At 61.1% G+C, this 913,281-nt stretch carries 859 protein-coding genes, 14 tRNA genes, 36 pseudogenes and 5 riboswitches (2 of these 914 only partly in view); of the genes and pseudogenes, 392 read left to right on the forward strand and 517 right to left on the reverse strand.

The window, feature by feature from the left end; translation table 11 throughout:
* The 4 genes from AC0L37_RS10040 to AC0L37_RS10055 form a co-directional block, all read left to right on the forward strand.
* Positions 1-645: the 3' portion of an ABC transporter permease gene (locus tag AC0L37_RS10040; protein WP_282221244.1), read on the forward strand. It extends 330 nt beyond the left edge of the window; the window shows 645 of its 975 coding nt (coding positions 331-975); the start codon falls outside the window, past its left edge; the stop codon is at positions 643-645.
* Complete coding sequence (locus AC0L37_RS10045; protein WP_282221243.1) at positions 642-1,550, forward strand: ABC transporter permease; 909 nt, start codon at positions 642-644, stop codon at positions 1,548-1,550. Before AC0L37_RS10040 ends, AC0L37_RS10045 begins: the two co-directional genes overlap by 4 nt.
* Positions 1,550-3,280, forward strand: coding sequence for a dipeptide ABC transporter ATP-binding protein (locus AC0L37_RS10050; protein WP_282221242.1), 1,731 nt, complete (start codon positions 1,550-1,552; stop codon positions 3,278-3,280). The genes AC0L37_RS10045 and AC0L37_RS10050 overlap by 1 nt, the downstream gene beginning before the upstream one ends.
* Before the next feature lie 177 nt (positions 3,281-3,457).
* Positions 3,458-4,675 carry a bifunctional alpha/beta hydrolase/OsmC family protein gene (locus tag AC0L37_RS10055; protein ID WP_282221241.1) on the forward strand — a complete coding sequence of 406 codons (1,218 nt, stop codon included), beginning with the start codon at positions 3,458-3,460 and terminating at the stop codon, positions 4,673-4,675.
* On the opposite strand, the gene AC0L37_RS10060 is transcribed toward AC0L37_RS10055, so the two are convergent.
* Both AC0L37_RS10060 and AC0L37_RS10065 read right to left on the reverse strand, forming a co-directional pair.
* Positions 4,672-4,794, reverse strand: coding sequence for a hypothetical protein (locus AC0L37_RS10060; RefSeq protein ID WP_282221240.1), 123 nt, complete (start codon positions 4,792-4,794; stop codon positions 4,672-4,674). The genes AC0L37_RS10055 and AC0L37_RS10060 overlap by 4 nt on opposite strands.
* Positions 4,795-4,890: 96 nt before the next feature.
* Positions 4,891-5,784 (reverse strand): LysR family transcriptional regulator, encoded by an 894-nt coding sequence (locus tag AC0L37_RS10065; protein ID WP_282221239.1) that lies wholly within the window; start codon positions 5,782-5,784, stop codon positions 4,891-4,893.
* 94 nt (positions 5,785-5,878) lie between these two features.
* Between AC0L37_RS10065 and AC0L37_RS10070 the strand changes: the two genes are divergently transcribed.
* Genes AC0L37_RS10070 through AC0L37_RS10080 form a run of 3 tightly spaced genes read left to right on the forward strand, consistent with a single transcriptional unit; the run spans position 5,879 to position 7,680 of the window.
* Positions 5,879-6,163: a DUF2218 domain-containing protein gene (locus tag AC0L37_RS10070; RefSeq protein WP_282221238.1), complete on the forward strand. Its 285-nt coding sequence runs from the start codon at positions 5,879-5,881 to the stop codon at positions 6,161-6,163.
* 41 nt (positions 6,164-6,204) lie between these two features.
* Complete coding sequence (locus tag AC0L37_RS10075) at positions 6,205-7,059, forward strand: SDR family oxidoreductase (protein WP_282221237.1); 855 nt, start codon at positions 6,205-6,207, stop codon at positions 7,057-7,059.
* A gap of 15 nt (positions 7,060-7,074) precedes the next feature.
* Complete coding sequence (locus AC0L37_RS10080; protein ID WP_282221236.1) at positions 7,075-7,680, forward strand: protein-methionine-sulfoxide reductase heme-binding subunit MsrQ; 606 nt, start codon at positions 7,075-7,077, stop codon at positions 7,678-7,680.
* 69 nt (positions 7,681-7,749) lie between these two features.
* On the opposite strand, the gene AC0L37_RS10085 is transcribed toward AC0L37_RS10080, so the two are convergent.
* Both AC0L37_RS10085 and AC0L37_RS10090 read right to left on the reverse strand, forming a co-directional pair.
* Positions 7,750-9,177, reverse strand: a complete 1,428-nt coding sequence (locus AC0L37_RS10085) for an aminobutyraldehyde dehydrogenase (protein WP_282221235.1) — start codon at positions 9,175-9,177, stop codon at positions 7,750-7,752.
* Positions 9,174-9,944: a gamma-glutamyl-gamma-aminobutyrate hydrolase family protein gene (locus tag AC0L37_RS10090; RefSeq protein ID WP_282221234.1), complete on the reverse strand. Its 771-nt coding sequence runs from the start codon at positions 9,942-9,944 to the stop codon at positions 9,174-9,176. Before AC0L37_RS10090 ends, AC0L37_RS10085 begins: the two co-directional genes overlap by 4 nt.
* Positions 9,945-10,042: 98 nt before the next feature.
* Between AC0L37_RS10090 and AC0L37_RS10095 the strand changes: the two genes are divergently transcribed.
* The 3 genes and pseudogenes from AC0L37_RS10095 to AC0L37_RS10105 all read left to right on the forward strand — a co-directional run.
* The gene (locus tag AC0L37_RS10095; RefSeq protein ID WP_212658248.1) at positions 10,043-11,407 is read left to right on the forward strand and encodes a glutamine synthetase family protein; all 1,365 of its coding nucleotides are present in this window, start codon (positions 10,043-10,045) and stop codon (positions 11,405-11,407) included.
* Positions 11,407-12,711, forward strand: coding sequence for an NAD(P)/FAD-dependent oxidoreductase (locus AC0L37_RS10100; RefSeq protein WP_249327618.1), 1,305 nt, complete (start codon positions 11,407-11,409; stop codon positions 12,709-12,711). The genes AC0L37_RS10095 and AC0L37_RS10100 overlap by 1 nt, the downstream gene beginning before the upstream one ends.
* A gap of 21 nt (positions 12,712-12,732) precedes the next feature.
* Positions 12,733-13,139, forward strand: a pseudogene (locus AC0L37_RS10105) (iron chelate uptake ABC transporter family permease subunit); the annotation flags it as partial.
* Positions 13,140-13,198: 59 nt separating this feature from the next.
* Here AC0L37_RS10105 and AC0L37_RS10110 read toward each other — a convergent pair.
* The gene (locus AC0L37_RS10110) at positions 13,199-13,357 is read right to left on the reverse strand and encodes a hypothetical protein (RefSeq protein ID WP_348984744.1); all 159 of its coding nucleotides are present in this window, start codon (positions 13,355-13,357) and stop codon (positions 13,199-13,201) included.
* Here AC0L37_RS10110 and AC0L37_RS10115 point away from each other — a divergent pair.
* The 7 genes and pseudogenes from AC0L37_RS10115 (at position 13,334) to AC0L37_RS10145 (ending at position 18,912) form a co-directional block, all read left to right on the forward strand.
* Positions 13,334-13,594, forward strand: coding sequence for an ATP-binding cassette domain-containing protein (locus tag AC0L37_RS10115; protein ID WP_348984699.1), 261 nt, complete (start codon positions 13,334-13,336; stop codon positions 13,592-13,594). The two genes, AC0L37_RS10110 and AC0L37_RS10115, sit on opposite strands and share 24 nt — an antisense overlap.
* 28 nt (positions 13,595-13,622) lie before the next feature.
* Positions 13,623-14,837 carry a benzoate/H(+) symporter BenE family transporter gene (locus AC0L37_RS10120; RefSeq protein ID WP_282222990.1) on the forward strand — a complete coding sequence of 405 codons (1,215 nt, stop codon included), beginning with the start codon at positions 13,623-13,625 and terminating at the stop codon, positions 14,835-14,837.
* Positions 14,834-15,445: a molybdenum cofactor guanylyltransferase gene (gene mobA, locus AC0L37_RS10125; protein WP_282221233.1), complete on the forward strand. Its 612-nt coding sequence runs from the start codon at positions 14,834-14,836 to the stop codon at positions 15,443-15,445. Before AC0L37_RS10120 ends, mobA begins: the two co-directional genes overlap by 4 nt.
* A 105-nt stretch (positions 15,446-15,550) precedes the next feature.
* Positions 15,551-15,625: transfer RNA gene (locus tag AC0L37_RS10130), tRNA-Asn, on the forward strand.
* Between the two features lie 167 nt (positions 15,626-15,792).
* Entirely contained in the window at positions 15,793-16,248 is a 456-nt protein-coding gene (locus AC0L37_RS10135; RefSeq protein ID WP_212658251.1) for an SRPBCC family protein, read from the forward strand.
* Positions 16,249-16,305: 57 nt separating this feature from the next.
* Positions 16,306-17,667 carry a cryptochrome/photolyase family protein gene (locus AC0L37_RS10140; protein ID WP_473312819.1) on the forward strand — a complete coding sequence of 454 codons (1,362 nt, stop codon included), beginning with the start codon at positions 16,306-16,308 and terminating at the stop codon, positions 17,665-17,667.
* A gap of 196 nt (positions 17,668-17,863) precedes the next feature.
* Positions 17,864-18,912: pseudogene (locus tag AC0L37_RS10145) on the forward strand (cysteine synthase A).
* Between the two features lie 16 nt (positions 18,913-18,928).
* On the opposite strand, the gene AC0L37_RS10150 reads toward AC0L37_RS10145, so the two are convergent.
* Positions 18,929-19,597, reverse strand: a complete 669-nt coding sequence (locus tag AC0L37_RS10150) for a glyoxalase superfamily protein (protein ID WP_473312820.1) — start codon at positions 19,595-19,597, stop codon at positions 18,929-18,931.
* Between the two features lie 267 nt (positions 19,598-19,864).
* On the opposite strand from AC0L37_RS10150, the gene AC0L37_RS10155 reads away from it, so the two are divergent.
* From AC0L37_RS10155 to AC0L37_RS10165, 3 genes are read left to right on the forward strand one after another with little or no spacing between them, the layout of a single operon-like run.
* Positions 19,865-20,968, forward strand: coding sequence for a phospholipase D-like domain-containing protein (locus AC0L37_RS10155; RefSeq protein WP_473312821.1), 1,104 nt, complete (start codon positions 19,865-19,867; stop codon positions 20,966-20,968).
* Entirely contained in the window at positions 20,955-21,317 is a 363-nt protein-coding gene (locus AC0L37_RS10160) for a phospholipase D-like domain-containing protein (RefSeq protein WP_473312822.1), read from the forward strand. Before AC0L37_RS10155 ends, AC0L37_RS10160 begins: the two co-directional genes overlap by 14 nt.
* Positions 21,318-21,327: 10 nt before the next feature.
* On the forward strand, positions 21,328-22,044 hold the full coding sequence (locus tag AC0L37_RS10165; RefSeq protein ID WP_282221230.1) for an alanyl-tRNA editing protein: 717 nt from the start codon (positions 21,328-21,330) through the stop codon (positions 22,042-22,044).
* A gap of 15 nt (positions 22,045-22,059) precedes the next feature.
* On the opposite strand, the gene AC0L37_RS10170 is transcribed toward AC0L37_RS10165, so the two are convergent.
* From AC0L37_RS10170 to AC0L37_RS10190, 5 genes are all read right to left on the reverse strand, one after another.
* Entirely contained in the window at positions 22,060-23,091 is a 1,032-nt protein-coding gene (locus AC0L37_RS10170) for an amino acid ABC transporter substrate-binding protein (protein ID WP_269369814.1), read from the reverse strand.
* 110 nt (positions 23,092-23,201) lie between these two features.
* A complete protein-coding gene (locus AC0L37_RS10175) occupies positions 23,202-23,951 on the reverse strand; it encodes an amino acid ABC transporter ATP-binding protein (protein ID WP_212659162.1) in 750 nt (249 codons plus the stop codon).
* Positions 23,952-24,001: 50 nt separating this feature from the next.
* Positions 24,002-25,129, reverse strand: coding sequence for an amino acid ABC transporter permease (locus tag AC0L37_RS10180; RefSeq protein ID WP_212658258.1), 1,128 nt, complete (start codon positions 25,127-25,129; stop codon positions 24,002-24,004).
* 4 nt (positions 25,130-25,133) lie between these two features.
* Positions 25,134-26,666: an amino acid ABC transporter permease gene (locus AC0L37_RS10185; protein ID WP_212658259.1), complete on the reverse strand. Its 1,533-nt coding sequence runs from the start codon at positions 26,664-26,666 to the stop codon at positions 25,134-25,136.
* 183 nt (positions 26,667-26,849) lie between these two features.
* Entirely contained in the window at positions 26,850-27,866 is a 1,017-nt protein-coding gene (locus tag AC0L37_RS10190; protein ID WP_212658260.1) for an amino acid ABC transporter substrate-binding protein, read from the reverse strand.
* A 219-nt stretch (positions 27,867-28,085) separates the two neighbouring features.
* Here AC0L37_RS10190 and metC point away from each other — a divergent pair, with 219 nt between their 5' ends.
* Entirely contained in the window at positions 28,086-29,273 is a 1,188-nt protein-coding gene (gene metC, locus AC0L37_RS10195) for a cystathionine beta-lyase (protein WP_282221229.1), read from the forward strand.
* On the opposite strand, the gene AC0L37_RS10200 is transcribed toward metC, so the two are convergent.
* Positions 29,255-29,941, reverse strand: a complete 687-nt coding sequence (locus tag AC0L37_RS10200; RefSeq protein ID WP_282221228.1) for a phosphatase PAP2 family protein — start codon at positions 29,939-29,941, stop codon at positions 29,255-29,257. The genes metC and AC0L37_RS10200 overlap by 19 nt on opposite strands.
* Before the next feature lie 165 nt (positions 29,942-30,106).
* Here AC0L37_RS10200 and AC0L37_RS10205 point away from each other — a divergent pair.
* The 3 genes from AC0L37_RS10205 to AC0L37_RS10215 all read left to right on the forward strand — a co-directional run bounded on the left by AC0L37_RS10205 (position 30,107) and on the right by AC0L37_RS10215 (position 31,540).
* A tRNA-Pro gene (locus tag AC0L37_RS10205) sits at positions 30,107-30,183 on the forward strand.
* A gap of 43 nt (positions 30,184-30,226) precedes the next feature.
* A complete protein-coding gene (locus AC0L37_RS10210; RefSeq protein WP_212658264.1) occupies positions 30,227-30,532 on the forward strand; it encodes an ETC complex I subunit in 306 nt (101 codons plus the stop codon).
* A 144-nt stretch (positions 30,533-30,676) separates the two neighbouring features.
* Entirely contained in the window at positions 30,677-31,540 is an 864-nt protein-coding gene (locus tag AC0L37_RS10215; protein ID WP_282221227.1) for a TraB/GumN family protein, read from the forward strand.
* A gap of 63 nt (positions 31,541-31,603) precedes the next feature.
* Here AC0L37_RS10215 and AC0L37_RS10220 read toward each other — a convergent pair whose 3' ends face one another.
* The 8 genes and pseudogenes from AC0L37_RS10220 to AC0L37_RS10255 all read right to left on the reverse strand — a co-directional run bounded on the left by AC0L37_RS10220 (position 31,604) and on the right by AC0L37_RS10255 (position 40,320).
* Positions 31,604-32,755: a Gfo/Idh/MocA family protein gene (locus tag AC0L37_RS10220; protein WP_282221226.1), complete on the reverse strand. Its 1,152-nt coding sequence runs from the start codon at positions 32,753-32,755 to the stop codon at positions 31,604-31,606.
* Positions 32,756-32,767: 12 nt separating this feature from the next.
* Positions 32,768-33,823: a sugar phosphate isomerase/epimerase family protein gene (locus AC0L37_RS10225; protein ID WP_282221225.1), complete on the reverse strand. Its 1,056-nt coding sequence runs from the start codon at positions 33,821-33,823 to the stop codon at positions 32,768-32,770.
* A gap of 138 nt (positions 33,824-33,961) precedes the next feature.
* Positions 33,962-35,104 carry a Gfo/Idh/MocA family protein gene (locus AC0L37_RS10230; protein ID WP_282221224.1) on the reverse strand — a complete coding sequence of 381 codons (1,143 nt, stop codon included), beginning with the start codon at positions 35,102-35,104 and terminating at the stop codon, positions 33,962-33,964.
* 6 nt (positions 35,105-35,110) lie between these two features.
* Entirely contained in the window at positions 35,111-35,860 is a 750-nt protein-coding gene (locus AC0L37_RS10235) for a sugar phosphate isomerase/epimerase family protein (RefSeq protein ID WP_282221223.1), read from the reverse strand.
* A 190-nt stretch (positions 35,861-36,050) separates the two neighbouring features.
* The gene (locus AC0L37_RS10240) at positions 36,051-37,136 is read right to left on the reverse strand and encodes an ABC transporter ATP-binding protein (RefSeq protein WP_212658270.1); all 1,086 of its coding nucleotides are present in this window, start codon (positions 37,134-37,136) and stop codon (positions 36,051-36,053) included.
* A gap of 4 nt (positions 37,137-37,140) precedes the next feature.
* Positions 37,141-38,060: pseudogene (locus AC0L37_RS10245) on the reverse strand (carbohydrate ABC transporter permease).
* Positions 38,057-38,917: a carbohydrate ABC transporter permease gene (locus AC0L37_RS10250; protein WP_249327619.1), complete on the reverse strand. Its 861-nt coding sequence runs from the start codon at positions 38,915-38,917 to the stop codon at positions 38,057-38,059. Before AC0L37_RS10250 ends, AC0L37_RS10245 begins: the two are co-directional and overlap by 4 nt.
* A 167-nt stretch (positions 38,918-39,084) precedes the next feature.
* Entirely contained in the window at positions 39,085-40,320 is a 1,236-nt protein-coding gene (locus AC0L37_RS10255) for an ABC transporter substrate-binding protein (protein ID WP_212658273.1), read from the reverse strand.
* 282 nt (positions 40,321-40,602) lie between these two features.
* On the opposite strand from AC0L37_RS10255, the gene AC0L37_RS10260 reads away from it, so the two are divergent.
* The 3 genes from AC0L37_RS10260 (at position 40,603) to AC0L37_RS10270 (ending at position 44,502) form a co-directional block, all read left to right on the forward strand.
* Positions 40,603-41,613, forward strand: coding sequence for a LacI family DNA-binding transcriptional regulator (locus AC0L37_RS10260; protein WP_473312823.1), 1,011 nt, complete (start codon positions 40,603-40,605; stop codon positions 41,611-41,613).
* Between the two features lie 59 nt (positions 41,614-41,672).
* Positions 41,673-41,749 (forward strand) — tRNA-Arg (locus AC0L37_RS10265).
* Between the two features lie 536 nt (positions 41,750-42,285).
* Positions 42,286-44,502 (forward strand): bifunctional diguanylate cyclase/phosphodiesterase, encoded by a 2,217-nt coding sequence (locus tag AC0L37_RS10270; RefSeq protein ID WP_282221221.1) that lies wholly within the window; start codon positions 42,286-42,288, stop codon positions 44,500-44,502.
* Positions 44,503-44,689: 187 nt separating this feature from the next.
* Here AC0L37_RS10270 and AC0L37_RS10275 read toward each other — a convergent pair whose 3' ends face one another.
* The 7 genes from AC0L37_RS10275 to AC0L37_RS10305 form a co-directional block, all read right to left on the reverse strand.
* Complete coding sequence (locus tag AC0L37_RS10275; RefSeq protein ID WP_282221220.1) at positions 44,690-45,031, reverse strand: hypothetical protein; 342 nt, start codon at positions 45,029-45,031, stop codon at positions 44,690-44,692.
* 184 nt (positions 45,032-45,215) lie between these two features.
* Positions 45,216-45,662 carry a hypothetical protein gene (locus AC0L37_RS10280; protein ID WP_282221219.1) on the reverse strand — a complete coding sequence of 149 codons (447 nt, stop codon included), beginning with the start codon at positions 45,660-45,662 and terminating at the stop codon, positions 45,216-45,218.
* Complete coding sequence (locus AC0L37_RS10285) at positions 45,662-46,408, reverse strand: peptidoglycan recognition protein family protein (RefSeq protein ID WP_282221218.1); 747 nt, start codon at positions 46,406-46,408, stop codon at positions 45,662-45,664. The genes AC0L37_RS10280 and AC0L37_RS10285 overlap by 1 nt, the downstream gene beginning before the upstream one ends.
* 70 nt (positions 46,409-46,478) lie before the next feature.
* Positions 46,479-47,552: a phage late control D family protein gene (locus tag AC0L37_RS10290; RefSeq protein ID WP_282221217.1), complete on the reverse strand. Its 1,074-nt coding sequence runs from the start codon at positions 47,550-47,552 to the stop codon at positions 46,479-46,481.
* On the reverse strand, positions 47,553-47,780 hold the full coding sequence (locus tag AC0L37_RS10295; protein WP_282221216.1) for a tail protein X: 228 nt from the start codon (positions 47,778-47,780) through the stop codon (positions 47,553-47,555). It lies immediately after the preceding gene.
* Entirely contained in the window at positions 47,780-48,226 is a 447-nt protein-coding gene (locus AC0L37_RS10300; RefSeq protein WP_282221215.1) for a phage tail protein, read from the reverse strand. Before AC0L37_RS10300 ends, AC0L37_RS10295 begins: the two co-directional genes overlap by 1 nt.
* Positions 48,227-48,229: 3 nt before the next feature.
* On the reverse strand, positions 48,230-50,494 hold the full coding sequence (locus AC0L37_RS10305) for a phage tail tape measure protein (protein WP_282221214.1): 2,265 nt from the start codon (positions 50,492-50,494) through the stop codon (positions 48,230-48,232).
* A 56-nt stretch (positions 50,495-50,550) separates the two neighbouring features.
* On the opposite strand from AC0L37_RS10305, the gene AC0L37_RS10310 reads away from it, so the two are divergent.
* A complete protein-coding gene (locus tag AC0L37_RS10310) occupies positions 50,551-50,892 on the forward strand; it encodes a hypothetical protein (RefSeq protein ID WP_282221213.1) in 342 nt (113 codons plus the stop codon).
* A gap of 229 nt (positions 50,893-51,121) precedes the next feature.
* Here AC0L37_RS10310 and AC0L37_RS10315 read toward each other — a convergent pair whose 3' ends face one another.
* The 25 genes from AC0L37_RS10315 to AC0L37_RS10435 form a co-directional block, all read right to left on the reverse strand.
* Positions 51,122-51,394 carry a phage tail assembly protein gene (locus AC0L37_RS10315; RefSeq protein WP_282221212.1) on the reverse strand — a complete coding sequence of 91 codons (273 nt, stop codon included), beginning with the start codon at positions 51,392-51,394 and terminating at the stop codon, positions 51,122-51,124.
* Positions 51,395-51,450: 56 nt separating this feature from the next.
* Positions 51,451-51,969, reverse strand: a complete 519-nt coding sequence (locus AC0L37_RS10320) for a phage major tail tube protein (protein ID WP_282221211.1) — start codon at positions 51,967-51,969, stop codon at positions 51,451-51,453.
* 69 nt (positions 51,970-52,038) lie between these two features.
* Positions 52,039-53,268 carry a phage tail sheath protein gene (locus AC0L37_RS10325; protein ID WP_282221210.1) on the reverse strand — a complete coding sequence of 410 codons (1,230 nt, stop codon included), beginning with the start codon at positions 53,266-53,268 and terminating at the stop codon, positions 52,039-52,041.
* Between the two features lie 29 nt (positions 53,269-53,297).
* Positions 53,298-53,660, reverse strand: a complete 363-nt coding sequence (locus tag AC0L37_RS10330) for a DUF1353 domain-containing protein (RefSeq protein ID WP_282221209.1) — start codon at positions 53,658-53,660, stop codon at positions 53,298-53,300.
* Positions 53,661-53,664: 4 nt separating this feature from the next.
* Entirely contained in the window at positions 53,665-54,147 is a 483-nt protein-coding gene (locus AC0L37_RS10335; RefSeq protein WP_282221208.1) for a hypothetical protein, read from the reverse strand.
* A gap of 9 nt (positions 54,148-54,156) precedes the next feature.
* Positions 54,157-55,224 (reverse strand): hypothetical protein, encoded by a 1,068-nt coding sequence (locus AC0L37_RS10340; protein ID WP_282221207.1) that lies wholly within the window; start codon positions 55,222-55,224, stop codon positions 54,157-54,159.
* Positions 55,221-55,730: a hypothetical protein gene (locus AC0L37_RS10345; protein WP_282221206.1), complete on the reverse strand. Its 510-nt coding sequence runs from the start codon at positions 55,728-55,730 to the stop codon at positions 55,221-55,223. The genes AC0L37_RS10340 and AC0L37_RS10345 overlap by 4 nt, the downstream gene beginning before the upstream one ends.
* A 13-nt stretch (positions 55,731-55,743) precedes the next feature.
* Positions 55,744-58,980 (reverse strand): DUF4815 domain-containing protein, encoded by a 3,237-nt coding sequence (locus AC0L37_RS10350; protein ID WP_282221205.1) that lies wholly within the window; start codon positions 58,978-58,980, stop codon positions 55,744-55,746.
* A complete protein-coding gene (locus AC0L37_RS10355; RefSeq protein WP_282221204.1) occupies positions 58,977-60,977 on the reverse strand; it encodes a phage head spike fiber domain-containing protein in 2,001 nt (666 codons plus the stop codon). Before AC0L37_RS10355 ends, AC0L37_RS10350 begins: the two co-directional genes overlap by 4 nt.
* Positions 60,977-61,840 carry a baseplate J/gp47 family protein gene (locus AC0L37_RS10360; protein ID WP_282221203.1) on the reverse strand — a complete coding sequence of 288 codons (864 nt, stop codon included), beginning with the start codon at positions 61,838-61,840 and terminating at the stop codon, positions 60,977-60,979. Before AC0L37_RS10360 ends, AC0L37_RS10355 begins: the two co-directional genes overlap by 1 nt.
* An 8-nt stretch (positions 61,841-61,848) precedes the next feature.
* Positions 61,849-62,238, reverse strand: coding sequence for a GPW/gp25 family protein (locus AC0L37_RS10365; RefSeq protein ID WP_282221202.1), 390 nt, complete (start codon positions 62,236-62,238; stop codon positions 61,849-61,851).
* Positions 62,235-62,489, reverse strand: coding sequence for a hypothetical protein (locus AC0L37_RS10370; RefSeq protein ID WP_282221201.1), 255 nt, complete (start codon positions 62,487-62,489; stop codon positions 62,235-62,237). Before AC0L37_RS10370 ends, AC0L37_RS10365 begins: the two co-directional genes overlap by 4 nt.
* A gap of 10 nt (positions 62,490-62,499) precedes the next feature.
* The gene (locus AC0L37_RS10375; RefSeq protein WP_282221200.1) at positions 62,500-63,045 is read right to left on the reverse strand and encodes a baseplate assembly protein; all 546 of its coding nucleotides are present in this window, start codon (positions 63,043-63,045) and stop codon (positions 62,500-62,502) included.
* Positions 63,042-63,845, reverse strand: coding sequence for a hypothetical protein (locus tag AC0L37_RS10380; RefSeq protein WP_282221199.1), 804 nt, complete (start codon positions 63,843-63,845; stop codon positions 63,042-63,044). The genes AC0L37_RS10375 and AC0L37_RS10380 overlap by 4 nt, the downstream gene beginning before the upstream one ends.
* Positions 63,846-63,860: 15 nt before the next feature.
* On the reverse strand, positions 63,861-64,220 hold the full coding sequence (locus AC0L37_RS10385) for a hypothetical protein (protein ID WP_282221198.1): 360 nt from the start codon (positions 64,218-64,220) through the stop codon (positions 63,861-63,863).
* A 31-nt stretch (positions 64,221-64,251) separates the two neighbouring features.
* On the reverse strand, positions 64,252-64,581 hold the full coding sequence (locus tag AC0L37_RS10390; protein ID WP_282221197.1) for a DUF2190 family protein: 330 nt from the start codon (positions 64,579-64,581) through the stop codon (positions 64,252-64,254).
* 81 nt (positions 64,582-64,662) lie between these two features.
* Complete coding sequence (locus AC0L37_RS10395; protein WP_282221196.1) at positions 64,663-66,165, reverse strand: phage major capsid protein; 1,503 nt, start codon at positions 66,163-66,165, stop codon at positions 64,663-64,665.
* Between the two features lie 104 nt (positions 66,166-66,269).
* The gene (locus AC0L37_RS10400; RefSeq protein WP_282221195.1) at positions 66,270-66,902 is read right to left on the reverse strand and encodes an HK97 family phage prohead protease; all 633 of its coding nucleotides are present in this window, start codon (positions 66,900-66,902) and stop codon (positions 66,270-66,272) included.
* On the reverse strand, positions 66,899-68,416 hold the full coding sequence (locus AC0L37_RS10405) for a phage portal protein (RefSeq protein WP_282221194.1): 1,518 nt from the start codon (positions 68,414-68,416) through the stop codon (positions 66,899-66,901). Before AC0L37_RS10405 ends, AC0L37_RS10400 begins: the two co-directional genes overlap by 4 nt.
* On the reverse strand, positions 68,416-68,604 hold the full coding sequence (locus tag AC0L37_RS10410) for a hypothetical protein (protein ID WP_282221193.1): 189 nt from the start codon (positions 68,602-68,604) through the stop codon (positions 68,416-68,418). The genes AC0L37_RS10405 and AC0L37_RS10410 overlap by 1 nt, the downstream gene beginning before the upstream one ends.
* Positions 68,605-68,616: 12 nt before the next feature.
* Entirely contained in the window at positions 68,617-70,716 is a 2,100-nt protein-coding gene (locus AC0L37_RS10415; protein WP_282221192.1) for a terminase gpA endonuclease subunit, read from the reverse strand.
* Positions 70,713-71,351, reverse strand: coding sequence for a hypothetical protein (locus AC0L37_RS10420; RefSeq protein ID WP_282221191.1), 639 nt, complete (start codon positions 71,349-71,351; stop codon positions 70,713-70,715). The genes AC0L37_RS10415 and AC0L37_RS10420 overlap by 4 nt, the downstream gene beginning before the upstream one ends.
* Positions 71,352-71,455: 104 nt before the next feature.
* A complete protein-coding gene (locus AC0L37_RS10425; protein ID WP_348984697.1) occupies positions 71,456-71,995 on the reverse strand; it encodes a hypothetical protein in 540 nt (179 codons plus the stop codon).
* Positions 71,996-72,202: 207 nt separating this feature from the next.
* Complete coding sequence (locus tag AC0L37_RS10430; RefSeq protein ID WP_282221189.1) at positions 72,203-72,733, reverse strand: hypothetical protein; 531 nt, start codon at positions 72,731-72,733, stop codon at positions 72,203-72,205.
* Positions 72,734-72,759: 26 nt separating this feature from the next.
* Positions 72,760-73,764: a helix-turn-helix domain-containing protein gene (locus tag AC0L37_RS10435; protein WP_282221188.1), complete on the reverse strand. Its 1,005-nt coding sequence runs from the start codon at positions 73,762-73,764 to the stop codon at positions 72,760-72,762.
* An 85-nt stretch (positions 73,765-73,849) separates the two neighbouring features.
* On the opposite strand from AC0L37_RS10435, the gene AC0L37_RS10440 reads away from it, so the two are divergent.
* Together AC0L37_RS10440 and AC0L37_RS10445 are read left to right on the forward strand one after the other, a co-directional pair.
* Positions 73,850-74,647, forward strand: a complete 798-nt coding sequence (locus AC0L37_RS10440) for a hypothetical protein (RefSeq protein ID WP_282221187.1) — start codon at positions 73,850-73,852, stop codon at positions 74,645-74,647.
* Positions 74,648-74,868: 221 nt separating this feature from the next.
* The gene (locus tag AC0L37_RS10445) at positions 74,869-75,930 is read left to right on the forward strand and encodes a pentapeptide repeat-containing protein (protein ID WP_282221186.1); all 1,062 of its coding nucleotides are present in this window, start codon (positions 74,869-74,871) and stop codon (positions 75,928-75,930) included.
* A gap of 211 nt (positions 75,931-76,141) precedes the next feature.
* Here AC0L37_RS10445 and AC0L37_RS10450 read toward each other — a convergent pair whose 3' ends face one another.
* Together AC0L37_RS10450 and AC0L37_RS10455 are read right to left on the reverse strand one after the other, a co-directional pair.
* Positions 76,142-76,633: a phage regulatory CII family protein gene (locus AC0L37_RS10450; RefSeq protein WP_282221185.1), complete on the reverse strand. Its 492-nt coding sequence runs from the start codon at positions 76,631-76,633 to the stop codon at positions 76,142-76,144.
* A 214-nt stretch (positions 76,634-76,847) separates the two neighbouring features.
* On the reverse strand, positions 76,848-77,015 hold the full coding sequence (locus AC0L37_RS10455; RefSeq protein WP_282221184.1) for a hypothetical protein: 168 nt from the start codon (positions 77,013-77,015) through the stop codon (positions 76,848-76,850).
* Between the two features lie 213 nt (positions 77,016-77,228).
* Here AC0L37_RS10455 and AC0L37_RS10460 point away from each other — a divergent pair, with 213 nt between their 5' ends.
* The 9 genes from AC0L37_RS10460 to AC0L37_RS10500 all read left to right on the forward strand — a co-directional run bounded on the left by AC0L37_RS10460 (position 77,229) and on the right by AC0L37_RS10500 (position 84,613).
* Positions 77,229-77,942, forward strand: a complete 714-nt coding sequence (locus tag AC0L37_RS10460; protein WP_282221183.1) for a S24 family peptidase — start codon at positions 77,229-77,231, stop codon at positions 77,940-77,942.
* Between the two features lie 83 nt (positions 77,943-78,025).
* Positions 78,026-78,448: a hypothetical protein gene (locus tag AC0L37_RS10465; RefSeq protein WP_282221182.1), complete on the forward strand. Its 423-nt coding sequence runs from the start codon at positions 78,026-78,028 to the stop codon at positions 78,446-78,448.
* On the forward strand, positions 78,448-78,651 hold the full coding sequence (locus AC0L37_RS10470) for a hypothetical protein (protein ID WP_282221181.1): 204 nt from the start codon (positions 78,448-78,450) through the stop codon (positions 78,649-78,651). Before AC0L37_RS10465 ends, AC0L37_RS10470 begins: the two co-directional genes overlap by 1 nt.
* Positions 78,648-78,911 (forward strand): helix-turn-helix transcriptional regulator, encoded by a 264-nt coding sequence (locus AC0L37_RS10475; RefSeq protein ID WP_282221180.1) that lies wholly within the window; start codon positions 78,648-78,650, stop codon positions 78,909-78,911. The genes AC0L37_RS10470 and AC0L37_RS10475 overlap by 4 nt, the downstream gene beginning before the upstream one ends.
* A 14-nt stretch (positions 78,912-78,925) precedes the next feature.
* Positions 78,926-80,023, forward strand: a complete 1,098-nt coding sequence (locus AC0L37_RS10480) for a tyrosine-type recombinase/integrase (protein WP_282221179.1) — start codon at positions 78,926-78,928, stop codon at positions 80,021-80,023.
* A 398-nt stretch (positions 80,024-80,421) separates the two neighbouring features.
* Positions 80,422-81,501: a DNA cytosine methyltransferase gene (locus AC0L37_RS10485; protein ID WP_282221178.1), complete on the forward strand. Its 1,080-nt coding sequence runs from the start codon at positions 80,422-80,424 to the stop codon at positions 81,499-81,501.
* A 110-nt stretch (positions 81,502-81,611) separates the two neighbouring features.
* A complete protein-coding gene (locus tag AC0L37_RS10490; protein ID WP_282221177.1) occupies positions 81,612-83,000 on the forward strand; it encodes an ATP-binding protein in 1,389 nt (462 codons plus the stop codon).
* Positions 82,964-83,968, forward strand: a complete 1,005-nt coding sequence (locus tag AC0L37_RS10495) for an O-methyltransferase (protein ID WP_348984696.1) — start codon at positions 82,964-82,966, stop codon at positions 83,966-83,968. The genes AC0L37_RS10490 and AC0L37_RS10495 overlap by 37 nt, the downstream gene beginning before the upstream one ends.
* 279 nt (positions 83,969-84,247) lie before the next feature.
* Positions 84,248-84,613: a DUF1622 domain-containing protein gene (locus AC0L37_RS10500; protein ID WP_282221175.1), complete on the forward strand. Its 366-nt coding sequence runs from the start codon at positions 84,248-84,250 to the stop codon at positions 84,611-84,613.
* A 12-nt stretch (positions 84,614-84,625) separates the two neighbouring features.
* Here the strand turns inward: AC0L37_RS10500 and AC0L37_RS10505 are convergent, their stop codons facing one another.
* The gene (locus AC0L37_RS10505) at positions 84,626-85,507 is read right to left on the reverse strand and encodes a helix-turn-helix domain-containing protein (protein WP_282221174.1); all 882 of its coding nucleotides are present in this window, start codon (positions 85,505-85,507) and stop codon (positions 84,626-84,628) included.
* Positions 85,508-85,597: 90 nt separating this feature from the next.
* Here AC0L37_RS10505 and pobA point away from each other — a divergent pair, with 90 nt between their 5' ends.
* A complete protein-coding gene (gene pobA / locus AC0L37_RS10510) occupies positions 85,598-86,764 on the forward strand; it encodes a 4-hydroxybenzoate 3-monooxygenase (RefSeq protein WP_282221173.1) in 1,167 nt (388 codons plus the stop codon).
* Here the strand turns inward: pobA and AC0L37_RS10515 are convergent.
* Genes AC0L37_RS10515 through AC0L37_RS10530 form a run of 4 tightly spaced genes read right to left on the reverse strand, consistent with a single transcriptional unit; the run spans position 86,746 to position 90,509 of the window.
* Positions 86,746-87,510: an IclR family transcriptional regulator gene (locus tag AC0L37_RS10515; RefSeq protein ID WP_212658277.1), complete on the reverse strand. Its 765-nt coding sequence runs from the start codon at positions 87,508-87,510 to the stop codon at positions 86,746-86,748. The two genes, pobA and AC0L37_RS10515, sit on opposite strands and share 19 nt — an antisense overlap.
* Positions 87,511-87,551: 41 nt before the next feature.
* Positions 87,552-88,874 (reverse strand): TRAP transporter large permease, encoded by a 1,323-nt coding sequence (locus tag AC0L37_RS10520; RefSeq protein ID WP_212658278.1) that lies wholly within the window; start codon positions 88,872-88,874, stop codon positions 87,552-87,554.
* Between the two features lie 57 nt (positions 88,875-88,931).
* Entirely contained in the window at positions 88,932-89,453 is a 522-nt protein-coding gene (locus AC0L37_RS10525) for a TRAP transporter small permease (RefSeq protein WP_212658279.1), read from the reverse strand.
* Positions 89,454-89,462: 9 nt separating this feature from the next.
* Positions 89,463-90,509, reverse strand: coding sequence for a TRAP transporter substrate-binding protein (locus AC0L37_RS10530; RefSeq protein ID WP_269369781.1), 1,047 nt, complete (start codon positions 90,507-90,509; stop codon positions 89,463-89,465).
* Positions 90,510-90,941: 432 nt separating this feature from the next.
* Between AC0L37_RS10530 and AC0L37_RS10535 the strand changes: the two genes are divergently transcribed.
* Both AC0L37_RS10535 and AC0L37_RS10540 read left to right on the forward strand, forming a co-directional pair.
* Complete coding sequence (locus tag AC0L37_RS10535) at positions 90,942-92,645, forward strand: thiamine pyrophosphate-requiring protein (protein ID WP_282221172.1); 1,704 nt, start codon at positions 90,942-90,944, stop codon at positions 92,643-92,645.
* A 22-nt stretch (positions 92,646-92,667) separates the two neighbouring features.
* On the forward strand, positions 92,668-93,201 hold the full coding sequence (locus AC0L37_RS10540) for a 2,4'-dihydroxyacetophenone dioxygenase family protein (protein ID WP_212658282.1): 534 nt from the start codon (positions 92,668-92,670) through the stop codon (positions 93,199-93,201).
* Positions 93,202-93,240: 39 nt separating this feature from the next.
* Here AC0L37_RS10540 and AC0L37_RS10545 read toward each other — a convergent pair whose 3' ends face one another.
* The 7 genes from AC0L37_RS10545 to AC0L37_RS10575 form a co-directional block, all read right to left on the reverse strand.
* The gene (locus AC0L37_RS10545) at positions 93,241-93,999 is read right to left on the reverse strand and encodes an SDR family NAD(P)-dependent oxidoreductase (RefSeq protein ID WP_282221171.1); all 759 of its coding nucleotides are present in this window, start codon (positions 93,997-93,999) and stop codon (positions 93,241-93,243) included.
* A gap of 63 nt (positions 94,000-94,062) precedes the next feature.
* Positions 94,063-95,517 carry an aldehyde dehydrogenase gene (locus AC0L37_RS10550; protein ID WP_282221170.1) on the reverse strand — a complete coding sequence of 485 codons (1,455 nt, stop codon included), beginning with the start codon at positions 95,515-95,517 and terminating at the stop codon, positions 94,063-94,065.
* 12 nt (positions 95,518-95,529) lie between these two features.
* Positions 95,530-96,255: an ABC transporter ATP-binding protein gene (locus AC0L37_RS10555; RefSeq protein ID WP_212658285.1), complete on the reverse strand. Its 726-nt coding sequence runs from the start codon at positions 96,253-96,255 to the stop codon at positions 95,530-95,532.
* Entirely contained in the window at positions 96,248-96,976 is a 729-nt protein-coding gene (locus tag AC0L37_RS10560; protein WP_269369774.1) for an ABC transporter ATP-binding protein, read from the reverse strand. The genes AC0L37_RS10555 and AC0L37_RS10560 overlap by 8 nt, the downstream gene beginning before the upstream one ends.
* On the reverse strand, positions 96,973-97,914 hold the full coding sequence (locus tag AC0L37_RS10565; RefSeq protein WP_282221169.1) for a branched-chain amino acid ABC transporter permease: 942 nt from the start codon (positions 97,912-97,914) through the stop codon (positions 96,973-96,975). Before AC0L37_RS10565 ends, AC0L37_RS10560 begins: the two co-directional genes overlap by 4 nt.
* Positions 97,914-98,786, reverse strand: a complete 873-nt coding sequence (locus AC0L37_RS10570) for a branched-chain amino acid ABC transporter permease (RefSeq protein WP_269369771.1) — start codon at positions 98,784-98,786, stop codon at positions 97,914-97,916. The genes AC0L37_RS10565 and AC0L37_RS10570 overlap by 1 nt, the downstream gene beginning before the upstream one ends.
* 36 nt (positions 98,787-98,822) lie before the next feature.
* Positions 98,823-100,055: an amino acid ABC transporter substrate-binding protein gene (locus tag AC0L37_RS10575; RefSeq protein ID WP_212658289.1), complete on the reverse strand. Its 1,233-nt coding sequence runs from the start codon at positions 100,053-100,055 to the stop codon at positions 98,823-98,825.
* A 145-nt stretch (positions 100,056-100,200) separates the two neighbouring features.
* Between AC0L37_RS10575 and AC0L37_RS10580 the strand changes: the two genes are divergently transcribed.
* Positions 100,201-101,070 carry a helix-turn-helix domain-containing protein gene (locus AC0L37_RS10580; RefSeq protein ID WP_282221168.1) on the forward strand — a complete coding sequence of 290 codons (870 nt, stop codon included), beginning with the start codon at positions 100,201-100,203 and terminating at the stop codon, positions 101,068-101,070.
* Here the strand turns inward: AC0L37_RS10580 and pcaQ are convergent.
* A complete protein-coding gene (gene pcaQ, locus AC0L37_RS10585; protein ID WP_249327622.1) occupies positions 101,019-102,005 on the reverse strand; it encodes a pca operon transcription factor PcaQ in 987 nt (328 codons plus the stop codon). The two genes, AC0L37_RS10580 and pcaQ, sit on opposite strands and share 52 nt — an antisense overlap.
* A 182-nt stretch (positions 102,006-102,187) precedes the next feature.
* On the opposite strand from pcaQ, the gene pcaD reads away from it, so the two are divergent.
* The 8 genes from pcaD to AC0L37_RS10625 are packed head-to-tail and all read left to right on the forward strand — an operon-like array spanning position 102,188 to position 108,580.
* Positions 102,188-102,913, forward strand: a complete 726-nt coding sequence (pcaD, locus tag AC0L37_RS10590) for a 3-oxoadipate enol-lactonase (protein ID WP_473312824.1) — start codon at positions 102,188-102,190, stop codon at positions 102,911-102,913.
* Entirely contained in the window at positions 102,906-103,307 is a 402-nt protein-coding gene (gene pcaC / locus AC0L37_RS10595) for a 4-carboxymuconolactone decarboxylase (RefSeq protein WP_212658292.1), read from the forward strand. The genes pcaD and pcaC overlap by 8 nt, the downstream gene beginning before the upstream one ends.
* On the forward strand, positions 103,304-104,047 hold the full coding sequence (pcaH, locus tag AC0L37_RS10600; RefSeq protein ID WP_473312825.1) for a protocatechuate 3,4-dioxygenase subunit beta: 744 nt from the start codon (positions 103,304-103,306) through the stop codon (positions 104,045-104,047). The genes pcaC and pcaH overlap by 4 nt, the downstream gene beginning before the upstream one ends.
* On the forward strand, positions 104,047-104,661 hold the full coding sequence (gene pcaG / locus AC0L37_RS10605) for a protocatechuate 3,4-dioxygenase subunit alpha (RefSeq protein WP_282221166.1): 615 nt from the start codon (positions 104,047-104,049) through the stop codon (positions 104,659-104,661). The genes pcaH and pcaG overlap by 1 nt, the downstream gene beginning before the upstream one ends.
* A gap of 8 nt (positions 104,662-104,669) precedes the next feature.
* A complete protein-coding gene (locus AC0L37_RS10610) occupies positions 104,670-105,515 on the forward strand; it encodes a CoA transferase subunit A (protein WP_212658295.1) in 846 nt (281 codons plus the stop codon).
* A gap of 1 nt (position 105,516) precedes the next feature.
* Positions 105,517-106,296 carry a CoA-transferase subunit beta gene (locus tag AC0L37_RS10615; RefSeq protein WP_212658296.1) on the forward strand — a complete coding sequence of 260 codons (780 nt, stop codon included), beginning with the start codon at positions 105,517-105,519 and terminating at the stop codon, positions 106,294-106,296.
* A gap of 1 nt (position 106,297) precedes the next feature.
* Complete coding sequence (gene pcaF / locus AC0L37_RS10620) at positions 106,298-107,500, forward strand: 3-oxoadipyl-CoA thiolase (RefSeq protein ID WP_282221165.1); 1,203 nt, start codon at positions 106,298-106,300, stop codon at positions 107,498-107,500.
* Positions 107,501-107,533: 33 nt separating this feature from the next.
* On the forward strand, positions 107,534-108,580 hold the full coding sequence (locus AC0L37_RS10625) for a 3-carboxy-cis,cis-muconate cycloisomerase (protein WP_212658298.1): 1,047 nt from the start codon (positions 107,534-107,536) through the stop codon (positions 108,578-108,580).
* 24 nt (positions 108,581-108,604) lie between these two features.
* On the opposite strand, the gene AC0L37_RS10630 is transcribed toward AC0L37_RS10625, so the two are convergent.
* On the reverse strand, positions 108,605-109,087 hold the full coding sequence (locus tag AC0L37_RS10630) for an ArsR/SmtB family transcription factor (protein WP_282221164.1): 483 nt from the start codon (positions 109,085-109,087) through the stop codon (positions 108,605-108,607).
* Positions 109,088-109,287: 200 nt separating this feature from the next.
* Here AC0L37_RS10630 and trhA point away from each other — a divergent pair, with 200 nt between their 5' ends.
* Entirely contained in the window at positions 109,288-109,968 is a 681-nt protein-coding gene (gene trhA / locus AC0L37_RS10635; RefSeq protein WP_212658300.1) for a PAQR family membrane homeostasis protein TrhA, read from the forward strand.
* Here the strand turns inward: trhA and AC0L37_RS10640 are convergent.
* Both AC0L37_RS10640 and AC0L37_RS10645 read right to left on the reverse strand, forming a co-directional pair.
* The gene (locus AC0L37_RS10640; protein ID WP_282221163.1) at positions 109,965-110,336 is read right to left on the reverse strand and encodes a DUF192 domain-containing protein; all 372 of its coding nucleotides are present in this window, start codon (positions 110,334-110,336) and stop codon (positions 109,965-109,967) included. The two genes, trhA and AC0L37_RS10640, sit on opposite strands and share 4 nt — an antisense overlap.
* A 120-nt stretch (positions 110,337-110,456) precedes the next feature.
* Positions 110,457-111,017 (reverse strand): annotated as a pseudogene (locus AC0L37_RS10645) (cold-shock protein).
* Between the two features lie 246 nt (positions 111,018-111,263).
* Between AC0L37_RS10645 and AC0L37_RS10650 the strand changes: the two are divergent.
* The 7 genes from AC0L37_RS10650 to AC0L37_RS10680 all read left to right on the forward strand — a co-directional run bounded on the left by AC0L37_RS10650 (position 111,264) and on the right by AC0L37_RS10680 (position 114,757).
* The gene (locus tag AC0L37_RS10650) at positions 111,264-111,680 is read left to right on the forward strand and encodes a VOC family protein (RefSeq protein ID WP_212658303.1); all 417 of its coding nucleotides are present in this window, start codon (positions 111,264-111,266) and stop codon (positions 111,678-111,680) included.
* Positions 111,681-111,851: 171 nt separating this feature from the next.
* On the forward strand, positions 111,852-112,328 hold the full coding sequence (locus tag AC0L37_RS10655; protein WP_269369752.1) for a YcbK family protein: 477 nt from the start codon (positions 111,852-111,854) through the stop codon (positions 112,326-112,328).
* Between the two features lie 71 nt (positions 112,329-112,399).
* Positions 112,400-112,474 (forward strand) — tRNA-Glu (locus AC0L37_RS10660).
* Positions 112,475-112,523: 49 nt separating this feature from the next.
* Positions 112,524-112,598 (forward strand) — tRNA-Glu (locus tag AC0L37_RS10665).
* Positions 112,599-112,806: 208 nt separating this feature from the next.
* On the forward strand, positions 112,807-113,349 hold the full coding sequence (locus AC0L37_RS10670; protein WP_249327624.1) for a sigma-70 family RNA polymerase sigma factor: 543 nt from the start codon (positions 112,807-112,809) through the stop codon (positions 113,347-113,349).
* Complete coding sequence (locus AC0L37_RS10675; RefSeq protein ID WP_282221162.1) at positions 113,346-114,002, forward strand: ChrR family anti-sigma-E factor; 657 nt, start codon at positions 113,346-113,348, stop codon at positions 114,000-114,002. The genes AC0L37_RS10670 and AC0L37_RS10675 overlap by 4 nt, the downstream gene beginning before the upstream one ends.
* Positions 113,999-114,757: an SDR family NAD(P)-dependent oxidoreductase gene (locus AC0L37_RS10680; protein ID WP_282221161.1), complete on the forward strand. Its 759-nt coding sequence runs from the start codon at positions 113,999-114,001 to the stop codon at positions 114,755-114,757. The genes AC0L37_RS10675 and AC0L37_RS10680 overlap by 4 nt, the downstream gene beginning before the upstream one ends.
* A 70-nt stretch (positions 114,758-114,827) precedes the next feature.
* Here the strand turns inward: AC0L37_RS10680 and AC0L37_RS10685 are convergent, their stop codons facing one another.
* The 7 genes from AC0L37_RS10685 to AC0L37_RS10715 form a co-directional block, all read right to left on the reverse strand.
* Positions 114,828-116,063, reverse strand: a complete 1,236-nt coding sequence (locus AC0L37_RS10685) for an SAM-dependent methyltransferase (protein WP_282221160.1) — start codon at positions 116,061-116,063, stop codon at positions 114,828-114,830.
* A gap of 25 nt (positions 116,064-116,088) precedes the next feature.
* Positions 116,089-116,880 (reverse strand): DUF1365 domain-containing protein, encoded by a 792-nt coding sequence (locus AC0L37_RS10690; RefSeq protein WP_282221159.1) that lies wholly within the window; start codon positions 116,878-116,880, stop codon positions 116,089-116,091.
* Positions 116,865-118,199 (reverse strand): NAD(P)/FAD-dependent oxidoreductase, encoded by a 1,335-nt coding sequence (locus AC0L37_RS10695; protein WP_282221158.1) that lies wholly within the window; start codon positions 118,197-118,199, stop codon positions 116,865-116,867. The genes AC0L37_RS10690 and AC0L37_RS10695 overlap by 16 nt, the downstream gene beginning before the upstream one ends.
* A 76-nt stretch (positions 118,200-118,275) precedes the next feature.
* Positions 118,276-120,066 (reverse strand): single-stranded-DNA-specific exonuclease RecJ, encoded by a 1,791-nt coding sequence (gene recJ / locus AC0L37_RS10700; protein WP_282221157.1) that lies wholly within the window; start codon positions 120,064-120,066, stop codon positions 118,276-118,278.
* A 78-nt stretch (positions 120,067-120,144) separates the two neighbouring features.
* Positions 120,145-121,131 (reverse strand): class II fructose-bisphosphatase, encoded by a 987-nt coding sequence (gene glpX, locus AC0L37_RS10705; RefSeq protein ID WP_282221156.1) that lies wholly within the window; start codon positions 121,129-121,131, stop codon positions 120,145-120,147.
* Positions 121,132-121,165: 34 nt separating this feature from the next.
* Positions 121,166-122,506, reverse strand: a complete 1,341-nt coding sequence (locus tag AC0L37_RS10710) for a homoserine dehydrogenase (RefSeq protein ID WP_269369998.1) — start codon at positions 122,504-122,506, stop codon at positions 121,166-121,168.
* 295 nt (positions 122,507-122,801) lie between these two features.
* Entirely contained in the window at positions 122,802-124,013 is a 1,212-nt protein-coding gene (locus AC0L37_RS10715) for an LL-diaminopimelate aminotransferase (RefSeq protein WP_212658312.1), read from the reverse strand.
* 415 nt (positions 124,014-124,428) lie between these two features.
* Here AC0L37_RS10715 and AC0L37_RS10720 point away from each other — a divergent pair, with 415 nt between their 5' ends.
* Positions 124,429-125,748: a glycosyltransferase gene (locus AC0L37_RS10720; RefSeq protein ID WP_269369734.1), complete on the forward strand. Its 1,320-nt coding sequence runs from the start codon at positions 124,429-124,431 to the stop codon at positions 125,746-125,748.
* Between the two features lie 3 nt (positions 125,749-125,751).
* On the opposite strand, the gene AC0L37_RS10725 is transcribed toward AC0L37_RS10720, so the two are convergent.
* The 4 genes from AC0L37_RS10725 to AC0L37_RS10740 form a co-directional block, all read right to left on the reverse strand.
* Positions 125,752-126,387, reverse strand: coding sequence for an SdpI family protein (locus AC0L37_RS10725; RefSeq protein ID WP_282221155.1), 636 nt, complete (start codon positions 126,385-126,387; stop codon positions 125,752-125,754).
* A 150-nt stretch (positions 126,388-126,537) separates the two neighbouring features.
* Complete coding sequence (rpsI, locus tag AC0L37_RS10730; RefSeq protein ID WP_212658315.1) at positions 126,538-127,020, reverse strand: 30S ribosomal protein S9; 483 nt, start codon at positions 127,018-127,020, stop codon at positions 126,538-126,540.
* Position 127,021: 1 nt separating this feature from the next.
* The gene (gene rplM / locus AC0L37_RS10735; protein ID WP_212658316.1) at positions 127,022-127,486 is read right to left on the reverse strand and encodes a 50S ribosomal protein L13; all 465 of its coding nucleotides are present in this window, start codon (positions 127,484-127,486) and stop codon (positions 127,022-127,024) included.
* A gap of 169 nt (positions 127,487-127,655) precedes the next feature.
* Complete coding sequence (locus AC0L37_RS10740; protein WP_473312827.1) at positions 127,656-128,729, reverse strand: COX15/CtaA family protein; 1,074 nt, start codon at positions 128,727-128,729, stop codon at positions 127,656-127,658.
* Between the two features lie 78 nt (positions 128,730-128,807).
* On the opposite strand from AC0L37_RS10740, the gene AC0L37_RS10745 reads away from it, so the two are divergent.
* Positions 128,808-129,014 (forward strand): DUF2842 domain-containing protein, encoded by a 207-nt coding sequence (locus tag AC0L37_RS10745; protein ID WP_212658317.1) that lies wholly within the window; start codon positions 128,808-128,810, stop codon positions 129,012-129,014.
* Here AC0L37_RS10745 and AC0L37_RS10750 read toward each other — a convergent pair whose 3' ends face one another.
* Together AC0L37_RS10750 and AC0L37_RS10755 are read right to left on the reverse strand one after the other, a co-directional pair.
* Positions 129,015-130,055 (reverse strand): polysaccharide deacetylase family protein, encoded by a 1,041-nt coding sequence (locus tag AC0L37_RS10750; RefSeq protein ID WP_282221153.1) that lies wholly within the window; start codon positions 130,053-130,055, stop codon positions 129,015-129,017.
* 46 nt (positions 130,056-130,101) lie between these two features.
* Positions 130,102-132,450, reverse strand: a complete 2,349-nt coding sequence (locus AC0L37_RS10755) for a GumC family protein (RefSeq protein WP_282221152.1) — start codon at positions 132,448-132,450, stop codon at positions 130,102-130,104.
* Between the two features lie 151 nt (positions 132,451-132,601).
* Here AC0L37_RS10755 and AC0L37_RS10760 point away from each other — a divergent pair, with 151 nt between their 5' ends.
* From AC0L37_RS10760 to AC0L37_RS10785, 6 genes are all read left to right on the forward strand, one after another.
* Complete coding sequence (locus tag AC0L37_RS10760) at positions 132,602-133,153, forward strand: polysaccharide biosynthesis/export family protein (protein WP_212658320.1); 552 nt, start codon at positions 132,602-132,604, stop codon at positions 133,151-133,153.
* 11 nt (positions 133,154-133,164) lie between these two features.
* A complete protein-coding gene (locus tag AC0L37_RS10765; RefSeq protein ID WP_282221151.1) occupies positions 133,165-134,295 on the forward strand; it encodes a glycosyltransferase family 4 protein in 1,131 nt (376 codons plus the stop codon).
* A 72-nt stretch (positions 134,296-134,367) separates the two neighbouring features.
* Positions 134,368-135,891 carry an undecaprenyl-phosphate glucose phosphotransferase gene (locus AC0L37_RS10770; RefSeq protein ID WP_282221150.1) on the forward strand — a complete coding sequence of 508 codons (1,524 nt, stop codon included), beginning with the start codon at positions 134,368-134,370 and terminating at the stop codon, positions 135,889-135,891.
* A complete protein-coding gene (locus tag AC0L37_RS10775; RefSeq protein ID WP_282221149.1) occupies positions 135,888-137,003 on the forward strand; it encodes an O-antigen ligase family protein in 1,116 nt (371 codons plus the stop codon). Before AC0L37_RS10770 ends, AC0L37_RS10775 begins: the two co-directional genes overlap by 4 nt.
* 26 nt (positions 137,004-137,029) lie before the next feature.
* Positions 137,030-137,170, forward strand: coding sequence for a hypothetical protein (locus tag AC0L37_RS10780; protein ID WP_282221148.1), 141 nt, complete (start codon positions 137,030-137,032; stop codon positions 137,168-137,170).
* Positions 137,171-137,242: 72 nt separating this feature from the next.
* Positions 137,243-138,124 (forward strand): DMT family transporter, encoded by an 882-nt coding sequence (locus AC0L37_RS10785; protein ID WP_282221147.1) that lies wholly within the window; start codon positions 137,243-137,245, stop codon positions 138,122-138,124.
* Positions 138,125-138,145: 21 nt separating this feature from the next.
* Here AC0L37_RS10785 and AC0L37_RS10790 read toward each other — a convergent pair whose 3' ends face one another.
* From AC0L37_RS10790 to hemP, 11 genes are all read right to left on the reverse strand, one after another.
* The gene (locus AC0L37_RS10790; RefSeq protein ID WP_212658325.1) at positions 138,146-139,123 is read right to left on the reverse strand and encodes a phosphotransferase enzyme family protein; all 978 of its coding nucleotides are present in this window, start codon (positions 139,121-139,123) and stop codon (positions 138,146-138,148) included.
* 72 nt (positions 139,124-139,195) lie between these two features.
* Positions 139,196-139,272 (reverse strand) — tRNA-Pro (locus AC0L37_RS10795).
* Between the two features lie 114 nt (positions 139,273-139,386).
* The gene (locus tag AC0L37_RS10800) at positions 139,387-140,325 is read right to left on the reverse strand and encodes an energy transducer TonB family protein (protein WP_282221146.1); all 939 of its coding nucleotides are present in this window, start codon (positions 140,323-140,325) and stop codon (positions 139,387-139,389) included.
* Positions 140,326-140,328: 3 nt separating this feature from the next.
* On the reverse strand, positions 140,329-140,760 hold the full coding sequence (locus AC0L37_RS10805; protein ID WP_282221145.1) for an ExbD/TolR family protein: 432 nt from the start codon (positions 140,758-140,760) through the stop codon (positions 140,329-140,331).
* A complete protein-coding gene (gene tolQ / locus AC0L37_RS10810; RefSeq protein WP_212658328.1) occupies positions 140,760-141,452 on the reverse strand; it encodes a protein TolQ in 693 nt (230 codons plus the stop codon). The genes AC0L37_RS10805 and tolQ overlap by 1 nt, the downstream gene beginning before the upstream one ends.
* A gap of 11 nt (positions 141,453-141,463) precedes the next feature.
* On the reverse strand, positions 141,464-141,889 hold the full coding sequence (locus AC0L37_RS10815; protein ID WP_282221144.1) for a hypothetical protein: 426 nt from the start codon (positions 141,887-141,889) through the stop codon (positions 141,464-141,466).
* On the reverse strand, positions 141,889-142,713 hold the full coding sequence (locus tag AC0L37_RS10820; protein ID WP_473315402.1) for a heme ABC transporter ATP-binding protein: 825 nt from the start codon (positions 142,711-142,713) through the stop codon (positions 141,889-141,891). Before AC0L37_RS10820 ends, AC0L37_RS10815 begins: the two co-directional genes overlap by 1 nt.
* Positions 142,714-142,717: 4 nt before the next feature.
* Positions 142,718-143,809 carry a FecCD family ABC transporter permease gene (locus AC0L37_RS10825; protein WP_473312837.1) on the reverse strand — a complete coding sequence of 364 codons (1,092 nt, stop codon included), beginning with the start codon at positions 143,807-143,809 and terminating at the stop codon, positions 142,718-142,720.
* 5 nt (positions 143,810-143,814) lie between these two features.
* Positions 143,815-144,684: a heme/hemin ABC transporter substrate-binding protein gene (locus AC0L37_RS10830; protein ID WP_212658330.1), complete on the reverse strand. Its 870-nt coding sequence runs from the start codon at positions 144,682-144,684 to the stop codon at positions 143,815-143,817.
* 7 nt (positions 144,685-144,691) lie between these two features.
* Complete coding sequence (locus AC0L37_RS10835; protein ID WP_282221143.1) at positions 144,692-145,756, reverse strand: hemin-degrading factor; 1,065 nt, start codon at positions 145,754-145,756, stop codon at positions 144,692-144,694.
* A gap of 3 nt (positions 145,757-145,759) precedes the next feature.
* Positions 145,760-145,939 (reverse strand): hemin uptake protein HemP, encoded by a 180-nt coding sequence (gene hemP / locus AC0L37_RS10840; protein WP_269369709.1) that lies wholly within the window; start codon positions 145,937-145,939, stop codon positions 145,760-145,762.
* Positions 145,940-146,134: 195 nt separating this feature from the next.
* Here hemP and AC0L37_RS10845 point away from each other — a divergent pair, with 195 nt between their 5' ends.
* A complete protein-coding gene (locus AC0L37_RS10845; RefSeq protein WP_282221142.1) occupies positions 146,135-148,225 on the forward strand; it encodes a TonB-dependent receptor domain-containing protein in 2,091 nt (696 codons plus the stop codon).
* 60 nt (positions 148,226-148,285) lie between these two features.
* Here the strand turns inward: AC0L37_RS10845 and AC0L37_RS10850 are convergent, their stop codons facing one another.
* Positions 148,286-149,020 carry a GntR family transcriptional regulator gene (locus AC0L37_RS10850; protein ID WP_269369706.1) on the reverse strand — a complete coding sequence of 245 codons (735 nt, stop codon included), beginning with the start codon at positions 149,018-149,020 and terminating at the stop codon, positions 148,286-148,288.
* A 171-nt stretch (positions 149,021-149,191) separates the two neighbouring features.
* On the opposite strand from AC0L37_RS10850, the gene AC0L37_RS10855 reads away from it, so the two are divergent.
* The 15 genes from AC0L37_RS10855 (at position 149,192) to AC0L37_RS10925 (ending at position 164,578) form a co-directional block, all read left to right on the forward strand.
* Positions 149,192-150,040, forward strand: a complete 849-nt coding sequence (locus AC0L37_RS10855) for a fumarylacetoacetate hydrolase family protein (RefSeq protein ID WP_282221141.1) — start codon at positions 149,192-149,194, stop codon at positions 150,038-150,040.
* 151 nt (positions 150,041-150,191) lie between these two features.
* Positions 150,192-151,097, forward strand: a complete 906-nt coding sequence (locus AC0L37_RS10860) for a VOC family protein (protein ID WP_282221140.1) — start codon at positions 150,192-150,194, stop codon at positions 151,095-151,097.
* A 35-nt stretch (positions 151,098-151,132) separates the two neighbouring features.
* Positions 151,133-151,705, forward strand: a complete 573-nt coding sequence (locus AC0L37_RS10865; RefSeq protein WP_282221139.1) for an NADPH-dependent FMN reductase — start codon at positions 151,133-151,135, stop codon at positions 151,703-151,705.
* Positions 151,706-151,747: 42 nt separating this feature from the next.
* Positions 151,748-152,635, forward strand: coding sequence for an alpha/beta hydrolase (locus AC0L37_RS10870; RefSeq protein ID WP_282221138.1), 888 nt, complete (start codon positions 151,748-151,750; stop codon positions 152,633-152,635).
* 111 nt (positions 152,636-152,746) lie between these two features.
* Complete coding sequence (locus tag AC0L37_RS10875) at positions 152,747-153,673, forward strand: Ldh family oxidoreductase (protein ID WP_282221137.1); 927 nt, start codon at positions 152,747-152,749, stop codon at positions 153,671-153,673.
* Positions 153,674-153,705: 32 nt separating this feature from the next.
* Positions 153,706-154,170 carry a tripartite tricarboxylate transporter TctB family protein gene (locus AC0L37_RS10880; RefSeq protein ID WP_282221136.1) on the forward strand — a complete coding sequence of 155 codons (465 nt, stop codon included), beginning with the start codon at positions 153,706-153,708 and terminating at the stop codon, positions 154,168-154,170.
* A gap of 4 nt (positions 154,171-154,174) precedes the next feature.
* Entirely contained in the window at positions 154,175-155,665 is a 1,491-nt protein-coding gene (locus AC0L37_RS10885) for a tripartite tricarboxylate transporter permease (protein WP_282221135.1), read from the forward strand.
* A gap of 76 nt (positions 155,666-155,741) precedes the next feature.
* The gene (locus tag AC0L37_RS10890; RefSeq protein WP_269369694.1) at positions 155,742-156,704 is read left to right on the forward strand and encodes a Bug family tripartite tricarboxylate transporter substrate binding protein; all 963 of its coding nucleotides are present in this window, start codon (positions 155,742-155,744) and stop codon (positions 156,702-156,704) included.
* A 75-nt stretch (positions 156,705-156,779) separates the two neighbouring features.
* The gene (locus AC0L37_RS10895) at positions 156,780-157,181 is read left to right on the forward strand and encodes a YciI family protein (protein WP_212658342.1); all 402 of its coding nucleotides are present in this window, start codon (positions 156,780-156,782) and stop codon (positions 157,179-157,181) included.
* Positions 157,182-157,208: 27 nt separating this feature from the next.
* Entirely contained in the window at positions 157,209-157,538 is a 330-nt protein-coding gene (locus AC0L37_RS10900) for an NIPSNAP family protein (RefSeq protein WP_212658343.1), read from the forward strand.
* 42 nt (positions 157,539-157,580) lie between these two features.
* A complete protein-coding gene (locus AC0L37_RS10905) occupies positions 157,581-158,792 on the forward strand; it encodes an acyl-CoA dehydrogenase (RefSeq protein WP_282221134.1) in 1,212 nt (403 codons plus the stop codon).
* A 28-nt stretch (positions 158,793-158,820) separates the two neighbouring features.
* Positions 158,821-160,002, forward strand: a complete 1,182-nt coding sequence (locus AC0L37_RS10910; RefSeq protein ID WP_282221133.1) for a CaiB/BaiF CoA transferase family protein — start codon at positions 158,821-158,823, stop codon at positions 160,000-160,002.
* A gap of 151 nt (positions 160,003-160,153) precedes the next feature.
* The gene (locus AC0L37_RS10915; protein ID WP_269369689.1) at positions 160,154-161,359 is read left to right on the forward strand and encodes an MFS transporter; all 1,206 of its coding nucleotides are present in this window, start codon (positions 160,154-160,156) and stop codon (positions 161,357-161,359) included.
* Between the two features lie 130 nt (positions 161,360-161,489).
* Entirely contained in the window at positions 161,490-163,238 is a 1,749-nt protein-coding gene (locus tag AC0L37_RS10920; RefSeq protein WP_269369688.1) for a sensor histidine kinase, read from the forward strand.
* Entirely contained in the window at positions 163,235-164,578 is a 1,344-nt protein-coding gene (locus AC0L37_RS10925) for a sigma-54-dependent transcriptional regulator (RefSeq protein WP_269369687.1), read from the forward strand. Before AC0L37_RS10920 ends, AC0L37_RS10925 begins: the two co-directional genes overlap by 4 nt.
* 7 nt (positions 164,579-164,585) lie before the next feature.
* Here the strand turns inward: AC0L37_RS10925 and AC0L37_RS10930 are convergent, their stop codons facing one another.
* From AC0L37_RS10930 to AC0L37_RS10960, 7 genes are all read right to left on the reverse strand, one after another.
* Positions 164,586-165,005: a nitroreductase/quinone reductase family protein gene (locus AC0L37_RS10930; RefSeq protein WP_282221132.1), complete on the reverse strand. Its 420-nt coding sequence runs from the start codon at positions 165,003-165,005 to the stop codon at positions 164,586-164,588.
* Positions 165,006-165,099: 94 nt separating this feature from the next.
* On the reverse strand, positions 165,100-166,527 hold the full coding sequence (locus AC0L37_RS10935; protein WP_282221131.1) for a glycosyltransferase family 2 protein: 1,428 nt from the start codon (positions 166,525-166,527) through the stop codon (positions 165,100-165,102).
* Entirely contained in the window at positions 166,524-167,561 is a 1,038-nt protein-coding gene (locus AC0L37_RS10940) for a HEAT repeat domain-containing protein (protein ID WP_282221130.1), read from the reverse strand. Before AC0L37_RS10940 ends, AC0L37_RS10935 begins: the two co-directional genes overlap by 4 nt.
* A 2-nt stretch (positions 167,562-167,563) precedes the next feature.
* The gene (locus tag AC0L37_RS10945; protein WP_282221129.1) at positions 167,564-168,682 is read right to left on the reverse strand and encodes a YaiO family outer membrane beta-barrel protein; all 1,119 of its coding nucleotides are present in this window, start codon (positions 168,680-168,682) and stop codon (positions 167,564-167,566) included.
* A 13-nt stretch (positions 168,683-168,695) separates the two neighbouring features.
* Complete coding sequence (locus tag AC0L37_RS10950) at positions 168,696-169,061, reverse strand: response regulator transcription factor (protein ID WP_473312859.1); 366 nt, start codon at positions 169,059-169,061, stop codon at positions 168,696-168,698.
* A 222-nt stretch (positions 169,062-169,283) separates the two neighbouring features.
* Positions 169,284-169,913 carry a hypothetical protein gene (locus tag AC0L37_RS10955; RefSeq protein ID WP_282221127.1) on the reverse strand — a complete coding sequence of 210 codons (630 nt, stop codon included), beginning with the start codon at positions 169,911-169,913 and terminating at the stop codon, positions 169,284-169,286.
* A 160-nt stretch (positions 169,914-170,073) separates the two neighbouring features.
* The gene (locus AC0L37_RS10960) at positions 170,074-172,086 is read right to left on the reverse strand and encodes a PAS domain S-box protein (protein ID WP_282221126.1); all 2,013 of its coding nucleotides are present in this window, start codon (positions 172,084-172,086) and stop codon (positions 170,074-170,076) included.
* 355 nt (positions 172,087-172,441) lie between these two features.
* On the opposite strand from AC0L37_RS10960, the gene AC0L37_RS10965 reads away from it, so the two are divergent.
* From AC0L37_RS10965 to AC0L37_RS10975, 3 genes and pseudogenes are all read left to right on the forward strand, one after another.
* The gene (locus AC0L37_RS10965) at positions 172,442-173,443 is read left to right on the forward strand and encodes a DctP family TRAP transporter solute-binding subunit (protein WP_282221125.1); all 1,002 of its coding nucleotides are present in this window, start codon (positions 172,442-172,444) and stop codon (positions 173,441-173,443) included.
* Positions 173,444-173,514: 71 nt separating this feature from the next.
* Positions 173,515-174,189, forward strand: coding sequence for a TRAP transporter small permease (locus AC0L37_RS10970; RefSeq protein WP_427857067.1), 675 nt, complete (start codon positions 173,515-173,517; stop codon positions 174,187-174,189).
* Between the two features lie 4 nt (positions 174,190-174,193).
* Positions 174,194-175,698, forward strand: a pseudogene (locus AC0L37_RS10975) (TRAP transporter large permease).
* 79 nt (positions 175,699-175,777) lie between these two features.
* Here AC0L37_RS10975 and AC0L37_RS10980 read toward each other — a convergent pair.
* Together AC0L37_RS10980 and AC0L37_RS10985 are read right to left on the reverse strand one after the other, a co-directional pair.
* Positions 175,778-176,095, reverse strand: a complete 318-nt coding sequence (locus AC0L37_RS10980; RefSeq protein ID WP_212658358.1) for a hypothetical protein — start codon at positions 176,093-176,095, stop codon at positions 175,778-175,780.
* Positions 176,096-176,112: 17 nt separating this feature from the next.
* Entirely contained in the window at positions 176,113-176,787 is a 675-nt protein-coding gene (locus AC0L37_RS10985) for a helix-turn-helix domain-containing protein (protein ID WP_212658359.1), read from the reverse strand.
* Positions 176,788-176,927: 140 nt separating this feature from the next.
* On the opposite strand from AC0L37_RS10985, the gene AC0L37_RS10990 reads away from it, so the two are divergent.
* Entirely contained in the window at positions 176,928-177,650 is a 723-nt protein-coding gene (locus AC0L37_RS10990; protein WP_282221124.1) for a response regulator, read from the forward strand.
* Position 177,651: 1 nt separating this feature from the next.
* Here AC0L37_RS10990 and AC0L37_RS10995 read toward each other — a convergent pair whose 3' ends face one another.
* Positions 177,652-178,239 carry a response regulator gene (locus AC0L37_RS10995; RefSeq protein ID WP_473312864.1) on the reverse strand — a complete coding sequence of 196 codons (588 nt, stop codon included), beginning with the start codon at positions 178,237-178,239 and terminating at the stop codon, positions 177,652-177,654.
* A complete protein-coding gene (locus AC0L37_RS11000) occupies positions 178,232-179,197 on the reverse strand; it encodes a two-component system sensor histidine kinase NtrB (RefSeq protein WP_473312866.1) in 966 nt (321 codons plus the stop codon). The genes AC0L37_RS10995 and AC0L37_RS11000 overlap by 8 nt, the downstream gene beginning before the upstream one ends.
* Before the next feature lie 221 nt (positions 179,198-179,418).
* Between AC0L37_RS11000 and AC0L37_RS11005 the strand changes: the two genes are divergently transcribed.
* Entirely contained in the window at positions 179,419-180,711 is a 1,293-nt protein-coding gene (locus AC0L37_RS11005; protein WP_282221122.1) for an NAD(P)/FAD-dependent oxidoreductase, read from the forward strand.
* A gap of 58 nt (positions 180,712-180,769) precedes the next feature.
* Here AC0L37_RS11005 and AC0L37_RS11010 read toward each other — a convergent pair whose 3' ends face one another.
* Positions 180,770-181,687, reverse strand: a complete 918-nt coding sequence (locus AC0L37_RS11010) for a helix-turn-helix domain-containing protein (RefSeq protein WP_269369663.1) — start codon at positions 181,685-181,687, stop codon at positions 180,770-180,772.
* A gap of 105 nt (positions 181,688-181,792) precedes the next feature.
* Between AC0L37_RS11010 and AC0L37_RS11015 the strand changes: the two are divergent.
* The 12 genes and pseudogenes from AC0L37_RS11015 (at position 181,793) to iolB (ending at position 196,823) form a co-directional block, all read left to right on the forward strand.
* Positions 181,793-183,068: pseudogene (locus tag AC0L37_RS11015) on the forward strand (ABC transporter substrate-binding protein).
* Positions 183,069-183,235: 167 nt separating this feature from the next.
* Positions 183,236-184,066, forward strand: coding sequence for a carbohydrate ABC transporter permease (locus tag AC0L37_RS11020; protein ID WP_212659172.1), 831 nt, complete (start codon positions 183,236-183,238; stop codon positions 184,064-184,066).
* Complete coding sequence (locus AC0L37_RS11025) at positions 184,063-184,881, forward strand: carbohydrate ABC transporter permease (RefSeq protein WP_282221121.1); 819 nt, start codon at positions 184,063-184,065, stop codon at positions 184,879-184,881. Before AC0L37_RS11020 ends, AC0L37_RS11025 begins: the two co-directional genes overlap by 4 nt.
* Before the next feature lie 11 nt (positions 184,882-184,892).
* Entirely contained in the window at positions 184,893-185,981 is a 1,089-nt protein-coding gene (locus tag AC0L37_RS11030; protein WP_212658366.1) for an ABC transporter ATP-binding protein, read from the forward strand.
* A gap of 69 nt (positions 185,982-186,050) precedes the next feature.
* Complete coding sequence (locus tag AC0L37_RS11035; RefSeq protein WP_473312870.1) at positions 186,051-188,057, forward strand: aldo/keto reductase; 2,007 nt, start codon at positions 186,051-186,053, stop codon at positions 188,055-188,057.
* Positions 188,058-188,563: 506 nt separating this feature from the next.
* A riboswitch (FMN riboswitch) is annotated at positions 188,564-188,706 on the forward strand.
* Positions 188,707-188,812: 106 nt separating this feature from the next.
* Entirely contained in the window at positions 188,813-189,790 is a 978-nt protein-coding gene (locus tag AC0L37_RS11040) for a DMT family transporter (RefSeq protein WP_282221120.1), read from the forward strand.
* Between the two features lie 203 nt (positions 189,791-189,993).
* Positions 189,994-190,836 (forward strand): MurR/RpiR family transcriptional regulator, encoded by an 843-nt coding sequence (locus tag AC0L37_RS11045; RefSeq protein ID WP_269369656.1) that lies wholly within the window; start codon positions 189,994-189,996, stop codon positions 190,834-190,836.
* A 119-nt stretch (positions 190,837-190,955) separates the two neighbouring features.
* Complete coding sequence (locus AC0L37_RS11050; protein ID WP_282221119.1) at positions 190,956-192,881, forward strand: bifunctional 5-dehydro-2-deoxygluconokinase/5-dehydro-2-deoxyphosphogluconate aldolase; 1,926 nt, start codon at positions 190,956-190,958, stop codon at positions 192,879-192,881.
* A gap of 86 nt (positions 192,882-192,967) precedes the next feature.
* Positions 192,968-194,812, forward strand: a complete 1,845-nt coding sequence (iolD, locus tag AC0L37_RS11055; RefSeq protein ID WP_282221118.1) for a 3D-(3,5/4)-trihydroxycyclohexane-1,2-dione acylhydrolase (decyclizing) — start codon at positions 192,968-192,970, stop codon at positions 194,810-194,812.
* A gap of 19 nt (positions 194,813-194,831) precedes the next feature.
* Positions 194,832-195,749 (forward strand): myo-inosose-2 dehydratase, encoded by a 918-nt coding sequence (gene iolE, locus AC0L37_RS11060; RefSeq protein ID WP_282222986.1) that lies wholly within the window; start codon positions 194,832-194,834, stop codon positions 195,747-195,749.
* 80 nt (positions 195,750-195,829) lie between these two features.
* Entirely contained in the window at positions 195,830-196,078 is a 249-nt protein-coding gene (locus AC0L37_RS11065) for a hypothetical protein (protein ID WP_282221117.1), read from the forward strand.
* Positions 196,020-196,823: a 5-deoxy-glucuronate isomerase gene (gene iolB, locus AC0L37_RS11070; protein ID WP_282221116.1), complete on the forward strand. Its 804-nt coding sequence runs from the start codon at positions 196,020-196,022 to the stop codon at positions 196,821-196,823. The genes AC0L37_RS11065 and iolB overlap by 59 nt, the downstream gene beginning before the upstream one ends.
* An 87-nt stretch (positions 196,824-196,910) precedes the next feature.
* Here the strand turns inward: iolB and iolG are convergent, their stop codons facing one another.
* The 7 genes from iolG to AC0L37_RS11105 form a co-directional block, all read right to left on the reverse strand.
* Positions 196,911-197,948, reverse strand: coding sequence for an inositol 2-dehydrogenase (gene iolG, locus AC0L37_RS11075; protein ID WP_282221115.1), 1,038 nt, complete (start codon positions 197,946-197,948; stop codon positions 196,911-196,913).
* 101 nt (positions 197,949-198,049) lie between these two features.
* Positions 198,050-198,505 carry a MerR family transcriptional regulator gene (locus AC0L37_RS11080; protein ID WP_212658374.1) on the reverse strand — a complete coding sequence of 152 codons (456 nt, stop codon included), beginning with the start codon at positions 198,503-198,505 and terminating at the stop codon, positions 198,050-198,052.
* Positions 198,506-198,529: 24 nt separating this feature from the next.
* Positions 198,530-198,841 carry an integration host factor subunit alpha gene (locus AC0L37_RS11085; RefSeq protein WP_212658375.1) on the reverse strand — a complete coding sequence of 104 codons (312 nt, stop codon included), beginning with the start codon at positions 198,839-198,841 and terminating at the stop codon, positions 198,530-198,532.
* A gap of 243 nt (positions 198,842-199,084) precedes the next feature.
* The gene (locus tag AC0L37_RS11090) at positions 199,085-200,062 is read right to left on the reverse strand and encodes a beta-ketoacyl-ACP synthase III (RefSeq protein ID WP_269369646.1); all 978 of its coding nucleotides are present in this window, start codon (positions 200,060-200,062) and stop codon (positions 199,085-199,087) included.
* Entirely contained in the window at positions 200,059-201,129 is a 1,071-nt protein-coding gene (gene plsX, locus AC0L37_RS11095) for a phosphate acyltransferase PlsX (protein ID WP_212658377.1), read from the reverse strand. The genes AC0L37_RS11090 and plsX overlap by 4 nt, the downstream gene beginning before the upstream one ends.
* 79 nt (positions 201,130-201,208) lie before the next feature.
* The gene (locus AC0L37_RS11100) at positions 201,209-201,757 is read right to left on the reverse strand and encodes a YceD family protein (protein WP_282221114.1); all 549 of its coding nucleotides are present in this window, start codon (positions 201,755-201,757) and stop codon (positions 201,209-201,211) included.
* Positions 201,754-202,281 (reverse strand): ubiquinol-cytochrome C chaperone family protein, encoded by a 528-nt coding sequence (locus AC0L37_RS11105; protein WP_282221113.1) that lies wholly within the window; start codon positions 202,279-202,281, stop codon positions 201,754-201,756. The genes AC0L37_RS11100 and AC0L37_RS11105 overlap by 4 nt, the downstream gene beginning before the upstream one ends.
* Positions 202,282-202,449: 168 nt before the next feature.
* On the opposite strand from AC0L37_RS11105, the gene AC0L37_RS11110 reads away from it, so the two are divergent.
* Entirely contained in the window at positions 202,450-202,899 is a 450-nt protein-coding gene (locus AC0L37_RS11110) for an outer membrane protein assembly factor BamE (protein ID WP_212658380.1), read from the forward strand.
* A gap of 63 nt (positions 202,900-202,962) precedes the next feature.
* Positions 202,963-203,349, forward strand: a complete 387-nt coding sequence (locus tag AC0L37_RS11115; protein WP_212658381.1) for a putative immunity protein — start codon at positions 202,963-202,965, stop codon at positions 203,347-203,349.
* Positions 203,350-203,357: 8 nt separating this feature from the next.
* Here the strand turns inward: AC0L37_RS11115 and nusB are convergent, their stop codons facing one another.
* The 9 genes from nusB to AC0L37_RS11160 all read right to left on the reverse strand — a co-directional run bounded on the left by nusB (position 203,358) and on the right by AC0L37_RS11160 (position 209,983).
* Positions 203,358-203,852 (reverse strand): transcription antitermination factor NusB, encoded by a 495-nt coding sequence (gene nusB, locus AC0L37_RS11120; protein ID WP_212658382.1) that lies wholly within the window; start codon positions 203,850-203,852, stop codon positions 203,358-203,360.
* Positions 203,853-203,954: 102 nt separating this feature from the next.
* Positions 203,955-205,028 (reverse strand): bifunctional diaminohydroxyphosphoribosylaminopyrimidine deaminase/5-amino-6-(5-phosphoribosylamino)uracil reductase RibD, encoded by a 1,074-nt coding sequence (gene ribD, locus AC0L37_RS11125; RefSeq protein ID WP_282221112.1) that lies wholly within the window; start codon positions 205,026-205,028, stop codon positions 203,955-203,957.
* Entirely contained in the window at positions 205,025-205,501 is a 477-nt protein-coding gene (nrdR, locus tag AC0L37_RS11130; protein ID WP_212658384.1) for a transcriptional regulator NrdR, read from the reverse strand. The genes ribD and nrdR overlap by 4 nt, the downstream gene beginning before the upstream one ends.
* 9 nt (positions 205,502-205,510) lie before the next feature.
* Positions 205,511-206,812: a serine hydroxymethyltransferase gene (gene glyA, locus AC0L37_RS11135; RefSeq protein WP_269369639.1), complete on the reverse strand. Its 1,302-nt coding sequence runs from the start codon at positions 206,810-206,812 to the stop codon at positions 205,511-205,513.
* A 121-nt stretch (positions 206,813-206,933) separates the two neighbouring features.
* Positions 206,934-207,016: riboswitch (ZMP/ZTP riboswitch) on the reverse strand.
* A 48-nt stretch (positions 207,017-207,064) separates the two neighbouring features.
* Positions 207,065-207,274, reverse strand: coding sequence for a DUF6898 family protein (locus tag AC0L37_RS11140; RefSeq protein ID WP_212658386.1), 210 nt, complete (start codon positions 207,272-207,274; stop codon positions 207,065-207,067).
* A 92-nt stretch (positions 207,275-207,366) separates the two neighbouring features.
* Complete coding sequence (locus AC0L37_RS11145) at positions 207,367-207,525, reverse strand: hypothetical protein (RefSeq protein WP_282221111.1); 159 nt, start codon at positions 207,523-207,525, stop codon at positions 207,367-207,369.
* Positions 207,512-208,579 (reverse strand): L,D-transpeptidase family protein, encoded by a 1,068-nt coding sequence (locus AC0L37_RS11150; RefSeq protein WP_282221110.1) that lies wholly within the window; start codon positions 208,577-208,579, stop codon positions 207,512-207,514. The genes AC0L37_RS11145 and AC0L37_RS11150 overlap by 14 nt, the downstream gene beginning before the upstream one ends.
* A gap of 293 nt (positions 208,580-208,872) precedes the next feature.
* Positions 208,873-209,382, reverse strand: a complete 510-nt coding sequence (gene ldtR / locus AC0L37_RS11155; RefSeq protein WP_212658388.1) for a transcriptional regulator LdtR — start codon at positions 209,380-209,382, stop codon at positions 208,873-208,875.
* Positions 209,383-209,593: 211 nt separating this feature from the next.
* Positions 209,594-209,983, reverse strand: coding sequence for a DUF6163 family protein (locus AC0L37_RS11160; protein ID WP_212658389.1), 390 nt, complete (start codon positions 209,981-209,983; stop codon positions 209,594-209,596).
* 95 nt (positions 209,984-210,078) lie between these two features.
* On the opposite strand from AC0L37_RS11160, the gene hemB reads away from it, so the two are divergent.
* From hemB to AC0L37_RS11180, 4 genes and pseudogenes are all read left to right on the forward strand, one after another.
* The gene (gene hemB, locus AC0L37_RS11165) at positions 210,079-211,092 is read left to right on the forward strand and encodes a porphobilinogen synthase (RefSeq protein ID WP_282221109.1); all 1,014 of its coding nucleotides are present in this window, start codon (positions 210,079-210,081) and stop codon (positions 211,090-211,092) included.
* 7 nt (positions 211,093-211,099) lie between these two features.
* On the forward strand, positions 211,100-211,666 hold the full coding sequence (locus AC0L37_RS11170; RefSeq protein ID WP_282221108.1) for an RDD family protein: 567 nt from the start codon (positions 211,100-211,102) through the stop codon (positions 211,664-211,666).
* 59 nt (positions 211,667-211,725) lie between these two features.
* Positions 211,726-212,453, forward strand: a pseudogene (locus tag AC0L37_RS11175) (arginyltransferase).
* 63 nt (positions 212,454-212,516) lie between these two features.
* A complete protein-coding gene (locus tag AC0L37_RS11180) occupies positions 212,517-213,527 on the forward strand; it encodes an endonuclease/exonuclease/phosphatase family protein (RefSeq protein ID WP_282221107.1) in 1,011 nt (336 codons plus the stop codon).
* Here the strand turns inward: AC0L37_RS11180 and AC0L37_RS11185 are convergent.
* The 11 genes and pseudogenes from AC0L37_RS11185 to rpoZ form a co-directional block, all read right to left on the reverse strand.
* Entirely contained in the window at positions 213,524-213,835 is a 312-nt protein-coding gene (locus AC0L37_RS11185) for a Dabb family protein (protein ID WP_282221106.1), read from the reverse strand. The genes AC0L37_RS11180 and AC0L37_RS11185 overlap by 4 nt on opposite strands.
* Entirely contained in the window at positions 213,832-216,102 is a 2,271-nt protein-coding gene (parC, locus tag AC0L37_RS11190; protein ID WP_212658395.1) for a DNA topoisomerase IV subunit A, read from the reverse strand. Before parC ends, AC0L37_RS11185 begins: the two co-directional genes overlap by 4 nt.
* A gap of 549 nt (positions 216,103-216,651) precedes the next feature.
* A pseudogene (gene recO / locus AC0L37_RS11195) lies at positions 216,652-217,358 on the reverse strand (DNA repair protein RecO).
* 3 nt (positions 217,359-217,361) lie between these two features.
* Positions 217,362-217,745: a YkvA family protein gene (locus tag AC0L37_RS11200; protein WP_212658397.1), complete on the reverse strand. Its 384-nt coding sequence runs from the start codon at positions 217,743-217,745 to the stop codon at positions 217,362-217,364.
* Between the two features lie 4 nt (positions 217,746-217,749).
* Positions 217,750-218,673: a GTPase Era gene (gene era / locus AC0L37_RS11205; RefSeq protein WP_212658398.1), complete on the reverse strand. Its 924-nt coding sequence runs from the start codon at positions 218,671-218,673 to the stop codon at positions 217,750-217,752.
* Positions 218,670-219,377 (reverse strand): ribonuclease III, encoded by a 708-nt coding sequence (gene rnc, locus AC0L37_RS11210; protein ID WP_269369624.1) that lies wholly within the window; start codon positions 219,375-219,377, stop codon positions 218,670-218,672. The genes era and rnc overlap by 4 nt, the downstream gene beginning before the upstream one ends.
* The gene (gene lepB, locus AC0L37_RS11215; protein WP_212658400.1) at positions 219,374-220,168 is read right to left on the reverse strand and encodes a signal peptidase I; all 795 of its coding nucleotides are present in this window, start codon (positions 220,166-220,168) and stop codon (positions 219,374-219,376) included. The genes rnc and lepB overlap by 4 nt, the downstream gene beginning before the upstream one ends.
* A 30-nt stretch (positions 220,169-220,198) precedes the next feature.
* Positions 220,199-220,618, reverse strand: coding sequence for a holo-ACP synthase (gene acpS, locus AC0L37_RS11220; RefSeq protein ID WP_212658401.1), 420 nt, complete (start codon positions 220,616-220,618; stop codon positions 220,199-220,201).
* Positions 220,615-221,208 carry an orotate phosphoribosyltransferase gene (pyrE, locus tag AC0L37_RS11225; protein WP_269369621.1) on the reverse strand — a complete coding sequence of 198 codons (594 nt, stop codon included), beginning with the start codon at positions 221,206-221,208 and terminating at the stop codon, positions 220,615-220,617. The genes acpS and pyrE overlap by 4 nt, the downstream gene beginning before the upstream one ends.
* A complete protein-coding gene (locus AC0L37_RS11230) occupies positions 221,195-223,480 on the reverse strand; it encodes a RelA/SpoT family protein (protein WP_269369618.1) in 2,286 nt (761 codons plus the stop codon). The genes pyrE and AC0L37_RS11230 overlap by 14 nt, the downstream gene beginning before the upstream one ends.
* Before the next feature lie 114 nt (positions 223,481-223,594).
* Positions 223,595-223,963: a DNA-directed RNA polymerase subunit omega gene (gene rpoZ / locus AC0L37_RS11235; protein WP_212658404.1), complete on the reverse strand. Its 369-nt coding sequence runs from the start codon at positions 223,961-223,963 to the stop codon at positions 223,595-223,597.
* Positions 223,964-224,191: 228 nt separating this feature from the next.
* On the opposite strand from rpoZ, the gene AC0L37_RS11240 reads away from it, so the two are divergent.
* Positions 224,192-224,761: a LabA-like NYN domain-containing protein gene (locus AC0L37_RS11240; RefSeq protein WP_212658405.1), complete on the forward strand. Its 570-nt coding sequence runs from the start codon at positions 224,192-224,194 to the stop codon at positions 224,759-224,761.
* Between the two features lie 24 nt (positions 224,762-224,785).
* Here AC0L37_RS11240 and smpB read toward each other — a convergent pair whose 3' ends face one another.
* Together smpB and dapA are read right to left on the reverse strand one after the other, a co-directional pair.
* Positions 224,786-225,283 carry an SsrA-binding protein SmpB gene (gene smpB, locus AC0L37_RS11245; protein WP_212658406.1) on the reverse strand — a complete coding sequence of 166 codons (498 nt, stop codon included), beginning with the start codon at positions 225,281-225,283 and terminating at the stop codon, positions 224,786-224,788.
* A 5-nt stretch (positions 225,284-225,288) separates the two neighbouring features.
* Positions 225,289-226,164: a 4-hydroxy-tetrahydrodipicolinate synthase gene (gene dapA, locus AC0L37_RS11250; RefSeq protein WP_212658407.1), complete on the reverse strand. Its 876-nt coding sequence runs from the start codon at positions 226,162-226,164 to the stop codon at positions 225,289-225,291.
* 273 nt (positions 226,165-226,437) lie between these two features.
* Here dapA and AC0L37_RS11255 point away from each other — a divergent pair, with 273 nt between their 5' ends.
* Positions 226,438-227,373 carry an alpha/beta fold hydrolase gene (locus AC0L37_RS11255; RefSeq protein ID WP_282221105.1) on the forward strand — a complete coding sequence of 312 codons (936 nt, stop codon included), beginning with the start codon at positions 226,438-226,440 and terminating at the stop codon, positions 227,371-227,373.
* Here AC0L37_RS11255 and AC0L37_RS11260 read toward each other — a convergent pair.
* From AC0L37_RS11260 to AC0L37_RS11270, 3 genes are all read right to left on the reverse strand, one after another.
* Positions 227,370-227,795, reverse strand: coding sequence for a hypothetical protein (locus tag AC0L37_RS11260; protein ID WP_282221104.1), 426 nt, complete (start codon positions 227,793-227,795; stop codon positions 227,370-227,372). The genes AC0L37_RS11255 and AC0L37_RS11260 overlap by 4 nt on opposite strands.
* A 271-nt stretch (positions 227,796-228,066) precedes the next feature.
* Entirely contained in the window at positions 228,067-231,327 is a 3,261-nt protein-coding gene (locus AC0L37_RS11265; RefSeq protein ID WP_282221103.1) for an OmpA family protein, read from the reverse strand.
* Between the two features lie 248 nt (positions 231,328-231,575).
* Positions 231,576-232,946: a porin family protein gene (locus tag AC0L37_RS11270; RefSeq protein WP_282221102.1), complete on the reverse strand. Its 1,371-nt coding sequence runs from the start codon at positions 232,944-232,946 to the stop codon at positions 231,576-231,578.
* A 438-nt stretch (positions 232,947-233,384) separates the two neighbouring features.
* On the opposite strand from AC0L37_RS11270, the gene AC0L37_RS11275 reads away from it, so the two are divergent.
* Positions 233,385-234,128 (forward strand): SDR family oxidoreductase, encoded by a 744-nt coding sequence (locus tag AC0L37_RS11275; RefSeq protein ID WP_269369608.1) that lies wholly within the window; start codon positions 233,385-233,387, stop codon positions 234,126-234,128.
* Positions 234,129-234,137: 9 nt separating this feature from the next.
* Here AC0L37_RS11275 and AC0L37_RS11280 read toward each other — a convergent pair whose 3' ends face one another.
* From AC0L37_RS11280 to AC0L37_RS11295, 4 genes are all read right to left on the reverse strand, one after another.
* Entirely contained in the window at positions 234,138-234,944 is an 807-nt protein-coding gene (locus AC0L37_RS11280; protein ID WP_282221101.1) for a hypothetical protein, read from the reverse strand.
* 109 nt (positions 234,945-235,053) lie between these two features.
* A complete protein-coding gene (nagA, locus tag AC0L37_RS11285; protein ID WP_282221100.1) occupies positions 235,054-236,214 on the reverse strand; it encodes an N-acetylglucosamine-6-phosphate deacetylase in 1,161 nt (386 codons plus the stop codon).
* Positions 236,211-237,239: an SIS domain-containing protein gene (locus AC0L37_RS11290; protein WP_282222985.1), complete on the reverse strand. Its 1,029-nt coding sequence runs from the start codon at positions 237,237-237,239 to the stop codon at positions 236,211-236,213. Before AC0L37_RS11290 ends, nagA begins: the two co-directional genes overlap by 4 nt.
* Positions 237,240-237,241: 2 nt before the next feature.
* Positions 237,242-238,030, reverse strand: coding sequence for a GntR family transcriptional regulator (locus AC0L37_RS11295; RefSeq protein WP_282221099.1), 789 nt, complete (start codon positions 238,028-238,030; stop codon positions 237,242-237,244).
* Between the two features lie 263 nt (positions 238,031-238,293).
* On the opposite strand from AC0L37_RS11295, the gene AC0L37_RS11300 reads away from it, so the two are divergent.
* The 3 genes from AC0L37_RS11300 (at position 238,294) to AC0L37_RS11310 (ending at position 240,290) form a co-directional block, all read left to right on the forward strand.
* Positions 238,294-238,851: an N-acetylmuramic acid 6-phosphate etherase gene (locus AC0L37_RS11300; RefSeq protein ID WP_282221098.1), complete on the forward strand. Its 558-nt coding sequence runs from the start codon at positions 238,294-238,296 to the stop codon at positions 238,849-238,851.
* A gap of 17 nt (positions 238,852-238,868) precedes the next feature.
* Entirely contained in the window at positions 238,869-239,198 is a 330-nt protein-coding gene (locus tag AC0L37_RS11305) for an N-acetylmuramic acid 6-phosphate etherase family protein (protein WP_282221097.1), read from the forward strand.
* 261 nt (positions 239,199-239,459) lie between these two features.
* Positions 239,460-240,290, forward strand: a complete 831-nt coding sequence (locus tag AC0L37_RS11310; protein ID WP_282221096.1) for a MipA/OmpV family protein — start codon at positions 239,460-239,462, stop codon at positions 240,288-240,290.
* A 70-nt stretch (positions 240,291-240,360) separates the two neighbouring features.
* Here AC0L37_RS11310 and AC0L37_RS11315 read toward each other — a convergent pair.
* The 3 genes and pseudogenes from AC0L37_RS11315 to AC0L37_RS11325 all read right to left on the reverse strand — a co-directional run bounded on the left by AC0L37_RS11315 (position 240,361) and on the right by AC0L37_RS11325 (position 241,914).
* Positions 240,361-240,450 (reverse strand) — tRNA-Ser (locus AC0L37_RS11315).
* Positions 240,451-240,677: 227 nt separating this feature from the next.
* A pseudogene (locus AC0L37_RS11320) lies at positions 240,678-241,374 on the reverse strand (glutathione S-transferase family protein).
* A gap of 99 nt (positions 241,375-241,473) precedes the next feature.
* Positions 241,474-241,914, reverse strand: a complete 441-nt coding sequence (locus AC0L37_RS11325; RefSeq protein ID WP_282221095.1) for a glyoxalase superfamily protein — start codon at positions 241,912-241,914, stop codon at positions 241,474-241,476.
* Positions 241,915-242,256: 342 nt separating this feature from the next.
* Between AC0L37_RS11325 and AC0L37_RS11330 the strand changes: the two genes are divergently transcribed.
* Positions 242,257-243,027, forward strand: a complete 771-nt coding sequence (locus AC0L37_RS11330; RefSeq protein WP_269369597.1) for a sulfite exporter TauE/SafE family protein — start codon at positions 242,257-242,259, stop codon at positions 243,025-243,027.
* Positions 243,028-243,060: 33 nt separating this feature from the next.
* Here AC0L37_RS11330 and AC0L37_RS11335 read toward each other — a convergent pair whose 3' ends face one another.
* On the reverse strand, positions 243,061-245,154 hold the full coding sequence (locus tag AC0L37_RS11335) for a molybdopterin-containing oxidoreductase family protein (RefSeq protein WP_282221094.1): 2,094 nt from the start codon (positions 245,152-245,154) through the stop codon (positions 243,061-243,063).
* Between the two features lie 121 nt (positions 245,155-245,275).
* Positions 245,276-245,902, reverse strand: coding sequence for a hypothetical protein (locus tag AC0L37_RS11340; RefSeq protein ID WP_269369594.1), 627 nt, complete (start codon positions 245,900-245,902; stop codon positions 245,276-245,278).
* 368 nt (positions 245,903-246,270) lie between these two features.
* Here AC0L37_RS11340 and AC0L37_RS11345 point away from each other — a divergent pair, with 368 nt between their 5' ends.
* Positions 246,271-246,729 carry a DUF1801 domain-containing protein gene (locus AC0L37_RS11345; RefSeq protein WP_282221093.1) on the forward strand — a complete coding sequence of 153 codons (459 nt, stop codon included), beginning with the start codon at positions 246,271-246,273 and terminating at the stop codon, positions 246,727-246,729.
* Here AC0L37_RS11345 and AC0L37_RS11350 read toward each other — a convergent pair.
* Positions 246,699-248,651 (reverse strand): DEAD/DEAH box helicase, encoded by a 1,953-nt coding sequence (locus tag AC0L37_RS11350; protein WP_282221092.1) that lies wholly within the window; start codon positions 248,649-248,651, stop codon positions 246,699-246,701. The genes AC0L37_RS11345 and AC0L37_RS11350 overlap by 31 nt on opposite strands.
* Before the next feature lie 156 nt (positions 248,652-248,807).
* Entirely contained in the window at positions 248,808-249,230 is a 423-nt protein-coding gene (gene ndk / locus AC0L37_RS11355) for a nucleoside-diphosphate kinase (protein ID WP_212658424.1), read from the reverse strand.
* Between the two features lie 210 nt (positions 249,231-249,440).
* On the opposite strand from ndk, the gene AC0L37_RS11360 reads away from it, so the two are divergent.
* The 4 genes from AC0L37_RS11360 to AC0L37_RS11375 all read left to right on the forward strand — a co-directional run bounded on the left by AC0L37_RS11360 (position 249,441) and on the right by AC0L37_RS11375 (position 253,507).
* Positions 249,441-251,303: an ABC-F family ATP-binding cassette domain-containing protein gene (locus AC0L37_RS11360; RefSeq protein WP_269369589.1), complete on the forward strand. Its 1,863-nt coding sequence runs from the start codon at positions 249,441-249,443 to the stop codon at positions 251,301-251,303.
* Positions 251,300-251,731, forward strand: coding sequence for a cupin domain-containing protein (locus tag AC0L37_RS11365; RefSeq protein ID WP_212658426.1), 432 nt, complete (start codon positions 251,300-251,302; stop codon positions 251,729-251,731). Before AC0L37_RS11360 ends, AC0L37_RS11365 begins: the two co-directional genes overlap by 4 nt.
* Before the next feature lie 78 nt (positions 251,732-251,809).
* Positions 251,810-252,664, forward strand: coding sequence for a DUF4344 domain-containing metallopeptidase (locus AC0L37_RS11370; RefSeq protein ID WP_282221091.1), 855 nt, complete (start codon positions 251,810-251,812; stop codon positions 252,662-252,664).
* Positions 252,665-252,700: 36 nt separating this feature from the next.
* Entirely contained in the window at positions 252,701-253,507 is an 807-nt protein-coding gene (locus AC0L37_RS11375; protein ID WP_282221090.1) for a DUF4344 domain-containing metallopeptidase, read from the forward strand.
* A gap of 24 nt (positions 253,508-253,531) precedes the next feature.
* On the opposite strand, the gene AC0L37_RS11380 is transcribed toward AC0L37_RS11375, so the two are convergent.
* The 3 genes from AC0L37_RS11380 to AC0L37_RS11390 are packed head-to-tail and all read right to left on the reverse strand — an operon-like array spanning position 253,532 to position 256,083.
* A complete protein-coding gene (locus AC0L37_RS11380) occupies positions 253,532-254,149 on the reverse strand; it encodes a DUF6198 family protein (protein ID WP_212658429.1) in 618 nt (205 codons plus the stop codon).
* Positions 254,146-254,592, reverse strand: a complete 447-nt coding sequence (locus AC0L37_RS11385; protein ID WP_282221089.1) for a DNA polymerase III subunit chi — start codon at positions 254,590-254,592, stop codon at positions 254,146-254,148. Before AC0L37_RS11385 ends, AC0L37_RS11380 begins: the two co-directional genes overlap by 4 nt.
* A gap of 9 nt (positions 254,593-254,601) precedes the next feature.
* Positions 254,602-256,083, reverse strand: coding sequence for a leucyl aminopeptidase (locus tag AC0L37_RS11390; RefSeq protein ID WP_282221088.1), 1,482 nt, complete (start codon positions 256,081-256,083; stop codon positions 254,602-254,604).
* A gap of 210 nt (positions 256,084-256,293) precedes the next feature.
* Between AC0L37_RS11390 and AC0L37_RS11395 the strand changes: the two genes are divergently transcribed.
* The 6 genes from AC0L37_RS11395 (at position 256,294) to rsmA (ending at position 263,623) form a co-directional block, all read left to right on the forward strand.
* Positions 256,294-257,364, forward strand: a complete 1,071-nt coding sequence (locus AC0L37_RS11395) for an LptF/LptG family permease (RefSeq protein WP_282221087.1) — start codon at positions 256,294-256,296, stop codon at positions 257,362-257,364.
* Positions 257,361-258,431, forward strand: a complete 1,071-nt coding sequence (locus AC0L37_RS11400) for an LptF/LptG family permease (RefSeq protein ID WP_212658433.1) — start codon at positions 257,361-257,363, stop codon at positions 258,429-258,431. The genes AC0L37_RS11395 and AC0L37_RS11400 overlap by 4 nt, the downstream gene beginning before the upstream one ends.
* A 23-nt stretch (positions 258,432-258,454) precedes the next feature.
* The gene (locus AC0L37_RS11405) at positions 258,455-260,719 is read left to right on the forward strand and encodes an LPS-assembly protein LptD (RefSeq protein WP_282221086.1); all 2,265 of its coding nucleotides are present in this window, start codon (positions 258,455-258,457) and stop codon (positions 260,717-260,719) included.
* A gap of 97 nt (positions 260,720-260,816) precedes the next feature.
* Positions 260,817-261,716 carry a peptidylprolyl isomerase gene (locus tag AC0L37_RS11410; RefSeq protein ID WP_212658435.1) on the forward strand — a complete coding sequence of 300 codons (900 nt, stop codon included), beginning with the start codon at positions 260,817-260,819 and terminating at the stop codon, positions 261,714-261,716.
* Positions 261,717-261,767: 51 nt separating this feature from the next.
* Positions 261,768-262,766: a 4-hydroxythreonine-4-phosphate dehydrogenase PdxA gene (pdxA, locus tag AC0L37_RS11415; protein ID WP_282221085.1), complete on the forward strand. Its 999-nt coding sequence runs from the start codon at positions 261,768-261,770 to the stop codon at positions 262,764-262,766.
* Positions 262,763-263,623 carry a 16S rRNA (adenine(1518)-N(6)/adenine(1519)-N(6))-dimethyltransferase RsmA gene (rsmA, locus tag AC0L37_RS11420; RefSeq protein ID WP_282221084.1) on the forward strand — a complete coding sequence of 287 codons (861 nt, stop codon included), beginning with the start codon at positions 262,763-262,765 and terminating at the stop codon, positions 263,621-263,623. The genes pdxA and rsmA overlap by 4 nt, the downstream gene beginning before the upstream one ends.
* A 20-nt stretch (positions 263,624-263,643) precedes the next feature.
* On the opposite strand, the gene gmk is transcribed toward rsmA, so the two are convergent.
* The 8 genes from gmk to fabD form a co-directional block, all read right to left on the reverse strand.
* Positions 263,644-264,282, reverse strand: a complete 639-nt coding sequence (gmk, locus tag AC0L37_RS11425) for a guanylate kinase (protein WP_249327630.1) — start codon at positions 264,280-264,282, stop codon at positions 263,644-263,646.
* A 10-nt stretch (positions 264,283-264,292) separates the two neighbouring features.
* Positions 264,293-265,162 carry a YicC/YloC family endoribonuclease gene (locus AC0L37_RS11430; RefSeq protein ID WP_282221083.1) on the reverse strand — a complete coding sequence of 290 codons (870 nt, stop codon included), beginning with the start codon at positions 265,160-265,162 and terminating at the stop codon, positions 264,293-264,295.
* A gap of 17 nt (positions 265,163-265,179) precedes the next feature.
* Positions 265,180-266,280, reverse strand: coding sequence for an endolytic transglycosylase MltG (gene mltG / locus AC0L37_RS11435; RefSeq protein WP_282221082.1), 1,101 nt, complete (start codon positions 266,278-266,280; stop codon positions 265,180-265,182).
* On the reverse strand, positions 266,273-266,422 hold the full coding sequence (locus AC0L37_RS11440) for a hypothetical protein (protein ID WP_269369564.1): 150 nt from the start codon (positions 266,420-266,422) through the stop codon (positions 266,273-266,275). The genes mltG and AC0L37_RS11440 overlap by 8 nt, the downstream gene beginning before the upstream one ends.
* 24 nt (positions 266,423-266,446) lie before the next feature.
* Complete coding sequence (fabF, locus tag AC0L37_RS11445) at positions 266,447-267,715, reverse strand: beta-ketoacyl-ACP synthase II (RefSeq protein ID WP_282221081.1); 1,269 nt, start codon at positions 267,713-267,715, stop codon at positions 266,447-266,449.
* A 22-nt stretch (positions 267,716-267,737) separates the two neighbouring features.
* Positions 267,738-267,974, reverse strand: a complete 237-nt coding sequence (locus tag AC0L37_RS11450) for an acyl carrier protein (RefSeq protein ID WP_046138081.1) — start codon at positions 267,972-267,974, stop codon at positions 267,738-267,740.
* A gap of 216 nt (positions 267,975-268,190) precedes the next feature.
* Positions 268,191-268,928 (reverse strand): 3-oxoacyl-[acyl-carrier-protein] reductase, encoded by a 738-nt coding sequence (gene fabG / locus AC0L37_RS11455; protein ID WP_282221080.1) that lies wholly within the window; start codon positions 268,926-268,928, stop codon positions 268,191-268,193.
* A gap of 52 nt (positions 268,929-268,980) precedes the next feature.
* Complete coding sequence (gene fabD, locus AC0L37_RS11460; RefSeq protein WP_212658443.1) at positions 268,981-269,931, reverse strand: ACP S-malonyltransferase; 951 nt, start codon at positions 269,929-269,931, stop codon at positions 268,981-268,983.
* 270 nt (positions 269,932-270,201) lie between these two features.
* On the opposite strand from fabD, the gene AC0L37_RS11465 reads away from it, so the two are divergent.
* The 11 genes and pseudogenes from AC0L37_RS11465 (at position 270,202) to AC0L37_RS11515 (ending at position 280,729) form a co-directional block, all read left to right on the forward strand.
* Positions 270,202-270,954, forward strand: a complete 753-nt coding sequence (locus AC0L37_RS11465; protein WP_212658444.1) for a TetR/AcrR family transcriptional regulator — start codon at positions 270,202-270,204, stop codon at positions 270,952-270,954.
* A gap of 276 nt (positions 270,955-271,230) precedes the next feature.
* Positions 271,231-271,629, forward strand: a complete 399-nt coding sequence (gene rpsF / locus AC0L37_RS11470; RefSeq protein WP_212658445.1) for a 30S ribosomal protein S6 — start codon at positions 271,231-271,233, stop codon at positions 271,627-271,629.
* Positions 271,630-271,647: 18 nt separating this feature from the next.
* On the forward strand, positions 271,648-271,902 hold the full coding sequence (gene rpsR / locus AC0L37_RS11475; protein WP_035100429.1) for a 30S ribosomal protein S18: 255 nt from the start codon (positions 271,648-271,650) through the stop codon (positions 271,900-271,902).
* 140 nt (positions 271,903-272,042) lie between these two features.
* Complete coding sequence (gene rplI, locus AC0L37_RS11480; RefSeq protein ID WP_212658446.1) at positions 272,043-272,615, forward strand: 50S ribosomal protein L9; 573 nt, start codon at positions 272,043-272,045, stop codon at positions 272,613-272,615.
* A gap of 241 nt (positions 272,616-272,856) precedes the next feature.
* On the forward strand, positions 272,857-274,341 hold the full coding sequence (locus tag AC0L37_RS11485; RefSeq protein WP_212658447.1) for a replicative DNA helicase: 1,485 nt from the start codon (positions 272,857-272,859) through the stop codon (positions 274,339-274,341).
* 2 nt (positions 274,342-274,343) lie between these two features.
* Entirely contained in the window at positions 274,344-275,474 is a 1,131-nt protein-coding gene (gene alr, locus AC0L37_RS11490) for an alanine racemase (protein ID WP_282221079.1), read from the forward strand.
* A gap of 103 nt (positions 275,475-275,577) precedes the next feature.
* Positions 275,578-276,977, forward strand: a pseudogene (radA, locus tag AC0L37_RS11495) (DNA repair protein RadA).
* 130 nt (positions 276,978-277,107) lie between these two features.
* Positions 277,108-277,716 (forward strand): CvpA family protein, encoded by a 609-nt coding sequence (locus AC0L37_RS11500; protein ID WP_212658450.1) that lies wholly within the window; start codon positions 277,108-277,110, stop codon positions 277,714-277,716.
* A gap of 165 nt (positions 277,717-277,881) precedes the next feature.
* Positions 277,882-279,384 (forward strand): amidophosphoribosyltransferase, encoded by a 1,503-nt coding sequence (gene purF, locus AC0L37_RS11505; RefSeq protein ID WP_212658451.1) that lies wholly within the window; start codon positions 277,882-277,884, stop codon positions 279,382-279,384.
* Complete coding sequence (locus AC0L37_RS11510; RefSeq protein ID WP_212658452.1) at positions 279,384-280,118, forward strand: SDR family NAD(P)-dependent oxidoreductase; 735 nt, start codon at positions 279,384-279,386, stop codon at positions 280,116-280,118. The genes purF and AC0L37_RS11510 overlap by 1 nt, the downstream gene beginning before the upstream one ends.
* Positions 280,119-280,126: 8 nt before the next feature.
* Positions 280,127-280,729: a GNAT family N-acetyltransferase gene (locus AC0L37_RS11515; RefSeq protein ID WP_282221078.1), complete on the forward strand. Its 603-nt coding sequence runs from the start codon at positions 280,127-280,129 to the stop codon at positions 280,727-280,729.
* Here the strand turns inward: AC0L37_RS11515 and AC0L37_RS11520 are convergent.
* From AC0L37_RS11520 to guaB, 9 genes and pseudogenes are all read right to left on the reverse strand, one after another.
* Positions 280,726-281,991, reverse strand: coding sequence for a hemolysin family protein (locus AC0L37_RS11520; protein WP_212658454.1), 1,266 nt, complete (start codon positions 281,989-281,991; stop codon positions 280,726-280,728). The two genes, AC0L37_RS11515 and AC0L37_RS11520, sit on opposite strands and share 4 nt — an antisense overlap.
* A 147-nt stretch (positions 281,992-282,138) precedes the next feature.
* Positions 282,139-283,589, reverse strand: a pseudogene (gene der, locus AC0L37_RS11525) (ribosome biogenesis GTPase Der).
* Positions 283,590-283,623: 34 nt separating this feature from the next.
* Complete coding sequence (locus AC0L37_RS11530; RefSeq protein ID WP_282221077.1) at positions 283,624-284,427, reverse strand: tetratricopeptide repeat protein; 804 nt, start codon at positions 284,425-284,427, stop codon at positions 283,624-283,626.
* Positions 284,428-284,556: 129 nt separating this feature from the next.
* Positions 284,557-286,128, reverse strand: coding sequence for a glutamine-hydrolyzing GMP synthase (guaA, locus tag AC0L37_RS11535; protein ID WP_282221076.1), 1,572 nt, complete (start codon positions 286,126-286,128; stop codon positions 284,557-284,559).
* Positions 286,129-286,217: 89 nt separating this feature from the next.
* Positions 286,218-286,697 carry a TspO/MBR family protein gene (locus AC0L37_RS11540; protein WP_282221075.1) on the reverse strand — a complete coding sequence of 160 codons (480 nt, stop codon included), beginning with the start codon at positions 286,695-286,697 and terminating at the stop codon, positions 286,218-286,220.
* 62 nt (positions 286,698-286,759) lie between these two features.
* Positions 286,760-287,176: a hypothetical protein gene (locus tag AC0L37_RS11545; protein WP_282221074.1), complete on the reverse strand. Its 417-nt coding sequence runs from the start codon at positions 287,174-287,176 to the stop codon at positions 286,760-286,762.
* Positions 287,173-288,465 carry an RsmB/NOP family class I SAM-dependent RNA methyltransferase gene (locus AC0L37_RS11550; protein WP_282221073.1) on the reverse strand — a complete coding sequence of 431 codons (1,293 nt, stop codon included), beginning with the start codon at positions 288,463-288,465 and terminating at the stop codon, positions 287,173-287,175. Before AC0L37_RS11550 ends, AC0L37_RS11545 begins: the two co-directional genes overlap by 4 nt.
* 9 nt (positions 288,466-288,474) lie before the next feature.
* Positions 288,475-288,900 carry an MAPEG family protein gene (locus AC0L37_RS11555; protein ID WP_282221072.1) on the reverse strand — a complete coding sequence of 142 codons (426 nt, stop codon included), beginning with the start codon at positions 288,898-288,900 and terminating at the stop codon, positions 288,475-288,477.
* 513 nt (positions 288,901-289,413) lie between these two features.
* Entirely contained in the window at positions 289,414-290,916 is a 1,503-nt protein-coding gene (gene guaB / locus AC0L37_RS11560; protein WP_282221071.1) for an IMP dehydrogenase, read from the reverse strand.
* 333 nt (positions 290,917-291,249) lie between these two features.
* On the opposite strand from guaB, the gene AC0L37_RS11565 reads away from it, so the two are divergent.
* Both AC0L37_RS11565 and AC0L37_RS11570 read left to right on the forward strand, forming a co-directional pair.
* Positions 291,250-292,602, forward strand: a complete 1,353-nt coding sequence (locus tag AC0L37_RS11565; RefSeq protein ID WP_473312918.1) for an MFS transporter — start codon at positions 291,250-291,252, stop codon at positions 292,600-292,602.
* Positions 292,603-292,671: 69 nt separating this feature from the next.
* Positions 292,672-294,016 (forward strand): annotated as a pseudogene (locus tag AC0L37_RS11570) (MFS transporter).
* A gap of 92 nt (positions 294,017-294,108) precedes the next feature.
* On the opposite strand, the gene AC0L37_RS11575 reads toward AC0L37_RS11570, so the two are convergent.
* Together AC0L37_RS11575 and AC0L37_RS11580 are read right to left on the reverse strand one after the other, a co-directional pair.
* A complete protein-coding gene (locus AC0L37_RS11575; protein ID WP_282221067.1) occupies positions 294,109-294,849 on the reverse strand; it encodes an RlmE family RNA methyltransferase in 741 nt (246 codons plus the stop codon).
* The gene (locus AC0L37_RS11580) at positions 294,839-295,933 is read right to left on the reverse strand and encodes a Ppx/GppA phosphatase family protein (protein ID WP_473312920.1); all 1,095 of its coding nucleotides are present in this window, start codon (positions 295,931-295,933) and stop codon (positions 294,839-294,841) included. Before AC0L37_RS11580 ends, AC0L37_RS11575 begins: the two co-directional genes overlap by 11 nt.
* A 573-nt stretch (positions 295,934-296,506) precedes the next feature.
* Here AC0L37_RS11580 and nirB point away from each other — a divergent pair.
* Both nirB and nirD read left to right on the forward strand, forming a co-directional pair.
* Positions 296,507-298,948 (forward strand): annotated as a pseudogene (gene nirB / locus AC0L37_RS11585) (nitrite reductase large subunit NirB).
* 11 nt (positions 298,949-298,959) lie between these two features.
* Positions 298,960-299,292, forward strand: a complete 333-nt coding sequence (nirD, locus tag AC0L37_RS11590; protein WP_282221066.1) for a nitrite reductase small subunit NirD — start codon at positions 298,960-298,962, stop codon at positions 299,290-299,292.
* A gap of 15 nt (positions 299,293-299,307) precedes the next feature.
* On the opposite strand, the gene AC0L37_RS11595 is transcribed toward nirD, so the two are convergent.
* A complete protein-coding gene (locus AC0L37_RS11595) occupies positions 299,308-299,481 on the reverse strand; it encodes a hypothetical protein (protein WP_212659220.1) in 174 nt (57 codons plus the stop codon).
* Between the two features lie 129 nt (positions 299,482-299,610).
* On the opposite strand from AC0L37_RS11595, the gene AC0L37_RS11600 reads away from it, so the two are divergent.
* From AC0L37_RS11600 to cydB (AC0L37_RS11620), 5 genes and pseudogenes are all read left to right on the forward strand, one after another.
* Positions 299,611-300,003, forward strand: a complete 393-nt coding sequence (locus AC0L37_RS11600; RefSeq protein WP_269369527.1) for an MAPEG family protein — start codon at positions 299,611-299,613, stop codon at positions 300,001-300,003.
* Between the two features lie 36 nt (positions 300,004-300,039).
* Positions 300,040-300,399, forward strand: a complete 360-nt coding sequence (locus tag AC0L37_RS11605; RefSeq protein ID WP_282221065.1) for a YciI family protein — start codon at positions 300,040-300,042, stop codon at positions 300,397-300,399.
* 4 nt (positions 300,400-300,403) lie between these two features.
* Entirely contained in the window at positions 300,404-301,636 is a 1,233-nt protein-coding gene (locus AC0L37_RS11610; protein ID WP_282221064.1) for an RNA polymerase sigma factor, read from the forward strand.
* 170 nt (positions 301,637-301,806) lie between these two features.
* Positions 301,807-303,212, forward strand: a pseudogene (locus AC0L37_RS11615) (cytochrome ubiquinol oxidase subunit I).
* Positions 303,202-304,206, forward strand: coding sequence for a cytochrome d ubiquinol oxidase subunit II (cydB, locus tag AC0L37_RS11620; RefSeq protein ID WP_282221063.1), 1,005 nt, complete (start codon positions 303,202-303,204; stop codon positions 304,204-304,206). The pseudogene AC0L37_RS11615 and the gene cydB (AC0L37_RS11620) overlap by 11 nt, the downstream one beginning before the upstream one ends.
* A gap of 119 nt (positions 304,207-304,325) precedes the next feature.
* Here cydB (AC0L37_RS11620) and AC0L37_RS11625 read toward each other — a convergent pair whose 3' ends face one another.
* From AC0L37_RS11625 to AC0L37_RS11635, 3 genes are all read right to left on the reverse strand, one after another.
* Positions 304,326-305,021 carry a DnaJ domain-containing protein gene (locus tag AC0L37_RS11625; protein ID WP_282221062.1) on the reverse strand — a complete coding sequence of 232 codons (696 nt, stop codon included), beginning with the start codon at positions 305,019-305,021 and terminating at the stop codon, positions 304,326-304,328.
* Entirely contained in the window at positions 305,018-305,737 is a 720-nt protein-coding gene (locus tag AC0L37_RS11630; protein ID WP_282221061.1) for a VWA domain-containing protein, read from the reverse strand. Before AC0L37_RS11630 ends, AC0L37_RS11625 begins: the two co-directional genes overlap by 4 nt.
* A gap of 120 nt (positions 305,738-305,857) precedes the next feature.
* Entirely contained in the window at positions 305,858-306,607 is a 750-nt protein-coding gene (locus AC0L37_RS11635) for a FadR/GntR family transcriptional regulator (protein WP_473312935.1), read from the reverse strand.
* Between the two features lie 250 nt (positions 306,608-306,857).
* On the opposite strand from AC0L37_RS11635, the gene AC0L37_RS11640 reads away from it, so the two are divergent.
* The 3 genes from AC0L37_RS11640 to AC0L37_RS11650 all read left to right on the forward strand — a co-directional run bounded on the left by AC0L37_RS11640 (position 306,858) and on the right by AC0L37_RS11650 (position 309,860).
* Complete coding sequence (locus AC0L37_RS11640) at positions 306,858-307,883, forward strand: TRAP transporter substrate-binding protein (RefSeq protein WP_269369514.1); 1,026 nt, start codon at positions 306,858-306,860, stop codon at positions 307,881-307,883.
* A gap of 82 nt (positions 307,884-307,965) precedes the next feature.
* Positions 307,966-308,544: a TRAP transporter small permease subunit gene (locus AC0L37_RS11645; RefSeq protein WP_282221059.1), complete on the forward strand. Its 579-nt coding sequence runs from the start codon at positions 307,966-307,968 to the stop codon at positions 308,542-308,544.
* 2 nt (positions 308,545-308,546) lie between these two features.
* The gene (locus AC0L37_RS11650) at positions 308,547-309,860 is read left to right on the forward strand and encodes a TRAP transporter large permease (protein ID WP_212658479.1); all 1,314 of its coding nucleotides are present in this window, start codon (positions 308,547-308,549) and stop codon (positions 309,858-309,860) included.
* Positions 309,861-309,929: 69 nt separating this feature from the next.
* Here AC0L37_RS11650 and AC0L37_RS11655 read toward each other — a convergent pair whose 3' ends face one another.
* Positions 309,930-310,451 (reverse strand): heme-binding beta-barrel domain-containing protein, encoded by a 522-nt coding sequence (locus AC0L37_RS11655; protein WP_212658480.1) that lies wholly within the window; start codon positions 310,449-310,451, stop codon positions 309,930-309,932.
* Positions 310,452-310,615: 164 nt separating this feature from the next.
* Here AC0L37_RS11655 and AC0L37_RS11660 point away from each other — a divergent pair, with 164 nt between their 5' ends.
* The 9 genes from AC0L37_RS11660 (at position 310,616) to AC0L37_RS11700 (ending at position 323,481) form a co-directional block, all read left to right on the forward strand.
* Positions 310,616-311,323, forward strand: a complete 708-nt coding sequence (locus AC0L37_RS11660) for an ABC transporter ATP-binding protein (RefSeq protein ID WP_282221058.1) — start codon at positions 310,616-310,618, stop codon at positions 311,321-311,323.
* A complete protein-coding gene (locus AC0L37_RS11665; RefSeq protein WP_282221057.1) occupies positions 311,323-313,872 on the forward strand; it encodes an ABC transporter permease in 2,550 nt (849 codons plus the stop codon). Before AC0L37_RS11660 ends, AC0L37_RS11665 begins: the two co-directional genes overlap by 1 nt.
* Positions 313,873-314,650: 778 nt before the next feature.
* Positions 314,651-316,558: an ABC transporter substrate-binding protein gene (locus AC0L37_RS11670; RefSeq protein WP_212658482.1), complete on the forward strand. Its 1,908-nt coding sequence runs from the start codon at positions 314,651-314,653 to the stop codon at positions 316,556-316,558.
* A 71-nt stretch (positions 316,559-316,629) separates the two neighbouring features.
* Positions 316,630-317,631, forward strand: a complete 1,002-nt coding sequence (locus tag AC0L37_RS11675) for an ABC transporter permease (RefSeq protein WP_212658483.1) — start codon at positions 316,630-316,632, stop codon at positions 317,629-317,631.
* Entirely contained in the window at positions 317,628-318,524 is an 897-nt protein-coding gene (locus AC0L37_RS11680; RefSeq protein WP_212658484.1) for an ABC transporter permease, read from the forward strand. The genes AC0L37_RS11675 and AC0L37_RS11680 overlap by 4 nt, the downstream gene beginning before the upstream one ends.
* Positions 318,521-319,501 (forward strand): ABC transporter ATP-binding protein, encoded by a 981-nt coding sequence (locus AC0L37_RS11685; RefSeq protein ID WP_282221056.1) that lies wholly within the window; start codon positions 318,521-318,523, stop codon positions 319,499-319,501. Before AC0L37_RS11680 ends, AC0L37_RS11685 begins: the two co-directional genes overlap by 4 nt.
* Positions 319,492-320,334, forward strand: a complete 843-nt coding sequence (locus AC0L37_RS11690; protein WP_282221055.1) for an ABC transporter ATP-binding protein — start codon at positions 319,492-319,494, stop codon at positions 320,332-320,334. The genes AC0L37_RS11685 and AC0L37_RS11690 overlap by 10 nt, the downstream gene beginning before the upstream one ends.
* A gap of 26 nt (positions 320,335-320,360) precedes the next feature.
* On the forward strand, positions 320,361-321,950 hold the full coding sequence (locus tag AC0L37_RS11695) for a DUF5060 domain-containing protein (RefSeq protein WP_282221054.1): 1,590 nt from the start codon (positions 320,361-320,363) through the stop codon (positions 321,948-321,950).
* A 19-nt stretch (positions 321,951-321,969) separates the two neighbouring features.
* Entirely contained in the window at positions 321,970-323,481 is a 1,512-nt protein-coding gene (locus tag AC0L37_RS11700) for a DUF5060 domain-containing protein (protein ID WP_282221053.1), read from the forward strand.
* Between the two features lie 183 nt (positions 323,482-323,664).
* Here AC0L37_RS11700 and AC0L37_RS11705 read toward each other — a convergent pair whose 3' ends face one another.
* Genes AC0L37_RS11705 through AC0L37_RS11725 form a run of 5 tightly spaced genes read right to left on the reverse strand, consistent with a single transcriptional unit; the run spans position 323,665 to position 328,779 of the window.
* The gene (locus tag AC0L37_RS11705; RefSeq protein ID WP_282221052.1) at positions 323,665-324,564 is read right to left on the reverse strand and encodes a nucleoside hydrolase; all 900 of its coding nucleotides are present in this window, start codon (positions 324,562-324,564) and stop codon (positions 323,665-323,667) included.
* Positions 324,565-324,594: 30 nt separating this feature from the next.
* Positions 324,595-325,575, reverse strand: coding sequence for a sugar phosphate isomerase/epimerase family protein (locus AC0L37_RS11710; protein WP_212658490.1), 981 nt, complete (start codon positions 325,573-325,575; stop codon positions 324,595-324,597).
* A complete protein-coding gene (locus AC0L37_RS11715; RefSeq protein ID WP_282221051.1) occupies positions 325,572-327,074 on the reverse strand; it encodes an FGGY family carbohydrate kinase in 1,503 nt (500 codons plus the stop codon). The genes AC0L37_RS11710 and AC0L37_RS11715 overlap by 4 nt, the downstream gene beginning before the upstream one ends.
* Positions 327,071-328,027 carry a transketolase family protein gene (locus AC0L37_RS11720; protein WP_282221050.1) on the reverse strand — a complete coding sequence of 319 codons (957 nt, stop codon included), beginning with the start codon at positions 328,025-328,027 and terminating at the stop codon, positions 327,071-327,073. Before AC0L37_RS11720 ends, AC0L37_RS11715 begins: the two co-directional genes overlap by 4 nt.
* Positions 328,027-328,779: a transketolase gene (locus AC0L37_RS11725; protein ID WP_282222984.1), complete on the reverse strand. Its 753-nt coding sequence runs from the start codon at positions 328,777-328,779 to the stop codon at positions 328,027-328,029. The genes AC0L37_RS11720 and AC0L37_RS11725 overlap by 1 nt, the downstream gene beginning before the upstream one ends.
* A 357-nt stretch (positions 328,780-329,136) precedes the next feature.
* Between AC0L37_RS11725 and AC0L37_RS11730 the strand changes: the two genes are divergently transcribed.
* The 5 genes from AC0L37_RS11730 to AC0L37_RS11750 all read left to right on the forward strand — a co-directional run bounded on the left by AC0L37_RS11730 (position 329,137) and on the right by AC0L37_RS11750 (position 334,405).
* The gene (locus AC0L37_RS11730; RefSeq protein ID WP_282221049.1) at positions 329,137-329,775 is read left to right on the forward strand and encodes a DUF2291 family protein; all 639 of its coding nucleotides are present in this window, start codon (positions 329,137-329,139) and stop codon (positions 329,773-329,775) included.
* Complete coding sequence (locus AC0L37_RS11735) at positions 329,772-331,295, forward strand: sugar ABC transporter ATP-binding protein (protein ID WP_282221048.1); 1,524 nt, start codon at positions 329,772-329,774, stop codon at positions 331,293-331,295. Before AC0L37_RS11730 ends, AC0L37_RS11735 begins: the two co-directional genes overlap by 4 nt.
* 9 nt (positions 331,296-331,304) lie before the next feature.
* On the forward strand, positions 331,305-332,354 hold the full coding sequence (locus AC0L37_RS11740; RefSeq protein WP_282221047.1) for an ABC transporter permease: 1,050 nt from the start codon (positions 331,305-331,307) through the stop codon (positions 332,352-332,354).
* A gap of 31 nt (positions 332,355-332,385) precedes the next feature.
* Positions 332,386-333,228: a DeoR/GlpR family DNA-binding transcription regulator gene (locus AC0L37_RS11745; protein ID WP_249327634.1), complete on the forward strand. Its 843-nt coding sequence runs from the start codon at positions 332,386-332,388 to the stop codon at positions 333,226-333,228.
* Between the two features lie 292 nt (positions 333,229-333,520).
* Positions 333,521-334,405 carry a D-ribose ABC transporter substrate-binding protein gene (locus tag AC0L37_RS11750; protein ID WP_282222983.1) on the forward strand — a complete coding sequence of 295 codons (885 nt, stop codon included), beginning with the start codon at positions 333,521-333,523 and terminating at the stop codon, positions 334,403-334,405.
* A gap of 122 nt (positions 334,406-334,527) precedes the next feature.
* Here AC0L37_RS11750 and AC0L37_RS11755 read toward each other — a convergent pair whose 3' ends face one another.
* Positions 334,528-335,562, reverse strand: a complete 1,035-nt coding sequence (locus AC0L37_RS11755) for a LacI family DNA-binding transcriptional regulator (RefSeq protein WP_282221046.1) — start codon at positions 335,560-335,562, stop codon at positions 334,528-334,530.
* Between the two features lie 246 nt (positions 335,563-335,808).
* Between AC0L37_RS11755 and AC0L37_RS11760 the strand changes: the two genes are divergently transcribed.
* From AC0L37_RS11760 to AC0L37_RS11785, 6 genes are all read left to right on the forward strand, one after another.
* A complete protein-coding gene (locus AC0L37_RS11760) occupies positions 335,809-336,858 on the forward strand; it encodes a Gfo/Idh/MocA family protein (RefSeq protein WP_212658498.1) in 1,050 nt (349 codons plus the stop codon).
* Positions 336,855-337,796: a sugar phosphate isomerase/epimerase family protein gene (locus AC0L37_RS11765; RefSeq protein ID WP_282221045.1), complete on the forward strand. Its 942-nt coding sequence runs from the start codon at positions 336,855-336,857 to the stop codon at positions 337,794-337,796. The genes AC0L37_RS11760 and AC0L37_RS11765 overlap by 4 nt, the downstream gene beginning before the upstream one ends.
* Positions 337,797-337,873: 77 nt before the next feature.
* Complete coding sequence (locus tag AC0L37_RS11770) at positions 337,874-339,097, forward strand: ABC transporter substrate-binding protein (protein ID WP_282221044.1); 1,224 nt, start codon at positions 337,874-337,876, stop codon at positions 339,095-339,097.
* Between the two features lie 71 nt (positions 339,098-339,168).
* Positions 339,169-340,071: a carbohydrate ABC transporter permease gene (locus AC0L37_RS11775; RefSeq protein ID WP_269369479.1), complete on the forward strand. Its 903-nt coding sequence runs from the start codon at positions 339,169-339,171 to the stop codon at positions 340,069-340,071.
* Positions 340,068-340,895 carry a carbohydrate ABC transporter permease gene (locus AC0L37_RS11780; RefSeq protein ID WP_212658502.1) on the forward strand — a complete coding sequence of 276 codons (828 nt, stop codon included), beginning with the start codon at positions 340,068-340,070 and terminating at the stop codon, positions 340,893-340,895. Before AC0L37_RS11775 ends, AC0L37_RS11780 begins: the two co-directional genes overlap by 4 nt.
* Positions 340,892-341,959, forward strand: a complete 1,068-nt coding sequence (locus AC0L37_RS11785; RefSeq protein ID WP_282221043.1) for an ABC transporter ATP-binding protein — start codon at positions 340,892-340,894, stop codon at positions 341,957-341,959. The genes AC0L37_RS11780 and AC0L37_RS11785 overlap by 4 nt, the downstream gene beginning before the upstream one ends.
* A gap of 53 nt (positions 341,960-342,012) precedes the next feature.
* Here the strand turns inward: AC0L37_RS11785 and AC0L37_RS11790 are convergent, their stop codons facing one another.
* The 3 genes from AC0L37_RS11790 to AC0L37_RS11800 form a co-directional block, all read right to left on the reverse strand.
* Entirely contained in the window at positions 342,013-342,192 is a 180-nt protein-coding gene (locus tag AC0L37_RS11790) for an LrgB family protein (protein ID WP_282221042.1), read from the reverse strand.
* Positions 342,193-342,358: 166 nt separating this feature from the next.
* Positions 342,359-342,607, reverse strand: a complete 249-nt coding sequence (locus AC0L37_RS11795) for a hypothetical protein (protein WP_473312960.1) — start codon at positions 342,605-342,607, stop codon at positions 342,359-342,361.
* A 114-nt stretch (positions 342,608-342,721) separates the two neighbouring features.
* Positions 342,722-342,795 (reverse strand) — tRNA-Gln (locus tag AC0L37_RS11800).
* Positions 342,796-343,053: 258 nt separating this feature from the next.
* Here AC0L37_RS11800 and AC0L37_RS11805 point away from each other — a divergent pair.
* From AC0L37_RS11805 to AC0L37_RS11840, 8 genes are all read left to right on the forward strand, one after another.
* Complete coding sequence (locus AC0L37_RS11805) at positions 343,054-343,983, forward strand: ArsR/SmtB family transcription factor (RefSeq protein WP_212658505.1); 930 nt, start codon at positions 343,054-343,056, stop codon at positions 343,981-343,983.
* 102 nt (positions 343,984-344,085) lie between these two features.
* Positions 344,086-345,597 carry an arabinosylfuranosidase ArfA gene (arfA, locus tag AC0L37_RS11810; RefSeq protein ID WP_212658506.1) on the forward strand — a complete coding sequence of 504 codons (1,512 nt, stop codon included), beginning with the start codon at positions 344,086-344,088 and terminating at the stop codon, positions 345,595-345,597.
* A gap of 312 nt (positions 345,598-345,909) precedes the next feature.
* On the forward strand, positions 345,910-347,832 hold the full coding sequence (locus tag AC0L37_RS11815; protein WP_212658507.1) for an ABC transporter substrate-binding protein: 1,923 nt from the start codon (positions 345,910-345,912) through the stop codon (positions 347,830-347,832).
* 208 nt (positions 347,833-348,040) lie between these two features.
* Positions 348,041-349,045, forward strand: a complete 1,005-nt coding sequence (locus tag AC0L37_RS11820) for an ABC transporter permease (protein ID WP_212658508.1) — start codon at positions 348,041-348,043, stop codon at positions 349,043-349,045.
* Between the two features lie 7 nt (positions 349,046-349,052).
* Positions 349,053-349,910: an ABC transporter permease gene (locus AC0L37_RS11825; RefSeq protein WP_212658509.1), complete on the forward strand. Its 858-nt coding sequence runs from the start codon at positions 349,053-349,055 to the stop codon at positions 349,908-349,910.
* A 148-nt stretch (positions 349,911-350,058) separates the two neighbouring features.
* On the forward strand, positions 350,059-351,039 hold the full coding sequence (locus AC0L37_RS11830) for an ABC transporter ATP-binding protein (RefSeq protein ID WP_269368426.1): 981 nt from the start codon (positions 350,059-350,061) through the stop codon (positions 351,037-351,039).
* Positions 351,036-351,947 (forward strand): ABC transporter ATP-binding protein, encoded by a 912-nt coding sequence (locus AC0L37_RS11835; RefSeq protein ID WP_212658510.1) that lies wholly within the window; start codon positions 351,036-351,038, stop codon positions 351,945-351,947. Before AC0L37_RS11830 ends, AC0L37_RS11835 begins: the two co-directional genes overlap by 4 nt.
* 9 nt (positions 351,948-351,956) lie before the next feature.
* A complete protein-coding gene (locus AC0L37_RS11840; RefSeq protein WP_282221040.1) occupies positions 351,957-352,904 on the forward strand; it encodes a family 43 glycosylhydrolase in 948 nt (315 codons plus the stop codon).
* 16 nt (positions 352,905-352,920) lie between these two features.
* On the opposite strand, the gene AC0L37_RS11845 is transcribed toward AC0L37_RS11840, so the two are convergent.
* The 4 genes from AC0L37_RS11845 to AC0L37_RS11860 form a co-directional block, all read right to left on the reverse strand.
* Positions 352,921-353,436: a GNAT family N-acetyltransferase gene (locus tag AC0L37_RS11845; RefSeq protein WP_282221039.1), complete on the reverse strand. Its 516-nt coding sequence runs from the start codon at positions 353,434-353,436 to the stop codon at positions 352,921-352,923.
* Complete coding sequence (locus AC0L37_RS11850; RefSeq protein ID WP_282221038.1) at positions 353,436-354,539, reverse strand: M24 family metallopeptidase; 1,104 nt, start codon at positions 354,537-354,539, stop codon at positions 353,436-353,438. The genes AC0L37_RS11845 and AC0L37_RS11850 overlap by 1 nt, the downstream gene beginning before the upstream one ends.
* 254 nt (positions 354,540-354,793) lie before the next feature.
* Positions 354,794-356,377, reverse strand: a complete 1,584-nt coding sequence (locus tag AC0L37_RS11855) for an ABC transporter substrate-binding protein (RefSeq protein WP_282221037.1) — start codon at positions 356,375-356,377, stop codon at positions 354,794-354,796.
* 68 nt (positions 356,378-356,445) lie between these two features.
* The gene (locus tag AC0L37_RS11860) at positions 356,446-357,108 is read right to left on the reverse strand and encodes a helix-turn-helix domain-containing protein (RefSeq protein ID WP_212658515.1); all 663 of its coding nucleotides are present in this window, start codon (positions 357,106-357,108) and stop codon (positions 356,446-356,448) included.
* A gap of 202 nt (positions 357,109-357,310) precedes the next feature.
* Here AC0L37_RS11860 and AC0L37_RS11865 point away from each other — a divergent pair, with 202 nt between their 5' ends.
* The 5 genes and pseudogenes from AC0L37_RS11865 (at position 357,311) to AC0L37_RS11885 (ending at position 361,351) form a co-directional block, all read left to right on the forward strand.
* On the forward strand, positions 357,311-358,312 hold the full coding sequence (locus tag AC0L37_RS11865) for an ABC transporter permease (protein ID WP_282222982.1): 1,002 nt from the start codon (positions 357,311-357,313) through the stop codon (positions 358,310-358,312).
* Positions 358,312-359,210 (forward strand): annotated as a pseudogene (locus AC0L37_RS11870) (ABC transporter permease). Before AC0L37_RS11865 ends, AC0L37_RS11870 begins: the two are co-directional and overlap by 1 nt.
* On the forward strand, positions 359,210-360,043 hold the full coding sequence (locus tag AC0L37_RS11875) for an ABC transporter ATP-binding protein (protein WP_269368406.1): 834 nt from the start codon (positions 359,210-359,212) through the stop codon (positions 360,041-360,043). The pseudogene AC0L37_RS11870 and the gene AC0L37_RS11875 overlap by 1 nt, the downstream one beginning before the upstream one ends.
* Positions 360,040-360,783 carry an ABC transporter ATP-binding protein gene (locus AC0L37_RS11880; RefSeq protein ID WP_282221036.1) on the forward strand — a complete coding sequence of 248 codons (744 nt, stop codon included), beginning with the start codon at positions 360,040-360,042 and terminating at the stop codon, positions 360,781-360,783. Before AC0L37_RS11875 ends, AC0L37_RS11880 begins: the two co-directional genes overlap by 4 nt.
* Before the next feature lie 76 nt (positions 360,784-360,859).
* The gene (locus AC0L37_RS11885) at positions 360,860-361,351 is read left to right on the forward strand and encodes a GAF domain-containing protein (protein ID WP_282221035.1); all 492 of its coding nucleotides are present in this window, start codon (positions 360,860-360,862) and stop codon (positions 361,349-361,351) included.
* A gap of 67 nt (positions 361,352-361,418) precedes the next feature.
* On the opposite strand, the gene AC0L37_RS11890 is transcribed toward AC0L37_RS11885, so the two are convergent.
* The gene (locus AC0L37_RS11890) at positions 361,419-362,375 is read right to left on the reverse strand and encodes an alpha/beta fold hydrolase (protein WP_282221034.1); all 957 of its coding nucleotides are present in this window, start codon (positions 362,373-362,375) and stop codon (positions 361,419-361,421) included.
* 210 nt (positions 362,376-362,585) lie between these two features.
* On the opposite strand from AC0L37_RS11890, the gene AC0L37_RS11895 reads away from it, so the two are divergent.
* Positions 362,586-363,281: a helix-turn-helix transcriptional regulator gene (locus AC0L37_RS11895; RefSeq protein WP_473312969.1), complete on the forward strand. Its 696-nt coding sequence runs from the start codon at positions 362,586-362,588 to the stop codon at positions 363,279-363,281.
* Here the strand turns inward: AC0L37_RS11895 and AC0L37_RS11900 are convergent.
* The 4 genes and pseudogenes from AC0L37_RS11900 to putA form a co-directional block, all read right to left on the reverse strand.
* Positions 363,181-363,825: a CC0125/CC1285 family lipoprotein gene (locus AC0L37_RS11900; RefSeq protein ID WP_473312971.1), complete on the reverse strand. Its 645-nt coding sequence runs from the start codon at positions 363,823-363,825 to the stop codon at positions 363,181-363,183. The two genes, AC0L37_RS11895 and AC0L37_RS11900, sit on opposite strands and share 101 nt — an antisense overlap.
* A 144-nt stretch (positions 363,826-363,969) precedes the next feature.
* Positions 363,970-364,626 carry a sensor histidine kinase gene (locus tag AC0L37_RS11905; RefSeq protein WP_348984694.1) on the reverse strand — a complete coding sequence of 219 codons (657 nt, stop codon included), beginning with the start codon at positions 364,624-364,626 and terminating at the stop codon, positions 363,970-363,972.
* A gap of 31 nt (positions 364,627-364,657) precedes the next feature.
* Positions 364,658-365,455 carry a PAS domain-containing protein gene (locus AC0L37_RS11910; RefSeq protein WP_473312974.1) on the reverse strand — a complete coding sequence of 266 codons (798 nt, stop codon included), beginning with the start codon at positions 365,453-365,455 and terminating at the stop codon, positions 364,658-364,660.
* A gap of 260 nt (positions 365,456-365,715) precedes the next feature.
* Positions 365,716-369,121: pseudogene (putA, locus tag AC0L37_RS11915) on the reverse strand (bifunctional proline dehydrogenase/L-glutamate gamma-semialdehyde dehydrogenase PutA).
* Positions 369,122-369,320: 199 nt separating this feature from the next.
* Between putA and AC0L37_RS11920 the strand changes: the two are divergent.
* Positions 369,321-369,788 (forward strand): Lrp/AsnC family transcriptional regulator, encoded by a 468-nt coding sequence (locus AC0L37_RS11920; RefSeq protein ID WP_212658525.1) that lies wholly within the window; start codon positions 369,321-369,323, stop codon positions 369,786-369,788.
* Positions 369,789-370,016: 228 nt separating this feature from the next.
* On the opposite strand, the gene AC0L37_RS11925 is transcribed toward AC0L37_RS11920, so the two are convergent.
* From AC0L37_RS11925 to AC0L37_RS11980, 12 genes are all read right to left on the reverse strand, one after another.
* A complete protein-coding gene (locus AC0L37_RS11925; RefSeq protein ID WP_282221031.1) occupies positions 370,017-371,597 on the reverse strand; it encodes a peptide ABC transporter substrate-binding protein in 1,581 nt (526 codons plus the stop codon).
* A 60-nt stretch (positions 371,598-371,657) separates the two neighbouring features.
* A complete protein-coding gene (locus AC0L37_RS11930; RefSeq protein WP_282221030.1) occupies positions 371,658-372,650 on the reverse strand; it encodes an ABC transporter ATP-binding protein in 993 nt (330 codons plus the stop codon).
* Positions 372,651-372,786: 136 nt separating this feature from the next.
* Positions 372,787-373,806 (reverse strand): ABC transporter ATP-binding protein, encoded by a 1,020-nt coding sequence (locus AC0L37_RS11935; protein ID WP_282221029.1) that lies wholly within the window; start codon positions 373,804-373,806, stop codon positions 372,787-372,789.
* Positions 373,803-374,987, reverse strand: a complete 1,185-nt coding sequence (locus tag AC0L37_RS11940; protein WP_473312978.1) for an ABC transporter permease — start codon at positions 374,985-374,987, stop codon at positions 373,803-373,805. Before AC0L37_RS11940 ends, AC0L37_RS11935 begins: the two co-directional genes overlap by 4 nt.
* A complete protein-coding gene (locus tag AC0L37_RS11945) occupies positions 374,984-375,913 on the reverse strand; it encodes an ABC transporter permease (protein WP_212658530.1) in 930 nt (309 codons plus the stop codon). The genes AC0L37_RS11940 and AC0L37_RS11945 overlap by 4 nt, the downstream gene beginning before the upstream one ends.
* A gap of 146 nt (positions 375,914-376,059) precedes the next feature.
* Complete coding sequence (locus AC0L37_RS11950; protein ID WP_212658531.1) at positions 376,060-376,551, reverse strand: GAF domain-containing protein; 492 nt, start codon at positions 376,549-376,551, stop codon at positions 376,060-376,062.
* Positions 376,548-378,143 (reverse strand): diguanylate cyclase, encoded by a 1,596-nt coding sequence (locus tag AC0L37_RS11955; RefSeq protein WP_282221026.1) that lies wholly within the window; start codon positions 378,141-378,143, stop codon positions 376,548-376,550. The genes AC0L37_RS11950 and AC0L37_RS11955 overlap by 4 nt, the downstream gene beginning before the upstream one ends.
* A 99-nt stretch (positions 378,144-378,242) precedes the next feature.
* Positions 378,243-379,277, reverse strand: a complete 1,035-nt coding sequence (locus AC0L37_RS11960; protein WP_282221025.1) for a sulfate/molybdate ABC transporter ATP-binding protein — start codon at positions 379,275-379,277, stop codon at positions 378,243-378,245.
* A gap of 11 nt (positions 379,278-379,288) precedes the next feature.
* Positions 379,289-380,164 carry a sulfate ABC transporter permease subunit CysW gene (cysW, locus tag AC0L37_RS11965; RefSeq protein WP_282221024.1) on the reverse strand — a complete coding sequence of 292 codons (876 nt, stop codon included), beginning with the start codon at positions 380,162-380,164 and terminating at the stop codon, positions 379,289-379,291.
* Positions 380,148-381,017: a sulfate ABC transporter permease subunit CysT gene (cysT, locus tag AC0L37_RS11970; RefSeq protein ID WP_282221023.1), complete on the reverse strand. Its 870-nt coding sequence runs from the start codon at positions 381,015-381,017 to the stop codon at positions 380,148-380,150. The genes cysW and cysT overlap by 17 nt, the downstream gene beginning before the upstream one ends.
* 217 nt (positions 381,018-381,234) lie before the next feature.
* The gene (locus AC0L37_RS11975; RefSeq protein WP_345790777.1) at positions 381,235-381,726 is read right to left on the reverse strand and encodes a group III truncated hemoglobin; all 492 of its coding nucleotides are present in this window, start codon (positions 381,724-381,726) and stop codon (positions 381,235-381,237) included.
* Complete coding sequence (locus AC0L37_RS11980; protein ID WP_282221022.1) at positions 381,727-382,401, reverse strand: helix-turn-helix transcriptional regulator; 675 nt, start codon at positions 382,399-382,401, stop codon at positions 381,727-381,729. It lies immediately after the preceding gene.
* 92 nt (positions 382,402-382,493) lie between these two features.
* Between AC0L37_RS11980 and AC0L37_RS11985 the strand changes: the two genes are divergently transcribed.
* The 4 genes from AC0L37_RS11985 (at position 382,494) to AC0L37_RS12000 (ending at position 384,492) form a co-directional block, all read left to right on the forward strand.
* Positions 382,494-383,096 (forward strand): superoxide dismutase, encoded by a 603-nt coding sequence (locus tag AC0L37_RS11985; protein ID WP_282221021.1) that lies wholly within the window; start codon positions 382,494-382,496, stop codon positions 383,094-383,096.
* A 116-nt stretch (positions 383,097-383,212) separates the two neighbouring features.
* Entirely contained in the window at positions 383,213-383,551 is a 339-nt protein-coding gene (gene fdxA / locus AC0L37_RS11990) for a ferredoxin FdxA (protein WP_212658537.1), read from the forward strand.
* Complete coding sequence (locus AC0L37_RS11995; protein ID WP_282221020.1) at positions 383,548-384,099, forward strand: flavin reductase family protein; 552 nt, start codon at positions 383,548-383,550, stop codon at positions 384,097-384,099. Before fdxA ends, AC0L37_RS11995 begins: the two co-directional genes overlap by 4 nt.
* Positions 384,100-384,198: 99 nt before the next feature.
* Positions 384,199-384,492 carry a DUF6894 family protein gene (locus tag AC0L37_RS12000; RefSeq protein WP_282221019.1) on the forward strand — a complete coding sequence of 98 codons (294 nt, stop codon included), beginning with the start codon at positions 384,199-384,201 and terminating at the stop codon, positions 384,490-384,492.
* Between the two features lie 51 nt (positions 384,493-384,543).
* On the opposite strand, the gene AC0L37_RS12005 is transcribed toward AC0L37_RS12000, so the two are convergent.
* Positions 384,544-385,557, reverse strand: coding sequence for a sulfate ABC transporter substrate-binding protein (locus AC0L37_RS12005; protein WP_282221018.1), 1,014 nt, complete (start codon positions 385,555-385,557; stop codon positions 384,544-384,546).
* A 304-nt stretch (positions 385,558-385,861) separates the two neighbouring features.
* Between AC0L37_RS12005 and AC0L37_RS12010 the strand changes: the two are divergent.
* The 10 genes and pseudogenes from AC0L37_RS12010 to AC0L37_RS12055 form a co-directional block, all read left to right on the forward strand.
* Positions 385,862-387,166 (forward strand): annotated as a pseudogene (locus tag AC0L37_RS12010) (NAD-glutamate dehydrogenase); the annotation flags it as partial.
* Between the two features lie 266 nt (positions 387,167-387,432).
* Positions 387,433-390,537 (forward strand): annotated as a pseudogene (locus tag AC0L37_RS12015) (NAD-glutamate dehydrogenase domain-containing protein); the annotation flags it as partial.
* A 115-nt stretch (positions 390,538-390,652) separates the two neighbouring features.
* Positions 390,653-392,720, forward strand: a pseudogene (locus AC0L37_RS12020) (ATP-dependent helicase).
* Positions 392,721-392,893: 173 nt separating this feature from the next.
* Positions 392,894-393,841 (forward strand): class 1 fructose-bisphosphatase, encoded by a 948-nt coding sequence (locus AC0L37_RS12025; protein ID WP_282221014.1) that lies wholly within the window; start codon positions 392,894-392,896, stop codon positions 393,839-393,841.
* 165 nt (positions 393,842-394,006) lie between these two features.
* Positions 394,007-395,278, forward strand: a complete 1,272-nt coding sequence (locus AC0L37_RS12030) for an AGE family epimerase/isomerase (protein ID WP_282221013.1) — start codon at positions 394,007-394,009, stop codon at positions 395,276-395,278.
* A 68-nt stretch (positions 395,279-395,346) separates the two neighbouring features.
* Entirely contained in the window at positions 395,347-396,219 is an 873-nt protein-coding gene (gene nadC / locus AC0L37_RS12035; protein ID WP_282221012.1) for a carboxylating nicotinate-nucleotide diphosphorylase, read from the forward strand.
* Between the two features lies 1 nt (position 396,220).
* Positions 396,221-397,072 carry a 3'(2'),5'-bisphosphate nucleotidase CysQ gene (gene cysQ / locus AC0L37_RS12040; RefSeq protein WP_282221011.1) on the forward strand — a complete coding sequence of 284 codons (852 nt, stop codon included), beginning with the start codon at positions 396,221-396,223 and terminating at the stop codon, positions 397,070-397,072.
* 109 nt (positions 397,073-397,181) lie between these two features.
* Positions 397,182-397,730, forward strand: coding sequence for a PadR family transcriptional regulator (locus AC0L37_RS12045; RefSeq protein WP_282221010.1), 549 nt, complete (start codon positions 397,182-397,184; stop codon positions 397,728-397,730).
* A 15-nt stretch (positions 397,731-397,745) separates the two neighbouring features.
* Entirely contained in the window at positions 397,746-398,996 is a 1,251-nt protein-coding gene (locus AC0L37_RS12050; protein ID WP_282221009.1) for an efflux RND transporter periplasmic adaptor subunit, read from the forward strand.
* An 85-nt stretch (positions 398,997-399,081) separates the two neighbouring features.
* Positions 399,082-402,343: pseudogene (locus tag AC0L37_RS12055) on the forward strand (efflux RND transporter permease subunit).
* 269 nt (positions 402,344-402,612) lie between these two features.
* Here AC0L37_RS12055 and AC0L37_RS12060 read toward each other — a convergent pair.
* From AC0L37_RS12060 to AC0L37_RS12105, 10 genes and pseudogenes are all read right to left on the reverse strand, one after another.
* Complete coding sequence (locus AC0L37_RS12060) at positions 402,613-402,909, reverse strand: hypothetical protein (protein WP_282221007.1); 297 nt, start codon at positions 402,907-402,909, stop codon at positions 402,613-402,615.
* Positions 402,910-402,983: 74 nt separating this feature from the next.
* Positions 402,984-404,879, reverse strand: a complete 1,896-nt coding sequence (locus AC0L37_RS12065) for an ABCB family ABC transporter ATP-binding protein/permease (RefSeq protein ID WP_282221006.1) — start codon at positions 404,877-404,879, stop codon at positions 402,984-402,986.
* On the reverse strand, positions 404,879-405,199 hold the full coding sequence (locus AC0L37_RS12070) for an ArsR/SmtB family transcription factor (protein ID WP_212658551.1): 321 nt from the start codon (positions 405,197-405,199) through the stop codon (positions 404,879-404,881). The genes AC0L37_RS12065 and AC0L37_RS12070 overlap by 1 nt, the downstream gene beginning before the upstream one ends.
* Before the next feature lie 91 nt (positions 405,200-405,290).
* A complete protein-coding gene (locus tag AC0L37_RS12075; RefSeq protein WP_282221005.1) occupies positions 405,291-407,012 on the reverse strand; it encodes a LysM peptidoglycan-binding domain-containing protein in 1,722 nt (573 codons plus the stop codon).
* Positions 407,013-407,186: 174 nt separating this feature from the next.
* Positions 407,187-408,779, reverse strand: coding sequence for a citramalate synthase (cimA, locus tag AC0L37_RS12080; protein ID WP_212658553.1), 1,593 nt, complete (start codon positions 408,777-408,779; stop codon positions 407,187-407,189).
* A gap of 5 nt (positions 408,780-408,784) precedes the next feature.
* On the reverse strand, positions 408,785-409,261 hold the full coding sequence (locus tag AC0L37_RS12085; RefSeq protein WP_282221004.1) for a GFA family protein: 477 nt from the start codon (positions 409,259-409,261) through the stop codon (positions 408,785-408,787).
* Positions 409,258-409,737, reverse strand: coding sequence for a GFA family protein (locus AC0L37_RS12090; RefSeq protein WP_282221003.1), 480 nt, complete (start codon positions 409,735-409,737; stop codon positions 409,258-409,260). Before AC0L37_RS12090 ends, AC0L37_RS12085 begins: the two co-directional genes overlap by 4 nt.
* The gene (cysS, locus tag AC0L37_RS12095; RefSeq protein ID WP_282221002.1) at positions 409,734-411,149 is read right to left on the reverse strand and encodes a cysteine--tRNA ligase; all 1,416 of its coding nucleotides are present in this window, start codon (positions 411,147-411,149) and stop codon (positions 409,734-409,736) included. Before cysS ends, AC0L37_RS12090 begins: the two co-directional genes overlap by 4 nt.
* 237 nt (positions 411,150-411,386) lie before the next feature.
* A complete protein-coding gene (locus AC0L37_RS12100; RefSeq protein ID WP_282221001.1) occupies positions 411,387-411,833 on the reverse strand; it encodes a c-type cytochrome in 447 nt (148 codons plus the stop codon).
* Between the two features lie 103 nt (positions 411,834-411,936).
* Positions 411,937-412,936: pseudogene (locus AC0L37_RS12105) on the reverse strand (fumarylacetoacetate hydrolase family protein).
* A 130-nt stretch (positions 412,937-413,066) separates the two neighbouring features.
* Here AC0L37_RS12105 and AC0L37_RS12110 point away from each other — a divergent pair.
* Entirely contained in the window at positions 413,067-414,230 is a 1,164-nt protein-coding gene (locus AC0L37_RS12110; RefSeq protein ID WP_282220999.1) for a DUF2865 domain-containing protein, read from the forward strand.
* Here the strand turns inward: AC0L37_RS12110 and gltX are convergent.
* The 3 genes from gltX to AC0L37_RS12125 all read right to left on the reverse strand — a co-directional run bounded on the left by gltX (position 414,175) and on the right by AC0L37_RS12125 (position 418,263).
* The gene (gene gltX / locus AC0L37_RS12115) at positions 414,175-415,500 is read right to left on the reverse strand and encodes a glutamate--tRNA ligase (protein WP_282220998.1); all 1,326 of its coding nucleotides are present in this window, start codon (positions 415,498-415,500) and stop codon (positions 414,175-414,177) included. The genes AC0L37_RS12110 and gltX overlap by 56 nt on opposite strands.
* Positions 415,500-417,164 carry an NAD+ synthase gene (locus tag AC0L37_RS12120; RefSeq protein WP_282220997.1) on the reverse strand — a complete coding sequence of 555 codons (1,665 nt, stop codon included), beginning with the start codon at positions 417,162-417,164 and terminating at the stop codon, positions 415,500-415,502. Before AC0L37_RS12120 ends, gltX begins: the two co-directional genes overlap by 1 nt.
* 121 nt (positions 417,165-417,285) lie before the next feature.
* On the reverse strand, positions 417,286-418,263 hold the full coding sequence (locus tag AC0L37_RS12125; protein WP_212658562.1) for a hypothetical protein: 978 nt from the start codon (positions 418,261-418,263) through the stop codon (positions 417,286-417,288).
* A 237-nt stretch (positions 418,264-418,500) separates the two neighbouring features.
* Between AC0L37_RS12125 and AC0L37_RS12130 the strand changes: the two genes are divergently transcribed.
* A complete protein-coding gene (locus AC0L37_RS12130; RefSeq protein ID WP_473312992.1) occupies positions 418,501-418,905 on the forward strand; it encodes a response regulator in 405 nt (134 codons plus the stop codon).
* On the opposite strand, the gene AC0L37_RS12135 is transcribed toward AC0L37_RS12130, so the two are convergent.
* The 5 genes and pseudogenes from AC0L37_RS12135 to rpiA all read right to left on the reverse strand — a co-directional run bounded on the left by AC0L37_RS12135 (position 418,902) and on the right by rpiA (position 425,764).
* Entirely contained in the window at positions 418,902-420,809 is a 1,908-nt protein-coding gene (locus AC0L37_RS12135; RefSeq protein ID WP_212658564.1) for a PAS domain-containing sensor histidine kinase, read from the reverse strand. The two genes, AC0L37_RS12130 and AC0L37_RS12135, sit on opposite strands and share 4 nt — an antisense overlap.
* 111 nt (positions 420,810-420,920) lie before the next feature.
* On the reverse strand, positions 420,921-422,297 hold the full coding sequence (locus AC0L37_RS12140; RefSeq protein WP_212658565.1) for a class II 3-deoxy-7-phosphoheptulonate synthase: 1,377 nt from the start codon (positions 422,295-422,297) through the stop codon (positions 420,921-420,923).
* A 732-nt stretch (positions 422,298-423,029) separates the two neighbouring features.
* On the reverse strand, positions 423,030-424,406 hold the full coding sequence (gor, locus tag AC0L37_RS12145) for a glutathione-disulfide reductase (RefSeq protein ID WP_282220996.1): 1,377 nt from the start codon (positions 424,404-424,406) through the stop codon (positions 423,030-423,032).
* Positions 424,407-424,519: 113 nt separating this feature from the next.
* Positions 424,520-425,032: a DUF2059 domain-containing protein gene (locus tag AC0L37_RS12150; protein ID WP_212658567.1), complete on the reverse strand. Its 513-nt coding sequence runs from the start codon at positions 425,030-425,032 to the stop codon at positions 424,520-424,522.
* A 34-nt stretch (positions 425,033-425,066) separates the two neighbouring features.
* Positions 425,067-425,764, reverse strand: a pseudogene (gene rpiA / locus AC0L37_RS12155) (ribose-5-phosphate isomerase RpiA).
* 87 nt (positions 425,765-425,851) lie between these two features.
* On the opposite strand from rpiA, the gene AC0L37_RS12160 reads away from it, so the two are divergent.
* From AC0L37_RS12160 to moaA, 3 genes are all read left to right on the forward strand, one after another.
* Positions 425,852-426,022 (forward strand): hypothetical protein, encoded by a 171-nt coding sequence (locus AC0L37_RS12160; RefSeq protein WP_282220995.1) that lies wholly within the window; start codon positions 425,852-425,854, stop codon positions 426,020-426,022.
* Positions 426,019-426,612: a L,D-transpeptidase gene (locus AC0L37_RS12165; RefSeq protein ID WP_212658569.1), complete on the forward strand. Its 594-nt coding sequence runs from the start codon at positions 426,019-426,021 to the stop codon at positions 426,610-426,612. Before AC0L37_RS12160 ends, AC0L37_RS12165 begins: the two co-directional genes overlap by 4 nt.
* Positions 426,613-426,718: 106 nt before the next feature.
* Positions 426,719-427,732, forward strand: coding sequence for a GTP 3',8-cyclase MoaA (gene moaA / locus AC0L37_RS12170; protein ID WP_282220994.1), 1,014 nt, complete (start codon positions 426,719-426,721; stop codon positions 427,730-427,732).
* Between the two features lie 3 nt (positions 427,733-427,735).
* Here moaA and AC0L37_RS12175 read toward each other — a convergent pair whose 3' ends face one another.
* The 3 genes from AC0L37_RS12175 to AC0L37_RS12185 form a co-directional block, all read right to left on the reverse strand.
* Positions 427,736-428,146 (reverse strand): VOC family protein, encoded by a 411-nt coding sequence (locus AC0L37_RS12175; RefSeq protein ID WP_282220993.1) that lies wholly within the window; start codon positions 428,144-428,146, stop codon positions 427,736-427,738.
* Complete coding sequence (locus AC0L37_RS12180; protein WP_212659186.1) at positions 428,143-428,622, reverse strand: Lrp/AsnC family transcriptional regulator; 480 nt, start codon at positions 428,620-428,622, stop codon at positions 428,143-428,145. The genes AC0L37_RS12175 and AC0L37_RS12180 overlap by 4 nt, the downstream gene beginning before the upstream one ends.
* Before the next feature lie 143 nt (positions 428,623-428,765).
* Positions 428,766-429,302: a thermonuclease family protein gene (locus AC0L37_RS12185; protein ID WP_282220992.1), complete on the reverse strand. Its 537-nt coding sequence runs from the start codon at positions 429,300-429,302 to the stop codon at positions 428,766-428,768.
* 109 nt (positions 429,303-429,411) lie between these two features.
* On the opposite strand from AC0L37_RS12185, the gene AC0L37_RS12190 reads away from it, so the two are divergent.
* A complete protein-coding gene (locus tag AC0L37_RS12190) occupies positions 429,412-430,938 on the forward strand; it encodes an MFS domain-containing histidine kinase (protein ID WP_249327637.1) in 1,527 nt (508 codons plus the stop codon).
* 85 nt (positions 430,939-431,023) lie between these two features.
* The gene (locus AC0L37_RS12195; RefSeq protein WP_473312997.1) at positions 431,024-432,097 is read left to right on the forward strand and encodes an HD-GYP domain-containing protein; all 1,074 of its coding nucleotides are present in this window, start codon (positions 431,024-431,026) and stop codon (positions 432,095-432,097) included.
* Here AC0L37_RS12195 and cobT read toward each other — a convergent pair.
* Positions 432,094-433,116: a nicotinate-nucleotide--dimethylbenzimidazole phosphoribosyltransferase gene (gene cobT, locus AC0L37_RS12200; RefSeq protein ID WP_212658574.1), complete on the reverse strand. Its 1,023-nt coding sequence runs from the start codon at positions 433,114-433,116 to the stop codon at positions 432,094-432,096. The genes AC0L37_RS12195 and cobT overlap by 4 nt on opposite strands.
* A 65-nt stretch (positions 433,117-433,181) precedes the next feature.
* On the opposite strand from cobT, the gene AC0L37_RS12205 reads away from it, so the two are divergent.
* Both AC0L37_RS12205 and AC0L37_RS12210 read left to right on the forward strand, forming a co-directional pair.
* Entirely contained in the window at positions 433,182-434,024 is an 843-nt protein-coding gene (locus tag AC0L37_RS12205; protein ID WP_282220990.1) for an adenosylcobinamide-GDP ribazoletransferase, read from the forward strand.
* Between the two features lie 77 nt (positions 434,025-434,101).
* Complete coding sequence (locus AC0L37_RS12210; RefSeq protein ID WP_269368356.1) at positions 434,102-434,788, forward strand: retropepsin-like aspartic protease family protein; 687 nt, start codon at positions 434,102-434,104, stop codon at positions 434,786-434,788.
* Between the two features lie 56 nt (positions 434,789-434,844).
* On the opposite strand, the gene AC0L37_RS12215 is transcribed toward AC0L37_RS12210, so the two are convergent.
* Positions 434,845-436,548: an alpha/beta hydrolase family protein gene (locus AC0L37_RS12215; protein ID WP_282220989.1), complete on the reverse strand. Its 1,704-nt coding sequence runs from the start codon at positions 436,546-436,548 to the stop codon at positions 434,845-434,847.
* A gap of 183 nt (positions 436,549-436,731) precedes the next feature.
* Between AC0L37_RS12215 and AC0L37_RS12220 the strand changes: the two genes are divergently transcribed.
* The gene (locus AC0L37_RS12220; protein ID WP_212658577.1) at positions 436,732-437,223 is read left to right on the forward strand and encodes a nucleoside deaminase; all 492 of its coding nucleotides are present in this window, start codon (positions 436,732-436,734) and stop codon (positions 437,221-437,223) included.
* On the opposite strand, the gene dusA is transcribed toward AC0L37_RS12220, so the two are convergent.
* Positions 437,220-438,269 (reverse strand): tRNA dihydrouridine(20/20a) synthase DusA, encoded by a 1,050-nt coding sequence (gene dusA, locus AC0L37_RS12225; RefSeq protein ID WP_473315412.1) that lies wholly within the window; start codon positions 438,267-438,269, stop codon positions 437,220-437,222. The two genes, AC0L37_RS12220 and dusA, sit on opposite strands and share 4 nt — an antisense overlap.
* Before the next feature lie 94 nt (positions 438,270-438,363).
* Here dusA and AC0L37_RS12230 point away from each other — a divergent pair, with 94 nt between their 5' ends.
* Together AC0L37_RS12230 and AC0L37_RS12235 are read left to right on the forward strand one after the other, a co-directional pair.
* Positions 438,364-439,725, forward strand: a complete 1,362-nt coding sequence (locus tag AC0L37_RS12230) for an FGGY-family carbohydrate kinase (RefSeq protein ID WP_282220987.1) — start codon at positions 438,364-438,366, stop codon at positions 439,723-439,725.
* A 71-nt stretch (positions 439,726-439,796) separates the two neighbouring features.
* A complete protein-coding gene (locus AC0L37_RS12235; RefSeq protein ID WP_473313001.1) occupies positions 439,797-441,092 on the forward strand; it encodes an NAD(P)/FAD-dependent oxidoreductase in 1,296 nt (431 codons plus the stop codon).
* A 19-nt stretch (positions 441,093-441,111) separates the two neighbouring features.
* Here AC0L37_RS12235 and AC0L37_RS12240 read toward each other — a convergent pair whose 3' ends face one another.
* The 4 genes from AC0L37_RS12240 to AC0L37_RS12255 form a co-directional block, all read right to left on the reverse strand.
* Complete coding sequence (locus tag AC0L37_RS12240; protein ID WP_282220985.1) at positions 441,112-441,342, reverse strand: hypothetical protein; 231 nt, start codon at positions 441,340-441,342, stop codon at positions 441,112-441,114.
* 8 nt (positions 441,343-441,350) lie between these two features.
* Entirely contained in the window at positions 441,351-442,031 is a 681-nt protein-coding gene (locus AC0L37_RS12245; protein ID WP_282220984.1) for a DMT family transporter, read from the reverse strand.
* Positions 442,032-442,053: 22 nt separating this feature from the next.
* Entirely contained in the window at positions 442,054-442,947 is an 894-nt protein-coding gene (locus AC0L37_RS12250) for a DMT family transporter (RefSeq protein ID WP_473313004.1), read from the reverse strand.
* A gap of 195 nt (positions 442,948-443,142) precedes the next feature.
* Positions 443,143-445,662 (reverse strand): beta-mannosidase, encoded by a 2,520-nt coding sequence (locus tag AC0L37_RS12255; protein WP_282220982.1) that lies wholly within the window; start codon positions 445,660-445,662, stop codon positions 443,143-443,145.
* 264 nt (positions 445,663-445,926) lie between these two features.
* On the opposite strand from AC0L37_RS12255, the gene AC0L37_RS12260 reads away from it, so the two are divergent.
* On the forward strand, positions 445,927-447,906 hold the full coding sequence (locus tag AC0L37_RS12260; RefSeq protein ID WP_282220981.1) for a putative bifunctional diguanylate cyclase/phosphodiesterase: 1,980 nt from the start codon (positions 445,927-445,929) through the stop codon (positions 447,904-447,906).
* On the opposite strand, the gene AC0L37_RS12265 is transcribed toward AC0L37_RS12260, so the two are convergent.
* Positions 447,903-449,789, reverse strand: a complete 1,887-nt coding sequence (locus tag AC0L37_RS12265; RefSeq protein WP_282220980.1) for an ABC transporter ATP-binding protein — start codon at positions 449,787-449,789, stop codon at positions 447,903-447,905. The genes AC0L37_RS12260 and AC0L37_RS12265 overlap by 4 nt on opposite strands.
* 317 nt (positions 449,790-450,106) lie before the next feature.
* On the opposite strand from AC0L37_RS12265, the gene pepN reads away from it, so the two are divergent.
* A complete protein-coding gene (gene pepN / locus AC0L37_RS12270) occupies positions 450,107-452,749 on the forward strand; it encodes an aminopeptidase N (protein ID WP_282220979.1) in 2,643 nt (880 codons plus the stop codon).
* A 179-nt stretch (positions 452,750-452,928) separates the two neighbouring features.
* Entirely contained in the window at positions 452,929-454,587 is a 1,659-nt protein-coding gene (locus AC0L37_RS12275) for a sensor histidine kinase (RefSeq protein WP_282220978.1), read from the forward strand.
* Between the two features lie 13 nt (positions 454,588-454,600).
* Here AC0L37_RS12275 and AC0L37_RS12280 read toward each other — a convergent pair whose 3' ends face one another.
* From AC0L37_RS12280 to ccmI, 10 genes and pseudogenes are all read right to left on the reverse strand, one after another.
* Positions 454,601-454,840 (reverse strand): hypothetical protein, encoded by a 240-nt coding sequence (locus AC0L37_RS12280; RefSeq protein ID WP_282220977.1) that lies wholly within the window; start codon positions 454,838-454,840, stop codon positions 454,601-454,603.
* A 51-nt stretch (positions 454,841-454,891) separates the two neighbouring features.
* A pseudogene (locus AC0L37_RS12285) lies at positions 454,892-454,969 on the reverse strand (hypothetical protein); the annotation flags it as partial.
* 77 nt (positions 454,970-455,046) lie between these two features.
* A pseudogene (locus AC0L37_RS12290) lies at positions 455,047-457,482 on the reverse strand (bifunctional [glutamine synthetase] adenylyltransferase/[glutamine synthetase]-adenylyl-L-tyrosine phosphorylase); the annotation flags it as partial.
* Positions 457,483-457,530: 48 nt separating this feature from the next.
* The gene (locus tag AC0L37_RS12295; RefSeq protein WP_269368345.1) at positions 457,531-458,955 is read right to left on the reverse strand and encodes a HAMP domain-containing sensor histidine kinase; all 1,425 of its coding nucleotides are present in this window, start codon (positions 458,953-458,955) and stop codon (positions 457,531-457,533) included.
* A gap of 4 nt (positions 458,956-458,959) precedes the next feature.
* Entirely contained in the window at positions 458,960-459,631 is a 672-nt protein-coding gene (locus tag AC0L37_RS12300; RefSeq protein ID WP_269368344.1) for a response regulator transcription factor, read from the reverse strand.
* Positions 459,632-459,694: 63 nt separating this feature from the next.
* Positions 459,695-461,230 carry a Do family serine endopeptidase gene (locus AC0L37_RS12305; protein WP_212658591.1) on the reverse strand — a complete coding sequence of 512 codons (1,536 nt, stop codon included), beginning with the start codon at positions 461,228-461,230 and terminating at the stop codon, positions 459,695-459,697.
* Between the two features lie 125 nt (positions 461,231-461,355).
* A complete protein-coding gene (locus tag AC0L37_RS12310) occupies positions 461,356-461,820 on the reverse strand; it encodes a cytochrome c-type biogenesis protein (protein ID WP_473313010.1) in 465 nt (154 codons plus the stop codon).
* A pseudogene (locus tag AC0L37_RS12315) lies at positions 461,817-463,789 on the reverse strand (heme lyase CcmF/NrfE family subunit). Before AC0L37_RS12315 ends, AC0L37_RS12310 begins: the two are co-directional and overlap by 4 nt.
* Positions 463,786-464,262, reverse strand: coding sequence for a cytochrome c maturation protein CcmE (gene ccmE, locus AC0L37_RS12320; RefSeq protein ID WP_249327640.1), 477 nt, complete (start codon positions 464,260-464,262; stop codon positions 463,786-463,788). Before ccmE ends, AC0L37_RS12315 begins: the two are co-directional and overlap by 4 nt.
* Positions 464,259-465,353, reverse strand: coding sequence for a c-type cytochrome biogenesis protein CcmI (gene ccmI / locus AC0L37_RS12325; protein ID WP_282220975.1), 1,095 nt, complete (start codon positions 465,351-465,353; stop codon positions 464,259-464,261). Before ccmI ends, ccmE begins: the two co-directional genes overlap by 4 nt.
* 116 nt (positions 465,354-465,469) lie before the next feature.
* On the opposite strand from ccmI, the gene AC0L37_RS12330 reads away from it, so the two are divergent.
* Positions 465,470-466,534: a hypothetical protein gene (locus tag AC0L37_RS12330; RefSeq protein WP_282220974.1), complete on the forward strand. Its 1,065-nt coding sequence runs from the start codon at positions 465,470-465,472 to the stop codon at positions 466,532-466,534.
* Positions 466,531-468,540 (forward strand): FAD-dependent oxidoreductase, encoded by a 2,010-nt coding sequence (locus tag AC0L37_RS12335; protein ID WP_282220973.1) that lies wholly within the window; start codon positions 466,531-466,533, stop codon positions 468,538-468,540. Before AC0L37_RS12330 ends, AC0L37_RS12335 begins: the two co-directional genes overlap by 4 nt.
* Here AC0L37_RS12335 and AC0L37_RS12340 read toward each other — a convergent pair.
* The 25 genes from AC0L37_RS12340 to AC0L37_RS12460 form a co-directional block, all read right to left on the reverse strand.
* Positions 468,537-469,754, reverse strand: coding sequence for a hypothetical protein (locus AC0L37_RS12340; RefSeq protein ID WP_212658596.1), 1,218 nt, complete (start codon positions 469,752-469,754; stop codon positions 468,537-468,539). The genes AC0L37_RS12335 and AC0L37_RS12340 overlap by 4 nt on opposite strands.
* Before the next feature lie 87 nt (positions 469,755-469,841).
* Positions 469,842-470,321 carry an RT0821/Lpp0805 family surface protein gene (locus AC0L37_RS12345; RefSeq protein ID WP_212658597.1) on the reverse strand — a complete coding sequence of 160 codons (480 nt, stop codon included), beginning with the start codon at positions 470,319-470,321 and terminating at the stop codon, positions 469,842-469,844.
* 58 nt (positions 470,322-470,379) lie between these two features.
* A complete protein-coding gene (locus AC0L37_RS12350) occupies positions 470,380-471,753 on the reverse strand; it encodes an ATP-binding protein (RefSeq protein WP_282220972.1) in 1,374 nt (457 codons plus the stop codon).
* Positions 471,754-471,763: 10 nt separating this feature from the next.
* Positions 471,764-472,423 carry a response regulator transcription factor gene (locus AC0L37_RS12355; protein ID WP_212658599.1) on the reverse strand — a complete coding sequence of 220 codons (660 nt, stop codon included), beginning with the start codon at positions 472,421-472,423 and terminating at the stop codon, positions 471,764-471,766.
* 29 nt (positions 472,424-472,452) lie between these two features.
* Entirely contained in the window at positions 472,453-472,746 is a 294-nt protein-coding gene (locus AC0L37_RS12360; protein ID WP_282220971.1) for a hypothetical protein, read from the reverse strand.
* 133 nt (positions 472,747-472,879) lie between these two features.
* Entirely contained in the window at positions 472,880-473,635 is a 756-nt protein-coding gene (locus AC0L37_RS12365) for a glycoside hydrolase family 108 protein (RefSeq protein ID WP_282220970.1), read from the reverse strand.
* Positions 473,628-477,359, reverse strand: coding sequence for a baseplate multidomain protein megatron (locus tag AC0L37_RS12370; protein ID WP_473313015.1), 3,732 nt, complete (start codon positions 477,357-477,359; stop codon positions 473,628-473,630). The genes AC0L37_RS12365 and AC0L37_RS12370 overlap by 8 nt, the downstream gene beginning before the upstream one ends.
* 32 nt (positions 477,360-477,391) lie before the next feature.
* The gene (locus AC0L37_RS12375; RefSeq protein WP_282220967.1) at positions 477,392-477,823 is read right to left on the reverse strand and encodes an NlpC/P60 family protein; all 432 of its coding nucleotides are present in this window, start codon (positions 477,821-477,823) and stop codon (positions 477,392-477,394) included.
* Positions 477,820-478,710: a DUF2163 domain-containing protein gene (locus AC0L37_RS12380; RefSeq protein ID WP_282220966.1), complete on the reverse strand. Its 891-nt coding sequence runs from the start codon at positions 478,708-478,710 to the stop codon at positions 477,820-477,822. The genes AC0L37_RS12375 and AC0L37_RS12380 overlap by 4 nt, the downstream gene beginning before the upstream one ends.
* Positions 478,707-479,327 carry a DUF2460 domain-containing protein gene (locus AC0L37_RS12385; protein WP_282220965.1) on the reverse strand — a complete coding sequence of 207 codons (621 nt, stop codon included), beginning with the start codon at positions 479,325-479,327 and terminating at the stop codon, positions 478,707-478,709. Before AC0L37_RS12385 ends, AC0L37_RS12380 begins: the two co-directional genes overlap by 4 nt.
* A 137-nt stretch (positions 479,328-479,464) precedes the next feature.
* The gene (locus AC0L37_RS12390; protein WP_282220964.1) at positions 479,465-480,016 is read right to left on the reverse strand and encodes a phage tail tape measure protein; all 552 of its coding nucleotides are present in this window, start codon (positions 480,014-480,016) and stop codon (positions 479,465-479,467) included.
* Positions 480,006-480,197, reverse strand: a complete 192-nt coding sequence (locus AC0L37_RS12395) for a rcc01693 family protein (RefSeq protein ID WP_282220963.1) — start codon at positions 480,195-480,197, stop codon at positions 480,006-480,008. The genes AC0L37_RS12390 and AC0L37_RS12395 overlap by 11 nt, the downstream gene beginning before the upstream one ends.
* On the reverse strand, positions 480,194-480,508 hold the full coding sequence (locus AC0L37_RS12400; RefSeq protein ID WP_282220962.1) for a gene transfer agent family protein: 315 nt from the start codon (positions 480,506-480,508) through the stop codon (positions 480,194-480,196). Before AC0L37_RS12400 ends, AC0L37_RS12395 begins: the two co-directional genes overlap by 4 nt.
* Before the next feature lie 24 nt (positions 480,509-480,532).
* Positions 480,533-480,946, reverse strand: a complete 414-nt coding sequence (locus tag AC0L37_RS12405) for a phage major tail protein, TP901-1 family (protein WP_212658609.1) — start codon at positions 480,944-480,946, stop codon at positions 480,533-480,535.
* Between the two features lie 163 nt (positions 480,947-481,109).
* Positions 481,110-481,508, reverse strand: coding sequence for a DUF3168 domain-containing protein (locus tag AC0L37_RS12410; protein ID WP_282220961.1), 399 nt, complete (start codon positions 481,506-481,508; stop codon positions 481,110-481,112).
* A 3-nt stretch (positions 481,509-481,511) separates the two neighbouring features.
* A complete protein-coding gene (locus tag AC0L37_RS12415; protein WP_269368324.1) occupies positions 481,512-481,853 on the reverse strand; it encodes a phage head closure protein in 342 nt (113 codons plus the stop codon).
* Entirely contained in the window at positions 481,850-482,416 is a 567-nt protein-coding gene (locus AC0L37_RS12420) for a head-tail connector protein (RefSeq protein ID WP_212658612.1), read from the reverse strand. The genes AC0L37_RS12415 and AC0L37_RS12420 overlap by 4 nt, the downstream gene beginning before the upstream one ends.
* A gap of 303 nt (positions 482,417-482,719) precedes the next feature.
* Positions 482,720-483,940, reverse strand: coding sequence for a phage major capsid protein (locus AC0L37_RS12425; RefSeq protein ID WP_282220960.1), 1,221 nt, complete (start codon positions 483,938-483,940; stop codon positions 482,720-482,722).
* Positions 483,941-483,950: 10 nt separating this feature from the next.
* Positions 483,951-484,439, reverse strand: coding sequence for an HK97 family phage prohead protease (locus AC0L37_RS12430; RefSeq protein ID WP_282220959.1), 489 nt, complete (start codon positions 484,437-484,439; stop codon positions 483,951-483,953).
* Positions 484,439-484,567, reverse strand: a complete 129-nt coding sequence (locus tag AC0L37_RS12435) for a hypothetical protein (protein ID WP_282220958.1) — start codon at positions 484,565-484,567, stop codon at positions 484,439-484,441. The genes AC0L37_RS12430 and AC0L37_RS12435 overlap by 1 nt, the downstream gene beginning before the upstream one ends.
* Before the next feature lie 4 nt (positions 484,568-484,571).
* Positions 484,572-484,760, reverse strand: a complete 189-nt coding sequence (locus tag AC0L37_RS12440; RefSeq protein ID WP_212658615.1) for a hypothetical protein — start codon at positions 484,758-484,760, stop codon at positions 484,572-484,574.
* A 793-nt stretch (positions 484,761-485,553) separates the two neighbouring features.
* The gene (locus AC0L37_RS12445) at positions 485,554-486,204 is read right to left on the reverse strand and encodes a hypothetical protein (RefSeq protein ID WP_282220957.1); all 651 of its coding nucleotides are present in this window, start codon (positions 486,202-486,204) and stop codon (positions 485,554-485,556) included.
* A 93-nt stretch (positions 486,205-486,297) separates the two neighbouring features.
* Positions 486,298-487,452, reverse strand: coding sequence for a phage portal protein (locus AC0L37_RS12450; protein WP_282220956.1), 1,155 nt, complete (start codon positions 487,450-487,452; stop codon positions 486,298-486,300).
* A gap of 18 nt (positions 487,453-487,470) precedes the next feature.
* Positions 487,471-488,727, reverse strand: a complete 1,257-nt coding sequence (locus AC0L37_RS12455) for a DNA-packaging protein (RefSeq protein WP_282220955.1) — start codon at positions 488,725-488,727, stop codon at positions 487,471-487,473.
* Entirely contained in the window at positions 488,705-489,127 is a 423-nt protein-coding gene (locus AC0L37_RS12460; protein ID WP_473313023.1) for a hypothetical protein, read from the reverse strand. Before AC0L37_RS12460 ends, AC0L37_RS12455 begins: the two co-directional genes overlap by 23 nt.
* Before the next feature lie 320 nt (positions 489,128-489,447).
* Between AC0L37_RS12460 and AC0L37_RS12465 the strand changes: the two genes are divergently transcribed.
* On the forward strand, positions 489,448-489,702 hold the full coding sequence (locus AC0L37_RS12465) for a sunset domain-containing protein (protein ID WP_427857069.1): 255 nt from the start codon (positions 489,448-489,450) through the stop codon (positions 489,700-489,702).
* Positions 489,703-489,759: 57 nt separating this feature from the next.
* Here AC0L37_RS12465 and AC0L37_RS12470 read toward each other — a convergent pair whose 3' ends face one another.
* The 6 genes from AC0L37_RS12470 to AC0L37_RS12495 all read right to left on the reverse strand — a co-directional run bounded on the left by AC0L37_RS12470 (position 489,760) and on the right by AC0L37_RS12495 (position 496,243).
* Positions 489,760-490,527, reverse strand: a complete 768-nt coding sequence (locus AC0L37_RS12470) for an MOSC domain-containing protein (protein ID WP_282220953.1) — start codon at positions 490,525-490,527, stop codon at positions 489,760-489,762.
* A 40-nt stretch (positions 490,528-490,567) separates the two neighbouring features.
* Positions 490,568-492,151: an FAD/NAD(P)-binding protein gene (locus tag AC0L37_RS12475; protein ID WP_282220952.1), complete on the reverse strand. Its 1,584-nt coding sequence runs from the start codon at positions 492,149-492,151 to the stop codon at positions 490,568-490,570.
* Between the two features lie 195 nt (positions 492,152-492,346).
* On the reverse strand, positions 492,347-493,591 hold the full coding sequence (locus tag AC0L37_RS12480; RefSeq protein WP_269368311.1) for a DUF2254 domain-containing protein: 1,245 nt from the start codon (positions 493,589-493,591) through the stop codon (positions 492,347-492,349).
* Positions 493,592-493,674: 83 nt separating this feature from the next.
* The gene (locus AC0L37_RS12485; RefSeq protein WP_282220951.1) at positions 493,675-494,940 is read right to left on the reverse strand and encodes an Hsp70 family protein; all 1,266 of its coding nucleotides are present in this window, start codon (positions 494,938-494,940) and stop codon (positions 493,675-493,677) included.
* An 86-nt stretch (positions 494,941-495,026) separates the two neighbouring features.
* Positions 495,027-495,683, reverse strand: a complete 657-nt coding sequence (locus tag AC0L37_RS12490; protein ID WP_282220950.1) for a diguanylate cyclase domain-containing protein — start codon at positions 495,681-495,683, stop codon at positions 495,027-495,029.
* A gap of 104 nt (positions 495,684-495,787) precedes the next feature.
* A complete protein-coding gene (locus tag AC0L37_RS12495; RefSeq protein WP_212658626.1) occupies positions 495,788-496,243 on the reverse strand; it encodes a YcgN family cysteine cluster protein in 456 nt (151 codons plus the stop codon).
* Positions 496,244-496,375: 132 nt separating this feature from the next.
* On the opposite strand from AC0L37_RS12495, the gene AC0L37_RS12500 reads away from it, so the two are divergent.
* The 3 genes from AC0L37_RS12500 to AC0L37_RS12510 all read left to right on the forward strand — a co-directional run bounded on the left by AC0L37_RS12500 (position 496,376) and on the right by AC0L37_RS12510 (position 499,943).
* Positions 496,376-498,535: a transglycosylase domain-containing protein gene (locus tag AC0L37_RS12500; RefSeq protein WP_473313028.1), complete on the forward strand. Its 2,160-nt coding sequence runs from the start codon at positions 496,376-496,378 to the stop codon at positions 498,533-498,535.
* 278 nt (positions 498,536-498,813) lie between these two features.
* Positions 498,814-499,386 (forward strand): DUF1214 domain-containing protein, encoded by a 573-nt coding sequence (locus AC0L37_RS12505; RefSeq protein WP_282220948.1) that lies wholly within the window; start codon positions 498,814-498,816, stop codon positions 499,384-499,386.
* The gene (locus AC0L37_RS12510) at positions 499,383-499,943 is read left to right on the forward strand and encodes a DUF1254 domain-containing protein (RefSeq protein ID WP_212658629.1); all 561 of its coding nucleotides are present in this window, start codon (positions 499,383-499,385) and stop codon (positions 499,941-499,943) included. The genes AC0L37_RS12505 and AC0L37_RS12510 overlap by 4 nt, the downstream gene beginning before the upstream one ends.
* On the opposite strand, the gene AC0L37_RS12515 is transcribed toward AC0L37_RS12510, so the two are convergent.
* From AC0L37_RS12515 to AC0L37_RS12555, 9 genes and pseudogenes are all read right to left on the reverse strand, one after another.
* Entirely contained in the window at positions 499,932-501,803 is a 1,872-nt protein-coding gene (locus tag AC0L37_RS12515; protein WP_282220947.1) for a putative bifunctional diguanylate cyclase/phosphodiesterase, read from the reverse strand. The genes AC0L37_RS12510 and AC0L37_RS12515 overlap by 12 nt on opposite strands.
* Before the next feature lie 276 nt (positions 501,804-502,079).
* On the reverse strand, positions 502,080-504,167 hold the full coding sequence (locus tag AC0L37_RS12520; protein WP_282220946.1) for an ATP-binding protein: 2,088 nt from the start codon (positions 504,165-504,167) through the stop codon (positions 502,080-502,082).
* A gap of 65 nt (positions 504,168-504,232) precedes the next feature.
* Positions 504,233-504,739 (reverse strand): putative pterin-binding protein, encoded by a 507-nt coding sequence (locus tag AC0L37_RS12525; protein WP_282220945.1) that lies wholly within the window; start codon positions 504,737-504,739, stop codon positions 504,233-504,235.
* Between the two features lie 9 nt (positions 504,740-504,748).
* Positions 504,749-505,792, reverse strand: a complete 1,044-nt coding sequence (locus AC0L37_RS12530) for an HD domain-containing phosphohydrolase (protein WP_282220944.1) — start codon at positions 505,790-505,792, stop codon at positions 504,749-504,751.
* A gap of 186 nt (positions 505,793-505,978) precedes the next feature.
* Positions 505,979-506,380 carry a DUF302 domain-containing protein gene (locus AC0L37_RS12535; RefSeq protein WP_435905277.1) on the reverse strand — a complete coding sequence of 134 codons (402 nt, stop codon included), beginning with the start codon at positions 506,378-506,380 and terminating at the stop codon, positions 505,979-505,981.
* A 188-nt stretch (positions 506,381-506,568) separates the two neighbouring features.
* Positions 506,569-506,949, reverse strand: a pseudogene (locus tag AC0L37_RS12540) (GFA family protein).
* 56 nt (positions 506,950-507,005) lie between these two features.
* Positions 507,006-507,626 (reverse strand): LysE family translocator, encoded by a 621-nt coding sequence (locus tag AC0L37_RS12545; protein WP_282220943.1) that lies wholly within the window; start codon positions 507,624-507,626, stop codon positions 507,006-507,008.
* A gap of 7 nt (positions 507,627-507,633) precedes the next feature.
* A pseudogene (gene chrA / locus AC0L37_RS12550) lies at positions 507,634-508,868 on the reverse strand (chromate efflux transporter).
* Positions 508,869-508,876: 8 nt separating this feature from the next.
* Positions 508,877-509,677, reverse strand: a complete 801-nt coding sequence (locus AC0L37_RS12555; protein ID WP_473313033.1) for a hypothetical protein — start codon at positions 509,675-509,677, stop codon at positions 508,877-508,879.
* A gap of 378 nt (positions 509,678-510,055) precedes the next feature.
* Between AC0L37_RS12555 and AC0L37_RS12560 the strand changes: the two genes are divergently transcribed.
* The gene (locus tag AC0L37_RS12560) at positions 510,056-511,201 is read left to right on the forward strand and encodes a DUF2336 domain-containing protein (RefSeq protein WP_212658639.1); all 1,146 of its coding nucleotides are present in this window, start codon (positions 510,056-510,058) and stop codon (positions 511,199-511,201) included.
* 27 nt (positions 511,202-511,228) lie between these two features.
* Here AC0L37_RS12560 and AC0L37_RS12565 read toward each other — a convergent pair whose 3' ends face one another.
* Genes AC0L37_RS12565 through AC0L37_RS12575 form a run of 3 tightly spaced genes read right to left on the reverse strand, consistent with a single transcriptional unit; the run spans position 511,229 to position 514,511 of the window.
* Positions 511,229-511,567, reverse strand: a complete 339-nt coding sequence (locus AC0L37_RS12565; protein ID WP_282220942.1) for a DUF1491 family protein — start codon at positions 511,565-511,567, stop codon at positions 511,229-511,231.
* Entirely contained in the window at positions 511,568-512,605 is a 1,038-nt protein-coding gene (locus tag AC0L37_RS12570) for a peptidoglycan-binding domain-containing protein (RefSeq protein WP_282222980.1), read from the reverse strand. It abuts the gene before it with no gap.
* Positions 512,490-514,511 (reverse strand): PAS domain-containing sensor histidine kinase, encoded by a 2,022-nt coding sequence (locus AC0L37_RS12575; RefSeq protein ID WP_282220941.1) that lies wholly within the window; start codon positions 514,509-514,511, stop codon positions 512,490-512,492. Before AC0L37_RS12575 ends, AC0L37_RS12570 begins: the two co-directional genes overlap by 116 nt.
* Before the next feature lie 377 nt (positions 514,512-514,888).
* On the opposite strand from AC0L37_RS12575, the gene AC0L37_RS12580 reads away from it, so the two are divergent.
* Together AC0L37_RS12580 and AC0L37_RS12585 are read left to right on the forward strand one after the other, a co-directional pair.
* Positions 514,889-515,182 carry a hypothetical protein gene (locus AC0L37_RS12580; RefSeq protein ID WP_212658643.1) on the forward strand — a complete coding sequence of 98 codons (294 nt, stop codon included), beginning with the start codon at positions 514,889-514,891 and terminating at the stop codon, positions 515,180-515,182.
* 184 nt (positions 515,183-515,366) lie between these two features.
* Complete coding sequence (locus AC0L37_RS12585; RefSeq protein ID WP_282220940.1) at positions 515,367-515,792, forward strand: SufE family protein; 426 nt, start codon at positions 515,367-515,369, stop codon at positions 515,790-515,792.
* On the opposite strand, the gene AC0L37_RS12590 is transcribed toward AC0L37_RS12585, so the two are convergent.
* The 11 genes from AC0L37_RS12590 to mbhE all read right to left on the reverse strand — a co-directional run bounded on the left by AC0L37_RS12590 (position 515,789) and on the right by mbhE (position 524,648).
* Positions 515,789-516,865, reverse strand: a complete 1,077-nt coding sequence (locus AC0L37_RS12590) for an acyltransferase family protein (RefSeq protein ID WP_282220939.1) — start codon at positions 516,863-516,865, stop codon at positions 515,789-515,791. The genes AC0L37_RS12585 and AC0L37_RS12590 overlap by 4 nt on opposite strands.
* 54 nt (positions 516,866-516,919) lie before the next feature.
* A complete protein-coding gene (locus AC0L37_RS12595) occupies positions 516,920-517,408 on the reverse strand; it encodes a DUF6456 domain-containing protein (RefSeq protein WP_282220938.1) in 489 nt (162 codons plus the stop codon).
* Entirely contained in the window at positions 517,398-517,772 is a 375-nt protein-coding gene (locus AC0L37_RS12600) for a helix-turn-helix domain-containing protein (protein ID WP_282220937.1), read from the reverse strand. Before AC0L37_RS12600 ends, AC0L37_RS12595 begins: the two co-directional genes overlap by 11 nt.
* Before the next feature lie 221 nt (positions 517,773-517,993).
* Positions 517,994-518,416 carry a Ros/MucR family transcriptional regulator gene (locus AC0L37_RS12605; RefSeq protein WP_212658647.1) on the reverse strand — a complete coding sequence of 141 codons (423 nt, stop codon included), beginning with the start codon at positions 518,414-518,416 and terminating at the stop codon, positions 517,994-517,996.
* Between the two features lie 125 nt (positions 518,417-518,541).
* Entirely contained in the window at positions 518,542-518,895 is a 354-nt protein-coding gene (gene mnhG / locus AC0L37_RS12610) for a monovalent cation/H(+) antiporter subunit G (RefSeq protein ID WP_212658648.1), read from the reverse strand.
* Positions 518,892-519,188, reverse strand: a complete 297-nt coding sequence (locus AC0L37_RS12615) for a cation:proton antiporter (protein ID WP_282220936.1) — start codon at positions 519,186-519,188, stop codon at positions 518,892-518,894. Before AC0L37_RS12615 ends, mnhG begins: the two co-directional genes overlap by 4 nt.
* The gene (locus AC0L37_RS12620) at positions 519,185-519,664 is read right to left on the reverse strand and encodes a Na+/H+ antiporter subunit E (protein ID WP_212658650.1); all 480 of its coding nucleotides are present in this window, start codon (positions 519,662-519,664) and stop codon (positions 519,185-519,187) included. Before AC0L37_RS12620 ends, AC0L37_RS12615 begins: the two co-directional genes overlap by 4 nt.
* On the reverse strand, positions 519,661-521,214 hold the full coding sequence (locus AC0L37_RS12625) for a proton-conducting transporter transmembrane domain-containing protein (RefSeq protein ID WP_269368294.1): 1,554 nt from the start codon (positions 521,212-521,214) through the stop codon (positions 519,661-519,663). Before AC0L37_RS12625 ends, AC0L37_RS12620 begins: the two co-directional genes overlap by 4 nt.
* A gap of 1 nt (position 521,215) precedes the next feature.
* On the reverse strand, positions 521,216-521,593 hold the full coding sequence (locus AC0L37_RS12630) for a Na+/H+ antiporter subunit C (protein WP_282220935.1): 378 nt from the start codon (positions 521,591-521,593) through the stop codon (positions 521,216-521,218).
* Entirely contained in the window at positions 521,593-522,018 is a 426-nt protein-coding gene (locus tag AC0L37_RS12635; RefSeq protein ID WP_212658653.1) for an MnhB domain-containing protein, read from the reverse strand. Before AC0L37_RS12635 ends, AC0L37_RS12630 begins: the two co-directional genes overlap by 1 nt.
* Positions 522,015-524,648, reverse strand: coding sequence for a hydrogen gas-evolving membrane-bound hydrogenase subunit E (gene mbhE / locus AC0L37_RS12640; RefSeq protein ID WP_282220934.1), 2,634 nt, complete (start codon positions 524,646-524,648; stop codon positions 522,015-522,017). The genes AC0L37_RS12635 and mbhE overlap by 4 nt, the downstream gene beginning before the upstream one ends.
* Before the next feature lie 231 nt (positions 524,649-524,879).
* On the opposite strand from mbhE, the gene AC0L37_RS12645 reads away from it, so the two are divergent.
* The 3 genes from AC0L37_RS12645 (at position 524,880) to AC0L37_RS12655 (ending at position 528,368) form a co-directional block, all read left to right on the forward strand.
* Complete coding sequence (locus tag AC0L37_RS12645) at positions 524,880-526,976, forward strand: S9 family peptidase (protein ID WP_282220933.1); 2,097 nt, start codon at positions 524,880-524,882, stop codon at positions 526,974-526,976.
* A gap of 69 nt (positions 526,977-527,045) precedes the next feature.
* Complete coding sequence (locus tag AC0L37_RS12650) at positions 527,046-527,651, forward strand: superoxide dismutase (RefSeq protein ID WP_212658655.1); 606 nt, start codon at positions 527,046-527,048, stop codon at positions 527,649-527,651.
* 165 nt (positions 527,652-527,816) lie between these two features.
* Complete coding sequence (locus AC0L37_RS12655) at positions 527,817-528,368, forward strand: response regulator (protein ID WP_212658656.1); 552 nt, start codon at positions 527,817-527,819, stop codon at positions 528,366-528,368.
* Here AC0L37_RS12655 and AC0L37_RS12660 read toward each other — a convergent pair.
* Together AC0L37_RS12660 and AC0L37_RS12665 are read right to left on the reverse strand one after the other, a co-directional pair.
* Positions 528,365-528,925: an LOG family protein gene (locus AC0L37_RS12660; protein WP_269368291.1), complete on the reverse strand. Its 561-nt coding sequence runs from the start codon at positions 528,923-528,925 to the stop codon at positions 528,365-528,367. The genes AC0L37_RS12655 and AC0L37_RS12660 overlap by 4 nt on opposite strands.
* Before the next feature lie 4 nt (positions 528,926-528,929).
* Positions 528,930-530,423 (reverse strand): helicase HerA-like domain-containing protein, encoded by a 1,494-nt coding sequence (locus tag AC0L37_RS12665; RefSeq protein WP_282220932.1) that lies wholly within the window; start codon positions 530,421-530,423, stop codon positions 528,930-528,932.
* 117 nt (positions 530,424-530,540) lie between these two features.
* Between AC0L37_RS12665 and AC0L37_RS12670 the strand changes: the two genes are divergently transcribed.
* The gene (locus AC0L37_RS12670) at positions 530,541-531,860 is read left to right on the forward strand and encodes a TIGR03808 family TAT-translocated repetitive protein (protein ID WP_282220931.1); all 1,320 of its coding nucleotides are present in this window, start codon (positions 530,541-530,543) and stop codon (positions 531,858-531,860) included.
* Between the two features lie 3 nt (positions 531,861-531,863).
* On the opposite strand, the gene AC0L37_RS12675 is transcribed toward AC0L37_RS12670, so the two are convergent.
* The 3 genes from AC0L37_RS12675 to AC0L37_RS12685 all read right to left on the reverse strand — a co-directional run bounded on the left by AC0L37_RS12675 (position 531,864) and on the right by AC0L37_RS12685 (position 533,299).
* A complete protein-coding gene (locus AC0L37_RS12675) occupies positions 531,864-532,160 on the reverse strand; it encodes an asparaginase (RefSeq protein ID WP_282220930.1) in 297 nt (98 codons plus the stop codon).
* A complete protein-coding gene (locus AC0L37_RS12680) occupies positions 532,103-532,864 on the reverse strand; it encodes an asparaginase (RefSeq protein ID WP_282220929.1) in 762 nt (253 codons plus the stop codon). Before AC0L37_RS12680 ends, AC0L37_RS12675 begins: the two co-directional genes overlap by 58 nt.
* Positions 532,865-532,960: 96 nt before the next feature.
* Positions 532,961-533,299 carry an SH3 domain-containing protein gene (locus AC0L37_RS12685; RefSeq protein ID WP_282220928.1) on the reverse strand — a complete coding sequence of 113 codons (339 nt, stop codon included), beginning with the start codon at positions 533,297-533,299 and terminating at the stop codon, positions 532,961-532,963.
* Positions 533,300-533,511: 212 nt separating this feature from the next.
* Between AC0L37_RS12685 and AC0L37_RS12690 the strand changes: the two genes are divergently transcribed.
* The 9 genes from AC0L37_RS12690 to cysG all read left to right on the forward strand — a co-directional run bounded on the left by AC0L37_RS12690 (position 533,512) and on the right by cysG (position 544,981).
* Positions 533,512-534,042 carry an NAD-dependent epimerase/dehydratase family protein gene (locus AC0L37_RS12690; RefSeq protein ID WP_282220927.1) on the forward strand — a complete coding sequence of 177 codons (531 nt, stop codon included), beginning with the start codon at positions 533,512-533,514 and terminating at the stop codon, positions 534,040-534,042.
* Positions 533,976-534,380: an NAD-dependent epimerase/dehydratase family protein gene (locus AC0L37_RS12695; RefSeq protein WP_282220926.1), complete on the forward strand. Its 405-nt coding sequence runs from the start codon at positions 533,976-533,978 to the stop codon at positions 534,378-534,380. Before AC0L37_RS12690 ends, AC0L37_RS12695 begins: the two co-directional genes overlap by 67 nt.
* A 90-nt stretch (positions 534,381-534,470) precedes the next feature.
* The gene (locus AC0L37_RS12700) at positions 534,471-535,061 is read left to right on the forward strand and encodes an ANTAR domain-containing response regulator (protein WP_269368287.1); all 591 of its coding nucleotides are present in this window, start codon (positions 534,471-534,473) and stop codon (positions 535,059-535,061) included.
* Between the two features lie 8 nt (positions 535,062-535,069).
* The gene (locus AC0L37_RS12705) at positions 535,070-536,314 is read left to right on the forward strand and encodes a CmpA/NrtA family ABC transporter substrate-binding protein (RefSeq protein WP_282220925.1); all 1,245 of its coding nucleotides are present in this window, start codon (positions 535,070-535,072) and stop codon (positions 536,312-536,314) included.
* Positions 536,315-536,702: 388 nt separating this feature from the next.
* Positions 536,703-538,016 (forward strand): CmpA/NrtA family ABC transporter substrate-binding protein, encoded by a 1,314-nt coding sequence (locus tag AC0L37_RS12710; protein ID WP_435905346.1) that lies wholly within the window; start codon positions 536,703-536,705, stop codon positions 538,014-538,016.
* A gap of 70 nt (positions 538,017-538,086) precedes the next feature.
* The gene (locus AC0L37_RS12715) at positions 538,087-539,166 is read left to right on the forward strand and encodes an ABC transporter permease (protein ID WP_282220923.1); all 1,080 of its coding nucleotides are present in this window, start codon (positions 538,087-538,089) and stop codon (positions 539,164-539,166) included.
* A gap of 9 nt (positions 539,167-539,175) precedes the next feature.
* Positions 539,176-540,930, forward strand: a complete 1,755-nt coding sequence (locus AC0L37_RS12720) for an ABC transporter ATP-binding protein (protein ID WP_473313045.1) — start codon at positions 539,176-539,178, stop codon at positions 540,928-540,930.
* Positions 540,931-540,933: 3 nt separating this feature from the next.
* Entirely contained in the window at positions 540,934-543,573 is a 2,640-nt protein-coding gene (locus AC0L37_RS12725) for a nitrate reductase (RefSeq protein WP_282220922.1), read from the forward strand.
* Entirely contained in the window at positions 543,545-544,981 is a 1,437-nt protein-coding gene (gene cysG / locus AC0L37_RS12730; RefSeq protein ID WP_212658669.1) for a siroheme synthase CysG, read from the forward strand. Before AC0L37_RS12725 ends, cysG begins: the two co-directional genes overlap by 29 nt.
* Before the next feature lie 156 nt (positions 544,982-545,137).
* Here the strand turns inward: cysG and AC0L37_RS12735 are convergent, their stop codons facing one another.
* The 9 genes and pseudogenes from AC0L37_RS12735 to AC0L37_RS12775 all read right to left on the reverse strand — a co-directional run bounded on the left by AC0L37_RS12735 (position 545,138) and on the right by AC0L37_RS12775 (position 556,351).
* Positions 545,138-546,802, reverse strand: a complete 1,665-nt coding sequence (locus AC0L37_RS12735; RefSeq protein ID WP_282220921.1) for a urocanate hydratase — start codon at positions 546,800-546,802, stop codon at positions 545,138-545,140.
* 134 nt (positions 546,803-546,936) lie between these two features.
* Positions 546,937-548,022 carry a DUF917 domain-containing protein gene (locus AC0L37_RS12740; RefSeq protein WP_282220920.1) on the reverse strand — a complete coding sequence of 362 codons (1,086 nt, stop codon included), beginning with the start codon at positions 548,020-548,022 and terminating at the stop codon, positions 546,937-546,939.
* Entirely contained in the window at positions 548,022-549,275 is a 1,254-nt protein-coding gene (locus tag AC0L37_RS12745; RefSeq protein WP_282220919.1) for a Zn-dependent hydrolase, read from the reverse strand. Before AC0L37_RS12745 ends, AC0L37_RS12740 begins: the two co-directional genes overlap by 1 nt.
* A 163-nt stretch (positions 549,276-549,438) precedes the next feature.
* The gene (locus AC0L37_RS12750) at positions 549,439-550,797 is read right to left on the reverse strand and encodes a dihydroorotase (protein ID WP_282220918.1); all 1,359 of its coding nucleotides are present in this window, start codon (positions 550,795-550,797) and stop codon (positions 549,439-549,441) included.
* Positions 550,798-550,816: 19 nt separating this feature from the next.
* Positions 550,817-551,575: an ABC transporter permease gene (locus AC0L37_RS12755; RefSeq protein ID WP_282220917.1), complete on the reverse strand. Its 759-nt coding sequence runs from the start codon at positions 551,573-551,575 to the stop codon at positions 550,817-550,819.
* On the reverse strand, positions 551,572-552,507 hold the full coding sequence (locus AC0L37_RS12760) for an ABC transporter ATP-binding protein (protein WP_282220916.1): 936 nt from the start codon (positions 552,505-552,507) through the stop codon (positions 551,572-551,574). Before AC0L37_RS12760 ends, AC0L37_RS12755 begins: the two co-directional genes overlap by 4 nt.
* Positions 552,504-553,698: pseudogene (locus AC0L37_RS12765) on the reverse strand (ABC transporter permease). The gene AC0L37_RS12760 and the pseudogene AC0L37_RS12765 overlap by 4 nt, the downstream one beginning before the upstream one ends.
* A gap of 100 nt (positions 553,699-553,798) precedes the next feature.
* A complete protein-coding gene (osmF, locus tag AC0L37_RS12770; RefSeq protein WP_282220914.1) occupies positions 553,799-554,710 on the reverse strand; it encodes a glycine betaine ABC transporter substrate-binding protein OsmF in 912 nt (303 codons plus the stop codon).
* An 81-nt stretch (positions 554,711-554,791) separates the two neighbouring features.
* A complete protein-coding gene (locus AC0L37_RS12775) occupies positions 554,792-556,351 on the reverse strand; it encodes an aromatic amino acid lyase (RefSeq protein ID WP_282220913.1) in 1,560 nt (519 codons plus the stop codon).
* Between the two features lie 104 nt (positions 556,352-556,455).
* Here AC0L37_RS12775 and AC0L37_RS12780 point away from each other — a divergent pair, with 104 nt between their 5' ends.
* Complete coding sequence (locus AC0L37_RS12780; RefSeq protein WP_473313049.1) at positions 556,456-557,586, forward strand: LysR family transcriptional regulator; 1,131 nt, start codon at positions 556,456-556,458, stop codon at positions 557,584-557,586.
* Between the two features lie 4 nt (positions 557,587-557,590).
* Here AC0L37_RS12780 and rhaM read toward each other — a convergent pair whose 3' ends face one another.
* From rhaM to AC0L37_RS12810, 6 genes are all read right to left on the reverse strand, one after another.
* Positions 557,591-557,926: an L-rhamnose mutarotase gene (rhaM, locus tag AC0L37_RS12785; RefSeq protein ID WP_212658679.1), complete on the reverse strand. Its 336-nt coding sequence runs from the start codon at positions 557,924-557,926 to the stop codon at positions 557,591-557,593.
* On the reverse strand, positions 557,923-558,921 hold the full coding sequence (locus AC0L37_RS12790) for an ABC transporter permease (protein WP_282220912.1): 999 nt from the start codon (positions 558,919-558,921) through the stop codon (positions 557,923-557,925). Before AC0L37_RS12790 ends, rhaM begins: the two co-directional genes overlap by 4 nt.
* Positions 558,918-559,895: an ABC transporter permease gene (locus AC0L37_RS12795; protein ID WP_212658681.1), complete on the reverse strand. Its 978-nt coding sequence runs from the start codon at positions 559,893-559,895 to the stop codon at positions 558,918-558,920. The genes AC0L37_RS12790 and AC0L37_RS12795 overlap by 4 nt, the downstream gene beginning before the upstream one ends.
* The gene (locus AC0L37_RS12800) at positions 559,892-561,397 is read right to left on the reverse strand and encodes a sugar ABC transporter ATP-binding protein (protein ID WP_282220911.1); all 1,506 of its coding nucleotides are present in this window, start codon (positions 561,395-561,397) and stop codon (positions 559,892-559,894) included. The genes AC0L37_RS12795 and AC0L37_RS12800 overlap by 4 nt, the downstream gene beginning before the upstream one ends.
* A 97-nt stretch (positions 561,398-561,494) precedes the next feature.
* Entirely contained in the window at positions 561,495-562,481 is a 987-nt protein-coding gene (rhaS, locus tag AC0L37_RS12805; RefSeq protein WP_212658683.1) for a rhamnose ABC transporter substrate-binding protein, read from the reverse strand.
* A gap of 38 nt (positions 562,482-562,519) precedes the next feature.
* The gene (locus AC0L37_RS12810) at positions 562,520-563,326 is read right to left on the reverse strand and encodes a DeoR/GlpR family DNA-binding transcription regulator (RefSeq protein WP_212658684.1); all 807 of its coding nucleotides are present in this window, start codon (positions 563,324-563,326) and stop codon (positions 562,520-562,522) included.
* A 182-nt stretch (positions 563,327-563,508) separates the two neighbouring features.
* Between AC0L37_RS12810 and AC0L37_RS12815 the strand changes: the two genes are divergently transcribed.
* Both AC0L37_RS12815 and rhaI read left to right on the forward strand, forming a co-directional pair.
* A complete protein-coding gene (locus AC0L37_RS12815) occupies positions 563,509-565,608 on the forward strand; it encodes a bifunctional rhamnulose-1-phosphate aldolase/short-chain dehydrogenase (RefSeq protein WP_282220910.1) in 2,100 nt (699 codons plus the stop codon).
* A 156-nt stretch (positions 565,609-565,764) separates the two neighbouring features.
* Positions 565,765-567,054: an L-rhamnose catabolism isomerase gene (rhaI, locus tag AC0L37_RS12820; RefSeq protein ID WP_282220909.1), complete on the forward strand. Its 1,290-nt coding sequence runs from the start codon at positions 565,765-565,767 to the stop codon at positions 567,052-567,054.
* Between the two features lie 256 nt (positions 567,055-567,310).
* On the opposite strand, the gene AC0L37_RS12825 is transcribed toward rhaI, so the two are convergent.
* Positions 567,311-568,807, reverse strand: a complete 1,497-nt coding sequence (locus tag AC0L37_RS12825) for a CoA-acylating methylmalonate-semialdehyde dehydrogenase (RefSeq protein WP_282220908.1) — start codon at positions 568,805-568,807, stop codon at positions 567,311-567,313.
* Between the two features lie 94 nt (positions 568,808-568,901).
* Between AC0L37_RS12825 and AC0L37_RS12830 the strand changes: the two genes are divergently transcribed.
* Complete coding sequence (locus AC0L37_RS12830) at positions 568,902-569,783, forward strand: LysR family transcriptional regulator (RefSeq protein ID WP_282220907.1); 882 nt, start codon at positions 568,902-568,904, stop codon at positions 569,781-569,783.
* Positions 569,784-569,824: 41 nt separating this feature from the next.
* A complete protein-coding gene (gene ybaK / locus AC0L37_RS12835; protein WP_212658689.1) occupies positions 569,825-570,298 on the forward strand; it encodes a Cys-tRNA(Pro) deacylase in 474 nt (157 codons plus the stop codon).
* Between the two features lie 74 nt (positions 570,299-570,372).
* On the opposite strand, the gene AC0L37_RS12840 is transcribed toward ybaK, so the two are convergent.
* The 4 genes from AC0L37_RS12840 to AC0L37_RS12855 all read right to left on the reverse strand — a co-directional run bounded on the left by AC0L37_RS12840 (position 570,373) and on the right by AC0L37_RS12855 (position 573,660).
* The gene (locus AC0L37_RS12840; protein ID WP_212658690.1) at positions 570,373-570,519 is read right to left on the reverse strand and encodes a DUF1127 domain-containing protein; all 147 of its coding nucleotides are present in this window, start codon (positions 570,517-570,519) and stop codon (positions 570,373-570,375) included.
* 253 nt (positions 570,520-570,772) lie between these two features.
* Positions 570,773-570,901, reverse strand: a complete 129-nt coding sequence (gene cydX / locus AC0L37_RS12845) for a cytochrome bd-I oxidase subunit CydX (protein WP_282220906.1) — start codon at positions 570,899-570,901, stop codon at positions 570,773-570,775.
* A gap of 9 nt (positions 570,902-570,910) precedes the next feature.
* Positions 570,911-572,056, reverse strand: a complete 1,146-nt coding sequence (gene cydB, locus AC0L37_RS12850) for a cytochrome d ubiquinol oxidase subunit II (protein ID WP_282220905.1) — start codon at positions 572,054-572,056, stop codon at positions 570,911-570,913.
* Positions 572,053-573,660 carry a cytochrome ubiquinol oxidase subunit I gene (locus tag AC0L37_RS12855; RefSeq protein WP_282220904.1) on the reverse strand — a complete coding sequence of 536 codons (1,608 nt, stop codon included), beginning with the start codon at positions 573,658-573,660 and terminating at the stop codon, positions 572,053-572,055. The genes cydB (AC0L37_RS12850) and AC0L37_RS12855 overlap by 4 nt, the downstream gene beginning before the upstream one ends.
* Before the next feature lie 128 nt (positions 573,661-573,788).
* Between AC0L37_RS12855 and cydD the strand changes: the two genes are divergently transcribed.
* From cydD to AC0L37_RS12885, 6 genes are all read left to right on the forward strand, one after another.
* Complete coding sequence (cydD, locus tag AC0L37_RS12860; RefSeq protein ID WP_473313056.1) at positions 573,789-575,378, forward strand: thiol reductant ABC exporter subunit CydD; 1,590 nt, start codon at positions 573,789-573,791, stop codon at positions 575,376-575,378.
* Positions 575,308-575,574: an AAA family ATPase gene (locus tag AC0L37_RS12865; protein WP_473313058.1), complete on the forward strand. Its 267-nt coding sequence runs from the start codon at positions 575,308-575,310 to the stop codon at positions 575,572-575,574. Before cydD ends, AC0L37_RS12865 begins: the two co-directional genes overlap by 71 nt.
* Complete coding sequence (cydC, locus tag AC0L37_RS12870; protein WP_282220902.1) at positions 575,571-577,223, forward strand: thiol reductant ABC exporter subunit CydC; 1,653 nt, start codon at positions 575,571-575,573, stop codon at positions 577,221-577,223. The genes AC0L37_RS12865 and cydC overlap by 4 nt, the downstream gene beginning before the upstream one ends.
* Positions 577,224-577,293: 70 nt before the next feature.
* Positions 577,294-579,546 (forward strand): heavy metal translocating P-type ATPase, encoded by a 2,253-nt coding sequence (locus AC0L37_RS12875; RefSeq protein WP_282222978.1) that lies wholly within the window; start codon positions 577,294-577,296, stop codon positions 579,544-579,546.
* A complete protein-coding gene (cueR, locus tag AC0L37_RS12880; RefSeq protein ID WP_269368262.1) occupies positions 579,543-579,953 on the forward strand; it encodes a Cu(I)-responsive transcriptional regulator in 411 nt (136 codons plus the stop codon). Before AC0L37_RS12875 ends, cueR begins: the two co-directional genes overlap by 4 nt.
* A gap of 1 nt (position 579,954) precedes the next feature.
* Complete coding sequence (locus AC0L37_RS12885) at positions 579,955-580,155, forward strand: heavy-metal-associated domain-containing protein (protein WP_212658697.1); 201 nt, start codon at positions 579,955-579,957, stop codon at positions 580,153-580,155.
* Positions 580,156-580,357: 202 nt separating this feature from the next.
* Here the strand turns inward: AC0L37_RS12885 and AC0L37_RS12890 are convergent, their stop codons facing one another.
* The 3 genes from AC0L37_RS12890 to AC0L37_RS12900 all read right to left on the reverse strand — a co-directional run bounded on the left by AC0L37_RS12890 (position 580,358) and on the right by AC0L37_RS12900 (position 583,914).
* Positions 580,358-581,305, reverse strand: a complete 948-nt coding sequence (locus AC0L37_RS12890; protein ID WP_212658698.1) for a substrate-binding domain-containing protein — start codon at positions 581,303-581,305, stop codon at positions 580,358-580,360.
* A 67-nt stretch (positions 581,306-581,372) separates the two neighbouring features.
* The gene (locus AC0L37_RS12895; protein WP_212658699.1) at positions 581,373-582,392 is read right to left on the reverse strand and encodes an ABC transporter permease; all 1,020 of its coding nucleotides are present in this window, start codon (positions 582,390-582,392) and stop codon (positions 581,373-581,375) included.
* Positions 582,373-583,914, reverse strand: coding sequence for a sugar ABC transporter ATP-binding protein (locus AC0L37_RS12900; RefSeq protein ID WP_282220901.1), 1,542 nt, complete (start codon positions 583,912-583,914; stop codon positions 582,373-582,375). The genes AC0L37_RS12895 and AC0L37_RS12900 overlap by 20 nt, the downstream gene beginning before the upstream one ends.
* Before the next feature lie 198 nt (positions 583,915-584,112).
* Between AC0L37_RS12900 and AC0L37_RS12905 the strand changes: the two genes are divergently transcribed.
* A complete protein-coding gene (locus AC0L37_RS12905) occupies positions 584,113-585,138 on the forward strand; it encodes a LacI family DNA-binding transcriptional regulator (protein WP_282220900.1) in 1,026 nt (341 codons plus the stop codon).
* 1 nt (position 585,139) lies between these two features.
* Here AC0L37_RS12905 and copM read toward each other — a convergent pair whose 3' ends face one another.
* A complete protein-coding gene (gene copM / locus AC0L37_RS12910; protein ID WP_282220899.1) occupies positions 585,140-585,493 on the reverse strand; it encodes a CopM family metallochaperone in 354 nt (117 codons plus the stop codon).
* Between the two features lie 153 nt (positions 585,494-585,646).
* Here copM and cobF point away from each other — a divergent pair, with 153 nt between their 5' ends.
* The 7 genes and pseudogenes from cobF to cobM all read left to right on the forward strand — a co-directional run bounded on the left by cobF (position 585,647) and on the right by cobM (position 591,755).
* The gene (gene cobF / locus AC0L37_RS12915) at positions 585,647-586,381 is read left to right on the forward strand and encodes a precorrin-6A synthase (deacetylating) (protein WP_282220898.1); all 735 of its coding nucleotides are present in this window, start codon (positions 585,647-585,649) and stop codon (positions 586,379-586,381) included.
* A 121-nt stretch (positions 586,382-586,502) separates the two neighbouring features.
* A complete protein-coding gene (cobG, locus tag AC0L37_RS12920) occupies positions 586,503-587,669 on the forward strand; it encodes a precorrin-3B synthase (protein ID WP_282220897.1) in 1,167 nt (388 codons plus the stop codon).
* A 2-nt stretch (positions 587,670-587,671) separates the two neighbouring features.
* Positions 587,672-588,304, forward strand: a complete 633-nt coding sequence (locus tag AC0L37_RS12925) for a precorrin-8X methylmutase (RefSeq protein WP_212658705.1) — start codon at positions 587,672-587,674, stop codon at positions 588,302-588,304.
* Entirely contained in the window at positions 588,301-589,041 is a 741-nt protein-coding gene (locus tag AC0L37_RS12930; RefSeq protein ID WP_282220896.1) for a precorrin-2 C(20)-methyltransferase, read from the forward strand. Before AC0L37_RS12925 ends, AC0L37_RS12930 begins: the two co-directional genes overlap by 4 nt.
* Positions 589,038-589,799, forward strand: coding sequence for a precorrin-3B C(17)-methyltransferase (locus AC0L37_RS12935; protein ID WP_282220895.1), 762 nt, complete (start codon positions 589,038-589,040; stop codon positions 589,797-589,799). Before AC0L37_RS12930 ends, AC0L37_RS12935 begins: the two co-directional genes overlap by 4 nt.
* Positions 589,796-591,000, forward strand: a pseudogene (gene cbiE, locus AC0L37_RS12940) (precorrin-6y C5,15-methyltransferase (decarboxylating) subunit CbiE). Before AC0L37_RS12935 ends, cbiE begins: the two are co-directional and overlap by 4 nt.
* The gene (gene cobM, locus AC0L37_RS12945; RefSeq protein WP_269368255.1) at positions 590,997-591,755 is read left to right on the forward strand and encodes a precorrin-4 C(11)-methyltransferase; all 759 of its coding nucleotides are present in this window, start codon (positions 590,997-590,999) and stop codon (positions 591,753-591,755) included. Before cbiE ends, cobM begins: the two are co-directional and overlap by 4 nt.
* On the opposite strand, the gene AC0L37_RS12950 is transcribed toward cobM, so the two are convergent.
* From AC0L37_RS12950 to phnG, 12 genes are all read right to left on the reverse strand, one after another.
* A complete protein-coding gene (locus AC0L37_RS12950) occupies positions 591,752-594,199 on the reverse strand; it encodes a bifunctional diguanylate cyclase/phosphodiesterase (RefSeq protein ID WP_282220894.1) in 2,448 nt (815 codons plus the stop codon). The two genes, cobM and AC0L37_RS12950, sit on opposite strands and share 4 nt — an antisense overlap.
* A gap of 173 nt (positions 594,200-594,372) precedes the next feature.
* A complete protein-coding gene (locus tag AC0L37_RS12955) occupies positions 594,373-596,808 on the reverse strand; it encodes a bifunctional diguanylate cyclase/phosphodiesterase (RefSeq protein WP_282220893.1) in 2,436 nt (811 codons plus the stop codon).
* A 137-nt stretch (positions 596,809-596,945) separates the two neighbouring features.
* Positions 596,946-598,289, reverse strand: coding sequence for a phosphonate ABC transporter, permease protein PhnE (gene phnE / locus AC0L37_RS12960; protein WP_282220892.1), 1,344 nt, complete (start codon positions 598,287-598,289; stop codon positions 596,946-596,948).
* Positions 598,290-598,299: 10 nt separating this feature from the next.
* On the reverse strand, positions 598,300-599,271 hold the full coding sequence (gene phnE / locus AC0L37_RS12965; RefSeq protein ID WP_269368251.1) for a phosphonate ABC transporter, permease protein PhnE: 972 nt from the start codon (positions 599,269-599,271) through the stop codon (positions 598,300-598,302).
* Positions 599,272-599,334: 63 nt separating this feature from the next.
* Positions 599,335-600,246: a phosphonate ABC transporter substrate-binding protein gene (gene phnD / locus AC0L37_RS12970; protein WP_212658714.1), complete on the reverse strand. Its 912-nt coding sequence runs from the start codon at positions 600,244-600,246 to the stop codon at positions 599,335-599,337.
* A 79-nt stretch (positions 600,247-600,325) separates the two neighbouring features.
* Entirely contained in the window at positions 600,326-601,156 is an 831-nt protein-coding gene (gene phnC / locus AC0L37_RS12975; RefSeq protein ID WP_282220891.1) for a phosphonate ABC transporter ATP-binding protein, read from the reverse strand.
* Between the two features lie 191 nt (positions 601,157-601,347).
* Positions 601,348-602,049: a phosphonate C-P lyase system protein PhnL gene (phnL, locus tag AC0L37_RS12980; RefSeq protein WP_269368248.1), complete on the reverse strand. Its 702-nt coding sequence runs from the start codon at positions 602,047-602,049 to the stop codon at positions 601,348-601,350.
* 160 nt (positions 602,050-602,209) lie between these two features.
* Positions 602,210-602,986, reverse strand: a complete 777-nt coding sequence (phnK, locus tag AC0L37_RS12985) for a phosphonate C-P lyase system protein PhnK (RefSeq protein ID WP_269368247.1) — start codon at positions 602,984-602,986, stop codon at positions 602,210-602,212.
* Positions 602,983-603,861 (reverse strand): alpha-D-ribose 1-methylphosphonate 5-phosphate C-P-lyase PhnJ, encoded by an 879-nt coding sequence (locus tag AC0L37_RS12990; RefSeq protein WP_282220890.1) that lies wholly within the window; start codon positions 603,859-603,861, stop codon positions 602,983-602,985. The genes phnK and AC0L37_RS12990 overlap by 4 nt, the downstream gene beginning before the upstream one ends.
* 55 nt (positions 603,862-603,916) lie before the next feature.
* Complete coding sequence (locus tag AC0L37_RS12995; RefSeq protein WP_269368245.1) at positions 603,917-605,005, reverse strand: carbon-phosphorus lyase complex subunit; 1,089 nt, start codon at positions 605,003-605,005, stop codon at positions 603,917-603,919.
* A gap of 1 nt (position 605,006) precedes the next feature.
* Entirely contained in the window at positions 605,007-605,606 is a 600-nt protein-coding gene (gene phnH, locus AC0L37_RS13000) for a phosphonate C-P lyase system protein PhnH (RefSeq protein ID WP_282220889.1), read from the reverse strand.
* A 1-nt stretch (position 605,607) separates the two neighbouring features.
* Positions 605,608-606,063 (reverse strand): phosphonate C-P lyase system protein PhnG, encoded by a 456-nt coding sequence (gene phnG, locus AC0L37_RS13005; protein ID WP_282220888.1) that lies wholly within the window; start codon positions 606,061-606,063, stop codon positions 605,608-605,610.
* Positions 606,064-606,139: 76 nt separating this feature from the next.
* On the opposite strand from phnG, the gene phnF reads away from it, so the two are divergent.
* Positions 606,140-606,865: a phosphonate metabolism transcriptional regulator PhnF gene (gene phnF / locus AC0L37_RS13010; RefSeq protein ID WP_282220887.1), complete on the forward strand. Its 726-nt coding sequence runs from the start codon at positions 606,140-606,142 to the stop codon at positions 606,863-606,865.
* Here the strand turns inward: phnF and phnN are convergent.
* The 11 genes and pseudogenes from phnN to AC0L37_RS13065 all read right to left on the reverse strand — a co-directional run bounded on the left by phnN (position 606,862) and on the right by AC0L37_RS13065 (position 619,778).
* On the reverse strand, positions 606,862-607,425 hold the full coding sequence (gene phnN, locus AC0L37_RS13015; protein ID WP_282220886.1) for a phosphonate metabolism protein/1,5-bisphosphokinase (PRPP-forming) PhnN: 564 nt from the start codon (positions 607,423-607,425) through the stop codon (positions 606,862-606,864). The two genes, phnF and phnN, sit on opposite strands and share 4 nt — an antisense overlap.
* On the reverse strand, positions 607,422-608,570 hold the full coding sequence (locus tag AC0L37_RS13020; RefSeq protein ID WP_282220885.1) for an alpha-D-ribose 1-methylphosphonate 5-triphosphate diphosphatase: 1,149 nt from the start codon (positions 608,568-608,570) through the stop codon (positions 607,422-607,424). Before AC0L37_RS13020 ends, phnN begins: the two co-directional genes overlap by 4 nt.
* An 85-nt stretch (positions 608,571-608,655) precedes the next feature.
* Positions 608,656-609,705: pseudogene (locus AC0L37_RS13025) on the reverse strand (sn-glycerol-3-phosphate import ATP-binding protein UgpC); the annotation flags it as partial.
* A 2-nt stretch (positions 609,706-609,707) separates the two neighbouring features.
* On the reverse strand, positions 609,708-610,550 hold the full coding sequence (gene ugpE / locus AC0L37_RS13030; RefSeq protein WP_212658725.1) for a sn-glycerol-3-phosphate ABC transporter permease UgpE: 843 nt from the start codon (positions 610,548-610,550) through the stop codon (positions 609,708-609,710).
* Positions 610,551-610,560: 10 nt separating this feature from the next.
* Positions 610,561-611,445 carry a sn-glycerol-3-phosphate ABC transporter permease UgpA gene (gene ugpA / locus AC0L37_RS13035; RefSeq protein WP_282220884.1) on the reverse strand — a complete coding sequence of 295 codons (885 nt, stop codon included), beginning with the start codon at positions 611,443-611,445 and terminating at the stop codon, positions 610,561-610,563.
* A 96-nt stretch (positions 611,446-611,541) separates the two neighbouring features.
* Complete coding sequence (gene ugpB, locus AC0L37_RS13040) at positions 611,542-612,858, reverse strand: sn-glycerol-3-phosphate ABC transporter substrate-binding protein UgpB (RefSeq protein WP_212658727.1); 1,317 nt, start codon at positions 612,856-612,858, stop codon at positions 611,542-611,544.
* Between the two features lie 143 nt (positions 612,859-613,001).
* Positions 613,002-613,412 (reverse strand): methylmalonyl-CoA epimerase, encoded by a 411-nt coding sequence (gene mce, locus AC0L37_RS13045; RefSeq protein WP_282220883.1) that lies wholly within the window; start codon positions 613,410-613,412, stop codon positions 613,002-613,004.
* A complete protein-coding gene (gene scpA / locus AC0L37_RS13050; RefSeq protein WP_282220882.1) occupies positions 613,409-615,532 on the reverse strand; it encodes a methylmalonyl-CoA mutase in 2,124 nt (707 codons plus the stop codon). The genes mce and scpA overlap by 4 nt, the downstream gene beginning before the upstream one ends.
* 137 nt (positions 615,533-615,669) lie before the next feature.
* Complete coding sequence (locus AC0L37_RS13055; protein ID WP_282220881.1) at positions 615,670-617,649, reverse strand: acetyl-CoA carboxylase biotin carboxylase subunit; 1,980 nt, start codon at positions 617,647-617,649, stop codon at positions 615,670-615,672.
* A gap of 22 nt (positions 617,650-617,671) precedes the next feature.
* Positions 617,672-618,064 carry an endonuclease domain-containing protein gene (locus AC0L37_RS13060; protein ID WP_473313073.1) on the reverse strand — a complete coding sequence of 131 codons (393 nt, stop codon included), beginning with the start codon at positions 618,062-618,064 and terminating at the stop codon, positions 617,672-617,674.
* A 181-nt stretch (positions 618,065-618,245) separates the two neighbouring features.
* Positions 618,246-619,778, reverse strand: coding sequence for an acyl-CoA carboxylase subunit beta (locus AC0L37_RS13065; RefSeq protein ID WP_282220879.1), 1,533 nt, complete (start codon positions 619,776-619,778; stop codon positions 618,246-618,248).
* Positions 619,779-619,897: 119 nt separating this feature from the next.
* Between AC0L37_RS13065 and AC0L37_RS13070 the strand changes: the two are divergent.
* A pseudogene (locus AC0L37_RS13070) lies at positions 619,898-621,309 on the forward strand (helix-turn-helix domain-containing protein).
* 12 nt (positions 621,310-621,321) lie between these two features.
* Here AC0L37_RS13070 and AC0L37_RS13075 read toward each other — a convergent pair.
* Complete coding sequence (locus tag AC0L37_RS13075; RefSeq protein WP_473313075.1) at positions 621,322-623,751, reverse strand: hybrid sensor histidine kinase/response regulator; 2,430 nt, start codon at positions 623,749-623,751, stop codon at positions 621,322-621,324.
* 83 nt (positions 623,752-623,834) lie between these two features.
* A complete protein-coding gene (locus tag AC0L37_RS13080) occupies positions 623,835-624,242 on the reverse strand; it encodes a hypothetical protein (RefSeq protein ID WP_282220877.1) in 408 nt (135 codons plus the stop codon).
* Positions 624,243-624,304: 62 nt separating this feature from the next.
* Here AC0L37_RS13080 and AC0L37_RS13085 point away from each other — a divergent pair, with 62 nt between their 5' ends.
* From AC0L37_RS13085 to AC0L37_RS13100, 4 genes are all read left to right on the forward strand, one after another.
* Entirely contained in the window at positions 624,305-624,925 is a 621-nt protein-coding gene (locus tag AC0L37_RS13085; protein ID WP_282220876.1) for a response regulator transcription factor, read from the forward strand.
* A gap of 116 nt (positions 624,926-625,041) precedes the next feature.
* Positions 625,042-625,359, forward strand: coding sequence for an Hpt domain-containing protein (locus AC0L37_RS13090; RefSeq protein ID WP_282220875.1), 318 nt, complete (start codon positions 625,042-625,044; stop codon positions 625,357-625,359).
* Between the two features lie 159 nt (positions 625,360-625,518).
* Positions 625,519-627,405, forward strand: a complete 1,887-nt coding sequence (locus tag AC0L37_RS13095; RefSeq protein WP_282220874.1) for a diguanylate cyclase — start codon at positions 625,519-625,521, stop codon at positions 627,403-627,405.
* Positions 627,406-627,695: 290 nt separating this feature from the next.
* Positions 627,696-629,333: a BCCT family transporter gene (locus AC0L37_RS13100; RefSeq protein WP_269368228.1), complete on the forward strand. Its 1,638-nt coding sequence runs from the start codon at positions 627,696-627,698 to the stop codon at positions 629,331-629,333.
* Between the two features lie 56 nt (positions 629,334-629,389).
* Here AC0L37_RS13100 and AC0L37_RS13105 read toward each other — a convergent pair whose 3' ends face one another.
* The 11 genes from AC0L37_RS13105 to ectA form a co-directional block, all read right to left on the reverse strand.
* Positions 629,390-629,626, reverse strand: a complete 237-nt coding sequence (locus AC0L37_RS13105) for a hypothetical protein (RefSeq protein WP_212658740.1) — start codon at positions 629,624-629,626, stop codon at positions 629,390-629,392.
* A gap of 123 nt (positions 629,627-629,749) precedes the next feature.
* On the reverse strand, positions 629,750-629,938 hold the full coding sequence (locus tag AC0L37_RS13110; protein ID WP_212658741.1) for a hypothetical protein: 189 nt from the start codon (positions 629,936-629,938) through the stop codon (positions 629,750-629,752).
* 100 nt (positions 629,939-630,038) lie between these two features.
* Positions 630,039-630,809 (reverse strand): ectoine/hydroxyectoine ABC transporter ATP-binding protein EhuA, encoded by a 771-nt coding sequence (gene ehuA, locus AC0L37_RS13115; RefSeq protein ID WP_269368226.1) that lies wholly within the window; start codon positions 630,807-630,809, stop codon positions 630,039-630,041.
* Positions 630,806-631,498, reverse strand: coding sequence for an ectoine/hydroxyectoine ABC transporter permease subunit EhuD (gene ehuD / locus AC0L37_RS13120; RefSeq protein WP_212658742.1), 693 nt, complete (start codon positions 631,496-631,498; stop codon positions 630,806-630,808). Before ehuD ends, ehuA begins: the two co-directional genes overlap by 4 nt.
* A 2-nt stretch (positions 631,499-631,500) precedes the next feature.
* On the reverse strand, positions 631,501-632,172 hold the full coding sequence (gene ehuC / locus AC0L37_RS13125; protein WP_282220873.1) for an ectoine/hydroxyectoine ABC transporter permease subunit EhuC: 672 nt from the start codon (positions 632,170-632,172) through the stop codon (positions 631,501-631,503).
* Positions 632,173-632,256: 84 nt separating this feature from the next.
* Positions 632,257-633,123, reverse strand: coding sequence for an ectoine/hydroxyectoine ABC transporter substrate-binding protein EhuB (ehuB, locus tag AC0L37_RS13130; RefSeq protein WP_282220872.1), 867 nt, complete (start codon positions 633,121-633,123; stop codon positions 632,257-632,259).
* 69 nt (positions 633,124-633,192) lie between these two features.
* A complete protein-coding gene (locus AC0L37_RS13135; RefSeq protein ID WP_282220871.1) occupies positions 633,193-634,650 on the reverse strand; it encodes an aspartate kinase in 1,458 nt (485 codons plus the stop codon).
* 74 nt (positions 634,651-634,724) lie between these two features.
* The gene (gene thpD / locus AC0L37_RS13140) at positions 634,725-635,648 is read right to left on the reverse strand and encodes an ectoine hydroxylase (RefSeq protein WP_331284395.1); all 924 of its coding nucleotides are present in this window, start codon (positions 635,646-635,648) and stop codon (positions 634,725-634,727) included.
* A gap of 44 nt (positions 635,649-635,692) precedes the next feature.
* Positions 635,693-636,085, reverse strand: coding sequence for an ectoine synthase (locus AC0L37_RS13145; protein WP_212658747.1), 393 nt, complete (start codon positions 636,083-636,085; stop codon positions 635,693-635,695).
* Positions 636,086-636,098: 13 nt separating this feature from the next.
* Positions 636,099-637,388, reverse strand: a complete 1,290-nt coding sequence (ectB, locus tag AC0L37_RS13150) for a diaminobutyrate--2-oxoglutarate transaminase (protein ID WP_282220870.1) — start codon at positions 637,386-637,388, stop codon at positions 636,099-636,101.
* A 48-nt stretch (positions 637,389-637,436) separates the two neighbouring features.
* Entirely contained in the window at positions 637,437-637,937 is a 501-nt protein-coding gene (gene ectA, locus AC0L37_RS13155; protein WP_282220869.1) for a diaminobutyrate acetyltransferase, read from the reverse strand.
* Positions 637,938-638,281: 344 nt separating this feature from the next.
* Between ectA and AC0L37_RS13160 the strand changes: the two genes are divergently transcribed.
* The 4 genes from AC0L37_RS13160 (at position 638,282) to AC0L37_RS13175 (ending at position 643,421) form a co-directional block, all read left to right on the forward strand.
* Positions 638,282-638,773, forward strand: a complete 492-nt coding sequence (locus AC0L37_RS13160) for a MarR family winged helix-turn-helix transcriptional regulator (RefSeq protein ID WP_212658750.1) — start codon at positions 638,282-638,284, stop codon at positions 638,771-638,773.
* 103 nt (positions 638,774-638,876) lie between these two features.
* Positions 638,877-639,320 carry a hemerythrin domain-containing protein gene (locus AC0L37_RS13165; RefSeq protein WP_212658751.1) on the forward strand — a complete coding sequence of 148 codons (444 nt, stop codon included), beginning with the start codon at positions 638,877-638,879 and terminating at the stop codon, positions 639,318-639,320.
* A 103-nt stretch (positions 639,321-639,423) separates the two neighbouring features.
* Positions 639,424-640,827 (forward strand): mechanosensitive ion channel family protein, encoded by a 1,404-nt coding sequence (locus AC0L37_RS13170; RefSeq protein ID WP_282220868.1) that lies wholly within the window; start codon positions 639,424-639,426, stop codon positions 640,825-640,827.
* A gap of 179 nt (positions 640,828-641,006) precedes the next feature.
* On the forward strand, positions 641,007-643,421 hold the full coding sequence (locus AC0L37_RS13175) for a S8 family peptidase (protein ID WP_282220867.1): 2,415 nt from the start codon (positions 641,007-641,009) through the stop codon (positions 643,419-643,421).
* A gap of 15 nt (positions 643,422-643,436) precedes the next feature.
* Here AC0L37_RS13175 and AC0L37_RS13180 read toward each other — a convergent pair whose 3' ends face one another.
* The 10 genes and pseudogenes from AC0L37_RS13180 to AC0L37_RS13225 all read right to left on the reverse strand — a co-directional run bounded on the left by AC0L37_RS13180 (position 643,437) and on the right by AC0L37_RS13225 (position 653,347).
* Complete coding sequence (locus AC0L37_RS13180; protein ID WP_212658755.1) at positions 643,437-645,095, reverse strand: Na/Pi cotransporter family protein; 1,659 nt, start codon at positions 645,093-645,095, stop codon at positions 643,437-643,439.
* Between the two features lie 82 nt (positions 645,096-645,177).
* On the reverse strand, positions 645,178-645,993 hold the full coding sequence (locus AC0L37_RS13185; protein WP_282220866.1) for an inositol monophosphatase family protein: 816 nt from the start codon (positions 645,991-645,993) through the stop codon (positions 645,178-645,180).
* Positions 645,990-646,826 carry a glycerophosphodiester phosphodiesterase gene (locus tag AC0L37_RS13190; protein ID WP_282220865.1) on the reverse strand — a complete coding sequence of 279 codons (837 nt, stop codon included), beginning with the start codon at positions 646,824-646,826 and terminating at the stop codon, positions 645,990-645,992. The genes AC0L37_RS13185 and AC0L37_RS13190 overlap by 4 nt, the downstream gene beginning before the upstream one ends.
* A gap of 2 nt (positions 646,827-646,828) precedes the next feature.
* On the reverse strand, positions 646,829-647,863 hold the full coding sequence (locus tag AC0L37_RS13195) for an ABC transporter ATP-binding protein (protein WP_282220864.1): 1,035 nt from the start codon (positions 647,861-647,863) through the stop codon (positions 646,829-646,831).
* 9 nt (positions 647,864-647,872) lie between these two features.
* Entirely contained in the window at positions 647,873-648,697 is an 825-nt protein-coding gene (locus AC0L37_RS13200; protein ID WP_212658759.1) for an ABC transporter permease, read from the reverse strand.
* Positions 648,698-648,706: 9 nt separating this feature from the next.
* A pseudogene (locus AC0L37_RS13205) lies at positions 648,707-649,486 on the reverse strand (ABC transporter permease); the annotation flags it as partial.
* Between the two features lie 98 nt (positions 649,487-649,584).
* Positions 649,585-650,736 carry an extracellular solute-binding protein gene (locus AC0L37_RS13210; RefSeq protein ID WP_212658760.1) on the reverse strand — a complete coding sequence of 384 codons (1,152 nt, stop codon included), beginning with the start codon at positions 650,734-650,736 and terminating at the stop codon, positions 649,585-649,587.
* Positions 650,737-651,088: 352 nt separating this feature from the next.
* Positions 651,089-652,102 (reverse strand): LacI family DNA-binding transcriptional regulator, encoded by a 1,014-nt coding sequence (locus AC0L37_RS13215; protein WP_282220863.1) that lies wholly within the window; start codon positions 652,100-652,102, stop codon positions 651,089-651,091.
* A gap of 79 nt (positions 652,103-652,181) precedes the next feature.
* The gene (locus tag AC0L37_RS13220; RefSeq protein ID WP_282220862.1) at positions 652,182-653,123 is read right to left on the reverse strand and encodes an MYG1 family protein; all 942 of its coding nucleotides are present in this window, start codon (positions 653,121-653,123) and stop codon (positions 652,182-652,184) included.
* A 149-nt stretch (positions 653,124-653,272) separates the two neighbouring features.
* A tRNA-Gln gene (locus AC0L37_RS13225) sits at positions 653,273-653,347 on the reverse strand.
* A gap of 183 nt (positions 653,348-653,530) precedes the next feature.
* Here AC0L37_RS13225 and AC0L37_RS13230 point away from each other — a divergent pair.
* Positions 653,531-653,607 (forward strand) — tRNA-Pro (locus AC0L37_RS13230).
* A 53-nt stretch (positions 653,608-653,660) separates the two neighbouring features.
* Here the strand turns inward: AC0L37_RS13230 and AC0L37_RS13235 are convergent.
* Positions 653,661-654,341, reverse strand: coding sequence for a spermidine synthase family protein (locus tag AC0L37_RS13235; protein ID WP_212658764.1), 681 nt, complete (start codon positions 654,339-654,341; stop codon positions 653,661-653,663).
* A gap of 64 nt (positions 654,342-654,405) precedes the next feature.
* Positions 654,406-655,017 (reverse strand): biotin transporter BioY, encoded by a 612-nt coding sequence (locus AC0L37_RS13240; protein ID WP_212658765.1) that lies wholly within the window; start codon positions 655,015-655,017, stop codon positions 654,406-654,408.
* Between the two features lie 96 nt (positions 655,018-655,113).
* On the opposite strand from AC0L37_RS13240, the gene AC0L37_RS13245 reads away from it, so the two are divergent.
* The gene (locus AC0L37_RS13245) at positions 655,114-656,016 is read left to right on the forward strand and encodes an MBL fold metallo-hydrolase (protein WP_282220861.1); all 903 of its coding nucleotides are present in this window, start codon (positions 655,114-655,116) and stop codon (positions 656,014-656,016) included.
* Here the strand turns inward: AC0L37_RS13245 and AC0L37_RS13250 are convergent.
* The 4 genes from AC0L37_RS13250 to pdxH all read right to left on the reverse strand — a co-directional run bounded on the left by AC0L37_RS13250 (position 656,009) and on the right by pdxH (position 659,954).
* Entirely contained in the window at positions 656,009-656,563 is a 555-nt protein-coding gene (locus AC0L37_RS13250) for a DUF1499 domain-containing protein (protein WP_473313087.1), read from the reverse strand. The two genes, AC0L37_RS13245 and AC0L37_RS13250, sit on opposite strands and share 8 nt — an antisense overlap.
* Before the next feature lie 336 nt (positions 656,564-656,899).
* On the reverse strand, positions 656,900-658,042 hold the full coding sequence (locus tag AC0L37_RS13255) for a M48 family metallopeptidase (protein WP_282220859.1): 1,143 nt from the start codon (positions 658,040-658,042) through the stop codon (positions 656,900-656,902).
* Positions 658,042-659,253 (reverse strand): DUF898 family protein, encoded by a 1,212-nt coding sequence (locus AC0L37_RS13260; RefSeq protein WP_269368212.1) that lies wholly within the window; start codon positions 659,251-659,253, stop codon positions 658,042-658,044. Before AC0L37_RS13260 ends, AC0L37_RS13255 begins: the two co-directional genes overlap by 1 nt.
* A gap of 71 nt (positions 659,254-659,324) precedes the next feature.
* Positions 659,325-659,954: a pyridoxamine 5'-phosphate oxidase gene (gene pdxH, locus AC0L37_RS13265; RefSeq protein WP_282220858.1), complete on the reverse strand. Its 630-nt coding sequence runs from the start codon at positions 659,952-659,954 to the stop codon at positions 659,325-659,327.
* A 106-nt stretch (positions 659,955-660,060) separates the two neighbouring features.
* Between pdxH and AC0L37_RS13270 the strand changes: the two genes are divergently transcribed.
* The gene (locus AC0L37_RS13270) at positions 660,061-661,011 is read left to right on the forward strand and encodes a DnaJ C-terminal domain-containing protein (RefSeq protein ID WP_282220857.1); all 951 of its coding nucleotides are present in this window, start codon (positions 660,061-660,063) and stop codon (positions 661,009-661,011) included.
* 42 nt (positions 661,012-661,053) lie between these two features.
* Here AC0L37_RS13270 and AC0L37_RS13275 read toward each other — a convergent pair whose 3' ends face one another.
* Entirely contained in the window at positions 661,054-661,989 is a 936-nt protein-coding gene (locus AC0L37_RS13275; RefSeq protein WP_282220856.1) for an L-threonylcarbamoyladenylate synthase, read from the reverse strand.
* An 88-nt stretch (positions 661,990-662,077) separates the two neighbouring features.
* On the opposite strand from AC0L37_RS13275, the gene AC0L37_RS13280 reads away from it, so the two are divergent.
* From AC0L37_RS13280 to AC0L37_RS13295, 4 genes are read left to right on the forward strand one after another with little or no spacing between them, the layout of a single operon-like run.
* The gene (locus tag AC0L37_RS13280; RefSeq protein ID WP_212658773.1) at positions 662,078-663,025 is read left to right on the forward strand and encodes a histone deacetylase family protein; all 948 of its coding nucleotides are present in this window, start codon (positions 662,078-662,080) and stop codon (positions 663,023-663,025) included.
* A gap of 11 nt (positions 663,026-663,036) precedes the next feature.
* A complete protein-coding gene (locus tag AC0L37_RS13285; RefSeq protein WP_212658774.1) occupies positions 663,037-663,279 on the forward strand; it encodes an exodeoxyribonuclease VII small subunit in 243 nt (80 codons plus the stop codon).
* Between the two features lie 20 nt (positions 663,280-663,299).
* Positions 663,300-663,899, forward strand: a complete 600-nt coding sequence (locus AC0L37_RS13290; RefSeq protein WP_282220855.1) for an SCO family protein — start codon at positions 663,300-663,302, stop codon at positions 663,897-663,899.
* The gene (locus AC0L37_RS13295; protein ID WP_212658776.1) at positions 663,896-664,639 is read left to right on the forward strand and encodes a TlyA family RNA methyltransferase; all 744 of its coding nucleotides are present in this window, start codon (positions 663,896-663,898) and stop codon (positions 664,637-664,639) included. Before AC0L37_RS13290 ends, AC0L37_RS13295 begins: the two co-directional genes overlap by 4 nt.
* Here the strand turns inward: AC0L37_RS13295 and aroC are convergent.
* The gene (gene aroC, locus AC0L37_RS13300) at positions 664,636-665,751 is read right to left on the reverse strand and encodes a chorismate synthase (protein ID WP_269368208.1); all 1,116 of its coding nucleotides are present in this window, start codon (positions 665,749-665,751) and stop codon (positions 664,636-664,638) included. The genes AC0L37_RS13295 and aroC overlap by 4 nt on opposite strands.
* A gap of 53 nt (positions 665,752-665,804) precedes the next feature.
* Positions 665,805-666,452: a histidine phosphatase family protein gene (locus AC0L37_RS13305; RefSeq protein WP_212658778.1), complete on the reverse strand. Its 648-nt coding sequence runs from the start codon at positions 666,450-666,452 to the stop codon at positions 665,805-665,807.
* A 298-nt stretch (positions 666,453-666,750) separates the two neighbouring features.
* On the opposite strand from AC0L37_RS13305, the gene AC0L37_RS13310 reads away from it, so the two are divergent.
* Both AC0L37_RS13310 and AC0L37_RS13315 read left to right on the forward strand, forming a co-directional pair.
* Positions 666,751-668,166: an FAD-binding oxidoreductase gene (locus AC0L37_RS13310; protein WP_282220854.1), complete on the forward strand. Its 1,416-nt coding sequence runs from the start codon at positions 666,751-666,753 to the stop codon at positions 668,164-668,166.
* A gap of 21 nt (positions 668,167-668,187) precedes the next feature.
* Entirely contained in the window at positions 668,188-668,784 is a 597-nt protein-coding gene (locus tag AC0L37_RS13315) for a hemerythrin domain-containing protein (protein WP_282220853.1), read from the forward strand.
* Between the two features lie 161 nt (positions 668,785-668,945).
* Here AC0L37_RS13315 and AC0L37_RS13320 read toward each other — a convergent pair whose 3' ends face one another.
* On the reverse strand, positions 668,946-669,674 hold the full coding sequence (locus tag AC0L37_RS13320) for an SOS response-associated peptidase (RefSeq protein ID WP_282220852.1): 729 nt from the start codon (positions 669,672-669,674) through the stop codon (positions 668,946-668,948).
* Between the two features lie 72 nt (positions 669,675-669,746).
* On the opposite strand from AC0L37_RS13320, the gene AC0L37_RS13325 reads away from it, so the two are divergent.
* From AC0L37_RS13325 to AC0L37_RS13335, 3 genes are all read left to right on the forward strand, one after another.
* Entirely contained in the window at positions 669,747-670,148 is a 402-nt protein-coding gene (locus tag AC0L37_RS13325) for an NUDIX hydrolase (RefSeq protein ID WP_282220851.1), read from the forward strand.
* Positions 670,149-670,163: 15 nt separating this feature from the next.
* On the forward strand, positions 670,164-670,550 hold the full coding sequence (locus AC0L37_RS13330) for a TIGR02301 family protein (protein WP_282220850.1): 387 nt from the start codon (positions 670,164-670,166) through the stop codon (positions 670,548-670,550).
* 100 nt (positions 670,551-670,650) lie between these two features.
* Entirely contained in the window at positions 670,651-670,929 is a 279-nt protein-coding gene (locus tag AC0L37_RS13335) for a hypothetical protein (protein ID WP_348984692.1), read from the forward strand.
* 275 nt (positions 670,930-671,204) lie between these two features.
* Here AC0L37_RS13335 and AC0L37_RS13340 read toward each other — a convergent pair whose 3' ends face one another.
* Positions 671,205-673,028, reverse strand: a complete 1,824-nt coding sequence (locus tag AC0L37_RS13340; RefSeq protein WP_282220849.1) for a methyl-accepting chemotaxis protein — start codon at positions 673,026-673,028, stop codon at positions 671,205-671,207.
* A 339-nt stretch (positions 673,029-673,367) separates the two neighbouring features.
* Positions 673,368-674,702: a dihydroorotase gene (locus AC0L37_RS13345; protein ID WP_282220848.1), complete on the reverse strand. Its 1,335-nt coding sequence runs from the start codon at positions 674,700-674,702 to the stop codon at positions 673,368-673,370.
* Between the two features lie 68 nt (positions 674,703-674,770).
* Between AC0L37_RS13345 and ygfZ the strand changes: the two genes are divergently transcribed.
* From ygfZ to AC0L37_RS13360, 3 genes are all read left to right on the forward strand, one after another.
* Complete coding sequence (gene ygfZ / locus AC0L37_RS13350) at positions 674,771-675,610, forward strand: CAF17-like 4Fe-4S cluster assembly/insertion protein YgfZ (RefSeq protein WP_282220847.1); 840 nt, start codon at positions 674,771-674,773, stop codon at positions 675,608-675,610.
* Between the two features lie 38 nt (positions 675,611-675,648).
* Positions 675,649-676,251, forward strand: a complete 603-nt coding sequence (locus AC0L37_RS13355; RefSeq protein ID WP_212658787.1) for an HD domain-containing protein — start codon at positions 675,649-675,651, stop codon at positions 676,249-676,251.
* A gap of 125 nt (positions 676,252-676,376) precedes the next feature.
* The gene (locus AC0L37_RS13360; RefSeq protein ID WP_212658788.1) at positions 676,377-676,898 is read left to right on the forward strand and encodes a hypothetical protein; all 522 of its coding nucleotides are present in this window, start codon (positions 676,377-676,379) and stop codon (positions 676,896-676,898) included.
* Here AC0L37_RS13360 and AC0L37_RS13365 read toward each other — a convergent pair whose 3' ends face one another.
* From AC0L37_RS13365 to AC0L37_RS13375, 3 genes are all read right to left on the reverse strand, one after another.
* Positions 676,899-677,858, reverse strand: coding sequence for a cell wall hydrolase (locus tag AC0L37_RS13365; protein WP_282220846.1), 960 nt, complete (start codon positions 677,856-677,858; stop codon positions 676,899-676,901). It abuts the gene before it with no gap.
* Between the two features lie 256 nt (positions 677,859-678,114).
* On the reverse strand, positions 678,115-678,624 hold the full coding sequence (locus AC0L37_RS13370; RefSeq protein ID WP_282220845.1) for a hypothetical protein: 510 nt from the start codon (positions 678,622-678,624) through the stop codon (positions 678,115-678,117).
* Positions 678,625-678,750: 126 nt separating this feature from the next.
* Positions 678,751-681,033 carry a putative PEP-binding protein gene (locus AC0L37_RS13375; RefSeq protein ID WP_282220844.1) on the reverse strand — a complete coding sequence of 761 codons (2,283 nt, stop codon included), beginning with the start codon at positions 681,031-681,033 and terminating at the stop codon, positions 678,751-678,753.
* Positions 681,034-681,133: 100 nt separating this feature from the next.
* On the opposite strand from AC0L37_RS13375, the gene ispH reads away from it, so the two are divergent.
* From ispH to rnhA, 3 genes are read left to right on the forward strand one after another with little or no spacing between them, the layout of a single operon-like run.
* On the forward strand, positions 681,134-682,105 hold the full coding sequence (gene ispH, locus AC0L37_RS13380; RefSeq protein ID WP_282220843.1) for a 4-hydroxy-3-methylbut-2-enyl diphosphate reductase: 972 nt from the start codon (positions 681,134-681,136) through the stop codon (positions 682,103-682,105).
* 50 nt (positions 682,106-682,155) lie between these two features.
* Positions 682,156-682,632, forward strand: a complete 477-nt coding sequence (locus AC0L37_RS13385) for a GNAT family N-acetyltransferase (protein WP_473313098.1) — start codon at positions 682,156-682,158, stop codon at positions 682,630-682,632.
* Entirely contained in the window at positions 682,625-683,071 is a 447-nt protein-coding gene (gene rnhA, locus AC0L37_RS13390) for a ribonuclease HI (protein WP_282220841.1), read from the forward strand. The genes AC0L37_RS13385 and rnhA overlap by 8 nt, the downstream gene beginning before the upstream one ends.
* On the opposite strand, the gene AC0L37_RS13395 is transcribed toward rnhA, so the two are convergent.
* Positions 683,055-684,059, reverse strand: a complete 1,005-nt coding sequence (locus AC0L37_RS13395; protein ID WP_269368197.1) for a DUF808 domain-containing protein — start codon at positions 684,057-684,059, stop codon at positions 683,055-683,057. The genes rnhA and AC0L37_RS13395 overlap by 17 nt on opposite strands.
* Before the next feature lie 39 nt (positions 684,060-684,098).
* Positions 684,099-685,436, reverse strand: a complete 1,338-nt coding sequence (locus AC0L37_RS13400; protein WP_282220840.1) for a sulfotransferase family protein — start codon at positions 685,434-685,436, stop codon at positions 684,099-684,101.
* Between the two features lie 240 nt (positions 685,437-685,676).
* Here AC0L37_RS13400 and AC0L37_RS13405 point away from each other — a divergent pair, with 240 nt between their 5' ends.
* Entirely contained in the window at positions 685,677-686,015 is a 339-nt protein-coding gene (locus tag AC0L37_RS13405) for a hypothetical protein (protein WP_282220839.1), read from the forward strand.
* Between the two features lie 9 nt (positions 686,016-686,024).
* Here AC0L37_RS13405 and glyS read toward each other — a convergent pair whose 3' ends face one another.
* From glyS to AC0L37_RS13440, 7 genes are all read right to left on the reverse strand, one after another.
* Entirely contained in the window at positions 686,025-688,049 is a 2,025-nt protein-coding gene (glyS, locus tag AC0L37_RS13410; protein WP_282220838.1) for a glycine--tRNA ligase subunit beta, read from the reverse strand.
* A 69-nt stretch (positions 688,050-688,118) separates the two neighbouring features.
* Positions 688,119-690,026 (reverse strand): DUF2207 domain-containing protein, encoded by a 1,908-nt coding sequence (locus tag AC0L37_RS13415; RefSeq protein WP_282220837.1) that lies wholly within the window; start codon positions 690,024-690,026, stop codon positions 688,119-688,121.
* 5 nt (positions 690,027-690,031) lie between these two features.
* The gene (locus AC0L37_RS13420; RefSeq protein WP_212658800.1) at positions 690,032-690,592 is read right to left on the reverse strand and encodes a LemA family protein; all 561 of its coding nucleotides are present in this window, start codon (positions 690,590-690,592) and stop codon (positions 690,032-690,034) included.
* Positions 690,593-690,670: 78 nt separating this feature from the next.
* On the reverse strand, positions 690,671-691,594 hold the full coding sequence (locus AC0L37_RS13425) for a glycine--tRNA ligase subunit alpha (RefSeq protein WP_282220836.1): 924 nt from the start codon (positions 691,592-691,594) through the stop codon (positions 690,671-690,673).
* Between the two features lie 52 nt (positions 691,595-691,646).
* A complete protein-coding gene (locus AC0L37_RS13430; RefSeq protein ID WP_212658802.1) occupies positions 691,647-691,871 on the reverse strand; it encodes a hypothetical protein in 225 nt (74 codons plus the stop codon).
* Positions 691,872-691,884: 13 nt separating this feature from the next.
* On the reverse strand, positions 691,885-692,730 hold the full coding sequence (locus AC0L37_RS13435; protein ID WP_269368190.1) for a S49 family peptidase: 846 nt from the start codon (positions 692,728-692,730) through the stop codon (positions 691,885-691,887).
* A 51-nt stretch (positions 692,731-692,781) separates the two neighbouring features.
* Positions 692,782-693,489, reverse strand: coding sequence for a tRNA1(Val) (adenine(37)-N6)-methyltransferase (locus tag AC0L37_RS13440; protein ID WP_282220835.1), 708 nt, complete (start codon positions 693,487-693,489; stop codon positions 692,782-692,784).
* Positions 693,490-693,663: 174 nt separating this feature from the next.
* Here AC0L37_RS13440 and AC0L37_RS13445 point away from each other — a divergent pair, with 174 nt between their 5' ends.
* Positions 693,664-694,677 carry a polyprenyl synthetase family protein gene (locus AC0L37_RS13445; protein WP_473313104.1) on the forward strand — a complete coding sequence of 338 codons (1,014 nt, stop codon included), beginning with the start codon at positions 693,664-693,666 and terminating at the stop codon, positions 694,675-694,677.
* Here AC0L37_RS13445 and AC0L37_RS13450 read toward each other — a convergent pair.
* The 3 genes from AC0L37_RS13450 to AC0L37_RS13460 all read right to left on the reverse strand — a co-directional run bounded on the left by AC0L37_RS13450 (position 694,674) and on the right by AC0L37_RS13460 (position 699,059).
* Complete coding sequence (locus AC0L37_RS13450) at positions 694,674-695,555, reverse strand: 4-(cytidine 5'-diphospho)-2-C-methyl-D-erythritol kinase (protein WP_282222977.1); 882 nt, start codon at positions 695,553-695,555, stop codon at positions 694,674-694,676. The genes AC0L37_RS13445 and AC0L37_RS13450 overlap by 4 nt on opposite strands.
* A gap of 7 nt (positions 695,556-695,562) precedes the next feature.
* A complete protein-coding gene (locus AC0L37_RS13455) occupies positions 695,563-697,305 on the reverse strand; it encodes a tetratricopeptide repeat protein (protein WP_212658807.1) in 1,743 nt (580 codons plus the stop codon).
* A 107-nt stretch (positions 697,306-697,412) separates the two neighbouring features.
* Positions 697,413-699,059, reverse strand: coding sequence for an electron transfer flavoprotein-ubiquinone oxidoreductase (locus tag AC0L37_RS13460; protein ID WP_282220834.1), 1,647 nt, complete (start codon positions 699,057-699,059; stop codon positions 697,413-697,415).
* Between the two features lie 116 nt (positions 699,060-699,175).
* Here AC0L37_RS13460 and AC0L37_RS13465 point away from each other — a divergent pair, with 116 nt between their 5' ends.
* The 7 genes from AC0L37_RS13465 (at position 699,176) to AC0L37_RS13495 (ending at position 705,847) form a co-directional block, all read left to right on the forward strand.
* Entirely contained in the window at positions 699,176-699,943 is a 768-nt protein-coding gene (locus tag AC0L37_RS13465; protein WP_473313107.1) for a uracil-DNA glycosylase, read from the forward strand.
* 136 nt (positions 699,944-700,079) lie between these two features.
* Complete coding sequence (locus AC0L37_RS13470; protein WP_282220832.1) at positions 700,080-701,408, forward strand: MFS transporter; 1,329 nt, start codon at positions 700,080-700,082, stop codon at positions 701,406-701,408.
* Entirely contained in the window at positions 701,386-701,922 is a 537-nt protein-coding gene (gene moaB / locus AC0L37_RS13475; protein WP_282220831.1) for a molybdenum cofactor biosynthesis protein B, read from the forward strand. The genes AC0L37_RS13470 and moaB overlap by 23 nt, the downstream gene beginning before the upstream one ends.
* A gap of 226 nt (positions 701,923-702,148) precedes the next feature.
* A complete protein-coding gene (locus AC0L37_RS13480; protein WP_282220830.1) occupies positions 702,149-703,978 on the forward strand; it encodes an ABC transporter ATP-binding protein in 1,830 nt (609 codons plus the stop codon).
* 126 nt (positions 703,979-704,104) lie between these two features.
* Entirely contained in the window at positions 704,105-704,569 is a 465-nt protein-coding gene (locus AC0L37_RS13485) for a hypothetical protein (protein WP_282220829.1), read from the forward strand.
* Positions 704,569-704,793 carry a helix-turn-helix transcriptional regulator gene (locus AC0L37_RS13490; protein ID WP_282220828.1) on the forward strand — a complete coding sequence of 75 codons (225 nt, stop codon included), beginning with the start codon at positions 704,569-704,571 and terminating at the stop codon, positions 704,791-704,793. Before AC0L37_RS13485 ends, AC0L37_RS13490 begins: the two co-directional genes overlap by 1 nt.
* An 82-nt stretch (positions 704,794-704,875) precedes the next feature.
* Positions 704,876-705,847 carry an NAD(P)-dependent alcohol dehydrogenase gene (locus tag AC0L37_RS13495; protein WP_282220827.1) on the forward strand — a complete coding sequence of 324 codons (972 nt, stop codon included), beginning with the start codon at positions 704,876-704,878 and terminating at the stop codon, positions 705,845-705,847.
* Between the two features lie 35 nt (positions 705,848-705,882).
* On the opposite strand, the gene AC0L37_RS13500 is transcribed toward AC0L37_RS13495, so the two are convergent.
* Positions 705,883-707,352: an MDR family MFS transporter gene (locus AC0L37_RS13500; RefSeq protein ID WP_212658816.1), complete on the reverse strand. Its 1,470-nt coding sequence runs from the start codon at positions 707,350-707,352 to the stop codon at positions 705,883-705,885.
* A gap of 407 nt (positions 707,353-707,759) precedes the next feature.
* Between AC0L37_RS13500 and AC0L37_RS13505 the strand changes: the two genes are divergently transcribed.
* Positions 707,760-708,908, forward strand: a complete 1,149-nt coding sequence (locus tag AC0L37_RS13505) for a PA0069 family radical SAM protein (RefSeq protein ID WP_282220826.1) — start codon at positions 707,760-707,762, stop codon at positions 708,906-708,908.
* Here AC0L37_RS13505 and AC0L37_RS13510 read toward each other — a convergent pair.
* Both AC0L37_RS13510 and AC0L37_RS13515 read right to left on the reverse strand, forming a co-directional pair.
* Complete coding sequence (locus tag AC0L37_RS13510) at positions 708,905-709,591, reverse strand: HAD-IA family hydrolase (RefSeq protein ID WP_282220825.1); 687 nt, start codon at positions 709,589-709,591, stop codon at positions 708,905-708,907. The genes AC0L37_RS13505 and AC0L37_RS13510 overlap by 4 nt on opposite strands.
* A 34-nt stretch (positions 709,592-709,625) precedes the next feature.
* On the reverse strand, positions 709,626-710,216 hold the full coding sequence (locus tag AC0L37_RS13515) for a hypothetical protein (RefSeq protein WP_282220824.1): 591 nt from the start codon (positions 710,214-710,216) through the stop codon (positions 709,626-709,628).
* 149 nt (positions 710,217-710,365) lie between these two features.
* Between AC0L37_RS13515 and AC0L37_RS13520 the strand changes: the two genes are divergently transcribed.
* The 3 genes from AC0L37_RS13520 (at position 710,366) to AC0L37_RS13530 (ending at position 713,696) form a co-directional block, all read left to right on the forward strand.
* Entirely contained in the window at positions 710,366-711,022 is a 657-nt protein-coding gene (locus AC0L37_RS13520) for a ribonuclease HII (RefSeq protein WP_282220823.1), read from the forward strand.
* Positions 711,023-711,127: 105 nt separating this feature from the next.
* Positions 711,128-712,258 carry a site-specific DNA-methyltransferase gene (locus AC0L37_RS13525; protein ID WP_282220822.1) on the forward strand — a complete coding sequence of 377 codons (1,131 nt, stop codon included), beginning with the start codon at positions 711,128-711,130 and terminating at the stop codon, positions 712,256-712,258.
* 274 nt (positions 712,259-712,532) lie between these two features.
* A complete protein-coding gene (locus AC0L37_RS13530; protein WP_282220821.1) occupies positions 712,533-713,696 on the forward strand; it encodes a GGDEF domain-containing protein in 1,164 nt (387 codons plus the stop codon).
* A 29-nt stretch (positions 713,697-713,725) separates the two neighbouring features.
* On the opposite strand, the gene greA is transcribed toward AC0L37_RS13530, so the two are convergent.
* The gene (gene greA, locus AC0L37_RS13535; protein ID WP_282220820.1) at positions 713,726-714,208 is read right to left on the reverse strand and encodes a transcription elongation factor GreA; all 483 of its coding nucleotides are present in this window, start codon (positions 714,206-714,208) and stop codon (positions 713,726-713,728) included.
* Positions 714,209-714,441: 233 nt separating this feature from the next.
* Here greA and AC0L37_RS13540 point away from each other — a divergent pair, with 233 nt between their 5' ends.
* From AC0L37_RS13540 to AC0L37_RS13550, 3 genes are read left to right on the forward strand one after another with little or no spacing between them, the layout of a single operon-like run.
* On the forward strand, positions 714,442-715,032 hold the full coding sequence (locus AC0L37_RS13540) for a TetR/AcrR family transcriptional regulator (protein ID WP_282220819.1): 591 nt from the start codon (positions 714,442-714,444) through the stop codon (positions 715,030-715,032).
* Between the two features lie 59 nt (positions 715,033-715,091).
* A complete protein-coding gene (locus AC0L37_RS13545) occupies positions 715,092-715,769 on the forward strand; it encodes an alcohol dehydrogenase catalytic domain-containing protein (protein ID WP_473313113.1) in 678 nt (225 codons plus the stop codon).
* Positions 715,729-716,070, forward strand: coding sequence for a zinc-binding dehydrogenase (locus AC0L37_RS13550; RefSeq protein WP_473313115.1), 342 nt, complete (start codon positions 715,729-715,731; stop codon positions 716,068-716,070). Before AC0L37_RS13545 ends, AC0L37_RS13550 begins: the two co-directional genes overlap by 41 nt.
* An 82-nt stretch (positions 716,071-716,152) precedes the next feature.
* On the opposite strand, the gene AC0L37_RS13555 is transcribed toward AC0L37_RS13550, so the two are convergent.
* Positions 716,153-716,650: a GNAT family N-acetyltransferase gene (locus tag AC0L37_RS13555; protein WP_282220817.1), complete on the reverse strand. Its 498-nt coding sequence runs from the start codon at positions 716,648-716,650 to the stop codon at positions 716,153-716,155.
* A 79-nt stretch (positions 716,651-716,729) separates the two neighbouring features.
* On the reverse strand, positions 716,730-717,782 hold the full coding sequence (mutY, locus tag AC0L37_RS13560) for an A/G-specific adenine glycosylase (RefSeq protein ID WP_348984737.1): 1,053 nt from the start codon (positions 717,780-717,782) through the stop codon (positions 716,730-716,732).
* A 70-nt stretch (positions 717,783-717,852) separates the two neighbouring features.
* On the opposite strand from mutY, the gene AC0L37_RS13565 reads away from it, so the two are divergent.
* The 3 genes from AC0L37_RS13565 (at position 717,853) to smc (ending at position 722,753) form a co-directional block, all read left to right on the forward strand.
* Complete coding sequence (locus tag AC0L37_RS13565) at positions 717,853-718,257, forward strand: DUF721 domain-containing protein (protein ID WP_282220815.1); 405 nt, start codon at positions 717,853-717,855, stop codon at positions 718,255-718,257.
* A 200-nt stretch (positions 718,258-718,457) separates the two neighbouring features.
* A complete protein-coding gene (locus AC0L37_RS13570) occupies positions 718,458-719,261 on the forward strand; it encodes a thioredoxin domain-containing protein (RefSeq protein WP_212658827.1) in 804 nt (267 codons plus the stop codon).
* Positions 719,262-719,297: 36 nt separating this feature from the next.
* The gene (gene smc, locus AC0L37_RS13575; protein WP_282220814.1) at positions 719,298-722,753 is read left to right on the forward strand and encodes a chromosome segregation protein SMC; all 3,456 of its coding nucleotides are present in this window, start codon (positions 719,298-719,300) and stop codon (positions 722,751-722,753) included.
* Positions 722,754-722,768: 15 nt separating this feature from the next.
* On the opposite strand, the gene AC0L37_RS13580 is transcribed toward smc, so the two are convergent.
* Complete coding sequence (locus tag AC0L37_RS13580) at positions 722,769-723,101, reverse strand: c-type cytochrome (RefSeq protein WP_282220813.1); 333 nt, start codon at positions 723,099-723,101, stop codon at positions 722,769-722,771.
* Positions 723,102-723,563: 462 nt separating this feature from the next.
* On the opposite strand from AC0L37_RS13580, the gene AC0L37_RS13585 reads away from it, so the two are divergent.
* The 9 genes from AC0L37_RS13585 to gcvPB all read left to right on the forward strand — a co-directional run bounded on the left by AC0L37_RS13585 (position 723,564) and on the right by gcvPB (position 731,117).
* Entirely contained in the window at positions 723,564-723,962 is a 399-nt protein-coding gene (locus tag AC0L37_RS13585; protein WP_269368166.1) for an AtpZ/AtpI family protein, read from the forward strand.
* Positions 723,963-724,015: 53 nt separating this feature from the next.
* Positions 724,016-724,750: a F0F1 ATP synthase subunit A gene (locus AC0L37_RS13590; protein ID WP_212659202.1), complete on the forward strand. Its 735-nt coding sequence runs from the start codon at positions 724,016-724,018 to the stop codon at positions 724,748-724,750.
* A gap of 66 nt (positions 724,751-724,816) precedes the next feature.
* Complete coding sequence (locus AC0L37_RS13595) at positions 724,817-725,044, forward strand: F0F1 ATP synthase subunit C (RefSeq protein ID WP_108462026.1); 228 nt, start codon at positions 724,817-724,819, stop codon at positions 725,042-725,044.
* A gap of 100 nt (positions 725,045-725,144) precedes the next feature.
* Positions 725,145-725,777, forward strand: coding sequence for a F0F1 ATP synthase subunit B (locus AC0L37_RS13600; RefSeq protein ID WP_212659203.1), 633 nt, complete (start codon positions 725,145-725,147; stop codon positions 725,775-725,777).
* Positions 725,778-725,782: 5 nt separating this feature from the next.
* The gene (locus AC0L37_RS13605) at positions 725,783-726,265 is read left to right on the forward strand and encodes a F0F1 ATP synthase subunit B family protein (protein ID WP_212658831.1); all 483 of its coding nucleotides are present in this window, start codon (positions 725,783-725,785) and stop codon (positions 726,263-726,265) included.
* 166 nt (positions 726,266-726,431) lie between these two features.
* Positions 726,432-726,520, forward strand: a riboswitch (glycine riboswitch).
* Positions 726,521-726,620, forward strand: a riboswitch (glycine riboswitch).
* A 57-nt stretch (positions 726,621-726,677) separates the two neighbouring features.
* Positions 726,678-727,844, forward strand: a complete 1,167-nt coding sequence (gene gcvT, locus AC0L37_RS13610) for a glycine cleavage system aminomethyltransferase GcvT (protein WP_282220812.1) — start codon at positions 726,678-726,680, stop codon at positions 727,842-727,844.
* A gap of 10 nt (positions 727,845-727,854) precedes the next feature.
* On the forward strand, positions 727,855-728,220 hold the full coding sequence (gcvH, locus tag AC0L37_RS13615) for a glycine cleavage system protein GcvH (protein WP_212658833.1): 366 nt from the start codon (positions 727,855-727,857) through the stop codon (positions 728,218-728,220).
* A gap of 9 nt (positions 728,221-728,229) precedes the next feature.
* A complete protein-coding gene (gcvPA, locus tag AC0L37_RS13620) occupies positions 728,230-729,573 on the forward strand; it encodes an aminomethyl-transferring glycine dehydrogenase subunit GcvPA (protein WP_282220811.1) in 1,344 nt (447 codons plus the stop codon).
* Entirely contained in the window at positions 729,570-731,117 is a 1,548-nt protein-coding gene (gene gcvPB, locus AC0L37_RS13625; protein WP_212658835.1) for an aminomethyl-transferring glycine dehydrogenase subunit GcvPB, read from the forward strand. Before gcvPA ends, gcvPB begins: the two co-directional genes overlap by 4 nt.
* Before the next feature lie 58 nt (positions 731,118-731,175).
* On the opposite strand, the gene AC0L37_RS13630 is transcribed toward gcvPB, so the two are convergent.
* The 3 genes from AC0L37_RS13630 to AC0L37_RS13640 all read right to left on the reverse strand — a co-directional run bounded on the left by AC0L37_RS13630 (position 731,176) and on the right by AC0L37_RS13640 (position 733,213).
* On the reverse strand, positions 731,176-731,763 hold the full coding sequence (locus AC0L37_RS13630) for a hypothetical protein (RefSeq protein WP_282220810.1): 588 nt from the start codon (positions 731,761-731,763) through the stop codon (positions 731,176-731,178).
* 22 nt (positions 731,764-731,785) lie between these two features.
* Positions 731,786-732,250 (reverse strand): redoxin family protein, encoded by a 465-nt coding sequence (locus tag AC0L37_RS13635; protein ID WP_473313120.1) that lies wholly within the window; start codon positions 732,248-732,250, stop codon positions 731,786-731,788.
* Positions 732,251-732,400: 150 nt separating this feature from the next.
* Positions 732,401-733,213: a protein-disulfide reductase DsbD domain-containing protein gene (locus AC0L37_RS13640; RefSeq protein WP_212658838.1), complete on the reverse strand. Its 813-nt coding sequence runs from the start codon at positions 733,211-733,213 to the stop codon at positions 732,401-732,403.
* 127 nt (positions 733,214-733,340) lie between these two features.
* Between AC0L37_RS13640 and AC0L37_RS13645 the strand changes: the two genes are divergently transcribed.
* Complete coding sequence (locus AC0L37_RS13645; protein ID WP_282220809.1) at positions 733,341-733,922, forward strand: YqgE/AlgH family protein; 582 nt, start codon at positions 733,341-733,343, stop codon at positions 733,920-733,922.
* Here the strand turns inward: AC0L37_RS13645 and AC0L37_RS13650 are convergent.
* From AC0L37_RS13650 to coxB, 12 genes are all read right to left on the reverse strand, one after another.
* Positions 733,919-736,798, reverse strand: coding sequence for a putative bifunctional diguanylate cyclase/phosphodiesterase (locus tag AC0L37_RS13650; protein ID WP_212658840.1), 2,880 nt, complete (start codon positions 736,796-736,798; stop codon positions 733,919-733,921). The genes AC0L37_RS13645 and AC0L37_RS13650 overlap by 4 nt on opposite strands.
* 166 nt (positions 736,799-736,964) lie before the next feature.
* A complete protein-coding gene (locus AC0L37_RS13655) occupies positions 736,965-737,576 on the reverse strand; it encodes a GNAT family N-acetyltransferase (protein ID WP_212658841.1) in 612 nt (203 codons plus the stop codon).
* Between the two features lie 11 nt (positions 737,577-737,587).
* Complete coding sequence (locus tag AC0L37_RS13660) at positions 737,588-738,850, reverse strand: M16 family metallopeptidase (RefSeq protein ID WP_212658842.1); 1,263 nt, start codon at positions 738,848-738,850, stop codon at positions 737,588-737,590.
* A gap of 52 nt (positions 738,851-738,902) precedes the next feature.
* A complete protein-coding gene (gene thrC / locus AC0L37_RS13665) occupies positions 738,903-740,294 on the reverse strand; it encodes a threonine synthase (protein ID WP_282220808.1) in 1,392 nt (463 codons plus the stop codon).
* 69 nt (positions 740,295-740,363) lie between these two features.
* Positions 740,364-741,122 carry an SURF1 family protein gene (locus AC0L37_RS13670; RefSeq protein WP_212658844.1) on the reverse strand — a complete coding sequence of 253 codons (759 nt, stop codon included), beginning with the start codon at positions 741,120-741,122 and terminating at the stop codon, positions 740,364-740,366.
* The gene (locus AC0L37_RS13675; RefSeq protein WP_269368153.1) at positions 741,119-741,472 is read right to left on the reverse strand and encodes a DUF983 domain-containing protein; all 354 of its coding nucleotides are present in this window, start codon (positions 741,470-741,472) and stop codon (positions 741,119-741,121) included. The genes AC0L37_RS13670 and AC0L37_RS13675 overlap by 4 nt, the downstream gene beginning before the upstream one ends.
* Before the next feature lie 66 nt (positions 741,473-741,538).
* Entirely contained in the window at positions 741,539-742,375 is an 837-nt protein-coding gene (locus AC0L37_RS13680; protein ID WP_212658846.1) for a cytochrome c oxidase subunit 3, read from the reverse strand.
* Between the two features lie 2 nt (positions 742,376-742,377).
* Positions 742,378-742,944, reverse strand: a complete 567-nt coding sequence (locus AC0L37_RS13685; protein WP_212658847.1) for a cytochrome c oxidase assembly protein — start codon at positions 742,942-742,944, stop codon at positions 742,378-742,380.
* On the reverse strand, positions 742,944-743,126 hold the full coding sequence (locus AC0L37_RS13690) for a hypothetical protein (RefSeq protein WP_212658848.1): 183 nt from the start codon (positions 743,124-743,126) through the stop codon (positions 742,944-742,946). The genes AC0L37_RS13685 and AC0L37_RS13690 overlap by 1 nt, the downstream gene beginning before the upstream one ends.
* On the reverse strand, positions 743,123-744,046 hold the full coding sequence (locus AC0L37_RS13695; protein ID WP_269368152.1) for a heme o synthase: 924 nt from the start codon (positions 744,044-744,046) through the stop codon (positions 743,123-743,125). The genes AC0L37_RS13690 and AC0L37_RS13695 overlap by 4 nt, the downstream gene beginning before the upstream one ends.
* Before the next feature lie 66 nt (positions 744,047-744,112).
* Positions 744,113-745,813 (reverse strand): cytochrome c oxidase subunit I, encoded by a 1,701-nt coding sequence (ctaD, locus tag AC0L37_RS13700; RefSeq protein ID WP_212658850.1) that lies wholly within the window; start codon positions 745,811-745,813, stop codon positions 744,113-744,115.
* Between the two features lie 25 nt (positions 745,814-745,838).
* Complete coding sequence (gene coxB / locus AC0L37_RS13705) at positions 745,839-746,738, reverse strand: cytochrome c oxidase subunit II (RefSeq protein WP_212658851.1); 900 nt, start codon at positions 746,736-746,738, stop codon at positions 745,839-745,841.
* A gap of 352 nt (positions 746,739-747,090) precedes the next feature.
* Here coxB and AC0L37_RS13710 point away from each other — a divergent pair, with 352 nt between their 5' ends.
* Together AC0L37_RS13710 and AC0L37_RS13715 are read left to right on the forward strand one after the other, a co-directional pair.
* Positions 747,091-747,603, forward strand: coding sequence for an invasion associated locus B family protein (locus tag AC0L37_RS13710; RefSeq protein WP_427857071.1), 513 nt, complete (start codon positions 747,091-747,093; stop codon positions 747,601-747,603).
* 15 nt (positions 747,604-747,618) lie between these two features.
* Positions 747,619-747,870, forward strand: coding sequence for a PilZ domain-containing protein (locus tag AC0L37_RS13715; protein ID WP_212658852.1), 252 nt, complete (start codon positions 747,619-747,621; stop codon positions 747,868-747,870).
* A gap of 161 nt (positions 747,871-748,031) precedes the next feature.
* Here AC0L37_RS13715 and AC0L37_RS13720 read toward each other — a convergent pair whose 3' ends face one another.
* Positions 748,032-748,289 (reverse strand): hypothetical protein, encoded by a 258-nt coding sequence (locus AC0L37_RS13720; RefSeq protein WP_282220807.1) that lies wholly within the window; start codon positions 748,287-748,289, stop codon positions 748,032-748,034.
* A 155-nt stretch (positions 748,290-748,444) separates the two neighbouring features.
* Here AC0L37_RS13720 and AC0L37_RS13725 point away from each other — a divergent pair, with 155 nt between their 5' ends.
* From AC0L37_RS13725 to AC0L37_RS13740, 4 genes are read left to right on the forward strand one after another with little or no spacing between them, the layout of a single operon-like run.
* A complete protein-coding gene (locus AC0L37_RS13725; protein WP_212658854.1) occupies positions 748,445-749,335 on the forward strand; it encodes a LysR family transcriptional regulator in 891 nt (296 codons plus the stop codon).
* A gap of 48 nt (positions 749,336-749,383) precedes the next feature.
* Positions 749,384-750,997, forward strand: coding sequence for an exodeoxyribonuclease VII large subunit (gene xseA / locus AC0L37_RS13730; RefSeq protein ID WP_282220806.1), 1,614 nt, complete (start codon positions 749,384-749,386; stop codon positions 750,995-750,997).
* 47 nt (positions 750,998-751,044) lie between these two features.
* Complete coding sequence (locus tag AC0L37_RS13735) at positions 751,045-751,266, forward strand: DUF2093 domain-containing protein (RefSeq protein WP_282220805.1); 222 nt, start codon at positions 751,045-751,047, stop codon at positions 751,264-751,266.
* Positions 751,266-752,417 carry a glycosyltransferase family protein gene (locus AC0L37_RS13740; RefSeq protein ID WP_282220804.1) on the forward strand — a complete coding sequence of 384 codons (1,152 nt, stop codon included), beginning with the start codon at positions 751,266-751,268 and terminating at the stop codon, positions 752,415-752,417. The genes AC0L37_RS13735 and AC0L37_RS13740 overlap by 1 nt, the downstream gene beginning before the upstream one ends.
* A 5-nt stretch (positions 752,418-752,422) precedes the next feature.
* On the opposite strand, the gene AC0L37_RS13745 is transcribed toward AC0L37_RS13740, so the two are convergent.
* Both AC0L37_RS13745 and AC0L37_RS13750 read right to left on the reverse strand, forming a co-directional pair.
* Positions 752,423-752,668, reverse strand: a complete 246-nt coding sequence (locus AC0L37_RS13745; protein ID WP_212658858.1) for a DUF4170 domain-containing protein — start codon at positions 752,666-752,668, stop codon at positions 752,423-752,425.
* A gap of 3 nt (positions 752,669-752,671) precedes the next feature.
* A complete protein-coding gene (locus tag AC0L37_RS13750; RefSeq protein ID WP_282220803.1) occupies positions 752,672-753,523 on the reverse strand; it encodes a 3'(2'),5'-bisphosphate nucleotidase CysQ in 852 nt (283 codons plus the stop codon).
* 269 nt (positions 753,524-753,792) lie between these two features.
* Between AC0L37_RS13750 and AC0L37_RS13755 the strand changes: the two genes are divergently transcribed.
* Entirely contained in the window at positions 753,793-754,305 is a 513-nt protein-coding gene (locus AC0L37_RS13755) for a DUF6101 family protein (protein WP_212658860.1), read from the forward strand.
* Positions 754,306-754,392: 87 nt separating this feature from the next.
* On the opposite strand, the gene ubiA is transcribed toward AC0L37_RS13755, so the two are convergent.
* A complete protein-coding gene (gene ubiA / locus AC0L37_RS13760) occupies positions 754,393-755,325 on the reverse strand; it encodes a 4-hydroxybenzoate octaprenyltransferase (RefSeq protein WP_282220802.1) in 933 nt (310 codons plus the stop codon).
* 121 nt (positions 755,326-755,446) lie between these two features.
* Here ubiA and AC0L37_RS13765 point away from each other — a divergent pair, with 121 nt between their 5' ends.
* The 4 genes from AC0L37_RS13765 to AC0L37_RS13780 all read left to right on the forward strand — a co-directional run bounded on the left by AC0L37_RS13765 (position 755,447) and on the right by AC0L37_RS13780 (position 760,028).
* Entirely contained in the window at positions 755,447-756,202 is a 756-nt protein-coding gene (locus AC0L37_RS13765; RefSeq protein WP_282220801.1) for a 16S rRNA (uracil(1498)-N(3))-methyltransferase, read from the forward strand.
* 73 nt (positions 756,203-756,275) lie between these two features.
* The gene (locus AC0L37_RS13770) at positions 756,276-757,646 is read left to right on the forward strand and encodes a glutamate--cysteine ligase (RefSeq protein WP_282220800.1); all 1,371 of its coding nucleotides are present in this window, start codon (positions 756,276-756,278) and stop codon (positions 757,644-757,646) included.
* Between the two features lie 92 nt (positions 757,647-757,738).
* Complete coding sequence (purD, locus tag AC0L37_RS13775; RefSeq protein ID WP_282220799.1) at positions 757,739-759,013, forward strand: phosphoribosylamine--glycine ligase; 1,275 nt, start codon at positions 757,739-757,741, stop codon at positions 759,011-759,013.
* Positions 758,946-760,028 (forward strand): patatin-like phospholipase family protein, encoded by a 1,083-nt coding sequence (locus AC0L37_RS13780; RefSeq protein ID WP_212658865.1) that lies wholly within the window; start codon positions 758,946-758,948, stop codon positions 760,026-760,028. The genes purD and AC0L37_RS13780 overlap by 68 nt, the downstream gene beginning before the upstream one ends.
* A 9-nt stretch (positions 760,029-760,037) precedes the next feature.
* On the opposite strand, the gene AC0L37_RS13785 is transcribed toward AC0L37_RS13780, so the two are convergent.
* From AC0L37_RS13785 to AC0L37_RS13795, 3 genes are all read right to left on the reverse strand, one after another.
* Positions 760,038-762,026 carry a putative bifunctional diguanylate cyclase/phosphodiesterase gene (locus AC0L37_RS13785; RefSeq protein ID WP_282220798.1) on the reverse strand — a complete coding sequence of 663 codons (1,989 nt, stop codon included), beginning with the start codon at positions 762,024-762,026 and terminating at the stop codon, positions 760,038-760,040.
* Positions 762,027-762,148: 122 nt separating this feature from the next.
* Entirely contained in the window at positions 762,149-763,216 is a 1,068-nt protein-coding gene (locus AC0L37_RS13790) for an HWE histidine kinase domain-containing protein (protein ID WP_282220797.1), read from the reverse strand.
* A 111-nt stretch (positions 763,217-763,327) separates the two neighbouring features.
* The gene (locus AC0L37_RS13795) at positions 763,328-764,683 is read right to left on the reverse strand and encodes a deaminase (RefSeq protein ID WP_473313129.1); all 1,356 of its coding nucleotides are present in this window, start codon (positions 764,681-764,683) and stop codon (positions 763,328-763,330) included.
* 187 nt (positions 764,684-764,870) lie between these two features.
* Between AC0L37_RS13795 and mutL the strand changes: the two are divergent.
* A pseudogene (gene mutL / locus AC0L37_RS13800) lies at positions 764,871-766,711 on the forward strand (DNA mismatch repair endonuclease MutL).
* A gap of 46 nt (positions 766,712-766,757) precedes the next feature.
* Complete coding sequence (locus AC0L37_RS13805; RefSeq protein ID WP_282220795.1) at positions 766,758-767,276, forward strand: metallophosphoesterase family protein; 519 nt, start codon at positions 766,758-766,760, stop codon at positions 767,274-767,276.
* A 5-nt stretch (positions 767,277-767,281) separates the two neighbouring features.
* Here the strand turns inward: AC0L37_RS13805 and edd are convergent, their stop codons facing one another.
* The 4 genes from edd to AC0L37_RS13825 form a co-directional block, all read right to left on the reverse strand.
* The gene (gene edd / locus AC0L37_RS13810) at positions 767,282-769,096 is read right to left on the reverse strand and encodes a phosphogluconate dehydratase (protein WP_269368136.1); all 1,815 of its coding nucleotides are present in this window, start codon (positions 769,094-769,096) and stop codon (positions 767,282-767,284) included.
* A 62-nt stretch (positions 769,097-769,158) separates the two neighbouring features.
* On the reverse strand, positions 769,159-769,863 hold the full coding sequence (pgl, locus tag AC0L37_RS13815) for a 6-phosphogluconolactonase (protein WP_282220794.1): 705 nt from the start codon (positions 769,861-769,863) through the stop codon (positions 769,159-769,161).
* A gap of 1 nt (position 769,864) precedes the next feature.
* Entirely contained in the window at positions 769,865-771,346 is a 1,482-nt protein-coding gene (gene zwf, locus AC0L37_RS13820; protein ID WP_212658872.1) for a glucose-6-phosphate dehydrogenase, read from the reverse strand.
* A 28-nt stretch (positions 771,347-771,374) separates the two neighbouring features.
* Complete coding sequence (locus tag AC0L37_RS13825; RefSeq protein WP_212658873.1) at positions 771,375-772,310, reverse strand: glucosamine kinase nucleotide-binding domain-containing protein; 936 nt, start codon at positions 772,308-772,310, stop codon at positions 771,375-771,377.
* Between the two features lie 210 nt (positions 772,311-772,520).
* Between AC0L37_RS13825 and cobU the strand changes: the two genes are divergently transcribed.
* Positions 772,521-773,069, forward strand: a complete 549-nt coding sequence (gene cobU, locus AC0L37_RS13830; RefSeq protein WP_282220793.1) for a bifunctional adenosylcobinamide kinase/adenosylcobinamide-phosphate guanylyltransferase — start codon at positions 772,521-772,523, stop codon at positions 773,067-773,069.
* Positions 773,070-773,078: 9 nt separating this feature from the next.
* Here the strand turns inward: cobU and cbiB are convergent, their stop codons facing one another.
* The 4 genes from cbiB to cobA are packed head-to-tail and all read right to left on the reverse strand — an operon-like array spanning position 773,079 to position 777,631.
* A complete protein-coding gene (cbiB, locus tag AC0L37_RS13835) occupies positions 773,079-774,041 on the reverse strand; it encodes an adenosylcobinamide-phosphate synthase CbiB (protein WP_282220792.1) in 963 nt (320 codons plus the stop codon).
* The gene (locus tag AC0L37_RS13840) at positions 774,041-775,504 is read right to left on the reverse strand and encodes a cobyric acid synthase (protein WP_282220791.1); all 1,464 of its coding nucleotides are present in this window, start codon (positions 775,502-775,504) and stop codon (positions 774,041-774,043) included. Before AC0L37_RS13840 ends, cbiB begins: the two co-directional genes overlap by 1 nt.
* A gap of 8 nt (positions 775,505-775,512) precedes the next feature.
* Positions 775,513-776,829, reverse strand: a complete 1,317-nt coding sequence (locus tag AC0L37_RS13845) for a cobyrinate a,c-diamide synthase (RefSeq protein WP_473313133.1) — start codon at positions 776,827-776,829, stop codon at positions 775,513-775,515.
* Positions 776,795-777,631 carry a uroporphyrinogen-III C-methyltransferase gene (gene cobA, locus AC0L37_RS13850; protein ID WP_282220789.1) on the reverse strand — a complete coding sequence of 279 codons (837 nt, stop codon included), beginning with the start codon at positions 777,629-777,631 and terminating at the stop codon, positions 776,795-776,797. Before cobA ends, AC0L37_RS13845 begins: the two co-directional genes overlap by 35 nt.
* A 41-nt stretch (positions 777,632-777,672) precedes the next feature.
* On the opposite strand from cobA, the gene AC0L37_RS13855 reads away from it, so the two are divergent.
* Positions 777,673-778,428: a cobalt-precorrin-6A reductase gene (locus AC0L37_RS13855; protein ID WP_473313135.1), complete on the forward strand. Its 756-nt coding sequence runs from the start codon at positions 777,673-777,675 to the stop codon at positions 778,426-778,428.
* On the opposite strand, the gene AC0L37_RS13860 is transcribed toward AC0L37_RS13855, so the two are convergent.
* Positions 778,362-778,808, reverse strand: a complete 447-nt coding sequence (locus AC0L37_RS13860; protein WP_282220787.1) for a cobalamin biosynthesis protein — start codon at positions 778,806-778,808, stop codon at positions 778,362-778,364. The two genes, AC0L37_RS13855 and AC0L37_RS13860, sit on opposite strands and share 67 nt — an antisense overlap.
* Before the next feature lie 280 nt (positions 778,809-779,088).
* On the opposite strand from AC0L37_RS13860, the gene AC0L37_RS13865 reads away from it, so the two are divergent.
* Together AC0L37_RS13865 and AC0L37_RS13870 are read left to right on the forward strand one after the other, a co-directional pair.
* Positions 779,089-779,988 (forward strand): cation diffusion facilitator family transporter, encoded by a 900-nt coding sequence (locus tag AC0L37_RS13865; RefSeq protein ID WP_282220786.1) that lies wholly within the window; start codon positions 779,089-779,091, stop codon positions 779,986-779,988.
* Positions 779,989-780,038: 50 nt separating this feature from the next.
* The gene (locus AC0L37_RS13870; protein ID WP_282220785.1) at positions 780,039-780,506 is read left to right on the forward strand and encodes a hypothetical protein; all 468 of its coding nucleotides are present in this window, start codon (positions 780,039-780,041) and stop codon (positions 780,504-780,506) included.
* On the opposite strand, the gene cobO is transcribed toward AC0L37_RS13870, so the two are convergent.
* The 7 genes from cobO to AC0L37_RS13905 are packed head-to-tail and all read right to left on the reverse strand — an operon-like array spanning position 780,503 to position 787,668.
* Entirely contained in the window at positions 780,503-781,153 is a 651-nt protein-coding gene (cobO, locus tag AC0L37_RS13875) for a cob(I)yrinic acid a,c-diamide adenosyltransferase (protein ID WP_427857072.1), read from the reverse strand. The genes AC0L37_RS13870 and cobO overlap by 4 nt on opposite strands.
* Positions 781,150-781,716 carry a hypothetical protein gene (locus tag AC0L37_RS13880; RefSeq protein ID WP_282220784.1) on the reverse strand — a complete coding sequence of 189 codons (567 nt, stop codon included), beginning with the start codon at positions 781,714-781,716 and terminating at the stop codon, positions 781,150-781,152. The genes cobO and AC0L37_RS13880 overlap by 4 nt, the downstream gene beginning before the upstream one ends.
* Positions 781,713-785,471 carry a cobaltochelatase subunit CobN gene (gene cobN / locus AC0L37_RS13885; protein ID WP_282222945.1) on the reverse strand — a complete coding sequence of 1,253 codons (3,759 nt, stop codon included), beginning with the start codon at positions 785,469-785,471 and terminating at the stop codon, positions 781,713-781,715. The genes AC0L37_RS13880 and cobN overlap by 4 nt, the downstream gene beginning before the upstream one ends.
* A 6-nt stretch (positions 785,472-785,477) precedes the next feature.
* Positions 785,478-785,696, reverse strand: coding sequence for an alkylphosphonate utilization protein (locus AC0L37_RS13890; protein WP_269368124.1), 219 nt, complete (start codon positions 785,694-785,696; stop codon positions 785,478-785,480).
* Entirely contained in the window at positions 785,693-786,739 is a 1,047-nt protein-coding gene (gene cobW / locus AC0L37_RS13895) for a cobalamin biosynthesis protein CobW (RefSeq protein WP_282222944.1), read from the reverse strand. The genes AC0L37_RS13890 and cobW overlap by 4 nt, the downstream gene beginning before the upstream one ends.
* On the reverse strand, positions 786,736-787,452 hold the full coding sequence (locus AC0L37_RS13900) for a CbtA family protein (protein WP_282222943.1): 717 nt from the start codon (positions 787,450-787,452) through the stop codon (positions 786,736-786,738). Before AC0L37_RS13900 ends, cobW begins: the two co-directional genes overlap by 4 nt.
* Positions 787,453-787,476: 24 nt before the next feature.
* On the reverse strand, positions 787,477-787,668 hold the full coding sequence (locus AC0L37_RS13905; RefSeq protein WP_212658888.1) for a CbtB domain-containing protein: 192 nt from the start codon (positions 787,666-787,668) through the stop codon (positions 787,477-787,479).
* 38 nt (positions 787,669-787,706) lie between these two features.
* A riboswitch (cobalamin riboswitch) is annotated at positions 787,707-787,917 on the reverse strand.
* Between the two features lie 148 nt (positions 787,918-788,065).
* Between AC0L37_RS13905 and AC0L37_RS13910 the strand changes: the two genes are divergently transcribed.
* Positions 788,066-788,320, forward strand: a complete 255-nt coding sequence (locus AC0L37_RS13910; RefSeq protein ID WP_212658889.1) for a DUF2164 domain-containing protein — start codon at positions 788,066-788,068, stop codon at positions 788,318-788,320.
* A gap of 21 nt (positions 788,321-788,341) precedes the next feature.
* Here AC0L37_RS13910 and AC0L37_RS13915 read toward each other — a convergent pair whose 3' ends face one another.
* A complete protein-coding gene (locus AC0L37_RS13915) occupies positions 788,342-789,319 on the reverse strand; it encodes a zinc ABC transporter substrate-binding protein (RefSeq protein WP_282222942.1) in 978 nt (325 codons plus the stop codon).
* Between the two features lie 104 nt (positions 789,320-789,423).
* On the opposite strand from AC0L37_RS13915, the gene AC0L37_RS13920 reads away from it, so the two are divergent.
* The 4 genes from AC0L37_RS13920 to AC0L37_RS13935 are packed head-to-tail and all read left to right on the forward strand — an operon-like array spanning position 789,424 to position 791,933.
* Positions 789,424-790,230 carry an ATP-binding cassette domain-containing protein gene (locus AC0L37_RS13920; protein WP_212658891.1) on the forward strand — a complete coding sequence of 269 codons (807 nt, stop codon included), beginning with the start codon at positions 789,424-789,426 and terminating at the stop codon, positions 790,228-790,230.
* On the forward strand, positions 790,136-791,038 hold the full coding sequence (locus AC0L37_RS13925; protein WP_473313141.1) for a metal ABC transporter permease: 903 nt from the start codon (positions 790,136-790,138) through the stop codon (positions 791,036-791,038). Before AC0L37_RS13920 ends, AC0L37_RS13925 begins: the two co-directional genes overlap by 95 nt.
* Complete coding sequence (locus AC0L37_RS13930) at positions 791,028-791,441, forward strand: Fur family transcriptional regulator (RefSeq protein ID WP_282222940.1); 414 nt, start codon at positions 791,028-791,030, stop codon at positions 791,439-791,441. The genes AC0L37_RS13925 and AC0L37_RS13930 overlap by 11 nt, the downstream gene beginning before the upstream one ends.
* A 36-nt stretch (positions 791,442-791,477) precedes the next feature.
* Positions 791,478-791,933, forward strand: coding sequence for a DUF1801 domain-containing protein (locus AC0L37_RS13935; RefSeq protein ID WP_473313143.1), 456 nt, complete (start codon positions 791,478-791,480; stop codon positions 791,931-791,933).
* A gap of 10 nt (positions 791,934-791,943) precedes the next feature.
* Here AC0L37_RS13935 and rsmD read toward each other — a convergent pair.
* From rsmD to AC0L37_RS13985, 10 genes and pseudogenes are all read right to left on the reverse strand, one after another.
* Positions 791,944-792,497 (reverse strand): annotated as a pseudogene (gene rsmD / locus AC0L37_RS13940) (16S rRNA (guanine(966)-N(2))-methyltransferase RsmD).
* A 3-nt stretch (positions 792,498-792,500) separates the two neighbouring features.
* Positions 792,501-794,525 (reverse strand): pseudouridine synthase, encoded by a 2,025-nt coding sequence (locus AC0L37_RS13945; RefSeq protein ID WP_282222939.1) that lies wholly within the window; start codon positions 794,523-794,525, stop codon positions 792,501-792,503.
* Between the two features lie 104 nt (positions 794,526-794,629).
* The gene (locus tag AC0L37_RS13950) at positions 794,630-795,337 is read right to left on the reverse strand and encodes a hypothetical protein (RefSeq protein ID WP_282222938.1); all 708 of its coding nucleotides are present in this window, start codon (positions 795,335-795,337) and stop codon (positions 794,630-794,632) included.
* An 84-nt stretch (positions 795,338-795,421) separates the two neighbouring features.
* Positions 795,422-795,985 carry a signal peptidase II gene (gene lspA, locus AC0L37_RS13955; protein WP_282222937.1) on the reverse strand — a complete coding sequence of 188 codons (564 nt, stop codon included), beginning with the start codon at positions 795,983-795,985 and terminating at the stop codon, positions 795,422-795,424.
* Between the two features lie 100 nt (positions 795,986-796,085).
* A complete protein-coding gene (gene ileS, locus AC0L37_RS13960; protein ID WP_282222936.1) occupies positions 796,086-799,031 on the reverse strand; it encodes an isoleucine--tRNA ligase in 2,946 nt (981 codons plus the stop codon).
* A gap of 95 nt (positions 799,032-799,126) precedes the next feature.
* Positions 799,127-800,101: a bifunctional riboflavin kinase/FAD synthetase gene (locus AC0L37_RS13965; protein ID WP_282222935.1), complete on the reverse strand. Its 975-nt coding sequence runs from the start codon at positions 800,099-800,101 to the stop codon at positions 799,127-799,129.
* Positions 800,102-800,106: 5 nt separating this feature from the next.
* On the reverse strand, positions 800,107-800,973 hold the full coding sequence (locus tag AC0L37_RS13970) for a TIGR01459 family HAD-type hydrolase (RefSeq protein ID WP_282222934.1): 867 nt from the start codon (positions 800,971-800,973) through the stop codon (positions 800,107-800,109).
* Positions 800,974-801,059: 86 nt separating this feature from the next.
* Positions 801,060-801,548 carry a shikimate kinase gene (locus AC0L37_RS13975; protein ID WP_282222933.1) on the reverse strand — a complete coding sequence of 163 codons (489 nt, stop codon included), beginning with the start codon at positions 801,546-801,548 and terminating at the stop codon, positions 801,060-801,062.
* Between the two features lie 5 nt (positions 801,549-801,553).
* Positions 801,554-802,798 (reverse strand): EAL domain-containing protein, encoded by a 1,245-nt coding sequence (locus AC0L37_RS13980; protein ID WP_282222932.1) that lies wholly within the window; start codon positions 802,796-802,798, stop codon positions 801,554-801,556.
* Between the two features lie 111 nt (positions 802,799-802,909).
* Positions 802,910-804,115 carry an ROK family transcriptional regulator gene (locus AC0L37_RS13985; protein WP_473313147.1) on the reverse strand — a complete coding sequence of 402 codons (1,206 nt, stop codon included), beginning with the start codon at positions 804,113-804,115 and terminating at the stop codon, positions 802,910-802,912.
* 175 nt (positions 804,116-804,290) lie between these two features.
* Between AC0L37_RS13985 and AC0L37_RS13990 the strand changes: the two genes are divergently transcribed.
* Positions 804,291-805,721: a sigma-54-dependent transcriptional regulator gene (locus tag AC0L37_RS13990; RefSeq protein ID WP_249327661.1), complete on the forward strand. Its 1,431-nt coding sequence runs from the start codon at positions 804,291-804,293 to the stop codon at positions 805,719-805,721.
* On the opposite strand, the gene AC0L37_RS13995 is transcribed toward AC0L37_RS13990, so the two are convergent.
* The 4 genes from AC0L37_RS13995 to AC0L37_RS14010 form a co-directional block, all read right to left on the reverse strand.
* The gene (locus AC0L37_RS13995) at positions 805,718-806,101 is read right to left on the reverse strand and encodes a hypothetical protein (RefSeq protein ID WP_282222930.1); all 384 of its coding nucleotides are present in this window, start codon (positions 806,099-806,101) and stop codon (positions 805,718-805,720) included. The genes AC0L37_RS13990 and AC0L37_RS13995 overlap by 4 nt on opposite strands.
* Before the next feature lie 63 nt (positions 806,102-806,164).
* Positions 806,165-807,025 (reverse strand): DMT family transporter, encoded by an 861-nt coding sequence (locus tag AC0L37_RS14000; protein ID WP_473315420.1) that lies wholly within the window; start codon positions 807,023-807,025, stop codon positions 806,165-806,167.
* A 179-nt stretch (positions 807,026-807,204) separates the two neighbouring features.
* Positions 807,205-807,396, reverse strand: coding sequence for a hypothetical protein (locus AC0L37_RS14005; protein WP_212658904.1), 192 nt, complete (start codon positions 807,394-807,396; stop codon positions 807,205-807,207).
* A gap of 93 nt (positions 807,397-807,489) precedes the next feature.
* Positions 807,490-807,741, reverse strand: coding sequence for a DUF427 domain-containing protein (locus AC0L37_RS14010; RefSeq protein WP_282222928.1), 252 nt, complete (start codon positions 807,739-807,741; stop codon positions 807,490-807,492).
* A 294-nt stretch (positions 807,742-808,035) separates the two neighbouring features.
* Between AC0L37_RS14010 and AC0L37_RS14015 the strand changes: the two genes are divergently transcribed.
* From AC0L37_RS14015 to AC0L37_RS14030, 4 genes are all read left to right on the forward strand, one after another.
* Positions 808,036-808,326, forward strand: a complete 291-nt coding sequence (locus AC0L37_RS14015; RefSeq protein WP_212658906.1) for a co-chaperone GroES — start codon at positions 808,036-808,038, stop codon at positions 808,324-808,326.
* Between the two features lie 48 nt (positions 808,327-808,374).
* The gene (groL, locus tag AC0L37_RS14020) at positions 808,375-810,024 is read left to right on the forward strand and encodes a chaperonin GroEL (protein WP_212658907.1); all 1,650 of its coding nucleotides are present in this window, start codon (positions 808,375-808,377) and stop codon (positions 810,022-810,024) included.
* A 310-nt stretch (positions 810,025-810,334) separates the two neighbouring features.
* On the forward strand, positions 810,335-810,991 hold the full coding sequence (locus AC0L37_RS14025; protein ID WP_282222927.1) for an EF-hand domain-containing protein: 657 nt from the start codon (positions 810,335-810,337) through the stop codon (positions 810,989-810,991).
* A 114-nt stretch (positions 810,992-811,105) separates the two neighbouring features.
* Positions 811,106-811,342 (forward strand): BrnA antitoxin family protein, encoded by a 237-nt coding sequence (locus tag AC0L37_RS14030; protein ID WP_212658909.1) that lies wholly within the window; start codon positions 811,106-811,108, stop codon positions 811,340-811,342.
* A gap of 8 nt (positions 811,343-811,350) precedes the next feature.
* Here the strand turns inward: AC0L37_RS14030 and AC0L37_RS14035 are convergent, their stop codons facing one another.
* The 7 genes and pseudogenes from AC0L37_RS14035 to AC0L37_RS14065 form a co-directional block, all read right to left on the reverse strand.
* Positions 811,351-812,100: a TSUP family transporter gene (locus AC0L37_RS14035; RefSeq protein ID WP_212658910.1), complete on the reverse strand. Its 750-nt coding sequence runs from the start codon at positions 812,098-812,100 to the stop codon at positions 811,351-811,353.
* Between the two features lie 6 nt (positions 812,101-812,106).
* Positions 812,107-813,299, reverse strand: a pseudogene (locus tag AC0L37_RS14040) (glycosyltransferase family 2 protein).
* 117 nt (positions 813,300-813,416) lie between these two features.
* Positions 813,417-814,124, reverse strand: coding sequence for an ATP phosphoribosyltransferase (gene hisG, locus AC0L37_RS14045; protein ID WP_212658912.1), 708 nt, complete (start codon positions 814,122-814,124; stop codon positions 813,417-813,419).
* Complete coding sequence (locus tag AC0L37_RS14050; RefSeq protein WP_212658913.1) at positions 814,121-815,185, reverse strand: ATP phosphoribosyltransferase regulatory subunit; 1,065 nt, start codon at positions 815,183-815,185, stop codon at positions 814,121-814,123. Before AC0L37_RS14050 ends, hisG begins: the two co-directional genes overlap by 4 nt.
* Entirely contained in the window at positions 815,182-816,678 is a 1,497-nt protein-coding gene (gene hisS, locus AC0L37_RS14055) for a histidine--tRNA ligase (RefSeq protein WP_282222924.1), read from the reverse strand. The genes AC0L37_RS14050 and hisS overlap by 4 nt, the downstream gene beginning before the upstream one ends.
* A 485-nt stretch (positions 816,679-817,163) precedes the next feature.
* Positions 817,164-817,424, reverse strand: coding sequence for a hypothetical protein (locus AC0L37_RS14060; protein ID WP_269368083.1), 261 nt, complete (start codon positions 817,422-817,424; stop codon positions 817,164-817,166).
* Positions 817,425-817,774: 350 nt separating this feature from the next.
* Positions 817,775-818,419 carry a DNA-3-methyladenine glycosylase I gene (locus AC0L37_RS14065; RefSeq protein WP_282222923.1) on the reverse strand — a complete coding sequence of 215 codons (645 nt, stop codon included), beginning with the start codon at positions 818,417-818,419 and terminating at the stop codon, positions 817,775-817,777.
* Between the two features lie 111 nt (positions 818,420-818,530).
* On the opposite strand from AC0L37_RS14065, the gene AC0L37_RS14070 reads away from it, so the two are divergent.
* The 3 genes from AC0L37_RS14070 to AC0L37_RS14080 all read left to right on the forward strand — a co-directional run bounded on the left by AC0L37_RS14070 (position 818,531) and on the right by AC0L37_RS14080 (position 821,594).
* Complete coding sequence (locus AC0L37_RS14070) at positions 818,531-818,980, forward strand: response regulator (RefSeq protein WP_282222922.1); 450 nt, start codon at positions 818,531-818,533, stop codon at positions 818,978-818,980.
* 185 nt (positions 818,981-819,165) lie between these two features.
* A complete protein-coding gene (locus AC0L37_RS14075) occupies positions 819,166-819,732 on the forward strand; it encodes a L,D-transpeptidase (protein WP_427857086.1) in 567 nt (188 codons plus the stop codon).
* Between the two features lie 62 nt (positions 819,733-819,794).
* On the forward strand, positions 819,795-821,594 hold the full coding sequence (locus tag AC0L37_RS14080) for a pilus assembly protein (protein WP_282222920.1): 1,800 nt from the start codon (positions 819,795-819,797) through the stop codon (positions 821,592-821,594).
* Between the two features lie 15 nt (positions 821,595-821,609).
* Here AC0L37_RS14080 and AC0L37_RS14085 read toward each other — a convergent pair.
* A tRNA-His gene (locus AC0L37_RS14085) sits at positions 821,610-821,686 on the reverse strand.
* A 335-nt stretch (positions 821,687-822,021) separates the two neighbouring features.
* Here AC0L37_RS14085 and AC0L37_RS14090 point away from each other — a divergent pair.
* From AC0L37_RS14090 to AC0L37_RS14120, 7 genes are all read left to right on the forward strand, one after another.
* Positions 822,022-824,862, forward strand: a complete 2,841-nt coding sequence (locus tag AC0L37_RS14090; protein ID WP_282222919.1) for a sensor histidine kinase — start codon at positions 822,022-822,024, stop codon at positions 824,860-824,862.
* Between the two features lie 215 nt (positions 824,863-825,077).
* Positions 825,078-826,124 (forward strand): extracellular solute-binding protein, encoded by a 1,047-nt coding sequence (locus tag AC0L37_RS14095; protein WP_282222918.1) that lies wholly within the window; start codon positions 825,078-825,080, stop codon positions 826,122-826,124.
* Positions 826,125-826,227: 103 nt separating this feature from the next.
* Positions 826,228-827,802 carry an ABC transporter permease gene (locus AC0L37_RS14100; RefSeq protein ID WP_269368070.1) on the forward strand — a complete coding sequence of 525 codons (1,575 nt, stop codon included), beginning with the start codon at positions 826,228-826,230 and terminating at the stop codon, positions 827,800-827,802.
* A 173-nt stretch (positions 827,803-827,975) separates the two neighbouring features.
* A complete protein-coding gene (locus AC0L37_RS14105; RefSeq protein ID WP_282222917.1) occupies positions 827,976-829,457 on the forward strand; it encodes an ABC transporter substrate-binding protein in 1,482 nt (493 codons plus the stop codon).
* A gap of 96 nt (positions 829,458-829,553) precedes the next feature.
* Entirely contained in the window at positions 829,554-830,507 is a 954-nt protein-coding gene (locus tag AC0L37_RS14110) for an ABC transporter permease (protein ID WP_282222916.1), read from the forward strand.
* Positions 830,504-831,343, forward strand: a complete 840-nt coding sequence (locus tag AC0L37_RS14115) for an ABC transporter permease (protein ID WP_282222915.1) — start codon at positions 830,504-830,506, stop codon at positions 831,341-831,343. The genes AC0L37_RS14110 and AC0L37_RS14115 overlap by 4 nt, the downstream gene beginning before the upstream one ends.
* Complete coding sequence (locus AC0L37_RS14120; protein ID WP_282222914.1) at positions 831,330-832,886, forward strand: dipeptide ABC transporter ATP-binding protein; 1,557 nt, start codon at positions 831,330-831,332, stop codon at positions 832,884-832,886. Before AC0L37_RS14115 ends, AC0L37_RS14120 begins: the two co-directional genes overlap by 14 nt.
* Positions 832,887-832,920: 34 nt before the next feature.
* Here AC0L37_RS14120 and bglA read toward each other — a convergent pair whose 3' ends face one another.
* The 8 genes from bglA to AC0L37_RS14160 all read right to left on the reverse strand — a co-directional run bounded on the left by bglA (position 832,921) and on the right by AC0L37_RS14160 (position 841,360).
* Entirely contained in the window at positions 832,921-834,591 is a 1,671-nt protein-coding gene (gene bglA / locus AC0L37_RS14125) for a beta-galactosidase BglA (protein ID WP_249327662.1), read from the reverse strand.
* A gap of 66 nt (positions 834,592-834,657) precedes the next feature.
* A complete protein-coding gene (locus AC0L37_RS14130) occupies positions 834,658-835,971 on the reverse strand; it encodes a GH1 family beta-glucosidase (protein ID WP_282222913.1) in 1,314 nt (437 codons plus the stop codon).
* A 99-nt stretch (positions 835,972-836,070) separates the two neighbouring features.
* Complete coding sequence (locus AC0L37_RS14135) at positions 836,071-836,343, reverse strand: hypothetical protein (protein WP_212658928.1); 273 nt, start codon at positions 836,341-836,343, stop codon at positions 836,071-836,073.
* 108 nt (positions 836,344-836,451) lie between these two features.
* A complete protein-coding gene (locus AC0L37_RS14140) occupies positions 836,452-837,453 on the reverse strand; it encodes an Mrp/NBP35 family ATP-binding protein (protein WP_473313156.1) in 1,002 nt (333 codons plus the stop codon).
* Between the two features lie 152 nt (positions 837,454-837,605).
* Complete coding sequence (gene fsa / locus AC0L37_RS14145) at positions 837,606-838,259, reverse strand: fructose-6-phosphate aldolase (RefSeq protein ID WP_269368057.1); 654 nt, start codon at positions 838,257-838,259, stop codon at positions 837,606-837,608.
* 85 nt (positions 838,260-838,344) lie between these two features.
* Positions 838,345-839,529 (reverse strand): amino acid aminotransferase, encoded by a 1,185-nt coding sequence (locus tag AC0L37_RS14150; RefSeq protein ID WP_282222911.1) that lies wholly within the window; start codon positions 839,527-839,529, stop codon positions 838,345-838,347.
* Positions 839,530-839,671: 142 nt separating this feature from the next.
* Positions 839,672-840,601, reverse strand: a complete 930-nt coding sequence (locus tag AC0L37_RS14155; RefSeq protein WP_282222910.1) for an electron transfer flavoprotein subunit alpha/FixB family protein — start codon at positions 840,599-840,601, stop codon at positions 839,672-839,674.
* The gene (locus tag AC0L37_RS14160; protein ID WP_282222909.1) at positions 840,602-841,360 is read right to left on the reverse strand and encodes an electron transfer flavoprotein subunit beta/FixA family protein; all 759 of its coding nucleotides are present in this window, start codon (positions 841,358-841,360) and stop codon (positions 840,602-840,604) included.
* A 423-nt stretch (positions 841,361-841,783) separates the two neighbouring features.
* Here AC0L37_RS14160 and AC0L37_RS14165 point away from each other — a divergent pair, with 423 nt between their 5' ends.
* The 7 genes from AC0L37_RS14165 (at position 841,784) to AC0L37_RS14195 (ending at position 847,458) form a co-directional block, all read left to right on the forward strand.
* Positions 841,784-842,428, forward strand: a complete 645-nt coding sequence (locus AC0L37_RS14165; RefSeq protein ID WP_473313159.1) for an HNH endonuclease signature motif containing protein — start codon at positions 841,784-841,786, stop codon at positions 842,426-842,428.
* On the forward strand, positions 842,421-843,071 hold the full coding sequence (locus AC0L37_RS14170; protein ID WP_282222907.1) for a hypothetical protein: 651 nt from the start codon (positions 842,421-842,423) through the stop codon (positions 843,069-843,071). Before AC0L37_RS14165 ends, AC0L37_RS14170 begins: the two co-directional genes overlap by 8 nt.
* Positions 843,061-843,372, forward strand: coding sequence for a nucleotidyltransferase family protein (locus AC0L37_RS14175; RefSeq protein WP_473313161.1), 312 nt, complete (start codon positions 843,061-843,063; stop codon positions 843,370-843,372). The genes AC0L37_RS14170 and AC0L37_RS14175 overlap by 11 nt, the downstream gene beginning before the upstream one ends.
* 908 nt (positions 843,373-844,280) lie before the next feature.
* Positions 844,281-845,450 (forward strand): M20 aminoacylase family protein, encoded by a 1,170-nt coding sequence (locus AC0L37_RS14180; protein WP_282222906.1) that lies wholly within the window; start codon positions 844,281-844,283, stop codon positions 845,448-845,450.
* A gap of 200 nt (positions 845,451-845,650) precedes the next feature.
* Complete coding sequence (locus tag AC0L37_RS14185) at positions 845,651-846,721, forward strand: AbrB family transcriptional regulator (RefSeq protein ID WP_282222905.1); 1,071 nt, start codon at positions 845,651-845,653, stop codon at positions 846,719-846,721.
* 17 nt (positions 846,722-846,738) lie between these two features.
* Entirely contained in the window at positions 846,739-847,032 is a 294-nt protein-coding gene (locus tag AC0L37_RS14190; RefSeq protein WP_282222904.1) for a hypothetical protein, read from the forward strand.
* 147 nt (positions 847,033-847,179) lie between these two features.
* Complete coding sequence (locus AC0L37_RS14195) at positions 847,180-847,458, forward strand: hypothetical protein (RefSeq protein WP_212658939.1); 279 nt, start codon at positions 847,180-847,182, stop codon at positions 847,456-847,458.
* A gap of 66 nt (positions 847,459-847,524) precedes the next feature.
* Here the strand turns inward: AC0L37_RS14195 and AC0L37_RS14200 are convergent, their stop codons facing one another.
* The 5 genes from AC0L37_RS14200 to AC0L37_RS14220 all read right to left on the reverse strand — a co-directional run bounded on the left by AC0L37_RS14200 (position 847,525) and on the right by AC0L37_RS14220 (position 851,023).
* A complete protein-coding gene (locus AC0L37_RS14200; RefSeq protein WP_282222903.1) occupies positions 847,525-849,168 on the reverse strand; it encodes an alpha-glucosidase in 1,644 nt (547 codons plus the stop codon).
* A 181-nt stretch (positions 849,169-849,349) separates the two neighbouring features.
* Positions 849,350-849,604, reverse strand: coding sequence for a glutathione S-transferase family protein (locus AC0L37_RS14205; protein WP_282222902.1), 255 nt, complete (start codon positions 849,602-849,604; stop codon positions 849,350-849,352).
* A complete protein-coding gene (locus tag AC0L37_RS14210) occupies positions 849,595-849,777 on the reverse strand; it encodes a glutathione S-transferase family protein (protein ID WP_282222901.1) in 183 nt (60 codons plus the stop codon). The genes AC0L37_RS14205 and AC0L37_RS14210 overlap by 10 nt, the downstream gene beginning before the upstream one ends.
* On the reverse strand, positions 849,774-850,091 hold the full coding sequence (locus AC0L37_RS14215) for a putative quinol monooxygenase (RefSeq protein WP_282222900.1): 318 nt from the start codon (positions 850,089-850,091) through the stop codon (positions 849,774-849,776). The genes AC0L37_RS14210 and AC0L37_RS14215 overlap by 4 nt, the downstream gene beginning before the upstream one ends.
* 2 nt (positions 850,092-850,093) lie before the next feature.
* Entirely contained in the window at positions 850,094-851,023 is a 930-nt protein-coding gene (locus AC0L37_RS14220; RefSeq protein WP_282222899.1) for a 2-hydroxyacid dehydrogenase, read from the reverse strand.
* Positions 851,024-851,180: 157 nt separating this feature from the next.
* Between AC0L37_RS14220 and AC0L37_RS14225 the strand changes: the two genes are divergently transcribed.
* Genes AC0L37_RS14225 through AC0L37_RS14240 form a run of 4 tightly spaced genes read left to right on the forward strand, consistent with a single transcriptional unit; the run spans position 851,181 to position 855,119 of the window.
* Complete coding sequence (locus tag AC0L37_RS14225; RefSeq protein WP_212658944.1) at positions 851,181-852,602, forward strand: circularly permuted type 2 ATP-grasp protein; 1,422 nt, start codon at positions 851,181-851,183, stop codon at positions 852,600-852,602.
* 2 nt (positions 852,603-852,604) lie between these two features.
* Positions 852,605-853,549, forward strand: coding sequence for an alpha-E domain-containing protein (locus AC0L37_RS14230; RefSeq protein WP_212658945.1), 945 nt, complete (start codon positions 852,605-852,607; stop codon positions 853,547-853,549).
* Entirely contained in the window at positions 853,549-854,373 is an 825-nt protein-coding gene (locus tag AC0L37_RS14235; protein ID WP_282222898.1) for a transglutaminase family protein, read from the forward strand. The genes AC0L37_RS14230 and AC0L37_RS14235 overlap by 1 nt, the downstream gene beginning before the upstream one ends.
* A 2-nt stretch (positions 854,374-854,375) precedes the next feature.
* A complete protein-coding gene (locus AC0L37_RS14240; protein ID WP_282222897.1) occupies positions 854,376-855,119 on the forward strand; it encodes a class I SAM-dependent methyltransferase in 744 nt (247 codons plus the stop codon).
* A 15-nt stretch (positions 855,120-855,134) separates the two neighbouring features.
* Here the strand turns inward: AC0L37_RS14240 and AC0L37_RS14245 are convergent, their stop codons facing one another.
* Positions 855,135-855,728, reverse strand: coding sequence for a hypothetical protein (locus tag AC0L37_RS14245; RefSeq protein WP_282222896.1), 594 nt, complete (start codon positions 855,726-855,728; stop codon positions 855,135-855,137).
* A gap of 107 nt (positions 855,729-855,835) precedes the next feature.
* The gene (locus tag AC0L37_RS14250; RefSeq protein WP_269368038.1) at positions 855,836-856,771 is read right to left on the reverse strand and encodes an AEC family transporter; all 936 of its coding nucleotides are present in this window, start codon (positions 856,769-856,771) and stop codon (positions 855,836-855,838) included.
* Positions 856,772-856,944: 173 nt separating this feature from the next.
* Between AC0L37_RS14250 and glpD the strand changes: the two genes are divergently transcribed.
* Together glpD and glpK are read left to right on the forward strand one after the other, a co-directional pair.
* Positions 856,945-858,441 (forward strand): glycerol-3-phosphate dehydrogenase, encoded by a 1,497-nt coding sequence (gene glpD, locus AC0L37_RS14255; RefSeq protein ID WP_282222895.1) that lies wholly within the window; start codon positions 856,945-856,947, stop codon positions 858,439-858,441.
* 141 nt (positions 858,442-858,582) lie between these two features.
* Positions 858,583-860,073 (forward strand): glycerol kinase GlpK, encoded by a 1,491-nt coding sequence (gene glpK, locus AC0L37_RS14260; protein WP_282222894.1) that lies wholly within the window; start codon positions 858,583-858,585, stop codon positions 860,071-860,073.
* 140 nt (positions 860,074-860,213) lie between these two features.
* On the opposite strand, the gene AC0L37_RS14265 is transcribed toward glpK, so the two are convergent.
* The gene (locus AC0L37_RS14265) at positions 860,214-860,675 is read right to left on the reverse strand and encodes a GNAT family N-acetyltransferase (RefSeq protein WP_473313166.1); all 462 of its coding nucleotides are present in this window, start codon (positions 860,673-860,675) and stop codon (positions 860,214-860,216) included.
* 350 nt (positions 860,676-861,025) lie between these two features.
* On the opposite strand from AC0L37_RS14265, the gene AC0L37_RS14270 reads away from it, so the two are divergent.
* Positions 861,026-861,631: a phosphotransferase gene (locus AC0L37_RS14270; protein WP_282222892.1), complete on the forward strand. Its 606-nt coding sequence runs from the start codon at positions 861,026-861,028 to the stop codon at positions 861,629-861,631.
* A gap of 227 nt (positions 861,632-861,858) precedes the next feature.
* Here the strand turns inward: AC0L37_RS14270 and AC0L37_RS14275 are convergent, their stop codons facing one another.
* The 7 genes from AC0L37_RS14275 to AC0L37_RS14305 all read right to left on the reverse strand — a co-directional run bounded on the left by AC0L37_RS14275 (position 861,859) and on the right by AC0L37_RS14305 (position 868,629).
* Positions 861,859-862,509, reverse strand: a complete 651-nt coding sequence (locus tag AC0L37_RS14275; protein ID WP_282222891.1) for a PEBP family protein — start codon at positions 862,507-862,509, stop codon at positions 861,859-861,861.
* 53 nt (positions 862,510-862,562) lie between these two features.
* Complete coding sequence (locus AC0L37_RS14280; RefSeq protein ID WP_282222890.1) at positions 862,563-863,120, reverse strand: YbhB/YbcL family Raf kinase inhibitor-like protein; 558 nt, start codon at positions 863,118-863,120, stop codon at positions 862,563-862,565.
* Positions 863,117-864,121 (reverse strand): YHYH protein, encoded by a 1,005-nt coding sequence (locus tag AC0L37_RS14285; protein ID WP_282222889.1) that lies wholly within the window; start codon positions 864,119-864,121, stop codon positions 863,117-863,119. The genes AC0L37_RS14280 and AC0L37_RS14285 overlap by 4 nt, the downstream gene beginning before the upstream one ends.
* Positions 864,122-864,209: 88 nt before the next feature.
* Positions 864,210-864,704, reverse strand: coding sequence for an EF-hand domain-containing protein (locus tag AC0L37_RS14290; RefSeq protein ID WP_282222888.1), 495 nt, complete (start codon positions 864,702-864,704; stop codon positions 864,210-864,212).
* A 566-nt stretch (positions 864,705-865,270) separates the two neighbouring features.
* The gene (locus tag AC0L37_RS14295; RefSeq protein ID WP_473315423.1) at positions 865,271-866,878 is read right to left on the reverse strand and encodes a catalase; all 1,608 of its coding nucleotides are present in this window, start codon (positions 866,876-866,878) and stop codon (positions 865,271-865,273) included.
* A 209-nt stretch (positions 866,879-867,087) separates the two neighbouring features.
* The gene (locus AC0L37_RS14300) at positions 867,088-867,594 is read right to left on the reverse strand and encodes a CAP domain-containing protein (RefSeq protein WP_212658954.1); all 507 of its coding nucleotides are present in this window, start codon (positions 867,592-867,594) and stop codon (positions 867,088-867,090) included.
* Positions 867,595-867,780: 186 nt separating this feature from the next.
* Positions 867,781-868,629, reverse strand: coding sequence for an aminoglycoside phosphotransferase family protein (locus AC0L37_RS14305; protein ID WP_282222886.1), 849 nt, complete (start codon positions 868,627-868,629; stop codon positions 867,781-867,783).
* 214 nt (positions 868,630-868,843) lie between these two features.
* On the opposite strand from AC0L37_RS14305, the gene AC0L37_RS14310 reads away from it, so the two are divergent.
* Positions 868,844-869,020 (forward strand): hypothetical protein, encoded by a 177-nt coding sequence (locus AC0L37_RS14310; protein WP_282222885.1) that lies wholly within the window; start codon positions 868,844-868,846, stop codon positions 869,018-869,020.
* 70 nt (positions 869,021-869,090) lie between these two features.
* Here AC0L37_RS14310 and uxaC read toward each other — a convergent pair whose 3' ends face one another.
* Entirely contained in the window at positions 869,091-870,533 is a 1,443-nt protein-coding gene (gene uxaC / locus AC0L37_RS14315) for a glucuronate isomerase (protein ID WP_473315425.1), read from the reverse strand.
* Between the two features lie 182 nt (positions 870,534-870,715).
* Between uxaC and AC0L37_RS14320 the strand changes: the two genes are divergently transcribed.
* Both AC0L37_RS14320 and AC0L37_RS14325 read left to right on the forward strand, forming a co-directional pair.
* Positions 870,716-870,883 (forward strand): hypothetical protein, encoded by a 168-nt coding sequence (locus AC0L37_RS14320; RefSeq protein ID WP_212658958.1) that lies wholly within the window; start codon positions 870,716-870,718, stop codon positions 870,881-870,883.
* Between the two features lie 194 nt (positions 870,884-871,077).
* Complete coding sequence (locus AC0L37_RS14325) at positions 871,078-871,248, forward strand: hypothetical protein (protein WP_212658959.1); 171 nt, start codon at positions 871,078-871,080, stop codon at positions 871,246-871,248.
* A 124-nt stretch (positions 871,249-871,372) separates the two neighbouring features.
* Here the strand turns inward: AC0L37_RS14325 and AC0L37_RS14330 are convergent, their stop codons facing one another.
* Together AC0L37_RS14330 and AC0L37_RS14335 are read right to left on the reverse strand one after the other, a co-directional pair.
* Positions 871,373-873,214 carry a putative bifunctional diguanylate cyclase/phosphodiesterase gene (locus AC0L37_RS14330; RefSeq protein ID WP_282222883.1) on the reverse strand — a complete coding sequence of 614 codons (1,842 nt, stop codon included), beginning with the start codon at positions 873,212-873,214 and terminating at the stop codon, positions 871,373-871,375.
* Positions 873,215-873,366: 152 nt separating this feature from the next.
* Positions 873,367-874,113, reverse strand: coding sequence for an SDR family NAD(P)-dependent oxidoreductase (locus tag AC0L37_RS14335; protein WP_282222882.1), 747 nt, complete (start codon positions 874,111-874,113; stop codon positions 873,367-873,369).
* Positions 874,114-874,365: 252 nt separating this feature from the next.
* On the opposite strand from AC0L37_RS14335, the gene AC0L37_RS14340 reads away from it, so the two are divergent.
* Positions 874,366-875,742: an NAD-dependent succinate-semialdehyde dehydrogenase gene (locus AC0L37_RS14340; RefSeq protein ID WP_282222881.1), complete on the forward strand. Its 1,377-nt coding sequence runs from the start codon at positions 874,366-874,368 to the stop codon at positions 875,740-875,742.
* Between the two features lie 105 nt (positions 875,743-875,847).
* Positions 875,848-876,443: pseudogene (locus AC0L37_RS14345) on the forward strand (SDR family oxidoreductase).
* 85 nt (positions 876,444-876,528) lie between these two features.
* Here AC0L37_RS14345 and AC0L37_RS14350 read toward each other — a convergent pair.
* The 7 genes from AC0L37_RS14350 to AC0L37_RS14380 form a co-directional block, all read right to left on the reverse strand.
* Positions 876,529-876,897: a hypothetical protein gene (locus AC0L37_RS14350; protein ID WP_282222878.1), complete on the reverse strand. Its 369-nt coding sequence runs from the start codon at positions 876,895-876,897 to the stop codon at positions 876,529-876,531.
* 320 nt (positions 876,898-877,217) lie between these two features.
* A tRNA-Phe gene (locus AC0L37_RS14355) sits at positions 877,218-877,290 on the reverse strand.
* A gap of 21 nt (positions 877,291-877,311) precedes the next feature.
* The gene (locus AC0L37_RS14360) at positions 877,312-877,881 is read right to left on the reverse strand and encodes a GNAT family N-acetyltransferase (protein WP_282222877.1); all 570 of its coding nucleotides are present in this window, start codon (positions 877,879-877,881) and stop codon (positions 877,312-877,314) included.
* Positions 877,874-878,062 carry a hypothetical protein gene (locus AC0L37_RS14365; RefSeq protein ID WP_282222876.1) on the reverse strand — a complete coding sequence of 63 codons (189 nt, stop codon included), beginning with the start codon at positions 878,060-878,062 and terminating at the stop codon, positions 877,874-877,876. The genes AC0L37_RS14360 and AC0L37_RS14365 overlap by 8 nt, the downstream gene beginning before the upstream one ends.
* Before the next feature lie 154 nt (positions 878,063-878,216).
* Positions 878,217-879,449, reverse strand: a complete 1,233-nt coding sequence (locus tag AC0L37_RS14370) for a tyrosine-type recombinase/integrase (protein ID WP_282222875.1) — start codon at positions 879,447-879,449, stop codon at positions 878,217-878,219.
* Between the two features lie 2 nt (positions 879,450-879,451).
* Positions 879,452-879,904, reverse strand: coding sequence for a hypothetical protein (locus AC0L37_RS14375; RefSeq protein WP_473313167.1), 453 nt, complete (start codon positions 879,902-879,904; stop codon positions 879,452-879,454).
* A complete protein-coding gene (locus tag AC0L37_RS14380; protein ID WP_473313168.1) occupies positions 879,846-880,100 on the reverse strand; it encodes an Arc family DNA-binding protein in 255 nt (84 codons plus the stop codon). Before AC0L37_RS14380 ends, AC0L37_RS14375 begins: the two co-directional genes overlap by 59 nt.
* Positions 880,101-880,198: 98 nt before the next feature.
* On the opposite strand from AC0L37_RS14380, the gene AC0L37_RS14385 reads away from it, so the two are divergent.
* The 9 genes from AC0L37_RS14385 to AC0L37_RS14425 all read left to right on the forward strand — a co-directional run bounded on the left by AC0L37_RS14385 (position 880,199) and on the right by AC0L37_RS14425 (position 886,757).
* A complete protein-coding gene (locus tag AC0L37_RS14385) occupies positions 880,199-880,423 on the forward strand; it encodes a hypothetical protein (RefSeq protein ID WP_282222873.1) in 225 nt (74 codons plus the stop codon).
* Positions 880,404-880,715 carry a hypothetical protein gene (locus AC0L37_RS14390; RefSeq protein WP_282222872.1) on the forward strand — a complete coding sequence of 104 codons (312 nt, stop codon included), beginning with the start codon at positions 880,404-880,406 and terminating at the stop codon, positions 880,713-880,715. Before AC0L37_RS14385 ends, AC0L37_RS14390 begins: the two co-directional genes overlap by 20 nt.
* On the forward strand, positions 880,712-880,996 hold the full coding sequence (locus tag AC0L37_RS14395) for a hypothetical protein (protein ID WP_282222871.1): 285 nt from the start codon (positions 880,712-880,714) through the stop codon (positions 880,994-880,996). The genes AC0L37_RS14390 and AC0L37_RS14395 overlap by 4 nt, the downstream gene beginning before the upstream one ends.
* Before the next feature lie 177 nt (positions 880,997-881,173).
* Positions 881,174-881,299 (forward strand): hypothetical protein, encoded by a 126-nt coding sequence (locus tag AC0L37_RS14400; RefSeq protein ID WP_282222870.1) that lies wholly within the window; start codon positions 881,174-881,176, stop codon positions 881,297-881,299.
* A gap of 240 nt (positions 881,300-881,539) precedes the next feature.
* Positions 881,540-882,361 (forward strand): DUF1376 domain-containing protein, encoded by an 822-nt coding sequence (locus AC0L37_RS14405; RefSeq protein ID WP_282222869.1) that lies wholly within the window; start codon positions 881,540-881,542, stop codon positions 882,359-882,361.
* Positions 882,362-882,433: 72 nt separating this feature from the next.
* Positions 882,434-882,703, forward strand: a complete 270-nt coding sequence (locus tag AC0L37_RS14410) for a hypothetical protein (RefSeq protein ID WP_282222868.1) — start codon at positions 882,434-882,436, stop codon at positions 882,701-882,703.
* A 172-nt stretch (positions 882,704-882,875) separates the two neighbouring features.
* The gene (locus AC0L37_RS14415; RefSeq protein ID WP_282222867.1) at positions 882,876-883,526 is read left to right on the forward strand and encodes an HK97 family phage prohead protease; all 651 of its coding nucleotides are present in this window, start codon (positions 882,876-882,878) and stop codon (positions 883,524-883,526) included.
* Positions 883,523-884,749 (forward strand): phage major capsid protein, encoded by a 1,227-nt coding sequence (locus AC0L37_RS14420; RefSeq protein ID WP_473313169.1) that lies wholly within the window; start codon positions 883,523-883,525, stop codon positions 884,747-884,749. Before AC0L37_RS14415 ends, AC0L37_RS14420 begins: the two co-directional genes overlap by 4 nt.
* A 364-nt stretch (positions 884,750-885,113) precedes the next feature.
* Positions 885,114-886,757 carry a hypothetical protein gene (locus AC0L37_RS14425; RefSeq protein ID WP_282222865.1) on the forward strand — a complete coding sequence of 548 codons (1,644 nt, stop codon included), beginning with the start codon at positions 885,114-885,116 and terminating at the stop codon, positions 886,755-886,757.
* 235 nt (positions 886,758-886,992) lie between these two features.
* Here the strand turns inward: AC0L37_RS14425 and AC0L37_RS14430 are convergent, their stop codons facing one another.
* The 9 genes from AC0L37_RS14430 to AC0L37_RS14470 form a co-directional block, all read right to left on the reverse strand.
* Positions 886,993-887,451, reverse strand: coding sequence for a hypothetical protein (locus AC0L37_RS14430; RefSeq protein WP_282222864.1), 459 nt, complete (start codon positions 887,449-887,451; stop codon positions 886,993-886,995).
* A 6-nt stretch (positions 887,452-887,457) separates the two neighbouring features.
* Positions 887,458-887,703, reverse strand: coding sequence for a hypothetical protein (locus AC0L37_RS14435; RefSeq protein ID WP_282222863.1), 246 nt, complete (start codon positions 887,701-887,703; stop codon positions 887,458-887,460).
* A gap of 145 nt (positions 887,704-887,848) precedes the next feature.
* Positions 887,849-887,924: transfer RNA gene (locus AC0L37_RS14440), tRNA-Phe, on the reverse strand.
* 161 nt (positions 887,925-888,085) lie between these two features.
* On the reverse strand, positions 888,086-888,292 hold the full coding sequence (yacG, locus tag AC0L37_RS14445; RefSeq protein WP_212658964.1) for a DNA gyrase inhibitor YacG: 207 nt from the start codon (positions 888,290-888,292) through the stop codon (positions 888,086-888,088).
* A complete protein-coding gene (locus AC0L37_RS14450; protein WP_212658965.1) occupies positions 888,292-888,930 on the reverse strand; it encodes a Maf family nucleotide pyrophosphatase in 639 nt (212 codons plus the stop codon). The genes yacG and AC0L37_RS14450 overlap by 1 nt, the downstream gene beginning before the upstream one ends.
* Before the next feature lie 10 nt (positions 888,931-888,940).
* The gene (gene infA / locus AC0L37_RS14455) at positions 888,941-889,159 is read right to left on the reverse strand and encodes a translation initiation factor IF-1 (protein ID WP_046138947.1); all 219 of its coding nucleotides are present in this window, start codon (positions 889,157-889,159) and stop codon (positions 888,941-888,943) included.
* A gap of 76 nt (positions 889,160-889,235) precedes the next feature.
* Positions 889,236-890,213, reverse strand: a complete 978-nt coding sequence (locus AC0L37_RS14460) for a UPF0262 family protein (protein WP_348984733.1) — start codon at positions 890,211-890,213, stop codon at positions 889,236-889,238.
* A gap of 2 nt (positions 890,214-890,215) precedes the next feature.
* Positions 890,216-891,508, reverse strand: coding sequence for a histidinol dehydrogenase (gene hisD / locus AC0L37_RS14465; RefSeq protein WP_212658967.1), 1,293 nt, complete (start codon positions 891,506-891,508; stop codon positions 890,216-890,218).
* Positions 891,509-891,517: 9 nt separating this feature from the next.
* Positions 891,518-891,952, reverse strand: a complete 435-nt coding sequence (locus tag AC0L37_RS14470; RefSeq protein ID WP_212658968.1) for a DUF2948 family protein — start codon at positions 891,950-891,952, stop codon at positions 891,518-891,520.
* A gap of 186 nt (positions 891,953-892,138) precedes the next feature.
* Here AC0L37_RS14470 and AC0L37_RS14475 point away from each other — a divergent pair, with 186 nt between their 5' ends.
* Genes AC0L37_RS14475 through AC0L37_RS14490 form a run of 4 tightly spaced genes read left to right on the forward strand, consistent with a single transcriptional unit; the run spans position 892,139 to position 895,768 of the window.
* Complete coding sequence (locus tag AC0L37_RS14475) at positions 892,139-892,771, forward strand: TetR/AcrR family transcriptional regulator (RefSeq protein WP_212658969.1); 633 nt, start codon at positions 892,139-892,141, stop codon at positions 892,769-892,771.
* Positions 892,768-893,703 carry an HlyD family secretion protein gene (locus AC0L37_RS14480; protein WP_282222862.1) on the forward strand — a complete coding sequence of 312 codons (936 nt, stop codon included), beginning with the start codon at positions 892,768-892,770 and terminating at the stop codon, positions 893,701-893,703. The genes AC0L37_RS14475 and AC0L37_RS14480 overlap by 4 nt, the downstream gene beginning before the upstream one ends.
* Positions 893,700-894,638 carry an ABC transporter ATP-binding protein gene (locus AC0L37_RS14485; RefSeq protein ID WP_282222861.1) on the forward strand — a complete coding sequence of 313 codons (939 nt, stop codon included), beginning with the start codon at positions 893,700-893,702 and terminating at the stop codon, positions 894,636-894,638. Before AC0L37_RS14480 ends, AC0L37_RS14485 begins: the two co-directional genes overlap by 4 nt.
* Positions 894,635-895,768, forward strand: a complete 1,134-nt coding sequence (locus AC0L37_RS14490; protein ID WP_269367968.1) for an ABC transporter permease — start codon at positions 894,635-894,637, stop codon at positions 895,766-895,768. Before AC0L37_RS14485 ends, AC0L37_RS14490 begins: the two co-directional genes overlap by 4 nt.
* A 24-nt stretch (positions 895,769-895,792) precedes the next feature.
* Here AC0L37_RS14490 and murA read toward each other — a convergent pair whose 3' ends face one another.
* Both murA and AC0L37_RS14500 read right to left on the reverse strand, forming a co-directional pair.
* Positions 895,793-897,085 (reverse strand): UDP-N-acetylglucosamine 1-carboxyvinyltransferase, encoded by a 1,293-nt coding sequence (gene murA / locus AC0L37_RS14495; protein WP_282222860.1) that lies wholly within the window; start codon positions 897,083-897,085, stop codon positions 895,793-895,795.
* Positions 897,086-897,215: 130 nt separating this feature from the next.
* Positions 897,216-897,341, reverse strand: a complete 126-nt coding sequence (locus AC0L37_RS14500; RefSeq protein WP_282222859.1) for a hypothetical protein — start codon at positions 897,339-897,341, stop codon at positions 897,216-897,218.
* Between the two features lie 162 nt (positions 897,342-897,503).
* On the opposite strand from AC0L37_RS14500, the gene AC0L37_RS14505 reads away from it, so the two are divergent.
* From AC0L37_RS14505 to AC0L37_RS14525, 5 genes are all read left to right on the forward strand, one after another.
* Positions 897,504-897,578, forward strand: a tRNA-Thr gene (locus AC0L37_RS14505).
* 80 nt (positions 897,579-897,658) lie between these two features.
* Complete coding sequence (locus AC0L37_RS14510) at positions 897,659-899,383, forward strand: site-specific integrase (protein ID WP_282222858.1); 1,725 nt, start codon at positions 897,659-897,661, stop codon at positions 899,381-899,383.
* Positions 899,384-899,795: 412 nt separating this feature from the next.
* The gene (locus AC0L37_RS14515) at positions 899,796-899,996 is read left to right on the forward strand and encodes a hypothetical protein (protein WP_282222857.1); all 201 of its coding nucleotides are present in this window, start codon (positions 899,796-899,798) and stop codon (positions 899,994-899,996) included.
* Positions 899,997-900,139: 143 nt separating this feature from the next.
* On the forward strand, positions 900,140-900,352 hold the full coding sequence (locus tag AC0L37_RS14520; RefSeq protein WP_282222856.1) for a hypothetical protein: 213 nt from the start codon (positions 900,140-900,142) through the stop codon (positions 900,350-900,352).
* 82 nt (positions 900,353-900,434) lie between these two features.
* Positions 900,435-900,974, forward strand: a complete 540-nt coding sequence (locus tag AC0L37_RS14525) for a ribonuclease H family protein (protein ID WP_282222855.1) — start codon at positions 900,435-900,437, stop codon at positions 900,972-900,974.
* A gap of 474 nt (positions 900,975-901,448) precedes the next feature.
* Here AC0L37_RS14525 and AC0L37_RS14530 read toward each other — a convergent pair whose 3' ends face one another.
* The gene (locus AC0L37_RS14530; protein WP_282222854.1) at positions 901,449-902,018 is read right to left on the reverse strand and encodes a hypothetical protein; all 570 of its coding nucleotides are present in this window, start codon (positions 902,016-902,018) and stop codon (positions 901,449-901,451) included.
* 532 nt (positions 902,019-902,550) lie between these two features.
* On the opposite strand from AC0L37_RS14530, the gene AC0L37_RS14535 reads away from it, so the two are divergent.
* A complete protein-coding gene (locus tag AC0L37_RS14535; protein ID WP_282222853.1) occupies positions 902,551-902,898 on the forward strand; it encodes a Rap1a/Tai family immunity protein in 348 nt (115 codons plus the stop codon).
* A gap of 164 nt (positions 902,899-903,062) precedes the next feature.
* Here the strand turns inward: AC0L37_RS14535 and AC0L37_RS14540 are convergent, their stop codons facing one another.
* Complete coding sequence (locus tag AC0L37_RS14540) at positions 903,063-904,166, reverse strand: protein NO VEIN domain-containing protein (protein ID WP_282222852.1); 1,104 nt, start codon at positions 904,164-904,166, stop codon at positions 903,063-903,065.
* 192 nt (positions 904,167-904,358) lie between these two features.
* Between AC0L37_RS14540 and AC0L37_RS14545 the strand changes: the two genes are divergently transcribed.
* From AC0L37_RS14545 to AC0L37_RS14580, 8 genes are all read left to right on the forward strand, one after another.
* Positions 904,359-904,907 (forward strand): recombinase family protein, encoded by a 549-nt coding sequence (locus tag AC0L37_RS14545; protein WP_282222851.1) that lies wholly within the window; start codon positions 904,359-904,361, stop codon positions 904,905-904,907.
* 292 nt (positions 904,908-905,199) lie between these two features.
* Complete coding sequence (locus tag AC0L37_RS14550) at positions 905,200-906,147, forward strand: HamA C-terminal domain-containing protein (protein WP_282222850.1); 948 nt, start codon at positions 905,200-905,202, stop codon at positions 906,145-906,147.
* Positions 906,144-908,759 carry a DEAD/DEAH box helicase gene (locus AC0L37_RS14555; protein ID WP_282222849.1) on the forward strand — a complete coding sequence of 872 codons (2,616 nt, stop codon included), beginning with the start codon at positions 906,144-906,146 and terminating at the stop codon, positions 908,757-908,759. Before AC0L37_RS14550 ends, AC0L37_RS14555 begins: the two co-directional genes overlap by 4 nt.
* Position 908,760: 1 nt before the next feature.
* The gene (locus tag AC0L37_RS14560; RefSeq protein WP_282222848.1) at positions 908,761-909,501 is read left to right on the forward strand and encodes a DCL family protein; all 741 of its coding nucleotides are present in this window, start codon (positions 908,761-908,763) and stop codon (positions 909,499-909,501) included.
* A gap of 209 nt (positions 909,502-909,710) precedes the next feature.
* Positions 909,711-910,145, forward strand: a complete 435-nt coding sequence (locus AC0L37_RS14565) for a hypothetical protein (RefSeq protein WP_282222847.1) — start codon at positions 909,711-909,713, stop codon at positions 910,143-910,145.
* Positions 910,146-910,477: 332 nt separating this feature from the next.
* Positions 910,478-911,248, forward strand: a complete 771-nt coding sequence (locus AC0L37_RS14570) for a motility protein A (protein ID WP_212658974.1) — start codon at positions 910,478-910,480, stop codon at positions 911,246-911,248.
* A 48-nt stretch (positions 911,249-911,296) separates the two neighbouring features.
* The gene (locus tag AC0L37_RS14575; RefSeq protein WP_473313179.1) at positions 911,297-912,103 is read left to right on the forward strand and encodes a flagellar motor protein MotB; all 807 of its coding nucleotides are present in this window, start codon (positions 911,297-911,299) and stop codon (positions 912,101-912,103) included.
* A 223-nt stretch (positions 912,104-912,326) separates the two neighbouring features.
* On the forward strand, positions 912,327-913,281 hold the 5' portion of the coding sequence (locus tag AC0L37_RS14580; RefSeq protein WP_282222846.1) for an ABC transporter substrate-binding protein. The gene runs 299 nt beyond the window's last position; the window shows 955 of its 1,254 coding nt (coding positions 1-955); it begins with the start codon at positions 912,327-912,329; the stop codon falls past the right edge of the window.

The raw sequence follows: 913,281 nt of genomic DNA on the forward strand, positions 1-913,281 counted from the left end.
GTGGGCATTCCTGCCGGAATCTATGCGGCGGTTCGTCCCGATAGCGCGGGTAGCCAAGCGTTGCTGATCACTACATTGATCGGTGTCTCCATTCCGACCTTCGTTATCGGCATCGTGCTGATCTTCCTGTTTGGCGTCTATCTGGGCTGGCTGCCGACGTTTGGCCGGGGCGAAACCGTTGAGATCGGCTGGTGGCGCTCCAACTTGTTCACGCTGGATGGCTGGCGCTCACTGGTGCTGCCGGCGATCACGCTGGGGCTGTATCAACTGACATTGACCATGCGTCTGGTGCGCTCGGAGATGATGGAGGTGATGCGCACCGACTTCATCCGCTTTGCCACGGCGCGCGGCATTCCCTATCGCAGCCTGCTGTTTCGCCACGCTCTGGGTAACACCATGATCCCGGTGGTCACCATTGTCGGTCTGCAGTTTGGCGGCGTCATCGCGTTTTCCATTGTCACCGAGAGCGTCTTTCAGTGGCCCGGCATGGGGCTGCTGTTCCTTGAATCCATCCGTTATGTCGATATCCCGGTCATGGCGGTGTATCTGGTCGTGGTGGCGCTGGTGTTCGTGTTGATCAATCTTGCTGTCGACGTGCTCTATTTCGCGATTGATCCACGCATCCGGGTCAGGGCGGCCCTATGATCGGCCAGTTCATTCGCGACCACGAAGCGCTCTATCTGTTCTTGCGCAATCCCATGGCGATCATCGCGGCAGTGCTCACAGTTCTGATTGTGGCCGGTGCAGCATTGGCGCCATGGCTGGTGACGACCGATCCCTATAATCTGGCCAGCTTCAGCCTGATCGACGGGCTGCTGCCGCCAACGTGGCAGGATGGCGGTACCGCCCGCTTCGTGCTGGGCACTGACGATCAGGGACGCGACATGGTCTCGGCCATTCTTTATGGAGCCCGGCTGTCACTGTTCATCGGTTTTACCGCAATGGCACTGGCGGCCATTATTGGGGTGTCAGTGGGCCTCGCAGCAGGCTATTTCGGCGGCCGCTTTGACGCCGTGGTCATGCGCATTGCCGATATCCAGCTCGCCCTGCCCGCCATTCTGACAGCGCTGCTGGTTGACGGCGTCTCGCGCGGATTGTTGCCGCGCGAACAGCACGACGATTTGCGGGTATTCGTCATCGTTCTGGCCATTGCCCTGTCGCTATGGGTGAACTTTGCCCGCACCGCCCGCGCCTCGACCTTTGTCGAGCGCAACAAGGACTATGTGAGTGCCGCCGTCATCATGGGCCAGCATCCGCTGCGGGTGATGTTCGTGCAGATATTGCCCAATATTGTGGGGCCCTTGCTGGTGATCATGACGGTTGATCTGGCTGCGGCCATCCTGCTTGAGGCGACGCTTTCCTTCCTGGGCATTGGCCTGCCCACCGATTCCCCCTCGCTGGGCACACTGATCCGCATCGGCATGCAGTTCATGTTGTCGGGCGAATGGTGGATCCTGTGGACGCCGACCATTTTCCTCGTCGCGTTGGTCATCTCAATCAACGTGCTGGGCGACTTCCTACGCGATGTCTTCAATCCGAGGCTCCGCTAATGCTTGACGTCAAAGGGCTCAGCGTCGTCTTTCCGGATCGCTTTGGCACCAGGACCGCCATCGAGGCAATTGATCTGCGTATTGCCGCGGGCGAAATCCATGGGCTGGTCGGGGAATCCGGCGCCGGGAAATCCACCATCGGCGCGGCCATTATCGGCCTGCTCCCCGAGCCGGGCTACGTTTCCGCCGGCTCTATTGAATTTGATGGCCAGGAACTGACGGCGCTCTCGCCGCGCGAGCGCCACAGCATGCGTGGCAAGCGCATTTCGATGATCTTTCAGGACCCTCAAACCAGCCTGAACCCGCTGATGACCATCGAACAGCAATTGGTCGAGACCATCCTGGCCCATGAGGATATCGGTCTGGATGCCGCCCGGGCACGCGCCATCGACCTGCTGGCGGAAACCGGCATCGCCGACCCGGCCACACGCATCAAGGCTTATCCGCACCAGTTCTCTGGTGGCATGCGGCAGCGTGTCGTGATCGCGCTGGCCCTGTGCAGCAATCCGAACCTGATCATCGCCGACGAACCCACCACGGCACTCGATGTCGCGGTGCAGTCTCTGGTGCTTGACCTGATCCGGGATCTAGCCACCAAGCGAAAGATCGGCGTGCTGCTGATCACCCATGATATCGGCGTCATTTCGCAGGTGTGCGACCGCGTCAGCGTGTTGCGCAATGGCCGGCTGATTGAATCTGGCGACACACGGCAGGTGCTTGCCCAGCCGGAGGCAGATTATACCCGCCAGTTGATGGCCTCTATTCCGCGGCTCGGCAAGAAACTGCACCGCTTTGTCACCATCGAACCCGAGATCATCGCGGATGCGAAGCCGACCCGCCCCAAGGGCCGCATTGCCGCCGGTGCCAGCGCCGAGTTTGCCGCAGACTGGCTATCGCAACGCCCGGGAACAGGCGATGCGCAGGTCGGCGATGCCTTGAATATTGATGATCTCAGCGTGACCTTTGGTGGCGAAGGCGCGCTGTTCCGCCGGCGAACCAAGAGCGTGCATGCGCTCAAGGAGGTGAGCCTTACGGTTCGCCGCGGCGAGGTATTGGGGCTGATCGGCGAAAGCGGCAGTGGCAAGTCTACATTAGCCAAGAGCGTCGTTGGCCTCGTCACTCCGACCGCAGGTAACATGACCTTGTTGGGCGAGGCCCTGCCTGACGGGCGCCACCGCCGCCGCGATCACCCGTCGCGCCGGTCCATGCAAATGATCTTTCAAGACCCCTATTCGTCGCTGAACAATCGGCGGCAGGTGGCGGACATCCTGACCGAGCCGTTGCAGCTCTATCGCATCGCCACTGACAGGCCGCAGCAGTTGCAGCTGGTCGCCTCCATTCTCGAACTGGTGGGCCTGCCTCAGGACGTGATGTGGCGCTATCCGCACCAGTTCTCTGGGGGGCAACGCCAGCGCATTGCCATCGCCCGTGCCTTGCTGGCGCGTCCTGAATTCCTGATCTGCGATGAGCCGACATCCGCGCTGGACGTTTCAATCCAGGCGCAGATCCTCAACCTGCTCAAGGATTTGCAGGAACGCTTTGCGCTGACCATCCTGTTCATCAGCCACAACATGGCGGTGGTCCGGCAGATGGCGGACAGCGTCGCGGTGCTCAAGGCCGGCGAATTGGTTGAGTTCGGCCCGGCCGAGCCGTTCTTTGAAGACCCACAACACGAGTATTCCCGCGAACTGCTCCGGCTCACGCCATCGCCCGACCAGTTGGACTCGTGACTCGGACAGACAAGCCAAATCAAGAGCCCAGTTGCCGACCAAGACAGACATAAGCGCCATCAGACCAGCGCCGTGATAGCCAGACTGACGCGACGCCGCTTGTCCGCAAAAACGGGCCCAAGGCCCCACCACCGACCGCAGAGCCACGGCAACCAGGATAACCCAAGGTAGATCGCAATGAGCAGTGAGAAGTTTACGTTCAAGGGTCACGCTGGCGATGATCTTGCTGCAAGGCTTGATCGGCCAGACGGCCCCGTGCGGGCGGCGGCGATACTGGCGCACTGTTTCACCTGCTCAAAGGACATCGCCGCAGTCAGACGTATTGCGGGTCGGTTGGCGGCGCTTGGAATCGCGGTGCTGCGTTTCGACTTCACCGGGCTGGGACATTCGGGGGGCGAATTTGCCAATACCCATTTCAGCTCAAACGTGGCTGACCTGCTGGCTGCAGCAGAGTTCATGAAAACGCGTGATCTGGAAGTGCAATTGCTTGTGGGACATTCCCTCGGCGGCGCTGCAGTCCTCAAAGCTGCGGCAGAACTGGCGAGCGTTGGTGCGGTTGTCAGCATCGGCGCGCCCGCCGATCCGGCGCATGTGATTCACAATTTTGACGGGAAGCTCGACGAAATACGCCGGAACGGCAGCGCGGTGGTGGAGCTGGCTGGGCGGCCTTTTGAGATACGGAAGGGCTTTCTGGACGACGTTTCGCAAACGTCGCTGGATCAGGCGCTGCCACGACTGAATGCTGCGCTACTGGTGTTGCACGCGCCGCAGGACGCGGTGGTCGGCATCGACAATGCGAGCCATATTTTCGGCGCTGCCAGACATCCAAAGAGCTTCATCTCGCTTGATGGCGCCGACCACTTTCTATCCCGCGAAGCGGATGCCGAGTATGTGGCCGAGATCATCGCCTCATGGTCGCAACGCTATCTCGAGCTCGCGCCAGACCCCATATTGCCAAATGCGACAGAAGGCACGGTTCGGGTGTCCGAGGCAGAAGCCTCCGGTTTTCGGCAGGACATCGTAATTTCGGGCCGACACCAGCTCGTGGCTGATGAGCCTGTATCGGTGGGAGGCACCGATCTTGGTCCCAGCCCCTATCAATTGCTGGCGGCCGGACTTGGCGCCTGCACAACCATGACCATCCGCCTTTACGCCAAACGCAAGGGCATTCCTCTCGTACATGTCTCGTGCGACGTCACCCATGATCATTGCCACCGGAATGACAGCGCCAATTGCGAGAAGGATCGGTCAAAGGTGGACGTGTTCCGCCGTATAATCCGGCTGGAGGGCGATCTGACAGCCGAACAGCGTAGTGCTATTCTGGCGATCGCCGACAAATGCCCCGTGCATCGGACACTGCACGCTCAGGCAACCATTCGCACAGAACTCGTCTAGGCTTTTGAATATCCAACACCCGCCATGTTGAGCACGATCTTGCCGATATAGCCCTTTTCGCCAAAGGCCTGCTGGGCCGCAGCGATGTCGCGTAGCGGGACCGGTGGCCAGCCCGCCATGCTCCCGGCGATATGTGTCAGACCACGTTTGGCCGTGCTGCTCAGTAGGTTGCTGCTTGAGTGATCTGCTTCAATGGGCACCAGTGTTGAGAAAAGTCATGGTTGGTGGGGCGCCATGGTATCGAGGAAGAAGTCGATCAGGCGGCGGGTCAGAGCCTTTTGTGGTCCGACGTCCGGCCACACAGCGTAGACACCCAGATCGGGCAGACTCCAATGCGGCATGACCCGGACCAGTCGACCGGACGCGATCTCGTCTTCGACTTCGCCAAGAGGAAGATGCTGGATGCCAAGACCCGCCAATATCGCCGATTTGGCTGATGCGATGGTGTCCACTTCCAGTCGCACGTGCTCTGGCAGAAAGGCGATGGTTTCACCGTCGCACACAAAGGTCATCACGTCTGGTAGCATGGTCACGGCGATAAAATCGCAGGCCGCCAGGGCCTCGGGCGTCAGGATTGCGCCCCGCGTGGCCAGGTAGTCGGGCGCAGCGACCAGAACGCGCTGGAAATTACCGATGCGCCGGCTCTTGAGGCTGCTGTCGGTCAATGTTCCCAGACGAATTGCCAGGTCAAAGCCGTCCTTGACCAGATCGGCCGGTGCGTCGCTGCTGTGCAGCGAGATTGCCACCATAGGGTGCCGCCGCGCGAAATCCCACAAGGTCTGCCGCAAACGCATGCGCTCACCCCAGGCCGGCATGGTGATGCGCAGTGCGCCGACCGGCTCGTCGCTATCGGCGCTGAGAACATCGAGCGCCTCTTCACCGGCCGCGACCATGCGGCGGGCCGGCTCCAGCGCAGCCCTTCCCTCCGGGCTGAGCGACATCGACCGGGTTGACCGGAAGAACAGCGTGATACCCAGCTTGGCTTCAAGCCGGGACAGGTGATGGCTGACAACCGAGGTAGAGAGCTTCAGTCGGCGGCCCGCAGCACTCAGACTACCAGCCTCGGCAATGGCAACGAAGACGGCAAGGCTGCGGTAGTCTTCGATCATCTTTCTAATTCCTGGAATAATCGTTTCGCAATTCCAGTGCTAATCGAAAAGCCAGGCGTCGTCTATCTAGGGCGGACGCAATCGGGAGATAGCCATGGAGACAAGTACTGCAACAATCTTATCGAGCCGCGCCAGCGGGTATCTGCAACAGCTCTGCAAGCACTTCGGTCACAAGGTTCCCGTCACCTTCACAGCTGAGGTCGGCGAGATCGCCTTGCCCTTCGGCACGTGTTCGCTGCGCGCCCAGGACACCTCGCTGGTGCTCTCGGTCACCGGCGAGACCGATGCCATCGCCCGGCTTGAACAGGTAATCGGCGATCACCTTGCGCGCTTCGCCTTCCGCGAGAACCTGTCCATGACCTGGCAGCGATCTGCCTGACACGCCGCCTGACCTGAAGCCAACATCTGGAAACCATCCGCATGACCATCGCAGTAACCGCCGTTTCGGGCCAGCTTGGCGCGGCAATCGCCAGTGCCCTCATCACCATGAACACAGGCGAGACCATTGTGGGCCTGGCCCGCAGCCCGGAAAAGGCCAATGGGTTGGGTATCGAGGTCCGCCCCGGCGATTATGACGACGCCGATCAGCTTGGCGTCTCACTGAGCGGGGTCGACACCCTATTGCTGGTCTCGGGCATGGCCGCGCCGGAAGACCGGATCGGCCAGCACCGCAACGTCATCAACGCCGCCAAGGCCGCCGGGGTCAAAAAGATCGTCTATACCAGCGTACAGGGTGCGGAGGTGGGAACGGCTTTTTCTCCCATTATCCAGAGCAATCGCCAGACCGAGGCGGATATTCGTGGCAGCGGCCTCGACTGGGTCATCGGCCGCAATGGCATCTATATCGAGCCCGATGTCGAGTATATCGAGAGCTACAGCAAGGCAGGCGAGATCGCCAATTGCGCAGGCGACGGCCGCTGCGGCTACACGACACGTCCGGAGTTGGCATTTGCCTATGCCCGCATGCTCGCCGGGTCCGAACACAACGGCCACACCTACAACCTGCACGGCGCGCTGCTGAGGCAAACCGAATTAGCCGCTTATCTGAACCAGGCCTTCGGCACTGAACTGGTCTATCGCCCCACGTCGTTCGAGGCATTCAAGGCCGACCGCATCGCCGAACTCGGCACATTCATCGGCACGGTCATCGCCGGCATATATCAGGGCATCCAGAACGGCGCGTCAGACAATCCCAGTGATTTCGCAGCCGCAGCCGGCCGGCCACACCAGAGTTGGGACGACTACTTCGCTGCGCTGAAGTCAGCCCAATCGTGAATGTGGAGCACTGAGATGAGCCTCGTGAAATTGTTTTTCAATCACCCCTACACTTTCTGGGCGATCCTGAGCCTGCCAGCCATTCCCATGCTTGCCGGACTCGCCGCCAATGAACCGGGGGCAGTGGGTGAGGTCCTGCACCCCAGCGGCGAATTCGCCGCACGGTTCATGATCATCGCCATGATGATCACACCGCTGACCATGCTCTTCAAGGGCGCCCGCTGGCCGCGCTGGCTGCGCAAACGTCGGCGTTATATCGGGGTCGCCGCCTTTGGTTACGCAGGGCTGCACACAGTGCTCTACCTGATCGACGAAGGGGCAGTCGCCTTCACGGGCGCCGAGATTGCCAATTTCTACATCTGGACGGGCTGGCTGGCCTTCCTGATCTTTGTGCCGCTGGCAATTACGTCCACGGATGGCTGGATCCGCAGGCTCGGTTCACGCTGGAAAACCCTGCAACGCTTCGTTTATGTCGCAGCGGTGCTGACGCTGTTGCACTGGGCTTCGCTCCATTATTGGGGCGGCGTTGCTCCCATGCTCGTGCATTTTGGCCCGCTGGGTGCGCTGGAAGCTTACAGGGTCTGGGCAATCGTTCAGAAGCGAACTCTAAAAGCGGCGTGATTGTGCCGACTGGCCATTCAGGCTGGCAGCGGCGCGCATGATTAGGCGCGCCGCTGCCCTTGGCGTGCCTTAGCCAATCATCAAATGGCGGATCTGGGTGTAGTCGATCAGGGACTGCATGGAGAGATCTGAGCCATAGCCGGAGTTCTTGACGCCACCATGGGGCATTTCGGTGGCCATGACGCCGTGGGTATTGATCCAGGTGACGCCATACTCAAGCGCGTTGGCCAGCCCCATGGCCGTTGCGGTGTCGCGCGACCAGACCGATGAGCCCAGTCCGTATTCGGACGCATTGGCCCAGCCCAGCGCGGTGTCGGCATCGTCAAACGGCGTGATGGAGAGCACGGGGCCGAACACTTCCTTTTGCACGATCTCGGCATCAATAGGTGCGGCGACCAGCGTCGGAGCGAAGAAATAACCCTCGGTTTCGGCGGCGGCACCCTGGATCACATCGGCACCCGCGCTGCGGGCGCGGCTGACAAAGCCATCAATACGCTCCAGCTGGCGGGCGCTGATCACCGGACCAAACTCGACATCGTCGCGCTCGGGGCGGCCATAAACCAGCGAGCCGATCATGGTTTCGAGCTTATCGGTGAGCGCCTTTGCGATATTGGCATGGGCGAAGATGCGGCAGGCGGCGGTGCAATCCTGACCGGCATTGTAGAAGCTGGCTTCGCGCAAGGTCTCGACCAGCTTGTCGAGATCGGCGTCTTCACACACGATTACCGGGGCCTTGCCGCCCAGTTCGAGATGGGTGCGCTTGATCATCGGGCCGGCGGCGGCCTGCAGCACGGCGCGACCGGTGCGGACATCGCCGGTCAGCGAGATCATGCGGACGGTATCGTGAGAGATCAGGTGCTGGCCGACATCGGGGCCATTGCCACAGATGACGTTGACCACGCCGGCGGGCAGCACTTCAGCAAAGATCCGGGCGAGTTCAAGCAGGCTCAGCGGGGTCATCTCGCTGGGTTTGATGACCACCGCATTGCCCGCTGCAATGGCGGGGGCGATCTTCCAGGCCGACATCAGCAGCGGATAATTCCAGGGCGCGATCTGGGCAACGACACCGATGGGATCGCGGCGGATCAGGCTGGTCAGCGCGGGCGAGCGGAAATTGCCCGCCGCGGGCGCCGGCATGTTGCGCACCGCCGTGGCGTAAAAGCGGAAGACGTCGGCGACATTGGCCAGTTCACCAGCCTTGACGAAGCGCAGCGGCTTGCCGGCATTGCGCGATTCAACATTGGCGAGGACATCGGCGCGTTCTTCGATCAGATCGGCAATGCGCCAGAGCGCGGCGCTGCGCAGCTTGGGCGTGGAACGTGACCAGCTCTTGTAGGCGCCATTGGCCGCGGCAATCGCAGCGTCGATCTGGGCCGGGCTGGCGGAGGCCACTTCGGCCAGCGGGGTGCCGCGGGCGGGCTCGAAGGCAATCTCGACAGGCCCCTGCCCCTGTACAAACTCGCCGCCGATAAATAGCCGGGTTTCAAATGCGCTCATTTCGTCTGCTCCGCGGCTGCTGCCGGCTGATAATGGGTACGGGCTGTCTGACCGACATAGCGCCAGAAAGCCAAATCGTGGGGGCGGTCCTGTGGACGCCATTCAGGGTGCCATTGTACGGCAAATACGGGCGCTGGCGTGGCCGTGCTGGCGACCGCCTCAATTATATCGCCGGGGCCGGTGGCGTTGACGGCAAGGCCCGGCGCGAGGCGGTCAATGGTCTGAAAATGCACGCTGTTGACCTCAAGGCCATCGCCGCCGGTGGCCTGCGCCAGCGGCGTGTCAGCCATCACCGTAATGGGGTGGGAATGGCCGAACATGGTGTCGAGGCTAACATCGTCGGGCGCATGGTGGGTCGGCGCATCGCCTGTGCCGCGCATGTCGCGCAGGGTGCCGCCCAGAGCGACGTTGATTTCCTGCAGACCGCGGCAAATGCCAAACACCGGCTTGCCCGCAGCGATCGCGGCGTGGATGAGCGCTGTACTCAGCGTATCACGGGTGGAATCGACTGGCGCCTGAGCTGCCGATTCGGAACCGTAATGGCGTGGATCGATGTTGGAATTGCTGCCCGTGAGCAGGACCGCATCTAGGCGCGCGACAATGTCGGCGGCGTTCTGGGCGGACTGATTTGAGGGGATGATCAGCGGGACCGCATCGGCAAACCGTTCCACCCCTTCAAGATAACGCTGTTTGACCGCCTGGGCGGGCTCACCCTCGACGGGCCGACCGCAGGCAATTACGCCAATAACAGGACGACGCTCAACCATGGCCGATATCCAATCTGATCCCCGCGCAGAGGCCTCCCTAAACGCTGAAGCACCTGCTAGATTACCGCTATGACACACAAAAATCGCGTCGGACAGATATGAGTAACGAAACGAACGAAAACGCAGACATCGTCAGCTGGCTCGATGCGAATCCGCAGATTGAGGTGCTTCACACAGCGGTCTGCGACCTCAATGGCATTATGCGCGGCAAGCGCATTCCCATCGATCAGGCGCGGCGCATCGCCGATAACGGCATCCGCATGCCGCTCTCCATCGTCGGGGTGGACGTGTGGGGCGAGGATATTGTGGGCAATCCCATGGTGTTTTCCAGTGGTGACGCCGACGGCATCTGCAGCCCTACCGGGCGCGGCGCGCTGCCGATCAATTGGACGACCCGTCCCAGCGCGATGATCCCGCTCTGGCTGTTTCAGGATGCGCGCACGCCGTTTCTGGGCGATCCGCGTCAGGCACTGGCCAGTGTAGTGCGGCGCTTTGCCGAACACGGGCTGACCCCCGTGGTGGCAACCGAACTCGAATTCTATCTGGTGGATCCCGAGGCCGACAGCGCCCGACCGCCGATCTCGCCCTATACCGGCAAACGCCTGGATTCGGACGCCATCCTGTCGCTCGACGAACTGGAAGATTTCGGCGAGTTCTTCCGCGACGTCTATCTGCAGTGCGAGCAGCAGAATGTGCCCGCCGATACGGCCGTGGCGGAAAACGGTATCGGGCAGTTCGAAATCAACCTGCTGCACAGCGCCGATGCGCTCAAGGCCGCCGACGACGCCGTGCTGTTCAAGCGCATCGTCAAGGGTGTGGCACGCAAGCACAATCTGGTCGCCACCTTCATGGCCAAGCCCTATGGCGGCCGCTCGGGCAATGGCTTCCACGTGCATTTCAGCCTTAATGATACGGCTGGCAACAACGTGTTCGATGATGGCAGCGAAGAAGGCTCGGACGTGATGCTGCACGCTGTGGGCGGGCTGCTGTCGGGCATGGCGGAATCCACCCTGCTGTTTGCGCCGCACTTCAACTCCTATCGCCGCCTGCGCCCCGACACCCACGCGCCCAGCGCAGTGTCGTGGGGCTATGAGAACCGCACCACTGCGGTACGCATTCCGGGCGGCAACCCCAAGGCCCGCCGCATCGAGCACCGCGTCTCGGGCGCTGACGCCAACCCCTATCTGGTGCTGGCCGGCATTCTGGGCGCTGCCCTGGTGGGTATCGAAGATGAAATGAAGCCACCCAAGCCCTTCAAGGGCCGGGCCTATTCGGAACGCCTGCCCAAACTACCCGCAGACTGGGCCTCGGCGGTTAACGCCTTTGAAGACGGCGACATGATCCAGCGCATTTTCGATCCGATGCTGCATTCAATGTTCGTTGCCTGCAAACGTCAGGAAATTGCCGGCTTTGCCTCGCAGGTCACCGACCTCGAGTTCAGCGCCTATCTGGAGATCGTGTGATGGCACCAAAGAGCTATGCCGGCGATGGCAGTTACCCGCCGAGCTATTACGCCGCATCGCGCGCCATCACCCGCACGCCCGTGCAGCTTGAGGGCGATGTGCAGGCCGATATCTGTGTGGTGGGCGCGGGCTATTCGGGGCTGTCGGCCGCCCTGCATCTGGCCGAACAGGGCTTCAAAGTTGTCGTGGTCGAAGGCGCCAGCGTCGGCTGGGGTGCCTCGGGCCGCAATGGCGGTCAGGTGGTCAATGGGCTGAATGCAAGTCTGGACACCATTGGTCGGCGCTATGGCGAACAGACCGCCAATTTCGTCGGCGGCATGGTGCAGGAAGGCGCGGGCATTATCTATGACTGGGTCGAACGCTATGGCATCGACTGCGATCTGCGCCGCGGCAACATCTATGCCGCCTATACGCCCGCCCATATGCGCGATCTGGAAGCCAAGCAGGCGCTCTGGCGCAAGCATGGCATGGACGATCATGAAATGCTCGACAAGGATGCCATCAGGCGCCACATCGGCAGTACAGTGTATGAAGGCGGCATGATCGACCATTCCGGTGGTCACATGCATCCGCTCAATCTGGCGCTGGGCGAAGCCAAGGCGCTGGAAAGCCTGGGCGGGGTGATCTACGAAAACTCACCGGTGACCAAGGTCGATCAGGGCCCCGACAAGGCCGTGGTAACCACCGCGCTTGGCAAGGTGACAGCCAATGCCGTGCTGGTGTGCGGCAATGCCTATCTGGGCAATGTCGTCCCCGAACTGACCGCGCGTGTGATGCCTGTTTCCACCCAGATGATGGCCACCGCGCCACTGGGCAAGGAACGCGCTGAAGCGCTGCTGCCGACCGGGATGTGCGTGGAAGATGTGCGCTATATCCTGGACTATTTCCGGCTCAGCGCCGACCACCGCCTGATCTTTGGTGGCGGCATTGTGTATGGCGGCACCGATCCGGCAGATGTCATCGCCAAGCTGCGCCCGAACATGGACAAGGTGTTCCCGCAACTGGCCGACATCAAGATCGACTATGCCTGGAGCGGCAATTTCGCGCTGTCGTTCTCACGCGTGCCGCAATTGGGCCGGCTGGGCGACAAGGTGTATTTCGCTCATGGCTATAGCGGGCACGGGATTACGGGCTCGCACCTGTTTGGCCGCATTCTGGGCGAAGCGGTGCGGGGCGACCTGACGCGCTTTGATACCTTTGCCAAACTGCCATGGATCCCCTTCCCCGGCGGCCGGATGTTCCGGGCGCAATACTCGACCCTGGGCTCGTGGTGGTATGCCCTCAAGGATCGTCTGGGTATCTGATCCAAGGTCGATACTGATCTTATCGGAGGCGCATTGCACAAGCTGCGATGCGCCTTTTCCTTATGGCCGGCCACGACCTTGCACGCCATCACCAACAGGTGGGGCCGGACCGCGCTGCCGCTCGACAAGACCCATGAGCGCGTCATCTGGGATTATCGGCTCAGTCGCGCCCTGGTCGCGTCGCTGTGTGGCACAATCCTGCAATCGCCGCTGCGCAATCTGCTGGCCGAACCTTATGTGCTGGGCATCTCGGCCGGCGCTTCAACGGGCGCCGTCTCGATATCGTGCCGGGCATTGGTGCAGGCGCGGTTACGCTTTCGGGCGGCGCTTTTGCGGACTTTCTGTTCGTGGTCATTCTGGCAAGCGGCGCGCGCGGTGGCGCGGATCGCACAATCCTGGCAGGCGTGACCGTCTCGCGGCTTTTCAACCGCGTTGGTTTGAGTACGCGCCGTCGGCAGTTCTGGCAGACCCTTTCGGGGGGCGGGCGTCAGCGTGTGCATATTGCCCGTGGTCTGGGCAGGCGCCGAACGAGATAATCCTCGACGAGCCAACCAATCACCTTGATATCCGACACCAGATTGAAATTCTGCGCCTGGTCGCCGCCCTGCCCGTCACCAGCATTGTGGCGCTGCATGATCTCAACCATGCGGCGATGTTCTGTGATCTGCTGGCGGTGATGGACAAGGGCCGCGTGGTAGCGAGCGGAACGCCCCAAGAAGTGCTGACCGAGACCCTGTTGCGCGAGGTGTTCAACGTCGACGCCAGGATCGGACCATCCCCCGCATCACGGCAAGCTGCATATCCACTATTTGTTGAAACGGCCACGGCCGACAAGACTGTTTGGCGCGGATTGGACTTCCCGGCTCCGCCTGGCGTCCCTTAGGGTGGCGCCAGGCAGAGTGGAGAGTCGGGTGAGCCAGACAGTGCAGGGATCGGCGGGACATCGTCGCGAATATTTCCAGCCATTGATGGCTGGCGCGCTGGCGGCCATTGTTGGGTATGCCAGTACGTTTACACTGGTGCTGGCAGCACTGACGGCTGCAGGTGCATCCCCGCAACAGGCCGGATCGGGCCTGATGAGCGTATGCATCGCCATGGGCATTCTCAATATTGTGGTCAGTGCCCGCTTACGGGTGCCGGTCAGCTTCGCCTGGACGACGCCGGGCATGGCCTTCCTGTTGACCGTGGGCGAACCGGTGGGCGGTTTCCCCGCCGTGGCCGGGGCGTTTCTGGTGGCCGCAGTGCTGATCTTTCTGACGGGACTGATCAAACCGCTGGCGCGGCTGATGGCAGCAATTCCCGCGCCCATCGCCAATGCCATGCTGGCGGGCATGTTGCTGACGCTGTGTCTGGCACCCATCACCGCGGTGGCCGAAATGCCGCTGCTGGCCCTACCCGTGCTGCTGGCGTGGGTGATCGCCCTGCGCTTTGCGCGCCGCTATGCGGTGCCCATTGCCGTGCTGGTGACCGGTGTTCTGCTGGCGAGCACGACCAATCTGCCGCCGGGTGCCCTGGATGGGAGCTGGCCCGCGCTGGTGCCGGTAATGCCGGTGTTCACGCTGGACGCGATTATTCGCATCGGGCTGCCGATCTATGTTGTGACAATGGCTTCGCAGAACCTGCCGGGGCTGGCCGTGATGCAGGCCAATGGCTTCGTGCTGTCGCCAGCGCCGCTATTTGTGGCGACGGGGCTAGCCAGCGCGGCGACAGCGTTCTTTGGCGGCCATGCGACCAATCTGGCGGCGATCACGGCGGCGATCTGCGCCGGACCGGAAGCGCATCCGGACAAGACCAAGCGCTGGCCGGCGCCGATTGCGACAGGGGCGACCTATCTGCTGCTGGCGCCGGGGGCCAGCCTAGCGGCGGCCTTCATCGCGGCGTCGCCGCCGCTGCTTATCCAGGCAGTGGCAGGACTGGCTCTGCTGTCGAGCCTGACGGGTGCGCTGGCGGGCGCGCTGGCGCATGAGGAAACGCGACTGCCGGCGATCTTCACCTTTGTGACCACCGCATCGGGAATCACCATTATCGGCGTGGGTGCTCCGTTCTGGGGGCTGGTGGGCGGCATTGGCATGCTGGTGCTGCTGCGTTTCGGGCTCAAGCCGGCTGATCAGGGACGCGGGTCATGACAGCTGTGTATGCCCTGATCATCGCTGGCGGTGACGGGCAAAGGCTGGGTGGCGTGCGCAAGGGCGATCTGCGCGTGGGCGGTGTGCGGCAGATTGACCGGGTCCGCGCGGCGTTGGGGGAGGTCGTTAAGCCGGTTCTGGTGGCGACGGGGCCAGCGGGACGTGCCATCGCCCTGCCCGACCATGCCTGCGCGGTACCCGATCTTGATGCCCCCTGTGCCGGCCCTCTGGCCGGATTGGCCGCTGCGGTGGCGCATCTGGCAGAATCAGGGGTGACGCGGGGACTGCTGGTTTCGGCGGCTGTGGATAGCCCTTTCCTGCCTGCCGATTTTGTCCCCCGCCTAATCGCGGGGCTTGGCGCGGCACCTTGCGCCTATGCGGCGTGGGGCGAAGATTTTTATCCACCCAATTCGATCTGGCGGCTGGAAGCCCTGCAGGCGCTGCCCCGGGACATCGGGCAAGCGGGCGCACCGCCCAGCCTAAAGGCGTTGCAGCGGTTGCTGGGCGCGCAAAAGGTGGACTGGGCCGACGCCAGCGACGGCGATCCCTTTGCCAATATCAACACCATTGGGGACCTGCTGGCGCTGCAGCGGATCGCGCTGAACTGAGATTGGCATCGCAACAATTTCACACAGTCGCCAATTGGGGCTTGGCAAACCAAATCAAGTTCGGTACATGGACCTCGCCCTTCGCAAGAAGGTCAACGAAGGTGTTCCGCGGTAGCTCAGTGGTAGAGCAATCGGCTGTTAACCGATTGGTCGTAGGTTCGAATCCTACCCGCGGAGCCATTCGTTTCTCGCTCGTCACGAGCAATCCCCCCACATTGCCAATCTGGTTTACCGATCGGTTGCTCGCGGCCGTGCGCGGGGCTATCGCCGCGCCGGACAACATCATCTATATCTTCAATTTTCGACGTTCCCGCAGCGGGACGGCACAGCAACAAAGAGGTGCTCGCATGAGCAATGGCATGGACATTGACGGTGAAAGCCAGATTTCGCTGACCCGGACCATCGACGCCCATATCGATGATGTGTTCAAGGCGTGGACCGACCCGGCACTGATCGAGCAGTGGCAGGCCGACGAAGCCGAGCTGGATGCCTTTGAGGGCGGCGAATACAAGTTCACCACCTTTGGCGATGATGAAGACCCCGAAGACCATACGGTCAGCGGCGAAATCCTAGCGTTCGTCGAGAACGAAAAGCTGGTGATGAGCTGGGTTCACAAGGACGAGGAAGACGATGAGGACGATCTTATCTTCGTGCTCGATATCGCCTTCAAGGCAATTGGCGCGGACCAGACGCAGATTACGCTGATCGAACGCGGTCTGGCTCATGCCGACCCGGAATCGCGGATCTTTTCGATCGAGGCCTGGAATGCCGCGCTCGAGCATCTCGCCGAAGTGATGGAATAAGCGCACATAGGCTGAACCAGCCGTACCCTCCGCGCGTAACAAGCGCGGAGGCAGACTATGAACAGCACGACTATTGCCTGGTTGCGCAACGATCTTCGCGTGGCTGACAATCCCGCCCTTGCGGCGGCGCAGCGCTCGGGCGAGCGCGTTATCGCTCTCTACATCCATGAACAGACCATCGGCGTGCGCCCACCGGGCGCGGCGGCACGATGGTGGTTGCATCAGAGCCTGAACGCACTGGAGGTCGATCTGGCCGCACTCGGCATCGAGCTGCGGGTCCATCAGGGTGATCCCAACGTCATCGTGGTGGCACTCGCCAACCAGGAAAACGCATCCGGTGTGTTCTGGAACCGGCGCTATGCAGCTGGCGAGCGTGCCGTGGATACCGCAATCAAGGAACAGCTGCGCGCCGAGGGCGTAGCCGTGGAATCGTTCGGCGCCAATGTGCTGATCGAGCCCTGGGAGATCGCGACGGGGCAAGGCAAACCCTATTCTGTGTTCACCCCGTTCTGGAAAACCCTCAAACAGCGTCACATCGAGCAGCCATTGGACACCCCCGCGGCGGGCAAGGCGCGGTCCGTGCGGGCGGTGGATGACGGCTACGCAGAACCGCACTGGGCCGCAAAGCTGTCCGGTCACTGGTATGTTGGCGAGAAGGCTGCCCGGCGCACGCTGGCTGACTTCCTGGATTATCGGGTCGGCCGCTATCCCGATGAGCGTGATCTGCCCGACAGCGATGCGACGTCCAATCTCTCGCCGCATTTGCGGTTTGGCGAGATCAGCCCACGCCAGATCTGGCAGGCCGCAAACATGGCCGCTGATATCGCCCCGGAGAATGCCGGCGCGATTGACAAGTTTCTCTCCGAACTGGCCTGGCGCGATTTCAGCTATCACCAGCTCTACCATCGCTGCGACATTGCCCAAGCGCCCATGCAGGCCAAATATGCGGGCATGGCCTGGCGCGACGCGGCCGATGATCTGCGCGCCTGGCAGCGCGGGCAGACCGGCCTGCCGATGATCGACGCGGGCATGCGTGAGCTTTGGGAGACCGGCTATATGCACAACCGCGTGCGCATGCTGGTGGCTTCGCTACTGAGCAAGAACCTGTTGATCGACTGGCGGCAGGGTGAAAAATGGTTCTGGGACTGTCTGGTCGACGGCGATGTCGCCAGCAATCCGGCGAGTTGGCAATGGGTGGCGGGCAGCGGGCTGGACGCGGCTCCGTATTTCCGAATTTTCAATCCGGTCACGCAAGGCGGTCGGTTTGACGCCGAGGGCGCCTATGTGCGGCGCTGGGTGCCCGAGCTGGCCGCCATGCCCGACAAGTGGGTGCACACGCCCTGGCAGGCCCCGCTGAGGTGCTCAAGGCGGCTCACGTGCAGATCGGCACAACCTACCCGGCACCGATCGTTGATCTGAAGGCATCGCGCGAGCGGGCATTGCAGGCAGCCAGCGCGCTGTAGCGGAATGAAATTGCGCTGACTGGCTGCAGGCGCACTGCCATTGCGCGGCCAAAGCGCTGCGCGGAAAGCTCTGCCTGAACAGGCCGTTATCACTTGCAGGCGGTGCCGGGCGGCCCTAGGTTCGTGGTTTCCCAGCCTCAGTAGATTGCGCCATGGCCAAGCATACAGACCTCATCTCCGCTATCGGCAATACGCCGTTGATCCGTCTCAATCGCGTTTCGACGCTGACGGGATGCGATATCTGGGGCAAGGCGGAGTTTCTCAATCCTGGCCAGTCGGTCAAGGATCGGGCGGCGCTGTTCATCATCCATGACGCTGTCAAATCCGGCGCGCTCAAGCCCGGCGGCACGATTGTGGAAGGCACGGCGGGCAATACCGGCATCGGCCTGACGCTGGTGGCCAATTCGCTGGGTTTCAAATCGGTGATCGTGATTCCCGAAACCCAGAGCCAGGAAAAAAGGACGCGCTGCGTCTGTATGGCGCCGAATTGATCGAAGTGCCGGCCAAGCCGTACAAGAACCCGAACAATTACATCAAGGTATCGCAGCGTCTGGCCGAAAAGCTCAATGCCGAACTGCCCGAGGGCGCGGTGTGGGCCAACCAGTTCGACAACACAGCCAATCGGCGCGCCCATGCCGAAACCACCGGGCCGGAAATCTGGCAGCAGACCAATGGCCGTATCGATGGCTTTATCTGTGCCGTGGGCTCGGGCGGCACGCTGGCTGGCGTTGCCGAAGCGCTGCGTGCACGCAGTGAAGATGTGAAGATCGGTCTAGCTGACCCTGAGGGCGCCGCGCTCTTCAACTATTACGCGCATGGCGAGCTGAAATCGTCGGGCAATTCGATCACCGAAGGCATTGGCCAGGGCCGTATCACGGCCAATCTGGAAGGCCTGACGGTGGACAACCCCTATCAGATCTCCGATGCAGAGGCCCTGCCCTACATCTTCGACCTGCTTGAGCATGAAGGGCTGTGCCTGGGCGGGTCGAGCGCGATCAACATTGCCGGCGCCGTGCGCATGGCACGCGATCTGGGGCCGGGCAAGACGATCGTGACGATCCTGTGCGATTACGGCAATCGCTATGCCAGCAAGATCTTCAACCCCGAATTCCTGCACGGCAAGGAGTTGCCTGTGCCCAAATGGCTGGAGGGTCGCACGCCGATCGACATCTCCAGCGTAATGGAAGCAGACCCGGCTTAGCCGGGCCTGCTGGAGATCAGCCGCGCGCCGAAAAGCCCAGATTGGTCGGTGCACGCAGTTTGCGGTCGATCCGCGGGTTCAACGGCACGGTCCGATCGACGGGCTCAAGGTCAAAGCCCCGCGCCCAGCCGAGCCCGCGCCCCTTGAGATAGACGCCATAGTTGAGGCTGACGGCATGCTGGGGGACCTCAAGCACAATGGTCCGCTCGGTCCAGTCACTGCTACCGGTCAGCGGGCCATCGGTCTGGCTGCGCTCAAGATTGTCGAAGGCCAACAAGCCGTTGGGCCCATCAATGCGAAACCAGATGGTTACGCCATCAGCGGCCTGCGCCTTGATCTGGGCCCGCAGCCGCAGCCGTTGCCCGCGAAAGTCAGCGGCATCGACAGTCTGCATAAGGGTACAAAAATCATCTTCGCCCAGCAGATCAGCGAATTCGGGGCGGCTGGCAATCAAGACAATCCCGGTCTGCTCCGGATCAAGCCCTGCCCGGTATTTGCCGGGGCTCCTGCCGCTGAGATGCCAGGCTTCGGGCAGCAGCAGGCTATCGCTTGAAGCCGCGTCAATGCGGGCACTGAGGATATTCCAGTCGGCCACGCCAAACTGGCGGGCGACCAGTTCGAGGCAGGCACTATGGCCCAACTCGACGCCGCGTTCGGCCAACCCCTGACGCAGGAGTTTGGCCATAAGTTTTGCATCCATGAAACTGTTCACGGTCCGATCCTTCACAACCGGGCAAATCAAGGTCAGCGCTCGCATTACTGACGGCTTGCCCGTCAAAAAGGGTCAAACCAATCACCAATCGTGCATTCACCGTCCCCAAGGGGCACGAGCGGCTGGCTGCACGAGCCGCATTGAGGATCGCGCCGGGTTGAACCGTTGTCAACGCGCGCGCATTGTCGGGGTGGACGAGACTGTTAGAGTGCGCGTCCACGAATCTGGGGCGGGTGTATCTTGGTCGGTTTTGACGATTTTCTGCGGGCGATAATCGCCGATCTGCATATCGTGGCGGCCATCATGGCGGCGATCTACCTGCTGGCCTTTGTCTGCGCGGTGCGGGAGATCATGATTTCGCGTACCTCACAGGGCTCGATCGCCTGGATCCTGGCGCTGGCGCTGCTGCCCTTTCCAACCGCGTTCTTCTATCTGGTGTTCGGCTGGAAGGCGTTTGACGATTATGCGACCGACCGTATTCGCAATGGGCGCGCCGCCCGCCCCCTGCGGGCCAAGGATCTGGCCCTGATCGATCATGACACCGGGGCACTGTGGCCGGTGCAGACCAAGGTGTCCGAGGTGCCGTTCCTGACCGGCAATGATGTGGAATTGCTGGTGGATGGACGCGCGACATTTGATTCCATTTTTGCCGGCATCGCGGCGGCTAAGCACTATCTGCTGGTTCAGTTCTACATTGTGCGCGACGACGCACTGGGCAAGGAACTGGCCGAGCGGTTGATCGAGCGCGCCAATGCCGGGGTGAAGGTCTATCTGCTCTATGATGATGTAGGCAGCACCGGTATGCCCCGGCGCTACCGCACCCAATTGCGCGAAGCCGGCGTGAAGGTGGCCGGGTTCAACCAGCGCCATAAATTCCTGCGGCTATACGGGCCAACGCGGATCAACTACCGCAATCACCGCAAGATCGTGGTGGCCGACGGCGACCATGCCTGGGTGGGCGGGCACAATGTCGGGGTGGAGTATCTGGGCGAAGACCCCAAATTTGGCCGCTGGCGCGACACCCATGTGCGGGTTTCCGGGCCGGCCGCGCTAGGCTGCGCCCTGCTATTCCGCGAAGACTGGCAATGGGCCACAGGCGAAGAGTTGCCGTCGGCGCCGCCCGATACGGTGGCCACGCCGGGCAAGCAATCGGTGCTGGTGATGGGTACCGGGCCGGCCGACCGGCTGGAAGAATGCGCGATCGCCTTTACCGATGTGATTGGCCGCGCACGCGAGCGGCTGTGGATCGTCAGCCCCTATTTTGTCCCCGATACCGACATCCGAACAGCGCTTTATGCCGCCAAGCTGCGCGGCGTGGATGTGCGAGATCATGCTGCCCAATGAGCCTGACCACAAGCTGGTCTGGGCCGCCAGCATCGCCCATGCCGATGCGATGATCCAGCACGGCATCACCATTCAGCGCTACACGGACGGCTTCCTGCACCAGAAGGTGCTGCTGATGGACGATCAGATCGCCACGGTCGGCAGTGTCAATTTCGACAACAGGTCATTCGCGATCAATTTCGAGATCACCATGTGGTTGACCGATCCCAAAGCCATCAGCGATGTGGAGGCCATGCTGGTAGAAGACTTCAAGAACTGTCGAGAAGTGACGATGGAAGAGGTCACCAAACGCTCCTGGCCGATGCGCTTCCTGACCCAGGCCGCCCGCCTGCTATCCCCCGTATTGTAAGAGTTTGACCATGACCCAATTCCTGTTCCGCAATGACAGCTATGCGCAGTCAGTGGACGCCACCGTGATTGCCATAACGCCCGAGAATGGCGTGGTGCTCGATCAGACCGTTTTCTATGCCGCTTCCGGTGGTCAGCCGGGGGATAGCGGCCGAATCGAGCGCGCAGACGGTTCCGTGGTCGAGATCGACACCACCATTCACCCCGACGGCGACAAGACCAGCATTGTGCATGTGCCGGTCGAGGGCGCGACGTTGCCCGCCATTGGCGAGGTGGTCACGGCAAGGCTGGACTGGGTTCGGCGCCACAAGCTGATGCGAATGCACACCGCACTGCATCTGCTCTCGGTGGTGTTCGCTTTCCCGGTGACCGGCGGCTCAATCGGCGAAGAAAAGGGCCGGCTGGACTTTGACATGCCAGCGGTACCCGAAGATCTTTTCGCACTCGAAGAAGCGCTCAACGCCATGGTGGCTGGCGATCATGGGGTTAGCCAGGAGTGGATTACCGACGCCGAAATGGCGGCCAATCCCGATCTGGTCAAGACCATGAACGTCAAGCCGCCCATGGGTCAGGGCCGCGTGCGGCTCATCCGGATCGGCGATGTCGACCTGCAGCCCTGTGGCGGCACGCATGTCCGCTCGACGGCAGAAATCGGCCCGCTCAAGCTGGGCAAGATCGAGAAGAAGGGCAAACAGAACCGCCGCGTCAGCCTGTTGTTCGCTGACTGATCAGCCGCTGCGGCATCAGCGCACTGGTGGCGCGTAGAGCAGGCCTCCATTGCTCCAGAGCGAGTTCTGTCCTCGCAGCAGGGCAGCGCCGGTCTGAGGACCGAAATGGCGGTCATAGAGCTCTGAATAGTTGCCGACGGCACGAATCGCATCGGCCATGAAGGTAGGCTCGAGGCCCAGCGGTGTACCGAAATCGCCCTCGACACCGAGGATGCGCCGGATGACGGGCGTGTGCGAGGCGGCCAGGGATTCGGTGTTCAGACCGGTAATCCCCACTTCCTCTGCGTTGATCAGCGCGAACAGCGTCCACTTGACGATGTTGAACCATTGCTGATCACCAGAGCGAACGACCGGGCCCAGCAGGTCCTTGGAAATTCGCTCGGGCAGGATGCGATGGGCATTGGGATCGGGCAAAGCACGGCGTATGGCCTGCAATTGGCGCCCCGGCGCCGAGATGATCTGGCAGAGACCGGTGCGATAGGCCAGCGCCAGATCGTCAATGTCCTCATAGGGCACTTCGGTATAGGTAGCCTGATTAGCAAAGAAGAATTCCTGGATGCGCTCAAGGTCGTCGCCGCCATCGATCACGCAGATGCTGACATTATCGAGCTCAAAGGCCGACACCAGACCCAGCGATTGCGGGACGAGAAAGGCCTGACCATCGAAAAATGCGGTGCCCACAAAGCTGGCGCCATAAATGGTGTCGCGCCGCTCGGTCCAGGGGCCATTGCGGGTGAGGACGTCGACGGCCTCGGTCTGCAGCGGCGCAAAACGGGTCTCGCCACGCAGGGAGCGGAATTCGATCAGATCGGGATCACCGAACACGGCCGCGGCAATGGCGCGGCAGAGATCGACATCAAACCCGGACCAGCGCCCTTCAGCGTCTTTCTGGGCAAAGCCTGGCAACGGATTGGTGGCACCGCAAATCAGGAAACCGCGCTCGCGCACAGCGTCGAGGGTCTGGGCCGAAACGGGCGCAGACGCCATGGCCAGCAGGCAGCCAAGCATGGCCAGAAACGCTGGCAAACGCAGAAAAAATAGGGGCAATCAGTGGTTCCCTTCACTCGCCTGCGCATATTGGCAGGCGAGGAGGCAGGGTCAAGCCAAGCAAGGCGAAATGCCCTGACCATTTGGCCAGGGCATTGCTGATCAGACGATTAGTGCAGGATCTGGCTGAGGAACAGCTTGGTCCGCTCGTGCTGAGGATTGGAGAAGAACTGCTCCGGCTCGTTCTGCTCGATGATCTGTCCCTGATCCATGAAGATCACCCGGTTGGCGACCTGACGGGCAAAGCCCATTTCATGGGTCACGCACAGCATGGTCATGCCTTCTTCGGCCAGGCTGATCATCACTTCGAGCACTTCCTTGACCATTTCTGGATCCAGCGCCGAGGTGGGCTCATCGAACAGCATGATGCGCGGCTGCATGCAGAGCGAACGCGCAATGGCCACACGCTGCTGCTGGCCGCCGGAGAGCTGACCGGGGAACTTGTTGGCCTGCTCGGGGATCTTCACCCGCTCCAGATAATGCATGGCCATGGACTCGGCCTCGCCCTTGGGAACGCCACGTACCCAGATCGGGGCCAGTGTGAGGTTCTGCAGGATGGTCAGATGCGGGAACAGGTTGAAGTGCTGGAACACCATGCCCACTTCGCGACGCACCTCGTCGATGCGCTTGAGGTCAGCAGTCAGTTCGGTGCCATTGACGATGATATGGCCTTCCTGGTGCTCCTCGAGCCGGTTCATGCAGCGGATCAGCGTCGACTTGCCCGAGCCCGACGGGCCGGCAATGACGATGCGTTCGCCACGCATGACCTTAAGGTTGATGTCACGCAGGACGTGGAAATCACCATACCATTTGTGCATGTCGACGACTTCGACGGCCACATCGGTTTCGGAGATCTTCATCCCGGCAGTGGTGTGCTCTTGGGTCGATGGGGATACTTCACTCATAATAGTTACCTCTTGTGCCCAGTGTTCAGCCGGTGCTCCATCCAGAGCGAATAGCGGGACATGGCGAAACAGAAAATCCAGAACATGAATGCGGCAAAGACATAGCCGGTTACAGCCTGGGTGGGCGATGCCCAGTCAATGTCGGAACTGGCCGACTGCACGGTATTGAGCAGATCGAAAATGCCGACGATGGACACCAGCGAGGTGTCCTTGAACAGGGCGATAAAGTTATTCACGATGCCCGGAATGACGTGCTTGAGCGCCTGGGGCAGGATGATGAAATAGGTCCTTTTCCAGTAGCTCAGGCCCAGCGAGGCCCCGGCTTCATACTGCCCACGCGGCAGCGCCTGCAGGCCACCGCGCACCACTTCAGCCATATAGGCCGATGAGAACAAGGTGACGCCGACCAGGGCGCGAAGCAGTTTGTCCACTGTGGTGCCTGTCGGCATGAACAGCGGCAACATGATCGAAGCCATGAACAGCACGGTGATCAGGGGCACAGCGCGCCAGAGTTCGATGAACATCACGCTGAGCGTCTTGATGATGGGCAGGTCGGACTGTCGGCCCAGGGCCAGCAGAATGCCGATCGGGATCGAGCAGATGATGCCCACCAGCGAGATGATCAGGGTGACCATCAGGCCGCCCCATTGCTCGGTTGGCACTTCGCGCAGGCCAAACACGCCACCATTGAGCAGGTAGAATGTGACCACCGGGAAAACCACGAAGAACAGCGCGGCGTTCAGACGCTTGAACGGTGCGGCCGGAATGGCCAGCGGGATGATCAGCGCAGCCAGCATCACGAAGACGATGTTGGGACGCCAGTACTGATCAATGGGATAGAAGCCGTAGATGAAGAAGTTGAAGCGCGCATAGATGTAAGCCCAGCAGGCCCCTGCTCCTTCAACGCGACAATCCTCGACGGTGCCACCGGGCATGACGGCATGCCCGATGATGAAGTTGTAGAGCGGTGGTACCGCCCAGAACAGAAACACCATGCCCAGAATGGTCAGCAGGGCATCGCTTGGTGTTGCGAACAGATTGGTGCGGAGCCAGAGGATCAGGCCGCCAGTCTGGCCGGGGGCCGGACGTTCGGGCGAGAATTCGTCGCGCACATAGCTCGTGGAGGTTGTCATGGTTCTACCGCTCCACCAAGGCCACTCGGGCGTTGTACCAGTTCATGAATGCTGAGGTCAGCAGCGAGAAGGTCAGATAGACCGCCATGGTCAGTGCAATCACCTCAATGGCCTTACCCGTCTGGTTGAGCGTTGTGCCCGTAAAGACGTTGACCAGTTCAGGATAGCCGATAGCGGCACCCAGAGAGGAGTTCTTGGTCAGGTTGAGGTATTGGCTGGTCAGCGGCGGCACGATCACGCGCATGGCCTGGGGCACGATCACCAGACGCAGCCGGTCACCTTCCTTGAGCCCGAGCGATTGCGCCGCTTCGGTCTGACCGTGGCTGACCGCCTGGATACCGCCACGGACGTTTTCAGCGATGAAGGAGGCGGTGTAGATGGTCAGGCCGAACACGAGCGCCACGAATTCGGGTGGCAGCTGGATGCCGCCCTTGAAGTTGAAGCGATTGAGTTCGGGGATTTCAAACTGCAGCGAGGCACCGGTGAGCCAGTACACCAGCACCGGAATGCCGATCGCCACCAGTAGCGGCAGAGCGATGGGGAACTTGCCTTCAGCAGCCCGATCGGCCCCTTCTAGCTGGACCCAGCCAAAGCCGACACCTGCCAACACGCTACCAATGGTAACGACGGCAGCTGGCAATGCGGGGAACATGCCGCCAACAAGGAAGCCGACCACCACGGTTGCGATCATGAAGGCCAGAACCGGCTTCACGTAGAGCGCATAGGGCGTGAAGGTTACCGCCGTAAGGACCAGGGCGACAATCAGCGCAATGACGGGTGCGGAGCCCATGTCGGGCGCCATGCCCACCAGCAGCAGCGCGGCTACATAACCCACGCCGAAGGTTACCAGCGCATTGGCAACCCGGGCCGCGAGAATGATGGCCTGCGGATAGGAGCCTGTCAGCGTGCGGACACTCATGGCCCAGCGCGCAATGGCGATTGCGGCGATCACCGAAACGGCAATGGCCACGAGCACCCAGGTGAATTCATGATCGATCAGCGGCCGCGGCACCATCAAGCCACGCTGGTTGACGAAGATGTCCAGCGGCAAGTGGAAGGATTCGCGCACTGCCGGCATCGCCTTTAGAACGGCGAAGTACCAGAAGAACAACTGCAGCAGCAGCGGGATGTTGCGAATGGTTTCCACATAGATGGTGGCGAAGCGCGAGATCAGCCAGTTCGATGACAGGCGCGCAATACCCAGGGTAAAGCCCAGGATAGTGGCAAAGAAAATGCCCACCACGGCAACAAGCAGCGTGTTGAGCAAACCGGCCAGAAAGGCCTGCCAGTAGAAGGATGTTCGGCTCCAAGGGAACAGGGTGAAGCTGATGTCGAAACCAGCCGTTCTGAACAGGAAGTCGAAACCGGTGGTCTTGTTCTGGGCGGCAAGGTTTGCGGCGGTGTTCATCACCAGCCAGCCAAAAAACCCGATCACCAGAAGGGCGACGATCACCTGATAAAGAATGCCGCGGAAGACCGGGTCATTCAGCAGCGAACTGCGCGGGGCAGTCCCACTGGTATTGTCTTGCATCGCCATTGGGCATGCATTCCTTTGCTGTGAACCAGACGCATTGCGCATGCGACCAGACAAGGCTTCGCCGGCGCGGCTTACGCCACGGTCAATTCACCAGCCATTTGGCCGGTGCAGTCCAGATCGCGAGGTCGTGGTTCAAACCAAAACCGGCGCACCCCTGGGGATGCGCCGGAGATGTGGTTCTGGTTAGCGGATCGGTGGAGCGTACTGCAGGCCACCCTTGGTCCACAGAGCGTTCAGACCGCGCTCAAGGCCAATTGCAGTCGAAGGACCAACGTTACGGTCAAAGGATTCACCGTAGTTACCGATCGACTTGATGATGCGGTATGCCCAGTCCTTGGACAGACCGATCGGGGTACCGAAGTCACCCTCAACGCCCAGCAGGCGCTTGATGGCTGGGTTGTCGGAACCGAGCATCTCGTCAACATTGGCCTGGGTCACGCCCAGCTCTTCAGCTTCGAGCAGTGCGTAGTAGGTCCAGCGGTTGATCTTGAACCACTGATCGTCGCCCTGACGCACAACCGGACCAAGGGGTTCCTTGGAGATGATTTCTGGCAGGATCAGGTGATCTTCAGGAACAGCGAACTTGGAACGTTCAGCAGCCAGTGCGGAACCGTCCGTGGTGTACACGTCGCAACGGCCGTCTTCGTAGGCCTTCACAACTTCGTCCTGATCAACGAACACGACGGTGTTGAATTCCATGCCGTTGGCAGCAAAATAGTCAGCTGCGTTCAGCTCGGTGGTGGTGCCCGATTCAAGGCAGATAGCCGCGCCGGACAGCTCGAGAGCCGAGTTGATGCCGTCAGCCTTGCGGACCATAAAGGCCTGGCCGTCGTAGTACATGGTGCCCAGGAAGCTGATACCCAGATCGGTATCGCGGCTCATGGTCCAGGTCGTGGTGCGCGAGAGAATGTCGATTTCACCGGCGGAGAGAGCTGCGAAGCGCTCCTGGCTGGTCAGTGGGGTATAACGAACCTTGTCGGCATCGTTGAAGATGGCGGCTGCCACAGCGCGGCAGAAGTCAACTTCTAGGCCGGTCCAAACGTTGCTGGCATCTGGCGAAGAGAAACCGGGGACGCCACCGGTCACACCGCACTGGATGTAATCCTTCGCCATTACCTCGTCGAGAGTCGCTGCCTGAGCAGCGGTCGCACCGAGACCAAGCGAGGCCGCGAGCGCGATTGTTACGAGCGTTTTTTGCATTGTTATTGCCTTTTTTCCTGACCTTGTGTCCCGGGGTTGATGGGCAGCACCCAATTCCCCGGTGGCACCTCCACTCTTTCAAGAGCGGTTGTGATGCTGATAGGTATGCAATCGCCAATTGACGCACACGTCAAGGGTAGAGGTGGCTTTGGACAGCATGCCTGTCACTTATTTGGACACCTTTTTTCAGTTGACTGTATATTGAGCATCGAGCCCAGCATGAGTGAGAAGAAAAGCGGCAATTCCGAGCGTCGTTCTGTTGAAACCATCCTGACCCATCACGGTCGGGAACCTGACGATCAGTTCGGTTTTGTGAATACCCCGGTGTATCGCGGCTCGACCGTGCTGTTCAAAACGCTGGACGACATGGTGGGGCAGAAACAGCGCTTTCTGTATGGCCGCGCCGGCAATCCAACTACCCAGAGCGTGGAAGCCGTCATTACCGAGCTTGAGGGGGCCTATCGCACGCGTCTGGTCCCGTCGGGCCTGGCAGCCATCACCATAGCGGTGCTCAGCTGCGTCAAGGCAGGCGACGATGTGCTGATCTCCGACAGCGCCTATGAGCCCGGCCGCAGCTTTGCCGACGGCTTTCTGAAGCGCATGGGCGTGACGGCACGCTATTTCGATCCGCGCATTGGCGCGGGAATCAGCGCGCTGATGCAGCCCAACACCACGGCCATTCTGGCAGAAAGCCCCGGCTCGCTGACGTTTGAAGTGCAGGACATTCCCGCCATTGCCGCAGCCGCTCATGCCAATGGCGCGCGACTGATCGTGGATAACAGCTGGGCCAGCCCGCTCTATCACCGGCCGCTGGCACTGGGGGCGGATCTGGTGGTGCATGCCGGCACCAAAATGTTCGTGGGACATTCGGATGCCTTTGCTGGCACCATTTCAACGACCGAGGCGGCCTGGGCCGAGGTCGAATCAACGCGCGCCCTACTGGGGTTCTTCACGTCGGGCGACGATGCCTATCTGGTGGCGCGCGGTCTGCGCACCCTGGCGATCCGCATGAAGGAGCATCACAGCCGGGCTCTGGAGATCGCCAGCTGGCTGGAAGCACAGCCTGAAGTCGTACAGGTGCTGCACCCCGGTTTGTCCAGCCACCCTGATCACGCCTTGTTCAAACGCGATTTCACCGGCTCGGGCAGCCTGTTCAGCGTGTTGCTGGCCCCTGCCCCGCGTGCATCGGTCGCAGCGTTCGTGGACAAGCTCGAGATTTTCACGATGGGCTTTTCGTGGGGCGGTTATGAGAGCCTGTGCCTGCCGGTGCGTCTGGGCGCCAATCGTACCGCCAAGCCGTGGACGGCCGAGGGCAATCTGTTCCGGCTGCATATCGGGCTTGAAGGCATCGACGATCTCAAGGCCGACCTGGCCGATGCGATCGCTCGCTATTCAGCGGCACGCTGAAGCCGTCCGCGAAACAGGCGGCGCAGATTGGGCACCCCGCGGAACCGTACCGAGCCGTCGCTGCGGGCGATGAACAACCAGCGGCGCCTGGCAAAACCATTACGCACGGCGTACGCGCCGAGCGTACCCACGACAAAGCCGCCGACCACATCGGTGGGGTAGTGCATGCCAATGACCACGCGCGAGAGCCCGGTCATCACCGCGATGAACAGAATCACGCGGAACAGACGCGGCATCATGAAGCCGACAACCAGCGCCGTGCCGATGGCAGTGGTGGTATGACCCGAGGGGAAGCTCTGAAAGCTCCAGTCATTGAAGATGGGCTGGAAGTGAAACGCCCCCAGATCCAGAAAGTGATCCGGGCGGGCGCGACCGATCAGCCGCTTGAGCAGATTGACGAATAGCCCGGGCAGCCCAACACCGACAAAAACGAATCCCGAAAGCAGGCTGAGTTCGTGAATCGCGGCGCGATACCGCCCCAGCGGCAGCCGCTGGGCGATAAAAGTGACAACAAAAATCAGCAGCGAGGGGATAAGGACCCAATCGGAGAGACCGAAATCTGTGACAAAGGCAAAAGGTGCGCGCCACACGTCGGGCCAGGCCTGCGCGCTCTGCGACGCCCAAGCATCGACGAATACCAGCACAAAAAGCACCAGAATGACTGCCATTGCGCGATCTGGCCAGGTCCGGGACGAGAGGCCAAAGGGCCAGCGGCGGGTCAGTTTTGACATGCCAATCTATTGAACGTGTGGGAAGTTTCCGTCAATGCGAGAAAGTTGTTGCAGAGACGCTTGCTCTCCGCTTCGGAACAGGTTAGGTGACGGCGGTGATTTCGGAGTGTAGCTCAGCCTGGTAGAGCACTGGTTTTGGGAACCAGGGGTCCAAAGTTCGAATCTTTGTACTCCGACCATCACATTTCGCCTTTTGGCGCCGCATCGTGTTGAGGACTTTGCATGACCGCCCGTATCTACCGCCCGGCCCCCAACGCCATGCAATCGGGCAGAGGCAAATCCAAGCAGTGGGTTCTGGTTCACGAATTGGCCGCGCAGCGGTCGATCGATCCACTGATGGGTTACACCACATCCACCGACACCAAGCAGCAGGTTCGCCTGACTTTCGAGACTCAGGAAGACGCTGAGGCTTATGCGCAGAAGAATGGCATCGCCTATTCGGTGCAGCCTGCGCATGACAGCACACCGAAGCGCTCCAGCTATCCCGACAATTTCCGCGCTGACCGCAAGACACCCTGGACACACTAATTTCGACTTGAGAAATTAAGTTCAGCATGCGCCGCAAGTAATTGTGGCGCATTTTGTTTTCCGGTTTGCACACGATGAGACCTATTGGGCTTTGGTGCGCAAGGGCTGATCTGGCAGACTAGTGATCTCAAGGAGATTGCCACCATGTTCAGATGCACCTGCCTGCTCCCCGCCCTGTTGATCATGGGTCTGGCTGCGCCCGCGCAGGCCAGTCCGGCGCTGTGGGAAGTGCGCGATGGGGACAGTGCCCTGTGGTTCTTTGGCTCCTTCCACATCCTGCCCGAAGGTACTGCATGGCGGACGCCATTGTTTGACGCGACATTCGCCGAAGCCGACAAGGTGGTGTTCGAGACCGACATTCGCCCCCAAGCCATTGCCGAGATGGGCGCCAAGGCCTTTGCCCAAGGCATCTATGTCGACGGCACCCTGCTGACCGACGTGATCGACGCAGCGCTCGAAGAACAGCTACGGGCACAGATGGCGCGTATGAACATGCCTGTGGGCACGGTTCTGGCAATGCGCCCCTGGATGGCCGCCAATACCATTTCCGTCGGCGCGTTGACGGCAAATGGCTTTGGCGCGCAGGGGGTGGAGTTTGTACTGGAGCCCGAACTGGCCGCCGAGCGCATGGTGTTTCTCGAAACCGGGGATCAACAGCTCGACGTGTTCGCCCGCGCACCTGAGGATGAGCAGATCGCCATGCTGGCAGCCACGCTCGAGCAAATGGACGACATGTCCAAAGTCATGAACAAGATGGTGGGCTATTGGGTATCAGGCACGCCTGAAGGTCTGCTCAAGCTGGTTGAGGTTGAAATGGACGGGTTTGAGGACGCGTTTGTCGAGCGACTGCTCTTTGAGCGCAACCGTAACTGGATGGCGCCGCTTGAGCGCATGCTCGCCAATGATGAGCAGAATCTGGTGGTCGTGGGCGCGGGCCACCTGGTTGGCGACGGTAATGTGCTCGACCTGCTCAGCGCGGCCGGCTATTCGGTAGAGCGCATTCAATAGGCGCAAAACGCAATCACCCCGACCGAAGCCGGGGTGACAGATTTATCAACAGCTACGTGCGGCTCAGACGTCGCTGAGCCTGGTCCACTTGCCGTCGTTCTTGCTCGACTGAACCGAGGCTGTGATGAACTGCATGCCTTCAACGCCATCGGCCAGCGTTGGCAGTAGTCCTTCAAAAGCTTCGCCTTCGCCACGAATGACCGCTGCGAACTGGCTGTAGAGCGTGGCGAAGGCTTCGAGATAGCCTTCGGGATGGCCCGAGGGGATGCGCACATTCATGGTGGAAGCCGCATTGCCAGAGATGGCGCCGCCGCGGGTCAGCAATTGCTTGGGTTTGCCGAATTCGGTGAACCACATGTAATTGGGATTGTCCTGACGCCACTCAATGCCGCCCTTGTCGCCATAGACGCGCAATTGCAGGCCATTCTCGCAGCCCACGGCCACCTGGCTGGCCCACAGCATGCCCTTCGCACCGCCCTCAAAGCGCAGCATGATGTGGACATTGTCGTCGAGCTGACGGCCTTCGACGAAGCTGGTGAGATCGGCCGAGACCGAATCTGTCTTCAGGCCCGTGACAAAGCGCGCGAGATTGTAGGCATGGGTGCCAATGTCACCAATGGCCCCGCCAGCGCCGGAGCGGGCAGGATCGGTGCGCCATGAGGCCTGTTTGTTATCGTCGGTGGTGGCTTCGGTCAGCCAGTCCTGGGGATACTCGACCTGAATGACCCTGATCGTGCCCAGCGCGCCGGATTCGACCAGCTCGCGCGCCTGCCGCATGAGCGGGTAACCCGTGTAGTTATGGGTCAGCAGAAACCGGGCACCGTTCTTGGGCTGGATTTCGGCCAGCTTGCGCGCGTCATCAATGGAGGAGGTAATCGGCTTGTCGCAGATCACGTGAATGCCGGCCTCAAGGAAAGCCTTGGCCGGGCCAAAGTGCATGTGGTTGGGCGTGACGATCGAGACAGCCTCAATGCCGTCTGGCCGCGCGGCCTCGGCCTTGGCCATTTCCTCGTAGGAGGTGTAGATGCGATCTTCGGCCAGGCCGAGATTGCGCCCGGATTCCTGGGCAATTTCGGGGCGCGACGACAGAGCGCCGGCCACCAGTTCGTAATCGCCATCAATGCGGGCAGCCACGCGGTGCACGTAGCCAATAAAGGCTCCCGTACCGCCGCCGACCATACCCAGGCGAATGCGCTTTGCGCCGTTTTCAGCCATTTGTCGTGCTCCCTAGCTCAGACCGAGGATTTTGCGGTTGGCCGCCAGATCGGTACCGGCCGAGGCAAAATCGTCGAACGCGTGTTCGGTGACGTGGATGATGTGGTTCTTGATGAACTCGGCACCCTCGCGCGCCCCGTCTTCTGGGTGTTTGATGGCGCATTCCCATTCCAGAACCGCCCAGCCCGCGAAATCATACTGCGCCATCTTGGAGAAGATAGCGGCAAAATCGACCTGACCATCACCCAGCGAGCGGAAGCGCCCTGCCCGGTCGATCCAGCTCTGATAGCCGCCATAGACCCCCTGACGCCCGGTCGGATTAAACTCGGCATCCTTGACGTGGAACATCTTGATGCGCTCGTGATAGATGTCGATGTAGTCGAGGTAGTCGAGCTGCTGCAGCACGAAATGGCTCGGATCATAGAGCAGATTGGCGCGCGGGTGATTGTTCACGCGCTCGAGGAACATCTCGTAGCTGACGCCGTCATGCAGATCTTCGCCAGGGTGAATTTCGTAGCAGAGATCGACGCCGTTCTCATCAAAGGCGTTGAGGATCGGGGTCCAGCGGCGAGCCAGTTCATCAAAGGCTTCTTCGACAAGGCCGGCCGGGCGCTGCGGGAATGGATAGAGGAACGGCCAGGCCAGTGCGCCCGAGAAGGTCGCATGCTCGGTGAGGCCGAGATTTTGCGAAGCCTTGGCGGCCCAATGCAGCTGCTGGACGGCCCATTCCTGGCGGGCCTTGGGATTGCCGTGCAGCGCCGGCGGGGCAAAGCCATCAAGCATGGTGTCATAGACCGGGTGCGCGGCGACCAGCTGACCCTGCAGATGGGTGGATAGTTCGGTGATCTCGATGCCGTGACTGGCAGCGGTGCCCTTGAGCTCATCACAATAGGTCTTGGACGTGGCGGCCTTTTCCAGATCGATCAGGCTGCCGACCCAGGTCGGGATCTGCACGCCCTTATAGCCATGCCCGGCGGCCCAGCCGCAAATGGCGTCGAAGGAATTGAACGGAGCAGCGTCGCCGGCGAACTGCGCCAGAAAGATTGCGGGACCCTTGATGGTGCGCATGATTTTCTCCTCTGATGACGCTTTCGCGTCTTGGTCTTGAGCCGCTTTGTGCGAACAGGCGGCGGGGTGCCGCCGCCTGCTCAAAATGACTGGGGTAGTGTCGACGGGACCAGATGTCCTGTCAATGAGGTACGCACCTCATTGCTTTAGCAGTGCCAGGGCATCCTCTGGCGTGAGGGCCATTGGGCGCTCGCAAGTGGTGCTCAGGGTCAAAACCTGACCGCTTTCGCCGGCCTTGAGCAGGCTGGTCATCACGTCCACTGCATGCAGGGCGACATCAAGACCGCACCGGGCGGTGTAGCCACCATCGATCGAGGCCATCATGTCGGCCAGACCTGCGGTGCGATAGTTGGCCCGTGGCGTTGGCTTGTCGAGATCCTGATTGTTGACGCCGAAGGGGTGATCCCAGGGTGTCTCAGTGGTGCGGGTGCCGGCGACATCGGTGGTCACCAGATCGCCACCGAAGAAGTTCGGATCGGGCACGAAGATCGAGCCATCGGTGCCATAGAGCTCGATATTGTGGTGACCATGCGCTGCCACGTCCCAGCTTGCGCCGATGGTGATGATGGCGCCGGAAACGAATTCGAGCACACCGTGGATGGTGGTTGGCGTGCCGACCTTGACGAAGGTGCCCTTTTGCGGGCCTTCGGCGGTCACTTCGCGCTCCGTGCGGGCCATGTTGGTGAAGGCCGAGAGGCGCTTGACCGGGCCGAGCAGATGAATCAGCTCGGTCACGTAGTAAGGACCGATATCGAGGATGGGACCAGCACCGACCTGGAAGAAGAAATCGGGGTTGGGATGCCAATGCTCCATACCACGGCTCATCACGTGGGTGGTGCCGCTCATGATCTTGCCGAGCTGACCGGAATCGATGATCTGACGCGCCTGCTGATGGGCGCCACCCAGGAAGGTGTCGGGCGCACTGCCCACCTTGAGATTGCGCTCGGCAGCCGCCTTTTTCAGCGCAGTGCCTTCTTCGAGTGTCAGCACAAAAGGCTTTTCGGAATAGGCATGCTTGCCGGCCGAGATGATGTCGGTCGACACCGAATAGTGGGTCGCCGGAATCGTCAGATTGACGATGACGTCGAGCTCACTGTTCTTGAGCAGTTCGTCTGGGGTCTGGGCAGCGACACCGAATTCCTCGGCACGCTTCTGCGCGGCTTCGGGAATGATATCGGCCACGGCGCGCACTTCGAGCCCCTTGAACAGGGGCGCAAGGCGCAAATAGGCGGCGGAGATATTGCCGGCACCCATAATGCCGACGCCAAAGGTCTTAGCCATTTTGCGTTACTTCCACTTCTTGGCGGTCTCGATCGACCGTGTCGCAAAGCGCACGGGATCGGACGGCTTGTCATGTTCGGCGACAAAGTATTTTGCCTTGGTCTTGCTGGTCACCTTGGTGATCAGATCGTCCCAGTTCATCACGCCGTGGCCAACATCGGCCCAGCCGTCCTCGTCCAGGCATTCGCCCGCAGGCGCGATGTCCTTGACGTGAACCGCGGTGATGCGGTCGCCATACTTGTCGAACCAGTCGACGGGATTGGCCTTGCCACGGGCGATCCAGGCGACGTCAGCTTCCCATTCGATCTTGGACGCGGTCTCAAGGATGATATCCATCGGCAGACGGCCCGATGCAGTCGCGTTGAATTCGAAGTCGTGGTTGTGCCAGCCAAAGCCGTAACCGGCCTTGTTGAAGGTTTCGCCCAGACCGGCAAGGGTCTCGCCCAGAGCAACCCACTTGGCTTCGTCCTGGCTACGCTCTTCCTGCGGAATGGCCGGACAGATCAGTGTCTTGATGCCCAGCGTCTCGGCAGTCTTGAGCGCGGTATCGGTGTCCTGCAGCTGACCCAGGCCAAAATGGCCGGTTGGCATGGTCAGGCCATGCTTTTTCAGATTGGCAGCGAGGCCGGCGGCATCGCCATACAGACCACCAAAGCCCTCGACCTGCGTGTAGCCGAGCGCGGCGAGCTTGCCGAGGAATTCTTCAAGCGATGGGTAGTTGCGGGCACTATAGAGCTGGAATGACAATTCGGTCATTTTGGCCTCATTATAACGTTGGAATTGGGTGTGGCGAGTAGACTGGGTGTACCAGTAGCTAGCCATGTCGTGTGATCTTGTCGCCCGCGAAGGGCAGGTCAACTACCGCAAAAGTAACATTGACCAAATGGTTCGGCGTACCGAAAGCGGGGCGCCGGAGGGCGCCACCGCAGTTTGATATCAACCGGGCCTAGAGCCGGTTGGTCGTATTGGTGTCGAAGATCGAGCCGCGGCCCGGATCGAAACCGATGGTGACTTTCTGACCGGTCTTGAGCACCACGTCGCTGTTGCAACGGAAGGTGACCTGATGACCGGCGATCTTGGTCCAGGCCAAGGTGTCGGACCCCATGGGCTCGACAATCTCGATCTCGATCTCAGTCGTGAACGGCATGCCCTTGGCTTCTTCGCCCAGCATGATGTGTTCCGGACGCACACCCAGCACAGCCTTGGTCTTGCCGGTCACGGGCGTGGTGAACTCATAGGTCGACACCGGAATTTCAGTGCCGTCTTCGTTGACGACGAACTTGTTGCCGTCAAGCGAGCCCTGGAACATGTTCATCTGCGGCGAGCCGATGAACCCGGCCACGTAGAGATTGACCGGCTTGTTGTAGATGGTGTGTGGGTCGCTGAGCTGCTGGATCACCCCATTTTTCATGACGGCGATACGGTCAGCCAGCGTCAAGGCCTCGATCTGATCGTGGGTCACGTAGATCATGGTGTTCTTGAGCCGCTGATGCAGCCGCTTGATCTCGACGCGGAGATCGGAGCGCAGCTTGGCGTCCAGGTTTGACAAGGGTTCGTCGAACAGGAACACATCCACATCACGCACCAGGGCACGGCCGATGGCCACGCGCTGACGCTGACCGCCGGACAGTTCGACCGGCTTGCGCTGCAGCAGCGGGCCAATCTGGAGAATTTCGGCGGCGCGGGCGACGCGCTGATCGATCTCTTCCTTCTTCATGCCCGCCACGCGCAGACCAAAGCTGAGATTTCGCTCAACGGTCATCTGCGGATAAAGCGCATAGGACTGGAACACCATGCCGATGCCGCGGTCCTTGGGCTCTTCCCAGGTGACGTTCTTGCCACCGATGAAGATCTGGCCGTCGGAAACATCGAGCAGACCAGCTACGCAGTTGAGCAAGGTCGACTTGCCACAACCCGATGGGCCGAGCAGGACGATGAACTCGCCCTGAGCGATATCGAGATCGAGGTGCTCGAGCACCTTCACACTACCGAAATTGAGCGACAGATCCCGGATGGAAACACTGTGTTGCATCTGTTTAACCCTTCACCGCACCGGCGGCGATGCCGCGGACGAACCATTTACCCGAGATGAAATAGACAGTCAGTGGCACGGCAGCGGTCAGGATGGTCGCTGCCATGTTGACGTTGTATTCGCGAACACCGGTCGTAGTGGTGACGATGTTGTTGAGCTGAACTGTCATTGGCATGTTCTCTCGGCCGGCGAACACGGTACCGAAGAGGAAGTCGTTCCAAATGCCGGTGGTCTGCAAGATCACAGCCACGATGGCGATTGGCACCGACATTGGCAGCATGATCTGGAAGAAAATCTGCCAGAACCCTGCCCCGTCAACGCGTGCCGCCTTGAACAGCTCCGGGGGAGCGATGCAAAGAAATTGCGGAACAACAGTGTCAGGATGGGCATGCCGAAGATGGTGTGCACGATCACGATGCCCGGCAGTGTGCCGAACAGGCCGACTTCGCGCAGACCGATGATCAAAGGATAGATCACCACCTGATAGGGCACGAAGGCGCCGAAGATCAGGATGCCGAACAATAGCTCGGAGCCCTTGTACTTCCAGAAGCTGAGCGCATAGCCATTGAGCATGGCGACCACGATCGAAATCGGTACGGAGATCAGCGTGATCTTGAGCGAGTTGATGAAACCGGGTTTGAGACCATTACAGTCACGGCCCGTACAGGCGGTATCCCAGGCCTTGAGCCAAGGCTCGAAGGTGATTTCCTGCGGCAGGTTGAACAGCAGCCCCAGCCGGATTTCCGGCAGGCCCTTGAGCGAAGTCACGATCATCACATAGAGCGGCATCAGGAAGAAGAGTGCCGAGATGACGAGGAAAGCGTAGACGCCAATACGCGCGGCGGTGAGCTTTTTGGGCTTGGCGCCGCGTGGCTCGATGGCGCCCTTCGTGCCGTTGGACACGGACATAGTTTCGGACGTCATGCCTTGTTCCTCTTGCGCTTGGCATTCCACTGCAATGCAAACTGCAGAGCAATCACGGCGATGACCGGCAGCAGCATCGTGCTGGCTGCAGCCATGCCCTGCCCCACATTGGCGCGGTCGGTAATGTGCTGAATAACGTAGATGGCCGGCATCTGGGTCGCGATACCCGGACCGCCCTGCGTCATGGCAATGACGATATCGTACACGCGCACCACACCGGTACACTGCAGGATGAAGGCCGTCAGAATGGCGCCACGCATCATCGGCAAGACGATGAACAGATAGGTGCGCCAAGCCGGAATGCCGTCAATCTTGGCAGCTTTCCAGATTTCGGCATCCACACCGCGCAAACCGGCCAGCAGAATGGCCATGGTCACGCCGACGCCGTTCCAGATACCGCCCAGAACGACACCATAAATGGCAGTTGCCTGACTGGTGAGAGGCGCGAACTGAAAATCAGTCCAGCCCAGTTTCTGAACGGCCGACTGAATGCCCAGATTGGGGTCGAACATCCACTGCCAGACCAGACCGGTCACCACCAGCGACATGGCAAAGGGGTACAGGAAGATCGAGCGGAACATGTCTTCCTGCTTGATCCGCTGGTCCATGAACACAGCCAGCAGATAACCGAACACCATATTACCGATGATCGAGAAGATGCCGAAGGTGAACAGATTGCCCACCGAGATGTTCCAGCGGTCGGAGCTCCACAGGCGGGTGTACTGGTCAAAGCCAACGAAGTTGAAGTTTGGAAACAGCTTCGAGTTGGTGAAGGACCAGATAAACGAGAAGATGATGCAGATCACAAAAACGCCGACTGCAGTCAGGATCATCGGGATGGTCCCAACAATCGACATCAGGTTGAATCTTCGGCGTGCTTTGCGTGGGTGGTGGCCGTTGCCAGGCACCGCAGTTTCGCTGCTTTGCGCGAACTGGGACATTCAGGGACTCCCCTTGCGTGGCTCAGGCCATGCAAAAATAAGAAAGGCCGGAGGGCAAATGCCCTCCGGCCAACGCATCGTGACTATTCTGCTGTCTTGAGAATGTTCACATACGAGTCCACAGCGGATTCGACAGTCATGCTGTCATCAGCCCAGAACTGAGCGACAAGGTCGTTCATCTGACCGGTGGTGTCGTTGGACAACCAGCGACCGGCATCGGTTGCGATGTTGGCAGGATCCTTGATGATCTCAAGGCCACGCTGCATGCAATCGTCAGCCAGCGACATGTCGACATCGTCACGGATTGGCATCGAGCCCTTGGCGTTGTTGAACAGCGCCTGAACCTGAGGATTGACCATCATGGAGGCCATCTTCAGCTGAGCAGCTTCAACGTCTGGATCATCCTGCTTGGGGAACAGGAAGATGTCGCCACCGGTCGAAACCGTTGGTGCGGCGATTGGCAGAGCCAGACAGGCGTAGTCGGTACCGGCAACTTCACCAGCAACAGCAAATTCACCACGGGCCCAGTCGCCCATGATCTGCATTGCGGCCTGGTCGGTCACGACGAGGTTGGTCGTGTCGTTCCAGTTGCGGTTGGCAGAACCTTCATCCGAGAATTCCTTGAATTCGCGGAACTTGGCGAAGACGTCTGGCATCACCGAAGCGGCCAGCTCGAGGTCCTTGCCTTCAAGGATCTTCTGACGGTCGTCGAGGCCCAGCATAGCAGTCTGGATCACGCCGAACGCGCCGTTGATCTGCCAGCTTTCGCCACCGATGGCGAATGGAATGACGCCGGATTCAGCAAGCTTTGGAGCCTTCTCAAGGAAGTCTTCAAAGCTGGTTGGCAGCTCAACACCAGCATTTTCAAATGCCGGGATAGAAGCCCAACCCCAGTTCCACGAGTGGATATTGACGGGAACGCACCACCAGTGACCATCAACCAGGCAAGCCTCGGCGATCGAGGCCGGACGGATAAAACCAGCCCAGTTTTCTTCTTCGGCCAGTGGGGTCAGATCCAGCAGCATGCCGCCGCTGATCAGTTCTTCATACTGACGACCTGGATTGAACTGAGCAGCACCGGGGGCGTCGCCACCCAGAATGCGCTGCAGGGTAGCGGAACGAGCGTTCTCACCACCGGCGATTGCGGTATCGATCCACTTGTCTTCGCCCAGAGCGTCAAACTCACGAGCAAAAACGGACACAGCAGCCTGTTCGCCGCCCGATGTCCACCAGTGAATCACTTCAACGTCAGCAGCATGTACAGCTGTGCTGCCGAGAAGCGCGGTTGCCATAGTGGCGACCACTGCAAATTTCTTCATAGATTGTCCTCCCAACGATCACTTGGAGCGAAGCGCTCCCGCGAAGCCGTCAGCCGCAAGGTTGTCTTCTTGTGAGACATCCCGAGCTGACTGCGTGTAATCGATTGCATTTTCGGTTGAACGAAATCTCTGCAATCGATTGCATGAGTTTCATACACGTCTTGCGGACCTGTCAAGATCGATTTAGACAGAATGCGTTACCGACAGCGATGGGGGGCGCTGCCAGGTATGCCAAATTCTCGAAAAACGCCTACAATTCAAGATGTTGCGCGTTTTGCCAAAGTGTCTACAGCAACTGTTAGTCGTGCCCTGTCGCAGCCCGCCAAGGTCAGCGAGGCAACACGCACGCGTGTTTCAGAGGCTGTCGAGGTCACCGGTTACACATTGAACCAGGCGGCGCGCTCGCTGCGGCAAAGAACAGCCAGAACAATTCTGGTGGCGCTGCCTGACATCCGCAATACGTTCTTTTCAACCATACTGGACGCTATCGAACGCGAAGCCGCGACACGCGGTTACGGGGTGCTGGTGGTGAACCGGTTCGCCGGGGCAGAATCGGGCCGCCGGCTGCACGAGTACTTCCTTTCCAACCGGGCTGACGGACTGCTGCTGCTCGACGGCACTGTCGATCTGGCGCAATTGCTGGTGTTGAGTGCAGAGCCCTCCAATGTGCCGCTGGTAATGGCGTGCGAGACCATTCCTGGCGCTCCATTCCACACGGTACGGACCGACAATGCCTATGCCGCGCGGGTGGCCACGCGCCACCTGGTTGCCCAGGGCCACACGCGCATCGGTCATATTCTTGGACCCGCAGGCAATGTGCTGACAGCGGAGCGCGAAGCGGGTTTCCGCACCGCGTTGGCGGCGAGTGGCCTGGCGGCGCGGCCCGACTGGGTTCTTACAGGTGGCTTTGAGATGGAACATGGGCTGGCCGCTGCCGAGAGGTTTCTGGCCCTGTCGGACCGGCCCAGCGCGGTATTTGCGGCCAATGATGAGTCAGCCATCGGTTTCCTGTCCGGCATTCGGCGGCTTGGCCTGGAATGTCCGCGCGATGTGTCTGTGGTGGGATTTGACGATGTGGCCGTCTCTGCCCATTTCTGGCCGCCGCTGACTACCATGCGGCAACCGCGCGAGGCGCTGGGGCGCCTGGCGGCCGAAGAACTCATCGATCTGATCGAGGGCAAACCGCCCCGCAGCGTGCCCCAGCATACCGTTCTGAGCTCCGAGCTGATCGTACGCGGCAGCACGGCGCCCGCCCCTATCGAGTCGACCAGCACATCGGTGCAAACACAATAGGATTGGGCTGCGGTCTTCCCTTTGCCTCAGAATCCGCTACATGAAACCGGTCTGGTCCAGGTCCCGTAGCTCAGCTGGATAGAGCAGCAGCCTTCTAAGCTGTTGGTCGCAGGTTCGAGTCCTGCCGGGATCGCCACCAGCACTTTGGTGACATTGATTTTAAAGGTCTTCTTGGCTGTTTTTGTCCCAATTGCCGTAACGTGACAAAAAGTGGGACACTTTTGTTGCATCAACGTTCTTTTGCTCTGGGCTGTAGGCGGCTGTGTTTTGACCTTCACACAGCCGAGAATCATCATGGCGCGAGAGATATTTTTCAGTTGCAGCGCTTGTTGAAGCACCTGTATTCAATCGCCGAGAAGGTGCCCGAGGACGAACTGGCTGACATTTCCGTCGAGACGATCAGAGCTGGTGCGCGACCAAGAAGTAGATGGTGGAACCGAAGTCGAGTGAAGCTGTACAGTAGCCTTCCAAATCCATTTTTGGACGACCGTAATTGAAAGTCGATTTCTGGGCGGTAAGTAACGGTGACGCTGCCTGAGCTTCGGGGGATAAGCCATCGGAGTACATTGGCACCCGCTCTGCCCTTGAGCGAGAAGTGGACGCTTTCTCGGCGCCAGTGTTAGACATTGTTATTCTCCTGGCAGGTACAGTGCGAGCAACTGAGAGCTGGCAATGTACAATGAAACTCGCGCAGAAATCGGCATCGCGTCCCGTCACTTCATACTCATATCTATCGTCCTTGTCGTCACGATGGTTATCGTGTTGGCGATCTCGGCTGGGTGGGCCGTGCAGCGCATCGACAAGCTAGAAAAGACGGAGGAGATAAGAGCCCTCTCGGCAGCTCTCGCACGAGAAGGTAACCTGCTTGTCGTCGAACAAAAGAGTTCGACCGTTTGGGATGAATCCGTTCACAATCTTCGCGCCAATAACCAATCGTGGATTGCAGAAAATCTCGTTGATTGGATGGGCGAGTTCTACACCCATGACCGTGTCTATGTCGTGGCACCCGATGGTCGCGTGGTGCGGGCGGCAGTGCATGGCGAATATTCTGGAGAAGAATTCGATCCGCGAGATGAGGCGGCAGTCGAACCGATGTTGCAAGATATTAGACAGAGAATGACGACCGCGTCGGTGGGCCTCTCGGACTCCACGACAGCTATCGCAAAAATTGGGATCTTCGATACAGTTCGGTTGTCCGATAACAACCTTGCCTTTGTCAGCATTCAACCGGTGGTAGGCACAAGCAGCGCGGCCGCCCAGCACCCCGGTACCGAGTTCCTCCACGTATCTGTCAAGGTCCTCCAGGCCCAGCTTCTTTCAAACTTGTCCGAGCAATTAGGTCTGGCTGATCTCAAGGTGTCGGGACCCAACAATGATCGTGCATCTCTGACAATGCGAAATGCAAACGGACAGCAGCTTGGTCATGTTACCTGGACACCTCACCGGCCAGCGCTAGAACTGTTGCGCGAGACGGCACCAGCCACCTTGGGCAGTCTCCTGCTGGGGGCAACAAGTTTGCTTGGACTTCTGATATGGCTTGGGCGAGCCACGACACAGCTTGTAGAAAGCAGAGCGCGCAGTTCATTTTTAGCTCTCCATGATCCACTCACCGGCTTGGCAAACCGCGCGCTTTTCCAGACAAGGCTGGAAGAAGCGTTGGGATATGTGTATCTCGCCGCTTCGAAAGTACTGCTCATCTCAATCGATCTTGATCGCTTCAAGGAGATCAACGACACGATGGGGCATGCGGTTGGGGACCAACTGCTCCAGCAAGTCGCCAAGCGTCTTTCCCAACCACTTTCAGAAGATGCTACGTTGACACGTTTGGGCGGGGACGAATTCGTCCTCGTTCAACCTGGCATGGTCAGCGACGAACATGCCATCTGGTTGTGTCAAAGCCTTCTGAATATGCTCAAGGAACCGTTCAAGCTTGATGCTGGTTTGGTTCATCTGACTGCAAGTTTTGGTGTGGCCGTGCAACCTGGCGACGCTGTCAGCGCGCAGGAGTTACTGCGTCAGGCTGATATAGCGCTTTATGCTGCCAAAACGGCCGGTAGAAACCGCTTTGCGTTCTACACACCTGCGATGGACCGTACCCGCCGAGAAAAACGAACTTTGGAAGTTGACTTGCGCAATGCGCTCATATCCGGCGCCGGGCTATATCTTCTCTATCAACCCATCTTTGCCGCCGAAACCGGCGAGATACACGGCGCCGAAGCGCTGGTGCGGTGGCAGCATCCGACGCGGGGCAGTCTTTCGCCTGACGACTTTATCGGAATTGCCGAGGAAACAGCTAACATAGCTGCACTTGGGCTTTGGGTCCTCGATGAGGCGTGCCGATTTGCTGCCGCCTGTGGGTTGGGCCGCGTGGCAGTCAACGTATCGCCGCTCCAATTTTTAGACCCGCGCTTCCCCGATCAAGTTCTGGAAACCTTGCGCCGCCGCGACCTTGATCCATCGGCCTTGGAACTGGAAATCACTGAAGGTCTTTTCTTGAACAACTCGGTTCAAGTTCAGCAGGCGCTCATCCGGCTGCGTGAGGAGGGCGTTAGCATTGCACTTGACGACTTCGGAACCGGCTATTCTTCAATTAGCTATTTGCGCACCTACAATGTCGACAAGCTGAAAATAGACAAATCTTACACGCGGCAAATGATCAAAGATCAGGCTACCAGGACGATTGTGCAGTCAGTGGTCGAAATGGCCCACGCTCTGGGGATGACCGTGACAGTGGAAGGTGTAGAAGAAGAAGCGCAACAGCGCATATTGCGCGAACTGGGGTGCAACTACTTGCAAGGATTCCTGCTGTCTCGTCCCTTGACCGGCGAACGCTTGACCGAATTGTGGACTTCGCGTCGCATCGTCGCAAAAACGGGTACAGCAAAATAGCGATCAAGGTCCGTGAAGGAGCGCGTTTCCGCAAGCGTTGTCAGTGAACTATCCTAGTCCGTGACCTCCAATCGTGAGAACTGCGGCAACCAATACGGCAATAAGACCCCCTACTCTGCCAACGACTACGGCTCTGCGCCCCGCCTCGATCCTGGCAATTCGGCTCACGGCCGAACGCTCCGTCGTGTCATGCTTGGCCATCTGTACTGCTCCCCTGCTTTAACAGGCGCCGGCGCAGCTGCCAGAGATCGAGGAAAAAGCCGGAAACCAAGATTCCGCCGATGCCGACCAGGAACCCGCCCAGACCCTGGGCCGCTTCGAGATCGATGCCGGCTAGGTCGATCACCGGGCGCATGATCGGATTAATCGCAGGCCCGACATAGATGGCGCAAATACAGCCGACCACCACACTGATCAGCCCGTCGAAAGGCGGTTGCTTGAGCGTTGCCCAGCGCACCACACCACCGAGCGCCCCCGCCAGGGCGAGCTTGGTGATTGGCGAGTTAAGCCAGCTGAAATTCGGATCCATCTATTGCCCCTTCATGCCCGATCGCACGTCATCATAAAAAGCGCCCATGCGCTTGATCGCGCCATTGGCCTGATCAAGCTGCGCACGCTCGCGCGCCAGAACACTCACCGGATTTGCGCCCAATCCCGCAGCCGCATGCGGATAGGTGGCGCGCAGATCTGCCGGCAGCGCCGGCAGAATGACTTTAGTCTGGGCGCGCCCTTGCTCGGCCGCCGCTTGATAGAGCGCCGCCTTGTTCGGTGCGCACCCCCAGCAGCTCAAGATCAGCAGCATCGAGCCCGCAATCGAGCCTACCCTCACCAGCCTGGCCACGCCGTCGCTGCTCATTTTCTTTGATCTCCATTTCAAGCAGATCGCGTGCCGCCTGGGCGTCGTCTGCAGCCAGCTGGCTTTGTTCGATGAATGTTTGCGTGGCGCGCTCGGCAATCTGGAATTGGCGCAGCTGCTCATCGCGCGTGGCCTTCGCCGCGACTGCCTCGGTGGTCAGGGTGCAGATCTCCACCTGCTGCTCGATGACGCGCGGGGTCTCGATGTGGTCGACCACCAGGCCACGCGCCATCCAGCCGGCGCCGCCGCCGACCAGGGCGGCCAACGCCGCCCCGATCGCCATGCCGGTGCTGATGCCGCCCATCAGGCGGCACCCTTCTCAAAGACAGCGCGCAGCGCTTTCACTGTCGCCGGATCAAATGCGCCTGATTGCGGCAGCTCATGCCAGCCCTGGTAAAGCCGCAGGGCTGCAGCTGTCTTTTCGCCGACAATGCCATCGATCGGGCCAAACTGCAGACCAGCCCGCGCCAGCAGCTTCTGCAGATAGATCAGCCGGGCATCTGGGCCAGCCACCTTGGTCTCGCTTGCATCATTGGCGGCCGGGACGGTGAACACCTCGCCCCAATTGCCTTTAATGTCAGCGGCCGGCAGGCCAACGCTGGCCGCCCAGGGAATGGCATCAAAGCAAGGGCATGCCTTGATATGTTCGGCCGCCTCGATCACGCCATTGCCATTGCGGTCTGGCGACAGATCCCGATGTCCGCAAACGCCGGCCCGAGGGTAGAGCGCGCCAACCTCACCCAGCCGGCGCTGCAGCGTTTCCATCTGCGCGGCCGTGGCGTTGTGTTCCGGCCGGCCATTGGCATCGAGACCGCCCACCAGGCTGATGCCATAGGCGATCGAGTTGAAACCGGCGACATGGGCGCCAACTGCGCCAACGCCCCGTCCATTTTCGAGCTGCCCATCGCGTCGGATAATTTCGTTGTAGCCAATGTCTGACCAGCCGAGCGCCAGGTGCATCGCGCGCACCTCGGCCGCTCCAATGTCCAGGCTCGGCCGGGTGGCTGTGACGTGCACGACAAGCAGTTTTGTGACCTTCCGCAGGGCCATAGTGGTCTCCGTTCTTTGGGTAAAAAAAGGCCCGCGCGAGCGGGCCATGGTCTGGGTGTTGGTGTCTGGGTCAGCCCAGCGTTTCGTGGGTCGGCAGCGCAAACTCTGCCGGGCTGGTCTGGGCCCGCGGCTTGCGGGTGTCGCTGCCGGCACCACCACCTGGCTGCTTGAGATCCAGCGTGGTCTTGGATCCGCCAGATCGGCTGGCGCTATGCTTGACACCGTCGATCACATAAACGCCGTCAACGCCGGCGCGCGTGCCCTTGACTAGACAGGTGCCCTCGGCCACGGCGCCCACCGTTAGATCCAGGTCCACCGAACCGCTGCCGGCGTCGCGCTCACCATCACGTTTGCGCGCATCGAGAACGGCATCAGCCTCGGCCTCGTCGGCCACGATCGAGCGGATCACATTTGTGGCCTCGCCCTGGGCGTTGCCAAAATCCAACTCAGTGCTTTTGAAACTCGATGATTGGCGATCAAACCAGCGCGCCTGGCCACTCGCAAACTGCGATCGCGGATCCTTGGGCGTGATGCTCCATTTTTCCAGATTGCCAGGGAAAGAGGCCACCACCTGGGGCAGCGCCGCACCATTGGGCGCCAGGCCAGTGCCGCGCTTGGCCAAAACCGCCTGGTCACCGCGGATCTTGAATGTGCCGCCCAGCTTGCGCGCCAGGCGCTCGCCAACTGCAATCAGGCTTTCGCCATCGCTGGCCCAATAGTCTTGCGAGATACCGGCAAAGGCCGGATCCACCTTGATGGCCAGCCCTGCCTCATCTGCCAGCTTGCCCAGATAGGTGCCCAGATCCGCATCATCGAGGTGGAAGTGCTGGGGCTGCTTGGCCTTGCCGCCCGTATCAAAACCCTTGGCCTTGATTTTGAGCAGCCGGCCGCCCGAGCGATCGCCGGTCGATAGCGGTTTTTCAACAAAGCCCGAAAAGACCTTGGCGCCCTCTAGGATCACCTCGATCGGGGTGCGCTTGGATGGCAGGCGCAGCTGCCCCTCGCTATCGTCGAGCGTGAGATCGCAGGTGTCGGACGCCTCGCCAGCCTTGTCATTGATCGAGATGTCGATCAGCACCGAGGCCCAGGCCGTGGTCAGATCCTGCCCGCCCAGGATCACCCGCCAGTCAACTTTCCAGGGCATTTACGATTCCCCGAACAGGTCGATCACCTTGACCTGCTGACTGCGCACCGGCGCCGGCGCCTCGGGCAGATCCACCTTGGTGCCCAGCGGCAGCTCGGCGCCGAGCCCTGCCAGCCCAGGATTGGCGTCAAGGGTCTGCTCAAGCAGTGCCGAGCCGGCCATGCCGTGCTTGCGCCAGAGCAACAGATCCAGCGTGGTGCCGTCGCGTTGAACCGTGACAGAGATCATTACAGCACCTCGAACAGATTGAGCAGCATGCCGACCAGGCCACCGGCCTGATCGCCACCCACAGCGCCATCGGTATCGACCTTGACCAGGTCGAGCGTGTAGCGAACGACAAAGCCCACGCCCAGGCGGGTGAGATCGCTGTGCTGCTCGCTGACTTTCTCGATCGCAAACCAGCCCAGCATGCGGCCATCACCGCGCATCACCGGCACCTTGGTGCCCGAGGTGGACAGACCTTGTGCCAGCTCCAGCTCAGTCAGGCCGCCCAGCTTGGTGGGCAGCAGCTGCCCTGACAGGCTTATGGTCTCATCTGCCTCGCCCATGAACTCGCGCGCCTGGCGCCCGCCCATAATGGCCTTGACCGCCAGATCTGCCCCGGTGTTTCGGGTAAAGGTCTCGGCATTAAATGGCTTTGTGTCCAGGCTCAAAGGCCCGATCTGATACAGCATGATTTACCCTGCAAATTCAGTGTCGGCATAGATCCCGCCCATCGCATCGGCGAGCCGCTGCTGCAGTTTGGCCAGAACGATCTCGGCCGTGCGCTCGGGATCCTGGGCGCCCTGCACAATGATGTCGCCGATCGAGATCGAGGGGGCAGCGCCGGCGCCGGCGCCGAGCATGCCAGCAGTGGCGCCAGCGGTGTGCACATAGCCATTGCGGCCAGGTGTCACCAATTCAGGGCCATATTCGCCCACCAGATAAGTCTTGCCGCCCACGATCGAACCGCCCGCAGCTTTTGCGCCGTCGATCGCGCCTGGTGGCAAGGCAAGCGCCGGCACATCACTGCTCGGATTGTACCCATTGGGATAGGTTGGCGCCGCTCCCTTCGGCCCACTGCCGAACTGGAACAAGCTGCCCACATCGATCCCGCCGATCGCGTCGAGGATCAGCTTTGGCCAAGAGGCAAACCAGTCAAGCATTTCGTCAAACTTGGCCACGATGCCATCCCAGATCATTTGCATGATCTGCCCGCCCAGCCCGACCATGTCGCCGACCGCCGCCATAATTGCCGAGGGGGCGCTGGCAAAAAAGTCGACAACCGAGCGCCCGACATCGAGCACGGTGAGAATGGCGCCAGCGACAGCGCCGCCGACAGTCTCGCCCCAGCTGGCCCACTGCACATTGCTGGCCTCTACTGGCCCCAGCAGATCCATCACCCAATCGACCATGGCTTTGCCGGCATCGATCACCGGCTGCAGCACTGGCATGATCGGCTCGACCGCCCCCATGAATGCGCGGCCAAACCCCTCGAAAAAGGCCGTCAGGCCCGACCAGTTGTTATAGATCCACAGCCCCGCTGCAGCGATCGCGGCCAGCACCAGGCCGACGCCAGAGAACAGCAGCGCACCGCGCAGGATCATGGCCGCGTTTTTGACCACGTTGAACGGGTTGACCAGGGCCAGCAGCCCGGCAGCGCCCTTGGCCAGCACCAGGCCCAGATCGATCAGTCCACCCTTGAGAAACAGAAACGCCCAGCGCGCTGCCAGACTGGCCACGCGCACGGCGACCAGGCCGCCCACGATCGCCACGATCGCCTGCACAATCTGGGGATGCTCGGCCGCAAAGTCGGCCATGGCGATCAGCATCGGCCCGACAGCCTCGGCCACGCTGTTGATCGCCGGCAGCAGAGCAGCGCCGATCGCCAGCGCGATACCATCCACCTGATTTTTGAGCCGCTGCATGGCAAATTCCGAGGTGGCCGCCCGCTTGGCAAATTCTTCGGACACGCTGCCGGCATAATCGGTCGCATCAGCGACATAGCCCAGCGAGCGCTCAAGCGATTGCGTATTGCTCAACAGCGGCGCCAGCGCCCGCGCCTCATCACCGAACAGCTCACCCATGGTGGCCGCCTGCATTTCCTTTGGCAGCTGCCCCAAGCGCTTGATCACTTCCAGAGTGGTGCCGACCGCGTCTTGCTGCATGCCCGCCGCAACTTTGCGCGCGTCGAGCCCGAGCGCCTTGAAGGCACTGCGCTGGCTCTTGGTGGCGCTGGCGCCCTTGGTAAGGGCGCGCCCCATATTGCGGAATGACGTGCTGGCCACCTCAACCTCGGCGCCGGCGCTGATCATGGCCGAGCCGAAGGCGAGCGTTTCCTCTTTGGAATAGCCAAAGAACTCGCCTTGCGAGGCCACGCGCCGGGTAAACTCGGTCAGGTTCGGCGCCGTCGATGCGGTGCGATCGGACAGATGATTGATGGCATCGGCATAGAGCATGGTCTCATCGATATTGAGCTGCAGCGCTTCCTTGATCTTGGCCAGATCCTCGCCAGCCTGGGCGCCGCTCACACCCCAGGCAAGCGCCGCCTTGGCCGTGCCCCTGGTGAAACCCAGCAGGTCGCTATCGGCGATGCCCGAGGCGGCCGCGTTCTCGGCCAGCGCTGCCAGCTCGGTGACCACCATGGGGATCTCGCTGGTCGCCAGCTTGCGCAAATCGCTGCCAAAGTCCTGCAGCCCGGCGCCATCGAAATCGGACACCTTGCCGACATCGGCCATCGCACTCTCAAAGGCGATCGCCTGCTCGATCGGATTGGCCAGCGCCTTGGCCATCAGATAGGCGGCGCCGGCAGCGTCGACCATCTGGCCGCGCATATCGTTCATGCGCGCGGCATTGGCGCGCGCGGCACCTGTGAGATTGCCCACCGTGCGCCCGAGCATGCGCGCCGGCGCCGATGCCTGGTCGATCAGCGCGACGATCAGTTTCGAAGTGATGGTGGCCATCGATTGGACTCCGCAAAAGGGGTTGGCTAGTGTCCCTGCCAGTTAGGGAGGAACACATGAGAGCAGTGTTTTTTGGTGGGTTGGCGGCTTTACTGCTCACAAGCAGCGGCGCTGCATTAGACGCAGCGGATGCAAAGGCATTCTTGCAAGGATCGTGGAAAGGTCGATCCGAAACATGGATATTTCAGGGGGAACAGTGGAAACAGTTCAATGGCGGCACCATGACTGACACCACCTTTCAAGTGGAACCGCTTCCTGAAAATCTATTCGTTGTGATCTCTGCGCAAACAGGCAACCGCTACGTAGTGCACACCAATTCAATGCCGCCGAGTATGACTTGGTATCAAGAGGGCAAAACTGAGCAGATCGGCTTTTACCTGCGATTGCCCGCCAACTAACCGCTCAACTCGTGCACACAAGACGATTTGCCGAACCGCTCGGAAGCGATCCGGCGTTTGGTCGAACAAGCGCCAAAACAAACCTAGCGCCGCCCCTTTGGCCTCTCTTTGGCCAGCTGGCGCGACAAGCTCTTTGAGTAATCGAGCAGCTTGTCGATGTCCCATTCCTCGACCTGGTCGATCGGGGTGTGGGTATGACGCGCGACCGCCAGGATGATGTCGCGCCAGGCTACTGGCTGGCCTTCGCCATCTCCTTGGCCAGTGCCTGCGCCCGCTTTCCCATCAGTGGGGTCACCGCCGCCCCCACTTCGGCCAGATCTTCCATGTCCAGATCGAGGATGACATCGAGGGGCACGCCGGCCAGCTCGGCAAAGATGCGATAGCCGGCCAATGTCTGGTCGGTCTCGCCCTCCCCGGTCAGGCCGTCGCGCGCTTTCATGCGCCGGAATGTCAGCTGGTCATAGGTGACCCCCTCATGCGTCACCGGGAACAGCAGCAGCACGGTGGCACTGGTCGGCCGCTGCGCCGGCGCTGGGCTTTTGGTTTGCGTGCCATGCCTTAGATCCCCAGCGCCTTGCGATCATCGGCGAACAGATCCACGCCATTCATGCGGATCACATTCTCGAAAAAATCGACATAGAACAGCTCGACGCCATTGAGAATGAACTCGTAATGCGTCACCTCGGCAAAGGTGTGATTGCACCCCTGCAGCTCGGCCGGGTCGCTTTCATCGGGCTCCCATGCCGAGATTGCGCCCTCGATGATGGCGCGGGCAGGAACAACGCCGCCGCCGCCCGGCTTCTTTTCGCGATAGGCGCCGGCAAACACCCAGCGATCAGTCTGGCCCATGCCACGGAACACATCGAGATCGATGCCCTTGGCTTCAAACTTGGGCTCAAGTGCCTCAAGGCGCGGCTGGGTGAATTTGACGGCCATCACGCCACCACCGGGCGAATGCTCGCTGCCGACAAAGGACAGCCCCGGCATGGCCAGCTTGGCGATCGTGGTCGCACGCGATGTGCCAGCTTCCTGGGCACGGCGCACGTCCACAGCAGACAGTTGATAGAGCGGCTGCATAGTCTTTACCTCATCTTGAAAACGTTGGCCCGGCCGGCACCGCGCCGGCCAGGCAATTAGGGCGCGGCGCTAGGCGACGGCCGACAGGCGCGCGACAATGTTGTTGACCAGGTCATCGAGCGCTGGCAGGTAGCGCGCCACCTCATGCTCGGCGACCTTGAACGCGGGCACCGGCTCGATCCCGACGCTCAACTTGAGGTGACCCAGGCGGATATTGCTCGGGCTGTTCTGATCGGGCTTAAAGTCCAGCTCAAAGCCCAGAATATCCTCGGCCGCCTTGTGGTCGCGCAGCATGAATTTTTGGGAGTTGAGCCATGCCTCGACCATGTCGGCCGAGACCCGCTTGCCCAGAAACTGCCGGGTGATCTCCATCATCTTGACGATCAGATAATCAGCACCGCGCACCTGGTGGATTTGCTTCCACAGCTCGCCGGTGGTGGTGTTGTCGGTGCCAATGAACGTAAAGCCACCATCGGCCACGGCGCCATCAACGCCGGTCTCGCCCTGCACCACGATCGAGATCTCGGATTCCAGCAGCTGCTGGCCCTCGGTCGAGCCATCGAGCAGCGAGAACGGGATCTTGCGCGACACACCCGACAGGCCCAGCACCGTGCGATTGGCAAATGGATTGAAGGGCTCGCCACCGTGCAGGTTATCAACCCGCATCATCAGGCCGATGATGCGCGGCCCCATGGCGCGGGTCACCAGGGTTTCGTCTTCATAGACGCGGGCGGCCACGCCGATCGGCAGGATCCGCTCAGAGTTGAAAAACTCACGCTGCGCGACGGCCTTGGCTTTGGTGTCTGGATCGAGATCCACAACGGCCACGGCCAGAAGCTTTTCGACCGCGACGGCCAGCGGCGCCCAGATCGGGTTGGCCACTTCGGGCGCCGACTGCCAGCTGGTGCGGCCGACCCAGACCAGGCGCGGGGTGGCGCCAATCTCTGAGGGGATCTCGGCGATAGCCGTGGGCGCGAGCGCGGCCGCAATATTGGCGACAGTCTCGGCCGTATCCTCGCCCTCGGCTACGCGCACCACAGTGACATCGGCGCCGGCATTGAGGCCGCCCAGCTGGGCATGGATGGCCTTGACAGCATCAGCAAGCAGGCCAGTGCCCAGCGCCGTGACGGCAGCGGTGTCACTGGTCGAGATCCGCACAGCCTTGCCCACCGGATAGGTGAGCGCCGTCGCATCCTCTGATGTCTCGATCACGATCGCCTTGGAAAAGTCCGCCCCAAGCGCGGGTTGCACCTCGTTTTCAGGGCGCGTGAAAGTCATGCCGAAAGCTGGTTTCGTCATCGGGTAGTCTCCTATTTTCAAAGGTTCGGCTAGTGGCTGGACAGGCGGCCGTAAATGACAACGGCCAGGAACATGACCCACGCTTTCCAGGGCGCAACGCCCAGGGCTGTCAGGGCTTCGAGAAAGATGCTGTGTGCCGTCATCCGATCGAAATCGGGCAAACTCAGCAGGTAGTCATGCAGCACCGCTGCAGCTGCATATTGCGGATCGTGGGGCGGCAGCAGCCACCACAGCAGGCGCGGAACGCTGGCCAGATCCGTCACGAAAAGCCGGGGCACCGCGACGGTCAGACCCGAGCCCTTAAAGCCCACGTCAAAAGAAAACGGGCGCTCGGTGATGTAGCGCCCGTCAACCCATGGGCTGATCACCAGGGGATCTGTGAATTTGCTCATGGCGCTATTCGCCGTTGAGCGATGCCATAAAGGCTGCAGCGGCCGCCTTGGCATCAATCAGCGCGGCATTGACCTCGGTGGGTTCGCTTGCCGCCTCGATCGCGTCCTGGGTGCGGGCGCGCACGCCATTGACGAATTGGGCGATCAGAGCCCAGGCAGTGGCATTTTGCTGAACGATCGCCGCCTTTTGCTTGAGCTGGGTCAACCGCTCGGCATCGGTAGCTTCACCCAAATGATAGGCGCAGACAGCGGCCAGGAACGGCGCCAGGTCCAAGGTCGCCCTTTCGCCGGCCGACATCACGGCCTCGGCCTCAGACTTTTGCAGATCCCAACTTTGCACCTCGGCCTGCGGATAGGCGGCCAGGTGATTGGTGGTCAGCCCATTGAGGTGCAGGATCAGCTCTTTGTTTGCTGACTGCTTGGTAAAAGACAGCAGATCAGCTGCAGCTTGTGCGACGGGGTCGATGGTCTCGGTTGGTTCGGTCATGTTCTTTCCCTAAGCCACCCTGCCGAGCAAGGTGCCATTGTTGATCAGGCTTGCGATATTGTCGTTGCCGTTAATGTAGCGCCCGGCCAAGCCGCCAGCGGCGCCACCAGAGCCGCCGCCATTGTTGCCACCCGCGCCGGTGTTGCCGCTTGCGCCAGATGCGCCCCAGCCGCCACCATTGCCGCCAGCGCCGCCAGTGCCTGCGTTTGTGCCGCCACCCGCGCCGCCCGAGCCGTTCTGGTAAACGTTTGCGAGTGAAGCGTTGTAGCCCGTGCCGCGACCGCCAGCACCGCCAGCGCCGCCTGATGTGTAGTAAGTGTTATATTGGGTGCTGGTGCGGTAGATGTCGTAATAACCCACCGAGCCGGAATCGTTCGAGCCCCTGTAGTTTACGCCCCAATAGCGATAGCCGCCCCTATCAGCGTAGAAGTAACCGCCGCTCATTGTGACGTTGCCCGAGGGACCGGAGACATTCTGGTAGCCACCAAACGAGATACGTTCGATCTGCTGACCACGGACATCGAACGTGTAGCTGTAGCCGTCATAGTAGGTGCCGCTAGAGGGCTCGCGCAGGGTGTAGGGCGTCTGGTAATACCCTGGCCCGCCCTGCCCGCCGACGCCGCCACCACCCCCGCCACCATAGATGGCACCGTTGTTGATGATCGTCACACCAGACTGGCCGACGAATAGAGCATCGCCACCCAGGCCGCTGTTTGCATTGCCGCCAGCGCCGAGGATATAGCCGTTGTTCTCAATGGTCAGCTTGCCGCCGCGACCGGTCCCGACGTTTAGCGCCGGGGTGCCGGGCGTGTAGCTCCAAACATTGACGCCGGCGCCAACTATCAAAATCTTGTCGATCGCGGGGTTAGCCCAATCTGCGGGATCGAAATAACTCTGCGCGCTGATCTGGGCAGCATTGGCCGCGATCGTCACCCTACGCTCGTATTGGTATTCTTTCCCCCACACGGCGCCCGCCTTTAGCGAGCCACGCAAAATGGGCTGCCAAACGCCGCCAATTTTGGCCCAACCCGCCAAGGGTTGCTTTTGCACTCCACCATGCTGCAGCAGCAAGGTCATGATGCCACCTGAAACCAGAGATCGCCATCTGCCCCACCAGTGGGCTCATCGGTGGACACCGTGACGTTGCGGATTGCCGCCGTGCCAAGCCCCAGATTGGTGCGCGCCGTGGCCGCATCATTGAGATCGGCCAGATTGCTCGACTGGCTCAGAAACAGATCATCACCAAACGCCGAGGCCGCAGATTGCCAAACAAACTCAGCACCCACTTTGACCATCACATAGCCATCAGGGGCATCACCCGAACCGACCACATCGGTCAAATCGCCCATGGCAAATGTCGTGTTGGCCGGCATCAGGTCAGCTAAGGCATCGACCAGCCCCTCGATCTCGCTGATCTCATGACCATGTTCATCAGCTGCCAGCCCGCCGATCGCCTGGAACAGCTGATGAATGTCATTGTCGATCGCCGGCAGCACTGACTGCTCAAGGTTCTCGATCTCTTGGCGAACCGTTTTAGTGTCGAGCGGCAGCTGATAGCCGCGATGGATCGTGAGACTTGTCATTATCCTGCGCCCCCTACATTGCGCCTGCGCCAAAATCGGCAGCGCGTGGGCGTGCCGCTGGGCCGCCCGTTAGTGTGAGTTTGAACCGCATCAGGGGCGCCGAAAGGCTGCCAATGCGATAGTTGCGCTCGACCCAGGCGGGATCTGGTGAGATCTCGGTGGCTTCAAGCGGCATTGTTTGCCAGTCGTCATCTGCAACATCGTATTCCATCGAGAAGGTCGACCCACCAGGCAGGGACAAGCGAACATAGGCCGACACACGATCGGCCGAGCTGATGTCAAATGCGCGGCTGACATAGTCCGCCTCGGTGGCAATCTTGCCGGCCACCAGCACCACCGGCGCAAACAGGATCGGCGACAATGTCGCGCTGCCCGAAAGCTCGGCCGACAGGGTCACCGTCTCGGTGATGTACTCACTCAGCTGCAGCACTTGCCAGGGTAATAGACGATACACCTCGCCATTGGTGCGCGTGACCTTGAATACCACCGAGCAATCGCGGCTGGGCAGATCGATCATGGCCTGCACCATCAAATCACTGCACTCGACCAGATCGAACGTGCCAAGCGCCACTGTCTTGGTCGTCACCGGATAGCGCGCGGCGATCAGGCGGAATGCCAGCGCTTCATTCTGGTGGGCTGTCCAGGTACTGGCATTGACCGAGGAAAGCCGAGGCCCGACCGGATAAGGGTGCACCGAAACCGGCTTTTGCAGATCCGCATCAAACTGGCCAAGCGCGGCCATTGAGATCGAGTGATCACCGTCATCGGTCTTGATGACAAAGGCATGGTAACGATCATTTGGGGTGGTCACTGGCAGATTGTAGCGGCCAGACTTCCACCCCTCGGCCGCGCCAATCATCGACACGAATGCCTCAGCTTCAACGTTAGTGGTTGGCTGGCCATTGTCGACCTCGACCTGGTGCACCAACACGTGATTGCTGGTGTCGCCGATATTGCAAAGGTGAAAATCAACACCCAGCAATTGCCGAGTGGTGGCCGGCAGGAAAATCTGCGCTTGCGGATCCGGGCTATACCGGCCGCCGCTCCAATTGCCCTGCCCGCTGCCATCATCCGAACTGTCACCGCCGCTTGAACTGGCAACAGGCGCCACCCAGCGGGTGATGGTGGTAACGCGGCGCATAACGTCGATCGCCAGCGTGCCCTGCCCCGTAAACAATGCCTCGGCGATCGTGCCATCCTCGGCACCCACTGCCTGCACTGTTTTCGTGCCGGCCGTGACATTGGCAGGAATCGTGAAACTGCCGACAATCTCGCCATTGCCATCAGCTGCCAATTCCTCGGCCGGCTTCACATCGATGCCGTCAAAAGTCAGCGCGGTGAGTATTTCACCGTCAAAAAAGCCAGACAGTTTGAAAGCCACCGAGCGCTGGCGCAGGAATGGCAGCGCCTCATCGCGGCTGGAAAGCGTTTGTGTTGCCGTGGTGGTGGCTTCAAGCGGCCCGCCCCATGACTGGATCCCGCGCTGAAATTCCACCGTAGCAGCCGAGGCCCATTGCGTGACTTGTTCTGTCCAAAAATCAGCGGCAGGGGTCAGCACCAGCGCGCCGGGCATCACTGCAAAATTCTGATATTCGTTGATCTTGACGCAACCGGTCTTGAGGGGCTGCTCGACTAGCACCTCTTCGACATAGTCCAGCAGCACCGGCGCCGTCAGAGTGGCGTCATAAAATGTGGGCTCGATCGCCAGCTGCAGGATGCGATCGCCCACAGCACCAGTTTGGGGCACGCCCGCATCGCGGTAATAATCAGACTCGAACGGATCCACGAACATATTCTTTTTCGCTTGAGGATCGCGACGATCGACGGCCGAGCGCAGCCGCTCAAGCTGCAGCAACCGCCCCTGATCTTCGACCTGGTTTTTGAGGCGCTGATACTCAGACCAGCTCGGGATCTGCACCCCGGTGATCTCGCCATCAACCTTGATGGTGGGCGTGCCCAGCCAGTCATTGTGCACCGAACATAGCGGCAGCACATTGCGGGGCGGAATTGGCATCACTGGATTGCTCGGCGCAGATACGCCCTTGATGTAGGCAGGCGCGCCATTGGGCAGCAAACCGATCAGATCGATGCGCGGCAGCTTGAACGTATAAGCCAGGATGATCTCGCCGCCGTCTGCGCCACCAGACAGAACGATCTCGGTATCTGTGAAGCTGTCTGGCACCACGCTATCGCGCCAACGGATCTTTGCCGTGTAGCTCGATCCCACCAAAGGCTCATCGCCCGCCAGGCCCCAATCCACGCCGTTGCCGGTGCGGGTGTAATCAACCCCGCCCGTAAAGGTGACTGCATCCTGTTTGACTTCCAAAATCTCGATCACCGAGGTTTTGGGCAGGCCGTCAATACCATTGGCCACAGCGCCGCGCGTAAGCGTGAAAGTGGCTTCTTTGGTGAGCAGGATCGTGTTGATGGTGTCGATCGGAAACTGATCGGTAACGATCGCTTGGGTCGCACCACCCACATAGGTGTGGGTCTCGCCTGGCACGGCGCCCACGTCCCAATCCTCGGGCTCAGAGACCCTCACGGCCGCGTGCCGAACGTTCTTATAACCACTGATGTTGGCCTCGCCTTCCTCGATCGAGAAATGCTGCGCGCCGCCATTTGCGCCCAGGGCGGTCACGCGATTGCCGGTGACGATGTAGTGGCCATGCGGGCGGTCATACTCCGCCAGGGCGGCTTTGAACCCCTCAAGCAGTGCCGGCGCATTCTGTTCAAGGATCGTGCCATCCTGCAGCAAATAGACCTGGTGGAATTCGCCATCGGCGCCATCATCACCCAATGCCCAGCTGATCGCGGCAATCTCACGCGCGGCGCCAGACTCGCCCTCGGCCAGAGACCCTGGCACTTGACCTAGTAGGCTCGGATCATCCTCGCCGGTGACAAAGTCTCGAACCAGGCGCACGCCGATCTGCACACTGCCGGTCATCGACACGCCAGCAATCACCCGCGCGGCCACTGGAAACTCATCGCCAGCAACATAGATCTTGCCTGCAGTCAGTGTGACGGTGCCGGCGCTGACATCAACAAACGCCATTGCGCCCTCGGTGCGATCGCCATTCTTGGCGATCAGGCGCCCCAGGCGATCGTGGCGGCCACGAATGACATCCTGCAGATCATTAAGCTCGCCACCCTGCAACAGCGGGCGCTGGCCATAAAAAACCAGGCTCTGGATGTCTTGCCGCGACTTGGCGCGGGCAACAGCATTGGGCAGGCCGCTTTCATGAGCAGTCATTGGAACCTCATCAGAAATTTGATTTGCTCGCGCACGGTGCGCCGCATGGGAATAGTCACGGCCTGCACCGCAATGGCTTCGCCGCCCGAATACTGCGCGGGCGATAGCCACAGCTGCGCTGGCTTGGCGCCACCGGTGATCTCGCCGCCAACCATCAGCGCCAGGGAAGCGCAATCAACATCAGCGGCATCATCAAATTGGGTAAGCGCCTCGGCATAGAGAATGCCGCCCGCCTGGTCGGGCGAATAGTCGACGCCGCCATGGCTATAGTGCCCCTCAAACGCGGCCTCGACTGGTCGCACTGCCCGGCAGCGGCGATAACCGATCACGTTGCCGGCCACGTCGCTTAGGCGCAGGTATAGGGCTCGGCCAGCAAACCAGGTGGACAAAACAGCACGTCGCTGGGCTTCCGGGGTGTCAGCCCAGAGATAATTGGCATCGATCCAGGGCGTTTCGATGCTGGACCAAGGCACCGAACCGCCATCGGTTTTCACGGTCTGGATCGCCTTCAAACGCTGGCGCGGCAAAGCCGTGGGGATCTCAAAATCACCGCCTGGGGTATCTGGCACCACCAGCGTGGCGTCATTGTCCAATGTGTAAGTGAGCTGGTGCACGCCGCCCGGAATATGCAGCTGCACCTGGTCAGCCGCGCGCGTCGTGCCCAGGCCAAGGGGATTGATCGGCGCAAAGAACGCATCGCCCTGGGTGATCTGCAGCCCGAGGGCAATGATGGAATCGCCTACGTTCAGGCCGGCGCCAATGCCGCCATTCCCATCTGTGCCGGTGAAGTTTGGCACCCAGCGCACATCTGACCTGTAAATACCCGGTTGCAATTGCGTGGCCCCTACTAGGGTCATTCCGCCGCGCGCGTTGTTGCTGCTGCTTATCACGCTGCCGTCATGGCTCATTGCGATGCGTGACGTGCCGCCGTTGCCGGATAGAAACAGCCCCACCTCCGTTGAGCTGGCGGCCTTGTACCAGAAGGACGCAGAGTAAGTTTGCCCCTCTACGATCGAGATCTCAGGGGAACATTTGCCGCGCCCATTCTGTCCGGTGTCTGTGACCAGCACCGGGTTATCGAAAATCCCCAAATACGGGCCACCGAGGTGGGGGGTTACGTCGGCATTCGTTGCGTTGGACCACTGCCCACCCTGCATCTCGTTGGTCAGATTTGTGGCCTCGGGCTCAATCGTAAAGCCCAAATCTGTGATGCGCGGTTCATTGGCCGCGAAAACCTCATAAACGCCGGCAGAATTGAGCGCGTAGGCTTCCCCTGCCCGCGTGACACTGATCACCTCTTGACGTGCCGCTGGGAATGCCTCGCTCCGGTACTGGCCGGCGATGAAATCCGCAAACACTGACTCCCCGCCTGGGGGCACCAGCCAGTTACCAAGCGCGACACCTTCCTCTTGTGTCAGCGTGTGCTCAAATTCGTGGGTGCGGCCAAACGACCAGACAGTGCCCGCCGCCGTGACAACCGTGCCACTCTCAAAATCGAGCATCGCACCATCGAGCCGGGTCTCATCAAGCTCGACCGCGCCCACGTCATAGCCATGCACGCCACGGCGCAGCTGCGACCGCTTGGGCACCGATAGGCGGGTGACCCCCTCGATCCGCTCCAAGTCCGGCGCGTCTGCAGCCGGTAGGCTGTCGAAACGCAGTTGGAACGAATTCCACCATGCGCGGCCGGTCCAGGCTGGCTCGATGGTGGCCGCATAGCCCACCCAGGCCAAGCCGATAGCGACCGCACTCAGCGTGCCGCGCAGGCGCTGCCAGCGCACGCCCTGATCAATCAAGTCATAAATGTTTGGAACGTATGGCGTCAGCTCGCCCAGGCCGTACTCATAAACCAGAAACGGCAGCATTGACGGGCGCGGCGAGACCATCTTGACCCGGCGCAGGGCATTGATGCCACTGTCGATCGCTGCAGCTGGCACCATCCCCTGGGCGAGCGCGACCTCAAACGGTGTGGCGTTTTCAGGCAGAACCGCTGACATCAGTATTCCCGCCCCTGTAGCACCAGGCTGACTGCGCCCAGCGCGCCTGCCTGGTTGAACGGAATGGCAATGTCAGCAGCGGGCGCCACCAGCTCGACGCGGTGCACCCCATCACGCTGCAGCTGCGCGATCAGCCAGCTGCGCGTGAGATCGCGACCCAGCAGCATGTCGCGCGACCAGGCTGCGCGCAGGTATGCCTCGACTGCAGCCAGCGTGCTTTCGGGCGCCTGGGGCAGCAGCCAGATATTGGCGGAAATGGCGATAGCTTGCTGGGCGGCACTGGCCACTACGATCTTGTCATTGACCATGCGCGCATCAGGCGCCTGCAGCGCGGCATCAACTTTAGCCACTAGGCCGGCATCAGCCACTCCGCTGGCACTGGTCGAGAACACGGCCACATTGATGGTCGGATCTCGGCCAACAGTATAAACCGCGACATCGGCCACACGCACATCGGCAGCGAGCGCAATCGAGCGATAGCGCGCCTTGGTGCCCCCGGTCGATCGCCCCTGAATTGCCAGCACCACCCGGCGCCGTAGGGCGTCGTCAGTCTCGCTGGCCAGGCGCACGACATCATAGAACTGCGCCAGCGCGTCGAGATCCCCACCGGTTGCATAGGCCAGAAACCACGACTTGATCGCCTCATTGACGCGCTGACGCAGCAGCACATCTTGATAAGCGCTCACCTGCAGCAGGATCTGGGCGGGATCGGTTTCGAGATCCTGCACGTCATAATCGATGCCCGCAGCGGTAAAGATCTCGACCAGGCGCGTGCGCAACACCGCAAGGCGCGCCTCATAGCTGATCGTTTCCACCAGGCTGGGCGCCGGCAGATTGGCCAATTCTGGTGGCAAGGTGGACATTTGAGATCCTATTGGATTTGCAGGCTCGCGCCGAACCGAATGGAGAAGCTGCGCACGCTGTCGACAGAATAATCACCGACCAGGGCGCGCGGCCGCCAGTCGACCTCAATGCGCACCCCGGCATTGCCCAGGCGCACATCAGTGGGGTTTGCAGACACATAGACCCCGCGCACCCGAAAACGGGGTTCCCAAAGGTCGATGCCCACGGCCAGCAGCATCTGCCAGGCGGCAAACAATGGCACCGTCATCGCCCGCCCCAGCAGCTCGGCCAGGCCGGCGCCGAAATGCCGGCGCATGATGCGCTCACCGATGCGCGTGGTGAAAATCACCTCGATCGACTGCAGCGCTGATTCATAGTTGCCGATCAGCTTGCCAGTGTGCCGATCGATGCCGCTCATGACTTGCGCCCACCCCGGCGCGAGCGGGTCACCGGCGCCACGATCGGATCGGCCGGGTTCGGGATCTCATTTTCGCGGGGCGGATCCACCAGCACCTGGGGCACGCTGGCGCCGGCATCGAGCGTGAGCCGGCCGTGCGCCTTGTCAAACATTGCCTCGGCCGCTGTCAGCTCCATGATGCCGCTTTGTGGCACCGGCTGGCCGTTGACCTGGGTCACACCAGGCGCCACCCGATAATTGCTCTTTTCCATGCTCTTGCTCCTAAACCGCGCTCACTACGCTTGAACCCTCGACAATCGGCCACTGGCCCGCCGAGGATCCGCTGCCCACTGCCACCTTGTCGCCGATGCGCGCGACGGGCTTGCCGCCTTCGCCACCCAGATTGACCTGGGGCGCATTGACGGTGACCGCGCTGGCTGCATCGATCGTGACTGTCCCATCTTTGTGCAGGGTCAGCTTGACCCCACCAAAGGCCAGCACGTTCTCATCCAGGCTTTGGCTGGGGGCTGGGTTGTCGGCCGAGAAACCGCCGCGCAGCAGAATGCCCTGGCGCGGATCCCCGCCAGGATTGATCACCCCGACCACCTGACCTTTGCTCAGTGGTGCCCAGGTCGAGGTGGCGCCACCCGATTCAGGGTGCGGATAGAACGGCGACAAAAATGGTTCCCCACCGGAACCGTTTCCGTAGCTGATCCGAAAGCCCTTAACCGGGTCGACCACCTCGACCGGCCCCACGCGCAGCGCGCGACCGAAAACAGTTTTCAGCTGCTCGATGTCAGCTCGCTGCGCGATAATTTCCGAAATCATGGGTCGACCCCCTGCCGGCCAGAGATCTTGATCGACCCCTCATCGAGCGGCGCCGCCTCGCCATTTTCATCTGGCGCCAGCGGCCGGCCGCCCAGGGCGATCGATTGCCCATCGCTCAGACCCAGCTCGCGCTGCACCAGCTGCCAATCGACAGCCTCGCCCGCCAGCACGCTTTCAAAGGCTTCCTTGACCTTGATCAGGCTTGGCGACCCATCGGCCGCCAGTGCGGCCAGAAACGCCGCCAATGTGGTGCCGGCAATGTCTGCGCCCTTGACGGGATCCTGCACAATTTCGCCGCGGATCCGCAGCTCGTGCGCGGCCAACCGGGTGCCGTTGGATTTTTGCCCGACGCGCGAGCGCTCGACGCCCGAAACACTGACCAGCAGCGATCGCACAATCTCGGCCCAGCTGTTCGCTGGATCCACCAAAGCATCGGACACGCCGCGCATCATTAGATCGAGCGTCATTTCCATGGCCGCATCGGTGGCCGGCAGACCAACACCCACAATGTGGGTGACGCCAGTGCCCTCATCCTGCTCGACCATGGCCGCAGAGATCCCTGCCTCGATCACCAGCTCGACGCTGGAATCGTTAAACAGGATCATCAGCCCACTGCCGGCGCTGATGTTGCCGCCATCGGTATTGACCGACAGAAATGGCTTGTCTTGATCGGTGCGCAAACTGCCATCGGCATCGAGATCGAGCGCGGCAATCTGGCTGTCGAGAACATTGGGACCAGCCAGCGTTTGCCCGCGCAGGGCTTCCTGCACGGCGATGCGCAGCGCGATGCGAGTGAGCATGTCAAACTGTCCTGGTTAGCTGGCCGACTTGGTGGCCAGCGAGATCTGCGCCACGATCTGATCATTGCCTCGGCTATCAGCCGAAATGACCTCAAACCAATGGGCGCCCTCGCGCTCAAGCCCGCGCGCCTGGTCACCGGTCTTGAGCGTGTGACCCTCAAAATCGGCCTTCAGAATAATCAGGCGCCCCACCCCGCTGACCACCTCGGTGGAAAATTGCGAAGCGCTGCGCCCCAGCTTGCCGTCGACTTCCTCGGGCAAGTGCAGCTGCGCCCGCAATTCGATTTGCGGGCGCGCCGGGTCGACTAGACCCTCTTTGAGAAACGACAGGCGCACCGGCTCGCCCCACAGCTTGTGGGCGCTGCCGGTCGCCATAGCTGTGAGGCGGCGCCAGTTGACCATGGCGCTAGTTTGACAGCCGCACGGCGCCGGCAGTGTCGGCAGTGAGCGCTGCAGCCGTGGCGTGGCCTACAGGCTTGTTGGCGCCGCTGTCGTCATTGGTGGTGCAGACTTCATCACCGGCATCCCAATAAAGCGCCGCGCCAACCGTCCACGCCTGGCCGGTCGCCTTGGGCAGCTCATAGACGCCGACCAGGTGCAGCACGCAATCCTCGCTGCCGGCAGCGCTATGGCCAGCAACACCTTTCAGATCGCCTGCGAAATAGAGATTGCCGGAAACCTTGGCGCCGGCAGTGACCACGGTGATTGCAGCACCGGCCTGGATAAAATTCTTCATCTTGGATCCCCTTGGATCGATGGAATTGGAAATGCCAGCGGCGCCTCATGCGCCGCTGGTCAAAAGCCGATCGGCTGCTGGTTAGGCGGCGCCGGGGTTCTTGTAGGCAAAGCGGCTGTCGATGGCGCCGGCGCCAAAGTCATGCTCGACCGACATCGCAAAGCCCTGCACGCCGAAAGGTTCTTCCATGCGCACGCGGGGTGCCTCATAGCCTTCGAGATAGCCCCAGCGCCAATTGCTGCCCATGGAAGGATCGCCAATCAGGTGCCAAGCATTGCCAGTGATCTGGCTGGTCTCGATCGGCACCAGCTTGCCCGAGAATGGGTTGACGCTGGCGGCCGTCGCCGGCGTGATCGTGGCCAGCAGCTTTTCGGCCTCGGTCGACTTGTCAGGCCCGGTGAGCAGGAACCGGGGCTTGTTCGACAGCAGTGGATTGCCGTCGATCGACTTCTGCTTGCCCATGGTAGCGCGACCCTTGCCGATATTGTCGACATCGATCGCGGTGCCGGCAGCAGCAAGGTTGCCATGATCGGCATGGAATACAGACTTGCCATCGGCCAGCTTGGCGTTGAAGGCCAGCGAATAGAACGTGGCTTCCTCAAACAACGCGACGGTGGCGCCATAACTGGCCAGCAGATCCGCGATCGCGCCCAGATCGTCATTGATCAGCATCTTGCGGCTAATGCGGATCTGGCGCGCATAGCTGAATGCCTGCGTTTCTTCCTTGCCTTCACCAAAGGTGCCGGCCTTGATCTCGCCAGTTTCGGCGATGCGCTGCAGCATCGGGAAATCACCGATCCGCACGGTCTGATGCGGCCGGAAATCGCGGAAATTGCGCTGGCGTGCAAACTGCTTGAACGTCGGCTCGGCCAGGGCATAGCGGCCTTCAAGCGAACGGTTGAGCGCATTCTCGAAAATCACCGGGAAATCCGATGTCGAGTGTGATGCACGGGTCAGGATCTCATCAACCTGGCGCGCATTGAGAATGCGACCGCCGCGATAGTCGGTGACCTCGGCCGCCAAGTCGATCAGTCCGCGACCCATGAACTGGCGCGCAGCCTCGCTCGGACCATCGGCCGGGACCGGCAGGCCCAGGCCATAGGTCAGCGCTTCGGTAATCGCGGCGCGGGTCACTTCCTGGCTATCCTGACCCATCTGGGTGCGGGTCTGGGTGCGCTGGGGCTGTCCCTGCCCCTCGACCATCTGATCAAACAGCTGGGTGCGGAAAGCCTCGACCGTGACGTTGTCAGCAATCGCCGCGCGCGCCAGCTCGGGACGGCCAGCACGCTGGGCAAGGTCGGTGATGTCCAGTGTGCGGGTGCGCTCGGCCTCGGTCGCGCCGCGTTCGCCAGTGTTGCCTGGGGCGTTGGCAGGCACCTCTGCCGGGCCATCCTCGGGCTCGCCGGCAGCTTCGCGCTGGCGGATCTCGGCCGTCTTGGCGCGGATCTCCACCAGCATGGTTTCGTGTTCGCCTTCGATGGTGCGGATCTGCGCATCATCGAGACCGTCTTTGATCTCGGCGATTTTGGCCTGGGCGCGCGCCTGAAGTGTGGCGAGATATGCCCGCAGCTGCTTAAGGGTCATTCTTAAGTCCTCTTGAAATGGCCTTGCCCAAGGGCACGAAGGGGCGACCGCCAGAAAGGCGGCAGCGGCAGGCGGAACGGCCCGACTAGCCGAAATCGTTGTGGTTAGAGCTGCGCCTGGCGCATGCGCATACGCGCCGCGATCGCGGCTGGGTTGCACTCGGTCTGCAGCTCAAAAAGCTGCTGGCCATCCTCGCTGCGCACGCCCGATGCCGGATCGGCCGGAACGGTGACAAACGAGATCTCGAATGGCGCCCAGCGCGTGGCGATCACCTTCTGCAGCTCGCCGCGCTTCTCAGGCTCGATGACCTTGATTTTTTCGAGGGTGTAGCCAACCGAGACATTGCGCACGATGCCCTCGCTGATCAGCGCAAACAGCCGATCGGCATTGGCATCGGTCCCCTCGGCCGGGAACCGGATCAAGGCACGCGCCTCTTTGCCATCAATCCAGGCTTTCTCGACCACGGCCACCTGGCTCGATGTCGAGTAACGCGCATGACTATCGAGAACCGGCGCCCCGGCATTGAGCCGGGTCATGTCGATCGCCGCGCGGCTGATCGTCAGGATCTCATGGAAGTTTACGACTTTTTCCCAGCCCTCATAACGCCGGCGCTGCACTGGCGTCTCGGTGGCGAAAACCACCTCGACCGTGCGCTTGTCCACGTCGACCTGGTTGGGCACGCCAGCGGCGCGGATCTGCATCGGCAGCGATGCCGGCAGTTTGGGGATCTGGCTCATTGCTCGCCATCCTTTTTGGGGTTGTCGGTATCGTCTGGCTGCTGGGTCTGGCCGGCTTGCGACATCTTGCGACCGTCGACATCAAGCACCAGGCCGAGATCATCAAAGGTCTTGTTATCCTCGGCCAGCTGCAGCGCCGTGGCCTCGGGATCCTCGCCACGTTCGGCCACAGCGGCCGACCAGGGCTTGAAGCCGGCGCGCACTTCGCCGATCTGGGCTTTGAGATCGCGCGCAGGGTCGGCCGAGTAGAACCGGGGCGGCACCCAATCATAAGCCTGATCGGGGCTGTCGATCTCACCGGCCAGATAGGCTGCCTCAAGAAACCAGCCAATGATCGGCTCGCACAGCATCGGGATGATGATCTGCCACTGCAGCTGCGAAATCGTGCGCTTGAAAACCTCAAGCCCGACCTTGCTTGACGAGTAATTCACCTTGTCCAGGCGCCCCGTCAGAATGAAATGCGGCATGCGCCAACCGGCCGCAACCACGTGTTCCTCAGTCTCGATGTAGCTGGCATAGTCGCCGGTCACCGCTGGCTGGGTGAACTTCACATCGGTGCCGCCAATGGCGTTATAGACCGTGCCAGGCGAAACCTTATCGACCCGCTGGCCATGGGCATCATAGATGCCGGCAGGCTGGTCGACGGTAGGCTGCAGCGGCGTGCCCAGGCTATCCTCGGGATCCCCGCCCGTCATGATCGCCACAAGGCATGCCTCAAGCCGCTTGCGCACGCGCTCGGCCTCGCGATAGCCCTCAAGATCGTGATGGTTGACCATCACCGGCGCGCCCCACGGCACGCCCCGCACCTGGGTGCGCTGCTTTTCAAACACGTGAGCGATGTCGCTGGCCGGAACGGCGCGCGATTTATTCAGGCCGAGCTTGCCGAGCAGGTGCGCACCGGGGTGCTGATCGAACAGCCAGAACGCCTTGCGCTCGCCATCCTCATCAAACTCGATGCCCTGGATCGCATTGAGACCGCCCTCGAAATTGCCATCCTTGCGGCTGTCGATCTGGTCGGCCTCGATCACCTGCAGCTTGAGCGGCACGGCCTGGCGGCCATCGCGCCGGCGCCACTTGCGCCGCACCAGGCCATCACCACCCTCAAACATTTCGCGCGCAGCGAGTGCCTGGATCCCATAAAAGTCCTGGGCGCCATCGGCATCACAGCTCTTTGCCCACTTCTCATAAACCTTTTTGACCTTGGGGTTTTTGAAAACCGGCACGATCCCATCGCCGATGGCGTGGGTGACCAGGATGGCCACAGCATTGGCCGCCAGTGGATTGTTGCGCACCAGGTCGCGCATGCGATCGCGCAGCAGCTGGCTGGCGGCGCCAATCTCGGTATTGGCCGAGGTGGATCGAGCATTCCAGCTCGACCGCAGCCGGCCGCGATCGGCACCGCTATAGCTGCGCTGCAGCTCAGACAGCATGGCGCGACGGGCCAGGCGCTGCACGCCACGCTTGGGCGAGACATAGCCGATCGCACGATCAAGGAAATTGCCAGCGGCCGCCATCAGAACGCCACCAGACTGGTGCGCGAGCGCCGTGCCTTCTGCGCCTTGAGCTTGTCGAGCCGCCGCTGCATTGCATCCATCGACTGATATTCAGCCTCAGTGCGCACGCCCTGCGATTGCGTCACGACTTTGCTCACGCCGCTTGAGAGAATTTCCTCAAGCTCGGCGATCTGGTCATCGATCGACATGTGGTTGCTTCCTTAAATCCAGTCGCTGGGTGCGACGGTTGGTTTGGTCTTTGGACCCTCGGCCGCCTTGCCCTCGAATGGGCTATCGGCCGCCTCAAACAGATCCTCGGTTTTCGGCTCGCCATGCACTGCCATCAGCAGCTCAGACCAGCGCTGCTCGGTCAGCTGCATGCGGTGCTGCAGAAAGAACGCCAGCGCCTTGGCGTAAACCGTCACGTCAAGCCAATCGTTTGGCCGGCCGACGATCCGTTTCCACTCACGCGGCGCGTGCGGATTGATCAGGTTGCGCGCGCGGCGCTTGACTGCGTTGCGGGCTTCCTCATCGGGATCCACCAGCCGCTCGGCCGTCAATTCCTTGATGAAAGCCTCATCAGCCAGCTCGGGCGTGAGGTGCAGCGTGTTGCGCGGCCAGGCACCTTTTTCGTCAGTGCCCGCGACCATGTTGGCCAGACCGGCCATCACCGCCGTTTTGATGTCGAACGAATAGACCGGATAGAGCAGCGCCTTGGCGATCGCCCGCCCGCGCTGATCTTTCACCGTCTGCTTGGTGGGCGAGCCCAGCCAGGCAGCGCCGGCCTTGCGTGGCCGACCATCGAGCGCAAACACGTTCGGCCGAGCCCGGCAGAACATATAAACCCGGTTGGTCGCATAGCCCGAGTCAACGCCGGTCAGGTCAATGCCCTTCTCGATGCCGCCCGTTTTATACTTGCGGCCCAGCGCATCGGCCAAAGCGATCCAGGGCTCATCAGACTGATCTGGCGCGCCTTCAAACACCTCGCGATCGACCAGCCACATCTGATCGCGTGGCCCGATCGCATAGACCGCCCACTTGATCCCGTAGCTTTGCACGTCCGCAGCAGCGACCAGCAGGCCCGCCTGCGCCGGCACAACGCTGCGCGGGTAATGCGTGCCGCGTGTTGCCTCTACGATCTTCTCCCAATCGATCGCCTCGCCACCTGGATCATAAGGCTTTGCCAGATCCTGCTGGAAAAACGTCCGCAGCTTGGTGGTGTCGCCCTGGGCGTCGATCCAACGCGCCCAGATGTCTGCCCAGCGCTCACGCGGGGCATAGGCGGCCCATAGGTCATAACTTGGCTGCCAGTGCCGGCAGCGGCCCTCACAGGGCTCACAGCGCCACTCTGCTAGCTCACCGGGCTTGATGACCTCGGGCACCTGCCCATCATCGCCCTCTGCCACCCGCGTGGGGATCCAATGGGCACCGGCCAGCATGTCGGCCTTGTGACCATCCTGGATCACCCCGTCACAACTCAGGCACCGAAAGTGCACCGGCAGGCCGGCGTCATTGTCGGCTGGGCGCATCTGCTCAAACTTGAGCGGGTGATAATCGCCGCAGTGCGGGCAAGGCACGTAAAGGAAACGCTGATCACCAGCCTCAAAGTCATCGCTGATGGCACACTCGCCAACCTCGCCTGGCGTCGAGCCCTGCCATTCCTTGGCCAGGTCTCCATACATTTTCTGTCGCGCCCGCGCCTGGTCGCGTGGGCTTCCGCGCCCGTCAACGTCGCGCGGGTAACCGGTGATCTCATCCATCGCCAGGTATTTGATCGAGACCATCTGCAGACCCTTGGAGGATCCAGCATTGACGATCTGGGCAAACCCGCCAGCGTAGCGCTTGAAAGCCGTTGTCGATCCCTGCTCATCGCGGCTGCTCATCGGCGCCACCTTGTGGCGGATCCGGGGCGAGGCATCGATCGTGGGCTGCAGCTTCACCCGGTTAAACTTGGTGGCTTCCTCAAGCGTGGGCAGCACGATCATCATCGAGCCAGGTGCCTGGTCGACAATGTAGCAAAACCAATTCTCGATCGCCGTCGACTTGCCCAGCTGCGCCGCCCAGCGCGCAGTCACCCGGCGCGCCGGATGATCTGGGTGCAGGCAATCTTGCGGCTCGCGCAGATAGGGGACGCGGCTAACGCGAAACTCACCCGGCCAGGGCGAGCCCGAGGCATCCGACACAACGCGATAGCGCTCGGCGTGCTCGGTGATCGTCAGATCCTCGATCGGCTTGCTGGCCTTGGCCAGGGCGCCGAACAGAACCGCTTCGCCATGCGCCAGGGCAGGAAACTGCTGGCGCACGGTGACATCGCTGATCATTGCAGTGCCATAGGTTCCTGGTCATCGTCGCCGGCATCTTGTGCGCGGCGCCGTTTATCAAGCTGGGTCAGCAGCTCGCGATGAAAAACATCAACGCCCACATTGGCGAAGCTCTTGAGGGACACGCGCACCACGCGCTCATCCCAGCCATATTTCAGCGCCAGCGCGGCCGCCTCGCTTTCCACGGCACGCTCAAATGCGTTGCGCATCATCACAACCGCGCTTTGGCCGGCATCGGCCACCTCGCTTGTGCTGGTCACTCGGCCCAGGCGCTCGGCCAGGTCCAGCTCGCGCATCTGCGCGACGGCCTCTTTGTCGCGCGCTGCCGCGTTACCTCTCGAAATGTTGGCAATTGGCTGCTTGGAGAGCGCCAGATCGCCAACGATATTTGGCCGGCTCGGCAACTGTAGGCGCACGTTCTCGCTTCGATGCTGCGCCAGAACCCGGAAATCCACTAAGTTGGACTTACCTTCTCGCCTGGTGGGCAAGGCCTCCGCATGCTGCGTGACGTATCGAGAGAGCGTGGAGCGATCCACCTGATCGCCATCAGACGACAGCCGCTTGGCCGCCTCAGTAATCGAAATCCAGTCTGAATCTATCACGTGCTGCCTCTCGTGCAGCACACGTGCAAGCACGCGTGTTGCGTGTACCGCTTTCAAAGTTGCGCACTAGAAAAATCCCGCAAGTCCGCCGACCCGCAGGCGAATGGGCGCTGGGGAGGACCCAATTGGGGGTGGGGTCAGCGTCCGAAGCGTTTGACCAGATATGCCTCGACGCGTTCGCGGAGTATTGGCGCGGCTGTTCGCTCGAATGCGGCTTTGGTGGCGCCGATGGTCATCTCCTGAGGGATGCGGACCTCGGATCGGACCTGCGCGAGCTTGGTCCCTGCCCGGTCCAAACGTTGGAACACTTGGCCCTTGAACTGGGGCACAAACACGCGGCGGGGGAACTTGCCGCCCTTCATGAACGTGCCGGGATAAAGCTTAGTCTGCCCAAATGGCTTGGCCCTAACACCCGCGCGACCCTCTGTGGGCTTTAAGTACTTCAGGCGGATGAAGCCGCCCCGCGTGGTCATTTCGTATGACAGTCTGCCGTTGGCGCGCGCCGTGGCAGGATTGCCGATGGCACGCACGATGGTCTTGCGGGGCAAGCCGGTCTGCCGAAATAGATGCTTGATCACCTGCGTCTTGGCCAGATTGCCGACCTGGTTGACGATACGCGGCAGTACGATCGGATTTTCTCGGCTGACTTGCTCAAGAAGATCACCGAACTGCTGCAAGTGCTTATCTGCCCAACGAATTGACACGGACATCGCTCAACCCAAACAAAAAGGCGAACCGCTATCCGCGGCTCGCCTCAGGTCAACCTTCTATCAAACTAACTCTTCTTGCGGCGCTCTAGCAACAAAATAGGCCCACTGAAGCGAGCCCTGTTGCCGACGCAGTTCGTCAGCTTGCCCAATTCATGCTCAAAGCGTTCCGTTTCGTCAAGGGCGGGGTTTGCTCGCCATTTGGAAATGCACCGCCAAATCGTCCAAAGCCTCGCGCAGGTCCTGCCCTGCCCTGATGCTGGCGCGACCACTGCCGCCCGCAATGCGACGCAGAGACATGTCGTAAATCACCACGCGCTCTACCAGACTGGAGCGGATCATGCCGAGAAACCGAACCGCCTCGGCATAGTCACGTCGCGCCCGCTCGCCGATCTCCCCGACCACGCTAGTGTTGATAGAGCTATCCACCCGCACAGCGGCGTAGTCGGTCGCCCGAGCGCCGCCGAGTTGGGCGCGGTCATGCAGCAGGCGAAAGCGTGCTGCCACGGCTTCATGCTGTTCAGTACGGTCCTTGATCCGCGCCAATCCACCAATCAGTTCCACCATGTTGATCGGCACACTGAGCTTGCCGACATTGGGCCCAGGCCGAGCCCGGCGCCGTTCGAAGTACTCGGCGTCGGTCATCATCGGATCTGGCACCAGACGGTACTCAATCTGCCGAACGCCCTGACTTGCACTAGCCGCCATTTTCTTGTGCCCCTTCTTTGAAATCATCAGCCCGCCGCCCTTTCGTTTGCGTGCTCCCCAGCCACCAGCGCCCGCGCCGCATCCACCAGGTCTTTGGGGAAGGTCCAACTGCCCGATTTGCCGACAGGCACTGGTCGGCCACGCAATCGCTCGCAAGCCTCGAACAAAACCGCCTGCTGCCATTTGCTGACGGATTCGGTGCCGCTCATGTCGACGGCGCTGGACGGATCAAGCCTGGTCGAGACAGGTAGGCTGTCGGCGTCCAGCCATTTCTGGCCCTTGAGCCAGTTCACCAGATAGGGCGCGAAGCGACAGGCATCTTCGAAATCATCGCCCTTGCGCGCCGCCTCTTCGCGGAACCACTGCGCAAACCGCAGGGCACCTGCCTCGACGGTAGGCAGATCGCTCTCATCGATGTTTTCAAACAGCTGCCAGGCGTCCATTTGCGGACTATTGGGGCGCAGCGGGAACGCTTCCCAGATTGCACGGAAGATCGAACCGCGATCGCTACGCGGCGCGCGTGTATTGGTTCTCTTACTGGTTAACTTACTGGTTAATCCTTTTATGCGTGTCTCACCAGTGAGACACGGCTCGGCCCTCAAATGAGACACGGCTCGGCCCGAATTTGAGACACGGCTCGCGGTCTCATCGTCGTCAAATGAGACACGGCTTTCACCAGAAACAGGTTCATTTTCGTCCGCAGAAGCCGTGTCGCAATTTGAGACACGGCTTTCCCCATCGTCCTCGATTTCAAATTCGTCTTCGAAGGCCAAAATGTATCGCGTCGGCAGCTGTTTTTTGGTGACTGGATGGTGCCGCACAACGCGGCGGATCAGCGCCTTGCGTTCCAGCTCCAGCAGAATGCGGTTCACGGTCGCCCGCGAGATTTCGCAGTCACGCGCGAGCGTACCCTGGTCTGGGAAACACCCGTTATCGGGATTGTGTCGGTCCGCGAGCTGCCAGAGCAAGACCTTGGCGACGGGGCTTACACCGCGCTGAGACACGGCCCAATTGGTCGCTTTATGGCTCATGCGGCTCTCCCACTGAGCAAACAGCGATTGACGTGCGGCCGCCCTCTACCCCTACTTGGCGTCGAGTCGCGGGAGGACGGGAAAAATGGAGTCGTGGCATCGAATAGGGCGATCGGCTGACAGTGGTGCGCTGACGCTGGTTATGTTTGGAACCGGCGTTCTTGCCGGAGTCATCCTGATTGCGATGCTGCCCGGAATGCCTTGGGTCACCACAATTCAAGATGTAGCAGACAACACCGCCGCGCTTGACCTCGGCGCACAGCGAAGCATGGCAACCGCCGCATGGTGGATGGTTGCAATAACAATCGCGTCCGGCGCCGTTGGGACAGCCGGCTTGTATTTGATTTTTCGGACACTCGTGGAAGCGAAACGTAGCGCGGACGCTGCTGAAAAAGCGATCATCGCCAACCAAGAACTCGGAATAGCTCAAGTTCGAGCCTACCTTACTGTGACGGAAGCTCGAGTTAAAGTTTACGATGACGATCTTGGGGCCTATTGCGAGTTCACCGTGCAGAACTCCGGCCAGTCCCCCGCACGTCAGGTAACTTTTATGTCGAGCCTCACAGTCCTTCCTTGGGGAAAAAAGGGAGGTGCCGACAAGCTTGAATTCAACAATAAATCCGGATGCGCCGACGTTCCTGCGGGCAAAGAAGTCAAAGGTGGGAGCATGTTCGTGGAAATGGATTTCGCAAAGGTAGAAGCAACAATTCGAGCATTCCGGGCAACACACCAGTACATTGATATTAGGCTCAATTTTGACCTTTGTTATTCCGACGTATTCGACATCCCGAGAGTCGAGCCGTTCGAATTTTTTCTGGTCCTGTTTCCAGACAGGGACGTTAGCGACCTGACAGAAATGGCCTTCCGACCTAAGGGTCATTAACTGTATGGGGTCGAACACTCTTGCTCCATGAGCACTCATCGCGCGTCCCCGTGCTGTTCAATGCTTGACCGATGTCCGTGAGCATTCAAGGCAGTAGGAAGCTGCGCTACGGCACCTAAGGGCGAACGCCCATCGTCGTTGCACATCGTGTGCGCAATGCCACCGTTGACGGGCGAGCCCAGACGTTGGACTTCTGGGAGTGAAAGCGCCGGGGGAAACAGATGCCGCACAAGACAGTCGCATTTACGCTGCTTGGCACGCTCGCCGGCGCCATGCTCGCCTCGGCGGCCCATGCACGCTGGAGCGACGTAGAGGTCCAATGGCTCGGGACCATTGGCATTCTCCCGCTCCTGGTTGCCACCGTGACTCTGATCTTCTTGGCAGTGAACTCGCGCTACACAGCGCGCAGCGTTGAAAACACTCGCGCAACGCTCGACCAAGCACGAAAAGCCGAGGTCGCTAACCGGTTTCAGAAAGGCGTGGAGCTTCTCGAAAGCACCAACATCGCTACGCGCGTCGGCGGCATAGCGGTGCTTAGGGACGTGGCAATTCAAGAGCCGCAAGGGTACTGGACGAGCGTGGCTGACGTGCTTGCGAACCTGATCGAGTCCAATAGTCGCGCTCAGATAAGTGCGTTCGATGACGCTAGCAGAGCCTGGTTGGAGGCCGAAAACAGCGGATGGAAAGCGCCCGATTTCGGTATGACTGGGCGCGATGTCCTGGCTGCGATTGAAGTGCTTGGTCTTCAAGACAAGCGCTTGAGGCAGGTAATACTGCAGCGCGACCTGGCGCGGCCAATCGAGATTATCGGCGCGGCGCTGGTGGGCATTGTTCTGAAGGACTTGGACCTCCGACAAATCCATTGGAATGGCGCATTCGCCAGTCATGTAACTTTCAGCGGTTGCAACCTGCGGGACGCAACTCTGGCGCTTCCGACAATTCGGTGCACTTTCGGAGAATGCGATCTGGCTGGAGCCACCATTAAATGTCTTGGCTCGCCTTGGATTCCAAACAGAGTTTCCTTTTCGCGCTGTAGAGCGCTTCGTTCTCAGTTGATCATGTCGGACGACATAATCTTGCAAATGCACCAGATGGACCTGACAGGCGCGCGCATTGTGGGCGGACATGCAAACGTGGATTTTTGTTGGTTCTTCGAGCACGAGCCAAGTCTGAGCGTCCGTACGCAAACCGACATCGCGAACACAGTGAATCTGGCCCCGGTGGGAGCCACGCCGCGCGGTTTTAAGATCTATCGAGCTCCGCCACAAAAAAGTGCCGAGTGAATAGGGAGCCATCATCTGTTCCCCCAACGCTCAAAGCGCGCAGCATCCGCCCGCTCATAGCCTGCATAAGTGATCCGCCCTGCCCGCTTCGGACATTCAAGCTGCGCTGCGTCCAGTCCATCTGCTTCGATTACGATGACCTTCCCTCCACAGCGCTCAGCTAGCGCGTAGAGGGCGTCGACATGCGGGCCGCGATGTTGTGGACCTATCGTCACGAACATGATGTTCCCCCGTTTTCGATTCTGGCCAGTTGACCATCGAAAGCCGCAAGCGCCGATTGGGCATCGGCCAGCTTGATGCGCAGAGCCATCGCCTCCTCTCTTGTGATTTTGCCATCGGCCATGGCCTCGCTAATCGCCCCGACCGCTTCGGCGTGTTCCTGCACAATGCTGCACAGTGCGCTGATGGAGCACTCGACGGGGCCGGCGACCGGTTGCGCTGTGATCACGAGTCCCAACTCCCGCGCCGCCAGAGCGACAAAGCGAGGCGCCCTGCCCTTACTCAGATTGTGCCGGTCGACCTCAATAGCGGCATCGAGCGGCACGACGCGGTTGATCTGGTTCAGGCTCGCATATTCGGAAAACCGTGCCGAATGGGTGATGCGCGTCGAAACCGCCGCCAAAACTTTGTCGCCGCCGGCATCATCGCTGGCTTGCGCAGTCGCCTGCTTCACGCGGATCCATAGGGGCATGGGTTCAGTCATCGGGGCCTCGGAGTCAAAATGAACGCGCCGTAACGCGTGACGGCAGGCCGCCCGCGCGACATGCTCAAACGGGTAACAGGGCCGGTACGCGCCTCAGTCCGGGAGGTCGCGGGACGCGTACCGGCAAGCGCCGCGCCGAGGTCGCGTCGGCTGGCGCTATGCAATAGCGGCCGGGTTAAACCCAGGCCGCGGAAATTGGAGATGATTGATGCCATCACGACGGCACCACCTTGCCGCCGAACCTTGCCAGCAGGACGCTGCGCGGCAGCTTGTTCGTGCGCAGCGGCGACCCGCCACTGGCGATGATATCGCGTGGCCTTATGCCGGCTTTGCGCATGTCACGGATGGCATCTGCCATCGCAAGGCGCTCGGCTGGTGACATGGGCCTGTTGCGACTCCCGCCTCTCATTGCCGATCCACCCCAGCCTTCGGCAGAAAGCTCTCAGCATCCAAAGGCAGAGCGGCATTTCGTGCTGCGGCCAGCAGCGTAGGAACATGCTTCAAAGGTATCGATCCACCAGTGCCGCCTACAGTTTTTGGTCTTTTCCAGTTAGCAACGCGCGTTCGGTGCACGCCCACAATTCGAGACACCGCAGTGTCGCCGCCGAATAATCCAATAATGGTCGAAGCAGGTTCCATGGCGAACCGGTGTAGCGATATTCACTACCTGACGCAAGATTTCGTAGTGAAAATAGAAACCGACAGCTCCGCAGCGATGCCCTATGGCTTAGGAATGCTGTCAGAATGGCTACAGACCGCCCTTGGGGCCTCCGGTATATCGCAAGCGGAATTGTCGCGCAGGCTCACTGCTGAACTCGGCAGATCGATTGATCGAGCGGCCGTGAACAAGATGACAAAGGGCACCCGCGATATCCAGGCCGACGAGCTGATGGTGATCGAGCGCGAAACCGGCTGGGAAGCTCCACGTACTATTGAAGTCCCACTCAAGGGCTACGTCGGCGCAGGCGCAGAGGTTATCGTTCTGGATGATGGAGAGCACGACCGGGTATCCGCTCCGCGCGACACACGGCCAGGCACTGTTGCCGTAAGAGTCCGTGGCGACTCGATGTACCCTGCATACGAGTCCGGCGCAGTGATCTATTACTCTCGACACCTCCCACCAAACGAAATGCTAAATAAGCGAGCCGTCGTCCAGCTTGCCGACGGCAGGATCTTTCTGAAGATCCTCAGAGCTGGCAGCACACCCACAACATGGACACTGCAAAGCTTGAACCCCAGTTTCTCCGACATGGAGGACCAGGTCATCGACTGGACAGCTCCGATTGATTGGATCCGACCCGCCAGCTAAGTGTATTCAATTTCGCTACACGCGGATTGACTGATTGTAGCGATTGTCGCTACGTTCTCTCCAGAAATAACTGGAGGGTTGCAATGTTTGCATCTTTGGACAAAAGCCCCGCTTCAGAAGCGGGCATTCACCCTATTGCCGTGCAAATGCGCGATATCATTCTGGCCAGGGCCGCGGACGGCCAACCGACCATGAAAGAGGATCTTGCGCCCTTTACCAGGGCTGACATCTCCATCCACTTTCCCGCTGCAAAAGCCCTCGCCAATAAGCAGATCGTCCGCCAGCTTGATGATGGACGAGGCTTTGAGAGCCGCGCGCAGCTACTAGCCCGCGCCACGCTGCTATTGCTGGGCAAACTGCCCAGCGAGATCACCCTGCACGCCACCTTACGCGCCCACGGCCTGACCAACGCTGAAATTGCCGAGCTATGGGACGATCTGATCGCCGCCACTGCCGACGCCTTTGCGCGCAGCCGCCCGCTGCCACAGCTCCGGGCGGTGCAATAATGGCGAACCCAGCTGAAGCCCAAGCGCTAGCGTGCGCCCGCAAGCTGCTCGACACCGTCGCCTTTGACAGCGATGGCGTGACAATTGGCAATCAACGCCAGGGCGGCAATGGCGGCCTGCTTTCGATGGACAGCATCAAGGCAGCCGACCAGCTGCGCCGCGCACTGGACCACCTCGACGCCATGACGGAGGCCGCGCAATGACCGAACCGCTTCGCGCCCGCAACCAACGCATTGCCCCCAGGGGGCTCAATCGCGAGCAGGTATCCGCCTATATCGGCATCAGCCCCAGCACGTTTGATCTGCTTGTCGACAAGGGCCTGATGCCGGCGCCGCGCATGCTCGAGGCGCGCCGGGTGTGGGATCTGCACGAGGTCGATCAGGCGTTCGACATTCTGCCCCACGCCGACCCTTTCAATACCGGGGGCAATAAGGCACCTTCTGCTGTCAATGACTGGAATTGACCATGGAGCGCGCGTTGAAACTCGAAGCCAAGGTTCGGGGCCTGGTGAAAGATACCGATCGGCGCGGTAATGTTCGCTATTACTATCGCCGCAAAGGCTTTCCCAAGGTTCGGCTGCGCTCCGAGTTTGGCACTGACGCATTCCGTGAAGAACTACGCTGCGCAGAACTTGGCATCCCGTTTGGCGGTGCGCCACAGCTACCGCAACCGGCCAACACCACGCTGGTGCGCGCTGGCTCATTCCGCTGGCTTTGCCTGGAATATCTGCGTCGCGCCAAATCCCAATGGGGCGCCATGACCCACGCCCGCAAAAGCCGCATGCTCGCCGACATCTGCGACAGCACCAGTCTTTCCAAAACCGGCACCAGAACGGGCGACCTGCCCTTCCTGGGCATGCAACTCAAACACGTCGCCCAGCTGCGCGATGACAAGGCCGACATGCCCAATGTCGCCAACCGCCGCATCAAAGAAATCAGCGCCCTCTACAATTGGGCCATCGGCACAGGGCTTGCCCAAATCAACCCAGCCGACAAATGCGCCAGGCTCAAAGCCCCTACCGAGGGCTATCACACCTGGACGCTGCCCGAGATCTCCCAATACCAGGCAACGCACCCGCCCGGCACCAAAGCCGATCTCTGGCTGCGCATCCTGCTATTTACCGGCCTGCGCAAATCCGACGCCAGCACGCTCGGCCGCCAACACATCTATGAGGTCAACAGCGAACGCCGCATCCGCATCACGCCGAGCAAGACGCGTGAATCCAGCGCCGTGGTGGTCGACATCCCCTTGCTGGCGCCGCTAGCCGAGGCGATAGACGCACTGCCCCGCACGCAACTGACCTTTATGGCCAAAGCCAACGGGACACCCCACACCAGCAACACGCTGGGCAGCTACATGCGCGACTGGTGCGACGCCGCCGGGCTAAAGCACTGCACCTCGCACGGACTGCGTAAAGCCGGCGCTGTCATCGCAGCCGAAGCTGGCGCGACCAGCCAGCAGCTGCAGGCGATTTTCGGCTGGACCACGTCGCAGCAGGCGGATCACTACACAAAGGCCGCGAGCAGGCAGAAGCTCGCGACGGAAGGGGCGCGGCACTTGCGGCTGACTGAGTAGACGAACGGGCTGTAATACACTCGACAGTTCATAGCCGCACACCATCGACAAACAACTCACGTCAACGCGATAGCACCAATGGCCTTGGGTCCTACCCGGCGGTAGATTTAAACTGCTGTCGAGCCAACGGACGGCCGATATTTTCGAAGTCTAGCCGTCCCCTCGCTTGCTTAGCCAAAGCCGTTATGCTCAAGATGCGACCTCGTATTTGCAAGGGTAACGCAGGGCGCAGTTGCGACCAGAAGATAATTTTCTGCCAAAGATCCAATCTGGGCCCAATTTCCTTTGCTGTGTGGATTCTGAAATACAGGTCACTAAGTGTTTACCAGTGAACAATTAAGTTCGCACAGGTTGTGCGCAGCAGGACGGCTGTGCCCAAAAATGACTGGCCGTAAATGATGAGAGTGATCGATCTGTTCTGCGGTACTGGCGGTTTTTCGCTGGGCGCTCGAACTGCTGGCCTGGAAATCGTGCGTTCTGTGGATATCGATCCCGTTCTGACTTCAACTTATAAGTTGAACTTTCCTGGATCAAATATGACGCTGGGCGATGTGTCCGATCTCACTGGCGAGGACCTCAAGAAATCGGCTCATGGCCACGTTGACGGACTTATTGGCGGTCCCCCTTGTCAGGGCTTTAGCCTAATGGGGAAGAGGGACGAACTAGATCCACGACGCCTTCTGGTCGATCATTTTTTTAGACTCGTTGCAGAACTTCGCCCAACTTTCTTTGTGATGGAAAATGTTGTTGGGCTAATGCAAGGCGAGGCTCGAACTGTTCTGGACAATGCAATATCCCGCCTGCCGTCGGCGTACGCATTGACTGGGCCGACGATTCTCGACGCGTCAGATTTCGGTGTGGCAACTAACAGAAAACGCGTTTTTGTCGTTGGCGTGCTGGCAGAATACGCCGACCTTCCGACTTTGACGCCACCGGCAGGTGCACTAAAGGCGACTGTCCGTGATGCCATTGCGGATTTGGCTCTGAGCAGAGAAATAGGATCGGACGTTCAAGGATTTGACCTTTGGGAACTGCCCAAACGTGGGTATAAATCAACTTATGCAGAGACGCTTCGGTCTCAGGACCGCCGGTTTACAGGCAACCAAAGGACGGTTCATTCCGACTCAGTCACGCAGCGTTTCGCAACCGTAGTTCCTGGTAAGTCCGACCTAGTGGGGCGACACCAGCGACTTTCGTGGGACGGTCTATGTCCGACGCTTCGGGCAGGAACAGGCTCAGATCGCGGTTCTTTCCAATCTGTACGCCCTCTCCATCCAGATGAGCCGAGAGTGATCACCGTCCGTGAAGCCGCTAGATTGCAAGGATTCCCCGACATTCATAGGTTCCACCCTACCATTTGGCACAGCTTCAGGATGATCGGTAACAGCGTGTCACCGCCTGTTGCGGCTGGCGTGCTCCGAAACGTAATTGCAGGCTGTGAAGGCTCAAGAGTTCCGCATCCCATTGCTGCGGAGTGACGCCGCGACAATGTTACTGGCTGCCACGCCTAACCTCAAAGTCGTCTTTTTTTGCCTCACTTGATTTGAACTGCTTCAGATACGAGAATTGATTTCGATGTGGAGGATGAATGCCCCAAGTTGCTAACCTGAGCGGCGCGCCTACTAAGCGATTTTTTGTATCAATGTTACCACGCGACATTGAGCTCGATGATGCAATTCTTGACCTGGTGGACAACAGTGTTGACGGCGCTATGCGTCAACGTCGACACAATCTCAGCGAAGCGCGACCATTCGAAGGGTACTCCTGCAACCTAGTACTTAATCCCGAATATTTTGAGCTCAGCGACAACTGTGGCGGCATACCGAATACCCATATAGAGGGGGCTTTTAGGCTTGGACGACCCAGCTTAGAGCTTGATGGTACACTGCCGACGATTGGCATGTACGGTATCGGAATGAAGCGTGCGATATTTAAGATGGCTCAGGACGCGACCATCACGTCTCGCTCAAATGATCGCGCTGTTAAAGTGCGTTACGATCCAACATGGCTAGATCCAGAGTCTGAGGATTGGAACCTTAGAATTGAGGAAATAGATGCGACGGACGAGCGCGGCGTAACAATTCGGATCCCACAGTTGCAAGCCGGTTCAGCAAAGCGCTTCGGATCCGATTCCTTTTTGGACGCACTACGGGATAAGCTAGGTCAGCACTTCGCGTACATTATAGGTCGTGGCTTCTCCATTACACTTAACGGAGACAGTATCGATCCCGAAACGGTACAGATGATACTATCTGATGCTATTCAGCCATTCGACTATGAGGCGCTAGTTGAAGGGGTGAAAATAAAGGTCACCGTTGGGTTCTATCGGAATCTCACCCGTCAGGCAGAACTGGAGGATGCCACCGATCCGGAAGGAAACGACCCGACCGGCCGCGCGACTGACGAAGCTGGCATCACCGTTATCTGCAATGACAGAGTGATCGTTATGTCGGATAGGACAACAATCACCGGTTGGGGACTTGGCATCACACCAAGGTACCATCCGCAATTTAGAGCAATCACCGGGCTCATAACCTTCTCCAGTGATGACGCCAAGCTCCTGCCAATCTCCACGACAAAGCGAGATCTGGACACGGACAGCGACACCTATAGGCCTGCCCGGAACGCGGCCATGGAGGGTATTGCTCTGTTCGTCGGCTTCACCAATCGCTGGAAAGGGAGCGAAGAGTTGGTGGACGAAATGCTCTCAGTCACGAACCGGGTCGAAGCTCGATCGATCTCCTTGGCCTCAGAATCTGGCGCAAGGGTTCGCAATACCACCTACAACGAATTCAAGTTCAGGCCGGCACTTCCTGTTCCAGAAAAGGGGACCAGAAAACGGCGAATTGCCTTCTCAAGAGATCATGAAGAAGTGAAAGAAATGGGAAACGCTCTTCTTGATGATGAATCAGCAAAAGCCGGCGATATCGGCGGGAAGGCATGGGATACTGTCCTTCAGCAGGTTCGTCGCAAGTGACAGCTAGCAATCTTCCGTACCGGCTTCGCCCCAACAAATATGTCGACCGAGAGCTATTTGCCGAACTTGTCTCACTACTTGTGGCGGAGAGCGGTGCCGAGACCTACGCCTACATATCTATGGGAGGAAATCACCTAAGTGATCACTTGGCAATGTACAGGCGAGCCGGGCTCCGAAACCTGTATGCCTTCGACAACGACCCTATAGTCGTCGAACGTCAGAAGTTCAATTCGCCATTCAACGGGATACTATGTGAGGCCCACGAAAGCGCCGAGCTGCCATCTAGAATGGACGAGATCGTCGAAAAAATGGGCGTCAAGAATGTTATTATCTGGCTAGATTTTACCGAGCCCAAACAACTGAAGCAGCTAGGGGAAATTGAAACACTATGCCGTCGATTGCAGGTAGGCGACATTCTTCGTGTTACATTTAACGTAGACTTTGAATCCCTACATAAACGCGAATCGCAGTTGAATGAACGAGAGCGATCGCTGCCGGTTGACGAGAAACGCGCAGCTCTAATGAAGAAGGTGCTTGGCGGCTACTTTCCCAGAACCATTGCGCGAATAGGTCAAGGTGGAGACGCAGCTGCAGTGACGGCAAGCGTAGCGCGAGCTTGCCAAATGGGGCTGGAAAGTCAGCAGCACCGCCCATGCCCAGTTCCGCTCTTGGTGACTGAGTATCGTGATAGCTCAACAATGCTCACGGTCACAATTATGATATGCGACGGGAACGGCGCGCCAAAGGCAGCTGACAACTGGAAATTCAAACCAGCAGACTGGTCTGATGTTGAGCGGATCATTGCACCGGACCTATCGCCTCGAGAACGGATGACTCTCGACAAGCAAATGCATGGCGATGCATCCGAAGTCGCGGCAGCGCTTGGGTTCCCTCTAGAGGAAGAAGCCATTCGCTCCTACGCAAAGTTTCATCGCTTCTATCCCAGCTTTCAGGCGGTCGGTGACTAAGCTTTGTACTCTCCTAAGACAAAATCCGCCTCCCAACTGTGGGACACTTTCGTTTAGAAACCCCTCAAACCAGGCGCGACGACAGTGGTCCAATTTTTGGATAACTAATTGAAATTGCTTCACCCGTGACGCCCTGCCGGGATCGCCAGACCTTTTTCGAACATCACAGACATGCCCATGCATTTCAGCGGGCGGTTGCGCACGATTTGCGGGGCCCATACCGTTCGGGCGCAACCACGCACGACGCGCCGGGTTGAAGCTGGTTGAAGAGGATGAGGCATGCACGAGATTTTTTCGCAGCTACTGGGGGTGACCACGCTGACCATCGAAGCTGGCGGGGTGCTGGTCATCGTGATTGGCATCATTGTGGCAGCGATCAGCTTTTTGCGCGATCCACGCCGGCCAACCGCCTATCGGGAACTGCGAGCGACGCTGGGCCGCGCAATCCTGTTGGGTCTCGAGTTGCTGGTGGCGGCAGATATCATCAACACCGTGGCAATTGAGCCTAGCCTGCAAACCGTGGGTGTGCTGGCAGGCATTGTGTTGATCCGCACCTTCCTGAGCCTGTCACTGGAAGTCGAGATCGAGGGTAAATGGCCGTGGCAGAGTGGCAACACGAAACGCGCGAACACCAGCCAGGGGTGAGTTGAGTGCGCGTTATCCGCCTGCGAGCGTGTTGGCGCTGCGGTACCGCTCTGGTGGCTGGCCCACTGACCGCCGGAACGCGCGACTGAAATAGGCCGGGTCGGCATATCCCAAGGCGTAGGCGATCTCTTTGACCGGCATGACCGTGAAGACCAGATAGTGGCGCGCCTCATGCATGATGCGGCGCTCGACAACTGCCATGGCAGATGCCCCCAGAACGGCATTGGCCGTGCGATTAAGATGACCAGGGGTAATGCCGAGCGCCTGGGCGTAAAACGCCAGCGAACGCTGGTTGCGGAACTCCTGTTCGACCAATTGCTGGAATGCCTGGGCGTGGCGTACCGCCGGCTGCGGCGTGGGCTGGCTGGTGGCCAGTGCCCGCCGACTGGCGCGCACCAATTCGGCCAGCACCACGCCAACACGAGACGAGAGCGCCAGCCCGCGCGCCTGATCGGCATGACCCGCCTCTTGCTGTAACGCCTCCAACGCCCGGGCAATGGCGGGGTCGGCATCGCTGATAATGGCGGGGGTGGCCAAGGCACCAGCGGTGTCCGGGTGGCTGTCGAGCATGGCGCGCACATCGGTCTGGAACAGGGTGAGCACGGTGCCGCCAACATCGCGCTCAAACCGATAGGCGTGCACGCTGAGGGCTGGCACGATCACCACGCAAGGCGGCGCAATGGCGCTCACCACGTTTTCAAGGGTAACCTCTGCGCTACCATTGGTCAGCTGTAGAACCTGAAACAGCTGCTCGTGCCTGTGGGGGCTAATGCGAAAATCGTGCAAGCTCGAACGGGCAGCAAGCGTTTCCCAATGCAGGCGATCGGCGAAGGGAAGCGCCGATCTTTCGCCGTACAGGGCATAAACGGGGACGGGTGAGGCGCTTTCTGACATGTTCAGATTATCCAAGTCTTTGCCGGTCCTGTCCATTGGTCAAAACCGCCCTGCCCCGCATTGTTGCCCGCAAAGATGGCGGAGGACGGCATGCGGACACAGGTTGCAATCATTGGCGGCGGGCCCTCGGGGCTGATGCTGGGTCGTCTGCTGGAGCAGGCCGGCGTTGACGCGGTGATCATTGAGCGCAAAAGCCCCGACTATGTGCTGGGGCGTATCCGGGCGGGTGTGCTCGAACAGGGCACGATAGATCTGCTCGATGCGGCAGGCGTCGGCGCCCGCATGCATGAGGAGGGCCTGATCCACACCGGCGTTGATCTGGCCTTTGATGGCGAGATGCTGAACATCAATTTCGACAAGCTGATCGGCAAGCACGTCATGGTCTATGGCCAGACCGAGGTGACGCGCGACTTGATGGCGGCACGCCAGAGAACCGGCTCCAAGACCATTTATGAAGCAGACGATGTCGCCATTCATGACTTTGACGGCGCCAGGCCTCGGGTAACCTTCACCAAGGACGGTGTCAGCCACATGCTGGAATGCGATGTCATTGCCGGCTGCGACGGTTATCACGGCGTGTGTCGTGCCAGCGTGCCAGAAAACGCGGTGACCACGTTTGAACGGGTCTATCCCTTTGGCTGGCTGGGCGTGCTGGTAGAGCAACCACCAGTCGCTGAGGAATTGATCTACGCCCACCACGCGCGCGGCTTTGCGTTGTGCTCGATGCGCTCAAACACCCGCAGCCGCTACTATGTGCAGGTGCCCGGCGACGAGGATGTCAAAAACTGGAGCGACGAGCGGTTCTGGGATGAACTGCGCGCCCGGCTTAACCCGGCCATTGCAGAGGCCCTCAAGACCGGTCCATCGATCGAGAAATCGGTGGCGCCGTTGCGCAGTTTTGTTGCCGAGCCCCTGCGGTTTGGCAGCCTGTTTCTGGCAGGTGACGCGGCCCACATCGTGCCACCGACTGGCGCCAAGGGGCTCAATCTGGCGATGAGCGACGTCAAGGCGCTGGCCGAGGCATTGATCGAGCGGTTCCTCGAGGGCTCCGCGGCGGGCGTGGATAGCTATTCGCCCACCGTCCTACAGCGGATCTGGAAGGCCGAGCGGTTCAGCTGGTGGATGACGTCGCTGCTGCACACCTTCCCCGAGACGGGCAATTTCGGCCGCCGCATTCAGCGCGCCGAGTTCGACTATCTCGGCGGCTCAGTTGCGGCCCAGCAAAGCCTGGCGGAGAATTATGTCGGCCTGCCGTAGAGGCGTTCACTGACCTCCAGCGCTGCGCGCTGCAAAGTCGCCAAACTCTGGTTCAGTACGGCATCGCTGAGGCGCGAGGTCGGGCCGAAACTTGAGAGGGCGGTGACCATCTGGCCGTCGCGACCCAGAACCGGCACGGCAATGGCGCTAATGCCATCCTCGCGCTCACCGCGATTAATGGCATAGCCTTGTGCCGCGATAGCCTTGAGTTCGCGCAACAGTTCATCGCGTTTGGTAAGGGTTGCGCCAGTTTTGGCTAGGCGTTCGACACTATCGAGATAGCGGCTGCGCTCGCTGGGCGTCATATGGGCCAGCCAGAGTTTGCCATGTGCGGTGCAATAGGCTTCAAGTCGGCTACCGACGCGGATATCGACCGACAGGCTGCGCTGGGCCAGACCACGCGCGATGCACACCACCATGCCTGCCTGATAGAGCGTGGCCATGCTAGCTTCCTGCGTGTCCGCCGAAAGCCCGTCGAGCACGGGTTGCAGGAGCGGGCCCAGATCATCCTCACGCTCGGCGCGCCGCCCCAGATCAACCAGCATATAGCCCAGCCGATAGCGGCCCTTGCTGGCCGCCACCAGCGCCCCCTCGCCTTCCAGGGTTTTGAGAAAACGATGGGCCGTAATGGCGTTGAGATCGAGCTCACGCACCAGATCGGCCGCCGCGATGGTGCGTCGGGTCTCAGAAAAGAGTTTGAGAATGGCGAATGCCCGCGCCACTGAGTTGTTGAGTTGAATAGCCACTTTGCCCCTTTGGGTGCCCGACGCCTGCGCCGGACACCTAATTACGACAGAGCGTTGGGCAGGAACAAGACAATCGCGGGAAATGCGATCAGCAAGACGACGCGGACGACCTCAGCGGCAAAGAACGGCATGGCGCCCTTAAAGGTCTCCATCATTGGCACGTCGCGCGCCATGGCGTTGATAACAAAGACATTCATGCCTACCGGCGGCGTTATCAGGCCAAGTTCGACCACAATCAATGCCAGCACGCCGAACCAGATCTTGGTGTCTTCGGGGCTCATACCGAAATCGAGCTGGGCAACGACGGGCCAGAAGAACGGCATGACCAGCAGGATCATGGACAGCGAGTCCATCAGGCAGCCGAGCAGGATCAAAGACAGCAGCAGAATGATCAGGATCATGTGGGCGGAAAGCCCGGAATTGAGCATCATTTCCGCCGCAGCCTGCGGGACGCCGCCGCGCGACATGAAAATCTTGAGCAGTTCGGCGCCCAGCACGATCATGTAGATCATGCCCGATGCCTTGGCCGTTTCCAGAACGGCATCGCGCATGGCGCCCCAGCTGACCATACGGCGGGCAACCCCATAGACAACAACCAGGAAGACGCCGATCGCAGCGGCCGGTGTGGGCGTGAACAGGCCCATATAGATACCGCCGATCACCAGACCGAATATGCCCAGAACCGGCAGAATACCCGCCGTGGCCCCCAATAATTCGGCGCGACTGACCGGTTCACCCTTGGGACCGGCATCTGGGACCAGCCAGACATAGATCGCGATCACGATCATGAAGAACAGGACCGCCATCAATCCAGGGAGCAGCGCGGCGGAAAACATGGTGACGATGTTGGCTTCAACCAGCACCGCGTAGATCACGAGCACCACAGAGGGCGGGATCAAGATGCCCAGCACACCACCTGCGGCGAGCGTGCCTGTGGCCAGGGCCGGGGAATACTTATAGCGCCGCAACTCGGGGAGCGCGACCTGGCCCATGGTGGAGGCGGTAGCGAGCGACGAGCCGCAGACCGAACCGAACCCGGCACAGGCGGCAATTGCCGCCATGGCAACACCGCCCGGCAGCCTCCCAAGCCAGGCATTGGCGGCGCGGAACAGCGCCTGGGAAAGGCCAGCCTTGGACGCCACCTGCCCCATCAGGATGAACATGGGCACGACCGACAGGTCGTAATTGGAGAAAACCCCGAAGCCGAGCGACTTAAGCTGCGACATCAGAATGGCTGGCCCGGACAACATAAAAATGCCGGCCATACCGACAGTCGCCATGGCGTAGGCAACGGGAACGCGGATGGCGATCAGCCCAACAAGGGCAACCAAGCCGCCCAGCCCGATTAGCAGTTCAAAGCCCATGGTCAAAATGTCCTGACAGTCGAGGCACCGGCATCAATGGCCGGTCGGATACAATAATTAGTGGACGGCGCCTTCGCGCTCCGGCGTGGTACCGGTGACCGCTTCGATCAGGTTCACCAGCGCCGCTAGACTCAGCAGCGCCAGGGAGATCAGGACCGGCACATAGGCAATCCAGATGGGGAACTGATAGATGGTGGTGGTTTCGCGGTATTCCTGCAGGTCGATCAGGCCGTAATACATGCGCCAGAGCAGGAAGGCGGCAAATGCCAAAGCGATGGTCGAGCCCAGCGCGACCAGGCTGTCCTGAGCCCGCCCCCGCAGTCTGGCCGTGAAGATGTCGGCGCTCACATTGGCGCCGGTGATCTGGCAGTACGGCAGGAACATGAACATGCCCATGGCCACACCCACCTGAACGATTTCATAGACACCGGGAACAGGCCGCGAAAACAGCGCGCCCCCGGCGACACTCCACACATTGGCGGCAACGACCAGGCCAATCACCACGCCACCCAGCAGAGCCCAGATAGCGGTAGCGCGCCGGACCAGCAGACTGGCGGGATGAGGATTGGTCGTTGCCATTGTGTGCTCCTAGAGGTTGCCTGCGACGGCAGCGCGGGCTGCCTCGACAAGCGCATCGCCATCAATGCCCTGGCCCGAGACTTCATCAACCCAGCGGTCGATGACTGGCTCAAGCTTTTCTGCAAATACGGCGCTTTCCTGTGGCGTCAACATGATGTGCTGGTTGCCGGCATCGGTTGCGACTTTGATGCCGCCATTGTCGATATTGCGCCAGATTGAGCCGACCTCGCGCAGCCAGTCTTCGCCGGAATTGTCGAGGAATACCTGCTGAATATCTTCCGGCAGACTGTTCCACCGATCCTGGTTCATCGACACCTGGAATACTGACGTGCCCAAGCGGGTCTCGGCGGCCAGCTCGATCTGGTAGTCGGTCAGATCCTGCAGCTGCAAGGCGGGAATGATCTCCCAGGGAATCAGAGCGCCATCCACCACGCCGCGTGACAGCGCCTGTGGCAGGTCGGGCACCGGCATGGAGACCGGATTTGCACCCAGGGCTTCGACAACCCATGCCCCGGTACGGGTTGGAATGCGCATTGTCAGACCTGCCAGATCATCAGGAGAGTGGATTTCCTTTTTGACCATCTGAAGGGCCTGACCAGCGTGGACGTGGCTAAAGAGCACCTTCACGCCAACATGCTCTTCGGCAAGGTACTCATCAAACATCGAGGCGATCGCCAGATTGGTCGCAATCGGATCATTGATGTGCACGAAGGGCAGCTCAAACACTTCGGTGCGCGGGAACAGGCCCGGCGAATAGCCATTGAGCGTCCATACCATGTCCACAATGCCGTCACGCACCTGACGGATCAGCTCGGGCGGCGTGCCGCCCAGCGACATTGACGGGTAGATTTCGATTTCGACGCGACCACCAGACGCTTCTTCAATGCGCTGAGCCCATGGCTCCAACATAGCGGTCTGTGCCGGGGCCTTTGGCCCAAGAAAGTGATGTAGTTTCAGAACGAATTCGGCCTGTGCAGAGGCGACGGACGTCATTGCTGTGGTTGCCAGGATGACGCCGCCGGCCAGCGCTGCGAGACGTGCGAATGTGTTTGCCATGTTTGCTCCTCCAAGACCCGTCATGTCCGGGCCATTTCGTGCTGCTTTGCGCAGCGCGGGTGTCGGCCAACCAGATCCGCCCAACGCGTTCCGGTCGCCGATCTTCCCTGCCTGAAGAATGGCGACCGACTGGCGAAAGTAAAATGATATATGCGCATCGAAACATAACCTGAACGGAATGAGTTATCCCATAGTTCGGCTTGCCATAGGTTACATCGCGGATCACACACGCCGCTGTTGAAGCCACACTATATCCTCATACAACCCTGATATATATTCATTTTTTCTGTCTCGACGCACCGCATTCGATCATCCTCGGGTTATCGACCTGAAAAATGCAGCATAATTTTATATCTAGAGATTGACCGCAGGGCGCTTTCGTCTGATGCTTTTATCGGAATTTATATTTCAATAATTGAAGTGGAAGCTGAGTTGGCGACGGGCGATCTGAGTTTGACAGCGGGCGGGGCCTTGCTGGCACGGCTGAAGGCTGTGGGTGTGGACTACATCTTCGCCAATTCCGGCACGGATTTCCCGCCGATCATTGAGGGCCTGTCCGAGGCTGCGGCCAAAGGCGTCCCCCTGCCGGTGGCGCTGACCATGCCGCATGAAAGCGCGGCGATGGGCATGGCGCATGGCTACTACCTGGCGACCGGACGCAGTCAGGCCGTGATGGCGCACACCAATGTCGGACTGGCCAATTGTGCCACCGGGGCGATCAATGCGGCGGTAGAGAATGTTCCCGTGCTGCTGTTTTCCGGCCGGACACCGGTCACCGAACGCGACCGGTTCGGCGCCCGCACCGTGCCTATTGGCTGGGGACAGGAGATGCGTGATCAGACCGCTCTGGTACGCGAAGCCAGCAAATGGGATTACGAGTTGCGCTTTCCCGAGCAGGTGGGCGAGTTGGTCGACCGCGCTTACGCCATCGCCAATTCGACCCCCAAGGGCCCCGTCTATGTAAGCCTGCCGCGCGAGGTGCTGTGCGAGCCCTACAGGCCTGACGATGTCGGCGTGCCCAATCTGATGTCGCCGGTGCGTCCTGCCCCGGACCGCAGCCAGATCGACCACGTCGCCGCGTTAATCGCGACAGCACGCAAGCCGGTGATCTTTGCCCAGCATGGCGCTGGCAGCGCAGATGCATTTGCCGCGCTGGGCAAACTGGCCGACCGCTGGGGCATTGCCGTATGCCAGTACTGGGCGGTGCAGTTGGCGGTGCCAACGGACCATCCAATGGCTATTGGCAGTGATCCCGCCGGCTTCATCGAGGATGCAGATTTGGTGCTGGTGCTCGATTCGCTGGCACCCTGGTCAGCTCAGGCGCATCGCCCGGAGGCATCGGCCACCATTGTGCAACTGGGCCCCGATCCGCTCAAGGCGCGCATGCCGATCCGCAATTTCCGCTCCGACATTTCGATCGTCTCGGAAGTCTCGGACGGCATTATGGCACTCAAGTCTGCTCTGGACGCTCGAGATGTCGGCCCCGCGATCGCCGCGCGCCGAGAAGACGTTGCCAAGATCGCCGCCGAACGCCGCGCGGCGACGCTGGAAAAGGCCAGGCTGCGCGACGATGGCGCGATGACCAGTGATTTTGTCGCCAAAGCCGTGTCAGACGCAATTGCCGGCGCCGATGCAGTGCTGCTGTCCGAGCGTGGCTGCACCATGCCGCCCATGACGCTGAATCACCATCGTGCCTGGTATCAGGAGCCGCATGCCGGTGGGCTTGGCTGGTCGTTCCCAGCGGCGCTGGGCATGCAACTGGCCGAGCGCGACAGGCTGGTAGTCGCCACGATGGGTGATGGCTCATACATGTTCGCCAATCCGGTGGCTTGCCATCAGATCGCCGAAGCGCTCGAACTGCCGCTGCTGGTGATTATTCTCAACAATGCAGAATGGGCGGCCGTGAGGCACTCCGTGCTCGATATCTATCCCGATGGCTACGCCTCGCGAACCAATGCGATGCCCCTGACCGGGCTGTCGCCCATTCCCGACTTCGTCAAGGTCGCCGAGGCCAGTCGCGCCTGGGCGCGGCGGATCGACAGTGCTGACGCACTGGCGCAGGGGCTGGCTGATGCATTGGCGCACATCAAAACCACCAAATCACTGGCCCTGCTCGATATCCGGACCATTGGCTAACAATAACAGGGAGGAGACAATCATGCCTGATGCACCAAAAACCGAGTTCTGGAAGGATCTCAAGCCGATCACCAAGGTCTTCCAGCCTGACGCAAAGCCGGAGGTCTATCTGCCGGACGCGGCAACCGATGATGAGCGCTATTATGTGCCGTTCACCGATACGGTGTCATCGCGCCCATTGTGGATCTCGCCGACGCAGAACAAATGGTGCGATATCCTAATGGCCAAGGAAGCCGGACTGGTCAATCGGCACTACCACCCCCATGAGGTGTTCGCGCTGACGCTATCGGGCAAATGGGGCTATCTGGAACACGACTGGACTGCCACCAAGGGCGATTTCGTCTACGAGACGCCCGGCGAGGGCCACACGCTGGTGGCCTACGAGCATGAGGAACCCATGAAGGTGTTTTTCACCGTCACCGGCCCGCTGATCTGGCTGGATGAAGACGGCGAGCCTAACGGCTATTTCGACGTGCACAACTATATCGCGATGTGCCGCGAACACTACGACAAGGTCGGTATTGGCGCGGACTATGTCGACAGCCTGTTTCGCTAGAACGCTTGGCGGCGCTGCCCGGAGCAGTGCCGCAAGCCATCATACGCTCATGCCGCCATCGACCATATGGGTGGTGCCGGTGACAAAGCCGGAGAGATCCGATGCGAGGTAAAGAATGGAGCGCGCGATTTCATCGGGCGTTGCATGCCGACCCATCGGGATCATCTCATTGAAAAACGCGGTGCCATCGCGACCGATTTCGTCACCAAGCCCCTGCTCCACCGCCAGCTGGAAATCATTGTTCACGGGCCCTGGATGGATAGTGTTGACCCGGATGCCGCGTGGCGCCAATTCCTTGGCCAGACACCGCATCAGCCCAACCTGTGCATGCTTGGCGGTAATATAGGCATAGACTCCCGGATCGCCCCGAACACCGGCAACACTAGAGGTTATGATCAGACTGCCGCCGCTGACCATCAGCGGGGTCAGATGTTTGGCGACAAGATAGGCGCCGCGGACATGGACGGCGTGAACCTGATCAAAGACCGCGTCGGGATAGTCGGCAATCGGCGCGACAGTGCCGAAATTGCCCGCATTGGACAGCACGACATCAAGCCCGCCAAAGCGTTCGGTCACCTGCGCCGCCAGATCGGCGACGGCACCGGCCTGCGATACATCTGCGGCGATCAGCACGATATCGCCTTGTGGCAATTCTGCGCGGGCCTTTTCGAGATCAACCAGATTGAGATCGGACAGGATCAGGCGCGCCCCCTCGGCCAGAAACCGGTGTGCGGTGGCACGGCCAATGCTGCCAGCGCCGCCGGTAATCAGGCAGGTTTTACCCGCTAGCAGGCTCATCGAACCCTCCAGTGCAAGAAAAGGGGGCGCTCCGTTGCCGAAGCGCCCGTTAGTTGGTCGGGATCAGAATGGGTAGTGGATGTGACCGGACTGCTGCACGGTCATCCAGCGCAACTCGGTGAACTCGGCAATGCCCCATTTGCCGCCAAAACGGCCATAGCCGGACGACTTCACGCCGCCAAATGGCATCTGCGCCTCGTCATGCACGGTGGGACCATTGATGTGGCAGATGCCCGATTCAATGCGCTGACCCACGGCCATGGCACGATTGGTGTCCTGACCGAAGACTGCGGCAGACAGACCGTATTCTGTGTCGTTGGCGATACGGACGGCCTCGTCGATGGAACCTGCCCGGACCACGATCACCACGGGACCAAAGGATTCCTCGCCATAAATGCGCATGGCCGGCGTGACCCTATCGAGCACGGTGGCATCCATGATGGTGCCATCAACGGTGCCGCCAGCAGCGAGAACGGCGCCCTTGGCGACGGCATCCTTTACCAGTTGATCGATGCGCTTGGCAGCGCCGGCGTCGACCAGCGAGCCCAGCGGGGTGTTGCCCTTGCGCGGATCGCCCGCCACCAGTGTCTTGGCCTTGGCCGCCAGTCGCGCAACGAACTCGTCGGCGATCTTTTCATCGGCAACGATCCGCTCGGTCGACATGCAGATCTGGCCCTGATTCATGTAGGCGCCGAAGGCCGCAGCATTGACCGCTTCATCGAGGTCCGCATCGTCGAGCACGACGAAGGGAGCCTTGCCGCCCAGCTCGAGCAGGGCGGGCTTGAGGAAACGGCCCGCAGTCTCGGCGATGATGCGGCCAACCCGGGTGGAGCCGGTGAAGTTCACGCGGCGGATGGCGGGGTGAGCGATCAGTGTTTCAACCACTTCAGGCGCATCATCAGGCGCGTTTGAGACGGCGTTGAGCACGCCCTTGGGCAGCCCGGCCTCGTGCAGCACCTCAACGATGAGGCGATGGGTGCGCGGGCACAGCTCGGAAGTCTTCATCACCACGGTATTGCCGCAAGCCAGCGGGGTGGCCAGCGAGCGGACACCAAGAATGACCGGGGCGTTCCAGGGTGCCATGGCCAGCACCACACCAGCGGGCTGGCGGATGGCCATCGCCATGCTACCCGGCCGGTTAGTGGGAATGATGTCGCCATGAATCTGGGTGGTCAGCGATGCCGCTTCGCGCAGCATATCGGCGGCCAGGCCAACATTGAACATGGCCCAGCCTGCCGTGGCACCAATTTCAGCGCCCATGGCGTCAACGAAATCGCCGCCCCTGCCCTCAAGCAGATCGGCCGCCTTGAGCAGGATGGTACGGCGCGTCTTTGGCGAACTCTTTGACCATTCCGGGAAGGCCGCTGCGGCGGAATCCACCGCACGGTTGACGTCGTCCAGTGTAGCCGCGGCAGCGGTCGTAGCGACCTCGCCCGAGATTGGATTCATGCGCGCGAATGTGACGCCGCCGGTGGCCGCCACGTCCTGGTTATCGATCAGCAGACCGAGATGTTCCATAATAGTGCTCCTTCAACTCAAATCTGTGGTGGTGCCGCCAAGGAACGCCTGTTGGACAGCAGGATCGGTCATCAATGCCGATGCGGTGTTTTCGCCAACGATGCGGCCCGCTTCCATGAGGTAGCCGCGATCGGCGATGGCAAGGCTGATCGAGACATTCTGTTCGACCAGCAGCAGGGCAACGCCTGTTTCGCGAATGCGGCGCAGGGCTGCGAAAAGTTCAGTGACCACAATTGGTGCCAGACCGAGACTGGGCTCATCGAGCATCAGCAGACGCGGATTGCTCATCAGCGCGCGTCCAATGGCCACCATTTGCTGTTCGCCGCCGGACATGGTGCGGGCCATTTGTTTACGCCGCTCGGCCAGCTTGGGGAACAGGTCAAATATCAGCTCAAGACGGGCGGCTTCACCGCCGCGTGCGCGTTGCGGGTGGGCGCCCAGCATGAGGTTTTCATCGACCGTCAGCTCGCCGAAAATGCCGCGCCCTTCGGGCACCAAGGCAATGCCGGCATCGGGAACCTTGTGGGGTGGCATGTTGAGCAATGAGAGGCCGTCGAGCGACATGGCTGTCTGGCCGCTGGTCTTGACCATGCCCGAGACAGCCTTGAGCAGCGAAGACTTGCCGGCCCCGTTGGCGCCCAGGATGACCACGGTCTCCTGATCACCCACCGAGACGCTGACGTCATCGAGCGCCAGATGGCGGCCATAGCGCAAAGAAAGATTGGCAATATCAAGCATGGCCTTCTCCGAGATAGGCACGAACCACATGCTCGTCGGCCAGTACGTCGTTGGTGGGGCCATCAGCGATCTTGGTGCCGACGTTCATCACCACCGCCCGCGAGCACAGTGCGCGGACAGCTTCCATGATGTGTTCGACCAGCAGAACCGTCATGCCGCGCTCGCGCAGCGACACGATCAGATCAATGCCGACCCGCAATTCAGTGGGGTTGAGGCCCGAAAGCCATTCATCAAGCAGCAGCAGACGAGGTCGTGCTGCCAGAGCACGGGCCAGTTCCATGCGCTTCTGATCGATATAGGTCAGATCCTGCGCCATTTCGTGCCCGCGACCAGCCAGACCGACATCGACCAGCAGTTTCTCGGCTTCGATTTCGGCCTCTTCCCCCCAGACAGCATCGCGCCGGAAGGCTACGGCCGCCACGATGTTCTGCCGGACGCTCAATGATGGCAGCACCCGCACAAGCTGGAAGGTACGCGCCACGCCATGATGGGCGATGCGATGGGGTGGCAGGCCTGAAATATCGGTTTCATCGAACATGATGCGACCGGCAGTGGGTGCAAAAGCGCCGGAGATCATGTTGATCACTGTGGTCTTGCCGGAGCCGTTTGGGCCCAGCAGCGCGACGATTTCGCCTTCGGCCACCGAGAAATCTACATTGTTGACGGCTGTCAGGCCACCGAATTGCTTGCGCAGTTTTTCTACGCGGACCAGAGCACTCATTTTGCAGACTCCTCGGGCTTGCGGTTCCGGAACCGGCCTGAATGCTCTTCGATGAAGGCCAGAACGCCGCGCGGCACGACGAAGACGATGACGATGAACAGGCAACCCAGAATGATCGAATAATGGCTGGGAAAGTTGGCCGACAGCCACTCGAACATCAAAAAGAGCGGCACAGCGCCCAGCAATGGACCCCATAGACGGGTTGCCCCACCCAGCAGCGCCATGATCAGCGTCAGGAACGAGATGGTGGGGTTGAAGACGATGGACGGCTCGACATAGGTCCAGCGTGGCGCCTGGATGGCCCCGACCAGGGTCATGATGGTGGCGCTGACGGTGAACAGGGCCAGCTTGATGCGGGCGATATCGATGCCGGCATGGGCCGCAACCACTTCGTCGTCGCCGATGACCTTGAGCGCGAGCCCGATGCGCGAGCGGCCGATCCACCAGCCGATCAGCAGCGTCACAGCACCCAGGCCGAGCAGTTGCCAATAGATGTCGGTGGCACTGAAGGGCAGGAAGATATAGCGCCCCAGCGTGCCGGTGACATTGACCTCATACCAGGTGACGAGCTGGCGGATCAGTTCTGCCAGGCCGAAGGTGAAAATCACGAAATAGACACCCGCCAGGCGCAGCGTCGCCAATCCGACAAGCACCGCAACCACCATACCGATCAGCGCTGCCACCAGCAGGACCAACGGATAGGGCAAGGTTTCGGACAGGACAGCGACCGTATAGGCGCCGATGCCGAAAAAAGCGACCGTGGCCAGTGAGACATAGCGGGTTGGCCCCGAGAACAGAGCCCATGCCGTGGCCAAGGTCACATAGCCGGCCAGACCGAGCAGCAGGCCGACACCATAGGCATCAATGACCGTGGGGAGGATGACCAGACCGATCAGCGCCAGAAGAGCCACGCCGAAGCCGATAATAGTACGCGACATTAGCTGGCAGCCTTTCCGAACAGGCCCGACGGGCGCCACAGAAGCACGGCCAGGAAAATTGCATAGGTTGCCGCCAGGGTAAGCCCGGGATCGACATAGGTAGCGACCAGGGTTTCGACCAGACCAAGCAACAGACCAGCGACCAGCGCGCCCATCAGATTGCCCAGCCCGCCCATGATGACCACCACCAGCGCCTTCATCGTGAAAATCACGCCCATGGATGCGGTGAAGGTCTGGTACATCGAAATCATCACACCGCCAGACGCTGCCAGTGTGGCGCCCAGAGCGAAGGCAAAGCGGGCGGTCCGATTGACGTCAATGCCGACAAGCGGGGCCGATTGCGGCGCGACAGCGACGGCGCGAATGGCGGTGCCCCAGCGGGTGCGGGTCAAGGCAAGGTAGAGCGCGGCGCCGATCACCACCGCCAACACGAAGGCCAGCAGACGGTTGGCACCAATGGTGGCGCCAAAGATCTGAACGCCGAAATTGAGATAGCTATAGCTGGTGTAGTTGGAACCGAAGACAACCAGCATGACGCCCTGCAGCACAAACAGCAGACCGAACGTGGCCAGAATGGAGTCCACTTCCAGGGTGCCGCTCTTGGCGGAGCGTCTGACCAGCGGCTGCATCATCAGGCCATAGACCAGATAGCCGAAGGCGAATGCACCGGGCAGGATGATAACCAGCCCGAGCACAGGATTGATGCCGAGCTGGCTTACCAGCAGATAGGCACAGAAGGCGGCGATGATGATGGTTTCGCCATAGGCGAGGTTCATGATGCGCGAGATGCCGTACTGGAGCGTCAGCCCCATTGCGACAAGCGCATATGTCCCTCCGAGCACAAGCCCGGATATGATTGCGGTTACGATCACGCCGCCGCCTCCTGCATGGTCACGTGTTAGTCGATATTACTGTGCTGCGACCCAAGGTGCCTTAGGCAGCATGGGTGTGCTGGCACCGGCGCGATCCGATGGCTCGATGCCGACGAACATGCCGTTCTGCCACTGACCCGTCCACCACAGGTTACGCAACTGGTTGTCTTCCAGCTTGGTCTCACCGAGCACGGTTTCGAAGGTGCCGTTGGAGAGCTCGGCAGACACTGCCTCACGATCCAGACCGACGCGCTTGATTGCCTCTTCGAGCATCTGCAGCGAGGTATAGGTGATCACGCTGCCCCAGAGGTCTGGTGCTGCACCGATAAAGGCTTCATGGCGGGCACGATAGTCGGCATTGGCCGCATCGTTGGGATCAATACCACCCAGGCTCATAATGCCCTCGGCATTGGCGCCATTGGCGGCACCAAAAGCGGGGAAGCCAACACCAACGCCCATATAGAGCACCTTGGGATTGAAGTCGGCGACCTGTGCCTGCGCCGTCATGGCGAAGGTGTCAGGCGGATAGGAGAAAGCGATGAAGGTATCAGCGCCGCTGCCTGCCGACTCATTGAGCATGGGCGAGAAATCGGACGTGGTTGGCGGATAGCTGGTGTCATAAACCAGCTCGAAACCTGCCTCGGTCAGGGCTGGACGTGCAGCCGTCACCAGATCGATACCGAAGCCATCAGCGACCGAGATCATGGCGATCTTGTTGTTGATGGTGCCTTCATCTCGGGCCTTGGTGAGAACCTCAGCCAGCGCCTTGGTGTAATCGGCACCACCGCCGAGAAGCCAGAAGCTCTTGTCCCAACGCTCGACGAATTCAGGTGCCTTGTCGGTCACGGCCGAAACGGCAAGCTGGGGGTAGCCGAAGCGGTCAAACAGCGGTGCGACGGCGAGGTTGAAGCCCGTGCCCCAGGGCGGCAGAATGAAATCGACCTTGTCCTGGGTCGCCAGACGCTCAACGGCACGGACAACTTCTTCAGATGCCGAACGGTCGTCATATTCGATGACTTCGATGGGCAGACGCGAGCCATCGGGCATCTCAAGGCCGCCGGCTTCGTTGACCTCGTGAATCCACAGCTTGTAGTTGGGCACTGTGGTGATGCCGGCACCGCCAGCATTGGCACCGGACAAGGACACGGCATAACCGATCTTGACCGAGGTGCGGTCTTCGGCCTGAACGGCCAGCGAACTGGCGCTCAGCATGAGAGCGGCCACCAGACCAAAACTTTGCAGGGCGCTCCTGCGCGAAAGTACGTTCATGAATATCTCCTCCTGTGGGACCCAAAGGGAACCCGTATGCGATGACCCGGCTCTACGGTCGCAATGCCATCGACTAAGTGGAGCTTAGGAGCAGCGTGAAGAGAGAAGAATAGACTTTTTGAGGAGAAACTTGTACTTTTGACGGATGCCGCAATCGACCCGCGATATCACTCAGGAACTCGAAGCCCAGGCGGTTCGCTCCGCGCTTGATGTGGGGCAATGGACGCTGCACGGGCGGCGCAGCAGGTGTTTTGTGATGACATCGGGCTCGGGCAGCATTCTGGTTGGCTCCGAAGACGTGGCGCTGCGGGCCCCCTGCCTGGTGTGGCTACCAGAGGGGCAATCAGCGCATCTGACAATGCGGGCAGGATCAAGCGGTGCGTGGCTGGCCGTCACGGGTCAGGCACTGGGTCATGTCGCCCTGCCCGGCAGCATCGCCGATGATCTGCGCCACATGCTGCTGCGCCCGCAATTGGGAACCACCCTCAAGCCTGATGTGGCCCGGGGCCTGACCGATCACCTGCTGGCTATTGAAGGCGAGTTGCGAGCGAGCAAGCCCGGCGCACCCGAAATGGTGCGGCATCTATTGGCGGCAGTGTTTATCGGACTGTGGCGAATGAGCGAACTGGTCTCGCATGAGGCACGGCCCCTGCCCCGGTTTATCGTCGATCATTTCCTGCAACTGGTGGAAGTGCATCTGCATGACCAGTGGAAGGTGGCCGACTATGCCGCCGCCATGGGGGTATCGACCGACCGCCTGAATACAGCTGTGCGCCGCGCGCTTGGCAAGGCGCCGCTTGAGGTGATTCACGACCGCGTCTGCGCGGCGGCACGGCAAATGCTGGAAAGCTCAGGACTGCAAATTGATCGGGTAGCGGCGCTGCTAGGGTTTGACGATCCCGCCTATTTCAGCCGCTTCTTCAAGCGTCTGACGGGTATGTCACCCAGACAGTATCGCCATGACTATGCAAGCCGCGCGGCACGTCCCGCCGGGTCTTTCGCTGCCTGGCCCTGAGCAGGCCTGGCGTCTGCCAGCGTGCGCGCCGTGTGGCGAATGGCCGTCAGGATACTGGCCGCGGCCGGGCTCAACGTGACATCGACCCGAGTGGTCAACCCGACGGGTCCCAGCGTCTCCTGCATGGCAAACGGCAACATGGCCAGAAGGCCGTCGCGACAATCAGGCGCGACGACGCCTTCGGAAATGAACCAGATGGCATCAGTGGCCCGCAGATAGTTGCGGGCAAAGCTGTCCGAGACAGTTTCGAGCACTGTCTCGGCAAGCGGCACGTCATGGGCGCGCAGGAAACGTTCAACCGTCGGACGGATCACCGCATCCGGGGGCGGCATCAACCAGGGATAATCGGCCAGAGTCGAAAGTACGGGGGCTGACTGACGGGTCAAAGGATGGTCCTTGCGCACCACGGCGCAGACCAGTTCAGAATACAGGTGCTCAAAGCTGAGGCCCGTGATGTCGTGCGGATCAGCCATACGACCGACCACGAAGTCGATCTCGCCCGCGCGCAGCAGATCAATCAGATAGGCGTTTGGGCCCGTAATGACCCGAGCGGGCACGACGACGCCATCGGCGGTCAACGTTGCCAGGGCGGTCGGCAGAATAGCAGTCGAAACCGTGGGCAAGGCACCAACCCTTACCATGCCGGTTGCCGTTGCCTGCCCGGCCACCTGCACGCCCTGGTAAAGAGCGGCCATGCCGTTGGCAGCGTGGAGGCGGAACATTTCGCCCAGGCTGGTCAGGGTCAACGCACGACGGCTGCGATCGAACAGGGCCACCCCCAGAATCGCCTCCAATTCCTGAATGGTCTTGGTGGCAGCTGGCTGACTCATGTTTAAAGCACTAGCGGCCTTGGCCACGCCGCCAAGCCGGGCAACTTCGAGAAAACAGCGCAGATGGCGCAGCTTGAGACGGGGATCAATCAGGTTCAGCGACATGGGCACCTCGAGCGATTACGCTCATTGATATACGTCAAGTTATGCGTTGTCCAAATCTTCTCATTTCCATTTGTGACGCAAACGCGCAAAATAGTGTCAAAGGGAGCTTTGCGGTGCCGTTTGCCCGGATCAATGAAATAACCACGTGGTATCAAGAATCCGGCAGCGGTCCGGCTTTGCCTGTGATCTTTGCCAATTCGCTTGGCACCGATCACCGCATCTGGGCCGGCGTGACCAACCGGTTATCTGCGACGCGGCGCTGCGTGGTGTACGACAAGCGCGGCCACGGCATGAGCGATCTGTCGCCCCAACCCTACGCCATCAGCGACCTGGCTGCCGACCTGCTCGCGCTGGCCGACCACTGTGGCATTGAGCGCTTCGTTATCTGCGGTGTGTCGGTGGGGGGCATGGTCGCCCTGGCCAGCGCTGCTGCACAGCCCGAGCGGATTGCCGGGCTGGTGCTTTGCGATACTGCTCCGCGCATTGGCACACCCGACATGTGGAATATACGGATTGGTCAGGTCCGCAATGACGGGCTATCCGGCATTGCCGACAGTGTCATGGAGCGCTGGTTCAGCCCCGGGTTCCGCGCCACGCGGCAGGATGAACTGGCCGGCTGGCGCAATCTGCTGTCGCGTACACCGGCGCAAGGCTACGCCGAGACCTGCGCGGCCATCCGGGACGCCGATCTGTCGGCCCAGGCGCAAGCCATTGCAGTGCCAACCCTTGTCGTTGCTGGCGCCGACGATCTATCGACACCGCCCGATCTCGTGCGCGCACTGGCGGATCAGGTGAGCGGCGCGCAGTTCGCACTCATCGAAGGCGTCGGCCACATCCCATCCATCGAACAACCTGACCTCCTGGCAGACCTGCTGGGCGAATTTTTGGAGACAATGCCCCATGAGTGAGCGATCCGAACGGGCCGAAACCGGCATGACCACGCGGCGCTCCGTGCTGGGCAACAGCCATGTGGACCGCGCCGAGTCTGCAAAGACCGATTTTGATACCGACTTCCAGACCTTCATCATGGAAGGTGCATGGGGATCGGTATGGTCGCGGCCCGGCCTGACCAAGCGGGAGCGCTCGCTGATTACCCTGGCACTGCTCGCTGCGGGCGGGCATGAGGAGGAATTCGCCATGCATGTGCGGGCCACCGCCAATACCGGGGCATCGGCCAATGACATCAAGGAAGCCCTGTTGCATGTGGCGGTCTATGCCGGCGTGCCGGCGGCCAATAGCGCCTTCAAGGTTGCCAAGGCCGAACTGAGCTTGGGGCAAGACGAAAAAGGAGCGGCAGAATGAGTGATCTGTTTCCAGACGGCCCCGACGGGCTGTTCCCTCGCGATCTGGCCTGGCATCCGCCAGCCGCGACACCGGGCTATAAAAGCACGACATTCCGCGCACCGCGCCAGCCGTTGCTGTCGCTTGATGCGACCAAAAGCGAACTGACCGGGCCGCGTTTCGGGCACGGGCTGATCGGCAAGCTCGATAATGACCTGATCCGCAATTACAGCCAGGACGGCACCGAAGCCATCGGTCAGCGCCTGATCGTTTATGGTCAGGTGCTCGATGAGAACGCACGACCACAGCCCGGCGTGCTGGTCGAGTTCTGGCAGGCCAATGCCGGTGGTCGCTATCGCCACCGTAAGGAAGGCTATCAGGCGGCCATTGATCCCAATTTTGGTGGCTGTGGCCGCGCGCTAACCGACGAGAACGGCTTTTATACCTTCCGCACGGTCAAGCCGGGCGCCTATCCATGGCCCAACGGCCCCAATGACTGGCGCCCTGCCCACATCCATTTTTCGGTCTTTGGCTCGGCCTTTGCGCAGCGCCTGATCACCCAGATGTATTTCGAGGGCGACCCGATGATCTGGCAGTGCCCGATCGCCGGCGGGATCAGCGACAAGGCGGCGATCGACCAGCTCACCGCCAAGCTTGACCGCCACAATACGCCACCAATGGACGCTCTAGCCTACCGCTTTGACATCGTGCTGCGCGGTCGTCGGGCAACATTGTTCGAAAACCGCAAGGAGGGCCTGTGATGATCAACCGTTTGCCAGAACTCAAGGAAACGCCGTCGCAGACCGCCGGGCCCTATGTTCATATCGGCCTGACACCAAATTTCTGCGATATCGGCGGGGTTTTTCCGCTCGATGCCGGGATTACCATGCTGGCCACAGAAACGCCCGGCCAGCGCATTACCATTACCGGCCGGGTGATGGATGGCAGCGACGCTCCGGTTACCGATGCCGTGGTCGAACTCTGGCAGGCCGATGCAAATGGCAATCACCCGCAGACCTCGGATAGCCCGGACAAGGCATTTACCGGCTGGGGTCGGCAGCCAACCGACGCCACGGGCACATTCCGCTTCGAGACCATCAAGCCAGGCCTTGTCGCTGGGCCTGATGGGGTGGCGCAGGCACCACACGTGTCGCTTTGGATCGTGGCGCGCGGCATCAATATCGGTCTGGCGACGCGGTTGTACTTTGCTGACGAGGCAGAAGCCAACCAGGCTGATCCGGTGCTGAACAGGGTGCTGGACCCACGTCGGCGCCAGACCATGATCGCCACGGCCAGCCAGGCTGATGGCGCGACGACCTACACGCTCGATATTCGCCTGCAGGGTGAAAACGAGACTGTCTTCTTCGATATTTAGGATCGTTCATGAGCAAGTTTGTCAGCCTGCAACAGGCTATCGGGGACCATCTACATGATGGCGACACCGTCGCCTTTGAGGGCTTCACCCACCTCATCCCCGTCGCTGCGGGGCACGAGACGATCCGCCAGGGCATCAAGGATCTCACCCTGGTACGCATGACGCCTGACATCATCTACGACCAGATGATCGGGATGGGCCTGGCCCGCAAAGTGGTGTTTTCCTATGCCGGCAATCCCGGCGTTGGTCTGTTGCGTCGCATGCGGGACGCCATTGAGAACGACTACCCGCGCGCAATCCAGATCGTCGAGCATTCCCACTCGGCCATGGCGCAGGCCTATGAGGCGGGTGCCGCCGGCCTGCCAATGGCGGTGTTCCGCGGCTACAAGGGCGCAGACCTGCCCAAGGTCAATCCCGACATCCGCTCGGTTACCTGTCCCTTCACCGGCGAAGAGCTGGCGGCGGTACCGTCGCATCGCCCCGATGTCACGGTGATCCACGCCCAGAAAGCCAACAGGCGAGGCGATGTTCTGATCGAAGGCATTGTGGGCGTGCAGAAGGAAGCAGCGCTGGCCGCCAAGCGGGTGATCGTTACCGTTGAGGAAGTCGTCGACGACTTCGAAGGCATGCACCCCAATCTGTGCATTCTGCCGCACTGGACAGTGACAGCAATTGCCGTGGTGCCCGGCGGGGCCCATCCCTCCTACACCATGGGCTATTACGACCGTGACAATGCCGCCTATCTCGAATGGGACAAGGTCTCGGCCGATCGCGAGCTGTTTGCCACCTGGATGAAAGACAACGTGCTCGACGCGACGCCCGAGGCGTTCGCCGACCGCGTGAAAGGGCTTTAAGATGACCGCGTTCACGCCCACCGAAATGATGACGATTGCTGCCGCTCGCGCCCTCGACAACAAGGATGTCTGCTTTGTGGGCATTGGCGCGCCGTCGGCAGCCTGCAATGTGGCCCGACTGACCCATGCCCCCGAGATCACCCTGATCTACGAAAGCGGCACCATTGGCACTGCGCCAGAGGTGCTGCCGCTATCGATTGGCGATGGCGAACTGTGCGAGACGGCGGTGGCAACCGTGGCCGTGCCGGAAATGTTCCGCTACTGGCTGCAGGGCGGCCGTATTTCCATCGGCTTCCTCGGCGCCGCGCAGATCGACAGGTTCGGCAATATCAACACCACCGTCATCGGCGACTATCATAACCCAAAGGTCCGCCTGCCCGGCGGTGGCGGCGCGCCGGAGATCGCCACCTCGTGTGGTGAAATCTACATCACGCTCAAGCAGGCGACACGCTCGATGGTTGAGAAGATCGACTTCTTCACCTCCTTTGGCCATGGCGAAGGCGGCGATCACCGTGAGCGGCTGGGCATCACCACAAAGGGCCCTACCCTGCTGATTACCGATCTGGCCATCTGGAAGCCCGACCCGGAGACCAAGGAATTCACCGTGGTGTCGCTGCACAAGGGTGTAACCCGCGAGATGGTACAGGAAACCTGCGGCTGGACCGTGCGCTTTGCTGATAATCTGAGCGAAACGCCCGAGCCCACTGAGCTTGAACTGTCGACACTGCGTGATCTGAACGAGCGCACCCGCATCGCCCATGCCGGTGGAAAGGCAGCCTAGCATGACCGAAGCCTATATCTGCGCCTATGTGCGCACCCCGATCGGCCGCTTTGGCGGCGCCCTGTCTGCAGTGCGACCCGATGATCTGGGCGCGGTGCCGCTCAAGGCCCTGATGGAGCGTCATGGCGGTGTGGACTGGGCAGCGGTGGATGATGTGATCTTTGGCTGCGCCAACCAGGCCGGCGAAGACAATCGCAATGTGGCGCGCATGAGCACTCTATTGGCTAGCCTGCCTGAAACCGTATCGGGCACCACGATGAACCGGTTGTGTGGCTCGGGCATGGATGCGGTGATCACCGCGGCGCGGGCCATCAAGGCTGGCGAGGCCGAACTGATGATCGCCGGTGGCGTGGAATCGATGAGTCGGGCGCCATTCGTGTTGCCCAAGGCCGAGGGCGCCTTTTCGCGCAATGCTGAAATCTACGACACCACGATTGGCTGGCGCTTCGTGAACCCAGCGATGAACGCCCAGTATGGCACTGATTCCATGCCGGAAACCGGCGAGAACGTTGCCCAGGACTTCAAGGTGTCGCGCGAGGATCAGGATGCGTTCGCCGTGCGGTCACAGGCCCGGGCGGTCGCTGCACAGAATAATGGCCGCCTAGCGCAGGAAATCGTGCCGGTCACCATTGCGCAGCGCAAGGGCGATCCCAGGATCGTGGACACCGATGAGCACCCGCGTGCCGGCACCAGCATGGAAACGCTGGGCAAGCTGCGCGCGCTGTTCCCGGGCGGATCGGTGACGGCGGGTAATGCCTCTGGCGTCAATGACGGTGCCGCAGCCCTGATCATTGCCAGCGAAGCTGCTGCGAAAAGGCACGGCCTGACGCCAATTGCCCGCATTCTGGGCGGCGCGGCCGCCGGGGTGCCTCCACGCATCATGGGCATGGGCCCTGCCCCCGCCAGCCAGAAGCTGCTGGCCCGGTTGGGACTGACGGCAGCCGACATGGATGTCATCGAGCTCAATGAGGCCTTTGCCAGCCAGGCGATTGCCGTGTTGCGCGAACTCGGCGTGGCGCCTGATGCCGAGCACGTAAACCGCAATGGCGGCGCGATTGCGCTGGGTCATCCGCTGGGGATGTCCGGTGCCCGCATTGCCGGTAGTGCAGCACTGGAACTATCGCTGAACGGCGGACAGCATGCACTGGCCACGATGTGCATCGGCGTTGGTCAGGGGATCGCGTTGGGGCTGGCACGCGTATAGGCTCAGGCCAAAGCATAAAGGCAGCCAAGACGAATGAGCCTTCTAAACACAGCGCTGTTTGCCGATCCCGAGCTGGACGCCCTGCTCGACGACAATGCCCATCTGGCAGCAATCGTGCACTTTGAGGCCATGCTGGCCAGTGCCAGCGCCAGCGAAGGGCTGGTTCCGGACCAAGCGGCCCGAGCGATCAGCGACAGCCTGGCCAATGTCCGGCTCGATACGGCGGCGCTGGCGGCGGGTCTGGCCAAGGATGGCGTGGTGGTGCCGGCACTGGTCAAGGCATTGCGGGCCGGTTTGCCCGAGGCCAGCCGGTCCTATCTGCATTATGGCGCCACCAGTCAGGATGCCATCGATACCGCGTGGATGCTGCAACTGGCCCAGATCGTGCCGATGTTGCAGCTGCGCCTGGGCCATATCAGCAGCACACTGGACGGGCTGGCGGTGCAGTTTGGTCGTCAGCGCCTGATGGCGCATACGCGGATGCAGGCGGCCCTGCCTATAACGCTCGCCGACAAACTGCAGGGCTGGCAGCGGATTATTGATGAATGCAGCAGCGGGCTGACCTTTGCCGCCAAGCGCGCACTGGCGGTTCAACTGGGCGGGCCGGTCGGCAATCGTGCCAGTTTCGAGGGCAAAGGCGATGCCATCGCTGCGCGGCTGGCTGAACTGCTGGGGCTGGCGGACGCGCCGGCCTGGCATGGCAATCGCGTTGCGCTGTGTCGGCTGGGCGCTGAACTGGCCGGGCTCAGCGGCGCACTGGGCAAGCTGGGCACCGATATCGCCCTGATGACGCAGAGCGAAGTAGGCCAGGCAGCCATCAGCGGCGGCGGCGGCTCTTCAGCCATGGCGCACAAGAACAATCCGGTGGAGGCCGAAATACTGGTGAGTCTGGCGCGGCACAGTGCGGGCAATCTGGGCACGCTCTACCAGGCACTGGTGCATGAGAATGAACGCTCGGGCGCGGCCTGGACACTGGAATGGCTTACCCTGCCCGCCATTGTGCGCGATGCTGGCAGCGGTTTGCTGGTTGCGCAGCGTCTGCTGGGGCGACTGAGCTTTCCGGCTCAGGACATTGGCTAGGCCGCGCGGTGCGCTCAAAGCATCCTAAAAATCAAAGCCCATCTGCGAGATTGCCGGCGTATCAACCGGGGTCGTAGCCTTGCTCGGTTTGATGGCCTTGGCCGCTTTGGGGGGCTTGGCTGCAACCGGGGTCGGTGTGGGCTCAGACACGACCGCAACTGGCTCCGGAGCCGCTACTGGCGCTGGAATAGCCTGAACGGGCTGCACCTCTGCTGGCGCGGCCTTGGTGGCCCTTAGGGCCTCGGTGTCCGGCAACAGGTTGCCCAGCCAACGTTGCACCGGCGCCAGTTTTTTGGGATGGAGGGCGTAGCGGTTCTCGCGTCCGAACTTGTTTTCGCTGATCAGTCCGGACTGCTTGAGGACGCGCAGATGACGCGAAATCGCCGGACGGCTGATTTTGAAGGCTGCGGCCAGCACGTGAACGGGCTGCGGCCCGTCGCGAAGCAGTTCGATCAGGCGGCAGCGGGTGGGGTCGGCCAGGGCCACGAGGATTGCGATGGGCGGCATGTCTGTTCCAGATCTTGTCCCACGCTGAGTAGGTAACGACAGGGTTACTCGTCAAGCGTGCACTGGACATGCAACCGATTGTTCACCAGATACGTTGGTCTAGGCTTTACGATGTCACGCAAAATGCTGGCATTGAAAGTGACCCCGGCAACAATCTGGTCACATCCCTGCGCGAAGCTCGGAACAGGGAGAATTTGCAAATGCAGAAATCAGTGTCGTCCTATTCGTGGTGGAGCCGTGCCCAGCGGCCCTATACGCCCGCCGAGCTGATTGTCGACGGCATCGTGCACATTCTGGGTCTGGTCGGTGCCATTGCCGCGGGATCGATACTGCTGGCCTTTTCGATCATCGAGGCAGCGCCCGAACTCCCCGCCCTGTTTATCTACATCGGCAGTCTGGTGGCCGTTCTGGGCGTATCGTTGGCCTACAACATCACACCGGTATCACCGATCAAAAAGCTGCTGGCGCGGTTCGATCAGGCAGCGATCTTTTTGTTCATCGCGGGGTCTTACACACCGTTTCTGGCCGTCATGGGCGGGACCACGACCGGCATGCTGATGACGACATTTGTGTGGGGGGCTTCGCTGATCGGCGTCGCACTCAAGCTGATTGTACCCGAGCATTTCGGCCGGTTGGCCATTGCCCTCTATCTGGCCATTGGCTGGAGTGGCATTCTGGTGTTCCAGTCTCTGGCGCAGACCCTGCCGCCCACAACCATGTGGCTGCTGCTGGCCGGTGGCGTTACCTATTCCCTCGGAATCATTTTCCACCTTTGGGAAAAGCTCAAGTTCCAGAACGCATTATGGCATGTGTTCGTGGTCGGCGGCGCCAGTCTGCATCTGTGGGCCGTCATCGACTTCATGGTCATCCACCGCTTCTAATCGCGCGGCGCACCGACGCGTTCATGCTCCATGATGTCGCCGGGCTTAAGGCCCAGTTCGACCGAGCGCCCGCCCGGAATTTCCAGCACGAACTGCACCGGCACGTTTGACGGGATCGATGTCGGATCCTGTGGCCGTGCGTTGACGTGGATGGTTTTGACCACACCGTCAGCGCCAACGAAAATCATGTCGAGCGGTATGAAGGTGTTGCGCATCCAGAACGAGACTTCGCGCTCCTGCTTGAAATCGAACAGCATGCCGGCATCGTCAGCCAGATCCTGAACAAACATCAGGCCTTTGGCACGGCTCTCGGGCGTATCGACGACTTCAACATTGAAAGTGTGCTCACCGCTCGAAGTGTGCAGCACGAGTCGGCCTTCGTCGCTGCAGGCTGCCAGGGGGCGGCTACCGCCAACACAGCCAGCAAGGCACCGGCGCGTCGCAGCACCGGGGCAAAGCCTTGGGCAATCAATGTCATGGGTTGGTTCCTAGTGCGAGGACGGAGCGTCGCCCCAACCATCGGGTCGAATTTCGGCGACCATAAGGCCTTTGGGGCCATTGCCATAGCGCACCAGGACGAACTGACCGGGCCGCAATTCGGTGATGCCGAAGCGGCGCAGGGTTTCCATGTGCACGAAGATATCAGGGTGCCCTCGCCCGCAGACAGGAAGCCAAAGCCGCGAATACGGTTGAACCATTTGACCTCAAGGCGCACCATGCCCGAGGTCGGCTCAACCACAACATGAGTCCGGCGGCGCGGGCATCTGAGCGGGGTGTATGGCTGTTGATTCGTCCATCGAGACGATACGGAAGGCCTGCAGGCCACCGGGCCGGTTGAGCGCTTCAACAACGATCCGGGCACCTTCATGGGCACTTTGATAGCCATCGCGGCGCAGGCAGGTCACGTGCAGCAGAACGTCGGGCATGCCATTGTCGGGCACGATGAAGCCAAATCCCTTGCCGGCGTCGAACCATTTGATGGCCCCGGCAATCTCAATGGTATCAAGCCCGGCATCGGCAGAACTGTTCGCGGTATCGCCGCGCGTCATCGCACTTGTCTCTCGCGGCAAGCCCAAGGGCTCATCGCCGTCGCCACCAGAATTGGCCCCCATCGTCCCACAGCCCTTTTGTACTCGCCCCGCCGCTGCGAGGTACTCCACACTGGACACAGTCTGTCCGATTCAACGCCACTTGTTAAGCATGTCTTAGGATTTTGTTGTGGCCAGCTCCGGTTGCGGCGCAGGAGCGCGCTTGCTAGGCCAGTGGCAACAGCATTCAGCTCGGAGGAAAACACCATGCAATACCTGCACACAATGGTTCGCGTGACCAATGTTGAAGACAGTTTGCGCTTTTACTGCAACGGCTTGGGCCTTGAAGAGGTCAAGCGCACCGACAATGAAAAGGGCCGCTTCACGCTGATCTTTCTGCGCGCGCCTGGCGATAGCGGCGGCGAGGTAGAGCTCACCTATAACTGGGACCCCGAGGAATATTCGGGCGGCCGAAATTTCGGTCACCTGGCCTATCGCGTCAAAGATATCTACGCGCTGTGCCAACATCTGAGCGATATGGGCGTGGTCATCAACCGCCCGCCCCGCGACGGTCACATGGCGTTTGTGCGCTCGCCGGACGGTATTTCGATCGAACTTATCCAGGACGGCGACCTGCCGCCGCAGGAGCCCTGGCTGTCCATGCCCAATACGGGTTCGTGGTAACAGCTGAGCGCTATCGGCTAGCACACTGCTAGCATCAAGGCGTGCATGACTAACGTTTCGCTAACCGTGCTGCTTAGGCTGCGGTTAGCGAAACTGATCGTATTTTAGCAACTTCAGTGACAGGCCTTTTGCCCGTCGCACGAGAGCAAATCTGGTTTCTCGGAAGTCGCCATGTTCAGCCCCCTTCGTTCCATCGCCGCCATCGCTGTCTGCGCCCTGTCGCTGACGGCCTGCGTCCCCATGGCCATGTTTGCCAGCTCCAGTGGCTCAAGCTACGCGAGCAAACGCAATGACTGGGGAACCTATGTCGCGAGCAAGGAAGTCAATGCGCTGTGCCTGTCGCCCAAGCTGCGATTCCTGATCTGGGAGTTCGAGGGGCATTTCGGGCGCAAGGTGATCATGAGTTCGGGCTATCGTGACAGCAGCCACAATGCGGCGGCTGGCGGCGCGGACAATTCCTATCATACCAAATGCATGGCCGCGGACTTCTACATTCCGGGCGTGGACAAGCGGGACATGATCCTGTTCGCAATGCGGACAGATGCCGTTGGCGGGCTGGGTTGCTATCCGGGCCGACAGTTCATTCATGTGGACGTTCGGGACCGTCCACGCGGCTATAATCGGCCGGTCACATTCTCGGGCTGTTAAAAAAGTTCGAATGAGTGCGCAAATGGGTTGCACAACCGAAATGACCCAATTATACGACCGGCAGCGCTTAAGCGCCCTTCGTCTATCGGTTAGGACGGCACCCTTTCACGGTGCAGAGAGGGGTTCGATTCCCCTAGGGCGTACCACTCCTTCTTTCAGGAGGACGGTGCAAATTATGTCGCAGATCCTGTGTATGCGCCCATCGTCTATCGGTTAGGACGGCACCCTCTCACGGTGCAGAGCGGGGTTCGATTCCCCGTGGGCGTACCAGGACCTTTCCCCTCCCCGATTTATCTCTTCCGGCCACACGCTGTTCACGGCGATCTGGCTGGCGCACGGCGTTTTGCGCGCGCCATACCGTTTTTGATTGATCCGGCTTCCACCTGCCTCCGTAGAAGGGCTGACAGGTGTGGAGAAGACGATGTATGCCTTGAGCATGACTCAACCAAAGACCGGGTACCAACCCGGGGCGGTACAGATGGACGATCCCACAAGCCTGCTGCTGCGCGTAGCGCAGTCACGTGACCGATCGGCCCTGGCGGCGCTGTTCAACCATTTTGGACCACGCATCAAATCAATGATGCTCAAGCTTGGCGCCGGCGAGGCGCTGGCCGAGGATCTGGTGCAGGAAACATTTGTGTCAGTCTGGCGCAAGGCGGCCCTGTATTCCAACCAGCGGGGGGCGGCAAGCACATGGATATTCACCATTGCCCGCAATCTGCGGATCGACCAACTGCGGCGGCAATCGAACAAGCCGTATGAGGACCTCGAAAACCTCGAACTGGCCAGTGACGCTCCCAATGGCAGCGTATTGGCCGAACAGAATCAGGTGATCGACCGCGTCACAGCGGCGCTGACCGCCCTGCCAGCAGAACAACAGGAAGTCGTGCGCCTGAGTTTCATCCACGACATGCCACACGCCCAGATCGCCGAAACCATCGGCGTTCCCCTGGGTACCGTAAAATCGCGACTTCGCCTCGCCTATGGACGGCTCCGGCCCATGCTGGAGGACCTACAATGACAGTGAACCACCACCCCGACATTACAACGCTGATGGCCTTTAGCGCCGGTACGCTGGACGAACCCTATGCAGCCGTGATCGCGACGCATCTGGCCATGTCCGAAGGCGGCCGTGAATCGCTGCGCCATATCAACACCATTGGTGGCGCGCTGCTGAACGCCGAACCCAAGGCCGAAATGGCCAAGGGCTCGTTGGACCGCCTGATGGATGCACTTGGCGATGATGATCGCATTGACGTAACGCCGCATGATGAGCGCCAGAGTGATGATGCCGTGCCCCTGCCCCTGCAACGCTATCTGCCCAAGGGTCTCGATGGCGTGCGCTGGAAGTGGACCGGCCCCGGTGTAGCCACGGCAGACCTGGCCTGGGGCAGTGATGGTCGCTCGCGGCTCATGCTGCTGCGCGTGGGCGCTGGCCGCCCTGTGCCCGAGCATGGCCATGGCGGGCAGGAACTGACCCTGATCCTGTCAGGTGCCTATCGTGACCGTTTTGGCGTGTTCGCCAAGGGTGACATTGCCGATCATGACGAAGACGTCGAGCACCAGCCGATTGCCGAGCCCGGTGACGACTGCATCTGTCTGGTGGCTGTTGATGCCAAGCTGACCTTCCGCGGCCGGCTGATGCGCGCCCTACAGCCCCTGTTTGGCCTATGAGTATGCAACCGGGCGTTGCGTGGATCATAGGCGGCGGCTCGGGCATTGGCGCAGCCGTGGCGACCCTGCTGGCCAAGCGCGGCTGGACGGTGGCCATCTCTGGCCGCCGCGAGGACAAGCTGGCGGCAGTGGCCAAGGGCCATCCCACCATCAGCCCCTACCCGCTCGACGTGACGGACACCCCTGCCATCGAGGCGACGGTGCACAGGATCGCCGCCGAACTGGGCCGGATCGACCTGTTCATCTTTGGCGCCGCCGCCTGGCAGCCCATGGATGTCGGCGATTATGATTATGAGAAGTTCGCCAAGGTTGTGGATACCAATTATCTGGGCGTGCTGCGGATGGCCAATCCGGTGATTGCGCAGATGGAGCGCCAGGGTGGCGGCCATTTCTCGGTGATTGCGTCAGTGGCGGGCTATTTTGGTCTGCCGCGCTCGGCGGCCTATTCCTCGACCAAGGCTGGCCTGATCAATCTGCTCGAGACCATGCGTACCGAACTGGCGCCAAGCCATATCAAGGTCCGGATGATTGCACCGGGCTTTGTCAAATCTGAGCTGACCGACAAGAACGACTTCCCCATGCCGTTTCTGATGGAAACCGACGAGGCAGCGAAGCGGATCGTGGACGGGCTGACCCAGTCTGACCGTTTCGAGATCGCCTTCCCCAAACGCATGGTCTGGCTGATGAAGACCGTACGCTGGCTGCCCTATCCGGTGTTTTTCTGGCTCACCAGCAAGATGCTGCCCAAGGATTAGCAAACCGCCATCTGGCGCAACAAAAAGGCCCGCATTCGTGCGGGCCTTTTTATATCCAGTGGTGTGCTACCTATTCTGGGCGGCGGTACTGATAGATGCCGACGTCGATAGAGCCCTCGGCAAAGCCAGCCTCGCAATAGCTGAGATAGTAGACCCATTTGCGCTTGAACTCTTCGTCATAGCCAAGCGGAGCAATCATCGGCCAGCGCTCGAGGAAACGCTCGCGCCAAAGCCGCAGTGTCTTGGCATAGGAGAGCCGGAAAGTGTCGACGTTTTCCAGCACGAGATCGTATTTCTCGCCGAATTCGCGCATCACCGTCTTGGTCAGCAGCATGCCGCCGGGGAAGATGTAGCGCTGAATGAAGTCGGGCCCGCTCTTGTAGCCTTCAAAATCGGCTTCATTGATGGTGATCGCCTGAATGGCGGCGGTGCCACCGGGCTTGAGACGATCATGGACTGTCTCGAAATAGCTGTCCCAATTGTCTTCACCAACGGCCTCGATCATCTCGATCGAGCCGATATGATCAAACTGGCCTTCGGTATGGCGGTAATCCTCGAAGACCAGGGTGGCGAATTCGTCCAGCCCCTGCTTAGCCAGGCGTTCCTGGCCATATTTGAGCTGCTCGGCCGACAGCGTGATGCCGCGCAGATTGGCCTTGTAATCCTTGGCTACGGTTTCGGCGAAGCCGCCCCAGCCGCAGCCGATTTCCAGCACGGAGGAGCCTTCGGTAACCCCGGCCATATCGGCGACGCGGCGATATTTCTCGCGCTGGGCTTCCTCCAGGCTCTGATCACCAGAAGTGAACACGGCCGAGGAGTAGGTCATGGAAGGGTCGAGCCACTGGCCGTAGAAATCATTGCCCAGATCGTAGTGCTCGGCGATGTTCTTCTTGGAGCCCTCAAGCGTGTTGCGGCGCGACAGGTGATAATGCAGATCACCGGCAGCCTTGCGGAAGAAGCCCGGATTGGCCTGCTCGAACATATCGCGGTTCTGCAGGAAGAAGCGGAACAGTGCGGTGAGGTCATCGACCTCGATATCGCCATTCATGTAGGCCGAGGCGAAACCGACCGTGCCGCGCTGCATGGCTTCGCTGAGCACGCGGAAATTGTTCATCCGCATGACGGAGTGGCCGCCCGTTGCCGGATCGCCGATTGTGCGGGTGCGGCCATTGGGAAAAATCACGGTGACGGCACCGTAGGTCGGTTTGCCGATCAGGGAGACACCAATGCGGTCCACCATCCAGGAAACCAGCCGCGTCCACGGCGTTGCGCCAGTATTGCTATTGTCTATTGCTGTTTTGGTCATTGGCCCCAGAGATCCAACTTGTCTACTAAGCTTGGTGTCCGCGCTTGAGATGACGCCGCAATTTTAGCGTCAAAGGCATGCCTTTAAGCCATAGAAGCAGGGCTTCCCAGTGTATGCCCACGACCACCTTAGCTGTCATAAATGGATATGCAAACAGCAGTTTCAACAAGGTGGCGTCGGTCAGCGGGCGGCGTTCGCCGGCGAAATAAGCGGTCAGAATACCCCCTTCCTGGGTCGACAGGGCGATCCCCAGAAAGACTTCCTGATCTGGCGGGCGGACTGAAAAACGATAACTGCCTTCAAGCGTATTGAAGGGCGAAACGAAAAAAGCCTTTTTGGCCTCGTGGTGGATTTCGGGCGCCTCACCGCTCACCGCGGCCGAATAGAAGTGATGCTCGCCAAAGGTGTTGCTGACCTCATAGGCGAGGAATTTCGTGACCCCATCTGCGTCATCACAATAATAGACGGTTATGGGATTGAAGGCGAAACCGAGCAGGCGCGGATAGGCGAGCATGCGGATGCGGGCAATCGGTCCGGCGCCCGCCGCCTCCGCCTTGCGGCGGATGAAGGCGGCAATGGAGGAGCCGTCACGCGGCCCGAAATCGCCAGTAACCAGCGAGACAAGGTTGAATCGATTCAAGGAGAAGAAGCGTAGTTTCTTATCCAGCGCTTCAAGTCTATCAAGATCGACAAGCATGGAGAAAACACGATAGCGCAGCGCGTGGCGCTTGGGGCGCGCACGCTTGTGCACCACGTCGCCGACATAGATGGCGCCGAGGCCGTGCGGTTCGTCGCTGGGGTCTATTGCGCTGCCCACAGGCTCTGGTCTCCCTCTACCCAGTTATGCGCGATGCGATCACGCTGCTGGGCAACCTGCCAGGGCCGCTGCATGGGGCCGATCCGTTCGGCCACTTCGAGCCCGGCCTGCAGGCCGTCTTCGTGGAAACCATAGCCCATCCAGGCGCCGGCGAACCAGCTGCGCTGGGTGCCCTGCACCTGCCAGAGATCCTTTTGCGCGGCGATGGCGCGCGCGTCGAACAGCGGATGCTGGTAATCGGCCTCATACTGCACCGTGCCGGGGGCAAAGTCGCGGTGGGGATTGAGCGTGACAAACAGGTCCGTCTTGGTGGGCAGTGGCTGCAGGCTGTTCATCCAATAGGTCAGGCTGAGGCCATCCTCGCCCTGCCCGCCCCGCAGATAGTTCCAGGACGACCACAAATGCTTGCGGCGCGGCATGAAGCTCTTGTCGGTGTGCAGCACGGCATGGTTGTCGGTAAAGCGGAAGGCGCCCAGCACGTTGCGCTCAGCCTCGCTGGGATCGGCCAGCAGCGCCAGCGCCTCATCGGCGTGACAGGCAAACACCACTTGATCAAAGGGGCGACGGCTGCCATCGGCAAAAATCAGTTCTACGCCATCGGCATGGCGGACGACCGAGCGAATGTCGGCATTGAGCACCGTACCAAACGCGTTCTGGGCGGCGATGCGCTGAACATATTGCTGGCTACCGCCCTGCACGGTGCGCCAGGTCGGGCGATTATTGACCTGCAGCAGCGAGTGGTTGGCGAAGAATTCGATGAAGGTCTTGGCGGGGAAATCGAGCATGCCGCGCGATGGCGTGGACCAGATAGCCGCCGAGATGGGCAGGATGTGATCCTGGATGAAGATGCGCGAATAGCCGAACCGGTCGAGAAACTCGCCAATCGACAGATCGTCCTGACAGGTTGCGATCTGCTGCTCGGCCTTGCGGAAGAAGCGCATGATATCGCTGACCAGCCGCCAATGCTGGGGGCGGATGATGTTGCGGCGCTGGCCAAACAGACCATTGAGATATTCGCCGGAATACTCGCGGGCACCCTCGCCAATCGAGACAGCAAAACTCATCCATGAGGCCGCTGTGGGCACATCGAGGTGATCAAAGAAGGCGGTCAGATTGGGGTAGTTCTGTTCGTTGTAGACGATGAAGCCGGTATCGACGGCAACCTCACCCTCAGGGGTGCGTGCGGCAACGGTGTTGGCGTGTCCGCCCAAGCGCGCATTGCGCTCGAACACGGTAACGTTTTGAGTCTGGGAAAGCAGCCAAGCCGCTGAAAGTCCTGAGATTCCCGAGCCGATAACGGCGATATTGGTGGCGGTCATAGTCGGGCGTGTCTCCGTCGGGGCCTGTGGGATATCTTACGCAGGCAGTAACGGATTGGATCAGGAAAAATTTCAATCAACCCTTGGGCTTAGCCAGATCGGTCAGGCGAAACTGGACCTGCTCGCGCCCCTGGTAGTGATCAATGCTCAGGCTGCCGGCAAAGTGCATGGCCGCGTCGTTGCCGCGCAGCAACGCATCCCCAATGGCAGTGCTGGCGGCGCGGAAAGCAATGGCCTTGAGCCGCGCGCCATCTTCAGAGGTCAGGGTGAAGCTGACATGGCCGCCCTTGCCCACGACCTGGGCGAATTTTGCGCGATGGGCGGGAAAGGCAAAGATCGGGCCTGGATTGCCCGAGCCATAGGGCCCGGCGCGTTCGATATCCTTGACCAGATCAATACTGGCGCCGCGCGCGGTGAGCGCCGCGTCGATCCTGAGCGCGGTGGCGGCGCGGGCGGCGGCGACGTCAACAGAGAGCGTGCTGGCCAGAAAGGCGCGGAACGGGCCCAACTGGCCGGGCTTGATGGTGATGCCCGCCGCCATGGCATGGCCGCCGCCCTTGACGATCAGCCCGGTATCGACCGCCTCGATGACGGCGCTGCCCAGGTCAACGCCGGGCATGGAGCGGCCCGAGCCGGTCCCGGTGCCATCGGCATGCAGGGCAATGGCGAAGGTGGGTCGTTCGAAACGATCCTTGAGCCGCGAGGCGATCAGGCCGACCACGCCGGGATGCCAATTGGCCGAGGCCAGCACCAGCACCGGCGGGCCCTCCCCGCTGCCGATTTCCATCTCGGCGACGGCGACGGCTTCCTCGACGGCTTCGACCTCGATGCGCTGGCGTTCGGTGTTGAGTTCATCAAGGCGGGCGGCAATGGAGAGCGCGTGGTGCTCATCATCAACCGTGAGCAGTTCGGTGCCCAGAGCGGCATTGCCGATGCGGCCGCCGGCATTGATGCGCGGACCGATCATAAAGCCCAGATGATAGGGATTGAGCGGGCCCGAAATGCGCGAGGCCAGCGCCAGGGCAGCGATGCCCTGATTGTCGCCGCGGCGGGCCACTTCGAGGCCGCGCACCACAAAGGCACGGTTCAGGCCAATCAGCGGCACCACATCGCACACCGTGCCCAGCGCCACGATGTCGAGCAGCTTGAGCAGATCGGGCAGGCCGGTATCGCCGCGCAGACGCAGCACGCGATTGACCGCCACCAGCACCATGAAGGTGACGCCGGCAGCGCAGAGATAGCCGAGCCCGGAGATATCGTCGGGCCGGTTGGGATTGACCAGGGCTGTGGCGTCGGGCAGCTCGTGATCGGCCAGATGATGGTCAATCACCAGCACATCGGCGCCACGCTCACGGGCATGGGCGATGGGCTTGTCGCTGGTGGTGCCGCAGTCGAGCGTGATGATCAGGGTGGCGCCGGCATCGATCAGCTTGTCCATGGCCGCGATATTGGGGCCATAGCCTTCAAAGATGCGGTCGGGGATGTGGACCTGCGGTTCAATGCCGAAATGGCGCAGATAGCGTGCCATCAGCGCGCAGGAGCAGGCGCCGTCGACATCATAGTCGCCAAACAGGGCGACGGATTCATTGTCGGCGACCGCCTTGGCCAGCCGGTCGGCCAGCGCATCCATGGCGGTCAGCGTCGATGGATCGGGCATCAGCCCGCGTATGGTGGGGTCAAGGTGCTTTTCAGCATCGTCGAGCGCCACACCACGGGCGGCCATCACCCGGGCGAGAATTTCAGAAACGCCGGTGCGCTGAGCGATGGCGGTGGCAATGCGGGTGCTGGCCGAATCCAGTCGGTCCATCCAGGCGCGGCCGGTAACCGAGCGGGAGACGTCGAGGAATGGGCGCGGCGCATCGAGCATGGCTCAGAGGTAGGCGATTTGAGAGCGAGTTGAAAGGGCAAGCTTGGCCTCTCCCGGGCGGGGAGAGGCATGGCGTGTTCAGCGGGCGTGGCGCGCCTTGATCCAGCGCACGGTCTGGCTCCAGGAGCGCATGACGACCGTGCTGGTCTCCACCGAGCGGCGGCGCAGCCGGATGCCGTCGAGCAAGGTGCCATCGGTGACGCCGGTCGCAGCCACCAGCACATCGCCAGCGGCCAGTTCGGTAACGTCATAGATACGGTTGGCGTCAATAATGCCCATTTCGACGGCCCGCGCGCGCTTTTCGGGGGTGTCCAGGATCAACTTGCCCTGCATCTGGCCACCTATGCAGCGTAGTGCTGCAGCCGCCAGAACGCCCTCAGGCGCGCCGCCGGAGCCGAGATAGATATCGATGCCGGTATCCTCGGTGCTGACCGCATGGATCACGCCCGCAATGTCGCCATCGCTGATCAGCTTGACGGCGACGCCGGTGCCGCGCAGTTCCTCGATCAGCGCCGCGTGGCGCGGACGATCGAGCACGATGGCCGTGATCTCGCTGAGCGGGACGCCCTTGGCCTTGGCCAGCGCGTTGACGTTCTCGGTGGCCGTCCAGTCGATATTGACGGTGCCCCTGGGGTATTCGGCGCCAATGGCGATCTTGTGCATATAGACGTTGCGGGCGACGTTGAGCAGGCCGCCTCGTTCAGCCATGGCGAGCACAACGATGGAATCGGGCTGATTCTTGGCGCACAGCGTCACGCCTTCGAGCGGATCCACGGCGATATCGACTTCAGGACCGCTGCCCAGACCCACGGCCTGGCCGATGTAAAGATCGTCGCATTCGTGCTGCTCGCCCTCGCCTATGACGATGCGGCCAGAGATGGCGACGGTATCGAGTTCGGCCTTCATGGCCTGCACAGCGGCATCATCGGCAGCTTTTTCGTCGCCCTTGCCGCGCCATTCGGCAGCAGCGATGGCAGCGCGTTCGGTGACGCGCACCAGTTCCAGGGTCAGGCTGCGGTGCAGATTGGCGGGGGTCTTGGTCCCCTCGACCTTACTGAGCTTCATATGTCCTCCCGGGGCCTGATTGCCCCGGCGGGGCTCAGAGTTGTTCTATCCGGATCAATTGCGGTTCACCCACGATAAACCCGTCAGAGGCGATCTGTGCAAGCGATTCACGCACCGCTGATTCTAAAGTCTGTTGAGTTATCATCACCACGGTACGCGTTGGCGAGCCATCCGGCGCTACAGCTTTGGCACTCAAATCAGACCGCTGGATGACGCTATCGATGGAAATGCCGCGCTCGCCCATGCGGGTGGCGATACCTGCCAGGGCGCCGGGCACGTCCTTGGCACTGAGGCGGATGTAGTAGCCGCCATCATGGGCACGCATGGCCGCCTCGCGATAGGGCAGCAGTTCATCGCTCGGCACGCCGAGCGGCGGCACGCGGGTGCCGCGGGCTATGTCGAGAATGTCGGAGAGCACCGAGGATGCCGTGGGCGGGCCACCGGCGCCGGGGCCAGCAAGCAGCAATTCGTGGACGTGATCGGTTTCAAGGGCAACTGCGTTCATCACGCCGTCGACGCCAGCAATGGCGCTGCCTCGGGGTACGAAAGTGGGGTGAACGCGCTGCTCGATGCCGTCTTCGGTGCGCTGGGCGATGCCCAGCAGCTTGATCTTGTAGCCGAGGTCGGCAGCGACCTGAATGTCGTGCTGGGTAATGCCGGTAATGCCTTCAACCCGGATCTTGTCGGGGGCCAGTTCATAGCCAAAGCAGAGCGTGGCGAGAATGGCGAGCTTGTGGGCGGTGTCATAGCCTTCCACGTCAAAGGTCGGGTCGGCTTCGGCATAGCCGAGCGCCTGCGCATCCTTGAGGCAATCGGCAAAGGAGATGTCCTCATTGCCCATGCGCGTCAGAATGTAGTTGCAGGTGCCGTTCATGATGCCGAACACCTTGGCGATGCGGGCAGACCCCAGACCTTCGCGCAGCGTCTTGATGACGGGTATGCCGCCCGCGACCGCAGCCTCAAAGCCCAGCTGTGCGCCGGTTTCCTCGGCCAGCTTGGCCAGTTCGGTACCGTGCTTGGCCAGCAATGCCTTATTGGCAGTGACCACGGGGCGCCCGATTTCAAGCGCCGCCTTGACCGAAGCCAGTGCGGGACCGTCTTCGCCGCCAATCAGTTCGACAAACAGATCAATGCCATCCGATTTGGCCAGCGCCACGGGATCGTCGAACCAGTCGAGGCCGGTAATGTCGATGCCGCGATCGCGCGAACGCGAGCGGGCGGCAACAGCGGTGACCACCAGCTGTCGGCCAAGCTTCTTGGTGAGCTCGGCGCCATCCTTTTGCAGAATGCTGACCAGTGTCGCGCCAACATTGCCCAGCCCGGCCACGCCAACGCGCAGCGGTGGCAGCGCTTCGCCATCGCCGAACTCCTGCATCGCCTTGAGAATGCGGGTGCGGGTTTCCGAGCGGGGCTCACGGCCCTCGCGCAGATCGAACACGAACAGCGGATCGCCGGCAACGGTGCGGCCGAAGCGGGTCGGCGTCCAGCCGCGTGCGGAGATGAAAGTTTCGACGGCTTGGCGGAAAGACTGGATATCACTCATGGTGGCGACATCTGCATAGGAATATGCCTAGCCGTCAATAGGAGTTTGCCCAGAACCCCATATGATGCGGGCCATACCGCCCTTGCAGTGACGGTATGGCCCGATTTTCAGTGCAGAATTGCCGTGATCAGCCGACCAGCGGTACCACGTTGCCAGAACCCGATTTTGAGCCCAGCAGCTTTTTGACGTTGCGGGCCGCCTGGCGGATGCGCTGTTCGTTCTCGACAAAGGCGAGGCGTATGTACTGATCGCCATACTCACCAAAGCCGACACCGGGAGCAACACCGACACCGGTCTCCTTGATCAGCAGCTTAGCAAATTCGAGCGAGCCGAGATGGGCAAACTGTGGTGGGATCGGCGCCCAGGCAAACATGGTGGCCTTGGGCACCGGAATGTTCCAGCCAGAGCGGGCAAAGCTCTCGACCATGACGTCACGGCGGAATTTGTAGATTTTCCGGATCTCGTCGACCACATCATCGGAGCCGTTCAAAGCCGCGGTTGCAGCCACCTGAACTGGCGTGAAAGCACCGTAGTCGAGATAGGATTTGACGCGCGCCAGAGCCGCAATCAGCCGTTCATTGCCCACAGCGAAGCCCACGCGCCAGCCGGGCATGGAATAGGTCTTGGACATAGAGGTGAACTCGACGGCGATATCCATGGCGCCGGGCACCTGCAACACCGATGGCGGCGGCACATCATCAAAATAGATCTCGGAATAGGCCAGATCCGAGAGGATGAAGATCTCATTGTCGCGGCAGTACTTGACCACTTCGGCGTAGAAATCGAGCGTGGCGGTATAGGCCGTGGGGTTGGCCGGGTAGTTCAGCACCAGCGCGATCGGCTTGGGAATGGAGTGCCGCACGGCCCGGTCCAGCGAGCGCATGAAGTCTTCATTGGGATCGGCGGGCATGGAGCGCACGACGCCGCCGCTCATGATGAAGCCGAAGGAATGGATGGGATAGGTTGGATTGGGGACCAGCACCACATCGCCGGGGGCAGTGATGGCCTGGGCCATGTTGGCGAAGCCTTCCTTGGACCCCAGCGTGGCCACCACCTGGGTATCGGGATTGAGCTTCACGCCAAAACGACGGCCGTAATAGCTGGCCTGGGCCTTGCGCAGGCCGGGGATGCCCTTGGAGCTCGAATAGCGATGGGTCCGCGAATCGAGAACGGTTTCCTGCAGCTTCTTGACGATATGATCGGGTGTGGGCAGGTCGGGATTGCCCATGCCGAGGTCGATAATGTCGACGCCTTCGGCGCGCGCCTTGGCCTTGATCGGGTTGATATGCTCGAACACGTAAGGGGGCAAACGGCGGATGCGATGGAATTCTTCGCTCATGATTTCCTCTGGGGTCCGCATGGGGACCTGTCGTGGGCCGCGACGCGCTCGACAGCGCCAAACCCCATTATGGGGCTGATTATCGCGGAATTATGGTTGTAATCGGGTTAAATGCCCGCTGGGGCGTTTGTGGTGTTCGGCTCTTCCCGGCCCAGCCAGGGCCATTTGGGAAGAGCTAGCGGGCGTTTGCGCCGGCCGCCATGAAGGCGGCCGCAGCCACTGCACTGCCGGCGAGCGAGGCTCCAACCATTGCAACAGTGTACAGAGACTGCATGTCCCTTGCCCTTCGAATGCGATTTTTGTATTGAAATGAGCTATCAATAAAGCCGTTCATAATTCCTCGTCGAGGACTTGTAAATGGCGCGCCGGACGCCAACCTTGGGCTCCATGGCTGCCACACGGTGAGGTTAGACACTTGAAGCGCATTGCCCTTGTCACGATCGGCACGCAGGGCGACGTTCAACCCTATCTTGCTCTGGCCATTGAGCTAAAAGAGCGCGGCTACTCCGTCGTTCTGGGTGCGTCCGAAGAATTTCAGGGCATGGTCGAAGGCTATGGCATCGAGTTCCACACGTTGGGACCATCGATCCAGTCGTTCATGACGCAACAGCGCTTCGAGAATGCGATGAGCCAGTCCATGCTCATCAATGGCCCTTCCCTGTTGCGGCAGGGCCAGCAGATCGTGGACACCGCGGCGCGCCACGCCTGGCAGATGTGTCAGGGCGCCGACATGCTGATCCTGAACATGAACACCAGCTTTGGCATCGACATTGCCGAAGCGCTGCGCATTCCGGCGATCATGGTGGCGCTGCAGCCGCTCAACTCGACCAGCGAATTTCCGCTGTGCATGTATTATGGCGGCGATTTCGGCCCGGCCTTCAACCGCCTGAGCTATACCGCCATGACGGTGCAGCAGATCTATTACAACCTGCCGCGCAACAAGCTGCGGCGCGAGCTGATGGGACTGGATTCGCGCAAGAAGGGTGGCTTCTTCCGCAATACCGATGGCACCTCGCTGGTAACGCTGTATCCCTATTCGCCCGTGGTTTCACCCCGCCCACGCGACTGGCCCAAAAGCGCCATCGTCACCGGGTACTGGCAACTCAAGGACCGCTCCGACTGGCAGCCTTCGGCAGAATTCCAGAAATTCCTCTCCGAGGGTGAGGCGCCGGTCTATATCGGCTTTGGCTCGATGCCATTCGGGGCCGAGCGCAATACCAAGATCCTCAAGGAAGCTGTGGCGATGTGGGGCGGCCGCGCCGTGGTTGCCCGCGGCTGGGGCGGCATCAATCCCAAGGATCTGCCCGACACCATCTTTGCCATCGAAAAGGCGCCGCACGACAAGCTGTTCAAATATGTGTCGGCCGTGGTGCATCATGGCGGCGCGGGCACAACGTCGGCGGGCCTGCATCTGGGCCGTCCGACATTTGTCGTGCCGCAATTGGTGGACCAACCCTATTGGGGCCGCCGCGTCTATGAGCTGGGCTGTGGGCCCAAGCCGGTCCGTCTGCGCAAGCTGACATCGGAAATTCTGGCTGGCGCACTGGGCGATCTGAGCACCAATCCGGAATACCGGCGCAATGCCACCGATGTCGCCGAAAAGCTGCACGCCGAAGAGGGTACCGACAAGGCAATCAAGGTGATTGAACGCGTGATGGCCAATTATGTGCCGCGTACGGTCAAGGCCAAGAAGCCCAAAAAGGTCAAAAAGCCCGTGCTCAAGCGCGTCAGCTAACCTCTAGCGGCGCACCAGGATGGTCGCCGTACCGGCGATCAGTGCCGGGCCCAATACGGCTACTGCAAACCCCATTACCATCGGACCGATACCGGCGTCGAACCACGCCAGGACCAGGAGCCCTGCCCCGGCCAGAAACACCGCGCTGCCTGCGACGCGATGCACGACGGTCCAGGCGCGATCGCCGGCAATCGGCCAAGGCATACGCATGCCTGCATAGGTATGCCGTTCGGCTTCGTAGAGCACCACGCCGAGCAGCAGCAGGGTCAGTCCCAGCCCCAACCCGGTAAAGCGGATCAGATCAAGATCAGAGCCAAAGCCGTTGAGCAGCAGGCCGAGCTGGGTCGCGGTGATGATGGCCAGCACTAGGGAGAGCGCCGGATCAAGGATGTGCTGGGACTTGGCAAACTGGTTCTTGGTGAACTGCCGACCCATGACGAAAAACACCACCAGCAGCAGCACCGACAAGCCCGGTCCGACCGCCAGCGCGATATCGCGCGGCCATTGCCAGAGCGGCGTGCCACCTGACCAGCGGGCGACGAACAGGAAATCGGCGGGCACGCGGAACAGGGCCACGCCGGTAATGGCGAGGGTGACAGCGGCCAGCAGCAGGTGGAAACGGGTAACGAGGCTGTTCATCACGCTCAGATAGGCAAAGGGATCAACAATGTCAGCGTGCGCCCGTCAGAATAATGCGGCCCCGACGCGATCGGGGACCTTCATGGCAGGCTACAGACACGAAAAAGGGCCGGTTTCCCGGCCCTTTCTGCAAATTCGATAATCGCAAGCTTAGCGCTTGGAGAACTGGAAGGACTTGCGGGCCTTGGCCTTGCCGTACTTCTTGCGTTCCACAACGCGGCTGTCGCGCGTCAGGAAGCCGCCCTTCTTGAGGACTGGGCGCAGGGCTGGCTCAAAATAGTTGAGCGCCTTGGAGATGCCGTGACGCACAGCGCCAGCCTGGCCGGACAGACCGCCGCCGGCAACAGTAACGACAACGTCGTACTGGTCGGTGCGCTCGGTTGCCACGATTGGCTGCTTGACGATCAGCTGCAACACTGGACGGGCAAAGTACTTGGCAAATTCGCGGCCATTGACCGTGACAGTGCCCTTGCCTGGCTTGATCCAAACGCGTGCAACAGCGTTCTTGCGCTTGCCGGTTGCGTAGGCACGGCCCTGTGCGTCGAGCTTCTGTTCATGCACGGGTGCAGTGTTGACAGCAGGAGCGACAGTGGTGGTGCCGAGGTCTTCGAGGGAGTTGATGGTTTCAGCCATATTACTTCACCCGCACATTCTTGGAGTTCATCGCAGCGACATCCAGCTTGGCTGGGTTCTGCGCTTCGTGGGGATGCTCGGCGCCAGCATAGACGCGGAGATTCTTCAGCTGCGCGCGCGTCAGCGGACCACCTGGCATCATGCGACGCACGGCGTTCTCAAGCACGCGCTCAGGGAAACGACCCTCGAGCAGATCGCGGGCGGAACGTTCCTTGATGCCGCCGGCAAAACCGGTGTGCCAGTAGAACTTGTGCTGGTCGAGCTTGCGACCGGTCAGCTTCACCTTGTCGGCATTGATGACAACGATGTTGTCGCCCATGTCCATGTGCGGGGTGAAGGTTGGCTTGTGCTTGCCGCGCAGACGCGAGGCAATGATCGAAGCAACGCGACCCACGACGAGGCCTTCGGCGTCGATCAGGATCCACTTCTTTTCGATCTCGCTCGGTTTTGCCGAGTAAGTGCTCATGCTTGAATTCCCTAAATCTCTGGGGTGACCGGCTCTCTCCGGTGGAGAAAGCGGCACGTTCGGTGGTCCGTGTATGGGGGATTCCGCATCCCGTCAATAGCCTTGATTTTATGCATCAAAATCAATGACTTGCAGCAACGGTATTATATTACCGCATCAAATGCAGGGTTTAAGATGCGGTTCGGTCGGCGCGGCGCATGTCGGCGATATAGGCGATGATGACGCCGGCCAGCATGAAGGCCAGGGCCTGATGGCCAACGGCCAGCGAAATCGGCACCGCCATGAGCAGTGTACCAATGCCCAGCACGACCTGCAGCAGCACCAGAATGGCCAGACGCGGCAGCCAGCCATGCACCCCGGCAAAGCCACCGGCGTCGCGCTGCTGATAGAGCATGACCGCGACGTAAGCGACGATGACATAGGCGATGGTGCGGTGAATGAACTGCACGGTCAGCGCGTTCTCGAACAGGTTCTTCCAGCCCGGCTGCATGGCGCCCAGCCCCTGCGGGACAAGCGCACCATCCATCAGCGGCCAGGTATTGTAGCCCATGCCAGCGTCGAGGCCGGCGACAAACGCCCCTGCCCCGATCTGCAGGATGATCAGGCCGAGCAGCACGACGGCCCAGCCCATATTGCGCTGTGGCGCCAGCCCGGTGACGCGACCCGGCTCAAGTGAGCGCGGCACGTAGATCAGGGCAATAAAGAGCAAGGAGGCGGCGGTCAGATGCGCGGCGAGGCGGTATTGCGAGACCGAGGTCAACTCGCTGAGGCCCGAGGAAACCATCCACCAGCCCAGGGCGCCCTGGAACCCGCCCAGAACGAACAGGCCGAACAGCGGCCAGGCCAGTTGCAGGGTGAAGCGCTTCTGCGCCAGGAACACCACGAACGGAATGAGGAAGGCCACGCCAAGCAGGCGCCCGAGCAGGCGATGGACGAATTCCCAGAAGAAGATGACCTTGAAGTCATCCAGGCTCATCCAGCTATTGTTCACTTCGTATTGCGGGATCTGCTTATAGGCATCGAACTCGGCCTGCCACTGCGCATCATTGAGCGGCGGGATGGTGCCCGAGATCGGCTTCCAGCTGGTAATGGACAGACCGGACTCGGTAAGCCGGGTAATGCCGCCGACGACCACCATGAGCAGCACCATGGCTGCCATGGCGTAAAGCCAGATGCGTACCGGGCGAAGCCGGTCACTGGCGTAATTGGTCTGACTGCGTGCGGCATTGTGGACGGTGGTCACGGCATTTTCCCGGTGTCGGTCAACGGGTCAGAGTGGTATGCCCCTAGCAGTTCCCTCGCAATAGGCGCGATGCCGCACATGACGCAGCGTAACCGCAAGTTGATCGGTGTCTTCCTCATCTTGGGGTCGATCATCGCCTGGTTGTCGATCTTTACCTCGGTCTATCTGGCGTTTCCGCCCGATCTGCCGATCTGGATCCTGATGCCGTACTTTATTGTCGCAGGCATGGGCTGGCTCTATCCGGCCATGGCAATTATCCGCTGGATGTCCAAGCCCGACGCCTGATCAGCCGGTCAGCTTGCCCATCAGCGAGAAGATCGCGCCCGTCGCAAAGACATCGACATAGCGACGCGACTGGAAATAGCCGTTGAGCGATACGCGCGGCAGCGCGAACGGGTCCTGGGCATGACGCTTGTAGAGCCCGCCGGGCCGCGTGGTGACGGCCGATGAGAAACCCGATTCCCGCGCCAGTGCGAACTCGCGTGGCCCCGCCGAGAGTGGCCCGCCCAAGGGGTAGGAGAAGTGCGCCGGCCGCTGGCCGAACTGGGCGTGCAGGATTTCTGCCGATTTGCTGATTTCGTTGCGCGCCTGATCAAGCGGCAGTTTGGCCAATTCGTAATGATGGACGGTATGGGCACCGATGGTGCACAGCGACTCGCCGGCAAAATGGCGCAGTTCGGGCCAGTCCATGATCAGGTCACGGCACTGCTGATCCAGATCATAGCCATAGGCGGCGGCGAATTTGCGCAGCAGCGCGATGCGCTCGTCTTCGGGCATCTTGCGCATCTGCCAGTAGAGCGTGTCAAAGGCCGCCTGCTTCTGGCTGGTGGTGCGGGTGTCGACATAGTCGGTCTCGCCATCCACCGTCATGGCTATCGCCTGCTGGCGGCTGATGATGTCCTCAATGGCCTGCCACCAAAGCTCGCCCACCCCATCGACCAGTGCAGTCGGAACATAGAGGGTGAACGGGGCTTCCTGGCGCCGCAGGATGGGCAGCGCGTATTTCAGGTTGTCCTTATAGGCATCGTCGAATGTCAGAACGACGAAGGGCCGCCCCTTTTCGGGTGCCGCGAGGCGCTCCAGCGCCTCATCCATGCTGACAATGTCGATATCGAGATCGCGCAGGCGTTCAATGACATATTCAAGAAAGTTCGGCTCGACCTGCAGTATGGCGTTAGGCGAGAAATCTGCCGGGGTATCGGGCAAGACGCGATGCAGGGTGAAGATCACCCCCCGCGACTGCGACAGCCTGCGCAGCAGACCCGGCAATCCGGACAGCCAGATCAGCTCGAACATGGTGCGGATAACCGCATATTTGGCGGACATCAGAGGCTCCGATCAGGCGGCGACGCGGGTCGCCCCCTGTGCAACTTCAACGGTGTCGAGATCCTGCTTCGATCAGTTGCGTGCGCGTATCGGCGACGGCAGTGCTGTCGTCCTTGGCATCTGCCACCAGCACCACGCGACCGTTGAGCCCGGCAAACATGGGCAGGGTTGAGTTCATGCCAACCCGTCCTGTGAGCAGCACCACGACCTCATAAATGTCGCCCAAGGCCTCGATCAGCGTTGCGGGCTTGCTGGATTTGCGCGCGATTGAGCGGCCTGTACCCCAAGGGATTTCGGCGAAGCTGTTGTCGGCAGACTTGTGCACGACTTCACCGAAGCTGGCGGCATCCATGCTCAAATCCGTCAGTCCCACGTCATCGCCGATGCGGGTACTGCCGGCATCGACCAGGGCCACACTCAGGCCCCGCGCCAGGGCATCAGCAACAATCTCTTCGGCCACGGCTTCACATTCACCGTGCGAGCGATGCGCGGCCAGCAGCACCAGATGGGAGCGGCCCAGCACCAGATCGCCGGTCAGCTCACTCATGCTGATCAAGCCCGGAATGGCCTCATCGGCTGGGGGCGCAGTGGTAGCTGCCGTTGCTGGCATGGCGTCAACAACAGGCTTGGCCGGTGCGACTTCGACAACATCTTCAGCGGCCAGCGCACGGATCAGGTCTTCATGGCTTGAAGCAGGCTTGTTGACGGCCGCCGGTTCATCCCAGACAGGCTGCTGCCAGACGGGCTCGACCAAATCTGCTGTCTCGCCGAATTCATCAGTGGCAACCGGCTCCATTGCAGCCAATGGCCCAACGGTCTCAACAGCATCGGCATGAGCCACAACCTCCTGATCGAAGACGGGCTCGGCGGCTTCGTCAGTAACCGCATCATCAAACTGATCCCCAGCCGGGACCTCAAATTGCTGATCGGGCTCAAGCTCGGCTTCGGAGAACGGCACTTCGTCGAGTTCATCCTGCGCCCGAACCGGCGCACTGCCCTCAATGATTGCACGCCCCGACATCAGTTCGGTGAAAACGATCAGGCCGATCTGGGTAGCAAGGGCGACAATGCCAACCGCCATCAGGATCAGGGCAGTCTTTGGCGAAGCAGGCGATACCGATGGCGCAGCAAGACTGACGACGCGCACATCAGGCAATGCCGAACTGGTCTCGGTGCGCGAGAATGCCTCGTTATAGCGCTGCAGGTAGCCTTCGAGCAGATCGCGCTGCGCCTTGGCCTCGCGCTGCAGCCCATCAAGGGTCACAGTATCCTGCGTCGCGGTGGATGCGGAGACCTTGGCGCTCGTCAAGTCAGCCTTGAGGGAGGTTTCCAGATCCGCTTCGATCTGGGCTTCGGCTTCGAGTGCATTGGCGACGCGCCGGCCTTCCAGAGCGATCTGATTGTCGAGCTCGTTGATCTGTGCGGTCAGCGCCCGAATGGTGGGGTGACTGGACAGCAGGGTTGCCGAACGCTGGGCCTTCTCGGCCTGCAGGGTGGCCTTATCTTCGCTCAGGCGCTGGATAACCACGGGATCGCGGACATCGGTCACGCCCTCAATGGACTGGCCGCGCTCAAGCATGCCGCGGATCATCTGAGCACGCGACAGAGCGGTGTTCTTGCGCTCCTGGGCGGCATTGATCTGGGTGGCGACAGCCGAGAGCTGCTGATCGAGCAGGCTGGTATTATTGCTGCCAGTGAAGAGATCATTGTCGACCTTGAAACTGGCGACAGCCGTTTCGGCCTCTTTGACTACCCCGCGCAGACGCTCGATCTCGGCGCGCAGCCAGCTGGTGGCCTCGGCCGTATCCGACAGGGAGAGCTGGGCACGACGGGCGACATGGGCATTGGCGACGGCGTTGGCGATATCGGCAGCGCGCTGTGGATCGGTCGAACGCACCAGCACCGAGATCAGACGGGAATCGCGCTCCTGAACAACGGTCAGGGCCTTGTTGAGATTTTTCAGCACCGTCTCATCAATGCTCACCGGGGTCGCCTTGCGACCCAGGAGCTGGGTGATGATGCTGATGGGCGACAGCCCGCTATTGGTGGAACCATTGAACTCGGGCACCGAGCGGAGATCCAATTCGTCGATCACCTTGAGCAGCGTGTCGCGCGACTGGATCAGTTCGATCTGACTGGATACCACCCCGGCATCGGTGCCGGAGGAAACAGGCGCCACCTCGTTGGACGCAAGCGAATACACGTTGCTGCGCGCTTCAACCAGAATGGATGCAGAGGACTCATAAAGACGCGGCACGAACAACAGCACAGCGAAGGTGACTGCCAGAAGAACCAGAGTGACCAGAATGATGCGCGGCAGACGCCGCACAACAGCACCAAGCACTGCGGCAACGTCGATCCGCGCGTCGCGCACGGCTGGTGACTCATAGGTCATGGAAGTTCCTCGTTCTATGTCCTGATTTAATGTCACCGCGTGGTAAGCATTTGGTTAAACAACTCGCACTTCGCGAAATGCACGCGCAGCGAAGGGCTTTATTAACCATGGCAAGCCAGACTGCAGGCATCTCAAAACGCGCGGGATTGTTATGCGTTGGTTACCCCTGCTCACCATTGTTCTGATGCTGCCGCTGGCGGCATGCGCAACGACGCGCCCGGCAACCTATCTGGTGGAAACCCGAGGCCCGTATGACCTCGACACCGGCGACACGGTCAGGGTCACGGTCTATGGCGACGCCGAACTCACCGGCTCCTACAAGGTCGACGACAGTGGCGCGGTGGCGTTCCCGCTGGTTGGCCCGGTTCAGGTGCGCGGCACCACCACCAAAATGGCAGCAGCCAGCATCGCTTCGGCATTGGCCAATGGCTATATGCGCAACCCGGACGTAGCCGTGGAAGTCGCCGAATACCGACCGTTCTTTATTCAAGGCGAAATCGGCGCTGCCGGTCAGTTCCCCTATGTCTATGGCATGACAGTGCGCGCCGCGATCAGCACAGCGGGCGGTTTCACAGACACCGCCAATCGCAGCAATGCCGTGGTGTATCGCCGCCAGGGCGGCGAGATGGTCAAGGGTACGGTCAGCCTAGATTTCCCGATCTATCCCGGCGACACCATCGTGATTACAGAACGCTGGTTCTGACGGGCATGCCAATGACTGCTGGAAAGCTGCGCATTCTGCAGGTGATGCGGGCGCCAGTGGGCGGCTTGTTTCGCCACGTCGCCGACCTCACCCGAGAACTGAGTGGCCATGGGCACAGTGTTGGCCTGGTGGTCGACAGTCTGGCCAATGACGCGCAGACCGAAAGCCGGCTGACTGAACTGGCGCCGCATGTGGCGCTGGGCATCCATCGCTTTGATATGCCGCGCGTGCTGGGTCGGGGCGATCTGATCACGCCGCTGGCGGTGCGTAAACTGGCCAAATCACTCGACATCAACGTGCTGCACGGCCATGGCGCCAAAGGTGGCTTTTATGCCCGGCTGGCCCGTCTGGGCGGGAGCAAGGCTGTGGCCGTCTATACCCCGCATGGCGGCGTACTTCACTTTGACAAGTCCTCGGCATCAGGCCGGGTGTTCCACATGCTCGAGCGCTGGCTGATGGGCCAGACCGGGGCAATCGTATTTGAAAGTGCCTATGCGCAGGCGACCTATGGCGGGCTGATCGGTGCGCCCACCTGCCCTTCACGGGTGATCCATAACGGGTTGGCCGCTGATGAATTCGTGCCGGTACCAGCCAATGCCGACGCCGCCGACTTCGTGTTCGTTGGCGAATTGCGCGACCTCAAGGGCATTCACGTTCTGATCGAGGCGCTAGCGGGCGTAAGGCGGGCCGACGGGTCACCGGCAACTCTGGTGATCGCCGGTGATGGCAGCAGCCGCGATGCGCTTGTCGCCCAGATCAACCAGCTTGGCCTTGAGGCACGCGTCAGCCTGATCGGGGCGCAGCCTGCCCGGCCCAGCTTTGCCCGCGGGCGGATTGCCGTGGTGCCATCGCTGGCCGAGTCCCTGCCCTATATCGTGCTGGAAGCGGCGGCGGCGCAATTACCGGTGATCGCGACACGGGTTGGCGGCATTCCCGAAATCTACGGCCCCACGTCATCAAGCCTGATTGCGGCCAATGATGCCGTGGCGCTGCAAGGCGCAATGCAGGCCGCGCTGGACGCCCCTGAGGCGACAAGGCAGGAAGCGGTGCAACGCGCCGCGTATATTGCCGAGCGCTTCTCGCTGGCGCGCATGGCTGGGGATATCGAGGCGCTTTACGCGGAACTGACCGCCCCAGCTTAAGCGCTTAGCTTCACTGACTTTAAACGCCTTGCGCACAGAATGCCGCCAGATTCCCATACTGGTAGCGTTCCCATGTATCGTGTCGACCCCAAGCAGGCTCTGCTTGAACATGCAAATAAGCAAAAAGCGGCAGGCAATGCCGATCGTGAACTCTCGCCACAGGCGGAAGCCATCATTGCCGCACCGGCCGAACGGATCATATCCGGCGCCGTGGTGGTGGGTGTGGCCCAGGTGGTGGAAGCGCTGCTGCTGGCCACGCTGGGCTATGGGATCTACGCGTTCTACGTGGAACTGGGCCAGCCGACATTTTATGTCCCGGTGATCCTGGCGTCATGTCTGTTGGCCAATGTGCTGTTCAACGCGGCGCGCGCCCATCGCATCACGGCCTATCGCACCATTTTCAACCAGCTCAGCCGCGTGCTGGGCGGATGGACCCTGGTGATGGTGGTGCTGGCCGTGGGCATCTTCTTTTTCAAGGCAAGTGACCTGTTTTCGCGGGTCTGGCTGGCGGGCTGGTTTGTCGGTGGCGCCGTTCTGCTGATTGGCTATCGCATGGGACTGCGCGCCATGGTGATGCGCTGGACCCAGCAGGGCCGACTGCGGCGGCGTACGGTTATTGTTGGCGGCGGCAGCGATGCCGAAACGCTGATCGACCAGGTGCGTGCCAGTGCCAGCAACGACATTTCGCTGCTGGGCCTGTTCGATGACCGCATCGACAATCGTTCGCCCGAGAGCGTGGCGGGCGTGCCCAAGCTGGGCAAGGTGGTCGACCTGATCGAATTTGCCCGTCGCACCTCGGTTGATCTGGTGATCGTATCGATGCCGTTATCGGCCGAAAAGCGCGTGCTCGACATGCTGACCCAGCTCTGGGTGCTGCCGGTCGACATTCGGCTATCGGCACATATGAGCAAGCTCAAATTCACCAACAAGGCCTATTCCTATGTTGGCGACATCGCCGTGTTCGACATGGCCGACCGGCCGATTTCGGACTGGAACCTGGTGTTCAAATGGGTGTTCGACAAGCTGGTGGCGATCACCGCGCTGGCGCTGCTGTCGCCGGTCATGATCGTCACAGCCATCGCGATCAAGCTCGAGAGCAAGGGGCCGGTGTTCTTCCGGCAGAAGCGACACGGCTTCAACAATGAGCTGATCAGCATCTACAAGTTCCGCTCGATGCGCGATGACATGGCTGATCTGACCGCGTCCCAGCAGGTGACCCGCAATGACGCGCGCGTCACCCGGGTCGGCAAGTTCATCCGCAAGACCTCGATCGACGAGCTGCCGCAGCTGTTCAACGTGCTCAAGGGCGAGTTGTCCATCGTTGGCCCGCGCCCGCATGCGCTGCAGGCCAAGGCCGACAATCAGCTATATTACGAGGCTGTGGAGGGCTATTTCGCCCGCCATCGCGTTAAGCCCGGCATGACCGGCTGGGCGCAGATCAATGGCTGGCGCGGGGAAACCGACACCATCGACAAGATCATGCAGCGCGTGAACCACGACCTGTATTATATCGAGCACTGGTCGATCCTGTTTGATCTCTACATCGTGCTGATGACGCCGGTGTCGCTGGTCTCCAAGAACGAGAATGCCTATTGACCCAGAGCGGCACCATGGATGGCGCTGGGGTGACCGGCTTCGCCGGGGCGGGACTGGCGTTTGTTCGTGGCCGCGCCATGAGCCTGCTCGACATGATGGTGGGGATCTGGATCTTCACCGGCGGGCTGGTGCTGTTTGAGCCCTCGCCTTACGAGCTGACGTTTCTGGTCGTGCTACCGCTGGCCTTTGTGGCGGGCATGGGGATCTACCGCTCAACCTTTGGACTGCTGGCGCTGCTGGTGGCCTTTACGCCATTCGCGCTGGTGGCGTGTTTTCAAGTGCGCTTCACCCCGATCAGCGACGCGCTGATCTTTTCGATCGTCACCATCTTCCTGCTGCTGACCAGCTATTTCATCGCCAATTATGTCGCCGGAGACACCGAGCGCCGCATGCGCATCGTGATGCGCGCCTATACGGCGGCAGCGGTGATCTGCGCGATCGTGGGCACGCTGGCCTATCTGGGGCTGATACCGGGCGCTGATATCTTTCTGCGTTATGGTCGCGCCAAGGCGACTTTCAACGACCCTAATGTTTATGGCCCCTTCCTGATCCTGCCGGCCATGTATGCGCTGCAGCGTGTGCTGCTGGGGCGTGGTCGCATGCAGTTCTGGGCGGGGGCGATCTACATGGTGCTGTTCGTCGGCGTGTTCGTGAGCTTCTCGCGCGCGGCCTGGGGGCATTTTGCGTTTTCATCGATCATCGTGCTGGGACTGTGCTTCGTGCTTGAAGCGGCGGCACGCGACAAGGTGCGCATCATGATCATGTCGCTGCTGGGCGCAGCGATGCTGGTGGTGGCGCTGGCCGGGCTGCTCAGCATTCCCTCGGTGCAGTCGCTGTTCGAAGTCCGGGCGGCAGGACAGAACTATGATTCCGGCGCAACGGGGCGCTTTGGCCGACAGGCCTATGCGTTCGAGCTGGCGCTGGACAATCCGCTGGGGCTGGGGCCGCACGAGTTCGCCAATCTGCGTATCCGTGAAGAACCGCACAATGTCTATGTGTCGGTGCTGCACGTATATGGCTGGGGCGGCGGCGCGATGTATTACCTGCTGATCATTCTGACATTGTGGCGCGGCACAGCCGCTCTGGCACGCCCCTCCCCTATCGGCTGGTGATGATCCCGCTGATGGGAACATTCACCATGCTGGTCGCAGAGTCGGCGATTATCGACAGCGATCACTGGCGCCACTGGTATCTGATCGCCGGGCTGATCTGGGGCATTTCCAGCGCGATCAAGAACGACCCACGGGGCAGCGTGGCGCGCGAGAGAATGCTGATCTAGGCCTGACTTGGCGCCTCCGCATGATAGGTTGAGATCGGGAATCGGTCGCGCGTGCGGCCGCGAGGAGGCTGCATGACAGCGACGACAACTGGCGTACGCTCGCAAGCGAGCGTGGGCATAGCCTTGATGTGTGTCGGGGTGGCGTGCCTGTGCGTGAATGACGCCATCGCCAAGACGCTGACGCAGTTTTACTCGCCCGTCCAGATCCTGTTCCTGCGCAATCTGATCGCCCTGCCGATTGCGGCGCTGATCGCCTTCAAGATGGGTGGGGCCCAGGCCCTGCGCTCCCATCGTCCCGCAGCGCATCTGCTACGGGGGATCGTCTGGTTGTGTGCGGCGGTGCTGTTCTTCTCCGGCCTGCGCTATCTGGAGCTGGCCGAAGCGACCATTTTGGTGTTCACCGCCCCCGCCTTCATCACCGCGCTATCGGCGCTGGTGCTCAAGGAACAGGTAGGTTGGCGACGCTGGCCGGCGGTGCTGGTGGGGTTCGTTGGCGTACTGGTGGTGGTGCGCCCCGGCCCTGAGACCTTTCAGGCTGCTTCGCTGTTTCCGCTAGCCACGGCGCTGTTCTACGCGCTGTTGATGATCAGTTCGCGCTGGGTGGACCCGCGCGAGAGCATGTGGACGCTGATGCTGTACCTGGTTGGCGCTGGCGCCCTGCTCAGCGCATTGATCACGCCGTTCTTCTGGGTGACACCCATGGCCGAGCATATCTGGCTGTTTATCGGCATTGCGGTGTTCGGCACGGCCGGGATCACCATGATGACACAGGCGTTTCGCTTTGCGCCAGCGGCGGTGGTTGCGCCGTTCGACTATACATCCCTGCTCTGGGCGACCTTGCTGGGCTGGTTGATCTGGGACGAGGTTCCCCCCGAGACAGCCTATCTGGGCGCGGCGATCATTATCGGCAGCAGCCTGTTCATCATCCTGCGCGAACAGCAGGTTCGCGCCTGAGACTGACGGGTTGGCTGCAGGTTATTGCGGCCAGATGGCGCCGCGCAGATAGCGTTCTGCCAATTCGGCGGTGCCGTCGGCAAAGCCGGGCATATGCAACTGAGCCAGCTTGGTCTCGGCGTGTGAGCCGATCCAGGCGAGCAGCGCCATACGCCGCAGCATGATCATGGAATCGATCGAGGCAATGTCTTCGGCCGAGAGTGGCCGAACGGCCTGATAGCGTTCCAGCCAAGCGGCCTTTAGGGCGGGAATGGCCGGGTTGGTCTCATGAAACGAGATGGCTGCGGCAAAATCGTAGGTGAACCAGCAGAAACCGCAATCGTCGAAATCGATCAGCGCGACGTGGTCGCCATCCACCAGCACATTGCCCAGCCGCATATCGGCATGGATCAACCCGTAACGATCGGCACCAATGCCATAATCGCCCAGACGCTGCCAGAGCGCGGCGTCCAGACTGTCCAGTACGGCGCGATTGCTGGCATTGATGCCGGGCGCGGCCCGCCAGTCACCCCAGGTGCCTTCGACATCGAGAATTGAGCCCGCCCGCCAACTCTGGCGCTCAAAGCTGGCCGGGCGGTCCCACTGGGTCACGTGTTGATGTAAGGTCGCCGCATAAGTTCCCAGCGTACCAAACAATTCGCCAAGATTACTCTCGGGTGTTGGCTCAATGCCGGGAATATGGCGGAACAGCACAGCCATGCGCTGTGTCCCGTCGCGGCCAGTAAAGTTTTCCAGCAGCTTGCCAGCCGAGCTGGGAACCGGTTCGGGCACGGGGAGATCGGTATCGCGACGCAACGCCTGAAGCCAGGCCAGCTCGCTTTCGATCGACTGTACCGACTGGTAGCCGGTGCGATGAATGCGCAGGCTGAAGCAGCGATTGTCGAGCGTGTCGATCTTGAAGGTGTGGTTCTCCGAGTAATTGACCAGCTCGGTGCGCGCCCCGCTCAGGGCCGGCCAAAGCTGCAGCGCTGGTTCAATATCCTGGGATGTCAAAGGCATCAGGCAAACTCCGACGGTCCAGCCTTCGTGATCGAGCTGGGCGCGGTATAAAACCGGCCGTAAAGAGTGTGATGGTCGGAGCGGCGGGATTCGAACCCACGACCCTTTGTCCCCCAGACAAATGCGCTACCAGGCTGCGCTACGCCCCGACTGCGCGGAGACATAGAGAAGGTGGCGTTTTGAGGCAAGCCCGTTTTTTGCAGGACATGTGCACTAAGCAGTTATTTCGCGCGAACGGCGTGTCCTGGAGCATTGAGTTGTCCCTAGTTGCGCCTGAAAGCGAGGGGTATCTGCACCGTCTGGTGAGAGACGCCGAGCCCCTGCGGCAGCGGTGGGAACGGCGCAGCGCGGGTCACTGCGTCGAGCGCGGCCTGATCTAGCGCCGCATTGCCCGAGGAAGCGGTGATACGCAGTGATGAGAGCGCACCTGAAGCGGAGACATTGAAGCGGACCATGACATCACCGGTGGCACCCTTGGCGCTGCGTGGATAGCGCTGGGCATTGGCCAGAGCCCGCCGGACCTGACGCTCCCAGGGGGCGATATCGGCGCTGCCCCCACCGCCTGTGCCACCTTGCTGACCGGCGCTGGCCTTACCCGCGGCGGTATCGGCACTGTTGGAGCCACCATTGCCGGCGCTCCGGGCCGCCACGGCCTGTGGTTTGGGCTGTTGGCGGGGGCGCTGTGTGGGTTCGGACGGCCGCTCAAAGCTGAGCGTGTGGGGCACGGGCGCGGCGTTGAGGTCAGCCGTTGAGACCGGCTCAAGCGTTGCGCTCACCGGCATGAGCGCAGGCGTGACCGGCTCGCTGGCCACCGCACTGGAAACCAAAGGGACCACGTCGAGGGTTTCGATCAAGGCTGAAGCCGTGGCCAGAACGGTCGCGGCGGGGACAGGGGTGACCGGGGGCAATGGTTCGGTGGCCTGGGGCTGTGGAGCCGGCTGGTTCGGCTGCAGGCTCTGAGTTGGAATGGGCTCGATAGCGGCGCTCTGCACCGCCTGGGTGCCCGAGGACACCAGATTCTTGCTGGCCGTGCTCTCGATGGTGGCGTTTTGATTGGTCGAGACCGTCGCCGTGGTCACGATATCGATGGTGACCGCACCGGGGGCTGGCGCATCATCTGGTTGTGGCCAGGTAAAGCCTATCAGCGCGACGCCGAAGATACCGACATGCACCAGCGCTGAGCCAGACAGGGCATAGCGCATGGTCTAGGGCGTCCTCTGGGGTGCTGTTACCAGACCGATGCGGGCGTAGCCGGCACCGGCCAGTTCGCCCATCACTTCAATGATGGTGCCATAGGCCGTGTTGGTGTCGCCGCGCACATAGAGCCGTTCATCGGTGCCGTCTCCAGCGAGCCCGGCAATGGTGGTGACCAGCGCATCGAACGTAACGGGCTCACCGTCGATGGACAGTGCGCCGGCGGACTCGACGGTGATGGTGATGGGCTTTGACTGCAAGGGCATGGCCTGCGCCTTGCTCTGCGGCAAATCAATTGGCACGCCGGTGGTCATCAGGGGCGCGGCGACCATAAAGACAATCAGCAGTACCAGCATCACATCGACCATGGGGGTGATGTTGATGTCGCTGATCGGTGCCCGGCCCCGACTGCGCCTGGCCTTGCTGCCCAGTGCCATGCCCATCAGAGCGCCTTTCCGGCGTCCAGCTGCCGCGACATCAGCGCGACAAGACGATCCGCAAAGCCTTCTAGCCGGGCAATCAACTTACCGGAATCGGCGCTGAGCTTGTTGTAGGCGACAACGGCGGGGATAGCCGCCAACAGCCCCAGCGCCGTTGCCAGCAACGCTTCGGCAATGCCGGGCGCGACGACCGCCAGGCTGGTGTTTTCGGCCGCGGCAATGGCGGTGAAAGCATTCATGATGCCCCAGACCGTGCCGAACAGCCCGACAAAAGGCCCGGCGCTGCCAATGGTGGCAAGGAAGCCAAGGCGCTTTTCGAGCTGGGCGCTCTGTTCGCTGACCGCCAGGTCCAGGGCGATTTCGAGGCGACTTTGCAGCCCCATGGTGGTGGCCGCCTGAGCGGCGTGGCTCTTGTCCCATTCCTCCATGGCCGCCAGAAACACCGCGGAGAGCCCGGCCGGATCGGCACCGGCATAGTCTGCCCGCAGGGCCGCCAGCGATGGCGCGCCCGCAAATGCCCGATCGAAGGCTGCCATGTCGCGCCGGGCGGCACGGTAGGCCGCCAGACGGTTGGCGATGATGGCCCAGACATAGATCGAGGCAATGAGCAGGCCGATCATCACCGATTTGACGACCCAGTCAGCCTGCATGAACAGGGCGAACATGGAAAAATCATGGGCGGGGGCAGCAGTCATGGTGTTTTGCCTCAGATGCCAAAGGTGATGTCGGGCCGGCTGGTCGTAACGAGCCCGGCAAGGCACGCGGTGGCAGCAATGGCCTGCCCTTCACAGGCGGCAATATCGTTGATCAGCAGCCGGCCAATCCCGGTGCATGGCAGATCCGCCAGTTCGAACTGCAGCACCTTGGTCTTGCCCTGGGTCAGGCCCTTGAAGTCGAGCGTGACGATACGGTCAATGGCACCATCAGTGGTGAAGAAGGCCACTTCCACCGCGGCCCGATCAATTGTGCCGTCCAGACGATTGGTGGCCAGAAAACTCACCCGGCAGGCGGTGTCACTGGCCTGCAGCGCATTGAGTTCGAGCGTCAACGCGGCTGGTGGCGGCGTTTGCTGCGCGTGTGCTGGTGCGAGGGTGAGCGCGCCAATCAGGCAGGTGTAAAACAGTCGGATCATCAGGCAACCTTGCTGGAAAGAGTCTGCTCGCCCGCGCGCTGCACGGACTGCGGCAAAACGAAGGGGGCAGCGTGTGGGGGGAGCGCACCGACCCGCATGGGACAATCGAAAACCGCGGCGATCAGCTCGTCACGCAGTACCTCGGCGGGGTCGCCCAGCCCCGCCACCCGGCCATCACGCAGCGCCACGATCTTGTCGGCATACATGGCCGCCAGATTGAGATCGTGCAGGATAGCAATTACGCCGCCGCCGGCATGGGCGAACTGGCGCGCCACATCCATGATCATCAGCTGGTGTTTGATATCCAGGCTCGAGACCGGCTCATCGAGAAACAGGTAGCGCGGCTCGCCGTCGAGCACGGGTTTCCAGACCTGGCAGATGACCCGCGCCAGTTGCACGCGCTGCTGTTCGCCGCCAGAAAGCTCGCCATAGAAGCGGCCGCCAAAGCCGGCGAGATCAACGCGCTGCAAGGCATCATCGGGCAGATGGCGCAGGCCGGGCACGGCGATGCCGGGGCGACCTGCCGTCAGCCCCATGGCGACCACTTCGCGCACGGTGAAGGGGAACGGCAGATTGCTCGATTGCGGCAGCACCGCGCGCAGGGTGGCTGCGGTGGCCAGCGACATGCAGGCCATGTCACGGCCATTGATGGTGATCGAGCCACCATAGGCGTGATCGCGGCACAGCGCCTTGATCAGGGTGGATTTGCCCGAGCCATTGGGGCCGATCACCACCGTGAGCTGGCCGGGCCGTGCGGTGAAGCTGACATCCTCGAGGATGCGCCGGGGGCCGATATCGACAGAAATCTTGTTGACGGAAATCATCATGTCACCAGGCAAAGGCGGCGCGTTTGCGCAGCAGGATCCACAGGAAGAACGGGCCACCGACGGCCGCGGTGACGATGCCGATGGGCAACTCGGCCGGGGCCACGATGACGCGACTGACCGCATCGGCCAGCAACAGGAACGAAGCACCCAGCAGCGCGGTGGCGGGCAGCAGATAGCGGTGGTCGGGCCCGATCACGAGGCGCAGCAGATGCGGCACGACGATGCCGACAAAGCCGATGCCACCGCTGACCGCTACAGAGGCGCCGGTGGCGGCGGCAACCGTCACCACCACAACCCGCTTGAAACGCTGGACCGGAATGCCGAGATGGCCCGCTGTCGCCTCGCCCAGCGTCAGGGCGTTGAGGCCCTTGGCCAAGAAAGCAGAAACCGCGAGCGCGGCAATGATGATCGGGCCAGAGGCCATGATCTTGGTCCAGTTGGCACCCGAGAGAGAACCGAGACCCCAGAAGGTGAGGTCGCGCAGTTGGCTGTCGGTGGCGATATAGACCATCACCCCCGTCACCGCGCCAGCCAGCGCGCCAAGGGCAATACCGGCCAGCAGCATGGTGGCAATGGCGGTCTGCCCGCTTCGCGTGGCCACGCGATAGAGGATGAAGGTGGTGACAAGGCCACCAACAAATGACGCCAGTTGCAGGGTATAGATGCCCAGAAATGCGGTCAGCGGCGCCAAGGCGGTGGTGCCCAGCACAATGATGCTGACAGCACCGAGCCCTGCCCCGGCCGACACGCCGACCAGTCCGGGATCGGCGAGCGGGTTGCGGAACAGACCCTGCATGAGCAGGCCGGAAACCGCCAGTGCGGCGCCGATCAGCATGCCGAGCAGCATGCGCGGCAGGCGGATATTGTAGATCACCGCATAGTCGCGCACGGCCTGGGTCTGGCTGTCGGGCACCTGGCCGAGCCAGGCGCCGATGACGTTCAGGGTGGAGGCCCCGGAGGCGCCCGTGGTCATGGAAATGACCATGGCGACCAGCAAGAGCCCGATTAGCGCCAGAACCGTGATGCGGCCCAGACTGCTCCGATCACCCGCGGGCGCATGCGCAGCAACCTGCGCAAAAGACACTATTGCCACCTGCGCTACTCGCCGTAGAGCGCGTCGACGAGATCGGTAACGGCCTGCGGCGCGCGGGGACCAAAGCCCAGCAAATAGGAGCCTTCAAGCCGGATGATGGCATGATCGCGCCCGGCGGGCGTCAGGGCGATGGCCGGATTGCCGAACAGATCGGCATCAATGGCGCTATGGTCTTCGCCGCGCTCCATCATCAGGATGACGTCGGGCGCCGCGGCGATGATCGCCTCTTCGGTCAGCGCCTTGTAGCCGGGATATTCGGTGATGGCGTTGAGGGCCCCGGCTAGCTCGATAATGCCATTGGCGGCGGTATCGGTACCCGAGGCCTGGATCTTGCCCCCTTCGACCGAGAGCACGAACAGCACGCGCTTGCGGTCAGTCAGATCGGCGGTACGGGCCTGAACGGCCTTGAGCGCTGCGTCCAGTTCGCTGGCGAGTGCCTCCGCCTTGTCGGTAACATCAAGGGCCTGCCCCACGGCACGCACCTTGGTCAGGATGCCCTCGGCGCTGAAGCTCTCTGGCACTGTCTGGTATTCAACCCCGGCATCGACCAGCACTTCGAGCGCCTCGGGCGGGCCACTGCCTTCAACCACCAGCAAGGCGGTGGGGCCAACCGACAGCACGCCCTCGGGCGCCAGGCGTCGCATGTAGCCGACATCGGGGAGTGCGGCAGCCGCTGCGGGATATAGCGCGGTCTGATCGCGGGCGACCAGACGATCCTCTTCACCCAGCGCGTAGATGATTTCGGTCAGCGAGCCGCCAATGGAAACCAGCCGGGAGCTGTCTTGAAACGCGTGCAGATCCTGGGCGGCGGTGGGCAGCACGAGCGTGGCGAGAGTGGCAGCAATGATGCCGGTATGGCGGAAAGACAAGGTCATGAAAATCTCACGCAGCGTTGGATTGATCAAAAAGCGGAAGGGCTTCTACGATGGCGCGCCAGCCAGCCCGTTCATCGTGGCCCTCCTGGCGTTTGCCGAAGAACTGAATGATGAGTTCGCGGTCGGCGTCATAAACTTCCACCGAGCTCACGTGACCATCCGAGGTGGGCTTGCGCACGGCCCAGACCGAGGCAATCTGGTCGAGGCGCAGGTGCAGATGGAAGGTGTCGTCCATCACGTTAAGCCAGGGGCCCATGGTCTTGATGGTCTTGACCGGGCCTGAGTGGATCTGGATGCAGCCGGGATTGCCGACAAAAGCCATGATGGGCAATTCTGCAGCGACCGAAGCGTCAAACATGGATGCCACAGCGGCATGGTCGAGCTGGAAGGCGTAGTCCTCCCCCACCATTTCGATCGCATCGAGACGCGGCAGGTTGAGCGCCTGAAGCAGACCGAAGAACTGATGGGTATCAGTCATGGCCGACCACCGCTCGCGCAGCTCGGCGAGGCTGCCCGACTCGCCCTTGGGCTCAGGCGTCTGGGGGGCTGCCAGCGAGATCGCATCGTCCTGCTCGGCATGGCGCAGCTTGTCGATCAGTTCGTTCCAGGCATCCGTATTGGTGTCGGGGCGCGCATGCACCTTGTGGATGGCCATGCCCTGGGGGTCAAAGAACTGCAGTGAGCGCCGCACTGCGCCCGCCTCGCCTGCCTTTTCGACCGCAAATCCGAAGGCCCAGCGCGACGGGAAGACACGCAGGTCGATCTGCTCACCAAGAACCATGGACGCGCGCGCTCCGATCACCACCTTTTCGACGGGCCCGATCTTTTCGTGCACGGCGCTTTCGTTGCGGGTCAAGGCCATGACCTCGCCACAGGCCTGCAGCCCGTTGAGCAAAGTATCGACATCCGGGCGCAGGCGAATGGCAGTGGTGCCCACCTGGGCTGCCACCAGTTCGGCCTCGGAAATGGCGTGAATGCGGGCGAAATCACGCTCGCGCATCTCAGGATGTCGGGCACGCAGCTCACGAATTTGCGCAGGGGATTTGGCGGCAGGCAGTTGGGTCATTGTCATGGCCTATTTGGTCAGAATGAGTTTGTCCTGGCGGGTGATCCGCAGGCGATAGGGCGCGCCGTTGTGCAGCACGACGATCTCGTCATCGCCGCCAAACAGCTCGGCGGTCGTGAAAATGCGGTGCCCCTGCCCTTCAGATTCGGCGGGTTCGGCATGGAGTGGCTGGGCGGTTCTTGTCGTCACAAATGTCTCGTCAACTCGGGTCTGCGGTGTCCGGGACAGGGTGTCGCGGGGGCTCACTATTTGTTGACTCTACTACTCATGTTATCTAGAGGAGGCAATAGGTGATTGTTTAAGTCATATTAAAAAAGACACATTCCCCTGCAGCCAGCCAACAGCCAGCCAATCCAAAAAACACTAGAATTCTGGAGAATACGAATGGGGCTGGTCAGGTCACAGGCGACTGCACTGATGTGCGGCGCAGCATTGGGCGTGGTGGGAATGCAGGCAGTTGCCGCGCAGTCCGTCGGCGTGAATACGACGAACATCACAATTCTGGAGCGGCTGGTCATCGGTGCCGGCGCACCCAAGATCGCGATCGACACGCCGCAGGCTGTGACGGTGGTCAATCAGGACGATATCGACGCCGCCCAGGCTACCAGCATTGGCGATGTGCTCGACACCGTGCCGGGCGTCACCCTGATCGGCTCCGAGCGCGTGCTGGGTGAATCGTTCAACATTCGTGGCATCGGGACAGCTGAGACTTCGGGCGATGAAGCGCGCATCGTGGTCAATGTTGACGGTGCCAAGAAGTTCTATGAGCAGTACCGTATGGGCTCGTTCTTCTCGGACCCTGAGTTGTACAAGCAGGTCGAAGTACTGCGTGGTCCTGCCTCGTCAACGCTGTACGGTTCAGGCGCCCTGGGCGGGGTGATCAACTTCACCACCAAGGATGCCTCGGACTTCATCGGCTATGACAAGACCGGCGCGGCGCGGCTCAAGACGCAATACAGCTCCAACGGCAATGGTACGCTGGTGTCAGGCATACTGGCGCAGCAGATCAGTGACACGTTTGAAGTTCTGGCAGCGGGCAATTGGCGGCGCGCCGATGAGATCACGCTGGCCAATGGTGAAGCGCTGTCAGGGTCAGACTTCCAGTCACTGTCCGGGCTGATCAAGGGGACCGCGCATTTTGGCGACAATGACGAACAGGTACTGCGCCTGTCCTATCAGCGCTGGAACAGCGATGCCGAAGATCAGGCCTATGCCCAGACCGGCACCTCGGCCATGTTCGGCAATGTCGATCGCAAGGTGCTCGACCAGACGGCCGTGCTGGCCTACGAGAACGCCGATAGCGACAATCCATGGGTCGATCTGAAGGTCAATCTGTCGTTCTCGGACACGACCGTGTCGCAGAGCAATTCAGCAACCCTTCTGGGCGCTATTGGCGATGCTGATTACGGCTATCGCACCTGGCAGGCCAATATCGAGAACACCTCGGAATTCGATACCGGCGCCTGGGTGCACTACCTGACCTATGGCGTGCAGGGCTCGTTTCAGGAGCGGACCGCCAATTCCACGCGCGGCGGCGGAACCGCGGGTATCACCACCCATCCCGAAGGTCAGGAAAAGCGGCTCGGGCTGTTTGTGCAGGATGAAGCCATCTATGACGAGCGGCTGACCTTGATCGCCGGCGTGCGTGGCGACTTCGCGTTCCAGACGCCCAAGCGCACCACGCAGGGGGAATACGACATCAATGATTTCGCGGTCTCGCCCAAGCTGGCGGCGCTCTATGATATCAATGACAATGTCTCGGTATTTGGTTCTGTCGCCCATACCCAGCGCATGCCGACACTGGACGAGCGCTACCAGTATTCCACCACGGGCCGCACGCCGGGCAAGAGCCCGAGCCTGAACCTGAAAAAGGAAAGCTCGAACTCGTTTGAGGCCGGTTTTGCCCTGTCGGGCTATGAGCTGGTGCAGGATGGGGATCAGGCCAGCGTCAAGATCACGGGCTTTTACAGCGATCTGACGGACATGATCGAGTCATCGCCAGCTGTTGCGGGCAACACCTATTATCGCAATATCGGTGAAGCCACGATCTATGGCGTGGAAGTTGAAGGCGCCTATGAATCCGAGCGTCTGTTCGGTCGCGTGGCCTATAGCGCCACCGTGGGCACGGACGACACCACGGGCGATGCCCTCACCTCGATCCCGGCTCACAAGCTGGCGGTGACGGTCGGCGGCCGTGAGCCTGAGTTCGGGCTTGAATATGGTGTCAAAGCGGTGTTCGCCGCGGCTACCGAAACCGGTGTGACCCCAGCAAGCGGCAGCGACAAGAGCACGCCGGGCTATATGAGCTTTGATCTGTTCTCGTCGTGGAAGCCGACATCGGGCGTGCTGGCCGGCACGGAGGTTCGCGCCTCGATCGACAATGTGCTGAACGCCGATTACCGCGACAACCAGACACCGGACCGCTCTTCGGGCCGCACGTTCAAGTTGTCGCTGTCCAAGCAGTTCGACTGGTAATCTGCCGCCAGAAAAAGAGCCCTCGCTGCATGCGGGGGCTCACGTGCCTGTAAGCTTCGACTAGAGGTTTTTCAGGCCAGCCTTGGTCGTATCGCGGATATGATCCTCAATCAGCTGGGTGGCCTTGGCGACATCGCGCGCAACGACCGCCTGCATGATCAGACCATGTTCCTTGAACTTGGTCTTGCCCATGCCTTCGGGCTGCATCTTGGCCAGGAACCGATAGCGATCAAGCTGATCGAACATCATGGTGCGCAGGCGAAACAACCAACGCCCCTGACAGGCAGCCACCAGTGACTCGTGGAATTCGCGATGGCGCTGCACCCATTCGGTGTGTCGCTCCATGCGCTGTGGCCAGGGCAGGCTTTCAATGATGCTCAGCCGGTGATGGGCCGCCACGATCTGGCTTTCCCACACGTCGTCACCATGGGCAATTGAATCGGCCAGAGCCCGCTTTTCGAGATCCACATAATAGTCCGTGACCTCGATGAGTTCCTCGCGCGATACCTGGGCGACCTTGAAGCCCTTGCCGACCTCAACGGTAACGAAACCCTCCGATACCAGTTGCGAAAGTGCCTCGCGCAAGGTGCCAATGCCGACCTCATAGCGCTTGGTCAGATCAGCGAATTTGAGCTTTGAATCCGGCAAAAAGACATTGCTGACAATGTCATCGCGCAAACGCGCCACAATATCGCGTCCGGCGGATGGCTCGATCCGCTGGGTTTCACGACGTCCGGCTCTTTTGAGATCCTCGGTCAGGGCTATTCCCCTTAGCTCTGGCTGCAAACGGTCCACCTGACTAAGTCATATTTTCGAAACTTTCAACGTCAATCAGATTTTCGAAAACCACGAAGGGTACGGGTTTTGCGGGCCGCTCTGGAAAAATCCGAGCAAACTCATCGACATGGGTTTCACTTCACGCTAATTCCATTATAGGTTTATTTTCGAAACATTTGAGGATTTCGAATGCGCTACCTTTCCTTTGTCCACGACGGCATCTCCTCCTGGGGCATGCTGGGGGAATCCGGCATTGTCGATCTGGGACAGCATCTGGGCGCGCAGTTCCCCGATTTACGCAGCTACATTGCTGCTGGGTATCCGGATGCCGCATTGCTGGCCGCCCTGCCCGCAGCGGTTGCACTGGAAACGGTGACACTAGCGCCGGTCATCCCCAATCCCGAAAAGATCGTGATGGCGGCGCTTAACTATTATGAACCGGGTCAGGATCGTGACGACAAGCCCGATTATCCCGTGCTGTTCCTGCGGCTGCCCGCTTCCCAGATTGGCCATGGCGCCCCCCTGATCCAGCCGAGGTCTTCGCAGAAGCTGGATTATGAGGGCGAACTGGCGGTGATCATCGGCAAGGGCGGACGCCATATTGCCCGCGAAGAGGCGCAGTCTCATGTGGCGGGCTACGCCATCTACAATGATGGCAGCGTGCGCGACTGGCAGCGCCACAGCCACCAGTTCACGCCGGGCAAGAATTTTGTCGGCACGGGCGCCTTCGGGCCATGGATGGTAAGCAGCGACGCCTTGTCGCTGCCGCCCGAGGGGCTGTCGCTGGTGACCCGCGTCAATGGCGTGGAAAAGCAGCGCACAGACACATCGCGCATGATCTTCGACGTGCCCTATCTAATTTCCTACATCTCCACATTCACCCCGCTGGAGCCTGGCGACGTCATCGTGACCGGCACCTGCAAGGGCTTTGGCGCCACGCGCACGCCACAGGAATTCCTTACCCCCGGCGATCTGGTGGAAGTCGAGATCGACGGACTTGGCCTGCTCGCCAATCGCGTGGCTGTAGAGGTCTCGTAGGGCACAAACAGGCCACACCAGCAGCCCGCAAAGCCGCCCGAAACGACGCCCTTCTTTCAATCATGGGCAAAGTTTCGAAAATAATTGCGAGTGTGGAATGTGTATGTTACACCGCTTCAAGAATTCGAGTTTGCGCCACCGGGAGGGTGTTTTGAGCTATCTGGTAAATGCAATTGGCCATATCCAGCTGAACGTAACGGTAATGGATGAGCTGGTTAGCGAAGCGACCGACATCCTCGGCCTGCACGTCACCCGCTGCACTGACAACCAGACATGGTTGTCGTCCAATGGCCGACAGGCCGAACTGGTGCTGCACAAGGCGGCCGAAAATTCTGTCCGTTCCATCGGCTTTGAAGCTGTCTCGACCGCTGCAGTCGCCGAAGCGGCCAGCCGCGTGGCAGATGCCGGTTGCCGACTGATTTCGGAAAAGCCAACTCTGGACTGCTGTGCTGCGGGCATCGTGTTCGTGACGCCGCAGGGCCACACTTTCGAGATCCACACCCCGATTGCCGACAAGATCTATGATCGCCGCCACTATAGCGCCGGCGTGGGCGCTGTGCGGCTTGACCATATCAACCTGACCTCGCCAGAACCTGCCGAGACCCGCACGCAGCTTGAGCAGATCATGGGTCTGCGCCTGACCGAGAAGATGGTCGATGACAGCCTGAGCTGGATGCGCGGCGGCAATCAGCTGCACCACATTCTGGGCATTGTTCGCGGCCCTACCGGCGTACACCACTACTCGTTCGAACTGGCTGAATTTGGCGATTACTGCCGTCTGGGTGATCGTCTGGATACCGTCGGCAAGGAGTTCGTCTGGGGTCCGGGGCGTCACCGTCCGGGTGACAATACCTATGCCTATTACATCGACGCCTGCGGCGCGATGGTCGAGCTCGCCAGCGGCATGGCCATGGTAGCGGACGACGACAATTTCGAGCCCAATATCATTACCGCGCTCAAGCGCCCGGAAAATGTCCGCGTGATGAATGTGTGGGGCACACCGGCCCCCGCGCCCTGGCTTGCCCACAGCTTCCCGTACGCCAAGCCTGCCGCCTGATCGCGGCGCGCCCCACTATTGTTGAAGGAATACCGATGCCAACACTTGGCGTATTAGAAGGATCACTGCGCAAGGCGTCGCTATCTCGCGCTGTCGCCCGTTCGACGACTGATCTGGCGCCCGAAGGGCTCGACGTCGTGCTGATGCCCAATCCGGGCACCCTGCCCCTGTTCAATCAGGACGTGCTTGACGAAGGCATGCCAGCCGCCGTTTCGGCGCTGGCCGATGCATTGGCAGGCATTGATGCCCTGCTCATCGTGACACCGGAATATAACTGGTCGATCCCGGGTGGCCTGAAGAATGCCATCGACTGGGTCTCCCGCCTCAAGCCCAATCCGCTTGAAGGCATGCCCGTGGCAATCTGGAGCGTTTCGCCCGGCATTCTGGGCGGTGCACGCGTGCATGAAAGTCTGCGCCACGTTCTGCACTCGCAGGACATGGTCATCATGGCCAAACCCGAAGTGCAGGTTGCCGGGGCCAGGAGCAAGGTCGACGTGGCCGCAGGCACCGTCACCGATCAGGTGACGCGCGATTTCCTGAGCGCCCACCTCACCCGCCTGAACGCCATTATTCAGGTCGCAGCCCAAAAGGATGCGGCAATTGCCTAGTCAAACTCCGGCTCACTCGCACGCCACCGGAAAGGAAATGCCATGGAATACCCACTGAGTTTCATGTCAGACGGCCTCAAGCTGTCGGGCGTGTTGCACGTTCCGGCAGGGCGCAAGCCGGGCCAGAAACTGCCAACCTTCATCGTGCTGCACGGCTTTGTGGGCACCAAGGACAAGTCGCATGTCGAACTTGTCGCGCGGATGATCGAGGATATGGGCTATTGTGCGTTCCGCATCGATTTCCGCGGTTGCGGCGAGAGCGAAGGCGCGCGTGGCGAGGTACGCTGCTTTGACCAGGTTGCCGATACCAAGAATGCCCTGACCTTCATCGCCGAGCGCGAAGAGGTTGATGCCGAACGGATTGGCGTGACCGGGCACAGCTTTGGTGCTGCCGTGGCCATCTTTGCCGGTGGCATCGACGAGCGCATTGCAGCGGTGGTTTCGTTCTGCGGCTGGGGTGATGGCGAGCGCAAGTTCCGCGGTCAGCATCCAACGCCCGAAGCGTGGACGCGCTTTACCGAGATTCTCGATCGCGGCCGCAAGCAGAAGGAAGAGACGGGCGAAAGCCTGTGGGTCTCGCGCTTCGATGTGGTGCCGATTCCCGAAGAGCTGCGCGCCAACCTGTCGCCCAAGGCGCAGTTTGAAGTGCCCGTGGAAACCGCGCTGAGCATGTACTCCTTCCGGGCCGACGATGTTGTCGCCAATATCGCGCCGCGCCCGCTGCTGCTGTTCCATACCGCCAATGACGTGATCACCCCGATGGAGCAGTCGATCCGGCTGTTCGAAAAGGCCGGCAAGAATGCCGAACTGATGATCCCGACCGGTGTATCGCACTTCCCGCTATCGGATGAAGACGCGCCCCACACCCGCTCGCTGGTGCAGGCATGGCTCGACAAGCACTTCCCCACGCCACTGGCAAAGGGTGCCTGATGAGCTGCTATAGCCCCCAGGATCTTGAACACTTTGCGGCGGCTCTGCTGTCGGCGGGCGGGTTTGCCCCCGGCCATGCCGAGCAGACCGCCAAGGTGCTGGTCTGGGCCAATGCCCGCGGTGCGGATCTCGCACGGCGTGCTCCGCATTCCGCGCTATCTCGAAATGGTGCAGCAGGGGATCATCAACCCCGTCGCTGAGCCGCTGGTAATCCAGCGTGACGGCGCGACCGCCATTCTTGAAGCGGGCAATGCACCCGGCGCCAGCGCCATGGTGGCGGCGATGACCCAGGCGGTCGAAATCGCTTCGGGTCTGGGCATTGGCTGGTGCTCGGCGCGCAATATCACTCATGCCGGCGCGGTCGGTTATTATGCCCTCGAAGCCGCACAGCGCGGCTATGTGGGCATTGTGATGACCGCTTCGGGCCCCTTGATGGCCTATCACGGCGCCAAGGTTTCGGGAGTGTCGACCAATCCGCTGACCATTGCGGCGCCCTCGGGCGGCGATCCGCTGCTGCTCGACATGTCCACATCGACCGCTGCGCTGGGCAAGATCATGCTGGCCAAGGATGCCGGTACATCCATACCCGACAATTGGGGCCTGGACGATCAGGGCCTTGCCACCGAAGACCCCGCCAGCGTCAAAACGCTGACGCCACTGGGCGGGCCGAAAGGCTCGGGTCTGTCGCTGATGATCGAGGTTCTTTCGAGCATTCTGGTGGCCAATCCGGTGATCGCTGCGGCGCTTGAAGGCGGCACGGCGCGGATGAACGGGCTGGCCCTGGCGATCAAGGTTTCGGCCTTTGGCGACGGCGCAGCCTTCCGCAATGAAATTGACCGGCTGGCAACCAATCTGCGCCAGTTGCCTCGCGCTGCGGGCATTGATGCCATTCTGATGCCCGGTGAACGCGGCTTCAGGACGGCACAGCAGCGCCAGCGCGATGGCATTCGTCTGGCCACAGGAACCCACAAACGCCTGACTGCCCTGGCTGAGCAACTTGGGGTCGCGGCACCGCGCCCTCTCGAGGACGCTTTATAGCCAAGGGCAAATTCTCTGGGAGGAGAAATACGTTGCAGGACACCGATCGGCCCACAATATCACTCTGGCGACGCCTTATCAGCGGCGCCACAGTGATCGTATTCGGCGCCGCCATGCTGGGCATATCCTGGTCCTATCCGACCGGCAGTGTCAGCCAGATGGGCCCAGGCTTCATGCCTCATGTCATCGCCATCGGGCTGATGATCATGGGGGCCGCGGTCCTGCTGGCCGATCTGCGCGACACCGGCCTGAGCAAGGGCGCCCCGCCCCACTGGCGGGCACTGATCCTGATCTCCGCCTCGGTGATTGTCTTTGGTGCGGTGATCACGCGCGGCGGCCTGGTGCCAGCCATGTTCGGTGCCGTTCTCATCTCCACGCTGGCCAATAGCCGCACGTCCATTGTGGGCACGCTGGTCTATTCAGCCGTGGTTACGTTGTGTGGCTGGCTGCTGTTCATTGTGGCACTTGGCCTGCCGATCTCGGCATTTGGGAGATAGGGCGATGGCTGAACAATTCTTCATGGGCCTGTCGATCGTGCTGCAGCCAGAAGTGCTGATGTACGCGTTTTTCGGTGTGCTGCTCGGACAGGTGATCGGCGTGTTGCCCGGCGTCGGTGCGATTACCGCCATTTCCCTGCTGCTGCCGGTGACGTTCTATCTGGACGCGACCACCTCGGTGATCCTGCTAGCCGGCATCTACTACGGGTCGCAATATGGTGGGGCCATCGCCTCGATCCTGCTCAACCTGCCGGGTACCCCTTCTTCGGTGGTGACCTGCATTGAGGGCTATCCGCTGGCCCAACGTGGCCGGGCCCGCTTTGCCCTGCTCACCACGGCGATCTCATCGTTTCTGGGCAGCATGTTCGGTGTTGCCGTTGTGGTGCTGGCCGCCATTCCCATGGCTGCCCTGGCGCTGCAGTTTGGCGCGCCTGAATACACCATGCTGGTAGCGCTTGGTCTGGTTGCTGCGTCACTGATCAGCTCGGGCTCGCATCTGCGTGCCTTCGCCATGGCCATTCTGGGCATCGCGCTGGGCATGGTGGGCTCCGATATCAATACCGGCCAGTACCGTTTCGTGTTCGTGCCGGATCTGGCCGATGGCATTAGCCTGGTATCGCTGGCGATGGGCCTGTTCGGCCTTTCCGAGATCATCCGCAATGCCAGCAAGACCGAACCACCCAAGCCGCATATCAATCTGACGCTGCGCGACATCTTCCCCAACCGTGCCGAGATGCGCGAGATGGCTGCCCCCATTCTGCGCGGATCGGGCGTAGGCGCCTTTTTCGGCGCCTTGCCCGGCACGGGTGCCGCGATCTCCTCGTTCATGGCCTATGCGCTGGAGCGCCGCGTTTCAAAGACGCCAGAGAAGTTCGGCACGGGGCACTTGCCCGGCCTGGCGGCGCCCGAAGCCTCCAACAACGCTGCTGCACAGACCAGCTTCATCCCGACCCTGACCCTGGGTATTCCCGGTGATGCGGTGATGGCGCTGATCATTGGCGCACTGATCCTGAACGGTGTTGTTCCCGGCCCCCGCATGATCGTCGACGAGCCAACCCTGTTCTGGGGCGTGATCGCCAGCTTCTTTGTCGGCAACATCATCCTGCTGCTGATCAATGTGCCGCTGGTCGGCATCTGGGTCCGCCTGCTCAGCATCCCCTATTACCGGCTGTACCCGGTCATCGTGCTGCTGATCTGCGTGGGTGTCTATTCGCTGCGCAGCAGTGTGATCGACGTCGCGCTGACGCTGGTGTTCGGCCTGATGGGTTACATCATGAAGCAGTTCCGCTTTGAACCTGCTCCTGTGCTGCTCGGCTTCGTTCTGGGCCCCATGCTGGAAGAGAACTTCCGGCGCAGCATGCTGCTCTATAGCGGAGATTTCAGCATCTTCGTGACCCGCCCGATCAGCGGTGTGCTGGTTGCGTGTGCCGTCGCCCTCATCGGTTTTACCGTCTTCTCGAGCATCAAGGCACGCAGAAAGCCGAACCATTCGTGAAGACATTCCGGCCTTTCATCGGTCTGAGGCCAGTCGCAATTTCACCAAGACCGTCCACAATTGGGAGAGGACTAACATGTTCAAAAAACTGGTAATGGCTGCGCCAATCTTGGCGATGATGGCAGGTACTGCCTTCGCACAGGATGATTATCCATCACGCTCAATCCGGTTCATCATCGGCTTCGGCGCGGGCGGCAATGCCGACACCGTGGCCCGTATCATCGGCGAAGACATGTCCAAGACGCTGGGTCAGCCTGTCGTGGTTGAATCCAAGCCAGGTGCAGGCGGCAATGTCGCCTCGGACTTTGTGTCCAAGGCCGAGCCCGACGGCTACACCATCCAGCTGATGGTTGGCGGTCACGCCGTGTCCGCGGCGCTCTACAATGAGCAGCCATTTGATCCGATCGAAGACTTCACCTTCGTGTCGACCATTGGCCAGTTCCCGTTCTTTGTGGCGGCGCGCGCTGGTGCATTTGACTCGATCGAAGACCTGATCGCCCAGGCCAAGGCCGCACCCGGTACGCTCAAGATTGGTCACTCCGGTGTGGGCTCGACCCAGCATCTGACCGGCGAGCTGATGGATATGGAAACCGGCGCCGACTTCATCCACATCCCCTATAAGGGCGGTGCGGCTGCTGCGACTGCCCTGCTGGGCGGCGAAGTTGATGTCGTGATCGATACCGGCACCGTGGTTGCACCACAGGCTGAAGGCGGCGAGTTCGACCTGCTGGCCGTGTCGTCCAAGGATCCATGGCCAACAATGTCGGATGTGCCATCGCTGTCCAACACTGTCGCACCGGGCCTGGACATCGTGTCGTGGACTGGCGTGGGCATGCCTGCCGGCGTTGACCCCGCGATTGTCGAAAAGGTTCGCAGCGCCGTGCATGCAGCTCTAGCCAATCCCGAAGTTGCTGACCGCATCGTGGCTCTGGGCGCATTCCCCAAGCCAAACTCGGGCGAAGAAATGGGCGGCATGATCGAACACCAGATCGCTGTGTGGACTGCCGTTGTTGATGCTGCAGGCATCGAGAAGAACTAAGAGAAAACAGGGGATCGGCCGTTTCGGCCGGTCCCTTTCACACGCCCGGGGTTACCCCAATTGGAGCCTGAACCCATGATCGAGAAGACCCCGGATGAACTGACCGCCGCCATGCTCCGCCAAGAGCTGTTTGTGGTCACCACCACCCCGGCCCGCTCGCCGCAGATCCAAGCCATGCTGCCCGAACACCTGGACTATCAGGTGCAACTGGAGCGCGAAGGCAAGCTGTTCGGCGCCGGCCCCCTGTTTCAGCAGAATTCGGACGTGCCCTATGCCGGCATGATCATCCTGCGCGCCGCCACTATCGACGAGGCGCGCGCCATCGCCAATGCCGACCCATTCCACAAGGCGGGACTGCGCAGCTACACGATCAACAAATGGCTGCTCAATGAGGGTAGCATGACGGTTACGGTTCGCTATTCGGACCGCAGCGCCGTGATCGCGCGGACCGCCCACGACACCAGCGGCCAGCCTTGAGCGGCGCGACCATACCAGGAGTTTGTCATGATCTATGAAATGCGCGTCTATCACTGTGTTCCCGGCCATTTGCCGACACTGCTCAAGCGGTTTGAAGACACCACACTGGGTGTGTGGGAACGCATGGGCATTCGCCCCGCCGGGTTTTTCACAACCGTTGTGGGAGAGTCCAATCAGGATTTGACCTACTTTCTGGCATGGGAATCGCTCGAAGAGCGCGAGCGCGTCTGGGGGGCTTTCACCAAGGACCCTGAATGGGTCGCCGCCCGTGCTGCCCATATCGAAAAATACGGCGAAGTCGTCGCCAAGGTGTCCAACCAGTTCATGGCACCGACGGCCTTTTCGACCGTCAAATAGCCCCCCTAGCCGAACCTGAATTTCCAAGAGCGAGCCGGTCTCATGAACGCATCCACCAAATCTTCTGCACCCGCCGCGGCTGGCTTTGACTGGGCCGATCCCTTTCTGCTCGAAGATCAGTTGAGCACTGCTGAGCGCGCTGTGCGCGACCATGCGCGGGACTTTGCGACCAATGATCTGTTGCCAGTGGCTGATCAGGCCTATCTCGACGAAGTCACCGATCGCGATCTGCTGCACCGCATGGGCCAGGCTGGTCTGTTCGGCCTGAGCCTGCCCAAGGAATATGGCGGCGCGGGCGAGAACTACGTCTCCTACGGGCTGGCAGCGCGCGAGTTCGAACGCGTCGATTCCGGCTATCGCACCATTATGAGCGTGCAGTCTTCGCTGGTGATGTACCCCATCCATGCCTATGGCTCCGAAGAGCAGCGGCAGAAATACCTGCCCAAGCTGGCAGCGGGCGAGTGGATGGGCAGCTTTGGCCTGACCGAGCCTGAAGCCGGCTCGGACCCGGGTGGTATGACTACCCATGCGATCAAGACGGCCGACGGCTATCGCCTGAACGGTATCAAGCGCTGGATTGGTAACGCGCCGATTGCCGATGTGTTCGTGATCTGGGCCAAGTCGGAAGCCCATGACGGCAAGGTGCGTGGCTTTATTCTGGACCGCGGCCTGAAAGGACTGTCGACGCCCAAGATCGAAGGCAAGCTGAGCATGCGCACCTCGATCACCGGCGAGGTGATCATGGAGAATGTCGAGGTCTCCGAGGATGCCTTGCTGCCCAATACATCAGGACTGGGCGGCCCGTTTGGCTGTCTGAACCGGGCGCGCTATGGCATTGCCTGGGGCGTGATGGGTGCCGCCGAGGATTGCTGGATGCGCGCTCGCCAGTACGGACTGGATCGCAAGCAGTTCAACAAGCCGCTGGCGGGCACGCAGTTGTTCCAGAAAAAGCTTGCCGACATGCAGACCGAGATCGCCCTTGGCCTGCAGGCGGCGCTGCGCGTCGGTCGGCTGTTCGACGTAGACAAGATGGCGCCCGAAATGCTCTCGATCATCAAGCGCAACAATTGCGGCAAGGCGCTCGAAATCGCCCGCATCGCCCGCGACATGCATGGCGGCAACGGCATCCTGGCGGGCAACCATGTGATGCGCCACGCGCAAAATCTGGAAAGCGTGAACACCTATGAGGGCACCCATGATGTCCACGCTCTGATCCTGGGTCGCGCCCAGACGGGCCTGCAGGCCTTTTTCTAGGCGCCTATCAATATCTGACGTCGTGGAGATGCCCGTGAGCGCCCCTGATCAACTTCCCCCTCTGGCCGGCCTGCGTGTCGTGGAACTGGCGCGCATTCTGGCCGGCCCCTGGCTGGGCCAGACACTGGCTGATCTGGGTGCCGAGGTGATCAAGATCGAAAGCCCGGAGGGCGACGACACCCGGAGTTGGGGCCCGCCGTTCATGGACCGTGATGACGGCAAGGGCGGCACCGAACGCGTGGCGGCCTATTTTCAGGCGGCCAATCGCGGCAAGACTTCGGTGGTGTGCGACCTGACCAAGGCTGGCGATCTCGCGCGGCTCAAGGCGCTGATCGCTGAAGCCGATGTGGTGATCGAGAACTTCAAGGTTGGCGGCCTGGCCAAGTATGGCCTCGATTACGAGAGCGTGTCGCAGAGCAATCCGCGGCTGGTCTATGCCTCGATCACCGGCTTTGGTCAGAATGGCCCCCGCGCCGCCCAGCCCGGCTATGATTTTTTGATCCAGGGCATGTCGGGCATCATGGATCTGACCGGCGAGCCGGACGGCGAACCGCAAAAGGTCGGGGTGGCCTGGGTCGATATCTTCACCGGGCTTTATGGCGTGATCGGTGTGCAGGCAGCGCTGGCCGAGCGTGCACGCTCGGGCAAGGGGCAGCATATCGATCTGGCGCTGCTCGATACCGCCGTTGCGGTGCTGGCCAATCAGGCCATGAACTACATGATCGGGGGCGAGGTGCCGCATCGGCTGGGCAATGCGCATCCCAATATCGTGCCCTATCAAGTGTTCCCCGCTTCGGACGGCCACCTGATCATCGCCTGCGGCAATGACCGGCAGTTTGTCGGCCTGTGCGGCGCGCTTGGCGTGGCCGAACTGAGCCAGAACGCCGAGTATGCCACCAATCCGGCGCGCGTCGCCAACCGCGTCGCGCTGACGGCCCTGCTCGATGCCCGCACCAGACAACGCAGCCGCGCCGACCTGATCGCCGCGCTGGGTCTTGCCGGTGTGCCGTGCGGGCCAATCAATACCGTGGCAGATGCGCTGGACGACCCGCAATTGCAGGCGCGCGAGCTGGCAATTGCGCCACAGGGCGTACCCGGCCTGCGCAGCCCGCTGCAATTCTCGCGCAGCCCGCTGGCACTGGAGCATTCTGCCCCAACGCTGGGCGCCAGCGACATGCCGGTGTGGTCAAAGCGTGATGATCCGGCCTGAGCCATCGCGGCGAATGTGATCACGTGCGGGTTTGACGCGCGCGAGAGCTTCGATCAAAGATGGCCGCCTTTGAGGCAGATCAGTTGGATTCCCGTCATGCCCGGGTCTCTTGCACCGCATCTTGCTGGACGGTTCAGGGATCGGGATTGCGTTGGCCAGAGTAAAGATCGAGCGCGGCTCCCCTGACTATTGGCGCGCCTCTGCTGCGCTGTTTCTGGCCGCTTTTTCCGTCTTTGCCGCCGTCTATTCGGTGCAGCCGCTGCTACCGGTCTTTGCCGTGGAATTTGGCCTCGATGCCGCGACAAGTTCGGTCTCGCTGTCGGCGACGACGGCCACGCTGGCGCTCTCACTGGTGCTGATCGGCTGGCTGGGCAATCGGTTCAACCGCAAGCGATTGATGTTGGCTACCATGCTGGCCACGGCTGTGCTGGTGCTGGCAGTGCCCGCCAGCGTGGACTGGACCAGCCTGGTCACGGCACGCGCGCTGCTGGGTATTGCGGTTTGCGGGGTGCCAGCCATCGCCATGGTCTATCTGGCCGAAGAAATGTCCAATTCGGCGCTCGGGCTGGGCATGGGGCTGTTTGTCGGTGGTTCGGCCCTGGGTGGCATGAGTGGGCGGCTGATGGTGGGATATCTCTCGGAGATGATCGGCTGGCGTGCCGCGCTGACGGCGCTGGGCGTGCTGATCCTGATCAATGCGCTGGTCTTCCTGCTGCTATTGCCCGCGCCCAAAACCCCGCGCGCGACAACACTGAGCGTGCGCCAATTGGGCGCCAATTTCGCCACTGTGTTCTCCGACAAGGCACTGCCCCTGTTGTTTTTGTGCTCGTTCCTGATGATGGGTGGCTTTGTCGCCATCTATAACTATGTCGGCTTCCGCCTGCTCGCCCCGCCCTACAATCTTGATCATGGCCAGATCGCACTGGTGTTCGTTGTCTATCTGGTGGGCACGTTGGGCTCGGCCTGGATGGGCTCGCTGGCCGGACGACTGGGGCGGCGCAAAGTGTTCTGGCCGCTGATTGTGGTGATGCTGACGGGATTGGCGATCACCCTGATGAGTTCGCTGTGGGCCATTGTGGCCGGCATGGCGATCATGACCTTCTCGTTTTTTGGCGCACATTCGATCGCCAGCGCCTGGGTGGCGCGCCGGTCCCAGGATGCGCGGGCGCAGGGCAGCGCCATCTATCTTCTGGCCTATTATGCCGGCTCAAGCGTCATCGGCACGCTGGGCGGCTATGGCTGGAGCCATTGGGGCTGGCCAGGCGTGGTGGGCTTTTCGGCCATCACCTTCACCATCGCCCTGCTGTTGGCCTGGCGGCTCTACATCCTGCCGCCGCTCAACCTGCCCGTGGATTGAAGCAGCAAAAAATTGCATGACGGGTGCCCGCCCGCGATGCGATAACGGACCACACCTGCAAACTGTCCGGAACCGCAATGCTGCCTGAAACCCGATCCAAGCGCCCGGACGCGCCCCGCGTGTTGTGGCCATGATCAACGGCGCAGCCGTCTCACGACGCTATATCCGGCTGAGCACGCTCAATGCGCTGATCGGGCTGAGCCTGTGTGGCGCGGCGGCCTATTTCGGTGGTCGCACGGCGTCTGATCTGCAGGCGAGCCAACTGGGCGCAGCGGCGCAGCAAATTCTCAATGTGCAGGCCGAGGCGCTGAACGGTGCGCTCGACAAGTACCGCATGCTGCCAGTGATGCTGGGACACCGTCCGGACACAGCGGCGCTGTTCGAACCGGGGGCGGACACGGCAGCGACGCGGCGCATTGCCGTGCAGGCAGCGGGTATTTCAGGCGCACTGGACGTGGTGTTTGTGCGCCCCACAGGCGCGGTTCTGGCGCGGGCCTCGGCCTCGGTGGCGGATGCTATTGCCCCTGATTCAGATCTGATGCGTGCCGCCCTGCAGGGGCGGCTGGGCCGCGACGAACGGGTGCTGGCAGATGGCCGGCGCACTTATGTGTTCAGTTCGGCAATGTGGCAGGGCACCACCGTGATCGGCGCAGTGGCAGTCTATGTCGACCTTGAAACCATCGAGGACAACTGGTCGCTGATCAACAATCCCATTCTGGCGTCTGACGCCTCAGGCATGGTGATCATTTCCAACCGCCCCGCCTGGCGGATGGCACCGCGGCCCGATTTCCGCAATACGGTGGAGGGTGGTGGCGCCAACCCAATGCTCGAAGAACCGACCCGTTATCTGGCCCGTTCGCGCTATCTGGCGCCGCTGAACTGGACGCTGACCGTCTTGCTGCAGGCCGCACCGATGCGGCTGGCGGCGGCCCTGTGGGGCGGGCTGGCAGCGGCGCTGACGCTGGGTCTGACGCTGGCCGTGCAGATGCTGATCAACCGCAACTTTGCCATTGTGCGCCGCACCAGGGCACAGCGTGCCAATGCCCTGCGGCTGGAACGGATCGTGCGCGACAGAACCCGCGAACTGCTCGATACCAATACCTCGCTGGCCTATGAGGTTGGGGAACGCAAGGCGGCGGTCGAGATGTTGCGCAAGACCCAGGCCGAACTGGTACAGACCGGCAAGATGGCCGCGCTGGGCCAGATGTCGACGGCGCTGTCACACGAGATCAATCAGCCGCTTTCGGCGGTCAAAACCTATGCGCAGAATGCGCTGACCTATCTGCAACGGGGCCGGCAATCCGAGGCGATGGAGAATATTGGCCGCATTTCGGAGCTGACCGACCGGATGGCGGCAATCTCCAAGCATTTGCGCAACTTTGCGCGCAAGCCCAACCCGACATTCGGCTCGACCACCATTGCCAAGGTCATCGAAGACGCGCTGCTCGTGGTGTCGGCCCGCTTGCGTGAGCAGAGCGTGACGGTGACCACCGATCTGCACGATGCGGGCTTGCTGGTGCGGGGCGGACCGGTGCGGCTGCAGCAGGTGATGGTCAATCTGATCCTGAACGCGCTCGACGCCATGAAGGGCCAAGCCGACCCGACAATTGCGATCAGCGTTGCGCAGGTCGAGAACACTGTGCAGGTCTCGGTCCGCGACAATGGACCGGGCATTAAAACGCAAGACCTCGACCAGATCTTTGATCCGTTCTTTACCACCAAGGAGGTCGGTCAGGGCCTGGGTCTGGGCTTGTCGATCTCCTACAACATCATCAAGGATTTCGGCGGCACCTTGTCGGCTCACAATAGTGAGGGTGGTGGCGCCTGCTTTGTGGTCAGTCTGGATCAGGGCGAGGGTGAACAGGTGGCTGCGCAATGAGTTTGCCCATCGAAGTGCTGCTGGTGGATGATGAAGAAGATCTGCGCCGGGCGACCAGCCAGACATTGGATCTGGTCGGGTTTCCGGTACGCACGACCGCCTCGGCGGAAGAAGCGCTCGCCTCGGTCTCGCGCGGCTGGCACGGCATTCTTGTGACCGATATCCGCATGCCCGGCATGGACGGCATGACCCTGTTGCGCAAGGCGGTCGCCATTGATCCCGACCTGCCGGTGCTGCTGCTGACCGGGCATGGCGACGTCAATCTGGCGGTCGATGCGATGCGCGATGGCGCCTATGATTTCATCGAAAAACCCTTTTCGGTCGAACGCCTGCTCGACTCCATTACCCGCGCAATGGAGAAGCGCCAGCTGACACTGGAAAACCGCGCCCTGCGCTCCAGCGTTGCCAATCGTTCCGATGATCTGGAGACCCGCCTGGTGGGACGGACGCCGGTCATGGTGGCCGTGCGTAAGCAGATCCGCGCCGTCGCGCCCACCCGAGCCGATGTGCTGATCGTGGGCGACACCGGGACCGGCAAGGAGTTGGCCGCGCGCGCCATCCACGATCTGTCGTCAGAGGAAGACCGGCCCTTTGTCGCCATCAATTGCGCAGCCATCCCCGCAGAGATGATGGAGGCCGAATTGTTCGGCTATGAGGTTGGGGCCTTTGCCGGCGCGATGCGGGCCCGGGTGGGCAAGTTCGAACATGCCCGCAATGGCACGATCTTCCTGGACGATATCGAGAACATGCCGCTCTATCTGCAGGCCAAGCTGTTGCGCGTGGTACAGGAGCGGGCCGTGACGCGGTTGGGGTCGCACGAGCCGATCGCGCTCAATGCGCGCTTCATCGCAACTTCCAGCGTTGATCTGGAGCGGGCCGCCAATGAGGAGAGCTTTCGCAAGGATCTGCTCTATCGGCTCAACATCGCCACGTTGCGCCTGCCGCCACTGGCCGACCGGGCCGAGGACATCCCTGCACTGTTTGCCCATCTGGTTCAGATCGTCGCCACGCAGTTGCGTGTGGCAGCGCCAAGCCTGTCCACCAGCTATCTGTCCAGCCTGAGCCTTCGCCCCTGGCCGGGCAATGTTCGCGAATTGCGCAATGCCGCCGAACGCTATGTTCTGGGCATTGATGGCGTTGAAGAGGCTCGTGCCGCCACCAGTGCAACGACGCTGCGCGAGCGGGTCCAGGCCTTTGAACGCCAGGCCATCGCCGACGAACTCCGAGCCCAGAATGGCAGCCTGAAGGCCGTCTACGAGGTTCTCGGCCTATCGCGGAAATCGCTATACGAAAAAATGGTCAAGCTGGGGCTGGACCGCAAGGACTTCCGGGAGGACTGAGGCCCGATCAGCGCCGGGTCAGTTCAACCACCGGAATCGTGCGTGTGGTCTTTTGCGCATAGTCGGCGAACTGGGGGAACAGGCTCGCCTGTCTGGCATAGGTCGCATCGCGCTCTGCTCCCTCAAGGATGCGCGCCCGAACCGGGAGCCGCTCAATTGTGGTGCCATCACCAACGGAAATATCGAATTCCGGCTGAGCGACGATATTGTGAAACCAGGATGGGTCCTTGGGACCGCCGGCATAAGACGCGAAGACGAACCAGCGGTTGTCGTCCTGTGGCAGGAACATCAGGGGCTGGGTGCGCTCGACCCCTGATTTGGCCCCAATGGCATGCAGCAGCAGCACAGGGGCATCTTTGAAATAGCCACCCGGCTTGCCGCCATTGGCATTGAAGTCTGCAATCACCTGATCGTTGAAGTCGCTCATGGTCCCTGCCCTTGCCTATGTATGTCGTCCAGACCCCAAAGGTGGGGTACCGGGTCCGACGGCACAAGGGGGCAGCGCCATTCTTGCTGAGCCATCAGTCCTTTGGCGTGAAGCCGGTACGGGTCATTTCGCCCCAGTCATTTTCTGAGCGGATGTATTGCCAATAGCCCTTGATGCGCCAGAAATTATTGAGCTGGCGATAGCCAAAATTCTCCAAAACTGCTGCGGCTGTCAGCACCGCCAGGTCGCGCGCCCTCGGAAAACGTCGAATTTCGACTTCTTCCAGTACCAGCGACGCCACACTGACGAACACGCCGAACACAAAGACAAGGGCGGTGTAGGCCAGCAGGAAATCGGTATCGAGCACGCCGAGCAGCCACAGCAGTGGCACCAGAAAATAGCCGATGACCTCAGCGATGGGACCGAGCACATCGACGATCAGCATTTGGCCAAAGCCCAGTATGCCGACGCGACCATAGCGCGGGTTCAGCGCCATGTGGCGATAGCGGAAGAATGCCTCAAGCGCCCCGCGCTGCCAACGCGCACGCTGGCGGCTCAGAACTGCCAGGCTTTCGGGCGCCTCGGTCCAGCACACAGGTTCGGGGATAAAGACGATGCGATAGCGGCGCTTGTTGTCGATCATGTAGCGATGCAGCTTGATGACGATATCGAGGTCTTCACCAGCCGACCCCTTGGTATAGCCACCCACGGCAACCGCCTCGCGACGGCGGAACATGCCAAAGGCACCCGACACCAGCATCAGGGTATTGATGTGGCTCCAGGCCAGCCGCGCCATGAGAAAGGCGCGCAGATACTCAACCACCTGAAACAGCGGCAGGATCTTGTTGGGTAGCCTGATCTGGGTCACCCGCCCGTTGTCGACCACTGAGTTGTTGACGATACGGATCGTGCCGCCCACGGCCACGGTCCGGATGGGATCTTCGATGTAGGGCTGGGCGGCGCGGATCAGCGCGTCAGCTTCGAGTACGGAGTCCCCGTCGATGATGCAGAACAGCGGCGCGCGCGAGACGTTGATGCCGGCATTTTGCGCGTCGGCCTTGCCGCCATTGAACTTGTCGACAACGATCAGCCGGTCAGACGACGGCGCGCTGTAGATCCCGCGAATTTCTTCGTGCTCAAGCTTCGCTTCATAAGCGCGTTCAACCGGCTCGAGCCCGAAGGCATCGATCAGGCATTGCAGCGTGTCGTCCTTGGAGCCGTCATTGACGACGAGCACTTCGTAGTTCGGGTATTCCAGCGCCATCAGCGAGCGGACGCTTTCGACCACATTGGCCTGCTCGTTAAACGCCGGCACGATCAGCGCAATAGGCGGTGCGACCTCACTATAGCGGTGCCAGAGTACTGCGGAACGGGCCACGGGCGGACGGCTGGCCAGGGCAATGGCAGCGGCAATCAGCTGGAACACATAGATGGCAGACTGCGCCAGCGCGACGAACACGATCACCCAGGCGGCGCCGCGCCCGATGGTGATGGCCAATGCGATGAAATCGACTTCGTTCATGCGCGGTTCTCCTCAGCCAGCAGCACCGCGGCACTTCTCTGTGTTCTTGAAGACGGACCCTGCGACAGCGCAACAAGAGTTTGCTGCCCCTCATCACCAAGAGCGCTGAGCGACTTGGCCGCGGTATAGCGGACGATCCACTCGTCATCATTGAGCAGTCGCGCCAAACCACCATTGGCAGCGCTCAGCCCAAGCCGTCCAGCAGCAGAAGCGGCTTCAAGGCGCACTTCCCAGGAGGGATTGTCCAACGCGGCCAGCAGGGTATCGGCGGAGCGTGGATGCCCGATCAGACCCAGGGCGCGAATGACGGCGGCCTGTACTTCGGTGTGGGGGTCGGCGAGCAAAGCTTCAATTTCAGCAATATAGCCGAACTGACCGGTGTGCCCCAGCGCATCGACGGCCGCAGCACGGACAAAATCAGGGAGATCACGATTGGTCGCCAGCGCAATCATCTCGTCACTGCGATCAGTGGGGACCGAGCGAAACAGTTCGATCAGGCGGCGCGAACGCTGGCCACGGACGCCAATCCTGGCAATGGCTTCGGCGAGCGGCGGCAGGGCATCAAGGCGTGCCAGGGCGATGCTGGCGGCAATACGGACCTCGCGTTTGCGGTCGTTCAGGGCGGCCAGCAACGCCTTGCGGGTATCCTGATAGGGAAAGGATGTCAGCCGCTCGATGGCACTGAGCTTCTGGGCCTCCTGCCCGTTGAGCAATTGGCGCCGGATTTCGTCAGGATAACCGGCGGCGGCCAGTACGCGCACAATCTGCTCGCGATCATCGCCACGCAGCACTTCGACAAACTGGAAGCAGACTTCAATCACCAGCGGCGCGGGAAACTGCGACAGCGCCTCGCTCAGCGCGTCTTCGTCGTGCGCGGCGGTAAATTCCATCAGGCTCTGACGCAGCTGCTTCTGCATGACAGCATCATTGGCCTTGGCCGCATCGATAAACCAGCGGCGCACCATCAGCGCGATCATCACCCCTATCGAGATGAGTGCCAGAATTGCCGTACCGATCCAGATCGACTGCAACATGGCTAGAACCTCACGCTGGCGCCAAGCCCGATGCTGGTGCGCTGGCAGGCTGCCCGGAACTCGTTGGCGGCATTGGCCCGCAGGGTCACAGCATCGCTCAGTGCCAGGGTGACACCGCCAAATACCGACTGCACGTCGAGCAACGTGTTGCCCGAAATTTCGGGCGCATTGGCGTAGCCGAGAAACAGCGTGCCGGCGTCGGTAACGGCCATATCGGCGCGCAGGACAAAGCCGTCGCTTTGAACACCACTATCTTCAAGCGTATGAACCCATTGCGGAGTCAGCGTCAGGCGGCCGTCAAACAGGCCGATGGCAGCACGCACCGCCAATGTGGTGGAGCGGTTCGCATCATAGATGGCGTGACGGATATCGGCGCCGATGGTCACCCCCACCGCCGCGCCTGTCAGCACACGCCAATCGCCGCCAGCATCAACTGACAGATGGGGCAGGAAGTTGGCATTGGCGGCTAGTGCGAGACCACCATAGAGCCCGATGCCGGGCTGGACCTGCGTAGCAATGCGCAAGGTTGCCTGCTGATCGCTGACGCCATTGCGGCTGGCGTTGCGCAATTGCAGCGCCAGGCTGGTCTGCTCGCTGGCGCGATAGGACAGCCCGACCAGAGCATCGATCCAGTTGCCCCGGCCAGCGCTGAGTTCGCTGTATTCGGTGCTGACATCGACCCGCCACGGACGATCATCGGCCACCGCCTGGTCGATGATCACCAGCAGGTCCGCCGCGTCCAGATAGTCAGGCTGGCGCTCCACCACGCGCTGGGCCAGCGTCCGGGCGCCAGCCCGATCGCCCTGGCGAAAACGGGCCTGGGCCAGGCCGAAGCGGGCGTCTTCATAGCCATCGGCCAGCATCAGTACACGTTCGAACACGGGTTCTGCCAAAGCGGGCTGGCCCGCACCGAGATAGGCAAAGCCCAGTTGTACCAGCGCGTCGGTGTTGTCTGGTTGCTGCGCCACAGCCCGCTCCAGCAGGCTGATCGCTGTATCAAAGCGTTGCTCGAGACGCGCCTGCGTCCCCTGCTCGTAGAGCGTGGCGGCGCTTTGCGCGGCCGCCGGGGCCGATGCGCAGAGCAGAACAATCGGGGCAGCCAGCAGAGCGACGCGGATCATGGGTTGGGTCTCGTCAGGTCAGGTATTTCTGGATCTGAGCCAATAGCTCATCGGGAATGAACGGCTTGACCAGATAGTCCGCAGCGCCCGCTTCGAGCGCCGAGACAATATCCTTCTCGCCCTTGCGCGCGGTCAGCATGATCACCGGAATATGGGAGAGGCTTGGTTCGTCCTTGAGCTGCACCAGCAGCGCAAAGCCATCAATACCGGGCATCATGGCGTCGAGCACGACCAGATCGGGCTTTTCAGCACGGATCTTGGCCAGCGCCTCTTCCCCGTCATGGGCGGTCAAAACCGTGTAGCCCTTGCCTTGCAGGCGAAACTCAATCAGCTCGATCAAAAGCTGGTCGTCGTCGCATATCAGAATTGACTGGCTCATGAAGGCGCTCCTGGTCGTGTCGGTCCAGACGATTGGCTACGCGGCTTCGGTGGCACATCAAGGGCAAACATTTGGCATCAAGGCATTTTCCAATGGGTTTGCCCGATCTCTCACAGATAGCACGCCACATGGTAAATGGCGCGTAAACGCAAACGTGCTTGTGAACGGCAAGAGCGGCACGCGTCGGTCACTTTCGAGCACGAGGGGCAGTCCAGAAAAGAATCAGGTTTGGTCCATGATGATTTGCTGGATTGCCTTGCGCTGACGGCGCGAGCGGATCTGGCGGGTGTGAGCGGTATCGGGCGAGATTGTAACGCCCTGATCATCGCGCACGATGGAGAATGTCCGCCTGGCACCGATCAGCAGATCATCAGAGGAATGATCGGCGATGATCATGATCTCGATCTCGATTGGCTCGTCGCGCGCCAGCAGGTCCTTGGGGGCTGGTCCCTTGCGGGTGCGCGTCACCCTTTCGATCAGGCTCTGGAACGAGCCGATCGAGGTATAGTCGCCGGGATGCAGCGGGCCCTGATGGGTGCGTTGACGCGGATCGTTGGGCCGCTCACGCTCATCGATGACCTCGAAATCGGTGACGCATTGTTCCCAATTTTCTCTGCCGGCACGCACCGTGGTCAGCACGCTTTCGAGATAGATGGAATCCGAGCTCATATTGCTGACAAAGCAGGCGGCATCCAGCCCTGAGCCTGCGGCGCGGTTGATGACGATCTTGGGCTGTGTCTGCCGACGGAAGCCGGCCAGAAATACCTGCAGATAAACCAGCCAGATGACCACCATTGTCATGTTGGTGGCCAGGCTCAGCATGTCGCTGTGCTGCGTTATCCAGTCGAGCATGGTGGCTGCGGTCCTTTGGCGGGAATGTCCAAAAGGCAAGATCTGCGCTGCTTTCAGCGTGGCTTACCCCGGCTTGCGCGCGCGCATCAGTGCACGTAGCTAAAGCCAGCGGGCAAGGATCGGTTCCATGCAGCGCTCAGTCGGTGCGAAACGCCGCGCCCTACTCGGCAGCCAGAGGCAGTTCGATCCAGAAGGTCGCGCCCTTGTCGGGTTCACTGTCGAAGCCGATGGCGCCCCCCATCTGGGTGATGATCTCGCGGCTGATATGCAGGCCAAGCCCACTGCCGTATTTGGTCCGCGTGGCCGATGAATCGGCCTGTGAGAACTTGCTGAAGATCAGCGGTGCGAAGTCCTTGGAGACACCCTGCCCCTGATCGGTGACCTCAACCCGGCATGTCTGATCGTCGACACTGAGGGTTACCTCAACCTGCCCGCCCACGGGCGAGAATTTTGCGGCATTGGAAAGCAGATTGCTCATAACCTGCTGCAGCCGGGCCGGATCCACCCTGACCTGAGCATCGACGTCACCGGCATTGGTGCCGATCTGCACGCCGAAACGGTCCGCATAGGGCTGGTTGGTTTCGATCGCGCTGAGGATCATGGGCGCCACAAACTCGCGCCGCATATCGAACTGCATCTTGCCCGAGGCGATCTTGTCGATGTCGAGCATGTCATTGACCAGCAGGATAAGGCGCTCACTGTTCTTGTTGGCGATGTCGATCAGGTTGCGCACCTTGAGCGGCAGTTCAGCGGCCATTGTACCGGCCAGCAGACCCAGGGCGCCGCGGATGGCGGTCACCGGGGTACGCAGTTCGTGGCTGACGGTCGAGATCAGCTCATTTTTGACCCGCTCCACCTCGCGGCGCTCGGTGATGTCCTGAATCTGCGCCACCAGATATTTCACGCTGCCATCGGGATTGCGCACGGCCGATGCACTCAACTGCGCCCAGACCGTATCGCCATTCTTGCGCAGATAGCGCTTTTCAATAGTGTAGGTTTCGATCTCGCCGTCCAATAGCTGACGCACCAATTGATCGCTGGTGGCCAGATCGTCAGGATGAGTGACCGTGCGGAAGTTCTGTTCGAGCAACTCGGCCTGACTGTAACCGAGCAGGTCGGCCAGCGCCTTGTTGACGCCCAGCCAGCGTCCGCTCGGTTCGAGCAAGGTCATGCCGATCGAGGCATGTTCCATGGCGATACGGAATTTTTCCTCGCTGGCGCGGAGCTCCATCTCCATCCGCTTTTGCGCGGTTGTCTCAACTGTAACGCCGGCAATGCCGATAATCCGGTTGTCGCCGTCGCGCAGCGGCACCTTGGATGTGCGATAGGAGCGGCTGATCTGGTCCGGCCCGACCGTGGTCTCCTCAAGATCGGTAATCGACCGACCGGTCCGGATGATGTCCTGTTCCTGTTCGAACAAAACCTGTGCGCGGGCAGGCTCGACCAGATCGAAATCGGTCTTGCCCACAAGCTGCGCGGGATTGTCGAAGCCGTTGTGCTGCACCACCGCCTGGTTTGCGGCGACAAAGGCGCTTTTGATATCCTTGACGAACTGAAAGTCCGGCGCCTGCAACAGGGCAGCCTGCAGGATGCGGCGCTCCCACAGCCCGGATCGGGCCTGCCAGACCGTAAGCCCCATCAGCGTGGTCGCCAGAAAACTCACCATGGCAACGGGCAAGGCGAGCGCGTGCATCGGCTCGTTCACCGCATTGGCAGGCAGGAAGGTCAGTGTCGCCCACACAAGAAAGGCTACCAGAACACCGAGCAGAAGCACCAAGTGTGGCTGCGGTGTGGCCGAGTCATTCCACTTGCGAAGGCCCAGGGCCCCCGCGGCTGTCACCACCATGTTGATCACCGCAATGATGGCCCACTCGCCCCCCTGACTGAGCCGATAGGCACCGGCGATCAATACCGAGATCGTGGCCACGACCGGCCCACCAAAGAAAGCGCCAACGGCAATCAGCCCGGCGCGCAGATCGAAAAACACGTCTGGTCCTGTCTGGATGGACATGACCATGCTCACCACAGCACCGCCGCCGATCAACAGGCCCGATATAGCGCGGCGCACCATCGCCGAGCGGCTATCGAGCCATATCTGCAGCTGCGACCAGGTGGAGGTCACGAGCGCGACAACAGCAAGATTGGCAATCAATGCCTGCCAGGTCGTATCCATCGCAAATTGTCCAATCAAACGGCTCGGTAAGGTCCAATCTAGCCAAATTAAGTTTCCGACCTGTGGACGACCTGCATGGAGGACAAAAACCTTGCTCGCTGCCGTCACTGCAGGACGCCTGCAGGACGATCGCAGCAGGCATTACGCCAGCAGACGCCGCCATATGCCTCGGTTTGTACCCAAATCCCCCCATGCCAGAGGCTTGATGTTACCAAATCCACCCATTCGGCGCTGCAGGTGACACATTTCCGTCGAATTTCATGGTGTCGGCGGTTGTTCTTTGTGTCAGCAGCAGCGCAGTGCTGGGGGATAGGTGCCAGCAAGGCACCACGACATTCGATTGGGAGTGAGACAAATGAAGACAATTTTGGCAACCGCCTTGACCCTTGGCGCGATGGCGCTGGGTACGCAGACTGCAATGGCAGCATGCGATGATGGCGAAATGGTCATCAAGTTCGCCCACGTGGTGGCAGCAACCGGTCACCCCAAGGGTGATGCGGCCACAATGTTTGCAGACCGCGTCAATGAAGAGATGAACGGCGTCGCCTGCATGGAAGTGTTCCCCAATTCCACGCTGTTTGACGATGACAAGGTGATGGAAGCCCTGCTGCTCGGCGACGTGCAGCTGGCCGCCCCTTCGCTGTCCAAGTTCGAAGCCTATACCCTCAAGTACCGCCTGTTTGATCTGCCCTTCCTGTTTGGCGATCTGGATGCCGTGAGCCGCTTCTTTGCGACCGATACCGCCAAGGATCTGCTGCTGGCCACTGAAGATGTCGGCTATACCGGTCTGGGTTACTGGTCCTCGGGTCTCAAGCAGTTTTCGGCCAACAAGCCGCTGCTGATGCCTGAAGACGGCAACGGCCTGAAATTCCGCATCCAGACCTCCGATGTTGCTGAAGCCATGATCAACGCCATGGGCGGTTCGGCTCAGAAGCTGGCCTTCTCGGAAGTTTACGGTGCGCTGCAGACCAAGGTCGTCGACGGTCAGGAAAACACCTGGTCCAACATCTACACCCAGAAGTTCTTCGAAGTGCAGGATGGTATCACCGAGACCAACCATCAGTTGCTGGCCTATCTGCTGGTTACCTCGACCGAATGGCTGGATCTGCTGGACGCCGAAGTGCGTGACCAGTTCCTGACCATTGCCGAGGAAGTCACCATCGCGGCCAACGACTCGGTTGCTGCGCAGGAAGCCGCGAACCGCCAGAACATTCTGGATGCCGGTGGCACCATTCGCGAACTGACCGAAGAGCAGCGCGCTGCCTGGATTGCTGCAATGAAGCCCGTCTGGGCTGAGTTTGAAGGCGATATCGGCGCCGACAACATTGCCGCCGCCGAGGCTGCCAACGCCATGTAAGACGACTGGTCCGGAGCTCCCTGGAGCCCCGGACCACCTCGCCTTGGCGCACAGACATTATTGGGGGCAGCATGACGCAGATGGTCGTGATTATTGCAGTGCTGATCGGGGCGCTGTTTTTGATTGAGCGGCGGTGGCCCAGTGCCGTTACCCGCTTTGAAGAAGGGACACTGGCCATTCTGATGGCTGCGCTGACCCTGGTTACCTTCACCCAGGTTGTGATGCGTTATGGCTTCACCACAGGCTGGGGCGGTGCGCTGGAATTCACCCGCATCCTGTTCGCCTGGCTGATCCTGTTCGGCATGAGCTACGCCATCAAGATCAATTCGCATCTGGGCGTGGACATCGTGCTCAACCTGCTGCCCGCGCGCGCGTCGCGCATTATGGCAGTGGTCGCGGCCCTTGCCTGCGTGCTCTACGCCTTCACCCTGCTGTATGCCAACTGGCTGCAGTTCTTCGGCATTGATGCCCGGGGCGGCGCCATCGATTACTGGGCCAAGATGTTCAAGGTGGGCATTGGTCTGGATGACCTGCGCTATCCCGAATGGGCGCAGGAGAGCTTTGGCCTGCAAGAGCGCGTGCAGCGCTGGATTGCCTATCTGATCCTGCCCACGGGCCTGGCCCTGTTTGCCTATCGCAGCCTGCAGGCGGCCTACAACATCGCCACCGGCAAGCGCCAATACATCATCGCCAGCCACGAGGCAGAAGACCTTGTGGCCGAGAACAAAGACGCGGTGAAGGACTAACACCATGGAATCCATCATTCTTTTTATCATGGTGATCACGCTCCTGTTCATGGGCGTGCCCATCGCCGTGGCTCTGGGCCTGTCGAGCGTTCTGACCATTGCCCTGTTTTCGAGCGACAGCATGTCCTCGGTGGCGCTGCAGCTGTTTTCGGCGTCGCAGAACTATACCCTGCTGGCCATTCCGTTCTTCGTGCTGGCCTCGACCTTCATGTCGACCGGCGGCGTGGCGCGGCGCATCATTCGCCTTGCCGTGGCCAGTGTAGGCCATTTCCGAGGCGGTCTGGCGATGCGGCAGGTTGGCTATTCCAAGGAGTTTTCGGCCGGCATCATCGCCAATGCCGGCACGCTGGGCATTCTCATTCCCCCTCGATCGTGATGGTGGTCTATGCCACCGCGACCAATGTGTCGGTGGGGCGCATGTTCCTGGCGGGTATCCTGCCCGGTCTGGTGGCCGGACTGATGCTGATGATCGCCATTTATGTCGTCGCCCGTCGGCGCAATCTGCCCAGCGAGCCGTGGCGCGGCTTTGGTGAAGTGGTGTCTGCCGGCAAGGATGCTGGTTGGGGCCTGTTCCTGATCTTCATCATCATTGGCGGCATCTATGGCGGCGCCTTTACGCCCACCGAAGCGGCGTCGGTTGCTGCGGTGTACTCGGTGTTCGTGGCGCTGTTCGTCTATCGCGATATGGGGCCGCTCAAGGGTCTGGCCTGGATCCCGGAAGGGTCCGCTGCCAAGACGGTGGTGGGCTTCAAGGCCAGCGTTTATGCGCTGGCGATCTTTGCGGTGTGGATGATCTCGTCGTTCTTCTTTCTGGGCGGCATGGATACCACCACCCGCATGCAGATCGGCATCGCGCTGGCCGTCTTCGTGCTGGGGGCCTACCCCTATGCACGTCAGCAGCCCAACCCGCTGACCTTCCTGTCCGGTCTGCCGGTCTGGGGCTACAATCTGGGGCTGATCGCGCGCCGTTTCGTGCCTGCCCTTTTCCATGGCGACACCAACAAGGCCATGGTCGACAGCGCCAAGACGACCGTGATGTTGATGTTCATCATCGTCAATGCGCTGCTGTTCGCGCACACCCTGACGGCCGAGCGCATTCCGCAGACCATCACCGAATGGATGCTGGGCGCTGGCTTCAACTGGTTCACCTTCCTGATTGCCGTCAACATCCTGCTGTTGATCGGCGGGCAGTTCATGGAACCATCAGGTCTGTTGCTGATCGTGGCGCCGGTTGTGTTTCCCATCGCGATGGAACTGGGGATCGATCCGATCCATCTGGGCATCATCATGGTGGTGAACATGGAGATCGGCATGGTGACGCCACCGATCGGGCTGAACCTGTTCGTGACCTCGGGCATTACCGGGATGAGTCTGGCGCAAGTGGTCAAGGCTGCCCTGCCCTTCGTGGTGGTGCTGCTGATCTTCCTGATCATCGTCACCTATGTGCCGGCGCTCTCGACCATGGTGCCCTATGCCCTGATGGGGCCGGAAATCATCCTCAACCGCTAGTGTGCTAGCGGCGCAAAACAACAGAGCCCGCGGTCAGTGACCGCGGGCTTTTTGGTTTGCTGGCGGCGCTGCCCAAGGCTCAGGACTGAAGGTCGTGCAGTTGCACGCTCTGGGCCGCGCTTTCGAGCAGGGTCTTGGCGACCAGAGCCTCTTCCTTGGCCCCCTTGAGATCGACGCGGAGCATCACCGCGCTGGGAAAGCGCAAGCGCAGATCACCCAGCGTGGCCGCACTGAGGGCGGGTCGGTCGTGACCGGGACCCATTTCTGCAACCGCCTGGGCAATGGGACAGGATACACAGCGGCTGATCCCCTGGCTGGCCAGCCGCGTCGCGACAGCATCCAGATCAGCGGTGGTGGCGAAGATACCGATGGCAGCGCGACGACGGGCCTCGGACATGGTCATACTCTGCCAGATCAATGATCGGTGCCGTCGCATTCAGCAAGCTGGCGCAGACGTTCCAGGCTACGCACCTGAAAGCTGCCCCGATCGGGAAGATCGATGATGCGCAGGGTGCGCAGGCGGGTCATGTTGCGGCTGACGGTCTCGATGGTCAGGCCAAGATAGTCAGCAATGTCGGCGCGACACATGGGCAGGGCCAGACGCTGCGCAACTGGATCGGGCGCCTTGCGGGCCATGGTCAGCAGGAAGCTGGCGATACGCTCGATGGCGGTCTTGCGGCATAGCAGCAGGGACAGATCCTGCAGGGTCTCAACTTCGCCGCGGGCAACTTCAAGCAGCTTTTCGGCCAGTTCGGGGCGCTCGCGCATGGCGCGCAGCAGGGATTGCTTGTGGATGACGCGCACCCGGGTCGTGGTCAGTGCATCGCAATCGAAGCGATAGGTGTCACCCTGGCAGAAGCCGACAATGTCACCGGGAAAGGCGAACGCCACGATCTGGCGGCGCCCATCGGGGAAAATCTTGTAGGCGCGCACTGCGCCACTGAGAACTTCATAAAATGCGGTGGTTTCATCGCCTTCCCGGAAAAGGGCGTCATAAGGCGCCAGCAACCGCACGCCGCCTGTGCTGCCGCCTTCGGCTGGCCAAGGGGTCGGAGTCTGAGCTGGTGACGCAATAGTGGAAAGCTGCATGATGAATCCTCGATTCCCGCAAATCACTGTGGACGTGGGCTATAAGAGGGGCGGCGTGTAAGCTGCGTACGCGGCCTTTGTAATCAATTGTAACGGGGAGCATGGGCAGCCGCCCGGCCGACCAGGAGTGCATTTCCGGCATGAGCGACAATCAGAGCCACATACTGGTGGTGGATGACGACGATCAGGTGCGCCTGATGTTGCGGCGTTGCTTTGAAGATGAGGGCTACCGGGTCAGCGAAGCCACCGATCAGAGCGGCGTCGATGCCGCGCTCGACACCGGGATCGATCTGATGACGCTTGATCTCAATCTGGGCGGCACCGATGGGCTGACCATTGCCCGCCAGGTGCGACAGAACTGGGATCTGCCCATCATCATGATCACCGGCAAGGGCGACATGATCGACCGCATTGTGGGGCTGGAGATCGGCGCCGATGACTATATCGCCAAGCCCTTTCATTTGCGCGAAGTGCTGGCACGCGTCCGCTCCGTGCTGCGCCGCAGCGGTCCGCGGGAGACAGCAAGTGCTGCAACGGCCGCGCCGACCGCCTGCATCCGGTTTGATGGCTATGCGCTGGATATGGATCGCCGCTCGCTACAAGGGAGCGCTGGAGCCATTCGCCTGACCAGTGGCGAATTCGATCTGCTGGCGCTGTTCGCCCGCCACCCGCATCGCGTGCTCAGTCGCGACCAGATCATGGACATGCTCAAGGGCCATGACTGGGCGCCCAATGATCGCAGCATCGACAACCAGATCGCCCGACTGCGCAAGCTGATCGAGGTCAATGCCCGCGAACCGCTGCTGATCAAGACCGTGCGCGGCGCTGGCTATTGCTTCACCCCGCACTCAATCGAGGCCTGAGCTAGCTCTTGAGCGCTGTGTCGATGGCATCCGCCAGATCTGCCAGACGGTATGGCTTGCGCAGGATTTTCAGTTTCTCGCCATGCTCGGGGGCGTCCCGCGACATCTCCTCGGCATAGCCCGAGGTCAACAGCACCGGCATGCTGGGATATAGCGCCTGCACCTTGGCGCGCAGCTCGAAACCACTCATCCCCCCGGGCATCACCACGTCCGAGAACAGCAGATCGGCCAGCTTTCCCGAAGCGAGCAGTTCGATGGCTTCGGCGCCGCTAGCTGCTGAAATGACGGTATAGCCCAGTTGCGTCAGCCGGGTCACGGTGAGCTTGCGCACCCGCTCATCATCCTCAACCGCCAGAATGGTCTGACCTGCCCCAGCCAGCGCCTCCAGCTCGGAGTCAGCGACAACCACGGGCTCAACCCTGTGACGGGGCAGGAAAATGCTGACAATCGTGCCCTTGCCCGGACCGCTATCGATGGTCGCCAGTCCACCAGACTGCTTGGCAAAGCCGTAGATCATGGAGAGCCCCAGACCGGTGCCGCGCCCCTGTTCCTTGGTGGTAAAGAAGGGCTCGAAGGCCCGTTCACGCACGGATCTCGCTCATGCCCTCGCCCGAATCCGAAACGGTCAGGCGAACATAATCACCGGGAGAGAGACCATCGAGCTGCTGGCCCATCTCCTCGTCGACCACCGCATTGCTGGTCTCGATGACCAGCCGTCCGCCCTCGGGCATGGCGTCGCGGGCATTGACGGTCAGATTGACGATGGCACTTTCAACCTGTGAAGGGTCGACCCGCACCGGCCAGAGGCTGGGGGTCAGTGCATTGGAGAGATAGATCGTCTCACCCAATGTGCGGTGCAGCATGTCTGTCAGCCCGAGCACGAAGCTGTTGAGATTGATGCTCTCGGGCTCAAGATGAGAGCGGCGGGCAAAGGCCAGCAACCGCGTGGTCAGGCGCGCGCCAAGATCGGCAGCATCAAGCGCTTCGGTGGTCAATTCGCGCTGCAGCGGAGTGGTCAGCTTGCCTTCAAGCATTTCGAGATTGCCGATGATCACCGTCAGCAGATTGTTGAAATCGTGGGCGATGCCCCCGGTCAACTGTCCCATGGCTTCCATTTTCTGGGCCTGGCGCAGCGCCAGTTCGGTCGCCTTGTGCGCAGACAGGTCGTGGATGATGCCGGTGAAATAAGTACGGCCATCCATCTCGAATTCGCTCACCGCCAGATGCATGGGGAAGAGCGAGCCGTCGCTGCGTCGCCCACTGACCTCACGGCCAATGCCGATGATCCGGCGATGGCCGGTCGTACGGTAATTGTGCAGATAGCCGTCATGTTCGGCATGGTAGGGCTCGGGCATCAGGAAATGCACGTTGCGGCCGAGAAACTCTTCCGGACTGTAGCCAAACAGCCGCGCTGCGGCCGGATTGACGGTGGTGATGTGGCCGTGGTCGTCGATGGTGATGATCCCATCGACTGCTGATTGCAGGATCGACTGCAGCTTGCGGGCCTGCCCGAGCAGCGAGGAATTCAGTTCGTTTTCGTCGGACACTGCAGACACACCATGGTTAGGACTGTCCCGAGTCCTAACCATGCCGCCTGCCCTGCACAAACGAAAAGGGGTCGCAGACGCGCCCGGCCAAACGCTCACACCCTTGATGCAGGTCAAAAGGGTGCGCGTCGCGATTTGTTAGGCTGGGACATTAGCGGGATGGCCCACCTGCGCGTGGCCTGCCCACCACACGAGCTTCACGCTCGTTCAAGGAGGATACAATGGCACATGTCGTCGTACTCGGCGCCGGTCTCGGCGGCACAATCATGGCCTATGAGCTGCGCGATGCGCTGGGGTCAGAGCATCAGATCAGCGTCATCAACAAGGGGCCGGAATACTCGTTCGTTCCGTCAAACCCCTGGGTTGCTGTAGGTTGGCGCGACCGGGACGCGGTAACCGTTGATCTGGCGCCGGTTTTCGCCAAGCGCAATATCGACTTTCACCCGCAGGGCGCCAAGCGGCTGCATGCCGCCGAAAAGCGCGTCGAACTCACTGATGGACAGTCGATCAGCTATGACTATCTGACCATTTCGACAGGTCCGGAGCTGGCCTTTGACGAGATCCCCGGATTTGGTCCGGAGCACTTTACCCAGTCGGTCTGCCAGATCGATCATGCATTGCAGGCCAAACCGGCCTTTGATGCGCTGGTGGCCAATCCTGGTCCGGTGGTAATTGGCGCCGTTCAGGGCGCGTCGTGCTTCGGCCCGGCCTACGAATTCGCCTTCATTCTGGAAAAGGCACTGCGCGACGCCAAGGTGCGGGATCGCGTGCCGATGACCTTTGTCACCTCGGAACCCTATGTCGGTCATCTGGGGCTGGACGGGGTTGGCGACACCAAGGGCATGATCGAAAGCGCCATGCGCGACCGCCATATCAAATGGATCTGCAACGCCAAGGTCGACAAGGTCGAGGATGGCAAGCTCAGCGTGTCCGAAATTGCCGAGGATGGCTCAGTCAAACAGGCCCATGAACTGCCGTTTGCCTATTCAATGATGTTGCCCGCCTTCCGCGGCGTCGAGGCGGTCCGTGACATTGAGGGGCTGACCAATCCGCGTGGCTTCATTCTGGCTGATAAATATCAGCGCAATCCCGCCTTCCCCGAGATTTTCTCGGTGGGGGTCTGCGTTGCCATACCGCCGGTCGGCAAGACGCCGGTTCCCGTCGGTGTGCCCAAGACCGGGTTCATGATCGAATCCATGGTCACGGCCACGGTGCAGAACATTGCCCGACTGATCGCCGGCGAAGAGCCCAATGCGGTGCCGACCTGGAACGCCATCTGTCTCGCCGATTTCGGGGATTCCGGCATTGCCTTCGTCGCCCAGCCGCAATTGCCACCGCGCAATGTGAACTGGTCCTCGGAAGGCAAGTGGGTGCATCTGGCCAAGGTCGGTTTCGAGAAATACTTCATGGGCAAGATGCGGTCGGGACAGTCCGAGCCGTTTTACGAGCATCTGGCTTTGCAGGTGCTGGGCATCGACAAGCTCAAGGCGGTCAAGACCGAGCCTGCGGAGTAGCGCAACGCGCTGCCGACGAAATGCAGAACGGCGCCCGCGGGCGCCGTTTTATGCGAGCCTAGTTTACCGAACCGCTGGAATGGGCGCGGATGACGCCGGGGACGCTGGGCCGGCACCGCACATCACGCCGGAAATCGGTGGGCGACATGCCGGCAATCTTGCGGAATGACTTGTTGAATGCACTGAGTGAACCAAAGCCGCTATCCATGGCAACCTGCAGCACATTTGCGTCTTCCTGCATCAGCAATGCCTGGGCGTAGCTGAGCCGCATCAGATTGACATAGTCGTTCAGCGTCATCCCGGTGGATTTCTTGAACACGTTCATCGCGTATTTGGGGTGGATGTCGGCTGCGGCGGCGATATCGCCAGAATCAATATCCTCGCGGAAATTGTCGGCGATGAAGTCACAGATGCGCACCACGATAGGCGAGGAATGGTGATCCAGTCCCTCGACGGCGCTGACGACATCGGCAGGTCCGGGCAGCAGTTCGTAAGGGTCAAAGCGGACACGCTCAATGCGCAGCAGTAGTTCGTCCACCGCCATACCCGCCTTCATCGGGTCGCCAGAGCGGGCATAATCGTTCCATCGCGCAAAATTGAGCGCATCGGATGCATCGGTTGCCTTGGTCACCAGGGTAGCGCCCTGCATGAGTTTTGACTGTACGTCCTGGGGGAGCCGGAGGCGGAAGAAATGCACCAGCGGCAGGTGCCCACCGGCATAGATCAGATCGTCCGAGGAATCGTCGAGCCAGTGGGGCAGCCCGCCCCAGAACAGAGCCATATCCCCAGCATTGAAGCGGACATCATGGCCGCTCATGCGATAGTGCGCCCAACCGCGCACGATGTAATTGACCTCGACCTGAGCGTGCCAATGGGCTCCGCGCATCACCAGTGGTGATGAATGAAACATGTGCAACTCAGTCGGTAGTCGCTCCACCCCATTGGCTTCGGGTTCGTAATACGCCCGCGCCGCCATCTTACTTTCCGCCAACTCTGCATACCTTTTGGCATAGACGCCTTGCACCAGTAGCATAGCTTAGAAAGCGCTCGTCGTAAGAGCAAACTAAAAGGGAGGACTAATATGACTCGCATCGCATCTCACCTGAGCAAGACCCTCGCCGTCGCACTCACCGGTGTCAGCATGCTCAGCGTCACCGCTGCTTCGGCACTGGAAATCACCGTCTGGTGCTGGGATCCCAATTTCAATGGCGCGACCATGAAGGAAGCTGGCGAGCGCTATACCGCCATGCATCCCGACGTCACGTTCAACATTGTCGACTTTGCCAAGGCCGACCTTGAGCAGAAGCTGCAGGCGCAGCTCGCTTCGGGCACTACGGACGGGCTGCCCGACATTGTGCTGATCGAGGACTACGGCGCACAGAAATATCTGCAGTCGTTCCCCGGCGCCTTCGAAGCGCTCAATGACAGCGTCGATTACTCTGCTTTCGCACCCTACAAGGTCGAACTGGCAACCGTGGGCGACCAGACCTACTCGCTGCCTTTCGACTCCGGCGTGACCGGCCTGTTCTATCGCTCCGACATCCTGTCCAAGGCTGGCTATGAAGCGGCAGATCTTGAAAACATCACCTGGGACAAGCTGATCGAAATCGGCCAGGACGTGAAGGAAAAGACCGGCGACACCCTGCTGCCGATCGATCCAAACGACGCTGGCTGGTTGCGCATCATGATGCAGTCGGCAGGCTCGTGGTATTTCAACGCTGATGGCAGCGTGAATATCGAAGGCAATCCAGTTCTGGAAGGCCTCGATCGAGACCTATCAGCGCCTGCTCGCCGCCGGTATCTCCAAGCCGGTTGCCGGCTGGACCGAATATACCGGCAGCTTCACCTCAGGCGATACCGCCGCCACCTTTACCGGCGTGTGGATGACCGGCACGATCAAGGCCAATGCGGATCAGTCCGGCATGTGGGGCATCGCGCCCCTGCCCGCTCTGGACGGCGTCGAGGGCGCAACCAATGCGTCCAATCTGGGCGGCTCGAGCTGGTATGTGATGTCCTCGGCCCCCGAAAAGGACACCGCCATCGACTTCCTCGCCGAAGTCTGGGGCAAGGATGCCGATTTCTACCAGAAAATCCTGGTCAATCAGGGCGCTCTCGGTTCGCTGCTCGCGGCCCGCGATGGTGAAGCCTATTCGGCCAGCGACCCCTTCTTTGGTGGTGCTGAAGTCTGGCAGAACTTCTCGAACTGGCTGGGCGCCATCCCGTCCGTCAATTACGGCATCTTCACCAACGAAGCCGACGCGGCTGTTGTTGCGCAGATCCCGGCCATCACCAGCGGTGGCAATGTCGATGAGATCATCGCGGCCATCGACAGCCAGGTCCGTCAGCAGATCCAGTAGGCTCTGATCTGATACGCCGGGGGCGGGTTTCCCGCCTTCGGCACCTAAGGTCTGGTGCAGGCGGCACAGACGGCAGGCACTGACACGGCCAAACGGCAAGCAGGGGGCAGCAGGTGGCGCAATCCAATCTGATACGACGCGAGCAGATCAACGGCTGGGCATTCATCATGCCCGCTTTGGTGCTGCTGGGTGTCTTCATGGTCTATCCCATCCTGTGGTCGCTCTGGATGAGTTTCCAGGTCGGGCGCGGGATGAATCTGAGTTTCGGCGGTCTGGCCAATATCATCCGGCTGACCCAGGACACGGTGTTTCAGCGGGCGCTGACCAATACGATGATCTTCCTGGCTGTCCAGGTGCCGGTCATGCTGGTGCTGGCCATGCTGTTTGCCAATGCGCTCAACGACAGCAGGCTGTGGGGCCGCAGCATCTTCCGCACGGCGATCTTTTTGCCCTGCGTGACCTCGCTGGTGGCCTATTCGGTGATCTTCCGCTCGATGTTTGCCCAGGATGGCATCATCAACCAGATGCTGATGGCGATCCACGTCATTGCCGACCCCATTCCCTGGCTGGCCGACCCGTTCTGGGCGCGCGTTGTGGTGATCCTGGCGATCACCTGGCGCTGGACCGGCTACAACATGATTTTCTATCTCGCCGCGATGCAGAATATCGACCGCTCGATCTATGAGGCGGCGCGCATTGATGGCGTGCCGGCCTGGGCGCGCTTCTTCTACATCACCGTGCCCATGCTCAAGCCGGTGATCCTGTTCACCACCGTGATCTCCACCATCGGCACCTTGCAGCTGTTCGACGAGGTCAATCTGATCACCCAGGGCGGACCTTCGGATTCCACGCTGACGCTGTCGCTCTACATCTACAACCTGACCTTCAAGTTCATGCCCAGCTTTGGCTACGCGGCCACGGTCAGCTACGTGATCGTGATCCTGGTGGGTATCCTGAGCTTCATTCAGTTCCTCGCGGCACGGGATAAACGCGCATGAGTAACCCCCTCGCTTTGCTCAGCCGCACCGCCACCTATGCCCTGCTCACGCTGGCGGCATTCATTTCGGTGTTCCCGTTCTTCTGGATGCTCGTGGGGGCCACCAACAGCTCCAATGACATCATTCGCGGCAAGGCCACGCCCGGCACGGCCCTGTTCGATAACATTGCGACATTTGTGAACTCGGTGGATCTGCCCCGCATCCTGTTCAACTCGTTCTTCATCGCTGGCGTGGGCACCATCGCCACGCTGATCGTGGCGTCACTGGCCGGCTATGGCTTTGAGATGTTCCGCTCGAAGGCGCGTGAAAAGGTGTTCGGGGTGATGATCCTGGGCCTGTCGATCCCGTTTGCGGCGCTGATGATCCCGCTCTTCGTGATGATGGCGAGCTTCAAGATGATCAACACCTATCAGGCGATCATCCTGCCCACCGTGGCCTCGATCTTCATCATCTTCTACTTCCGCCAGGCCACCAAGGCGTTCCCGACCGAGTTGCGTGATGCAGCCAAGGTCGACGGGCTCAAGGAATGGCAGATTTTCTTTTTCATCTACATGCCGGTGATGCGCTCGACCTATGCGGCGGCGACCATCATCGTGTTCATGGCCAATTGGAACAATTACCTGTGGCCGCTCATCGTGCTGCAGACCAATGACATGAAAACCCTCACCCTTGTGGTGGCGGGCCTGACATCGGCCTACACGCCCGATTTCGGTGTCGTCATGGTTGGTTCGATAACGGCCACCCTTCCCACCCTGATCATCTTCTTCCTGCTCCAGCGTCGCTTCGTCGAAGGCATGCTGGGCGCGGTCAAATAAGGTTCAAAACCATGAGCAGCTTGAAGCTTAGAGGCGTGCGCAAATCCTATGGCACCGTCGAGGTGATCCGGGGGATTGATCTGGATATTGCGGCCAAGGAATTCGTGGTGTTTGTCGGTCCGTCAGGATGCGGCAAGTCCACCCTGTTGCGCATGATTGCCGGGCTTGAGGCGATCACCGCGGGTGATCTCGACATCGGTGGCCAGCGAATGAACGATGTCGATCCATCCAAGCGCGGCATCGCCATGGTGTTCCAGTCCTATGCGCTTTATCCGCATATGACGGTGCGCGACAATATGGGCTTTGCGCTGCGCTTTGCCGGTGTGGCCAAGGACAAGATAGCCAGCCAGGTCGATGAAGCCGCCCGCATTCTGGCGCTGGAGCCCCTGCTGGACCGCTTCCCCAAGGAACTCTCGGGCGGGCAACGCCAGCGCGTCGCCATCGGCCGCGCCATTGTGCGCAATCCGGAAGTGTTCCTGTTTGACGAACCGCTGTCGAACCTGGACGCCGAATTGCGCGTGCATATGCGCATCGAGATCGCGCGGCTGCACAAGGAACTCAAGACCACCATGGTCTATGTGACCCATGATCAGGTCGAGGCCATGACGCTGGCCGATACGATCGTGGTGCTGCGTGATGGCATTATCGAGCAGGTCGGCAAGCCACTGGAGCTCTATGACGATCCTGCCAACCTGTTCGTGGCCGGCTTTATCGGCTCGCCCAAGATGAACCTGATGGCGGGCGTTGTAACGGCATCGGGCAATGGATCGGTTACGGTTGAGCTGACCCATCAGGGCAAGGCGCAGGTTACCCTGCCCGTCTCCGACACGCCGCCGGCTGTCGGTGCGGCGGTAACCATGGGTGTGCGGCCTGAGCACTTCGGCCTTGAAGGCGCCGGCGGCGCTGAAATGAGCGTCAACATTGACGTTGCCGAGCATCTGGGCGCGACGAGCTATATCTACGCCAACACCAAATCGGGCGAACAGATCATCATCGAGCGGGAAGAGTCTCGCCACGAGCACGATCGCGAAAGCATCACGGTCTCAATCGATACGGCCAAGGCCTATCTGTTCGACGACAAGGGCCAGCGCGTCCGCTAGCGCTGCGCCAATCAGTTTTCCAATCCCGGCGCTTGGCCGGACTACTATCCGTTACAAAGGACCATTTTCATGGCTGAGAAAATTCGCTGGGGCATTATCGGACCCGGCAGCATCGCCAAGGCGTTTTTTGGTGGCGCCAACGACTCCCGGCACGGGGTTGTGGCGGCCATTGCGACGCGCGATCCGAGCAAGCCGAACCTGGCTACAGACTTCCCCGGCATTCGCGTGGTCAAGGGTTATGACGCCCTGCTTGCCGATCCCGAGATCGACGCGGTCTATATCGCCGTACCCCATACCGGCCACGCCGAATGGGCGATCAAGGCGGCCGAAGCGGGCAAGCATGTGCTGGTGGAAAAGCCCTTCGCGCTGTCAGCCTTCGAGATCGGCGCCGTGCTGCATGCCCACAAGCAGGCAGGTACCTTTGCTGGCGAAGCCTTCATGTATCGCCTGCACCCGCAGACCGCCAAGCTGATCGAACTGCTTAAATCGGGCGTCATTGGTGACGTGCGGATGATCCAGTCGAGCTTTGGCTTCTCCATGGGCAAGTTCCAGCCCGAGCACCGCCTGTTCGCCTCCAAGCTGGCCGGCGGCGGCATTCTTGATGTCGGCGGCTATCCCGTCTCGATGGCCCGGCTGATTGCCGGCACTGCCATGGGCAGGCCCTTCGCCGATCCGGTCAAGGTGGCTGGCACCGCCAAGCTCAATGCCGAAGGCACGGATGACTGGGCCGCGGCTGTACTGACCTTCGAAAACGGCATAGTGGCGCAGGTCTCCTGCGCAGTGATGGCCAATCTGGACAATGTGCTGCGCATTCACGGTGCAGATGGCCGTATCGAGGTGCCTGACTTCTGGTTTGCCGGTGGCGACCGCACCAAGGGCGTCGGCAAGATCGACATCATCAAGGACGGCAAGACTGAAACGGTCAGCGTGGGCGAAGAGCGCCACGTCTATTCGTTCGAGGTCGATGCCGCCTCTGAGGCCATCCTCGCCAGGCGGCAGGAACTGGCTGAGCCAGGCATGAGCTGGAATGACACTCTGGGCAATGCCCGGGTGCTCGATCAGTGGCGTCGCGATGCCGGGATCGAGTTCTCGGTCGAAACCAGCGCCAACCGCGTCAACACGCTGGCCAATCGCCCGCTGGGCGCCAATCAGGGCGTCATTCCCAAGCGTTCCATTCCAGGTCTGGGCAAGCAGGCCTCGACCGTGGCGCTGGGCTTTGAGGACTTCAAGAGCTTCGCGTCAGGCGCCATCCTGCTCGACGCATTCTGGGAGCGTGGCGGCAATATCTTTGACACCGCCTTTGTCTATGGCGGCGGCTATACCGAAAAGCTCTATGGCGAGTGGCACACCAATCGCGGCACGCGCGAAGGCTCGGTGCTGATCGGCAAGGGTGCGCATAGCCCTCTGTGCTATCCCGACGTGATCGCCAAGCAGCTGACCCAGTCGCTGGACCGGTTGCAGTCCGACTATGTCGATATCTACTTCATGCACCGCGACAATCTCGATGTCCCGGTTGGCGAGTTCGTCGACGCCATGGATGCCGAGGTCAAGAATGGCCGCATTCGCGGACCATTCGGTGGCTCCAACTGGACCCGGGAGCGCTTCGACGAGGCCGTGGCCTATGCCGAACGCACCGGCAAGACCAAGCCGATGGCACTGTCGAACAATTTCGCGCTGTCCGAAATGCTGGAGCCGATTTGGGATGGCTGCGTCACCTCGGCCTCGGACGACTGGAAAAAGTGGCTGACCGACACCCAGACCACCAATTTCTCCTGGTCCAGTCAGGGCCGTGGCTTCTTCACCGACCGTGCCGGTCGCGACAAGACCGACAATGAAGAGCTGGTCCGCTGCTGGTACAATGACAAGAACTTCGCCCGTCGCGACCGCGCGATCGAGCTGGCCGAAAAGATCGGTCACAATCCGATCCATGTCGCCCTGGCCTTCGTTCTGGCCCAGCCCTTCCCGTCCATCCCGCTGATTGGGCCCCGCACGCTGGGCGAACTCGACGATAGCCTCTTGGCCTTCGACATCAAGCTGACCCCCGAACAGGTTGCCTGGCTCGATCACGGCAACTAGCGGTTCCTCCCTGCCGGCCTTCCCCCACGGGGGAAGGTCAGGTGGGAGCAACAAACCAGCTTGGCAGGCGAAAGACCGCCTTCCGGTCCAGCAAAAAAAGCCCCCAATCTTGTGCTTCTTATCCCCGTGGCCAATGGCTGCGCATATAGTTCTGTCATTGCCTGCGTCAGAGCCCAGTCATGACGAGTGATGCGCGCAGGGACTGCCGGGGATGGGAGGTCGCTCCCGTCACGCGGGGGAAATGTGTGCTGCCTCGGTCTGCAATACGGCCAGCCATGCCCGACCCGTGCAAAGCCCCGGCGTGATGGCGAGGCGGCTGTCTCACTTTCACTTTATACCCTTGGAGGCAGCCGCCTCGCCATCGCAGCTCGATAACCGCATTCAGGCGGCGCTTTCGCGCGACCAGTTTCCTCGATGGGCCAGCAAGACGCACGGTTACAGCCATGTAGCTACTTGTCGGCGCCCGGGCCCTCCCCTATGTTCGGCGCTGCGGAACGATAGTTTCGCAATGTTCTCAGGGCGGGGTGCAATTCCCCACCGGCGGTAAAGGCGGCGACGCCAAGCCCGCGAGCGCTTCGTGCAAGCGAAGGTCAGCAGATCCGGTGTAACTCCGGAGCCGACGGTATAGTCCGGATGAAAGAGAACGGGACCACGCTGGCACGCCCCGCGTCCGCACCCTTTTAAGGGCCGGGCCGCGGGCGTTGGCGAGACTTCCCGTAACCCTGAGGAAACTGGTTACGGAAAGGACTTTTGTAATGAACCACGTTTCCTCGTCTACCCAAAATAGCGCCGTCACAGGCGCCCTGTTCATGGTGGTGGCAAGCCTTGCCTTCGCCGGCACCAACGTGCTGCAATCGGCGCTGCCAACGCCGGTGGAATATGGCGGCTATGGCATGAGCTCGACCGGCATGGCGTTCTGGCAATATGTCATCGCCTCGGTCCTGGCCCTACCGCTCATCATGCGCATCGGGGTGCACAATCTGCGCACCAAACACCCGGTATTGCACGGGGTTCGTGCCTTTGTGTCGGCGCTGGGCGTACACGTGTTCGTCTACGGCTTCGCCTCGGGCGTGCCGATCTGGCAGATGGTCACCCTGCTCGCCACCGGCCCGCTCTTCATCATTCTGGGCTCAACCCTGTTCCTCGGCGAACGCGCCTCGACCGCTCGTATTGGCGCGGGCCTGGTCGGCTTTGTCGGTGCCATCATCGTCTCCGGTGTCGGCGTCGAGGGGCTCAGCGCCTATACGCTGATCCCGATTGCGGCCGCTGCGCTGTGGGCGACCACCGACGTGCTGACCAAATATCTGTCGCGCACTGAATCGCCGGAAACGCTGACTGTGTCGCTATTGGTGCTGGTCACGCCCAATCACCTGCTGATCCTGCTGGCCGTGAACGCCTTCGCCTGGCTGGCGCCGACGCTGGTCCCCAACGGGCTGGCCACCGGCTTCCCCTTCGCCCTGCCCTCCGGCACCGGGCTGTGGCTGTTGCTGCTGCTGGGTGGGTTGACGGCAGCCGCGCAATATCTGCTCAGCATCGCCTACAAGGTCGCCGACGCGACCTATCTGCAGCCATTTGGCGATCTCAAGGTGCCGCTGAGCGGTCTGCTGGGCTGGATTGTTCTCAGCCAGGCCCCATCGATCTGGTTCTGGCCTGGGTCGATCCTGATCCTGGCGGCGTCGACCTTCATTCTGTGGAATGAATCGCAGAACCGCCAGAAACTCAGCATGGCCTGATATGCCAAGGGGGTCGCCGACAGGCGGCCCTTTTTCATGCCCAGTTGTCCCCGCGCGGTGGGCATATTGTATCCTGCTGGTAACCGGTTCAACGGGGTCCACCAGGGCATCGTGTTTTATTCCACCTTTGGAACAGGCTTTCCAAAAAGACTTGAATGCTGGAGCAGTTTGGGGAAGATGGCGGCGCAATAGCGAGGACCCGCATGTCTGAAGTCACCGCCACAGCCGAGCCACCGCAGGATTTTGATGCCCTGCGCACCGCGATTATCGAGCGCAAGAGCGAATTGCCCAAGCGGTTGAGCCAGGTCGCGGCCTATGCGCTGGATAATCCCGACGAGATCGCCTTTGGCACGGCAGCCAGCATTGCCCTGTCAGCCAATGTGCAACCGTCAACGCTGGTGCGCTTTGCCCAGCATTTCGGGTTTGACGGCTTTTCCGGCCTGCAATTGCTGTTCCGCGCCCGATTGAGGGAGCGCACCTCATCCTATGACGACCGGCTCAAGGCGCTAGAAGCCGGCGACACCACAATTGCCGAGAGCACCAGCCTGCTCAACGGCTTTCTGGCTGCCGGGCACCGATCCATTGACGCCATTGCCGCCGCCGTGGATCCCGATCAGCTGGAACGTGCGGTGACGCTACTGGCAGGTGCCGACACCATTTATCTGATCGCCAAGCGCCGCTCCTACCCCATCACCAATTACATGGCCTACGCCTTTGGCAAGCTGCGGGTGAAGTGCCAGTTGGTCGGCACCTCTGCGGGGACCGATGATGACCTGCTGGCCATGGCCACACCGCAAGATGCTGCCTTCGCCATCAGTTACGCCCCCTATGCTTCTGAAAGCGCGGCGCAGGCGCGGGCGCTGGCGGCGCGCGACATCCCGGTGGTGTCGCTGACCGACTCGGCTTTCTCGCCACTGGCAGAGTGTTCCCGGGAATGGTTCGAGGTGGTCGAAGCCGACCATGCCGGTTTCCGCTCGTTATCGGCGAGCATGGCCTTTGCCATGGCGCTGACGGTTAGCATTGCGGAAAAGCGGCGCCGGGGCTGACATTCCACAAATAGAACGCGCGTTCTATATTGACGAAGCGCCGGAACCTATGTTTCATAATCGGCATCCAGATCGCTGGATGAAGACTGATTGGCCGTTGGCCGCATGGGAGGATCGCCGTGACAAACGCGCAGCCCGAACACGGGACGAAAACGCTCGATGTCATTACCATCGGGCGCGCTTCGGTGGACCTGTATGGCCAGCAGATCGGCACGCGGCTTGAAGACGTCGGCAGCTTTGCCAAATCCGTGGGCGGCTGCCCCGCCAATATTGCGGTGGGCACGGCCCGGCTGGGGCTGAAGTCGGCGCTGATCACCCGCGTCGGCCACGAACAGATGGGCCGCTTCATCACCGAACAGCTGGCCCGCGAGGGCGTTGAAACTGCCGGTATAGCCACCGACCCCGCGCGCCTGACGGCGCTGGTGCTGCTTTCGGTCGAGGCCGAGGGCGTCTCGCCCATGATCTTTTATCGCACCGACTGCGCCGACATGGCACTGGACGAAGGCGATATCGATGAAGCCCTGATCGCCTCTGCCCGTTCCATCGTGGTTACCGGCACCCATTTCTCGCGCCCCAATAGCGAAGCGGCGCAGAAAAAGGCGATCCGTATTGCCAGGGCCAGTGGCGCCCGTATTGCCTTCGACATTGATTACCGCCCCAATCTGTGGGGCCTTGCCGGCCATGATGCAGGCTTTGAGCGCTATGTCGCCTCCGACATCGTCTCGCAAAAATACCAGTCGGTGCTGCCCGACTGTGACCTGATCGTCGGCACCGAAGAGGAGGTCCTCATTGCCTCCGGTGAAGCCGACCTGCTCTCCGCGCTCAGGACGATCCGTGGCCTTTCCTCCGCTACGATTGTCTTGAAGCGCGGGCCCATGGGCTGCATCGTCTATGATGGTGCCATCCCCGATGATCTGGAAGCCGGCATCGTCGGTGAAGGCTTCCCCATCGAGGTCTATAATGTGCTGGGGGCGGGCGACGCCTTCATGAGCGGCTGGTTGCGCGGCTGGCTGAGCGGCGAGAGCCACGCCACCAGCGCCACCTGGGCCAATGCCTGCGGCGCCTTCGCCGTATCGCGCCTGATGTGTTCGCCGGAATACCCCAGCTGGGCCGAGCTCGATCACTTCATGACCAAGGGCAGCCCCAAGCGCGCCCTGCGCAATGACGACGATCTCAATCATATCCACTGGGCGACCACACGCCGCCGCGCCTGGCCAAAGCTGATGGCGCTGGCGATTGATCATCGTAGCCAGCTTGAGGAAATCCCCGGCGCGACGGAAGCGTCGATTTCCGCCTTCAAGGAACTTGCCGTAACGGCGGCGTCACGCATTGCGGATGGTCGGCCGGGCTTTGGCATGCTGCTCGACGACAAGCATGGCCGCAAAGCGCTGTTTGCCGCCGAAGCCCAGGGCTTCTGGATTGCCCGCCCCATCGAGTTGCCCGGCTCGCGGCCGCTGCAATTCGAATTCAGCCAGGACGTTGGCAGCCGGATTATCGACTGGCCGATCGAGCACGCCATCAAGGTGCTGTGCTTCTTTCACCCCGACGATCCTGCCGCGCTCAGGGTCGAGCAGATCGCCAAACTGGGTGCCGCGCACGACGCCGCCCGCAAAATTGGCCGGGACCTGCTGGTTGAGATCATCGCTGGCAAGCATGGCACGCTGGGGGATGACACCATCGCCCGCGCCATGACCGAGATCTACGATGCCGGCATTCGGCCCGACTGGTGGAAACTGGAGCCGCAAACCAGTGCTGCAACCTGGAGCGCCATCGATCAGGTCATCGAAGCGCGCGACCCGCTCTGTCGCGGCATTGTGCTGCTCGGGCTTGAAGCCAGCCATGAAGCGCTGGAAGCTGGGTTTGCCCTCGCGCACACCTCCCGGCAGGTCCGCGGCTTTGCTGTGGGGCGCACCATCTTCGCTGCCGCCGCCAAGGCATGGCTGGCGGGCTCCATGAGCGACGAAGAGGCCATTGCCGACATGGCACAACGCTTCGGCGCGCTGGTCGCGGTGTGGGAACGTCTGGGCGATCACAAACCGGCCTGACATCCCTGCCCGCACCGTCTGGCTGTGATAGGCTTGGACACAATGACATGCAGGCGCCCATGGCGCCGACGACAAGGACTGAGGCGATGAGCCAGAACACCGTTCGACTGACAATGGCCCAAGCCGTGGCCCGTTTCATGACCATGCAGAAGACCGAGATCGACGGCGAAATCGTGCCGATCTTCGGCGGCGTGTTCGCGATCTTCGGGCACGGCAATGTGGCTGGTCTGGGCGAGGCGCTGCACGGCGTCAAGGATACGCTGCCCACCTATCGGGCGCAGAATGAGCAGGGCATGGCCAATGCCGCCATTGCTTATGCCAAGGCAAGCTTCCGCCGTCGCTTCATGGCCTGCACCAGTTCGATCGGCCCAGGGGCACTGAACATGGTCACCGCGGCCGCTTTGGCACATGTGAACCGGCTGCCCGTGCTGCTGCTGCCCGGTGATGTGTTTGCCAACCGCCTGCCCGATCCCGTGCTGCAGCAGGTCGAAGATTGGGGCGATGGCAGTGTCACCGCCAATGATTGCTTCAAGCCCATCAGCCGCTATTTCGACCGCATCACGCGCCCCGAGCAGATCATGCCCGCCCTGCGCCGGGCCATGCAGGTGCTGACTGATCCGGCCGAATGCGGCCCGGTGACGCTGAGCGTGTGTCAGGACGTGCAGGCCGAGGCCTATGACTATCCCGAAAGTTTCTTTGCCGAAAAGATCTGGGGCGTGCGCCGCCCCATGCCGGATGGCGATGAGTTCGCCAATGCCGCAACCGCGCTGATCAAGGCCAAGAAGCCGGTGATCATTGCTGGTGGTGGCGTGTTGTATTCTGAGGCTAGCGCGACGCTGCGCAGCTTTGCCGAGCGCTATGGCGTGCCGGTGCTGGAAACTCAGGCCGGTAAGTCCAGCCTGCCCCATGATCACACGCTCAATATGGGTTCGGTCGGTGTTACCGGTACGGCGGCGGCCAATACGCTGGCGGAAGAAGCCGATGTGGTTCTGGCGATCGGCACACGGCTGCAGGATTTCACCACCGGCTCGTGGGCCCTGTTCAAGAATGACGATCTCAAGATCGTCGGGCTGAACGTGCAGGCCTTTGATGCGCACAAGCATCGCGCCCTGCCCCTGGTTGCCGACGCCCGCGCCGGTCTTGAAGCGCTCAATGCAGCCCTGACAGGCTGGCAGGCCGACCCCGAATGGACCGACCGCGCCAAGGTCGGCAAGGAAGACTGGCTCAATGCCGCTGCCGAGGCGACCGCAACCACCAATGCCGAACTGCCATCGGACGCTCAGGTTATCGGTGCAGTGCAGCGGGCGCGCGAGAACGCCACGCTGGTCTGCGCGGCGGGCGGCTTGCCCGGCGAGTTGCACAAGCTGTGGAAGGCCGACCAGCCCGGCAGCTATCATATGGAATATGGCTTCTCGACCATGGGCTACGAGATTGCCGGCGGTCTTGGCGTTAAACTGGCTCGCCCCAATGACGATGTCATCGTCATGGTTGGCGATGGCAGCTACATGATGATGAACTCGGAAATTGCCAGTTCGATCATGCTGGGCGCCAAGCTGACCATCGTGCTGCTCGACAATGCCGGCTATGGCTGCATCAATCGGCTGCAGATGGCGACCGGTGGTGCCAACTTCAACAATCTGTTGAAGGACACCCACCATGTCACTCTGCCGGGAATCGATTTTGCCGCGCATGCTGCTGCGATGGGCGCTGCCTCGCGCAAGGTCGCTTCGATTGCCGAGCTCGAAACAGCCCTGCAGGAAACCGAAAGCACTGACCGCACCACGGTGATCGTGATCGATACAGATCCATTGATCACCACTGATGAAGGTGGTCACTGGTGGGATGTTGCGGTGCCCGAGGTTAGCGCCCGGCCAGAAGTAAACGCGGCGCGCGCAGAGTATGAGACCGCGCTCAAGCAGCAGCGGTCGTAAGGGAATTCAGACGATGAGCATGAAAGCCAAACTCGGCATGTCGCCGATTGCGTGGTGGAACGACGATCTTGTTGAACTCAGCGATGACGTATCGCTGGAGGAATGCCTGCGTCAGTCGCGCTCGGCCGGGTTCACCGGCATGGAAAAGGGCCGGCGTTTTCCCGATGATCCTGCGGTAATGCTGCCCATTCTCCAGGCGGCCGATGTCACGCTCTGCGGCGGCTGGTTCTCAGGCACGCTGGTCGATGAAGACCTGGCGACCAACAAGGCGCGCATTGCGCCAATGATCGAGCTGTTCAAGGCAGTCGATGCGCCCTGCATCGTTTATGGCGAAGTCGGTCGTTCGGTACAGGGTGACCGTTCGCGTCCTCTCAACACCAAGCCCAGGCTCGACGATGACGAGATGAAGGCTTATGGCCGCACGCTCACCGCATTTGGCGAATGGTGCGCCGAACAGGGCATGCCTCTCTCCTACCATCATCATATGGGGGCCGTGGTTGAGACCGAAGCTGAACTTGATACCTTCATGAGCCATTCTGGCGAGGGCATTCCCCTGCTGTTTGACGCCGGTCATCTGGCGTTTGCGGGCGGCGATGTGCTGGCCGCGATCGACAAGCACCACAAGCGGATCAACCACGTCCACGTCAAAGATGTGCGCATGGGTGTCATCGATGCCCTCGACCGCAGCCGTCAATCCTTCCTCGATGCCGTGGCGCTGGGCGCCTTCACCGTGCCGGGCGATGGCTCGCTGGACTTTGGCGCGATCGTGCAGAAGTTCGCGGACTATGGCTATGAGGGCTGGTTTGTTGTGGAGGCCGAGCAGGACCCCAAGGCCAACCCGCCTCTGACCATGGCCCAGCTTGGTTACAAGGAACTTATGCGCGTCATGACCAATGCCGGTTACACTGTGGAAACACAGGGCTTTCCGAAGGGCTGAGTTGTGCCCAAGGGGTGAGTTTTGCCGCCGCCATGTGCTACATCCAATCCGTTGGGATTGCAGAGTGAAGGCAGGTTGGCGTGCAGAAAAATGACATAAGCTGGTTTCGGCCGCTTTGGCGCCGCGTTGCGGTAACAGTGTTTCTGGCGATCTGGGTCGTCTGGGAGCTGTTCTGGACCCAGGACCAGTTCTGGGCCTTTCTCGTAGGCGCGGCCCTGGCCTATTCGCTCTATAATTTCTTTTATGCGTTTCCCAAGGAGGAGCCCGATAATGGCGACCAATCCGAACCTCCGCGTCCGCCCGAAGGGGATAACGGGCCAAGTTCATAACGTAACCCCGGCTAATGCCGGCTGGACCTATGTGGGGTTTGCCCTGCACAAGCTTGGCGCTGGCGACACCGCCGGCGGCGACGCTGGCGAGCAGGAATTGTGCCTGGTGCTGGTCGGCGGCAAGGGCAAGTTCACCGTAGACGGTGTAGACTTTGGCGAGTTGGGCGAGCGCATGAGCCCGTTCGAAGGCGCGCCTTGGGCAGTTTATCTGCCCAGGGGCAGTAGCTGGACTGTGGAAGCGACAACACCACTTGAACTGGCAGTATGTGCAGCCCCCGGTGGCGGCGACTACAAGGCCCATGTCATCAAGCCGGGGCGGCACCCGCAGGTTACCCGCGGCAAGGGCGCCAATGTGCGCCACGTCTATAACATCATGCCCGAAGATGACGGCGCGGCGCATTCGCTGCTGGTTGTCGAGGTCATCACCCCGCAGGGCAACACCTCCTCCTATCCGCCGCACAAGCATGATCAGGACAATTTGCCCCACGAGAGCATGCTCGAAGAGACCTATTTCCATCGTCTGAAGCCGCAGCAGGGCTTTGCCATGCAGCGCGTCTATACCGATGATCGCAGCCTTGATGAGGCGCTGGTAATTGAGGATGGCGATGTGACGCTGGTGCCCAGGGGCTATCACCCCGTGGCGACGACCGCGGGCTATGACCTCTATTATCTCAACGTCATGGCAGGCCCCAAGCGCGTGTGGAAATTCCACAACGCGGCCGAGCATGAGTGGCTGCTGAAATAGGTACTCCACGGCAGTGCAAGTTCGCATGAAAATAGTCGCCCTCGGGCTCGACCCGAGGGTGACTAGTTGGTAGCGCAGATGAGCGAATTACCGCCCCTGAAAGATCGACCGATCAGCCATCACGCCGGTGACTTCACTCACCTTGACGGTGCGGCCTTCCTTGACCGATTTGACCGCCGCGTCGGCCAGTGCCAGCGCGATCAACCCGTCGATACCGCTCGGTGATGCTGGAGATTTTGATTCCACAAAGTCGATGAAGGCACTGATTTCATGGGCATAAGCATCGAGATAGCGGGTCATGAAGAAGTCGTGCAGCGGTGGGCGCGTATAGCCACTGGCATTGGCGACTTCGATCGAGACCGGGCGCTGGTTTTCCGCCGAAACCGCGCCTTTGGAGCCATGCACCTCGATGCGCTGGTCATAGCCATAAGTGGCGCGGCGCGAGTTCGAAATGGTGGCGTGCTTGCCGGTGGCGGTCTGGAGCATGACCGAGGCGCTGTCGAAGTCCCCTGCCTCGCCGATGGCCTTGTCGACCAGCACCGAGGCCTGAGCGGTCACGGATTCGATCTCCTCGCCCAGCAGATAGCGGGCCATATCGAAATCGTGGATGGTCATGTCGCGGAAGATACCACCAGAGCGTTTGATGTAGTCCACAGGCGGGGCACCGGGATCGCGCGAGACGATGGTGACCATCTCAACGGTGCCGATCTCGCCCTTGGCGATCACGTCGTGCACGGCCTGAAAATGGGGATCAAAGCGCCGGTTGAAGCCAACCATGAGCGTGGCGGCCTCGGCGTCGACCACCTTGAGGCAGGCCTTGACCCGCTCGACGTCAAGATCGATGGGCTTCTCGCAGAAGACCGCCTTGCCGGCACGCGCAAACTGTTCGATCAGCTCGGCATGGGTATCGGTGGGGGTGCAGATCACCACTGCATCGATGTCATCGGCAGCCAGAATCTGCTCAATACTACGCACCGCGCAGCCATATTGGCCGGCAAGATCGCTCGCCGCCTTCTCGAAGGCATCAGCAACAGCAACCAGCTTGGCCTTGGAATTGGACGACACAGCATTGGCATGCACCTTGCCGATGCGGCCAGCGCCCAGCAGGCCGAAACGAACAGTCATGGGAAGTCTCCTGCAACAATAGAGAGCGATGCAACACATCAACCGTCATATTGTCAATTCAGAACATACATTCCATTTAGATCGGAAACCCGGCGTTGCGTTCACGCTTCGCGTGCGCGCTCCAGAATGCGCTTGCACTCGAGCAGTTCACGCATCACCTGAGACAGCTTGTCCCGGGATTCCTGATCAAGGCCAGCATTGGCCTGCATCATGGCGTCTTCGATCTCGGCCTCGTCACCAGCGGCTTCGGCTTCCTCGATCATGGGCAGGATATCATCGATCGACTTGCCCTCGCCTACGGCGATGACATAGCGGCTGCCCTGATCCTTGATGATGCGCTGCACACCCTTGATGGTAAAACCCTGATCATAGAGCAGGTGACGGATGCCGCGCAGCAGCAGAACATCGTCGGGACGATAGTAGCGGCGACCACCGCCGCGCTTAAGCGGCTTGATCGTGTTGAAGCGAGTCTCCCAGAAACGCAGGACATGCTGTGGCAGGTCCAGTTCCTCGGCGGCTTCAGATATTGTCCGGAATGCGTCTGGCGACTTGTCCACGAAGGCTGAGACTCGCTGGATGGCTTATTTTCCAGTCACAACCATAGATTTGTTGATCTTGGACTTCAACACGTTGGACGGTTTGAACACAAGAACCTGCCGGGGCAGGATCGGGACCTCTTCGCCCGTCTTCGGATTGCGGCCGATGCGCTCGTTCTTTGAGCGCACCTGGAAGGACCCGAAGGAAGAAAGTTTGACATTGGACCCCGAAATCAGCGCATCGCCGATCAGTTCCAATACCCGCTCTACCAATTCAGCTGACTCGGTTCTGGACAGGCCGACCGTGCCGTAGACCGCTTCGGCGAGATCCGCCCGCGTTACCGTCTTTTGCGTCATTCGAAACCCCGTGTTGTCCGAATGGCTGGGCTCCTCGGGCGGAACAATCGTTACCATCCCAGTCTTTTGTGCGGTTCAACTGGACCTGCCAAAGGTCGCGCCAAACCGCAGAAACCCGTCCTTCCAGTCAGCGCAAACGCGCCGCACAAACCCCTCATGCGGCAGAATTTTGCACCGTGTCCTCCACTAGAAAATGACACTAACGCCTTGAAACACCTAAGGTCAATCGGGCTGCGACGGCGTCTACCAACGAATGAGGGTAGCGCCCCAGGTGAAGCCACCACCCATGGCCTCGAGCATGACCAGATCACCGGACTTGATGCGCCCGTCGGCAACAGCAACGCTGAGCGCCAACGGCACCGAGGCCGCCGAGGTATTGGCGTGTTCGCCCACGGTCATCACTACCTTCTCAGGCGGCAGGCCAAGCTTGGCCCCTGCCCCTTCGATGATCCGCCGGTTGGCCTGATGGGGCACGAACCAGTCGAGGTCGTCCACGGTATAGCCAGCCTTGTCGAGCGTGTCATAGACCACGTCGGTGATCTTGCCGACGGCGTGGCGGAACACTTCCTTGCCCTGCATGTGCACATGGCCGGTAGTGCCGGTGGTGGACGGACCGCCATCGACGTAGAGCTTGTCCCAGTGATGGCCATCAGAGCGCAGTGCTGAGGCCAGAATGCCCTGTTCAGGCGCATCGTCTGCCAGTTCGGCCTTTTCGAGCACAACCGCACCGGCGCCGTCACCAAACAGCACGCAGGTGGTGCGGTCGGTCCAGTCGAGCAGGCGCGAGAATGTCTCGGCCCCGATCACGAGAGCCCGCTTGGACAGATCGTTCTTGATGTAGCTATCGGCGGTGACCATGCCATAGACGAAGCCAGAACAGACCGCCTGCAAGTCGAAGGCCATGCCGTGATGCATGCCCAGCTTCATCTGTACCAGCGTGGCCGCTGATGGGAAGGTGTAGTCGGGCGTGGTGGTGGCAACGATGATAAGATCAATGTCGTCGGGCGTCACGCCAGCTGCCGCCATGGCGCGCTTGGCGGCCTCGACTGCCAGATCTGACGTGTACTGGCCCTCAGCAGCGATATGGCGCTGCTTAATGCCGACCCGCTGCTGGATCCATTCGTCAGAGGTGTCGACCCGCTTGGCCAGTTCGTCGTTGGTGAGGATTTTCTCAGGCAAATAGCTGCCGACACCACGGATGATGGAACGCGTCTTGGTCACGCCGGTTTTGCCTCGGATTCTGCATCAGCTGCGACAGGTGCCGCTTTGATAGGGAAACGTTTCATGGTCTCGTCGATCTTGGCGACAAGATTGCTGCGGGCCATGCCATAGGCCAGATTCAAGGCGCTTTTGTAACCGACTTCGTCGGTACCACCGTGCGATTTGATCACAATGCCATTGAGCCCCATAAACACACCGCCATTGACGGTGCGTGGGTCCATGCGCTTGCGCAAGGCGTTCAGTGCGGACGTGGCAAACAGAGCACCAATACGGCTCATCAGGTTCGACTTAAGCGCCGTGCGCAGATAGGAGCCAACCTGGCGGGCGGTGCCTTCGGCGGTCTTGAGAGCAATATTGCCGACAAAACCTTCGGTCACCACAACGTCCACGGTGCCCTTGCCGATGTCATCGCCTTCGACAAAGCCGTGATAGGTGAATCCCGATCCGCTGGCATCACTGAGAATGCGACCGGCTTCCTTGATGGATTCGAGACCTTTGACCTCTTCGGTGCCGACATTGAGCAGACCCACGGTGGGCGACTCATCGTCGAACAGGCAGCGCGCTAGCGCCGAACCGAGAATGGCATAATCGACCAGTTGCTGGGCATCTGCGCCAATGGTGGCGCCCATGTCGAGCACGACAATATCCTTGCGCAGCGTCGGCCAGATGGCCGCGATGCCGGGACGGGCAATGCCCTCCATCGGTCGCAGGCAGAAGGTGGCCATGGCCATCAGCGCGCCCGTATTGCCGCCAGAGACGGCGACGCTGGCCTCTCCGTCCTTGACGGCCTGGATGGTCATCCACATCGAGGAGGTGCCACGCCCCTTGCGCAGCGCCTGGCTGGGCTTTTCATCCATGGCGATCACTGTTTCGCAGTGGCGCACCGATGAGGCTGACTTGAGTGCGGGGAATTCGTTGAGCAGCGGATCGATCTGCTCCTGCCGCCCGTGAAAGATGAACCGCGCGTTATTGTGCTCCTTGAGGAGCAGGTCGGCGCCGTGGATAACCGCGCGGGGGGCGTTATCGCCGCCCATGGCATCCACTGATAGAGTAATTGTTTCGATCATTTCCGCCCGTTTTCCGCCTAATCGGCAGGCCTGCGAGACATATCCCATCGGGGAGTCGGTGCAAGCCCCGCCGCTGGTGCTACTGATCAATGTCGGTGGACTTCTTGAGTTTTGTCAGTGCAGCGAACGGCCCGGAGGCCTCGCCATCGACATTCAGCCCCAGAGATTCGACACTTTCGCCGGGACGACGCGGATAGGGATCGATGGCCAAGCCGATGGTTTCGATCAGCAATGCGCTCAAATCGACCTCGGGTCCGTCAATGTGATCGGGAAAGTCGTCGTCCTCAAGGTCGACAAAAACCTCAGATCCGGGCGTGGCAACCTTTTCGGTGTCCTGTGGCAGAAACACCCGGTCAATTGCTTCTTCGATATCCTGATAGACAGGCTCAAACGACACCACAGAGGACTGAACGACGCGCGCGCTCAGGTGGCCGAGGGCACGGATACCGCCGCGCAGCGGTGTGACGGTGAGGTTGGCGTCGAAAGCTTCAACAGCATCAACCTTGAGAATTTGCGCCAGTTCAGCGCGCTTTTGCGCATCAGTGGCGACCTTGACCGAGCGTCCCGAAGCGGGGAGACGGTCAATGCGCACGATCGCGTCGAGTATGGGGGCGTCGGACTGGCTCATTGCGGGCTCTCAAACTCAATAGTGCCCTTTGTTATGGCATCAGCGGACTGGCGGGACACGGCTGCATCCTGACGCAGTAGATAGGCAGCCATAGCCTCGACGTGACTGCCTTCGGCTTCGTCATAAATATTGCGCGACAATACGCTTTGCAGTGCGACCAGATCATGGCGATCCATCGCATCAGACAAGGCAGCAAGCAGACCGAAGAACACGTTGCCCATCTTCTGGATGCGCTTGGGAACGCCGAGATCGCCGACCCCCATCTCGCGCAATGATCTGTCCATATCCTTGAAAAACAGATCAAAAACGGCCTGACTAAAATCCTTATCCGTGCTGGCCTCGGCACGAAGCCGGCGGAACAGCAGGGCCATATGCAGGCTGATCATGTCGAAGCGACCGGTGACGGTGTCAGGCACCTGCCATTCGGCGTAGAAATGGGGCTGCCGGGATTGCGCCACAATGGCGCTATAAACGGCGTAAACCGGTTCGGTGGCGGTATTCTTGCGGAACAGGTTGAGTATCATGGGGTTGCGCTCAGCTTCGTGGTCGGCCTAACACCCGGGCAAAACGGCCCATCGGACCATTGCCAGCTTGCCAGACGGGCAGATTGGCAGCTACACATTCCGGCGGCTGAAGCGTTTGCCGCGTTGTGGTCGTGCCTATAGTCGAGAGCCATCGAGAAAGTCAAATTCATGTCCCTGCGTTCCGTCTCCGGTCCATTTGCGCCAATCGCAGCCGCTGTCGTGATCGCGGTCGCGTTGGGAGCCTGCACCAGCAGCACCTCGCTGGTGAGCTCGCGAACCCAAGGCTATGAGATTTCCGAGAGCGCTCAGGCCCAGATTCGCCCCGGTCAGAGCCAGAAACTGGTCAGCCTTGTGCTGGGCTCTCCGCAGTCGACCAATACATTTGGTGACCAGTCGGCCTGGTACTATGTGGAGACCAAAATTCGCCAGACCGCGTTCGGCATGAGCATGATCGACTCGCGCACAGTCCTGGCGGTCTATTTCGACAAGAACAAGAAAGTGGTCGACAAGGCCGTCTATACGCTTCAGGACGGCAAGACCATCGCCATGGAAACACGGCGTACGCCATCATTTGGCGAAGACCGCACCTTTATCGATCAGATCCTGCAGTCGTTCTAGACCGGCTGCGCAGAGATATCGAAGGCCCCGGGAGACCGGGGCTTTTTGCTTTTGGAGACACAGATGCAGCACAATACCAAGCACCACAAGGCGATCGCCAGCTGGGCAGCAGACTGCGCCGAGCGCGTCCTGCCCCTGTTTGAAGCCGCAAAGCCAGGCGATTCCCGTCCCAAGGCGGCAATTTCAGCAGCACGACGCTGGGCGAGCGGCAAGATAACCATGGCAGAAGCCCGCAAGGCCGCCGTTGCCGGCCATGCTGCTGCACGCGATGCGGGTGATGCGGTGGCCCGCGACGCGGCCCGCGCCGCAGCGCATTCAGCTGCGACCGCTCACGAGCCGAGCCATGCTCGCCACGCCGCCAATTACGCCATCAAAGCGGTAATTGCGGCCGGTGGCGATGATCTTGCTGAAGAGAAATGGCAGGACGAGAAGGCGCCCATGCCGCAATAGGCCCTGCCCTATTTGGTCTCGGACATGTCCGAGCCGGCCGTGCGGGCGATGGCGTCGAGTGCGCCATTGACCATGCCGGTGGCCTCGTCTTCGTAGAAGGCCTTGGCAATGTCGACATATTCGGTGATGACCACGCGCGGCGGAATATCCTTGCGGCGCAGCAGTTCAAAGGCAGCGGCGCGCAGGATAGCGCGCAAGGTGGCATCAACGCGCTCGACCGGCCAACCTTCGGCCAGGGCCTGATCCACGGCAGGGTCAATCGCCAGCTGATGCTTGGTGACTCCGGTGACGATCTGCTTGAAAAAGTCAGCGTCAGCAGGCAGATACTGCTCGCCTTCGATCTCGCGACCCAGGTGGAAGCTGCCAAACTGGGCAAGCGTATCTTCCAGCGAGGTCCGGCCGATATCCATCTGATAGAGCGCCTGCACAGCCGCCAGTCGGGCGGCGCCGCGCTGGTTGGCGGGTCGGTCGGTCTGGGGATCGCGCTTGGGGGCATCAGCCATAGAAAGTCACTCTTTTGATTCCGGGCTGGAGGCACCGGGCGGCAAGGGCCAACCCCATAGTCGCCTCCGGCAGGAACATCAATACAATTGGCACGCCTGCAGCTATGCGGGCCGTCGAAAGAATTTGAGCGTGTGGGCTCCGTGCGCTTGCTGGCCGGTCTCGACAAGCCCCTGCTCGCGGATCAAATCGGCCATCGGCCCGGTACTTGAAGCTGCCGGGCCTGCGGTGTCGCCAGCAGCAGTTGTGATCAAGCCGAAGCAGTCAACCAGCCCGGCAAGCAACAGTGCCGATGTCAGTCGCGGACCAGACTCCACCAGCAGATTCTGAATGCCCTTGTCGGCGAGCGCTGCGAGGCTGGCCGAAAGGTCCGGGCGCCCTTTTGTGCCATTGACGCGTAAGACCTCGACTGAGACAGGCGCGTCAATCGAGACGGTAGTTTCGGCAATGATTGCAGTGCGATAGCCGGAAAAACCACCAATAAGATTCAAGCTGCGATCAAGTCCTTCGGCCCCTGACAGCACCACCCGCAATGGGGTCCGAGATGCCAGACCGGGCAAGGCGATTGCCAGTTGTTGATCGAGATGGCGCGCGGTCGCGGCGCCGATCAACACGGCATTGGATCGGGAACGTTGCAGGTCGAGCCAATCGCGAGCAGGACCGCTGGCTGGGGTGACAACCTTGTCGTCTGGCGACACTGCCATCATGACCGTGACATAGGGCCGAGCCTTGACGCGGTGGCGCATATGGCCAGCATGCAAGGCCATGGACGGCGCGTGTTCGGCCAGCACGACTTCAATGCCGGCAGATTCGAGGCGTTCAACGCCAGCCTGGGCTGTACGCGGGTCCGGATCGGCAACGCCAATGACCACCCGCATGACGCCGGCGCGAACAATCGCGTCAGCGCAGGGCGGTGTGCGACCCCAGTGATGACAAGGCTCAAGCGTAACGTACAGGGTCGCGCCCGCGGCGTCGAAGCCGGCATTTTCAAGCGCGATTGTTTCGGGGTGCGGCCTGCCACCGCGCGCCGTGACGGCGCGGGCGATCAGTGTCTGCTTGTGTGGATCAACGATCAGGGCGGCTGCACAGGGGTTGTCGCCCGTGGTACCCAGGAATGGCGTCGCATAGCGCACAGCAGCATCAAGCCAGCGCTCGTCCTGGGCAGATAGCTGGGTCAATCGTCGTCGCGCAGAGTGCCCTGCCCCTCCGCCAATTCAGCCAGAAAATTCCGGAAATCATCGGCAGCCGAGAAATTCTTATAGACCGAGGCAAACCGGACAAAAGCCACGTCATCGAGGCCCTTGAGCCCGTCCATGACATATTCGCCAATCTGGTCAGAGGTGACTTCCACATCGCCCAGACTTTCCAGCTGGCGGACAATGCCGGAGATCATGCGCTCAATCCTGTCGGCTTCGACCGAGCGCTTGCGCAAGGCGGTATAGACCGAGCGGGCCAGTTTTTCGCGATCGAACGGTACCTTGCGACCACTCTTTTTGACCACGGTCAGGTCGCGAAGCTGGACCCGTTCGAACGTGGTGAAGCGGCCGCCGCAGCCATTACAGACACGGCGGCGGCGAATGGCGCCGGAATCCTCGGTCGGGCGGCTGTCCTTGACCTGGGTGTCGTCATTTCCACAATAGGGACAGCGCATAAAAAGCCCTTACAGACCGTAGATAGGGAAGCGATCGGTGAGCGTCTTGACCTTGTCGCGAACCTGCGCCTCGACAGCCGCGTTATTGTCCTCGCCATTGGCCTTAAGGCCATCAAGCACTTCGATGATCAGTTCGCCAATAAGCTGGAACTCGGCTTCACCGAAACCGCGGGACGTGCCTGCCGGGGTGCCCAGACGAACGCCTGAGGTGATGGCGGGCTTTTCAGGATCAAAGGGGACCGCATTCTTGTTACAGGTGATGTGAGCGCGCTCAAGAGCGGCTTCAGTTGCCTTGCCGGTCAAGCCCTTGGGACGCAGATCAACCAGCATCAGGTGGTTGTCGGTGCCGCCGGTGACGATATCAACGCCGCCCTTGACCAGGGTTTCCGCCAGTATCTTCGCGTTGGCGACTACCTGACGGGTATAGGACTTGAACTCTGGCTGCAGTGCTTCCTTGAAGGCTACGGCCTTGGCAGCGATGACATGCATCAAAGGGCCGCCCTGGATACCGGGGAAAATCGCCGAGTTAACCTTCTTGGCGATTGCCTCGTCATTGGTCAGGATCAGGCCGCCGCGCGGGCCGCGCAGAGTCTTGTGGGTCGTGGTTGTGGCAACATGGGCGTGAGGGAATGGGCTTGGATAAGAGCCACCCGCCACCAGGCCGGCAACATGGGCCATATCGACAAACAGAATTGCCCCGACTTCATCGGCGATGGTGCGGAATTCGGCCCAGTCCATGGTCCGTGAATAAGCCGAAAAACCGGCGACGATCATCTTGGGCTGATGCTCATGGGCCAGGCTGCGCACCTGCTCCATGTCGACACGACCGTCCTGCTTGCGGACGCCATACTGGATGGCGTTGAACCACTTGCCCGACTGGTTTGGCTTGGCACCATGGGTCAGATGCCCGCCGGCGTCCAGCGACATACCCAGAATGGTATCACCGGGCTGAATCAGCGCCTGATAGACACCCTGGTTGGCCTGCGAACCAGAATTGGGCTGGACGTTGGCGAACTCGACGCCAAAAAGCTGCTTGGCGCGCTCAATGGCCAGCGTCTCGGCGACGTCAACATACTGGCAGCCACCATAGTAGCGACGACCGGGATAGCCTTCGGCGTACTTGTTGGTGAGAACCGACCCCTGCGCGTCCAGAACGGCCTGGGACACGATGTTTTCAGAGGCAATAAGCTCGATTTCACTCTGCTGACGGCCAAGCTCATCCTTGATGGCGGCAGCCAGTTCCGGATCGGTCTGACCCACGGAATTGGTGAAAAAGTTCGGGAAGAGCGGAAGTGATGTGGCGGCGCTCATGGAACGATTACCTCGCAAATGGCGATACAGGTGGGCGTGACGGTGCCTTTATCACGTCGCGAAGTGCGATTCCAAGGCCAAGAAAGTTGGGTCTGATGCATCGGGGCTCCCCTGATATGCGGATGGGTGCCCAGGCGAGCGGCTCTTCAAGGTTCGCGTTCCCCGATGGTTCCCCATCTCTTCTCGCCAGTCGCGCGAACGCTGGAATTATGGCGCAAAATACAAGCCAGCGAAAGGGCAATTGCGGGCAGTTCAAGCGAACTTGCCCGGTGAGGCCGGTGGTGCGGCCCCTTCGCCCAGCTTTCGGCGCAGCTTGGCCAAGGCAAGTTGCTGCATCTGGGTCTTGGTTGCCGTGACGGGGGTGATGACGATCACTTCAACGCCGGTGGCAGCGTCGAACGCGGCCACCCGCATCTGACGGCCGACCTGCGAAAACTCGAATAAGACTTCACCCTGCGCCATGGCACCACGATAGCAAGATTCTACGCCTTGCGAATACAACAACGCCCTCCGGCAAGGGAGGGCGTTGGAAAAATGGCAAGAATTTCAGTGAATCAGGCCTGATCGAAGCTGACCTTGCCCTGTTCGTCGAACTTGTAGACGTCGTCACGGAAGCTGACGGTACCCTGACGGTTGGCCCAGGCCGTAATGTAAGTTGTGTGCAGGGGAACGCGTGCCTTGCACTCAATGTCGAGCCGCTCAAGCGAGGTCAAAGGTCTGATCAACGCGATTCAGATCCCAGTCGCCATTGTCGCGCAGCAGCCAGTTCACCAGCTGATTGACACCTTCAACGCGGACGCAGCCGGACGAGTGGAACCGGGCGTTCTCGTCAAACAAGGCCTTGGACGGCGTGTCGTGCAGATAGCAATCAAACGGATTGTAGAAGTTGATCTTGCAGTGGCCCATGGAATTGGCCGCGCCGGGTTCCTGGCGATACATGTAATTGATCGCGTTGCCCAAATTGTTCCAATCGATGGTGGCCGGGGAGATCTCATTGCCCTTGCCGTCATAGATATGGATGTTCTGCTTTGCCAGATATTCAGGGTCTTCCTTCATGTACTTGGTCAGGTCGCGCTCAACGAGCGACTTGGGCACATGCCAGTAAGGGTTGAAGTTGATCTGGCTGACCTTGCTGGCCATGATCGGCGTGGCGCGATCGACGCGACCGACCACTGCGGTGTGGCGCTGCTCGACCATGCCGTCATTGACGGCCTCGATGGTAGCGGCCGGAATATTGACCACGACGTAACGTGGATTAAGCTTGGCGGCCATGTTCTGGACGCGGGTATAGTTGAGATAGAGCTGCTGCAGGCGCTGCGAGGCCGGAACAGCCATGGCGTACCATGTTGCTTCGTCGACCTGGCCCTTGATGTTGAGACCATGGCGCGCCTGGAACTTACGCACGCCCGCATCGGTATCCGCATCGAAAACATCGTTGACGTTGTCGACCATGCCCATATCGCCTGACGAGATCAGGCGGCGCTTAAGGGCGATGACCGACTTCTTCGAGTTACCGAGCGTCAGGCCATAAGCCTCCTGAGGGATTTCTTCCCACCCGCCAGCGGCAACGAAAGGCTCATATTGCGAGATCGCCAGCTGCAGGTTGTAGGCGGTATCAAAAGACAGAATCGGCTCATTGGTTGCAATCAGTGCCTCGGCCGCTGTCGTATTGCCGCCCCTGTCGGCATCACGCAGGACGCGATTGCGCTCGAACATGTCGAACATCGACTCGCCTTCTTGCGCGCGCAAGGCGGTTGGCAAGGCCATGGAAGCCCCGGCCATGGCCGTGTACCGGAGGAGAGAACGTCGATTGAGCCGCATTAAGTCACCCGATTTTGTCTGACTGCCGAAGCAGATCAACTTTTACCATCCCCAAGCTGAGGTCACAACGCGGTCAAACGCATGTGATGCCGACGGATCATGCCCGTCAGGACGAGGGAATGGCCTGAACCCCATAGTGCCCTTTACCTGTGTTTGCGGCGAAAATGAGAACGCCGGCCCCTGGGGACCGGCGTTTGCAATGCAGTGTGGCGCTCGGGCAACAGCAGATGCCCGTTGAGTTAAAGCTTGTAAAGGATCTGATCGACCCAGAAGCGCTCAAGGCGGGCCAGTGCCTTGTTCAGGCCGTCAAATTCGTCGTCGCCCAGACCACCGACCTTGTCGATGGACTTGAGGTGGCGATCATAGAGTTCGTCGATCACTTCAGCCACTTCCTCGCCCTTCGGGGTGAGCTTAATGCGCACCGAACGACGGTCAGAACGCGAGCGCTCCTGGAAGATGTAGCCGGTTTCGACCAATTTCTTGAGATTGTAGGAGACGTTCGAGCCCAGATAGTAACCGCGGGAGCGCAACTCGCCAGCGGTCAGCTCTGCGTCACCGATGTTGAACATCAGCAGTGCCTGAACTGGATTGATATCATCCCAGCCCATCCGGTCGAACTCATCCTTGATGAGATCAAGCAAACGGCGATGAAGACGCTCTACCCGGGAAACGGCTTCCAGATAAAGCGGCTTCAAGCTCTTGGGACGTTCCGGGGTCAATGCCTCGGCTGCGTTGGATTTGAATGCCATTTTAGCCTCACTGTTATGCAGTCTGTGCGATTTTTCGCATCTCATGAGGACAAACTACCGGCACGTTTCTAAGATCGCCCTAAGCAGCGTGATTAAGAGCATCTTACTGGAATGCAATGAGAATTTGGCTTTATTCTTCGTTACACCAGTAGAGAGATTTGTAACCTTACGGGGGTGTAAACGCGCCGGGCATGATTTGAAGCCCTGCTATTCAGTCGGCGGCGCGGGCGCGGCTGTTGCGAATGCTGAGCGCGAAGATGATGATGATAGAGGCCAGCAGGACCAGACGTACGGCGAAGCCGATGGCGGTCATGTCCACATCAGAACTACCCAGCAGATAGAGCGCCAATTCGACGCCGGTGGCCCCCACCAGAAGCACTGCGCCCCAACTGGCCTTGATCCAGAGCCCCACCGCCGCGAACAGGCGCGCCAGCGCAAAGATCGCCAGATAGACAAAGCCGGTCATGCCCATGGTGGATATGGGGCTGACAGCACCCAGATTGACGCCGAGCAGCCGTGCAGCATCGTTGAGCCCAAGCAGCAGGCTGATGATGGCGACGATGCGAATATAGATGCCGATAGGCGGAGCGTTGAAATCCATGGCAGTTTTCTATCTGTCGGCAAGGGATGCGACAAGCCGGTGCTTGGAGGCGCCGCCTGCCACTGCTAAACCGCTTGTTGAAACAGGAGACCAAGATGGCCGAGCAGTGGCACAAGCACGATATGGATCTACTGGGTGGTCGTCGGCTGCGCCGGACACGCCGCACGGCCTGGAGTCGGGCCATGGTGCGCGAGACCACGCTTACGCCGGCTGACCTGATCTGGCCGCTATTCGTGATTGAGGGACAGAACCAGAAAACCCAGATCCGCACCATGCCGGGCGTGGAACGGCTGAGCGTGGATTTGTGTATCGAAGCGGCCAAGCAGGCGCGCGACGCCGGCATCCCGGCGCTGGCGCTGTTTCCAAACACACCCGACCATCTACGCAGCGAGAACGGGGCCGAGGCATTCAACCCCGACAATCTGATGTGCCGGGCGCTGAGCGCCATCAAGAGCGCAGTGCCCGAGATCGGCTTGATCGCCGATGTGGCGCTCGACGAATACTCCAGCGACGGCCAGGACGGCCTGGTGCGCGATGGTGAGATTCTCAACGACGAGACCGTCGAGGTGATGATCAAATCCGCCCTGGTGCAGTCCAAGGCTGGCGCCGACATCATTGCGCCCTCAGACATGATGGACGGTCGGGTTGGCGCCATTCGTGCCGCGCTGGATGCCAGCGGGTACGAGCAGACCCAGATCATGGCCTATGCCGCCAAATACGCTTCCTTCTATTACGGACCATTCCGCGAAGCTGTCGGGTCGGGCAGTCGTCTCAAGGGTGACAAGCGAACCTACCAGATGGACTACGCCAATTCTGATGAGGCCCTGCGCGAGATCGAACAGGACATTGCCGAGGGCGCGGACAGTGTCATGGTCAAGCCGGGCATGCCCTATCTCGACATCGTCCGACGTGCCCGGGACAACTTCAATATTCCGATCTATGCCTACCAGGTGAGCGGCGAGTACGCGATGATCGAAATGGCCGCGGCTGCGGGCGCCATTGATCGCCAGGGTGCTATTGTCGAAAGCCTGCACGCATTCAAGCGTGCCGGTGCCAACGGCGTACTGACCTACTTCGCGCTCGAGATGGCACGGGAACTGGCGCGGTAACATTTGTGTGCCCTTGCCTCTTGCGCTGACGCGGGGGCATAACAATGTTGAAGACATGCACCAGACAGACACTACCGGCCCTACCCTGCCCGACCCCAAGACCGCTCCCGCATTGTTCGAGGGCGTGTTGACGCGTCGCGTCATGGCTTTTTTCATCGACTTGTTCGTCATGGGATTGATGATCCTGGCCTTCGCCTTTGTCGGGCTGATCGTCGGCTTCGTGACCTTTGGTCTGGGCTGGCTCGCGCTGATGTTTGTCGTCCCGGCCACAATCGTTCTTTATTACGGCGCCACGCTGGGCTCGCCGAAGCGCGCAACGCTGGGCATGCAGGCCATGGACATTGTGCTGACGCCGACACGTGGGCAGCCACTGGATGGCTGGATGGCATTCGTCCATGCAGGCGTGTTCTGGGTCACGACCTGGATATCCTGGCCCCTCTCGTTGCTGTTTGCCCTGTTCACGCCCCGCCGGCAGATGATCCACGACCTGATCACCGGTACGCTGATGGTGCGACGCTCTCCCATGGAACGCCATTGGCGCGACCATTCGGCACGGGCCAATCAGGCATACTGACCCGTTGCCGCGGATGATTGGGGAGCGTAGAGTTCCTCAACCGCACCCAAGGGTCGTGAATGACCGATCAGACGCCAGAAACCACCCAACTATTCCTGACAGCCGCCATGCCTTGCCCTTATCTGCCGGGCAAGCAGGAGCGAAAGCTGTTTACGCATCTGAGTGGCCGCCGGGCATCGAACCTGCATCATCTGCTTAGTGAAAACGGGTTTCGGCGCAGCCAGAATTTGATCTACCGCCCAGCCTGCGAAGGCTGCAATGCCTGCCAGTCTGTACGAATCGTTGCAGATGGGTTCGCGCCATCCAAGCGCTACAGGCGGGCATTGCGCGCCAATGATGATCTGAGCATCGAAGTGCGGCCAACCACGGCAACCAGCGAGCAGTATGATCTGTTCAAGCGCTATCTGGACTCGCGCCATGCCGGTGGCGGCATGACCCAGATGAGCTATGTCGACTACGAATATATGGTCGAAGACACGCCGGTTCAGTCGATCCTGATCGAGTACCGTTTGCGCGAGCATCCGGACCAGCCTCTGGTGGCTGTGGCCTTGACGGACGTGATGCCGGACGGGCTATCGATGGTCTATTCGTTCTATGACCCCGATATGGCCCACCGCAGCCTGGGCACCTTCCTTATTCTCGATCACATCGCCCAGGTCCGTTCTGCGGCCCTGGACTACGTCTATCTGGGCTATTGGGTGCAGGACTCCCCAAGATGGCCTACAAGGCGCAATTTCGGCCGCTACAGGTGCAGCGCGGCCCGCTTGGCTGGGTCGAACTAAGCTAGGCGCCATGTTTGGGCCACACGGCTCATCCAGATCGTGGTGATCCCTTTGGCGCCGGATTCGGTATGACATCACTGCTCAACGTTGTCCGGACCTGCCTTGTCCTCGGTGCATTGCTGGCGGCAACACTGGCAGTTGCGGCGCTGTTCGGTTTTGCCTTTGGCGCGCTGGACCTGCTCAACCATGCCCAGATATTCCTGTTTCCCGGCACGCTGCTCGGGTTGGTGATCCTGGCGCTAGCCCTGCGTGGTCAGGCGCGCCGTGTCGCGCTGATTTATAGTTTTGTCGGACTGGCGGCCTCGGCCAATGTGATGGTGCCCGAACTGATTTCAGGAATGCAGGTGCGCCCTGCGCCGCCGTCATCGGGCACCGTGACGATGATGACGCATAATCTGTTCGGCATGAATTACGAGATGGCAAAGGTAACTGCGGCGATTGCGGCAGAAGATCCCGACATCATCGTGTTGCAGGAATATTTCGGCGAGCAGGCCACCGATCTGCACCCGCGCCTGCTGGCTGACTATCCGTTTTTCACTCGCTGTCGCGGCGGCAAGAGGGCCAATCTGGGGCTCTACTCTCGAATCCCGTTTGAACAGGTGCAGGACGGCGCCTGCCCCAATAACGCCTATGTGACCGACCGGACAGGCCATATTCTGGCACGGTTTCAGCCTGACGGGTATGGCGCCTTTTCCGTGCTGACCACACATATGGACTGGCCGCTACCGGTGGAACGTCAGCGCGCGCAATTGGTGGGGCTCTCTGCAGTTGTTGCCGAAGTGGAGGGTCCGCTCATTGTGGCGGGCGATTTCAATTCCACACCATGGTCCTACGCACTGCGTGATTTTGTGAGCAGCAACGGGCTGGTACGCGAGACGGTCAATCTGGTGACCTATCCGCTACGCTGGTTCTACTTCGGCGCCTGGCAGGACACGATCCCCTTCCTGCCCCTGGATCACGTAATGACCCGCGGCGGTGTGGTGGTGCACGAACTCCATGCAGGCCGGCGGACAGCCAGCGATCATCTGCCGGTGGTGTTCACATTCTCGGTGCAACCGAGCTCTCCCCTGCCCGACTAGTTGACCTGCAGATCAAAGACCATGATGCCGTCGCGGCCACCTTCAAGCGCGGCAACAAGGCGCGCGCCGGCAGCCTTGTGGGCAGGATCAACCAGATAACGATCACGGGCAGCCTCGTCGGCCAGATCCATGATGAAACCATCGTTGAAACCCTGCGACACGCCCTCGGGCGAAATATTGGGTCCGAAATCTGCAGACAGCAAGCCCTCGATCTGGCCCACCAGTGCACTCAGCCCGTCGTAAATCTCGGCGCGCTCGGCGGCGGCGACATCGGCACGAAACTTGACGAAGACGCAGTGGCGGATCATCCGGTAAACCTGTTGTTGCGTGGAAAGCCATTGGGCGGCTGACGGCCAGCGGTAGCGCGGTCAGCAATCCAGGCGGTCAGCTCTTCCATCGGTTTGGTGAAGGTGCGACCTGAGCTGTCGGTCCAGGTGAGACCATCAGCAGCGTAGAAGGTCTTGATGTCAGAGACGCCGCCATCCTTGTAGCGCTGCAGGCGGACGCCCTTGCCGCGACTCATTTCGGCCAGCTGGCTGAGCGGGAAGACAAGGAGCTTGCGGTTCTGGCCGATAATGGCCACGCGATCGCCAACAACCGGAACGAGTAACGCCGCTTCGATAGGCGCCGCGACGTTGAGGACCTGCTTGCCCTTGCGGGTATTGGCGATCATGTCGTCTTCGCCAATGATGAAGCCATAGCCTGCGGTGGAGGCAACAATGCGCTTCTGGCCAGCGCGATAGACGAAGATATCGACGATATCCTGGCCTTCCTCGATATCGACCATGATGCGCACCGGCTCGCCCTGACCGCGACCGCCGGGCAGCTTGTCGCCAGCCAGCGTATAGACCTTGCCACCAGTGGTGAGCATGAGGAGCTTGTCGGTGGTCTCGCACTTGATCGACAGCTTGAGCCGGTCACCGGCCTTGAAGCCCTTGTCGTCGATATCGTCAGTGTGACCCTTCGGTGCGCGGATCCAGCCCTTTTCGGACAGGATGACCGTGATCGGCTCGCGCTCGATAAAGGCTTCCGTGACTTCGGAGAGGTCTGCGTTGGGGGCATCCTTGAGGATAGTGCGACGGGCGCCCAGTGCGTGGGGCGTCGTGCCATCAGCCTCAAGCAGCGGATAGGCCGCCTTGAGGGCTTCGACCTGCTTGCTGATATTGGACCACTGACGCTTTTCAGACGCCAACAGCGCTTCAAGCTGCCCCTGCTCCTTGGTCAGGTTCTCGTGTTCCTTGCGGAGTTCGATTTCCTCAAGCTTGCGCAAGGAGCGCAGGCGCATATTCAGGATCGCTTCGGCCTGCACGTCGGAGAGCTCAAACGTGCTCATCAGCGAGGCCTTGGCATCATCCTCCTCGCGGATGATGCGGATAACCTCATCGAGGTTGAGATAGGCAATGATGTAGCCGCCAAGCACTTCAAGGCGATGGGCGATCTGGCCCAAGCGATGGTTCGAGCGGCGGACCAGCACTTCCTTGCGATGCTCAAGCCAGGCCTTGAGGGCCTGCGGCAGGCTCATCACCTTGGGCACGGCGCCCTTGTCGAGCACGTTGAGATTGAGCGGGAAGCGGGTTTCAAGATCGCTGACCTTGAACAATTGCTCCATCAGGATCACCGCATCGACAGTGCGGGCGCGGGGTTCAAGCACAAGACGGATATCGTCCGAGCTTTCGTCGCGCACATCCTTGAGCAGTGGCAGTTTCTTGGCGAGCAGCTGCTCGGCGATCTTTTCGACCAACCGGGACTTCTGGATGCCATAGGGAATTTCGGTGACCACGATCAGATAGGAACCGCGGCCGGTTTCCTCGATCTCCCACTTGGCCCGGAGACGGAACGAGCCGCGACCCGTGGCATAGGAGCGGGCAATCGAGGCCGCCGATTCCACCATGATGCCACCGGTGGGGAAGTCTGGCCCCTTCACGAACTGAGTCAGCTCTTCGGCGGAAGCATCTGGATTGACATTGATAAGATGCAGGGCCGCTTCACACAGCTCATAGACATTGTGTGGGGGGACCGAGGTGGCCATGCCCACTGCAATGCCCGTTGAGCCGTTGGCCAGCAGATTGGGAAAGTTGGATGGCAGGACGACGGGCTCTTCGTCCTCTCCGTCATAGGTCGCCTTAAAATCGATAGCGTCTTCGGTGATGCCCTCGAGCAGGCGCATCGCCACATCGGTCATGCGGCTTTCGGTGTATCGCATGGCAGCGGCGTTATCGCCGTCGATGTTACCGAAATTGCCCTGGCCATCGACCAGTGGGTAGCGCAGCGCAAAATCCTGCGCCAGGCGCACCAAGGCGTCATAGATCGACTGATCGCCATGCGGGTGAAACTTACCGATCACGTCGCCGACAATACGCGCCGACTTCTTGTAGCCTTGGCCCGGATCAAGCTTGAGCAGTCGCATGGCGTGGATAATGCGGCGGTGAACGGGTTTGAGACCGTCACGCGCATCAGGCAGAGCACGCTGGGTGATCGTCGAGAGAGCGTAGGATAGGTACCGCTCCTCAAGCGCCTGCTTGAGGTCGACGACGCGCTGGTCATCGGCAGGCGGAAGGGTATCGGTGTCAGACATCGGCGAGCATTCCACGAGAACGAATCAGGAAAGCACTATAGCGGGGCTCGCGCCGGTTCCGACGGTTTTGCCGCGAAAAGACGCCGGTTCTGCACGGTTTTCGGACGTGCCGAAATTGCGCCCGGCCTTACGGCGTCGCGCTTGTGACGGGTAATGGGCGGCCATTGGCTCAATCCAGTTACTAACTCAGGGAGCCAAAGGCCGCCCATCACGGTCTGGAGCTTTCTCACCAGGATCGGTTCAGCCCAGGCTGGTATTGCAAGCCCGACTGCCAATTCCCCGGCCAAACGGGCGCCCCCGTCTCCAGCCTCCCCGTCCAACCCTGCGTTGGGGTCGCGTGCTGACGGGAATGTCAGAAGTATGCGCGCGGTTTTGCACGTGGGGATAAAGGGCAGACATTTCTGGCCAATGTCTCGATGAGTGCAGTCGTCTTCCCGGCGCTGCCCGAAATCTCGGAATGGACCCCGGCCTTTTGCCGGTGTGACATCGCATGTGGCGACAGGTCGGCGGGCAAGGCAGCGGGGTGTTCAGAAAAGCGTGCGACCGCCCTCAATGCTCCAGGGTCAATGCCGCTACCAGCAGGTCTCGAGTGGCCGATGGCGTGAGGTTACGGGGCCCTTGGACGTGGGTTTGGAGGAAGTGACTGGTCAGGCGTAGGGCGTCGGCAATGTCATGCGGACTGGCATTGCCACGGGCGGTGAGGAAACTGGGGAGCGGCAGGAGCCGGTCCAGATAGGGCGCAGCCGCCGCGCGCGACACCGCCCTGCCCGATTTGGGCGAGACATGGGTCAGATCCTCGGTCGCGCCTGTCACCGCGCAGTGGTCGAGATCCAGGCCAAAACCGAGATCATCGAGCACGGCCAGCTCAAAGCGAACCAGCGCAACTCCATCGGGTGGCGAATCAATCAGACGCAACGCCATGCCAAGCAGGCGATCATGGGCATCGCGCTCCGGCAACTGACGCAGATGCTCACACACGAGCTGGCTGAGATAGAGCCGCGTCCGGTCGGCTATCAGCTCGGCAGCGCGCGCCTGCAGCAGTTCGACAGTGAACATGCCCAACTGGTCCTCAAGGCGCGCGCGCCAGGTCAACTGGACGGTGTTGCCAGGCTGCAGTGCTGCGGCCTGTCTGGGCGAGCGCCCCCGCGTACCAGACCCAGACAGCGGCCCCGGCCAGCCACCATCGCTTCGGCAATAACACTGGATTCGCCGTGACGGCGGACGCCGATCAGCAGTCCCTCCCCGGTCCATTCCATCGCCTATACCCAGTCCGTTGCGAGCATGAGTGTCAACCAGACCGCCAGCAGCCAGATCAGGATGACGGCCAGCATGCCGAGCCTGCTGACCGGCTTTGCTGCAATCTGGCTGGCAGCTGCGCGAAACTCGGCGAAAAGCGGCGCCGGGATCAGTTTGACCACGGCGACAATGCCGAGCGGGACGATGAGCAGGTCGTCGAGATAGCCCAGCACCGGAATGAAATCGGGAATGAGATCGATGGGCGACAGGGCGTAGGCCGCAATCGCGGCAGCAAGAATGCGCACCGCCATTGGTGTTCTGACGTCCCTGGCCGCGAGCCAGACGGCGATTACATCGCGCTTGATGGTGCGAGCCCACTGCCTGGCACGATCGAGCCAGCCGGGCATTGGATCAGTTTTTTCCGTGCGGGTATTCAAGGCCCATCTCGCGGTAGCGCTCGGGATCATCGCCCCATTTTTCGCGCACCTTGACGAACAGGAAGAGGTGAATGGGCACCTCGTACATTTCCATCAAATCCTTGCGGCTCTCCTGACCGATGGCCTTGATGGTCTGACCGCCTGCGCCCAGCACGATTTTCTTGTGGCTGTCGCGCGTGACATAAACCACCTGATCGATCTTGTAGGAGCCATCCTTCTGGATCTTGAAGCTCTCGGTCTCGACCGTGCAGTTATAGGGGATCTCATCATGAACGCGCAGGAACAGCTTCTCGCGCGTGACCTCGGCGGCCGTGATGGCCATGGTCAAATCAGTCAGATGATCCTCGGGGAAATGCCAGGGGCCGGGCGGGATGTGCTTGACGCACCAGTCCATCAGATCGGCAACGCCATAACCCTTGAGGGCCGAAATCATGAAGGTGGCTTCAAAACGCAGCTTTTCATTGAGGGTCTGGCTGAGCTCGAGCAGCGCTTCGTTCTTGATGGTGTCGATCTTGTTCAGGATCAGGATCTTGGGGTGGCTAATATTGGCCAGACCTTCGAGCATGGCGTCGATATCGGGCGTGATGCCGCGTTCGGCATCGATAATGAAGCCGACGATGTCCGCATCCCCCGCCCCGCCCCAGGCGCTATCAACCATGGCCCGGTCGAGCCGACGCTTGGGCGCAAAGATGCCGGGCGTGTCGATGAAGACAAGCTGGGCCTGATCCTGGGTGACAACGCCGCGCACCTGGCTGCGGGTCGTCTGCGCCTTGTGGGTGACGATGGAAACCTTGGTGCCAACCAGTGAGTTGAGCAGCGTCGATTTGCCGGCGTTGGGGGCACCAACCAGCGCGATAAAGCCGCAAGAGGTGTCGGCGAGTTCAGTGGGTGAGTTCATTTGGGATCCTTCCACACCTGCTGGGAAATCAGGAACAGTTCGGCGGCCTTGTGTTCGGCGATCTTCTTGGAAGGACCGGTGGCGCTGACCTGTTCGAAATCGCCCAGGGCGATGGCGATGGTAAATTCGGGGGCATGGTCGGGACCGGAGCGGCCGACCTGGATATAGCTGGGTGGCTCAAGGCCGCGGGCCTGGGCCCATTCCTGCAAGGTGGTTTTGGCGTCGGCCTTGTTGGCCTGACCGTCAGCGAGAAATTCCTCAAACATGCGTTCGACGAACTCATAGGCCTTGCCCATGCCGCCATCGCAGAAGATGGCGCCAATGACGGCCTCGGTGACATCGCCGAGAATGGCCTCTTTTTCGGCGCCGCCGGTACGCGCCTCGCTCTCGCCGAGATTGAGTTCGCCGCCCAGATCAAGGGTGCGGGCGATGATGGCGCAGGTTTCCTTGCGCACCAGCGTATTCAGCGTACGGCTGAGTTCGCCCTCATTGGCCTTTGGGTAACGCCGATAGAGCATGTCGGCGACGACAAGCCCAAGCACGCGGTCGCCAAGAAATTCCAGACGCTGATAGGACCGCTCAATACGCTTGGCAGGCGAGACGGCGCTGGAATGCGTGAGCGCGCGATCAAGCAGGTCCGGATCGGCAAAACGATAGCCTAGCCGGAACTGAAGTTTGTCGTGATTGCGCGCTGCACGGCTCATTTGTAGACGGACTGGAACATACGATCCCAGCGCACGTTAGCGGGCCACTGCCAGATCTGCCAAGGCGGCAGGTTATCCTTGATGGAGAAGAAGCGCGCCTCGGCCTTGGCAATCAGGTTGATATCGGGGACATAGCCGACCTGGCTGAGAACGCGGCTATCAGCGGAGCGGTCGCGATTGTCGCCCATCATGAAATAGTGGCCGGCGGGCACGACGTAGACCTGAGTGTTATCGAGCGGAGCGCTGTCGGAGATTTCCTGGATTGTGTGCGTGGTGCCTTCAGGGAAGGTCTCGCGGTACACGGTGACCTCGACGGTCTGACCCGAGCTGTCGGTATCCATGGTGGTACCGATCTCTTCGCGCTCGACCATCACATCATTGATATACAGGCGGCCGCCCTGCATCTGGACCCGATCGCCGGGCAGACCCACGATACGCTTGATGTATTCGATGTTCTGCGGGACCGGTCGGAACACGGCAACGTCGCCACGGTTGGGATCACGCCCGAGAATGCGGTTGGAGATCGGCAGCTCGAAATCCAGCGCCGTAAAGTTGCCGTAGCGCCCCAGCGAGAAGGAGTGCTTGCCATAGCCCCAGACGTATTTGTTGGCGACGAAATAGTCGCCAATCATCAGCGTCTGCTGCATCGATGCGGTGGGAATGGAAAATGGCTGATAGAGGAAAGACCGCAGCACGATGGCGATCAGCAGCGCCTCGACCACGACAACGAAGGTTTCAACCCATTCATTGGTCGCGGACTTGTTGGCAGACTTGTCGGCTGGCTGGCTCATGGATTTCCCCGGATCGGTAACGCGGCAGCGTTATTCCGTTGCGGCAGCCGGGTCAATCGGCAGCGCCTCAATGATGACGAACGCCTGGGCAAGCCCGGCGTCATCGGTGATGGTGAGATGGATGTGGGGCTGATAGCCCGGCGGCACAAGGCGGTCGAGCGCTTTTGCGGCCCCATTGGTCAAATGCATGGTCGGTTTGCCCGAAGGCAGGTTCACCACACCCATATCGCGCCAGTAGACGCCGTGGCTCAGGCCGGTGCCAAGAGCCTTGGAGCACGCCTCCTTGGCGGCGAAGCGTTTGGCGTAGGAGGCGGCGCGTTCGGCGCGGCGGTCTGACTTGCGCTGCTCGATCTCGGTAAAGCAGCGCGTGGTGAAGCGCTGACCATAGCGTTCAAGGGTCTTGGCGACCCGACCGATCTGGCAGAGGTCCGAGCCCAGCCCGATGATCACTTGACCCCCTGAATGCCGCGGCTGCCGGGCTTGATGGCGGGAATGGCGGCCAACTCTGGCGGCAGCTGATCGGCGGGATAGGCCGGTACCTTGTATTCGATCAGGCTGACCAGCGGCACACCGACATCGGCTTCGCCGCCCGAGCGATCGATCAGGCAGGCGGCAGCAACGACATTGGCGCCAATACCGCGCAAAGCGGCGACGCATTCGCGGATCGACAGGCCGGTTGAGACGATGTCCTCGACCACGATCACCTTGTCGTCAGGTGCAATCTCAAAGCCGCGGCGCAGCTCAAACTTGCCATCGACCCGTTCGGTATAGAGCGCTGGCAGGTTGAGATGGCGCGCTGTTTCATAGCCGGGAATGATGCCGCCAATGGCGGGCGAGACGACCTTGGTCACATCGCCAAAGCCATCGGCATGGATTTTAGCGGCCAGTGCCTTGCAGAGTTTTTCCGTCTGGGCCGGATACTGAAAGACCTTGGCCTTTTGCAGAAAGACTGGTGAGCGCAGGCCCGATGACAGAATGAAATGCCCCTCGAGCATGGCACCGCATTCGCGGAACACGGCCAATACGTCATCTCTTGTCATCGCTAAACCTCTTGTCGACGTTGCCGTCCCATTCGAGCGTGGAAATCATCGATGCCTCGCGGGTGCCGGCGCGCTGCACGGCGCTGAGGCCGGGACTACGCTTGAGCGTTGCCAGAACATCGGTGAGTTGCGCAAGGTCACGCACCTCGATTTCAAAGATCATCTGGTGAAAGTCTGGCGAAATCATCCGCATCACCAGATTGTTGATATTGGCGTCGCAGGCCGCAATTGCCGAGGAAATCTGGGCCAGAGAGCCGGGCTTGTTCACCGACTCCATGGAGATGACCGTGGCATAGGGGCGATCTTCGCGGCCCACCAGGTTCCAGCGCACATCGACCCAGGCAACATCGCTGTCGTGCAGATCGATCAGGGCATCGGAATGGATGGGGTAAATCAGCATGGGCTTGTCGGGCTGCAGAATGCCGACCAGGCGGTCGCCCGGCACGACGCCCTCGGAAGTCACCGTGACGCCCATGTGGAAATCCAGCTGCGCCAGCGCGGCCTTGGCCTTGGGGCCGGAGCGCTGCCCGCCGGGGACGCGGAAGCGAAACAGGTCAGTGGAGCGCAAGGCAAACCAGCCATCGGCGGTATCGGCAACCGGCAAATCAAGCTTGCGGCGGCGTTTGCGCAGTCCCTTGACCGTCGCCAGCTCGGTGGCCAGGGCTTCGGACGCGATCTTGCCCTCACCGACCGCAATAAGCAGGTCGCGGCGGCTCGGACTGCCAAGGGCCTCTGCGAGTGTCTTGGCCTCGGTCTCGTCGAGCATGACGCCTTCGCGCTCAAGCATCATGTTGAGGACGTGTTCACCCAGCGCAAAGGTGCGCTGGGTAGCAGCGTGGCGTACGGCCCGGCGAATGGCTGCCCGTGCCTTGCCGGTGGCGGCGATGCCCAGCCAGTTCATGGGCGGCATGTGGTTCTGGTCGCGAATGATCTCGACTTCGTCGCCCGAGCGCAATTGCGTCACCAGCGGCAGGATGGCGCCGTTGATCTTGGCGCCGACGGTCGTGTCGCCGATATCGGTGTGCAGAGCATAGGCGAAGTCGATCGGCGTCGCGCCGCGCGGCAGGGCAATCAACCGTCCACGCGGAGTGAAGCAGAACACCTGATCCTGAAACAGTTCAAGCTTGGTATATTCGAGGAAATCCTCGGTAGAACTGCCAGCCGTCAGATGGGCAATGGTCGAGCGCAGCGACCCATAAGCCTGGGATTCATTCTCGATGCGGCTGAGATCAGCCGAAGCACCATCCTTGTAAAGAGCGTGTGCGGCAATGCCGAACTCGGCGATCCGATCCATCTCTTCGGTGCGAATCTGCAGCTCGGCGCGCTGACGTCCGGGGCCGACAATGGTGGTGTGGATCGACTGGTAGTCATTGTGCTTGGGGACCGAGATATAGTCCTTGAAGCGACCGGGCACGACCTTCCACTTGGTATGGACCACACCAAGTGTATGATAACACTCATCAATCGACCCAACGATCACCCGGAACCCGATGATGTCGGAGAGTTGCTCAAGGGCGATGGATTTGCGTTCGATCTTGTTGAAGATCGAATAGGGCAACTTCACCCGGGCCTTGACGCGTGCGGTGATGCCTTCGGCCAGAAACCGTTCGGTCAACTCGGTCGAGATGGTTTCGATGGTTTCGCTATAGGCGGCCTGCATCTCGTCGAGACGGGCGACAATGGCAAAGTAGTGCTCGGGCTGCAGGATCTTGAAGGAGATGTCCTCAAGCTCGTTGCGCATGTCCTGCATACCCATGCGGCCGGCGAGCGGGGCATAGATATCCATGGTCTCCTGAGCAATACGCGTGCGCTTTTCGGGCGGCATGTATTGCAGGGTGCGCATGTTGTGCAGGCGATCGGCAAGCTTGACCAGCAGCACGCGTACGTCCTGACTGATCGCCAGCAGCAGCTTGCGCAGGTTTTCAGCCTGGGCTTCCTCGCGCGATACCAGATTGAGCCGTTCGATCTTTGTCAGGCCATCTACGATAGCGCCGATCTCAGCACCGAAGAGCTGATCGATCTCGGCCCGGGTGGCGTCGGTATCCTCGATGGTGTCGTGCAGCAGCCCCACGACGATGGAGGCATCATCGAGCTTGAGCTCGGTGAGGATGGCCGCCACTTCGAGAGGATGGTTGAAATAGGGGTCGCCGGAGGCACGCTTCTGCGAGCCATGCTTTTGCATGGCGTAAACGTAGGCCTTATTCAACAACTGCTCGTCGACGTTCGGGTTATACGCCTGAACGCGTTCGACAAGCTCGTACTGACGCATCATGGGATTGGTCGCTCGCTCGGAGGAAAGAGCTTAGCGCCTGTAACAGAAATGAAAAGAGCGCCCGATGCACATCGGACGCTCTTTTCTTACATGCAGTTTGCGTCAGAACGCAAATCAGTCGTCGCGACGCTCGGGCGGCGCGAGGCTTTCGATGCCACGGAGCAGCTCTTCTTCGCTCATGGTATCGAAGCTCATCGAATCATCGTCGCTGGCGCTTTCGATCTGAGGCGCAGCATGGCTCTCAGGCTCGTCGACCTCGACATATTTCTGAAGCGAGTGGATCAGATCTTCACGCAGATCATCAGGCGAGATGGCGCCGTCGCCGATTTCACGCAGCGCAACAACGGGGTTTTTGTCGTTGTCGCGCGAGACGGTGATCTGGGCCCCCGACGAAATCATGCGCGCACGATGCGCAGCCATGAGAACGAGATCGAAGCGATTGTCGATCTTTTCAATGCAGTCTTCAACGGTGACGCGGGCCACGGACGTCTCCAAAATTTATGGAATGAGCGCTTCCCATACACGAGCCTGTCACAGGACACAAGGATAGCGTGCCCTCCCCTGCCCGCGCTTCACGAAATCGCGCTTAATCTTGCCAGTGCGATAAAAACATGTCACGTCTCGACAATTAAGGCTTTCTGCGGAATTTAAGAGATCTTATAGACCGACTTTCCGTGATCGCGCCGTTGCCAGTTGATTGAGGGTTTTCAGATGAGCATCGATCCAAACGAAAAAATCGTCCTGTTTATCGATGGCGCAAATCTTTATGCGACATCGAAAGCGATTGGCATCGACATCGACTACCGGCGCTTGCTGGCCGAGTTCAAAGCCAAGGCGTTCCTGCTCCGCGCCAATTACTACACCGCGCTGGTTGAAGATCAGGAATATTCCTCAATCCGCCCGCTGATTGACTGGCTTGACTATAACGGCTTCACCGTGGTGACCAAGCCCGCCAAGGAATTTACCGACGCCACAGGCCGCCGCAAGGTCAAAGGCAATATGGATATCGAGTTGTGCGTGGACGCGCTCGAACTGGCCCCACACTACGATCACATGGTGTTGTTCTCTGGCGACGGCGACTTCACCGCTCTGGTTAAGTCGCTGCAGCGCATGGGCAAGCGGGTCACCGTGGTGTCCACACTGACCTCCTCGACCCCAATGATTTCGGACGATCTGCGGCGCCAGGCCGACTTTTTCATCGATGTGGCTGATCTGGCCAAGGCCGTCGGCCGCCCACCGGTAACGCGTCCGGTTCAGGTGCCCATGCCGGCCGACGAGTGATGTCGAAAGCCTGACGCGGCTACACTAGCCGCGCCCGCCTTCTTTCATGATGCGGGATTTGTCGCGATTCCAGTCGCGATTGCGCTCGGTTTCGCGCTTGTCGTAGTTCTTCTTGCCCTTGCCCACGCCAATAAGCAGCTTGGCAAAACCCTGATCGTTGAAGAACAGCTTGAGCGGCACGATGGTGTTGCCGGCGCGCGAGACTTCCTGATCGAGGTGAGCGAGTTGCTTGCGCGAGACAAGCAGCTTTCTGCGGCGCTTTTCTTCGTGATTGAAGCGGTTCGCCTGCAGGTATTCAGGGATATGCGCGTTGATCAACCATAGCTCCCCGCCCTCGGGTGAGGCGTAGGATTCGGTGATCTGAGCCTTGCCCAGACGCAGCGACTTGACCTCGGTGCCGGTCAACACAATGCCGGCCTCCATGGTTTCGCCAATAGCGTAGTCATAGCGCGAACGGCGGTTTTCAGCCACGAGACCGTGGCTGATCACACCGTTTTTCGATTTATCGTTCTTTGGAGCCATAGGCTTTAGATAAGACCTGCATGGGCCATTGCAAAGTCCATGGCCTCCTGGGTGGACTTTGAAATGGGTACGAGTGGCAGGCGCATTTCGTTTGCGCACAGGTTCAGCCGGTTGGCGACGTACTTGGCGGGCGCCGGATTTGGCTCCATGAACAGATCCCGGTGCAGGTAGACGAGCTTGTCATGGATCGCCAGTGCATCGGGGAAATTACCCGCGAGCGACAATTCCTGCATCTGCGAACTCATGCGGGGCGCCACGTTGGCGGTCACCGAGATACAACCATTGCCGCCATAGGCGTTGAAGGCGAGCGAGGTCATGTCATCGCCAGAGAGCAGGATAAAGTCCTTGCCCAACTTGGCGCGCTGCATGCTGGTGCGTTCAAGATTACCGGTCGCATCCTTGACGCCGATAATGTTGGGATGAGCCTCGTGCAGACGGGCAATGGTATCGACGGTCAGGTCAACAATCGTGCGACCGGGTACGCTGTACAGGATAATTGGAATCCCTACCGCACTGGCCACAGCCGAAAAGTGCTGAAACAGGCCTTCCTGATTGGGCTTGTTGTAGTAAGGCACAACGGAAAGCACGGCGTCCGCACCGGTCGCCTCTGCGAACTTGGCCAAGGAGACGGCTTCGGCGGTTGCGTTGGAGCCGGCGCCAGCAAGAACAGGCACACGCTTATTGGCAACTTCAACGCAGATTTCGACAACGCGACGATGCTCTTCATGGCTGACGGTCGGGCTCTCACCGGTCGTGCCAACTGGCACCAAGCCGTGACTGCCCTGCTCGATCTGCCATTCGACAAAGCTGGCGAAGGCTTTCTCATCGACAATCCCATTACGCATGGGAGTGATGAGCGCCGGTATCGATCCTCGCAGCATTTGTCGAAATTTCCTTGGTTTAGAGTGCTACGGCAGTGCCGCAGCAGATGGTTTGAACCGGCAATGCTGCCGATTTTTTGACGCTGCACCATAGTTTTTATCAAATCACACCACAACGCCTAGTTGTGGCCCAGATGACGGCAAAATGACATCCGATGCGATTGCCGTCGGCGTTCCGCTGCGAAAACCGGTGTGAACGAGCGCGTTTGACTAAAATTGCTTGAGACCGCTCCCCCGCTGCCGCTAGATGGGGACACTCGAAAGTTGCCCCATATGCCCCGCCCCAGAAGCATTCCTGACAATCACCCAGCCTTTGCGGACCTGCCAATCATCCATGTCTCCGTGGCTGGCGGTGTGCGGGCAGCGGTGCATGTGCGCGGCGAGCTTTCAAGCCGAAGCCTGCCGATCGCTTGCATTCCGGGCTATCAGCGCAATATGAGCGATTTCACCGCGTTCGCCGACGATTTCGGCCGCCTCGGCAATGCAGCGCCAGTGGTGCTGCTGGACCTGCCAGGGCGCGGACGAGCCGATAACCGCCAGCACGCTGAGGACTACAGTTCGCTGGTCGATGCGCGCGACGTGGCTGCAGTCCTGGCGGCGCTGGGAATTGAACGCGCGGTGATCCTTGGACAGGGGCAAGGCGGACAGGTGGCCATGGCACTGGCCACGGCTCATCCGCTGCTGGTGGCGGGCACGATATTGCTGGATTCCGGCCCCGTTACGGATTCGCGGGGCATAGTGCGGTTGCGCAGCAATCTTGAACATATCGAAGCCCTGCGCGGCGCCAAGTCGGTAGCGGCAGGATTTCGACGCGTTCTGGGCGGCGACTATCCAGGCCTGCCGGTCGAGCAGCTCGATAAGCTAATCGGGCGGAGCCACTATCTCGACAAACGCGGACGCGCCCAACCCCTTTATGACAAGCGCCTGATGGATGCACTGGCCGACATCAACTTCGACGATGTGCTGACTGCGCAGTGGCCACTTTTCGACGCGCTTGGTTGCGCCTCCCTGATGCTGCTGCGTACCCAGTTGACCGACCAGTTGCGTCGCGAAACTTTTGACGAGATGGTGCGACGGCGCCCAGACGCTGTTGCGCTGACCATTTCGGGCCAAGGCTCTCCTGCCCTATTCGACCAACGCGAAGAAATTGAAGCGGTCGCCAAATTCGTCGCCAAAGTTGGCGCTGTACTGAAGGCGCGTGCGGCCTAGGCACTGGCCCGTGTTTCGGAAATGAATTCGGCGGCCTGCTCAACCCAGCGTTCGCGCGCAATGCGTCCGCGCAGGACCAGCTTCTTGTCGATCCAGTTGGTGTTGGTCTTGGACCAGGCAGCAATCTGATCGAAGTGATAAACGCCCAACTCGTTGAGCGACGCCTCGATCTTTGGCCCAATACCCTTGATAAGCTTCAGATTATCGGCACCGCCGGGACGCGGGACCTTGATCGACGCTGGCTTGGGTCCCGTCCGCCTGGCAGCGGTCTTCTGCGCGGCCTTGTTTGGCTTGCGTGTGGCGATAATGGCAGGGGGCGCTGGTTCATTGGAGGCAGCCCGCGCCAGACGCGCCGCCGAGGACATGACCCGTTTGGGCGCTGCATCGGCTGCCCGCGCGGCAGCGATGGCTTCGGGTGTCACTATGCGGGTTCCTCGGCCAGCATGAAGAACCCAACGGACGCTATACCCGAGGACGCAGCCGAACAGATAGGCGGCGAGAAACAGAAGCGTGGTTTCCAGGACATGGGTAAGGTTTGTCATGGCCGGCTGGTCACGACTTGGGCGCAGTGAAACTGCGCCATCCCACCACCGTACCGATAATGGCCACGACAGTCAGATAGGGCCAATAGTATCCGAGCAAAAAAACCACTGAATCCCAGCTCATCGCCCATCACCGCTATGGTGTGCCCGCTCAGAAGTGCTCATCGCTCACCGTCACCACGATGCGTCGGTTGAGGCGCTTGCCTGCGCTGGTGCCGTTATCAGCGATCGGCTTGGTTTCTCCATAACCGAGAGCGTAGAGGCGTTGCGGATCGATGCCCCGCTCGACCAGTGCGGTAACCACAGCCTCTGCCCGTGCCACGGACAGGCCCAGATTGAGGCGGGCGTCGCCATCGGCGTCGGTGTGGCCTTCAATCCGGATCAGCGCATCCGGACACTCCGCCAGAATGATGACCAGTTCATCGAGCGCAATCTCGGATTCATTGGCGATCAGCGCAGCGCCTGACTGGAACAGAATGGCATTGCGACCGGAGAAATCAGCGATAGGGCCCACACAGGCCGAGATATCGACCTTATCGGCCGCGGGCGTCGCCACAGGTTGGACTGCAGCGACGGGTTCATCAAGCACGGGCTCGGGCGCCGCAATGTCGGCGCTCCATGTCGCGGCCTCGTCTGCAGCAATAGCATCGAGAACGCCATCGCGCTCGGTGGTGTCATCGGCAGCGCCGGTAAGCCGCCAAGTGCCATCAATGAGGTCAAGCTGTCCCGATGTCAGGAGCGACAGCGCGCCAAGGCCAATTTTTGCGCTAGTCAGAAAGCCCTCGGGCGCGCCATCTGCAATGCTGACTTCGGCAGTGTCGCCATCGGTAATGCCTGCAATCCGACTGAGAGCCTCATCGCTCGGCACCTGGCCACTCAGAATGAAGCTGCCGTCTTCGGCGCGGCTGGCAGAAAAGGCATAGTCGGGATCAACTGCAGACACCAATGCTGGCTCCTGGGCAGTGGCTGTCGCCGCGTCAATCTCTGGCTCTATGGGGGCTTCAGGTTCAACCTGTGCAGCAGGTACGACCGGTTCAAGCAAAGTAAGCTGCCAGGCATTGGCGGGTGTTGCTGCACCGGCGAGCGCAGTATCAATTGCTGAGGCGCCCTCGGCATCGAGCAGATTGCCGTCTATACGCCATTGCGCACCATCAAAGCTGACAAAACCATCAGACAGGCGAGACAGACTATCGATAGCCGCCAGGACATCGAGCGGAAAACCATCCGGCGCAGGCGGATCGATGACGGTCAGATCTTTCAGACCCTCCCCTACCCGCATCGCGACAACGCGCTTCAGCTCATCAGCAGGCACCAGACCCTCAACGGTTACAGCACCGTCGGGCGTCTTGGTTGCCGACCAGAGATAAGGTTCGGTCGGACCGGGCTCGGGTGCTTCTACCGCGATAGACCAGCTCGCCACATCAGTTGTGGATTCCAGGGCCGCCAGAGCCGCATCGCGCATTTCAACGGACGTCGCACGACCGGCTAGTGACCAGTTGGCGCCATCGAAACGGGCTTCAGCATCGCCAATGGCCATCACTGCGTCCAGCGCCGCTTCCGCTGAAACAACGAACCCATCAGGCGCACCGCTTGCCACCTGTGTGGTGTCGGCGCTGTTAGGCGCTTTGCTCGAAAACCTTAGCCGTGCATCAGCATCGGGCACATAACCAGTAAGTGTCACGTCAGCCCCGGCGCTGGTCGCGGACCAGGTGTAGGGTTCGGCAACGGGGATTACTGGCACCGGGGCTGCAATAGACATGGACCAGCCAGCACCCGCCAGCTTGCGTGAGACGAAATCGGCTTCAATAGCGGCCTTGTCGATCTCAGACTTTGCCGTGCCGGTAATGGTCCAGCCACTGCCGTCAAACACAACCTCGCCATTCGCCAGCCATTCGAGCAGGAGTATCCCCGTCTCCGCCGACGCCACAAAATTGCGCGGTTCGCCCGAAGCAAATGCCAGATCAGCGCTTACTGAAGAACCTGCAGCTGTCACCAGCGATGACTTCGCGGGCGCATTGGGCACCATGCCGGATAGTGAGAGTTCACCAGCCGCATTCTTGCGAACCGACCATTGATAGTCGGCGGCAACCGGTGCATCAATCTCGGCGCGCGCTAATACGAAGCCCTGCGGCGCGTCCTCCGCGATGGTCTTCATCAGCGCCTGGTAGTCCTCACCTGATCGGGCAACCCCACTCAGACTCAACACATTCTGGCGCAGCGAAAACCGCCCCTCGCTCATGCGTTGCAGGGCCGATAGACCAAAATCCATAGCCGACTGGTAGCGCTCTGGCGCGCCGCGCGCCAACTGAAGCCAGTCTGTTTGAGCGCCGCCAACGCTTTTGAGTTCATCACGGGTCGCCGTGTCGGGGGCGTATCCGTCGAAAATCAGTGCGCCACCGGCCTGAAGTGTAGCGCTGGCCCAGTAGTCGTCGACACGTGGCGGTTCAAGCTCAATGATCGATCCGGCGCCCTGCAATTGCTCCATCACGGCCTGCGCAACTTCAAAAGTCGGTGGCGCGCCCGTCAGCGTGCTTTGACCATCGACGATGCTTGCAGTGCCGTATTCAAGTCGTGAAAGTTGCTCAATAAGCTTTTGAGAAACTTCGGCAAATCCACTTGGCTCACCCGACGCCAATGCCAGGCCAGTGGCAACTGACTTGCCGCCCGTTTCGGCGCTTCGATACCGTTCGACCAGATTTTCGTCGGGTACAAAACCCGAAACCTCTATGCGCCTGCCGTCGGATATAGCGCTCCACTGATAAGGCGACACCAGCGCGGGGGTGATTTCCACTTCACCGAGTGTCACACCAGCAGGCGCACCGGCCCGCAGGGCAATCAGAAGGTCCCGAAAATCGCGTGCTGATTTGGCGCGGCCGCTGACATCGACCTTAAGATCGGAAATCGTGGCCCCGCCTTCCTCGAAAAAGCGCAATTGATCAATGGCGAACTGCGCACCAGCCACCCAGAGCTGACGCTCAGGCATGCCGGAGCGCAATTCAAGCGCCCCCTGCTCAATCTTTGCGCGATTCAGCAGAAGTTGACGGGTCGTTTCATCGGGTACACCGCCGGCTAGTGAAACCGTTCCTCCATCTATCGAAGCCTCGAGCCGATATGGCGAAGCCAGAGGTGCCAGGGTTACATTCGTCTTCACGCTACGAACGCCGGGGATCATGGCGATACGCTGCACGGCTGCGTCGACATAAGCCTGATCGGTCGTGGTGCCCGACAGCGTGACATCGCGCATTGCAATGGAAAGTTCAGCCCAATCAAAACCGGCCCGAGCGGCTGTCGCCGAAGTTTGACCGATGACGTCGCGCTCAATGTCGGGTGAGGTCATTGCCAGGGAAAGCGTTGATCCGGCCAAGACTGTGACAAGTCCCGGCACAACCCATTTGAGGAGGTCCCTAATCATTCCTGTTCCGATGAGATGGCCGCATTTAGGGCAACGCTAGTGCATTTCGCCAAGAGATGAAACGAAAAATGGGCCAGCAAACCCTTGGTTGACAACGACTTTTTGAAAGCCTGCATCAGGACGGCGATATCTCACTGAACATCTACAGAATCAGGAGATCTGCAGAGGGCACCTTGCCTAGAGGGACGCCCGAAAGCAGAAAGGCCCGGCGTGAGCCGGGCCTTTCCGTATCAAAGTACGATCGAAGACTATTCGAACGACTTGGCAGCCTTGAAGGTAACCTTGTAGGCACCGTTCTGCTGGACAGTTGCGCCGAGCGAGGAGGTGAAACCACCGCCTGGAGCCCAAGCCAGTTCTGCCTTACCGTAAACGTCGGAGTAAGCAGCAGCAGTGGTAGCAATCGTGCGCTCGGTACGGCCATAGACGCCGACTTCAGCAGTTGCCTTGATGGTCTCGGTCACGTCAGCAACGATCTGAGCTGCGACCTGGTAGCCAGCGCCCGAACCATTGATGTCCTGGCCGAAGTAACGACCACCGAGATTGAAGGTCACGCCGTCGGTGACGGTTGCACCAACCGAACCACCAAAGCCGTAGCCAGTGGTGCGGTTGCCAGCTGCGTCGGTCAGGCTCAGGACTTCAGCCGAAGCTGCAATCTTGAACATGTCGAACGAACCTTCAGCCGAGATCAGGCCGTTGATGTAGGAAGACTGATCGGTCGTGAAGGTCGAGCCACCAGCAGCGAGAGCTGCACGGAGCTTGAACTGATCAAAGGTACCGGTCATGCCAGCGTGGATTGCGTAGGTATCGCCAGCGTCGGAAACGCCGTCAAGGATGCCACCAACAGCGCCGCTGATGTGCGCAGTGATCGAGTCGCCAGCGTAGTCCAGAACACCAACAACGGTGCCTGCGGCTTCGAGCTTCTCGAGACCGACCTTAGCAGCGAGACCGTTGCCGAGGTTGGTTTCAACCTGGATCACGTGACCGCCAGTTGCGGGGAAGTACTTGATGTACTCATCCGAACCAACAACGCCAGTGTCTTCCTTGGAAGCAGCGAACAGGCCAGTGAAGTTGAATGGAGCGTCGTCGCCCTTGTTGAAGATCGAGCCCTTCTTACCAGCAGAAAGAACGGTCGCATCGCCAACCTGCACGTAACCTTCGTCGATCACGACGTCATAGGTGTCAGCAGTTGGAGCGCCGCCGTTGGTCGTGACAGTCTTGTGCTCATTCTTCAGCTTGATGACGGTGCGAGCAGGACCGAAGTCGCTCGAAGCGGTACCAACAAACTTCAACCAGGACACAACCTTGGAATCCCAGTCGTTGCTGATGCCACCAACGGTGTCAGGAGTGTCGACACCCTTCAGCGAGTAAGCAACAACACCGGCAGTGGTGTACATGGCTGCAACGTCAACGTCAGCACCAGCATAGTTGCCGAAGTTGAATTCATACTCAACGCCGCCGGTGATCTGCAGGCAGTTGGTGTCCGACGAGATCGTCAGGCCCGAAAGGCCCAGGTCGTCACAAACGTCGAGCGAGGTGAGAACGCCGAGATCGGCAGCAAAGCCAGCGGTCGAGAGACCGGCAGCAGCAACAGAACCGAGGATAAGGCTCTTGAGTTTCATAGGTTGACCTCCAAAGTCAGTCATATTTTGGCGCCGGTTGCCCGGCAGGTTTGTCGAAACGCGACCACACTATTCGTGGTGCAGTGTGTTGCCGTCGCGCTGCGACCGACAAACGATCCCATGCATGGATTCGCAAGACCCACTCTACGCATGGCGAAGGCCGACGCAATCACGCAAAGGCCGTTTTGCGGCCGCACAGGGTGGTTGCGATCTGGATGTTGCAGATTCAGCACACACTTGGAAACCAACTGTTAACCGGACTGAACGAAGCGTTAAAATTGCAGGTTTTGCTGGGCTTTGACGCGAGGTGACTGGCGCCAAGTCGCATTTAGGGGCATCAAATGGACCGAGGGCGCGGTCCGCTTATGTGGCGGCAATGTGCGCGGAATCGTCAGCAGACGTGGCGAAACGGTCGGCGCCACCACAATTGGGGGGACCATGAATCAGGACAAGAAGGTAGCCGTTATTACCGGCGGCGGATCTGGCATTGGCAAAGCGGCAGCACTCGGTTTCGCTACAAAGGGCTATGAAGTTGCCATATGTGGACGCCGGCGCGATGCACTTGAGCCAGTGCGCGAGGCAATTGGTGGTTATGCCGGCGCGTGCGATGTCGGCGACCCCGATGCGGTCGCTGCATTTTTCGGCGGCGTGCACGAGCGGTACGGGCGTGTCGACGTGGTGTTCAACAATGCCGGTCGCTTTGCACCAGCCACGTCGTTTGGCGATCTGGACGTGCAGACGTGGCAAGAGATGATCAATACCAATCTCAACGGTGCCTTCTATGTTGCGCGCGAAGCCTTCCGGATCATGCGCGATCAGACACCCCAGGGTGGGCGCATCATCAACAATGGCTCCATCTCAGCGCATGTGCCGCGGCCTGAGGCGGCATCCTATACAACTTCCAAGCATGCGATCACGGGGCTGACCAAGTCGATAGCGCTCGATGGGCGGGCATTCGGCATCGCTTGCGGGCAGATCGACATCGGCAACGCCGCCACCGACATGACCAGCACAATGAATAGCGGATCCTTACAGGCCAACGGCACAATGGCACCCGAGCCGACATTTGATGTTCAGCACGTGGTGGACGCCCTGCTCTATATGTCTGCGCTTCCCCTGAGCGCGAATGTTCAGTTCATGACCGTGATGGCCACCAACATGCCCTATATCGGCCGCGGGTGAGGACAGGGGTCATTGCGCTGCGGCGCTGGAATACCTTGAGACCGCCTCGCGCAGCAATTTGGCCTGGTCTTGCGGTATGCCATCGGGCACGTAGGTCACAGCCAATACGTCGCCACCCGAGAAGTAGTCGTAGAACGCCAGAGCGGATAGGTAACTGCCGTATATGGAGGGGTGGTTGCAGTCGAGGTAGAGTGGGATCTCCGCAGAGTATTTGAGAATGACCTCCCAAACGCGACCGACATTGACCAGGTCGACGCCGGTCTCACGATTGAGTTGCCGGTGCATGGCCTGAATGTTGGCATGCATTTGGCGATATCCGGTGGTGTCAGATCCAGCCGCTTCAGGGCAGTCGGTCGTATACCGCCATGTCACAAACATCGCGGGCGCGGCGCCACCCAGCCTGGCTTCACTGATCAGCTTTCTGGCGGTACCCAGCATCTGCGCTGACAGTGATCGATCATATTGTTCCCCACTCTGAGCCTGAATCACGACGTGGTGCCATTGCTGCGCCAGCAAATCATGCACTTGCGGATTTGCCCAATGATCCGCCAAAGCCCTGCCAGCCGGTGCATGCATCTGGATACGATATTTCTCAGGTGCGTTCGCAGAGTCGGCCATGCTGCGGACCATTGCAGGCATGTCGTTGAAATAGGTACGGCTGTTGCCCACGAACAGAATTTGGCGTTCAGGCCGCGCGTCAAAAAGATCCCCGACGTCCTGTATTGCGCGCATGGCGGGCTTGTTCAGCGAAGGCACAGACACGACGAGGCCGATAAGGATGGCCGTCAGGATACTGATCCGAATAATCTGAAACACTGCCGAGCCCTATCAAGCGCATGCGAGGGAGCGCCAGGACAATAGGGCGGACACGTAAATTGCGTGTGACCTGAACCCTCAAATCCTGCGGCGAGACAGTGTAATCACGTCAGGCGCGGTAAGCTTCGGTGCCTGCGATCCAGGTCGCCTGGACTTTCCTGCTATGGGAAAGATGAACGAAGTTGGCGATCGCCCCAGGGGAAAGATGGCCGTGGTCACCTTCAACGCCCAAGGCCCGTGCTGGATAAAGTGATGCCATACGCAGGGCTTCTTCGAACGGCAAACCGATCCTGGTATGCATGAACTCGACCGCGTCGATCATATCGAGGTCGGCGCCTGCCAATGTACCGTCAGCCAGCCGCAGGGCACCGTTTGCCCGGGTAATAGTGCGGCCATTAAGGGTGAGTTCGGTCAACTCCGTCCCTGTCTGCGACATGGCGTCGGTCACCAAAAAGATATGTCCGGGTCCTGTTTTGGCGCGCAAGGCGAGTTCGATCGCAGCAGGGTGAACGTGAATACCGTCAGCGATCAGGCCCGCATGCGCTCTCGGGGTGCTCAGCAAGGCGCCCACCATGCCAGGTTCGCGATTGCCCAACTGGCTCATCGCATTGAACAGGTGCGTCGCCATGGAGGCGCCGGCTGCGTAAGCGGCGGACGCATCGGCAAAGCTGGCATCTGAATGGCCCAGACTGACGGTAATGCCCGCTCGGGCCAAGGTCGTGATCTGTTGCGGCGTTACCGTCTCTGCAGCGACGGTCAGCAACAGGTTGGGCAAATCGGTTGCTGCGGCAACGAGGCGCGCCAGATCGCTGTCATCCATGGGTCGGATCAAGGCAGGATCATGGGTCCCCTTGCGCGCCAGTGACAGATGCGGTCCCTCAAGGTGCAGACCGAGAAAACCGGGCACTGCTTGCTGCGCCGCAGCATGGCCTGCAGCAATGGCGGCGATGTTGATCGCCACCGTATCGGTAATCAGCGTCGGCAAAAGCGCTGTGGTGCCGAACCGCGCATGAGCCGCGCAGATCGTGCGAATAGCGCCGACAGACGGATCATTGTTGAACAACACGCCACCGCCGCCATTGACCTGGAGGTCAACGAAGCCAGGCACGATGCTGCCGCCGTCGAGGTGGACCCGCTCGGCGCGCGCAGGGACATCGCCGCTTGGGACGATCGCGGACACCATACCAAACTCAATCAGCAGCGCTGCGTCCTTGTGCCAGGCCTGCCCGTCAAAAATGGGCACCCCGGCAATTGCCAGAAGGTCGCTCATACCGTCTCGGTGACCTTGTTGAGCGCTACGGGCAGATCGGGATTGAAGCCGCGATGGCGCGAAAGCGCTTCGACAAAGCCATAGAAAGAGACAATCAACGCCAGCGGATCGGTGATGGGGTGCCCTGTCGCCGCGAACGGCAACGGGCGCGCTTGGCCCGGGCGGTCGCTGGTGAGGAAGGCCAGCGCACCCTGCCCGGCCAGCTTGTGTGTCATGTCAACAACCGAGCCTTCGGCGGCATCGCGCGCGGCAAGCCCCAATACGGGATAGCCCGGGGTAACGATCGCGACAGGACCATGCATCACTTCAGCAGCACTGTAGGATTCGGCCTGGATGTTGCAGGTCTCCTTGAATTTCAGTGCGGCCTCATTGGCGATAGCAAATCCGGGGCCACGGCCCAGGACATAGAGAGCATTGTGTCCGTCGAGCGCCGAAGCCATGCCGGACCAGTCGCAGGAGACGGCCCGCGAGAGCGCCTCGGGCAGCTCGTTGACGGCTGCGTTCAAGGTTGTATCGCCGCTCCAGCGTGCAATCAGCGCCAGGCCGGCTACCACCGACGTCACGAAGGTCTTGGTGGCGGCCACACTCTGTTCGACACCGGCATGCAGATCGATGGTGAAGTCGGAAGCGGCTGCGAGAGGCGAGCCGGCCGTATTGGTGATGGCAATGGAGATGGCGCCCGAGCGGCGCGCCGACTCTGCCATACCCACGATGTCAGGCGATTTGCCAGACTGGGAAATGGCGATGGCAGCACTGTTGGCCAGTTTGAGATCCTTGCCATAGATCGATGCAATCGAGGGACCGATGGAGGCCACCGGGAGGCCCAGCGTCAGTTCAATGGCGTATTTGAGATAGGCCGAAGCGTGGTCGGAAGATCCGCGCGCCACCGTGGCAACCAGCGAAGGGTCGCGTTGGCGCAGGGCAGCAGCAGCTGCATCGAGCACCGGGCCACTCCTGTCGAGGAAGTTGGCGACGACGCCGGGAATTTCCGAGATTTCGCGGCGCATATGGGTCTGATCAGGCATGGTCACGGCTTATTGCCTCCATTGCTGGGGGAATCACCGATCCGCAGTTCGGCAACAAAGTCATAGGTGTCGCCCCGATAAATGGAGCGGGTGAATTCGATGACACGCCCGGAGGCGAGATAGGAGGTGCGCTCAATATTCAGGCCGGCGGAGCCGACCGGCACCTGCAGCAGGTGAGCATTCTCTTCATCAAGATTGGCAGCCCGAATGCGCTGGATGGCACGAATAGGCCGGTTGCCGGTTTTGTCGAGATGCTTGTAGAGCGAATTGCCAATGGCTGTGGGGTCGGGCAGCACCCGCGCCGACAGACTGGCACGCTCGATTGCCAATGGGGTTTCCCCGGTGAGCCGCAGCCGAGAGATTCGCGCCACCTGGTCGCCAGATGACAGCCCCAGAATAATGGTTTCTTCGGGCGATGGCAGGTAGAGCCCCCGTTCCAGCCATTGCGCGTGCACTTCCATGCCACGCCGCGCCATGTCTTCGGTAAACGAGGTCAGCTGGGACAGCGACTGCTCGACGCGCTGGGTTGGCGGCGCAACGAAGGTGCCCGAACCATGACGCTGCACCAGCACACCGTCCTGCACCAATTGCAGCACGGCTTTACGCACGGTGACGCGGGACACGTCGACCTTGGCAGCGAGATCGCGTTCGGAAGGCAAAGCATCGCCGGGATTGATGTCACCGCGATGGATCGCATCCTCAATCCAGCGCTTGAGTTGCAGATAGAGCGGTCCCCCGCTGGGCAGCGCCACCGGACCATCGGCAAAGAAACCGTTCGACAAATCTGTCACTTATCCCCTCACCCGTTGGCGCCTTGCGCGACATTGCATAACACTGATCCCGCGCAACTTTGACTAGTGCAGACCGAGCGCCGCAACAATACCAATAAAATACCATTTTCCAACAGGCAATGCGGAATTGCTGGAAAATTACTGGGACGTCCTGAAGCAATTGGCCTTTCGGCTGCAATTGCGCTGGCAATGGCACTCCCAGCGGGAACGTTATGTGGACAAGTGGTATTTTTTTGGCATTATCACGTCAACTGGAGACTGACATGAGTGCACCGCAAACCGAGATGACGCATGCGAGCGCGAAGGGCTTCGACACCCGCGACGCCAGCGACGCATTATCGATTCTCGCCGCAGCGCAGGTAGCAGCCGCCACCGCGACCCAGGACGCCGTGCACGAGATTGCAGCGGCCGCGAGAATGGCGGCCGACAGTCTGAACGCCGGCGGGCGACTAATCTATGCTGCAGCAGGCAGTTCGGGCCTGATGGCGATGGCCGACGCCGTTGAGTTGCCCGGCACGTTTGGCATTGACCGCGACCGCATCGTTATCCTGTTTGCCGGGGGCATTGACGCCCTGCCCGATATGCCAGGCGGGCCCGAGGATGATGCAGATGCCGCGCGCCAAGGCATTGCGAAGGCAGGAGTCGAAGCCCATGATTGCCTGATCGCCCTGACCGCCAGCGGTTACACCCCTTACCCTATGGCCGCCGCAGAAGCCGCACGTCAGGCCGGGGCGCGCACCATCGGCATTGCCAATAATGCCGGCGCTGCCCTGTTTGACCGTGTCGACATTGCCATATGCCTCAGCACGCCCCCGAAGTGATTGCCGGATCGACCCGGATGGGCGCGGGCACGGCGCAGAAGATTGCACTCAACATGTTCTCGACCATGGTTGCTGTGCATCTGGGTCATGTGCATGACGGCTATATGGTCAATGTGGTCGCGGACAATGCCAAACTGCGCGACCGCGCCCGACGCATTGTGATGGACGTCACCGGGGTGACCGACGCGCAAGCGGCGCACTGGCTTGCGCTCGCAGATGGCGCGGTGAAACCCGCAATCGTGCTCGCGGCCGGCGCTGATGGTATGGAGGCAGCACGCCGATTGCTTGAGTTGCACAACGGCCAACTGCGTCCCGCTCTGAAAACCCTCGGCGCCAAGTTGTCCTGAACGGCCAACTCGCTACCCACCCTGTCTGACCGGACAGTTTAGCGGATTCCACGACACTTCCTGGACTCAGACAGGGATTGATCCGGAACGCGCATGGCGGCGTAACAAGTATCAGAAATCAGTGCATTGTCCGCACAACGCATGCCCCCTACAAATGCACGGGGCGTCACATGCCTGAGCATGCAAGTCTCCCCGGACGGTCGTGCAAAATGTCATTGTCCATGTATTTCGCAGGGCAATCCTACAGCCCGCGGAGTCTCCATGCGCATTCCAGTAAGCCTCGTTGCCAACGCAGCTGTTTTCGCTGTCCTGTCGACTTCAGTCGGTGCCGCGGAATTCGATCGCTATGGCGGCGCTGCGCCGGATCTGGTGGCGGTACAACCCGCTTCAGATTTCGCTTTCGTCCTTGGCGTCGGCATCGGCACAGCGCCGGTCTACGAGGGCGCAGCCGAATATGGTGTGACCTTTAGTCCGATCATCGAGGTCCAGCGGTTTCGTATTCCGGGCCTGATCGATATCGGTGGGGGTGAGGACGTTGGCGGCTTGAGTTTTGCACCGTCCTTTTCGATTGCCAGCAAGCGCGTGAGCGCCGAACACACCGCTTTGGTGGGCCTGAATGACGTTGAGGCGACTTACGCCCTGGGCGCGCGGATCGGCTATGAACTGGTATTGAACGACGTGCTCCGCGGTGAACTCTACGGGGCGGCGCGATATGCTGTTGGCGGCGCAGAGGGGTTCATTGGCGAAGCGGGTGTGGACATCACCGCGAAGCTGACACCGCAGTTGGAAGTTGTCGGCGGCCCGTTGATCAGCTTTGCTTCCGAAAACTACATGGACACCTATTTTGGCGTAACGGCAGGCGAAGCAGCCGCAACCGGAGGACGTCTTGGCGCGTACAACCCGAATGGCGGCGTCAAATCAGTCGGTGTGCAACTGGCCGCTCGCTATGAAATAGTCCCGGACACCTACTTGAGCGCCAAGGGGTCCTATTCCAACTTTGTCGGTGATGCTCTGGCCTCGCCGATCGTTACATCGGGCAGCCAGCATCAATTCACCGCGGGCCTGGGCCTTGCGCGCCGCTTTGCGTTCTAGCAACACGCGGCATTAGCGAGCGCGCCTTGGCCGGCCACGTGCTGCGCTCGTCGTGCAAAAGATGGGTGGATGGCGGAGAGGAAGGGATTCGAACCCTCGAGACAGTTTCCCATCTGCGCCCTTAGCAGGGGCGTGCCTTCGACCACTCGGCCACCTCTCCGGCAGGGGGTGGATAACGGGCGGGGTGGATGAACGCAAGTGGTTTTTGGGGTGAAAGACGGCGCGCTCACAGCTCGCGCTGTTTCCCGGGCCCGATCGCAACGAAACATGAGCCTGTCGCGAGCCAAACGCGGCGGCCGGAGCTGTCAGAATCATTGTCGTTGGCGTTGCCTACCCTTTCAGGTGGGCGGTTGGGCCCGGGGGTCCCGGACCCAAAGGCTGAAACAATCAGCGCTGGTTGAAGAGTACCTTCTGGGCGTCCTTGTCGCTGGCCAGATCAAGCGGGGCTTCCTTGCCGACATTGAGGCCCTTGGCGACAGCTGGACGCGCGTTGAGACGCTCGATCCAGGCCGCAAAGTTCTTCAGTTCAGCCTTGTCGATGCCATAGCGCTCCCAGGACTGGGCCCAGCCAATGCACGCCATATCGGCAATGGAGTACTCGCCGGTGATGAAATCCCTGCCTTCAAGCTGCTTGTCCAGCACGCGGAACAGACGATGGGTTTCATCGCTGTAGCGCTTGATGGCGTAAGGCACTTTTTCAGGTGCATAGACGCTGAAGTGATTGTTCTGGCCAAGCATAGGGCCGAAGCCGCCCATCTGCCAGAACAGCCATTCGTCGACCTTGACCTGCTGGCGCGGATCGGTGGGATAGAACTGGCCGAACTTGGTGCCGAGATATTTCAGAATCGCGCCGGATCTCGAAGATCGAAATGGGCTCGCCGCCCGGCCCCTCTGGGTCAACGATGGCAGGGATCTTGTTGTTTGGCGAAATGGCGAGGAATTCGGGGGTGAACTGCTCGCCCTTGCCGATGTCAATGCGGTGATAGTTGTACGGGACGCCAAGCTCTTCGAGAATGACGTGAACTTTCTGCCCGTTTGGGGTGGGCAGCGAGTAGGCTTCGATGGGCTTGGTCTGGGTGGTCATTGCCGGTCCATTCGTCGTTTTCGTTGGCGCCTGTTGTATCGGCAAATTACGATGAAGGGCAAGGCATGAGCGTTTCGCCCTGCCCCTCATTTGAACACATCATGCTCGCTTGACCACCATTTGTGGATTGCCATTGCCGCGCAGGGCCGATGACACACCATTGCTGTTCACAGTAGAGACCACACGATGGCGATTGTTGGCGAACATGAAGTCCGGCGTGACGTTCACCGGCGCGTCAAACTGGATGGTCAGTGTGAAGTGTTCCATATCGCCGAGCATCTGCACGCCGATCAGCGTGCCCGTGAAGGGCTGATCGAGATATGTGCCGACAACCTTACGGCCGACCTGGAAAGGCACGGCAGTCCGGTTGGGCAGGCTGGCGCTGGCGGTGTTCCAGTCGCGGTAGCCATGGCTGCGGGCAATCTGCTCCAGAGCCGCGCTCTGGCTCAAGGACTCGCCGCTTTGCGCACGGGTTTCGCGCAGCATGCGGGCTTCAGATTTCAGGGTCTGAGTGGATGGGGTATCGAGTGAAAACGTCATAACAGGATCTCTCATTTGCATGAGGCGTCTGTTGCATGGGAGCTCGCATTGCCATGAAGCGCCTCGCAAAGATGAACCTTACGGTCGTTTCTGCTCGGAGACTGGACTTCACCATCGGACTTGCGTCCGGCGAGCGGCAGGTGCCAGCGACCTGCGCCGGATATGATCCCGAGACCGGGTTTTGTCAACTGCATGGCCGGGTTGTGATCAGCGCTGGTGATGGGAGGGATCAGACAAATGTGTTGGGCGCGGGATGCCGAAGCGCGTATGGGCTGATGCAGATACCTCAGGATGGATCCGGCCTGCCGCCGGGATGACACCGCGAAACTGGACGGTCCAAAAATGGTTGAAACGCTGTTCCTGCTGATTGCCGGCCTACTGGGCGGGGCGCTGAACTCGCTGGCGGGAGGCGGCTCGTTCATCGTTTTTCCGGCACTGCTGTTTGTCGGCGTGCCACCGGTGATGGCCAATGCGTCCAACACATTCGCCGCCCTGCCCGGCTATGCCAGCGGGGCCTATGGCTATTGGCATGCCATGGCGCAGCATAAGCACTTGCTGGTGCTCTATGGCGTTATCGCTGCGGTGTTTGGCTATGTCGGCGCCGAACTGCTGCTGGTGGTGACCGATGCGCAGTTTGCGCTGGTGGTGCCGTGGCTGATGCTCTTTGCCGTGCTGTTGTTTGCATTTGGCAATCAGCTGAACGCCTATGTCGCCGCACATAGTGGGGGCGGACGCGGCATGAAGCTGGTGGGCAGTGGCCTTTTGCTGCTGTTTCTGGCCGGGGTATGCGTCTATGGCGGCTTTTTCAATGCCGGCTTGGGCATCCTGCTGCTGGCGTTTCTGGCCACAGCGGGGATGAGCGACATTCACGCCATGAACGGGCTCAAGCTTTATGTGTCATCCATAGTGGCACTGGTGGCAGTGGCGCGGTTCGCGTTCAATGGTTCGATCGACTGGTATCATGGCTCAATCGCCTTGGTAGGCGTCGTGGTGGGCGGTTATCTGGCCGCCAGGAATGCGCACCGCTTTCCAACCAAGGTGATCCGGGCAGCGGTGATTATCTACGGGCTGGTGATGACAGGGTACTTCTTTTGGGGCGCTTATCTGGGGTAGGTGAATATCCCCCGGCGAGCCCCAGGGTGATTGTCACTCCGCCTTTCTGATCCACACCGCGGCGTCGTGATAGACCGTGCCGCCGAAGGGCGGCGCTGGAGTGGCGCTGGTCAGGGTGTTGATGCCCCTGCCCCCGCGATGGGCCTTGTTCTGATGCAGGCCCTCGGCAATCAGCACGCCAGTGGGCAGACCGGGGCGAACGCGGGCAGTCAGATCAACGGTACCGCGGCGGTTACCGATTGTGACGAACTCACCGTCGGCGATAACGAGGCGCGCAGCATCATCGGGGTGGATGAAGACCGAGGGCACGCCTTCGCGCTTCTGGCTGCCCGGGGTTTCGTTGAAGGATGAGTTGAGGAAGGCGCGTGCCGGGCTGGTGGCGAGGCGGAACGGGTGTTCGACGGTGGCCGCCTCGGTGATGGCCCAATGGTCAGCGAAGCGTGGCATGTCGGCGGGGTCACAGGTCCACTGATAGCTCTTCTTGTCGGCGGTGCCCTGCCAATTGGGGGCAAAGCGGAAACGCTTGTCGGGCCAGTCAAAGCCGTCAGCGTAACGGGCGGTGGCGTCGGGGCGTTCGCGATCGACGAAGCCGGTCTTTTCAACTTCTTCCAAGGCGGGATAGCCCGAGCGGTGGAAGGTGTCGGCGATCACGTCGCGATCAGTCGTTTTGAACGTGTCGTCGTCGAGACCCAGCCGCAGGGCCATAGCGTTGATGACTTCGTGGTTTGACTTAGTCTGGCCGGGGCGGGTGATGATCGCCGGGCCATAGAGAACGCGGGTGTGGCCGCCGCGGGTGTAATAGTCATTGTGTTCGAGGAACATGGTGGCGGGCAACACGATATCGGCCAGCTCGGCCGTTTCGGTCATGAACTGCTCGTGGACGACGAGGAACAGATCATCGCGGGCCAGCCCCCGCCGGACCAGCGCCTGTTCTGGGGCGACCGAGGCAGGGTTGGTATTTTGTACGATCATGGCCTTGACCGGCCCGCCCTGCTTGAGTGCCTTGGCGTTGCCCGTGAGGATGGGGCCGATTTCGGACATGTCGAGCCAGCGCGGATCGCCCTTTTGCAGGCCCGAACCGGTGAGGCGTGACTTGTCGAGCGCCCAGGTTCCTGAATTGGAGTGGAAGGCGCCGCCGCCGCGATGCTGCCAGGCGCCGGTCATGGTGGGAATGCACAGCGCCGCATGCATGGCCGTGGCGCCATTGCGCTGACGGGTGAAGCCGTAGCCGAGACGGAAATAGCTGGCCGGCGTGGTGCCGACGAGGTGGGCGAATTCGGTAATTTCGGCGATGCTCAGGCCGGTGATGGCGGCGGCCCATGCGGGGGTCCTGTCCGCCAGATGGGCTTCGAAGTCAGGACCAAAATCGGTGAATTTTGCCATATAGGCGCGGTCTGCCAGGCCATCGCGCAGCAGGATATGCATGACGGCGACAGCCAGAGCGCCGTCGGTGCCGGGGCGCAGCACAAGGCCCAGATCGGCCTGGGCCATGGTCGCGGTCTGGTAGATATCGATGACCACAATTTTGGCGCCGCGCTCCTTTTTGGCGCGCATGGCGTGAGTCATGACGTTGACCTGGGTGTGCACCGCATTGGTGCCCCAGATAACGACGCAATCGCTCTCGGCCATCTGCTCGGGATTGACGCCGCCGAGCATGCCGGTGCCGGCAATGTAGCCGGGCCAGGCGGTGCCGGTGCAGATGGTGTCGTATTGGCGGGAATAACCCTTGGCGGCGCGCAGGCGATCAATACCGTCGCGCTGCACGTGGCCCATGGTGCCCGCATAATAGTAGGGCCAGATGGCTTCGGCGCCGTGGTCGGCCTCGATCTGGTTGAAGCGGGCCGCGATTTCGTCCAGTGCCTCGTCCCAGGAGATCGGCGTGAACTGGCCGCTTCCCTTGGGGCCGCTGCGGCGCAGTGGTTGGGTCAGGCGGTCGGGATGGTGCACGCGCTCGGCATAGCGAGCCACCTTCTCGCAGATGACGCCTGCGGTATATGGATCATCCTTGGCGCCGCGCACCCGACCAATGGTGTGGTCGTCGAGAATGTCGACGTCGAGCGCACAGGCCGACGGACAATCATGAGGACAGACGGAGCGGACGGTGCGCAGGGCGACGGGCTTGTTCATAGCGCGAAAATACGCGGGTCTGGGGTCTGGTGCAAAGTTATAGTTGTGATCGCCGGATCATCCGGGCTGATGGCGTAGGCAAGTGGCACGATAATGCCTTCGGGGGGTGACGGGGCGAACACTAGGGCGCTGCGAACGCTTTGCTGGCGGATTCCGCGTTGCGGCGGGCGCGATTGGCTGCGTGCAGGGCCAGTTGGGCCGCCCCGGAGTGGAACTGGGAGAACGTGACCCGATCCTGGGCGTGGGTGGCGATGGTGATGCCGCGCCAGTTTGGGCGCACCGAACGGACGTCGGACCAGGCAATGCTGGTCTGGCGACCAAGCGCTGAGCAATATTCGAGTTTGGTGTGGTTCCAGCGCACGCGGACGAACAGACCGCCCAGACCAATGCCCAGGGCGCCTGCCCCGAGGAGCAGCGAAGCGGCGAAGGTGGCGATCATCTGGGCGGCAGGAATATGTTTGGCGCCGCCGACCAGAATAATCGCGGACATTAGTACCACCGCCAATGCTGCAGCGCCGTAACAGGCAAAATACTCAACCATTGAGGGGCGCAGTTCGGACCAGCCATCAATCTGGGCCGCCTCCTCGCCCTGCACCAGGCGCAGCGCCAGAAAGGCAGCGTAGCCAAACGCAACAACACCAGCAGCGCGCGATAGCGGCAGACCGGCAGTAAACGGGATATATTTGAGGATGAGAAGGGAAACGATAATCGACAGTGGCACAGCCACTTCCTGCCAGCGCAAGGGCACGCATGCTCTCCAAGTATTGTGGGCCGGTGACGCAGGTCGGCTATTACAGTGCGGCGATTCTAGCAAAACAGACTGATTTGGCCACTGACATTGTCGCGCGTGGACTGATTGGCGGCAGGAGCGGCGCAAAGACCACAGTTGGGATGGACCAATATAGCGTCGACTGGACGCTGGCAGATTGATTCCAAAATTCTCGATAGCAGATTGATAACGTTGACTGATTTCCTAAAAAAGTGCCTTGGCCCTGGAAGAAACGCTGCAGCGCGACCGTCGTAAAACGCTCCTGACAGGAATTGTCACGCTGGTACGGTTAGGCTCTTTGATGTGCCAGCCGGGAGAGCAAAATTTTGAATCCAGCCGTTGCAGAAGTGTTTGACGCCTATCCAGCAGAGGCGCGAGCGGCTTTGATGGGATTGCGCGCGCTTATTCTGGAAACCGCGGCGCGTACTGATGGCGTCGGTGCGCTGGAAGAAACACTGAAATGGGGTCAGGTGAGCTATCTGACCAAACAGAGCCGCAGTGGGACTACCATCCGCATCGACCGGGACAAGCAGACCGGTGCAGCAGCGCTGTATGTGCATTGCCAGACAGATCTGGTGAGCCGCTATCGCACCCTGTATCCGGACAGTTTCGACTATCAGGGCGAGCGAGCCGTGCTGGTGCCGACTGACGCTGATTTGCATGCGCTACGTCATGTGATCGCGCTGGCGCTGACCTATCACGCGGCCAAGAAACCAGTTGAGTCAAAAAACGGGGCGGCACTGGCCACCCCGTTCTTGATTGTTTCGTTGCCGTTTCAGATCTGCGGCTTGCGCTTGGCCTTGTGATCCTTCTTGGGCGGCTTGGCAGCGCCATCAGGCTTTCCGGCCCATTTGGGCTTACCCTTGTCCTTGCTTGGCGGTGCCTTGCTGACCTTGGGCGGACGTGGCTTGTCGAAGTCACGCTTTGGCGCGCGCGGCTTGTCAGCGTCAGCAGATGGGTTCCAGGCACCGGTTGCGGGCGTCTCAAAATCATCGGGCTTCAGCCCGGCGGAGCCATAGCGCGCCTGGCGGTCAGCGCGCTCGGGCCGTGGGGCATTGGGATCGTAGCGCTCGATGGGGCCTGGCGGGCGGCGCTGCGATGGTGGTGGACCAGCGCGGCGTTCACCAGGACCGTCAACAGCGGTAATTGTCACGCCACGCTCGCCCGAGCCGTTCTTGGCCAGGCTGCGGGAGAATGCGTCGGCCTTCTGGGCGGCCACTTCAAAGATCGATTCCGTATCGAAAATGCGGATCGAACCAATAGCGGTCTTGGTGACATCGCCAGCCTTGCACAGCATGGGCAGAAGCCAGCGGGGCTCGGCGCGCTGCTTGCGGCCGACATTGACCTTGAACCAGGTGCCCCCTTCGAAGCGCTCACGGGTGCGCGGATCGCTGTCGCCGGGTTTGCCGGGCTCCGGGTTTTCCGTGACATCCTCGGGCGCAGGCCGGGCCGCGAGCTGCTGACGCAGATAAGCGGCGGCAATGGCTTCGACCGAATGGCGCTCCATCAGCTGCGCGACGAATTCGGCCTCTTCTTCGGCGACAGGCAGGGTCAGCGCGGTCGCGGTCAGAATGCCTTCGCGATAACGCGCATCGATCTCGGCAGCGGTCGGTGGCGCCATGTTGGTGACGTCGAGCTTGGCGGTGCGCAGAATGCGCTGCGCGACGTTGCGACGATGCATGGGCGAGATGATGACGCAGGTGCCCTTGCGCCCTGCCCGCCCGGTGCGGCCCGAACGATGCAGCAGCGTGTCGGGATTGGTGGGCAGGTCGGCGTGGATGACCAGATCAAGATTGGGCAAATCGATGCCGCGGGCGGCCACGTCGGTCGCGACGCAGATACGCGCGCGACCATCGCGCATGGACTGCAACGCATTGGTGCGCTCGGCCTGGCTGAGTTCGCCGGACAGGGTCACCACGTCGAAGCCGCGATTGTGCAGGCGGGCCGAAAGATGTTTGACGCCTTCACGGGTGGAGGCGAACACGATGGTGTTGACCGCTTCAAAGTAGAGCAGCGTGTTGATGATGGCGTTTTCGCGCTCATTGGATGGGACCAGCATGAGCTTGTAGTCAATGTCGGCGTGCTGTTCGCCGCCGCTGGTGGCTGCCACGCGCAGGGCATCGCGCTGGAAGGTCTTGGCCAGCTGGGCGATGGGCTTGGGCACCGTTGCCGAGAACAACAGGGTCCGGCGCTCTTCGGGCGCAGCATCGAGGATAAACTCGAGGTCTTCGCGGAAGCCCAGATCGAGCATTTCGTCAGCTTCATCGAGCACAACGGCGCGCAGTGCAGACATATCGAGTGCGCCGCGCGTGATGTGATCGCGCAGGCGACCGGGGGTGCCAACAACAATGTGGGCACCGCGGTCAAGTGCACGGCGCTCGGTACGGGCATCCATGCCGCCGACGCAGGTCGCCATCTTGGCACCGGCTTCGGCATAGAGCCACTGCAGTTCGCGTTCGACCTGAAGGGCGAGCTCGCGGGTCGGAGCAATCACCAGTGCCAGCGGTGCGCCAACTGAGGTGAAGCTTTCAGCTTTGCCGAGCAGCGTGGCGGCAATGGCCATGCCGAAGGCGACAGTCTTGCCCGAACCGGTCTGGGCGGAGACGAGAAGGTCCCGGCCAGCGGTCTCGGGTTCAATGATTGCGGACTGAACAGGTGTCAGGGTCTCGTAGCCCTTGGTGGCAAGGGCGCGAGCGAGTGGGGCAGAAATGGTATCAGGCAGAGACAATGGGTATCTTTCGGGTGGGGGAGAACACCGACCCGAACCTCCCCTTGATGGTCGAGAGGGCGCGAAGGCATTCTGCATTCTGGTGCATTATAGCACAAACAAGCAAAAAGGCCGCCCCGGCGGGCGGCCTTCGAATTCGTATCGGTTCAGGACCGATTAGCCGACGAGTTCGTCGTCGTTGAAGAAGAACTTGATTTCTTCAGCAGCGGTTTCCGGAGCGTCCGAACCGTGCACCGAGTTTTCGCCGATCGAGAGAGCGAATTCCTTGCGAACGGTGCCTTCAGCAGCGTTCTCAGGGTTGGTAGCGCCCATGACTTCGCGGTTCTTCAGGATGGCGTTTTCGCCTTCGAGAACCTGGACGACGACGGGCGAAGCAATCATCTGCTCGACCAGTTCACCAAAGAAGGGGCGTTCCTTGTGGACTGCATAGAAGCCTTCGGCCTGGGCGCGGGTCATGTGGATCTTCTTGAGCGCGATCGGGCGCAGACCGGCTTCCTCGAACTTGGCAATGATCTTGCCGATCAGGTTGCGACGGACGGCATCGGGCTTGATGATGGAGAAGGTGCGTTCGAGCGCCATGGGATAAGATCCTTGAATGGGTCTGTAGGGAATGGTGGCGCCTTGTAGCGGGAGACTTTGACGGAGGCAAGACGGGGCAGACATGCGTCAACGCCGGTTGCCATTGGGCGCGGTAAACTTTATCCAGCGGCAAAGACTTTTTGTGGGTACGCGCACGGCCTGAGCCGATGCGCTGTTTCGCCTGCCCCTCTTCCATAGATTGCCGTTGCCATGCTCTCGATCAACAACCTCACTTACCGTATTCAGGGTCGCGAACTGTTCGAGGACGCGTCTGTGGTGCTGCCGACCGGATCCAAGACCGGTTTTGTCGGCAAGAACGGGACGGGCAAGACGACGCTGTTCCATCTGATCCAGGAGCATATCCACCCCGATGCGGGCGGGATCGAACTGGTCAAGAAGGCCCGTATTGGCGCGGTGGCGCAGGAAGCTCCCGCTGGCAATGAGACCGTGCTGGACGTTGTGATGTCGGCCGACAAGGAACGCACGGCACTGATGGCGGAGGCGGAAACAGCAACCGACCCCGACCGGATTGGCGAGATCTATATCCGGCTGGCTGATATCGACGCCTACACAGCGGAGGCACGCGCCTCGTCCATTCTGAAGGGTCTGGGCTTTGAGCAGGATCGGCAGAATTCGCCGACCCATGAATTGTCGGGTGGCTGGCGCATGCGTGTGGCCCTGGCCGGTGTGCTGTTCAGCCAGCCCGACCTGCTGCTGCTCGATGAGCCCACCAACTATCTCGACCTTGAAGGCACGCTGTGGCTGGAGAAATATCTCTCCACCTATCCCTATACCGTGTTCATGATCAGCCATGACCGCGACCTGCTGAACAAGTCAGTCAATTCAATCATCCATCTCGAGCACCGCAAGCTGACCTTCTACAAGGGCAATTACGACACGTTCGAGAGCACGCGTCGCATGCAGATGGAGCTCAACAATAAGGGGCGCGAGAAGTCGCTCGACCAGATCGCCCATATGCAGAAATTCGTGGACCGTTTCGGCGCCTCGGCGACCAAGGCCAAGCAGGCGCAGGCCCGCATGAAGATGATTGCCAAGCTCAAGCCGCCCGCAGCGATGTTTGACGAGTACTCTGCGCCATTCACTTTCCCGCAGCCCAAGACCGAGCAGGCGACGCCGATGATCTCGCTGGACGGGGCTTCGGCGGGCTATGGCGACAAGACCATTCTGCGCCACATCAATATGCGCATCGATCCCGGTGATCGTATTGCGCTGATCGGGGTGAACGGAAACGGCAAGTCGACCTTTGCCAAGCTGCTGGCCGGCGATATCAAGCCAATGGGCGGCACCTTCGCCAAGGGCAAGAAGCTGGAAATTGCGCATTTTGCCCAGCATCAAATGGACAAGCTCAAGCCCGAATGGACCCCGTTCGAGCACATCGTGGACATCATGCCGACCGATAGCGAAAGCCGTCGTCGCTCGCGGCTGAGTCAGATGGGCCTGACCAAATCGCGCATGGACACGCTGGCCAAAAATCTCTCCGGTGGCGAGCGCGCCCGCCTGTTGATGGGCCTGATCACCTTTTCGGGTCCGGGCATGATGATCCTGGATGAGCCAACCAACCATCTGGACATCGACAGCCGCGATGCGCTGGTACACGCGCTCAATGACTATGAAGGCGCGGTACTGATCATCAGCCATGATCGCCATCTGATCGAAGCCACTTGCGATACGCTGTGGATCGCCGAAGGCGGCACGATCCGAGTGCTCGACGAGGATCTGGACAGCTACCAGAATTCGATCACCTCTGCCAAAGAGAGCAAGGGCGGCACCAAGGCCGAACGCAAGGCCAACAAGCAGGAAGCCGCGGCCAAGCGCGCCGAGATCGCGCCGATCAAGAGCGCCATTAAGGATGCGGAAACCAAGATCGCCCGTTTGAAGCGGGAAATCGACAAAATAGATGCCCAGCTCGAGGATCCCAAAGTCTACAATGGCAGCCCGGAACAGGTGATCGTTCTGGGCAAGGACAAAGCCCGTTTCAGCAACGATCTTGAAGCAACCGAAGAGCAATGGCTGGCGTTGAGCGCCGAGCTGGAGACTGCCGAAAGCGCATGAGCAAACTCGCCGCAAAAGATGTGATCTTTACCCTTGGGTTGCAGCGGCACCCCGAGGGCGGCTGGTACGCACAGACGTTTGAGGACGAGTCCAAAGCCGATGGTCGCTCGCGATCGACGGCGATCTACTATCTGCTTGAGCGCGGCGATGTTTCGGCCTGGCATCGCGTCGATGCTGTTGAAGCCTGGCACTTTTATACCGGCGCGCCCCTTACTCTGCGGGTTTCGGACGGCATAACCGTCGACAGCTTTGTGCTGGGGCCTGATCTCGAAGCGGGTCAACGTCCGCAGATGATCGTGCCGCGATCAGCATGGCAATCGGCCCAAAGCACAGGTGACTGGACGCTTGTGGGTTGCACCGTTGCACCGGGTTTCAGATTTTCTGGCTTCGAGATGGCGGCACCTGGGTGGGAGCCCGGCCGCGATTAACCGGCTGGCGCTCGCGTCGTTGACAGGCTGGGCAGCGTGCCGTCTGTTACACCCATGAATTGCAGGCGAACTACTCTCATGCGTGACTTTGGCTACCGCCTCACGGCTATCTTGCTGATCTGGATCGTTGGGCTGACGGCCCTCGCCCAGGCAGGGAGCCTGAGCAAGCAGGAATTCGCCGAACAGCGCCGCTTCGCCTACAATAACAGCATGTTCGTGCTCTACCATGAGGTGGCGCACCTGCTGTTCGACCAGCTCGACCTGCCGGTGCTGGGCCGCGAGGAAGACGCGGCCGATAATCTGGCCACCTGGACATTGCTCAACAAGGGTTCGGCGCGGGCGGACCGCGCACTGGCTGACTCGGTTCGGGGCTGGTTTCTGTCCGGCGTTGCCTATGACAGCGGCGGTTCGGAAAGCGACTATGCTGCCCCTCATATTCTGGACAAGCAGCGGGCCTACCAGATTGTCTGCCTGATGGTGGGCAAGGACGCGGTGGCGTTCCGCTCGATGGCCAACACCTATCACCTATCGCGCGACCGGCAGGACAGTTGCCACTGGGATTACGAGATGGTCGACCGTGGTCTTTTGAGCGTTCTCAATCGCCATAGTGCAAAGACCGGGCCGGGCAGCGATGTGACAGTCACCTATCACGCTGTCGGTGGCCGGTTGGCTGACGCTGCCGACGCGTTCAAATCCAGCGGTGTGTTCGATCAGGTCGCCGATGAAATTCGCCGCAATTACAGCCTGCGTGAGCCGGTGCAGTTCAACGCAAAGCGTTGCGGCGAGGCCAATGCATTTTATGATCCGGACAATGCAGAGATTATCTTCTGCTACGAGCTAATGCAGGATTATATGGATATCTACGCGGCCAATATGCCCAAATTCGCGCCCGAGGCAGGCCGGATGAATGGCAATAAGGACAAGCACCAATAGCGCCGCTTAACGGCGCTGCTACCGGGGGACACCGACATGAAGATACTGACTGCTGCCACACTGTTGCTGGCTGCTGGCCTGAGCCTGCCTGTTCACGCGCAGGAGGTAAGCGAGGACGACGCGGCGTGGGCGATGGAGTTCGCCATGCACGACGCCGTTTTCACCATGTATCACGAGATCGGCCACATGCTGGTGGGCGAACTGGGCCTGCCCGTGCTGGGCAAGGAAGAGGACGCCGCTGACTCACTGGCAACAATTCTGCTGCTGACCGATGAAGAAGATGATGATGCCTATGAGGCGCTGATCGACAGCGCCGATGGCTGGTATTTCAACGCGGTGAACTCCACCGGCTCGGGCGTGGACGACTTCTCCTATTATGACGAGCATAGTCTCGACATCCAGCGGGCCTACGCCATGGTCTGCATGATGGTAGGCAAGGATCCAGACGCCTTCGCAGAGACAGCGGACGAATATGGCCTCGAAGCAGAGCAGCAGGAAAATTGCGCCTATACGTTCGACCAAGCCATCACATCCTGGGCGGTGGTGCTCGAGCAGCACGAAGTGACGGACGCCCGCGGCGCCGAAATCTCGGTTGTCTATGAGGAGGCTGGCGATTTCACCGAATTTGCCAACGAGCTGGAAGCGCGGCAGGTGCTGGAGCGGGCGGCCGATCTTATCATGGCCAGCTATGTGCTACCGGGCCCGGTGACCTTCCGCGCAACGCAGTGCGGTCAGGCCAATGCCTTTTACAGCCCCGGCGATAGCGAAGTGATCTATTGCTATGAACTGGCCGAGGAAATGTTCCGGCTCTACATCAACGACATTCTGCCTGCCTATCAATAGGGTAAAGTCCCCTGCCCGGCCCGGTCAGCTGAAGCCAACATAGCGGCCGGGCTTGTGATTGAAGCCAATGATCAGATTGAGCATCAGCGCGCCCAGGATCGAGTAGACAACCCGGTCCAGCGGCAGCACGAAAAAAGCGGCTACCAGAATGATCGCATCAACGCCAAGCTGGAAGTAGCCCGCGCGAATGTTGAAGTTTTCCTGCAGGTAAAGCGCCAGGATATTGATGCCGCCGACGCTGGCCTTGTGGCGGAACAGCGAGAGAATGCCCAATCCCATCATGCCACCGCCCACCAGGCTGGCGAAAAGCGGGTGGACCGATGCGATATCGAGCCACTCGGGAATGTGCGCGCTGAAATAGGACACCAGCCCGACGCAGACGAAGGTCTTGATGGCAAAGGGCCAGCCCATGCGCAGCACGGCCAGAATGTAGAATGGCAGGTTGATGGCAAAAAACAGCCAGCCAAATGGAATGCCGGTGCCGTATTGCAGCAGCAGGGCGAGACCCGCCGTACTGCCTGTTGTCAGGGTGACCTGCGCGTACAATACGATGCCGAGGGAGACCAGCATGGTGCCGATCAGCATGGCAAAAATGTCTTCGTGCAGTTTGTGGCGGCTTGGCGTCGAGAGATCCGGTGTCATGCTTTTTTGATCCAGCGGCCGTCAGATTCCTGCTGCCAATAGGTGAGTTGAGACGTTCCCTTGAGTGCGCGCCAGGCCAGTCGGGCCTCGGCGACAGCATCCGGGTCGTGGCCCGAGAACATATAGACAATGCGCTCATAGCCCTCGGCTGATTGCGGCACGGCCCGATCCACAAAGAAGCGGCAGACCGCTCCGTTGGGATTGTCGGTCTCGGTAGTGATCAGAATGGGCTGGTGGCTATCGGTATCGGCGCCCGCCAGGCCATGGGCAAGAAAACTATCGTCGCGGTAGGTCCACAAATGGGCATCAAGCGCTTCGGCCCGTTCGCTGGAGCCGACCTCAACAATGGAGCGCCAGCCCCGCTCGATGGTCTTTTCCAGCAATTGAGGAAGGACCGCCTCGAGCGGGCGCGGTTCGAGATGATAAAAGAGCACGTCAGCCATTGCTGTACCCTAGCCCTGGTAGTGGTCCCGCACCAGCCGATCGAGCAGTGCAACGCCAAAGCCGGGCGCCCACGAGGAGTTGACCTCGGTGGCGGTGACGCCAAAGGCGGTGCCGGCAATGTCGAGATGAGCCCAGGGCACATCGTTGACGAAACGCTGCAGGAACTGCGCCGCAGTGATGGAGCCAGCGGGCCGACCGACCGAATTGCGGATATCGGCAAACTTGGATTCGACCATCTTGTCATAGACGGGGGTCAGCGGCATGCGCCACAGCTTCTCATTGGCGGCAAGTCCCGCACCGAGCAGCTTGTTGGCCAAATCATCATTGTTGGAGAACAGGCCGGCATGTTCATGGCCCAGGGCCACAATGATGGCGCCTGTCAGTGTGGCCAGATTGATCATGAATTTGGGCTTGAAACGGTCCTGAGTGTACCAGAGCGCATCGGCCAGAACGAGGCGCCCCTCGGCATCGGTGTTGATGACCTCAATCGTGGTGCCGCTCATTGCGGTGACAATGTCACCGGGCCGGACGGCATTGCCAGACGGCATGTTCTCAACCAGGCCAAGCACGCCGACGACGTTGACCGGTGCCTTGCGGGTTGCCAGCGCACACATCAGGCCGGTGACCGCAGCGGCGCCGCCCATGTCGCCCTTCATGTCTTCCATGGAGCCAGCTGGCTTGATGGAAATGCCGCCGGTGTCAAATACGACGCCCTTGCCGACAAAGGCGAGCGGCGCCTGATCGGCCTTGCCACCCTTCCAGTGCATGACCACCAGACGGGCGGGACGCTCGGAGCCCTTGGCCACGCACAGCAGCGACCCCATGCCCAGCTTTTCGAGGGCTTCTGGTTCAAGAATTTCGACCTCGAGGCCGAGTTGTGCAAGTTCAGCTGCGCGGGCCGCAAACTCTACCGGTCCGAGCACGTTGGCCGGTTCGTTTACCAGATCGCGCGCCAGCAGCGTGCCGTCGACGGTGGCATTGCGATCGGCAATGGCCTGATCAGCAGCACCGGGGTCAGCAACGTGCAGTGTAATGGTCAGGCTGGTCGGGGCGTCATCAGCGCGGGCGGACTTGTACTTGTCGAACCGATAATTGCGCAGCCGCAGGCCGGCGGCCAGCTCAGCGATCGCAGCCGGCGTGGCTTGTGCCTCATCAATCACCACGGCAATTGTGTCGACCTTGGTCGCAGCGATCTTGGCCATGAGCGAGCCACCACGATCGGTCCAGCCATTGAGCGGGGCATCACCCTCGGCCTTGCCAGAGCCAAGAACGAGCAGACGCGAGCCGGCCTGCCCGATAATATCGAGTGCCTGACCCTGGCGACCGGTAAATGCCCCGGCTTTTGCCGATTGGGCCCAGTCCAGGCCCGTTGCCGACCAGTTAGCGGCGGCAGCACCGGATGGGGCCTGCCCTTCGGCGGCGTAAATAACAGTGAGGGCGGCGGCGGTGGCAGAATGGGCAGCCGTACGGATATCAAGGGATTGGGACATGAAAAGCCTTGGTGGGCGAAGCGGCGCAAAGCGCGCGAAGGAATGATTGGCTTACATTGAGATGTTTGGGCGGCGCGTCAATCCCGCAACAGGGCTACGGACAAATCGGCGCGGGGTGTCTTGGGCGCTTGTCTGCCTGGGCGAACTGCACCAAGGTCCGCGCAATGATCGAGACACAATTGCGGCATCTGGAGGCGCTACTCAGATAGCATGAAGCGACTAACCGCTTATCTTGCGCGCCTGTTCGTCACCGATGCGGTGATCCTGTTCGGGGTGTTGTGTTTCCTGCTCTGGCTGGTCAACTGCCTGCGCTCTTTCGACGTTGTCTCGGTCAAGGGCCAAGGCGTGATGACGCTCGCCCTGCAAGGTTTGCTGACGCTGCCGCCGCTGACCATTTCGTTCTTCTACGTCTGTATCGGCATTGGTTTGGTTCGGGCGCTGCAGGCGCTGCAGGGGAATCGCGAACTGCATATCATTCACACCAGTGGCGGGCTGGGTTCGCTGTGGAAGGCCACAGCAATCGTGGCCGGGGCCGGTGTTGTGGGCGTGCTGCTGCTGTCCAATTTCATCGAGCCTGAAGCCAATCGCCGGTTGAACGTGCTGAGCGCCAATGTGGCGGCCGATCTTGTCAGCTCAACGCTTAAGCCCAAGCGCTTTACCCAGGTGACACCTGGCGTGGTGATGCTGATCGGCGGACGGGGCGGCGACGGCGAAATCCAGGAGTTCTTTGCCGATGATCGCCGCGATCCAAAAACGCGGCGCACCTATATCGCCAAGTCGGCGCGGGTTTCGACCGACGGTACAAACTACGTGCTCGAGCTGCGCGATGGCGCATTGCAGAACAGCGAGCCGAACGGGCGTTTCACCGAGATTACCTTTGCGCGTTATGACGTCAATGTTGATCAGTTCTCGCAGCCCGTCGGGCAACCCAACATGCTGTATCAAACCGACAGCCTGACATTGGTCCGAGACGCGCTGGCAAGTGGGCAATGGTCGCCCGAAGTGCTGACGGCCCTGGGCAATCGCGGCGCCGAAGGCCTGCGCGTGATCGGCATTTGCCTGCTGGTGCTCGCATTGGCTGGCTTTCCCAGCGGTCGACGGGCGCGGTTCAACGTCCCACTTGAAGCGGTTGTGCTGCTGATTGCGTTTGGTGAGCGCGGGTTTAGTGCCTACAGCCCCCTGGGGCCCTCGACGGGCGCACTCGCCATGATCATTGCAGGTGGCGGGGCGGTGCTGATCATGACGCGCCCCCGCAAGACCCTGCCGGGGATCGCAATATGACCCGGATTGACTGGATTGTGCTGAACCGTCTGGGCAGCCGCATTGGGGTCACAGTGCTGATTTTCTACGGAATCATCACGCTGGCGGAATCGCTGGACACCTGGCGCTTCAACTTCGTCGCCGACAATTATGGGTTGCCTATGGCCGCATTGATGGTGGCCATGAGCGCCGTGCGCTGGACCATCAAGACGCTGCCGGTGACCGTGCTGATGGGCGCGATTCTGGGCTTCCTCGACCTCAAGGCGCGTCACGAGCTGACCGTGATCCAGTCGAGCGGGATTTCAATGTGGCGGGCGGTTCGGGCGCCAACCATCGCGCTTGGGCTGGCAAGCCTGCTGATCGCGCTGGGCGGGGAAACGGCGAGCACGATGATCAATCGTGGTCTGTACCCCTCCCCACCCGGTCAGGCGACGCTGCAGACGCCGGCGGGTGAAATCTGGCTGGAACAGCGCAGCGGCGATTTCCACTATCTGATGATGGCGACAGGTATGCAGCCGGGCGGTACGCTGCTGGGCAATGTCACGATTTTTCGTCTCAACGGCGGCGACGATGATCGGATTGAAGGCGCTGAAGCCTTGCTGGAAGACGGCGAGTGGGTTTTGCCCAGAGCCACTATCCGCAACGCGTTGCAGCCAGCGCGATACGTGCGCGACTACCGTTTGCCCACGACCTCCTCACCGGCAGAGATCAGCCTGAAACTGTCCTCAACTGAAGACATGACATTTTTCGAGCTCGCCGACCTGCTGCAAAAGGGTGTCTCTGACCCTGCGATCAGATCTGCCGCCACCATGCGGCTAATCAAATTACTCGCCCTGCCACTGGTTCTGACGGGCTCACTGTTCATTGCGTTTGCGTTTACCGCGGGTTATCGAAGGTCATCTAATTATGGTCCTGCGGTCCTTTACGGGATCGTGCTGGGTTTCGTTGTGTTCGTGATTACCGAGATGGCCGACCGCGCTGGGTCGACCGGCGTTCTCGATCCTACGTTTGCGGCAGTCGGACCAGCATTTGTAGCCATTGTCATTGGCGTGACGGTGTTGCTGCACAAGGAAGACGGGCGCGCGTGAGACAAGTGGGTTGGAGCGATTTCATGACGTCGGCGCTCCGCCTGGCCAGTGCCAGTGCGGTGGTGGCCCTCATGGCTGCGACCAGCGTACCGGCACAAGAGTTGATTCCCACCGATTTCTTCAACGCCCCCATCGATCCGAGTTCGCCGTCAGCAATTGAAGCCAACACACTGACCTTTGATCAGGCATCCAACGTGATCCTGGCGAGTGGCGATGTGGTTCTCAAACGGGGCGGCTACACGCTGACCGGGCAGAACCTGACCTATCACCGCGGCAATAATGACGTGTATTTCACCGGTGCGGTGACTATTCGCGATCCATCGGGCAATCTGACCGAAACCAACGATCTGCAGATCACCGGCGGGATGAAGCAGGCATTTCTCGATGCCATGACCATCACCACCTATGATGGCGCGCGCATTACCGCAGACAGTGCGGACTATGACGCTGCGCTGGAAACCCTGCTGGTAAACGCGACCTACGCGCCGTGCGGGGAATGCATTGACGACAAGGGACGCCGGATTGGCTGGTCGATGAAGGCCAAGCGGATCATCTCCAATGCGGATGGTTCGCTGTATATGGATCAGCCTAGCCTGGCGATCCTGGGCATTCCAGTGGCATGGCTGCCGTTCTTCTGGATGCCGGACACCAGCGAGAACGCGCTGTCGCGGGTGCCCAAGCCGACCTACAGCTATACCGAGAAAACCGGCCATTCGCTGGCGTTCACTTCAACGGTCTACTCGACGCGCTGGAGCGACGTCGTGCTGACGCCAACGCTGATGAGCCGCCAAGGCCTGCTGATGGGTGCGGCCTGGACACAACGCTTTGACGGCGGCTCGTTCACCGTCAAGGGCTCGGCTCTGTACCAGCTGGACCAGAGTGCGTTCACCTTTAGCGAAGCAAAGCGGGACTGGCGCGGGGCGGCGCAGTTCAGCGGCAGCTTCACGCCAATCGACGACTGGACGGTGGGATTGAGCTACACCGCGTTCACGGACGCGGCCTATTTGCCCGACTATACCAGAACTGACGCCAAATCGTCGGTCAATGAAATCTATGCGACCAATCTGACGCGCGACACCTACATCAATGCGCGGGTGCAGCACTTCAACCAGTTGGGTAACGTTACCGAAGCCAGTCACGGACAACAGGGCCAGACGCTGCCCACAGTGCGGTTTGAACATGTCGAGGATCTGGCACCAGGCATGGGGCGGATCGAAATCAGTGGCCGTCTGCTCGGGATACACCGCGATCTTGATTCCGGCACCACCACGAATGGTACGCCCTATGTGTTCGGGTATGCCGGCACCAAGCAGCACGTCAGCCTGCAGGCCGGTTGGCAGAACCAATATGTCGGCGCGGGCGGCTTTGTGTTCACACCCTATCTTGGCGGTCGAGCGGACGCCGCCTATTACGACGGCGGTAACGGCACCGGCCCGGCTGCTACCACCCTATGGAGCGCAACACCAATTGCGGCCATGGATGTACGTTTTCCGATGGTTGCTGGTGACGGGCAGACAGTGCATCTGGTCGAACCAATCGCCCAACTGGTGTATCGCGGCTCGGAAACGACTGCTGTCGGCATCACCAATGATGACGCGCAGAGCTTTGTGTTCGATGACACCAATCTGTTCAGCTTCAATCGTTTCTCTGGCGGAGACCGTCAGGAAACCGGGCTGCGCGCCAATATTGGCGGACGCTATCAGGTCAGCTTCTCCGACGACGCCTATCTGGAGCTGATCGGCGGGCAATCATTTCATCTGGCTGGTGCGAACGCCTTTGCCGCGACCGACCCTGCTCAGACAGCAACTGGTGCCGGGCTGGACACGACTGCCTCCTACGCCGTTCTGGGAGCCTATGGGGCATTTGAACCGGGCATCAAGATCGGCGGGAAGCTGCAGATCGATACGTTCGCTCCCCGCATTACGCGTGGTGGATTTGGCGCCAGCTTCTCGCAGGACGGATATACGGCCTCGGCGGACTACAACTATCTGGCCGCCAACACAGCCGCCGGTGTGATCAGCGACCAGCACGAGATCGGCGTAGGCGTGGGCGTACCAGTGGCCGATTACTGGACCATCAGGGCCGCGAGCTATTGGGATCTGCAGGCAGGCAAATGGTACAATGTCAGCGGTGGGGTCCAGTACGATGACGGCTATCTGCTAATGTCGCTGGACGGCACCAAGACCAATGGCACGGTGGATGACACCACCATCACCGCAACATTTGCCATCAAGGCACCTGCGGGACTCAATTTTGGATACAGCCGCGCCTTCCAGGCCGGGCAGTAAGCATCACCGGATTTTGGCCGTATTGTGCGGGCAATTGACAGCGCGGGTTTCCCGCCGCATGGAGAGCGGGAAGATGAATGCGAGGCAGGAGACAATGATGGCAAATGGTTTGTGGGGACGCACAGTCAGCGCCCTGATCGTCGGAGTCCTGCTGAGTGTTGCGGCGGCCATGCCAACGCTGGCGCAGAGCGCCCGTGTGACCGTGAATGGCACCCCCATCACCGATGTGCAGATTTCCCAGCGCGTTAAGCTGTTCGCGCTTGAAGGTAATCGTGGCGGCAGCAAGGGCGCGACCGAGCAGTTGATCAATGAAGCTATCCAGCTGGCCGAGGCCAAGCGTCTGGGTATTTCGGTGTCCAATGCACAGGTCGACGATGCCTTCCTGCAGATTGCCCGCAATCTCAAGATGAGCAGCGACAAGCTGCGCCAGATGCTGCAGCAGGGCGGCATCAACATGGATACACTCAAGGACCGGCTGCGGGCCGCTATCGCCTGGAACGCCGTGACCGAGCAGGCGATCATGCCACAGGTTCAGATTTCCGATCTGGAACTGGATCAGCAGGCCGCCAACCAGATTCAGGCCTATCAGGGCTTCGACTATATTCTCAAAGAAGTGATCTTCGTCGGACAGGGTTCGAGCGCCCGGACCGGTCAGGCCAATTCCTATCGCCGCAGCTTTGCCGGCTGTGACAGCGCGGTCGATCTATCGTTGAAATTCACCGATGCGGCCGTGATCGATGTCGGTCGCCGCCACGCTACCCAGATGCCCGAGGCTATCGCCAAGGAACTGGCCGGGCTCAATGTGGGCGGCATCACCAAGCCGCGCGTAGTTGAGAGCGGCGTTTCAATGCTGGCAGTGTGTGAAAAGGCACAGGCTGAAGACCTGACATTCATCAAGAGCGATCTGCGTGCCGAGGCCGGCAATGATGCACTGGCTGGGGAAACCGAAAAGTATCTGGCTGAACTGCGCAAGCGCGCCAAGATCATCTACAACTAATCGGATAGCCCGCGCTGCGGGCTATCCACCAATTCGCCGATGGGGGCCAAGATGCACAAGCCGCTGGCCATCAGCATGGGCGAGCCCGCAGGCGTTGGTCCCGACATTGCACTGCAGCTATACGCCCATCGGGCCGAGCTGAATCTGCCGCCCTTCTGCCTGTTTGGAAATACCGATTTCCTGATGGCGCGGGCAGCACGGCTGGGGCTGGAGATCGCCTTCGCTCCCGTGGGGCCGGAAGGTGCCATGGACGTGTTTGCAGACGCCCTACCCGTCGCGCCTATCGAGGGCGATGTGCCCGACCACCCCGGCCAGACCACACCACTATCGGGCCATGCGGTGATCGCTGCGATTGAAGATGCTGTCGCATCCACCCTTAGCGGCGCCTGTCGCGGACTGGTAACGGCACCAATACACAAGGGTGCGCTGTATCAGGCCGGGTTCAAGCACCCGGGCCATACTGAATTTCTCGCAGCACTTTGCGCGGGCGGGGGCACCCCGAGACTGCCTGTGATGATGCTAGCTCATGGTGGGCTGCGGGCGGTACCCGTAACCATCCATGTGCCGATCCGCGATGTTCCCGGACTGCTGAGCAAGCAGTTGATCGTCGACACCGTTCGCGTGGTCGCCCACGATCTTCGGCAACGCTTCGGCATTGCCCATCCGCAGATTGCCGTGGCCGGCCTCAATCCGCATGCGGGAGAAGGCGGCAGTATCGGTCGCGAAGACCTCGAGATCGTTGGACCTGCCGTGGCACAATTGCAGTTTGAGGGGATCGCCGTTACCGGCCCCCTGCCCGCTGACACGCTATTTTATCCGGCCCACTGGGCACAGTATGATGCCGTGGTCGCCATGTATCACGATCAGGCACTGATCCCGATCAAGACGGTGGCTTTCGAGGACGCCGTCAATGTCACGCTGGGCCTGCCCATCGTGCGTACTTCGCCCGACCATGGTACAGCCTTTGATCTGGCCGGTACCGGTCAGGCATCTCCCAAGAGTTTTCTGGCCGCCATCGCGATGGCGGACGCAATGACGGCGGACCAATGAGCCAAATCGATAACCTGCCGCCCCTGCGCGACGTCATCGCCGAGCATGGTCTACGGGCAAAAAAGGAACTGGGTCAGAATTTTCTGCTCGATCTGAACCTGACAGCCCGCATAGCGCGGGTTGGGGGCTCACTCGAGGGCGTTCGCGTGATTGAAGTGGGTCCGGGGCCCGGCGGGCTGACACGGGCGCTGCTGGCCGAAGGCGCGCGCGAGGTGATTGCCATTGAACGCGATGCGCGCGCACTGCCAGCGCTGCAACAGATCTCGGATGCCTATCCAGGACGGCTGACGGTGATCAGCGGCGACGCCATGGAGATCGATTATCGCAATCTGGCGGATGGGCCGACACGGATCATTGCCAATCTGCCCTACAACATTGCTACCCCATTGCTGACCGGCTGGCTGACGCTGAACCCCTGGCCATCGTTTTTCGACAGCCTGACACTGATGTTTCAGCGTGAAGTGGCGCAGCGTATCTGCGCACAGCCCAGTGATGACGCCTATGGGCGGCTGGGCGTACTGGCAGGTTGGCGCAGCGACGCGCGCATGGCGTTCAACGTCAGCCGAGAGGCCTTCGTGCCCGCGCCAAAAGTGACGTCTACCGTGGTGCATCTGGTGCCCAAGCCGGTGGAAGCTGATCTGGCCGTCAAGCATGTGGAACAGATCACCAAGGCGGCCTTTGGCCAGCGGCGCAAGATGGTTCGGCAGAGCCTGAAAGCGACGGGTGTCCCAGTCGAAGGCCTGCTCGCGGCGGCAGGGATCAACGGCAATGAGCGGGCCGAAGATCTTCCCATTTCTGTGTTTCTGGCCATGGCGCGGGCATTGCCCGAATTGCGCAAGGCCCAGAGCGAAAGCTGATCGATCGATTCAAGACGTTGTCAGATTGAATCGATCTGACTCTGCAAATCTCTGACGAAGCTTGGCAAATTCAGCTGACGCTGGCGCTGTAGGCGGGCGGAGGCCAGGATCGTGCGGACCTGCTGGGTCGAGTTTTCCAGGTCCTGATTGACGATTACGTAGTCGTACTCTTCGAAATGATCCATTTCGACACGCGCATTGCGCAGACGTGTTTCGATGGTGCCCACGCTGTCCTGAGCGCGCCGCTCAAGCCGTGCGCGCAGCTCCTTGATCGAGGGCGGCAGGATGAAGACGGTGACCATGTCCTTGCGGGCGCTGCGGTAGAGCTGCAGCGTGCCCTGATAGTCGACATCGAACAGGATGTCGTTGCCAGCAGCGAGTTGCTCTTCGACGTGGGCGCGTGGCGTGCCGTAGAAATTGCCATGCACTTCGGCAGATTCGAGCAATTCGCCGTCGGCCTGCATGCGCTTGAACTTGTCCACATCCATGAAGTGGTAGTGCTTGCCATCAACCTCATCGGTCCGCCGCGCCCGTGTGGTGGCGGACACCGACAGGCGGATATTGGGATCGGCACCGAAAAGGGCCCGTGAAATCGACGACTTGCCGGCGCCCGAAGGCGACGCAATCACCAGCATGACGCCCCGACGCTGGAATTCCATCTGGCTTTTCCTATTCGATGTTCTGCACTTGCTCGCGTAATTGATCGATCGACGCCTTGAGGTCAAGGCCGATGGCGGTCAGTTCCACGGCGTTGGATTTGGAGCACAGGGTATTGGCTTCGCGATTGAATTCCTGTGCCAGAAAGTCGAGCCTGCGCCCGACGGCGCCGCCGCCGGCAATCAACTGACGCGCACTGGTCAGATGCGCAGTCAGGCGATCGAGCTCCTCGCGAATGTCAGCCTTGGTCGCCAGCAGCAGGGCTTCCTGCGCCAGACGCTCTTCGGGAATCGAGATATCATCGGCCAGATCGGCGACCTGCTGGCGCAGCCGCGCCAATATGGCCTCGCGGGTACGGGCAGGATGGGCTTCGGCCTGGGCAATCTGATCTTCGATCTCCTGCAGGCGCTCGAGCAAGACTGCCGCAATGCGGCCGCCCTCCTGACGTCGGGCCAGCACCAGATCGACAAGCGCCTGAGAGACGCCTTCGATAATCGCTGTGCTCAGTGCTGTTTCTGCTGCAGCGGTCATCGGCTTGTCGCGCTGCTCAAGCACTCCCTTGAGACCGAGAATGCCATCGAGGGTCGGCGGCGAGGCAGCAATCTTGCCGGTCATTTCGCTCATGGCCGCTAGCACGGTGGCCAGCGCCTGCTCGTTGACCAGCACGTGCCCGCCTGCCCCATCGCGTTCAATAGAGAGACTGCAGGTAATGGAGCCGCGCGAAATCATCTTGCCGATCAGTTGGCGGATTTCACTCTCCAATGCATCGAAACCGGGCGCCAGGCGCAGCCTTACGTCGAGCCCCCGGGAGTTGACCGACTTGATTTCGCAGGTGAAAGCGGCACCCGAGACTGCGCCAGTGGCTCGGGCGTATCCGGTCATGCTCGCCAGAGACTGGCTCACTGAGCGGCCGGGGCGTCAGCAGCCTGACCAGCCTCAGCGTCTTCGAGAGCCTTGCGGGCAGCCTCTGCCTCATCGGCAATCTTGCGATATTGCGCAACGTTCTTGCGATGCTCAGCATAGGTCTCGGCGAAAACGTGTCCCTCGCTGGGCAAAGCGCCCTTGGCCACGAAGTAGAGATAGTCGTGGCTATCGGGATTGGCGACCGCGCGCAGCGCTTCAATGCCCGGATTGGCAATAGGTGTGGGGGGCAGACCGTCGATTTGATAGGTGTTGTAATCTGTCTTGGCTTCGATCTCGGAGCGGCGTAGGCCGCGGCCCAGCGTCGCCTGACCCTTGGTAATGCCATAGATGATGGTCGGGTCTGACTGCAGGCGCATACCGTCGCGCAGGCGATTGACGAAAACGGCCGCGACCTGTGGACGTTCCGAGGCCACACCGGTCTCGCGTTCAACAATCGACGCGAGTATCAGCAGTTCTTCGGGTGTCTCAATTGGCAGGTCGGCCTGGCGGTCAGCCCAGACCTCGGCCAGTGCGTCAGTCATGGCCGTCTGCATCTTATCCAGCACGGACTGGCGGGTATCGCCGGGGACGTAATCGTAGCTGGCGGGCAGCACGGAGCCTTCAGCAGGTATGGTGCTGATTTCGCCAATCAGATTCTCATTGGCATTGATGCGCTGCACGACCTCCCAGGAGGTCCAGCCCTCAGGAATGGTCACCGCATAGCGAATCGGGTTGCCTTCGGTGATTTCCCTGAGGATGTCGGCCATGCTGGCACCGGCGGGGATGCGGAAATCACCCTGCTGGATGATGGAAACCCGCTCCAGTGTGCGCCCACCAGCCTGAAAGATGTAGCGGTTGGAGATGAGCCCCTGCTCTTCAAGTCGGGTGGAAATCGAGCTCAGGCCGGAGCCAGCCTCAACGCGGAAAGTGGCTTCTTCTGTCAGCGGACCATCGCCATAGAACTGCGACGCGCCATAAAGAACCGCCCCACCAGCCACAAGCAGGCCGATAACCAGCAGGGTCAGCAGACCGTTGAGGATATCAACGAAACCGTTGCGCGAACGGCGGCGCTGGCGCCGAACTTTGCGATCATTCATTTTGCGGCTCAATCTTGGTGCCCGGTCGCTTCACATAGCGCCGAATCTTGTCGGTAAAACAGCAGCCGGTCATGACGACGGCTGCGGCATTGTTCGCAAGCCAGAGCGCAAAGACAAGAGGCACGCTGCGCCACAGCGCCAAGTGCCTCTGACAGCCGTGGAAAAGTCAGTGGACCTTGCGCATGACCAGCGTTGCGTTGGTGCCGCCAAAGCCGAAGCTGTTGGAAAGCGCCACGTTGATCTCTTTCTTGAATGCCTTTTTGGGCACAAGATTGATCACGGTATCAACCGATGGATTGTCGAGGTTCAGCGTAGGTGGCGCGATATTATCGCGCATGGCCAGCAGCGAAAAAATAGCCTCGGCCGAACCGGCAGCGCCCAGCAAGTGGCCAATAGCCGATTTTGTCGAGCTCATGGCCACGCTCTGAGCGGCATCGCCCAGCATGCGAGTGACCGAACCCAGTTCGATTTCGTCGCCCAGTGGGGTCGAGGTACCATGCGCGTTGATGTAGTCAATCTCGGACGGTGCAATGCCTGCACGCTTGATGGCGGCCTGCATGCAGCGGAAGCCGCCATCACCATCTTCGGATGGTGCGGTAATGTGATAGGCATCGCCGGAGAGGCCATAGCCGATAATTTCGCCATAAATCTTGGCGCCACGGGCCTTGGCCCGCTCGTAATCTTCCAGCACCACGATGCCGGCGCCCTCACCCATGACAAAACCGTCGCGGTCCTTGTCATAGGGGCGTGAAGCCGCTTCGGGGTTGTCGTTAAAGCCGGTGGACAGGGCACGGCAGGCGGCGAAGCCGGCCAGAGCCAGGCGATTGACGCAGCTTTCAGCACCACCTGCGACCATGACGTCAGCGTCACCCAGGGCGATCAGACGGGCGGCGTCACCAATGGCATGGGCGCCCGTGGAGCAAGCCGTTACAACTGAATGATTGGGACCCTTGAGCCCGAACCGGATCGACACATGGCCTGAAGCCAGGTTGATCAAGCGACCGGGGATAAAGAAGGGGCTGATACGACGCGGACCCTTTTCGTGCAGGGTAACCGAAGCGTCGTAGATGCCGCCGACACCGCCAATGCCCGAACCGATCAGAACGCCTGTGCGTTCCTGATCTTCCTGGGTCTTGGGTTCGACGCCGGCATCCTGAATAGCCTGGGTCGCCGCCGCCATCGCATAAACGATGAAAGGGTCAACCTTGCGCTGCTCTTTGACGTCCATCCACTCATCTGGATTGTACTTGCCGTCGGCGTAGTCGCCGAGCGGCAAGCGATGAGCAATCTGACAGGCGATATCGTCAACCTGGAAGTCGTCGATGCGTTTAGCACCGCTCTTGCCAGCAAGAATATTGGCCCAAGTGGCCTCAACCCCGCAACCGAGTGGCGTAACAAGGCCAAGCCCGGAGACAACAACGCGACGAAGTTCCATGGTCAACTATCTCAATCGGTAATTAGCCGACTGCCTTGGTGAGAAACGAGACGGCGTCGCCAAAGGTCTGAATGCCTTCGGCTGCGTCGTCAGGAATCTCAACCGAGAATTCTTCTTCAAAGGCCATCACCAGCTCGACCTGGTCGAGGGAGTCGGCACCCAGATCGTCGATAAAGCTGGCCTTTTCGACAACCTTCTCGGCATCCACATTGAGGTGTTCCACAACGATCTTGCGGACCCGATCAGCGACATCGCTCATAGTTTGACTTCCCTTTTCGAAATCGAGGTTTCGTTTCGTTTCTTATTGGCGCATTGCCAAATCTTCAAGCGCTCTGTTGGCTAACTCAACGTCAATGTAGGCGCCCATTGGAGCGCCCGCAAGGCGATGGCCAGCAGTGCAATCGGGGCCGATTAGCACACTTGACCGCGGCGCGCCATAAGCCAATGCCCCGGTTTTCAACGGCTTGAACCGTTATCAGACCATCGCCATGCCGCCATTGACGTTAAGCGTATGGCCCGTGACATATGCTGCGGCATCGCTGGCAAGGAAAACTGCGCAACCAGCAACTTCCTGTGCAGTGCCCAACCGGTGGGCAGGAATCGTCGACAGGATCGACTCGCGCTGCTTGTCATTGAGCTCATCGGTCATGGCCGAAGCGATGAAGCCGGGCGCGATCGAATTGACGGTGATGTTGCGCGACGCGACTTCGTGCGCCAGCGCCTTGTTCATGCCAATCAGGCCGGCCTTGGAGGCGGCGTAATTGCCCTGCCCCGGATTACCCATGACGCCCACGACCGAAGAAATGCCGATAATGCGACCAAAACGCTGTTTCATCATTCCGCGCAGGGCGGAGCGATTGAGATGGAAAGCGGCGGTCAGATTGACCGCGATAACTTCGTCCCACTCTTCGTCCTTCATACGCATGAAGAGATTATCGCGGGTCATGCCGGCATTGTTGACCAGAATATCGAGGCCACCCATGGCCTGCTCTGCGGCCGGGACCAGCCTGTCGACCTCATCGAGCCTGGAGAGGTTACAGGGCAGGATGGGGCTGTCCTTGCCGATTGCGGCCGCGGTATCTTCAAGGGCACCAACGCGAGTGCCACTGAGTGCAACGACGGCGCCGGCGTCTGCAAGGGCCTTGGCGATCTCGCGACCAATACCGCCACTTGCACCCGTCACAAGCGCGCGTTTACCAGTTAAATCAAACATTTAGTTGTCTCCTGTGGAGAAAGTGATTCAAGCCAACGGGGCTGGAATGCGATCAGGCAGAAAGCTCAGCGACGAAGGCGTCGATATCGGCCGGCGTCCCGACCGCGGTAGCGACGGCATCGCCATTAATGCGCTTGGCCAGGCCGGTTAGAACCTTGCCGGTGCCCAGTTCAGCCAGATGGGTCACCCCGCCCTCGCCGGTCAGCCATGCGACGCTTTCTGTCCAGCGAACCACGCCCGTGACCTGTTCGACGAGGCGCTGGCGAATTTCGTCAGGATCGGAAATAGGCGTCGCAAGAACGTTGGCGACGAGTGGCACAACCGGTGCATTGACGGTTACCTCTGCAAGCGCTGCGGCCATGGCCTCAGCGGCAGGCTGCATAAGAGAGCAATGGAACGGGGCGCTGACAGGCAAAAGCAGAGCGCGCTTGGCGCCCTTAGCCTTGGCAATTTCCAGTGCCCGTTCGACCGCAGCCGTTGCGCCCGAAATGACAACCTGGCCGGGGGCATTGTCATTTGCCACATCGCAAACCTCGTCACCGGCGGCCTCCGCAGCCACAGCACGGGCCGTTTCCAAATCCAATCCGAGCAACGCAGCCATGGCGCCGTGGCCCACGGGGACTGCTTTCTGCATGGCCTGACCGCGGGTCTTGAGCAGGCGCGCCGCGTCCGACACCGAGAAAGTCCCGGCGGCGCAAAGGGCCGAATATTCACCCAGGGAATGCCCAGCAACGAAGGCGGCGTGATCGGCAAGAGAAATGCCCTTGGCCTCAAGCACGCGCACAACGGCGAGGCTGACCGCCATCAGCGCAGGCTGGGCATTTTCGGTCAGACGCAGCGTGTCGTCAGGCCCCTCGAACATAATCGCCGACAGGTTCTGGCCGAGCGCCTCGTCAACCTCTTCAAACACGGCGCGGGCCTCGGGATAGGCCGCCGCCAGTTCCTTGCCCATGCCGACAGCCTGGCTGCCCTGCCCCGGAAAAGTGAATGCGCGCTTGGTCATGAGAGTCCTCCAGGGGATCAGTTAGACAGGCTAGAGAGGCACTGTCCAGTTGCCGGCGCATTTGCCCCGCGGGTGTGTCGGAGTCAAGGCAACGGCCCCTCTTGACGCCAAGAGCGCAAATTCCGCTGTGAACAGCGCTCGTCCGGCGCGCACGCCGGTGTACCGGTGGTGCTGTGCGCCACCCGCATAGCATGTGGGCGCACGACATCATTTACAGACTGACGGTCAGTCTATAAACCGACCGGCAGTCAGTATTCATTCGGATAGATCATGGCCCGCACCGTAAAACACCCCGAAGTTCGCCGCGCGGAACTCGTCGGCGCTGCCCGTTCGCTGTTCTTTGAGCGAGGTTACGACGCGACCAGCGTAGATGAAATTATTGCGCGCGCCGGGGTCTCAAAGGGCGCGTTCTACTACTACTTCCCCTCCAAGGGGGCGGTACTGGAGGCACTGGCGGAACAGATGGCAGAAGAGGCTGCGGTCAATATCCGCCCCATACTGACAGACGACACGCTGAATGGCTTCGAGCGGCTGCAGCAATTTCTCAGGCTCAATCAGCGTCTCAAGGCAGAACAGGCACCGGAAACACTCGCCTTGTTCGAAGCGCTGTTCCATCCCCAGAATCTGGCGCTGCATCATCATGTCTTTACCCGGGTGAGCCGCGTCATGAACCCGATTATGGCAACGATCCTGCAACAGGGCATGGATGACGGGAGTTTCTTGCCGGGGGATCCACTGGCCATTGCTGAAGTCTTGCTCGGGATCAGCTCGACCACGCATGAAGCCGTCGCTGGGCTGGTGGGCGCGGACTCCGAAGAGGCGTTCAAAGCAGCGGCAGCGGCATTTCAGCGTCGCTGGCTCACTCAAGGGGTTATCGCCGATCGCATCCTGGGGCTTCCGGAGGGCAGCACCGAGTTTGTTGAACCGGGATTCGCCGAGGCGTTTTTTGCGGGCTGGCGACAGGCTCGAGCCCAAAGGAGTGCAACAAGAGGCAATTTTGCAGAGGACGTCGACCGGTTCTGAACGGGATGCCGCCCAGCCCTCCCCCGCTGGGAGGCCCAGGTGTCGTGGGCTGAAGCCGCGAGCACGCTTGCCTTTGCCCGACCTGTCGCTTATAGACGCGCCAGCAATTCGTTTGGCCGGGGGCTGAACGGAGGGTTTGCTTATTGCAAATAGGACGAAAAATCCGGCCTCCCGTGTTCCCGCTCTTTGCAAGACTGCTTTGACGCCCTTCCCGGCTTCAAGGAGGCTCCGCGCTAAGTGAAATGCAGTGTTTGAACCACGAAGGAAGGCGCATTCATGGCCCTTTACGAGCATATCTACCTGGCACGCCAGGACGTTTCCCAGCAGCAGGTCGAAGAACTGACCACTGCACTGACCGATATCCTGTCCAATGGCGGCGGCAAGGTCACCAAGAATGAATATTGGGGCCTGAAGGGTCTCTCCTATCGCATTCGCAAGAACCGCAAGGCGCACTACACGCTGCTGAACATCGATGCATCGCCAGCGGCGGTCGCTGAAATGGAACGCCAGATGCGCATCAATGAAGACATCCTGCGTTTCATGACCGTCCGCGTGGACGAGCATGAAGAAGGCCCGTCTGCCATGATGGCAAAGCGTGACCGTGACGACAGCCGTCCCGATCGTGGCGGTGACCGTGGTGGCTTCAGCGGCGAACGCCGCCCGCGCCGTTTCTAAGAAAAGGACCCCATAGCTATGGCAATCAAAGATCTCACGACCGCCCAGGCCCGTCGTCCTTTCCAGCGTCGTCGCAAGACCTGCCCATTCTCGGGTGAAGGCGCGCCAAAGATCGACTACAAGGACGTCCGTCTGCTCTCGCGTTACGTTTCCGAGCGCGGCAAGATCGTCCCAAGCCGCATCACCGCCGTTTCGGCACTGAAGCAGCGTGAACTGGCTCGCGCCATCAAGCGTGCCCGCTTCATCGGCATCATGCCTTACGCCGTTCAGTAAACTCGGGCTGGGCTGGCTTCGGTCAGCCCGACCACTCGCCTACCCGCCTATCTGTGCCAACAGGCACACCGCTGGGGCATCCGGAATGGTCCGGGGCTCCTAACCGTCCAAGAGACGGGACAGCCAAAAGGAATTCCCACATGAAAGTCATTCTTCTCGAGCGCATCGCCCGTACGGGTTCGATCGGCGACGAAGTCACTGTGAAGGACGGCTTTGCCCGTAACTTCCTGCTGCCACAGGGCAAGGCGCTGCGCGCCACCGAAGCCAACCGCAAGAAGTTCGAGGCCGAACGCGCCAATATCGAAAAGCGCAATGAAGAGCGCCGCAATGCCGCTTCGGGCATTGCCGAAGGCTTGAACGGCAGCACCGTGACCATGATCCGCCAGGCTGGCGAAACCGGTCAGCTGTACGGTTCGGTTGCTTCGCGCGATATCGTTGAGGCGCTGGCTGAAGCCGGCTTCACCGTGCAGCGCAGCCAGGTTGACCTGCTCGACCCGATCAAGTCGGTTGGCCTGCACACCGTGGCCCTGAACCTGCATGCTGAAGTTGCCGTGACCATCACAGTCAACGTTGCCCGCTCCGAAGACGAAGCTGAGCGTCAGGCATCGGGTGAAGACGTCACCGTGACCGTCTATGAAGACGACGTCGATGGCGATTTCGCTGCCGGCCAGAAGGATGCCAAGCAGGACGACCGCTTCGACGACGAAGCCTAGGCCTTACGCTTCCTAGTGAATTGAAAAGGCCGGGCTCATCGCCCGGCCTTTTTGTTTGGGTCGTGCCGCGACTCGGCGCATTCTACATGCTTGGCCGCATGCAAGCGCTGGCTGTCACAATCCCCGTTGTCCACAGTGTTCACAGCGCCGTTTTAGACAGCGGTAAGAACTCCGTTGGTAGGCCGAGACTCTGGCCCGCGCTGCGTGGTTAAGAAAGGCTGACGTTTAACTCGAGGGACTCATGGCAGAGATCGCAAGGCTTCATCCGACCGAAGACAAGTCATTTCGCCTGGCGCCTCACAATGTGGAAGCCGAGCAGGCGCTGCTGGGCGCAATTCTGCTGAACAATGACGCGTTTTACCGGGTCTCGGACTTTCTCGAGCCGATTCACTTCTACGAGCCGATCCACCGCGATATTTACGAGCTAGCCGGCAAGATCATCCGCGCCGGCAAATCGGCCGACCCCACCACCATCAAGACGCATTTGCCAGATCAGCTGCTGCCTGACGTCACGATGGCACAGTATCTGGCTCGGCTGGCTGCCGAAGCTACAACCGTGCTCAATGCTGCCGATTATGGCCAGGCGATTTACGATCTGGCGATCCGCCGGAACCTGATTCTGGTTGGCGAGGAGATGGTCTCGGTCGCCTATGAGTCAGACGTGGAGCTGACACCTAACAAACAGATCGAAAAGGTCGAGGGCGAGCTGTTCCAGCTGGCTGAAAAAGGCCGTTACGACGGCGGCTTCCTGAGCTTTTCAAGCGCGCTGAGTGCCTCGATCCAGATGGCTGGCGAAGCCTATCAGCGCGATGGCGGCCTGTCGGGCGTCGCCACGCTACTCGATGATCTGGACCGCCAGATGGGCGGCTTGCAGCGTTCCGACTTGATCGTGCTGGCCGGCCGTCCCGCCATGGGCAAGACCTCGCTGGCGACCAATATTGCGTTCAACATCGCCAAGTCCTGGAAGGCCGAGGTGACGCCGGACGGACATAACAAGACCATCAGCGGCGGCATCGTTGGTTTCTTCAGCCTGGAGATGAGTTCAGAACAGCTCGCAACGCGTATTCTGGCCGAGCAGGCGGAGATTTCGTCTTCCGATATTCGTCGCGGGCGCATTCATGACAGCCAGTTTTCCAAGCTGGTGGATGTCAGCAATATGATGAGCAAGATACCGCTCTATATCGACGACACTGGCGGTATCAGCGTGGCGCAATTGGCGGCCCGCGCACGTCGCCTGAAGCGCCAGAAGGGCCTCGACTTCCTGATCGTCGACTATTTGCAGCTGCTGAGCGGCTCGAGCAAGGCATCAAGCCAGAACCGCGTGCAGGAACTGACCGAAATCACCACCACGCTCAAGGCGCTTGCCAAGGAACTCGAAGTCCCCATTATCGCATTGTCCCAGCTGTCTCGACAGGTAGAATCGCGCGATGACAAGCATCCGCAACTGGCGGATCTGCGCGAATCGGGTTCTATCGAGCAGGACGCCGACGTGGTGCTGTTCGTTTATCGCGAGGAGTATTACCTCAAGAACAAAGAACCCAAAGAAGGTACGCCAGAGCACATGACCTGGCAGGGGGAAATGGAACAGGTGCACGGTAAGGCAGAAGTCATCATTGCCAAGCAGCGCCACGGTCCTACGGGCACGGTGCAGCTCAGCTTCGAGGCGCAGTATACGCGCTTTGGCAATCTGGCCCGTGCCGACTACCTGCCCGAGCGTATGGAATAGTAATGGCGTTGACGTCTGGCCTTGGCGGGCAACTCAGTATCGATCTCGGGGCCCTGGCCCGCAATTGGCGCGCACTGGACAAGGTCAGTGCGGGTGCGCTGACCGGTGCGGTGGTCAAGGCAGACGCCTATGGCACCGGTATTACCGTGGCCAGCAAGGCTCTGCATGCCGCTGGCGCGCGGTTCTTCTTTGTTGCCACGCCTGATGAAGGCATGGCGGTACGCGCCGCCGTTCCTGAGGCCCATATCTTTGTGATGAACGGGCTCTATCCCGGCGCAGCCAATCTCTACATTCGCCAGAACCTGATGCCGGTGCTCTGTTCGGTCGAAATGCTCGAAGAGTGGCTGGCCAAGTGCCTTGAACGCAACGAGGCCTACCCTTCAGCCTTTCACTTCGATACCGGTATCAACCGGCTCGGCTTCCGGCTGAACGAAGCTGGCTTCGTGCGTGAACGCATCGAGGCGCTGGGTTATGCGCCACAAATGCTGATGAGCCATCTGGCCTGTGCCGATCAGCCCAATCATGAAAAGAACCGCACCCAGTTGGCGCTGTTTGGCTCGGTGATGACGCAGTTTCAGGGCATTCCCGCCTCACTGGCGAACTCGGCCGGTCTGATGAGCGGCCGCGACTACCATTTCCAGATGGTGCGCCCCGGTATTTCGCTTTACGGCGGCCGGGCGCTGGTAGGCCGGAAGAACCCGATGGCCGCAGTGGTGACGCTGCATGTGCCGATCCTGCAGGTCAAGGAAGCCCGTACCGGCGAAACGGTGGGCTATGGCGCTGCCTACTCGCTGTCACGCGACAGTCGGCTGGCAATCATCAGCCATGGCTACGCCGATGGCTTTTTCCGTTCCTTGTCGGCGACCAATTCGCGACCGGGCGGCAAGGTGGCAATCCGCGGCAAGCTGTGTCCGGTGATCGGCCGGGTTTCGATGGATCAGGTGGTGGTCGACATCACCGAACTGGGTCCAGACATTCCCAAGCCAGGCGAAGGCGCTGAAGTCCTTGGCGCCAATATAAGCGTTGATGACCAGGGTGATGCCGCCGGCACGATCGGGTACGAAGTGCTGACCTCACTGAAGGGCCGGTATAACCGCAACTATGTTGGCGACGGCAATCTCCCGCCGGCATAGGTTCGCTGTTTGTTCTTGCGTCTCCACGCTGATCGACTAGTATCGCGAGCACTTTGAGGGGGCAGCCCAATCACCCTGCCCATCGTTTCGCGAAAGGTTCGTCTTGGCCAAGTCCCGCTCGTCATTTGTCTGCCAGTCATGCGGCGCTGTTACGACACGCTGGCAGGGGCGCTGCGACGCCTGCGGCGAATGGAACACCATTGTCGAGGAGATGACCGATTCCGGCGTCGGTGCGGGCCCCAAGTCGGCCAAGGCAGGCGGTCGGCCGACCAATCTGGTGCCACTCTCGGGTGAAACCGAAAGCGCCGCACGCGTTGTCACCGGCATGGCGGAGCTGGATCGCGTGACAGGCGGCGGCTTTGTTATGGGATCGGCACTGCTGGTGGGTGGTGATCCGGGCATCGGCAAGTCGACACTGTTGCTGCAGTCGGCTGCGGCACTGGCCAATCAGGGCAAGCGGGTTGTCTATGTGTCGGGGGAAGAAGCGGTGGCGCAGGTACGGCTGCGCGCGCAGCGGCTTGGCCTGGGCGAAGCGCCGGTACTGCTGGCGGCTGAAACCAATGTCGAAATCATTCTGGCCACACTGGAGAGCGGCCCTGCCCCCGATCTGGTGATTATCGATTCGATCCAGACCCTGTGGACCGACCGCGTCGACAGCGCACCGGGAACCGTCACGCAGGTGCGCACGTCGGCGCAGGCACTGACGCGCTTCGCCAAAAAAGCGGCGCTGCAGTGGTGCTGGTAGGCCATGTCACAAAGGACGGGCAGATCGCCGGGCCTCGCGTCGTCGAGCATATGGTTGATGCCGTCCTGTATTTTGAAGGTGACACCAGTCACACCTTCCGAATTCTGCGCGGCGTCAAGAACCGCTATGGCGCGACGGACGAAATCGGCGTGTTTGCCATGACCGAACTGGGCCTTGAGCAGGTGGCCAATCCCTCAGCCCTGTTTCTCGATCAACGCGATGAAGGCGCGGCAGGTTCGGCGGTGTTCGCGGGTATGGAGGGCACGCGTCCGATTCTCATTGAGATCCAGGCACTGGTGGCGCCATCACCACTGGGCACACCACGCCGCGCCGTTGTCGGTTGGGATTCCTCCCGCCTGTCGATGGTGGTGGCAGTGCTCGAAACGCGGTGCGGCGTGCGGATCGGCGCCAATGACATCTATCTCAACGTCGCTGGTGGGCTAAAGATCAACGAGCCAGCCGCCGATCTGGCAGTGGCTGCGGCGCTGATCTCCTCGCTGACCAGTTCTCCCCTTCCCTCGGACTCGGTCTATTTCGGCGAAATTTCGCTTGCTGGCGGCGTCAGGCCGGTGGTGCATGGCTCGCTGCGGTTGCGCGAAGCCCAGAAGCTGGGGTTCAAATCGGTGTCAACGGGGCGCCTGGCGAGCGCGGACCGCAATAGCGGGCTGGAGGTATCTGAATACAGCACACTGCAAGAGCTGGTGGGGCGTATTGCTGCCAATGGCAAGCCACGCGAACCTGACCGCGATGAGTGGTAAGGGCGTGACACCTTCGGGCTTTGTGCGCAGATACTGTGCGAAGGCGTGGCCAACCCTTGGCAGCGGCGTGCAAAGCCGCTAAACGAGGCCCAATACAGCCGGGGCGGCTATAGGAGCTTAGCGAACAAAGATGCTGACAGCGTTCGACGTTGGTGTGGGTGTGCTGGTGCTGATTTCAGCAATTCTGGCCACAGCGCGGGGCCTGACCCGCGAAGTGCTTTCGCTGGCGACATGGGCCGGCTCTGCCGCCATCGCCATCTATATGTGGCAGTATCACCCCGAAATCGCCCGTGGCTACATTGCCGAGCCACTTGTGGCCGATATCGCCACGGTGGTTGTGACCTTCATCGTCGCCCTGATCGTGTTGCATCTGTTGACCATGCGCATCGCCGATTTTGTGGTCGATAGCCGCGTGGGCCCGATCGACCGTACACTGGGGTTTGTGTTTGGCGTGTTGCGCGGCATACTGATCGCGATTGTCATCACCATTTTCGGTACATGGCTCCTTCCCAACAATCTGCCGCCTTGGGCTGCAAACTCGCAGACGCTGCCGCAGCTTCAGACCATGGGCAATACACTGATCTCCATGCTGCCAGAAGAACTTGAGGCGCAGGTGACCCAGATCCTCAAGGGCGGTACGGGCCTGACCGACGAAACCTCCGGCGGTCCGATTGCGCCAGTTGAAGACGGTACAGACGCAACCGAAGACGGTTCGGTGCAACCGGCACCAGGCGCCTGATCCGATCACGCTTTGGCGAGGGCACAGCGCTCGCCACAACCCTGACCACCTTGCAGGGCAATGGTCGGGACATCAAAAATGAGCTAGAGTCAGGGGATAGATTTCCCGCTCTGGTTCGGTCGCATAGCGCGGCCCCGCGACGTCCGCGGTTGAGGCAGCATTGGCATGGAGAGCCCGTTGAACCATCCGAACGATGACCGTTTTGATCTCGATGGCGACACGCTGCACGAAGAGTGTGGCGTGTTTGGCATTTTGGGACACAGCGACGCGTCCACGCTGACTGCTCTGGGGCTGCATGCGCTGCAGCATCGCGGTCAGGAAGCAGCCGGTATCGTCAGTTTTGATGGCCGCCAGTTCTATGCCGAAAAGCGGATGGGGCTGGTCGGCGACCACTATACCGACCCGGCCCTGCTGGCCAAGCTACCCGGCACGATGGCCATGGGCCATACCCGCTACTCGACAACCGGCGAAGTCGCGTTGCGCAATGTGCAGCCGCTGTTCGCAGAGCTGGGCGACGGCGGCATTGCGATTGCCCATAATGGCAATTTCACCAATGGCCTGACCCTGCGACGCCAGATCATCGCGACCGGCGCCATCTGCCAGTCGACATCGGATACCGAGGTGGTGCTGCATCTGGTGGCACGGTCGCGTCATAGTTCAACAACAGACCGCTTCATCGACGCGATCCGCCAGATGGAAGGCGGCTACGCCATGCTGGCGATGACGCGCACCAAGCTGATCGCGGCACGCGACCCGATCGGCATTCGCCCCTTGGTCATGGGCGAGCTGGATGGCAAACCGATCTTCTGTTCGGAAACATGTGCGCTCGACATGATCGGCGCCAAGTATATTCGCGACGTCGAAAACGGCGAAGTGGTGATCTGCGAGACGCAGCCAGACGGATCGATCAGCATTGAGGCGCGCAAGCCCGCCCGGCCCACACCAGAACGTCCCTGTCTGTTTGAATATGTGTATTTCGCACGGCCGGATTCGGTCGTGTCCGGTCGCAGTGTTTATGGCGCCCGCAAGCGCATGGGCATGAACCTGGCAAAGGAAGCCCCGGTCGACGCCGATGTGGTGGTGCCTGTGCCCGATGGCGGCACACCGGCGGCCATTGGCTATGCACAAGCCAGCGGCATCCCGTTCGAGCTGGGGATTATCCGCAATCACTATGTGGGCCGCACCTTTATCGAGCCAACACAGTCGATCCGGGCGTTTGGCGTCAAGCTCAAGCATTCCGCCAACCGCGCCGAAATTGCCGGCAAGCGCGTCGTGCTGATTGACGACTCGATCGTGCGTGGCACGACTTCGCTCAAGATCGTGCAGATGATCCGCGATGCTGGCGCCACCGAGGTTCATATCCGTGTGGCGAGCCCGATGATCTATCATTCGGACTATTACGGCATCGATACGCCAGATCCCGAAATGCTGCTGGCTAACCAGCACGAAACGCTGGAATCGATGTGTAAGTTCATCGGCGCGGACTCGCTTGAGTTCCTGTCGATTGATGGCCTCTATGAGGCTGTTGGCGGCGAGAAGCGCAATGATCAGGCGCCGCAATTTACCGATCACTATTTCACTGGCGATTATCCGACGCAGCTGACCGATCTGACCGGCCGCGATAAGAATGAGCCGAAAAAAGTTTCTCTGCTGAAAGAGGCCGGTTGATGGCTGTGGATCAGGATCTGGCCGGCAAGGTCGTACTCGTAACAGGTGCGTCGCGCGGGATTGGCTATGCGGCCGCGCTGGAGGCGGCCCGACGGGGCGCCCACGTGGTCGCCGTCGCCCGCACAGTTGGCGGGCTCGAAGAACTGGATGACGAGATCCAGGATTTGGGGTCGTCAGCGACGCTGGTGCCGCTCGACCTGCGCGATGGCGACGCCATTGATCGTCTGGGCGCTGCTATCTTCGAGCGCTGGGGTGCGCTGGATGGTTTGATCGCCAATGCTGGTCAGCTTGGTGTTCTCAGTCCCCTGCCCCATGTGAAGCCTGAAGACTTTGACAAGGTGATCGCTGTCAATGTGACCGCGAACTATCGCCTGCTGCGCTCCACCGACCTGTTGCTGCGTCAGGCCGAAGCGGGCCGCGCTGTCTTCGTGTCCTCGGGCGCGGCCAAGTCCGCACGGCCATTCTGGGGGCTCTATGCCGCCAGCAAGGCCGCGGTGGATGCCATGGTGAAATCATATTCAGGCGAAATCGCCCAGACCAAGGTCAAGGCCAACATCTTCTATCCAGGCCAGATCCGCACCGCGATGCGGGCCAAGGCAATGCCCGGCGAGGATCCCAACACGCTGCCGACACCGGCTGATATTGCGCCCAAGCTGGTGGACATGATCAGCCCCGCCTACAAGGACAATGGCAAGCTGTTCAACGCGGCTGACGATACGCTGAGCGACCTTTAGGCCAGCCCATGGTGACGCTGCGCGGCTTTCGGCCGAACGACCTACCGGCGCTCTATGATATCTGCCTGACCACCGGCGCGTCGGGTGCGGACGCAAGCGCACTGCACAGCGATCCTGAGCTTGTCGGTCATATCTATGCAGCGCCCTATGGGGCGCTGGAGCCGGAGCGCGTGCTCCTGGCTGAGGACGCGTTGGGCGTTGCTGGCTATATCGTCGGCACGCTGGACAGTGACGGCTTTGCAGCGCGCCAGGAGCGCGATTGGTGGCCAGCACTGCGCCAACGCTACGCTGACGCATCAACGGGCTTCACCGAGGCCGACAGAGAGCGTATCGCGGCAATCAAGCACCCCGGCGTTACCCCGGCGGCGATCGTCGCGAACTACCCCGCCCATATTCACATGAACCTGCGCAGTCGCCTGCGCGGCCAGGGTGTTGGTACGGCTCTGCTGGAGGCCTGGGTGGCCGATGCACGCGCCGCCAATGTGCGGGGCATCCATCTGGGGGCCAATGCCGCCAATAGCGGCGGCATCGCGTTCTGGCAACACAGCGGCTTTGCGCCGCTCCAGACCGTTGGCGGAACGGTCTGGATGGGCATGGCTCTAGCCGACTAGTCCGGCAGTTTGGTCATCAGGATCTTGTCGATGCGGCGACCATCCAGATCGACCACTTCAAACTTGAACCCATCATGCTCGAACGTCTCACCAACGGCCGGCAGGCGGTTGATGATCGAGAGCACATAGCCAGCCACGGTCTCAAACTTGGCATCGCGCGGGATGGAAATCTTGAGCTTGTCGCCGAACTCATCGACCGGCATCCAGCCTGCAACCAGCCAGGATCCGTCTTCACGTTTGACCACGGCGGGGTCATCGCCGGTCTCTTCCTGAAAGACGCCAGTGATAACCTCAAGAATATCGGCAGATGTGACGATACCTTCGAAGTGGCCATATTCGTCCACCACCAGCGCCATGTGCACGGTCGAATTGCGAATGGCACGGACCACATCGAGCGCGTCAGCGTGATCCATGACCACAGGGACAGGTTGGACGAACTTGCGCAGCTCGAGCGGCAGTCCATTGGCGAAGACGCCGATTATGTCCTTGATCGCCACCACGCCGATGATGGAATCGCCGTCACCGTCCTGCACCAGCAGGCGCGAACGATGCGTGTCGAGAATGGTGCGCCGGATTTCTTCGCTCTCGTCGGACAGATCGAGCACATCGACGTCCAGACGCGGCGTCATCAGGCCACGTGCCGAGCGGTCGGCCAGTCGCATCACGCCCGAGATCATGGAGTGTTCATCGGTCTCGATCACACCGGCAGTTGTCGCCTCGGCGATGATGGTCTTGACCTCTTCTTCGGTCACGGTCTCTTCGGAGTCGCCCGCCTGCCCCAGCAGGGCAAGCACGGCGCGACCTGAAATGTCGAGCACCCAGACAATCGGCGAGCCGATCTTGGCGATCAGCTTCATGGCTGGCGCCACGCGGGCCGCCACGCCTTCTGCATCGCGCAACGCGATCTGCTTGGGCACCAATTCACCCAGGATCAGCGAAATGTAGGTGATACCGACAACCACAACACCAACACCGAGGATGTCAGCCAGACTGCCGGCCATGCCGACGGATTTGAGCCAGTCGGTAAGGCGCAGACCCAGCGTCGCCCCGGAGAAGGCACCCGAGAGGATGCCTACTAGGGTGATACCGATCTGTACCGATGAGAGGAATTTGCCCGGATCCTCGGCCAGTTCAATGGCAGTGGCGGCGCCGCCATTGCCGAGATCGGCCATGGTGCGCAGGCGGGCGGGTCGAGCGGAGACGACAGCCAGTTCCGACATGGCCAAGAGGCCATTGATGATGATCAGAACGACGACGATCAATAATTCTGCGAACAAGGTAATTTCAAATCATGCGCCCCGCACTCAGCATCGGGTCGCTTCAACGCGCGCAATATAGGGGCAAAGTCGGGCTCGACGCCATGGCCTCAGAGAATATGTCGCGGTCAATCCGCGACATATTCCAGTCAATTAGCCCAGACGGCGCTTGGTCTTGTCGTTGTAGGGGTTTTCGCTGCCCGCACGGACCCACAAACGGATCGGACTGCCCTTGATATTGAAGGCTTCGCGCAGGCCATTGACCAGATAACGCTGGTAGGAGGTCGGCAGCACATCGGGCCGGGATGCAAACAGGATGAAGCTGGGTGGCCGGGTCTTGGCCTGGGTCATGTAGCGCAGCTTGAGGCGGCGGCCCGACACGGCCGGAGGCGGATGTCCATCAACCATACCCTGCAGCCAGCGATTGAGCCGGGCGGTCGAGACATGGGTGTTCCAGGTGCGCTCGATGGCAAAGATCGCATCCATCAGCTTGTCGATGTTCTTGCCGGTCAGGCCCGACAGGGTCACCAATGGCACGCCGCGCAGTTGGGGCAGCAGGCGCTCGCAAGCTTCGCGCAGATGGGCCAGCGCCGCATTCTTGTCTTCGACCAGATCCCACTTGTTGACGGCGATCACCAGAGCGCGACCTTCGCGCTCGACCAGATCGGCCAGCGCCAGATCCTGCTTTTCGAACGGAATGGTCGCGTCGAGCATGAGCACGACGACTTCGGCATACTGAATGGATCGCAGGCTGTCGCCAACCGCGAGCTTCTCCAGCTTTTCGGTCACGCGGGCACGGCGGCGAATACCGGCGGTATCGACAAGGTTGATAACGCGGCCTTCCCACTCCCATGGCACCAGGATGGAGTCGCGCGTGATGCCAGCTTCGGGACCGACGAGCACGCGATCTTCGCCAACCATGCGGTTGATCAGGGTGGACTTGCCGGCATTGGGTCGACCAACGATGGCGACGTTGAGGTAGCGCTTGGGATTCCAGCGCAGCGTGGCTTCATCCCCTCGCCCTCAAGCATGTCCTCGGTGATGTCGACATCAACCTCGGGCATGAGATCAATGATGGCCTGCTCGGCGGCACCACGTTCTGCAGCCGCCTTGTCGATGGCAGCCGAGACAATGGAATAGAGTTCGGACAGGCCCAGGCCGTGTTCTGCGGACAGGGAAATCGCCTCGCCAAAACCCAGTTTGAAGGCTTCGACCAGACCGGCTTCGGCAGCACCGCTTTCGGCCTTGTTGCCGACCAGATGCACGTGCTTGCCGGCCTTGCGCAGAACCTGCGCAAAGCGCTGGTCGAGCGGCATAACGCCGGCACGGGCATCGATCATGAACAGGATGACGTCGGCTTCGCGGATCGCCAGCTCGGTCTGCTGACGCATGCGGTCTTCGAGGCTGCCGTCCGTGACGTCCTCATAGCCGGCGGTATCAAGGATGCGGAAAGTCAGATCAGCGATGCGGCCTTCGGCCTCACGGCGATCACGGGTTACGCCGGGCGTGTCATCAACCAGGGCGATCTTGCGACCAACCAGACGGTTGAAGAGCGTGGACTTACCAACGTTGGGACGACCGACAATGGCGACGGTGACGGTCATTTATTGCGTTCCGATCAGGCGGAGACAGCAGCCGCTATTGCGCGACTGGAGCGGTCTCGGTGGTGGCGGCCGATTCATCGGTTGCCGGAGTTTCAGGCGTCGTTTGAGCGTCAGCAGGAGCATCGCCACTGACGATGGCATCAATGGCATCGGCGGCTGCATCAGCAGTCGAGGTCGGCGCAATAGCGCCTTCAGCCAGCAGCTGAGCCAGATAATAGCCCATGCGGTTGCGTGTCGAGGTCTGGGTCATCTCGTCGTTCAGAACAGCTTCGAAGCTGGCCTGAGCGGCGGCGAAATCACCGGCCTTATACTGGGCGAGGCCAAGGGTTTCGCGCGCAGCATTGCGCAGCGGGCTGGCATCGTTCGCAACACTACCTGCGCGGCTTTCGACGTCTGCCAGGGTACCGTTATCGACCATCAGCGTGCCGCCGAGCACCAGGGCCAGCTCGCGCAGGCGCGGGTTGGACTGCGCATTGGCGAGCGCATCATAGGTATTGATGGCTTCGTCGATCTTGCCTTCCTTGGCCAGCACGCCGGCCTTGCGGAATTCGGCAAGGGTCGGATAGCCACCGCTACCATCGGCAATCAGCGTGTCGAGCTGGATGCGGGCCGCTTCAAGATCGCCGCCATCGACAAATTCGAAGGCCGTGTAGAGCTCATCGGAGGCCTGGGCAGCATTGTTGGAATGGTACCAGGTCCAGCCTTCATTGACGGCAACGATGGCCACGACGCCAATAGCAGCACCGATCACATAGGGCGCAAAACGACGCCAGAGTGCGCGCATGCGATCGCTGCGCAGCTCCTCGTCAACTTCACGGAAAATATTGTCTTCGGCCATGATCTGCCTAATGGTCGTGTTCGAATTGGAGCGCACGTTTAGCACGCTGCCGGGCGAATGCAAATGCGCCCGGCCCGGCCATTTCTGCTGTTTCTGGTGCGTTTCTAGCCCCAGCAAACGCGCCCGGGATTATTCCCACTCAATGGTGCCCGGCGGCTTGCTAGTCACGTCGTAGACGACGCGGTTGATCCCGCGGACTTCGTTGATGATGCGGGTGGCAGTCTTGCCGAGGAAGTTCATGTCGAACTGATAGAAATCAGCGGTCATGCCATCGACGGAAGTAACAGCGCGCAAAGCACAGACGAATTCATAGGTACGGCCATCACCCATGACGCCGACGGTCTGGACAGGCAGCAAAACGGCAAAGGCCTGCCAGATCTTGTCGTACTGGCCAGACTTGCGGATCTCATCGAGGTAGATGGCGTCAGCCTGACGCAAAATGTCGAGCTTTTCCGGGGTAATGCCGCCGGGGCAGCGAATGGCCAGCCCCGGTCCCGGGAAGGGATGGCGGCCGATAAAGCTCTCGGGCAGCCCGAGTTCGCGGCCCAGGATGCGCACCTCGTCCTTGAACAGCTCGCGCAGCGGCTCGACGAGCTGCATGTTCATGCGCTCGGGCAGACCGCCAACATTGTGGTGGCTCTTGATGGTGACCGAGGGACCGCCGGTGAAAGAAACGGATTCGATAACGTCGGGATAGAGCGTGCCCTGAGCGAGGAATTCGGCGCCCCCCAGCTTCTTGGCTTCTTCCTCGAAGGTTTCGATGAACAGGCGGCCAATGATCTTGCGCTTGGTTTCGGGATCAGAGACGCCGTCGAGCTCGCGCAGGAAGGCTTTGGATACGTCGACGTGGACGAGCGGGATGTTGTACTCGTCGCGGAACATGGTGACGACCTGTTCGCTCTCATTGAGGCGCATCAGACCGTGGTCGACGTAGATACAGGTGAGCTGATCGCCGATGGCCTCGTGGATCAACACGGCAGCAACCGATGAGTCGACGCCGCCCGACAGGCCGCAAATGACCTTGCCGGAGCCGACCTGTTCGCGGATCTTCTCGATCATCTTGGCGCGGTAGGCCGCCATGGTCCAGGTTGAGGCAACGCCGCAGATCTGGTGGACGAAATTGGCGTAAAGCTTGGCGCCGTCGGGCGTGTGCACCACTTCAGGGTGGAACTGCACAGCCCAGATACGGCGCGCTTCATTGGCGATCATGGCAAAAGGCGCGTTGGGCGAGGTGCCAACGACTTCAAAGCCTTCTGGCAGTGCTACGACACGATCGCCATGGCTCATCCAGACCTGATGTTCTGTGCCCAGATCCCAAACACCGTTCGTAAGTGCGGAGGTCTTCTCGACCTTGACTTCGGCACGACCAAATTCGCGGTGGTGACCTGCTTCGACCTTGCCGCCCAGCGCCTGGCAAAGCGCCTGCTGGCCGTAGCAAATGCCCAGAATGGGAACGCCAGCATCAAGGATCGACTGGTCGATGGTGGGGGCGTTTTCATCCAGCGTTGAGGCCGGACCACCCGACAGCACAACACCCTTTGGCTGCATGGCCGCCATGGCGGCGCCAGCGCTCTGGAATGGGTGAATTTCGCAATAGACACCCGTCTCGCGAATACGGCGCGCGATCAGTTGAGTGACTTGTGATCCGTAGTCGACGATCAGGATCGATTGCGGGTGGTCAATAGTGTCTGGGCTTTGCATGGCGAGCCCTTAGCCGTGCTGCGCGAATTGTGCAAGATGGCACGTTGCAGGACTGGCTTGCGAGCGCAAAATTCCCGCTGCGGCCACCCTCAGTTGAAGATGGCGATGGAGAGGTTCAAGATCGAGGCGAAACCAACCCAGACTGCATAGGGGACGAAGAGCCATGCAGCGACTGTATCACGCTGGCGGGCGACGAGGATAAAGGCGACGATCAATGCCAGAATGACCGTGATAATGGCAAAGGCGGGCCACAGCATCTCGCCGATAAACCAGACTGGCGACCAGATCCAGTTGAAGATCATCTGGGCAAACCACAGCTTCATGGCGGTGCTAGCTGGCGCCAGCATCCAGATGCGCCAACCAGCCACTGCAATCATCAGGTAGAGGGTCGACCATACCGGCCCAAATATCCAGTTGGGTGGATTGAAGGGGGGCTTGTTGAGGCTCTCATACCAGGCGCCAGGTGTGGACTGACTACCGATCAGACCGCCTACGCCGATCACGACGACGATGAAGACCACCAGGGTGATCCAGGTTCGGGGCGATTTGTAATCGATAGTAACGGTCATGGCGGCGCCCCTGATTGCATTGTCGATACACTTGTAACGTAACGCTGAGGCAGTCAGTTCATTTATTGGGTGCGCGTACACTCAGCCAGAACGATGGTCAGCAATTCCGGCGGACCTTCTGGTGATGTGAACTGCAGGGTTACGCTGTCTTCAGCTAGTGCCCAGACTGCGACAACACCGGCAAATAGCGGCGCATTGCCCGGCCGATCGAGCGGGCAATAGGTACGCAGATGGCTCTGATCTGGCTGAACGACGTCGAGCACGGCAACACGGGCACAATCATCGTCATTGCACAGTTCGCCAAGCTCGATGAACTTGTCGCCCGACGGTGCAGTGAGCACCTGACGGGTATCGGGCCCGGGAATGGCGAACCAGATCAGCGCAAAGGCCCCGATGATCAGTACCGCCGCCGCCGCGATGAAGACAGGCAGGGTGATCGCTGTGGGCTGATCCCCGGGTTCTGGCGCCTGGGTGGTCATGCGCCACGCTTCAGGGCCGCAAGGTAAAAACCGTCGGTATTGGTCAGCCGCGGCGTGAGCGCGATGCCCGAGCCTGCCGTCACCACGCCCGCGGGCGCAGCCGACGCGAAAGCGGCCTGCCAAAGTGCCTTTGGGTCAACCATGGTGAAATCGGGATGGGCCGCGCAGAAAGCGGCAATCTGGTCATCGTTCTCTTCGGGCAGGATGGAACAGGTGATGTAGACCAGCGTGCCGCCCGGCTTGAGGAAGCGCTGGGCATCGGCGAGGATCGCGGCCTGTTCCTGAACGCGCTGCGCGAGAAGCTCGGGCGTCAGCTTCCATTTGGTATCTGGGCGGCGGCGCCAGGTGCCCGTGCCGGTACAGGGCGCGTCGATGATGACGCGATCCATCTTGCCAACCAGATCATCGAGCGCGTCGGGCAGCGGTGCGCGGACCTGCACATTGCGCGCGCCATTGCGCTTGAGGCGATCATAGATGGGCGCGAGCCGGTTGCGGTCGCTGTCATAGGCGAAGATCTGGCCCTTATTGCCCATGGCCGCGGCCAGAGCCAGGGTCTTGCCACCAGCGCCGGCGCAGAAGTCGAGCACCTGTTCGCCCGGTGTCGCCCCAGCCAGCGCGGAGACGATCTGACTGCCCTGATCCTGCACTTCGAACCAACCCTTGAGGTAGCCCTCATCGGTGGTGACATTGGGGGTGCGGGCATCGCCCGAACCGGCAGGCATGGTGACGCCAACCGGGGAGATCGCGGTTTCGACAGCGTTGAAGCGGGCGAGCGATTTGAGGACGCGCTCGCGCTGGGATTTCAGCGTATTGGTGCGCAGATCAAGCGAGGGACGCGCAGCCATGTGCTGGCCCTCGGCAATCCAGTTATCGCCAAAGGCACGCTCAATGGATGGGGCGAGCCACTCGGGAACATCGGCAATGACGTGGGCGGGTGTGTCATCGGAAAGCTGGCCGACAACGCGGGCCAATTCTTCTTCGCTGAATGGCTCGGGCGCGTGATCGTCGGTGACGAATATCTCGTTGAGCGCGGCGGGGTCCTGCCCCCAGTCGCGCACGGCCACGGCGAGCACCAGGGCGCGGGGCGTGTCGCTGCCCATGATGGCCGCATGGGAAGCGCGGCGGCGCAGGGCGTCATAGACGAGGTTGCCGATGGCGGCGCGATCCCCTGCTCCGGCGAAGCGATTATTGATGCCCCAGGCCTTGAGCGCTTCGGAGACGGGACGCTTGCGCGTCTCAACGTCGGTCAGAACGGCAATAGCGGCGGATAGGCGGCCTGGAAGGCGCATGGGACAAGCTCAAGCTAAGAAAAGGCGGATGAGGACCATTAGCCAGAGGATGACCAGCACCGCAAGGCCAGCAGTGTAGACGGCAAAGCGTTTGTGGACCCGATTGGTGGTGAGATGGATCGCCGTGTGGACGTAGCGCAGGACAACAAAGAGCCAGGCTGCCATGACCTCCAGCCAGACAACGCCGCCAGTGCTGATGGCCAGTAGCGCGATGACGTAGAACAGGACCGGGAGCTGGAACTGATTGTCGAAGCTGTTGGACAGCAGGCGGGCCCTGAGCGGGTAGCCACTGCGATCAACGGCAATGTCGGCTTCGGGAATTTCGCCAGACATGACACGGGGAACACGTTCGCGCCCCATCAGCACGAGAATGGCGACGGTGAGCAATGCCTGGGCGGCGATGGCGAGAATCATGAATTTGACGATGAGGGGCATGTTTGCGGTTCCAGTGTTGATTCCGATACGCGCGACAAGCGCTTGTAGATGAATCACAAATGCCTGGGCACGCCAAGGCGCCGCCTGAAGCGCGGTTATCACGATAGTGGACGGTCCCCGAGACGGTGTTTCGCCTCTGAGTAAATAAATATGAGGCGAAATCCGCCTCGGGGCACCGGTTTTTTGCCCAGACCGTATGGCCAAACCCATCGCTCGCAGGCTGGCGGCCCAGTCTTAGACCCGTGGTGCTGGCATGGCCCACGCCCGGGCTCTCCCGCCACTGTCGCCTGCAGGCCGTCCGCGCGGGAGAGATGGGGAGCAGTATGCGCGTGGTTTTTGGCGCGGGGATAAGGGGGTAGATACTGACCCTGAAATCGCAGTCGTCTCCCTCCCCCTTTGTGGGGAGGGTCAGGGAGAGGGCGGTTGGCGCAGATATCGGGGCTCTCGACCCCCACCTAACCTCCCCCTGGCAGGGGGAGGGATTCGTTCGGTGAAGGTGCGAGCAAATTGAGCCTAGCGGCCGCTGCGGTAGTTGGGGGCTTCGCGGGTGATGGTGACGTCGTGGACGTGGCTTTCGCTGAGCGCGGCGCCGGAGATTTTGACGAAGACCGAATTGTCGCGGAAGTCCTTGAGATTGTGGGCGCCGGTATAGCCCATGGAGGCGCGCAGGCCGCCAGCGAGCTGGTGCAGCACGGCGCCGGCAGCGCCCTTGTAAGGCACCTGACCTTCAATGCCTTCGGGGACCAGCTTCATCTGGTCGCGCACATCCTGCTGGAAGTAGCGATCGGCCGAGCCCGAGCCCATGGCGCCGACCGAGCCCATGCCGCGATAGGATTTGTAGGAGCGGCCCTGGTAGAGATAGACCTCGCCGGGGCTTTCATCGGTGCCGGCCAGGAGCGAGCCGACCATGACGCAGGATGCGCCACCGGCCAGGGCCTTGGCCATGTCGCCGGAGAACTTGATGCCGCCATCGGCAATAACGGGCACGCCCAGGCGATCACCCTCTTCGGCGCAACCCATGACAGCTGCGAGCTGGGGCACACCGACACCGGCAACAATGCGGGTGGTGCAGATCGAGCCGGGGCCAATGCCCACCTTGATGGAATCGGCGCCTGCACCAACCAGCGCCTTGACGGCTTCGCCGGTGGCGACATTGCCCGCGACGATGCGAACGCCATTGCTCTCGCGCTTGACGCGCTCGACGGCTTCGGCGACGCGGACGGAATGGCCATGGGCCGTGTCGATGACCAGCAGATCGACGCCGGCATCGATGAGCTGCATGGAGCGCTCAAAGCCGGCATCGCCCACGGTGGAGGCGGCAGCGACGCGCAGGCGACCGCGATCATCCTTGACCGCGTTGGGGTTGAGCTGGGCCTTTTCGATGTCCTTGACGGTGATCAGGCCAGTGCAGCGATAGTCGGCGTCGACCACCAGCAGCTTTTCGATGCGATGCTTGTGCAGCAGCACCTTGGCTTCTTCCTTGGAGACGCCGTCGCGCACGGTGACGAGCTTTTCAAAGGTCATCAGTTCGCGGATGGGCTGGGCAGGATGGGAAGCGAAGCGCACGTCGCGATTGGTCAGAATGCCGACCAGCTTGCCGGTGGCGCGACCGCCCGTACCGCCGTTTTCAACAACGGGAATGCCCGAAATGCGATTGGTCTGCATCAGCGAGAGGGCATCAGCCAGGGTCGCATCGGGGCCGATGGTGATGGGATTGACCACCATGCCGGATTCAAAGCTTTTGACCTGGCGGACTTCCTCGGCCTGCTGTTCGGCAGTGAGGTTCTTGTGGATCACGCCCATGCCACCGGCCTGAGCCATGGCGATGGCCATGGCGCTCTCGGTAACGGTGTCCATGGCCGACGACAGGATTGGAAGGTTGAGTGCTATGTCCTTGGTGACATAGGTCGAAATGTCGGTCTCGGTGGGCAGAACATCAGAGCGCGCGGGCTGCAGCAGCACGTCGTCGAAGGTCAGCGCCGCATCGCCAGTAACAGTGGTAATAATCTTCGCCAAGGCCAGACCTTTCCGGACTTCTGAATGAGATCAGAGATGTAGGGTATTGAACCGGACGGAATTGAAATCGTCGGGTTCAGGTTGGCGAGGGTCAATAGCACCGGCAGTGCGGCTTGCATAGGGGGCCGGGCTTACGTGGCGCTTTTGCCAGATAAGCGCCTAAAGCGCCGCCATGCTGCACAAATTCTACCATACAAGGGCGAGGCAAGGGTTCTCAGAACAGCCAGAGCGGTTCATACTGAGATCTGTCGCGCTCGCGACGCTTCCGATTCCTCCCCGGTCCCTGCCCTCGTGATCCGCGTCACACCCCTCATATTGGCGGTCGCCCTGTTCATGGAACAGATGGATTCGACCGTGATCGCGACATCGCTGCCAGCGATCGCGGCCGATATCGGCACGCAGCCGATTGCGCTCAAGCTGGCGCTGACGGCGTATTTCGTGGCGCTGGCCATCTTCATTCCGATCAGCGGCTGGATGGCCGACCGCTTCGGGGCCAAGAACATTTTCCGCATTGCCATTGGCGTGTTCATGCTGGGCTCACTGGCCTGTTCGTTCTCGTTCTCGCTAGAAACCTTCGTGTTGTCGCGGTTCTTTCAGGGCATTGGTTCTTCGATGATGACGCCGGTGGGACGCCTGCTGCTGGTGCGCTCGACGCCGCGCAATGAGCTGGTGTCGGCCATGGCGTGGCTGACCATTCCCGCGCTGCTGGGGCCGCTGACCGGGCCACTGATTGGCGGGTTTCTGACGACATACCTGAGCTGGCACTGGATCTTCTGGATCAACATCCCGATCGGGATTGCCGGGATCATTCTGGTCGGCATCTTTCTCAAGGTTCCCGAAGAGCGCAGCCAGCGACGGCTGGATTTCCGCGGCTTTCTGATTGCCGCCGTGGCGTTCTCGGGCACGGTGTTTGGCCTCTCGGTGGTGAGCCTGCCAGCGCTGCCAATTGTTTATGGCTATGCAACGCTGGCAGTGGGGTTGGCAGCGGGCGTGCTGTATTTCGTGCATGCCCGGCGCACGCAACACCCGCTGCTTGACCCCCACCTGTTCCGGCACAAGCTGTTTCGTTCGGCGGTGATCGGGGGCTCGTTCTTCCGCATCGGCGTCGGGGCAGTGCCATTCCTGCTACCGCTCATGCTGCAGCTTGGCTTCGGAATGACGCCCTTTCAATCGGGTGCCATCACCTTCGTTTCGGCAATCGGCGCGATCATGAGCAAGTTTCTGGCAGAGAAGGTCTATGCCCGCTTCGGCTTTCCCCGAACGCTGGGCTTCGCCTCGTTCTTTGGCGGGGTGCTGATAGCGGCTCAGGGGCTGTTTGACACCGCTACGCCGGTCTTGGTGATCATGGTGGTGCTGCTGCTCGGCGGGGTTTTGCGGTCGGTGTTTTTCACCGGCGCCAATGCGCTGGGCTATGCCGATGTGGGCGACGCCGAGGCCAGCCAGGCCACGGCCATTGTCGCGGTGGCACAGCAATTGAGCGTGGCGTTTGGCGTGGCGGTGGCGGGCGCCATTCTTGAGGCCAGCACCCAGATGCGTGGCAGCCAACTGCAGCTGGTGGATTTTCAGATCGCATTTTTCGTGGTGGGCGGGCTGAGCGCGCTGGCCGGATTCATTTACTGGCGTCTGCCGGTGGACGCGGGCAGCAATGTCTCGGGCCACAAGGCGATGGCAACGCAAAAGGAGTGATCAGGGTCTGCCCCTGATCGAAACATCGTGTCCCGTATCACCCCTCTCATTCTGGCCACTGCCCTGTTCATGGAAAACATGGACTCCACGGTCATTGCGACCTCACTGGCGGCCATTGCCATCGATATTGGCACCGATCCGATCTCGCTGAAGCTGGCATTGACCGCCTATCTGGTGGCGCTGGCCATGTTCATTCCGATTTCAAGCTGGATGGCCGACCGGTTCGGGGCGCGCAATGTGTTCCGGATGGCGATGCTGGTGTTCGTGCTGGGCTCCATCGCCTGCGCCTTTGCCGATCTCGCTGTTCGCCTTTGTTGCGGCGCGGTTCCTGCAGGGCATGGGCGGCGCGCTGATGACCCCGGTGGCCCGACTGGTGCTGGTGCGCTCAACCCCACGACATGATCTGGTCAATGCCATGGCCTGGCTCACTATTCCGGGCATGATCGGGCCGATTGTCGGGCCGCCATTTGGCGGGTTTCTAACGACGTATTTCTCGTGGCACTGGATCTTTCTGATCAATGTGCCGATCGGCATTCTGGGGATCGTGCTGGTCAGCAAGTTTCTGCCCGACACCACTCGCGTCGCGCCGCGTGCCATCGACTTCAAGGGTTTTGGAATGGCCGCGCCCGCATTTGCGCTGTTTGCGTTCGGCACCTCGGTGATCAGCCTGCCGGCCCTGCCGCCCTTGGTGGGCGTGGTGGCCACGGTCATCGGCATACTGATGGCGTTTCTCTATGCCCGGCATGCGCTGAACACCGACAATCCGCTTTTTGACCTCCGGCTGCTGCGGTTTCCGATGTTTCGCAGCGCGGTGGTGGCGGGTACGTTCTTCCGGCTCGGCCAGGGCGCGACGCCGTTTCTGTTCCCGCTGATGCTGCAGTTGAGCTTTGGCTATACCCCGTTCGAATCGGGGATGATCACCTTCTCGGCGGCCATCGGCGCGATCGCCGCCAAATTCGTCGCCAACGCGATCTTTGTGCGGATCGGCTTTCGCACCGCCCTGACAGTGTCCACGCTTGTCTCGGCGATGGGGCTGTTGGCAATGGGACTATACACGCCGGAGACCGCGATCATGCTGATCATCGGCATTCTGGTGTTTGTCGGCTTCTGGCAGTCGGTGTTCTGGACCGGGAGCAATGCGTTCGTGTTTGCCGATATCGACGACAAGGACGCCGGTCAGGCCAATGTTATGAGCCAGGTGTCGACACAGCTGTCGATTGCACTGGGCGTGGCGCTGGGCGGCGGCATGCTCGAGCTGAGCACAGCGCTGCATGGCGGCGAGTTGGTGCTGGCCGATTTCCACTTCGCATTTATGGTGCTGGCGGGAGTGTGTCTGATCTCGACAGTGATGTTCTTCCGGCTACCGAAAGATGCAGGCCATCAGTTGACGCATGCTGGCGGCGGGGCACACTGAAACCGGCATGACCCTCCTCCTACCAGGGAAGGGTGCTGCGCCGTGAATGGGTGCTCAGCGAGCCGCCTGCCGGGAGAGCGGTTTGAACCGCTTTAGCGGTCGTATTCGCCCTCGCCGGGGACGGTGTCATTGGTGCCCTTGAAGCCCTTTGCGATGAGATAGGCCTCAGCCGAGTCAGCGCGGCTGGAGGGTGGCTTGGCGTGGTGGGTGGACTTGAAATGGCGCTTGAGCATGTGCAGCAGTTCATGCTCGGTGCCCCCCTGGAACACCTTGGCGATAAACACCCCGCCCGGTGCCAGCACATCGAGTGCAAAGGCCGCGGCGACTTCGATCAGCTGCACGATGCGCATGTGATCCGTCGGGCGATGGCCCGTCGTCGGCCAGGCCATGTCGGACATGACCAGATCGGCCTTCTTGCCGCCCATGGCTTCGATCAGCATGGCGGGCGCGTCGTCATCGGTGAAATCCTTCATCAGCAGCTTGACGCCAGGGATGGGGTCCATTTCGAGATAATCGATGCCCACGATCAGCGGATTGGCGTCGGTCGAGCCGATGGCCTTGGCAGCGACCTGTGACCAGCCACCAGGCGCCGCACCCAGATCGACAATGCGCATGCCCTTGCGGAAGAGCTTATGCTTGTCGTCCATTTCCTTGATCTTGAAGGCCGCACGGGAGCGGTAGCCTTCAGCGCGCGCGCGGGCAACGTAGGGGTCGTTGAGCTGACGCTCGAGCCACTTGGTCGAACCGGTCTTGCGGCCCCGGGCCGTCTTGAGCCGGATCTTGAGGTCCTTTTCGGACTTGCGTCCGCCGGTCCCGAGAGCTTTATCCACCATTGTTGTTTCTCCGAGGATAGCGCGAGGCACGCGACCGGGTCCGGTCGGCATCCATCAGCGATATCAAAATTCCTTCGCGCAAGCCGCGATCTGCGACCCGCACCCGCTCTGTGGGCCATTCGCGACGAATGGCTTCAAATATGGCACAGCCGGGCAATACCAGATCGGCGCGGTCACGGCCAATGCAGGGATGAGCGACCCGCCGTTCGAACGGCATGCCGATCAGCACATTCATGGTTTCATCAACCTGGTCGCGGTGCATCCATAGCCCGTCAACCTTCTGGCGCTCATAGCGCTCCAGCCCCAGATGCAGGCCGGCCAGGGTTGTCACCGTACCCGAGGTGCCAATGAGATGGACCGGGTGGCTGGCAATCATCTGGCGCAGCTTTTCGCGGCCACGGAACTGGCGCAAGTGATCGCTGACATGGTTGACCATGGCTTCGAAGACTTCGGGAGTGACATTCACACCACCAAATTTCTCGGCGATCGAAACCACCCCGACCGGCAGGGACTGCCATGAGCGGATGGAAGCCGGCATGCGCCCCTGGGACTTTGGACGTCCACCGCGAAAATCGAGCCAGGCCAGTTCGGACGACCCACCGCCAATATCGAAGATCAGGGCGCCAGCGGTATCGGCATCGATCAGATCCGCGCAACCGGTAACAGCCAGTTCGGCCTCGGTGCGGCGATCGACGATTTCGAGCTCAAGCCCGACCTCTTCCTTGACGCGCTCGAGGAAGGCCGGCCCGTTCTCGGCGGCACGGCAGGCCTCGGTGGCGATCAGGCGCATTCGGGCGGGCTGGTGTTCGCGCAGCTTGTTGCGGCACTGGCGCAAGGCGTCGATCGCACGGTCCATCGCTGCTTCGCCAAGACGGCCGGTGACCGACACGCCCTCGCCCAGCCGGACGATACGGGTAAAGCCATCGAGCACCCGGAAGCCATGATCATGGGGCCGGGCAATCAGCAGGCGACAGTTATTGGTGCCAAGGTCGAGCGCGGCGTAAAGCGGCCCGCGATGCTTGCGAGTCGGATTGGTGGCGGGCGCTGTCCGCTTGTCCGTATGGACAGCCGGCCCCTTGGCCACTGTCTTCCCCACCTGGTCAGGACCAGATGGAGCACGGAGTGCCGGCTCGTCCAAAGACGGAGGTACGGCAGCGGACCGATCGGAATCGGTCACATTAGTCTCCTGATGTGCGCGGTCGCTGTAGCCGGCAGATCCGGTCGCGCCCGAACGCACTTATTTGCGTGTCATCTTCAACGGTAGAGCAAGGTTCGGTTGAGCGCAATGAAATGCGTCGCAGCCCCTGCATGCGATGGGGACACCCGAATGACGCAGAACAAGGCACGCCGAGAAAATGCCATTTGGTTAGGCAGAATGCTGCGTGAATGTGCGATCGCGAGCAGTACTGCGCGCGACACTGATTCAACGCGCTAGCCTAAACCTCTGATCCAAATATCCTTTCAGGCAGGCGCGACATTGGCACGTTTCCTGCTTTGAGTTTAGGGAGAGCTCGTAGTGAGCTTGAAAAGTTTGGGTGTCCAACGTTGGGCGCCCCCGCATGGCAAAGCTGCCAATCGTTTCGCGACTCCGGTGCAAACCGGCGCGCTTCGATTGGCAGCTTTTTTGTTTTGCACTGCGCCGAACAGGAGAACGCGTATGAGCGATAGACTCGTCATTGTCGGAAACGGCATGGCACCCGGACGGATGCTTGAGCATCTGTTTGAAGCGGCGCCAGGTCGATTCGACGTCACCATTTTCAATGCCGAGCCGCGGGTGAACTACAATCGGCTGATGCTGTCGCCCGTCCTGTCGGGTGAAAAGACCTATGAAGAGATCATCACCCATGGCGATGAGTGGTATGCCGAACATGGCGTTACGCTGCACAAATCCTCGCCGGTGAGCCAGATTGATCGGGCGGCCAAGCGGGTCGTCTCGGCCAACGGGCTGGTCGCGTATTATGATCATCTGGTGATCGCCACGGGGTCCAGCCCATTCATTCCACCCGTGCCCGGTCATCAGCTTGAGGGCGTGGTGACCTATCGTGACCTTGATGACGTCGACAAGATGCTGGCTGCAGGCGCGGGCAGCAAGATCGTGGTGATCGGCGGCGGATTGCTGGGGCTTGAAGCTGCAGCGGGGCTCAAGATGCGGGGCATGGATGTGACCGTGCTGCATCTGGCGCCAACGCTGATGGAGCGTCAGCTTGATCCTGCGGCGGGCTATCTGCTGGAGAATGCCTTTAGCGAGCGCGGCGTACGCGTGATCACCCAGGCCAATACCAAGCAGGTACTGGGCACGGAGCGTGTGGAAGGGGTGGAACTGGCCGACGGCACGGTGATCGACTGCTCCATGGTGGTGATGGCCGTGGGTATTCGTCCCGCGACGGGTCTGGCCAAGGAGAGTGGTTTGGCGGTCAATCGCGGCATTGTGGTGGATGACCAGATGCGCACCGATGACCCGCATATCTATGCGTTGGGCGAATGCGCCGAGCATAGGGGCCTGTGCTACGGGCTGGTCGCGCCACTCTACGAGATGGGACAGGTACTGGCTGATACGCTGATCGGACAGCCTGCGAGCTATCAAGGCTCGGTGACCTCGACCAAGCTCAAGGTGACCGGAATTGACCTGTTTTCAGCAGGTGACTTCGGCGAGGGCGAGGACCGCGAGGAAATCGTACTGCGCGATGCCAGCAGCGGGGTCTACAAGCGGCTCGTGCTGAAAGACAACAAGATCATCGGCGCCGTGCTGTATGGCGAAACCGCCGATGGACCGTGGTTTTTTGACCTGCTCAAACGCGGGGTGGATACGCAGGAAATGCGCGACACCCTGATTTTTGGCCAGGCGTATCAGGGGGCACCCCCTGGACCCTATGGCGGCCGTTGCAGCCTTGCCGGATGAGGCAGAGATCTGTGGCTGTAACGGCGTATGCAAAGGCAAGATCACCACGACCATTACCGGCAAGGGGCTGACCGGGCTCGACGGCGTGCGCGCCCACACCAAGGCATCGGCCTCGTGTGGTTCGTGCACCCATCTGGTGGAGCAATTGCTGCATCTGACGCTGGGCGAGGGCTATAATCCGGCGGCCGTCCAGCCAATGTGCGCCTGCACCGAATATGGCCATGACGACGTTCGCCGCCTGATCATTGCCAAAGGACTGAAATCGATCCCCGCAGTGATGCAGGAACTGGAATGGAAAACCAGTTGCGGCTGCGCCAAGTGCCGCCCTGCCCTGAACTACTACCTGGTTTCGGACTGGCCTGGCGAATATGTCGATGACGGGCAGTCACGCTTCATCAATGAGCGGGTGCACGCCAATATCCAGAAAGATGGCACCTATTCGGTGGTGCCGCGCATGTGGGGGGGATGACCAACCCCAAGGAATTGCGGGCTATTGCCGATGTGGCCGACAAGTTCGCGATCCCTGCCGTGAAAGTCACCGGCGGCCAGCGCATCGACCTGTTGGGGGTCAAGAAGGAAGATCTACCGGGCGTATGGGCCGATCTGAATGCAGCCGGGATGGTCTCGGGCGCCGCATACGCCAAGGGACTGCGGACGGTCAAAACCTGTGTGGGATCGGACTGGTGCCGGTTTGGCACGCAGGATTCCACCGGGCTGGGCATTCGGATTGAAAAGTTCATGTGGGGTGCCTGGACTCCAGCCAAACTGAAGCTTGCAGTGTCGGGCTGCCCGCGCAACTGCGCCGAGGCGACGTGCAAGGATATCGGCGTGATCTGCGTCGACAGTGGCTATGACATCCAGTTTGCCGGCGCGGCAGGTCTGGACATCAAGGGCACCGAATTGCTGTGCCACGCCGATACCGAGGACGAGGCGCTCGAGATCATCGTGGCGCTGACCCAGCTGTATCGCGAACAGGGCCGCTATCTCGAGCGCATCTACAAATGGGCCAAGCGGGTGGGGACACCGTCGATACTGGCCAATGTGGTCGAGGATCTCGACAAGCGACGCGCCTATTATGAGCGGTTCGTCTATTCGCAGACCTTTGCCCAGGTTGACCCCTGGGAAGAGCGGGTCAACGGCAAGGACGCGCATGAGTTCGCGGCCCTAGCGGAATTCGGCATGCCGGTGGCGGCAGAATGATGGAGCAGAGCATGAGCGAGTGGATCGACATCGGCAGCATTGACGCCATCCCCCGCCGAGGTGCGCGATGCGTGAACACCCCCAGTGGCAAGATTGCTGTGTTCCGCACGCAGGAGGACCAGATCTTTGCCATGGACAATCAATGCCCGCACAAGGGCGGCCCGCTCAACGAGGGCATTGTCCATGGTGCGTCGGTAACCTGTCCTTTGCACAACTGGGTCTTCGATCTGGCAACGGGCGTGGCCCAGGGTGCCGATAGCGGTCACGTGCAGACCTACCCCGTTACGCTGGTGGATGGTCGCATCCTGATGACGATTGATCAGGCACTGGCCGCCACCGAATAGCGCCAAGCCCCCGGCTCAATCCTCGTGGCCGGGGCGCGTCACCTTTGGAGGATCACTGGCGGGAAAGGAATCGGCCAGTTCGCGGTCGAGTTCCGCGTCCAGCTCCTCTGGGGTATGGTGCTGGTGGTGCTCGGCATCCTTGGTCGGCGCAGGCTGTTTGGAATCTGCTTGTGGCTTGTCGGCGGACATTAAACGTCTCCATGGTTTGGCGAGCGTGAGACAAAAGCGCGAAAAAGGCAGAAAATCTGTCGGGCCATGTCGAAATCGACGACTGGCTTCCGTTCTCGGATCATCCACTAACCAAAGAGGTGATGATCCATGACGCTTATTACAACCACCCTATATGCCCTGCCCCTGACCATGATCTGGTTTGTCCTTTGGGTGAACGTGTCGCGCCATCGGGCGGCATTATCCTGTTCGATTGGCGATGCCGACGACAAGAACCTGCTGCAGGTCATTCGACGCCACGGCAATTTCATCGAATGGGTACCCTTCGTGCTGCTGCTGATGGTGCTGGCGGAGGCGCAGGGGGCTGATGCGCAATGGCTGCACGCGGCGGGCATCTTGCTGGTGCTGGGGCGCATTGTGCACCCGTTTGGGCTGGCCATCCACAACGCAGGACATCCCCTGCGCTATCTCGGCAACGGGAGCAACATGCTGGCCGTGTTGATTTTGCTGATCCCGCTGGTTCGGATTGTCACCGGTTTGTGAAACATTGCCTTCAAAGGCGTCAAAAGGAATTCTGAAATGCAATACATGCTGTTGATCTACAATGACCCGACCACCGAGCCTCGCTACGGTACGCCGGAATTTGAAGCCATGATGGGCAAGTTCTTCGCGCTCAACGAGCAGATGAAAGCCGACAAGGTGCTGGTATCGGGCGAGGGTCTCAGAGGCATCGAAACGGCGACGTCTGTGCGCGTACGCAGCGGCAAGACCGAAACCATGGATGGTCCGTTTGCCGAAACGCGTGAACATCTGGGCGGCTACTACGTAATCGAGGTGCCTGATCTGGATGCCGCGCTGCGCTATGCCGCAATGGTGCCATCGGCCCAGTGGGGCACCGTCGAGGTGCGTCCGCTGATGACCTATAATCCAGCGGGCTAGAACGATGGTATCGGCCGCCTCCGGCGCTGTTGCCGCAACACGGGCGCTTGATCACCTGGTGCGCAATGAACGGGGGCGGCTGACCGCAGCGCTGATTGCCCGACTGGGCAATTTTCAACTGGCGGAAGATGCCCTGCAGGATGCCATGGTCTCGGCGGTGTCGCATTGGGGCCGGAATGGCGTGCCGCATTCGCCGCAGGGCTGGCTGCTGCAGGTGGCTTACCGCAAGGCAATTGACCGCATTCGACATGACCGCTCGCAGGCCCGCACAGTTTCGGCGCTCAAACCGCTGCTCGGTGGAGAGACTGGCGTGGAGCCACACGAAATTCCCGATGAGCGCCTGCGGCTGATCTTTACCTGTTGCCACCCTGCCCTTGAGCGCAAATCACAGGTGGCGCTGACCCTGCGAACCATTGCAGGACTTTCGACAGCTGAGATTGCTGCTGTGTTTCTGGACAGCGAAACCACGATGGGTCAGCGCCTGTCGCGGGCCAAGACAAAGATAGCGGCAGCTGGCATTCCTTTCGCCGTGCCACAGGCAGAGGATTGGCCGGGTCGACTGCAAGCGGTGCTGGCAGTGATCTATCTGGTGTTTACCAGCGGCTATGCCGCCGGTCCGACAGAAGCTCGCGACCTGGCAACAGAGGCGATTTATCTGATGCGGATGCTGGATAGGCTGCGCCCCGATGAAGCAGAGATTGAAGGCTGCCAGGCGCTATTGCTGATCACCCATGGACGGCGAGCCGCACGGCTGGACACTAATGGAGTGACGGTGCCACTGGCCGAGCAGGACCGGCAACTTTGGGACCGCCCGATGATTGAGGAAGGCCTGTCGCTGGTCGCGCGCGCCATGGCCCGACGGACACCGGGGCCTTACCAGATCAAGGCGGCTATCGCAGCGTGTCATGTTCAGGCCGAGCGATCGGACTGGCCGCAAATCGCCCTGCTCTATGATGAACTCTGGCGTCTGGAGCCGACGCCGGTCGTCAGATTGAACCGGGCGGTGGCGCTGGCGGAAACCGGCCTTTTTGATCTGGCGCTGCAAGAGACGGGCATGGTTGCCGGAGAACTGGATCAGTATCAGCCCTTTCACGCCGCCCACGCGGACCTGCTGGCCCGTACCGGGCAGACCGCGCCGGCCCTGCTTGCCTATGCGCGCGCAATAGAGCTTTCAGGCTCTGAGCCCGACCGCAACTGGCTGCGACAACGCTGCATGCAGCTGCGGCAACGCGTCTGAATCAGGCAATTAAATTGCTTTACTGCAACACGTTAGCCGGATCGAGGCAGGCAGTGTAAACTGCGTCACCATGCGGGGTGGAATCGCGACGTGACCCTGCCCAATATATGGCCAACCCGATTGGACAATGCTTGTCGGGGCAGCTCACAGGACGATCCATGACCTTCGGTATGACCGCAGAAATCCTGGCCCGTATCCAGTTCGCGTTTACGGTGTCCTTCCACTTCATCTTCCCGGCCTTCTCGATCGGCACGGCCAGTTTTCTGGCGGTGCTCAACGGATTGTGGCTGTGGAAGCGCGACCCGGCCTATCTCAAGCTGTTTGAATACTGGAAGACGATCTTTGCGGTGACCTTTGGCATGGGGGTCGTGTCGGGCATTGTGATGAGCTACCAGTTCGGCACCAACTGGTCGGTGTTTTCGGACAAGGCCGGCGCCGTGATTGGTCCGCTGATGGGCTATGAAGTGCTCACCGCGTTCTTTCTGGAAGCCGGGTTTCTCGGCATTGCCCTGTTTGGCCGCAAACGCGTGGGCGACACGCTGCACATGGTTGCTGTAGCCATGGTGGCGATCGGCACACTGATATCGGCAACCTGGATCACGTCGGCAAACAGCTGGATGCACACACCGGCTGGCTATGGCATCGACGCCAACGGGATTTTCTATCCCGAGGACTGGTGGGCGATCATCTTTAACCCCTCCTTCCCCTATCGGCTGACCCACACCGTGCTGGCTGCCTTCCTGACGACGGCCTTTGCCGTGGGCGCAGTGGGGGCGTGGCACCTGCTAAAGGACAGCACCAACCGGCAAGCGCGGATCATGTTCTCAATGGCCATGTGGATGGCGGCAATTGTCACGCCGATGCAGATCCTGGTTGGCGACATGCATGGCCTGAACACGCTGGAGCACCAGCCGGCCAAGATTGCCGCGATGGAAGGCCATTACGAGTCCCATGAAGACGGGGCACCCTTGATCCTGTTCGGCATTCCCGATGACGAAGCCGAGGAAACCAAATACGCCATCGAAATTCCCAAGCTGGGTTCGCTGATCCTGACCCATGAGTGGGATGGTGCCATTGAGGGGCTCAAGGCTTTCCCCAAGGAGGACCGCCCCCCGCCCTGATCCCGTTCTTCACCTTCCGCATCATGGTGGGGCTTGGCCTGTTGATGCTGGGCATGGGCATGTGGTCGCTCTGGGCGCGCTACCGCAAGACGCTCTACACCAATAGGTGGCTGCTGCGGGCAGCGCTGCCGATGGGTGGCTCGGGTTTCGTCGCGGTGCTGGCGGGCTGGTACACCACTGAGGTGGGCAGGCAGCCCTACACGGTCTACGGGCTGCTCCGCACCGCAGATAGCCTGTCTCCGGTGGCTGCGCCCGCTGTAGGGGCCTCGCTGCTGGCTTTCGTGATTGTCTACTTCCTGGTGTTTGGCGCTGGCGTTTTCTACCTGTTCCGCCTGTTCCGCCGGCCACCGCTGGAAATCGAGGACATGGAACTGGAGAAGGGTCCAACCCGCGCCGCGGGTTTGGTGCCCGGACCGGCGCAGGAAGAAACGCTGGGAGGCCCCAATGCCCATTGATCTGCCAACCATCTGGGCGGGCATCATTGCCTTTGCCGTGCTGGCCTATGTCATTCTGGACGGGTTCGACCTGGGCGTGGGCATCCTGTTCCCGCTGTTTCCGCACCGCCGGGACCGGGACATCATGACCAACTCGATTGCGCCCGTCTGGGACGGCAACGAGACCTGGCTTGTGCTGGGTGGCGGCGGGCTGATGGCGGTGTTTCCGGTGGTTTATGCCACTGTGCTGCCAGCGCTTTACATGCCAATCATCGCCATGCTGCTGGGGCTGATCTTCCGTGGCGTCGCGTTTGAATTCCGGCACCGCACGCAACGCGGATCGGTTTGGTGGGATGTCGGGTTCTGGGCGGGCTCGACCGCGGCCGGGTTTACCCAGGGTATCGCGCTCGGTGCACTGGTGCAGGGCATCGATATCGCAGACCGCAGCTATGTCGGCGGCTGGTGGGACTGGCTGACGCCGTTCTCGCTGCTGACCGGGCTGGCTGTGGTGGTGGGCTACGGCCTGCTGGGCGCAACATGGATCAACCTCAAGACATCGGGCGAGTTGCAGGCGCACGCACGACGGATCGCCATGTTTGCCGGTGCTGGCACGCTGGTGCTGATCGGTGTTGTGAGCCTGTGGACGCCATTTGTGCGCGGGATCTATTTCGAACGCTGGTTTGGCTGGCCGACGGCGTTCTTCTCGGCCTTTGTTCCAGCGCTTCTGGGCGTCTGTGCGCTGGGTCTGTGGCACGGACTGATCACCGACAAGCACCTGCAGCCCTTTCTGGCGGCACTGGGGCTGTTCGTGCTGAGCTTTGTCGGCCTGGGGATCAGTTTTTATCCCTATATCGTGCCTGGCGCGCTGACCATTGCCGAAGCCGCTGCGCCCGACAGTTCGCTGCAGTTCCTGCTGGTGGGTGCGGTGATCCTGATCCCGACAATCCTGGCCTATACCGGCTACGCCTACTGGGTGTTCCGCGGCAAGATCGACCCTGAAGAGGGGTATCACTGATGGCCACCAAACCCGCCTTCACGCAAGCTGGGTGGTTCATCGGCCTCTGGCTCGCCGGTGTGCTGGCAGTTGGACTGGTGGGGCTGGTAATCAAGCTGCTTCTGGGCAGCTAGGGGCGGTTACTGGCTGAGCAGCAGGTCGCGCGCCTGGTTGATCTTGGCGGCAAGATAGCTTGAGCCACCATGGTCGGGGTGCACAGCTTTCATCAGCTCGCGGTGGGCGGCCCTGATCGCTTCATCGCTGGCACCCGGCTTGAGCCCAAGGACTTCGTAGGCCTCCGCGAGCGGGTCTGCAGCACCAGCGCGCTCACCATGCTGGTTGTCCCGCTCGGTTTCAGCAAAATACTCCCGCCAGCCGGCACGGTTGGCATCAAGCCAGCTTTCGAGCAAATGCAGGCTATCGGGGTCGGCTTCAATTTCGGCGATCAGTGCACGAGTCTCATTCTCGCCCAGATCCATCAGATCAGCGCCCGCGAAGGGACCACTGAGTACCCGGCCCTCTACGGCACCAGTATCGTGATCGAGCTCCATGGCCAGGTATCTGCTTTGCACCTTGGAAATATTACCTTCGGGTGGACCATCGAAGGAGAAAGGCCCCAGCCGCCCAGTGCGCCATACGGAGATAGCGGTGGCGCCCAGAATCAGAGCGATGTCGATCCGTCGGGCGAAAATCATGAAGGCAGCGGCCAGCCCGGCGACGCCAACGACAAGCCAGCGCAGGCAGGTCATCAGCAGCCCGCGGTCAACGCCGCGCAAGAACTGATAGATCGCCAGGATCGCGAGCAGCGCCAGGGCGCCAAGAAATACATAACTCATCCGTGGCCGATCTGGGCCAGGAGGGCCTTGGCCTGTCCGCTATTCTGCAGCTTGAGCAGATCGCGGCCACCGCTGGCAAAAGCAGCAACAGCCTTGAGCAATGCGGCCAGTTCCTGGGGTGCAGAAGCATCAAAGCGGGCATAGGCGCCCTTGCTCAGCCGGGCAAATTCGCGAAAAGCGGCCTCGACCCGACTATCGCGGCCTTCCTGAAAGACAAATAGCGGACAGCCCAGCAGCCCTAACTGGCCGGCTTTTGCTGCGAGAGCGTCGACGTTCTCCTCGATGGCATCACCGACAAACACCACAGCGTTGATACGGCGCTTGGTATGTTGGGTGCGGGCATGGGCGAAAACCCGGCCGATCTGGGTATTGCCGCCCCGGCAATCAATGCCGCTCATCAGCTTTGATAGGGCACCGGCGTCAATAACCCATTTTGAAGCCCGACACTCACCCAGCCCACGGAAATACAACAATTGCACCTGTAGCGCGCTGTCCTTGGGAATGGCCTTGAACATCTCAGCCTGCAGCGAACAGGCCAAATCCCAGGTGGGTTGCCGGCTCATTGTAGCGTCGAGGGCGAACAATAGCCGTCCATCCTGGCCTGCATTGGGCCGCGCTACCGCGCCGACCTTGCGCACGAAGGCGGCAACGCTGTCGCTGACCTTGCCGTCCTGACGCAGAATACTGCCCTGCTTTGTCCGATCTTTTTCCGCCATGGCGCTAATATGTGGTGGGAGCGCCCGGACGGCAAGCTCCAGCGCCCGCGGCAAGATAACCGTTTGGAGAGGTGCTCGACACGCCTGTCACCAAACAGTTGCGCGCTTCATGCCCCGGCCCTATTCGCCGAAGGTGTTGAAGCCCATGTTGAGATGGAACTGCAGGGCGTACTGGTAGCTGATGCGGTCGCGCGCAGCCAGGGCCTCAATGACTGCGGCATGTTGCTCAAAGGTGTTGGTGCGGAAGTCCTGCCGGGACTTGCCCTTCTCCATGATACCGATAATCACCGGCTTCATGATGCGATAAAGTTCGATCAGCGCGTCATTGTCCAGTATCCGGACCAGACCGACGTGGAAGTTGAAGTCGGCCTCGGATGCATCGGATTTGGTCTCAGCATTGCCCATGGCCGCATTGGCGGCATTCAGCACAGCCAGATGCTCATCGGTGAGATTGTCGAACATGGCATCAACCGAATTGACCTCGATCAGGGTACGGAAGCCCTGGATATCGGTGAAGGTCTTGCGCGAAATCTCGATGGTGTTGAACGTGAACAGATCAAAGGCGCGCGCCATGCGGTTGTCGATGATGGTCGCCCCGACCTTGGGACGGACCTCGACAACGCCATAGGCCTTGAGCATACGCATTGCCTCGCGGACCGTATTGCGGCTGGTGGAGAAACGCTCGCACAGCTCCCGTTCAGATGGCAGGGCATCACCAACCCTGAGCAGTTCGCTATCGATCAGCCCCCGGATATCAAGCACCAGTGCCTCCACGGCCGAGCGGGCGCGCACCGATGTATCGGCAGGTTCAACGGGGGGCGTGGGGAGATCAAGGCGGCTTCTCCGGTGGCAGGGGCCAAAACTGGGCATACAACTTTTGTAGGACCAGATTTTGCATAAAAGCGCAGCATCTGGCAATAACCCGCAGAATTCCAACCCCCTTTGTGCCGATATGGGGGTAACTGGTATGACAAAAAGCGGAAAAACGGTCAAAAAGTGATATTGCCCTGATTGATTGCGTGCGCAATTCGTGCACAGTTCGGGCAACCATCCGGCGAGAACGATGCACTCCCGGGTCTATTGCCCGACCAAACAAACTGCATCGACATGGGAGAGAGACGTGAGTTTCACCAAATCATTCGCGGGACTAGCCGCGCTTACCGTTTCGGTTCTGGCGCTGACCGGCGCCGCTCTGGCCGCTGACTACAACTGGACCTTCCAGACCTCGGAAAGCGCTGGCGAGCCTGGCTTCATCAACAAGCAGAAGTGGGCCGACAGCGTCACCGAACTGTCCGGTGGCCGCATTGAAATCGAACTGCTGCCAATCGGCGCGGTCGTTCCACACACCGATACGCTGGAATCGGTTGGCGCCGGCATCCTGCAGGGCCACCTGACCGACCCAAGCTATTTTGCCGGCAAGGATCCAGCATTTGCCATGATGGGCAATCTGGTTGGTGCCTGGAGCGATCCATTCGAACTGCTGGGCTTCATGCAGTCCGGTGGCGGCAATGAGCTCTACGCCGAACTGGTTGAGCCATATGGTGTGCACCTGATCGGCACTGCTGCAACTGAACCAGAAGCCTTCGTGGCTTCGGTGCCGCTGCGCAGCGTTGAAGACCTCAAGGGCCTCAAGATGCGTGCACCTGAAGGCATGGTCTATGAGATCTTCTCCAAGGCCGGCGCTTCGCCAGTGGCCCTGCCCGGTTCGGAAGTGTTCACCTCGCTCGACAAGGGCGTGATCGATGCCGCTGACTACACGGTGTTTGCCGCCAATCAGGGCCAGGGCATGAACGATATCGCTCATTACCCGCTCTATCCCGGCTTCCACTCGCTGCCGCTGATCGATATTTCGATGAACAAGGAAATCTGGGACGGTCTGCCAGCCGATCTGCAGGCGATCCTGAATGCATCGGTCGACCAGTTCATCTTCCAGCACATCTACTCGGTGCGTCAGCTTGATGCTGCAGCCGTGGCGGAAGCCAAGGCTAACCCTGAGATCGAGATCATCAACTGGTCGGGTGACGAGCGCGCCAAGTTCCGCCGCATTGCGCAGGACGAATGGAAGAACTGGGCCGCCAAGACCGATATGACCCAGCGCTACTACGACACGGTCATTGCCTATCTCGAAGGCCGTAACCTGATCTAGTCTGGTCTAGGTACCAACACCAAAACAAAGCGCCCGGCGGAGCATTCGGCCGGGCGCAAATGTATCGACCAGGAGACCCCAGATGGCCGACGACGTTGACATTGCCGCGGTCGCCGATGATGGCGACGCCGAAATCCGCACCGGTCTGGACCGGGTAGTTTCAGGCTCAAGCAAGATACTGGCCTGGGCCATTTTCCTGGCTTTTGGCATTACCGTCTATGAAGTGATTTCGCGCTACGTCTTCGACAGCCCGACCTTCTGGGCGCATGAGACGACCACGTTTCTGATTGCCGCGATCTTTCTGGTTGGCGGACCAATTGCCTTGGCGCGCGACAAGCATATCCGCGTGCGCATGATCTATGATGCGGTTTCGCCCAAGGGCCGCCGCATCCTCGATATCGTCAATTCGATCATCGCCATGGTGTTCTTCGCCGGGCTTGCCTATGCGGGCTGGATCATGTCGTGGAAGGCCACGCACTCGCCCACGGGCGATATCCGCTTTGAGGGCACGGGCACCTCGTGGAACCCGCCGACGCCGGCCCTGCTGAAAATGCTAGTTCTGGTGTGCGTTGCCCTGATGTTCGTGCAGACTTTTTTGCATCTGATTGCCGCCATTCGCCGCGATGTTTCCGCACCGGCCAACCGCGCCGGGGAGAAATAATCATGGGCTTCAGCGCACTTGGAATTGAATACGGCTCTTACATTCTGGTTGGCTGCATCTTCTTGCTGCTGCTGACCGGCCAGCCACTGGCCTGGGTAACCGGTCTGGTTGCCCTGATTTTCACCTTTGGCTGGTTTGGCGGCAACGCCCTGCCTTTGGTGACCTCGCGCATTTTCGGTTTCATCACCGAATATTCGCTGGTTGCCATTCCCATGTTCATCCTGATGGCCGCCATGCTGGATCGATCCGGCATCGCCAAGGATCTGTTCAACGGCATGCGGGTGCTGGCCGGGCGATTGCCGGGTGGTGTCGCCGTGCAGACGCTGATCGTGGCCATTCTGATGGCCGCGATGTCGGGCGTGATTGGCGGCGAGATCGTGCTGCTGGGCATTCTGGCACTGCCCCAGATGCTGCGCCTGGGCTATGATCGCAACCTGTCGATTGGCGTGGTGTGCGCCGGTGGCTCCCTTGGCACCATGATGCCGCCATCGATCGTGCTGATCATCTACGGTCTGGTGGCCAGTGTCTCGATTGCCGATCTGTTCGTGGCCGCGATCACCCCTGCCCTGCTCCTGTTGGCGTTCTACATCGCCTATGTGCTGTTCATCTGCATTCGCAATCCGGAAATGGGCCCGCCCATGTCCGATGAAGAGATGGCCAAGGAATCCGTCAGCAGCGCGCTGAAGTCGGTGGCCGCGCCCCTGTTCATCGTGCTGGTGGTGCTGGGTTCGATCTATGGCGGCATCGCCTCGATCACCGAAGCCGCCGCGCTTGGTGTGTCGGCGGTGCTGGTGGTGTCGCTGATGCGACGCGAACTGACCGTCAAAATGGTGCAGGACAGCCTGGTTCATACGCTCGAGACCTGCGGCATGATCATCTGGATCGGTATCGCAGCAGCGGTGCTGGTCGGCGTCTATAACCTGATGGGCGGCAACCGCTTTGTGGCCGACGCCATTCTGAGCCTGAATGCACCGCCGGTGGTGATCATCATGGTGATGATGGCAATCCTGCTGGTGCTGGGCATGTTCCTGGACTGGATCGGCATCGCACTGCTCACCCTGCCGATCTTCGTGCCGATCGTGATCACGCTGGGCTATGACCCGATCTGGTTCGGCATTCTGTTCGCTGTGAACATGCAGGTATCATATCTGACGCCACCATTCGGCCCGGCCGCGTTCTATCTCAAGAGCGTTGCGCCAAAGGAGATCACGCTCAAGCACATCTACACCGCACTGTTGCCGTTCATTGCGCTGCAGCTGGTGGTGCTGGCGATCATCCTGTTCTTCCCACCGATCGCCACCTGGGCGATCAACTAGACAAAAATGCCCGTGCCACCTGAAAGTGGCGCGGGCATTTTCCTATTATGCAGTTGGCTTTGAAGCCAATCAGCGCGAGAACGGAACGGAGGCCGTGAGCACCGAACCGGACTCATTGAACTCCACTTCAAAATCTACCGTGATGGTGCCATCAACCAGCAGGATGCGCGCCCCGATGCGGACCTCGCTACCCGAACGATCACGCTGAGACTCGCGCAGATCAAAGCTGATGCGGTCGCCGCGTTTGATGCCAATCGCTGAACCGGTAAAGCCGGCATTGGAGCTCATCACCGCTTCATAGCGTCCGTTATCATCGCTATAGGCAATGGTGCCACTGATCGAGAGCGTGGTGTCGACCAATGAACAACGCCCGGTATAGTTGATGCGGCTTTGATTGCCTTTGGCCACCGACAAACGGCAGCGAAATGGCTCAGGCTCATCCCCGCCGATCAGCGTGCCTTCGCCGCGCCATTGATCGATGTAGGTCGAAAGCAATTCGACCTCGGCCACCCCGGCATGGGCTGGTGCGCTGGGGGCCAGCGTGGCCAGCACCATCAGGAGCAATGACAATATGGTTGTTGGCTTCTTCACTCGAGGGTCTCCTCCGCAGACTGATTTCTGAACCGGCCCCTTATCTGGTCGCGTCAGGCAGCTGCAAAAGTGTGGCAACGGACGCTCGACTTAAGACTGGCGCAATAAAGCGTCATGCAAAGTAGCCGCCAATACGTAACCAGCGAGTTCATAAGGCGGACTAGGTGAGCAAATCTGACGAGTCCATTATCGATGTCCGCGCGGTGAACTACACACTGCAAGTTGCGGGTCGTCCGCTGCATATTCTCAAGAATGTCTCACTGCAGACCAAGCCATCCGAGGTGGTTGCTATTGTCGGCCCATCGGGCAGCGGCAAGACCTCATTGCTGATGTTGCTGGCGGGGCTGGAACGCGTGACGTTGGGCAGCCTGGCTGTCAACGGCGCCGATCTGACAGCGCTGGGCGAAGATGATCTGGCCCGGTTTCGGCGCCACACTATGGGGATCGTATTCCAGAGTTTTCACTTGATCCCGTCCCTGAGCGCGATCGACAATGTCGGATTGGCGCTGGAAATTGCGGCACCGGAATTGTCGCAAAGCCAAGTCCGGGAACAGGCCAGCGCCGCACTGGCGGCAGTCGGACTGGCTGATCGGCTCGAGCATCGCCCCACCGCCCTATCAGGTGGTGAACAACAACGCGTCGGTCTGGCGCGCGCCATGGTTGCCAATCCGCCGCTCCTGCTGGCCGATGAACCGACCGGCAATCTGGACCAGAAGACCGGCGCCATGGTGATCGAGTTGATGTTCAATCTGGCCCGTGAACGAGGGACTGCCGTAGTGCTGATCACCCATGACGCGGCATTAGCGGCTCGCGCCGACCGGGTGCTTACCATGACACAGGGCGAGTTGGTTGAAGCTGCGGTGACGCATTGATGCGCGTGATCTGGGCCACAGTACGGATCGGGCTGCTCGATCTGCGCGGCGATATGCGCCGGTTCATATTGCTGCTGGTGTGTCTGGCAGTGGGCACGGCGTTGATTGCCGGGGTGAACTCGGTGGGCGCCAGCATCACCCAGGCAATCGACAGAAACGCCGCCGAATTGATGGGCGGCGATCTCGAATTATCGCGCGCAGACAGACCGGCAACGAGCGCTGAGCTCGCGCAAATGCTACAATATGGGCAGGTCGCGGCAGTCGTTGATACCAATGTGCGGGCGCAATCGGCAGCGCAGGATGCCTTTGTCGATCTGGCTGCGGTGGGTGACGGTTATCCACTGCTCGGACGGGTTGTCAGCCCGCAGTTGGCGGGCGGCACCCCAATCTCCGAGTTCCTTGCCCCCCGCGATGATCTCTATGGCGCACTTCTGGCGCCAGTGTTGCTGGACCAGCTGGGCCTTTCTGTCGGTGACAGTTTTGAACTGGGTGGCACGACTTTCCAGGCACGCGGCACCCTGACCAAACTGCCTGACGGACCGGTGCGTGGGTTCCGGCTGGGGCTGACCACAGTGGTCACCAATGAGGGACTGGCAAGTCTGCGCGATCGCAGTTCACCCCTGCCCGGGCTGGGCAACTGGTTCCGCTACAAGCTGCTGCTGAATGCCGGGCAGGATGTCGAAATGGTCCGCGCCGCACTGGATGACGAACTTGGCGCAACGGGTTGGTCGAGCCGCACCGCGCGCGACGGGCTTGGACCAATGGTGCGTTATTATGACCTGTTCATGCGCTTTTTGGTGATTGTAGGTCTTGGATCGCTGATGATCGCCGGTGTTAGCGTTTGGACAAGCATGCGGGCCTATATTTCCGAGCGGTCCAGTGTCATCGCCATTCTGCGTAGCCTTGGGGCCGAAAAGTCCCGCGTGATGCTGCATTTTTTCACGCAGGTGACCGCACTTGCTGCCATTGGCGTGGGCGCGGGCCTGTTGGTCGGCGGGGTCGCCGCCTATGTGGTTCTGCCGGCCATTGGTGAGGCAGTGGGCATTGAACTGGCACCGAGCGTGCATCTCCAACCCCTGCTCGTTGCCGGAGGTGCCGGGTTCCTGACCGCCTTTGCCTTCGCCTATCTGCCATTGCAGCAAACCCAGGCCATCCGCCCCGTGACACTGTTTCAATCGCGGGGTCTGGAGGCGCCACCCGTGGACTGGCGCGGGCTATTGCTGACCTGGCAGATCGCTCCACTACTGGCGATCATCGGGGGATTTTACTGGCTGGCGGTGCTGATGACCGGCGATCCCCTCATCGTGCTGGCTTTCGGCGCAGTAGGTGTACTGGCGGCATTTGTGTTCCACCAGGTGAGCCTGTTTGCCCGCCTGTCGCTGGGGCGCGTGCCCTATGTTCCACTGCGTATCGTGCGGCACGCCTTGCGCGGCATTGCCGCGTACGGATCTAACGCGGCCGCCGTGGTGATCTCGATGGGCATGGCACTGACCATGCTGATTGTGGTGCTGGTGCTGCAGGGCAATCTTCGTCAGGAATTCCTCGGCGCTTCGTCCTTCGATGTGCCCACGCTGGTGGCATCGGACCTGTTTCCTGATGAAGTCGAAACCATGGAGGCGATGGTTGGCGTTGATAGCGATATTGCGCTGGCGGTTGCGACACCGATGTTGCGTGGGGCACTGACGGCGATCAATGGCGTGGCGGTGAAAGACGTGCGTACCCGCGGCCCCGAAGCAACATTCCTGCTATCGGGTGAGGTTCCCCTGACCTATCGGCCATCGATGCCAGCGGCATCCAAGTTGATGGCGGGCGAATGGTGGGCAGCCGACTACAGCGGACCAGGCAAGGTATCCTTGCATCATAGTCTGCGCTCGGGTCTTGGCGTCGACATCGGGGACAGCCTGACCTTCGACATTTTCGGCGACGCTGTGGATGTCGAAATTGCCAGTTTCCGAGACTATTCCTGGCAGGGCGGCATCGACTTTCTGGCGACGTTTTCGCCGGGTGTCCTGGATGCCTACCCCATGACGTTGTTTTCAGCCGTCACCGCGCAGCCCGGCGCTGAGGAAGCCGCTGAGCGGGCGCTGGCTACCGCCGTCCCAGACATCAATTTCATTGCGGTCGGCGACACGCTCAAACAGATCACAACAGCGCTTGGCCAGTTGTCATTTGCTGCAGCGATGGTGGGTGGGTTGGCCGTGGGCAACGGCCTTTTGGTCCTGATCGGCAGCCTGGCGACGGGGCGCCGGCAGCGCGAAGCCGACGCCGTGATCACGAAGGTACTGGGCGCCACCCGGATTGAACTGCTGGCAACAGCCAGCATGCAGTATCTGGTACTGGCGATCATCGCTTCGATACCCGCTGTCGCGCTGGGAATCGGACTGGGTTGGCTGATTGGTCTGGCGTTGCTGGATGTGGAATTCACGGTTCAGCTCGATGCGCTGGGCATCGTTCTGGGATGTGCGATCGCCATCACCGCGCTGCTAGGTGCGCTGACAATCCTGCGTGCCACATCTCGACGCCCCGCCCTGTTGCTGCGCGACCTTTAATTCGCGCGATGAATCCAGCCTCAGCGGGCTCAAAAAGGCGCAACGCTTGACTTTGCGTGGTAGCAAAACGACACTGTTGCCTTGAGATTGAACGCTTATTTCTAACGGTGCCGAACCGCGCTGAGCAGCGTTCCAGCCAGAACGACCCGCGCGCATGACAGAGCGCCTCGGAGTCCATTTTCGGCGTTGGGCGACACCCACCAAAAATCAAACGAAAAAATTCTCAAGTTTTTTGTTTTTTTTCGTTCCTTGTCGAATTTTTTTCAACTTCGCAAATAATTGCCGACTGTCGCTCTAAGCGCGCCTGAGGTGCCCGATGCGTATCTGATGGTCAGATACAGCTCGATGACAGCAGCGCCTCTGCCAAGCTACTGATACAAAACCGTAATTTGTCTCTATTCGACGTCGCATCTGTGCATGCTAACCGCAAAATTTGGCGTCATCCCCACCCGCGAGTGACCTTCGCTCTCGCTGAAAACGGGAGCGCATTTCGCCAAATAGCGGGGCGAAATGCAACGTCATAACGGATCGCCACTTGCATTGACTTTTGGTGAAATTGCCACATATTCGATAATTAACCGCAGTTAAGAACAACAAGTCACAAAACAGCGGTGCGCGTCGGGGTAGGCGCGAAATCTGAGGTACGCACGTCAGGCGATTGATCGACGGTCCCGGAGGGTGGACTGTTTGATGCTGCGCGGTCGTGTCCGGATTTTCGAAATTACCCTAAGGAGGAGGCTCGACCATGGCGGTCCGGGCCGATCTGGGAGGAAAGTATATGACACGGCTCAGCCGCTTCATGATGGCCCCGCTACTGGGCGCACTACTATCGACAACCGCACTTGCTCAGGGGACGATGACCGACGTCGGCACGCCCCGCAACGAGACACTGATCGTGCAGACCTTTGACGGCAAGGTCGCCAATCCCGATGCACAGAACCCCTTCATTTCCTACGCGATCTGGCGTGGCTTCCGTGAGCTCGGCTGGAGCTCGCTGTGGGAGATGGATACCGCGACCGGTAAATCCTATACCGAGCTTGCCGCGGAGATGCCTGAGGTACTCAACGACGAGCATACCAAGTTCCGCGTCAAGCTGCGCGAGGGCGTGTACTGGAGCGACGGTGTGGAATTCACCACCGCCGATCTGGACTACACGCTCGACGCCACTTTCAAGTACCGGGACAAGCTCACCCGCGTTTCCCAGGTCGCCAGCCTGATCAAGAGCTGGGAAGTGATCGACGACTACACCATTGAGTTCGAAACCACCGAACCATCGTACGATTTCGAGACGGCCATGGGTGTGTACTCATGGGGCGCCCGCTTCGTGCCCGTTCCCAAGCACATCTTCGAGCCGCTTGGCGATGACGTGATCACCTTCAATAACGCTCCCGCCGTTACGCTCGGGCCATACAAGATCAAGGAATACGATCCGAATGGCTTCTGGCAGCTGTGGGAGCTGCGTGATGACTGGGAGCGTTCCGGTTGGGGCAATCTGGGCGAGCCCAAGGCCAAGTACGTTCTCTACAAGGACTTTGGCGCTGAAGAGACACGCACGCTGGCGTTCGTTCAGAACCAGTACGATATCGACACCTTCATGAGCCCGGATTCGATCCAGGCGGCGAAGGCTCGCAATCCGAACATTCAGACGTTCTCCGACAGCCTTCCCTACCATGACATGAACGATGCTTGCTCGTGGGCACTGTACATGAACCAGCACCAGGCTCCTTACGACCTCGAAGAGGCACGTTGGGCCATGGCCCTGTCGCTCGACCTCAAGCAGGTTGGCATCACCGCTCTGAGTGGCCAGTTCAAGGTTGCAGCATTGCCGATCGCCGACACACCTGTGACCGGTCCGATCTTTTATGAGCCTTCGGCTGATTTCCTTTCGAACCTGACCCTGTCTGACGGCTACAAGCCGTTCGATCCAAACTTTGGTGCAGACCTTGTTGCTGCGCTCAAGGAACAGGGCATGCCTGAATCCGAACTGCCGTCCGCCGACAATATCGCGGCGAGCTTTGGTGGCGGTTGGTGGAAGCACGACACCGCAGAAGCCGAAAAGCTGTTCGCTTCGGTCGGCATGACCAAAGGCGATGACGGCTTCTACATGATGCCAGATGGCACACCTTGGGAAATCACCCTGACTACTCCGGGCGACTGGAACAAGAACATGCAGCGGCTTGGTTTCTCCATCGCCGACAGCTGGAAGAAGGCGGGTATCAATGTTTCCGTCCAGCAGGTCGACAGTGGTGAGTTCGGCGCAACCCGGACAACCAACTCCAAGATGGAAGTGATGTTGGATTGGGCCAATACCTGCGTCTACAACGCCAACTGGCGTAATAGCTGGGGCGTGTTCAAGGCTGACAACGTCAAGGATGCCAATTCGGACGAAGCGCTGAACGGCAACTGGATGCGTGTCACCGACCCCGAGATCTTCGACATCGTCGAAGAGAGCGCCTCGCTTGAGACGACCTCGCCCGAATACATCGCCAATGGTCTTGAGATTGCGCACAAGCTGACCACCACGATGCAGGCGATCAACCTGATGGGTATTCCCACGACGGTTCCAACCAACAGCACTTACTGGACGAACTACTCCAAGCAGGACAACTTCTATGCTGCTCCTTACACTTGGTGGTCCTCGTTCAAGAAGACGCTGGTGAACATCGAACCCACGGGCAAGGAATAGTCCTCCCGACTAGTGATGGGGCGGCGTTCGCGTCGCCCCCTCCACTTCCTCGACGATTCAAGGATTAAGTTATGGGCGTGCTCCAGTACGTTGCCAAGCGAGTAGGTCTGTACCTTGCAGTCCTGTTTGTTGGCCTGACGATCACCTTCTTCCTCCCGCGCGTGATGCCGGTGAACCCGATTGATGGCTATATCGGTGAACTGCAGTCACTGTCTTCAGGGAGCCTGACTTCAGAGGCGATTGCCGAACTCAGAGAGAATCTCGAGGAGCTCTACGGCCTCAAGGGTGACATCGGCACCCAGTATCTGTCCTATCTGGAGCGCGTTATCCTGCGCTTCGACTTCGGCCCCTCCTTTGCCTATTACCCCGCCGACGTCAAAACGATCATTTTCAACGCCCTGCCCTGGACGCTGACGCTGCTGCTGACCACCACCGTTATCGGCTGGGCGCTGGGCAATATGGTGGGCCTGGTGGCGGGCTACTTCCACACCCGCAAGATGGCGACGGTGCTGGAGATCGTGGGGATCATGATCTACCCGATCCCCTATTACATCCTGGCGGTATCAGTGATCCTGCTGTTCGCCTATGTCTGGCCGATCTTCCCGCTGTCAGCGACCTTCCCGGTCGGTGAGTTCTCGCTGAACAAGATGTGGCTGATCATCTACAACTCCTTCCTGCCCGCTTTGGCACTGGTGTTGGCCGGGTTTGGCTGGAACATCCTGAGCATGAAAGCCCTGGCGGTCGCCACGACCGAAGAAGCCTACGTGACCTATGCACGGCTCAAGGGCGCGTCAAACTGGACGCGGATGACACGCTACGTGTTCCGCAACGCCATGCTGCCCCAGGTCACAGCGCTCGCGCTGTCCATCGGCACCGTGTTCAACGGCGCCCTGCTCACCGAGATCATCTTCTCATTCCCCGGCGTCGGTCTGATCATGCGCACCGCAGCAAGCGGGGGCGATTACAACGTCCTTTACGGCGTGATCACCGTGTCGATCATCGCGGTGGCGACTGCCGGCCTTGTGATCGACCTGCTTTACCCACTCCTCGATCCCCGGATTCGTCACAAATGAGTAGCAACACCAAAACTGCCGCCGCCCCGGTGCTGCTGAGCACTCGCCCGAAATGGGAGAGCCTGCTCTGGCTGCTCAACATCCGGCTCATCATCGGCCTGACCATCGTCGGCGTGCTGGCTGTCGGCAGCTACATCCTGCCCATCTTCAACACGGTCGACCCCTCCGAACAGGCGACATACTGGAAGAACCTGCCCATGTCGGGCGAGCACCTTCTGGGCACCAACTCGCTGGGTCAGGACATCTTCTGGTACCTGGTCTATTCGGTCCGCAACTCCCTGACGCTTGGGTTTGTGGTGGCCATCGGCGTGACGATCATTTCCACGATCGTGGGCCTGAGTGCCGGCTATATCGGGGGCAGCTTCGAGCGGATCGTCATGCTCATCGTCGACACCTTCATCACCATCCCCTTGCTACCCGTACTGATCATTCTGGGCGCGGTTATTCGCGGCAGCTCGACCTTTCTGACAGTTGGTCTGGTGATCATCATCTTCGGGTGGGCCTGGGGTGCCAGAACGGTACGGTCGATGGCGCTGACCCTGCGCGAACGCGAGTTCATCAACATGGCGCGCTTTTCGGGGGCCAATACGATCCACGTGCTCGTCAACGAGATCTTCCCCTATGTGTCGGCCTATCTGCTGGTGGGCTTCATCAACACGGTGCTGTTCGCCATCAATACCGAAGCCACCCTTGCGGTGATCGGCTTGTCCAAGGTGGAGGTGCCGACCCTGGGCTCAATCATCTTCTGGGCGCTCAGCTACAACGCAATGTTCACCGGCAACTATGTGTGGATCGTTGCGCCCATTCTCACCACAGTGACCCTGTTCCTGGGCCTGTTTCTCACCTCGACCGGCTTTAATGCCGCATTTGCAAGCAAGCGCGGTGTTGCATGATCCGTCTTAATAACCTCGTTGTCTCCTATCGAACCGGCCGCGGCGCCATCAATGCTGTTGACGGTGTCTCTGTTGAAATTCCCGATGGCTGCATTGTCGGCATTGCCGGCGAGTCCGGGTGTGGCAAGTCCACATTGATGAAGGCGATCTACGGAGACATCATGTCCCCGATGACGCTTTCTGAAGGCGGGATCGACTACGGCTTCAAGAACGAACGTGGCGAGCAGATCACCAGCTCCAACATTCAGGAAGAGTGGTTCAAGCGCATTTCCTACGTGCCACAGAGTTCGATGAACTCGCTCAATCCAGTGGTGCGCGTGGGCACGCAGTTTGTCGACTTTCCTGGTTCGGACCCCGACAAGAAGCGGGTCATGGAGCAGGTGCGCGCCTATGTCGGCAAGCTGGGGCTGCCGCAGGAAGCCCTTGATGCCTTCCCGCATCAGCTCTCGGGCGGCATGCGCCAGCGTGTGATGATTGCCCTGGCCACCTTCTTCCAGCCCGAACTCATCCTTGCTGATGAGCCGACCACGGCGCTCGACGTGGTGGTGCAAAAGGAAATCCTGCTGCTGCTGATGGAACTGCAGGAGCAGATGAAGAACACGATCCTTATCGTGTCGCACGATATGGGTGTGCACTATCAGGTCACCAATCGCATGCTGATCATGTACGCCGCCAAGGCCGCCGAGTACGGCGAGTCCGAAGCCATCTTCCGCGATCCACTGCATCCTTATACGCGCATGCTGATCAACTCCCTGCCCACCATTGGCGACGACCGCGCCCGTCAGGGCATTCCGGGGACGCCACCAAGCCTTTGGCGCAAACTGAGCGGCTGTCGCTTTGCCGACCGGTGCCCGCTGGCAACCGACAAATGCCGGGCCGAAGAGCCCCAATTCATCGAACACAGACCCGGACAATGGGCCGCGTGCCACTATGCGGGCACCGAAATTACGCAGTCGGGGGACGGATCATGGCAGTAATTTTGCGCACTGAAGGGCTCAACAAGGTCTACCGCCTGGGCAGCCTGACCCGGAACAAGCAAATCCGAGCGCTGCACGATGTGAACCTGAACATCGAGAGCGACGAACCCGCCATCATCAGCGTGGTGGGGGAGTCGGGCAGCGGCAAGACAACGCTGGCCAAGACCCTGCTCCGTCTGGTCGAGCCCACTTCGGGCCGTGCAATTGTCTACGACAAGGTGGTGGCGGGAAAGGGCGTCAGGCCCAACAAGCGCGAGTTCCTGCGCTCCATCCAGCCTATCTTTCAGAACCCGTTTGAGGCGTTCAGCCGCTATCGCCCGGTCGACGCCTATCTCCATGAGACGGCGACACGCGTCGCCGGCCTCAAGGGCGAAGAGGCTTATGGTGCCATCGAAACTGCACTGGCATCTGTGGGACTGGAATATGCCGATGTGCGCGGCAAGTACTCCAACCAGTTCTCTGGTGGTGAACTGCAGCGCGTTTCCATCGCACGAGCGCTGATCCCCGAGCCGAGCCTGATCATCGCCGACGAGCCTGTTTCGATGATCGACGCGTCGCGCCGCATGATCATCATCAATCTGTTCCTCAAACTCAAGCTCGAGGCCAAGCGGAGCTTTTTGTATATCACCCACGATCTGGCGACCGCCTACTACATCAGCGATTACGTGGCGGTGATGAACAAGGGCGTCATTGTGGAGTTTGGTACGGCGCAGTCCGTGATGGGCAATCCGCAGCACGACTATACCAAGCTGCTCCTCTCCTCGATCCCAAGCACGCAGAAGCGCTGGCGGCCTCGGGTAACACCATCATCCCCCGGCGTGGTTTCGGCATAGAGTCTTCTCAGACACAGGAACCAGACATGTCTTCTTCAATTCAATCCTCCAGCGAAGCATCGCTGTGGGCAACCTATGAAGCTGCGCTGAACGGTCCCAGTGAGGGCAATCCGTTCGTGGATGTCACGCTGTCCGCGGTGTTCACGCAGGGCGACAAGCAGATCAAGACCACCGGGTTCTATGACGGGGATGGCGTCTATCGCATCCGCTTCCTGCCCGAAACGACTGGTGAATGGTCCTTTGTGACGCGCAGCAATGCGGATGCGCTGGACGGAGTACAGGGCAAGCTGGATGTGGCCCCCGCCAAAGCACACCATCACGGTCCGGTGCGCCCCGCAAACACATTCCACTACCGCCACGCTGACGGCACGCGCCATGTCAGCATGGGCACCACCGCCTATGCCTGGACCCATCAGGGCGGCGCGCTGGAAGAACAAACACTGGCCAGCCTCGCCAAGTCACCGTTCAACAAGATCCGCATGTGCGTTTTCCCCAAGCACTATCGCTACAATCAGAACGAGCCCGAGCTCTATCCCTATGAGATGCTGAGCAAGGGCCGGAGCGATTGGCCAGGCAAACCATTTGAAGGCTGGTCGTTTGACTTCGAGCGGTTCAACCCAGCGTTTTTCCAGCATCTGGAGCAGCGCATCAATGATCTGGCGGCGATTGGCGTCGAGGCCGATCTGATCGTGCTGCACCCCTATGATCGCTGGGGCTTTTCACGCATGACACCGGCGCAGGACGATCTTTACCTGCGCTATCTGGTTGCCCGGCTTTCGGCTTTCCCCAATGTGTGGTGGTCGATGGCCAATGAGTACGATTTCATGGCGTCCAAATCGCTAGATGACTGGAACCGGATGATCGAGGTCGTCTCGAACAGCGATCCTTTTGATCACCTGCTGTCGATCCATAACGGCTTTGCGCCTTTCGATTACAACCACCCCAAAATCACCCATGTCTCGATCCAGCGGCAGGACACGTCGCGCGCGCTGGAATGGCGGCTGGCCCATGGCAAACCGATTTCGGATGATGAATGCTCCTATGAGGGCGATATCGCCGAGGACTGGGGCAATATCAGCGGCAGCGAAATGGTGCACCGGTTCTGGCTGGGCATGGTCAGTGGCGGGTACATGACCCACGGCGAAACCTACTACAACGACAGCGAAACGCTGTGGTGGAGCAAGGGCGGAAAGCTGACGGGCGAGAGCCCTGCCCGCATCGCCTTTCTCAAGCGTATCGTCGAAGACGGCCCAGATGAAGGTTTGGACCCGCTGCCGCATACCGGGCGCTACCGCATTATGGCTGCTGGCGGGCTAGACCTTGTCAAACTCCCCGATCTGATTGCGCCAATGCCAGGCGAGGAGGACTGGGTGCCAGCCCGCATCTTTTACGCCACCGCGGGCCAGCCGCATCGCTACTACCTCAGCTATTTCGGCGGCAATCAACCGCGCGAACTGAACGTGGCCGTGCCACCAAACGAGCATTACAGCGCCGAGTTGATCGACACCTGGGAGATGACCCAGACCCCGCTTGCGGACAGCGTAAAGCGCGGTGACGTGCTGCATTTCGCGCCCAAGCCCTACCAAGCAGTGCTGCTGAAGCGCATCGACGCCTGAGCCATCGGAGATTATTGAGATGACGGACAATATTGCGAAATGGGACTTCTTCGACCTCGTTCTGGAGGGCCCATCTGCGGGTAATCCGTATCTGGATGTTTCCCTTGAGGCTGTGTTCAGCCAGGGCACGCGCAGCGTGCGGGTGCCCGGTTTTTACGATGGTGACGGGCGCTATATCGTGCGCTTCATGCCCGATGCCGAAGGCGAGTGGAGCTACAAAACCAAATCAGCAACGGCAGCACTGGACGGCAAGTCCGGTAGCGTGACGGCAATAGCAGCAGCCAAGGACGTGCACGGACCTGTGGTGGTGAAGGACCAGTTCCACTTCGCCTATGCTGATGGCACGCGTTATTTGCCGTTCGGCACGACCTGCTATGCTTGGACACACCAGCCGCTGGCGCTGCAGGCCGAAACCCTGAAGACGCTTGAAGCCGCAGGTTTCAACAAGTTGCGCATGGGTGTGTTCCCCAAGGACTACCCATTCAACACCAATGAACCGCTGCACTCAGTGTTTCTGGAAGGTCCTGACGGCAAGCCCGATTTTGATCGGCCAAGCCCCGTCGCGTTCCGGCATTTCGAACAGCAGGTCGGCAAGCTGCGCGATATGGGCATCGAAGCCGATGTCATCATGTTCCACCCCTATGACCGCTGGGGTTATGCCGACATGTCGGCGGACCAGGATTATCGCTATGTGGCCTATCTTGCAGCGCGCCTGGCAGCCTATCGCAATGTGTGGTGGGCGCTGGCCAATGAATACGACTTCCTGCTCGATACCAAGCCAATGGAACAGTGGGACCGGTTCTTCCAGATTCTGGAAGAAAACGACCCCTATGGCCGCCTGAAGTCGATCCATAATGGCGATGTGCGCAAGAATTACGACCACTCCAAGCCCTGGGTCAGCCATGTCTGCATCCAGAACTGGGATGTGAAGCGCACCTCGGACTGGCGCGATGATTACGGCAAGCCGGTGATCAATGACGAGCCGGAATATGAGGGCAATATCTGGCCGTCCTGGGGCAACATCACAGCGCAGGAGCTGGTGCACCGGTTCTGGACCACGACCATGCGTGGCGGCTATGCCGGGCATGGCGAGACCTATGCGCATCCCGAAGACATCATCTGGTGGGCCAAGGGTGGCAAGCTCTACGGTCAGGCCTGGCAGCGTCTGAAGTATCTCCGCGAAGTCCTTGAGCAGGACGCCACAAACGGGCTGACGCCTATCGGCAAATCCACCGATTTCCCATGGAGCCGCGTGTCTGGCGCGACCGATGGCGATGTTCGCTACATCTATTTTGGCGAACATCAGCCGGTCGAGTGGGGTTCAGGACTGCCGATGGAGCCGGGCGATTATGATGTCGAGGTGATCGACACCTGGAACATGACGGTCAGCAAAGCCGAGATCATTGACGCCATCGTGCCGCATCCGACGCGCCATGGCGAAGTGGTGCGCGGCGGCAAGCCACTGGCCGCGTTCAGTGTCAAGTTGCCGGGCAAGCCCTATCTGGCCATTCGTTGCCGCAAGAAGGGCTGATCATACCCCTGCCCTATACGGCAGGATGATTTCCGACCAACTTGCCAGCGAGGGGATCAAATCCGCTCGCTGGCTTTTTTGTGCACGGCGATTGGTCGATTGCGACCCGGCGTGGCGCCAACAAAATAGACCCCGAATGCTGTGCATCCGGGGCCTCTATCTCGGGGATGACGGCGTTCGGGATTATCCGAAGTTGGCCAGTTCCTGCACGCCGCGATCGAAACGGGCGAGCTTGGCGTAGAAATCCTCAAGGATGTAGCGGATATCGATGCTGTCATAGACCCGGATCGGTCGGTTCTGACCGGTATGAACGTAGTTCATGTGACTGTTGAACTCGGGCGCCGGACGCCAGTCCGACACGCCACCATTGGGGTTGAGGATAACCGACAATGCGGGCGTGTCACCGAGCGAACGATGCTCGATGGGGCCCTGGTGGACACGCAGGTTCCAGTCGATCAGTTGATCGACCAGATACTTGCCGATGGCGCCCTTGTCCTCGCAGCGTTCCTGCAGCTCGGCATAGCTGACCGACATCATGCGATAGACCGTGGACGGGATCTGGCGCACCTCGATCTTGGAGCGCATCACCACATTGGCCGAGGCGATGTCGTTCATCAGATTGAACTCACGACCGCCGACTGGCCAGGTACCGCCACCGATCCAGACACACACCACGTTGCGCTCAGCGATGCGCGGTTCCATCAGCAGGGCCGACGCCATGTCGGTGAGCGGGCCAAGGAAGGCCACGTAGAGCGGCCGGTCGTCATCAGCCATGGCGTGGTCGATGATCATCTGTGCACCCGCCGACGGTACGGCGGTGTTCTCGTCTGGTAGTGCAGTTGCCGCGCCATTGGCTACGGGAATGCTGCCGGAAAGATCCATCAAATCAAGGATATGGTCGATTTCCTTACGGCTATCGAGCATCGCCGTCTTGGAGCGATGGTCACCAAAATGGGCGGCAATGATGCCGTGGAAGTCGAACGTCGGCGTTAGCAGTGCGTGCACAATAGTGAACTGATCGTCCGCCTCGTTCTTGGCGTCAGTGTTCAGGATCAGTCGGGCACGCTTATTGGGAGGAAGCATGTCTTGTAGTCTCCATAAATTGTCGTCGGCTCAGAACGAGCTGAACAGCGCCTTCTGAGCAATCTTGAGCGCACCAATGGCGTCATGCTTGCTCTGGGCTTCCTTGAGCGCATCGATATCGAGCACATCGAGGCCACGGCCGGCGGCCTTGAGGAAATCAATGGCGTGATTGGCGGTCGCGACACTGTCCTCGCGGAACGGGAACTGATCGAGTTGCCAGACGCCTTCCCAGTTGTTCTTGCGGAGCACGTAAAAGAACTCGAACAACTCGATGGGGTGCAGGCTGCCGGCGACCAGATCGTCATCCCATGAGCGGTAGTTGTCGTTCACGTCCATGCCGAACAGGCGACCGTAGTCGATGGCCATCTGGGCGGAATCTGCTGCGGATTCACCACCAAACAGGGCATGGCCGAAATCGAGCAGGATGCCGACATTGGGCAGGCCGATCTTTTCGATGCCCAGCAGCGTGCGGGACAGCGAGTCAAAGCTCATATGCACGCGTGGCTCGCGTGGCTTGTATTCGATGACGAATTTTAGGTCGGGGTTTTCGCTGGCGAGTTGGCCAACGCCATCGAGCGAGTTCTTCCACAACGTGCCGTGATCGACCTGGAAGGGATAGTCCCAGCCGTCCTGACCGGGCCACAGCTTGACGTAGTCCGCCCCGAAGAAGCGCACCTGTTCGGCGGCATCTGTAATCAGCTCATGAGCGCGACGGCGCACGCCAGCGTCGGGGTTGGTGAAGGCGCCCTTAGCAAACTCGCGGGTGTAAATCTCGGGCGTAATGCCGATGACGCTGAGATTGTTGCGATCCAGCGCGGTCTTGATCTGCTCCTTGGAGAACTCACCACCGAAATAGGGGTAGTTGATGTCGACAACCGAAAGGTCCTTGACCTGACCGGCAATATCAATCGCCTCGATCACGCTGCGCGGCGGGCCGTAACCATCGGTCGCGTAGCGGTCCACATAGGTAGCAAAATGCCAGATGCCGGCGCCGTAAAGCTGTTTGCTCATGATAATTCTCCTCCGTTCGTCCCCGTTCGGGGTTGTGTATGAAGCGTCTGCGCCATCGCGCCGTGCCAGCGGAAAAGATGCGCAGCGCGGTCATTTTCGCTGATTGTAGGGATGTAGCGTTTGGTTTCAGGGACCGTCGATGTGGCGATACCCAGACCGGCAAAGGCAAGTGCAGCGGCACCCAGTGCGCTGACCTCAGGCGCGCCGCCCGTGGTGACGGGACGTCCCAGCACGTCAGCCTGGAACTGCATCAGAAAACCATTCTGTGAGGCGCCGCCATCGGCGCGCAATTCGGCCAGCCGCACCGTGATATCGCGCTGCATGGCGCTGAAAACGTCGGCAACCTGAAATGCGATTGCCTCGATTGCCGCGCGCGCCAGATGGGCTGGCTTGGTCCCCAGTGACATGCCGGTCAGTGTGCCCCGCGCATCGGAGCGCCAATAGGGTGCGCCCAGGCCAACCAAAGCGGGGACGAAGCTGACGCCATTGCTGTTCGGAACGCTTTCGGCCAGTTCTGAGAGGGCCGCCGCGTCGGTCAGGCCGAGCATTTCTGCCATGAAGGCAGCGGACTGGCCTGATACCGAAATATTACCTTCGAGCGCGTGAACTGGCTGGCCGTTCTGGCTCCAGGCGATCGTGCTGGATATGCCGTGGCTGGAGAGCACGCGCTCACCGGTCAACATCATCAACGAAGTGCCGGTGCCATAGGTGGCCTTGACCGCACCAGGGGTTCGCACGCCATGGCCAAACAGGGCCGCGTGGGAGTCGCCGATCATGGCATGGATCGGGATGCCGGCAGGCAGCGCGGTAGCGCCTTCGGCCAGATGGCCAAAATTTGAATCCGAGCTGCGCACTTCAGGCAGCATTGAGAGTGGCACGTCGAAAAGGTTGGCGAGATCAGCGTCCCATTGCAGAGCGGCCGTATCAAACAGTTGGGTGCGCGAGGCGTTGGAATGATCCGTGGCGTGTACGGCGCCGTTGGTCAGTGACCAGAGCAGCCAACTGTCCACGGTACCGACGCGGAGTTCACCGCGTTCGGCGCGCGCACGTGCGCCGGACACGTTGTCGAGCAGCCAGGCAATTTTTGCAGCGGGGAACAAAGGATCGAGCGCCAGGCCGGTCTTGCGTTCAATCGCATCGGCATGACCGGCAGCGCGCAGGAATTCGCATTTGGGTGCCGAACGTCGGCACTGCCAGATGATGCAGGGGCCGATGGGTTCACCGGTCGCTGCATCCCACACAACGATGGATTCGCGCTGGTTGGAAATGGCCACGGCCACGATGGTAGAAGCGCCTGCTTTGGCAACGACCTGAGCGATTACCTGCCGAACGCCATCAACCAGTGCAGTGGCCGATTGTTCGGCCCAGCCGGGTTGGGGATAGGTGACGGTGTTGGGGACCGAAGCCTGATGCAGAACCCGACCATCGGCGGTGACCAGCAACGCTTTGGTGTTGGTGGTGCCCTGGTCGATGGCTAGTACGAAGTTGGTCGAACTCATCGCTTACGGGCAATTGTCTGGCGTGCAGCATCGGCGATGCCGGTTGCGGTCAGGCCGAAATGATCCATCAGCCAATCCGCTGAACCGGTCGGCACGAAACCTGGGAACCCCATGATCCGCACGGGTACTGGGGTGTTGGCTGTAACCAGTTCGGACACTGCGCCACCAAGACCACCGCGTACGGAGCCTTCTTCAACGGTCACGATCGCGCCGGTATCAGCGGCAGCCAGAATGGCGGCTTCGTCAAGCGGGTTGATGGTCGCCATATTGACGACGCGGGCCGAGATGCCCTCCCCAGCCAGGATTTTGGCCGCCGCCACGGCACGGTGCACCATGGTGCCATTGGCGATGATGGTGATGTCGTCGCCTTGCACAAGAGTTTCGGCCTTGCCGATCTCGAAGCTGGCGTCGCTGCGCTCGAGCGCAGGAACCGGCATACGGCTGACGCGCACAAAAACGGGACCATTCATCGCTGCTGCGGCGCGGATGGCCTGCTCTGTCTGCCAAGGGTCCGCTGGCACGATGACAGTAAGATTGTTCAAGAGGCGCAGCCAGGCCATATCCTCGATGGAATGGTGCGTTGGGCCCAATTCGCCATATGCGACGCCACTGGACTGGCCGATCAGCTTCACATTGACATTGGAATAGGCGATATCGGCCTTGATCTGCTCAAGCGCACGGGCGGTCAGGAAACAGGATGCAGCTGAAACGAACGGCACCTTGCCACCATTGGCGAGACCGGCTCCAACCGCGACGACTGTCTGCTCGGCAATACCGACATTGACCATGCGATCGGGCCACTTCTTGCGGAAACCGCCCAGCTTGGACGAGCCAACACTGTCGCTGACAACGGTGACGATGCGTGGATCAGCCTCCGCAAGCGCCTCAATGGTGCTGGCGAAACTGTCACGGCAATCAAACAAGCCGGCCTGTGCGGGGGCTGCTGCACTCATTAAACCAACTCCGCCATGGCCTGTTCGTATTGTTCCTTGTTGGGCACGCCGTGGTGCCAGGCAACGTTGTCATGCATGAAACTGACGCCTTTGCCCTTGAATGTATTGGCAATAATGCAAAGCGGCTTATCACGGGCAGCCGGATCAACGCTGAGTACATCGAGTAGCTGGGCATGATCGTGGCCGTCGATCATTTCGACATGCCAGCCAAAAGCACGCCATTTGTCATCCAGCGGATCAAGCGAGGCGGTTTCCTCGGTGCGCGCGCCCTGCTGCAGACGATTGCGGTCGATAATCAATGTCAGATTGCGCAGCTTGCGATGGCCCGCAGTCAACGCCGCTTCCCAGTTACTACCCTCCTGCAACTCACCATCACCGGTGAGTACGAAGGTGCGGAAATCGGCATTGTCGATCTGACCGGCAATGGCAATGCCCAGGGCAACTGGCAGACCATGGCCGAGCGGCCCGGTATTGGTCTCGACGCCGGGCAGATAGTTTCGATTGGGATGGCCGTTCAGCCTGGATAGCGGCTGCATGTAGGTGGACAGGTCCGCCTCGGGGAAATAGCCGGCAGCAGCGAGCACCGAATAGAACACGCCGGTACAATGGCCCTTGCTCATCACGAAACGATCGCGCGCCGGATCATTTGGCTTGCTCGGATCGTAGCGCATCACACCAAAATACAAGGCCGACAGAATATCGGCCGCGCTGAAATCACCACCCGGATGACCCAGTTGCGCCTCATAAACCATCTGAAAGCTGCGACGGCGGATCCACAACGCCTTTTCAGCGATGAGAGCAGCCGTGTCATTTTGGCGTTTGTGAGGTGTAAAGGGCACTTGATGTTCGTCCTGTCGCTAGCAGCAGGTGGGCGTCTGGCGGGTATAGTCGGCAAACTAGCGCCGGGCGATGACGGTGGCAATGAGAAAATTTGCGTTTTCTGCGGAAAACGAAAATGAAGCAAAGCGCACAAAAACATGGTGATATAGGCGACTAACAGGTGAATGAGACCCATTGACACACTACGCAGAGATGCTTCAAAGAACGGAAATCGAAAATTATCGCAATGAACCGGAATGGTCAGCGGTACGATAACGAGGAGATTGCCAGTGGTTCACCGGTTTGTTGTCGGCATTGCCCTGACGCTGGCTCTCGCTGTGCCCCTGGCGGGGTGCAAGATTGTACCGATCAGCGAGGATGGCGCGCAAGAAGAGGCGGGCTTTGACGCCGCCGGTTATGCCAGCGCGATCTGGAGCGAACGCGGCTTCGCCCATTTCGGGGACACGGCGCAACCGGTAACCGAGGTTCTGCCGGCAATCCGTGCAGATCTGAGCGTAGCGGGCCCGCAATATGGCAGCCGGGCCGGCGAAGGCTCTCCCTGGAGTTTTGTCGTTACCGGCACCGGCACTGTCGTCGAAAAGAACACAGAGTCTCGCGCCGGTACGATGGTTGTCGAACTCGATGACGCGACAGGATCACTGCAGGCAATGCTGCAAATCGGTCCGGTCATCCGTGGCAATGCAGTACGAGATGCCCTGCCTTTTGTCTCTTTCAAGGATTTCATCAACCAGCTCGAATTTGCTGACGCTGGCAAGGCGCTGACTGCGCTGGCGCTAGAAGGCGTATCGGGCAGCATAGAAGAGTTGAAAGTCGGCGACCAAATAGCTTTTACCGGCGCCATGAGCATCGCCAGCACCAGTGACCGAATGCTGATCACCCCGGTGGTTCTGGAGAAGACGGGGCCATGAGCGATATTGTCCTGAGCGCCCGTGCCATAACCAAAGCCTTTCCCGGCACACTGGCCCTGCAGAACGTCGATTTTGACGTCCATGCCGGGGCGGTCAACGTGCTGATCGGCGAAAACGGCGCAGGCAAGTCCACGCTGATGAAAATTCTGGCAGGCGTGGAGCAACCAACCCTGGGGACGATCACCATGGGAGAAGAGATTGTCAGCTTCTCCTCCATTCGGGACGCTGCTAGCAAGGGCATTGGCATCGTGTTTCAGGAGCTCAATCTTTGCCCCAATCTGAGCGTGACCGAGAACATTTTTCTTGGGCGTGACATTGCAAAGATGGGTTTCCATGTCGACCGCGCAGCCCAGAAAGAGCGCGCTGCCCAGCTTATCGGCCTGCTTGAACACGCCATTGATCCCGATGCACTGGTGGCCGATCTGATGATTGGCGAGCAGCAGATCGTTGAGATCGCCAAAGCCTTGGCTGAGGACGCGCGCATCCTGATCATGGACGAGCCGACCTCGGCACTTTCGGCCTCGGAAGTGGAAGTGCTGTTCAAGGTGATTGGCGAGCTCAAACGCGCCGGTGTTGCGATCATCTACATCTCGCACCGCCTGGAAGAACTGGTGCGGATCGGCGACCATTTTACAGTGTTGCGCGATGGTCAGTTGGCGGCGACAGCGTCAAGCGCAGATGTGACCATCCCGTGGATCATCCAGAAAATGCTGGGCGCCGACGAGGTCGTCGCCAAGCGGCCGCCAGCGGCACCAGCGGGCCCTACCATTCTGGAAGTGAAGAATCTCAAGCTCGCGCGGCCGGGTGCAGGGTTGGCGGTCGACGACGTCTCGGTGTCGTTCAAAACCGGAGAAATAACGGCGATCTACGGCCTGCTCGGCGCTGGCCGAACAGAGCTGTTTGAAAGCCTCTATGGATTGCGATCCAACGCCACCGGTTCGGTGCTGCTGGATGGCAAAGAACTTGCGGGCCACTCCATCAATCGCCGCATGAAGGCCGGACTATTGCTGGTACCGGAGGATCGCCAACGCGATGGTCTGGTGCAGAACCTGTCCGTTGGCGGCAATCTGGGACTGGCGAGCCTGCGTCGGTTCACGAAGTTTCTATCGATATCAAAGAGCGCTGAAGCCCCATTGCTGCAGCAGGTAATCGGCCAATTGCATATCAAGACCTCCAGCGCCGATGCGCCAATCACATCGCTTTCGGGAGGCAATCAGCAAAAGGTTGTCATAGGCAAATCGCTATTGACCCAGCCGCGCGTGCTGCTACTCGACGAGCCGAGCCGCGGCATCGATATCGGGGCCAAGGGCGAGGTGTTCAGCACCATGCGCGATCTGGCCGACAGCGGCTTGGCGGTGGTTTACACCACCTCGGACCTCAAAGAGACACATGCCGTAGCCGACCGCATTCTGGTCATGGCGTATGGCAAGATCACGGCGGATTTACGCGCCGAAGACGCTACCGACGAAGCGCTTGTACTCGCTTCCACCCCGAAATCCGACGTGCAAGCGGTCGCCTAAGGAGCCATCATGTCTACTGCCACTGCATCTGCCCAATCGAGTGCTGGCGGCAGCCAGTCAGCCCTGCTGCTGTTGCTGAAATTGCGCACTTTTATTGCGCTGATCATCGTCGTTGTATTTTTCGCGCTGATGGCGCCGAACTTCGTCTCAGTCGCCAATGCGGTGATCGTTTCCAAGCACGTGGCGATCAACGCCATTCTGGCGATCGGCATGACTTACGTCATCTTGACCGGGGGTATCGACCTTTCTGTCGGCTCTATCGTGGGCCTCACCGGGATGGTCGCAGGCGGATTGCTCGTACACGGCCTGCAATTGCCAATGCTGGGTGTGGTCATCTACCCCAACGTGATTGAAGTGGTGCTGATTGCGCTGGGCGTAGGCACGGCGATCGGGGCGATCAACGGGTTTCTCATAACCAAACTGGGTGTTGCGCCGTTCATTGCCACGCTGGGCACGCTGTATGTTGCGCGTGGCTCGGCACTGCTGCTGTCAGGCGGCGCGACATTCTCGAACCTGGTGGGCAAGCCGGAACTGGGCAATCAGGGGTATCCCTTCATTGGCTCGGGTTCCATCCTGGGCATTCCGGTTTCGATCGTGATGCTGATCGTACTGGCCCTTATTGCTGCCTATGTGGCGCAACGCACACCATTCGGGCGCCGCGTCTACGCCGTGGGCGGCAATGAGCGTGCTGCTGCATTGTCCGGTGTGCGTGTGGATCGCATCAAGATCGCGGTCTACATGATCTCCGGATTCTGCGCTGCCGTGGTCGGCCTGATCGTATCGTCGCAGCTGGTGGCATCGCACCCGGCCAGCGGCGAAACATTCGAATTGAATGCCATTGCTGCGGCGGTTCTGGGTGGCACTTCGCTGTCGGGCGGCCGCGGTCTGATCGGCGGCACCATCGTTGGCGCCTTTGTTATCGGCGTGCTGAGCGACGGCCTCGTGATGATGGGTGTTTCGGAATTCTGGCAGATGGTGATCAAAGGACTTGTGATTATTGCCGCTGTTGTGCTCGATCAGTTGCAACGCAGGCTTGCCGCCAATTCCCGTCAGGGGTAGGAGGGGCATAACCCACGCGAGGAGCGACGACTTGGCCGATTCCAGGACAACCAGCGCCAAACCCACACGCAAGGCCCGCACAGCGAACACGGATGCGTCGCGGCAAAACCTGCTGGCTGAACCGCGCCGGATGAAAATCCTGGAATGGCTGCAGGAAGAAGGCAGCGCGCGCGTGCGGGATCTGTCGGTTGCGTTCGGCGTTTCCGAGGCAACCATTCGGCAGGATCTGGAAAAACTCGATACTGATGGTTTCGTTGTGCGCGAGCATGGCGGCGCCTACCTAAAATCGATGCCGCAGCAGGTACAGTCCATGTCGTTGCAGCATCTGACCAATATGGACAACAAGAAGAAGATCGGTCGCGCTGCTGCCGCTCTGGTTGGCCCCGGCGAAACCATCATCATTGATTCCGGCTCAACGACAACCGAGGTCGCCAACAGCCTGCTGGGACATCACAATCTCAACGTGATCACCAATGCGATCAATATTGCGCTGACGCTGGGCGCCCTGCCGTCGATGACGGTGCATATGTCGGGCGGGCTGTTCAAGGCGCCCACACTATCGCTGACCGGTGAGAAATCAGGCGACTTCTTTGAAGGCATTTTTGCCGAAAAGCTGTTCCTGGCCACGGCCGCGGTGTCGTTTGAAGCCGGGCTCACCTTCCCCGCCATGGCCGACCTCTATGTCAAACGCGCCATGATCAAGGCGGCTTCAAAAGTGTATCTGGTCGCTGACAGCTCCAAGATTGGCCGGACCTCGTTCTCGTCGCTGGGGCCAATCGATCTGATCGGCGGTTTCATCACCGATGACGGCATCACCGATGCCGACCGTGCAGAATTCGAGAAACGCGGCATTGAAGTTATTGTCGCGCGCTGATCGCGGCTTTCCTGCGTCTTTTCTTCCTCGTCCATAGCAAGCTCCCTGTCGCCCTAGCTGTGCGGCACGCTACCGTTTGTCTAGTTGTATGTTGAATTTTTACGCCCTTCGAAAGAAACGGCTCATTGACTCTTCTTGACTTCATTTGTAATCATCAAAAAACGCAAAAAATACCAATCAGCCGAAAGCGCTGGTGTTTGCGAAACGCCCCCATACAGGGCACTTGGAGGACACAATGAAGATCGTAAAGACTATTGCTGCTTTGGCACTGGGTGCCATCGCAGGCGTTGCGATGGCAGCGCCAACAATGGCTCAGGACCTGGTCGTGATTATCACGCCAAGCCACGACAACCCATTCTTTGCCGCTGAAGCTGAGGGTGCAAAAGCGCGCGCCGAAGAAATGGGCTATGCAACGCAGGTCTATTCGCACGATGACGACGCCAACAAGCAGAACGAGTTGATCGACTCCGCCATCGCTGCTGGCGCCGTTGCCATCATTCTGGACAATGCTGGTGCTGACGCTTCGGTCGCTGCGGTGCAGAAGGCCAAGGACGCAGGCATTCCCTCGTTCCTGATCGACCGTGAAATCAATGCCACCGGCGTTGCTGTCGCGCAGATCGTGTCGAACAACTACCAGGGCGCAACACTGGGTGCTGAATCCTTTGTTGAAGCTATGGGCGAAGCTGGCAATTATGTTGAACTGGTGGGCAAGGAATCCGACACCAATGCCGGTATCCGCTCTTCGGGCTATCATGACGTGATCGATCAGTATCCTGACATGGTCATGGTTGCGCAGCAAAGCGCCAACTGGAGCCAGACCGAAGCCTTCACCAAAATGGAATCCATCCTGCAGGCCAATCCGGACATCAAGGGCGTTATCGCCGGCAATGACACCATGGCCATGGGCGCCGTGGCGGCACTTGAAGCCGCGGGCCGCAGTGACGTGATCGTGGTGGGCTTTGATGGCTCCAATGACGTGCGCGACGCCATCACCGCCGGCAAGATCCACGCAACCGTGCTGCAGCCCGCTTACCGTCAGGCTCAGTATGCTGTGGAACTGGCCGACAAGTATCTCAAGGAAGGCTCGACCGGCGTTGACGAGAAGATCTCGATGGACTGCGTGTTGATCGACGAGACCAATGCGGCTCAGCTCGAGACTTTCCAGATCAAGGGCTAGTTGACCCTCGGGGTGGATCGCTGATCAACCTAACCCACACTCCCGAAGACGGTCGGCTTCCCTGGAGCCGGCCGTTTTTTGCGTGAAAGCGTCTGGACAATGCCAGCCGTTCAAGTGGCGCCTCAGCGCACCGGGGCGTCGCTATCGCCTTCAACCAATTGCATGGGGACCACGCGCCGAACCACCCCCAGACGATATTGGTCAGCATAGGCGGGCATAGTGGCGAGCAGCGCTTCTGCAAGGGCGATACCGAGATCGCGCAGTGAAATACGAAAGCAGGTCAGCTTGGGCGTGAGATAGTGGGCGTGGGGACTGTCGCGCCCAATAATCGCAAAGTCCCTGCCCGGCTCGAGACCGCTATCGTAGAGCCCCCGATAGAGTCCGACCGACATGACCTCATTGGTCAGCACAAAACCGGTCGGGCGCTGATCCTTGGACATGGATGCAATACTCTGGGCGATCTGGTGACCACCGCGCTCATTGGGATAGGCCCGGAAGACCAAAGCTGGATCAAACGGAATACCATGCGCCGCCAGCGCCTTGCGGTAGCTTTCGAGAAACACGAAGCCCAGATTGAGCTCATCGTGCGGCACGAACACGCCAATGCGGCGATGGCCCTTGGCGACCAGCCGGTCGACGCCCATCGTCGCCATGCCGGCAAAGTCCAGATCGAGCCAGGGCTGGCCGGCATCGGTCTCACTGCGACCCAGAGCCACAAAGGGAATATTGCGATTGGCCAGAAATTCGATACGGGGGTCGACGCGCTTAGTGGCCGAAATGATCAGCGCATCGGCAAAGCCTCGGGCCACAATGCGTTGCAGATAGTCATCAGGATCTTCCTCGGAAGAGCACAGCAGCGCGACCAGATCGAGTTGATGACGCGCGAAGACTGTTTGCACGCCGTCGAACACGCTCATGAAGAAAACGTCGCCCTCACCCGTGATCTGGGCACCCGTCTGCATCATGAAACCAACCACACCTGTCGTTCCCTTGCGCAGCGAGCGTCCGGCCTGATTGGGCACATAGCCCAGTTCGGCCGCAGCCTCGAGCACGCGCTGGCGGGTTTTCTCGTTTACATCGGGTTTGCCATTGAGGGCGCGCGACACCGTTCCGATAGAAATATCGAGATGCTGCGCGAGACGCCGAATGCCTTTCATGTCGCAGCTTTCCCAAGGTGTTAGCGCTGCGTGTGGCGCGGCGCGGCAATGTCTTCAATGAACGCCCCCTGCCTGCATTGCAAGCGTTGAGGCGCTCAGTTATCCACATGCCCGACCAAATCCAGAAACGTTTACGAAGCAGCATTGACAGGGCACCCGTCGCCAATCTATCGTCGTAAACGTTTACGGATATGCGCACTATCCTCACGCAAGATGAGAGCGGCGCTGCCCTGGGAGGTTTTCATTTTGGTGTTCAAGGCCGTTCTCGCGGGTTGCGGAAGCATGTCCAAAGGTTGGTTGTCGGCGCTCGCCGATCATCTTCCCCTGCAGGGTCGCGTCGAGATTGTTGGTCTGGTCGATCTTGACCTCGCCACCGCACAGGCGCGCGCCGAAGAGTTTGGACTAGGCGACGCGATGATCGGCACCGACCTCGAAACCGTGCTGAGCGCTACCAAGCCGGATTTGCTGTTTGATGTCGTTGTGCCGACCGCGCGGCAGGACGTCGTGACGCGCGCATTGCACCATGGCTGCCACGTGCTCAGCGAAAAGCCGATGGCGGCCAGTCTGGATGCCGCGCAGACCATGATTGCTGCCGCAAAGGCTGCCGGGCGCGTGCATGCCATCGTTCAGAACCGGCGCTTCATCGCAGGTATTCGACGTATTCGTCGCCTGATCGAAAGCGGCAGCCTGGGCGAGGTCACTGCGCTGCATTGTGACTTCTTCATCGGCGCCCATTTTGGCGGCTTCCGCGAAGAAATGGACAACGTATTGCTGCTGGACATGGCCATCCACACACTGGACGCTGCGCGCTACATGGCGGGCGTTGCTCCCAAGGCGGTGTATTGCCTGGAAACCAATCCAAGCGGGTCCTGGTATGCGCACGGGGCTGCCGCCAATGCGATCTTCGAGTTCGATCACGGTGTGGTCTTCAACTATCGCGGCAGTTGGTGTGCCGAGGGCGCCAATACCAGTTGGGAGAGCGCCTGGCGGATCATCGGCACCAAGGGCACGCTGCTGTGGGATGGCGAAGAGAGCTTTGAGGCCAGGGTGGTGAGCGGCGACAGTGGCTTCTTCCGCGAGCTGACCCCTCTGGACGTTCCAGAGCCCGCTGACATTGCCCAAACCCACGGCCATGCCAGCGTGATCGCCGACTTCCTCGATGCCATTGCAGAGGGCCGCGCACCCGAAACTGTCGGCACTGACAATATCAACAGTCTGGCCATGGTCTTTGCCGCCATCGAAAGCGCCAAGATCGGCCAACGCGTCCTTATCGCAAATCAGGAAATTCACTCGTGAGCAATCCAGCCAAATCCATCCGTATCGGCACCATGATTCAGGCGACCGAGGGCAAGGCGCCCGAGAATATCGCAGCTATTGCCGATCTGGGCTTTGAGAGCTTTGAACCGTTTTTCTGGCAGACCACCAATGGTCAGGATCTTGCCGAACTGGGCAAGCGTTCACGCGACGCCATTGGTGATCGAGACATTACCATTTCGACCTTGGGCATGTTCGGCAATCCACTGGAAGACCAGGAGATGGATCGCCAGACCCTGCAGGGCTGGAAGGACTGCATCGACAATGCCCACCATTTCGGTGCCACTTGCGTGGCGGGCTTCACCGGCCGCATTCGCAACCAGAAGCTGACCGACAGCCTGCCCAAATACAAGCAGGTCTGGAGTGAACTGGCCAAGCGCGCCGCTGACAAGGGCGTCAAGATCGCCTTTGAAAATTGCGCCATGGATGGCAATTGGCAGACCGGCGACTGGAACATTGCGCACAATCCCGACGCCTGGGAACTGATGTTCAACGAGACCCCAGATGACAATATCGGGCTCGAATGGGAGCCCTGCCACCAGCTGGTCTATCTGATTGATCCCCTGCCCCAGATCCGCAAATGGGCGCATAAATTCTTTCACGTACATGGCAAGGACGCCACGGTGCGCTGGGAGGTCATTCGCGAACATGGCGTGTTCGGCAAGGAGCCGTTCGTCTTCATGCGCACGCCCGGATTTGGCGACAGCAACTGGACCGATGTGATCTCCGAGTTGCGACTGGCCGGCTATCAGGGCTCGATCGACATCGAAGGCTGGCACGACCCGGTCTACCGTGACGCGCTGGAAATGACCGGTCAGGTACGTGGTCTCAACTATCTCAAACAGTGCCGTGGCGGCGACTTCGTTGACGCCCAGGCCGCCTACGATGGCGGTGATCCATCACTGAAGAATCCGGCCTGAAGCCGGTTATGCCGGCCGGGCCAGGGAGGGTTCGGGCGGCGCGTTTATCGCAGATGTTCTGCACAGGGAGGAAAGACATGTTCAAGACCACCAGCCTTATCGTGGCACTGGCGAGCGTTTCGCTGCTGTCGCTCAATGCCGCAGCCCAGGAAGATGTGACCATCACCATCTGGTCGCTCGATGACGAAAACCAGCCCGCGCTCAATCTGGCGCGAGAGTTCAGCGAAATGGACAATGGCATCACGGTGGATTACCGCCAGATCCAGTTCGACGACGTGGTCAGCGAGTCCATGCGCGCCTTCGCCACCGGCCAGGCGCCCGACATCATTGCCGTCGACAACCCCGAGCATGCCCTGTTTGCGGCACGCGGCGCATTTCTTGACATCACTGACATGGTGGCCAATTCCCAAGCCATTGACCCCGATAACTACTTCCCGGGCCCGCTCAATTCCGTGAGCTGGGATGGCAAGATTTTCGGCGTCCCCAAGGCCACCAACACCATCGCGCTGTACTACAACAAGGACCTGTTTGCCGCAGCAGGCATCGACGCACCGCCTCAGACCTGGGCAGAGCTGGTCGAAGACGCCCGCACCCTCACCGACCCCGCAAACAACGTCTATGGCCTGGCTTTTTCAGCCAAGGCCAGCGAGGAAGGCACGTTCCAGTTCCTGCCCTGGGCCCAGATGGCTGGCGGCGGCTATGACAATATCAATGCCGCGGGTGCGGTAGAGGCACTTGAGACCTGGAAAGTCATCCTTGATGAGAAGCTGGCCTCGCCCGACACGCTGACACGAGGTCAGTGGGACTCCACCGGCACCTTCAACTCGGGCAATGCTGCCATGGTAATTTCCGGACCGTGGGAGCTCAACCGCATGCTGGACGAGGCCAAGTTTGACTGGGGCGTGGCCTTGCTGCCCGTGCCGGAAGAAGGCGCGCCGCGGTCATCGGCCATGGGCGACTTCAACTGGGCGATCTTCTCGTCCTCCAAACACCCTGACGAGGCCTTCCAGGCGCTTGAATATTTCGCCAGCCAGGACGACCGGTTGTTCCCCGAATTTGGCCAGTTGCCAGCGCGTTCCGATATCGCCATCCCAGAAACGGGCATTGCGCTCAAGGATGCCGCGCTCAAAGTGTTCCAGGAACAGCTGCTGTATGCGCAGGCACGCGGTCCACACCCCGAATGGCCAAAGATCTCCAAGGCTATTCAGGACGCCATCCAGTCGGCCCTGACCGGCCAGATGAGCGCCAAAGATGCGCTTGATCAGGCCGCCTCAACGATTTCGGGCGTGCTGGGTTCATAGGGTCCTCCCCCTATCACTGGCTGCCCGGCATTGTGTCGGGCAGCCGATTTTACCACGTGAGGAGACCGACCATGTCCCGGCTGCTTTCGAGCCTGCGTGACGGCAAGGGTTTCGACATTGTGCTTGTTGCCGTGCCACTGCTGTTTCTGGTGGTGCTCAGCGGCCTGCCGCTGCTGTACAATGTGGTGATGAGTTTTCAGGAAGTTGACCTCTTCAGCCTGGGGACGCTCAATCGGCCCTGGGTCGGCTTTGACAACTACGTCACCGTGTTCAGCCAACCCGAGACCTGGCCCATCCTGCGCAATACGGCGGTGTTTGTGTGTGCCTCAATCGCCGGGCAGTTCGTGCTCGGTTTTGGTCTGGCGTTGTTCTTCTCGCTGAAATTCCCGGGCGCGGCCTATATGCGCGGCTTGTTCCTGGTGTCCTGGGTGATGCCGGGCCTGGTGGTCGGCGCGATCTGGAACTGGATACTGGCCGGGGATTTCGGCGTGCTCAACTACGTGCTGAAATCGCTCGGGTTCATCTCCGAGAGCATTTTCTGGCGCTCCGATACCAACTGGTCGCTCTGGGCAGTCATCATTGCAAATATCTGGCTGGGCACGGCGTTCAACATGATCCTGCTGTCGGTCGGACTGGCCAGCATTCCCAAGGACCTCTACGAGGCCGCGGCGCTGGACGGTGCAACGGGTTGGCAGCGATTCTGGACCATTACCCTGCCCATGATGCGCGCCACTATCGGCGCCGTGGTGTCGCTGGGTTTGATCTTCACGCTGCAGCAGTTCGACCTGTTCGCCTCGATCACCTCGGGTGGTCCGGCCAATTCCTCCAACGTGGCTCAATATTGGGCCTGGGAGCTGAGCTTCCGCCAATACGACTTCGCGCGCGGCGCCACTGTATCGGTGGTCATGATCGCCGTGGTGATGCTGGCTGCCATTGTCTATGTGCGTTCCACCAAGCATGAGGTGCGTGGATGACCCCGCTATGGACCCAACGCCTATTGCTGGTGGTCGCGATCCTGCTGGCCCTGCTCTATCTGTTCCCGCTTTACTGGATGTATGTGACCAGCCTGAAGACCGGCTCGGAGATCTTTGCCACCCCACCTGGCTTTGTTCCGGCAGACCCGCAATGGGGCGTGTTCGGCTATGTCTGGGGCTTGCGCGATATGGGCCGGTTCCTGTGGAACTCGGTGATCATCGCCTCGGGCACTATGGTGCTGACGGCCCTGCTGGGCACCGGCTGCGCCTATGTGCTGGCGCGGTATCGCAATATGTGGATCGATGTGGCGCTGTTTCTGGTGCTGATGCTGCAGGTGCTGCCCGCTTCTCTGATGATCACGCCGCTGTTTGTCGGCTTTTCCATGGCGGGTCTGCTCAACCACCCACAACTGGCCGTGGTGTTGGCGCTGACGGCCAAGACCATGCCGTTCTTTGTGGTGTTGGTGCGGGCAACCTTCATGAGCGTGCCCGGCGAGCTTGAAGAAGCCGCTCAGGTCGATGGTAATTCACGCATCGGCGCATTCTGGAACATCGTGCTGCCGCTGGCCCGCAACGGCATTCTGGTGTCGGCCATCCTGATCTTCATGCAGGCCTTTGGCGAGTTCGTCTATTCCAAGTCGATTATTCAGGCCGTGGAATTGCAGCCAGCCAGTGTTGGTCTGAATGCCTTCATGGGCCCCAATACCACCGAGTGGAACAACATCATGGCCTATGCCTCAATCTATGTGACGCCGATCCTGGCGGCCTTTGTCCTCTTGCAGCGCCGGATTGTCTCCGGCCTTACCTCGGGAGCCCTCAAATGAGCACGGAACCGCAAATTGAACTGGTCGGCATCGACAAGCATTATGGCGAATTCCATGCGCTGAAAAATATCAGCCTGACCATAGAGAAAGGTCAGTTCGTGGCGCTGGTGGGGCCTTCCGGCTGTGGCAAATCCACCCTGTTGCGCTCACTGGCGGGCCTGGAAACCATTTCGGGCGGCACGATGAAGATCGCGGGTCGAGTGATGAACAATGTACCGCCGCGCAAGCGCGACGTGGCCATGGTGTTCCAGACCTATGCGCTCTATCCGCATATGACTGTGCTTGAGAACATGACCTATTCGCTGCGGCTCAAGGGCACTTCAAAGGCCGAGGCCAATCGGGCAGCCGAAGATGTGGCGGAAACTACCGGGTTAAGCGGGCTGCTGGGGCGCTATCCGCGCGAGCTCTCGGGCGGGCAACGGCAACGCGTGGCCATGGGCCGGGCAATCATCCGCAACCCCAAGGCGTTCCTGTTTGATGAACCGCTGTCCAATCTCGATGCGGCGCTGCGCGTCCATATGCGCAAGGAAATCCGTGCCCTGCATGACCGGCTCGGTGCCACGTCTGTCTATGTCACCCATGACCAGATCGAGGCCATGACAATGGCCGACCATGTGGTGGTTATGCGTGACGGGGTGATCGAGCAGCAGGGCTCGCCGCTCGAACTGTATGACCGACCGATCAGCCGCTTCGTGGCGGGCTTTATTGGGTCGCCCGCGATGAACTTTGTCGCCGCAACAGTTAGTGCAGATGGCTGCAGCGCTGGCCTGAACACCGCCGAAGGTGGCGCTGTCCCCCTGTCCGGAGCGCTGGAGGCTGGGCGCCGCATTGTGGTGGGTCTGCGCCCAGAGCACTTGCGCGCAGTGCCGGAGAATGGCCAGTTCAGGCTGGAAGTCGGCCCCGTTGAATCAACCGGATCGACCACGTTCATCTCCTCGGCAGACGGGCTGGTGACGCTGGTGCAATCGGAGCGGACAGGGCTTAGGACCGGCGATCACATCGCGCTGACGATCGCGCCCGAGCACGTGCATGTGTTTGATGCCGATAGTGGGCTGCGCATTTAGGCAACCGGTCAGAAAAAGCCGAACCGCAATGCCGTGTCGCCGCCATTGAGGGCCTAGACCAGCCTCACGAACGCGCCGACAAGCTGATCGACTTGAAACGCCTTTGCCGTGCCGCAGCCACGCGATGTCAGCCCGACGGCAAAGCAGCCTGCAGCGTAATTGTTGAGCTTGGGGGCCTTCATCAACGGCGTGACGCTCTGCGCCCCCAGGATCCCGGTAGCGATGATCAGCACCGCTGTCAGAGCGGGTTTGCCGCCTATTTCACGAGCGATGCCGGCAGTGCCCGATTTTGTAGCGCGCGCTCAAATGGTCTCGTTACCAGCCCCGAACAGAAACGCGACACTGGTAGCTGAAAGAATTACAAATTGGCGAGCCGATGCTCAACAGCCCGCGACACCCTCACGGTTGGAAGCGCCCTTTTTCACACCAAAAGCGGCTAGCGACACCGGGCTGCGCGTTGAACAATTCGGCAGCCACCTGACAATTCTCCTGGTTGTAGGCAGCGCCCTCGCCGCTATCGAACGAGGCAATGTGTATGCGCATGGCCGCATCGAGTGGGCTGTTGCGGTAGAAAGTATAAGAATCGTCGCCACCGCACCCGGCCAATGCAAGTGCCATCACGACAATGGCGATCAATCGAACGGTCATTGTTATACCCCAAGCTTGCAGAACTATTCCACAAGCCAGAGTGCTACCACAAAGAGCGACGACCGCCTGCTACAACAGCCCGACAAGTCATCGATGGAATTTGATAAAAAGAATTGGCTGGGGAACCTGGATTCGAACCAAGATTGACGGAGTCAGAGTCCGCAGTTCTACCATTGAACTATTCCCCAGCAGGCCGATGACCGGCTGGCGTGGGGAGACGGATCATCCCGACGCGGGGACTGCATAGACAATGCCGGCTGAGATTGCAAGCGTCTGGGGGACAGTTTTACACCATCGGCGCAGGCAGGGGGACAAGTTTGAAATCCCCAGGGGTATCTGGCGCTATCGGGGGGCGGGCCAACGCGGCGCCAGACGGCCAAGGTTGATTGGATCAGCATTCGTGATAGAAATGATCACAAGCCTGTTCCTGCCGCGAAAGAGCCCTGATGAGCCGCAATTTTCTGGTCGTTGACCCCGAAGAGGATATGGATGTTCTCAAGGGTCTGGCTTCGCCAATCCGGGTGAAAATCCTCAAGCTGCTGCATGTCGAAGGCGCGATGAACGGCAATGATATTGCCGACAAACTCAGCCTGCCCCAATCCACGGTTTCGACCAATATCCAGATTCTGGAGAGCGCCGGCCTGATCCGTACCGAGACGCAAAAGGCGCGCAAGGGCAATCAGAAGATCTGCCATTCGATGTTCGACGAAGTGATGGTGATGTTCAAGGAAGACATCAAACCGTTGGCGGCCAATACCATCGAAGTGGCCATGCCGCTTGGACTTTACACCAGTTGCGACGTGTCGGCGCCGTGTGGGCTGTGCTCGACGGACGGGATTATCGGGCTGCTGGATGTGCCCGATACGTTTCTGGATCCCGACCGGATGAAGGCCGGGCTGATCTGGTTCACACGCGGTTATCTCGAATACCAGTTTCCCAATAACGCCAAGCTGAGCCAGCACACGATCGAGGCCATGGAGTTTTCCATGGAGCTCAGTTCAGAGGTGCCGGGCACCTCGGCAGACTGGCCCAGCGACATTACGCTGTCGGTCAATGGGACCGAAATCGGCACCTGGATGAGCCCGGGTGATTTTGGCGACAAACGCGGCGTCTATACCCCCGATTGGTGGAAACTCAAGGGTAGCCAGTATGGCAAACTCAAGAGCTGGCGGGTGACGACAGACGGCACCTATGTCGACGGGATGAAGATTTCTCCGATCTCGCTGAGCGATTTGGATCTGGCAAATCACCATTCGATCCGTTTGCGCATCGCCGTCAAGCCAGACGCTAAACACCCGGGCGGCATCAATATTTTTGGCCGCGGCTTCGGCAATTACGATCAGGAAATCATCATGCGCCTGCAGACCGAAGCCTAGACGAAATACTTCCTGCCTCCCCTTGCGTGATCCGCGCCGCCTCGTTTACAACGGGGTAACTGATATAAATCAGATAAACGGGATTAGAGGGAGGAGGGCGTCGTGAAAGCATCGGTCGTCGCACATAAGGATTTTACGGTCAGCGCTATTGATGATCGGGTTTACGGGGCCTTTCTGGAGCATCTGGGTCGCGCAATCTATGAAGGCATTTACGAGCCAGACCACCCGAGCGCCGACAAGGACGGCATGCGCGGCGATGTGGCCAAGCTGGTCAAGGATCTCAATGTACCCGTAGTGCGCTACCCCGGGGGTAACTTCGTTTCCGCCTATAACTGGGAAGACGGCATTGGGCCGCGTGAAGAGCGCCCTACCCGGCTGGATCTGGCCTGGCACACCTCGGACAGCAATGCGGTCGGCGTGCATGAATTTGCCGACTGGTGCGACACGGTCGGCACCGAGATGATGCTGGCGGTCAATCTGGGTTCACGCGGCGTCGACGACGCGCGCAATTTTCTGGAATATGTGAACCATCCGGGCGGCAGCTACTGGAGCGACCTGCGCATCAAGAATGGCCGCAAGGAGCCGTTCAACGTCAAGATGTGGTGCCTGGGCAATGAGATGGACGGGCCCTGGCAGGTCGGCCACAAGGATGCCGATGAATATGGCAAGCTGGCTGCCAATACGGCGCGCGCCATGCGCATGTTTGACAGCAAGCTTGAGCTGATCGTGTGCGGCTCATCCAATGCGGACATGGCCAGCTATCCCGACTGGGAACGCATCGTCCTCGAGCACACCTATGAGCATGTCGACCATATCTCGCTGCACATGTACTTTGCCAATCGCGAGAAGGACACCGCCAACTATCTGGCACTGAACCATAAACTCGAAACCTATATCGACACGGTGGCCTCGACCATCACACAGGTGAAGAGCAAGAAGCGCAGCAAGCGCGACGTCTACATCTCGTTTGACGAATGGAATGTCTGGTACCACTCCAACAAGCAGGACCGGGTTATCCTGGAGGGCAATAGCGGCTGGCCGCACGCACCGGGTCTGCTCGAGGACATCTACAATTTCGAAGACGTGCTGATGGTCGGGTTGATCCTGAACAGCTTCATCCGCCGTTCGGACGTGGTCAAGATCGCCTGCATCGCGCAGCTGGTGAATGTGATCGCCCCGATCATGACCGAAAAGGGCGGCCCGGCCTGGGCCCAGACGATCTACTATCCGTACTATTTCGCATCGATCTTCGGCCGTGGTACGGCGTTGAATCTGATCGTCAATTCGCCCGGCTATGATAGCAAGCACGCCGACAACACCCCCTATGTGGATGTGTCGGGCGTGCACAATGAAGAGGAAGGGACGCTGAGTTTCTTCCTGGTCAACCGGCATGCCACGGAATCGATCGATGTGTCGGTGAGCCTGCAGGGCTTTGCCGCCGGCACCATCATTGATCATCAGGTGATGACGCATGACAATCTGCAAGCGGTCAATACGGCCAAGAACCAGGCAGAAGTGGCGCCCCGCAAGGGGAATGGCGCCAAGGCTGAAGGCGGTTCGCTGGATGTGAAACTGCCGCCCTATTCGTACCAGATGGTGCGGGTGAAGGTTTAGCGCCGGCTGCCGATAGCGGGGAAACAGGGAAAACACCCCTGCCCCGCGCGAATGCGAGGCTGGCCGATCTGGCAGGCGTTGAACCCACCGTTGCGAGCAATTGGCTAGCAGACTGTTAGCGTTGAGCACAGCACGCGACCAACGGAGGCGCATCGGCAACGGTGCGCCTCTTTGCATTGTGTATCATGTTTTCCGATTTACATCACAATGCGCGTTGACAAGCATAAGGGGCTGGTTAAGTATGATTTATAGGTGCTGGAGGGCATCTACATACGGAACGCGGGAGGCGTTTCGACAAGGGAGGAGTTAGATATGGATAGACGCAGTTTTCTAATCGGCACGACGGCCGTTGGCGCGCTGATGGCGGCCGGAAACGGGCTTGCATACGCACAAGACGGTGAAGGCGCCGCGCCCGATCTGGGCAAATTCCCACGCAACGAGACGGTCATCGTCCATAATCCAGAGGGCGTGATCCGCAATCCGGCATGGTTCAACCCATGGGTCGTGGGCAGCGGCGCGGGTACCAGCAATGGCCTGCACCAGCTTACCACTGATACGCTGTGGTTCATCGACCCCGATGCGGGCATTGAAGGCGCCAGCACCAATGCCGTGTACAATTCCCTGGCCGACGGCCTGTGGGAATACAATGACGACTTCTCGGAAATGACCGTCAAGCTCAAGCAGGGTATCCTGTGGAGCGATGGCGTCGAATTCACTTCCGCCGACGTCGTCTATACGGTCGAAACCCAGAAGGCGACGCCAGGCACGCCCTATAATGGCGCGTTCACGGCCCAGGTCGCCTCGGTCGAGGCGCCAGACGACTATACGGTCCACTTCAAGCTCAATGCGCCAAACTCGCGCTTCCACGCGCTGTTCTCGGTGCGCTGGACGGCCGCCTGGATCATGCCCAAGCATGTGTTTGAAAAGGTCGACGACATCCTGACCTTCGAGAACAACCCGCCCGTAAGCCTTGGGCCCTACACGCTGCATTCGTTCGACCCGAACGGCACCTGGTACATCTGGGAAAAACGCGCAGACTGGGACAAGACGGCCATGGGCATGGTCGCCGAACCCAAGCCGAAATATGTGATCTACCGGAACAATATCTCGACCGACAATCGCCTGATCGAGATGCGCAACGGCAATCTGGACATGGTCCACGATCTGACGCCGGAAGGCACGTTCTCAATCACCAAGGAAGATCCGAACGTCCAGGGCTGGTTCGCCGGCTTCCCATACGCTCATCCCGATCCTACCCTGGTGATGGCGATCCCGAACCTGCAGAACCCCAAGTTCCAGGACAAGCGCGTTCGCTGGGCTCTGGCGATGATGCTGGATGCGCGGTCGATGTCGATGGCGTCCTATCGTGGCGCGGCGACGCTGTCGGCCATCTCGGTGCCGCCAACGGGAACGCATCCGCGCGACTACCATGCGCCAATGCAGGACTTCCTGATCAATTACGAGATCGACACCGGCACCTCAAAGGTCAAGCCGTATGATCCCACCATCGGCATGCAGATCGCCGATATGGTGCGCCCACAGTTCGGGGACGCAGTGCCAAGCGAAGAGGCCGCTATCCGCAACGCGTTCGGCTATGGCTGGTGGAAGCAGAACATCCCGGCGGCTGAAGAGCTGCTGACCGCAGCCGGCTTCAACAAGGTCGGCGGCCAGTGGATGATGCCAGATGGCCAACCGTTCGCCTTCGAAGTGATGGTGCCGCAGGAAGGCGTGGTCAATCGCCTCGGTGTCATTATCGCCCAGACCTGGGCCCAGAACGGCATTCAGGCCACCGCTCAGGTGGATTCGGACACCTGGGGCCGCCAGCGCGTGGGTGACTATGAAGTCAACATCGCCTGGGCCGTGGAAACCTGGGGCGGTCATCCCGATCTCAGCTTCTTCCTCGACAGCTACCACTCCGCCTATGTGGCTGAGCCGGGCGCATCGCAGCCAGACCGCAACTGGATGCGCTGGTCCGATCCGCGGCTTGACGCGATCATCGAAAAAATCCGTGGCATCGACTTCAATGACCCCAAGGGCATCGAGTACGGCCAGGAGTTCGTCAAGCTGCATCTCGAGGAGATGCCGAACATCCCGATCATGGCCTATAATGTGTTCTCCATCCAGTCGAACCAGTTCTGGACTGGCTGGCCGGATGCAGAAAACAACTATGCCAATCCGGTCACCAACTGGTCGAACGGTCGGTACATCTTCACGCAGATCACGCCCGTCGCGTAAGCGCGTCCTCCCGGGTGGTCCGGCTTGTGCCGGGCTGCCTGGAGGGGCGCGGATTACGCGCCCCTCCACTAATCTGCGTCATCGCAAGGTGGCGCCATTGGCAGGTATGAACTGTCCAGTCCAGCTAACGCCGGATCGAGGGTGACGGGAGGCAAGCCGCCCCAGCCACCAGGACAGGCGCGTCAGAGCGGAGACGCAAGGAGTTCGAATGCAAGGCTATTTCTGGTTTGTCGGGAAGCGCGCGCTGCAGATGCTGGCGGTGATTTTCTGCGGCATTTCCGCGACCTTTCTGGTCACCCATCTCTCCCCCATTGATCCGGTTGAACAGGTGCTTGGGCGATTGTCGTCGCGGGCCAATCTGTCACCGGAAGCCATTGCCTCGACCCGCGCCGCGCTGAGCGAGATGTACGGCACGGGTCAACCAATGCTGAACCAGTATTTCAGCTTCTGGGCGCGCCTTGTGCGGGGCGATCTGGGCCCTTCCCTGATGGCATTTCCGACCCCCGCCATGACCCTGGTCATGCGCGCCATGCCTTGGACCCTGGGGCTGCTGGTGTCCGCGACCCTGGTGACCTTCGTGGTCGGCAATCTGCTGGGGGCACTCGCCGGGTACAACCAGAACAACAGGTTTTTCAAGGCGTTCGGCATCTTTGCGATGGGGATCCAGCCCATCCCCTATTACGTCGTCGCTTTCATCCTGCTGATCATTTTCGGGTTCCTGTGGCCCGTGCTGCCCATATCGGGCGGCTTCGCCATGGACGTCACCCCAGGCTGGAACTGGCCGTTTATCAGCTCGGTGCTGCAACACGGCATCCTGCCCGCAACATCGGTCGTGCTAGTTGGATTTGGGGGCTGGTTCATCGGCATGCGTGCGCTGGTGTCCAACATCGTCAATGACGACTACGTCACCTATGCCGAACTGGCCAATGTGGACCAGAAGACCATTGTTGGCAGCTATGTGATCCGCAACGCCATCGTGCCGCAATTGACGGCGCTGGCGATGGCCCTGGGCGGCGTGTTTTCCGGCACGGTGATCACCGAGCAGGTGTTCAACTATCCCGGCCTGGGTTCACTGCTCATCGATGCGGTCAATGCCGGAGATTATTCACTGGTGCTGGCGGTATCGACAGTGTCGATCACGGCGGTGGCCATCGCCATTTTCGTGGTGGACCTGCTGCATCCGCTGCTCGATCCCCGCGTGCGTACGGAGTAGGCCCAGCATGTTTGCCGTTTTTCGCGATCTCATTCGCTACAATATCGAATTCGCCATTGGCGTGGTGCTGGTCGGCGTGGTCACGGTGTTTGCCTCCGCCAGCTTCTTTTCACCAGTCGACCCCTCGCTGATCTACCTGACCATTCCCGATCAGCCGCCCTCATGGCAGTATTGGTTTGGTACCAATTCGCGCGGTCAGGACATGTTCTGGCAGCTCTCGGCGGCCTTCAAGAACAGTCTGACCTTCGGGATTACCGTGGCCGTGCTGAGCCGCATCATCTCGATCTCGGTGGGGCTGACAGCAGGCTATGTCGGGGGTTGGGTTGATCGCGCGCTGATGTTCATCAACGACATCTTCGTGTCGATGCCAATCTTCCCCATTCTGGTACTGTTCTACTTCGTGCTGCGCAGCCATATGGACAGCATGACGCTGGCGCTGATCATGGCCTGTTTTGGCTGGCCGTTTGACGCCCGCCTGATCCGTTCGGTGGCATTGGGACTGAAGCACCGCGAGTTTACGCGCCACGCCGTGTTCGCCGGCATGAGCACACCCAAGGTGCTGCTGGAAGAGCACCTGCCCTATGTGATGCCCATCGTGTTCGCGACCTTCATGAACAACATGCTGTGGTCGATCGGGCTGGAGGTGACGCTGGCGGTGCTGGGGTTCACCAATATCAACCAGCCAACCATCGGCACGGTGCTGTACTGGGCCAATAGCCATTCGGCCATGGTGGTGGGTGTGTGGTGGTGGATCGTGATCCCGGTGATCCTGATCGTCATCACCTTCCTGGGCCTGTTCCTGCTGGCCGTGAGCATGAACGAATATATCGACCCGCGCAGCCGTCTAAGGAGGATGGGCGCATGATTATCAGCTCGGCCAAGCCAGGCTTTGCCCCCCATCTCCCTGCCTCCCCCGCAAGGGAAGAGGTGTCCCTCCGAGTTGCTGGAGAGAACGCGTGACCCACGACAATACAGACCTGCTCAAGGTCGAGGGCCTCAAGGCCTACTACCAGATGAGCTATTTCGGCGTAGAGCGCGAAGTGCGCGCCGTAGACGACATCTCAATGACCATTCGCAAGAACGAGGTCTATGGCATTGCCGGGGAGAGTTCCTCGGGCAAGACCAGCTTCATCAAGGTGCTGGCCGCCGCCATTCGCCCGCCCATGCGGGTGGTTGCCGGGTCGGTGAAATATGATTTCAAGAACGGGCCCTTCGATGTTGCCAGCGCCACGCCCGAGCAGGTGGCGGCGGTGCGCTGGAAGCATCTGAGCTATATCATGCAGGGTTCGATGAGCACGCTGAATCCGGTGCGGCGGATCGGCAAGACGTTTGAGGATTTCGCCAAGCGGCCGCTGGGGCTGAGCGGGCCGGCCTATCGGGCCCGGGTGCTGGGGCATCTCGAACGGCTCAAGCTGCCCGCCGATGTGCTGCGCGCCTACCCTCATGAACTCAGCGGCGGCATGCGCCAACGCGTCACCATCGGGCTGGCCACGGTGTGCCACCCCGAATTCGTGATTGCGGACGAACCGACTACCGCACTCGATGTGGTGGTGCAAAAGGAAGTGCTCAGCCTGATCCGCGACATTCAGCGGGAAATGGGCAGCTCCGTGGTGTTCGTGACGCACGATATGAGCGTGCATGCCAACATCGCGGACCGCGTGGGCATCATCTATGCCGGGCGGCTGGTGGAGGAAGGGCCGACGCGCGAAATGTTCTTTGCGCCCAAGCACCCCTATACCGCCCATCTGGTGGCCAGCCTGCCGCGCATTGGTGACACCACGCAGCGCCCGGCGCTGGAGGGACGACCACCCAGCCTGGCCGAACCACCGCAGGGGTGCCGGTTTCATCCGCGCTGCCCGCTGGCGGTCGACAAATGCCGGACCGAAGTACCGCCACTTGAAACAGTGGGGCCGGATCATCGCACCGCCTGCTGGCGCTGGCAGGATGTCGAACCGCTGGTCAAACCACAGGCATTGCAGGGAGCCATGGCATGAGCGCACTGCTCGATATTTCAGGGGTTTCCAAGCAGTTCACCATGGGCGGCGTGCTGTCGCGCAAGATGGTCAATGCCGTGCAGGACGCCAGCTTCTCGATCAATCTCGATACGCCGGAGATCTTTACGATCATCGGCGAAAGCGGCTCGGGCAAGACGACGCTGGCCCGGATGATCCTGGGGCTGGAACTGCCCACAAGCGGGGAGATCAGCTTTCGTGGCAAGACGGTGAGCCACAAGGTGAGCCGAGCCGAGCGACTGGCGTTCATGGCCAATGTGCAGCCGGTGTTTCAGAACCCGTTCGAGGCGTTCAACCCGCTCAAGCGGATCGATCGCTATCTGGAATCTACCGCCAAGCGGTTTCTGAAACTGCGCGAGCAAAGCGACCTGGACCGGGCGATGGATGAAGCCCTGCAGAAGGTCGGGTTGAGCCTGGCTGAGGTGAAGGGGCGGTTTCCCCATGAGATGAGCGGCGGGCAGCTGCAGCGCGCGGCCATTGCGCGGGCGCTGATCCCCAACCCACCGCTGCTGGTGGCCGACGAGCCGGTGAGCATGGTCGATGCCAGCCTGCGCATGAGCATTGTCAACCTGCTGCGCAGCCTGCGCGATGATCTGGGCGTGTCGGTAATCTACATCACCCACGATCTGGCCACGGCCTACTACATCTCGAACCGGCTGATCATCATGCAGCGCGGGCGGATCGTGGAGATGGGCGATGCGCGCACGGTGCTCGACAATCCCGAACATCCTTACTCACGCCTGCTCAAGGCCAGCGTGCTGAGCACCGAGGATGCCGGGGCCGGCCAATTGGCCACCGATCCCGAAATGGTGACGCTGGCCAACGCGCTGATTGGTCAGCCCGGCCATCTGGCGGACCGGCCCGATGGGCGGCTGGTGCGCGTGTATTGAGGAGAGCTGATGAGCGCGCCAATCTATCGTGATCCGGTTGAGGATGGGGCAGCTGACCCCACAGTGATCCGCCGTGAGGGGACCAATGAGTGGTGGATGTTCTACACCAATCGGCGGGCCAATGCCGGTGGACCGGGGTTTAGCTGGATTCACGGCTCGCCCATCGGGGTGGCGGTGTCGCGTGATGACGGGGCCAGCTGGACCTATCGGGGCACGGTCAAGGGACTGGATGATCCGGCCGATGTGGGACAGCTCAACACGCATTGGGCGCCCGAGGTGATGTTTGCCGATGGGCAGTACCACATGTTCCTGAGCTATATCAGCGGGGTGCCGGATGGCTGGGCCGTACCGCGCACCATTGTGCAGTTCACCAGCCCGGATCTGGAAAACTGGACCCGTGTGGGACCGCTGGCGCTATCGAGCGACAATGTCATCGACGCATGCGTATTCGCCAGCCCCGATGGGTTGTGGCGGCTATGGTACAAGGATGAAGGTCAGGGTTCGAGCACCTGGAGCGCCACCAGCACGGACATGCTCAACTGGACGCTTGAAGGCAAGGTGCTGCCGGGGTCACCAGAGGCGCCGCCACATGAGGGGCCCAATGTGTTCGCACTGGGCGGCTGGTACTGGCTAATCGTGGATGAGTGGCGCGGTCAGGCCGCCTATCGTTCTGACGACACCAGGAACTGGGTGCGGCAGGGGCTGATCGGCGAGGTGCCGGGCAGCGACGACATGGACCGGCGCTATATGCGCCATGCCGATGTGGTGGTCGTGGGGGGACATGCGGCGCTGTATTATTTCACCCACCCGCTATGGGACGAGGCCAGCGATAAGGCGGGGCCACCCGATGCTGCGGCACGGCGGACGGCAGTGCATCATGCGCGCCTGACCGTGGCTGATGGCGTGCTGGTGTTGGAGCGCGATATCGCGGCCGATATGGCGTTGCTGGCGGGGTGATCGCCGACACGGCGTGTCAGGCGCGCTCCAGCATGATGGCGGGGCTGCTCTTGAGCAGGGTGCGGGCATATTCGCGATAGCCCAGAATCTCGGCCAGCCGTAGCGAAGCGGTATTGGCGGGGTCAATCAGACAGACGGTGCGGCCCAGGCCCTGCGCCCGGGCCCAGTCGAGTACGGCGCTGGCGGCTTCGCGGGCATAGCCATGACCTTGATATTGCGGCAGGACGACCCATCCAGCTTCGGGGGTATCGCCCAGAGGCGGTTCGCATTTGCGCAGGTGATTGGCCAGACCGGCCTCCCCCATCACCGCGCCGGAGCGGACATCGGTGACCAGCCAATAGCCAAAGCCGAGCAACTCCCAGTGTCCCACATAGCGCATGATGCGCGCCCATACCTCCTCGGGCGGACTGGGATGGCCAGTGATGTAGCGGACAACCTCTGGATGGGCCCACAAGGCGCAACTGGCGGCGAAGTCTGCGCGGGTATGGCCGCGCAGGATCAACCGCTCAGTGCGCAATGTGGGCGCCGGCATCAGGCCCCGCCGGCAATCGCGGAGCGCGGCATGTCCGAGAATATCTCGGCTACGCCATTGCGGATGATGACAATCTCTTCAAGACGCAGACCGAAGCGGCCCTGCAGGTAGATGCCCGGCTCGATGGAGAACACCATGCCCTCTTCGAGGATAGTCTCGGACGTGGCGGTGATATACGGCGTTTCGTGGATATCGATGCCCAGACCGTGGCCGGTACGGTGCATGAAATTGGGACCATAGCCCGCCTCGGTAATGACGTCACGGGCGGCCTGGTCGACGGCGCTGGCCGGTGCGCCGGGCCTGGCTGCCGCCAGGGCGGCATCGACAGCGCGATCAAGGATGGCGTGGATTTCGGCAAAGCCTTCGGGGGCGGTGCCGAGATAGCCAACGCGGGTCATGTCGCTGGGGTAGCCTTGGATGCGGCCGCCGGTATCGATCAGCACGGCATCATTGGGCTTGAGTTCGGTGGCGCCGGTGTGGTGATGGGGAAATGCGCCATTAGGACCAAAGCAGACGCTGGTGAATTCGGGCGTGGCGCCATTGGCCTTGTAGAATTCGCGGATGACGGTGGCCACTTCGCGCTCGGTGATGCCGGGGCGCAGCGCGGCAAAGCCAGCGGCCATGGCGGCGTCATTGAGCACGGCGCTGGCCTTGATGGCAGCGTATTCGGCATCATCCTTGCGGGAGCGCAGATAGCCTACGGTATCGCCAGTAAAGCGGCGGGTTGCGCCGGGCAGCGCATCAAGCACCAGCAGGGCAAAGTCGGTGCGCATGGTTTCGTCGAGCACGATGGAGGGCGCAGTGCGGTCGATGCCGGTGGCGGTCAGGAGTTCTTCAAGCGCAGCGTCGGGGCCGGTGTCGTCTGACCAGGGGAAGAAGGGCAGATCGGTGTGCTGGCGCGAACTGTCCACATTGAGCTTGGGCATCAGGAAACCGGCAAAGCTGGCCGAAACCAGCAGCATGACGGGGCGCTCATCGCCATGGGGGGCGAGATCGGCCAGATAGATCATGTGACTGGATGGGCCGATGACCACCAGATCGGTCCGGGTGGCGGCCATGCGGGCGCGCAGATTGGCGAGACGGGTGGTCAATGTGGCGTTCATGATGGGCTCGGTTCTGGTGGTGGAGGTTTGGGCAGAATAGGGGAAGCTCAGGGCTCTCAGTGCCCCCTCCTGGCCTCACCCAACAAGGGGAGGTACTGGCCGGTGGGTGGCGCTGTATTGCCGCCCCACGTGCGACGCCTCCCCCATTGGGAGAGGCCGGTGGGTGCGGTCGTAGCGGCCTGAGAGGTCGGAGCCGCGCCAAGGTCAGTAGGCGCGGCTCCGGGTGGCGGTGTCTTGGGCCACCGCCATTTGGCCTACTTCGTCACAAGACGGTAGTAGACGAAGTCGGAGGTAGCGCCGTTGACATAGCCTTCGACATTGTTGGCCATGGCAATGGTCAGCGCGGCCTGGAACATGATGACGATTGGCGAGTCTTCCTGAGCCTGCTTCTGGATGTCCATGTACATCTGGTTGCGCTTGGCCTGATCGGGCTCGGCCAGGGCAGCAGTGACGGCCTTGTTCAGCTCATCAGGCACAGCCCAGGCATTCCGCCATGTGGTGGTGGCGGTGTAGTTGTCATCGGAGTTGTCCGAATTGTAGGCGAACGCCTTGGCGTTGGAGTGCGGGTCCATGAAGTCAGGGCCCCAGTACAGCAGCATGCCCTGATGGGTACGCTCGCGGTACTTGGTGATGACCTGGGCACCGGTGCCGGGCAGGATGTCGAAATTGATGCCGGCTTCGGAGAAAGTTGCCTGCAGCGACTGCGCCATATCGGTGAACGGGGTCGCGTTGATCACGTCCAGGGTCACGTCGATGGGGGTTTGCACACCCGCGTCAGCCAGGATCTGCTTGGCCTTTTCGACGTCGTAGGTGTATGGCGTTTCGTCATATGAGCCGGGGAAACCCTTTGGCCAGAAGGCCTGATGAACTTCCATCTGACCCTTGAGGAACGACTGGGTCATGCCGTCGTAATCGACGAGATAACGGGCAGCTTCCCAGACGGCTGGCGGGGTCAGCGACTCTTCCTTCTGGTTGAACGAAAGGAAGTGCACGGCGGCCTGCGGATAGGTCTCGACCTTAATGGCGTCGGTGGAGAGGCCCGAGATCTGTTCCGGCGTCAGGTTCTTGGCAATGTCGACATCGCCCGAGGTGAGCAGCAGCTGCTGGGTTGCGGCTTCGGCGACGTGGCGGATGATCACGGACTTCATGGCGGGGGCGCCACGGAAGTAGTTTTCATTGGCGGTCAGGCGCACGATTTCCGCAGGACGGTAATCGGACATCACGAAGGGGCCCGAGCCAGCCGAATGGGTGTTGAGCCATGCATTGCCCATATCGCCATCGGTCTCATTGGCCATGACCAGGACTTCATCGACGATGGATGCGGGGCGCGAAGCCAGCACGTTGAGCACGAAGGCCGACGAGAAATCGCCCTCATATTTCACGGTGACGGTGTTGCCGTCGATGGTGACCATGCTGTCGATATTGTCAGCGGTCCAGCCGAGCTGGGCCAGAATGAAGGCCGGGGTCAGGTTCAGCTTGATCACGCGGCTGAACGAGAAGGCCACGTCTTCGGGGCGCACTGGATTGCCTGAGGCAAACTTGGCGTCGCGCAGGGTGAAAGTGATGGTCTTGGCAGCGTCATCAGCGGTCCACTCGGTAGCCAGACCGGGTGCCAGCACCGTGGTGTCTTCGGCTTCATAGCCCACTAGACGGTCATAGACGTTGGTATTGAGCTCGCCCGAGGTGAACTCATAGGCCTGTGCGGGATCCAGAGCGACGATGTCATCGATGTTCTGGGCGACGACCAGGGCGTCGGCAGGGGTGGAGGCAATAGCGGCGACACTGCTCAAGGGCAGAGCCAACGCCGTCGCCAGCAAGGCAGCACGGAAGAGTTTCATCAGCTTTTCTCCTGTTGGCGGAGCCTTGAATTGAACTGCGGGCGGACCCGCAGGAGCCTTCAAAACCCCTATTTGACGATCTTTTTCTTCTTCACCGGCTTGATGCCGGGTTTTGCAACCGCCTCGAGCTGCCGCGAGGGCTTGGCCGAGGAACGGAAGAGAGCCAACGTGCCTGTCCAGAGCAGGCGCGCGGGTGTTTCGGTGTGATTGGACCAGGAATGGGGTCGGTTGCCGCGAAAGTGCAGGCTGTCGCCGGCATTCATGATCATCTCGTCGCCATCGAGGCGCTGGGTGATGGCGCCTTCAAGCACGTAGAGGATTTCCTCCCCCTCATGTGCGACCGTCTCGGACTGGTAGCCCGGCGGCACGATCATGATGAAGCTCGAGAGCGTATTGCCGGGGAAGTCGGTGCCCAGTCGCTCATAGACGATGGAGGAACCATCGAGCGAAAAGCGGTTGCGTTCGCCGGCGCGGGTCAGCGCCGTCTTGGCCGTGGGGGCGGAAACAAAATAGTCGATACCGACACCCAGGGCCCGGGCAATCTGCGCCAGTGTACCCAGCGAAGGGGTGGCGTGGTCGCGCTCGACCTGGCTGAGATAGCCAACCGAAACATCGGCCGACTTGCCCAGCGCTTCAAGCGTCATATGCTGCTGGCGGCGACGGGCACGGATGAGCGCACCCACTTTGGGATGTCCCTCACTCTCGGTTCTGTCCTCGGCTGCATTGGTCATCAGTCCACCAAAATTTTTTTGATATAAGCAAAGTTTTCTGTATGGTGAAAGCGAAATGTGAAGGTGTTCACGATCTGCAGAAGATTCATTCTGCGGGCGTAACGCCTTGTTTTCTCAAGAGGATGTTCGCTTGAGTTTGGATCCGCAAATCACCATTGCCGAGGGTAGCGCATTTGCCACCCGCCGTCGCTGGAGCCGTCGTCTGGTCGCCATTGGCGGCTTTATCGCGACGGTTTTCCTCACCTTTCTGGGCCTGTTGGCCATCACCTTCTTTATCGGCCGGGTGATCCCGATCGATCCGGTGCTGGCGGTGGTGGGTGACCGGGCGAGCAATGAGGTCTATGCCGCAGCGCGCACGGCCATGGGGCTGGACCAGCCGCTGGTGATCCAGTTCTTCCACTATGTGGTCAATGTGTTCTCGGGCGATCTGGGCCAATCGGTCAGCACCGGGCGCAGCGTGGTCGAGGATCTGAGCCGGTTCTTCCCGGCAACGCTGGAAATGGCCACTATCGGCATCATGATCGGCGTGCTGGTCGGTGTGCCGCTGGGCGTTATCGCGGCGAGTCGTCAGGGCTCGATCATCGACCAGATCATTCGCGTGGTGGGCCTGCTGGGCTATTCCATGCCCGCCTTCTGGCTGGGGCTGGTGGGCCTCGCGCTGTTTTATGCGCGACTGCGCTGGGTTGGCGGGCCGGGCCGGCTCGACATTTTCTATGACGGACTGGTCAGCCCGGTAACCGGCCTGTTGCTGGTGGACAGCCTGCTGGCTGGCGAGATCGATATCTTCTGGAACGCCATTACCCATCTGATTTTGCCCGCATCGGTGCTGGGCTTTTTCAGCCTGGCCTATATTGCCCGCATGACGCGCAGCTTCATGCTGGACCAGCTCAGCCAGGAATTTGTGACCACCGCACGGGTCAAGGGTGTGCCTGAGCGCGTGGTGATCTGGCGCCATGCGTTCAATCCGATCCGCGTACCGCTGATTACCGTGATCGGGCTGAGCTATGCCGGGCTGCTGGAGGGCTCAGTGATGATCGAGACCGTGTTTTCGTGGCCGGGGATCGGCAATTACCTGACCACGGCGCTGCTCAATGCCGACATGAATGCCGTGCTCGGCTCGACGCTGGTGATCGGCGCGGTGTTCATCTTCATCAACAAGATTTCGGACGTGCTGTATCGCGTCCTCGACCCGAGGGCCCGCTGATGACCACCAGAGACTGGCTGCTCGAAGACTCCCCGACCTCGCGGCTGCAGGCCAACGCGGGACGGGCCTATCGGGTGTTTACCGCGCTGTTGCGCAATCCGCTGTCGGTGCTGGGCGGGATCATCATCATGGTGCTGATCTTCACGGCAATCTTTGCACCGTGGCTGGCGCCCTATTCTGCCATTGGGCAGGATCTGGGAAACCGGCTGCAGCCCCCTCCTCCGTGCATCTGATGGGTACCGATGAGCTGGGTCGCGATATCTTTTCACGGGTGATCTGGGGCAGCCAGATCACGCTGACAATCGTCGGACTGGTGGCGCTGATCTCGGCACCGCTGGGGCTGCTGGTGGGTGCTGTGGCGGGCTATTTCGGCGGCTGGACCGACCGGCTGCTGATGGGGTTCACCGATATCTTTTTGTCGATGCCCAAGCTGATCCTGGCGCTGGCCTTTGTGGCAGCGCTTGGACCGGGCATCAACAATGCCATTATCGCCATCGCCATTACCGCGTGGCCTGCCTATGCGCGTATCGCCCGGGCTGAGACACTGACCATCCGCAATTCGGAATTCATCGCGGCGGTGCAGCTGCAGGGCGCCTCACCCATGCGGGTGATCGTGCAGCATGTGCTTCCGTTGTGCACGAGCTCGATGATCATCCGGGTGACGCTGGACATGGCCGGGGTGATTTTGACTGCTGCCGGGCTTGGGTTTATCGGGCTGGGCGCACAGCCACCGCTGCCCGAATGGGGCGCGATGATCTCGCGCGGGCGCACCTTCATTCTCGATCAGTGGTGGGTAGCGACCATGCCGGGCTTTGCCATCATCATTGTCAGCCTGGGCTTCTGCTTCCTCGGCGACGGGTTGCGTGACGTGCTCGATCCCAAGAATGAGGGCAAGTGATGGCGCCGATGCTGAGCGTTGAAAATCTGCGGGTAAGCTTTCCCACCCATCGCGGCCGGGTCGAAGTGGTCAAGGGCATTTCGTTTGAGCTGGGCCGCGAGCGGCTGGGCATTGTTGGCGAAAGCGGCTCGGGCAAGTCGATGACCGGGCGTGCGATCCTCAAACTGATCCGCAAGCCGGGGCTGGTGACGGCTGACCGACTGGAATTTGACGGGATCGACATTCGCACCCAGAGCGAAAAGCAGATGCGGTCCATTCGCGGCGCGCGCATTTCGATGGTGATGCAGGACCCAAAATTCTCGCTGAACCCGGTGATGACGGTGGGCGAGCAGATCGCCGAAGCGCTGGTGACGCATGAGAAACTGAGCCGGCGCGAAGTCGATGAGCGCATTCTGGCCATGCTCGAGGCGGTGCGGATCAATGATCCCAAGCGCGTGGCGGGGCTGTATCCGCATGAGGTTTCGGGCGGCATGGGGCAGCGGGTGATGATCGCCATGATGCTGATCCCTGAGCCCGAACTGCTGATTGCCGATGAGCCGACCTCGGCGCTCGATGTGAGTGTTCAGGCGCAGGTGCTTGATATCATTGACGACCTTGTGACGCGTAAAGGGATGGGCCTGATCCTGATCAGCCACGACCTCAATCTGGTCAGCCGCTATTGCGACCGCATTCTGGTGATGAATGCGGGCACGGTCGTGGAGGAATGTGCGGCAGGGCAGCTCGATCAGGCGCAGCATCCCTATACCCGCGGCCTGCTGGCAGCGATGCCGACAATCAATGAGAACCGTGACGAGCTACCGGTGCTCGACCGCAGCCAATGGGCGGGCACATGAGCGCGATCAGACTGGACAATCTCGATATTTCCTACGGCGACACCAAGGTGGTGCATGGGGTGAGCCTGGACATTGCCGAGGGCGAGAGCTTCGCGCTGGTGGGTGAGAGCGGCTCGGGCAAGTCGACCATTTTGCGGGCTATTGCCGGGCTGGCATCCGAGTGGACCGGCCAGATCGAGGTGTTGGATGCCCCGCGCAGCCACGGCGTGGATCGCACTGTGGCGCGGCAGGTGCAGATGGTGTTTCAGGACCCCTATGGCTCGCTGCATCCGCGCAAAACCATTGACGCCACGCTGAGCGAGCCACTGACCATTCACGGCATTGGCGATCGCGATGCGCGGGTGGAACAGGTACTTACCCAGGTGGGGCTGGACCGGCGCTTCCGGTTCCGCTTTCCGCACCAGCTCTCGGGCGGGCAGCGGCAGCGCGTGGCGATTGCCCGGGCGCTGATGCTGGAGCCCAAGGTGCTGCTGCTGGACGAGCCCACCTCGGCGCTGGATGTGTCCGTACAGGCAGAAATTCTCAACCTGCTCAAGCGATTGCGGGCCGAACAGGGCCTGACCTATCTGGTGGTGACTCATAATCTGCCGGTGGTGAGTTTTCTGTGCGACCGCCTGGCGGTGATGCGGCATGGCCGGATCGTCGAGGTGGCCGATGTGGCCCAGCTCAAGCACGGCGCGCTGGTGGAGCCCTATTCGCTGGAATTGCTGGCGGCGACAGAGGGGCGCGTGACCGCCTGACGACACCCGCCTCCCCCGCCCCCAGCAATATGCGCGACGTGCGGGGCACGAATTTTACGACCCAAGGACGATATTGATGACTGACTATTCTGCTGCCATTGCCACGTTTGATGCGGCGATTTCCGAAGCCAAGGGTGCCGAGGCTGCTTTCAAGGCGCTGCAGAGGCTGACCGAGGCCACTGTGGGCACCAAGCTGTTCACCTTCATGACCGTGGACATGACCGCCGAGCTGGCGCGTCGTGCCTATACCAGCGATCCGACGAACTATCCCGGCTCCGGCACCAAGCCGATCCGTTATGACAGCTGGTTCGACATCGTGCACAAGCAGCGGCAGTATTTCGTCGCCAATACCATTGCCGACATCGCCAAGGTATTCCCCGACTATGAGCTGATCGACTCGCTGGGCTGCCAAAGCGTGGTCAATATGCCAGTCGTGATCGGCGGCGAACTGATTGGCACGGTCAACATGTTGCACGAAGACGGCTATTACACCCCTGAGCGCGTACAGCTGATCCACGACGTGCTCGCCGTGCCCGCCAAGCTGGCAGCACTGGTCGCTGCCCGATAGGTCTTGCTGCATCTGGAATGAACAAGCCCGCGGCACATGCTGCGGGCTGTTTTGTTTGTGCTCGGCTCTACTGCAGAGATGCCTTGGCTTCCTGCCGCTCCAGCCAGTTTAGTATGGTCTGGTTGGTTTCCTGCGGCTTTTCCTGCTGGATCCAATGGCCGCAATCGAGATTGACGACCTCCACATTGGGCACGAAGTCCGACAAGTTTTCCGACTTCGCGACCGGATCCTGATCGCCATAGATCATCAGCGCGGGTTGCTGGATGATCGGGTTCGCATCGGCCAAGAGGTGCCAGTTGCGATCAAGGTTTCGGTACCAGTTGATACTGCCCGTGAACCCTGACGCTTCAAAGGCGGACACAAACACGGCCAGTTCGCTATCGCTCATGACCGGTTCGCCGGGGGGCGTTTCCTGTCGGGCGAGATTGATTATCATCATGCCGGGTTCTGGCGCCATGGGCGGCTGGTTCTTGCGGTAGAGATTGCGCAGGAACCGGGAGGTGTTCTGGTCGAGTACGGCGTCAGCAACGCCTGGCTGCCGGTTGAAATGAACGAAATAGAAATCGCCGCCAAAGATGGTTTCCATCATCTCGACCCAGGGCTTTTCCCAACGTTCCTGATAGGGGACGCTGAGGTTTATCAACCGCTTCACTCGGCCCGGATGCAACAAGGCTAGCCCCCAGACGACCATTGAACCCCAGTCATGACCGACAAAGGTGGCATCCTGATATCGGTAGTGATCGAGAAGCCCGACGAGATCACCGGTCAGGTGTTCGATGTCATAGTCGGTGACGGCGCCTGGACGCGATGAGTTGCCGTAGCCGCGCTGATTGGGGACGATGACATGGTAGCCAGCCGCGACGAGGGCGGGCACCTGATGCCGCCAGGAAAATGCATGCTCTGGCCAGCCGTGACACAGCACTATCGGTCGGCCCGCATTTTCGCGCCCTGCTTCAAAGACTTCGAGCTCAACACCGTTGACCGAAATCAGGGTGGGCGTGGGGAACTGGCTCTGACTAATCATTGTGCGCCTCCCTGCCCTTTGCGGGATTGGTCAGAGGTCGCGTTGTGCCCGAGATGATGCTTGCTGCAGAGGGCTATGGATGTGCGCTGCAATTTCAAATTCTCCTTGCTGAGGTGTACAGCGCCTGCCTAAAATCCAATGGTGCCAAATTCTGGCACCATTGAAGCGTAACCTGGCGATATGAACTTACGTCACCGATTAGACGCCATCGTGCGCAGCCTTCGCCGCAACGGAACCTCGACAATCGCCGAACTGGCGGCGCAGGTCGGCGCATCCAGACGCACGGTTTTGCGCGATATCAGCGCACTGCGTGATGAGGGCTTCGTCATCCATTCCGAACCCGGTCGTGGGGGCGGCCTGCAACTTGATGCGCAATCGGTTCAGACCACAGCCCGCCTGTCGGTGGCCGAGGTCTTTGCGTTGCTCATCAGCGTTGCGTCAATGCGGGCCGCTGGTGGCCTGCCGTTTCTGGGGCTGGCAGATGCCGGGCTCGCCAAGCTCGAGAAGGCCCTGCCCCCCGACAAGGTGCGCGACCTGCGGCGGTTTCTTGATTGCCTGTATGTCGGGCCCCTCTCGCCACAGGTGAACATTTCGGATCTGGGCGAGATCGACCCGGACCTGTTGCCTGCATTCGAGACTGCATTTCTGGAACAGCTACACCTGCGGTTTCAGTACCGCGATGCGAAAGGGGCGATCACCAGCCGGCGGGTCGAGCCGCAAGCCATGCTGATCCTGCCACCCCTTTGGTATCTGGTGGCGTGGGATCCCGTGCGGGATGACTTCCGGCATTTCCGCATGGACCGGATCAGCAGCCCGGAAGTTGTCGCGGAGACATCTTTCCGGCGCCGATTTGTGCCCTTTGACGATGGCGTGTCTCCCGTCCGCGGTCAGCCGCGCCAAGCCTGACTGGGCGCGCAAGAAGACGGGGCAGCACCGGACGCGCGTCTTGTAGCTGGTTCCACTGCCACCAGTTCCGCTCGAGTTCGGGGCGCAACTGGCGGTCGATCAGCCCGGCGTCGTAGGCGGATGCATGACGCGGGTCATCCTTGGCGACAATTTCAATGACCATGGTGCCGCCGGCCTTGGTGATCGTATCAATCTGGGGCGCCTCGTATTTGGTCGATGTGCCACCGAACCAGCCGTCACTCGTGGCCGCGCTGCCGCCGGAGCTCTTGAATGCCGAGGACGTTGCGATGTCTTCGCCCAAAATCACGAAGCGATCGCGTCCGCTGGCAAGTGTCAGTTCTGATGCGCGCAACAGCGCGAAATTCTGCACCATTTCGCGCGTGGTGTTTTCATTGCCCCGAACGTTGATGCGATGGACAAACTCGGAGACGCGCAGATCGGTGTAGCCGCCATCGCCACTCATGGGGCCATATGTTGTCGCGCAAGCGCTGGTGGCCAGGGCGACCAGAAAAACGGCGACTGCCTTAGAAACTGGAAAATACACGTGCTGCTCCAAACTGGTGGCTTCGCTGCTCGAAACCGACCGGCATGTTTAGGGCATCGTGCGTTTGGCAGTAGTCAGGATTTTTCCGATAGACATTCCGTGATTAGCCAAAGTGCGCGCAGAGCCAGTGCGGCTCGCACGGGATCAGTAGTCACGGCCCCTTTCGGCGCTGGTGGGCTCAATAAGGTGTTCCAGATCGGTCCGAAGTACCGCAACGATACCGGCTGCGCGATAGTCGATTTCGGCATTGCCTTGGATGCTTGCTGACAGGACGCGCTCGATCATGCGCGATCCAAAGCCGCGCCGCGTGGGACTGGCGACGGGTGGCCCGCCGCTCTCGGTCCAGACCAACTCGAACTTGCCGCCATCAATTGTCCAGTTGATGGTGACATCACCGGTATCGCTGGACAGTGCGCCGTACTTAACCGCATTGGTCGCCAGCTCATGCATGGCAAGCGCAATGGCTGTTGCCGCACGCGAGGAGACTTCGACTTCGTCACCGCCCGCATGGATGCGCGTGGACCCACCACTATCGAAAGGCGCGGTGGCTGAGGCGACGATGTCGGCGAGGCGCGCCTGTGCCCAACCGCGATCGGTCAGCACATCGTGCGCGCCGGCGAGTGCCTGGAGGCGCTGCGTGATGGTGCTGGCTACGTCGGGGGAGACATCGGCACTGCGCAGGGACTGTCCGACAATGGACTGAACGGTGGCCAAGGTGTTCTTTACGCGGTGGCTCATTTCCTTGGTGAGCAGGTCTCGGTGGTTTTCCGCCTGCTTTCTGGCTGTAATGTCCTGCGACACGCCAGCCATCGAGATGGGTTTACCGTCAGCATCAAAGCGAGGTCTGCGCGCGAACCTCGATCCAGCGCAGTTCGCCAGACGGGGTACGAATTCGGTAATCGACTTCCAGATCACCACTGCCTGCCAGAGCCTGCTGGAAGGCATGGCGCCAGTGTTCGATGTCTTCGAGCAGAATGGCCGCCAGCAGGTCCTGATAGGTGAAGGTGTCCGAGGCCTCGCGGCCGAAATTGGCCTTGCATGGACCTGACGCGACGAGCCTCTGCTCGCTTAGATCAAGGGTCCAGGCCCCCAGTCGGCCGGCTGCAAGCGTGGATCTCAACCGGTCCTCGGACGCGGTCAGATCGCTTACGCGGCGCGATACCTCGCCCTCCAGAGCGTCGCGGTCCTGGGCGACACGGACCAGCCTCTCACGCTCTGGCGTGATGTCGAACTGCGATGCGAAATAGAAACTGAGTTCGCCTTCATTGAAGACGGGCGATACCAGCAGCCGGTTCCAGAAGGTGGTGCCGTCCTTGCGGTAGTTCAGCAGATCCAGCTCAATGGGCACACGACGCGCGATTGCCTCACGCATCCGCGTGACGTCCTGTGCATTGGTGCCTGCCCCCTGCAGAAACCGGCAATTGCGCCCCAGTGTTTCCTCGCGTGAGTAGCCCGTCAGTCTGGCGAAGGCGTCATTCACGAACACGATCGGGTTGTCTGGCTGGCGCGGATCGGTGATCAGCATGGGCATGCGCGTGGCGCGCACGGCAGCGGCGAACGGGTCCGTTCCACCGCGACCCTCGCGCTGAATTTCGAACTCAATCCGCCGCTCTTCATTGGTGTTGGTCATGGAATTCCCCTTGTCTGCAGCAGGGAAATCCCAGCATCGCCAAATCAACCAACGCATTTGATATGCGCCGAGTTCATCCTCGTCATATCAAAAAAGTCGTCAAGGCGCCGCTATGGGGCTGGCACCCCCAGATTTTGCCAATAAAAGAGGGGCTCGCGCACTGAAGTGCTTCCACGCGCCGCCGCCAAAATGTGAGGACGCGGCCTGACAATCGTCATGCGCACCCCTCCCTTTCAGGGAGCGGTGCGCTCGAGTTGAGGTCAGCCTGCCTGGGACATGAGTGAGGCATTGCCGCCAGCGGCCGTGGTGTCGATACACACATGGCGTTCGAGCAGCAGGCGGCTGGCATCGTCAGGAGAAGTCAGCAGCGGAATGAGGGCGCCCTCGCGTTCGCTCAGTGCGATGCGAATACGGCCCAGATCGGGGTCCTCAGCGAAATAGGCGACGGCATCGAAGCTGTCGCTGTCACGCAGGCCTTCAAGATCAAGCTCGGCCAGAAGGGCAGTATTGCCCAGGCTGGCGCAGATGACGGCCTGGGCCTGCTGATCGGCCGGAGTGGGGCCCAGGCAAAGCACGCGACCGCGCGGAGCCAGAATGCATGATGTTGCTCTCTCCGGTCGGGCCCGGCAGCACCACGGGGGCGCTATCGGTGGGGCCCGGCGCCGTGGTGAAGCGCTGCACATAGTGCGGCCCGCCCGCCTTGGGCCCGGTGCCCGAGAGCCCTTCGCCACCGAAAGGCTGGGAGCCAACCACGGCACCGATCTGATTGCGGTTGATATAGATATTGCCGGCCCGGACGGCACGGGACACGGCCGTGACGCGCGAGGAGATGCGGGTGTGCATACCGAAGGTCAGGCCATAGCCCGAGGCGTTGATGTCGGCGATGACTGCATCGATCTGGTCTGCCTTGAAGGTGGCGATATGCAGCACCGGCCCGAAGATTTCTTCGGCGATCTCAGCAATGCCGTTCACCTTGAGCACGGCAGGCGCGACATAGGTGCCGCCGACCGGTGCCTTCAAGTGATGAATCAACTTGCCCGCCTTGGTGTAAGTGTCGATGTGCGCTTGAATTTTTGCCCGAGCGGGCTCGTCGATGACGGGACCTATATCGTTGGCAAGCGTCCAGGGATCGCCCAGCGTCAGCTCGTCCATGGCGCCCTTGAGCATCTCGATGGTGCGTTCGGCAGCATCTTCCTGCAGGTAGAGAATGCGCAGCGCCGAACAGCGCTGGCCGGCCGACTGGAAGGCCGATGCGATGATGTCGCGCACGGCCTGTTCGGGCAGTGCCGTGGAGTCGACGATCATGGCATTAAGGCCACCCGTTTCCGCCACAAGCGGCGCGGTGGCAGGCAGATGGGTCGCCATGGCCCGATCAATACGGCGCGCGGTGGGCAGCGAGCCGGTAAAGACCACGCCGGCAATGGCCGGGTTGGAGGTGAGTGCGGTGCCCACCTCACCCGCACCGGGAAGCAATTGCAGCGCATCGGCCGGAATGCCGGCCTCATGCAGCAGCTGGACCGCGCGGAAGGCGATTAGCGGGGTTTGCAGGGCGGGCTTGGCCAGCACAGGATTGCCGGCAACCAAAGCAGCTGCGATCTGGCCGGTGAAAATGGCCAACGGGAAGTTCCAGGGCGAGATGGCGGCAATGGGGCCGCGGGCGCTGGCCAGCGGCAGCAGTTCGGCCTGTTCGGCATAGTAACGCAGGAAGTCGACGGCTTCGCGCACCTCGGCAATCGCGTCGGCCCAGGACTTGCCGGCCTCGCGGGCCAGCAGGGCGAACAATTCGGCGCTGTGGGTTTCGTAGAGGTCAGCCGCGGTGCGCAGGGCGGCAGTGCGGATGCCCACAGGGGTCTGGGACCAGTTGGCGGCGACTGCAGCATCGATGGCGGCGGCGACGTCATCGGTGGTGGCATCGGTGACGCTGCCGATGGTGTCGGTGTGTCTGGCCGGGTTGATCATGTTCACAGGCGTCCCGGCCTCTTTGCGCAGGGGCGCGGTCAGCGGGGTCGCGTGCCATTTGGTGGTCGCGAAGGCATCGCGGGCGGTCTGCATGGCCGGGAAGGCGACGGGGTCGGTCAGATCAAGGCCAGCCGAATTGACGCGCTCGCCAAAAATGGCCGATGGCGCGGGAATGACGGGGTTGGGGATGGCATCGCCCAGCGCCAGTGTCTTGGCAATGGGGTCTTCGGCAACGGCGGCGGCCGGAATGTCCTCATCGGCAATCTGATAGACAAAAGAGCCATTGGCCCCGTTTTCAAGCAGGCGGCGAACCAGATAGGCCAGCAAATCCTTGTGGGCACCGACGGGGGCATAGATGCGGGTGCGGGTGCCCGCAGTGGTGCGCAGCACATCCTGCAGCCGTTCCCCCATGCCATGCAGACGCTGGAATTCGAAGGTATCGGTGCCCTGCCCGATTTCCTCGGCCAGATGCAGCACGGCGGCAGCGGTATGGGCGTTGTGGGTGGCGAACTGGGGATAGATATTCTTGGCGGCAAACAGTTTGCGCGCTGCGGCGATATAGCTGATGTCGGTTGAGGCCTTGCGGGTAAAGACCGGGTAGTCGGGCAGACCCTGGACCTGGGCGCGCTTGATCTCGGCGTCCCAATAGGCGCCCTTGACCAGTCGCACCATGATGCGGCGATCAAGCGCCCTGGCGGTGGCATCGAGCCAGTCGATCAGCGGCAGGACGCGCTTGCCATAGGCCTGCACAACCACACCAAAGCCATCCCAGCCCGCCAGTTCGGGTGTAGCGAGGACTTCAGCAATGATGTCGAGCGACAGATCGAGCCGGTCGGCTTCTTCGGCATCGATGTTGAAACCGATATTGGCGTTCCTGGCGGCAACAGCCAATTTACGAGTCAGATCAACCAGTTCGGTCATGACGCGGTCGCGTTGCGCGAACTCATAGCGCGGGTGCAGCGCCGAAAGCTTGACCGATATGCCGGGATTGTCGCGCACGCCGCCGGGTTTGGCATTGGGCGCCAGGCGGGCGATGGCATTGGCATAGGCGTCGAAATAGCGAGCGGCATCGGCGCTGGTGCGGGCGGCTTCGCCCAGCATGTCATAGGAATAGGTGTAGCCGTTGGATTCCTGCTTTTTGGCGCGGGTGACGGCTTCCTCAATGCTGCGGCCGAACACGAACTGGCTGCCGAGCAGGCGCATGGCCTGCCCCACTGCGGTGCGGATTACCGGCTCGCCCAGACGCGCCACGGCGCGGTGGAATGCCGACCGGGGCGCCACTTCCGGATCGCCCAGCACCTCGGCAGTGAGGCTGAGCGCCAGCGAGGAGAAATTGACCAGATGATTGGAGGAAGCGCCGAAATGCCCGGTCCAGTTGGAGCCACCGACCTTGTCGTGGATCAGTTCATCAACGGTTTCGGAATCGGGGACGCGCAGGAGCGCTTCGGCCAGCGACATCAGCGCCACGCCCTCATCGGTGGCCAGGCCATATTCGGAGAGGAAGGATTCCATCAGGCCCAGGCGATTGCCCTTGCGCACCGTGGTGACCAGTTTTTCGGCGCGGGTCGAAATGGCGGCGCGGGCCGCATCATCAAGCCGGGTGTCAGCGATAAGCTGGCGGACCAGCAGCGTTTCATCGGCAAGATTGAGCGCGCGCAGCGACTGGCGGGCAACGGCGATGGCCGCAATGGGGCTGGACTGGGTCATGCTGATGTCTCCGCAGTGAAGCGCGGCGAGCATGTCTCAGATGGATCGCGGCCTGCGCCGGGATGACACGGTGATAGATGCAAAAGCCCGCTGATTATGAGACCGAGAGTGACACAACTCGATCAGGCCTTTCGCCTATTTGCATAGCCGGAGGGGCAGCGCTGATGTAAAGTGCCGTCGATCAGCAGGACAATCGCCCATGAAAACTGTGACCTACGAGACTCTGGACCAGATCGACCGCCATATCCTGGATATTCTGGCGCAAGACGGCCGGATCAGTGTTGCCGAGTTGAGCCGTCGGGTGAATTTGAGCAAGACGCCCTGTCAGGCGCGGATCACCCGGCTGGAGAAGGCGGGCTATATTCTGGGCTATCGCGCGGTGATCGATCCGCGACGGCTGGGACTGCCGCATGTGGCGTTTGTCGAGGTGAAACTGAGCGACACGCGCAAGGCAGCGCTGAATGCCTTCAACAAGGCGGTGCGGGCAATTCCCGAGGTGGAACAAGCCCATATGATCGCTTCGAGCTTTGACTACCTGCTCAAGGTGCGCACCAAGGATATTGCCGGCTATCGCGAGGTGCTGGGCGAACGCATTTCGGCGCTGCCACATGTGGCCCATACCAGCACGCATGTGTCGATGGAGGCGGTGAAGGGGGACGAGGAGTAGTCGCTCCTCACGCGGCAGGCTCTCCATGATCTCGGCCCTGTAATATCCCCCTCCCAGCCTCCCCCATCAAGGGGGAGGTGCCGTTTAGTGTGTGAGCCACGATTGTGCCCAAGAGTGGAGCCCACCTCCCCTTGATGATGGAGGCAGAATGGGATGAGGCAGCGCCTAGGAGGTTCCTAAAAGGGGCACCTCTCGCGAGGCGCCCCAAGTCATTTTTAGCAGCTCGTCCTACTCAGCGATCTGGGCGTCGCGGAAGTATGGGACGTTCAATGTCGAGCGCCAGAAGCCGGTCACTTCAGGGCTCATCATCATGTAGTTGTTGCGGTGATACTGCGGCAGGATGGCGTGGTCATTCATCAGAATGGCTTCGGCCTTGCGCATCTCGGCTAGCGATTCCGCTTCGTCGCCCGTGGCCTTGGCCGCTGCGATGGCAGCGTCGTAATCGGCGTTGGACCAGTTGCCCAGATTGTTGGGGCTACCGGTGACGAAGTTGTCGAGGAACGTCATGGGATGCGGATAGTCAGCGCCCCAACCCATCTGGGCGATCTGGTACTCGACCTTCTGCACTTCAGGGTAATAGACCTGCCATTCGGACGCCTGGATATTGACGTCAATGTTGAGGTTCTGCTTCCACATCTGCTGGATGGCTTCGAGCAGCTTTTCGATTGGCGGGGAAGAATAGGTCACGAACAGGGTTTCGGGGAAACCTTCGCCATCGGGGTAACCCGCTTCGGCCAGCATGGCCTGGGCTGCTTCGATCTCGGCGGCTTCGCCCAGACCGAAGGTATCGCGGCCATCGGTGAATTCTTCGCCGGCAATGGTCATGCCGGGAGGCACCAGGCCAAGGGCGGGAATGTCAGCAGACTGCAGCACGAACTCAACGATCTCTTCGCGATCGATCGCCATTGAGAGGGCTTCGCGAACCTTGAGATTATCAAGTGGGGCCTGATGGGTGTTGAAGAAGGCGTAGGTGGTGCCGAGGGCCGGAACGACCATGAAGGCGTCAGATTCAACCGAGAGGCGGGGAATTTCCGGAGCCGGAACAGATTCGATGCCATCGACATCACCAGCTTCCATGGCAGCCAGAGCCGTTGCGGGATCTGGGATGAGACGGAAGGTCAGCTTGTCGAGGCTGACGGCATCAGCGTCGTAATATTCGGGGTTCTTTTCAAACACGACTGACTCGCCCTGATTGAACTCGGTGACGCGGAAAGGACCGGTGCCGATGAAGGTCGCTGGATCACGCGTCCAGCCTTCTGGATCGGCTTCAACAACGTCCTGACGGACGGGGAAGAAGGTGGTGTAGGTCAAAAGCTGCATCATGTAGGGGACGCGGGCCTTGAGAGTGAAGGTCAGCGTCTTGTCGTCGGGAGCCGAGATGGCAATGTCGCCGACGCCATCAGCATTGTAGGCCTCTTCGGCGCCAACGATGGAATAGAGCATGGCTGCGTTCATCGCGCCGGTCGCAGGGTTGAGCACGCGGTCCCAGGCGTAGACGAAGTCACCCGCGGTGACGGGCTTGCCGTCTGACCAGTTGGCGTCGCGCAGGTTGAAGGTGTAGGTGAGGCCGTCTTCGGAGACGTCCCAGCTCTCGGCAAGAGCGGGTACGATATTGCTATCGGCATCGAAGCGGACCAGGCCTTCAAAGGTATTGCCGATGATGGGCGCGGCAAAGGTTTCAGCCGTGGTGCCGGGATCGTATTTGGCGGATTCATTGTTGACCACATAGGTCAGTTCACCAGCGGCGAAGGCGCCGGCAGTGGAAGCAAGGAATGCCGCTGTGAGCAGTGGCAGAAAGTGCTTGGTCATGCTTTCTCTCCTTTTTCGGGCAGGGTCTCCTCCCTGTCCATTGGTTATCTTGAGGGCAGCTTAGGCTGCCTTTGGCGTGGCCGCATCACCGGCGTAGTGGCAGGCGGCAAGGTGCCCCCCGCCAATGTCTCTGAGTTCGGGTTCCTGACCGACGCACAGCTCTGTGGCGAGCGGGCAACGGGTACGGAAACGGCAGCCACTGGGAATGGCCATGGGGCTGGGAATTTCGCCGCGCACCGGATCGGCCGGGCGGGTCGCCGTCGGATCGGGCACGGGAATGGAGGCCAGCAGCGCCTGGGTATAGGGGTGGCTGGGACGCGCATAGAGATCGGTATTGGAGGCCAGCTCAACGATCTTGCCCAGATACATCACGCCGATGCGGTCCGAGATGTGGCGCACCATGCTCAGATCATGGGTGATGAACAGATAGGTCAGGCCGAGTTGGTCCTGCAGGTCTTCAAGCATGTTGACGACCTGGGCCTGCACCGAGACGTCGAGTGCCGAAATGGGTTCGTCGCAGATGACCAGTTCGGGCTCAAGCGCGATGGCGCGGGCGATGCCGATGCGCTGGCGCTGTCCACCGGAGAACTCATGGGCAAAGCGATTGGCATGATCGGGATGCAGGCCGACGCGCGCGAGCAGATCCATCACCCTGGCTGTGCGGCTTTCGGGCGTACCGATCCTGGCAATTTCCAAGGGCTCGGCGATCAGGTCACGCACGGTCATGCGGCCATTGAGCGAGGCGTAGGGATCCTGAAAGATCATCTGCACGCGACGCCGGAACGGAGTGAGGTCGCGCTCGGAGAGGTTGGCGATGTCCTGACCGTCAAATACCATTTCGCCCGAGCTGGGCTGGTAGAGGCGGATCAGGGTGCGGGCGAGTGTGGACTTGCCGCAGCCAGACTCTCCGACCAGGCCGAGAGTTTCGCCACGCCTGATATCGAGATCGACGCCATCGACGGCGCGCAGGATCGGCTTGGGGCCGAACAGCTTGCGACCGACGGTGAAATGTTTTTTCAGATTGCGGATGGAGACGAGTGGGGCTTCGGTCATTGGGCGGCCCCTATTGCTGCTTTTGGGCGAACCCGACCTCGTGATCCCACGGACCTAGTGTGCGGGGAGGACACCCCCTCCCGGCCTCCCCCATCAAGGGGGAGGTGTTGCATCGCGTTGTTGGCAACTGAAACGGTCATGCGGCCACCTCGTTGACGCCGGGGACGCAGGGGGCGTTGGGGTGGTGGAGCCAGCAGCGGGCGGCCTGGGCCTCACCGAACAGGGGCGGCAGTTCGGCCTGACATTGAGCCATGGCGTGCGGACAGCGGGCGGTGAAGGGGCAGCCGGCGGGCGGATGGGCCATATCGGGCGGGGCGCCGGGAATGGGGGTGAGGCGCTGGTGGCTGTCGTCACGCAGATCAGGGACCGACGCCAGCAGGCCTTGAGTGTACGGATGGCGCGGGGTGGCAAAGATGGGCCGGACCGGGCCGGTTTCCATTACCAGACCGCCATACATGACCACGATACGATCGGTGACTTCGGCGATGACACCCAGATCATGGGTGATCAAGATGACAGCCATGCCCAGCCGCTGTTGCAGATCGCGGAGCAGACCCAGGATCTGGCGCTGGATAGTGACATCGAGGGCGGTGGTGGGTTCGTCGGCAATCAGGAGCTTTGGGTCGCAAGCGAGGGCGATGGCAATCATGACGCGCTGGCGCATGCCGCCGGAAAATTCGTGCGGGTAGGATTTGAGGCGTTCGGCCGCCGAGGGGATGCGCACCAGTTCGAAGAGTTCAATGGCGCGGGCGCGGGCCTCGGCGCGACTGGCCTGACGATGGCGCAGAATGGTTTCGATGACCTGCTCGCCCACGCTAAGGGTGGGATTGAGGCTGGTCATGGGATCCTGAAAGATCATGCCGATGCGATTGCCGCGAATGTCGCGCAGATCGGCTTCATCTAGCTGCATCAGATCCTTGCCGTCAAAATCGACGGCACCACCGATGACACGTCCCGATGCCTTGAGCAGGCGGAGAACGGACATGCAGGTGATGGATTTGCCCGAGCCGGATTCACCGACAATGCCGAGGATTTCGCCAGGATAGACATCGAAGCTGACACCGCGCACGGCCTGCACTTCGCCGCGCTGGGAAAAGAAGGAGGTTTTCAGATCGCGGACGGAGAGGACGGGTTCACCCGTTTGCGGAACACTCATTTGCGGAATCTTGGATCAAGCGCGTCGCGCAGACCATCGCCCAGGAAATTGAAGGCGAACATGGTCAGGGAGATGGCGGCGGCAGGGAAGAAGAGCTGATGCGGATAGGCGCGCATGGTTTCGACGGCCTCGGAAGTCAGCGTACCCCAGCTGGCCAATGGCGGGGTAACGCCCAGGCCGATGAAGCTCATGAAGCTTTCGATAAAGATGGCCGAGGGGATCAGCATGGTCAGGGTGACGATGATGGGCCCGATGGAGTTGGGCAGCAGGTGCTTGGTCAGGATGCGCGATGTGCCGGCGCCCATGGTGCGGGCGGCAGCGACGTAGTCCTGGCTCTTGAGGCTGAGTATCTGGCCGCGCACGATGCGGGCCATATCCACCCAGAACACCGATCCAATGGCGATGATGATGGAATAGAGCCCAGAGTCGAAAACCACCATGAGCAACACGACATAGAGGGTCAGCGGAATGGTGGAGATGATTTCGACGATGCGCATCATCACCGCATCGGTCTTGCCACCGATATAACCGGACAGACCGCCATAGAAGATGCCGATGAAGAAGTTCACCAGCGTCGCGACAAAGGCGACGGTCAGAGAAATGCGGGCACCATAAAGCTGACGCACCAGCACATCGCGGCCCAATTGGTCGGTGCCAAACAGATAGGTGCGGTTCCAAGACCAGCCCGATGGCGTGATGGTGTCGCCATCGACACTGACGATCCTGGGCGGCAGGCTGGAATAGTCGAGACTGATATCGGTATCGCCGAAGGTGAAGGGCTGGGCCTTCTTCTTCATGTCCTTGCGGCCACCGCGAATGAGGCCGAGAACATGGCCTTCGGCGTCGACTTCATAGAGGTTGAAATTGGAGGCGTTGAGGAAGAAGCGGGTTGCGCCCCCCTGCCCGTCATCAATGGCGTAGGTTTCAAAGGCTGGCGGAATATTGGCCAGCTTGAGGTTCTGCTCGAAATAGCTGAAGGGACTGAACAAGGGGCCGAAAATGGCGCCAAGGATCAGGGCGATGATGAAGCCAAGCGCGATCACCGCGGGCTTGTTGGCCCAGAGGCGGCGGCGGGCATCCTGCCAATAGGTCAGGCTGGGCGCAGAAATGGCTGCCTCGGCATCGCCCGGCCCCAGCTTTTCCCACATGTGCGGGGCAATGGTGTGTGGCTGATCGGTCATGCTGCGGCCTTGGACAGTTTGATGCGCGGGTCGAGCACGGCATAGAGCAGGTCAACGATCAGGATCATCACCATGAGCGCGGCGGCGTAGAAGATGGTGATGCCCATAATGGCGGTATAATCGCGATTGGTGATCGAGAGCACGAACTGCCGGCCGATGCCGGGCAGCGCAAAAATCTGCTCGATGACGAAACTGCCGGTGATCAGATTGGCGACGACCGGACCCAGCACGGTGACAACCGGCACCAGCGAATTGCGCAGGCCATGCTTAAACAGCACCTGGCCGGGACGCAGGCCCTTGGCACGCGCGGTGGTCATGTAATCCTGCTCGAAGGTTTCGAGCAGCGAGGAGCGCGTCAGGCGAGCAACAAACGAGATCCAGAACCCCGACAGGGCAAAGACCGGCAGGAAATAGCCGCGCCAGTCATCAAGCCCGAAGGTGGGCACCCAGCCCAGACGCAAGGCGAAGATGTAGAGAGTGACGGTGGCGATGACATAGCTGGGGATGGCCACGCCAATGGTGGCGATCATCATCACAACGGTATCGGGCCACTTATTGCGGTTAAGCGCGGCGATGATGCCCAGCGGAATGCCCAGGGCGATGACGCAGATGATGGCCAGCAGGCCCGTCTGCATCGTAACCGGCAGGCCATTGGCGATCATGGTGTTGACCGACACGCCCGGGTATTTGAACGAGGGCCCCAGATCAAAGCTGAGCACGCCCTGAAGATAGTTCAGGTATTGCACCCAGATAGGTTGATCGAGGCCATATTTGGCGTTGAGCGCGGCGGCAATTTCGGGCGCCAGCATACGCTCGGACACGAATGGCCCACCGGGCACGGCATGCATCAGGAAAAAGGTCAGGGTGACGATGGCCCAAAGGGTGACCAGCATCATGCCCAAACGTTGAAGGAGAAAGCCCGGCATATCAGACACACCCAAGGGGTGCTGAAGACGGCAGACCGGCGATACGCAATGGGCTCAACATAATTTGTATTGCAGCACCAAAAAATTTTACTGCAAGCGCCTTCGCGGCAATTTCAGTCCTTAATGTGCGTTTTCAGAAAACGCCCCTAAAGCTGAAAATGATTACGCAAAATCAGAAAGACTGCCGTTGCCGGGACGATCAGGTCTGCGGCCCTGGCGACCGCATCGGGGCCATAGCTGCCCTCGGCATCGAGCGCGTTGATCGTACCGAGCAATTGATTGCCCGCCATGACCGGAATGCTGATCGAGGCATCGCAGCCCAGGGTGCGGATCAGTTGGAGATCCGGGAAATTGCCTTCCATCTCGGCTGCGGAGTTGATCGCCGTGATCCGGCGTTCGGTCTGCATGGCGCGGAACCAGTCATCCATGACAATGGGCTTGGTGCCCAAAAGGGCAAAGACATCTGGATGGCTGGAATAGACGCGACGGACGTGACCGGCATCCATATTGATCGCCGTGAGCGTGAACAGGCGCACGCCGATCACCGCCCGGGCGAGCTGGTGCAGGGCTGCGCCGGTTTCTGCGGGATCGTCATAGCGCGCGAGGCGCTCTTCGAAATCACGGAAATGCTGGCTCATGCGCGCAGACGTTCATCGGCGGGAATGGTGTCAGCCCAGATCACGCAATCGCGCCCGTTTGCCTTGGCTGCATAGAGGCGATTATCGGCAATCTGCATCAGCAGACCGGAGGGTTCTTCGCCCTGCCCGGTGGCCAGACCAATGCTGACGGTAACGCCGAGGCCCGCGCCAAGGTCGGACCAGTCAATCGAACTGATGGCGATGCGAATGCCCTCGCAGAAGGCCACTGCGGACTGCTCGGGCACATTGGGGAAGACCAGGGCAAATTCTTCGCCGCCCAGACGGGCCGCATGACCATGCGGGCCCAGCTGATCAACCAGTGTCCGCGCCACGCGCTGCAGCACTGCATCGCCCACGATGTGGGAGTAGCGATCATTAATGGTCTTGAAGTTGTCGAGATCGACGATGGCCGTCGAAAAGGCGGTGCCGGCAAGCCGGTTGAGGATCTGATCAAAGCTGCGGCGATTGGCAATGCAGGTGAGCGGATCGCTGAGGGCCTGATCGGCCAACACGGCGGCGCGGTCGCGCCAAAGATCTGTCTCGGAGCGAATGGACGCCACCCGGGCGCGCCGCTGGGCGGTCTCGCCGGACTGGCGCACATAGAGATTGTGGAAGCGCTTGAACTGTACCAGCGCTGCTGAGGTGTCACCCCTGGCCTCAAGGATTTCGGCGAGCTTGGCCACGGCGTTGGTCTGGTGATCGATAAGCCTGGTAGTGTCGGCCAGCTCTACTGCCTCAGTGGCGCTGACCAATGCCTCATCGAGCCGACCGGCACGGAACAGAACATCGCCCAGCGTATAGAGATAGTGGATGCGCAGCCCGGTGCCGGGCGCGTCGTTGAGCTCAACGCACTGCGCCAGAACCTCCAGCGCCAGATCGAAGCTACCCTGCAGCGCCAGCAATTCCGCCTTGTTACCCAAGGCTGCGCGCAGGGTCCAGGCATCGCCGCTATGACGGGCCTGCTCAATTGACTCATTGGTGAATTCGATGGCCGCCTCGCGTTCGCCCATGGCGCGATCAGGTTGCCCCAGAGACCCTGCCTCCTCGGCCATCTTGGCGTGGCAGAATCCCAGATTGAGCAGGTAGTAGCCGGCAGCGCCGCCATTTTTCTGCTGGGTGGCGATAGCGACGGCCTGTTCGACCAGATTGGCGCCCAACTCGCTCTCGCGGCAGACCGTGAGCACGATGCCCTTGGCATTGAGCGCAAAGGCCTGCATGGGCGCGTCGTCGCTGGCCTGGGCAATTTCCACGGCCATGGTGGCAAGATCATAGGCTTCATCGCTGAAGCCAAGATCGAGGAAGAGGATGGATTCAACGGCCATGGCGCGGGCCATTTCAAGCCGGTTGCCCAGACGCTCCCAGAGCCATTTGGCCCCCATGGCGCATTCCAGACCCTGTTCGGCATCACCGATGCGGTAGCAGCTCCAGGCCATTTCGCACAAAGCGGCGGCCATGAAATCGCTGTCGCCAGCAGCCTCGGCCCGAGCATAAACCGTTCGAAACGCCGCCAAAGCCTGCTCGCCCCGCCCGGCTCGCAACAGGCGCGTGCCCCGGATAAACTCGTCAGCGATGGCAGCTCCAGGATCAGTCATGGGGCGCTCGACGTGGTAACCGTCTGTAGCTTAACCAGATTCTCTGGCGAAACTCCTAATGCCTGCAGCAAAAATCTCTGTTTATCTGAGAAATTTCGGTCAGGACGCCGCAAACAGCTGCCAACGACGGGGCCTGAAGGCAATGCGGCTGCTCTCGATTGCGGCGTGATCAAAGGGCAAATCGATCTCGGCGTGATGTCCGCCATCGAGCGCCAGTTCGACACGACGGGTGCCTCCCACCCGGCGACTGGCGGTGACCGTGCCCAGCAAGGACGGCCCGCTATCGACCAGATCAACATCATGGGGACGGAAGAACAGACGCGCATTGGCCGGAGCGCTGGTGTCGGCCGGCAGACCGATGGACTGGCCGTCAAAACGTAGTTCGCCACCTGTCATGGTGACAGGCAGTTGGCTGGACTCCCCGATGAAACCAAAGACGAAGGGCGAACCCGGCGTGTCGTAAATGGTGTCGGGGTCGCCAACCTGTTCGATCTTGCCCTGGCTCATGACGCAGAGGCGGTCCGAGAGTTCGAGGGCTTCTTCCTGATCATGGGTGACAAAGACCGTGGTGTGACCGGTGCGATCATGCATTTCACGCAGCCATTTGCGCAGCTCGCGACGGACCTGAGCATCGAGCGCCCCAAAGGGTTCGTCGAGCAGCAACACGGCTGGCTCAATGGCCAGTGCGCGGGCCAGAGCGACGCGCTGACGCTGGCCGCCCGAAAGCTGGTTGGGGTAGCGCTTTTCAAGACCCGAGAGCTGCACCAGATCAAGCAGTTCGAGGGCGCGGCGGCGGATTTCACCGGCTGGTGGCCGGGTTGAGCGCGGCCGCACCTTGAGGCCGAAGGAGACATTTTCGAGAATGCTCATATGGCGGAACAACGCATAGTGCTGAAACACAAAGCCGATATTGCGCTGCTGAACGCTCCATTCGGAGGCATCGGTATCGCCGAAGAAGACGCGGCCGCTGGTGGGCACTTCGAGGCCGGCGATCAGGCGCAACAGCGTGGTCTTGCCTGAACCGGAAGGACCGAGCAGCGCAATCAACTCGCCCGAGACGATATCGAGCGAGACATCGTGCAGCGCCGGGAAGCGATCGAATTCCTTGCGCACATTGGTGACGCGAACATCCATGTCCAGACTTCCTATCGATGGCCGCCAGCGGCGATTTCGGCGCTGAAGCGCCATTCAAGGACCGATTTGAGCACCAGAGTGACCAGTGCCAGCAAGGCCAGCAGAGAGGCCAGGGCGAAAGCGGCGGTGGCGTTATATTCGTTGTAGAGCATTTCGACCTGCAGCGGGATGGTGGTGGTCTGGCCGCGGATCTTGCCTGACACCACCGCAACAGCACCAAATTCGCCCATAGCGCGGGCATTGCACAGGAGCACGCCATACAGCAGGCCCCATTTGATATTGGGCAGGGTGACGCGGAAGAAAGTCTGCCACCCATTGGCACCCAATGACAGCGCGGCTTCCTCGTCACCGGTACCCTGATCCTGCATGAGCGGGATCAGTTCGCGGGCCACGAAGGGAAAGGTGACGAAAATGGTGGCAAGCACAATGCCAGGCAGCGCGAACAGCACTTCGATGCCATAGCTCTTGAGAAACGGGCCGAGCACGCTCCCCGCCCCGAACAGCAGGACGAATACCAGACCGGAAATGACCGGCGATATCGAGAATGGCAGATCGATCAGAGTGATCAGAAAGGCCTTGCCGCGGAACTCAAACTTGGCGATGGCCCAGGAGGCGGCAAGGCCAAACACCAGATTGAGCGGCACTGCAATCAGCGAAACCAGCGCCGTTAGGCGAATGGCGGCCTGGGCATCCTTGCTTGAGAGCGCTGCCAGGAAGGTGCCGACGCCTTTGGAAAAGGCTTCGTGAAAGACGGCATAAAGGGGCAGCAGCAGGACCAGCGCCATGAAGGCCATGGCGATGGCGATGAGCAGCCAGCGCATCGCGCGGCTTTCGCTGGTGGGGTTGGCGCGCGAGGAACGCGCAGAAAGCCTAGTGGCCATAGCCATATCTCCGCCGGCTCCAGGCCTGAATGAGGTTGATCGCAAACAGCAGGGCAAACGAGATCAGCAGCATTACCGTAGCGATCACGGTGGCGCCGACATAGTTGTATTCCTGCAGGCGGATAAAGATCAGCAGCGGGGCGATTTCCGAAACATAGGGAATATTGCCGGCAATGAAGATGACTGATCCAAACTCACCGACGCCCCGGGCAAAGGCCAGCGCGAAGCCGGTCAAAATGGCTGGAGTGAGACTGGGCAGGACAACTCGGGTGACTGTCTGGAAACGGTTGGCACCGAGGGTGGCACTGGCCTCTTCGACCTCGTGGCTGACCTCTTCAAGAATGGGCTGGATGGTGCGCACGACAAAAGGGAGCCCGATGAAGATCATGGCGATGACAATGCCAGCGGGCGTATAGGCAATGCGCCAACCGAGCGGGGCCAGCAGCGCGCCAATGGTGCCGTTGGGCGCGTAGATGGCAGTCAGCGCGATACCAGCGACGGCGGTAGGCAGCGCAAAGGGCAGATCAATGACGGCGTCAAAGATTCGGCGGCCGGGGAAACGGTAGCGCACCAGCACCCAGGCGATCAGCGTGCCGAAGACGGTGTTGATCAACGCGGCGAGGATGGCCGTGACGAAGCTGACGCGTAGCGCGCCCAACACGCGCGGATCGGTGGCCGCCTGCCAGAAACCGCTGGGACCCAAGCCAGCTGAACGAATGGCCAGACCCAGCAAGGGGATAAGGATGATCAGGGAAAACCAGGTGGTGGTGAAGCCGAAGGTCAGCCCAAAACCGGGGATGACACTGGGCTGTCGAAAGCGCCATTTCGGGCGTAGGGCAGTCGCAGCGACGACAGACATGGGGAGCCTCCCATCCCAAAGGACAGCCAAACTCTACAAGATCAGTAGGCATTAACAAGCAGCGCCATGGCGTTTGCGTGGCGCACCGAGAAATATTGTGCTCAGCGGGTGGGTGTTTTGGGAATGGGGGTGTTTTTGGTGGCGATGCGCTTCGGAACCTCCTCTTGAGGAAGGTAACGGCTCGTTTGATGGACGCTACCAGTGACCTGGCCTGGGTCTAGTCCTGGGGCGGGGTCCAGAGTGGGGTCTCGCGTTCCAGCGGCGCCATGGCGGTAATGTCATTGCCGCGCCGCATGGCGATGTTCATGCGGAAGCTGTTGCCGATGCGCTCGGAGCGCTCGATGAAGAGTTGGGCGATATCGGGCGGACAGAGTTCTTCGGCCGTGCGCCGGAACAGGGCAAGCCAGCGCATGAAATGGGCATCGGAGAGTTCGGGAATGGCCATATGCTTGGGCATGGGCCGGCCGGCATAGCGGCCGGTGCCCAACAGCATGGAACTCCAGAAATCGGCAATGGTGGCCAGATGGCCCGGCCAGGCCTCGGGCGCAATAATGCGATTGAACACCGGCCCGATGACGGGGTCGCGGCGAGCATCGGCGTAGAAACGGTCCACCACGGCGCGGATCATGGCTTCATCGAGACCATCAGGGGTGTCCCAGCCAACGCGCTGGTGCTGGGTGCCGATGGGTGGTCGTGGATTGTCGGTCACTCAGACCTCCCGAATGGCGTAGCTGCAGCGGCGGCCGCCTGAAACAATGTGCTCATGGCGAGTGACTTCGACCTCGGGGCCCAGTACGGCGCGGAAGACATCGAGCTCGGCGCGACAAAAACCCTGACAGGCGGTGGCAGCGGCGCAGATGGGACAATGGTTTTCAAGCAGTAGAAGTGAGCCATCGGGCTCTTCGCGCCACTCGGCCATATACCCTTCCTGCGAGCGCAACTCAGTCAAGGTCGCGACCTTGTCGCGCAGGCCGGTGCGGTCAGCCATCGCGGCCTGGTAGGCTGCGTGGGTTTCGGCCTCACGCGTGGCAATAATGGTATCCAGAGCTCCCTCCCCCAGCGAACTGCGGACGATATCGAGCAATTGCACGGTCAGGGCCGCGTGCGTATCGGGGAAGCGGGCCTGAGCCGCGGAGGTCAACGCCCAACGCTGGGTAGGGCGACCGACGCCACTAGCCTGGCTGGTGGCTACCACCAGCCCCTCGTCGGCAAGCCGCGCCAATTGCTGGCGGGCGGCTTCGCCGGTCGTGCCCAAAATCTTGCCAATCGCGGCAGCCGACATGGCGCCATGCATCTTGAGCGCCATCAGCACACGTTCGGCCGGATTGCGCGGCGACCAGCCAAGATTGTCCGGCGCCGGGTTTTCCAAGGACTGACTTGACATATCTGGCTCAAAGGTTTTCAAAGTCATAACTTGGAAATTAAACCGCATGACGCTGAAACGCAAGTGCGTCCCGCCAACACCAGGAGACTGTCATGGCCTTTGAACTCCCCGCCCTGCCCTATGCCCATTCCGCTCTCGCCGACCGCGGCATGAGTCAGGAAACGCTGGAACTGCACCACGACAAGCATCACCAAGCCTATGTGACGGCGCTGAACGGCCTGGTGGACAAGAACGCCGATCTGCAGGGAAAATCGCTCGAAGAGATCATCACCCTCGCCAAGGACAAGGCCGATCTGGCGCCGGTGTTCAACAATGCCGGACAGCACTGGAACCACATCCATTTCTGGAATGCGCTGTCACCCAAGGGTGGCCAGCCTGGTGGCCGGCTTGAAGCCAAGATCATCGACGATTTCGGTTCGGTCGCCGCGTTCAAGGACGCTTTCAAGACTGCTGCGACGACACAGTTCGGATCGGGCTGGGCCTGGCTGGTGCTGGGTACGGACGGCAAGCTGAAAGCCACCAAGACCGCCAATGGCAGCAATCCGCTGGCGACGGGCGAAGGCAAGCCACTGCTTGGGCTCGATGTGTGGGAACACAGCTACTACCTCGACTTTCGCAACCGTCGTCCGGACTATGTCAGCAACTTCCTCGACACGCTGGCCAACTATGAATTTGCCGAAGCCAATCTGGGCTAAGGCCTGATGCGTAACAAATGCGGTGTCAAACTGGTTGGGGAGGCTCTTCGGCAAATCGCCGAGCGGGCCCAGGCTGCCGGGCTGGATGACACCGCGTTGGCGGGACGGTGCCGGCCATGACCTATGTGGTGACGGAAGACTGCATAGCCTGCAAGCATATGGATTGCGTGGCGGTATGCCCGGTTGATTGCTTTTACGAAGGCGAAAACATGCTGGTCATCAACCCGGACGAATGCATAGATTGTGGGGTATGTGAGCCCGAATGTCCGATCGAGGCCATCAAGCCGGATATGGAACCGGGCCTGGCACCGTGGATTGAACATAACAGGCAATATGCGCGGCTTTGGCCGAACATCACTGAAGTGGGCGTGCCGCCGGCAAATGCCGAGGCCATGGCGGGCCAGCCCAACAAACTCCGCGACCTGTTCTCGGAACAGCCCGGAGAAGGATCATGACGACACTGATGGCCGATTTTGAACTCCCCGATACCATGAAGCTGCGCCCGCCCCGCAATCCGGTGGTCGGCAATGCCGAATTCCGCTCGGCAATGGCAGCAATGGCCTCCACCGTCAGCGTGGTGACGGCACGTCGCGGCGATGAGCAGATCGGCCGCACCGTGACTTCAATGATGTCGCTGGCGATAAACCCGCCGACCATTCTGATTTCCATCGATATTATGAGCCGGCTGGCTGACATCATTGCCAAGACCAACGGGTTTTCCCTGGCGATGCTGGCCGATGACCAGCAAGAGGTCGGTAATGCCTTTGCCGGCGGAATGGAGCCGGAGCATCGCTTCGGTGTGGGCGAATGGTCACGCTGGCCATCAGGGCACCCAATGCTGCTCGGGGCGGTCACGGCTGTGGATTGCGATGTGGTTGGCGCCATCGAGACGGGCACCCATGTGCTGTTTGCCGGAGCGATTATCGAAGTGGAAACAACGACCAGTCGTTCCCCCCTGATCTGGCAGCGGCACCACTACCACACGCTGGGTGGGCTCGACTGAGCGCCGGCATGATGGCAAGCTGGGCGCAACGAATTGGCGAGGCGGCGGTTATTTCTTGCGCTGCTTTGAACTCAACCCACTCCCCAAAGGGAGACGCGCTTGCCCAGATACTACTTCCACTACCGCACCGATGACGAGTTGATCCGCGACGATGATGGCAGTGAGCTGCCAGATCTGGAAGCGGCGGAACACAATGCAGCGGCACTGGCCAAGGCGATTGTCGAACAGGCTGCCAATACCGGGGGCGATACCCGCGTACCGCGATCGATCGAGATCACTGACGCAGAAGGTGAAGAGCTGCTTTATCTGGTGTTTTGGGCCGGTCCCAAGCTAGGCTCAGACGATGATCCAGATGAGGACGCACCGGCGCCGCCAAGCAGTACGGTCCATTAGTCCCCAGGCAATGGTTGAAGAATACCTGGTGGGAATGCCGGCGGTCAAAAGTCAGTTGGCGTAGATCTGATCAAAGATACCGCCATCGCCGAAGAAGCGGGCCTGCGCATCGCGCCAGCCACCAAATTCTTCAATGGTCACAAGGTTGAGTTCAGCGAAGCGCGCGAGATCTTCGGGGGCTGCAAACTCGGGCTGCGACGGACGGAAATAGTGTTTTGCAGCAATGGATTGACCGACGTCTGAGTAGAGATAGTCGAGATAGCCCTGTGCCAAATCCCGGGTGCCGTTCGTATCAACATTGACGTCAACCAAAGCAATAGGCGGTTCGGCCAGGATCGAGACCGAAGGGGTCACGATATCGAAGGCGTCGGGTCCCAGTTCTTCAAGGGCAAGCCAAGCTTCGTTTTCCCAGGCCAACAGCACATCGCCAATGCCGCGCTGCACGAATGTGGTGGTTGCCCCCCGCGCGCCAGTATCGAGCACAGGAACGTGGCGATAGAGCTGACGGACGAATTCCTGCGCCGTGGCGTCACTGCCATCTGGCTGCGCCTTGGCCCATGCCCAAGCAGCCAGCAGGTTCCACCGTGCCCCGCCCGATGTCTTGGGATTGGGGGTGATCACTTCAACGCCCTCAGCAATCAGATCGCCCCAGTCGACGATGGCCTTGGGGTTACCCTTGCGGACGAGAAAGACGATGGTCGAAGTATAGGGTGCACTGTTGTTGGTGAAGCTGCCACGCCAGTCGGCATTGATCAGGCCAGCATCGGCAATGGCGTTGATGTCGCTATCGAGCGCCAGGGTGACCACGTCTGCATTGAGACCATCGATGACCGAGCGGGCCTGTGCGCCCGAGCCACCATGTGTGACCTGAACGGCAACGGTCTCACCGGTGGACTGCTGCCAGTGGTCGACGAAGGCCGCGTCGAAATCGGCATAGAACTCACGTGTGGGATCATAACTGACATTGGTCAGGGTGCGATCCTGAGCGTGGCTGGTGACTGAAAAGACCAGCACAAGCGAGGCAATCAGAGCAGCATAAGCAAGAATTCTGGACATGTAGGTCATTTGTGGTCTCCCAGGAGATCGCCTGATAAAAGACTACCACATTGGTGGGGTATTACAAGGTAAAGCGCCGCCACCGAAACGCCGCAATAGAAATGCTTTGCCTCGAACGCCGCCAAATCAGGAAAAAGCTCGCCAGAAGCCTACCAAAATGCGGCGCTGCGCAATCCCATTCCAGAACCTTACCGAGGTCCTAATTTTGGCGTCGCGTCATCTGCGCATCTTTGTGGGCTGATATTGGCAAAAGGGATGGCAGACAGAGCCGCATGTGATCCCTAGACTGGCAAGGCGAGCTGAGGAGTCGAAGATGAATTTGGTACAAGCGAACCGTCCTGCCCTGCTGGAGCGTGCGGCAGCCCTGGCAAGCGAAGACGCGGGGTTCGCCGAATTCCTGCGTTCGGCCGTTCTGGCGACCGATACCGAGGATCTGGCGCGACAGGCTCCTGATCGGTTCGAAGCGATCCTGCGCCAATCCTATGCGCATCTGAAAGCCTATAGCGGTACGGGCAGCAAGCTGAGCGTGACCGCGCCGACCCAGCCCGGCGAACCGCTGGTGCTTGATATCGTATCGCCCGACATGCCCTTCATCGTCGACAGCGCGCTGGCCGCACTACGCGCCGCAGGCGGCACGGTGCGGCTGTTTGCGCACCCGGTGGTTCGTGAACCCAGTGGGCGGGCGCTCAGCGTGCTGCATATTCACAGCGATCCCGTCAGTGATCTGGACGCCATGGTGAACGAGATCGACTCCACCATGGCCGAGGTGGGCCAGGCAGTGCGGGACTGGCAGCCCATGCTGGAGCGCCTGCGCAAGGCGATCAGCGCGCTGAGCGAACAGAAGTCGAGTCTGGCCGATGAACCCCTGCGGTTTCTCGACTGGCTGATCGAGCACAACTTCACTTTTTTGGGGATGCGCGACTACCGCATCGATGGCGAGACGCTGGCGCCGGTCGCCAAGAGCGGGCTGGGCATTCTGACCGACGGTGAGGTCAAGGTGCTGCGCAGTGGCCCGACTTTTGTTGAATCCACGCCACAGCACGCCGCCTTCATTGCCTCGAACGAACCGCTGCTGGTGACCAAGGCCAATGTGCGCGCGCGGGTGCATCGCCGCCAGCACATGGATTATGTGGGCATCAAGATCTATGACGGCGGCGGCAAGGCCGTTGGCGAGTTGCGCATTGTGGGGCTGTTCACATCGCAGGCGGAGGCCACGCCGCACACCGAAGTGCCGATCATCCGGCGCAAGATTGCCGAGGTGATGCGCAAGTCGGGCGTTGATCCGATCGGGCATGACGGCCGGGCGCTGCTGAGCGCGCTGGACAGCTATCCGCGCGACGAGCTTTTCCAGATCGGCGGCGAGCAGCTATTTGAATTCTCCACCGCGATTGCCGGCCTATATGACCGCCCCCGGGTGCGGGTACTGCCGCGTATCGACCGGTTCGACAATTTTGTCTCGGTGCTCGTTTATGTGCCACGCGACCGCTATGACGGCGCGGCTCGGGCGCGGATCACCCAGTATCTGGCCGAAGTCTATGATGGCCGGGTGTCAGCATTCTATCCGCATTTCCCCGAAGGCGAACTGGTACGGGTGCATGTGATCATCGGCCGAATTGCGGGAAAAACCCCGCAACCGAGCCGTGCAGAACTTGAAGCCAATGTTGACGCATTGACGAGCAATTTCGGCGACATTCTGATGGCCACGGCGACCGATCCGGCGGTGATGAGTGATTATCGCACGGCGTTCTCCGCAGCCTATCAATCGCGCAATTCCGCCGAGGATGCGCATGTCGATGTCGGGGTTCTGCATGAACTGGGCGAGAGCGCCCGGGTGGCCATCCGGCTGCGCAGCCGAGACGGCGCCGATGGCGCTCTCGGGCTGAAATTCTACCACCGCGAGCACGCCATTCCACTGAGTGACCGCGTGCCGATGATCGAAGCCTTCGGGTTCCGGGTGATCGACGAGCGCACCTATACGGTGACGCCACGGGACGGTGTAGAGCGCTATATCCATGACATGGTGCTGGCGCCCAGTGATGGCGTTGTGCTGGACCTTGATACGCGCGGACCAGCCGTCGAGGCCGGGCTGCTGGCTGTGTGGGACGGGCTGGGGGAGAGTGATCAGCTCAATACGCTGGTGACCCGCACGGCGCTGGGCTGGAACGATGCAGCCCTGCTGCGGGCATTGTCGCGCTATCTGCGGCAGATCGGGATTTCCTATTCGCAGCGCTATATCGCGCAGGTGCTGGTAAACCAGTCAGGCGCTGCCGAAGCGCTGGTGGGGCTGTTCAACGCGCTGCACGACCCTGACGAAACCAATCGGGACGCCAAGGCGGATGGGGCGCGCAAACAGATTGCGGCCGCACTCGATGCAATGGCCTCACTGGACGAAGACACCATCATCCGGCGCTTCCTCAATCTGATGGAAGCGGCGATCCGCACCAATGCGTTTCAGCGCGACCCGGAAGGCAATCGCATGCCGGCGCTGGCGATCAAGTTCGACAGCAGCATGGTCGAGGGCATGGTCGCGCCCCGTCCCTACCGCGAGATTTCGGTCTATTCGCCGCGGGTGGAAGGCATCCATATGCGCTTTGGAGCGATTGCGCGCGGCGGGCTGCGCTGGTCGGACCGGCCCGAGGATTTCCGCACAGAGGTGCTGGGGCTGGTCAAGGCGCAGCAGGTCAAGAATGCGGTGATCGTGCCGGTCGGTGCCAAGGGGGATTTGTGCCCAAGCGCCTGGTGGCCGGTATGCCGCGCGAGGCGTTTCAGGCTGAAGGCATTGCCAGCTACAAGATATTTATCGGCGCGCTGCTCGATGTGACCGACAATCTGGTCGATGGTGCAGTGGTACCGCCCCGCGCCGTGGTGCGACGTGATGGTGACGATCCTTATCTGGTGGTCGCTGCCGACAAGGGTACGGCAAGTTTTTCGGACACGGCAAACGGGATCGCCATCAGCCGGGGATACTGGCTGGGCGACGCCTTCGCCTCAGGCGGCTCTGCGGGCTATGACCACAAAAAAATGGGCATTACAGCACGCGGCGGCTGGGAGGCTGTGAAGCGTCACTTCCGCGAGATGGACCGCGATATCCAGCGCGAGCAGTTCACCGCTGTTGGCGTGGGCGATATGAGCGGGGACGTGTTCGGTAACGGCATGCTGCTGAGTGCGCAGACGCGGCTGGTGGCCGCGTTTGACCACCGCGATATTTTCATCGACCCCAATCCTGATGCAGCCAAGAGCCTGGCAGAACGGCACCGCCTGTTCGCCCTGCCCCGTTCAAGCTGGCAGGACTATGACAAGGCGTTGATCTCAAGCGGCGGCGGGATTTTCTCGCGCAGCATGAAGTCGGTGCCGCTGTCGGCCGAGATCAAGACGCTGCTCGGCATCACGGCCAATCACGCCACGCCCAATGAGGTGATCACCGCAATCCTGAAGGCCGATGTGGACCTGCTGTGGTTCGGCGGCATCGGCACCTATGTGCGCTCTGGCCTGGAAAGCAATGCCGAGGTGGGCGACCGGGCCAATGATGCCATCCGCATTACCGGTGGCGAGGTGCGGGCCAAGGTGATCGGCGAAGGCGCCAATCTGGGCGCCACGCAACGCGGACGCATCGAGTATGCGCTCAAGGGCGGGCGGATCAATACCGACGCCATCGACAACTCGGCCGGCGTGAACTCGAGCGATCTGGAGGTCAATATCAAGATCGCCGTCGCGCCCCTGTTGGCAGCTGGCACCCTTGGCATCGAAGCCCGCAATGCGTTCCTGGTGACCATGACCGATGAGGTCGCAGCGCTGTGCCTGCGCAATAACTACCTGCAGGGGCTGGCGATCTCGTTGGCAGAACGTGCCGGACTGGCGGAACTGCCGGACCACCGCGAACTGATCGAACGGCTGGAAGACCGTGGACTGCTTGATCGCGCCGTAGAGTTTCTGCCCAGTGATACAGTGCTGGAAAACCGGGTGGCGGCAGGCACGGCACTGGTACGGCCCGAACTGGCGGTGATCCTGGCCTATGCCAAGCTCACGCTATACGCGGATTTGCTGGACGGTCGCTCGATCGACAATGACTATCTGGCGGGTGAGCTCTATCGCTACTTCCCCGGCACGCTGCGCAGCACCTATCCCGAGGCTGTGGCCGGACATCGGCTGAAACGCGAAGTGATCGCGACAGTGCTGGCCAATGCGATGATCAATCGCGGCGGACCGGCATTCGTGACCGATCTGACTGCGGCAACCAGCGCCAGCCCCGGCGAAACAGCGCTGGCCTATGCGGCAGCGCGTGATGTCTATGGACTGAGCGCGCTGAACACCGCGATTGATGCACTCGACACGTTGATCGACGGCGATGTGCAGTTGGCGCTCTATGCTGAAGTGATGGCGCTGCTACGGCAGGAGAGCCTGTGGTTCCTGCGCAATGCCGATGTGACGCAGGGTCTGTCCGATCTGGTACAGCGTCATGCCGCCGGTGTTGCTGCGCTGCGCGGCCTGAGGGGAACGGATCTGCCTGCCTCACTGGCGCAGGACGTGGCGGAGATGGCGCAATCGCTCAAGGACAAGGGCGTGCCCGAAACCACTGCGCAGCAGATCGCCGAACTGCCTGTGATCGGCTATGCCAGCGACATCGTGCTGGTTAGCGAACGCGCGGGCGTGTCGCTGGCTGATGGGGCAACCGCGTTCTTCGGGGTGTTCACGACATTCCGGCTGTGGCCGGTGATCGCGCAGAGCCGTGCATTGTTGCTCAACGACCGGTTTGACCGCATGGCACTGGACCGTGCGCTGGCCAATCTGATGCGGGCGCAGCGCGACTTGACCGCTGACGTGCTCAAGACCGAAGGAAAATCGGTGGATGCCAAGCTGGTGAACTGGCAGGTGCGGCGCAAGGCGGGCATTGAACGCACCGCCGCAGCCGTGGCCGAGCTGACCCAGGGCAAGTTGACCGTGTCACGGCTATCCGTCGCCGCGGGTCTGATGGCCGATCTGGCGCAAGAATAGAAGACCATGATGTCCGGAGGCCCTTGGGGTCGCCGGAGCAATGGCGTCAGATGGCATTGCGAACAAAACAAGAAACGTGTTCCCTGAGACCTTCTCCGGAGGATGCCGATTCGTGCTTGCCAGCCCTACCTATCTTGACGCCCTGAACTCGGAACAACGTCGCGCCGTCGTGCATGGCACCGGGGAAGCCGCGCCGGGGCCATTGCTGGTGATTGCCGGGGCGGGATCGGGCAAGACCAATACGCTGGCGCATCGGGTGGCGCATTTGATCGTCAATGGTGCCGATCCTCGCCGTATCCTGCTGATGACGTTTTCACGACGCGCCGCCAGCGAGATGAGCAGGCGGGTGGAGCGGATCTCGGTGCAGGTGCTGGGCACGAGCGCAGGCGCGGTGACCGATGCCCTGGCGTGGGCCGGAACATTTCATGGCATTGGCGCGCGGCTGCTGCGCGAGCACGCCACCCAGATCGGGCTGGATACGGCCTTCACCATCCATGACCGCGAAGACTCGGCGGATTTGATGAATCTGGTGCGGCACGAGTTGGGGTTTTCCGAGGCCAAGAGCCGGTTTCCTACCAAAGGCACCTGCCTGTCGATCTATTCGCGCGTGGTCAATGCGCAAGATGATCTGGACGCGGTGCTCAAGACGACCTTCCCGTGGTGCGCGATGTGGAGCAAGGAATTGCGCGCGCTGTTCAGCGGCTATGTGGCTGCCAAACAGAGCCAGAACGTGCTCGATTACGATGATCTGCTGCTGTACTGGGCCGGCATGATGGCCGAACCGGCAATGGCGGCCGAGGTTGCGGCGCGGTTCGACCATGTCCTGGTGGACGAATATCAGGACACCAACAAGCTGCAGTCCTCGATCCTGCTGGCGCTCAAGCCACAGGGGCATGGACTGACCGTGGTGGGCGACGATGCGCAGTCGATCTATTCGTTCCGGGCGGCGACGGTGCGCAATATTCTTGATTTCCCGTCGGCCTTCAGCCCGGCAGCCGATATCGTGACGCTGGACCGCAATTACCGCTCGACACAGCCCATTCTGGGCGCTGCCAATGCGGTCATCGAGCAGGCTAGCGAGCGTTTTACCAAGAATTTGTGGACCGAACGCCAGTCTGACGCCAAGCCGCTATTGGTGACGGTACGCGATGAGGCCGATCAGGCCCGCTATGTGGTGCACAAGGTGCTCGAAGCACGCGAGAGTGGCATGGCGCTGAAAAGCCAGGCCGTGCTGTTTCGGACCTCAAGCCATTCGGGGCCGCTGGAGATCGAACTGACCCGGCAGAACATCCCCTTCGTCAAATTCGGGGGGCTGAAATTCCTCGATGCGGCCCACATCAAGGATCTGTTGTCGATCCTGCGCTGGTCTGAAAATCCACGCGACAGGGTGGCCGGTTTCCGCGTGTTGCAATTGCTGCCCGGTGTGGGACCGGGCACTGCAGGAAAAGGTGCTCGACGCCATGGCGACCGGACCGGACCCGATCTGGGCGCTGGGCGAGATCCCTACGCCGCCCCGCGCCGGCGAGCGCTGGGCGGGGATGGTCGAGCTGATGCGGCGTCTGGCGAAGGGGGATGCGGGCTGGCCCGCGGAGCTGGGCTATGCGCGGCTGTGGTATGAACCGCTGCTGGAACAGGCTTATGACGACGCCATGGTGCGCGTGCAGGACATTGTGCAGCTCGAGCAGATTGCTGGCGGCTATCCGAGCCGCGAACGGTTCCTGACCGAGCTAACGCTGGACCCGCCCGATGCAACCAGCGACCAGTCGGGCGTGCCGCTGCTCGATGAAGACTATCTGATCCTCTCCACCATCCATTCCGCCAAGGGGCAGGAGTGGAAGTCAGTGCATGTGCTCAATGTGGTTGATGGCTGCATCCCCTCGGATCTGGGAACCGGATCAACCCATGAACTCGAAGAAGAGCGGCGGCTGCTGTATGTGGCGATGACACGGGCGCGAGATGATCTGAACCTGATCGTGCCCCAGCGGTTTTTCGTGACGCAACAGGCCAAGCATGGCGACCGGCATCTGTATGCGCAGCGGACGCGTTTCATTCCACGCGCCATGACAGGCCTGTTCGAGGATATCTTGTGGCCGCCAGTCACGCCGGCCCATATCGAGGGGCTGTCGCCTGCGCCGGTGCGGATGGATATTTCCGCGCAGATGCGAGGCATGTGGAAATAGGGATTGGGGCCAATGAGCAGCTAGCGCATGTAGCCCCCCACATGGCCTCTCCCGTCAAGGGGAGGTATCGCTCCACTCGAGAGGTGGACCAGGCAACCCTATGCCAAAGTCGGATTGTATCTGGACGCGGCATGGGGACATTGAAGGCCCCTGCCCCAAAACCAGAGCCGCACATGACCACCCTTTCAAACTGGCTAGCCGCCCAGAGTGTTGACGCCAAGCTGGCTTCGGTGATGACCACCATGGCCGCCGCGAGTGCGGAGATTGCGGCTGTGCTACGGCAATCGGCGATTAGCGGGCAGACCGGGCTGGCCGGGCACACCAATGTGCAGGGCGAGGACCAGAAGGCGCTCGACGTGATCTCAAACGATATTGTTTTGAATCACATACGGCAAAATCCGGAGATTTCGATTCTAGTGTCCGAGGAACTGGATGAGCCGGTTCATATCGAGAATCGGGGCGCCTATCTGGTGGCAACAGATCCGCTGGATGGCTCATCAAACCTGGACGTAAATGTCACCGTGGGAACGATTTTTTCGATCCTGGATGCCCGCAAGGGTCTGCTGCAGCCCGGCTCGGCGCAGTTGGGCGCGGGTTATGCCGCCTATGGACCGGCGACGAGCTTTGTCATCACCTTCGGGGCATCGGCAGCGGTGTTTACACTCAACGATGACGGCGTGTTCGTGTTGACCACCGAAAAGCTCGCCGTACCCAAGGCGTCAGCGGAATACGCGATCAACACTGCGCGCGAGCGGCTGTGGGATGACGCAACCAAGGGCTATGTCGCCGAGAATGTGGCTGGGGAGACCGGGCCTGCCGGCAAGCGCTACAATATGCGCTGGATCGGATCGATGGTGGCCGATGTGCATCGTATCCTGATGCGGGGCGGGATTTTTCTTTATCCGCTGGACAGCGAGAACGCTGCCAAAGGCGGCCGGTTGCGGCTGCTCTATGAGGGCAATCCGATGGCGATGCTGGTGGCCGCAGCGGGCGGCGCATCGACGACCGGGCAGCAGAGTGTGCTCGATGTAGTACCGACCGATATTCACCAGCGGGTGCCGGTGGTGCTGGGCTCGGCTGACGAGGTAGCCCGCGTGGTTGCCTGGTACGCCCAGGCGTAGGCGTTCCTTTGTAAGCCGCCCTTCTGGCCTGCTGCTGATTGCCGGAGGAAGAGTTTGCTGCAGCCCGCGAAATTGCGCGGGCAGAAATTGCAACGTTCTTATTGGGGCGCTATAGCTCTGGCAGATTGAGGTGCCGGCGCCCTACGCTGCCGGCCGGGAGCCACTATGACCGACGCGAACACCACCTTGCCCAAAACCAATTCCAGCCCGTGGACCAGCCGGCCGTTTCATCGGCAATATCTGATGCGGCAGGCCAATAATCTGTTCGATTTCTTCGAAGCACCGTCGCTGAACCCCAAGGGCGGGTTCTTTGAGCTGGATGATGAGGGCAAGGCGCTGAGCGCGGCCAATTCAACGCGGCAGGTGCATGGCACCACGCGCATGGTGCACAGCTTCGCCATTGGCAGTCTGATCGGTCGGCCTGGCTCGGGCGAAATGGTCGATCACGGCATGGACTATATCTGGAACAAGCATCGCGACGCCAAACATGGTGGCTATGTGTGGGGCCTGGACGACAATGGCGTCACCGATGGAACCAAGCAGGCCTACGGGCATGCCTTCGTGATGCTGGCAGCATCGAGCGCCAAGCTGGTGGGGCATCCACTGGCTGACAAGATGCTGGCCGATGTCACCGAGGTGATCGAGCGCCGGTTCTGGGACGAGAAAGTGGGCGCAGTGCGCGAGGAATTCGCCAATGACTGGTCGCAGATCACGACCTATCGCGGGCAGAACTCGAACATGCACCTGACCGAGGCGCTGATGGCAGCCTATGAGGCCACCGGCGAAAAGGCTTATCTGACCAAGGCCGAACGGATCGCCGAATTGATCATCGCCAAGCATGCCGTGCCGCTGGGGCATCGGGTGGCGGAGCATTTCGACGAGAACTGGGTGCTCGACAAGCAATATCTGGGCTCGGAAATGTTCCGTCCCTCGGGTGTAACGCCGGGACACGCGTTGGAATGGGCGCGGCTGCTGATGCAGCTGTGGATTCTGGGCGACAAGCGACTGAGCTGGATGACCGATGCAGCGCGCAATCTTTTCCGTCAGGCGATCGAGTTGGGTTGGGATACCCAGCACGGCGGGTTCTTTTATACGCTGGACTGGGACAACAAGCCGATCATGCGCGAAAAGCTGTGGTGGCCTGTGGCCGAGGCGATTGGCGCGGCAGCGTTTCTGAGCGCCTATGACCGCGATGACTATTTCCAGATCTGGTATCGCAAGCTGTGGGACCATGCCGAGAACCATGTGATCGATCATGTGCGGGGCGGCTGGCTGAGCGAGTTGACCGAGGACCTCAAGCCAACATCGCGCCTGTTTACCGGCAAGCCTGACATCTACCATGCGCTGCAGGCGTGCCTGATCCCGCTCTACCCCGCTACGGGTAGCCTGACGGCGGCAATCATCGAGGCCGAGCACACCGTCAAGCAGCACCACTAGCAGGCGCTGCTGGTTGCATCGGGCGGTGGTGGCGCGTACATCACCGCTCGAAGCGAGAGACCCATGCCATGTCCCGTCCTGACCGCCTGCCCGCCCAATTGCCCCGCCTGTTGGTGGAGCGCGCCGTTGCCGCTGCGCTGGAAGAAGATCTGGGGCTGGCGGGCGATCTGACCAGCCAGGCAACACTGGCTCCTCATGCCACGGCTAGTGCGAGCCTGTCGGCGCGCGAGGCGGGGGTGATCGCCGGGCTGGATCTGGCAGCGGCCGCGTTCCGGCTGGTCGGCGACGGGGTGGTGTTTACACCCGCGCTGGCTGATGGCGACACGGTGGCGGTTGGCGGCGTTGTTGCCACGGTGACCGGCCCTGCCCGACTGGTGATGTCTGCGGAGCGTGTGGCGCTGAACTTCCTCAATCACATGAGTGGCATTGCCACGCTGACGCGGACCTATGCGGATGCGGTCGCCGGCACTGGCGCGCAGGTTTGCGACACACGTAAGACGACGCCGGGGCTGCGGGCCTTCGAAAAATATGCGGTGCGCTGCGGCGGCGGGGCCAATCACCGCTATGCACTCGATGATGCGATTTTGATCAAGGACAATCACATTGCCGTCGCAGGCAGCGTAACAGCAGCCTATCAGGCGGCGGAGGCCTTTGCCGGGCATCTGGTGGCAATCGAGATTGAAGTTCAGGATCTGGCGGAGCTGGAAGAAGCACTGGCGGCGGGCGCCCGGGTGGTGCTGCTCGACAATATGGACAACGAGATGCTGCGGCAGGCCGTGGCAATCAATGCGGGTCGCGCCAGACTGGAAGCCTCGGGTGGTGTGAAGCTGGACCGGGTCCGTTCGATCGGCGAGACTGGGGTGGACTATATTTCGACCAGCCAGATCACCATGGCCGCGCAGCCACTCGATCTGGGCCTTGATGTGACGATCGGCGTCTGAGATGACCGCAGGCCTGCAGGCGCCGACCAATGCAGCGCTGACGGCGCTGGTGCTGGAAGCCGCCATTGCGGCTGCCGAAGTCATCATGGATGTCTATGGTCGCCCGATCATCGCTATCGACAAGTCGGACGGCTCGCCGGTAACGCAGGCTGATGCAGCTGCGGAAGCCATAATCCTGGATCACCTCAAGTCCACCGGCATTCCGGTGCTGGGCGAGGAGAGCGTTGCCGCTGGGATTATCCCGGAACTGGGCGCGCGCTATTTCGTGGTCGATCCACTCGATGGCACCAAGGAATTCATCAAGCGCAATGGCGAGTTCACCGTGAATATCGCTCTGGTCGAACATGGCTTTCCGGTAATGGGCGTGGTGCTGGCACCGGTGACCGGCGAAACGTTCGTGGGCGACGCCACCGGCGCCTATGCGTGCAACACGCGTTCCGGCGCCGCCATCGACAAGCATGTGGTAACTGTTTCGTCAGATACCCCGCTGCGCATTGTGGCCAGCCGATCGCACGGCCACGCCGCGCTGGCGACGCTATGCGAAACGCTGGCGGTGGATCTGGATGTTTCGGTGGGCTCGTCCCTGAAATTCTGCCTGCTGGCGCGCGGCGACGCCCAGCTCTATCCGCGATTTACCCCGACATGTGAGTGGGACACGGCTGCCGGGCAAGCGGTTCTGGAAGCTGCGGGCGGGACCGTCGTGACGCTGGACGGGAAGCGCCTGGGATATGGCAAAGGGACCTCTGGCTTTCTCAATCCCTACTTCGTGGCCGCTGCCAACCGAGGGCTGGCACAACGCGCTGCTACAAAAATGAGCAGAATTCTGGGCCAGTTCGCCAGCCATGCAACATAGTCTTAACTGATCTGGCCGTTCTACTACCCCGTACAACTTGCACGATTCATGTTGGGCATATACACACCCAGCATATATCAACCCGGCATATGCCCGTGGAGCTTCGTGCATGAACGTCAGAACGCTTTGTCTGTCCATCCTCTTTGAAGGGGAAGCAACCGGATATGAGATCCGGCGTCTTTGCGTGGAAGGCGAATGCTCCTACTTCATCGAAGCGAGCTTTGGTTCGATCTACCCGGCGCTGGCGCGGCTGGAAGAAAACGGCTTCGTGGTGAGCCGCACCGAGCAGCAGGACGGCAAGCCGGCCAAAAAAGTCTATTCGATCACTGAAGCTGGTCGCACCGAGTTCAAGCAGCAACTGGCAGAGCCATTAGGCGAGGACGTTTTCCGCAGCCCATTTCTGCTGTTCGCCCGCTATGCGCATATTTTGCCGCGCGGGCTGGTCGAAGCGCGGGTTACAGAATATCTGCGCCGCGCCACAGAAGACCGCAAGAAACTCGAAGAAATCCGATCCGAGCGCAGCTGCAATGCAGCTGAGTCATGGGTCATGGAGTACGGACGTGCAATGATGGAGGTTGCCGAACGGCACACCCGCACCCATATGCACGAACTGATCACAATGGCGCGAGCCGAGCCAGAAAAAGACGCGGCAGAATAAAGGGGCGAATTCTCGATGCGTGCATTATTTTCCTACGGTATTGCGTTTCTTATACTGATCCTGGCTGGCGCCTGGTTGGCGACGGGGACTCTGGTCATGGGCGGCAATGGCCCCGGCGAGGGCGAGCGTCCGATCGCTTCAGTGCTTGAGGGCGAAGACCACGGTCCGATCGCCACGCAGCTTGCTGAAGCCGGCGTGCTGGCTGATCACGAAAAAGACGACAGCATTGATCCAACGCTGACGATCGCCCAGCGTAACGAAGCCGAAAATGGCGCTTCTACCGGGCTGCAGTCGGTTCGCACCACGACCTATGTGGCTCAGCCCTACGCAATTGAAGTGTCGCTGCGCGGCCGCACCGAAGCCAAAGCTTCGGTTGGCGCGGTGGCCGAGACTTCGGGCATCATCGATACGGTCCATGTGACAAAGGGTCAGGAAGTCGCAATCGGCGACCTGCTGTGCACGCTTGATCAGGGCACACGCGCTGCGGCAGTGGCGCAGGCCAAGGCGGGTCTGGCGCAGGCAGAAGCCTCGCTGAGCCAGGCACAGGCCGATTTCGACACCAATGCCGAGCTCCGCAGCAAGGGCCTGGCATCGGCCAACAGCGCCCGCGGTGTAGAAGTGGCCCTGACTGCCGCCCAGGCAGGCGTTACGTCGGCTGAAGCCAATGTAGAAAACGCCGAGGCCGAGTTCGACCGCACGGAAATCAAGGCCAAGGTCGCCGGCATTGTCCAGGCACCACTGGCCGTGGCCGGCGCCATGCTGCCTCAAGGCCAGCCCTGCGCGACCATCGTTCAGCTCGACCCCATGCTGTTCATCGGTCAGGTTCCCGAAGCCCGCGTCGGGCTTGCCAAGCTTGGCCTGGATGCGGTTATCACCACGGTGACCGGACAGGAAGTCAAGGGCAAGGTGACGTTCATCGCCGCAACGGCCGACCCCGCAACCCGGTCGTTCCCAGCCGAAATTGAACTGCCAAATCCAGATGGCTCGATCCGCGACGGCATTACGGCCACAGCCGTGGTCAATATGGGCGTGGCGCCCGCACACCTGATCCCGCAGTCTTCACTGACCCTGGATGCAGATGGCGTGTTGGGCGTATCCACGGTTGAGGATGGCGCTGTCAAATTCGTGCCTATCGAGATCGCCAGTGACACCCGCGATGGCGTGTGGGTGCTGGGCCTGCCAGTTGCGGTCGATGTTATCGTGATCGGCCAAGAGTACGTCACCGACGGTCAGGCCGTCGACGCTACCAACGTAACAGCGAGCTAGACCCATGCTGGATTTCATCGAACGTATCCTGCGGATGCCACGCGTCGTACTCACCGTGATGGTGTTGCTGCTTGGCGCCGGGTTCATGGCCTACAATACCTTGCCCAAGGAAAGCTTCCCGGCGATCGACATCCCGTATTTCTACGTCTCGGTGAGCCAGACTGGCGTCGCCCCGCGCGATGCCGAGCAATTGCTGGCCAAGCCGATCGAAGACCGCATCAAGGAACTCGACGGGCTCAAGAACTACTCCTCCACATCGACGACAGGCCATGTCTCGGTGTTTCTGGAGTTTGACGTCAGTGCCGACAAGGATCAGGCGCTATCGGATATTCGCGCCGCGCTCGATGGCGTGTCATCGGAACTTCCCGATGATGCAACCGAGCCGACCGTGTCCGAGATTTCGTTCACCGATCAGCCGGTTATTTCGGTGGCCATTTATGGTGCTGTGCCAGAACGCGAACTGGTTCGCCGTGCCAAGGATCTCAAGGAAGAACTTGAGGGCATGGCCAATGTTCAGAGCGTGACGCTTTCGGGCTCGCGCGATGAAGTGCTTGAGGTGACCATCGACCTCAAGCAGCTTGAAGCCTATGACCTGACCGCCGCGCAACTGCTGGACGCGCTGTCCAAGAACAATATGGTCGTGCCGGGCGGCACGCTGGACTCCGGCCAGGGCTCGTTCAATGTCGAGGTTCCCGGTCTGATCAAGAACGCGCAGGACGTGTACTCCCTGCCGCTCAAGACTGTTGGCGACACCGTCATTACCTTTGGCCAGGTGGCCAACATTACCCGTACTTTCGAGGACGCCACCGAATACGCCCAGGTCAACGGCAAACCTGCCCTGACCCTTGGCGTGTCCAAGAAGCTGGGCAGCAACGTCATCGACGTGTCCGATGAGGTGCGCCGCATCACGGACGAATTCACCGCTGACTGGCCACAGGGCATTCAGACCAGCTTCCTGATCGATCAGGCTGATTCCACCAAGGGCATGTTCCGCTCGCTCGAAGCCGCCGTGTTTACCGCTGTGGCGCTGGTGTTGATCACCTGTATCGCGACGCTGGGCTGGCGCGCCGCTATCATGATCGGCATGTCGATCCCGATCTCGTTCATGATCGCATTTCTGGTCGTCCAGATGCTGGGCATGACCATCAACATGATGATCATGTTTGGTCTGGTGCTGGCGGTGGGCGTGCTGGTGGACGACCCCATTGTGGTGGTCGAATACGCCGAGCGAAAACTGCAGGAAGGCGTGTCCAAGAAGGAAGCCTTCATTCTGGCGGCCCGCAAGATGTTTGTGCCCGTGGTGTCGGCCACCTGCACCACGCTGGGCGCCTTTGTGCCCCTGCTGTTCTGGCCGGGCATTATCGGCAAGTTCATGAGCTACCTGCCGATCGTGGTGATCGTGGTGATGGTCGCCTCGCTGGTATCAGCGCTGATCTTCATGCCGATCATCGGCGCCTTCATCGCTTCGAGTCATGTCGACGAGAAGGAAAAGGAAGCCGCAGACATCGTCATGTATGCCGACAAGTTCGACACCAAGAAGGTGCGCGGCGTGACCGGCTATTATGTGCGGGCAATGGAACACTTGATGCACCAGCCGCTGATCACACTGGCGGTTGGTTTCGGCATCGTGGTGATGATGTTTGCCGCCTATATGATGAACCCGACGGGCACCGAAGCCTTCCCGGCATCGGAGCCTGAATTCGGCACGGTCAACGTGATCACGCGCGGCAATTATTCGCCGATCGAAATCCGCGACATGCTGGTCGAGGTGGAAGACCAGTTGCTGCAGGTCCATGGCATTCAGGACGTGATCATGAGCTTTGGGGGTTCCGCTCCCGATACCATTGGCTCGTTCAATCTGCAGCTGCTGCCTTACAATGAGCGCGTCAAGGCCGCCGAAATCTTCCAGGACATCCGCGAGCGCGTGGCTGGCATTTCGGGCCTTGAAGTGCAGATCGCTGCCCAGGAGAATGGCCCACCAGCCGGCAAGGCCATCAATCTGCGCGTCGAGGGTAGCGTCTATGACGATATCGCCCCGACCGTGGCCAAGCTGCGCGACTTCATCGAGAACGATCTGGGCGACACTATCGAAGTTGAAGATGGCCGCCCTGCCCCGGGTATTGACTGGCAGGTCACTATCGACCGCGAAGCTGCTGCCAAATACGGCATCGGCGTGCGTGAGCTGAGCCCGTATGTGCAGTTAGTCACCTCCGGCGTGAAGCTGGGCACCTACCGTCCTGACGATGGCGGCGACGAACTCGACATCCGGGTCCGCCTGCCCAAGAGCGAACGTACGTTCGATGCGCTGGATCTCGCTGCGGATCGTGACAGCCCAGGGTCTTGTGCCGGTATCGAACTTCATCGACCGCAAGGCCGTGCCCAAGGTTGCCAATATCTCGCGACGCAATGGCGTGTATTCCATGCCGGTCGCGGCTAACCTCAACCCAACCACCGCCGAGGGCGTTGAAGTCACCTCCGCCGAGAAGATCAAGGAGATCAAGGCCTGGCAGGCGACGCAGGAATGGCCCGCGAGTGTGGACATCGTCTATGGCGGCGCTGCCGAGCAGGTGGACGACACCAATGCGTTCATCGTGACCGCCTTTGGTGCCGCGATGTTCCTGATCTTCCTGATCCTGCTGCTGGAATATAACAGCTTCTATCAGGTGTTGGTGACGCTCACGACGGTGATCATGTCCGTCGGTGGCGTGCTGCTGGGCATGCTCGTTACCGGAATGAGCTTCTCGGCGGTGATGACAGGGCTGGGTATCGTGGCGCTGGCGGGTATCGTGGTGAAGAACGGCATCGTGCTGATCGACACCTATAATCACTATAATCGCGACGAACATGTTGAGCCGATCAAGGCAATGCTGATCACCATCAGCCAGCGTGTGCGTCCAGTGTTGCTGACGGCGATGGTGACTGGTCTGGGCGTGATCCCGATGGCACTGAACATCGAGTTCGACTTCATCCGCCGCGAAATCGTGGTGGGCGGCATTGCCGGCTCGTGGTTCATCCACCTGTCGGCGGCGCTGGTGTCGGGCCTGTTCGTGTCCACTGCCCTGACGCTGGTGATGGTGCCGGTGATGGTGGTGGCGCCCAATGTGCTGTGGAAGCAGATCAAGTGGCTTGGCGAGCAGTCTGCCCGACTGGCGCGATTTGCCACTGGCCGCGGCGACCAGCCAGCAACTGCAGCTCCGGCGGGGTTTGACGGCATGGCCGTTGAGATTCCGGCCGATGCCGATGGCTCCAGACGCTATATCGTCAGCCCCGATGCAGGGCTGGTCGAGAAGGAACAGAACGGCGTGACCGTGGTCAGCCGTCCGGATCGACCTGAAGCGGCCGAGTAAGATCGGCGCAAATGAGTACAGAAGGCCCGCAGTAATGCGGGCCTTTTTGTGTTTCTCCAACAAAGCCGTTGGCCGCTGGCCGGATGTCCCGCCCCACAAAGTCAGTCACGTCGAAAACGCCTGCAGCCGCCAGTCGTCGCCCTCGAAATTCAGCTGGCGGATAGAAGGTTTTCGGGTGTCGAGCACTGATGACCAGAAGGCTAAAGCGGGCGTATTGGCCAGCGGTACGGCAATGTGCCAGTCGCCGGAATGCCGCGCCAGTGCGGCACCTAGTGCCTGCCGGGCAACCCCACGCCGCCGATACGCCGCAAGTACAAAAACTCGGCCATGAACCAGCAGGGTTGGCGACCGGTGAGCGGGCACTCGTCGACGACCAGTGCAAAATCCGCGATCTCGTCGCCGACCATGACCAGGTAGGGGTGACGCCAGAAGCGGTCCAGAAAGTCATATTCAAACCGACCATCCAAGCCGACAGGAAACGGCATGAAACTCGTCATGTCGTAGAGGTAAAGCTGAATGAGATTTTCGATCAGCAGTCGTTGGTCGTGTCTGGCAGCGACCAGCATTGGCTCAGCCTGGGTCATACCCAAAGCTAGCGCCGATGAGGGCTATAGGGAAGCCAAGCTATGGCTCCCCGCCTCTACTCGCCCGCCGGTTTGCCACGCTTGACGAAGCCGTCGGGGTCGTTGGCAGTCTGGAGCAGCTTTTCCTCGGCCTCGGTGGCCTCGCGCTGACGGTTCCACATCTGGGCGTACAGGCCATCCTGGGCCAGCAGATCCTGATGACCGCCGCGCTCGGCAATGATGCCCTCACGCAGCACCAGGATTTCATCGGCATTGACGACCGTGGACAGACGGTGGGCAATGACGACAGTCGTTCGATTGGCCGAGACCACATCGAGCGCTGACTGAATGTCGCGTTCGGTCTTGGTATCAAGCGCCGAGGTCGCTTCATCCAGGATCAGGATCGACGGGCCCTTGAGAATGGTACGCGCGATGGCCACGCGCTGCTTTTCGCCACCCGACAGCTTGAGCCCACGTTCGCCCACAGGCGTATCATAGCCCTTGGGTAGGGTTTCGATGAAGGGGCCGACCTGTGCCATGGCCGCCGCTTCACGGACCTCCTCAGGCGTCGCGCCGGGGCGGCCATATTCGATGTTGTAGCCAATGGTATCGTTGAACAGCACCGTGTCCTGCGGGACCATGCCGATGGCCGAACGCAGACTTTCCTGCGTCACGTCGCGCAGATCCTGACCATCAATGGTGATGGCGCCGCCGGTGACATCATAGAAGCGATAGAGCAGCCGGGAGATGGTGGATTTGCCCGCGCCTGTTGGGCCGACAATGGCCACGGTCTTGCCCGCCGGAACCTCGAAGCTGACGCCTTTGAGGATCGGACGGTCGGGGTCGTAATGGAAGGTCACATCATCAAAGCGAATGACCGGACCGGTAACGGCGAGCGGCTTGGCGTTCGCCTTGTCCTCGATCTCGGGGTCCTGATCGAGCAGCTTGAACATCTCCTCGATGTCGGTCAGGCCCTGACGCAATTCGCGATAGACGAAGCCGATGAAGTTGAGGGGGCGGTAAATCTGCATCAGGAAGGTGTTGAGCAGCACGAAATCGCCCAGCGTCAGCGTCTTGTTGAGCACGCCGTTGATGGCCATGATGCCGATGACGAGGAAGCCGCCGTAAAAGATCAACGCCTGGCCGAAGTTGAGGAAGCCCAGTGAGGTCCAGATACGGATCGCTGAGCGCTCATAGCCGGCCATGGAGGCGTCGTAGCGATCCGCTTCCATCTTCTCATTGGCGAAGTATTTGACCGTTTCGTAGTTGAGCAGGCTGTCGATGGCCTTGCCGTTGGCATCGGTGTCGGAATTGTTCATGTCCCGACGGATGCCAATGCGCCAGTTCGACGCCTTGATGGTGAAGAACAGATAGCCCCAGATCATGGCGATCAGTACGCCGAGATAGCTGATGCCGAACATCCACACGAAGATCACGGCGGTGATGGCGAATTCAACGATGGTGGGGGCGATGTTGAGCATGGTGAAACGCACAATGGTTTCAATGCCCTTGGTGCCGCGTTCGATAACCCGGCTGAGGCCACCCGTACGGCGCGCGAGATGGAAGCGCAGCGACAGCCGATGCATGTGATGGAAGGTGCGCAGGGCGAGCTTGCGCACGGCGTTCTGGCCAACGCTGGCGAACAGCACGTCGCGCAATTGCTGGAAGCCGGCATCAATGATGTTGCCCAGCACATAGGCAATCACCAGCACGACGGGGATGGCAAGGCCCATGATCAGGGCACTGTCAGGAGCATCACCATCCAGGCTGTCGATAATGCCCTTATAGGCAAAGGGGATCAGCGTGGTCGCAACCTTGCTCAGCAGCAGGGCGCCAATGGCCAGCACCACACGCAGCCGCAGGTCGGCCCGGTCGGTGGGCCACATATAGGTCCACAAATTCCTGATCGTCGACAATACGGAGCCTTCGTCCGCGCTGACGGACGCTTTCTTCTCATCGGTATCAGACGACATCAGACGGTTTCCGCTTCCATTTTCGGGGTGGTCGGGCCCAAGCCGGCGAGCATGCCGGAATAGGCGGAGCCGAGAGCATCAAGACGCTCGCGCTGAATGATGTAGCAATTACGGGTGCCGCGGGGCTTGCGCTCTATGAGCCCGGCATCAAGCAGCACCTTGATGTGCTGGCTGACTGTGGACTGTGCCAGGGTCAGGGATTCGGTCACATCGGCGCAGCAACACTCACCGCGCTGCTGACGGGCGATGATGCGGAGAATGTTCAGGCGTACCGGATGACCCAGCGCCCGCATGATGGTGGCAATGTCGTCGTCTTGCATCGGTTCAACTGCGTTGATCGGCATATTACGATATATGGGAGTATCCGCCGAAATAATCAATGGCCCGCCAGTGAGGCGGGCCATGTTGTACTCAGTTGATCGCGCCTTCGGGCAGATTGAACACCTGACCGGGATAGATTCTGTCCGGATCGCGGATCTGACCGGTATTGGCTTCGTAGATGGTGGTGTATTTAATCCCTTCGCCATATACGCGCCGGGCAATGGTCCAAAGATTGTCACCGCGACGGATAATGGCCTTGCCGGCAGCAAATCGCTGATCATCGACACTGCCCACCGACACAGCGACCATGGTCGGGATCGCCGGATCTGCTTCGGCAGCGGGCTGTGCGGCAGTATCAGCCGGTGCGGGGTTGTCCGTGGCTGGCGTCGCAGCGGGTACTGTCGTCTGGCCGGCCTCGGCGGTTACGACAGGCTCGGCAATAGCGGGCATGTCGATGACGAAGTCGACTTCGGCACGCGATGCAACCTCGGCGCTACCGCTTTGCAGCATATCGATACGAACGCGCTGGTTTGGCTTGGTCAGCACCTTGCCCGCTTCAATGAGCCAGCGACCATCGGAAACGGTGCTGTCAGCAATGAAGCTATCATCGACATAAAGGCGGACAGTGGCGCCGTTGGGGCCGCTACCCGCGAAGAACGTGCGTTCACCCTCGACTTCGACCGCGTCGATGGTGACGGCAGCCATGTCGCTCGCAATTGCTGGTGCAGCAGCTTCGACCACGGCCGCTTCGACGGCGGGTGCTGCGACCGGATCGGCCGCTGCCCCTGCCGTTGCCGGTTCTGTCGTCGGCGCAGCAGGCTCAGTTGGGGTGGTTTGCGCGGTTGTCTCAGCCACAGCCGTTGACGGGGTAGACGTTGCTGCGGCCGCTGCGGGTTCGCTTGAGCTTGCCGCATCAGCTGCTGGCTCAGCCGCATCTGTAGTTGCGGTTGCCGTGGCAACTGCAGTTTCAGCTGGTGCGGCTGGTGTGGACGCTTCGCTGGCGGGCGTTGCCGGCTGGGCAGTGGTTACCGCGGTCGCTGCAGAAGTGGCAGCGGAAGCGGTTGTTGCTGCGGCCGCTTCTGCGGTCTGCTCGCTCGCCATCGCCGTGGTCGCTGCAATGGATGCCTCAGCGGCTGCGGCCGGTTCGGTTGCTGTTGGTTCAGCGGCGGGCGCAGGTGTCGCGGGGTCTGGCGTGGTGGCCTCAGCGCTCACCGCTGCTATCTGGGTCTTGCTGCCCGCAGTGGCGCGCGGCAGACCCTGCAGAACTTCGCTGACCGCGCCGGGGGTGCTGGCGACCACCAGCGGCTCGCTAGTCTTGTCTTCATTGATGGCAACGACAAAGGATTGCGGGGCGAGCCCCTCCTTGCCCGTCTCACCAAGGGTAATCTCGGTGCCACCGGGGGCAATGCGGACGTCGGGCACAAGCACCCAGTCGCCGCTGGCCTCAACAGTGGTGGTGCCCAGCAGGGTACCATTAGAATAGATTTCGATTTCGCTGCCAGGTGTTCCGCTACCGGCGATCACCACCGAACCATCAGGCTCGGCGCGCAACAGACCAAATGTCGCCGCGATCAGGTTGTCGGGGGCTTCTGCCGCCGCATCGGCGGGCACGACATCAAGCTCGGGTTCAACCAAAGCCGTGTCGGTTTCGGGCTCGGACGCCGCGGCAGGTTCTACCGCTTCAACGGGATCAACCGCAGTGGCCGTCGCTTCGACCGGCGCAGGCGCGCCGCCGGGCAACAGTCCTGTTTCGCGCAGCTTGCCCTGCAGGCACTGACCCAAGCCATCATCAGCATTGAAGCAGGTGACCACGCTGGGCCCTGCAAGAACGCCAAGAATAATCGCGACAGTGACCGCAGCAGCTCCGAGTGTGAGCGCCAGAGGCTGTTTCGGAGCGGTTGGTTTCGGAGCGGAATCGGCCAGTTTGTCCTCCCGGACCGTTGTGACGGCAACGCCGTCCGGTGTGATCAGCTGTCGGGTTGCGCGCTAGAGCGCTTCAGTCTTGAGCAGCTTGTATGTGATTGATTCATACAGAGCTTCAAAGGAAGCATCAATGATGTTGGGTGAAACGCCGATGGTATACCAACGCTCGCCCGTGCCGTCGCGGCTTTCGACCAGTACACGGGTGACCGCGCCCGTGCCGCCGTCCAGGATACGCACCTTGAAGTCCACCAGTTCGAGGTCCTCGATACGAGACGAATACTTGCCGAGGTCTTTTCGCAAGGCCAGATCAAGAGCATTGACCGGGCCGTTACCTTCAGCCACCGACATCAATAACTCGCCTTCGACACGGATCTTGACCACCGCTTCGGTGACGGTGATCTCCTCGCCCTGCGCATTGTGGCGGCGCTCAACGGAGGCCCGATAGGTGTCGACGTCGAAATAGCTGGGCAACGTGCCGAGCACTTCATGGGCCAGAACGGCAAATGAAGCGTCGGCGCCGTCATAGGAATAGCCGCGCGATTCGCGCTCCTTGACGGTAGCGAGCAACTTTTCGAGCCGCGGATCATCCTTGGCGAGCTCAATGCCGTGGCGCGCCAGCGCCGTCAGCAGATTGGACTTGCCGGCCTGCTGGGAAACCATGATGGAGCGTTCATTACCCACGCTCTCTGGTGGCACGTGCTCATAGCTTGAGAAATCCTTGAGCAGGGCCGAGGCGTGAATGCCAGCCTTGGTGGCAAAGGCCGAGGCACCGACATAGGGCGACTGCTTGAGCGGCGCGCGATTGAGCCGATCATCAAAGGCGCGCGAGAACTGGGTCAGGCGCGACAGGCTATCGGCGCTGATGCCCGTATCGAAGCGGTCGGCAAAGACCGGCTTGAGCGCCAGAGTGGGAATCAACGTGATCAGATTGGCATTGCCGCAGCGCTCGCCAATGCCATTGAGTGTGCCCTGGACCTGGCGCACCCCGGCCTGCACAGCCGCCAGGGTATTGGCCACGGCCTGACCGGTATCGTCATGGGCATGGATCCCCAGATGATCGCCGGGAGCGACTGTGAGCACCCTGGCCACAATGTCACTGACTTCACTGGGCATGGTGCCACCATTGGTGTCGCACAGGACGACCCAGCGGGCGCCGGCATCAAGTGCGGCGCGCACGCACGACAGCGCGTAATCCGGATTGGCCTTGAAGCCATCAAAAAAATGCTCGCAGTCGATCAGCGCTTCCTTGTCGGCCGCGACTGTCGCCGCCACGCTGTCGCGCAGACTGTCGAGATTGTCCTCGAGCGAAATTTCGAGCGCCGTGGTGATCTGGTGGTCCCAGGCCTTGGCGACGAAGCACACCGCTTCGGCCTGTGAATTGATCAGGCCCTGCACGCCCGGGTCGTTGGCGGCGGAGCGCCCTGCCCGCTTGGTCATGCCAAAAGCGGTGAATTTGGCGCGCCTGGTGCGCTTGGTTTCGAAGAACTCCGTATCCACCGGATTGGCGCCGGGATAGCCGCCCTCGATATAGTCCACGCCCAGATCTTCAAGTAGCCGACAGATGGAAATCTTGTCCTCGACCGAGAACTCGATTCCGGCCGTCTGCGCACCGTCGCGCAGGGTGGTGTCGAAGATATAGAGGCGTTCTTTGGTCATTAAACTCACTCAGGCCAGCGGTCAGTATCGTGATCGGGATGCTGATGATTGGTGGACGCGATGAAGGCGGCAGTGTCGGGCTGCTCAGCCTCGGTGCTTGGGCGATCGGGGCGATGGCCCATGGCGTTGACCCAACCCAGGCGGCTTTCGACGCCGTGCTGATCGACCGGCGGGAACGCCTCGGGCTGGTCCAGCGAACCGATCGAAACCGATATGTGATCGCCATCACGATATCCGAAGGTCAGTGGTGTGCCGCATTGTCGGCAAAAGCCGCGCTCGGCCTGATCGGAAGAGTGGAAGATGGCAATCTCGCCGCGGGTGACGGCGAAGCTATTGAGCGGTCCACCGACGAGCGGTGCATAGAAGCTGCCAAAGGCTTTCTGGCACATGCGGCAGTGGCAGATATGGGCGCCGTCAGGCTTTTGATCGAAACGATAGCGCACAGCGCCGCACTGGCAACCGCCGGTAAATGTCTGGGTCATGGCCGATCCTCTTTGGGTGGCCAGTCGGCGGTGTCATGGTCGGGGTGCTGATGGGAGTGGATGCCCGCCAGAAAGGCGGCCCACTCATCATTGGCCTCGGCCCGGACCGGCAGCGCGGTCAAACCATCGAAAAAGGGTAGCTTATCAGCCAGGTTGACCTGGATTTCGGGCACAGCGGCCGCCGGATCGTCAAAAGCGCCGATGGCCAGTTCGAGGCCGAAGCGCGTCTCATAGGCCAGCGGCGTGCCGCAATCGCCGCAAAAGGCGCGGCGCGCGGCATTGGAGGACTGGAACCATTTTGGCGTGCCACGGGTCCAGGTCGCATTGTGGGCAGTGGCCAGCGGGCCGAAGAAACCGCCAAAGGCCTTCTGGCACATGCGGCAATGGCAGATGGAGGGACGGCCCAACCGCGTCACCCGGAACCGCACAGCGCCGCACTGGCAACCGCCGGTGTAAACCTGAGGGGCATCGCTCATCGCTTGATCTCCCACTTGGTCTGGCGGGCACCTGCCTCGTCCTTGTAGTCCATCAGGGTTATGCCCTGATCGGCCAGTTCGGTGCGAATGGCGTCAGCCTTGGCAAAATCCTTGGCATTCAGCGCAGCGAGACGGTCGGCAATGGCGGTGGCAAGATGGGGCGGCTCAGCGGTATCGGCTTCGGTGGCCAAGAGTGTATCGAGTCCAAAACCCAGGAAACGCAACGTGGCAGCCAGGCAGTGCCTGGCTATGTCACCGCCATCGCGATTGGCTTTTTTGGCGATGACATCAAGGGCGACGGTGGCGCGGTGAAATCCCAGATCGTCGGCAAGCTCCATTATCACGGACTGATCGGGACCATCGCTCTCGGTCAGCGTTGCGCCCTGCGCAGCGCGCTGCCAGTCGCGCAGCTTGGTTTCGGCTTCTTCGAGCCGCTTGACGGTGAAGTCGATGGGTTCGCGATAATGGGTCATCAGCATGCCCAGACGCAACACATCACCGGGCCACTGGCGGCCACCGAAATCGGTGGTCTCGAGCAATTGGGCAATGGTGTAGAAATTGCCCAGGCTCTTGCTCATCTTCTGGCCTTCGACCTGCAGGAAGCCATTATGCATCCAGACATTGGCCATGGCATGGGTGCCGTGGGCGCAGCGCGACTGGGCAATCTCGTTTTCATGGTGGGGGAAGATCAGGTCGAGCCCGCCGCCATGAATGTCAAAGAGCTGACCGAGATAACGTTCGCTCATGGCCGAGCATTCAATGTGCCAGCCGGGTCGACCACGTCCCCAGGGGCTGTCCCAACCCGGCTCGCCATCGCTGGACTGCTTCCACAGCACGAAGTCGGCGGGATTGTGCTTGTGAGCTTCCACGGCGATGCGAGCGCCGGCAAGATTGTCTTCCAGATTGCGACCGGAAAGCTGGCCGTAGTCGGGCATGGATTTGACGTCGAACAGCACTTCACCATTGGCGACATAGGCGTGCTGCCTGGCGACCAGTTCGGCGATGAGGGTCTGCATCTCAGCGATGTTGTCGGTGGCGCGGGGCTGGATGGTCGGCTCCAGGCAACCCAGCGCGGTCACATCGGCCTGATACTGGGCAGCAGTGCCTTCGGTCACCTTGCGGATGGCCTGATTGAGCGGCAGGTCCGGGTAATCGCGGGCGGCACGCGCATTGATCTTGTCATCGACGTCGGTGATGTTGCGCACATAAGTGACGTGATCGGCGCCATACGTCTGGCGCAGCAGCCGAAACAACAGATCAAACACGATCGCCATGCGGCCGTTGCCGATATGGGCAAAGTCATAGACCGTGGGGCCACAGGCATACAGGCGCACATTGGCCGGATCGATGGGAACGAAGCGTTCCTTGGCGCGGGTGAGCGTATTGTAGAGCTTGAGCTGCGGCGTGGTCATGTGGTCCGTCCCTGGCCATGCGGAAGTGCGCTGGCAGACGGCTCTTCAGGTATCAGAAAATCAGGATGAAGAAGACCGCGCCGCCAACGAGTGGTTAGCAGGTAATAATGCAGCGGTTAATCAGAATGATCTGCGACTTCATGGGCTGGACATTGGCGTCCGGACGCCCGGAAATCAAGCATAAAGAAAAAGGCGGCCCCGAAGGACCGCCAAATCGCTTTGGAGGCGATTGAACTGCTAGCTGCGATACTGCTTGTGGCAGGTGCCGCAGGTGGCCCCGATGGCCTTGATGGCGGCGCCATAGGCATCGGCGTCGCCCGCCTGAGCGGCGGCCAACCCGTCTGCCGCGGCAGCGCGACCAGTTTCGGCGATGGCGGTGAAGGCATCCCAGTTTTCCCAGATGGCAGGTAGCGCTTCGCTGTCACCGATATTGGAACCTTCGGGGAAGACGGCGGGGATGTGGGTGTAATTGTCGATCAGCGACTGCATGGCAGTCTCGGCTTCGGCACCTGTCAGCGCACCAGCAGATTTGAGCAATGCACCGTTCTGCTTCATCAGCATTTCGCGGGCAGCCATGGCCTCTTCAGCCGTGGTGGGGGCGACGAAGTCCTGTGCCACGCTGGCAACAACACCGACCGACATCAGACCGGCAACAGCAATGGCAGCAATCTTCTTCAGCGACATAGATGCACCCTCAACGCGCAGAGATCATTTCTGGACAAACTGTCGCATGAGCTTGTGACAGGCCCAATGCGCACACGGGAATGTTATCAGCCCGGCCAAGAGGTTAGGCGAGCGTGACTGTTTGTTCGATATCGCCAAACACCGACTGTCCCTCGGAAATTGCCCCGATCCGAACGACGTCACCAGCCTTCAGGAACGGGGTGCGAGCGCGCCCATATTTGAGTTTTTCGACGGTCCGCGCCTCGGCAATGCAGGCGAAACCGATTCCATCGCGCTTGATGGGCAGGCTTTCGTCATGCCGGTTGGACACAGTGCCACCACCGATAATGGTGCCGGCAGCGAGCCTGCGGGTGCGGGCGGCCTCAACAATCAGATCGGCAAAATCGAAATGCACGTCGGTGCCCGCATTGGGTTGTCCGTAGAGCGTTCCGTTGACCTCGATGCGTACCGGCAGATGCAGGCGGTTGTCGCGCCAGACATCACCCAGACTATCAGGGGTAACAACGATGGGGGCAAAGGCAGTCGATGGTTTGGAATGGAAGAAACCAAACCCGTTCTGCAGGTCATCGAGCACCAGACGGCGTAGCGAAACGTCATTGCAGACAGTGATCAGCCGAGATCGCCGCAGCGGCCTGCTCGCGCGTGGCACCCATGGGCACAGCATCGATGATGACGGCAATTTCGGCCTCGAAATCGATCGCCAGTTCAGGATCAGTGGCAATGATGGGGTCGGCGGGCGCCGACAGCGAATCAGAGCCGCCCTGATAAAGCAGGGGGCGGGTGGACTGGAGTTCCTCGTCCTTGCTGCCCTTGAGGCTGCGCACGCGCTCAAGATGGCTGAGATAGCCCGAGCCATCGATCCACTGATAGGCCCGCGGCAATGGCGCCAAAGCCGTTGCAGGATCAAAGGGTTGGCCGGAGATAGCGCCAGCGTCCAGCTGCTCGGCGAGCGCGGACAATTGCGGCGCCACAACCTGCCAATCATCGATCGCAGCCTGTAGGTCAGGGGCAATACGACCAGCCGAGACGAAGCGGGTCAAATCTGCCGAGACGACGACAAGTAGTCCGTCGGGGCGACCGTTTTTCAGCGTTGCAAGCTTCATTGAACGTATTCTCTTGCTGGTGTGACCGCGCAGCGCTACCGCGACGCACGTGCTGACACTATAATGTTGCCTTGGGTCCTAGCGTTGTCTTAAGGCCCAATAACGACGCGCAGGGCGCCAACGGGTTTCAATGGTATTTTCAAGCAGCAATGGCGCGCGCGCCCTGATCCTTCTGGCGCTGGCCGCACTATGCACGGTTGTGGACGTCAATGTCGCCTATGCGCAGTCATCGCAATGCGTACGGCTGGAAAATGCCTTGCGCCAGTTCGACCGCAATGGCGACTTCCGCCAGATGGGCGGCAATTCACAGGCAGCCCGGCAGGCGCAGCGCGATGTGCAGAATATGGAAAGTCGTTATGTCCGTGACGGGTGTAACGACGACGCCAAGGCCGGACGCACGCTGACACCGCAGTGCCGGCAGATCGGCCGTGAGGTCTTGCGCTTGCGCGAAGTGGCCGCCGACATTTCCCGGCAGGTGGAAACTGCCAATGCAGTTGCCGGTCAGCGCGAGGCAATCCTGCAGGAAATGGCCCGCTTTGGCTGCGGTGCCGATCGCGGTTCGAGCGCCACGTTCTCCAATGATCGGCAGACGCTGTTCGACCGCATTTTCGGCACGACCTCGGAAGGCGATTTCACCGGCGGTCAGATGATCGATGGCGGCGATTATTGGGGCTATCAGGGCTATCAGACAGTGCGCACGGTCTGCGTGCGCCTGAGCGACGGGTATTTCTGGCCCATCAGCTACGCCACGCTCGCCGACTATGTCGGCAATGATGCGCAAAGCTGCCAGCAGAGCTGCCCGACTACGCCGGTAGCGCTGTATTTCTATGACAATCCCGGACAAGAGCCCGAACAGATGCGCAATCAGTTTGGCGAGCCCTATACAGCGCTGCCAAGCGCATTTGCCTATCGCAACGAGATCGACACCAGCCCGAGCGCCAGTTGCAAGGTGGCGCCGCAGTCCGATGGTGCCATCACCATGGCCGAACGCGCCGATGGCAGCACGCGCGCGATGATCGAGGTTGCCGGTGAACGCTTTCCCATGCCGCTGCGTGACCCGCGCGGGGTAACTCCGGTCATGGCGGTCGAAGCAGCGCCATTGCAGACCGCAACGCTGGTTGATGTGCCCCTGCCCCGCCCACGGCCAGCCGGCCCCGGCGAAACGCCAGTGACCCGACCAGTCAACCAGTCACCCGCCGAAACGGCGCTGCGACTGGTTCAGTTCGGCGACAAGGTGGTCAGGGTAGTCGGTCCAGACACCCCGTACGCCCAACCAACGGAAGCAGGGACTTAAGTTCTGGTCCGTCATGGCGCCCGGTCAAGGCCAGGCGCAGTGGCAGGAACAGGGCCTTGCCCTTGCGGCCGGTGGTGGCCTTAAGCGCGCCAGTCCATTCGGACCAGGTGTCGATCGACCACGGCTCGGCCGGCAACATGGCCTTGGCCAATGCCAGAAATTCACGATCCTCGTCAGCAATGACAGGCTCGACAGGGCCCGTGATCAGCTTGGCAAGATCCTTGATGTCGTTGAACTTGGTGAGGTTGTCGCGCAGGGACAGCCAGATCGCCTCGCCTTCCAGACCCAGGCTGGTCAGACGGTGCAAGGCATCCTCGTAGCTCATGGCGTGCAGCAGGCGCGCGTTCAGCCCATCGAGTTCAACTGGATCAAAGCGCGCCGAGCCATGTGAAATCATCGAGAAGTCGAGCCGTTCGGCGATCTCGTCGAGTGAGGCGTAGGGTTCAACGGGCAAGCTGGTGCCGGTGATGGATGCCATAATGGCTACGGCTAGCGCTTCGTACCCCTCATCGCGGAAATCGGCGAGCGACTGGGAACCCAGGCGCTTGGAAAATCCCTGCCCCTGCGCATCGGTCAGCAGGTTGTGATGGGCAAAGATCGGCACGGTGCCGCCCAAGGCCTCAATGATCTCGATCTGCGTGCCGGTATTGGAAACGTGGTCTTCGCCCCGAATGACGTGCGTGATGGCCAGATCGATATCGTCCACGACCGACGGCAGCGTATAGAGATAGCTGCCATCTTCGCGGATCAGGACCGGGTCTGACATTGAGGCGGTGTTGACGGTCTGAGGCCCCTTGATCAGATCTTCGAACTGCACCGGGCGGCGATCAAGCTTGAAGCGCCAATGAGGCTTGCGGCCTTCGGATTCGAGCCGGGCGCGATCTTCATCGGTCAGCTTGAGGGCGGCGCGGTCGTAGATGGGCGGGCGACCAAGCGCACGGGCCCGGGCACGACGACGATCAAGTTCACCAGCGGTTTCGTAACAGGGGTAAAGCCGACCATCCGCAATCAGCCGGTCGCGAGCCGCATCATAGAGGTCGGTGCGCTCGGACTGGCGCACCAGCAGATCCGGCGTGATGCCAAGCCAGGCCAGATCGACCTCGATGCCGTCGGCAAATTCGCGGGTGGAGCGCGCCAGGTCGGTGTCGTCCATGCGCAGCACATATTTGCCGCCGTTGCGACGGGCGAAAAACCAGTTGAGCAGCGCCGGGCGGGCATTGCCGAGATGGATGCGACCTGTCGGGGACGGTGCCCAGCGAACGATGGTCATCAAATGCTCCGGTCTTTGTAGCCATTGGTGATGGGGTATTTGCGCCCCATGCCGAAGGCCTTGGGGGTCAGCTTGGGTCCGGGGGCGGACTGGCGGCGCTTGTATTCGGCGATGTTGACCAGACGTTCAATGCGCTGAACCAGCGCGACGTCGTGGCCCTGAGCGACGATCTCGGCAAGGGACAGCTCGTCTTCGACGATGCCCTTGAGGATGGCATCGAGCACCGGATAGGGCGGCAGGCTGTCCTGATCGGTCTGGTCGGGGCGCAGCTCGGCACTGGGTGCCTTTTCGATGATCGCCTGGGGAATGACTTCTCCAGCGGGGCCAAGGCAATCGCCGGGAACATGGCTGTTGCGCCAGTCGGCGAGCCGGTAGACCTCCATCTTGAACATGTCCTTGAGCGGATTGTAGCCGCCATTCATGTCGCCATAGATGGTGGCATAGCCCACGCCCATTTCGGACTTGTTACCGGTGGTGAGCAGCATAGAGCCCAGCTTGTTGCTGACGGCCATCAGAACAACGCCGCGCATGCGCGACTGGATGTTTTCCTCAGCCAGATCGGCGGGGCGATCGCCGAAGATCGGGGCAAGCTGTTCCAGCGCTTCGTCGACCGGGCTGCCAATGGAGACGATGTCGTACCGCACGCCAAGGTTGAGCGCGCAGTCCTTGGCGTCCTTGAGGCTTGCCTCTGAGGTATAGCGATAGGGCAGCATGATGCAGTGGACGTTTTCGGGACCAAAGGCGTCGACCGCCATGGCTGCGACGACGGCACTGTCGATGCCGCCAGAGAGTCCCAGCACGACCTGTTTGAAGCCGTTCTTGTGGACGTAGTCGCGCAGGCCGAGCACGCAGGCCAGCCAGGGGGCTTCATCGGTGGTGGTCAATTCGGTGACCTCGCCATTGGCGCAGGTCCAGCCATCGTCACTCCGCACCCAGTCGGAGACAATGAAATCGGTGGCGAAGGACTTGCCCTGAAGGACCAGCTTGTTGCCCGGTTCGATGGCAAATGAGGCGCCGTCAAAAACGATCTCGTCCTGTCCGCCAACCTGATTGAGATAGAGCATAGGCACGTCATCTTCAGCGACACGGGCTCGTACCAGTTCCTTGCGGATATGCTGCTTGTTGGTCCAGTAGGGCGAGCCATTGGGGCAGAGCATGATCTCAGCGCCGCGCATGGCCAGATGTTCACATACGCTGGCGTGCCAGACGTCCTCGCAGATGGGGATGCCCACCGGCACGCCCTTGATGGTCACCGGATCTGGCAGTGGCCCGGCGGTGAAGTAGCGCTTTTCGTAAAAGACGTCGTTGTTGGGCAGTTCGCGCTTGAAACGTGTGGCGATGATTTCGCCCTTCTCGGCGACAATGGCAGCATTGTAGAGGCCATTCTTATCCCACCAGATGGTGGGCAGCACGACGACGACATCGGTGCCAGCGGTATCGGCTGCCAGATCGCGGGCAGCCTGCATGGCGTCCCTGACGAATTGCGGCTTGAACAGCAGGTCATCGGGGAAGTAGCCGGTCAGGAACAGCTCGGAGAACATCAGGATGTCGGCTTCGGCTGCAACGGCATCGGCCAGAGCTGTGCGGGCCAGCGCCAGATTGCCCGGCAGGTCGCCGACCTTGGGATTGAGCTGGGCGAGCGCAATTCGGAGGCGGTCTGTCACGATAAATCTGCCCGTTGTCTGAGGATGTGCGGACGCAGCGGCAGGCAAGTGCCGGAACGCGCGCAAGACTTATCCGCTCGCCCCTATCAGGGCAAGCGCACAACGTCAGCCGGCAGGCGGACTAAAAGCGGCCGGTCAGCTCGAACAGCGCGCCATAGCGGAAGATGCGGGCGAAATTGCTGGGCAGGTCCAGAGTTGGCAGGTTGGCGCCGCCCGAAGACGAGGTGAACTTGGCATCGAGCTGGCCTTCGAGATACCAGGCACGGCCACCGACGCGTACAGTGAGGTTCTCGGTTGGGTGAAAGCCCACCAGACCTTCAGCCATGACACCATAGCCGCGACCGGTCAGCGTGGTCGGTGCGCGTTCCTGGAAATTGCCAAAGCCGGGGAAATTGTAGCCCGTCGGAGAGTTGCCGCCCAGCGTACCGGAAATGGCGGCATAGGGGACGGCTGCGACTTCACCCTGAAAGTCGAATTGTTCGTACTCGGCCTGGCCCTTGACGCCCAGGCGGACAGCATGAATGTCAAAATCGTCCTTGGCGGTACCGAAGGAGGTTGGATTGCTTGCGCCATCAAAGGTGGCGCCGTACTGGCCCGAACCGATGTCGGGCGCGTCTTTCCAGTACTGATAGCCGATGAGGCCACCGAACGAGAAACCCTCGTCCATATCGCCCCACGGCAACCAGCCGAAATCGGTGCCGATATAGCCAATGTTGGAATTGCGGCCAATCGAGCCCGACGATGAGGGCGTGACGGCATAGGTACCCGTCGTGGACAGGCCGAGACCGGCCTTGCCGCTCAAATAGGTCTGGGTCGACAGATCTTCGATCTTGCCGTGCAGTTCGCCAATATGGGTCTGATCGCGGGTGGAGATGGTCACATCGCCCAGCGTCGTACCGCCGCTGACAGCGGTAAAGCCGGCGTCCTGTTCGCCCCACGACATCCAGTAGCGCGTGCCAAACTCAAACCGCAGGTCATCGTCCGGGTTTTGCCAGCTTTCGGGGTAGGCTGGGCGCATTTCAGGATAATCGGCGGCCAGTGCGGGCGCTGCAGTGAGCATCGCCAGTATGGCAACGGCGCCTTTGAGGGAGCGCTTCATGTGGTTCTCCGGTTCGACAGCCGTGTGGTTCCAGACCCAAGCTATGAAGTATTAGGGTTAACGTTCCGCTAAACGCGCCGGAGGCCGCATTGGCGGTTTGGTAACGTCATCGGCGCATGCTTGATCACGCTTGCAGGAAAATGCGATAAAATGGCAACCAGACGCTTACTGACGAGTTGCCCTTAGCCAGTTGGCGAAATGTGACCGAGAGTTGGACTTATGACGTGCAGGATATTGGTGGTTGAAGACGAGATCTTCGTAGCCACGGAAATCGAACATGTGATCGAGGAGATGGGCTTTGAGCCTGTCGGAATCGCTGCTGAACAGCGTGCAGCGCTTGCTCTGGCAAGCAAAGCCGATGTTGCACTGGTCGATCTCAACCTGCGTGACGGTGCCACCGGCATCAATATTGGTCGCATCCTGTCGCAGACGCATGGCGTTACCGTAATGTTCATGACCGCCAACCCTGCCCAGCTCGGCTCAGGTGTGCCCGGTACAATCGGCGTTCTGCCCAAGCCGGTGACCGATCAGGATTTGCGAGATGCCGTGTCATATGCTGTCGCACGTCACCGCGCTTCAGAGGCGGCACCACCGCGCCGCCTGCAATTGTTCAAGCTGCCGGGTTCGCTGAACCCGACCTAGCTCTGCCGCTGCAGTTTTGCCGAGCGCTTGAGGGCTTCAATCGGCAGATCGACCTCGACGCGCAGACCATCCTTATCCCAAGCCCGCTGCAACTCGCCCCGCAACTGTCCCTGAACGCTCAGTTCGATGACGCGAGAGCCAAAGCCTGACGTCTCACCAGGAGTGACTTCGGGACCACCCACCTCTTTCCATGACAGATGATAGCGGCCATCGGTTGGCCCCTGCCCGGTCAGCACAACACGGCCGGTGTCGATGGAGAGCGCGCCGTATTTGGCGGCATTGGTGGCCAGTTCATGGAACAGCAAGGCCAGCGGCGTCGCGGCGCCATCGTCGATCTCGGTATCATCGCCCTCAAATGTCACCCGCTGCTCATCGACATCGCGATAAGGCTGCATCAGACGCTCGATCAGCGATTTGAGCGAGCTCTGGCTGACGCTGGGGCGTGACTCGCTGGAGTGGGGCCGCACGAAGTCGTGGGCCTCGCCCAGGGCGTAGATGCGCTGGCGCAGTTCATTGGCGAACGGCTTGAGTTCGGGGCGGCTACGCGCCGACAGGCTGATGATGCCGGTCAGTACGGCGAAAATGTTCTTGATGCGGTGGCTGAGTTCCTGGGCGACCAGTTCGCGCTCTTCGGCGGCCAGCTTGGCCTCGTGAATGTCGGTGCAGGTGCCGATCCAGCGCACGATGGTGCCCGATGCATCGCGAATGGGCAGGGCCAAGCCCAGCGTCCAGCGATATTCGCCCGAGCGGTGCCGCAGGCGGTATTCGATCTGGTAGGGCTCGCCAGTATCGAGCGAGTTCTTCCAGACGCCCCAGGCGCGGTCCTGATCGTCAGGATGGAACATGCCGTTCCATGCCTCGCCATCGGTCGAGCCATCGGGCACGCCGGTGAACTCATACCAACGGGCGTTGTAGTAATCGTGGAAGCCATCGGGCAGCGTTGACCAGACCATTTGCGGCATGGCGTCGGCCAGGGTGCGGAAACGCAATTCGCTTTCGGCAAGCGCGTCGGTCGTACGGCGCTGTTCTGTGATATCGACCAGCACACCGGGAAAGCGCTGAATCACACCCTCAGCGTTGAAGCGCGGGCGGCCTGATGCCACAACCCAGCGGATCTCGCCATTGCGGCCCTGCACGCGGTATTCGGAATGGTAGGGCGACTTTTCGCGGATCGATGTGGCAATTTCCTCGCCCACGCGTTCGGCGTCTTCGGGATAGATGGCAGCCAGGAAATCCTTGAGCGGCACACCCAGACCGGCCTGCTGCGGGTCAAGGTTGAACAGTTCGGCAAATCGATCGTCGGCGGTGACGGTATCGCCGGGTACATCCCAGTCCCAGGTGCCGACAAGGCCCGATCCACTCAGGGCCAGCGACAGGCGCTCTTCGCTGCGCGCCAGCGCCTGCTTGGCGAGAACCTGATCGGTCGTGTCGAGCACTACGCAAATGCCGGCCAGCGGCTGCCCGTCCTCCCCCAGCACGGGACTATAGTGCAGATCGAGCCAGGTTGTTTCAAACTGCCCATGACGGTCGAGCAGCATTTCCTGATCCTTGAGCGTGACCGTCTCGCCGCGCATGCAGCGCATGACCTTGTCCGCGTTGAACTCAGCGGCTTCGGGCCAGGCGTCGACAGCCGGCATGCCAAAAATCGCAGGATGACGCTGGCCGGCGAACACCGCATAGGCATTATTATAAATCAGAATGCCCTGATGGCCGATCAGCATGGCCATCGGCGCCGAGGCGGCCATCATCACACGAACAGCGCCCTTAAGGCTCTCGGGCCATTCGGGAATGGGACCAAGCGGATTGCTGGTCCAGTCATATTCATTGACGAGCTTGAGGGTTGGATCGGACTCCAACTGGGCACGGGTCTCGGCGGAGGCCGCGGGAAACAACGACTTTGGCATTAAAGGCCTTCATGAATCTGGCGCATAGCAAGCACGATCAGACGCACAAGAAACCCGCGCGCATCGGGTCAAACGCACAGGTGTCCATGTTGGTTTCAATTCATTGCGGGTTTATTCCCCCGCGGCAAGACCCTGATGCGCCGGTTTTTGCGCGTGGACTTCCTCGGCAACCAGGAAAGCCAGTTCGAGCGCCTGACTGGCGTTGAGGCGCGGGTCGCAATAGGTGTTGTAGCGATCCGAGAGCGTGGCTTCGGTCACCGCGGAAACACCACCGACGCATTCGGTCACGTCGTCGCCGGTCATTTCGATGTGTACGCCACCGGCATAGGTGCCCATATCGCGGTGTACATCGAAGAACGATTTCACCTCGGACAGAACACGATCAAATGGCCGGGTCTTGAAGCCGGTCGACGCCTTGATCGTATTGCCGTGCATCGGATCGGAACACCAGACAACGGTACGACCGGCGCTCTGAACGGTTTCGATCAGGCGCGGCAGGTGATCGTGCACCTTGTCGGCGCCAAAGCGGGTAATCAGGGTGATGCGACCAGCTTCATCGGTCGGATTGAGCCGATCGAGCAGGCGCAGCAGGTCCTCGCTCGACAGCGATGGGCCGCACTTGATGCCGATCGGGTTCTTGATACCGGCAAAATACTCGACATGGGCCGCATCGGGCTGGCGGGTACGATCACCAATCCACAGCATGTGGCCCGAGGTTGCGTACCAGTCATTGGAAATGGAGTCGCGACGGGTCAGCGCCTCCTCATAGCCGAGCAGCAGCGCTTCATGGCTGGTGAAGAAACTGGTCTGCTTGAGCGCGGGCGTGTTCTCCGGCGTGATGCCCAGAGCACTCATGAAGGTGATGGCGTCGTCAATCTTGCGCGCCACTTCCTCGTAACGCGGATAATAGTTCGAGCCCTTCATGAAGCCGACTGTCCACTCGTGGATACGTGTCAGCTCGGCATAGCCGCCCATGGAGAAGGCGCGCAGCAGGTTGAGCGTAGCGGCAGACTGACGATAGGCCTGCAGCATGCGATCGGGATCGGGGATGCGCGAGCCTTCATTGAAGTCGATAGCGTTGATAATGTCACCGCGATAGCTGGGCAGTTCGACACCGTCGATGGTCTCGGTATCGGCAGAGCGCGGCTTGGCGAACTGGCCAGCAACGCGACCAACCTTGACGACGGGCTTGGAAGCACCGTGGGTCAACACCACCGCCATCTGCAGGAAGACGCGGAAAAAGTCACGGATATGGTCCGCGCCATGTTCGGCAAAACTCTCGGCGCAATCGCCCCCCTGCAACAGGAATGCCTCACCGCGGGCGACAGCGGCCAGCCGGGTCTTGAGGTCACGCGCTTCGCCGGCAAACACCAGCGGGGGGAAGGTGGAGAGCTGACGCTCGGCTTCGCTCAAGGCCGCTTGATCGGGATAGGCCGGAACCTGTGAAATCGGCTTGGCACGCCAGCTATCGGGGGTCCAGGTGGTCATATCGGGTCTCGCTCACGCGGGTTACAGGCTGTTGGCTGGCGGAATACCAAGGCAGGACGGCTGTGCCAAGGATAATCGGGGCTGAGGCGTGCCAAAACCCCGCCCGGCCCTGTGGCGTCGCGGTATCACGGGTAACGGGCGGCCATTGGGCCACAAGAATGTAGAGAACGGTCCAAGGGCCGCCCGTCACGAACCGGTTTTGTGCGGGGGGCGGTTCAGCCTGCGCCGGTGTTTCAGACGCGACTGCCGCTTGCCCCACTGGACAGGCGCCCCCATCCCCCGGCCCTCCCGCCTGGCCCTGCGTTGGGACCAGTGACTGGCGGGAACGGGCCCATGATGGCACGGGGCGAGCGGGCGGGCACTAGATGGATAAGGTTTTGGAGACCCCCTAGCCTCCCCCTGGCAGGGGGAGGAACAGGTCTGGTGGTGGGGGCAAAATCGGGGCTCTCGCTCCCCTCCCTACCTCCCCCATCATGGGGGACGCGCAGGACGGTGGCGCTGGCTAGATCGAGGTCAGGCCGCAACCCCTCTTCAGCGCTCCAAATCAAGCGAGCTGAACTCCATGCGTGGTGCGGATGGTGCCACAGCCACTGCGCAGCACCTCCCCCTTGATGGGAGAGGCCGGGAGGGGGCTGATCTCAGGATGAATCCCGGAATGACCCGATGGGTTTTCGCCATTGGGCCACTGCGGCGCCGGATCTGCAGGTATTGGACGGCGCAAAGCGCCCCGCCCTAGCCGCCGATCTTCTGGCCCTTGCGATAGGTGTAGCTGGGGGCCTTGAAGGTCACCAGTTCCTCGGCCGCAGAAGGATGCAGCGCCATGGCGCGGTCGAAATCGGCCTTGGTGGCGCCCATGCCGATGGGAATAGCCACGAGCTGGATCATTTCGGCAGCGCCGTGCCCCAGAATATGGACGCCGAGCACCTTGCCGCCATCCTTTTCGGTTATGAGCTTGAGGATCATGCGCTCGGTGCGCGTGGACAGCGTGTTCATCATGGGCCGGAAGCGTGAGACGTAGACGTCGATGTCCTCATGGGTCACCGCTTCGGCTTCGGTGAGGCCGATGACGCCGATCTCTGGTTCGGCGAACACTGCCGTGGGAATCTCGGAGTGATCAACCGCCATCGGGTTGTTGTTGAACACCGTCTCGGCAAAATACCAACCTTCACGGATGGCCACCGGCGTGAGCGCCGCGCGGCCGGTGACGTCGCCAACGGCATAGATGGATGGCACCGAGGTCTTGGAGAATGCATCCACGGCAATAGTCTGATTGGCGTGCTGTTTGACCCCAGCCTGTTCGAGCCCCAGGCCATCAACATTGGGCGAGCGGCCCGTGGCGAACATGACAGCACCATAGGGCGCGGTAACGCCATCGCTGAAAGTGGCAGCGATATCAGCGCCGTCTCGCGCCAGTGAGGCGATCGTGGTCTGGTAGATGATCTTGATGCCGCGGTCGGTCAGGCCGCTTTCAAGGCCGCGGCGCATGTCATCGTCAAAGCCGCGCAGCAGGCAATTGCCGCGATAGACAATGGTTGTGTGTACGCCCAGACCAGCAAAAATTGTGGCGAATTCCACAGCGATATAGCCGCCACCCTCGATCAGAATGGAGTGTGGCAGGGCGGGCAGATCGAAGGCCTCATTGGAGCTGATGCCCAGTTCAGCGCCCGGGATATCGGGCGTGAAGGGCCGGCCACCAGTGGCCACCAGGATATATTTGGCATCCAGATCGCGATCCTGACCGACCAGATGCACGCTATTGGGACCGGCAACCACCGCGCGGTCGCGGATGATCTCGACGCCGGGCTTCTCAAGATTGGTCACATAGGCATGCTCGAGCCGGGTGATTTCCTTTTCCTTGTTGGCGACAAGGGTGGGCCAATCAAAGCTGGCATCGACTTTCCAGCCGAAACTGGATGCGACGTCGAACAGGTCGTGGAAGCGGCTGGCATAAACGTAGAGCTTTTTGGGCACGCAGCCGCGGATCACGCAGGTGCCGCCGACCCGGAACTCTTCAACAATGGCGACCTTGGCACCATAGCTGGCCGCCATGCGGGCGGCGCGAACGCCCCCCGAACCCGCGCCAATAACAACCAGATCATAAGTGCTCATGGGACGGCTCCGTGCGCGTGGGTCTATCGGCAATCACCGATGAATATAGACCGCGGATCGCATAAAAAAAGACCCCGCACAAGGCGGGGTCCGTTGTTGGCGTGCCGCTCAGACTAGAGCTGAATACCCTGGCCGCGCAATTCGGCGCGGACCTTGGCAAAAAACTCGGGACGGACATTGTTGGTGAAAACCTGCATCACGTTCTGCAGATCAGCGTTCACCTCCGTATTGGCCTTGGCCAGCTTCTGGCCGGTTTCACTTTCGTAGAAGGCGACGATTTCCTGCAGCTCTTCAATGCTGAAGCGGGCCGCATAAACACGCGCGAACTGATTGAGCAGTTCGCCCTTGCGATCGCGATATTCTTCCAGGATCTTGCCAATGGCAGCGTCAGTCTGTTCGCTGATCTCGGGGTTCTGCTGGACGATCTGGCGCATGGTGCCGATGCCGATCTCGACCATGGTGATCTCGAAAATGGACGCACGATCAGTCAGATCGATATATTTGCGGGCCAATGCCAACTGCTCGGGTGGTACTTCCTGCGCCATTGCAGGGACAACCATCGCCATCATGCTCAGGCTGAGCATTACTGCCACCAGCGCTTTGACGCGCATCATTACACCGGTCATTGTTGAACCACCCATCCTGTCGATACCCAAAAAATCAATTGTCGCTTGAGAGCGTTCTTACGCCATCAGGCGCGGCCACATAAGCCTTCTTGCACATATTGAGGAACAGGCCGTGCTGGACCACCCCGGCTATATCGAGCAAGTCGGCTGAAAGCGCTTCTGGCTGCGAAATGCGGCCAAAAAAGCATCGAGGATCAGGTGATCCCCATCTGTCACATAGCTTTCGCCTGTCGCTGTGGTGCGCAGGCGTACTTCGCCAGCGCAACCATGGGCCCGGCAGACAGCCTCAACCGTGCGGCGCGTGGCGCCCAGACCGAAGCGATTGACCTCGATAGGCAGCGGGAAACGCCCAAGCGTTTCGACCAGCTTGGAGGAATCGGCGATCACGATCATCAGATCCGAGGCCGCGGCAACGATCTTTTCGCGCAGCAAGGCGCCACCGGCGCCCTTGATCAGATTGAGCTGCGGGTCGATTTCGTCGGCGCCATCAATGGTGATGTCGAGCCGGTCGAGCGTATCGAGATCGGACAGCGGAATATTGAGGCTTTCGGCCTGGCGCGCCGTGGCTTCAGAGGTTGGCACGCAAATGCACTTGAAACCGGCAGCGACTTTTTCGCCGAGAAGGTCGACGAAATGGCGGGCCGTGGAGCCGGTCCCCAGCCCGAGCCGCATGCCCGACTGAACCTGCGTTAGCGCCATTGCGGCTGCCTGCCGCTTCAGTTCTTCGCTCATAATGCCCTCGCTGCCCGGTAAAATTGGCATCGCAGGGCGACATGGCTGTGTCAATGGCCAGGGGGCGGGTCAATCACGGATTGGTGAATGGAAATTGTAACCAGCTGGCAACACAATTTGGGCATGCTGGCTAAAGTGTGGCTAAATCGAGGCTTGTGCCTCTTTTCGCTGTTCTTCAAAACGCGTAAGCAACGCCAGTTGTTTAACGCGCAGATCGAACGCTCGTTCTTACTTGCAGGGGCCAAGTCTTCAAGATGATCAAATTCAAGTCCGCGATCGTTATCGCGATTGCACTCCTAATGTCGCTCGGCGGTGCTGCGCCGACCATGGCGGAGCGTGTCTATGATCCTGATACCGCCAACTGGGTGGACGCGTCGACGCTCCAGGCCCGCAAAAGCGGCGGCAGCGCCATTCGCAAGCAGATCGTGAGCTACTCCTCCAATTATGCGCCGGGCACGATTGTTGTCGAAACCGGTGAGCGTCGTCTCTATCTGGTGCTCGAAGACGGCAAGGCCATGAAGTATGGCATTGGCGTTGGTCGCGACGGCTTTACCTGGTCGGGTACCCACCGCATCACCCGCAAGGCCGAGTGGCCAGGCTGGACGCCGCCAGCGCAGATGCGCAAGCGCGTGCCTGATCTGCCAGCCTATATGCCCGGTGGCCCTGACAATCCACTGGGCGCACGGGCCCTGTATATCGGCTCGACCCTGTATCGCGTGCATGGCACATCCGAGCCCCGCTCGATCGGTCTGGCCGTCTCTTCGGGCTGCATCCGCCTGACCAATGAAGACGTTGCCGATCTTTATGAGCGCGTGCAGGTCGGTGCCCGTATCGTGGTCAATCACTGATCCGGACGCGGTCCTCGCCAAAAATTGTCAAAGGGTCGCCAGCAGGCGGCCCTTTTTTGTTGCTGGGTGGCTTTGAAAAAACCGGGCAGAGGATTAGGTTTGCGCCATGATCAGCACCGCGTCCCCTGCCCGCCCGCTCGTTGACCGCTATGGGCGGCATATTTCCTATCTGCGCATTTCGGTGACCGATCGCTGCGACTTCCGCTGTGTGTACTGCATGGCCGAAGACATGACCTTCCTGCCCAAGCGCGACGTGCTGAGCTTTGAGGAAATCGAGACCATAGCCGGTGCCTTCATTGCGCGCGGTGCGACGCGCATCCGGCTGACCGGCGGCGAGCCGCTGGTGCGGCGCGATATCATGGAGCTTGTGGCCACGCTGGGCGCGCGCATTGGTCAGGGGCTGGAGGAGCTGACCATCACCACCAATGGCAGCCAGCTGGCAAAGCATGCCGACGGGCTGGCGGCGGCGGGGGTCAAGCGGATCAATGTGTCGCTCGATACGCTGGATGAGGCGCGCTTTGCCGCCATCACCCGGCGCGGTCGGCTGACCGACGTGATGGATGGCATTGCAGCGGCGCAGTCGGCCGGGATCGCCATCAAGATCAACATGGTGGCGATGCGCGGCGCCAATGACGACGAGATCGAGCCAATGATGGCCTGGGCGCATGGGCGCAAGATGGGGCTGACGCTGATCGAGGGCATGCCGCTGGGCGAAGTGGGCATTGATCGGGTGGACAGCTATCTGCCGTTGCGCGAATTGCACGACCAGTTGGCGCGGCGCTATACGCTGGAAAAACTGAACAAGCGCACCGGCGGCCCCGCGCGCTATGTACATGTTGCCGAAACCGGTGGCGTGCTGGGCTTCATCACGCCGATGAGCCACAATTTCTGCGAGAGCTGCAATCGCGTTCGGCTGACCGCAACGGGCCAGCTGTTCATGTGCCTGGGGCAGGACGATCAGGTCAACCTGCGCGATGCGCTGCGCACTGGCGGCGCCGAGGCGCTCGACGCTGCCCTTGATCAGGCCATGCTGCTCAAGCCCAAGGGGCACGATTTCGTGCTGGATCGCAGCAGCACCGCGCCTTCGGTGGCGCGGCACATGAGCGTAACAGGCGGCTAGACCCTAGCGGTTCTCGGCGCGTTCGATCAGCTCGACAATGATGCCATCCGGATCGCGCACGAAGGCGACGCGTTTGACCATTTCGGTGTTGTGCGCATTGCGCGGACGCTCGACGACTTCAACGCCGGCCGCTTCGAGCCTGGCCAGCATGGCGTCGACATCGGTGAAGGCAAAGGTCAGGTGTCGCATCCCCGCCTCACCGGGCTGCACATCACGCGACCGCGTCGTGTCGACAATATTGGGCACCATGATCTCAAGCATGCCGCCACCGGCATCGAGAAACAGCAAATCCCCATTGGACTGGGCTTTGCGCAAGGCCAGGCGCAGGCCGAGCAGGTCGCAGTAGAAGGCGATGGTCCGCTCGGCATTGCTGGCGGTCATGCCGACATGCTCGAACCCGATCAGGCCGCTCATTTGTCGTCATCCGAAATCAGCGCGAAATCGAGCGGCAGGGCTGTGGTGTACTTGATCTGGCCCATGGCGAAGGCGGAACTGACATCGGTCAGGTTGATCTTGCCGATCAGGCGTTTGTAGAAGGAGTCATAGGCGCCGATATCGGGCACCACGACGCGCATCAGATAGTCGATATCGCCACTCATGCGATAGAATTCCACGACCTCGGGAAATTCGTCGATGACGCCGGCAAATTTGCGCATCCAGATGTCGTTGTGCTCGTTGGTCTTGACTGACACGAAGACGGTCACGCCCACATTGACCTTGACCGGATCGAGCACGGCGACGCGGCGCTGAATGACGCCGTCTTCTTCCATTTTCTGGATACGGCGCCAGCACGGCGTGGTCGACAGACCGACCTTGCGGCCGATTTCGGCCACCGGCATCGTCGCATCTTTTTGCAGTAACGTCAGGATTTTTCGATCAATCTTGTCCAATGCCATTACGCCCCCTGCGGAATTTGATTTCTGAGAATGAACAAATCTGGTCCAAATTTGGCTGAAGAAGTGCCACATCCGCCCCGTGTTCGCAATAATCTTGCGCGCTGCAAGTTGAGCAGCGCGATCAAGGTCTTGTTAACCTAGAGCCCGAACCAACCCAGCAAGCCGCTGGGACGTGCATGGTCGTCACGCCAGTCAGACGGTCTGTCGAAGGCACCGGCCCAGATCCCGCGCCGGGCCGACCGGGCGGCAGATTCCTCGTTCCAGTAGTCGCCGCTGGAAACGGCCAGCCCTTCGGCTACCATGATCGCGCCGAGATCCGCGCCATCAACACTGCAACGCGCCAATAGGCGCTCATAGCGATCGCGTCCCTCAGGACGACAATCGAGCGGGCCGCTGGCGAGCAGTTCGGCCATGCGGTTTCGGGCCTGTTGTCCACAGGGCCACCGCCCGCCGCCAGCACGTGCACAATCCTGCGCCAGTTCGGGGGCGTCCAGCCCGAGCAGGCGCACCCGGTCGTCGCCCAGGTGGAAGCTGTCACCATCGCTGACGCGAGCGTTTCCCGCGATCGGCGGCAGGGGCGCATCGAGCCAGTTTGCCAGCAGGGCGACGCCAGCCAGGATGATTATTGCCAGGACAGCACCACGCCGACCGGAAAAGAGTGTGGAACGAGACATCGTTAGCCGTTGGATTTCACCAGCCGTTAACTACGCGCTGGCTAGTGTTTCGCCAAGAGTAGTGCACGCGTCTTGAGTGCGCATTGGTAGTAACGAGTAACGAGTACCCATGACGACCCCTTCGGCTGTCATAGAAGATGTCCGTTCGCAAATGGGCCGAGAAGGCAAACGCACGGCCCAGCGTACCGTTCTGGACGCCCGTCAGCGCTTGACCTCAAGCTCGGGCACACGCTCGTCGTTCGACTTCGAACTGATGCACGAATATGCCAATTCCCGGCTCAACGCTGCGTTGCCCATGGCAGCGCTGGTGGGCATTCTGGCATTTGTCGCGACCTTCTGGGTGCCGGTGCTGTTCACAGCGCTGTGGGCCGGCTTGGTGCTGCTAAGCATGCTGATCGTGGTGGTGCTGGCACAGCGCTTCAAGCGCGCAGAGCCCACCAAGTTCAATGCCGGTGAATGGACCACCTCATTCGTGGCGGGCGAAACCCTGCTCGGTCTTGCCTGGTCATTGCTGGCGCTGTTCACCCTGGTGGCCAATCCCGACACACTGACGCCGGTAATGTTTGCCATGGTGCTGGTGGCCATCGCCGCCAATGCCATCACCACGCGCACCCTGCCCCCAGCCACGCTGATGAGCACGCTGCCGGTGACCGTGACCGTGTCGGCCAATCTGATCCTGCTGGGCGGCACGCTGAATTACACGCTGGCCGCCGTGGCCATGTGTGGCGAGGTGTTCTTCGTCTATCTGGCTCGCCAGCTTCATGCCTCCGAGTTGCACACCATCACCCATCAGGCCGAAAAAGATGCGCTGATCAACGAGCTTGAAGAAGCGCGCCATATGTCGGACGAGGCGCGGCGTCATGCCGAGCAGGCCAATATTGCCAAATCCCAGTTTCTGGCCACAATGAGCCACGAACTGCGCACCCCGCTCAACGCCATTATCGGCTTTTCCGAAGTGCTGCAGTCGGAGCTACTGGGTCCCCATCAGGTGCCACAGTACAAGGAATATGCTGGCGACATTCATGGCAGTGGTCAGCATTTGCTCAATCTGATCAACGAGCTGCTCGACCTCAGCCGCATCGAGGCAGGCAAGTATGAGCTGAATGAGGAAGTGGTATCGCTGGTCGATATCGCCGCTGATTGCCGCCGCATGATGGAATTGCGCGCCAAGTCCAAGAGCATCGAGCTGGTGTTCAGCGTCGGCGACAATCTGCCCAAGCTGTGGGGCGATGAACGTGCCATTCGTCAGGTGGTGCTCAACCTGCTCAGCAACGCCATCAAGTTTACGCCCCAACACGGCAAGATCATTCTGCTGGTGGCCCGCAGCGGCGACGGCGGACAACTGGTCTCGGTCAAGGACAATGGCCCCGGCATTCCCGAGGACGAAATCGAAACTGTGCTGTCCTCGTTCGGACAGGGCTCACTGGCGCAGAAGACCGCTGAACAAGGCGCAGGCCTTGGCCTGCCTATCGTGCAGAAGATCATGGAGCTGCATCAGGGCCGCTTTGACCTGTTCAGCAAGCTGCGCTTCGGCACCGAAGTGATTGCTACCTTCCCACGCGCCCGTGTCATGGATGCGCTGGCGCCCGTCGTAGAGCGCAAGAACCGCCTCGAGATCTATTCGGCGGCCGGCTGACCTCCACTTAAATACTTCTGCGGCATTTTATTAATGTGGCGTGAAGCTTCTTCCGTTAAGGTGATTCTTCAGGCTGGAGGATCTTATGCGCAAGCAAAGCGAGCGCGGCGCCGTACTACTTGTTACTGACCGACCGACCCAATCGGAGACGAGCAGCGTCGCCCAAGAACTTGGTGCCGATGCGGTCTTTCTGAGTGATCTTGCTGCCCGCAGACTAGATGGTGACCCCAGCCTGATTGTTGATGTCGATTTGCGCGATGTCGACATTGTCCGCCAGCTCAAGGCCGCCCTGCCCCCGCGTGGGGCTGGCTGTCGCATTTTCCTGATCGATACCGATAACCGGGTAACCTCGGTGCATGCCAATGTTCTCGGCGCCAACCACCTGCTATCAAAAAAGGCCACCGTGGCTCAGATGCACGCGGCCCTGGACAAGCATTTCGGGATCAGCGCGCATGTGCCACAGGACGAGGCCGTGCTGGCGTCGATCTGCAGCGGCGTGCAGGCACTGGACAACAGCTTTCAGGCGATGGCCAACAAGATCGAGCTGGACAATGCAGGTGTCATTGCGGCCTGCGAGAAGATTGCCGACGCCGTTTGCGTCGATGGGGTATGCGACTGGCTCTCGGCTGTGCGCAGCCGCCACGTCGGTACCTTTCAGCATTGCATGCTGGTGACCGGGGTCGTGGCGGCCTTCGCCACAAAAACGAATATGCCGCGCGAAGAAGTCGTCCGCATGACTGTGGCGGGCCTGCTGCACGATATCGGCAAGTCCAATGTGCCAGTGTCCATTCTGGACAAGCCCGGCGCGCTGACCCTGCGCGAGATGGATGCTATTCGCGTGCATCCGGTGGCTGGCTATAACTACCTGGTCGACAACAGCACCATGGATGCCGAAATCCTGAGCAGCGTGCGCGGCCATCACGAATATCTCGATGGCACCGGCTATCCCGACAATCTGACAGCCAGCGACATCAATGAGATGACCCGCATCATCACGGTGTGCGATGTCTATGCGGCGCTGATCGAACGGCGCAGCTATAAAGAGCCCAAGACGCATGCCGAGGCCATGGCGATACTGCACTCGATGGCGGCAGCGGGCAAAGTCGAGGCGCGCCTGGTGCGCGAGCTCGACTGGATCATGGCGCCTGGCGAGGACTAAGCGTCCTTGCCGCTGACCGCGGCGCTTTCAAAGGTGGCCATATTGTTGTGCAGGTGCAGTGCGGTCTTGGCCAGCACTGCTGCAAGCGCCGCGCCACTCCCCTCGCCCAGGCGCATGCCCAGATCGAGCAGTCCCTTCTGGCCCATCGCCTCCAGTGCGCGCGCGTGGCCCGATTCTGCCGAGACATGGGCGAAGATGCAGTGATCGATCGCAGCCGGATTGACGGCATGTGCAATGGCAGCAGCCGAGGTGGCGACAAACCCATCGACAATTACCGGCACCTTCTGATGTCGTGCTGCCAATAGTGCCCCAAGCATGGCGGCGATTTCACGGCCGCCGACGCGGGCCAGAATGGCCAGCGGATGATCGAGTTCGCCGGCATGGTGCGCCAGAGCCTGATCGACGGCATCCGCCTTGCGCTTGAGGCCGGCTTCATCGACGCCGGTGCCACGGCCAACCCAGTCCGCACCCGTGCCCCCATAGAGCGCCGCATAGATGGCGGCAGCGACAGTGGTGTTGCCGATCCCCATTTCGCCAATGCAGATCAGGTCGGGCTTTCCGGCAATGGCTTCCATACCGTAGGCGATGGTGGCGGCGCACATCTTGTCGTCGAGGGCGGCTTCGCGCGTGATGTCGCCCGTGGGCAGTTCAAGCGCCAGTTCAAACACCCGCAGATTGATTTCATGCAGTGCGCAGATCTGGGAGATGGCGGCGCCGCCATTGGTGAAATTGGCGACCATCTGAGCCGTAACTTCGCGTGGAAAGGCCGAGACGCCCTGATCGGTAACGCCATGATTGCCGGCAAAAATGGTGACCATGGGATTGTCCAGCCGCGGCTGGGCGCGTCCCTGCCAACGGGCCAGAAATTCGACCAGGCCTTCAAGGGCGCCAAGCGAGCCGGGTGGCTTGGTCAGCTGCGAATCGCGCGCGCGGACCTCGGCGACAGCTGCTTCATCGCCCTCGGGCGCGATAGTCAGAAGCTCCAGAACGTCGGCGTAGGCGGGATTCAGCGAAGGCATGGCGTGTCCGAAATGCTGTGGTAGGAAGGAGGCCATCTTGTTGCGTAGAACGAGGCCAAAAGCAATTGACCGAGCACCGACCCGAGGACGCCATTGCGCCTGAGGCAATGGAGCCGAGCCGCGCCGAGACACGCCCGGGCGGCTTGGGGCTGGCCGATGATCTGGTGATGGCGCTGCGCTTCTTCTCGCGTCTGCCCACTGGCAATTCGCCGCATCAGAAGCCGGAGCTGAACCGGATTGCCATGGCACTGCCGCTGGCCAGCGTGGTGATTGGCATTGGCCCGGCCCTGCTGTTGATCGGCGGAGGTTTGATCGGCCTGCCGGCCTATTTTGCTGCCGCACTGGCAGTGGCCGCCATGGTGATGGTCAGCGGCGCGATGGCCGAAGATGCATTGGCTGATGCGGCGGATGGGTTGTTTGGCGGGCACAGTGTGGCCCGGCGCCTCGAGATCATGAAAGACAGCCGCCACGGCACCTATGGGGTGGCGGCGCTGTGCCTGTTCCTGATGTTGCGGGTAAGCGGGCTGGGCGCGATCGCTGCGTTCAACCCCCTGGCCGCCGGCGCGATCTGGCTGGCCGCAGGAATTGTGGGACGATCGGGCGCGCTCTGGCTGGCCGTGGCACTGCCTGCTGCCCGCAGCGACGGGGTCTCGGCAACGGCGGGCACCGTCCGTGGCCGCAGCTTTGGCGTCGGGGCGGTGTTTGCCGTGGTGCTGCTGTTTGTGCTGGCCGCGCCGGCAACCAATCTGGTGGCACTGGGGTTTGCCCTGGTGGCCGCGCTGGTGGTGATCGCAGGCTGGAGCGCGTTGTGCAGGCGACTGGTTGGGGGACAGACTGGCGATCTGATCGGCGCGCTTGGAGCCCTGGTTGAAATCGCCGTATTGTGTGCGCTGCTGCCATTTGCCTGAGCCGGGCGGCCTTGAATTGGCCACCTGCAATGCCTTTATCAAACCAGAGCCCTGTCACGACACGAAAGCGCAACAGTATGATTTTCATTGGGATTGCGTTGCTCGTCGCCGTCGGGCTGGCCCTGCTGATCAGCGCCGATGCCGGTACGCTGGTGGGGCTGAACCAGATGCAGACGGCGCAGTTGATCCCGCTCCTGGTGCTGCTCATCGTGTTCGCCGGTGGGCTGTTCACAAGGCGGCGCAAGGCCAAGGAACTGTTGACAAGCCTGGTGCTGTGGGTCGGCATTTTCGGCGTGGCGAGCCTGAGCTACGCCTATCGCGATGAAATCCTGGGCGTCTGGGGTCGGGTGGCCGGCGAACTGCAGCCCGGCGTTGCCATGGTCAATGTGGAACAGGGCACGGCGACATTCCGGCGCGGCATTGGCGGGCATTTCGAAATCAATGCGACAGTGAACGGCCATACCACGCCGATGATCTTCGATACCGGCGCCAGCGCTGTAGTGTTGACTATTGCCGATGCGGAAGCGGCGGGGATCAGCACCAAGAAACTGCGGTTTTCCGTTCCGGTCTCGACCGCCAATGGCACCGGGCGCGCGGCCCGGGTGAAGCTGGACAATCTGGTGGTGGGCGGTATTGCCCGGCAGGGCATTGTGGCGTTTGTCGCCGAGGCCGATGCGCTTGAAACCAGCTTGCTGGGGATGACGTTCCTTGAGACACTGAGCCGGTACAGCGTGACGCAGAATTCGCTGGAGCTGCTGGACTAGAGCAAAAAAACGGCCGGTGCGCACACCGGCCGTCTCGTTTTCGCGGGTCCGCGTCGTTAGCTGACGGGGAACTGTGTCGCCTGCCCGGCCACGATGTACCAGGTGACGAAAAGGGCGTTGATGAAGGCGCCAGGCAGATAGCTGCCGGTGCGGCGCCAGGCGAAGGTGGACAGGAACGCCACGATTGAGAGTAGTGGCAGGAACTGCATGGCAATCACGGTGTTGAGCGGCTCGTTCATCGAGAACAGATGACCACTGAACAGCAGCGTGCCGTACTGGAAGGCCAGGAACACCAGGAAGCCGAGCGCAAGCGCGCCGACATTGCTGAAGTACTGGACCAGACGGCTATCGCCAGCCACCGACAGACCAGTATGCAGGCCGCGCAGGGCGAACACGAAGAAGGCAGTGAACGGCACCAGGTAGACCAGAGCGATCTTGAACTGGACAAGGCTCATCGGCTTGAGGGCAACAACCCAGAAGCGGAAGTCGATCTTGAACAGGAAGTCGGCGGCCAGCACGAACAGATAGCCGATACCCACGGTGGATAGCGCGATCAGCACGGCACCCCAGATGGGGCCACGGCCTTCGACCTTGTCGCCCTTGAGCACGAAGCCGACCAGGAAGACGATCAGGCCGTTCAGAACCGCCCAGAAGGCGATCTGGCTGGTAATGGTCTGTGGCAGCAATGCCGAGGCCGGGAACAGCTGACCACCCCAGGCGAAGAACTGGTAGTAGGTCAGCACAGGCACAAAGGCGCTCAGCGCGAAAGCAATCCACCACTTGGCCCCACGGCTGGTGTGCGCAGCTGGCACGGCAGTGGAACGCATGGCGGCAAAGGCGGGTGCGGCCAGCAGCATGTCGAATGTCCCGGCGAGCAGAACGACGAAGCCAATCAGAGCGATCAGCGTGCCGATTTCCTTCCAGAGCCAGATCTGGTCGCCGGAGGGGATTGGGTCAGCGCCATCGAGCGTCTGGGCGAACCAGTCGATGGAATAGCCGATGGCTTCTGGCGAAAGATGATCGCCGGGATGGGTGGTGTTGGGCATTTCGAGAACGCGGGCTGTGCCAGCGGCGATGTCGCCATAGATCTGGCCGGGCACAACGGTTTCGGTGGTGCCAAACACGGCCTGCAGCTTGGGGCTGGTCGGCGCATCCTGGGCACGATCAACGCCCCACATCAGCTGGCTGAACTCGTCATATTTCGAGAACACGACCGACAGATTGCGTGGCCATTCGGTGGTGCCATCGGCAGCGAACGGCGCACCGGTGCTGGAGCCTTCAAGCACCATGGACTTGTAGCCATCGGGCAGCGCGCCAGCGGCAGCCAGAATGGTCCAGCCGCCCATGGAGTGGCCTTCAAGACCGATATTGTCGACATCGACGATATCGAGATTGCGCAGATAGGCCAGCGCGCCGGGTCCACCAAAGCCGTTGGCAAAGGCGGGCGCGTCGGAATAGCCATGACCGGACTGATCGAGCGCCAGCACGATATAGCCGCGACGGGCATATTCGATGGCAAAGCCGGACTGGGTTTCGCGGCTGTTGATATAGCCATGAACCGCGAGAATGGCGGGGGCCTTGTTTTCGGCACTGACGCCGGGTGGCACATAAAGCAGACCGCTCAGGGTCTGGCCGTTATTGCCGGTAAAACGCAGATCCTTGATGGTCACGTCGCCGGAGGTCTGAATGAAATGAGCGAGCAATGCGCCCAGAAGAATGATGACCCATCCAATATGGAACAGGCGGAATTTGCGTAACATGTAGAGGCTCCCCTTGCTGTAGTGCGGGCCATTACCCGTCACTGACATGTTACCTAGCCCCTAATACGAAACCGAACGCGCCACAAACGAAATATTTGCGCGCATTAACGAAAGCCATTGATGACTTCCGTTGGCGCAGCGCGCGGGCTAGCCTGAAGCCCCAAACCCAGGAGTGGAATTGCCATGAGCCAGCGCCCCTATGACGAAGCCAATCTGCGCCGCGCCTTCGCCGTGGCCAGTCAGTCGCGCGCGGGCGGCGACCACCCCTTTGGCGCGGTGCTGGCCGACAGCAAGGGCGTGATCCTGATGGAACAGGGCAATGGCTTTACCGCTGAGGGACGCGACCGCACGGCGCATGCGGAAAAGCTGCTGGCGACACGGGCGGGCAAGACTTACAGCCTGACGGTATTGGCCGGGGCGACGCTGTACAGTTCGGCAGAACCCTGTGCGATGTGCGCGGGCGCGATCTATTGGGCGGGTATTGGCCGGGTGGTGTTCGGCCAGACCGAGGTGGCGCTCAAGGCGATCACCGGCGACAATCCGGAAAACCCGACGCTGGACCTGCCCTGCGTGGTGGTATTTGAGGCCGGGCAGCGGCCAACCGAGGTAGTCGGCCCGCTGCTGGAGGATGAAGCCAGCGCGCTGCAGGCCGATTACTGGGGCAGCCGTGGCTAGCTCGCCTGTTCGAGACGATGGCGGTTTACCGCATCGAGGGCGCGCAGCATGACCGCTGAATCGGCGCCGGGCTTGCAGGCATCCACGCTCATGATCTGGCGGAACTGGCGGGCGCCGGGCAGTCCGGCCGCCAGACCCAGCATATGGCGGGTGATGTTGTTGAGGCGGGCACCGGCGGCGAGTTCGCGATCGGCATAATCGGCCATGGCGTGCATGACGGCGGCCAGGGTCACCGGCTCGGTGGTGGCGCCAAAGAAGCGTTGATCGACCTCGGCCAGCAGCATGGGATTGTGATAGGCGGCGCGGCCCATCATGACGCCATCGGTGTGCTCAAACTGGGCTTGCGCCAGTTCCAGCGTGTCGATGCCGCCATTGATAAAGACCGGCAGCGGCGCCAGACGGGCGCGCAGGCGATAGACCCGGTCATAGTCGAGCGGCGGAATGGTGCGGTTTTCCTTGGGCGAGAGACCCTGGAGCCAGGCCTTGCGGGCGTGGACATAGAGCGCGTCGACGCCGGCGTCGACCATGGCGTCGGCGAAGCGGTCGAGACCGGTTTCGACATCCTGATCGTCAATGCCGATGCGGCACTTCACCGTCACCGGGCGGTCGGTGGCATCGCGCATGGCGCGGACGCATTGGGCGACCAGATCAGGCTCGGCCATCAGGCAGGCACCAAAACGGCCCGACTGCACGCGGTCGGACGGGCAGCCGACATTGAGATTGATTTCGGCATAGCCGTAATTATCGGCAAGGCGGGTGGCGGCGGCGAGCTCAGCGGGATCGGAGCCGCCCAGTTGCAGGGCAACCGGCTGCTCGAACGAGTCAAAGCGCAGATGGCGGTCGACATCGCCGTGCATGATGGCGGCGCTGGTGACCATCTCGGTGAACAGCAGGCTTTGGCGCGTCAACAGGCGATGGAGGTACCGGCAATGGCGGTCCGTCCAGTCCATCATCGGGGCGACGCTAAAGCGTCGGGCGCGGGCAAGTGCGGTCATGGGGCGGGCAAATAGCGCAGATCGTGCAGATTGGCCAGTGGCTGGGGACAGAGGTGCATTGCACCAAGGGCTAACATGTCAGTTATGGTCATTGGCGCCAAATTCCAGTATTGCGGCTGCACGACGTTCAGCGAGTGCCCCTGATATGCCCCTGCCCCGTTTCATCGCCGTCATCGATATTGGCAAGACCAATGCCAAGGTTGTGCTGATTGATGCCCATACCAAGCAGCAACTGGCGGCGCGCAGCACCCCCAACACGGTGCGCGCGGACGGGCCCTATCCGCATGCTGATGTGGAGCGGTTATGGAGTTTCATGCTGGAGAGCCTGGGGGCACTGCAGACCGAGCACGGGGTGGACGGCATTTCGATCACCACCCATGGCGCGACGGCGGCGCTGCTGGCGGGCGATGCGCTGGCGCTGCCGGTACTCGATTATGAACATGCCGGTCCCGAGGATATGCGTGACGCCTATGGCGCGGTGCGACCCGACTTTGCCGAGACGCTGTCGCCGCGACTGCCCAACGGGCTCAATATCGGTGCGCAATTGTTCTGGCAGAGCCAGAAATTCCCCGAGGCGTTCGCCACGGTCACGCAGATTCTGAGCTATCCGCAATACTGGGCCTGGCGACTGACCGGCATCATGGCAAGCGAAGTGACGTCGCTGGGCTGCCATAGCGATCTGTGGGCGCCCGGCAAAGCCGATTTCTCGTCGCTGGTGACCGGGCAAGGCTGGCGCGACCTGTTCCCCGAGGTGCGGCCTGCGGCATCCGTGCTGGGAACGCTGCGCGCAGATATTGCCGAAGCCACCGGCTTGCGGGCCGAGACGCCGGTCACCTGCGGCATTCACGATTCCAACGCGTCCTTGCTGCCGCATCTGGGGGCGCATGAGGAGCCGTTCACGATCCTGTCGACGGGCACCTGGGCCATCGCCATGACCGTTGGCGGCGACACCACCCATCTTGATCCGGCACGCGACAGCTTGGCCAATGTCGATGCCTATGGCCGACCGGTGCCGACTGCGCGCTTCATGGGCGGGCGCGAATTCGACATGCTGGCGCCCGGCGCAGTGACACCGACGAGCGAAGATGCCGATGCGGTGATCAAAGGGGACGTTCAGGCGCTGCCCAGCTTCATGGCGGGCGTGGGGCCCTTCCCCGGCCATGTCGGCTGCTGGACAAGTGACCCCGATATACTCAGCCCAGGCGAGCGCACGGCTGCGGTCTCGCTTTATCTGGCGCTGGTGACCCAGACCTGTCTTGAGCTGTGCGGGTTGGGCAAGCAGATAATCATTGAGGGACCACTGGCGCGGAACCAGCTCTATGCAGCGGCGCTGGCGCGGCTAACCGGTGTGCCAGTGGTGGCATCGGGCGATGCGACCGGCACCAGCCTGGGTGCCAGCATGCTGTTTGGCGGGGCGGCAGGAGTGGCTTCAGGCACGCCCGTGGCACCGCTGCAGCATGTGGGCTTTGACGGCTATGCCGAACGCTGGCGGCAGCGGCTGGCCTGACAAGGGAGCCATGCGCCCGGGCTGATTGAAGGCTCTGGCCCGCTTCCCTATCTCTCGAGCGGAGGGTTGTGATGAGCAGTGCAAAGCATCGTGTGGTGATTGTCGGCGGCGGCTTTGGCGGTCTGTCGGCGGCGCAGGCGCTGGCCAAGGCGGATGTTGACGTGACGCTGATCGACCGGCGCAACCATCACCTGTTTCAGCCGCTGCTGTATCAAGTGGCGACGGCCTCGCTGAGCACCGCTGAAATTGCCTGGCCAATCCGACACATCCTGCGCAAGCGCGACAATGTCACGACACTGCTGGCCAATGTGACCGGGGTCGATACGGCTGCGCAGCAGGTGCAGCTCGATGATGGCAGTGCGGTCGGCTATGACAGCCTGATCCTGGCCACCGGGGCGCGGCACGCCTATTTCGGCCATGACGACTGGGAGCAGTTCGCTCCGGGTCTGAAGACCCTTGAAGATGCCACTACCATCCGCCGCAAGCTGCTGCTGGCATTTGAGGCGGCGGAACGCGAAAGCGATCCCGACAAACGGCGCGCGCTGCTGACCTTTGCCATTATCGGTGCGGGCCCGACCGGCGTGGAAATGGCCGGGGCAATGATCGAGCTGGCGCGATCAAGCCTGCAGGGCGAGTTCAAGACCATCCAGCCCAATGAGGCGCGGGTGGTGCTGATCGAGGGCGGCGACCGCGTGCTGCTCAATTTCGATCAATCCCTATCGGCCTATACGCTCAAGGCGCTGCGGCAGTTGGGGGTCGAGGTTGAACTGGGGCAGATGGTCAGTGCCATTGATGGCGAGGGCGTGACCTATGGCGACAAGCGCCTCGCGACCCATACGGTGATCTGGGCGGCAGGGGTCGCCGCATCGCCAGCCGCCAAATGGCTAGGGGTCGAGCCTGACCGGGCCGGTCGAGTGCGGGTGGCACCAGATCTGTCGGTGCCGGGGCATCCCGAAATCTTTGTGGTGGGCGACACGGCCAGCATCAGCATGGATGACGGCAAGCCAGTGCCAGGCGTGGGCGATGCGGCCAAGCAAGGCGGCAGGCACGCCGCGCGGGTAATCAATCAACGGCTGGCAGGCAGGACCGAGCCTGTGCCCTTTCGCTATCGCCATGCCGGCGATCTGGCGGCGATCGGCAAGCAGGCGGCGGTGATCGATTTCGGCTGGATCAAGCTGACCGGCTGGGTGGCCTGGTGGGTGTGGGGCTTTGCCCACATCTACTTTCTTGTGGACCTCAAGAACCGCATCTTCGTGACGCTGAGCTGGCTGTGGATCTATCTCAGCGGCCAGCGCCGTGCCCGGCTGATTACCCAGGGCGACGCCAATGGCCCTGCGCCGATCAAGGAAGTCAGCGAGGGCGATTGAGCAAGGCATGCTCTGAACTTCAGGCCTCAAGCACCTCGTCCACCGAGGTGGATGGCCGGCGCAGCTTTCGCTCGCGCAGCCAGATATAGAGCCCGCTGGCCACGATGATGCTGGCGCCAAGATAAAAGCCATTATCGGGCGGCTGGCTGAACAGCACCCAGCTGGCCAGAGCCAGATAGAGCAGTTGCAGATAGTTGAACGGGGCCAGCGTCGACGGCGCGGCGTAACGGTGTGCGACCGATATCAGCATGTGCCCAATCATGCCGGCGGTGCCTGCGGCAAAAAGGCCAGCCATGAAGCAGTCTGGGTAGGCCAAACCCAATCGGTGAAGGCAATGGGCGTAACCAGTAGCAGCGCGGTGCCACCAGCGTAGACCTGCTGGGTGACCGCCGTGTCCACCCCTGCAAGCTTGCGGGTCAGGATAGAGAACAGCGCGATGAAAAATGCTGCGCCGATACCCAGCAGCGCAGCGGGGTGGAACGCCTCGGTACCGGGGCGCACGATGATCAGAATGCCAATGAAGCCAGCGCCAATGGCCATCCAGCGGCGCCAGCCCACCTTTTCGCCCAGCATGGGACCCGATAGCGCGCAGACCATCAGAGGCGACGAAAAGATCAGCGCGCCGGTGACCGTCAGCGGCAGGTAGCGCATGGCGAGGAAATTGCCGCCGGTGGTGCCCAGCAGGCAGAGCCCGCGCGCGACCTCAAGCTTCCAGTTTCGGGTGACGAACATATCGCGCCCGCGTAGGGGCACAAAGATCGCCAGCAGCAGCGCCACATGTACGCCATAGCGCACAAAGATGATCTCGGAGGTTGGCATGCCTGTGCCCGAAAGCCATTTGGCCGAGATGTCGAGAAACACCAGAATGGACTGCGCAACCAGCAAGAGCAGAATGCCCTTGCTGGCGTTTTCTTCCAGGCCGGCCACCGGGCGCGCCATCAGCGAACCTCGGCGATGGGTGTCACCACCGGCTTGGCCAGCTGACGCTCACGCAGCCAGATATAGAGGCCACTGCCGATGACGATTGGCGCGCCAGCATAAAGCCAGATATCGGGCAATTGGTCGAACACCAGCCAGCCGGCCAGCGCCATGAAGATGATCTGCAGATAGGAAAAGGGGCAATCACTGCGGCGGGGGCGAAGCCATAGGCGACGGTGATCAACTGGTGACCGACAAAGCCGAACATGCCGATGGCAAAAAAGGCGATCCAGCCGTCGATCGAGTCCGGCCAGACCCAATTGGCAAGCGCAAAGGGCGCCAGCACGAGCGTGGAGAAAATGCCGACATAGAACTGGCTGGTGGCCGGGCTGTCGACGCCGGCCAGACGCCGGGTGAAAATGAAATAGAAGGCCGAGCTGGCCGTGCCTGCCAGGGCCAGCAGCGAGGCGGGATGAAAGGCGTCGGAACCGGGGCGCACGATCACCAGAACGCCGATGAAGCCGACACCGATGGCAGCCCAGCGGCGCCAGCCCACGGTTTCACCCAGCATGGGCACCGAGAGGGCACACAGGATCAGCGGCATGGTGAAGCCGATGGCGCCGGTAACGGTAAGGGGCAGGTATTGCACGGCGAGGAAATTGCCAACCGACATGCCCAGCATGGCCACCGCGCGCAGGATCTGCAGCCGCAGATTGCCGGTGCGCACCAGGTTCAGGCCCTGTTGCGGCAGGTTGATGGCCGACACCAGCGCCAGATGGACGACATAGCGCAGGAACACGATCTGCATCAGCGGGAAGCCCAGCTGTCCCAGCCATTTGGCCGAGCTGTCGATGCCGGTGAACACGAAGTAGGCGACGAGAGCGAGCCCGATGCCGAACAGACGGCGCTCAGGGGGCGGTGCAAAAGCTGTAGACATGGCTGATCCGAGTGCCGCGAGGAGGCGCGGCCTTGGATACAGGCATAAAGATCATGCCATGGGTGTCAATGTCACCGGCGGCAAAATCTTGTATGGTAGATGATTGTGATGAGATCGACGGATTCTGTTGGCCGGCGCGTCACTCCCTCCCGGCCTCCCCCATCAAGGGGAGGCCGAGAGGTGTGGCTGGAGTTCTTAGAACGTCTCGGCCAGATTGCGCACCTTCAGGCTCTTGGCCAGATCGGTCGACGAGACCGTAGCGCCGTGGCGCGGGGTGAAGACCAGTTCGGTGGTCCGGCCCGGCAGGAGCGTGATGGCGTTGTCCGAGAAGTAGCCGGGCAGATCGACCGTGGCGGTGACAAACAGGGCGGGCTTGTCCGATGACAGGGTCAGCACCGGCTGACCATCGCGGTCGGACCAGGCGCTGGTGATGGTCGGGCTGACCAGTTCGTAGGCCTTGTAGGGCTTGGGGAAATAGTCGTTTTCGCCCAGCAGATTGCCCTTGGCATCGCGCCAGGAGAAGAACAGGAACTCGTCGGCGGCCAGATCGGCAGCGGCGAGTTTGGACACCTCGATGGCAGCGTCGGGACCGACGGCGCAATTGCCCGAGAAGACGACGCGGTCACCACCGCCGATTTTGACGGCGCGGACGTCGAGCGCGATGCTGGTCGGAGCGCCCGTATCGTTGATGGCGCGCAGCACGATGGATGTGGGTTCAGCGCCTTCGACGGGCGTGCCGCGTGAATTGGTCTGCACATCGTCATGGACCGGCACGGCGACAACACTGAGCGGCAGGAAGAAGCGCTTGGCCATATATTGCAGCAGTTTCCACTGCCCGCCGTAGTCCAGGCTGGACCATGACGCGACGGGCCAGATGTCGTTGATCTGCCAGAACAGCGTGCCCATGCAACGTGGTTTGGTCGAGCGCCAGTATTCAATGGCGGTCTTGATGGCCAGGCCCTGCTGGATCTGGGAGAGGAACACCATCTGGTCGAAATCGCGCGGGAAGCGGAAATAGCGCGTCATGGTTTCAAGAATGCGGGCATTGCCGCCATCATTGCGCTGATGGTTTTCCATCACCGGCGAGGACGGATTGCGATCCCTGGGCTCGGCAAAGGTCTCGATGATGTTCATCGAGGTGAAAGACTGGAAGCCGAATTCAGAGGCAAAGCGCGGATTGACCGTGCGGTAGGCCTCGAAGCTCTTGGCCGAGTGCCAGACGTCCCAGTAATGGGTGTCGCCGCGGGTATCGGCGTGCCAGCCATCGGAGAAGTCAAGATAACCCATGGAGGGCGAGGACGGCCAGAAGCGGCGCGCGGGATCCTCATCCTCGACGATATTGCCGAGCATGGAGTTGAGGCGGTCGTAATTGGCGACGTAGCGCTCGGGCGCGGCCTTGGTTTCGGGATACCAGGAGAGCGAGCCGATCACTTCATTGTCGCCGCACCACAGGGCAATGCAGGCGTGGTGGCTGAGGCGACGGACCTGCTGGGTGATCTCGGCGCGCACATTGTCCAGGAATGGGCGGTCGGAGGGATAGCTCATGCAGGCGAACATGAAATCGTGCCAGAGCAGAATGCCCAGCTCGTCGCACATCTCGTAGAAATAATCGGGCTCGTACTGCCCACCGCCCCAGATGCGCAGCATGTTCATATTGGCGGCCTTGGCACTGCCAAGCAGGTCGCGAATGACATCGGGGGTGATGCGGCTGGGAATGGCATCGGCCGGGATCCAGTTGGCACCCAGCATGGAGATGTCGCGGCCATTGATGCGGCATTTGAAGGTGTGGTCGATTTCGTCGGGCTCGACGATCCATTCCAGCTTGCGCAGACCGATCTGGCGGGTGGTCTTCTCCCCTTCCAGATTGGTCACCAGTTCGTAGAGCGGCTGCTCGCCCTGCCCGGCTGGCCACCACAGTTTGGGGTTCTTGATGGTGAGGTTATGGATGAAGACGTTCTCGCCCTTATTGACCACGACCTTGTCGGTGATGGTCTGACCGTCAATGGTGTGTTCAAGCTCTACTTCACCATGGGCAAAGGCAAAAAGCCGAGTCTTGACAGACAGTTCGACCGAATTGCTGCCATGGGCCTGATCGACCTGGACGCTCTCCTGACGCGCCAGGCGCGACTTGCGCAGGCTCATGGTGCCATAGACGCCGATGGGCATGATGCAGATGCCCCAGTCCCACCCCGCATGGCACGCGGCCTTGCGGATGAAGTTCATGTGGATGCCCTTGAGACCATTGGTCTGGTAGTTCTTGGTGAAGGGGATCGGGAACGGATGGGCATCGGCACGTGCCTTTGCAACGTCGGGCGCGATGGCGAAATCGATGCGCAGGGTATTGTCCCCTTCCCGCACCTTGCCGGTCACGTCGATATCGTTGCGCAGGAAGCTGTTCTGCGTCTCGGCGACCACTTCACCATTGAGCGAAATGGTGGCGATGCAATCGACCTCGGCCAGGGTCAGGGTCAGATAGCCGTCAATATCGGCGGCGCTGGCGGAAAAGCTGCGCTCAACGGACCAGGCGGTCTCGTTGACCCACATCACCTGCTTTTCGTTTTCGCCATAATAGGGGTCGGGAATCTTCTCGGCGGCGAGCAGCGCGGCATGCACATCCCCGGGCAGGGTCAACGGCACGGCGATATCGCTGGTCGGCGATGTCAGCGCGAAGCTGCCGGCCAGATCGAGAGCCGAATAGGTGGCGGGAATGGACATGAAAGGCTCCTCCGGGGGGCCGCCTGGCCCACCCTCACTGCTTGGTTCTGGGTGCAATGGGGGTTGGAAGCCCCTATGCAATCGATTTCATTGCAGGTCTACCCAATCTTTTGAGCGCTTCCAATGGGTGAAATGAGGGATTTTTGAGTTTTTGCAGCGTTGCTATTGCAGGCAAACAACCAAATGCTGGTTTTGGCAGCGACAACGTTTACGCTTGTATTAGGATTTGCGCGTCTAACCTGTGCCCAGGCAAGGGACCCGTCCATGTGGACAGTAAAGTCAATCAAACGGCTGTTTTCGGTTCCCGACGATCCGGAGCTCGTGCTGGCGCAGGCACAAGCGCTGTCACGGCAGGTGCCGCTGATGTACGCCATGGTGTTGGTGAACACCGTTATTCTGGCCAGCACCCATGTCGGCGTCGCACCTGATCTTCTGGCCATCTACGTTCCGGCAATCCTCACGCTGGCCAGTCTGGCGCGCATTGCTTCGTGGTGGCGCGATCGCGGGAATTCGCAAGATCTGGAAAAAGCGCGGCGCAGCATTGGCATGATGATGCGCGTCATGCCGGTCCTTTCGGTCGGCTTTGCCGTATGGACCATCGGCCTATTGCCCTATGGCGATGGCTATCAGCAATCACAGGTGGTGTTCTTTTGCGGCATCACCACGATTGGCTGCATGTTCTGCCTGATGCATGTGCGCGCCGCGGCGCTGACCATGGGGGCACTGGCCCTGTTGCCGTTCACCCTGGTGATGCTGGCCATGAACCATCCGGTGCTGGCGGCCATGGCCATCAATCTGGCGGCGGTCGTGGTGGTGATGCTGTTTGTGCTGATGGGCAATTACCGCGACTTCTCGGCCCTGGTGGCCTCACGTACGGCCATGGCGCAGAAACAGACCGAAACCCAGAGGCTGTCGGATGAAAACGACCGACTGGCCAATGTCGATACGCTGACCGGTCTGCCCAATCGCCGATCGCTCGATCGTCATCTGGACCAAATGCTGAGCACGCCACAGCCTGAAGGGTCCGAAATCGCCGTGGTGCGACTTGATCTGGACAGCTTCAAGTCGGTCAATGAGATCTTTGGCCAGATAACCGGTGACCGCGTTCTGGTGGAAGTGGCGCGCCGGCTCAACATGCTGCGCCCGCCGGGCACGTTTGTTTCGCGGCTGGGCGTGGACAATTTTGCGCTGGTGCTGTCAGGGCCGATGTCCGACGACATCCTGAACAAGTTCGGAGCCGTGCTGTGCCGGGCCATGCGCAGTTCCTTTGATTTGCAGAGCGCCAATATCCATCTGTCGGCTTCGGTAGGGTTGGCCACGGCGCGCCCCGGCGACAGCGCCGCGATGGTCTATGACCGGGCTGACTATGTGACATCACTTGCCAAGCGGGACTGCCGCGGCAGCGCGCTGGTGTTCGCTGAACGCCACGAGCACGAGATCAGCAAGGTGCGCCGCATCGAGCATGAACTCTACACGGCCGATCTGGATGCCGAGCTTTCCATCGTCTTCCAGCAGCAATTCGACACGGCGCTGAACTGCACGACAGGCTATGAGGTGCTGGCGCGCTGGAACAGCCCGGTTCTGGGTCAGGTCTCTCCAGTTGAGTTCATTCCATTGGCCGAGCGCACCGGGGTGATCTGCCGGATCACCCAGACCGTGCTGCGCAAGGCACTGGCAGCCTCCGCCAAGTTGCCACAGCATATCAGGCTATCGGTCAATCTGTCGGCCAACGATGTCGGATCGACGCCTGCGACCGAGGCCATTATCGAATTGGTGGAAGCGGCGGGGCAGCCCTGCCGGATCGACTTCGAGATCACCGAGACGGCCATCATGCGTGACATGAAGCAGGCTGGCGATGCGCTGGCGAGCCTGCTGACGCTTGGTTCGCGCATTGCGCTGGATGATTTCGGCACGGGCCATTCCAGCCTGACCCATGTGCAGAAGCTGCCGCTTGACCGGATCAAGATCGACCGCAGCTTTGTAGCCGACATTGTCGGTGACACCACCAGCCGGGCCATCGTCAAGACGATGGTGGACATGTCCCACAATCTGGGGATTTCGTGCGTGTTCGAGGGTGTCGAAACCCAGGAACAGCTGACCACGCTCAAGACGTTGGGCGGCACGCTGATGCAGGGTTATCTGTTCGGGCGGCCGGTCGATGAAGACACCATGCTCACGCAGGTTGCCCAGGAGCAAGCCAGCTGGGGCGCCAAATCCATCGAAAAGCTTGGTGCCGCAAACTAGCGGTTCGCGGCACCGGTGAGTTGCTTGCCGCCTACTGGGCGGCTGACCTCGGCCTGGTCGACGTCGATGAAACCACCCGACTGGCGATGCCAGAGGCCGGAATAGATACCACCGCTATCGACCAGCTCGGCATGGGTGCCGGTCTCCACGACCCGCCCCTTATCGAGCACCACCAGACGATCCATCATGGCAATGGTGGACAGCCGATGGGCAATGGCGATCACCGTCTTGCCCTGCATGAGCAATTGCAGCTGACCCTGAATGGCTGCTTCCACCTCTGAATCGAGCGCGGAAGTCGCTTCATCAAGCACCAGGATCGGGGCATTCTTGAGCAATACCCGGGCAATGGCGATGCGCTGGCGCTGCCCACCGGAGAGCTTGACGCCGCGTTCGCCGACATGGGCGTCGAAGCCCATGCGCCCCTTGGGATCACTCAGCCCAACGATGAAGTCGCTGGCTTCGGCCAGATCGGCTGCTTCGCGCATCATTTCCTCAGTCGCATCGGGGCGGCCATAGAGGATGTTCTCCCGCACCGAACGATGCAGCAGCGAGGTATCCTGGGTGACCACACCGATATTGGCGCGCAGGCTGTCCTGTGTGACCTTGGCGATATCGTGCCCATCGATGAGCAGGCGACCATCGGCGCGGTCATAGAAGCGCAGCAGCAGATTGACGATGGTCGACTTGCCCGCGCCGGAACGTCCGACAAGACCGATCTTTTCGCCGGGCCGGATATGCAGGTTGAGGTCCTCGATCACACCACCGGTCTTGCCATAGTGGAACGAGACATTCTCGAACTTGATATCACCCTTGACGGTACCAATCGGCTCGGCTGCCGGATCATCGGAAACGACGCGCGGCAGCGAGATCGAGGAGATGCCGTCGCGCACGGTGCCGATGTTTTCGAACAGCGAGGACATTTCCCACATCACCCACTGGCTCATGCCCTGAAAGCGCATGACCAGCGCCAGCGACACGCCGAGCGCACCAGCAGTCAGATTGCCACCCAGCCAGGCCCAGATGCCGACGCCTGCCACAGCTGCGAGCAGGACATAGTTTGAGAACAGGATCGAGACCTGCAGCACACTGGCCAGTCGCATCTGCCGGTAGGCGGTGTCGAGGAACTGGTCCATGGCCTCCTTGGCGTAGGTCTCCTCCCGGTTGGAATGGGAGAACAGCTTGACCGTGGCGATGTTGGTGTAGCTGTCGACAATGCGGCCGGTCATCAGCGAGCGGGCATCGGCCTGCTCCTGGGCGATTTTGCCCAGCCTTGGCACGAAGTAGAACATCATGCCGACATAGGCCGCGAGCCAAGCCAGGAAGGGCACGGCCAGCAGCAGATCGGTGGAGCCAACCAGAATGACCGCGCCGATGAAGTAGACGACGACATAGACCAGGATATCGAGCAGCTTCATCACCACTTCGCGCACGGCGAGCGAGGTCTGCATCATCTTGGCGCCGATGCGACCGGCAAACTCGTCCTGGAAATAGCTCATCGACTGACGGATCAGGTAGCGATGGGTCATCCAGCGAATGCGCTGCGGAAAATTGCCCAGCAGGGTCTGGTGCATGACCAGCGTGCTCAGCAGCACCAGCAGCGGCAGAACGATAAGGACGAAGCCACCCATCAGGGCCAGTTTCCAGCCTTCCTGCGCCAGAAAAGTGGTGCGATCCGCATCGGCCAGCCAATCAACGATATCGGCGACAAAGCTATAAAGCAGCACTTCACCGGCGGCGATCAGCGCCGAGGTGACGGCCATCAACGCCAGCCACTTCTTGGCGCCATGACTATAGTGCAGGCAGAAGGCCAGCAGCCCCTTGGGCGGCTCGCCGGGGTCGCCCGGGGGATAGGGATTGAGACGCCGTTCAAACCAACGCAGCATTGTCGTCACCATGGTTAGAGCCGAAGGGCCCTGCACCGGGGCCGGTCTCGCCGCCCCAGACACAGCTGCGGGTCGGGCGGGACAGGCCAAAAGGGGCAGGACCGATCGAAAAATTCGGATACCGCGCTCGATATGCCCGCAATTGGCACAGAGGAGGCACGTGATGCGGCTGAACACCCCCTCCCCAATACCGTCCCAATTGGCGTACAAGAGTGGACCTGCGCAGTCGCTGACGCCAGACTACACGAAAGTGCCGAGTCTGCTGTTGCGGCGCGGCCACAGTTTATTTTCAGACCGACGAATTTACGGATCCTTCCATGCGCACCGAGACCGAGCAAACCATCTACCTCAAGGACTATGCGGTCAGCCCGTACCGGATTGTGTCAGCAGACCTCGACTTCAAGATCACCGAGGCTGATACGCGGGTCCGAGCGCAGCTGACCATTGAGCCCAACCCCGGTACTGCCGCAGGCACGCCGCTGGTGCTGGATGGCGATGAACTTGCTCTTGGGTCCGTGGCCATTGACGGCGCGCCACTGGTGCAATCGGCCTATGCCGCCGATGCGACGAGCCTGACCATAGTCGAGCCGCCGCTGCGCCGCTTTGTGCTCGAGACCGAAGTCACCATCAAGCCCGCAGGCAATACCAAGCTGATGGGGCTGTATCGCTCGGGCGGCACCTGGTGCACGCAGTGCGAGGCCGAGGGCTTCCGCCGCATCACCTATTATCTGGATCGACCCGACAATCTGGCCGTGTTCAAGGTCCGCATCACCGCGCCGCAGGCCGTCGCGCCGGTGCTGCTGTCGAACGGCAATCTGATCGAACAGGGCGATGCCGGCGACGGCATGCACTTTGCCGTGTGGGAAGACCCCTTCCCCAAGCCGAGCTATCTGTTTGCGCTGGTGGCGGGTGATCTGGGATCGATCACGGACAGCTTCACCACCGCTTCGGGCCGCAAGGTCGATCTGGCGATCTATTGCACCCATGGCAAGGAAGACCAGTGCCTGTGGGCCATGGATAGCCTCAAGCGCTCCATGGCCTGGGATGAACGGCGCTTTGGCCGCGAATATGATCTGGATATCTTCAACATCGTGGCCGTGTCCGATTTCAATTTCGGCGCGATGGAGAACAAGGGTCTCAACATCTTCAACGACAAGTTGGTGTTCGCGCAGCCCGAGACCGCCACTGATGCCGATTACGATGGCATTGAGCGCGTGATCGCGCACGAATATTTCCACAACTGGACCGGCAATCGCATCACCTGCCGCGACTGGTTCCAGCTGTGCCTGAAGGAAGGGCTGACGGTGTATCGCGATCAGGAATTCACCAGCGACGAGCGCAGCCGACCCGTCAAGCGCATCTCCGATGTGGTGACCTTGCGTGCGGCGCAATTCCCCGAAGATGGCGGCCCGCTGGCCCATCCGGCGCGGCCCAGCCAGTATGACGAAATCAACAACTTCTATACGGCCACCGTCTACAATAAGGGCGCCGAAATCGTGCGCATGCTGGCGACGCTGCTGGGCGAGGCCGGGTTCCGCAAGGGCATGGACCTGTACTTCGAGCGCCATGACGGCGAAGCCACCACGATCGAGGCATTCCTGGCCGTGTTTGCCGAGGCCAATGACGTCGATCTGGAGCAATTCAAGACCTGGTATCTGCAGGCCGGCACGCCCCGCCTGAGCGTCAGCGACAGCTATGATGCGGCCAGCCAGACCTATACGCTGAACCTCAAGCAGGAGACCCAGCCAACGCCGGGTCAGCCGGAAAAATCGGCGCTGGTGCTGCCCATCAAGTTCGCCCTGATCGGACCCAATGGCAGCGAGATGAGCTGGACCGGGGTAACGGGCGGCGATGTGCGCCAGGACATGATCGTGCTCGACGCTGCCAGCGCCACGATCACCTTTAGCGGCGTGCCGAGCAAGCCGGTCCCCTCGCTGCTGCGCGAATTCTCTGCGCCGGTGAGCATGGACAGCGCGCTGTCCCAGGCCGACCAGTTGTTCCTGGCCCAGCATGACAGCGATCCATTCAATCGCTGGCAGGCGCTGCAGGATGTCGGCATGGGGCTGGCCGTGGCCGCCATTGACGGCACGCCGTGGAGCGACGCATCGGTGAAGGCGCTAAGCCAGGCCATGGCTGAAACCCTGGCCAGCGACACGCTGGATGATGCGTTCAAGGCGCTGGCGCTGAGCCTGCCCGCCGAAGCGCAGATCAGCCGGACCATTGGCAAGGAGATTGATCCGGACCGCGTGCACAAGGTGCGCAAGGAATTGTTGCAGGCGGTGTTCGCCCCGCTGGCGCTGGAAATGCTCAATGCCTATCTGGCGCTGTCGAGCGAGGCGCCCTATGCGCCAGATGCCGCGAGCACGGGTCGCCGGTCGTTGCGCAACCGGCTGCTGGCCCTGATGGTCGCCAGTGATTGCGCCGGTGCGGTCGGGCTGGCCGCCCAGCAATATGCCGGCGCGCGCAACATGACCGACCGGTTGGCGGCCCTGAGCGCAAGCACCCTTGCATGGACGCCCGACGCGGCCAAGCTGCTGGGCGACTTCCACGCCAATTTCGCGGCCAATGATCCGCTGGTGCTGGACAAGTGGCTGGCGGTCACCGCATCGGTGCCCGAAGATGGGGTGATCGAGCGCATTCAGGCGGTATTGGCCGATCCGGGCTTCCCCAAGACCAATCCAAACCGCCTGCGCTCACTGATGGGATCGTTCACGATGAACAACCCGACCCAGTTCGCCCGCGCCGATGGGGCCGGTTTCCGCTTTGTGGCTGATTTTGTTGCCGAGGTAGACAAGATCAATCCGCAGGTGGCTGCCCGGGTGCTGACGGGCTTCCGGATCTGGCCGATGCTGGATCAGAGCCGTCGCGACGCCGCAAAGGTGGCGCTGGGCGGGCTACAGACCAAGGGTTCGCTGAGCCGCAACACGGCGGACATACTTGCCCGCATGTTGGCAAGCTAAAATACGGACAAGCTTGGAAGAATTTTTCTTCTGCAGCTAAGTGATTCTCCTGACTCGCAAATTTGCGGGTCAGGCCTGGTCGGGCGTTTTGCGGGTCTGGACACCGGAGTCCTGCTGATTCATTGTTCGTTAAGGGCAAATCGGGTCGGACTACCACCCCCCACAAGACGGAGACACTTATGCGGTCGGCGGAGACATCCGGCGTCGGCGCCAATGGATTCGGCGCAGACCAGGAGCAGGCGAACACTCGCCAGGTCAACGACAGCAGAAGCCCCGCCAACCCATTGGGCTGGCAGGCCGTTATCTCACCCATTACAGCCGCTGTGGCACTCACCGCGCTGTGCGCGGCAACACTTTTTGTCGCCTATGACACCATGCGCACCTTTGAGGATGCGCGCCACGAACTGGCGGTTATCGGCAGCAGCATCGCGGCAGACATTGCGGGGCTTGCGCCCGAAGCGGCGGCTCTGGCCGTGGATACCCTGCCCCAGCGTTTCAACACCGTGACCCGCGCCAGCCTGTCATCAGCGCGCGAGGCCGTTGATCTTCCCGCCTTTTTGAGCCAGTTCGTGCCCGCCGGAGACCACGGCACGCTGGCGCTCGAAGCCACACCGGAAAGTGCCTGGTCGGCCATTGGCCAGCGGGCGGGTATTGCATTTGGTCTGGCGGGCGTTTTGACCGCCTTTGTGTGGCGTCGCCGGCGCGGCGACATGCCTGACCTACTGCAACGCCACAATTACCGCACACTGGCGGCAGCCATTCCGATGGGCGTGGCGTGCTGGACCAAGGACGGCTCGCTGGTGGTGTGCAATGAGCAGTATCGCGAGCGCTTCAAGCTGCTCGGCAAATCACTGACCTATCATCACGCCGTCAAACGCATGATCGAGGGCGGCTATATGAAGCTGCTCAATGAAGACGAAAACAATCGCCTGCTCGAAGTACACCGCCATGACGGATCCTGCCTGCTGATCGATGAGCGCCCGCTTTCCGATGGCGGGTTCATGACGCTGGTCAGCGACGTGACCGAGCGCAAAAAGACCGACACCATGTTGCACGCGATCCGCGAAGAGCAACGCCATCTGGCCCGGCGCTACCACGAGGAAAAGCTCAAGGCCGAGGCTGCCAGCCACGCCAAGACCAACTTCCTCGCCCATCTCAGCCACGATATCCGCACCCCGCTCAACCACATTATCGGCTTTGCCGAACTGATGCGACACCAGGCCTATGGCCCGCTGGGTGATGAGCGTTATGCCGACTATGTGCAGTCGATCAAGACCTCTGGCGAACACCTGCTGGCGTCGTTCGCCACCATCCTGGATCTCGCTGAGCTTGAGAACGGTCAGAAAGCCCTGCGCCGCGATCCGGTGGCTATCGATGCGGTGCTGCGCAATGTCATGGAGCGTTTCGCCGCCCCCGCGGCACGCGCCAAACTGGCATTGAGCATCAGCCAGAGTTGCGACGCCACCATTGAAGGCGATCAACTGGGTCTGGTCCGGATGATCTCCAATATCGTGGAGAACTCTCTGCGCTTCACCCAACCGGGCGGACAGATCGCGCTGGCCGCCTATCAAGCCGATGACGGGGTGGTGATCGAGATCACCGATACCGGCATCGGCATGAACCAGGAGCGCCTGGCGACATTGTCCCAGCCGTTCGCGCTTGGCGATGCGACATTCACCCGCGAGGGCATGGGGCCAGGTCTGGGCATTTCGATTGCGCGCGCCATTGCCGAACTGAGCGGCGGTCATCTGGTGATCGACTCCAGTCCCTCGCTTGGCACCACTGTCGCAATCTCCCTGCCGCTGCAGGTGACCAGCGACGTTTCCGTCGCCGCCTGAGATCACAACTCCTTCAGAGCGTGCGCGCCTTGGCGTACCATTGTGCCGCTGCCGCAGAGACCTCTGCCCGCATATCGGCCAAATCGATCTCGAGCCGCCCGAAATCGGGATAGTGCGTCAAACCTGCCAGCAATTCCTTGAACGCATTGGGCCAGGGCTCATCCTTGAGCGGGTCGATCAGCGCTGCAGTCATCACCTGCATCACCGTGGAATAGACCTGATGGATTTCGGCAAGGCGCCGACCAGCGGGCACGAGATCGGTTTCGCTGAGCCGCACCAGGACCTGCGCCGGGGTTGCCTGGGGCAAGGCAATGGTCTTGCCGGCGACCAATTGGGCGGATTGCGCGATGAATTCGAGATCGACCAGACCACCATCGGCCAGCTTGAGATCAAATGCGTGCCGGGGGGCCGCTCCTTGCCCATCAGACCGCGCATTTCGACAACATCATCAATGGTCTTGGACGCATCGCGCGCGCGCGACATCACGGTCGAGATGGCGTCGGCGACGGCATAACCAAAGCTGTCATCGGCCAGCACAACGCGGGCGCGGCTGAGCGCCAGATGCTCCCAGGTCCAGGCATTGTCGCGGTGATAGGCGCTAAAACCTGCCAGGCTGGTGGCAAGCGGGCCGGCATTGCCTGAGGGGCGCAGGCGCATATCGGCTTCATAGAGCACGCCCTCGGCCGTCGGGGCGGTTATGGCGGCAACCAGACGCTGGGTCAGACGGGTATAGTACTGATTGGTGCTGAGAGGCTTTTCACCGTCGGATTCGCCATCTGGTGCGTCGTAAAGCAGAATAAAGTCGAGATCGGAGGCGACAGTCATCTCTCTGCTGGCCATCTTGCCGAAGGCCAGCAGCGCCACCGTGCCACCGGCCATGATGCCGTGGCGGCGTTCAAACTCGGACCGGACGCTACCGAACAGGCGATTGAGCAGGGTTTCGGCAAGGGCGGTGAACTGCTCCCCGGCCCCATGCGCATCAACCGTGCCCGAAAGCAGGCCTGCGGCGATCAGGAATTTCTGCTCCTGCCCGATAATGCGGGCGCGGTCGATGACCTCCTCATAGGAGCGGGCATCCGCCAGAAAGGCATCGACCTTGGCCACCAGCACATCACGATGGGTCACATCATTGGCAAAGGCGGGGTCGATCAATCCATCCATGACATGGGCGCGATGAATGACGGCCTCGGACATGCGGGGTGCCGACGCCATTAACTGCACCAGCAGGGTGCGCAGGCTGGGGTGATTGCGCAGCAGGGCAAACAGTTGCACGCCCGTGGGCAGGCGCGACAGGAAATTGTCGAACTTGGCCAATGCCGCATCAGCATTGCCGGCATTGCTTAGTGTGGTCAGCAGCGCGGGCAGCAATTCTGTGAGATGGCCCCGGGCCGCAGAAGCACGGGTGGCGGGATAGCTGCCATAGTGCCACTTGCGGACAATCTCGATGACCTTGGATGCATCGCCAAAGCCCATATTGGTCAGGGTTTCCAGCGTGCCTGGATCGTCGTCATTGCCGGTAAAGACCAGATTGCCTTCCCCGCTCCCAAGGCTTTCGCCCTCGGTGAACAGTTCGGAATAATAGGCCGAGACCAGCTCCAGCGCGCCGCGATAGTCGGCCTCGAACTGGCGCAGATCGGGCTGCCCCATCAGCTGGCCAATTATTGCCACCTCTTCGGGGGTGGCGGGCATGACATGGGTCTGTTCGTCACGCAACATCTGCAGACGGTTTTCGACAGCGCGCAGATACCAATAGGTATGGCGCAGCTCGGAGGCGGCGCGTGGGGTGATCCAGTTGGCATCGGCCAACGCTGCCAGTGCATGGGCAGTCGGCTTGACGCGCAGCGTCTTGTCGCGGCCACCGGCAATCAATTGCTGAGTCTGGGTGAAGAACTCGATCTCGCGAATACCGCCACGGCCAAGCTTGACGTTGTGTCCCTCAACGCGGATATCGCCGACATTCTTGGCGATATTGATCTGGCGCTTCATGGCCTGGATATCGGCGATGGTGGCGAAGTCGAGATGCTTGCGCCAGACATAGGGCGCCAGTTCCTTGAGGAAGGCCTTGCCCACTTCCTTGTCGCCAGCGCAGGCGCGCGCCTTGATCCAGGCGGCACGCTCCCAGTTCTGGCCCCGGCTTTCGTAATAGGACAGCGCGGCATCGAACGAGATGGCGACAGGGGTCGAGCCAGGGTCGGGCCGCAGCCGCAGATCGGTGCGGAACACATAGCCATGGGCCTGCCGCTCCTCCATCAGGCCGACCAGCTTCTGGACCATGCGCGAATAGATCTTGGTGGCTTCCAAAGGATCCTTGAGCACGCCCTTTTCGGGATCGTAGAACACCACAATATCGATATCGGAGGAGTAGTTCAGCTCCTGCCCGCCATGCTTGCCCAAGGCGAAAATGGCGAGACCTGAATTTGCCGCATTGGCCTGTTCGGGTTCCAGGGTCAGCTGGCCCCGCTCGGCAGCCTGCCGCATCAACATGTTGAGTGCGGCATCAAGAGCCGCGTCAGCCAGATGGGACAGCGCGGCTGTGGCCTGCGCGGTGGTCCAGGCGCCGCCGGTTTCGGCGACGGCTGCCAGCAAGGCGGTACGCCCCTTGGCAATGCGCAGAAGCGGGGCGAGTTCGGCTTCGTCGCCGGCACTGCGCCCAGCAGTGTCGACCGCTTCGATGATGTCGGTGAAGGCACCATCAGGATTATCGCTGAGCGCCTCGACGAACCAATCAAGATTGGTCTGCGCCAATGCGAGCAGATAAGGCGCTGATTCCAGCAGCGGCCCGATAGCGGGCGCATTGGGCTTAAGGGCAGCGCGCTGGTCAGCCGGGGCCTCAGCGAGCCATGCGTCAAAGACCGGCGTTTTGATCGGAGGCAGGGCGTTCAGTGTTGTGACCATAGGCACATGGTTATCTTGGCGCCGTGCAACGGGCAAGGTGGGCGCGCATCACACAGCGGCGGCGGGCAGATCGATCACGGCGCGCACGCCGGGATCATTGTCCTCGATACGGAAGCTGCCGCCATGCAGGCTCGCAACGGCATTTACCAGTGACAGACCCAGACCCGAGCCGACTTCGGAACGGCTCTTTTCGAGGCGCACGAAGCGTTCAATGGCCCGCTTGCGGTCGGCCTCGGGAATGCCAGGACCATTATCGGCCACTTCGATCAGGACACGATTGCCGGCCTGGCGCAGCCCGACAGTAATCCGCCCCTGCCCCTCGCCATGGGGTTTGGCGTATTTGACGGCGTTTTCGAGCAGATTGACCATGGCCTGGCCGATCAGTTCGCGATTGGCATGCAGGTGCACCGCGTCAGCGATGGAGGTTTCCACCACAATGCCTTCATCCTCCGCCACCGGCCCATAGAGCTCGGCAACGTCGGCAACGATGGCGCTGACGTCCACATCGCTCAAGGCGCCCGAAGGAGCCCCGGCTTCGGCACGGGCAATCATCAACAGCGCGTTGAAGGTCTGGATCAGCCGGTCACTCTCGGCAATGGTGGTTTCGAGCGCCAGCTGCCGGGTTTCGTCGCTGGCGCCTTCACGCAGGGCGGACTCGGCCTGATTGCGCAGTCGGGTCAGCGGCGTCTTGAGATCGTGGGCCACATTGTCGGTGACCTCCTTGAGGCCCTGCAGCAGCTGCTCAATGCGATCGAGCATGGCGTTCAGATTGGTGGCGAGCCCATCGAATTCGTCATTGCGCTTGGTGACCGGCACGCGCTCGGACAGGTTACCCGACATGATCTTGGTGGAGGTGTCGCGAATGGTGTCGATGCGGCGCAGCACGCGTTGCGCGGTTATCCCGCCCGCAATGATCGAGAACAGTATGATGCCCAGCACGCCAATCAGGAAACTCTGAATGATGATCGCCGAGAAGCCTCGCCGCTCGATCACGTCGCGCCCGACCACCAGTCGCATGCCATTGCTCAGCTCGACCGAACGCACCACGGCATAGCCTGATTTGGCGCGCGGCGGGCGTCCGTCGGTCTGATCGGTGGTGTCGGTCAGCGCCTCGGCGCGCTCGTAGTCGAAGCCGTAGGTGCCGGGGGTAACCAGCACCTCGGCGGGTACATCGGTGATATTGCCAAGCAGATACTGGCCAGAAGCGTCCCCGAGATAGTAGACGCCGGGCCCGGGTGAGCGCGATACGCGCTCGACGGCGAAAGCCACCGCGCGCACGCCCTGATTGGTGTCGATGCGCTGCAGCACCCGCACTTCGCGGTCGATATCGTCGGCCTGCTGGCGCTGGATCGAGATGCTGGACTGCCAGCCGATAAAGCCCAGCAGCAGGATCGAAAATATCCCGAAGATCAGGATAAACGTTGCCGTCAGCCGGACCGTGGATGTGCGCCAGAGCTGGGCAATGGTGTTCACAAGGCTACTCGCGGATCATGTAGCCAGCGCCGCGCACGGTCTGCAGCAAGGGGCTGGCATGCCCCTTGTCGACCTTGGAGCGCAGGCGCGACATGTGGACGTCAATGACATTGGTCTGGGGGTCGAAGTGGTAGTCCCAGACATTTTCAAGCAGCATGGTACGGGTCACCACCTTGCCGGCATTTTTCATGAGATATTCGAGCAGGCGGAATTCACGTGGCTGGAGCAGGATGGTTTCGCCATCGCGTTCGACCTTGCGGGAGAGACGATCCAGGGTCAGGCCGCCGACGGCATAACTGGTGGCGGCTTCGGAGGGGCTGGAGCGGCGCGCCAGCACTTCGACGCGGGCCAGCAATTCGGTAAAGGCATAGGGCTTGGTGAGATAGTCATCACCGCCGGCGCGCAGGCCGGTGACGCGGTCATCAACCTCGCCCAGCGCCGAGAGAATGAGAACAGGGGTTTTGTCGTCTTCAGCGCGCAGCGACTCAACGATGGACAGGCCATCGCGGCGCGGCAGCATGCGATCAACGATCAGCACGTCATAATCCATGCCCGAAGCCATGGCGTAACCGGTTTCGCCGTCGGCGGCGTGGTGGGTAATATGACCGGCTTCATCGAGCGCCTGGATCAGGTAGCTCGCTGCTTCGCGGTCATCTTCGATCAACAAAATCTTCACCGCGGGGCCCCCGGGATACTGATGGGAAATGGCCCCGGAGCAATGCCCCGGAGCCGTACTGGTTTATTCGCTCAGTGGCAGGCCGACGAAGCGGGCCTGACCGTCGCGGCTGGCCTTGACCAGAGCGGTGTTGAGGCCCTTGGCCTTGACCGCATCAAGCGCAGCTTCGAACTCGTCGAGGCTGGAGACGGCCGTGTTGTTGACTTCCAGAATGGCGTCGCCGATGGCGAGACCCTTCTTGGCAGCTTCGGATCCCTCTTCAACGTCCTGGATCAGCAGACCGCCCGTACCATCGGAATTGGGCACAAGGGTCAGCCCAACGCTGGACTTGGTGGGGATTTCAGCCGGTGGTGTGGGCTGTGCTGGTTCCTCAACGGCCGGTGCTTCCTCGTTGAGAGTCTGCAGCTTGACCGACAGCTTGGTCTCGGCACCATCGCGCCAGATGGTCAACTCAACGGTGGACTCGGGGGCCTTGCCGGCAATGGTGCGGCTGAGGTCGAGTGCATCGTCGATCGGATCGCCGTCGACTGCGGTGATGATGTCGCCCGACTTGACGCCAGCAGCGCCGGCAGGGCCATCAGAGGCAGGCTCGCGGACAATGGCACCCTTGGCATCGGCCAGGCCAACACCGTCAGCAATGTCACGGGTGACATCCTGAATGGACACGCCAAGATAGCCGCGGGTTACCGAGCCATCATCGATCAACTGCTGGACGATACCCTTGACGGTAGCCGCGGGGATCGCAAAGGCGATACCGACATTGCCGCCATTGGGCGAATAGATGGCGGTGTTGACGCCGACCACTTCACCCTGGGTATTGAAGGCCGGGCCACCGGAGTTACCGGTGTTAACGGCCGCGTCGATCTGCAGGAAATCGCCGTAGTTTGAGCCACCAATATTGCGGCCCGACCCGGAGATGACGCCGACGGTAACGGTGCCGCCCAGACCGAAGGGATTACCCACGGCGACAACCCAGTCACCAACGCGGCTCGACTCGGATTCAAACTTCACAAATGGCAGGTCGGTGCCTTCGATCTTGAGCACGGCCAGATCGGTGCGCTCATCGGTACCGACAATGGTGGCTTCCTGTTCGACGCCGTCGTCGAACACCACGGTGACCTTGGTAGCGTTTTCGACAACGTGATTATTGGTGACGACATAGCCGTCAGCGGAAATCACGAAGCCAGAACCGGCTGCCATGAACTGGCGTGGCCGTGGTGCCTCGCCGCTATTGTCATTGCCGCCGCGCGGATTCTGCTGACCGAACTGGTCAAAGAAATCGCGGAAGGGGTGGCCTTCTGGCAGATCGGGGAAATTGAAGTCGAACTGGCCGCCGCCACGCTGCACATTGCGCGGGCTTTCCTGGGCTTCGACAAGAATGGAAACCACGGCTGGTTTGACGGCTTCGACGAGGTCGGCGAAGCCAGCATGGGGCTGAACGGCCTGGGGAACGACAATCTGGGCGGCGTTCTGCACCTGGGCATTGGCGGTCTGGCCGGTGATGACATAGGCGGTCGAAACACCGCCGATACCGATCATCAGCGCCAAGGCGGAAGCCCCGAGCCACTGACTGGTACGCTTCATGATAGATGGACGCATCGCGAATTCTTCTCCTTCGGGCAAGCCCTCAACAGCTTACGGTGTAGGTATGGAACACCCGAGCTTTCGGAGAGGTTGCGCCAACATTAAGGTTTGGCAATGTTGGCGGCGAGAATGCGGAAGACTTAGTCGCTGGTGTGGCGCTCAAGCGCGTCGAGCGCGGTGCGTTCTTCGGCGCTCAGCTCGGTTTGGGGCACGGGCGCGGGGCGGCGGCCAACAATCACCAACACAATCAGACCAACGCCCAACAGCAGCGGCGCGGCGATCCAGAGCAGAAGCGTGTGCTCGTTCAGGCGCGGATTGAGCAGAACATATTCGCCATAGCGGTCGACCAGATATTGCCGCACCGCTTCATCGCTATCGCCGGCGACAAGGCGCTCGCGCACCAGCACGCGCAGATCCTTGGCCAGATCGGCATCGCTGTCATCAATGGACTGGTTCTGGCAGACAAGGCATCGCAGGCCAGCGGAGATATCGCGGGCCCGCTGCTCGAGCACCGGGTCATCAAGCAGCTCGTCCGGGCTGACAGCCAGCGCGGCGCCGCTCAGCAGCAGGGCCAGGCTCAGGGCCAGTGCGCGCAGCCAGATCATTCTGCGGGCTCCAGAGCGGGCGCAGCAGCCCGGCGCGGTGCGCCAATGCGGACACGCCGGTCACTGAGCGAAATGATGCCCGCCAGTGCCATCAGCAGCGTGCCGATCCAGATCAGCGTGATGTAGGGCTTGAACCAGATGCGCACCACATGGGTGTTTTCGAGTGGTTCGCCGAGCTGCAGGTAGAGCTGGGAGAAGCCATAGGTCTGAATGGCCGCCTCCGTGGTGGGCATACCGCTGGCGACATAGGTACGTCGGTCAGCCATGGTGTCGCGCATCTTGCCATCGGGCGCGGTGATGGTGAAGCGCCCCTCATCGGCCACATAATTGGGGCCCGGCACCTGAATGAAGCTGTCAAAAGCCACGACATAGCCGGACAGTTCAGCGCTCTCGCCGGGGTTCAGCGTGGTGACCAGCTCCGTCTCCCACGCACTGGTGGCGACAATGCCCAGGACCGTGACGCCAATCCCGAAATGGGCAATCGCGGTCGCCCAGCTTGCGCGTGGCAGACCGATCAGCCGGCGCCAGCTTTCGGAAACGGGGATACGGCCCAGCCGAGTGCGCTCAACCAGTTCAGCGAAAGCGCCAAAGGCTACCCAGAAGCCGAGCAGCAAGCCCAATGGCGCCAGCGAGATGGATACCCCGCCCAACGCTGAAATCAGGATGGTAAAAAAGATCGCCAGCGCCCCGGCCCACATCAGGCGTTGCGCGGCCGCGACGATATCGGCGCGTTTCCAGGCAAGCATGGGGCCAAAGGGCAGCACCACCAGCAAGGGTGCCATCAGAGCACCAAAGGTGAGATTGAAGAACGGTGCGCCCACCGAGATGGTGGTACCGGCCACTGCATCAAGCAGCAGCGGATAGAGCGTGCCCACCAGCACTGCGCCAACGGCGGTCGCCAGGAACAGGTTGTTCAGGATCAGCGCACCCTCACGACTGACCGGCGCGAACAGCCCCCCTGGCGCAGAGCGGCAGCCCGCAGCGCGAACAGGAAGAAGGCCCCGCCAATCAAAATGGCGAGCATGGTCAGGATCACCAGACCGCGTGTCGGGTCACTGGCAAAGGTATGCACCGATGTCAGAATGCCCGACCGCACAAGGAAGGTGCCCAGCAGCGACAGGCTGAAGGTGATGATGGACAGAAAGATCGTCCATATTTTCAGCGCATTGCGCTTTTCCATCACCAGCGCCGAATGCAGCAGCGCCGTGCCGGCCAGCCATGGCATGAAGCTGGCATTCTCCACGGGGTCCCAGAACCACCAGCCACCCCAGCCGAGTTCGTAATAGGCCCAGTAGGAACCCATCGCGATGCCCAGGGTCAGGAAGGTCCAGCTCAGCATGGCCCAGGGGCGCACCCAGCGCGCCCAGGCCTGATCGATACGGCCCGAGATCAGCGCGGCAATGGCAAAGGAGAAGCAGATCGAGAAGCCGACATAACCCGCATAGAGCAGCGGCGGGTGGATCGCCAGACCGATATCCTGCAGCACGGGGTTGAGGTCATTGCCCTCAAACGGCGCCGGAAAGACCCGCTCGAACGGGTTGGATGTGAAGATGGTGAAACCGGTAAACGCGGCGGTCAGCAGGCTTTGGGTGGCCAGAACCAGGGACAGAAGATCACTGGGCAGGCGGCGACCAAAGGCAGCCACCATGGCGCCAAAGCCGACCAGGATCATGATCCACAGGACCATGGAGCCTTCGTGATTGCCCCAGACGCCGGAGATCTTGAAAATCAGCGGCTTGAGCGAATGGGAATTATTGACCGCCAGCAGCAGCGAGAAATCGGAGGTTACGAACGCCTGGATCAAGGCCAGAAACGCGACCACGACCAAAACGAACTGCAGTACGGCAGCCTGGCGGAGAACCAGTGCAATACGGCTGCCCGAGCGCCAGAACAGGAAACCACCCACCGTTGCCATTGTGGCAATGGCAAAGGCCAGGATCAGGGCGAAATGTCCGAGTTCAATGCTCACTGTGATGCCATCTCCGGCCGCCATTCGCCGCTCGCCTTAAGCGCCTCGACGACTTCCTTGGGGATGTAATTTTCGTCGTGCTTGGCCAGCACATTGGTGGCCGTAAACTCGCCATCGGGCCGCAGACTGCCCTCGGCAACCACCCCCTGCCCTTCGCGGAACAGGTCGGGCAGCAGTCCGACATAATGGGCTGCCACATCGGTAGCGCCATCGGTGACGACAAAGCTGTTGTCCTGACCGTCGCGCACCCAGCTATCGGCCTTGACCAGACCGCCCAGACGGATGGGCTGGCCGATGGCAACGTCGCGGGCGATCACGTCCGAGGGGGAATAGAAAAACACGATCTGGTCGCGCAGCGCCACCAGCACCAGTGTGGTGGCAAGGCCCACCACCACAGCAAAACCGGCGATCACGGCCAATCGCTTCTGCTTGCGGGTCCAACCCGCCTTACGCATGCCGACGGGCGTGGTCATTGCGAAGCTCCATTGATGGTCAGGCCGGAATCGAGCGCCAGCGTGTCGAGATCACCGCGATCAAATGCCAGGGGATAGGCGGCAACAGCGTCGTCAAAGGCAGCCTGCGCCTTGGCCGTATCACCCAGAACGAGATAGGCGCGGACCAATTGGGTCCACTCGTCAATCGGGCCGCCCTGATCGGCAAGACGGGTCGCGAGGCCCGAGACCATCTGGCCGATCATTTCGGCTTCCTGATCATTGCTGGGAGCAACACCATCATTGGTGGCCACCAATAGACCCTGTCGAGCCGCGCCAAGCCAGGGCTCATCCCCCTTGGACAGCGCCAGTGCCCCATTCCAGGCCTCTATGGCGGCGGGGAAGTCTTCCTGACGCGTCAGTTCGGCAGCGATATAAAGCCGCGACAGCACGTGCTGAGGGTCGCTGGCCGCAGCGGCTCGTAACAGGTCCATGGCCTCGGGTGATCCGGCGCCCTGGGCCTGAAACATCAGCGCCTCGGCCAGATTGGTCTGCAGGTCCGCACTCGCCCCATCCAGTTCAATCAGGCGACGATAGGCGTTGGCCGCGTCGGCAAAGCGCCCCAGTTCCATATAGGCGGGGGCGATCACGGTCCAACCGCGCACATCGTCGGGATTGGCCGCCAGGGCGGCTTCGATGCGGGTGATGGCGCTGGTCAGATCGACCGGCTGCTCTGCGGCCTCGGCAACACGCCCGGCCAATGGCTGGCTGGACATGCCGGGATTGCCCAGCACGGCGTAAAGCCCCAGCGCAATGGTGGCGACGCCAGCAAGGCCGACCAGAATGGTGGTGCGACCGACCTGTCTGGTGGCCGCAGCGGCGGGGCCTGCTTCGGCCTTCAAGCGCAGAAGTTCACGGGCCAGTTCGCTTTTGGCAGCCAGCGCATCGGCCTCGCTGAGCTTGCCAGCGGCCTGATCGGCATCAATGCCGGCCAGTACAAGCCCAAAATGGCTGTTGGCATCAGTGATTTCGGGCGAGTTTGCGTTGACCGTATGCGAACCGGCTGCGTAAAAAGCGCAGCGCACGCAATGGTGGTAACGGCGATGGCAATAAACCAGAATATCATGAGCCACAGTTACTTCGCGCCGCCGCGCGGCAATTGCTGCCCATCTATAAGCGGAATATGGCGAAAAACCACAAAAACACGGATCATTGAGGCGGACGCATTGCCACAGGTCAAGCAGGTGGCATGACGCATAGCCCGGTCGACTTTCTGATTATCGGCGCCACACCGTTGGCCCGGCTGCTGGCCGGACTGCTGGCGTCGACCCATGGCAAGTCGGTGCTGCTGCAGGGCGAACGGGCGTCTGGCCTGCGCCTGTCGCGCGATCTGGATCTCTCGGTGGGCGCCATGACGCGACCTGAGAGCTGGGCGCTTTTGAGGGCGACCGCGCCCGAAGCGACCAGACTAATCAGCCGGATCGGCAAACGTGCCGCCATCGCGCGACTCGATCCTGTCGTGTTTGCCGATCACCCTGCGGGACAGCAGGCGCTGGGACATATCCGGCATATGGCAGCTGCCCATGGTGTGGCTGCAGAGCGGACGCCGCTCAATTATCTGGGCGCGGGCCGTCAGGGCGTCGTGCTGCGTGACGCGGTGCTGTTGCGCCGCGCAGCGCTGGGGCCAGCGCTTGACGGGTGGCTCGAACAAAGCGGCGTGCGGCAATTGCCGGCAGATGCCAGGCTGCATATTGCGCGCGATGGCAGCGCCGAAGCCATGCTGGACAACCAGCCAATGACCATTGGTCAGACCATTCTGGCCGACGACGACGCCATTCTGGCGCATCTGCGTGATAGTGCCTGGCCTGCCCTGCTGCACCGACAGAGTGTGAGCACCATCCTGACCGAGCCGACGCTCCCGCTGGCTGCGCCGGTGATGTGCCAACTCGATGATGGTGTGTTGCTGCATCAACAGGCCGAGGGTGGCATTCTCGCCCAGGGGCCGGGCGATATCGCCGCCTTCTCGGCGATGCTCGGCAATCTGCTCGGGGAAAAGCACACGATCGAGCATGCCGGGCAGACGCAGTCCGTGCGTCTGCGCACCAGTGACGGCGCACCCGCTTTGGGACGCCTGCATGGCACGGGGGCCGATATATTGGCGGGGTTCGGTTGTATCGGGGCGTTTCTGGCACCAGCGATTGCCCGCTGGCTGACTGGCACAGCCAACGCCGCCGAGAATGCGTGGTTCGGCGCCCGCCTGATCAATCGCGGCACAGCCAACCGGTCGGTCAGCGATATCGGAGCGGCACGATGAGAGGGCAACCCAACCGGCTGGCCGCGGAAACCGCCGGGCCGTTTTCCGGCAGCGCCATTGACCGCAGGCAACCCCTGCAATTCCGCCTTGATGGCCGCACCATTGCCGGCTTTGTCGGCGATACCGTGCTCAGCGCCGTGCTGGCGTCGGGCGTTGATGCTGTCGGCAAGCGCGGTGACAGCACGCTGGCGCTGTCGCCCCGGTTTGCGCCAGCGATCATTCCGGCAGCACTGGCCACCGACACCCAGCGGGCCCTGGCCATGGAGCGCACGCCGGCCAAAGATGGTGCGGACTATGTAACCCTGGCCCCACACAAGCGACAGGTGCTTATCGATGGCCTGCGCCGTCTGGCATCGCCAAGCACCACGCTGGGTCTGGACCTGGACCATCCAGCGGCCATGCGCCAGCCTTGGCTGACAATTGCCGGGGTGGCGGAAACACCGGCCCAGCTCATCGTGGTGGGCGGCGGCATTGCTGGCATGGCCGCGGCGGTTGCCGCGGCAAATGCGGGTCTGAGTGTGCTGGTGCTCGAAGCCTCCCCACGGCTGGGCGGCCATGCGAGGCTGTTCGGCACGCTTGAGGGCGAAGAAGCGGCCGATGCCAGCTTTGTACGGCTGGGCGCCGCCATTGCCAGCGCGCCAAATATCACCACGCTCACCCATGCCGCAGCTTTCGCGCTGCGGCCCGGCGTGGTGCGTGTGCACATCACCGATGTCTCGGGACCAACACCTACGGCCCGCGTCGTCGACATGCATGCCCCCCATATTGTGCTGGCCACTGGCACAACCGAGCGCCTGCCGCTGTTTGCGGGCAATCGGCTACCCGGTGCGGTCGGGGTGCGCGACGCCTATGATATGGCCGAACATTACGGGGTCTGGTGTGGGCAGTCGGCGGTCTTTGCCACCGCCAGCAGCGCCGCCTATCGTCTGGCCATGCTGGCCCGCGACGCCGGCATTGCCGTTCCGCGCATCATCGATGCACGGCCCCAGCCACAATCGCGCTTCATCGAATACTCCAAGGCCTACGGCATGACGCTGGCGGCGGGCACCATCATCGCCGAGGCGCGGCGGGCTTCGCAGGGGCGTGGCCTGTCCATCACCCCGCAGCTGGCGGTGGATGGCTTTAACCGCACCGAGCCGGGCCTGAAGGTCGATCGTCTGGTGGTCTGCGGCGGCTGGCAGCCCGAACTGAGCCTGTGGCACATGGCGGGCGGCAACAGCCAATGGAATGCCCAGCGGCAACGCCTGGAGGCCGCCAATGGGCCCGACGGTATCGTTCTGGCCGGCAATGCGGCGGGACATCTGGGCCATCAGGCCTGTCTTGAGAGTGGTCAGGCTGCCATTGATGCCCTGCTTGGCCGCGCGCCGCGCAGCGTCAGCGAACATGGCGTCGATCCCATTTACGAAACGCCGGACGCCGCGACGCCAATCGCGCCGATTGCGGGGGCCGGCCATAGCAGCTTCCTTGATGGTGGGCGCAGCTGTATCGAGCGGCCAACCCCGGCCCCGGCGCGCCGGCATGACTGGATCAAGGGCGCATCGGCGCCGGACTGGTCGCTGGCCGATGGTCCCCATGCTCTGGGGGCGCCCGATGTGGCAGCTGGTGTGCAGTTAAGGGAAATTGATCCCGCGCATGCCGGAAGGGTGGCCCAGCAGCGCGTCCCCATGGTGACGATTGCCACAGCAGCAGACAGGGCGCCGACAGCGCATGTATCAGCACCACTGGTCCCGGAGTTCCTGACCGACCGCTATGGCAGCGATGCCGGTTTGTGGCTGGTCAAGCCCCATGATGCACGCTGGCTGGAGGCGGGCGCCCTGATCCAGCCCAATAGCGACGTATCTGATCCTGCAGCGGCGGTTGGCGTGGTGCTGCGGCACGACAAGGATGGTTGTATTGCTTTGCTCAGGGCCGGGTTTGCCCAAGCCGGGCAGACAGCGGCCGTGTGCGAGCCAGGACGTGCGACACCGGTTCGCGTGCTGTCAGCCTATCCGGCAGAGCAAGTCTAGTTGGCGCGTTGAGCCGATGCGCGGGCGCGCTTTAGCGTTTCGGCATATTCGGGGTTGAAGCGCACTTCAGCCATCTTGATGCCGGCATCGAGCCGGGCCGAAATGATCGGATCGGCAGGGTTTTGCCGGATCAGGTCGAGATTGCGCTGCAGCTGCATTTCGAGTGCCTCACCCGACTGGCTCCATGCCTGATCAAACACCGCGTTCAGCGCCATGGAGGCGCGGCATTCGCGGACAGTGGCCAGCAGATAGATGCCGTTGATCGCCGCCAGCAGCCGGTCATTGTCGAGCCGGTCGGTGCTGGCGTCACGGCCCCGGCGCAGCGCCTGATTGAGGTCGGGCACGACATCGCGCAGGCGCGGTTCGATACGATCGGAAACCTGCTTGGTCAGCGATGACAGAATGGCAGCCCATGTGCTGCCGCGCTCAAATTCGATATAGCCGGTCAGGGCCCGCACCAGCCGGTGGAAGCGATCCAGGCCACGACAGATCAGGTCGATATCGGCAAATGGCCCGCTGGGCTGCAGCAGATAGATCTGGTTCTGCGCATGGGCCAGCATGGCGTCGACAACCGGCGCAAAGCCGCTGCGGGCCACCGAGGCTTCAGTGGCATTGCCGGACAGCTTGATGACGGTGGTGACCAGACGGGTCGGATTGACGATCTGGCGCATGGCGGCATGAAACAGCAATGCTGCCAGCGGCGGATCGCGCAGCGGCATGGATTGCAATGCCACGCCGAGCGCGGAATCTTCGCCGATATTGTTGATGGCCTTGCCGAAGGCCGTGGCCTTGGCCAGCAGCGGGCGGGCACGCAGCGCCGACAGGATCTGCGGCAGGGCATCGCGGGCCTCGTCGCTGCCCAGCATGGTGCGCAGGCGGCGGGCGGTTTCGGGGTCCGCATCGGCCTTTTCCAGGGCCTCCTTCATGCGGGCCATGATCTTGGGGAGTTGTGGCTCGAGCACTGCCGAGGTCAGGCTGCCATCAGCAATTTCATCGGGTGAAATGAAATCGGAACAGATGTCGCGGCAGACCCAGGTCCAGCCGGCCACAACGCTGCTGCGGCGAATCGATCCCGGGAACGTAAAGGTCGCGGGATCTTCAACGATCACCACATCGAGCAGCCCCGCAAAAGGCCGCACTGCCGGGCGTCCGGCGCGATTGGTCGGACGTGCGGCAGCGGCTGACGGTTCGGATCGGTTGGCAGCTTGGGACATATAAGCAGTCGGTCTGAGGATAGGTATTGACCTAAGCCTATAGCCCGTTCGTAAATTTTCCCTATCGCCCCAGTGGAAAGACCGCTGTTAGGCGGCAGCTTTCTCCACTGTCCAATTGCCGTTCTGCTCGCGGCAGGCGGTACCCTTTTTCACGAATTCCTGGCCACCGATTTTGACGGTGTGGGTGAAATCGCGGCAATCAAGATTGTTGACGCGGACATAGGGGCCAACGGCCACCGAGCCGGTCGTGCCCTTGTCGCCGGTCCAGGCGCGCGGCGCACCGGGACGGCCGAACTGCAGGGCATAGAACTGGGCGGTGTTGGCGGCAGCGGAATCCTTGGCCGACATCTGTGCCAGGGCGGCCGTATCGACAAAGCCATTGGAAACGCTTGTGGTCAGCAGCGCCTGCTGGGTGGTCTGCGCGGGGCTGGCAACCAATGGGGCCGAATAGACGGGCGTGATCGGCGCAGCGACCGGCGCCTGAGCCACCTGATTGGATCCCGTGCTGGCGCAAGCAGCCAGAGTCAGGGCGAGCAGCGGGGTGGCAATGATGGCGAAGCGGGTCATGTTTCTCGGTCTCTGCGTGGTTGGTAGGGTCTTGTGGTTCCAATGCGGCGAAAGTGCGTCAGGTTGCAGGTCGCGTGACACCGCTCTGGCGGGCTGTCGGCAGGCGCAACTCGACCAACAGGCCACCCAAAACCGAGCGTTTCAGGGCCAGATCGCCGCCATATACATCCACCAGTTCCTTGACGATATCGAGCCCCAAGCCGCTGCCAGGTGTTTTCTCGTCGAGCCTGACACCGCGACGCAACACTTTCTGGGCGTCCTCGGCGCTCAGGCCGGGGCCATTGTCATCAATGGCGAGCAACAGGACCGTGCCTGCACTGCCCTGCTCGGCGCTGAGTCGGACCTCCACCTGTCCCCCGGACCATTTGCAGGCATTGTCGAGCAGATTGCCGGCGATCTCCTCGAGATCGGCCTCGTCCCCCCGGAACCAGGGCAGCGCGTGTTCGTGTGGGTGCAGGGTGATGGCGATATCGGGATGGATCTTGGCCATGACGCGCGACAGACGCGCCATGATCTTGGCGGCATCGGCCTTTTTGCCCACCACTGAGGTACGCGCGGCCAGACGCGCCCGCTCGAGATAGGTCGTGACCATGGTGCTCATCTTGTCGCTTTCGGCCAGCACGACGTCGGCCAGAGCGCCCCTACTGGTGCCCGCCTCGTTGCGCAGCACGGCAATGGGCGTCTTCAGGCCATGGGCGAGATTGCCAACCTGATTGCGCGCGCGCTCGATGATCTGGGTGTTGGAGCGCAGCAATTCGTTGACCTCTTCGGCCAGCGGCGCGATTTCGCGTGGATAGGTGCCGGTTACCGCCGCGCTTTCGCCGGCGCGCACGCTTTCAATAGCCGCGCTCAACCGGTCCACGGGGCGCATGGCAAAGCGGGCAACGATAAAGCTCATCATGGCCAGCATGACCCCGACCGCGCCCAGCACGATAAAGGCCTGACCGCGGAAATTGCCAACCAGTTCAAGGATTTCGCTCAGATTACCGGTGACGATGATTTCATAGGTGTCGGGCCCGATCGTCACCGTGCGCTCGACCACCCGCAGGCTTGTGCCAAAGCTGTCATCCATGATCGCGGTTTGGCGCCCCGAGGCACTCACCGGACCGGGAATATCGGGTGTGTCGATGCCCACCACCGAGCGCGAAAGATTATAGAGCGTGCCGTCGGCATCGCGAATCGCCCAGTACCAGCCCGAGCGCGGCCGGCCAAAACGCGGATCGGCCAGAGCTATGTCCTGGCTTTGCGGGTCACCGGTCTCCAGCAAAGATCCGGCCAGGCTTTCAACATGGAAATCCAGCGTATCCGAGAGCGCTGTATCGAGCGCGCGGGAATAGAGGTCGGTCAGCAAAAAGCCGGTGGCGACCAGCGCCACAACGAGCCAGCCCGCCGACAGCCAGAACAATGATGCGGCGATCGAGCCTTTGCGCATAGCCTCCAGCTCAGTCTTCGGCGATCTGGTAACCCAGACCACGCACGGTCTGAATGCAGTCCTCGGGCAGTTTTTTGCGCAGGCGCCCGACGAACACCTCGATGGTGTTGCTGTCGCGGTCAAAATCCTGATCGTAGAGATGTTCGGTCAGCTCGGTGCGCGAGATCACCTTGCCCTTGTGGTGCATGAGGTAGCTGAGCAGGCGCAGTTCATGGCTGGTCAGCTTGATCGACTGGCCATCAACCGTCACCTTGCCCGAGCGCACATCAAGGCGCACCGTACCCGAGACAATCTCGTTGGAAGCCAGTCCGGCCGCGCGGCGCACCAGAGCCCGCAGACGCGCCAGTACTTCTTCCATATGAAACGGCTTGGCGACATAGTCATCAGCGCCGGCGTCGATGCCCTGCACCTTGTCGCTCCAGCGATCGCGGGCGGTCAGCAACAGCACGGGGGTTGTCTTGCCATCGCGGCGCCAGTTTTCCAGCACCGACAAACCGTCCATCTGGGGCAGGCCGATATCAAGGACGATGGCGTCATAGGGCTCGGTATCACCAAGAAAGTGCCCCTCTTCGCCATCAAAGGCGACATCGACAGCATAGCCGCCTTCGGTCAGGGCGTCCTTGAGCTGCCGATTGAGATTGACGTCGTCTTCGACAACGAGAATGCGCATTGTCTGGCCCCCAGATGCAGTCGGAATGTCTATTGCGCGTCCAGAACCAGGTTCTGCGCTTCGCCGGTCGCGGTCAGCAGACCAATAACATAGACCAGACCGCCTCCCTCGTCACATACCGCAACATTGAGGATTTCCGCGCTGCCGTCGATACCGGCACCGGCCAGCACGGCGGCCAGCGACATGATCTGGCCGGACGATACCGCCTCCTGGATCTGTCGATTATCAAGGCACGATTGCGCGCCGGCCGAGCCAATACCGGCCAGACCAAGCGCCAGAGCAATGGCCAGGGGGGCAAGGCGTTTTGAGAGCAGTGTTTTCATGAGGCCAATCTATGGCGGGCAAGCTGAATGGGACATGAATGGGGCAAGCGGCGCCAGAGGGTCAAGATTTTCATGGCCCGAGACGCCCAATCGCTCTGTCATATCAGCACGCAACAACCCGCCCGCAAGGCTTTCAGGCCTGCGCAATATCGCCCTTGAGCCCCTTGCGCAGGAAGATCACTGCCAGCGCCTCCATGATCAGATGGCCGGCCGAGCCGCCATCTAGCGTTGGCAGATCAATGCCGAGTACCTGCGCCAGTCCGGCCAGCAGCATCAGGGCGGCCGTGATGTAGGTCTTGTACCCGTTCAGGATATCCATGGTCTGTCTCCGTTTGGTGATCGATGGGGCGGCACCGGCAGCGGCCAGCGCTGCCTGCTGAATGGCCGTGACGCGGGCCGACCAGCCCTTGCCGAAGGTGGCGAAACTGGCAAGGCGCGTGAGAAAGGACATGCGACGATCGCACAGCGCATTGATCAGGGTGGCAGCCCCTTCAAGCGCTATACGGGTTTTGAGCGCGCCCAGGGTCAGCGGCCCGATTGCGCCGTCGACCAGCACGCCCAGGTCCCCCTGCAGCGTCCGGATAGCCCGGTCGGGACCGGAATTGACGGCAAAATCAAACAGCGCCAGGTCAAGACCGGGTGGCATCTGATCGGCATTGACCCGGCTCCAGTAGCCCGCCCGGTAGATACGCGCGGCTTCAGCGCGTCCCAGCCCCTGCACATCAGCCTTGGGTAGCGCCCACCAGGGCGAAACATTGCGCCAGCGGGCCAGCGTCTTGCGGGTAATGCCCAGATTGGTGGCGCCGCCCGGATCGCGCGGATGATCGGCATAGCCGCCCTCGTGCTGCAGCACGGCGTTCAGGCAAATTTCAAATCGGGTTTCACTCATTGAACTCTCCCACTGCAGCGTGGCCCGCGCCCAGAACCGGGCTTAGCTGGGCGATGGTGAAGCTGAAACTGGTTGCAGGCGCGCCGAAATCGGCGGTTTGATCAGCGCTCGCATAGGTCGCTGCAGCGTTTTCGGTTTCGATGACGCGTTTGAGTGTGGGTCCATCAAGAATGGTCACCCGATAGGCTTCAGGCGCATGCTCAAGCGTGGTTTGCGCTACGCCCCAGCCATCGGCATCGGCCCGACTGCGCCGCACCCAGGTCAGCGTGATATCGCCACTGTCCCGGCGGGTTGCACGCAGATGGACCGGCGGCAGCGGCAGGGCGGGGTCGGCGTCCACCACCACTGTTTCTTCAATACCCACCGGATCGCTACTGCCAGCATAGATACGGAAACTGCGCGTTTCACCGAGCCAGCCCGGTTCAACCGGCAAGCTGGCCGCTCGACTGTCGAGCACCACGACACGCTGGCCGATTGCCGCAGAACCCATTTCGGGATCGCTTCCCTGCAGCCCGCGCAGCAGCTTGGCCAACCGATAGCGCCCCGGCGCGATCAGGCTGGCCTCTGCGAAACCGATAACCTCCCAACTGCCCGCGTCGCTCTGCACCGCAATGCGGTTGCTGCCGGCCAGTACGGCCAGCGGCTCGGCAGCCGCCAGATGGCCAGCATGGAGCAATACCTCGAGGCTGTGCCCATTGTCCCAGAGGGCTGTTGGCCCCGGCTCCAGCGCCGTCGCCAAGGTGCCGAGATAACCGCGCCGATCCAGATTGAGCACGGATGCACCGGTGGTTTCGTCCACCAGTTGAAGTGTGCCCGGCCAGGGACTGGCATAGCCCGCCAAGAGCAGTCGCGAGCGGCCGGGATTGTCCGGCAAGGGTGGCAGATGGGCCAGCGTCACCAGTGGCACCGCCCGCACAGCGGTGCCACTGCCACCGCGCACGGGCCGGTCAGCTCCCACCGCCTGTGCGGTTTTCGGCACCAGCGTGTGCGCCGTCACCCGTCGCATCAGACCATCGCGGATCTCAGCGATCTCGAACGGACCTTCGGCGAGCCCATCAATCTCCACCAGATCACCCGGCTCGAGCGCCAGTTGATGCGGTGACAGGGCAAACTCCAACGTCTCGCGACGCGCGGCCTGCCCATCAAGCAGGCGTTCGGCCGATAGCCGCGCTGCTGCGCCATCGAGCACAAAGCCCACTGCCTGCGTTGTCAAAGGCCCGTCGTCCTGCGCCACAGCCGTCACCGTGCCGGTCAGATAATCGCGCTCGCGATCAACAAAACTCAGCGCCAGCCGCCCCGGCCGCTCCGCCGGATCCCCTCTTCTGCGCAGGAGATCAGCTGCTTCTCCATGCGCCAGTTCGTCTGGCGCCAACAGCGCAGCCGAACCATGTGCGGCATTGCCCAGATGCAGTCCGGTCGGACGATTGAACAGCCCCTGCCCCGCCACCGCGATCAGCGGCTCCAGGGCGTCGCGCGCCGTGGTCACACGCGTCAGTGCGTAGCCGCTGACAAAGGGCAAAGCTGGTTGCGCCTGCAGTTCGACGCTATGCGCGGTTGCGATAGCGCTGGCCAGTTCATCACTGGACAGCCCGCCCAGCCGCCCGGTCAGCCAATGGCCGTTGCGATGGTTCACGCCATCGGACCAGACTGCACTGAGCGCCGGAAAGGCCGGATATGGCCGGGCGTCCCAGCTCCAGTGATAGATCCGGTCGGTATCGAGCATGCCGGGTGGATTGTTGCCGCCATCGCGCCAATGCGCCTGATGCGCGCGCAGAACCTGACGCTGGATCAATGGGTCCGGCAGACCGCTGGAAAAGTACGGGCGCCCGTTTTCCGCGCTCTTGTCGTCGCCGAAAATATTGGGCTGGTTGGCGCCCTTGTCGACGGCGCCGCAGCCCAGTTCCGTTAGCCAGATTGGCTTTGCGCCCGGCACCCAGGCGGTTGGCGTGCCACTGCGTACCCCATTGGGACGATCATGGTGCGGCTGGCTCCACCAGTTCGCGATATCCTTGAAACGCCAGACCCAGGGCTCTCCATAGGCACCATCGCTGATCGGCGTACGGATCTGGCTGAGCCGATCAGCAGTGCTGGCATAGAACCAGTCATAGCCCTCGCCACCGGCGATATTGCCCTGCAGATAGTCCAGATCGTGCCCGGTATTGGACGAGCTCGCGTCGGCATGGCCGGTGCCGTCGCGCCAATCGGCGAGCGGCATGTAGTTGTCGATCCCTACCGCATCGATATTGGCCGAGGCCCAGAGCGGGTCGAGATGAAAGAACTTTTCGCCGTCAGGCTGGTAGCCCGCATATTCGCTCCAGTCGGCGGCGTAGGTCAGCTTGGTGTCCGGCCCGACAATGGCGCGCACGTCGCTGGCCAAACTCACCAACGCATCGACAAAGGGAAAGCTGTTTCCAGCCCCGCGTACCGTGCTGATGCCCACCATTTCCGAGCCGATAATCAGGGCGTCGACGCCGCCGGCAGCCACCGCCAGTCCGGCATAATGCAGTGCCATCTGCCGGTGGGCCGCAGCAAAGCTTGCCACTTGCGCGCTCGCAGCCGCACTCTGGTCGGGCGAACCGGGCTGGCCCGGCGCCGGGTCACAGGTGATGCGCCCGCGCCAGGGATAGCTTGGCTGCGCTGCGCCGCCATAGGGATTGGGCAGCATATTGTCCGTCGGAATATCCATCATGATGAGCGGATAGAGCGTCACCGACAGGCCACGCGCCTTGAGATCGGCAATCGCGGCCAGCACCGCGCTGTCCGAGGGCGTGCCCCCGTAGGCCGCGCTGCCATTGTGGCTGGATACCACCGGCACATCGCCGCGTGCCAATCCCGCCACCGACCAGTCCGTATCGAGCATGGGCCGGTGCGCCGCCTCGACGCGCGGGCCGATGCTGCACTGGCCGCAGCGTAGATCATCGCCGAACCAGGCGACCACCAGAGCGACGTGCTGCAGGTTCGGACAAAGCGCTGTCAGCTCGTCGATCGACCAGCTCCAGTCGCTGACATGAGGGAAGACGTGGGTATTTTCCCCCACCGTTTCGCCCGGCCCGGCCAGTCGCACGCGCGGCGTCGGATCATAGCCGAACTCTGTCGCGCCGGGGATCACCGTCACCGCCCGAATATTGGCTTCGAGGTCGCCCACGACCCGGCAGAGCTCGACCGAGAGCTGGGGAATGCGATTGCCGAAACGGTTGAGCGGGAGTTGCTCGACCACCAGATAGCAAAGCCCGCGATAGGCGGGCGCGGTGCCTTGGGTCGCTTCAATCAACCCGTCAGGCAATTGATCCTCGGTGCCCCGATAAAACCGCAGCGTCAGACCCTCGGGGTCAAGCAATTGCCCGTCAGCCCAGATACGGCCGAGCCGATGCACTTCGCCCTCGCAGAAGGCCACGGCAAAGCTGGCGCCGACCGCGTCCTGGGTCTGATCGCCGCCGAAGCCTTTGGCCCCGGCATTTTCACCACCCAGCAGTTCCAGCTCGCGGGCCCAGATAATATTGCCTGCGAGCCGGCTCCAGCCAAACAGACGCGGCACCGCCCCGCCTTCGCTGGACCCCTGCAGCCGAATGTCGACGCCGCCCGTCTCGGGCTTTTCTCCAAACAGCGCATTGTCGAGCACACTGCCGGCCAACGCGCCAAGCGCCCGGCCGATAGTGGCACCAATGGGCCCGCCAACCAGCCCGCCGACAGCCTGTCCGGCCAGCGAAAGCGCAAGAGTGGCCATGAGATATTCCTGTGATTGAGGATAAAGGCTGCCTAGTCCGCAGCAAGGCACCCCGGAAACCGGAACCGCCCCGCGACCCGGCGCGCCCAGGCTTCGGTCAGGTTGGCCTCAACAACGCCGAGCCGCTCCTGCGCGTGAATGAACCGCGTCGTTGAAATCAGGATGCCGCAATGCTTGGGTTCGTGCCCGGCCAGCCTGAACAGCACCACCTGCCCGGCTCCCAGCGCGCCATGCTCGACCCGCAGCAGCGCTTCAGCTGCCACCCGCAGGGCCCCGGCATTCAGCGGATCGCGCAGATCGGCACGATAGGGCGGCACCGCCATGGGTTCGCTGCCATACAGCGCCCGCCACACACCGCGCAGCAGGCCCAGGCAATCGCACCCTGCCCCAATTGTCGCCGCCTGATGCCGATAGGGCGTGCCCAGAAAGGCGCGCGCTGCCGTCACCACCGCATCGGGGTTCACGGCACCACCGCCCGTCCATCGAGCGCATCGCCATTGCGCGGATGGCGCAACACGTAGTCGCTGCCTGGAATATGCGGGAAGCCGCGAAAATTGACCGCATTGTCGAACTTGGCCTGACAGGTCGCAAAGCGCCGGTCACACCCGGCCGTCACACTGAGCGTATCGCCCACCGCCACCCAGTCGCCGATCCGGGTGCTGAACCCCAGGACACCTACACTGCCCCGCCGTGCATGGCTCACCACAGCATCGGAAAGCCCACCTCGCCGCCCATCGCTCCACAGCACCGTGCCAAAGCTGAACCAGCCCTCAGCAAAGCCCTCCAGCCCGGTCACGACCGCGCGATAGGGATCATCCAGTGCCGTCACCGTGGCAGAGCCCTGCAGGCTGGGCGTCGCCAGCGTCACCCCACAGCGCGCATCGCCCACACGGGCATCGCACAGGCTCTGATAGATCCGGCCATGCGTCGCGTTAAGCCCCTGCTGGGCCGAGCGCAGTTCGGCACGAAATACCCCGTCCTCGCGCACGACCTCGCCAATGCTGTCGCGCCGCAGCAGCAGGCGCTGGCCCACATCGCTCCAGTTCACCCGCCAGGTCTGCACCTGGGCGCCATCATAGCGCCCGAGCAGAATATCGTCTTCGCTGATCACCTCGGCGCTGAGCACGCCGAGCACCTCGCTGGTCTGCACCTGCGCGCCCAACCGCGCCGGCACCTCGCTGCCATCGAGCCCATTGGCCGGCGTGTAGGCTGTACCATCAAAACTCAGAACCCGGTCATGATCGGTAAAGCCGAGCACCACGCCATCGCCCCGCGTCAGCTTCCAGCAATGGCACAGCGTGGTCTCGCTCTGCGCCAGATGCGCCGCCAGTCCGATATCGAGCGTTCTCATGGCAGAAGCTCCACTAGCGGAATGCTGGGTACTTCGGCACCATCGAAGCTGGTCAGTTCGACATCGAGCCGGTCGGTGTCAAAGCGGACCGGCACGTCAAACAGAAACCCGGCGGTGACGGCCACACCCAGCCCCGGCGCCATATCAAAGCTGACCAATCCCGTGGTCAGATCCACCGTCCAGCCATTGAGCTGCTCCGCCCCGTCGAGCGCCACCCGCACCGAACCCGATACGGGCCGCGTGATGGGCCGCAGATAGGGATCAAAATCAGCGCCATAGCGCTTGGTCAGTGCAAACGCGGTCTGCGCCCCGTCCCCGGTGCCGATCGCCTGATCCAGCGGGCTTGGCATTGTCCCCGCACTGGAGAAGTCGAGCCCATCACGCCACAGAAAGCCATGCAGCCGGCCACGCCGCTCCTCGAAGAACGCCAGCACCGCCGCCATATCGGCGCGTGATTTTACGCCATAACCCGCATTGTAGCGCCGCCGCGAATAGTGCCAGCGTCCATTGCGCTGCTCACCGCCACCGGCCAGCGTGACCACATCGGTTCTGCGCTCCGGCCCACCCCGCGCCCCCAGCGCGACATCAAGCGGGAAACGGATGGAATGAAAGGCCATGAAGATCTCCAACTGCTGCGCACCCCCACCCAACCTCCCCCTGAAGGGGGAGGGGTAGGTTGGTGAAAGGTGCTCGATCTTGGTTCCGCCTCCGCGCCATCCCTCCCCCTTCAGGGGGAGGTTAGGTGGGGGTATTGCTAGCTCGCGCGCGTGCCGCGCTTGACGGCGCGCAACAGCATGGCGCTGAGCTCAGCCTCGCTCGCCGCGAAGCTGCGGGCATCACTGGCCGTCACATTGAAGGTCACATTGATCGCGCCGCCACCACCGCTACCAACGCCCAGCCGACCGTCACTGCCGCGCTGCAGTGGCAACACCGCTTCCGCGCCTGCCTCGCCCATCACGCCCACGCCCTGCCCCAGCGGGAAATAGCTCGGGCTGGCGATCACGCCGCCCTTGGCAAAGGGCGTCACGCCCCCCAGCGCCGGATTGGTGGCGGCAAAAAGATTGCCCACCATCCCGCCAACCAGATCGCCCAGCGGCCGAATGGCGGCCTTGAGCGCGATATCGGCAAAGCTCTTGGCGATGTCGCCGAGCAGGGATTTGAACGACTTGCCGTCACTGAGCGCCCCGCGAAACGCATTGCTGATGGAGCGGGCAACGCCATCGGCCAGATCGCCAATGCGGTCGAGTTCGAGCGACACATCGCTCAATTCGTCACGAAAATTGTCGGCAAACAGATCATCGGCCATCGGGAAAACGCTCCATCAGATCACTGAGATCGCCACGGCTGAGCGGACCGGTCGGCGCGCCCATAATGGCGCCCCAGGCTGCTGCCAGTTCACGCGGCGTCAGCGCCCAGAAATCGCGGGCTGGCAGGCGCAGCACGCCCAGCCCAAAACCCATCGCCGGGCCCCAGGGAAACGGCGTCATGTGCCTTCTCCAAATGTTGCCTTAAGCAGGCGCGCAGCAATCTCGGCGGCGCCCTTGAGCCCGCCTTCAATGCTCAACCGCGCCAGATCATCATCGCTGAGTTCATTGCCGCCACCGCGCAGGCCGGCGCCCAGAATGGCGGTCAGATCGGAAGCAGAAACCCGCCCGCCAGAAAAGCGCTCTGCCAGTCCCACCAGATCCCCGGCCTGCAGTCGCGCCTCCAGCTCGGCCAGAGCGCCCAGCGTCAGGCACAGTGTCAGCGTCTCGCCGCCAATGACGGCGTCAATTTCCCCGCGTTGGGTGATGGCCATGTTCGTGGTCCTTTCGGTGAGTGCCTAGAGCGCGGCAAAGCTGAGCTCGCCCGCACTTTCCAGCGCCAGGTCGAACGTCACCTCGCCGGCATGGTCGCCAGAGAATTCCAGCGCCACGATCTGGAAGGGCCCGGTGACGGTGCCGAAATCGGGGATGATCAACTGCCAGTCCCGCAATGTGCCGGCAAAGAACAGGGCGCGGATCTGCGCGTCAGAAGCGCCATCCTTGAATACCCCGGCACCCGACACCGAGGCGCGTTTCACCCCACCGCCAGCCAGCAATTCGCGCCAGCGTCCGGCGCTTTCCTGGTCGGTGGTGTCGACGGCCGCAGCATTGAACGCCAGCGCGCGCGTGCGCAGCCCCGCCACGGTAAGAAAACTGCCCGACCCGGTCTGGTCGAGCTTGAGCAGCATGTTGCTGCCGCTTTGAGCGGCCATGAGATTTGCCTTTCAAGAATTGCCACGGCGCCGTGCTAGCCACCCCACCCTCAATCCCTCCCCATCAAGGGGAGGGAGGCGCCAGATCGGATGTCCGTGTTCATCGTCTCCCTCCCCCTTTTGGGGAGGGATCAAGGGTGGGGGTGACGCTGCGGACGCTGCCCTAGCTTGCCGCGCTGAACACCCGGATCGCCACGGCGGCCCGCGCCAGCCCGGTATCGTCGTCGATCACGGTGTCAGTGCGCACATGGCCGATATGGCTGAGCGCCAGTTCCGGTGCCTCGAGCGCCAGTGTCACCGCTACCACCCGCTCGGCCATGTCGAGCGCGCGCTGGCGGCTGGGTTGGTCGCCCCAGCAATGCAGCTGCAGGCGGTGTTCCTGCCCCGGTGCCAGATCAACATTGCGCGTCAACACGTCGTGGCGGGCAATCAGCACATAGGGCGGCGCTCGCCCCCGGGGCGCAGCATCGAAGACGCCGTCATCGCCAATGATTGCGCGCAGCGCGACATCGGCTTTGAGCGCGGCGACCAATGCCGTCTGCAGAACGGTGATCGGGTGCATGGCCTACCCCGTGAAGCTGGTTTCGCTGCAGGCGCAGCTGAGATAGGCGCGGCGGCCATTGAGGTCGGCGGCGCTCACCACATCCAGGTTGCGCCCGCGATAAAGAATGCGGTCACCCGGTTTGATATCGGTGCGAAAACGCAGCACCACAGCGTGCGAAATCTCCACCGCACGGCCGTCGGCGCTGGTGCCCTGCCGCCCGCGCAGCGAGCGTACCCGCGCCCACACGGCGGTCAGCGGCACAAACACCGTGCCATGGCCGCCCGAATTGTCGGCGGCCATTTCGCGCCGTTTGAGCTGCACGCGGTCGGTCAGTGTGCCAATGGGCGGAACGCGCTCGCTCATAGCCGCACCCGCTTGTGAGGCGCCACCAACCGGTCAAAGCCGCTGGGCACCACAGCGCCCGAGCCCGCCACGATCACCGCATCGCGATGCTCAAACCAATAGCCGACCAGCACCAGCAGCGCCTGGCGGATATCGGCAGGCACATCCTCGGGCTCGGTCCCGAAGCCGGCGACATAGTCGACCTCAATCCCCTGCCGCTCCCGCAGCACCGGCATGCCCGCCACACTGGCTGGCAAGAGCAGCCGGTCGGGCTCGCTCAGAAACTGCGCCAGAGGCACTTCATGCCCTGCGCCATCACCATCGTACGCGGTGATCTCGGTAACGCTGATGAACGGGCTCACCGGCAGTTTCACCTGCCGATCTTCTGGCCAGGCGTCCAGCACCACGCGCCAGCTCTGCGCCAGCAGTGCCTGCCCGGTCACGCCCTCGACATGCAGCCGTGCCGCGCCGATCAGCGTAGCGATCAACCCGTCCTCGGCACTGTCATCGACCTTGAGAAAAGCCCTGGCCTCGGCAAGCGAAACCGGCTCCTCGGCGGGTCCCGCGAGAAGATAAGACGTCATGTTTTCTACCTTCTGATTTGTTAGCCGAGTTTTCGGTCGACCTCCCTCCCCCTTGTGGGGAGGGTGGCCCCGAAGGGGTCGGGTGGGGGTTGGTCCGGCAGGCTTTCCAAGACACCCCCACCCTTGATCCCTCCCCACAAGGGGGAGGGAGATGACTGCCAGTCTTGTGGCAAATGTCAGGCACCCCCATTGTCAGCCTGAGTCAGATGGCATGGCGGGCCGAGCATCGGCGCGCAGCGTACTTTCAGGTAAGTGAGCACCGAAGCGCAGAAACGCCGCTCCAGCTGGCCAGGATCACCGCCCTTACGAGGCGGCGAACTTCAGCAGTTTGATCGCGTCATAATCGGCGATCCCGCCGCCGACGCGCTTGGTGGTGTAGAACAGCACATAGGGCTTGGCGCTGAAGGGGTCGCGCAAGACGCTGACGCCCTGACGGTCGACGATCAGATAGCCGCGCCGGAAGTCGCCAAAGGCAATCGAGAACGCATTGGCCGCGATATTGGGCATGTCCTCGGCCTCGACCAGATCAAAGCCCATGAAGCGCGCCTTGCCGTCGGCCGTCGCGGCGGGCTGCCACAGATAATTGCCATCGGCATCCTTGAGCTTGCGCAGCGTGCCCTGCACCTTTCGGTTCATCAGCCAGGACGCGTTCTGCCGGTAGCCGGCCTTGAGCGCATAGACCAGATCGATCAGCACGTCGCTGGCATTGCTCGCGGGCAAAGCCCCGGCCGCGCCCGTCGCCACATAACCCAGATTGCCCCAGCTCCAGCTGGTCTCGGCGACTTTGGTGGCATTGAGAAAGCCGCTCGGCTTGTTGACCCCGTCGCCGCTGACAAATGCCGTGGTTTCCTGCGCCGCAAAGGCCGCATTGACCTCGTCGGCAATCCACTGCCCCACATCGACCGCCGCGTCTTCGAGGAAGGCCGATGTCGCCGCCGGCATGGCGTAGAGCTCCATGGTCGGATAGCTCAGCTCGGCCAGGGTCTGGCTGCCGGTAATCGGGCGGGCTGCGGTTTCACCAACCCAGCCCACTGCGGGTCCCGTCACCGAGATGGGGCGCTTATAGACCGAGCCGGACACCTGTCGCACACCGGCAATGGCGCGAATGGGCGACACCGCCGTCATCAGTCGTGTGATTTCGGTCTCGGTTTCGGGCGGCACGACATAGCCGCCATCGGCATTGACGCCCACCGAGAGCGCCTTCTCTTCGCCGCGCTTCACATAGGAGGCGAAAGCCTGCTTGTATTCGCCATCAATCGGCATTCCCTTACCGTCGAGCTGCGGGCGGGCCCGCTCAATCAGCGCGCGATCCATTGCCGCCTTGTTGGTGTCGAGCACGGCATTGAGCCGGTCGAGCTTGCCTTCGAGCAGGCCATCGGCGCTGCCGCGCTTTTCCAGCTCGCCCAGGCGCTGGTCATTGGTGGCCTTGAACTCTTCAAAGGCGGTCGAGAATTCGGCGAACAGCGCGGCAATATCGCCCTGCGCGCCGGCCTTGGTTTCAAGGCCGTCACTGGTGGTGGTCATGCAAATATCCCTATCGGTTGCGGATGGTGTGGGTGGCGGCGGCGATGGCCGCGCCGGTGCTCAAGCCCGAGGGCGCAATGCGTGCGTCCTCCAGCATGGGAAAGGTGACGATCGAGATTTCAAACAGATCGATCTGCCAGAGTTTGCGCAGTCCGCCAGCGCGGCTTGCCCGCACAGTGCGAAACCCAATCGAGAGTCCGTCCAGCGCGCCGTTTTCAATCAGCCGTCTGAGTGCATCGGCGCGCGGCACGCCGGGCACCAGCCGTCCGGTCACGAATAGGCCATGCCCATCTTCGCCAATGGTCTCCCAGGTGCCGACCGGCTCCTTGGGGTCATGCTGAAACAGCAATCTGATGCGCTTGCCGCGGCGCGCCAGGCTCTGGGTGAAGGCGCCCGGCATCACCACATCGCCCCCGGCATCGCGCCGGTTGAACAGGCTGGCATAGCCGGAAAAGCGCCCGTCGCTATCGATGGGAATGGCGCTTGAAATCGCGCCCATCAGCGCTTTCCACTCGGCTTGGCCGCACTCTTGCCACCGGGTTTAGGGCTGGCCAGCGTACCGGCCAAATTCCAGGCAAACTGCCGGAAGACCTGTTGCGCTTTGGGAAAATTGTTCTTTTTTGCCATGGGCTTAGTCATCCTTTCTGAAAAGCCGATTCAGATTGGCGATTTCCTGCACGAAGTCGTTGAAGTGTTGATTCACCCGCGCCATCTCACGCAGGCTCCACACCAAAAGCGCACTCGCGCCACTGGCCCACAGGAACAGCGCCAGATGCGCCAGATCGCCCCGCTCAATGACGGTACGCGTCAGCTCGTCCATGGTGATCTCCAGGAATCCTGTTGCAGGGGGCGTCAGCTCATGGGAGGCCTTGTAGAAAGGAGACCCGAGATGCCACCGTCTGTTCGGCGTTTATTTGTCGTGTTGCTGTCGTCCGCCCTGGCAGTCAGCTTGCAAGGTTGCCTGTTCGGACCTAGCAACGGCGTCCGCCTGGGTGTGCTTCCCAAGCCCAATGCGACCCAGACCGTCACACGCCTGATCTATGGATTAGACGCGGCCAACGGCCCGTTGGCGGTCGCGCTGGCACGCTATGACCGGGCCACCGGTGATGCTGGAAATTGCAGTCGTTACGACCATTCGGAGGCAAGTTCAGGAACAACCGGAACGTCCTACTTTGTGTTCGACGTTCCACCCGGCGCTTATGTTGTGAGCTCCTTCAACACGTCGGGTTACATCGTGGACACTGATCCAGCGGCCTTTATTGTTCCAGAAGGCGCCCTTGCATACGTTGGCAATTTTTCGCGATCTGGTGCGCCTGACCCAAGACCGCGAGTAGTCGGACCAGAGGGCTTTGGGCCCCTTCGCGTCGACCGTGACGGACTGTCCGATGCCAAGTTAGCTCTCGGGTCAGGCGCAGAAACGCTCATACTGGCCGAGCTGCTACCTGACGTCCGCCGAGGGAATGCCTTCCTCTGCGGGCCCTAACCTCAGATCCCCAGCATGCTCCGCTTCTCGGCGTCGCTGATAAACTCCGCGCTGCCGACCCGGCTCCACAGCGCCGCGCGGTCTTCGGCCAGCGCTTGGTCGTCATTGAAATCCGGCGCAGGAAAGGCGCTCAGACCCAACTCTCTCGCAACTGCACCAGGCTTGCGGCAGCCGCCTGGCTGCGGTCGGCCACCGCGCGCGTCCGCCCCTTGCGCACTGCCATGTCGGACAGAAAAGCGGCAACACCATCGAGCGAAGCGGGTTGTTCCAGCAGCGCCACCAAAGCCGGCAGATCGTCGCGGTATTCACGCAATCCCGGCGGATTGTCCCTGGCGTCAATCGGGTCCCATTCCCGGTGCAGGATCGCATTGACGCCGTTGAGCTTGTCGGCGGCCCTGACAATCGCTTCCGCGCCCGGGAGCAATTGTGCCTTGAAGAATTTCGGGTGGGTAAGCAGCAGGGTAATTTCTGCCTTGCTCAAGATGCTGTCGGGATAGTCCGGCCGTGCTGCAGACTTGCGATCCAGCCCGAGGGTGACGTCATACTGGTCCGCCGGCAGTCGGGCCGTTGACACGATCTCGACATAACCACCATCGGCGTAGGTCCGGGTTCTGCCGTCGCGCGCAAACCTGTAGGCTATCTGTGTGGTCACGTGACGCGCCGAGAAGCTGCTACTGTCGGCCCTGTAGACGAGCAGCAGTTTCTCCTGCCCGCCGGCACCCAGCCCAAAGATCACGTCGCCGACTTTGATCGCGTTGAGGGCCTGCGTTCTTGAAGGCATAGGAGCCTCACGGTCGGAAATCTGCCAATAATCTCCAGCTGCTCGTGCCGATGCAAGATCTCAAATCCAAAAACCGCCCAGCACCAACGCCGCCTAAATCCCCAACATCGCCCGCTTCTCGGCGTCGCTGAGAAATTCCGCGCTGCCGATCCGGCTCCACAGCGCCGCCCGGTCTTCGGCCAGGGCTTCGACGCCGTCGAAGTCTGGGGCAATCGTCGCGCCTTCAAAGGCCGGGGCCAGCCAGTTGCTGAGTTCATCGGCGACGCGGACCACCAGCGGGATCAGCGTTTGCCGCCACAGGGCGCGGTTGGCTTCGGCCAGATTGGCGTAGGTGTTGTCGCCCGGAATCCCCAGCAGCATGGGCGGCACGCCAAAGGCCAGGGCGATGTCGCGGGCGGCGGCGTGCTTGGCCTCGATGAAATCCATGTCGCGGGGGCTCAGCGCGATGGTCTTCCAGTCCAGCCCGCCTTCGAGCACCATGGGCCGCCCGGCATTGCCCGCTCCGGCGAAATTGGCTTCGAGCTCATCCTTGAGCCGGTTGAACTGGTCTTCGGTCAGCGTGCCCGCCGCCATGGAATAGACCAGCGCCCCGCTGGGCCGGGCGGCATTGTCGAGCAGCGCCTTGTTCCACTGCCCGGCGGCGTTGTGGATATCCAGGCTGGTCTGGGCGGCATCGAGCGGCGCCATGCCGTAGTGATCGTCGAGCGGGTGAAAAAGCGCCATGTGCAGCACCGCGGGCAGCGGCTCGCTGTCCTGGCGCAGGCGCTGGCTGCGGCCGCCCACGGTATAGTCATAAGCCACCGGCCAGCCATCGGCGCCGGCCACCACCTTCATGCGGTCGGGCCGCAGACAGAACAGCCCGCGCACCGCGCCATCAATCATGCCCGCTTGCAGATAGGCGTTGCCCGCTGTCTGCAGATAGGCATAGACCGCCTCGAGCAGCTCGCCGCCCGATTGGCGCGCATTGGGCCGCCCCAGCAGTTCACTTAGCGGATGCTCCTCCACGCGCTGGCCGTTCACGCTGACCACCAGCGGCACCCGATTGGCCGTCTCGGCGATCAGCCGCACGCAGCGATAGACCACCGGGTTGCGCGCAAAGCCCTGATTGACCAGGCTGGCAAAGCCGCGCTGGCTCCAGTTTGCCGCGCCCAGCTGGTTGAGGCTGAGCAGGCTGTGCCCGGCAAAATCCTTGCGTTCATCAGGCGCGTTTTTTCGCACGCCCAGCAGGCGGTTGATCCAGTTCGGCATGGTTTGGTTCCTTGAACTCTAAAGCCCGCGCACCCGTGGCTGCACATCGTTGAGCAACAGCTCGGTGATTGCCCAGACCAGCGCATCGACCCGGTCGGGCGAATGGCCGTCGCTTTTGCCATCAGCGCCAAAGCCGCACATTTCGTCTTCCAGCGCACTCAGCCCGGCGAGATGGGCTACCAGCCCACGCCCATAGAGCGCCGCGACTGGTTCGGCGCGCAGCCATTTGCCGCGATTGGCGCGTACCGGTCGCACCGGTACCTTGGGATCGATCTGCGCGATCACCGAGGCCACCAGATCGCCGCCCTGATTGACCTCGGCCACAATGCCGTCGGCCTGATGGGCATGAAACGCCGCCACAGCGCGTCGGGCCCAGCGCAGCGGCGATGCGGCGCTCAGGGTGCAATCCTCGAGCACCACCGCCTCCTCCCCCTGACGTCCGGCAACAACAATGCCGCAGGCATCGGATCTGGCGTGGCCGGTCACCGGCGGGTCCACCGCCACTACAATGCGCTCCAGAGCCAGGCTCTGGGGCGGTCGAAACATGTTGCGCTGCCACAGCGCGCCGGGCAGATCCTCGATCAGTTCGCCATCCAGCTCCTGCCGGCCCAGCACCGTGCCGCGATAGCGCGCCACCACCGCATCAAGAAATTGCGGCGCCAGCTGCGCAGAATTCTCGATGGTGGCCATGCGCGTCACCACGGTCTGCGGGTCGGCCAGCAGGCGCTTGAGCAGCCGCGTCGGTCGCGGTGTCGTGGTCGCCATCTGCTGCGGTCGTTCGCCCAGCCGCAGCCCAAATTGCAGCATGTCCCAGGCGTCTTCCGCGCGTGGCCATTTGCCGATCTCGTCGCACCAGGCGGCGGCAAATTGGGGGCCGCGAAAGCGATCCGGGTCGGAAGCCGAGAGCAGCGTGGCCTCGACCCCGTTGGGCCAGATCAGCTGGTGCCCGCGCAAGACGGGGCGCTCCAGCTCGGGATGCACGTTGAGCAGCCCGCTTTCGCCCCGCACCATGATCGCCAGCGCCTCGGCGATGGTTTCACCCACCAGGGCAATCGGTCCGATCCGCTGCCGGACCAGCCCGCGCACCCATTCGGCGCCTGCCCTTGTCTTGCCCGCGCCGCGCCCGCCCATCAACAGCCATGTGGTCCAGTCCCCCCGCGGCGGTCGCTGCTTGGGTAGCGCCCATTTGTTCCAGTCATAATACTGCGCCTCGACCTGATCATCGGTCTTGGCGGCGACTTCGGCCTGCGCCTCAGCGCTGCTTGAACTGATCAAGGCGTTTGGCCAGCTTGTCGCGCAGATCGGCCATGTCCTTGCGGCTTGGCGGCTCCACATCGCGTTCGGCGGCGCCCATCTCGATCAGCTTGTCGAGGGTCTTGGTCATGGTGGAAAGCACATTGGCCTGCTTGTCGATCGGTTCGTTCACCGCCGCCTCCAAATTCCTGATCTGCTTGTCGAATACCTTGAGCATGCGGGCTACCAGATCGGCCTTGGTGACGATCCGGGCCCGGCAACTCAACCAGCCCTCGCTCTGCCGCCGATAACGCAATTGGTAGGGGGTAATCCCGTGCCGCTTGCAGATCATGGCCGGCAGAAAGCTTCGGCTCTCATACTCCTGGCGAATGACAGCCCAATTCACCGCGCCAGTCTCTGCCGTCGGCTCGCTTGTGCGCATCACTGCCTCGCTGAAAAATCGGCCCGGGTCCGTGTGGCCCAGTTTTCCGATCATGTCAGAACAATAGCAGACCAGCGTGACGCGGGGATAAGAGGGGGAAGTTTGGCGGATGGGCAGGTCATTGCTGCGGCGACAGTGACGCGGCTCTGGTTCGTCTTGAATGGATCCCCAAAGCCACTCCTTGAAGGTTGTGATCCATCAGCTAAAGACGATTAAACCATTGGAAATTCGCAATTAAGTTTCGGAAATTTGACGCCAACCTGGGGTCTGAGACTTGAGATGGGGCCGAGGGCGTGCTCAGTGCCCTCAGGAGAATAGAAATGAAACCCATTACACTCGTCGCGTCGGCGTTCATGGCTTTTGGCTTGGCCATGTTTGTTGCGACCGCCGCCACGGCAGGCGAAAATGACGCCTGCAATATCAAGGGCAATGTCAGCACCAGGGGAGAGCGAATCTACCACGTTCCCGGACAGCGATATTATGACCGCACGCGAATTAGCGCCTCACACGGAGAGCGCTGGTTCTGCTCAGAAGCAGAGGCGCGTGCTGCTGGTTGGCGCCGATCAAAGGTGTAGACCGGAGGAGGAGCGCGCCGGGCATGGTTATGAGCCACGGCCCTGCAAACTCTGTTGCTAGGTAGACATCCCGACCCGCAGAACCGCGCCCCGGGCCGTGCAATAAGTCCCAAAAGAGGCCGGACGCGCCGTGGAGCGTTCGCGGCTCATGGCGCCGATCAGTTTAAGCGGCTGCTTTTGCCGACTGGCATCCTCAAGGCTGATATTGGGAAGTTCACAGCGCACGCAAGGCTCGCGCAGATCCAGCGCTGCCGGCCCGAAGTCCAGTGCGCGGGCGGCTTCCTCGGCAAAGGCTGCGTGGTTGCCCGACAGCACGATATTGGGGCGGAAGCGCTCGACGGCGATGGCCGACTCGCCACGTTCGGCCAGACGCGCATTGAGCGCTGCAAGCGAGACGGTGGAGACGGCGTGTACCGGGTTCAGCCCGCCCCAGCGATGGGCCTGTTCACCGAGCCGAACAAGGCGGCAGGCCGCTCCAAGGCAGGCGCCCAGCCAGTTGGCGACGGCATCGCCCTGGTCAAACCCGGGCAGCTGATAGCCCTCCTGCTCAACCATGACCGGGCTGTCCGAGGCATTTTCGGGCAAGGGGCCCGGCCGCCCTTCGGCGTCCCTCAGCACCAGTCTGTCCATCTCAAGCTGTGCCGAAAGCAGGGCCATGCGCGGAATGTCGCCCTGCCAGAGCATGCTGCCATCGGGCCGCGTGACCAGCCATTCGCGGTCGCCGCGCAGCGAGCCACTTGGCGTGATCTGCGCCTCTTGCACCGCCATCCCGCCCAGGGATTTGACCGGATAGAGAAACATCTGCTCGATGCGGAAGCTGGTCATGAACATCCTTGCCGTGAGATACCGGGTTTGATCGCCAAGCTCATATCGCTGCCGCCACCGCTTCAGCAGCTTCAGAACAGGCCACAAGGCCCTGCGCGAAGGGATAGCGTTCCATCATGACAGGGATGGAAATGCAGAATATGTCGCTGGCAGAACGATCATCGAGCTGGAGCCGAAACTGGTCATCCGCGCTCTGGCCGCTGGTGCGCTTGAGCTGGTCAACGGTTGCCAACGCTTGGTCGAGCTGGGTGAAACCCAGATCTGATATGGAGGCCGCATTCTGCCCACGTGCATCGATTAGCGTGCCAAAGCTTTCCGCACGACCATCGGCGGCGAGCGCAAAAACGCCCGATCCATAGCGGATACTGCCCGTCTCCCCAAGGGCCACAACGTCCAGGCAGTTGGCGCCATGCAAGGCCAGCAGGCGCTGGATGGAAAGGTGGGGGACACAGCCATAGGCGTCGGCAAAAACCGGCGCGAGATGGCGCCGGAACCGGGCGAGATCCTTGCGGTCCAGAAAGGGAACGATCTCGCCAAAGACCTCATGGGCCCGCATCAGCGTATAGCGCCACATGATGACACGCCGGGCACGATAGTCTCGTCTGGATTGCTCGAGGTTTTCGGCGATCGCGTCGAAACCCTGGCGTGCCTTGCGCATGGCGAGATAGGCCTTGCCGAAGCTTTCCGGGGTAAACCGTTTCACGTCGAGGCGATCGAGGAAGTCCGGATCATCGGATGCCAATTGCTGCTTGAACAATTTGAAGGCCTTGGCCAGCAGTCCTTTCTGCCCCTCCTTGCGCAACAGGTCGAGCCGCGCTGGGGTAAAGATCATCAGCGGTTCTTCGGGAATCGGATAGAAAAAATCGGCGTCCGGGACCGTCCCCTTGCGGGAGGCCATGACAATGCGCAGCGGCTTGTCTGACAGGGGCTTGTAGGACAGGTTCTGTTCCTCGCCTTCAAATCGGCCATAGCGGCTGGCAATACTGACGGCGGCGTCAATCGCGCTTAGCGAGGATCCCAGAATCAGGGCCGCGCGATCACGCCCCAGTTCGATGTCCTGCACCGGATAGGGAGAGCGGTAGAGCCCCCCAACGGACGCGTTGTTGTCCGCTTCAGTCATGTGGCCGGTGGCCATGATCACGACATCAAAGCGCCGGCGGGCCCGCTTACCTTCCTTGTCGACAAAGACCGTCGTCCTGTTTCCATCCGGCTTGATGTCAAGCACGCGGGTATTGGTCTCGATTGCAACGGTCTGCCAGGGGCCGCAGTCCTGCACCAGCCGGATGAGCTGGTCACTGTAGTAGGCACCGATCAGCACCCTGGGATAGAAATCACGGTCGCTCACCTTGTCGCGTGCGATGCCGAACCTCTTCAGCACTGCGGCATCTGCAGAACGGACCCAGTCTGAAAGCGATACCAGCACTGGCGGAATCTCAACTGAGGTGATGTTGGCCATCATGTCCGCTGAATTGTGCAGTTCCGAATAGGGTATGCCGCAACCTGCGACCGGTCCCGCTTCAAAAATGGTGATGTGCGACCTGGTCGCTTTCTGCAGCAGGTTCTTCAAGGTGTAGACGGCGGTTGGTCCACCCCCGACTACCGCGATCCGCTTTGTATGTGACATGTTGTTGTACCAGAAGAGCCGAGTTGTTGGGGTAACGCGCGTCGCGCAGAAAAGTACGCCCCTGCGCCGCATTCTCTGGCCAAAATATACTGCTGCCCTTGGCCAGCGTTACGCCCACCGTCAAGGTGCGGCCCGTTTGCGCGCACCTATCTCCGCCCAGGTGGGGCAGACTGCCCTACAAGAGATAGACCAGACTTATTCCCCGCCCTGCTCGTGCGCAAAGGCTGCTGCGTCTTCCAGCGTCTTGAGGTCGCTCTCGGCGGTCATGGCCTGGCGGGCGCGGGCGGCGGCGTCGCGGGCCATGGCGAGGGCGGGTTGCTTTAGTTCGTCGCTGGCATGGGCCAGGGTTTTGAGCCCCGCCAGCAGGCGCAGCACCACTTCGATGGTTGCCGCGCCGTCGCGGGCGATGGGGCGGAAGGCGTCGTCGATCAGATCGGCCGGATCAAGCGGCGGCGCGGAGACCAGATCATAGCGCGGTTGCTGATCCTCATTATGGGGCTGGCGGGCCACCAGCACGCGCACCAGCGTGCCGATCACGTCGATGGCCGTGCCCGCGTCATTGATGCCCGGTGACATGGCCTTGCTGGCAATTTCGCCCAGCACCACCAGACCAAAGCGCGGATCGCTGTAAAAGGTGCGGCTGTCGCCCACGACAAAGGCCGCCGCCAGATCATCGACGCACGCGTCGGGCACGGACCCTTCAACCAGCATGAGCGGCCGATTGGGGGCGACATAGGCGCCGGGGCGCGCGGTGATGGCGATGGTCAGCTCGTTTTCCTTGGCGATGCGCTGCAGCTTGCTGGCGTCGACATGCTGCACATAGCCCACAGCGCGCGCATTGATGGGCATGCCCTGCGGCGCGATGATCTGCAGGCGGCAATCAAAAAACGGGTGCTCGGTGATCATGGTGAAGGCTTCGCGGGTGGCGTGCTCGACCCGGTCAATCGTGTGGCCGACGCGACCGATGGCCGAAATCTGGCCGATCCAGCGGATCAGCGCGGTCACCACCAGCACCACCACGCCCAGCGTTACCGCAAACAGGAACAGCCGTCCCGCCTCGCTGTAAAACCCGGCCGACAGCCCGATTATCCCGACGATGGAAAACAGGAACGCGCCGATAAACACCGAAATCGAGGTCTGGGCGCTGCGGTCCCCGGTGATCAGCGACACGGCGCGCGGCGAGGTGGAATTGGAGGCGCTCGAGAGCGCGCTGACCATGGTGGAGAGGGCAAACACCGCCACCGTCAGCAGGCTCGATGCCAGAATGGTCAGGATCGACACCACGCCGTTGGAGGGCATGGTGAACGGCAGATTTTCCGGGGCGAAGCGGGCCAGAAACCAGGCGATGCCGATGCTCAATATGGCCACGACCGAGAACGCTGCGGGCAGAAACCACATGCGCTGCACGATCTGGCGTATCTGGAATGCAATCTGACTCATGGAAGAACCCCCTGCCCTTTATAACGCGGGCGCGGGCAAAGGGTTGTCGGAAATCGACGCGGTGTCGGCGCGCGTGGGCGCGGTCAGCCGCGCGGCCCGAACTTGCGCGCGGCATCCATGGCCAGGCCGAGCCCCACACTGCCCAGCACATCGGTGCGCACCAGTTCCGCCTCGGGGAACAGCGCCTCGAGCCGCTGGGCGATGGCGGGCACCTGGGTTGAACCACCGGTCAGGATCAGGCTGTCGATCTGGCCGATACCCACCCCGGCCCGCCTGAGGGTTTCGCTGATGGTGGCCTCGATCCGCTCCACCGAATTGGCCAGCGCGGCGGTGAATTCAGCAAGCGAGATGGCCGTGCTGATAGTCTGGTCGCGCACCGGGAAGGCAAACTTTGTGGCGTCGGCATCCGAAAGCGCAATCTTGGCGGCCTCAACGGCGCCAACCAGCCGATGCCCCAGCCGGTCCTCGATCAGCTCGATCATGGTCTCCACCCGCTCACCCGCCTGCGCCTCGCGACGGGTGCCGCGCAGGTCGCGCAGCGCCTGGGCGTTGTAGAGCCGGTTGATGCGGTGCCAGGTAGAGAGGTCATAATAGGGTGCGACCGGCAGATGGCGCTTGCCGTCCCGGGTCAGCGTGCCCAGCCCCAGCTCGGGCATGACCTTGGCCATCGACAGTAGCCGGTCGAAATCCGTGCCGCCGACATGCACACCGGCCGTGGCCAGAATATCGCCGCTGCGATCGCTGGCCCGGGCCCGCTCTGGCGACACCCGCACCACCGAAAAGTCCGAGGTGCCGCCACCCAGATCGACGATCAGCGCCAGCTTTTCGGAGCGCACCTGCCGCTCATAGTCGAGCGCGGCGGCAATCGGTTCAAACTGGAAGTCGATATGGCTAAAACCCTGCGCCCGCACGGCACCTTCCAGCTGATCCTGCGCTGCGGCATCGGCCACCGGGTCATCATCGACGAAGTGCACAGGGCGGCCGCATACCACGCTGTCGAGGCCGGCGCCCAGCTCTGCCTCGCCGCGCTGCTTGAGCTGGGCAATGAACAGCCCCAGAATCTCGACAAAGCCATAGCTGCGCGCCTTGACCCGTGTGGTGTCGCCGATCAGCGCGGTGCCCAGCACGCTCTTGAGCGAGCGCATCAGCCGGCCATCGGCGCCGGTGACATATTCGGCCACCGCCTTGCGGCCGAAATGGATGGTGTCATCCTCAAAGCCAAAGAACAGCACGCTGGGAATGGTCGGTTTGCCGTCTTCAAGCGCCAGCAGATAGGGGACGCCATCGGCGTCGAGCTGGCCCATGGTTGAATTGGACGTGCCAAAGTCGAGGCCGCAAGCTTGGGTCATTACCGCTCATCCATGGGAAAGGCGGGCGTCAGCGCGCCCGGGGGATGGCCGTCATAAGGGGTGATGGCGATGCGCGCAAGCCGGGGTCAGGCGGCTTTCTTGCGCTTGCGGTCCTGTGCGGGACGCAGGTCGATGGTCTCGACCCGGCCCAGACCCTTGCGTTGCGCCTTCTTGAGCGCATCGACCGCGGTCTGGAAAAACTTCTTGTCGTAATTGCCACGCGGATTGCCGACCGCCAGGCCCATGCTGACGGTGACGGCACCGGCATGGCTTTCCTTGTTGCTCAGACCCAGGCGACGCACGGCCTCATGCATTTTGGCGGCGCTGGCGCGAGCCATGAGCACGGGTAGGTCGGGCAGCACCACGACAAGGCTCGAAGGTCCCCAGCGCAGGCAGGTGTCGGTGGCGCGGGGCAGGTTCTCGGTAATGGCCTGCATCACGCTGGCAATGCAGTCATCGGCTGCCGGTTTGCCATAGGCAATGAAGTAGTCGTTCATGGCATCGACTTCGATCACCAGCAGCGACAGCGAAACATGACGATGGGCCGCAGCGGCCCAGCCACTGGCAAGCTCTTCGTCGATGCGTTCACCCAGTTTGGGACGCAAACCGATCGTGCGGGCAATGGCAGGCTGATCATAGGAGAGCTGGCGGCTTGCCGAGACCGGACGCAGTGATGCGAGCGCGGCCCGCACGCGCGGCCAGAACGGCTCGGCGACTTCCTTGTCGAACGCTGTGTCAGTCATTTCGCTGCCCATCCTAGGCCTGCACTCCCTCTGCACAGGGTTGATCAGGCCACAAGATGGTTAACGAGGCATAAAGATTTGCGGGGAAGGTAATCGTTCCGAACTTAAAGCTCTTCGGGCGGCTCCCATTCGGGCCACTCCACGGCGTGCTCTTCCCAGGTGTCGGGTTCGACATCGCCTTCGAGTACGGTGCGGCCACTGACCGACACGCCGACGTCGATCACCGTCTGGGGATCACCCGACACCAGCGGGTGCCACCAGGCCAGTCCCTTGCCCTCGGAAATGCGGCGATAGGCGCAGGTCTTGGGAATCCAGGGAATTTCGGTGACATTCTGCAGCGTCAGCTTGATGCAGTCGGGCACCTTGGCCTGACGATTGGGATAGTCGGTACAGCCGCAGGTATCACCGTCGAGCAACTGACAGCGCACATCCGAGGTGATCAGGATGCCCGTATCTTCATCCTCGAGCTTGAGCAGGCAGCAGCGGCCGCAGCCATCGCACAGCGCTTCCCACTCGGTCTCGGTCATTTGATCGAGGGTTTTTTCTTCCCAAAAGGCCATCTTAATCCGGTCATGGTAACACTATGGTCGGTTTGCGCTTGTGTGGCGCGCGCCGCAATCATATTCCAGCGATAATGTTGCATTGGCGCTGGGTTGCGGACAACAGTCTGTGAGTGCCAACCGGGGAAATCCGTGCAGGATCCGTTCTATACCAAGGAAAAGCGCAAGAAGACCTCCAGCATGCTGGCGGCCGATGCGTGGCTTGATTCCTCACTCTATGAGTTCGGCCAGTCGCTGGGCCGAGGCTGGACTCGTTTTCAGGATTTCATGTCGATTTTCCATGTCAGCGGCTTCAAGCGGCTGTTCGTGGAGATCGTTTCGGACGGTCTGTCCTTCTTTGCGATTGGCTGTGTGCTGATGGTGGCGCTGGCGGTGCCGGCCTTTGACGCCACCGCGACAGGCGAGTTCAACAAGGCCGAAGACTATTCGGTGGTGTTTCTGGATCGCTATGGCGCCGAAATCGGCCGCCGGGGCATTCGCTCGGACGATTCGGTGGCGCTGGCCGATATGCCCGACTATCTGATCAAGTCGACGCTGGCGACCGAAGACCGGCGCTTTTATGACCATTTCGGCATCGACGTGGTGGGCACGCTGCGCGCCATCGTGAGCAATGCCGGCGGTGACAGTGGCACCCAGGGCGGCTCATCGATCACCCAGCAACTGGCCAAGAACCTGTTCCTGAGTTCGGAACGCACCATCGAGCGCAAGGTGATCGAGGCGTTCCTGGCGGTCTGGCTGGAGTGGCACTATTCCAAGGACGAAATCCTCAAGCTCTACTTTGACAACGCCTATATGGGGGGTGGCAATTTCGGCGTGGTGGCGGCGTCCGACTATTATTTCGGCAAGAAGGTACAGGATATCAGCCTGGCCGAGGCGGCCATGCTGTCGGGCCTGTTCAAGGCCCCTACCCGCTATGCACCCCATGTCGATCTGGCGGCTGCCCGTGGTCGCGCCAATCTGGTGCTCAGCAATCTGGTCGCGGCCGGCTTTCTGACCGAAGGTCAGGTGACCGCCGCGCGGCGACATCCGGCGACCCCGATCGACCGGGTGGCAGATGCCAATTCGCCCAACTACTTCCTTGATTGGGCTTTTGTCGAAGCCAAGAAGCTGATCGAGGCGCGCAATCACACCACCAATAATTTTGTCGTGCGCACCACCATCGACACCACGCTGCAGAAATATGCCGAAGAAGCGGTGATTTCGACCGTGCGCGAGGGCGCCGAGCAGTATGATGTCGAACAGGCCGCCATGGTGGTCACCGATACCAAGGGCGCCATTCGCGCCATGGTGGGCGGCACCGATTACGGCAAGAGCCAGTTCAACCGCGCCATTGTGTCCACGCGCCAGCCCGGCTCGGCCTACAAGATCTTCGTATATTCCGAGGCGTTCGAGCAATTGGGGTTGACCCCCAGCGATATGATCACCGATCGACCGGTATGTATTGGCGACTGGTGCCCGCAGAATTATGGCCGCAGCTATAAGGGCACCGTCACCCTGGCCAGCGCCTTTTCGCAGTCACTCAATACCGTGCCGGTGACCCTGTCGATCAAGACGGGTCGCGATACCATTGCCGCGCTCAGCCACCGCATGGGGCTGCAGGCCGATTATCCCGTCACCCGCTCGCTGGCGCTGGGCGTGGCTTCGGTTTCGGTGCTGGATATGACCTCGTCCTATGCGGTGCTGGCCAATGACGGTTACAAGACCCCGGCCTTTGGCATTACCCGCATGACCACGCTGAGTGGCGATCCGGTCTTTGACCTGGACCCCGATGCGCCGCGTGAACGCATTCTGAGCGAAACCACGGTCGCCAACATGAATTACATGCTGCGCGGCGTGGTCACCGGTGGCACCGGACGACGCGCACAGGTGCCCGGTGTCCCGGCCCTTGGCAAATCCGGCACTACCTCATCATATCGCGATGCCTGGTTCTGTGGCTTTACCGGCAATTACGTTGCGGCGGTGTGGTTCGGCAATGACGACTATCACCCCACCAACAATCTGACCGGCGGTAATCTGCCCGCCATGGCGTGGCAGAAATTCATGGCTTATGCCCACACCAATATCGACATCAAACCGGTGTTCGGGGTCGATTTTGTGCCCGAGCAGACCATCATTGCCGACGCTGATGCCGATGGCACGGATACGGACATTCTCGAACGCCCACCGAGCCTGACCCCGGAAGCTGCGCGCAAGCTGGTGATTCTGGCCAATATGTTCAAAGCCGAGCGCGAAACAGGCAGCATCACCACCGAAGCCAGCGCTCCACTGCCCACAGCCGTTGAAGAACTGTAGGCTTTGACTACAGTGTAGCGGGGCTACAATCAGTCCTAACGGGCCGCACAATCGGGCGTGAACCGTGTTTAGATCGCCGATATCGCGGCAGGCCGCAAGACTGGCTCGGTCGCGACGCGCGGCAAGCTGGCAGAGGCGCTTGGTGTGAGCATGGATGATCTGGGCTGATCAGTGCATCGACCCTTCCGCCCGCCCCGGCCCCTTGCTATAGGCTAAAGCCAGCCACTCCGCGCAGGTCCGTGTTGCCCATGCCGATTTTCAACCAGAGCCGCTAGACCGTGCGCTTTGTCCTCTATCTGCTGATGATGATTGCCGTTGCGCTCAGCGTGGGGTTCGGCCTGAGCTATTATGCGTTGACCGATGGCCGCCTGTTTGGCGCTGTGCAGGTGGGCCCCTGGACCGCCTGGCCAGATGTCGGCTCCGATGCCCCCAATCCCTATACGCGCGGCCTGTTGGCGCGCGAGGCCACGCTGCAGCTCGGGCAAGCCGAAGGGCTGCGTTTCAGCGCCAGCGTGGATGGTGACGAGCAGCCACTGACGAGAGAATGCAGCTACCGGGTCAAGGGCAATACGCCGCTGGCGACGGCCTGGACACTGGTGGCGCTTGATGCACAAGGGCGCAACATCGCGGCGCCCGACACGCAGATGGCCATGCGTTCCTCGGGTCTGGCACGGCTCAATGATGGCTCTATCGAGATCGGAATCGGCACATCGCTGATGCCGGGCAACTGGCTCGAGCTGACCGGATCGGGGCCGTTCAGCCTAGTCCTGACCCTGTACGACACCGCCGTATTCTCGGGCTTTTCGAGTGATGAATCCATGCCCACCATTATCCGGGGCAATTGTTCATGATGCGGCTTTTGCTCTGGCTGGCTGGAGGCGTGCTGCTGGGCGGCATCATCCACATCATCGTCATCCTCACCCTGCCCCGGCTCGATGAGGACACCGTGTGGACCCGCATCGCGGCCATTGATGCGGTTGATCGCGTCACCATCCTGCCGCAGATCGCGCCTGGCGAACCCAACCCACTCGGCCTTGACCCCGAGGTGATCTACGGGGTGTGTCAGCTCGATCTGGCCAAGGGCCCCGGCTATATCAGCGGCGTGCTGCCCGAGGCATACTGGTCGGTTGCGATCTACAACGAAGCCGGCGTGGTGACCTATTCGACCACCAATCGCGATGGCATCGGCCAAACGCTGGAAATGGGCATTTTCAATGCCGCGCAAACCCGCCTGCTCGCGCAGCAGCAGCTTGATGTGGCCGAAGGCCTGCTGGTGGTGGAGTCCGATGATGACAACATCTTCGCGCTGGTGCGCCTGCTGCCGCCCCATCAGGCCATGCGCGCCCGCTTCGCCGATGTGCTGGCTCAAACCGGTTGCGGCAATCGGGCCGATCGATCAGGCAGCTGAGGAGCGCGGCTTCTTGCTCTGACCCTCGAGCACGACGGCGGCGCTGACCGGGCGGCTGAAATAGTAACCCTGGAACATGGTCGCGCCCAGCGCCCGCAGAGCGGCAATCTGCTCTGCCGTCTCGGTGCCTTCAACCACGCAGGAAATACCCAGGTTCTGGCACAGATCGAGTGTGGTCTTGACGATGGCCTGGCTGGCCCGACTGGTTTCGACATTGGCGACAAAACACTGATCGATCTTGATCCGGTTCAGCGGCAGCGTCTGCACGCGCGACAGGCTGGAATGTCCAGTGCCGAAGTCATCAAGCGAGATGCGCGCGCCATGGGCCAGCAGCACGTTGAGCGCCGTGGTGGCCTCCTGGCTATCGTGCATCACTGCGGTTTCGGTAATCTCGAAATCGATGCGGCAGGGCTTGAGATCAGATGCTGCCAGAATGGCCGACAGGTTATACATCGCATCGGCCGAGGCCAGATCGTGCATTGAGAGATTTACCGAGACACGCTGCTGATCGGGCAGTTTGGCCGCCAGATCGAGCGCGTGGCGCACCATGCACTGGGTAATACGCGGGATCAGGCCCAGCCGTTCGGCGATCGGGATGAAGCTGGCCGGCGACACCTGGCCCAGCTCGGGACTGTGCCAGCGCGCCAGCGCCTCATAGCTTTCAGGCCTGCCCGTCGCGATATTGATGATGGGCTGAAACACCGGCACGAGTTCATGCTCGAAGCTGGCCTGCAGCAGCGCTCGTTCAATCTTGTGGGTGTGGCTGATCGTGGCCTGGTGTTGTTCGCCAAAGACGACAAGGCCACCCTTGTGATGGTGCTTGGCCTCATAGGCGGCGTAGTCGGCGCGGTCGAGAATGGTTTCAGCGGAATCACCCTCAAGCGATTCCGCGATGCCCAGTGAACCGCCCAGTCGGGCGACCGCGGCATCGAGATAGAAGGGCTGCTTGAGCTGGGTGATCAGCATTTGCGACCAACCCTGCAAAATCTCAGCGTCAGGCTTGCCGGGCAGCAGAATGCCGAACTCGTCGCCGCCAATGCGGGCTACGGCTGGCTTGAGCCGGCCGTCCCCCTGCAGTCGGCGCGCCACTTCGACCAGCACCTGATCGCCAGCGGCGTGGCCATAGGCATCATTGATGCCCTTGAAGCCATCGAGATCGACAATGCACACCACAACCCCGTCGGCCTGCTCGACCATATCGGTGAGCATCTGCATGAAGTGGCGGCGATTGGGCAGACCGGTCAGAAAATCTATATTGGCCAAACGGGCGCTCTTTTCGGACAGCTCGAGCGTGGCCAATTGCGCCGCTTCGCTGCGAATGCGCGCCGTCACCTCGCGCTGCACCACGCCGCGCAGCAGGGTGGAGAGCCCGATACAGGTCACCGCCGAGGCGATCGCGATAAAGATGTAGGGTCCAAAGCTGGCGGGTTCGCTGCTCCGCGCAACCAGCAGCATTGAACCCAGCGCAGCGGCAACGCTGATCAGGACTGAACGTTGGGTCACCGACGACATGGCAAAGGCCACAGCCAGAAGGGGAAAGTAGACCATTTTGGCTGGTTCGTAGTGCGCCAGCTGATAGGCCAGCACGTTGAGCAGCATCAGCAGATGCAGGACACCATTGAGGAGTTCCAGCCCGCCGACGGATAGTTGACGGGTTTCGACAATGCGCCAGAGCAAAACGGAATAAAGCGCCGTCGCCGCCGAGATGGACGCCATAACCACAAGTGTGATGCCGCTCTCATCGGGAAAGTGGGCGAAGGTGACGAAGGAATAGTAGGCCATCGTGGCAATCAGAAAGCCACGATGCAGGGGCCGGTAAGCAACGGCGATGTGCTCGGCTAAACTCTTCTGTACGCTCACAGAATCGACCGTTGAAACGGATGCGGCTGTCTGGCCTTCTGGCCCGCGCTCAGTCTTCATCTATTCCGTCACCGCCATTCTTGGCGCGTCCCTGTTCAAGCCTTTCGTTGTAAGCAGATTGTCCGAAGCAATATTTAATGGCGGACCAGTATTGGGGAAATACAGTCGCTTATCTGCATTTAAGCTCGTCAAATGCGCACAGCGTTACCAATATCCTACCCATGCATATATTTGCACGGACGCCGGAAAATTACAGCATGTCAGACTACATGCCGCTCAGGCCGCATCGCGCCGGAGCGTTTCGAGTTGCTCGCGATCGAGCGGACCGGCACCAAGATCATCGGCCCTGGCAGCGATTGCCGAATAGCCCAGTGCCAGCGCGGCGCCCTTGAGCGTATGCAGGGCACTCTTGAGCGCGAATTCATCGCTCTGGCCGAGTGCGACAATGGCGCGGTCAACCAAGTGCACGGCATCGGTCTTGAACTGCACCTCAAGCTGCCTGAAGCTGTCGGGACCCAGTTCTTCGATCAGGGTTTTCTGGTAGTCCTGATCGATATCGCTGGGGGTCAGATCGAGCGGGCGGTTCTCTAGCTGGTGCAGCAATGGCGACAGGGTGGCCTCGAGCTTGGCGCGGGTTACCGGCTTGGCGATGAAATCGTCCATGCCCACGCGGGCGCAGGCCTGCCGGTCCTCGGTCATCGCATTGGCGGTCAGCCCGACAATGGGCACGTTGAACCCCAGAGCACGGGCATGACTGGTCGCGGTGACGCCGTCGAGCACGGGCATCTGCATGTCCATCAGCACCAGATCCAGGCCACCCATGGCGATCGCATCAATGGCCTCTTCGCCATTATGGGCGTAGACCGGCTGCAGCCCCATCTTTTTGACCAGAGCCCCGGCAACCTGACGGTTGATGGCATTGTCATCGACAATCAGCACCCGCCCGGTTCTGGCGGCCGGCTCGCGTCGGCTCGGTGACAGGCCCGGCAGGGTTTCCAGCGGCATGGCGGCCAGATCCGGTTGCTGCTCGTGCGCCTCGACGGCCGAAACGGGCAGCGTGAACCAGAAATTGCTGCCATGGCCGGGCGTGCTGTCGACGCCGATCTGGCCGCCGACAGCCTCGACCAGCCCCCGACAGATCGCCAGTCCAAGCCCGGAGCCGCCGTGCACGCGGGTGCTGGAGCTATCGAGCTGGCTGAACTGCTTGAACAGGTGGCGCACATCGCCTGCTGCAATGCCCGGTCCGGTGTCCTCCACCCGACAGCGCAGCACGCCGTCGGCGATCGTGGCAACGATGCTGACCGCACCATGCTCGGTAAATTTGAGGGCATTGCCAACCAGATTGACCAGCACCTGGCGCAGCTTCGCCGGATCAGCGGTGAGGGTGACATCGGGATAGGAAAAGCTGAACTGCAGCTGCGCGGCCTTTGCCCGAGGCGCCATCATGTTGCGCACAAATTCCATCACCTCGGCCAGCGCGAAGTGCTGGGGCTGTGACTGGATGGCACCAGCCTCAAGCTTGGAGAAGTCGAGCACGTCATTGATCAGGTCGAGCAGCATGTCACCGGACTGGCGGATCACGCCCACCTGCTCGGCCTGCTCGGTATCAAGCGGGGTGTCGGCCAGCACGTCGGCCATGCCGATAATGCCGTTGAGCGGAGTGCGGATTTCGTGGCTCATCGTGGTCAGAAAGATGGATTTGGCTTCGCTGGCCGCCCGCGCGGCGCGGGCCGCCCGTGCGTTCTTCTGGCTGAGCAGTTCGACCTCGCGACCATTGCGCGAAAGATGCGCCAGTTGCAGCGCCAGCATGACGACAGTCAGGATCAACCCTATGGTGAGCGCTGCCATTGCCAAGCCGATATGAACATAGGCCTGCATGGTCGCTTCGCGCTCGTTGACGCGGATTTCTCCCACTGCAGCATTGGCCGCGACGATCAAGTTGCCTGTGGCGCTGCGCAATTCGGTCGCGGCGGCGATTATCGCATCAATACGGGTCGCCAACTGCTCTGGATTGGTGGCCAGAGCATCCAGTTCAGGGGTAAGAGCGAGCACCTGATCGCTTACTGCGCGCGCGCTGTCGCCGACGTCAGACCCGGCACCAAAGACTACTGCATAACTACCGCCGCCCAGCAGGCCAATACGGCTATAGAGCAGGTCGAACCGCAGCAGCAGCTCATCCACGGTGCTGTCGACCTTGGCATGCATGGCCGCTTCAATGAGACGTGAGGTTTCGCGATCGACCTGATAGGCGGCCCACACGGCGTCCTCGCGCACACTTTGCGCCTGCGCATTCTGGCGCTCATCAATGCCGAAAACGAGCCAGATCACCGATGCCAGCATGATCGCGCTGGCCACGGTGAGCACAATGATGCTCCACCCGATCCGCCGCGTCACTTTGCGCCGAAGTTTTATCGCCTTGCCAGCCATGCCTATTTCACCGCGATCGAGGTGACCTGCCAGACGGAGCGACCAAAGATGACTTCGTTGTAAAGTTCTTCGTCCTGGTCGAAGGGGTAGATGACAAAGGACGGCCCCTTGTCACGCACCGATAGCGGCTGCCCGTCAATCTGGTTGGCAAGTATGATGCGGTAGTTCTCGAAATCCGCGAAGGGGATATCAGCCGAATAGTCGTTCAGCGCCGTGACGGTCACGGTGGTGCCGCTGGCGCCGACCAGTTCGAGCAAGGCCAGGGCTTCTGGCCCGGTAAAGCTCTGCGCGGTGTCATACCAGGGCGTGGTGGCGGTTGTGGTATGCTGCGGCAATGCATCAAGCATGGCGCGATCAAACTCGGCGCGGCCAGTTGCATTGGTGTAAGCGATGTTGCCGGTGACGGTCAGCAACACCGGCCCTTGAGGCGTTTGCAGCGGCACAGCCTGGGAAGGCACCGCAGCGAACGCGACAAAGGCAATGGCGAGGGTGGTGAGACGGGTGTGCATGGGCTGTTCTCAGGCTGCGGTCTGAAGCTTGGCGGCAGCCGTGAGCGGCGCGATCCGCCCCCAGGCGCGCTCGAAGGCGGCTACGCAGTTGGGATCAAACTGGCTACCTGCGCACCGATTGATTTCGGCGCGCGCCTGGTTGACCGACCAAGCCTTCTTGTAAGGGCGCTCGCTGCATAGCGCGTCAAACACGTCGGCGACTGCAGTGATACGCGCGGCCAGGGGAATCGCGTCGCCGGCAAGACCATTGGGGTAGCCTTTGCCGTCCCACCGTTCATGGTGGCCCAGCGCTACAATGGCGGCCATCTGGACCAGATCTGAACTGCCACCAGAGAGAATTTCTGCACCGATCGCCGCATGGGTGCGCATGATGTCGAACTCTTCATCGGTCAGCCGGCCTGGCTTGTTGAGAATAGCGTCGGGCACACCAATCTTGCCGACATCGTGCAGTGGCGCAGCCAGAGCCAGCGTGCGGGCAAAGGCTTCGCTCTGCTGCATTTCTTCTGCGATGAACTGCGAAATCTGGGCGACGCGCTCAATATGCTGACCGGTCTCCCCGTCGCGAAACTCGATGGCGCGCGCCAGCCGGAACACCACTTCCTCTTCCCGCTCCTGCAAATGGCGCGTGGCGCGGTCCACCCGCACCTGCAGGTCTTCGCTGCGCTTGGCGAGCGCATTCTGGGCCTGACGCAAATCCAGCAGGTTTGTCACCCGGGCCCGCAATTCAAACGGATCGACCGGCTTGGTCAGGAAGTCAGTAGCGCCAGCTGCAATGGCCTGCAGCCGCAGGGCACGATCGCGGTCCGCAGTGATCATGACCACGGGCACATGGGTGTGCATCGCCGTTGCACGCATCTCCTGGATCAGCTCCAGCCCATTCATGCCCGGCATGAGGTAGTCGACGATGACCAGGTCCCACACGGATTCGGACAGTGCTGCCAGGGCGTCCAGCGAGTCCGCAAAACCGGTGCACTGAACATGCTCCAGCCGACCGACCAGCTGGCAGATAACGGCGAGGTTGGAGCTGTTGTCTTCAACGACCATTACGCGCATCTTGGATCTCCTAGTGAGACCCTGCATAATAAATTCCGTTGCGGAATTCATTCTGTTAAGGCGCGTAGGCTTTCCCGTTTATTACTGAACAGACGTCACAATGTATCATCGCCCTGCGCCATTGCAGGACGATGAACGCTTGAAAACAACTGATGTCAGGTCTTTACCTAAGCTAGGCCCCAGCGGTCAGAGCGCTTCGACAACATCGGACAGCATCTGTCGGACCTGCCCTGCAACCGACTGCAACTGCGCGTTCTCGATGGCGCTCATGGATGCAACGGGGTCAATCGCACTGACTTCAACGCCGCCATTGTCCAGTTCGCGGACGATAACATTGCAGGGCAACATGGCCCCGACCCGAGGCTCCAATTTGAGCGCCTCAAAAGCCATCTTCGGATTGCAGGCACCAAGGATCACATAGCCCGGAATGGTCTCGTCAAGCTTGGCCTTCATGGTCTTCTGCACGTCGATCTCCGTGAGCACACCAAAGCCCTTATCGGCAAGCGCCGCCCTGGTGCGATCGATCGCGGCCTCGAACGTGGTATCGGCAAGGGTCTTGTTAAAGGTGTACATATCGATCTCCAGCATTTGAACGGCAAAGGGGATTGGGGCGTTCTGCGTCTGAATCGCCACGAAGGAAACGCCTCAGGAACACGCACGTTCCGACAAAAGCCGGTCCATCCCGTACCGCTACAATATGCCGTTTTACTCAAACGCAATTGAGGCAGGTCAAATTGCGCAGCCACGGGCCTCTGGTTTTTTCTCCGGGGTCGCCGCTATTGTGCGTTCTGCGGCAGGCCATCGGCGATTTCGTAATAGTCACCCTTGTCGGCCACGAAGATGTGCAGGGCCAGCTTGGTGCCGGTCGGGCCGTCAAACGCCCCCATCATGATGCCGATCCAGTCGAGGTGGACCGGATCGAAGAACAGCGAGGATCCACACACAGCACAAAAGCCGCGCCGCACCTTGTCCGATGATTTGAACTAGGTGATCTTGTCGTCGCCCGTCACGGTTAGCGATGATCGTGGCACATCGACACCGGCTTCGTAGTGTCCGGTGTGTTTGCGGCACATGGTGCAGTGACAGGCAGATGCCTCGGGCAAGTCGCCCGCAACGCTGAACTGCACGGCGCCACACAGGCAGGATCCCGAATGCATGATCGTCCCCCTTCAGACAAGAATGGGCGGAGATTGAACCGTTTTGCGCCGGTGAACTAGCCCATCCACGCCAGAGAACTGATGGCCAGAACGCCAAAGCCGATCAGCACCAATCCGGACAGTCGTGCGACCCAGCCTGCAAAACCGGCCGGCAGACGCTGGTGGGCCAGCGCCACGCCGCCGCTGAGCAGGGCCCACCAGCACAGCGAGCCGAGGAAGATACCGGCAACGACCATGACGGCGCCGCCGTCCCGCGCATCATTGGCCAGTCCCAGCCCGGCAAAGATGGCGGTAAACGAGACAATGGTCAGTGGACTGGTCAGCGTGAGCATGAAGGTCGCCAACAGGGTGCCCAGCAGGTCCCCGGCGCCAATACGGGCCGCCTTTGGTGCCGGTTTGGGCCTCATGCTCCGCCAGCCCAGCCAGATCATGAACATCCCGCCCACCAGCCGCATGGGGCCGTCGACATGGCTCAGCAGCGCCGCAAAAGCGGCAAAACCCAGCGCAGCCAGCGTGGCATAGAGTGCGTCGGCCAAAGCGGTGCCCAGCCCGCCAACCATGCCAGCCCAGAAACCGCGCTCGAGCGTGCGATTGATGCACAACGCGCCAATTGGACCCAGCGGCGCGGCGATAGCCAGGCCCAGTATGAAGCTTTTGATGAACAGGGCTGGGTCCATGGCGGTGCTAGACTGCCACCATGCCAAGGACACCCAGCACCCCGCCGCTCACGGCCAGCGCCAGCACCACCACCCATGGGGGTGCCTTCCAGGCGACCAGCAATACAAAGCCTGCGACGGCCAGAGCAAAGTCGATCGGTCCCAGCACGGCGCTGGTGAAAACGGGATTGTAGAGTGCGACGCCCAGAATACCGACCACGGCAGCATTGGCGCCCCGCATCCCGGCTTGTGCAAGCGGACGCGTGCGCACTGTGTTCCAGAAGGGCAGCACGCCGACCAGCAGCAAAAAACCCGGCGCGAAGATCGCAAGCAGTGCAATCAGGCCGCCGCCAATACCATTAGGCATGGGGGTTGGGCAGCGCCCAGATAGGCAGCGAAGGTGAAGAGCGGACCGGGCACGGCCTGGGTCGCGCCATAGCCGGCAGTAAAGCTGTCGGCGGTCAGCCAGCCCCGCGCCACCGTCTCGGCTTCGAGCAGCGGCAGCACAACATGGCCGCCGCCAAACACCAGGGATCCGGCACGATAAAAGGCGTCAATCATCCCCATGGCGTGGTTATCGGCCATGCCGGCCAGAACAGGCAGCCCCAGCAGCAACACGGCGAACAGAACAAGGGCAGTGAAGCCGGTCTGGCGACTGACGGGGAAATGAACCGGCGATGAGCCGGGAATCGGCAGATCACGACATAGCCAGAGCCCGCCGATCACACCCAGCACAATAGCCAGCACCTGCCCCAGCGCGCCGGGTACAAGCACCATGACGGCAATCGCCAATACGGCGATGCTGGCGCGGATACGGTCTGGTGTCAGCGATCGGGCCATGCCCCATACGGCCTGGGCCACCACCGCGACTGCCACGAGCTTGAGCCCATGCAGCACGCCCTGAGCGATAGCGCCATCAAGCGCATTTGCGGCCATGGCAAAGGCGATCAGCAATGCTGCCGATGGCAGGGTGAAGCCGGCCCATGCCGCGAGAGCGCCCATGGGCCCTGCCCGCCACAGGCCCAGCGCGAAGCCGACCTGGCTGGAAGCCGGCCCGGGCAGGAACTGGCACAGCGCCACCAGATCGGCATAGGCGGCGTCATCGAGCCATTTGCGCCGCAAGACCAGTTCGTCGCGAAAATAGCCCAGATGGGCAATCGGGCCGCCGAAGGCGGTTACGCCGAGCTTGAGAAAGGCGGCAAAGACTTCGCCCGGCGATCCGGCGGGTTTGACGGGTGAGGTATCCAAGGCGGGCTCCGGAATGGCAGGCGCTACTTCTGCAGCACGATCTCGGTGTCGCCCCTATTTTGGAAGCGTGACGGTATCACGACACTACCCTTGCCGCGTCCCGAGGTGCCATCGCCGCAGAAATCATGGCGGTTGGCGCGGGTCACATAGACCGACATCTGCCGCAGCGCCTCATCCACCGTCAGCGACTGCTCATGGGGTGTCTCCACCAGCAGGCTGTCCAGCGCGAAGTCATAGCTGTCATAGCGATAGTTCAGGGCCCGCACGAACCAGGCGATATAGGCGTCGTTCTCATATTTGCGGGCAGCGACGTCGCCAGAGGCACTTGCAGGCAGGTCGGCGCGCAGGCTGGCCAGGGCGGCAGCGCGCTGCTGATCAACCGCGATCACCGCGCAGATGGCGGCAAAGGTAGTTGGCAGAGTCTGATTGTCGATCGAAACATTGGCGCCGACCGTGCTGTAGCGGGTGCGCGAGGACTGGTAGGCCGTCTTGCGCAGATAATCGTAATAGCGATCGGTCTGGTAATAGGTGTCTTTGGGCGGGATGATCCGCGTGCGCTGCAGTTCGACCGAGGTGTCGAACAGCCAGTCCTTGGCATGGGGCGCGATCAGGAACCGCCAGACGCGATCGTGCATCTCGGTTTCCTGGTCGGTCTTGTTGAAGCCGGACACGGGCTCTTTGCGCATGCCGGCAATGACGTTGCCGGCCGCAGGCATGGCGGTGTCATGCGTGAAGCTGGGCTGCGCGCGGCCGAAATCGCCGACAGGTCGCGCGATGCAGCCAGCCAGCAGGCCGGTCAGCGCGACAATCGTAATCAGGCGCAAGCTTGTGCGAACGCGGTCAACCACGCTTTCGTTTTGGCCGAGGGTCGAGAGACTTCTTAGGTAGAGACGGCGTCCCGCGTTCATAACGCACCCCGGTAAAAATCAGGATCTGGGCGTCGACAGGTTTTCTGGTTCCCGTATCAAGCGACTTCCGTCGCCCATCGAATTTGACGAGCTTTCCCAAGCTGCCCTCCATCTGAACTCGCTCCCCCTTTCCCTGAGGACAGCGTCTCGTGTTGCAAATCGGCCAGCACGACGCCCCTCGTGCTTCCGAAACCCATTAAGAGATCGTCAAGGTTAACAGTCTGCTAACGAATTGGCGGCAAAGGTGGGTACACATCGAATGTGATGCGATTCCGAAGTGACGGTTCTTATAAAATGCTTGGTTTCCAGCCCTACGAGACGTTTCAACTGCTGATCGAGACCGGCGGCATTGACCGAACGAACACGCTTTTGATTGCGGCGTGTGACGCCTATACGCGGCGCGGCAAGGCGACTGCTCCCGAAATGGAACAGTTTGAAGCGCTGGCCAGCCGCCTGTTCCCGATTGCCGGGCCGCAGGCCAAGGCAAAGGGTGCTGCCATTCTGGGTCGTGCCGAGGTTCTCTCGCCAGCGCTGGAGCGTCTGGTGGTCGAGAATATCGGCGAAGACCTCAACACATTCCTCAATGGCGCCAAGGAGTTGTCCGAGCAGACCATGCTCAGCATCGTGTCGCGCTATGACGTGCCGGGCGCTGCAACCATTGCCGCCCGCCCCGATCTTTCAAATGTGGTGCTGGCCAAGCTGTTCCAGATGAACTCGCGCAAGGTCTACCGCGCGCTGGCCTCCAACACCCATATCGTCCCCCGGGGCGCCTATCTCAGCGCCCTGGCCCGTTCGGCGCAGATGGACCACATGGTCGCTGAGTCGCTGGCCAAACGGTCCGACTTCGACGCGGCCCTGCTGGCCCCGGCCTTCTTTGATCTCTCCGACACCGATCGTCTCAAGGTCATTCAGGCCTTCGCCCATCGCGAAACCCCTGTTGCCCCGATCAAGAAGACCATCGAACAGCTGACCGTTGCCAATGCCGAGCTGACCAAGGCACTGATGAAGCTGTTCTCCGAGAACCGCCGCCCCGAGGTCACCAAGCTGCTCAGCCAGATTACCGGTCTGGATGAAGTGCGTTGCGGGCAGATCGCCCATGACGTTACCGGCTCTGCCCTGTTCGTGATCCTGCGGGCCTTTGGCTGCAGCGCCTATGACGGGCTCAAGGTGCTGATCCACGCGACCAGCCACGACAATGATCGCTCGCGTGCGCTGGCTGATTTTGCCACCATGTTCGGCAATGTCACACCGGATGCAATGGCTTATCTGATGAGCGCCTGGCGTGGCGAAGTGAACCTGCTCGAACTGGCCAAGCCAGAATACAAGCCGTTCACCGAGACCAGCCGCCGCACGCCATCTAGCCTTGCACCAGCGCATAATCCTGTGGTGGAACAGGCCATCGAGGCCCTGGCCCGCATCGGCATCAAGCGTGCCAGCTAGGCGCGGCTCGGAAACAGGACATGTGGGTTATTTGACGACATCGATGCCCACATCGTCACCCCGCAAGTCCAGACTGAGCACCCAGAGATCGGGATCGAAATCGACTTCGCGGGCGATGCGATCGCGCACGTCTGCAGCCGAACTACGATGGAAACGCTGCTGGAACACCAGAGCCGCGCTGCCATCAGTGCGACTGACCATGGGCGCGGGTGTATAAAGTGAGACCGTGCCGTCGAGATGGTCAACTTCAATAAAGACCTGGCCGGCGATCGGATCACCGCGCCGGGAAACCACGCACATATTGCCCAGATCATTGTGCCGCCGCACGAACACACCGCACCAAATATCGCTGCGGAGCGTACTCACCTAGATGGAAGCGCCGGCGCTGCGCAGCAGGCTCACGAGGTCAGGCTTTACCTCACCGGTGAGCTTGTAGCTGTGGAAATTCTCGAACTCACGGATCGCGCGGGCTGTTGAGTCACCGGGCTGACCATCGATGGAGCCATGATAAAAGCCAAGGCTGGCGAGGCCGCGCTGGATCTGGCTGACCAATTGCTGATCATTGGCTGGCGCACCAGTGCTTACACCAGCCACCTGCTGCGGCGCAGGGGTGGCCGGGGCAGCAATCGGGGCCGCCATGGGTTCAAGCGAGGCCACCTGCACAGGCTTGGGCATGGGTTGGGCGGAACTGCCCAGCGCGACGGCCGGACGCGGACTGGTGCCTTGCGCGGCAGGCGTGCCACCAACTGCCGCAACAATGGAATCAATGGTCTGCGCGGCAGCATTGCCGACGGTATCAACAGCATTGTCGACTGGCGTCAGGGTTGGCAGGCGGGCGATCACCTTCACCTGCTCAACTGGCTGGGTCGGTGCCGGCTGAACGGGCTGGGCGACGGCCTGCTGCACGGGTTCAGGGCGGGTGGCGACCGGCGCCGGACGCGGCGCGATCTGAGCGGCCTGCTGGGTCACGGGAACTCGGCCTGCTGCGTCGGCTCCCAGGATTGCCTCCACGACGGCGGGCGTCAGCGCGCCTGTGGGCTCAAGCCCGTTGCGCTCTTCAAACGACCGGATCGCATTGGCTGTCATTGGCCCGTAAAAGCCATCGACCTTACCGTTGAACAGGCCAAGCTCGGTCAGTTTCTTCTGGACGGCAAAGGCTTCTCGATTGCCAACAGGCGCTTCTGGAATGCGCTGGGTCGGCGCTGCAACGCTGCCTGTGGTGTCATTGGCTGGCAAGGGCGCGACAACAGCCAGACGCTCGGCCGGCGCTGGAGCGGGCTCAGGCGCGCTAACGGGGTCCACAATTGCGGTCTGCCCGCTTTGGGCCGGCGCAAAGAACGGCGCAGGATGGTGGCCGGGCTGGAAATAGAGCGCATTGCTGCCCGCCAGTGCGGTCAGGGTCACCAGCGCCATCAGACCGGTCGATGCCAGCGGCGCCTTCATATAGTGCGACAGGGCCCATAGGCCTGCGCGACCCAGCGAGGCCGCGACAGCGCTTCCTGCAGCCAGCGGCAGGTGAGTCAGAGTGGATGCTGTCATTGCGCTTTTCTTTTTCGTCTTGCCATGGGGTGCTGCGTTCGGCGGCTTGTTCTCTGTGGAGTGGGGTGATGGTGGCAGTCTCTGCGGTGTTTATTGCTGGACCGTTTATGGGAAGCAAGACAGTCACTGTTGTCCCCGCTCCGATCTCGGACATGGCACGCAGGGTGCCTTCATGCAGTTCGACCAGTCCCTTGACGATCGACAGCCCCAACCCGGTACCTTCGTATGGCCGGGAAAGGCCGCCCTGCGCCTGGAAGAAGGCTTCTCCAACACGGGCAAGCGACTCAGGGGCCATGCCGACACCTTGATCGATCACGGACATGTTCAAACTTTGGCCCTGCCGCTTCATGTTGACGACAACCGTGCTGCCGGGATGGCTGAACTTGATGGCATTGGACATCAGGTTGAGCAGGATCTGGCGGCAGGCGCGCTCATCGGCATTGAGGGTCGGCATATTGTCTTCGACATTGCTGACAAGGCGGACGTCGCGTTCCTGGGCCAAAGCCTCGACCATGTTAAAGCACGGCTCGATGATGTTCTGCAGTTCAAAGGGTTCGCTCTGCAGCTCGAACTTGCCAGCCTCGATGCGCGACATGTCGAGGAGCATGCGGACAACCTCGAGCAGATGCTTGCCACTCTGATGGATCAATCCGGCATATTCGCTGTGGGTCGGCGACAACTCACCCCCAATGCCTGTGCTCATCATTTCGGAGAAGCCGACAATGGCATTGAGCGGTGTACGCAGCTCGTGTCCCATGGTGGCCAGGAAGCGCGATTTGGCGCTGGACGCTTCCTCGGCGGCCCGGTGGGCCTCGATCATGGCCGCTTCGTTGTCCTTGCGTGCGGTGATGTCACGGAACAGCGCGATGACTTCATGGCGCACACCGGTATTGTCCGGATCAAGGACCGGGGACAGGCTGATCTCGACCCAGACGAAGCGGGGTACGGTCGGCGAGGAATGCGGATCGTCCTGACGCATCCGCACTTCGATCAACCGGGTCTCCCCGCCCTGATTGGCATCGGCGAAGGCGGTCAGATAGGCAGGCCGATCCATCACATGCATGCGCGCGCCGAGGCCGCTACCCGTCAGCTCAAAGCGACGGCAACCAAACAGCGTTTCGGACGAACGCGACGCCAGCAGCACTTCGCCATTGCTGGAAAAACGGATGACTGCATCCTGAACATGCTCGATCAGGTGACGATAGGCGGTGACCTGGGCCTTGTCGTAGACTTCAAATGCCCCGTTGATGCGGTTGGCAGTGTGGATGACCACGCTGACGCTGACGGCCAGGGTAATGCCCGATGCCAGCGTGAGAATGCCTGACGGCATGAACGGGGTCGGCACGCCAATGATGGCGGTTACGGCGCCCAGCGCAACAATGGCCGTTGCCATGATCCAGCTATGCTGGCGCAATCTGGTGTGGCCGAGCAGCGCGGCCAGCACGGGGCCCATCAGCGCGACGGCCATGCCGATATCGGCAAATCGATTATCGGCCAGGGTCAGCAGCAGCCCCAGACCAAGCAAGGTATAGACCTGGCCGGCAACGGCCTGCTGAAACAGCTGGCGCTGATGCAAAGCCAGTGTCGTCATGCCGCTCGCCAGCGCCACTGCCGCCAGGATGAAGGGCAGGACGGTGCCGGTGACCAGCCAGTAAATGGCCAGCGGCATGACCAGAGCGCTGGTGACGATCGCAATTCGGGAATTGTTGGCCAGCGTCTTGCGACGCAGCACTTCGGGCCGGTTGCCGGACCCGGCGACGGCCAGGGGCATCTCTTTGCTTGCGACAAAAGAGAAGAGGCTACGCATATACACAATACTCACTATCACGACGCCAGCGGTGACGGTGCCGAGGCACCCCGGGTCAGACATTTACGCGTCCCACCCGGCCCGGATGAACTCCGGGTCTTGTTGAGCCCACACTGGCGGCCAAGAGCTAAGGCGAGCTTAAATCTCGGGCCACCAATGGCTTGGCGATGGGTCCAGAGGGGCCTTTCTGGGGTTAGCGTAAACAAGGTGTTTCGCTTGCTGCCAAACTGCGTGGCAATTGCCTCAAATTTTATCGAATTGCCCCAGTCCGGCTTAAGAGGCGGGGCGTAGCTTGGTTTGTGCAGGGTCATACAAGCCCTGCGAAAACTATGGATTACCAGATGTTTGTCGTCGTTCGTTCCGTTTTTTGGCTTGCCGTCGCCTATATGGTGATCCGCCCCGGCGTTGATCTGCCCGATGGCAATGCCGTCGCCGCGCAAGCCATGGCGGCCGGTTCTCAAGTGGTGAGCGAACAGATCAATCGCATCGAATGCACAGATATCACATGCGCTGGTGGCAAGGCCGTGTTTGCCGCAGCGCTGCAGTCTTCCCCGTCAGTCGGTCTTCCCATGCATGTGATGCCGACAAGCAGTCTGGCCCCCATTCCCCGGCCCCGGCCGGACTGGGCGGGTTAAGCGGCGCCACTACGGCGCCCTGCGGTACCCCAGGGTTCGTGTCTCTTCCCCAAGTGACGCACTCCAACGACCCTGGCCCTGCCCCAAGCACGCTGCCCCGTGCTTGGGGCTTTTTCTTTAGATGTGCGATGATGCCGCCGCGTTGTCGCTTGCGAGCGCTGCGCCGGCCCCCTAGATAGGGGGCATGAGTGAGCCAGCAGCCTTCCAGGATATCGCCGAGAACCTGTCCTTCCTTGACGACTGGGAGGATCGCTACCGCTATCTGATCGAGTTGGGGCAGGCCTTGCCCAAGCTCAGCGACGCAGAAAAGTCCGATGAGAACCGGGTGCATGGCTGCGTATCGCAGGTCTGGCTATCGGCAGAGACCGAAACGCAGGACGGGCAGACCGTGCTGCGCTATCGCGGCGAGAGTGACGCGATGATCGTTCAGGGGCTGGTCGCCATTCTCCTGGCGCTCTATTCAGGGCGCCCTGCCGGCGACATCGCGGACACCGATGCCATTGCCATCTTTGACAAGCTGGGCCTGCGCGAACACCTGACGGCACAGCGTTCCAACGGGCTGGTGGCAATGGTCAATCGTATCCGGTCTGAGGGGGCCGCCCTGCGCTAGGCGGCTGCCGGCGTAACCGGACCAGCGGGCGGCTTGTTGCGGCTCGCGAACCGCTTGCTGACAAAGCGCAGCAGCGGCAGCTCACCCCATTGGTAGAGCATCCAGCCGGCCGTTGTACCGCCGATGATCGAAACCGCCGCTACCAAATAGTCCGCGAACATATCTGCAGGGTCCAGCAGCTTGAAGGCGATGCCCGACAGGATCGCCACCTCATATATGTGCACCAGATAGATGGAATAAGAAGCATCGCCAATGCGTTCGAACAGGGCGATGCGTGGCATGACTGGCTCAAGCCGCACCAAAAGAAGCACTAGCGCCGTCGCGAAAATCAGGAAGCCGATAAAGGCGTAGCCATCCTCGACAATCTCGGCGCCCCAGGCGAATCCCTCAATCATCGCGATCAGACCAACAATGGCAGCTGCGTAGATCGCGTTTCGCGAGAGTTGGCTGATCTTGCCGCGCATGGTTGCCAAGCCCACCCAGGCGCCAGCACAGAAGGCCAGCGGCATGTAGCTGGTGTAGAATTGAGGAATGGCCGACTGCGGCTCAAAGACAAGCCCCATCAGCGCCAGTGCGGAAAATGCGATGGTGAGGCAAACCACCCGCGCGCCCGCGCCCAGAAAGGCCAGCAGGGCGAAGCTGACATAGAAGAACATCTCATAGTTGAGTGTCCAGCCGAGCTTGTAGAGCGGATGAATGCCGCCACTGACCGGATTGTAGAAGGGTATGAACAGCAGGGACAATACCAACTGGGTGCCGTCATAGACCGTCGTCTTGAATATCTGAGGCGCGTAAAGCGCCAGCGCAGCAGCCAGCAGGGTGGCGATCCAGTACATTGGAACGACGCGGATGAAGCGACGCCGGAGGAATTCGGCGGCTGAAAACCGCCCTTCCCCGGTCACCACAACCATGATGAATCCCGAGATCACGAAGAACAGAATGACCCCGAGCCACCCCAGGCGGCTAAAGCCGAGATTGTGCTCGACCAGCGGGTACAAAAGGGCGTGCGATGCCAGGACAAGTATCGCCGCCAGTCCGCGCAGGTATTGGATCGAGAAGAATTTGTGGCCCATGAATTTCGGTTATCACGCAATTTGTATGACCAATCATTACCAATCATTACGTAGTTAAGAACAGTCTTCCGCGATAATCGGCAGACGTTCGCTGCGCCAGGTTCGGGCAGACAGGTGTTCCGGGCCGGCCGCTTGTTCGAGCAGCCCCAGTTGTGCGGCTAGTTGGCTAAGGCCGATGCGCAATACCAGCTTGGCGCTGCGTCGTGGCCAGTGGCGCTCGGTTTCGACGGCCTGCAGGCCCTTGCCCAACCCGCACACATCAAACAGAACGCCCCAGCAATCGGGCGGCAGTTGCGCGGCCAGACGATTCAGACGCTGTCGCGCGTGACTGGCGCTATCGGCAATATCCCCGGCGGTTCCACCCGACTTGCTGCCCACCCGGGCCGGGTCATAGGACATGGTCAGTCTTGGCGCGAGCTGGGCGCGCCGGATCAAACGCTCAAGGCGCTGCGCTGCCTGCACGTGGTGTGGCCCCAAAAAAGCCTGCCCATCATTGTCGCGACTGGCGGCCAGTCGATCCACTGCGGTCTGATCAGTGGGCATGAAGGGTCCCCGCGTCCAGCTGTGCCTCGAGCTGGCGCTCAAGCCCACTGACGTCCTCGTCGAAGCCTGGGTCGTCACGCAGATCTTCAATGACCGCACAGGCATACGAAACGGTGGTCCGATCGCGGCCAAACGCATCGCCGATTTCACGCAAGGTGCACCCCAGAATGACGTGGGAGAGGTACATGGCCAATTGCCGGGCCCGGGCCGTTCCCATGCGGCAGCGCGAACGGTGGGTCAGCAGGCGAACAGGGATGCGTTTTTCGCGCGCAATCAACGCGATAGCCGCGTCGCATGCGCCGGTGTTGATTGACGGCGCGGACAGGGCTGGAATGGCTTGGGTAGATAGAAAGGACTGAAACATCGGCTGGCCTCGTCAATATGCAGGAATTTATTCCTAGATACTGACATTTGGCAAGCAGGGCGGGGATAAGTCGCACAACAGCGCGCGACCATGTCCCACAAATTCAAACGGCCGCCCCGTGGGGCGACCGTTTGAAGCGTCGTTCTCGCCGGGGCCCGACCGCAGCTTGGGATGCGGATAATTGAGCGCGACGTCTCTTTGCGTGAGTGGCGAAATTCGCCTTAGGCAGCCTTGCGGCCCAGACCGTTGTCCTTGGCCAGCTTGGATCGGGTTGCCGAGTAGCTGGGGGCAACCATTGGGTAATCAGCTGGCAGGCCCCACTTCTCGCGGTATTCTTCGGGCGAGAGATTGTAGTGGGTACGAAGATGGCGCTTCAGCGATTTGAACTTCTTGCCGTCTTCGAGACAGATGATGTAGTCAGCCGCAACAGATTTGCGCACGGGTACAGCTGGCTTGAGCTCTTCGACAGGAAGCGGGGCTTCATTTGTCGAGAGTGTGCGCAGTGCGCCATGAACTTCCGCGATCAGCTTGGGCAGATCACTTGGGCTCAAAGCATTGTGGCTCACATAGGCAGAGACGATCTCGGTGCTGAGCTCGATCAAGTCTTGCTCGTAACCGGGCGTCGCGCCGGTGGTGTCACTCATATTTCAACCTTCCGATTTTTTATTGGGCCGTGAATTCACACTCACAGCCACCTTAGACTACTAGGGCTGTTTATTGGCCACTGCAACCCGATTTACCGTCGTTAGCATGTAACGACCCGCGAATGTTATGCAGGAGGATTCTGGCTACTTTCAGACGGAAACTCGTCTACCACCATGATTTCTGCGCGATGCTCATCGCCCCGGTGATAGACACGCGCCAGAAGGTGCGCGGCAACCGGGGTGGTCAGCAGCAGAAAACCAGTGCCCAATATGGCGCGCAGGGCCACGGCGCCATCAAAGCTTATCAGGGCAACAGCAAGCAGGATCATGCCGCCGCCAACGGCGCCAGCCTTTGATGCGGCGTGCATGCGCGTGTACAGATCGGGCAGTCGCAAGACACCAACAGCGCCCAGCAAAGCAAATGCCGCGCCCACCAGCAAGAACGCGCAACCCAGATAGGTGGCCAGATTGGCGATCATGAGCGGCTCTCCTGATCGCGTAATCTTGATAGCATGTAGCGGGCGAAAGCGACCGTCGCCAGGAAGCCGAGCAGCGCCAGGCTGATCGCGATATCGAGATAAAGGGTCAGGCCGGTACGGATGGCGATAGCGCCAACGAAGCCCATGGCCACCACGGTCAACAGATCAAGCGCCAGAACGCGATCTGCCAGCGTCGGCCCGATGACGACGCGGATCACCGCAATCCCCATGGCGATGGTCAGCATGATCAAGGCAATCATGGTGCTTAGCGAGACGATTTCGGCTGTGCTCATATGAACACCTCCTTAATCTTGGTTTCAAAGCCACGGGCGATCTCGGCGATCAGGGCATCGCGATCGCTGAGATGAAGGACGTGAACATAGAGCACGCTGCGATCCTCAGCGACATCGACACTCAGTGTACCCGGGGTCAACGTAATCATATTGGCCAGCAAAGTAATTTCAGCATCGGACTTTACCGATAGCGGAAATGCGATGATAGCCGGGCGCAGCGCCGACTTGATATCGGGTGTGAGCACGATGATGGCAACCCGCACCGCACTGACCATGAGCTCCCAGAGAAACAGCAGGGCCAGCGAGATGACCCGCTTGAGGCGCAGCAAGACGCGCGGTGACGCGAACCAGTTGCGCAGCATCAGGGCGGTCAAGGCACCGATACCCGCGCCCAGCAGCAGATTGAGTGCGGTAAAATTGCCGGTGATGGCAGCCCAGACCAAGGCAAGGCTGACGATCATCATTGCCAGGTTCATGGTGTGATCTCCGCAAGACCGAAGGCATCACTATAGCGTGCCGGGTCTACCATATCGGCAGCACCAATACCCACAGCCTCAAACATCGGGTTGGGCCACAGCCCTGCGGCAATGATCAGCACGGCCAGCGCCCCGGTGGCGAGGTAGTGCAGACGGTTCGGCGCCTCGGTGGGTGGTGCCTCGGGCGTAAAGTCCGCGCGCCAGAACATATGAGCCCAAAGTCGCGAGCCAGCGATGATGGTCAGCACGGCATTGACCAGCAGGGCCAGCACCAGAATGCCGCCCACGACGCTGCCCTCGGCAAGGCCAGCCTGGATCAGCACCAGTTTGGGCCAGAAGCCGAGCAGCGGCGGCACGCCAGCGGCTGCCAATACCAGAACAAGGAACAGCACCGAGAGCGGCGCGCTGGTGGCGTATAGCCCGCCCATCCGCCTGGTGTCCGATTCTCCGGTCTGCTTTTCGATCAGCCCGGCGACCAGATAGAGCGCTGTCATGGTGAGCATGGCGTGGAAGATATAGAGCCCTGCCCCGCTCACGCCGGCCAGCGATGGCATGGCGATACCAGCCAGAACAGCGCCAATGCCGCCGATGACAATGAAGCCAATCGATCTGCGCAGATTGGTTTCAGCAATCGCGCCGAGCGGCGCCACCAGCAGCGTCGCGACAGCAATGACCACTAGTACCGGCTCAAGCACGGCGTGGGTGCTGGGTAACAGCACCACCAGCGTGCGCAGCAAGGCATAGATGCCAACCTTGGTCAGCAGGCCGGCCATAAGGGCCGACACTGCTGCTGGTGGCGCGTGATAGGAGGCAGGCAACCACGTATTGACCGGGAAGGCTGCCGCTTTCATGCCAAAGGCCAGCAGCATCAGCGCGGCAACGCCGACCATTGCAGCGGGGTTGGCGAACGGCGCCACGCGCATGATGTCCGCCATGTTGAGCGTGCCCAACAGGCCGTACAGCAGTCCCAGCGAGAGCAGGAAAATGGTGGTGGCCAGGAAGTTGAGGAAGCCGTATTTGACCGCGCCATCGAGCTGGATCGGACGACCGCCAATCACGAGCAGACCGAACGAGGAGATCAGCATCACCTCGAACCAGACATAGAGGTTGAACAGGTCGCCGGTCAGGAACGAGCCGGTCACACCGGCCAGCAGCAGCAGCACCAGGGCGTAAAAACCATCGCCGGCCGAACCCGGGGGCCGATCCGCCTCGGCATAGATCAGGACGATCAGCGTGACCACGGCCGCGGCGAGGGCAAAGCTGGCGCCGAACACGTCAGCGGTAAAGCTGATGCCGAAGGGCGGCAGCCACTTGCCCATGGTCATGCTGAGGGGGCCGAACTCGACCACACGTAATAACAGGCTGACTTCACAAGCAATGATGCCCACTGTGATGGCCAGCGCCAGAACAAAACCGGGACCGGCGGACCTGCGCAGGATCAACAGCAGGGCAGCGCCCATCAGGGCCAGCGCCATAGGCAAAACGATCACCCAGTCAGCGGTCTGGGTAACGGTCTCGATCATCGCTGACGGCACGTTTTCTGCGGCCATCTCAGTAACTCAATGGAGGGTTGGGCGTGTTCTCGGGTTCGGTCACACGCATGGTGTCAGTATTGTCAGCATCGAGCGCCTGATAGGCGCGATAAGCCAGCACCAGCAGGAAGCTGAACATGGCGAAGCCGATAACGATAGCTGTCAGGATAAGCGCCTGAGGCAAGGGGTTGGCGATGGGGCCAGCTGGATGCTTCATTCCCTTGGGGACAATCGGGGCAATTTCCAGTGTCAGGCGGCCGGCAGTGAAAATCAGCAGGTTCACGCCATTGCCCAGCACCACTACGCCCAAGAGCATGCGGATCAGCGAGCGCGAGAGCAGCATATAGACACCCAGCGCCACGAAACACCCGACGAGAGCGGCGATTACAAAATCCATCAGAGCTCCTCCCCGTCTTCGCTTTCAAGCGCCAGTGCCACGGAAGCCAGGGTGCCAAAGACCACCAGATAGACGCCGATATCAAAGATCAGCGGGGTCGAGAACGGTACCACGGAGCCACCAATATCAAGATAGAGCCAGATGCTGGTCATGAACGGGTTGCCGTTGAAGATGGACAACATGCCCGACAGCCCGGCGATCAGCACGCCGAAACCGGCAATGCTGAGGGGATCAAAGCGCAGGGCACGCCGTGCGTCGGCTGCACTCGACGCCATGCCGAGAACCGCAATCGCGGAGGCCGCGATCAGCCCGCCAATAAAGCCGCCGCCTGGTTCGTTATGGCCGCGCAGGCAGACATAGACCGAGAACACCAGCATGGTGGAAACGATCATGGGGGCGATGGTGCGGAAGATGACCGTGTTCATGACTCAGCCCTCTTGCGGCGCGTGGTCGGTGTCTTGGTCGGCGCAGCTGGCGCTTTGGCGGGGGCTGCCGGGGTCGTCGCTGCAGCGGTCTTGGCCGCGCCCGTTTTTGTGGCGCGCGTTCTGGTCGAAGCTGGCTTGGCCGCGGCGGCCTTTGGCTTTGTCGTGGCTTTTGCCGTGGTTGTAGCCCGCGGGGTTGCAGCCGCTTTGGCGCGCGTGCTCTTGGGCTTGATCTTGGGCACGACAGGATTGGGCGGCAGTGGCGCAGCAACGGGGACCGGCTTTTTACGACTGCGCAGCAACACCATGATGGAGATGCCGGCGGCCATCAGCACCGAAATTTCGCCCAGCGTATCAAAGCCACGGTAATCGACCAGAATGACGTTGACGATATTGGCACCATGCGCGATCGGCACGCTGGTCGCGATGAAGAAATCGGACAGTCGCGTGTCGAGCGTTCCCGAGAGCACCACCATGAGGAGCAGGCTGACGCCAACGCCGCAGACGACGGCCAATGTGCCATCACGCGCCAGATCCTCGAACGGCCGGTGATCGCGTTCATCGAGATTGAGCCGGGTCATCACCAGCGCAAGGATCACCACCGAGAGGATTTCAACCATGAGCTGGGTGAAGGCCAGGTCGGGCGCACCAAACAGCAGGAAGATCAGCGCGACGGCTGTGCCCTGCACGCCCAGCGCGAGAATGGAATAAAGCCGGTTGGGCGCAGCAACGATGGCGCCCAGGCCCAGCAGGGCCAGACCGACCACACCCCATTCATAGGGCGACAGATTGGGCCAACTCAGCTTGGTACCCCAACTACCCAGCTCGGCGGTCGGTAACAGCGCGTTGACGGCGCCAAGACCAAACAGCGGCACCATGAGGGCCAGCGCCAGCATGGCGAACACCGTGACCAGATAAAGCTCGAGGCGACCATGATGCAGCAGGCGCGTTACCGCACCGGCAAAGCGGATCAGTCCGAACATGACGATGTCGAACACCGTATCGGCTGTCCAGCCCAGCGCGGCATCAAAGCGGCGCAGCAGGGTGCGGATGGTAGCCGCATTGCGATAGGCAAGCACTGCCAGGACCCAAGTGGCAACCGAGAGCCAGACCACTGGCTTGGTCAGGTCGATGTTCCAGGTCAGATGGCTTTTGACTGGCTCGTGCAGAATGGCGGTTGCGGCCGGCTCCAGAACCGTATGGCCGAACCAGTCCAGCAACAGGGCAAAGGCAATGCCGGTTACCCCGAGAATGACCGGCCCGGCAAGCAGGCCGAGCGGAGCTTCATGCGCGGATTTGGGCGTCGGCATGGCGGGGCCGAGAAACGGCTTGATCGCAACCAGTGCGCCGACAGCGGCCAGCAACGCATTGCCAGAGATCAGTACGGCCAGCACAGCCAGATCCTGCCACTGGGGCGAGAGCAGGTAGAGATACATCTCTTCCTTGGCAAAGAAGGCGATGGTGGGTGGCAGGCCGAACATGGACAGCCCGGCCAGCATGGCCGCCACGAAGGTGATAGGCATCTTGCCCGAGAGCCCGCCCAGCGCAGTGATATCGCGGGTGCCGGCCTCGTGGTCGATCGCACCGACCACCATGAACAGGCCAGCCTTGTACAGAGCGTGGGCGACAAAATAGATCACCATGCCGGCAATGGCAGTCTCGGTGCCCAGACCGATCAGCAGCACCAGAAGGCCCAGCGAGGCAATGGTTGATTGCGCCAGCATCTGCTTGAGATCGGTCTGCTTGAGCGAACCAAGCGCGCCCCACAGCAGGGTCACACCACCAAAGCACACCAGAATCGTGGTCCAGGCGGTCGTGTGTCCGAGCCAGGGCGTGGTGCGCGCCAGCAGATAGACACCGGCCTGCACCATGGTTGCCGAGTGCAGGAACGCCGACACCGGGGTCGGCGCCTCCATGGCATTGGGTAGCCAGAAGTGCAGCGGAAACTGCGCCGACTTGGTGAAGGCGGCGATCAGGAAGAAGGCCAGCACCAGACCATAGAGCGAATGCCCCTGCAGCCCGCCTTCGAGCCCGCGCAGTTCGCTGAGCTCCCAGGTGCCGGTCAGCTGCTGCACCAAAATAACGCCCGCCAGCAGGGCCATGCCGCCAATATTGGTGATGACCAGTGCCTGGATGGCGCCGCGACGGGCCGCCGCTCGCACCGCGTCAAAGCCGATCAGCAGGAAGGAGGTGACTGCCGTCAGCTCCCAGAACACGAACAGGCCGAGCATGTTGTCGGCCAGAACCAGGCCAAGCATGGCGCCCATGAAGGCCATCAGAAAGGCGAGAAACCGCCCCAGATGCTGATGTCCCTGCAGGTAGGCACCCGAATAGATGATGATCAGCGCGCCGATTCCCGAAATCGTCAGCGCAAACGTCAGACTCAACCCGTCGACAAAGAACGACAGGTCCAGTCCATAGGCGGGGACCCAGCCAATGCGCGCAGAGATCGAACCGGTGGCGAGGACAGGCTCGATCAGGCTCAGCAAAAAGACAAATATGGCACCGGGAACAAGCGCTAAAATCCAACCCGACAGGGGTTTAGTGAAGCGATGCAGCAGTGGCGCCAGCGCAGCCGCAACAAATGGCGCAATCGCCACCAGTGCAATGCTCGCGTCAATGTTTGGCCCCAACTGAGAAACTCCATAGTCTATCGGGCCTTGCGGCCGCTTTGTTGTGTGGTGACCTTAACCATTGAGCCGGGGGCGACAAGCCTAATCCGTTCGTCTGCGACGAAGTGTCGGCATCAGTTGGGGAAATCGCAGTGCTGGCAATCAGGCCAGCGCCGCCCTATGTCTGAAGGCCACACCCAAAGCGCCAGAGCCAATTGCGGTTCTGCCACCGCCTCCAAGTCCGGACCTGCCATGACCAAGACCACGCCGCCTGTTGCCGCCCGCAAATCCCACGTCGTGACGTTTCACAATATCGAGCGCGACGACCCCTATCACTGGCTGCGGGCGCCCAATTGGCAAGAGGTGATGCAGAAGCCCGAAACGCTGGATCCCGAGATCCGCAGCTATCTCGACGCCGAGAACGCCTATTTCGACGATGCATTTGGCACTCGCACGAGCAAGCTGCAGGATACCATCTACAAGGAAATCCGCGGCCGCATCAAAGAAGACGACAGCGGCATTCCGACCCCGGACGGCCCTTTCGCCTATAATTCGCGCATGCTTGAGGGCAAGCAATACCCCCAGATCGTACGCACTGCCCGCGATGGCGGTCCCGAGAGCGTGCTGCTGGACTGCAATATTGAAGCTGGCGACGGCTATTTCGGCTTTGCTGGCGCCGAGCATGATCGCTCGCACAGATTCCTCGCTTGGGCAGCAGACCGGGCGGGTTCCGAATATTATGACATTGTCATCCGGGATCTCGAGACCGGGGCAGACAGCGCCGAGGTGATCACCAATACCGCCGGCTCCTATGTCTGGAGCAATGATAGCGGCTCCATCTATTACACCGAATATGACGACAATCATCGGCCCTACCGGGTGCGTCTGCATGTGATCGGGACCGATCAGGCCAATGACCCGATCATCTTTGAAGAAAAGGACCCCGGATTCTTTGTCGGTGTCGGTCGGACCCTGAGCGACAAGTTCATTGTCATCGACGCCCATGACCACCAGACCTCTGAATGCTGGCTGATCGACGCCGAGACCGGTGGCGCGCCGCAGCTGGTTGCCCCGCGCCTCACCGACCGGGAATATGACGTCGATGAGCGTGATGGCCTGCTCTATATCCGCACCAATGCTGACGGCGCCGAGGACTACAAGATCGTCACCGCGCCGATCGATAATCCGGGCGCGGACAACTGGACCGATCTGGTAGCACACAGCCAGGGCGTGCTGATCCTCGATACCGTGCTGATCAAGAACCACATGCTGCGGCTGGAACGCTTTGAAGGCCTGCCGCGCATTGTGGTGCGCGACCTGCGCAATGGCCGGGAAGAGAGCGTCAAGTTCGACGAGGAGGCTTACGCACTGGGTATGTCGGTCGGCTATGAGTTCGACACCTCGGTGTTCCGGCTGACCTATTCCTCGCCCACCACACCATCGCGCACGTTCGATGTGGATCTGGAAACCGGCACACGCACCCTGCTCAAGGAGCAGGAAGTGCCCTCCGGTCACAATCCGGATCATTACGAAACCCGCCGCCTGTTCGCCACTGCACCCGATGGCGAGCAGGTCCCGGTCACCGTGCTTTATCGCAAGGGCACCAAGCTCGACGGTTCAGCCCCGGCCCTGCTTTATGGCTATGGCGCCTATGGCATGTCGATGCCAGCTGCGTTTTCCATCTCGGCGCTGTCGCTGGTGGATCGCGGCTTTGTCCATGCCACCGCTCACATTCGCGGCGGTATGGAAAAGGGCTATCGCTGGTATGTGCAGGGTCGCCGCGAACACAAGACCAACACCTTCACCGATTTCATCGCCGCTGGCGAGATGCTGATCGAAAAGGGCTACACCAGCAGAGGTCGCATCGTGGCACAGGGCGGCTCGGCGGGCGGCATGCTGATGGGCGCCATTGCAAATCTGGCCCCTGAGCTGTGGGGCGGCATTCTGGCTCAAGTGCCCTTTGTCGACGTGCTCAACACCATGCTCGACGAGACCTTGCCGCTGACACCACCAGAATGGCCGGAGTGGGGTAATCCGCTGGCTTCGCCCGAAGACTATGCCCGGATCGCGGCCTATGCACCCTATGAGCAGGTGACCGCCAAGGACTACCCACCGATATTTGCACTGGCTGGCCTGACTGACCCGCGTGTTACCTATTGGGAGCCCGCGAAATGGGTTGCCAAACTACGGGCAACCAAGACAGGGTCCGCACCATTGTACCTCAAGACCAATATGGGTGCGGGCCATGGCGGCGCCTCCGGGCGCTTCGACCGGCTCAAGGAAACGGCAATGTGCTACGCCTTTGCGCTGAACGCCGTTGGTTTGGAAGGATCATTCACTTCCAACTAATTGTTGCCGTTATCAAAACGCCCTATACCAAGCTTACTTCCCTCAGCGTCTTTCCAAATGGAGGCCTTTATGACGACCAAGTTCACGCTGCCGCCCCTGCCCTACGCTTATGACGCGCTCGGCCCCTACATGTCGGCTGAAACGCTTGAGTACCATCACGACAAGCACCATCAGGCCTATGTCACCAATGGTGAGAAGCTGCTCGAGGGTTCGGGTCTGGAAATCCTGCCGCTGGAAGACATCGTCAAGGAAGCCCACGGCAAGAATGCCGGCCTGTTCAACAATGCTGGCCAGCACTACAACCATGTTCACTTCTGGAACTGGATGAAGCCCAATGGCGGCGGGAACAAGCTGCCAGGCAAGCTGCAGGCAGCCATCGACTCAGATCTGGGTGGCTTCGACAAGTTCCGTGCTGACTTTATCGCTGCTGGCACCACCCAGTTCGGTTCGGGCTGGGCTTGGCTGTCGCTCAAGGATGGCAAGCTGGAAGTCTCCAAGACTGCCAATGGCGAGTCGCCCTTGATTCACGGCGCGCACCCGCTGCTGGGTGTCGATGTGTGGGAGCATTCCTATTACATCGACTACCGCAATGCCCGTCCGAAGTACCTTGAAGCCTGGTTCGACAACCTGGTGAACTGGGAACACGTCGAGCTGATGTTCGAAGAAGCCAATTAAGCGGCTGTTTCCACAAGCATTAGAGCCCGTCAGCGCCCCGCGCTGGCGGGCTTTTTCATGCGGTTTCCCACACGTTTCCCCCGCTGATTTACTGCTTTGCAAACAGCGCCCTTCAATGCTCCACCCGAGCGTGGTAACGCTTTGTTTACTATTCGGGGGATGCCTGTGACACAACCAGCCAAGGTCGTTGCCATTATTGCGGCAAACCCGGCACTGTCTTCTTTGTTAGCGATGGTTGTGGCCGGTGACCCCCGGCTCAATGTCCGCATTTTCGAGAGCGAAGTCGAACTGATTGCCTTTATGCGCGTCTCGCCGATCCACATGCTGGTCTGCGATTTCGACCGCGAGGGCCGTCCCGCCTATGAGATGGTGGAAAGCATCCGGCTCAATGGCGACCTGCTTAGCCAGGAGGTCCCCGTGATCGCCCTGACCCGTCATGTCACCCCACCCATGCGCCATCAGGCGATCAGCGCGGGCATTGACGAAGTGATCATCAAGCCGATGTCACCACGCTACCTGTTTCAGCGTATCCAGATCCGGCTGCGCACACGCAGTGTCGTGGGAACGCTGGGCGGCTATCGTGGGCCCGAACGCCGTAACCGCATCTTTGCGCCCATCCCCACGCCGCAGCCAGCGCGCCGTGCCAGCGACAATGTGGTGCCGTTGTTTCCTGACCGGCGCAAGCCACAGCATCCGGTGATGGAGCCGCGCGCCTAGCGCGCTTCGCTGACCAGCCGGCTGATCCGGCTCCACAAATCTTCGATATTGTCGGCGAACTGGATGGCGCGGTCATAGCCGGGCAGACCGGGCGAGAGCACATCTACGGAATAGCCGCGCATCACCTCGAAAGCCTTGTGGCGATTGAGCATGACCACGGGCGTGTTGCGGCCTAACGCCTTGGCGGCGGACCAGACACCGAACAGTTCAGTCGCCGAGGCCAGTGAACCGGGAAGAGCAACCATGCCCTCGGCCAGCTCGGCGATACGATTGAGCCGCGCTGGGGCATCCTCGACCACCTCCATGGTGACGCCCTTGAGCGCCGGTGGCAGCACGATACTGGCGTCGGCCACAACCTGCACGGCACCGCCGGCGGCACGGGCCGCGGTGATCAGCGGCACGGGAATGACGCCCTTCTCGGCCAGACAGACCAGTTGCGCACCGCGCTTGGCGAAATAGGTCCCCGCTTGGCTCATGAGCGAGGCGCGTTCGGCGTCGCCGGGGCCCTTATTGGAAGCGAAGACGGCCAGGACGGGGCCACGTTTGGTGGGTTCCATGGTGCTAACCTCCGCGCTTCAGGCTGCCGAGGATGCCGCGCACCAACGCGTTACCCAAGCGATTGGCCACGGTACGGGCCAATGAATTCATGGCCGCTTCGGCCGGTGTCTGTCGTGTCGAGCGTCGCTTCTTGGGCGCATCATCCTGATAGGTCCGCTTGGCGGTCTTGCGCTCTTCGTCTTCGAGCTGCTGGCGTTCTTCGGCCAATTGCTTGTCACGTGCCTTGCGGGTCAGCACCTCAAAGGCGGAATCGCGGTCTATCGCGGTATCGTACAGCCCGCCGACCGGCGAGTTCGCCATGATGGCCTTGCGCTCTTCGGGCAGGATGGGCCCAACCTGCGCCGATGGCGGCCGGATCATGGTGCGCCCGACCATAGATGGGACACCCTTGGACTCCAGCGCTGAAACCAGCGCTTCACCAATGCCCAACTGGGTAATGGCCTCTTCGGTCGAAAAGGCGGGGTTGGGGCGGAATGTTTCGGCCGCGACACGCACTGCCTTCTGCTCGCGAGGGGTATAGGCACGCAGAGCGTGCTGCACGCGATTGGCCAGCTGTGACAGCACCGATTCTGGAATGTCGACGGGGTTCTGGGTGACGAAATACACACCCACGCCCTTGGATCGTACCAGTCGCACGACCTGCTCAACCTTGTCGATCAGCGCTTTGGGCGCATCGTCAAACAGCAAATGGGCCTCGTCGAAGAAGAAGACCAGCTTGGGTTTGTCCATATCGCCGACTTCGGGCAGTTCCTCGAACAGTTCGGACAGCATCCAGAGCAGGAACGTCGAATAGAGCCGCGGCGACTGCATCAGATCATCGGCGGCCAGAATCGAAATGAAGCCACGACCATCGCGGTCGGTCCGCATCAGGTCGGCGATGTCGAGCCCGCGCTCACCAAAGAAGTTTTCCGCCCCCTGCTGCTCAAGCACCAGAAGCGAGCGCTGGATGGCCCCGATCGAGGCGGTCGAGACATTGCCGTAGCGGGTCGAGATTTCCTTGGCGCGCTCCTGCACATTGACCAGAAGCGCCCGCAAATCCTTGAGGTCGAGCAGCAGCAGCCCTTCATCGTCAGCCAGCTTGAAGGCGATGTTGAGCACGCCCTCCTGGGTGTCGTTGAGTTCAAGCAGGCGGCTGAGCAGCAGCGCACCCATTTCTGAAATGGTGGTGCGGATGGGATGGCCCTGGCGCCCGAACAGGTCCCAGAAAATGACGGGGAAGATGTCGTCCTTGAACTCGGAAAAGCCGATTTCCTGGGCACGCTGGGTCTGCCAGTCCTTTGCCTTGCCCATCTTGGCGACCCCGGAGAGATCCCCCTTGATGTCGGCGGCAAAGACCGGCACGCCTGCGGCGGCGAAGCCCTCGGCCATGACCTGCAGGGTTACGGTCTTGCCCGTGCCCGTCGCGCCAGTCACCAGCCCGTGGCGATTGCCATATTTCAGGGCGATGTATTCCGGCTGCGTGCTGGTTCCGAGAAAGATCTTGTCGTCAACGAGCATTGGCACCCACCCTTGGAAGTTGCGTTCTTATAGCCGTCCCGGTCGGCACGGGACAACTCGTAACTCTGTTTTCCAATGACCATGGCGGGCCGGCGCGCGGCAGGGCAATATGGCGCCATGAATCAGACAGCGTTCGCCAATCGCCGCCAAGTCCTTGCCGGAGCCATTGTTCTTGCTGCCGGCGCCCCTATTTCTGCCCATGCGCAAAGTGTGCTTGAGCCATCGACGCTGGGCCTGACGGCCAATTCGGGACTGGATCAGAGCGCGGTGTTGCAGCGAGCGCTTGATCTGGCTGCAGCTGCAGGGCAGATCCTGCGCCTGCCCGCGGGCAATATCCTAGCCAGCAATCTGATATTTCCCAGCAATCTGATCGTTGAAGGGGTGCCGGGCAGCACCGTGGTCAGCCCCGCCGACGGTGGGATCATCGCCAATATTGTCGAACGCAACTCGGTTGTTCTGCGCGACATTATCTTTGCCGGCGCGGGCAGTGCCCAGCAGACCCCGGCCCTGCTCAACATAGAACGCAGCGCCACCATCGCGCTGGAACGCTGCACCCTGCGCGAGGCGCCAGCGACGGGTCTGCGTATTTTCGACGCCGCCGTGACCATTCGCGATTGCAGTTTCTCCCAGATCGGTGACGCAGCGATCCACTCCATGGACAGTCGGGGCCTGATCATATCGGGTAATCGCATCACCTATTGCGGCAATGCCGGGATCCGTATCTGGCGTGGCGAGAACGGCTCGGACGGCTCGATCATCACCGGCAACCGGATTGCCAATATCGATTGGCGCGGCGGCGGCAACGGTCAGAATGGCAACGGGATCAATGTGTTCTGGGCCGATGAAGTGGTCATCGCCGACAATCACATCGCCGATTGCGCCTTTACCGCCATACGGCTCAATTCAACCAACAACACCCAGGTCAGCGGCAATATCTGCATGCGCTCGGGCGAGGTGGCGATCTTTTCGGAGTTCGGTTTTTCGGGCTCGATCATTGCCAACAACATCATCGATGGCGCCGCGACCGGCATATCGATCACCAATCTGGACAGTGGCGGCCAGCTGGCGGTGTGTTCGGGCAATATCGTGCGCAACATCACCCCGGCTTCGGCGGTCAATCCGGACACCATTCCCATCGGCATCTTTGCCGAGGCCGAAACCGCCATTACTGGCAATACCGTGCAGAACGTGCCCGGTGTCGCCATTGCCGCCGGCTATGGCAGCTTCCTGCGCAATGTGATGATTTCGGGCAATGTGATTTCTGCCAGCACCATTGGCATTGGGGTCAGCGTTGCCGAGGGCGCCGGGACGGTGCTGATCGGACGCAATGCCATCAGCGGCGCCGACAAGGCCGTGGTCGGACTGGCCTGGAGCGATGTTGTCGAAGCGGATCTGATCGCCAATGCCGGTCGCTACCGCAATGTCACCATCGACTAGCGCTTAGAAGCCCACCGAGCGCATCTCGCCGACGACGTCGCCGCGGACGCTCCTGATGGACTGGTGTGCAATGGTTTCCAGGACAGCGCGCTGGTCGGCGTCGGGCTCGGCGAACTTGAGCAGCATGCCAGCGACCATGGCATGGGCGGCCAGCACATTGCCGTCGTCACATTTGAGCGCATAGCCCCAGCCCTTGTCGCGGATCGCGCCACATTGCACGCCGTCGGCGCCATATTTCTGCATCACGCGGCCATTGAAGGCCGCCATGATGCGGGTGTCGGCATGATCGGTGCCCCCCACCAGATGTGGCAGGGATGTTGCGGCGTCGAGCAGCCGTTTGGCGGCGCCCCCGTGTCGGGCGTCAGGCCGGTGCCGGTTGCCATGCGGGCAAAGCCCCTGGCAAAGGCACGCAGCGGCGCGGCATAGGTGGGGATAGAGCAACCATCGGTGCCGCATTTGGCTTCGCTCAGCGGCTCCCCGATCACCGCTTCGACGCTGGCACGCACCTGTTGCTGCACGGCGTGTTCGCGATTGGCGTAACCTGCGGTTGGCTCGCCCATGGCCAGAGCGACGCTGAGCATACCCGAATGCTTGCCCGAACAGGCATTGTGCAGCGTGGACGGTTTGGCGCCCAGCGCCCGCAAGGCGGCGCGCGCGGCTGCATTGATGGGCTGATGCGCGCCGCATTCCAGATCGGCCTCGGACAAGCCAAGGCGGCCCAGCAGCCCAGCGGCAACCTCGACGTGGAAGTCTTCGCCATTGTGGGAGGAACAAGCCAGGGCCAATTCTTCAGCACTATGGTGGAATTGGGTGTCAGCGTGACGGGCAAAAATCGCCAGAGCCTGCATCGACTTGATGGCCGAGCGGGGGAAGATGGAACGCTCTATGTCGCCGGCTGAGGCAATAATTATGCCATCGGCATCGATGATCGCAAAGGCGCCGCGGTGACGGTTCTCTACCCAGTTGCCACGAATGGTTTCGGCGAGAATGGGATTGGCATCCATCAGAAAAACTCCGGTCCAGGCTGTTCTCAGAACAGCGCAGGACCGGAAAAGTCAACAGATTGCATGGGCCGACTATGCAGGCCGGGGCAAGCCGGATCAGATATCAGCATCGTAAACCGGGGTCAGAAAGCGCGCATTGACCCAACCCTGGGTATAATTGCGATCTACCAGGCACCAGTCCGAGCCGGTTTCAAAAGTAATGCAGCGCTCGACCCAGACCGCTACACCGGGCGCGAGTGCGCCGGTTTTCTGGGAGTGTGCAGCAGGCCATTTGCGAACATTGAGCTGATCCCAATGGGCAACGCCGGACACCCGCGCCAACTGGTCCACGCCATAGCCCTCAGCCATGGCTGGCTGAACGGCAAAGGCACTGGCGGCGGCGATCACCAGACCACACAATGTGGCGATGAGTACTTTTTCCTGCTGCTTGTTCATCTGTCTCTCCCTCAAGAGCGCTGGCTTGACGGGGAGATTGCCTGGGCCGGCTTGAACCAGACCTGATATCGCTGTTCAGAAACCGTTCATCTGGGAAAACTGGCATTTTCAGTTGCCGCAGCCGCCCCTCTTAGCGGGTTGGCAGCGCCTGAGTTCCGTGCCACGCTCGGGGCAATATCAGGCACGAAGTGCTGCAATTTGAGGAGGTTAGAATGACCAAAGTTCTCGTCACAGGTGGTAGCGGCAAGCTTGGACGCGCAGTGCTGCGGGATCTGGTCGCGCATGGATATGACGTGCTCAACCTTGATCAGCAGCCACTCACCGAAGCCATCTGCCCCAGCGTTCAGGTCGATCTGACTGATTTCGGTCAGGTTGCGGCAGCGATCATGGGCGGGGTGGACGAGCGCGGCGGGCCATTCGACGCGGTTGTTCACCTGGCTGCTATTCCGTCGCCCGGCCGCGCGCCCAATGCCGCAACCTTCGCCAACAATGTGCCCACCACCTACAATGTTTTTGAGGCCTCGCGCATGGCGGGCATCAAGAACATCACGTTTGCCTCGAGTGAAACCGTACTGGGTCTGCCCTTTGATACCCCCCGCCCTATGCACCGGTCGATGAGGAATACTATCCGCGTCCGGAATCGGCCTATTCGCTGGGCAAACTGCTCGATGAAACCATGGCTGCCCAGTTCTGCCGCTGGGATCCTGATCTCCGCATCTCGGCGCTGCGCTTTTCCAATGTGATGAACCCTGAAGACTATGCTGCCTTCCCCAAGTTCGATCACGACCCGATGCTGCGCAAATGGAATCTGTGGGCCTATATCGACGCCCGTGACGGGGCTCAGGCCGTGCGGCGCTGCATTCAGGCTGATTTTACGGGCTTTGAGGCCTTCATCATCGCCAATGCAGATAGCGTGATGACGCGCTCCAACATGTCGCTGCTGGCCGAGGTTTTTCCGGGCGTGGAAACCAAGGGCAACCTCACCAATAACGGCACGCTGCTCTCGATCGAGAAGGCCAAGCGCATGCTGGGCTATTCGCCGCAGTTCAGCTGGCGCAATGAGGTCGCTGCCAAGAATTAAGAGCATCAAAACCCTCAATCCTGTTTCTGCATAGGAAATGTGCAGAAACAGGACTTGTGGTTTTTGTGGGCAATGACGTAACTGTCGCCGATGCCCATTCCCGATCTGTCCATTTTGATCATCGACGAGAACCGCATCCGCGCCTCCATCATCGAGGACGGCTTGCGCGAGGCCGGGCATGCACGCGTGGTGGTCATCCACGATGTGAACGAGGTTGGCCGCACGATTGCCGACACCTCTCCCGATGTTGTGTTCATCGACCTGGAGAACCCCAAGCGCGATACGCTGGAGCACTTCTTTTCGCTGTCGCGCGCCATTCAGCGCCCCATCGCGATGTTCGTTGATCGCTCAGAGAGCCAGATGATTGAAAAAGCGGTCGAGGCCGGCGTGTCTGCCTACGTCGTGGACGGCCTGAAAAAGGAGCGAGTCAAACCCATCCTTGATATGGCGATCTCGCGTTTTAATGCCTTCGCCAAGCTGACACGGGAACTGGAGCAGGCCCGCAGCGAGCTTGAAGACCGCAAGATCATTGATCAGGCCAAGGGCATTTTGATGAAGACCCGCGGTCTGGCCGAAGCGGATGCCTATGCCCTGCTCCGCTCCACCGCCATGAACCAGAACCGAAGGATGGTCGACATCGCTCAAAGCCTTGTCACCGCGGCCGAACTGCTCGGCCCATAGGAACGCCCATGTCCACAACGCACCTCACCGCCGGTTTCCTGCCCCTGCTCGACAGCGTGCTGCTGGTGCTGGCGCGCGAAAAAGGCTTCGCTGAGGCCGAAGGGCTCGACCTCAATCTGGTGCGCGAGACCAGTTGGGCCAATATCCGCGACAAGGCGGCGCTGGGGCATTTTGATATAGCCCAGATGCTGGCGCCCATGCCCTTGGCCGCCAGTCTGGGCCTGACGCCACTGGCCAGCGAGATGATCGCGCCAGTCGTTTGCGGGCTGGGCAATAACGCCATCACGGTAAGCGCCGATCTGTGGCGCTCCATGGCAGATCACGGCGCGCCGGGCAATCTTGCTGCGGGCCCATCGGGCGCCGCGCTGGCCAAGGTTGTCGCCGCGTCGCGGCGCAAGCTGCGCTTTGGCGTGGTGCATCAGACCTCGTCCCACAATTACGAACTGCGCTATTGGCTGGCTGCCAGCGGCATCCAGCCCGATCGCGATATCGAGATCGTCGTGTTGCCGCCCTCTTTGCTTCCCGACGCGCTGGGGAGCAGCGGGCTGGATGGCTATTGCGTGGGCGAGCCTTGGAACAGCATTGGCGTGGCCACCAAGGGCGCGCATATGGTCACCACCAAGGCTGCGATCTGGCAATCCAGCCCGGACAAGGTCATCGGCATGCGCGCCGACTGGGCGCAGGCACAACCCGAACGGGTTGCGGCCATCATCCGGGCGATCTACCGCGCCGGTGAGTTCTGCGCCGACCCGGCCAATCACGCCGAAATTGCCCAGACCATGGCAAAGCCCGCCTATCTCAACGCGGCGCCCGATATTGTCGGTCGCGCGCTGAGCGGTCGGTTCGAGATTGGCGCCGGCGCGGTGGCGCAGGTGCCCGATCACTTCATTCCCAATGCCAGCGCTGCCAACTTCCCCTGGAAGAGCCATGCGCTGTGGTATTACTCTCAGATGGTGCGCTGGGGCGAGGTGACGAGCAGCCCGACCAATGCAGCCATCGCGGCAGCCTGCTTCCGTCCTGATCTGTATCGCGCGGCCCTGGCACCCCTTGATATCAATGTGCCGGTGCTCGACGACAAGACCGACGGCACCCACGACCGCCCCTACCAGATCGCGGGCACACGCGGCTCGCTCACCATGGGGCCCGACCAGTTCTTTGACGGTCAGGTCTTCGACCCCTCCGCCCTCGACCGCTACATCGCCGAACAGGCGCGCAGCTGGCCCCGCCAATTTTTAGGCGAGATTCACATCTGATCAAAAAATACGCAAAATGGCGCTGTTTTGAGCCGTGGCCGTTTTCCACGCCGTGGCATCGAAAAACCCTAGAATCCATCAAGTGACTGATACAGAACAATAATGTCTCTCAAAACCAACTTGGCATAGTTCCTGCAATGAAGTTGGCGAAAGGCGCTCCTCCCAAGACGCTCCTTTGATCGACGTCCAAAGCTGGGCGTCTCCAGGCAAAGCTGCCAACCGGTGTCGTATGTGGTCCTCAGGTCCCTGCGTCAGCCAGTTGGCAGCTTTTTTGTTTTTCCGATCGGTGCAGATGGAGAACTCGATGACTAAGACAATGACGACCCAGTCCGGCAAGAAACGCGCAGCTTTGCGCGCGCTGTCGATCGGGCTGTTGGCCGCCACGGTAATGGCACCGCTGGGTGCCCACGCCGAAATGCTCGACGTGGAGAAGGATGAGCTCAAATTCGGCTTCATCAAACTGACCGATATGGCGCCGCTCGCCATCGCTTATGAGCTGGGCTATTTCGAAGATGAAGGGCTCTATGTGACGCTGGAGCCGCAGGCCAACTGGAAGGTGCTGCTGGATGGCGTGATTACCGGCACGCTTGACGGCGCGCATATGCTGGCGGGCCAGCCGCTGGCGGCAACCATCGGGTATGGCACCGAAGCCCATATCGTCACCCCCTTCTCAATGGACCTCAATGGCAATGCCATCACGGTGTCCAACGCGGTCTGGGAACTGATGAAGCCCAATCTGGAAATGGGTGCCGACGGCTTGCCACAACATCCCATCAGTGCAGCAGCACTGCTACCGGTCATCGACCAGTTCGCCGATGAGGGCCGTCCTTTCAATATGGGCATGGTGTTCCCGGTCTCGACCCACAATTACGAGTTGCGCTACTGGCTTGCGGCCGGTGGGGTCAATCCTGGCTTTTACTCACCTGACGATGTATCCGGCCAGATCGGCGCCAAGGCCTATCTGTCGGTTACGCCTCCACCGCAGATGCCCTCGACCATGGAAGCGGGCACCATTGACGGTTATGCCGTTGGCGAGCCTTGGAACCAGGCTGCGGTGTTCAAGAAGATCGGCGTGCCGGTCATCACCGATTACGAGCTTTGGAAGAACAACCCCGAAAAAGTGTTCGGCATGACCGCCGAATTTGTCGAGGAAAATCCCAACACCACCATCGCCATCACCAAGGCGCTGATCCGCGCCGCAAAGTGGCTCGACGAGAACGACAATGCCAATCGCCTTGAAGCGGTCGATATCCTGTCGCGCTCGGAATATGTCGGCGCCGACGCCGAGGTCATTGCGAATTCGATGACCGGCACTTTTGAGTATGAGCCCGGCGACATTCGCGACGTGCCCGACTTCAACGTGTTCTATCGCTACTTTGCGACCTACCCCTACTACTCCGATGCCATCTGGTACCTGACCCAGATGCGCCGCTGGGGGCAGATCGCCGAAGACAAGTCCGATGACTGGTATGCCGACGTCGCCAAGTCAGTGTACCGCCCCGATATCTACCTGCAGGCGGCGCGCATGCTGGTTGACGAGGGCATGATCGCAGAGGGCGACATCCCCTGGGACACCGATGGCTTCCGGCCATCGACCGACGAGTTCATCGACGGCATTGCCTATGATGGCCGCACCCCCAATGCCTATATCGACAGCCTGCCCATTGGCCTGAAGACCGGCGAAACCGCGGCCTCAAAATAGCGCCACCACACAGCATGGCCGGGCCAGCGCGGTCCGGCCAGCGCAACGCGACGAAAACAGGATCAAGACCATGAGCATCGCCAGCGACATCGGCTCCAAGGGCCGTTCAGATGATAGACGCCAGAAGCTGTTTGCCGGGATCAATCGCGCATCGGCCTGGCTGGGCGCCCTCGGGCTGGGGTGGTTGACGCCACTGCTCAAGATCGCTGCGGGCGACAATCCGCGCGAACAGATGGGCGAGCTGCGCGACAGTCTGGTGTTCCCGCTGATGGGCATTGTCATTTTCGGTTTGGCCTGGGCGGCACTGGCCCCGCAGGTGCAGACATCGCTGGGCGCCATTCCAGGGCCGGTGCAGGTCTGGGAGCAGGCCGGTGCGCTGTGGCAGGACCATGTCGACGAGCGTGAAAAAGAGGCCGCGTTCTATACCCGGCAGGACGACCGCAACGCCAAGCTGATCGCCGAGGGTCGCGAGGATGACGTCAAGTTCCGTGGCTTTACTGGCAAGCCGACCTTCATCGACCAGATTTTCACGTCCCTGAAAACGGTCGGCCTCGGCTTTGCGATTGCCACGGTCATAGCCATACCACTGGGCATCGCATCGGGGCTCAGCCGCCCCTTCAATGGAGCGCTCAATCCCCTGGTGCAATTGTTCAAGCCGGTTTCGCCGCTGGCCTGGCTGCCCATCGTCACCATGATCGTTTCGGCAGTCTATGTGGACGTCAATGACGCCTTCCCCAAGGCGCTGATCATCTCGGCGGTGACTGTGACGCTATGCTCGCTGTGGCCAACCCTGATTAACACGGCATTGGGTGTCGCCTCGATCGACAAGGATCTGATCAATGTCGGCAAGGTGCTGCAACTATCGACACCGACCACCATCGCCAAGCTGGTGCTGCCCTCGGCCATGCCGCTTATCTTCACCGGACTGCGCCTGTCACTGGGTGTGGGCTGGATGGTGCTGATCGCTGCTGAAATGCTGGCGCAGAACCCGGGCCTGGGGAAATTCGTCTGGGATGAATTCCAGAACGGCTCCTCCAATTCGCTGGCCCGCATCATCGTGGCGGTGCTGACCATCGGCGTCATCGGCTTCATGCTCGACCGCGTGATGTTCACCCTGCAGACAGCCTTCACCTTCTCGTCGAACCGCTAGGAGGCGTTGATGCCAGCCATTCTCGAACTGTCCGATGTGTGCAAGCACTATGGCGAAGGTGCCAAGCGCGCCGAAGTTCTTTCCGGCATCAATCTGAGCGTTGAAGAGGGCGAGTTTGTCGCCATTCTCGGCTTCTCGGGTGCGGGCAAGACGACGTTGATCTCCATGCTGGCGGGGCTGACAGAGCCCGATCGCGGCGGGATCATCTTCCGCAATCGCGAAATCAGCGGACCGAGCCCGGAGCGCGGCGTGGTGTTCCAGTCCTATTCGCTGATGCCCTGGCTGTCGGTGGGCGGCAATGTGGATCTGGCCGTCAACGCCGTGCACAGGACCAAGAGCCGGGTCGAACGCCTGGCGCTGCGCAACCACTATATCAACATGGTCGGTCTCGCCCACGCTGTGGACCGCCGCCCTGCCGAGTTGTCGGGGGGTATGCGTCAGCGCGTGGCCGTCGCCCGGGCACTGGCCATGCAGCCGGAAATCCTGCTGATGGACGAACCGCTCTCAGCACTCGATGCACTGACGCGCTCCAAGCTGCAGGACGAATTCGCGCTGATCTCGGAGGCCGAGAAAAAGACCATCATCCTGATCACCAATGATGTGGATGAAGCCATCCTGCTGGCCGACCGGGTGATCCCGCTGACGCCAGGACCGGCGGCAACGCTTGGGCCCGAATTTTCTGTCGGCATTGAACGTCCGCGTGACCGCGCCGCCCTGAATGGCGATGACCGGTTCATCACGCTACGTCGCGAGATCACCGAATACCTCATGGATGTGGGTGCTGGTCGCAATGTGTCGGGCGACCATGATGTGGCTCTGCCCAATGTGGTGCCGATCAGTCGCGGCAAGTCCCAGAAGCTGCCGGCGGCCTACGCCAATGCCGCCGCATCGCCCACCGAAGCGGGCTATGTCGAGTTCTCTCAGGTCTCCAAGGTCTACCCCACGCCCAAAGGTCCGCTGACCGTGGTGGACGGCTTCGACTTCAAGATGAACAAGGGCGAGTTCGTCACCCTGATCGGCCATTCGGGCTGCGGCAAGTCCACGGTGCTGTCGATGGTGGCGGGCCTGAACCCGATATCCTCGGGCGGCGTCGTGCTGGACAATTCCGAGGTAGTCGGCGCCGGACCCGACCGCGCCGTGGTGTTCCAGGCACCTTCGCTCATGCCCTGGCTGACCGCCCGCGAAAACGTGGCACTGGGTGTGGACCGGGTTTACCCCAATGCCAGCGCTGCCGAGCGGCGCGACGTTGTCGAATACTATCTCAATCGCGTCGGGCTGGGCGACTCCATGCACCGTCAGGCCAGCGAGTTGTCCAATGGCATGAAGCAGCGCGTCGGCATTGCCCGCGCCTTCGCCCTGTCGCCCAAGCTGCTGCTGCTCGATGAGCCCTTCGGCATGCTCGACAGCATCACCCGCTGGGAGTTGCAGGATGTGCTGATGGATGTCTGGGCCAAAACCCAGGTGACCGCCATCTGCGTCACCCATGATGTCGACGAGGCCATCCTGCTGGCCGACCGGGTCGTGATGATGTCGAATGGTCCCAATGCCCGGATTGGCAATGTGATGGATGTCGACCTGCCCCGACCGCGCTCGCGCAAGGCGCTGCTCGCCCACAAGGATTACTACGCCTATCGCGAGGAACTGCTGGGCTTCCTCGAGGCCTATGAAGGCGGTGCCAATCCGGATCAGGAAACGCTCGATCGCATTCGCAACAAGCGCACGCAGCGCACCAGTTCGGGCCAGATGCCCCATTCGGCGGCCTGAGCCATGACCCTGTCTGTTGCCAGCACCACCACCCGCACCACCTGCCCCTATTGCGGGGTCGGCTGTGGGGTGCTGGCAACCCCGCAGGCCGATGGCAGCGTGGCCATCGCCGGTGATCCCGATCACCCGGCCAATTTCGGCCGGTTGTGTTCCAAGGGGTCGGCGCTGGGTGAGACGCTGTCGCTGGATGGACGCCTGCTCTATCCAGAAAGTGATGGCGCCAGAGTCACTTGGGACGAAGCGCTGGAGCGGGTTGCCAGCACCTTCAAGCGAGCCATTACCGAATTCGGACCCAATTCGGTGGCGTTTTATGGCTCTGGTCAGCTGCTGACCGAAGACTATTACGTGGCCAACAAGCTGATGAAGGGCTTCATCGGCAGCGGCAATATGGACACCAATTCGCGGCTATGCATGGCCTCCTCGGTCGCCGGCCACAAGCGCGCCTTCGGCTCAGACACCGTGCCGGGGAATTACGAGGATCTCGAGCTGGCCGACCTGATTGTGCTGGTGGGGTCCAATCTGGGCTGGTGCCACCCAGTGCTCTATCAGCGCATCGTCAAGGCCAAGGCCGAGCGCCCCGATATGCGGATTGTGCTGATCGACCCGCGCCGCACGGTCAGCGCCGATATTGCCGATCTGCACCTGCCTTTGCAGTCGGATGGCGACGCCGCCCTGTTTGTCGGCCTGCTTGCCCATCTGGCCAATGCTGGCGTCACGGCGCCCGGTTTCATCGCCGACCACACCAGCGGCGTCGACGCGGCCTTGCTGGTGGCCGAGGACTGGACTGTCGCGCGGGTTGCCACGGCCACCGGGGTGCCTGAACACGCCATTGCTCTGTTCTACGACTGGTTCGCGCGGACCGAGAAGACCGTCACGGTCTATTCGCAGGGTGTCAATCAGTCGGCGGCTGGCACCGACAAGGTCAATGCCATCGTCAATTGCCATCTGCTGACCGGTCGTATTGGCCGACCCGGCATGGGCCCCTTCTCGGTCACGGGTCAGCCCAATGCCATGGGTGGTCGCGAAGTGGGTGGACTGGCCAATACGCTGGCCGCCCATATGGATTTCAGCCCGGAAGCGATTGACCGCGTCGGCCGGTTCTGGCGCAGCGACAGCATTGCAACCGAGCCTGGGCTCAAGGCCGTCGACCTGTTCACTGCCATGGGGCGCGGGGAGATCAAGGCGATCTGGATCATGGCAACCAATCCGGTGGATTCCATGCCCGAAGCGGACATGGTCAAAGCAGCTCTGGCCGCCTGCCCCTTCGTTGTGGTCTCCGACATGTCGGCGCGTACCGATACCGGCGTCACGGCCCATGTTCGCCTGCCCGCAGCGGGTTGGGGCGAAAAGGATGGCACAGTCACCAATTCGGAACGCCGCATCTCACGCCAGCGCCCCTTCCTCGCCCTGCCCGGCGAGGCCCGCCCCGACTGGTGGATCGTCAGCGAGGTGGCTAGGCGGATGGGGTTTGGCGATGCCTTTGGCTATGCCAGCCCAGCCGATATTTTTGCCGAGCACTCAGCCCTGACCGGCTTTGAAAATGATGGCAGCCGCGATCTTGATCTGTCCGGTCTGATCGAGGCCGATTATGCCAGTCTGGCGCCGACACAATGGCCTGTGCGGCGGGCGTCACGCGCCCGCATGTTTGGTGATGGCCGGTTCTTTACGCCAGACCGGAAGGCGCGCTTTGTGCCCGTCCTGCCGCCACCGCCCTTCGCCCCGGCCCCGGGCCGCTTCATATTCAATACCGGGCGGGTCCGGGATCACTGGCACACCATGACTCGCACCGGCAAAACCCCGCGCCTGTCTGCGCACTACGCCGAACCGTTTGTCGAAATCCACCCCGCTGACGCCGACCGGCTCAACATCGCCCGGGCCAGTCTGGTGCGCCTGTCCAATCGGCACGGTAGCGTCGTCGTGCGCGCATTGGTGACCGACCGGCAGCGGCGTGGCCATTTGTTTAGCCCTATGCACTGGACCGATCAATTTGCCTCCAATGGCAGGATCGATGCGCTGGTCACGGCCAAGGTCGATCCATTCTCGTCCCAGCCTGCCCTGAAGATGGCCGAGGTCGAGGCCGAACCGGTCAATGCCGCGCTGTTCGGCTTCTTTGTGTCGGCTCAGCGTCCTGCGCTGGACAGCGCCTATTGGGCCGTGGCGGAGGCTGTCGGCGGGATGCGGGGCGAGCTGGCCTGGTTCGAGCAACCCGCCGATTGGGATCACTGGCTACGATCTGCCTTTGCGCTGCCGCAAGCCGCGCGCATCCATTCGATGCTCGATAGTGGCTCGGGTCGTCGAAGTTTTGTCGTGCTCGAACAGGGGCAGCTCGTCGTGGCGCTCTACACCGCCCCCGAGCCGGTTGCCGTGTCGCGGCAATGGGCAGTGGGTCTTTTGTCAGCCCAGGGGTTGAGCGCCTCAACGGTCCTTGCAGGCCGACCAGGCGCCGACATGCCCGATAGCGGGGCCATTGTCTGCTCGTGTTTTTCGGTGGGGGTCAACACCATTACCGCCGCGGTCACCGCTCAGGGCTGCAGCACCGTCGAGGCTGTCGGCGCATGCACCAAGGCTGGCACCAATTGCGGCTCCTGCCGCGCTGAAATCAGGGGGATCATCGATGCGCATCGTCTCGCAGCAGCCGAATAGGGCACGTATTGCGCCACTGGCCGTATTGCCGGTCTTCTTCGACCTGATCGACAAACGGGTGATCGCCATTGGCGGGTCGGAGCCAGCAAGCTGGAAAATCGAACTGCTGGCTGCCGCTGGCGCCCATGTGCAGGTGCTGGCGCCTGTGGAGAGCTGGTGCGATGAGCTGGTGGCACTGGCCGAGACCAGCCGCACAGCCGGCACGATCAGCCTCGTTGATTGCCACTGGGCCCCTTCAGATATGTCCGGCGCCGCGCTCGCGGTCGCCGACATCGAGGACGATGCCGAAGCCGCTGCCTTTGTTGAGGCGGCACAGCGCCAGGGTGTTCCTTACAATGTCATCGACCGCCCGGCATATTGCCAGTTCCAGTTTGGCTCGATCGTCAATCGCTCGCCGGTGGTGGTGGGCATTTCCACGGCAGGTGCAGCCCCCATTCTGGGGCAGGCCGTGCGTCGCCGCATCGAAACGCTGCTGCCTGCCACACTGACCGACTGGGCGCAGTTGGCGCAACGCGTACGCGGTGCCGTCATGGCACGGCTTGAAGCAGGCCCTAAGCGCCGCGCCTTCTGGGAGCGACTGGCCGAGCGGGCCTTTGGCGACACCCCGCCTACAGCTGCCGATGGCGATATTGAACGCAACAATGCCAATCCAATCCCTGGTCGTGTCACGCTGGTCGGCGCCGGCCCCGGCGATGCGGACCTGTTGACGATCAAGGCCGTCCGCGCGCTGCAATCGGCCGATGTTATCCTGTTTGACGATCTGGTGTCCGCCGAAGTGCTTGAACTGGCACGCCGCGAGGCCAAGCGCATGTTGGTGGGCAAGCGCGCTGCGCGCGAAAGCTGCAAGCAGGAAGACATCAACGCAATGATGCTGGGTCTGGCGCAACAGGGCATGCATGTGGTGCGGCTGAAATCGGGAGATCCGATGATCTTCGGCCGCGCCGGTGAAGAGATAGAAATGCTGGAGCGCCACGGTATCGCGGTCTCGGTTGTTCCCGGCATCACGGCCGCGCTGGCACTGGCCAGTCGCCTCGGGCTATCGCTGACCCACCGCGATCATGCGCAATCGGTGCACTTCGTCACCGGCCATTCACGTCAGGGCGTATTGCCCGACACACTGAACTGGAGGGCGTTGTCTGATCCGGCTACCACCAGCGTCTACTATATGAGCCGCCGCACCCTGCCCCAGATTGTCGCCCAGCTACAGGCCCAAGGCATGAGCCTGAGCACGCCAGCGATCATCGCTGGCAATGTGGGTCGGGCCGATGAGCAGGTCTGGCGTGGCACCATTGGTGAAGCGATTGCCGCTGTCACCGCCTTCCCACTATCCGCGCCCACGATCTTTGCTGTGGGCAACGCACTGCAGATGCGCGCGGTCGCGAACCCGGCTCTGGCGGTGAGTGCCTGACACGCAGACAGAACCGGTGTGACCTCGGCTCGTGTCTGGTTTTGCCGAAAGGGCGTCCCCCGTCCTTCGGCGGTCCCCGGATAGCATCCGGGGACCACTCTCAAACCGGCTTTGTGCCCGTCTGCGCATCCCTCGAGGATGCCTTACAGTTCGGGATTAATTACCCAGCGGGATATGCCCAATACCCTTGAGAGCGATCTCATCGAGGCTCTCATCATAGCCCGCATCGGCATAGCGCATGACGCCGAGCGCGGTGTCATTGGTCAGCGCATGGTCGAGCCGTTCATCACCACCGGGCGTACCGTCCGCGATCACCGTGACCCCGGCCGAAGTCATGTAGCCGGCATAGCCACCACCGCCGGAATGGACGACGACGAGATCGGCCATGGAGGAGCAGAGCAGCATGGCGTCAAGCAGCGGCCAGTCGGCGATGGCGTCCGAACCGTCCTGCATGTTCTCGGTCATGATATTGGGGTGGGCCATGGCCCCGGCATCGAGGTGATCGCGGCTGAAGGCGATCGGACCGGCCAATGTACCGTCGGCCACCATGGTGTTGACGGCCCGGGCCAGATCGGTGCGCTCACCATGGCCGAGCCAGGCGATGCGGGCGGGGAGACCTTCGAACGGAACATGTTCGCGGGCCAGCGCGATCCAGTTGGTGACGATCCTGTTGTCGGGGAACATTTCGAGCAGTTTGTCGTCAATCTTGGCGATATCGGCGGGGTCGCCTGACAAGGCCATCCAGCGGAATGGGCCGATGGCACGGGCGAACAGCGGGCGCAGATAGGCTTCGGTGAAAATCTTGATGTCGAAGGCATTCTCGACCCCGCCCGCTTTGGCGTGGGTGCGGATCAGATTGCCATTGTCGAATACCTCGGCCCCAGCCTGCTGGAAAGCCAGCATGGCGCGGACGTGATCGACGATGGAGGCCTGACTGGCCGCCATCAACTGGCCGGGCCCTTCGACGCGCAGGCGTTTGACCTCGGCCATGCTCATGCCCTTGGGGACATAGCCATAGACCAGATCGTGGGCGGAGGTCTGGTCGGTGACGATATCGGGGACGATGCCGCGGCGGGCGATTTCGGGGTAGATTTCGGCGGCATTGCCGACCAGACCAATCGAGGTGGCGCGCTTTTCGGCAACGGCCTTGTCGATCATTGCCAGCGCCGTATCGAGGTCGGGCGCGATGGCTTCGAGATAGCCGATTTCCTGGCGCTTGGCCGCCCGGTCGGCGTCGACATCAACGCAGAGGATCGCCGCGCCCGCCATGCGACCGGCCAAAGGCTGGGCGCCGCCCATGCCGCCCAGGCCAGCGGTCAGGATGAAGCGGCCGGCGAGCGTGCCACCGAAGCGGTTTTCGGCGATGCGCATGAAAATCTCGTAGGTGCCCTGAATGACGCCCTGACTGCCGATATATTGCCAGGCGCCTGCCGTCAGACCGCCCCAGCAGATCAGGCCCTTCTGCTCGAGTTCGTAGAACACTTCGGCCCTGGCCCATTGCCCGACAATGTTGCAATTGGCCATGATGACCAGCGGCGCCTTGGCGTGGGTCTTGAGCAGGCCAATGGGTTTGCCGGACTGGATGATCAGGGTCTGATCTTCGTCCATTTCCAGCAGCGTCTTGACGATGGCCTTGTGGCTGGCCCAGTTGCGGGCGGCCTTGCCCAGCGCCGCATAGACAATCAGCTCATCGGGGTTTTCGCCGACGCTGAGCACGTTCTCCAGCAGCCGCAGCAGCGCTTCCTGACGCCAGCCTTTGGCGCGCAGTTCAGGACCGCCGGGGATGGGAAAGTCTGGATGGCGTGGGTTTGGTGTGGGCATTTCTTGGTCTTTCGTCTGAACCTGCAAAAACTCGGTGTCATTCCGGCGCAGGCCCGAATCCATCCCGAAGATCATGGGCGCGGCAGCATCTCGGGATGGACCCCGGCCTGCGCAGGGTGACACCGTAAATGGGACTAGTTCTGCGCAAGCGCATAGCTGGCCAGATCGATCCCCATGCGCTCCTCGACAAAGGGATAGACAGTGGGATCGAGCACGGAGGAGCTGAGCGGAATGACGGTCTTGGGGACGTGCAGCACGAAGATCTGCATGCCGATTTCGAGCTGGCCAACGCTGAGCGGTTCGCCATCGCTTGAGAGCGTGGTCAGCACATCGGGGAAGGTCGCCCGCCGGGTGCCGGACCTGTCGTCCACCGCCATATATTCATTCATCACATGCAGCACATCGCCCGATGCCAGGGTGACCGTGCCGATGTCGAAGGCTTCCCTGGTGTAGACCACCGATTTGTCGGTGATCCGTCCCTCGCAGAGGATGGTGCCGCCTGTGGTTTTGGCGATGGTTTCGATGATGGCGGTGCCGCCCTTGCCCTGCGCCGCGAGGATGGCTTCGCCCAGCTTGAGTGCCAGCGAAATGCCGCCGAGGGCTGCGTGGCGTTGTACATAGCTGGCGCGCAGCGGATTGCGGCAGGAGGCAATGAAGCCGCCGGACATGTCGGCAGCAGTGCGCAGGATGGGCGAGACTTTGGCCGTCGCGCCACGTGTTACCAGTTCGATATAGCGGTTCTCGTCGCGATTGCCGCCCACGGCGGTCTGGATCATCTGCTCGGGGGAGCCAGCCATGCCGATCGAGCCCATATCGCCCGTGGGATGAGCGCGAATATCGCCGACAGCGTCGACCACCCTGGTGCCCAGTATGGCCGATGGCAGCCAGCCATTGAGGGTTGATGACTTGCCGTTCTGCCCGACCATCAGCCCGCTGAGTTTTTCGCCCAGCGCGTCCTGCAGCAATTGCACGGCTTTGACATAGTCGACGCCCTGCATTTCCCATGGCGTGGTGGAGGCTGGAGCGCCAATGGCGGCTGCGGTGGCCACCCAGTCATCGGCATTGAGCTCTTCAATGCTGACCAGCTCGGGCTTGCCGACCGAGACCGCGGCGTGCCCAAGCATGCGGCCATGATCGGCCCAGCCACCACCGCCAGCGGCGTAGACTGAACCGCCCAGAACGGCTGCTTCGACATCCTTTTCGGTGAGAATACGGCCCATCAAATGTCCTCTTGCAGTTTGGTGTCGAGCGCCATGACGGCATCCAGCAGGACGGCCGCGCCCAGCGCGATATCTTCAGCGGTGGCCAATTCATCGGGGGCGTGGCTGCGACCATCGACGCAGGGCACAAAGATCATGGCTGCCTTGGTGATTCGCGCCATCCAGGCGGTATCGTGCCCTGCCCCCGAGGCCATGCGGCGGTGGCTGGCGCCAGCGGTTTCACAGGCGGCATCGAGCACGTCGAGCAGGTCGGCATCGCCGGGCGTCGGCAGATTGTCCGAGACAATTCGGGGCGCCGAAACCGCCACGCCAGTCTTGGAAGCAATCGCCCCGACGCCATTGTCGAGTTCATCAACGAAGCGCTCCATATCCTCGCGCCGTTCGGCACGCGCATCGATCAGCATGCGCACCCTGGCGGGCACGACATTGGCCGCGTTGGGGGTCATTTCGAATTCGCCGACCGTCGCGGCGAAATGGGCTTCGCCGCTGGCCAGCGCCTTGGCGAGTTCCTCGACACCCAATGCGATCCAGGCTGCGGTGGTCAGCGCGTCCTTGCGTGCGCCCATGGGGGTGGTGCCCGCATGGTCAGCGCGGCCTTCAACGATGATTTCAATACGGGTGATGCCGGCAATGGCCGTGACCACACCGATATCGATTTTCTCATTTTGCAGCACGGGGCCCTGCTCGATATGCAGTTCGAGGAAGGCCTTGATGTCGTCGCGCTCGGCGCTGTGCAGCGGGTGGCCGCCGACATCGGCAATAGCCTGTTCGAGCGTTAGTTCACCGGCCACGCGCTGCAGCCACTCAGGCGGTCGCGAGCCGCTCATGCCGCGACTGCCGATGCAGGAGACCCCAAAGATCGAGACCTCTTCGGCGAGGAAATCTGCTACTTCAAGTGTATGATCAAGAACAGTGCCCTGATCCCGCAGCGCCCGGACCACTTCGAGGGCGGCAATCACCCCGGCAATGCCGTCAAAGCGGCCACCATCGGGCACGGTGTCGGAATGCGAGCCGAGCATGATGGTGCCCAGATCGGGATGGGCGCCGGGAATGGTGCCGATCAGATTGCCCGCCGCGTCGATCTGGGTCACGGCCCCGGCGTCGCGCATGGCCTGTTCCAGCCATTTGCGGCCCTCAAAGAATTTCGGGGTAAATGCGCGCCGCGTATAGGGGCGATCCGGTTCGGTGATACCGGCCAGCGCGTCGATATCGTCGGCAATGCGCCGGGCGCGAATGGTGGAATTGGTATTCATGACAGCGGTTGCTCCCGTCCGGTGGATGCTCCACCCCCACCCTTGGTCCCTCCCCACAAGGGGGAGGGAGACGATGGGTGCGCGTTCAGGAGCAAAATTATCGGTTTCTCGCAGGATGTGCTTCCCTCCCCCTTGTGGGGAGGGAGTGAGGGTGGGGGGCCGCTCACGCGCCCACCTCCGGCCGCACGAAACGTCCGAAACCCGGTTCACCAACATTGGTGCCGTCAAAGACCTGCTGGCCGCGCAGATAGGTCAGGCCGACCGTCCAGGGCAGCTCGATGCCGTTATAGGGCGACCAGCCCACCACGTTGTGCCCGCTCTCGGCAGCGTCGTAGCGTTTGGGGCGCGGGAACAGCACGGTGATATCGGCATCCTTGCCGGCACTGAGCGCGCCTTTTGCATGGTCGATGCGGAAGTGTTTTGCCGGGTTTTCGGCCATCAGCTTTGCGGCCCAGGTCAGCGGGATATCGCGCTCCAAGGCGCCCTTGATGAACAGCGGCACCATGACCTCAAGGCCCGGTACGCCTGAGGCATTGGCCAGCATGTCGGGGTTGGTCTTGCGGTTTTCCGACCAGCTCACATGGTCGGTCGAGACCATGGTGACATTACCGGCCCGCACATGCTCCCAGAGCTCTTCAACCTCGGCGCGCAGACGGATGGGCGGGTTGATCTTGGCCTTGCCGCCGAGCCGGGCGACATCGTTTTCCTCGTCCAGCGTCAGATAATGGATGCAGCATTCGATGGTGGCTGCAAACCCCTGCTCGCGATAGGACCGGGCAATGTCGTAGCCCCGGCCGAGCGAGCAATGCACAACATGGGCCGGGCAACTGGTGGCGGCACCGGTTTCATAGATTTGCAGGCTGGCCAGCAATTCGGTCAGCGGTGGGCGGCTCAGGCCATGGGCGCGAAAATCAGTGATGCCCAGCGCCTTGACCCTGGCCATTGCCGCGCGCACGGCCTCGTCATCTTCGTTATGGACGCCTGCAGTCAGTCCGGTGGGCGCAATCGCCGCGAAGCACTCCTCGAGCAAAGCAGCGGGGATACGCGGGAAGCGGACCGGATCGGTGCCGAAGGTGGAGAACTTGAAGGCGGCCACTCCGGCCGCGACCTGTTCGGCGATGCGGCTGGCGCCTTCCTCGGGCACCACGGTGCCATAGAGCGCGAAATCCACCCGGGCCTGCGGTTGGGCGTGAGCCACCTTGCTGCGCACGGCATCAGCCGAGGCGACCAGATTGCCCTCGTCATAGGGCATATCGACAATGGTGGTGACGCCGCCGGCAGCGGCCGAGCGGGTGGACCAGATGAAGTCTTCCTGATCGCGCTGGCTGAGCGAATGGGTCTGGGCGTCGATGGCGCCGGGCAGGATCAGCGCGTCGCCCAATTCATGGCGTTCATGAGCATGGGGCGGCGTGCCTTCGCCGACATGGACGATCTTGCCGTCGCGTATCGCGACGTAGCCATGGTCGAGTATCAGATCTGGCAGCACAACAGTGCCCGCCAGGACGAGATCGAAGTCAGACATGGTTCAGCCCCCAGCTGTATCATGATGTGGCCGCCGCCCGGCCCAATTGCCCGGTACTGGCCATCAAAAAGCGTTCCAGCGCTGACAGGCCATCATAAATTAACACGGCCAGCACCCCAACGATCAGCCCGCCCTGCAAGACAAAGGCGGTGTTGCTCGAAAGCAGGCCAGCAATGATGACCTCCCCCAAGGTCCGTGCAGCGACGGTCGAGCCAATGGTAGCGGTGGCCAGCGAAATGACCACGGAAAGTCGAATACCGGCCAGAATGACGGGTAGCGCCAGCGGCAGTTCGACCTTGAGCAAGCGTTGCCAGCCGGTCATGCCCATGCCCTTGGCCGCGTCGGTCACCGCGGGTGGAAGATTGGTCAGGCCGGTCAGCGTATTCTCGAAAATGGGCAGCAGACCGTAGAGAAACAGCGCCACCAGGGTTGGGGCGGTGCCGAAGCCCAGCATGGGCACCGCCAGCGCCAGCACGGCCACGGGCGGAAAGGTCTGCCCGACATTGGCGAGACTGCGCGACAGCGGCAGGAATTCGGCGCCAAACGGCCGGGTTACGATGATGGCCAGGCCCACCGCGATGATGGTGGAGGCTGCGGTCGCGGCGGCCACGATGGCCAGGTGATTGAGGGTGATGTCGAGCAGGCTGCCCTGATTGTAGATGGCGGGCTGGCTGTTTTTGGTGAACAGGCTGAAGAAGCCGCTGAACAGCTCGGGGCTGGCCAGAAACAGGCCCAGCACCAGAAACGCCAGCAGTCGGAGGAGATTGCCGGTGGTCATTGTGGCCGCGCCGCCAGTTTGGCCAGCGCGTCCAGCGTGACCTGACCGACAATCTGGCCATCGCGCTGCACGGGCAATGCCGGGCGGGCGGACCAGAGCAGCTCGGCATAGGCATCACGCAGGGAAGCTTCGGCCGCGATGGGGTCGCCGCTGGCCTCGCCGGGCTCAATGTGATCGGCAACCCTGGACAGCGAGAGCAGGCGGAAGGGACGCTCGCTGGTGCCGATCAGTTCGGCGACAAAGGGCGTTGCAGGATTGGCGATGATCTCGGCGGGCGCTGCGCATTGCAGCAGCTTGCCCTCGTCCATCACCGCGATGGTGTGGCCGAGGTGAATGGCCTCTTCCATGTCGTGGGTAACCAGCACGACCGTGGTGCCGAATTTGCGCTGAATGGCCAGCAAATCTTCCTGTGCCTTGGCGCGGATCACCGGATCAAGTGCGCCATAGGGCTCGTCCATCAGCAGGATATTGGGCTCGGCCGCCAAAGCACGGGCTACGCCAACGCGCTGCTGCTGGCCGCCGCTGAGCTCGTGCGGAAGCCGATCGCGGAACTGGCCGGGATCGAGCTGGAACAGCGCCATCAGTTCGTCGACGCGGCGGGCGATGCGCGCCTTGTCCCAGCCGACCAGCTTGGGCACGGTGGCAATGTTCTGGCCCACGGTACGGTGGGGAAACAGGCCATGCCCTTGAATGGCGTAGCCGATGCGACGGCGCAGTTCATAGGCTGGGATATCGGCGATATCCTGACCATCGATGCGCACTGTGCCCGAAGTGGGCGTCACCAGCTTGTTGATCATGCGCATCAGCGTGGTCTTGCCCGAGCCCGAGGTGCCGACCACCACGCAAATGGTGTGGGGTTGAATGGTCAGCGTGACATGATCCACCACCACGGTGCCATCATAGCTTTTGGTGAGGTCGTCGATCTCAATCATGAGCGCTTCCCCTCGCGCGCGGTCATTTCCACCAGGGCGTCGAGCACCACTGCGGCGGCAAAAGCCAGGGCGACCGTCGGCACAGCCCCCAGCAACACCAGATCCATGGCCGTCTGGCCAATGCCCTGAAACACAAAGACGCCAAAGCCGCCGCCGCCGATCAGCGCGGCGATGGTGGTCAGGCCGATATTCTGCACCAGCACGATACGGATGCCGGTCAGGATCACCGGGAAGGCGAGTGGCAGTTCAACCGCTCTGAGGCGCTGGAAATCGGTCATGCCCATGCCGCGCGCCGCATCGATGGCTGCCGGCGAGACGCTTTGCAGGCCCACCACGGTGTTGGAGACGATGGGCAGCAGCGAATAAGCGAACAGCGCGACTAGAGCAGGCGCCGTGCCGATGCCCGAAATGCCGATGGCCGATGCGCCGGGGATGTTGGCGGCAATCCAGGCCAGTGGGGCGATAAGAAGGCCAAACAGGGCAATTGAGGGAATGGTCTGGACGATGTTGAGCACATTGAGCACGCCGGCGCGCAGGGGTTTGACCTTGTAGCAAACAATGCCCAGCGGCAGGCCGACCAGCGTGGCAATGGCGACCGAGCCGAAGGCCAGCACCAGATGGGTGTGCGCTTCAGACCAGAAGGCCGGGGCGCGATTGGCATATTCCTTGAGCATGGAAAGCTGATCCCAGCCGCCGCTCCACAACAGCAGCGCCATAGCTGCCGCCACCGCGATCAGAATGGCGATGCGTGTCAGGGGCTTGAAGGCCAGCCGAGGTCAGGGCGTCGGTTTCCAGCAAGGCGAAGGCGAAGACCAGCAGCCAGAACCCCGCGCCGGGCGAGACGCGTGCGAAGGTGTTGCCCTCGGGCGTCAAAAAGGCCGCTGACTGGCCCATCAGGACGAACAGCACGGCGAGGACGGAAAACCCGACGATCAGCTTGGTCAGCGGGGCAAGGCGCAATAGAGCTACACCGAAACCGGCAAGCAATGTGAGTGTGAGCAGCGCGGAAAACTGGCCCGGCAGCGCCTCAAACAGTCCCTTGGTTTCGCCGAGCACGATCCGGTTGGCGCGGAACAGGGCGAAGGGTAGCGCGGCGCCTGCGGCGGCAATCAGGGCGATCATGACGCCGAGCTTGTCGAGCGCGAACCAAACGGGTCGCGTGGCGGCAGCGGGAGTGTCGGCTATGCTCATGCTGGCTCCAGAACGGTCAGTAGATGCTTCGCCTTGAAAGGGCCCCTACTCCGCCGGAGCAAGGAATGGGGTGAGCGCGTTGCCCTCACCCCGGTTCGGCCTACTGCAGGAAACCGCCCTGGGTCAGATAGTCGGTTGCCACGGCGGCAGAGGCTTCGCCACCGACCTGCACGCGACCATTGAGGTCCTGGAGCACTTCGAGCGTCAGGCCTTCAAAGACGGGCTTGAGCAGTTCTTCGATCTGCGGGTATTCCGCCAACACGTCAGCGCGGATGATCGGCGAAGGCTGATAGACGGGCTGCACACCCTTGTCGTCCTCGAGCACCTTGAGGCCGGACGGGGCAATGCCGCCATCGGTGCCATAGACCATGGCGGCATTGACGCCATTGGTCTGCTGGGCGGCAGCGGCAATGGTGGCCGCGGTGTCGCCACCCGACAGGGTGATGAGCTGATCAGGGGTCAAGGAGAAGCCATAGACTTCCTGGAATTTTGGCAGCGCGGCAGGCGAATTGACGAACTCGGCCGATGCGGCAAGCTTGACCTCGCCACCGCCAGCAACCCAGGCGCCGAATTCGCTGAAGGTGTCCAGGCTATTGGCTTCGGCAACGTCGGACCGGATGGCCACGGCCCAGGTGTTATTGGCGGGCGATGGCGTCAGCCAGACGATATTGTTGGCCTCAAAATCGAGCTTGGCGGCTTCGGCATAAGCCAGTGCAGCGTCGTTCCAGAGCGGATCATCGGCCTTTTCGAAGAAGAAGGCGGCGTTGCCGGTATATTCGGGGTAGATGTCGATCTCGCCCGCGGTGATGGCCTGACGCACAATGGGCGTGCCACCAAGCTGGATGCGGTCTTCGACGGCAATGTCGTTGGCCTCAAGTACCTGCTTGATGATGTTGCCCAGAACGCCACCTTCAGTGTCGATCTTGGACGATACAACCACTTGAGCGTTTGCGGCCGTGACGGAAATGGCGAGCGCAGCGACTGCGCTCAAAAGCGTGGATGTGAGGCGCATTGGTTTCTCCGTTTTCTCCGGGTCTGTTACCCGACTGTCCCTAACGTAGCGTCTTGGTAGAAATGAGCCAGATCGCAAATTCTATTCGACAGGGCCCAGGGCGAAAAACTCGTCCAATTCCATAATCGCTGAGTGAGCGATTAGTTCGTTCATAATTGCGTCAGAACCGAGTGCGTGTTCGACAGCCTCAACTTCGGCCGATAGTGGCCGATCCACCGTGTAGTATTCAGCGTGCTGACGCACGAGCTGGTAGATGATGCCCGGCACATTACCCGGACGGTCGCCCGAGATGTCCATGGCCTGCGCCGCCAGTATGGCTTCGAGTGCTGACAGGCGGTTGAGCGCCATGACCTGGCGCTCAAAGCGTTCCACGACCAGTGGCAGGAAAGCCGCTTCATCCTCCAGCCCACCCGCCACCACCATGGAGTTGGCTGAAATGGGGTTGGTCATGCTCAGCACGCGGGCAAACAGTTCCCCGGCCAGTTTGATGATGGGGCCAAAGCCGGTGGCGATCGATCCGGGCGCCACCAGATTGACCGGCAGGTCACGCCGGCCACCATTGCCCAGCAATACGCAGCGGTTAAATGAATTGCGGGCGATATGGGCCAGCCCCAATTGCGCGGTCTGCATGAAGACCGTCACATCCAGCGGCAGCGAACCGCCAGAGGTCAGCACCTGCCCGCCAGCCACGACCGGATTATCATCCGTCCGACCGGTGGCAGCCAGCAATGTCTTGCCAGCGGAAACCAGGGTTTCAAAGCCGGTGGCAAAAACCTGGCTCATCATGCGCAGGCTAAGCGGATCCTGAATATGGGTGGCATTGGGCCAGTCCCAGCCCATCGCATTGAAATACAGCCAGGCCCCGATCCCCGCCTCGCGTTCGGTTCCAACATGAGCCACCGCTTTCCACGGATCGCGCGACGCGCCGAGCGCCCCTGCCGTGGTCAGGCCGGTCGCCAACATGACACGCACGGTTCTGGCGGCCTCGCGGATGGCGTTGGCGGCCGCGGCATAGCCGACGGCGTTGGTGGAGATCGACGCCAGACTATCGCGTGGCGCCAGTCGAAAGGCGTTCAGACCGGCCTGTGAGAGCGCCTCGGCTGCGGGCAGGCGCTGTCCGTTGAAGGTGGCCTCCCCTGCACCGGTCAGCACCGCACCGATCTGGCCCATCAGGCCGATATCGGCACAGCCGATCGAGCCGGTGCGCCGCACGACCGGCACGACGTCGGTGGACAGCAAAGCAAGATAGGCGTGAACCAGATCGGTGGTGCAGCCAACGCGTCCGGTCAGCGCCATATTGACGCGAATGGCCATTGCGGTGCGGACGATCTCACTGGAAAAGGCATCACCCGTGCCAAAATGGTGCGCGCGCACCAGCCCGAGATTGAACGCATCGAGCTGGTCGGGGGTCCACTCGACATCCTTCATGGCGCCGACGCCGGTGGTGGCTCCATAAACGGCCTGTCCGCCGGCTATTGCGTCTTCGACCACCGTACGGGCGTTTGCCACGCGCACCAGCGCGTCGTCATTGGCAACCAGACGGGCCGAGCGACGGCCAATTCGCGCAATGTCGGCAAAGCTAAGCGGCTTGCCGTTGAGGATGATGGGGTCGCCGCGCACTGTCATGGCCAGATCATTCATGGGGGCACGCTATTGGATAGTCAGCCATGTTGGGATATCCCAATTACTGAACAGGCTATGCGCTCATTCTGTGCACCACCATAGTCTGCTCGAAAGGCAGGCAGATGGACACCGCTACGCTGATCGCCGTCGATTCCGTTCTGCGGACCCGCAGCGTGCGCGGCACCGCCAGAGTGCTGAGCCGGCCCGCGTCCACAATTGCCGCCGCTATCGCCCGCTTTGAAGCAGAAGTCTCGATCGGGCTAATCGAGCGCGCCGGCTCAGGCCTGGTCGCCAGTCTTGAAGCGGTGCGGCTGGAGCCGGCCATCAAACAGGTAGCACAACTGGCGCAGGCCGTGTCGCCGCATCACGCCATCAAGCTCGACGCGCTGGAGCGCTTCATTCAGGTGGCCAGTGTGGGCAGTATCCGGCGCGCGGCACGCACCATGGGGCTGGGACAGCCGCAGCTGACGCGCCAACTGGCACAACTCGAAGCCACGCTGGGCAAGACACTATTGCAGCGCAGCAGTGGCGGCTCGCGACTGACGCCCGAGGGCAAGACCTTTCAGATGCGGGCCGAAGCCCTGCTGGCTGTCTGGCGGGAACTGTCAGGCGCCTCCAATGAGCGGTTTCGCAAGGCGGCAGCAACGGCGCGGCTCGGCTCGGTCATTCCATTGGGCTATGAGAGCGAGATTGCCCGGCAATTGGCCAATCTGGCGGCGCGCTGGCTGGCCGAGCGTCCCCGCGCCCCACTGCTGGTCAGTTCGACCACGGCCGACCAGCTTATGGCGGGTCTCAAGAGCGGCTTGTTCGATGTAGCCTTTCTCGATACCGCACGCCTCCCCGATCTGGATGGCGAGATCGTCGCCACGTCGCCATTGGCGGTGGTCGGCGTCCGCGCGGGGCACACCAGCATTGCCGATGCGCTGTTGGCCGCACCGCTGGCGGTGCCCAGCGCGCGCTCGGGCTTGCGGCAATCAATCAACGAAATTCTTGCGACCTATCTCAGCAACATCGAGCGAGACGCGCTGCAGATGATCGAAATCGACTCCATTCCAGTCATTCTCAATCTGGTGCTGCACCACGGCTTTGTGTCGATCCTGCCCCAGACCTCGGTCAGCCGCATTCGCGAGGATCTGGCGCAACTGGCCCTGCCCCGGCGCCATGACATGAATTTCTGGCTGTGCTGGCCGCGCGATGGTGGCGGGGCCACGCTGGGCGCAGCGCTGATCGCCGCCATCGCCGAGAACCGCTAGCGGTTCACTTCATCCAGAACAGGGGCACCAGATCAGTGGCGATGGGCTCGTTCTGCGCATTGGTCGCCATGATATCGGCCATGTGAGCCCACCAGCGCTGCATCACCGCCGTCGCGGGCAGGTCGGCCATGGTGTGATCCCGGCGCCGCCAGAGCACGCCGAAAAGGGTATTGGTCTCTTCGTCGAGGTGGATCGAATAATCCTTCACCCCGGCCTGGTGCAGCAGATCGACCAGCTCGGGGAAAATCTCGTCGTGCCGCTTCTTGTACTCGGCCGTCTGCCCGGGATTGAGGTGCATCTTGAAGGCATGCTTTTCGTAGTCGCCGTCGGTGATGATCATGCGCGCTGCCTCCACATGCGGAACAGAATGGGCAGCGCGATGACCACGATCAGCAGGCCGCCGATAAAGATCGACATGACGATGCCCGGCACATTGAGCAGGCCAAGACCAAAGGTCACCAGCCCCATGATCAGGGCTGCCAGCACCACGCCGATGATGGACCCTGCGCCGCCCAGAATGGAGACACCGCCCAGCACCACCATGGTGATGGCTTCAAGTTCCCAACCTTCGGCGATGGAAGGCCGGGTAGAGCCCAGGCGGGCGGTGAGCAGAACAGCGGCCACACCGCTCATCAGGCCAGTCAGGCAGAACAGAATGAACTTGATGCGATCAACGCGCACGCCGGAGAACCGCGCGGCAACATCATTATTGCCGATGGCGAAGACGCGACGGCCAAAATTGGTGCGGTGCAGCAGCACCCAGTAGATCACCGCGCAGACCAGAAACAGCACCAGCTCAAACGAGATGACCCAGCCGACATAGCCCTGACCGAACCAGGCAAAGCTCTTGGGATAACCCTTGAAGCTCTGATCGCCCAGAATGATGAAGCTGATGCCGCGAAACAGGCTCATGGTACCGATGGTGACCACGATCGAGGGCAGCTTGAGCTTGGTGACCAGTGCCCCGTTGACCGCACCACAGGCCAGGCCCGCGCCAATACCCACCAGCACCAGAACGGGCGTATCCGCCCCATATTGAAGGGCCAGTCCCATCAGGGTGGAGGCCAGCGAGATGATGGCAGCCACCGACAGATCAATCTCGCCCGAAATGATCAGCAGAGCCATGGCCAGCGCGATCAGTGCCTTCTCGGTGAAGTTGAACGTAAGGTCGCTCAGGCTCCAGGCATTGAGGAAATAGGGCGAGGCAAAGGAATTAACGATGAAGATGACCACGGCCACCAGCACCAGCAGGCTTTCCCAACTGAGCACAGCGGATTTGAGCGGGTTGTCCAGACGGTCTGGCAGTTGGCGGCCAGTCGAAGCAGTGTCGGTCATGCGGCTTCCGCCTTCTTGAGAATGATGCGGCCCTTGCTGGCTTCACCGCGTGCATTGAGCACTACGGCGAGCAGAATGGCGGAGCCAGAAATGGCCATCTGCCAGAACGGGCTGATATTGATCACCGGCAGGGCATTGTTGATCACGCCCAGGAAGATCGCCCCCAGCAGCACGCCGGGCACGGTGCCAATGCCACCGGCAATCGAGACGCCGCCAATCACACAGGCCGCGATGATGGTCAGCTCATAGCCGCCCGCCACTTCGACCGATGCGATGACGTAGCGCGAGATCCACAGATAGCCGCACAGCCCGGCCACGGCGCCAGCAATGGTAAAGGCCAGGAACTTGGTCTTGCCCACATCAATGCCGGTATAGACCGAGGCCGTCGGGTTGACGCCGATGGCATAGAGCGAGCGGCCGAGCGGCGTGCGGGTCATCAGGATGTAGAACAGCACAGCAGTGACAATGGCGAACCAGCTCAAGACGGGCAGCCCCAGGAAAATCACGCGCTGCAGTCCGATAAAGTCCGGGCTCATCTGCGCCGCGTTCACCCAGGCGCCGCCCGAGATGACGAACACCAGACCACGGAAGATGGTCAGCGTGCCCAGCGTCACCACGATGGGCGGAATATTGAGCCGCCAGACCAGCACGCCATTGAAGGCCCCCAACCCTGCCCCGACCACAAGGCTGAGCGCCATGAGCAAGGGGATCGGCACTTGAGGGAAAGCAGCATTGATCATGGCGACGACCATGCCGGTCAGTGCCAGATTGGAAGCCATGGAGAGGTCGATCGATCGGGTCAGAATGACCGCCATCTGCCCCAGAGCCAGCATCATCAGGATGGAGGTGTCGTTGAAAATGGTCAGCAGATTGCTCGGCTGTGAAAAACGCGAAAAGCGCAGCGTGACCATCACGATGACCAGCAGAATGGCGAGCGCCAGCCAGACTTCGCGGTGTTTCATAAGGCGGTTCATGCTGCCTGCTCCTCGACGATACCGGCAGCCAGTCGCACCAGCGTCTCGGGCTTGAGGTTGTTGTTTTCAATGGTGTCGACCATGCGCCCCTCGCGCATCACCACGATGCGGTCGCTCATGCCGATCACCTCGGGCAGCTCGGACGAGACCATGATGACGCTCAGGCCCTGAGCGACCAGCTCGGCCATGAATTCATGCACGGCGGCCTTGGAGCCGATGTCGATGCCCTTGGTGGGTTCATCGAGAATGATCACCTTGGGCTCGGTGGCCAGCCATTTGGCGATCACCACCTTTTGCTGGTTGCCGCCCGAAAGTGTCGACACATTCTGGCTGAGCGAAGAAGCACGCAGATCGAGGCGCTCGGTATAGGTGCGGGCCAGCGCGAACTCTTCAGCCATCCGCAGGAAACCCGATTTACTGGTCTTGCCCAGTGAGGGCAGCGAAACGTTCTTGAAGATCGGCTCGCCGGTGATGACACCCTGCTTGCCGCGCTCTTCGGGCACATAGACGATGCCAGCTTCAACGGCGTCAGCAGCGGATTTGGGCGTTATGGTCCGCCCGTTGAGCTCGAGCGTGCCGGAGGAGGTCTGGGTCATGCCGAACACGGCCTGCATCACCTCGGAGCGACCCGCGCCGACCAGACCATAAAAGCCCAGGATTTCGCCCTTGCGGACGGAAAACGAAATGTCGTCAAATTCGGTTGGGTGGCTCAGTCCCTTGGCCTGCAGCACCACCTCGCCAATATCGGCATGGCGGGCGGGAAAGATGCCTTCAACCGGGCGGCCAACCATGAGCTGGACGATTTCGCTCTGGCTGGTGTCCTCGATCAACCCCTTGCCCACCTGCTCGCCATCGCGGAACACGGTGAAGCGGTCGGCGATGCGGTAGATCTCGTCGAACTTGTGGCTGATGAACAGAATGGCTTTGCCATCTTCCTTGAGCAGTTCGATGAGCACATAGAGCTCTTCGATTTCCTTCTGGCTGAGAGCGGCAGTCGGCTCATCCATGATGACCACGCGGGCATCAATCGAGAGCGCGCGCGCCACGGCAACCAGATGTTTTTTGGCGATGCCCAATTCCTTGAGCTTGATATCGGGGTCGATGCCGGCAGCCATGGAGTCCAGCGTCTCTTTGGCCTCGGCGCGCATGGTGCGCCAGTCGATCATCCCAAAACGATTGGTTGGTGCATGGCCCAGATAGATATTCTCCGCGACCGTCATTTCGTCAAACAGCACGGTTTCCTGATGAATGGCGGTGATACCGACGGCGGAGGCCGAGTGGGCGGTGGGCAGGCTGACGATTTCGCCACCAACACGGATTTCACCAGCGTCAGGCTGGTAGATGCCAGTCAAAGTCTTGACCAGTGTGGATTTGCCCGCACCATTTTCGCCAATCAGCGCAGTCACCTGGCCGGGATAGAGCTCCAGCGACACTTCGTTGAGCGCCTTGACACCGGGAAAGCTCTTGGAAATGCCGGTCAGGGTCAGAATTGGGTCGGTCATGGGGGCTGTCCGCTATAAGTGCCCCTGCCCGGCTAGACCCGAACAGATCAGCCGGAGAAGGGAGACATCCCGGCGCCGAGGCGCCGGGATACTAGGATCAATAGATCTTGGAGAATTCTTCGATGTTGGACGCATCGAATGTGAACGGGGCAGCCATGGCGCCCGAAGCAGTATCGTCCAGAGTCAGCTCGCCCATGCGACCCATTGACAGGGTTGCGCCGGGACCGGCTTCAGCACCTTCAACCAGATCATTGGCCAGCATCACTGCCGAGTAGCCCAGATCGATCGGGTTCCACAGGGCAACGGCCTGCGAAGCGCCATTGTCGATGAACTGCTTGAACTCGGATGGCAGTGCCAGGCCGGTCACGTTCACCTTGCCGATCAGATCCTGATCGGTGACGACCTGTGCGGCAGCCACGACACCAACAGTGGTTGGGGCAATGATGGCCTTGAGGTCAGGATAGGACGCGATCAGGCCCTTGGCTTCGTCGGTCGACTTGACCGAGTCATCATCGCCATAGACGACTGCCACGAGATTGATATTGGCAAACTTCTCTGGCAGCGCAGCCTTGGCGGCGTCGATCCAGGCGTTCTGGTTGGTTGCAGTGGATGCAGCCGAGAGAATGGCAACATCGCCACCGTCTGGCAGATAGTCAGCAGCCAGCTTGATGATGGTTTCGCCGATCAGATTGGTTTCCGATGGGTTCAGGTGCAACTGACGGCCTTCAGGCGCAACGCCCGAGTCCCAGCTGATCACCTTGATGCCGCGTTCCATGGCCTTCTGCAGCGCAGGCACCAGGGCGTCAGGATCGTTGGCCGAGATGGCAATGGCGTCGACCTGCTGTGCGATCAGCGAGTTGATCACTTCGATCTGGGCTTCGGCAGTTGCCGAGGTCGGGCCGGTATAGATGACTTCAACGTCACCGAGTTCAGCGGCAGCTTCCTGTGCGCCCTTATTGGCGGCATCAAAGAAACCGTTGCCCAGCGACTTCACGACCAGCGCGATGCGGGTCTGGGCGAAGGCCGGGCTGGCGAGCAGCGCGGCGACAGCGGTGGTGGCTGCCAGAACTTTCAAGAACTTCATTGGTATTCCTCCCTGGAATATGGTGGTCGTCTTTGGTCTCAGGCGACTGTGGATTGCTTGTCGGCCTGAGCAGTCGTTTCCGCCACGATGAGCCGCACGCCTGCCGTTTCGAGCATTTGGCGGTCTTCGTCGCGGATGCCGGCGTCGGTGACGACGGCGGCTATTCGGTCGAGGCCGCATAGAATGAGGCTCGATCTGCCCGAAAACTTGGAAGAGTCAGCCAGCACGATCAGCTCGTCGGCCTGCCCGATCAGGCCCAGCTCGGACTGGACGACCATGGGATCGGCCTCCATCAATCCGTGCTCGCCGATGCCCTGGCAGCCAATGAACATGCGCTTGGCGTAAAAATGTGAGGCAACCACGCCGCCAAAGGGCGACAGGATGACGTTCTGCTCGCGATAAACCGTGCCGCCGGGGATGACGACGGAATTGCGCGAGTTGTGGATGAGGTATTCAGCGATTGCAAAGCTGTTGGTGAATACCGATAGCCGGCGCGAAGTCAGGTGATGCACCATCTGGTAAGTGGTGGTGCCGCCATTGATGATGATCGGCTCGCCATCATTGCAGAGCTCGGAGGCGGCGCGGGCAATTGCGCGCTTCTGCTCGATATTGATGGTTTCATTGACCGCAAAGGGGCGCCCCATCAAGGCGGTCTGCTCAGGCGGATTGACCGCCTCGGCACCACCGCGCACGCGCCGCACATCGCCGCGCAGATGCAACGCCGCGATATCCCGGCGAATGGTCGCTTCGGACGAGCCGGTGACCTCACACAGATCAGCGACCGTGGCGACGGCACGCGTCTGCACGGCGGCAATGATCACTCTGTGGCGTTCTGTTTCGTGCAATGCAGCTATCTCCCTCACGCATTTCTTCCCATCGAATTCAATCACTGTCAATCATGAAACCGTCAACTTCAAAAATACGCGAACATTTATGCTTGCTTGTGATTGTTTCTGATTGACGAGCGTGATTGATCATGGCTATGTCCGGCCAATCCTGATTACAGCCAATCTCTGGGAGGAGTCTCATGTCCACCACCGCGCCAAAGCGCCTCGCCAATCTCTGGGATGATGCCAAGGCGGCCGCCATGAGCGAGCCCGAGCGTCTCGTCTACCGCTCCAACTTGCTGGGCAGCGACAAGCGTGTGACCAATTATGGTGGTGGCAACACCTCCTCCAAGATCTTCCAGAAAGACCCGCTGAGCGGCGAAGAAGTCGAAGTGCTCTGGGTCAAGGGCTCGGGTGGCGACAGCGCCTCGATCAAGCTCGACGGGTTCTCGACCCTCTATATGGACAAGCTGCGCGCGCTGAAGGGTCTGTATCGCGGCGTTGAATTCGAAGACGAGATGGTGGGCTATTTGCCCCACGCCACGTTCAATCTGAACCCGCGCGCCGCCTCGATCGATACCCCGCTGCATGCCTATGTGAACCACGCTTACGTGGACCACATGCATCCGGACGCGATCATCGCGATTGCTGCCTCCAAGAATTCCAGAGAATTGACCCAGCAGATCTTTGGCGACACCATTGGCTGGCTGCCCTGGAAGAAGCCCGGCTTCGAGCTGGGCCTGTGGCTGGGCAAATATTGCGAGGAGAACCCCAATTCCAAGGGCGTAATCCTGGAGAGCCACGGCCTGTTCACCTGGGGCGACACGCCCAAGGAATGCTACGAAACCACGCTTCTGATTATCAATCAGGCCATTGAGTGGTTCGAAACCCAGACCGAAGGCAAGACCATTTTTGGAGGCGAAGCCGTCAAGTCGCTGGACGCCGATGCGCGCCGTTCCATTGCCGCCAAGCTGATGCCGAAAATTCGCGGCCTGATCTCGGAAGACAGCCACAAGCTGGGCCATTTCGATGACAGCCCGGCTGTGCTCGAATTCGTCAATTCCAACAATCTGCGACCGCTGGCCGCGCTGGGCACATCCTGCCCTGACCACTTCCTGCGCACCAAGATTCGGCCGCTGGTGATCGAGTTTGATCCCGCCAATCCCGATGTCGACGCCGTGGTTGCCAAGATCCCCGCGGACATCGCCGCCTATCGCGTCGACTACCAAGCCTATTACGACCGCTGCAAGCACGACAATTCACCAGCCGTGCGCGATCCGAACGCTGTCGTTTACCTGATGCCGGGCGTGGGCATGTTCACCTTCGCCAAGGACAAGGCGACGGCCCGCATTTCCGGCGAGTTCTATGTCAACGCCATCAATGTGATGCGCGGCTCCTCGACCGTGAGCGAATATCAGGGTCTGCCTGAGCAGGAAGCCTTCGACATCGAATACTGGCTGCTTGAAGAGGCCAAGCTGGCCCGTATGCCCAAGCCAAAGTCGCTGGCCGGCAAGATTGCCGTGGTGACCGGTGGTGCCGGCGGTATCGGCAAGGCCACCGCCGTGCGTCTGCTGCGTGAAGGCGCCTGCGTGGTGCTGGCCGATATCGATGAGACCGCGCTGGCAAATGCCACCGAGGAACTCACGGGTGTGTTCGGCAAGGACGTCGTTCGTCCGGTCAATATCAACGTGACGCGCGAAGAGCAGGTCATTGCCGGCTTCGCCAATGCGGTGGTCGAATTCGGCGGTCTGGACATTCTGGTGTCCAATGCGGGTCTGGCCTCTTCTGCGCCAATTGAAGAGACCACGCTTGAGCTCTGGAACAAGAACATGGACATCCTGTCCACGGGCTATTTCCTGGTTTCCCGCGAAGCTTTCCGCCTGTTCCGCGCCCAGAAGATCGGCGGCAATGTGGTGTTTGTGGCCTCCAAGAACGGCTTGGCCGCCTCGCCCAACGCCTCGGCCTATTGCACCGCCAAGGCTGCTGAAATCCATCTGGCCCGCTGCCTGGCGCTGGAAGGCGCTGGCGAGCAGATCCGCGTCAACGTGGTCAATCCCGACGCCGTGCTGCGCGGCTCGAAAATCTGGGCCGGCGAATGGCTTGAACAGCGCGCATCGACCTACAAGACTGACAAGGATGGTCTCGAGGAAATGTATCGCGAGCGTTCCATGCTCAAGCGTTCGGTGTTCCCCGAGGATATCGCTGAAGCGATCTATTTCTTTGCTTCGGATGCCTCGGCCAAGTCGACCGGCAACATCATCAATGTGGACGCAGGCAACGCCCAGTCGTTCACACGATAAGTACATCGGCTAGTTGCCCCCACCCTCATTCCCTCCCCACAAGGGGGAGGGATGCGCAGGGACCGACAGCACCGTGCTGGCAGTCGTCTCCCTCCCCTTGTGGGCAGGGATCGAGGGTGGGGGTTGAGAGCCACGATTTTGGGGAGGAGCCCTAACATGACCGATACCATTATCGATCCAACCGTCGTCGAAGCCGAGAACGCCCGCCGTCTGGCTGATCTCAATGTCGATTATGACACGCTGGGCGAACGGCTCGACCGTCGCGGCATTGCCATCGACACCATCAAGGCCAAGGTTGCCGGCTTTAACGTGGCCGTCCCTTCATGGGGTGTGGGCACGGGCGGCACCCGCTTTGCCCGCTTCCCGGGTCTGGGCGAGCCACGCGATATCTTCGACAAGATCGACGACTGCGCCGTCATCGCGCAGCTGACGCAGGCCACCAATACCGTTTCGCTGCATATTCCGTGGGACAAGGCCGACGCCAACCGCCTCAAGCAGGCCGCATCGCGTTTTGGTCTGGGATTTGATGCGATGAATTCCAACACCTTCGCCGATGCCAAGGGCCAGTTGCAGAGCTACAAGTTCGGCTCGCTCAGCCATGCTGACAAGGGCACGCGCCAGCAGGCCATCGAACACAATCTGGAATGCATCGAGATCGGCAAGACGCTGGGCTCAAAGGCGCTGACCGTATGGATCGGCGATGGTTCGAACTTCCCCGGCCAGGTCAATTTTGCCAACCAGTTTGGCCATTACCTGGATTCCATGAAATCCATCTATGCCGCCCTGCCCGATGACTGGCGCATCTATACCGAACACAAGATGTACGAGCCGGCCTTCTATTCCACGGTTGTGCAGGACTGGGGCACCAATTACCTGATCGCCAAGGAACTGGGCGAGAAGGCCTATTGCCTGGTCGATCTCGGCCACCACGCACCCAACGTCAATATCGAGATGATCGTGTCCCGGCTGGCGCAGTTCGGCAAGCTGGGTGGCTTCCACTTCAACGACTCCAAATATGGCGACGATGATCTGGACGCCGGCTCGATAGATCCGTATCGCCTGTTCCTGGTGTTCAATGAACTGGTCGACATCGAAGGCAAGGATGCCAACTTCCATCCGGCCCACATGCTGGATCAGTCGCACAATGTCACCGACCCGATTGAGTCATTGATGCTGTCGGCCGCCGATGTGCAGCGCGCCTATGCGCAGGCGCTGCTGGTGGATCGCAAGACGCTGGCCGCAGCCCAGAGTGGCAATGACGCGCTGGCGGCAACGGAAGCCCTGCGTCAGGCCTATCGCACCGATGTCGAGCCGATCCTGGCCATGGCTCGGCTGGAAAATGGCGGCGCCATTGACCTGCTGGGCACCTACCGCGCCTCCGGCTATCGCGCCAAGGTTTCCGAGGTCCGCCCGGCCATCGAAGCGGGCTCAAGCGGCATTGTTTGACGCTTCTTTCCTTCTCCTGATGAAGACCAACTGGCCCGGCGCGCAAGCGCCGGGTTTTTTCATGGCTTCTGCCTTCCCACCGGATTCGCCCTCCCTTGTGGGAGGGAAGCGAGACAGGACTTGGATCTTCGCAAATTCCGTGACCGTGACCGGCAAGCGCTGTACTTGCGGCGTCACCCCTCCGGGCCTCCGCCATCAAGGGGGAGGTGTGGCGCAGAGCAAGCGGCATGGTGTGCCAAAGGAGCAGACGTCAGGCTCACTTCATCGTTGGCATCTGGAACTCGGCACCGTCCTTGATGCCCGAGGGCCAGCGGGCCGTCACGGTCTTGGTCTGGGTCCAGAACTTGATGGCGTCAGTGCCGTGCTGGTTGAGATCGCCAAAGGCGCTGGCCTTCCAGCCGCCAAAGCTGTGATAGGCCAGTGGCACCGGCACAGGGACATTGATACCCACCATGCCGACATTGACCCGGGCTGCAAAGTCGCGCGCGGCGTCACCATCGCGGGTGAAGATCGCGGTGCCATTGCCATAGGGGTTGTCCATGGTCAGTTTGAGCGCGTCCTCATAGGTCTTTGATCGCACCACCGAGAGCACAGGCCCAAAGATCTCTTCCTTGTAGATATCCATCTCGGCCGTGACATTGTCGAACAGCGATGGTCCGACGAAATAGCCATTCTCGTAGCCCTGCAGGGTGAAGCCACGGCCATCGACGGCCAGGGTCGCGCCCTGGGCAATGCCGCTCTCGACCAGCGCTGCGATGCGGTCCTTGGAGGCCTGGGTGATGACCGGGCCCATTTCGCTGGCCGGATCGGTGGCGGGACCAACCTTGAGCTTTTCGATGCGCGGCTTGAGTGCGGCGATGATCTTGTCAGCAGTTTCGTCGCCCACCGGCACGGCCACAGACACGGCCATGCAGCGCTCGCCGGCCGAACCATAGCCAGCACCCATCAGCGCATCGGCTGCCTTTTCCATGTCGGCGTCGGGCATGATGATCATGTGGTTCTTGGCGCCACCAAAAGCCTGCACGCGCTTGCCTTCAGCGGCCGCTGTTGCGTAGACGTAGCGGGCGATCGGGGTCGAGCCGACAAAGCTGACGGCGCCAATCTGGTCATGATGCAGGATGCCGTCGACGACCGCCTTGCCGCCATGCACGACATTGAGAATGCCCTTGGGCAGCCCTGCTTCAATGGCCAGCTGCGCCAGTTTGACCGGCACGGATGGATCACGCTCGGATGGTTTTAGGATGAAGGCATTACCCGCAGCGATGGCGGGCGAGAGCATCCAGAGCGGGATCATGGCCGGGAAGTTGAACGGGGTGATGCCCGCGCCAATACCGACCGGCTGGCGCATGGAATACATGTCGATTCCCGGTCCGGCCCCATCGGTAAATTCGCCCTTGAGCAAATGCGGGGCACCGGCGACAAACTCGGACACTTCCATGCCGCGCTGAATGTCGCCCTTGGCGTCCTCGACGGTCTTGCCATGCTCGAGGCTGAGCAGTTCGGCGAGTTCCTGCATGTCGCGATTGATCAGCGCCACGAAGTTGAAGAACACCCGGGCTCGACGCTGCGGGTTGGTCGCGGCCCATTTGGGCTGAGCCTGCGCGGCCGATGCCACGGCAGCGTCCAGATCAGCCTGCGTCGCCAGCGCCACGCGAGCCTGAACTTCGCCTGTCGCGGGGTTGAAGACATCCTGGAATTCGGCGCTGTTGCCGGTGGTTTCGACGCCGTCGATGAAATGGCCAATGGTGCGCATGTCGGTCTCCCTTGTTTGAACAAGGGTATGGCGCTACATTTATCGCATCGCAACGCGATAGATTTCGTATCTGTTGTGCAGAAAGTATAGCCCGATGAACTGGGATGACGTTCGTATCTTCCTGGCAGTCGCCCGCAGCGGCCAGATATTGGGGGCCGCGCGCAGCCTGGGGCTCAACCACGCCACTGTCGCGCGCCGCCTGACCGCGCTGGAACAGGCGCTGGGCAGCACTCTATTCACCCGCAAGACCAATGGCTCGGAACTTTCCAGCGCCGGCGAAGGCTTTTTGCTGCATGCCGAGCGGATGGAAAGCGCCATGCTGGCGGCCAGCGAGTCGGCGGGTGCCGATAGCCTGATTGACGGGACAGTGCGCGTCGGCGCGCCGGATGGGTTTGGCGTGGCGTTCCTGGCGCCCCGGCTGGGCGAACTGATCGAGCGGCACAAGGGCCTGCGGGTGGAACTGGTACCGGTGCCACGCGCCTTTTCGCTGTCGCGGCGCGAGGCCGATATTGCGGTGACCCTGGAGCGCCCACGCGAGGGGCGACTGGTGGCGCGCAAGCTGACCGACTATCGGCTCGGGCTTTATGCCAGCCAGACCTATCTCGATCAGCAGGGCACACCGGCCGATCTGGCCGCCCTCGCCCAGCACCGGCTGGTTGGCTATGTAGACGATCTGATCTTTACCGCCTCGCTCGACTACACCGCTGAATTCCTCAAGGGATGGGGGTCGACCCTGGCGATTTCGTCGGCCATGGGCCAGACCGAGGCGGTGCGGGCTGGCGCGGGCATCGGCATTCTGCACGCCTTCATGGCGCAGCGCGACGCAAACCTTGTGCCCGTGCTGCCCGCCCACACTCTTACCCGCAGTTATTGGACCGTAGTGCATGAGGATTTGCGGGCGATCCGTCGCGTTGCGCTGGTGGCCGAGTTTCTTGCCGAGATCGTCGCGCGGGACCGGGCTATATTTGGCGCCTGAGAGGGGCTTGCCCGGCGCTATGGCTGCGCTAAAACAGGGCCATGTCCAAGACCACACCTGCCACACTGGCGCTGATCAAAGCCAATGTCGCCTTCGACACGGCGACCTATGATTATGATCCCGATGCGGACCGAGTCGGTTTGCAGGCAGCTGAGGCCATGGGGGTCTCGGCATCCATCGTGCTCAAGACGCTGATGGCCGAGGTGGATGGCAAGCCGGTCTGCGTGGTGGTGCCCTCGGATGCCGAGGTGAATATGAAAAAGCTTGCCGCAGCCTTTGGTGGCAAGTCGGCGCATATGATGAAGCCGGCCGACGCCGAGCGGCTGACCGGCTATAAGGTGGGCGGGATCAGCCCGTTTGGGCAGAAGAAGCAGGTGCCCACGGCGGTCGAGGAACTGGCGACACTGGAAGATGCGATCTTCCTCAATGGCGGACAGCGCGGCCTGCAGATCCGCATGAAGCCTGATGACCTCGTGGCAGCACTGGGCGGCAAGGCCGTCGACCTGATCCGTTAGAAACGGAACCCCAGACAGACAAAAGGCGCCCGATCGGACGCCTTCATCTCAAGTCTAGTGTCGGCAGGCTCGAATTAACGAGCGTAGTTGCCGCGGGCGATGTTCTTGATGTCGCCGCGAGTGATGCCCAGATCGTTGAGCTGACGAGCGTCGAGTGCATTGAGCTCGCGCATGGTGCGCTGGTACTGAGCAAACTGGTTGAGCTTCTGGCGGATGTTCATTTTCGGTTCCCCTTCGTTTCGATGACCAATATCTATACTCAGCCAGTCGTGATTAGTAGGTGGACTTTGTGCACATCCGTTATGCACTGGATGCAAATTAAAGAGGCAGTTCGTTCATATTGGGTATAGCTGCCCAGCCGAATCTGTCACGCCCGTTTCGGGCCAACTATTTGATATACATACGCAAAATTGGCGCCACTGCCGCGACGCCCGCCTTAAGCTTTGCTTAACCAGTTAATTGCCCGTTATGCACTCACCGCTTGGTGGCGGAGCGGTTCTCCTGCGCATGACGGCGATCTTCGCGCATTTCGAACCACATTGCGTTGAGAATGGCGAAGCTGCAGGCCAGCCCGACGCCCAGAATCCACGAGAAATACCACATGTTCGTCTCCTAGTAGGCGTTGGGGTTCTTTTCGAGCGACCGTGTGGTGACATCCCCGCGCATGACGCGGAACACCCAGGCGGTGTAGGCCAGAATGATGGGCAGGAAGATCACCGTCGCCAGCAGCATGATGAACAGGGTGAGGTGGCTTGAAGAGGCATCCCACAATGTCAGCCCGGACTCTGGCACCGTCGAGGACGGCAGCAGGAAGGGGAACAGCGACAGTCCTGCCGTCGAGATGATACCAAAGATGGCCATGCTCGAGGCCACAAGGGTTGGAATGCGCAGCCGTGCCTGCAGCCCGAGAACCGCTGCAACCAGGCCCACAAAGCCCAGCACCGGCGCCGCGATCATCCAGGGATAGAGACCATAATTGGTCATCCAGCCACCCGGGACCAGCGCGACTGTTTTGCCCAGCGGGTTGATGGCGCCATTGGTGTCGACAATGCTGGTGATGGCATAGCCGTCCATGCCGAAGGCCACCCAGACGCCACCCAGCGCAAACAGCACGATGGTCGCCAGTCCCGCCCACGTCCCGTATGTGCGGGCCCGATCCGCCAGCACACCCGTGGTCCGTCCGGTAATCAACACGGCACCCTGCAGCACGATCATGCCCACGCTGACCAGCCCGGCAAGCAGGGCGAATGGCATCAGCAGTTGGAAGAAATTGCCGGTGTAGAAGGCGCGCAGCGTATCATCGAGATAAAAGGGCGCCCCGAGCAGGACGTTACCCACGGCCACGCCCATGATCAGCGATGGCACGAAGCCGCCGACAAACAGGGCCCAGTCCCAGGCCGAGCGCCAGCGTGTATCGGCAACCTTGCCGCGAAACTTGAAGCCCACCGGGCGCAGGATCAGCGCCAGCAGGATCACGATCATGGCCAGGTAAAAGCCAGAGAAGCTGACGGCGTAGAGGGGGAAGGCGGCAAAGATGGCGCCGCCACCCAGCACCAGCCACACCTGATTGCCTTCCCAGGTCGGGCCGATCACATTGATCAGCACACGGCGTTCGGCGTCGGTGCGGGCGACGAAGGGCAGCAAGGTTCCCACGCCCAGGTCACGCCCTCCCATCACGGCGAAGCCGATCAGCAGGATGCCCAGCAATGCCCACCAGATGAGGCGCAGCGTTTCGTAGTCGAGCGGAATGGTGCTCATGATCCGAGTTCCTTGTTGGCGGGAGTGGCAGGCAGGGCGGCGACAACAAAGTCGGCGTCCTCGCCTTCATCGGCAGCGGCAAACAGCTTGTCCTGTGGCCCGGCCTTGATGATCTTGAGCATCAGCATGACCATGATGACCAGCAGCACGGTATAGAGTGCCACATAGAAGGTGAGCGAGATCACCAGATCCCAGAAGTGCAGGCCTGAGGCCGCGTAGAAGGTGGGCAGAACGCCTTCGACCGCCCAGGGCTGCCGACCATATTCGGCGATCAGCCAGCCCGCTTCGATTGCCAGCCAAGGCAGCGGCAGTGTCGCAAAGGCGATCCACAGCATGGGCCGGCTGGTGTCGAGCCAGCCACGCGATGCGCGGTAGAACCAGACTCCAAAGAAGGCGATGAAGAAGAAGCCGATAGCGACCATGACGCGGAAGCTCCAGAAGAGCGGCCACACATCAGGCACGGTATCGAGCGCTGCCATGGTGATTTCCTCACCCGTGGCGTTCTCGACATCCTCGCGATACTTCTTGAGCAGCAGGCCATAGCCCAGATCGGCCCAATGTTCGTCAAAGGTCGCCCGGGCGGCGGTATTGGTGCCGTCAGCGCGAATTTCCTGCAGGGCCTTGTAGGCCACGATACCGGACTGGACGCGGATCGCGGCGTGCTCGGTCAGCTCGGTGATGCCGGGCAGATCGCGATCGATCGAGCGGGTGGTGATCAGGCCCAACACCCAGGGCAGTTGCACCTGGAATGCCGGTTCGCCGGGCACATCGCTGGGAATGGCGAACAGGGTCAGCGCGGCCGGGGCCGGCTCGGTGTGATACATCGCCTCCATGGCGGCGATCTTCATCTGCTGGTGTTCGGTGGCGACATAGCCGCTCTCGTCACCCAGCACGACCACGGACAGGGCCGAGGCCAGACCGAAACTGGCGGCAACAACCATGGACCGCTTGGCCAGTTCGATATGCTTGCCCTGGAGCAGGAACAGCGCGGAAATGGCGAAGATGAACACGGCGCCGCAGACATAGCCGGCGCTGACGGTGTGCACGAACTTGGCCTGCGCCACCTGGTTGAAGATCACGGCGATAAAGTCGGTGACTTCCATGCGCATGGTGTCGGGATTGAACTTGGCGCCGACCGGGTTCTGCATCCAGCCATTGGCAATCAGGATCCAGAGCGCGGAGAAATTGGCGCCCAGCGCCGTCAGCCAGGTCACCGTCAGATGGCCCACCTTGCTCAGGCGATCCCAGCCGAAGAAGAACAGGCCGATAAAGGTAGCTTCGAGGAAGAAGGCCATCAGGCCCTCGATGGCCAGCGGGGCGCCGAAGACGTCGCCCACATAATGGCTGTAATAGCTCCAGTTCATGCCGAACTGGAATTCCATGACGATGCCGGTGGCTACGCCCATGGCGAAGTTGACGCCAAACAGGGTGCCCCAGAACAGGGTCGCCTTGCGCCAGATTTCGCGCCCGGTCATCACATAGGTGCTCTCCATGATGGCCATCATGAAAGACAGCCCCAGGGTGAGCGGCACGAATAGGAAGTGATACATGGCGGTGGCGGCAAATTGCCACCGCGACAGCTCAACGACAGTCATGTCGATCATAGCGATATTGCCTCTACGCTTGTCGGCGCGCCGAGTCGCAACCGATTAGAAGCTATTTGCCTGTCCGCGCTCGCGCCCGCATTGACCTAAATCAATGTGCGTTCGACCGCTCAATATAGGGTGCGCCCATGCCCAAGACGTCGACCTCCCCCGCCGCCCCCATCCCACCTCAAGGCCAGCCCACCGTGACCAGCCCGGACCGTCAAAACGCCAAGACGTTGTCCGGCTTGCGCCGTTTCGGCGGGCCGTGGCTGTGGCTGGCGATTGCGGCGCCACTGCTGGGCGGCGTGTTGCTGGTGGTTCAGGCGTGGACCCTGGCAGGCATTGTTGGTGGCGTGGTGGAGAATGGCGCTGTCATCGCGGCGATGACGCCCGGCATCGTACTGATCTTTGGGCTGTTGCTGACCCGCGCCGCGCTGGCCGCGATCGGCGATCGGGCCGGCACGGCCGCGTCCGAGGCCATCAAGACCAATCTGCGGCAAGCGCTGTTTGCCCAATTGCTGTCCCGCTCGCCCCGTGCCGCTGATCAGCCCCATTCGGGCGCAGCGTCTTCGGCGATGATTGATCAGGTCGAGGCGCTGGATGGGTTCTTTGCCCGCTACGTGCCCGCCATGGTGCAGGCGAGCCTGCTGCCGCTGGCCTTTGGCGCCATCATCCTGCCACTCGACTGGCTGGCGGGCCTGCTGTTTCTCGTCACCGCACCACTCATCCCGGTATTCATGGCGCTGGTGGGCTGGGGCGCGCAATGTGCCACCGACCGGCAAGCCCGTGCGCTGTCCCTGCTCAATGGTCGCTTTGCCGACCGCCTGCGGGGGCTCACCACACTGAAACTGTTCGGTCGTGCCGAAGCCGAGACGGCTGGCATTGTGGCTGCGAGCGACGAATTGCGTCACCGCACGCTGCGTGTGCTGCGTATCGCTTTCCTGTCCTCGGCCGTGCTGGAATTCTTCGCTGCGCTGGGCGTAGCAGGCATCGCGCTTTATGTCGGGCTGACCTTCATCGATTTCCTGCACCTGCGCAGCACACCACTGACGCTTGAGCTGGGCCTGTTCCTGCTGCTGATGGCGCCGGAAGTCTACAATCCCCTGCGTCTGCTGGCAGCGCATTATCACGACCGGGCCTCGGCCAAGTCGGCCATTGGCGAAATCCAGGCCCAGCTTGGCGCCCTGCCCGCAGAGATCGTCCCGCTCGGCCACGCCGAACCGTCAGCTTCGCCGGATGCAATGGCATTGCGGCTGGACAAGCTCACCCTGCGCACGCCCGACAATGCCCGCGTAATCCTGCATGAGACGGGGCTGAACATCAAAGCAGGCGAGCATGTCGCCATTGTCGGCCAGAGTGGCATTGGCAAATCGAGCTTGCTCGAAGCCATTGCCCGGCTGCGCCCGCATGGTGGTGCCATCACGCTGGGTGACCAGTCCCTGGAAGAGTGGGATGAAGCCGAACTGCGCCACAGCGTCGCCATGCTGGGCCAGAAGCCCCGGATTTTTGCGGGCAGCATGGCGGACAATATTGCCATGGCGCGCCCGGATGCGACGCCCGCGCAGATTCGCAGTGCTGCCGAGCGTGCTCAGGCCGCCGGGTTTGCCGATGCCTTGCCCGAAGGGCTCGATACGCTTTTGGGTGAAGGCGGGCTTGGTCTTTCAGGTGGACAGACCCAGCGCATCGCCCTGGCGCGAGATCTTCCTGCGCGATCCCGGCCTGATCCTGCTCGATGAGCCGACCGCGCATCTTGACGCAGAACTCGAACAGGCCGTGCTTGATGCCCTGCTCGACTTTGCGCACGGTCGCACGCTGATCATTGCCACCCATTCGCAGGCCGTCGCCAAGCGCATGCACCATGCCTATCGCATTGCCGGGGCGGAACTGCTGGCCACCCCGGTTTCCGCCGCCAGTGTCAGGAGTGTTGCATGAACGCGCTGCTCGCTTTTCGGGGGCTGTTTGCCCGTCAGGCCAAAGGTCTGTTGATCGCCCTGCTGCTCTCGCTGGTGGCGCTGGCCTCCGGCGTGGCGCTGCTGGGCACGTCGGGCTGGTTCATCACTGCAACGGCCCTGACCAGTGCAGGCCTGGCGTTCAACCTCTTTGTGCCGTCAGCCATGGTGCGCGGCTTTTCCTTTGTGCGCATTCTGGCACGCTATGGCGAACGCCTGAGCGGCCATGACGCGACGTTGCGCCTGCTGGCTGATATTCGGGGCTGGTTGTTCGGGCGGCTGTTTCCACGCCTGCCTCTTAATGATCGCCATATGCGCCATGGCGATCTGGTCAGCCGGCTGACCGCCGATGTCGACGCGCTCGACACCGCCTTTCTGGTCGCCATCGGCCCGATTACTGCCGCTGTGGTGATCGGCACCGTTCTGACAAGCATTCTGGCGTTCCTGCTGCCTGCAGCAGCTGTAGTCTATGGCCTGAGCTTTGGCATGGCGGTGCTACTGGTGCCCGCCGGTCTGGTGCTGACCAGCCGCAAGGCAGGCTCGGCGATTGTGATGCGTGCCGCTGCGGCGCGTGCCGCGGTACTCGATGGTATTGAGGGCCATGCCGATCTCACGCTGTTCGGGGCGCTGGGCGACACTCAGGCGCGCTTTTCAGAGACCGCAACAGCCCTGTCCGAGGCGCGCGGGCGCCTTGCCACACTGAGCGGGTTTGCCGCCTTTGGCGTGCAGGCACTGGCGGCCATTGCGCTGGCCGGATCGCTCTGGCTGGGCCTGGAGGCCTTCGCGGCCGAGCAGATTGACGGCCCGGTACTGGTCGGCCTGCTGCTCGCCATTCTGGGCAGCTTTGAGGCCAGCAGCGTCATTGTGCGCAGCGTCACCAAGCTGACCACCGCCATGGCCGCCGCCGAACGGCTGACAGCAATTGCCGATGCCCCAATCGAGATCGTCGATCCGGCCAGCCCCATCGCCCTGCCCGACAATCTAGCGATCACTCTGGACAAGGTGCGCTTTGCCTATGATGGCGGCGCGCCGGTGCTGAATGATCTCGAGCTCAGCGTTGCGCCGGGCGAGCATGTGGCCATTGTGGGTCCCAGCGGCATTGGCAAATCCAGCTTGCTCAACCTATTGCTGCGACTGGCCGAACCGCAATCGGGCAGTATCACCCTGGGTGGCGTCGACCTGCCCGCGCTGGCCCTGTGCGATCTGCAGACCAGCATGGCCCTGCTCAGTCAGGACAGCCCGCTGTTCAACGACACTATTAGTGCCAATCTGCTGATCGCCCGTCCCGACGCCAATGAAGATGCCCTGTGGGCGGCGCTGGACGCCGCCGGCATTGGCGATTTCGTGCGCGCTTTGCCCAAAAGCCTCGATACGCTGGTGGGAGAAGCTGGCCGGACCGTTTCGGCGGGTCAGGGACGGCGGTTATGCCTTGCCCGCACCCTGCTCAGCCCTGCGCCCATCCTGCTGCTCGATGAACCCACCACCGGTCTGGATCGTACCGCAGAGGTCGCGTTCTTTGATACCTTGCGCAAGGCTGCCACCGGGCGCACGGTGATCCTTGTGACCCATGCCGGCATCCCCGAAGGCACGGTGGACCGGGTGCTGACCATGCGCGGCGGACAGCTCACTTGAATCATCGCGACACGGGCCTTGACCTTACCATGATGGGAAGGTCTATATGGCTGAGGACGAGGTGATTGAAATGAACGAACACGTCCACAACAAACCTATTAGCATTGATATTGACGGCATGACCTGCGCCTCCTGCGTGATGCGGGTGGAAAAGGCGCTCAGCAAGGTTCCCGGTGTCGAAAGCGCCAGCGTGAACTTTGCCACCGAGCGCGCCAGTGTGCGGATGGCCGATACGAGCAATGTCGCCGCCCTGCTCGCCGCGGTCGAGAAGGCTGGCTATACCGGCCATGAAACGCCCCAAGCCAGCGCGCATTCCGGGCATCAGCATCACGATGAAGACGCCGCCATCCTGCGGCGTGACGTGATCCTGGCGGCCATTCCGACGCTGCCGCTGTTCGCGCTGGAAATGGGTGGGCATCTCTACATGCCCTTCCACATGTGGCTGACCGCCCTGATCCCCACACCGACACTGCATATCTTCTATTTCGTGCTGGCCAGCTTCGTGCTGTTCGTGCCGGGCTGGCGCTTCTTCAAGGTGGGTATTCCCGCCCTGCTGCGCGGCGCGCCAGAGATGAACTCGCTGGTGGCGCTTGGCTCTGGCGCCGCCTATCTCTATTCGGTGGTCGCGACGTTCGTGCCGCAGGTGCTGCCCAGCCAGGCGCAGTATGTCTATTATGAAGCCGCTGCGGTCATCGTCACGCTGATCCTGGTCGGGCGCCTGCTTGAGGCCATCGCCAAGGGCCGTACCGGCAATGCCATTCAACGTCTGGTGCGCGAGCAGGCCAAGACCGCCCGCGTCGAGCGCGACGGCCAGATCACCGAGATCGCCATCGAGCAGGTACAGGTCGGCGACATTATCGTGGTGCGTCCCGGCGAAAAGATCGCCGTGGATGGCGAGATCACAGAGGGCGCCAGCCATATCGATGAATCGATGATTTCGGGCGAACCCCTGCCCGTCTCCAAGACGGTCGGTGCCGAGGTGGTTGGCGGAACGCTCAACACCTCGGGCAGCTTCAGTTTCCGCGCCACCAAGGTGGGTGGCGACACCATGCTGTCGCAGATCATCCGCATGGTCGAGGAAGCCCAAGGCGGCAAGCTGCCCATTCAGGGCGTCGTCGACCAGATCACGGCCTGGTTTGTGCCCGCCGTGATTGCGTTGTCGATCCTGACCTTTGCGATCTGGCTGGTGTGGGGCCCAGACCCCGCCTATGTCTTTGGGCTGGTCAACGCCGTGGCGGTGCTGATCATTGCCTGCCCCTGCGCCATGGGGCTGGCCACACCGACCTCGATCATGGTGGGCACGGGCCGCGCGGCCGAAATGGGCGTGCTGTTCCGCAAGAGCGAAGCGCTGCAGCGTCTGCGCGATGTGTCTGTGGTGGCTTTGGACAAGACCGGCACGCTGACCGAAGGCAAGCCGGCCCTGACCGACATCATTCTCGATGATGATTTCGAGCATGATGAAGTGCTGGCCCTGGTCGCGGCTGTCGAAGCCAGATCAGAGCATCCCATCGCCACCGCCATCGTGACCGCTGCCGAAAAAGCCGGCCTGACATTGGGTGCCGTCACCGAGTTCGCATCGGACGCTGGCAATGGTGTCACCGCCCGCGTCGATGGGCGACTGGTGTCGATTGGCTCGCAGCGCCATCTGGGGCACCTCGATTTCTCCGACTTCGCCCAGGCCATCGAGAAGCTGGCCGATGAAGGCAAGACCCCGGTGTTTGCCGCCATCGACGATAAACTCGCCGCCGCCATTGTGGTCGCCGATACCATCAAGCCCACCAGCATGGCGGTGATCGCTGCGCTGCACGAACTAGGCCTTAAGGTGGCGATGATCTCGGGCGACAATCGCCGCACGGCCGAAGCCATTGCCCGTCAGTTGGGCATTGATGAGGTGCGCGCCGAAGTGCTGCCCGCCGACAAGGTGGACACCATCAAATCGCTGCGCCAGTTCGGCACGGTGGCCTTTGTCGGCGATGGCATCAATGACGCCCCTGCGCTGGCCGAAGCCGATATCGGCATTGCCGTGGGCACCGGCACCGATGCCGCAATCGAGAGCGCCGATGTGGTGCTGCTCGGCGGCGACCTCAAAGGTGTGCTTGATGCGCTGGTAATCAGCCGGGCGACCATGAAGAACATCTGGGAGAACCTGTTCTGGGCGTTCGGCTACAATGTGCTGCTCATTCCGGTGGCCGCAGGCGTGCTGTATCCGGCGTTCGGGATCCTGCTTTCACCCATGCTGGGTGCCGGCGCGATGGCGATGTCGTCAATCCTTGTGGTCTCCAATGCCCAGCGGCTGCGCGGGGTGAAAGGGGTGACGCTATGAATATTGGCGAGGCTGCCAACGCCTCGGGCGTTTCGGCCAAGATGATCCGCTATTACGAATCCATCGGCCTTATTCGCCCGCCGCATCGCACTGACAGCAATTACCGGGTCTATGGCAGCGATGAAGTGCATGTGCTGCGCTTTATCAAGCGGTCCCGCACGCTGGGCTTCTCAGTCGAAGAGACCGCGACCCTGCTCAGCCTGTGGCAGGACAAGTCCCGGGCCAGCGGCGAGGTCAAGGAGGTCGCGGTCAGCCATATCACGGCGCTCGAAACAAAGATCGACGAGTTGCAGGCCATGGTCAAAACCCTCAAGCATCTGGCGCATTGCTGCACAGGCAATGATCGCCCCGACTGCCCCATTCTGGACGACCTCGCGGGCGTCCCAACGCCAAGCAAAGGACATTGAAATGACCGACAAGACCGTTTTCGCCGTCAACGACATGAGCTGCAATCACTGCGTCGGCGCCATCCGAAAATCTCTGGAAGAGGCCCTGCCCGGCGCCGAGATCGACGTCGATCTGGCATCACACAAGGTCAGCTTTACCGGCGACCGCGCCAAGGGTGAAGAAGCCATCCGCGAAGCCGGCTACACGCCTGAGGCGGCTTAGCTCGGGGATACCCCTCCCGACCTCCCCTGACAGGGGGAGGAGCTGCATCGGAGCCTTGGCAACATCCCGCCCACCCACTGCACGGGTTCCTCCCCCTGTAGGGGGAGGTTAGGTGGGGGTGCCCAAGCAAACAAACTGATCCATCCCAATAACAAAGGGCGCCCCAGGGGCGCCCTTTGCTGTCCGTTCTGGGTATGGGAGGTCAGAACGGGCTGTCTGGGAAGTAGAACTGCTCGGCGTTTTCCTGGGTGATCAGGGGCGAGCCGAGAATGTAGCTGCCGGTAACCGGACCATTGGAGATGAAGTGGTTCACCGTCACGTCCATTGCCGTGGCAATCTGGGCCGGTGGATACAGCACGTCGACGGGCACCAGCGGATCACCATCCATCACGCCCTTGACGATTTCCTTCATGCCAGCGCCGCCGACCACGAACATTTCGCTTTCGCGACCAGCCTGCTTGATGGCCTCGACCACGCCCAGCGTGATGTCGTCATCCTGAGCCCAGACGCCGTCGATATCGGGGAAGCGGCTCAGGAAATCCTGCATCACTTCAAAGCCGTCATCGCGGTTCCAGTTGGCGAACTTGTTGTCGAGCACATTGATGCCCGAGCCTTCGATCTTGCCCATGAAGGCGTCGAAGCGTTCGGTGTCGAGCACGGTGGGGATACCGCGCAGGATGACGATGTTGTCGCCATCGCCGAGGCGGGTCATCATGTACTCGGCCGAGACTTCACCCATTTCGGTATTGTTGCCCGAGACGTAGACGTCCTGGATGGACGGGTCGGTCAGGCCACGGTCGACCACGGTGATGAAGGCGCCGGTGTCGGCAACGGCGCGGACAGGCTCGGTCAGAGGCTCGGATTCAAACGGCAACACCACCAGGGCGTCGATCTGATGCACCGAGACCAGATCTTCGAGATCGCTGGCCTGATCGGCGGGGCCGTCAGCGGTCACGATGATGATGTCGATATTGGGATTGGCGGCTTCAAGGCGCTTTTCAGCTTCTGCTGCGTGCCAGTTCAGGCCGCCCATGAAACCATGGGTTGCGGCTGGAATAGAGACGCCGATCTTGATCTGATCCTGCGCGAATGCTGCGCCGGCCAGTGCGCTGGTGGCCAACAGGCCCAGTGCGATTGACTTCAAAGACATAGCTTAGTCCTCCCTGTGTTCTGGCGCTGCTTTGGCGCCGGTTCTCCCGCCCCGTTGGGGACTTGGATTATTCGGCCTTCTTGCGTGCACCGCGGAGCGAGCCGCGCTGCAGGTAGACTGCCGCCACGATGATCACGCCCTGCACTGCCCCGTTGAGGTAGTTCGAGATGATCTCGGTAAGATTGAGAATATTGCCGATGGCCGTCAGGATCAGCGCGCCGATCACCGTGCCGCCAATGCGGCCGAAGCCGCCCTTGAGCATGGTGCCGCCAATGATCACCGCAGCGATGGCTTCGAGTTCCCAGAGCACGCCGGTGGCCGATGATGCCGAGCCCAGACGCGGCACATAGATGATGGTGGCCAGCGAGACGCACAGACCCTGCAGGATATAGGTGGCGGTCTTGACCCGGTCGACCTTGATGGCCGAGTAGCGCGCCACGTGTTCATTGGAGCCGATCGCCATGCAATAGCGGCCAAAGGCGGTGCGGTTCATCAGCACCCAGCCGATGATCGCCACGAAGATGAACACCCAGACCGGAATGGGGATGCGCAGGAAGCTCTCATAGTAGACCGGGCGATAGATATCGCGGGCCCCCGAAGCCAGCGACAGCGTGCCGCCATCGGCAAAATAGGTTACCAGCGAGCGATAGATGCCCATGGTGCCGAGCGTCACGATAAAGGCTTCGATCTTGGCCTTGGTGGTCAGAAAACCGTTGATATAGCCGGCACCCACGCCCAGGATCAGCGAGCAGCCAATGCCCAGTAGCACCGTCCAGATCGAGGCGCCCAGCGCGTCCACGGCGGTGTTCATGACAATGATCATCACGCCCGCGATGAAGGCGGCCATGGAGCCCACCGACAGATCGATGCCGCCTGCGGTAATCACGAAAGTGGCGCCCACCGCGATGATGCCGATAAAGGCCGATCGGGTCAGAATATTGGTGATGTTGCCTTCATTGAGGAAGGCTGGATTGAGGCTGTAGCCCAGGATCACCAGCAGGATCAGCGCCAGCAGCGGTCCCAGTGTCTTGAGATCAATCCGGAAGCTTCTGCCCGGCTTTGCAGCCTCATGCGCTGATACGCTCATCGTCCCCACCCTGCTTGATGCCTGCGGCGTACCGCATGATTTCTGCTTCCGCGATTTCGGCGCCCTCGAGCTTGCCGGCCAATCGCCCTTCGCGCATCACCAGCACCCGATGGCTAAGCCCGATCACTTCCTGCATCTCCGAAGAGATCAGGATGATGGACTTGCCCTCGGCCGCCAGTGCCGCGACGATATGATAAATCTGTTGTTTGGTGCCCACGTCGATGCCGCGCGTCGGCTCATCCATGATGATGATGTCGGGCTCGGCTTCCATGGTCTTGCCCAGCATCAGCTTTTGCTGATTGCCGCCCGATAGCTGCCCCACCTTGACCGAGGCATCGCGCGCCCGGATATCGAAACGGCGCACGGCGCGCTCGAGCGCACTGGCTTCGCTCTTGCCGTCCAGAAAGCCGTTCTTGAGGTGCTTTTTGAGCGTCAGCAGGGTCAGATTGGGTTCCAGCCCCACATTGAGCAAAAGCCCCCGCCCCTTGCGGTCCTTGGTCATATAGGCCAGTCCGGCAGCAACCGATTTGGCGACGTCGGTGAAGTCCTGCGGCGTGCCGTTGACCTCCACCGTGCCATCATCGCGCGGATTGAGCCCGACAATGGCCTCGGCCACAGCCGTGCGACCCGAGCCGATCAACCCGGCAAAGCCGAGGATCTCGCCCTTGCGCAGATCAAACGAGATGTCCTTGACGCCAGGCGCCACCAGATTGCGCACCGAGAGCACTACGGGGGCGTCGACATCGGGCTCATGCTTGGGCGGATAGAGATTGGAGAGCTCGCGCCCTACCATCATCTGCGCGATGGAATCCGGGGTCAGCGCCTCGGTGCCCACCGTGGCGATCAACTGGCCGTCACGCAGCACGGTGACGCGCTGAGCCAGTTCCATGATCTCGTCAAGCTTGTGGGAAATGAAGATCACGGCCACGCCGCGTGCGGTCAGACGGCGGATCTGTTCGAACAGCGTCTGGGTTTCGCCCTGCGACAGCACGGCGGTCGGCTCGTCCATGATCAGCACGCGCGCGTCACGGCTGATGGCCTTGGCAATTTCGACCATCTGTTTGTCAGCAACCGACAGCGTGTTGATGCGTGCGTCCGGATCGACATTGACGTGCAGGGTATCAAGAATGGCAGCGGCCTGGGCCCGCATGTCGGCCAGCCGCAAGAAGCCCTTCTTGGTCAGCTCGCGACCCAGGAAAATGGAGTCGGCGACCGTCAGATGTTCAGCCAGCAGCAATTCCTGGTGGATCACCACGATGCCCATGGCTTCGGCTTCGCCATTGGGCGGCAGCACAGCGGTCTTGCCATCATAGGAGATGGTGCCAGAGGTCGGCTGCTCGAGACCGGACAGCACCTTGATCAGGGTTGATTTGCCTGCGCCGTTCTCGCCGATAATGGCGTGAACTTCACCGGGCTTGATATCGAAATCAATGCTGAACAGGACGGGGATTTCGCCGAACGATTTACTGATCCGGTGTGCGGACAGGATCGCTGGCGCGGACATGACTTCGGCGCTGGACATCGTTGAACCCCTCCCTGAACGCGGCAGGGTTGAACCCCGTCTCTTCGCTCCTGAGACAATGATGTAAAGGTTTTCATGATTGATGTAAAGGTTTACAAACGGGAGAAACGGTATAAGCCGTAGAGGAGGGTCTGGCGCCGCGTGAGCCATCTGCTAAAGGCAGCGATAGCGGGCGTCAGTGGGCGTGCGAGGCACAGATTGCAGCACCGAAAACTGGCCACAATTGAAGACGTAGCGGCGATCGCCGGCGTATCCATCGCCACGGTCAGCCGCGCTATCAATGAGCCCACCAAGGTTGCTGACGAGACGCGCCGCAAGGTCACCGAGGCCGTTGCGCGCACCGGCTACACCACCAATGCTATGGCGCGTTCGCTGCGCATGCGCCGCTCCAACATGATCCTGATTCTGGCGCCCGATGTGGGCGATCCGAACTTCTCCAACATTCTGGTGGGGCTCGAAACCGAGGCCTCCAAGCGCGGCTATGGGGTGTTGATCGGCAATACCCAGAATGATCCGACGCGCGAGACTGATTATCTGCGCTTCATCAATTCCAATCAGGCTGACGGGTTGATCCTGCTTACCGGTCACCTGCCCTATGGCATTGGCGAACAGGGCAATACCGTGCGCCTGCCGCCCATGGTGGCGGTCAACGAACCGGTCTCCAATAGCGATGTGCCCTTTGTCGGTGTCGATAATTTCGAGGGGGCCCGCATTGCAGCCGAGCATCTGATCGCCCAGGGGCACCACCGCATCGCCTTTATCGGGCATTCGACCAGCAAGGCGGTCAACATGCTGCGCGAGCAGGGCTATCGCGCGGCCCTGAGCGGCGCGGGCATCACCATTGACCCACGGCTGATCCTGGACGGCGATGGCACCACGGAAAGCGGTCGAGCGGCGACCGAGCACATGTTTGTCCGCGATGTGCTGCCCACCGCCTTTTTGTGCGTCAACGACGCCACCGCGCTGGGGGTGATCATCTCGCTGAGTGCGCGCAAATATGATCTGCCGCGCGACTTCTCGGTGATGGGCTTTGACGATATTTCGTTTGCCAGCTTCGTCACGCCATCGCTGACTACCATGAAGCAGCCGCGCCACAAGATTGGCGAGGGTGCGATGGACCTGCTGCTGGCGCTGCTGGCGGGCGAGACGCCCGCCAAGAACGAAGTGCTGTTGCGCAGCGAGCTGATCGTGCGCAATTCGGTCAGTGGACCGCGACGGGGCTGAGCTACTGGTCGCGCTTGGCCAGCCAGTCCTGCATCCAGGCGATTTCCTGCTCCTGCGCCGCGATCACTGCCTCGGCCAGCGCCCTCACCTCGGGGTCGTTGCCATGTTCGAGCGCGATACGGGCCATTTCGACGGCCCCTTGATGATGCGGGATCATGGCATTGATGAAATCAAGGTCAGCATCGCCAGTATAGGTCATGGCCATGTCGGCATGCATCTTTTCGGCCATGGCCGCATAGGCATGGCTGGCCGGCATCTCGGCGCCGGACATGCCAGTCATCGCGCCGTGATCCTGCGCAAAGGCGGGCAGCATCAGGCCAAGGGTGATCGTTGCAGCAAGCAGGAGAGATTTCATCGCAAATCCGTTTGTTAGAAGACGCCGATGTGTGGCGCCTTCCCCTCTGGGAAGGTCAAGCCGAATTCGATTGGTGCGCGGAGTTGTGATCGCTTTGCCCCATCGGTAGCCGCAGTGCTTGTCAACGCTCCAGCCCTGAGGCAAGAACCGGGCATGAAGACCATTCTCATCGTGGGCATCGGGGCGGGCAATCCCGAGCACATCACCATTCAGGCCATCAACGCGCTCAACCGCGCCGATGTGCTGTTCATCCCCGACAAGGGGGCGAGCAAGGCCGATCTGGCCGACCTGCGCCGCGAGATCATCGCCCGCTATGTGACCAATCCCGCCAGCCGCACGCTGGGCTATGCCGTGCCCCGGCGCGACGCCAGCAATCCCGACTACGGCGCCGGCGTCGATGACTGGCACGCGGCACTCGCCGAGCGCTTTGCCGGCCTGCTCTCCGAAGTGCCCGATAACGGGGTGTGCGCCTTCCTCGTCTGGGGCGATCCGGGCCTCTACGATTCAACCATCCGCATTGTCGAGCGGTTGCGCCAGACCCACCCGGTCAGCGTCGAAATCATGCCGGGTATCACCTCTGTGCAGGCGCTGACGGCAGCCCATGGCATTGCGCTCAACCGCATCGGTCAGCCAGTGCATATCACCACCGGCCGAAAACTGGCGGGTGTGAGCGAAGACACCATTGTCATGCTCGATGGCCAGATCGCCTTTACCGAGGCCGATCCCGACCTCGAGATATTCTGGGGCGCCTATCTCGGCACGCCGGATGAAATCACCATTTCCGGCCGGTTGGGCGATGTGGCCAGCCAGATTGTCGAAACGCGCCAGACCGCCCGCGCCCGGCATGGCTGGATCATGGATACCTATCTGCTGCGCAAGCGGGACTAGGAGTTGCCGCCCGCTCTCCCCTCCCCCTTGGGGCATGGGCGCGCGGGTGGGCGGTCTTGGGCCATCATCCGCCCAAAGGCAGATATTCCCCCTTGCGATCCAATCGGCTACACCACCTGCCATGTCCACCGCCCAACCCATCGCTGCCCCATCGCCCCGTCGCCGTGGCGCCTGCCCGACGCTTGAAGCGCCGATGCAGACTGGTGATGGCCTGCTGGCGCGGCTACGCGTTGGCGAGGGGCGCCTGACGCCAGCGCAGTTACAAACCATTGCCGAACAGGCCGCCCATCACGGCAATGGACAGGTCGAGATCACCGCGCGCGGCAATCTGCAGGTGCGCGGGCTGACACTGACCAGCACTGCCCCTTTCGCCACCGCCGTCCACGCCGTTGTCGACATCGAGCAGGGCCTAGTGGTGGAAACGCCACCACTGGCCGGAGACGATGCGACTGAAATCAGCGACCCACGCGCGCTTGCTGTGTCCATCAGGGACCTTGCCGCAGCGCTGGGCGAGCAACTTGGCCCCAAGGTGACCGTGGTGGTCGACGGCATGGGCCAGATCACCCGTGCCGGGCTCAAGGCCGGTATCCGGTTGACCGCCATCGCGCCCCAGCATTGGTCACTGGCCATTGCCGAGCAGCCTCAAAGCGAACTGCACGAGAGCGCGGCGGCCGCTGCCGTTGTTACCGTCCTGCACAAGCTCGTCGAGCTGGGTCCAGCCGCGCGCGCCACCGATCTGGTCACACCCCGCGCATCGGCCGCCCCGTCGTCCAGCCAGACCATCGGCCAGTTCACTCTGGCCAGCGGCAGCGCAACAGGTATCGCCCTGCCCTTCGGCGCCAGCGACAGCCCGTCTTTGATGGCGCTTGCGCGCCTTGCCACAGATCATGGCATTGCCGAACTGCGTCTCGCGCCGCATCACACCCTGCTCGCGATCAACGCGCCAGCGGGTTTTGTCCACGACGCCGCCACGCTCGGCTTCATTACCGATGCGAGCGATCCCCGCACCCGCATCAGCGCCTGTATCGGCAGTGCCGGCTGTGCGTCAGGCCATATTCCGGCCCGCGAAATCGCCCAGCAACTGGCGTCCGCCCTGCCCGCTGGGCGCGATCTGCACGTTTCGGGTTGCGCCAAGGGCTGCGCTCATCCGCGCCGCGCTGCATTGACGCTGGTGGGTCAGGCAGGCGGTTACGGTCTTGTCATCAACGGCAGCGCGGGCGATACGCCACAGACTGTTTTGCACGCGGACCAGCTTGAGTCCGCCATCGGCCCGTCCGGGCAAGGATGACGATGACCCAATACGACTACATCAAGGATGGCGACGCCATTTATCGGCAGTCCTTTGCCATCATCCGGGCCGAAGCCGATCTGTCTGCCTTTTCGCCCGACGAGGCCGAACTTGCCATCCGCATGATCCATGCCGCCGGCTCGGTCGATGCCGCGCAGCATTTCGAATTTGGTCCCGGCTTTGTCACCGCCGGACAGGCCGCGCTCAAGTCCGGCGCACCGATCTTCTGCGACGCCGAAATGGTCGCCCGTGGCGTCACCGCTGCCCGTCTTCCAGCCAATAACGAGGTGGTCTGCACCCTGCGTGACCCGGCCACGCCGGGCATCGCACAGGATATCGGCAATACCCGCTCCGCCGCGGCACTGATGCTGTGGCTGCCGCGCCTGGAAGGCGCTGTGGTCGCCATCGGCAACGCCCCCACTGCCCTGTTCTACCTGCTCGAACTGCTGCGCGACGGCGCGCCAAGACCTGCGGCGATTATCGGCATGCCGGTGGGCTTTGTCGGCGCGGCGGAGTCCAAGGCCGCACTGGCCGAGAACTCCTATGGCGTGCCTTATGCCATCGTGCGCGGCCGGCTGGGCGGATCGGCCATGACCGCTGCGGCGCTCAATGCGCTGGCGAGGACGGGCATATGAGCGGCAAGCTGATTGGGGTCGGTACAGGTCCCGGCGATCCGGAACTGCTCACGCTCAAGGCCGTGCGCGCGATCGAAAACGCCGATGTGATTGCCTATTTCGCCAAGCAGGGCAATTCGAGCAATGCGCGCGCCATTGTCGCCGATCTGATCACCACCCAGATCGAAGAACAACTGGGCTATCCGGTCACCACCGAGATCGACCGCCGCCATGCCGATTACAAATCGGCCACCAGCGATTTTTACGCTGAAGCCGCCGCGCGCGTCGCCGCCCATCTTGATGCAGGCCGCACGGTGGCCGTGCTCAGTGAGGGCGATCCGCTGTTTTATGGCAGCTATATGCATATCCATGTGCGGCTGGCCCATCTCTATCCCACCGAGGTTGTGGCGGGGATCACGGCCATGTCCGGTTGCTGGTCACAGGCCGGGCTGCCGCTGGTGCAGGGCGATGACATTCTGGCCGTGCTGCCCGGTACGCTGGAAGAAGCCGATCTGACAGCGCGCCTGGGCAATGCCGATGGCGCCGTCATCATGAAGGTGGGCCGCAACATGGCCAAGGTCCGCCGCGCCATTGCGGCGGCTGGTCGGCTCGAGTCTGCCGTTTATGTCGAGCGCGGCACCATGGCCAATGGCGCCTCAATGCGGCTGGTCGACAAGCCCGATGATGTCGCCCCCTATTTCGCGCTGATCCTGGTGCCCGGCTGGAACACCCGCCCCACATCGGCAGGTGCTGCATGACGGGCAAGCTCACCATTGTCGGCACCGGTCCGGGTAATCCCGATCAGACCACGCCCGAAGCGGTCAATGCGATTGCGGCCAGCCATGTATTCTTTGGTTACGGTCCCTATCTCGACCGCCTCACCCTGCGCGACGATCAGCGTCGCGTGGCCTCGGACAATCGCGAGGAACTGGCGCGCGCCAAGGATGCGCTGATGACGGCCGCCTCGGGCGAACAGGTCTGCGTTGTCTCGGGTGGCGATCCGGGTGTGTTTGCCATGGCGGCAGCGGTCTGCGAAGCCATTGAAGACGGCCCGCCTGCCTGGCGCGAGCTGGAACTGTCCATCGTCCCCGGTGTCACTGCCATGCTGGCTGTGGCGGCCCGCGCCGGCGCCCCGTTGGGTCATGATTTCTGCGCCATTTCGCTGTCGGATAATCTCAAGCCCTGGACGGTGATTGAGCAACGCCTGCGCGCGGTAGCCACTGCAGGGCTGGTGATTGCGCTCTACAATCCCATTTCCAAGGCCCGTCCCTGGCAGCTGGGCAGTGCATTCTCCATCCTGCGCGAAGTGCTGCCCTGGACCACGCCAGTGATCTTCGGCCGCGCTGCAGGCCGGCCCGATGAAGTGATCAGCGTGGTGAGCCTGGCCGACGCCGATCCGGCCAAGGCCGATATGGCGACCTGTGTGGTCATCGGTTCGCCCGAAACCCGCGTCATCGAGCGCCCCAATCAGGCGCCGCTGGTCTATTCGCCGCGCTCCCTTGGAGCGCCCAAATGAAGTGGCTTTCGATCGCCGGCATTGGTGAGGATGGTCTGGTCGGTCTGGGCGAGCCCGCCAAGGCGGCCATTGCCGCAGCCGAGATCGTCTTTGGCGGCGCACGTCACCTCGAACTGGCCACCCCTGTCATCACCGGCGAGCGCCAGCCATGGCTGTCGCCATTCTCGGACTCCATTGCGGCGGTGCTGACGCATAAGGGCCGCAGGGTCTGCGTGCTGGCCTCGGGCGATCCGTTCCATTTCGGCGTCGGCGCCACGCTGACGCGCCATGTCGATGCCAGCCAGATGGCAGTCTATCCGCATCCCTCCTCGTTCAGCCTCGCCGCTGCCCGACTGGGCTGGCCGCTGCAGGATGTGCTCAGCCTGTCGTTGCACGGTCGCCCACTCGATCTGATCCGCCCGCATCTGCATCCCGGCGCGCGTATTCTGGCGTTGACGTCTGATGAGAACGGCCCGGCTCAATTGGCGGCGCTTTTGAGCGAAGCCGGGTTCGGCATTTCCATCGTCACCGTGCTCGAAGCACTGGGCGGGGGCGATGAGACCGTGCGCAGCCAGGTGGCGATGAATTTCGACATTACCGGGATCAACCCGCTCAACATCTGCGCCATCAGCGTCGTCGCCCTGCCCGGCGCCCGCGTTGTGCCGCTGACATCGGGGTTGGATGACGCGCTGTTCGAGCATGACGGCCAGATGACCAAGCGCGAGGTGCGCGCCCTGACCCTGTCAGCACTGGCGCCCCGTCGCGGCGAGACATTGTGGGATATCGGGGCGGGGTCCGGCTCGATCGGCATTGAGTGGATGCTGGCCGATCCCAGCCTGCGCGCCATCGCCATTGAGGCCGATCCCGAGCGGGCCGCGCGCATTGGGCGCAATGCCAGCGCGTTTGGTGTGCCCGATCTCAAGATCGCCGTCGGCACCGCCCCCGCAGCGCTGGCCGAGCTTGGCCCCCCCATGCCATTTTCATCGGCGGTGGCGGTTCGGATCCCGGCGTTCTCGACGCCGCCATTGCGGCGCTGCGCCCCGGCGGTCGACTGGTTGCCAATGCGGTGACGCTGGAGCTTGAAGCGTTGCTGCTCGCCCATCACACTAGGCTGGGCGGCAGCCTGACCCGTATTGCCGTCGCCCGGGCCGATGCTGTCGGCTCCATGACGGGCTGGCGCCCGTCCATGCCGATTACCCAATGGGTCTGGAGCAAGCCATGACTGTGCACTTCATTGGGGCCGGCCCCGGCGCGGCCGATCTGATCACCGTGCGCGGGCGCGACCTGCTCGCCGCCTGCCCGGTGTGCCTTTATGCCGGCTCCATCGTGCCGCAGGAAATGCTGGCCTGGTGTGGGCCCGATACCCGCCTGATCGACACCGCCCCGCTCTCGCTGGACGAAATCGAGGCCGAATACGCCAAGGCGGATGCGGCCGGCGAGGACGTGGCGCGGCTGCATTCGGGCGATCTGTCGATGTGGAGTGCCGTCGCCGAACAGATGCGGCGGCTGGATCGGCTGGGCATTGCCTATTCACTGACGCCCGGCGTGCCGGCCTTTTCGGCAGCGGCAGCCACACTGGGGCGCGAACTGACCATTCCGGCTGAAGCCCAGAGCCTGGTGCTGACCCGCATTTCGGGTCGTGCCTCGGCCATGCCGTCGGGCGAAAACCTGGCCGCCTTTGGCGCTACCGGGGCGACACTAGCCCTTCACCTGGCCATTCATGCGCTCGATCGCGTGGTTGAGGAGTTGACGCCGCATTATGGCGCGGATTGCCCGGTCGCCATCGTGTTCCACGCTTCCTGGCCCGATGAGAAGATCATCCGGGGCACGCTGGCCGATATAGTCGAGCGCTTTGCCGCCGATCCGGTGGAGCGCACCGCCATCATCTTTGTCGGGCGCACGCTGGGTGCCACCGATTTCCGCGAGAGTTCGCTCTACGATCCGGATTATCAGCGGCGGTTTCGCGGCCGCGACTAGACCACCATCTGGCCCAACATGGGCTCGATCAGGTCTTCCCAGTCAATCTCGCCGGGGCGGCCGAGCAGAAAGCCCTGCGCTTCGCTACAGCCTTCGACACGCAGCACCTCAAGCTGGGCGCAGGTCTCCACGCCTTCAGCCAGAACCGGCACCGACAGGCTCCTGCCCAGCGCCAGAATGGCGCGGACGATCGCCTTGGACTGTTCGTCGTGATCAACCTCGGTCATGAAGGAGCGATCGATCTTGATCTTGTCGAAGGGGAAGCTGCGCAGCGTGTCGAGCGAGGAATAGCCAGTGCCGAAATCGTCAATGGCGATGGAGACACCCATGGCCTTGATCTGGCGCAGGATATGGAGCGCGCGCTGCTTGTCGGCGATGATCGAGGTCTCGGTGACTTCGAGCTCCAGCAAGGACGGCGACAGACCGGTTTCAGTCAGGACGTCGCGCACGGTATCGATCAGATCGAGCGAACCCAGCTGCACGCCTGAAACATTGACGGCGATCTTGCGATTTTCGGGCCAGCTGGCGGCATTGCGGCAGGCAGTGCGCAGCACCCAGGTGCCAATGGCGGTAATGGCGCCGCACTCTTCGGCCACCGGAATGAAATCGGCGGGCGAGACCATGCCGTGGCCGGGGCGGCTCCAGCGCAGCAGCACTTCATAGCCAGTGATCTCGTCGGTCGCGACCGACTTCTGCACCTGATAGACCAGCGAAAACCCGTTGGTTTCCAAGGCTGTCCACAGATCCTTGGCCATGGCACGCCGCTGGCGCGCATGCTCGTCCATGTCGTGTTCGTAGTAGCAGGTACGGCGATCAAATTCGGCTTTGGCGCGATACATCGCCAGATCGGCATTGTTGAGCAGGCGCGAGCGGTCCCCACCATCTTCGGGGAAGATGGCCACGCCGATGCTGGCCGAACTGTTCACGGTGACAACATCGGTCTCGATCCGCGTAAACAGCGCGCTTTCAATGCGGGCGATGAAGTCGCGCAAGGCATCCATGGAGGTGAACATCTTGAGCGCGGCGAATTCGTCGCCACCCAGACGCGCCACCACCTCGCCCTCCTTGAGGCCCGTGCTCAAGCGTGTTGCCAGTGCCTTGAGCACCTGGTCCCCCACCTGGTGGCCATAGGTGTCGTTGATTTCCTTGAACCGGTCGAGGTCGACGGCGATGACTGCAAAATTCTGGTCGGTTTCGCCTGCAGTGTGCAAGGCGTGATCGAGCTGTTCGTTGAACGCGGCGCGATTGAGGATATTGGTCAGCGGATCATGGTAGGCCAGATGGGAAATGGCGGCCTGCGAGCGCTGCTCGTCGGTCACGTCATCAATCGTGGTCACCCAGCCACCATCGGCAATGGGGCGGTGAACGAAGCGCACAATGCGCCCGTCATCAAGGGTGCGCAGATAGTCTTTGACTTCACCGCGGGCGATCCCGGCAATCAGTTCATCGATCCGCGTTTCGGCTTCCTGCTGTTCGGCTGTCGTATTGGGCCGGGATGCACCCTGCATGGCCAGCGAGAGATCCCGGAAATGACCGCCCACTGCATCGTCGCCAATGCCCTGGGCCCGGATCAGATCGGTGGCGGGCTGATTGTGAAACCGCAAATGGCCGGAATTGTCGAACAGACACAGGCCCTGCGCCATGTGGGTGGTCGCCAGTTCGAGCAGCGAGGTGACCTCGTTGATCCGCGCGGCATCGGCTTCCTGCCGTTCCTTTTCGCGCTGCGTGCGGCGGCGATCTGCCTCGTCGAGCAGCACGCTGCCAAAGGCTGCACCCAGCACCAGGAGCGAAATCAGGGCAACGCCGCCTGACAACCAGCCGCTATCGATTTCCCCGCCAGCGCTGAGCGGAAAGCAGCGCGAGAAGTCGGCGGCGCCCATGGCGGTGAAGTGCATGGCGCAGATGGCCAGGGTTAGCAGCAAGGCCCCCGTCAGCATGCGGCCATTCATGGCCGCAACGAAGGACAGGCCACCCAGAAGCATGCCGGCAATAACCGACAGGGCGATCATGGCGGTGTTCCAGCCAATCGCGCCGCCCATGACCAGTGCGGCAATACCGGTATAGTGCATGCAGGAAATGGCAATGCCCACGACCGCGCCACCGAGGAATTGATCGGCCACACTCTGGCCGCGCGCGGCCATCGCAATGCCGACGCCACAAATGCCGATGGCAATCAGCAGCGAAGCGCCGGTCAGCAACAGGTCATAGCTCAGGGTAAAGCCGGGGCGCAGCGCCAGCATGCCGATAAAATGGGTAGCCCAGATGCCCAGACCAACGGCGAGGGCAGCCACGCCAATCCAGATCACATGCATGCGGCCGGTGGCGCGGCGGGCGTGCCGCAGCAGGCTCACGCAGGCATAAGCCGCCACCAGACAGACAATAGCAGCCAGCCCGACAAAGCGCGGGTCGTGCTGCTGCAGGAAGAAATCGACAAAAGCGAACACGCGCGGGGCCTAATTCGACTGACAGACGCCACTTGGCGCCGCAATTGCCGCAAATCTAGTCCGCGCGGCTTAAACTGATGTTACGCAACAAGGTTTCTGAATTCTCACCAGATGGCGGTTCCGGCATGTTTGCCCATGCTCTGCTCCCGTTGCAAAGCCACTGGCATGTGGCGCTAGAGCTGCACTTTGCGCAGCAAGGGCGTGACCCTGCTGGCCCACTGGATCTCGCCGGGTCGCCCCAGGAAATAGCCCTGCGCCTCGTTGCAGCCTTCCGCGCGCAGCACATCAAGTTGACTGCTGGTCTCCACGCCTTCAGCCAGAACCGGGACCGACAGGCTTTTGCCGAGCGCCAGAATTGCCCGGACAATCGCCTTTGACTGATCATTATTGTCGACATCGGCCATGAAGGAACGGTCGATCTTGATCTTGTCGAAGGGGAAGCTGCGCAGCGTGTCGAGCGAGGAATAGCCGGTGCCGAAATCGTCGATGGCAACCGACACCCCCATGGCCTTGATCTGGCGCAGGATATGCAGCGCCCGCTGCTTGTCGGCGATGATCGAGGTTTCGGTGACTTCCAGTTCCAGCCGCGATGCGGCCAGCCCGGTCTGGAGCAGGACATCGCGCACCGTGGTGACCAGTTCCATCTGGCCGAGTTGCACGGCTGAGATATTGACCGCGATCTTGTATTTTTCGGGCCAGGCTGCAGCAGCATAGCAGGCGGTACGCAGGACCCAGGCGCCTATCGCGGTGATCGCGCCGCTTTCTTCGGCAATGGGAATGAAGTCCATGGGCGGCACCAGACCGTGTCCCGGCCGGTTCCAGCGCAGCAGGACCTCATAACCGGTGATCTCATCGCTCTCGACGGATTTCTGCACCTGATAGGCCAGGTGAAAGCCGTTATTCTCGACCGCAAGCCACAGGTCCTTGCTCATGGCACGGCGCTCACGGGCATATTCGTCCATGTCGTGTTCGTAATAGCAAAGACGCCGGTCAAACTCGGCCTTGGCGCGATACATCGCCAGATCGGCATTGTTGAGCAGGCGCGAGCGGTCGCCGCCATCATCGGGGAAGACGGCCACGCCAATGCTGCCCGCCGTGCTCACGGTGACCTGGTCGGTGACAATACGGGCAAACAGCGCGCTTTCGATGCGGTCCAGAAACTCGCGCAGGCTTTCGATCGAATTGAACATCTTAAGCGCGGCAAACTCGTCGCCGCCCAGTCGGGCGATTGTCTCGCCTTCCTTCAGGCCTGTGCTCAGCCGCGTGCCGAGGGCCTTGAGAACCTGATCACCCACCAGATGACCATAGCTGTCATTGATTTCCTTGAACCGGTCCAGATCAATAGCCACCACGGCGAAGTTCACATCCGTCTCGCTGGCGATGGAGACGGCGGCGTCGACGCGCTCATTGAACGCCGCGCGGTTGAGCAGGCTGGTGAGTGGATCATGATAGGCCAGATGGGCAACTTGGGCCTGCGAGCGCTGCTCGGAGGTCACGTCGTCAATCGTGGTTACCCAGCCACCATCGACAATCGGGCTATGCAGAAAGCGGATAATGCGCCCGTCATTCATGGTGCGCATGTAATCACAGGTTTCGCCGCTGATAATCTTGCTGATGATGCCGTCAATGCGGTGCTCGGCCTCTTCGCGGAGGGCGTCGGCAACCGGCTGGGAAGTGCCCTGCAGTGCCAGCGCCAGATCGCGGAAATGCATGCCGACCAGATCGTGGTCGCCAATGCGATCGCCGAACAGGTTCGAGATCCGGTTATTGTGAAACTCCAGATGGCCATCGCGGCCGAACAGGCACAGGCCCTGCGCCATATGGGTAGTCGCCAGTTCGAACAGCGTGGTCACTTCCGTGATCTGTTCGGCGTCTGCCAATTGGCGCTGACGCTCGGTTTCGGCGCGGCGACGATCGGCCTCTTCGAGCACCATGCTGGCAAAGGTGATGGTCAAGGCGATCAGCGAGATTACCGTGACGCCGACCGACATCATTTCGCTGGTGATCTTGCCGATGGCTGGCAGCGCCGAACTGTTGGAGAAATCTGCGGCCGCCATGGCGCCGAAATTCATGCCGTAGGTCGCGACGCCCAGCAACAGGGCGCCAGCCGTGATATGGCGCCGCATCGCCACCACAAAGGCCAGCCCTGCCAGCGCCATGCCGACGATGACCACCGCCGTGAGTAATGGCAGGTTCCAGCCGATCGTACCGCCGATCACCGTGCCAGCGCGGCCAAATATCTGAATGGAGGCCATGGCGAGACCCACCACGGCGCCGCCCATGAACCGAATGCCGATGCCGTCACCGCGCGTGGCCAGCGCGACGCCAGCGCCGCTGATCAGAACGGCAACGAGCAGCGACAGATCAATCGCCCCCGGCGTGAAGCTGATGGCAAAGCCTGGGTTCCAGGCCAGCGCGCCGATAAAGTGGGTCGCCCAGATGCCCAGCCCTATCAAGACGCTGGCGACACTGATCCAGATGCCCTGTGCGACGCCGCTGTGGCGCTGGGACTTCCGCAGCAAATTGGTGCTGCCATAGGCGGCGACCAGGCAAACCACAGCTGCCCAGGCCAGAAGGCGGGGATCATGAGCGGGAAAGAGAGAATTCATTGAAGAAAACACGGTGCCGCCTTTACCAGAGCACCCTTACCTTAAAGACCCGCACTTAAGCTGACGTTACAAGACGGGGATAACCAGATGTTACCTTCCGCCGAAGAATAAAAAGAATGGACGCATCCGGATGTCGCTCAATGCGCTGCCGGACCGGTCAGACGCGAGCGGATCGCATTGGAAATATTGTCGAAGATGAACACCACGATCAGGATCAGGATGACCATATAGGCAACGTTCTCCCAATCCTGATTGGTGCGCATGGCCTCGATCAGTTTAAGCCCGATGCCCCCTGCCCCTACAGCGCCGATAATGGTGGCGGAGCGGGTATTGCTCTCCCAGAAATATAGCGCCTGACTGACAAAGACCGGCAGCACCTGGGGCACCACACCATAGCGATGCACCGCCATGCCCGATGCACCGACGGATTTGACGCCTTCGCGCTGGCGGTCATCGATGTTTTCGAGCGCCTCGGTATTGGTCTTGCCCAGCGTGCCGGTGTCGGTGAAGAAAATGGCCGCGATGCCCGGGATGGGCCCCGGGCCAAAGCCACGCACGAAGAACAGTGCCCAGATCAGCATGTCCACCGAGCGCAGGAAGTCGAAGGCCCGTTTCATCAGCCAGTTGCCGGGGCGATTGGCGGTGATGTTGCGCGCGGCAATGAAGGAAAGGGGAAAGGCCAGCAATGCGGCGAACAGCGTGCCAACAAAGGCCATGACGATGGTCTGGAGCAGCTTGTCATAGACATCAAGATGCTGCCACTCGGCATTGTAGAGAAACTCGACCGCCATCAACTGCACATTGGGCATGTCGGGCTCAAAGCGCGGCGCCTCGGTGATCGCCCGCCAGACCTCGGCGGCGGTCATGCCAAAGAAATGCGAATTGGTATCGAAGAAGAAATTGGGCCAGCCCAGAAAACGATGACGGACATAGACCTGGGTATTGCGGATCTCGGCCTGCCCGACAAAGCCGTAGTCGACCGTCACCCGGCCTCCCTTGAGCGACATGGCGGCGGGCGCATCGACGGGCAATAGCGCCCCATCATCGGTAATGGGCACGTCATAGCGCTGGCCGTCGACCACCGCGACCACGGCGGTCGGGCTGATCTCGACGCTATTGGCGGGGCTACCAAAGCTTGTCACATAGCTTTTGGGTCCGGTCTGCTCGATCCAGTCGGGATCGGGATTGTCGCCCAGCAGCGAGCGGGTCCATTCGAGTTCGACACTGTCATTCTTGAAGCGGAAGCGCGGCGTGGCCTCCCAGGAATACCAGTCCGCAATATAGATGCTGGCGCGGGCCCATTGGGCATTGGCCAACACGCCCGAGATATCGAAGAAGAAGAAGCAGAACACCAGATAGGCCGCCGTTCCCAGCGCCACCAGCGGCATGGTCAGGCGCTGCTGCAGGGGACGATGAAACACGGCGCCGTGGCGGGCCTTGAGGGCAAGAGCCTCACCGGCGGTCATTTGCATGCTGGACATGGTGTTTTCCTCAACCGCCGAACTGGAAGGCAGACGGGCCGACCAGACGTTTGCGCAGCGCACCGGAGATCGCGTCGATGCCGATAATGGTGGCAAACAACAGGATGATGATGGCGTAGGTCTTGGCGGCATGATCGCGGCCAATCGAGAGCCGGAACACCTCGCCAATGCCGCCGCCGCCCACCGCGCCGATAATGGTGGAGGCGCGCACATTGATCTCGGCGCGCAACAAGGCATAGGAGACGAAGTTCGGCATGACCTGGGGCACGAAGGCGAAGCGGACGCGCTCGAACCAGTTGGCCCCCACCGAGCGCAGCCCCTCATCGGCGCGGCCATCGGCATTCTCGGTGACTTCGTAGAACAGCTTGCCCAGCGCGCCCACCGTATGCAGGCTGACCGCAACAATAGCACCGATCGGGCCCACCGAGAGGATGGCCACCAGCATGCCGGCGACGACGATTTCGGGGAAAGCACGCAGCACTTCGAGAAAACGCCGCACCACGAACCGGATCGTGCGTGACCCGGTCACATTGCTGGCTGCCAGAAAGCACAGGCCAAAGGCAAAAGTGACGCCGAAAATGGTCGAGACCAGCGCGATATTGATCGTCACCAGCATCTGGTAGAAATATTCGGGCAGATAGAAATCGCCGAGCAGATAGACCCGGCCTTCCTCGTAATTGTACTTGAACGAGCCATCGGCCAGCGGCGAAGGCAGGTCGAACAGCGCGCGCACGATTTCCATCGGCTCATCGGGCTGAAAGTGAATGAAGAAGTCGAAGAAATAGGGCAGCCGGTCGAAGAAGGCGCCAGCGTTTGACGCATTGGCAAACCAGAGCGAAGCGGACAGCACCACCAGCAAGGCGCCCCCGACCAGCAGCGTATAGAGCCGTCTGGTGCGCAGCAGGGACCGGTAGTGCGCATGCACCACGCCCAGTTCCCTGGAAAGCGGGGCCGGATTGCCGGGAAGGATGGTCTCGCTCATGGATCGCCCTCAAAGAATGGCGGCGGCGTGTGATCACGCCGCCTGCCGGTATCGGATTGGCGATCAGCCGCCGATGGTTGCCTTGCGGGCGTCGATGATGGGCTTGTAGAAATCGGCGTCGACGGGGGCATAGCCCTTGTAGTCGCCGCGTTCGATGCCGCTGAAGCACTCGTAATTTGTCTCGGGCAGATTGGTGTAGAAGGCGACGATCTTGTCCTTCATGGCCTGTGGCAGGTCCGAGCGCATCACATTGGGACCATTGGGGATCAGCGGCGACAGCCAGAGCTGGGTCACGTCTTCCATGTCCAGCATGCCCTTGTCGGCCATCGAGCGGGTATTGCCCGAGCTATAGCCTTCGGAGAATTCGCCAACGCCCGAGGTCCAGGTCACAGCCACATCGACCTTGTGGTCGAGCAGGGCGAGAACGTTGTTCTCGTGGCCACCATTGAACGAGGTTGCCGAGAAATACTCGTCATTGGCCATGCCGGTCTGTTCCGGCAAGGTCACCAGCGGGATGAGATAGCCCGAGGTGGAGTCCGGATCGGCATAGCCCAGGGTCTTGCCCTTGGCCGCTTCGAGGGTGTCGATGCCCGAATCCTTGCGGGCCAGCAGGATCGAGTGATAGCCCATGGCGCCGTCGAGCTGGACGGTGGTGTTGAAGGGCTCAACGGCTTCGGGGTCGGCCAGATAGACCTTGGCAAAACCTGAAGCACCCAGACCGGCGATATCGAGCGTGCCGCCGAGCAGGCCCTGGATTACACCGTCATAGTCAGCTGCGGGGAACAGTTTGACTTCCTTGACGCCCAGCGCTTCTGGCAGCAGGTCGATCAGGCACTGGTTGTTGGCGAGACGGTCGGTCTCGTTTTCGCCGCCAAGGATGCCGATGCGGATTACATCCATTTCCTGGGCGAAGGTCGGTGCAGTGACGCCAGCGAGCGCGATGCCGGCGAGCAGGACGGTACGAATTGCGGTCATGGAAGTCTCCTTTGGTGACGCAAAGATGTCGACGGACTGCCGGGCTGGGCCCGTTGTGCAGCCGCGGAACGCTTGAATTTCAGAGGGCGTCGGCCAGTTCGCGGGGCTTGGCCGTGGGCCGCCGGGCGGGCTCGATGCTGGTGGAAGTCATGGCTTCGGAGAAGGCCTCTTCGAGCCCATCGGCACCGTAGAGCTGGCGCGCCACATCGGTGGTCAGTTGCTCGGGTGTGCCGTCAAACACCACCCGGCCTGCCGCCATGCCGATGATGCGACCGCAATAGGCGCGCGCAGTATCCAGGGTATGCAGATTGGTAATCACGGTCAGGCCCTGCTCGCGGTTGATGGCGTGCAGGCTGTCCATGACGATCTTGGCATTGCGCGGGTCCAGGCTCGCGATCGGCTCATCGGCCAGGATCATGCGCGGGGCCTGCATCAGCGCCCGGGCAATGGCCACACGCTGCTGCTGGCCACCGGACAGGGTCTGGGCCCACTGGGTGGCAGTCTGGGCGATGTCGAGCCGTTCGAGCGCCTGGAGTGCCCGCAACTGCTCAGCTTCGGTAAAAATCTGCAACAGCGACAGCAGCGTCGAGCGATGGTTGAGCCGGCCCAGCATCACATTGGTGATTACATCCAGACGTGGCACCAGATTGAACTGCTGAAAGATCATGGCGCAATCACGTTGCCAGTTGCGCAGCGCCTTGCCGCGCAGCGCCGAGACCTCGACGCCATCAAAGCGGATGGCGCCCTCGGACACATTGGTCAGCCGGTTGATCATGCGCAGCAGGGTCGACTTGCCGGCGCCTGAACGGCCGATAATGCCGACCATCTGCCCCTGCGGGATTTCCAGATTCACGTCGCTGACGGCAAGCTTGTCGCCGAAGCGCCGCGAGACATTTGAAATCGTAAGCATCAGCGCCCTCGCTGTTGAACTGCGGCAGACCTAGGGCGGCGACGTGAAGCTGGGATTACACTGGGGTGACGGTTGCGTGACGATGCACAAGAGCGCAATTTGGGAGCCCTGAACGGGCAAAACGCCCCCTGGGATCGATGCCAGGGAGCGCTTTTGAGTGCCCGCTCTACTTGATCGTGTGCAACAGGGGCCTACGCAGCGATCCTGGGCGCAAAGGCAGTCACATCGAGAATGCGGTCGGCGACCTGCTCGCGCACTTCCTCATCGTGGAAGATGCCCAATTGGGCGACACCTGCCGCCTTTTTCTCGGCAATCATGGCCACCACAACGGCCCTGTTGGTGGCGTCGAGCGAGGCCGTCGGTTCATCGAGCAGCAGCACCGGATGGGCGGTGATGAAGCCGCGCGCAATATTGACGCGTTGCTGCTCGCCGCCAGAAAAAGTCGCTGGCGGCAGGCTCCACAGCCGTTCAGGCAGGTTGAGCCGGGCCAGCAGGTCGCGCGCCCGCCCCTGCGCCAATTCCCGTTCAACGCCGCGGATAACCAGCGGTTCGGCCACTACGTCGAGCGCAGAAACGCGGGGTACGGTGCGCAGGAACTGGCTGACGTAGCCGATGCTATCGCGCCTGAGCGTCAGCACGGTGCGCGGGTCGGCACTGGCCAGATCCACCCGCTCACCATGGTGGCGCAACACGATGGTGCCAGCATCAACACCATAATTGCCATAGACCATTTTGAGGATCGAACTCTTGCCCGCCCCCGATGGTCCGCCCAGCACGACGCATTCGCCGGGCTGGACGTCGAAGGTCACATTGTCGACCACCGGCAGCACCACGCCATCGCGCAGGTGCATGGTGAAGGTCTTGGCCAGATTTTTCACGGATAGGGCGGTCATCGGATAGCTCCGCAGATGTGTAAGAAACCCCCACCCTTGGTCCCTCCCCACAAGGGAGAGGGAGAAGACGGGGCAACGATCGCTGGCACAGTGTCGTCCGCGCACTGGACAGGCTTCCCTCCCCCTTGTGGGAAGGCAATGAGGGTGGAGGATCTCACCCTCACACCTGCAAGATCGAGGAGACGAGCAATTGAGTATAGGGCTCACGCGGATCATCCAGCACCCGGTCGGTCAGACCGGATTCAATGACGTGGCCGTCCTTCATCACCATCATGCGGTGGCTGAGCAGACGCGCGACGGCCAGATCATGGGTCACCACTATGGCCGCCAGTCCCAACTCCCCAACCAGTCCGCGCAGCAGATCGAGCAGGCGGGCCTGCACCGACACATCAAGGCCGCCAGTGGGCTCGTCCATGAACACCAGGCGCGGCCCGGTCACCAGATTACGGGCAATCTGCAGGCGCTGGCGCATGCCGCCAGAAAAGGATCGCGGCTGATCGTCAACACGGTCGGCGGCAATCTCCACCCGGCCGAGCCAATCGAGCGCGGTTTCGCGGATATGGCCGTAGTTCCGGTCTCCCACTGCCATCAGCCGTTCGCCGACATTGGCACCAGCCGACACCGTCATGCGCAGACCATCGGCGGGGTTCTGATGCACAAACCCCCAATCGGTGCGCACTAGAAAGCGGCGCTCGGCTTCGCTCAGATCATAGATATTGCGCCATTGCTCATCGCGCATGCGGTAAAGCGTCCGGCCCGCGCTGGGCTCGAGCGTCGCCGAGAGCGAATTGAGCAGTGTGGTCTTGCCCGAGCCGGATTCCCCGACAATGGCCAGCACTTCGCCGGGCCAGAGCGCGAAGCTGACATCGGCACAGCCCAGACGGCTGCCGTAATATTTGGTCAGACCCTCAACCTTGAGAAGCGGTTCGGCGCTCATTGGGCTGCCTCCTGTTGCACGCCCAGGGCGCCGACATGCCCGGCTTCGCGGCGTTCCTCGCAATTATCGGTGTCCGAGCACACATACATGTGCCCGCCATGGTCATCGAGAATGACCTCGTCGAGATAGACCTGTTCGGCACCACACAGCGCGCAGGGCTGTTCGAAATGCTGCACCTCGAAGGGATGGTCTTCAAAGTCCAGGCTGACCACTTCGGTAAAAGGCGGAATGGCGTAGATGCGGTGTTCACGCCCTGCCCCGAAAAGTTGCAGGGCCGCACTCATGTGCATTTTGGGGTTGTCGAATTTGGGGGTTGGCGAGGGGTCCATCACATAGCGTCCCTCGACTTTGACCGGATAGGCATAGGTGGTGGCGATATGGCCGTGCCGGGCAATGTCCTCATAGAGTTTGACGTGCATCAGCCCGTATTCCTCCAGCGCGTGCATCTTGCGCGTCTCGGTTTCGCGCGGTTCAAGGAAGCGCAGCGGCTCGGGGATCGGCACCTGATAGACCAGGATCTGCCCCTGCCCCAGTGCCCGTTCGGGAATGCGGTGGCGGGTCTGGATGATGGAGGCCTTGGCGGTGTGCGTGGTCGTTTCCACCTGCGCCACCTTGGCAAAGAAAGCCCGGATCGAGACCGCATTGGTGGTGTCGTCGGCGCCCTGATCGATGACCTTGAGCACATCATCGGGTCCGATGATTGAGGCGGTCACCTGCACCCCGCCCGTGCCCCAGCCATACGGCATGGGCATTTCGCGGCTGGAAAACGGCACCTGATAACCGGGAATGGCGATGGCCTTGAGGATGGCCCGACGGATCATCCGTTTGGTCTGCTCATCGAGATAGGCGAAATTGTAACGCGTGACGGCGTTCATGAGTGAGCCTGCCAGGTTGGGAGGGGGTGGGGCCACAGGCACAGAAAACCGGGCATCATTCTGCCGCCTCCCTGATCCCTGCCGTTTCATGTTCTGCCCGCATGCGGCGGATCAGGTCGAGCTCGGCCTGGAAATCGACGTAGTGCGGCAGTTTGAGGTGTTCCACGAAGCCGGTGGCCTGCACATTGTCGGAATGGGCAATGACGAATTCCTCGTCCTGGGCAGGGGCGACAATGTCCTCGCCAAATTCACGCGCCCGCAGCGCGCGATCCACCAGCGACATGGCCATGGCCTTGCGTTCAGCCTGCCCGAATACCAGGCCATAACCGCGCGTGAACTGCGGCGGCAGCTTGGCCGACCCCTTGAACTGGTTGACCATCTGGCATTCGGTGACGCGGATGCGGCCCAGATTGACGGCAAAACCCAGCTCGGGAACGTCAAATTCGACGTCGACCTCGCCGATGCGGATCTCGCCGACGAAAGGATGGCTGCGGCCATAGCCGCGCTGGGTGGAATAGGCCAGTGCCAGCAGGAAACCCTCATCGCCACGCGCCAGAGCCTGTAGGCGCAAGTCACGGTCGAGCGGGAAGTCCAGCGGCTCGCGGGTCAGATCGCCCACCGGGCGATCCGGATCGGTTTCGCCATCGGGCTCCATCAGCCCCTGACGCCCCAGCAAGTCGGTAACGCGCGGCGCAGCGACAGGGGCTTCCTCGCGCAGGATCGGGGCTGGCACATCGCCATCGACAATTGATGGATCGAGCAGGCGATGGGTGTAATCAAAGGTTGGGCCCAGCATCTGCCCACCAGGCAGGTCCTTGAAGGTGGCCGAGATGCGTCTTTCGATCAGCATCTGCCCCGTCTCGATGGGCCGGGAATAGCCAAAGCGCGGCAAGGTGGTGCGATAGGCGCGCACCAGAAAGATCGCCTCGATCAGATCGCCACGAGCCTGCAGCAGCGCCAGCGCCGCCAGCTCGGTATCATAGAGCGAGCCCTCGCCCATGGCGCGGTCGACGGCCAGCCCCAATTGCTCGACAATCTGGTCGAGGCGCAGGCCGGGCACGGAACGGTCGCCGCGGCGGCGATCGGCCAGCAGTGCATGGGCGTTGGCAATGGCGGCCTCACCGCCCTTTACGGCTACATACATCTCAGCTTCCTTCCACAATGCGGGTGGAGCGCGGCAGGCCCATGACCTGCCCATCGGCCACCAGCAGCAGATCGATGCCGCGCGGGAACAACGCCCGATTGGCGGCCCATTGCGCACGGAAATCCTCGGGCAGGCCAAGCGGGCTAATATGGAGGGTGTCCTTGATGCCCGGGCCGCGCAGGGTCAGCGCCGCGCCACCATGCAGCGCTGGCACGGCGAGCACGATGGTGGTCGAACGATCAGGGTATTCCTGGGTACCCAGATTGAACTGGTCCAAGGCGGGCAAACGTGTTGCTTCGCCAGCAATGGCGAAGACCGCCTTTTGCGGGTCGCTCACCAGTGGCGCGCCAGCATGAAACGCCACGAACTCCAGAACGGCCGTGTCGGCGCGCAGCACGTCATCGAGCCAAATGGGGCTGTCGTGATCGCTCAGTGTGAGCAGTACGCTCACCAATTCGGCCGACATGCTGTCAGAAATGGGTGCAGGTGTGACCAGGTCTTGCACTGTTCCGGGGTTGGCCAGCGCAGCCATCACGGCGCGGAACGCAGCCCCCGATTGCAGCACTGGATCGGCAAATCCGCCTTCAAGCAGCGTGTCCATTTCAGTTATCCCCTCGCACCATGGTGAAAAAGTCGACCTTGGTTGCCGCCGCTTCGCCGCGCCGCACGGCGTCGTTTTGCTGCGCAAGCTGTTGCAATGGCGCGATAATCTGCGCCTCTACCGCCTCAGGCCGGGTCTGCCAGAGCGCGTCGATCACCGCGATGGCCTGTGCCTTGGCCAGATCGCGCCCCAAACAATACCCGTGCCCTATCTGACCGGTTAGAATGCGGACGCTGGCCCGGCTGACACTGGCTTCGCCCATATTGAAGGGGGCGCCGCCACCACCGGCCCGACCGCGCACCATGACGAGCCCGACCTCGGGTCCGCGAATGGGGGTGAAGTCGGGCTTGTCGGTCCAGGCGTCCCAGACGGCGGCCAGTTCGCGGGCCGGCGCGCTGGCCAGCGTATCGAGCGCTGCCTTGCGCCGGGCCTGATCGCTGCTCGTTGCGGTTTGCATGCTTGCCTCGATTTGTCTAATCTACTAGACAACTAGTGTCCTCATTCCGGTCTTAGGCGTTCTGTGTGAAAGTGCAATGACAGATCAGAAAAGTGCTCTGGGCGGGGTCGCGCTGTGGCGACGCATCGCCGATGCGATCCGGCTCGACATTGTCGGCGGCAAGCTGGCGGCGGGCGACAGGCTGCCAACGGAAGCGGCGCTGGCCGCTCGCTTTTCTGCCAATCGTCATACCGTGCGCCGGGCGCTGGCTGTTCTGGCTGATGAAGGGGTTGTGGCCGCCGAGCAGGGGCGCGGCACCTTTGTGCGCAGCGCGCGACGACTGAGCTATCCGATTGGCCGCCGTACCCGGTTTTCCGAAGGTCTGGCCGGTCAGGCCCGGAGCCTGTCCACCCAGCATCTAGGCGACAAAATCGAGAATGCCACAGCCAGTATCGCCCGCGCACTGGCCATTCCCGCAGGCGCCAAGGTCGTGCGGATCGAAGGGCTATCATCGGCCGATGGCCGCCCGCTGTCGCGCAGCACCACCTGGCTGGCCTATCGCCAGTTTGCCGACTTCGGCCAGCGCATCATCGAGATGACCTCGTTCACGGCGACCTTTGCCAGCTATGGGATTGCCGACTATGCGCGTGCCTCGACCCGCATTTCGGCACGCCATGCCGATGTCGAGGAAACAAAGCTGCTGGCGCTGTCGGCCGGGGCCATCGTGCTGGTGTCAGAGGCCGTTGACGAGGATGCAGAGGGTCATCCCATCTCCTATGCCCTGAGTCGGTTTCCGGCTGAGCGTATGGAACTTGTGGTCTAGGCGCGTCTGGCCTGCCGGGCCAGATCCTCGAGCAGCGCCACGAACTGCATGCCTGCGACCTCCAGCGTGCCGGAATTGTCGATCCGGATGGTGCTTGCTGGCAGGCGGTCGCTGACCCGGCGTTCCATACGGTTCTGGATCGATTGCGCCGTCTCGCGCCCGCGATCGGCCAGACGTTGTTCGATAACCTCACGCTCGGCAGACACCGCCACTACCACAGCATCGGCATAGCGCTCGATCAGTTGCGGGATCATCGCGCGCGAGAGATTGGCCACCACGATCCGACCGGCGCTCAGATCGTCCTCGAGCCCGATGGGCAGGCCATAGCGCAGGCCATGGGCACCCCAGGTCAGCGCAAAGGCACCATCGCGTTCAGCCTGTGCAAAGGCGGCCTCATCAAGGCTGTCATGGTCTTCGCTATCGCCATCGGCCTGACGCGTCACAACGCGACGCACGACATGGATCAGGCCGCTCGGCTCAAGCCGCTCGCGGGCGAAGTTCATCAGGCTGTCCTTGCCTGCGCCACTGGGGCCGACAACGGCGACAAAAGTCCCACTCATATGACGCGACGGCCTTCACGATACACGGTCAGCACGATGGGGATACCGTCCTCGGCACGCAGATGAACGAAGTCGGCACGCTTGCCTGTGACAATCTCGCCCCGGTCGCGGAAACCGGCAGCTTCTGCGGGACGCTTGGTCACCAATTGCACGGCCTTGGCCAAACTTATCCCCTCAACGTTCTCGGCGAGCGAGAATGCAGACTGTAGCATAGAGAAAGGAATGTAGTCCGACGACAGGATATCGAGCAGATCGGCTTCGGCCAGCGCCCGCGCCGATACATTGCCGGAATGAGATCCGCCGCGCACCACATTGGGTCCGCCCATCAGGATGGCCATGCCTGCCTGACGTGATGCCTTGGCGGCTTCCATGGTGGTGGGGAATTCGGCGACATCAATGCCCAGCGCCACAGCCTCCTCAACATGGTCGCGGGTGGCATCATCATGGCTGGCCAGCACGATGCCGAGCGCCCTGCAGGCCTGGGCGATGGCCCGGCGATGTGGCCCGGCAAAGCTATCGGATTCGATATTGCGACGGCGGGTAAAGTCGTCGAGCTCGGCATCGCTGAGCTTAAGCTTGCCCTGGTAGTAGGTCTTGTAGGCGTCCATGCTGGCGAACTGACGCTGGCCGGGGGCGTGGTCCATCAGGGACACCAGACGCACCTGCGGATCATCCTTGAGCAGGTTGAAGCTCTCCAGGCAGTCAGGCGCGGAGACTTCGCAACGCAGATGGATGTGGTGCTCGGCGCGCAGTCGCCCCGCCTTGGTGCCCGCCGCAATGGCACCGGTAAGGGTCTTCATTTCAACAGCGCCCATGTCCGAATTCTCGTCGAGCCCGACACGGATGGCGTCAAGCACGGTGGTGATACCGGAGGCGGCGATCTGGGCATCATGGGCCTGCACGGCTGCTACCGGGTTCCAGCGCACCTTGGGGCGCGGCGCATAGTGGGTTTCGAGATGATCGGTGTGCAGTTCCACCAGGCCGGGGATCAGGTAATCGCCATCAAGATCAATGCCCTTGCGGACGGGCGTGCCGATATCGGTGATGACACCACCATCGACCCGCACCGAGCCCTCGATGGTTTCATTGGCCAGAACGATCCGGGCATTGGTGAGGACAAGCTCCCCGAGTGCGATATTGTTCATGAGCGGCTTATCCTGCTGGCGTGGCAAACGAGTTGATGGCATCGGGCAACGGCGCTGGCTGACGATCAGGGACGGCAGCGCCATCATCGAGCCGGCGGCCGGTGGCACTGTTGAAGGGATGCAGGCCAGCGCGCGGCAGCGTCAGATCAAGGCGCGCACCTTCTGATAGCTCAGAGCGCCCCTGAGCCACAACGATTACCGCCTGATCCAGCCCTTCGACCCGCAAATAGAGATGGCTCTCGCCCCCCACCGGTTCGATCAGCTCGACCGTACCACTCAGCCCCATCTCCCCTGCTCCGGCCTTGCCCAGCCGCACGGCATCGGGACGCACGCCGACAATGTCGGTGCCCTGGGGCAGATCGGTTGGGACATGAATGCCGGCAAGCGCCTGGACCTGCTCCATGGGCATCAGGTTCATTGGCGGCGAGCCGATAAAGCCCGCGACAAACAACGAGGCTGGGCGGTCATAGAGTTCGATGGGCTTGCCGACCTGCTCGATGCGGCCGGCATTCATCACCACCAGCCGGTCGGCCAGGGTCATGGCTTCAAGCTGATCGTGGGTAACGTAAACACTGGTGGTCTTGAGCGCGCGCTGCAGGCGGCGAATTTCAATGCGCATCTGTCCACGCAGCTTGGCATCGAGATTGCTCAACGGCTCATCGAACAGGAACGCCTTGGGCTTGCGGACAATGGCGCGACCCATGGCCACGCGCTGGCGCTGGCCGCCAGAGAGCTGGCGCGGCTTGCGATCAAGGAAAGGCGTGATCTCGAGAATGCGCGCCGCCTCGGCCACGCGGGCGTCAATCTCGGCGCGCGGGGTACCCCGGTTCTTCAACCCGTATTCCAGATTACCGCGCACGCTCATATGCGGATAGAGCGCATAGTTCTGGAACACCATGGCGATGTCGCGCTCGGCGGGCTCCTTGCGATTGACCACATCACCATCGATGGAAATCTCCCCTTCGGTGATGGTTTCGAGCCCCGCAATCATGCGCAGCAGGGTGGACTTGCCGCAGCCCGAGGGGCCCACCAACACGACCAGTTCGCCATCGGCAATCTGCAGGTCGATGCCGTGCACTACGGCCACGCCGCCGGGATAGGTTTTCTTGACGCCGGTCAGGTCGATGCTTGCCATGACTATTTCTCCGTTTCGACCAGGCCCTTGACGAACAGGCGCTGCATGAAAATGACGATGAGGACGGGGGGCAGCATGGCCAGCACGACAGCGGCCATGATGATGTTCCATTGCGGGTCGCTGTCAGCCACGGTCGCCATGCGCTTCACGCCCATCATCAGCGTGTAGTATTTGGGATCGGTGGTGACGAGCAGCGGCCAGAGATACTGCATCCAGCCATAGATGAAGAGGATGACGCAAAGCGCCGCGATATTGGTGCGGCTGAGCGGCAGCAGGATATCGCGGAAGAACTTCATGGGCCCCGCACCGTCGACACGTGCCGCTTCCATCAGCTCGTCAGGAATGGTCATGAAGAACTGGCGGAACAGGAAGGTCGCTGTGGCCGAGGCGATCAGCGGAATGGTGAGGCCAGCATAGGAATTGAGCAGGCCCAGATCAGCCACCACCTTGAAGGTAGGAATGATGCGCACTTCGACAGGCAGCATCAGGGTGATGAAGATCAGCCAGAACACCAGCAGGCGGCCGGGAAACCGGAAATAGACGATGGCATAGGCCGAGATGATCGAAATGGCGATTTTGCCGACGGTGATCAGCACCGCCATCATCAGCGAGTTCCACGCCATCAGCCAGAACGGCGCGACACCGCGACGGGTCTCGGTCAGCACCTGCATGATGTTGTTGATCAGCTCGCTACCGGGGAGCATGGGCATGGCCCCCGAGGATAGGGCCAACGGACCATGGGTGGCCGCGACCACCGCGATATAGACCGGAAAGATCACCACGATTACCCCGGCGATCAGGAACAGGTGGGTCAGGACAGTCAGGAAGGGACGATTTTCGACCATGGCCGTGCTCCTAGTATTGCACCCGGCGTTCCACGAAGCGGAACTGGATGATGGTGAGGCCGATGACGAACATCATCAAAATGACCGACTGGGCGGAGGACGAGCCGATATTGAGGCCGATATAGCCGTCCGAATAAACCTTGTAGACAAGGATGTTGGTGGCCTGATTGGGCCCGCCAGCGGTGGTGGCATCGACGATGCCGAAGGTGTCGAACATGGTGTAGTTGAGGTTGACGATCATCAGAAAGAAGGTGGTCGGCGAGACCAGCGGAAAGACAATGGTCCAGAAGCGTTTCCAGGGTCCGGCACTGTCGATGGCGGCCGCTTCGCTGAGCGATTGGGGCACCGATTGCAGCCCCGCCAGAAAGAACAGGAAGTTGTAGGATATCTGCTTCCAGCTGGCCGCGATGATGATCAGGATCATCGCCTGAGTGCCGTTGAGCTGATGGTCCCAGTCAATGCCGAAATAGGCCAGCAGATAGGGCAGAATGCCGGTGCTGGAATTGAAAATGAACCACCACAATATGCCCGCCACAACGGGCGAGACCGCATAGGGCCACAACAGCATGGTGGAATAGGCCGTGCCGCTGCGGATCAGCCGATTGACGCAGACCGCCAGGATCAAGGCCAACCCCATCGAAATGATGGTCACGGCCAGCGCGAACAGCGCCGTACGGCCGATTGCGGCGAGATAGTCAGGGTCGGCAAACAGACGGCCATAGTGCAGCAGGCCGACAAAATTGGTGGAAAGCCCAAACGGATCTTCGCGCTCGAATGATGACTTCACCGCCTGCCCTGCGGGCCAGATGAAGAAGATCAAGGTGATGATGAGCTGCGGCGCCACTAGGAAATAGGGCAATGCCATGCTGGGAAAGGTGGTGCGCTTGGTATCCATGACCGGGTCCGCTGAAGTCTGCCGGGGATGGACCTCGGCCGAGAAGTGGCAAGGAAACAGGGGCGACCATGGCCGCCCCTGCCCGGGAGGTGAGGCCTAGTTATTGGTGGCTTCGAAATCACGCAGCATCTCGTTGCCGCGGCTTACCAGCGCGTCCAGAGCTTCCTGGGCGGTCTTGTCACCTGCCAGCAGCGCCTGGAATTCCTGATCGATCACGTCGCGGATCTGGGTGTAATTGCCGAAGCGCAGACCCTTGGAGTTGACCGTGGGAGCGTTCAGCGTGATCTGCTTGATGGCGACGTCGGAACCGGGATTGGCGGCGTAATAGCCCTGCTGCTGGCCCAGTTCATAGGCAGCCTGGGTGATTGGCAGGTAGCCCGAAAACTGGTGCCAGTCGGCCTGAACTTCAGCCGAGGAGAGGTAGCTGAAGAAGTCAGCAACGCCCTTGTATTCGGCTTCGTCATGGCCCTGCAGCACCCACAGGGTCGCGCCGCCGATGATCGAGTTCTGTGGTGCGCCTTCGACACCCTCATAATAGGGCAGCATGCCGTAGCCAACTTCGAAGTCAGCAGCATTGTTGATCACGCCGGCACGCGAGGCCGAGGAGTTCATGTAGATGGCACATTCCTGGGTGTAGAACTTGGCCGGGGCATCAGCACCGCCGCCAGGGCCGCCGTACTGGAACAGGCCTTCATCCTGCCACTTCTTCAGGTTTGCCCAGTGCTTGGCCTGATCCGGGCCATTCATGGTCAACTCGGTATTGAGACCTGCAAAACCGTTCTCTTCAGTGCCGATCTGCAGATTGTGCCAGGCCGAGAAATTCTCAAGCTGCACCCAGGAAATCCAGCCCGAGCTGAAGCCACATGTGGCAGCGCCCGATTCCATAATCTGGTGCGAGAAAGCTTCGAGTTCTTCCCAGGTCTTGGGTGGCACGTCGCGGTCAAGACCTGCGGCTTCGAACACGTCTTTGTTGTAGTACAGGATCGGGGTCGAGGAGTTGAACGGCATCGAGAGCATATTGCCCTGGGTGTCGGTGTAGTAGCCGACAACGGCGGGCAGAAAGCCGGACTGATCGAAATCGGCGCCCATATCAGCCATCAGCTGATAGACCGGGTAAACGGCGCCTTGGGCGGCCATCATGGTGCCGGTGCCCACTTCAAACACCTGGACGATGTCTGGCTGTTCGCCGGCGCGGAAGGCGGCGATGGCAGCGGTCATGGTCTCGGTATAGGAGCCCTTATAGACCGGGGTCACGTGATAGTCGGACTGGCTATCATTATAGGTGGCGACAATTTCTTCGAGCTTTTCGCCCAGTTCGCCGCCCATGGCGTGCCACCAGCTCACTTCGGTCTGTGCGAAGGCGGTGGTGGAGGTCAGGGCGAGTGCGAGTGCGGCAAGGGAAAGGCGAACCATAAGGTCTCTCCTACATGACGGAAAATATCAGCAGGACGGGCGCCCTCACTGGCTCGTCTGATGCGAGCGAGGGCTGCCTAACAATGGTACTTATCGGTTGGGTGACGAAGCTGTGACGCTTGCGTGACAGCGCACAGACTTGCTCAGGCCGGCACTTGCTCGAGTTCGATCAGCGTGCCGTCAAAGTCCTTGGGGTGCAGGAACAGCACCGGGTTGCCATGGGCACCAGTTTTCGGCGTGCCATCGCCCAGCACCCGCGCACCGCCTTGGGTCAGGGTGGCGGCAGCGGCGGCGATGTCGGGGACCTCAAAGCAGATATGGTGCATGCCGCCCGCCGGGTTCTTGGCCAGAAAAGCGGCGATGGGCGAAGCTTCGCCGAGCGGCTCGAGCAGTTCCACCTTGGTGTTGCCAGTGTCGACGAACACCACCGTGACACCATGACCGGGCAGCGCCTGCGGCTGGCCGACCTTGGCGCCAAGCAGGTCGCGGTATTTGGCGGAAGCCGCGGCCAGATCGGGGACAGCGATGGCGATGTGGTTGAGGCGACCGATCATTGGTTGGAGAGCCTTCCCTCGATCTGGCTGAGCACCGAAAAGGCTGCACTGAGCACGTTGGTGCCGGGACCAAAGATGGCGGCCACACCACTATCGAGCAGGAAGTCGTAATCCTGCTCAGGAATGACGCCGCCAACAATGACGGTGACTTCACCCAGTTCGCGATCCTTGAGCGCCGCGATCAGTTCGGGCACCAGGGTCTTGTGGCCTGCTGCGAGCGAGGAGACACCCACGGCGTCGACCTTGAGTTCTCCGACATGGGCGGCGACTTCGGAAGCGGTCTCGAACAGATCGCCCATATGGACATCAAAGCCGAGATCGGCGAAGGCGCTGGCGATCACCTTGGCGCCGCGATCATGGCCGTCCTGGCCCATCTTGGCGATAAAGATGGACGGCGCCCTGCCCCGGCTTTTCCTGAAACTGTCGATGCGCCCGGCAATGGCGGCGAATTCGGGATCATCGCCATAACCATCGGCATAGACGCCCGAGATGACGCGGGTGATGGCGGCGTGGCGACCGAAGACATCTTCCATGGCCTGGCTGATTTCGCCCAAAGTGGCGCGGGCGCGGGCGGCAGCAATGGCCGCGTCGAGCAGATTGCCCTCATCCATGGCCGCATATTCGCGCAGGGCGGCGAGCATGGACTGGCATTTGGCCTCGTCGCGGCTGGCGCGGACGCGCTGCAGCAGGGCGATCTGTTCGGCGCGTACCTTGGCATTGTCGATATCGCGCACCTCAAGGGCATCCTCGACATCGAGCCGGTAGCGGTTGACGCCGACAATGACATCCTCGCCGCGATCGACACGGGCCTGCCGCTGGGCGGCGGCTTTTTCGATTTCGAGCTTGGGCGCGCCACTCTGGACGGCCTTGGTCATGCCACCCTGGGCTTCGGATTCCCCGATCAGCGCCTTGGCGCCGTCGGCCAGTTCCCTGGTCAGCGCCTCGACATAGTAGGAGCCGCCCAGCGGATCGACCACATCGGTGATGCGGCTCTCATGTTGCAGGATTAGCTGGGTATTGCGGGCGATGCGGCTGGAGAACTCGGTGGGCAGCGCGATGGCTTCGTCAAAGCTGTTGGTGTGCAGGCTCTGGGTGCCGCCCAGCGTGGCGGCCAGCGCCTCGATGGTGGTGCGCACGATATTGTTGTGCGGGTCCTGCTCGGTCAGCGACACGCCCGAGGTCTGGCAATGGGTGCGCAGCATCTTGCTTCGAGGGTCCTTGGCGCCCAGCTCTGTCATGATCTCGCTCCAGAGCTGGCGCGCGGCGCGCAGCTTGCTGACTTCGAGGAAGAAGTTCATGCCGATGCCGAAAAAGAAGCTCAGCCGGCCAGCGAATTTGTCGATATCGAGCCCCCGCGCCTGCGCGGCGCGGACATATTCCATGCCGTCGGCCAGGGTATAGGCCAGCTCCTGCACCGCCGTCGCCCCGGCCTCGTGCATGTGATAGCCCGAGATCGAGATCGAGTTGAATTTGGGCATGTGCTCGGCGGTGTGGGCGATGATGTCGCCAACAATGCGCATGGAGGGTTCGGGCGGGTAGATATAGGTATTGCGGACCATGAACTCCTTGAGCACATCGTTCTGGATGGTGCCCTGCAGTTTGTCCTGGCTGACGCCCTGCTCTTCGGCCGCCACGATGAACATGGCCAGCACGGGGATCACCGCGCCATTCATGGTCATGGAAACGCTCATCTGATCGAGCGGGATGCCGTCGAACAGGATCTTCATGTCCTCGACACTATCGATGGCCACACCAGCCTTGCCGACATCGCCGACCACGCGTGGGTGATCGCTGTCATAGCCGCGATGGGTCGCCAGATCGAAGGCAACCGAAAGCCCCTTCTGCCCCTTTTCCAGCGCCTGCCGGTAAAAGGCATTGGACTCCTTGGCGGTCGAGAAGCCGGCATATTGCCTAATCGTCCAGGGCCGGTTGGCATACATGGTGGCGCGCACGCCCCGGGTGAACGGCTCGGCACCGGGCACTTCGCCATCCTCGCCGAAATAGACCGGCTGCACGGGGACGCCGCCATAGTCGCGGTTCAGCGAGTCCAGCGGCGTGTCCTTGAGTTCGGCCTGGGCGAGTTTGGCCCAGTGGGCGAAATTGGTTTTCTGGTCAGACATCATAACCCCCACCCTTGTTCCCGCCCCACAAGGGGAGGGAGACGACGCGGCATGGCCCGCGTCACACCATTGAACTTTCGGCGTCTGCGCATCCCTCCCCCTTGTGGGGCGGGAATGAGGGTGGGGGCATTGGCTCATCACACCGCCTCAAATTCGAGAATGACCTGATCGACGGCAAGCACTTCGCCAGCAACGGCGTGGACCTTGCTGATGCGGGCTTTCTTTTCGGCCTTGAGGACGTTTTCCATCTTCATGGCTTCAACGATGGCCAGGGTCTGGCCATCCTCGACCACATCCCCCTCGGCCACATCGATGCGCACCACCTGCCCCGGCATGGGGCAGAGCAGGAACTTGCTCATGTCGGGCGGCACCTTGATCGGCATGTGCTTGAGCAGGGCCGCAACATGGGGCGCGAGCACCAGCACCTTGAGGTCCGCGCCGCGATAGCGGATGCGGAAGCCCGAAGTGGTGGTGTTGACCTTGAGCACGGCGCGGCGACCATCGGACCAGTCGACATGGGCCAGGCCCGAACCGGGCCGCCAGTCGAGACGGGCGGCCTGACTACGCCATTCGGCGTCGACGACAAAGCCGTCGCCATCCGGACTGATGCTGACAGGCAATGCCTGCTCGCCCAGTTGCACATGCCAGTGATGGGCGGTCGCGGTGTCTCCATTGCGGGCCACGCGTCGGGTCATCATCATGGCCGCAGCGGCGGCGATATCGAAGACATGCTCCTCGCTGAGCTCGGCGCCGTGGAAACCCTCGGGGAATTCCTCGGCGATATAGCCGGTGGTCAGACGCCCCTCGCGGAAGCGGGTCTGTTCCATGACAGTGGAGAGGAAGGGCAGATTATTGCCGACGCCTTCGACTTCAAAGCTGTCCAGCGCCACGGCCATGGCGTCGATGGCTTCGCCGCGGGTGGGTGCCCAGGTGCACAGCTTGGCGATCATCGGATCGTAAAAGGTCGAGATTTCGCCGCCTTCGAAAACGCCGGTATCATTGCGGACAACCAGATCGCCTGTCACGCTTTCGACCGGCGGACGATATTTGGTCAGGCGGCCCGTGGAGGGCAGGAAGTTGCGATAGGGGTCTTCGGCGTAGAGCCGGCTTTCAATGGCCCAGCCATTGCGCTGCACGTCGGCCTGCTGCAGCGGCAGCTTTTCGCCATTGGCGGCGCGCAGCATGAGTTCGACCAGATCGAGACCGGTGATCAGCTCGGTCACCGGGTGCTCCACCTGCAGGCGGGTGTTCATCTCAAGGAAATAGAACTTCTTGTCCTTGTCGACGATGAATTCGACCGTGCCGGCGCTCTGATAGCCAACGGCCTTGGCCAGCGCGACGGACTGCTCGCCCATGGCCTTGCGGGTGGCCTCGTCGAGGAAGGGCGATGGCGCCTCTTCGATGACCTTCTGGTTGCGGCGCTGGATCGAGCATTCGCGCTCGTTGAGATAGAGCACATTGCCGTGGCTATCGCCGATCAGCTGGATTTCGATGTGGCGCGGCTCGGTGACGAATTTTTCGATGAAGATGCGGTCATCGCCAAACGAGGACGCGGCTTCGGACTTGGAGCGGTCAAAACCTTCGCGCGCCTCGGCGTCGGTCCAAGCGATGCGCATGCCCTTGCCGCCGCCGCCGGCACTGGCCTTGATCATCACCGGGTAGCCGACCGACTTCGAGATGGTGACGGCGTGTTCGGCGTCATCGATCAGCCCCATATGGCCGGGCACGGTGGAGACACCGGCTTCGGCGGCCAGTTTCTTGGAGGTGATCTTGTCGCCCATGGCCTCGATGGCCTTGACTGGTGGGCCGACGAAGATGATCCCGGCAGCTTGCAGGGCTTCGGCGAATTTGGGGTTTTCCGAGAGGAAGCCATAGCCGGGATGCACAGCCTGCGCGCCAGTGGTTTTGCAGGCCGCGATGATCTTGTTGATCTGCAGGTACGAGTCCTTGGCCGGTGACGGGCCAATATGAACGGCCTCGTCGGCCATGCGCACATGCAGCGCTTCGCGGTCGGCGTCCGAATAGACCGCCACGGTGGCAATGCCCATGCGTTTGGCTGTCTTGATAACCCGGCAGGCGATTTCGCCCCGATTGGCGATGAGGAGTTTGGTGATCATTTTTCGCCAGCGCCTTTGTTGTTCACGGGGCCATCGGTTCTGCGTCTCCCTCCCCTTGTGGGGAGAGATCAAGGGTGGGGGTGTCGGCCAGCACGCCGAGGATCATGGTCATAGTGCCATCCAGATTGTGCAGCACATCGTCATTGCTGATCCGCAGCACGTCATAGCCTTGAGCGGCGATGAAGGCATCGCGTGCGGCATCACGAAGCAGCGCCTGTCCCGTGTGATGGCTATCGCCGTCGACTTCGATGACCAGCTTGGCGCGGTGTGAAGCGAAGTCCGCGTAGTAGGGACCGAGCGGCACCTGGCGGCGGAAATGGTGGCCGAGCGGCTTGAGCTCCCGCAAGGCATTCCAAAGCCTGGCCTCTGCTGGCGGCATGGTTTTCCGCAAACTGCGCGCACGTTGAATGCTCATAGCCCCCCACCCTTGATCCCTCCCCACGAGGGGGAGGGAGACGATAGAACCGAAAGCGTGGCGTCCGATCACGCGTTCGTCGCTTGCTCCGCCATGCATCGTTGCACAGTTGATTGAGAGGATCTCCCTCCCCCTTGTGGGGAGGGAAGAAGGGTGGGGGTGCAAGGCCAACGTCATCCCCTCACAATGGAATATTGTCGTGCTTCTTCTTGGGCCCCTGCGCGCTCTTGTTGCGCAGGGTGGAAAACGCCCGGATCACCCGCCGCCGCGTGCCGTGGGGCATGATGACGTCGTCGATGAAGCCGCGTTCGGCGGCCACAAACGGGTTGGCGAAGCGGGCTTCGTAGTCGGCGGTGCGCTGGGCGATCTTGTCCTTGTCGCCCAGCTCGGAGCGATAGATGATTTCCGAGGCGCCCTTGGCGCCCATCACCGCGATTTCCGCTGACGGCCAGGCGTAGTTCACATCGGCCTTGATGTGCTTGGACGCCATCACGTCATAGGCGCCGCCATAGGCTTTTCGCGTGATGACGGTGACCAGTGGGACCGTGGCTTCGGCATAGGCGAAGAGCAGCTTGGCGCCGTGCTTGATGATGCCGCCATATTCTTGGGCCAAGCCGGGCAGGAAGCCGGGCACGTCGACCAGGGTGAGGATGGGGATTTCAAAGCTGTCGCAGAAGCGGATGAAGCGCGCCGCTTTCTTGCTGGCGTTAATATCGAGGCAGCCGGCCAGCACCAGCGGCTGGTTGGCGACGACGCCGACCGTTTCACCATCGAGGCGGATGAAGCCGATCAGGATATTGCCAGCATGGTCCTTTTGCAGCTCGAGGAAATCGCCTTCATCGGCGATCTTTTCGACCACTTCGCGCATATCATAGGGCTTGTTGGCGCTGTCGGGGATGATGGTGTCCAGGCTCGGATCATCGCGCACGATGGGCTCGTGGGTCGGCCGGCGCGGCGGCTTCTGGCCCGCCGCCAGCGGCAGGAAGCTGTAAAGCCGGCGGACTTCGAGCAGGGTCTCGATGTCGTTCTCGAACGCCGCATCGGCAACCGAGGAGATTTTGGTGTGGGTGGAGGCGCCGCCGAGCTCTTCCTGGGTCACGGTCTCATTGGTCACCGTCTTGACCACGTCGGGGCCGGTGACGAACATGTAGCTGGTGTCTTTGACCATGTAGATGAAGTCGGTCATGGCGGGCGAATAGACCGCACCGCCAGCGCAGGGGCCCATGATCACCGAAATCTGCGGCACCGCGCCCGAGGCCTGGGTATTACGCCAGAACACATCGGCATAACCACCGAGCGAGGCCACGCCCTCCTGAATGCGGGCGCCGCCAGAGTCATTCAGACCAATCACCGGCGCGCCATTCTGCATGGCCAGATCCATGATCTTGCAGATTTTCTTGGCGTGGGTTTCGCTCAGTGAGCCGCCGAAGACGGTAAAATCCTGGCTGAAGACATAGACCATGCGGCCATCAATTTTGCCCCAGCCGGTGACGACGCCGTCGCCGGGAATGATGGTCTCGGCCATGCCGAAATCGGTCGCCCGGTGGGTTACGAACATGTCGTATTCTTCAAAACTGCCAGGATCGAGCAGGATTTCGAGCCGCTCACGCGCGGTCAGCTTGCCCTTGCCGTGCTGGATATCGATGCGCCGCTGGCCACCGCCGACCCGCGCTTCGGCCCGCTTGGTTTCAAGTTGAGCGATGATATCCTGCATGCGTTCGTCTCCCTGCTGAGGGGGAGACTAGCGCGTTGTGACCGATCCCCCAAGACAGCAAAGGGCGCGCCTGTTACAATCACACAAGATCGAATTTGTAATTTTGTGGATTTGTGTGAATGGCCACCCGCAAGATCTTCGCTGGTGCGCGGCTACGGGCCCTGCGGATCCAGCATAAGTTGACCCAGGGCGAGCTGGCAGCGCGGCTCGATATCTCGGCCTCCTATGTTAACCAGATCGAGTCCAATCAACGCCCGCTCACGGCATCGGTGATGATGGCGCTGGCGGACGGGTTCAATCTCGATCTGTCCGAGTTGATGACCGACAGCTCCGATCGTCTGCTGGCCGATCTGCGCGAGGCGCTGGCCGATCCGGTGTTTGGCGAGGGCGTGCCGAATTTGCAGGAACTCAAGACCGTGGCGGCCAATGCGCCAGATATGGCGCGGGCGATGCTGGCTCTGTACGAAACCTATCGCAAAACCAATGAGCGGCTGGCGAGCGTTGATGCGGCGCTAACGCGCGATCCGCATTCGGGCATGCAGACCGCCTATGAGGAAGTGCGCGACTTCTTCCACTATGCCGACAACTACATCGATCCGCTGGATCGGGCGGCCGAGGCGCTGGCGGACGAACTGGGCACGTTCGAGCCGGACCGGCTGAACCGGCTGATGGCCTATTGTGGGGAGGCCCATGACCTTCGGGTGGTGTTGACCGCACCGACACGCCCCGATCTGATCAAGGACTATGATCGCTCCACGCGGACGCTGGCGATCAATGCGCGGCTGGAGCCGGCGACCCAGTTCTTCCAGATTGCCGCCCATCTGGCGGTGATGGAGCAGACTACCCTGCTCGAGCAATTGCTCGACGCGGCCAGTTTCAAGACCACCGAAGCGCGGGCCATTGCCCGCATGGGGCTGGCCAATTACTTCGCCGGCGCGCTGCAAATGCCCTATGGCGCCTATCTCAAGGCTGCCGAGGCGCATCGCTACGACATTGAGGAACTTGGTCACCTGTTCGGCGCCAGCCTGGAGCAGGTGGCGCACCGGCTCTCGACCATGCAGCGGCCGCGCGAAAAGGGGGTGCCGTTCTTTTTGCTCGGGTCGATGCGGCCGGCACAATCACCAAGCGCCACTCGGCAACCGCGCTGCAGTTTGCCCGCTTTGGCGGCGCCTGCCCGCTATGGAATGTGCATCGTGCGTTCGAAGCGCATGGCCAGATCATCCGGCAATTGGCGGAAACGCCAGACGGCAATCGTTATCTCTGTCTGGCGTGGTCGAGCGAAAAGCGCAGCGGCGGCTATCATGGCGTGACGCGGCGCTATGCCTATGCGCTGGGCTGCGAAATCAGCCACGCCAACCGGCTGGTCTATGGCAGCGATATTGACCCGGCGCGGGCCAGCTTTGACCCCATCGGGGTGGCCTGCCGCATTTGCGAGCGACGTCACTGTCCACAGCGATCGGTACCACCGCTGGCTGCCGAAATCAGCATCGACAGCAATCGGCGCGCCATCGTGCCCTACCAGATCAGCTAGAGGCGGCGCGACCTATTGCAGCGTGCGGCTGGCCGACCAGGCCGCCTTGCCATCGGTGCCCGGCTTGGGGCCCTCGAACTTCATCTCGTCGAGTGCCGAGAGCACGGCGTGGCGCTCCTGCTGAAACCGCATGCGGGGCACCAACAGATCCGCCTGCGCCAGATGGGCTGTTTCCAGCTGGCGAGCGGCGTCGGAGAGCTTGGTGAAGCCCAGCAACCCGGCGGTCGAGATCAGCTTGTGCGCTGTGACTTTTTCGGATTCGGCGCCATCCGCGCTGGCGTCGCCAACACCTGCGGCCAACAATTGCGTCTCGAAGCGTACCAGCAATTGATCGACACGTTCCTGACCCATGACGGCGATGAGTTTGACCAGCTCCGGGCTTGTCGGGGGCGAGACGTCATCGCTCTTGAGCGCCTCGCGTCCGTCGATGACGCGTTCGATCTGGGCCAATAGGACATCGCGCTCGAATGGCTTGCCGACATGGGCATTCATGCCAGCGCGCTTGAACCGGGCGATTTCCTCGACCACGACATTGGCCGTCAGCGCGATAATCGGCGTCTGTCCGACGCGACCGGGCATGGCGCGAATGCGGCGGGTTGTCTCCACCCCATCCATGCCGGGCATCTGGATATCCATCAAAATGGCGTCAAACTTGTGCTCGGCAATGGCGACCAGCGCCTCTGTGCCGCTCGATACTGCCGTCACCGTATGACCCATTGGCGTCAGCAATGCCGTCACGACCTCCTGATTGATGGCAAGGTCTTCCACCAGCAGCAATTTGGCGGGTCTGGCCTTGGCCAGGGCAATTTCAGACAGGTCTGTCTTGGCGGCCTGGCTTACGGCTTCGGGCAGGACGGCAAGATAGGTAAAGGTCGAGCCGCGCCCAGGCATGCTGTCGAGCAGGATTTTGCCACCCATGTTCTCGGCGATGCGCCGGGAGATCGCCAGACCAAGCCCAGTGCCGCCATATTGCCGGGAAATCCGGCTGTCGATCTGGGCAAAGCTCTCGAACAGTTGTGACTGGCGTTCAAGCGGTATGCCGATCCCGGTATCGGTGACCGCAAAGCTCAGTTTGCCAGGAGAACCCGCCGTGCTCTCGCGTGTGACCGTGAGCGACACCGTACCGACATTGGTGAACTTGATGGCGTTCCCCAACAGGTTGAGCAGCACCTGGCGGACCCGCGCTTCGTCGCCAGTCACAACCTCGGGCAGGTCATCATCCAGAACCAGATTGAGCGACAAACCCTTGGATTCTGCCTGACTGCGAACGATCGAGCAGCACGAGGTAGCCATGGCCCGCAATTTGAATGGCGCCTGCACCATCGCCATGCCGTTGGCCTCGATCTTGGAGAAATCGAGCACGTCGTCAACGATGGTGACCAGTGCTGCGCTGGCCTGCTGGATCAGATCGAGCTGGCGGCGCACCGTTTCATTGATCGATCCATTCGCCAGGATTACCTGGGTAAACCCGGTGATGGAGTTGAGCGGCGTGCGGATTTCGTGGCTCATGGTGGCCAGAAACTCGGTCTTTGCGGCGCTGGCCTTGCGCACCTGTTCATTGGCCTCGCGCAATTCCTCTAGCATGCGACGCCGGCCAGCCACGATGGCGGCCACAGGCAGCGACAGAAACACACAAACCGCCAGAAAGCCCTGCAGGAAGAACATGCGTTCCTGAAGATCACCGTCCACAAATTGCACGGGACCGGATGTCGTCATGGTCAGGCCAATCGAGACAAATGCAACGCCCAGCACCGCCACTGCCGCACCGAAGAAGCCAGTATAAAACGCCACCAGCACCAGCGGCGGCAGGACTATGAACAGCAGTGGATAGTGCGCCTGCCCGAACACTATCGCGGTGACCACCAATACAAGCGCCAGCAGAAGCAGGGCACGCGGCTGTACCAGACGCTGCAGTTCCTCATTCATATCGAGATTGCGGACGCTCCAGGCGATCGGGAAAATGATCAGCATGCCCAGCGCATCGGCGGGCCACCAGGACCAGAACACCTCGTTCAGCGGCGCGTCATAAAGCTGCAAGAGCAGCACGGCGGCCAGCATTGCCGACACAATTGGTGCCAGAAGGGCTGCAAAAGCGACGAACAATACCTGGTGTCGCACATACGAAAAGCTCAGATTGGGGGCAAAGCGATCCAAAAGCCAAACGGCGCTGAACACCTCAACTGTATTGCACAGCGCAAGTCCGAGCGCGGCGGTCCCAACATCCCCGGAAGCGAGATTGGCCAGTACATTTCCGATCAGGGCTGCTGCGCCCGCCCGCAAGCGTGCCGGCGTGGGGGCAGCCAACACCACGCTGAGCAGAAAGGCATTGGCAAACCAGATTGAGGCGACACGACCGGCTTCGCGTGTCAGCCAAATCCCCGTCCACGCCATGGCGAAGACGACAACACCGACCAGCAGAAACTGCAGCGTGACCTGCGCCATGGGGGAGTGCGCGGGCGCAATCGAGATCTCGCTGTTCTGCGGCGGCCATATGGGCCGTCCGCGCTGCTTGGCTCGCCATATGGTCAGGAGAACTTTGCACAATAAGCCCTGCATTCGAGGATGACTTGCTTGACGGAAGCAGCCAGCCTCGCGCGACTGGCGAGCGTTGACATGTCAGCGTTGAGCAGCAATGCCGACAGTCCGTCGAAGCCGAGAAACACCGAAATGGGCGACAGATCACTGCGGATGAGGTCGAACGACGCCTCGTCAATCACCTCGCCTTCCAGTTCCTGATCGATTTTTTCGAGGTATTTCAGCAGCGATGCCAACAGGCTGGCCGCGCCGGCAACACCAAGTTCACGCACGCGCCGGCCGAACAGTATCTGGTTCCAGACCAGATTTTCATTGGCGGGCACACTTTGGTGCAAGGTGGTCGCGCTGCCAATTTGTACCCTTGCCGTGGCGCGCGAATTGGTCGATTTAATAGACATAGGATGTCTCCTGAAGGCCTCGTCCAGCTGCCGAGAAGAAAATGCAAACCGGCGAAAAATCTGTGACCACCATATATTTGCTTGATGACCACCCTCTGGTGATCGAAGCCTTGCGCGCCATGATCGGCCAGGCCGATGATCTTTCTGTCATTGGCTCTTCCACCTCGGGTGTGGACGCCATGACCGAGATCCCCGAACTGGCCCCTGACATCGTCGTGGCAGATCTGGGCATGCCCGAACTGCCTGGCGAAGAAGTCATTCGCTGGCTGCGCTCGACCCATCCCGACATCGCCATCATCGTGCTGACGGCACGGCGTAATCTGGCCACGCTGCGCCCGCTGGTGGATGGCGGGGTGCTGGGCGTGATCGGCAAGACGGCCGTGTCCGGTGAACTGCTCAACTGCATTCGCACCGTGGCCGCTGGCGAGGTATTTCTCGAAATCGAGAACAGCCCCAACGATACCGGCGATGGCGCGACCGTGGATGCGCTGAGCAATCGCGAGCTCGAGGTCCTGCAGATGGTCGCGCGTGGCCTGTCCGGCAAGCAGATTGCCGCCCAGTTGGGTATTGCCGCCAAGACAGCAGAAACCCACAAGGCACGTGGTCTGGCGAAGCTGGGCCTGTTCAGTCGATCCGACATTTTCCAGTTTGCCCATCGCGAAGGTTGGTTGGACAATAATTAGCAAGCTGGTTCTGGCGCGATCAGTCGGGAAAAACCTGACCGTTCAAGGCGGGATTTTTGAGGCATTGTTGGCTCATCAGGTGGCGCATGGCGTCATCACCGTATGTGGGTTTCAACATGACCGAACCAGTACCCTTTGAGATCACGATGGCCGCCTTGCGCGAGCATTTCACGACGCGCGCCCGCAGCGAAGGCGAGGAACTCAAGCTCCTGGCAGGGACGGTTGTCGTGGACGAAACCGCGCTCAATCGGATCCGCAGGATCGCGCACAGGCTGGCGGGTGCTGCAGCCATTTTCGGCATGCCGGCCGTCTCGACCGAAGCCGCGGATCTCGAAGAGGCAATTGTCGACGGCGCGCCTGAGAACGACATTGCCAGCCAGAGCACCTTGCTGGCCGACAGACTGACAAATCTGGGCTCGTGCCAGCCAGCCTGATCGCCGGCCATCCTCCAGACTTTCCTGCCACCACCAATGCCTCGCAGAACCGATACCAGCGATCAATTGTGATCGAAGACGCTACATTTTACCGGCATTTTTAAACGCTTTGCTCAGGGCCTGAGCGCACACTGCATTGATAAATTGGAGGCTCATGCCATGACCTACGTGTGGCAAGCATTGGTGGCGAATTTTGCCGTCGTCGCGCTGGTGACCTCAATCTGGTCGCAGATGCTGGGGTGGCTCTATGACCAAAGCCCGATGCGACGACGTGCGGCGCTGGGTCTGCTGGTCGGGCTGGGCGCAGCGGCGACCATCGCCATGTCGGTCGAGGTGTCGCCTGGGGTGTTTTTCGACCTGCGTTCAGGCCTGCTGACGCTGGGTGCCTTTTTCGGCGGCCCGGTTGTTGCTCTGATTGCGACCGTGATTGCCGTGGCCTATCGCGCTTTTGAGGGGGGCGCGGGCGTCGTGGTGGGCACAGCCAACCTCGTGGCAGCAGCCTTGATCGGACTGGGCGTGCGCCGGCTGAGCGCCGCGTCAGGACCCAATATACGTTGCATTCTTCTGCTGGGTGTCGCCATGGTTGCCTTGATCTGGGCGTCCATCATGTTGCTGCCCACCGAAGCACAGGCCCGGGCTCTGGCTGGTTTCGCCTTGCCCACCTCGGTCATGAGCTTTCTGGCCACGATCACCATGGGCCTGACGGTGCTGCATGCAGGCGTCATCGCCCGTGAGCGCAGCATCCTGCATGCCGCCCTCGAGCAATCGCCAGATTTCCAGTATATTAAGGACACATCCAGCGTGTTCGTCGCGGCAAACCGGGCTGTTGCCCGACACAACGGATTCAATGAGCCCGGCGAGCTGGTCGGCAAATCGGATTTTGATCTATATCCGCCCGAGCGCGCGCAACAGCTGTTCGAGCAGGAACAGGTGATCCTGCAGACCGGCCAGGCCAGCAATGATATCGAAGAAGTCGTCAAGGACGCACAGGGCGTCGAGCACAATTATCGCACCTCCAAGGCCCCACTGCGCGACCATGAGAACCGCATTATCGGGCTGGCTGGCGTGACGGTTGAAACCACCATGTTCAAGCAGCTTGAGCACGAACTGGTTGAAAGCCGCGACATGCTGGCCACGGCCCTGGCCGAAATGAGCGACGGGCTGGCCATGTTTGACGCCAATGGCTTCATGCTGTTCTGCAATGACCAGTATCGCGACGCCTTTCCGCTCACCGCGCATTTGCGCCGCCCCGGCGTGCATATCAGGCAGATCCTGCAGGCGGTCGTGGATACCGGCGAACAGGTGCAACTGCCCGTTTCGGGTGAAAAGGCGTGGGTTGATTACACATCGAACCAGCTCAAACAGGCCAATGTCGAGGAAATCGAGCTGTTCAACGGCCGCCATCTGCAGCTGCGCAATCGCCCTGCCCCCGATGGTCGCTCTTTGGTGCTGGTGTCAGATGCCACAGAACTCAAGGTCGCCGAGCGCGCTTTGATTGCGGCCAATGCCAGCCTTGAGACGCTGGCTTCGGTTGATGACCTGACCGGTCTGTTCAATCGGCGGGTGTTTGACGAAACTCTGGCACGTGAGCTTAATCGCAGCGTTCGCGCCAACAGCCATCTGTCGCTGCTGATGGTCGATGTGGATCGCTTCAAAGCCTATAATGACACCTATGGTCACCAGTCAGGCGATCGCTGTCTCAAGACCGTGGCGGGCAGCATCAAATCATCCATGCGCCGCTTTAGCGATATGGCTTCGCGCTATGGCGGGGAGGAGTTCGCCATCATTCTGCCCGAGACCGATGAAGACGGCGCCTATTTCATGGGCGATGCCTTGCGCAAGGCGATCCGCGACGAGGCCATACCGCACAGCGCCAGCGAAAAGGGCGTTGTCACGGTCAGTGTGGGACTGGCTCACTATGGTCCCAACAGCAATAGTCGGGCGGCCGCCGAACTGATCGGGCGCGCCGACGAAGCGCTCTATTCAGCCAAGGCTGCCGGCCGCGACCGGGTGATGGGCTGGACCCAGGTTTCTCCGCTCCATTAGCCAACCGCTTCCCCTGTACAGACTGATCGATGCACAGCGGTGTCCATGAGCGGGCAAATCGGGTAACCTCCCCGCGCACTGTGTGAGGCAGTTATTGCGCTGCGCCGGCTGAAAAGTGGCTGGCGACAGGACTTATTTTGAACCTTTTGGCCGTGGGCGCGTAGTGCTTATGGGGGTGTCGTTGCCATCGCACGATGGTGACCTTGGCTCTTTTGCAAATCACCACTGAGCAGCATGCGGACGGCAGGTCCCCGTGCTGAGCGTCACATTGCCAAACAATGGGAGATCCAATGAGCATCGATAATGACGATCCGTCAGAAAACAGAGCACCGGAGGGGCCGACCGAGGTTATCCAGACCGATTACGAGATCGGTCAGGACAACATCGTTCGTCGAAGAGGCTGGCTCAAGGTTGATATTCACAACCCGGTCTTTCTGATTTCAGGTCTGGCCATTGTCGGGTTTGTGATCCTGACCCTGTTCACCGGTCCTATCGCAACCGATGCCTTTGTCGGGTTGCGTGACTTCCTGACCGGCACATTTGACTGGTTCTTCCTGCTGGCTGGCAACATCTTCGTGCTGGTCTGCGTCGGCCTGATCCTGAGCCCGCTGGGCAAAATCCGCATTGGTGGTCGTGACGCGACGCCGGACTATTCCTATACCGGCTGGCTGGCGATGCTGTTTGCTGCGGGCATGGGCATTGGTCTGGTGTTCTACGGGGTTTCCGAACCGGTCTCCCACTTTACGTCTTCCATGGGCGGCATTGTTTCGGATGGCGGCGCACGCACCGACTGGGCGCCACTTGGCGCAGCTGTTGGCGATGCCGATTCCGCCCGTCGTCTGGCGATGGCCGCGACCATCTTCCACTGGGGTCTGCATCCCTGGGCAATCTATGCGGTTGTCGGCCTGTCGCTGGCGATCTTTGCCTATAACAAGGGTCTGCCGCTGACCATGCGGTCGATCTTCTACCCGCTGCTGGGTGAGCGGATCTGGGGCTGGCCCGGTCATATCATCGATATTCTGGCCGTGTTTGCCACCCTGTTCGGTCTGGCGACGTCGCTCGGCATCGGTGCCGGTCAGGCCAATGCGGGACTTTCATTCCTGTTTGGGCTGCCCACCAATAATCTCACCATGGTGTTGCTTATTGCGGCCATTACAGGTGTGGCGCTGGTGTCGGTGCTTGCGGGTCTGGATGCTGGTGTGAAGCGGCTTTCCGAGATCAACATGGTGCTGGCCGGTGTGCTGCTGCTGTTTGTGATTCTGGTTGGACCAACTATCCAGATCCTGAGCGGCTTCTTTGCCAATCTGTGGGCCTATGGCAGCAATCTGCCTGCGCTATCCAATCCCTTTGGTCGGACAGATGACAATTTCCGTCAAGGCTGGACCTCGTTCTATTGGGCATGGTGGATTTCCTGGTCGCCATTTGTCGGCATGTTCATCGCCCGGGTCAGCCGCGGCCGCACGGTTCGCGAATTCCTGATCTGCGTGATGCTGGTGCCGGCTCTGGCCAGCGTGCTGTGGATGACCACCTTTGGTGGCACAGCCATTAGCCAGATCGTCAATGATGGGTATCAGGCCGTGGCCAATGCGAGCCTGGAGCTGCAGCTGTTCGAAATGCTGGCGGCCCTGCCACTGACCCAGATCTCGTCCTTTGTGGGCATTGTTCTGGTCATTGTGTTCTTCGTGACATCATCGGATTCCGGCTCGCTGGTGATCGACACCATCACGGCCGGTGGCAAGCTTGATGCCCCCGTGGGACAGCGCGTTTTCTGGGCGAGCTTTGAGGGTCTGGTCGCTATCGCCCTGCTGTTGGGTGGCGGTCTTGCCGCACTGCAGGCAATGGCCGTTTCAACCGGCCTGCCCTTTGCGGTGATCCTGTTGCTGGGCTGTGTGGCGCTGGTAAAGGGCCTGATGGCCGAGCCGCGCTAAAAGCGATCCACACGCCAAAACAAACCCGCCGCAGCGCTTGCTGTGGCGGGTTTTTCTTATTCTTCCTCGCCGGTCCAGGTTGGACGGCTATAATCGGGCTTGGGCGGCGGAGTGCCGTCATGGGCATAGCTATTGGGTCCGATATCGGGCTCTGGATGCTGATCGGCGCCGCCGGGATGGGGGACCTTGTCGGTATCCTCATGCACCTCGGGATGGGGGTCAGCGACGTCGTTTAGCCCGGTGCCTGCACCTGTGGGCAAGCCGTCGGGTTGGGGAATGGAACGCTCAATCATGGTTGGCTCCTCAAACGTGTTTGCACTGGGTATCAAGCCTCAAACGGCAATCGGCCCAACGCTGCACACCTCAAAGAGGTTGCCGCGCCGGGCCGAGCACTGCTCGCTTTGGAGGTCGGCAGTTTAGTGAACGGTTGCCGGCAGAATGGTCTCACCCAGCAGGCTCACAGACACGCCGGAGCGACCAATCTCGGCAAGGCCGAGATTGCGCAACTGCTCCACGAGTTCATTGTCAACGCCGCTACGCCCTGCGCGCAACGCGCTCAGGGCCTGTTGTTGCTGGGGGGTCAGAAGAGTCCAGGATAGGGTCATCGGCTTCACCTCGCTTGTTGTGCGATGTAAACCTTGAATGCGCCTTTGCGTTCCCACATCCCTGATCACATCTGGACTGGCGCGCCCCGATGCCCCACCGCTAGTCGATCACGGCCTGCAGAAATTCACGGGTCCGCGCCTCGGTGGGGTCGGTGAACAACTGTTCGGGCGTGCCCTCTTCGCGGATCTGACCCTGATCGAAGAAGCAGACCCGGTCCGAAATCTCGCGGGCGAAACGCATTTCGTGGGTCACCAGCAGCATGGTCAGATCGTGTTCCTCGGCCAGGCGACCGATCACGGTAAGCACTTCGCCGACCAGTTCGGGATCCAGCGCCGAAGTGGGCTCATCAAACAGCAGTATGCTGGGCCGCATCGCCAGGGCCCGGGCAATGCCGACACGCTGCTGCTGTCCGCCCGAAAGCTGGTGCGGATACTTGCTGGACTGATCGGCCAGGCCAACCAGATCAAGCAGCTCCTCGGCCCGCTGTCGGGCTTCCTTCTTGCTCATCCCGAGCACCTTGACCGGTGCCTCGGTGATGTTGCGCAGCACGGTCATGTGCGGGAACAGATTGAACTGCTGGAACACCATGCCCAGTTGCGCACGCATTTTGCGCAGATGCGCCTCGCTGGCCGGCTTGAGCCCATCAGGCCCCTGCTCGTGCCAGAGCGGTTCGCCATTGACCGAGACGACACCGCCATCAATGCCCTCAAGCGTCATCAGGATGCGCAGCACGGTCGACTTGCCCGAGCCGGATGGTCCGATAATGGAGACCTTCTCGCCGCGCTTGACCTCGAAATCGAGTTCGTTGAGCACGGTCAGGTCGCCAAAGCGCTTCACGACCTTGTCGAATTTGATGATTGAATCGCTCATTTTAGGGGTATCCCCTGCTTGGGAAGCCAGTTGTCGAGCAGGCGAACGCCTGCCGACGCAACCAGCGTCATGATGAGGTAGAGGCCGCCAACCAGTGACAGCGGAATGAGGTAACTGAAGGTGCGATCGCCAACGATCTTGGCGACGTTGAGCATCTCGAGCACCGTGACGACCGATAGTACCGGCACGTCCTTCATGATCGAGACCAGGTAATTGCCCATGGCCGGCACGATGCGCGGAATGGCCTGCGGCACCACGATATGGGTAAAGGTCCGCGCCGCCGACAGGTTGAGCGCCCGCGCCGCCTCATGCTGATCCTTGGCCACCGCTTCGAGCCCAGCCCGATACACTTCGGAGGTGTAGGCGCTGTACTGGATGCCCAATGCCAGCGCGCCGGTCATGAAGGCGGGCAGCACGATGCCGTACTCGGGCAGCACGTAATAGAGGAAGAACAGCTGCACCAGCAGGGGCGTGTCGCGGATGAACTCGGTGATCAGGGTCGCTGGCCACGAGATGAAGCGCGACGGTGCGCTCTTGAGCACGGCAAAGACCAGCCCCAGTACCAGCGCGACAAAGAAGCCGAGCACGGTGGCCTGGATTGTCACCCACATGCCGATCAACAGGATCGGCATGATGGAAATGGCGAAGGCGAGTGGGCTCGACAGGTCCCATTCAAATCCGAATAACATGGCTAGCCTCCCACCGTGCGCCAGCGCGTGACGTAGCGCTCAAGCAGTCGCATCAGGCCGGTCACGACCAGCGCCATGCCGAAATAGGTCACCAGCAACATCGAATAGATGGTGGTGCTGTCCTGGGTGAAATTGCGGATCTGTTCGGCGCGGAATGTCAGATCGCCCAGGCTGATCAGCGAGACCAGTGCGGTGTCCTTGAGGTTCTGCACCGCCAGATTGCCGAACGAAGGCATCATTTCGGGGATGGCCTGGGGAATGGTGATGTTCCACAAGGTCTGGCGCGAGGTGAAGTTGAGCGCGCGAGCGGCTTCATGCTGGTCGGTATGGACCGACTGAATGGCGCCGCGCACCACTTCGGCGCCATAGGCACCGATATTGAGGCCCAGAGCCAGCACGCCGGCGAGCACCGGCGGCAAGCGCAGGTCGATGCCCATCGCCGTACCGGCCAGCGGCAGCGCGAAATAGAGCCAGAACAGCTGAACCAGCAGCGAGGTGCCACGGAACACTTCAATATAGGCAACCGAGATACCCTTGATCGCCCAGTTGGGCGAGAGCTTGCCGATGCCGAAAACGAAGGCCAGCACGGCGCCCAGCACGGTGGAATAAAGGGTCAGCTGGACGGTGACCCAGGCCCCCTCCATCAGGGGCGTGATGTAATCTGTCCAATGCATGGTCTTTTCCCTGCAAACAGGCGTTGAAACGCGCCAAGGGCGGGTGCCGGAGCACCCGCCCAGAGCAGCATCAGAGCGCGTCGATTACTCGGCGGCGCAGAGTTCTTCGGTGGTCTTGGTGCCCGAGCCGTCGACGTCGGACTGGGTGAAGCCATAGCCCATCAGCGTTTCGGACCATTCTGGCGTTGCTTTGAATTCGGCCAAAGCGCCATTGACGGCGTCACGCAGTTCTTCATTGCCGCTGGCGAAGGTGAAACCACCCCAACTGCGCACGGGTACGCCACCGATCACGGGATCGGAAAAATCGCTGGCGACTTCAACGCCCTTGCCCTGATCGGCCAGACCGCTGGCGGTCAGGCTGGTCGCGGCATAGGCATCAGCACGGCCCGTCGACACGGTCGAGATCGCGTCGGCATTGGCAGCGATGGTCACCAGATTGGCCTCGGAAACACCGAGTTCCTGCATCATGTCGAGTTGGTCGGCACCGGCCATGATAGCGACCTTGAGGTCGGGGTTTTCAGCAAAATCGGTATAGGCGTGAATGCCCTTGGGGTTACCCTCTGCCACCAGCAGGCCTTCGCCATAGGAGGTGTTTGGCTGAGAGAACAGCACCTGGGTGCAGCGATCGGGACGGATGGCCATTTCAGCGGCGACCATGTCGAAACGATCAGCCTGCAGGCCGGGGATCAGCGATGAGAAGTTGGTGGTGACCCACTCAATGTTGTCGACGCCAAGCTTTTCCATGATGGCCTTGGCCACATCTGGACCTGCGCCCAGCGCCGCGCCGGTGGGGTCGACATAGCCATAGGGGATTTCGTTGGCTACCGCGATGCGGATGGTTCCTGATTCCTGGATCTCTGCGAGCGTTGCAGCGCTGACGGCCGTGGAGGCCATTGCGGATACGGCAATCGCAGACAGTGCTGTGAGTGCATTCTTTCCGAATTTCGTCATGGTGTTGCTCCTCTTTGATTTTCGGGCAGGTAGCCGGTTGCAGCCCATTCGAATTCAACCGGCCTGTGTTTAGGCGACGGCGTGCAGCGTCTCGCGTTGCGCCGGTGCCCAATTCTCGATCAGGCCCTTGTGCAGGGCCTTGATGGTGTTTTCGAAATCGGCCTGTTCGACCACGACCTGCAGGTCCACCTTGCGGATCAGGTCATGCACGCCGAGTGGTTCAATACCGGCGCCGGCCAGCGCCTTGATGGCCTGCAGCAGCACGGCGGTGCCGCTAAGATCGCGCCCGATGGCCGAAACGATCGACACCTTGCGCAGGGTGATCTCGGCGCTCGGGAAGGCTGCAGACAGATCGGCTTCAACCCGGCGAATGGCCTTCATCGACCCTTTGAGAAAGTGGGTGATGGTATTGGCGTTGGAGGTCTTGGAGATGATCCAGACGCTGTGGCGCTTGAGCGCGTCCAGAATGCCGGAATCATAGCCTTTTACCCCGACCATGTCCTGATCGTAGAACTCGAGCGCAAACACGTTGCGCAGCCCGGTGACGATCTCAACCTGCGGCGCACGTGCATGCAGGTCCGAACGGATCAGCGTGCCGTCGTGCTCGGGCTCGAAGGCGTTCTTTACCCGGAGCGGAATGCCCGCCTGACGCAGGCTCTTGGCTGCCCGGGGATGGATCGCTTCCATCCCCATATTGGAGAGCTGATCGGCCACGTCGTAATTGGTTTCGCCAATGACCCGGACGGCGTCCACACCGACCACACGCGGGTCGGATGAGGAGAGGTGAAACTCCTTGTGGATGATTGCCTCGCCAGCGCCGGTGACCACCGCCACGCGCGATAGTGTCACTTCGCTATACCCGCGATCATAGGTGCCCATGAGCACTTCGCGGCACTGGGCATAGCCGGTGACGATGGGCAGTTCGCGGCTGACATCGATCTCCTCAAAGGCCCGCGCGATGGCTTCGTCCAGCGGCAACTGGCTGTCTTCACGCCAGCCGGTGAGATCAACAAAGCGGGCATTGACGCCCTGCATGTTGAGCAGCATTGCCGTATTGAAGGCCGACTGCGCCTCGCCCAGCGAGGCGAGCATTTCGCGAACTGTGAGCAGGTGCTGTTCAAGCTGGAAGTGCCCGAACGAGCAGAGCCGTGACAGATCGATCAGACAGGAGCGGACGCCTTCGACGCGTTCGCGCGCGAAACGGTTGGCTGTTTGCCGCGCGCCGTCATCGCTGAAGATTTCAGCGTTCTGCGCAAACATCTTTTCGGCGACCTGATTGAGGGCATCGCCCCAGGTCCAGCTACCCTCGGCACTGGCGAACAGGGCATAGACTCCCGGTTCGCCCGATTTCTTGTGCTCGAGCAGGCTGTCGGTCATGCCCGCATAGGCGGATACCACGAAGATGCGATTGTAGAGGTCGTCGCCCTCGCGCGTACCGATCAGCACGGTGTCGAGCAATTCGGCGGTGCGCGTCATGGACGTGCCGCCGATCTTTTCAACCGTGTGGTGCTTAGTCGTATTGGTCATGTCGTCTCCGGCGCTTCCCCGGCTTGGTGCGGGGGAAGCGGTGCCTTGGTGTCAAAATTCGGGGGGCGGCCGGCCTAGACGAGTTTGCCGCCCTCAATGCTGATCGGTGCCGCAGGATCGCGCGAGCTCAGGAATGCCGGACGCGGTGCCTTTGCTGCAAAGGGCTCGACCACGCGATTGTCCCAGGCGTTGTAGACGAAGAACGCGTTGGAGCGCGGGAATGGCGTGATGTTGCCGTTCGAGCCGTGAATGGTGTTGCAGTCGAACAGGATGACCGTACCGGCGCGGCCGGCGGCGTAGTCCACGCCGAAGGTCTGGGCCAGCTTGGACAGGCTGTCCTGCGAGGGCACACCAATTTCCTGCTTCTTGAGCGAGGTCTTGTGGTTGTCGTCCGGGGTCTCGCCAGCGCAGGCCACATAGGTCTTGTGCGAGCCAGGCATCAGCATGAGCGGCCCGTTGAGGGCATCATTGTCGGTCAGCAGAACCGAGGCCGAAATGGCGCGCATGCGCGGCATGCCATCCTCGGCGTGCCAGGTCTCGAAGTCGGAGTGCCAGTAGAATTCCTTGCCGGTAAAGCCCGGCTTGTAGTTCAGGCGCGACTGGTGGAGATAGACATCGTCATTGAGCAGATAGCTGACACGACCGGCCACGCGCTTGTCGCGGGCGAGACGGTCAAACAGCGCGTTCTGCTCGTCGAGACGGAAGACGGTGCGCACTTCGTCCGAATTGGGCTCGGTGATGATGTTTTCCGGGGCCAGCTTGGCTTCTCCCGAGCGCATGCGCGCAGATTCAGCCTGCAGCGCCTCGATCTCCTGGGATGAAAAAACACCCTTGAGCACGAGATAGCCGTTCTTTTCGAACGACTCCGTTTCGGCGCGGGTCAGCGGCGCTTCAGGCGACCACTTGCCCCAAACCGTGGGGTCCTTGCGCTCGAGCCATTGCTCGGCTGGCAAGCGTGTGGGGTAGTCGTCCTGCTGGGCAGTGTTTGTGGCGGGCATTGTCATGTCTTGGCCTTTCTCTTTTGAGGGTTGAAAGGACGCGACTAGGCGTCTTCGGTGATGGGGGCGTAGGAGCCATCTTCACGATGGACTTCGGTGCCGGTCACCGGCGGGTTGAAACAGCAGGCCATGACCATCTCGCTCTTGGCGGTCAGGCGATGCTTGTCGTTCTTGTCGAGCGCGTACATCACGCCCGGGCGGATCTGGTGCACCTTGCCGGTATCGAGCTCTTCAATGCTGCCCTCGCCGGACACGCAGTAAACGCTTTCGAAGTGATGCTTGTAGTGGAACACGTGGCTGGTGTTCTCGTGGATGCGCGTGATGTGGAAGCTGAAGCCCATGTCGTCGCCGGCCAGCAGCAGACGCGTGCTGTCCCAGCCATCAGAATTGACGAGGCGTTCGCCCTTGCGGGCCTCATGGAGATCTCGAACGATCATGTCGCGTATCCTTCTATTCGGCAGCTGCGCGGTGCAGACCCATGACCGCATCAAAAGCCGCCTCCAGGGTGTCCAGGCCCGCAGCAAGCTGCTCGGTTGAAATGGTGAGTGGCGCGAGCACCTTGACGATCTGGTCAAAGCTGCCCGAGGTCTCGATGATCAGACCCTTGGTGAAGCAGGTCTTGCAGATGGCGGCAGCGTGTTCGCCGCTACCCGCATCAACGCCCAGCATCATGCCGCGGCCCTTGATGCCCAGATCATGCTCATCGGCAATGGCACCCAGGCGATCGGCCAGATATTCGGCCTTCTTGGCCACTTCGGTGGCGAAGCTGTCATCGGCCCAGAACTTCTCCAGCGCGGCGGCTGCCGTGATGAAGGCGTGGTTATTGCCACGAAAGGTGCCGTTGTGCTCGGCTGGCTTCCAGATGTCATGCTCTGGCTTGATCAGCGTGACGGCGAGCGGCAGGCCCATGCCCGAGAGCGATTTTGCCATGGTGATCAGGTCGGGCGACAGGCCCATGCCATCAAACGAGAAGAAGCCGCCCGTACGACCGCAGCCGGCCTGAATGTCATCGATGATGAACAGCGCGCCGTGCTTACGGGCAATCTTTTCGATCTGCTGCAGCCAGCTCTTGGATGCGGCATTGAGCCCGCCTTCGCCCTGCACGGTCTCGACGATGATGGCGGCTGGCGCATCCACGCCGCTGGAGGGATCGGACAACTGGTGGTCCAGCAGGTCGGCTGTATTGATCTCGGGGCCATAATAGCCGTCAAAGGCGGCGCGGGTGACACCCGAAAGCGGGGTCGAGGCGCCGGCGCGGTGCTTACCATTGCCGGTGGCGGCCAATGCGCCCAGCGTCACGCCGTGAAAACCATTGGTAAAGGAGATCACACTGTTGCGGCCGGTGACCTTGCGCGCCAGCTTGAGCGCGGCTTCAACGGCGTTGGCGCCAGTCGGTCCGGTGAACTGGACGCGGTGGTTCATGCCGCGGGGCTTGAGGATGTACTGTTCGAAATTGGCCAGGAAGTGCTCCTTGGCGTCTGTGAACATATCCAGGCCATGGGCTATGCCATCGGCGGAGACGTACTCGATCAGTGCAGCCTTGAGATCGGGATCGTTGTGGCCATAGTTCAGGCTCGAACAACCGGCGAGGAAGTCGGTATAGGCCTTGCCGCTGGTGTCGTAGATCGTGGCGCCAACTGCCTTGTCGAACATCTTGGGAAAGCTGCGCGAATAGGAGCGCACCCGGCTTTCAACGCGGTCGAAAGTGGCAAGTGGCGAAGTGGTTTTGGTCAAAGTCATAGAGCGCGTCTCCCAGGACGATTGTCAGTCAGAGATGAAAAAGTCAGATCAAGCTGCGGCCAGGCTGGCCACGCGATCCCGTTGAATTGGTCCGATCGACACGGCGAATTCGCTGGCATGTTCGCCGGCGAAATGGCTGTCTCGATCAAAGCGTTCGGCGCGCTGCAATTGCGCGTTAAGCGCCTTGGCTACGGAGCCGAAGAGCGCCCATGATGCCTCATTGTCACCAGTAATGGTGCAACTCACCTGGGTCAGCTTTGCATTGCCCGCACGGGCTAGCGCGTCAGCGATCAAGCGTTTGCCTAGGCCTTGGCCGCGTGCCGCGTCGCTAACACAGACCTGCCAGACGAACAGTGTGTCGGGCTGGGCTGGCGGCACGTAGCCCGACATCCAGCCGACCACTTCGCCATCACGCTCGGCGATGGTGCAGGTATCGGCGAAATCCGAGCATTGCAGCAGATTGGCGTAGAGCGAATTGCTATCGAGTGCAGGTGTTGCCTCGATCAGCGCCCAGACCCGGGAACCATCGGTATCCCGCGGGGCACGCAAGCGAATCTTCAGATCGCCAGATGCATCTGCCTGATGCAACCCGGTCTTGTTCAGAACGGCATTCCCTTGAATCATGGAGCGACTATTTAGATCGTCAGAACTAAATGTCAACACGATCCGGCATCACATAATACCTTCCACGGCAAGGTAAACTCAGGAAATCTATGTGTTCTGTGGGATTGAGGTGATTTCCCCAGCCAAAGTTATTTTTGCACTCTCCGACGGCGAGAGCGCATTGTGATAAAACTGTTTAGATTCTGCGAACTAAATGTGACGCAGGGCCGTTTTCGCTTATCCGCTTGGGTTCAGTTTCCTATGGCGCTAGAGTATTGGAGTTGATCGAGATGGGTGTTGCGTTGGAAAATCGGACCAAGGTTGCCTTGACTGCCATGCGCAAGATCCTGCGCACCACCGAGTTGAACAGCAAGCGGTTGATGCAGGAAACCGGACTGACACCATCTCAATTGATCTTCATGCAATTGCTCGACGACGAGCGCGAGCAGACCGCTGGCTATGTTGCCGGACGCATGGGCATTACCCAGGCTACCACCACGGCCCTGCTGCAAAAGCTTGAAGCGCTGGGCATGATACAGCGCCGCAAGGGCGAAACGGATCGCCGCCAGGTATGGCTGTCACTGACCGATGCGGGCCGCAAGGTGCTGACCATTGCTCCTGACGGGGTGCACGCCCGCTTTCAGGAGCAGTTCGCAGCCCTTGATGACTGGGAACAGGCGATGCTGATTGCCTCGCTGGAACGGGTGGCAGCGCTACTGGGCAATGAGGATCAGGCCGCGGCAGCCGTGCTCGATGCAACGGCAGCCCTCTCAAGCGATTGAGCGAGACGGCCATTGGCTCAAACTGAGTCTGAGTTGATCGGGGTCAAATATTGCGACAGGGGCGGTGCTAGGCTTTGGACTTGCCAGCCTAGTGGAACACCCGATGACTCTGCCCAATCGCCATATCGCGGCACTGGAACAAAGCTATAGTGAGCTGCTGGCGCTGTGTGACGCCCTCGAAACGGTGGCTGACAACCTGCCCCATGAGATCAATGCCCGGGTATGCCGTAGCCTGGCGGATGCACTTGAACCGCTGGTCGCCCGCACCCACCAGCAGGAAGAAGAGACACTTTTTCCTCTGCTGGCAGCGAGCCAGAATCCGCAGCTCAGCCGCACGCTGGCGCGATTGCGCGAAGAGCATCTGGCCGATCACAGCACCGCAGCCGAGGTCAGCGAAGCGCTACATGACCTGAGCGCAGGAGCGTCCAAGCTGTCGCCCGATGCTGTTGGTTATTTGCTGCGCTCCTTCTTTGAAAGCATGCGCCGCCATGTATTGAGCGAGCAGGAACTGCTCGCCATGGTCGGCCCGCCCCCGCTGCTGCATTAGAGGTGAACCAAGGCAATGGCCATCTGAGCCTGATGGGCACATTGTGTATGCCCATGCGGGGCGCCATGGCCTAGTCTGTCAGCGTATAGCGAGGAGTCTGCGTTTGGACACAGGTGAAGCGGCGACAGGTTGGTCGGAGTTGTGGGGCGAACTGATCGAGGCGTTCGACTTCCTCAGCAGCGGGCTGTTCTCGCTGATTTGGCAGCCTTGGGGGCAGATCCAGATCGTAACCCTGCTGGTAGTGCTGGGCGTCACCTTTCTGATAGCGCGCCGGATCGAGCCGGTCTTTGAAAAATGGGTGCGCGGGCTCGAGACCAATCGGCGCACCATGCGGGCCTATGCGATCCTGCTGCGGCGGCTCCATCTGGTATTCTTTTGCGCCAGCATCTGGGCGATCTGGCTGGTGATGCGGATGACCACCTGGCCCAGCCGCTCCTATCTGATCGGGGTGGTGGCGAGCATTGCCACGGTCTGGCTGGCAACTTCGCTGATCAGCAAGCTGGTCAAAAGCCCGCTGGTGGCCCGCCTGTTGACCGTCAGCGTCGTTGTGCTGGTGGCGCTTCAAATCCTGGGCGCCATCCCCATTGCCGCTTCAGTGCTCGACGCGGCGGCCCTGTCGGCAGGTGAGTTCCGCATCTCACTGCTTACAGTGGTCAAGACCATCTTCATTCTGAGCGTCTTGCTGACGATCTCGCAGATGATTTCGGGCTTCACCGAAACCCGGCTGCAATCGCTGGACGAGATTTCTCCATCCATGCGCGTGCTGGCCGGCAAGCTGGTTCGGGTCGGCCTGTTCACCATCGCCATTGTGCTGGGTCTGCAATCGGTCGGGCTGGACCTGACCACGCTAACCGTGTTTTCCGGCGCCATTGGTCTGGGGCTTGGTTTCGGACTGCAAAAGGTGGTGTCCAATCTGGTCAGCGGCGTCATCCTGCTGCTCGATAAATCGGTCAAGCCCGGCGATGTGATCGAAGTGGGCGATACCTTTGGCTGGATATCCAAGCTGGGTGCGCGCTTCGTTTCGGTGGTGACGCGCGATGGTCGCGAATATCTCATCCCCAATGAGGATCTAATCACCAATCAGGTGGTCAACTGGTCCCACACCAATCCGCGGGTGCGGCTGGAAGTGGAGTTCGGGGTCTCCTATGAGTCAGACCCGCTGACCGTGCGCAAGGTGGCCATCGAGGCAGCCGCACAGCCCAAGCGCGTGCTCGGCGTTCCCGCGCCGGTCTGTCACCTCAAGGGTTATGGCGACTCCTCGGTCGACTATGTGTTGCGGTTCTGGATTTCCGATCCCAGCGATGGCGTCATCAACATCAAGAGCGATGTGCTGATCGCGCTGTGGTACGGGCTTAAGCAGAACGGCATCGGCATCCCGTATCCGCGTCGTGACATCACCATCATCAAGCCTGTTGCTGTGACCTCCCCAGTGGACGAAACGTCCGTTGCTGCAAAGCGCTCACGTCCCCGGTCCAAGGCCCCAAAACCTGCGGCCAAATCGCCCTAGCGCGCCGCGCTCGCGTGGCTCGATTCGACGCAATGCGCCCCAAAACCCAGCTGAACAGCCCGTGTCAGGAATTTCCTTCACTTCGGAATATGCTGTGATGTCAATGAATTGGCCCGTCAGGCCGCAGTAGCAAGAACTTGTGATGTAGCGCCCGCCGACGGCCATGATAATGGCGAGGCATGTCGACATCCAGCAAGCAGGCGTCGCCTTCCGAGGCTCCACGCGCGCGTATCACCATTGCCAAATCCCTGATGAGCACGGCGCTGATGGCGACCGTGCTGTCTGCTTGTGGCGGCGGCGGCGGCGGCGGCGGGGGTTCGAGCGGCGGCGCCCCCAGTTCAACGCCCAGCGCAACAAGCGGCTGGGCGACCCGCAGCGTGACCTTCAATCCTGCGGTGGCGGCCAGCATCCTGCTCTCGGCCGAATTTCGAAATGCCGATGCCAATTGCACCTTTGTCGGCTGCGCCGCTGCGGGCACCCCGGCAGTAGGGCAATCGCAGGCGTTCGAGTTGCACAATCTGCACACCGCCCTGTCGTCGGGTGTCACCGGCGCCGGCAAGCTGGTGGCTGTGGTTGATGATGGCTTCCGCCTGACGCACCGCGAATTCTCCGGCAAGACGCTGAGCCAGACCGGCGCGCTGCCGCTGGCCGATCACGGCACGCATGTCGCGTCGCTCATTGCCGGCGTGAAGGACGGCGTGGGCATGCATGGTGTCGCGCCGGGCGCCAATCTGCACCTGACCTCGTTTGATCCAGCGGGCGGCGGCACGCTCGACATCGACAATGTCATTGCCGGCACGCTGAATGCGGCCAGTCTGGGCGCGGTGGCCCAGAACAATTCGTGGGGCTACAATGTCGATGCCCGCACGCTGCAGAACCACCTGACTGCCAATCCTGGACACAGCACCGCCCAGGCACTCAATGCCGTGGTTGCCGGCTTTGGCGCTGCCAAATGGCAATCCTATCTCGATGCCCTGAACACCTTCGAGAACGGTGGTGTGGTCGTTTGGGCCCTGTCCAATGACAACGCCATGACGTCGGGCGACGTGATGGCCACCCTGCCCTATTTTGACACAAGGCTGCAGGGCGCCTGGATTGCTGCCGCCAACGGGTATTTCGAGGTCAACGGCGCGGGGGACATCAGCAAGGCGATCCGGCTCTCGGCCGCCTGTGGGCTGGCTGCCCGGTTCTGCATTGCCGGTGACGGCACCACTACGGCGGCCAATGGCGCGTCGGACAGCGGCTATTCGGCGGGCACCGGCACCTCCTATGTTGCGCCACAGATTTCGGGCGCGGTCGCGCTCCTGGCACAGGCCTTTCCCGACATGACCCCGGAGGAATGGGCCAAGCGCCTGATGGCGAGCGCGGACAATAGCTGGTTCTCCACGCTGGGCGTGCCGGTGGCCGGTTCGGTCGATTTCGGCAATGGCGTCAGTCATGCCTATTCCACCGAATGGGGCCATGGGGTGCTCGATATCGGCGCGGCGCTGGCGCCGATCGGCAGCGTCGCCGTGCTGTCGGGCGCCACGGTAACAAGCAGTGCGCGCGTCGGGCTGGCCGAGAGCGTATTGTTGGCTCCTGCCGCCTTTGGCGATGGGCTGACCACGGCGCTCGAAGGCACCGATGTGGCCGTGTTCGACGCGCTCAATCGCGGGTTCGCCGTTGAGGGCTCGGCGCTGGTTTCCCGCCCCGCCCCCACCATGCTGCCAGACCTGCTTGGCGCGGTGGAAACACCGCATTGGGGCGCCCTGCCCTCCTATCAGCAATTGCTGCGGCAGGCGCCAGATCTGGCCGAGGATGGCGCATCGGTTGCCATGCTCAGCAGCGCCACTGGCGTCTTCGAGCAGCCTGGCAGTAGTGCTTTGGCCGAACGCAGCTCGGTGTTTGGCATGGTCCAGGACGCCGTGGCGGTCATTGCCACCCAGAATGCCGGCCCGCTCGACATCACCGCGATCGGCTTTGCCGGACGCGGGGTGAATGGACAGACGGCGGGCATTGGCGGCACCGGGGTCAATCTGAGCTGGAGCGCTGGCGGCAGCCGCGCCAGTGTCGGTGTGAGCTTTATGAACGAACAGGGCGGCCTGTTGGGCATGCCCGAAAACGCGGCCTTTGGCTGGGGGACAGGCAGCGCTGCAGGAACGGCCCATATCGGGCTGGATCAGCAGATCGCGACCGATCTCGCGCTGTTCGGCCGGCTCGAATATGGGGTTGCCCGCCAGAGCGGCGCGACGTCCGGGCTGGTGGCCAGTATGTCGGATCTGCAGTTTTCCGGCTTTGAGGTCGGCGCCCGGATGAATTCGGTGCTCTTTGCCAGCGACCGGCTGAGCTTTTCGCTGGCCCAGCCGCTGCGGATCGAGAGCGGCACGATGGGTCTGTCGCTACCGGTGTCGCGCAATGCGGATGGCGCCATTGAGCACCGCCAGCAGGACGCTGATCTGACCCCGGGTGGGCGCGAGTTCAATCTCAGCTTGGCCTATAGCCAGCCCATGGGCTCGGGGCAGTGGCAGATCGGCCTGCAGCACCGGCTCGATGCGGGCCATATCCAGGGCGCCTCATCAAGCGGTCTGGCATTGGGCGTCGGGCAGTCGTTCTAGCCGATATCAACGCGCTCAGGGCGCATTGACCAGCTTGGAGCGCAGCAATTCGCCATTGTCGCTGAGGATGGAATAGCCGATGCCGCTGAGCAGCGAATTGATGCGCCGCAGCGCGTGGATGGTCTCCAGATGCAAATCGCTGGTCTGCATGCTGGTTGAGTTGCCAGCCCGCAGCCGGGCAAAATGCTGCGACATGCTGGAGCGCTCCATGCTGTTGATCTCTTCCTTTTCGGCCACCAGTTCGCGCGCGGATTCGGTGTCTTCGGAGACCAGTACATTGGCGGCCAGCTGCATGTTTTCGAGTACCCGCGCGTGCAGATCCGTCAGTTCCTGCCAGCCCTGCGGGGAAAAGCTCAGCCGGCGTTCGAACTTCTGATCAGCCAGCTTGAGCATCTGCTTGGTGATGATATCGCCGGCCTGCTCCAGCCCGATGGCGAAGTTGATCAGATCGGAGGCGCGCCGGGTCTGGGCCGGGGTCATGGCATCCCATTTGAGCCGCGTCAGGAAAAGCTTGATCTCACGATTGGCCTGATTGACGTCGAGTTCCAGCGTCTTGACCCGTCGGCTCGCGGCCTTGTCGGCGCTCTGGTAGATTTCCATGATGGGCTGGAGCATGACCTCGACCGTTTCGCTCATGCGCAGCAATTCACGCGTCACGCTGGCCAGCGCCAAGTCGGGATTGGTCTGGTTGTCGGCCTGTAGCGCGGGCGTACGCATACGCGCCACGTTGAAATCGCCGGGCACGACCGCCTCGGCGACAAAGCGCTCGGTCGCACGGGCCAATGGCCCGGTCAGCGGCAGGCCCAGCAGCAGCACGGCTGCATTAAAGCCGATATGCAGCAGGCTGGCCTGCTGGCCCACCGTACCCGGCAGCGCCCCCAGATAGCCGTGCAACACCTGAAACGCCGCCAGGCAGATCAGGGCCGCGCCGCCGCGCAGCGCCAGCGCCCCCAGAGCCATGCGCCGGGCCCGCACATCGGCGCCGCGGGTCATGCCCACCGCAATCAGCGTGCCCCCCAGATTGGCGCCCAGCACAAAGGCGGCGGCGACCTCAAAGGGGATAACCCCGGCGGAGCCAAAGGTGATGATCACCAGAATGGTGGCCACGGAGGAATAGGAAATCCAGGTGATCAGGGCGGCCACGAAGAAACTGGTCCACAGATCCCCCTGCAGATAACCGATCGCGGCCTCAAACAGGCTGCTGCCGCGCCATGGCGCCGTGGCTTGCGAGACCATTTCGAGCGACAGCAGAACGAAGGCGACACCCAGTATTAGCCGCCCAAGTTGCTTGGTCTGGCGGCTATTGCCGCGCAGAAACAGCAGGCCGCCCACAATGATCAGCGGCGGCGTCAGCAGCGTCAGATCAAACGAGAGCACGCTGGCGATGATGGCTGAGCCGAAATAGGCGCCCAGCATGAGCGCAAGCCCGGTGGCGCCTTCCATCAACCCACCTGCGGCGAAGCTGGCTGCCAATGCGGCCACCGCCGTTGAGCTCTGCAGCGCAATGGCCATCAAGGTGCCGGCACCGGCGGCACTGATCCGACTGGAATCAGCGTGCGCCAGCAGACGCTTGAGCTGGGGGGAATAGGCGCGTTCAACTGCCGTGCGCACCATGCGGACGGCCCATAGCAACAGCACGATTGCTGCAATCAGTTGAATAGCGATCAAATACATCCAGCGCTCCGACAGCCTCGCGCCAAATCAGGCGCAAGGTTCATGCTGGGTCCATGCCGCGCCAGATGCAAGGTCAGTTAGCTCACCCTACCGGGTCTTTGCGTGGCACGCCCTGCAGGTTTTCGAGCAGAAACGCATGGGTGGCCCGGTTAGCCACGATCAGCACGCCGGTGCGTTCAAAGGTTTCGGGTCCACGGCCCCACCAGTCGGTGACAATGCCGCCTGCCTCTTCCACCAGCAGGATACCGGCGGCGGTGTCTACGAAACCGGTTTCCTCGTAATAGCCGGTCAGACGACCGCAGGCGACATAGGCGCAGGAATTGGCGGCACTGCCGACCACGCGAACGGCACCGATTGGCGCGCGGATGGCGTCGAGGCGGTCATAGGCGCCGGGGTAAAGCTGCAAATTGGGCGTGGGAAGGCCCGTACCCACGCACATCATGGCCACATCGGTACTGGCACTGACCTTCAGACGCTCGCCATTGAGGAACGCGCCGCCCCCCTTGAGCGCGGTGAACATCTCATCGGACACCGGATTATAGACCAGACCGCACATGGTCTGGTTGCCCCGGCGCAGGGCGATAGTGATGGTGTAGTGCCAGCCATTGAGGAAATTGGTGGTGCCATCAATGGGATCAACCAGCCAGCGATGCTCGGCGTCGCTGCCTTCGACGGGTGCAAATTCCTCGCCGGTCAGGCTCCAGTCGGGCTGCATTGCAAACAGACCGGCGCGGATCAGCTGCTCGGATTCCTTGTCGGCATCAGAAACGAAATCGCCGGGACCTTTGACGCCGATTTCGAGCTCGGCGAAGCGCTTGAAATGGCGCTGGGTCAGCTCACCAGCGCTGCGGGCAATCGCTACCATCTGGTCGAGAATGTCGGGATAAGAGACGGTCATGCGGTCAACGCCATGGCAAGACCCTCCGGGTCATCAGTGGTGATTTGGTCGACTTTGAGCGCCAGCAGACGGTTGACCTGCGACACGGTGATGGGGGTGACGGCGCGGATCGTCCAGGCGTCCACCCGGTGCCCTGCGGCCTGGAATGCGGCGATGATGTCAAAGCCGCTGCGGTCGGCCTCAAGCACGATTTCGTAGTGCAGATAGATGAGGTCGGCCTCAGGTGCGATTGCCAACGCGTCGGCAGTGAACCGGGCAAAATCGCCGCTGGCTTGCAGCCGTTCCAGCGAAGCGCCGTAGCAGGGATCGTAGCCGCGGCGCAGGCCGGGTGTGGCCGTCGCCAATTGCTCGACAGCCAGCGCATCGCCGCACGAGACAATCATATGCGGCGCGAGACCGCCAATACTGGCGGCGAAATTGGCGATGGTCTGGGGATCGAGCGCGGCTGCATCCTGCTTGAAATCGAGCTGCAGCAACGCGTCGGCATGTGGTTGTTGCCTGGCAAGCAAGGCGCAAAGGTCTTCAAGCAGTAGCACGTTGTCGGCAATCGGCGCGCCGGCCTCATTGCGCAGATGCAATTGGCGCAGATCAGCCGCCCGAGCCTCGGCGATTGCGCCCGTCCCGGTGGTTTCCCGCTCCAGCGTCAGATCATGCAGCACGGCCATGCCATGATCGGCATGGACCACCAGATCGACCTCGACGCTGGCGCCCAACCGCATCGCCTCGACAATGCGCTTGCCGGTAAACACCGGATCGGACGCCTTGCGACGACCGCGATGCCATTTCAGCCAGGTACGATGGCCGTCACGCTCAACATAGAGGGGGTCCGCCATGCTCATCCCCGATAGATCTGGGCATTGTCGCGGAAGGCGGCAATGGCCTTGGGCTGCAGGTTGACGCCCTGCCCTGCGCTGAACAGATCAGGATGGGAAACCATGGCTTTGATGCGGGTGCCATCCTTAAGATCAAGGTCGACCAGACCATGCGTGCCGAAATCGGTGATGCGGTGGATCTTGGCAGCGCCGGGATCGGCCGCGACCAGATCGAGGGCCTCGGGACGGACCGCCAGCGTTGCCGGCCCATCGCTGACCGGCAGGGGCACCTCGATACCCGAGCCATTGAACTGGCCATTGCTGACACTGCCATCCACCAGATTCATCGAACCGATAAAACCTGCCACAAACGGGGTCTGCGGGTTGCGATAGACCACATCGGGCCGGTCGACCTGTTCGCTGCGACCATCGCGCATGACAACGATCCGGTCGGCCATGGAGAGCGCTTCGTCCTGCCCGTGAGTCACGAACAGCGTGGTGATCTTGAGCCGCTGCTGAATGTCGCGCACCTCTTCGCGCAGCCGTTCGCGCAGGTGCTGGTCCAGGCTGGCGAAGGGTTCGTCGAGCAACAGGATCTTGGGCTCGAGCACCAGCGAGCGCGCCAGCGCCACGCGCTGCTGCTGGCCGCCCGACAGTTGATGCGTCAGGCGATCGCCATAGCCGGCCAGCCCCACCAGTTCGAGAACCGCCTCGACCTTGTCGCGAATTTCGTCAACGGGCAGCTTGCGCAGCTTGAGCCCGAAAGCGAGGTTCTTGAACACATTCATATGGGTCCACAGTGCATGGCTCTGAAACACCATGCCGGTGGGCCGCTTGTCGGGTGACAGCCGGGTGATGTCTTCGCCATCAATGGTGATCACGCCAGCGGAGGGCTGCTCGAAGCCACCAACCATGCGCAGCAGTGTCGACTTGCCCGAGCCCGAGGGCCCCAGCAGGCAGACAAGCTCACCATCGGCCACATCGAGAGAGAAGCGTTCGACAGCCACCGTGCCGCCAGCAAAGACCTTGGAAACGTCGGAGATATTGAGAACAGACATATTCTTTTCCTAGCCGCCAAAGCCACGGGCAAAGGCACCGCCGCCGATAACGCGGCGCGCAAACATGAGCGCGATAAAGGAGGGAACCCACAGAATGACCGACAGCACGGCGCCGTACTGAATGACCATCTGGTTGTTGATGAAGCTGATCATCAGCACCGGCATGGTGCGGATGCCGGGCGCCCCGATCAGCCAGGCGCCTTCGGTTTCATAGAAGGTGCCGACAAAGCTGAGCAGCACCGCCGCCGCAATCGTCGGGCCGGCCTGCGGCAGGGTGATGGACCAGAACACGCGCAGGGGACTGGCGCCGACATCGCGGGCCGCCTCCTCCATACGTCGATCCACCGCCTGAAACGCCGCCACCGGGATCCAGATCATGAACAACAGCGTGCCCACCAGCTGGATCAGCACGACACCCCAGAAGGTGCCGATCAGATTAAGCTGAAGGAAGATGGCCGCAATGGCGATCAACAGGCCGAATTTGGGAAAAGCGTGCCCGGCCAGGAACGAGAAGAACAGCACGGTGCGGCCAGGAAAGTTCATGCGGGCAAAGGCGTAGGCCGCGGGCAGGCAAATGGCCGCCGACATCAGGGTGACGACGGTGGACAATTGCAGACTCAGGGTCAGTGCGCTCCACACATCGGGACGCGTCAGGGTCTGTTCCCAAAAGCGCAGGCCGAACTGCTGTGGCACCACATTGGGATAGCGCCAGATTTCGGTGAAGGCCCAGGTGCCCACCACCAGCAGCGGGAAGATGATCGCGATCGCCAGCAGAGCCGTGAAGACAATGCCAAGCCAGTCAATGCGCGGCCGGTTTGTAATGGTGACTGCCATGGCTATTTCCTTCTGATTGCGCGCGACCGAGCGCACGTAGAAGAGCCCGAAGGCAATACAGAAGCCGAAGGTGATGACGGCCTGGGTGACGGCATTGATCGGATCGTTCACCTCGCGGAAGGTACGCTGCATGAACGGCCCCATCATTTCAGGCGCGGCCGGGCCCAGCAGATAGGGCAAGGTAAAGGCCGAGAAGATGCCCAGAATGGAGAAGGACAGGGCCACCAGGATCGAATTGGAAATGCGCGGCAGGATGATGTGCCAGAACACTTCAAGCCGATTGGCGCCCACATCGCGGGCGGCTTCGATGGCCTGATTGGCGACGCTGCCCAGCCCCGAGAGCAGGATCAGCACGGTTAGCGGGATATTGTCCCAGACCAGCCCGATGACCGGCCCCCAGGGCGTCAGATAGGGCGTGCGGATCTTGGGCAGGCCAACCGAATTGAGCACGATGTCGACCATGCCATTAGGTCCCAGCACGCGAATGAATGCATAGGCCAGGATGATCGAGGGCACGAACATCGGAAAGATGGCCAGTGCCTGCACAAAGCCCGGCAGCCGGCCGCTCGAAAAGCGCAGATAAAGCGCGATCGGCAGGCAGATCAGCAGCAGGAAGATGGCGCAGACAGCCGTGGTCCACAGCGTGACGCTCAGATTGGCCAGGCTGTAGCCGTCGGAAAAGAAGAAGGCGTAGCTCGAAAAATCCAGCCCGTAGTCGCCGGACAGATCGGGGCGCCAAATGGTGCGGACAATGGCGTTGATAATGGGCCAGATGACCAGCCAGGCCATCAACAGCACGGGGATGCCGACGAGCAGGAGGCCGGTTGGCCTCCTGCTGTCGGTGGTGGCATCGATCAGCGGCCGATGCTCCGCCTTAGTCGCCTCGCTCACGAGTTGCGGTCAACGTTTGGTGCAACATTGCGGTACCAGCCATCATTGATGGCTGAGGACCAGTCGCCACCGGGGAAGGTGGGGATGGAGGTCGGCACGATGTCGGCAAAACGCTCGCGCAGTTCAGGCGAGACATATTCCCAGGACACGCCGGGGAAGCCGCCCAGTTCGGTCAGGATGGCGCTCTGCATTTCTTCGGAGAGGATGAAATCGGCCAGCTTGAGCGCGGCGTCGCGATTGGTGCCGTTCTCGATGACCACCGAGCGGGTGAAACCGCCGGCCAGCGCCAGATCCTGCAGCTGTACCAGGCCGGTATCGGCGGGCAGAACGCCCTGATCGATAGCCTGAAGCACCTGATCGGACCAGACCGGGGTCATGGTGACCACGCCCTGTGCCAGCAGCTGGATGGACTGGGTGTTGCCCGAGGAATAGGCGCCGCCATCATAGAGCGATGGGGCGATGTCCTGCAGCAGCGCCCAGGCCTTGCCCAGCGCTTCCTCACCGAATTCTTCGGTATAGTTGTCGACGGTGAACACCGCTGGATCCAGACCATTGGCCTGATGGATGGCGCGGCGCACGAAATTGCCGCCCGACCCACCCTTGTCGGGACGGTTGTAGACGAACTGGCCGGGATTGGCCTTGATCCAGCTGACCAGCGCATCCCAGTCCTTGGGGGCATCGGCAGGGGCCAGCTTGGTGGTGTCATAGGCAAGCAGCACCTGGCTGCCGCGATAGGGCAGGCTGTAATCGCTCTCGATGGCCAGCGGGTTGACCTTGGCGTAGTTGGACAGGCCCGCTTCCTTGATATTGGTGTAAACGCCGGCTTCGATGGCGCCCGAGGGCAGCAGGGCGTCGGCGGATTCAAAGAAGTCAGCCTGCGGATCGGCATTGTTCTGCTTGGCGGCCATGGCGCGCTCGCCAATCGAAATGATGCCGGCGCCGTCGCCACCATCAACCAGATTGATCGAAATACCGGGATTGGCGGCCTCGAAAGCGGGACGCACGGTATTGGTCCAGAAGTCGAGAATATTGGTGTCCGAGCTGGTGTACCAGTCAATGCGACCTTCTTCGGCGAAGGCCAGGCGCGGCATCAGAGCCATGCCGGCGGCGGTCCCTGCAGCCGAGATCATAAAAGTACGACGTTTCATTTTGCTCTCCCATCTAGACGGCTCAAGACGAGCCTCTACGCTGTTTGCCGATCCTGGAGGTGGCACATCGACCGCGGTCGAAGGCGAATTCAGAACGGCATGTATCCGCCCACCTCATGGGGCTCCTCCCCCGATACAACGATCAGCGGAAGGCAATCCCAATCTTGTGTCGGGTATTGCCGGGCGCTTGCTCGCAAGCACAAGACAACACCGAAAACCGCTTGCACACAAGTGCAATGTTTTCAGCGACTGTCGGGACACTTATCGAGCGCGCATAACGTTTTGATGACAAAGTACGACTGATCACGTGTGCAATATAATTGCACATCTGGTGCAAGTCGCGCCCCAGCGCTCAGGATGCGGAGGGCCTGACCGACTTGCGCCACACCGGTACGGGCTCGAACAGGCGGCGTTCGGAGCCGGCGGCATCGGGATCGAGCAGCAGGTCCACGACATGGGTGGCCATGGCCGTCAGCGGCTGGGCAAAGGTGGTCAGCTTGTAGGATTCCCAACTGGCCTGCTCGATATCGTCAAAACCGACAATGCACAGATCCTGGGGGATACGCAGGCCAAATTCATGGCGGGCGGCGTCCATGAAACCCAGGGCCAGCAGATCGGTCACGCAGAACACCCCGTCGGGGGCCTGCGAGCGTCCGAAGACCTGGCGTGCACTCTCGAACCCGGAGGCATAGCTGGTCGGACCGGTCGCGGTGATGGCTACCTGCATCCCCACGGCCTGGGCCGCCGCGACGAAGGTCCGTTCGCGCTGCACCAGACTGGCGGTGCCCGCCGTCGAGGTGATCACGCCCAGCCGCTGGCAACCGGCGCGCCGCAGCAGGAACAGCGCCTCGGTGCTGGCCAACGCATTGTCGACCCCCAGATTATGGCTGCCCACCAGTTGATCATCACGATTGATCAGCACCACCTGCTGACCATTGGCCAGACAGGTTTCGATCAGCGCCGCCGGCGGCGTGCCCGAAAGCACGACCGTGGCATCGGCCCGGTAGTTCAAGGTCTGGCGCAGGGCCGAGGAAACGCTTTCGGTATCGGTTTCGGTATTGATCACCATGGTGATCTTGCCCGCTGCCTGCAGCTTGCGGGTGAGTACATCGACCATGGTGGCGCGGATCGGCGTGGTCATGTCAGCCACGACCAGGCAGACAATGCTGCTGCGCTCGCGCAGCACGCGCGCCAGATGATTGACGTGATAACCCAGCGCACTGGCGGCTGCGAGCACCTTGGTACGGGTCGCCTCCGAGACGCTGGCGCCATTGGTAAAGGTGCGCGACACGGCAGAGCGCGACACGCCGGCCTTGTCGGCCACCATCTGCGCGCTGACGAAACTGCGGGACTTCAAATCGCTCATCGTGACGGCCTACCCTCAAGCTGTCGCGATAGTGAAGGGAAACGGGCCGACGTCAAGCCGACCCATTTGCGCGATGGCGTTACGCCTGGTCTGGCTTTGCCGTGGCAAGCGCCTCGGCGACAGCCAGATCGGCCATGGCCAGAATTGCTTCGCGCGTCTTGGCAGCAGCGATGAAGCGACCATTGTGGCAGAAGCTGGCGCCCGGCACGCCCGAGGCAGCCTCAAGCTCGGCGCCGGTCAAACCCGCCCAGGTGGCGGGCAGATCGGCGCGCACGTCAAAGCCTTCATCGGCGCTGCGAATGGTGCCCAGCGACCAGTCATCGCCACGTGGATTGACCACGAACAACAGGTGATCAGCGCCCGCCTTGATGATGGCAGGGCGATGCGGCATGCCCATGGGCAGCTCGAGCACATGCCCCTGCCCGGCCTTTTCGATGGCCTGCATGACCATCGATTCAGCGCGCAGCTTGGCCGCACTGCGGGCGATTCTGGCTTCAACGAACGTGCGCGCAATACCCAGCGCCACGTGGAAGCCGCGGTCCTCAGCCTCGGGATCGGTTTCGTCAAAGACCGGCTTGAGGGTTTCGAGCAGTGCCGAGAGCGTGTGGCCGGCCAGAATACCGGCCGTGGCCGGGCTGAGGGCGCCATTATCCACCAGATCGATGGGCAGCACGAAGCTGCTGTCAAAGCTGGAAAATACGGTCTCGACATGATCCGCCGGCACATTTGAAGCGGCCAGGTAATCGCGGCCGAAATGCTTCCAGATCAGGCCAAACGAGCTATAGGGCTGATCGTCCTCGCGCAGCGGCGCACCGCGCTGATGGTGATCAAAGATCCGCGCCTCGGCATCATAGGCCCCGCCCACGTCATAAACGACACGGTCGGGTCCCGGCGTGATCCATTCGGGCGCGCGGCTGCGCACGATGCGCGCCTGGGGAAACAGTCGGGTCAGGATGACGCTGGAGAGCAGTTCATCGGCATGGAAGCCACCGGAATGGGTGACGAGAAGCTCTGGGGTCATGCCAGGGTGTGCCTTGTGGTTCGCGCGGATGCGTTTGGAGTTGGCACCAGATACCCATTGCCGGGTGTCAGCTCAACCCGCGATCGCACCCAGCGGTCGCAAAGACCATGACTGCGGCCAATCCGCGACGGTTTTTGATCAATGAGAAATGGCTGGGGCGCCAGGATTCGAACCTGGGAATGCCGATACCAAAAACCGGTGCCTTACCACTTGGCGACGCCCCAACTGGCGCGGTTCGTACACGGTTTGGAGGCGCTTCGCAACATGGTCTGAGCGGCCTTAAATGCCATTGCGCAACGCTTGAACGGCAAAGCCAGCTTGGCTATAACGCCCCGCATCGCGAATGGCCGCGACGCCTCCCTGTGCTGGGCATCTGCCGCCACATTATCCCGTATCGCGAGATCTGACGGAGTATAGCGCAGCCTGGTAGCGCACCTGCTTCGGGAGCAGGGGGTCGAGTGTTCGAATCACTCTACTCCGACCAACCAAGCCCGACCTCTGATGAGGCCGGGCTTTTCTGTTGGCGGGACCCCTGCCCTATTTGGCTTTCTTGGCCAGCCAGATGTGGTGGCGTTCGCCGCCCTTCTTGCCGCGGGCGCGGACCTTTTCTTCCCTGACGGCAAAGCCGGCCATGGTCAGGCGCTTGGTAAAGGGGGCGCTGGTGTGGGAGGACCAGACCGCCAGCACCCCATCGGGACGCAGGCTGGTCAGCGTGCGGCGCAGGCTTTTGACGCTATAGAGCTGCTGGTTGGAATCGCGGGTCAGGCCCTCGGGGCCATTGTCGACATCGAGCAGAATGGCGTCATAGAGATTTTCACCCACCAGCGCTGTGCCGACATCGCCCAGACGGATGGTGACGCGCGGGTCCGACAGGCAGGTGCCGAACACGTCGGCCATGGGCCCGCGAGCCCATTCGACCACGGCGGGCACCAGTTCGGCCACGGTAATGCGGGCATCGGCGGGCAGGATGTCGAGCGCAGCGCGCAGGGTGAACCCCATGCCCAGACCGCCGATCAGCATGTGCGGCCTGGCGCGGCCGGCAATGGCTTGCCAGCTCAGGCTGGCCAGCGCCTCTTCGGAGCCGCTCATGCGACTGTTCATCAGCGAGGTGGTCCCCGCCATGATGGAAAATTCGCTGCCGCGCTGCATCAGACGCAGATCGCCCTCGCCGCCGGGCACGCTGGCCGTATCGAGCAAAGTCCAGGGATTTACAGCCATGCTATCTCGCAAAAACAGAAAGCCGGCCACAAGGGGCCGGCTTTCGAAAACATGTTGAACGCGATTAGCGCTTGGCGACCATCTTCCAGGCGCCGGTAACGGTCAGGGCAGCCAGCGCCATCTTGAGGATGTCCCAGATCACGAAGGGCTGCACTGCCTTGGCAAAGGCCGAAGCGATCACATTGGTCTGGTCGATCCAGCCGGCCTGACCAGCCATGATCACCAGCCAGGCAAAGCCGAGCACGAACATCACGGCATCGCCGACCAGCATGGCCGAGAACAGCGCAAGTGGCTTGCCTGAGGCGCCGCGGTCAGCAGCAAAGCCGACAATGGCTGCCAGAGCGACAAAGCCGAGCAGGAAGCCGCCGGTGGGGCCAACGAGATAGGCAAGACCACCGCCCGTGGCGAACACGGGCAGGCCCATGGCGCCTTCGAGCAGGTACAGGCCAACAGTGGCAACGCCGATGCGCATGCCAAAGGCTGCGGCCAGGGCGGCAATGGCAAAGCCCTGCAGCGTCACGGGAACGGGCCAGACCGGCACGTTGATCTTGGCGCACAGGGTGATCAGCAGCGTGCCAAGAACGACTGTTGCCAGATTGGACGCCAGCTTGGCAGCGTCACCCTTGGGCTGGTAGAGGCCAAGGAGCGTGTTGGGCGTGGTCAAAGTGACGGCCATTTCATACCTTCCATGCAAAACGGGAACCGGCACCCCTCTGCGGGACGCACAACAGTTCGTATGTTCACTTCATAATCTGACGCCTTCGGGAGTGCAATGGCTGCCACCCTCACCTTCAATAGGGAATTTGACCCGCAAACCGGCGTTGCCGTGCCGGTCTGCGCGGGCCTGGTGCGGATTACCGCGCCCAATGGCAGCCCCTATACCTTCACCGGTACCAACAGTTTTCTGCTCGGCCATGAGCGGCTTGCCCTGGTTGATCCGGGGCCCGACGATGCCACCCATCTGGCGGCGCTGCACGCGGCCATGGCCGGTCGAGCGCTTGAGGCGATCATCCTGACCCACACCCATCGCGATCACAGCGCCGCTGCCGCCCGGCTGGGGCGCCAGTATGACGTGCCGATCTGGTTTGGCGGGCGGCACCGGCTATCGCGGCCGCTGCGGCGATTCGAACGCAATGTGCTGCGCAAGTCCTGCGACTGGGATCTGGTGCCCGACCGCATACTGATTGATGGCGAGACCATTGCGGCGGGCGATGTGCGCATCAGCGTGCACACCACGCCGGGCCATTGCGCCAACCATCTGGCCTTTGGCTATGGCGATGTCCTGCTCAGCGGCGATCACGTGATGGGCTGGAATTCCACACTGGTGTCGGTGCCGGACGGATCAATGGCCGATTATTTTGCCTCGCTCGACAAGGTCATTGCCCTGCCCCAGCAGCGCTATGTGCCTGCCCATGGTGGAGCCATCGAGAACGGTCCCGGTTTTGCCCGGGCGCTCAAGGCGCATCGGCACATGCGCAATGGTCAGGTGCTGGCTGCAATTGCCGACGGTGCGCACAGCATCGGCGCTCTGGTCAGTGCGATCTACCCCAGCCAGAGCCTGCCGGTGCGCATGGCGGCGCGCATGACCATTGCCGCCCATGTCGAATATCTCGAAAACCTCGGCCAGCTCAGCGTATCGCGGCGCCCATGGGGCACACGGATACGCGCTAGCTGAGCGGCGCGACGTCATCCTCGACGGGCTCGATGTCGGGCTGATTGACGTTGGGATTATCGCGCAGCAGCACGGTGACGGCATCGTCGAGCTCGGCCAGAAAGCGCTCGATGCGTTGCCCATTGGCGCCAAAGTCATGCAGCGCGTTGAGCGAGGCGGAGCGCATGTCGACCATGGCCGTGGTGGCGGTGCCGGTAACGCGGACCACGGCCTCTTCGCGCCAGCCGGGAATGGTCATGATCTGCGCGTTGATCTGCGCCGGCGCCAGCGCCGCATCGGGCGCACGCACCAGCCGTACGTCCCAGCCATGATCCTGGATGATCTGTTCGACCAGCGCAAAGGTCTGCGCCTGCCCCAGCGGGTAGGCGCGGGTTTCGGCGCTGGGGAAAATCGACTGTGCCTGCGCGGCGGTGAGCAGTCTGGGGGTGGCATGGCCGCCGTGCCGGGCTCGAACACCAGGGGTAGCGCGCCACGCGTGGTGGTGGCGATGTCGGTGACGGCCGGATATTTCAGCGCCAGATTGCCGTACCAGGCAAAGGGGGCCAGACAAAGCAGGCCAAAAAACAGACCGAACAGCGCCTTGCTCCAACCCTGATCGCCGGTTTGCCAGAGCCGCGCCAGCGCGATTACCGCGCATAGCACGGCCAGCAGGGCGACAAGGGCGGCGCCGATGGTGGTGGTCAAGAACAGGTCACTGGAAATCAGACGCAGCCGGTGCAGCAGCACCGAGATGATGACAAGCGGCACCGCGACGCTGCCCAGTCGGCGCGCCCAGATGGCCCATCGCGATGTCCGGATCAGTATGCGCACTCTGCCGCCGCCGCTTCACTTGAGCCAGACATAGCGCCAAGGTGTTGCGCGAGTTTGAAGATTTTGCCGTTGCGCATCACTTGGTCTTGGTTTGCCCGATATTGAACGCGGTACGGTCACACATGGTTCTGATGGCGCGCCATTCGGTGGGGGTGAAAGGCGGCTCGAGCCCATCGGGGCGCTGTGCACCCAGCTCGGCCAAGGCGGCCTTGCGATCATCGGTCAGGGGATGGGTGCTGAGCAGCGCCAGCGCGCGGGCGAAATCATCGTCGCGACCGACACGGTTGAGCAGATCGGCCAGCCCGGATGGGTCAAAATCCATGCGCTGGGCAACCGCGGCGGCAAAGGCATCGGCCTGCCGCTCGGCATCGCGCGAAAAGCTGGCATCGATGATGGTGGAACCCAGGCCCGCCGCCAGTGAAATACCGGTCATGTCACCCAGAATGAAGCCGATCAGCGCACCGGTGCCGGCCGAGGAAATCAGCTGCTCCATGCCGTGGCGATGGGCGACGTGGCCAATCTCATGGGCCAGTACACCGGCGAATTCATCGGGGAACTGCGCCTGTTCGAGCAAGGCCGAGAAGAAGAATACCTGCCCGCCGGGCAGCGCGAAGGCATTGGGAATGTCGGACCGCACCACATTGATGCTGAGCGCAAAGGGCGACCCGCTCTCGGCCATGGCGGCCTGACCGAACCGGGCTATGGCGCGGTTGGCGAGGCTATCGGGATCGGGATCACACAGCTGAAAGCCGCCCAGACTGGCCTCCATCTGGGTGGCGACGGTGGCGCCCAGCCGCTGCTCCCAATCGGTAGGCACCAATCCCACAAGGCGGTTGGCCAATAGCGGCACGCCATAGAGATAGGCGGCAATTACCGAGGCCAGCGCCAGGGTGGCTATCACCGCCAGACGGGTCTGACGCCCGGCTTCGCGGCGCTGCTTGGACTGCAGCACCGGCAGGGTGGCCCGGATGCGCGCGACATTTTCAGCGCCCTGCACCACCACGCGTGCGCCGGCCGAGGCGCTGCTGCAGGCCAGCCGCAATTCGCCCCGGCGACCTGGAACAACATAGAGGTCCGCTGCCGGCCAACGCGCCAGCTCATGATGATCGGTCGCCGCATTGATCAGCAGGCTGCCGGTCTCGTACTCGGCCAGATAGTGCAGCTCGACACCGTGCACCTCGGCCACGCGGCCATCATGGAAACGCCCCAGGATCGGCATCAATAAGCCCCCACATTGAGCGCATCGGCCAGACCTTCACCCGCCAGCGCCTTGTCCTCGCTGCGGGCGCGCACGCCGCGCAGGCTGTCGGCCCCGGCAATGCTGGCGCCGCTGGCAATCAGCTTCCAGTAGCCCAGGCCAATGAACAGCTCGGTCATCATGGTGAAGGCGCCCAGGATCAGCAGATAGCCAAAAATGATGGCGATCAGGGTGATCAGGCTGCCCTGCATGTAGCGAAAGAAGATTTCGGGATCAAAGCCGCCGGCAAAAGCCTCATTGGCCACCAGCCCCAGCACGACGAAGCCGCCAATGGCCAGCAGCACGAAGGCGCCCAGCAGGGCCAGCCCGCACAGCACATATTGCCCGAACAGGGCTCGACCGGTTACCGTGACCGTGACAACTGCGCTGCCCAGCCGGACGCTGGAATACATGCGGCTCAGCTCGCGCGCCTGATAGCGCAGGGCCAGCAGCGCGATCAGCAAGGCCCCGATGCCCAGCGGCACAAGGCCCAGCGGATTGAACTCGCCCCCAGCTGGCACGACATCCATGGCCAGCCCGACGCCTGCCGCGATGGCGCCGATGATCACCACCGCGACATAGGTCAGATAGTATTGCGCGGCGAGCTGTTTCCAACTGCCGACAAAGCCAAAGCGCAGATCGCCATACCAGCTATGGCCATAGCGATAGCGCCACAGGCTGGCGGCCATGAACGGGTAGACCAGCCCCGCGGTGACGATCATCAGCAGGGACCAGCCGAAGCGACGCAGGGCATAGGCCCAGCCATTGCCGGTCTGATCAAAGCGAATGCCGCGCCACAGCGTGCGCGAAAAGCGGAAATCACGGGCGCGATAGATGGCGTAGCCCATCAGGAACCACAGCGCGACACCGATGCCGCCATAGCCAATGATGGCCGCGTCTGTGGACAGTGTGGAGAGGTAGAAAAACACCACATAGAAGGGCAGGAACACCGCCAGCGCCATCAGGAAACCGAGCAGCAACTGCATGGCATTGCCGGTATATTCAAGGCTATCGCCATCAATTTCGGTATTGGACCAGTAAAAACGCCGCTTCCAGGTCAGCAGCCAGAAGCGATACAGGCCAATGGTGGGCAAGAGCAGCAGATAGCCGCGCAAGAGCAGGCCGCCCAGTTCGCGTCGCGTTCCGGTGAATACGACCGGCACCGGTCGTCCCGGGCCCTGTTGCATGACCATGCCAAATCTCCGCCTCCCCTGCGTTTTAGGGGAGGCAGGCCGGATTGGAAAGCATGGTCAGTGCCAATTTGCTAGGGATAGAGCCGCTGGCTGGTCCAGGGCTGGTCGATCCCCTCGCGGGTGAAACGCACCCGGTCATGCAGGCGAAACTCGCCATCCTTCCAGAATTCAATGCTCGAGGGCACAAGACGGAAGCCGGACCAGTGCGGGGGCCGGGTCACCCCGTCCTCGCCGATCTGGCTGGTCCGCTGCGCAACCTCGTCGAGCAAGGCCTGGCGGTTTTCGAGCGGCCGAGACTGCTGCGATACCGACGAAGCAATCTGGCTGCCCTTGGCGCGGCTGGCGAAATAGGCGTCGGCCTCGGCAGGCGTCACCTGCTCAACCGGCCCGCGCATGCGAATCTGTCGGCGCAGCGACTTCCAGTGCATCACCATGGCCCCCTTGGGCTGGTCCAGCAGCTGATGGCCCTTGGTGCTTTGAAAATTGGTGAAAAAGCTGAAGCCGCGCTCATCGCGCGCATTGAGCAGCACCATGCGCACATCGGGCAGACCATCGCCATCAACACTGGCAAAAGCCATGGCGTGCGGGTCATTGGGCTCGGCTTCCTGCGCCAGCGCGAACCATTCTTCGAACAGCGCGAGGGGGTCCAGGGCGGTGCGATCCGCATCATAAAACAGGCGTTCGGTCAAAGTCTGCAGCATATCGATATCATCCCTTCGTCGCGCAAAACTGGACAAGCCGGGGGGCGTGGCCATATAGGACTCGAAACCGGGGCGAAGCAACGCCCGCATCAATTGAATGGACCAAATGCGCGATCCCTATTCCGTGCTTGGGGTGCCTCGTTCGGCTGGCGAGAAGGACATCAAGTCCGCCTATCGCAAGCTGGCCAAGAAGTTCCACCCTGACCAAAATCCAGACGATCCTGCAGCGCACGGCAAATTTGCCGAGGCGACCAATGCCTATGACCTGCTCAACGACAAGGAAAAGCGGGCCCAGTACGATCGCGGCGAGATCGATGCCGACGGCAATCCGAAGTTTGCCGGATTCCATCCCGGCGCCGGCGGGCAGCGCGGTGGCCGCACCGCGCAGGGCGGCTTTACAGCTGAGGACATCCTCAAGGAATTCATGAGCGGCTTTGGCGGCCAGCCGCGTGGCGGCGCTGGTCGTGGCCCCGGCCCCGGTGCCGGCGGCGCCCAGTGGGACCCGTTTGCCGGCGCAGCTGCAGGCGGCGGCGCTGGTGCAGGACGCGCCATGAAGGGCGATGATGTGGTGGTCAACGCCACAGTCTCGCTCGAGGATGCCCACAAGGCGGCCTCGATCCAGGTGCGCATGCCCAGCGGCAAGGTGCTTTCGGTCAAGCTGCCCGAGAAGGTCGAAGAGGGCCAGCAGATCCGGCTCAAGGGCCAGGGGTCTCCCGGCATGGGCGAGCCCGGCGATGCGCTGGTCACGGTGCGTTTTGAAAAGTCCAAGCAGTTCCGCCGCGATGGGGCCGATATCCGCACCGATGTGCCGATCACGCTCTATGAGGCGGTGCTGGGTGCCAAGGTGCGCGTGCCGACGCTGGATGGCTCTGTCGAGTTGAACCTGCCACCAGGCATGGATACCGGCAAGGCGCTGCGCCTGAAGGGCAAGGGGCTCTATGGCGCCGGCGATCTCTACGCCAATCTCAAGGTCATCCTGCCGCCCGGCGGGGATGCCGATCTCGAGGCGCTGGCCCGCTTCATGCGTGACCAGAAGCCCTACAAGGTCCGCGACTAGCGAAACCCTGCCTCTCCCCTTAAAGGGAGAGGTGAGGACACCCTAGTCCCTTGGCGCCGCGGCGCGCTGCAAACGATCATTGATGGCTTCGCCCAGCCCCCGGTCGGGGACTGGCGCCACTGCGATCATGTCGGTGCCCAGCCCATCAAGCTCATGCAACATGGCGAACAGATTGCGCGCGGCTTCATGCAGGTCGCCACTGGGTGAGAGATTGCGCGTGGGACCGGCAAAGTCTTGGGCCTTCCCGAAGGCCAGATAGGCCTCTCCCGCCTTTGGCGTGGTGTCCAGCCGCAGGCTGGCATTGGGCGCATAATGGCTCACCAGCATGCCGGGCGCCGCCACGGCTGCGTCCTTGTCGGCTACAGCCACTGTCAGGCCCAGCGCCTGCTCGATATCGTGGCGGGCGATCGCGCCGGCGCGCAATTGCACCAGTTGATCTTCCAGCACCCGCACAATGGTGGATTCCACCCCGGCCCGGCAGGGCCCGCCATCAAGTACCGGTACGCGCCCATCAAAACCCAACCGCACCTGAAAAGCCGTGGTCGGGGACAGCCGCCCCGAAGGATTGGCCGAGGGTGCAGCCAGCGGCTTGCCAACAGCGGCCAGCAGCGCCAGTGCCAGCGGGTGATCGGGAATGCGGATGGCCACGGTATCGAGCCCGGCCATGGCCACATCGGCCAGTCCATTGCCCAGCCTGACGGGCAGCACCAGGGTCAGCGGCCCGGGCCAGAGCGCTGCAGCCCGTCGGGCCAGTGGCGAAAACTCGGCCAGCGTCTCGGCCATGGCCAGATCGGCGCAATGGATGATCAACGGATTGAAGCGCGGACGGCCCTTGGTCTCATAGATCGAGAGTACCGCATCGGCATTGGTGGCGTCGGCGCCCAGCCCATACACGGTCTCGGTGGCAAAGGCGCATAACTGGCCGGCGCGCAGCAGAGCTGCAGCGTCTTCCACCGTTTTCGGATCAGAATGGGTCATGACATCCTTCATGGGTCTCGGCGTTGTTTGACAACGCCAACGAGGCGCGTCAAGACGAAGGGGCAAGAGCATAGGAGCCCGACCGCGCGTGAGTACGCTACTTGTCAATCAACCGAACTTCGCCGATCACGTCACGCCGCAGGGTCATCCCGAGCGCGCGGACCGGCTGCGCGCCGTCGAAGACGCCCTGGCGCGACCCAGATTCGACAAGCTGATCCGGCGCGATGCCCCCAGTGGGGATCTTACGCTGGCCGAGCTGGTGCACAATGCTGCCTATATGGCCAAGCTGCGCGATGCGCGCCCCGCCGAGGGTATTGGCCAGCTTGATCCGGACACCTTCATTTCCGCAGGGTCGCTGGCTGTTGCCGGTACCGGGCTGGGCGGCGCATTGAGCGCTTTGGACGCGGTGCTGATGGGGGAGGTCGACAATGCCTTCTGCGCCATTCGCCCGCCGGGCCACCACGCCGAAATTGCCACGCCCATGGGGTTCTGCCTGATCAACACCGTGGCCATCACGGCGCGTGAGGCACAGCGCAAATATGGCGCGGAGCGTGTCGCCATCATCGATTTCGACGTGCATCATGGCAATGGCACACAGGATATCTTCAAGGCCGACCCGAGCGTGTTTTACGCCTCGAGCCATCAGATGCCGCTGTTTCCGGGTACCGGCAGGGCCGACGAGACCGGGGTGGGCAATATCGCCAACAGCCCGCTTGATCCCCATACCGGTGGCGCTGAAATGCGCGACGCCTACCTCACCCGCATCATCCCCGCGCTGGTCGATTTCTCTCCCGATCTGATCCTGATTTCGGCGGGGTTCGACGCCCATGAGCGCGATCCACTGGCCCAGTTGAACTGGAGCTCGGCCGACTATGGCTGGATCACGGGGAAATTGATGGATGTGGCCGACCGCTACTGCGGGAACCGCATTGTTTCGCTGCTCGAAGGTGGCTATGACCTCAAGGGACTGGCCGGTGGGGTTTCCCATCACGTAGCCATGCTGATGGACGGTGCCATCGGGCACCTGGACGAATAGGAAATTTGCTGATGGCCGACAATGACGATGTGAAGACGCTGAGCTTTGAGGCCGCACTGGCCCAGCTCGAGGAAATTGTCGGCAAGCTGGAATCGGGCAAGGCTCCACTGGCGGAATCGATTGCCATCTATGAGCGCGGCGAAGCCCTCAAGGCGCATTGCGAAGCGCTGCTCAAGGCCGCTGAGGCCCGCATCGAGAAGATCACCCTGTCGCGCGACGGCAATCCCACGGGCACCGAGCCCCTCGACGCCTAGGCGTCAGCCAGCGAGACATCATGAACACCAAGACCCTCCGCAATCTGCGCGTCGTGCTGTGGTCACTTGTTGCCATTGTAGCAGTGGCGGCCACCGCGCTTTACGTATTCCAGCCCCCTGCCCGCCCGCTGGGCATTACCGGGCAGGAATTCGCGCTGAACTCGACCCGCGGCGGCGCCTTCACCCAGGACGATCTGATTGGTCCACCCAGCCTGATCTTTTTTGGCTATACCTTCTGCCCCGATGTCTGCCCCACCACGCTGGCCGAAACCACCGCCATCCGTGATGCGCTGGGGCTGACGCCGGAGCAGTTGCGCATCATCTTCGTGTCGGTCGACCCCGAGCGCGACACGCTCGAGATGGTCAAGGAATATGTCGAAGGTTTTGATCCGGGCGTGATTGGTCTGGTCGCCAGCAGCCTGGAACAGACCGAAAATGCCAAGGCCGCCTTTGGCGTGTTCTCTGAAAAGGTCGGCGAGCCCGGCGACCCCTATTATCTGGTCAACCACACCGCCCTGACTTTCCTGGTCAATGCTGATGGCACGTTCCAGGGCACGATTTCCTATGAGGAAGATCGGGACACTGCGACCGCCAAGGTCAAGCGTCTGGTCGGACTGTGAGCGAGCGCATCCGCCTCGATCTGGCGCTTGAACAGCGTGGTCTGCTGCCCAGCCGGGCGCGGGCACGCGACGCGATTTTGCGCGGCACCGTCACCATTAATGGTGTCACGGCGGTCAAGCAGAACCAGATGGTGGGCAAGGACGACAAGCTTGAGCTGAGCGATCCGGCTGCCAATTACGTCTCGCGCGCCGCTCTCAAGCTGGTCGCCGGGCTCGATGCTGGCGCCATCGACCCCAAAGGCAAGATCTGCGCCGATATCGGCTCATCCACGGGCGGCTTTACCCAAGTACTCATGGAGCGCGGGGCAGCCCGCATCTATGCCGTCGATGTCGGCCATGACCAGTTGCACCAGCGGCTCAAGGGCAGCGATCGCGTGGTCAGCATGGAAGGCGTCAACGCCAAGGATCTGACGGCAGAGGCCATTGCCGAGCCGATCGCCCTGCTGGTCTCCGATGTCAGCTTCGTTTCGGTCACCAAGGTTCTGGCAGCACCTTTGGCGCTGTGCGCGCCCGGCGCCGATGCCGTCATCCTGTTCAAGCCGCAGTTTGAAGTGGGTCGGCGCAATGTGGGCAAGGGCGGCATCGTGACCAGTCAGGAGGCCATCGATACGGCCCTGACCGAAATGGTGGCCTTTATGCGCGAACAGGGCTTTGCCCACCGCCTGTCGATCCCCTCCCCCATTACGGGCGGCGACGGCAATACCGAAACGGTCGCGATTTTCAGCAAGACTGCAGGCTAGTTCCGCTCGAACCCGAGGGCGCCTTCACGGCCGGTCTGGCCGCGGTGACGCAGATAGTGGTCGGCCAGCACCAGCGCCATCATGGCCTCGCCCACTGGCACGGCACGGATGCCGACGCAGGGGTCATGACGGCCCTTGGTGATGATATCGGTGTCTTGGTTGGTCGTGGTCACGGTCTGGCGTGGGGTCAGGATCGATGAGGTCGGTTTGACGGCAAAGCGGCAGACCACCGGATCGCCATTGGAAATGCCGCCCAAAATGCCACCGGCCTGATTGGACAGGAAATAGGGTTTGTCCGCACCCGCCCGCATCTGATCGGCATTGTCGACGCCGGTCAGGCTGGCCGATTCAAAGCCGGCACCGATTTCCACCGCCTTGACCGCATTGATGCTCATCATGGCCGAGGCCAGATCAGCGCTGAGTTTGCCATAGATCGGCGCGCCCCAGCCTGCCGGCACGTTTTCGGCGACCACTTCGATAACCGCGCCAACCGAATTGCCTTCCTTGCGGATACCATCGAGATAGTCGGCCCACAGCGCTGCGGCCGTCGCATCGGCGCAGAAGAAGGGGTTTTCGCCGACCTGATCCCAGTCGAAATTGTTGTAGTCGATCTTGTGCGGACCAACCTGCACCAGGCTGGCACGGATGGTGATGCCGCCGAGCACCTGACGCGCAATGGCGCCAGCGGCCACGCGCGCTGCGGTTTCGCGCGCCGAGGTGCGGCCACCACCGCGATAATCGCGCACGCCATATTTCTGGTCATAGGTATAGTCGGCATGACCGGGACGGTATTTGTCGCGGATGTCCGAATAATCCTTGGAGCGCTGGTCGGTGTTCTCGATCATCAACGAGATGGGCGTGCCAGTGGTACGCGGCCCGTCGGTGCGTTCATCTTCGAACACGCCGGAAAGGATGCGAACCGCGTCGGCCTCGCGACGCTGGGTGGTGTATTTGGATTGGCCGGGCTTGCGACGGTCCAGATCGCGCTGAATGATCTCGGGCGTCAGCGTCAAGCCGGGAGGGCAGCCGTCGACAACCACGCCAAGGGCTGGCCCATGGCTCTCGCCCCAGGTGGTGAAGCGAAACAGATGTCCAAATGTATTGAATGACATGGCGCGGTCCCGGATGTTGTCGACGTTCTAGGGGCCTATGGCCGAGTGGTCAATCAACGTGCCGACTGGCGTTGTGCATCCCACGTATTGGCAGCCGAGTGCAGCGCCATCTGCCGACCGGTGAAATGGGCAATCACCCCCTGCGGCGGCGGCCAGTTGAGCACATCGGCCCGCTCGGCGCCCTCGACCAGATGGCGCAGCACGCGCAGCACACCGCCATGAGCGACAACCACGGCGTTTTGCGTCAACTCCTGCGCGAAATCGAGCAGGCGATTGGCCACATCATCATAGTTTTCGCCGTTTTCGGGCCGGAAGTGCCAGTAGCTGGCATCGCGCTGGCCCGGCGCCTGAGCCATTTCCGCGCTGAGATCGGCGTGCAGCCGGCCTTCCAGATCGCCGAATGAAATCTCGATCAGCCGCTTGTCGAGAATGACAGGGGGCAGCTCGATATCGAAAGCGGCGCGCATGCGGTCCATGGTTTCGGACGCGCGGCTGAGCGGGGAGGCAAACCAGTTCAGCGATGTGGGATCAACACCATCGCGTTCGAGCATTTCGCGCAGCAGAATGCCATTGGCATCGGCCTGCAACTGCCCGGTCCTGTTGAGCGGAATGTCCTTGCTGCCCTGGTAGCGCTGTTCGCGGTTCCAGTCCGTTTCGCCGTGCCGGGCAAAGTAAAAATCCGGCCATTGAAAGGTCGTCATGCTCAATCCCGCTCTCGCCAGTGCGTACTGGCGTTTGTTGGCCCCAGATGATGGGCAGTTTCGGCGCTGGCGCTGGCGCCCGGTTGACAGGCAGCACCACGCCGATGACAGCGACGCCAGTACCAAATTAGTGGATCTTGCTTCTGACACCACCGGCCAGAGCGACTGGCAGCTATGTGGTACCACCAGCAGAATTGATATTATGTCGTACTGGAGTCGTTGGCCCGCTTGTGGCACATGGCAACCTGATGGGGCAAGATTGCCGCGCGTTTCGAGATCACCAGACAACGGAATTTCAATGTCAGTTTCCGCCGCCACCATTGTCGACCAGCTCACGGCCCTGCTTGGTGCCAATGCCGTGATCGGCGAGCCGGGACAGATGGGGATCTATCTGCACGAGCCGCGCAAGCGCTTCCACACCGGGGCCGCCGCGGTGGTCATGCCCAGTTCGATCGAACAGGTGCAGGCCGTCGTGCGCTGGGCCAACGCAGCCGGCGTCGGCATCATCGCCCAGGGCGGCAATACCGGTTTGGTCGGGGCGCAGGTGCCCCTGCGCGGCGACGAAGTGATCATCAGCATGGCCAAGCTGGACCGAATCCGCGCCGTTGATACGGCCGCGGGCACCATGACCGCCGAAGCCGGGGTCATTCTGGAAAATGCCCACGCCGCTGCCGAAGCGCAAAACACCATCTTCCCGCTCTGGCTGGCCTCCCAGGGCTCGGCGCGGATTGGCGGTCTGCTGGCCTCCAATGCCGGTGGCGTCAATGTGCTGGCCTATGGCAATGCGCGCGAGCTGACCATGGGCGTCGAGGCCGTCATGGCCGACGGGCAGCTCTATCAGGGGCTGAACTCGCTGAAAAAGGACAATACCGGCTACGATCTGCGCGATCTGCTGGTGGGCTCGGAGGGCACGCTGGGCATCATCACGGCAGCCACGCTCAAGCTGTTCCCCAAGCCCGAAGACTACGAGACCACCATCGTCAACATTGCCGGGCCCGAAGCGGCGCTACCGCTGTTTGAATTGCTGCGGGCACGCATTGGTGGCCGGCTCAACGCTTTTGAGCTGGTGCCCCATATCGGGCTGGAAATGCAGCTCAAGCACGGATTTCTGGATTCAGACCCCACTGCCGGGGCCTCGCCCTGGTATGCGCTGATCGAAGTGGCGCGCATGCAGGGCGGCGAGGCAGGCAGCCTGATGAGCGCCATCGAGACCGCCTTTGCACAGGGCCTGATCGACAATGCCGTGTTTGCCGAGTCGCTGGCTGACCGCACCCGCATGTGGTCGTTCCGCGAACAGATGAGCGAGGTGCAATCCAAGGAAGGCGCCTCGATCAAGCATGACGTCTCGGTGCCGATTGCCGCGGTGCCGCAACTGATCGCCGAAGGCATTGCAGCGGGCGAGCGCATTTCGCCGGGCATTCGCGCCGTGCCGTTCGGGCATATGGGCGATGGCAATATCCACTTCAATTTCAGCCAGCCCGAGGGCGCTGATCCCAAGGCGTTCATGGCCGAATATGACGAGAAGCTGCACGAGGCGATCTACGAGATCGTACTCAAGCTGGGCGGTTCAGTGTCGGCCGAGCATGGCATTGGCCAGCTCAAGGTGGACCTGCTCAAGCAGGTCAAGGATCCCGTGGCGCTCTCGCTGATGCGCACCATCAAGACTGCGCTTGATCCCAAGGGCATCCTGAACCCCGGCAAGATGCTGGGCTGACGGTTACAAAATGGTGCCGTCTTGTCCCCAGCGGCAAAGCGGCCCATCTATTGCGCCATGTTGCTCAATATCGCCTTTCTCGACGACGCCACCCGTCCCCCCGCCCCCAGGCTTGAGGGCCTGACCGACGCCCAGCGTCAGCCGGGCCAGCATCTCAAGATGATCCATGATCATCTGCGCGATAACATGGCCACCCTGGGCAAGCTGATCGCGCGCGCCAGGGCCGGTAGCATCACGCCCGCCGAGATCGCGGCTGAAACCGGCGATCTGGCAATGGTCTCGAACTATCGCCGCTTCGGCAATCTGTGCGGGCAGTATTGTCAGATCGTGCACACCCACCATTCCATCGAGGATTACGCGATCTTCCCGGCGCTGGCCGAGCAGGGTCCGGTATTCAAGGCCATTGCCGAGCGGCTGCAGGCCGAGCATGTGGTGGTCCATGAATTGTTGCTGGCGCTGGTCGACGCGCTCAACGCGCTGGCCGGCGAGCCAACTCAGGCGCGGTTTGAGGAAACCCGGGAAATCTATCAGGCACTGGAGCGCGTGCTGCTGTCTCACCTTGGCTACGAGGAAGAGGCCATGGGCGACGCGCTGGGCTATTTCGATATCGGGGTTTAGCGGGTCGAACGGGGCGCGGTTTACCCTGCCCCACCCCTCCCTGCCTCCCCCTCACAGGGGGAGGTATGGCTTAGTGGTTGTGGTCAGATATTGCCCAGAGAGTGGCGCCCCACCTCCCCCTATCAGGGGGAGGCTAGGTGGGGGTATCCCCCAGATATCCCTTAAAACAGATCCAGCTGCCCGCCGCCGCCAGCGACCTTGCGCACCGGTTCCGGCTTTTCCACCGTCACCGGCACAATCAGCCCCGGATCATCATCGCGCGCAGAATTCACCCGGGTCGACACCGGATGATATTTCAGCGCCCCATCGGGCAGCGGCAGCGCCAGTTGGGCGGCGGTGTTGGCGCGCACATCACGCACGTTGAGCCAGTCATCGATCGCCTGCCCTTCCAGGATCGCAGGCATGCGATGATGGATGGGCGCGAGCTGGCCATTGGTCGGCACCGTGATGGTGGCGAGGCTATCGATCTCTTCGCCCTCGGGGCCACTCCAGGTGGCGTAGAGCCCGGCCAGCGCCATGGGCCGGTCGTCCTCGAAGGTGATGTAATAGGGCTGCTTGGACTTGTCGGGATTGGTGTGCCACTCGTAATAGCCACTGGCGGGAATGATGCAGCGGCCATGCTTGAGGGCATCGCGGAAGGCGGGCTTTTCGCCCATGGTTTCCACCCGCGCATTGACCAGCAACGGAAATTCGCGCGGATCCTTGACCCAGCGCGGCACCAGACCCCAGCGCGCAAAATGGCCCTCGCGGCGACCGCCCTCTTCCCAGATCGCGGCAACGGGCTGGGTCGGGGCGATATTGTAGCGCGGCACCATCTCGATGTGATTGAGCAGCTTGAACAGCTCTTCCATCATTTCAGGTGGCAATGTGGAGGCATAGCGTCCGCACATGTTCGATGTCTCCCAATTGGCCAACAACAGGTAGTGTGTGAACCAACGAATCGCAATTGGACGCCCAAACCCGTGACCGACAAACTCCCCAATGCCGCCAGCGTGGCTCTGGTGCGCGATGGCAAGGTGCTGCTGATCAAGCGCGCCTATGAACCCTACAAGGATTTGTGGACCCTGCCGGGCGGCCGCATTGAGCCGGGCGAGACCATCGAGCAATGCGCAGCGCGCGAAATCACCGAGGAAGTGGGCATCACCATCCGCAATCCCCGGCCGGTGATCCTGCAGGCGCTGGGGCGCGACGAGGCCTTCATGCTCCAGGTATTCGTGACGGGCGACTTCACTGGCAAGGTGACGCCCTCCGACGAGGTTGCCGATCATCTGTGGGTGGATCCAACGGCGCTGATCGCCTTTCGCACGACCAGCCGCCTTGATGACGTTCTCGCCAGGGCCTTCGCAGTGCTAGGGCAAAGCTGATACAGGAGGCCGGTATTGTTGCGGACCGCCATGAAAAACCTGCGCCAAATTGCCATCACCGCCTGTCTGCTCGTGCTGGGCGCCCTGCCCGCGCTGGCGATTGATCCGCCCTATCAGCGGCAGATGGAGCGCCTCTCGGAGATTATGGGAAGCCTGTATTTCCTGCAGCCGCTATGCGGCACCAACCGGACTGACTGGCGCGCCCAGATGGCCGATCTGATCGCGCTGGACCAGCCCGATGAGGACCGTCGCCAGCGGCTGGCCGGTGCTTTCAACGAAGGCTACACCGCCTATGCGCGGTTCCACCGGGCCTGCACCCCGGCTGCCAGTGCGGCGCTGTCGCGCCTGCTTGATGAGGCCGAACGCACCGCCCGCGACATTCACACCCGGTTCGCAGAGTAGTCCGGCTCTGCTATGGGTTGGATACAAACGCGTACGACTTGTTAACCTTCGGGTTACTTCTGCCGCGCCCACCGCAACAGCCTGTGCTACCCGAGGTGTTATGACGACGAGCAAGACCATGTTTGCACCCGCTTCGGGCCTGGGCGTTTTCGACCGCGAAAGCGGCGAGCGTCAGATCGCGCTGGAATATCTGGCCGAGGCCTGGAACGAAGCTGAAGAAGATGGTGTGCAGAGCGGCTCACTGGCCCATGCATCGCTGTTTGCGGCGCTGGCCACACTGGTCAAGCTGCACGGCGACGAAGCCGCTGCCGACCTAGTCGCCATGCTCCCCGACCGCATCCGCTCGGGCGAATACAACCTCGACAAGATCCTGCAGTAGGCCGTTCGAGGCCTTAGAGCGTTCACTGAAATTCAGTGACCCGGACGCGGTTTGCGACCCCATTTCAGACATTCAGGCCGATAAGCCTTGACGCTGAAACAAGCCGCTCACCACCCACCGCGCGTCACCCTCGGGCTTGACCCGAGGGTTCTTCACTGACGATCCCATCCCAGAACTCGCGCCGCCTCTGCCCCTGCCGAAACCATGAAGTACAGTACCCTCGGCTCAAGGCCGAGGGTGACGACAGGTGGGAGAGCGGCCACGCAGCGACTTAACTAGAACTCGTTCCAGTCTTGCTTGATGGCCGCATTGCCGTTCACCGCATAGGCCTTGGCAGCGTTGCCGGCGCGATACTGCTGCGACTTGATGTCATTTGCGGTCTGTTTGGGGGCCACTGGTTGCGCATGCCTTGCCGACGGTTTGGCGACAGTCTCGCGATGTTCAACGGTGAAGACTTCGACGATCTGATCCAGCTCGCTGGCCTGCGTTTCGGTCTGCTCCAGAGCCGCGTTCATTTCCTCGACAAGCGCCGCATTGTGCTGGGTCATTTCGTCCATATCGCGAACTGAAGTGCTCACCTCGACTATGGCAGTTGACTGTTCTTGGGTGGCGTGAGCGATCTCGGTGATCAGCTCGCTGTTCTGACGAACGCTTTCGACCATGTCGTTCAGCTTGGCTGCGGCAGTAGAGACCAGCTTGGAGCCCGACTCCACCTCTTCGGCAGAACGCTCGACCAGAACTTTGACGTCCGAGGACGCACTGGCCGCTGACTGTGCCAGTCGACGCACTTCCACTGCGACCACGGCAAAACCTTTGCCGGCGTCCCCCGCACGGGCCGCTTCTACCGAAGCATTCAGGGCTAGCAGGTTGGTCTGGAAGGCGATATCATCAATCATACCGATGATGTTGGAGATCTTGGCAGAGGATACTGAAATCCGCTCCATTGCCTGATTTGCTTCGCCCATAACCACGCCTGTGCTGCTAGCGGCTTCGGACACGGCAAGAGAACGGGTGTTTGCCGCCTCGCTACGCTTGGCATTTTCCTGCACCGTGGTGGAGAGCTGCTCCATGGCAGCGCTGGTTTCTTCGATGGCGGCGGCCTGGCGGGTCGTCCGGTCTGCCAGATCATTGGCGCCCGACAGGATTTCGCCCGTCGCGGTCTTCAGGATTGCCGAGGTTTCGCGCAGCTGGGACATGATGCTGGCGAACTTTTCCACCGTATCATTGAAGGCAAGGCGCACTTCATCAAGTTCGCCCACTAGCGGAGCGTCGATGCGGGTGGCCAGATCGCCCCCGGCAAGCCTTGATAGACTTGCCCCGATAGTGACTACAGCAGCCTTGCGTGCAGTAATGTCGGTTGCGTATTTGACAACTTTATAAGGGCGGCCATTCATGTCAAAAATCGGGTTGTAGCTCGCCTGGATCCAGACCTCCTTGCCCCCTTTGCCAAGTCGCTGGTATTCGGCAGCCTGATATTCGCCGCGCCCCAAAGCTCTCCAAAACTCGCTGTACTCTTTACTTCTGGCAAAGTCGGGTACAGCGAACATGCTGTGATGCTGACCCTTAATCTCTTCCAGCCGATAGCCCATCGTCGCACAGAAATTCTCATTGGCGGTTAGGATGGTCCCGGACAGGTCAAACTCAATCACCGCTTGTGACTTCGAGATGGCGGCGAGCTGGCCTCTATAATCAGCATTGGCGAGTTTCTGTGCCGTAACATCGGTCGCAATCTTGATGACCTTAAAGGGCTTCCCTGCTGCGTCCAGAACCGGATTGTAGGAGGCCTGTATCCAGACTTCTTTGCCACCATTGCCGATGCGCTTGTATTCGGCAGCGTTGAATTCACCGTTGCGGAGCCGCGCCCAGAACTCTTGGTAATCTGCGGACTTCGCGTATGAAGGCTCCACAAATATGCTGTGGTGCTTGCCCTGGACGTCATCAAGCTCATAGCTCATTGCCGCCAGAAAATTGGCGTTGGCGGTAAGGATGGTGCCATCGAGATTGAACTCGATAATCGCTTGTGAAGCCGACAGCGCGGCGAGCGTCGCGTGGTCATCCGTTGCTATTTTTCTTTTGGTTCGCGATGTGAACAGTGCCATGGAGCCTTCCGCCTCGTGCATATAAGCAACTCGCTTATGGAGCATACGCACTAATTAATTCCTAAGCAGAAATTATTGTTTGAGGCTGGCTTGAGGCGACGCTGCTCGCCTGCAGACAGTCTGCTAGCATCCCAAACCGACGAACGATTTGCGGTATCCGGCCGATAGAGTGGTGTTGCTGTGGTGGACATGGTCGCAACGCTTGATGTTACCACCGCTCAACGCCACGGCTCACATAGTGCCCGACAGCCTTCTTCCGGCCTCAAATTTGATCGCTGTCTGCTTAACGAACTGACCGCCCTAGTAGCAGACTGTCCGCTACCCGAACCCGACGAAGCGCTATGCGTCCTGTGGCAGTGCTTCCAAGAAGCTGATTGGCTGGCCGGTTGAGGGCGTCACCAGTTCGCCCTGCCACATCACTATCTTGCCGCGCACAATGGTGCCCACGGGCCAGCCGGTGACCGTGACGCCGTCATAGGGCGTCCAGCCGGCGCGGCTTTTGACGTCGGCATTGCGGATGGTTTCGCGGCGCTTGAGATCGACAATGGTGAGGTCGGCATCATAGCCCACCGCAACACGACCCTTTTTGGCGATGCCGAACAGGCGGTTGGGGCCGGCGCTGGTCATGTCGACAAAGCGCTGCAGGCTGAGTTTTCCGGCATTCACATGGTCGAGCATGATCGGCACCAGGGTCTGCACGCCGGTCATGCCGGAATGGCTGGCGGGGTAAGGGTGATCCTTTTCCTCGCGCGTATGCGGGGCATGATCGGACCCCAGAATATCGGCGACGCCATTGGCCACCCCCGCCCAGATCCCCGCGCGATGCTGGGCATCGCGGACGGGGGGGTTCATCTGCACATAGGTGCCCAGCCGATCATAGGCGGTCTCATCGAGCGTGAGGTGATGCGGGGTTACCTCGACGCTGGCGACGTCCTTGTGATCGGCCAGATAGACCATCTCTTCGGCAGTCGAAATATGCAGCACATGAATGCGCTTGCCGGTCTTGTGGGCCAGACCCACCAGCCGCTTGGTGCAGTTGAGCGCTACTTCGGGCGAGCGCCAGACCGGATGGCTCGATGGATCGCCCTCGACGCGCAGGCCCTTGCGTTGCTCGAGCATGAATTCGTCTTCGGAGTGGAAGGCGGCACGGCGCGAAATGGCATTGAGGATAGCCTCGACGCCATCGTCATCGGCCACCAGCAGTGAGCCGGTGGAACTTCCCATGAACACCTTGATGCCAGCGCAACCGGGCAGTCTTTCGAGTTCGGCCAGTTCGCCGACATTCTCGTGCGTGCCGCCAATATAGAAGGCGAAATCGCAATGCATGCGATTGGTGCCGGCGGCAATCTTGGCCTCAAAGGTTTCCCGGCTGGTGGTCAGCGGGTTGGTGTTGGGCATTTCAAATACGCCCGTCACGCCGCCCATGACGGCGGAAAGGGAACCCGATTGCAGATCTTCCTTGTGGGTCAGGCCCGGCTCGCGGAAGTGCACCTGGGTATCGATGACCCCGGGCAGGATGTGCAGGCCGGTGCAGTCGACGGTTTCGATGGCGCTATCGCCCGACAGATCGCCCAGCGCCGCAATGGTGCCATTGCGCACCGCCACATCGGCCCGGCCTTCGCCATCGTGATTGACCAGTGTCGCGTTCTTGAAAATCGTGTCGTACTGCGCCATGTCTCTGGTCCTGCCGTTCCCCGTGTTAGCCCGGTTTAGCGGAGGCAGCGACCAAGAGGCAAGCGACCATGACCACCCATCTGCGCGCCGACCGTGCCGTATTCCGTTTTTCGGGCGCCGACGCGCATAAACTTCTCAATGACGTCGTCACCGGTCCAATACCCGCCTCGGGCGCCGGAGATGGCGAGCCGGCCGCCGCGTGGGCGCTGCTCTCGCCCCAGGGCAAGATTCTGGCCGAGGGCCTGGCCGGCCATGCCGAAGACGCCATCTGGGTGGACGTGCATGAATCGGTCGCCGACGATTTTTTCAAGCGCATGAAAATGTACCGCCTGCGCGCCCAGGCGGTGATTGACGATCTGCGCGAGAGCCACCGCGTCGGCTTTGCCCAGGATGCGGAACCGGCAGGGATCCGTCACACCGATCGCTTTGGCCCGCTCAATATCGGCTGGCGCGTGATTGCCCCGGTCGAGGCCACCAGCGACTGGGTTCAGAACGATGCCTTCTATCAGGCAGAGCGTATCGGCGTCGGCATTGCCCATCAGGGCAATGACTTCGCGGCCAATGAGGCCTTTGCCCATGATATCGGGCTCGACATTCTGGACGGCATCGACTTCGCCAAGGGCTGTTATGTCGGTCAGGAAGTGGTCTCGCGGATGAAACATCGCGGCACCGCCCGCCGCCGCCCGGTGATCGTATCGGGCATTGAGGGGCCTGCCGGTTCGCCCGTAATGGCCGGGGGACGCGAGGCTGGCCAGATTGGTGCTGTCGTGGATGGGGTGGCGGTTGCCATTGTCCGGCTCGACCGCATCACCGACCTGTCAGCCGTGACGGTTTGCGACAAACCCGTGACGCTGAATCTGCCGGTCTGGGCCGCATACACGTTTGGCGAATCGAGTGCCGATGAGTAGCGTTCAACGCTAACAGTCTGCTAACCAATTGGGGCAAGATGGCACGGACCAGTTCACGGGCCTGGCAACGCATGTTGTCAGGACGCCGCCTAGATATTCTTGACCCCTCGCCGATGGATGTCGAACTGCCCGACATCGCGCATGGCCTGGCCCGCGTTGCCCGCTGGAACGGCCAAACCTATGGCGATTACCCGTTTTCGGTGGCCCAGCACTCAGTGCTGGTGCTCGAGCTGTTTCGCGCCAGCAACCCCGATGCAACACCCATTGCCCTGCTTCAGGCGCTGCTGCACGACGCCCCCGAATATGTGATGGGCGACATCATCTCGCCCTTCAAGGCAGCGATGGGCGGCAATTACAAGGACGTTGAAAACCGCCTGCTTTCCGCGATTTTCCTGCGCTTTTCGCTGCCCGCAGCGATGACCGGAGCGGTCGCAAAGCTGGTCAAGAAAGCAGACCGCGAGGCCGCGTTTTTCGAGGCGGTTCATCTGGCGGGCTTTGAGGAATCAGAGGCGCGCAAATTCTTCGGCGCACCGGGCCAACCAGCCTTTGATGTCGATGCATTCGACCGGTTGATCCGCCCCTGGCCCACAGGCGAGGCGCATGATCGCTTCGTGGCGGCCTTCGAAGCAATTTCCCTTTAGTACCAGCACTTTGGCGGCTGTGTATATTAACCTTAACAAGGGATGAACTTTGCGTGTGACAGGTGGCTATGGTTTTTATTCCGTTAACGCGAAACCCGGTTTCGCTTCATTCCGGGACGGAAATCATGGACCTGCCAAGCCGCCACATTCTGATTGGGATGACCTTGGGTGCCATGTGCGCCAGCGTATTGGCTGTCACCGGCCCGGGCGCAGTGGTTGAAACCTTTGCTGACGAGATGCTGAAACCAGCGGTCGTGGCGCCGGGCTTTGACACCACCAAGCTGGTCAGGTTCGAAGACCGGGATTACGAAATTCGGGCCGAAAACTGGGTGTCGCAGGACCCCATTTCGTCCGATGTGGTCAAGAAGGTCGAAGGCGGCCGGGTGTCTTACGTGACCATTGCCACCACCAGCACCGGCACCTATTCGACCGACGGGCTGTTCTCCAACAAGGTGCAATATCCCGGCATCACGGTGGAAGACGTGACCTATCGCCCCAATAATTTCTTCTATTGGCGCAGTGGCGGCTGGTCGAGCTTCAACAGCCGCAAGGTCAACTCGTTCCTCTATATCCGCTCGGGCGACACGCGCGTTAGCACCTGGGGCAATCGCACCTGCGTCAGCGGCAAGGGCTTCCGGGTCTGCTGATCAGCCGAACAGCCAGCCTGCCTTGAAGCGATAGAAAACGTGCAAGCCGATCTGGGTCAGCTTGGTCATGCGGGGCGCCCAGGCCGGGCGGACATAGGTAGCGTGATAGTGCGTCGCGTCGGCCACTTCGGTCAGGTAAAGCTCACCATCGGTGAAGCGACGGGAGATGTCCTCGGCCTGCGCCCATGACTTGGCGTCGTTGATGGATTCGGGAATACCGTCACAGGCAAAGGAGAACTGGCAGGCATTGCGCTTGGTCTGGTTCTGAAACACCACGCCGCAAATGGTATTGGGATAGCGACGATCCTTGACCCGGTTGAGCACCACCTGTGCCACGGCCACCTGGCCGCGATAGCTTTCGCCGCGCGCCTCAAAGTAGATTGCCGTGGACAGGCACCACAGTTCCTTGTCCGAGGTGGCAATGGCCTGTCCGGTTGCAAAGCCGCCGGTGACAGGTGCCGTTTCACGGGCATAGGCGAGCTGCTCAGAGGCCAGCATTGGCATTGGGGTAGCGTCGCTGGTTGGGGCGATACCGGCAATGGCGTCGAGCGCGGCTGCCGTGGATGGATTGATGGCCGCAATGGACATGCGCGGCCCGATCTCGACGTCGCCGGTCGGCTCGATATCGGCAAAGCGCGTCTGGCCCATGGTGGGATCAGCGGGCGCACGCAGGGCTGCCAGGCGGGTACGCACTTCGGCAAAGCTGCGTGAGAAGGCCAGTGCATCGACGGCGGGGCGAACGCGATCGCCCTTCTCGGCGCGATTGGGACCAGTGAAACTGGCAGAAGCAAACAGATTGTTGACCGACCCGGTAATGACGGGATCAACGCCGGAATAGGACAGGCTGGCACTGGCCAGTTTGATTTCGGTGGGAAGTGTTTCAGCGAGGTCGGCAACCGGGCCGAAAGCACCGCCAGTCAGGGCGGCATAGCTCAGCAATCCGAGTGCGGCTACAGCCACAAATCTGGCGATAGGGCGCCCGCGGCGAACCGCTTTAGCCGCGCGCAAACGCGCCACTGGCCGGTGGGAAAAAACCATCTACGCAACTCAACACAACGCAACACAACTACTGATCGGCGATAGAGACGCTAGAATGCCGACAGTGGTGATGATGACTTATTAGGGTTAGCAGCGCGTAAACGGCGTTTTGGGCATGGCAATGGTGCAACCGTGGCACGGAGTGGGCATTGCTGTGATTGGAGCGCGAAGGACGGTTCTAGATGCCGCAGGCCGCGCGGACCGGGACGACTTCAGCGATGAAGGCATCAACCCGGAAGCGGACGGAAAGCGAGCGGGAATTGACCGGGGTTACCCGCGCGGTGAGGTTTGTTGCGCCGGCCAGACCGTCCAGAAACGCGGCAGCGTCGCGGCTATTGTCGAGCACAATGGCCGTGTTGTCAGTGTTGACCGGCAAGGTCTGACTGCGGGCAGCGCGCAGATCGTATTGCAGGGTAATCCCCGCATCGCGACCCAGGGCCGACATGGTGTTGCCGGCAAAGGCAAAGGCCACACTGAGCACATCGGCATCACAGGTTACCGTCATGGTGGCTGGCGCACGACCACTGGGCCGGGCGGGGATCAGGGTTTCCGATTGCAACGTTACGCTCAGCCCGCTCTGGGCGGCGGCGGTGTCGCGGAACAGCCCATCATAACAGGCCAGACGTTCAACATCGGTCTCGATCAAAACGCATTGCGAAATGCCCGTCTGGGCGAATGCAACGGGCATTGGCGCCGCAAACAGGGGCAGTAGTGCTAGAGCCGACAATCGTTTCACGTCGATAAAGTCCCATCCCATTGTGCTGACTTGGTGCCAGCTTGTTCCCCCTGCATATAGGGATTGTGCGACCGCTATTTAAGCGGTGGCCTGCGCCAGTGTCAGCCGGGCAACGGGCACACGATAGGGTGAACAACTGACATAGTCGACGCCCAGCCCCGAGAAGAACTTGAGCGAGGCCGGATCGCCGGCATGTTCGCCGCATATACCGATCTTGAGCCGCGGATTAGCCGCCCTGCCCCGTTCGATGGCCATGGCGATCAACTCGCCCACGCCTTTCTCGTCAATGGTTACGAACGGATCACGCTCATAGATCCCCTTGCGTTGATAGGCGGCCAGGAATGTTGGCGCATCATCGCGCGAAATGCCGAAGGTTGTCTGGGTCAGATCATTGGTACCGAAGGAAAAGAAATCGACCATATTGGCGATATCGCCCGCGCGCAGGCAGGCGCGCGGCAGTTCGATCATGGTGCCAAAGGAGAGTTTGACCCGCTCGGTGCGCAACAGTCCCGAATTGGCGGCGATGGTATTCATGCGCTCGCGCACAAAGGCGACTTCGCTGGCGGTCGAGACGAAGGGCACCATGACCTCGACGGCCACCGGCTCGTCCTGGCTTTCGCTGGCCGCACGCACGCCGGCTATGATGGCCTGCATCTGCATGGAAAGGATTTCGGGATAGGTGATGGCCAGCCGGACGCCGCGATGACCCAGCATCGGATTGACCTCGGCTATGCGTTCGAGGCGCAAGCGCAACTGGCGCACGGCGAGGCCGAGTGACGCGGCGGTTTCCTCGATGTCTTCGTCGGTGCGGGGCAGGAATTCGTGCAGTGGCGGGTCGAACAGCCGCACGGTGACCGGGCGCCCCTTCATGGCCGAGAACAGCGCCGAATAATCGCCGGTCTGATAGCCGACCAGACCATTGACGGCCTGACTGCGATCATCCTCGTCTTCGCTCAGGATCATGCGTCGCAGGGCGACCATGCGTTCGGGCGAAAAGAACATGTGTTCGCTGCGGGCCAGACCGATGCCCTCGGCGCCAAAGCTGAGCGCCGTCATCGCCGATTCCACGGTCTCGGCATTGGTGCGCACCGCAATCTTGCGCGAGGCATCGGACCAGTCGAGCAGTGTGCCAATGGCACCACCGATATGGGGCTGGGCCAGCGGCAATGTGCCGACATAGACAGTGCCGTCGCTGCCATCGATGGTGAGCTGATCGCCGGTACGGAATTCGCGCTCACCGATCCAGCAGATCATTTCGCTGGCGTCGACCGACAGCGTGCGCACGCCCGCAACGCAAGGCTTGCCGGTGATGCGGGCCACCACGCCGGCATGGCTGGACATGCCGCCGCGCGCTGTCAAAATGCCGGTAGCGGCCTTCATACCCTCGATATCGGCGGGGCCGGTTTCGTTGACCACCAGAATGCAGTGCTTGCCGCGCGCCCGTAGACGCGCCGCATCTTCGGGGTTGAATACGATGGTGCCACTGGCCGCACCGGGCGAGACGCCCAACCCCATCGCAATGGGGGCAGCGCCACCGGTGGATTTGAGCCGGGGATGCAGCAATTGGGTCAGGCGGGCCGGATCGACGCGGCTGACGGCGTTCTGCGGCGACCAGACCTTGCGCTTGACCCGGTCAACCGCGGCCTCGAGATCGGCGGCCGCCGACGCCTGAAACGGGCGAGCTGACAGAAACTGCAGCTTGCCGCGCTGAACGGCCACGGCGCAGCACATATGCCGCCCCGCCTTGGCGTCGACCAGCGCCACGAGGGCATCAACCGATTCGGGCAATTTGGGCAGCGGCGCGCCATCGAGCGGCGCCGGGCCCAGAGCCCCGGTCGTGCCGTTGCGGGTGAGGAACTGTTCGATCTCGCCACCGGTCTGGGCCTGCACGAGAATGATCTGCTTGCTGCGATCATCATCGGGGCGCCCGGTCCAGCCATGGCCAAAGCCATAGCTGTCAAAGGCGTTCTTGATCGCCTTAGCCAATGCGCGGTGGGGGTCGACCGAATCTTCGGGATTGGCCGGGGCCGCGATACCCAGCTTTGCGGGCATCAGGCCTGCATTGTGCTTGGCGGCGGAGGTGCGCACCACAAGCGGGGGCGGCGCTCCATCCTTGTCGACCAGCTTGAACAGACAGGCGACCCAGTGGGTGCGCAGCCGTACATCCTTGCGCGTGCGTTCAGACTGCAAGGCCTCCCATGCAGCGCGAGTCAAAACGATGGTGGGGATGGTCGGAAATCCGGCTTCACCGACACGATAAATCCAGCGCGCTTTGCCGCTGAGCAGCTTGAGCTGGCTCGCAGACAGGTTCGCCTTCCCCATTGCGGGGGCAATCGCGAACATTTCCTGCGCCAAACTCACGGGTAAGTCCTTGCTTTTCTTGCACCGGCATCATGCCTGTGCCTGTTGGTCGCTGCAACAAGACTTGACTTGCCGGCGTGACGAAAGCATCTCATCTCATATGGAAAAGCGGCCACAACTAGACATTCTGCTCTGCGCCCCCCGCGGTTTTTGCGCCGGGGTCGATCGCGCCATCCAGATTGTTGAACTCGCCCTCGAGAAATACGGCGCTCCTGTCTATGTGCGTCACGCCATCGTTCATAACAAATATGTGGTCGATGGTCTGCGTGACAAAGGCGCCATTTTTGTCGAGGAATTGAGCGAAATACCGGAGACCGAAGCACCGGTGGTGTTCTCGGCTCATGGCGTTCCGAAATCTGTGCCGGCTGATGCCAAGAGCCGCAATATGTTCTTTCTGGACGCCACCTGCCCGCTGGTGAGCAAGGTGCATGTCGAGGCGCAGCGTCATTTTGCCGAAGGTCACGAAATCGTGCTGATCGGCCACAAGGGCCATCCTGAAGTCGTGGGCACTATGGGGCAATTGCCGCTTGGCGCCATCACGCTGATCGAGACCGTGGCCGATGCCATGGTGTTTGAGCCGCGCGATCCCGACACGCTGGCGTTTGTCACCCAGACCACACTGTCGGTTGACGACACCCGCGAGATCGTCAACGCGCTCAAGGAACGCTTTCCGGCCATCAATGGCCCGCACAAGGAAGACATCTGCTACGCTACCACCAACCGGCAGGAGGCCATCAAGGCCGTCGCGCCCGAGGTGGATGCCATGATCGTTGTTGGCTCGCCCAATTCATCCAATTCGCTGCGTCTTGTGGAAGTCGCCGAAAGAGCAGGCTGCAAGGTCTCCATGCTGGTGGACCGTGCGTCGGAAATTGACTGGGCACGGTTTGAGGGCATCAGGACACTGGGCGTATCAGCGGGGGCTTCGGCGCCCGAGAAGCTGGTCGACGAGGTGATCGAAGCCTTTGCCCAACGCTATGACATCAAGGTTGAGGCCCGGGTGACCGCCAAGGAAAACATCGCCTTCAACATTCCGCGCGAGCTGCGGGCGATCGAAGCTGCCGCCACGCAATGATCGATCGCGTCTTGATTGAGACCGACCGCTTGTTGCTGTCTGGATGGTCGATGGATCAACTGCCAGATCTGGTTCGCCTGCATGGCGATCCCGAGATTGCCAGATATCTCAGCGCCAGCGGCGAACCCTGGTCCCAGGCGCAGGCAGAAGCGGCGCTGGCAGGCTGGATCGAACTGTTCGAAACCCGCCAGCTGGGCAAGTTGCGGGTGACGCGCAAATCCGACGGTGTCCTGATCGGACGAGCGGGCTATGGGATTTATCCCCGCACAGGCGAACCCGAGCTAGGATATGCCCTGTTTGGTAAGCACCATGGTCAGGGTTATGCGACAGAAGCGGCATCGGCACTGCGCGACTGGATCTTTGCCGAGACCGAGCATAACCACTTCATCGGCTTTGCCGATACGCGCAATGAGCCCTCGCTGGCAGTGCTAAGGCGGATCGGCATGGTGCCGACGCATCTGGAAACGGAGCCAGGGGGACTTGTCTGCCAGTTCCACGTCTATAACCGGCCGAGGGCGCATGACTGACACGGTGATTATCCACACTGACGGCGCCTGTTCGGGCAATCCTGGCCCCGGTGGCTGGGGCGCCATTCTGCAATATGGCGACAAGACCAAGGAATTGTGCGGCGGCGCTGAGCTGACCACCAACAACAAAATGGAACTGACCGCCGCCATTGAGGCGCTCAACGCGTTGACGCGACCCTGCGAGATCGAACTCCACACCGACAGCCAATATGTCAAGAACGGCGTGCAAAGCTGGATGAAGGGCTGGAAGAAAAACGGCTGGCGCACGGCCGACAAGAAGCCGGTCAAGAACCTCGAACTCTGGCAGGCGCTCGATGAGGCCACCAAGCGCCACAGCATTGACTGGCGCTGGGTCAAGGGCCATGCCGGACACGATCTGAACGAGCGCGCCGATCAGCTCGCCAATGATGGCATGGCGCCGTTCAAGAACGGTCGCTAGGGCGCCGGTTCAGCACGGTCTGGGCCAGTGGCTTGAGTGCCTTGGCGATCGGGGCGATGACAAAGCCCACGACAGGGATCAACAGACCGCCCAGGATCAGGCCACCGATCCCGTCGATCAGCGCCATCATGAACCAGCCCGCAAACCCTGCAATAGCGGGCAGAGCGTGCGCGGCCCACTCGGACGCGCCTTCGATGAAGTGCTCGGGCCCGGTGATGCCGAATTCGACCAGACCATGGGCAATGATGCCGCCGCCGACCCAGATCATGGCGGCGGTGCCGACCACGCTTAGAGCCTGCATGAACGCAGGCATGCCCTTGACCAGTGCCCGGCCAAAACCGCGGCCTGCGCCGGTACGGCCATTCTTGGCCATCCACAGGCCGAAGTCGTCTCCCTTCACGATCAAAGCAACACCGCCATAGACCACCACGGTGATGCCAATGGCCACCAGAGCCAGGATCAAGGCGCGCGAGATGACGTCTGGCGCCTCAATGGCCGAGAGGGCAATGGTCATGATTTCCGCGGACAGGATGAAATCGGTCTGGATCGCGCCAGCGATCTTCTGGTCTTCAAGCGCCTCGGCATTGACGGCGACAGGTTCAAGACCAGCCTCATGGGCCTCTGCCTCATGCGGCGCGAGGGCATGGAACACTTTCTCGGCGCCCTCATAACAGAGATAGGCCCCGCCGATCATCAGCAGCGGGGTGATGAGCCAAGGCACGAACGTGCTGAGCACCAGTGCTGCCGGCAACAGGATGATGAGCTTGTTCTTGATTGAGCCGCGCGCGATGGCCCCGACAATGGGAAGCTCGCGATCTGCGCTGAAGCCGTCAACATAGCGCGGCGTCACCGCCGCATCGTCGATCACCGCGCCTGCTGCCTTGACCCCGGCCTTGGCAGCCTGTCCGGCAATATCGTCCAGTGACGCAGCGGCCACCTTGACCAGACCGGCAACATCATCAAGCAGTGCAAGCAGTCCGACGCTCATCGAGAATCCCCCATATACAAGGCCCGACCATAGCGATGACTAGCCGGCGCGCAACTGGTCCTGAGCCTCACTGTCGATCCAGTCCTGGCCGCCCATCGCCTTTACCAACGGTCCAAGCCACTCTTTGTATCCCTCGAACTTGCCGACAGAGCGCGAATAAATCTTCTGGCGCACCTGCCACTGGCTGGCGGTGTGGATCTGGCGGCTATCGCGCTCGGGCGTAAGACAGGCATCATCCCAGTCCAGACCGACAAAGTCGATCAGCCGCCGCGATTGACCATCGGGGTCGGCGACCAGCATCTCGTAACTGAGATCAAGAATGGGCAGGTTCAGCGTGCGCTTCCACAGCGTCATGATATCGGCCGTCTGGCGGATGCGCTCGCCCAGGTCGGTCTGACGAAAGGCAAAGCCGTGGCCAGCGTTGAACCGGGTGAACAGGTTGGAAAGGCCGCAATCGAGTGGATGGCGCCGCATGTGAATGATCCGCGCGTTGGGAAACAGCGCCGCGATCAGCCCCACCCGGAAGGCATTGTCGGGCGTTTTGTCGGTGAGCACGCGGGTCCCTTCAGGGGCACCGGCGCGCATGGCGCGCAGGCCCTGTTCGGCGCTGGCCCGCAGTGTGTCGCGGCCCAATTGCGTCAATCGATCCGGCTTTCCCTGGAGCAGGTTGTGCTCGAGCGCACCCAGAGTTGGGGTTTCGCCCAGCGCGAACACGGCGGGATGACGGTTGAGGATCGCTTCGGCCAGGGTCGTTCCCGAGCGCGGCATGCCCACAATGAACACCGGCGCGGGGCCCGGTGGTTTGCCACGCGCCTGCGGTATTGTTCCAGCTTCAGCCTGTGCCGTCAGGCTCTGCATGCGCTGGCGCTGAGGGCCATTGTCATAGCGGCGATCGGCCAGCCAGTTGGCCTCGATGCAGAAATGCATGGCCCGGGCATGATTGCCCAGATCGGCATAGACCTTGGCCAGGCCAAAGCACAAAAACTCCAGCGCCTGACGGGCGAGCGTGCCAGAGCCATAAAGCGTGAGCATATCGCGGACCGTCTGATCCTCGGTGGTGAAGCGTTGGTTCTGGACCAGTGCATAAAACGCCATGGTATCGTCAGGCCGGATGCGCAGCGCTTGGGCAAAGCTGTCACGCGCACCAGCCATATCGCCGCTGGATGCCTGCAGCGTCGCCAGATTGTGCCAATAGGGCGCCGTGCCGGGCGCCAGCGTCACGGCGCGCTCCAGCAAGGCGATGCACTCTTGCACCGGATGGCCTAGTTCCCATTCGGCCATGGCGACGCAGACCATGGCAGAGGGGTTGTCGGGATCATCGCTCAATATCTGGCGGGCAATGCGACTGGCGTCGACAAAGCGCCGGGCAGACACCATGTGCCAGGCGCCCTCGAGAGGGGATAGTGCAAGTTTCAAGGCTGGGAATTCTCAACAGGTCGCCGGGAGGAGGCGACGTCGGCACTGTGGTGAGGTTGAGCCGGCACCACAAGTTACAGTGCATTACAGATTCGTAACGCCGGTAATGCGCCGACCAGCCCCCAGGCCAAGCCCGTCATTGGCGGCCAGTCACGGGAGTATGACTTGCATGCGCACGCCGAAACGGGCTGAGTCAGCGCCATGAAATGGCTTGTCTCACTGATGCTGAGTTTTCTGGCGCTGACTGCGCCTGCGCTGGCGCAATTCCCGCCGCCGGGCATCTATGTCTGCATTGATGGCCACGGCGCGGCCTTTGGCACGCTGAGCCTGTTTGTGGCCGGCGATTATGACATTGCCTCCGAAACCATTCCGCGCGGGCAAGGTCAGGTCACCTCATCAGGCTCCCATGTCACGGCACAGAGTGGTCCGCTGGCCGACATCGGTCTGACCGGCCACTTCGTCACCGACGACTATGGCGACACGGTCTTCGACTTCGAGACCAGCATGGGCGCGCTCAAATGCGCCCTGCCCCAGGGCTAGGCGAATTGCCTAGCCGGCGACCTTGGAGAAATCGGCAACCAGATGCATGGTGTCGCGCAGGCGTGCCAGCAGGTTTAGTCGGTTGGTGCGCACGGCGGCGTCGTCGTCATTGACCATTACGGCGGTAAAGAACGCATCCACAGGGCCCCGCAACGAGGCCAGTTCGGCCATTGCGCCCTTATAGTCATCCTGGGCCACGTGGGTGCTCACGGCGGCGTTGACGGCATCAACGGCAAAGGCCAGCGCAGTTTCTTCGGGCAGCTTGAGTGCATCCTGGGAGACGGTACCGGCATAGCTGGTGCCGTCCTTTTTCTCTTCGGCAGCCAGAATATTGGCAGCGCGCTTGTAGCCCGCCAGCAGGTTCTGGCCATCGGAGGATGACAGCAGGGTCGAGAGTGCCTCAGCGCGCTGGGCAATCTGCAGCATGTCATCGCTGTCTTCGGCTATCACGGCATCGACCAGATCATGGCGGGCGCCGGTATCACGCAACATGACTTTGAGGCGATCATGGAAGAATGCCAGCAGATCGGCTTCCACCGTGAGCGGCAGCTTGAGATTGTTCTCGATGATGATGCGGATCACGCCGAGCGCGGCGCGGCGCAGGGCAAACGGATCCCGCGAACCGGTAGGCTTTTCATCGATGGCCCAGAAGCCGGTCAGCAGGTCGAGCTTGTCGGCCAGTGCCACGGCAATCGAGGTCGGCTCGGTGGGCACCTTGTCGGTGGGGCCGAGCGGCTTGTAGTGCATTTCGACGGCCGTCGCGATGTCGGCGGGCTCGCCCTGGGCGGCGGCGTAATAGCGCCCCATGAGCCCCTGCAGTTCGGGAAACTCACCGACCATGCCGGTGGTCAGATCGGCCTTGGCAATCATGGCGGCACGCTTGGCGCGCTCGGGATCGGCACCGACCTTTGGTGCGATCTCACCGGCCAGCTTCACCAGTCGCTCGACGCGGGCAAACTGGCTGCCCAGCTTGGCGTGGAACACGGTGTCTTCGAGCTTGGGTAGACCGTGTTCAAGCGGCAGCGCCAGATCGCCTTCGTAGAAGAACATGGCGTCGCTGAGCCGGGCGCGAATGACGCGCTCATTGCCCGCGGTGATCACCGTGCCGCCATCGCTGGCTTCGGTATTGGCGGTGATGATGAAATTGGGCGCCAGCTTGCCGCTGGCGTCACGCAGGCAGAAACATTTCTGATTGGCGCGAATGGTGGCGATGATGACTTCTTCAGGCAATTTGAGGAAATCGGGTTCGAATGTGCCCATCATCACGACGGGCCATTCGACCAGACCCGCAACCTCTTCGAGCAGGCCTTCATCAGTGATCACGGTCAGCCCCTGGGCAAAGGCCAGCTGCTCGGCGTCGGTCTTGATGATGTCCTTGCGACGGTCAATGTCGAGCACGACCTTGGCGCGCTCCAGCGCGGTCACATAGTCATCGAAACGACGTACCTTGATCGGCTCGGGCGCCAGAAAGCGGTGACCAAAGGTGGTTTGGCCCGAGGTCAGTTCATTGGAGTCAAACGGGATGACGATGGGCTCTTCGTTCTCCGCGCCGAAAGTCGCGGTGATGGCGCGCAGCGGGCGCACCCAGTTGAAGCTGCCACTGCCCCAGCGCATGGACTTCGACCATGGGAAGTCGGTCAGCACTTTTGGCAGTATGGTCGACAAGAGCGTCACGGCATCAGCGCCGGGCTTTTCGATCAGCGCGACGTAGAAATCACCCTTTTTCGGATCGCTCTCGACCTTGGCCTGATCAATCGAGGTCAGCCCTGCCCCGCGCAAAAAGCCATCAATGGCCTGCTGCGGCGCGCCAACCTTGGGGCCCTTCTTTTCTTCGCGGGTATCGGGCGAGCGCGCAGGCAAGCCGGTGACGGTCAGCGCCAGGCGGCGTGGCGTCACGAAAGCCTTGGCACCCTCATAGACCAGACCGGCATCGACCAGTGCATTGGTGACCAATTTCTTGAGGTCATCGGCCGCGCGCCGTTGCAGGCGGGCCGGGATTTCCTCGGAAAAGAGTTCGAGCAGCAGTTCGGGCATAGGGGATACCAAGGGTTAGAAAGGCGCGGATTTGCTTAACTTGGGCGGGCGGCGATGTCTACAAGACGATTACCAACCGCCGCCACCGCCACCGCCGCCACCGCCGCCAGAAAACCCACCGCCGGATGACCCGGACGAGCTCGATTGCACTGGTTGAGCGGCAACCATGGCCGCCGTCATTGAGCTGGCTGCGGCGCTGACCGCGGTCGTCATGTTGGAGGCAGCGCTACGGGCTCGGCCAACATTGCCGCCGCTATACCAGCCGGGGGCGTAGTGATCCGGCGCATCGACCACAGCGTGACGAGCCAACTCAGCTTCGAAGTGCTCGCTCCAGGGCTTTTCCACCTGCAACGCGATGGCGAATGGCAGCAAGCGCTCAAAGCGCTCCACCGTCATGGGCGGCACGTCGCTCATGTTCATGCGGTCTTTTTCGGCTGTCTCAAGGTACATTTTGAGGCCGTCGATTTCGTCCATCACCTTGCGTCCCTGCAGCGTGGGCGCCCGCATCAGGAAGGCGAACACGATGGTGACAATGACGATTGAGACTGCAGAGACCGAGGCAACATTGATGGTCAGGCTGGTGAGACTGTCAAACGCCAGCCCCACAATATTGACGCCGGCAATGAGCACCCAGATGGCAATGAAGACACGCGACAGATAGCGCTTTTGAAAGCCCTTGGAGATCAGGCCACCCAGTGAGGACAGCAGGATGCCCAGCGCGACCGAGCCAATCAGCCAAAGCGGATCGAGAATGTCGAGGAACACCATGCCTGCCAGCAAACCAATACCGAGCAGATAGCCAAGCACGGAATAGCCGGTATTGTTCTTGAACCAGACAAGCCGGTTTTCCTGTGTGATGGCCGTGGTGAAGGCATTGCGGCGCTTGGCGAGTTCGGGACCGGTGGACTTGTTGATCACGACGGCGTCTCGCGACTGCAGATACTCAAACACCACTTCCTCACCGGGCGGCAAGGTTTCGGCGGGCTGTTTCCCCGTTCTGGCCAGCCGGAGGTTCTTGGTGGAATTATCAATAGTGATCAGGCCTTTGACGCCCAGATTGAAGATTGCGGCGGTCAGCGCGGTCCAGCCACTGTCGCTAAAACCCCATTTGTGGATGTAGTGGACCAGAGCGGGCGAAAATCCGGCCGGCGCGTGAAAGCGCGGGATAATGACGCCCTTCTGCGGATCGCGACCCACGCGGAACCAGGCCAGCGCATTATAGGCGGCCGCCAGCAAGGCGGCGATCACGGGGATGATGCTGTCGCGCAGATCGGCTACCTGCTGGCTCAATGCCGCAACGCCGGTGGGATATACGATGACACCCTTGTCAAAGGAGACCGCCACGGTCAGCCCCTCGCCCGGCCCCAAGGCCCTGGTGGTCTTGAAGGCAACAGTCTGATCGGTAAGACGGCGTATGTCAGCGCCCTGCTTGGTTGAGCCGACTGGTCCGGTATAGGCCGACACATCAGAAATGCGGGCACCATCGGGGAGGCGAACGACAGCCTGGGCCGACAGGATCGGGAACACCCAGTAATTGCCAGTCACGTTCCAATAGAGCTCATCGTGATCTTCGAAGGCGCGCGCCATGCGGCTCATGGAATAGGTGATGGTGTAGCTATGGTTGCCATAGTTGAGGAACACATCGGGGTCGCCGATCCAGATCCGCTGGAAATCGCCCATGCGTTCGACCCGGTACGTCTCGGGCTGGCCGTCGCGCTGTACATTGAGAACATCGAAATCGGGGCGAACCTTGCCGCCGTCGCTGCCCGCCAGCACCACTGGAATATCACGGTAGATGCCGCGACGAATTTCATCGCCCTCGGCGTTGACGGTGAGGGTCTCGGTGACCGTTACGGTGCCATCCACCGCCATGGTGATGTCGCTGGCATAGGCGCGAATTTCCTCGCGCGCCACGCCCGGAACGGCCAGCAGCAGGCCGATGAGCAAGGCGATGATCGACCGAAACAAAGCAGGCATTGCGGCTAGTTGAACTTGACGGAAGGGACGGCCCGGTCGGCTTCGTTCTCGAGCTCGAAATATTCGGCCTTCTGGAAGCCGAAATTGTTGGCGACCAGATTGGAGGGGAAGCTCTCGACCATCACGTTGAGATTGCGGGTGGCGCCATTGTAGTAGCGGCGCGACATCTGGATTTCGTCCTCGACACCCTGCAAGGCCGACTGGAACTCAAGAAATGTCGTGTTGGCCTTGAGGTCGGGATAGGACTCCGCGATGGCGAGCAGGCGCCCCAGAGCCGATGAGAGCTGACCTTCGGCTGCGGCGCGCTGTTCGGGCGAGCCATTGGCGGCGCCGGTGGCAGCCGCACGAGCATTGGTAACCGCTTCGAGCGTCTCGCGCTCATGGCTCATATAGCCCTTCACCGTCTCCATCAGGTTGGGGATGAGATCGGTGCGGCGCTTGAGCTGGACATCAATGCCCGACCAGCCTTCTTCGACCATCTGCCGGTTCTTGACGAGGCCATTATAGATGCTGACAGCATAAATGGCGGCAACAACCACCAGACCCAGAATGATCCAACCGATCATGGTGCAGGCTCCCTCAAGCGCTTTTCACATGCTGCGGACACTGGCATTGCCCTGCGATCAGCGCAATGGCTGACGCGCCTATTCCGCGCCGCCACCATCGGTTTGCAGCCAGGCCTCGCCGCAGCTCTTGGACAGCTCTCGAATGCGCAGGATGTAGCTCTGGCGCTCGGTGACCGAGATGACGCCACGGGCATCGAGCATATTGAAGTTATGCGCGGCCTTGAGCACTTGTTCATAGGCGGGAATGGCCATGGTCTGGCGGTTGGCCTCAGCGCCCTTCTTGAGAATGGTCCGGCACTCCTGCTCGGCATCTGCGAAGTGGCGGAACAGCATGTCGGTGTCAGCAGCTTCGAAATTGTACTTGGACTGTTCCTGCTCGTTCTGCAGGAACACGTCGGCATAGGTGACCTTGTCGTCGCCGGCGCCGCCGTTGAAGTTGAGCTCCATGATGGAGTCCACATTCTGCAGATAACAGGCGAGGCGCTCCAGACCATAGGTCAGTTCGCCCGCAACAGGATTGCACTCAAAGCCGGCCACCTGCTGGAAATAGGTGAACTGGCTGACTTCCATGCCGTCGCACCAGACTTCCCAGCCCAGACCCCAGGCGCCCAGCGTGGGGTTCTCCCAGTCGTCCTCGACAAAGCGCAGATCATGCAGTGCAGGGTCCACACCAATCGCATAGAGCGATTTGAGGTAGAGGTCCTGAATATCGGGCGGCGATGGCTTGAGGATCACCTGAAACTGATAATAGTGCTGCAGCCGGTTGGGGTTTTCGCCATAGCGGCCATCGGTGGGGCGGCGCGATGGCTGCGCATAGGCAGCCTTCCAGGGCTTGGGACCCAGCGCGCGCAACACAGTGCCGGTGTGTGAGGTACCGGCGCCCATGGGCATGTCATAGGGCTGCAGAATGACGCAGCCCTGCTCCGCCCAGAATTGCTGCAGCGTGAGGATCAGACCCTGAAACGAATTCCTTGGGTCCATGAATGATGGGCGGTTGGTCATTTGGCAGTCCCTGCTAACTGGGACAAACCTCTAGTTTGGCCGTCCCGCAGGGTCAACGGCGTTTGTCATCATCATCGGGACGGAAGCGGCCATCCTGATCGCGCTTGAGATCGATAATGCCCGGCTTTTCGCGCTCGCGCTGGTCGCGTTCACGGCGCAGGCGACGGGCTTCCTCATCATCGGCCTTGAACTGTCCGGTCCAGTCGCGCCAGATGCGGCGGACACCAAGATAGATGAAAATGCCGATAGCGGCGAAAATCAGGACACGAAGCAGCATTGCGGTCATTGTCTTAGAGTCCCAGTCGCGCCCAGACGGCACGGTCTTCAACGGTGGCAGCGATATCGGCAGTGACGCCCGCAGCTGAAAAACCAAAGCGCGGTAGGCTGAACAGGCCGCGCTTGGGTTCGATCATCTTGATCTGAACTTTCTTGCCATAGCGGGTGCGCAGCGTTTCGTGCAGATCGCCAATGGCGTCGGCCAGGCCCAGATCGACACCGCGCTGACCGGTCCACCATTCACCGGTGAACAGGTCCTTGTCCTCGCCCTTGAGCTTGCCGGCCCGACCAGCTTTGACGTGGTCGATGAAGACCTGATGGATATCGAGTTCGAACTGCTTGATGCGTTTCACATCGGCGGGCTTTTCAGGCATGAACGGGTCAAGCGTGGATTTATTGTTGCCCGCAGTGTGGACGCGACGCTCGATGCCCAGCTTTTCCAATGCGCCAACGAAGCCGAAGCCGGCCATGATGACGCCGATCGAGCCGATGATGGAGCTTGGGTCGACGATGATTTCGTCCCCTGCCACGGCGATGAAATAGCCGCCCGACGCCGCGGCATCCTCGACAAACACCAGCACGGGCTTGTTGTGCTCATTGGCCAGATCGCGAATACGCTTGGAGATCAGCCGGCTCTGCACCGGCGAGCCGCCTGGCGAGTTGACGATGATGGCGATCGCGGGTGCTGATTTGACAGCAAAGGCGCGTTTGAGCAGTGGGCCGACATTGGCAATGTTGAGACGCCCCTGACGTTGGTCCGCGGAAATAACACCGTGCAGGCGAACCACAGGAATAACCGTCTTACCCCGACCCGTCAGTCGCTGTAGCCAGGTCCGCGTCGTGGGGGCCGTGTCGTCCATTGTCGCTCCTTGCGCTGCGTCGTTGCCAGACTTAGGTCGTGCTGGCGCCGATTACCAGTCGAGACGCGCCGTGCCCCGGAAGATTGCATCAAACGCGGGCTGGAAACCGCGCCCGCTATCGTCATGCAGCGCCCGACTGGCCAGAAGGGTCAATGGCGCCCTGGACCCCTTGATGCCCCGCACCAGCACCCGGCTGGCGGCAGCGCCAGGCCTGGGGGTCAGCGGCAACACGGTCAGCGCACCAAAACGCCGGTCAAAGGCATTGAGCAGTGGTGTCAGGCTTTCAGCGGGGTAGATGAAAATGATCTCGCCGCCCCCGGCCGCGCACCCCGCCGCAGTCTTGACCCAGAGGTCCAGCGCTTCGGCATCCATGTGGCGCGCCCCGGCCCGCCCTGCGTCGCCAGCCAGTGTGCCCGCGCCATCGGCAAAGAACGGCGGGTTGGCGATGACTGTGGCAAAGGCATTGTCCGCCAGCCCGGCGGCCAGCCGCACCGCGCCCTTGGCGCTGACATCGACCGCCAGCGTGTTAGCGCGTTCAACCATGGCATTCTCGGCAATATTGGTTTGCGCCAGTGCCAGCATCTCGGTGTTTTGATCGGCCAGCACGGCCGTCAGGCTCTGCTGGTGGCTCAAGGCGACCAGCGCCGCCGTGCCCACGCCACAGCCCAGATCAAGCAGGGTTTTGCGCCCGGCGTCTGTGGCCGCCCCCAGCAACACGCTGTCCAGCCCGGCGCGAAAGCCATGCCTGGGCTGCGACACAGTGAGGCTACCGCCCAAAAAGGCGTCGCGCGTTACCGTTTGGTGTTTTACAAAGGCAGTAGGCTGGTCTAGGGACATCGCACCCGAAAAGGCCGGTTTTGCGCGACCTTACATGCGCAAAGACCGCAGACTCAATCAATTTTGCCGATGTCGGCATGTTGGGATGGATACACGGTGTCAGTGCTGACGCAAATCAAAGAGGCGCCTGCCGCCACGCCGATCGACCGGTTGCTCAATGCGACTGCGGACGACATGGCCAAGGTCAATGCGCTGATCCTGAGCCGGGCCGACTCGCATGTCGAGATGGTGCCCGAACTTGCCCGCTATCTCATTGAAAGCGGTGGCAAACGACTGCGCCCGATGTTGACCGTCGCGGCTGCCCAACTGTTCGCCAATGGCAATGGTTCGGCGATCAATTTCGCCGCCGCCGTGGAGTTCATGCACAACGCGACCCTGCTGCATGATGATGTGGTGGATGAGAGCGATATGCGGCGCGGCAAACCTGCAGCTCGCATGGTCTGGGGCAATAAAGCGTCCATTCTGGTGGGCGACTTCCTGCTTGGCCAGGCCTTCATGATGATGGTGGAAACTCGCGACATCGATTCGCTGGGCGTGCTGTCGGCTGCGTCTGCCGTGATGGCCGAAGGCGAAGTGTTCCAGCTTGCCAAGACGGGCGATCTGACAACCTCGCCCGAAGATTACGCTGCCGTCATTCGCGCCAAGACCGCTGTGCTGTTCGAAGCCGCCTGCGAAGTGGGCGCCATGGCTGGTGGGGCTGACGAGGCTGGTCGCAAGGCGCTGGCGCAATACGGCCTCGAGTTGGGGAATGCTTTCCAGCTGGTCGATGACGCTCTCGATTATGGTGGGCAGGCCGGAACGCTGGGCAAGAATACCGGCGATGATCTGCGCGAAGGCAAGATGACCCTGCCGATCATTCTGGCATTGGCCGAAGGCACCGAGGTGGAATGCGATACTATCGCCAAGGCGCTGGGCGACCCCGAGGCGACTGTCGAACAGGTGGCCGACGTCGTGGCGATCCTGACCCGGCTTGAGACCCTGCCCCGTACTCTGGCCAAGGCGCATGAGCATGCCCGGGCGGCCCAACAGGCGCTGGAGGTTCTTCCGGCATCGGACATGCGCGCCCTGCTCAGCGATGTGGTCGAGTTCAGCGTCTTGCGCGCTTACTAGGCGCCGGGCACCAGCAGCGGCGCCGCAGCCACCCAATGCTCAGGATTTTGTTCACGCATCATCTGGGCGGCTTGATGAGCCTGTCCGCTGGAGCCGAACAAGCCGAACACAGTCGCGCCCGAGCCTGACATGCGGGCCAGCATGCATCCTTGCGCTGACGCCAGATAATCCACGATCTCGCCAATTACCGGCACCAGCTTGACGGCCGGTGGTTGCAGGTCGTTGCGGGTTTCCGCCAGCCAGATACCGATCTGTACCGGCCGGGTCAGCGGCGATGGCAAAGCAGGGAGCGGATAATTGTCATGGGCCCGCAGACGCCGGAATACGTCGGCGGTCGCCAGGGGCACCATGGGATTGACCAGCACGATGTGGAGCGCGGGAAACTGCGGCAGAGGTTCGAGCAGCTCACCCACGCCACGCGCCAGTAGCGGCGCCGAAACCAGACAGGCCGGCACATCGGCTCCCAGCCCGGCGGCCATGTCGGACAGCTCGGACACCGGAATGGGATGAGTGGATTGCGACACCATCAGCCGCAACGCTGCGGCGGCATCCGCGGAGCCGCCGCCAATGCCCGCTGCCACCGGCAGGTTCTTGGTCAGGCGCATGGCCAGCCCTGTCGGCACAGCATCTGGCCAGCGCACACGAAATGCGGCGACTGCCCGGGAAACTAGATTGTTGGGCCCGGCGCCCAGCCCCTGCGCAAAGGGGCCGACAATACTCAGCGAATCCTGATTGTCCGGCACCGCCTCGAGTTCATCGGCGACGTCGGCGAACACGACAAGGCTCTCAAGATCATGAAAGCCGTCCTCCCGGCGCCGCGTGACATGCAGCGCCAGGTTGATCTTTGCCGGGGCAATCTGGGTGACAGGTTCGAGCACCAAGGCGCTATTGCGTCGCGTTCTCGGCCGTCAGCCCGTCCGCTAGCTTCTCGGCCACCCGTTCCTTGACGTTGCCCACTTCGTCCATCGCAGCAGCCACATTCCACTGGAAGCGCGCTTCGAGACGGCGCCCGACCTTCCAATAGGCATCGCCCAGGTGATCGTTCAGCTCGGGGTCGTTGGGTCGCAGCAGTACAGCGCGCTCAAGTGTGCGGACGGCCTCTTCGATGCGACCCAGTTTGTAGAACGCCCAGCCGAGCGAATCGACGATGTAGCCATCCTGGGGTTGGGCATCGACGGCCTTTTCGATCATGCCCAGTGCCTCTTCGAGATGCATATCCTGATCAATCCAGCTATAGCCCAGATAGTTCAGCACAGCGGGCTGATCGGGGTTGAGTTCGAGCGCCTTGAGGAAGTCGGCTTCAGCTTTTGGCCACTCCTTGGCCCGCTCATAGGCGATGCCGCGCACGTAATAGAAGCGCCAATCACTTGGATGATCACCACCGGTGATCTCCAGCGCATGCGAATAGGCAGCGGCGGCTTCGGCGTATTGCTCGTCATAGCGGAGCATGTCGCCATAGACAGATACGGCGTCCAAATCGTGGGGACGGGTCACCACGATGTTGCTCAGGCGCCGCAGGGCTTCCTCGCGATCGCCAAGGGCGTCGAGGTTCTGGGCGATCCGGACCACCGCTGTGGGTTTCATGGCCGAGGTGACCGGCACGCCATCATAGATGCGATTGGCCGCGTCGTGCTGACCAGCGGTGTCGAGCAGTTCGCCCAGAGCCAGTGAAATCACGTCTGCATTGGGGTCGAGATAGAGCCCCATGCGCAGGAATACCAGCGAGAGATCGAGGCTGCCATCACGCGACAGGGCCACGCCGATGCCGTGGAACATTTCGGCTGCACCGACCTGCACATTGGGGGCGAAGATGCCGGGGCGCTGCCCTGCTTCAATCTGCTCACCAACAACGGTGACCACGGGATGGCTCAGCCCCTGGCTCTGGAATTCAGTAATGACGTCCTTGGCTTCATCAAGCTTGCCGGCATTGGCCAGCATGCGCGAATAGACCTCGACGATACGGGCCACGTAGGGTTCGGATTCAAACGCCTGACTCGCCAGATCGATGGCAAGGTCTGTCTCGCCAGCCACTTCGGCCATCAGCGCACGGTGGAAGACCAGAAAATCATCGAGTCCGGATTCGCCGAGCGTATCCAGCATATCATCGGCTTCGGACTTGCGATTGCCGCCGACCAGCGCCCAAGCCCGCAAAATGCTGGCCGTGATGCCGGTAAAGCTATCCTGCCCGATGGCGCCCAACTGGCGCTCTGCAGCGTCATAGCGGCGCTCCTTGAGCGCTTCGGTTGCCACCACGAGCTCGGCGAGCTCATTGGTGGGGTCGAGCTCAAGCAAATGCTTTGCGGTAGAGGCTGCCTGCCCGATCTGCCCATCAGCCGCGAAGGCGATAAAGGCGCGTTCAACCAGAACCGGGTTCTGCCAGTCGGCCTGGGCCGCCAGATAGAAATAGCGGGCTGCCTCGTCGGTGCGCAGATCCTGCAGCGCCTGCTGGCCCGCCATATAGGCGCCGGTGACACTGGCCCGGAACATGGGCATCAAGTCGAAATTGGTGCGTGCATCCGATTGGGCGGTCTGCACGGCCTGGGCTGAATAGCCGGGCTGGGATGCTGTTGCCGCCAGCAGGATGGCCACCAGGGCCGGGCGCGCGAAGCGGTTCAAAAGCGATGTCACGACGGTGTATTCTCCCTTGGTCCCTGCGGACCCGTTCTCGCGGCAAAGATTGGCCGTTTTGGGACTGCGCCGCAAGGCCACCCCACAAGCGTGATCAAGGATGGCGACTACATGCCGCTATAATTGGGCCCGCTGCCCCCCTCGGGCGGGACCCATGTAATGTTCTGCGCCGGATCCTTGATGTCGCAAGTCTTGCAGTGCACGCAATTGGCCGCATGGATGCGGAATACTGGTGCCCCGCCCTCCTCAGCCACCTCATAGACCCCTGCCGGGCAATAAAGCGGTGCAGGCTCACCGTATTTGGGCAGATTGTCCCGCACGGGCACAGCAGGATCGGCCAGTTTGAGGTGGACTGGCTGGTCCTCGTCATGCGCCAGATTGGCCAGATAGACAGAGGATGCCCGATCGAAGGTCAATTTTCCGTCAGGTTTGCCATAGCGCCGCCCGGAAACGGCGGCCTTGGGCTTGAGGCCGGCGAAGTCGGGCTTATCATGCGACAGCGTGCCCAGCAGTGAGCGGCCCAGAATCGCGGAGGACCAAAGCTCTACACCGCCCGCCAGCGCTCCCAGCACGGTACCCAGACGGGACCAGAGCGGCTTGACGTTACGCACTCCCTTGAGTTCGTCGGCAATTCCGGTCTGCATGACGCGATCGCTGAGATCGGCGATCACATCGTGCTGGCGCCCGGCGCCAATGGCGCTGGCCACCGCATCAGCCGCGCCGATACCCGACAGAATGGCGTTGTGGATGGCCTTGAGGCGCGGTGCGTTCATGAACCCGGCAGCGCAGCCAATCAGACCACCGCCGGCGAAAGCCAGTGTGGGAATGGACTGCCACCCGCCCGCGGTCACCGCACGGGCGCCATAGCTGATGCGGGTGGCGCCTTCGAGCAGTGGCGCGACCGACTTATGAGTCTTGAAGCGCTGGAACTCGTCAAATGGTGACAATGTCGGATCGGTATAATCGAGATAGGTCACCTGCCCGACATAGAGCTTGCGATCCTGGGCGTGGTAGACAAAGCCCCCGCCGGCGGTTGCGTTGTCGAGCGGGAAGCCGAGATAGTGATCGACGCGACCGGGCTGATGCTTGTCGGCGGCAATCTCCCAGACCTCCTTGATGCCCAGACCATATTTCTGGGGATCATTGGCCAGTTGGTAATCGCCAATGATCTGCTTGGCCAGCGAGCCGCGCGCGCCTTCGGCGATCAGGGTATATTTGGCTTCCAGCGCGATGCCCTCGGCAAAGCCGGGTTTGGGATTGCCTGCTTCGTCGCGGCCCAGATCACCGGTAATGACACCGCGCACCGGGCCACCGCCGCCGCCCAGCACATCGACGGCGGCCGTCACGGGGAAAATATCAACGCCCAGATCGGCCGCCTGCTCGCCCAGCCAGCGCACCAGATCGCCCAGGCTGACGATTACGCCATTGGGGGTCTTGAGCTGTGGTGGCATCAACCAGTGTGGGAAGGCCAGATCGCCATTGCCCGTCAGCAGGTGATAGGTATCGCTGGTGACATCGGGGCCCACCGGGGCTCCCTTGAGGCGCCAGTCGGGGATCAGGGCATCAAGGCCACGCGGATCCATGACAGCGCCCGAAAGGATATGGCCGCCAACTTCGGCGGCTTTTTCAACCACGGTCACCCCGAGTTCAGGGTGATGCTGCTTGATGCGGATGGCTGCAGCCAGGCCCGACGGGCCGGCGCCGACAATCAGCACATCAGTGGAAATGGTTTCGCGCGTGCCAGCCTCTGCCATATAGAATGCCTCTTGTATTCCGGACGCGGCTGGCCGCGCCAAACGGGCTGTGACATAACAGAGAACATGACCGAAAATCACCCGCTAAATCACGACGAAATGCTCGCCGTGCTGGATTGGTATCGCGCCGCTGGCGTGGATATCGCCGTGGGCGAAGAGCCGGTCGACCGCTTTGCACAACGACCACCGGCCCGTCCTGCGGCGACACCGCCCCCCACTGCAATGCCGGGCGCCGCACCACCGCAGCGTGCCGTCGAGCCCCCGCTATTGGCGGAGATCCCGGCGAAGCACGCAGTCTGGCGGCATCGGCCAAGTCCCTGGACGAGCTGCAGGCGCTGCTGGAAAACTATGACGGGTGCGGGCTGAAACTGCGGGCGACCCAGCTGGTGTTTGCCGATGGCAATCCTGCTGCCGACATCATGCTGATCGGCGAAGCGCCGGGGGCTGAAGAGGACCGGCAGGGCAAACCCTTTGTCGGCAAGTCGGGACAATTGCTTGACCGTATGCTGGCAGCGATCGGGCTTGATCGCAGCAAGGTCTATATCGCCAATACCGTGCCTTGGCGTCCACCCGGCAATCGCACCCCGACGCCCGAGGAAATGGCGCTTTGCCTGCCCTTTCTGCACCGACAGGTCGAACTGGTTGCACCCAAGCTGGTGATGACTTTGGGCGGACCCGCCATGCAGACCATCTTTGAGACCACAAGCGGCATCATCAAGATGCGCGGCAAGTGGTCCGGGGTGACCATTGGCAGCCATCAGGTCGAGGCCATCCCGACGCTGCATCCGGCCTATCTTCTGCGCAACGCTCCTGCCAAGGAACAGGCCTGGGCCGACATGCTGAGCCTGAAGTTGAAGATCGAGGCGCTCGGTCTGGCCCACTAGGCGTCCAGAGCGGCTGGAGCGGGAATTTCTGGGGGGCATTGGCGGGTTTTCCATTGCACCCGTGCCGGAACGCCGCACTAATGTCACTGTTGCGTGATTTGCCGCGCTACTCCACTCCCGCAGAGCCGAAAGCGCCATGGCCTCCGTAATCAAAATCTACGCCCTGTTCCTGGGTTCCGCCCTCTTGATGTTCGGTGGTGGGCTGCAGGGCCTGCTGCTCTCGGTTCGTGGTGCCGAGGAAGGTTTCTCGGTTCTCTCACTGGGCCTGATCGGCACCGGCTGGTCGATCGGCTTTGTCGCCGGCTCGATTACCGTGCCCATGGTCGTGCGCAATGCGGGCCATATCCGGGCCTTCTCGGTGATGGCGGCCATCGGCACCATCACCATTTTGCTCAACCTGCTCTGGGTCAACGATATCAGCTGGATCGTGCTGCGCGCGCTGTCGGGCTTCTGCTTCGCCGGCGCAGCGATGATCGTGGAGAGCTGGCTCAATGAGGTGGCCGACAACAAGAGCCGTGGCACGATCTTTTCGATCTATGTAACGATCAATATGGCTGCCTCCACGCTGGGTCAGGTTGCCATGTCTGTGACCGGCACGGCGGGCTATATCCCCTTCGTGATCGGCGCCATCGCCTTTGCCTGCGCCACTCTGCCGACCGCGCTGACCTCCAGCCCACAGCCACGGCCACTATCGTCGGCCAAGATCGATATCGGGCTGCTCTACCGCACCTCGCCGGTGGCGGCGATTGCCGCATTTTCTGTCGGCATGGCCAATGGCTCGTTCGGCACACTGGCGCCTGTCTATGGTTACCAGCGTGGCCTGGATGCCAGCGGCATCGCCTTGCTGTTTGCCATCGCCGCCATTCTGGGCGCGGTCGCGCAAATCCCCTTTGGCCGGCTTTCTGACCGCATTGACCGCCGCATCGTGATGATCGGGCTGTCCGGCTTCGCCTCGATTGTTGGCGTGTTGACGGTGCTGATCAATCCCGAAGCGGGCTGGGGCATGTATGTGCTGTTTGCCGCCTATGGCTTTGCCGCCAACCCGATCTATGCCGTGGCCGTCGCCCATGCCAATGACTATGCCAAGGATGGCGAGTTCGCCAAGATTGCCGGCGGCATGCTGCTGATCCTGGGCATCGGTCTGGCCATCGGCCCGATCGTATCCTCGCTGATCATGGGCGCCTGGTCGCCGGTGGGCCTGTTCATGGTCACCGCGTCCTTCCATGGTGCGCTCGCGGTCACCGCCTATCTGCGCATGCGCATCCGCAAGAGCGTCGACGCAGCCGACCGCGCGCCATTCCAGCCCATGGGCAATGATCGCCAGGTCACCCCGGAGAGCTTCGTGCTTGACCCCCGCGCCGAAGCTGACGACATCGAAATGCGCGTCGACGAAACACCCGTCCCCGAAGAGCTGGCCGGTTTGAATGACGAGGAGAACCCCAATGTTCAAAACGGCGCAGTTTGAGGACCGGGCATTCAAGCCCCTGTCGATTGCGGTCATTGCCGTGTCTGACACGCGCACACTGGAAACCGACACAGGCGGGGCGCTGCTGAAGTCTCTGCTGGAAGCTGATGGGCACATCTGCGCCGACCGCGTTGTTGTACGGGACGATATCCAGTTGATCCGTCAGGCGGTGCAGGGCTTTGTCGCTGACCCCAAGGTGGACGTGGTGCTGACCACGGGCGGTACCGGCTTTTCAGGTCGCGACGTCACGCCCGAAGCTGTCGAGCCGCTATTCGACAAACGCATGGAAGGCTTTTCGGTACTGTTCCACCAGTATTCGGCAACCACGGTGGGCACCAGTTCGCTGCAGTCACGCGCCACGGCAGGCTTGATCGGCACCAGTTTCGTGTTCTGCCTGCCTGGCTCCCGTGGCGCCTGCCGCGACGCATGGGAAGGCATTTTGACCCACCAGCTCGATTATCGGCATAAACCGTGCAATTTCGTCGAGCTGATGCCAAGGCTGGACGAGCGCTAGCCGTGTTGCTGATGGGCAACGCTGCAAAGCTGGCGCCCGCAAAAGCCAAATTGGGTCATGACAGCGCGAGCAAGCGCGGCTAGCCTGACTGGTGACAGCACGATGCTGGGAGATCTTTGATGAGAATTATGGACATACGCACGCACCGCTAGACGGGCCGCGCCGCTATGTCGGGCTGCCTGTCAGCTCCTCATCATTTTGATCATCTGCCCCTGGAGGGCATCCCATGTTTCCCAGCTTTGAAAAGCTCGTCGACCCGTTCACGCCCCATGCCGAAACGACACCCAGCGCCTCTGTCTGGCAGTTTGTTGGCGACAGCCTGAAACCCTTTCACCGCGTCATCGCGCTGAGCCTGCTGCTGACGCTGATCAGCGCGAGCATTGAGGTCTGGCTGATCGGCTATACCAGTTCGCTGGTCGATACGCTGGCATTGGCCGAAGCCAGTCGATTCTGGGAAGACCACGGCCTCGAGCTGCTCGGGGCAGCCGCCATTCTCCTGCTGCTCCGCCCCCTCGCCGGTTTTATTGGCGAGAGCCTGGACGACATCGCCTATCGCCCCAATGCCGAAACCCTGATCCGCTGGCGGGCGCATCGTCATGTGCAACGCCAATCGGTCGGCTGGTTCCGGCGCGACCTGTCGGGCCGCATTGCCAATCAGGTGCGCGATATCGGCGCGTCAGCGACCGGCGCGGTCTATCAGGTGCTCCACACGCTGACCTATGTGATGATCTATGTGATCGGCTCGACCTGGCTGATCGGCTCGATCGATATCAGGCTGATCACACCCTTGCTGGTCTGGATCGCCTGTTTTGTTGGCCTGATGGTCTATGTCGTGCCGCGCCTGCATCGCGCCTCGCATGACTTGCAGGGCGCCAATGCCGATCTGACCGGCATGCTGGTGGACGGTTACGCCAACATCGACGTGATCAAGCTGTTCGCCAATCAGGCTGCCGAGGACGCCGAGAGCATGCGGCGCTTTGCGGCCTCCCGCAGCACACTCGTGGCAGTTCAAAAGCTGGAGGTCACGGTCAATGTAAGCATGATTTTCATGGGCAGCCTGCTGATTGTCGGGCTGGTCGGCTATACCGTGGTGCTATGGCAGGCTGGCGGCGCACCGCTGGGGCTGGTTGCGGCCTCGCTGGCGCTGAGTTTTCGCATTACCGGCATGGCTGAATGGATGCTCGATGCGGTGTCGTCGATGTTCACCCATCTGGGGGCCACACGGCAGGCATTGCAGACCGTGGCGCAGCCGCTAGAAGTCGTCGATGCACCCAATGCGCCAGCCTTGACGATCACCACAGGAGCCATCGGCTTTTCCGGCGTCAGCCACCACTATGGCAAAGGCGTCGGCGGGCTGGACGGCGTCAGCTTCGACATTGCTGGCGGCGAAAAGATCGGTATTGTGGGGCGCTCGGGTGCCGGTAAGTCGACACTGGTCAATCTGCTGCTGCGCTTCTTTGAGCCTGAAGCGGGCCAGATCAGCATTGATGGTCAGGACATTGCAACGGTGAGACAGGACAGCCTGCGCGGCGCCATTGCCATGGTGAGCCAGGATGCCAGCCTGCTGCATCGTTCCGTACGCGATAACATTGCCCATGGTCAGCCCGATGCACCACAGGCCACCATCGCGGCAGCGGCCGAGCAGGCCATGGCGTCGGAATTTATTGCAGGTCTGGTCGATCAACAGGGCCGTCGCGGCTACGACGCCCATGTCGGTGAGCGCGGGGTGCTGCTCTCAGGCGGGCAGCGTCAGCGCATTGCCCTGGCGCGGGCAATCTTCAAGAACGCCCCCATACTGGTGCTGGATGAAGCCACCTCGGCACTGGATTCCGAGGCAGAAGCGGCCATTCAGGACACCCTCTATGGCGTAATGGAGGGCAAGACGGTGATCGCCATCGCCCATCGCCTGTCCACCATTGCCCGCATGGATCGCATCGTGGTGCTGGATCAGGGGCGAATTGCAGAGATGGGATCCCATGACAGCCTGCTGGCCCAGAACGGCATCTACGCTCAGCTCTGGGCGCGGCAATCGGGCGGCTTTATCGGCAACAACTAGCCCTGAGGCCTGGGTGGCGACCTGCGTCGCCCAGGTTAAGTCCCCGCAACATGGTGTTATATATATTTGACATGATGTTCGTTTTAGATGATATAGCGTCATAGATTACAAACATGGAGTGACGCGATGTCTTTACGCGAGAAGAACGCATGGATTGCCGTCGGGATTACCCTGGTGGTCTGGAGCTATTATTTCGGGGCGTTCTGGATCGAAGCATTCGCCGGGATCGTGGACGGGGCTGAAGTGCTGGTGCGATTCCTGGTGTGTATGGGCATTTCGCTGGTGGTGATGATCGGCTTGAATGTGTTTGCCGGCGTCATGAGCAAGAAAAACCTCGATGCCGCTCCCGATGAGATGGAGCGTCACATCGAGGCGCGGGCCGACCGCTTTGGTTTCCGGCTGCTCGAGCTGCTGGTCCCGGTCGGGCTGATTGGCGGGTTGCTGGCCACCGACACCATCAAGGCTGCCTACCCGGCTGATCCCGGCGGCGCCGTGGCGTTGATCTTTGCCAATGGTGTGCTGATGGCTTTCGTCATCACCGAATTGGTGCGCGAAACCACCCATATCGTCGCGTTCCGGATCAGCGCGTAATGGCCACGCCGCCCCCCATCAGCAATATCATCAGGCGCTTGCGTTTCGATGCCGACGAAATGACCCAGCAGGAGTTGGCCGACCGTATCGGCATGACAAGACAGACCGTGGCCGCCATCGAGCAGAACAAATACTCGCCCTCGCTGGAAGCCGCCTTCCGTATTGCCGAGGTGTTCGAGGTGGAAATCGGCACCGTGTTCCAATGGAAGAAGACCGCCGAATAGGCTGAAACCCAGGCCCTGAACCAACAAACTGCCCCAAAGCGAGGCGGCGGGCGAAGCCTGCCCAAAATTCTGGAGAACCGAAATGAAAGCCGCCGTACAGACTGCCTATGGCGCCCCCGATGTCGTGAAAATCACGGAGATCGCCAAACCTGTTCCAAAGTCGGGTGAAGTGCTGGTGCGCATTGTCGCCACCACCGTCACCTCGGGCGATTCCCGGTTGCGGGCCTTCCGCATTCCCGCTGCATTCTGGCTCCCTGCGCGCCTGTTCATGGGCATCACCAAACCACGCAAGAGCGTTCTCGGCTCTGAGTTCTCCGGCATTGTCGAGGCGGTTGGTGCGGGCGTGACGCGACTGAAAACCGGCGATCGGGTGTTTGGCATGCACGTCTATGACGCCCACGCCCAATACAAGGTGGTCCCGCAAACCGCGGCTATCACCGCCCTCCCCCAAGGCATGGATTTCGCCGAAGCTGCCGCCCTGCCCTTTGGTGCCCTGACGGCGCTGCACTTCTTGCGTCTGGCAAAGATTGCACCAGGCCAGAAGGTGTTGATCAATGGCGCCAGCGGCGCCGTGGGCAGCTTCGCCGTGCAGTTGGCCAGGCATTTCGGCGCAGAGGTCACGGGCGTCTGCAGCGAGCGCAATCTGGATATGGTGCGGGCCCTGGGTGCTGATCATGTGATCGACTACGGGCAGACTGACTTTTCCCGCAATGGCATCCAGTATGACGTGATCATGGACACTGTGGACACGGTCAGTTTCGCCCAGTTCGAACGAGCGACGCCCCCGACGGGCCAGCTGATCGCCAGCAATGCTGGCGGCGGCATGATGCTGCGCGCTGGATTGCGCAAATTGCTGGGTGGCCGGCAGATCATCGTCGGCGTGGCAGGCGAGCTGTTGGCAGATATCGAGACACTGCGGGATCTGGCGGCGGCGGGTGTTTTGCGGGCCACTATCGATAGCCGCGTGCCCTTCACCGAGATTGCCAAGGCGCATGCGCTGGTCGATAGCGGGCGCAAGCGCGGGGCTGTGGTTGTCGAGGTTTCGGCTCCATAAGAAAACGGCGCCCGCCGGGCGCCGTTCTGGATGGTCTAGTGGCCGCCCATGCCGGGCGCGCCGCCTTCGGGCTTGCGAACAAAGAACGCGGTGACGATTGCGAACAGGGAAATGGTCGCGCCCACCATGAATGCCAGCTGGATGCCACCAGCCAGGGCGCTGACGGGCTCCACACCTTCCGCAGCCAGACCGGCGGTGCGAATGCTCATCAAGGCCACGAACAGCGCAATACCAGCGGCCCCGGCGACCTGTTGCACCGAGCCGAGAATGGCGCTGCCATGCGAGTACATTTCCTGCCGCACCGAGCCCAGAGCGGCAGTGAACAATGGTGTGAACACCAGCGCCAGACCGATGCTGATGATGATGTGACCGGTCAGGATGGCCCAGACCGAGGTGTGCTGATCCACCCGGGTCAGCGCCCAAAGCACGATCGAGACCAGTGCCGTACCGGGTACGAGCAGCTTGGTTGGGCCGATGCGGTCATACAAGCGGCCAACCGATGGCGCGAGCAGCCCCATCAGCAAGCCACCGGGCAACAGCAACAGGCCGGTCTGCAGCGTATCGAGACCCAGAACATTCTGGGTGTAGATGGGCAGCAGGATGACCGTGCCGAACAGGGCCATCATGGCAATTCCCATGGTCAGCACGGACACGGTGTAATTGCGCGACAGGAAGGTGCGCAGATCAAGCAGCGCCTTGTCCTGCCGCGACAGCACGATCTGACGCCAGATAAACGCAACCATGGACACGCCGCCGACCACCAGAGGTAGCCAGAGCGGGAAGGCCGCACCGGCCTGTTCGCCTTCGCCCAGGCTGGACAGGCCATAGACCAGTCCGCCAAAGCCCAGCGCAGACAGGATTACCGAAGCGATGTCGAGTGGCGCATAACGCGGCGTGGTCACGTTCTGCATCTTGCGACTGCCCAGAGCCAGCGCACCCAGTGCGATTGGCAGCATGAGGATGAACATCCAGCGCCATTCGAAATTGGCCAGGATGAACCCGCCAATGGTCGGCCCGATCGCGGGCGCGACCGAGATGACGATGGAGATGTTGCCCATGGTCTTGCCGCGTGTTTCGGGCGGCACCAGCGTCATCACCGTGGTCATCAGCAGCGGCAACATGATGGCCGTGCCGACAGCCTGAATGACGCGACCAAAGATCAGCAGTTCGATGCCGGGCGAGGCGGCGCAGATCAGCGTGCCAGCAGCAAAGACCGACATGGCCAGCATGAAGACGGGCCTTGTGTTCATACGCTGCAGCAGAAAGCCCGTAATGGGGATGACGATAGCCATGGTGAGCAGGAAGGCAGTGGTCAGCCATTGCGCGATATTGGCCGCGACGCCCAGATCCGCCATCAGATGAGGGATGGCCACGCTCATCATCGTCTCATTGAGAAAGACGACAAAGGTGGAGCCAAGCAGCAGCGCGATGACGAGTTTGTTGCGGGCAGAGTTGTCGACCTCGCCCGAGGGCAAATCACCCGTGGTTGTTGCGTCAATGGTCATAGAAATCCCTCGAATAAAATAGCAGCGTCGACAGTGCGACGGTTGATGTCTTCCAGCTTCGACAACACCATGAGAAAATGTGGTGACAGCCCGTGTCAGCATGCGTCGGCAACGGGCTGCATATTCGCCGTTGCCCGGCGATGATCAGCATAGAATTCAGATAGGCCCGCGCGCCAGCAATTGCCCCGTTGGCGGCAGCGGAGGCCCGGCATATTCCTAAAAATGGCCACGGTCCATCGGGCAGTGCGCATAGCGCGTGTGCGCGTGGCAATCTGTTGCGCTTCTGCCACCACAGGACGTTAACAAACCCGACATCGTTCTTGTTCTGTTCTCGTGGAACTGTTACATCCTGAGACGCGTTGACCAGTCACGATTCGACTGTTGCGCGTTCGGCAGGAGACGTTTTCATGGCCTTTTATCAAGCCCCATCATTTGAAGCTCTCGAGCAACTCAGCCGCAGCCGGGATGCCGATCTGGCACGGCGGGAATTGCTGGATGTCGATCAGGTTCGCGGACGGGGCGCGCAGAGCAATCGCAGCGGCCGGTTTGAAAAGCAGACCCGCGAGTCTTTTGATGACGGCTGGGACAATGTCGAGCCGCTGTCGATCTTCGAGACGGTCGAACACACTGAGCGCGCCAAAACCATCATCACGACCAATGACAGTCCCGACATTGGGTTTGAGCGATCGATCAACGCCTACCGCGGTTGCGAGCACGGCTGCTCGTACTGCTATGCCCGGCCCAGCCACGCATTCCTGGGCCATTCGGCCGGTATCGAATTCGAGCGCGACATTTACGTCAAAACCAACGCGGTCGAGGCGCTGCGGACCGAATTGTCTGCCAAGAACTACCGGGTAAAGCCCATCGCCATGGGCACCAATACTGACCCCTATCAACCGGCCGAGCGCAAGCACAAGCTGACGCGCGGCATTCTCGAAGTGATGCTGGCGACCAGACATCCAGTGATGATCACGACGAAGTCGGCGCTGATCACCCGCGATCTGGATCTGCTGACCGAACTGGCCAAGCTGGGGCTGGTAAAGGTGGCGATCTCGATGACATCAATGGACCACAAGCTGAGCCGCCGCATGGAGCCGCGTGCATCCTCCCCGGCGCGCCGGCTCGAGGCCATTCGCCTGCTCACCGAGGCCGGTGTTCCTGTCGCGGTATTCGCGTCACCAATGATCCCGGCGATCAACGATATGGAACTCGAACGCATTCTCGATGCTGCAGCAGCACAGGGCGCCACCAGTGCGCAGATGATCCTGCTGCGCCTGCCCGGCGAAGTGCGCGACGTGTTCCGCGAATGGTTGCTGCGTCACTTCCCCGACAGGGTGCGTCATGTGCTCTCGCTGGTGCGCGACACACGCGGCGGCAAGGATTACGACTCCCGCTTTGGCACCCGCATGACCGGCGAAGGCCCCTATGCGACCCTGCTGCGACAGCGCTTCGAAAAAGCACGCGAGCGCTACGGCTTGGACGGCAAGCTGCCGGGTCTGCGCAATGACCTGTTCGAGGCTCCCGAAATCGAAAGCGCCCAGATGAGCCTGTTCTAGGCGATCTGGCTGGCGCTGACCCGATCGGCAACGAAGGCGAGCAACGCGGGATCGTCATAGCCGTCGGCCGACAGCACCGCTCCGGCCGCACGTAGCGCTGCGTCATCAAGGCCGGTGCGCATCCCTATCGTGGCAATGCCCGCTGCCGTGGCCGAGGCGATGCCAGTGCGCGAGTCCTCGAACGCCAGCGAATGTTCGGCTTGGGCGCCGAGCAGGCGCAGGCCCTCTAGGTAGGGCATGGGATGCGGTTTGCCATGCGGCAGTTCGGCACCAATCACCACCGCCTTGAAGCGGCTGGTGATACCCAGACCGTGCAGGATCAATTCGGCATTGGCGCGCGGCGCATTGGTGACCGCCGCCATGGCAATACCTGCCGCATCGGCCTGGTCCAGCAGATCAAACAGTCCGGCTACGGCATGGATTTCGGTGGCGGCGAGTTCGCGAAACAAAGCTTCCTTGTCATCCATCACCGCCATGCGTGCATCAGCATCCAGGTCTGGCAGAAAGCGCGCGGCGATATCGACATTGGCCAGCCCCTGTAGTTCACGGACAAAGCGGGCCCGGTCAAAGCTATGGCCAAACGGGGCAAAGCTGCGATTGAAGGCCTCCAGATGCAGCGGGTCGGTGTCTGCCAGCGTGCCGTCAATGTCGAACAGCAGCGCGGCGCCGGGCGTCGGGATCATGAGCAGGTCCAGTCTTGGGGAGCAATAGGGGTGGTCAGTATTGGGCAACCTTGCGGGCGAAGCTGGCCATGAAATCAAGCGAGGCCAGAACGCCACGCATCGATAGCCAGACCTCCTCGCTCGCGCCCCCATCACCGTTCAAGGGCACAGTCATCGTCAGTGCATTGCACCGCTTCATCTCTTCGAGCAGCGCCGCCTTGCGCACCGGATCGGCTACATAGAACTGGTTGGTGGTGTTGTAGCGCGTCTCAAGATCAGCAACGAAATCGAACTGCATGGTGACGCCACCATGAAAGTTCAGTTTGAGTGGCCGACTGGTATCGGTCTGCGCCTTGTCAGCGGCCACTGTCACCGCAATATCGAGTTCACCGGTCAGGCGATTGCGCAGCAGGGTGAGCTTATAGGCAGGTAGACCGGCGCTGTTAAGCTGCTGGCTGCCGGTGCTGGCAAAGCAGGAGTGCCCGTAAAAATCGGTAGCGTCTTCATCGATCACGTCGGGGCAGGCCGCCAGCCAGTCACGATGATACTCGCGCCATTCGCCATAGGGGTGATGAAAGGGTTCGGCGGCCAGTGGAAAGGTCGCGGCCAGCGTCATAACGAGGGCGAAGCCGAATTTGGCAATCATTGTGTCTTGTTTCCCATGCTGCCCCCAGCGGAAAACCTATAGCAGCCCCGGCGCCAGACGCCACCGCCGGCCTCCAATTTTGTCGGTGTGAATATCGGCTCTGTCCGCAGGCGTGTTGACTTGGCCGGCGTGGGAGCGATGCTGCGCCCATGATGTTCGATTCGACAGTTCAGAGCGCGCCTGACTATTCCCACGAGGCCGAACTCAAGGCGCGTGGTGCACGAATTGTGGCTGGGGTCGATGAAGCGGGCCGTGGCCCACTGGCCGGTCCGGTGGTTGTAGCGGCCGTGGTGCTGGACCCCGATGCCATTCCGGCGGGGCTCAATGACTCCAAAAAGCTCAATCAGGACCAACGCGAGGCGCTGTTCGAACAGGTGGTTGCTTCGGCGCTGGCAATCAGTGTCGTGGTTGCCCCGCCCTCTATTATCCTGAGCCACAATATCCGGGGCGCCACGCTGTGGGGCATGGCGCAAGCCGCGTGTGGACTGAGCATCCGGCCTGACCGGGTACTGATCGATGGGCGTGATGTGCCGATGGGCCTGCCCTGCGACGGCATGGCGCTGATCGGCGGCGACGGGCGCAGCGTCTCGATAGCGGCGGCCTCGATTGTCGCCAAGGTGACGCGGGACAGGATGTGCGCAATCATGGATTGCGACGCGCCTGCCTTCGGCTTCGCTGGTCACAAGGGATATGGCACGGCCAGGCACATGACGGCGCTGAGTGAGCATGGTCCTTGCCGGCACCACCGCGAGGCCTTTGGCCCTGTGGCACAGGCGCGGCTCAGGTTGACTGCACTGGCCGGTTAGGGCTGCGGAAAGCTACGCCTTAACCTCCTGCTAACCCCTTGCATACGCTCCATTAACTCTGCGGTTCTATAACGGGGTTGTTAGTACTGCGTTAGGGTTAAGTGTATGTTGCGTACCGCGCGTAAGGCTCCAGAAGCCGTTGCGGAAGAGGCACCGCGTCTTCCGATCGATTCCATTCTGGTGGGTGATTGCATCGACCACATGAATGCCCTGCCGGCTGGTTCGGTAGATCTGATCTTCGCCGACCCCTACAATCTGCAGCTCGACCAGGGCCTGACGCGTCCTGACCAGAGCAAGGTTGATGCGGTGGACGACGAATGGGACAAGTTCGACAGTTTTGCCCATTACGACAAATTCACCCGCGCCTGGCTCAAAGCCGCGCGCCGGGTGCTCAAACCGGATGGCGCCCTGTGGGTCATCGGCAGCTACCACAACATTTTCCGGGTTGGGGCTGCCTTGCAGGATCTCGACTACTGGATGCTCAATGATGTGATCTGGCGCAAAGCCAATCCAATGCCCAATTTCCGCGGCACGCGCTTTACCAATGCGCATGAGACGCTGATCTGGGCCGCCAAGAGCCAGAAGAGCCGCGTCACCTTCAACTATGAAGCCATGAAGCTGGCCAATGACGATACGCAGATGCGTAGCGACTGGCTGTTCCCCATCTGCACCGGCTCAGAGCGCCTAAAGGATGATGACGACGAGAAGGTCCATCCGACCCAGAAGCCGGAAGCGCTGCTGTTCCGCATCCTGAATGCGACCACCAAGCCTGGCGATATCGTGCTTGATCCGTTTTTCGGCACCGGCACCACTGGCGCAGTAGCCCGCAAGCTGGGCCGTCACTTCATCGGCATCGAGCGCGAAGACACCTATATCAGTGCTGCGCTCAAGCGCATTGCGGCGATCCGTCCGGGCACCTTCGAGGCGCTGCAATCGGTGACGCCCAAGCGTAAGGAAACCCGCATTCCGTTCGGTTCGCTGATCGAGCAAGGATTAATTGAGCCTGGCACGCAACTCTTCGACTTAACGAAACGTTACTTCGCCATGGTTCGTGCAGACGGCTCACTCGTCTCAGGTTCCCACCAGGGTTCAATCCACAAGGTTGGCGCGCTGGTTCAGGGGGCAGAGGCATGCAACGGGTGGACCTTCTGGCACCACGAACAGGCGGGCCGCACCGCTCCCATTGATGACCTCCGGGCTGGTGTGCGCGCGCAACTCGAATTGATGTCTGCCTGATCCTGACCTCCAATCATCAGGTATTTGAATTGGCCGCCGGTTTGCCCCGGCGGCCTTTTTTTGTCCTGACGCCGAATCCGTCGCCTCGCACTGGGACCTTTCACCCGTGCTTTTTCTATCCTCCAGCGATCGAGTGGTTGGCGATCATGGGGGCAGAAGCGAACACGACAGCATTCGGCAAAACTTAACGATAGTCGCAATGCGACCTGCCTTGGATGCGTGCTCTTAACCCTGCCCGCGCACACTGGTCTGGACCTGACCGGGATAGATTGTTGTGACAGCACTCGTAGAACTTCACATCGTTGTTGCCGCCGTGCTCGGCGTGCTGTCCATGCTCTGTCTTGTCGCCAGTCTGAGCTTGGGGCGTAATGATGCGCTGACCTGGACGGCGGCGGCGCTAGCCAACGGTACGCTGCAGACGCTGGTCATCGCCTTTGCCTCCGACAGGCTTGTGGAGTTTCTCTCGGCAGCAGTATTGGCGCCGCTCAGTTTTTTGGCCGCGAGTCAGGCCATGGCTTGCCTTGGGCCCCCGTTGGGCCATCGGCTGCGCACCATCATTGCCGTAGGTGCGCTGTCAATGGCCGCCGTGGGCCTGCATCTGGTTAACGCACCATTTCCGGTTCAGGCTGCAGCCTTCGAGCTGGCCTGCCTGGTGGCCATGATTGATCTGGTCTGGCGTGTCCGACATCATCCCGCCTCAGGATTGCAGACAGCTTTCAAGTTCGTGGCCTATGCGCTGCTGGCGACGACCGCTATGCGGCTGCTGATGTTGCCGCTACATTTCGGACCAAACGCATCGTTTGAACTGTTCAAGACATCTTTGGCGGAGAATCTGTTCTTTGGCGCGGCCAGCGTCTTGACCCCATTCGCAACCATTCTGCTGCTGGCGCGCATCATTCTTGAAACAACCCAGACCCTGCGAGACCGCTCCGAGCGCGATGGTCTGACCGGCCTTTTCAACCGGCGCAGCATGGATGCAAAGGCCGAGACAACGGGACAAGGTGGAGCGGTCATCTTTTGTGACATCGATCACTTCAAGGGGGTCAATGATCGATACGGCCACGGCGCGGGTGACGCCGTAATCTGCAGTTTCGCGCACTTGCTGGACGCGACGGGCCAGACCGCTGGCCGAATTGGAGGCGAAGAATTTGCGATCATTCTGCCCGGCCGCGAGGCCGATGAGGCCGCTGCGGTTGCCGAAGAGGTGCGCCTTCAGTTTCATCAGAGCATCCACGATGCCCTGCCATTGGATGAGCGATTGAGCGCCAGTTTCGGAGTCGCCACCTATGGCGTCCATGAGGCTGCGCGCCATGCCTTCGAGCGCGCAGACGCGGCCCTCTATGCCGCCAAGTCTGGCGGACGTAATCGTGTCGTGGTGCACGGCCCGTCAGCACCGCTCCCGACCCAGCGCTCCACCGACAAACGGCGCGCAGCCTAGCACGTGACCACTTGTCGTTGGCCGCAGCCTCAAGCGATGGCGATGATTTCAAGTTCGAGCGCACCCGCACTCACCAGTTCACCCACGCCCTTGCCCATAAGGACACTGGCAATAGGGGAAACATAGGATATCGAGCCCCTCTTGGGATCAGCTTCGTCCTCGCCCACGATACGATAGGTTTGCGTGCGACCATCATCTCTGGAGAAGGTGACGGTCGCGCCAAAGCTTACCTCAGTCGGCGCGGCAATCACGGGCATGAGCTGAGCCGTCCGCAGGCGCTCGGTATAGTAACGCAGATCGCGGAACGGATGGGCGGCCTGACGGCGCCGTTCGTTGACGTCCTCAATCTTCATGGCTGCATCATAGGTGACGCGCGCCGCGTCGCGCTGCCGTTCCAGTGCCGCCAGGCCTTCGGCGGTGACCAGATTCGCTGCGCCGGAAATTGGCCGATCGGGCAGCTGGGTCTCTGCGGCAGTCTCGGCGCTGTCTTCCTTGGTGAACGCTACGCTCAATGCTCATCTCCATTGGCGGGGACGCCACGTTTGAAGCCATAATCCCAATTCCGCCATTGGCGCAAATCCGGGTGAGGTTTGGGAACGCCTTCGCCCCAAGATCGTTCCGGGCAGACACATAAAGCCAACCCCATTCCACAACCGTTGCCGCTTATGGCGGCTCGAATGCGAGCAGCAAAATAAATTCCGTACGATCACTAGACGACCGGTCTATTCCTTCCTATATGCCGGTCATGATCGAGCCAAGCAAATCAGAACAGACCCGCCAGCGCATCCTGACGACAGGGCGCAAGCTGGTGCTGGGTGTGGGTTTTACCGGGATGGGCCTGAAGGAGTTGCTGAGCGTCAGCGGCGTTCCCAAGGGGTCATTTTATCACTACTTCGCCTCCAAAGAGGCGTTTGGCTGCGCCATGTTGGACGACTACGTCGCCGAGTATCTGGAACGCCTCGACCTTCTGGTGGCAGCGCCCCTGAGCGGTGGTGAGCGGTTGAAGCAGTACTGTCAGGCCTGGCTTTCGAGGGACGCTTCCACTTCGATCCCTGAAAACTGTCTGGTGGTAAAACTCGCCAGCGAAATTTCAGACATGTCCGAGGACATGCGGCTGATTTTTGATGCAGGCGTTATCGCACTGGACGAGCGGATTGAGCGCATTTTGCGCGACGGCGTGGCGGATGGTTCGATCAAGCCAATTGCAGATCCGGCTGAAGCGGCAAGACTGCTCTACGGCCAATGGTTGGGCGCAGCGATCCTGTCCAAGCTGAGCAAATCCCAGCAGCCGCTGCGCGATGCCCTCAACGATACGAGCGCACGCTTTTTTCCCTGAACCCATTCGGCCCGCACCCCGCGTGCCAATTCAACAACGACCCAAGAAAGGACTTCGCCATGCGCGCAGCAATCTATGAGACTTTTGGAAATCCCGCTGACGTCACCAAACTGGGCGATGTCGCCCAGCCCAATCCCGGTGCCGGCGAAGTGCGGATCCGCACCATCCTGTCGCCCATCCACAATCATGATCTATGGACCACGCGCGGCAGCTATGGCTACAAGCCGACCCTGCCCGCCATCGGCGGCACCGAAGCTGTCGGCACCATTGATGCCGTTGGCGAAGGCGTCGACGCCGGGCTTGTTGGCAAACGCGTTACTGCCGCCGGCATTCACGGGACCTGGGCCGAGTTCTTCATCGCCCAGGCCACCGGCATCGTGCCGCTGCCTGATGTGATTTCGGATGAAGCTGCAGCCCAGCTGATCGCCATGCCGTTCAGCGCCATCTCGCTGCTCGATTTCCTCACCGTCAAAAAGGGTGACTGGCTCGTCCAGACTGCGGCCAATGGCGCCGTGGGCAAGGTCATGGCTGCATTGACGGCCGAGCGCGGCATTGGTCTGGTCAATCTGGTGCGCCGCCAGGAAGCTGTGCAGGAACTGACCGATCTGGGCATGACCAATATCGTGGTGACCTCGGACGCGGACTGGATCGATCAGGTAAAGGCGATCACAGGCCCAGACCGGTGCCCACGCCGCCGTGGATTCGGTTGGCGGAGACGTCGGCGCCGGCCTTGTTGATGTTCTGGGCAATGAAGGCGAACTGGTCGTGTTTGGTACCGCCACTGGCGCGCCAATGCCGCTGAACTCGGGTGCCATCATCTTCAAGCACATCACCATCAAGGGCTTCTGGGGTGCCAAGGTCGGCGCTGCCATGGCCGCTGAAAAGAAGGGCAAGCTCATCGGCGATCTGGTGACCCTCGCGGCTCAGGGCAAGCTGCCCCTACCCGTTGGTGGCATTTTCGATCTGGCCGATGCTGCCAAGGCGATGGACGCTGCCCTGGTGCCGGGCCGCGCTGGCAAGGTCCTGCTGCGCGCCTAAGTTCCGGTCCGCCAAAACGACGAGGGGCCCGCCACATCGGCGGGCCCTGTTGCCCAGGATGACGGGGCGACTTTCTGCGCCTTCAGGTGGCTTCAAGGGCTGGCGCGAAGAGCAGCTCACCCGCTGGGGCCTCGCCCACGAAGACGATCCGCTGGACAATCCGCGCTTCCAGGTCGCGATAGCTAATTGCCCCATCGCTTGCAAACCCCATTGGACCATAAACTTTGGGATTGCCAATAAGCGCGCATCCTGCGGCGCCCGCTGATCTGAGGCGGTCCAGACCACAGGAAATTAGCGCCCGGCCAATTCCGGTACGCTGCATGTCGGGCTCTACCGACACCGGCCCCAGTCCATACCAATCCCCGTGAACGCCATTGATGCTCGCCGGCGAAAAGGCGACATGCCCCACAATCTGCCCGTCGATTTCGACGACAAGGGAAAGGGTGAGATCGCCCGACGCCCGCAGTTCGCCAATCAACGACGCCTCGGTGCCATCTGCGAAGGCCATTGGCGCAAAGGCGCGCTCGGTGAGTTGGTGGATGGCGTCTTCGTCGCCGGGGTGTTCGTCGCGGATTATCAAACCTGCCTCCAATCACCATGCAAACGGCGTGGGTCCGCAAGAAGCGTAGCGCAGTTTTGGATGATTGAAAAAGCGCGGCCTATTCCAGCCCGGCTGCCGCCAGCACCTTGCGGAACAAAGTCGGCAGTGCTTCACCCTTGAGCGCTGCAGGCTCGGCCCACCAGCCGCCCTCAAGCGCATCGGGCTCCACCGCGGCCGACCACACCTCGAGCTCAAGCCGGAAATGGGTGAAAATGTGCACCACTTGCCCGCGATGCTGCCACTCGCCGTCCATTGGATAGGTGACCTCAACCAGTTCAGCGGCCCAGTCCGATCCCGGCACTTCGGTCATGCCGCCCAGCAGCCCCTTGGTGGGACGGGTCTGCAGGTAAACGTCGCCATCACCATCGCGCATGACGAAGGCATGGCCCTTGCGTACGGGGCGGTCGGCCTTGGCCGGTTTGATCGGATAGAGGGTGGGTTCGCCCTGTCGGGTAGCAATGCAGCCTGGCTGGATCGGACACAGCATGCAGGCAGCCGCACGGGGCGCACAGATCGTAGCGCCCAGATCCATCATGGCCTGGGCAAAATCGCCGGCGCGTTGCGGCACTAATGCCTGCAGCGCCGCGCGCAATTCCTCCTTGGCCTCGCGCACGGGCACGTCGAGCGCATAATAGCGCGCCAGCACCCGGTCGAGATTGCCATCGAGCACGGCAACCTGTTCGTCAAAACAGATCGCAGCGATGGCCGCGCTTGTATAGGCGCCAATACCCGGCAGGGTTTGCAGACCCGCCGAGGTTTGGGGAAACTGCCCCGCATGCTCATTCACCACCGTCTGGGCGCAGGCATGCAGATTGCGGGCGCGGGCGTAATAGCCCAACCCGGCCCATTCCTTCAGCACGGAGTCCAGTGGTGCGGCAGCCAGATCAAACACGGTTGGCCACAGGCCGGTGAAGCGTACGAAATAGCTTCTGACCGTCGCCACCGTGGTCTGTTGCAGCATCACTTCGCTCAGCCAAACCCGGTAGGGATCGGGGTGCTCTCCTTTTGCGCGGGCCGCTGGCGCGACACGCCAGGGCAGATCGCGGGCATGGCGATCATACCAGGCGAGGACAGACGGCGCGTCGATAAGGGCAGGATCGGACAGGTGCATGGGCGGCAGATTTGGAGTAGGACAGGCCAACGCGCAAGTCCTTCACCCCACAGTGTCACCGCAAAGACCCATGGCCAAAGACGATCTTCCAGAACCCAAGCGCCGCAACCGCACCATGAGTGTGGCCGACGTGCTGTCGGGTGCGCTGGATCCGGTGCTGAAAAAGCGTGGCTTCGCCAGTCGCGATATCATTGAACACTGGTCAGTGATGGCGCCAAAGCCCTATGACGAGGTGGCCATTCCCGACAAGCTGAGCTGGCCACGCGGCGAGCGCAGCGCCGAGGGCGCCACGCTGGTGCTGCGCTGCGTGCCGGGCCATGCGCTGGCGATTTCGCATGAAGGCGAAAAGATCGCGGCCGCGGTCAATCGCTATTTCGGCTTCGTGCTGGTGGGCTCTGTCAGATTGTCGGCCGAGCCATTCACACCCGGTTCAGGCAAAAAGACGATGCTCCTTTTCAACCGAGCGAGAGCGTGATTGCCAAGGTCGGGGCCCAGGTGGCCGAAGTGGAAAACGAGGATTTGCGCGAGGCGTTACGGACATTGGGACACGCACTGTCCACCCGGTCGGAGCGAAATAATGGATAGTGTGTTCACCGAGCAGTGATGAGCATGCCTACTTGCTCCCACATTTGTCCCGTGTAGTGTCGCCGCAAAGAAAAAACAGGAGCGTTAGCCGTGAATTTTACCCGCCGTGACACCCTTATGCTGGCCGCTGCCGCATCGGCTTTGAGCCTGTGCGGGGTCGCCACCGCCAACGCTGCTGAAGGCGACATGGTCGCTGTTGATCAGTTGATGGCGCCCGCCGGTGACTATGTCGACCACGCCGAAGGCAGCCCTGACGCGCCTGTGACCGTGATCGAATATGCCTCACCGACCTGCCCGCACTGCGCCACTTTCGCCAATGAAGTGCTGCCCGATTTCATCGAAGCCTATGTCGATACCGGCAAGGTCTATCTGATCACCCGCCCGTTTGTGCGCAATGTGCTCGATGCGGCTGTGTTCATGCTGGCTGAAGCCGCTGGCCCGGACAATTACCACAATGTGGTCGCTACCTATTTCAAGACCCAGACCACATGGGCCAGCTCGGACAAGCCACGCGACGCGATTCTGGAAATCGCCAAGCAGCTCGGCTTTACCCAGGAAACTTTCGACGCCGCATTGACGAATCAGGCCCTGTTTACCGGGATGGAAGCGGTGCGTGAGCAGGCACTGAACGATTTCGGGCTCGTGGGAACGCCGACATTCTATGTCAACGGCAAGACACTCAGTGGTGACAAGACGCTTGAAGAGCTCGCTGCCGCGATCGACCCGCTTGTGCCTGCCGATTTCGTGGCGCCAACGCCTGTGGCAGCGGACGCAATGGCGCCTGCTGCTGACGCAATGGCTCCAGCCGACGCGATGGCGCCTGCTGCTGATGCGATGGCTCCGGCTGACGCAATGGCGCCTGCTGCCGATGCAATGGCACCCGCTGCGCAATAATCTGAGCTTAGGCAGCGCTACCACGGTGGCGCTGCCATGAAGTTTTCACGCCTTAAACTGCACGGCTTCAAATCGTTCTCTGACGAGACCACTCTTGTCATGGAACCCGGGCTGACCGGCATTGTCGGCCCCAATGGCTGCGGCAAATCCAATCTGGTCGAGGCCATGCGCTGGGTGATGGGCGAAAGCTCATACAAGGCGATGCGTGCTTCGGGCATGGATGACGTGATCTTTTCGGGATCGGGCAATCGCCCGGGCCGCAACTCGGCCGAAGTCACCCTGGTGCTCGACAATTCCGAGCGCACCGCCCCGGCCGCGCTGAACAACGCCGATATTCTTGAAGTCACCCGCCGCATTGAGCGCGAGGCCGGGTCGGTCTATCGCGTCAATGGCAGGGAAGTGCGCGCCCGCGACGTGCAATTGCTGTTTGCCGATGCCTCGACCGGCGCCCATTCTCCCGCCATGGTGCGCCAGGGTCAGATCGGCGAGCTGATCGCCGCCAAGCCCACTGCCCGCCGCGCATTGCTCGAAGAGGCCGCCGGCATTTCGGGGCTGCATTCGCGCCGCCATGAGGCCGAATTGCGGCTGCGGGCTGCCGAGGCCAATCTTGAACGCGTCGATGACATTATCGCGCAGGTCGAAACCCAGCTGGAAACCCTCAAGCGCCAGGCCCGTCTGGCCACGCGCTATCGTGGGTTGAGCGGCGATATTCGCCGCGCTGAAGCCACACTGTTTCACATTCGCTGGGTCGCCGCGCGCTACGCCGAAAAAGAGACTCAATCCCAGCAGGCGGTGCTGGTGCGCGAACTGGCCGATGCCACCCATCTCGAATTGCAGGCGCAGAAAAAGCTCGAAGCCGCTGATGCGGCCCTGCAGCCCTTGCGTGATCGCGAGGCGGTCACCGGTGCCGTGCTGCAGCGCTACACTATTCTGTCGGAACAGCTGGCTGAGGAAGCGCGGCGCGCCAGCCAGCGTCAGGCCGAACTGCAGGATCGTATTCGCCAGCTCGCCGCCGATGGCCAGCGCGAGCGCGATCTGGTGGCCGAGAGCGAAACGACTCTGGCGGCCAATGCTGAAGAACTCAGCAAGTTGCAGGCCGAGGGCGCGGCCGCTCAGGCCGATTTTGACATCGCCCGAGGTGACGCTGACGCCGCCAAGGCTGCTGTTGCCGCTGCTGAGATCGAAGCTCGCAACGCTGCAGATGCGCTGGCTCAGGTGCGGGCACGCCGCGATCAGGCCGAGCGCAGCAAGCGGGATGCAGACACCCGCATGGCGCGGCTGACCCAGCAGATTGCTGATGTCGAAACCGAAGCCCGAAACATCGCCGCCAGACTCGATGCCGATGAAACGCTGAACCAGAAACGCGCGGCGCTTGTCGAGGCACAAAGCCGCACGGTGGAAACCGAGCAGGCTGCCACCCTTGCCGAAGAGGCTACCGCTGTCGCCCAATCCAAGCTTGACGCTGCCCGGCCGCGTCTGGCCGAGATCGATGCGGCGCTGAACCGGCTGGAAGCCGAAGCTACCACGCTGGGCAAGATGCTCAACGTGGGCTCCGGTCTGTGGCCAGCCATTGTCGACGAACTCAAGGTAACGCCGGGCTATGAAACCGCCCTGGGTGCGGCGCTGGGCGACGATCTTGAAGCCAGCTCGGATGCCGGTGCGCCCATGCATTGGTCGGTGCCGGTCGATCATAGCGATGATGCCGCCCTGCCCCAGGCCGCCGAGCCCCTGTCGCGCTATGTTACAGGCAGCCCCTTGCTTAAGCGCCGTCTCGACCAGATCGGGCTGATCCACGCTGTTGACGGCCCCAGCCTGATGCACGCGCTCAAGCCGGGCCAACGCCTGGTCACACTTGAGGGTGCGGTCTGGCGCTGGGACGGTTTCATTGCTGCAGCCGACGCCCCCAGCGCCGCCGCCCAGCGCTTGGCGCAGCGCAACCGTCTGGCCGAACTGGACGAGGAAATCACCCGCACCAAGGGTGAACGCAATGGCTGGAAGCGCGACGTGGATGCACTGGTCGCCGCGCTTGACGGCGCCCGTCAAGATGAGCGGCACAAGCGTGAAGCCTGGCGCGCTGCACAACACGCCATTGGCGCAGCCCAGACCGAAGTCGACAAGGCGCAGCGCGCCATTGGCGACCTGACAACGCGACAGTCGACGCTCGAAGAAGCCCGCCTGCGCCTTGCCACCAGCCTGAGCGAAGCCGAAGCCCAGCGGGGCGAAGCCGAACAGGCGCTGGCCGCTGCTGGTACCGAGGACGATGCCGCCAAAATTGCTGATGCCAAACAGGGCGTGCTGACCGGCGCGCGAGAACGGGCAGATCAGGCTCGGCTCAAGCTGGGCAACTTTGAAACCGCGGCTCAGATGCGGCAGGGCCGTGTGGCGCAGCTAGAGCGCGACACCCAGAGCTGGAGCCGCCGCCGCGACAGCGCCAGAGCGCAGCTATCAACGCTTGATCAGCGCACCGCCGAAGTTCAGGCGCAGCTGGAAACCGCGAGCGAAACACCCGATGGCTTTGCCGCTCGCCGCGCGCAGCTCGACGATCAGATCGAGACGGCGAAGATCGAACACAAGGCGGCAGGCGACAGCTTCAATGTGGCCCAGACCAGTCTGCGCGAGGCCGACAAGACTCTGCGACTGGCCAGCGAGACACTCTCGAATGCACGGATCGAGCTGACCCGGATCGAAGAGCGCGTCAAAGGCTTTATCGCCCAGCGCCAGCAGATCGAACGCCAGATTGAAGAAACGCTGGATATCCCGGCTTCCAGAACGCTGGAAGCCTCAGGGATCAAGGCTGAAGAATCGCTGCCGACCGAAGCGGCAACCGAGCAGAAGGTTGATCGGCTCAAGGCCGAGCGCGAGCGCCTGGGCGGAGTCAATTTGTCGGCCGAAAAGGAAGCCATCGAGGTTCAGGAAAAGCTCGACCTGATGGTCAACGACAAGAACGATCTGATCGAGGCCATCGCCAAGCTGCGCACCGGCATTTCCTCGCTCAACCGCGAGGGCCGCGCCCGGCTTAACGAGGCCTTCGTCAAGGTCAACGAACATTTCCAGGAGCTGTTCACCACGCTGTTTGGCGGCGGCACGGCCGAGCTGACCTTTGTCGAAAGCGACGATCCGCTCGAGGCGGGCCTGGAAATCATCGCCCGGCCACCCGGCAAGAAGCCCCAGACCATGACGCTGCTCTCGGGTGGCGAGCAGGCCCTGACCGCGATGAGCCTGATCTTTGCAGTGTTTTTGACCAATCCGGCGCCGATCTGCGTGCTCGACGAAGTCGATGCGCCGCTTGATGACGCCAATGTCGAACGGTTCTGCAATCTGCTCGACTCCATGCGCCAGCGTACCAATACGCGCTTCATGGTCATCACCCACAATCCGATCACCATGAGCCGCGTTGATCGCCTGTTCGGCGTCACCATGGCCGAACGCGGGGTCAGCCAGCTTGTCTCAGTCGACCTGACCACAGCCGAGACGTTTCTCGAAGTGGGATGAAGCTCCTCGGGCCCGCTACTGCTGCGGTTCCAACGACTTGAGATAGGCGATGATCGCCGACGCCTGTTCGGGGTCGAACTCGAATTGCGGCATTTCGGGGTGGGCGGTCACGATTCCCTCGACCAGCGCCTCGCTGAGAAACGACACATCATAGCGCAGGTGGAGTTCGCGAAAGCGCGGCGCGATGGCCAATGGACTGTTGCCCGTTGACTGTGTGGCATGACAATCGGCGCAATACATGCTCACCAGCGCCTGTCCCTCGGCAACGCGATCAATGTCCTGGGCGACAAGCGGACCAGTGCCGAGCAGCACGAACGTGGTGATCATTATGGCCTTGGGCAGGATCATTGCAGTCTCCGGGATCAAAGCAGCATCAAGACCGACAGGACGTCGGACACGAGGCGCTATCGATCAACTCTATGCTCATGCAGGATCGGCGCATTGATTGGGATCAACTGGTGACGCAGCGCGGACCTTGTGAGGGCTTGGCCCCACGCACCCAAACGCCCCTTTAGTCCCCACCATGTGATCGGACACGCCAAGCACTGTGCCCACCGTCAAAACGAGGACCGCTTATGGTGTCCGCATGCCCGCTGGCAGTCGAGAATCCCCTGTCCCTCGCCCTGACTTCGCCACGTTCAAGGGTGGACAGCATGCCGCACCCCCGCGTCACGTCTTTTTCACCTGCAATAACAACAGCTTACAGTCGGTAAGGTTATCTTGACACTCTCGGACCCCACTACTATGTTGCGCGCGACTTAAAAGGGCGTCCCGAAAACAGCGGGGCACGGCCGACCGAGGAGTGAGCGGATGGCAAAACCGCAAGACACCAAAGGTCAGTCCGACAGCGCCCAAGGGGTGACGCACGATCTTGCATCGCGCATTGCCCTGGCCAAGCGGGATCGCGCCATCGAGGACAACAGAGCCTCGGCTGAAGCATCCCCGGAGATGAGCGGTATGGCGCGCGGCATGCGCATCGGTACCGAGTTCATCGCCGCGATCCTGGTGGGTGCCGTATTCGGTTACCTCATCGATCTTGGCCTGGGGACCAGCCCCTGGGGTTTGCTCATCATGTTGTTGGTGGGCTTCGCCGCTGGAATACTCAATGTCACCCGCGTGGTGGCGCAAATGAATGCCGCATCGCCTGCCCCGGCTGGGTCCGATATGGGACCTGACGAGACAGACGAAGATGATAACGATGACGCTTAGAGGGCTCTATCTTGGCCGGTACTGATCCGATCCACCAATTCGTCATCGAGGACATGTTCCCGCTGTTTACCGTTGGCGGTGACGGCACCGAGGGTTCTGGCCTCAATTTCGCTTTCACCAATTCGGCGCTGTTCATGGTCGCAACCGTTGCGATCATTGCTCTGTATCTGATCCTGTCGACCGGATCGAAGAGTGTGGTGCCAAATCGGGCGCAGCTTCTCAGCGAGCTGGTCTATGGCTTCGTGGCCAATATGGTGCGAAGCGCCGCCGGCACCGCCGGCATGACCTTCTTCCCGCTGGTGTTCAGCCTGTTCACCTTCATCTTCGTGGCCAACATGCTCGGCATGGTGCCGTATTTCTTCACCGTGACCAGCCACATCATCGTCACCTTCGCGCTGTCGATGCTGGTATTCCTGACCGTGGTGATCTACGGCTTCGCCAAGAACGGCCCGAAATTCCTCAAGCTGTTCGTGCCTTCAGGCGTGCCCGGCTACATTCTCCCCATCGTGGCGCCAATCGAGTTCATCTCGTTCATGAGCCGCCCGATCTCGCTTTCCGTGCGTCTGTTCGGCAATATCCTTGCCGGTCACATCACGCTCAAAGTCTTCACCGGTTTCATCGTCACCATGAGTAGCCTGGGTTTCCTGGGTATTCTGGGGTCGGCGCTGCCGCTGATCATGGCCGTTGCGCTCACCGGCCTTGAGTTTCTCGTCGGTGCTGTTCAGGCTTACGTTTTCGCTGTCCTGACCTGCATGTATCTCAACGACGCGATCCACCCATCTCACTAACTACCAGTCACGGCGGGCTGTTCCGCCAGAACCCCCGCTTAAAAGTCGCTTGAAAGGACTATTATAATGGAAGCTGAAGCCGCAAAGTACATCGGTGCCGGTATTGCTTGTTTCGGTATGGCTGGCGCCGCCATCGGCGTTGCCAACATCTTCGGCAACTTCCTGTCGGGCGCCCTGCGCAACCCGTCGGCTGCTCCGAGCCAGTTCTCGAACCTGATCTTCGGCTTCGCCGTGACCGAAGCTCTGGGCATCTTCTCGTTCCTGGTTGCCCTGATCCTGCTGTTCGTCGTCTAAGACGCTACGCTGCGATCACGATCTTCCGCAGCCGGGCTCGGTCCGGCTGCGCGCTATTCTCCGGCGTGATGCCGGCTGACCGGATTTAACGGGACCTCACCTGATGGTAACGCAAGCTTACGCCGAAGAAGCGGCTGTACCGGCCGAAGGGCAAGTCGACGCGCATGGCGCCACCGACGCAACCCACGCCGACCCCACCGCTGATACTCATGCCACGACCGAAGCCCATGGTGGCGAGCATGATTCGGGCGTGTTCCCGCCCTTTGACCCAGCAACATTCCCATCGCAGCTGCTCTGGCTCGCCATTACCTTTGGTGCGCTCTACCTGCTGATGAGCAAGATTGCCCTGCCCCGCATTGGCGGCATTCTGGAAAACCGCAAGGCGATCATGGATGCCGATCTGGCAGCCGCCGACGCCTCGCGTCAGAAGACCGATGCAGCGATTGCCGCTTATGAAGCCGCTCTTGCTGCAGCCAAGGCCAAGGCTCAGGGCATTGCCAATGAGAGCCGCGAGGCAATCCAGGCTGATCTGGCTGCCAAGCGTGGCGCTGTCGAAGCTGATTTGACCTCCAAGGTCGCGGCCGCTGAGACCCGCATCGCAGCCACCAAGGCTGAGGCGCTGACTCACGTCGATGAAATCGCCACCGAAACTGCCCAGACCGTCGTGACCCAGCTGGTCGGCGATGTGTCGGCTGACAGCGTTCGCGCTGCGGTCGCCAAGGCCAAGGAGTAAGCGAGATGGAATTCGACAATAGCTTCTACGCTCTTGTAGCGCTGGTCATCTTCCTGGGTCTGGCGATGTATTTCGGCATTCCCAAGATCATCGGCGCCATGCTGGACAAGCAGATCCAGAAGATCGCCGACGATCTGGCCGAAGCCAAGAAGCTGCGCGAAGAAGCCGCTGCCCTGCTCGTTGAATATGAGCAGAAGCGTGTGGCTGCAGAAGGCGAAGCCGAAGGCATCATCGCCGCTGCCAAGGAAGAGGCGACCCGCCTCACCGCCGAGGCACAGGCATCGCTGGCTGATCTGGTCGCCCGTCGCACCAAGTCGGTGGAAGACAAGATCGCTCAGGCGGAAGCTCAGGCTGTCGCTGAAGTGCGTGCGCGCTCGGCTGACGTCGCCATCGAGGCAGCCCGTCTGGTGCTGACCGACGAGATGAACCGCAAGGGCGGTGAAGTCGTCGACAAGGCCATCGCCGATGTGGGCAATCGCCTGAACTAGGGGTTGGCGAGTTCAAGATTCGAAGGCGGGCAGCAATGCCCGCCTTTTTTGTTTGGCTGGGCCCCTTGGTGCCTCCCCTGACAGTGCAGGTTGGCAGGCAGGCAGCACAAATCACTGTACCCATGCACCGGGCGCGATTGACGCCCCGCGGAATCTCAACCATGGTGAAATCACTGCGGGAGAGACTGGTTTTTCTCCAGCGCCGAAGGAGCAACCGCCCCGGAAACTCTCAGGCCAAAGGACCGCAGGACGCTACAACTCTGGAAAGCGGATCGGCATATTGCCGGGTCCCACCGAAGGAGCAACCGGCGCTCAGCCGGGAAATCTCTCAGGTGATCAGGACAGAGGGGGCACGGAGCTCGCCGCAAGGTGAGTGCAATCGTGTCACCGAGTTCATATCCGGAAAGAGTTGATGGCCCAAACCACAGCCCAAGACCTCAAGACCACCCCATTGTTCGAGCGTCACAATGATGCTGGCGGCCGCATGGTCGAGTTCGGGGGCTACAGCCTTCCCGTACAATACCCCGCCGGCATCATGGCCGAGCACAGATGGACCCGCGAAGCCGCCGGCCTGTTTGATGTTTCCCATATGGGTCCCAGCTTTTTGCGCCTGAGCAGTCCCAGCGGCGACGCCGAGGCCGATCATGCCGCGATTGCCGCCATTATCGAACCGCTGATCTGTGGCGACATTGCCGGGCTCAAGCCCGGCCAGATCCGCTACACCCTGCTGCTCAATGAAACCGGCGGCGCCATTGACGATCTGATGGTGGCCCGCTCTGCCACCACGGCGGGCGAGCTTTATATTGTGGTCAATGCCGGCACCAAGGAGGGCGATTTCGCCCGTATCGCAGCCGCTGCCGGGGACCGCGCCGAACTGGTGCGCGCCGATGACGGTGCGTTGATGGCGCTGCAGGGCCCGCAGGCTGTTGCAGTTGCTGCGGTCTTGCTGCCCGGCGTGGCTGAACTGGGCTTCATGCAATACACCCCCATCGAGTGGCAGGGCGCCATCCTGATGGTCGCGCGCGCTGGCTATACCGGCGAAGACGGCGTTGAAATTCTGTGTCCAGCCGACAAGGCACACGCGCTGTGGGACACGCTTCTGGCCGATGAACGCGTCAGGCCAGTTGGCCTTGGCGCCCGCGACAGCCTGCGTCTGGAAGCCGGTCTGCCGCTCTATGGCCACGACCTGAACGAAACCGTTTCTCCGGTTGAAGCCGGTCTTGGTTTTGCCGTTTCCAAGCGTCGCCGCGAGGCCGCTGATTTTCCCGGCGCCAAGCGCATCCTGGCTGAACGCGAAAACGGCCCGAGCCGCATCCGTGTCGGCTTGATCGTGGCCGGCGCCCCGGCCCGCGAAGGCGCCGAAATACTCGACGCATCCGGCACGGCGATTGGCGTGGTCACCAGCGGCGGTTTCGCGCCCTCGCTGGGCAAGGCCATCGCTCTGGGATTTGTGCCGCCCAGCCATGCCGAGATCGGCAACACGCTGCAGGTCAGCGTGCGCGGCCGTGCCCAATCTGCCGAAGTGGTGGCGACGCCCTTCGTGCCTCATCGTTATTTCCGCAAGCCCAAAGCCAGTTGAGGGATCGCTCATGACCACCAAGTTCACCCCTGATCACGAATATATCCGCGTCGAGGGCGCTACCGGCGTTGTGGGGATCACCCCCTACGCTCAGGAAGCGCTGGGCGATATCGTCTTTGTAGAGCTGCCCAGCGTCGGCAAGGTGCTCAAGAAGGGCGACGAAGCTGCTGTTGTTGAATCTGTCAAAGCCGCTTCGGAAATCTATGCCCCGGTCGCGGGCACCGTCACCGAAGTCAACGAAGCGCTGTCGGGCGAACCCGGCCTGATCAACACCGATCCCGAAGCGGGCGGCTGGATTTACAAGATCGCCATCGCCGATGCCGGCGAGCTCGACGCCCTGCTTGATGATGCGGCCTATGCCGATTTGACGAAGTAACGGACACTCATGCGCTACCTCCCCCATTCCGAAGCCGAACGCACCGAGATGCTTGGCGTCATCGGTGCAGCCAATGTCGATGCCCTGTTCAGCGCCGTCCCCGAGGGCGCGCTCAAGAGCTTTGATCTCGGCCTGCCAGCCCACAGCCCAGAATTTCTGGTCGAAGCCCATATGCGGGCTCTGGCCGGGCAGAACCATGCCGGGTCCGATGGTCCGTTCTTTGTTGGTGCCGGCGCCTATCGCCACCATGTGCCAGCCACGGTCGATCATCTGATCCAGCGTTCGGAATGGCTGACCGCCTACACGCCCTATCAGCCGGAGATCTCGCAGGGCACCCTGCAGATGCTGTTTGAATTCCAGACCCAGGTGGCCAAGCTCACCGGCATGGATGTGGCAAACGCATCGCTTTATGACGGCTCCACCGGCACCGCTGAGGCCGTGCTGATGGCCCGCCGCCTGACCAAGCGCAACAAGATCGTGCTCTCGGGCGGTCTGCACCCGCATTATCGCGACGTCGTCCGCGCCTATCTCAAGGACGATGGCGATCTCGAATGCCTGTCGGCATCGCCTGAAGGTCAGGGCGACATCCTCGATCATATCGATGAGCAGACCGCGGCCATTGTCGTGCAGACGCCCGATTTTTATGGCCATCTGCGCAATATCAAGACCGCTGCCGATGCGGCACACGCCAAGGGCGCGCTGCTGATCGTGGTGATCACCGAGATTGTCTCGCTGGGCCTGCTTGAAGCTCCCGGCGCGCTGGGTGCCGATATCGTGGTGGCCGAAGGCCAGTCGATCGGCAATGCGCTGAACTTTGGTGGCCCCTATCTGGGCCTGATGGCAACCCGCAAGGAGTTCATCCGCCAGATGCCCGGTCGTGTCTGTGGCGAAACCGTGGATGCCGAGGGACAGCGCGGCTTTGTGCTGACCCTGTCCACCCGCGAGCAGCATATCCGCCGCGAAAAGGCGACGAGCAATATCTGCACCAATTCGGGTCTGTGCGCACTTGCCTTCTCGATCCACATGGCGCTGCTGGGTGAAGCTGGATATGTCCGGCTCGCCCGCCTCAACCACGCCAATGCCTGCAAGCTGGCCGATGCGCTGGAAACCGTTCCCGGTGTCGAGGTTCTCAACAGCACCTTCTTCAATGAAATGACCATCCGTACCAGCCAGCCCGCTGCCGCGCTTATCGAGCGTCTGGCCAAGCGCGGCATTCTGGCCGGCGTGCCGGTCAGCCGCCTTGAGCCATCAGCTGTTGGTGTCGAAAAGCTGATCGTGCTGGCGGCGACCGAGTTGACCACTGATGGTGATATCGCCGCCCTGTGCAGCGCCCTGACGGAGGAACTGGCATGAGCATGAACAATCAGGGTCGCCCAACCGGTACGGGCACTTCGGGCTTTGCCTCCACATCGGGCTCATCCATGTTGCCCAATGAACCGCTGCTGTTCGAGATCGGCGATACCGAACACTCCGGCGTCGACCTGCCCGACGCCAAGATCAGCAATGCCCGCCTGGGCGGTTTTGAGCGCAAGCTTCCCCTTGATCTGGCTGGCCTCACCGAGCCCGAGGCAATGCGGCACTATGTCCGTCTCAGCCGCCTCAACCACTCGATCGATAGCGGCATGTATCCGCTGGGTTCGTGCACGATGAAGCACAATCCGCGCCTCAACGAAAAGATGGCCCGCCTCCCCGGCTTTGCCGATATTCATCCGCTGCAGCCGGTCTCGACCGTGCAGGGCGCGCTCGAACTGATGAACGAACTCAGCCACTGGCTGATGACGTTGACCAACACAGCTGCTGTCGCGCTGAGTCCCAAGGCTGGCGCCCATGGCGAATTGCTGGGCATGATGGCGATCAAGGCCGCGCAGGAAGCGGCCGGTCAGGGTCATCGCAAGATCGTGCTGGTGCCCGAAAGCGCCCACGGCACCAACCCGGCAACTGCCGCTTTTCTGGGCTATTCGGTCAAGGCTATCCCGGCCCGCACCGATGGCACCGTGGACGTGCAGGCGGTCAAGGATGCCCTTTCACCCGAAGTGGCGGCAATCATGCTGACCAACCCCAATACCTGCGGCCTGTTCGAGCCTCAGGTAATCGAGATTGCCAAGGCGATCCACGATGCGGGAGCGTTCTTCTACTGCGATGGTGCCAATTTCAACGCCATTATGGGTGTGGTGCGTCCGGGCGATCTGGGTATCGACGCCATGCACATCAATCTGCACAAGACCTTCTCGACGCCGCATGGCGGCGGCGGCCCAGGTGCGGGTCCAGTGGTGCTGTCGGCGGCGCTGGCTCCCTTTGCGCCGGTGCCCTTCGTGCGCAAGGGCGATAAGGGCCTGGAGCTGGTCGAACACACCCAGACCGGCGCTCTGGGCCGCATCACCGCCTTCCAGGGCCAGATGGGCATGTATGTCCGCGCCCTGACCTATATGCTCAGCCATGGCGGCGACGGGCTGGCTCAGGCGGCAGAAGACGCAGTGCTCAACGCCAACTATATCAAGGCTCGCCTTGAGCATGTGTTCTCGGTGCCGTTCACCGATTACCCGACCATGCACGAGGCGCTGTTCGACGATAGCTTCCTGGATGGCACGGGCGTTACCACGCTCGATTTCGCCAAGGCGCTGATCGACGAGGGTTTCCACCCCATGACCATGTACTTCCCGCTGGTGGTGCATGGCGCGATGCTGATCGAGCCGACCGAAAGCGAATCCAAGCAGACGCTGGACCGCTTCTGTGACGTGATGGAAGAACTCGCGCTCGATGCCAAGGCTGGCAATTCCGAGCGTTTCACCGCAGCTCCGCTCAATGCCCCGCGCCGGCGCCTTGATGAGACCCGCGCTGCGCGCTCACCCATTCTGAAATGGGAACGGCCAGACGATCTGCCCCAGGCAGCCGAATGAGACAAAGGGCCCGTGGATCACTCCACGGGCCCTTTGTGTTCGAACTGGATTGTCGCGATCAGTTTCGGGTGTCGAAGCCGACCCAGATGGTGATGTCCTCGCCGCCCAGATAGGGGATGGCGACATTCTCGATCACCTTGACGAACTCGGCGGACCGGGCGGTCGCATCGATCGGCACGGCAATGGTGTATTTTTCCGAGAAGATGGCCTGCCCGTCGCGCTCGACGGCAAAGCGGATCGGAGCATTGACCGTTGTCTGCTTGCCCTGGGGGCCCAGCAGCACGCGGCCGGTAACACCCATATTGACGTTGATCAGGCCGTTCGACACCACGCAATTGCGCGTGCTCTCGTCGATCACGCCCTGATATTGCAGCGCGCGGGCGTCGCCTGTCTTGCCGCTACCATAGTAGAACATGGCTTCGCTGCCGGGGCGCACGCGGATCGGCGGGCACTGGCTGGCGATGGCTGGCAGGGCACTGCTCTGGGCCTGGGCGACCGCTGCAGGCGTCGCTGTGGCGTTTTGCAGGGTCTGTGTCTGGCTGGCGCTGCCGCCGCCAAACATGCTGCCCATCGAGCAGCCAGCCAGCAAGACTGCGGCGGAGGCGGCTGCGGACAGGCGCAGAGCCAGGGGCGTGAATGTGGTCATCAGCAAATCTCCTGGCGCGATATTAGCTGTTGGCGGCTTCAAGGGCCATCAGAATAGCAGGGGCACCGCTGGCGCCAACGCCTGGGCCATCTTCCACGAAGATATCCTGCACGACGCCGTCCCGGATCAGCATTGCTGAGCGTGCCAGGCGTGGGCCCATGCCGGCGGCCGTCAGGTCCAGTTCAAGACCAAAGGCCTTGGCCAGTGCACCATTGCCGTCAGCGATGAAATCGATCTGGCCCAGAGCGCCGGTGTTTTCCGCCCAAGCTTTCATGACGTGATGATCATTGACCGCTGCGCAGATAATGCGCTCGACGCCTGCCGCCTTGAGCTTGGGCTGGTTGGCCAGAAAGCCGGGCAGATGATTGACGTGGCACGTCGGGGTGAAGGCGCCGGGCACGGTGAACAGAACCGTCACCCCCTGCCCCATCACTGCGTCGGTGGTGGTGTCGGAGATGCCGTCGGCATTGACGAGTTTGGTCGGCACGGACGGTAGCTTGCTGCCGCGTTCAATCATATTCGGTAGACCTTATGACTATGGCTGCCAGCAGCAGCGCTTCACCACGCTCAATTGCTTCCGGAATAAGGGGCTTTGCCGGCCCAGACAAGGCCTTGGAGGGGTTTCCCCGTGCCGTGTCTAGTCTGCCAGTTCGACAGCGACCGAGCGCTCGATCTCGAAGGCGCCCATGTCGGTCATAAACGTCAGTTCGACGCGCTGATCACCCAGATCAGTATGATCGGCCTCCCCTAAAACCGGGATCAGCACTAGGTTCGGTTCCGGGCTTTTTTGCGGCGCGCCAAACAGCGGTTCACCGCTGGCCGTAGCGGCAATCAACGAGCCGGGATCAAGCGCAGGATCGCTGATCGGAATTTCAAGCATATTGGTGCGCGCGTCGAACACCACGTCACCGATGGGCTGGGCGTAGTCGTCCCAATCGATGGGCGACATGGCCAGCGCCTGCCGCAACCGCAGACCGTTAGCGCGATCGGGGCTGCCATCATCAAGCGCCAAGGAGAACTGCGCCTGAGCCGGGACGCAAATATCGGAGCAGATCCCCAGAATGGCCGAGAGGTCCACCTGAGTGGCACCGGGTGCCAGCGCCACATCAATGGGCAGCACGGTGGGGCCGAAATAGACATAGTCCAGATAGCCACCGGTCATATCCAGCGTCGGATAAGGCCAGAGGATTTCGTGCCCAAGTACCCCGTCTGTCGCGCCGAAATCCAGTTCAGTCGGCAGTCCACTCTCGCCCGGCACACGCCAATAGGTCTTGGTGTCGGCAGGCATGTCGATTTCGATGCCCATCAGGGTGTGGCCACTCGGCTTGATCTGGCCTGTGCTGATCAGCCGAATCTTGACCCCGGGGGCCACCTCCTGCCACGGCGTTTCGCCCGCAATGGCAGGCAGCACTAAAACGGACAATGCAAACGACAGGATAATTGGACGCATGGGATGGATTTAGCGCAGTCCTGTGTGAAGAAACAGCTAGGACGCCATCAGGCCTTCGTGAAGACCAGCAGGCTCATTCGTTCACCGGCAACTTGGCAGTGCCACAATGGACCCCTACAATGGGGTTATGAAATCTCTTGAAGGACAATTCCTCGTCGCCATGCCGGACATGGATGATGAACGCTTTGCAGAAAGCGTCATCCTGCTGGTCGGCCATGGCGAAGAGGGCGCAATGGGGCTGGTGGTCAACCACGAACTGGCCAATCTGCGCTTTGCTGACATTATCGACGAGCTTGATCTGGGTGAGGCGGATAATCTCATCAAGGTTCCCGACGCCATCCGCGATCGCGCCGTGATGCGCGGCGGTCCGGTCGAAAAGGGGCGCGGTTTCGTGCTGCACTCTTCGGACTATGAAAGCGGCAATACCTATCCTGTTGCAGGCGGGGTCAGCCTGACGGCCACGCTGGACGTGCTCAAGGCCGTCGCCTTCGGCCCCAAGCCGACATCGTCGCTATTCGCTCTGGGCTGTTGCGGCTGGAGCCCTGGCCAGTTGGAAGACGAGTTGGCCAATAATGGCTGGCTCACCGTGCCCTTCTCACGCGCCCTGCTGTTCGAGACACCCGTAGAAGACCGCTATGAGGCTGCGCTGGCGAGCCTGAACGACAATATCAACCGGGCCACGCTGAGCCCGGATGCCGGTCACGCCTAGCGACCAAGCTGAGCGGCGAGCTTCTTGCCAAATTCGGGACCTGTCATTGCCGCGCCAAAGGCATAGCCCTGGGCATAGCGACAGTTCAGGGTCCGCAGGCGGTCCAGTTCCTCAGGCGTCTCGACGCCTTCGGCAATCACCATCAGATCAAGATCGCTGGCCAGGGTAACAACCGATTTGATGATCGGACCCTGGGTATGGGCGATGCCATTGCCTTCGCTGATCTTCACGAAGGGCTGCGGGATCTTGATGGTGTCAAATGGGAAGCGGTGCAGATAGCTCAGCGAGGAGTGCCCGGTGCCGAAATCATCGAGCGCCAGACCAAGTCCCAGATTGCGCAGCGCCTGCAGCATATAGGCGGAGTGCTCGGGATTGGTCATCACCTGGCTCTCGGTAATCTCGAGCTTGAGGTGATGGGCCAGTTCCTTGTCCTGGCTGACCAGACTGCGCATGTCATTGAGCAGCGTCTCGGTCGCCAGCTGGCTGGGTGACAGATTGACCGAGATGAAGAAATCCTCGGGCAGACCGAAGGCAATCATCCAGTCCTTGGCCTGGGCAGCAGCCTGTTCAAAGGCCAGACGTCCCAGCTTTTCGATCTGCCCCGAGCGTTCGGCCAGTGGCACGAATTCATCGGGATTGACCACGCCACGGGTGGGGTGGGTCCAGCGCATCAGCGCTTCGGCACCAACCATCTGGTTGGTCTGAATGTCCATTACAGGCTGGAACTGCACATGCAGTTCGCCTTGTTTCATGCCGCGCTCGAGGTCTTCCTCGCTGGCACGGTTATAGGCGGCAATCGAGCGCGCTGAAGCGCGGTAGGCCTCGATGCGGTCGCCACCCAGCCGCTTGGCATAATACATGGCCAACTCGGCATCGCGCAGCACATCGGCCGCCTCGGCCGGGTTGCTGTCATAGATCGTCACGCCAATTGAAGCTGTCAGCGTCAGGTCGCGATCACCGAAATTGAACGGGGCCTTGAGCGCCTTGCGGATTTGCTCGGCTGTCTCGGCAATCTTGCCCGCGGCCTGCTCGGACGCCAGGATCACCGCGAACTGGTCGCCGGTCACCCGTGCGACGGTGTCGAGCGGCCGCATGATGCGCGAGATGCGGCGCGAAATGGCCAGCAGAACCGAGTCAGAGGCCGCGTGGCCAATGCGCTCTTCAAGCTCCATGAAACGGTCGATATCGATCAGGAAGACGGCCGGCTTGGTGCCGCCGGGAGTACGGGCACGCACCAGTGCACGCTCGAGACGATCCAGGAACAGCTGACGATTGGGCAAACCCGTCAGGCTGTCATGGACGGCGTCATGCAACAGACGCTCGCGCGAGGCGCGGTCCTCGGTGACATCCTGCAATGTGCCCACGATGCGGTTGACCTGACCATCACCGCCCAGCACCGGCTTTACCCGCATGCGGAAAGCCCGGTAATTGCCGTCATGGCCAGCAATGCGCATATCGGCGGAGACCTTGCCGCGGCGCAGTTCGACCAGTGTGTCGAACGCGGTGCGGAAGCGATCACGATCATCGGGATGCACGCGATCAAGCCACAGCTTGATGGCGCCCCGCAACGAACCGCGCTTTTCGCCCAGACGCACTGCCAGTTCGTCGCTGACCGCCACGCGATCACGCTCGATATTCCAGTCGAAGACAAAATCGCCCGAGCCGGTCAGCGCCAGCGCACGGCGCTCGACTTCGGACAGCGTGCCAATGGTCACCTGACCTTCAGAGAAGGCATGCTGCACTGCCGTAAAGCCGAGCAGCATGACAATCAGCACCAGACCACCACCCACGGCAGGCTGGGCCACATCATTGGACACCTGACCGGACACCACGAGCCAGGAATAGAACAGCCAGGCAATCAGGATGATCCAGGTAGGCACCAGCAGCACGGCGCGGTCATAGCCGCGCAGCGCCAGCAGCAGGATCAGGAAGAAGCCCGACAGACCGAGCAGGGCCAGCACCAGCCGGGAAATGGTCGAGGCGATGGCAGGCTCAAAGAAGGCAAAGCCGAACAACGCCAGAAACAGCGCGGCCAGTCCAAGCGCCAGATGCACAAAGCGCAGATGCCAGCGATGCAGGTTGAGATAGATGAACAGGAACCCGGCCAGCGTCGTGGCGATACCCGCCTCGGCTGCAGCCCGTAGCGGCGGCACACCCGAAGCCGACAGACCCAGCAGGCGGCCCAGCACGCCAAAATCGATCAACAGATAGGTCAGCACAGCCCAGGCCACGGCTGCGGTGGCCGGGAACACGCCACGGCCCTTGACCACAAACATGATGGTCAGGAACACGGCGGCGAGCGAGGCAACGCCGAGCACCACGCCTCGGAACAGGGTGAAGGAGTTGACGTAGTCGCGATAGGCGTTTGGTTGCCAGATATAGAGTTCGGGCAGGTCCTCGCCCGTCAGTTCGGCCACGAAGGTCACCGTCGCTCCCGGGTCGAGCGTGACCTCAAAGACGTCGGCCTCAGAATCACTGAGACGAACCGGCCGGATACCCGCACTTGGTGTCAGGGCGGTGATGCGATCGCTGCCCAGATCTGGCTGCAGGATCCCTGAACCGGGCAGCCGATAGAACGGCGCAACCAACAGGCGCTCGATCTGCTGATCGCTGTCATTGCGCAGGGCGAAGAGCGCGAATCCGGGGTCGGTGCCCTTTTCAGACGCCAGCACCTCAATGCGGCGGATAATGCCGTCAGCACCGGGCGCGGTGGACAATTGCACGCGACCGCCATCACCGGGCCGGATTTCCAGCACGTCAGACAAATTGACCGCGTTGACATCATCGGGGACCGAGATGACTTCGAGAGCTAGGGCGGGAGCGAGGGATGCCAGCGCGAACGCAAGACACATCGCGAGTGCATAAAAGTGACGCATCAAGGGCGACTATATCCTGCGGTAGGCTTCATTGTGGCATCGATCCAGACAAGCCACAGAAATCGGCTATGAGCGGAAACGGCATCCTCTTGAGGGGAGCGTCCTTTGGTAGCGGGGATTGACGCAAGCGACAAGGTTGCAGAACTGTGATGAAATAGCCACACACCTAGATGGCCCGGCTGACAAAGTGCGCCAATTCATAGCGCTCCTTGGTCAGTCCGAACATCACATGGTCTTCCCAGCGACCATTGATCTGCAAATATTTCTCGGCAAAACCCTCTTCGACGAAGCCATTTTTTTCCAGCACCCGGCGCGAGGGCGTATTGCCCGGCAAAAACGCGGCGTGGATGCGGTGCAGATCAAGGGTCTCAAACACGAAGGGCAGACAGGTGGCCACGGCTTCGGTCATCAATCCCTTGCCAGCATATTGCTGACCCATCCAATAGCCCAGATTGACGAACTGGGCCGCCCGGCGGCGGACATTGGACAGGGTAATGCCGCCAACCAGCCGCTCCTTATTGCCATCGGGCTGGAAAATGAACAGCGAATAGTCGGTCCCCTCCTCGGCCTCCTGGCGCGCGCGCTTGACGCGGGTAACAAAGATCCGGCGGGCCAGATCAGCCTCGGTCCAGCGCGGCTCGAAGGGTCGCAGGAATTCGCGGCTTTCGCGGCGCAGCGTGTACCATTGCTGATAGTCTGAAAGCTGCGGCAAGCGCAGCAGGGTGTTCTCACTGCGCAGCGTAATCAGGGATGTCGGCGAGGACCAGGGCCAGAGCACCGCTGTGGCTCCTAGCGCCGAAGATGATCGCCAATGGCCTGAACATCAGCCAGGTTTCCAATGGGGCCGATGCCGGCCACTGTCGGATTGCCCTGGGTGAAGATCTGCTCGGCAATATCCTGCACGCGCTGGGCGGTGATGGCGTTGATGCGATCAACCGTCTCCATCATCGGAATGGGACGCCCCCACAGGATTTGCTGGCGGGCCAGCTGGCCGGCACGGGCCGAGGGGCTTTCGAGCGACATCAGCAGACCGGCTCTGATCTGGTTGCGCACCCGGACAACTTCCTCTTCGGTGATGTTTTCGGTGGCGCGCTTGAGCTCGTCGAGCACAACCGGCACCAGATCGGCAACCTCGTCTTCGCCAGTGGCTGCAGCAACGCCAAAGACACCACTATCGGCGAAGGCCCAGTGGAAGGAATAGACCGAGTAGCACAGGCCGCGCTTCTCACGCACTTCCTGGAACAGGCGCGAGCTCATGCCACCCCCCAGGATCGAGGCCAGCACCTGGGCTGCGTAGAAGCCATCGGCATTATAGGCCCGGCCCTCAAAGCCGACCACGATATGGGCCTGTTCATGATCGGAGACCAGCCGTTCCTGACCACCCTGATACTCAGCGCGCTGCGGCGCCGGTGCACCATTGGGCTTGAGATCGGCAAAGCGCTCGCGCGCCACATCGACCAGTCCCTCATGGCTGACATTGCCCGCCGCAGCCAGCACCATATGGTCGCCCACATAGTTGCGGTTCATATATTTGCGGATGGTGTCGGGATTGAACTCGCGCACCGAATCCACCGTGCCCAGAATAGTCCGGCCAATAGGCTGGCTGGGGAAAGCGGCTTCCTGAAACAGGTCGAACACCTGATCGTCTGGATTGTCGCGCGCCGCGCCAATCTCCTGCACGATGACCTGCTTTTCGCGGGTCAATTCGTCTTCATCAAACAGCGAGTTCTGCAGGATATCGGCGAGAATATCAGCGCCGAGAACCACGTCTTCCTTGAGCACGCGGGCAAAATAGCCGGTGTGTTCGATGGAGGTGGCGGCGTTCAGGTCGCCGCCGACGTTTTCGATGGCCTCGGCAATCTCCAGCGCGGTGCGCGAGGTGGTGCCCTTGAACGCCATGTGTTCGAGCAGATGGGAGATACCATGCTCGGTCTTGCGCTCGGAGCGCGCACCCGCCTTGACCCAGACCCCCAGCGAGGCGCTTTCAAGATGCGACATGTGGTCGGTCAGGACCACCATGCCATTGTCCAGGGTCGTCGATTGTACGCTCACTAGAGATTCTCCTCAGGCCCAGCGATCGAGTGACCGCTGGTCCCTCTTGTCGCTAGGCAGCGCGCGTGCGCGCTGAGATGAAATCTTCGACCGCTTGCTGGTCGTTGGCAAGGACGCTGAGGCGTTCCTCACGATCATAGAGGTCAGCCAGCCAGGCTGGCAGCGCCGGATCGATGCCTGATGCATCCTTGACGGCTGCAGGAAATTTCGCCGGATGGGCTGTGGCCAGCGTGACCATCGGAATGGCGCCAAGGTTCTGCTGGGCCACATGCACACCCACGGCGGTGTGGGGATCAAGCAGATAGTCGGCGGCCTTGAGGGTGTTGGCGATGGTGGCCCTGGTGGTGGCCTCGTCGGTGGTCGCTGCGTCAAAGCCGCGACGGATCGCGCTGAGGGCATTTTCGGGCACGGCAAAGCCACCTGACTGCTTGAGACCGTCCATCATGCGCACCACGGCACCGGCATCGCGCCCAGCGCCTTCAAACAGCAGACGCTCGAAGTTCGAGGATATCTGGATGTCCATTGAGGGGCTGATAGTGGGCGCCACGCCGGCCATTTCATAGCGACCGGTTTCCATGGTGCGACGCAGGATGTCATTGGCATTGGTGGCAATGATCAGCTTGTCGATCGGCAGGCCCATGGCCTTGGCGCAATAGCCGGCAAAGATGTCGCCAAAATTACCCGTCGGTACGGTGAAACTGACGGGCCGGTGCGGCGAGCCGAGCGACACGGCCGCCGTGAAATAATAGACGATCTGGGCGACGATGCGGCCCCAATTGATCGAGTTGACGCCGGACAGGCGCACCCGGTCCCGGAAATTGTGGTTGTTGAACATCGCCTTGACGATGTTCTGGCAGTCATCAAACGTACCATCAAGCGCAATATTGTGGACATTGGCGTCCAGCACGGTGGTCATCTGCAGGCGCTGCACCGGCGAGGTGCGCCCCTGGGGATGCAGGATGAAGATATCGGTGGTGTCGCGGCCACGGAAAGCTTCGATGGCAGCCGAACCGGTATCACCTGAAGTCGCGCCGACAATGGTGGCCTTGAGCCCGCGCTCAGCCAGGATATGGTCCATCACCCGGCTGAGAAACTGCATGGCGACGTCCTTGAACGCCAGGGTGGGCCCATGAAAAAGTTCGAGCACGAAGTGGCCCGGCGCCAGCTCGACCAGCGGCGCCACCGAGGGGTGCCGGAACACGCCGTACGAATCATCAATGATCTGCTTGAGCTTGGCTGGCGCGATCTCGTCGCCGACGAAGCGGCTGATCACGGCGTAAGCGACATCCGCATAGGGTTTGCCCGCAAAACCGGCAATTTCAGCGGTGCTGAGCTGGGGCCAGGACTGCGGCACATAGAGCCCGCCATCAGAAGCAAGGCCAGCGAGAACTGCGTCAGAGAAGCCGAGCACGGGTGCCTGACCGCGCGTTGAAACAAACTGCATTGGGGGGAAGCGCCCTTTTAGAATTGTTGCAACCTAGTGAAACCGCGGCTGAACCGCAAGTTCACCAACTCAGCTCTTGCGTGCCGCGCGCTGCCGCGCCAGCCAGAAGCCCAACATAACCACAGCCACAATGGCGAAGCCAAACCAGGTATAGGCGTAGCCGAGGTGGTTGTTGGGGAATTCGATGACCGTCTCCCCGCCCTGGGGCAGCTCATTGGGCGCACCGGCAGGCAGATCGACATAGTATGGGGCGAACGGCGCCAGCGCAGGATCGACCATCTCGGCCAGTCGAACCGGATCGCGCACCCACTCCACCCTGTTGGAGGTGTCTGGCGCAGGCGTCATGAAGCCGGCCGTTTCGCCCGGCCGCAGCAGGCCGGTGATGGTCACCTGCGTGATATCGCTTTCGCTGTCGCTAACAGCGGCTTCCTGCAAGGCTTCTGGCACAAAGCCGCGATTGACGAATACCGTGCCGCCCTCGGCCAGCACGAAGGGTGTGACTACCCAATAGCCGGGTCCCGAGGCGGCGCCGCGGGCATTGGCGAGGCTGGTGAACACCGTCACCGTCTGGTTGTAGCGAAAGGCACCGGTCAGCGAGACCGGCCGGAAATTGAGTTCCGCCAGATCAAGCCCGGGCCATTGGGCAGCATTTGGTGCAGCGATCGGCGCGGCGTCGAGACGTTCATCGACCGCAACGATCAGCGCTTCCTTTTCGGCCAGCCGCTGCAATTGCCAGGTTCCCAGCCAGGTGCACACCACGGCCAGTGCCAGCATCAGCACCACAAAGGTGCCCGTCATCAGCGGGCCGAGGCGGCGTTGGGGGCTCATTGGTGACCCTCATGGGCGTCGTGTCGGAACTGCAGGGCTACCAGAACACCCTTGAAGGGCGGCAGCAGCGCCAGCGACAGCACAATGGTGGTTGGTATCCACAGCATCAGATGGACATAGGGTGCGGGGTTGAACACTGCGCCGACGACCAGTGCCAGCAGGATCACGATTGGGGCGACCAGGAAGATCACGAAGATGGCCGGGCCATCGCCGCTATCGGCAAAGGAGAGATCAAGCCCACAGACCGTGCAGCTTGGCGCAACCTTGAGATAGCCCTTGAACAACTTGCCTTCCCCACAGCGCGGGCAGCGGCAAAGCAGACCGGCAGTTATCGGCGATGGCTGGGTCAAAGCAGGCCTCCAAACAATTCGGGGCGCAGCTTGCTGCTGCGCCCCGTACATTCCGTCAGATTTCGTCTAGTGGTTCAGGGCCACGCCCCAGCTGCCCCAGACATAGACCGAGGCAAACAGAAACAGCCAGACCACGTCCACGAAGTGCCAGTACCAGGCAGCAAATTCGAAGCCGAGGTGACGCTCGGGGGTGAACTCCCCACGCTCGGCACGGATCAGGCAGATGGCCAGGAAGATGGTGCCGATCAGCACGTGGAAGCCATGGAAACCGGTGGCCATGAAGAAGGTTGCGCCATACATCGAGCCGGCAAACGAGAAGCCAGCTTCGGAGTATTCCAGTGCCTGCACAAAGGAGAACAGCACGCCCAGCGCAACGGTCAGAACCAGACCCCAGCGCAGACCCTTGCGATCGCCTTCGAGCAGAGCATGGTGCGCCCAGGTCACGGTGGTGCCCGAGGTAAGCAGGATCAGCGTGTTGAACAGTGGCAGGTGGAACGGATCGAACAGCTCGATGCCCATGGGTGGCCAGACACCACCGGTTGCGGCAACGCGGGCGTACTGCTCGACGTCGTCGAGGCGGAAGAAGCCGTCAAAATAGGCCCAGAACCACGCCACGAAGAACATCACTTCCGAGGCGATGAACAGCATCATACCGTAGCGGTGATGCATCTGCACGACGGGGGTGTGATCGACGCCGTTATTGGCTTCTTTGACCACATCTGCCCACCAGGCATACATGGTGTAGAGCACGCCAACTAGGCCGATGAAGAACACCCATGGGGTCCAGTTGTGCATCCAGAAGACGCCACCAATGGCAAGGATCAGTACGGAGACCGAGCCGACGAACGGCCACGGGCTCGGTTCGACCATGTGATAGTCGTGGTTCTTGGCAAGTCCAGCCATGGTCAGCTTCCCTCGTTGTCTGAAGCGTAGAAGGTATAAGAGAGCGTGATCTCTTTGATGGTGTCGAGCTCTTGGTTGTCGTCAAGCTCGGGGTCGATAAAGAACACAATCGGCATTTCGACGGTTTCGCCGGGCTGCAGCGTCTGCTCGGTGAAGCAGAAGCATTCGATCTTGTTGAAGTAGACGCCTGCCCGTTCGGGCGCGACGTTGAAAATGGCGTGGCCGGTAACCGGCTTGCTCGAATAGTTGGTAGCCACGAAATTGACCGTGTCGACGGCGCCGATCCTGTCGGTGATCGGCTTGGCCGGGGTCACTTTCCAGGCCAGATCGTTGGACACGTTGGAATCGAAGCGCACCTTCATTTCGCGGGCAATAATGCCCTTGGGCGTTTCGGTCGCGACCTGGGTCGTGCCGCCAAAGCCAGTGACCTGACAGAACAACTGGTAGAGCGGCACCGAAGCATAGGCCAGCCCCACCATGCCCGCAGCGATCACCAGCCCGCCCAGCGCGGTGCGCCGGTTGCGTGTGGTGGTGCGCGTCGCACTGTCATGATGGGTCAGATCAGCCATTACATAGCCCGATCAAACAGCGCTGGCCCCATCTTGACGATGGTCAGCGTGTAGAAGGTGATGGCGAACAACGCCAGCGCGATGGCCAAGGCAATCGAGCGACGGCGGCGGACCTTTGCACGCGCAGCAGCGACCTCGGGGGCCTCGATCTCGACAGCGCGAATTTCGTCGGGTGCACTCATGCCAATACCCCAAAACGCAGCAGCAGATTGTCGACCAGCAGGGCAAAGAACAGAACGAACAGATAGCCCAGCGAATAGTTGAACAGGGCGCGTGCCGATTTGCGCATGGCGACATCCTCGCCGGTGCGCAGCAGGCGCCAGGCAAAGAACAGGAAAGCAGCGCCCGTCACCACGGCAACAGCGGTATAGACCACGCCGGCAAAGCCCAGCACGGTTGGCAGCATGGCAGAAAGCGCCAGCAGGATGGTGTAGATGAAGATCTGCACCTTGGTGTGCGCCGCACCCTTGACGTTGGGCAGCATGGGAATGCCGGCCGCGCCGTAATCGCTTTGCTTGTAGAGCGCAAGCGCCCAGAAATGCGGCGGGGTCCACAGGAAGATGATCATGAACAGCGCGATGCTTTCAACGCTGATCGTGCCGGTTACCGCGGCCCAGCCCACCATGGGTGGAAAGGCACCGGCCGCGCCGCCAATCACGATGTTCTGTGGCGTCGATCGCTTGAGCCACATCGTGTAGACGACGGCATAAAAGAAGATGGTGAAGGCCAGCAGGCCGCCGGCAACCCAATTGGTCGCCAGACCCAGCAGGGCCACCGAAAACACCGAGAGCACGACGCCAAAGATCAGCGCTTCGCCGCCACTGATGCGACCGGCCGGAATGGGCCGGTTGACGGTGCGGCTCATGATGGCGTCGATATCGGCGTCATACCACATGTTGAGCGCGCCCGAGGCGCCTGCACCGATGGCGATGCAGACCACGGCGATGACACCAAGCAGCGGATTGATGCCACCGGGGGCAACAACCAGGCCAACAATGGCCGTAAACACTACCAGCTGCATGACATTAGGCTTGAGCAGCGCGAGGTAGTCCTCGACGCGTGCCTCGCCCGTCATGCCGGATAGATGTCTGGTGTCATCCATTAAAGCCACTGGCTTTGCTTTCCTTGGGGTCGTTGATCGGGCCGCGCGAACGCGGCCCGGATGCACTTAGTGCGCGTTGGTCGAGTCGATCTTGGGCAGCGTGGTGAACTGGTGGAACGGTGGAGGCGAGCTCAGCGTCCATTCCAGCGTGGTTGCACCAACACCCCAAGGGTTGTCACCCGCAGGACGCTTCTTCCGGCCTGCTTCCCATGTCGCATAGAAGAAGATGATCATGGCGACGAAGGTGATGTAGTAGCCGAACGAGGAGATGCGGTTGAAGAAGCCGAAGGCATCGGGATAGTCGATGTAACGGCGCGGCATACCGGCAAGGCCCAGGAAGTGCTGCGGGAAGAAGATCAGGTTCACGCCAACGAACATGGTCCAGAAGTGCGCGGCAGCCAGGGTCTCGTTGTACATGTAGCCGAACATCTTGGGGTACCAGTAGTACCAGCCAGCGAAGATCGAGAACACGGCACCGAGCGACAGCACGTAGTGGAAGTGAGCAACCACATAGTAGGTGTCGTGCAAGGCACGGTCAGCACCGGCATTGGCCAGCACCACACCGGTCACACCGCCGACGGTGAACAGGAAGATGAAGCCGATAGCCCAGAGCATTGGCGACTTGAAGGTGATCGAACCGCCCCACATGGTGGCGATCCAGGAGAAGATCTTCACGCCCGTAGGCACCGCGATGACCATGGTGGCCGCCACGAAGTAGCGCTGCACGTCCAGGCTCAGGCCTGTGGTGTACATATGGTGCGCCCACACCACGAAGCCGACAAAGCCAATGGCAACCATGGCGTAGGCCATGGCCATATAGCCGAAGATCGGCTTGCGGCTGAAGGTCGACACGATGTGGCTGACAATGCCGAAGCCAGGCAAAATCATGATGTACACTTCGGGATGACCGAAGAACCAGAACAGATGCTGGAACAGTACGGGATCGCCGCCCTCAGCAGGCTTGAAGAAGGCAGTGCCGAAATTGCGGTCGGTCAGCAGCATGGTGATGGCGCCGGCCAGCACTGGCAGAGCCAGCAGCAGCAGGAATGCGGTCACCAGAACCGACCAGGCAAACAGCGGCATCTTGTGCAGCGTCATGCCCGGAGCGCGCATATTGAAGATCGTGGTGATCAGGTTGATCGCGCCCAGAACCGAGCTGACGCCGGCAACGTGGAGCGAGAGAATGGCAAAGTCCATGGCCGGGCCGGGATGGCCGGTGGTGGACAGCGGCGGGTAGACGGTCCAGCCGCCACCAAAGCCCAGAGCGCCGGGGCCAGTGCCTTCAAAGAACAGGCTCATCAGCAGCAGGATGAACGCGGGTGGCAACAGCCAGAACGCGATGTTGTTGATGCGCGGAAACGCGGTATCGGGCGCGCCGATCATCAGCGGCGCGAAATAGTTGGCAAACCCGCCCATGGTGGCAGGCATGACCACGAAGAACACCATGATCAGCGCATGCGCGGTGGTGAACACGTTGTACATGTGCTTGCCAGCGTCGAGCGCCGCGGCACCCGACGCATCCATGCCATAGACCATGGCCGCAAGGCCGTGGAAAATCTGGATGCCGGGCTCCTGCAATTCCATGCGCATCACGCCGGAGAGCAGACCACCGATAATGCCGGTGAAGATTGCGAACACAAGGTACATCACGCCGATGTCCTTGTGGTTGGTCGAGTAGACCCAGCGACGCCAACCGGTCGGCGTGTGCGCGTCGTGTGCGCTATCGTGTCCGGTCGCGTGGGCTTCGAGGTGAGCGGTGTCGGTCATATTCGTTTATCCCCTGACCCGTGGTCTACTGCACTGCTGCAAGCGTTGCGTTGGCGGCGGTGTAGTCACCCCCCTCGAACGCAGTCATGTAAGCAGCGAATTCTTCTTTAGTGACGACGCGAATGGCGATCGGCATGAAGGCGTGGTCCTTGCCGCAAAGCTCGGAACACTGGCCATAGAAAATGCCGGTCTCGCGCGAGTTGAACCAGGTCTCATTGAGGCGACCGGGCACGGCGTCAATCTTGATGCCGAACGATGGGACGGCAAAGGCATGGATGACGCCGAGCGGATCAGCGGTCACCTGCATGCGCACCGTGGTATCGACTGGCACGACAAGCTCATTGTCCACAGCCAGAAGGCGCGGCTGGGCCGGCTTGGTGCCCAGACGATCTTCTTCATTGAGCATCAGCGAGGTGAACTCGATGTCCTGGTCGACATACTGGTAATCCCAGTACCACTGCTGGCCCGTTGCCTTGACGGTCAGCTCGGGTGCAGGCACCTCGACTTCGCCGAACGAGAAGATGTTGGAGCCGAGATATTTGCGCTCGCCATCGGGTGTGGTCAACTGATCGGACAGCACACCGAAGGACGGGATGGCGATGATGATCAGGATCACGATCGGCAGAACGGTCCAGACGATCTCAACCATGGTGTTGTGGGTGAAGCTGGCTGGTGTCGGGTTGCGCTTGGCATTGTAGCGGAAGGCGATCCACAGCAGCAGCGCCAGCACGAAGACGACGATCAGGCTGATGGTCCACATCAGAATGCCGTCGTGGAAACTCGTGATCGAGTCCATGATTGGCGTCACTGACCGCTGCAAATGGAACTGCCCTGGCAGTGGATGGCCGGCCGTATAGCCCGCTTCTTCCTGCGCGGCAGCCAGAGCCGGGGCCAGCGCCACTGCGGCAGCTGCGAAAGCGCCCATCTTTCTCAAGAACTGACCGATCACCATAAACCCCTGTATCGACTGCAATTGGCGCATCCGCACCGGGATTGAGTGGCATAACAGCGGCATAGATAACGCCGCCCCGACTCAACCTCGGAGCGAAAAACTCTTCCGGAGACCTAAATCATATTGAAAGGGGCAAGTCCATTGCGGCAACACTGTGTAATGCTGCGTCATATTGCGCGGCGCAGCGCCGGTTTCCGCCTCACCCCTGCCGCAGTTTGCCCGACATATCGTCAGCAAATCCGGGCTTTGGTTGACTTGCGGCATCGCGTAACGGAAACACTTGGAGCCTGAAGCGTGCGCACGATTCGGCAGGAGTATTAAGAGAGTGAAGCGGATTTTGAAGCGTCACCTGGCTGGCATTGGCCTGGCTGTTCTGGCAGTTGCCGCAGGCGGCAGCGCCGTTTTGGGCCAAGGCGTTGTTCGCGCCCAATATGGTGACTGGCAGATGAGCTGCGATACCCCACCGGGTGCCAGCTTTGAGCAATGCGCCATCATCCAGAATGTTCTGGCCGAAGATCAGCCCAATGTCGGTCTGTCCGTCATTATACTGCGCACCGCCGATCGCGAGGCCCGTCTGCTGCGTGTACTGGCACCACTGGGCGTGCTGCTGCCCAATGGTCTTGGCCTGAATGTGGACGGTCAGGACATGGGCCGGGTGGCCTTTGTGCGCTGCCTGCCCAATGGTTGCGTTGCCGAAGTGGTACTGGACGACGACCTGATCGAAACATTGTCCGATGGCAGCAGCGCGATCTTTGTGGTGTTCAAGACCCCCGAAGAGGGCATTGGCATTCCCGTGTCGCTTAACGGCCTCAAAGACGGCTTTGCGCAACTCCCTTGATCCGGAGCGCCACCAATGACTGAAGAACGCCGCGCGACCATTCGGCATCGCACCCTCAAGGGCGGCCGCGTTGTCACCAATGCGGGCTATTCCACCTATGACTGCACGGTGCGCAATCTGTCCGAGGCGGGTGCCCGGCTTCGGGTGGCCAGCATTGTCGGCATTCCCGATGAGTTTGAACTGGCCATGGATGACGGGCGCAAATACGCCTGCCACGTGGTTTGGCGCACCGAAGCCGAACTCGGCGTCAGCTTCAACGTAGCGTAAAAAAGCCGGACGAGTGCGAGGCACTGTCCGGCAAGTCATCAGGAAACGGGATCGGTGGCAAAACCGACCCGGGAGATGGCACGACGCTCGTAACTGCAATTCGTACCAACCTGGGAACATCGCCCGAACGTATCCGGGCGATGGAAACTTGATCGCGGCGCCTAGAGGCGTGCGTTGCGGGCGCGGGCAGCGCTGAGCACATGCGCCCCGGCAGGCTGCTTGCGGCTGAGAGCGGTGGTGATATCGTCGCGCGAGATACCGATATCGCTGAGGCGGTCGTGGTCGAGTTCAAGCAGGGCGTACAACGCATTCCGGCGGGTTCGTGCAGCTTTCGCCTTGGCGATCCAGCGCGTGAGCGCGACAAATGGATTGGGCGTGGCGGGCGCAAGTGACCGCTCGCCGGAGAGCGAGATAGCCATGATGTTCTCCAAACATGTGGTTGTGCCGAAGGGAGTTCGGCGGATCCGACACCGTGTGTTCTGGTGCCGATGATCAAGCAGTAGCGCTCTGGACAATTATTCGTCCAACAAATAGATTTCATCTAATTCATCAATTTGAGTTATGTGAGGGCAGGATGGCTGCGCCGCTTGATCTGGACCAGTTGCAGAGCTTTTGCGCAATTGCCGATTGCGGCAGCTTTACCGAGGCGGCCCGCCGCGTGAACAAGACGCAGTCAGCGGTCTCGATGCAGATCAAGCGTCTCGAGGAACGGCTGGGGCAGACCCTGCTGGCGCGCGAGGGTCGCAGCGTCACGCTGACGCTGCATGGCGAGGCGCTCTATGCCCGCGCTCGCAAGATGCTGCGCACCAATGCGGAAATCCTCGACCACTTCTCCGATGGCGTGCTGGCTGGCTCGATCCGGTTCGGCGTGCCCGACGATTATGCCGTGCGGCTGCTGCCGGTGATCCTGTCGAGTTTTCAGCGCACCCACCCCAAGATTGCCGTGGACGTATCCTGCATGGCCTCCGAGCATCTGACCGAAGGCATGCGGGCCGGGCGTTACGATCTGATCGTATTCACCCAGGGCACCGAGCAGAACTATGGCGAGCTGTTCCGCACCGAAAAGATGCACTGGGTGGCCAGCCACGGTGGTCGCGCCCTGGCCAGCGACCCGTTGGCAATCGCCTGTGGTCCGCATTTCTGCATCTGGCGCAAGGATGCCCAGGATGCACTGGACCGGGCGAGCAAGGATTACCGCATCGCCTATACCTCATCAAACGCTACGGCGATCTCAAGTGCGGTGTTGTCGGACCTGGCGATTGGCTTCTTGCCCGAAAGCGCCCTGCAGCCGGGCATGCGGGTGGTCGATGACGATCACGAACTGCCCCATCTGGCCGATGCCCAGATCGCCCTGATGCGGGCCAGCCACGCCTATGGCGGCATTTATGATGCGCTGGCCAATCATATTGTGCAGTCGATGGGCAACCTTGATGCAGCGGCAAGCGACACAGAAGCAGCGGAGTAAGCGCGCTGCACTCTTGACCTGTCGGGGCCGATGTCGCACCAACAGGCCATGGCCGAGACACTCACAAATGCTGCTGAATTCAGCGTCAGCGAAATCGCACAGGCGGTAAAACGCACCGTCGAGGATGAATTCGGCCATGTGCGGGTGCGCGGCGAGATATCAGGCTTTCGCGGCCAGCACTCTTCGGGCCACGCCTATTTCACCCTCAAGGATGAAAGCGCCTCAATTGACGCCGTCGTCTGGAAGGGCAATTACGCCAAGCTGACCTTCAAGCCCGAAGAGGGGCTAGAGGTGATCGCCACCGGGCGGCTGACCACCTTCCCGCGTTCCTCCAAATACCAGATCGTCATCGACAATATTGAGCCCGCGGGTGCCGGGGCGCTGATGGCGCTGCTTGAGGAGCGCAAGCGCAAGCTGGCCGCCGAAGGACTGTTCGCCCGCGAACGCAAACAGTCCCTGCCCTATCTGCCCCGCGTGATCGGTGTGATCACCTCCCCCACGGGCGCGGTGATCCGCGATATCCTGCATCGCCTGGCCGACCGCTTCCCCAGCCATGTCATGGTCTGGCCGGTGCGGGTTCAGGGCGACACCTGCGCCGCCGAAGTGGTCAATGCCATTGAGGGGTTCAACGCCATGGTCGCCGGCGGCGCCATGCCCCGGCCCGATCTGTTGATCGTGGCGCGTGGTGGTGGCTCGATCGAAGACCTGTGGGGCTTTAACGAAGAAGCCGTGGTGCGCGCGGTAGCCGCCAGCACCATCCCGATCATTTCCGCGGTTGGCCACGAAACCGATACCACGCTGATCGACTATGTCTCGGATATGCGGGCGCCAACGCCGACGGCTGCCGCCGAAGCCGCAGTGCCGGTGCGGGCCGAACTGATCGGCTATGTCGATGATCTGGGCGGCCGGCAACGCCAGGCAACGCGCCGGGTAACCGCGACCGCGCGCGACCGTCTGCGTGCGGCCGTGGCCGGGCTGCCCCGCGCCTCCGATCTGGTATCACTGCAACGCCAGCAGCTTGATCACGCGGCGTCTAACCTGCTGGGCAATCTGCGCCATTCGGTACAGTCACTGCGCGTGCGCTATTCGCGCACGGACTCCAAGCTCACGCCGCGCCTGCTGCAAGGCCAGCGCCAGGAAGCCGCCGAAAAGCTGCGCAATCTGTCGCTGCGCGCCAATGCGGGGCTGCGCAAGACGGTGGACCGCACCCGCCTTACTTTTGATCCGCGCGCCGAGCGTCTGGACGCTTCGGTTTCCCGGCTGATCGAGCGCAAGCATTCCCAGTTCGCCGGCATCGGTCCGAAACTGTCGCCAAGCGCGCTCAAGACCGAATTGCGCCACGCCCACAGCGTGCTGACGCCGCTGACAGCGCGGCTGCGCGCCAGCATGGCGCTCAATCTGGGCGAGGCGCGCGCGACGCTCACGCAGTCGGACAAGCTGCTCGCCTCGCTGAGCTACAAGAGTGTGCTGGCGCGCGGTTATGCGGTGATCAAGGACGATCAGGGCAATCTGGTGCAGGCCCGGGCCACGCTGTCGCCGGGCGATGCGGTGGCCATCGAATTTGCCGATGGTGAGGTCGGCGCCACAATTGCAGGCAGTCCGGTTATCAAGAAGAAACCACGCGGACAAGTTGACAGCGACACTCAAGAAAGCCTCTTTTGATCGGTATCAATGCTCGCTATATCGAGCGTGGTTAAAGGATTTTCATCATGAACCTTTTTGACAAGGGCTTTGCGCCCACCGAAGCCGTGATCCGCTACCTTGATGGCGACTATGTCGTGCTCAAGCCGGGCACATTTGCCCGCTGCGCCATCACCGGCAAGCCGATCCCGCTCGATGAGCTGTTCTACTGGAATGTTGATCGGCAAGAGGCCTATGCCGATGCCTCCGTCGCCAATACGGCGTTCGAACGGTTCGGCCTGGGCGCCTGATGGTTGTGGAAGCGTCACCACACCGTCGTCGTTTCCTGTTCATATCCAACGGCCATGGCGAAGACTGGATCGCTTCAGCCATTGTGGCCCGCCTGCCCAAATCGATCGAGGTCAATGCCTATCCCATGATCGGTGCGGGCAATGCCTATACCGGGGTGTGTCCGATCGTGGGTCCACGCGCCACGCTGGCCTCGGAGGGCTGGCGCAATGTCAAAGGCTCGCTGCAGCGCGACCTGACCAGCGGCGGCCTCAAGACCATCCCGCCGGCATTACGATTTCTGCGCGAGATCCGCGGCAGATATGAGCGCGTCATCATCGTGGGTGATGTCACCGGCGTGCTGGCCGCCTATGCCTGTGGCCTGCGTGATCTGATCTATCTCGATGTCTACAAGACGGGCGCGGCGCGGCTTTACTCAGCGGCCGAACGCTTTGTCATCAAGCGCACCTGCACCACCGCGTTCTGTCGGGCCGACAATCTGGCGCAGACGCTTGAGCAGGTCGGCGTGGATGCACGCTCGGCCGGCAATGTGATGATGGATACCATTCCCGGCGGGGACTATGACGCCCAATCGCGCCGGACAAGGCCATTGGCGGTCACACTGCTGCCCGGCAGCCGCGCACTGACTGCCGAGAGCTTCGAATTGCAGATCGATGCGCTGCGTTCCCTGCCCGCTGATCAGCGCCCCGATATCTTCCTGGCGGTGGCCGGCGGCATCAATATTGACGATCTGGCCAAAAAGACCGGCCTGCGCCGCACCCATATGCTGAGCGCAGAATCCGATGATCTGGGTGAATTGTCCGACGGGACGCTGAGCGTGCACATGGCGCGCGGTGGTGCGATGGGCAATCTGCTGGCGGCATCGGATCTGGTGCTCTCGCAAGCGGGCACGGCGACCGTGCAGGCTCTGGGGCTAGGCAAGCCCGCCATTACCTTCGTCAATCCACGGGATCGACGCTCGCGCTTCAATGATGAGCAGAAACTGTTTGGCGAAGCCCGCACCGTGGTGCCGGCCGAGGCGGCTGCCATCGGGGCCGCGCTGCGTGGCTTGCTCGAAAATGATGAAGAGCGGCGGCGTCAGGCGGCGATAGGCCGCCAAAACATTGGCGGCCCCGGTGCGATGCAGGCCATTCTGGAGGCCATTGAGGCCTAGAAACCTTACTTCTTGTCGGTCTGGGGATCGAGCAGGCGGTGCAGGTGAACGATGAAGTAGCGCGTCTGGGCGCTATCGACCGTCATCTGCGCCTTCTGCTTCCAGGCGACCAGGGCTGCAGCGTAGTTGGGATACAGGCCAACCACGTCCACCTTGTCGAGATCGGCAAAGGTGACGCCCTCAATGCTGGACAGTTCGCCACCGATCACCAGGTGGAGCAATTGTTCGTTGGGGACTTCTTTTTCAGCCATCGGTCAAATCCGTTCATCGGTAGAAGTAGGTTCTGCGGTGAGCGCCTCGTCGGCAGGACAGCCATAGACTTCTATAAGCGCCGCGTGAAGCAGCGGTTTTAGGCTCATGTCGGCAAGTGCCGCAAGCGCCCCGTGACGCACATCTCGTCTGTTAAATTGTGGGAACCCGCTACAGACGTCGGCGACATCCATACCACACTCATCCAGAATGACCGTGGCAGCGGCAATATCCCAATCCTGGCTACCGCGGCGGCTGGCCACCGCGTCGAGCTTGCCGGTCGCCACCTGGACCAGCCGATAGGCCAGCGAGGGATAATAAGGGCCACGCGTATAGTTGAGTCCGGCATCCTGCAAATGCTGGTGCACGGCACCGGCAGCCGGAATGACCGGCGGGGAGCCGGGGCGACGGCGGCGCTGGATGGGCTTGCCGTTCAGGCGCGCCCCGCCATCGCGGGTGGCTTCATATAGTTCGTCGCGCATGGGCGCATAGACGACACCGGCCACAGGCACGCCGTCCTCGACCACCGCAAGACACACAGTCCAGCTGTCTTCGCCGCGCAAGAAGCCGCGCGTGCCGTCAATGGGATCAACCACAAAGACGCGTTCGCAATCCAATCGTGAAGGATTATCCGCCGTTTCTTCGCTCAGCCAGCCATAGGTCGGACGCGCCTGGAGCAATGCATTGGCCAAATATCGGTCAACAAGGATGTCCGCTTCGCTCACGGGCGAGGCATTTTCCTTGTTCCAGCTCTTCACTTCGCGCCGAAAGAAGCCGCTGGCAATGATGCCCGCTGCTACCGCGGAGGCGCGGAGCAGTTCGAGATCTTCAGCGTAGGTGGTGGGCGGAATGGGCATATTCCGGGCCTTTTAGGCTTGCCCCGGGTTTTGGACAAGGGGCCGCCTGCGCCCGATCACCAGCTTGTCAATTATGGCAGCGTTAACAGGGCGACACCGGGTGGGGTTAACCGGGTCCTACTGGGTGCAACACCCTGCTAACCCTCTCGAAAAACAAGATAAACTTAACCCAACCGATTAAGGGGGCAGGTAAGTCGGCGCGCTATGTTGGGTGCAAGAAAGAGAGCAACAAAAACCAGCTCTCGAAGTTGACAGGAAGGCAAATTCACATGGTTCATGGCGTTGCGATGGAAGGATCGTCGGTCGTTTTGGCATTCGGCAAGCCCGCAGTGGCGGAGCGCCGATTTGTCGCCTCGAACGATAACGGTCCCAAGGATCCGGTTAAAACCGTTACAGTCCGCCGCATGCTCGAGCAGAGCGGTGTGGCAATCAAGATCAAGGTGCCGGTCACCGAGTTCATTGGCGTGGCAGTTGCCACTACCCTCTCGGAAGAGGGTGTTCTGACCAGCTCGATCGAACTGGTGCATTCGGACCATGAGCTGAACTACCGCGTGTTTGAAGAAGAGGGCAATCACAACGTCGTCGCCGAATGGCAGAACTGGGGCAAGAAATTGCGCCTGCCGCTGTTCATCAAGGCCGGCGATGGTGCCTACATGCCCTATAGCCAGCAGGTTGATGGCGTGATGGTTGGCTCAAGCCAGTCGCGCCGCAAGCTGGTTGCCGAGGCGGGCCGTCGACCCCGTTTCCTCAACCGCCGCAAGCCTGGTCAGGCCGAAGCCTAAGTTTACCGACGCCTCCAAGTGACGTTCAAGAGGGTTGACCGGTGGTGCGGTCAGCCCTTTTGGCGTTTTTGGGCGTCGTGGACTTGCCTACCAGACCCAGTCAGCCAATAGCGCCAGCGCCAGCGTGATGCCGACATAGTGGTTGGAATAAAACCGGGCCCGCGGATTGTCGTCCACATCGGCGTCCACCGTCTGCACCTGCCAGGCCAGCAGCGCCAGCGCCACCAGCGAGATCACCGCAAACACAATGCCGGCGCCCGCCAGGGTCGCGGCAGCCAGCCACAACACATAGGCACCAGCGTAGAACCCGGTCACGATGGGCCTTGTCTTGTCGCCAAACAGACGGGCAGTGGATTTGACGCCGATCAGCGCATCGTCCTCGACATCCTGCAGCGCATAGATGGTGTCGTAGCCGATCACCCACAAAATGGTACCCAGATAAGCCAGCAGTGCCGGCATCGCGAAGCTGCCGGTCTGCGAACTCCAGCCCACCAGCGCGCCATAGGAGAAGGCCAGGCCCAGAAACAGCTGCGGCCACCAGGTAATGCGCTTCATAAAGGGATAGATCGCCACCAGTATCAGGGAGGCGACGCAGGCCCAGACCGTAAAGCGGTTGAACTGGAACAGGATGACCGAGGCCAGCAGAGCCTGGGCAATCAGGAAAGCCAGCGCATCGCGCGCGGTTACCGCGCCTGAAGGGATTGGCCGCGAGCGGGTGCGGGCCACCTGCATGTCGATATCGCGGTCGACAATGTCGTTAAAGGTACAGCCCGCGCCACGCATCAGCACGGCCCCAACCAGCATCAGGATTGCTGCCATCCAGTCAAAACCGCGCTCCGGTGTGGCAATCGCGGCCAGCCCCAGCCCCCAGGTGCAGGGCCAGAACAGCAGCCAGAAGCCAATGGGCCGGTCCCAGCGCGCCAGTCGCGCATAGGGCTTGAGCCATTGCGGCGCATAGCGATCCACCCAATTGTCCGACTGGGCATCAGCAACAGTGCCGGACTGTTCAACATCGGACATGGGCAGGCTCCTTGATCATGTCACGCGGATGGGGACCGGCGACTCTTTGGACCAGTGGTTAGCAGAATTCGCCCCGTCGCTAAAACGGGGCAAGTGGAAAGATGACAATTCGGGGCCAGCGATGCTATCGCTGCGCCATGCCACGCACCCATGCCAGCCTCCCCGTCTTTATGTTGAACCCGATCTGAGCGCCGGCGCCCAGTTAACGCTGGGCAAGGAGCAGTCGCTCTATCTGGCCGCCGTGCTGCGCAAGAGCGTGGGCGATGAAGTGGTGCTGTTCAATGGTCGCGATGGTGCCTGGTTGTGCCGTCTGATCAGCGATTCCAAAAAATCGGTGCAGCTCGAACTGGTCGAACGGATCGCCGGACAAACCCCGGTTTCCGATCTCTGGTATGGCTTTGCACCGCTCAAGAGCGAACGGCTCGACTACGTCATCCAGAAGGCGGTCGAGATGGGCGTGGGCACCATCCAGCCGGTGATTACCCGCTATACCCAGGTCAATCGCCTCAAGCATGAGCGCATGGTGGCCAATGCCATCGAGGCTGCCGAGCAATGTGAAGTGCTCAGCGTGCCCAGCGTCGAGCCCGAAATGACACTTGAACGCCTGATCGATGGCTGGCCTGCCGATCGCACATTGATCCTGGCCGATGAGAGCGCCGCATCTTCCTCACCGGTCGAAACCCTTGGCAGCCTGAAGGGGCACAAGGTCGGCATTCTGATTGGGCCCGAGGGTGGGTTTTCCGATGAAGAACGCGCAAAACTGATCGCCCTGCCCTATGTGGTGCCGATCAGTCTGGGCCCGCGCATTCTGCGTGCCGACACCGCTGCGGTGGCTGCCTTGGCGGTAATTCAGGCAATCATCGGTGATTGGCGATAAAAGGCGATTGCTTTGTGCTTGCGCAACGCTATGTTCCGCCCAACATTGACCCCTCCTATACCGAGGACACTTCATGGCCGGCGCCGACAGCTACAGCCCTCTTATTGAATCGCGTGCGGACCTGATCGAGGCGATGGCGCGCGGGTGCAAACCCGAGAGCGAATGGCGCATTGGCACCGAGCACGAGAAGCACGTGTTCCACACCAATCCGCTGCGCCCGGTCGCCTATGAAGGCCCCAATGGCATTCGCGCGCTGCTCGATGGCATCCAGGCCGAAACCGGCTGGCATCCCTTCTATGATGGCGACAACCCGATCGGGCTGCGCAACGATGAAGTGGCGGGCGGTATTTCGCTGGAGCCCGGCGGGCAGTTCGAACTGTCCGGCTCGCCCCAGCTCGATCTGCACGCTTCGGCAGCCGAGCTGGCCGAACATATGGCCGTCAGCAAGAAAGTCGCCGGTCCGCTCGATATCCACTTTCTGGGTCTGGGCGTCACCCCGATCTGGTCGGTTGATGAGATTTGCTCGATGCCTAAATCGCGCTACGGCATCATGAAGCCCTATATGGAAAAGGTCGGCACGCTGGGCACATCCATGATGTTCCGCTCGGCCACCGTACAGACCAATCTCGATTTCTCCAGCGAAGCGGACATGGTCAAGAAGCTGCGCGTGGCCGTCGCCCTGCAGCCTATCGCTACCGCGCTGTTTGCCAATTCGCCCTTCGCCGATGGCCGTGACACCGGCTATCTCAGCTTCCGCAGCCATATCTGGCTGAATACCGACGACGCCCGCACTGGCATGCTGCCCTTTGCCTTCGAGCAGGGGTTTGGCTTTGAGCAATATGCCGACTATGCGCTGGACGTGCCGATGTATTTCGTCATCCGCAATGGCGATTACGTCAATGTGGCGGGCGAGAGCTTCCGGGCCTTCCTGCGCGGCGAACTGCCCCAACTGCCCGGCGAAAAGCCAACCATCAAGGATTGGGAAGACCATCTGTCGACCATCTTCCCCGAAGTGCGCCTCAAGCAGTTCCTTGAGATGCGCGGCGCCGATATGGGCGACGAGAGGTCGGTGACGGCGCTGTCGGCCTTCTGGACCGGCCTGCTCTATGACGCGGTTTCGCTCGAAGCCGCCTATGAGCTCATCGAGCCATGGACCCAGGGCGAACGCGACGCCATGCGCCGCGAAGTGCCTCGTCTGGGTCTGATGACACCGGTCGGGCGCACCAATATCTATGATTTCGCTGCTCAGGCCGTCGGCATTGCCGAAGCCGGGCTGATCCGCCGCAATCGCCTGAACACGGCAGGTCAGGACGAAACCATCCATCTGGCGCCGCTCGAAGAAACCATCCGGCTGTCCAAATCGCCAGCCGATCGCTGGCGCGACAAGCTGGCCGGCGCATGGAATGGCGACATGACCCGGATCTTCCAGGAAGCCGAGATGTAGCCAGACCCACTGGTCGCAATTGCGACCATGGGGACTTGCACCCCTCGCCGTGGTGGTGCATCACGCGCGCAGCAAGCGCGGAGGGCACAAGCATGCGGGTTCTGGTGATCGGTTCAGGTGGACGCGAGCATGCGCTGGCATGGAAAATCGCCCAGTCGCCGCTGTTGAGCAAGCTGTATGTCGCTCCCGGCAATGGCGGCACCGAGGCTGTTGCGCAGAACGTGGCGCTCGACATCAACGACCACCCAGCAGTCATCGCCTTCTGCCAGTCCGAAAAGATCGACTTCGTCGTGGTGGGCCCCGACGCGCAGGTGGTGGCCGGTCTGGGCGATGATGTTCGCGCCGCCGGGTTTGATTGCTTCTGCCCGTCCAAGGCTGCTGGTCAGCTTGAAGGCTCCAAGGGTTTTACCAAGGCGCTGTGCGACGAGATGGATATCCCGACCGCCGCCTATGGCCGGTTTGATAGCGAAGCGGCGGCGCTGGCCTATCTCTATACCCAGGGCGTACCCATCGTGATCAAGGCCGACGGTCTGGCCGCGGGCAAGGGCGTCACCGTTGCCATGAGTGTGGATGAAGCCGAAGCCGCGATCATCGACTGCTTTGCTGGTGCCTATGGCCAGTCGGGTGCGGAAGTGGTGATCGAGGAATTCATGGAAGGCGAGGAGGTCAGCCTGTTCGTGCTGTGCGATGGCACCGACATTCTGCCGCTGACCACCGCGCAGGATCACAAGCGCGCCTTTGATGGCGATACCGGCCCCAATACGGGTGGCATGGGTGCCTATTCCCCTGCTCCGGTGATGACCCGCGAAATCTACGAGGAGACGCTGGAGCGGGTGATCTGGCCGACCGTCAAGGGGCTGGCTGCGCGCGGCACACCCTATCAGGGCGTGCTCTATGCCGGGCTGATGCTGACTGAAACCGGCCCCCGTCTGGTCGAATACAATGCCCGCTTCGGCGATCCGGAAACCCAGGTCATGATGATGCGCATGGACAGCGATCTGCTGCCGCTGCTGCACGCGACCGCGACCGGCACCCTGGGCGGCCATGAGGTGAGCTGGAAGGATCAGTATGCGCTCACCGTCATTCTGGCGACCCAGGGCTATCCAGCCAGCTATTCCAAGGGCTCCGAGATCAAGGGCGTGGAAAATGCCGGTTCCGAGCATGTTCATGTGTTCCACGCGGGAACGCGTCGCGACGGCGCGCGTTTACTTGCCGAGGGTGGTCGTGTGCTCAATGTGACCGCTCTGGGGACGGGTGTCCGGGAGGCGCAGCAGCGTGCTTACGCAGGCGTGGACAAGATTGACTGGCCAGAAGGCTTTTGCCGCCGCGACATCGGCTGGCGGGAGCTCGCCCGTACCCGCGTCTGAACCATTCCTCAACCTCAATCCGCTAGGCTTCCGCAAGACAGTCTTTGACCAGACCCCGTCGCAACGTCCGCTGACGCCGCTGCAAAAGCGCGGCCAGGCCCTCGCCGACAGTCTGCGTAACAAGGGCAAGGAGCGCGGCGGCATGAGCACGATTTCTGGGCCACGAATTGGTATTGCGCTGGGCGGTGGCTCGGCGCGCGGCCTGACCCACATTCCCTATATCGAAGCGATGGACGAGTTGGGCCTCAAGCCCGCGGTTATTTCGGGCACCTCTATTGGCGCGCTCATCGGGGCCGGCTGGGCTGCGGGCATGACCGGCAAGGAATTGCGTGAGCATTCCTATGAAGTGCTGGGCACCATGCGCAAGATCGCCACCAAATTGTGGGCGATCCAGCTGCGCGGGCTGGGCGGCATTCTCAAGAACGGCATTTCAATGCAGCTCGATGCTTCAAGCATTGTCGACAGCTTCATCCCCGAGGATTTCCCGCTCGAGTTCAAGGATCTCAAGATCCCGCTTTATGTGGTGGCGACCGATTTTCAGAGCTGGCACCAGGTGGTGTTCAATTCCGGAGCGCTACGTCCGGCCATTGCCGGCTCGATTGCCATTCCCAGCCTGTTCAAGCCGGTCAACTATGCCAACCACATTCTGGTCGATGGCGGTGTGGTCAATCCGCTGCCGCTCGATCAGGCCGATATCGGCACCGACTTCCTGATCGGCATCGACGTCAATGGCGATCCCTCCGAGGGCATCAGCAAGACCGATCACAAGGCGCTCGATATCTGGTTCGGTTCGGCCCAGATCATGATGCATTCGTTGACCGCGCACATGATGGCGGCCTATCCGCCCGATATCTATATCCGGCCTCATGTAGCCAATTTTGGCGCGCTGGAATTCTGGCGGGTGCGCGAAATCGTCAGCCATGGCGAAGCCGAGAAAGAGCGTTTCAAGCGCATTCTGGCGCAGAAGGTCGAAGACTATATCCAGGACAGGCTGCCTGCCGCGGGTGTTGAATAGCCTGCAGGATCAGCCCTGCGATCGGGCCTTCTTTGGAACGCTTGTCTTCTTGTTGTAACGCCGGGTTGAGGCAACATTGTTGAGCAGGAATGGCGCGATATCGACCGGGCGCATCGGGCGCCCGAAGTAGAACCCCTGCATCTGATCGCATGACATCGCTGAGAGAATGTCGGCCTGCTCTTCGGTCTCGATTCCCTCTGCCGTAACCACCATGTGCAGGCGATGGCCAAGCGCAATGATGGCGTCGAGTACATCACTGGCCTGCCCCCGGCTATCGGCCAGCCCCATGATGAACGAGCGGTCGATCTTGAGCTTGTCAAAGCCGAACTTCCACAGATAGCCCAGGCTGGAATAGCCCGTGCCGAAGTCGTCCATGGCGATGGACACGCCCAAGGTGCGCAGGTCGGCAAGCTGACGACCGATCTTGTCGGTGTCGTGCATCAGAAGGCTTTCGGTGACTTCCAGTTCCAGCCGGGTGGCGGGCAGACCGGTCTGCGCGAGCAGCTCGCTGACGAGTTCGGGCAGTTCCTGGCTCTCGAACTGGCGGACGGAAAGGTTGACCGACACAAACAGATCATCGGGCCAGGCTGCGGCCTGGGCCATCGCTGTCTTGAGGACCCATGTGCCAATGCGTTCGATCTCGCCAATGGATTCAGCTACCGGAATGAACTCATCAGGCGGGATGCGCTCGCCATCCTCATCGGTCAGGCGCAACAGGGCCTCAAAACCGACGCAGAGGTTCGAGGTCTGGTCCAGCAGCGGCTGAAATTCCAGGGTGAACAGATCAAGGTCATAGGCCTGCCGTACGGCCTTTTCGACCTTCTGGCGGCGCGCCACGGTAGCCTCGAGCGCCTGATTGAACACCTTGTGCAGCCCGCGACCATCGGCCTTGGCCTGATAGAGCGCCATATCGGCCTTGTGCAGACAATCCGCCACAGAGACCGTTGCGTCGGGCACCATATAGACACCAACGCTGATACCGCCGGTGACGGTCACCCCGCCCGTGCGCAGGGGCAGCTTGACGTCCTGCTGCACGCGGTCGACGACCGCCAGTATGGCCTGGGGACTATCTGCGGCGATGACCGCGACGAATTCATCACCACCGATACGCGATGCGACACCGGTTTCGCCAATGCCGCGCGCAATGGCTTCGCCAACATGGCGCAAAAAGGCATCGCCGGTCTGGTGTCCGAATACGTCATTGGTGGATTTGAAATTGTCGACATCGGCGTACAGCACGGCGACGCAATTTGCCTTGCTGGCCAGTGATGCGGTCTTGAAGAAGGCGTCGCGGTTGAGCAGGCCGGATACGGTGTCGAAATTGGCCAGATACTCGATCGACCGCTTCGCGGTTTTCTGTCGTTCGCGCAGATAGGCAATCAGGAAATAGGCAACGGCCAGGATGACGGCGAACAGCGCTGACATCGCGATGGAATACTGGATCGCCGAACTGGTGAACTGGCGGTACATTGCGGTCTTGTCGACATAGACAATGGCAACGCCGATCACCTGCTCGCCCGATACGATAGGGGTGTAGGCCTCGATAAAGTATTTCGGCTCGGTCGCGTCGGCAGTTTCGTCATGGATGAAGGAGGCAATACCGCCCTCAGCCAGAATTTGCTGAACGGTGTCGAGATGCCCCCCGATATGTGGGGTTTGGTGGGGGTGCGCGCCATGTGCCATGGCGCCATCATCGCTCTGGGCAGCCCAGACCACGGCGTCGCCCTGTTGATTGAACAGCTCAAAGCGAAAAACATCACTGACCTGGGACAGCGACAGAACCGCACTGAGCTGATCCTGATCGGGATTGTCGGCTTGCAGCAATGTCTCGAGGTCTGGCGTTTCGTCGGTAAGGTACTGCGCCCATTGCACGGCCTCCCGCTCGGCTGCAACGCCGACCCCGTGCTGGATCACGGCAACAAGACCGAGACTGGCCGCACCGATCAGCACCAGGATCATGGACATGGCTGCAACAGTGATGATCAGTTTTTTGCGCATGGAGAACCCGCCAACCTCATTTCCTCTTATATTCCTCGATAAGATTTAAGAAAGGTTGGACGGACTGCGCTGCCGTGATCAGCTGTTCTGTATCGTATGACCTGAAAACCGGGTGGGATCAGCTAGCCGATCTGCTCCGACTGCATGCCGGCAAGATCGGCCGAGATAGTGCAGACCAGGCCATCGGGCCTGAAATCCATTATCACTTCGGACCCACTGCTGGGCAGACCTGCCCGCACCAGCCGGCTGCCAAAGCCCTTGTCCTGGGGTTGCTCGACGGCGGGGCCACCCTGCTCCACCCATTTGATGACAAAAGCCTCGACGCCCTGACGCGATTCCACGCTCCAGTTGATGTTGACCACGCCATCAACGCTGGCCAGTGCCCCATATTTGGTGGCGTTCGTGGCCAGCTCGTGCAGGATCATCGACAGCGTCAGCGTTGGCTTGGATGACAGCTTGATCGCGGGGCCATCGGCCACAATGCGCCGCTGCCCTTCATTGCCATGCAGGGCAGCAATCTTCTGGACAATGTCGGCGACGCTGGCATGACCGGCACTGCCCGCGATCAGCATATCCTGCGCATCCGCCAGCACACCGATACGCTCGGTCAGTGTTTTCGAAATGCCGGGTAGATCATTCTTGGAACGCAGGGTCTGGCTGACAATGGCCTGGACCAGCGCCAGCTGGTTTTTCAGGCGATGCCCGATCTCCTGCGACAGTACCTGCTGCTCGCTCTCGCGTTCGGCCAGCGCCAGATTGGAACGCTGCAGGGAGTGGGCCAGTCGGGCCATGGATTCGCGCTCGGCCTTGAGGTGCTGGGCAGTCACGGTGATGCCATGGATGATGACAATGTCGACGCTGACGATGAAGGCATAAAACAGCAATGCCGTGGTCGCGCCGGCGTTGAGAGCAAATGAATTGGCGGGGGCGATGAAGAAGAACCAGGACGCCAGACCGCACAGCACTGCCGAAACCACCCCGGGCCAAAGCCCTGCCAGCAAGGTGGTGACAATGACAGCGGGGAAGAACGTCAGATAGGGAAAGCCCGGCGGCAGGGCATCGCTGAGACCATAGCGCAGCGCAAAGGCGACAACGCACAGGCCCAGCGAAAGCGACCAGCGGAACAGCGGCGAGCGATTGCGGGTCACAATCGTCTGCAGTGCCGTAGTAAATCTGCTCTTGTCGCTCACGGTGCCTCTGTCGGATTTGGCTGAAATTGGTCAGAACCACTGACCAGCATATACGGGAAAAGCACGAAAGCGGAACCTGCATTGGGCCGCTTTATGCACAGCGCGCAACATCTATCCGCGCCGCAGGTCCTGAAAAAACGCCTTGAGCATGGCCTCTGACCGCGCCGCGCCAATGCCGCCAATGATCTCAGGGGCATGGTGGCAGCTGGGCTGCTCAAACAGCCGCACGCCATTCTCGACGGCGCCTGCCTTGGTGTCTTCAGCCGCGAAATAGACCCGACGCACCCGGCTGTGGGCGATAGCACCGGCGCACATGGCGCAGGGCTCAAGGGTGACATACAGATCGCAACCATCCAGCCTGCCCGTGCCGCGTTTGGCCAGGGCCGCGCGCATGGCCAGGAGTTCGGCATGCGCGGTGGGATCGTTGAGCGCCTTCATGCGATTGCGCTCGGCGGCCAGCACGGTTTCGCCTTCCATGACCACCGCGCCCACGGGCGCTTCGCCATTGGCGGCGGCTTCCTCGGCCAGCGCCAGCGCGCGATTCATCGGTGTCATGGGTGGATGCGGCATGGCGTGGTGATACTGTTCAATGGCAAAACGGGCAAGCCGGTCACAGCTGACGGCGGCGCCCGGCCCCTGAATGGCGATGGCGATGCCGCCCAGAATGATGATCGAGGCGATCAGCAGTCTTGGCGTGACGGCTTCGCCCAGCACCGGCACGGCGATGGCGGCGGCAATCACCGGCACACTGAGCTGGACCACCGCGGCGCGGGTCCGGGTCAGTTGGGGCAACACGGCATACCAGATGGCATAACCCAGTCCCGAGGTTATCGCGCCAGACGCAATGGCCAGGGCAACCCCCAGCGGGCTTGGCAATTGCCAGACCAGCCCGAAGATCAGCAAGATCAGGGCGAACGGCACGCAGCGCACAAAGCTGCCCGCGGCGTCAGTCAGCGGCCGGGTCGAGCCGCGCCCCAGCAGCGAATAGGCCGCCCAGCACAGCCCCGAGACCACCATCAACAGGGTTCCCAGCGGATCCGGTGCACTCAGGCCGGGCGATATGAGATAGACAAACGCCCCCAGTGCCACGACCAGCCCGAGCCATTCGAGCGCGCCGGGACGGTCTCCGGCGATCAGCCCCCGCGCAATCATGCCGAACTGCACGCTGACAAACAGCACCAACGCCCCCATGCCAGCCCCCAGCAGCACATAGGCCAGCGAGAAGGCCAGCGCATAGCCAAACAGGGCGGCGGCTTGCTGCGCGCTGCCCAGGCTGGCGATCTGGCGCCAGCTGGCGGCGCGCGACAATCCCACCAGCAAACCCAGCGTTACCGCGCCGGCCAGCAAGCGAATGGCGGTGAAGCCGGCGGCATCGAGTTGCGCTGCCCCCAGCGCCTGCCGGGCCAGCACGGAATTGGCCGCAAAGGCCAGCATGGCCAGGCCTGTCAGTCCGATGATCCTGATCATGTCTGCTCCTCGCACTGACTGCTGCGCAGCCCTGATGGATGGGTCTAGCACCCAAAGCCGTGCGCGCACCACAAAGGGCGCCATTCCGGCAGGACACAATCATGACAATTGAACCGGTGACAGAGCCCGCAAACGGGTCGGAATGGCTGGCCGGACGCCCTATATTGAGCGTTCAGGAGAATCGCCCTTGCCCATCCGCCAGCTACCCGAAGTTCTGATCAACCGCATTGCCGCCGGCGAAGTGGTCGAACGCCCTGCCAGCGTCGTCAAGGAACTGGTCGAGAACGCCATTGATGCGGGCGCCAGCCGCATTGCCGTGACCACGGCTGCTGGTGGCAAGACGCTGCTGCGCATCGAGGATGATGGCCATGGCATGGATCGGGCCGATCTGCTGCTGTCGGTCGAGCGCCACGCGACCTCAAAGCTGTCCAGCGACGATCTCGATGATATTCGCAGCCTGGGCTTTCGCGGCGAAGCGCTGGCCTCGATCGGCTCGGTGGCCGATCTGTCGATCTCATCGCGGCCCGCTGACGCCGAGAGCGGACTGCGCATTGATGTGCGCAATGGCGTGCGCAGCGGGCCGGTGCCGCAGGCAATGAACCGGGGCACCATTGTCGAGGTCAAGAACCTGTTCGCCAATGTCCCGGCGCGGCTGAAATTCCTCAAGACAGACCGAGGCGAATCCGGGGCCATCACCGATGTGCTCAAGCGCCTCGCCATGGCCAATCCCACGGTGCATTTCGTGCTCAGCGGCAGCGACCGCTCCACCTCGAACTGGCCTGCGGTCAGCGGCACAGGCGCTTTGCAGGCGCGACTGGCGCAGGTAATCGGCGACGACTTTGCGCAGAATGCGGTGACGCTGGCGCATAGCCGGCACGGTGTGGTGGTGGCTGGTCTTGCGGGGCTGCCGACCTATACCCGTGCCAATTCGCTGAGCCAGTTCTACTTCGTCAATGGCCGCTCGGTGCGCGACAAGGTGCTGGTGGGCGCAGTGCGCGCTGCCTATGGCGACTACATCTTCCGCGACCGCTTTCCGGTAGTGGCGCTCTATATCGCCATTGATCCTGCCGAGGTCGACGTGAACGTTCATCCCGCCAAGGCCGAACTGCGCTTCCGCGATGCAGGCGCCGTGCGCAGCGCCGTGATCCGGGGGATCGGCGAAGCGCTGGCCGCAGCAGGCTTCAAGGCCTCTACCAGCGTTGCCGATGATGTGCTGGGCGCCTTCACTGCCCCTGAGCAACAGTCCAGCGGCGTTTCCACCGCGCCCATGATCTCCGGCTCAGCTGCCTACCATCCCACCCAGACCTCGGCCTTTTCGGGCTATGAGCGGGTGTCGGGATCGGGCAGCAGTAATCCGTTTTCGCCCGATTATGGTCAGACCGGTCTGGATGGTCTGAACGAACCCAGCGCGCGGGTCGAAGCCGAGCCTGCCCCGGCTCTGGTCGATTACCCGCTGGGCACGGCGCGGGCGCAGATGTTTGACAATTTCATCATCGCCCAGAATGGCGACAGCCTTCTATTGGTTGATCAACACGCGGCCCATGAGCGGCTGGTCTATGAACGGTTCAAGGCGCAGCTGGCCTCGGGCCCCGTTGCCAGCCAGGCTCAGTTGATCCCGCTGATCGTCGAACTTCCCGAAGAAGACTGCGCCCGGCTTGAAGATGCCGCGGCCGAACTGGAGCGCTTTGGGCTCTATCTCGAACGCTTCGGCCCCCGCGCCATCGCGGTGCGCGAGACCCCGGCGCTATTGGGCAGTTCGGACATTGAGGGGATGGTGCGCGACGTCGCCGACGGGCTGGCCGAATGGGATTCCATTGCTGCCGTCAGCGACCGCATGGAAGCGATCATCGCGCGCATGGCGTGTCACGGCTCGGTGCGCTCGGGCCGCCGCCTGCGGGTCGATGAAATGAACGCCCTGCTACGCGACATGGAGGCCACCCCCATTCCGGCCAGTGTATTCACGGCCGCCCGACCTATGTCGAGCTCAAGCACAAAGACATCGAGCGGCTGTTCGGGCGGAGCCGGTAGGCCCTACGGGGCGGAACAGCAGTGCCGGAACATTCGTTGCCCATCCATGCTCTATTTCACCAGCGATACCCATTTTGCCGATCAGCGGGTGCTCCGCCTCGACCGGCGTCCCTTCGCCATTATGGCCGAGCACGATGCCGCCTTGATTGCCAGCTGGAACAGCGTCGTGCAGGCCGATGACGATATCTGGCACCTTGGCGACGTCGTCCGTGGGGATCAGGGCGCAGTTGAAGCTCTGCTGCACCGGTTGAACGGCACCAAGCATCTGATTGTAGGCAATAACGATCCGCTATCGACCCAGTCGGCGCAAGGCTGGGCCAGTGTTCAGCACTATGCCGAGCTGAAGATCGACAATCAGCTCTATGTGCTGTGCCACTATCCCTTCCGCACCTGGAACCAAATGGGCAAGAAATCCATCAATCTGCACGGTCATTCGCATGGCCGGCTGGCGCCTATGCCGCGGCAGTTCGATGTGGGGGTCGATCCGCAGGGGCTGCGGCCCCGGCGACTGGACGAACTTGTGGTCAGCCGCCGGCGTGGCCGGACTGCAACGCCCGCGGCCTAAACTTCTTACTGAAACACGCTCGCGCCCTTGTCCGCCACGCCGACCATGGCACGGAAGTTGGCGAAGAGTTCGCGGCCCATACCGAAATGCTGGCTGCGCAGATCTTCGGTGGCCGGGGTGCGCGCGAAGAATTCCTTCTCATCGCCCAGGAATGTCAGTGAGCCTTGGTTGGCGTCGAGCCGGATCATGTCACCGTCGCGGATCTTGGAGATCGGGCCACCATTGACCGCTTCGGGGGTCATGTGGATGGCGGCGGGCACCTTGCCCGACGCACCCGACATGCGGCCGTCGGTGAGCAGCGCAACCTTGAAACCGCGATCCTGCAACAGACCCAGAGCCGGGGTCAGCTTGTGCAGTTCGGGCATGCCAAGCGCCTTGGGGCCAGAGAACCGCACCACCGCGATCATGTCGCCGGTCAACTCGCCTGCCTTGAACGCGGCCTGCAGGCCTTCCTGACCATGGAACACGCGCGCTGGCGCTTCGATGACGCGGTGCTCTGGCTTGACGGCCGAGACCTTGATCACCGAGCGACCCAGATTGCCCGACAGCAGCTTGAGGCCACCAGTCTCCTGGAACGGGGTCGCCACCTTGGTCAGCACCTTTGGCAGGGCGGATTCCTTGGGGGATGGTTCAAAGGTCAGCTTCTCTTCGATCAGCTTGGCCTCGACCGTGTAGTTGGACAGCCCATTGCCCCAGACGGTCTTAACGTCTTCGTGCAGATGGCCGCTTTCGAGCAGTTCCTGAATGAGGAAGCCCATGCCGCCAGCGGCGTGGAAATGGTTCACATCGGCGACGCCATTGGGGTAGACGCGCGCCAGCAGCGGGGTGGCGTCTGACAGGTCGCTCATATCGTCCCAGGTCACCTGCAGGCCAGCGGCCGCCGCGATGGCGATCAGGTGCATGGTGTGGTTGGTCGAGCCGCCCGTGGCGTGCAGGCCGACCAGACCGTTGACGATGGCCTTCTCGTCGATGACGTGACCAACGGGGGTGTAATCATTGCCCTGTGCGGTCAGTGACAGCGCGCGAATGGTGGCTTCGCGGGTCAGTGCGTCGCGCAGCGGGGTGCCGGGATTGACGAAGCTGGCGCCGGGCAGATGCAGGCCCATGATTTCCATGAGCATCTGGTTGGAGTTGGCGGTGCCGTAAAAAGTGCAGGTGCCTGCCGCGTGGTAGGACTTGGACTCGGCCTCGAGCAGTTCGGCGCGGCCGACCTTGCCTTCCATATAGAGCTGGCGAACCTTGGCCTTTTCGTCATTGGGAATACCCGATGGCATGGGACCGGCGGGCACGAACACCGCTGGCAGGTGGCCAAAGGTCAACGCGCCGATCAGCAGGCCGGGCACGATCTTGTCGCAAATGCCCAGATAGACGGCGGCGTCAAACATGTTGTGGCTCAGCGAAATGGCGGTCGCCATGGCGATCACGTCGCGGCTGAACAGGCTCAGGTCCATGCCGGGCTGGCCCTGGGTCACGCCATCGCACATGGCAGGCACGCCACCGGCAACCTGGGCGGTGGAGCCCATTTCGCGGGCCGCCTGTTTGATCAGATCGGGATAGAATTGATAGGGCTGATGGGCGCTCAGCATGTCGTTATAGCTGGTTACGATGCCCAGATTGAGCGATTTGTGGCCGGCCAGTTGCGCCTTCTCGGCGGGCGAGCAGGCAGCGAAGGCATGGGCAAGGTTGCCGCAGGAGAGCACGGTGCGGTTGACGCCGGCTTCGCGGGCACCCTCGAGACGGTTCAGATAATCGCGACGGCTGTCGCGGCTACGCGCTGCGATGCGATCGGTGACATCCTGGATGGCCTGACGGACAGACATATCGGCTCCTGTTCTTGGAGCCCTTCGTGGCCAGAGCGGTCAATTGGGGACCGCTGAGGGGACTATGGGCACCAGTAGACGTTGACGGCGTGGCCGGACCGCAACACGGCACGAATGGGCATGTCCTGGGTCGGACCATCTCCCAAAGCGGTGTCGAGCACGGCGGCCTTTTCCTCCCCTTCAATATGAAGGTACAGCCCATCCGCGCGGAGGAGACGCGGCAGGGTAAAGGTGATGCGGGGTTCGCCCGCGCCCGGTGCGCGGATGGCCAAAGTGGGGCCTTCCTCGCTCAGGGCCTGGTCCAGCGTATCGCCGCCGGGAAAGAACGAGGCGGTATGGCCGTCGCTGCCCATGCCCAGCACGACAGCGGCGAACTGTTCGGGCAGATCGGCCAGCAGGGCATTGGTGCGCGCCACGCCCGCGGCATCAGGCTCATCGCCGCCCGAATAGAGCGGGTAGAAGCGCGCCGTGGCTGCAGGGCCCTGCAGCATGCGTTCATTGACCAGCAAGGCGTTGGAGCGGTCATTGGTTTCATCGACCCAGCGCTCATCAACCAGGGTGACGATCACCTTGGACCAGTCGATGTCCTTGGTCTTGCCCAGCGCCTGGAAGAACCGGCTGGGGGTCGACCCACCGCTGACGGCAATCGCCGCCTCGCCGCGCTCGTCGATGGCTGTGCGAATGCGGTCGGCAACGGCCTCTGCCAGTTCATTGGCAAGGGTCGGCTTGTCGGCAAAGCTGCGGCGCTCGAGCACGGGCTGGGTCATTCTAGTTCTCATCCTCATGCCAGGTGCGGCCATCACGCTCGATCAGCGCATGCGAGCCGCTGGGGCCCCAGGTGCCAGCCACATAGGACTGGGGTGGTTCCGAAGACCGTTCCCAGGCCTCGCGGATCGGGTCGACCCACTTCCAGGCCGCTTCGAGTTCGTCGCGACGCATGAACAGGGTCTGGCTGCCACGGATCACGTCGAGCAGCAGGCGCTCATAGGCTTCCGGCGTGCGTTCCGAGAAGGTCTGGGCAAAGCTCAGGTTCAGCGGCACTTCGCGCAGGCGCATGCCACCGGGACCGGGATCCTTGATCATCATCATCAGCTTGACGCCCTCATCGGGCTGCAGGCGGATGATCAGCTTGTTGGCCTTGGGTGCGCCCTCGGCGTGGTCAAAGATCGAATGCGGAATCGGTTTGAACTGGATGGCGATTTCCGAGACCCGGCTGGCCATGCGCTTGCCGGTGCGCAGATAGAACGGCACGCCGGACCAGCGCCAGTTTTCGATTTCGGCCTTGAGCGCCACAAAGGTCTCGGTGCGACTGCCCTTCTTTTCTTCGGGAAGTTCGTCCTGATAGCTGGCCACCGAGGTGGTTTCGGAGCTGACGCCCTTATACTGGCCGCGCACGGTCATCTTGGCCACGTCACCATTGGTGATGGGCTTGAGGGAGCGCAGGACCTTGAGCTTTTCGTCGCGCAACGCATTGGCGTCGTCGCTGGCGGGCGGCTCCATGGCCACAAGGCAGAGCAACTGCAGCATGTGGTTCTGGATCATGTCGCGCAGGGCGCCGGATTCGTCATAATAGCCGCGGGTACCGGCACCAACGCTTTCAGCCACGGTGAGCTGGACGTGGTCGATATGGGCCGAGTTCCACACGGGTTCGAACAGCGTGTTGGCAAAGCGCAGCGCCAGCAGGTTCTGCACGGTCTCTTTGCCGAGATAATGGTCGATACGGTAGACCTGATCTTCCTCGAAGATCTTGGCCACGCCGTCATTGATTTCCATCGATGACAGCAGATCGTGGCCCAGTGGCTTCTCGATCACCACGCGGGCGTCGCGGCGATAGACCTTGGTCTTGGAGAGCTGTTCGGCGATCGGCTCGAACAGATCGGGGGCCACGGCCAGATAGAAGGCGCGGACAACTTCAGGGTCGTCGCGCAGGGCCTTTTTCAGATCGCCCCAGCCCGCTTTGTTGCTGACGTCGTTGATGATGTAGGAGAAAATATTGACGAAGCGCTCGATGACCGCGGCGTCCTGATATTCCTTTTCCACGAACTGGGTGATCGCATCACGCGCGGCGTTCTGGAAATCGGCATCGCTCAGCTTGGAGCGCGACACACCGATAATGCGGCTGTTCTCATCGAACTGGCCATCCTTGAAGCGGTGATAGAGCGCAGGAATCAGCTTGCGCTTGGTCAGATCACCGGTGGCGCCAAAGACCACATAATCGAATGGCTGGACGGGAATGATGCGGCTGGACAACGGGCTAGTCCTTAGTTTGACGCGAGGTTCAAGCGAAATTGTGCTTGGCGAGAATGACAGCGCCATGCAGCGGCTCGAAGCGTGGCAGCATGACAAAGTCGCCATAGCGCTTTTCGAGGAGCGGGAACAGACGCTGGCCGAAGCCACCGACGATCGCCATCACCTTGGCATTGCGCGCCTTGAACCACTTTACGTAGGTTTCGATATAGCTGAACTGCAGTTCTAGCATCTTGAGGGCGACCGGATCGCCTTGGTCGAGATAGTCGCTCATCAGCGGCATCAGCTTGCCGAATTCGGCAGGCGCGCGGCCGATCAGGGCGTCATCGCAGCCTTCCGAGCCATCATTGCTGATGATCCTGAGATCCATGTCGGTGGCAAATGACCAGGTCATCACCGCCTGATTGTCACCACCGAGCGCGGCGATCACTGCCTTCGTCAGCGGCGACGATGGCACCAGACCGTCTTCGGCCTCCACAGAATAGCGCACCAGTTCGCGGCCCAGAATGGCGCCCGACATCTGATCGCCAATCTGGAAGCCCCAGCCACCGGCCTGATGACGCTGGCCATCAACCACTGCCAGCGCTGCCGAACCGGTACCAACGATGATCACCGCGCCCTCTTCGCCACCAAGGGCGCCGGCATGGGCAATATCGATATCGTCATAGACCTTCACCCCGGCAAAGGGCCAATGCCGTGCGGCGAACTCATCGCGTGCCGAATCCATGCGGCCACCGGCCATGCCAAAGCAGGCATAGGTATTGGCGGTCTGCGCATAGTCGAGCCCAGCGGCGGCGAACACATCGCGCGTGCCGGCCAGAATGGCCTTGTAGGCGGGTTCGCCATCGTCGATCTGCAGGTTGGAGCGACCGTTCCTGACCTCAGCCAGCGTCTGCAGATTCTCATCGGCCAGACGCACGCGGCAATTGGTGCCGCCACCATCAACGCCAAGGTAGTATCTCGTCACGCTAGGATTCTCCGAATTCAGAAGGGATTCTAGGGTCTGGTTTCGGCGCGGACCATAGTGCGAAAGCTGATAATACGAAAGTAGGATAAGGCACAAAATATCCCTGCCAAGTCCCCTGCCCGCATGGCTCGCCTGCGCGGAGCATACAAGCAGTTATGGCCACAGGGTTTTCATGGCATACCATAGCGGTGATCAGATGGAGGTCGAAGCATGACGCGACACGTGTTGGTGCTGGGCGGCGCCCGTTCGGGCAAGACCGCTTTTGGCGAGAGTTTGGCCCTGCGCAGCGGCAGTACGCCGGCCTATCTGGCCACTGCCGAAGTGCTTGATGGCGAGATGCGGGACCGCGTTGCCAGCCATCAGGCCGGACGCGCCGGACAGTTCGCCACCATAGAAGAGCCGTTGGCGCTGTCGAAGACCCTGCTCAAGGCAGCCAGGAGCCATGACGTCATTCTGGTGGATTGTCTGACCCTGTGGATCACCAATCTGCTGGTATCGGGCGACAATGTCGCCGCGCAGGTGGAAAAGCTCGGGCAGACACTGGGCCAGTTGCAGGATACGCGGGTCATTCTGGTCAGCAATGAGGTCGGTCTGGGCATTGTCCCCGACAATGCCATGGCCCGCACTTTCCGCGATCTGGCCGGCAGTGCGCATCAACGGCTCGCCGAGATCTGCGACGATGTCTATTTCGTCGTCGCGGGACTGCCCATGACGCTCAAGGGCGAACCACCCATCCCCACCATGGGACGCACGCAATAGACACCAGAATCAGCCAAGGGCTATACTCAGTGCTAACAGTGCGCTGACACTTAACAGCACATTCAGGGTCATGCGGTAGAGGGTTAGCGCGCGGGTGATATGATAGGGTCCGAGCTTGGTTTCGCCTTCGCCCATAATCGGCAGATCGACCACTTCTCCGTCATAACTCCTTGGCCCACCAAGCGAAAACCCGAGCGCGCCAGCAAAGGTCGCCTCCGGCCAGCCCGAATTGGGCGAGCGGTGTTTCATGGCGTCGCGCGTGGCCGCCTGCCACGCCCTGGACGGGCTGGCCCCGGGCACAAAGAAGCAGGCAATGGTCACCAAAACCGCCGTCAGCCGGGCGGGAACGAGATTGACCAGATCATCAAGGCGCGCGGCCGCCCAACCAAAATCGGCGTAGCGCTCATTCTTGTGGCCGATCATCGAATCGGCGGTGTTGATGGCCTTGTAGAGCGCAATGCCCGGCAGGCCGAGCAGCACCAGCCAGAACCACGGCGCGACCACACCGTCCGAGGTGCTTTCGGCCAAGGTCTCCACCGCTGCGCGGGAAACGCCAGCGGTATCAAGCTGTTGGGGATCTCGGCCCACGATCTGGCTCACCGCCTCGCGCCCGGCCTCCAGCGAGGTCAGCAGCGCATCGGCCACCGCCTGCACGGCCCGACCCAGTTCCTTTTGCGCCAGGAAGGGCGTCGCCAGCAGGATTTCGAGCACCCAGCCGAGCGGTATGCGGTGCACAATATTGCGCACCATCAGCGTTACAATCAGCGTCGTGCCGAGCACCAGCACCATGGTCACCATGCCGCGCACGCGCCGTTGCTCGGGGGATTGCTCCTCCTTCCACAGTCGTGATTCGAGCCAGCTGAGGAGCTTGCCGATCCACATGACGGGGTGGCCGATCTGGGCCAGCAAGCGGGGCGGATAGCCCTGCCAGCGCTCGAGGATCAGCGCCAAGGGAGCAATAAATATGTGCATCAGTCCAGCCTAACGGGTTCTGCGAGCCCCAAAAGGGCATCAATATCAATGTGATGTTCAAGGTGAGCGGCCAGTGCATCGAGCGTGGTGTCGATGCTGGCCTCATAGGCGAAATCAGGCGAGGCAACATTGCCCAGCACAGCACGCCGGAAGTCGTCGGCGGCAAACAGACCGTGCAGATAGGTGCCCTGCACCCGGCCGTCGGCGCTCACCGCGCCTTCGTTCACACCCGCCACCTGGGCGAAAGGCCGTGCAATATCAGGTCCCTGGGTGACACCCATATGCATGTGATAGCCGGCAATGGCAGTGCCGGAGCCCAAGTGAATGGCCCGCTCTATCCGCAATTGCTTGACCGGGCTGAGCACGGTTTCAACATCGAGCAGACCAAGGCCCTCAGTCGTACCCGGCGTGCCTTCGATCCCGTCCGGATCGGCGATGGAGCGCCCCAGCATCTGGTAGCCGCCGCAAATGCCGATGATCTTATCCCCGGCGCGGTGATGGGCGATAATATCGATGTCCCAGCCATTGGCGCGCAGCGCTGCTAAATCGCTGCGGGTGGCTTTGGAACCGGGGAGGATAATCAGATCAGTGTTGCGGGGAATAGCTTGCCCCGGCGCCACCAGCACCAGATTGACGCCCGGTTCGGCCCGTAGCGGATCGAGATCGTCAAAATTGGCGATGCGCGGCAGTTGCGGCACGGCAATGGTGAAGGCGCCGGACTTGTTTGAGGCGTAATCGGCCAGCGCCAAGACATCCTCTGCCGGCAGCTTGCCCGCATCGGTAAACCAGGGCACCGGACCGAAGCAGGGAACCCCGGTCTTTTGCGCGAGAAAAGCGATTCCATCGGCGAAAAGCGAAGGATCACCTTGAAACTTGTTAATCAGGCTGGCGCGGATGCGCTTGGCGTCGGCCAGGGCGACCACTGCAAAGGTGCCTACCACCGATGCAATAACCCCGCCCCGATGGATATCACCCACTAAAACAACTGGAATATCAGCAGCTTGCGCAAAACCAAAATTGGCGATGTCATTGCGGCGCAGGTTGACTTCTGAGGCGCTGCCAGCGCCTTCGACGATAATAAAATCCACATCGGCCGCCAGCTCACGAAACGCGCCGATCACCTCGGGCAGCAGCTTTCCGCGCTCATTCCAGTAGGTGCGCGCGGTCATTGAGGCCATACGCTGCCCCCGCACCACCACCTGTGAACCAGTTTCCAGTTCAGGCTTGAGCAGAACCGGGTTCATGGCGGTAATCGGCTCGCGCCGCGACGCGCGTGCCTGCAGCGCCTGAGCCCGCCCGATCTCACCACCATCGGCGGTCACGGCGGCATTATTGCTCATATTCTGCGGCTTGAACGGCGCGACCTTGTGGCCGCGATTGGCCAACGCACGGCACAGTCCAGCGACCATCAGCGATTTGCCGACGTCCGACCCCGTCCCCATAAACATCAGTGCCTTAGCCATGGCCAGACTTATGCCGCATCAATCACGTGCGCGTAAGACCCCATCACCCGCCCAATTACCGCGCCCATGGGCGGCATGGCATCGCCACGCGCATCAGTAGCCGCAAACAGCGGGTTCAGCCGTGACTGTTTGGCCGATGAATAGTGAAACTCATGGCCATTGAGCCGACCCGGCCAGGGCAGATCGCCCGACTGCACCAGGCGCCGATAGCCCAGAATACGCTTGGGACGATCAATGCGCGTCGTCATTGGTAGCAGCCCCGCCATGGCATGGCTGGCGCCCGCCTTGTCCACCAGTGCATCGCCCAGCACCATAAAGCCGCCGCACTCGCCATAGAGCAACGCACCGCGGTCGCGCGCAGCAACCAGTCCAGCCTTGAAGGCGTCCGCCGCGGCCAGTGTTGCTCCATGCAGTTCGGGATAGCCGCCAGGCAGGAATACCGCATCGGCATCCCCCCCGGGCGCTTCGTTGCGCAGCGGCGAAAAGAAGCTCAGCTGCGCACCCTGACTGCGCCAGCCATCAAGCAGATGGGGATAGGCAAAGGCAAAAGCATCATCGCGGGCGATCGCCATATGCTGACCCAGCGGCGGCAGATCCGCTGCATCCTCGGCACCTTCCCCCAGCGGCGCGGCAATCGCCTGGAACCGGTCGAGATCGACATAGTCGCCCATGGCGGTGGCGGCTTCATCGAGGAAACCGGCAAAGGCGTTGACCTCGCCGGGCAGCACCAGGCCCAGATGGCGCTCGGGCAGTACCAGCGCCGGATTGCGTGGAATCGCGCCAAGGCAGGGGATACCCGTCGCCGCCAGCGCTTCGGTCAGCATGCGCTCATGCTTCATCGACGCCACGCGGTTGATGATCACCCCCGCAACCCGCACGCCAACCCGCCAGTTGGCAAAGCCAGCCACCAGCGGCGCTATGGATTGACTTTGCCGGTCGGCATCGACCACCAGAACCACAGGCAGCTCAAGCAGTTCGGCGAGATCGGCTGTGGATCCGATGCCGTCGGCTGCACCGTCAAAGAGGCCCATCACGCCTTCAACAATAAGCAGATCAGCGCCCGTGGCCTGGGTCGCGGCCAGCTGCTTGAGTCGGTGCGGGGTCATCGACCAGGGGTCGAGATTGACAGCGTCGCGCAGCGCTGCGCGCGCCAGAAAGGTGGGATCGATGTAGTCCGGACCGGTCTTGGCCGGTGCAACGACGACACCGCGCTGGCGCAAGGCGGCCAGCAGGCCAAGCGTGACCACGGTCTTGCCCGAACCCGAGCGCGGTGCGGCAATGACGAGCCCTTTAGCCAAAGGTGTGGCTCCGCATCCGCCCAACATACCAGTCCAGCGTCTCGCGATACTGGCTGACCGCGCCCAGCACGACGATGGCCGGGGTTGGAATGTCTTTAAGTTTGCTGACTTCGCCCAGCGTGGTTTCAATCACGACCTGCTGTGGTGTGGCAGCGTGGGAGACAATGGCGAGGCGCTCGCCGCCATCGCGACCGGCCTCAAGCAGTTTTTGTGAGATGGAGCCCAGATGCTTGACCGCCATGAACATGACGATGACTGGCGCGGCCTTGGCCACGGCGGGCCAGTCCACACCATGCGGCACGGCGCCCGATTCATCGTGGCCGGTGAGGAACATCACAGCCTGATTGACGTCGCGATGGGTGACAGGAATGCCGGCATAGGCCAGCCCGCCAACGCCCGAGGAAATACCGGGCACAATACGGAACGGCACACCGTGCTTGACCAGCATCCCCGCCTCCTCGCCGCCACGGCCAAAGATGAACGGGTCGCCGCCCTTGAGGCGAAGGACGCGCTTGCCAGCCTTGGCCAGCGCCACCAGTTGCAGAGAAATATCGGCCTGTTTGGGCGATGGTTTGCCGCCACGTTTGCCGGCAAAGATGCGTTCGACGTGACGCGGCGCCATGGCCAGCAGATCAGGCGAAACCAGTGCGTCATGAACAATCACATCGGCCTGTCCCAGGGCGTGATAGGCAAGCAGGGACGCCAGCCCCGGCCCGCCCGGGCCCGCGCCAACCAGCCAGACCGTGCCCGGTTCGAGCTGCGGGAAATCAGCATTGTCGAGGGCCGCGAAATGGGCGCGGCGGCGTGGTTTGCGGATCCAGCCGAACATCAGTGCATCAACCCTTGAGGCGCGCGGTGGGAATGGGCACAGTGGCGCGTCATGAAGTACTCAGTGCGATGAAGATTCTGATCCTGGGCGGCACCGCCGAAGCGCGTGATCTGGCGGGGCGTCTGCTCGAACTGGGCCATGATGTCACCAGCTCGCTGGCTGGTCGCACACAGAATCCTACCCTGCCCGCCGGCGCTGTGCGCATGGGCGGATTTGGCGGTGCGGTTGGACTGGGCAACTATCTGAAAAACGAGAACATTGAGCGGCTGATTGACGCCACGCACCCCTATGCGGGCACGATTTCGGCCAATGCGGTCGCCGCCGCCCAGGCCAGCGGCGTGATGCTGGTGCGTTACATGCGTCCGGTCTGGGCGGAGCCTGACAGCGCGGGCTGGACCAATGTCGCCACGGCAGCCGAGGCTGCCTCGGTCTTGCCCGCCGATGCTACGGTTCTGCTCACCACGGGTCACACTGGTCTGACTGATTTTCTTGGCCGTGCCGATTGCCGCTTTCTCGTACGCCTGATCGAGGCCCCGGCCGTGGCAATCCCGCCCCACACGAGGCTGCTGCAGGACCGTCCACCCTATGGACTGGCCGACGAAATAGCGCTGTTGGCGCGCGAGAGCATCACTCATCTGGTCACCAAGAATTCTGGCGGGGCACAGACGGCGGCCAAGCTGGAAGCGGCGCAGCGACTTGGAGTTGAGGTGATCATGATTGCCCGTCCCGCCTATGGCCCAGCGCTCGAAGTGAGCAGCGTGGATGGTGCTATCGAGGCATTGGCGCTGACGGGCTGACCAAAACTGGCCACGCTGAATCCGGGCGCACAATCGGAAATGGCGCAGGTGGCGTAATCTGATTTGCGTTTATGCAGGCGGACCGGGCCAGCCATGGCAGCCACGGCGTCAGCGACACCGGGCACATCGCCACTCAAATCGGCATCATCAAGCAGGCGCATTGGCACGGCGAAATACAGCGCCACGGGCAGGAGCAGCGGACTGGTTGCCTTGCGCATATGAGTGCCAATAGCGGCCAGTTGACTGGGATGCAGGTTCAGTTCAGCGAGGCAGGCCCGGATCAGTGCGATGATCTCACCGGCACTGGCCGCAGAGGCAAAGCCAATGCCAGCGACAAATCTGTCTGTAGGGGCGGGGATCGCCCCGAATCTAGCTGTCATAATCGCCTCTCAAAGCAAGAGGCAGGTTCGCTCAAGACCGTTGCAGCTCCGGGGTTGGTCCCCGATTTGGGTCGACCGCACCGAATTCTGTTTCAGTTCCTTCGTGGGAACTCTGCGCATGTTTTGGTTCTAGGCGGGCAGAACCACTTGGTCAATCAATGGCTTGGCCTGCTTCACGACCAGATAAGAATGCTTCTGAAAATGATTTGCAAATTCAATGACTTGCCGCGTCGGTTCTGGGCAGTTATGGCCTCCCCATGATTTGGGACGGGACTGGACAATGACAGCAACAGCCAAGCGCACGCTGGCCATTGCGGCAGCAAGCCTGCTGATCGGCCTGATCGTGCTGGGGCTCAAAGTGCTGGCCTGGCAGATTACCGGATCGATCGCGCTCTATTCCGATGCCCTGGAATCCATCGTCAATGTGGTGACGGCCATTGCGGCGCTCATTGCTGTATGGCTGGCGCAAAAGCCCGCCGACGCCGCCCTACCCTATGGATACCATAAGGCCGAGTATTTCTCGGCCGTGCTGGTTGGGGTCATGATCATCGTGGCGGCGATCCTGATTGCCCGCGAGGCCATTACCGGGCTGATGGCCCCCGCCCTGCCCGACGCCCCTATCGAAGGACTGAGCATCAGCATTGTCGCCACGGTGATCAATGCGGTCTGGGCCTTTGTACTGATCCGGCATGGCCGCTCGGTACGTTCGCCAGCACTGCAGGCCGACGGCAAGCATTTGATGACGGACGTGGTCTCAACAGGCGGAGTCATTGTCGGACTGGCCCTGGTCTATCTGACCGGCTGGGCGATGCTGGATCCCATTCTGGCGGCGCTGGTGGCGCTCAATATCCTGTGGTCAGGCTGGGCAGTCATCCGCGACAGCGTAGGCGGGCTGATGGACGTGGCTGTGCCCAAGGAAACCCAGCAACTCATTCGCGAGGTTATCGCCGCCAATGCCGATGGGGCCATTGAGGCGCATGACATCCGCACGCGACAGGCTGGCAAGATGACGTTCATCGACTTCCATCTGGTGGTGCCTGGCGCGATGAGCGTCGACGATGCTCACGCCATCTGCGACGCTATCGAGGCCAAGCTACGCGAGGCCGTCCGACAGGTTCAGATCACTATTCATGTTGAGCCCGAAGACAAGGCCAAGCATTCCGGCATCGTGGTGGTCTAGCGCGCGAATGTGACTTGCCCTGCGCCTGCACCACAGGCAGATTCGCAGCCATGCGAGACGTCCTTGTTGCCCTGTTCGCCCTGTTGACCCTGCCCGTCTTCGCGCAGGGCTGGGATCATTATGACAATGCCCGATTTGGTTACAGCATCGCCGTGCCGACTGGCTTTGTCGGTCAGGGCGAGAGCGAGAACGGGGATGGTCAACACTTCGCTTTGCCCGGTCGCGCCATTGCGCTGAGCGTCTGGGGGGGCTGGCTGAATCACTTCGATAGCGAAGTTGCGGCCCGCATGGGCCAGGATGCGGCTGATGGCTGGAACCAGACCTATCAGGCGGTCACGCCGCGCTGGGCCAGCTGGTCAGCGAGCGCGGGTGGTCAAATTCTCTACCAGCGCATGATCGCACTTTGTGACGGCCAGAGCTACGCCGCCTTCCGCGCCGAATACGGCGTGCGCGACCGGGCCGAGATGGACCCGGTCATTGAGCAATTGGTGGCCAGCCTGCGCGGCAGCACCTGCTAGAATTCGATCCCGACCTGCGCCTTCACCCCGGAGCGGAAGTGGTGCTTGATCTCGGTCATTTCGGTGACGAGATCGGCGATCTCGATCAGTTCGTCCTTGGCGTTGCGACCGGTGACGATGACGTGGGTATCGACTGGCTTGTTCTTGAGAAACTCGACCACTTCCTCGATTGGCAGATAATCATAGCGCAGGCAGATATTGAGCTCGTCGAGCAGCACCATCTTGTAGCTGGGGTCCGAGATCAGCTTTTTGGCCTGCTCCCAGGCCTTGCGCGCGGCGGCCAGATCGCGCTGGCGGTCGGCAACGTCCCAGGTAAAACCTTCGCCCATGGCGTTGATGGTGACCAGCTCGGGAAATTTGAGCAGCACGTCGCGCTCGCCGGTCTCCCAGACGCCCTTGACGAACTGCACCACCCCGACCTTGAAGCCATGGCCAAGCGCCCGGAACACCATGCCGAAGGCGGCAGTCGACTTGCCCTTGCCCTTGCCCGTGTGGACGATGAGCAGGCCTTTTTCCTGGGTCTTGGTGGCCAGGATCTTGTTGCGCGCCTCGCGCTTCTTGCGCATTTTCTCGGCGTGATAGGCATCACGCTCCGCCTCGGTCATGAGGTCGGTTTTCTTGACGGGCTTGGCTGGCGTGTCGGTCATGCAAGGTGCTCCGCGTGTTCAATGATCAATCTCGCGGCCACTTCGGGCGCGATGTCGGTAGTATCGAGGTCAAATCGATTAGGATGCCTGACCCCCAGGATGCGTCGTTTTGTGCGAACCCTCCTGGCACCCGACGCATCGGTCATCTTGAGCCTGGCCTCGCGATCTGCCGAAGGTATGCGCGCGTCATGGGCAGCGTCCGAGGCTGTGAGCAAAACTGGCACGAAAGTGGCGTTGCGTTGTTGGGCGACCGCGACAACCTCGGCAAAGGCGGTGTGGTCCATCGGATCGTCTTCCATCAGGGCGTTGGTCAGAACGAAACTGGCATCGGGCCGGGCGATCTCCGCCATGGCGATCAGCGCCTGGCGCCGGATGGTCATGATCAGCTCCCAGGCCTGCGCCGGGATCGGGGCCTTCCCGTCCTCACGGATCAGCGAAAAGACCACGTTGTTGGCCAGATGATTGTCGAAAACCCGCGCGCGGGTTGCTTCGGCGATAGCCCGCGCAATGGTCAGCTTGCCGACGCCATAATGGCCAATCAGGTAGATGATGGTGTTGTTCATGACTCGCCCCCCAGCAAAGCGTGGGCCGAGTTGGAACGGGGGGCCCACAACCCTCGTTCGCGGGCGTCGTTGAATTTGGCGATGAGTTCGTCATAGCCGTAGCGATTGGCCTGCCGAATAAAATCACGGGTCGCGTCGTCCTCGATGAAGGCCTCAAAAGCCAGATCGAAATGGTGCGTTTTGACCGCCCCGGTGGTGGCGGCAAAGGCGAACATGAAATCGACTGTGGCGATGATCTCAAAGGCGCCGCGATAGCCGTGGCGCTTGACGCCGTTGAGCCATTTGGGATTGACGACGCGGGATCGCATCACATGGCTGATCTCTTCTTCCAGCGTGCGGATAACGGGCCGTTCGGGGCGGGAGTGATCATTGTGATAGGCGGCGGGTTTGAGCCCCGTCAGGGTTTCAGCGGCGGCGGAAAGACCGCCCTCAAACTGATAGTAGTTGTCGCTGTCGAGCAGATCGTGCTCGCGATTGTCCTGATTGTGGATCACCGCGTCGATAACGGAGAGGCGCGCCGCAAAGCGGTCGCGCTCGGGGATGCCGGTGGCCCGGGCGCCGTAGGCATATTGCCCCCATTCGAGCGCCTGCTTGCCCAGATCGGCCTTTGTCGACCAGTTGCCGCTATCGATCAGGGCATTGAGCCCGGCGCCATAGGTGCCCGGTTTGGAACCGAATATGCGATGCCCGGCAGCCAGGCCCGCCTCGGCTTCGCTTTGCCCGGCAGCCATCATGCCCAGTGCATCGGCGCGCATGCGTGCAGCTATGGGATTGTCCTCAGTGGGTTCATCGAGCGCGCCGATTGCGCGGATGGCGCGATCGAACAGGGCCATCTGGGCCGGGAAGGCATCGCGGAAGAAGCCGGAAATGCGCAGGGTGACATCGACGCGTGGCCGACCCAGCTTGGGTAAAGGGATGATCTCATAGCCCGAGACGCGCAGCGACCCCGGATCCCAGATCGGCTTGGCGCCGATCAGGGCAAGTGCCTGGGCAATATCATCGCCGCCCGTGCGCATATTGGCTGTGCCCCAGACCGAGAGCGCGACCGAACGCAAATGATGGCCATGGTCCTGCAAGTGACGCAACACCAGGCTTTCAGCCGATTTCTGCCCCAGTCCCCAAGCGGTCGGGGTGGGCACGGCTCGGTTATCAACCGAGAAGAAGTTACGACCGGTCGGCAGCACGTCAAGGCGACCGCGTGATGGTGCGCCTGAAGGGCCAGGGGCAATGAATTTTCCATCCAGCCCGTCGAGCAGGGCCTGAAATTCAGCCGGCCCAGACCGGGCCAGGCGCGGCCGGATGATGGTCTCCACGGTGTCGAGCACGGCGCGCGTCGCGGTCCAGCCCGCCTCTGGCATTATGGTGCCCTCAACCAGGTCAGCCGCGATGGCCTCGAGTTGTTCGACCACGTCGCCGACGCTGCGGGCACTTGCTGCCGGGGAAACGATGGGCGGCCCCGACCAGGTCTGGCCCAGTTTGGCCGTCAAGGGATCAATTCCTAGTTTGAGATCATCCGCCAAAGCGCGGATGAGCGAATTCTCCCCTGCCCCGTCGCCGCGCGGCACGCGCGCAAGCGCCACGATCAGATCACGCTCCAGATCGCCCTGCGGCGACCGGCCAAAGATGTGCAGGCCGTCGCGGATCTGGGCTTCCTTGAGATCGCAGAGGAAGTTGTCGATCTTGATCAGGGCTTCGGTTTCGTCCTCGGGCAAACCGATATCGCGGTCGAGCCGGCTGTCGCGGGTGAAATCGAGAATGCGCCGCTGCAGATCGGCCAGCCGGCGCCGGTCCATGCCCGAGGCTGCGTAATACTCATCGAGCAGCGCTTCGAGGTCCTTGAGCGGTCCATAGGTTTCCGCCCGCGTGAGTGGGGGCACCAGATGATCAATGATCACCGCGCCTGTGCGCCGCTTGGCCTGAGTGCCCTCGCCGGGATCATTGACGATGAACGGATAGAGATGGGGTAGTTGGCCCCAGAGTGCGTCAGGATAGCTGAGCGCGTCCAGCGCGGTGGCCTTGCCCGGCAGCCATTCAAGCGTGCCGTGCTTGCCGTTGTGGATCAGCGCGTGGGCGCCATGCTCATGGCGGAGCCAGAGATAGGCAGCCAGATAGGCATGCGGCGGGACCAAAGCAGGGTCGTGATAGCTCTCGGTTTCGTCGAGATGATAACCCCGAGCGGGCTGCAGCAGGATCGCGACGTTGCCCAAGACCAGTGCGGGCAGATGGAAGCTGTCGCCCCGCACAAATGGATCGGTCGCGGGATCACCCCAGCGGCAGGTGATTTCGGCGCGCATCGCTTCGGGTAGTGCGGCGAAGAGTTCGGCGTAGCGGGACAAGGTCAGCGTTGCCGGAGACACGCCACGCGCCGGATCGGCATTTGTCGGGCCGGACTGGAGGGCGGTGATGAGTTCTTCCGAGGTCTGTGGTAATGCCGACCCCAGTGCATAGCCCTCCGCCTCCAGCGCCTTGAGCATCTCCACTGTCGAAGCGGGGGCGTCATAGCCGACGCCGTTGGCAAGACGACCATCCCGGATGGGGTAGTTGGCCAGAACGAGGCCAATCCGCCGCTCAGACCGGGCCGTTGCGCGTAGCCGGGACCAGTTTGCGGCCAGCGCTGCGGTGCGGGCGATGCCTTCGGCGTCAGGCGCATAGGCGGTCAGAGGGATCTGGCAGCGCTCGTGCCAGATTGCATCAGCACGGTGGCCGACGATCAGCCCAGCCAATCGTCCATCGACCTCGGGCATAACAAGGAACATAGCCATGTCCTTGGCGCTCAGGCCCTGGCTATCGGCCAGCCATTGATCCTGAGAGCGGCCGGACTGAATAAGCTGAATGACCGGAGCGTCGGTCCCAGCAAAAGGGTTTGCCTTACCGTCCAGACCATCAATCCCCAGCGCGAAACCAGTGAGATTCAGGATGGTCGTGGGCGCGACATCGCCCAGAACCTGCTGCACGAAACGGACGCAAGCGGCTTCCTTGAGCGAAGAGACCAGCACGGGTACCGGCGCTAGTCCCTGCTCAACCAGCGCAGCGATCAGCGCTTCAATGGTTGCCGTTCCGGCGCCTTCGAGCGCCGCGCGGTAGAACAGGATCGGGACATGGGCAGGCTTGGCGCCGGGAGGCAGGCAGAGCTTGTCGCGGATGTTTGCCTGATCCGTGACACCCAGTCCGGGATACCAGAGACCAAAGCGCGCAAAAGGCTGGGGGTGCAGGTCGGTGAGCAAGGCCCCCGCATCCGTCTGCTGAGCGACCGACCGCTCCCCGGCGCGGCCCGGTGCGGCAAGTGTGTGGAGCCCCTTCAAGATCGCATCGGCGTTGTCAGGCCCGCCAGCGATGAACAGGCTGTGCAGCCGGCTCCAATCGTCAGGATGGACCGTGGAGCGCGATTGCAGAATGGGATCGGGACTGGCATCCCCCGGCAACAGGGCAAGGGGGATTTTGTGGTTGGCGCACAGCGCCGTCAGTTCATCAACGCCATACTGGAAGTAGGCCGCGCCGCCGATCAGACGCAGTACTACCAGGCGTGCATGAGCCACTGTCTGCTCAAGCCACAGATCGACGGAAAGGTTGTTGGAGAGACGCAGCGTATTGGCGAGACGCAGATCGTCTTCGCCAGCGCGATCGGCTGCTCCCGCCAGCATGGACAATTCGCTATCGGCCGAACTGGCAAATACCAGCGCACCGGGGCGCTGATTGAGATCAATCGCCTCGCCCTCTTGCTGAATGGCGCCGGCCTGGGCCGATAGCAGATGCATGAAGCGCTAGGCCTTTTTGAGGAACTCGGTGCGCAAGACCAGGCCCTTGACCTTCTCGGCATTGCATTCGATTTCGGCAGTATCGTCGGTCAGACGAATATTCTTGACCAGAGTGCCGCGCTTCAGGGTCACCGAGGTACCCTTGACCTTGAGGTCCTTGATCAGGGTGACGGCGTCGCCGTCATTGAGTTGGGTACCGTTACTGTCCTTGGTGGTCTCACTCATGCTGCTGCTTTCTCAAGGCTGGAGGTGATGGCGGCGCGGTCGAGCGGGCTTTCACCGATCACAACAAGGGCGGTATCGCGCGTTTCGCCGTCTTTCCAAGGACGGTCGAAATAGGCCGTGATGCGGGGGCCTACGGCCTGAATGGCCAGACGGGCGGCTGCCCCGGGCACAGCGGCAAAGCCCTTAAGGCGCAACACATCATGAGTGCGAATAGTGCTCTCGATTATGGCCAGCAATTCGTCCTTGCCGGCAATGGCAGGCAGGCGGATCGAGAAGCTGTCGAAATCATCATGCTCATGCGGCTCGCCTTCATGCTCAAGCTCATGATGGCTGGGGCGGTTGGCGATGTCGTCTTCGGAGCTCATACCCAGACCGAGCAAGGCGGTGATATCGACATGGCCGTTCTGAGCGCGCAGCACGCCGACACCGGGGCGCAGTTCGGCCCTGATATTGGCTTCAACCTTGTCGAGCATGGCGGCGTCGAGCAGATCGGCCTTGTTGATCACCACCAGATCGGCCACCGAGAGCTGGTCTTCAAACAGCTCGCCCAGCGGCGTTTCGTGGTCGAGCATTTCATCCTGACGACGCTGCGCATCAACAGCTGCCTCATCAGAGGCAAAGCGCCCCTCGGCCAGAGCCGACGCGTCGGCGACGGTAACGATGCCATCAATGGTCACCTGTGCCTTGATCTCGGGCCAGTTGAAGGCGCGGATCAGTGGCTGGGGCAGCGCCAGTCCTGAGGTTTCTATGATGATATGATCAAACTTATCAGGGCGAGCCAACAGCGCCTGCATGGTGGGAATGAATTCGTCGGCCACGGTGCAGCAGATGCAGCCATTGGAGAGTTCGACCATGTCCTCTTCGCGGCAGGTCTCATCGCCACATCCGGCTAGTATGTCCTTGTCGACGCCAAGATCACCAAACTCATTGATGATCAAGGCAATGCGCTTGCCCTTGGGGGCATGAGCGAGCAAATGGCGTACCAACGTTGTCTTACCTGCGCCCAGGAAGCCGGTGATGACGGTAGTAGGGATCTTGCTCATGAATGGGCTCCGGCGGACTGACGCGTGAAATGGTCGTGCAGGCGGCCAAAGACGAGGCCCAGCACGACCCAGAAGACGGCGGCGTTAAAAAGCGATGCGCTCACAAAACTGGCGGCCATACCGGCGGGCACGGCAGTGCCCGCTTCGGGTGGCTGTGGGGCACCGACCACGTGAGGCAGAGCGACCAGTGCGATGGCAGCGGCCAAGGCCCATGGTGCCTGAATTTTGGCAGCCAGGACAAAGGCGCCACCTGTGCAGAGAGCGGCGAGCCCCCACCAGAGCTGACGGGCGACCGTGTCAGCCACAGGCATACCCGGCAGACCGGGCGGCAGGCCAAATGCTGGTGCCAGTGAGAAGGCGGCGAACCCGCCCATACCCCAGAGCAGACCAGTTGCCCAGCTGATGGGTAGATTGAAGAGCAATGATACGGCGCCGATGATCAGGGCAAACCCGGCGGCCATCAGCAGATTGGCGAGGATGGTATAGCCGGTGCGCTCAAAACCATCCTGTGGCGCCCACTGGGCCGGGTCATGGCTGTGTGGCACGGCGGCTTCGCCGTCGGCGTGTTCGTGGGCGTGCTCGGCGGGTGCGGTACCCTCATAGCTTTCCGCAGCAACGATGAGTGGGGTGACACGAAGATATTGAATGGCAGACGTGATCAGGCCAGCACAAAGCGCTGCGAGAACCGCAGCAAAAAACAGATTGCGAAACATGTGAGTTCTCTCGTTATTCCGGCCCTAGTGGCAGGGAAAGCCCATGGCGTGGCGGGTGTCGTGCGCGCCATTGTGCAGGCGATAATCGCCAGCAAAGCCGGTACCGACCAGAAGGGTCAGACCGAGCATCAGTGCAAGGGCACCAGCGATCAGACGCTGGGAGATCGAGAGAGACTGGAGACCAGTCGCGGTATTTGCAGTGGTATTGGTATTCATGGCAGCACCCTCCGTGCGCGGAATCGTGAAGGCCGTTTGGCCCGGTTCGTGTGCCGGCAGGTCTCCTGGCTCGCGGTGGAGATAGCTCTCTCGCCTTCCCGGCTTGCGCCAGTGGCATAGTGAGAGAGTGCACCGCTTACAGTTGCGGGGGCAGCCACGGTTTTGCGCCCTGATGGGTACGTCGCACCGTGTTCCCTTTTGATCCCTCCGGCACAACGGCCTTTGGGAACCAACACCAGACTGGTTTGCCACCAAATGGCGCAAACCGCAATGTCTGGCAGGCCGTTGCTCGGAAAACAGTGGCCCGGTCAAGTCCACGACAGGCCCAGAGAGGGTGATTACAGACCGACGAACCCTACCGACTCGCTTTAGATCTGGCGCAAGCAAGGAGATTGCAATGAAGCCGATCAAATTCAGCCGCGAGGAAACCAAGGCCATCGTTGGCGAAATACAGGACTATTTCCGCGAAGAGCTCGACGAAGATATTGGCGCGATTCCGGCCGAGATGCTGATGGGCTTTTTCGCCGACAAGATGGGGGCCTATTTTTACAATCGCGGCGTTTATGACGCCCAGGGGCTGATGCGCGAACGTATGGACAGCCTGACCGATGATCTGTTCGCCCTGGAGCAGCCCACCAAGCATTTGCGCTAGGCGGGCTGCTAAATCGTCGCCCTAGCCCAGGCAGTCAACAAGACTTGTAGCCAGCCCGCGCAACAGGTTCGGATAGAGATCAATTCCTGCTTCCAGCGCACCGCCCTCGGGATCAAGCGTGCCCGAACGGGCAGCGCTGCCCTCGGTAATTGCGTTGATAATGGTGGGTGCAAAATTGGGTTCGGCAAACACACAGGCTGCGCCCAGTTCGACCAGCCTGGTCTTGAGCTCGTCTATGCGCGCTGCGCCGGGCATGGTGTCGGGCGTCACGGTGATGGAGCCGGCAAGATTCAATCCGAAACGCGCCTCGAAATACTGATAGGCGTCGTGAAAGACAATAAAGGGCTTGTCCTTGACCGGAGCGAGCATGGCATCGATCTCCGCCTCGAGCTCATCCAGACGCACCAATTGGGCTTCGGCATTGGTCTGGTAGGTGGATGCGTTGGCTGGATCGGCCTGGGCAAGTGATGTCGCGATTTGAGTGACCATCAGCTTGGCGTTTTCGGGATCGAGCCAGAAGTGCATGTCGCCTTCGCCGTGCTCGTCATCGGCGCTTTGTTCGCCTTTCATGGCATGATCTTCAGCGCCGTCATGATCATGGATTGCATCATGCGCATGTTGATCGTCGTGCTCGTGTGCTTCGAACGCACCTCCCTCTCTGACGGGCAACAAGACGATGCCCGGTGCCGCCGCCAGTTCCACAACGTCGGCACCAGTTGAGAGCGTTTCGAGGGCGTCGCCGAGAAACAGCTCCAAGCCATGTCCGGTCCAGAAGACCAGGTCAGCATTTTGCAGCGCATCGGCATCGGATGGCTTGAGGGCGTAGGTGTGTGGCGAGGCCGAACCGTCCACGATCAGATCCGGCTCGCCTACCCCCTCCATGACCGCAGCAACGAGGGAATGTACGGGCTTGATAGATGCCACGACGCCGGGCGCTGCCCAGGCAGTGGTTGTGAGAAGACCTGCCGTCAGCATGGCATATGGAGCGAGCAGTTTCATCTGGGAGACCTCATCCTGGGCAATGTCGATATATGATATGTTATGTTATTACGCTTGCGGCGTTGTTATGCTATAACGTATTGAACGCCGTCAAGAGGCGATGGATGGAAGCTTTGGCAGAACAAGAAATCCTCATTACGCTGGCTGGTGCCGGCGTTGTGCGCGGTGGCCGAAAACTGGTGAGCGGGGTCGATCTGACCATTGCGCGCGGCGAGATCGTAACCCTGATCGGCCCAAACGGGTCTGGCAAATCGACCACCGCCAAACTGGCGACCGGGGTCCTCAAGCCCAGTGTGGGCACAGTGACGCGGCAACCGGGTCTGAAGATCGGCTACGTGCCGCAAAAACTCACGATCGACTGGACACTGCCGCTGACTGTAGAGCGCCTGATGACGCTGACAGGACATTTTTCTGCCAGCGCAATTGCTGCCGCACTGGACGCTGTCGGCGCGGCACATCTGCTCAAGGCGGCCGTGCAGGAGCTCTCGGGCGGCGAATTCCAGCGCGTGCTGTTTGCCCGCGCCATGATCCGAAAACCTGATTTGCTGGTGCTCGACGAGCCCGTACAGGGTGTCGACTTTTCTGGCGAAGTGGCACTGTACGATCTGGTTCGGCAGATCCGCGACACGACGCGCAGCGGCATTTTGATGATCAGCCACGACCTGCATGTGGTGATGGCCGAAACCGATACTGTGATCTGTCTGAACGGCCATGTCTGCTGTCGCGGCACGCCGACTGCGGTCAAGAACAGCCCGGAATATCTGCGGCTCTTTGGCGAACGCGCTGGTGGTGCGCTGGCGCTATATCAGCATCACCATGACCATGAACACCATGATGACGGCTGCGTTGTGCCCGAGGGACAGACGCACGATCACAGTCACGGCCATGAAGGGCACGACCATGTTCGCTGACTATTTTTCGCGGGCACTTATCGCGGGTATCGGTCTGGCCCTGGTCACGGGGCCGCTCGGGTGCTTTGTCGTTTGGCGACGCATGGCCTATTTCGGAGACACCATGGCCCATTCAGCACTGCTCGGTGTCGCGCTATCGTTCCTGCTCTCAATCAATCTGACGCTGGGTGTCTTCGCTGTCGCCGCCATGGTGGCGGGCGCGCTGATCGTGCTGCAGCGACAGGCGACGCTGTCGACCGATGCGCTGTTGGGCATATTGAGCCACTCCACGCTGGCTGTCGGCCTGGTGCTGGTCGGCTTTTTAACCACGGTGCGGATCGACCTGATGGGGTTCCTGTTCGGTGACATACTGGCCGTCTCGATGCAGGACATCGCCATCATCTACGGGGGTGGCATTGCCATACTGGCTATTCTGATCCTGGCTTGGCGGCCACTGCTCGCCTCCACGGTCAGCCCGGAACTGGCAGAGGCCGAAGGCCTGCGACCTGAGGCCAGCCGGTTGGTGCTGATGATCCTGATGGCCAGCGTGATTGCCATTGCCATGAAGCTGGTCGGGGTGCTGCTGATCACGTCTCTGCTGATCATTCCGGCGGCGACGGCCCGCCGTTTGAGTTCGACGCCTGAGGCCATGGCGGCCGTTGCCGCAGTCCTGGGCGCCGTTGCCGTTGTCGGCGGCCTGTTTGGCTCGCGAACCTGGGACACCGCCTCAGGTCCATCCATTGTGGTGATGGCCCTGATTGTATTTTTGCTGTCGCTGACTGTTCCGGTTACGCGGCTGTTCGGCAGGAGGACGCCACATGGCACATAGTCACGCCGCCCCAGGTGATCTGACGCGCAATCAGGGACTGGTGCTGGGCACTTTGACAGGTTCATCGGGGCCGCTCAGCGCCTATGACATTCTCGACAAATTGCGGGCTGACGGTCTTCGCGCGCCGCTGCAGGTGTATCGGGCCCTGGACAAGCTGGTTGAACGCGGATTGGCGCACCGGCTGGAATCGCTGAATGCCTTTGTTGCTTGCGCGGACGAGCATTGCCATCGCAAGGGGCTGATTGCCTTCGCGATCTGCAGTGATTGCGGCAGGGTCAATGAGTTCGCCGACGCGGTAATCGAGGAACGGCTGGGCAACTGGGCCGGCGATCAGGGTTTCAAGGTCGAGCGAACGACAATGGAAATCCGGGGCAAGTGCGCGCAATGCGCGGTCGTAGCCTGACGCAGTTCGCTATACGCGTGTGTCGTGACGTGCAAGATGGATCGTGGACAGGCTGGGCGACTACGGGAGGACCTACCCTTGAATGCTGCAGAGCAAATCGATCAGTTGATTGCAGGCCTTGGGGATTGGCGTGGCGATACCCTCGCCAAGGTGCGCAAATGCTTCATCGGGACCGATCCAGAAATTGTCGAAGAGTGGAAGTGGATGGGGAGCCCGGCATGGACCCGTGATGGCCTAATTGCGGTGGGAGACGCCCACAAGGCCAAAGTAAAGGTGACCTTTGCCTACGGTGCCAGTCTGCCTGATCCGGATGGGGTGTTCAACGGCAAGGACAATGGCAAGACAAGGCGCTCGATAGACATCTTTGAAGGCGACACCGTCAATGCAGATGCACTGGAAACGCTGATACGCGCCGCCATCAGCTACAATCTCGACAATCTCAAGAAAAACGCCGGGAAGCGCGCGCGGAAAGATACCGACAAGGCATCCTGAGACGCCGCGCCTAGTTAAGGGTCAGGAAGTGCACAGCGGCGGCGCCATAGACCCGGCGATCATCGAGTGCGAAGGCGTCGGGAATGGCGATCTCGGCCTCAGCGCTCTCTTCAAAAACCAACGTCGCGCCAGCGTTGAGCCAGCCCCCCTGGCCAAGCCGTCCAATGCCTGCTCCCCCAGACCCTGCCCATAGGGAGGATCGAGGAATACAAGATCGAACTTGCCGAATGTGCCGGTGGGGCCAAGATTGATGGCATCGCGGCGCAGCAGCTTGGTGTTGCCACCGACGCCAAAGGCCTCGATATGATCGCGGATCAAACCGCGCGCTTCGGCGCCCATATCAACAAAGGTCGCATGAACGGCGCCACGCGACAGCGCCTCAAATCCCAGTGCGCCGGTACCGGCGAACAGGTCGAGCACGCGCAGCCCGTCAAACACCGGGCCAAGACGTGAGGCGAGGATGTTGAACATGGATTCGCGCACGCGATCGGCCGTCGGGCGAATGGAACCGTCCGACGGAGAAATTAGCTGCTTTCCCTTGAACCTGCCGGCAACGATGCGCACGGATCAGACCTTGGGACGGCGTGGGCCGGACGGACGACCGGCACCACCACTGGGGCGTCCTGGACCACCCGACGGACGACCACCACCCGCGGGGCGACCCGCGCCACCTGTGGGACGTCCGGCACCGGGTCGCCCGCCACCGGCAGGACGACCGCCGCCCGCAGGCTTGCCGGGACCACCAAAGGAACGACCACCGGGCTTTGGACCACGCTGAGGTGCTGCACCGTCGCGCTTGGGATGAGGCTTACCGTCGGAACGGGTCTTGGGCTTGCCATAGGTCTTGGACTCGGACCCCAGATCGTCACGGCCGGGACGCGGACCGCGCTGTGGGCGGGCTGGACGTTCTGGCCGATCCGCGAACACGGGACGATCACCCTCGGGGCGATAGCCGCGTGCAGGTTTGTCGGAGAAATTGCGGCCGGGGCGCTTTGCCTCGCCCTTGAACGCGGCGCCTTCACCACGTTCGCTATCGGGACGCAAACGGGGCTCAAAGCTGCGCGCCGGACGCTCGCCACCTGGGGCGTCGCCACGACGTGGACCACGCGGGGTACCCGTGAAGGCACGGTCACGCGGTGGGCGCTCACCGCCCTCGGGCCGTGTACGCGGCGCAAAGCTGCGGGCAGGACGCTCACCAAAATCGCGCGACGGACGCTCGCTGCGCTCTGCACCCGGGCGGGCCGACGCAGGACGATCGCCATAGGGACGCTTGGGGCGGTCGCCGTCTTCACGGCGTGGGCCGCGCGGCTTGTCGCCAAAGGCCTTCTTCTCAAAGGGTTTCTTGTCGCCATATGGCTTCTTGTCGCCATAGGGTTTCTTGTCCCCAAAGCTCTTCTTGTCGCCAAACGACTTCTTGTCACCGGGCTTGCCGCCCGCAGGACGTGGCGCCTTCTTGCCATAGCTGCTTGCGGGCTGATCATCGGGATCACGCCAGGCTGACTTCTTGCCCAAATTCTTTTGCACAAAATCCTCTGGCGCACGGCCATCTTCATCAAAGTGAATGCGGCGCGGCGGCGGCGCGTCTTCATCGCCAAAGGTCTCTTCGCGCTTGAGCATGGGCTTGCGACTGTCAAAACGACCGGGGCGATCCTGGCGCGGACGTTCAGCGCGGATTTCTTCCTCGGTCTTTTCAGCGCCATCCGTAAAGCGGAAGCGCTGACGGGCAATCTCGACGGTGTTGGTGCCGCGGCCCGTCAGGCGGTCGCGCGTGGGCTTGCCCTCTAGCGCATTGGCTTCAGGCATTTCGCTGTCGAAATCGACGTCAGCGGCATCGGCAAGCTTCTTGCCGAGCTGGTCGCGCAACATCTTCGCCTTGATGGTCTCGATACCGCCGACCGGAATATCGGCAAGCTGGAAGGGACCGTAGCTGACCCGGATCAGGCGATTCACCTCGAGGCCCAGTGCGCCCAGCACATTCTTGACCTCGCGGTTCTTGCCTTCGCGCAGCGCCAGTACAAGCCAGACATTGGAACCCTGCTCGCGTTCCAGGGTCGCTTCAATGGCGCCGTATTTGACGCCATCAATTTCGATGCCGTCCTTGAGCTTGTCCAAGGCAGCCTGGGTGACCGAACCATGGGCGCGCACGCGGTAGCGGCGCAGCCAGCCTGTCGCAGGCAGCTCCAGCACACGCTTGAGGCCGCCATCATTGGTGAGCAGCAGCAGGCCCTCAGTGTTGATATCCAGGCGGCCTACAGTGACTACGCGCGGCAGGCCGTGCGTTTCAAGATGTTCAAAGATGGTCTCGCGGCCCTCTGGGTCCTTCTCTGTGACCACCAGACCAGCAGGCTTGTGGTAGAGCCATACGCGAGTGCCCTGACGCGCCGCCAGCGGAGCGCCGTCGACCATGACCTTGTCACGATCGGTTACGTTGAAGGCGGGAGTCACTACCTTCTTGCCGTTGACCACAACGCGGCCTTCGGTGATCCACACCTCGGCGTCTCGACGCGAGCAAAGCCCGGAGCGGGCGATGACCTTGGCGAGACGATCGCCGGTATCAGGTTTGACGGGGGTGGAGTCGTTCAGTTCGCGCATTTTTGCGGGCTTTCATGTCATGCGTGACCCATTGGGGCGGCGCAGAAAGGAGAAAGCGGCCGGATCATCCGGCCGCCTTGTCGTCGTAGAAACCGGACCGAGGCCTAGTTGGTAATTTCGGACTTCGAGAGACCAACGCTAGGACCGCCACCGATAGAAGGCGAAGCGCTGTTTGACTGCATTTGCCGGCGGATGGCCTTACGCACCTCTTCAGGGCATTTCGGATCGTTGAGCGACACCAGATCGCCGCCGGGTGCCGAGCAGATCAGATCAGCGTCACCTACACGGATAAAGTACTCATCAGGCGGCATGTAGAGCGGGCGCTTGGTGTTGACGCGCACATCGATATTGGCCGCACTCATGCGGGCCTGGAGGGCTCTGGCTTCGGCGTCCGTCAACGGGCGACCGGCCACCGAACGCAGATCAACCACACGCGCATTGCGCAGGCGCTGCAGATCAGCCTCAGTCAGATTGCTGGCGTCAATCTGGGCGGTATCGCTGTCGGTCGGCAATTGCGCAGATGCCGTTTGCGCTGTGGGGGTTGGCAGACTCTGACCCGACTGGGGAAGCACCAGCGGTGCGCGGGCTTGGGTCAGCTCTTCTTTGGGCGCTTCGCCGGGGATTAGGCCCAGGCCGCGTGCGGTCGAGCTCATCACTTCGCGTTCAAAGGTACCTGGGTCGGTCAGCGCATTGGTGCCTTCGACCGTGGTGCAGGCAGCCAGCGCCAGTGCCAATACGAGCGCGAGCGCAGCGGATCCAGCCCGGGAGGTGGCGCGAAGAGCAGCCTGCTGCCCCGTCATTGCAATACGCATGAAACGTCCTTCAAGATGTCGGCGGCGCTTATAGCGCATTCTGCGCACTAAGACCAGATTCTGGCGGCAACGTGTTCGCGCCCCTCAGGCCGCGGATTTACTGGGTCGACCAATGCCGATCAGGTCGGCAATCAGCAGGATCACGCCGAACGTTATCGCGACGTCGGCAATGTTGAAAATGTAGAATGACCACGTTCCCCAATGGAGGTGGAAAAAATCTGCCACCGCACCATAAAGCAGTCGATCAAGAGCATTGGAAAGCGCCCCACCGATACACAGTGCCAGCCCCATGCGGATCAGCGGCGTTTCGGCACGGACCCACCAGACGGACAAGGCGGCTATCGCCACCAGCATGATGGCACCCAACCCCCAGACCGGCATGCCGTCAAGCAGGCCGTAGGAGACACCGGTGTTCCAGACCAGCACGTAATCGAAGAAATCGGTGACTCGAACAATCTCGCCACCGCGCCAGCCGGTCATGGCAAAGGGAACGTAGCTGACAAGAACCTCAACGCACTTGGCGGCCCCAACCGAGATGCAATCGGCCGAGACCTGATAGGCCTTGTGTGCACGATCCAGGCCAAAGGCCAGAACGGCCATGGTCAGCGAGAAATAAAACGTTGGGTCAGTCAGTGATCGGCGATCCATCATTGATCTCCAGGTCGCCTATGGCGACGGCACGCGTTCTGCCCATTCGGCCTGTTCCCCGGCTCATGCCGGAGAACATTTATCATTACAGACGCAATCGCTAGAGCCCAGCAGCCGCACGCTCGCGCAGCGCCTGCGCGTCGCGGGGCGATACTTCAGGATACTCGGGGTCCGAACCTACGTCAGGCAGCACCTTCCACGACCGCGCACAACGCGTACCCTCGGCAAGCGCAGGCAGCACGGCGATACCGGCAACATCATCGAGGCGAAACGCTTCAGACGGGCCTTCACCGGTCTGGACTACGATGGCGGACGTGATAGCGATCTCGGCCAGATCCTGGCCCTTGAGCGCCGTCAGATAGCGTTCATCGGCAAGGAATACCTGGGGGGCAGCCTCAAGTGAGGAGCCGATACGTTTTTCGCGACGTTCGATCTCAAGCGCACCGGTGACCACACGGCGGACGCTGCGGATAAGCTGCCACTTGGCCGCAAGATCACTATTGAGCCAATCGCCCGGCACTTCGGGAAACAGGCGCAGATGGACCGAGGAGCCTTCTTCCGGGTGCCGTTCAAGCCAGACCTCTTCCATGGTGAACACCAGAATCGGAGCCAACCAGGCCGTCAGACAATCGAACAGGTGATGCAGCACGGTCAGCGCGGCGCGGCGCTTGATCGAAGAGATCGGGTCGCAATACAGCGCATCCTTGCGGATGTCGAAGTAGAAAGCGGAGAGTTCGATGTTCATGAAGTTGGTCAGCAGGGTGACGACCTTGCGGTAGTCATACTCCTTGTACGCCCCGCGCACCTGAGCATCGAGCTGAGCCAGCCGGTGCAGGATGACCTGCTCGAGTTCGGGCATGTCCTTGGCGTCTACCGCGTCCTTGGCGTCGTAATGGGCAAGGTTGCCCAACAGCCAGCGCAGCGTGTTGCGTAGCTTGCGGTAGCTGTCGACCGTGGTCTGGATGACTTCCTTACCGAGGCGCTGATCTTCCTGATAATCGGTAGAGGCAACCCAGAGACGCAGGATGTCGGCGCCGTATTGCTTGATGATATCTTGGGGGGCAACGGTATTGCCCAGCGACTTACTCATCTTGCGGCCTTCGCCATCCATGGTGAAGCCATGGGTGAGTACGCTCTCATAGGGCGCAAAGCCGTTGGTGGCGCAGCTTTCCAGCAGGCTCGAGTGGAACCAGCCGCGATGCTGGTCACTACCCTCAAGATACATCGAAGCGGGGAACTTCAGATGCGGCCATTTCTGCTTGTTGCGCAGCACCCAGGCGTGGGTCGTGCCCGAGTCGAACCAGACGTCGAGGACGTCGCGGATCATCTCAAAATCGTCTGCCTTGTACGCGTCGCCAAGGAAGCGCTGGGCCGCGCCGTCCTTGTACCAGGCATCTGCGCCTTCGGCCTCGAACGCATCGGCGATCCGGTGATTGACAGCTTCGTCCTTGAGGACTTCATTGGTGCCCTTGCGCACGAAGACGCTGATTGGCACGCCCCAAGCACGCTGACGGCTGAGCACCCAATCGGGGCGGTCGGCGATCATGGCGCGCAGGCGGTTCTGGCCCGAAGCCGGGTAAAACTTGGTCGCATCGATGGCGTTGAGCGCGCGGTGGCGCAATGTATCGCCAGCCGCGCCCTCGATATCGCGATCCATATAAACGAACCACTGCGGGGTATTGCGGAAGATCACCGGCTTCTTGGAGCGCCAGGAGTGTGGATAGGAGTGCTTGACCCGGCCACGGGCGACCATAGCATTGCGCTCGGCGAGGGCCGAGATCACCCGGTTGTTGGCATCACCCTTTTTGCCGTTATCATCGATGACGCGAGCGCCCTCAAGGCCCGGTGCGTCCTTGGTGTAAAAGCCGTCATCGCCGACCACATAGGGGATGGCGCTGTCGATGCCCTTTTCGCCCAGCAGTCGGGTCGAGTTCATCCAGATTTCAAAGTCGTCGAGACCATGACCGGGTGCGGTGTGCACAAAGCCTGTACCGGCGTCGTCAGTGACGTGTTCGCCATCGAGCAGGGGCACTTCGAAATTGTAGCCTTCGCCCAAACCACGCAACGGGTGGAAGCACGAGGTGATGTGCGCCGGATCGACATCCCCGATGCGGGCGAATTCTTCGACCTTGGCCTTGGCAAAGGTGTCGGCAGCCAGATTGTCGGCCAGGATATATTTCTCGCCCGTGGAGGCCCAATTGCCCTCGGGCGCTTTGGTCACTTCATAAAGGCCATAGGCGATCCTGGACGAAAACGAGATGGCCCGGTTGGCCGGGATGGTCCACGGCGTGGTGGTCCAGATGATCACCGACGCGTTCAGATCATGGAATGCACCCGAGGTGACTTCACCGCCGCCCGAACGGACCGGGAACTTTACCCAGATGGTGTCGCTCTCATAGTCGGCATATTCGATTTCGGCTTCAGCCAGAGCCGTGCGCTCGACAACCGACCACATCACAGGCTTGGAGCCGCGATAAAGCTGGCCGGAGCTGGCCACCGTCATCAATTCGCGCGCGATCTGGGCCTCGGCGTCAAAGCTCATGGTGAGATAGGGATTGTCCCACTCGCCCAGGATGCCGAGCCGCTTGAACTCTTCGCGCTGTACATCGACCCACTGCTCAGCAAAGCTGCGGCATTCCTGCCGGAATTCAACGACAGGTACGTCGTTCTTGTCCTTGCCTTTGGCGCGGTACTGCTCTTCAATCTTCCATTCGATAGGCAGGCCATGGCAATCCCAGCCCGGCACATAGGCTGAGTTGAAGCCCAGCATCTGCATCGAGCGTGAAACCAGATCTTTCAGCGTCTTGTTGAGCGCATGGCCGATATGGATATTGCCGTTGGCATAGGGAGGGCCATCATGGATGGTGAAGAGAGGGCGATCCTTGGCCTGCTCGCGCTGCAGGGCAAAGATGTCCATTTCTTCCCAACGCTTGAGCCATTCGGGCTCGCGCTGCGGCAGGCCCGCGCGCATGGGGAAGCTGGTTTCTGGCAAAAATAGGGTTGCCGAATAATCGGTTTCGGCGGCGCCTGTGACGGTATCGGTCATGGGAAACGGCAATCGTTCTGGAGATTTGGCTGCCTTTTAGCAAGGCAGGGGCCATGGGGCAAAGGCTGATTTGGGACAGCTGGCGTCGGTGGCGATCAGCCGATGAAGCCAAGTTTGCTGTCTAGCGCGCCGATGGGGCGCGCGGTGCTAATGAGCTCCCGGGCCTTGCGGCTGTCGCGATCCATGGCGGTAATCAGTTCGTCGAGCCCGGAAAAGACTTCCTGGCCACGGATATGGCCAATCAACGCGACCGAAATGGTCTGCCCGTAAATGTCCTCATCGAAGTCGAACAGATGGGTCTCAAACGGCGGGCGCTGATTGTTAAACATGGGCTTGCCGAAGGCGGCTACCCCGTCAAGCAAGCGGCCGGCAACCTTGGCGCGGACGGCATAGACGCCTTGTGCCAGCTGAAAGCTGGCATGGGTCATGGTGTTGGCCGTGGGATAGCCAAGCTCCCTACCCCGCTGGTCACCCTTGACCACGCAGCCATCGAAAAACCAGTGATAGCCCAACAGTCGATTGGCTGCCGAGACCGCCCCTTCGGAGAGCGCTGCGCGAATACGCGAAGACGAGATGACCTCATCGCCTTCATCCATCAGGTCGAGCGTTTCGACAGCAAAGCCGTTGGCGTCGCCGGCAGCCTTGAGGAATGCGGGTGTACCGCGACGCTGACGCCCAAAGTGGAAATCGGAGCCGACAATGACGCCGGTCACTCCCAGCGCATCAATCAAAAAGCGTGCGACAAAATCCTCGGCTTCGATCTGCGAAAAGTCTCGATCGAATTTGAGGATGGTGACCGCATCAACACCAAAGGCCTCGGCCAGCCTGGCCTTGGAATCGCCTTCGGTGAGCCGGAACATGAAGGGAGCGGGTGCGAACACATCGCGGGGATGCGGCTCAAACGTCAGCACCATCGCCGGAACACCTGCGGCGTCAGCACGGGCCTTGAGCGCTGAGAGCACCATTTGATGGCCGCGATGAAATCCATCGAAGTTGCCGATGGCAATATAGGCGCCGCGCAGCGAAGCGGGCACGGCATCGAGATTGGACAGGCGCTGAAACGTGCTCATCGCTGCTACCAGGTCAGCCGCGGCAGAAAGCCCGCCATATTCGCACGGCTGGGTGCCACCAGATCAATAATGGCCTGCGGATCAGGTTTTCCGAAGGCGTCGAGCTCAGCGGCGTGGATCGAGCCGGTGACAAACAGCAGATCGAGCCCGAACTTGGCGGCGCCTGTGGCGTCGGTCCGCACGCTGTCGCCGATTGCCAATACGCGCGATTTATCGAGACTTTTTCCGCCAGCCTGCTCAGCCAGACGAAAGGCTTCCTCGTAGATTGGCTGATAGGGCTTGCCCGCCATGAGGACCATGCCACCCATGGCAGCATAGAGGTCGCCCAACGCACCGCCGCAATAGATGATCTTGTCGCCATGCTCGACGACGCGGTCGGGGTTCGCGCAGATCATGGGCAGCTTGCGCTGCAACCAGAACTTGGCGCGTTCACGGTACATTTCAGGAGTATCATCATCGGTATCGAGATCGGTGACGACAACGGCCTCGGCCTCGTCGGCGCCCGTGCGGCGAACATTGAGCCCTTCATAGAGCGCATCATCTTCAGTGGCCGGTCCGACATGATGGATGGCCTTGCCGGAATATTTGCCGATCATCGCGCGCGTTGCATCACCTGACGACACGATGGCGTCGTAGGCGTCGCGTGTGACGCCAAGGCGATCAAGCATCTCGATCAGCGGACCAGAGGGACGCGGCGCGTTGGTGATGAAGACGACCTTGCCGCCCGCCTTGCGGTATTCAACCAGCGCATCAACGGCACTGGGGAATGCCGAGACACCGTTATGCACAACGCCCCAGACATCGCTCAGCACGGCGTCGTAGAAGCCGGCAAGGTCAGATAGGCCGGAGATGGTGGGTAGCTGGCTGGTCATCGCTGAGATCCGGTGCGTGCGGGATGTGGGCTGTATGTGGCAGCTTGCCCCTTGGGATCAAGGGGAAACCACAATGTGACTGGGTATCACAGCTTTGGCGACAGGCCGAAATGATGGCAAATCTGCACCGCGCTAGCCCGCGGCGTGGCCATATCGACAATAGTAAGATCGCTGAACTCGCGACTGGCATAGCCCTCCACATACATCTGGCGCGTGCGGAGGATCTCGTGAGGGCGCAACTGGCGACTTCCGCGATTACTCGTGGCAGTTTCGACTGGCGGTGCCAGCGTCACCACACGCAAATCAGCGTGTCTGGTAGCGCTGACGCGCAGCAATCTTTGGTAATCGTTGTGACGCAGCGGTGTTGCCAGCACCAGTACCGCGCCATCTGCGGTAGCAATGAGATGCTCTAACCGCCGCATGGAGGCCTCGATACGGGCGACCAGAGGCGCATCATCGGGGGCATCGTGATCATCACCATCAAAAAACGCTGCCCGGGGCACAATGGCGGCCAAGGCTTTTCCGGTGGTGGTCTTGCCAGCATTGATGGGGCCGTTGAGCACCACGACCAGCATGCAGATCAGCTCTCGGCGCGGCGCAGCTTGGGCGTCGCACCGCGCGGCGCTTCGACAACAAGGTCTGGCCGGACGGGACCGGGCGCGGCAATGTGAGGGCCCTGTACCAGAGTGATACCATCCTCGAGCAATTCAACGATCTGGCGTTCACTGGCGATGCCGGTCGCCAGCAGCACGACTTCGAAACGCGCAACATAGTCGGCGATATCGGAGGCATGGAAATCGGTAAAGCTCTCGGGTGCCTCAATGAAACGGGCCGCATCGACGCGCAGCGACCGCACATTCTGAGCGGCCATTTCGGCAACATCAACGCGCAGTGATTTGACGTTGACGATGGAGAAGCCCGCGCCCTTTTTGGCGACGGCGTCGGCAATTGCGCGCTCAGCCGTGCTCATGCCCCGCCATTCACTCTCGGCAATGGCAAAGATCAGACCTTCGGCGATGGCCCGATTGGCCTCAAGCGAAGCAAGCAATTGCTCGGAAGACGCAGAATCGCCAAGCGAAGCACGCGAAAGCGGAATGTAGAGCGTGATGGGTTGACCGCTGGAGCGGGCGCGTCGACAAATGGTGATTGCCTCAACCAGACCAACACCTTCGACGTGGCGCAGCACATCCTGACCGTTGCGGCGCGGCGCGAAGTCTGCGTAATCGGCCAGATCGCCATCTTCGAGCATCAGGCGGGGCACCAGATCATAACCCTGGGGACGACGCTGGGGTAGCGTAACAACAGGCTGGATGTGATAGACGAGCCGATTGTCGGCTAGTGCCTGGCGCACCATTTCAAGCGGAATCGAAGGTTCAGGCTCGCGCGCTGGCGGTGCCGATGGTGGCGGGACGGCTGCCGCGATCATGCGCTCGCGCCCGGCGGGCTGAGGCTTGGCGGCACGATCCTCGATCTCGGCAACTGCCTCGGCAACCTGTCGGATCACCGTACCCAACACGGAAATATCGGCTTCAACGCCATCAAGGCGCTGGTCAGCATTGATATCAGCCATGGCATTGATGCGCTGGCCCAGCACTGCGCCGGCCTGAGCATCCGTTGCAAGAAGACGGGATAGGTCTTCGATGGCGCGTTCCAGCCGGTTTTCGGCGCGCTGACGCAACGTGCGTTCAAGCAGCACCACGAAGACACAGCCGACAACCACGGCAGCAAGAATCGCCTCGGCGGGCGTAAACGTCAGCCCAAAATAGGCTGTCGCGCCGACGCCGGCCGCAGCAAGGGCGATAAACGTGTAGACCAGTGCCTGCACGGGCGGACCTATGAACCCTTTGTAATCGCCGGGATTCGGCTTCCCCTCATAGCACCGCGTCGGGTGCTGCAAAAGGCGAACGCCGCCTCTTCCAAGGCTAATTGCGTCTCATCAGGTGGAAAACAGCTTCCAGGCCCGCGAGAAGAAGCGCTGGAACAGTATCAACTGCGCTGCACCCCGTGCGGCAGCGGAAGCGCCCATGCGGCCCATTTCGACAGCAGGATGATCTGCAGTGAGTGAGGGCAGCAGGTGGAGATGGTGCACAACGCGCTCGTGTAAACGTTCAACGATATCGCGCGGCATGATGCCATCAACGATGGCTTCGTCCACCTCGATCACGGCGCGTGTGTTGATAATCGCCTTGGCCAGTGCCGAGCCAGCCTTGTCCAGCCATTGTGTGGCGACAGGCTCGAGCGCATCCCAATCCCAGTTGAAGGGGCTGCCAGTGGGCACATCCATCCCCGCCTTAGTCAGCATGTGCTGCAGAGCCATGATCGAGGCGACCAGATGGACAAATGTCAGATTGCCTTCATCGTCGCATATCAGGATCGAGCCGAGATTGGCGGCGTGGCCTTCGCCCTCCCAGAGCTCACCATTGGCGACCAGCCCACCCCCGACAAATGTACCGACCTGAAAATAGGCCAACCCACGAGGCCAGGGAGCGGCGTGTGCGATCACTTCGGACCAACAGGCTGCGTTACCATCATTGTACCAATGCACAGGCAGATCGACATCTTTGGCAATGCGTTCGACCAGATCGATGTCACGCCACAGAGCGGCCTGCTCTTCAGGGGCGTCCACCAGGCCAATATTGCGACCAATATGAGAGGGGCTGGCCACACCAATACCGGCAAGGCGTGAGCGCTGAACATCGGTCAAGCCAGAGCGAATGGTGGCTACTTCTGCAGCGATATCGGAAAACAGGGTACTGGCATCGGGATAGGCGTAGCTGCGGCGGACGCTGGCCAGCGTCTTGCCGGACATCTCGATCACCAGCACTTCAAAATGCCGCCAACCGACTTCAATGCCAATGGCCACGGCCCCATGCGGGTTGAGAAAAAGTGGGGTTGCGGGCTGGCCGCGCCGACCGCGCAAGACTTCGCCGCGAATGACCAGGGCGCGGGATTCCAATTCAGCCACAATGCGCGAGGTGGTTTGTGGTCCCAATCCGGACAATCGCGCGACGTCAGCATTTGACGCCCCAGGATTTAGCGCAAGCAGGGTGAGTACAGCCCGCTCATTGGTTATTCGCACGCCCGACTGAGCAACGCCGCGCGACATTGGATTGATATCAGTCGTTTCAGAATCCTTTTGCATGGAGTGACTTAAACGACTGCGACGACCCGGATCAAGCACAATGCATTTTTTCATTCAGCGAAATGCGGAACGGAAAATTTACCCTGATGAGAAACAATTGGCATAACACCGGGATAGCCGCGGCGGCGGCGACAAAACCGGAAACGAACAAGTCCAAACGCGAGGTCCGGGCCGCATGGCGATGCAGAATCGAAGCAATGGTGATGCCAGCGGCAGACTATTGCTGATTGACCGGGACAATGCACAGGCACAGCTGATCGCTGAATCGCTGGCGCAATGCCTGGATCAGGCCGCTCGAATTACAGTGGTATCAGGCGGAAAGCCCGCGGCTGAACTGCTGCGCGACGGCACCTTCGACATCGTATTGGCGGATTTATCGAGCCTGAGCGACCTCGCAGAACATAGCGATGACGCAGTGCAGCGGCTTGTGCGGCTGGCCAGCGGCGCCTTGCTTGTCGCGCTGTCGGACGGTGTTTCGGTATCATCGGCGGTTGGCGCGATGCGCGCGGGCGCCCATGATTATGTGGCCAAACCCATCAATGGCCCAACCATGGCCGCCCGCATCGGCGAATTGGCGCAACGGCATGGCAAGTGCCGGTCGCTGGGCATGGAAGCCCGCAATGCCGCCGGACTCAGCGATTTCGCCGGTTTCATCGGTGCTTCGAGCGCGATGCAGTTTGTCTATGAGCAGATCGGCCGGATCGCGACATCATCAGCCCCCGTGTTCATCACCGGCGAAAGCGGCACCGGCAAGGATGTCTGTGCTGAAGCATTGCACGCCAAGGGCCAACGCGCCGGCAAGCGCCTGGTGGCCATCAATTGCGCGGCGATCCCGCGCGATCTGATGGAAAGCGAGTTGTTCGGCGTGGCCCGGGGCGCGTTTACCGGCGCCCATGAAGATCGCAAGGGCGCTGCCGAACTGGCTGACGGTGGCACGCTGTTTCTCGACGAAATCGGGGAAATGGACCTGTCGCTGCAATCAAAATTGCTGCGCTTCCTGCAGACCGGAACGCTTAGTCGGGTCGGCGAAGCTGGTGTTCGGCATGTCGATGTGCGGGTGATCTGCGCGACCAATCGCAACCCCATGCAGCTTATTGCGGAAAAGAAGTTCCGCGAGGACCTGTTCTACCGGCTGCATGTATTGCCAATTCACCTGCCACCCCTGCGCCAGCGCCCCACAGATATCATGGTGCTGGCGCGACACTTCCTGGCGCGTTACGCAACCGAAGAGCACAAGAGCTTTGGCGATTATTCGGCCGAGGTCTCCAGTATGCTGACAGCGGCTGAATGGCCCGGCAATGTGCGCCAACTGCAAAACCTCGTACGCCGTCTGGTGGTCATGTTCGATGGCGGCGAGATCACGGCGACGATGCTGAGCGCGGCAGATATTGAATCACGTGGCGTGACACCAGCGGTTGATACCCAGCCCCGCAGCGAGCGTCGGCCACCTATCCTGCCAATGTGGCAGCAGGAACAGCGCATCATTGAGGATGCGATCGCTCGTTTCAGCGGCAATGTCTCGCTTGCTGCAGCAGCGCTGGAAATCAGTCCGTCGACCATTTATCGGAAGCGGCAAGGCTGGTCGGAACTGGCGTCAGCGAGTTAAGCCCCAAGCGCGATCACAAGAGACAAAATAAAGAGCATGCTGACCAAAGGTGTCATGACCCAGCGCTCTGACACACTGCGTGAAGCGGCATTTCCCACTATGCCCAGCAGGTAGAAGACGACTACCGCCCAAGCGGCAGCGTCGATCCAGTCCCCTATTGGCAAGAGTTGCAGCACGTGGGCCTTCTGCATCTGGATGGCCAGCAAGCCAATATAGATGAGAATGGCTGCAAGGCTACCGACGCGCAAAACGACCGGTAAACGACCATGCTGTCCACCCCAGGCAAACCGCCCCCAGGGGACTCCCACGGCAAGTGCTGCCTGAAAAACGGCCAGGCCGGCCAGCAATATTGCGCTGATGTATGCTGCAACCACGTTCATCGATATTCCTCCACGATCACACCCGTGACAGCCGATGCCAGAATGAAGGCTGGCAGGAGAGCTTCAAGGCGTGCTGGCCTCACGGGATTTGGCACGGTCGAGCCCAAGATAGTGTTCGCGCAAAATCACGGCGATGCCCGAGGCGACAATGATCAGGGCGCCAGCGATCATTGTAATGGTGGGCACCTCCGCGAACACCACCAGACCGATGATGATAGTCAGGATCAGCGAGACATATTCGAACGGGGCAATCACCGACATGTCCGCGTAGCGATAGCAGGAGGTGAGCAGCAACTGCCCTACCCCGCCGGCGAAACCTGCGCCGATAAGCAGCACCGCCTGTTCAGGCGTCGGTTTGACCCAGCCCAACGGGATGGTGAGCAACGACAATAGGCTAGCGCACATGAAGAAGTAGATGACGATCGCCTCGGTACGCTCGGTCTGGACCAGCTTTCGAACCTGCATCATGGCGAATGCAGAGAACACCGCTGCCCCCAAGGCTGCTGCTGCACCAATGGTTTCGCTGTTGCCAATCGGCGCGCCGCTGGAGAACAGCGTCAGGCGCGGCCACAAAATGATAACCACACCAACCAGGCCAACCAGTACAGCGGTCCAGCGGAAGACATGCACACGCTCTTTGAGCAGCAAAGCGCTGAACACCACGATCAGCAGTGGTGCCGCATACCCAATCGCAGTGGTCTCAGGGAGCGGTAGCCGGGTCAACGCAAAAAAGCCCATGCCCATCGAGCACACGCCAATAAAGGAGCGCAGAACGTGGCCAAGGGGATTGCTGGTGTGCAGGGCCGTGCGCAGTTTCCGCCGCCAGGCAAGATAGGCAATCACCGGAATAATGGCGAAGAAGCACCGGAAAAAAACCAGTTCACCCGCCGGTACGGTTTCGGTCGCCTTGAGCAGCGTGGCCATCACCACGAAGCAGCATACTGACAAAACCTTGAGCACGATGCCGCGCAGGGGACTTCCCGCATTGAGCGTGCGGTTGGGCGCAACGGTCGCTTTGGGAGGGGACACGATCAACTCGTGGCTGGGATAGCGGCATGGGGTAGAGACCGGCGCAGCACATGGGTGGCGCGCCGGGTGAGAAATCAGCCTTTGGCTGCTTCGAGCTTTTCCTTGGCCATGCGCGCGGTAGCGAATGCCTTGTGTTCGGGGCCGACAGCGCTGCCGGTCTTGACCACCTTGCCGGTGGCGTCATGAAGTTCCCAATGCCAGTTGGCGTTGGGGCCGCTGCCGCCCTTGAGGCGCAGCTTGATTTGAAGCGAGTTATCCTGGGTCATGAAAGCCTTATGGCGCAGCTTGGCGCGGCGTGGAAGGGGGTGGATGAAAAAGATGCTGCATGCCGCATGTCAACTGGCGCTATGGCGACGGCTTTAGACCTCTGACAACCTGACTTCGATCCGGTCCCCCCAAAAGGCGAGCATGTCACGAATAGGTTCCACCAAAGGGCATGGATCGGGATAGTACCAGACCTGATCCGTTCCGGTTGCCGTCAGGGTCTTGATGGTGCAGTACCAAGCCTCACCCTTATACGGGCAATGGGTGCGGGTTTCCGTTTCCTCGAGAATGCCAGGCTGGATATCCTCGCGCGGAAAATAGATCTCGTAGCGGTGACCCCGGCTCATCGAGTTGCATGGCTTTGGTAGAGCTGGCGATCTCGGCGCCATCGAACAGTACGTGCGCCCGCCCCTTAATCGGCGAGATCTTGATATCCTTGTCGAGACATTGTGCTGTCATGATTGCCTGCCATCTCTGGGTTTGTGGGTTGAATAATAACAACGCACGAGGGTGATTGCGGTTCACCCGACCTTGACTCTGCAAAGGCTCAATCCTATATCCCTGCCACCTGTTAGCACTCTCCTTGTGTGAGTGCTAACAGCTCAGAAATTGCATTCGAAATGCTGCTATAGGAGCAAATCATGGGCTTCCGTCCTCTGCACGACCGCGTGGTCGTCCGCCGCCTCGACGGCGAAGAAAAGACCAAAGGCGGGATCATCATCCCCGACACCGCCAAGGAAAAGCCATCCGAGGGCGTCATCGTCTCGGTTGGCCCAGGCGCCCGCGACGACAACGGTAAAGTGACCGCACTGGACGTCAAGTCCGGCGACCGCGTGCTGTTCGGCAAGTGGAGCGGCACCGAGGTCAAGGTCGACGGTGAAGACCTGCTGATCATGAAGGAAAGCGACATCATGGGCGTGATCGAAGGCTAATCGCCTTCCACCCTCATTGTCCTCAACTCATTTCAAGGAGCGCCTCACATGGCTGCTAAAGAAGTAATCTTCTCCACTGACGCACGCGACAAAATGCTGCGCGGCGTCAACATCCTGGCCAATGCGGTCAAGGTGACACTGGGCCCCAAGGGCCGCAACGTCGTGATCGAAAAGTCGTTCGGTGCTCCACGCATCACCAAGGACGGCGTCACGGTTGCCAAGGAAATCGAACTGGAAGACAAGTTTGAGAACCTGGGCGCACAGTTGCTGCGTTCGGTTGCTTCCAAGACCAATGATATCGCCGGCGACGGCACCACCACCGCGACCGTTCTCGGTCAGGCCATTGTTGTTGAAGGCGTCAAGGCAGTTGCCGCCGGCTTCAATCCAATGGATCTCAAGCGCGGTATCGATCTGGCCGTGGACGAAGTTGTTGCTTCGCTCAAGTCCAGCGCCAAGAAGATCACATCTTCGGCTGAAGTTGCCCAGGTCGGCACCATCTCGGCAAATGGCGAAAAGGCCATTGGCGACATGATCGCTGAAGCCATGCAGAAGGTCGGCAATGAGGGTGTTATCACCGTCGAAGAAGCCAAGACCGCTGAGACCGAACTCGATGTCGTTGAAGGCATGCAGTTCGATCGGGGCTACCTGTCGCCTTACTTCGTGACCAATGCAGAGAAGATGACTGCGGTTCTGGACGATCCGCTGATCCTGCTGCACGAAAAGAAGCTCGGCAACCTGCAGGCTATCCTGCCGATCCTGGAATCGGTTGTTCAGTCGCAGCGTCCTCTGCTGATCATTGCTGAAGACATCGAAGGCGAAGCTCTTGCGACCCTGGTCGTCAACCGTCTGCGCGGCGGCCTCAAGGTAGCGGCCGTCAAGGCTCCTGGCTTCGGCGATCGCCGCAAGGCCATGCTCGAAGACATCGCCATCCTGACCGGTGGCCAGGTGATCTCGGAAGACCTCGGCATCAAGCTGGAAAACGTGACCATCGACATGCTGGGCACTGCCAAGCGCGTTGAGATCACCAAGGAAACCACCACCATCGTTGATGGCGCCGGTTCCCAGGATGACATCCAGGGCCGCGTTGGCCAGATCAAGGCGCAGATCGAAGAAACCACTTCGGACTACGACAAGGAAAAGCTGCAGGAACGTCTGGCCAAGCTGGCCGGCGGCGTTGCCGTGATCCGCGTTGGTGGTTCGACTGAAGTGGAAGTCAAGGAGCGCAAGGATCGCGTCGACGACGCTCTGAACGCTACCCGCGCTGCCGTTGAAGAAGGTATTGTTGCTGGCGGCGGTGTCGCTCTGCTGCGTGCTTCGAACGCCATCACCGTCAAGGGTGCCAATGCTGATCAGGACGCTGGTATTGCCATCGTTCGTCGCGCTCTGCAGGGCCCTGTCCGTACCATCGCCAACAATGCTGGCGCTGAAGGTTCGGTCGTTGTCGGCAAGATCCTCGAAAACACCTCGGTCAACTTCGGCTACAACGCCGCGACCGACGAGTACGGCGATCTGGTTGCGCTGGGCGTGATCGATCCAATGAAGGTGGTTCGTACTGCCCTGCAGGATGCCGCTTCGGTTGCTTCGCTGCTGATCACCACTGAAGCCCTCATCGTCGAGGCTCCCAAGGCTGACGCACCGGCCATGCCCGGCGGCGGCGGCATGGGCGGCATGGGCGGCATGGGTGGTATGGACTTCTAAGAAGTCCGACCCAGAAAGCTTTGGAGTTCGTTTCTTCCCAGTCACGGACTTCACGAGAAAGGCGCGGTGGCAACACCGCGCCTTTTTCCTTGAACCCTACCGAAACCTTTCCACGACATTAAACATGGCGGCCCAAAAGCTGTTCCAGCCTGCTTGTTAAGACCCGGTTAACTGGACCCAACACTTTGTTGAGGCGACCAGTTTTTTGGTCACAACCACAAGGAGCGGCATGTCGACAATCAGTGGCATAGGCGCACAATCAGCTTCACAGCTGACGCGCAACGCCTTCCAACCACCAAGCTTTGCCCGCTTGGACAAGAATGGCGATGACAGCCTGACGTTGAGCGAACTTGAGCTCAACGTCCCAAAGGGTGCATCGAGTGCGCAAGGCAAGAGCCGCGCGGAAGCTCTGTTCTCGGCAATGGACTCTGACAGTAACGGTAGTGTCACCAGCAGCGAGAAAGACGCGTTCGATGTCCAGATGGCCAATCGGCGGCAGACCATGGCGTTCATGGCTCAGCAAATGTCAGCGCCATCAAACGCAGATATCTTCGCCGACACCGACACAGATAGTGACGGCTCGGTGAGCCTCGCCGAGTTGGGTGCGGATGATGCTGCCACTTCGATCAGCAGTGAAGGACTGCAGAAGCTGTTCGACCTGATTGATGCAGATGGCGATGGCTCGATCACCGAGAGCGAAAGCTCGACCTTTCTCGATTCCGTCAAAGCCGCGCTAGAAGACACAGCGGGTGCGACCGGCGAACCAACTCGCGGTGGACCACCGCCGGGTGGCCCTCCTCCAGGCGGGCCGCCGCCCGGTGGGCCACCACCGGCAACCGCAGAAGATGACGAGACCACGGACGGCACGACGACGAGTTTGTTGGCCACTGCCCAGAATGCCTACACAGCAAGCGCACAACAGACACTGCTCGAACAGTTGACATCCATCTTCAGCACCTCAGCATGATCAGGTCGGGGGCGTACGCGCCCCCTCAACCATTTCAGCATGCCCGTTGCACATGTTAATGCCCCTGCAAGAGCTGCGTACAGCTAGCATGAGCAAAACTGAGGGGACGATTCGATGCGACCACCAAGAAGGACGGGTAGCGCGCTGGACAATGCCGAGGCAGCATTCAAGGCGGCGACGAGTAAGCCGGTCGAGACGGCGCCAAAGGCCAAGATCATTCCCGAAGGCAAGGAAATGGTGTCGCTGCGGCTGGACCGTGCTGTGCTGGAGCATTTCCAGGATGATGGCCCGGGCTGGCAGGACCGCATCAATGACGCACTGCGCGCAGCCGCCGGGCTGGACGAGGTTTAACCCCTACCCTAGCGGAAGAACAGCAGGCGCAGGGCCAGGGCGATCGAGACCACAACGACCAGTGGCCGGATCAACCGGGCGCCGAAGCGAATACCTGTGCGCGCACCAATGTAGCCACCCAGCAATTGGCCTGCCGCCATGGCCAGAGCGGCAGGCCAGACGACATCGCCCGCAGTGATGAAAATCGTCAGGGCCGCCAGATTTGAGGTGACATTGAGGATCTTGGTATTGCCTGAGGCTCTGGTAAGCCCGAGACCGAACAGCATTACGAAGCCGATGGTGAAGAACGAGCCGGTCCCCGGTCCGAAGATGCCGTCATAGAACCCGACAGCGAAGCCCAGTAGCGGGACAAACCGATGGAACGGCAGACGCGCCGCCTTGTCGACGTCGGACAGGTTGGGCGCGAAGAGGAAATACAGCGCAATACCAATCAGGGCGATCGGCACGGCGATGTTGAGCAGGCTGGTGTCGATCTGCTTGACGATCAGCGCCCCGCAGAAGCTGCCGGCATAGGTCAGCGCAATGGCGGGGATCAGCGCTGGCAGATTGATGAAGCCACGGCGCCAATAGGTGAACGCTGCCATCCCGGTGCCGAACACCGATTGCAGCTTATTAGTGGCCAGGGCGGCGACAGGTGGCAGACCTGCAGACAGCAAGGCCGGCAGCGCTATCATGCCGCCGCCGCCTGCTATGGCATCAACAAAACCGGCCAGCAGACCGACGCCAGCCAGTGCCAGCAGAACCAGAGGATCGAGCATGATGGATCAGGTCCGATCCAGTTCGCGCCGGCGCTGCATCGGGTCGTCAGGCGTTGGCACCTCGGCGACGCGCCGCTCATAGATGGGGATATTGATCATGGAGGACATGAAGCCACTCATCATCAGTTGGAAGCCCGACACCAGTGCCGTCATGGCAAGGATAACCGGGCGCATGGTCCTGCTCGGATTGAGTGGGCCGAAATCGCGCACGGCCCATTCTCCAACCCCCAGACCAGAGCGGCAAAACCGATCATCATGAGCAACACCGCAACGAGCAGAGTACGCTCTAGGGTCAGCCCCTCAAGCAGGCGGTCATAACTGCCTGATCGCGGTATAAAACCGTAGCGCGAGGCAAAGCGACGGCCAATCACAGCAAAGGAAATAGACTGCAGCCCCACAATGATACAGAGCGCTGCCACGAGGAATGTGTGGACATCGAAACTGACGCCGCCCAGGCGCAAAGGACCGGGCAGCAGAATGGCACCGACTAGCAGGCCCAGGCACAACAGGGCAATGCCGGGATAGAGAAACAGCCAGCGCGGTGAGAACAGCAGCAGAAAGCGCAAATGGCGCCAGCCGTCGCGGAAAGACCGCAAATGGGGAGGTCGGGAACGACCATCCTTGGCCAGGGTGGTGGGTACTTCGCGCACATCAAGGCGTGCCAGCGTCGCTTTCACCACCATTTCGGAGGCGAACTCCATGCCGGTGGTACGCAGGTTGAGGTTCAGCACTGCGGCGCGCGAAAAACCGCGCAAGCCGCAATGAAAATCGCGGATCGGGGTCCGGAACAGCAGCCGACCCAGTGCGCTCAGGACCGGATTGCCAATGTAACGATGATGCCATGGCATGGCGCCAGGCGCGACACCGCCTGCAAATCGGTTGCCCATGACCAGATCTGCCCCGTCGCGCAGTTGGGCAACGAAGGCATCAAGGCGGGAAAAGTCGTAGCTGTCGTCAGCGTCGCCCATGATGATGTAGCGGCCGCGTGCGGCGTTGATGCCTCCGGCAAGAGCGGCGCCGTAGCCGCGCTCCTCGATGGGGACAACGACAGCACCTGCCGCTTCAGCAATCTTGCGCGATCCGTCTGTGGAGCCATTGTCGGCGATCAGCACCTCACCCTTGATGCCGGATGACTGCAGAAAGCTGCTCGCCTTGGCGATGCAAATCGCCAAGGTCTCTGCCTCATTCAGGCACGGCATCAGTATGGTCAGCTCAAGTTGCTTCGCCAAGTTGCCCCCCAGGCAAGAGTGGCACAGTTGTGCCGTGAATCGGCGGGTCGTGGCAATCGGGCCGGCGGCCGAAAATGCCGCCTGTTGTCAGAGGCCAGAACTCACGCCGATGTCGCCGAGAACCTGCTCCAGCGTGGCGCGACGTTCTGGGGACCAGTCTGCAGTTCGCGAAACGATAAGGCAGGCTTCACTCCTGAGCATCACACCATCTTCAAGCACACGCAGACCATTGGCGGCGAGCGTGGAGCCCGTGGTGGTGATGTCGACCACGATATCGGCAACCCCTGATGCCGGGGCAGCTTCGGTGGCGCCCAGACTTTCAACCGTGCGATATTCGGCTATGCCGGCCTTGGCAAAATGCTGGCGGGTAATGGTGATATACTTGGTGGCGATGCGCAGCCAGCGACCATGGCGGGCGCGGAAGTCCGACGCGACATCGGCCAGATCGTGCATGTGGGTGACATCAATCCAGGACTCAGGGACAGCGACAACGCAGTCTGCCTTGCCAAAGTCGAGCTTGCTGGCGATCGACACGCTGGCCGGGCCGGTCTCACTGGTTTCGTGAATAAGGTCGAGCCCGGTGACGCCGACATCGATATTGCCGCGGATCAGTTCGCGGGCAATTTCAGAGGCTGGAAAGAAGCGCACGGTGACATCGGGCATGCCCTCGATAGCGCCGAGATAAGAGCGCGCGCCGCCGGGGCGGGTAATGGTCATGCCTTTGGCGGCAAACCAGTCGCGTGTCAGTTCTTCCAGACGCCCTTTGGAGGGCACGGCCAGGGTAATGCCGGTCATGATGCGACCTCCGCTTCGAGACGATCAACCCAGACAGAACAGCCGGAGGCGGCGATGGGTGCAGTGGCGCCGAGGCGTTCTAGCAGACGATCATACTGGCCGCCCGAGGCGAGAATTTCGCCGCTGGGACCGGTGAGTTCAAAAACGATACCGGTGTAGTAATCGAGGCGTGGCGAAAAACTGGCGTCAAAGCTTACCCTGGCTTCGCCCAGGCCATTGAGGTGGCGGCGCAGGGCACGGATGGGGGCACCAAGCATCAGCTTGTGCTGAGCGGCCAGTGCCTCAATCTGCGTGAGTGCCTGCAGCACGGAGCCGGAAATAGCCAGATAATCACGCAGCAATTTGAGCGTTTCAGGCGGCACATGCGCCGCGTCGAGCGCCTGCTGCTCAAGATAGCGATCAGCGATTTCGTCTGGCGTACGACCTTCGGAAAGGCTGAGACCCGACGCCACCATCTGCGCTGTGACATCTTCGACCAGTTCTTCGCGACTGGGCTGAGCCTCGCGCGGCATGTCGGGTGCTGCCTCAAGGCGTGTCAGCAGCCGATTGAGCGCTTCGGTGTGACCGAAGCGGTTGCGAATACGTGGACGCCAGGCGTCAGGCATGTCGGCCTGGGCCAGCAGGCCCTCGAACAAGCCAACGCCACCCAGACGAACCTGCGGCGCGACACCAAAAATCGACAGCGCCGCGCGGGCAAATGTCAGCACCTGATCAAGCGCAACATCGCCATCGGGCTGGGCCAGCAACTCGATACCGGCCTGGTCGAATTCGGCTGCGCCGGTTTCGCGCTGGCGGAAGATGGGGCCGAGATAGGAGAAGGCTGCCGGCTTGCCGACACCATCAGCGATGTAGGCCTGGGCAATCGGCAGGGTGAAATCGGGGCGCAGACAATGTTCGGCGCCGGTCGCATCGGTCGTCAGCAACAGCCGACGCCCGAACTCTTCACCTGCCAGATCGAAATAAGGATCGGCCGAGAGCAAGAGCGGCGGCGTGGCGCGGGTTGCACCCTGCGCCTCGACCAGTGCCTCAAGATTGGCGCGACGGAGCGCTGCGCCGCTCATTGTTCGCTCAGCAGCTGCTGGATGGCGGAGACGAGGTCTTCGCGCTTGATTTCGAACTGGCCGGGGCGCGCCGCTTTCCATTCAGCATTGTCTGTGATCTCGGCAGCAGCCTGTTTCCCGGCCACCAGATCTTTGACCTGCAAAATGCCCTGCTCGCGTTCCTGACTGCCCTCGATAATGACGGCTGGTGCGTTGCGCTTATCGGCATAGGCGACCTGCTTGCCGAAATTCTTGGTGTTGCCCAGGAACATTTCGGCGCGAATGCCGGCCTTGCGCAGATCGGACACCATGGCCTGATAGCCGGCGGTCTGATCCTTATCCATCACCAGCACGACAACGGGGCCAACAGGCTCGGCTGCGTCGAGATTACCGGTGAGCTTGAGCGCGCTGGCCAGACGCGAAACGCCGATCGAGAAGCCGGTGGCTGGAACGGGTTCGCGCCGGAAGCGTGAGACCAGACCATCATAGCGACCGCCACCGCCGACCGAGCCGAAGACGACGTCTTGGCCCTTTTCGTTCTGTACCTTGAAGGTCAGTTCGATCTCAAAGACCGGGCCGGTGTAATATTCGAGGCCACGCACCACCGATGGGTCGAGCATGACGCGATCACCAAAGCCGCTGGCCTGGACCAGACCGAAGATGGTGGCCAATTCCTGTACACCGGCCATGCCAGCGTCAGAACCACCAATCAGACCCGCCAGTGTGTTGATGGTGCCCACAACATGGGCATTGCTGCCGCGCTCCACGCCGTTAGCGGGTTCACCGCTGGCAACATAATCGAGCAGTGGTTCAATCTGGTCGGGGGTTAGACCCGCGCCCTTGGTGAAGTCGCCGCTTTCATCCTTGCGACCCGCACCGAGCAGCAGCCTGACGCCGTCGGCGCCGAACTTGTCGAGCTTGTCAATGGCGCGCAGCACGGTGAGCTTCTGCTCGTCGGAGGTGACGCCAGCGGTGGCGAGGACGCCGTCGAGCACCTTGCGATTATTGACCCGCACGACGTACTGGCCCTGAAGGCCCAACGCATCCATGACGTCGGCCATCATCATGCACATTTCCGCGTCGGCCTCGGGGCTGGCGGAGCCGACCGTATCGGCGTCAAATTGCATGAACTGGCGGAAACGGCCCGGACCGGGCTTTTCATTACGGAACACATAGCCCTGACGATAGGAGCGATAGGGCTTGGGCAGGGTTTCAAAGTTCTCGGCAAAATACCGGGCCAGCGGCGCTGTCAGATCGTAGCGCAGGCTCATCCACTGCTCGTCATCGTCCTGCAGAGAGAACACGCCGGCATTGGGCCGATCGGTATCGGGGAGGAATTTGCCGAGGGTTTCGGTGAGCTCAAGCAGCGGGGTTTCGACGGGATCAAAACCATAGCGCTCATAGACCGCCTTGATCTTGTCCATCATGGTGCCAACCGCAGCGATTTCGCCGGGCGTACGGTCTTCAAAACCGCGTGGCAGACGCGGGGCAATCAGCTTGGCTTTTTCGGTCATTTTGGCGGTCCTGCTGGGTCGGGGTGTTGTTAGCGGATCAAGGTGTTCGAGACAACAGCCGCGCCGATGCTCCGGTCCATTCGGTGAATGGCCGGGTATCGAAAACGGACGGTCCCCGAGACGGTGTTTCGCCTCTGAGTAAATTTTAGGGAGGCGAAAACCGCCTCGGGGCACCGGTTTTTTTGCCCCGACCGTATGGCCAAACCCATCGCTCGCAGGCCGGCTGCCCAGTCTCGCACTCGTACGACTGCAATGCCGCACGCCGGAGCTGTCCCGCCTCTGTCGCCTGCAGGCCGCCCGTGCGGGAGAGATGGGACCATGATAGGCACGCTTTGGGTTGCGGGGATAAGGGGGATAGACGCCACACACATTGGTCAATCTTCACCCCCTCCCAACTGCCATGAGCGCGATGCGCGAATGGCAGCTGGTAGGGTGATGTGCAGCAATTGGGGCGACAGCCGAGCGTGATCAGCTGTCGCCTTGATCTAGATGCCCGGCCTCTTCAGGGGATCGGGGATGCCCGAATTGTGCGGGGCGTTGTACCAGTAGCTCGGCACATCGAGCGGTTGCAGGCCGACATCGGCCCGCAGGTAGTTGGGCAGATCAGCCGGGATACGGGGCCGGTTCCACCAGGCGCCGACAGCGGCACCGACAACGGAGAACAGACCGCGCTGATACACTGCATCTGCGATAGAGAACTCAAGGCGCAGCACAACGCTGCCCTCGGGAAGAGAGTTTTGCGACATGATAATGCCCGGACGCGGAAACGACCGGCCTTCTTGTTGGGGTGAGCGCCTGATGGACTGAAACGGAATCGCGGGCGACCCGGATTCAAGGCATCAAACAGTTCTGGTCAGGGAGTGTCCGCAGTCAAAAGGGACTGCACTGGCTTGGACGCTAGTGGCGCGCGCAATGCCATTTGCCATGACCTGTATGGAGATCAAACATGACTGTCATGTAGCTGCCTCCCTCAGGTTGGCTGTAGTGGACGAGTGTTCTCTAGCTCACGGCAAAGTGAGCCGCAAGCGAGCATGTGGCGGGATGTCGCACTAAGCTGCGATTGTTGCGCGATAGCAACAGTTTGGCCGCGCTGCGCTCAGCGCGTCGGCATGGGGCGAACCAGCGCATTGCGCTGCGCTTCGACTTCCGAGCGGCAAAAACAATCGATTGTATGGTCGTTTACCAGACCCATGGCCTGCATGAATGCGTAGCAGGTAGTGGGACCGACGAACTTGAAGCCACGTTTGCGCAGGTCCTTGGAAAGCGCATGCGAGGCGTCGGTCTCAGCAAGCTTGCGCAGGGCGTCCCAGCTCAGATCATCGGGACGGTGTTCGGGCCGCGTCTCAAAGCCCCAGAAATAAGCCGCGAGAGAGCCAAACTCGGCCTGAATTTCGAGCGCGCGCTGGGCATTGTTGATGGTGGCTGAAATCTTGCCGCGATGGCGGATAATGCCCGCATCCTGCAGCAGGCGCTCGATGTCGGTCTCGTCCATAATGGCGACTTTGGGAATGTCGAAGTCATGAAAAACAGCGCGGAAGTTCTCGCGCTTGCGCAGAATGGTGATCCAGGAGAGGCCTGACTGGAACCCTTCAAGGCAGATCTTTTCGAACAGGCGGGTGTCGCTGATCACAGGACGCCCCCACTCGACATCATGATAGTGTTGGTAGAGCGGGTCGTCACTGGGCCATGGACAGCGTGGCAAGGCAGAAGAGTGCTGCAAATCTGACACTGAGTTTGACATGGGTGGCCCACCTTCACTATCGAATGAGGGGCATTGCTTAGACCGCAATCGGATCAATTGGAATTGCGGAAGACGGTATTGTGGCGAAGACTTTGCCACGGTGACAGACGGATGCAGGGAATTGAGGGTGCGGCAGTGATTATTCCGGGTCGATTGCGCGCACTGGTTGTCGATGACAACACCTATGCCCGCGCCATTTGCGGTGCGAGCCTGAAAAAACTCGGCGTCACCGACATTACCGAAGCCGATAACGGGGCCGAGGCGATACTCGCGCTGATGACCGCGCCGTTCGATTTCATGGTGATGGACTGGTATATGCCCGATATCAGCGGCGCGGGCCTGATGCGCGTGCTGCGCGATATTCGCTTCGGCGCCCCCAGCAATACCCCGGTGATCCTGATGACGGGCTATGCCAGCCGGGATAATGTCGCTCTGGCGCGCGAACTGGGGGTCAACGAAGTTTTGGTCAAGCCGTTCACCACAACGCAACTGGGTATCGCCGTGGGACGGGTTCTGGGGCAGTCGCAGCAGGCCGGCGGAGATGACGCGGTGTTCCTCTGACCCGTTAAGGTTTGAATAACCATTGGCGTCACCAAAGACTTAACTACGCCCGTTCACCGCAAATTCGACAATTGAAGCCATCGTTACCACCAAACACCGGCCAGTCGCTGGCAGTAATTGTGAGTGGGACAATGGGAAACACAATCTTGGTCAAGAGTGCGCTGGCGCTGTTGCTGAGCGTATCAATGGTCATGCCAACCTCCAGTGCCGGGCTGCAGCCTGGATGGCGGTTTGCTCCCCCACCGGGCATCACCATTACCCAGTCCAAGCCGCGCCACGCGCTGGCGATGCAGGCCAACATGGCCGTGCATCCGATGTATCTGCGTCAGGTGGTTCAGTACCCCACACATGAGAGCAGCGGCACGCTGGTGGTCGATACAGGCGCGCATTTCCTGTATTTTGTGCTCGGTGACGGGCGGGCGCTGCGCTACGGCATTGGCGTGGCCAAGTCGGGATTTGAATGGCGGGGAACCCACCGGGTATCGCGCAAGGCCGAGTGGCCAGGCTGGACGCCGCCAGCGGAAATGCTGAAGCGTCGCCCCGACCTGCCCCGCCATATGGAAGGCGGCCCGGATAACCCGCTGGGCGCCCGTGCGCTTTATCTGGGCTCCACTTTGTACCGCATTCACGGCACGACCGAGCCCTGGAGCATCGGGCAGAATGTGTCCTCGGGCTGCATCCGTATGACCAATGCGGACGTCATAGACCTTTACGGACGCGTCAAACTTAATAGCAAGGTGGTTGTCCTTTAATAAGGATTTCTCGCGACACTCATGCTTGCTCCAAACCGGGGCAGCCAGCCTATGGGTCCTGCATGATGCGTCAGTCTTCCAGCCTTATCACCCGCTTCAAACGCGACGAGCGCGGCGCCTTCGCCGTGATCTTTGGGCTGATGGCGATCGTCCTGATCGCTTTGGGTGGCGCGGTGGTCGACTATGTGTCGATGGAGCAGGTGCGCAATCGCGGACAGATTGCACTGGATGCGGCAACGCTTGCGCTGCAGCCTGAGATTTTCAAGGTTCCCGTCAATGTCGCTGACATCAAAGAGCGCGCCGAGGATCTGGTACTGGATCGACTGGGCGGCGAATTTGGCGTGACTGCCAGCCTGCTGGACCCCACCGTGGACGTGGCCAATGGCACGCTGACGCTGGAAGCACAGATGAGTGTGCCCACAGTGTTTGTGTCGCTGGTTGGCGTCAGCAAGCTTGATGCCCGCATCCGCTCGCAGGCCACCCGGCGCATGCTGGATGTCGAAGTTGCCATGGTGCTCGACAATTCGGGGTCCATGGGCGGCAGCAAAATGAGCAACCTCAAGACTGCAGCCTGCAACGCGGTCAATATTCTGTTTTATGATCGCGATGGCTTAGGCTGCAAGGTTCCGACGGGGGTCTCCAAGAACGAGAACGTGCGGATCGGCGTGGTGCCGTTCACCGCCCTGGTCAATATCGGCACCCAGTTCAAGAACGAGGCATGGCTGGACTGGACCAGCGCCTCGCAGGTGGCCGCCTATGGCGAGATTCTCAATTTCGATGATGACGACAACGAAAACACCAAGTTCACCGGGCCGATGGACCGTCGCACGCTATTTAATGAAACCAAGACAGACTGGCTGGGCTGCATTGAGGCGCGCGTCTCGCCTTATGACACCACTGATGATCCACCGGACATCGCCGAACGCAAGTTCATTCCACTATTTTCGCCCGACACGGTCTACAACAATAACAACAACTACCTGTCGGACAATGGCGGCACCTGCCAGCTCAAGACCTGCACCCAGGAAAAGACCCAGAACAGCTGCTATTACAGCCGGTGGAGTGGTTGGACCTGCTACGGGTCCACGAGTTACAAGTACACCAAGCGCGTGGGTAACATGACGACCAATCTGGGTGCGGCGTCCTGCCTGCCGTCTAACCCTGTCGAGATTTCCTCGTCGTCCAATACTGGTTCGACGACCACCACGACAACCGTCTACAGCCTGCTCACCGAGCGCGAACTGCAGAGCCGACTGTGCAAGTATAATGGCACCAATGAGAACTCGAGCCGCACCAATGACAATTGCCCAACGGCAAAGGTGCTGCCACTGACTGACCAGCCAAAGTCGGTGCTCGACAGCATCAACGCGATGGTAGCCAGCGGTAACACCAACATCCAGCAGGGCACTGTATGGGGCATGCACGCCCTAACATCTGGCGAGCCGCTGATCGAAGCCAAACCCATGGCGCCTGGCCAGGTTTCCAAGGTGTTGATCGTGATGACCGATGGTGAGAACTACCCTGATCTCGGCCCCGGCGATTCCGACATGAATGGCAGCAGCTATTTTTCCTGGGGGTTTCGTTATGACGAACGGATCGCGCCCAAGAATGAAATCAATACCCGGGCCAAGCTGACCAGCGTGATGGATGATCGCACCATCGCTGCATGCGAATATGCCCGCGAAAATCGCGACATCGATGTGTACACGATCGGGTTGGGCTCGAACAATGCGACCAAGGCCATGCTCACCGCGTGCGCCTCGGGCGAGGAGTATGCCTACTTCCCCAACAGTGCCAACGAGCTCAATGACGTATTCCGCGCCATTGCCGGTCGTCTGGCAGCACTGCGGTTGTCGCTGTAACAATCTTGGGGGGGGTGGTACCGCCTCTCCGGATTGAACGGAGGACCTCTAGATCCACAATCTAGCGCTCTAACCAACTGAGCTAAGGCGGCACATTTGCCTATCAGGGGATCGCCTTAAGCTTGCCCCGAAAGCGCGCGGAACATAGGGCGAGAATCTCGGGATGACAAGCACCCATTTTGCACTTTTTGCCCAGCTCTGCCAGAGCGCGGTGATCAGTGGAAAACTGTCTGGCGCGATCGGGCGCTGACCTTTTGCAAACCATTGGTATTTAACCATGACCGGCGAAGCTGGGCCCTGAGCGCCCCGCCGCTATGGACCGTGCGCAACCCGCACTATATTGAAGAATACTTAAGGTTCCGGGCACAACTGTGCCGGAATGGCACAATAAGTTGCCGCCAACCCGGGACGGAGAAGACGCCGGTTTATGGATGCTGAGTGGATCACATCGCCAAATGCACGTCGCGTGCTACAGCATGCCGCAGACCTGCGGCCGGCTTGGCTATGGTCGCAAGACGGGCAGACCCTGATCTGGCAGAATCCTGCGGCCGGCCTGTTTTTGGCCAAGCTCAAAAAACATGGGCTGAAGCTGGCGCCGCCAGCGGTGCCGATCAAGGGACAGGTTGCGCGCAATATCCGACTGGGCTCACCGGGCCGAACGAGCCTGGCCCGGATCCAGTTTCTGGCCGGTGAAAAGCCGGCTTCGTCCACCTGCGCTACGACACCGCTGGTGTGGGAGAACGGGCAGAATGTTCTTCTGATCGTGGGCGTGGATCCCATTGCCGATGACATTGTGGCCGCTGCCGAACAAAGTGGCGCCCTGCAGGACGAGACCGACGCCGCTCTGGAGTTGGAAGAGCGCGTTGAGGCCGAGACCCACACCGGCGAAGTTACGCCAAGCCAGGATGCGGCCAACCAGAGCACATCCGGCATCGACAGAGATGAAACCCCCTCCACTGACGCGATACAGGCTGAGGTGGATAGCGCTGGCGATGACGTGGCTGCGTGGACGGTAGAGAACGACCACAGTATCGAGGTGCCAGAGGCGCCTGAAGAGCCGCCCCTGAGCGATGATGAGCAAAGCCATGTTGAGGACAACGCCTATGCACGTGAACTCGACAGCTGGCGTGCGGCCGAACAGGACGGTCAGCCGAGCCTGAGTGTAGCCGATAATGCGACCGAAGCCAGCGAGCCTGGATATAACGGGGTCGTTGATGCGGCAGACGCCGTAGCCGACAGCGCAGAGCCCGAGACTGAGACTGAGACATCGGAAACGCCTGAGCCGTCTGCTGAAACCAGTTCGACCAGCAGTCGTCTTAGCCGTCTGGTGGATCAACTGGCTGCCGACGACGCGCTCTATGCGCCGCTGACCGATGAGGATGACGCGCTGCTGCAAACGCCACAGCTAGAGGACGCCGCACCTGATCTGGACGTTAGCGAGACTCTGGACGATATCGCGGCAGACGAGATCCATGCCGATGCGGAGACCGATCTGTTCCGTGTCACGGGTCGCGGCTTTGTCGCGGAGCCGCAGGAACAGACGGAGGAAGAAGCTGATCAGGCGGACTTGAGCGCACTGGACGCCCCTCACGATGAACCTGCCGACGACGCCAGCGAAAACGACCCCGTCGAAACGTCAGCGGATGAGGAGTCGAACGGCGCGAACGATGCCGCGCAACGGCTGAGCGCGGCCATGGCGGAGATCGAACCGCCACAGAGCAAGGACCCCGAGATTGTCGAGCGTGTCTCCCGCTACAATTTCGACGAGCTGTCGCGCATCCTCAACGACCGTGTAGGGGATGCCAACCAGCCAGTGCAGCGTCAGGCGCCGGTTACCCAGCAAAGCGCGGCTCTGGTCAGCCTGGGCGGTGAGACGCTGGTGCTCAATCGCCTGCCACTTGGCATTCTGGTGTTCCGTGACCAGCAGATCCTGTTTGCCAATCGGGCAATCACGGAGATGGTCGGTTACGACTCGGTAGAGACGCTGCGCGAGGCCGGACTGGCAGCGGTGTTCCCGGCAGCAGGTCCTGACGAGCACGATGCCGGCCCGGTCAATCATCTGGTGCAGCGTGACGGGACATTGGTGCCCGTCACCGCGCGGCTGCAGTCAATTTCCTGGCACGGGCGCCCGGCCCTGATGCTGTCGGCCAGCGGCACCGAGGTGCGTACTGGACATGAAGGGGCGGTCAACGCATTTGCTCAATCACTGGCCGATGTGCGCGGCGATGGCTTTTTCGAAGCCAGCCGGACTGGCGTGGTGAGCGCCATCACGCCCAAGGCCAGCAGCCTGCTGGGTCACAGCGGCCCGGTCGAAGGCAAGCCACTCACCGGGCTGATAGCCGGTAGTGACATTGCCGCCCTCCGCGCGTTTCTTGAGCGGCCGGCCCGGTTTGCCGAGACCGCACGGCCTGCCCTGTCCTTGCGGGCAGCCAATGGCAAGGCCGAGATTTCGCTGTTCGCCCAAGGTCAGGCCGGTGTGGTCACGGGGTATTTCGGCTTTGTGCAAGGGCGCGATCTGGCACCGACGCGTCTGAGCGGTCCGGCCGAAGCCGATCCGGCGCTACTGGGACGCATCAGCCGCGGTGTGCGGCGGCCCCTGAACACCATCATCGGCTTTGCCGATTTGCTACGCAATGCGGGCGGGGATACCCAGCCCGGCCAGCTTGAAGGCTATGCGCGCGATATCAGTGCCGCAGGTCAGGACATCGCCTCGCTGGTGGACGAACTGGACGATTATGCCCGCCTGCGCGATGGCCGGTACCTGCCGCAACGCGCCAGTATCGAATTGACCGAGATGCTCGAGAACTGCGTGCTGCGCATTCGTCAGCATGCCAGCAATGCCCGAGTGTTTGTGCGCAATGCGATTTCGGAAACCCTGCCCCGGCTCACCGCTGATCGGGCATCGCTGGAACAGGCCGTGCTCAACCTATTGGCCAGCGCCATCGATCAGAGCCCCAATGGCGGGGCCGTGGTGATTTCTGCTCAGCGCGAAGATGGCGGCGGCATTGCCGTGCATGTGCGCGACAGTTCGGTGAACGCTGTCGATATGGCAGAGCGCTTCGTGGTGTTTCGCGATGGTACGGGGCGTGACGGCAAAATGCTGGCGCCGGTGCGCTCAAGCGTTGGACTGGCGCTCACGCGCTCGCTGCTGGCAGTCAATGCGTTCTCGCTCAGCGTAGACCCGGCCGGCGAAAAAGGCATGTTGTTCACGCTGCGCATTCCCCCCGATCTGGTCGAAACAGATCCCTCGACTGACGTCGCTGAATAGACCAGCGCCAATGCGCACTATGTCGCATTCGTGAAAGTGGACATCCACAATCAGCTAATAGCCTGATTTCTCACAGCATTTGCTGCACAGTTTTGAACCGTTCCAGAGTTCAAGTCTTTGATTTCATTTAGCATTCTTGACTCTGGCGCCGCTATGGCAGAGAACGCCAGCGCTTGAGGGAGGTCCTTTGCCCTCGCTACGCTTTGGAGACTGTCATGACCAATATCGCGCGTCTCGCGGTTACGCTGCTGACCTCGGTTACCCTGGCTGGTGTTGCTGCACCGGTTTTCGCCCAGAGCGGCGAAGTGAACATTTACAGCTATCGCGAGCAGAGCCTGTTGCAGCCCTTGCTGGATCAGTTCAGCGCCGAGACCGGTATCAAGGCCAATGTGCTCTATGCCGGTGACGGCCTGCTCGAACGCGTCGCCGCCGAGGGCGAATTGTCGCCCGCAGACGTTGTGCTGACGGTTGATATCGGCAATCTGGTTGGTGCCGAGGAACAGGGGCTGACCCAGCCCATCACCACCCCGGAACTCGATGCGCGCGTCCCTGCCGAATTCCGTGACGATGACGACAACTGGACGGCTTTGTCACTGCGCGCCCGGGTTTTCTACGTCTCCAAGGATCGCGTCGACGCCACTGCGTTGAGCTATGAAGACATTGCCAAGCCTGAATGGAAGGGTCGCGTCTGCACCCGTCCGGGCGACCACGCCTACAATATCGGGTTGATTGCCCAGCGCATCGCCGCCAATGGCCTGGACGATACCCGCACGTGGCTGGCTGGCGTACGGGACAATCTGGCCTATGCGCCATCGGGCAATGACCGCGAAGGCGTCAAGAACATCCTGGCGGGCACCTGTGATCTGGCGATCGGCAACACATATTACATGGGCGCCATGCTCAACAATGACGCTGAGCCAGAGCAGAAGCAGTGGGCTGCATCGGCCCGCATCATCTATCCTGATGCCGACGGCGCAGGAACGCAGGTGAATGTGGCTGGCGGTTTCATTGCCAAATATGCACCCAATGCCGAGAACGCCAACGCACTGATCGGCTTTCTGCTATCGGACGAGGCCCAGAGCATCTATGCCGACACCAATTATGAGTTCCCCGTGGTGCCATCGGTGGCGCCGTCTGAATTGACCCAGAGCTGGGGCACGTTGAACGCGGCCAAGACGCCATTGGTCGAGGTCGCAGCGCATCGCGATGAAGCTGCTGCTCTTGTCGATGGACTCAAGTTCAACGAAGGTGCACAGAACTAAGCGGCGGAGTCGCCCAATTTCGAATATATCTAGCGATCACCAAGGTTTCAGGACCGGCAGGGCATTTGCTCTGCCGGTCGTTCCACTTTTGCTTGCCGCCATCATGGGGCTGCCCATCGTCTGGCTGGGCTGGTCGGCGCTAGAGGCCATTGCCTCGGGCAGCAATGGTCTGGCCGCGTCCATGCTGCCAACCGCCCTGCGTGAAACCGGTGTGCTGATGGCAAGTGTGGGGCTGGTGACGGGCTGTGCGGGCCTGGTGGCTGCCTGGCTCGTGACGCATTACGAATTTCCCCTGCGCAGACTGTTCGACTGGGCGCTGGTGCTACCGCTGGCAGTGCCAACCTATCTGGCTGCCTATAGCTATGTGGAGTTTCTGGGGTTTCCCGGGCCGCTGCAGACGGCCCTTCGTACGCTCAATGGCGCAAGCACGCTGCAGGACTACTGGTTTCCCGACATCCGCAGCAATTGGGGCGCGGTGATCGTGCTCTCCAGTGTGCTCTACCCATATGTCTATGTGGCGTGCAGAGCGTTTTTCCTGATGCAGTCGAGTTCGCTCAATATTGCTGCGCGCACGTTGGGTGCTGGCGGCATGCGCACGTTCTTCACCGTCACGCTGCCGCTGTCGCGGCCCGCGCTGGTGGTCGGGGTTACGCTGGCCATGATGGAGGTCGTCAACGATCTGGGCGCGGTGCAATATTTCGGGGTCAACGCGATCACCGCGATCATCTATTCGACCTGGATCAACCGGTCGGACTTTGGCGGCGCCGCACAACTGGCAGTGACCGTGGTGCTGGTGATCGGCCTTTTGATTGCCGCCGAGCAGCGGGCGCGCCGTGATCGGGTCTATCTGGGACGGCGCGACAGCCGTGTGCCGCCCGCGCGCGAATATCTCGTTGGTGCGCAACGCTGGTTGGCATTCGGGTTCTGCCTGGTGCTGCTGGCGCTGGGGTTCGGCATTCCGGTAGGACAACTGGGTTATCTGGCGTTCCGCGTGATCCTGCCGGAGACGGTCAGCATGACCATCAATGCGCTGATCCCGACGCTGATCCTGGCAAGCCTGGGTGCGGTCATCACGGTCGCGATCGGGCTGGTTGCCGCCAAGCTGGCGCAGCGCTCGGGCAGCACAGGTCGCGGCGCGATCCGGCTGGCGACACTGGGCTATGCCATTCCGGGAACGGTGCTGGCGCTGGGATTGCTGCAACCGCTGGGTCAGGCCGATCTGTGGTTCAACCGGATGACCATGGCCCTGATCGACTGGCGACCCGGACTGATCCTGTCGGGCTCGATGGCCGCACTACTCTACGTCTATGCCATCCGTTTTCTGGCCGTGAGTCATTCCACACTGGATGCCGCGATCAAGAAGCGTGGTGATGCCATGCTTGATGCCGGCCGGGTGCTGGGCGAGCGGGGGCTGGGGCTGCTGCTGCGCATCGATCTGCCGACGCTGATGCCCGCGATCCTGAGCGCAGCGACGTTGGTGTTTGTCGAGATCGTCAAGGAATTGCCTGCCACGCTGCTACTGCGCCCGCTTGGTATAGATACGCTGGCGACACTGGTCTACTCGCGCGCAAATGTCGGACTTTTCGCACAGGCGGCGCTTCCCGCACTGTTTATCGTGCTGGCGGGGCTTATTCCGGTCATTCTTGCTACGAGACTGGGCGATCGTAGGAAAGTATAACAATCGAGCCTACTGCCATGTTAGTGGCGATCCTCTATATGGTCGCGCCATGGGAGCCGGAGCCTCACGCGCCGGCATGATCCTGAGGTGCAAGAACAGCGGGTTGGCAATAAATGCGCCGCGTCGCACCAACGGATCGAACGGCGATGAACCGCCGAAAATAGGAGTTACCTATGGACAAGACGTTGCAGGCATTCGGACTCGCAGTGGCACTGACCGCAGCGATGGCTGGTGGCGCAATGGCCCAGCCAAGCGAAGTACGCATCGGCGTCGCGCTTGAGCCGCCAGCGCTCGACCCCACTGCCGGGGCCGCCGAGGCTATCGACATCGTCGTCTATCAGAACATCTTCGAAGGTCTGGTTCGCATTGACCAGAACGGCGGCGTTCAGCCCGGCCTGGCCAGCGACTGGACGATTTCGGATGATGGACTGACCTATACGTTTACGCTGCAGGACGGGGTGACATTCCATGATGGCACCACTTTCGACGCCGACGATGTCAAGTTCACCTTCGACCGCATTCTGAGCGAAGACAGCGTCAACGCCCACAAGGAATTCTTCACGCCAATCACCAGCGTGACCGTGGTTGATCCACTCACCGTCGAGATGACACTGGACCATGTCGTGGGCCGGTTCCTGTTCGACCTGGGTCGCGGCGATGCAGTAATCGTGGCGCCTGAGAGCGCCGACAACAACGCCGTCGAGCCTATTGGCACCGGACCCTTTGCCTTTGTGCAGTGGGACAAGGGTAGCCGAGTAATCCTTGAGGCTTATGGCCCCTATTGGGGTGAACCCGTGCACCTGAGCAAGGCGACCTATCTGTTCATCAGCGATAGCGCGACGATGACCAATGCGCTGCTGGCCGGTGATATCGACGGTACCAATAATTTTGCGTCCGAGGCGCTGGCCGTGTTTGAGAACAATCCGCAGTTCAAGGTGCTGGTCGGCACCACTGAAGGCGAGACGATCCTGACGACCAACAACAAGAAGCCGCCTTTTGATAGTCTCAAGGTGCGGCAGGCCATGGCGCATGCGCTGGACCGTCAGGCGATCATCGATGGCGCCACTTATGGCTATGGTGTGCCAATCGGCGCGCCGTTCGCGCCTCATGATGCCTACTATGTCGACTTGACCGACACCTATCCGCACGACGTCGAGGCTGCCAAGGCCTTGCTGGCTGAAGCGGGTTTTCCCGATGGGTTCAGCGCCACGCTGAAGCTGCCACCGCTGGCCTATGCCCGGCTGTCGGGCCAGATCATTGCCAGCCAGTTCGCCAAGGTCGGCATCAAGATCGAGTTGATCAATGTGGAATGGGCACAGTGGATCGAAGACGTCTATTCCAACAAGGATTATGACCTGACAATCGTGAGCCATGTGGAGCCGTTCGACATTGGCAATTACGCCAACCCCGACTACTACTACGGCTACGACAATCCTGATTTCCAGGCCCTGATCGAGACCCTGAATGGCACGACCGACGAAGCCAAGCGCAAGGCGCTGGCCATCGAGGCCCAGACCATCCTCGCCAAGGACGCGGTCAATGGCTACCTGTTCGAGCTGGCGCAGACAGGCGTGTGGAACGCCAAGCTCACCGGCATGTGGCAGAACTCGCCCATTGAAGGCCTTGTGCTGCGCGACATTGCCTGGACTGAATAGTCTGGCTTACAGCGCTCGCTTGAATACCCCTACCCTCATTCCCTCCCCTCCGTGGGGAGGGAGTAAGGGTGGGGGTCAGTTCGCCCCGATCTGCACATGATCGTCTTTGTGCTGCGCCGCTTCGCCGGTTTCGCGGCCACGCTGCTGGTTGCGTCCCTGGTGATCTTCTATCTGCTCGACCTGCTGCCAGGCGATCCAGCGCAGTTCATTCTGGGCATCAATGCAACCCCTGAATCGGTAGCCCGGCTGCGCGAACAGATGGGGCTCAACGTGCCGGCGCCGGAACGCTTCCTCAGTTGGATCTGGGGCATGGTGCAGGGTGATTTCGGCATGTCCTACACCCAACGCGCGCCCGTATCCCAACTGATCTGGGACCGGCTTGGGGTGACCATTCCGCTATCGCTGTCGGCGATGGGACTATCGATGCTGGTCGGGCTGCCGATGGGAATTCTGGCAGCGCGCAAGCGCGGCAAAGCTCCCGATACCGCCATTATGGTTCTGGCACAAACAGGCATTGCTGTGCCCAGTTTCTGGTTCGGCATGTTGCTGGTGCTGCTGTTCGCCGTGCACTTGCGCTGGCTGCCGCCGGGTGGATTTACGCCTTGGCATGAGAATGCCGGCGCGGCGTTTCGCAGCCTGATCCTGCCGAGCCTGGCGCTGGCGCTACCGCAGGCCTCGATCCTGGCGCGGGTGATGCGCACGGCGCTGGTTGATGTCACCGAGCAGGATTTCATTCGTACGGCACGCGCCAAGGGGCTCACCATGGGAGAAGCGGTGTGGCGGCATGGCGTGCGCAATGCACTGCTGCCGGTGCTGACAATTCTGGGGCTGCAATTCGCCTTCCTGATTGCCGGGACGATCATCGTCGAGAACGTGTTCTACCTGCCCGGACTGGGCAAGCTGCTCTATACGGCGATTTTGGAACGCGATCTGATTCTGGTGCGCGGCGGGACCATTATCCTGATCATTGCGGTCACCCTCACCATGCTGCTGACGGACCTGGCCTATGGGCTTGTCGACCCGCGCCTGCGCGAAGGATCGTCGGCATGAGGCGACTGTTTTCCAATCCCAGTCTGGCTATTGGCCTGAGCGCCACACTGGTCTTTGCGCTGATCGGGCTGGTGTCGCTGGTATGGACCCCCTTCCCCATTGCCGACATCGACATCGGGCGCCGCTTTCTGGGGCCGACGCCGGAGCACTGGCTGGGCACGGACAATCTGGGGCGCGACATGGTCTCGCTGCTGATGTCGGGCACGATGACCAGCTTTCTGGTGGCGGCACTGGCGGTTGCCATCGGTACCGGCGTTGGCGTGCCGCTGGGCTTGATTGCCGCTGCCTGGGGTGGCCCTGTCGAATGGCTGGTGCTGCGGTTCTCGGACTTCATCTTCGCCTTTCCAGCCGTGATCGTGGCCATTCTGATCACCACACTGAACGGGCCAGGTGCGATCAATGCAATCATCGCCATCGGCATCTTCAACATTCCGGTGTTTGCCCGGGTGGCGCGCGGCGGCGCGCTGAGCATCGCGACACTGGACTTTGTGGCGGCTGGACGGCTGGCGGGGCTGGGCAATATGATGATTGCCTATCGCCATCTGCTGCCCAACATCATGAGCCTGATCATCGTGCAGGGCACGATCCAGATGTCGCTGGGCATTCTGGCCGAAGCAGGGCTGAGCTATATCGGGCTGGGCACCCAGCCCCCCGAAACCAGCCTGGGGCTGATGCTCAAGGACGCTCAGGGCATGTTCTTGATCTATCCGTGGCTGACTGTGCTGCCAGGCATTGCCATCGTGCTGATCGTGATTGCCCTCAATATTGCTGGCGACGGCTTGCGCGACGCCATCGACCCGCGCCTGCGACAGGGACAAGACAATGTCCTTGCTTGAGGTATCGGGCCTGTCAGTCCGCTTTGGCGCGACGGCTGCCGTCGCCGATGTGAGCCTGACGCTGCAGCGGGGCGAACGCTTTGGCATTATTGGTGAGAGCGGCTCAGGCAAGACAATGACGGCATTAGCCATGACGGGGTTACTGCCTGAGGGTGCCGAGTTGGGCGGGTCCATTCTGCTCGACGGACACCCCCTACCCCGATCCGAGCGCGAGATGGCAAGGCTACGCGGCAAGCGCATCGGCATGGTATTTCAGGAGCCCATGACGGCGCTGAACCCATTAATGCGCGTGCATGCCCAGATCGCCGAAGCAATCGAGCTGAACCCCAGCGGCATGGCCGAGGTCGATGTCGGGCATTTGCTGGCAGAGGTGGGGCTGGAACCCAAGCATGGCGAGCGCTTCGCCCACCAGCTTTCGGGCGGTCAGCGCCAGCGGGTGATGATCGCCATGGCCCTGGCGAGCCAACCGGACATTCTGATCGCCGACGAGCCGACCTCGGCGTTGGACTTGATTACCCAGCGTGTGGTGCTCGATCTGATCGCCGATATCTGCGAGCGCCGACACATGGCGCTGCTGTTCATCAGCCATGATCTCAAAGCCGTCGGCGCGCTGTGTTCGCGGGTGGCGGTGATGCATGACGGGCGCGTGGTCGAGACCGGGCCGGCCGAGACGGTATTTTCCAATCCGCAGGAGCGTTACACGCAAGCGCTGGTGGCCGCCTCGCAATTCAAGATGCCCGAGGTCACACGCGAACCTAGCGGGGCGCCGCTTCTGGTTGTCGATAATCTCACCCGGGAATATCGCCATGGTGGCGGGTTGTTTCGTCCCCGCAAATCGGTACGCGCTGTCAATAGCGCCAGCCTGAGCATCGGTACGGGTGAATGTCTCGCGCTGGTGGGCCCATCGGGTTGCGGCAAGACCACGCTGGCCAAGATCATTGTGGGGCTCGATAGCGCGACGAGCGGCAAAATTGCCCTGGAGGGCCAGCGCTATCACGGCAAGGATTTGCCTGGCAGCCTGCGCCGCGATGTGTCGCTGGTGTTTCAGGACCCGTTCGGCAGTTTCAATCCGCGGATGACGATCGGGGCGTCGCTGGCCGAACCCCTGCGGCTGGAGCCAGACCTGCAGGCCGAAGCTATCCCGGCCCGACTGCAAACAGCCATCGAAGCCGTCGGGCTGACAGTTGAGATGCTTGAGCGTTACCCGCACGAGTTTTCAGGCGGGCAGCGGCAGCGACTGGCCATCGCCCGGGCGCTGGTAACTCGCCCCAGGCTACTGGTGCTCGACGAGCCTGTATCGGCCCTGGACATGTCGGTGCGGGGCGAGGTTCTGGGCTTGCTGGTGCGGCTGCAGGCGGAGTTCGGGCTGACCTATCTGATCATCAGCCATGATCTGGACATGGTGGCAGCCATGGCCGACCGCGTGCTGGTGATGGAAGCAGGGCAGATTATCGAAGAAGGTGCGCCAGGCGCGATCTTTGCCCATCCCCAAAACAATCTGACGCGCGCGCTGGTCGCCGCGCGATTGCCCGAAGTGGTTTAGGGCACGGCGCCTGTAGCGCCGTGCCAAAGCGTCTTCAGAGCGTGCCGATATAGGCGCCGAACGGCTCCAGATCGATTTCACCGTCGATGGATGCAGCGTTCACGCCGGGGCAACCCGCATCATGGGGCAACATGCCGGCAGGCAGGCGATAGGCCGCTGCGGATTCGCCCATATTGAACACGCAGACCAGCCGTTCATCGCCATGCTGGCGGATAAAAGCCAGGACATCGCCCTCGACCGGCAGCAGTTCAATTGAGCCCTTGGCCAGCGCTGGATGCGCCTGACGGAAGACGAGCATCGCCCGGTAATATTCCAGAACCGAGCCCTCGACGCCGTGCTGGGTATCGACAGCGTGGATCAAGTGCTCGGCCGGCACCGGCAGCCAGGTCCGGTTGGCGGTCGAGAAGGCACCGTTGTGGGCGTGAGACTGCCAGACCATGGGCGTGCGGCAGCCATCGCGGCCCTTGAACTCGGGCCAGAATTCTATGCCATAGGGATCGACCAGATCGGCATAGGATAGTTCGGCTTCCTTGAGCCCGAGCTCTTCGCCTTGATAGAGGCAGACCGAACCACGCATGGACATGATCAGCGTAGCGGCCAGACGGGTAAAGGCTTCTTCCTGACCGTGGGCGCTCCATCGGCTGACATGACGCACCACGTCGTGGTTGGAGAAAGCCAGGCAGATCCAGCCATCTGGCGCCTTGGCCTCGGTTTCCTCAATGGCCTTGTGGAAGTGGCTGGCCGAAAAATCGCCGCCGAGATAATCGAAGGTATAGGCCATGTGCAGCAGATCATCGCCCGAGGTGTACTGGGCCATCAGTTCTAGCTGATGCTGGCTGTCGCCAATTTCACCAACCGTGGTGCGGCCGGGATATTCGTCAAGCAAGGCGCGCAGGCGGCGCAGGAATGCCAGATTTTCCGGGCGCGACTTGTCGTAAACATGCTCCTGGAAATTATAGGGGTTCACGGCAGGCGCGGTGGAGGCATTGAAATCCTCCGCCTTGACCACCGGATTGTCCTCAAATCCGAGCGAGCAGAAGTAGAAGTTCACCGTATCGAGGCGGAAGCCATCGACGCCGCGCTCAAGCCAGAAGCGCATTTCGCCCAGCAGAGCTTCCTGTACATCGGGGTTGTGGAAGTTCAAATCGGGCTGCTGCACCAGGAAATTGTGCAGGTAGTACTGCATGCGACGGCTGTCCCAATGCCAGGCCGAACCACCAAAGATGGAGAGCCAGTTATTGGGCGGGGTACCATCGGGCTTGGGGTCGGCCCAGACATACCAATCGGCCTTGTCATTGGTACGCGACAGCCGGCTTTCGGAGAACCAGGCGTGCTTGTCCGAGGAGTGCGAGATCACCTGATCGATGATGACCTTGAGACCCAGCGAGTGGGCCTTCTGCACCAGATGATCGAAATCCTCGAGCGTGCCAAAACTGGGGTCGATGTCTCGATAGTTGGAGACGTCGTAGCCAAAGTCGCGCATGGGCGAGGTGAACACTGGCGAGAGCCAGATGGCGTCCACGCCCAGATCGGCGACATAGTCGAGGCGGCTGGTGATACCCACCAGATCGCCAATGCCGTCGCCGTCCTGGTCCTGGAACGAGCGCGGATAGATCTGATAGATGACCGCGCCGCGCCACCAATCCTTATCGATCGGGGCGTCCTGGGTGTTTCTGGGCGAGGTCATCAGGGGACTGGCAGTCATGGGGCGCTCCGGATCGGCGTTTGAAACCCACCCTTAGCACCACCATTGTTCGCCTGAAAGGCCGCCTTACCGGGTGTTGTGCAGCAATCCCTGAAACGCATGGTAGCTGGACTTGGGCGTGCGCTGCTGGGTCTCGTAGTCCACATGGACAATGCCAAAGCGCTTGTTATAGCCCTCGGCCCATTCGTAATTGTCGAGCAGTGACCAGGCGAAATAGCCCCGAACATCAGCGCCCTGACTGCGGGCGTTCAGCACGGCCTTGAGGTGTTCCTCATAGTAGCTCACACGGCGCGGATCATCATTGCCCTCGGCCTCGGCCATGCCGTTCTCGGTGACGTAAATGGGCAGTTTGGTGTACTCATTGGAGACCCGCACCAGCAGGTCGGAGAGGCCCTTGGGGTAAATTTCCCAACCGATATCGGTCTTTTCGAGCGGGCCCTTGACCTGCTCGGCCGGCACGCCGGGCGTGCTGGAGGTCTGGTAGAGGCCACGGGTGTAATAGTTGATACCCAGCCAATCGAGCGGCCGCGAGACCACAGCCATATCGTCCTGGTAATTGGCGGGGAGATGCTCGCCGAGCCAATCGGTCATCCGCTCAGGGTACTGCCCCTTGAGCACACCGCCGAGATACCAGCGATTGAAGACAGCGTCGCCGAAATCGGCAGCAGCGATATCCTCAGGCTTGTCAGAGGCGGCTTCGGCCTTTTCGAGATTGAGCACGATGCCAAGGTTCTTGGCACCATTGGCGCGCAATGCATCAATGGCCGTGCCGTGGGCGTAAAGCACATGGTGCATGGCACGTGCGGCAGCGCGCTTGTCACGATAGCCTGGTGCATGCACACCCAGATAGTGGCTGAGGAAAGCAACGCACCAGGGTTCATTGATGGTGGCGGTGGCTTCAAGCCGGTCACCGAACTTCTGGGCGATCAGGGCAGCATAGTCAGCAAACCAGCCGGCAATGTCGCGGTTCATCCAGCCGCCCCTGTCCTGCAAGGCCGATGGCAGATCCCAGTGATAAAGCGTTGCATAGGGCTTGATGCCACGCTCAAGCATGCCGTCGACGAGGCGATCGTAATAATCGAGACCGGCCTGATTGACGGCACCCGTGCCCTCGGGGATCAGGCGCGGCCACGAAAAGGAGAAGCGATAGGCGTCAAAGCCGCCATCTCGGATGAGATCAAGATCCTGCGGCCACAACTCATAGTGGTTGCAGGCCACAACGCCGGTATCGCCATTGTGCACATTGCCGGGGGTGGAAGAGAAGCTGTCCCAGATTGATGGGCCGCGTCCGTCGCGCTGGCCACCTTCAATCTGATAGGCCGCAGTGGCGACACCAAAGGTGAACTGGGGACCGAAGTCCTTGCGGTCAATCGAGAACATTTACCCTCCTCTGCGGCGATGGACGCCTTGTTTGTTACAAGGCGATAGCGCAGATGGAATGACTATGCAATCGATTGCAGCGGGCTTTTTTTGCGCCGATTAGCGGTACCACTTGGCGGGTTCTGCCTTGGCCTTGGCTTCGACGGCCATGCGGGTGCGAATGAGCTGCGCGGTCAGGTTCGACTGATTGGCGCTGACCTGGGCGAGCGAGTTGGCCAGCGTATTGCGCAGATTATCTGACGAATAGAGGGTTTTCTGGGCAGCTTCCCGCCGCGCCTCGGAACGGGCCTCGCGCAATTCGGCTGCATCCCGCTGCTTCTGTCTGTGCATCAGGATCGTGTCGTACCGGCTGTTGGTCGCGTAAATCGCCATGCCATGGATTCTGCGCCCAGATCCCTAACAAGTCGCTAACGCGTCTCGGCAGGAAACTGTGCCAGAACACGTTGGGCGATAGCGCGGTAGGCCTGTGCCTCGGGCCCGTCAGGCGCAGATGCCATGGGTGGCGTGCCCGCGTCTCGAGCCTTCGCGGATCGACATGACCAGCGGGATGGCGCCCAGAAAGTCCATGTCGAGATCAGCAGCGGCCTGTTCGGCACCGCCAGACCCAAAAATATCGTAGCGGGTGCCGGTATCGGGGGCGATGAAGTAGCTCATGTTTTCGACCAGACCGAGCAGTGGCACATTGAGCCGGCGCAGCATGTCGATGGCCTTGCGGGCGTCGATCAGCGCGAGGTCCTGCGGCGTGGACACGATCACCACACCATCGACCACCGCCTGCTGGAATAGCGAGATATGGATATCACCCGTGCCCGGCGGCAGGTCGATGACCAGGACATCGAGATCGCCCCAATCGGTCTCGCGCAACAACTGGCGCAGTGCCGAGGTGGCCATGGGGCCGCGCCAGACGACCGCCTGATCCTTGGTCAGCATGGAGCCAATCGACATAATCTTGAGCCCCAGCGCCTCGTGCGGGGCAAAGATGCCGTCCTCGCGCAGGGCCGTCTGGCCTTCAAGCGCCAGAAGCTTGGGAATGGAGGGGCCGTACAGATCGGCGTCGAGAACGCCAACGCTGAGCCCCTGCGCTTGCAGCGCCAGCGCGACATTGACCGCTGTCGTGGACTTGCCGACGCCGCCTTTGCCGGAACCGACGGCGATGATGCGCTTGATGCCGGGAACCGGCGTCTTGCCGGGGGGAACGGGTTTGCTGTGCGAGAAGCTGGGCGCCGCCGAAGCCTTGCCGCCGGTGAGCGAGACCATGATCTTGCGGGTCCCAGCGGCGGACTGGGCGGCCAGTTGCGCGGCTTCGCGGGCGGGACCGAATGCGGCCTCCATGCCCGGCGCGACAGCGATGGCAAAGGCAACAGCCGACGGGGTGACGATGATTTCGGAGAGACCGGCATAGCTCGCCAGATCACCGCCGCCCGGTATTTCGACAGCGGCGAGCGCAGTTTTGATGGCAGCAGCGAGTTCGGTATCGGCCATGGGTAGGTTTGGCGCGCGCCAAAAGGCTGCGCATCTCCAATGTCATTCCGGCGCAGGCCGAAATCCATCCTGAGAATTACTCCCGCACACCCATTTCAGGATGGACCCCGGCCTGCGCCGGGGTGACACCGCGTGTGCGGGAGCATTGTCGGCTAGAGGATGGACTGGCCGGTGGCCTTCCAATCCTTGAGGAAGCCTTCGATACCCGCATTGGTCAGCGGGTGATCGGCCAGCTTGCGGATGACCGCAGGCGGGATGGTGGCAACGTCCGAACCGGCCAGCGCGACCTGGGTCACGTGGTTTGGCGAACGGATCGAGGCGGCCAGGATCTGGGTCTCGAAACCGTAATTGTCGTAGATCTGACGGATGTTTTCGATCAGCTCAACGCCATCAAGATTGATGTCGTCAAGGCGGCCCAGGAAGGGCGAAATGTAGGTGGCGCCAACCTTGGCGGCCAGCAGGGCCTGATTGGCCGAGAAGCACAGGGTAACGTTGGTCTTGATACCCTTGTCGAAGAAGTACTTGGTGGCCTTGAGGCCATTGAGCGTCAGGGGCAGCTTGATCACGACGTTGTCGGCAATCTTGGCCAGGTGGTCGCCTTCAGCGATCATGCCCTCATATTCGAGCGAGGCAACTTCAGCCGAAACCGGGCCGGGCACCAGATCGCAGATTTCCTTGATGACTTCCTTGAAGTCACGGCCGGACTTGGCGATCAGCGATGGATTGGTGGTGACGCCATCGAGGAGACCGGTCGCATAGAGCTCCTTGATGTCCTTGATTTCCGCAGTATCGACGAAGAACTTCATGGTTCCCTCCTAGTTGTCTTCAGACACGCCCAATGGGCAAAAGATGTAGCACGGCAATGGTTTGTCGCAAGGCCAAAGGCCGGTGCTATTTGATGGCCGCCAGCAAGGCATCGGCGAGATCGTCAACGCGATCCTCGGGGATGCCGGCGACATTGATGCGACTATCGCCGATCATATAGACGCCGTTGGCGGCTTTTAGATGTTCAACGACAGCATTTTCGAGCCCAAGCAGCGAGAACATGCCGCGATGGGCGGCGATGAAATCGAAATCAGCCGAGTTGGACTTGGTGCGAATAGCTTCGCTGAGCTTCTCGCGCAGGCGGATCATGCGGTTGCGCATGGCTTCAAGCTCGGCTTCCCACTCGGCGCGCAGTTCGGCGTCCTCAAGGATGGTGCGGATGATTTCGGCGCCATGATCGGGTGGCTGCGAATAGGAACCGCGAATGATGTTGAGCAGCTGTGACTGCGCAATATCAGCCTGAGCGGCATCGCGGGCGATCAGAATGGCGGCGCCGATACGTTCGCGATAGAGGCCGAAATTTTTCGAACCCGAGAAGGCGATCAGGGCTTCAGGCACCGAGGCAATGACCTTGAGCGTGCCATAGGCGTCTGCCGCCAGACCATCGCCAAAGCCAAGATAGGCCAGATCGATGAACGGCAGCGCGCCGGTTTTGGCGAGGCTCGCCGCGACCTGATCCCACTGGGCATTGGTCAGATTGGCACCGGTAGGATTGTGGCAGCAACCGTGCAGCAGGACGACATCGTCCTTGCCCAGACCGTCGAGCGTGGCGAGCATCTGCTCGAAGCGCACGCCGCGGGTTTCGGTATCGAAATAGGGGTAGGACTTGACCGTCAGGCCCGCGCCCAGGGCAATCGGGTTGTGATTGGGCCATGTTGGATCGGAAACCCAGATGGTGGCGCCGGGACGGGCACGATTGACCAGTTGCATCAGCACCCAGAGCGAACCGGTGCCGCCGGGGGCCTGGGCGATGCGGACGCGGCTGCGGTCCAGCGTATCGCCAAGCACCAGATCGAGCACGGCGGCGCCAAAGCCCTTATTGCCGGCAATGCCGAGATAGGTCTTGGTCTTGCCTTGCGCGAGGATGCGTTCCTCGGCCTTTTTCACCGATGACAGGATGGGGGTAACACCCGCCTCGTCTTTGTATACGCCGACGCCAAGGTCGATCTTGGTGGGACGCGGATCGGCCGCGTATTCGCCCATGAGCGCCAGAATCTTGTCGCCGGGGGCCTTGGTGAGGGTCTCGAACATGATGAGGAGTCGTTCCGGTGGAAAGGCAAGGTCTTTATAGGCGGCGGGGAGATTATTGCAATTGGCAGCACGCCAGTGCGCAAGGCCCCCTCACCCGGCGCGAGGCGCCGACCCTCTCCCCGGCGGGGAGAGGTGAGATGGCTCAGCGTTTGACACCGAGCCGGTCGAGTTCGGCAGTCAATTGCGGAATGATTTCAAACAGATCACCGATCAGGGCAATATCGGCCAGCTTGACCAGCGGCGCTTCGGGATCGGTATTGATGGCGACGATCTTCTTGGCGCCCTGAATGCCAGCCAGATGCTGCAGCGCGCCGGAAATGCCGATGGCGATGTAGAGGTCGGGGGCAATGATCTTGCCGGTCTGGCCGACCTGCCAATCATTGGGCGCGTAGCCCGCATCGACAGCTGCGCGGGTGGCACCAACGGCAGCGCCGAGCTTTTTGGCAAGATTTTCAACCAGTTGGAAGTTTTCGGCCGAACCCAGGGCAATACCGCCGCCGACCACGATCTGGGCCGTGGCGAGGTCTGCCGTGTCGCTTTCGGTTCGGTCGGACGAGAGCAGTTTGGCAACGGCTTGCACCGAGCCATCGAGCGCTTCGATGGGCGCGGCATTTCCGCCTGCGGCGGGGCGAAAGGCCGAGGCGCGCAGGGTCAGCAGATGCTTGTCCTGAGTGTCGGTGACGGTCTGGACGGCGTTGCCGGCATAGATGGGGCGCTCAAAGCTGGTGGGGCCTAGGATTTTGACGACATCGGTGACCGGCATCAGATCGAGCGTGGCGGCCAGACGGGGGACCACATCCTTGCCCACACTTCCCGCGCTAGCGACCACATAGTGGTAACGGACTGCTAACGTTGAGAGCTGCGTAGCGAGGCTATCGGCGACAAGAGAGCCCTTGAGCGTCAACACCTTGTCGACGCCGGACAGGCTTGCAGCGGATTGGGCAATAGTGGCGGCATCATCGGCCACGACCAGCAGATCGACCGGACCCAGTGTGCTGGCCGCGCTGACGATGCGCGCGGTGGCGGGCGAGAGGACACCGAGATCGTGATCGGCAAGAACCAGAACGCTCATTTACAGCGCCTCCATCTGTGCAACATCGTCGGCGATGAAGGCGGCCAATTCGGTGACCGAGGCCACGGTCTTTCCTGCCACACGTTCGGCGGGCGGGGATATCTTTTCGACAGTCAGGCGCGGGGCCAGATCGACGCCAAATTCGGCAACGGGGCGCACGGCCAGCGGCTTGGAGCGGGCCTTCATCACCATGGGGAGGGCGGCATTGCGCGGCGTGTTCAGGCGCAGATCGGCGGTGACAATGGCGGGCATGGGCAGGCTGAGGGTTTGCCGGCCGCTATCGACTTCGCGGGAGACTTCGAGCCCGGCGCCGACAAACTTGATCTCGGAAGCGAAGGTGGCCTGGGGGCGATCAGTGAGGGCGGCGAGCATCTGGCCGACATGATTGCTGTCATCATCAACGGCCTGCTTGCCGAGCAGCACGAGATCGGGCTGTTCCTCTTCGACAACCTTGGCCAGCAGCTTGGCAATGGCCAGGGTCTCGAGCTCGGCATCGGTCTCGATGAGAATGCCGCGATGGGCTCCCATGGCCAGAGCGGTCAGGATCACGTCATTGGCGACCTTGGGCCCGATGGAGACAATGACGATCTCGTCACCATGCCCGGCCTCGGACAATTGCACGGCAGCCTCGACGGCATGTTTGCAGAACGGGTTCATCGACATGCGCACGCCAGCGGTTTCCACGCCCGTGCCATCGGGGCGCACCCGGATGCGGACGTTGTGATCGACGACGCGCTTAATGGCGACCAGGATTTTCATGCAGTCCTCCAACCAGTTGGGGGTGTCATGACAAATCTGGGTGGAACGGACAAGCCGCGCAAAGGGAAATTTGGGCCACAGGCGGGGCGATTGTTGGAAAAGGGTGCTGTTAGGCATGTACCGGCGTCGCTAGGCATGTACCGGCGTCGCCATACCGACAGCGTCAGACTGGAAGTATTTGCGCGATGACCGAAACGGGGTGGTAAGGGGACCGGCAGCTTTTGGTCGAACGACCACGGAAAAGGACCGATATTGTCCCTTCCGTAGTCTACGACATACCGCCTCAGATTAATCCCAAGTTGCGACAGACGCCTTCCCATGACTAGATTGACCCGTGTTCCAAAAGACAAATGGGGAAAAAAGTCAGGATGAGTTGCTCAAGGGGCGAGGCGGAACCTAACGCAAAAACTAGGATTCGACTGTTTGCTGACTCCGGCCGGTTTTTGCCAGAACCCTGATTGTACAACGCAGCTATTTTTCGAGAGCAACGATGGAGAATCTCGCCACATCGCTGAAATGGCGCATATCATTGCGGCAAATGACAAAGGCCCCCGCGCTGATGCCAACGTAACTCCGGCAGATCGTGGAGCCTACGACAATTTGATACTGCTGTGCGCAAACTGCCACACCAAAATAGATAAGGCGCCCGACGACTTTCCTGACGAGACCATTCGCGCATGGAAGAATGACCGTGCTGAAGCTCTGCAACGATTATTCGGTGTGCCGCTACTACAGCAGAGATGTGAAGTCCTTTCCTTTATCTCACCGATTATGGAAGAGAATAAAGTTGTCCTAGACACATATGGTCCCGGAAGTGACGCGAAGTTTGATCCGGAAAGCGATATACCAGCAGTCTGGCGCGTTAAGATGCTTAGGGTGATTATCCCAAACAATAAGCGGATTATCGCCTGCCTTGAGCGCAACCACGAACTAATGACCAAGCCAGAACTCAAAACCCTTCAAGCGTTTCGCCAACACACTCAAGATCTTATTGAGAGGCATCTTGAGGGGGCTACTGGCGGACAGCGATATCCCGCCACTATGAATCAGATGATGCAAGATGATTAAGAACGAGTCCGAGTGGTTGCTGTCATCCTTGCTCGATCATCGAGAAGTAAGCAGCGTGACGCGCGTAAATGAATTTCTTGTTGCTATTGATCGTAAGACGATGCCCAGGTGCATTGTTGCAGCGATTTCAGGCAAACGCGTGACCGAGACTGATTTAGAGCCTCTTCTCTCATCAGGCGTTCGGCCTGAAATAATAGTAAGCGTACCAAAACAACTGGTGTGGGAAGGGGCCGCAATCAAGCGATTGGAGTCGGCTGGTGTGGCTTTTGGGAGAATGTATGATCTTTATCGCGCAATCAACTATGACGCCGACGTCTCTGAGTACATTAACCCCGAGTTGTTCTATGTCAGTAGGCTATTTGCGCAACATCCGAATGTATTTGAATCGGAGGCACTGACGGATCGGCTTTATGTACTTCGCCTTTTTCGGGGCCCGGAAATACTAGTCGCCTTATCGGATGATTATGAGGTCACTGCCGACGTTGTTCGCACCGCAAGTGATAGGCATGGGCACTTCCACGTCCTACTGAAGAACAACCCTTATGGCCGAATATCACGGCAAGGAAGTGAGGCAGCATCCAAATTAGGTATCAAGGTGCTGGATCAAGAAGACTTCTTTCAAGTGTTACACAGTGAAATATAAGGCGATAGTTGAAAAAATAGCATTTTCCATCAAAGGATTAAAGCATAAGGGGATCATCTCGATTTACGCATTTGGATCAGCCTCCCGAGGAGAACCCTGCTGGTCCGATGTTGATATGCTAGCAGTGTGTGAAAATGAAGCCGACTCCATACTAGTCAGAGGACAGCTGGAACTAACGGTCATGTCATATCCCGTCGACCTAGTGATTATGACGGTCGAAGAAGAATGCAGTTTCAACTTCGTGAAAACTGAAGAATGCATCCTGGTTTGCCGATCATTACCGCCAAACACCGAAAGTTAGACACGGCGAGGGCGTTATGGCGAACTGCCGCTTTAAACAGCGCGACAGGTTGCTGAAGAAATTTCGGCGCTATCCTAAGTTAGGCGTCTTGCGCTTGGTCCCCATATTCGCCGCGGAGGATCGCGACGATCACCTGCGTCGACACCTTGTCCTTGATTGACCTAGCAATTAGTGAACCGTGCTCCGGATGCGTCTTGCAATATTCTCGTAAAACACTCGCGGCTTCTAACTCGCGCTTTTCGTGGTTTACCTCTTTAAGCGATCTCGGCGCGATATAGGGCGCGCCCGCTTCGCGTGCCTGCAGGTAACCATGCCCGAGGCGACCAGTCGCTGGGCCATCCCAATGTCGAGGCATTTTCGCTCCAAAACTGAATATGCAAGTAAACCGGCGACTGTCGGCATGATCGATATATTCGCAGTCTATCTTACTTAATGATATATTTCCACCATGCTGGCATCTACATCGTTCGCAGCGCACGTTCTTCGGGTGTAACCCGGGGGCGAACGCACTCAGATCAGTGAGCCGGATTTTGTCTGGTCCGGGTTTCGTCTGGTCCGGACCGGTCCATCTCAAGCTCCTCTGGCTTACTTGTCAGGTATGACCGAAGGTTCATCTAAAGGGTGGATATACATCGGCGCAGGAGATATCGCCGTTGGTCACAGCGGTCACTTGGCCGCTTCGGCTATTAGGAAACCGCGGCAACTTCCGGTACGACTGATATGGGGTCGATAGCTGCCAGCCCGCTCGCAGAAGGCGAGCAATTGCTTCTCGACGTGCATGCCTGAGTGGACGCCCACCAACACAAGGTGATGTTGGTCGCATGGCGTTGGGGCGGGGGATGGACTAGTGTTGACGTCCTTGATTGGGACAGCGATGCTGACCCAGAATCGACCTTCCTGGACCAGATATGCCCGTTCTCAATCGTATTGCCGAGTTTGCCGACGAAATCGCTGCCTGGCGGCAGGATTTTCATGCCCATCCTGAAACGCTCTATGATGTGGTGCGTACAGCCGGGATCGTGGCCGACAAGCTGAGCGCGTTTGGCTGCGATGAAGTGGTGACAGGGATTGGCCGAACCGGGGTGGTTGGGGTGATCAACGGGCGCAGCAATGCCAGTGGCCGGGTGATCGCGCTGCGCGCCGATATGGATGCGCTGCCGATCACGGAAAAGACCGGCAAAAACTATGCCTCAACAGTGGATGGCAAGATGCATGCCTGCGGTCATGACGGGCACACCGCCATGCTGCTGGGGGCGGCGAAATATCTGGCCGAGACGCGCAATTTTGACGGGCGGATCGCGCTGGTGTTCCAGCCTGCCGAAGAGGGCGGCGCGGGTGCCAAGGCGATGCTGGACGACAGGCTGATCGAGACGTTCGGGATTGAAGAGTTTTACGGATTGCACAACTGGCCGGGCATGCCCGCCGGGCATTTCGGCATTCGGGCTGGCGGCATCATGGCGGCGACCGACCGGTTCTATATCGACATTACCGGCCAGGGCGGCCATGCGGCACGGCCGCAGACAACGATCGACCCGGTAATCGTGGCGGCCAATATGATTGTGGGGATGCAGGCGATCGTGTCGCGCAATGTCGATCCGCTGCACGCGGCGGTGCTGTCGGTGACGATGGTGGAAGCGGGCGAAGCGGACAATGTGATTTCCCAGAGCGCCAAGATCACCGGCACGGTGCGCACGCTGGACCTTGCCGTGCAGGACCAGATCGAACAGCGGCTGGCCGAGTTCGTGCCGCAGTTCGCCGCCAGCTTTGGCGCGACCGCGACGGTGCGCTATGCGCGCGGCTATCCGGTGACGGTCAATTCGGTGGCACAGACCGCGTTTGCCGCAGAGGTGGCCAGCGAGATTGCCGGGCCCGATCGGGTGGATAGTGACGCCCCGCCATCAATGGGCGGCGAGGATTTTTCGTTCATGCTGGAGCAGCGGCCCGGCGCCTATATCTTTCTGGGCAATGGCGACAGCAGTGAGCTGCATACCGACACCTATGATTTCAACGATGCGATCATTCCGATGGGCGTGAGCTATTTCGTGCGGGTGGCGGAACGGGCGCTGCCGGTCGGCTAGCGGCGTGACCATTTCGTGCTTGTCGGGCACCCTCCCCGGCCTCCCTGGGGGGAGGAATGGTCTGGTGGGCGGGGGTTGCTCGATAGACACTCCCACCCGGCGTCATCAAGGGGGCGGTGACGTATGGTGGGCAGGCGATATTGTGCCCCGAATTGAAGCAGGTTTGTGCCCCAGGGGGTGAACCCGGCGGGTTGGACGTGATGGCTGCACCAGCAACGACACTGAAGGCAATTTGGCCTGTGCTGCTGACCCTGCTGATTTCGGTAGCGGGGGGTGGTGTGGCGACGTTGGTGGGCATGCCCGCCGGGTGGCTGATGGGCGGCGCGCTGGCGGTTGCCGTGGCGGCGGTAGCGGGGCTGCCCATGGTGATGCCGGACCGGCTGCGGGACCTGTCGTTTCTGCTGATCGGCATGTCGATGGGGGCCAGTGTGGCGCCCGACAGTCTGAGCCTGATGGCCAGCTGGCCGCTAAGCATTGCGGCGCTGGCGATCGAGCTGGTGCTGATCGTGTCGCTGACCGGCTGGATGCTGGCAAAGGTGTTCAAGCTGGATCGCGGGACGGCCTATCTCAGCTCGTTTCCGGGGCATTTGTCGTTTGTGCTGGGGATCGCCTCGACCGGGGTGGGCAATACACGTCAGATCGTGATCATCCAGGTAATCCGCATTCTGATGCTGACCATCTGCGTGCCGATTGGCGCGGTATTTCTGCCCATTGCGCATTTCGCGCCCCGGGTGGCGACCGACTATCTCGATGTCTGGCAATTGCTGGGGCTGGCGGCGGGATGCGTCGTGGTGGGGCTGGTGTTTATCAAGCTGAAATTCCCGGCCGGGTTCGTGCTGGGCGCCATGGCCGCAGCGACGCTGGGCAAGCTGGCCGGATTTTACAGCGCGGCCATGCCGGTGCCGCTGGTGACGCTGACCTTTGTGTTGACCGGGGCGCTGATCGGATCGCGCTTTGCCGGGATTTCGCGCGGCGAATTGCTGACGGCAGCCAAGGGCGGGTTCGTTGCCACGATGATGATGGTGGGCATTGTCAGCGTAGTGGCGTTTCTGGTCAGTCTGGTGGTGGATATGCCTTATGGCCAGATCTGGCTGGGGCTATCGCCGGGGGCGCTAGAGGGCATGGGCGCGCTGGGCATTGCGCTGGGTTACGACACCGCGTTTATCGCGGCCCATCATGTGCTGCGCCTGCTGATGCTGACACTGGCCATTCCGACCGTGGTGGTGCTGATCAGGCGGCGCGAGAGCGCCACAATCATGGGTCAGGATTAGTGCAAAGGAGATTTGCCATGCTGCGTCGCGGTCTTGCCGTCCTCACCCTGTCCCTGCTGGCCACCCTGCCCGCCGCCGCGCTGCAGTGCAGCGGCACCGGCGGGAGCGTGACGTTTTCTTTCGGCTTCAATGTGGGCGAATTCAGCGAACAGGAACGCGCCGAATTTGACCTGATGATCCTCAAGCGCATGGGCGTGGACGCCACGCGGGTGGAACGCTGGGGCGACTGCCTTCGGGCCTTTGTGCGCAAGCCCGAAGGCGGCGAGGAGATGCAGTTTTTCAACCCCGACACCTATGAACGGGTGTATTGAGCCGGCTGCAAAGCTTACCGGAACGTGGCGGGAAGATTACCGGCACTTTCCGAAATGTCATAAGAATTACAGGTGTTTAACTGGCGCTGGCGGCGCTTGATCGGCATGTTCGGGGTGTTCACCTCCTCCCGAACAAGGAAAAAGAAAATGATCAAGACCCTCGCAGCTGCCGCCTTCGCCACCGTTTCGCTGATCGCCGTTGCCGTGCCCGCACAGGCCGCCAACACCTATGCCGATGCCAGCTATTCGGTCGCCGACAACGAAGCCTCCATCATCCAGCGCCTGACCGAAAAGGGCGTGGACGTCCAGGGCGTGGAAGAGTGGAGCGGCTATGTGCGCGCCTTCGTGACCAATGCCGATGGTTCGACCAGCATGGCCATCTATGACCCGATCTATCTCAACGAAGTCAATTTCGGCGCCCTGTAAGCTGACGCCGTAACGATCCGACCCCGGCCCGCGCCAGACAGCGCGGCCGGGGCTGATTGCGTTGGATCAGGCCAGACCGCCCAGCGTGGCCGTGCTGGAGCTATCGAGCGCGATGAAGGCAAAGCCATTGGCGCCCAATTGCAGGCTGTCATGGCTCAATACGGCGCGCTCTGAAACCGGCTCCAGATTGGTGCCGTCGTGCAGGCCGGTCATTGCCACGGTGTGATCATCGGCCGACAGATTGAACACGCACAGCATGGCGTCGTTGCCGCTGCTGCGGCGGAAGGCCAGAACGGGCTCGGGCGTGTCGCAGAAGGCAATATCACCCAGGGCCAGCGTGGGATGGTTCTTGCGCCAGGCCAGAATGGTGCGGAAGAAGGCCAGCGTGGAGCCGTCATCGGCATTCTGGCCCGCGACATTGAGCGCGGATTGCTCGGGCTTGAGCGGCAGCCACGGCTTGCCGGTCGTGAAACCATTGGGCGGCAGCCCCTGATCCCACGGCATGGGAGTGCGGCAGCCGTCGCGGCCCTTGTCCTCGGGCCAGAAGCGAATGCCGCGCGGATCGGTCAATTCCTCAAACAGCAGATCGGTTTCGGTCAGCCCCAGTTCCTCGCCCTGATAGAGGCAGACCGAGCCCTTGAGCGAGAGCACGAGCGCGGCTGTCTGATGAGCCAGACCGGGCAGGCTTCTGGCGTGCTCGGCCCAGCGGCTGACATGGCGCGGCACGTCGTGGTTGGAGAAGCTCCAGCAGGGCCAGCTGTCCGGCCCGATTTCGAAAAAGGTCTCGATGCGCGAGCGGAAATGGGCCGCGGTAAACTGGGGGCCCAGGAAATCAAAGCCGTAACACATGTGCAACGTATCGCCGCCAGCGGTGTATTGCGCCATCAGTTCAACCGAGCGATGGCTGTCGCCAACCTCGCCCACCGAGGTGGCGCCGGGGAACTGATCGAGCAAGGCGCGGACGCGGCGCAGAAAGCCCAGATTTTCCGGCTGGCTCTTGGAAAACTCGTGGATCTGCATCTCGTAAGGGCTGGCCGAATGGGGCCCGTGGCGGAAATCGGGATCGGCCGGGTTTGAACGCAATTGCTCGTCGTGGAAATAGTAGTTCACGGTATCGAGGCGGAAACCATCAATGCCGCGCTCGAGCCAGAAGCGCATCACGTCGAGCACTGCATCCTGCACGGCAGGATTGTGGAAGTTCAGATCAGGCTGGCTGGTCAGGAAATTGTGCAGGTAATACTGCCCGCGCGTGCCGTTCCACTCCCAGACACTGCCACCGAACACGGCGGGCCAGTTATTGGGGGGCGAGCCATCGGGCAAGGGATCGGCCCAGACGTACCAGTCGGCGCGGGCATTGGTGCGCGAGACGCGGCTTTCCTGGAACCAGGCATGGTGATCGGAGGTGTGGCTGACCACCTGATCCATGATGACCTTGAGGCCGCGGGCATGGGCCTGCTTGACCAGGGTATCGAAATCCTCGAGCGAGCCGAACAGCGGATCGATCTCGCAATAGTCCGAGACGTCATAGCCCATATCGGCTTGCGGCGATTTGGTGATGGGGGAGAGCCAGATGCAATCAACGCCCAGGCTGGCAATGTGATCAAGCCGGGCAATGATGCCGGGTAGATCGCCGATCCCGTCGCCATTGCTGTCCTGGAATGAGCGTGGATAGACCTGATAGATTACCCCGCCACGCCACCATTCCGTCATCTGCACACTCCGTCATCGCTCTGGTGAATCGGCCCACGCGACCGCTTATCTGGCGCAACCTAACGGTTCATGGCCTGCGCGTGAAACGCTTAGGGCGCAATGGAGAGGTTCGCACAAGACAGAGCGGGCGACGTGGGGATGCACGAAACGGCGACGGCAGCGGGGTGGTTCCCCGTTGCGATCAGGCGTTGGGGTGCGTGGTGGCGAAGGCAGCGTGCGCCTGACTGCGCGCGGCAATGGCGATAACTCGTGGCGCAATCGATCGATCCGGGAAACCGGATATGGTGGCCAAAAAGTCCATGCTGGCGATGACGGCTGCGTCGGCGCCATTGGGTGTGGAGCCACCAAACCATCCAGTTTCAGGCGTCTGGGCTTCGATTGCTTCAAGGCCCTGTCCGACCTGGCTGCGCAGGCAATCTACCCGAACTAACCACACCAGGTGGGCGTGGTGAGGACGGCGACGCGACTGAGCGGGGCGCGAAAACTCTCGAAATCCGCGCCGAACAAGTCGACGGGCCGACGCTCGAATTTCCGGCCCTGCAGACCCAGCCAGATGGCGACGCGGCGGACGAAGGGCGACCGTTTGCCACCATACAGGACCAGCATCATTCCGGCTTTGCCGCCAAAATGATTGGATCGACCTCGACAAGCCGGAGCGCGGTGACCATGTCAGCCGTACCCAGCTTGTATTTGAGGAAATGTGGGGTCTGGATATGGGCCTCATAATCGGCACGGGAGGCGTAGACTTCAAGAATGCGGATGTGATGCGGCTGGTCCCTATGCGCAACCGCGTGCAACATGAGAACGCCTGGCTCGATCTCGACAGAGGTCGCGATTTCTTCGGTGAGAAATCCGGAATAGGCCGCCAATTGGCCTGGATCAACTTCTATTTCGGCGATGCGGATCATGCGTGGGTCGGACATGCTCACACCACTGCGCTGATAAGCGGTTCGCCGGCGAAGTGGGCGTCGAGATTGGCGACGACGAGGGCGCCCATGGCGTTGCGGGTCTGGTTGGTAGCGCTGCCCTGATGGGGTGAGAGCACGACATTGTCGAGCGCGAAGAAGGCTTCGGGTACGGCCGGTTCCTTTTCGAAGACGTCGAGCGCGGCGCCGCCCAGACCACCGGACTGCAGCAGGTCGAGCATGGCGGCTTCATCGATCAGCGTGCCACGGGCGACGTTGACGATATTGCCGTTGGGGCCGAGCGCTTCGAGCACCTCGCGCGAGACAATGCCATTGGTGCCCTTGCCGCCCGGCGCAATGACAACAAGCCAGTCGCTGTCACGGGCCATATCGACAAGATTGTCGTAAAAGATATGGGGCTCGGCGGGCTGGCGCTTGCGGCCATAATAGACCACGCGCATTTTCATGGCCTGGGCACGCGAAGCGATCTCCTTGCCGATGCGACCGAGACCGAGAATGCCCACTGTCTTGCCGGTGAGTTCGGAGAACAGGCCCATGCCAGCGGAAGGCCACTTGCCGGCGCGGACGAATTGGTCGGCCTGGGGGATGCGACGGGACAGACCAATCATCAGGCCGATGGTAAGTTCGGCTACCGCATTGTTGAGTACATCGGGCGTATTCGTAACCCGGATGCCCGCAGCGCGGGCGGCCGCAATATCTGTTGCATCATATCCAACTCCAAAATTAGCGATGATTTCCAGATTGGGCAGTTTGCCCATCAGTTCGGCGCTTACCCCGCGCCCGGCAATCGCGCGAATATCAGGACCATAACTAGTGAGCAAAGCTGACTTGTCCGCCGCCTCATGAAGCTTGTGAACAGTAAAACGAGTAGCCAGAGCGGCCTCGCAGGTATCAACCAGCTTATGGGTCTGGAGGATTTCGATGGGCATGGGGACTCACGACAAAGGAGGGCAAATGATTGCGCTACCATACTAGAGCGGCTGCACAGCGCAAATAGCGCGAACTTTTGCAGAGCCGCTGGACGCGGCCGTACAAACGTGTAGCAATGGTGGTGTAGTGGGATGAGCCGTAAACCTTCGGAGCGAAATGGCCGATCAACCGCCGTTTGATGAAATGTACGAAGCGGATGGCAGTGTCCGTGAACCCTATCGGGCCCTCTCACAGTGGCTGGAAGAGCAGCCAGACAAAGCGCTGAACCTGATGCAGGCCGATGCGGAAGCGATCTTCCGCAAGCTCGGCATCACCTTTGCGGTCTATGGATCGGACGAGGGCACCGAAAAGGTGATCCCGTTCGACGTGATCCCCCGCATTATCGCGGCGCAGGAATGGCGCAAGATGTCCAAGGGCATCGAGCAGCGGGTCAAGGCGCTGAACGCGTTTCTGTATGACATCTACCACCGCCAGGAAATTCTCAAAGCCGGGCGCATTCCCGAAAAGCTGATCCTGCAGAACGAAGCCTTTTGCCCTGAAATGATGGGGCTGGAGCCGGCGCGCGGCGTCTATGCCCATATTATCGGGGTGGATATCGTGCGGGTCGGCCCCGACGAATTCTACGTGCTTGAGGACAATCTGCGCACGCCTTCGGGTGTCAGCTACATGCTCGAAGACCGCGAAGCGATGATGATCCTGGCGCCGGACCTGTTCCACCGCTGCAAGGTCGCGCCGGTCGAGAACTATCCGGAAAACCTGCGTCGGACGCTGGAAAGCGTGGCGCCGGAAAATTCGAGCTCATCGCCCAATATCGTGGTGCTGACGCCGGGCATCTACAACTCGGCCTATTTCGAACACTCGTTCCTGGCCGACCAGATGGGCGCGACGCTGTGCGAAGGCCCTGATCTGTTTGTTGATGGCGGCAAGGTCTATATGCGGACCACGACCGGGCCGGAACGCGTCGACGTAATCTATCGCCGGATCGACGATGAATATATCGATCCGCTGGCCTTTAACCCCAGCTCGATGCTGGGCGTGCCTGGCCTGTTCGACGCCTATCGCGCGGGCAATGTGACGCTGGTCAACGCGCCTGGTACCGGCATTGCCGATGACAAGGCGGTCTATACCTATGTGCCCGAAATCATCGAGTTCTATCTTGGTGAAAAGGCCATTCTGCAAAACGTGCCGACCTATAACTGCACCGATGAGGAAGAGCGCAACTGGGTGCTCGCCAATATCGCTGACCTGGTGGTCAAGGAAGTGCACGGCTCGGGCGGCTACGGGATGATGGTGGGGCCCACCTCGTCCAAGGCCATGCATAATGAATTCCGCAAGAAGATCGAAGCGCGGCCAGACAATTATATCGTGCAGCCCACCTTGGCGCTGTCGACCTGTCCCACTTACGTCAATTCAGGCATCGCCCCGCGCCATGTCGATCTGCGCCCTTATGTGCTGATCGGCGATGAGGTTCGGATAACGCCCGGCGGGCTCACTCGTGTCGCGCTCAAGAAGGGCTCTCTGGTGGTCAATTCCAGCCAGGGCGGCGGCACGAAAGATACGTGGGTGCTGGAAGATTGAGAATGCTCGGTAGGACTGCACAAAATCTGTTCTGGCTCAGCCGCTACGTCGAGCGGGCCGAAAACATGGCACGCCTGCTGGAGGTGGGCTACCGCATGAGCCTGACATCGCGCCGTGAAGGCGGGGTGTCGGAACATCTGATCTCGATGATGCAGGCAGCCGAAGTCGAAGAGGAATTCGGCAAGAAGGATCGTGTTGCTGACGTCGATACGGTTGCCCAGTTCATGATGTTCGACCCCGAGAACCCCAGCTCGGTCTATTCCTGCCTGCTCAACGCCCGGACCAATGCGCGCACTGTGCGCACCGCCATCACCAGCGATATGTGGGAAGCGATCAATTCGGCCTGGCTGGAATTCAGCCAGATCAAGCCGCACCATGTGCGTGGCGCCAAGCTGCTGGGCCTGCTCGAATGGGTCAAGAATATCGGCCACCAGTTCCGCGGCGCCCTGCTGGGCACCAAGCTGCGCGATGACGGCTTCGCCTTCCAGCAGGCAGGCAATTTCATCGAGCGTGCGGACAATACGGCCCGTATTCTGGACATGAAATATTATGTGCTGCTGCCGCGCTCGAAAATGGTGGGCGGGGATCTCGACATCCAGCAGTGGACGCTGATCCTGCGGGCGGCGTCGGCCCATCGCAGCTATCGTCACGTTTATCACGACCGCTACAAGGCCCATAACATCGCCGACTTCCTGATCCTGCGGCCCGAAATGCCCCGATCACTGGTGTATTGCGCACAGTATGTGGAAGACAATCTGGCGACGCTGAGCAAGTTCTATGGCGAGCGCCAGGCCTGCAACGAGGCCGCAAGCCAGCTACGAGCCATGGTGGAAAACACCGACATGGACAAGATCTTCGGATTTGGGCTGCATGATTTCCTTACCGAATTCATGGCCCGGGCCGACCGCGTTTCGGACACCCTTTCGGAGAGTTACAACTTTTACTGATGCGTATCACCATCCGCCACCAATTGAGCGTTACCCCGCCTGCCGGCACAGCTCACGCCGTGATGCACCTGTTGCTGACGCCCAGCAATGGATCGACGCAGACTGTTGAGGAGTGGAATGTCGAGGTTCCCGGGATCGACAATGCGGCGGTGTTTTCAGATGCCTATGGCAATAGCGTTCAACTGGTGAACCAGGAAAAGCCCGAAGGACCGCTGGTGGTGACCGTAAGCGGTATCGTGCAAACCACGGACAAGCATGGTGTTGTTGGCCGTATCAGCGGCGAAAACGTGCCGGCGCTGTTCAAGCGGATTACGCCGCTGACCAAGGTTTCGGTCACATTGTACAGCAAGTTCAGAGGTAGCAAGGATCTGCGGATCGATGTGCTGCACGCATTGATGGCGCGTGTGGGCGAAACGCTGGGCGTGGACACCGAAGCAGGTCAGAGCCAGTCGCAGAGTTCGTCGGGAAGCTCGCAAAGCCAGAGCCAGAGTTCGGATGAGGCGGCACCGGCAACAGCCAGCGAACTGGTTCACATGTTTATTGGCGGGGCGCGTGCGCTCGACATCCCGGCACGTTTTGTGACCGGCTATGTGGCCGCAGAACCTGATGGCGATGACGATCTGATTGGCTATCATGTCTGGGCGGAAGCCTATGACGAGGTGCTGGGCTGGGTGGGGTTTGATCCGCTGCTGCAAATCTGTCCGTCCGACCGCCATGTACGGATGGCCGTTGGGCTGGACGAGTTGTCGAGCACCCCGCTGCGCGCATCGCCCGAAGGCGACGGCGTTGAAGTGCTATCCGTATCGGTCGCTTCGGAGGCCTGAGTTTGGCGGCCGCCAATCCCCTGCATTATGAGAGCCCGCTATTGGCGCGGCTCTATGATCAGGACAGCGGCTGGTCAGCGGATCGCGACTTCTATCTTGAGCGGGCCGGGAATACCCCCAAGCGCATCCTTGATCTGGGCTGCGGTACGGGATTGCTGTGCGACGCCTATGCCGCACGCGGCCATAGCGTGACTGGGGTTGACCCCGCCGCCGCCATGCTCGCGGTGGCCAGAAACAAACCCAATGGCGCACAGATCGAATGGGTTCAGGCTACCGCCGAGCAGTTTTGCAGCGAGAAGCGTTTCGACTTGATCATCATGACCGGCCATGCCTTTCAGGCGCTGGCAGATGAGGCTGCCGTGCAGCAAACGCTGGCGGTGATCCGCACCCATCTGGCACCTGGCGGCGAGGTTGTTTTTGAGTCCCGGAACCCTGCCATAGACTGGGTGGCGCGGTGGGGCGGCGAAACGGTGCTGCAGTTTGATGGGCAAAGTGTGACCGAAGCGCACCGCAACATACGCCTGGATGGCGCCTATATACACTTCGACACCCACTACACGCTGGCTGACGCTGCGATGGTTTCGCACAATACGCTGCTGTTTCTGACGCGCGAGGCGATCGCCGGCCAGCTGGCGCAAGCGGGTCTGGTGCTCAACACGGTGATGGGCGATTGGGACGGCACGGCGTTCGACGCGTTGCTTTCGCCCGAAATGGTGTTCGTGGCCAATCTCCCCAGCCAGGGGTGAGCCCGGCCTTGCTGCCTAGAAATGATGGCGCAGGCCGATAACCTGGGCGTTGTGGCCGTCGAACATGTCGCCCATGGTTCCCCAGGCGCCGGAGCGATGCTGCACGCGGTAGAACAGTTCTGTGTCCGGGTTATCCGGGGCTGACAGGTTGATCTCGGGCGCCAGATAAAACAGGAGGCCGGGATCGGCATGGCGGTCTGCCGCGCGCTCGGCCTCAACCCCAATGGAATTGGTGACGGCGCTCAGGCCAAAGGTGAAGGCGGGTGAGATGCGCAGCTGTTCGCCAATGGTCCAGCCATCATAGCGAGCCACCGCGCCCGCCCAGACTTCGCCGCTGGCCTGTTGCCCGCCCCGCAGGGCAAGGCCGGCCTCGACACCAAGATGGAAGTCGGGAAGCGGCTCGGCGAGGAATTTCTGATAGCCAGCGCCAAGCACCACATTGTCTTCGTAATCAGCGATCAGCGGCGCCAGAGCGTGCTCAAAATAGCCGTCCACATAGCGCCCGCCAAAGGCGAAAACTGCCTGATCGCGATCCTGGCCGAGTGCAGTTACCGTGAAGCTGACAAGGGCTCCGAGCAGAGTCAAAAACAGAATGAAAGCAACACGCACGACACAACCACCGGCTTATCCAAAGGGTGGCAGGCAAATGGTTTTGGGCTAAAGTAGTTCCGCCCAAAGGCGTGTGGGCCGACAATCGTGATCGGTGCAGGCCGTGCCTAGAGCGTCAGAATGTAGAGCCAGATCGAAATGGTCAGCGCCGAGCTGACGGTGGCGATCAGAATGGTATTGGCGGCGACGTTGACGCCACGATTGTAATAGGTGGCGAAGACATAGGCATTGACGCCCGCAGGCATGGCCGAGAGCAGGATGCCGTAACGCGCGATCTCCATGGGGACATGGAACACCCAGATCATCAGCACGTAGGCGATGGCGGGGTGAACGATCAGCTTGATCAGCGAGGCAATCAGCGCCTGGCGCCAATTGTCGGAGAGCTTGAACTCGTTGAGGGCGCCACCAATGCCGAACAGGGCTGCGGGGACGACGGCCTGGCTCATCATGCGCAGGAAGGCATCGGCGGGCTCGACCAGTTGCAGGCCCGCGAAATAGCCGATCATGCCGGCGGCAATGCCCCAGATCAGCGGATTGGATGCCACGCGCTTGCCGGCGACCAGCAAGGTGCGCCCCAGCGAGGCACCATCGCGGCGCATCAGCTCGATGGTGACCATGCCGGTGGTCAGCAGGATGGCGCCATGCAGGCCGATGATGGAAAGCACCACCGGCAGCGCCTCGACACCATAGGCGCGCTGGATGATGGGCAGGCCGACCAGAACGGTATTGGTGAACATGCCCGAAAAACCCACCGAGACGGCAACGCCGGGGCTGTTGCCGAAGCCGCGCAGGGCAATGACGATGCCCAGCACAAAGCAGACCAGTGCGCCGATGTAATAGGGGCCAATGATCGCGGGATTGAACGCGGCGGCGAAGTCGCTCGTTACCAGTGAGTGGAACAGCAGACAGGGCGTGGCGAAATTATTGACGAAGGCAATCAGACTCTTAATGCCTTCGGCCGGAAACAGGCGCAGCCGAACGGCGCCAAAACCAAACGCCATCAATGCAAAGATGGGCAGAATAACGCTGATGATGGCGAGCATGGCCGAGACTTCCGGGGCCGGGATGGTTCCCTGCCGTACGCCGCCAAAACCGCGGGGTCAATGGCCAGCTGGTATGGTAGATTGACGTAGCCGTCAGAGATGATAAACGAAACTCTATGCTTCCAATCCGAAATCCAAACGCGTAGAAACGAAAGCAACACAGGATGGAACCCATGAGCGTAGGCGACAGCGTTGATATCTTTGTCATTGGTGGCGGCATCAATGGCGCCAGTGTGGCGCGGGACGCCGTGGGGCGCGGCTATTCGGTGGCGCTGGCGGAGATGAATGATCTCGCCTCGGGCACCTCCTCGGCCGCGACCAAGCTGGTGCATGGCGGGCTGCGCTATCTTGAGCATTACGAATTCCGACTGGTGCACGAGGCGCTGGCCGAGCGGGAAATCCTGTGGGCTGCCGCGCCGCATATCATCTGGCCGCTGCGCTTTGTGCTGCCGCACCACAAGGGCCTGCGGCCAGCAGTGATCCTGCGCGCCGGGCTGGCCATGTATGACTATATGGGCGGGCGCCGCCTGCTGCCGCCCACCAAGACGCTGGACCTGAAAAAGGACATCACCGGCAAGCCGCTCAAGCCAGGCTACAAGCTGGGCTTTGAGTATTCCGACTGCTGGGTGGATGATGCACGCTTTGTGGTGCTGAACACCCGCGACGCCGCCGACAAGGGTGCGGCGGTGCATGTGCGCACCAAGGTGACCAGCCTGCGCCGCGACAAGGGTGAATGGATCGTCGAGTTGGATGGTGAAGCAGGTCGGCAGACCGTGCGCGCCAGGCTGGTGGTCAATGCCGCCGGGCCCTGGGTTGATGATGTCATCACCGGAGCTATGGGCAAGAATGGCGCGCATAATGTGCGGCTGGTCAAAGGCAGCCATCTGGTGGTGCACAAGCTTTATGACCATGACCGCTGCTATATTTTCCAGAACAGCGACGGGCGTATCATCTTCGCCATTCCCTATGAGAACGACTACACGCTGATCGGCACCACCGATGAGGACTATGATGGCGACCCCAAGGACGTCAAAATCTCCGCTGCCGAAACCGACTATCTGCTGAGCGCGGCGAGCGAGTATTTTGCCAAGCCGCTGACCCATGACGATATCCACTGGAGCTATTCGGGCGTGCGGCCGCTGTTTGACGACGGTGCCAGCGCGGCCCAAGAAGCCACGCGTGACTATGTGCTCAAGGTGGATGGCGATGCCGAAACTGGGGCGGCGATCAATGTGTTTGGCGGCAAGCTGACCACATCGCGGCGGCTGGCCGAGTCGGTGCTCGAAAAGATCGAAGAAGTGCTGGGGGCCAAGGGCGAGCGCTGGACCAAAAAGAGCACCCTGCCCGGCGGCGATTTCGAGCCATTGGCGTTCGATGCCGAGGTGCGCCGGCTGCACAAGGACTATCCCGAACTGCCCAAGGAAATGGCGCATCGCCTGACCCGGCTCTATGGCACCAGGGCGCGCGTGCTGCTGGGCGACCGGCAGGATCTGGCCAGCCTTGGCGAGCATTTTGGCGCTGATCTGTATGCAGCCGAAGTAGACTATCTTGTGAGCCATGAATGGGCGCGCACCGCGCAGGATATCCTGTGGCGGCGCACCAAGCTGGGTCTGCGGGTGAGCAAGGACGAGACGGCAAGGCTCGAAGGCTATCTGGCCAAAGCCGGCTGATACAGGCGCGGCGATATTCCCTCTCCCTGACGGGAAGGGTTAGGGTGGGGTGAGGCCGTGGCTCAAACACCCCCGCCCCTGTCCCCCCCTATAAGGGGCGGGAGACGATAGAACCGAAAACTCGGCGTCGAGGAGATTGTGATGCGTGACTATATTCTGGCGATTGATCAGGGCACGACCTCGAGCCGGGCAATCGTGTTTGCCAAGGATCGCAGCATTGCCGGATCCGGGCAGAAGGAATTCACCCAGATCTTTCCCCAGGACGGCTGGGTAGAGCACGACCCCGAAGAGATCTGGGAGAGTGTGTTCTGGTCGGTCAAGACGGCGCTCGAGGACGCGAAAATCACCGCAAACGATGTGGCGGCCATCGGCATCACCAATCAGCGCGAAACCACGCTGATCTGGGACCGCAAGACCGGCAAGGCGGTGCACAATGCGATTGTCTGGCAGGACCGGCGCACCGCAGCCTATTGCGCCACGCTCAAGAAGGACGGGCATGAAGCGCTGGTCACCGACAAGACCGGGCTGCTGCTGGACCCCTATTTTTCCGGCACCAAGATCAAGTGGCTGCTCGACAATGTCGAGGGCGTGCGCGCGCGGGCCGAAGCCGGCGATCTGGCATTTGGCACCATTGACAGTTTTTTGATCTGGCGGCTGACGGGCGGCAAGTCCCATGTCACCGACGCGACCAATGCGGGCCGCACGCTGCTGTTCGACATTGCCGACAATGAGTGGGACAGCGAACTGCTGAACCTGTTCACCGTGCCTGCCGCGCTGCTGCCGACAGTGAAGGATTGCGCCGATGATTTCGGCACCGCCGAGGCAAGCCTGTTTGGCGCTGACATCCCTATTCTGGGGGTGGCGGGCGACCAGCATGCGGCCACGATCGGGCAGGCCTGCTTTGAGCCGGGCATGCTCAAATCGACCTATGGCACAGGCTGCTTTGCGCTGCTCAATACGGGCACGGACATTGTGCGCTCCAAGAACCGGCTGCTGACCACCATCGCCTATCGGCTCAACGGCGAGACGGTCTATGCGCTCGAAGGCTCGATTTTCATCGCCGGGGCGGCGGTGCAGTGGATCCGCGACGGGCTCAAGCTGGTCAAGCATGCCAGCGAAACCGGCCCGCTGGCCCGCACCGCGGACCCCAGCCAGAATGTCTATATGGTGCCCGCCTTTGTGGGGCTGGGCGCGCCCTGGTGGGATGCCGATGCGCGCGGGGCAATCTATGGCCTGACGCGTAATTCGGGCCCGGCGGAGATCGCCAAGGCGGCGCTTGAAGCGGTCTGCTATCAGACGCGCGACCTGCTTGAAGCCATGCGCAAGGACTGGGGCGATAGCGGCAAGACCGTGCTGCGGGTCGATGGCGGCATGGTCGCCTCGGACTGGACCATGCAGTTTCTCGCCGACATTCTGGATGCGCCAGTCGACCGACCCAAAATCCTTGAAACCACGGCACTGGGTGCGGCCTGGCTGGCCGGCTCAAAGGTCGGGGTATGGCCCGAGATGGCCGAATTTGCCGCCAGTTGGGCGCTGGACAAGCAGTTCAAACCCGAGATGGATGCCACCACGCGCGACGCCAAGATCAAGGGCTGGGACGATGCCGTGCAGCGGACGCTGACGACGCGCTAGGGGCGAGCCGAAGAGCTGCCGAGAGCCGAGACACCAGGGTTTAGAAAGCTTCCGTTCTGACAGGTGGCCAGCCACGTCTGAAATGGGGTGGAAAGCGGCCTGGCGGCTTTTGATATTATCTCGGTCAAAGCAGCCTTTCTCTAGGTCGTGATGGACTTCTCAAAATGCATCATGCCTTCGAACACGCCCACCTCTGCCCAGAGGTTCTTCCGCAGCAACGACTGCGCTTGCAAGTTGCGCGGGTTGACGAAAGCCGTCCACTTGGAGGTATAGGGGTGCCCGGGCCAGGCGACTACCTGGTGCAATACCTTGGATGCCAAGCCCTGGCCGCGCATGCTGGGGGCTACAGCGATATCGGTGATGTGGTGAGATGGATGTTGCTCCGTACCCCAAACACATCCGATCAGGGCGATCGGTTTTGCCTCGATCATGGCTACCAGCTGAACGCCGTCGCGTTCCGCGAGGACGGCATCCAGCCAGTCGGTGTCCATGGGCCCAAGTTCGCGATCCAGGAGCGCGTCTTGGTACCACTCCTGAACCCAGGACCAGTCATCAGCTGAAAATAGTCGAAGCTCCATCCACGCATCATGTCGCCAAGCCATCCCTTTGTCAGCGTGCTTCTTGAAAGGGGTGGGTTTCTGACGGGCGTTTGTGGGAGGGGCTTGTTCACGGCAGGTTTGTCAGTCTAGGCACCCTTAGCCTGGCCAACGGTGGGCATTGCGACGCGCCGCTACTTCACCATACTGCTCGGATGGATGAAGAGCTCAATTCTGCGGCAGAGATTTCTTTGGTTGGTGGACGGTCCACGGTAACCCGATTGGGCAAAGTTGTTTTCAGGCAACCTGCGCCTTGGTCGAGGACAACGGTCTGTCTGCTGCGCCACCTGGAGGCTGAGGGATTTGCGTATGCGCCCCGCGTAGTCGGCGATGGCTTTGACGCGCAAGGAAGGGAAATGCTGACGTTCGTTGAAGGCGAGAGTCCGCACCCATATCCTTGGATCGACGATGCCTTGCCGATGGTCGGTGCGATCCTAAGGGATCTGCATCGGGCCACGGCAACCTTCGTTCCACCAATGGACGCCACTTGGCGGCCGTGGTTCGGTCGAAAACTCGGACGAGCGAGCACGATCGGCCATTGCGATACCGGCGCATGGAACATCATTGCGCAACAGGGGATGCCCGTAGCTCTCATTGATTGGGAAGAAGCCGGCCCTGTTGATCCTATTGTGGAAGTGGCGCAGGCGTGTTGGCTCAATGCTCTTTTGTTCGATGATGATCTGGCAGAGAAACTGGGGCTCGGCAGCGTGGAAGCTCGGGGACGCCAAGTGCGAATGCTGCTCGATGGCTATGAGCTGCCCCACATAAAGCGGGTCGGATTTATGGGCATGGTGCGCGATTTCGCCGTGCTGAATGCAGCGAACGAAATATCGAGCAACCTTGCCCGGCGGGATACAGATCCAGCAGGCTTGTTAGAGGCGGTGATCTGGCGAGCCCGGAGCGCGGGATGGTTGGTCAAGCACCACGACACGCTCGATCGTATAGTTGCGGGCGTCTCATAGGGCGGCTGCTTTTGCGATTTGAGAACGCACGCCTAATAGTCTGAAATGGGGTCGCAAGCCGCCGGGCCGCAACGCGCCCCATTTCAGAGGTTAGGTCTTCGTCGGTGACGTCCTTAAAGCGGAAACTCTTATGAGGCTCCGGCAACGCCGATAATGGGGTGGAAAGCTGATGGTCCGCATTTCCACCTGTTCGTCGGTAGCAAACTTAAGCGCCCCGGCGTTTGAATTCAGCTGCCCACTGTTATCCGGCAGATCAGCGTATTGTCCTGATGCAGATCCTCGCCCCAGATCAGCTCGGCTGAACTGTCCCAAGCGATCTCGTCATAGCCGTCCTTGGGACTGACCTCCTGGGCGCTGTGCACCACGGCAGCGGGCCAGACGCTGTCGTCAAAGCCGGGCGCGGTCCAGTCGGCCGGAATATCGGTTTCGGTGAAGCCGCAGGCGCCCTCACCGGCAACCGGATTGCTCTCCTTGGCGCAGGAGACATCCAGCGGCGCATGGTGGACAACCAGGCAACGCGTATCGCCATTGGTGACCGCAACCAGGGCGCCTGCGGCATCGTGGAACTGTGCAATCAGCCCACCATCGCCCATCTGCTGACGATTGGTGCCGATATATTCGAGCCCGGAATCGTTCTCCTTGAAATCCTTGGCCATGATGGCAATGGTCATGGGCATGTCGGCTTCAAAGCTGGCCGTCTCGGCATTAAACGAGCGTTCGGTCGTGATCGGCACGCTGTCTTCCAGGACCTTTTCGCCGCTCACATACATCTCGAACCAGTTGTCCGCCCATACATCAGCAGTGATTGTCTGGCTCTGGGCCATCACCGAGCCGGTGCCCAGGCTCAGCACGATTGCGGTCGCGAGTAAGGTGTGCATCTGGTTTTCCTTCATATGGTTCAGGAACAGGCGTCCTGCGGCGGGGGATCGGTTCAATTCAGGAAGGCAATACTGGATGACGCGATGATCTTGCCTTCCATGGCCCGGGTCATGCTGGACCAGTCCACTTGCAGGTCATCATGGGCTGGCAAATCGTCAAGTGCGCTGCTCAGTGCGTAGAGCGTGATGACATATTCATGCTGGGCGCCAGGTGGCGAGCATGGCGGTGTGTAGCCGGTGCGCCGTTGATCCTTGTCGGCCCCCTCATCGCCAATGGAGGCGGGATTGCCTCGTGGCAGCTCAACAGTGTCGACAGGAATATTCCACAACAGCCAATACTGGCTGGGCGCATCCACCCCCTCGACGGTCCCTTTGGGATAGTGGTGCATGATCAGCGCCAGGCCTTGTGTGTCGACAGGCGTCGCGGACCAGGCGAGAGGCGGCGTCAGCCCGTCGCCGCCGTCGCGGGTGCATTTGAGATCGGCGGGCAAAGTACCGCCATTGACCATGACCGGGCTCGACAGCATGAACATGTCCTGCGCTGCCGCCGACCCGGCTAATCCTGCCAGCATCAGCGCAGTGATCCAGCGCCGTGGCGCGACCGGCATCATCTGCAGTACTCGCCGGTTTTGATCTCGCCCTTATTGGTCACCGTGCGCGTTTCGAAATCGTAGCAGTCCGGCGTGTCGGAGGGTGTGTAACGCATGTAGTACTCTTCGCCCTGATAGGTGTAATCCATGCTGCGCTGACCCGAGGCATCCTGGGTGAACACCAGATTCTCAACCCCACCGCGTGGCGGCTGACCGGGCTCCAGACCAACGCCGCCACCGGCAGGTGACAATGGTGCAGTCCGTGGCAAATCTTTCAGATCGGCGACCGTGCCCATCAGGCACTGGATGATATAGGGGGCCTCCAGCGAGGTGTGATAGCGATAGCCAAAGGTGTCGTCGGCCTGCCCGTTGCAGACATCGAGCACCTCTATGGCGATGGGCGTGCCGTCGGGATTGTTGTCACCAAAGATGGGGAAGCCGTCAAAGGCCCAGCCGATGATGGCGTCGTCACCGGCATTGTCCATCTGTTCGATCATGCAGGTCGGTTTGACGTGGTAGTGATAATCATCGCCACGTCCGGCATGGCCACCACAGACATCGAGCTGCTGGGTCAGCAGGGTGTCGTGCTGGGTTTGGTGGTGGTAGAGATCGGCCTCGGTCATCTCGCCGCCGCCGGTATAGTCAAAGATCGGCACGCCGTTGACGGCCACACCCAAGGCCGCATCGCGCGTTTGCGGGGTTTCCCCAAGGCTTGGCTGCAACGGGATGGGCGCGGCATAGTCCTTGGCCGGAACCGGCACCTGCTCGTTGGTGCCGACAATGCCGGTCATCAGAGTGTGGTCGGGATAGGTGTCCGATGTCATTACCGCCTGCCCATTCTCACAGGTGACGCTGACGCTATCGGCAAATCCGGCATCGGCCACAGATGCCATGACGGCGGCGCAATGCTCGTCTTCTGTCTCGTGGGAATGTGCGGTAGCGGGCGTAAAAACCGCTGTTCCGATGAGCATCGTCAGCGTTGTCACACCGAACTGAAAATGGAGAGGCTTCGTTATCGGCATGGTGACTCCAGTGATTGCCTGTTGGGCTCTGAGACTGAAAAACGGCTCGGCAATGGCAGCGACCTTTCAGATCACCGCCAGGCGATGACTAGCCGCGCGGCAACTGACCGGAGACGTGGGCGGCTTCAATCTCTTCGGCGGAAACCGTGTCATCTCCGTCGATGTCGATCAGATCAAAAAATTCACCAAGGCCCATCTGACGGTAGAGCCGTTCGTTGGCATAGTCGGTAACTTCCGCAAGTGTCAGACGACCGTCCGCATTGGCGTCTGAGCCATCGAAGGCGAACTCGGGCTGAACGCTGGCGACCTCGCTTTCGTCAAGAACCTGATCCTGGTTGAGGTCGAACTGGTCAAAATAGGCAACCATGCCGACGCTGCGTTCCGGGCCCATCACGATAAACTGGTCGATTTCGGCCCGCGTAACCTGACCGTCGTGATCAAAATCAGAGGCGCTGAAAGGACCGTGAGGTCCGGGGCTCCGGGGACCATTCGTCAGACTGTTTCCCGCAGTCTGCGCAAAGGCAGAGCTGGCCAACAGGGCCATAGTGGCTGCCGCCAGAATGAGCTTCGTGGTCGTTTTCATTGTGCCCTGCAACTCCCAAAGATAATATCACGCCATCGGCGGGCCGCTATGGGACCCGCGATTGTTACGCATAGTCATACGGTCGCGAGCTGCCCGATGGCACGTTACAAGCCGGTCGCAAACATGAACGTTTGGAAACGGATCGTCATTGCTGAGGTCGTGCAGGATAAGACTGCTCCTCAACGACACGGAGCCGTAACGCTGCCCGCTGCGATGGGTGAGCGCGTGTGGCCGCTCTCATCCGGTGAGTAACGACAAGATCGCTATTCCTATCCTTGGGAGAGAACTGAAGGACGCAGTTGCGGCTGAACGATTTTGGCCAGGGTCGACCTGGCCGGGTCGACGCATCGCATGTCGCATCGGCGTCTTCGCTGACGCAACCGGCTTTTGCCATCAGTCGCGAGCAGCTATCGCCATGTGGAGAGGCGTCTGCTTTCATACATCGGAACATACGGCTTGAGTGGCTGAAATGGGGTCTTCAGCAGATGGGCGATTTGGGGTTTTCTCCTGACCGACCGGTTTGCGGCCGGTCAGGAGATGGAACCCTGTCTTAGACGAGGTGACGGCTATCGCGAGACTGGTTTGTCTTGCTGGTCAGGGGAGGCGCCGTTCTGGGCATCGCGTTTGGCGATCGATGCCGTGGCGGGAACGCCATGGTAGCCGGAGATCGATTTGGCGCTGGCCATGCCTGGAGATTGAGACTTGCCGCCGAGCATATCGCGGGTGGCCTTTTCGATCCGGTCGCCAATGTCTTTATCCACCTTGCGCCAATAGTCAAAAGCGCGCTCCAGGATCGGCTCACTGACGCCGTTGGCCAGATGTCCAGAAGCGTTTTTGACAAATCGTTCGCGTTGCTCATCGTCCATGACGTCGCGCACGAGTGCACCGGCTTGGCTCCAATCGTCATCTGCGGCGCGTAGTGTGTAAGCAGCGCGGACCATGTCGCCATCGGCCATCCAGGTCGCTTCTCCCCCTGTTTCCGGCTGCGCTCCGGCACCACCATATGAGTTGGGCGCATAGACCGGATCGAGCGCATTGACAGTGCGGCCGCGCCCGGCACGCGAATAGGAATGCACCTCCGCCGCCTTGGCCTGATTGACCGGAATCTGCTTGTAGTTGACCCCCAGCCGAGCGCGGTGTGCGTCAGAATAGGAGAACCCGCGCGCGAGAAGCATCTTGTCAGGGCTGAGACCGATACCCGGCACCATATTATTTGGCTCGAAGGCCAATTGCTCAATCTGCGTATCCCAATCCACGGGGTTTGTATCGAGCGTTAGCTTGCCGACCTCCATCAACGGATAATCGGCATGCGGCCATATCTTGGTGAGGTCAAACGGGTTGATACGATAGGTCTTGGCGTCGTCGAAAGGCATCACCTGGAACTTCAACGTCCAGCTTGGGAACTCACCGCGGGCGATGTGCTCGAACAGGTCGCGACGGTGATAGTCGCCGTCCTGGCCGGCCATCTTGTCAGCCGCGTCCTGTGTCAGGTGCGCATTGCCGTCGCCCAGATCGGTATGGAAGTGCCACTTGACCCAGAATTTTTCACCCGCTTCGTTGGTGAGTATGTAGGTGTGGCTGCCGTAACCGTTCATTTCGCGCCAGTTCCTGGGCACGCCGCGATCGCCCATAAGATAGGTCACCTGGTGTGCACTTTCGGGGCTGAGCGTCCAGAAATCCCACTGCATGTCATGATCGCGCAGTCCGTTATCGGCCCGGCGCTTCTGGCTACGGATGAAGTGCTGGAACTTCATCGGGTCGCGAATGAAAAAGATCGGCGTGTTGTTGCCGACCATATCGAAATTGCCGTCATCGGTGTAAAACTTCACCGAGAACCCGCGCGGATCGCGCCACGTGTCGGGACTGCCGCGTTCACCGGCCACGGTGGAGAAGCGGACCGCGGTTTCCACTTTGGCACCAAGCTGCAGGAATTTTGCCTTGGTGAATTTGCTGACGTCGCTGGTCACCTCGAAATGGCCAAATGCCCCACTTCCCTTGGCATGGGGCTGCCGTTCAGGAATGCGCTCGCGATTAAAATTCGCCATCTGCTCGATCAAGTAGTGATCATTGAGCACGATCGGGCCGTCTCGACCTATCGTGAGCGAATGCTCGTCGCTCTGGACCGGAATGCCTGCATCGGTCGTGGTGCGGGGGGCGGAGCTCTTATCGGCCATGGTCGTGTCCTCGGGGTGCGTTGCTATAGCACTACAACCGATGGCGGGAGCGGCAGGTTCCGTCGTGAGCGGTCCTGATCGGGCATGCGTTGCAGGACTTAGTGATGAGGGGCGACACGGCCGCACTTTGTCGGCTCGAAACACCGGGCAAAACTGCGCAGACTGGATTGTCTGCGGCACGCCGGCTGCAGCAACCGGCCCGTTTGTCGCTAGACCACCTTGAGCCAGGGCTGGAAACTGCCGCCGGCGATCATGGCCCAGTAGAGTTTGCCGTTTGACGTCCGCGCGACGGCCAGACCGAATTCGGTGAATTTGGCATTGAGCAGGGTCGAGCGGTGGCCAGAGGATTGCATCCAGCCCTCGATGGCACCTTGCAGGCTGGTATAGCCCTTGGCGAGGTTTTCGCCGACGGCGCCCTGATAGCCTGCGGCGGTGACGCGCTCGCGCAGGGTAACCCCCAGATCGTGGCTGAGCGTGTTCTTGCTGGCCATCAGGCGGGCCTGTGAACGGGCGGCGTCTTCAAGGCGGGGATTGTAGCTCCAGGGGCCCGCGCCATTGGCCTTGCGCACCGCGTTGATGGCGGTGAGAATTTCCGCATCGCTCATGGTCTCGGGCGTGCTGGCGCCCTTGGGCAAGACCGGAATGGTGCTTGCGCAGGCGGACAGCGCCAAGGCGGCACCGAGAACGAGAAAGCTGCGGCGGGGCAAAGTCGACATCAAGCAAATTCCACTTGTAGCGGCGCTATGGCACCATGAATCCGAAGGTCTGGCATACAGCGTTCTGGCGTCGCGCATGGCGCCCGGTTGATCTGATATCACGCAAGGAAGATTGCCAGTCCATGAAGATCATAGTGGAAAGCTGGCAGTTCTGGGCCGCCGGTGGCCGGCACCAAAGCCAGGGCGCTAGGCCTGATCATAGGCGCTGAGCAAGAGCGGCAGCATGGTGAGCTGCCAGATGATCGGCTCGCCCGCCTCCAGGGTCCAGCAGGCCGAAAGCGCCGCATGGGCCGAGGCCCAGCCCAGAACACGCTTGCGACTGTAACCCAGCCGTTCGGCCACCATATCGGCCATGGCGGCGATGCGGCGGGGATCCTTGACCGTATCTTCGGCGCCCAGCGGATTGATGAAGGCATTGGCCAACTCGTAACAGGGGTCACCCAGCAGCCCCTTGGGATCAATGGCCAGCCAGCCGCGATCGGAGGACATGATGTTGTCATGGTGCAAATCGCCATGCAGCGGGATCTGCGCGGTGGGGCGATCGAACAGTTTGAGCGCTATGCCGGCGGCCCGGGCATACATGTCGCGGGCGGTGTGGGGCCAGGCGCGCACATCGGTATCAAACAGCGGCTGGAAACGCTCGCGCAGCGGCAGCATGTCTTCAAGCGGCTCGGCGCGAGGACGGTGCAGGCCGCCCACCACAGAGCACAGCGCGGTGGTGGACTGATCATCATGACCGGCGCGCACGGCATCGCCCAGCGTGCCGCCATCGAGCCATTCCATGAAAATGGTATCGCCGTGGATATCAAAGACCGTTGCAGCCCCCTCCCCGCCATACCAGTTCATCAGGCGCCCGCCACGCCGCTCTTCCTGCGCCGCTGCAGGCTTGAGCAGTTTGAGCACGGCGAAATTGCGCCCGTTCTGCTCGACCTTGAAGATCGTGCTGGACGGGCTGTCGGCAAGCTGGGTCGACTTGGTCAGCGACCAGCGGATCATGGCGCGGCTGAGCGCGGTTTGAAGGGGCGACTGATTCATCATGACCGCCATTAGAGCAGAAGCAGGTGCCGGATTCGACTGGCAGCCAAACATGGCCGGAAAAGTTGATCAAGATGGGGCACAAGCCGGCAGCGGTTGCCCTTGACACAAAAGCAAGCATAACGCGCAAAAACGTTGGGACGGCAAGGCTTCTTAACCGGATGGGGGCGCATGATCAGCGCATGCAAACGGCGGGCCCTGGGGAGGACCATCGATGACGCATTACAAGAGTGACGACACCTACGCCCATCCTGAACTCACCGACATTATCAGCCCTGATGAAGCGCGGCCGGGTCTGCTGCGGCAGTTTGCCAATGGCCTTGGCGGGCTGGTGGTGCTGATGCTGACCGGACTGGTGCTGATTGTCATGGTGTTTTGGAAATCGCCCTGACCGAACAGGCTATGGAAAACACCCCGACCATTGGCCGGGGTGCAATCAATCATGGGCCGGGCGGATCAGCCTATTTGATGCGGTAGGCATCCTTGGCGGCCTGATAGCTCAGATGCTTGGCAACATCGCGCGCCGTGCTGCGCGAAATGCGGTTCTCACCCACCCAACGTCCCAGAAAGCCACAGACTTCGCGGCGCCAGACATCATGACGCGCCGGGATCGAGAGCAGCGCGCGGGTGTCGTCGTTGAAGCCGGCCAGATTATAGAAGCCAGCGCTTTCAACCACCTGATCGAGATAGCGACGAATGCCCTGTGGGCTATCATGGAACCACCATGGCGGCCCCACCAGCAGGCTGGGCCAGTAACCGGCCATGGGGGCCAGTTCGCGGGCATAAGTGGTTTCGTCGAGCACGAACATGATCAGGCGCAGATTGGGCTCATTACCGCAGCGTGAGAGCAGCGCGCGCAGGCCGTTGACGTAATCGGTGGTGCCCGGAATGTCGGCACCCAGATCGGGGCCACGCTCGGTGAACAGCAGCGGATCGGTGTTGCGGCGCGAGCCGGCATGGATCTGCATGACCATGCCATCCTCGACAGCCAGCAGGGCCATTTCGGTCAGCATCTGGGCGCGGAACAGTTCGGCATCGTCGGCTGTATGCGTGCCAGCCAGAACGCGGTCGAGCAGTGCCTGCTTGTCGACCAGAGGCAGATCAGCCGTGTTGGCCGTCGGCACGCCATGGTCGGTAGCCACCGCGCCATGCTGGCGGAAGAATTCGCGGCGAATGCGGTGGGCGTTGATCAACCCGTCCCACCTGGTGATGTCCTCGCCGGTCAGTTCGCCGAACTTTTGCAGGTTGGCGGCAATGGCAGGGCGGCTTGGGTCGGTGACGTCATCGGGTCGATAGGTGGTGCGGACGCGACCGATATAGCCATCGGCCTTCATCTTTTGATGATGCGGCAGGGTATCGAGGGCAAATTCGGTGGTGGCGATGACCTCGACATTTGCATTGTCGAGCACGGCGCGCGGCAACAGGTCGGGCGTGGCGAGCGCGGCATCAATGCGATCATAGATGGCGTCGGCGGTCTCGCCCGAGAGTTCTTCTTCAATGCCGAAGGACGCCTTGAGCGAATGATCGATCCAGGTCTTGGAGGGGGTGCCGGCAAACAGATAATAATTGGCCGCAAACAGTCGCCAGGCATCGCGGCCGCCGGCGACCGGCTTGCCATCCTTGCGGGGCACGCCCAGATCGTCATAACTCAGGCCACGGCTGCGCAGCATGCGCAAGACGTAGTGATCGGGCGTCAGAAACAGGCTGGCCGGATCAGAAAAGCGCTGGTTGTTGGCAAACCAGGCCGGGTCGGTGTGACCGTGCGGGCTGATCAGCGGCAGGTCGGAGACCTCGGAATAGAGCTGGCGCGCAATGGTCTGGGCGGGCTCGGAAGCGGGAAACAGGCGGTCTGGATGCAGGTGTGTCATGGACCATTTTTGCCATGAACCGCGTCCGGAATCAATCATCTTCCATACAAGATAAGCGATGGGGTCCGATTGATAAAATTAACGGCGTTTGCAGGATCGTCTTCGGCTTTTCGCGCCGCGGGATTAGCCTTCATGTGCCGGGTGAGAACAGCGTAAAGCGGCGACCCAGTTGTGAGCCCGATCCGGCACGGATCGGCATGCTGAGGGGACGACCGAGAATGGCGCATCTCAATTTCGACCACGCACAGAGCAAGCCAAGCGGCACCCGCGCACAGGCGCGCGCCGCCAACCATGTCCATCACGCCCAGATCATGCTGGTCGCGGCAGGGATGACCGCGATGGGCATTGTTGCCGTGGCCGCCACGATGATGACCACCCTGCTCTAGCAGCAGAAGTCGCTATGTCGGCTCTTCGCGCCCCATGGCTGGGCGCGGCCTGTCCGCACATGCCCTGAGCGGGCAATACCCTCACCGCATGGCTGGATTGACCAATTGGGCCTACCGCAAAGCAGGCGGCGCGCCCATTTGTCTAGTCATGAAAGCGACCCGGCAATTCGGTTGGGTCTCATGAGGAACTGGCTATGAGCAATCCGCGCAAAACTTTGTTTGCGACCCTTGGCACCGTGTTCGACGTGTTCGGCAGCGCTGCTGCCGCCGCGGCGGCTGTTGAAGGTGGGCGTGCGCCCAAAGCCAAGCACCTCAAGACCCTCGGGATTGATTCCGACGCTTTCCGTTCGATCGGCAAGCGCTAAATCTCCTGGCAGCAGGGCGCGTCCCCTCCCTGAGCGACCTGCGCCGCGCACCCGACCTGACGTAAGAAAGCCCGGGCACCCTTGATTGGGTGGCCGGGCTTTTGCTTGCGTAATTACGCGCAGATCAGGCCGAGAGCTTGCTGGCCTGACGCAGTGGCACGCGCTTCTGGGCGAAGGTGGTGAGCAGACTGGTGGTGTCTTCCGCTGAAGACGGGCGGGAGAACAGGAAGCCCTGCCCCAACTTGCAGCCCAGTTCGGCCAGCGCCTGAACCTGATCGGCGGCCTCGATCCCTTCAGCGACAATCTTCATGTCGAGCTTGCGGGCCACCTCGATGATGCACCCCACAATCGTGCTGCTGGCAGCGTCGGAGCCGATACGGTCAACGAATGACTTGTCGATCTTGATGACATCAACCGGGAAGCTGAGCAAATGGGTCAGCGAGGCAAAGCCGGTGCCGAAATCATCAAGCGCTACCAGAACGCCACGCTCACGCAGGGCGCTGACGGTCTTGGGGACCTGATCGATACCGCCCATGAAGACGGCTTCGTTAACCTCAAGGGCGATGTGGTGAAGTGGCACGCGGGCGGCACCAAAGGTGTCAACGATGCGCTGTTCGAGGTCTCCGCGCAGGAAATCGCCCGAGGTGACATTGATGCCAACATGCTGGAAATCAATGCCGTCATCGAGCCATTGGCGGACATCGCGGGCGACCTGATTCATGATCTGGCCGGTCAATTGCCAGGCAATGCGCGGATCGGCGAAGGCGGCGTGGAATTCGCCGGCGCTGGCAATGCGCCCATCAGGCATGCGCATGCGAGCCAGCGCTTCTACGCCGACGATCTCGGCAGTGTCGAGGCGGACGACTGGCTGGTAGTGCGCCAAAATGCGGTTTTCGTTCAGCGCCAGGTCGACATCGCGCACCATGCGGGCGCGTTCGAGCATGGAAGTACGCAGATCGGGGGTGAACCGGACAAAGCCGCCGCGACGAATTTCCTTGGCGTGATAGAGCGCGAAATCGGCGTTCTGACGCAATGAGCCACCGTCTTCGCCGTCAGCGCCGAACAAGGCACCGCCAAGAGTGATATGGGGATCGATGGCCTGGCCATCGGCGTGGATCAAACCTGCGGCGGCCTCGATAATGGTGGTAGCCGCATCGTGCAGGCAGGTTTCGGTGCCGCAGGCAGGCACCAGCACGGCGAACTCGTCGCCGCCCAACCGACAGGCCACCAGGCTGGAATGGGCACCGGCAATGCGCTCGGCCAGGGTGCGGATCATCAGATCACCAACCACATGACCGACAGTGTCGTTGACGACCTTGAGATGATCAATATCGATCAGTAGCAGACCGAACGGGGCCTTATGCGAGACGGCATCTGCCAGCAATTCATCGAAGTGCCCGCGATTGGGCAGCCCGGTGAGGACATCGAAATAGGCAAGTCGTTCGCTGCGCGCGCGGACCTTGTCGTGATCGATAGCAAGGGCGCACAGATGCAGGCAGGTCTGGACGATATCGCGTTCCACCACATTGGGGCCGCGACAGGTGCGATAATAGAAGGCGAAGGTGGCCACTGTCTGGCCGTTCTTGTCGCAGATCGGGCTGGACCAGCAGGCCCGCAAACCCAAGGGCTGCGCCAATGCGCGATAATCGGCCCAGAGGGGGTCATTGTCGATATCGGTGACCATTACCGGCTGTTTGGTGTAGGCAGCGGTGCCGCACGAGCCGGTTTGTGGCCCAATGGGAAGATCAACAAGCGCCGCAGAAAACTCTGGTGGCAGGCTGGGAGCCGCAAGCGGCTGAACCCGTCCCGCGCCATCAATGGCGAGAATGGAGCAGATGGCGCCGGGGGCCATCGCTTCGGCCCGGCGGCACAGCAACTCGGCGATCGACGCAATCGTCTCGCCGCGAGCGACTGCTTCAAGCACCTCGGTCTGCAAATGCAGCAATAATGCACTGTCGGTGACCATGAAAACCTCTCACCGGTCGCTTCAGAACAAAAACGCTGTACCACCACGTTTTATCACGAGGCTTCACTATGACGCACAAGCTTGAGGCAGGCGTTAAACGCCATGGTTAGGCAGGTCTTACAGATGTTGTGACAAAGCCGAACGCATCGTGATCAATACGTCGCCCGACCGCCCGAGAGATCGAAGACGCTGGCCGTGGTGAAGCTGTTGTCGCGACTGACCAGCCAGGCCACCATGGCGGCAGCCTCATCGACTTCCAAGAAGCGCCCGCGCGGGATGCGCACCAGCATGTAGTCGATGAATTCAGGGGTCAGGGTGTCGAGAATGGCGGTCTTGGCCGTCGCGGGAGTGATGGCATTGACCCCGATATCGAATTTGGCCAGTTCCTTGCCCAGCGACTTGGTCAACCCGATAACGCCTGCCTTGGCGGCTGAATAGGCCGAGAGGTTGGGATTACCCTCCTTGCCGGCAACCGAGGAAATATTGACGATGCGCCCGTAATTGCGGGCCTTCATGGCGCCAATCACCACCTTGTTGACGTAGAAGGTGCCGTTGAGATTGACCTCGACAACACGACGCCATTCGTCCGGGTCGTAATCCTCCAGGCTGGCATTGGAACCAGCAATGCCAGCGGAGTTGACCAGGATCGATACCGGCCCGATCTGGCGTTCGACTTCGGCGTGAGCGCCCAGCAGGCTGGGATAATCGGTGATGTCCACGACCATGGATGAGGCGGCCGCCCCCAGGGCCACAGTGGCCTGTGACAGCACCTGGGCGTTGGAATCCCACAGGCTCACCTGAGCGCCGCTATCGATCAGCCGCTTGGCGATGGCGAAGCCCAGCCCCTGGGCGCCGCCGGTGACAATGGCGACCTGGTCGCGAAGATCGATCTGGTTCATGCGTGCTGGCCTCGGAATGACGACGGGTCAGGCAGACTGACGCGGGCATGCCGCGGCGCGCCGAGTCTCCCCCTGCGCCCATAGTGCGACCTGTGCGCCGGCAGAAACAAGCCCGCGACGGCGCGAAGTGTCAGGTTGAGTCTGATGGCGGATAGCGGCGTGATGCACCTGGACGGTACGGCTCACGCTCGCGTGTTGAACGGAACGGACAGCAAATCCGCCCGTTCTGCCCTAGATATTCAAGGAGCGAGCATGTCCACGATCACGACCATCAACCCTGCCACCGAAGAGGAAATCCAGACCTATAACCGGATGAGCGAGGCTGAGGCGATTGACCGGGTCGAGGCCTGCCATACCGCGTTTGTGGAATGGCGCACGCTATCGCATGCAGAGCGCGCGCCCTATCTGAACAGGATCGCGCAGGAACTGCGCGACAATGCCGATGAGCTGGCCGCGCTGATGACGCAGGAGACCGGCAAGCTGATCAAGGATGGCAAGCGCGAGGTGGAAATCTGCGCCGCGATCTTTGAATACACCGCCAAGAATGGCCCAGACGCGCTGGCCGACGAAGAGCGCACCCATGGCGCCAAGCAGAAGCGCGGCGTGGTGAGCTACCAGCCCATTGGCGTGATCTACTCCATACAGCCATGGAACTTTCCGCTCTACCAACCGGTGCGCGTGCTGGCTGCCAATCTGATGGCGGGCAATGGCTGTGTGCTCAAGCATGCCAGCATCTGCACCGGCTCAGGGCTGCGCCTGCGCGAAATGTGCATCGCAGCGGGCCTGCCCGAAGATCTGTTCCAGGTCGTGCTAATCGACCACGACATCAGCGACAAGCTGATTGCGCACCCCAAGGTGCGCGGCGTGACCCTGACCGGCAGCGATAGCGCGGGCCGTCATATTGGCGCTGTGGCTGCCAAGGCGCTGAAAAAGACCGTGCTCGAACTGGGCTCGAACGACGCCTATCTCGTGCTCGAAGATGCCGACATTGATACCGCCGTGAAATATTCGGTGATGGGACGGCTCTACAATAATGGCGAAACCTGCGTCTCGGCCAAGCGCTTCATCGTGACCGAAAAGGTGTATGACGCATTTGTCGATGCCTTTGTCGCCAAGATGAAGGATATCAGCCTGGGCGACCCGACCGACGAGAACAGCCAGCTTGGGCCCCTGTCGAGTCAGGACCAGTTTGATACCGTCAAAAGCCAGGTTGACGAGAGCGTCGCCAAGGGCGCGAGCGTCCTGTGTGGTGGCACGGCGCCTGACCGGACGGGGGCGTACTACCCCGCCACGGTGTTGGCGGACCTGAAACCCGGCATGCCCGCCTATGACGACGAAATCTTTGGGCCGGTCGCCTCGATCATTCGCGCCAAGGATGACGAGGACGCCATGCGTCTGGCCAATGAGAGCCGGTATGGACTGGGCGGCGGCATCTTTTCCAAGAATGAAGAGCGTGCGCTGGAACTGGCACGCGACCACTTCGATACCGGCATGATCCGCATCAATTCGTTCGGCGCGGCCGACCCCAACATGCCATTCGGGGGCGTAAAGGATTCCGGCTATGGCCGCGAACATGGCGGCTTCGGCATGAAGGAATTCGTCAACACCAAGGCGATTTTCCTGCCGTAACCGCGCGGCGGCGCCGGTTTTCCGGTGTTCCGCCCACCTTTTCGACATCCCGCGCGACATACGCAACCCAAATCAAAATCTGAGCTTAGGAGCATAGTTATGAGCATGAATATTCTTGTTGCCGGCGCAACCGGCAAGACCGGGCGCCAGCTCGTCCAGGCCCTGATCGATCAGGGCCACCAGCCCACAGCCCTGGTGCGTGAAAGCTCGGACACCAGCGCCCTGCCCGGGGTGCGAAGCTGCGTCAGGGTGATCTGACCGATTTGCCGGCGGGCGTATGCGAGGGCATGGATGCAGTCGTCTTTGCGGCGGGCTCGGGCGGCTCAACTGGTCCCGAAATGACCGACAAGGTGGATCGCGACGGCGCGCAACGCCTGGTCGATCTGGCGCGCGCGGCGGGCGTTTCCCGCTTTGTCATGCTGAGTTCGGTCGGCGCCGACCAAGCCAATCCTGAAGGCAAGCTGGCGCATTATCTCAAGGCCAAGCACGCCGCCGACGAACACCTCAAGGCGTCCGGCCTGACCTACGCCATCCTGCGCCCGGTTGCCCTGACTGATGATGGCCGCAGCGACAATGTGATTCTGGGCGAAGACGTGGATAAATCCGCCGAGGCCTCCCGCGCCGACGTGGCGCATGTGCTGGCCGAGGCCGTGACGACCGGTCGGTATGATGGGCAGGCGCTGAACATGCAGTCAGCTTAGCGAGCCGCCATTCCGGGGGCGGAGCAGTTCGTCCACGCGCCGCAAATCCTGGCGCCAGCAGTTGCCGACGCCAGGAACTCTATCTTTATACAGCCGCGAACGTTATGCCGCAGTTCTTCACGCGATTGACCTGTTCTATCGCCTGCATTTCGCCCTTCAATCGAGCAACCTCAGCCGCCGTGGCTCCGTCGCCCTTAAGGAAGAAGGCTGCTGGCCAGAATAGGATCAGCGAAACTCCAGTCATTGCCGCGTCCTGGCTCCGAGCTTTGTCCTGTGCACCGTACGCTTGCGCAGCCCTTGCAGATACCGCTTCGGCTTCTCCACGCAGTTGTTTGCAGGAGAGGTTCTCGTAGAGCCCTGTCGATACGTAGGTTGGCGCGATCTCCTTAGGCGGCGTCGCGCACCCGGCCAGCATCGCCGTTACGCCAAGCGCAACGATTGACTTCTTGATCATTTATTGAACCCCCAATTAATTTGAGAGAATAGACAAGACGTGATCGCGACAAGCAAGATGCACTCGCCATCCACAAGAATTCAAAACCACAATTCCACAGACTAATAGATAAAATACCCGAACTTAATGCGATATTTTGCCAATTTGAATTGGATTCAGTGACTTTTGCCCGCAAAGCACTGCCCAAATCAACTTTTCTAGTCTGCCGAAATTGCTCCGATGCGGACAACATGCGGTGACTCTTCGCTGCGAGAGGAGAGCGAGCACATACTTGCTCTGCAAAGGCGAATTCGACCAATGGGCTGAATGTATGGAAAAAGTGGTGCCCGGGACCGGAATCGAACCAGTGACACGCGGATTTTCAATCCGCCTCAATCCCGTCGAGACGCTGGCGCTTCTCGGATTATGTTGCGCCTATGTCGCGTCCGCTAATTTCTGGGGCGCGGCCTTGTGCAAATCCATGAACATCACAGGACTGGGCAATGCCTTGTTCTCGACGGTGTTTATGAGGGTGAAGCCACATTTGTCTTGATAGAATTTCACGGCCGTTTGCTTGGCATCCACAATCACAAACCGGCAACCGATGCGCGGCATGATTTCCTCTCTGGTGAGCCCCAATGCGAAATCCACCAGATATTGCCCCAGACCATTCCCCTTGAAACGCGTATCGACCGCAAGCCTGGCGATCTTGACTGCGGGACAGTGGTCATAGGTATAGCTCACGTCGCTGCCGATTTGGTCACCCACCTGAACCTGTGTTTCAACTTGGCCACAAACCAGAGTGATATAGGCGACGGCTTTGTCTGGCGCCGTACTTGCGAACGCAGCATACGTTTTAGCGAGCTCGCTCAGGTGATATTTCTGTGCGTGATTTTGAAGAAAGCTCTTTAGAGGCTGAAACGCTTGATCCCCGAGCTTAAGCCCGGAGAGGCGATCCCCGGACTTAATCTGTCGAAGTTCAAAAGAAATCTCGTCGTCAGCCACGCTTCAGCGTGATCTTCAACTTGCCGCCAGCTTCTTTGAAATCGCGCGAAACTTGAACGCCACGCTTCACAGCTTCGACGGCAGCGGCCTTTGGGCGACCATAGGTCACCTGGGCCTGAAAAGTTTTTGCGTCTTGATCGGTCAAAGTGACACGACCGAAGGCATGGGAAGTGATTGCCATTTCGTGCTCCTTTCCGTTGACACTCAATACAATGCTTAAATCATCACCAGACAGTAAAACACAATGGGTAACGATAGAAATATGTTGCAACACGTTCCCGTTAGGTTCCCATATTTACCCAACATTACACCGAAATGAGGCCGCTAGGGGGCCGCTAAGCCAATAACGCAGCTGCCGCATTGGCCAGTTCTGAGCCGTCCTCCCCTCTTGGGAACAGGTGTGAATAGGTGTCCATTGTCAGATTGATCGTGGCATGCCCAAGCCGCTCTTGCACTACCTTTGGCGGCAGGCCCAATCCACCATCTTGCGGTCGGTTGATGCACCAGCTGGCGTAGAAGTGCCGCAGGGCGTGCATGCCAGTATAACGGGCGGCAAGGATCGGCTGACCTTCGGAGTCGACTTCGCCAGTGTCGACCGTCACCCCTGCCCTGATCTGGGTAGGTAGCAGCCCCCGGTTGATCATGTTGGCCAGGCTCTCGACCTTTCCCCGCCCGTTGGGGAACACCAAGTCCAGCTCCTTGATCGGCTCTCCCTGGGCGTCCTTGCGGCCGGTATCGCGGCGTGGGCACACCAGACGCCATTCGCGCAGCGTGTTGATCACGATCGGTGGCAACGGCACTTCGCGTTCACCGGCCTCAGATTTCGGCTGCCCTATGTCGTTGAAACGGTCGGCGCGTTGGCGGACGTGAAGCACCTTGCGGTCAAGGTCTAGGTCATCCCAGCGAAGGCCGCGAAGCTCAGAAGCGCGGAGGCCCGTGAAAATGGCAGTGAGCAGCACCGGGCGCCAACGGCCCTGCAGCGCCCCCACGATTGCCTTGACCTCTGCTGGCGTCGGAATGTCCACCCCGACCCGCAGCTTGCCCCTGGCCCGCTTCTCTGCCCGCCTGTCAGATGATCCGCGCCGCCCGCGCATCTCCCGCACCACGTTGCGGGCCACCAGGCCGCGCTCCTGGGCGTCGGCAATGAGAGAGCCAAGGCTGACCACCACCTTGCGAACCATGGCCGGTGAGCGACCCTCATCGAGCATCCGCTCTTCGAATTGGCGCAGCGCCGGCAGTGTCAGGGCATTGAGACGAGTTTCACCGATGAACGGGCCTATATGGAGTTCAAGGTGCTGGCGATACTGGTCGACAGTAGAGCGCTCGCGCCCTGCCCTGCCCTTAGCCGCGATCCACATGCGGCCAGCGTTCATGATGGTGGCGCTGGCCGTATCTGCCACGTGCACACCCTCGCGGACTTCCACGGCGGCGGTGGTGGCGAACTGGTCGGCTTCCTTCTTGCGCTCAAAGGTCTTGAGACGCCGCTTGCCCTGGCTGTCGAGGTAATCGACCACCCATGCGGATTTCTCGACGCCAGCGGTGGACCAGGTGCGTTTGCGGACGGACACGATCAGTCCTCGTTGTCTTCATTGCGTTTCTGCACTTGAGACCAAAGCTTTGGAAGTTCTTCGCGCAACACGTCGTGCGCAGCTTCCTCGTCTTTGAACGCAAGGTTTAGACCAAGCATAGACAGGGCTGCGCGGGGTCCTCGCTCCTCCATCTCCTCGGTCGCGCGACGAAGTCGCTCCTCATTGACCCACTCCATGCCAATGCCCTGCATGAAATTCCTGAAATCATCAGTTGCGACGCCGGAATTCTCGCTCGCGCGTTCGATCTCACGTCGAGCGTCGCGCCTTAGCTTGTTGTATTCCGCATCCTCGACTTCTTCAATTGACTGCACCTGCAAGTTCATTGGGTGATCGAAGTCGATACCGGTTTGCAGCCTGGCCGCAAGCTCTTTGAGTTTATCGTTCAGGCCGCGACGGTATGCGGGAGCATCTGGATCTCGAAGCGAAATTAACATACATTTCAATGGTATCAACCAGCTCGCCGACACTAGGCTCCGGTGGAAAATACTGTTCCAGAACCTGCAAAATCTCACCGCTTACACTCCGCCCGTTGAAAATAGCGGACGCTTCAATTCTCGCCTTCAGATCAGGGGGCAGTCGGAGTTTGAACTGTGGGTCTGACTGCTTCGGAGCCATCGCTTTTCCCCTCATATTTCGTCGCAACGTCTATGAACCATTTAGGTCCTTGACGCTAGTGGACCTAACAGGTACCTGTGGACCTGTTAGGTCCATGGTTAAGGATTGTCCTATTGTCGCGAAACGATCCGCAATTAAAAATACGGCTACCCGCTGATGCCAAAGCCTTCATCGAAGGCGAAGCCCAGTTCAACGCATCTTCCCAAACATCTGAAGTTGTCCGCGCCATTCGTGCGGCCATGAAAGCAAAAGGCCCGGCCAGTGTTGAAGCACTGCCGAGCCATGATCACGACCACACCCATGCAAGGATTGAAGCCAATGAACTCGAAAGAGAATAGCACCGGCACGCCGGTTTCTGCAAGCCGCGCAGCCCCAGACGCTCAAGGCATAATGTACGACCTGAACGACCTTCAGTCGGATCTGGCGAACCTTGGTCACTTGGTGGACACCGTCGCAGCCACTATCCAAGATTGTGATTTCGGGCCTCCCGATAAACGCGTTCCACAGATGGACCGCCTCAACGCCTTGATTTGGATCAGCCGCGACATTGTTGAGGCACTGAACAAGTCTGTTGATGCCAATTTCCATACCATCGGCCGCACAACGGCACCGAAGGCGGTGGTGGCATGAGCAATTTCAAGAACACAACCATGAACCGCCGAACCTTGTTGGCTGGCGCATCGAGCATTTGTATCGGCGCGGCCATCCCCGCTCTGGCAGCCGAGCCAGCGTTCAGCGACAGCGACGTTCGGCAGATGCTAGAATTTGTCGACAAGCTCTATCAGCTACCTGACCCCGAGCGGCGGTGGTTCATCGACCAGATGGAACGGCAGCAGCGCGGCGAAGCCAATGCGATCGAGGGCACCGCTCCGATTCCGACATTTGCGGGAGGTGTTGGCTATGCAGAGTGAGCCAGAACCGCTGGATCTTCTTTGGGGTGCCACAGCGATAGCTGCTGCCATCAACAAGACCAGGCGCGCCACGTTTCACCTATTGGAGCGTGGAGTGATCCCAGCCCGCAAAATCGGGAACCAGTGGGTCTGCAGCCGCGCCAAGCTCGTTGAGCACTTCCACGGGGAGAGCGCGTCATGAGGTTCCTTGCCCTCTACATCGTCATGGCGCGCATGGCGCTGGCCAGTTGGCACCGCAAACAGGCGCGGAGCCATGTCGATGCCTCCTTTCGCATTCTGTCGAGGCTGCGCAATGAGGCATAGCCAGGCACGTCGCCGGCGGTGGAAGACATTGCTGCCGCCAATTCATGACCGGCGCCCTGACCCGCTTGCAGCCCATCGCAGGGCCAATCTGGCAGTTGCTGTCGCCTTGCGCGATGGCAGGCTTGAGAAACAGCCGTGCGAGGTCTGCGGAGCGGTGGAAGGCGTAGAGGCTCACCATGATGACCTAACCGCGCCTCTCGACGTGCGGTGGCGCTGCGCAATCCATCCGCAGGGGCGTCAATGACCAGTTCCCCGCGGTGGTACCGCTTCTTTCCAACGGACTGGCTATCGCGCATCGGCGACCTGTCTTCAGTCGAGCGTGGCGTATTGCTGACGCTGGTCTGTCTGATGTTCGAGCGAGGCGACAGATTGCCACGTGATGACGCACGGTTGGCCCGACTTTGCGGCATGACTCCAGCGTCGTTTCGCAAGGCTTTGAACGCTCTAATTCATGAGGGCAAGGTGACCGAAACCGACGGCCTGCTATCCACGGAATGGGTCGCGGTGGAACTCGCAAACACATTTCAAAAGGCGAACTCCGCAAGTCGGAGTGCGAAAGCGAGGTGGGATAAAAAGCCCAACGAAAACAATGACGCGACTGATGCGACCGCATCGCCAACGCATCCAGAACGCATATGCGAACCGGATGCTACCCAGAACCAGAAAGAAACCCCTATAGGCCCTAAGGGCCGAAATGGTTTGATTGATCTGACTGGAATGTCTCGGGAGATCCAGACTTACACAAGCCTTGGGATCAACCGGGAGGCAGCGCTGGGCGTCGAATGCCATCGGTGCGGTGCAACGCCGAACGCGCCGTGTGTTGGCACTGATGGCGCCCAGCGGGCACGATCGCACATCCAGCGCTATCAGTTGGTTGCGCATCACCGGAACGTCCCCACGGCAAGCACCGGCGGCGAACTTCCCGTGATCCGCGAAGATGACCCGATAGCCCCGTTCCTGGCCAAGGTGCGTGGGAAGCCGATCTATTGGGGCACCAGGTCATGCACAACGGCGACACCTGCCGAGATGGACGCTGCTCGGGCGCTGGCAGGTGCGGCTTGACCGGGGGCGCGTCGGCAACGCCATCGACTGACCAACCTGACAGCTCACCCACAACTAGAGAAAGTACAAATCATGAACAAAACACCAGCCAATGACACCCAGCCGAGCCAGAAGCGGGTCAAGCAAATGTGCGACCTCATGGTCGAGCGCGCCACGACAATGATGGCCAATGAAGCCGGGGCGCCGGTCGAGATGATTGTCGATCGACTGCTCACATTCGCCATTGCTCAGATGGCATCGACCTATGGCCGGCAGGAAGCGCTCAACATGCTGCGTTTCGCGTCCGACCAGGTGAAAGCCGGCAAGTTCGATCACCTGATCCACAGCGGCCGGCCAAACTGACTTGCCGGCTAATGCCTTCGCGCTTATTATCGGGGCGTCTGATTTGCATCCGTCACCAGCTGGTCTGGGACGAACGGCAGCCAGGCACCTTCGATGTCACCAGCTGGTCTGGGGCGCGAAGCACTGAAAAAGGGCACCACGGTGCCTGTGCTTTGTCGCATCGAGGTGCCTTATGAAATTCGACACAACCACCAAACAATCTGGATTCCTTCGCCTCAAATTCGCCTCCGATCAGTCGGGGGTGTTCGAGGGCTATGGCGCGATCTACGGCAACGTAGACAGCTATGGCGACATGATCATGCCAGGCGCGTTCGCGAAGAGCTTGGCGGCACACAAAGCGGCCGGCACGTTGCCAGTGATGCTTTGGGGGCACGACTCGTCCCGACCGATCGGCCGTTGGCTGGAAGTGCGCGAAGACTCATTCGGCCTCTTCGTTCGCGGCCAGTGCAATCTCGAAACGACTGCAGGCAAGGACGCCCAAGCCCACATCGCCAATGGCGACGTAACGGGCATGTCGATCGGCTATCGCCTCCCAGATGGCGGTTGGCACCGGGACGAAGGCGTCACCAAACTCACAGAAATCGATTTGAAAGAGGTGTCAGTCGTCGCCATCCCGGCGAACGACCGCGCCCGTGTCACCAGCAAAGCCGACTTGGTCGACCTGCTGATTAAAACCGGCCTGCCCCGTGCAGCCGCATCGAAGGTCGCCGCCGGCGGCTTCTCTGCCCTCTCCCAGAACCTCCATACCGACGACGAACTGGTCAAGGCCGCCTTGGTCGCAGTGAACGCGTCACTGAAAAATCTTGAAAGGAATACCCGATGAGCAAAGCAACCCGCGCTGGCGGCTATGGCTTCACCGCAATGAACTATCTGGGCGCACCTCAGATCGCATTCGATCACACCGAACGCGGCGGCGGTGGCGATATCAACGTCAAAGACCTGATGTCCGCATTTGAAAAGCGCGACGAAAAGCTGATCTCTGAGCTGGCAACCGTACAGGTCAAGACGGCAGCGGTGGCCGAACAGCTGGCCCAGATTGAACAGCGCATCGCGGAAGGTGACGGCGGCAGCTTCCAGAGCCGCGACACCGGCGCCACCGTTGGTGAGCAATTCATCAACAGCGAGAACGTGAAAGGACTTCTCGAAACCGCCAACCGTCGCGGGAAGGCCGATCTGCAGCTCAAGGCCTCCTTGACCTCGCTGACCACTGACGCAGCCGGATCTGTTGGCGCTGGTATGGCCCGCAGTCGGGATAACATGGTGTTGCTCCCGCAGCGCCGGCTGACCGTACGTAGTCTGCTGCCACAAATTCAGATCACCACTGGCGCGGTGGAAGTGCCGGTGCAGAAGGATCGCACGAACAATGCCGCGATGGTTGCGGAAGGTGCAGCGAAGCCGCAGAGCGACATTCAGCTCGAGCTCAAGACCTTTAACGCCCGCACCATCGCCCATTGGATGAAAGCCTCGCGGCAGGTGCTGGATGACGTGCCCCAGCTTCGCGGCATCGTGGACAATGAACTGCTGCAGGGCCTGGGCTTGAAGGAGGAAGGGCAGCTACTGAACGGCGACGGCACAGGCCAGAACCTCTTCGGCATGGTTCCGCAGGCGACAGCCTATTCCGCGCCTATCACCATCGCTAGCGCCACGAGCATCGACACAATTGGCTTGGCGCTGCTGCAGAACGCGTTGGCTGAGTACCCTGCTGACGGTATCATCATGAACCCTGCAGACTGGCTCTACATTCGTCTGCTCAAGGATGCGGGCGGCAACTACATTTTTGGCGAACCAGGCCAGACAGTGGAGCCGCGCCTGTTCGGTGTCCCGGTGATTGCAACGCCAGCCATGACCGTCGACAAATTTCTCGTCGGCCAATTCCAGACCGCCGCGACCATCTATGACCGGTGGGACGCTCGCGTCGAGATCGCCACGGAAAACGAAGACGACTTCATCAAGAACATGCTCACGATCCTGGCCGAGCAGCGCCTCGCCTTTGCAGTCAAGCGCCCTCTCGCTCTGACCTATGGCGACTTTGGCCGCGTGGCATAGCCATTGCGATGACCGGGCCGGCAGTCGGTCAGCGCAGGGGGCGGGAATAGTCCCACCCGCCCCACTTACTCCACCGGTGACCAAGTTCCGTTCGCACCGAGAGCAAATTCAAAAACAAAAGTTGGAGCCACCCCTGAAGGGGGTGATCTGTCACCAAACCATCGAAGGGAAATGCAATGACGAAAAGAGTGCACCCGCAGCCGCTATCGCACCAAATGGTCGAACGTCGCACACAGTTCGCACAGGCGATTGTTCCGATGCTTGAGGGCAAAAGAGAGCGGCTCGATGCCGGCGGGCCAGCATCCAGTGAGGATCGAGAGCGGCTCGAGGAAAATCTGGCTTGGTGGTCTGGAGAAACACAGTAATGGCCAGCCCCACGCCCTATAATGTCGGCACTATCACGGTGGCAAACGGCGACGCGATTGTGACAGGCACAGATACGTTCTGGGTTGGTACTGTGCGCTTGAACGACATGCTGTTCGTCCCTTCGCAGGGTTTGATGGCCCGCGTCACCGCTGACCCAACTGACAACGCAGTCTTGGCGATCACAGCTTGGGCCGGCACGTCACTCACTGACGCGGCCTATGAAATCATCCCGGCCGCGGATTCCACCACAAGTTCGGCTCGGGTGCGCGATCTGCTGGCCAACCTCACAGTCGTGGAAGCCAACGGACGCGGCCTGTTCTATCGCTTCAGCGACAGCGTATCCGATGCCGATCCGGGCTCTGGCTATCTGCGCTTGAACAACGCATCGATTGGAAGCGCGACTGCGGCATATGTCGACAATCTCGACGCCAACGGCGCCACGGTCTCAGCCGTTCTCGACAGCTGGGATGATGCAGCCACTGCAGCAGCGCGCGGGCAACTGTGGCTACGCTCCGTTGCCGACCCTGCAGCCTTTCATGCCTTCAAGGTCTCCGGCTCTGTCGTGGACGGCACCGGCTATCGCAAGCTGACCCTGACCTATATCGGCGGGTCGAGCACGTTCTCGGCAGATGACGAGATGATGGTAATGTTTTCAGCTCAAGGCGCGGACGGCACAAATGCCATTCTCGGCGTCTGGCAAGGCGCATGGGTCACTGCTGCCGGCTATGACGTTGACGACCTCGTGGAGGAGTCCGGCAGCACCTACATCTGCATTGAGGCGCATACGTCGGGAACATTTGCGACTGACCTTGCTGCGGCCAAATGGGAACTCGCGGTCGAGAAGGGCGATACCGGCGGCCAAGGCGATCAGGGCGACAAAGGTTGGTCGCCGCAGATTGTGGTGGTTTCAGATGGCACGAGGCGCGTTCACCAGCTTGCCGGCTATGTAGGCGGCACTGGCACGGCACCCACGGCGAACGTCGGTGAATACCTCAAGGGAGACGGCACGTTTACCGCAACGATAGGCGATGCGGCTGAAATGCGTGGCCCGGCTGGCCTCAACGGCGCAGGCACTGTTGCAAGCGTCGAGCCGGGCACTGCCATTGCAGTGGATAGCGCCGACGCGACCGCTCCCATCGTCTCCGCCATTCTCGCAAGTCAGGTGGAGGCGGAGGCCGGGGCAATCAACAGCAAGCTGATGACGCCCCTGCGTGTGCAGCAAGCCATCGAAGCGGCGGTCCCCAACGTTGGAACATTCACTGGTCAGCTGACCCCGGCTTCATCGGGGTCCATCACGATGGGCAACAACACCGGCACCTACTTTCGCTTTGGTGACATGGTGTTCTTCACCGGCATATTCGACGCTTCGTCGGTCTCTTCGCCGTCTGGGCTGCTAACCCTTGTCACTACCGGCTTGCCGGTGAGCGCAAACAACAACCGCAACACTGCGGCTATCACTCTGAACATATTCAGCCAGGTAGGCGGCGCCGATACCATCTTTCAGGCTCGCCTTCTGAAGAACACGGCCGATATCAAGATTGTTCACGTCAATCTTACAAGTGGCACAGAAGGATCAAACACAAGCGCCTTGATCAAAGCCAATACGGCAGTGGTGCTGAGTGGATTCTACATGGTTGCATGATGCGCCGGGGGCACCCAAAACTTCAGAAAGCGACCGTTCTCTGGACCCGCCATTCCCTCACGCAGAGATTTTTTTCTTGCTGGAAGTTCGCAGGTGCAAACCTAGTGCGAACCTTGGCAAGAACTTGCAGTAAGTCTCTGATTACATTGCCCAACCCCCAATGGGGGATGAACCCGAAATGGTTCGCAGTTCGCAGCTAGGTTTGCAGCGTGCGAACCAGTGCGAACCAAATCCGCTAGGCAGAGCTGCCCGTGCGCGCATTGACCCTCTCAATGTACCAAAGTCGGAACTCAGCCATTTGATCCGACCAAACTGCTATTTTGGACGCTGCTCTGGCGATCATATAGGCCGCCTCGTCCAGCGAGATCTCAATGGTCTCAGGCAAATCGGGAGTCAAATGCTTCAACCAGTCGCGCTCAGTGTTGAGGATTGAATTCCATTCCTTCTTGCTAAACTGCTCCCGTGCCTTCGGATGTTCCAGCAGCTTGTTGAATAGCGCCTCGCCATTGGTGTCTTCTAGCATCCCCTCAGCTGCGCCAGCCAAGGTTATGGCAACATCATAGTGGCCAGCTATAAAAGCGTCGATCGCGGCGTCGACCTGTCTGGCTGCACCAAGCTCTTTTGAAAGTTCCAGGATGTGATCAACAGGCTCCATCTTCCAAGTATCCACATGGGCCCGAAAAATGTCACGCACGCAGTTTCAGTTGTCGTCTACGTTGCCTGCTCTATCGGCGAACCTGCGCTTCGGCTGCGGCGCCGGCTGATTACTCAGGGAATCGAGCCAACGGTCTATCGCCCGGACATCATAAAGGATATTGGCCCCGATCTTCACGGGCGCCACCGGACACCAGGCGGCAAAGCCGGTAGTGGACTTGAAGCCAACATAGTTGGCCGCCTCAATCTTAGTCAGCATTCGCCGGGTTGGTAGCGCAAGGGCTGGTTTCATGTTGCATCCTTGTCGCGTGGATTCGCCGAGACAGTCGAGAACGTCGCGGAAATGCTGGGAATTGCTTTGCAACACTCACGCAACAAATTCGCGCCAACTGCGCGGGCGCAACACAAGTAACTGATTGAAACATATGAGAAAATTGTGGTGCCCGGGACCGGAATCGAACCAGTGACACGCGGATTTTCAATCCGCTGCTCTACCAACTGAGCTACCCGGGCAAGTGGGCGGAAGGTCCGCCCGGCTGAAAGCCATGGGCCTTATAGGGGATGGGTTTTTGCCGTGCAAGCGCGAAAAGCGCCTGTTGAAAATCAGTTTGCACGATTGGCCAGAAACTGGCGGGTCAGCTGGGGTTTTTGGGGCGATGGACGGCGCAAATGGATCAGAATTCGTCGTCCTGATCGTAGCTGGGGATGGAATTGTCGTTCTCGGACATAGGCTCGTCATCGCGCGCGGGGATGACATAGCCGCCGGTAAGCCAGCGATTGAGGTCCACATCGGCGCAGCGCTTTGAGCAGAAGGGCTTGAAGGCCTCAACGGCAGGCTTGGAGCAGATGGGGCATTTTTTGGCGGCGGCCGGGGTGGCCATCAGACGCCCGACAGCGTGGACTGATTGAGCCAGTTGAAATGGACTGGATAGCCCTCGCCGGCCAGCAATTGGGCGGTTTCCATCAATGGCAAGCCAACCACGCCCGAATAGGAGCCGGTGAGCTTGACGACAAAGGCCGCCGCAATGCCCTGGATGGCGTAGCCGCCAGCCTTGCCGCGCCATTCAGCGCTGGCCAGATAGGCTTCCATCTCGCGGGTCGAGAGCCGCTTGAAGCGAATGCGGGTTTCCACCAGCCGCTGGCGCTTGGCGCCCGAGGGCGTGAGTACCGTCAGGCCGGTATAGACGCGATGGGCCCGCCCCGAGAGCATGGACAGGCACTCGCTGGCCTCTTCCATGGTTTCGGCCTTGGGCAGAATGCGCCGCCCGACGGCAACGACCGTATCGGCGCCAAGCACCAATGCATCAGCACCAAAGCCCGCAGAGCGGGCCTTGTGTTGGGCGGTCAATGCCTTGAGGTCGGCCAGACGCTGGGCCAGCTTGCGTGGCAGCTCGCCCTTTTCAGGGGTCTCATCAACATGGGCGGGCACAAGGTGCTCGGGCTCGATGCCGATTTGATTGAGCAATGCCAGCCGGCGCGGCGAGGCGGAGGCCAGGATCAGGTCCGGACGGCTGGCCATCGCGTTAGCCTTACTTGAAGCGGTAGGTGATGCGGCCCTTGGTCAGGTCGTAGGGCGTCATTTCGCACAGGACCTTGTCACCAGCGAGGACGCGAATGCGATTCTTGCGCATGCGGCCAGCCGTGTGGGCGATGATCTCATGTTCGTTTTCCAACTTGACCCGAAAGGTCGCATTGGGAAGCAATTCCACTACCACGCCCGGAAATTCGAGCACTTCTTCCTTTGCCATACTGTCTCCAGATAAGACCCCGCGCAGCTCGGAATGGCGCGCCAGGGGTCGGAAATTGGGCGGAACCTACTTCAATTCATCGGGTTTGTGAACCACCGGAAACCAGTGACTCCAACCGCTCCCGAACACGCCTTGAAAGCGTGTCCCGCAACTCGCGATATGCACCGAGAACAACGTCGCGATTGCCCTCGACAAGTGAGGGGTCTGCAACCCGCCAGCGCTCGACAGCGCCCGCCTCCAGACCCTTGCGGGCCACGGCTTCCGGGGCATCATCGGACAGGCAGATCACCAGATCAAAATGGTTGGCCACCAGCTCGTCGAGAATGTGGGGCGTGTGAACGCTCATATCAATACCGACTTCTTCCATGACCTGATGGACGAACTGATCGGCCTTGCCGCCATTGACGCCAACCGAGCGGGCGATGATGCGACCTGGGAAAGCCTTGCGCGCGAGCGCGGCGGCGATAGGTGAGCGCACCGAATTCATCGAGCAGACGAACAGCACGGTGGGCAGCTCGGATTTGCTCTCGTCAATGCGGCTGGCATAGGGCTGGACGGCACAGATCAGGGTGAACAAGCGCCGGGCGGTATTGAGATCGATGATCAGCTTGTTATCGAGCCGGGTACGCAGCAGTTCGGCCGCTTCATTGTGCATGCCGCGCCGGGCCATATCGACCGTTTCGATCTGGAAGGGCTGAGCGGAGCGGATCGCCTCATAATAGGCATCGCGAATGCGGAAATAATCGCGGATCAGGCGCCGGAACGGGGTGAGCGAGAGATAGTGCGCGGCAATGGGCTGGAAGGTATCGGGATTGCGCACGTCGAGCACGATGGAATTGCCGACGATAGACATATGCAGCGCAAACGGCCCCTTGGCGCTGACGCGGGCGGGGCGGAAACTATTGTCCTCGAGCAGATCATAAATGGCGATGCGCCACTCATGCACCTCGTCAGGGTTGATCGAGGTGATGGTGTTGGGGTCCAGCGTGACGGTCACCAGCCGATCGGTCTTGGTCGGATCGGCTTTGGTGCGCGTTTCCGTGCCCATCACCATGCCTAGCGGTTCAGCCGGATGGAAATGGAGCGACCGTGGCCATGCAGCGCCTCGACCTCGGCAATGGTCACCGCCGCCTCGGCAAGTGCCGAGAGCGAGGACGGATCACAGCCCAGAATGGAAGTGCGCTTCATGAAATCGAGCACACCCAGGCCCGAGGCAAAGCGCGCCGAGCGGGCGGTGGGCAGCACGTGGTTGGAGCCGCCAACATAATCGCCAATGGCTTCGGGGGTGTGGTGGCCCAGGAAGATCGCACCGGCGTGGCGGATGGCGCCCATAAAGCCCTGCGGATCATTGATGGCCAGTTCGACATGCTCTGAAGCAATGCGATTGGCCAGAATGGCAGCTTCATCGAGCGAGCAAACGGTGATGATGGCGCCGAACTCATCCCAGCCCTGGCGCGCAATCTCTTCCTTGGGCAGCAGTGCGAGCTGGCGATCGACTTCGGCGTCGACCGTATCGGCCAGACCCTTTTCGGTGGTGACCAGAATGGACTGGGCACCTGCCCCGTGTTCAGCCTGCGCGATCAGATCGGCGGCGACCCAGGCGGGATTGGCCGAGCCGTCGGCGATTACGAGCACTTCGGAGGGACCGGCGATCATGTCGATGCCGACCTGGCCGAAAACCTGACGCTTGGCCGTGGCAACATAGGCATTGCCGGGGCCGACAACCTTGTCGACCTTGGGAATGGATGCGGTGCCATAGGCCAGCGCAGCAACGGCCTGTGCGCCGCCAATGCGGTAGATCTCGGTGACGCCAGCAATCTGGGCAGCGAGCAGAATGGCGGGATTGATTTCGCCATTGGGGGTGGGCACGACCATGGCAATGCGCGCCACGCCGGCCACCTTGGCTGGCACTGCATTCATCAGCACCGACGAAGGATAGGAGGCCAGTCCACCCGGCACATAGATGCCCACGGCATCGACCGGGGTCCAGCGGGTGCCCAGGGTAACGCCGAGCGGATCGGTGTAGATGTGGTCTTCGGGTTTCTGCTTGGCATGGTGCGCCCAGATGCGATCATGGGCCGTCTGCAACGCGGCGCGGATATTGTCGGGAACGCTGGCCGCGGCGCTGGCGATTTCCTCGGCCGAGATGGCGAGCGTATCAAGTGCGACATTGGCGTGGTCGAACTTGTTGGTCAGCTCGACCACCGCCGCGTCGCCGCGCGCGCGCACGTCTGCGATGATGCTGGCCACAGCGTCGTTGACGTCCTTGCTGGCTTCGCGCTTGCCTTCAAGCAGCTGCACGAAGCGCTGCTCGAAATCACTGTCAGCGGCATCAAGACGAATGGGCATCAGCAGTCCTTAGTCGAGAGAGTGGGCCGGCTTGGCCGCGGCGGCCCAGGCGGCACCAAGATCGCTGAGCCGGGCTTCGAGGCATTCAACGCCGAGACGGACGGTACCGCCACCGGCAAAGCTGAGTTCAACGATACCGGCCGGGCCGTCAATGGATTTGAAGGTTATGGCCAGCAATTCCAATACACCCTCGGGCGCGGCTGGATCAAAACCGTTGGTGACGACTGACTGGACCGCGTCAAAATGCAGCGCGGTGCGCTTGCGCACGCCCTTGTCGCGGCGGGATTTGCCCGATTCCCAGTCGAAGCGGTTCATCAACAGCGCAAAGCGGCGATCGCCGCGCGCATAGCCCATGTCGGAAACGCGCAGGACGGCGTCCTGCACATGGGCGGAAATGACTTCGAGGTCTTCGGTGTCGAGCGCGAGAAGCTTCAGGTCGGTCATGGATGGTCGGCCTTTGAGTTGGAAGGACCGTATCTGGTCACCCCGCTTCCGATCTACAAGCTTGATCGGTGTTGAGCAATGCGGCCAGCGCAAAAAGCGCGGCCCGCGAGAAGCCACCGTGCAATGGATTTCACTTGTTACTGACTGACCAGTCAGTTATTAACAGGCAATAGCTGGAGAAGTGCCATGGGCGAAGACACCAAGAAATTCCGCCGCCGCGCCGAGGCCAGGCCTGACGAAGTGCTCGATGCAGCACTGGCGGTGTTTGTGGAAAAAGGCTTCGCGGCGGCCAAGGTGGACGAGGTCGCGCGGGCTGCCGGGGTCTCCAAAGGGCTGGTCTATCTCTACTTCCCCTCCAAGGAAGCGCTGCTTGAGGGCATCGTGAAGCGCGCGCTTGCGCCAGTTGCCGACCACGCGGTGGAAGGTCTGGCGCATTTTGACGGCGACCCGCGCGAGGCCATCACCATGCTGCTGACCATTCTGTGTCGACAGTTGTCCGACCCGGCCAAGCTGGCAGTGCCCAAGCTGGTGCTGAGCGAAGTGGTGCGGTTTCCCGAGCTGGCAGCGATGTATCGGCGCGAAGTGCTCGACAAGGTGCGGCCGGCACTGGAGGGCATGGTGGCGCGCGGCGTGGCCAATGGGCAATTGCGGCCTATCGATCCGGAGATGGCAGTGCGCTCAATCATCGGGCCATTGATGGCCCATATCGCCATGAGCGAATTGTTCGACATCCGACCCGATGATGGTCTGGCCATGGAGCGCCTGCTCAAGAGCCATCTCGACATCCTGTTTTACGGCATGAGCGAGGCCCGGCCATGAACGAGTTTTTTGCGGGCATTCTGGCAACGCTGATGGCGATCCTGCCCGGTGGCGCGACGGTTGACACAGGTTATGTGGGCTATCTGGAAGCCGACTATGTCTATCTGGCGCCAGCCAGCGGCGGGCGCATAGCCGAAATATCGGTGCATGAGGGTGAGGCCGTCGCGGTGGGGCAGTTGCTGTTCAGCCTCGATGACCGACAGCAACAGGCACTGCTGGACGCAGCACAGGCCCGGGTCGCCTCGGCAGAAGCCACGCTGGACAATCTGGTTACCGGCGGGCGCAGCCAGGAGATCGATGTGATCCGCGCAACACTGAGCAAGGCGCAATCGGATCTGGTGCTGGCGCAATCCAATCTGGCGCGCAGCGAAAAGCTGCTCGCGCTGGGGACGGTGCCAGAAGTGCGGGTCGAACAGGACCGCGCCGCGCTGAACGCAGCGCAGGCGCAGGTGAACCAGTTGACGGCACAGGTCGGGGTGGCCGAGTTGCCGGCGCGCAATGCCCAGCAATTGGCAGCTGAAGCCAATTTGAACGCTGCCCAAGCCGATGCACGCCGCGCGGCACTTGAGCTGGCTGACCGTCAGACCAGGGCACCGGTTGCGGGACTGGTGGATCGCCTGTTCTACACGACCGGTGAAATGGCCACCGGGGCGCCGGTGCTGTCGATCCTGCCCGCCGGCGCCTTGAAAGCCCGGTTCTTTGTGCCGGAGACCGATCGGTCCGGCCTGGCGCTGGGAGATCAGGTAGCGGTGGGGTGCGACGGGTGTTCGGCGATGCGCGCCACGATCAGTTATCTGGCGCAGGAGCCACAGACCACGCCGCCCGTGATCTATTCGCGCGAGGAGCGCGGCCGGCTGGTCTATCTGGTTGAAGCCGAACTGGCCGAACCCGGCACACTTCAGCCCGGCCAACCCGTGACGGTGACCCGATGAGTGCGGCGCCGGTCATTGATGTGCGGGGCATGACCAAGCGGTTTGGCGACAAGCTGGTGGTCGACGCCTTTGACATCACGGTGCCGCGCGGGGCGATCTACGGCTTTTTGGGCCCCAATGGCTCGGGCAAGACGACCACCATCCGCATGTTGTGCGGTTTGCTGGTACCCGATGCGGGTGAAGGCAGCTGTCTTGGATTCGATGTGCGCCACCAGGCAGGCGAGATCAAGAAACAGCTCGGCTACATGACGCAGAAGTTCAGCCTGTATGAAGACCTGTCGATCCGCGAGAATCTGGACTTCGTGGCCCGCATGTACGGGATCAAGAACCGCAAGGTGCGCGTGACGACGGCGCTGGAAGACCTGGGACTGGCCGACCGTGCCGGGCAACTCGCGGGCACGCTTTCGGGCGGCTGGAAGCAGCGGCTGGCGCTGGCTGCCTGTCTGATTCATGACCCCAAATTGCTGCTGCTGGATGAACCTACAGCGGGCGTGGACCCCAAAGCTCGTCGCGATTTCTGGGACGAAATCCGACGGTTGAGCAAGACCGGCGTGACGGTGCTGGTATCGACCCACTACATGGACGAGGCCGTGCAGTGCGATTTCATCACCTATATCGCCTATGGCAAAAAGCTGATCGATGGCCCCGCAGGCGACATTCCTGCAATTGTCGGTCTGACCACCTGGCGGGCCGAGGGACCCGACCTGGCAGCACTCGAAACGGCGCTGGCAGGTCAGCCGGGGGTGGCGCAGATCGCGCGTTTTGGGTCGACCCTGCATGTGTCGGGCACGGATGCCCAGGCGCTCGAGACCACCGTGCGTGCCTTTGAGGCCAAGGGAGGGCAACGCTGGAGCCTGCAGCCGGCAGGTCTGGAAGAGGCGTTCATCTATCTGATGGCGGGGGCGCAGGACAATTTCTCGCGGGATGCAGCATGAGCCTGTTCTCCCTGTCCCGCTTTGTGGCCGTGCTGGCCAAAGAATTCATCCAGATGCGACGCGACCGCGTCACCTTCGCGATGATGATCGTGCTGCCGATCATGCAGTTGATGCTGTTCGGCTTCGCGATCAATGCGGATCCGCGCGATCTGCCGACACTGGTGGAGGTCAATGATGACGGGCCGCTGGTACGTGCCATGCTAGCGGGCATGGAGACCTCAGGCTATTTTGATTTCACCGGCGTGGTGCACGGGCCCGCCGAGGGCGAGGATGCGCTGCGGCGCGGTGTGGCCAGCTTTGTTGTGGTGATCCCGGCCCATTTTGAACGCGATGTGGTGCGCGGGCTGCGGCCCGACATTCTGCTGGCGGCCGATGCGGCGGACCCTGCTGCCATCGGGGGCGCTGCAGCCGCGCTGGGCGGCATCATCAATGGCGCGGTGAGCCAGACGTTGACCGGTCCGCTGGCCAGTGTGGCGGGGTCCCCTGCCCCGTTCGGGGTGATACTGCATCGGCAGTACAATCCCGAGGGCAAGACCTCGACCAATATCGTGCCGGGGCTGCTGGCGATCATCCTGTCGATGACCATGGTGATGATCACCGCAGTGGCCATCGTCAAGGAATATGAGCGCGGCACCATGGAAATGCTCATCTCGACGCCGGTCAAACCGTTCGAGGTGATGCTGGGCAAAATCCTGCCCTATGTGCTGGTCGGCTATGTGCAGACAGTGGTGTTTCTGGTGGCCGCGTTCGTGGTGTTCTCGGTGCCGTTCGAAGGCAGCTTCCTGGCCTTTTTCATCGGCTTCAACCTGTTCATTCTGGGCAATCTGGCGCTGGGTTTTCTGATTTCGACCGTAGCACGCAGTCAGATGCAGGCGATGCAGCTGAGCTTTTTCACCATCCTGCCGTCGATCCTGCTGTCAGGCTTCATGTTCCCGTTTGCCGGCATGCCCGGCTGGGCGCAGATGCTGGGCACAGGCGTGCCGGCGACCCACTTCATCCGGCTGGTGCGCAAGGTCATGCTCAAGGGCGCCGACAGCGCCGATGTAACCAGCCAGTTTGGCGCACTGGCCATCATTCTGGTGGTGTTTTCGCTGCTGGCAATGCTGCGCTATCGGCAGACGCTGGACTAGCAGCGTCTGCCCTGGACTGGCTGACTAGCCAGCAACCCGCTCGATTTCGGCGCCGCAACGGCTGAGCTTGTCTTCGAGGCCCTCAAAGCCGCGATCAAGATGGTAGATGCGGTTGACGATGGTTTCGCCGCTGGCCGCCAGACCGGCGATGACCAGCGAGACCGAGGCGCGCAGATCGGTGGCCATGACCTGGGCCCCCTTGAGCTGGGGCTTGCCATGAATGGTGGCCACCTGGCCATCGACGGCGATGTCGGCGCCAAAGCGGACGAGTTCGGCCACGTGCATGTAGCGGTTTTCAAAGATGGTTTCGCGAATCTGGCTGGTGCCCTCGCTCATGGTCATCAGGGCCATGAACTGCGCCTGCAGATCGGTGGGGAAGCCGGGGAACGGATCGGTCTCGACATCGACTGCGGCAATGCCATTGCCACTGCGCTGCACACGCAGCCCACCGGGCTCAACGGTCAGCCTGGTGCCGGTCTGGGCCAGAATATCGAGCGCCGACTGCAGGTGCTCGGGACGCGCACCCTTGAGCAGCACATTGCCGCCCGTCATGGCGGTGGCCATGGCAAAGGTGCCGGTTTCAATGCGGTCGGGGATGACGTCGACCGTGGCGCCATGCAGGCGCTCGACGCCCTCAATGGTCAGCGTCCGGGTGCCGATGCCGGTGATCTTGGCACCCATGGCGACCAGACATTCAGCGACATTGGTGATTTCGGGTTCCTGGGCGGCATTTTCGATCACCGTGGTGCCCTTGGCCAGGGTCGCGGCCATCAGGATGGTGTGGGTCGCGCCGACGGACACTTTGGGGAAAGCGATGGTGGCGCCGACCAGACCGCCCTTGGGTGCCTTGGCAACAACATAGCCTTCGTCGATATCGATCTCGGCGCCCAGCGCCTTGAGGCCGAACAGGAACAGATCGACCGGGCGTGTGCCAATGGCGCAGCCGCCGGGCAGCGAGACGCGGGCCTCGTGGCACCGCGCCAAAAGCGGGCCGATGACCCAGAAGCTGGCGCGCATCTTGGAGACCAGCTCATAGGGCGCGGTGGTGTCGACAATGTCGGCGGCATGAAAGGTCATGCGCTGGCCAACCATGTCGTCTTCGCCACGGCGGCGGCCGTGCACGGCGATATCGACGCCATGATTCTCGAGAATGCGTTCGAGCTGCTTGACGTCGGCCAGGCGCGGCACGTTCTGCAGCACGAGGGGTTCATCGGTCAGCAATGATGCAATCATCAGGGGCAAGGCGGCGTTCTTGGCGCCGGAAATGGCGATTTCGCCATTGAGTTCATTGCCACCGATCAAACGGATACGATCCATAGTCTACGTCCTATATGGCGGGCTGGTGCCCTAGCTACCTGGAGATCGAGGTAGGCCAAGTCCTAGTTGCCACGTAAGCCAGACTCGCCGCTCTCAGCGTTGAAGATTTCGATAGTCGTCCGAAAATGGTTTACGGTTTCTTCACCGTGACCGTTTCGGGGGCCGGTTGGGGATCTGGCGCCTGACGTTCCGAGTCGGAACGCGCCTTGGCCTGACCCTTGCGGCGCTTGAGGTTCTCGCGAAGCTTTGCGGCCAATCTTTGGTCTCGAACAGTGGCTTCTTGGGATTTGCTCATGGGGCGTGTTGGATTCTGTGTTTATGTTGAAGGCGGTGATAGGCGTTTTTTTGCCTTGCGTCGAGCCAGACCCTATGGCAGTAGAGCCCCCGTCGCGCCGAGCATACCAGCCGCGTAACAAATGCTGCCGTAGCTCAGTGGTAGAGCACCCCATTGGTAATGGGGAGGCCGACAGTTCAATCCTGTCCGGCAGCACCATCATAACTCTTTGATGGCACAGAACAATATGGATTTGCTGGACTTTTCTGGTCCGCCTTTGGTACTCAGAGGTGGTTCTCATGGTCTTGCCGATGCCTTCCCCATACAAACACAAAATCACAGGCGTCTACTGGTTCAAGCAGCGTGTTCCTGCTCGGCTTAGGACTGCCGCCAAGGGCAAATCAGTAACCATCACCGTTGACGAGGCTCCGTCCGTGGTGAAGCTGGGCGAATATCTCAAGGTCTCGTTGCGCACCAAGGATGCAGCAGAAGCGAAACGCCGAGGCAACGATGCTCAATCGCAGTTCGACCTTGTTTGGCAAAGCCTAAGCGACGCACCTAGCAGACTAACCCATCGTCAGGCCGTTGCGCTGGCTGGTGAAGTCTACAGGATGTTTAAATCCGCAGAGGATGACCCTGGTGATGCCGCCCACTGGTCCAAGGCGGCAGAGGTCAACAATCGAGTACTTGGGGGGCAGACCCTCTTCATTGATCGCAAACACGGCATGGAAAAACGGTTTGGCCCGTTCGTTGACCTCGTGTTGGCGAAGCACACCTTGCGTATTGACGACGATACCCGCCAGAAGCTCCTGGAGCAGACCGCCCATGCTATGCAGGATGCCGCTGCACTTCTTATTCGACGGGCGGGTGGCGACTACGGCCCCGACATTGTGGAGCAGCGATTTCCGATTCTGGACATAGCTCGACCCACAACGGCGAGCCGGGTTCCCAAAGGGCCGACCGGCGATGACCCCGCCACCCTGACGGGCCTCCTTGCCCATAAGCAGCGGACACAATCCAAGAAGGACGACACGTTCAACAAGTACCGAGGATGCCTGAGAGATTTCATGGCTCTTGTTGGGCACGAAGAGGTCCACCGCATCACCAAGGATGATGTTCGGCGCTGGCGTGACGCGTTGATCCAGCGCGGACTTGCGAAGAAGACCATCAACGACCAGTACCTCACCAGCCTCAAGGTGGCCCTCAACCACGCTGTAAAGGAATTTGATCTCCCACTGAACGTGGCCGCGAACATCCGTGACGAACGCGATGCCCCTGCCCCCTCCGGCCCGAAGGGGTACAATGCCGAGCAGGCCACGACCATTCTGCAGGCGACTTTCCAAGGCTCCTCGAAAGACCTAGCCATCCCATACCAGCGGGCTATCTTCTGGGTCCCGTGGATTTGCGCCTATACTGGGTTGCGGGTGACTGAGGTCACTCAATTTCAAGGCAGGCACCTACGGGAAGAGAACGGCATCCCATATCTGCTGATTACACCAGATGACGGTAGCACGAAGGGCAAGAACTCCTGGACGACCGGCATTCACAGCCACCTGATCGAGCTAGGGTTTCTGGATATGCTTCGGGCCGTGGGTGATGGTCCAGCGTTCTACACACCATACCCCGAGGGAACCGACCTCACAGTTCTCTCCGATCATCGAGCGAAGAGCGCAGGAGACAAGATCGCAGAATGGGTCAGGGATGAGTTGGGCATTGAAGCACCGAATAACAGGCCCAGTCATGCATGGCGGCATTTGTTCACGTCCTTGAGCAGGACACACAAGATGAACAAAGAGGCCCGCGACTATATGATGGGCAGCCGGTCCCGCACTGATGCCCGCGAAGGCTACGGCGACTGGTCACCCGAGGTGGTTGACGCGGAAATTAACAAGCTGCCACGCTTCAATGTGGTGCCGACCGATTGGCGGCCAAGCGTTCAAGCCGTCACGCCACAACCATTAAAGAGCGCCCTGCCTCCCCGTCTCCCGATACGAGGTCGCAAGCCACCGCCCAAACACCCCTAGAGTGCCCCTTGGTGGGTTCATAGGCATTCGCCGCTGCCAGTGTGGTTCAGCCCCGCACCAGCTGTGTGCAACCTTGTGCGTCTCCCTGGGAGCCGTTCCTCCATGCTGTCCGACGACGGGCAACACCACCGCGAACAACGGGGCAATCCATGCGCGGTCTTGTTTCCACAAACTACAACGTCATTCACAACTCTCGGACGGCGATGTCCGACCACTTCTCAATCCACATCGGCGGCAGGCTATCGGGCGTCTACGCCCGCGTCCCATTCACCCCGCTCAGAGTGTAGCTGGAATGGCGTGAGCAGTCCGTGGAGTACGGTTGCGAGATTGGCGCGAGGATGGACTGGGAAGCCTTCTGTGAGCGCATCCTAGGCGTCCTGTCCATAGATCCAGCAGCAGGTCGTTGATCGCCATGGCATTCTTTGCAGCTGTCGCCACGCTTTTTGGCACCAACGTCATGCTTTGGATTGTCTTCGGCATTGCCGCAGGCACAAGCCAGATCGGCTATGTGATCTTTCGGACATCGTGCATCTGGTTGGCCATCAAGTGGGTCTGCTGGTTCGGCACAGCATGGGCAGCGCTGAGCATGTTTGAGGCCATGGGCGGGATGTAATCCCTTTATCCGGGGCGCTTTGCCAGTCCGTTGTGCGCCCCAGGCGTCGATTACCCCCCACCATAGCACACCTCACAAACCGGCCAGACGCTGCGTGAGGCGTTTTCGCGTCGATACGAACCCACCACCGACAGGATTATCACATGAGCCGCAACCCAACTTTCAATCTCCCCAAATTCCTCAAAGGCCTGAATGAAGGCACGGACTACAAGTATGTCCAGCTGCCTACAAATCCACCCGGGATACTTGAGCTGGTTCTTTCACGAGCGGCCATGTTGAAGCTCTGCGCTTCGTCTGGATCATCCGCTGGCCTTGAGCTGGCTCTTGCCATCAATCGTGCCTTCCCGAAACGTTAATTGCCCAGCGTCACCGCCTACCCACCACCATTCGATCAATGGACCGCCCTCGGGTGGTCCTTCCCTTTTCAGGAACTCGTACATGACTAATCAAGAAAAGAACGTCGCCTCCATCACTAGGGGCAGGCACTACCTCCTCGGCACCGATGGTGCATGCAAAGGCAACCCCGGCACAGGCGGCTGGGGTGTTGTCATCCAGCTCAAGGACGGCGACCAAGTTCTCCATCAGCGGGCTCTAGCAGGCCAAGGCGAGGTGATGATCAGCACCAACAACCAAATGGAGCTGACAGCGCCCGTGCGGGGACTAGAAAGGCTCGCTGAGCCCCTCCCGGCCGTCGTCCTTAGTGATAGCGAATATGTCGTATTGGGGATGACCGGCAGGCTGGAGAAATGGAAGGCAGCTGGTTGGCGCAACTCAGGTGGTCTGGTGAAGAACAAGGAGCTATGGCGGCAGCTAGACCAACTCTGCCAGAAGCGTGCTGTGGAATGGGTCTGGCAACGGGGGCATGTTGGGCACGACCTCAACGAGGTGGCCGATCAATTGGCAAGCAATGGCGCTTCGGGGCGGTATCGGCGCGGCGAGCGGTCGGTGAAGCATCGACATCCAGACTGGTTCTGGTGATAACGAGCCCAGAGACCGACCGGAGATGGACGACCACCAGAACAATTACCCCCCACCTTAGGAGAAGCCCGCCTATAGATATGCTTAGAGAGGATATAACAGGTTGATATAATAGGAGGATATAACAGGCATTGCTTATAGCTTAGCCTTAGGAGTGTTCTGACATCTCCTCAGGAGCGCTTGAGGCAATGCCCATTAAAGACAGAGCAAGGCCGTGGTCATCGAGTGGGGCTGACAGGCGTCCATTGTTGCTGGTCATGACCATCCAATCTACTTTACCCGTGGCCAGTCGCGTACCGACATCACAGGCGTGGCAACCCCGTTCGGGAAGCGCCGCGCTGACATGCTGAGACCTCGACTGCTGCCCCGGATTTCGTAGACGCAATTTTGCGCTGACATCAGCTTGCGCCTCAGTGCCTCGCGGCGGGTAAGTGCCAACCCATGACCTACAGCTACGATGTCACTGATGTGGAACTACAATAGAGCCTGTAGGCGCAGCTTGGCTGCGTTTAGCAAGCGCCGCGCCGCAACTTCTGCGGGGCCCTCGTGCAGCTGGAGGTGGGAGAGCACTTCGGGCCGCGCCTCCACCCCCTCATCGTTGTTGGCTTCCCGGGCTATAGCGATGTGATCTTCGATGTGCTTGGAGAGCAGCTTAGAATGTCTCAACACCTCGTAGCTTTTGGCGTGGGTCACGACGAATGCCAAGTCCTCAGGATCGACGGGGTCGTACGTTCTGTATGGGTACTCGAAAAGCCCCTGCACCAGGTCGGCATGCTCTCGCATTAGTTCGAAATCAGCCATCCTGATTGCCACTCGCATTGCCTCGACTTCTTGCTCTGCAAGCACGGCGCGGTCACGCTCGTACCGATGCCGGTCATCGCGCAGATGCAGGTATGCGATTACCGCCGCCAGAACTGTGGGCAGTCCGATCACTAGCGTTTGGTAATCCTTCAGGATGCGGAGGGGTTCCCCAAACCATAGAATGGAGAAGCCGTATGCAACAGCTCCGGCATACGCGGCGAACAATAGCTGACCGTAACGCAACATATCTCCTAAGCAGCTTTGAAAATGACAAAAAAACCCGTTCCGGCAAGATCAAAAGACAAGTCCGCGCATTCCCCCTCGGGGGGACGTCAGCCACGTCCTACTTGGGAAGGCAAGACCTCCGGCCAAGCGGTCGCTCATTGACCATCCTGTAACATCCTGCAACCGTACGCGAAACAAGTCGGAGGTACGACTTTCAGTCAGCGTCGTCGCCCGTTCAGCAATCCACTAAATTCTCCTTGAAGGCGCTCACGGCAGCAATAGAGCTGTTCTGCGACCTCAGGCCAGAAACGCCCATTCATCTGCCGATGTTCTTCTGATGGTTGCCCAATACTACGTAGGCGCATAGGCGGCTCTGTGAGGCTCCGTGGCGGCGATTTAGGTGCGGCGGCTGAGCACAATTACGACCCGCTGCGGCGGCTCCGGGTGCGTTTGCAGGAGCGCATTGGAAGTGTGGTTGGATTAATGCTGGCGGCCAAGGGTCCGCTTGCTACACTCACCTTCCATACAATGGACGCGGGACGGTGATATTGTGAACACGCTCAGAGTGGTTGTTTCTATCGGAACAATGTTGATCGCAACCGCAGCATATGCCGAGAGCAAGGGAAAGACCGGGTCGGGCTTTTCAATTTCCATGCTTCGGGCGAGCTGCTCAGATAGTGAACCTGACCGAAGTGGTCTTTGTCTCGGCTATTTTCTGGCTGCGCTGGATATGCAGGGCATAGTTGGTGATGACATGAGATTCTGCCTGCCAACGGGCGCATCACTTACTTCGCTTTCTGATGAAGCATTCGCTAACCTCCCTGAAGGCATGTTCCAGGAGGATGAGCCAGCGATTTACGCGGTAGTTACAGGGCTTCGTTTGGCCTATCCATGCTGACCCTAGAAGCCGCAAGCGCTGGCGGCTTGCGTATGCAATAAGCGAACCGCCTTCGAGTTCACGTGTATTTAGTTCGATAATGCGACACGCCAAAGCGAACCGATAGCTATAGGACCATGTGTATCGAACTTATGGGCCTCCCACAGCTAGCCGCCTTCAATCGCCTACAACACTGGCAAAAGCCCTACTCGGTAAGCGGTAGGCTGGAGCGATACACTTCCCTCCAGTGGTCCCGAGAGAACAAATATGTTTGGCTCTTTGCCAAAGTTGAAGACCCTGTAGAGCTTGTATGCCGAGCCGAGTTGAGCCGCCACTCGTCGCTCATTCTCAGTCAAAAAGAATGGTGCATGCTCGTCGCTGCGTGTGGTCTTCACCTCAATGAACACGGTATTCCCACTCAAGTCGCGGGAACGGATGTCGTATCCGAGGCCATCTCCTTCGGTTATGGAGACTAGTTCGACCTCGCCAAGCAGGTCGCTGCGCCCGCCATCGACAAGCAGTTGACGCTCAACCTCGATGACGAATTCTTCGCCTGCCGACCCAAGCGCCCTGTTCCTGGCGTCTCGCTCCGCCACATCAAACCTGCGGGCAATGGGGTCTGAAGGCGCCGGTATCGTCACGCCTCCGGCAGGGGGAGGGACGAATAGATCAGTGCGGTTAGGTAGTTCAGCTATGGGCGTGGGGACAGACCGATCTAGGTCATCACCGAGGTTTACCAGGTGAGGCAAGACAATCGCGGGCAATACCGCCCGTTGATAGTTGGTATAGGGTTTGTACCCGTCGATGTAGGGGTAGCCATGTTCCTTTAGTATGGCGCTAACATTCATATGCTTTCTTTCAATTGAGCCATATGAACGCCGAACCAGGGCCATGAGGCGATTTCGATGCTCGGTTTTGGAGTATGCTCGGTGCTGGATTTCAGCCGTGAGCATCTCGAAGTAGTCTGCGACGAGAGCGCGGACCTCATTTTCCGACCAGTCCTCGCCAGACTGCTGCAACTCGGTGAGCGTCCACAAGCCACGGGGCCGTGAAGCGATGACCTTGGCTTTGACGAGTTCGTTCCTTGCCCACTGCACACGGTTTTCCCAATGGTTGCGGCCGCTATTTTCCATAGTCCGTTGACGCATGTCTTCCGACAGACCGAACTCCTTGGCCAGCGCTTCATAGGCGTCAGCAGGACGAAGTGGCTGATTGCGGGCTTGAAGAAGGGACAGAAGTGCCCGTTCCACTTCACCCTGACTTGGAAGGTCCGTTTTTTCGTCTGGCATATTGCCCTCCACCAACATTATGTGTTGCTACACCTCTTCGCTTCCTGGAACCAAGCGGGTCTTTCGAATTCCCAAAAGGTATACCCATGCAGGACGGGCATTAGTCTACCGAAACCGTCCGATATAAGTTGATCTAGTATTTATAGGACGCTATTCCGATATGGCTTTAGATATTTGTCGGACACTCGCACCATGAAGATTGCATACGCCCGCGTCTCTACCAACGGTCAGAACGAAGCCGCCCAGATCGACATCTTGTTGCGACATGGTGCCGAGGAGGTGTTCGTCGACAAGGCCAGTGCCACAACGCGTGAAGGTCGACCCAAACTGGCCGAGGCCATGAAATTTGCTCGCAAGGGTGACGTGCTGATGGTGACTCGCTTGGACAGGTTAGCGCGGTCAGTGTCCGACCTCCATGCCATCAGCAAGGAGTTGGAGGCCAAGGGGGTGGACCTCATTGCGAGCGAACAGAACATTGATACCACCACACCCCACGGTCGGCTGATGTTCAACATGCTGGGGGCGATAGCGGAGTTCGAGACGGACCTGAGGAAGGACCGGCAGCTTGAGGGTATCGCCAAGGCCAAGTCTGAGGGGCGCTACAAGGGGCGCCCGGTAACTGTAGATGCGAAGGCCATCCGGGAAGCGCTGGCTGCTGGTGAAAAGCCAGTGAAAGTGGCCAAGCGGTTCAATGTTGCACGTTCAACGGTTTATAGAGTTGCCGAACTAGAGAACGACTAATCGAAGGAAGAATACACGGCAAGCAGGTGCCGACTAATATTCCTTTAGGAGGGGACGTCTATTGTTTTTCGGAGCAAATAGTCCGGTTTGGCCTGGGTATGGCGTGGCATTCTGCGCGAGCAACACCACTCGACCAAACTGCCACATGCTGATGGGCTGTCCTCATGCAGTTGTATTTTCTTGTTAATTGGCGGTAGTTTGGCACTGTGTTCAATGCCAGCCGCCACCGAGAAAATACTCTTGCTGCCTTGTAGCCGCGACCTATCAGTAGATAACCTATCAGGATTTTGTCATGGCTGAGTTCACTGCGGAAGAGCTGACAAAAATCCTATCCGGCGACCCTGAGGAGTTGGGGGTTCATTTGCAGCTGGTACAGAGAGACGTTCTAATAGATGGCCAAAAAGTCAAAATCCACTGTCACTGCTTGACTTCCGACGCCAACGGCAAGGTCAAGCCCAAGCGGCTTGCAGAGTTCATGCGCGACGCAGTCGCCGATTATGCAATTCCTAGAAGCAAGCGCGATGAGGCCGCAAAACGAGATCAGAAGTTCAAATCAACCTGTGCGGTTGCAGCTTTGCACCAGCAAGCAAGGGACGTTTTTACGGACTTGGGCAACACCGGGGAAGGCGGCGAGATGTTGCTATTCTTGTTGGCCGAGCGGTTTCTTGGGCTGCCTCATGTGCTGTGTAAGATGGATCTAAAGACCGATACCCGTATGCATTACCATGGTGCTGACGGAGTGTACGCAACGGTCGCCGAGGATGGGCATTTGAAATTATATTGGGGCGAATCCAAAATATATGGAAATGCAACCGATGCCATTCGAGAATGCTTAAGATCGCTAGCACCGTTCTTGCTTGAAGAAGACCACTCTGGCGCTGAAAGAGAGCGCGACTTGTTGCTTCTTAGTGACAAAGCCGACTTGAGCGACCCGTCCCTTACCGAGGGATTTAAAAGGTATTTTGACCGAACTCTCCCTCAATCGAACCGCGTCGAGTATTGCGGAATAGCCTTGGTGGGCTTTGACGCATCCTTTTATCCCGCCAGCGACGCTAGGGGGATTGCGGATGAAATCGTAGCAGCTGCACGTGATGGACTTAGCACTTGGGCAAAGTCAGTGGGGCTGAGGTTGTCAGAGGAGAAACTTGAGCATTTTGAGGTCCAGTTTTTCTGCGTACCGTTGCCATCTGCAGACACATTCCGAAGCGCCTTCTTGGAAGCTCTCGGGCTCAAGCCATGACAGAGGCGGAACTGCAGCAATGGCTGTATGGCCAGGGCGTTCGTGATGAGTTGCATCATATCGCTCAATCCCTAACTGCTTTGGAAATCGATAACCTGAATTCGAATGAAGTACTGTCAGGTAATCCCGCGCCAGATTGGGACAGGCTGCTACTCGCTGGGACCATACTGGCAAGATCGAGCCAGCGGCTACACCGTGAAGCCGCCCTTCGCATTGCCACGGCTGCCGTCACACTAGATGCGAGCCCGCCTGTCCGGGATGCAGCAAGTGTACTTTTTGAGAAATTGGCAAATCATCGATCTGCGACCTTGGCCGTGGAACGAGGAAAAGTTGCTCCCGACCTCGACGCCAGATTGGGCATAGGCCTTCGCATTGAAAAACAGCGGCACCGACTAGAAAATTCGATCATCCTGCAAGCTTCGGGTGAGCGGCTCGATGTTAATAACTTCCAGCGCGATTTCTGGGCGGGCGCAGCCACTGAAAACTCATGGTTATCAGCCTCTGCGCCGACCGCTTCTGGCAAGACTTTTCTAGTTCTGGAGTGGCTAATTGACCGCCTCCAAACAACTGGTGACCGTGTCGCAGTGTACTTAGCGCCAACCCGCGCGTTAGTTTCCGAAATCGAGGCAGCACTGCTTGCCCACGTCGCAGCAACTAAGCAAGAGATAGAAGTTACATCTCTTCCATCAACCGAAAAATACGTAGCGGCTGCCACAGGTGATGGTAAATGTATATTTGTATTTACTCAAGAGCGATTGCACCTGCTCGCAAATCTGCTGAGCGATAAATTTAACGTTGACGTACTTATTGTCGATGAGGCGCACAAGATTGGCGACAATCAGCGTGGCGTGATTCTTCAGGACGCTATTGAAAGGACGTCACGTTCCAGTCCCGAACTTAGGGTACTATTTATAAGCCCAGCAACCCAAAATCCCGGGGAACTTTTGGATGACGCCCCCATCGATGCCACTCGTGTTGCAGTAGACAGCGACACGGCAACTGTGTTGCAGAACATCATAGTAGCGCGTCAAGTTCCTAGAAAACCGAAGGAATGGGAGCTTCGGTTGCGTGAGGGAGAAGATTATCTTCCGCTCGGGACGCTGAAGCTCAGCAGTAAGCCCGATGGCCTTAGAAAACGGCTCGCCTTCATAGCGGCTGCTGCGGGCGAGAGTGGAGGAACGCTAGTCTATTCCAACGGGGCGGCCGAGGCAGAAGAGGTTGCCCTGCTGATTAGCCAGCTTATGCCACAAGTAGCACAGGTCGATGACGAACTTGCAGCGTTGGCTGACCTAGCAAGAAAGTGCGTTCACAAGAACTACGCTCTGGCACCATTGGTGGAGCGGGGCGTTGCGTTTCACTATGGCAATATTCCATCACTAATCAGGATGGAAATTGAGCGGCTGTTTCGGTCAGGAAAGCTCAAATTCTTGATCTGCACTTCTACGCTTATTGAGGGCGTGAACTTGTCCTGCCGCACTATCGTTGTCCGTGGCCCGACAAAAGGGTCCGGCAATCCGATGGAGGCACACGACTTCTGGAACTTAGCGGGGAGGGCGGGGCGTTGGGGAAATGAGTTTCAAGGCAACATCATCTGCATTGACGCAGACAATACGGTTGCTTGGCCGAATGGAGTGCCAAAACGAACCCGTTATCGAATACGGCGAGAAACAGATCGTGCGCTCGCCGAGTCGGACAGTTTGATCCAGTATATTTCGGATAGGCATAGTGTCGACGCTGTTGACCTCTCCCAAGCCTCCAAGTTTGAACAGGTGTCCGCCTACCTCCTAACGACTTTTACCCGTTTGGGGTCTGTTGCTTCCGCGCCATTCGCAAAGCGTCATCCGGCCGCCGAAATTAGTCGCATGGACGCTGTGCTTTCAGCAGTTTTGGCTGGGATCGAAATCCCCCAAGAGACGGCTATACGAAATCCAGGCGTTAGCATTTTAGGCATGCAGAGACTGCTTAGCTATTTTGAATCTCTCGGAGGCAATCCAGAAGACCTTGTGCCCGCGCCGCCTGAGAGCGACGATGCCTACGAACGTTTTGCAGGCATGATGGACCGCATCAATATGCACCTGCTGCCCGTGTTTCTTCCACATGGGCTCATCCCGCTCCACGCCCTAATAGTTCTGCAATGGCTGCGTGGCTTCTCCCTTCCAACAATAATACGTAAGCGCATGGAGTACCACGTGCGCCACGGGCATAAATTTGACCAGTCGACGCTAATCCGAAATACGTTGGACCTAATAGAAAACACAGCAAGATTTCGGGCTCCGAAATATTTTTCGGCATATGTAGATGTTCTAAATCAATTTCTTATTTCTATAGATCGGCCTGATCTGATCGATGAAGACCTTGATATTGGTGTTGCGTTGGAACTTGGAGTTTCATCCATAACACTTCGGTCATTGATGGAGTTGGGAATTTCACGAATGGGCGCCGTGGCTATTTATGAAAAAATTGCTCGAGATGATCTTAATCAAGACGGCTGTTTAGCTTGGGTCAGAGAGCATCAAAACGAGCTGGATGGAATAGGGCTTCCTGTCATCATTGTTCGTGAAATAAGTGAGAAAATTTTGCCAAAGATCGAAACAGAAAATCCGGGAGAGTGATATGCGGAAACCAGTAGCTCTATCCAACGGCCGTGAGTGGAAGTCCCGTACGGACGCCAAGAATCATTTCAAGGCAATGTTGGGTCGTTACGCAAACGGCGAAATTGTTGATGGCGAGCAAGATATCAGCGACCTTGCGGCGTTGCTTGACCGCTTTGATGCTCTGATTGCTGAGGAGACTTCCAAAATAGGGGAAGGTATCGCCCACTTTGAACGTCGTTTGAACAGACGAGATGGCTGGTCAAGTCCCGGTTTCTGGGTAGTTCGGGTTGACGGAAGTGCAACAGACTTCAGCTATGTGAAGGCGGTGGACGGTACTCCAATGTCGCTGGAGCAGGAGTTCTACAATGCGTGCCACAACGCCGTTGCGGGAGACCTGCAAAATATGAAGCAATATCAGTTTGATCATTTTGTTGACGCTGACGGTTTTCTGGAATGCGATATTACGGGCGAGCTGATTTCCTTCGCCCAGGCGCAGCTTAGTCACGCGTCTCCGCCATTCGGCGAGATCGTAACAGCTTTTCGCGAGCGCATGGGTTGGGACGAGAAGATACCCACGGGCATCCTTACACCCTCAGGGGATGCACAAATATCGACCCAGTTTCTCGATGAAGGTCATGCTGCAGAGTTCCTAGAGTATCACCATTCTGTAGCTGTGCTTCGGATAGTCAGTAAGAAGCCTTCCGCTGACCCAAAGTCTATAAAGCTTGCTCCGGTAAAACGTCCGCTAGTCTTTAACTAGGTTGCTCTAGTCGCATGACTGCTGGGCCTCCACTGCGGATGCCGCCAACACGGGGTAACGTGCAGGTCCATTGCTGGCCGAGGCGTTGACTGCAATCATCCCCAACCAGCGCCTCGATCGGATTGAGGCGTTCCTTCTACTCTTGGCCAATGAGTTAGAGATGCAGTCCGCATCCGAGAAGATAGCTCATCCGGCGAATGCCCCACTCATTGAAGAAGGGTTGGTTCAAGCCGCCAAAGCTTTTCCCGTACTTCGCCAAATGTGTTGCCAATGGCGTGGGCACCGGGGAGATGGGAAAACTCAACGAACTCCGCATGCTCCAGATGCTCGGCGACCTGCCGGATGATGATTTGCTGCTGCTCGACGCTCTGAGCGAGCAAGGTGAAAACAAGGTCCGAGCCCTTCAGCCTCCAGAGTTACGCGGTAATGCCCCGGATGAAGCTCGGTCCAAGGGAGGGTTGCTCAAGACGTCCCAACGGAGGCTTCTGGCGATTGGATTGCTTAGCTCCGCCCCATACACCGATGAGCGACGGAAGTGGAAGATCGGCAGGTTCGGTGAGCGCGAGGAGCAACCGTATGTCAGCGCGCTGGGCAGAATGATGCTGGTGCGGGTTGGGCTCTCTCAATCGTCCAATCCAAAATGAGGTTGACTGCTTGACGCAGGCACTCAGCATTGGTACTCAAACGCTAGTTGGCGGCCGCTAGAACCCCAGCAAATCCTGCATTTATGCAGCCCTACAGCAGAGTTCAATCCTGTCCGGCAGCACCAGTCCTCTCCATCTCTGAAAATTGTTTGACCACAGTTGTTTTGGTCGGTCGAACGCGCGCGTCGCGTTAGGCGGGCGGCGTCGTGACGACTTGTCGCACCAAAATTATTATCCAGATTCAGGCAGTTATGAATCTTTTCACGGGCCAGATTTACGATGAGTTAGGGGCCGTGATTTATATTCTCCGCGGAACTTAAAGGGGCTGCGGCATGGATATTGCGACAATTGCGGGCATCATCGTTGGCGCCGCTGTGATTGGTTGGGCCGTATCGCTGGGCGGCTCTTTTTCGGCCTTTGTCGATCTGCCTTCCGTGCTTGTGGTGTTTGGGGGCGGCCTGGCCGCAACCGTTATCCGCTTTCCGCTGTCCGGTATTGGCCCCAGCTTTGCCCTGGGCGGCCGGGTTGCGTTCACCCACAAGAAAACCAATCCGCGTGAGACCATCCAGTCGATCGTGGAAATGGGCGACATTGTCCGCAAGAAGGGTCCGCTGGGCCTTGAGACCTTCGAAACCAAGGAAGCAGGCCTGTCGCGCGGTGCCACCTATATCGCGGACGGCTATGACGCGACCTATATTCGCGACGCGCTGGAGCTGGCGCGCGATCAATATCTGTCGCGGCTGTCCGAAGGCCAACGCATCTTCAAGTCGCTGGGCGACGCCGGCCCGGCCTTTGGCATGATCGGCACGATTGTGGGCCTGGTGCAGATGCTGGGCAATATGGACGATCCTGCCGCGATTGGCCCGGCTATGGCGGTGGCTTTGCTGACCACGCTCTATGGCGCGGTGCTGGCCAATCTGGTCTGCCTGCCGATCGCCGACAAGCTGTCGGCCAAGCTTGATATCGAGGAAATCAACCAGACGCTGATCATTGACGGCGTGCTGGGCGTCAAGGATGGCATGAGCCCTTCCCTGCTGCGCGAAAAGCTGGTTGCCTACCTGCCCGAACATCAGCATCAGAGCCTGCTCGAGCAAGCGGCCTGATCCGGCCATGGCTCGGAAAAGAAAGTTGCAGGCGGCGCGCCGGAATGGATGGTCACCTTTGGTGATCTGATGTCGATTCTGGTGTGCTTTTTCGTGCTGCTGATCTCGTTTTCCATTCAGGACACCGTCAAGCTGCAGGTGGTCGCGGGCTCAATGCGCGAAGCATTCGGCATCACCAAGGCACGCACGGTCAACGGGGTGATTGAAAAGGACGGCAATCCATTCCGCGACCATGTGCTGGAAAACGCCTCGGACCTGCCCAAGAGCCAGGTCGAAGAGGAAGACAATGGCGTGTCGATCGAGCCCGATGATCTGCTGGGATTGTCGGCTGCCGCTGCACCCAGCCCGACCAAGGATGACGAAGCGTTTGCGCTGGCCGCCGCCTCCATCCGCCAGGCCTGGCAGGACATGCCCCAACTGACGCCGTTTGCCGACAACCTGATCGTGGAAAATACAGAAGAGGGCATGGATATCGTGATCTCGGACAATGCGGGCCGCCGCATGTTCCCCGAGGGCAGCAAATATCCCATCGAGCCCACCCGCAAGGCGCTGGCGGTGATCGCGCCGATTCTGGTGGGGCTGGGGCATCCACTGCGGATCACCGGCCATACGGCTGCGGGGGTGCAATACAGCAATCCGCGCTATGGTGCCTGGGAGCTGTCGAGCGACCGCGCCAATGTTACCCGTGCCACACTGGGCGAATTCGGCCTGGGTAGCGAACTGATCGACTCGGTGGTGGGCCGGGCCGATACCGAACCCTATTTCCCCAATGACCCCTATCTTGATGCCAATGAGCGCGTGCGTATCTCTGTGCTTAAGTCAGCGCCGCCCGTGCCCGCCAATCTGAGCTTCTAGGGCCCGACCTGCCCCGCACGGCGGAAAAATGATCTTTGCCAGTTGAACAGCATCGGAGCCTGTGGCACAAAGGCATTTGAGAAAACCTTTTCCTAACTTGTGAAGCAGGCCAGATCACAACAGCGCCAGCGACAAAAGGAAAACCTTTTCTTATCAAGCCCCGAGGGGCATTGGCCGGTGCGGGGAGGAGCTTGCGCAGGCCAACACACAGGGAGAAACAGTCATGAACATGCCAATTCTGGGCAGGATGGCGCTCGCGCTATCGCTGTCAGTCGCCGCGTTCACGCCGGTCGCCGCCACTGCCGAAACACTCAGCCTCTGGGCGCGCTCTTCGAGTTCCAATGCCGCCCAGCACATGATCGATCTGTGGAACAGCAGCCATGACGACCAGATCGAACTAACCACCATTCCCGACAACCAGATGGTGACCAAGCTGGCCACCTCGGTGCAATCGGGCGATGTGCCGGACCTGATCTCGTTTGATCTGATCTTCATGCCAGACTTCATGAAGGCGGGCTTTTTGACCGACCTGACCGAAACGCTGGGGGCTGATCCCAATCAGGACAAGGTGGCCCAGGCGTTCCGCGATCTGGCCAGCTATGACGGCAAGCTCTATGGCACCGGCTTCACCCCCGATGTGTCCATCCTGCTCTATAATAAAGACCTGTTCGCCGCCGCCGGGCTGGACCCCGAGCATCCGCCCGAAACACTGGCCGAACTGCAGGATTTTGCCACCAAGATCCACGCCAGCGATCCTGACAATGTCTATGGCTACTACTTCTCGGGCTCGTGCGGCGGCTGCAACATCTTTACCCAGGCGCCCATGATGTGGGGCAGCGGCGCGCAGGTATTGCCGACCGGCCCGGATGCCCCCGTGATGGAAGGCCCCGGCGTGGTTGAAGTACTCACCATGCTCAAGGATTTGTGGGAGGCCGGGGTTATCCCCGAAAGCGCCGAGGGCGATACCGGCGCCAATTTCATGGCGACATTTGAAACCGGCACCATCGGCATGCAGGGTTCTGGTGGCTTTGCCATCTCGGCACTCAAGGCCAACCATCCTGAGATGAATTTCGGCATTGCGCCTCTGCCCGGGATCGAGGCGGGACAGAATTCGTCCTTTGTGGGCGGCGACGTGATCGCCATCCCGGCCGGTGCGAAAAATCCCGAAATCGCCACAA

The sequence above is a fragment of the Devosia sp. J2-20 genome (assembly GCF_055808475.1).

Excerpts from the sequence above, each read along its gene's own strand:
- AC0L37_RS12930 (WP_282220896.1), top strand. The coding sequence starts at position 588,301 with ATGAGCGGCAAGCTGATTGGGGTCGGTACAGGTCCCGGCGATCCGGAA.
- AC0L37_RS12615 (WP_282220936.1), bottom strand. The coding sequence starts at position 519,188 with ATGAGCACAGCCGAAATCGTCTCGCTAAGCACCATGATTGCCTTGATC.
- xseA (WP_282220806.1), top strand. The coding sequence starts at position 749,384 with ATGGCCGAGACACTCACAAATGCTGCTGAATTCAGCGTCAGCGAAATC.
- AC0L37_RS13795 (WP_473313129.1), bottom strand. The coding sequence starts at position 764,683 with ATGATCAGGATCATCGGACTGACAGGCCTGGCCATGCTGGCCTTTGCG.
- cimA (WP_212658553.1), bottom strand. The coding sequence starts at position 408,779 with ATGACCAAAGAACGCCTCTATATCTTCGACACCACCCTGCGCGACGGT.
- pdxA (WP_282221085.1), top strand. The coding sequence starts at position 261,768 with ATGCACAAGCCGCTGGCCATCAGCATGGGCGAGCCCGCAGGCGTTGGT.
- cysG (WP_212658669.1), top strand. The coding sequence starts at position 543,545 with ATGCGCATCGTCTCGCAGCAGCCGAATAGGGCACGTATTGCGCCACTG.
- AC0L37_RS14540 (WP_282222852.1), bottom strand. The coding sequence starts at position 904,166 with ATGCCAGACGAAAAAACGGACCTTCCAAGTCAGGGTGAAGTGGAACGG.
- AC0L37_RS12545 (WP_282220943.1), bottom strand. The coding sequence starts at position 507,626 with ATGGACCCAGCCCTGTTCATCAAAAGCTTCATACTGGGCCTGGCTATC.
- AC0L37_RS13695 (WP_269368152.1), bottom strand. The coding sequence starts at position 744,046 with ATGGATGACACCAGACATCTATCCGGCATGACGGGCGAGGCACGCGTC.
- hisG (WP_212658912.1), bottom strand. The coding sequence starts at position 814,124 with ATGACCGGCATTACCCTGGCCGTGCCCTCCAAAGGGCGTCTGGAAGAA.
- AC0L37_RS14575 (WP_473313179.1), top strand. The coding sequence starts at position 911,297 with ATGGTCACCTTTGGTGATCTGATGTCGATTCTGGTGTGCTTTTTCGTG.
- AC0L37_RS10400 (WP_282221195.1), bottom strand. The coding sequence starts at position 66,902 with ATGAGCCAGATCCCCAAACTGCCGGCATCGCTGCCGATGCAGATCCGC.
- AC0L37_RS14310 (WP_282222885.1), top strand. The coding sequence starts at position 868,844 with ATGACGCATTACAAGAGTGACGACACCTACGCCCATCCTGAACTCACC.
- AC0L37_RS13160 (WP_212658750.1), top strand. The coding sequence starts at position 638,282 with ATGGGTGTTGCGTTGGAAAATCGGACCAAGGTTGCCTTGACTGCCATG.
- AC0L37_RS10960 (WP_282221126.1), bottom strand. The coding sequence starts at position 172,086 with ATGGATACGACCTGGCAGGCATTGATTGCCAATCTTGCTGTTGTCGCG.
- rplM (WP_212658316.1), bottom strand. The coding sequence starts at position 127,486 with ATGAGCACTTACTCGGCAAAACCGAGCGAGATCGAAAAGAAGTGGATC.
- AC0L37_RS13785 (WP_282220798.1), bottom strand. The coding sequence starts at position 762,026 with ATGCGCAAAAAACTGATCATCACTGTTGCAGCCATGTCCATGATCCTG.
- AC0L37_RS11955 (WP_282221026.1), bottom strand. The coding sequence starts at position 378,143 with ATGACTGATCCTGGAGCTGCCATCGCTGACGAGTTTATCCGGGGCACG.
- AC0L37_RS12575 (WP_282220941.1), bottom strand. The coding sequence starts at position 514,511 with ATGCCCCTGGCCGTCGCCGGGTCCGGCAACCGGCCCGAAGTGCTGCGT.
- AC0L37_RS13805 (WP_282220795.1), top strand. The coding sequence starts at position 766,758 with ATGCTCTATTTCACCAGCGATACCCATTTTGCCGATCAGCGGGTGCTC.
- AC0L37_RS11150 (WP_282221110.1), bottom strand. The coding sequence starts at position 208,579 with ATGGCCTTGCCAACCGCCTTGCGCGCGCAAGAAGGCGAGTCGATGTTC.
- AC0L37_RS11880 (WP_282221036.1), top strand. The coding sequence starts at position 360,040 with ATGAGCGCGATCAGACTGGACAATCTCGATATTTCCTACGGCGACACC.
- AC0L37_RS12400 (WP_282220962.1), bottom strand. The coding sequence starts at position 480,508 with ATGGCCATCACCCAACGCGGGGAAATTGACGCCGTCATTGGCGGCGAG.
- AC0L37_RS11625 (WP_282221062.1), bottom strand. The coding sequence starts at position 305,021 with ATGAGTTATGTATTTCTTGGCGCCCTGGCGCTGCTCGCGATCCTGGCG.
- AC0L37_RS11595 (WP_212659220.1), bottom strand. The coding sequence starts at position 299,481 with ATGTCCGCCGACAAGCCACAAGCAGATTCCAAACAGCCTGCGCCGACC.
- AC0L37_RS10100 (WP_249327618.1), top strand. The coding sequence starts at position 11,407 with ATGGCACCAAAGAGCTATGCCGGCGATGGCAGTTACCCGCCGAGCTAT.
- cobM (WP_269368255.1), top strand. The coding sequence starts at position 590,997 with ATGACTGTGCACTTCATTGGGGCCGGCCCCGGCGCGGCCGATCTGATC.
- gltX (WP_282220998.1), bottom strand. The coding sequence starts at position 415,500 with ATGACCATCGTTCGCTGGGCACCGTCCCCGACAGGTCGCATCCATCTC.
- AC0L37_RS14080 (WP_282222920.1), top strand. The coding sequence starts at position 819,795 with ATGATGCGTCAGTCTTCCAGCCTTATCACCCGCTTCAAACGCGACGAG.
- AC0L37_RS11725 (WP_282222984.1), bottom strand. The coding sequence starts at position 328,779 with ATGGTTTATGAGGCGCAACTGGGTCATCCGGGTGGTGATTTCAGCGCG.
- AC0L37_RS12435 (WP_282220958.1), bottom strand. The coding sequence starts at position 484,567 with ATGGCAAAAAAGAACAATTTTCCCAAAGCGCAACAGGTCTTCCGGCAG.
- AC0L37_RS12430 (WP_282220959.1), bottom strand. The coding sequence starts at position 484,439 with ATGGGCGCGATTTCAAGCGCCATTCCCATCGATAGCGACGGGCGCTTT.
- murA (WP_282222860.1), bottom strand. The coding sequence starts at position 897,085 with ATGGATCGTATCCGTTTGATCGGTGGCAATGAACTCAATGGCGAAATC.
- AC0L37_RS10865 (WP_282221139.1), top strand. The coding sequence starts at position 151,133 with ATGCCAACACTTGGCGTATTAGAAGGATCACTGCGCAAGGCGTCGCTA.
- AC0L37_RS11265 (WP_282221103.1), bottom strand. The coding sequence starts at position 231,327 with ATGATTAGGGACCTCCTCAAATGGGTTGTGCCGGGACTTGTCACAGTC.
- AC0L37_RS10455 (WP_282221184.1), bottom strand. The coding sequence starts at position 77,015 with ATGTCACCAGCCGAGCGCCTTGCGATGGCAGATGCCATCCGTGACATG.
- AC0L37_RS12935 (WP_282220895.1), top strand. The coding sequence starts at position 589,038 with ATGACGGGCAAGCTCACCATTGTCGGCACCGGTCCGGGTAATCCCGAT.
- AC0L37_RS10270 (WP_282221221.1), top strand. The coding sequence starts at position 42,286 with ATGTACAATGAAACTCGCGCAGAAATCGGCATCGCGTCCCGTCACTTC.
- AC0L37_RS14120 (WP_282222914.1), top strand. The coding sequence starts at position 831,330 with ATGTCCTTGCTTGAGGTATCGGGCCTGTCAGTCCGCTTTGGCGCGACG.
- AC0L37_RS13930 (WP_282222940.1), top strand. The coding sequence starts at position 791,028 with ATGGCACATAGTCACGCCGCCCCAGGTGATCTGACGCGCAATCAGGGA.
- AC0L37_RS12365 (WP_282220970.1), bottom strand. The coding sequence starts at position 473,635 with ATGAGTGAAACCCGATTTGAAATTTGCCTGAACGCCGTGCTGCAGCAC.
- AC0L37_RS11300 (WP_282221098.1), top strand. The coding sequence starts at position 238,294 with ATGAGTGCACCGCAAACCGAGATGACGCATGCGAGCGCGAAGGGCTTC.
- AC0L37_RS10085 (WP_282221235.1), bottom strand. The coding sequence starts at position 9,177 with ATGAGCGCATTTGAAACCCGGCTATTTATCGGCGGCGAGTTTGTACAG.
- AC0L37_RS11795 (WP_473312960.1), bottom strand. The coding sequence starts at position 342,607 with ATGACCGTTCGATTGATCGCCATTGTCGTGATGGCACTTGCATTGGCC.
- AC0L37_RS14160 (WP_282222909.1), bottom strand. The coding sequence starts at position 841,360 with ATGAAAATCCTGGTCGCCATTAAGCGCGTCGTCGATCACAACGTCCGC.
- AC0L37_RS13185 (WP_282220866.1), bottom strand. The coding sequence starts at position 645,993 with ATGACCGTCTCTTATCCCGACATTCTCGACCAGATGGTAGCGATTGCC.
- AC0L37_RS13145 (WP_212658747.1), bottom strand. The coding sequence starts at position 636,085 with ATGATCGTTCGAGATCTCCATGAGGCCCGCAAGGGCGAACGCCTCGTC.
- AC0L37_RS11935 (WP_282221029.1), bottom strand. The coding sequence starts at position 373,806 with ATGAGTGTTCCGCAAACGGGTGAACCCGTCCTCTCCGTCCGCGATCTG.
- AC0L37_RS12475 (WP_282220952.1), bottom strand. The coding sequence starts at position 492,151 with ATGTCACATACAAAGCGGATCGCGGTAGTCGGGGGTGGACCAACCGCC.
- AC0L37_RS10370 (WP_282221201.1), bottom strand. The coding sequence starts at position 62,489 with ATGGAAAAGAGCAATTATCGGGTGGCGCCTGGTGTGACCCAGGTCAAC.
- AC0L37_RS10980 (WP_212658358.1), bottom strand. The coding sequence starts at position 176,095 with ATGTCCGAGGCCCGTCGTCGCGCTGCCATCGGTATCTTCGCCACCACC.
- AC0L37_RS10710 (WP_269369998.1), bottom strand. The coding sequence starts at position 122,506 with ATGCAGGAGTTCGGCGATGGCGAAGCGCTGCCACCGCTGCGCGTTGGC.
- AC0L37_RS13370 (WP_282220845.1), bottom strand. The coding sequence starts at position 678,624 with ATGCCCGTTGCATTCGCCCAGACGGGCATTTCGCAATGCGTTTTGATC.
- fabD (WP_212658443.1), bottom strand. The coding sequence starts at position 269,931 with ATGACCAAGCGCGCATTCACTTTTCCGGGGCAGGGCAGCCAGGCTGTC.
- AC0L37_RS10770 (WP_282221150.1), top strand. The coding sequence starts at position 134,368 with ATGTATCGTGTCGACCCCAAGCAGGCTCTGCTTGAACATGCAAATAAG.
- AC0L37_RS14090 (WP_282222919.1), top strand. The coding sequence starts at position 822,022 with ATGGATGCTGAGTGGATCACATCGCCAAATGCACGTCGCGTGCTACAG.
- AC0L37_RS10095 (WP_212658248.1), top strand. The coding sequence starts at position 10,043 with ATGAGTAACGAAACGAACGAAAACGCAGACATCGTCAGCTGGCTCGAT.
- gor (WP_282220996.1), bottom strand. The coding sequence starts at position 424,406 with ATGAGCACTTATGATCTGGTTGTTATTGGCGCGGGTTCGGGGGGCGTT.
- AC0L37_RS10715 (WP_212658312.1), bottom strand. The coding sequence starts at position 124,013 with ATGAGCGAAGAATTCCATCGCATCCGCCGTTTGCCCCCTTACGTGTTC.
- AC0L37_RS13900 (WP_282222943.1), bottom strand. The coding sequence starts at position 787,452 with ATGTTTCGCAATCTGTTTTTTGCTGCGGTTCTCGCAGCGCTTTGTGCT.
- AC0L37_RS11105 (WP_282221113.1), bottom strand. The coding sequence starts at position 202,281 with ATGATACTCAACCTGTTCCGCAAGAATACCGCCACCGAACCGGTTTAC.
- cobW (WP_282222944.1), bottom strand. The coding sequence starts at position 786,739 with ATGAGCAAGATCCCTACTACCGTCATCACCGGCTTCCTGGGCGCAGGT.
- AC0L37_RS13240 (WP_212658765.1), bottom strand. The coding sequence starts at position 655,017 with ATGGCCGTCACTTTGACCACGCCCAACACGCTCCTTGGCCTCTACCAG.
- rhaS (WP_212658683.1), bottom strand. The coding sequence starts at position 562,481 with ATGAAGTTCTTGAAAGTTCTGGCAGCCACCACCGCTGTCGCCGCGCTG.
- AC0L37_RS13590 (WP_212659202.1), top strand. The coding sequence starts at position 724,016 with ATGTTCCCGCTGTTTACCGTTGGCGGTGACGGCACCGAGGGTTCTGGC.
- AC0L37_RS14115 (WP_282222915.1), top strand. The coding sequence starts at position 830,504 with ATGAGGCGACTGTTTTCCAATCCCAGTCTGGCTATTGGCCTGAGCGCC.
- AC0L37_RS13750 (WP_282220803.1), bottom strand. The coding sequence starts at position 753,523 with ATGCCCATTCCGCCCACCACCTACGCTGAAGATCTCGAACTGCTCCGC.
- AC0L37_RS14180 (WP_282222906.1), top strand. The coding sequence starts at position 844,281 with ATGCCCGTTCTCAATCGTATTGCCGAGTTTGCCGACGAAATCGCTGCC.
- AC0L37_RS11960 (WP_282221025.1), bottom strand. The coding sequence starts at position 379,277 with ATGGATGTTCGCGTCACCAATGTGCGCAAGGAATTCGATCGCTTCCCG.
- cydB (WP_282221063.1), top strand. The coding sequence starts at position 303,202 with ATGCCCATTGATCTGCCAACCATCTGGGCGGGCATCATTGCCTTTGCC.
- phnN (WP_282220886.1), bottom strand. The coding sequence starts at position 607,425 with ATGAGTGGGACTTTTGTCGCCGTTGTCGGCCCCAGTGGCGCAGGCAAG.
- phnG (WP_282220888.1), bottom strand. The coding sequence starts at position 606,063 with ATGCAAACCGCAACGAGCAGCGATCAGGCCCGGCGCAAGGCAGCGCTC.
- AC0L37_RS14280 (WP_282222890.1), bottom strand. The coding sequence starts at position 863,120 with ATGATGCCGGTCGCGCCACGGCGCTGGATCACTGCGCTGATGCTGGCA.
- cydC (WP_282220902.1), top strand. The coding sequence starts at position 575,571 with ATGAACGCGCTGCTCGCTTTTCGGGGGCTGTTTGCCCGTCAGGCCAAA.
- AC0L37_RS11665 (WP_282221057.1), top strand. The coding sequence starts at position 311,323 with ATGCGCGTGATCTGGGCCACAGTACGGATCGGGCTGCTCGATCTGCGC.
- AC0L37_RS10755 (WP_282221152.1), bottom strand. The coding sequence starts at position 132,450 with ATGACCTATGAGTCACCAGCCGTGCGCGACGCGCGGATCGACGTTGCC.
- fdxA (WP_212658537.1), top strand. The coding sequence starts at position 383,213 with ATGACCTATGTGGTGACGGAAGACTGCATAGCCTGCAAGCATATGGAT.
- AC0L37_RS13680 (WP_212658846.1), bottom strand. The coding sequence starts at position 742,375 with ATGGCTGGACTTGCCAAGAACCACGACTATCACATGGTCGAACCGAGC.
- AC0L37_RS13870 (WP_282220785.1), top strand. The coding sequence starts at position 780,039 with ATGCGAGACGTCCTTGTTGCCCTGTTCGCCCTGTTGACCCTGCCCGTC.
- AC0L37_RS12350 (WP_282220972.1), bottom strand. The coding sequence starts at position 471,753 with ATGCGCAAAGGCTCGATCGCCGCATCATTGTTCTGGCTGTCGGCGGGC.
- AC0L37_RS13770 (WP_282220800.1), top strand. The coding sequence starts at position 756,276 with ATGGCCGGCGCCGACAGCTACAGCCCTCTTATTGAATCGCGTGCGGAC.
- AC0L37_RS10345 (WP_282221206.1), bottom strand. The coding sequence starts at position 55,730 with ATGACAAGTCTCACGATCCATCGCGGCTATCAGCTGCCGCTCGACACT.
- AC0L37_RS11830 (WP_269368426.1), top strand. The coding sequence starts at position 350,059 with ATGAGCTATTTCGGCGTAGAGCGCGAAGTGCGCGCCGTAGACGACATC.
- AC0L37_RS11465 (WP_212658444.1), top strand. The coding sequence starts at position 270,202 with ATGGCCCGCACCGTAAAACACCCCGAAGTTCGCCGCGCGGAACTCGTC.
- thrC (WP_282220808.1), bottom strand. The coding sequence starts at position 740,294 with ATGCAGTTTGTTTCAACGCGCGGTCAGGCACCCGTGCTCGGCTTCTCT.
- AC0L37_RS13500 (WP_212658816.1), bottom strand. The coding sequence starts at position 707,352 with ATGACCATTGACGCAACAACCACGGGTGATTTGCCCTCGGGCGAGGTC.
- AC0L37_RS10785 (WP_282221147.1), top strand. The coding sequence starts at position 137,243 with ATGACAGCGACGACAACTGGCGTACGCTCGCAAGCGAGCGTGGGCATA.
- AC0L37_RS11010 (WP_269369663.1), bottom strand. The coding sequence starts at position 181,687 with ATGGCGGCGCGGGCGTATTACGAACCCGAAGCCAATGGGGTGGAGCGA.
- AC0L37_RS12740 (WP_282220920.1), bottom strand. The coding sequence starts at position 548,022 with ATGGGCCGTATTCTCACCGAAAAGGATGTCGAAGCAGCCGTTCTGGGC.
- AC0L37_RS13915 (WP_282222942.1), bottom strand. The coding sequence starts at position 789,319 with ATGAAACTGCTCGCTCCATATGCCATGCTGACGGCAGGTCTTCTCACA.
- AC0L37_RS14450 (WP_212658965.1), bottom strand. The coding sequence starts at position 888,930 with ATGGCCAGCCGTCCGGACCTGATCCTGGCCTCCGCCTCGCCGCGCCGG.
- AC0L37_RS13990 (WP_249327661.1), top strand. The coding sequence starts at position 804,291 with ATGGCGATGCAGAATCGAAGCAATGGTGATGCCAGCGGCAGACTATTG.
- AC0L37_RS10310 (WP_282221213.1), top strand. The coding sequence starts at position 50,551 with ATGAGAGCAGTGTTTTTTGGTGGGTTGGCGGCTTTACTGCTCACAAGC.
- AC0L37_RS13255 (WP_282220859.1), bottom strand. The coding sequence starts at position 658,042 with ATGCCGATCCTGGGGCGTTTCCATGATGGCCGCGTGGCCGAGGTGCAC.
- AC0L37_RS14320 (WP_212658958.1), top strand. The coding sequence starts at position 870,716 with ATGGCGCATCTCAATTTCGACCACGCACAGAGCAAGCCAAGCGGCACC.
- AC0L37_RS12780 (WP_473313049.1), top strand. The coding sequence starts at position 556,456 with ATGGACACCGCTACGCTGATCGCCGTCGATTCCGTTCTGCGGACCCGC.
- AC0L37_RS13395 (WP_269368197.1), bottom strand. The coding sequence starts at position 684,059 with ATGAGCGTCGGACTGCTTGCACTGCTTGATGATGTTGCCGGTCTGGTC.
- AC0L37_RS13175 (WP_282220867.1), top strand. The coding sequence starts at position 641,007 with ATGTCGACATCCAGCAAGCAGGCGTCGCCTTCCGAGGCTCCACGCGCG.
- AC0L37_RS11545 (WP_282221074.1), bottom strand. The coding sequence starts at position 287,176 with ATGACCACCCAGGCGCCAGAACCCGGGGATCAGCCCACAGCGATCACC.
- AC0L37_RS10940 (WP_282221130.1), bottom strand. The coding sequence starts at position 167,561 with ATGTTGCAGTCGATCTGGATCGGTACGGCAATTCTGGCACTCATCTCG.
- AC0L37_RS13430 (WP_212658802.1), bottom strand. The coding sequence starts at position 691,871 with ATGCTGCTTCGTGTCCTGATTTTCGCCGCTATCGGCATTTTCATCTAT.
- fsa (WP_269368057.1), bottom strand. The coding sequence starts at position 838,259 with ATGAAGTTCTTCGTCGATACTGCGGAAATCAAGGACATCAAGGAGCTC.
- AC0L37_RS12670 (WP_282220931.1), top strand. The coding sequence starts at position 530,541 with ATGAATCAGACAGCGTTCGCCAATCGCCGCCAAGTCCTTGCCGGAGCC.
- AC0L37_RS12585 (WP_282220940.1), top strand. The coding sequence starts at position 515,367 with ATGAGTGAGCCAGCAGCCTTCCAGGATATCGCCGAGAACCTGTCCTTC.
- AC0L37_RS12900 (WP_282220901.1), bottom strand. The coding sequence starts at position 583,914 with ATGTCCAGCGCCGAAGTCATGTCCGCGCCAGCGATCCTGTCCGCACAC.
- AC0L37_RS14490 (WP_269367968.1), top strand. The coding sequence starts at position 894,635 with ATGAGCCTGTTCTCCCTGTCCCGCTTTGTGGCCGTGCTGGCCAAAGAA.
- AC0L37_RS10160 (WP_473312822.1), top strand. The coding sequence starts at position 20,955 with ATGCTGCCCAATGAGCCTGACCACAAGCTGGTCTGGGCCGCCAGCATC.
- mce (WP_282220883.1), bottom strand. The coding sequence starts at position 613,412 with ATGATCGGTCGCCTCAACCACATCGCCATCGCTGTCCCCGATCTGGCC.
- AC0L37_RS10495 (WP_348984696.1), top strand. The coding sequence starts at position 82,964 with ATGGGATACTGTCCTTCAGCAGGTTCGTCGCAAGTGACAGCTAGCAAT.
- AC0L37_RS11980 (WP_282221022.1), bottom strand. The coding sequence starts at position 382,401 with ATGTCAAGTCAGTCCTTGGAAAACCCGGCGCCGGACAATCTTGGCTGG.
- purF (WP_212658451.1), top strand. The coding sequence starts at position 277,882 with ATGGAGAGCCCGTTGAACCATCCGAACGATGACCGTTTTGATCTCGAT.
- AC0L37_RS10790 (WP_212658325.1), bottom strand. The coding sequence starts at position 139,123 with ATGCCTTTGACATCCCAGGATATTGAACCAGCGCTGCAGCTTTGGCCG.
- AC0L37_RS10440 (WP_282221187.1), top strand. The coding sequence starts at position 73,850 with ATGGAGTCGTGGCATCGAATAGGGCGATCGGCTGACAGTGGTGCGCTG.
- AC0L37_RS11690 (WP_282221055.1), top strand. The coding sequence starts at position 319,492 with ATGGCAGTAATTTTGCGCACTGAAGGGCTCAACAAGGTCTACCGCCTG.
- AC0L37_RS10615 (WP_212658296.1), top strand. The coding sequence starts at position 105,517 with ATGACCGCGTTCACGCCCACCGAAATGATGACGATTGCTGCCGCTCGC.
- cobG (WP_282220897.1), top strand. The coding sequence starts at position 586,503 with ATGTCCACCGCCCAACCCATCGCTGCCCCATCGCCCCGTCGCCGTGGC.
- mnhG (WP_212658648.1), bottom strand. The coding sequence starts at position 518,895 with ATGATCGCCAATCTGGCCACCTATCTGGGTTGCGCGTTCTTGCTGGTG.
- AC0L37_RS14230 (WP_212658945.1), top strand. The coding sequence starts at position 852,605 with ATGCTCGGTAGGACTGCACAAAATCTGTTCTGGCTCAGCCGCTACGTC.
- ygfZ (WP_282220847.1), top strand. The coding sequence starts at position 674,771 with ATGACCACCCATCTGCGCGCCGACCGTGCCGTATTCCGTTTTTCGGGC.
- AC0L37_RS11610 (WP_282221064.1), top strand. The coding sequence starts at position 300,404 with ATGGTATCGGCCGCCTCCGGCGCTGTTGCCGCAACACGGGCGCTTGAT.
- AC0L37_RS10300 (WP_282221215.1), bottom strand. The coding sequence starts at position 48,226 with ATGCTGTATCAGATCGGGCCTTTGAGCCTGGACACAAAGCCATTTAAT.
- AC0L37_RS12760 (WP_282220916.1), bottom strand. The coding sequence starts at position 552,507 with ATGATTGAGATCGACGACCTCACCAAAAGCTATGATGGCACCGTGGTG.
- smc (WP_282220814.1), top strand. The coding sequence starts at position 719,298 with ATGAAGTTTTCACGCCTTAAACTGCACGGCTTCAAATCGTTCTCTGAC.
- AC0L37_RS13725 (WP_212658854.1), top strand. The coding sequence starts at position 748,445 with ATGGCTGCGCCGCTTGATCTGGACCAGTTGCAGAGCTTTTGCGCAATT.
- AC0L37_RS11290 (WP_282222985.1), bottom strand. The coding sequence starts at position 237,239 with ATGCCTGATCAGACCCATATGCGCCGCGAAATCTCGGAAATTCCCGGC.
- AC0L37_RS12590 (WP_282220939.1), bottom strand. The coding sequence starts at position 516,865 with ATGGGCCACAAATTCTTCTCGATCCAATACCTGCGCGGACTGGCGGCG.
- AC0L37_RS10380 (WP_282221199.1), bottom strand. The coding sequence starts at position 63,845 with ATGCTCACTCGCATCGCGCTGCGCATCGCCGTGCAGGAAGCCCTGCGC.
- AC0L37_RS10365 (WP_282221202.1), bottom strand. The coding sequence starts at position 62,238 with ATGAGCGGCATCGATCGGCACACTGGCAAGCTGATCGGCAACTATGAA.
- AC0L37_RS13640 (WP_212658838.1), bottom strand. The coding sequence starts at position 733,213 with ATGCGTCCAATTATCCTGTCGTTTGCATTGTCCGTTTTAGTGCTGCCT.
- AC0L37_RS13945 (WP_282222939.1), bottom strand. The coding sequence starts at position 794,525 with ATGCGCGAACTGAACGACTCCACCCCCGTCAAACCTGATACCGGCGAT.
- AC0L37_RS11985 (WP_282221021.1), top strand. The coding sequence starts at position 382,494 with ATGGCCTTTGAACTCCCCGCCCTGCCCTATGCCCATTCCGCTCTCGCC.
- AC0L37_RS11740 (WP_282221047.1), top strand. The coding sequence starts at position 331,305 with ATGTCTACTGCCACTGCATCTGCCCAATCGAGTGCTGGCGGCAGCCAG.
- AC0L37_RS11750 (WP_282222983.1), top strand. The coding sequence starts at position 333,521 with ATGGCAGCGCCAACAATGGCTCAGGACCTGGTCGTGATTATCACGCCA.
- AC0L37_RS11100 (WP_282221114.1), bottom strand. The coding sequence starts at position 201,757 with ATGAGCCAGTCCGACGCCCCCATACTCGACGCGATCGTGCGCATTGAC.
- AC0L37_RS11040 (WP_282221120.1), top strand. The coding sequence starts at position 188,813 with ATGAACCACGTTTCCTCGTCTACCCAAAATAGCGCCGTCACAGGCGCC.
- AC0L37_RS14330 (WP_282222883.1), bottom strand. The coding sequence starts at position 873,214 with ATGGTCACCGACAGTGCATTATTGCTGCATTTGCAGACCGAGGTGCTT.
- AC0L37_RS14185 (WP_282222905.1), top strand. The coding sequence starts at position 845,651 with ATGGCTGCACCAGCAACGACACTGAAGGCAATTTGGCCTGTGCTGCTG.
- AC0L37_RS12085 (WP_282221004.1), bottom strand. The coding sequence starts at position 409,261 with ATGACCCAGACATTTACCGGCGGTTGCCAGTGCGGCGCTGTGCGCTAT.
- AC0L37_RS14140 (WP_473313156.1), bottom strand. The coding sequence starts at position 837,453 with ATGGCCGATACCGAACTCGCTGCTGCCATCAAAACTGCGCTCGCCGCT.
- AC0L37_RS14325 (WP_212658959.1), top strand. The coding sequence starts at position 871,078 with ATGAGCAATCCGCGCAAAACTTTGTTTGCGACCCTTGGCACCGTGTTC.
- AC0L37_RS11605 (WP_282221065.1), top strand. The coding sequence starts at position 300,040 with ATGCAATACATGCTGTTGATCTACAATGACCCGACCACCGAGCCTCGC.
- AC0L37_RS14380 (WP_473313168.1), bottom strand. The coding sequence starts at position 880,100 with ATGAGGGGAAAAGCGATGGCTCCGAAGCAGTCAGACCCACAGTTCAAA.
- AC0L37_RS14270 (WP_282222892.1), top strand. The coding sequence starts at position 861,026 with ATGCTGACGTTCGTTGAAGGCGAGAGTCCGCACCCATATCCTTGGATC.
- AC0L37_RS14415 (WP_282222867.1), top strand. The coding sequence starts at position 882,876 with ATGAAATTCGACACAACCACCAAACAATCTGGATTCCTTCGCCTCAAA.
- AC0L37_RS13275 (WP_282220856.1), bottom strand. The coding sequence starts at position 661,989 with ATGACCCATTCTGATCCGAAAACGGTGGAAGACGCTGCAGCTCTGCTG.
- AC0L37_RS10905 (WP_282221134.1), top strand. The coding sequence starts at position 157,581 with ATGAACGCATCCACCAAATCTTCTGCACCCGCCGCGGCTGGCTTTGAC.
- AC0L37_RS13495 (WP_282220827.1), top strand. The coding sequence starts at position 704,876 with ATGAAAGCCGCCGTACAGACTGCCTATGGCGCCCCCGATGTCGTGAAA.
- osmF (WP_282220914.1), bottom strand. The coding sequence starts at position 554,710 with ATGCGCCTCACATCCACGCTTTTGAGCGCAGTCGCTGCGCTCGCCATT.
- AC0L37_RS10670 (WP_249327624.1), top strand. The coding sequence starts at position 112,807 with ATGGACGATCCCACAAGCCTGCTGCTGCGCGTAGCGCAGTCACGTGAC.
- rplI (WP_212658446.1), top strand. The coding sequence starts at position 272,043 with ATGAAAGTCATTCTTCTCGAGCGCATCGCCCGTACGGGTTCGATCGGC.
- AC0L37_RS13095 (WP_282220874.1), top strand. The coding sequence starts at position 625,519 with ATGACCTACGTGTGGCAAGCATTGGTGGCGAATTTTGCCGTCGTCGCG.
- AC0L37_RS10695 (WP_282221158.1), bottom strand. The coding sequence starts at position 118,199 with ATGACCGCCACCAATATCGCCGTTATCGGCTCGGGAATCTCAGGACTT.
- AC0L37_RS10750 (WP_282221153.1), bottom strand. The coding sequence starts at position 130,055 with ATGTCCGCCAAATATGCGGTTATCCGCACCATGTTCGAGCTGATCTGG.
- AC0L37_RS13285 (WP_212658774.1), top strand. The coding sequence starts at position 663,037 with ATGGCCGACAATGACGATGTGAAGACGCTGAGCTTTGAGGCCGCACTG.
- AC0L37_RS14510 (WP_282222858.1), top strand. The coding sequence starts at position 897,659 with ATGGTCTTGCCGATGCCTTCCCCATACAAACACAAAATCACAGGCGTC.
- AC0L37_RS12445 (WP_282220957.1), bottom strand. The coding sequence starts at position 486,204 with ATGCCTTCAAGAACGCAGGCCCTCAACGCGATCAAAGTCGGCGACGTG.
- cobU (WP_282220793.1), top strand. The coding sequence starts at position 772,521 with ATGACGCGACACGTGTTGGTGCTGGGCGGCGCCCGTTCGGGCAAGACC.
- AC0L37_RS14000 (WP_473315420.1), bottom strand. The coding sequence starts at position 807,025 with ATGGCCACGCTGCTCAAGGCGACCGAAACCGTACCGGCGGGTGAACTG.
- AC0L37_RS10560 (WP_269369774.1), bottom strand. The coding sequence starts at position 96,976 with ATGAGTGCTCTGGTCCGCGTAGAAAAACTGCGCAAGCAATTCGGTGGC.
- AC0L37_RS13845 (WP_473313133.1), bottom strand. The coding sequence starts at position 776,829 with ATGTTGGGCGGATGCGGAGCCACACCTTTGGCTAAAGGGCTCGTCATT.
- AC0L37_RS12600 (WP_282220937.1), bottom strand. The coding sequence starts at position 517,772 with ATGTTTCAGTCCTTTCTATCTACCCAAGCCATTCCAGCCCTGTCCGCG.
- ubiA (WP_282220802.1), bottom strand. The coding sequence starts at position 755,325 with ATGTCCGATGTTGAACAGTCCGGCACTGTTGCTGATGCCCAGTCGGAC.
- AC0L37_RS10190 (WP_212658260.1), bottom strand. The coding sequence starts at position 27,866 with ATGCAAAAAACGCTCGTAACAATCGCGCTCGCGGCCTCGCTTGGTCTC.
- AC0L37_RS10330 (WP_282221209.1), bottom strand. The coding sequence starts at position 53,660 with ATGAGCAAATTCACAGATCCCCTGGTGATCAGCCCATGGGTTGACGGG.
- AC0L37_RS10575 (WP_212658289.1), bottom strand. The coding sequence starts at position 100,055 with ATGAACGTACTTTCGCGCAGGAGCGCCCTGCAAAGTTTTGGTCTGGTG.
- AC0L37_RS11860 (WP_212658515.1), bottom strand. The coding sequence starts at position 357,108 with ATGACCAATGCAGCCGAGGACAGAACCGAGAGTGAGGGACATCCCAAA.
- AC0L37_RS11930 (WP_282221030.1), bottom strand. The coding sequence starts at position 372,650 with ATGACCGAAGCCCCACTCGTCTCCATCCGCAATCTGAAAAAACATTTC.
- AC0L37_RS13935 (WP_473313143.1), top strand. The coding sequence starts at position 791,478 with ATGGATCGTGGACAGGCTGGGCGACTACGGGAGGACCTACCCTTGAAT.
- AC0L37_RS10680 (WP_282221161.1), top strand. The coding sequence starts at position 113,999 with ATGAGTATGCAACCGGGCGTTGCGTGGATCATAGGCGGCGGCTCGGGC.
- AC0L37_RS13880 (WP_282220784.1), bottom strand. The coding sequence starts at position 781,716 with ATGAACAACACCATCATCTACCTGATTGGCCATTATGGCGTCGGCAAG.
- AC0L37_RS10045 (WP_282221243.1), top strand. The coding sequence starts at position 642 with ATGATCGGCCAGTTCATTCGCGACCACGAAGCGCTCTATCTGTTCTTG.
- AC0L37_RS14435 (WP_282222863.1), bottom strand. The coding sequence starts at position 887,703 with ATGAAACCAGCCCTTGCGCTACCAACCCGGCGAATGCTGACTAAGATT.
- AC0L37_RS10875 (WP_282221137.1), top strand. The coding sequence starts at position 152,747 with ATGCCCGCGGTGCGGATCTCGCACGGCGTGCTCCGCATTCCGCGCTAT.
- AC0L37_RS10230 (WP_282221224.1), bottom strand. The coding sequence starts at position 35,104 with ATGGCTAAGACCTTTGGCGTCGGCATTATGGGTGCCGGCAATATCTCC.
- AC0L37_RS12135 (WP_212658564.1), bottom strand. The coding sequence starts at position 420,809 with ATGCCAAAGTCGTTGTTTCCCGCGGCCTCCGCCGAGACCCGTGCCCAG.
- AC0L37_RS11020 (WP_212659172.1), top strand. The coding sequence starts at position 183,236 with ATGCCCGCTTTGGTGCTGCTGGGTGTCTTCATGGTCTATCCCATCCTG.
- AC0L37_RS12795 (WP_212658681.1), bottom strand. The coding sequence starts at position 559,895 with ATGAACCGCCTTATGAAACACCGCGAAGTCTGGCTGGCGCTCGCCATT.
- AC0L37_RS11840 (WP_282221040.1), top strand. The coding sequence starts at position 351,957 with ATGAGCGCGCCAATCTATCGTGATCCGGTTGAGGATGGGGCAGCTGAC.
- AC0L37_RS14485 (WP_282222861.1), top strand. The coding sequence starts at position 893,700 with ATGAGTGCGGCGCCGGTCATTGATGTGCGGGGCATGACCAAGCGGTTT.
- AC0L37_RS10630 (WP_282221164.1), bottom strand. The coding sequence starts at position 109,087 with ATGCCGCCCATCGCAATCCTCGTGGCCCTGGCCGACCCCACCCGCTGC.
- AC0L37_RS10540 (WP_212658282.1), top strand. The coding sequence starts at position 92,668 with ATGCCTGATGCACCAAAAACCGAGTTCTGGAAGGATCTCAAGCCGATC.
- AC0L37_RS10385 (WP_282221198.1), bottom strand. The coding sequence starts at position 64,220 with ATGGCGACCGGCAGCGCCCACAAGCTGTGGGGCGAGCCGGTGCGCCTG.
- AC0L37_RS13540 (WP_282220819.1), top strand. The coding sequence starts at position 714,442 with ATGATCGAGCCAAGCAAATCAGAACAGACCCGCCAGCGCATCCTGACG.
- AC0L37_RS12695 (WP_282220926.1), top strand. The coding sequence starts at position 533,976 with ATGGCTGCCCAGTTCTGCCGCTGGGATCCTGATCTCCGCATCTCGGCG.
- AC0L37_RS12060 (WP_282221007.1), bottom strand. The coding sequence starts at position 402,909 with ATGCTGGTCGCTGCCAGACACGACCAACGACTGCTGATCGAAAATCTC.
- AC0L37_RS13195 (WP_282220864.1), bottom strand. The coding sequence starts at position 647,863 with ATGTCTGTTCTCAATATCTCCGACGTTTCCAAGGTCTTTGCTGGCGGC.
- AC0L37_RS11450 (WP_046138081.1), bottom strand. The coding sequence starts at position 267,974 with ATGAGCGATGTCGCTGATCGGGTCCGCAAGATCGTTGTGGAACACCTC.
- AC0L37_RS10335 (WP_282221208.1), bottom strand. The coding sequence starts at position 54,147 with ATGACCGAACCAACCGAGACCATCGACCCCGTCGCACAAGCTGCAGCT.
- AC0L37_RS11380 (WP_212658429.1), bottom strand. The coding sequence starts at position 254,149 with ATGACACCGGATCTCTCGACGCCAAGCCGCCACAAACTGCACGAAGAC.
- fabF (WP_282221081.1), bottom strand. The coding sequence starts at position 267,715 with ATGGAACTTCGTCGCGTTGTTGTCTCCGGGCTTGGCCTTGTTACGCCA.
- AC0L37_RS14105 (WP_282222917.1), top strand. The coding sequence starts at position 827,976 with ATGGACAAGACGTTGCAGGCATTCGGACTCGCAGTGGCACTGACCGCA.
- AC0L37_RS12775 (WP_282220913.1), bottom strand. The coding sequence starts at position 556,351 with ATGAATGATCTGGCCATGACAGTGCGCGGCGACCCCATCATCCTCAAC.
- AC0L37_RS11400 (WP_212658433.1), top strand. The coding sequence starts at position 257,361 with ATGACCCGGATTGACTGGATTGTGCTGAACCGTCTGGGCAGCCGCATT.
- AC0L37_RS10075 (WP_282221237.1), top strand. The coding sequence starts at position 6,205 with ATGACCATCGCAGTAACCGCCGTTTCGGGCCAGCTTGGCGCGGCAATC.
- AC0L37_RS10800 (WP_282221146.1), bottom strand. The coding sequence starts at position 140,325 with ATGCGCTATGCCCTGTCTGGCTCAGCGCTGGTGCATGTCGGTATCTTC.
- AC0L37_RS10110 (WP_348984744.1), bottom strand. The coding sequence starts at position 13,357 with ATGGTTGAGATCATGCAGCGCCACAATGCTGGTGACGGGCAGGGCGGC.
- AC0L37_RS11485 (WP_212658447.1), top strand. The coding sequence starts at position 272,857 with ATGGCAGAGATCGCAAGGCTTCATCCGACCGAAGACAAGTCATTTCGC.
- AC0L37_RS13425 (WP_282220836.1), bottom strand. The coding sequence starts at position 691,594 with ATGACCAACCGCCCATCATTCATGGACCCAAGGAATTCGTTTCAGGGT.
- AC0L37_RS14425 (WP_282222865.1), top strand. The coding sequence starts at position 885,114 with ATGGCCAGCCCCACGCCCTATAATGTCGGCACTATCACGGTGGCAAAC.
- AC0L37_RS11755 (WP_282221046.1), bottom strand. The coding sequence starts at position 335,562 with ATGAAAGGCATTCGGCGTCTCGCGCAGCATCTCGATATTTCTATCGGA.
- AC0L37_RS11160 (WP_212658389.1), bottom strand. The coding sequence starts at position 209,983 with ATGGATTTCAACGCTCCGCCTATCGGCATCTATATTCGCATCGTCGCC.
- AC0L37_RS11005 (WP_282221122.1), top strand. The coding sequence starts at position 179,419 with ATGGCACATGTCGTCGTACTCGGCGCCGGTCTCGGCGGCACAATCATG.
- AC0L37_RS12360 (WP_282220971.1), bottom strand. The coding sequence starts at position 472,746 with ATGAAAACACTGCTCTCAAAACGCCTTGCCCCCCTGGCCATTGCTCTG.
- AC0L37_RS10410 (WP_282221193.1), bottom strand. The coding sequence starts at position 68,604 with ATGTCGATCGATGACCAGATCGCCGAGCTTGAGGAAATTCTCTCAAGC.
- AC0L37_RS13745 (WP_212658858.1), bottom strand. The coding sequence starts at position 752,668 with ATGGCTGAAAAAGAAGTCCCCAACGAACAATTGCTCCACCTGGTGATC.
- fabG (WP_282221080.1), bottom strand. The coding sequence starts at position 268,928 with ATGTTTGATTTAACTGGTAAACGCGCGCTTGTGACGGGTGCAAGTGGC.
- thpD (WP_331284395.1), bottom strand. The coding sequence starts at position 635,648 with ATGCCCGCCACAAACACTGCCCAGCAGGACGACTACCCCACACGCTTG.
- moaB (WP_282220831.1), top strand. The coding sequence starts at position 701,386 with ATGTTCAAAACGGCGCAGTTTGAGGACCGGGCATTCAAGCCCCTGTCG.
- AC0L37_RS12645 (WP_282220933.1), top strand. The coding sequence starts at position 524,880 with ATGACCAAGACCACGCCGCCTGTTGCCGCCCGCAAATCCCACGTCGTG.
- cbiB (WP_282220792.1), bottom strand. The coding sequence starts at position 774,041 with ATGCACATATTTATTGCTCCCTTGGCGCTGATCCTCGAGCGCTGGCAG.
- AC0L37_RS12755 (WP_282220917.1), bottom strand. The coding sequence starts at position 551,575 with ATGACCACCGGCAATCTCCTCCGACTGCTGGCGTTTCTGGTGCTGGGC.
- rhaM (WP_212658679.1), bottom strand. The coding sequence starts at position 557,926 with ATGATCATCACCGACGGCGACTACGAAAAGCATGCCTTCAAGATGCAC.
- AC0L37_RS13470 (WP_282220832.1), top strand. The coding sequence starts at position 700,080 with ATGGCCTCCGTAATCAAAATCTACGCCCTGTTCCTGGGTTCCGCCCTC.
- AC0L37_RS10935 (WP_282221131.1), bottom strand. The coding sequence starts at position 166,527 with ATGAACGAAGTCGATTTCATCGCATTGGCCATCACCATCGGGCGCGGC.
- AC0L37_RS12190 (WP_249327637.1), top strand. The coding sequence starts at position 429,412 with ATGACGACCCCTTCGGCTGTCATAGAAGATGTCCGTTCGCAAATGGGC.
- AC0L37_RS14015 (WP_212658906.1), top strand. The coding sequence starts at position 808,036 with ATGGGCTTCCGTCCTCTGCACGACCGCGTGGTCGTCCGCCGCCTCGAC.
- AC0L37_RS10655 (WP_269369752.1), top strand. The coding sequence starts at position 111,852 with ATGTTCAGCCCCCTTCGTTCCATCGCCGCCATCGCTGTCTGCGCCCTG.
- AC0L37_RS13435 (WP_269368190.1), bottom strand. The coding sequence starts at position 692,730 with ATGGACGACACGGCCCCCACGACGCGGACCTGGCTACAGCGACTGACG.
- phnE (WP_269368251.1), bottom strand. The coding sequence starts at position 599,271 with ATGAGCGAGACCATCCTTCCCGGCAATCCGGCCCCGCTTTCCAGGGAA.
- AC0L37_RS13220 (WP_282220862.1), bottom strand. The coding sequence starts at position 653,123 with ATGACCCCAGAGCTTCTCGTCACCCATTCCGGTGGCTTCCATGCCGAT.
- AC0L37_RS13950 (WP_282222938.1), bottom strand. The coding sequence starts at position 795,337 with ATGCGTATTGCAATGACGGGGCAGCAGGCTGCTCTTCGCGCCACCTCC.
- AC0L37_RS11995 (WP_282221020.1), top strand. The coding sequence starts at position 383,548 with ATGACGACACTGATGGCCGATTTTGAACTCCCCGATACCATGAAGCTG.
- AC0L37_RS10275 (WP_282221220.1), bottom strand. The coding sequence starts at position 45,031 with ATGGATCCGAATTTCAGCTGGCTTAACTCGCCAATCACCAAGCTCGCC.
- AC0L37_RS11275 (WP_269369608.1), top strand. The coding sequence starts at position 233,385 with ATGAATCAGGACAAGAAGGTAGCCGTTATTACCGGCGGCGGATCTGGC.
- era (WP_212658398.1), bottom strand. The coding sequence starts at position 218,673 with ATGAACTCACCCACTGAACTCGCCGACACCTCTTGCGGCTTTATCGCG.
- lspA (WP_282222937.1), bottom strand. The coding sequence starts at position 795,985 with ATGGATCGCCGATCACTGACTGACCCAACGTTTTATTTCTCGCTGACC.
- AC0L37_RS14190 (WP_282222904.1), top strand. The coding sequence starts at position 846,739 with ATGCTGCGTCGCGGTCTTGCCGTCCTCACCCTGTCCCTGCTGGCCACC.
- mltG (WP_282221082.1), bottom strand. The coding sequence starts at position 266,280 with ATGAATGATCGCAAAGTTCGGCGCCAGCGCCGCCGTTCGCGCAACGGT.
- iolG (WP_282221115.1), bottom strand. The coding sequence starts at position 197,948 with ATGACTGTTCGTTTCGGCCTGCTGGGCGCTGGCCGCATCGGCAAGGTG.
- AC0L37_RS13840 (WP_282220791.1), bottom strand. The coding sequence starts at position 775,504 with ATGGCTAAGGCACTGATGTTTATGGGGACGGGGTCGGACGTCGGCAAA.
- AC0L37_RS11670 (WP_212658482.1), top strand. The coding sequence starts at position 314,651 with ATGACACGGCTCAGCCGCTTCATGATGGCCCCGCTACTGGGCGCACTA.
- AC0L37_RS12685 (WP_282220928.1), bottom strand. The coding sequence starts at position 533,299 with ATGAACAAGCAGCAGGAAAAAGTACTCATCGCCACATTGTGTGGTCTG.
- pcaG (WP_282221166.1), top strand. The coding sequence starts at position 104,047 with ATGATCAACCGTTTGCCAGAACTCAAGGAAACGCCGTCGCAGACCGCC.
- gcvH (WP_212658833.1), top strand. The coding sequence starts at position 727,855 with ATGACCACCAAGTTCACCCCTGATCACGAATATATCCGCGTCGAGGGC.
- AC0L37_RS13105 (WP_212658740.1), bottom strand. The coding sequence starts at position 629,626 with ATGATTGAGCGTTCCATTCCCCAACCCGACGGCTTGCCCACAGGTGCA.
- AC0L37_RS11920 (WP_212658525.1), top strand. The coding sequence starts at position 369,321 with ATGAAAACTGTGACCTACGAGACTCTGGACCAGATCGACCGCCATATC.
- AC0L37_RS13180 (WP_212658755.1), bottom strand. The coding sequence starts at position 645,095 with ATGTATTTGATCGCTATTCAACTGATTGCAGCAATCGTGCTGTTGCTA.
- cysT (WP_282221023.1), bottom strand. The coding sequence starts at position 381,017 with ATGTCTGTCGTCGCTGCGACTGCCCTACGCCCGAAATGGCGCTTTCGA.
- glyS (WP_282220838.1), bottom strand. The coding sequence starts at position 688,049 with ATGCCCGAACTGCTGCTCGAACTCTTTTCCGAGGAAATCCCGGCCCGC.
- AC0L37_RS14480 (WP_282222862.1), top strand. The coding sequence starts at position 892,768 with ATGAACGAGTTTTTTGCGGGCATTCTGGCAACGCTGATGGCGATCCTG.
- AC0L37_RS13335 (WP_348984692.1), top strand. The coding sequence starts at position 670,651 with ATGACGACGAGCAAGACCATGTTTGCACCCGCTTCGGGCCTGGGCGTT.
- AC0L37_RS14135 (WP_212658928.1), bottom strand. The coding sequence starts at position 836,343 with ATGGCGATTTACGCGACCAACAGCCGGTACGACACGATCCTGATGCAC.
- AC0L37_RS12875 (WP_282222978.1), top strand. The coding sequence starts at position 577,294 with ATGAACGAACACGTCCACAACAAACCTATTAGCATTGATATTGACGGC.
- cydX (WP_282220906.1), bottom strand. The coding sequence starts at position 570,901 with ATGTGGTATTTCTCGTGGATTCTGGGCGTCGGGCTGGCCTGCAGCTTC.
- ndk (WP_212658424.1), bottom strand. The coding sequence starts at position 249,230 with ATGGCGCTCGAACGCACCTTCTCCATCATCAAGCCCGATGCCGTCCGT.
- AC0L37_RS14130 (WP_282222913.1), bottom strand. The coding sequence starts at position 835,971 with ATGTTCTCGATTGACCGCAAGGACTTCGGTCCCCAGTTCACCTTTGGT.
- AC0L37_RS13310 (WP_282220854.1), top strand. The coding sequence starts at position 666,751 with ATGTCAGTTTCCGCCGCCACCATTGTCGACCAGCTCACGGCCCTGCTT.
- AC0L37_RS11705 (WP_282221052.1), bottom strand. The coding sequence starts at position 324,564 with ATGCTTCCTCCCAATAAGCGTGCCCGACTGATCCTGAACACTGACGCC.
- AC0L37_RS10280 (WP_282221219.1), bottom strand. The coding sequence starts at position 45,662 with ATGGGCGGCATCAGCACCGGCATGGCGATCGGGGCGGCGTTGGCCGCC.
- AC0L37_RS11390 (WP_282221088.1), bottom strand. The coding sequence starts at position 256,083 with ATGTCCCAATCCCTTGATATCCGTACGGCTGCCCATTCTGCCACCGCC.
- AC0L37_RS11780 (WP_212658502.1), top strand. The coding sequence starts at position 340,068 with ATGACCCCGCTATGGACCCAACGCCTATTGCTGGTGGTCGCGATCCTG.
- AC0L37_RS10950 (WP_473312859.1), bottom strand. The coding sequence starts at position 169,061 with ATGAGCCAGTCAATTCTGATATGCGACGACGACCAGCTTTTGATCGAG.
- AC0L37_RS13890 (WP_269368124.1), bottom strand. The coding sequence starts at position 785,696 with ATGAGTGAGACCACCAAGGACAGTAACGGTACCCAACTCAATGACGGC.
- AC0L37_RS13055 (WP_282220881.1), bottom strand. The coding sequence starts at position 617,649 with ATGATCACCAAACTCCTCATCGCCAATCGGGGCGAAATCGCCTGCCGG.
- AC0L37_RS13995 (WP_282222930.1), bottom strand. The coding sequence starts at position 806,101 with ATGAACGTGGTTGCAGCATACATCAGCGCAATATTGCTGGCCGGCCTG.
- AC0L37_RS14200 (WP_282222903.1), bottom strand. The coding sequence starts at position 849,168 with ATGACGGAATGGTGGCGTGGCGGGGTAATCTATCAGGTCTATCCACGC.
- AC0L37_RS10855 (WP_282221141.1), top strand. The coding sequence starts at position 149,192 with ATGCGCTACCTTTCCTTTGTCCACGACGGCATCTCCTCCTGGGGCATG.
- AC0L37_RS13720 (WP_282220807.1), bottom strand. The coding sequence starts at position 748,289 with ATGGCTATCTCGCTCTCCGGCGAGCGGTCACTTGCGCCCGCCACGCCC.
- AC0L37_RS14155 (WP_282222910.1), bottom strand. The coding sequence starts at position 840,601 with ATGAGCGTTCTGGTTCTTGCCGATCACGATCTCGGTGTCCTCTCGCCC.
- pgl (WP_282220794.1), bottom strand. The coding sequence starts at position 769,863 with ATGACCCAGCCCGTGCTCGAGCGCCGCAGCTTTGCCGACAAGCCGACC.
- parC (WP_212658395.1), bottom strand. The coding sequence starts at position 216,102 with ATGTCTGACACCGATACCCTTCCGCCTGCCGATGACCAGCGCGTCGTC.
- AC0L37_RS12385 (WP_282220965.1), bottom strand. The coding sequence starts at position 479,327 with ATGGCCTTTCATTCCATCCGTTTCCCGCTTGATGTCGCGCTGGGGGCG.
- AC0L37_RS14400 (WP_282222870.1), top strand. The coding sequence starts at position 881,174 with ATGAGGTTCCTTGCCCTCTACATCGTCATGGCGCGCATGGCGCTGGCC.
- AC0L37_RS13975 (WP_282222933.1), bottom strand. The coding sequence starts at position 801,548 with ATGCTGGTCGTGGTGCTCAACGGCCCCATCAATGCTGGCAAGACCACC.
- AC0L37_RS13565 (WP_282220815.1), top strand. The coding sequence starts at position 717,853 with ATGGCCAAAGACGATCTTCCAGAACCCAAGCGCCGCAACCGCACCATG.
- AC0L37_RS13905 (WP_212658888.1), bottom strand. The coding sequence starts at position 787,668 with ATGAATACCAATACCACTGCAAATACCGCGACTGGTCTCCAGTCTCTC.
- AC0L37_RS13510 (WP_282220825.1), bottom strand. The coding sequence starts at position 709,591 with ATGATCCCGACGCCCGGCGCCGCGCTGCTGTTCGACATTGACGGCACG.
- AC0L37_RS12345 (WP_212658597.1), bottom strand. The coding sequence starts at position 470,321 with ATGACCCGCTTCGCCATCATTGCCACCCCGCTGCTCGCCCTGACTCTG.
- AC0L37_RS11925 (WP_282221031.1), bottom strand. The coding sequence starts at position 371,597 with ATGACCAAGCACTTTCTGCCACTGCTCACAGCGGCATTCCTTGCTTCC.
- AC0L37_RS12335 (WP_282220973.1), top strand. The coding sequence starts at position 466,531 with ATGAGAGGGCAACCCAACCGGCTGGCCGCGGAAACCGCCGGGCCGTTT.
- AC0L37_RS10870 (WP_282221138.1), top strand. The coding sequence starts at position 151,748 with ATGGAATACCCACTGAGTTTCATGTCAGACGGCCTCAAGCTGTCGGGC.
- AC0L37_RS13715 (WP_212658852.1), top strand. The coding sequence starts at position 747,619 with ATGACTGAAGAACGCCGCGCGACCATTCGGCATCGCACCCTCAAGGGC.
- AC0L37_RS10475 (WP_282221180.1), top strand. The coding sequence starts at position 78,648 with ATGACCGAACCGCTTCGCGCCCGCAACCAACGCATTGCCCCCAGGGGG.
- AC0L37_RS10545 (WP_282221171.1), bottom strand. The coding sequence starts at position 93,999 with ATGAGCCTGCTAGCGGGTAAAACCTGCCTGATTACCGGCGGCGCTGGC.
- AC0L37_RS12440 (WP_212658615.1), bottom strand. The coding sequence starts at position 484,760 with ATGGACGAGCTGACGCGTACCGTCATTGAGCGGGGCGATCTGGCGCAT.
- AC0L37_RS12690 (WP_282220927.1), top strand. The coding sequence starts at position 533,512 with ATGACCAAAGTTCTCGTCACAGGTGGTAGCGGCAAGCTTGGACGCGCA.
- AC0L37_RS10890 (WP_269369694.1), top strand. The coding sequence starts at position 155,742 with ATGTTCAAAAAACTGGTAATGGCTGCGCCAATCTTGGCGATGATGGCA.
- AC0L37_RS13135 (WP_282220871.1), bottom strand. The coding sequence starts at position 634,650 with ATGACCAATACGACTAAGCACCACACGGTTGAAAAGATCGGCGGCACG.
- AC0L37_RS14060 (WP_269368083.1), bottom strand. The coding sequence starts at position 817,424 with ATGTCGCAAAACTCTCTTCCCGAGGGCAGCGTTGTGCTGCGCCTTGAG.
- AC0L37_RS13765 (WP_282220801.1), top strand. The coding sequence starts at position 755,447 with ATGCTATCGCTGCGCCATGCCACGCACCCATGCCAGCCTCCCCGTCTT.
- AC0L37_RS12185 (WP_282220992.1), bottom strand. The coding sequence starts at position 429,302 with ATGTCTCGTTCCACACTCTTTTCCGGTCGGCGTGGTGCTGTCCTGGCA.
- AC0L37_RS11875 (WP_269368406.1), top strand. The coding sequence starts at position 359,210 with ATGGCGCCGATGCTGAGCGTTGAAAATCTGCGGGTAAGCTTTCCCACC.
- AC0L37_RS14220 (WP_282222899.1), bottom strand. The coding sequence starts at position 851,023 with ATGCCCATCGAAATCCTCCAGACCCATAAGCTGGTTGATACCTGCGAG.
- AC0L37_RS10250 (WP_249327619.1), bottom strand. The coding sequence starts at position 38,917 with ATGTCGATTGTTGGGACCATCCCGATGATCCTGACTGCAGTCGGCGTT.
- scpA (WP_282220882.1), bottom strand. The coding sequence starts at position 615,532 with ATGTCTGACCAGAAAACCAATTTCGCCCACTGGGCCAAACTCGCCCAG.
- metC (WP_282221229.1), top strand. The coding sequence starts at position 28,086 with ATGAGTGAGAAGAAAAGCGGCAATTCCGAGCGTCGTTCTGTTGAAACC.
- AC0L37_RS11255 (WP_282221105.1), top strand. The coding sequence starts at position 226,438 with ATGCCCCGCCCCAGAAGCATTCCTGACAATCACCCAGCCTTTGCGGAC.
- AC0L37_RS11945 (WP_212658530.1), bottom strand. The coding sequence starts at position 375,913 with ATGCCGGGCTTTCTCCTTCAACGTTTGGGCATGATGCTGGTCACCCTT.
- AC0L37_RS11850 (WP_282221038.1), bottom strand. The coding sequence starts at position 354,539 with ATGAACGCCACATTGACCACCCGTCTCGCCAATCTGCGCGCCCGCATG.
- AC0L37_RS12395 (WP_282220963.1), bottom strand. The coding sequence starts at position 480,197 with ATGACGCCGTTTCCCTGGGGCCCGGCGATGGGTTTTGGGCTGGGCGTG.
- AC0L37_RS11335 (WP_282221094.1), bottom strand. The coding sequence starts at position 245,154 with ATGAACAAGCCCGTCGCCCTGCGCACCGTCCGCTCCGTCTGTCCTCAT.
- AC0L37_RS13270 (WP_282220857.1), top strand. The coding sequence starts at position 660,061 with ATGCGCGATCCCTATTCCGTGCTTGGGGTGCCTCGTTCGGCTGGCGAG.
- phnF (WP_282220887.1), top strand. The coding sequence starts at position 606,140 with ATGACAGATCAGAAAAGTGCTCTGGGCGGGGTCGCGCTGTGGCGACGC.
- AC0L37_RS11685 (WP_282221056.1), top strand. The coding sequence starts at position 318,521 with ATGATCCGTCTTAATAACCTCGTTGTCTCCTATCGAACCGGCCGCGGC.
- AC0L37_RS12380 (WP_282220966.1), bottom strand. The coding sequence starts at position 478,710 with ATGAGAACGCTCGATATCGGACTGGCGGCGCATCTGGCGCAGAGCGAG.
- gcvT (WP_282220812.1), top strand. The coding sequence starts at position 726,678 with ATGGCCCAAACCACAGCCCAAGACCTCAAGACCACCCCATTGTTCGAG.
- AC0L37_RS12510 (WP_212658629.1), top strand. The coding sequence starts at position 499,383 with ATGATGCGGCTTTTGCTCTGGCTGGCTGGAGGCGTGCTGCTGGGCGGC.
- AC0L37_RS11375 (WP_282221090.1), top strand. The coding sequence starts at position 252,701 with ATGAAGATACTGACTGCTGCCACACTGTTGCTGGCTGCTGGCCTGAGC.
- AC0L37_RS10530 (WP_269369781.1), bottom strand. The coding sequence starts at position 90,509 with ATGGCAAACACATTCGCACGTCTCGCAGCGCTGGCCGGCGGCGTCATC.
- AC0L37_RS14010 (WP_282222928.1), bottom strand. The coding sequence starts at position 807,741 with ATGAGCCGGGGTCACCGCTACGAGATCTATTTTCCGCGCGAGGATATC.
- AC0L37_RS14555 (WP_282222849.1), top strand. The coding sequence starts at position 906,144 with ATGACAGAGGCGGAACTGCAGCAATGGCTGTATGGCCAGGGCGTTCGT.
- AC0L37_RS11845 (WP_282221039.1), bottom strand. The coding sequence starts at position 353,436 with ATGCCGGCGCCCACATTGCGCACTGAGCGGTTGATCCTGCGCGGCCAT.
- AC0L37_RS10805 (WP_282221145.1), bottom strand. The coding sequence starts at position 140,760 with ATGGGCATGGCACTGGGCAGCAAGGCCAGGCGCAGTCGGGGCCGGGCA.
- AC0L37_RS11555 (WP_282221072.1), bottom strand. The coding sequence starts at position 288,900 with ATGCCCCTCATCGTCAAATTCATGATTCTCGCCATCGCCGCCCAGGCA.
- AC0L37_RS10215 (WP_282221227.1), top strand. The coding sequence starts at position 30,677 with ATGTTCAGATGCACCTGCCTGCTCCCCGCCCTGTTGATCATGGGTCTG.
- AC0L37_RS13415 (WP_282220837.1), bottom strand. The coding sequence starts at position 690,026 with ATGCCTGCTTTGTTTCGGTCGATCATCGCCTTGCTCATCGGCCTGCTG.
- AC0L37_RS13485 (WP_282220829.1), top strand. The coding sequence starts at position 704,105 with ATGTCTTTACGCGAGAAGAACGCATGGATTGCCGTCGGGATTACCCTG.
- AC0L37_RS12710 (WP_435905346.1), top strand. The coding sequence starts at position 536,703 with ATGGCACCGCTGGGTGCCCACGCCGAAATGCTCGACGTGGAGAAGGAT.
- AC0L37_RS12220 (WP_212658577.1), top strand. The coding sequence starts at position 436,732 with ATGAGCCAGCGCCCCTATGACGAAGCCAATCTGCGCCGCGCCTTCGCC.
- ugpE (WP_212658725.1), bottom strand. The coding sequence starts at position 610,550 with ATGGTCGAAAATCGTCCCTTCCTGACTGTCCTGACCCACCTGTTCCTG.
- AC0L37_RS14150 (WP_282222911.1), bottom strand. The coding sequence starts at position 839,529 with ATGTTCGAGACCCTCACCAAGGCCCCCGGCGACAAGATTCTGGCGCTC.
- AC0L37_RS12245 (WP_282220984.1), bottom strand. The coding sequence starts at position 442,031 with ATGGCGCGCCCGGTGGCCGGCCTGGAAGAAAACGCCAGCAAGGGCATT.
- AC0L37_RS14295 (WP_473315423.1), bottom strand. The coding sequence starts at position 866,878 with ATGGCCGATAAGAGCTCCGCCCCCCGCACCACGACCGATGCAGGCATT.
- AC0L37_RS12650 (WP_212658655.1), top strand. The coding sequence starts at position 527,046 with ATGACGACCAAGTTCACGCTGCCGCCCCTGCCCTACGCTTATGACGCG.
- AC0L37_RS10970 (WP_427857067.1), top strand. The coding sequence starts at position 173,515 with ATGACGCAGATGGTCGTGATTATTGCAGTGCTGATCGGGGCGCTGTTT.
- AC0L37_RS10200 (WP_282221228.1), bottom strand. The coding sequence starts at position 29,941 with ATGGCAGTCATTCTGGTGCTTTTTGTGCTGGTATTCGTCGATGCTTGG.
- AC0L37_RS14210 (WP_282222901.1), bottom strand. The coding sequence starts at position 849,777 with ATGATGCTGGTCCTGTATGGTGGCAAACGGTCGCCCTTCGTCCGCCGC.
- AC0L37_RS11115 (WP_212658381.1), top strand. The coding sequence starts at position 202,963 with ATGCAGCACAATACCAAGCACCACAAGGCGATCGCCAGCTGGGCAGCA.
- AC0L37_RS10490 (WP_282221177.1), top strand. The coding sequence starts at position 81,612 with ATGCCCCAAGTTGCTAACCTGAGCGGCGCGCCTACTAAGCGATTTTTT.
- AC0L37_RS12705 (WP_282220925.1), top strand. The coding sequence starts at position 535,070 with ATGTCCACAACGCACCTCACCGCCGGTTTCCTGCCCCTGCTCGACAGC.
- AC0L37_RS10225 (WP_282221225.1), bottom strand. The coding sequence starts at position 33,823 with ATGCGCACCATCAAGGGTCCCGCAATCTTTCTGGCGCAGTTCGCCGGC.
- bglA (WP_249327662.1), bottom strand. The coding sequence starts at position 834,591 with ATGACTGCCAGTCCCCTGATGACCTCGCCCAGAAACACCCAGGACGCC.
- AC0L37_RS12485 (WP_282220951.1), bottom strand. The coding sequence starts at position 494,940 with ATGACCCAAGCTTGCGGCCTCGACTTTGGCACGTCCAATTCAACCATG.
- AC0L37_RS10990 (WP_282221124.1), top strand. The coding sequence starts at position 176,928 with ATGAGCGACAATCAGAGCCACATACTGGTGGTGGATGACGACGATCAG.
- AC0L37_RS14265 (WP_473313166.1), bottom strand. The coding sequence starts at position 860,675 with ATGGCTTGGCGACATGATGCGTGGATGGAGCTTCGACTATTTTCAGCT.
- iolD (WP_282221118.1), top strand. The coding sequence starts at position 192,968 with ATGAGCCAGAACACCGTTCGACTGACAATGGCCCAAGCCGTGGCCCGT.
- AC0L37_RS10885 (WP_282221135.1), top strand. The coding sequence starts at position 154,175 with ATGGCTGAACAATTCTTCATGGGCCTGTCGATCGTGCTGCAGCCAGAA.
- AC0L37_RS12230 (WP_282220987.1), top strand. The coding sequence starts at position 438,364 with ATGCCCCTGCCCCGTTTCATCGCCGTCATCGATATTGGCAAGACCAAT.
- AC0L37_RS12490 (WP_282220950.1), bottom strand. The coding sequence starts at position 495,683 with ATGACTGACACAGCGTTCGACAAGGAAGTCGCCGAGCCGTTCTGGCCG.
- AC0L37_RS10925 (WP_269369687.1), top strand. The coding sequence starts at position 163,235 with ATGAGTTTGCCCATCGAAGTGCTGCTGGTGGATGATGAAGAAGATCTG.
- AC0L37_RS11180 (WP_282221107.1), top strand. The coding sequence starts at position 212,517 with ATGACATCACTGCTCAACGTTGTCCGGACCTGCCTTGTCCTCGGTGCA.
- iolB (WP_282221116.1), top strand. The coding sequence starts at position 196,020 with ATGGCGACCAATCCGAACCTCCGCGTCCGCCCGAAGGGGATAACGGGC.
- AC0L37_RS14035 (WP_212658910.1), bottom strand. The coding sequence starts at position 812,100 with ATGCTCGATCCTCTGGTTCTGCTGGCACTGGCTGGCGTCGGTCTGCTG.
- AC0L37_RS13595 (WP_108462026.1), top strand. The coding sequence starts at position 724,817 with ATGGAAGCTGAAGCCGCAAAGTACATCGGTGCCGGTATTGCTTGTTTC.
- aroC (WP_269368208.1), bottom strand. The coding sequence starts at position 665,751 with ATGTCATTCAATACATTTGGACATCTGTTTCGCTTCACCACCTGGGGC.
- AC0L37_RS12700 (WP_269368287.1), top strand. The coding sequence starts at position 534,471 with ATGCCCATTCCCGATCTGTCCATTTTGATCATCGACGAGAACCGCATC.
- AC0L37_RS10360 (WP_282221203.1), bottom strand. The coding sequence starts at position 61,840 with ATGTCCACCTTGCCACCAGAATTGGCCAATCTGCCGGCGCCCAGCCTG.
- AC0L37_RS12450 (WP_282220956.1), bottom strand. The coding sequence starts at position 487,452 with ATGCCGAACTGGATCAACCGCCTGCTGGGCGTGCGAAAAAACGCGCCT.
- AC0L37_RS12050 (WP_282221009.1), top strand. The coding sequence starts at position 397,746 with ATGCGTGCATTATTTTCCTACGGTATTGCGTTTCTTATACTGATCCTG.
- AC0L37_RS10830 (WP_212658330.1), bottom strand. The coding sequence starts at position 144,684 with ATGACCTTGTCTTTCCGCCATACCGGCATCATTGCTGCCACTCTCGCC.
- AC0L37_RS10305 (WP_282221214.1), bottom strand. The coding sequence starts at position 50,494 with ATGGCCACCATCACTTCGAAACTGATCGTCGCGCTGATCGACCAGGCA.
- AC0L37_RS11530 (WP_282221077.1), bottom strand. The coding sequence starts at position 284,427 with ATGGCCGAAGACAATATTTTCCGTGAAGTTGACGAGGAGCTGCGCAGC.
- rpsI (WP_212658315.1), bottom strand. The coding sequence starts at position 127,020 with ATGGCTGAAACCATCAACTCCCTCGAAGACCTCGGCACCACCACTGTC.
- AC0L37_RS10470 (WP_282221181.1), top strand. The coding sequence starts at position 78,448 with ATGGCGAACCCAGCTGAAGCCCAAGCGCTAGCGTGCGCCCGCAAGCTG.
- AC0L37_RS12165 (WP_212658569.1), top strand. The coding sequence starts at position 426,019 with ATGATCAAATTCAAGTCCGCGATCGTTATCGCGATTGCACTCCTAATG.
- AC0L37_RS12310 (WP_473313010.1), bottom strand. The coding sequence starts at position 461,820 with ATGATCTGGCTGCGCGCACTGGCCCTGAGCCTGGCCCTGCTGCTGAGC.
- AC0L37_RS11045 (WP_269369656.1), top strand. The coding sequence starts at position 189,994 with ATGTCTGAAGTCACCGCCACAGCCGAGCCACCGCAGGATTTTGATGCC.
- AC0L37_RS12895 (WP_212658699.1), bottom strand. The coding sequence starts at position 582,392 with ATGAGCGTATCAGCGCATGAGGCTGCAAAGCCGGGCAGAAGCTTCCGG.
- cobF (WP_282220898.1), top strand. The coding sequence starts at position 585,647 with ATGAAGACCATTCTCATCGTGGGCATCGGGGCGGGCAATCCCGAGCAC.
- AC0L37_RS14335 (WP_282222882.1), bottom strand. The coding sequence starts at position 874,113 with ATGAACCAGATCGATCTTCGCGACCAGGTCGCCATTGTCACCGGCGGC.
- AC0L37_RS13020 (WP_282220885.1), bottom strand. The coding sequence starts at position 608,570 with ATGAACAATATCGCACTCGGGGAGCTTGTCCTCACCAATGCCCGGATC.
- AC0L37_RS12855 (WP_282220904.1), bottom strand. The coding sequence starts at position 573,660 with ATGATCGACATGACTGTCGTTGAGCTGTCGCGGTGGCAATTTGCCGCC.
- nadC (WP_282221012.1), top strand. The coding sequence starts at position 395,347 with ATGTCCCGTCCTGACCGCCTGCCCGCCCAATTGCCCCGCCTGTTGGTG.
- AC0L37_RS10815 (WP_282221144.1), bottom strand. The coding sequence starts at position 141,889 with ATGATCCGACTGTTTTACACCTGCCTGATTGGCGCGCTCACCCTCGCA.
- AC0L37_RS14100 (WP_269368070.1), top strand. The coding sequence starts at position 826,228 with ATGGGGCTGCCCATCGTCTGGCTGGGCTGGTCGGCGCTAGAGGCCATT.
- AC0L37_RS12405 (WP_212658609.1), bottom strand. The coding sequence starts at position 480,946 with ATGGCCGCTCAAAGCGGCAGCAACATGCTGCTCAAGCTCGACCAGACC.
- AC0L37_RS14570 (WP_212658974.1), top strand. The coding sequence starts at position 910,478 with ATGGATATTGCGACAATTGCGGGCATCATCGTTGGCGCCGCTGTGATT.
- AC0L37_RS13865 (WP_282220786.1), top strand. The coding sequence starts at position 779,089 with ATGACAGCAACAGCCAAGCGCACGCTGGCCATTGCGGCAGCAAGCCTG.
- infA (WP_046138947.1), bottom strand. The coding sequence starts at position 889,159 with ATGGCAAAGGAAGAAGTGCTCGAATTTCCGGGCGTGGTAGTGGAATTG.
- nrdR (WP_212658384.1), bottom strand. The coding sequence starts at position 205,501 with ATGCGCTGTCCCTATTGTGGAAATGACGACACCCAGGTCAAGGACAGC.
- AC0L37_RS12580 (WP_212658643.1), top strand. The coding sequence starts at position 514,889 with ATGTTTGTCGTCGTTCGTTCCGTTTTTTGGCTTGCCGTCGCCTATATG.
- AC0L37_RS11710 (WP_212658490.1), bottom strand. The coding sequence starts at position 325,575 with ATGAGCAAACAGCTTTACGGCGCCGGCATCTGGCATTTTGCTACCTAT.
- AC0L37_RS12465 (WP_427857069.1), top strand. The coding sequence starts at position 489,448 with ATGAAACCCATTACACTCGTCGCGTCGGCGTTCATGGCTTTTGGCTTG.
- AC0L37_RS10450 (WP_282221185.1), bottom strand. The coding sequence starts at position 76,633 with ATGACTGAACCCATGCCCCTATGGATCCGCGTGAAGCAGGCGACTGCG.
- hisD (WP_212658967.1), bottom strand. The coding sequence starts at position 891,508 with ATGCCCATTCGTCTTGATGCCGCTGACAGTGATTTCGAGCAGCGCTTC.
- AC0L37_RS11675 (WP_212658483.1), top strand. The coding sequence starts at position 316,630 with ATGGGCGTGCTCCAGTACGTTGCCAAGCGAGTAGGTCTGTACCTTGCA.
- cydB (WP_282220905.1), bottom strand. The coding sequence starts at position 572,056 with ATGAGCACCATTCCGCTCGACTACGAAACGCTGCGCCTCATCTGGTGG.
- AC0L37_RS13385 (WP_473313098.1), top strand. The coding sequence starts at position 682,156 with ATGGATCAACTGCCAGATCTGGTTCGCCTGCATGGCGATCCCGAGATT.
- AC0L37_RS10350 (WP_282221205.1), bottom strand. The coding sequence starts at position 58,980 with ATGACTGCTCATGAAAGCGGCCTGCCCAATGCTGTTGCCCGCGCCAAG.
- cobT (WP_212658574.1), bottom strand. The coding sequence starts at position 433,116 with ATGCCTTCGCTGAATCCCGCCTACGCCGACGTTCTGGAGCTTCTGACT.
- AC0L37_RS10820 (WP_473315402.1), bottom strand. The coding sequence starts at position 142,713 with ATGATTTCCGTCAACAAGATTTCTGTCGATATCGGCCCCCGGCGCATC.
- AC0L37_RS10355 (WP_282221204.1), bottom strand. The coding sequence starts at position 60,977 with ATGTCAGCGGTTCTGCCTGAAAACGCCACACCGTTTGAGGTCGCGCTC.
- AC0L37_RS13320 (WP_282220852.1), bottom strand. The coding sequence starts at position 669,674 with ATGTGCGGACGCTATGCCTCCACATTGCCACCTGAAATGATGGAAGAG.
- AC0L37_RS14350 (WP_282222878.1), bottom strand. The coding sequence starts at position 876,897 with ATGATCAAGAAGTCAATCGTTGCGCTTGGCGTAACGGCGATGCTGGCC.
- AC0L37_RS12605 (WP_212658647.1), bottom strand. The coding sequence starts at position 518,416 with ATGAGTGACACCACCGGCGCGACGCCCGGTTACGAGCAAGACTTGATC.
- AC0L37_RS10610 (WP_212658295.1), top strand. The coding sequence starts at position 104,670 with ATGAGCAAGTTTGTCAGCCTGCAACAGGCTATCGGGGACCATCTACAT.
- AC0L37_RS13090 (WP_282220875.1), top strand. The coding sequence starts at position 625,042 with ATGACCGAACCAGTACCCTTTGAGATCACGATGGCCGCCTTGCGCGAG.
- AC0L37_RS11950 (WP_212658531.1), bottom strand. The coding sequence starts at position 376,551 with ATGAGCCAGCATTTCCGTGATTTCGAAGAGCGCCTCGCGCGCTATGAC.
- AC0L37_RS13545 (WP_473313113.1), top strand. The coding sequence starts at position 715,092 with ATGCGCGCAGCAATCTATGAGACTTTTGGAAATCCCGCTGACGTCACC.
- AC0L37_RS12495 (WP_212658626.1), bottom strand. The coding sequence starts at position 496,243 with ATGGCCTTTTGGGAAGAAAAAACCCTCGATCAAATGACCGAGACCGAG.
- AC0L37_RS13400 (WP_282220840.1), bottom strand. The coding sequence starts at position 685,436 with ATGGTGTCTGCCCGGCGCTTTGTCGACGCCAGTCGCATTGCCCGCCAG.
- AC0L37_RS10550 (WP_282221170.1), bottom strand. The coding sequence starts at position 95,517 with ATGGAACATCTCGGTCTGCTGATCGATAACCAGGACGTGGCGGCCACC.
- AC0L37_RS10375 (WP_282221200.1), bottom strand. The coding sequence starts at position 63,045 with ATGATTTCGGAAATTATCGCGCAGCGAGCTGACATCGAGCAGCTGAAA.
- AC0L37_RS11820 (WP_212658508.1), top strand. The coding sequence starts at position 348,041 with ATGCAAGGCTATTTCTGGTTTGTCGGGAAGCGCGCGCTGCAGATGCTG.
- AC0L37_RS10725 (WP_282221155.1), bottom strand. The coding sequence starts at position 126,387 with ATGAACAGCCTCGTTACCCGTTTCCACCTGCTGCTGGCCGCTGTCACC.
- AC0L37_RS12665 (WP_282220932.1), bottom strand. The coding sequence starts at position 530,423 with ATGCTCGTTGACGACAAGATCTTTCTCGGAACCAGCACGCAGCCGGAA.
- AC0L37_RS13165 (WP_212658751.1), top strand. The coding sequence starts at position 638,877 with ATGACTCTGCCCAATCGCCATATCGCGGCACTGGAACAAAGCTATAGT.
- AC0L37_RS12530 (WP_282220944.1), bottom strand. The coding sequence starts at position 505,792 with ATGCGCGTAATGGTCGTTGAAGACAACAGCTCCAACCTCGCCGTTATC.
- AC0L37_RS11940 (WP_473312978.1), bottom strand. The coding sequence starts at position 374,987 with ATGACCGATCAGCCACACACCATTGCCCCGCACATGTGGGAAAAGCTG.
- AC0L37_RS10180 (WP_212658258.1), bottom strand. The coding sequence starts at position 25,129 with ATGACAACCTCCACGAGCTATGTGCGCGACGAATTCTCGCCCGAACGT.
- guaA (WP_282221076.1), bottom strand. The coding sequence starts at position 286,128 with ATGCAAAGCCCAGACACTATTGACCACCCGCAATCGATCCTGATCGTC.
- pepN (WP_282220979.1), top strand. The coding sequence starts at position 450,107 with ATGCGCACCGAGACCGAGCAAACCATCTACCTCAAGGACTATGCGGTC.
- AC0L37_RS12535 (WP_435905277.1), bottom strand. The coding sequence starts at position 506,380 with ATGCTGGAGATCGATATGTACACCTTTAACAAGACCCTTGCCGATACC.
- rsmA (WP_282221084.1), top strand. The coding sequence starts at position 262,763 with ATGAGCCAAATCGATAACCTGCCGCCCCTGCGCGACGTCATCGCCGAG.
- AC0L37_RS13525 (WP_282220822.1), top strand. The coding sequence starts at position 711,128 with ATGTTGCGTACCGCGCGTAAGGCTCCAGAAGCCGTTGCGGAAGAGGCA.
- AC0L37_RS13515 (WP_282220824.1), bottom strand. The coding sequence starts at position 710,216 with ATGATTGCCAAATTCGGCTTCGCCCTCGTTATGACGCTGGCCGCGACC.
- ccmE (WP_249327640.1), bottom strand. The coding sequence starts at position 464,262 with ATGACCACGCCCGTCGGCATGCGTAAGGCGGGTTGGACCCGCAAGCAG.
- AC0L37_RS12890 (WP_212658698.1), bottom strand. The coding sequence starts at position 581,305 with ATGTCTTTGAAGTCAATCGCACTGGGCCTGTTGGCCACCAGCGCACTG.
- AC0L37_RS14290 (WP_282222888.1), bottom strand. The coding sequence starts at position 864,704 with ATGAAAACGACCACGAAGCTCATTCTGGCGGCAGCCACTATGGCCCTG.
- AC0L37_RS10505 (WP_282221174.1), bottom strand. The coding sequence starts at position 85,507 with ATGTCAGAAAGCGCCTCACCCGTCCCCGTTTATGCCCTGTACGGCGAA.
- AC0L37_RS11700 (WP_282221053.1), top strand. The coding sequence starts at position 321,970 with ATGACGGACAATATTGCGAAATGGGACTTCTTCGACCTCGTTCTGGAG.
- AC0L37_RS11680 (WP_212658484.1), top strand. The coding sequence starts at position 317,628 with ATGAGTAGCAACACCAAAACTGCCGCCGCCCCGGTGCTGCTGAGCACT.
- AC0L37_RS11515 (WP_282221078.1), top strand. The coding sequence starts at position 280,127 with ATGGTGACGCTGCGCGGCTTTCGGCCGAACGACCTACCGGCGCTCTAT.
- AC0L37_RS12065 (WP_282221006.1), bottom strand. The coding sequence starts at position 404,879 with ATGTCGTCTGATACCGATGAGAAGAAAGCGTCCGTCAGCGCGGACGAA.
- purD (WP_282220799.1), top strand. The coding sequence starts at position 757,739 with ATGCGGGTTCTGGTGATCGGTTCAGGTGGACGCGAGCATGCGCTGGCA.
- AC0L37_RS11550 (WP_282221073.1), bottom strand. The coding sequence starts at position 288,465 with ATGCGCCTTCCAGGCCGCCTATCCGCCGCTATTGCCGTTCTGACCGAC.
- AC0L37_RS11885 (WP_282221035.1), top strand. The coding sequence starts at position 360,860 with ATGACTGACTATTCTGCTGCCATTGCCACGTTTGATGCGGCGATTTCC.
- AC0L37_RS13060 (WP_473313073.1), bottom strand. The coding sequence starts at position 618,064 with ATGAGCATTCAACGTGCGCGCAGTTTGCGGAAAACCATGCCGCCAGCA.
- AC0L37_RS11785 (WP_282221043.1), top strand. The coding sequence starts at position 340,892 with ATGAGCACGGAACCGCAAATTGAACTGGTCGGCATCGACAAGCATTAT.
- AC0L37_RS11365 (WP_212658426.1), top strand. The coding sequence starts at position 251,300 with ATGAGCAAACTCGCCGCAAAAGATGTGATCTTTACCCTTGGGTTGCAG.
- AC0L37_RS14030 (WP_212658909.1), top strand. The coding sequence starts at position 811,106 with ATGCGACCACCAAGAAGGACGGGTAGCGCGCTGGACAATGCCGAGGCA.
- cueR (WP_269368262.1), top strand. The coding sequence starts at position 579,543 with ATGAATATTGGCGAGGCTGCCAACGCCTCGGGCGTTTCGGCCAAGATG.
- AC0L37_RS10060 (WP_282221240.1), bottom strand. The coding sequence starts at position 4,794 with ATGGCGGGCTGGCCACCGGTCCCGCTACGCGACATCGCTGCGGCCCAG.
- AC0L37_RS12800 (WP_282220911.1), bottom strand. The coding sequence starts at position 561,397 with ATGACCGACCCAATTCTGACCCTGACCGGCATTTCCAAGAGCTTTCCC.
- AC0L37_RS12955 (WP_282220893.1), bottom strand. The coding sequence starts at position 596,808 with ATGAATTCTCTCTTTCCCGCTCATGATCCCCGCCTTCTGGCCTGGGCA.
- AC0L37_RS12370 (WP_473313015.1), bottom strand. The coding sequence starts at position 477,359 with ATGGCCACTCTTGCGCTTTCGCTGGCCGGACAGGCTGTCGGCGGGCTG.
- AC0L37_RS12840 (WP_212658690.1), bottom strand. The coding sequence starts at position 570,519 with ATGAACATCCGCCAGAAGCTCAACCAGTTTGCTCAGTACCAGCGCACC.
- AC0L37_RS12255 (WP_282220982.1), bottom strand. The coding sequence starts at position 445,662 with ATGTCCATTCCCGCCACCTATTCGGCTCTCGATCTGGCCGGCAGCTTC.
- glpD (WP_282222895.1), top strand. The coding sequence starts at position 856,945 with ATGAGCGTAGGCGACAGCGTTGATATCTTTGTCATTGGTGGCGGCATC.
- AC0L37_RS13735 (WP_282220805.1), top strand. The coding sequence starts at position 751,045 with ATGAACCTTTTTGACAAGGGCTTTGCGCCCACCGAAGCCGTGATCCGC.
- AC0L37_RS10745 (WP_212658317.1), top strand. The coding sequence starts at position 128,808 with ATGACGCAGCGTAACCGCAAGTTGATCGGTGTCTTCCTCATCTTGGGG.
- AC0L37_RS14050 (WP_212658913.1), bottom strand. The coding sequence starts at position 815,185 with ATGAGCGGCGCAGCGCTCCGTCGCGCCAATCTTGAGGCACTGGTCGAG.
- AC0L37_RS10685 (WP_282221160.1), bottom strand. The coding sequence starts at position 116,063 with ATGACCAAAACAGCAATAGACAATAGCAATACTGGCGCAACGCCGTGG.
- AC0L37_RS10325 (WP_282221210.1), bottom strand. The coding sequence starts at position 53,268 with ATGACGAAACCAGCTTTCGGCATGACTTTCACGCGCCCTGAAAACGAG.
- AC0L37_RS13965 (WP_282222935.1), bottom strand. The coding sequence starts at position 800,101 with ATGAGCACGTTTCAGCGCCTGTCCAATCTCGATGCCGTGCCCGCTTCG.
- groL (WP_212658907.1), top strand. The coding sequence starts at position 808,375 with ATGGCTGCTAAAGAAGTAATCTTCTCCACTGACGCACGCGACAAAATG.
- AC0L37_RS11035 (WP_473312870.1), top strand. The coding sequence starts at position 186,051 with ATGGCTGAGAAAATTCGCTGGGGCATTATCGGACCCGGCAGCATCGCC.
- AC0L37_RS13460 (WP_282220834.1), bottom strand. The coding sequence starts at position 699,059 with ATGGCAGAGGCTGGCACGCGCGAAACCATTTCCACTGATGTGCTGATT.
- AC0L37_RS10175 (WP_212659162.1), bottom strand. The coding sequence starts at position 23,951 with ATGAAGATCTCCGAAACCGATGTGGCCGTCGAAGTCGTCGACATGCAC.
- AC0L37_RS12735 (WP_282220921.1), bottom strand. The coding sequence starts at position 546,802 with ATGCCCACACCAAACCCACGCCATCCAGACTTTCCCATCCCCGGCGGT.
- AC0L37_RS11815 (WP_212658507.1), top strand. The coding sequence starts at position 345,910 with ATGGATAGACGCAGTTTTCTAATCGGCACGACGGCCGTTGGCGCGCTG.
- cysQ (WP_282221011.1), top strand. The coding sequence starts at position 396,221 with ATGACCGCAGGCCTGCAGGCGCCGACCAATGCAGCGCTGACGGCGCTG.
- AC0L37_RS10760 (WP_212658320.1), top strand. The coding sequence starts at position 132,602 with ATGCGTTGGTTACCCCTGCTCACCATTGTTCTGATGCTGCCGCTGGCG.
- AC0L37_RS11735 (WP_282221048.1), top strand. The coding sequence starts at position 329,772 with ATGAGCGATATTGTCCTGAGCGCCCGTGCCATAACCAAAGCCTTTCCC.
- glpK (WP_282222894.1), top strand. The coding sequence starts at position 858,583 with ATGCGTGACTATATTCTGGCGATTGATCAGGGCACGACCTCGAGCCGG.
- AC0L37_RS12625 (WP_269368294.1), bottom strand. The coding sequence starts at position 521,214 with ATGGCCGCAGAAAACGTGCCGTCAGCGATGATCGAGACCGTTACCCAG.
- AC0L37_RS11645 (WP_282221059.1), top strand. The coding sequence starts at position 307,966 with ATGGCCGACGACGTTGACATTGCCGCGGTCGCCGATGATGGCGACGCC.
- AC0L37_RS10930 (WP_282221132.1), bottom strand. The coding sequence starts at position 165,005 with ATGAGCGACTTCAACGATCAGGTGATTGCAGACTTCAATGCCAATGGC.
- AC0L37_RS11500 (WP_212658450.1), top strand. The coding sequence starts at position 277,108 with ATGCTGACAGCGTTCGACGTTGGTGTGGGTGTGCTGGTGCTGATTTCA.
- AC0L37_RS14340 (WP_282222881.1), top strand. The coding sequence starts at position 874,366 with ATGTCCACGATCACGACCATCAACCCTGCCACCGAAGAGGAAATCCAG.
- AC0L37_RS10290 (WP_282221217.1), bottom strand. The coding sequence starts at position 47,552 with ATGCCCTGGAAAGTTGACTGGCGGGTGATCCTGGGCGGGCAGGATCTG.
- ctaD (WP_212658850.1), bottom strand. The coding sequence starts at position 745,813 with ATGACCGACACCGCTCACCTCGAAGCCCACGCGACCGGACACGATAGC.
- AC0L37_RS10415 (WP_282221192.1), bottom strand. The coding sequence starts at position 70,716 with ATGATCAGCGATGTCACCGTGCGCCAGCAGTTTCCTGCCCTGGCGCAT.
- AC0L37_RS10210 (WP_212658264.1), top strand. The coding sequence starts at position 30,227 with ATGACCGCCCGTATCTACCGCCCGGCCCCCAACGCCATGCAATCGGGC.
- AC0L37_RS11395 (WP_282221087.1), top strand. The coding sequence starts at position 256,294 with ATGAAGCGACTAACCGCTTATCTTGCGCGCCTGTTCGTCACCGATGCG.
- AC0L37_RS12595 (WP_282220938.1), bottom strand. The coding sequence starts at position 517,408 with ATGCCCACTGATCAGACCGCAGTGGATCGACTGGCCGCCAGTCGCGAC.
- AC0L37_RS11910 (WP_473312974.1), bottom strand. The coding sequence starts at position 365,455 with ATGACCAACACCAATGAAGAGCGGCGGATTGAGTTCGAAATTCAGCGC.
- AC0L37_RS10235 (WP_282221223.1), bottom strand. The coding sequence starts at position 35,860 with ATGACCGAATTGTCATTCCAGCTCTATAGTGCCCGCAACTACCCATCG.
- pobA (WP_282221173.1), top strand. The coding sequence starts at position 85,598 with ATGCGGACACAGGTTGCAATCATTGGCGGCGGGCCCTCGGGGCTGATG.
- AC0L37_RS14275 (WP_282222891.1), bottom strand. The coding sequence starts at position 862,509 with ATGCACACCTTACTCGCGACCGCAATCGTGCTGAGCCTGGGCACCGGC.
- cydD (WP_473313056.1), top strand. The coding sequence starts at position 573,789 with ATGCCCAAGACGTCGACCTCCCCCGCCGCCCCCATCCCACCTCAAGGC.
- AC0L37_RS12925 (WP_212658705.1), top strand. The coding sequence starts at position 587,672 with ATGACCCAATACGACTACATCAAGGATGGCGACGCCATTTATCGGCAG.
- AC0L37_RS10845 (WP_282221142.1), top strand. The coding sequence starts at position 146,135 with ATGGGGCTGGTCAGGTCACAGGCGACTGCACTGATGTGCGGCGCAGCA.
- AC0L37_RS10185 (WP_212658259.1), bottom strand. The coding sequence starts at position 26,666 with ATGGCGATGCAAGACAATACCAGTGGGACTGCCCCGCGCAGTTCGCTG.
- gcvPA (WP_282220811.1), top strand. The coding sequence starts at position 728,230 with ATGCGCTACCTCCCCCATTCCGAAGCCGAACGCACCGAGATGCTTGGC.
- AC0L37_RS10240 (WP_212658270.1), bottom strand. The coding sequence starts at position 37,136 with ATGCAACACAGTGTTTCCATCCGGGATCTGTCGCTCAATTTCGGTAGT.
- AC0L37_RS12260 (WP_282220981.1), top strand. The coding sequence starts at position 445,927 with ATGTGGACAGTAAAGTCAATCAAACGGCTGTTTTCGGTTCCCGACGAT.
- AC0L37_RS12990 (WP_282220890.1), bottom strand. The coding sequence starts at position 603,861 with ATGAACGCCGTCACGCGTTACAATTTCGCCTATCTCGATGAGCAGACC.
- ehuD (WP_212658742.1), bottom strand. The coding sequence starts at position 631,498 with ATGTTATTCGGATTTGAATGGGACCTGTCGAGCCCACTCGCCTTCGCC.
- AC0L37_RS11025 (WP_282221121.1), top strand. The coding sequence starts at position 184,063 with ATGAGTAACCCCCTCGCTTTGCTCAGCCGCACCGCCACCTATGCCCTG.
- AC0L37_RS11305 (WP_282221097.1), top strand. The coding sequence starts at position 238,869 with ATGGGCGCGGGCACGGCGCAGAAGATTGCACTCAACATGTTCTCGACC.
- AC0L37_RS13245 (WP_282220861.1), top strand. The coding sequence starts at position 655,114 with ATGGCTGCCACCCTCACCTTCAATAGGGAATTTGACCCGCAAACCGGC.
- yacG (WP_212658964.1), bottom strand. The coding sequence starts at position 888,292 with ATGGCCACCCCGGCCGCCGCCAAAAAATGCCCCATCTGCTCCAAGCCT.
- AC0L37_RS13690 (WP_212658848.1), bottom strand. The coding sequence starts at position 743,126 with ATGAGTGCACCCGACGAAATTCGCGCTGTCGAGATCGAGGCCCCCGAG.
- pcaH (WP_473312825.1), top strand. The coding sequence starts at position 103,304 with ATGAGTGATCTGTTTCCAGACGGCCCCGACGGGCTGTTCCCTCGCGAT.
- AC0L37_RS14065 (WP_282222923.1), bottom strand. The coding sequence starts at position 818,419 with ATGTCAAACTCAGTGTCAGATTTGCAGCACTCTTCTGCCTTGCCACGC.
- pyrE (WP_269369621.1), bottom strand. The coding sequence starts at position 221,208 with ATGACAAGAGATGACGTATTGGCCGTGTTCCGCGAATGCGGTGCCATG.
- plsX (WP_212658377.1), bottom strand. The coding sequence starts at position 201,129 with ATGATCGAAACAATTACTCTATCAGTGGATGCCATGGGCGGCGATAAC.
- AC0L37_RS14235 (WP_282222898.1), top strand. The coding sequence starts at position 853,549 with ATGCGTATCACCATCCGCCACCAATTGAGCGTTACCCCGCCTGCCGGC.
- AC0L37_RS11230 (WP_269369618.1), bottom strand. The coding sequence starts at position 223,480 with ATGATGCGTCAGTACGAGCTTGTCGAACGCGTTCAGGCGTATAACCCG.
- pdxH (WP_282220858.1), bottom strand. The coding sequence starts at position 659,954 with ATGCTGCAGACTTTGACCGAACGCCTGTTTTATGATGCGGATCGCACC.
- AC0L37_RS12275 (WP_282220978.1), top strand. The coding sequence starts at position 452,929 with ATGCGGTCGGCGGAGACATCCGGCGTCGGCGCCAATGGATTCGGCGCA.
- AC0L37_RS10780 (WP_282221148.1), top strand. The coding sequence starts at position 137,030 with ATGCTGGTCGCAGAGTCGGCGATTATCGACAGCGATCACTGGCGCCAC.
- AC0L37_RS12160 (WP_282220995.1), top strand. The coding sequence starts at position 425,852 with ATGGAAATTGTAACCAGCTGGCAACACAATTTGGGCATGCTGGCTAAA.
- AC0L37_RS14515 (WP_282222857.1), top strand. The coding sequence starts at position 899,796 with ATGGCATTCTTTGCAGCTGTCGCCACGCTTTTTGGCACCAACGTCATG.
- mutY (WP_348984737.1), bottom strand. The coding sequence starts at position 717,782 with ATGCACCTGTCCGATCCTGCCCTTATCGACGCGCCGTCTGTCCTCGCC.
- AC0L37_RS11240 (WP_212658405.1), top strand. The coding sequence starts at position 224,192 with ATGAGCATCGATCCAAACGAAAAAATCGTCCTGTTTATCGATGGCGCA.
- AC0L37_RS10090 (WP_282221234.1), bottom strand. The coding sequence starts at position 9,944 with ATGGTTGAGCGTCGTCCTGTTATTGGCGTAATTGCCTGCGGTCGGCCC.
- AC0L37_RS13605 (WP_212658831.1), top strand. The coding sequence starts at position 725,783 with ATGGAATTCGACAATAGCTTCTACGCTCTTGTAGCGCTGGTCATCTTC.
- AC0L37_RS12175 (WP_282220993.1), bottom strand. The coding sequence starts at position 428,146 with ATGAGCGGCCTGATCGGGTTCGAGCATGTCGGCATGACCGCCAGCAAT.
- AC0L37_RS12265 (WP_282220980.1), bottom strand. The coding sequence starts at position 449,789 with ATGCTGCGTTGGTTTGAACGGCGTCTCAATCCCTATCCCCCGGGCGAC.
- AC0L37_RS13505 (WP_282220826.1), top strand. The coding sequence starts at position 707,760 with ATGGCCTTTTATCAAGCCCCATCATTTGAAGCTCTCGAGCAACTCAGC.
- AC0L37_RS10065 (WP_282221239.1), bottom strand. The coding sequence starts at position 5,784 with ATGATCGAAGACTACCGCAGCCTTGCCGTCTTCGTTGCCATTGCCGAG.
- AC0L37_RS12250 (WP_473313004.1), bottom strand. The coding sequence starts at position 442,947 with ATGTCTACAGCTTTTGCACCGCCCCCTGAGCGCCGTCTGTTCGGCATC.
- AC0L37_RS12480 (WP_269368311.1), bottom strand. The coding sequence starts at position 493,591 with ATGAGTCAGATTGCATTCCAGATACGCCAGATCGTGCAGCGCATGTGG.
- AC0L37_RS13235 (WP_212658764.1), bottom strand. The coding sequence starts at position 654,341 with ATGGCTGTAAATCCCTGGACTTTGCTCGATACGGCCAGCGTGCCCGGC.
- cobO (WP_427857072.1), bottom strand. The coding sequence starts at position 781,153 with ATGACCGACACGCCAGCCAAGCCCGTCAAGAAAACCGACCTCATGACC.
- AC0L37_RS12720 (WP_473313045.1), top strand. The coding sequence starts at position 539,176 with ATGCCAGCCATTCTCGAACTGTCCGATGTGTGCAAGCACTATGGCGAA.
- AC0L37_RS11430 (WP_282221083.1), bottom strand. The coding sequence starts at position 265,162 with ATGACCGGATACGCCCGAGCCACTGGCGCAGTCTCGGGTGCCGCTTTC.
- AC0L37_RS10050 (WP_282221242.1), top strand. The coding sequence starts at position 1,550 with ATGCTTGACGTCAAAGGGCTCAGCGTCGTCTTTCCGGATCGCTTTGGC.
- AC0L37_RS12125 (WP_212658562.1), bottom strand. The coding sequence starts at position 418,263 with ATGAAGCGCTCCCTCAAAGGCGCCGTTGCCATACTGGCGATGCTCACT.
- AC0L37_RS13520 (WP_282220823.1), top strand. The coding sequence starts at position 710,366 with ATGATGTTCGATTCGACAGTTCAGAGCGCGCCTGACTATTCCCACGAG.
- ileS (WP_282222936.1), bottom strand. The coding sequence starts at position 799,031 with ATGACCGATACCGTCACAGGCGCCGCCGAAACCGATTATTCGGCAACC.
- ehuA (WP_269368226.1), bottom strand. The coding sequence starts at position 630,809 with ATGAGCGATTCAATCATCAAATTCGACAAGGTCGTGAAGCGCTTTGGC.
- AC0L37_RS12745 (WP_282220919.1), bottom strand. The coding sequence starts at position 549,275 with ATGAATACCAATTCCACCATTCGCGCCCGGCGCATTGCCGACGATATC.
- AC0L37_RS13740 (WP_282220804.1), top strand. The coding sequence starts at position 751,266 with ATGGTTGTGGAAGCGTCACCACACCGTCGTCGTTTCCTGTTCATATCC.
- AC0L37_RS12305 (WP_212658591.1), bottom strand. The coding sequence starts at position 461,230 with ATGCGTCCATCTATCATGAAGCGTACCAGTCAGTGGCTCGGGGCTTCC.
- AC0L37_RS12680 (WP_282220929.1), bottom strand. The coding sequence starts at position 532,864 with ATGGATGCCAATCCCATTCTCGCCGAAACCATTCGTGGCAACTGGGTA.
- AC0L37_RS10910 (WP_282221133.1), top strand. The coding sequence starts at position 158,821 with ATGCCCGTGAGCGCCCCTGATCAACTTCCCCCTCTGGCCGGCCTGCGT.
- AC0L37_RS13360 (WP_212658788.1), top strand. The coding sequence starts at position 676,377 with ATGGACCTGCCAAGCCGCCACATTCTGATTGGGATGACCTTGGGTGCC.
- AC0L37_RS11405 (WP_282221086.1), top strand. The coding sequence starts at position 258,455 with ATGACGTCGGCGCTCCGCCTGGCCAGTGCCAGTGCGGTGGTGGCCCTC.
- AC0L37_RS10965 (WP_282221125.1), top strand. The coding sequence starts at position 172,442 with ATGAAGACAATTTTGGCAACCGCCTTGACCCTTGGCGCGATGGCGCTG.
- AC0L37_RS12995 (WP_269368245.1), bottom strand. The coding sequence starts at position 605,005 with ATGTATGTAGCCGTAAAGGGCGGTGAGGCCGCCATTGCCAACGCCCAT.
- AC0L37_RS13920 (WP_212658891.1), top strand. The coding sequence starts at position 789,424 with ATGGAAGCTTTGGCAGAACAAGAAATCCTCATTACGCTGGCTGGTGCC.
- AC0L37_RS10165 (WP_282221230.1), top strand. The coding sequence starts at position 21,328 with ATGACCCAATTCCTGTTCCGCAATGACAGCTATGCGCAGTCAGTGGAC.
- AC0L37_RS11410 (WP_212658435.1), top strand. The coding sequence starts at position 260,817 with ATGGCAAATGGTTTGTGGGGACGCACAGTCAGCGCCCTGATCGTCGGA.
- AC0L37_RS14215 (WP_282222900.1), bottom strand. The coding sequence starts at position 850,091 with ATGTCCGACCCACGCATGATCCGCATCGCCGAAATAGAAGTTGATCCA.
- cobA (WP_282220789.1), bottom strand. The coding sequence starts at position 777,631 with ATGTTCGGCTGGATCCGCAAACCACGCCGCCGCGCCCATTTCGCGGCC.
- AC0L37_RS12210 (WP_269368356.1), top strand. The coding sequence starts at position 434,102 with ATGATTTTCATTGGGATTGCGTTGCTCGTCGCCGTCGGGCTGGCCCTG.
- AC0L37_RS13210 (WP_212658760.1), bottom strand. The coding sequence starts at position 650,736 with ATGAAACGTCGTACTTTTATGATCTCGGCTGCAGGGACCGCCGCCGGC.
- AC0L37_RS14460 (WP_348984733.1), bottom strand. The coding sequence starts at position 890,213 with ATGGTGATGGGCACGGAAACGCGCACCAAAGCCGATCCGACCAAGACC.
- AC0L37_RS12390 (WP_282220964.1), bottom strand. The coding sequence starts at position 480,016 with ATGGCCGATGATCTGTTTGCCGACAATTTTCGTGACGAATTGAGCGAT.
- AC0L37_RS11825 (WP_212658509.1), top strand. The coding sequence starts at position 349,053 with ATGTTTGCCGTTTTTCGCGATCTCATTCGCTACAATATCGAATTCGCC.
- AC0L37_RS14365 (WP_282222876.1), bottom strand. The coding sequence starts at position 878,062 with ATGGCAATCACTTCCCATGCCTTCGGTCGTGTCACTTTGACCGATCAA.
- AC0L37_RS10945 (WP_282221129.1), bottom strand. The coding sequence starts at position 168,682 with ATGATCCGCGTCGCTCTGCTGGCTGCCCCGATTGTTCTGCTCTGCGCA.
- rnc (WP_269369624.1), bottom strand. The coding sequence starts at position 219,377 with ATGAGCCGTGCAGCGCGCAATCACGACAAACTTCAGTTCCGGCTAGGC.
- AC0L37_RS14420 (WP_473313169.1), top strand. The coding sequence starts at position 883,523 with ATGAGCAAAGCAACCCGCGCTGGCGGCTATGGCTTCACCGCAATGAAC.
- AC0L37_RS10430 (WP_282221189.1), bottom strand. The coding sequence starts at position 72,733 with ATGGCGGCTAGTGCAAGTCAGGGCGTTCGGCAGATTGAGTACCGTCTG.
- AC0L37_RS10500 (WP_282221175.1), top strand. The coding sequence starts at position 84,248 with ATGCACGAGATTTTTTCGCAGCTACTGGGGGTGACCACGCTGACCATC.
- phnC (WP_282220891.1), bottom strand. The coding sequence starts at position 601,156 with ATGCTTACGATTTCAAATGTCTCGCGGCGCTTCGGCGACAAGCTTGCC.
- AC0L37_RS13755 (WP_212658860.1), top strand. The coding sequence starts at position 753,793 with ATGGTTCATGGCGTTGCGATGGAAGGATCGTCGGTCGTTTTGGCATTC.
- ehuB (WP_282220872.1), bottom strand. The coding sequence starts at position 633,123 with ATGACGAAATTCGGAAAGAATGCACTCACAGCACTGTCTGCGATTGCC.
- AC0L37_RS14285 (WP_282222889.1), bottom strand. The coding sequence starts at position 864,121 with ATGCCGATAACGAAGCCTCTCCATTTTCAGTTCGGTGTGACAACGCTG.
- AC0L37_RS11855 (WP_282221037.1), bottom strand. The coding sequence starts at position 356,377 with ATGAAACTCTTCCGTGCTGCCTTGCTGGCGACGGCGTTGGCTCTGCCC.
- AC0L37_RS11330 (WP_269369597.1), top strand. The coding sequence starts at position 242,257 with ATGGTTGAAACGCTGTTCCTGCTGATTGCCGGCCTACTGGGCGGGGCG.
- AC0L37_RS13345 (WP_282220848.1), bottom strand. The coding sequence starts at position 674,702 with ATGGCGCAGTACGACACGATTTTCAAGAACGCGACACTGGTCAATCAC.
- AC0L37_RS11200 (WP_212658397.1), bottom strand. The coding sequence starts at position 217,745 with ATGCCCGGCTGGCTCGATCGTGCCAGGCAGTGGGCTCGCACCATCAAG.
- AC0L37_RS10955 (WP_282221127.1), bottom strand. The coding sequence starts at position 169,913 with ATGCTCGACTGGATAACGCAGCACAGCGACATGCTGAGCCTGGCCACC.
- glpX (WP_282221156.1), bottom strand. The coding sequence starts at position 121,131 with ATGAAGCTCAGTAAGGTCGAGGGGACCAAGACCCCCGCCAATCTGCAC.
- gmk (WP_249327630.1), bottom strand. The coding sequence starts at position 264,282 with ATGGAATTCCAGCGTCGGGGCGTCATGCTGGTGATTGCGTCGCCTTCG.
- AC0L37_RS13645 (WP_282220809.1), top strand. The coding sequence starts at position 733,341 with ATGAAATCTCTTGAAGGACAATTCCTCGTCGCCATGCCGGACATGGAT.
- AC0L37_RS13910 (WP_212658889.1), top strand. The coding sequence starts at position 788,066 with ATGAAGCCGATCAAATTCAGCCGCGAGGAAACCAAGGCCATCGTTGGC.
- AC0L37_RS13630 (WP_282220810.1), bottom strand. The coding sequence starts at position 731,763 with ATGACCACATTCACGCCCCTGGCTCTGCGCCTGTCCGCAGCCGCCTCC.
- AC0L37_RS11650 (WP_212658479.1), top strand. The coding sequence starts at position 308,547 with ATGGGCTTCAGCGCACTTGGAATTGAATACGGCTCTTACATTCTGGTT.
- AC0L37_RS10140 (WP_473312819.1), top strand. The coding sequence starts at position 16,306 with ATGAACAGCACGACTATTGCCTGGTTGCGCAACGATCTTCGCGTGGCT.
- AC0L37_RS14250 (WP_269368038.1), bottom strand. The coding sequence starts at position 856,771 with ATGCTCGCCATCATCAGCGTTATTCTGCCCATCTTTGCATTGATGGCG.
- AC0L37_RS13065 (WP_282220879.1), bottom strand. The coding sequence starts at position 619,778 with ATGCAGGATATCATCGCTCAACTTGAAACCAAGCGGGCCGAAGCGCGG.
- AC0L37_RS10525 (WP_212658279.1), bottom strand. The coding sequence starts at position 89,453 with ATGGCAACGACCAATCCTCATCCCGCCAGTCTGCTGGTCCGGCGCGCT.
- AC0L37_RS12815 (WP_282220910.1), top strand. The coding sequence starts at position 563,509 with ATGTCCACCACCGCGCCAAAGCGCCTCGCCAATCTCTGGGATGATGCC.
- AC0L37_RS13190 (WP_282220865.1), bottom strand. The coding sequence starts at position 646,826 with ATGGCGGACCCCCTCTATGTTGAGCGTGACGGCCATCGTACCTGGCTG.
- AC0L37_RS13650 (WP_212658840.1), bottom strand. The coding sequence starts at position 736,798 with ATGCGTCACTTTTATGCACTCGCGATGTGTCTTGCGTTCGCGCTGGCA.
- AC0L37_RS13925 (WP_473313141.1), top strand. The coding sequence starts at position 790,136 with ATGACCATGAACACCATGATGACGGCTGCGTTGTGCCCGAGGGACAGA.
- AC0L37_RS14005 (WP_212658904.1), bottom strand. The coding sequence starts at position 807,396 with ATGACCCAGGATAACTCGCTTCAAATCAAGCTGCGCCTCAAGGGCGGC.
- AC0L37_RS10255 (WP_212658273.1), bottom strand. The coding sequence starts at position 40,320 with ATGAAGAAATTTGCAGTGGTCGCCACTATGGCAACCGCGCTTCTCGGC.
- AC0L37_RS10070 (WP_282221238.1), top strand. The coding sequence starts at position 5,879 with ATGGAGACAAGTACTGCAACAATCTTATCGAGCCGCGCCAGCGGGTAT.
- AC0L37_RS13670 (WP_212658844.1), bottom strand. The coding sequence starts at position 741,122 with ATGAGCCCCCAACGCCGCCTCGGCCCGCTGATGACGGGCACCTTTGTG.
- AC0L37_RS11600 (WP_269369527.1), top strand. The coding sequence starts at position 299,611 with ATGACGCTTATTACAACCACCCTATATGCCCTGCCCCTGACCATGATC.
- AC0L37_RS10650 (WP_212658303.1), top strand. The coding sequence starts at position 111,264 with ATGCAATACCTGCACACAATGGTTCGCGTGACCAATGTTGAAGACAGT.
- cobN (WP_282222945.1), bottom strand. The coding sequence starts at position 785,471 with ATGCATCTGCTATCGGCCCAGGCCGGCGCCATTCAGCAAGAGGGCGAG.
- AC0L37_RS13420 (WP_212658800.1), bottom strand. The coding sequence starts at position 690,592 with ATGATCGGTTGGATCATTCTGGGTCTGGTGGTTGTTGCCGCCATTTAT.
- AC0L37_RS12025 (WP_282221014.1), top strand. The coding sequence starts at position 392,894 with ATGACCACCCTTTCAAACTGGCTAGCCGCCCAGAGTGTTGACGCCAAG.
- AC0L37_RS12330 (WP_282220974.1), top strand. The coding sequence starts at position 465,470 with ATGACGCATAGCCCGGTCGACTTTCTGATTATCGGCGCCACACCGTTG.
- AC0L37_RS10985 (WP_212658359.1), bottom strand. The coding sequence starts at position 176,787 with ATGCAGCTTTCCACTATTGCGTCACCAGCTCAGACTCCGACCCCTTGG.
- AC0L37_RS10445 (WP_282221186.1), top strand. The coding sequence starts at position 74,869 with ATGCCGCACAAGACAGTCGCATTTACGCTGCTTGGCACGCTCGCCGGC.
- AC0L37_RS13290 (WP_282220855.1), top strand. The coding sequence starts at position 663,300 with ATGAACACCAAGACCCTCCGCAATCTGCGCGTCGTGCTGTGGTCACTT.
- AC0L37_RS10340 (WP_282221207.1), bottom strand. The coding sequence starts at position 55,224 with ATGACCTTGCTGCTGCAGCATGGTGGAGTGCAAAAGCAACCCTTGGCG.
- AC0L37_RS10150 (WP_473312820.1), bottom strand. The coding sequence starts at position 19,597 with ATGGCCAAACTCCTGCGTCAGGGGTTGGCCGAACGCGGCGTCGAGTTG.
- AC0L37_RS11575 (WP_282221067.1), bottom strand. The coding sequence starts at position 294,849 with ATGGTGGATAAAGCTCTCGGGACCGGCGGACGCAAGTCCGAAAAGGAC.
- ybaK (WP_212658689.1), top strand. The coding sequence starts at position 569,825 with ATGTCCAAGACCACACCTGCCACACTGGCGCTGATCAAAGCCAATGTC.
- AC0L37_RS14545 (WP_282222851.1), top strand. The coding sequence starts at position 904,359 with ATGAAGATTGCATACGCCCGCGTCTCTACCAACGGTCAGAACGAAGCC.
- AC0L37_RS12425 (WP_282220960.1), bottom strand. The coding sequence starts at position 483,940 with ATGACCACCACCAGTGACGGCCTTGAAACCAAGGCCGGCGCGCAGGGC.
- AC0L37_RS10520 (WP_212658278.1), bottom strand. The coding sequence starts at position 88,874 with ATGGGCTTTGAACTGCTAATCGGGCTGGGCGGCTTGGTTGCCCTTGTT.
- AC0L37_RS12340 (WP_212658596.1), bottom strand. The coding sequence starts at position 469,754 with ATGTCCCAAGCTGCCAACCGATCCGAACCGTCAGCCGCTGCCGCACGT.
- AC0L37_RS13685 (WP_212658847.1), bottom strand. The coding sequence starts at position 742,944 with ATGGCTGATCTGACCCATCATGACAGTGCGACGCGCACCACCACACGC.
- AC0L37_RS14300 (WP_212658954.1), bottom strand. The coding sequence starts at position 867,594 with ATGTCGACTTTGCCCCGCCGCAGCTTTCTCGTTCTCGGTGCCGCCTTG.
- AC0L37_RS13080 (WP_282220877.1), bottom strand. The coding sequence starts at position 624,242 with ATGTCTATTAAATCGACCAATTCGCGCGCCACGGCAAGGGTACAAATT.
- AC0L37_RS14470 (WP_212658968.1), bottom strand. The coding sequence starts at position 891,952 with ATGACCGACCTGAAGCTTCTCGCGCTCGACACCGAAGACCTCGAAGTC.
- phnH (WP_282220889.1), bottom strand. The coding sequence starts at position 605,606 with ATGGACACGCTGCTTGAAGGCGGATTTGCCGATCCAGTGCTGCAATCG.
- hisS (WP_282222924.1), bottom strand. The coding sequence starts at position 816,678 with ATGACCGAAAAAGCCAAGCTGATTGCCCCGCGTCTGCCACGCGGTTTT.
- AC0L37_RS12410 (WP_282220961.1), bottom strand. The coding sequence starts at position 481,508 with ATGCACCCGATCACCGTTCTGCAGACGGCATTGGTCGCCGCGCTCAAA.
- AC0L37_RS14410 (WP_282222868.1), top strand. The coding sequence starts at position 882,434 with ATGAACAAAACACCAGCCAATGACACCCAGCCGAGCCAGAAGCGGGTC.
- recJ (WP_282221157.1), bottom strand. The coding sequence starts at position 120,066 with ATGCTCGATGCGCCGCGCCCATTCCTCGACGTCTCCCGCTCGGTTACC.
- AC0L37_RS10920 (WP_269369688.1), top strand. The coding sequence starts at position 161,490 with ATGATCAACGGCGCAGCCGTCTCACGACGCTATATCCGGCTGAGCACG.
- AC0L37_RS12150 (WP_212658567.1), bottom strand. The coding sequence starts at position 425,032 with ATGACCGGTGTAATGATGCGCGTCAAAGCGCTGGTGGCAGTAATGCTC.
- AC0L37_RS13200 (WP_212658759.1), bottom strand. The coding sequence starts at position 648,697 with ATGGCAGTCACCATTACAAACCGGCCGCGCATTGACTGGCTTGGCATT.
- AC0L37_RS13215 (WP_282220863.1), bottom strand. The coding sequence starts at position 652,102 with ATGAGCGATTTGAAGTCCCGCAGTTTCGTCAGCGCGCAGATGGTGGCC.
- AC0L37_RS12420 (WP_212658612.1), bottom strand. The coding sequence starts at position 482,416 with ATGACGTCTTATCTTCTCGCGGGACCCGCCGAGGAGCCGGTTTCGCTT.
- AC0L37_RS11805 (WP_212658505.1), top strand. The coding sequence starts at position 343,054 with ATGAGCCGCAATTTTCTGGTCGTTGACCCCGAAGAGGATATGGATGTT.
- AC0L37_RS12140 (WP_212658565.1), bottom strand. The coding sequence starts at position 422,297 with ATGACCACCTGGACCCCCGATAGCTGGCGTGCCAAGCCGATTTCACAG.
- AC0L37_RS12100 (WP_282221001.1), bottom strand. The coding sequence starts at position 411,833 with ATGTCGCTGAAGAAGATTGCTGCCATTGCTGTTGCCGGTCTGATGTCG.
- AC0L37_RS12070 (WP_212658551.1), bottom strand. The coding sequence starts at position 405,199 with ATGCAAGACGACGACATTGCCACCATCATGCGGGCGCTGGGTCATCCG.
- AC0L37_RS11770 (WP_282221044.1), top strand. The coding sequence starts at position 337,874 with ATGTTCAAGACCACCAGCCTTATCGTGGCACTGGCGAGCGTTTCGCTG.
- nirD (WP_282221066.1), top strand. The coding sequence starts at position 298,960 with ATGAGCGAGTGGATCGACATCGGCAGCATTGACGCCATCCCCCGCCGA.
- AC0L37_RS10625 (WP_212658298.1), top strand. The coding sequence starts at position 107,534 with ATGAGCCTTCTAAACACAGCGCTGTTTGCCGATCCCGAGCTGGACGCC.
- AC0L37_RS14225 (WP_212658944.1), top strand. The coding sequence starts at position 851,181 with ATGGCCGATCAACCGCCGTTTGATGAAATGTACGAAGCGGATGGCAGT.
- AC0L37_RS10055 (WP_282221241.1), top strand. The coding sequence starts at position 3,458 with ATGAGCAGTGAGAAGTTTACGTTCAAGGGTCACGCTGGCGATGATCTT.
- AC0L37_RS13100 (WP_269368228.1), top strand. The coding sequence starts at position 627,696 with ATGAGCATCGATAATGACGATCCGTCAGAAAACAGAGCACCGGAGGGG.
- pcaF (WP_282221165.1), top strand. The coding sequence starts at position 106,298 with ATGACCGAAGCCTATATCTGCGCCTATGTGCGCACCCCGATCGGCCGC.
- phnE (WP_282220892.1), bottom strand. The coding sequence starts at position 598,289 with ATGTCCAGCATGCAAATGACCGCCGGTGAGGCTCTTGCCCTCAAGGCC.
- AC0L37_RS11775 (WP_269369479.1), top strand. The coding sequence starts at position 339,169 with ATGTCCCGGCTGCTTTCGAGCCTGCGTGACGGCAAGGGTTTCGACATT.
- AC0L37_RS10675 (WP_282221162.1), top strand. The coding sequence starts at position 113,346 with ATGACAGTGAACCACCACCCCGACATTACAACGCTGATGGCCTTTAGC.
- AC0L37_RS13260 (WP_269368212.1), bottom strand. The coding sequence starts at position 659,253 with ATGGTCATGCAACAGGGCCCGGGACGACCGGTGCCGGTCGTATTCACC.
- AC0L37_RS12630 (WP_282220935.1), bottom strand. The coding sequence starts at position 521,593 with ATGGATTTTGTAATCGCCGCTCTCGTCGGGTGTTTCGTGGCGCTGGGT.
- AC0L37_RS12750 (WP_282220918.1), bottom strand. The coding sequence starts at position 550,797 with ATGTCTGACTTCGATCTCGTCCTGGCGGGCACTGTTGTGCTGCCAGAT.
- AC0L37_RS12005 (WP_282221018.1), bottom strand. The coding sequence starts at position 385,557 with ATGACCTACATGTCCAGAATTCTTGCTTATGCTGCTCTGATTGCCTCG.
- AC0L37_RS10295 (WP_282221216.1), bottom strand. The coding sequence starts at position 47,780 with ATGATCTCTGTCACGGTTCAACGCGACGGCACCACGCTGGATCTGTTG.
- AC0L37_RS11185 (WP_282221106.1), bottom strand. The coding sequence starts at position 213,835 with ATGATCCGCCACTGCGTCTTCGTCAAGTTTCGTGCCGATGTCGCCGCC.
- iolE (WP_282222986.1), top strand. The coding sequence starts at position 194,832 with ATGAAAGCCAAACTCGGCATGTCGCCGATTGCGTGGTGGAACGACGAT.
- AC0L37_RS11270 (WP_282221102.1), bottom strand. The coding sequence starts at position 232,946 with ATGAAACTCAAGAGCCTTATCCTCGGTTCTGTTGCTGCTGCCGGTCTC.
- AC0L37_RS10405 (WP_282221194.1), bottom strand. The coding sequence starts at position 68,416 with ATGGCGGCCGCTGGCAATTTCCTTGATCGTGCGATCGGCTATGTCTCG.
- AC0L37_RS12830 (WP_282220907.1), top strand. The coding sequence starts at position 568,902 with ATGAACTGGGATGACGTTCGTATCTTCCTGGCAGTCGCCCGCAGCGGC.
- AC0L37_RS14095 (WP_282222918.1), top strand. The coding sequence starts at position 825,078 with ATGACCAATATCGCGCGTCTCGCGGTTACGCTGCTGACCTCGGTTACC.
- AC0L37_RS10485 (WP_282221178.1), top strand. The coding sequence starts at position 80,422 with ATGAGAGTGATCGATCTGTTCTGCGGTACTGGCGGTTTTTCGCTGGGC.
- AC0L37_RS13490 (WP_282220828.1), top strand. The coding sequence starts at position 704,569 with ATGGCCACGCCGCCCCCCATCAGCAATATCATCAGGCGCTTGCGTTTC.
- AC0L37_RS11030 (WP_212658366.1), top strand. The coding sequence starts at position 184,893 with ATGAGCAGCTTGAAGCTTAGAGGCGTGCGCAAATCCTATGGCACCGTC.
- AC0L37_RS11835 (WP_212658510.1), top strand. The coding sequence starts at position 351,036 with ATGAGCGCACTGCTCGATATTTCAGGGGTTTCCAAGCAGTTCACCATG.
- AC0L37_RS11325 (WP_282221095.1), bottom strand. The coding sequence starts at position 241,914 with ATGACGTTTTCACTCGATACCCCATCCACTCAGACCCTGAAATCTGAA.
- AC0L37_RS10555 (WP_212658285.1), bottom strand. The coding sequence starts at position 96,255 with ATGCTTGATATTGCCAATCTTTCTTTGCGCTATGGCCGCCATCTGGCG.
- AC0L37_RS12725 (WP_282220922.1), top strand. The coding sequence starts at position 540,934 with ATGACCCTGTCTGTTGCCAGCACCACCACCCGCACCACCTGCCCCTAT.
- AC0L37_RS11890 (WP_282221034.1), bottom strand. The coding sequence starts at position 362,375 with ATGATTAGTCAGAGCCAGTTCCCCACGCCCACCCTGATTTCGGTCAAC.
- AC0L37_RS14195 (WP_212658939.1), top strand. The coding sequence starts at position 847,180 with ATGATCAAGACCCTCGCAGCTGCCGCCTTCGCCACCGTTTCGCTGATC.
- AC0L37_RS13970 (WP_282222934.1), bottom strand. The coding sequence starts at position 800,973 with ATGACCAGCCAGCTACCCACCATCTCCGGCCTATCTGACCTTGCCGGC.
- AC0L37_RS10220 (WP_282221226.1), bottom strand. The coding sequence starts at position 32,755 with ATGGCTGAAAACGGCGCAAAGCGCATTCGCCTGGGTATGGTCGGCGGC.
- AC0L37_RS12620 (WP_212658650.1), bottom strand. The coding sequence starts at position 519,664 with ATGAACCTGGCAATGATGATCGTCAGCCTTGCCTTGGTCTGGGCTGCC.
- AC0L37_RS12195 (WP_473312997.1), top strand. The coding sequence starts at position 431,024 with ATGCGCAAGCAAAGCGAGCGCGGCGCCGTACTACTTGTTACTGACCGA.
- AC0L37_RS13580 (WP_282220813.1), bottom strand. The coding sequence starts at position 723,101 with ATGATCCTGCCCAAGGCCATAATGATCACCACGTTCGTGCTGCTCGGC.
- gcvPB (WP_212658835.1), top strand. The coding sequence starts at position 729,570 with ATGAGCATGAACAATCAGGGTCGCCCAACCGGTACGGGCACTTCGGGC.
- AC0L37_RS12235 (WP_473313001.1), top strand. The coding sequence starts at position 439,797 with ATGAGCAGTGCAAAGCATCGTGTGGTGATTGTCGGCGGCGGCTTTGGC.
- rpsF (WP_212658445.1), top strand. The coding sequence starts at position 271,231 with ATGGCCCTTTACGAGCATATCTACCTGGCACGCCAGGACGTTTCCCAG.
- AC0L37_RS12885 (WP_212658697.1), top strand. The coding sequence starts at position 579,955 with ATGACCGACAAGACCGTTTTCGCCGTCAACGACATGAGCTGCAATCAC.
- ectB (WP_282220870.1), bottom strand. The coding sequence starts at position 637,388 with ATGACTTTGACCAAAACCACTTCGCCACTTGCCACTTTCGACCGCGTT.
- edd (WP_269368136.1), bottom strand. The coding sequence starts at position 769,096 with ATGTCTGTCCGTCAGGCCATCCAGGATGTCACCGATCGCATCGCAGCG.
- AC0L37_RS14070 (WP_282222922.1), top strand. The coding sequence starts at position 818,531 with ATGCAGGGAATTGAGGGTGCGGCAGTGATTATTCCGGGTCGATTGCGC.
- AC0L37_RS14395 (WP_282222871.1), top strand. The coding sequence starts at position 880,712 with ATGAGCAATTTCAAGAACACAACCATGAACCGCCGAACCTTGTTGGCT.
- AC0L37_RS10580 (WP_282221168.1), top strand. The coding sequence starts at position 100,201 with ATGCCGCAATCGACCCGCGATATCACTCAGGAACTCGAAGCCCAGGCG.
- AC0L37_RS10565 (WP_282221169.1), bottom strand. The coding sequence starts at position 97,914 with ATGTCGCGTACTATTATCGGCTTCGGCGTGGCTCTTCTGGCGCTGATC.
- AC0L37_RS14170 (WP_282222907.1), top strand. The coding sequence starts at position 842,421 with ATGATTAAGAACGAGTCCGAGTGGTTGCTGTCATCCTTGCTCGATCAT.
- AC0L37_RS11540 (WP_282221075.1), bottom strand. The coding sequence starts at position 286,697 with ATGACCGTTACTATCGATTACAAATCGCCCCGAACCTGGATCACCCTG.
- AC0L37_RS11695 (WP_282221054.1), top strand. The coding sequence starts at position 320,361 with ATGTCTTCTTCAATTCAATCCTCCAGCGAAGCATCGCTGTGGGCAACC.
- AC0L37_RS14075 (WP_427857086.1), top strand. The coding sequence starts at position 819,166 with ATGGTCATGCCAACCTCCAGTGCCGGGCTGCAGCCTGGATGGCGGTTT.
- dapA (WP_212658407.1), bottom strand. The coding sequence starts at position 226,164 with ATGCTGCGAGGATCGATACCGGCGCTCATCACTCCCATGCGTAATGGG.
- ugpA (WP_282220884.1), bottom strand. The coding sequence starts at position 611,445 with ATGGATACCAAGCGCACCACCTTTCCCAGCATGGCATTGCCCTATTTC.
- AC0L37_RS11140 (WP_212658386.1), bottom strand. The coding sequence starts at position 207,274 with ATGGCGCAGGGTGAAGTCTTATTCGAGTTTTCGCAGGTCGGCCGTCAG.
- cysS (WP_282221002.1), bottom strand. The coding sequence starts at position 411,149 with ATGACCACGCCGCAGCTCAAGCTCTACAATACGCTCACCCGCGCCAAG.
- AC0L37_RS12460 (WP_473313023.1), bottom strand. The coding sequence starts at position 489,127 with ATGCGCACAAGCGAGCCGACGGCAGAGACTGGCGCGGTGAATTGGGCT.
- AC0L37_RS12030 (WP_282221013.1), top strand. The coding sequence starts at position 394,007 with ATGACCGACGCGAACACCACCTTGCCCAAAACCAATTCCAGCCCGTGG.
- hemB (WP_282221109.1), top strand. The coding sequence starts at position 210,079 with ATGGCCGAGCAGTGGCACAAGCACGATATGGATCTACTGGGTGGTCGT.
- AC0L37_RS11385 (WP_282221089.1), bottom strand. The coding sequence starts at position 254,592 with ATGGCTGACGTGCTCTTTTATCATCTCGAACCGCGCCCGCTCGAGGCG.
- AC0L37_RS12635 (WP_212658653.1), bottom strand. The coding sequence starts at position 522,018 with ATGAACACGGTCATCTTCCGCACCATCGCCCCCATGATCGTTTCCACC.
- AC0L37_RS11630 (WP_282221061.1), bottom strand. The coding sequence starts at position 305,737 with ATGGCGGAAAAAGATCGGACAAAGCAGGGCAGTATTCTGCGTCAGGAC.
- ehuC (WP_282220873.1), bottom strand. The coding sequence starts at position 632,172 with ATGCATTGGACAGATTACATCACGCCCCTGATGGAGGGGGCCTGGGTC.
- AC0L37_RS14560 (WP_282222848.1), top strand. The coding sequence starts at position 908,761 with ATGCGGAAACCAGTAGCTCTATCCAACGGCCGTGAGTGGAAGTCCCGT.
- AC0L37_RS13480 (WP_282220830.1), top strand. The coding sequence starts at position 702,149 with ATGTTTCCCAGCTTTGAAAAGCTCGTCGACCCGTTCACGCCCCATGCC.
- AC0L37_RS13355 (WP_212658787.1), top strand. The coding sequence starts at position 675,649 with ATGGCACGGACCAGTTCACGGGCCTGGCAACGCATGTTGTCAGGACGC.
- moaA (WP_282220994.1), top strand. The coding sequence starts at position 426,719 with ATGATCAGCACCGCGTCCCCTGCCCGCCCGCTCGTTGACCGCTATGGG.
- AC0L37_RS12660 (WP_269368291.1), bottom strand. The coding sequence starts at position 528,925 with ATGGAACCCACCAAACGTGGCCCCGTCCTGGCCGTCTTCGCTTCCAAT.
- AC0L37_RS10765 (WP_282221151.1), top strand. The coding sequence starts at position 133,165 with ATGACTGCTGGAAAGCTGCGCATTCTGCAGGTGATGCGGGCGCCAGTG.
- mobA (WP_282221233.1), top strand. The coding sequence starts at position 14,834 with ATGACAGCTGTGTATGCCCTGATCATCGCTGGCGGTGACGGGCAAAGG.
- AC0L37_RS12110 (WP_282220999.1), top strand. The coding sequence starts at position 413,067 with ATGGTATTTTCAAGCAGCAATGGCGCGCGCGCCCTGATCCTTCTGGCG.
- AC0L37_RS14520 (WP_282222856.1), top strand. The coding sequence starts at position 900,140 with ATGAGCCGCAACCCAACTTTCAATCTCCCCAAATTCCTCAAAGGCCTG.
- AC0L37_RS12790 (WP_282220912.1), bottom strand. The coding sequence starts at position 558,921 with ATGACCGACACTGCTTCGACTGGCCGCCAACTGCCAGACCGTCTGGAC.
- AC0L37_RS10135 (WP_212658251.1), top strand. The coding sequence starts at position 15,793 with ATGAGCAATGGCATGGACATTGACGGTGAAAGCCAGATTTCGCTGACC.
- nusB (WP_212658382.1), bottom strand. The coding sequence starts at position 203,852 with ATGGCTGATGCCCCCAAGCGCGATCCCCAGACCGACCGACCCGCCAAC.
- ispH (WP_282220843.1), top strand. The coding sequence starts at position 681,134 with ATGGAAAAGCGGCCACAACTAGACATTCTGCTCTGCGCCCCCCGCGGT.
- AC0L37_RS13305 (WP_212658778.1), bottom strand. The coding sequence starts at position 666,452 with ATGACGACCTTTCAATGGCCGGATTTTTACTTTGCCCGGCACGGCGAA.
- AC0L37_RS11510 (WP_212658452.1), top strand. The coding sequence starts at position 279,384 with ATGGCTGTGGATCAGGATCTGGCCGGCAAGGTCGTACTCGTAACAGGT.
- AC0L37_RS12825 (WP_282220908.1), bottom strand. The coding sequence starts at position 568,807 with ATGCGCACCATTGGCCATTTCATCGACGGCGTCGAAACCACCGGCAAC.
- alr (WP_282221079.1), top strand. The coding sequence starts at position 274,344 with ATGGCGTTGACGTCTGGCCTTGGCGGGCAACTCAGTATCGATCTCGGG.
- AC0L37_RS13985 (WP_473313147.1), bottom strand. The coding sequence starts at position 804,115 with ATGCAAAAGGATTCTGAAACGACTGATATCAATCCAATGTCGCGCGGC.
- AC0L37_RS10465 (WP_282221182.1), top strand. The coding sequence starts at position 78,026 with ATGTTTGCATCTTTGGACAAAAGCCCCGCTTCAGAAGCGGGCATTCAC.
- AC0L37_RS11565 (WP_473312918.1), top strand. The coding sequence starts at position 291,250 with ATGGAACAGATGGATTCGACCGTGATCGCGACATCGCTGCCAGCGATC.
- AC0L37_RS14550 (WP_282222850.1), top strand. The coding sequence starts at position 905,200 with ATGGCTGAGTTCACTGCGGAAGAGCTGACAAAAATCCTATCCGGCGAC.
- glyA (WP_269369639.1), bottom strand. The coding sequence starts at position 206,812 with ATGAGCGCCGCCACATCACTTCCGCTCTTCCCGAACTTTTTCACCAAT.
- AC0L37_RS10435 (WP_282221188.1), bottom strand. The coding sequence starts at position 73,764 with ATGAGCCATAAAGCGACCAATTGGGCCGTGTCTCAGCGCGGTGTAAGC.
- AC0L37_RS10080 (WP_282221236.1), top strand. The coding sequence starts at position 7,075 with ATGAGCCTCGTGAAATTGTTTTTCAATCACCCCTACACTTTCTGGGCG.
- AC0L37_RS10835 (WP_282221143.1), bottom strand. The coding sequence starts at position 145,756 with ATGACAATGACCCAACTGCCTGCCGCCAAATCCCCTGCGCAAATTCGT.
- AC0L37_RS10390 (WP_282221197.1), bottom strand. The coding sequence starts at position 64,581 with ATGAAGAATTTTATCCAGGCCGGTGCTGCAATCACCGTGGTCACTGCC.
- tolQ (WP_212658328.1), bottom strand. The coding sequence starts at position 141,452 with ATGACTGCTGCCCCCGCCCATGATTTTTCCATGTTCGCCCTGTTCATG.
- AC0L37_RS12355 (WP_212658599.1), bottom strand. The coding sequence starts at position 472,423 with ATGCGCATTCTCGTTGTCGAAGACGACGTCAATCTCAATCGGCAGCTC.
- ldtR (WP_212658388.1), bottom strand. The coding sequence starts at position 209,382 with ATGGCATTCAAATCCAACGCAGCCGAGGCATTGACCCCGGAACGTCCC.
- ugpB (WP_212658727.1), bottom strand. The coding sequence starts at position 612,858 with ATGGTTCGCCTTTCCCTTGCCGCACTCGCACTCGCCCTGACCTCCACC.
- AC0L37_RS12715 (WP_282220923.1), top strand. The coding sequence starts at position 538,087 with ATGAGCATCGCCAGCGACATCGGCTCCAAGGGCCGTTCAGATGATAGA.
- AC0L37_RS11085 (WP_212658375.1), bottom strand. The coding sequence starts at position 198,841 with ATGACGCAAAAGACGGTAACGCGGGCGGATCTCGCCGAAGCGGTCTAC.
- AC0L37_RS10320 (WP_282221211.1), bottom strand. The coding sequence starts at position 51,969 with ATGCAGCCGCTCTATCAACTGTCTGCTGTGGACGTGCGCCGTGCCCAG.
- AC0L37_RS12045 (WP_282221010.1), top strand. The coding sequence starts at position 397,182 with ATGAACGTCAGAACGCTTTGTCTGTCCATCCTCTTTGAAGGGGAAGCA.
- copM (WP_282220899.1), bottom strand. The coding sequence starts at position 585,493 with ATGAAATCTCTCCTGCTTGCTGCAACGATCACCCTTGGCCTGATGCTG.
- AC0L37_RS14375 (WP_473313167.1), bottom strand. The coding sequence starts at position 879,904 with ATGTTAATTTCGCTTCGAGATCCAGATGCTCCCGCATACCGTCGCGGC.
- rnhA (WP_282220841.1), top strand. The coding sequence starts at position 682,625 with ATGACTGACACGGTGATTATCCACACTGACGGCGCCTGTTCGGGCAAT.
- coxB (WP_212658851.1), bottom strand. The coding sequence starts at position 746,738 with ATGGGCGCTTTCGCAGCTGCCGCAGTGGCGCTGGCCCCGGCTCTGGCT.
- AC0L37_RS12525 (WP_282220945.1), bottom strand. The coding sequence starts at position 504,739 with ATGCACACCCGTCTCACCACCCTCGCCATTGCCTTTGTCGCGTTCGCT.
- AC0L37_RS14525 (WP_282222855.1), top strand. The coding sequence starts at position 900,435 with ATGACTAATCAAGAAAAGAACGTCGCCTCCATCACTAGGGGCAGGCAC.
- AC0L37_RS10395 (WP_282221196.1), bottom strand. The coding sequence starts at position 66,165 with ATGACCCTTAAGCAGCTGCGGGCATATCTCGCCACACTTCAGGCGCGC.
- AC0L37_RS13110 (WP_212658741.1), bottom strand. The coding sequence starts at position 629,938 with ATGACCCTATCCTGGACTCTTCTGACCCCCCAGCAACAACAGGCCCTG.
- AC0L37_RS11635 (WP_473312935.1), bottom strand. The coding sequence starts at position 306,607 with ATGCCCAGTTTTGGCCCCTGCCACCGGAGAAGCCGCCTTGATCTCCCC.
- AC0L37_RS11715 (WP_282221051.1), bottom strand. The coding sequence starts at position 327,074 with ATGAGTTCGACCAACTTCGTACTAGCCATCGACCAGGGCACCACCAAC.
- lepB (WP_212658400.1), bottom strand. The coding sequence starts at position 220,168 with ATGAGCCAGCCAGCCGACAAGTCTGCCAACAAGTCCGCGACCAATGAA.
- AC0L37_RS11370 (WP_282221091.1), top strand. The coding sequence starts at position 251,810 with ATGCGTGACTTTGGCTACCGCCTCACGGCTATCTTGCTGATCTGGATC.
- AC0L37_RS12215 (WP_282220989.1), bottom strand. The coding sequence starts at position 436,548 with ATGTTACGCAAATTCCGCCTGTTCCATATTGGATGGGTCATCATTCTT.
- AC0L37_RS11310 (WP_282221096.1), top strand. The coding sequence starts at position 239,460 with ATGCGCATTCCAGTAAGCCTCGTTGCCAACGCAGCTGTTTTCGCTGTC.
- AC0L37_RS12240 (WP_282220985.1), bottom strand. The coding sequence starts at position 441,342 with ATGCTGATATCGGTCGCACACCGTTACGCCGCGCCGTCGACGCTGGCC.
- AC0L37_RS12415 (WP_269368324.1), bottom strand. The coding sequence starts at position 481,853 with ATGAGCGAGCGCGTTCCGCCCATTGGCACACTGACCGACCGCGTGCAG.
- cysW (WP_282221024.1), bottom strand. The coding sequence starts at position 380,164 with ATGGCTATGGCCACTAGGCTTTCTGCGCGTTCCTCGCGCGCCAACCCC.
- AC0L37_RS14475 (WP_212658969.1), top strand. The coding sequence starts at position 892,139 with ATGGGCGAAGACACCAAGAAATTCCGCCGCCGCGCCGAGGCCAGGCCT.
- trhA (WP_212658300.1), top strand. The coding sequence starts at position 109,288 with ATGCAGAAATCAGTGTCGTCCTATTCGTGGTGGAGCCGTGCCCAGCGG.
- phnL (WP_269368248.1), bottom strand. The coding sequence starts at position 602,049 with ATGACCGCCCTATCCGTGAAAAATCTGGCCAAGACCTTCACCATGCAC.
- AC0L37_RS13075 (WP_473313075.1), bottom strand. The coding sequence starts at position 623,751 with ATGGCGCAGGTCACGCTGCAGTTTCTGCTGGTCGGTGTTGTCGTCTTC.
- AC0L37_RS10285 (WP_282221218.1), bottom strand. The coding sequence starts at position 46,408 with ATGGCCCTGCGGAAGGTCACAAAACTGCTTGTCGTGCACGTCACAGCC.
- AC0L37_RS11720 (WP_282221050.1), bottom strand. The coding sequence starts at position 328,027 with ATGAGTGCAGCAGCCCCCGCACAGGCCGGCTTGTTTGATTGCCGTGAC.
- AC0L37_RS12470 (WP_282220953.1), bottom strand. The coding sequence starts at position 490,527 with ATGACCAGCTTCCGCATCGAGCAGATGTTTCTCTATCCGGTCAAATCC.
- rpsR (WP_035100429.1), top strand. The coding sequence starts at position 271,648 with ATGGCAATCAAAGATCTCACGACCGCCCAGGCCCGTCGTCCTTTCCAG.
- AC0L37_RS13405 (WP_282220839.1), top strand. The coding sequence starts at position 685,677 with ATGAAATGGCTTGTCTCACTGATGCTGAGTTTTCTGGCGCTGACTGCG.
- AC0L37_RS14305 (WP_282222886.1), bottom strand. The coding sequence starts at position 868,629 with ATGAATCAGTCGCCCCTTCAAACCGCGCTCAGCCGCGCCATGATCCGC.
- AC0L37_RS11360 (WP_269369589.1), top strand. The coding sequence starts at position 249,441 with ATGCTCTCGATCAACAACCTCACTTACCGTATTCAGGGTCGCGAACTG.
- pcaQ (WP_249327622.1), bottom strand. The coding sequence starts at position 102,005 with ATGTCGCTGAACCTGATTGATCCCCGTCTCAAGCTGCGCCATCTGCGC.
- pcaC (WP_212658292.1), top strand. The coding sequence starts at position 102,906 with ATGAGTGAGCGATCCGAACGGGCCGAAACCGGCATGACCACGCGGCGC.
- AC0L37_RS10900 (WP_212658343.1), top strand. The coding sequence starts at position 157,209 with ATGATCTATGAAATGCGCGTCTATCACTGTGTTCCCGGCCATTTGCCG.
- AC0L37_RS13860 (WP_282220787.1), bottom strand. The coding sequence starts at position 778,808 with ATGACAGCTAGATTCGGGGCGATCCCCGCCCCTACAGACAGATTTGTC.
- AC0L37_RS14110 (WP_282222916.1), top strand. The coding sequence starts at position 829,554 with ATGATCGTCTTTGTGCTGCGCCGCTTCGCCGGTTTCGCGGCCACGCTG.
- AC0L37_RS12560 (WP_212658639.1), top strand. The coding sequence starts at position 510,056 with ATGCTTGGTTTCCAGCCCTACGAGACGTTTCAACTGCTGATCGAGACC.
- phnK (WP_269368247.1), bottom strand. The coding sequence starts at position 602,986 with ATGAGCGCCGAACCGCTTCTCAAGGTTGAGGGTCTGACCAAATATTAC.
- rhaI (WP_282220909.1), top strand. The coding sequence starts at position 565,765 with ATGACCGATACCATTATCGATCCAACCGTCGTCGAAGCCGAGAACGCC.
- AC0L37_RS10895 (WP_212658342.1), top strand. The coding sequence starts at position 156,780 with ATGATCGAGAAGACCCCGGATGAACTGACCGCCGCCATGCTCCGCCAA.
- AC0L37_RS14390 (WP_282222872.1), top strand. The coding sequence starts at position 880,404 with ATGAACTCGAAAGAGAATAGCACCGGCACGCCGGTTTCTGCAAGCCGC.
- AC0L37_RS12090 (WP_282221003.1), bottom strand. The coding sequence starts at position 409,737 with ATGAGCGATGCCCCTCAGGTTTACACCGGCGGTTGCCAGTGCGGCGCT.
- nagA (WP_282221100.1), bottom strand. The coding sequence starts at position 236,214 with ATGAGCGACCTTCTGGCAATTGCCGGGGTGCCCATTTTTGACGGGCAG.
- AC0L37_RS14405 (WP_282222869.1), top strand. The coding sequence starts at position 881,540 with ATGACCAGTTCCCCGCGGTGGTACCGCTTCTTTCCAACGGACTGGCTA.
- phnD (WP_212658714.1), bottom strand. The coding sequence starts at position 600,246 with ATGACCGCAATTCGTACCGTCCTGCTCGCCGGCATCGCGCTCGCTGGC.
- smpB (WP_212658406.1), bottom strand. The coding sequence starts at position 225,283 with ATGGCTCCAAAGAACGATAAATCGAAAAACGGTGTGATCAGCCACGGT.
- AC0L37_RS13340 (WP_282220849.1), bottom strand. The coding sequence starts at position 673,028 with ATGGCACTGTTCACATCGCGAACCAAAAGAAAAATAGCAACGGATGAC.
- AC0L37_RS11110 (WP_212658380.1), top strand. The coding sequence starts at position 202,450 with ATGTCCCTGCGTTCCGTCTCCGGTCCATTTGCGCCAATCGCAGCCGCT.
- AC0L37_RS13585 (WP_269368166.1), top strand. The coding sequence starts at position 723,564 with ATGGCAAAACCGCAAGACACCAAAGGTCAGTCCGACAGCGCCCAAGGG.